Origin of the sequence: Stenotrophomonas maltophilia group sp. RY12688, assembly GCF_052149045.1 — a bacterium.
Lineage (GTDB): Bacteria > Pseudomonadota > Gammaproteobacteria > Xanthomonadales > Xanthomonadaceae > Stenotrophomonas > Stenotrophomonas sepilia.
In genome coordinates, this window is record NZ_CP197389.1 from 2803565 (window position 1) to 3726310 (window position 922746).

General features: G+C 66.8%; 797 protein-coding genes, 13 tRNA genes, 1 other RNA gene, 4 pseudogenes and 3 riboswitches (2 of these 818 only partly in view). Of the genes and pseudogenes, 334 read left to right on the top strand and 481 right to left on the bottom strand.

Annotated elements, in window-relative coordinates; translation table 11 throughout:
* The 8 genes from ACS0OT_RS13185 to ACS0OT_RS13220 all read right to left on the bottom strand — a co-directional run.
* A protein-coding gene (locus ACS0OT_RS13185; RefSeq protein ID WP_005417620.1) for a carbohydrate ABC transporter permease crosses the window boundary here: on the bottom strand, positions 1-764 show its 5' portion. Its footprint begins 73 nt before the window's first position; 764 of the gene's 837 nt are visible here — the first part of the coding sequence; the start codon lies at positions 762-764; its stop codon lies beyond the left edge, outside the window.
* Positions 761-1642: a carbohydrate ABC transporter permease gene (locus ACS0OT_RS13190; RefSeq protein WP_005410323.1), complete on the bottom strand. Its 882-nt coding sequence runs from the start codon at positions 1640-1642 to the stop codon at positions 761-763. The genes ACS0OT_RS13185 and ACS0OT_RS13190 overlap by 4 nt, the downstream gene beginning before the upstream one ends.
* Positions 1639-2979, bottom strand: coding sequence for a sugar ABC transporter substrate-binding protein (locus ACS0OT_RS13195; RefSeq protein WP_053497855.1), 1341 nt, complete (start codon positions 2977-2979; stop codon positions 1639-1641). Before ACS0OT_RS13195 ends, ACS0OT_RS13190 begins: the two co-directional genes overlap by 4 nt.
* 4 nt (positions 2980-2983) lie before the next feature.
* Complete coding sequence (locus tag ACS0OT_RS13200; RefSeq protein WP_005417626.1) at positions 2984-4588, bottom strand: glucoamylase family protein; 1605 nt, start codon at positions 4586-4588, stop codon at positions 2984-2986.
* A gap of 249 nt (positions 4589-4837) precedes the next feature.
* A complete protein-coding gene (locus tag ACS0OT_RS13205; RefSeq protein WP_049414530.1) occupies positions 4838-7894 on the bottom strand; it encodes a TonB-dependent receptor in 3057 nt (1018 codons plus the stop codon).
* Between the two features lie 77 nt (positions 7895-7971).
* Positions 7972-9009, bottom strand: a complete 1038-nt coding sequence (locus tag ACS0OT_RS13210) for a LacI family DNA-binding transcriptional regulator (RefSeq protein ID WP_005417630.1) — start codon at positions 9007-9009, stop codon at positions 7972-7974.
* 148 nt (positions 9010-9157) lie between these two features.
* A complete protein-coding gene (locus ACS0OT_RS13215) occupies positions 9158-9433 on the bottom strand; it encodes a BolA family protein (protein WP_005417632.1) in 276 nt (91 codons plus the stop codon).
* Positions 9430-9729: a YciI family protein gene (locus ACS0OT_RS13220; RefSeq protein ID WP_005417634.1), complete on the bottom strand. Its 300-nt coding sequence runs from the start codon at positions 9727-9729 to the stop codon at positions 9430-9432. Before ACS0OT_RS13220 ends, ACS0OT_RS13215 begins: the two co-directional genes overlap by 4 nt.
* 374 nt (positions 9730-10103) lie before the next feature.
* Between ACS0OT_RS13220 and ACS0OT_RS13225 the strand changes: the two genes are divergently transcribed.
* Genes ACS0OT_RS13225 through ACS0OT_RS13235 form a run of 3 tightly spaced genes read left to right on the top strand, consistent with a single transcriptional unit; the run spans position 10104 to position 13510 of the window.
* Positions 10104-11009 carry a segregation and condensation protein A gene (locus ACS0OT_RS13225; RefSeq protein ID WP_005417635.1) on the top strand — a complete coding sequence of 302 codons (906 nt, stop codon included), beginning with the start codon at positions 10104-10106 and terminating at the stop codon, positions 11007-11009.
* 13 nt (positions 11010-11022) lie between these two features.
* A complete protein-coding gene (scpB, locus tag ACS0OT_RS13230; protein ID WP_053497859.1) occupies positions 11023-11898 on the top strand; it encodes an SMC-Scp complex subunit ScpB in 876 nt (291 codons plus the stop codon).
* The gene (locus tag ACS0OT_RS13235; protein ID WP_442255851.1) at positions 11891-13510 is read left to right on the top strand and encodes a pseudouridine synthase; all 1620 of its coding nucleotides are present in this window, start codon (positions 11891-11893) and stop codon (positions 13508-13510) included. The genes scpB and ACS0OT_RS13235 overlap by 8 nt, the downstream gene beginning before the upstream one ends.
* Positions 13511-13626: 116 nt before the next feature.
* Here ACS0OT_RS13235 and ACS0OT_RS13240 read toward each other — a convergent pair whose 3' ends face one another.
* Complete coding sequence (locus ACS0OT_RS13240; RefSeq protein ID WP_442255852.1) at positions 13627-14415, bottom strand: AraC family transcriptional regulator; 789 nt, start codon at positions 14413-14415, stop codon at positions 13627-13629.
* A 90-nt stretch (positions 14416-14505) separates the two neighbouring features.
* Between ACS0OT_RS13240 and ACS0OT_RS13245 the strand changes: the two genes are divergently transcribed.
* Both ACS0OT_RS13245 and ACS0OT_RS13250 read left to right on the top strand, forming a co-directional pair.
* A complete protein-coding gene (locus ACS0OT_RS13245) occupies positions 14506-15633 on the top strand; it encodes an MFS transporter (RefSeq protein ID WP_065196630.1) in 1128 nt (375 codons plus the stop codon).
* A gap of 95 nt (positions 15634-15728) precedes the next feature.
* Complete coding sequence (locus ACS0OT_RS13250; RefSeq protein WP_065178276.1) at positions 15729-16022, top strand: hypothetical protein; 294 nt, start codon at positions 15729-15731, stop codon at positions 16020-16022.
* Here the strand turns inward: ACS0OT_RS13250 and ACS0OT_RS13255 are convergent.
* The 3 genes from ACS0OT_RS13255 to ACS0OT_RS13265 all read right to left on the bottom strand — a co-directional run bounded on the left by ACS0OT_RS13255 (position 16009) and on the right by ACS0OT_RS13265 (position 18516).
* Positions 16009-16443: a hypothetical protein gene (locus ACS0OT_RS13255; protein WP_065196629.1), complete on the bottom strand. Its 435-nt coding sequence runs from the start codon at positions 16441-16443 to the stop codon at positions 16009-16011. The genes ACS0OT_RS13250 and ACS0OT_RS13255 overlap by 14 nt on opposite strands.
* A gap of 103 nt (positions 16444-16546) precedes the next feature.
* The gene (locus ACS0OT_RS13260; protein WP_065186055.1) at positions 16547-17353 is read right to left on the bottom strand and encodes an amidohydrolase; all 807 of its coding nucleotides are present in this window, start codon (positions 17351-17353) and stop codon (positions 16547-16549) included.
* Between the two features lie 14 nt (positions 17354-17367).
* Positions 17368-18516, bottom strand: coding sequence for a pyridoxal phosphate-dependent aminotransferase (locus ACS0OT_RS13265; RefSeq protein WP_065186054.1), 1149 nt, complete (start codon positions 18514-18516; stop codon positions 17368-17370).
* Between the two features lie 238 nt (positions 18517-18754).
* Here ACS0OT_RS13265 and ccmA point away from each other — a divergent pair, with 238 nt between their 5' ends.
* The 11 genes from ccmA to ACS0OT_RS13320 all read left to right on the top strand — a co-directional run bounded on the left by ccmA (position 18755) and on the right by ACS0OT_RS13320 (position 27064).
* The gene (gene ccmA / locus ACS0OT_RS13270) at positions 18755-19324 is read left to right on the top strand and encodes a heme ABC exporter ATP-binding protein CcmA (protein ID WP_425604322.1); all 570 of its coding nucleotides are present in this window, start codon (positions 18755-18757) and stop codon (positions 19322-19324) included.
* Positions 19321-20016: a heme exporter protein CcmB gene (ccmB, locus tag ACS0OT_RS13275; RefSeq protein WP_065186053.1), complete on the top strand. Its 696-nt coding sequence runs from the start codon at positions 19321-19323 to the stop codon at positions 20014-20016. Before ccmA ends, ccmB begins: the two co-directional genes overlap by 4 nt.
* A 43-nt stretch (positions 20017-20059) precedes the next feature.
* Positions 20060-20830, top strand: coding sequence for a heme ABC transporter permease CcmC (ccmC, locus tag ACS0OT_RS13280; protein WP_005417651.1), 771 nt, complete (start codon positions 20060-20062; stop codon positions 20828-20830).
* Positions 20827-21015 (top strand): heme exporter protein CcmD, encoded by a 189-nt coding sequence (locus ACS0OT_RS13285; RefSeq protein WP_005417652.1) that lies wholly within the window; start codon positions 20827-20829, stop codon positions 21013-21015. Before ccmC ends, ACS0OT_RS13285 begins: the two co-directional genes overlap by 4 nt.
* Positions 21012-21473, top strand: a complete 462-nt coding sequence (gene ccmE, locus ACS0OT_RS13290) for a cytochrome c maturation protein CcmE (protein WP_005417653.1) — start codon at positions 21012-21014, stop codon at positions 21471-21473. Before ACS0OT_RS13285 ends, ccmE begins: the two co-directional genes overlap by 4 nt.
* Entirely contained in the window at positions 21474-23393 is a 1920-nt protein-coding gene (locus ACS0OT_RS13295; protein WP_065186051.1) for a heme lyase CcmF/NrfE family subunit, read from the top strand.
* An 8-nt stretch (positions 23394-23401) separates the two neighbouring features.
* Entirely contained in the window at positions 23402-24019 is a 618-nt protein-coding gene (locus ACS0OT_RS13300; RefSeq protein ID WP_005417655.1) for a DsbE family thiol:disulfide interchange protein, read from the top strand.
* A gap of 4 nt (positions 24020-24023) precedes the next feature.
* Entirely contained in the window at positions 24024-24473 is a 450-nt protein-coding gene (locus ACS0OT_RS13305; RefSeq protein ID WP_065178270.1) for a cytochrome c-type biogenesis protein, read from the top strand.
* Positions 24467-25456, top strand: coding sequence for a tetratricopeptide repeat protein (locus tag ACS0OT_RS13310; RefSeq protein ID WP_164093192.1), 990 nt, complete (start codon positions 24467-24469; stop codon positions 25454-25456). The genes ACS0OT_RS13305 and ACS0OT_RS13310 overlap by 7 nt, the downstream gene beginning before the upstream one ends.
* 150 nt (positions 25457-25606) lie before the next feature.
* Complete coding sequence (gene metX / locus ACS0OT_RS13315; RefSeq protein WP_065178268.1) at positions 25607-26719, top strand: homoserine O-acetyltransferase MetX; 1113 nt, start codon at positions 25607-25609, stop codon at positions 26717-26719.
* Complete coding sequence (locus tag ACS0OT_RS13320) at positions 26720-27064, top strand: DUF1294 domain-containing protein (protein ID WP_065178267.1); 345 nt, start codon at positions 26720-26722, stop codon at positions 27062-27064.
* Positions 27065-27162: 98 nt separating this feature from the next.
* On the opposite strand, the gene cydC is transcribed toward ACS0OT_RS13320, so the two are convergent.
* Together cydC and cydD are read right to left on the bottom strand one after the other, a co-directional pair.
* Entirely contained in the window at positions 27163-28836 is a 1674-nt protein-coding gene (gene cydC, locus ACS0OT_RS13325) for a thiol reductant ABC exporter subunit CydC (protein WP_065186049.1), read from the bottom strand.
* Entirely contained in the window at positions 28833-30578 is a 1746-nt protein-coding gene (gene cydD, locus ACS0OT_RS13330) for a thiol reductant ABC exporter subunit CydD (RefSeq protein ID WP_442255853.1), read from the bottom strand. Before cydD ends, cydC begins: the two co-directional genes overlap by 4 nt.
* Before the next feature lie 228 nt (positions 30579-30806).
* Here cydD and ACS0OT_RS13335 point away from each other — a divergent pair, with 228 nt between their 5' ends.
* From ACS0OT_RS13335 to pgaD, 10 genes are all read left to right on the top strand, one after another.
* Positions 30807-32396, top strand: coding sequence for a cytochrome ubiquinol oxidase subunit I (locus ACS0OT_RS13335; RefSeq protein WP_005417669.1), 1590 nt, complete (start codon positions 30807-30809; stop codon positions 32394-32396).
* Positions 32397-32411: 15 nt separating this feature from the next.
* A complete protein-coding gene (cydB, locus tag ACS0OT_RS13340; RefSeq protein WP_069139781.1) occupies positions 32412-33563 on the top strand; it encodes a cytochrome d ubiquinol oxidase subunit II in 1152 nt (383 codons plus the stop codon).
* A 53-nt stretch (positions 33564-33616) separates the two neighbouring features.
* Positions 33617-33733, top strand: a complete 117-nt coding sequence (gene cydX / locus ACS0OT_RS13345; RefSeq protein ID WP_005410354.1) for a cytochrome bd-I oxidase subunit CydX — start codon at positions 33617-33619, stop codon at positions 33731-33733.
* A gap of 55 nt (positions 33734-33788) precedes the next feature.
* A tRNA-Pro gene (locus tag ACS0OT_RS13350) sits at positions 33789-33865 on the top strand.
* A gap of 140 nt (positions 33866-34005) precedes the next feature.
* Positions 34006-34082 (top strand) — tRNA-Pro (locus ACS0OT_RS13355).
* 224 nt (positions 34083-34306) lie between these two features.
* A complete protein-coding gene (locus tag ACS0OT_RS13360; protein ID WP_065178262.1) occupies positions 34307-35512 on the top strand; it encodes a CynX/NimT family MFS transporter in 1206 nt (401 codons plus the stop codon).
* Positions 35513-35854: 342 nt separating this feature from the next.
* Positions 35855-37882 carry a poly-beta-1,6 N-acetyl-D-glucosamine export porin PgaA gene (gene pgaA / locus ACS0OT_RS13365; protein ID WP_065186046.1) on the top strand — a complete coding sequence of 676 codons (2028 nt, stop codon included), beginning with the start codon at positions 35855-35857 and terminating at the stop codon, positions 37880-37882.
* Between the two features lies 1 nt (position 37883).
* Positions 37884-39770: a poly-beta-1,6-N-acetyl-D-glucosamine N-deacetylase PgaB gene (gene pgaB / locus ACS0OT_RS13370; protein ID WP_065186045.1), complete on the top strand. Its 1887-nt coding sequence runs from the start codon at positions 37884-37886 to the stop codon at positions 39768-39770.
* Between the two features lies 1 nt (position 39771).
* Complete coding sequence (gene pgaC / locus ACS0OT_RS13375) at positions 39772-41028, top strand: poly-beta-1,6-N-acetyl-D-glucosamine synthase (protein ID WP_065178259.1); 1257 nt, start codon at positions 39772-39774, stop codon at positions 41026-41028.
* Positions 41025-41495 carry a poly-beta-1,6-N-acetyl-D-glucosamine biosynthesis protein PgaD gene (gene pgaD / locus ACS0OT_RS13380; protein WP_065186043.1) on the top strand — a complete coding sequence of 157 codons (471 nt, stop codon included), beginning with the start codon at positions 41025-41027 and terminating at the stop codon, positions 41493-41495. The genes pgaC and pgaD overlap by 4 nt, the downstream gene beginning before the upstream one ends.
* 113 nt (positions 41496-41608) lie before the next feature.
* On the opposite strand, the gene ACS0OT_RS13385 is transcribed toward pgaD, so the two are convergent.
* From ACS0OT_RS13385 to ACS0OT_RS13435, 11 genes are all read right to left on the bottom strand, one after another.
* Positions 41609-42880: a glutamate-5-semialdehyde dehydrogenase gene (locus ACS0OT_RS13385; protein ID WP_065196623.1), complete on the bottom strand. Its 1272-nt coding sequence runs from the start codon at positions 42878-42880 to the stop codon at positions 41609-41611.
* The gene (gene proB, locus ACS0OT_RS13390) at positions 42877-44034 is read right to left on the bottom strand and encodes a glutamate 5-kinase (RefSeq protein WP_065186042.1); all 1158 of its coding nucleotides are present in this window, start codon (positions 44032-44034) and stop codon (positions 42877-42879) included. Before proB ends, ACS0OT_RS13385 begins: the two co-directional genes overlap by 4 nt.
* 11 nt (positions 44035-44045) lie before the next feature.
* Entirely contained in the window at positions 44046-44309 is a 264-nt protein-coding gene (locus ACS0OT_RS13395) for a YciI family protein (RefSeq protein ID WP_065178255.1), read from the bottom strand.
* On the bottom strand, positions 44309-45604 hold the full coding sequence (gene argH, locus ACS0OT_RS13400; protein ID WP_442255854.1) for an argininosuccinate lyase: 1296 nt from the start codon (positions 45602-45604) through the stop codon (positions 44309-44311). Before argH ends, ACS0OT_RS13395 begins: the two co-directional genes overlap by 1 nt.
* Positions 45605-45624: 20 nt before the next feature.
* Positions 45625-46578, bottom strand: coding sequence for an N-acetyl-gamma-glutamyl-phosphate reductase (gene argC / locus ACS0OT_RS13405; protein ID WP_065178253.1), 954 nt, complete (start codon positions 46576-46578; stop codon positions 45625-45627).
* Positions 46575-47177 carry a GNAT family N-acetyltransferase gene (locus ACS0OT_RS13410; protein ID WP_065186041.1) on the bottom strand — a complete coding sequence of 201 codons (603 nt, stop codon included), beginning with the start codon at positions 47175-47177 and terminating at the stop codon, positions 46575-46577. The genes argC and ACS0OT_RS13410 overlap by 4 nt, the downstream gene beginning before the upstream one ends.
* Before the next feature lie 3 nt (positions 47178-47180).
* Entirely contained in the window at positions 47181-48509 is a 1329-nt protein-coding gene (locus tag ACS0OT_RS13415) for an acetylglutamate kinase (protein WP_065178251.1), read from the bottom strand.
* 76 nt (positions 48510-48585) lie between these two features.
* Positions 48586-49674: an acetylornithine deacetylase gene (locus ACS0OT_RS13420; RefSeq protein ID WP_329844022.1), complete on the bottom strand. Its 1089-nt coding sequence runs from the start codon at positions 49672-49674 to the stop codon at positions 48586-48588.
* Positions 49675-49826: 152 nt separating this feature from the next.
* A complete protein-coding gene (locus tag ACS0OT_RS13425; RefSeq protein ID WP_005417705.1) occupies positions 49827-51023 on the bottom strand; it encodes an argininosuccinate synthase in 1197 nt (398 codons plus the stop codon).
* Between the two features lie 62 nt (positions 51024-51085).
* Positions 51086-52096 (bottom strand): N-acetylornithine carbamoyltransferase, encoded by a 1011-nt coding sequence (locus ACS0OT_RS13430; protein WP_005417714.1) that lies wholly within the window; start codon positions 52094-52096, stop codon positions 51086-51088.
* A 319-nt stretch (positions 52097-52415) separates the two neighbouring features.
* The gene (locus ACS0OT_RS13435; protein ID WP_065178248.1) at positions 52416-52979 is read right to left on the bottom strand and encodes a hypothetical protein; all 564 of its coding nucleotides are present in this window, start codon (positions 52977-52979) and stop codon (positions 52416-52418) included.
* A gap of 186 nt (positions 52980-53165) precedes the next feature.
* On the opposite strand from ACS0OT_RS13435, the gene cysS reads away from it, so the two are divergent.
* Genes cysS through ACS0OT_RS13450 form a run of 3 tightly spaced genes read left to right on the top strand, consistent with a single transcriptional unit; the run spans position 53166 to position 56292 of the window.
* Entirely contained in the window at positions 53166-54542 is a 1377-nt protein-coding gene (gene cysS / locus ACS0OT_RS13440) for a cysteine--tRNA ligase (RefSeq protein ID WP_138952087.1), read from the top strand.
* Between the two features lie 53 nt (positions 54543-54595).
* Positions 54596-55048, top strand: a complete 453-nt coding sequence (locus tag ACS0OT_RS13445; RefSeq protein WP_111176204.1) for a SufE family protein — start codon at positions 54596-54598, stop codon at positions 55046-55048.
* Positions 55045-56292, top strand: coding sequence for an MFS transporter (locus ACS0OT_RS13450; RefSeq protein ID WP_005417718.1), 1248 nt, complete (start codon positions 55045-55047; stop codon positions 56290-56292). The genes ACS0OT_RS13445 and ACS0OT_RS13450 overlap by 4 nt, the downstream gene beginning before the upstream one ends.
* A gap of 194 nt (positions 56293-56486) precedes the next feature.
* On the opposite strand, the gene ACS0OT_RS13455 is transcribed toward ACS0OT_RS13450, so the two are convergent.
* On the bottom strand, positions 56487-57431 hold the full coding sequence (locus ACS0OT_RS13455; protein ID WP_111187533.1) for an IS481-like element ISStma12 family transposase: 945 nt from the start codon (positions 57429-57431) through the stop codon (positions 56487-56489).
* Positions 57432-57893: 462 nt separating this feature from the next.
* The gene (gene dksA, locus ACS0OT_RS13460; RefSeq protein ID WP_065186037.1) at positions 57894-59120 is read right to left on the bottom strand and encodes an RNA polymerase-binding protein DksA; all 1227 of its coding nucleotides are present in this window, start codon (positions 59118-59120) and stop codon (positions 57894-57896) included.
* A 271-nt stretch (positions 59121-59391) separates the two neighbouring features.
* Between dksA and yidD the strand changes: the two genes are divergently transcribed.
* The 3 genes from yidD to ACS0OT_RS13475 are packed head-to-tail and all read left to right on the top strand — an operon-like array spanning position 59392 to position 61842.
* Positions 59392-59646, top strand: a complete 255-nt coding sequence (gene yidD / locus ACS0OT_RS13465; protein WP_005417723.1) for a membrane protein insertion efficiency factor YidD — start codon at positions 59392-59394, stop codon at positions 59644-59646.
* A 1-nt stretch (position 59647) separates the two neighbouring features.
* Entirely contained in the window at positions 59648-60994 is a 1347-nt protein-coding gene (locus tag ACS0OT_RS13470; protein WP_010486624.1) for a dihydroorotase, read from the top strand.
* Positions 60994-61842, top strand: coding sequence for a M23 family metallopeptidase (locus ACS0OT_RS13475; RefSeq protein WP_095378135.1), 849 nt, complete (start codon positions 60994-60996; stop codon positions 61840-61842). The genes ACS0OT_RS13470 and ACS0OT_RS13475 overlap by 1 nt, the downstream gene beginning before the upstream one ends.
* Before the next feature lie 87 nt (positions 61843-61929).
* Here the strand turns inward: ACS0OT_RS13475 and ACS0OT_RS13480 are convergent, their stop codons facing one another.
* The 5 genes from ACS0OT_RS13480 to efp form a co-directional block, all read right to left on the bottom strand.
* Positions 61930-62634, bottom strand: a complete 705-nt coding sequence (locus ACS0OT_RS13480) for a squalene/phytoene synthase family protein (RefSeq protein WP_065196619.1) — start codon at positions 62632-62634, stop codon at positions 61930-61932.
* A gap of 11 nt (positions 62635-62645) precedes the next feature.
* A complete protein-coding gene (locus tag ACS0OT_RS13485; RefSeq protein ID WP_005417733.1) occupies positions 62646-63341 on the bottom strand; it encodes a phosphoglycolate phosphatase in 696 nt (231 codons plus the stop codon).
* A complete protein-coding gene (gene ubiG, locus ACS0OT_RS13490) occupies positions 63338-64054 on the bottom strand; it encodes a bifunctional 2-polyprenyl-6-hydroxyphenol methylase/3-demethylubiquinol 3-O-methyltransferase UbiG (protein WP_005417734.1) in 717 nt (238 codons plus the stop codon). Before ubiG ends, ACS0OT_RS13485 begins: the two co-directional genes overlap by 4 nt.
* 24 nt (positions 64055-64078) lie before the next feature.
* On the bottom strand, positions 64079-65422 hold the full coding sequence (locus ACS0OT_RS13495) for a TRZ/ATZ family hydrolase (protein ID WP_065178243.1): 1344 nt from the start codon (positions 65420-65422) through the stop codon (positions 64079-64081).
* Between the two features lie 205 nt (positions 65423-65627).
* Entirely contained in the window at positions 65628-66194 is a 567-nt protein-coding gene (gene efp / locus ACS0OT_RS13500) for an elongation factor P (protein ID WP_005410381.1), read from the bottom strand.
* A gap of 96 nt (positions 66195-66290) precedes the next feature.
* Between efp and epmB the strand changes: the two genes are divergently transcribed.
* Complete coding sequence (gene epmB / locus ACS0OT_RS13505) at positions 66291-67331, top strand: EF-P beta-lysylation protein EpmB (RefSeq protein ID WP_442255855.1); 1041 nt, start codon at positions 66291-66293, stop codon at positions 67329-67331.
* Between the two features lie 68 nt (positions 67332-67399).
* Here epmB and ACS0OT_RS13510 read toward each other — a convergent pair whose 3' ends face one another.
* From ACS0OT_RS13510 to ACS0OT_RS13520, 3 genes are all read right to left on the bottom strand, one after another.
* The gene (locus ACS0OT_RS13510; protein ID WP_005417742.1) at positions 67400-69526 is read right to left on the bottom strand and encodes a putative bifunctional diguanylate cyclase/phosphodiesterase; all 2127 of its coding nucleotides are present in this window, start codon (positions 69524-69526) and stop codon (positions 67400-67402) included.
* Positions 69523-70398, bottom strand: a complete 876-nt coding sequence (locus ACS0OT_RS13515; RefSeq protein WP_005417743.1) for a phosphate/phosphite/phosphonate ABC transporter substrate-binding protein — start codon at positions 70396-70398, stop codon at positions 69523-69525. The genes ACS0OT_RS13510 and ACS0OT_RS13515 overlap by 4 nt, the downstream gene beginning before the upstream one ends.
* 103 nt (positions 70399-70501) lie before the next feature.
* Positions 70502-71272: an RNA methyltransferase gene (locus ACS0OT_RS13520; RefSeq protein ID WP_065178241.1), complete on the bottom strand. Its 771-nt coding sequence runs from the start codon at positions 71270-71272 to the stop codon at positions 70502-70504.
* 120 nt (positions 71273-71392) lie between these two features.
* Here ACS0OT_RS13520 and ACS0OT_RS13525 point away from each other — a divergent pair, with 120 nt between their 5' ends.
* Complete coding sequence (locus tag ACS0OT_RS13525; protein WP_065178240.1) at positions 71393-72220, top strand: inositol monophosphatase family protein; 828 nt, start codon at positions 71393-71395, stop codon at positions 72218-72220.
* 657 nt (positions 72221-72877) lie between these two features.
* On the opposite strand, the gene htpX is transcribed toward ACS0OT_RS13525, so the two are convergent.
* Positions 72878-73744, bottom strand: coding sequence for a protease HtpX (htpX, locus tag ACS0OT_RS13530; protein ID WP_049415827.1), 867 nt, complete (start codon positions 73742-73744; stop codon positions 72878-72880).
* A gap of 93 nt (positions 73745-73837) precedes the next feature.
* On the opposite strand from htpX, the gene gluQRS reads away from it, so the two are divergent.
* The 3 genes from gluQRS (at position 73838) to phaR (ending at position 76232) form a co-directional block, all read left to right on the top strand.
* Complete coding sequence (gluQRS, locus tag ACS0OT_RS13535; protein ID WP_065178239.1) at positions 73838-74758, top strand: tRNA glutamyl-Q(34) synthetase GluQRS; 921 nt, start codon at positions 73838-73840, stop codon at positions 74756-74758.
* 17 nt (positions 74759-74775) lie between these two features.
* Positions 74776-75516: an acetoacetyl-CoA reductase gene (gene phbB, locus ACS0OT_RS13540; protein ID WP_005417754.1), complete on the top strand. Its 741-nt coding sequence runs from the start codon at positions 74776-74778 to the stop codon at positions 75514-75516.
* A 182-nt stretch (positions 75517-75698) separates the two neighbouring features.
* The gene (gene phaR, locus ACS0OT_RS13545; RefSeq protein ID WP_005417756.1) at positions 75699-76232 is read left to right on the top strand and encodes a polyhydroxyalkanoate synthesis repressor PhaR; all 534 of its coding nucleotides are present in this window, start codon (positions 75699-75701) and stop codon (positions 76230-76232) included.
* A gap of 74 nt (positions 76233-76306) precedes the next feature.
* On the opposite strand, the gene ACS0OT_RS13550 is transcribed toward phaR, so the two are convergent.
* The 6 genes from ACS0OT_RS13550 to ACS0OT_RS13575 all read right to left on the bottom strand — a co-directional run bounded on the left by ACS0OT_RS13550 (position 76307) and on the right by ACS0OT_RS13575 (position 83868).
* Complete coding sequence (locus ACS0OT_RS13550) at positions 76307-77269, bottom strand: TraB/GumN family protein (RefSeq protein WP_235649392.1); 963 nt, start codon at positions 77267-77269, stop codon at positions 76307-76309.
* Between the two features lie 2 nt (positions 77270-77271).
* Positions 77272-78201 (bottom strand): DUF1684 domain-containing protein, encoded by a 930-nt coding sequence (locus ACS0OT_RS13555; RefSeq protein ID WP_262090817.1) that lies wholly within the window; start codon positions 78199-78201, stop codon positions 77272-77274.
* An 11-nt stretch (positions 78202-78212) separates the two neighbouring features.
* Entirely contained in the window at positions 78213-80114 is a 1902-nt protein-coding gene (mutL, locus tag ACS0OT_RS13560; RefSeq protein ID WP_061478061.1) for a DNA mismatch repair endonuclease MutL, read from the bottom strand.
* Between the two features lie 139 nt (positions 80115-80253).
* Complete coding sequence (locus tag ACS0OT_RS13565) at positions 80254-81822, bottom strand: N-acetylmuramoyl-L-alanine amidase (RefSeq protein WP_053500617.1); 1569 nt, start codon at positions 81820-81822, stop codon at positions 80254-80256.
* A gap of 82 nt (positions 81823-81904) precedes the next feature.
* Positions 81905-82387: a tRNA (adenosine(37)-N6)-threonylcarbamoyltransferase complex ATPase subunit type 1 TsaE gene (gene tsaE, locus ACS0OT_RS13570; protein ID WP_053500618.1), complete on the bottom strand. Its 483-nt coding sequence runs from the start codon at positions 82385-82387 to the stop codon at positions 81905-81907.
* Positions 82384-83868 carry a bifunctional ADP-dependent NAD(P)H-hydrate dehydratase/NAD(P)H-hydrate epimerase gene (locus ACS0OT_RS13575; RefSeq protein WP_065186030.1) on the bottom strand — a complete coding sequence of 495 codons (1485 nt, stop codon included), beginning with the start codon at positions 83866-83868 and terminating at the stop codon, positions 82384-82386. Before ACS0OT_RS13575 ends, tsaE begins: the two co-directional genes overlap by 4 nt.
* A 23-nt stretch (positions 83869-83891) precedes the next feature.
* Between ACS0OT_RS13575 and queG the strand changes: the two genes are divergently transcribed.
* The gene (queG, locus tag ACS0OT_RS13580) at positions 83892-84962 is read left to right on the top strand and encodes a tRNA epoxyqueuosine(34) reductase QueG (protein ID WP_005417785.1); all 1071 of its coding nucleotides are present in this window, start codon (positions 83892-83894) and stop codon (positions 84960-84962) included.
* Positions 84963-85006: 44 nt separating this feature from the next.
* On the top strand, positions 85007-86338 hold the full coding sequence (gene xseA / locus ACS0OT_RS13585) for an exodeoxyribonuclease VII large subunit (RefSeq protein WP_065186029.1): 1332 nt from the start codon (positions 85007-85009) through the stop codon (positions 86336-86338).
* A gap of 534 nt (positions 86339-86872) precedes the next feature.
* Here the strand turns inward: xseA and ACS0OT_RS13590 are convergent.
* Positions 86873-87769 carry a M48 family metallopeptidase gene (locus ACS0OT_RS13590; RefSeq protein WP_065186028.1) on the bottom strand — a complete coding sequence of 299 codons (897 nt, stop codon included), beginning with the start codon at positions 87767-87769 and terminating at the stop codon, positions 86873-86875.
* An 88-nt stretch (positions 87770-87857) separates the two neighbouring features.
* Positions 87858-89750, bottom strand: a complete 1893-nt coding sequence (locus ACS0OT_RS13595) for a formylglycine-generating enzyme family protein (protein WP_442255856.1) — start codon at positions 89748-89750, stop codon at positions 87858-87860.
* Positions 89751-89834: 84 nt separating this feature from the next.
* Here ACS0OT_RS13595 and rnd point away from each other — a divergent pair, with 84 nt between their 5' ends.
* Positions 89835-90914 (top strand): ribonuclease D, encoded by a 1080-nt coding sequence (rnd, locus tag ACS0OT_RS13600; protein ID WP_005417789.1) that lies wholly within the window; start codon positions 89835-89837, stop codon positions 90912-90914.
* A gap of 132 nt (positions 90915-91046) precedes the next feature.
* Here rnd and ACS0OT_RS13605 read toward each other — a convergent pair whose 3' ends face one another.
* Entirely contained in the window at positions 91047-93377 is a 2331-nt protein-coding gene (locus tag ACS0OT_RS13605; RefSeq protein WP_235649394.1) for a TonB-dependent receptor, read from the bottom strand.
* A 498-nt stretch (positions 93378-93875) separates the two neighbouring features.
* Here ACS0OT_RS13605 and ACS0OT_RS13610 point away from each other — a divergent pair.
* Positions 93876-93951: transfer RNA gene (locus ACS0OT_RS13610), tRNA-Ala, on the top strand.
* A gap of 60 nt (positions 93952-94011) precedes the next feature.
* Here ACS0OT_RS13610 and ACS0OT_RS13615 read toward each other — a convergent pair.
* Positions 94012-94182 carry a hypothetical protein gene (locus ACS0OT_RS13615; protein WP_196769417.1) on the bottom strand — a complete coding sequence of 57 codons (171 nt, stop codon included), beginning with the start codon at positions 94180-94182 and terminating at the stop codon, positions 94012-94014.
* Positions 94183-94346: 164 nt separating this feature from the next.
* On the opposite strand from ACS0OT_RS13615, the gene ACS0OT_RS13620 reads away from it, so the two are divergent.
* The gene (locus ACS0OT_RS13620; RefSeq protein WP_065179572.1) at positions 94347-94832 is read left to right on the top strand and encodes a hypothetical protein; all 486 of its coding nucleotides are present in this window, start codon (positions 94347-94349) and stop codon (positions 94830-94832) included.
* Positions 94833-94838: 6 nt separating this feature from the next.
* Here the strand turns inward: ACS0OT_RS13620 and ACS0OT_RS13625 are convergent, their stop codons facing one another.
* Positions 94839-95600, bottom strand: coding sequence for an SDR family oxidoreductase (locus ACS0OT_RS13625; RefSeq protein WP_065186026.1), 762 nt, complete (start codon positions 95598-95600; stop codon positions 94839-94841).
* A gap of 132 nt (positions 95601-95732) precedes the next feature.
* On the opposite strand from ACS0OT_RS13625, the gene ACS0OT_RS13630 reads away from it, so the two are divergent.
* Positions 95733-96575 (top strand): bifunctional transcriptional activator/DNA repair enzyme AdaA, encoded by an 843-nt coding sequence (locus ACS0OT_RS13630; protein ID WP_442255857.1) that lies wholly within the window; start codon positions 95733-95735, stop codon positions 96573-96575.
* 44 nt (positions 96576-96619) lie between these two features.
* Here the strand turns inward: ACS0OT_RS13630 and ACS0OT_RS13635 are convergent, their stop codons facing one another.
* Entirely contained in the window at positions 96620-97645 is a 1026-nt protein-coding gene (locus ACS0OT_RS13635; RefSeq protein WP_164093382.1) for an NADP-dependent oxidoreductase, read from the bottom strand.
* A 364-nt stretch (positions 97646-98009) separates the two neighbouring features.
* Between ACS0OT_RS13635 and ACS0OT_RS13640 the strand changes: the two genes are divergently transcribed.
* The 7 genes from ACS0OT_RS13640 (at position 98010) to dxs (ending at position 104530) form a co-directional block, all read left to right on the top strand.
* Positions 98010-98085: transfer RNA gene (locus ACS0OT_RS13640), tRNA-Phe, on the top strand.
* A 71-nt stretch (positions 98086-98156) separates the two neighbouring features.
* Positions 98157-98232, top strand: a tRNA-Phe gene (locus tag ACS0OT_RS13645).
* A 159-nt stretch (positions 98233-98391) separates the two neighbouring features.
* Positions 98392-98943: a lipocalin family protein gene (locus ACS0OT_RS13650; protein WP_005417806.1), complete on the top strand. Its 552-nt coding sequence runs from the start codon at positions 98392-98394 to the stop codon at positions 98941-98943.
* A gap of 163 nt (positions 98944-99106) precedes the next feature.
* On the top strand, positions 99107-99583 hold the full coding sequence (locus tag ACS0OT_RS13655; protein ID WP_053501243.1) for an LEA type 2 family protein: 477 nt from the start codon (positions 99107-99109) through the stop codon (positions 99581-99583).
* A gap of 64 nt (positions 99584-99647) precedes the next feature.
* Positions 99648-101438: an acyl-CoA dehydrogenase C-terminal domain-containing protein gene (locus ACS0OT_RS13660; protein WP_065196611.1), complete on the top strand. Its 1791-nt coding sequence runs from the start codon at positions 99648-99650 to the stop codon at positions 101436-101438.
* A 413-nt stretch (positions 101439-101851) separates the two neighbouring features.
* On the top strand, positions 101852-102517 hold the full coding sequence (locus ACS0OT_RS13665; RefSeq protein WP_032954353.1) for an HNH endonuclease: 666 nt from the start codon (positions 101852-101854) through the stop codon (positions 102515-102517).
* Positions 102518-102622: 105 nt separating this feature from the next.
* Entirely contained in the window at positions 102623-104530 is a 1908-nt protein-coding gene (gene dxs / locus ACS0OT_RS13670; RefSeq protein WP_111127807.1) for a 1-deoxy-D-xylulose-5-phosphate synthase, read from the top strand.
* Between the two features lie 132 nt (positions 104531-104662).
* Here dxs and ACS0OT_RS13675 read toward each other — a convergent pair whose 3' ends face one another.
* The 3 genes from ACS0OT_RS13675 to ACS0OT_RS13685 form a co-directional block, all read right to left on the bottom strand.
* Positions 104663-104866 carry a hypothetical protein gene (locus ACS0OT_RS13675; RefSeq protein ID WP_005417823.1) on the bottom strand — a complete coding sequence of 68 codons (204 nt, stop codon included), beginning with the start codon at positions 104864-104866 and terminating at the stop codon, positions 104663-104665.
* A gap of 171 nt (positions 104867-105037) precedes the next feature.
* Positions 105038-105595, bottom strand: a complete 558-nt coding sequence (locus ACS0OT_RS13680; RefSeq protein WP_005417825.1) for a DUF3011 domain-containing protein — start codon at positions 105593-105595, stop codon at positions 105038-105040.
* Positions 105596-105728: 133 nt separating this feature from the next.
* Positions 105729-105935, bottom strand: coding sequence for a hypothetical protein (locus ACS0OT_RS13685; protein ID WP_005417826.1), 207 nt, complete (start codon positions 105933-105935; stop codon positions 105729-105731).
* A 402-nt stretch (positions 105936-106337) separates the two neighbouring features.
* Here ACS0OT_RS13685 and ACS0OT_RS13690 point away from each other — a divergent pair, with 402 nt between their 5' ends.
* From ACS0OT_RS13690 to ACS0OT_RS13700, 3 genes are read left to right on the top strand one after another with little or no spacing between them, the layout of a single operon-like run.
* On the top strand, positions 106338-106622 hold the full coding sequence (locus ACS0OT_RS13690; protein ID WP_053499224.1) for a hypothetical protein: 285 nt from the start codon (positions 106338-106340) through the stop codon (positions 106620-106622).
* Positions 106623-106634: 12 nt separating this feature from the next.
* Positions 106635-106868, top strand: a complete 234-nt coding sequence (locus ACS0OT_RS13695) for a DUF1653 domain-containing protein (RefSeq protein ID WP_005417832.1) — start codon at positions 106635-106637, stop codon at positions 106866-106868.
* 33 nt (positions 106869-106901) lie between these two features.
* A complete protein-coding gene (locus ACS0OT_RS13700) occupies positions 106902-107234 on the top strand; it encodes an SMR family transporter (protein WP_065179577.1) in 333 nt (110 codons plus the stop codon).
* Between the two features lie 36 nt (positions 107235-107270).
* Here the strand turns inward: ACS0OT_RS13700 and ACS0OT_RS13705 are convergent, their stop codons facing one another.
* From ACS0OT_RS13705 to ACS0OT_RS13725, 5 genes are all read right to left on the bottom strand, one after another.
* A complete protein-coding gene (locus tag ACS0OT_RS13705; RefSeq protein WP_005417836.1) occupies positions 107271-107444 on the bottom strand; it encodes a DUF1328 domain-containing protein in 174 nt (57 codons plus the stop codon).
* 94 nt (positions 107445-107538) lie between these two features.
* The gene (locus tag ACS0OT_RS13710; protein ID WP_005417837.1) at positions 107539-108180 is read right to left on the bottom strand and encodes a LysE family translocator; all 642 of its coding nucleotides are present in this window, start codon (positions 108178-108180) and stop codon (positions 107539-107541) included.
* A 98-nt stretch (positions 108181-108278) separates the two neighbouring features.
* Positions 108279-108887, bottom strand: coding sequence for an ATP-dependent Clp protease proteolytic subunit (locus ACS0OT_RS13715; protein WP_005417839.1), 609 nt, complete (start codon positions 108885-108887; stop codon positions 108279-108281).
* A 37-nt stretch (positions 108888-108924) separates the two neighbouring features.
* Entirely contained in the window at positions 108925-109275 is a 351-nt protein-coding gene (locus ACS0OT_RS13720; protein ID WP_065179579.1) for a polyketide cyclase, read from the bottom strand.
* Positions 109275-109586: an ArsR/SmtB family transcription factor gene (locus ACS0OT_RS13725; protein WP_005417843.1), complete on the bottom strand. Its 312-nt coding sequence runs from the start codon at positions 109584-109586 to the stop codon at positions 109275-109277. Before ACS0OT_RS13725 ends, ACS0OT_RS13720 begins: the two co-directional genes overlap by 1 nt.
* A gap of 86 nt (positions 109587-109672) precedes the next feature.
* On the opposite strand from ACS0OT_RS13725, the gene ACS0OT_RS13730 reads away from it, so the two are divergent.
* Entirely contained in the window at positions 109673-110365 is a 693-nt protein-coding gene (locus ACS0OT_RS13730) for an aspartate/glutamate racemase family protein (RefSeq protein ID WP_053499236.1), read from the top strand.
* Between the two features lie 12 nt (positions 110366-110377).
* Here ACS0OT_RS13730 and ACS0OT_RS13735 read toward each other — a convergent pair whose 3' ends face one another.
* Positions 110378-110773 (bottom strand): hypothetical protein, encoded by a 396-nt coding sequence (locus tag ACS0OT_RS13735; RefSeq protein ID WP_032954354.1) that lies wholly within the window; start codon positions 110771-110773, stop codon positions 110378-110380.
* Between the two features lie 241 nt (positions 110774-111014).
* Between ACS0OT_RS13735 and ACS0OT_RS13740 the strand changes: the two genes are divergently transcribed.
* Together ACS0OT_RS13740 and ACS0OT_RS13745 are read left to right on the top strand one after the other, a co-directional pair.
* Positions 111015-111530, top strand: coding sequence for a DUF3011 domain-containing protein (locus ACS0OT_RS13740; protein WP_005417847.1), 516 nt, complete (start codon positions 111015-111017; stop codon positions 111528-111530).
* A 137-nt stretch (positions 111531-111667) separates the two neighbouring features.
* Positions 111668-111754: pseudogene (locus ACS0OT_RS13745) on the top strand (GNAT family N-acetyltransferase); the annotation flags it as partial.
* On the opposite strand, the gene ACS0OT_RS13750 reads toward ACS0OT_RS13745, so the two are convergent.
* Both ACS0OT_RS13750 and ACS0OT_RS13755 read right to left on the bottom strand, forming a co-directional pair.
* The gene (locus tag ACS0OT_RS13750) at positions 111733-112074 is read right to left on the bottom strand and encodes a low molecular weight protein tyrosine phosphatase family protein (RefSeq protein WP_442255858.1); all 342 of its coding nucleotides are present in this window, start codon (positions 112072-112074) and stop codon (positions 111733-111735) included. The pseudogene ACS0OT_RS13745 and the gene ACS0OT_RS13750 overlap by 22 nt on opposite strands.
* Positions 112071-112271 (bottom strand): hypothetical protein, encoded by a 201-nt coding sequence (locus tag ACS0OT_RS13755; RefSeq protein ID WP_005417854.1) that lies wholly within the window; start codon positions 112269-112271, stop codon positions 112071-112073. The genes ACS0OT_RS13750 and ACS0OT_RS13755 overlap by 4 nt, the downstream gene beginning before the upstream one ends.
* Before the next feature lie 556 nt (positions 112272-112827).
* Here ACS0OT_RS13755 and ACS0OT_RS13760 point away from each other — a divergent pair.
* A complete protein-coding gene (locus ACS0OT_RS13760; protein ID WP_069139815.1) occupies positions 112828-113289 on the top strand; it encodes a carboxymuconolactone decarboxylase family protein in 462 nt (153 codons plus the stop codon).
* Positions 113290-113404: 115 nt separating this feature from the next.
* On the opposite strand, the gene ACS0OT_RS13765 is transcribed toward ACS0OT_RS13760, so the two are convergent.
* Together ACS0OT_RS13765 and ACS0OT_RS13770 are read right to left on the bottom strand one after the other, a co-directional pair.
* Positions 113405-113848, bottom strand: coding sequence for a RidA family protein (locus ACS0OT_RS13765; RefSeq protein ID WP_005417857.1), 444 nt, complete (start codon positions 113846-113848; stop codon positions 113405-113407).
* Between the two features lie 70 nt (positions 113849-113918).
* Complete coding sequence (locus ACS0OT_RS13770; protein ID WP_170944905.1) at positions 113919-114422, bottom strand: hypothetical protein; 504 nt, start codon at positions 114420-114422, stop codon at positions 113919-113921.
* A 19-nt stretch (positions 114423-114441) separates the two neighbouring features.
* Here ACS0OT_RS13770 and ACS0OT_RS13775 point away from each other — a divergent pair, with 19 nt between their 5' ends.
* Entirely contained in the window at positions 114442-114915 is a 474-nt protein-coding gene (locus ACS0OT_RS13775) for a tyrosine-type recombinase/integrase (RefSeq protein ID WP_005417861.1), read from the top strand.
* Positions 114916-114997: 82 nt separating this feature from the next.
* Here the strand turns inward: ACS0OT_RS13775 and ACS0OT_RS13780 are convergent.
* The 9 genes from ACS0OT_RS13780 to thrS all read right to left on the bottom strand — a co-directional run bounded on the left by ACS0OT_RS13780 (position 114998) and on the right by thrS (position 122792).
* A tRNA-Pro gene (locus tag ACS0OT_RS13780) sits at positions 114998-115074 on the bottom strand.
* Between the two features lie 68 nt (positions 115075-115142).
* Positions 115143-115499, bottom strand: coding sequence for a MerR family transcriptional regulator (locus ACS0OT_RS13785; RefSeq protein WP_005410431.1), 357 nt, complete (start codon positions 115497-115499; stop codon positions 115143-115145).
* A complete protein-coding gene (locus ACS0OT_RS13790; RefSeq protein ID WP_005410432.1) occupies positions 115480-115779 on the bottom strand; it encodes an integration host factor subunit alpha in 300 nt (99 codons plus the stop codon). The genes ACS0OT_RS13785 and ACS0OT_RS13790 overlap by 20 nt, the downstream gene beginning before the upstream one ends.
* Before the next feature lie 27 nt (positions 115780-115806).
* Positions 115807-118188, bottom strand: a complete 2382-nt coding sequence (gene pheT, locus ACS0OT_RS13795) for a phenylalanine--tRNA ligase subunit beta (RefSeq protein ID WP_065186676.1) — start codon at positions 118186-118188, stop codon at positions 115807-115809.
* An 87-nt stretch (positions 118189-118275) separates the two neighbouring features.
* Positions 118276-119271 carry a phenylalanine--tRNA ligase subunit alpha gene (gene pheS / locus ACS0OT_RS13800; RefSeq protein ID WP_442255859.1) on the bottom strand — a complete coding sequence of 332 codons (996 nt, stop codon included), beginning with the start codon at positions 119269-119271 and terminating at the stop codon, positions 118276-118278.
* Positions 119272-119464: 193 nt separating this feature from the next.
* On the bottom strand, positions 119465-119824 hold the full coding sequence (gene rplT / locus ACS0OT_RS13805; RefSeq protein WP_005410435.1) for a 50S ribosomal protein L20: 360 nt from the start codon (positions 119822-119824) through the stop codon (positions 119465-119467).
* 11 nt (positions 119825-119835) lie between these two features.
* On the bottom strand, positions 119836-120033 hold the full coding sequence (gene rpmI / locus ACS0OT_RS13810) for a 50S ribosomal protein L35 (RefSeq protein ID WP_005410436.1): 198 nt from the start codon (positions 120031-120033) through the stop codon (positions 119836-119838).
* A gap of 266 nt (positions 120034-120299) precedes the next feature.
* The gene (infC, locus tag ACS0OT_RS13815; RefSeq protein ID WP_080104334.1) at positions 120300-120842 is read right to left on the bottom strand and encodes a translation initiation factor IF-3; all 543 of its coding nucleotides are present in this window, start codon (positions 120840-120842) and stop codon (positions 120300-120302) included.
* A 48-nt stretch (positions 120843-120890) separates the two neighbouring features.
* Positions 120891-122792: a threonine--tRNA ligase gene (thrS, locus tag ACS0OT_RS13820; RefSeq protein WP_005417872.1), complete on the bottom strand. Its 1902-nt coding sequence runs from the start codon at positions 122790-122792 to the stop codon at positions 120891-120893.
* A 428-nt stretch (positions 122793-123220) separates the two neighbouring features.
* Here thrS and ACS0OT_RS13825 point away from each other — a divergent pair, with 428 nt between their 5' ends.
* Genes ACS0OT_RS13825 through ACS0OT_RS13835 form a run of 3 tightly spaced genes read left to right on the top strand, consistent with a single transcriptional unit; the run spans position 123221 to position 125350 of the window.
* Positions 123221-123517, top strand: a complete 297-nt coding sequence (locus ACS0OT_RS13825; RefSeq protein WP_005410439.1) for a hypothetical protein — start codon at positions 123221-123223, stop codon at positions 123515-123517.
* Positions 123517-123780 (top strand): hypothetical protein, encoded by a 264-nt coding sequence (locus ACS0OT_RS13830; protein WP_049413666.1) that lies wholly within the window; start codon positions 123517-123519, stop codon positions 123778-123780. The genes ACS0OT_RS13825 and ACS0OT_RS13830 overlap by 1 nt, the downstream gene beginning before the upstream one ends.
* A 10-nt stretch (positions 123781-123790) precedes the next feature.
* Complete coding sequence (locus ACS0OT_RS13835) at positions 123791-125350, top strand: PepSY-associated TM helix domain-containing protein (RefSeq protein WP_065179358.1); 1560 nt, start codon at positions 123791-123793, stop codon at positions 125348-125350.
* A gap of 24 nt (positions 125351-125374) precedes the next feature.
* Here the strand turns inward: ACS0OT_RS13835 and ACS0OT_RS13840 are convergent.
* Both ACS0OT_RS13840 and ACS0OT_RS13845 read right to left on the bottom strand, forming a co-directional pair.
* Positions 125375-125779: pseudogene (locus tag ACS0OT_RS13840) on the bottom strand (VOC family protein).
* A gap of 90 nt (positions 125780-125869) precedes the next feature.
* Entirely contained in the window at positions 125870-127060 is a 1191-nt protein-coding gene (locus ACS0OT_RS13845; protein ID WP_065186673.1) for a glycoside hydrolase family 18 protein, read from the bottom strand.
* Between the two features lie 215 nt (positions 127061-127275).
* Between ACS0OT_RS13845 and ACS0OT_RS13850 the strand changes: the two genes are divergently transcribed.
* A complete protein-coding gene (locus ACS0OT_RS13850; RefSeq protein ID WP_235646260.1) occupies positions 127276-128268 on the top strand; it encodes a hypothetical protein in 993 nt (330 codons plus the stop codon).
* Between the two features lie 121 nt (positions 128269-128389).
* On the opposite strand, the gene pnp is transcribed toward ACS0OT_RS13850, so the two are convergent.
* From pnp to ACS0OT_RS13985, 27 genes are all read right to left on the bottom strand, one after another.
* Positions 128390-130498 carry a polyribonucleotide nucleotidyltransferase gene (pnp, locus tag ACS0OT_RS13855; protein WP_053499253.1) on the bottom strand — a complete coding sequence of 703 codons (2109 nt, stop codon included), beginning with the start codon at positions 130496-130498 and terminating at the stop codon, positions 128390-128392.
* Positions 130499-130649: 151 nt separating this feature from the next.
* Positions 130650-130910 (bottom strand): 30S ribosomal protein S15, encoded by a 261-nt coding sequence (gene rpsO / locus ACS0OT_RS13860; protein WP_005417886.1) that lies wholly within the window; start codon positions 130908-130910, stop codon positions 130650-130652.
* Positions 130911-131083: 173 nt separating this feature from the next.
* The gene (gene truB, locus ACS0OT_RS13865; protein WP_442255860.1) at positions 131084-131992 is read right to left on the bottom strand and encodes a tRNA pseudouridine(55) synthase TruB; all 909 of its coding nucleotides are present in this window, start codon (positions 131990-131992) and stop codon (positions 131084-131086) included.
* A gap of 107 nt (positions 131993-132099) precedes the next feature.
* Positions 132100-132483, bottom strand: coding sequence for a 30S ribosome-binding factor RbfA (gene rbfA / locus ACS0OT_RS13870; protein WP_065179361.1), 384 nt, complete (start codon positions 132481-132483; stop codon positions 132100-132102).
* 132 nt (positions 132484-132615) lie between these two features.
* A complete protein-coding gene (gene infB, locus ACS0OT_RS13875) occupies positions 132616-135258 on the bottom strand; it encodes a translation initiation factor IF-2 (protein ID WP_139727415.1) in 2643 nt (880 codons plus the stop codon).
* Positions 135259-135350: 92 nt separating this feature from the next.
* Positions 135351-136862 carry a transcription termination factor NusA gene (gene nusA, locus ACS0OT_RS13880; protein ID WP_005417911.1) on the bottom strand — a complete coding sequence of 504 codons (1512 nt, stop codon included), beginning with the start codon at positions 136860-136862 and terminating at the stop codon, positions 135351-135353.
* A gap of 4 nt (positions 136863-136866) precedes the next feature.
* Complete coding sequence (gene rimP / locus ACS0OT_RS13885) at positions 136867-137457, bottom strand: ribosome maturation factor RimP (RefSeq protein WP_005417913.1); 591 nt, start codon at positions 137455-137457, stop codon at positions 136867-136869.
* A 367-nt stretch (positions 137458-137824) separates the two neighbouring features.
* Positions 137825-137901: transfer RNA gene (locus ACS0OT_RS13890), tRNA-Met, on the bottom strand.
* 82 nt (positions 137902-137983) lie between these two features.
* Positions 137984-138060 (bottom strand) — tRNA-Met (locus tag ACS0OT_RS13895).
* 129 nt (positions 138061-138189) lie between these two features.
* Positions 138190-139650, bottom strand: a complete 1461-nt coding sequence (gene nuoN, locus ACS0OT_RS13900) for an NADH-quinone oxidoreductase subunit NuoN (protein WP_065179770.1) — start codon at positions 139648-139650, stop codon at positions 138190-138192.
* 15 nt (positions 139651-139665) lie between these two features.
* Positions 139666-141174 (bottom strand): NADH-quinone oxidoreductase subunit M, encoded by a 1509-nt coding sequence (locus tag ACS0OT_RS13905; RefSeq protein WP_005410452.1) that lies wholly within the window; start codon positions 141172-141174, stop codon positions 139666-139668.
* A gap of 23 nt (positions 141175-141197) precedes the next feature.
* Positions 141198-143363 (bottom strand): NADH-quinone oxidoreductase subunit L, encoded by a 2166-nt coding sequence (gene nuoL, locus ACS0OT_RS13910; RefSeq protein ID WP_065186671.1) that lies wholly within the window; start codon positions 143361-143363, stop codon positions 141198-141200.
* 7 nt (positions 143364-143370) lie between these two features.
* The gene (gene nuoK, locus ACS0OT_RS13915) at positions 143371-143676 is read right to left on the bottom strand and encodes an NADH-quinone oxidoreductase subunit NuoK (RefSeq protein WP_005417921.1); all 306 of its coding nucleotides are present in this window, start codon (positions 143674-143676) and stop codon (positions 143371-143373) included.
* Positions 143673-144329 (bottom strand): NADH-quinone oxidoreductase subunit J, encoded by a 657-nt coding sequence (locus tag ACS0OT_RS13920; RefSeq protein ID WP_005417923.1) that lies wholly within the window; start codon positions 144327-144329, stop codon positions 143673-143675. The genes nuoK and ACS0OT_RS13920 overlap by 4 nt, the downstream gene beginning before the upstream one ends.
* A gap of 9 nt (positions 144330-144338) precedes the next feature.
* Positions 144339-144827, bottom strand: a complete 489-nt coding sequence (gene nuoI / locus ACS0OT_RS13925) for an NADH-quinone oxidoreductase subunit NuoI (RefSeq protein WP_005417924.1) — start codon at positions 144825-144827, stop codon at positions 144339-144341.
* Positions 144828-144830: 3 nt separating this feature from the next.
* Positions 144831-145925, bottom strand: a complete 1095-nt coding sequence (nuoH, locus tag ACS0OT_RS13930) for an NADH-quinone oxidoreductase subunit NuoH (RefSeq protein WP_065186670.1) — start codon at positions 145923-145925, stop codon at positions 144831-144833.
* The gene (gene nuoG, locus ACS0OT_RS13935) at positions 145922-148156 is read right to left on the bottom strand and encodes an NADH-quinone oxidoreductase subunit NuoG (RefSeq protein WP_065186669.1); all 2235 of its coding nucleotides are present in this window, start codon (positions 148154-148156) and stop codon (positions 145922-145924) included. Before nuoG ends, nuoH begins: the two co-directional genes overlap by 4 nt.
* On the bottom strand, positions 148153-149493 hold the full coding sequence (gene nuoF / locus ACS0OT_RS13940) for an NADH-quinone oxidoreductase subunit NuoF (protein ID WP_005417934.1): 1341 nt from the start codon (positions 149491-149493) through the stop codon (positions 148153-148155). The genes nuoG and nuoF overlap by 4 nt, the downstream gene beginning before the upstream one ends.
* A gap of 4 nt (positions 149494-149497) precedes the next feature.
* On the bottom strand, positions 149498-150025 hold the full coding sequence (gene nuoE, locus ACS0OT_RS13945; protein WP_005410460.1) for an NADH-quinone oxidoreductase subunit NuoE: 528 nt from the start codon (positions 150023-150025) through the stop codon (positions 149498-149500).
* 97 nt (positions 150026-150122) lie between these two features.
* The gene (locus ACS0OT_RS13950; RefSeq protein ID WP_005417935.1) at positions 150123-151430 is read right to left on the bottom strand and encodes an NADH-quinone oxidoreductase subunit D; all 1308 of its coding nucleotides are present in this window, start codon (positions 151428-151430) and stop codon (positions 150123-150125) included.
* On the bottom strand, positions 151427-152176 hold the full coding sequence (locus ACS0OT_RS13955; RefSeq protein ID WP_005410462.1) for an NADH-quinone oxidoreductase subunit C: 750 nt from the start codon (positions 152174-152176) through the stop codon (positions 151427-151429). The genes ACS0OT_RS13950 and ACS0OT_RS13955 overlap by 4 nt, the downstream gene beginning before the upstream one ends.
* 33 nt (positions 152177-152209) lie before the next feature.
* Positions 152210-152764 (bottom strand): NuoB/complex I 20 kDa subunit family protein, encoded by a 555-nt coding sequence (locus ACS0OT_RS13960; protein ID WP_005417936.1) that lies wholly within the window; start codon positions 152762-152764, stop codon positions 152210-152212.
* Positions 152755-153111, bottom strand: a complete 357-nt coding sequence (locus ACS0OT_RS13965) for an NADH-quinone oxidoreductase subunit A (RefSeq protein WP_005417937.1) — start codon at positions 153109-153111, stop codon at positions 152755-152757. Before ACS0OT_RS13965 ends, ACS0OT_RS13960 begins: the two co-directional genes overlap by 10 nt.
* Before the next feature lie 111 nt (positions 153112-153222).
* A tRNA-Leu gene (locus ACS0OT_RS13970) sits at positions 153223-153307 on the bottom strand.
* A 51-nt stretch (positions 153308-153358) separates the two neighbouring features.
* Positions 153359-153796 carry a preprotein translocase subunit SecG gene (gene secG, locus ACS0OT_RS13975; protein ID WP_065179767.1) on the bottom strand — a complete coding sequence of 146 codons (438 nt, stop codon included), beginning with the start codon at positions 153794-153796 and terminating at the stop codon, positions 153359-153361.
* Positions 153797-153827: 31 nt separating this feature from the next.
* Positions 153828-154583, bottom strand: a complete 756-nt coding sequence (gene tpiA / locus ACS0OT_RS13980) for a triose-phosphate isomerase (protein ID WP_005417939.1) — start codon at positions 154581-154583, stop codon at positions 153828-153830.
* 847 nt (positions 154584-155430) lie between these two features.
* Positions 155431-156408 (bottom strand): isopenicillin N synthase family dioxygenase, encoded by a 978-nt coding sequence (locus ACS0OT_RS13985; RefSeq protein ID WP_049414703.1) that lies wholly within the window; start codon positions 156406-156408, stop codon positions 155431-155433.
* A 150-nt stretch (positions 156409-156558) separates the two neighbouring features.
* Between ACS0OT_RS13985 and ACS0OT_RS13990 the strand changes: the two genes are divergently transcribed.
* From ACS0OT_RS13990 to ACS0OT_RS14000, 3 genes are read left to right on the top strand one after another with little or no spacing between them, the layout of a single operon-like run.
* Positions 156559-158436, top strand: coding sequence for a DUF3413 domain-containing protein (locus ACS0OT_RS13990; protein WP_164092919.1), 1878 nt, complete (start codon positions 156559-156561; stop codon positions 158434-158436).
* Positions 158437-158456: 20 nt separating this feature from the next.
* Positions 158457-159602, top strand: a complete 1146-nt coding sequence (locus ACS0OT_RS13995; protein WP_065179154.1) for a glycosyltransferase family 4 protein — start codon at positions 158457-158459, stop codon at positions 159600-159602.
* Positions 159595-160452 (top strand): polysaccharide deacetylase family protein, encoded by an 858-nt coding sequence (locus tag ACS0OT_RS14000; protein WP_134955820.1) that lies wholly within the window; start codon positions 159595-159597, stop codon positions 160450-160452. Before ACS0OT_RS13995 ends, ACS0OT_RS14000 begins: the two co-directional genes overlap by 8 nt.
* A 78-nt stretch (positions 160453-160530) precedes the next feature.
* On the opposite strand, the gene glmM is transcribed toward ACS0OT_RS14000, so the two are convergent.
* The 5 genes from glmM to trpB all read right to left on the bottom strand — a co-directional run bounded on the left by glmM (position 160531) and on the right by trpB (position 165688).
* Positions 160531-161892 carry a phosphoglucosamine mutase gene (gene glmM, locus ACS0OT_RS14005; RefSeq protein ID WP_065196991.1) on the bottom strand — a complete coding sequence of 454 codons (1362 nt, stop codon included), beginning with the start codon at positions 161890-161892 and terminating at the stop codon, positions 160531-160533.
* On the bottom strand, positions 161892-162767 hold the full coding sequence (gene accD, locus ACS0OT_RS14010; RefSeq protein WP_005417947.1) for an acetyl-CoA carboxylase, carboxyltransferase subunit beta: 876 nt from the start codon (positions 162765-162767) through the stop codon (positions 161892-161894). Before accD ends, glmM begins: the two co-directional genes overlap by 1 nt.
* A gap of 215 nt (positions 162768-162982) precedes the next feature.
* Positions 162983-163792 carry a tryptophan synthase subunit alpha gene (gene trpA, locus ACS0OT_RS14015; RefSeq protein ID WP_164092917.1) on the bottom strand — a complete coding sequence of 270 codons (810 nt, stop codon included), beginning with the start codon at positions 163790-163792 and terminating at the stop codon, positions 162983-162985.
* 1 nt (position 163793) lies between these two features.
* Positions 163794-164474 carry a hypothetical protein gene (locus ACS0OT_RS14020; RefSeq protein ID WP_005417951.1) on the bottom strand — a complete coding sequence of 227 codons (681 nt, stop codon included), beginning with the start codon at positions 164472-164474 and terminating at the stop codon, positions 163794-163796.
* Positions 164471-165688: a tryptophan synthase subunit beta gene (gene trpB / locus ACS0OT_RS14025; protein WP_005417953.1), complete on the bottom strand. Its 1218-nt coding sequence runs from the start codon at positions 165686-165688 to the stop codon at positions 164471-164473. The genes ACS0OT_RS14020 and trpB overlap by 4 nt, the downstream gene beginning before the upstream one ends.
* Positions 165689-165785: 97 nt before the next feature.
* On the opposite strand from trpB, the gene ACS0OT_RS14030 reads away from it, so the two are divergent.
* On the top strand, positions 165786-166673 hold the full coding sequence (locus ACS0OT_RS14030; protein ID WP_235649403.1) for a LysR family transcriptional regulator: 888 nt from the start codon (positions 165786-165788) through the stop codon (positions 166671-166673).
* Between the two features lie 71 nt (positions 166674-166744).
* Here ACS0OT_RS14030 and ACS0OT_RS14035 read toward each other — a convergent pair whose 3' ends face one another.
* The 13 genes from ACS0OT_RS14035 to prmB form a co-directional block, all read right to left on the bottom strand.
* The gene (locus tag ACS0OT_RS14035) at positions 166745-167854 is read right to left on the bottom strand and encodes a toxic anion resistance protein (RefSeq protein WP_065179156.1); all 1110 of its coding nucleotides are present in this window, start codon (positions 167852-167854) and stop codon (positions 166745-166747) included.
* Positions 167855-167898: 44 nt separating this feature from the next.
* Positions 167899-168606: a cell division protein FtsY gene (locus ACS0OT_RS14040; protein ID WP_065179157.1), complete on the bottom strand. Its 708-nt coding sequence runs from the start codon at positions 168604-168606 to the stop codon at positions 167899-167901.
* Entirely contained in the window at positions 168603-173990 is a 5388-nt protein-coding gene (locus ACS0OT_RS14045) for a DNA repair ATPase (RefSeq protein ID WP_164092916.1), read from the bottom strand. Before ACS0OT_RS14045 ends, ACS0OT_RS14040 begins: the two co-directional genes overlap by 4 nt.
* A gap of 82 nt (positions 173991-174072) precedes the next feature.
* Positions 174073-176091 (bottom strand): hypothetical protein, encoded by a 2019-nt coding sequence (locus ACS0OT_RS14050; RefSeq protein WP_442255861.1) that lies wholly within the window; start codon positions 176089-176091, stop codon positions 174073-174075.
* On the bottom strand, positions 176091-176765 hold the full coding sequence (locus tag ACS0OT_RS14055; RefSeq protein ID WP_005417969.1) for a DUF1449 family protein: 675 nt from the start codon (positions 176763-176765) through the stop codon (positions 176091-176093). Before ACS0OT_RS14055 ends, ACS0OT_RS14050 begins: the two co-directional genes overlap by 1 nt.
* A gap of 168 nt (positions 176766-176933) precedes the next feature.
* Positions 176934-177590: a phosphoribosylanthranilate isomerase gene (locus ACS0OT_RS14060; RefSeq protein ID WP_065179160.1), complete on the bottom strand. Its 657-nt coding sequence runs from the start codon at positions 177588-177590 to the stop codon at positions 176934-176936.
* Complete coding sequence (gene truA, locus ACS0OT_RS14065) at positions 177587-178357, bottom strand: tRNA pseudouridine(38-40) synthase TruA (RefSeq protein ID WP_053500246.1); 771 nt, start codon at positions 178355-178357, stop codon at positions 177587-177589. The genes ACS0OT_RS14060 and truA overlap by 4 nt, the downstream gene beginning before the upstream one ends.
* Positions 178358-178390: 33 nt before the next feature.
* Complete coding sequence (locus tag ACS0OT_RS14070) at positions 178391-178753, bottom strand: VOC family protein (RefSeq protein ID WP_262220153.1); 363 nt, start codon at positions 178751-178753, stop codon at positions 178391-178393.
* A gap of 26 nt (positions 178754-178779) precedes the next feature.
* The gene (locus tag ACS0OT_RS14075) at positions 178780-180807 is read right to left on the bottom strand and encodes a FimV/HubP family polar landmark protein (protein ID WP_329889046.1); all 2028 of its coding nucleotides are present in this window, start codon (positions 180805-180807) and stop codon (positions 178780-178782) included.
* A 148-nt stretch (positions 180808-180955) separates the two neighbouring features.
* Entirely contained in the window at positions 180956-181984 is a 1029-nt protein-coding gene (locus ACS0OT_RS14080) for an aspartate-semialdehyde dehydrogenase (RefSeq protein ID WP_065179163.1), read from the bottom strand.
* Between the two features lie 89 nt (positions 181985-182073).
* Positions 182074-183111, bottom strand: a complete 1038-nt coding sequence (locus ACS0OT_RS14085; protein WP_065185512.1) for a 2-hydroxyacid dehydrogenase — start codon at positions 183109-183111, stop codon at positions 182074-182076.
* Positions 183104-184207, bottom strand: a complete 1104-nt coding sequence (gene aroC / locus ACS0OT_RS14090; protein ID WP_442255862.1) for a chorismate synthase — start codon at positions 184205-184207, stop codon at positions 183104-183106. The genes ACS0OT_RS14085 and aroC overlap by 8 nt, the downstream gene beginning before the upstream one ends.
* Positions 184204-185133: a 50S ribosomal protein L3 N(5)-glutamine methyltransferase gene (gene prmB, locus ACS0OT_RS14095; RefSeq protein WP_053500256.1), complete on the bottom strand. Its 930-nt coding sequence runs from the start codon at positions 185131-185133 to the stop codon at positions 184204-184206. Before prmB ends, aroC begins: the two co-directional genes overlap by 4 nt.
* Before the next feature lie 122 nt (positions 185134-185255).
* On the opposite strand from prmB, the gene ACS0OT_RS14100 reads away from it, so the two are divergent.
* Positions 185256-185906, top strand: coding sequence for an SCO family protein (locus ACS0OT_RS14100; protein ID WP_065185509.1), 651 nt, complete (start codon positions 185256-185258; stop codon positions 185904-185906).
* Positions 185903-186745 carry an archaetidylserine decarboxylase gene (gene asd, locus ACS0OT_RS14105; RefSeq protein WP_053501139.1) on the top strand — a complete coding sequence of 281 codons (843 nt, stop codon included), beginning with the start codon at positions 185903-185905 and terminating at the stop codon, positions 186743-186745. Before ACS0OT_RS14100 ends, asd begins: the two co-directional genes overlap by 4 nt.
* A 109-nt stretch (positions 186746-186854) precedes the next feature.
* Here the strand turns inward: asd and ACS0OT_RS14110 are convergent, their stop codons facing one another.
* Together ACS0OT_RS14110 and ACS0OT_RS14115 are read right to left on the bottom strand one after the other, a co-directional pair.
* Positions 186855-187202, bottom strand: a complete 348-nt coding sequence (locus tag ACS0OT_RS14110) for a ribonuclease E inhibitor RraB (RefSeq protein ID WP_065185508.1) — start codon at positions 187200-187202, stop codon at positions 186855-186857.
* A 23-nt stretch (positions 187203-187225) separates the two neighbouring features.
* On the bottom strand, positions 187226-188836 hold the full coding sequence (locus tag ACS0OT_RS14115) for a transglycosylase SLT domain-containing protein (RefSeq protein ID WP_442255863.1): 1611 nt from the start codon (positions 188834-188836) through the stop codon (positions 187226-187228).
* 122 nt (positions 188837-188958) lie between these two features.
* Here ACS0OT_RS14115 and ACS0OT_RS14120 point away from each other — a divergent pair, with 122 nt between their 5' ends.
* A complete protein-coding gene (locus ACS0OT_RS14120) occupies positions 188959-190464 on the top strand; it encodes a helicase HerA-like domain-containing protein (protein ID WP_436403450.1) in 1506 nt (501 codons plus the stop codon).
* 88 nt (positions 190465-190552) lie between these two features.
* Positions 190553-191059, top strand: coding sequence for a transcription elongation factor GreB (gene greB / locus ACS0OT_RS14125; RefSeq protein ID WP_005418006.1), 507 nt, complete (start codon positions 190553-190555; stop codon positions 191057-191059).
* Positions 191060-191145: 86 nt separating this feature from the next.
* Here greB and ACS0OT_RS14130 read toward each other — a convergent pair whose 3' ends face one another.
* Positions 191146-191970, bottom strand: coding sequence for a DUF3025 domain-containing protein (locus ACS0OT_RS14130; protein ID WP_442255864.1), 825 nt, complete (start codon positions 191968-191970; stop codon positions 191146-191148).
* Entirely contained in the window at positions 191967-193328 is a 1362-nt protein-coding gene (gene rimO, locus ACS0OT_RS14135) for a 30S ribosomal protein S12 methylthiotransferase RimO (protein WP_065179169.1), read from the bottom strand. The genes ACS0OT_RS14130 and rimO overlap by 4 nt, the downstream gene beginning before the upstream one ends.
* A gap of 205 nt (positions 193329-193533) precedes the next feature.
* Here rimO and ACS0OT_RS14140 point away from each other — a divergent pair, with 205 nt between their 5' ends.
* Genes ACS0OT_RS14140 through ACS0OT_RS14150 form a run of 3 tightly spaced genes read left to right on the top strand, consistent with a single transcriptional unit; the run spans position 193534 to position 194807 of the window.
* On the top strand, positions 193534-194205 hold the full coding sequence (locus tag ACS0OT_RS14140; protein WP_442255865.1) for a dienelactone hydrolase family protein: 672 nt from the start codon (positions 193534-193536) through the stop codon (positions 194203-194205).
* On the top strand, positions 194202-194624 hold the full coding sequence (locus tag ACS0OT_RS14145) for an HIT domain-containing protein (RefSeq protein ID WP_005418010.1): 423 nt from the start codon (positions 194202-194204) through the stop codon (positions 194622-194624). The genes ACS0OT_RS14140 and ACS0OT_RS14145 overlap by 4 nt, the downstream gene beginning before the upstream one ends.
* Before the next feature lie 15 nt (positions 194625-194639).
* A complete protein-coding gene (locus ACS0OT_RS14150; protein ID WP_005418011.1) occupies positions 194640-194807 on the top strand; it encodes a LiaI-LiaF-like domain-containing protein in 168 nt (55 codons plus the stop codon).
* Positions 194808-194913: 106 nt separating this feature from the next.
* On the opposite strand, the gene dcd is transcribed toward ACS0OT_RS14150, so the two are convergent.
* Positions 194914-195486: a dCTP deaminase gene (gene dcd, locus ACS0OT_RS14155; RefSeq protein ID WP_005418012.1), complete on the bottom strand. Its 573-nt coding sequence runs from the start codon at positions 195484-195486 to the stop codon at positions 194914-194916.
* Between the two features lie 78 nt (positions 195487-195564).
* A complete protein-coding gene (gene apbC / locus ACS0OT_RS14160; protein ID WP_005418013.1) occupies positions 195565-196419 on the bottom strand; it encodes an iron-sulfur cluster carrier protein ApbC in 855 nt (284 codons plus the stop codon).
* A gap of 214 nt (positions 196420-196633) precedes the next feature.
* Here apbC and ACS0OT_RS14165 point away from each other — a divergent pair, with 214 nt between their 5' ends.
* The 7 genes from ACS0OT_RS14165 (at position 196634) to ACS0OT_RS14195 (ending at position 213460) form a co-directional block, all read left to right on the top strand.
* A complete protein-coding gene (locus ACS0OT_RS14165) occupies positions 196634-199423 on the top strand; it encodes a TonB-dependent receptor domain-containing protein (RefSeq protein WP_442255866.1) in 2790 nt (929 codons plus the stop codon).
* 416 nt (positions 199424-199839) lie between these two features.
* Positions 199840-202647, top strand: coding sequence for a TonB-dependent receptor domain-containing protein (locus tag ACS0OT_RS14170; protein WP_065179173.1), 2808 nt, complete (start codon positions 199840-199842; stop codon positions 202645-202647).
* 1037 nt (positions 202648-203684) lie between these two features.
* Positions 203685-206669: a TonB-dependent receptor domain-containing protein gene (locus tag ACS0OT_RS14175; protein WP_139727434.1), complete on the top strand. Its 2985-nt coding sequence runs from the start codon at positions 203685-203687 to the stop codon at positions 206667-206669.
* Between the two features lie 187 nt (positions 206670-206856).
* A complete protein-coding gene (locus tag ACS0OT_RS14180; RefSeq protein ID WP_065185502.1) occupies positions 206857-208959 on the top strand; it encodes a M13 family metallopeptidase in 2103 nt (700 codons plus the stop codon).
* A 216-nt stretch (positions 208960-209175) separates the two neighbouring features.
* Complete coding sequence (locus tag ACS0OT_RS14185) at positions 209176-211185, top strand: M13 family metallopeptidase (RefSeq protein ID WP_065185501.1); 2010 nt, start codon at positions 209176-209178, stop codon at positions 211183-211185.
* 123 nt (positions 211186-211308) lie between these two features.
* A complete protein-coding gene (locus tag ACS0OT_RS14190; RefSeq protein ID WP_139727437.1) occupies positions 211309-211803 on the top strand; it encodes a VOC family protein in 495 nt (164 codons plus the stop codon).
* A gap of 73 nt (positions 211804-211876) precedes the next feature.
* Positions 211877-213460, top strand: a complete 1584-nt coding sequence (locus tag ACS0OT_RS14195) for a phytoene desaturase family protein (protein ID WP_442255867.1) — start codon at positions 211877-211879, stop codon at positions 213458-213460.
* Between the two features lie 90 nt (positions 213461-213550).
* Here the strand turns inward: ACS0OT_RS14195 and ACS0OT_RS14200 are convergent, their stop codons facing one another.
* From ACS0OT_RS14200 to ACS0OT_RS14230, 7 genes and pseudogenes are all read right to left on the bottom strand, one after another.
* On the bottom strand, positions 213551-214225 hold the full coding sequence (locus ACS0OT_RS14200) for a rhomboid family intramembrane serine protease (RefSeq protein ID WP_065179176.1): 675 nt from the start codon (positions 214223-214225) through the stop codon (positions 213551-213553).
* Between the two features lie 93 nt (positions 214226-214318).
* Positions 214319-214747 carry an MGMT family protein gene (locus tag ACS0OT_RS14205; protein WP_425604922.1) on the bottom strand — a complete coding sequence of 143 codons (429 nt, stop codon included), beginning with the start codon at positions 214745-214747 and terminating at the stop codon, positions 214319-214321.
* Entirely contained in the window at positions 214654-215574 is a 921-nt protein-coding gene (locus tag ACS0OT_RS14210; RefSeq protein WP_005418025.1) for a DMT family transporter, read from the bottom strand. Before ACS0OT_RS14210 ends, ACS0OT_RS14205 begins: the two co-directional genes overlap by 94 nt.
* 161 nt (positions 215575-215735) lie before the next feature.
* Positions 215736-217094 carry a glutathione-disulfide reductase gene (gorA, locus tag ACS0OT_RS14215; RefSeq protein WP_065185499.1) on the bottom strand — a complete coding sequence of 453 codons (1359 nt, stop codon included), beginning with the start codon at positions 217092-217094 and terminating at the stop codon, positions 215736-215738.
* Positions 217091-217252, bottom strand: a pseudogene (locus tag ACS0OT_RS14220) (amino acid dehydrogenase); the annotation flags it as partial. The pseudogene ACS0OT_RS14220 and the gene gorA, both read right to left, overlap by 4 nt.
* A gap of 26 nt (positions 217253-217278) precedes the next feature.
* Positions 217279-218523, bottom strand: a complete 1245-nt coding sequence (locus ACS0OT_RS14225; protein ID WP_065185498.1) for a DUF418 domain-containing protein — start codon at positions 218521-218523, stop codon at positions 217279-217281.
* Between the two features lie 99 nt (positions 218524-218622).
* Positions 218623-219105 carry an FKBP-type peptidyl-prolyl cis-trans isomerase gene (locus ACS0OT_RS14230; protein WP_005418041.1) on the bottom strand — a complete coding sequence of 161 codons (483 nt, stop codon included), beginning with the start codon at positions 219103-219105 and terminating at the stop codon, positions 218623-218625.
* A 111-nt stretch (positions 219106-219216) separates the two neighbouring features.
* Between ACS0OT_RS14230 and ACS0OT_RS14235 the strand changes: the two genes are divergently transcribed.
* Together ACS0OT_RS14235 and ACS0OT_RS14240 are read left to right on the top strand one after the other, a co-directional pair.
* Positions 219217-219756 carry a C40 family peptidase gene (locus tag ACS0OT_RS14235; protein ID WP_005418044.1) on the top strand — a complete coding sequence of 180 codons (540 nt, stop codon included), beginning with the start codon at positions 219217-219219 and terminating at the stop codon, positions 219754-219756.
* A gap of 131 nt (positions 219757-219887) precedes the next feature.
* Positions 219888-220661 carry a C40 family peptidase gene (locus ACS0OT_RS14240; protein ID WP_053497133.1) on the top strand — a complete coding sequence of 258 codons (774 nt, stop codon included), beginning with the start codon at positions 219888-219890 and terminating at the stop codon, positions 220659-220661.
* Between the two features lie 257 nt (positions 220662-220918).
* Here ACS0OT_RS14240 and ACS0OT_RS14245 read toward each other — a convergent pair whose 3' ends face one another.
* On the bottom strand, positions 220919-222253 hold the full coding sequence (locus ACS0OT_RS14245) for a dicarboxylate/amino acid:cation symporter (RefSeq protein ID WP_065185497.1): 1335 nt from the start codon (positions 222251-222253) through the stop codon (positions 220919-220921).
* Positions 222254-222406: 153 nt separating this feature from the next.
* Between ACS0OT_RS14245 and ACS0OT_RS14250 the strand changes: the two genes are divergently transcribed.
* The 5 genes from ACS0OT_RS14250 (at position 222407) to ACS0OT_RS14270 (ending at position 227671) form a co-directional block, all read left to right on the top strand.
* A complete protein-coding gene (locus ACS0OT_RS14250) occupies positions 222407-224113 on the top strand; it encodes an alkaline phosphatase (protein WP_065185496.1) in 1707 nt (568 codons plus the stop codon).
* Positions 224110-224655, top strand: a complete 546-nt coding sequence (locus tag ACS0OT_RS14255) for a WG repeat-containing protein (RefSeq protein ID WP_442255868.1) — start codon at positions 224110-224112, stop codon at positions 224653-224655. The genes ACS0OT_RS14250 and ACS0OT_RS14255 overlap by 4 nt, the downstream gene beginning before the upstream one ends.
* Positions 224656-225219: 564 nt before the next feature.
* Positions 225220-226506, top strand: coding sequence for a tRNA lysidine(34) synthetase TilS (gene tilS / locus ACS0OT_RS14260; protein WP_235649418.1), 1287 nt, complete (start codon positions 225220-225222; stop codon positions 226504-226506).
* Between the two features lie 36 nt (positions 226507-226542).
* On the top strand, positions 226543-226803 hold the full coding sequence (locus ACS0OT_RS14265; RefSeq protein WP_005410522.1) for an exodeoxyribonuclease VII small subunit: 261 nt from the start codon (positions 226543-226545) through the stop codon (positions 226801-226803).
* Positions 226793-227671 carry a polyprenyl synthetase family protein gene (locus ACS0OT_RS14270; RefSeq protein ID WP_053498934.1) on the top strand — a complete coding sequence of 293 codons (879 nt, stop codon included), beginning with the start codon at positions 226793-226795 and terminating at the stop codon, positions 227669-227671. Before ACS0OT_RS14265 ends, ACS0OT_RS14270 begins: the two co-directional genes overlap by 11 nt.
* A 75-nt stretch (positions 227672-227746) precedes the next feature.
* On the opposite strand, the gene ACS0OT_RS14275 is transcribed toward ACS0OT_RS14270, so the two are convergent.
* Together ACS0OT_RS14275 and pmbA are read right to left on the bottom strand one after the other, a co-directional pair.
* Complete coding sequence (locus ACS0OT_RS14275; protein ID WP_065179227.1) at positions 227747-228118, bottom strand: DUF4870 domain-containing protein; 372 nt, start codon at positions 228116-228118, stop codon at positions 227747-227749.
* An 86-nt stretch (positions 228119-228204) separates the two neighbouring features.
* The gene (gene pmbA, locus ACS0OT_RS14280; RefSeq protein ID WP_070488917.1) at positions 228205-229572 is read right to left on the bottom strand and encodes a metalloprotease PmbA; all 1368 of its coding nucleotides are present in this window, start codon (positions 229570-229572) and stop codon (positions 228205-228207) included.
* Between the two features lie 68 nt (positions 229573-229640).
* Between pmbA and yjgA the strand changes: the two genes are divergently transcribed.
* Complete coding sequence (yjgA, locus tag ACS0OT_RS14285; protein WP_005418075.1) at positions 229641-230228, top strand: ribosome biogenesis factor YjgA; 588 nt, start codon at positions 229641-229643, stop codon at positions 230226-230228.
* Positions 230229-230269: 41 nt separating this feature from the next.
* On the opposite strand, the gene tldD is transcribed toward yjgA, so the two are convergent.
* From tldD to ACS0OT_RS14305, 4 genes are read right to left on the bottom strand one after another with little or no spacing between them, the layout of a single operon-like run.
* A complete protein-coding gene (tldD, locus tag ACS0OT_RS14290; RefSeq protein WP_005418077.1) occupies positions 230270-231715 on the bottom strand; it encodes a metalloprotease TldD in 1446 nt (481 codons plus the stop codon).
* A gap of 58 nt (positions 231716-231773) precedes the next feature.
* Entirely contained in the window at positions 231774-235631 is a 3858-nt protein-coding gene (locus ACS0OT_RS14295) for a YhdP family protein (RefSeq protein ID WP_442255869.1), read from the bottom strand.
* Positions 235632-235661: 30 nt separating this feature from the next.
* A complete protein-coding gene (gene rng / locus ACS0OT_RS14300) occupies positions 235662-237149 on the bottom strand; it encodes a ribonuclease G (protein WP_005418079.1) in 1488 nt (495 codons plus the stop codon).
* On the bottom strand, positions 237142-237750 hold the full coding sequence (locus ACS0OT_RS14305; RefSeq protein WP_065179231.1) for a Maf family nucleotide pyrophosphatase: 609 nt from the start codon (positions 237748-237750) through the stop codon (positions 237142-237144). The genes rng and ACS0OT_RS14305 overlap by 8 nt, the downstream gene beginning before the upstream one ends.
* A gap of 130 nt (positions 237751-237880) precedes the next feature.
* Here ACS0OT_RS14305 and ACS0OT_RS14310 point away from each other — a divergent pair, with 130 nt between their 5' ends.
* The 4 genes from ACS0OT_RS14310 (at position 237881) to arcD (ending at position 244055) form a co-directional block, all read left to right on the top strand.
* Entirely contained in the window at positions 237881-238618 is a 738-nt protein-coding gene (locus ACS0OT_RS14310) for an SIMPL domain-containing protein (RefSeq protein WP_005418081.1), read from the top strand.
* Between the two features lie 215 nt (positions 238619-238833).
* Entirely contained in the window at positions 238834-239484 is a 651-nt protein-coding gene (locus ACS0OT_RS14315; protein WP_005418094.1) for an energy transducer TonB, read from the top strand.
* Positions 239485-239679: 195 nt separating this feature from the next.
* Entirely contained in the window at positions 239680-242469 is a 2790-nt protein-coding gene (locus tag ACS0OT_RS14320; RefSeq protein ID WP_061479655.1) for a TonB-dependent receptor, read from the top strand.
* A gap of 164 nt (positions 242470-242633) precedes the next feature.
* Complete coding sequence (arcD, locus tag ACS0OT_RS14325; RefSeq protein ID WP_139727453.1) at positions 242634-244055, top strand: arginine-ornithine antiporter; 1422 nt, start codon at positions 242634-242636, stop codon at positions 244053-244055.
* Between the two features lie 101 nt (positions 244056-244156).
* Here arcD and ACS0OT_RS14330 read toward each other — a convergent pair.
* From ACS0OT_RS14330 to ACS0OT_RS14370, 9 genes are all read right to left on the bottom strand, one after another.
* Positions 244157-244233: transfer RNA gene (locus ACS0OT_RS14330), tRNA-Asn, on the bottom strand.
* Positions 244234-244255: 22 nt separating this feature from the next.
* Entirely contained in the window at positions 244256-244726 is a 471-nt protein-coding gene (gene rlmH / locus ACS0OT_RS14335) for a 23S rRNA (pseudouridine(1915)-N(3))-methyltransferase RlmH (RefSeq protein ID WP_005418108.1), read from the bottom strand.
* A gap of 64 nt (positions 244727-244790) precedes the next feature.
* Positions 244791-245201: a ribosome silencing factor gene (gene rsfS, locus ACS0OT_RS14340; RefSeq protein ID WP_005418109.1), complete on the bottom strand. Its 411-nt coding sequence runs from the start codon at positions 245199-245201 to the stop codon at positions 244791-244793.
* A gap of 58 nt (positions 245202-245259) precedes the next feature.
* A complete protein-coding gene (gene nadD, locus ACS0OT_RS14345) occupies positions 245260-245925 on the bottom strand; it encodes a nicotinate-nucleotide adenylyltransferase (RefSeq protein ID WP_072168534.1) in 666 nt (221 codons plus the stop codon).
* Between the two features lie 3 nt (positions 245926-245928).
* Positions 245929-246966: a DNA polymerase III subunit delta gene (holA, locus tag ACS0OT_RS14350; protein ID WP_235646268.1), complete on the bottom strand. Its 1038-nt coding sequence runs from the start codon at positions 246964-246966 to the stop codon at positions 245929-245931.
* Between the two features lie 12 nt (positions 246967-246978).
* On the bottom strand, positions 246979-247563 hold the full coding sequence (locus ACS0OT_RS14355; protein WP_005418114.1) for an LPS-assembly lipoprotein LptE: 585 nt from the start codon (positions 247561-247563) through the stop codon (positions 246979-246981).
* 137 nt (positions 247564-247700) lie between these two features.
* On the bottom strand, positions 247701-250343 hold the full coding sequence (gene leuS / locus ACS0OT_RS14360; RefSeq protein ID WP_005418117.1) for a leucine--tRNA ligase: 2643 nt from the start codon (positions 250341-250343) through the stop codon (positions 247701-247703).
* A 106-nt stretch (positions 250344-250449) separates the two neighbouring features.
* Entirely contained in the window at positions 250450-251049 is a 600-nt protein-coding gene (locus tag ACS0OT_RS14365) for a DUF998 domain-containing protein (protein WP_049459673.1), read from the bottom strand.
* A gap of 28 nt (positions 251050-251077) precedes the next feature.
* On the bottom strand, positions 251078-251257 hold the full coding sequence (locus tag ACS0OT_RS14370; RefSeq protein WP_134956368.1) for a hypothetical protein: 180 nt from the start codon (positions 251255-251257) through the stop codon (positions 251078-251080).
* A 49-nt stretch (positions 251258-251306) separates the two neighbouring features.
* Between ACS0OT_RS14370 and trxA the strand changes: the two genes are divergently transcribed.
* From trxA to ACS0OT_RS14390, 4 genes are all read left to right on the top strand, one after another.
* Complete coding sequence (trxA, locus tag ACS0OT_RS14375) at positions 251307-252164, top strand: thioredoxin (protein WP_005418123.1); 858 nt, start codon at positions 251307-251309, stop codon at positions 252162-252164.
* Positions 252165-252271: 107 nt separating this feature from the next.
* The gene (locus ACS0OT_RS14380; RefSeq protein WP_442256446.1) at positions 252272-253972 is read left to right on the top strand and encodes a FecR domain-containing protein; all 1701 of its coding nucleotides are present in this window, start codon (positions 252272-252274) and stop codon (positions 253970-253972) included.
* Entirely contained in the window at positions 253969-255591 is a 1623-nt protein-coding gene (locus ACS0OT_RS14385; protein ID WP_005418127.1) for a CHASE2 domain-containing protein, read from the top strand. Before ACS0OT_RS14380 ends, ACS0OT_RS14385 begins: the two co-directional genes overlap by 4 nt.
* 97 nt (positions 255592-255688) lie before the next feature.
* On the top strand, positions 255689-256141 hold the full coding sequence (locus ACS0OT_RS14390; RefSeq protein ID WP_005418128.1) for a DUF4442 domain-containing protein: 453 nt from the start codon (positions 255689-255691) through the stop codon (positions 256139-256141).
* 135 nt (positions 256142-256276) lie between these two features.
* On the opposite strand, the gene ACS0OT_RS14395 is transcribed toward ACS0OT_RS14390, so the two are convergent.
* Positions 256277-257593, bottom strand: coding sequence for a hypothetical protein (locus ACS0OT_RS14395; RefSeq protein WP_065179243.1), 1317 nt, complete (start codon positions 257591-257593; stop codon positions 256277-256279).
* Between the two features lie 76 nt (positions 257594-257669).
* On the opposite strand from ACS0OT_RS14395, the gene ACS0OT_RS14400 reads away from it, so the two are divergent.
* The 9 genes from ACS0OT_RS14400 to rnfB all read left to right on the top strand — a co-directional run bounded on the left by ACS0OT_RS14400 (position 257670) and on the right by rnfB (position 266886).
* Positions 257670-258353 (top strand): DUF502 domain-containing protein, encoded by a 684-nt coding sequence (locus ACS0OT_RS14400; protein WP_005418129.1) that lies wholly within the window; start codon positions 257670-257672, stop codon positions 258351-258353.
* The gene (locus ACS0OT_RS14405) at positions 258350-259138 is read left to right on the top strand and encodes a queuosine precursor transporter (RefSeq protein ID WP_005418131.1); all 789 of its coding nucleotides are present in this window, start codon (positions 258350-258352) and stop codon (positions 259136-259138) included. The genes ACS0OT_RS14400 and ACS0OT_RS14405 overlap by 4 nt, the downstream gene beginning before the upstream one ends.
* Before the next feature lie 94 nt (positions 259139-259232).
* Positions 259233-261173: a DUF885 domain-containing protein gene (locus ACS0OT_RS14410; protein WP_111201789.1), complete on the top strand. Its 1941-nt coding sequence runs from the start codon at positions 259233-259235 to the stop codon at positions 261171-261173.
* A 16-nt stretch (positions 261174-261189) separates the two neighbouring features.
* Positions 261190-262260: a serine hydrolase domain-containing protein gene (locus ACS0OT_RS14415; RefSeq protein ID WP_053498963.1), complete on the top strand. Its 1071-nt coding sequence runs from the start codon at positions 261190-261192 to the stop codon at positions 262258-262260.
* A complete protein-coding gene (gene gloA2, locus ACS0OT_RS14420) occupies positions 262257-262661 on the top strand; it encodes an SMU1112c/YaeR family gloxylase I-like metalloprotein (protein WP_053498965.1) in 405 nt (134 codons plus the stop codon). Before ACS0OT_RS14415 ends, gloA2 begins: the two co-directional genes overlap by 4 nt.
* Positions 262662-263157: 496 nt before the next feature.
* The gene (locus tag ACS0OT_RS14425) at positions 263158-263601 is read left to right on the top strand and encodes a DUF2147 domain-containing protein (protein WP_065179246.1); all 444 of its coding nucleotides are present in this window, start codon (positions 263158-263160) and stop codon (positions 263599-263601) included.
* A gap of 99 nt (positions 263602-263700) precedes the next feature.
* Complete coding sequence (gene metG, locus ACS0OT_RS14430) at positions 263701-265779, top strand: methionine--tRNA ligase (protein WP_442255870.1); 2079 nt, start codon at positions 263701-263703, stop codon at positions 265777-265779.
* A 78-nt stretch (positions 265780-265857) separates the two neighbouring features.
* Complete coding sequence (locus tag ACS0OT_RS14435; protein WP_065185481.1) at positions 265858-266448, top strand: HAD family hydrolase; 591 nt, start codon at positions 265858-265860, stop codon at positions 266446-266448.
* Between the two features lie 24 nt (positions 266449-266472).
* Positions 266473-266886, top strand: coding sequence for an Rnf electron transport complex subunit RnfB (gene rnfB, locus ACS0OT_RS14440; RefSeq protein ID WP_005418154.1), 414 nt, complete (start codon positions 266473-266475; stop codon positions 266884-266886).
* A gap of 50 nt (positions 266887-266936) precedes the next feature.
* Here the strand turns inward: rnfB and ACS0OT_RS14445 are convergent, their stop codons facing one another.
* Positions 266937-267284, bottom strand: coding sequence for a RidA family protein (locus ACS0OT_RS14445; protein ID WP_005418155.1), 348 nt, complete (start codon positions 267282-267284; stop codon positions 266937-266939).
* Positions 267285-267477: 193 nt separating this feature from the next.
* Here ACS0OT_RS14445 and mprF point away from each other — a divergent pair, with 193 nt between their 5' ends.
* Complete coding sequence (gene mprF, locus ACS0OT_RS14450) at positions 267478-270042, top strand: bifunctional lysylphosphatidylglycerol flippase/synthetase MprF (RefSeq protein ID WP_442255871.1); 2565 nt, start codon at positions 267478-267480, stop codon at positions 270040-270042.
* A 71-nt stretch (positions 270043-270113) separates the two neighbouring features.
* Here the strand turns inward: mprF and ACS0OT_RS14455 are convergent, their stop codons facing one another.
* The 4 genes from ACS0OT_RS14455 to ACS0OT_RS14470 form a co-directional block, all read right to left on the bottom strand.
* On the bottom strand, positions 270114-271460 hold the full coding sequence (locus tag ACS0OT_RS14455) for a virulence factor family protein (RefSeq protein WP_188248500.1): 1347 nt from the start codon (positions 271458-271460) through the stop codon (positions 270114-270116).
* Positions 271461-271538: 78 nt separating this feature from the next.
* The gene (locus tag ACS0OT_RS14460; RefSeq protein WP_005418159.1) at positions 271539-272156 is read right to left on the bottom strand and encodes a DUF998 domain-containing protein; all 618 of its coding nucleotides are present in this window, start codon (positions 272154-272156) and stop codon (positions 271539-271541) included.
* Positions 272153-272326 carry an oxidoreductase-like domain-containing protein gene (locus tag ACS0OT_RS14465; RefSeq protein ID WP_049415754.1) on the bottom strand — a complete coding sequence of 58 codons (174 nt, stop codon included), beginning with the start codon at positions 272324-272326 and terminating at the stop codon, positions 272153-272155. Before ACS0OT_RS14465 ends, ACS0OT_RS14460 begins: the two co-directional genes overlap by 4 nt.
* Positions 272327-272375: 49 nt before the next feature.
* Positions 272376-272978, bottom strand: coding sequence for an HD domain-containing protein (locus ACS0OT_RS14470; RefSeq protein ID WP_065179250.1), 603 nt, complete (start codon positions 272976-272978; stop codon positions 272376-272378).
* Positions 272979-273207: 229 nt separating this feature from the next.
* Between ACS0OT_RS14470 and ACS0OT_RS14475 the strand changes: the two genes are divergently transcribed.
* Positions 273208-274359 (top strand): transglutaminase-like domain-containing protein, encoded by a 1152-nt coding sequence (locus ACS0OT_RS14475; protein ID WP_139727467.1) that lies wholly within the window; start codon positions 273208-273210, stop codon positions 274357-274359.
* Positions 274360-274366: 7 nt separating this feature from the next.
* Here the strand turns inward: ACS0OT_RS14475 and ACS0OT_RS14480 are convergent, their stop codons facing one another.
* Positions 274367-274702, bottom strand: coding sequence for a zinc ribbon domain-containing protein YjdM (locus tag ACS0OT_RS14480; RefSeq protein WP_442255872.1), 336 nt, complete (start codon positions 274700-274702; stop codon positions 274367-274369).
* A 179-nt stretch (positions 274703-274881) separates the two neighbouring features.
* On the opposite strand from ACS0OT_RS14480, the gene ACS0OT_RS14485 reads away from it, so the two are divergent.
* From ACS0OT_RS14485 to ACS0OT_RS14495, 3 genes are all read left to right on the top strand, one after another.
* Positions 274882-276243 (top strand): Hsp70 family protein, encoded by a 1362-nt coding sequence (locus ACS0OT_RS14485; RefSeq protein ID WP_442255873.1) that lies wholly within the window; start codon positions 274882-274884, stop codon positions 276241-276243.
* A gap of 229 nt (positions 276244-276472) precedes the next feature.
* Positions 276473-276766: a YkgJ family cysteine cluster protein gene (locus ACS0OT_RS14490; RefSeq protein WP_080104338.1), complete on the top strand. Its 294-nt coding sequence runs from the start codon at positions 276473-276475 to the stop codon at positions 276764-276766.
* Positions 276767-276777: 11 nt separating this feature from the next.
* Positions 276778-276960, top strand: a complete 183-nt coding sequence (locus tag ACS0OT_RS14495) for a hypothetical protein (protein ID WP_005410566.1) — start codon at positions 276778-276780, stop codon at positions 276958-276960.
* A 49-nt stretch (positions 276961-277009) separates the two neighbouring features.
* Here the strand turns inward: ACS0OT_RS14495 and ACS0OT_RS14500 are convergent, their stop codons facing one another.
* From ACS0OT_RS14500 to ACS0OT_RS14510, 3 genes are read right to left on the bottom strand one after another with little or no spacing between them, the layout of a single operon-like run.
* Positions 277010-277891 (bottom strand): DUF4097 family beta strand repeat-containing protein, encoded by an 882-nt coding sequence (locus ACS0OT_RS14500; RefSeq protein WP_235646271.1) that lies wholly within the window; start codon positions 277889-277891, stop codon positions 277010-277012.
* Between the two features lie 10 nt (positions 277892-277901).
* Entirely contained in the window at positions 277902-278435 is a 534-nt protein-coding gene (locus tag ACS0OT_RS14505) for a hypothetical protein (RefSeq protein WP_139727469.1), read from the bottom strand.
* A complete protein-coding gene (locus tag ACS0OT_RS14510) occupies positions 278432-279010 on the bottom strand; it encodes an RNA polymerase sigma factor (RefSeq protein WP_005418173.1) in 579 nt (192 codons plus the stop codon). The genes ACS0OT_RS14505 and ACS0OT_RS14510 overlap by 4 nt, the downstream gene beginning before the upstream one ends.
* A gap of 126 nt (positions 279011-279136) precedes the next feature.
* Here ACS0OT_RS14510 and ACS0OT_RS14515 point away from each other — a divergent pair, with 126 nt between their 5' ends.
* Complete coding sequence (locus ACS0OT_RS14515) at positions 279137-279316, top strand: hypothetical protein (protein WP_005418175.1); 180 nt, start codon at positions 279137-279139, stop codon at positions 279314-279316.
* A gap of 35 nt (positions 279317-279351) precedes the next feature.
* Positions 279352-279945, top strand: a complete 594-nt coding sequence (locus ACS0OT_RS14520) for a mechanosensitive ion channel family protein (protein WP_005418176.1) — start codon at positions 279352-279354, stop codon at positions 279943-279945.
* A gap of 522 nt (positions 279946-280467) precedes the next feature.
* Here the strand turns inward: ACS0OT_RS14520 and ACS0OT_RS14525 are convergent.
* Both ACS0OT_RS14525 and ACS0OT_RS14530 read right to left on the bottom strand, forming a co-directional pair.
* Positions 280468-280734: a DksA/TraR family C4-type zinc finger protein gene (locus ACS0OT_RS14525; protein WP_005418184.1), complete on the bottom strand. Its 267-nt coding sequence runs from the start codon at positions 280732-280734 to the stop codon at positions 280468-280470.
* 170 nt (positions 280735-280904) lie between these two features.
* A complete protein-coding gene (locus tag ACS0OT_RS14530; RefSeq protein WP_005418186.1) occupies positions 280905-281462 on the bottom strand; it encodes a DUF2058 domain-containing protein in 558 nt (185 codons plus the stop codon).
* A gap of 63 nt (positions 281463-281525) precedes the next feature.
* Between ACS0OT_RS14530 and ACS0OT_RS14535 the strand changes: the two genes are divergently transcribed.
* The 3 genes from ACS0OT_RS14535 (at position 281526) to ACS0OT_RS14545 (ending at position 284494) form a co-directional block, all read left to right on the top strand.
* Positions 281526-282026, top strand: coding sequence for a M48 metallopeptidase family protein (locus ACS0OT_RS14535; protein WP_053499398.1), 501 nt, complete (start codon positions 281526-281528; stop codon positions 282024-282026).
* Between the two features lie 47 nt (positions 282027-282073).
* Positions 282074-282772, top strand: a complete 699-nt coding sequence (locus ACS0OT_RS14540; protein WP_065185471.1) for an RNA pseudouridine synthase — start codon at positions 282074-282076, stop codon at positions 282770-282772.
* Positions 282773-282937: 165 nt separating this feature from the next.
* A complete protein-coding gene (locus tag ACS0OT_RS14545; RefSeq protein ID WP_442255874.1) occupies positions 282938-284494 on the top strand; it encodes a phospholipase D family protein in 1557 nt (518 codons plus the stop codon).
* A 3-nt stretch (positions 284495-284497) separates the two neighbouring features.
* On the opposite strand, the gene ACS0OT_RS14550 is transcribed toward ACS0OT_RS14545, so the two are convergent.
* A complete protein-coding gene (locus ACS0OT_RS14550) occupies positions 284498-285574 on the bottom strand; it encodes an HDOD domain-containing protein (protein ID WP_329846192.1) in 1077 nt (358 codons plus the stop codon).
* Between the two features lie 277 nt (positions 285575-285851).
* Here ACS0OT_RS14550 and ACS0OT_RS14555 point away from each other — a divergent pair, with 277 nt between their 5' ends.
* Complete coding sequence (locus ACS0OT_RS14555; protein ID WP_004153019.1) at positions 285852-286949, top strand: Glu/Leu/Phe/Val dehydrogenase dimerization domain-containing protein; 1098 nt, start codon at positions 285852-285854, stop codon at positions 286947-286949.
* Positions 286950-286996: 47 nt separating this feature from the next.
* Here the strand turns inward: ACS0OT_RS14555 and ACS0OT_RS14560 are convergent, their stop codons facing one another.
* Positions 286997-289840: a S8 family serine peptidase gene (locus ACS0OT_RS14560; protein ID WP_442255875.1), complete on the bottom strand. Its 2844-nt coding sequence runs from the start codon at positions 289838-289840 to the stop codon at positions 286997-286999.
* A gap of 182 nt (positions 289841-290022) precedes the next feature.
* Here ACS0OT_RS14560 and ACS0OT_RS14565 point away from each other — a divergent pair, with 182 nt between their 5' ends.
* The 3 genes from ACS0OT_RS14565 (at position 290023) to ACS0OT_RS14575 (ending at position 292229) form a co-directional block, all read left to right on the top strand.
* Positions 290023-291198: a thiolase family protein gene (locus ACS0OT_RS14565; protein ID WP_164093631.1), complete on the top strand. Its 1176-nt coding sequence runs from the start codon at positions 290023-290025 to the stop codon at positions 291196-291198.
* A gap of 124 nt (positions 291199-291322) precedes the next feature.
* Positions 291323-291664 (top strand): hypothetical protein, encoded by a 342-nt coding sequence (locus ACS0OT_RS14570; RefSeq protein ID WP_005418203.1) that lies wholly within the window; start codon positions 291323-291325, stop codon positions 291662-291664.
* Positions 291665-291818: 154 nt separating this feature from the next.
* Complete coding sequence (locus ACS0OT_RS14575) at positions 291819-292229, top strand: hypothetical protein (RefSeq protein WP_005418205.1); 411 nt, start codon at positions 291819-291821, stop codon at positions 292227-292229.
* A 180-nt stretch (positions 292230-292409) separates the two neighbouring features.
* On the opposite strand, the gene ACS0OT_RS14580 is transcribed toward ACS0OT_RS14575, so the two are convergent.
* Positions 292410-294047 (bottom strand): acyl-CoA dehydrogenase family protein, encoded by a 1638-nt coding sequence (locus tag ACS0OT_RS14580; RefSeq protein WP_164093632.1) that lies wholly within the window; start codon positions 294045-294047, stop codon positions 292410-292412.
* A gap of 113 nt (positions 294048-294160) precedes the next feature.
* Here ACS0OT_RS14580 and ACS0OT_RS14585 point away from each other — a divergent pair, with 113 nt between their 5' ends.
* Genes ACS0OT_RS14585 through pdeM form a run of 4 tightly spaced genes read left to right on the top strand, consistent with a single transcriptional unit; the run spans position 294161 to position 299850 of the window.
* Positions 294161-295159 carry a ligase-associated DNA damage response exonuclease gene (locus ACS0OT_RS14585; RefSeq protein ID WP_262090251.1) on the top strand — a complete coding sequence of 333 codons (999 nt, stop codon included), beginning with the start codon at positions 294161-294163 and terminating at the stop codon, positions 295157-295159.
* Positions 295156-296763, top strand: coding sequence for an ATP-dependent DNA ligase (locus tag ACS0OT_RS14590; protein ID WP_111178635.1), 1608 nt, complete (start codon positions 295156-295158; stop codon positions 296761-296763). The genes ACS0OT_RS14585 and ACS0OT_RS14590 overlap by 4 nt, the downstream gene beginning before the upstream one ends.
* Complete coding sequence (locus ACS0OT_RS14595; RefSeq protein WP_065196915.1) at positions 296760-299219, top strand: ligase-associated DNA damage response DEXH box helicase; 2460 nt, start codon at positions 296760-296762, stop codon at positions 299217-299219. The genes ACS0OT_RS14590 and ACS0OT_RS14595 overlap by 4 nt, the downstream gene beginning before the upstream one ends.
* On the top strand, positions 299209-299850 hold the full coding sequence (gene pdeM, locus ACS0OT_RS14600) for a ligase-associated DNA damage response endonuclease PdeM (RefSeq protein WP_061479805.1): 642 nt from the start codon (positions 299209-299211) through the stop codon (positions 299848-299850). Before ACS0OT_RS14595 ends, pdeM begins: the two co-directional genes overlap by 11 nt.
* A 1-nt stretch (position 299851) precedes the next feature.
* On the opposite strand, the gene ACS0OT_RS14605 is transcribed toward pdeM, so the two are convergent.
* The 9 genes from ACS0OT_RS14605 to rlmD all read right to left on the bottom strand — a co-directional run bounded on the left by ACS0OT_RS14605 (position 299852) and on the right by rlmD (position 307199).
* On the bottom strand, positions 299852-300121 hold the full coding sequence (locus ACS0OT_RS14605; protein WP_053500349.1) for a hypothetical protein: 270 nt from the start codon (positions 300119-300121) through the stop codon (positions 299852-299854).
* Between the two features lie 180 nt (positions 300122-300301).
* The gene (locus tag ACS0OT_RS14610; protein ID WP_139727478.1) at positions 300302-301570 is read right to left on the bottom strand and encodes an FAD-dependent oxidoreductase; all 1269 of its coding nucleotides are present in this window, start codon (positions 301568-301570) and stop codon (positions 300302-300304) included.
* A gap of 125 nt (positions 301571-301695) precedes the next feature.
* Positions 301696-301902: a cold-shock protein gene (locus tag ACS0OT_RS14615; RefSeq protein WP_005410590.1), complete on the bottom strand. Its 207-nt coding sequence runs from the start codon at positions 301900-301902 to the stop codon at positions 301696-301698.
* 88 nt (positions 301903-301990) lie between these two features.
* Positions 301991-302737, bottom strand: a complete 747-nt coding sequence (locus ACS0OT_RS14620; RefSeq protein WP_164230459.1) for an S-methyl-5'-thioinosine phosphorylase — start codon at positions 302735-302737, stop codon at positions 301991-301993.
* An 81-nt stretch (positions 302738-302818) separates the two neighbouring features.
* Entirely contained in the window at positions 302819-303373 is a 555-nt protein-coding gene (locus tag ACS0OT_RS14625) for a hypoxanthine-guanine phosphoribosyltransferase (RefSeq protein WP_005418223.1), read from the bottom strand.
* Complete coding sequence (gene nagZ / locus ACS0OT_RS14630) at positions 303373-304380, bottom strand: beta-N-acetylhexosaminidase (RefSeq protein WP_139727479.1); 1008 nt, start codon at positions 304378-304380, stop codon at positions 303373-303375. Before nagZ ends, ACS0OT_RS14625 begins: the two co-directional genes overlap by 1 nt.
* A gap of 164 nt (positions 304381-304544) precedes the next feature.
* On the bottom strand, positions 304545-305231 hold the full coding sequence (locus ACS0OT_RS14635) for a DsbA family oxidoreductase (protein WP_139727481.1): 687 nt from the start codon (positions 305229-305231) through the stop codon (positions 304545-304547).
* Positions 305232-305344: 113 nt separating this feature from the next.
* Entirely contained in the window at positions 305345-305830 is a 486-nt protein-coding gene (locus ACS0OT_RS14640) for a CYTH domain-containing protein (RefSeq protein ID WP_053500339.1), read from the bottom strand.
* Positions 305831-305864: 34 nt separating this feature from the next.
* Entirely contained in the window at positions 305865-307199 is a 1335-nt protein-coding gene (rlmD, locus tag ACS0OT_RS14645; RefSeq protein ID WP_139727483.1) for a 23S rRNA (uracil(1939)-C(5))-methyltransferase RlmD, read from the bottom strand.
* Between the two features lie 127 nt (positions 307200-307326).
* On the opposite strand from rlmD, the gene ACS0OT_RS14650 reads away from it, so the two are divergent.
* A complete protein-coding gene (locus tag ACS0OT_RS14650; protein WP_005418228.1) occupies positions 307327-308055 on the top strand; it encodes a response regulator in 729 nt (242 codons plus the stop codon).
* 675 nt (positions 308056-308730) lie between these two features.
* Here ACS0OT_RS14650 and recO read toward each other — a convergent pair.
* The 9 genes from recO to rpoE all read right to left on the bottom strand — a co-directional run bounded on the left by recO (position 308731) and on the right by rpoE (position 317383).
* Positions 308731-309450: a DNA repair protein RecO gene (recO, locus tag ACS0OT_RS14655; protein WP_053499700.1), complete on the bottom strand. Its 720-nt coding sequence runs from the start codon at positions 309448-309450 to the stop codon at positions 308731-308733.
* An 18-nt stretch (positions 309451-309468) separates the two neighbouring features.
* The gene (era, locus tag ACS0OT_RS14660) at positions 309469-310365 is read right to left on the bottom strand and encodes a GTPase Era (RefSeq protein WP_005410599.1); all 897 of its coding nucleotides are present in this window, start codon (positions 310363-310365) and stop codon (positions 309469-309471) included.
* The gene (gene rnc, locus ACS0OT_RS14665) at positions 310362-311042 is read right to left on the bottom strand and encodes a ribonuclease III (protein ID WP_005418230.1); all 681 of its coding nucleotides are present in this window, start codon (positions 311040-311042) and stop codon (positions 310362-310364) included. Before rnc ends, era begins: the two co-directional genes overlap by 4 nt.
* Positions 311032-311415: a DUF4845 domain-containing protein gene (locus tag ACS0OT_RS14670; protein ID WP_014038086.1), complete on the bottom strand. Its 384-nt coding sequence runs from the start codon at positions 311413-311415 to the stop codon at positions 311032-311034. The genes rnc and ACS0OT_RS14670 overlap by 11 nt, the downstream gene beginning before the upstream one ends.
* Before the next feature lie 37 nt (positions 311416-311452).
* Positions 311453-312247, bottom strand: a complete 795-nt coding sequence (lepB, locus tag ACS0OT_RS14675; RefSeq protein ID WP_005418234.1) for a signal peptidase I — start codon at positions 312245-312247, stop codon at positions 311453-311455.
* A gap of 54 nt (positions 312248-312301) precedes the next feature.
* A complete protein-coding gene (gene lepA / locus ACS0OT_RS14680; protein ID WP_005418237.1) occupies positions 312302-314095 on the bottom strand; it encodes a translation elongation factor 4 in 1794 nt (597 codons plus the stop codon).
* 182 nt (positions 314096-314277) lie between these two features.
* On the bottom strand, positions 314278-315810 hold the full coding sequence (locus ACS0OT_RS14685; RefSeq protein WP_065185459.1) for a DegQ family serine endoprotease: 1533 nt from the start codon (positions 315808-315810) through the stop codon (positions 314278-314280).
* Positions 315811-315884: 74 nt separating this feature from the next.
* A complete protein-coding gene (locus ACS0OT_RS14690) occupies positions 315885-316766 on the bottom strand; it encodes a sigma-E factor negative regulatory protein (RefSeq protein WP_065179471.1) in 882 nt (293 codons plus the stop codon).
* The gene (gene rpoE / locus ACS0OT_RS14695) at positions 316763-317383 is read right to left on the bottom strand and encodes an RNA polymerase sigma factor RpoE (RefSeq protein ID WP_005418256.1); all 621 of its coding nucleotides are present in this window, start codon (positions 317381-317383) and stop codon (positions 316763-316765) included. The genes ACS0OT_RS14690 and rpoE overlap by 4 nt, the downstream gene beginning before the upstream one ends.
* 235 nt (positions 317384-317618) lie before the next feature.
* Here rpoE and ACS0OT_RS14700 point away from each other — a divergent pair, with 235 nt between their 5' ends.
* The 4 genes from ACS0OT_RS14700 (at position 317619) to ACS0OT_RS14715 (ending at position 322702) form a co-directional block, all read left to right on the top strand.
* Positions 317619-319682: a 3-hydroxyacyl-CoA dehydrogenase NAD-binding domain-containing protein gene (locus ACS0OT_RS14700; RefSeq protein ID WP_005418265.1), complete on the top strand. Its 2064-nt coding sequence runs from the start codon at positions 317619-317621 to the stop codon at positions 319680-319682.
* A 660-nt stretch (positions 319683-320342) separates the two neighbouring features.
* Positions 320343-321206: a pirin family protein gene (locus tag ACS0OT_RS14705; protein WP_005418267.1), complete on the top strand. Its 864-nt coding sequence runs from the start codon at positions 320343-320345 to the stop codon at positions 321204-321206.
* Between the two features lie 121 nt (positions 321207-321327).
* Complete coding sequence (gene aqpZ / locus ACS0OT_RS14710; RefSeq protein ID WP_139727487.1) at positions 321328-322047, top strand: aquaporin Z; 720 nt, start codon at positions 321328-321330, stop codon at positions 322045-322047.
* A gap of 196 nt (positions 322048-322243) precedes the next feature.
* A complete protein-coding gene (locus tag ACS0OT_RS14715; RefSeq protein WP_032954397.1) occupies positions 322244-322702 on the top strand; it encodes a hypothetical protein in 459 nt (152 codons plus the stop codon).
* A 128-nt stretch (positions 322703-322830) separates the two neighbouring features.
* Here the strand turns inward: ACS0OT_RS14715 and ACS0OT_RS14720 are convergent, their stop codons facing one another.
* Complete coding sequence (locus tag ACS0OT_RS14720; protein ID WP_053499689.1) at positions 322831-323682, bottom strand: pirin family protein; 852 nt, start codon at positions 323680-323682, stop codon at positions 322831-322833.
* A 215-nt stretch (positions 323683-323897) separates the two neighbouring features.
* Here ACS0OT_RS14720 and ACS0OT_RS14725 point away from each other — a divergent pair, with 215 nt between their 5' ends.
* Positions 323898-325979 (top strand): carbon starvation CstA family protein, encoded by a 2082-nt coding sequence (locus tag ACS0OT_RS14725; RefSeq protein WP_005418274.1) that lies wholly within the window; start codon positions 323898-323900, stop codon positions 325977-325979.
* Positions 325979-326203 carry a YbdD/YjiX family protein gene (locus tag ACS0OT_RS14730; RefSeq protein WP_005410613.1) on the top strand — a complete coding sequence of 75 codons (225 nt, stop codon included), beginning with the start codon at positions 325979-325981 and terminating at the stop codon, positions 326201-326203. The genes ACS0OT_RS14725 and ACS0OT_RS14730 overlap by 1 nt, the downstream gene beginning before the upstream one ends.
* Positions 326204-326425: 222 nt before the next feature.
* Here ACS0OT_RS14730 and ACS0OT_RS14735 read toward each other — a convergent pair whose 3' ends face one another.
* From ACS0OT_RS14735 to ACS0OT_RS14745, 3 genes are all read right to left on the bottom strand, one after another.
* Positions 326426-327676 carry a DUF819 family protein gene (locus tag ACS0OT_RS14735; RefSeq protein WP_005418276.1) on the bottom strand — a complete coding sequence of 417 codons (1251 nt, stop codon included), beginning with the start codon at positions 327674-327676 and terminating at the stop codon, positions 326426-326428.
* Positions 327677-327796: 120 nt separating this feature from the next.
* Entirely contained in the window at positions 327797-329083 is a 1287-nt protein-coding gene (locus tag ACS0OT_RS14740; RefSeq protein WP_005418277.1) for a sensor histidine kinase, read from the bottom strand.
* Entirely contained in the window at positions 329070-329783 is a 714-nt protein-coding gene (locus ACS0OT_RS14745) for a response regulator transcription factor (protein ID WP_005418278.1), read from the bottom strand. The genes ACS0OT_RS14740 and ACS0OT_RS14745 overlap by 14 nt, the downstream gene beginning before the upstream one ends.
* A 130-nt stretch (positions 329784-329913) precedes the next feature.
* Here ACS0OT_RS14745 and ACS0OT_RS14750 point away from each other — a divergent pair, with 130 nt between their 5' ends.
* The 4 genes from ACS0OT_RS14750 (at position 329914) to ACS0OT_RS14765 (ending at position 336711) form a co-directional block, all read left to right on the top strand.
* The gene (locus ACS0OT_RS14750) at positions 329914-331617 is read left to right on the top strand and encodes an ArnT family glycosyltransferase (protein WP_329953694.1); all 1704 of its coding nucleotides are present in this window, start codon (positions 329914-329916) and stop codon (positions 331615-331617) included.
* Between the two features lie 112 nt (positions 331618-331729).
* The gene (locus ACS0OT_RS14755) at positions 331730-332497 is read left to right on the top strand and encodes a phosphatase PAP2 family protein (RefSeq protein WP_329889015.1); all 768 of its coding nucleotides are present in this window, start codon (positions 331730-331732) and stop codon (positions 332495-332497) included.
* On the top strand, positions 332494-334143 hold the full coding sequence (locus ACS0OT_RS14760; protein WP_065179478.1) for a phosphoethanolamine transferase: 1650 nt from the start codon (positions 332494-332496) through the stop codon (positions 334141-334143). Before ACS0OT_RS14755 ends, ACS0OT_RS14760 begins: the two co-directional genes overlap by 4 nt.
* Before the next feature lie 603 nt (positions 334144-334746).
* Positions 334747-336711: a M2 family metallopeptidase gene (locus tag ACS0OT_RS14765; RefSeq protein ID WP_164093579.1), complete on the top strand. Its 1965-nt coding sequence runs from the start codon at positions 334747-334749 to the stop codon at positions 336709-336711.
* Positions 336712-336814: 103 nt separating this feature from the next.
* Here ACS0OT_RS14765 and ACS0OT_RS14770 read toward each other — a convergent pair whose 3' ends face one another.
* From ACS0OT_RS14770 to ACS0OT_RS14780, 3 genes are all read right to left on the bottom strand, one after another.
* Positions 336815-337207, bottom strand: coding sequence for a hypothetical protein (locus ACS0OT_RS14770; protein WP_005418286.1), 393 nt, complete (start codon positions 337205-337207; stop codon positions 336815-336817).
* Positions 337208-337275: 68 nt separating this feature from the next.
* Positions 337276-338172 carry a siderophore-interacting protein gene (locus tag ACS0OT_RS14775; RefSeq protein WP_139727493.1) on the bottom strand — a complete coding sequence of 299 codons (897 nt, stop codon included), beginning with the start codon at positions 338170-338172 and terminating at the stop codon, positions 337276-337278.
* Positions 338173-338316: 144 nt separating this feature from the next.
* On the bottom strand, positions 338317-339543 hold the full coding sequence (locus ACS0OT_RS14780) for a multidrug effflux MFS transporter (RefSeq protein WP_065185519.1): 1227 nt from the start codon (positions 339541-339543) through the stop codon (positions 338317-338319).
* 299 nt (positions 339544-339842) lie between these two features.
* Positions 339843-339945, top strand: a riboswitch (glycine riboswitch).
* Positions 339946-340007: 62 nt separating this feature from the next.
* Between ACS0OT_RS14780 and gcvP the strand changes: the two genes are divergently transcribed.
* The gene (gene gcvP, locus ACS0OT_RS14785; RefSeq protein WP_005418289.1) at positions 340008-342875 is read left to right on the top strand and encodes an aminomethyl-transferring glycine dehydrogenase; all 2868 of its coding nucleotides are present in this window, start codon (positions 340008-340010) and stop codon (positions 342873-342875) included.
* A 92-nt stretch (positions 342876-342967) separates the two neighbouring features.
* Here the strand turns inward: gcvP and ACS0OT_RS14790 are convergent, their stop codons facing one another.
* From ACS0OT_RS14790 to ACS0OT_RS14800, 3 genes are all read right to left on the bottom strand, one after another.
* Positions 342968-343378 carry a VOC family protein gene (locus ACS0OT_RS14790; protein ID WP_005418291.1) on the bottom strand — a complete coding sequence of 137 codons (411 nt, stop codon included), beginning with the start codon at positions 343376-343378 and terminating at the stop codon, positions 342968-342970.
* Positions 343379-343564: 186 nt separating this feature from the next.
* The gene (locus tag ACS0OT_RS14795; RefSeq protein ID WP_164093581.1) at positions 343565-344932 is read right to left on the bottom strand and encodes an amino acid permease; all 1368 of its coding nucleotides are present in this window, start codon (positions 344930-344932) and stop codon (positions 343565-343567) included.
* Between the two features lie 82 nt (positions 344933-345014).
* Positions 345015-345737, bottom strand: coding sequence for a helix-turn-helix transcriptional regulator (locus tag ACS0OT_RS14800; RefSeq protein WP_005418296.1), 723 nt, complete (start codon positions 345735-345737; stop codon positions 345015-345017).
* Positions 345738-345851: 114 nt separating this feature from the next.
* Between ACS0OT_RS14800 and ACS0OT_RS14805 the strand changes: the two genes are divergently transcribed.
* Together ACS0OT_RS14805 and ACS0OT_RS14810 are read left to right on the top strand one after the other, a co-directional pair.
* Positions 345852-347933, top strand: a complete 2082-nt coding sequence (locus ACS0OT_RS14805; protein ID WP_164093582.1) for a catalase — start codon at positions 345852-345854, stop codon at positions 347931-347933.
* Positions 347934-347955: 22 nt separating this feature from the next.
* Positions 347956-348360 (top strand): hypothetical protein, encoded by a 405-nt coding sequence (locus ACS0OT_RS14810; protein WP_164093583.1) that lies wholly within the window; start codon positions 347956-347958, stop codon positions 348358-348360.
* Between the two features lie 9 nt (positions 348361-348369).
* Here the strand turns inward: ACS0OT_RS14810 and ACS0OT_RS14815 are convergent, their stop codons facing one another.
* The gene (locus tag ACS0OT_RS14815) at positions 348370-349110 is read right to left on the bottom strand and encodes an alpha/beta fold hydrolase (RefSeq protein WP_065178227.1); all 741 of its coding nucleotides are present in this window, start codon (positions 349108-349110) and stop codon (positions 348370-348372) included.
* Positions 349111-349250: 140 nt separating this feature from the next.
* Between ACS0OT_RS14815 and ACS0OT_RS14820 the strand changes: the two genes are divergently transcribed.
* Positions 349251-349790: a hypothetical protein gene (locus ACS0OT_RS14820; protein ID WP_005418303.1), complete on the top strand. Its 540-nt coding sequence runs from the start codon at positions 349251-349253 to the stop codon at positions 349788-349790.
* 14 nt (positions 349791-349804) lie between these two features.
* Positions 349805-350095, top strand: a complete 291-nt coding sequence (locus tag ACS0OT_RS14825; protein WP_032954416.1) for a hypothetical protein — start codon at positions 349805-349807, stop codon at positions 350093-350095.
* Positions 350096-350184: 89 nt separating this feature from the next.
* On the opposite strand, the gene ACS0OT_RS14830 is transcribed toward ACS0OT_RS14825, so the two are convergent.
* On the bottom strand, positions 350185-352311 hold the full coding sequence (locus ACS0OT_RS14830) for a methyl-accepting chemotaxis protein (RefSeq protein ID WP_095378358.1): 2127 nt from the start codon (positions 352309-352311) through the stop codon (positions 350185-350187).
* A gap of 233 nt (positions 352312-352544) precedes the next feature.
* Here ACS0OT_RS14830 and ACS0OT_RS14835 point away from each other — a divergent pair, with 233 nt between their 5' ends.
* Both ACS0OT_RS14835 and ACS0OT_RS14840 read left to right on the top strand, forming a co-directional pair.
* On the top strand, positions 352545-353507 hold the full coding sequence (locus ACS0OT_RS14835; protein WP_164093585.1) for a L,D-transpeptidase family protein: 963 nt from the start codon (positions 352545-352547) through the stop codon (positions 353505-353507).
* A gap of 4 nt (positions 353508-353511) precedes the next feature.
* Positions 353512-354192, top strand: a complete 681-nt coding sequence (locus tag ACS0OT_RS14840) for a M23 family metallopeptidase (RefSeq protein ID WP_164093586.1) — start codon at positions 353512-353514, stop codon at positions 354190-354192.
* On the opposite strand, the gene ACS0OT_RS14845 is transcribed toward ACS0OT_RS14840, so the two are convergent.
* The 5 genes from ACS0OT_RS14845 to hflK all read right to left on the bottom strand — a co-directional run bounded on the left by ACS0OT_RS14845 (position 354122) and on the right by hflK (position 358754).
* Complete coding sequence (locus ACS0OT_RS14845; protein ID WP_095378356.1) at positions 354122-354790, bottom strand: hypothetical protein; 669 nt, start codon at positions 354788-354790, stop codon at positions 354122-354124. The two genes, ACS0OT_RS14840 and ACS0OT_RS14845, sit on opposite strands and share 71 nt — an antisense overlap.
* Positions 354791-354922: 132 nt before the next feature.
* Positions 354923-356215 carry an adenylosuccinate synthase gene (locus ACS0OT_RS14850; RefSeq protein WP_005418326.1) on the bottom strand — a complete coding sequence of 431 codons (1293 nt, stop codon included), beginning with the start codon at positions 356213-356215 and terminating at the stop codon, positions 354923-354925.
* Positions 356216-356507: 292 nt separating this feature from the next.
* Positions 356508-356693, bottom strand: a complete 186-nt coding sequence (locus tag ACS0OT_RS14855; RefSeq protein WP_005410640.1) for a DUF2065 domain-containing protein — start codon at positions 356691-356693, stop codon at positions 356508-356510.
* Between the two features lie 67 nt (positions 356694-356760).
* Entirely contained in the window at positions 356761-357624 is an 864-nt protein-coding gene (gene hflC, locus ACS0OT_RS14860) for a protease modulator HflC (protein ID WP_005414169.1), read from the bottom strand.
* Positions 357621-358754 carry an FtsH protease activity modulator HflK gene (gene hflK / locus ACS0OT_RS14865; protein ID WP_005418335.1) on the bottom strand — a complete coding sequence of 378 codons (1134 nt, stop codon included), beginning with the start codon at positions 358752-358754 and terminating at the stop codon, positions 357621-357623. The genes hflC and hflK overlap by 4 nt, the downstream gene beginning before the upstream one ends.
* 153 nt (positions 358755-358907) lie before the next feature.
* Between hflK and ACS0OT_RS14870 the strand changes: the two genes are divergently transcribed.
* Both ACS0OT_RS14870 and pilH read left to right on the top strand, forming a co-directional pair.
* Complete coding sequence (locus ACS0OT_RS14870; RefSeq protein ID WP_188239623.1) at positions 358908-359903, top strand: YhdH/YhfP family quinone oxidoreductase; 996 nt, start codon at positions 358908-358910, stop codon at positions 359901-359903.
* Between the two features lie 88 nt (positions 359904-359991).
* The gene (pilH, locus tag ACS0OT_RS14875) at positions 359992-360363 is read left to right on the top strand and encodes a twitching motility response regulator PilH (protein ID WP_005410644.1); all 372 of its coding nucleotides are present in this window, start codon (positions 359992-359994) and stop codon (positions 360361-360363) included.
* Between the two features lie 80 nt (positions 360364-360443).
* Here pilH and ACS0OT_RS14880 read toward each other — a convergent pair whose 3' ends face one another.
* Complete coding sequence (locus ACS0OT_RS14880) at positions 360444-361331, bottom strand: DnaJ C-terminal domain-containing protein (RefSeq protein ID WP_005418339.1); 888 nt, start codon at positions 361329-361331, stop codon at positions 360444-360446.
* A 261-nt stretch (positions 361332-361592) separates the two neighbouring features.
* Between ACS0OT_RS14880 and ACS0OT_RS14885 the strand changes: the two genes are divergently transcribed.
* Positions 361593-362075, top strand: a complete 483-nt coding sequence (locus tag ACS0OT_RS14885; RefSeq protein ID WP_005418341.1) for a peroxiredoxin — start codon at positions 361593-361595, stop codon at positions 362073-362075.
* Positions 362076-362104: 29 nt separating this feature from the next.
* Positions 362105-362680, top strand: coding sequence for a ferritin-like domain-containing protein (locus tag ACS0OT_RS14890; protein ID WP_005418343.1), 576 nt, complete (start codon positions 362105-362107; stop codon positions 362678-362680).
* 115 nt (positions 362681-362795) lie between these two features.
* Here ACS0OT_RS14890 and pbpC read toward each other — a convergent pair whose 3' ends face one another.
* From pbpC to prpB, 9 genes are all read right to left on the bottom strand, one after another.
* Complete coding sequence (gene pbpC / locus ACS0OT_RS14895) at positions 362796-365177, bottom strand: penicillin-binding protein 1C (RefSeq protein ID WP_188239622.1); 2382 nt, start codon at positions 365175-365177, stop codon at positions 362796-362798.
* 49 nt (positions 365178-365226) lie between these two features.
* On the bottom strand, positions 365227-370134 hold the full coding sequence (locus ACS0OT_RS14900) for an alpha-2-macroglobulin family protein (protein ID WP_188239621.1): 4908 nt from the start codon (positions 370132-370134) through the stop codon (positions 365227-365229).
* Positions 370135-370294: 160 nt separating this feature from the next.
* A complete protein-coding gene (locus ACS0OT_RS14905; protein WP_139727501.1) occupies positions 370295-371755 on the bottom strand; it encodes a bifunctional 2-methylcitrate dehydratase/aconitate hydratase in 1461 nt (486 codons plus the stop codon).
* Between the two features lie 124 nt (positions 371756-371879).
* Complete coding sequence (gene prpF, locus ACS0OT_RS14910) at positions 371880-373058, bottom strand: 2-methylaconitate cis-trans isomerase PrpF (protein WP_065196951.1); 1179 nt, start codon at positions 373056-373058, stop codon at positions 371880-371882.
* Positions 373059-373061: 3 nt separating this feature from the next.
* Complete coding sequence (locus tag ACS0OT_RS14915) at positions 373062-373424, bottom strand: type II toxin-antitoxin system RelE/ParE family toxin (protein WP_139727503.1); 363 nt, start codon at positions 373422-373424, stop codon at positions 373062-373064.
* Positions 373421-373663 carry a type II toxin-antitoxin system ParD family antitoxin gene (locus ACS0OT_RS14920; RefSeq protein ID WP_139727505.1) on the bottom strand — a complete coding sequence of 81 codons (243 nt, stop codon included), beginning with the start codon at positions 373661-373663 and terminating at the stop codon, positions 373421-373423. Before ACS0OT_RS14920 ends, ACS0OT_RS14915 begins: the two co-directional genes overlap by 4 nt.
* 100 nt (positions 373664-373763) lie before the next feature.
* A complete protein-coding gene (gene acnD, locus ACS0OT_RS14925) occupies positions 373764-376382 on the bottom strand; it encodes a Fe/S-dependent 2-methylisocitrate dehydratase AcnD (RefSeq protein WP_065178213.1) in 2619 nt (872 codons plus the stop codon).
* A gap of 97 nt (positions 376383-376479) precedes the next feature.
* Entirely contained in the window at positions 376480-377637 is a 1158-nt protein-coding gene (gene prpC, locus ACS0OT_RS14930) for a bifunctional 2-methylcitrate synthase/citrate synthase (protein ID WP_005418357.1), read from the bottom strand.
* Between the two features lie 35 nt (positions 377638-377672).
* Complete coding sequence (prpB, locus tag ACS0OT_RS14935) at positions 377673-378566, bottom strand: methylisocitrate lyase (RefSeq protein WP_442255876.1); 894 nt, start codon at positions 378564-378566, stop codon at positions 377673-377675.
* 154 nt (positions 378567-378720) lie between these two features.
* On the opposite strand from prpB, the gene prpR reads away from it, so the two are divergent.
* Positions 378721-380304 carry a propionate catabolism operon regulatory protein PrpR gene (prpR, locus tag ACS0OT_RS14940; RefSeq protein ID WP_139727509.1) on the top strand — a complete coding sequence of 528 codons (1584 nt, stop codon included), beginning with the start codon at positions 378721-378723 and terminating at the stop codon, positions 380302-380304.
* A gap of 84 nt (positions 380305-380388) precedes the next feature.
* Here the strand turns inward: prpR and pdxH are convergent, their stop codons facing one another.
* Positions 380389-380988 (bottom strand): pyridoxamine 5'-phosphate oxidase, encoded by a 600-nt coding sequence (gene pdxH / locus ACS0OT_RS14945; protein WP_065178210.1) that lies wholly within the window; start codon positions 380986-380988, stop codon positions 380389-380391.
* A gap of 40 nt (positions 380989-381028) precedes the next feature.
* Here pdxH and ACS0OT_RS14950 point away from each other — a divergent pair, with 40 nt between their 5' ends.
* Positions 381029-381856, top strand: a complete 828-nt coding sequence (locus tag ACS0OT_RS14950) for a kinase (RefSeq protein WP_139727511.1) — start codon at positions 381029-381031, stop codon at positions 381854-381856.
* A 6-nt stretch (positions 381857-381862) separates the two neighbouring features.
* Here ACS0OT_RS14950 and ACS0OT_RS14955 read toward each other — a convergent pair whose 3' ends face one another.
* Entirely contained in the window at positions 381863-382066 is a 204-nt protein-coding gene (locus ACS0OT_RS14955) for a dodecin family protein (RefSeq protein ID WP_005410663.1), read from the bottom strand.
* 98 nt (positions 382067-382164) lie between these two features.
* Here ACS0OT_RS14955 and ACS0OT_RS14960 point away from each other — a divergent pair, with 98 nt between their 5' ends.
* The 5 genes from ACS0OT_RS14960 (at position 382165) to mdtD (ending at position 386768) form a co-directional block, all read left to right on the top strand.
* Positions 382165-382707, top strand: a complete 543-nt coding sequence (locus ACS0OT_RS14960; protein WP_005418375.1) for a shikimate kinase — start codon at positions 382165-382167, stop codon at positions 382705-382707.
* Positions 382704-383816 (top strand): 3-dehydroquinate synthase, encoded by a 1113-nt coding sequence (aroB, locus tag ACS0OT_RS14965; RefSeq protein WP_005418377.1) that lies wholly within the window; start codon positions 382704-382706, stop codon positions 383814-383816. Before ACS0OT_RS14960 ends, aroB begins: the two co-directional genes overlap by 4 nt.
* Before the next feature lie 102 nt (positions 383817-383918).
* Positions 383919-384158, top strand: coding sequence for a WGR domain-containing protein (locus ACS0OT_RS14970; RefSeq protein ID WP_053498927.1), 240 nt, complete (start codon positions 383919-383921; stop codon positions 384156-384158).
* Positions 384159-384183: 25 nt separating this feature from the next.
* The gene (gene hemE / locus ACS0OT_RS14975) at positions 384184-385266 is read left to right on the top strand and encodes a uroporphyrinogen decarboxylase (RefSeq protein WP_032954409.1); all 1083 of its coding nucleotides are present in this window, start codon (positions 384184-384186) and stop codon (positions 385264-385266) included.
* A 92-nt stretch (positions 385267-385358) separates the two neighbouring features.
* Positions 385359-386768, top strand: coding sequence for a multidrug transporter subunit MdtD (mdtD, locus tag ACS0OT_RS14980; protein WP_005418383.1), 1410 nt, complete (start codon positions 385359-385361; stop codon positions 386766-386768).
* 371 nt (positions 386769-387139) lie between these two features.
* On the opposite strand, the gene ACS0OT_RS14985 is transcribed toward mdtD, so the two are convergent.
* A complete protein-coding gene (locus ACS0OT_RS14985; RefSeq protein WP_065178207.1) occupies positions 387140-390667 on the bottom strand; it encodes a hybrid sensor histidine kinase/response regulator in 3528 nt (1175 codons plus the stop codon).
* Between the two features lie 96 nt (positions 390668-390763).
* Positions 390764-394306, bottom strand: a complete 3543-nt coding sequence (locus tag ACS0OT_RS14990) for a hybrid sensor histidine kinase/response regulator (protein WP_329889010.1) — start codon at positions 394304-394306, stop codon at positions 390764-390766.
* A gap of 164 nt (positions 394307-394470) precedes the next feature.
* Here ACS0OT_RS14990 and ACS0OT_RS14995 point away from each other — a divergent pair, with 164 nt between their 5' ends.
* Genes ACS0OT_RS14995 through ACS0OT_RS15005 form a run of 3 tightly spaced genes read left to right on the top strand, consistent with a single transcriptional unit; the run spans position 394471 to position 396262 of the window.
* Positions 394471-395103, top strand: a complete 633-nt coding sequence (locus ACS0OT_RS14995; RefSeq protein ID WP_053499626.1) for a YceI family protein — start codon at positions 394471-394473, stop codon at positions 395101-395103.
* Between the two features lie 10 nt (positions 395104-395113).
* On the top strand, positions 395114-395686 hold the full coding sequence (locus tag ACS0OT_RS15000) for a cytochrome b (protein ID WP_065185435.1): 573 nt from the start codon (positions 395114-395116) through the stop codon (positions 395684-395686).
* Between the two features lie 3 nt (positions 395687-395689).
* Positions 395690-396262: a YceI family protein gene (locus ACS0OT_RS15005; protein ID WP_262220389.1), complete on the top strand. Its 573-nt coding sequence runs from the start codon at positions 395690-395692 to the stop codon at positions 396260-396262.
* Between the two features lie 71 nt (positions 396263-396333).
* Here the strand turns inward: ACS0OT_RS15005 and ACS0OT_RS15010 are convergent, their stop codons facing one another.
* Entirely contained in the window at positions 396334-396564 is a 231-nt protein-coding gene (locus ACS0OT_RS15010) for a glutaredoxin family protein (RefSeq protein ID WP_032954410.1), read from the bottom strand.
* Positions 396565-396664: 100 nt separating this feature from the next.
* Between ACS0OT_RS15010 and ACS0OT_RS15015 the strand changes: the two genes are divergently transcribed.
* Positions 396665-398047 (top strand): L-serine ammonia-lyase, encoded by a 1383-nt coding sequence (locus ACS0OT_RS15015; protein WP_065178205.1) that lies wholly within the window; start codon positions 396665-396667, stop codon positions 398045-398047.
* A gap of 175 nt (positions 398048-398222) precedes the next feature.
* Positions 398223-399218: an alpha/beta fold hydrolase gene (locus tag ACS0OT_RS15020; protein WP_065178204.1), complete on the top strand. Its 996-nt coding sequence runs from the start codon at positions 398223-398225 to the stop codon at positions 399216-399218.
* A gap of 108 nt (positions 399219-399326) precedes the next feature.
* Here the strand turns inward: ACS0OT_RS15020 and ACS0OT_RS15025 are convergent, their stop codons facing one another.
* The 3 genes from ACS0OT_RS15025 to metX (ACS0OT_RS15035) are packed head-to-tail and all read right to left on the bottom strand — an operon-like array spanning position 399327 to position 402654.
* Positions 399327-400394, bottom strand: a complete 1068-nt coding sequence (locus ACS0OT_RS15025; protein ID WP_065178203.1) for a homoserine dehydrogenase — start codon at positions 400392-400394, stop codon at positions 399327-399329.
* Entirely contained in the window at positions 400391-401626 is a 1236-nt protein-coding gene (locus tag ACS0OT_RS15030; protein WP_065185433.1) for an O-succinylhomoserine (thiol)-lyase, read from the bottom strand. Before ACS0OT_RS15030 ends, ACS0OT_RS15025 begins: the two co-directional genes overlap by 4 nt.
* Complete coding sequence (gene metX, locus ACS0OT_RS15035) at positions 401623-402654, bottom strand: homoserine O-succinyltransferase MetX (RefSeq protein ID WP_065185432.1); 1032 nt, start codon at positions 402652-402654, stop codon at positions 401623-401625. Before metX (ACS0OT_RS15035) ends, ACS0OT_RS15030 begins: the two co-directional genes overlap by 4 nt.
* 76 nt (positions 402655-402730) lie before the next feature.
* A riboswitch (SAM riboswitch) is annotated at positions 402731-402849 on the bottom strand.
* A 147-nt stretch (positions 402850-402996) separates the two neighbouring features.
* Between metX (ACS0OT_RS15035) and ACS0OT_RS15040 the strand changes: the two genes are divergently transcribed.
* The 4 genes from ACS0OT_RS15040 (at position 402997) to ACS0OT_RS15055 (ending at position 408459) form a co-directional block, all read left to right on the top strand.
* Positions 402997-403881: a M23 family metallopeptidase gene (locus tag ACS0OT_RS15040; protein ID WP_005418401.1), complete on the top strand. Its 885-nt coding sequence runs from the start codon at positions 402997-402999 to the stop codon at positions 403879-403881.
* Between the two features lie 66 nt (positions 403882-403947).
* Positions 403948-405552, top strand: a complete 1605-nt coding sequence (locus tag ACS0OT_RS15045) for a peptide chain release factor 3 (RefSeq protein WP_005418402.1) — start codon at positions 403948-403950, stop codon at positions 405550-405552.
* 212 nt (positions 405553-405764) lie between these two features.
* Positions 405765-406403: a PAQR family membrane homeostasis protein TrhA gene (gene trhA, locus ACS0OT_RS15050; RefSeq protein WP_442255877.1), complete on the top strand. Its 639-nt coding sequence runs from the start codon at positions 405765-405767 to the stop codon at positions 406401-406403.
* A gap of 82 nt (positions 406404-406485) precedes the next feature.
* Positions 406486-408459, top strand: a complete 1974-nt coding sequence (locus ACS0OT_RS15055; RefSeq protein ID WP_065185431.1) for an AsmA family protein — start codon at positions 406486-406488, stop codon at positions 408457-408459.
* A 187-nt stretch (positions 408460-408646) separates the two neighbouring features.
* Here ACS0OT_RS15055 and ACS0OT_RS15060 read toward each other — a convergent pair whose 3' ends face one another.
* The 4 genes from ACS0OT_RS15060 to mtgA form a co-directional block, all read right to left on the bottom strand.
* On the bottom strand, positions 408647-409561 hold the full coding sequence (locus tag ACS0OT_RS15060) for an IS110 family transposase (protein ID WP_065185430.1): 915 nt from the start codon (positions 409559-409561) through the stop codon (positions 408647-408649).
* A 370-nt stretch (positions 409562-409931) separates the two neighbouring features.
* Entirely contained in the window at positions 409932-410363 is a 432-nt protein-coding gene (locus ACS0OT_RS15065) for a CBS domain-containing protein (protein WP_005418405.1), read from the bottom strand.
* Positions 410323-411342: a glycosyltransferase family 2 protein gene (locus ACS0OT_RS15070; protein WP_065178200.1), complete on the bottom strand. Its 1020-nt coding sequence runs from the start codon at positions 411340-411342 to the stop codon at positions 410323-410325. The genes ACS0OT_RS15065 and ACS0OT_RS15070 overlap by 41 nt, the downstream gene beginning before the upstream one ends.
* Positions 411343-411403: 61 nt before the next feature.
* Positions 411404-412153, bottom strand: coding sequence for a monofunctional biosynthetic peptidoglycan transglycosylase (mtgA, locus tag ACS0OT_RS15075; RefSeq protein WP_005418407.1), 750 nt, complete (start codon positions 412151-412153; stop codon positions 411404-411406).
* A 77-nt stretch (positions 412154-412230) separates the two neighbouring features.
* On the opposite strand from mtgA, the gene hslO reads away from it, so the two are divergent.
* From hslO to ACS0OT_RS15090, 3 genes are all read left to right on the top strand, one after another.
* Positions 412231-413124, top strand: a complete 894-nt coding sequence (hslO, locus tag ACS0OT_RS15080) for an Hsp33 family molecular chaperone HslO (RefSeq protein WP_049412229.1) — start codon at positions 412231-412233, stop codon at positions 413122-413124.
* A 116-nt stretch (positions 413125-413240) separates the two neighbouring features.
* The gene (locus ACS0OT_RS15085; RefSeq protein WP_005418409.1) at positions 413241-414089 is read left to right on the top strand and encodes an XOO1806 family protein; all 849 of its coding nucleotides are present in this window, start codon (positions 413241-413243) and stop codon (positions 414087-414089) included.
* Positions 414090-414461: 372 nt separating this feature from the next.
* Positions 414462-417338: a TonB-dependent receptor domain-containing protein gene (locus ACS0OT_RS15090; protein ID WP_279946338.1), complete on the top strand. Its 2877-nt coding sequence runs from the start codon at positions 414462-414464 to the stop codon at positions 417336-417338.
* Between the two features lie 141 nt (positions 417339-417479).
* On the opposite strand, the gene ACS0OT_RS15095 is transcribed toward ACS0OT_RS15090, so the two are convergent.
* Positions 417480-418082, bottom strand: a complete 603-nt coding sequence (locus ACS0OT_RS15095; RefSeq protein WP_005418411.1) for a TetR/AcrR family transcriptional regulator — start codon at positions 418080-418082, stop codon at positions 417480-417482.
* A gap of 153 nt (positions 418083-418235) precedes the next feature.
* Between ACS0OT_RS15095 and ACS0OT_RS15100 the strand changes: the two genes are divergently transcribed.
* The 3 genes from ACS0OT_RS15100 (at position 418236) to ACS0OT_RS15110 (ending at position 422170) form a co-directional block, all read left to right on the top strand.
* Entirely contained in the window at positions 418236-419153 is a 918-nt protein-coding gene (locus tag ACS0OT_RS15100; protein WP_053501026.1) for an alpha/beta fold hydrolase, read from the top strand.
* Entirely contained in the window at positions 419150-421627 is a 2478-nt protein-coding gene (locus ACS0OT_RS15105; RefSeq protein ID WP_065185428.1) for an acyl-CoA dehydrogenase, read from the top strand. The genes ACS0OT_RS15100 and ACS0OT_RS15105 overlap by 4 nt, the downstream gene beginning before the upstream one ends.
* 75 nt (positions 421628-421702) lie before the next feature.
* Positions 421703-422170: a hotdog fold domain-containing protein gene (locus ACS0OT_RS15110; RefSeq protein ID WP_139727517.1), complete on the top strand. Its 468-nt coding sequence runs from the start codon at positions 421703-421705 to the stop codon at positions 422168-422170.
* A 172-nt stretch (positions 422171-422342) separates the two neighbouring features.
* Here the strand turns inward: ACS0OT_RS15110 and ACS0OT_RS15115 are convergent, their stop codons facing one another.
* The 4 genes from ACS0OT_RS15115 to ACS0OT_RS15130 form a co-directional block, all read right to left on the bottom strand.
* Positions 422343-423203 carry an IS3 family transposase gene (locus tag ACS0OT_RS15115; protein WP_065185370.1) on the bottom strand — a complete coding sequence of 287 codons (861 nt, stop codon included), beginning with the start codon at positions 423201-423203 and terminating at the stop codon, positions 422343-422345.
* Entirely contained in the window at positions 423200-423493 is a 294-nt protein-coding gene (locus ACS0OT_RS15120; protein ID WP_032954795.1) for a transposase, read from the bottom strand. The genes ACS0OT_RS15115 and ACS0OT_RS15120 overlap by 4 nt, the downstream gene beginning before the upstream one ends.
* A gap of 441 nt (positions 423494-423934) precedes the next feature.
* Entirely contained in the window at positions 423935-424285 is a 351-nt protein-coding gene (locus ACS0OT_RS15125) for a DUF1304 domain-containing protein (protein ID WP_005418419.1), read from the bottom strand.
* A gap of 42 nt (positions 424286-424327) precedes the next feature.
* Positions 424328-425656, bottom strand: coding sequence for an NTP/NDP exchange transporter (locus tag ACS0OT_RS15130; RefSeq protein WP_005418421.1), 1329 nt, complete (start codon positions 425654-425656; stop codon positions 424328-424330).
* Between the two features lie 285 nt (positions 425657-425941).
* On the opposite strand from ACS0OT_RS15130, the gene ACS0OT_RS15135 reads away from it, so the two are divergent.
* A complete protein-coding gene (locus tag ACS0OT_RS15135) occupies positions 425942-427342 on the top strand; it encodes a serine hydrolase domain-containing protein (RefSeq protein WP_065185425.1) in 1401 nt (466 codons plus the stop codon).
* Positions 427343-427488: 146 nt separating this feature from the next.
* Here the strand turns inward: ACS0OT_RS15135 and ACS0OT_RS15140 are convergent, their stop codons facing one another.
* Complete coding sequence (locus tag ACS0OT_RS15140) at positions 427489-428247, bottom strand: SDR family NAD(P)-dependent oxidoreductase (protein WP_139727519.1); 759 nt, start codon at positions 428245-428247, stop codon at positions 427489-427491.
* Positions 428248-428361: 114 nt separating this feature from the next.
* On the opposite strand from ACS0OT_RS15140, the gene ACS0OT_RS15145 reads away from it, so the two are divergent.
* Entirely contained in the window at positions 428362-429276 is a 915-nt protein-coding gene (locus ACS0OT_RS15145) for a LysR family transcriptional regulator (protein ID WP_005418424.1), read from the top strand.
* Between the two features lie 64 nt (positions 429277-429340).
* Here the strand turns inward: ACS0OT_RS15145 and ACS0OT_RS15150 are convergent, their stop codons facing one another.
* Positions 429341-429847, bottom strand: coding sequence for a hypothetical protein (locus ACS0OT_RS15150; RefSeq protein ID WP_032954412.1), 507 nt, complete (start codon positions 429845-429847; stop codon positions 429341-429343).
* 111 nt (positions 429848-429958) lie between these two features.
* Here ACS0OT_RS15150 and ACS0OT_RS15155 point away from each other — a divergent pair, with 111 nt between their 5' ends.
* A complete protein-coding gene (locus ACS0OT_RS15155) occupies positions 429959-430330 on the top strand; it encodes a hypothetical protein (RefSeq protein ID WP_139727521.1) in 372 nt (123 codons plus the stop codon).
* Between the two features lie 292 nt (positions 430331-430622).
* Here ACS0OT_RS15155 and gcvH read toward each other — a convergent pair whose 3' ends face one another.
* From gcvH to nudE, 7 genes are all read right to left on the bottom strand, one after another.
* Positions 430623-431018, bottom strand: coding sequence for a glycine cleavage system protein GcvH (gene gcvH / locus ACS0OT_RS15160; protein WP_005418426.1), 396 nt, complete (start codon positions 431016-431018; stop codon positions 430623-430625).
* A gap of 93 nt (positions 431019-431111) precedes the next feature.
* Positions 431112-432224: a glycine cleavage system aminomethyltransferase GcvT gene (gene gcvT / locus ACS0OT_RS15165; protein WP_005418427.1), complete on the bottom strand. Its 1113-nt coding sequence runs from the start codon at positions 432222-432224 to the stop codon at positions 431112-431114.
* A 159-nt stretch (positions 432225-432383) separates the two neighbouring features.
* Positions 432384-432686, bottom strand: a complete 303-nt coding sequence (locus ACS0OT_RS15170) for a DUF962 domain-containing protein (RefSeq protein WP_065178192.1) — start codon at positions 432684-432686, stop codon at positions 432384-432386.
* Between the two features lie 136 nt (positions 432687-432822).
* Positions 432823-433152 carry a YnfA family protein gene (locus tag ACS0OT_RS15175; protein ID WP_053499515.1) on the bottom strand — a complete coding sequence of 110 codons (330 nt, stop codon included), beginning with the start codon at positions 433150-433152 and terminating at the stop codon, positions 432823-432825.
* Positions 433149-433988 carry a nucleoside triphosphate pyrophosphohydrolase gene (gene mazG, locus ACS0OT_RS15180; RefSeq protein WP_442255878.1) on the bottom strand — a complete coding sequence of 280 codons (840 nt, stop codon included), beginning with the start codon at positions 433986-433988 and terminating at the stop codon, positions 433149-433151. Before mazG ends, ACS0OT_RS15175 begins: the two co-directional genes overlap by 4 nt.
* Before the next feature lie 13 nt (positions 433989-434001).
* The gene (gene cysQ, locus ACS0OT_RS15185; protein ID WP_053499520.1) at positions 434002-434805 is read right to left on the bottom strand and encodes a 3'(2'),5'-bisphosphate nucleotidase CysQ; all 804 of its coding nucleotides are present in this window, start codon (positions 434803-434805) and stop codon (positions 434002-434004) included.
* A complete protein-coding gene (gene nudE, locus ACS0OT_RS15190) occupies positions 434802-435365 on the bottom strand; it encodes an ADP compounds hydrolase NudE (RefSeq protein WP_005418435.1) in 564 nt (187 codons plus the stop codon). Before nudE ends, cysQ begins: the two co-directional genes overlap by 4 nt.
* Positions 435366-435442: 77 nt before the next feature.
* Between nudE and bioA the strand changes: the two genes are divergently transcribed.
* Both bioA and ACS0OT_RS15200 read left to right on the top strand, forming a co-directional pair.
* Positions 435443-436834, top strand: coding sequence for an adenosylmethionine--8-amino-7-oxononanoate transaminase (gene bioA, locus ACS0OT_RS15195; protein ID WP_065185422.1), 1392 nt, complete (start codon positions 435443-435445; stop codon positions 436832-436834).
* The gene (locus tag ACS0OT_RS15200; RefSeq protein ID WP_065178188.1) at positions 436825-437562 is read left to right on the top strand and encodes a 16S rRNA (uracil(1498)-N(3))-methyltransferase; all 738 of its coding nucleotides are present in this window, start codon (positions 436825-436827) and stop codon (positions 437560-437562) included. The genes bioA and ACS0OT_RS15200 overlap by 10 nt, the downstream gene beginning before the upstream one ends.
* A gap of 88 nt (positions 437563-437650) precedes the next feature.
* Here the strand turns inward: ACS0OT_RS15200 and ACS0OT_RS15205 are convergent, their stop codons facing one another.
* The 7 genes from ACS0OT_RS15205 to pilG all read right to left on the bottom strand — a co-directional run bounded on the left by ACS0OT_RS15205 (position 437651) and on the right by pilG (position 449640).
* Positions 437651-438115: a chemotaxis protein CheW gene (locus ACS0OT_RS15205; protein WP_442255879.1), complete on the bottom strand. Its 465-nt coding sequence runs from the start codon at positions 438113-438115 to the stop codon at positions 437651-437653.
* Positions 438112-439449: a chemotaxis protein CheB gene (locus ACS0OT_RS15210; RefSeq protein WP_095379270.1), complete on the bottom strand. Its 1338-nt coding sequence runs from the start codon at positions 439447-439449 to the stop codon at positions 438112-438114. The genes ACS0OT_RS15205 and ACS0OT_RS15210 overlap by 4 nt, the downstream gene beginning before the upstream one ends.
* Positions 439436-446149, bottom strand: coding sequence for an Hpt domain-containing protein (locus tag ACS0OT_RS15215; RefSeq protein ID WP_262090292.1), 6714 nt, complete (start codon positions 446147-446149; stop codon positions 439436-439438). The genes ACS0OT_RS15210 and ACS0OT_RS15215 overlap by 14 nt, the downstream gene beginning before the upstream one ends.
* 100 nt (positions 446150-446249) lie before the next feature.
* Positions 446250-448286, bottom strand: a complete 2037-nt coding sequence (locus ACS0OT_RS15220; protein WP_049415562.1) for a methyl-accepting chemotaxis protein — start codon at positions 448284-448286, stop codon at positions 446250-446252.
* 41 nt (positions 448287-448327) lie between these two features.
* Complete coding sequence (locus tag ACS0OT_RS15225) at positions 448328-448858, bottom strand: chemotaxis protein CheW (RefSeq protein ID WP_065178184.1); 531 nt, start codon at positions 448856-448858, stop codon at positions 448328-448330.
* Positions 448858-449220 (bottom strand): response regulator, encoded by a 363-nt coding sequence (locus ACS0OT_RS15230; protein WP_005410717.1) that lies wholly within the window; start codon positions 449218-449220, stop codon positions 448858-448860. Before ACS0OT_RS15230 ends, ACS0OT_RS15225 begins: the two co-directional genes overlap by 1 nt.
* An 18-nt stretch (positions 449221-449238) precedes the next feature.
* On the bottom strand, positions 449239-449640 hold the full coding sequence (gene pilG / locus ACS0OT_RS15235; RefSeq protein WP_005418455.1) for a twitching motility response regulator PilG: 402 nt from the start codon (positions 449638-449640) through the stop codon (positions 449239-449241).
* A gap of 240 nt (positions 449641-449880) precedes the next feature.
* On the opposite strand from pilG, the gene gshB reads away from it, so the two are divergent.
* Entirely contained in the window at positions 449881-450828 is a 948-nt protein-coding gene (gene gshB, locus ACS0OT_RS15240) for a glutathione synthase (protein WP_065196658.1), read from the top strand.
* A complete protein-coding gene (locus ACS0OT_RS15245; protein ID WP_065178182.1) occupies positions 450828-451712 on the top strand; it encodes an energy transducer TonB family protein in 885 nt (294 codons plus the stop codon). The genes gshB and ACS0OT_RS15245 overlap by 1 nt, the downstream gene beginning before the upstream one ends.
* Positions 451713-452285: 573 nt before the next feature.
* Here the strand turns inward: ACS0OT_RS15245 and tsaB are convergent.
* The 4 genes from tsaB to mrcB all read right to left on the bottom strand — a co-directional run bounded on the left by tsaB (position 452286) and on the right by mrcB (position 458623).
* Positions 452286-452999, bottom strand: a complete 714-nt coding sequence (gene tsaB, locus ACS0OT_RS15250) for a tRNA (adenosine(37)-N6)-threonylcarbamoyltransferase complex dimerization subunit type 1 TsaB (RefSeq protein ID WP_053501251.1) — start codon at positions 452997-452999, stop codon at positions 452286-452288.
* A gap of 9 nt (positions 453000-453008) precedes the next feature.
* Entirely contained in the window at positions 453009-455066 is a 2058-nt protein-coding gene (locus ACS0OT_RS15255; RefSeq protein ID WP_442255880.1) for an ATP-dependent DNA helicase, read from the bottom strand.
* Positions 455067-455663: 597 nt separating this feature from the next.
* Positions 455664-456200 (bottom strand): hypothetical protein, encoded by a 537-nt coding sequence (locus ACS0OT_RS15260; RefSeq protein ID WP_050562713.1) that lies wholly within the window; start codon positions 456198-456200, stop codon positions 455664-455666.
* Complete coding sequence (mrcB, locus tag ACS0OT_RS15265; RefSeq protein WP_053500600.1) at positions 456197-458623, bottom strand: penicillin-binding protein 1B; 2427 nt, start codon at positions 458621-458623, stop codon at positions 456197-456199. The genes ACS0OT_RS15260 and mrcB overlap by 4 nt, the downstream gene beginning before the upstream one ends.
* A gap of 96 nt (positions 458624-458719) precedes the next feature.
* On the opposite strand from mrcB, the gene ACS0OT_RS15270 reads away from it, so the two are divergent.
* On the top strand, positions 458720-460819 hold the full coding sequence (locus ACS0OT_RS15270) for a glycosyltransferase (RefSeq protein ID WP_005418463.1): 2100 nt from the start codon (positions 458720-458722) through the stop codon (positions 460817-460819).
* On the opposite strand, the gene ACS0OT_RS15275 is transcribed toward ACS0OT_RS15270, so the two are convergent.
* Both ACS0OT_RS15275 and ACS0OT_RS15280 read right to left on the bottom strand, forming a co-directional pair.
* A complete protein-coding gene (locus tag ACS0OT_RS15275) occupies positions 460816-462390 on the bottom strand; it encodes a hypothetical protein (RefSeq protein WP_442255881.1) in 1575 nt (524 codons plus the stop codon). The two genes, ACS0OT_RS15270 and ACS0OT_RS15275, sit on opposite strands and share 4 nt — an antisense overlap.
* A 30-nt stretch (positions 462391-462420) precedes the next feature.
* Positions 462421-464577 carry a RelA/SpoT family protein gene (locus ACS0OT_RS15280; protein ID WP_065178177.1) on the bottom strand — a complete coding sequence of 719 codons (2157 nt, stop codon included), beginning with the start codon at positions 464575-464577 and terminating at the stop codon, positions 462421-462423.
* Between the two features lie 130 nt (positions 464578-464707).
* On the opposite strand from ACS0OT_RS15280, the gene ACS0OT_RS15285 reads away from it, so the two are divergent.
* Entirely contained in the window at positions 464708-465232 is a 525-nt protein-coding gene (locus tag ACS0OT_RS15285) for a hypothetical protein (RefSeq protein ID WP_065185416.1), read from the top strand.
* A gap of 73 nt (positions 465233-465305) precedes the next feature.
* Here ACS0OT_RS15285 and hrpA read toward each other — a convergent pair whose 3' ends face one another.
* Complete coding sequence (gene hrpA / locus ACS0OT_RS15290; protein ID WP_065185415.1) at positions 465306-469388, bottom strand: ATP-dependent RNA helicase HrpA; 4083 nt, start codon at positions 469386-469388, stop codon at positions 465306-465308.
* A gap of 86 nt (positions 469389-469474) precedes the next feature.
* On the opposite strand from hrpA, the gene ACS0OT_RS15295 reads away from it, so the two are divergent.
* The 6 genes from ACS0OT_RS15295 (at position 469475) to ACS0OT_RS15320 (ending at position 476420) form a co-directional block, all read left to right on the top strand.
* Positions 469475-470023: a Dps family protein gene (locus tag ACS0OT_RS15295; protein WP_005418469.1), complete on the top strand. Its 549-nt coding sequence runs from the start codon at positions 469475-469477 to the stop codon at positions 470021-470023.
* Positions 470024-470535: 512 nt separating this feature from the next.
* On the top strand, positions 470536-472341 hold the full coding sequence (recQ, locus tag ACS0OT_RS15300) for a DNA helicase RecQ (protein ID WP_005418471.1): 1806 nt from the start codon (positions 470536-470538) through the stop codon (positions 472339-472341).
* 204 nt (positions 472342-472545) lie between these two features.
* A complete protein-coding gene (locus ACS0OT_RS15305; protein ID WP_065178174.1) occupies positions 472546-472929 on the top strand; it encodes a CopL family metal-binding regulatory protein in 384 nt (127 codons plus the stop codon).
* Between the two features lie 75 nt (positions 472930-473004).
* Positions 473005-474804 carry a copper resistance system multicopper oxidase gene (locus tag ACS0OT_RS15310; protein ID WP_164093320.1) on the top strand — a complete coding sequence of 600 codons (1800 nt, stop codon included), beginning with the start codon at positions 473005-473007 and terminating at the stop codon, positions 474802-474804.
* Entirely contained in the window at positions 474801-475826 is a 1026-nt protein-coding gene (locus ACS0OT_RS15315; RefSeq protein ID WP_188239604.1) for a copper resistance protein B, read from the top strand. The genes ACS0OT_RS15310 and ACS0OT_RS15315 overlap by 4 nt, the downstream gene beginning before the upstream one ends.
* A gap of 81 nt (positions 475827-475907) precedes the next feature.
* Positions 475908-476420, top strand: a complete 513-nt coding sequence (locus ACS0OT_RS15320) for a GNAT family N-acetyltransferase (RefSeq protein WP_188239603.1) — start codon at positions 475908-475910, stop codon at positions 476418-476420.
* Positions 476421-476496: 76 nt separating this feature from the next.
* On the opposite strand, the gene ACS0OT_RS15325 is transcribed toward ACS0OT_RS15320, so the two are convergent.
* Positions 476497-476799, bottom strand: a complete 303-nt coding sequence (locus ACS0OT_RS15325; RefSeq protein WP_053499357.1) for a TFIIB-type zinc ribbon-containing protein — start codon at positions 476797-476799, stop codon at positions 476497-476499.
* Positions 476800-476948: 149 nt separating this feature from the next.
* Between ACS0OT_RS15325 and ACS0OT_RS15330 the strand changes: the two genes are divergently transcribed.
* Together ACS0OT_RS15330 and ACS0OT_RS15335 are read left to right on the top strand one after the other, a co-directional pair.
* A complete protein-coding gene (locus tag ACS0OT_RS15330; protein ID WP_188239602.1) occupies positions 476949-477716 on the top strand; it encodes a CPBP family glutamic-type intramembrane protease in 768 nt (255 codons plus the stop codon).
* A 92-nt stretch (positions 477717-477808) separates the two neighbouring features.
* The gene (locus ACS0OT_RS15335) at positions 477809-478231 is read left to right on the top strand and encodes a response regulator (protein ID WP_005418495.1); all 423 of its coding nucleotides are present in this window, start codon (positions 477809-477811) and stop codon (positions 478229-478231) included.
* A 76-nt stretch (positions 478232-478307) separates the two neighbouring features.
* Here the strand turns inward: ACS0OT_RS15335 and ACS0OT_RS15340 are convergent, their stop codons facing one another.
* Both ACS0OT_RS15340 and ACS0OT_RS15345 read right to left on the bottom strand, forming a co-directional pair.
* Positions 478308-479246, bottom strand: coding sequence for an alpha/beta hydrolase (locus tag ACS0OT_RS15340; protein ID WP_164093318.1), 939 nt, complete (start codon positions 479244-479246; stop codon positions 478308-478310).
* 82 nt (positions 479247-479328) lie between these two features.
* Positions 479329-480168, bottom strand: coding sequence for an alpha/beta hydrolase (locus tag ACS0OT_RS15345; protein WP_164093317.1), 840 nt, complete (start codon positions 480166-480168; stop codon positions 479329-479331).
* Between the two features lie 173 nt (positions 480169-480341).
* Between ACS0OT_RS15345 and ACS0OT_RS15350 the strand changes: the two genes are divergently transcribed.
* Entirely contained in the window at positions 480342-480680 is a 339-nt protein-coding gene (locus ACS0OT_RS15350) for a hypothetical protein (protein WP_188239601.1), read from the top strand.
* Between the two features lie 677 nt (positions 480681-481357).
* On the opposite strand, the gene ACS0OT_RS15355 is transcribed toward ACS0OT_RS15350, so the two are convergent.
* Positions 481358-481876, bottom strand: coding sequence for a hypothetical protein (locus tag ACS0OT_RS15355; protein ID WP_065185407.1), 519 nt, complete (start codon positions 481874-481876; stop codon positions 481358-481360).
* 112 nt (positions 481877-481988) lie between these two features.
* On the opposite strand from ACS0OT_RS15355, the gene ACS0OT_RS15360 reads away from it, so the two are divergent.
* The 3 genes from ACS0OT_RS15360 to ACS0OT_RS15370 all read left to right on the top strand — a co-directional run bounded on the left by ACS0OT_RS15360 (position 481989) and on the right by ACS0OT_RS15370 (position 483866).
* Positions 481989-482474 carry a hypothetical protein gene (locus ACS0OT_RS15360; protein ID WP_065185406.1) on the top strand — a complete coding sequence of 162 codons (486 nt, stop codon included), beginning with the start codon at positions 481989-481991 and terminating at the stop codon, positions 482472-482474.
* A complete protein-coding gene (locus ACS0OT_RS15365; RefSeq protein ID WP_065185405.1) occupies positions 482471-483067 on the top strand; it encodes a hypothetical protein in 597 nt (198 codons plus the stop codon). The genes ACS0OT_RS15360 and ACS0OT_RS15365 overlap by 4 nt, the downstream gene beginning before the upstream one ends.
* 163 nt (positions 483068-483230) lie before the next feature.
* Positions 483231-483866, top strand: coding sequence for a hypothetical protein (locus ACS0OT_RS15370; protein WP_442255882.1), 636 nt, complete (start codon positions 483231-483233; stop codon positions 483864-483866).
* 689 nt (positions 483867-484555) lie between these two features.
* Here ACS0OT_RS15370 and ACS0OT_RS15375 read toward each other — a convergent pair.
* The 3 genes and pseudogenes from ACS0OT_RS15375 to ACS0OT_RS15385 all read right to left on the bottom strand — a co-directional run bounded on the left by ACS0OT_RS15375 (position 484556) and on the right by ACS0OT_RS15385 (position 486209).
* Positions 484556-484696 (bottom strand): DUF4431 domain-containing protein, encoded by a 141-nt coding sequence (locus tag ACS0OT_RS15375; RefSeq protein ID WP_139727529.1) that lies wholly within the window; start codon positions 484694-484696, stop codon positions 484556-484558.
* Positions 484697-484819: 123 nt separating this feature from the next.
* A pseudogene (locus ACS0OT_RS15380) lies at positions 484820-485921 on the bottom strand (IS3 family transposase).
* A gap of 212 nt (positions 485922-486133) precedes the next feature.
* Positions 486134-486209 (bottom strand) — tRNA-Lys (locus tag ACS0OT_RS15385).
* A 178-nt stretch (positions 486210-486387) separates the two neighbouring features.
* Here ACS0OT_RS15385 and ACS0OT_RS15390 point away from each other — a divergent pair.
* Positions 486388-487344, top strand: coding sequence for a DUF2268 domain-containing putative Zn-dependent protease (locus tag ACS0OT_RS15390; protein ID WP_139727531.1), 957 nt, complete (start codon positions 486388-486390; stop codon positions 487342-487344).
* Positions 487345-487435: 91 nt separating this feature from the next.
* On the opposite strand, the gene queC is transcribed toward ACS0OT_RS15390, so the two are convergent.
* From queC to aspS, 18 genes are all read right to left on the bottom strand, one after another.
* A complete protein-coding gene (gene queC, locus ACS0OT_RS15395) occupies positions 487436-488101 on the bottom strand; it encodes a 7-cyano-7-deazaguanine synthase QueC (protein ID WP_014038216.1) in 666 nt (221 codons plus the stop codon).
* A gap of 77 nt (positions 488102-488178) precedes the next feature.
* Complete coding sequence (gene queE / locus ACS0OT_RS15400) at positions 488179-488880, bottom strand: 7-carboxy-7-deazaguanine synthase QueE (protein ID WP_065178898.1); 702 nt, start codon at positions 488878-488880, stop codon at positions 488179-488181.
* A 130-nt stretch (positions 488881-489010) separates the two neighbouring features.
* A complete protein-coding gene (gene ybgF / locus ACS0OT_RS15405) occupies positions 489011-489829 on the bottom strand; it encodes a tol-pal system protein YbgF (protein ID WP_005418509.1) in 819 nt (272 codons plus the stop codon).
* A gap of 3 nt (positions 489830-489832) precedes the next feature.
* Positions 489833-490351 (bottom strand): peptidoglycan-associated lipoprotein Pal, encoded by a 519-nt coding sequence (gene pal, locus ACS0OT_RS15410; RefSeq protein ID WP_005418510.1) that lies wholly within the window; start codon positions 490349-490351, stop codon positions 489833-489835.
* A 64-nt stretch (positions 490352-490415) separates the two neighbouring features.
* Positions 490416-491735: a Tol-Pal system beta propeller repeat protein TolB gene (gene tolB, locus ACS0OT_RS15415; RefSeq protein WP_005418511.1), complete on the bottom strand. Its 1320-nt coding sequence runs from the start codon at positions 491733-491735 to the stop codon at positions 490416-490418.
* A gap of 282 nt (positions 491736-492017) precedes the next feature.
* Entirely contained in the window at positions 492018-493073 is a 1056-nt protein-coding gene (gene tolA / locus ACS0OT_RS15420) for a cell envelope integrity protein TolA (protein WP_005418512.1), read from the bottom strand.
* Complete coding sequence (gene tolR / locus ACS0OT_RS15425; protein WP_005410751.1) at positions 493063-493491, bottom strand: protein TolR; 429 nt, start codon at positions 493489-493491, stop codon at positions 493063-493065. Before tolR ends, tolA begins: the two co-directional genes overlap by 11 nt.
* Before the next feature lie 24 nt (positions 493492-493515).
* Positions 493516-494295, bottom strand: a complete 780-nt coding sequence (gene tolQ, locus ACS0OT_RS15430) for a protein TolQ (protein WP_005410752.1) — start codon at positions 494293-494295, stop codon at positions 493516-493518.
* A 10-nt stretch (positions 494296-494305) separates the two neighbouring features.
* Positions 494306-494737, bottom strand: a complete 432-nt coding sequence (gene ybgC / locus ACS0OT_RS15435; RefSeq protein WP_005418514.1) for a tol-pal system-associated acyl-CoA thioesterase — start codon at positions 494735-494737, stop codon at positions 494306-494308.
* Positions 494727-495767 (bottom strand): Holliday junction branch migration DNA helicase RuvB, encoded by a 1041-nt coding sequence (gene ruvB, locus ACS0OT_RS15440; protein ID WP_005418515.1) that lies wholly within the window; start codon positions 495765-495767, stop codon positions 494727-494729. The genes ybgC and ruvB overlap by 11 nt, the downstream gene beginning before the upstream one ends.
* Before the next feature lie 126 nt (positions 495768-495893).
* Positions 495894-497813 (bottom strand): potassium transporter Kup, encoded by a 1920-nt coding sequence (locus tag ACS0OT_RS15445; RefSeq protein ID WP_032954420.1) that lies wholly within the window; start codon positions 497811-497813, stop codon positions 495894-495896.
* Between the two features lie 49 nt (positions 497814-497862).
* The gene (ruvA, locus tag ACS0OT_RS15450) at positions 497863-498456 is read right to left on the bottom strand and encodes a Holliday junction branch migration protein RuvA (RefSeq protein ID WP_005418517.1); all 594 of its coding nucleotides are present in this window, start codon (positions 498454-498456) and stop codon (positions 497863-497865) included.
* A gap of 13 nt (positions 498457-498469) precedes the next feature.
* Positions 498470-498991, bottom strand: coding sequence for a crossover junction endodeoxyribonuclease RuvC (ruvC, locus tag ACS0OT_RS15455; RefSeq protein WP_005418518.1), 522 nt, complete (start codon positions 498989-498991; stop codon positions 498470-498472).
* A 105-nt stretch (positions 498992-499096) separates the two neighbouring features.
* Positions 499097-499828, bottom strand: a complete 732-nt coding sequence (locus ACS0OT_RS15460) for a YebC/PmpR family DNA-binding transcriptional regulator (protein ID WP_005418519.1) — start codon at positions 499826-499828, stop codon at positions 499097-499099.
* A 175-nt stretch (positions 499829-500003) separates the two neighbouring features.
* Positions 500004-500636 (bottom strand): esterase/lipase family protein, encoded by a 633-nt coding sequence (locus tag ACS0OT_RS15465; protein WP_032954421.1) that lies wholly within the window; start codon positions 500634-500636, stop codon positions 500004-500006.
* A 75-nt stretch (positions 500637-500711) separates the two neighbouring features.
* The gene (locus ACS0OT_RS15470; RefSeq protein WP_049415346.1) at positions 500712-501233 is read right to left on the bottom strand and encodes a GNAT family N-acetyltransferase; all 522 of its coding nucleotides are present in this window, start codon (positions 501231-501233) and stop codon (positions 500712-500714) included.
* A 31-nt stretch (positions 501234-501264) separates the two neighbouring features.
* The gene (locus ACS0OT_RS15475; protein WP_065178902.1) at positions 501265-501582 is read right to left on the bottom strand and encodes a DNA primase; all 318 of its coding nucleotides are present in this window, start codon (positions 501580-501582) and stop codon (positions 501265-501267) included.
* A gap of 16 nt (positions 501583-501598) precedes the next feature.
* A complete protein-coding gene (gene aspS / locus ACS0OT_RS15480) occupies positions 501599-503350 on the bottom strand; it encodes an aspartate--tRNA ligase (protein ID WP_065196678.1) in 1752 nt (583 codons plus the stop codon).
* 158 nt (positions 503351-503508) lie between these two features.
* Here aspS and ACS0OT_RS15485 point away from each other — a divergent pair, with 158 nt between their 5' ends.
* Positions 503509-504255, top strand: a complete 747-nt coding sequence (locus ACS0OT_RS15485) for a DUF3011 domain-containing protein (protein ID WP_069139338.1) — start codon at positions 503509-503511, stop codon at positions 504253-504255.
* A gap of 133 nt (positions 504256-504388) precedes the next feature.
* On the opposite strand, the gene ACS0OT_RS15490 is transcribed toward ACS0OT_RS15485, so the two are convergent.
* The 4 genes from ACS0OT_RS15490 to blaL2 all read right to left on the bottom strand — a co-directional run bounded on the left by ACS0OT_RS15490 (position 504389) and on the right by blaL2 (position 508979).
* Positions 504389-505030 carry a hypothetical protein gene (locus ACS0OT_RS15490; RefSeq protein WP_053501011.1) on the bottom strand — a complete coding sequence of 214 codons (642 nt, stop codon included), beginning with the start codon at positions 505028-505030 and terminating at the stop codon, positions 504389-504391.
* A 59-nt stretch (positions 505031-505089) separates the two neighbouring features.
* Entirely contained in the window at positions 505090-506646 is a 1557-nt protein-coding gene (locus ACS0OT_RS15495) for a glycosyltransferase family 39 protein (RefSeq protein ID WP_164230415.1), read from the bottom strand.
* Positions 506647-506750: 104 nt separating this feature from the next.
* Entirely contained in the window at positions 506751-507980 is a 1230-nt protein-coding gene (locus tag ACS0OT_RS15500) for a cation:proton antiporter (RefSeq protein ID WP_065178906.1), read from the bottom strand.
* An 84-nt stretch (positions 507981-508064) separates the two neighbouring features.
* A complete protein-coding gene (gene blaL2 / locus ACS0OT_RS15505; protein ID WP_005418531.1) occupies positions 508065-508979 on the bottom strand; it encodes a L2 family extended-spectrum class A beta-lactamase in 915 nt (304 codons plus the stop codon).
* 173 nt (positions 508980-509152) lie between these two features.
* Between blaL2 and ampR the strand changes: the two genes are divergently transcribed.
* On the top strand, positions 509153-510019 hold the full coding sequence (ampR, locus tag ACS0OT_RS15510) for a LysR family transcriptional regulator AmpR (RefSeq protein ID WP_065185250.1): 867 nt from the start codon (positions 509153-509155) through the stop codon (positions 510017-510019).
* A 78-nt stretch (positions 510020-510097) separates the two neighbouring features.
* On the opposite strand, the gene ACS0OT_RS15515 is transcribed toward ampR, so the two are convergent.
* A complete protein-coding gene (locus tag ACS0OT_RS15515; protein WP_005418533.1) occupies positions 510098-511963 on the bottom strand; it encodes an ABC-F family ATP-binding cassette domain-containing protein in 1866 nt (621 codons plus the stop codon).
* A 334-nt stretch (positions 511964-512297) separates the two neighbouring features.
* Here ACS0OT_RS15515 and ACS0OT_RS15520 point away from each other — a divergent pair, with 334 nt between their 5' ends.
* From ACS0OT_RS15520 to ybaL, 4 genes are all read left to right on the top strand, one after another.
* Positions 512298-514685 (top strand): TonB-dependent receptor plug domain-containing protein, encoded by a 2388-nt coding sequence (locus tag ACS0OT_RS15520; protein ID WP_065185251.1) that lies wholly within the window; start codon positions 512298-512300, stop codon positions 514683-514685.
* A gap of 278 nt (positions 514686-514963) precedes the next feature.
* Entirely contained in the window at positions 514964-515272 is a 309-nt protein-coding gene (locus tag ACS0OT_RS15525; RefSeq protein WP_005418535.1) for a hypothetical protein, read from the top strand.
* A gap of 9 nt (positions 515273-515281) precedes the next feature.
* Entirely contained in the window at positions 515282-516163 is an 882-nt protein-coding gene (locus ACS0OT_RS15530) for an XVIPCD domain-containing protein (RefSeq protein ID WP_005418536.1), read from the top strand.
* Between the two features lie 192 nt (positions 516164-516355).
* Complete coding sequence (gene ybaL, locus ACS0OT_RS15535; protein WP_065178909.1) at positions 516356-518053, top strand: YbaL family putative K(+) efflux transporter; 1698 nt, start codon at positions 516356-516358, stop codon at positions 518051-518053.
* 598 nt (positions 518054-518651) lie between these two features.
* On the opposite strand, the gene ACS0OT_RS15540 is transcribed toward ybaL, so the two are convergent.
* Positions 518652-519938, bottom strand: a complete 1287-nt coding sequence (locus tag ACS0OT_RS15540; protein WP_065178910.1) for an O-acetylhomoserine aminocarboxypropyltransferase/cysteine synthase family protein — start codon at positions 519936-519938, stop codon at positions 518652-518654.
* A 180-nt stretch (positions 519939-520118) separates the two neighbouring features.
* Between ACS0OT_RS15540 and ACS0OT_RS15545 the strand changes: the two genes are divergently transcribed.
* From ACS0OT_RS15545 to ACS0OT_RS15555, 3 genes are all read left to right on the top strand, one after another.
* Positions 520119-520856: a response regulator transcription factor gene (locus ACS0OT_RS15545; RefSeq protein ID WP_005418539.1), complete on the top strand. Its 738-nt coding sequence runs from the start codon at positions 520119-520121 to the stop codon at positions 520854-520856.
* Positions 520853-522142, top strand: coding sequence for an ATP-binding protein (locus ACS0OT_RS15550; protein WP_065178912.1), 1290 nt, complete (start codon positions 520853-520855; stop codon positions 522140-522142). The genes ACS0OT_RS15545 and ACS0OT_RS15550 overlap by 4 nt, the downstream gene beginning before the upstream one ends.
* A gap of 140 nt (positions 522143-522282) precedes the next feature.
* Positions 522283-523083: a MipA/OmpV family protein gene (locus tag ACS0OT_RS15555; protein WP_069139331.1), complete on the top strand. Its 801-nt coding sequence runs from the start codon at positions 522283-522285 to the stop codon at positions 523081-523083.
* Positions 523084-523122: 39 nt separating this feature from the next.
* Here ACS0OT_RS15555 and ACS0OT_RS15560 read toward each other — a convergent pair whose 3' ends face one another.
* The 3 genes from ACS0OT_RS15560 to ACS0OT_RS15570 form a co-directional block, all read right to left on the bottom strand.
* A complete protein-coding gene (locus ACS0OT_RS15560) occupies positions 523123-523680 on the bottom strand; it encodes a hypothetical protein (protein ID WP_235646283.1) in 558 nt (185 codons plus the stop codon).
* Positions 523681-523773: 93 nt separating this feature from the next.
* A complete protein-coding gene (gene clpB, locus ACS0OT_RS15565) occupies positions 523774-526359 on the bottom strand; it encodes an ATP-dependent chaperone ClpB (protein ID WP_005418568.1) in 2586 nt (861 codons plus the stop codon).
* Positions 526360-526540: 181 nt separating this feature from the next.
* Positions 526541-527362, bottom strand: a complete 822-nt coding sequence (locus tag ACS0OT_RS15570) for a DUF3014 domain-containing protein (RefSeq protein ID WP_139727542.1) — start codon at positions 527360-527362, stop codon at positions 526541-526543.
* Positions 527363-527531: 169 nt separating this feature from the next.
* On the opposite strand from ACS0OT_RS15570, the gene ACS0OT_RS15575 reads away from it, so the two are divergent.
* Positions 527532-528242 (top strand): glutathione S-transferase, encoded by a 711-nt coding sequence (locus tag ACS0OT_RS15575; RefSeq protein WP_065196686.1) that lies wholly within the window; start codon positions 527532-527534, stop codon positions 528240-528242.
* 197 nt (positions 528243-528439) lie between these two features.
* On the opposite strand, the gene ACS0OT_RS15580 is transcribed toward ACS0OT_RS15575, so the two are convergent.
* From ACS0OT_RS15580 to ACS0OT_RS15595, 4 genes are all read right to left on the bottom strand, one after another.
* Positions 528440-530044, bottom strand: a complete 1605-nt coding sequence (locus ACS0OT_RS15580) for a hypothetical protein (protein WP_442255883.1) — start codon at positions 530042-530044, stop codon at positions 528440-528442.
* A gap of 746 nt (positions 530045-530790) precedes the next feature.
* Entirely contained in the window at positions 530791-532509 is a 1719-nt protein-coding gene (locus ACS0OT_RS15585; RefSeq protein ID WP_065185255.1) for a thiamine pyrophosphate-dependent enzyme, read from the bottom strand.
* A gap of 126 nt (positions 532510-532635) precedes the next feature.
* On the bottom strand, positions 532636-533493 hold the full coding sequence (locus ACS0OT_RS15590; RefSeq protein WP_279946455.1) for an XAC2610-related protein: 858 nt from the start codon (positions 533491-533493) through the stop codon (positions 532636-532638).
* A 36-nt stretch (positions 533494-533529) separates the two neighbouring features.
* Positions 533530-534012: a DUF3574 domain-containing protein gene (locus ACS0OT_RS15595; RefSeq protein WP_021202058.1), complete on the bottom strand. Its 483-nt coding sequence runs from the start codon at positions 534010-534012 to the stop codon at positions 533530-533532.
* Between the two features lie 214 nt (positions 534013-534226).
* On the opposite strand from ACS0OT_RS15595, the gene ACS0OT_RS15600 reads away from it, so the two are divergent.
* The 4 genes from ACS0OT_RS15600 (at position 534227) to otsA (ending at position 540812) form a co-directional block, all read left to right on the top strand.
* Positions 534227-536662 (top strand): TonB-dependent receptor plug domain-containing protein, encoded by a 2436-nt coding sequence (locus ACS0OT_RS15600; protein ID WP_442255884.1) that lies wholly within the window; start codon positions 534227-534229, stop codon positions 536660-536662.
* A 207-nt stretch (positions 536663-536869) separates the two neighbouring features.
* Positions 536870-537628: a trehalose-phosphatase gene (gene otsB, locus ACS0OT_RS15605; protein ID WP_061480563.1), complete on the top strand. Its 759-nt coding sequence runs from the start codon at positions 536870-536872 to the stop codon at positions 537626-537628.
* A 41-nt stretch (positions 537629-537669) separates the two neighbouring features.
* Positions 537670-539451, top strand: a complete 1782-nt coding sequence (locus ACS0OT_RS15610) for a glycoside hydrolase family 15 protein (protein WP_053499222.1) — start codon at positions 537670-537672, stop codon at positions 539449-539451.
* Complete coding sequence (gene otsA, locus ACS0OT_RS15615; protein ID WP_065178921.1) at positions 539448-540812, top strand: alpha,alpha-trehalose-phosphate synthase (UDP-forming); 1365 nt, start codon at positions 539448-539450, stop codon at positions 540810-540812. Before ACS0OT_RS15610 ends, otsA begins: the two co-directional genes overlap by 4 nt.
* 71 nt (positions 540813-540883) lie before the next feature.
* On the opposite strand, the gene ACS0OT_RS15620 is transcribed toward otsA, so the two are convergent.
* The 4 genes from ACS0OT_RS15620 to rluD are packed head-to-tail and all read right to left on the bottom strand — an operon-like array spanning position 540884 to position 543582.
* A complete protein-coding gene (locus ACS0OT_RS15620) occupies positions 540884-541321 on the bottom strand; it encodes a thiol-disulfide oxidoreductase DCC family protein (RefSeq protein WP_442255885.1) in 438 nt (145 codons plus the stop codon).
* A complete protein-coding gene (locus ACS0OT_RS15625; RefSeq protein WP_065178922.1) occupies positions 541296-541802 on the bottom strand; it encodes a DUF4166 domain-containing protein in 507 nt (168 codons plus the stop codon). Before ACS0OT_RS15625 ends, ACS0OT_RS15620 begins: the two co-directional genes overlap by 26 nt.
* A gap of 20 nt (positions 541803-541822) precedes the next feature.
* Positions 541823-542593 carry a peptidoglycan editing factor PgeF gene (gene pgeF, locus ACS0OT_RS15630; RefSeq protein WP_262090273.1) on the bottom strand — a complete coding sequence of 257 codons (771 nt, stop codon included), beginning with the start codon at positions 542591-542593 and terminating at the stop codon, positions 541823-541825.
* Positions 542593-543582, bottom strand: coding sequence for a 23S rRNA pseudouridine(1911/1915/1917) synthase RluD (gene rluD, locus ACS0OT_RS15635; RefSeq protein WP_081275742.1), 990 nt, complete (start codon positions 543580-543582; stop codon positions 542593-542595). Before rluD ends, pgeF begins: the two co-directional genes overlap by 1 nt.
* A gap of 113 nt (positions 543583-543695) precedes the next feature.
* On the opposite strand from rluD, the gene ACS0OT_RS15640 reads away from it, so the two are divergent.
* Positions 543696-544583: an outer membrane protein assembly factor BamD gene (locus ACS0OT_RS15640; protein ID WP_032960726.1), complete on the top strand. Its 888-nt coding sequence runs from the start codon at positions 543696-543698 to the stop codon at positions 544581-544583.
* 199 nt (positions 544584-544782) lie between these two features.
* Positions 544783-545988, top strand: a complete 1206-nt coding sequence (locus ACS0OT_RS15645) for a lipase family protein (RefSeq protein ID WP_139727559.1) — start codon at positions 544783-544785, stop codon at positions 545986-545988.
* 114 nt (positions 545989-546102) lie between these two features.
* Here ACS0OT_RS15645 and ACS0OT_RS15650 read toward each other — a convergent pair whose 3' ends face one another.
* The 3 genes from ACS0OT_RS15650 to sucC form a co-directional block, all read right to left on the bottom strand.
* On the bottom strand, positions 546103-547737 hold the full coding sequence (locus tag ACS0OT_RS15650) for an NAD+ synthase (protein ID WP_262090270.1): 1635 nt from the start codon (positions 547735-547737) through the stop codon (positions 546103-546105).
* Between the two features lie 180 nt (positions 547738-547917).
* The gene (gene sucD / locus ACS0OT_RS15655) at positions 547918-548793 is read right to left on the bottom strand and encodes a succinate--CoA ligase subunit alpha (protein WP_005418610.1); all 876 of its coding nucleotides are present in this window, start codon (positions 548791-548793) and stop codon (positions 547918-547920) included.
* A 24-nt stretch (positions 548794-548817) separates the two neighbouring features.
* Positions 548818-549987: an ADP-forming succinate--CoA ligase subunit beta gene (sucC, locus tag ACS0OT_RS15660; protein WP_005418614.1), complete on the bottom strand. Its 1170-nt coding sequence runs from the start codon at positions 549985-549987 to the stop codon at positions 548818-548820.
* 408 nt (positions 549988-550395) lie between these two features.
* On the opposite strand from sucC, the gene ACS0OT_RS15665 reads away from it, so the two are divergent.
* Positions 550396-552009: a sensor histidine kinase gene (locus tag ACS0OT_RS15665; RefSeq protein ID WP_061480577.1), complete on the top strand. Its 1614-nt coding sequence runs from the start codon at positions 550396-550398 to the stop codon at positions 552007-552009.
* Between the two features lie 60 nt (positions 552010-552069).
* The gene (locus ACS0OT_RS15670) at positions 552070-553443 is read left to right on the top strand and encodes a sigma-54-dependent transcriptional regulator (RefSeq protein ID WP_072167645.1); all 1374 of its coding nucleotides are present in this window, start codon (positions 552070-552072) and stop codon (positions 553441-553443) included.
* 94 nt (positions 553444-553537) lie between these two features.
* Here the strand turns inward: ACS0OT_RS15670 and pilB are convergent, their stop codons facing one another.
* Positions 553538-555268: a type IV-A pilus assembly ATPase PilB gene (pilB, locus tag ACS0OT_RS15675; RefSeq protein ID WP_329888999.1), complete on the bottom strand. Its 1731-nt coding sequence runs from the start codon at positions 555266-555268 to the stop codon at positions 553538-553540.
* Between the two features lie 362 nt (positions 555269-555630).
* Between pilB and ACS0OT_RS15680 the strand changes: the two genes are divergently transcribed.
* From ACS0OT_RS15680 to ACS0OT_RS15690, 3 genes are read left to right on the top strand one after another with little or no spacing between them, the layout of a single operon-like run.
* Positions 555631-556503: a glycosyltransferase family 2 protein gene (locus tag ACS0OT_RS15680; RefSeq protein WP_164093149.1), complete on the top strand. Its 873-nt coding sequence runs from the start codon at positions 555631-555633 to the stop codon at positions 556501-556503.
* Positions 556504-556514: 11 nt separating this feature from the next.
* A complete protein-coding gene (locus tag ACS0OT_RS15685; RefSeq protein ID WP_219634362.1) occupies positions 556515-557729 on the top strand; it encodes a glycosyltransferase family 4 protein in 1215 nt (404 codons plus the stop codon).
* 43 nt (positions 557730-557772) lie between these two features.
* On the top strand, positions 557773-558969 hold the full coding sequence (locus tag ACS0OT_RS15690) for a lipopolysaccharide biosynthesis protein (RefSeq protein WP_235643011.1): 1197 nt from the start codon (positions 557773-557775) through the stop codon (positions 558967-558969).
* On the opposite strand, the gene ACS0OT_RS15695 is transcribed toward ACS0OT_RS15690, so the two are convergent.
* Together ACS0OT_RS15695 and ACS0OT_RS15700 are read right to left on the bottom strand one after the other, a co-directional pair.
* Positions 558932-560047: a glycosyltransferase gene (locus ACS0OT_RS15695; RefSeq protein WP_111202054.1), complete on the bottom strand. Its 1116-nt coding sequence runs from the start codon at positions 560045-560047 to the stop codon at positions 558932-558934. The two genes, ACS0OT_RS15690 and ACS0OT_RS15695, sit on opposite strands and share 38 nt — an antisense overlap.
* Positions 560044-560856, bottom strand: a complete 813-nt coding sequence (locus ACS0OT_RS15700) for an FkbM family methyltransferase (RefSeq protein WP_164093147.1) — start codon at positions 560854-560856, stop codon at positions 560044-560046. Before ACS0OT_RS15700 ends, ACS0OT_RS15695 begins: the two co-directional genes overlap by 4 nt.
* A gap of 157 nt (positions 560857-561013) precedes the next feature.
* On the opposite strand from ACS0OT_RS15700, the gene ACS0OT_RS15705 reads away from it, so the two are divergent.
* The gene (locus ACS0OT_RS15705; protein WP_111202056.1) at positions 561014-562117 is read left to right on the top strand and encodes a glycosyltransferase family 4 protein; all 1104 of its coding nucleotides are present in this window, start codon (positions 561014-561016) and stop codon (positions 562115-562117) included.
* 33 nt (positions 562118-562150) lie between these two features.
* On the opposite strand, the gene ACS0OT_RS15710 is transcribed toward ACS0OT_RS15705, so the two are convergent.
* From ACS0OT_RS15710 to ACS0OT_RS15720, 3 genes are all read right to left on the bottom strand, one after another.
* Positions 562151-562567, bottom strand: coding sequence for a pilin (locus tag ACS0OT_RS15710; protein ID WP_070490395.1), 417 nt, complete (start codon positions 562565-562567; stop codon positions 562151-562153).
* Positions 562568-562570: 3 nt separating this feature from the next.
* Entirely contained in the window at positions 562571-564496 is a 1926-nt protein-coding gene (locus ACS0OT_RS15715; RefSeq protein WP_442255886.1) for a hypothetical protein, read from the bottom strand.
* A 79-nt stretch (positions 564497-564575) separates the two neighbouring features.
* Positions 564576-565010 carry a pilin gene (locus ACS0OT_RS15720; RefSeq protein ID WP_070490391.1) on the bottom strand — a complete coding sequence of 145 codons (435 nt, stop codon included), beginning with the start codon at positions 565008-565010 and terminating at the stop codon, positions 564576-564578.
* 355 nt (positions 565011-565365) lie between these two features.
* On the opposite strand from ACS0OT_RS15720, the gene ACS0OT_RS15725 reads away from it, so the two are divergent.
* From ACS0OT_RS15725 to coaE, 3 genes are read left to right on the top strand one after another with little or no spacing between them, the layout of a single operon-like run.
* Positions 565366-566622, top strand: a complete 1257-nt coding sequence (locus ACS0OT_RS15725) for a type II secretion system F family protein (protein ID WP_070490390.1) — start codon at positions 565366-565368, stop codon at positions 566620-566622.
* Positions 566623-566629: 7 nt separating this feature from the next.
* Positions 566630-567493 carry a prepilin peptidase gene (locus tag ACS0OT_RS15730; protein ID WP_065185263.1) on the top strand — a complete coding sequence of 288 codons (864 nt, stop codon included), beginning with the start codon at positions 566630-566632 and terminating at the stop codon, positions 567491-567493.
* A gap of 11 nt (positions 567494-567504) precedes the next feature.
* Entirely contained in the window at positions 567505-568116 is a 612-nt protein-coding gene (coaE, locus tag ACS0OT_RS15735) for a dephospho-CoA kinase (protein ID WP_329888997.1), read from the top strand.
* Between the two features lie 79 nt (positions 568117-568195).
* Here the strand turns inward: coaE and ACS0OT_RS15740 are convergent, their stop codons facing one another.
* The 8 genes from ACS0OT_RS15740 to ACS0OT_RS15775 form a co-directional block, all read right to left on the bottom strand.
* The gene (locus ACS0OT_RS15740; RefSeq protein ID WP_279945997.1) at positions 568196-568582 is read right to left on the bottom strand and encodes a hypothetical protein; all 387 of its coding nucleotides are present in this window, start codon (positions 568580-568582) and stop codon (positions 568196-568198) included.
* Between the two features lie 529 nt (positions 568583-569111).
* Positions 569112-570482: a sensor histidine kinase gene (locus ACS0OT_RS15745; RefSeq protein ID WP_061479297.1), complete on the bottom strand. Its 1371-nt coding sequence runs from the start codon at positions 570480-570482 to the stop codon at positions 569112-569114.
* On the bottom strand, positions 570445-571122 hold the full coding sequence (locus ACS0OT_RS15750; RefSeq protein ID WP_005410804.1) for a response regulator transcription factor: 678 nt from the start codon (positions 571120-571122) through the stop codon (positions 570445-570447). Before ACS0OT_RS15750 ends, ACS0OT_RS15745 begins: the two co-directional genes overlap by 38 nt.
* A gap of 162 nt (positions 571123-571284) precedes the next feature.
* The gene (locus ACS0OT_RS15755) at positions 571285-571746 is read right to left on the bottom strand and encodes a hypothetical protein (RefSeq protein ID WP_065178936.1); all 462 of its coding nucleotides are present in this window, start codon (positions 571744-571746) and stop codon (positions 571285-571287) included.
* A gap of 115 nt (positions 571747-571861) precedes the next feature.
* The gene (locus tag ACS0OT_RS15760) at positions 571862-572332 is read right to left on the bottom strand and encodes a hypothetical protein (protein WP_005418647.1); all 471 of its coding nucleotides are present in this window, start codon (positions 572330-572332) and stop codon (positions 571862-571864) included.
* Between the two features lie 94 nt (positions 572333-572426).
* Complete coding sequence (locus ACS0OT_RS15765; protein WP_005418649.1) at positions 572427-572906, bottom strand: hypothetical protein; 480 nt, start codon at positions 572904-572906, stop codon at positions 572427-572429.
* A gap of 258 nt (positions 572907-573164) precedes the next feature.
* Positions 573165-574043, bottom strand: a complete 879-nt coding sequence (gene rimK, locus ACS0OT_RS15770) for a 30S ribosomal protein S6--L-glutamate ligase (RefSeq protein WP_005418651.1) — start codon at positions 574041-574043, stop codon at positions 573165-573167.
* A gap of 97 nt (positions 574044-574140) precedes the next feature.
* Positions 574141-574383: a hypothetical protein gene (locus tag ACS0OT_RS15775; protein ID WP_005418653.1), complete on the bottom strand. Its 243-nt coding sequence runs from the start codon at positions 574381-574383 to the stop codon at positions 574141-574143.
* Positions 574384-574528: 145 nt separating this feature from the next.
* Here ACS0OT_RS15775 and ACS0OT_RS15780 point away from each other — a divergent pair, with 145 nt between their 5' ends.
* Positions 574529-575032, top strand: coding sequence for a hypothetical protein (locus ACS0OT_RS15780; RefSeq protein WP_139727565.1), 504 nt, complete (start codon positions 574529-574531; stop codon positions 575030-575032).
* A gap of 302 nt (positions 575033-575334) precedes the next feature.
* Here ACS0OT_RS15780 and ACS0OT_RS15785 read toward each other — a convergent pair whose 3' ends face one another.
* The 7 genes from ACS0OT_RS15785 to ACS0OT_RS15815 form a co-directional block, all read right to left on the bottom strand.
* Entirely contained in the window at positions 575335-575556 is a 222-nt protein-coding gene (locus ACS0OT_RS15785; protein WP_010481480.1) for a DUF2188 domain-containing protein, read from the bottom strand.
* A gap of 502 nt (positions 575557-576058) precedes the next feature.
* Positions 576059-577303, bottom strand: a complete 1245-nt coding sequence (locus tag ACS0OT_RS15790) for an HlyD family secretion protein (RefSeq protein WP_442255887.1) — start codon at positions 577301-577303, stop codon at positions 576059-576061.
* A complete protein-coding gene (locus ACS0OT_RS15795; protein WP_442256450.1) occupies positions 577300-579420 on the bottom strand; it encodes a peptidase domain-containing ABC transporter in 2121 nt (706 codons plus the stop codon). Before ACS0OT_RS15795 ends, ACS0OT_RS15790 begins: the two co-directional genes overlap by 4 nt.
* Before the next feature lie 360 nt (positions 579421-579780).
* A complete protein-coding gene (locus ACS0OT_RS15800) occupies positions 579781-580428 on the bottom strand; it encodes a CPBP family glutamic-type intramembrane protease (RefSeq protein WP_231109041.1) in 648 nt (215 codons plus the stop codon).
* A 1036-nt stretch (positions 580429-581464) separates the two neighbouring features.
* Entirely contained in the window at positions 581465-583078 is a 1614-nt protein-coding gene (locus tag ACS0OT_RS15805) for a site-specific integrase (protein ID WP_239499550.1), read from the bottom strand.
* 103 nt (positions 583079-583181) lie between these two features.
* Positions 583182-583255 (bottom strand) — tRNA-Gly (locus tag ACS0OT_RS15810).
* Between the two features lie 116 nt (positions 583256-583371).
* Positions 583372-585225, bottom strand: coding sequence for an autotransporter outer membrane beta-barrel domain-containing protein (locus tag ACS0OT_RS15815; protein ID WP_111128028.1), 1854 nt, complete (start codon positions 585223-585225; stop codon positions 583372-583374).
* Positions 585226-585432: 207 nt separating this feature from the next.
* Here ACS0OT_RS15815 and thiS point away from each other — a divergent pair, with 207 nt between their 5' ends.
* The 4 genes from thiS (at position 585433) to ACS0OT_RS15835 (ending at position 589154) form a co-directional block, all read left to right on the top strand.
* A complete protein-coding gene (gene thiS / locus ACS0OT_RS15820; RefSeq protein WP_005418796.1) occupies positions 585433-585633 on the top strand; it encodes a sulfur carrier protein ThiS in 201 nt (66 codons plus the stop codon).
* Positions 585634-585750: 117 nt separating this feature from the next.
* A complete protein-coding gene (locus ACS0OT_RS15825) occupies positions 585751-586545 on the top strand; it encodes a thiazole synthase (RefSeq protein ID WP_005418798.1) in 795 nt (264 codons plus the stop codon).
* The gene (gene trmB, locus ACS0OT_RS15830; RefSeq protein ID WP_005418800.1) at positions 586545-587279 is read left to right on the top strand and encodes a tRNA (guanosine(46)-N7)-methyltransferase TrmB; all 735 of its coding nucleotides are present in this window, start codon (positions 586545-586547) and stop codon (positions 587277-587279) included. The genes ACS0OT_RS15825 and trmB overlap by 1 nt, the downstream gene beginning before the upstream one ends.
* A 27-nt stretch (positions 587280-587306) precedes the next feature.
* The gene (locus ACS0OT_RS15835; RefSeq protein ID WP_005418803.1) at positions 587307-589154 is read left to right on the top strand and encodes an SLC13 family permease; all 1848 of its coding nucleotides are present in this window, start codon (positions 587307-587309) and stop codon (positions 589152-589154) included.
* 299 nt (positions 589155-589453) lie between these two features.
* Here the strand turns inward: ACS0OT_RS15835 and ACS0OT_RS15840 are convergent, their stop codons facing one another.
* Positions 589454-589789 (bottom strand): Rieske (2Fe-2S) protein, encoded by a 336-nt coding sequence (locus ACS0OT_RS15840; protein WP_164093143.1) that lies wholly within the window; start codon positions 589787-589789, stop codon positions 589454-589456.
* Between the two features lie 178 nt (positions 589790-589967).
* Here ACS0OT_RS15840 and ACS0OT_RS15845 point away from each other — a divergent pair, with 178 nt between their 5' ends.
* The 4 genes from ACS0OT_RS15845 to ACS0OT_RS15860 all read left to right on the top strand — a co-directional run bounded on the left by ACS0OT_RS15845 (position 589968) and on the right by ACS0OT_RS15860 (position 593166).
* Positions 589968-590249, top strand: coding sequence for a hypothetical protein (locus tag ACS0OT_RS15845; RefSeq protein WP_005410817.1), 282 nt, complete (start codon positions 589968-589970; stop codon positions 590247-590249).
* 75 nt (positions 590250-590324) lie between these two features.
* Positions 590325-591041 carry a fumarylacetoacetate hydrolase family protein gene (locus ACS0OT_RS15850; RefSeq protein ID WP_019660190.1) on the top strand — a complete coding sequence of 239 codons (717 nt, stop codon included), beginning with the start codon at positions 590325-590327 and terminating at the stop codon, positions 591039-591041.
* A gap of 54 nt (positions 591042-591095) precedes the next feature.
* On the top strand, positions 591096-591500 hold the full coding sequence (gene mscL, locus ACS0OT_RS15855; protein ID WP_005418809.1) for a large-conductance mechanosensitive channel protein MscL: 405 nt from the start codon (positions 591096-591098) through the stop codon (positions 591498-591500).
* Between the two features lie 244 nt (positions 591501-591744).
* On the top strand, positions 591745-593166 hold the full coding sequence (locus tag ACS0OT_RS15860; RefSeq protein WP_065179503.1) for a M28 family peptidase: 1422 nt from the start codon (positions 591745-591747) through the stop codon (positions 593164-593166).
* A gap of 127 nt (positions 593167-593293) precedes the next feature.
* Here the strand turns inward: ACS0OT_RS15860 and ACS0OT_RS15865 are convergent, their stop codons facing one another.
* From ACS0OT_RS15865 to ACS0OT_RS15910, 10 genes are all read right to left on the bottom strand, one after another.
* The gene (locus ACS0OT_RS15865) at positions 593294-594745 is read right to left on the bottom strand and encodes an alanine/glycine:cation symporter family protein (protein ID WP_065179504.1); all 1452 of its coding nucleotides are present in this window, start codon (positions 594743-594745) and stop codon (positions 593294-593296) included.
* A 10-nt stretch (positions 594746-594755) separates the two neighbouring features.
* Positions 594756-595742: a hypothetical protein gene (locus ACS0OT_RS15870; protein ID WP_065179505.1), complete on the bottom strand. Its 987-nt coding sequence runs from the start codon at positions 595740-595742 to the stop codon at positions 594756-594758.
* A gap of 182 nt (positions 595743-595924) precedes the next feature.
* Positions 595925-596758: a TrmH family RNA methyltransferase gene (locus ACS0OT_RS15875; RefSeq protein WP_005418814.1), complete on the bottom strand. Its 834-nt coding sequence runs from the start codon at positions 596756-596758 to the stop codon at positions 595925-595927.
* On the bottom strand, positions 596759-598267 hold the full coding sequence (locus ACS0OT_RS15880) for an alanine/glycine:cation symporter family protein (RefSeq protein ID WP_005418815.1): 1509 nt from the start codon (positions 598265-598267) through the stop codon (positions 596759-596761). It lies immediately after the preceding gene.
* 178 nt (positions 598268-598445) lie between these two features.
* Positions 598446-599030: a GNAT family N-acetyltransferase gene (locus ACS0OT_RS15885; protein WP_065179506.1), complete on the bottom strand. Its 585-nt coding sequence runs from the start codon at positions 599028-599030 to the stop codon at positions 598446-598448.
* Positions 599023-602148, bottom strand: a complete 3126-nt coding sequence (locus ACS0OT_RS15890; RefSeq protein ID WP_005418827.1) for an efflux RND transporter permease subunit — start codon at positions 602146-602148, stop codon at positions 599023-599025. The genes ACS0OT_RS15885 and ACS0OT_RS15890 overlap by 8 nt, the downstream gene beginning before the upstream one ends.
* Complete coding sequence (locus ACS0OT_RS15895) at positions 602145-603251, bottom strand: efflux RND transporter periplasmic adaptor subunit (RefSeq protein ID WP_139727569.1); 1107 nt, start codon at positions 603249-603251, stop codon at positions 602145-602147. The genes ACS0OT_RS15890 and ACS0OT_RS15895 overlap by 4 nt, the downstream gene beginning before the upstream one ends.
* A 273-nt stretch (positions 603252-603524) precedes the next feature.
* The gene (locus tag ACS0OT_RS15900) at positions 603525-605588 is read right to left on the bottom strand and encodes a TonB-dependent copper receptor (protein WP_235646277.1); all 2064 of its coding nucleotides are present in this window, start codon (positions 605586-605588) and stop codon (positions 603525-603527) included.
* Between the two features lie 72 nt (positions 605589-605660).
* Positions 605661-606080 carry a DUF2946 family protein gene (locus ACS0OT_RS15905; RefSeq protein ID WP_005418850.1) on the bottom strand — a complete coding sequence of 140 codons (420 nt, stop codon included), beginning with the start codon at positions 606078-606080 and terminating at the stop codon, positions 605661-605663.
* Between the two features lie 622 nt (positions 606081-606702).
* Positions 606703-607686, bottom strand: coding sequence for a LysR family transcriptional regulator (locus ACS0OT_RS15910; protein ID WP_005418854.1), 984 nt, complete (start codon positions 607684-607686; stop codon positions 606703-606705).
* A 209-nt stretch (positions 607687-607895) separates the two neighbouring features.
* Here ACS0OT_RS15910 and cysK point away from each other — a divergent pair, with 209 nt between their 5' ends.
* On the top strand, positions 607896-608855 hold the full coding sequence (gene cysK / locus ACS0OT_RS15915) for a cysteine synthase A (protein WP_061479314.1): 960 nt from the start codon (positions 607896-607898) through the stop codon (positions 608853-608855).
* 210 nt (positions 608856-609065) lie between these two features.
* Entirely contained in the window at positions 609066-609665 is a 600-nt protein-coding gene (locus ACS0OT_RS15920; RefSeq protein ID WP_065185299.1) for an O-acetyl-ADP-ribose deacetylase, read from the top strand.
* A gap of 92 nt (positions 609666-609757) precedes the next feature.
* Here ACS0OT_RS15920 and ACS0OT_RS15925 read toward each other — a convergent pair whose 3' ends face one another.
* From ACS0OT_RS15925 to gap, 8 genes are all read right to left on the bottom strand, one after another.
* Positions 609758-610900 (bottom strand): hypothetical protein, encoded by a 1143-nt coding sequence (locus ACS0OT_RS15925; RefSeq protein ID WP_005418859.1) that lies wholly within the window; start codon positions 610898-610900, stop codon positions 609758-609760.
* A gap of 129 nt (positions 610901-611029) precedes the next feature.
* The gene (locus ACS0OT_RS15930; protein ID WP_005418861.1) at positions 611030-612034 is read right to left on the bottom strand and encodes a class I fructose-bisphosphate aldolase; all 1005 of its coding nucleotides are present in this window, start codon (positions 612032-612034) and stop codon (positions 611030-611032) included.
* 196 nt (positions 612035-612230) lie between these two features.
* Complete coding sequence (gene pyk / locus ACS0OT_RS15935; RefSeq protein WP_005418863.1) at positions 612231-613697, bottom strand: pyruvate kinase; 1467 nt, start codon at positions 613695-613697, stop codon at positions 612231-612233.
* Between the two features lie 178 nt (positions 613698-613875).
* Positions 613876-614529, bottom strand: a complete 654-nt coding sequence (locus ACS0OT_RS15940; protein WP_279946592.1) for an HAD hydrolase-like protein — start codon at positions 614527-614529, stop codon at positions 613876-613878.
* Positions 614526-615701, bottom strand: a complete 1176-nt coding sequence (locus ACS0OT_RS15945; RefSeq protein ID WP_005418866.1) for a phosphoglycerate kinase — start codon at positions 615699-615701, stop codon at positions 614526-614528. The genes ACS0OT_RS15940 and ACS0OT_RS15945 overlap by 4 nt, the downstream gene beginning before the upstream one ends.
* 649 nt (positions 615702-616350) lie before the next feature.
* Positions 616351-617727: a DUF3999 domain-containing protein gene (locus ACS0OT_RS15950; RefSeq protein WP_442255888.1), complete on the bottom strand. Its 1377-nt coding sequence runs from the start codon at positions 617725-617727 to the stop codon at positions 616351-616353.
* A complete protein-coding gene (locus ACS0OT_RS15955; protein WP_442255889.1) occupies positions 617724-620378 on the bottom strand; it encodes a DUF2339 domain-containing protein in 2655 nt (884 codons plus the stop codon). The genes ACS0OT_RS15950 and ACS0OT_RS15955 overlap by 4 nt, the downstream gene beginning before the upstream one ends.
* Before the next feature lie 125 nt (positions 620379-620503).
* The gene (gap, locus tag ACS0OT_RS15960; RefSeq protein ID WP_005418885.1) at positions 620504-621508 is read right to left on the bottom strand and encodes a type I glyceraldehyde-3-phosphate dehydrogenase; all 1005 of its coding nucleotides are present in this window, start codon (positions 621506-621508) and stop codon (positions 620504-620506) included.
* Positions 621509-621700: 192 nt separating this feature from the next.
* Between gap and ACS0OT_RS15965 the strand changes: the two genes are divergently transcribed.
* The 3 genes from ACS0OT_RS15965 (at position 621701) to ACS0OT_RS15975 (ending at position 624388) form a co-directional block, all read left to right on the top strand.
* Positions 621701-622330, top strand: coding sequence for an OmpW/AlkL family protein (locus ACS0OT_RS15965; RefSeq protein ID WP_005418891.1), 630 nt, complete (start codon positions 621701-621703; stop codon positions 622328-622330).
* Between the two features lie 427 nt (positions 622331-622757).
* Positions 622758-623576: a S1/P1 nuclease gene (locus ACS0OT_RS15970; RefSeq protein ID WP_111201929.1), complete on the top strand. Its 819-nt coding sequence runs from the start codon at positions 622758-622760 to the stop codon at positions 623574-623576.
* Between the two features lie 11 nt (positions 623577-623587).
* Complete coding sequence (locus ACS0OT_RS15975; protein ID WP_139727572.1) at positions 623588-624388, top strand: MBL fold metallo-hydrolase; 801 nt, start codon at positions 623588-623590, stop codon at positions 624386-624388.
* Between the two features lie 53 nt (positions 624389-624441).
* Here ACS0OT_RS15975 and ACS0OT_RS15980 read toward each other — a convergent pair whose 3' ends face one another.
* Genes ACS0OT_RS15980 through ACS0OT_RS15990 form a run of 3 tightly spaced genes read right to left on the bottom strand, consistent with a single transcriptional unit; the run spans position 624442 to position 626562 of the window.
* Positions 624442-625005, bottom strand: coding sequence for a hypothetical protein (locus tag ACS0OT_RS15980; protein WP_329889113.1), 564 nt, complete (start codon positions 625003-625005; stop codon positions 624442-624444).
* Complete coding sequence (locus tag ACS0OT_RS15985; protein ID WP_235646242.1) at positions 625002-626204, bottom strand: M56 family metallopeptidase; 1203 nt, start codon at positions 626202-626204, stop codon at positions 625002-625004. The genes ACS0OT_RS15980 and ACS0OT_RS15985 overlap by 4 nt, the downstream gene beginning before the upstream one ends.
* A complete protein-coding gene (locus ACS0OT_RS15990) occupies positions 626197-626562 on the bottom strand; it encodes a BlaI/MecI/CopY family transcriptional regulator (protein ID WP_065179075.1) in 366 nt (121 codons plus the stop codon). Before ACS0OT_RS15990 ends, ACS0OT_RS15985 begins: the two co-directional genes overlap by 8 nt.
* Before the next feature lie 118 nt (positions 626563-626680).
* Here ACS0OT_RS15990 and ACS0OT_RS15995 point away from each other — a divergent pair, with 118 nt between their 5' ends.
* Together ACS0OT_RS15995 and ACS0OT_RS16000 are read left to right on the top strand one after the other, a co-directional pair.
* Positions 626681-627238 (top strand): flavin reductase family protein, encoded by a 558-nt coding sequence (locus tag ACS0OT_RS15995; RefSeq protein WP_065179076.1) that lies wholly within the window; start codon positions 626681-626683, stop codon positions 627236-627238.
* Between the two features lie 34 nt (positions 627239-627272).
* Complete coding sequence (locus ACS0OT_RS16000; RefSeq protein ID WP_139727575.1) at positions 627273-629225, top strand: acetyl-CoA hydrolase/transferase C-terminal domain-containing protein; 1953 nt, start codon at positions 627273-627275, stop codon at positions 629223-629225.
* A gap of 127 nt (positions 629226-629352) precedes the next feature.
* On the opposite strand, the gene tkt is transcribed toward ACS0OT_RS16000, so the two are convergent.
* From tkt to ACS0OT_RS16070, 14 genes are all read right to left on the bottom strand, one after another.
* A complete protein-coding gene (tkt, locus tag ACS0OT_RS16005; RefSeq protein WP_139727577.1) occupies positions 629353-631350 on the bottom strand; it encodes a transketolase in 1998 nt (665 codons plus the stop codon).
* A 126-nt stretch (positions 631351-631476) separates the two neighbouring features.
* Positions 631477-631899: a hypothetical protein gene (locus ACS0OT_RS16010; protein WP_227837915.1), complete on the bottom strand. Its 423-nt coding sequence runs from the start codon at positions 631897-631899 to the stop codon at positions 631477-631479.
* Positions 631900-631976: 77 nt separating this feature from the next.
* Entirely contained in the window at positions 631977-633296 is a 1320-nt protein-coding gene (locus tag ACS0OT_RS16015) for a dicarboxylate/amino acid:cation symporter (RefSeq protein ID WP_065185312.1), read from the bottom strand.
* Positions 633297-633353: 57 nt separating this feature from the next.
* Entirely contained in the window at positions 633354-635069 is a 1716-nt protein-coding gene (locus tag ACS0OT_RS16020; RefSeq protein WP_279946507.1) for a BatD family protein, read from the bottom strand.
* Positions 635066-636889 (bottom strand): VWA domain-containing protein, encoded by a 1824-nt coding sequence (locus ACS0OT_RS16025; protein ID WP_164230353.1) that lies wholly within the window; start codon positions 636887-636889, stop codon positions 635066-635068. The genes ACS0OT_RS16020 and ACS0OT_RS16025 overlap by 4 nt, the downstream gene beginning before the upstream one ends.
* Positions 636886-637890 carry a vWA domain-containing protein gene (locus tag ACS0OT_RS16030; protein WP_053498463.1) on the bottom strand — a complete coding sequence of 335 codons (1005 nt, stop codon included), beginning with the start codon at positions 637888-637890 and terminating at the stop codon, positions 636886-636888. The genes ACS0OT_RS16025 and ACS0OT_RS16030 overlap by 4 nt, the downstream gene beginning before the upstream one ends.
* Positions 637887-638336, bottom strand: a complete 450-nt coding sequence (locus tag ACS0OT_RS16035; RefSeq protein WP_065179081.1) for a DUF4381 family protein — start codon at positions 638334-638336, stop codon at positions 637887-637889. Before ACS0OT_RS16035 ends, ACS0OT_RS16030 begins: the two co-directional genes overlap by 4 nt.
* Positions 638333-639262 (bottom strand): DUF58 domain-containing protein, encoded by a 930-nt coding sequence (locus tag ACS0OT_RS16040; RefSeq protein ID WP_065179082.1) that lies wholly within the window; start codon positions 639260-639262, stop codon positions 638333-638335. The genes ACS0OT_RS16035 and ACS0OT_RS16040 overlap by 4 nt, the downstream gene beginning before the upstream one ends.
* A gap of 8 nt (positions 639263-639270) precedes the next feature.
* A complete protein-coding gene (locus ACS0OT_RS16045) occupies positions 639271-640296 on the bottom strand; it encodes an AAA family ATPase (RefSeq protein ID WP_005418911.1) in 1026 nt (341 codons plus the stop codon).
* Positions 640297-640469: 173 nt separating this feature from the next.
* A complete protein-coding gene (locus ACS0OT_RS16050) occupies positions 640470-642440 on the bottom strand; it encodes a type IV pilus secretin PilQ (protein WP_442255890.1) in 1971 nt (656 codons plus the stop codon).
* Positions 642441-642461: 21 nt separating this feature from the next.
* Positions 642462-642995, bottom strand: coding sequence for a pilus assembly protein PilP (locus ACS0OT_RS16055; protein WP_005418914.1), 534 nt, complete (start codon positions 642993-642995; stop codon positions 642462-642464).
* The gene (locus tag ACS0OT_RS16060) at positions 642995-643651 is read right to left on the bottom strand and encodes a type 4a pilus biogenesis protein PilO (RefSeq protein WP_057493352.1); all 657 of its coding nucleotides are present in this window, start codon (positions 643649-643651) and stop codon (positions 642995-642997) included. Before ACS0OT_RS16060 ends, ACS0OT_RS16055 begins: the two co-directional genes overlap by 1 nt.
* A complete protein-coding gene (locus tag ACS0OT_RS16065) occupies positions 643648-644532 on the bottom strand; it encodes a PilN domain-containing protein (protein ID WP_065185317.1) in 885 nt (294 codons plus the stop codon). Before ACS0OT_RS16065 ends, ACS0OT_RS16060 begins: the two co-directional genes overlap by 4 nt.
* Positions 644532-645590, bottom strand: a complete 1059-nt coding sequence (locus ACS0OT_RS16070; protein ID WP_014038321.1) for a pilus assembly protein PilM — start codon at positions 645588-645590, stop codon at positions 644532-644534. The genes ACS0OT_RS16065 and ACS0OT_RS16070 overlap by 1 nt, the downstream gene beginning before the upstream one ends.
* A 219-nt stretch (positions 645591-645809) precedes the next feature.
* Here ACS0OT_RS16070 and ACS0OT_RS16075 point away from each other — a divergent pair, with 219 nt between their 5' ends.
* Together ACS0OT_RS16075 and ACS0OT_RS16080 are read left to right on the top strand one after the other, a co-directional pair.
* The gene (locus ACS0OT_RS16075) at positions 645810-648233 is read left to right on the top strand and encodes a penicillin-binding protein 1A (protein WP_065179086.1); all 2424 of its coding nucleotides are present in this window, start codon (positions 645810-645812) and stop codon (positions 648231-648233) included.
* Between the two features lie 189 nt (positions 648234-648422).
* Positions 648423-649067 (top strand): hypothetical protein, encoded by a 645-nt coding sequence (locus ACS0OT_RS16080; RefSeq protein WP_049411389.1) that lies wholly within the window; start codon positions 648423-648425, stop codon positions 649065-649067.
* Positions 649068-649295: 228 nt separating this feature from the next.
* Here the strand turns inward: ACS0OT_RS16080 and ACS0OT_RS16085 are convergent, their stop codons facing one another.
* The 15 genes from ACS0OT_RS16085 to gmk all read right to left on the bottom strand — a co-directional run bounded on the left by ACS0OT_RS16085 (position 649296) and on the right by gmk (position 670150).
* A complete protein-coding gene (locus tag ACS0OT_RS16085) occupies positions 649296-650042 on the bottom strand; it encodes a hypothetical protein (RefSeq protein ID WP_442255891.1) in 747 nt (248 codons plus the stop codon).
* A 69-nt stretch (positions 650043-650111) separates the two neighbouring features.
* Positions 650112-654848 carry an ESPR-type extended signal peptide-containing protein gene (locus ACS0OT_RS16090; RefSeq protein WP_442255892.1) on the bottom strand — a complete coding sequence of 1579 codons (4737 nt, stop codon included), beginning with the start codon at positions 654846-654848 and terminating at the stop codon, positions 650112-650114.
* Positions 654849-654914: 66 nt separating this feature from the next.
* The gene (locus tag ACS0OT_RS16095) at positions 654915-655625 is read right to left on the bottom strand and encodes a pilus assembly protein (RefSeq protein WP_442255893.1); all 711 of its coding nucleotides are present in this window, start codon (positions 655623-655625) and stop codon (positions 654915-654917) included.
* Positions 655626-655643: 18 nt separating this feature from the next.
* Entirely contained in the window at positions 655644-656777 is a 1134-nt protein-coding gene (locus ACS0OT_RS16100) for a CfaE/CblD family pilus tip adhesin (protein WP_442255894.1), read from the bottom strand.
* A complete protein-coding gene (locus ACS0OT_RS16105) occupies positions 656774-659500 on the bottom strand; it encodes a TcfC E-set like domain-containing protein (protein ID WP_442255895.1) in 2727 nt (908 codons plus the stop codon). The genes ACS0OT_RS16100 and ACS0OT_RS16105 overlap by 4 nt, the downstream gene beginning before the upstream one ends.
* 51 nt (positions 659501-659551) lie before the next feature.
* The gene (locus tag ACS0OT_RS16110) at positions 659552-660061 is read right to left on the bottom strand and encodes a CS1 type fimbrial major subunit (protein WP_065185323.1); all 510 of its coding nucleotides are present in this window, start codon (positions 660059-660061) and stop codon (positions 659552-659554) included.
* A 281-nt stretch (positions 660062-660342) separates the two neighbouring features.
* Positions 660343-660705, bottom strand: a complete 363-nt coding sequence (locus tag ACS0OT_RS16115; protein WP_005418949.1) for a NirD/YgiW/YdeI family stress tolerance protein — start codon at positions 660703-660705, stop codon at positions 660343-660345.
* A gap of 238 nt (positions 660706-660943) precedes the next feature.
* Positions 660944-662221 (bottom strand): citrate synthase, encoded by a 1278-nt coding sequence (locus tag ACS0OT_RS16120; protein ID WP_005418950.1) that lies wholly within the window; start codon positions 662219-662221, stop codon positions 660944-660946.
* Positions 662222-662517: 296 nt separating this feature from the next.
* Positions 662518-662760, bottom strand: coding sequence for a type B 50S ribosomal protein L31 (locus ACS0OT_RS16125; RefSeq protein ID WP_005418951.1), 243 nt, complete (start codon positions 662758-662760; stop codon positions 662518-662520).
* A gap of 88 nt (positions 662761-662848) precedes the next feature.
* Entirely contained in the window at positions 662849-663787 is a 939-nt protein-coding gene (locus ACS0OT_RS16130) for a nucleoside hydrolase (protein ID WP_005418952.1), read from the bottom strand.
* 332 nt (positions 663788-664119) lie between these two features.
* Positions 664120-666231, bottom strand: a complete 2112-nt coding sequence (gene recG / locus ACS0OT_RS16135) for an ATP-dependent DNA helicase RecG (RefSeq protein WP_442255896.1) — start codon at positions 666229-666231, stop codon at positions 664120-664122.
* Positions 666232-666238: 7 nt separating this feature from the next.
* Entirely contained in the window at positions 666239-666625 is a 387-nt protein-coding gene (locus ACS0OT_RS16140) for a RidA family protein (protein ID WP_005418954.1), read from the bottom strand.
* Positions 666626-666805: 180 nt separating this feature from the next.
* Entirely contained in the window at positions 666806-668968 is a 2163-nt protein-coding gene (locus tag ACS0OT_RS16145) for a RelA/SpoT family protein (RefSeq protein WP_005418955.1), read from the bottom strand.
* 106 nt (positions 668969-669074) lie between these two features.
* Positions 669075-669374, bottom strand: coding sequence for a DNA-directed RNA polymerase subunit omega (gene rpoZ, locus ACS0OT_RS16150; protein WP_005410877.1), 300 nt, complete (start codon positions 669372-669374; stop codon positions 669075-669077).
* A 110-nt stretch (positions 669375-669484) separates the two neighbouring features.
* Positions 669485-670150 (bottom strand): guanylate kinase, encoded by a 666-nt coding sequence (gene gmk / locus ACS0OT_RS16155; protein WP_005410878.1) that lies wholly within the window; start codon positions 670148-670150, stop codon positions 669485-669487.
* A gap of 290 nt (positions 670151-670440) precedes the next feature.
* Between gmk and fdnG the strand changes: the two genes are divergently transcribed.
* The 8 genes from fdnG to selD all read left to right on the top strand — a co-directional run bounded on the left by fdnG (position 670441) and on the right by selD (position 681118).
* A complete protein-coding gene (gene fdnG, locus ACS0OT_RS16160; RefSeq protein ID WP_139727597.1) occupies positions 670441-673509 on the top strand; it encodes a formate dehydrogenase-N subunit alpha in 3069 nt (1022 codons plus the stop codon).
* A 10-nt stretch (positions 673510-673519) separates the two neighbouring features.
* The gene (fdxH, locus tag ACS0OT_RS16165) at positions 673520-674437 is read left to right on the top strand and encodes a formate dehydrogenase subunit beta (protein WP_012481154.1); all 918 of its coding nucleotides are present in this window, start codon (positions 673520-673522) and stop codon (positions 674435-674437) included.
* On the top strand, positions 674434-675081 hold the full coding sequence (locus tag ACS0OT_RS16170; protein ID WP_061480581.1) for a formate dehydrogenase subunit gamma: 648 nt from the start codon (positions 674434-674436) through the stop codon (positions 675079-675081). Before fdxH ends, ACS0OT_RS16170 begins: the two co-directional genes overlap by 4 nt.
* Positions 675082-675551: 470 nt before the next feature.
* Positions 675552-676535, top strand: a complete 984-nt coding sequence (fdhE, locus tag ACS0OT_RS16175) for a formate dehydrogenase accessory protein FdhE (protein WP_262090960.1) — start codon at positions 675552-675554, stop codon at positions 676533-676535.
* 4 nt (positions 676536-676539) lie between these two features.
* Positions 676540-677964: an L-seryl-tRNA(Sec) selenium transferase gene (gene selA / locus ACS0OT_RS16180; RefSeq protein WP_262090959.1), complete on the top strand. Its 1425-nt coding sequence runs from the start codon at positions 676540-676542 to the stop codon at positions 677962-677964.
* Positions 677961-679892: a selenocysteine-specific translation elongation factor gene (selB, locus tag ACS0OT_RS16185; RefSeq protein WP_065179105.1), complete on the top strand. Its 1932-nt coding sequence runs from the start codon at positions 677961-677963 to the stop codon at positions 679890-679892. The genes selA and selB overlap by 4 nt, the downstream gene beginning before the upstream one ends.
* Positions 679893-679916: 24 nt before the next feature.
* A tRNA-Sec gene (locus ACS0OT_RS16190) sits at positions 679917-680012 on the top strand.
* Positions 680013-680038: 26 nt separating this feature from the next.
* Entirely contained in the window at positions 680039-681118 is a 1080-nt protein-coding gene (gene selD / locus ACS0OT_RS16195; RefSeq protein ID WP_053497458.1) for a selenide, water dikinase SelD, read from the top strand.
* 57 nt (positions 681119-681175) lie between these two features.
* Here the strand turns inward: selD and ACS0OT_RS16200 are convergent, their stop codons facing one another.
* A complete protein-coding gene (locus ACS0OT_RS16200) occupies positions 681176-682036 on the bottom strand; it encodes a YicC/YloC family endoribonuclease (protein ID WP_005418965.1) in 861 nt (286 codons plus the stop codon).
* 124 nt (positions 682037-682160) lie between these two features.
* Between ACS0OT_RS16200 and rph the strand changes: the two genes are divergently transcribed.
* From rph to pepQ, 7 genes are all read left to right on the top strand, one after another.
* On the top strand, positions 682161-682886 hold the full coding sequence (rph, locus tag ACS0OT_RS16205) for a ribonuclease PH (protein ID WP_049426699.1): 726 nt from the start codon (positions 682161-682163) through the stop codon (positions 682884-682886).
* Positions 682883-683272 (top strand): VOC family protein, encoded by a 390-nt coding sequence (locus tag ACS0OT_RS16210; RefSeq protein ID WP_005418968.1) that lies wholly within the window; start codon positions 682883-682885, stop codon positions 683270-683272. Before rph ends, ACS0OT_RS16210 begins: the two co-directional genes overlap by 4 nt.
* The gene (gene rdgB, locus ACS0OT_RS16215) at positions 683269-683865 is read left to right on the top strand and encodes an RdgB/HAM1 family non-canonical purine NTP pyrophosphatase (protein WP_005410891.1); all 597 of its coding nucleotides are present in this window, start codon (positions 683269-683271) and stop codon (positions 683863-683865) included. The genes ACS0OT_RS16210 and rdgB overlap by 4 nt, the downstream gene beginning before the upstream one ends.
* Before the next feature lie 56 nt (positions 683866-683921).
* Positions 683922-685148 (top strand): radical SAM family heme chaperone HemW, encoded by a 1227-nt coding sequence (gene hemW / locus ACS0OT_RS16220; protein WP_442255897.1) that lies wholly within the window; start codon positions 683922-683924, stop codon positions 685146-685148.
* A gap of 202 nt (positions 685149-685350) precedes the next feature.
* On the top strand, positions 685351-687630 hold the full coding sequence (locus ACS0OT_RS16225) for a DUF1631 family protein (RefSeq protein ID WP_139727609.1): 2280 nt from the start codon (positions 685351-685353) through the stop codon (positions 687628-687630).
* A complete protein-coding gene (locus ACS0OT_RS16230) occupies positions 687627-688001 on the top strand; it encodes a PilZ domain-containing protein (RefSeq protein WP_005418979.1) in 375 nt (124 codons plus the stop codon). Before ACS0OT_RS16225 ends, ACS0OT_RS16230 begins: the two co-directional genes overlap by 4 nt.
* Positions 688002-688076: 75 nt before the next feature.
* A complete protein-coding gene (gene pepQ, locus ACS0OT_RS16235) occupies positions 688077-689408 on the top strand; it encodes a Xaa-Pro dipeptidase (RefSeq protein WP_065185332.1) in 1332 nt (443 codons plus the stop codon).
* A 524-nt stretch (positions 689409-689932) separates the two neighbouring features.
* Here pepQ and ACS0OT_RS16240 read toward each other — a convergent pair.
* Both ACS0OT_RS16240 and ACS0OT_RS16245 read right to left on the bottom strand, forming a co-directional pair.
* Positions 689933-691255: an aminopeptidase P N-terminal domain-containing protein gene (locus tag ACS0OT_RS16240; protein ID WP_088123875.1), complete on the bottom strand. Its 1323-nt coding sequence runs from the start codon at positions 691253-691255 to the stop codon at positions 689933-689935.
* A 5-nt stretch (positions 691256-691260) separates the two neighbouring features.
* Positions 691261-691809 (bottom strand): UPF0149 family protein, encoded by a 549-nt coding sequence (locus ACS0OT_RS16245; RefSeq protein WP_005418994.1) that lies wholly within the window; start codon positions 691807-691809, stop codon positions 691261-691263.
* Positions 691810-691963: 154 nt separating this feature from the next.
* Between ACS0OT_RS16245 and ACS0OT_RS16250 the strand changes: the two genes are divergently transcribed.
* From ACS0OT_RS16250 to ACS0OT_RS16285, 8 genes are all read left to right on the top strand, one after another.
* A complete protein-coding gene (locus ACS0OT_RS16250; protein ID WP_005418996.1) occupies positions 691964-692185 on the top strand; it encodes a TIGR02449 family protein in 222 nt (73 codons plus the stop codon).
* The gene (locus ACS0OT_RS16255) at positions 692182-692478 is read left to right on the top strand and encodes a cell division protein ZapA (RefSeq protein ID WP_005410899.1); all 297 of its coding nucleotides are present in this window, start codon (positions 692182-692184) and stop codon (positions 692476-692478) included. Before ACS0OT_RS16250 ends, ACS0OT_RS16255 begins: the two co-directional genes overlap by 4 nt.
* 153 nt (positions 692479-692631) lie before the next feature.
* Positions 692632-692817: non-coding RNA, 6S RNA (gene ssrS / locus ACS0OT_RS16260), on the top strand.
* A gap of 83 nt (positions 692818-692900) precedes the next feature.
* Positions 692901-693494 (top strand): 5-formyltetrahydrofolate cyclo-ligase, encoded by a 594-nt coding sequence (locus ACS0OT_RS16265; RefSeq protein WP_111200510.1) that lies wholly within the window; start codon positions 692901-692903, stop codon positions 693492-693494.
* On the top strand, positions 693491-693970 hold the full coding sequence (locus ACS0OT_RS16270; protein WP_005419001.1) for an EVE domain-containing protein: 480 nt from the start codon (positions 693491-693493) through the stop codon (positions 693968-693970). Before ACS0OT_RS16265 ends, ACS0OT_RS16270 begins: the two co-directional genes overlap by 4 nt.
* 23 nt (positions 693971-693993) lie before the next feature.
* The gene (rpiA, locus tag ACS0OT_RS16275) at positions 693994-694641 is read left to right on the top strand and encodes a ribose-5-phosphate isomerase RpiA (RefSeq protein ID WP_005419003.1); all 648 of its coding nucleotides are present in this window, start codon (positions 693994-693996) and stop codon (positions 694639-694641) included.
* Between the two features lie 21 nt (positions 694642-694662).
* Positions 694663-695109: a DUF192 domain-containing protein gene (locus ACS0OT_RS16280; protein WP_005419005.1), complete on the top strand. Its 447-nt coding sequence runs from the start codon at positions 694663-694665 to the stop codon at positions 695107-695109.
* A gap of 135 nt (positions 695110-695244) precedes the next feature.
* Entirely contained in the window at positions 695245-696090 is an 846-nt protein-coding gene (locus ACS0OT_RS16285) for a SirB1 family protein (protein ID WP_005419007.1), read from the top strand.
* Positions 696091-696127: 37 nt separating this feature from the next.
* On the opposite strand, the gene ACS0OT_RS16290 is transcribed toward ACS0OT_RS16285, so the two are convergent.
* Positions 696128-696355 (bottom strand): rubredoxin, encoded by a 228-nt coding sequence (locus tag ACS0OT_RS16290; protein WP_080375060.1) that lies wholly within the window; start codon positions 696353-696355, stop codon positions 696128-696130.
* Positions 696356-696389: 34 nt separating this feature from the next.
* On the opposite strand from ACS0OT_RS16290, the gene thiE reads away from it, so the two are divergent.
* Together thiE and hemL are read left to right on the top strand one after the other, a co-directional pair.
* Complete coding sequence (gene thiE, locus ACS0OT_RS16295) at positions 696390-697016, top strand: thiamine phosphate synthase (protein ID WP_053497472.1); 627 nt, start codon at positions 696390-696392, stop codon at positions 697014-697016.
* 16 nt (positions 697017-697032) lie between these two features.
* Positions 697033-698322, top strand: a complete 1290-nt coding sequence (gene hemL / locus ACS0OT_RS16300; RefSeq protein WP_065178366.1) for a glutamate-1-semialdehyde 2,1-aminomutase — start codon at positions 697033-697035, stop codon at positions 698320-698322.
* 101 nt (positions 698323-698423) lie between these two features.
* Here the strand turns inward: hemL and azu are convergent, their stop codons facing one another.
* The gene (gene azu, locus ACS0OT_RS16305) at positions 698424-698873 is read right to left on the bottom strand and encodes an azurin (RefSeq protein ID WP_139727611.1); all 450 of its coding nucleotides are present in this window, start codon (positions 698871-698873) and stop codon (positions 698424-698426) included.
* A 123-nt stretch (positions 698874-698996) separates the two neighbouring features.
* On the opposite strand from azu, the gene ACS0OT_RS16310 reads away from it, so the two are divergent.
* A complete protein-coding gene (locus ACS0OT_RS16310; protein WP_005419017.1) occupies positions 698997-699599 on the top strand; it encodes an HAD-IA family hydrolase in 603 nt (200 codons plus the stop codon).
* A 53-nt stretch (positions 699600-699652) separates the two neighbouring features.
* Here the strand turns inward: ACS0OT_RS16310 and ACS0OT_RS16315 are convergent, their stop codons facing one another.
* Positions 699653-700879 (bottom strand): acetylornithine transaminase, encoded by a 1227-nt coding sequence (locus tag ACS0OT_RS16315; protein ID WP_053497478.1) that lies wholly within the window; start codon positions 700877-700879, stop codon positions 699653-699655.
* Between the two features lie 63 nt (positions 700880-700942).
* Here ACS0OT_RS16315 and ACS0OT_RS16320 point away from each other — a divergent pair, with 63 nt between their 5' ends.
* Positions 700943-701815, top strand: a complete 873-nt coding sequence (locus ACS0OT_RS16320) for an ion transporter (RefSeq protein WP_065185336.1) — start codon at positions 700943-700945, stop codon at positions 701813-701815.
* 61 nt (positions 701816-701876) lie between these two features.
* Here the strand turns inward: ACS0OT_RS16320 and ACS0OT_RS16325 are convergent, their stop codons facing one another.
* From ACS0OT_RS16325 to ACS0OT_RS16335, 3 genes are all read right to left on the bottom strand, one after another.
* The gene (locus ACS0OT_RS16325; RefSeq protein WP_065185337.1) at positions 701877-702827 is read right to left on the bottom strand and encodes a YiiG family protein; all 951 of its coding nucleotides are present in this window, start codon (positions 702825-702827) and stop codon (positions 701877-701879) included.
* A 159-nt stretch (positions 702828-702986) separates the two neighbouring features.
* Complete coding sequence (locus ACS0OT_RS16330) at positions 702987-703979, bottom strand: YiiG family protein (RefSeq protein WP_329953835.1); 993 nt, start codon at positions 703977-703979, stop codon at positions 702987-702989.
* A gap of 93 nt (positions 703980-704072) precedes the next feature.
* A complete protein-coding gene (locus ACS0OT_RS16335; protein WP_065178370.1) occupies positions 704073-704891 on the bottom strand; it encodes an SDR family oxidoreductase in 819 nt (272 codons plus the stop codon).
* Between the two features lie 108 nt (positions 704892-704999).
* Here ACS0OT_RS16335 and ACS0OT_RS16340 point away from each other — a divergent pair, with 108 nt between their 5' ends.
* Positions 705000-705683, top strand: a complete 684-nt coding sequence (locus tag ACS0OT_RS16340; protein ID WP_065185339.1) for a hypothetical protein — start codon at positions 705000-705002, stop codon at positions 705681-705683.
* Between the two features lie 55 nt (positions 705684-705738).
* Here the strand turns inward: ACS0OT_RS16340 and ACS0OT_RS16345 are convergent, their stop codons facing one another.
* On the bottom strand, positions 705739-706245 hold the full coding sequence (locus tag ACS0OT_RS16345; RefSeq protein ID WP_065178362.1) for a DUF2867 domain-containing protein: 507 nt from the start codon (positions 706243-706245) through the stop codon (positions 705739-705741).
* Positions 706242-706904, bottom strand: coding sequence for a serine/threonine-protein kinase (locus ACS0OT_RS16350; protein ID WP_065178361.1), 663 nt, complete (start codon positions 706902-706904; stop codon positions 706242-706244). The genes ACS0OT_RS16345 and ACS0OT_RS16350 overlap by 4 nt, the downstream gene beginning before the upstream one ends.
* 85 nt (positions 706905-706989) lie before the next feature.
* Between ACS0OT_RS16350 and ACS0OT_RS16355 the strand changes: the two genes are divergently transcribed.
* Positions 706990-708987 carry a bifunctional DedA family/phosphatase PAP2 family protein gene (locus tag ACS0OT_RS16355; protein ID WP_065178360.1) on the top strand — a complete coding sequence of 666 codons (1998 nt, stop codon included), beginning with the start codon at positions 706990-706992 and terminating at the stop codon, positions 708985-708987.
* 122 nt (positions 708988-709109) lie between these two features.
* Here ACS0OT_RS16355 and ACS0OT_RS16360 read toward each other — a convergent pair whose 3' ends face one another.
* From ACS0OT_RS16360 to ACS0OT_RS16370, 3 genes are all read right to left on the bottom strand, one after another.
* Positions 709110-709688, bottom strand: coding sequence for an LON peptidase substrate-binding domain-containing protein (locus tag ACS0OT_RS16360; RefSeq protein WP_005419042.1), 579 nt, complete (start codon positions 709686-709688; stop codon positions 709110-709112).
* Positions 709685-711049, bottom strand: a complete 1365-nt coding sequence (mpl, locus tag ACS0OT_RS16365) for a UDP-N-acetylmuramate:L-alanyl-gamma-D-glutamyl-meso-diaminopimelate ligase (RefSeq protein ID WP_005419043.1) — start codon at positions 711047-711049, stop codon at positions 709685-709687. The genes ACS0OT_RS16360 and mpl overlap by 4 nt, the downstream gene beginning before the upstream one ends.
* 328 nt (positions 711050-711377) lie before the next feature.
* Complete coding sequence (locus ACS0OT_RS16370; protein ID WP_005419045.1) at positions 711378-711941, bottom strand: adenylate kinase; 564 nt, start codon at positions 711939-711941, stop codon at positions 711378-711380.
* Between the two features lie 136 nt (positions 711942-712077).
* On the opposite strand from ACS0OT_RS16370, the gene ACS0OT_RS16375 reads away from it, so the two are divergent.
* Together ACS0OT_RS16375 and ACS0OT_RS16380 are read left to right on the top strand one after the other, a co-directional pair.
* The gene (locus tag ACS0OT_RS16375) at positions 712078-713334 is read left to right on the top strand and encodes a 6-phosphofructokinase (RefSeq protein WP_005419049.1); all 1257 of its coding nucleotides are present in this window, start codon (positions 712078-712080) and stop codon (positions 713332-713334) included.
* Positions 713335-713451: 117 nt separating this feature from the next.
* A complete protein-coding gene (locus ACS0OT_RS16380; RefSeq protein ID WP_005419050.1) occupies positions 713452-713841 on the top strand; it encodes a DUF488 domain-containing protein in 390 nt (129 codons plus the stop codon).
* Positions 713842-713893: 52 nt separating this feature from the next.
* Here the strand turns inward: ACS0OT_RS16380 and ACS0OT_RS16385 are convergent, their stop codons facing one another.
* A complete protein-coding gene (locus tag ACS0OT_RS16385; protein ID WP_061480501.1) occupies positions 713894-714397 on the bottom strand; it encodes a hypothetical protein in 504 nt (167 codons plus the stop codon).
* 308 nt (positions 714398-714705) lie between these two features.
* Between ACS0OT_RS16385 and ACS0OT_RS16390 the strand changes: the two genes are divergently transcribed.
* Positions 714706-716733, top strand: a complete 2028-nt coding sequence (locus ACS0OT_RS16390; protein WP_065185342.1) for a sodium-translocating pyrophosphatase — start codon at positions 714706-714708, stop codon at positions 716731-716733.
* A 119-nt stretch (positions 716734-716852) separates the two neighbouring features.
* On the opposite strand, the gene ACS0OT_RS16395 is transcribed toward ACS0OT_RS16390, so the two are convergent.
* Together ACS0OT_RS16395 and ACS0OT_RS16400 are read right to left on the bottom strand one after the other, a co-directional pair.
* Entirely contained in the window at positions 716853-717296 is a 444-nt protein-coding gene (locus tag ACS0OT_RS16395; protein ID WP_065185343.1) for a YbaN family protein, read from the bottom strand.
* A 31-nt stretch (positions 717297-717327) separates the two neighbouring features.
* Positions 717328-717915, bottom strand: coding sequence for a biliverdin-producing heme oxygenase (locus ACS0OT_RS16400; protein WP_065178357.1), 588 nt, complete (start codon positions 717913-717915; stop codon positions 717328-717330).
* A gap of 107 nt (positions 717916-718022) precedes the next feature.
* Between ACS0OT_RS16400 and ACS0OT_RS16405 the strand changes: the two genes are divergently transcribed.
* Entirely contained in the window at positions 718023-718280 is a 258-nt protein-coding gene (locus ACS0OT_RS16405; RefSeq protein ID WP_164093374.1) for a DUF2789 domain-containing protein, read from the top strand.
* Positions 718281-718378: 98 nt separating this feature from the next.
* Here ACS0OT_RS16405 and ACS0OT_RS16410 read toward each other — a convergent pair whose 3' ends face one another.
* From ACS0OT_RS16410 to ACS0OT_RS16430, 5 genes are all read right to left on the bottom strand, one after another.
* A complete protein-coding gene (locus ACS0OT_RS16410) occupies positions 718379-721297 on the bottom strand; it encodes a TonB-dependent receptor domain-containing protein (protein ID WP_442255898.1) in 2919 nt (972 codons plus the stop codon).
* A gap of 254 nt (positions 721298-721551) precedes the next feature.
* A complete protein-coding gene (locus tag ACS0OT_RS16415; RefSeq protein ID WP_164093376.1) occupies positions 721552-722487 on the bottom strand; it encodes a FecR family protein in 936 nt (311 codons plus the stop codon).
* 103 nt (positions 722488-722590) lie between these two features.
* Positions 722591-723091, bottom strand: a complete 501-nt coding sequence (locus tag ACS0OT_RS16420) for an RNA polymerase sigma factor (protein WP_065178353.1) — start codon at positions 723089-723091, stop codon at positions 722591-722593.
* A gap of 84 nt (positions 723092-723175) precedes the next feature.
* Positions 723176-723631 (bottom strand): hypothetical protein, encoded by a 456-nt coding sequence (locus ACS0OT_RS16425; RefSeq protein WP_081275746.1) that lies wholly within the window; start codon positions 723629-723631, stop codon positions 723176-723178.
* A 35-nt stretch (positions 723632-723666) separates the two neighbouring features.
* On the bottom strand, positions 723667-724158 hold the full coding sequence (locus ACS0OT_RS16430) for a hypothetical protein (RefSeq protein ID WP_005419076.1): 492 nt from the start codon (positions 724156-724158) through the stop codon (positions 723667-723669).
* 184 nt (positions 724159-724342) lie between these two features.
* Between ACS0OT_RS16430 and ppa the strand changes: the two genes are divergently transcribed.
* Positions 724343-724879, top strand: a complete 537-nt coding sequence (gene ppa, locus ACS0OT_RS16435; protein ID WP_005410935.1) for an inorganic diphosphatase — start codon at positions 724343-724345, stop codon at positions 724877-724879.
* A 152-nt stretch (positions 724880-725031) separates the two neighbouring features.
* Positions 725032-726153 (top strand): HDOD domain-containing protein, encoded by a 1122-nt coding sequence (locus ACS0OT_RS16440; protein WP_065178351.1) that lies wholly within the window; start codon positions 725032-725034, stop codon positions 726151-726153.
* 68 nt (positions 726154-726221) lie between these two features.
* Here ACS0OT_RS16440 and ACS0OT_RS16445 read toward each other — a convergent pair whose 3' ends face one another.
* The 6 genes from ACS0OT_RS16445 to thiC all read right to left on the bottom strand — a co-directional run bounded on the left by ACS0OT_RS16445 (position 726222) and on the right by thiC (position 735763).
* Entirely contained in the window at positions 726222-726431 is a 210-nt protein-coding gene (locus ACS0OT_RS16445) for a hypothetical protein (RefSeq protein WP_032954496.1), read from the bottom strand.
* A 166-nt stretch (positions 726432-726597) separates the two neighbouring features.
* Complete coding sequence (locus ACS0OT_RS16450) at positions 726598-729468, bottom strand: TonB-dependent receptor plug domain-containing protein (RefSeq protein WP_032954497.1); 2871 nt, start codon at positions 729466-729468, stop codon at positions 726598-726600.
* A gap of 49 nt (positions 729469-729517) precedes the next feature.
* Positions 729518-730417 carry a helix-turn-helix transcriptional regulator gene (locus ACS0OT_RS16455; protein WP_053497516.1) on the bottom strand — a complete coding sequence of 300 codons (900 nt, stop codon included), beginning with the start codon at positions 730415-730417 and terminating at the stop codon, positions 729518-729520.
* 115 nt (positions 730418-730532) lie between these two features.
* Positions 730533-732851, bottom strand: a complete 2319-nt coding sequence (locus tag ACS0OT_RS16460; protein WP_065178349.1) for a winged helix-turn-helix domain-containing protein — start codon at positions 732849-732851, stop codon at positions 730533-730535.
* Positions 732852-733110: 259 nt separating this feature from the next.
* Positions 733111-733782, bottom strand: coding sequence for an ion channel (locus tag ACS0OT_RS16465; protein WP_050562719.1), 672 nt, complete (start codon positions 733780-733782; stop codon positions 733111-733113).
* A gap of 136 nt (positions 733783-733918) precedes the next feature.
* Positions 733919-735763: a phosphomethylpyrimidine synthase ThiC gene (gene thiC / locus ACS0OT_RS16470; RefSeq protein ID WP_139727624.1), complete on the bottom strand. Its 1845-nt coding sequence runs from the start codon at positions 735761-735763 to the stop codon at positions 733919-733921.
* An 82-nt stretch (positions 735764-735845) separates the two neighbouring features.
* Positions 735846-735946, bottom strand: a riboswitch (TPP riboswitch).
* Between the two features lie 224 nt (positions 735947-736170).
* On the opposite strand from thiC, the gene ACS0OT_RS16475 reads away from it, so the two are divergent.
* Positions 736171-737748 carry a BCCT family transporter gene (locus tag ACS0OT_RS16475; RefSeq protein ID WP_065178347.1) on the top strand — a complete coding sequence of 526 codons (1578 nt, stop codon included), beginning with the start codon at positions 736171-736173 and terminating at the stop codon, positions 737746-737748.
* Between the two features lie 558 nt (positions 737749-738306).
* On the opposite strand, the gene ggt is transcribed toward ACS0OT_RS16475, so the two are convergent.
* Positions 738307-740025 (bottom strand): gamma-glutamyltransferase, encoded by a 1719-nt coding sequence (gene ggt / locus ACS0OT_RS16480; RefSeq protein ID WP_414604000.1) that lies wholly within the window; start codon positions 740023-740025, stop codon positions 738307-738309.
* 686 nt (positions 740026-740711) lie between these two features.
* On the opposite strand from ggt, the gene ilvC reads away from it, so the two are divergent.
* The 9 genes from ilvC to leuB all read left to right on the top strand — a co-directional run bounded on the left by ilvC (position 740712) and on the right by leuB (position 750360).
* Entirely contained in the window at positions 740712-741686 is a 975-nt protein-coding gene (gene ilvC, locus ACS0OT_RS16485; RefSeq protein ID WP_053499062.1) for a ketol-acid reductoisomerase, read from the top strand.
* Between the two features lie 39 nt (positions 741687-741725).
* Positions 741726-743462 (top strand): acetolactate synthase 2 catalytic subunit, encoded by a 1737-nt coding sequence (ilvG, locus tag ACS0OT_RS16490; RefSeq protein ID WP_005419106.1) that lies wholly within the window; start codon positions 741726-741728, stop codon positions 743460-743462.
* Positions 743446-743697 (top strand): ACT domain-containing protein, encoded by a 252-nt coding sequence (locus tag ACS0OT_RS16495; protein WP_005419108.1) that lies wholly within the window; start codon positions 743446-743448, stop codon positions 743695-743697. The genes ilvG and ACS0OT_RS16495 overlap by 17 nt, the downstream gene beginning before the upstream one ends.
* Before the next feature lie 96 nt (positions 743698-743793).
* Complete coding sequence (locus ACS0OT_RS16500; protein ID WP_436403430.1) at positions 743794-744885, top strand: threonine dehydratase; 1092 nt, start codon at positions 743794-743796, stop codon at positions 744883-744885.
* Positions 744882-746468: a 2-isopropylmalate synthase gene (locus tag ACS0OT_RS16505; RefSeq protein WP_436403429.1), complete on the top strand. Its 1587-nt coding sequence runs from the start codon at positions 744882-744884 to the stop codon at positions 746466-746468. Before ACS0OT_RS16500 ends, ACS0OT_RS16505 begins: the two co-directional genes overlap by 4 nt.
* A 10-nt stretch (positions 746469-746478) precedes the next feature.
* Entirely contained in the window at positions 746479-747252 is a 774-nt protein-coding gene (locus ACS0OT_RS16510) for a class I SAM-dependent methyltransferase (protein ID WP_053499067.1), read from the top strand.
* Between the two features lie 60 nt (positions 747253-747312).
* Complete coding sequence (leuC, locus tag ACS0OT_RS16515; protein WP_139727626.1) at positions 747313-748731, top strand: 3-isopropylmalate dehydratase large subunit; 1419 nt, start codon at positions 747313-747315, stop codon at positions 748729-748731.
* Complete coding sequence (leuD, locus tag ACS0OT_RS16520) at positions 748731-749309, top strand: 3-isopropylmalate dehydratase small subunit (protein WP_005419117.1); 579 nt, start codon at positions 748731-748733, stop codon at positions 749307-749309. Before leuC ends, leuD begins: the two co-directional genes overlap by 1 nt.
* Positions 749299-750360: a 3-isopropylmalate dehydrogenase gene (gene leuB, locus ACS0OT_RS16525; RefSeq protein WP_053499071.1), complete on the top strand. Its 1062-nt coding sequence runs from the start codon at positions 749299-749301 to the stop codon at positions 750358-750360. The genes leuD and leuB overlap by 11 nt, the downstream gene beginning before the upstream one ends.
* A gap of 170 nt (positions 750361-750530) precedes the next feature.
* Here the strand turns inward: leuB and ACS0OT_RS16530 are convergent, their stop codons facing one another.
* Positions 750531-751304: an SDR family oxidoreductase gene (locus tag ACS0OT_RS16530; protein ID WP_065178342.1), complete on the bottom strand. Its 774-nt coding sequence runs from the start codon at positions 751302-751304 to the stop codon at positions 750531-750533.
* Positions 751305-751421: 117 nt separating this feature from the next.
* Here ACS0OT_RS16530 and ACS0OT_RS16535 point away from each other — a divergent pair, with 117 nt between their 5' ends.
* The gene (locus tag ACS0OT_RS16535; protein WP_053499076.1) at positions 751422-752327 is read left to right on the top strand and encodes a LysR family transcriptional regulator; all 906 of its coding nucleotides are present in this window, start codon (positions 751422-751424) and stop codon (positions 752325-752327) included.
* A 128-nt stretch (positions 752328-752455) separates the two neighbouring features.
* Here the strand turns inward: ACS0OT_RS16535 and ACS0OT_RS16540 are convergent, their stop codons facing one another.
* On the bottom strand, positions 752456-755617 hold the full coding sequence (locus ACS0OT_RS16540; RefSeq protein ID WP_049416701.1) for an efflux RND transporter permease subunit: 3162 nt from the start codon (positions 755615-755617) through the stop codon (positions 752456-752458).
* 4 nt (positions 755618-755621) lie between these two features.
* Positions 755622-756752, bottom strand: a complete 1131-nt coding sequence (locus ACS0OT_RS16545) for an efflux RND transporter periplasmic adaptor subunit (RefSeq protein WP_065185352.1) — start codon at positions 756750-756752, stop codon at positions 755622-755624.
* Between the two features lie 119 nt (positions 756753-756871).
* On the opposite strand from ACS0OT_RS16545, the gene ACS0OT_RS16550 reads away from it, so the two are divergent.
* The 3 genes from ACS0OT_RS16550 to ACS0OT_RS16560 all read left to right on the top strand — a co-directional run bounded on the left by ACS0OT_RS16550 (position 756872) and on the right by ACS0OT_RS16560 (position 759710).
* Positions 756872-757552: a TetR/AcrR family transcriptional regulator gene (locus ACS0OT_RS16550; protein ID WP_005419125.1), complete on the top strand. Its 681-nt coding sequence runs from the start codon at positions 756872-756874 to the stop codon at positions 757550-757552.
* Positions 757553-757687: 135 nt separating this feature from the next.
* Positions 757688-758335: a protein-L-isoaspartate O-methyltransferase family protein gene (locus ACS0OT_RS16555; RefSeq protein WP_014648346.1), complete on the top strand. Its 648-nt coding sequence runs from the start codon at positions 757688-757690 to the stop codon at positions 758333-758335.
* Positions 758336-758351: 16 nt separating this feature from the next.
* Complete coding sequence (locus tag ACS0OT_RS16560) at positions 758352-759710, top strand: TolC family outer membrane protein (protein ID WP_005419128.1); 1359 nt, start codon at positions 758352-758354, stop codon at positions 759708-759710.
* Positions 759711-759806: 96 nt separating this feature from the next.
* On the opposite strand, the gene ACS0OT_RS16565 is transcribed toward ACS0OT_RS16560, so the two are convergent.
* Both ACS0OT_RS16565 and waaA read right to left on the bottom strand, forming a co-directional pair.
* Positions 759807-761006 (bottom strand): amino acid transporter, encoded by a 1200-nt coding sequence (locus ACS0OT_RS16565; RefSeq protein ID WP_374082902.1) that lies wholly within the window; start codon positions 761004-761006, stop codon positions 759807-759809.
* Positions 761007-761277: 271 nt separating this feature from the next.
* Positions 761278-762576, bottom strand: a complete 1299-nt coding sequence (gene waaA / locus ACS0OT_RS16570; RefSeq protein WP_065178339.1) for a lipid IV(A) 3-deoxy-D-manno-octulosonic acid transferase — start codon at positions 762574-762576, stop codon at positions 761278-761280.
* Positions 762577-762636: 60 nt separating this feature from the next.
* On the opposite strand from waaA, the gene ACS0OT_RS16575 reads away from it, so the two are divergent.
* Entirely contained in the window at positions 762637-763554 is a 918-nt protein-coding gene (locus ACS0OT_RS16575) for an LpxL/LpxP family Kdo(2)-lipid IV(A) lauroyl/palmitoleoyl acyltransferase (RefSeq protein ID WP_005419134.1), read from the top strand.
* Positions 763555-763662: 108 nt separating this feature from the next.
* Here ACS0OT_RS16575 and ACS0OT_RS16580 read toward each other — a convergent pair whose 3' ends face one another.
* From ACS0OT_RS16580 to ACS0OT_RS16595, 4 genes are all read right to left on the bottom strand, one after another.
* Complete coding sequence (locus tag ACS0OT_RS16580) at positions 763663-764112, bottom strand: REP-associated tyrosine transposase (protein ID WP_032954504.1); 450 nt, start codon at positions 764110-764112, stop codon at positions 763663-763665.
* A 137-nt stretch (positions 764113-764249) separates the two neighbouring features.
* Complete coding sequence (locus ACS0OT_RS16585) at positions 764250-765581, bottom strand: O-antigen ligase family protein (RefSeq protein ID WP_065185356.1); 1332 nt, start codon at positions 765579-765581, stop codon at positions 764250-764252.
* Positions 765562-766677, bottom strand: a complete 1116-nt coding sequence (locus ACS0OT_RS16590; RefSeq protein WP_139727636.1) for a glycosyltransferase — start codon at positions 766675-766677, stop codon at positions 765562-765564. The genes ACS0OT_RS16585 and ACS0OT_RS16590 overlap by 20 nt, the downstream gene beginning before the upstream one ends.
* 15 nt (positions 766678-766692) lie before the next feature.
* Positions 766693-766890, bottom strand: coding sequence for a zinc-finger domain-containing protein (locus tag ACS0OT_RS16595; protein WP_005410967.1), 198 nt, complete (start codon positions 766888-766890; stop codon positions 766693-766695).
* Between the two features lie 418 nt (positions 766891-767308).
* Here ACS0OT_RS16595 and ACS0OT_RS16600 point away from each other — a divergent pair, with 418 nt between their 5' ends.
* Entirely contained in the window at positions 767309-770653 is a 3345-nt protein-coding gene (locus ACS0OT_RS16600; RefSeq protein WP_329844277.1) for a GH92 family glycosyl hydrolase, read from the top strand.
* Positions 770650-771393, top strand: a complete 744-nt coding sequence (locus ACS0OT_RS16605) for a basic secretory protein-like protein (RefSeq protein ID WP_032954509.1) — start codon at positions 770650-770652, stop codon at positions 771391-771393. Before ACS0OT_RS16600 ends, ACS0OT_RS16605 begins: the two co-directional genes overlap by 4 nt.
* Positions 771394-771939: 546 nt before the next feature.
* Here ACS0OT_RS16605 and ACS0OT_RS16610 read toward each other — a convergent pair.
* Together ACS0OT_RS16610 and ACS0OT_RS16615 are read right to left on the bottom strand one after the other, a co-directional pair.
* Positions 771940-774231: an NADP-dependent malic enzyme gene (locus ACS0OT_RS16610; protein WP_442255899.1), complete on the bottom strand. Its 2292-nt coding sequence runs from the start codon at positions 774229-774231 to the stop codon at positions 771940-771942.
* A gap of 230 nt (positions 774232-774461) precedes the next feature.
* On the bottom strand, positions 774462-775805 hold the full coding sequence (locus tag ACS0OT_RS16615) for a dicarboxylate/amino acid:cation symporter (RefSeq protein ID WP_065178333.1): 1344 nt from the start codon (positions 775803-775805) through the stop codon (positions 774462-774464).
* A 333-nt stretch (positions 775806-776138) separates the two neighbouring features.
* On the opposite strand from ACS0OT_RS16615, the gene ACS0OT_RS16620 reads away from it, so the two are divergent.
* On the top strand, positions 776139-777308 hold the full coding sequence (locus ACS0OT_RS16620) for an OprO/OprP family phosphate-selective porin (RefSeq protein WP_442255900.1): 1170 nt from the start codon (positions 776139-776141) through the stop codon (positions 777306-777308).
* A gap of 66 nt (positions 777309-777374) precedes the next feature.
* Positions 777375-780017: a hybrid sensor histidine kinase/response regulator gene (locus ACS0OT_RS16625; RefSeq protein WP_164093400.1), complete on the top strand. Its 2643-nt coding sequence runs from the start codon at positions 777375-777377 to the stop codon at positions 780015-780017.
* A gap of 558 nt (positions 780018-780575) precedes the next feature.
* Here the strand turns inward: ACS0OT_RS16625 and ACS0OT_RS16630 are convergent.
* From ACS0OT_RS16630 to ACS0OT_RS16645, 4 genes are read right to left on the bottom strand one after another with little or no spacing between them, the layout of a single operon-like run.
* Positions 780576-781226, bottom strand: coding sequence for a response regulator (locus ACS0OT_RS16630; protein ID WP_065185360.1), 651 nt, complete (start codon positions 781224-781226; stop codon positions 780576-780578).
* A 28-nt stretch (positions 781227-781254) separates the two neighbouring features.
* Positions 781255-782310, bottom strand: coding sequence for an ABC transporter substrate-binding protein (locus tag ACS0OT_RS16635; RefSeq protein ID WP_188239474.1), 1056 nt, complete (start codon positions 782308-782310; stop codon positions 781255-781257).
* Positions 782307-783698, bottom strand: coding sequence for a sensor histidine kinase (locus ACS0OT_RS16640; RefSeq protein WP_262220400.1), 1392 nt, complete (start codon positions 783696-783698; stop codon positions 782307-782309). The genes ACS0OT_RS16635 and ACS0OT_RS16640 overlap by 4 nt, the downstream gene beginning before the upstream one ends.
* Entirely contained in the window at positions 783691-784380 is a 690-nt protein-coding gene (locus tag ACS0OT_RS16645) for a response regulator transcription factor (protein ID WP_005419188.1), read from the bottom strand. Before ACS0OT_RS16645 ends, ACS0OT_RS16640 begins: the two co-directional genes overlap by 8 nt.
* A gap of 242 nt (positions 784381-784622) precedes the next feature.
* Here ACS0OT_RS16645 and ACS0OT_RS16650 point away from each other — a divergent pair, with 242 nt between their 5' ends.
* The 4 genes from ACS0OT_RS16650 to ACS0OT_RS16665 all read left to right on the top strand — a co-directional run bounded on the left by ACS0OT_RS16650 (position 784623) and on the right by ACS0OT_RS16665 (position 790430).
* Entirely contained in the window at positions 784623-785762 is a 1140-nt protein-coding gene (locus ACS0OT_RS16650; RefSeq protein ID WP_442256453.1) for an OprO/OprP family phosphate-selective porin, read from the top strand.
* Positions 785763-785836: 74 nt separating this feature from the next.
* Positions 785837-787165: a CitMHS family transporter gene (locus ACS0OT_RS16655; protein WP_005419191.1), complete on the top strand. Its 1329-nt coding sequence runs from the start codon at positions 785837-785839 to the stop codon at positions 787163-787165.
* 24 nt (positions 787166-787189) lie between these two features.
* Positions 787190-787930, top strand: a complete 741-nt coding sequence (gene phbB / locus ACS0OT_RS16660) for an acetoacetyl-CoA reductase (RefSeq protein WP_005419193.1) — start codon at positions 787190-787192, stop codon at positions 787928-787930.
* 202 nt (positions 787931-788132) lie between these two features.
* A complete protein-coding gene (locus tag ACS0OT_RS16665) occupies positions 788133-790430 on the top strand; it encodes a TonB-dependent receptor (protein WP_139727639.1) in 2298 nt (765 codons plus the stop codon).
* A 446-nt stretch (positions 790431-790876) separates the two neighbouring features.
* On the opposite strand, the gene ACS0OT_RS16670 is transcribed toward ACS0OT_RS16665, so the two are convergent.
* Positions 790877-792130 (bottom strand): flavohemoglobin expression-modulating QEGLA motif protein, encoded by a 1254-nt coding sequence (locus ACS0OT_RS16670; protein WP_005419197.1) that lies wholly within the window; start codon positions 792128-792130, stop codon positions 790877-790879.
* Positions 792131-792313: 183 nt separating this feature from the next.
* On the bottom strand, positions 792314-793423 hold the full coding sequence (rsgA, locus tag ACS0OT_RS16675; protein WP_065196455.1) for a ribosome small subunit-dependent GTPase A: 1110 nt from the start codon (positions 793421-793423) through the stop codon (positions 792314-792316).
* A gap of 114 nt (positions 793424-793537) precedes the next feature.
* Between rsgA and ACS0OT_RS16680 the strand changes: the two genes are divergently transcribed.
* The 3 genes from ACS0OT_RS16680 to ACS0OT_RS16690 are packed head-to-tail and all read left to right on the top strand — an operon-like array spanning position 793538 to position 796157.
* On the top strand, positions 793538-794812 hold the full coding sequence (locus ACS0OT_RS16680; protein ID WP_442255901.1) for a pyridoxal phosphate-dependent aminotransferase: 1275 nt from the start codon (positions 793538-793540) through the stop codon (positions 794810-794812).
* 3 nt (positions 794813-794815) lie between these two features.
* The gene (locus ACS0OT_RS16685; protein WP_005419202.1) at positions 794816-795433 is read left to right on the top strand and encodes an SGNH/GDSL hydrolase family protein; all 618 of its coding nucleotides are present in this window, start codon (positions 794816-794818) and stop codon (positions 795431-795433) included.
* 4 nt (positions 795434-795437) lie between these two features.
* The gene (locus ACS0OT_RS16690; protein WP_005419203.1) at positions 795438-796157 is read left to right on the top strand and encodes a methyltransferase domain-containing protein; all 720 of its coding nucleotides are present in this window, start codon (positions 795438-795440) and stop codon (positions 796155-796157) included.
* Between the two features lie 124 nt (positions 796158-796281).
* On the opposite strand, the gene ACS0OT_RS16695 is transcribed toward ACS0OT_RS16690, so the two are convergent.
* Positions 796282-797061 carry a polysaccharide deacetylase family protein gene (locus tag ACS0OT_RS16695; RefSeq protein WP_235646246.1) on the bottom strand — a complete coding sequence of 260 codons (780 nt, stop codon included), beginning with the start codon at positions 797059-797061 and terminating at the stop codon, positions 796282-796284.
* A 59-nt stretch (positions 797062-797120) separates the two neighbouring features.
* On the opposite strand from ACS0OT_RS16695, the gene grxD reads away from it, so the two are divergent.
* Positions 797121-798047, top strand: a complete 927-nt coding sequence (gene grxD, locus ACS0OT_RS16700; protein WP_065185372.1) for a Grx4 family monothiol glutaredoxin — start codon at positions 797121-797123, stop codon at positions 798045-798047.
* A gap of 122 nt (positions 798048-798169) precedes the next feature.
* On the opposite strand, the gene ACS0OT_RS16705 is transcribed toward grxD, so the two are convergent.
* The 3 genes from ACS0OT_RS16705 to ACS0OT_RS16715 form a co-directional block, all read right to left on the bottom strand.
* Positions 798170-798709: a DUF924 family protein gene (locus ACS0OT_RS16705; protein ID WP_005419210.1), complete on the bottom strand. Its 540-nt coding sequence runs from the start codon at positions 798707-798709 to the stop codon at positions 798170-798172.
* A gap of 43 nt (positions 798710-798752) precedes the next feature.
* The gene (locus tag ACS0OT_RS16710) at positions 798753-799529 is read right to left on the bottom strand and encodes an AMP nucleosidase (protein WP_049415280.1); all 777 of its coding nucleotides are present in this window, start codon (positions 799527-799529) and stop codon (positions 798753-798755) included.
* Between the two features lie 125 nt (positions 799530-799654).
* Positions 799655-803248 (bottom strand): autotransporter domain-containing protein, encoded by a 3594-nt coding sequence (locus ACS0OT_RS16715; RefSeq protein WP_442255902.1) that lies wholly within the window; start codon positions 803246-803248, stop codon positions 799655-799657.
* Between the two features lie 249 nt (positions 803249-803497).
* Here ACS0OT_RS16715 and ACS0OT_RS16720 point away from each other — a divergent pair, with 249 nt between their 5' ends.
* From ACS0OT_RS16720 to ACS0OT_RS16740, 5 genes are all read left to right on the top strand, one after another.
* Entirely contained in the window at positions 803498-804907 is a 1410-nt protein-coding gene (locus tag ACS0OT_RS16720; protein WP_065185374.1) for an amidohydrolase, read from the top strand.
* Complete coding sequence (locus tag ACS0OT_RS16725) at positions 804907-806169, top strand: amidohydrolase family protein (protein ID WP_442255903.1); 1263 nt, start codon at positions 804907-804909, stop codon at positions 806167-806169. The genes ACS0OT_RS16720 and ACS0OT_RS16725 overlap by 1 nt, the downstream gene beginning before the upstream one ends.
* Before the next feature lie 25 nt (positions 806170-806194).
* Positions 806195-806827: a 2-hydroxychromene-2-carboxylate isomerase gene (locus ACS0OT_RS16730; RefSeq protein WP_065185376.1), complete on the top strand. Its 633-nt coding sequence runs from the start codon at positions 806195-806197 to the stop codon at positions 806825-806827.
* Between the two features lie 95 nt (positions 806828-806922).
* Complete coding sequence (locus ACS0OT_RS16735) at positions 806923-807864, top strand: DegV family protein (protein ID WP_262090942.1); 942 nt, start codon at positions 806923-806925, stop codon at positions 807862-807864.
* Between the two features lie 67 nt (positions 807865-807931).
* Positions 807932-808270: a hypothetical protein gene (locus ACS0OT_RS16740; RefSeq protein ID WP_006469105.1), complete on the top strand. Its 339-nt coding sequence runs from the start codon at positions 807932-807934 to the stop codon at positions 808268-808270.
* 114 nt (positions 808271-808384) lie between these two features.
* Here the strand turns inward: ACS0OT_RS16740 and ACS0OT_RS16745 are convergent, their stop codons facing one another.
* The 6 genes from ACS0OT_RS16745 to ACS0OT_RS16770 all read right to left on the bottom strand — a co-directional run bounded on the left by ACS0OT_RS16745 (position 808385) and on the right by ACS0OT_RS16770 (position 813644).
* Positions 808385-809830, bottom strand: coding sequence for a GGDEF domain-containing protein (locus ACS0OT_RS16745; RefSeq protein ID WP_065196463.1), 1446 nt, complete (start codon positions 809828-809830; stop codon positions 808385-808387).
* Positions 809831-810018: 188 nt separating this feature from the next.
* Positions 810019-810849: an S-formylglutathione hydrolase gene (fghA, locus tag ACS0OT_RS16750; protein ID WP_329953293.1), complete on the bottom strand. Its 831-nt coding sequence runs from the start codon at positions 810847-810849 to the stop codon at positions 810019-810021.
* 22 nt (positions 810850-810871) lie between these two features.
* Entirely contained in the window at positions 810872-811216 is a 345-nt protein-coding gene (locus ACS0OT_RS16755) for a YqcC family protein (protein WP_005419244.1), read from the bottom strand.
* 8 nt (positions 811217-811224) lie between these two features.
* The gene (locus ACS0OT_RS16760) at positions 811225-812334 is read right to left on the bottom strand and encodes an S-(hydroxymethyl)glutathione dehydrogenase/class III alcohol dehydrogenase (protein ID WP_053500575.1); all 1110 of its coding nucleotides are present in this window, start codon (positions 812332-812334) and stop codon (positions 811225-811227) included.
* Positions 812335-812392: 58 nt separating this feature from the next.
* Positions 812393-812668: a formaldehyde-responsive transcriptional repressor FrmR gene (gene frmR / locus ACS0OT_RS16765; protein WP_005411009.1), complete on the bottom strand. Its 276-nt coding sequence runs from the start codon at positions 812666-812668 to the stop codon at positions 812393-812395.
* Between the two features lie 70 nt (positions 812669-812738).
* Positions 812739-813644, bottom strand: coding sequence for a LysR family transcriptional regulator (locus ACS0OT_RS16770; protein ID WP_065185379.1), 906 nt, complete (start codon positions 813642-813644; stop codon positions 812739-812741).
* A 129-nt stretch (positions 813645-813773) separates the two neighbouring features.
* Here ACS0OT_RS16770 and ACS0OT_RS16775 point away from each other — a divergent pair, with 129 nt between their 5' ends.
* A complete protein-coding gene (locus ACS0OT_RS16775; RefSeq protein WP_235649098.1) occupies positions 813774-814877 on the top strand; it encodes an alkene reductase in 1104 nt (367 codons plus the stop codon).
* Positions 814878-814926: 49 nt separating this feature from the next.
* On the opposite strand, the gene ACS0OT_RS16780 is transcribed toward ACS0OT_RS16775, so the two are convergent.
* Complete coding sequence (locus tag ACS0OT_RS16780) at positions 814927-815604, bottom strand: SMI1/KNR4 family protein (RefSeq protein WP_164093600.1); 678 nt, start codon at positions 815602-815604, stop codon at positions 814927-814929.
* A gap of 96 nt (positions 815605-815700) precedes the next feature.
* On the opposite strand from ACS0OT_RS16780, the gene ACS0OT_RS16785 reads away from it, so the two are divergent.
* Positions 815701-816135: a VOC family protein gene (locus ACS0OT_RS16785; RefSeq protein ID WP_442255904.1), complete on the top strand. Its 435-nt coding sequence runs from the start codon at positions 815701-815703 to the stop codon at positions 816133-816135.
* Positions 816136-816261: 126 nt separating this feature from the next.
* Here ACS0OT_RS16785 and ACS0OT_RS16790 read toward each other — a convergent pair whose 3' ends face one another.
* A complete protein-coding gene (locus ACS0OT_RS16790; RefSeq protein WP_065185382.1) occupies positions 816262-817146 on the bottom strand; it encodes a LysR family transcriptional regulator in 885 nt (294 codons plus the stop codon).
* A gap of 107 nt (positions 817147-817253) precedes the next feature.
* Here ACS0OT_RS16790 and ACS0OT_RS16795 point away from each other — a divergent pair, with 107 nt between their 5' ends.
* Complete coding sequence (locus tag ACS0OT_RS16795) at positions 817254-818312, top strand: NAD(P)-dependent alcohol dehydrogenase (RefSeq protein ID WP_061479602.1); 1059 nt, start codon at positions 817254-817256, stop codon at positions 818310-818312.
* A 122-nt stretch (positions 818313-818434) separates the two neighbouring features.
* Here the strand turns inward: ACS0OT_RS16795 and ACS0OT_RS16800 are convergent, their stop codons facing one another.
* The gene (locus ACS0OT_RS16800) at positions 818435-819799 is read right to left on the bottom strand and encodes a glutamate--cysteine ligase (protein WP_065185383.1); all 1365 of its coding nucleotides are present in this window, start codon (positions 819797-819799) and stop codon (positions 818435-818437) included.
* Positions 819800-819951: 152 nt separating this feature from the next.
* Between ACS0OT_RS16800 and ACS0OT_RS16805 the strand changes: the two genes are divergently transcribed.
* The 3 genes from ACS0OT_RS16805 (at position 819952) to ACS0OT_RS16815 (ending at position 823096) form a co-directional block, all read left to right on the top strand.
* Positions 819952-820656 carry a VIT1/CCC1 transporter family protein gene (locus tag ACS0OT_RS16805; RefSeq protein ID WP_005419279.1) on the top strand — a complete coding sequence of 235 codons (705 nt, stop codon included), beginning with the start codon at positions 819952-819954 and terminating at the stop codon, positions 820654-820656.
* Positions 820653-821477 carry a helix-turn-helix transcriptional regulator gene (locus tag ACS0OT_RS16810; protein ID WP_065185384.1) on the top strand — a complete coding sequence of 275 codons (825 nt, stop codon included), beginning with the start codon at positions 820653-820655 and terminating at the stop codon, positions 821475-821477. Before ACS0OT_RS16805 ends, ACS0OT_RS16810 begins: the two co-directional genes overlap by 4 nt.
* 647 nt (positions 821478-822124) lie before the next feature.
* Positions 822125-823096, top strand: a complete 972-nt coding sequence (locus ACS0OT_RS16815; RefSeq protein WP_164093298.1) for an MBL fold metallo-hydrolase — start codon at positions 822125-822127, stop codon at positions 823094-823096.
* A gap of 73 nt (positions 823097-823169) precedes the next feature.
* On the opposite strand, the gene yihA is transcribed toward ACS0OT_RS16815, so the two are convergent.
* Positions 823170-823772: a ribosome biogenesis GTP-binding protein YihA/YsxC gene (yihA, locus tag ACS0OT_RS16820; protein ID WP_049414655.1), complete on the bottom strand. Its 603-nt coding sequence runs from the start codon at positions 823770-823772 to the stop codon at positions 823170-823172.
* Between the two features lie 156 nt (positions 823773-823928).
* Here yihA and ACS0OT_RS16825 point away from each other — a divergent pair, with 156 nt between their 5' ends.
* The 4 genes from ACS0OT_RS16825 (at position 823929) to ACS0OT_RS16840 (ending at position 827220) form a co-directional block, all read left to right on the top strand.
* Positions 823929-824729, top strand: a complete 801-nt coding sequence (locus tag ACS0OT_RS16825) for a c-type cytochrome (RefSeq protein WP_065185386.1) — start codon at positions 823929-823931, stop codon at positions 824727-824729.
* Positions 824730-824835: 106 nt separating this feature from the next.
* The gene (locus tag ACS0OT_RS16830; RefSeq protein WP_005419285.1) at positions 824836-825486 is read left to right on the top strand and encodes a thiol:disulfide interchange protein DsbA/DsbL; all 651 of its coding nucleotides are present in this window, start codon (positions 824836-824838) and stop codon (positions 825484-825486) included.
* 106 nt (positions 825487-825592) lie between these two features.
* Positions 825593-826429 carry a thiol:disulfide interchange protein DsbA/DsbL gene (locus tag ACS0OT_RS16835; RefSeq protein ID WP_053500287.1) on the top strand — a complete coding sequence of 279 codons (837 nt, stop codon included), beginning with the start codon at positions 825593-825595 and terminating at the stop codon, positions 826427-826429.
* Between the two features lie 53 nt (positions 826430-826482).
* Entirely contained in the window at positions 826483-827220 is a 738-nt protein-coding gene (locus ACS0OT_RS16840) for an endonuclease/exonuclease/phosphatase family protein (RefSeq protein ID WP_005419292.1), read from the top strand.
* A gap of 82 nt (positions 827221-827302) precedes the next feature.
* On the opposite strand, the gene ACS0OT_RS16845 is transcribed toward ACS0OT_RS16840, so the two are convergent.
* Positions 827303-828178, bottom strand: coding sequence for an EamA family transporter (locus tag ACS0OT_RS16845; protein ID WP_065185387.1), 876 nt, complete (start codon positions 828176-828178; stop codon positions 827303-827305).
* Between the two features lie 72 nt (positions 828179-828250).
* Here ACS0OT_RS16845 and ACS0OT_RS16850 point away from each other — a divergent pair, with 72 nt between their 5' ends.
* The 3 genes from ACS0OT_RS16850 (at position 828251) to fhuE (ending at position 831698) form a co-directional block, all read left to right on the top strand.
* On the top strand, positions 828251-828733 hold the full coding sequence (locus tag ACS0OT_RS16850) for an Lrp/AsnC family transcriptional regulator (RefSeq protein ID WP_164093299.1): 483 nt from the start codon (positions 828251-828253) through the stop codon (positions 828731-828733).
* A 77-nt stretch (positions 828734-828810) separates the two neighbouring features.
* Positions 828811-829362 carry a M23 family metallopeptidase gene (locus tag ACS0OT_RS16855; RefSeq protein WP_065185389.1) on the top strand — a complete coding sequence of 184 codons (552 nt, stop codon included), beginning with the start codon at positions 828811-828813 and terminating at the stop codon, positions 829360-829362.
* A 176-nt stretch (positions 829363-829538) separates the two neighbouring features.
* A complete protein-coding gene (gene fhuE, locus ACS0OT_RS16860; RefSeq protein WP_442255905.1) occupies positions 829539-831698 on the top strand; it encodes a ferric-rhodotorulic acid/ferric-coprogen receptor FhuE in 2160 nt (719 codons plus the stop codon).
* Between the two features lie 133 nt (positions 831699-831831).
* Here fhuE and ACS0OT_RS16865 read toward each other — a convergent pair whose 3' ends face one another.
* Positions 831832-834642, bottom strand: coding sequence for a TonB-dependent receptor (locus ACS0OT_RS16865; RefSeq protein ID WP_442256455.1), 2811 nt, complete (start codon positions 834640-834642; stop codon positions 831832-831834).
* A gap of 415 nt (positions 834643-835057) precedes the next feature.
* Between ACS0OT_RS16865 and ACS0OT_RS16870 the strand changes: the two genes are divergently transcribed.
* Positions 835058-835399 (top strand): hypothetical protein, encoded by a 342-nt coding sequence (locus tag ACS0OT_RS16870; RefSeq protein ID WP_139727656.1) that lies wholly within the window; start codon positions 835058-835060, stop codon positions 835397-835399.
* Between the two features lie 9 nt (positions 835400-835408).
* Here the strand turns inward: ACS0OT_RS16870 and ACS0OT_RS16875 are convergent, their stop codons facing one another.
* The gene (locus tag ACS0OT_RS16875) at positions 835409-835816 is read right to left on the bottom strand and encodes an ExbD/TolR family protein (RefSeq protein WP_019338425.1); all 408 of its coding nucleotides are present in this window, start codon (positions 835814-835816) and stop codon (positions 835409-835411) included.
* A 151-nt stretch (positions 835817-835967) separates the two neighbouring features.
* On the opposite strand from ACS0OT_RS16875, the gene ACS0OT_RS16880 reads away from it, so the two are divergent.
* Both ACS0OT_RS16880 and ACS0OT_RS16885 read left to right on the top strand, forming a co-directional pair.
* Positions 835968-837953 (top strand): transglycosylase SLT domain-containing protein, encoded by a 1986-nt coding sequence (locus ACS0OT_RS16880; RefSeq protein WP_262089874.1) that lies wholly within the window; start codon positions 835968-835970, stop codon positions 837951-837953.
* Positions 837954-838151: 198 nt separating this feature from the next.
* Positions 838152-839372, top strand: coding sequence for a multifunctional CCA addition/repair protein (locus ACS0OT_RS16885; protein ID WP_139727660.1), 1221 nt, complete (start codon positions 838152-838154; stop codon positions 839370-839372).
* Between the two features lie 347 nt (positions 839373-839719).
* On the opposite strand, the gene ACS0OT_RS16890 is transcribed toward ACS0OT_RS16885, so the two are convergent.
* The 5 genes from ACS0OT_RS16890 to ACS0OT_RS16910 form a co-directional block, all read right to left on the bottom strand.
* Positions 839720-840154, bottom strand: coding sequence for an SseB family protein (locus ACS0OT_RS16890; RefSeq protein ID WP_005419309.1), 435 nt, complete (start codon positions 840152-840154; stop codon positions 839720-839722).
* A 77-nt stretch (positions 840155-840231) separates the two neighbouring features.
* Positions 840232-840591, bottom strand: coding sequence for a helix-turn-helix domain-containing protein (locus tag ACS0OT_RS16895; protein WP_069139190.1), 360 nt, complete (start codon positions 840589-840591; stop codon positions 840232-840234).
* On the bottom strand, positions 840588-840890 hold the full coding sequence (locus ACS0OT_RS16900) for a type II toxin-antitoxin system HigB family toxin (RefSeq protein ID WP_065178056.1): 303 nt from the start codon (positions 840888-840890) through the stop codon (positions 840588-840590). The genes ACS0OT_RS16895 and ACS0OT_RS16900 overlap by 4 nt, the downstream gene beginning before the upstream one ends.
* Before the next feature lie 49 nt (positions 840891-840939).
* Entirely contained in the window at positions 840940-841278 is a 339-nt protein-coding gene (locus tag ACS0OT_RS16905; protein WP_139727664.1) for a hypothetical protein, read from the bottom strand.
* Positions 841275-842318 (bottom strand): S41 family peptidase, encoded by a 1044-nt coding sequence (locus tag ACS0OT_RS16910; protein WP_005419313.1) that lies wholly within the window; start codon positions 842316-842318, stop codon positions 841275-841277. Before ACS0OT_RS16910 ends, ACS0OT_RS16905 begins: the two co-directional genes overlap by 4 nt.
* A gap of 415 nt (positions 842319-842733) precedes the next feature.
* On the opposite strand from ACS0OT_RS16910, the gene ACS0OT_RS16915 reads away from it, so the two are divergent.
* Positions 842734-843168: a hypothetical protein gene (locus ACS0OT_RS16915; protein WP_235646249.1), complete on the top strand. Its 435-nt coding sequence runs from the start codon at positions 842734-842736 to the stop codon at positions 843166-843168.
* 102 nt (positions 843169-843270) lie between these two features.
* Here ACS0OT_RS16915 and ACS0OT_RS16920 read toward each other — a convergent pair whose 3' ends face one another.
* The 6 genes from ACS0OT_RS16920 to ACS0OT_RS16945 form a co-directional block, all read right to left on the bottom strand.
* A complete protein-coding gene (locus tag ACS0OT_RS16920; RefSeq protein WP_262089862.1) occupies positions 843271-846297 on the bottom strand; it encodes an autotransporter family protein in 3027 nt (1008 codons plus the stop codon).
* 298 nt (positions 846298-846595) lie between these two features.
* Positions 846596-847663, bottom strand: a complete 1068-nt coding sequence (locus ACS0OT_RS16925) for an acyltransferase family protein (RefSeq protein ID WP_235648805.1) — start codon at positions 847661-847663, stop codon at positions 846596-846598.
* Entirely contained in the window at positions 847663-848811 is a 1149-nt protein-coding gene (gene nagA / locus ACS0OT_RS16930) for an N-acetylglucosamine-6-phosphate deacetylase (RefSeq protein WP_134956164.1), read from the bottom strand. The genes ACS0OT_RS16925 and nagA overlap by 1 nt, the downstream gene beginning before the upstream one ends.
* A complete protein-coding gene (locus ACS0OT_RS16935) occupies positions 848811-849839 on the bottom strand; it encodes an SIS domain-containing protein (RefSeq protein WP_005419331.1) in 1029 nt (342 codons plus the stop codon). The genes nagA and ACS0OT_RS16935 overlap by 1 nt, the downstream gene beginning before the upstream one ends.
* A gap of 7 nt (positions 849840-849846) precedes the next feature.
* Complete coding sequence (locus ACS0OT_RS16940) at positions 849847-850914, bottom strand: LacI family DNA-binding transcriptional regulator (protein ID WP_005411045.1); 1068 nt, start codon at positions 850912-850914, stop codon at positions 849847-849849.
* A 39-nt stretch (positions 850915-850953) separates the two neighbouring features.
* Positions 850954-852246, bottom strand: coding sequence for a sugar MFS transporter (locus ACS0OT_RS16945; RefSeq protein ID WP_005419333.1), 1293 nt, complete (start codon positions 852244-852246; stop codon positions 850954-850956).
* 375 nt (positions 852247-852621) lie between these two features.
* Between ACS0OT_RS16945 and ACS0OT_RS16950 the strand changes: the two genes are divergently transcribed.
* From ACS0OT_RS16950 to ACS0OT_RS16960, 3 genes are all read left to right on the top strand, one after another.
* Positions 852622-853638 carry a glucokinase family protein gene (locus tag ACS0OT_RS16950; RefSeq protein ID WP_095378296.1) on the top strand — a complete coding sequence of 339 codons (1017 nt, stop codon included), beginning with the start codon at positions 852622-852624 and terminating at the stop codon, positions 853636-853638.
* A 143-nt stretch (positions 853639-853781) separates the two neighbouring features.
* Entirely contained in the window at positions 853782-856445 is a 2664-nt protein-coding gene (locus ACS0OT_RS16955; RefSeq protein WP_053498210.1) for a TonB-dependent receptor, read from the top strand.
* 111 nt (positions 856446-856556) lie between these two features.
* On the top strand, positions 856557-858914 hold the full coding sequence (locus ACS0OT_RS16960) for a family 20 glycosylhydrolase (protein ID WP_139727674.1): 2358 nt from the start codon (positions 856557-856559) through the stop codon (positions 858912-858914).
* A gap of 118 nt (positions 858915-859032) precedes the next feature.
* On the opposite strand, the gene ACS0OT_RS16965 is transcribed toward ACS0OT_RS16960, so the two are convergent.
* Positions 859033-859425, bottom strand: a complete 393-nt coding sequence (locus ACS0OT_RS16965; RefSeq protein WP_065178046.1) for a hypothetical protein — start codon at positions 859423-859425, stop codon at positions 859033-859035.
* Positions 859422-860606 carry a class I SAM-dependent methyltransferase gene (locus ACS0OT_RS16970; protein ID WP_005419345.1) on the bottom strand — a complete coding sequence of 395 codons (1185 nt, stop codon included), beginning with the start codon at positions 860604-860606 and terminating at the stop codon, positions 859422-859424. The genes ACS0OT_RS16965 and ACS0OT_RS16970 overlap by 4 nt, the downstream gene beginning before the upstream one ends.
* A gap of 59 nt (positions 860607-860665) precedes the next feature.
* Between ACS0OT_RS16970 and ACS0OT_RS16975 the strand changes: the two genes are divergently transcribed.
* The gene (locus ACS0OT_RS16975) at positions 860666-861403 is read left to right on the top strand and encodes a pteridine reductase (RefSeq protein WP_005419347.1); all 738 of its coding nucleotides are present in this window, start codon (positions 860666-860668) and stop codon (positions 861401-861403) included.
* Between the two features lie 65 nt (positions 861404-861468).
* Here ACS0OT_RS16975 and folK read toward each other — a convergent pair whose 3' ends face one another.
* Positions 861469-861954, bottom strand: a complete 486-nt coding sequence (gene folK, locus ACS0OT_RS16980; RefSeq protein WP_005419350.1) for a 2-amino-4-hydroxy-6-hydroxymethyldihydropteridine diphosphokinase — start codon at positions 861952-861954, stop codon at positions 861469-861471.
* Positions 861955-862043: 89 nt separating this feature from the next.
* Between folK and ACS0OT_RS16985 the strand changes: the two genes are divergently transcribed.
* On the top strand, positions 862044-862787 hold the full coding sequence (locus tag ACS0OT_RS16985; protein ID WP_065178043.1) for a 20S proteasome subunit A/B: 744 nt from the start codon (positions 862044-862046) through the stop codon (positions 862785-862787).
* Between the two features lie 74 nt (positions 862788-862861).
* Here ACS0OT_RS16985 and ACS0OT_RS16990 read toward each other — a convergent pair whose 3' ends face one another.
* From ACS0OT_RS16990 to ACS0OT_RS17005, 4 genes are all read right to left on the bottom strand, one after another.
* Positions 862862-864373, bottom strand: coding sequence for a hybrid sensor histidine kinase/response regulator (locus tag ACS0OT_RS16990; RefSeq protein WP_139727678.1), 1512 nt, complete (start codon positions 864371-864373; stop codon positions 862862-862864).
* A 4-nt stretch (positions 864374-864377) separates the two neighbouring features.
* Positions 864378-864818 (bottom strand): response regulator, encoded by a 441-nt coding sequence (locus ACS0OT_RS16995; protein ID WP_005411057.1) that lies wholly within the window; start codon positions 864816-864818, stop codon positions 864378-864380.
* On the bottom strand, positions 864815-866632 hold the full coding sequence (locus ACS0OT_RS17000; RefSeq protein WP_442255906.1) for a sensor histidine kinase: 1818 nt from the start codon (positions 866630-866632) through the stop codon (positions 864815-864817). The genes ACS0OT_RS16995 and ACS0OT_RS17000 overlap by 4 nt, the downstream gene beginning before the upstream one ends.
* A gap of 230 nt (positions 866633-866862) precedes the next feature.
* Positions 866863-867249, bottom strand: coding sequence for a BON domain-containing protein (locus ACS0OT_RS17005; protein WP_053498227.1), 387 nt, complete (start codon positions 867247-867249; stop codon positions 866863-866865).
* Between the two features lie 171 nt (positions 867250-867420).
* Here ACS0OT_RS17005 and ACS0OT_RS17010 point away from each other — a divergent pair, with 171 nt between their 5' ends.
* On the top strand, positions 867421-868464 hold the full coding sequence (locus ACS0OT_RS17010) for an oxidoreductase (protein ID WP_065178041.1): 1044 nt from the start codon (positions 867421-867423) through the stop codon (positions 868462-868464).
* Between the two features lie 184 nt (positions 868465-868648).
* Here the strand turns inward: ACS0OT_RS17010 and gnd are convergent, their stop codons facing one another.
* From gnd to ACS0OT_RS17045, 7 genes are all read right to left on the bottom strand, one after another.
* The gene (gene gnd / locus ACS0OT_RS17015; RefSeq protein WP_329844408.1) at positions 868649-869554 is read right to left on the bottom strand and encodes a phosphogluconate dehydrogenase (NAD(+)-dependent, decarboxylating); all 906 of its coding nucleotides are present in this window, start codon (positions 869552-869554) and stop codon (positions 868649-868651) included.
* Positions 869555-869564: 10 nt separating this feature from the next.
* Positions 869565-870803, bottom strand: a complete 1239-nt coding sequence (locus tag ACS0OT_RS17020) for a hypothetical protein (protein WP_134955848.1) — start codon at positions 870801-870803, stop codon at positions 869565-869567.
* Positions 870804-870820: 17 nt separating this feature from the next.
* Positions 870821-871411: a DUF2242 domain-containing protein gene (locus ACS0OT_RS17025; protein ID WP_442255907.1), complete on the bottom strand. Its 591-nt coding sequence runs from the start codon at positions 871409-871411 to the stop codon at positions 870821-870823.
* A 234-nt stretch (positions 871412-871645) separates the two neighbouring features.
* Positions 871646-873823, bottom strand: a complete 2178-nt coding sequence (locus ACS0OT_RS17030) for a carboxy terminal-processing peptidase (protein ID WP_005419368.1) — start codon at positions 873821-873823, stop codon at positions 871646-871648.
* A gap of 278 nt (positions 873824-874101) precedes the next feature.
* Positions 874102-875112, bottom strand: a complete 1011-nt coding sequence (gene lipA / locus ACS0OT_RS17035) for a lipoyl synthase (protein ID WP_005419370.1) — start codon at positions 875110-875112, stop codon at positions 874102-874104.
* A gap of 18 nt (positions 875113-875130) precedes the next feature.
* Complete coding sequence (lipB, locus tag ACS0OT_RS17040) at positions 875131-875841, bottom strand: lipoyl(octanoyl) transferase LipB (protein ID WP_134955846.1); 711 nt, start codon at positions 875839-875841, stop codon at positions 875131-875133.
* Entirely contained in the window at positions 875829-876107 is a 279-nt protein-coding gene (locus ACS0OT_RS17045) for a YbeD family protein (RefSeq protein WP_005411067.1), read from the bottom strand. Before ACS0OT_RS17045 ends, lipB begins: the two co-directional genes overlap by 13 nt.
* Before the next feature lie 351 nt (positions 876108-876458).
* Here ACS0OT_RS17045 and ACS0OT_RS17050 point away from each other — a divergent pair, with 351 nt between their 5' ends.
* Positions 876459-877517, top strand: coding sequence for a lipid A deacylase LpxR family protein (locus ACS0OT_RS17050; RefSeq protein ID WP_080375075.1), 1059 nt, complete (start codon positions 876459-876461; stop codon positions 877515-877517).
* Positions 877518-877565: 48 nt separating this feature from the next.
* Here the strand turns inward: ACS0OT_RS17050 and ACS0OT_RS17055 are convergent, their stop codons facing one another.
* From ACS0OT_RS17055 to ACS0OT_RS17100, 10 genes are all read right to left on the bottom strand, one after another.
* Complete coding sequence (locus tag ACS0OT_RS17055; RefSeq protein WP_235649094.1) at positions 877566-879683, bottom strand: YadA family autotransporter adhesin; 2118 nt, start codon at positions 879681-879683, stop codon at positions 877566-877568.
* Positions 879684-879696: 13 nt separating this feature from the next.
* Complete coding sequence (locus tag ACS0OT_RS17060; protein ID WP_065186230.1) at positions 879697-880914, bottom strand: D-alanyl-D-alanine carboxypeptidase family protein; 1218 nt, start codon at positions 880912-880914, stop codon at positions 879697-879699.
* A 100-nt stretch (positions 880915-881014) separates the two neighbouring features.
* Entirely contained in the window at positions 881015-882286 is a 1272-nt protein-coding gene (locus ACS0OT_RS17065; RefSeq protein WP_065196486.1) for a septal ring lytic transglycosylase RlpA family protein, read from the bottom strand.
* The gene (gene mltB, locus ACS0OT_RS17070; protein ID WP_005419390.1) at positions 882283-883428 is read right to left on the bottom strand and encodes a lytic murein transglycosylase B; all 1146 of its coding nucleotides are present in this window, start codon (positions 883426-883428) and stop codon (positions 882283-882285) included. Before mltB ends, ACS0OT_RS17065 begins: the two co-directional genes overlap by 4 nt.
* A 1013-nt stretch (positions 883429-884441) precedes the next feature.
* Positions 884442-885536, bottom strand: coding sequence for a rod shape-determining protein RodA (gene rodA / locus ACS0OT_RS17075; RefSeq protein WP_065178035.1), 1095 nt, complete (start codon positions 885534-885536; stop codon positions 884442-884444).
* Between the two features lie 122 nt (positions 885537-885658).
* Positions 885659-886771, bottom strand: coding sequence for a rod shape-determining protein RodA (rodA, locus tag ACS0OT_RS17080; RefSeq protein ID WP_005419392.1), 1113 nt, complete (start codon positions 886769-886771; stop codon positions 885659-885661).
* Entirely contained in the window at positions 886768-888846 is a 2079-nt protein-coding gene (gene mrdA / locus ACS0OT_RS17085; RefSeq protein ID WP_065186228.1) for a penicillin-binding protein 2, read from the bottom strand. Before mrdA ends, rodA (ACS0OT_RS17080) begins: the two co-directional genes overlap by 4 nt.
* Positions 888847-888849: 3 nt before the next feature.
* Complete coding sequence (mreD, locus tag ACS0OT_RS17090; RefSeq protein WP_005419400.1) at positions 888850-889335, bottom strand: rod shape-determining protein MreD; 486 nt, start codon at positions 889333-889335, stop codon at positions 888850-888852.
* A complete protein-coding gene (gene mreC, locus ACS0OT_RS17095; RefSeq protein WP_065178033.1) occupies positions 889332-890462 on the bottom strand; it encodes a rod shape-determining protein MreC in 1131 nt (376 codons plus the stop codon). The genes mreD and mreC overlap by 4 nt, the downstream gene beginning before the upstream one ends.
* A 121-nt stretch (positions 890463-890583) precedes the next feature.
* Positions 890584-891630 carry a rod shape-determining protein gene (locus ACS0OT_RS17100; RefSeq protein WP_005419402.1) on the bottom strand — a complete coding sequence of 349 codons (1047 nt, stop codon included), beginning with the start codon at positions 891628-891630 and terminating at the stop codon, positions 890584-890586.
* Between the two features lie 283 nt (positions 891631-891913).
* Here ACS0OT_RS17100 and ACS0OT_RS17105 point away from each other — a divergent pair, with 283 nt between their 5' ends.
* Positions 891914-892852 (top strand): carbohydrate kinase family protein, encoded by a 939-nt coding sequence (locus tag ACS0OT_RS17105; protein ID WP_005419403.1) that lies wholly within the window; start codon positions 891914-891916, stop codon positions 892850-892852.
* A gap of 217 nt (positions 892853-893069) precedes the next feature.
* Here the strand turns inward: ACS0OT_RS17105 and ACS0OT_RS17110 are convergent, their stop codons facing one another.
* From ACS0OT_RS17110 to ubiE, 4 genes are all read right to left on the bottom strand, one after another.
* The gene (locus ACS0OT_RS17110; protein WP_442255908.1) at positions 893070-893690 is read right to left on the bottom strand and encodes an HAD family hydrolase; all 621 of its coding nucleotides are present in this window, start codon (positions 893688-893690) and stop codon (positions 893070-893072) included.
* The gene (locus tag ACS0OT_RS17115) at positions 893690-894421 is read right to left on the bottom strand and encodes a hypothetical protein (RefSeq protein WP_005419405.1); all 732 of its coding nucleotides are present in this window, start codon (positions 894419-894421) and stop codon (positions 893690-893692) included. Before ACS0OT_RS17115 ends, ACS0OT_RS17110 begins: the two co-directional genes overlap by 1 nt.
* A 125-nt stretch (positions 894422-894546) precedes the next feature.
* The gene (locus ACS0OT_RS17120; protein WP_164093217.1) at positions 894547-896475 is read right to left on the bottom strand and encodes a M1 family metallopeptidase; all 1929 of its coding nucleotides are present in this window, start codon (positions 896473-896475) and stop codon (positions 894547-894549) included.
* 183 nt (positions 896476-896658) lie between these two features.
* On the bottom strand, positions 896659-897420 hold the full coding sequence (ubiE, locus tag ACS0OT_RS17125) for a bifunctional demethylmenaquinone methyltransferase/2-methoxy-6-polyprenyl-1,4-benzoquinol methylase UbiE (protein WP_442255909.1): 762 nt from the start codon (positions 897418-897420) through the stop codon (positions 896659-896661).
* Between the two features lie 81 nt (positions 897421-897501).
* On the opposite strand from ubiE, the gene ACS0OT_RS17130 reads away from it, so the two are divergent.
* From ACS0OT_RS17130 to ACS0OT_RS17145, 4 genes are all read left to right on the top strand, one after another.
* Positions 897502-897954 carry a nucleoside deaminase gene (locus ACS0OT_RS17130; protein WP_005411083.1) on the top strand — a complete coding sequence of 151 codons (453 nt, stop codon included), beginning with the start codon at positions 897502-897504 and terminating at the stop codon, positions 897952-897954.
* A gap of 198 nt (positions 897955-898152) precedes the next feature.
* Positions 898153-898413 carry a hypothetical protein gene (locus tag ACS0OT_RS17135; protein ID WP_065186226.1) on the top strand — a complete coding sequence of 87 codons (261 nt, stop codon included), beginning with the start codon at positions 898153-898155 and terminating at the stop codon, positions 898411-898413.
* A 75-nt stretch (positions 898414-898488) separates the two neighbouring features.
* Entirely contained in the window at positions 898489-898824 is a 336-nt protein-coding gene (locus ACS0OT_RS17140; protein ID WP_005411085.1) for a hypothetical protein, read from the top strand.
* 70 nt (positions 898825-898894) lie between these two features.
* A complete protein-coding gene (locus ACS0OT_RS17145; RefSeq protein WP_442255910.1) occupies positions 898895-899317 on the top strand; it encodes a low affinity iron permease family protein in 423 nt (140 codons plus the stop codon).
* An 83-nt stretch (positions 899318-899400) separates the two neighbouring features.
* On the opposite strand, the gene smeF is transcribed toward ACS0OT_RS17145, so the two are convergent.
* The 3 genes from smeF to smeD are packed head-to-tail and all read right to left on the bottom strand — an operon-like array spanning position 899401 to position 905178.
* Positions 899401-900801 (bottom strand): multidrug efflux RND transporter outer membrane subunit SmeF, encoded by a 1401-nt coding sequence (gene smeF, locus ACS0OT_RS17150; RefSeq protein WP_442255911.1) that lies wholly within the window; start codon positions 900799-900801, stop codon positions 899401-899403.
* A gap of 57 nt (positions 900802-900858) precedes the next feature.
* Positions 900859-903981, bottom strand: coding sequence for a multidrug efflux RND transporter permease subunit SmeE (gene smeE, locus ACS0OT_RS17155; RefSeq protein WP_442255912.1), 3123 nt, complete (start codon positions 903979-903981; stop codon positions 900859-900861).
* A 12-nt stretch (positions 903982-903993) separates the two neighbouring features.
* Entirely contained in the window at positions 903994-905178 is a 1185-nt protein-coding gene (smeD, locus tag ACS0OT_RS17160; RefSeq protein WP_005419428.1) for a multidrug efflux RND transporter periplasmic adaptor subunit SmeD, read from the bottom strand.
* Between the two features lie 207 nt (positions 905179-905385).
* Here smeD and smeT point away from each other — a divergent pair, with 207 nt between their 5' ends.
* Positions 905386-906045, top strand: coding sequence for an efflux transporter SmeDEF transcriptional repressor SmeT (smeT, locus tag ACS0OT_RS17165; protein ID WP_065186222.1), 660 nt, complete (start codon positions 905386-905388; stop codon positions 906043-906045).
* Between the two features lie 45 nt (positions 906046-906090).
* Positions 906091-907083 carry a Gfo/Idh/MocA family protein gene (locus tag ACS0OT_RS17170; protein WP_065186221.1) on the top strand — a complete coding sequence of 331 codons (993 nt, stop codon included), beginning with the start codon at positions 906091-906093 and terminating at the stop codon, positions 907081-907083.
* Between the two features lie 96 nt (positions 907084-907179).
* Here ACS0OT_RS17170 and hslU read toward each other — a convergent pair whose 3' ends face one another.
* The 8 genes from hslU to ACS0OT_RS17210 form a co-directional block, all read right to left on the bottom strand.
* Complete coding sequence (gene hslU / locus ACS0OT_RS17175; RefSeq protein ID WP_065178024.1) at positions 907180-908553, bottom strand: ATP-dependent protease ATPase subunit HslU; 1374 nt, start codon at positions 908551-908553, stop codon at positions 907180-907182.
* Positions 908554-908655: 102 nt separating this feature from the next.
* Positions 908656-909207, bottom strand: coding sequence for an ATP-dependent protease subunit HslV (gene hslV, locus ACS0OT_RS17180; protein WP_005411093.1), 552 nt, complete (start codon positions 909205-909207; stop codon positions 908656-908658).
* Between the two features lie 85 nt (positions 909208-909292).
* Positions 909293-910189, bottom strand: coding sequence for a tyrosine recombinase XerC (xerC, locus tag ACS0OT_RS17185; RefSeq protein WP_005419436.1), 897 nt, complete (start codon positions 910187-910189; stop codon positions 909293-909295).
* 16 nt (positions 910190-910205) lie between these two features.
* On the bottom strand, positions 910206-910880 hold the full coding sequence (locus tag ACS0OT_RS17190; protein WP_005419445.1) for a DUF484 family protein: 675 nt from the start codon (positions 910878-910880) through the stop codon (positions 910206-910208).
* Positions 910877-911728 carry a diaminopimelate epimerase gene (gene dapF / locus ACS0OT_RS17195; RefSeq protein ID WP_032954541.1) on the bottom strand — a complete coding sequence of 284 codons (852 nt, stop codon included), beginning with the start codon at positions 911726-911728 and terminating at the stop codon, positions 910877-910879. The genes ACS0OT_RS17190 and dapF overlap by 4 nt, the downstream gene beginning before the upstream one ends.
* Positions 911721-911993, bottom strand: coding sequence for an LPS translocon maturation chaperone LptM (gene lptM / locus ACS0OT_RS17200; protein ID WP_065186220.1), 273 nt, complete (start codon positions 911991-911993; stop codon positions 911721-911723). Before lptM ends, dapF begins: the two co-directional genes overlap by 8 nt.
* 82 nt (positions 911994-912075) lie before the next feature.
* Positions 912076-912504, bottom strand: coding sequence for a YbaN family protein (locus ACS0OT_RS17205; RefSeq protein WP_065186219.1), 429 nt, complete (start codon positions 912502-912504; stop codon positions 912076-912078).
* A 54-nt stretch (positions 912505-912558) separates the two neighbouring features.
* A complete protein-coding gene (locus tag ACS0OT_RS17210; protein WP_414603819.1) occupies positions 912559-914634 on the bottom strand; it encodes a S9 family peptidase in 2076 nt (691 codons plus the stop codon).
* Between ACS0OT_RS17210 and ACS0OT_RS17215 the strand changes: the two genes are divergently transcribed.
* Together ACS0OT_RS17215 and ACS0OT_RS17220 are read left to right on the top strand one after the other, a co-directional pair.
* Entirely contained in the window at positions 914609-914677 is a 69-nt protein-coding gene (locus ACS0OT_RS17215; RefSeq protein ID WP_353088925.1) for a hypothetical protein, read from the top strand. The two genes, ACS0OT_RS17210 and ACS0OT_RS17215, sit on opposite strands and share 26 nt — an antisense overlap.
* A gap of 136 nt (positions 914678-914813) precedes the next feature.
* On the top strand, positions 914814-916007 hold the full coding sequence (locus tag ACS0OT_RS17220) for a pyridoxal phosphate-dependent aminotransferase (RefSeq protein WP_065186217.1): 1194 nt from the start codon (positions 914814-914816) through the stop codon (positions 916005-916007).
* Positions 916008-916077: 70 nt separating this feature from the next.
* On the opposite strand, the gene ACS0OT_RS17225 is transcribed toward ACS0OT_RS17220, so the two are convergent.
* Complete coding sequence (locus ACS0OT_RS17225) at positions 916078-918174, bottom strand: prolyl oligopeptidase family serine peptidase (RefSeq protein WP_139727688.1); 2097 nt, start codon at positions 918172-918174, stop codon at positions 916078-916080.
* Positions 918175-918243: 69 nt separating this feature from the next.
* The gene (locus tag ACS0OT_RS17230; protein ID WP_065178019.1) at positions 918244-918543 is read right to left on the bottom strand and encodes a hypothetical protein; all 300 of its coding nucleotides are present in this window, start codon (positions 918541-918543) and stop codon (positions 918244-918246) included.
* 128 nt (positions 918544-918671) lie between these two features.
* Here ACS0OT_RS17230 and ACS0OT_RS17235 point away from each other — a divergent pair, with 128 nt between their 5' ends.
* Positions 918672-919271 (top strand): lipocalin family protein, encoded by a 600-nt coding sequence (locus tag ACS0OT_RS17235; protein ID WP_005419460.1) that lies wholly within the window; start codon positions 918672-918674, stop codon positions 919269-919271.
* A gap of 93 nt (positions 919272-919364) precedes the next feature.
* Here ACS0OT_RS17235 and ACS0OT_RS17240 read toward each other — a convergent pair whose 3' ends face one another.
* From ACS0OT_RS17240 to ACS0OT_RS17250, 3 genes are all read right to left on the bottom strand, one after another.
* Positions 919365-920054, bottom strand: a complete 690-nt coding sequence (locus ACS0OT_RS17240; protein ID WP_164093224.1) for a methionine ABC transporter permease — start codon at positions 920052-920054, stop codon at positions 919365-919367.
* The gene (locus ACS0OT_RS17245) at positions 920051-921058 is read right to left on the bottom strand and encodes a methionine ABC transporter ATP-binding protein (protein WP_033834529.1); all 1008 of its coding nucleotides are present in this window, start codon (positions 921056-921058) and stop codon (positions 920051-920053) included. The genes ACS0OT_RS17240 and ACS0OT_RS17245 overlap by 4 nt, the downstream gene beginning before the upstream one ends.
* 179 nt (positions 921059-921237) lie before the next feature.
* Entirely contained in the window at positions 921238-922134 is an 897-nt protein-coding gene (locus tag ACS0OT_RS17250; protein ID WP_005419466.1) for a DMT family transporter, read from the bottom strand.
* A gap of 143 nt (positions 922135-922277) precedes the next feature.
* Here ACS0OT_RS17250 and ACS0OT_RS17255 point away from each other — a divergent pair, with 143 nt between their 5' ends.
* A protein-coding gene (locus ACS0OT_RS17255) for a YajQ family cyclic di-GMP-binding protein (protein WP_005419468.1) crosses the window boundary here: on the top strand, positions 922278-922746 show its 5' portion. It continues 14 nt past the right edge of the window; 469 of the gene's 483 nt are visible here — the first part of the coding sequence; its start codon is at positions 922278-922280; its stop codon lies beyond the right edge, outside the window.

Below are 922746 nucleotides of genomic sequence, written 5' to 3' on the forward strand. Positions count from 1 at the left end.
GGAACCACGGTGACGACCGCGCCAGCCATCATCATTTCCACGTCCATGATGTGCTCGCGCGAGAGGGTGGCCAGCGCCACCGGCAAAGTGTAGTGCTCCTGGTCGGTCAACACGATCAGCGGCCACATGAAATCGTTCCATGCACCCATGAAGGTGAAGATCGCCAGGGTCACCAGTACCGGCTTGAGCATCGGCAGCACGATCTGGAAGAAGATGCGCAACTCCCCCGCGCCGTCGATGCGCGCCGCTTCAAGCAGCTCGTCCGGGATCGAACGCGCGTACTGGCGCACCAGGAAGATGCCGAACACGCTGGCCAGCGCCGGCACGATCACCCCGCCAAAGCTGTTGACCAGGCCCAGCTGCTTCATCAGCAGGAACAGCGGCAGCATCGCCACCTGCGCCGGAATCACCAGTGCTGCCATCAGCACCTGGAACAGGCGTTCGCGGCCAACGAAGTTGAGCTTGGCGAAGGCGTAGCCGGCCATGGTGTTGAGCAGCAGCGAACCCAGCGTGATAGCCAGCGACACCAGCAGGCTGTTGGCGAAGTTGCCGCCCATGCCGGTGCGCGCGAACAGCTCGTGGTAGTTGTGCGTGGTGATGCTCGAAGGCAGCAGTGGCGGCGGGAAATGACTGGCCTCACCCTGCGGCATGAACGAGACCGAGAGCATCCACAGCAGCGGTGCAAGGCTGACCAGGGCCAGCACCAGCAGCGCACCATTGATCATCCACGGATACCAGCGCGACTGGCCGATTTCACGACTCATACCAACTGCCTCTTGCGGCCGAAACGCAGCATCACGGTGGTCACCGCCAGGATGATCAGGAACAGCAGGAACGCTACAGCCGATGCGCGTCCCAGGTTCCACCACTTGAAGCCTTCCTCGAACATGAAATACAGCACGCTGACGGTGCTCTGCAGTGGATCGCCGCGGGTCATGACGTACGGCTCGGCGAACAGCTGGAAGTAGCCGGACACGGTGATCACCCCGACCACCAGCAGTACCGGGCCGAGCATCGGCAGGGTGATGTGCAGGAACTGCTTCCAGCGCGAAGCACCGTCGATGCGCGCGGCTTCGTACAGGTCATGCGGGATCGCCTGCAGGCCGGCGAGGAAGATCACCATGTTGTAACCGAAGTTCTTCCACACCGCGAACAGCATGATGGTCGGCATTGCCCAGTTGGGATCACCCAGCCAGTCGATCGGACTGATGCCCAGGTGGCCCAGCCCGTAGTTCACCAGGCCATAGCTGGTATGGAACAGGTAGCGCCAGATCACCGCCACCGCCACCAGCGTGGTCACCACCGGCGCGAACAGTGCCGTACGGAACAGCGCCTTGAAGCGCGCGGCCGGTGCGTTGAGCAGCATGGCCGCGCCCAGCGACACGCCGATCGACAACGGTACGCCGATCAACACGAAGTAGGTGGTGTTCCACAGCGACTTCCAGAACATCGGCGTCTGCAGCAGGTCGATGTAGTTCCCCAGGCCGACGAAGCGCAGGTTGCTGCTGTCGGCCAGTGCATAGAGGTCGAAGTCAGTCACGCTCAGCGCCAGCGCCGAGGCGACCGGCAGGCCGAAGAACACGCCCAGCACGATCAGCGAGGGGCCGGCGAAGATCCAGCCGGCCAGCGAAGTACGTTTCATTGCGCGCTCCCGGCGGCCACTGCGCTGCTCGAGCGCGGCGACGGCGCGCGCTCCTGCAGGCGTTGTTGTTCATGCATCCAGCGGCGCTTGGCCAGCACCTTGTCCACGCGCTGGTCCAGTTCGGCCACGGCCTTGTCCTGCGGCAGGCCACCGCGCACGACCTTCTCGGTGACAATGCGCATTTCCTGCACGATGCGCTCCCATTCGAGCACCTTCGGCGTCGGCTTGACCCGCTCCAGCTGATCACGGAACGCGGCGGCCAGTGGATCGTTGGCCAGCGACGGCGCGTTCCAGGCACTGCGGCGCGGCGGCAGATCGCCGATGATCGAATGGAAGCGTGCCTGGATTTCCGGGCGCGACAGGAATTCGATCAGCTTCCAGGACGCCTCCTTCTGCTGCGATTTGCGGAAGATCACCAGGCTGGTGCCACCGGCGATGCCCGCGCCCGGACCGTCCGGCCCCGGCAGCGCAGCGGTGCCCCACTGCCCTTCCAGTTCCTTCGGCTGCAGTTTCTTGAACTCGCGGATGTTCCAGGGACCGGAGATGTAGAACACGTTGAAGCCGCGGAAGAATTCATCCCAGACGTTGGAGATCTGTGTCTCGGACATCTTCGGCGCCCAGCCCTGCTCGAACATGTTGGCGTAGAAGGACAGCGTGCGGCGGAACCCCGGGCTGGCGAAATTGCCGCGGGTATCGTCGTCGCGCAGCAGCGGATCGGGCTGCTGCAGGGCCAGCGACAGCTGCTGCTCGAACTCATTGATCGGCATCAGCACCGCGTAGCGGTTCGGGCCCTGCATGCGCTTGATCGCCGCCATCTGCTCCTCCCACTCCGGCCACGTGCGCGGCGGGTGGTCGTAGCCGGCCTTGGCCAGCAGGTCCTTGCGGTAGTAGATCAGGCGCGTATCGACGTACCACGGCACGCCGACCAGCTCACCGTGGATCACGTTGGTGTCCCAGATGCCCTGGAAGTAATCTTTCGGGTCGACCACGGTGGAGCGCTGCACGAACGGCTGCAGCGGGGTCAATGCATCGAGTTCGGCGAACTCCGGCACCCAGGTATTGCCGAGCTGGCACACGTCCGGCAGTCCGTCGGCAGCGAACGCGGTCAGCAGCTTTTCGTGCGCGGCGGTCCACGGGATGTTCTGCACATCCACCTTGATGCCGGGATTTTCGGCCTCGAACTCGTGGATCAGCTCGCTGACCACCTCGGCTTCGCGGCCCATCGCCCAGAAGCGCACGGTGGTGGTGCCCGGTTCGGTGCGGGCGCAGCCGGCCACGGCCAGGGCGGCCAGGGCAGGCAGCGCCCAGCGGCGCAGGCGGTCGATCCAGTTCGGCATCGGGTTACTTGCCCTGGCCTGTGGTGCGGTTGGCATTGTTCTTCTGTTCCTGCGCGGCAGCCGCGCGTGATTCGGCGATACCCACCGCGCGTGCTGCCGCGGCCTTTTCGTCCTTCTGCAGTTCCAGCGGCTGGAACGACCCTTCCGGCGCCAGCCAGCCGCCGCTGAATCCGGCCCGCTCCAGGCCCTTGCGGATGTACGGATTCTTCTTCATCACTTCCCAGACGAAGTCGTTGCGGTAGTTGGCGATCATGGTCAGGATCGGCCCCTGGTCGATGGCGATGTAGTCGCTGGCGACCCAGCCGCGATCCGGCACCAGGCGACCGGTCTTGATCGGGATGTCATAGTTGAAGCTGGGATTGAACGAATCCAGGAAGCCGTAGCTGGAATAGATGTAGTCGCCGTAGCGCTTGTGCATTTCCAGCGTGGCCGGGATCACCTGCTCGGGCGCGAACACCACCGAGGCGATCGCCGCAGTCGGGGCAATGGTGCCGTCATCGAAGTTCTCGCGCAGGCCGGCGCCGCGCGAGGAGTAATGGCGGAACTGGCGCTGTTCGCCGCGGTACTCCTGCGTGGTGTTCTGCGGGCCATCACTGGCGGTCAGGCCCCAGACGTTCTCGCCATAGTCCTTCCACTGCATCGGGTTGGCGATGGCGTATTCGCGCTGGGCCAGCGCGGCCGAGCGGCTGTTGAGGAAATAGGTGCTGCCGCGCTCGCGCATGTACGCGTCCTGGATATCGCGGAAATCGATCCAGACGTGGCTGTACTGGTGGCCGAACAGCGGGCCGAAGGAAAGGTATTCCTGGCCCTGGTAGACACCCCAGTCGTTGTCATAGGTGCGCGTCCACACCGTCCACGCGTCCGGGCTGACCGGGTGCGTGGGCGAGCCCAGGGCGAGGATGTAGACCATCATCGCCTCGTTGTAGCCCATCCAGTCGTGGTCGATGAAGCCGCTCTCGGGGAACCAGCCCATCGAGATCAGCGGTGCACGCTGCTGCAGCCACGGCCAGTCGACCTTCTTGTACAAGGTATCGGCAATCTGGCGGATTTCCTTCTCGCGCGGATCGTCACCGTCGTAGTACGACTGCGCGAACAGCACGCCCATCATCAGCAGTGCGGTATCCACCGAGGACAGTTCGACCCAGCTGTCGTAGCGACGGCCTTCCTGCATGTCCAGGAAGTGATAGTAGAAACCCTTGTAGCCCGCCTTGCCGGTGCGCTGCGGGCCCATCGGCACGTCGCGGAAGAATTTCAGGGTGGTCAGGGTCCGGTCGATCGCCTGGTTGCGGCTGACCCAGCCGTTCTCGATACCGATGGGATAAGCGGTCAGCGCGAAACCCACCGACGCGATGCTTGCGAACGGCCGCGACGGATAGCGGTCCGGGGTTAGGCCATTGATCTCGTTGGTGGTGTCCCAGAAGAACTGGAAGGTGCGGCGCTCGATGTCATCGAACAGCGGCGGCAGCTCCGGCTTCATCGGCCGCGGCGGTGCATCGGCCTCGATCAGGATCACCGGCGGACGCGGCTTGGCAGGCTCCTGCTGGGCCGGCTGGCAGGCGGCGACGGCCAGGCTCAACGCTGCCGCGGACAACAGATGGCGTGCCTGCATGGCGCGGTTCCTCCGGTGGTCTGATCGATGGGAAAGCATACCGTCCAATGATCTGAAATCGTTTACAAGATGCGCTCTTAAAAAACCACGAAAAACGTGGTTTGACACCGCGATCATTGCCCACGCCGCTGCCCCCTGCCCGGCAGCGGCGTGGGCAATGGACCGGCACGGGGCCGGCCATTGCCGTTCTCACACAATCGATGCCGCCGGCGGACCGGCGGCATCGGATACAGCAACAGGCGGCGCCGCTTAGAAGCGGAAGCCCACTTCGGCCTTGACCTGGCGCGGAGTGCCGATGATGTCGCCGGTCTCGTTGTAGCTGGCCTGCAGCTTGCCGTTGGTCTTGACGTAGTTGTAGGTGGAGAAGTTGTCGAAGTTGAACACGTTGATGATGTCCAGGCGGGCGTACAGCTCGGTGTTGCCCGCCAGCTTGAACGTCTTCGTCGCCTGCAGGTCGACCGAACGGTAGCCGAAGATCTTGCCACCCACCAGGAACTTGCCGGTTGCGTTGGGCACGGCCGCCTGCGGGGTCGGCAGGGTGTAGCCGCTGGCCTGCATCACCGGGTACCAGTCGTTGACGGCGGTCGGGGTGGCCAGGGTGATCTTGCCGCCGAAGGTGATGCCCCAGAAGCCCGCGTACGAACCGGTCACCACCAGGCGGTGGCGCGGTGCGCCGTTGGAGCGGATGGTCGGGTAGTCACCGATCAGACCGCGATCAAAGGCGTACTTCTCGTTGATGTCGCGGTTGTGGCGCGCGGTGGTCCAGGTATAGGCGATCGAGGTGCCCCAGCCGCTTTCCTTGGTGAACGGCTTCTGCGCCGACAGCAGGACCTGGGTGGCACGGGTCTTGATGCCCTGCTGGCCGATGATCAGGCTGCCGAAGCCCGGTACGTTGCAGCTCCAGGCCTGGCTCAGGCCCGGGGAGGTGCCACCGCACAGGCGCGGATCATCGAAGAACTGGCCGGTCGGATAACGGTTGCCCAAGGTGAAGGCGAAGCCGTCGTAGCTCAGGGTACGTGCGATGGTGGCGTCGGTCAGCCAGTCGCCGATCTGGTTGCTCATGCCCAGGCTGAACTGGTCCGAGTACGGCGCCTTCAGCTTGTTGTTCAGCAGGTCCACTTCCAGGCCGGCATTGCTGGTCGCGCCGACCAGTGCCTGCAGGTTGCCGATGCCGTTGAGCAGGTTCGGGTTCCAGTCATAGCAGGCAGCCTGGCCGTTGATGCAGGCGCCGGTGGCCGGGTTGCGGAAGTAGATGGTCGGCTGCGGCAGGGCCAGCTTGGTGGTTTCCAGCTGCAGGTTGTCGAACAGGTCGCGGTCGTAGGAACGACCAGCACCACCATGGATCACGTGCTGCTCGTCGGCATTGATGTCATACGAGAAGCCCAGGCGCGGCTGCCAGGCATCCTTGAATGCCTTGCGGTTGTGACCGTTGCTGATGTAGTCGCTGATGTCCAGGCCGCCCAGTGCCAGCGAATCGGCATAGGTCTGGCCGGCGGGAGCGCGCGGATCCTGCGAATAGATGGCGTCGACCACCTGCTGCGGGGTCACGAAGTCCAGGTAGGACGGGGTCTTTTCGTAGTCCCAGCGCAGGCCGATGTTCAGCTGCAGGTGATCGTTGACCTGCCAGTCGTCCTGGATGAACACGCCGTACTGCTTGGACTTCGAACGCACTTCGCCGGACACGCCGGTCACGCCGGTCACCGGCTTGACGAACTGCGCCTTGTACGGAATGGAATCGGGGAAGTCCGGATCGCCCAGCGAGTAGGTGAAGGTCGGATTGATCTGCGCCGCATCGGATGCGTACAGGTCGATCTGCTTGTACTTCACGCCCATCTTGATGGTGTGGTCACCGGCCCACTGGATGCCATCCAGGGTCAGGTTGTCTTCGATCGACCAGCCCTTCTGGCCCTTCACCTGCGAATCCAGTGCCGAGGCGCCACCGATCTTCACGATGGTGCGGTCTTCGGGGCCGTCCGGTGCGGTGTAGGTGATGCCGTTGGCCAGCGTCAGCGGCGTCGGGTTGTTGAACGAATCCTCGTGGGTGACCATCAACTCGTTGTAGTAGCGCTCACCGCTGTGGTTCCAGCGCAGGGCGTAACGACGGTCGGTGTTGACCACTTCACGGCCGGCTTCCGGCGAGGTCTGGCCACTGAACTGCGACTGGGTTTCGTCGCGGTCCTGGAAGGTCAGCTCGATGCGATCGTTGTCGGTCGGCTCGAAGTCGATCTTGCCGAAGATCAGGTCCTGCTGGAACGGCTGGCTGGCCGGGCCAAGGCCGGCGGCGCCGGCCGGCGGCAGCAGGCCGGCAGCGCCGGTGACCGCGCCATCCGGCGCGATGGTGACCGGCAGGTCGAAGCGCTTGGCTTCGTAGGTCACGAAGAAGTGCGCCTTGTCCTGGATGATCGGGCCACCCAGGGCGAAGCCGTATTCCTTCTCGGCCGAGACCATCTTCTCCTTGCCACCCTGGCGCTCGGCCGGGGTCTTGGCACGCATGTCTTCATCGGTGTAGCGGTAGAACGCCTCACCCTTGAACTCATTGGTGCCGGACTTGGTCGCAGCCGTCACGGCGGCGCTCGACACCTGGCCATACTCGGCCTTGTAGTTGCCGCTGATGACCTTGTATTCGCCGATGGCCAGCTGCGGGAACGGGTTACCGGCGCTGCCGGACTGGCCGGCCACGCCGCCGCCCTTGACGTAGCTCTTCTGGCCGACGCCGTCGATGTAGACGTTGGTGCCATCTGCATTGGTTGCGCCGCCGCGCAGCGAGGTGTTGCCCTTGGCATCGCGGGTGAAGATCAGGCCCGGCACCGCGTCGGCGAACTCCAGGAAGTTGCGCGACACCTGCGGGGTGGTCTGGATCTGCTGCAGGCTGACGGTCTTGCCAACTTCGGAGGTGCGCACTTCCTGCAGCAGGGTCGGCGCAACAACGTTGACGGTGTCCAGGTTGGTGGCCGCGGTCGAGCCCGGGGTGCTGCTGGCTGCGCCAGCGAAGTTCAGCGTCGCGGTCGAAGCCACGGTGACGGTGACCTTCTGGGTCTGGCCGTTGGCGACCACGTTGTACGTGCCCGGATCCAGGCCCATCAGCGAGTAGCTGCCGTCGGCGCGGATGGTGCCACGGCGGACGGTACCGGTGGCGACGTTGGTGGCGGTCACTTCGGTGCCGGCCTGGGCACCGGCAACCTGGCCGCGCAGGCTGGCGTTGGCCGACTGCGCCATGACGTTCGGGGCGGCAGCCAGCATCAGGCAGCTGACCAGAGCGGTGCTCAGCAGCCGGCGCGCCGGCATGCGGAAGGTGGTATGCATCATCAACTCAATCTCCGGGTGGCGGTAACCGCTTGCGCGGTCCCTGCGATCAGTCAAAAAAAGAAGAAACGCCTCTGGCTTCAACGGCCGGATGGCGGAGTGGTGGAATCGCGAACAATCAAGCGGGGAACCAGGGTCTGCTTGTCCCCTGCCCCATCCGTGGAGGTGCCGTCCATCAACTGCATCAGGCGCGTCATGGCCCGGTCGCCGAGCTCGGCGATGCTGACCTGCATGGTGGTCAGCGACGGGTGGACGAAACGCGCCAGTGGAATGTCATCGAAACCCGCCAGGGCCACATCGGCCGGGACGCGGACCCCTGCCTGCGTGAACGCATACAGGCAGCCCAGGGCCATCATGTCGTTGGCGGCGAATACGGCATCGGGCAGCGCTCCGGCTGCCAGCAACTCCTGACCGGCACGATGGCCGGAAGCTTCGTCGAAATCACCGGGCAACTCGATGCCTTCGGCGCCACCGCCAGAAGCCGCCAGCGCGTCACGGAAGCCGCGCAGGCGCTCGCGCGCGTCGAAGTTGAGGTCCGGACCAGAAATGAAGGCAATGCGGCGGTGGCCGGCATCCAGCAGGTGGCGGGTCATCGCCATTGCGCCGGCGTGGTCGTCGATGCTCAGCACCGGGTGGTCCTGCCCGGGCAGATAGGTGTTGATCAACACCGTCGGCAACGACTGCGGCAGGTTGTCGGTCAGGAAGCCCGGGCTCTCGGCATAGGGCGAAAGCACCAGCAGGCCGTCGACGCGGCCGCGCATGGCACGCAGGGCGGCGCCCTGCTGTTCCTGGTCACCGTGGTAGCTGGACACCAGCAGGTGCTGGCGGCGGTTGCGGGCCACCCCGTCAATGCCGCGCATCAGCTCGGAGAAGAACTCGCCGTACAGGTCAGGCAGCACCACGCCCACCGTATTGGTGCGGCGGCTGCTCAGGCTGCGGGCGGCGGCGTGCGGGGTGTAACGCAGCCGTGCGGCCACCTCCAGCACAAGCTGGCGGACCGGTTCGGCGACATTTTCATGCCCGTTGAGCGCGCGGGAAACCGTGGCCACGGAGACCCGGGCTTCGCGTGCGACGTCTTTGATTGTGATAGCTGCCTTGTTCACGAAGCCGCCCTCCACGGCTTGGACCTACCAGCATTGGCGCGGAATGTAAGCGTTTCCATCCAGGCTTGTAAACAGTCCGTTAGGCGAATGTCCCGAAATGGACATGAAAACCTGTCCGTGGCGAGGCCATGAAGGACCCGCCAGGACAGCGTGGGACAAGGGCTCAGCCCTGTTCTGACGGGGTCTGCGCGCGGATGGACAACGCGTGGATATCGGTCTCCATCATCGACCCCAGCGCGGCATAGACCGCGCGGTGCCGGGCAAGCGGCCCCAGCCCGGCGAAGCGCTCACTGACCACATGCACGTTGAAATGGCCGCGCCCGTCGCGCGCACCGGCATGGCCGGCGTGACGATGGCTATCGTCCTCGATCTCCAGCACGCTCGGCGCCAGCGCCTGCTGCAGCGCATCACGGATCCGCTCGATCCGTTCCGCGTTCACGGCAGCACCTTGCGGAACGGGCGGACCTGCACGCGGGTGTAGACGCCTGCAGCCACGTACGGGTCGGCATCGGCCCAGGCCTGGGCCTGCGGCAGCGACTCGAACTGCGCGATCACCACCGAACCGCTGAAACCGGCCGGGCCCGGGTCTTCACTGTCCACCGCCGGGCACGGCCCGGCCAGCAGCAGGCGTCCCGCGTCGCGCAGCGCATGCAGCCGCGCCAGATGCTCCGGCCGCGCCTGCAGCCGCTGCGCCAGCACATCCTGGCCGTCATACCCTTCGATCACATACCACACCGGCATTTCCTCGCTTGCATTGTCGGGTCCGCCGATTCTAGCCAATGCAGCCCCTGCCCCGGTCCGGCTGGACACTGGCGCAGCAAAGGCTTACCCTAGACTCCATTGCACGTGGCTGGATGCAGCAGCCCGTTGGTTTCTGCGGCCACGCAGCCCCCGACGACAGATCCGCTGCTTCAAACCGGACCACCTGGCCGGGCCACGTAGACGACCTCCCCGTAGTTCTGTCGCTGCCGTTTACTGCGGCGCGTCCTGCTGTTTGATATGTGTGGAATCGCGCCGATCCCGGCGCGTCTGGTGCCCTGGGGCTCCGTGGCGTTGGCCCGGCGAACCCGGTGCCGCGACTGGTCCGTTGCAATCCTGATGTCCATTAGATGACTTCCGAACTCGCGCTCGACGCGAACCCGCCAACCCGGCCGCCCGCCCCCCAGCAGCAGGAAATGCCGCTGGCCGTGGTGCATGGGCAACCGGTCCTGCAGATCCCGCAGGACCTGTACATCCCGCCGGACGCGCTGGAAGTCATCCTGGACGCCTTCGAAGGCCCGCTGGACCTGCTGCTGTACCTGATCCGCCGCCAGAACCTGGATGTGCTGGACATTCCCGTGGCCGAAATCACCCGGCAGTACGTGGAATACATCACCGTGATGCGCGAGCTGCGCTTCGAGCTGGCGGCCGAGTACCTGGTGATGGCCGCGATCCTGGCCGAGGTGAAGTCGCGGATGCTGCTGCCGCGCCCGGTCAGCGAGGAAGGCGATGAGGCCGACCCGCGCGCCGAGCTGGTGCGCCGGCTGCAGGAGTACGAACGTTTCAAGCAGGCCGCCGAGGACATCGACGCCCTGCCCCGCCAGGACCGCGACACGACGGTGGCGCATGCCTTCATGCCCGAGCGCGCCACGGTGAAGCTGCCGCCGCCGGTGGACCTGAAGGAAATGCTGCTGGCCCTGCACGACGTGCTCAAGCGCGCCGAGCTGTTCAGCGGCCACGCCATCAAGCGCGAAGCACTGAGTGTGCGGCAACGCATGGGCGAAGTACTGGGACGCCTGGAAGACGGCAAGTTCTATCGTTTTGAAGGGCTGTTCACCGCCGAAGAAGGCAAGCTGGGCGTGCTTGTCACGTTCCTGGCAGTGCTGGAACTGGCCAAGGAACAGTTGCTGGACATCGTCCAGGAAGAACCGCTGGCGCCGATCTACGTGAAGTCGCTGGCTGCTGGCAACACCAACGCGCCGCTGCAGTTCAGCAGCGAGTTTGACGACAACGACGCCGCCAATGCCAACGAGTGAGCGCTGACTGCCGATGGATCAATCGCTGATCGACCGCATTGTCGAGGGTGCCCTGCTGGCCTCCAGCCAGCCACTCACCCTGGCCCAGCTGAAGGACCTGTTTCCGGAAGAGGAACCGGCACCGCCGGGCAGCATCGAACGTGCGCTGGAGCGCCTGCGCGAGGCCTGCGAAGGTCGTGGCGTGGAACTGGTCGAGGTCGCCTCCGGCTTCCGCTACCAGGTCACCAGCGAAGTACATGGCTGGATCAGCCGGCTGTGGACCGAACGCAAGACCCGCTACACCCGCGCCACCCTGGAAACCCTGGCGCTGATCGCCTACCGGCAGCCGATCACCCGCGGCGAGATCGAGCAGGTGCGCGGCGTGGCGGTCAGCAGCAACATCATCCAGGCGCTGGAAGAACGCGAATGGATCCGCGTGGTCGGCCACCGCGACGTGCCCGGCAAGCCGGCGCTGTTCGGCACCACCAAGGGCTTCCTGGACTACTTCGGGCTGAAGCGGCTGGACGAACTGCCGCCGCTGTCGGAACTGAAGGACCTGGGCGAGCTGGAACCGCAGCTGGCCCTGGATCGTGATGCACCGGCCGTGGCCGGTGCCGAGGGTCCGGACATCTCGGCCAGCGCCGATGGCGTTGCCGCGAACGATGACGCCGGCCTGGCCGGCAGTGACACCCCCGATTCCGCCAATGCAGCCCCTGCATCGGCCTCCGATGAGCAAGCACCTTCGCCCCTCGATGATGGGCACCCCGATTCCGCGCCGGGCGAGCGCGCGGTGCCAGTGAACGAACGCGAAGACAACGCCGTCGCGATGACGACCGTGGCTGTTGACCAAGCCGATTCCGAACCAGAGGCCGACCTCGAAACCGTCGGCCGGAGCAAAACTGATGAGTGACACCCCCCGTAACAAGCTCTCGCTGAAGCGCGAAGCCACCTCCGAACAGTTCAAGCTGGAAGAGCGCCTGCACAAGGTGCTGGCCCAGGCCGGCCTCGGCTCGCGCCGCGCGCTGGAACAGCGCATCGCCGAAGGCCTGGTCAAGGTCAACGGTGAAGTCGCGCAGACCGGCATGTCGGTCAAGAGCGGCGACAGGATCGAACTGGATGGCCGCGGCTTCGTCGCCACTGCCCTGGCCGAGCCGTCGCGCGTGCTGGTCTACAACAAGCCGGAAGGCCAGGTGACCACCCGCGAAGATCCCGAAGGCCGCCCGACCGTGTTCGAGTCGCTGCCGCCGCTGAAGGGCGCGCGCTGGATCGCCATCGGCCGCCTGGACATCAACACCACCGGCCTGCTGCTGGCCACCACCGACGGTGAGCTGGCCAACGCCATGATGCACCCGTCGTTCGAGGTCGAGCGCGAGTACGTGGTGCGCGTGCGTGCACCGGAAGGCGAGGAAAAGGTCTCCGACGCCATCGTCGACCGCCTCAGCCGTGGCGTCGCACTGGAAGACGGTCCGGCCAAGTTCGATGAGATCGAACGCATCGGCGGCACCGATTCTCACGACTGGTTCCGCGTCGTGGTGAAGGAAGGCCGCAACCGCGAAGTGCGCCGCCTGTGGGAATCGCAGGGCTGCCAGGTCAGCCGCCTGAAGCGCACCCGCTATGGCAAGGTGAGCCTGCCGCGCGAACTGGCCCGTGGCCATTCGGTGGAACTGGGCACCGCTCAGGTGGAAGCGCTGCGTGCGCAGCTGAAGCTGGAAGAAGGCGCTCCGTCGGCATTGACGCTGCAGCCGGTGATCGGCCAGCGCCGCGCCGCAAAGACCACCGTGCGCGTGCGCGAAGGTGGCCGCGGCAATGCCTACGTCAATGGCCACAACACCGCTGACGAAGGTCGCGAGCTGCGCCGTTTCGACAACGTCCGCGAAGACCGCGGCCGTGGTCGCGGCGGCAAGGGTGGCGGCTTCAAGGGCGGCCTGACGGTCAGCGGTGAAGCAGCGGCCAAGCAGTCGCAGAAGCCGTTCAAGCAGCGCGCGCCGAAGAATGACCGTTCGCTGCCGGAAGGCAATCCGGCCGCGTTCCGCACCTGGTACGTGCCCGATGGCGTGAGCACCGGCCCGAGCGGCCACCGCAATGCCGGCCCGGGCGCACGTGGCCCGGGTGCCCGTGGTCCGGGCGCAGGCGGCCAAGGCCGTCCGTACGGCAAGCCGAAGGGCCCGGGCGCCGGTGGCGGCCAGGGCCGTGGCGGTTTCGGTGGTGAAGGCCGTGGCGGCGCAGGCGGTCAGGGTCGTCCGGCCGGTGCCGGCAACCGCTCGCAGGGCCAGGGCAACAAGCACCCGTACGGTCATCCGGGCAACGCTCCGAGCTTCCCGTCCGACCATGCAACCCCGGGTTTCAACCCGTATGGCAGCCCGAAGCCGGCACACGGCGCCCGTCCGGGCGGTCGCGGCCCGGGCGGTGGCAACCGTGGCCCCGGAGGTAACCGCGGCCCCGGCGGTCCGGGTGGCAACCGTGGTCCCGGCGGCAACCGCGGCCCGGGCGGCCCGCGCCGTAGCGGCCCACGCGGCGGCTGATCACAGGCCACGCTGAAATGAGAAACCCCGGCCCAGGCCGGGGTTTTTCTTTAAAAAGGGGACGGAGGGGATTAAGTCGTTTTCGCCACGCCATGTGTCGAAGGGGCGAAAACGACTTAATCCCCTCCGTCCCCTTTTGCGTGGCGCTGGAAAGCGGCGGGCGTGGTGCCGGCCATGCTGCGGAAGAAGGCGATGAACGGGCTCTCGGCGGAGAAGCCAGTGTCCTGCGCCACATGCGCGACGCGATGCCCGAGCAGCAGCAGCTCCATGGCCCGCATCAGGCGCCATTGCTGGCGCCAGGCCTGATAGCCCATGCCGGTATCACGTTGCATCAGCCGGCCAATGGTGCGCACGCTCAGACCCGCGCGCTCGGCCAGCTCGCCCAGTTCGGGCGGCAGCTGTTCGGCCAGCGGCAGGCAACGTGCAATGCGTGGATCACGCGGCAAAGGCAGGTCCATCGGCGCCACCGGTGCAGCGGCGATTTCCAGCACGCACAACGCCAGTTGATGGTATGCGCGCGGCAATTGCCAGTCATGGTCGAACGGCGCCTGCGTGATCGGCTCCAGCAAGGCCTGCAGCAGCGGACCTACGCCGATGATCGCCGGTTGCCGGGGCAGCTGGGCCGACAGGGTGGCGTCGAAATACAACGAACGGTAGTCGACCGCCTGGCGCATCTGCGCGCGATGGCGCAGCCCGCCCGGAATCCACGCCGCGCGCGCAGGCGGCAGCAGGCTGATGCGATCACCGTAGGTCAGGCGCGTACAGCCCTGCCGGGTGTAGAGCAGCTGCGCACGTGCATGCTGGTGCCAACCCGAATCGTGATCCGCCAGTGACGCCGCGATCCCCAGCACCGGAGCGCTCCAGGCATCAGCGTCGAAGGGCGTGTCCGGCTGCAACCAGGCCATGTCCGATTTCATATATCCAATGACAGGATGCAGAGAGTGCGCCATTGCAGGCGCGACCACAATGCGCGGCCCTGTTCGTGGAGCGCCCGCATGTCGCGTCGCCTGTTGTTGCTCACCATCGCGCTGCTGATGTTTCCCCAGCTGGCGCAGACCCTGTACAGCCCGGCCCTGGCCGATCTGGCCAAACGCTTCGCCCTGCCGCCGGGTACCGCCAGCCAGGCCATGAGCCTGTATCTGTTCGGCTTCGCTGCAGGCGTGCTGCTGTGGGGGCGCCTGGCTGATCGTATCGGTCGTCGCCCGGCCCTTCTCTGTGGCCTCGGCGTCTTTGCCGTGGCTGCACTGTGCGGCCTGCTGGCTGGCAGCTTCGGCCCGGTGTTGCTGGCCCAAGCGCTGGCTGCGGTCGGCGCCGCCTCCGCTTCGGTGGTCACCCAGACCGTGCTGCGCGACCATCTGCAGGGGCCGGCGTTGGCGCAGGCATTCTCCTGGATCGGCATGGCCCTGGCCCTGAGTCCGGCCATCGGCCTTGCACTGGGCACGCTGCTGGTCGCCGCCCATGGCTACGTCGGCGTACAGTCCGGCCTGCTGCTGATCGCTGCCCTGCTGGCAGTCGCATGCCTGGCGGGCCTGCGTGAAAGCCGCCCTGCACATATCCCGCACACGCCCATGCTGCCGCTGCTGCGGCAACTGCTGCGCGATCGCTGGATCTGGTCACAGGCGCTGCTGGTGACGGCGTTCAACGTGGCGATGTACAGCTGGTATGTACTCGGCCCCTTCGTGTTTGCGCGCCTGCACTGGCCCGCCGTCTGGTTCGGCGCCAGCGGCGCGGTGCTGGCACTGGGCTCGGCATTGGGCGCGTGGGGCAATGGCCGCCTGCTGCGTGCAGGCGTTGCCACAACAACGCGCATCCGCATCGCCGCAGGCCTGGTCCTCACGGGAGGCTTGCTGGCCGCGTTGCTGCATGATCACCCTGCCCTGGTCGCGGCGATGGTCCCAGTGGTGACGGGCTTCGGCCTGGCCATTCCCAATGTGCTCGGCCAGGCCCTGCGCGGCTATCCACACTGTCTCGGCAGCGCAGGCGCGCTGTTCGGCCTGCTCTACTACCTGTTGATCGGTGCGGCAATGGCGCTGGTCGGTGCAGTGCAGCTGCTGGGACCGACGCTCATCGTGTGTGGCCTGCTGGCCTTGTGGTTGCAGCGACGGCGTCCCGCTGCGACCTAGGAATTGCTGCAAATGGAGCGCACTGTGCGCGGCTTCCGGGAACGGCTTTGATTCGCTGGCTATCGTGCGCGCTGTCCCACCCAAGGCAGATGCCCATGATCACCATCACCGCCGAACAGGCCCGCGCCAATGCTGACGCCGCCAAGCGCCCGATCGAGCTGTTCTACCGCGACCTCGACAACGCCATCCAGGCCGGCTCGGAAAATGGCCGTCGCTACATCGTGTTCGGCTTCAGCCAGGTAATGGCCAGCGAGCAGCTCGTCGAAGACGCGGTCGCACAATTGCTGAAGAATGGTTTCGATGTCGAACGGCTGTTGAGCGACTCCGAACAGCACTACATCCGCATCAGCTGGGGAATTGCCGAGCCGACGCGCCTCAGCGCCGGCTGATGGTGAAGGCAGCGCCGTCCACGCCCAGGTCCCAGCCCTTGCCGGTGCCGGACAGGGCCAGCGAGATGTCGCCCTTGGTCATCACCTGCGCATTGCTGGATTTCACTGCGCCGGCATGCGCACCGACCGAGGCGTAGGTGCCCAGCAGCTCGTTGACGCTGACCGCGCCGGTGAAGCTGCCACGCCCATTGGTGATCTTCGACTTGCCCACGGTCAGGCCGCCGCCCTTCACTTCGATACGCACCGGCATGCTGGCGCCATTGCTGCAGGTGACCGTGCCATTGCCGGAGGCGGTCTTGTAGATCAGCGACCAGCCGGACAGGTTGTAGCGCAGCTGGCAATCGAGATTGCCGGCGGCGTGTGCAGCAGGGGCCAGCGTGGCAGCAGACAGGGCCAGCAGCAGGGCGAAGGGCTTGTTCATGGCAGGACTTCCAGTTCGGTCGGACTGCCGGCGAATCTAGCAGCGCGCGCGTGCACGTTGGATGCAGGCGCGCGCGCTGGTGCGGCGTTGTTCAGGCCGTGGCTCAGGCCTGTTCGTCCAGGTGGAAGGCATCGGCATCGAGCATCGCCGGGAAGCGCGCGCGATGTGCGGCCAGGGCATCGGCCGAGATGGTGGTGGTCACCACCTGTTCGCGTTCGCGGATCTCCACCTGCGGCTGGCCGAGGAAGTCGATCACCGCGCTATCGCCGGCGTAGTGCAGCTGCTTGCCGTCCACGCCGATGCGGTTCACCGCCGCCACGAAGCACAGGTTCTCGATTGCCCGCGCACGCAGCAGGGTCTTCCACGCATAGGCGCGCGCCGACGGCCAGTTGGCGACGAAGATCTGCAGGTCGAAATCCAGCTGCTGCGGGCGTTCGACGTTGTAGCGGTTGCGGCAGAACACCGGGAAACGCAGGTCGTAGCAGACCTGCGGATTGATCCGCCAACCCTTCCATTCCACGCTCAGGCGCTCGCGGCCAGCAGCATAGCGTTCGTGCTCGCCGCCGTAGCGGAACAGGTGGCGCTTGTCGTAGTACTGCAGCTCGCCCTCGGGCGTGGCAAACAGCAGGCGGTTGTACACGCCCTCGCCGTCGCGCAGCTGCACGCTGCCGATCACCGCCGCGTCCAGCGCCTTCGCTTGTTCGCGCACCCAGGCCACGGACGGGCCGTCCATGCCTTCGGCCTGGGCAATGGCCTCGTTGGAGAAACCACTGGTGAAGGTCTCCGGCAGGATCACCAGGTCGGTGGTGCCGGCCAGCGGCGCCAGCAGCGCGCCATAGTAGGCACGGTTGCCGGCCGGGTCGTGCCAGCGGGTGTCGCCCTGGACGAGGGAAATGCGCAGGTCCTGCATGTCTACGCCTCCGCTCACAGCAGGCGCAGGCGTTCGATCGCCGCGTCCATGGTCGCTTCGTTCTTGGCGAAGCACAGGCGCACCAGGCGCTGGCCGGCCGGCGGAGTCTCGTAGAACGGCGACAGCGGAATGGCAGTGACGCCCTTCTCGATAGTCAGCCACTTCACGAATTCGTGGTCCGGCAGGTCGCTGATGGCCGAGTAGTCGACCAGCTGGAAGTAGCCGCCCGGGACCGGCAGCGCCTTCAGGCGGGTGCTGGCCAGCTGCTCGCGGAAGCGGTCGCGCTTGGCCTGGTAGAACGCGCCCAGTTCCAGGTGGTGTTCCGGCTCATCGCGGATCATCGCGGCGAAACCGTACTGCGCCGGGCCGAAGCTGGTGAAGGTGTTGTACTGGTGCACCTTGCGGAACTCGGCGGTCAGCGCCGGCGGGGCGATCGCATAGCCGATCTTCCAGCCGGTGCAGTGGTAGGTCTTGCCGAAGCTGGAGATCACGAACGCGCGCTCGCGCAGTTCCGGGTAGCGCAGCGCTGACTCATGGCGACGGCCGTCGTAGATGATGTGCTCATACACTTCATCGGAAATCAGGTAGATCTGCGTGCCGCGCAGCAGTTCGGCCAGCGCCTGCATGTCCTGCGCCGACAGCATCGCGCCGGACGGATTGTGCGGGGTGTTGACGATCAACATGCGGGTGCGCGGGGAGATCGCTGCACGCACGCGATCCCAATCGACGGCGAAGGTCTGCGGATCGAGCGACACATGCACCGCCTTGGCGCCGGCCAGGTCGATCGCCGGCTCGTAGCAGTCGTAGGCCGGGTCGAGCACGATCACTTCCTCGCCCGCACGCACCACGGCGTGGATGGCGTTGAAGATCGCCTCGGTGCCGCCGCTGGTGACGGTGATCTCGCTGTCCGCATCCACCTGCGCGCCGTAGCAGTCCAGCGCCTTCTGGGCGATGGCCTGGCGCAGCGGGGCCACGCCGGTCATCGGCGGGTACTGGTTCAGCCCGGCGGCCATCGCCTTGGCAGTCTCATCGATCAGGCGCTGCGGCGCGGAAAAGTCCGGGAAACCCTGGCCCAGGTTGACCGCGCCGTGTTCGGCGGCGAGCTGGGACATCACGGTGAAGATCGTGGTACCGACCTTGGGCAGCTTGGTGGTGGGTTGCATCGGCCTGGACTGTGGGGAACAAGGCCTCCGAGTTTACGCAATCCGCGCGTCGGTGGTGCCGGCCGCTGGCCGGCAACCTCGGCTGGCAGTTGGAGAAATTGCCAGCCAGCGGCCGGCACTACCCTGCGAATTCACCGCTACAATTGCGACCGCACTCCGGCATGAAGACCCCTGCCCCTTGAACACCCCTGCATTGCTGGCCGCCAGCGGCCTGAGCTTCTCCCGCAATGACGAGCCGGTGTTCGGCCCGCTGGACTTCCATGTGGACGCGGGTGAAGCCCTGCTGGTGCAGGGTGGCAACGGCGCCGGCAAGACCACCCTGCTGCGCGTTCTGGCCGGCCTGGCCCGGCCCGGCGCCGGCCAGGTGCGGATCGACGGCAAGCCCTCCAGCAACGCAGAGCGTGCGCGCTATGTCGCCTATCTCAGCCACCTGCCGGCGCTGAAGCCGGACCTCGGCACGCTGGAAAACCTGCACTTCCTGTGTGGCCTGCACGGCCGCCGTGCGCGGCAGATGCCCGGCAACGCGCTGGCCATCGTCGGCCTGGCCGGTTACGAGGACACTCTGGTACGCCACCTGTCGGCCGGGCAGAAGCGGCGGCTGGCACTGGCGCGCATCTGGCTGTCGCCGGCGCCACTGTGGCTGCTCGACGAACCCTACGCCAACCTCGACCTGGAGGGCATCACCCTGGTCAACCGGATGATTTCGGCGCACCTGCGCGCCGGCGGCGCTGCGCTGGTCACCACCCATGGCGCCTATGCCGCACCGCCGGTACGTACCCGCCAGCTCGACCTCGGCGGTGCCGCATGATCGCGCCGGGTACCGAACCAGGCCTGTGGCAGACCGCAGGCGCCCTGCTCAAGCGCGACCTGCGCCTGCTCTGGCGCCGCCGCGGCGACGCGCTGCAACCGCTGCTGTTCGCGGTGCTGGTGGTGGTGCTGTTCGCGCTGGCCCAGGGTCGTGAGCCACAACTGCTGGCCGCCACCGCCGGCGCCGTGCTGTGGCTGGCCGTGCTGCTGGCGGGACAGCTGTCGCTGGATTCGCTGTTCCGTTCCGACGCCGAAGATGGCTCGCTGGAGCAATGGCTGCTGGCGCCGGTGCCGCTGCCCTGGCTGGTACTGGTGCGCGTGCTGCTGCACTGGGCCACCACGGCACTGCCGCTGATCGTGGTCAGCCCGCTGCTGGCCGAAATGCTGCATCTGCCGCATGACCAGCTGCCGATGTTGCTGGCATCGTTGCTGCTGGGCACGCCCTTGCTGAGCCTGATCGGTGGCGTGGTCGCCGCACTGACCGTTGGCATCCGGCGCTCTGGTATTCTCGTGGCGCTGCTGTCGTTGCCGCTGTACGTGCCGGTGCTGGTGTTCGGCGCAGGCAGCCTGGCGGCAGCCGGGCGCGGGCAGGATCCGGTCGGTGCGCTGCTGATGCTGGGCGCCGGCCTGCTGGTCGCGCTGGTGCTGGCGCCGCTGGCCACCGCCGCTGCAATACGTATTTCTCTGAGTTGACCGAGCTGAGAGCCAATCCACCCCTGCTGGATAGCCGCCACGCATGAATCCGATTGTCCGCTGGTTCCACCAACTCGGTTCGCCTCCCACGTTCGACCGTTTCGCTGCCCGCTGGTCGCGGGTGTTCTACCTTGCTGCAGTGCCGGTGCTGCTGGTCGGCATGTGGCAGGCGCTGCTGGTGGTGCCGCCTGAAGCCAAGCAGCTGGACAGCTTCCGGATCCTCTACATCCACGTGCCCAGTGCCTGGATGAGCCTGTTCGTGTTCGCGCTGATGGCGCTGTATGCCGCGATCGCGCTGATCTGGCGGATCAAGGTCTGCGAGATCCTGGCCATGGCCTGCGCGCCGATGGGCGCCGGCTTCACCCTCATCACCCTGCTGACCGGCAGCATCTGGGGCAAGGGCACCTGGGGCACCTGGTGGGACTGGGACCCACGCATGACCAGCGAACTGGTACTGCTGTTCCTGTACCTGGGCGTGATCGGCCTGTACCACGCCATCGAAGACCGCCGCAGCGCCGCGCGCGCCGCTGGCCTGCTGGCGATTGTAGGTGTCAGCCTGCTGCCGGTGATCCGCTATTCGGTGGACTGGTGGGGTGGCCTGCACCAGCGCCAGTCGATCAGCGTGTTCGGTGAATCGGCGATCAGCAGCGCGATGATCGCGCCGCTGTGGTGGATGGTGATCGGCACCAAGTTCTGGTTCGCCGGTTCGGTGCTGGCCAAGGCCCGCGCCGACAATCTCGACCGCGAGGCCGGCAAGGCCTGGGTCGGCGGCCGTGTCGATGCCGCGCGCGCCTCCCGGGAGGCCCAGCCATGACCCACCTGCCCTATGTGATCGGCGCCTACGCCGTATTCGTGCTGGTACTCAGCGCCGATGCCCTCGGTTCGTGGCTGCGCCTGCGCGTGGCGCGCCGGCTGGCACTGGCCCGCCAGCAGCGGCAGCAGACCCGCGCTGGCAGGCAGGACGCGGCGACGACGCTGTCGACGGAGCTGGAACGATGACCCCGGTGCAGCGTCGCCGCCTGGTGTGGGTGCTGCTGGCCCTGCTCGCCTCCGGCCTGGCCACCGCGCTGGTGGCGATGGCGCTCGAGCGCAACATCGCCTACCTGTACACCCCTTCGGAAGTGCTGCGCGGCGATGTCGATGCACAGTCGCGTTTCCGCTTGGGCGGCATGGTGGTGAAGGGCTCCTTCAACCGCCCGGTCGGCTCGCTGGAGGCGCGCTTCGAAGTGACCGACGGCGATGCACAGCTGGCGGTGACCACCTCGCGGATCCTGCCGGACATGTTCGCCGAAGGCACCGCGGTGGTCGCCAGTGGCCGCCTGCAGGACGGTGTCTTCGTCGCCGACGAAGTGCTGGCCAAGCACGATGAGAAGTACGTGCCGAAGGAAGTGGCCGACAAGATGGGCGATGCCCATCGCAAGCACGACGTGCCGGTGACGGCCCCCGAGGTGCGCTGAGTGCTGCCCGAACTGGGTCAGATCCTGCTGTTGTGTGCGTTGCTGGCCTCGCTGCTGCAGGCCGGCCTGCCGCTGGTCGGTGCGCATCGCAACAACGCGGCATGGATGGCAGTGGCGCGGCCTGCCGCCTTCGCGCAACTGCTGCTGTTGGCCGGCGCCTTCGCGGTGCTGACCGCCGCGTTCGTGCAGCAGGATTTCTCGGTGCGCTACGTGGCCGAGAACTCCAATTCGCTGCTGCCGCTGATCTACCGCTATTCGGCGGTGTGGGGCGCGCATGAGGGCTCGCTGCTGATGTGGGCGCTGGTGCTGGCATTGTGGACCGGCGCGGTGGCGCTGTTCTCGCGGCACCTGCCGGCATCGGTGCAGGCGCGCGTACTGGCGCTGATGGGCATCGTCAGCGTCGGCTTCCTCGCCTTCCTGATCTTCACCTCCAATCCGTTCCTGCGCCTGAACCCGGCGCCGCTGGAAGGCCGCGACCTCAATCCGCTGCTGCAGGATCCGGGCCTGATCATCCACCCGCCGATGCTGTACATCGGCTACGTGGGCTTTGCGGTGCCGTTCGCGTTCGCGGTGGCGGCATTGCTGGAAGGTCGCGTGGATGCGCGCTGGCTGCGCTGGACGCGGCCGTGGACCAACGTTGCCTGGGGCTTTTTGACCCTGGGCATCGCATTGGGCAGCTGGTGGGCCTACTACGAGCTGGGCTGGGGAGGCTGGTGGTTCTGGGACCCGGTGGAAAATGCCAGCTTCATGCCGTGGCTGGTCGGTGCGGCACTGATCCATTCACAGGCCGTCACTGAAAAGCGCGGCACCTTCGGCAGCTGGACCCTGCTGCTGGCGATCGCCGCCTTCGCGCTGTCACTGCTGGGCACCTTCCTGGTGCGCTCGGGCGTGCTGACCAGCGTGCATTCGTTCGCCGCCGATCCCTCGCGCGGCCTGTTCATCCTGGTGTTCCTGTCGGTGCTGGTGGGCGGCAGCCTGCTGCTGTATGCGCTGCGTGCCAGCCAGCTGAGCGTGGACGCCGACGATCCGCGCCGTGGCTTCACCGCCACCTCGCGCGAGACCCTGCTGCTGGCCAACAACCTGCTGCTGGCCACCGCCTGCGCAATGGTGCTGCTGGGCACGCTGTACCCGCTGCTGGCCGATGCGCTGTCGCTGGGCAAGATCTCGGTCGGCCCGCCCTACTTCGGCAGCCTGTTCCTGCTGCTGATGGCACCGATGATCCTGTTGCTGCCGTTCGGCCCGCTGGTGAAATGGCAGCGTGACCAGCCCTCGCGCGCCTTCGCGCTGCTGGCACCTTGGCTGGGACTGGCGCTGCTGCTGGGCGCGCTGGCCTGGTGGCAGGCGCCGCAGAACGGCTGGAAGGCCGGCATCGGCGTCGCCGCTGCGGCCTGGGTCGCACTCGGCACCGCACGCTTCGTCTGGCAGCGCCTGCGCGGCAACGGCCGCTTCACCGCCGAGATGCTCGGCATGATCGTCGCCCACGCCGGCATCGCCGTGTTCCTGGCGGGCGCGCTGCTGGTGGAAGCGCTGAACGTGCAACGCGAAGTGGCGCTGGCGCCTGGCCAGCAGCTGGTGATCGGTCGCCACGAAGTGCGCTTCGAGGGCGTGGACCATCGCGAAGGGCCGAATTTCATCGCCGACCGCGGCCACCTGCGCGTGTTCCTCGACGGCCGCGAGCTGGCCCTGCTGCATCCGGAAAAGCGCCAGTACGCCAGCGGCGGCCAGGTGATGACCGAGGCCGGCATCGATGCACGCTTCGACGGCGATGTCTACGTGGCATTGGGCGAGCCGCTGGGCAACAATGCATGGGCGGTACGGGTGCACATCAAGCCGTTCGTGCGCTGGATCTGGCTGGGCGCGCTGCTGATGGCCCTGGGCGGATTCATCACCGCCGCCGACCGCCGTTTCCGTCGTCCGTAGGAGTTCCCATGTCCGAGTCCCCCGCCCCGCGCCCCTCCCGCCCGCTGCCGCCGGTAGCCATCGTGATCGGCGTGCTGTTCTTCTTCGGCCTGCTCGGGCTGATGATCTACGGGGTGATGAAATCGGGCGACCCGCAGCGCGACGTGCTGCCGTCGGCCCTGATCGACAAGCCGGCGCCGGCGTTCGCGCTGCCGGTATTGCATGACCCGGAAATGATCGTACACAGCGACGACCTGCGCGGTGCGCCCTATCTGCTGAACGTCTGGGGCAGCTGGTGCGCGGCCTGCCGCGAAGAACATCCGGTGCTGACCCGCTTTGCCGAGAGCAAGCGCGTGCGCGTGATCGGCTACAACTGGAAGGATGATCCGACCGACGCGCTGCACTGGCTGGAACAGCTGGGCAACCCGTTCATGGTGGTGCTCAGCGACGTCGAGGGCCGCACCGCGATCGACTGGGGCGTGACCGCCGCACCGGAGACGTTCCTGGTCGATGGCAGTGGCATCGTGCGCTGGAAGTACAGTGGCGCGATGACCCAGCGCGTGGTCGACGAGAAGCTGATCCCGGCACTGCAGAAGATCGAGAAGGCCCAGGGCAGTGCCGGCAACACCCTGCATACGGCGCCCTGAGCCGATGCGCTGGCTGCTGGCGCTGCTGCTCCTGATGGTGCCGCTGGCCGCACTGGCCCAGCAGCCGCTGCACGATCCGCAGCCGCTGCAGTTCCGCGATGATGCCGAGGAACGCCGCTTCCATGACCTGGCCGCGCAGCTGCGCTGCGTGCAGTGCCAGAACCAGTCGCTGGCCGATTCCAATGCGCAGATCGCGCAGGACCTGCGCCGCGAGGTGCTGCAGCTGATGCAGCAGGGCCACGACGACGCACAGATCAAGCAGTTCCTGGTCGCCCGCTACGGTGAGTTCGTGCTCTATCAACCACCGTTGCAGCCGGGCACCTGGCTGCTGTGGGGTGGCCCCCTGCTGGTGCTCGGCGCCGGTGCACTGGTGGTGCTGGGCATCGTCCGCCGACGTGGACGCACCGTCGGCGCGGCACCGGCCGGCAAGGCCGATGAAGGAGACGAATGGTGAACCATTGGCTGCCGGTGCTGGCCGGCCTGGTTGCTGCGCTGATGGCAGCACTGGTGCTGTGGCCGTTGCGCCACCAAGGTCGTCGCGGTTTCGTGGTCGGCGTGTTCGCACTGGGCGTGGCCGGTGCCTGCCTGTACCTGCTGGTCGGTGATCCGCGTGCAGCACAGGTGCAGCCGACGCCGTCGGTAGCCACCCTGCGCGATGGCGTGCAGGCCCTGCAGGATGCACTGAAGCGCGACCCTCAGCGTGCCGATGGCTGGGCATTGCTCGGGCGTTCGCAGGCCGAACTGGGCAATGCCTCAGCTGCGGCAGACGCCTTCGCGAAGGCCGCCGAATTGGCACCGGATGATCCGGGCGTGCTGGTGGAAGCCGCGCAGGCGCGCGCGCAGGCTGATGCCGGCAAGCAGTTCGACGACACCGCGATGGCCTGGTTGCAGCAGGCACGTACACTGGCCCCCGACGCCGAGCGCGCCAGCTGGCTGCTGGGCATCGCCCTGCGGCAGCGCGGAAAGAACGCCGAGGCTGCGGACGTGTGGAGCGGCCTGCTGCCGCGACTGGAACCGGGCGCCGCGCGGGCGCTGCAGGCGCAGATCGCGATTGCCCGCGAGGCCGCTGGCCAGGCGCCCGATGCTGGCGCTGCGGCGCCAGCGGCGCTGCTGCAGGTGCGCGTGCAGCTGCCGGCACTGAACAACGACGACTGGCCCGCCAGCACCCAGGTGTTCGTGCTGGCCCGTGCCGTCGGCGGCCCGCCGATGCCGGTGGCCGCTCGCAAGCTGCCGCTGGCCGGCTTCCCGGCCACGGTTGCGCTGGGCGACGCTGACAGTCCGATGCCAACCGCACCGCTGTCGGCCCATCGCGAAGTGGAAGTGCTGGCACGCATCTCGCGCAGCGGCAGCGCCAACCGCAGCGAGGATGACCTGCAGAGCGTTCCGGTGAAGGTAAGCCTGCCGCATGAGGGCGTGGTGGAGCTGCGGTTTCCATAACGCGCCGCCCGGTAGTGCCGGCCGCTGGCCGGCAACCACGCAGGCGCATCAGGATTCATGAGGTTGCCGGCCAGCGGCCGGCACTACCTGCATCGCCGATGGAAACCAGCGTGTCGCCAGCTCCACATGCGGCCCCGCTAGAATGCCCGCATGACTGAATTCATCCCACCCGGCACCCGCTTCCACGCTCTGCCCTCGCCCTTCCCGTTCAAGCGCGGTGGCGCCCTGCATGGCGCACGGGTGGCCTACGAGACCTGGGGAACGCTGGCCGCCGATGCCAGCAATGCGATCCTGATCGTGACCGGCCTGTCCCCAGACGCGCATGCAGCGGCCAACGAGGCCAACCCGGCACCGGGCTGGTGGGAAGCGATGGTTGGCCCCGACAAACCCATCGATACCAACCGCTGGTTCGTGGTGTGCGTGAATTCGCTGGGCAGCTGCAAGGGCTCGACCGGCCCCGCTTCGCTCAACCCGGCCAGCGGTGAGCCCTACCGCCTTGATTTCCCCGAACTGTCAATCGAAGACGGTGCCCGTGCTGCGGTCGAGGTCGTGCGTGCGCTGGGCATCGGGCAGCTGGCCTGCGTGGTCGGCAACTCGATGGGCGGCATGACGGCCCTTGCCATCCTGATGCTGCATCCGGGCATCGCGCGCAGCCACGTCAACATTTCCGGCAGCGCGCAGGCGTTGCCGTTCTCGATCGCCATCCGCTCGCTGCAGCGCGAGGCGATCCGCCTTGACCCGCGCTGGAATGGCGGCCACTACGACGATGCCGAGTACCCCGAGTCCGGCATGCGCATGGCGCGCAAGCTGGGCGTGATCACCTACCGCTCCGCACTGGAGTGGGATGGCCGCTTCGGCCGCGTACGGCTGGATTCGGACCAGACCGACGACGATCCGTTCGGCCTGGAATTCCAGGTGGAAAGCTATCTGGAAGGCCACGCACGGCGCTTCGTGCGTTTCTTCGATCCGAACTGCTACCTGTACCTGAGCCGCTCGATGGACTGGTTCGACCTGGCCGAGTATGCCGACGGCGACGTGCTGGCCGGGCTCGCGAAGATCCGGGTGGAGAAGGCGCTGGCGATCGGCGCCAACACCGACATCCTGTTCCCCGTGCAGCAGCAGCAACAGATTGCCGATGGCCTGCGCGCCGGCGGTGCCGATGCGCACTTCATCGGCCTGGAATCTCCGCAGGGCCACGACGCCTTTCTCGTCGATTTCGAGCGTTTCGGCCCGGCCGTGCGCGGCTTCCTCGACGCGCTGTAAGTGGCGTGGCGGCGTAATCTCGCGCTGGCTGCTTTCGGCGCGTTGGCTGCATTGATGATCAGCGGCGTGCTGCCGCTGTGGCTGGGTGGCTGGTGCGTGCTGGCCAGCGCGGTGTCGTTCGGCCTCTATGGCCATGACAAGCGCGCGGCGCAGCGAAAGCAGTGGCGGATTCCCGAACGCACGCTGCAGCTGCTGGCGTTCGCCGGCGGCTGGCCCGGCGCGCTGCTGGGCCAGGCGATGTTCCGCCACAAGCATCGCAAGGCCGCGTTCCAATGGGTGTTCTGGCTGTGCGTGCTGGCCAACGTGGCCTCGATCGCGGTGATGCTGCGCGAGTTCTCGCGGTAACCGTTCGAATGGGTAGTGCCGGCCGCTGGCCGGCAACGTCATGATGTTCGACGCGGATGCGTGGTTGCCGGCCAGCGGCCGGCACTACCGGGGTGTTGTCACGCTTCGCGCTCCAACACCCCATCACGCAACCGGTACTGCGCATCGACCACGCCTTCGTGCAGGTCGTCGTGGGTGATCATCAACAGGCTGCGCCCGTCCAGCAACCCGGAGAGATCCTGCAGCAGCGCACGTGCGGTATCCACGTCCAACCCTTCGGTTGGTTCGTCCAGCAGCAGGATCGGCGCGTTGCGCAGCAGTGCCCGCGCCAGCGCCAGCCGTCGCGCCTGGCCAGCCGACATCGTCGCGCCGTTCTCGCCCACCCAGGCCTGCAGGCCACCGTTGCGCTCGGCCCAGTCGCCCAGGCGCACGCGACGGAGGACCGCCCACAAGGCGGCGTCGCTGGCATCGGGATCGCCCAACCGCAGGTTTTCTGCCACGCTGCCGGCAAACACCGGTGCGTTCTGTGGCAACCACGCCAGTTGCTGGTGCCACTCAGCCTGGGCGACGTCGCGCAGATCGCGGCCACCATAGGTGATTCGCCCCTGCTGCGGATCCCACAGCCGCAGCAGCAGGCTGGACAGCGTGGTCTTGCCACTGCCGCTGTCGCCGCGGATGGCGATGCGTTCGCCTGGCGCCAGGGTCAGCTGGAGACCGGACAGCACCGGCCGCGCCGCGCCCGGCCACTGGAAATGCACATCGTCCCAATGCACGCGCGCGGCTTGCGGCACCGGCTGTGGCACTTGCGGATCGTCCACCGTCGGCGGTTGCTCGACGATCGCCTGCAGGCGATCTGCGGCAATGCGCCCGGACTGCAGCGACTGCCAGGCCAGGCCCATGCCGGCCCACAGTTCGATCAACGCCACGGTCAGGAACACTAGGCCCGCCGCCATCTCCGGCGCGATGCGCTGCCGTTCGGCGGCGTGCAGGGCCAACGCCAGCATCGCCACCAAGCCCAGACCGGCCACCAGGCCGTGCAGGGTCGAGGCCGCGACCAGGCGCCAGCGACGGCGGCGGTCACGCGAGGCCAACTGCTTGGCTGCCACGCGCACCTTCAGCTGCCACGCGGCATCGGCATGCAGCGCGGCCAGATCTCCCGCCCCTTCCAACCCTTCAAAGGCCGCGGTGCGCAATGCGGCGCGATGCGCGGCGCGGTCGGCTTCTTCCTCATCGTGGCCACGCACGCCCAGCCACGGCACACCGAAGGCGATCAGCAGCGCCAGCACCGCCAGCAGCACTGCCGCCGACGGCAGGATCAGCGCCGCCGATGCAACCGCCACCACCGACAGCGCACCCAGTGCCACCAGCGGCCCGATCGCCCGTACCAGCAGGCCATCCACCTCGCCGATGTCGCCCAGCAGTCGCGCCAGCAGCTCGCCGGTGCGCGTAGCGCCCAGCCGTGCCGGCGCCAGTGGCAGCGCGCGGCGGAAGAACCAGACGCGCAGATCGCGGGCGATGCGCAGGGTGGCATCGTGGCCCACCAGCTTTTCGAAGTAGCGCGACACGATGCGCGCCAGGGTCAAGCCACGGATACCCGCAGACGGCGAGAAGAAATTGAATCCCTGCCCCAGGCCTGCGGCACCGGCCAGCGCGGCCGCGGTGAGGAAACCACCGGACAGGCCCAGCAATGCAGTGCCGGCCAGCATCGTGGTCCACAACAACAGGATCGTCAGCAACAGGCGCGGACGGTGGCGCAGGAACACCGCGCGCAGCGAATCGGGCGAACGGCTCATGCGCGCACCGCCTGTGCCGGTTCCACCAGGCGGCCTTCCGGCAGCAGCAGGCAACGATCGGCCCAGGCGATCACCGCCGGGCTGTGGGTGGCGACCACCACGCTGCGGCCACGTGCATATGCGGCCAGGCTGCGCAGCAATGCCGCTTCGGTATCGGCATCCAGGAACGCGGTGGGTTCGTCCAGCAGCAGCACCTGCGGATCACGCAGCAGGAGGCGGGCCAGGCCGATGCGACGCGCCTCACCACCGGACAGGCCGAAGCCACGTTCGCCGATCACCGTATCCAGCCCCTGCGGCAGGCGCTGCGCAAACTGCAGTACCTGCGAAGCCTCGGCCACCGCGCGCAGGCGCGCATCGCTGGCGCCGGGATCGGCCAGGCGCAGGTTGTCGGCGATGCTGCCGTGGAACAGGTACGGACGCTGGCTGGCATAGGCCACCTGCACGCCGGGACGCACCTGCAGCTTGCCGGCACGCGGCGGCAGCCAACCGGCCAGCGCCTCCAGCAACGTACTCTTGCCGGACCCGCTGGGACCGACCAGGGCCAGGCGCTGGCCCGGTTCCAGCAGCACGTCCAGATCCTGCAGCACATCGTGCGGCGCGCCCAGCGGACGCAGCACCAGACCCTGTGCCCGCAGCGGCGGCAGCGCGGCCTCGGCCGGCTCCACCGCCAGCGGCGCGGCTTCGTTCTCGATCAGGCCCTGCTCACCGGGCAGCGACTGCAGCAGGCGCTCCACCTCAGCAGCGGCAGCCAGCGCATTGGCACGGTCGTGGTAGTGCGCGGCCAGCCGTCGCAGCGGCGCATAGAATTCCGGCGCCAGCAGCAGGCAGAACAGGCCCGCCCCCAGCGTCGGTACCGTTGCATGCAGCGACATCATGCCCAGATAGCTCAGCCCGAGGTACAGGGCGACCATCGCCACGCTGACCGAGGCGAAGAACTCCAGCACCGTGGACGACAGGAAAGCGATGCGCAGAACCTTCAGGGTGCGCACGCGCACGCCTTCGGCAGCTGCCTCGATCCCCTCCAGCTCAGCCTCGCCGCGGCCATACAGGCGCAGCAGGCCCAGGCCCTTGATGCGGTCGGCGAAATGGCCGCTCATCCGCGCCAGCTCACCCAGCTGCGCGCGGCCGGCCGCTTCGGCCCCCCAGCCCACCAGCATCATGAAGAACGGTACCAACGGTGCAGTGAACAGCAGGATCAGCGCCACCACCCAGTCGACCCAGGCTACGGCGGCCAGGATCAGCAGCGGCACCACCACCACTTCGGTGCGTACCGGCAGGAAACCGCTGTAATAGCTCTCGATCGCATCAGCGTGATGCAGCATCAGTTCGCCCAGTTCGCCGGTGCGGCGCTGGCGCAGCCACAGCGGCCCCAGGCCAAGCAGGCGTCCGAACACGCGTTCACGCAGGGCCAACCGCGCGGCATCGGCCACATCACCGGCGGCGGCCTGGGTGGCGCTGCCCAGCAGCGTGCGCGCCACCAGGATCGCCGCCAGACCGCCCAGCACCGGCAACCCCGAGGCCAGCGGCGCGCGCTCTACCAGCACCTGCTGCACCAGCCAGGCGATGGCGGCCGCCTGGCCGATCAACAGGGCACCGGACAGGCTGATGCACAGTGCCGCCAGCCGCTGGCGGCCTCGAGCAGGCCGCGCCAGATCGGCCAGCCACGCGCTGCGGGCGCGCCGCTGGCGGGTCGTTTCGGCGTCCTGGGACAGGGCGACGGAGGAGGTTTCGGCAGCGCTCAAGGGGTCTTCACGGGCAACGGGGGAGACACGGCATTGTAGGCGCAGGCAATGGCCGGCCTCTGCGGCCAGCAGTCGCAGTCTTCATCAGGTTGGCATACGATCAACCGGGGCACCTGTTCATACATTGATCTGGATCAAGGCTGTTTGAAGTAGTCGGTCACATCATTCACGTCGTAGACCACCCTTCCCGCCACCTGCAACGGCACTATCCAACGAGGTAGCCAGGCCATGATTGATCAGACAGTCGTAGAACTGTCGCGGCTGCAATTCGCGCTGACCGCGATGTACCACTTCCTATTCGTACCGCTCACCCTCGGCCTGTCCTTCATGGTGGCCATCATGGAGAGCGTGTACGTGATGACCGGCAAGGAGATCTGGCGCAGGATGACCCTGTTCTGGGGCGTCCTGTTCGGCATCAACTTCGCCATGGGTGTCGCCACCGGCATCGTCATGGAATTCCAGTTCGGCATGAACTGGTCCTACTACAGCCACTACGTCGGTGACATCTTCGGTGCGCCGCTGGCCATCGAAGGCCTGATGGCGTTCTTCCTGGAAGCCACCTTCGTCGGCCTGTTCTTCTTCGGCTGGAACCGCCTGACCAAGGTCAAGCACCTGATGGTGACCTGGCTGATGGCGCTGGGTACCAACCTGTCGGCGATCTGGATCCTGGTCGCCAACGGCTGGATGCAGAACCCGACCGGTGCGGTGTTCAACCCGGAAACCATGCGCATGGAAGTGGTCGACTTCATGGCGGTGGTGTTCAACCCGGTGGCGCAGGCCAAGTTCGTGCACACCGTCAGCGCCGGTTATGTGACCGGTGCGGTGTTCGTGATGGCGATCAGCGCCCTGTTCCTGCTGCGCAACAAGCACAAGGACCTGGCCCGTCGTTCGTTCGCGGTGGCCGCAGCGTTCGGCCTGCTGTCCTCGCTGTCGGTGGTGGTGCTGGGTGACGAGAGCGGTTACGCCGCCAGTGAACACCAGAAGATGAAGCTGGCCGCGATCGAAGCGATGTGGGAGACCGAGCGTGCGCCGGCCGACTTCACCGCCTTCGGCATCCCGAACCAGGACACCCACCAGAACGACTACGCGGTGAAGATCCCGTACCTGATGGGCCTGATCGCCACCCGTTCGTTGAACCAGCCGATTCCGGGCATCCTGGAACTGGTCGAGCGCGCCGAACACCGCGTGCGCGGTGGCCAGCTCGCCTACGGCGCGCTGGAACGCCTGCGTGCGAACAAGAACGACGTGGAAGCGCGCGAGATGTTCGACCGCCACTGGCAGGACCTGGGCCACGGCCTGCTGCTCAAGCGCTATCGCGATGACATCCTCAACGCCACCCCGCAGGAAATCTCGCAGGCGGCGATGGACACGGTGCCGCGCGTGATGCCGCTGTTCTGGACCTTCCGCGTGATGGCCGGCCTGGGCTTCTACCTGATCGCCTTCTTCGCGCTGGCCTTCTACTACTCGTGCCGCAACAACTTCCAGGACAAGCGCTGGTTCCTCAAGCTGGCCCTGTGGACGCTGCCGGCACCGTGGATCGCGATCGAGTGCGGCTGGTTCGTCGCCGAATACGGCCGCCAGCCGTGGGCGGTCGATGGCGTGCTGCCGACCTTCTATGCGGCATCGGGCCTGGCGCTGCATGAAATCGTGCTGACCCTGGCCGGCTTCACCGCGATCTACACCGCGCTGATCGTGGTCGAGATCAAGCTGATGCTCAAGGCGATCCGCAAGGGGCCGGACGAACTGCTGCCGTCGCTGCAGTCGCCCCAGCCGCATGCTTCCCACATTGCCTCGGCGCCGGCCGCCGGCCAGGCCTGAGGCAGGAGAACCAAGATGGATTTCATTCTTCTGGACTACACCACGCTGCGCGTGATCTGGTGGCTGCTGCTCGGCATCCTGCTGATCGGCTTCGCCGTGATGGATGGTTTCGACCTGGGCGTGGGCACCCTGCTGCCCTTCGTCGCCCGCACTGATGCGGAGCGCCGCCGGGTGATCAACACCATCGGCCCCGTCTGGGAAGGCAACCAGGTGTGGCTGATCCTGGGTGGCGGCGCGATCTTCGCCGCCTGGCCGCCGCTGTATGCGGTCAGCTTCTCCGGGTTCTACCTGGCGATGTTCGTGATCCTGTTCGCCCTGATCCTGCGTCCGGTCGGCTTCAAGTTCCGCAGCAAGATGCCCAGCGAACGCTGGCGCAACACCTGGGACTGGGCGCTGTTCATTGGTGGCTTCATTCCCGCACTGATCATGGGCGTGGCCGTGGGCAACGTGCTGTTGGGCGTTCCGTTCCATTTCGATGACAGCATGCGCATCTTCTACACCGGCTCGTTCTTCGGCCTGCTGATGCCCTTCGCGCTGCTGGCCGGCCTGCTCAGCGTGTCGATGCTGGTCGCCCACGGTGCGGCCATGCTGGTGATCAAGACCGACGGCCCGGTGGCCGATCGTGCTGCCCGCTTCGGCAGCATCGCGGCAATCATCGCCTTCGTGCTGTTCGCAGTGGGTGGCGCCTGGGTGGCCTTCGGCCTGCCGGGTTACCAGATCACCTCGCAGGTGGTTACCGATGGCGCCACCAATCCGCTGCTGAAGACCGCCGAACTCGGCGCCGCCGGTGGCTGGATGCGCAACTACAGCGCGATGCCGGCCACGATCCTGGCCCCGCTGCTCGGCCTGGCGGGCCTGCTGGCCAGTGCGGTGCTGCTGCGTGCCCGTCGTGGTGGCCTGGCCTTCATCGCCTCCGGTGCGGCCATCGCCGGCATCATCCTGACCGTCGGCTTCGCCATCTTCCCGTTCCTGCTGCCGTCCTCGAGCCAGCCCACCTCCAGCCTGACCGTGTGGGATGCCTCGTCCAGCCACCTGACCCTGTGGATCATGCTGCTGGCCACGGCGGTGTTCCTGCCGATCATCCTCGCCTACACCACCTGGGTGTACCGCGTGCTGAAGGGCAAGACCACCACCGAAGAGATGGGCAACAACCCGAACGCCTACTGATTGCCGGTGTGCCGGCCGACGGTCGGCACACTCTTGAACAAAGGAGATTGACCATGTGGTACTTCGCCTGGATTCTCGGTGCCGGCCTCGCCTCGACGGTGGCCATCCTCAACGGCATGTGGTTCGAAGCCCGCGAGCAGAACCGCATCGAGAAAGAAAATCGTCGCTGAGCTGTAAAAAAACCTTGCCGCCCTGGCCTTCACACGGTATCTTAGGCGGCTCCTTCGGGGTGTAGCTCAGTCTGGTAGAGCGCTACGTTCGGGACGTAGAGGTCGCAGGTTCGAATCCTGTCTCCCCGACCACTCACGTGGTCGCATTGAAGCCTGGTGAAGTCATCCAGGCTTTTTTGTTCCCTGAGGTGGCACTGCTTCGGCAGTGTGAAGAAAACAGCATTCACCCCTTGCCGCCATCGGGGTGAATCGCTAGAATAGGCGGCTCCCTTCGGGGTGTAGCTCAGTCTGGTAGAGCGCTACGTTCGGGACGTAGAGGTCGCAGGTTCGAATCCTGTCTCCCCGACCACTTCGGTGGTCACCAAGAAGCCTGGAAGACATCACTGTCCTCCGGGTTTTTTTGTACCCGGCGCCAGGCCGCCCGCATGACGGGACCTTGCCGGAGCGCACACGTACAATGGCCGCGCTGCCGGCCCACCTGCAGCCACCACTCCCCCACCTGCCGCTTCGGCGTAGACCGATGCCGGCGCTGCATGCCATTGCCGCGGCGTGCGACACCTGCAAGGACCACCGATGAGTTCCTCCACTTCCGATTCGCCGTCGCTGCTGCACGGGCGCGTGCTGGCTTTCGCCGCCATCCTGCTGGCAGCGATCAACCTGCGCACCGCAGTAACGTCGATCACGCCCCTGCTGGACGTGCTCGGCCAGCAGTTCGGCTTCGGTACCACCATGACCGGCGTACTGGGCATGCTGCCGACCGCCTCGTTCGCGCTGTTCGGCGTGGCCACGCCGGCACTGGCGCGGCGCCTGGGCCTGGAACGCACTACGCTGCTGGCAATGCTGATGGCGATGGCCGGCCTGCTGCTGCGCTCCAGCGCCGGCAACGTCGGCACGCTGCTGCTGGGCTCGGTAATCGCGCTGGCCGGCATGGGCATCGGCAACGTGGTGGTGCCGCCGCTGGTGAAGCGTTACTTCGCCAACAAGGTCGGCACCATGAGCACGCTCTACATCAGCGTGCTGCAGCTGGGCACGATGCTGCCGGCGCTACTGGCAGTACCGGTGGCCAACGCTGCAGGCTGGCGCGTGTCACTGGGCATGTGGGCGCTGCTTGCACTGGCCGCCGCGCTGCCGTGGCTGGTGCTGGCCAGGCGCGCACCGAAGCCGCTGGCCGACGCCGCCGATCCCACCGCGCAGCCGCACGGAAAGGTCTGGCGCACGTCGCTGGGCTGGAGCATGACGCTGATGTTCGGCATGACCTCACTGATGACCTATTCGATGTTCACCTGGCTGCCGCGCATCGTGGTCGAGGCCGGTGGCACGCCTGCATTCGGTGGCGTGATGGTAGCGGTGTTCTCGGCACTGGGCCTGCTGCCGTCACTGGTCATTCCGTCGATGGCGGTACGCATGCAGAACCCGTTCCCGCTGGTGCTGATCGGCTTCTTCTCGTTCGTGATCGCCTTCACCGGGCTGCTGCTGGCGCCGATGAAGGCTCCCCTGCTGTGGGCCTGCCTGCTCGGCGTCGGCCCGTCCACCTTCCCGCTGGCGCTGACCCTGATCAACCTGCGCACCCGCACCCCGGCCGGCTCGGCCGCGCTGTCGGGCTTCATGCAGGGCGTGGGCTACAGCTTCAGCTGCCTGGGCCCGTTCCTGGTCGGCTGGCTGCATACCGTCAGCAATGGCTGGACGCTCCCGTTCAGCTTCCTGTTCGGCTGCGCCACCCTGATGCTGTGCGCCTCGTGGGTCGCCTGCAAGCCCCGCAAGCTGGAAGATCTCTGGTAGCCCGGCCGGGGCCGCCAGACGGCCCCGCCTACCGCTCGTCAGACACCGGGCAATCTTGACGCCGAACTGACAATTCCGGGCGGATAGTGCCCACGAATGCCCTTCCTTGCCGCGTGCCGGCATCGGGCATGGGGGCGGCAGCGCCGCCCAGGCCACCACTCGGTGTGCGGGGGACTCTCGTTTCAGACAAGACATTGCAGGTCGCTGTCCGGGTTGTATCCGTCTTCAATGGGCGGGAACGCACGAAGGGAGTGACGCGGGCCACGGCCACGCCAAATACTGGCATGTGACTTGCGTCACATTTTCGCAGGTTGTCTGGTTCGGAAGCCAAGGGGGTCCCCAATGGTTGTCCACCGCCGGCTGGCGCTCTGCGTCGGCCTCGCATGCACCGCTCTGGCCTGGACCAGCGGCGCGGCTCCGTCCGACCGCGACGCGGCCCTGGCCGAGATCGGCCGCTACCGCGACCAGGCCCGCTGGCTGGATGCGCTCGGCGCAATCGAGCGCGCCAGCCAGCAGCAGCCCAACGACGATCTGCTGTTCAAGCTGCGCGTGCTGACCCTGGGCGACATCGGCAATGCCTGGCGCGCCTGGGAGCTGTACCAGCAGCGGCCGCAGCTGTTCGACGACGCCCAGAAGCAGCGCCTGGAAGGCGACTACCTGGCCAAACTCGTGGTCTGGAGCCTGGCCTACAGCAGCAGCGAGGACAGCCGCCTGGAAGAAGCCGAGTCGACCCTGGCGCGCATGCAGCGCTACGTCGGCGGCGAAGGCACCCCACCCTCGCAGGCCCCACTGCGCATCCGCATGGACCGGCTGATCCTGCTCAACCGGCTGGGCCGCCATGTACAGGTGCGTGAGGAAGCACGAGCCCTGCAGGCCGAAGGCCACACCCTGCCCGACTACGTGCTGCCTGCCGTGGGCGATTCGTTGATGGGCACCCTGCACCCGGAAGAAGCCATTCCGGTACTGCAGGCGGCCGTCGCTGGCGATCCGGCGCGCGACGCCTCGCATTCGGAACTGGCCTACGCCTACCTGGAAAGCGAGCAGCAGGAAAAGGCGATCGACCTGCTGCAGGCATGGCGCGACAAGGAGCCGGCGTGGCGCTGGAGCAACGGCAAATCACCGTACGCGAACTGGTCACGCTACGAGGCCGATCTCAACCTGGCAATGGTGCGCGCTTACAGCGGCGACCTGGTCACCGCGCAGCACGACCTGGAGTCGATGGTGGACATCGCACCCGGCAACGGAGGCCTGCAGAGTGCGCTGGGCAGCGTCTACATGATGCGCGGCTGGCCACGCAGGGCGCTGCAGCGGCAGCAGATGGCACACGCGCTGGACCCGCGTGACATCGAACCGCGGCTGGGCATGGAAGAGGCCTACGTCGCCCTGCAGCGCGACGACCTGGCGCGGCCGCTGCACGATGACCTGGTCGCACGCTATCCCACCCAACCGGCTGTCGAACGCATGGACCAGGCCTGGCGTGCGCATCGCGGCTGGCAGCTGAAGGCATGGACCGACATCGGCCGCAGCTCCGGTGGCGGTGGCACCTCGCCACTGGGCAACAACGATCGCCACTATGGTGTGGAAGTGGAGACACCGATCCTTGATGACCGCTGGCGTTTGTTCGCCCTGGCCGACCGGCGCTCGACCGATTTCCAGGACCAGCGCATCGATCCCCTGTGGCTGGGTGCGGGCGTGCGCTACCGCTTCGGGCAGCTGGATGCGGAAGCGGCCGTCCTGCGCGCCAACGACCACATCGGCGATACCGGCCTGCGGGTCGGCGTCGGCTGGCAGTTCAACGATTACTGGCACGCCGGCCTGGTGGCCGCGCGCAATGATCCAGACGCCTCGATGCAGGCACGCGCGGCCGGCATCAGCGCCGACAGCGTGAGCGCACAGGTGGACTACCGGCGCAGCGAGCTCACCCATTGGATGCTCGGTGCCAGCCGCTTCCGCTACGACGACGGCAACCATCGCGAACTGTTCAGCACCAGCATTGAACAGCGCCTGTTGACCCGCCCGCGCTGGCTGCTCGATGGCCTGGCCAGTGCCTATACCAGCCGCGGCAGCCGCGACGACGCGCCCTACTTCAATCCGAAGCGCGACCGCATGGTCGAGATCGGCCTGCGCATCGACCAGCAGCTGTGGCGCCACTACGAGCGCCACTTCCGGCACCGGCTGACCGTCTCGCTGGGTGACTACTGGCAGGACGGGTTCGGCAGTGCGCTGGTGCCGACGGTGTCCTACATGCACGAGTGGCAGCTGGGCCCGGGCCGCGTGCTCGAATACGGCGTGCGCTGGTCGCGGCCGGTCTACGACGGCCACCGCGAGCGTCATATCGGCTTCGAAGCCGCACTGCGCTGGGGAGACTGACATGGCCTGCTTCCTGCGACTGATCGTGCTCCTGCTGCTGGCCGCCATGCCGCCGGCGTTCGCGCAGCAGGCCGCGCATCTCGATGCGATCGACAATGGCCTGCTGATCCTCAGCTACCACGACATCCGCGACCAGGTCGCGGCCAAGGGCGATGCCGATACCTATGCGGTGAGCACGCAGAACTTCGCCGCACACCTGGACTGGCTCGGCGCGCATGGTTATCACCCGGTCTCGCTGTCGCAGGTGATCGATGCCTCGCAGGGGCGGGCCACGCTGCCGCCCAAGCCTGTGCTGCTGACCTTCGATGACGGCCTGCGCAGCGTCTACGACAAGGCCTTCCCATTGCTGCAGGCCTACCGCTACCCGGCACTGGTGGCGGTAATCACCGACTACGTGGACATGGCTCCGGGACGCACCATCGACTACGGGTACCGGCCGTTCGGCCGCGATGACTTCGTCACCTGGGCGCAGCTGAAGCAGATGCACGACAGTGGCCTGATCGAAGTGGCCAGCCACACCGACGACCTGCACCACGGCGTGCTCGCCAATCCACAGGGCAATTCCACGCCCGCCGTGGTCACCCGCATCTACAGCCCGGCCACGCACAGCTACGAGACTGAAGCGCAGTATGGGCAGCGCCTGCGCACCGACCTCGCGCGCAGCGTGCAGCGCATCGAGCAGCACCTGGGCGTGCGCCCGCGCGCCATCGTCTGGCCGTACGCGGCCTACAACCAGTTGAGCAATGACATCGCCGAACAGCTGGGCATGCCGGTGTCCTTCGATCTGGAGGGCCGCAGCACGCCGGTGGCCAGCGACCTGCATGGCCTGGCGCGCTTCCTGGTCAGCGACAACCCGACCGTGGAAGGCCTGGCCTACGAGCTGCGCCGCGATGTCGCGCTCGATGGCATCCGTGCCCTGCAGATCGACCTGGATGATGTCTACGACGCTGACCCGGCGCAGCAGGCACGCAACCTCGATGCGCTGGTCGAACGGGTCAAGCGCATCGCGCCGACGCACGTCTACCTGCAGGCGTTCGCCGATCCGGACGGCAACAACACGGCCGATGCGCTGTACTTCCCCAACCGTCACATGCCGATGCGGGCGGACCTGTTCAGCCGCGTCGCCTGGCAACTGAAATCCCGCGCCGGCGTGAAGGTCTACGCATGGCTGCCGGTGCTTGGCTTCGAGCTGCCCGACCCGGCGCAGCGCAAGGCGCTGGCGATCCGCAACGGCGATGCCGACGGCATGTACCGGCTCGACTTCACCAACCCGAAGGCCCGCCAGATCATGCTCGACATCTACGAGGATCTGGCGGTCAATTCCTACTTTGAAGGCCTGCTGTTCCATGACGACGGCTACCTGCGCGACACCGAGCTGCCGGCACTGGCAGCCGGCGGCGATGGCAGTGCGCGCACGCAGGCGCTGATCAGCTTCACCCTGGCGCTGCGCGACAGCGCGCAACGCTGGCGCCCGAAACTGGCCACCGTGCGCAACCTGTACGCTGAGCCGGTACTCCGCCCGCAGAGCGAGGCCTGGTTCGCGCAGCGCCTGGACCTGTTCAACAAGGCCTATGACCAGACCGCGCTGATGGCGATGCCGTGGATGGAAGGCAGCAAGCACCCCGAGCGCTGGCTGGACCAGCTGCTGGCCGCAGTACGCGCACACGACCCGCAGCTGCAGCACACCCTGTTCGAGCTGCAGACCGTCGATTGGCGCAACGGGCAACCGATTCCCGCCGAGCGCCTGCGCGCACAGATCCGCCAGTTGCAGGCACAGGGCGTGCACCACTTCGCCTGGTACCCGGACGATTTCATCGCCGACCAGCCCTCCACCCGCGATGCCCGCGCGGCGATGTCCGCCGGCACCTTCCCGTACCCGGAGAAGTGACATGGACATGCATCCGCTGCTGCAGGTCCTGTTCCAGTTCGCTTTCTACTACCCGATGGTGATGGCGTTCTTCTGGATGTCCGGCGGCCTCTACTACTACTACCGGCGCGAACGCCACTCGCGCCCGCGCAACGACCCTCCATTGATGGTCGAGCCCCCCTTCGCGAGCCTGCTGGTGCCCTGCCACAACGAGGCAGAGAATCTGGATGACACACTCACTGCGGCGCTGGCCCAGCGTTACCCCGCCGACTACGAAGTGATCGCCATCGATGATGGCAGCAGCGATGACACCGGCGCGCGGCTGGATGTGCTGGCGGCAAGGCACCCGCGGCTGCGCGTATTGCACCTGGATCGTAACCTGGGCAAGGCCAATGCGCTGCGCATGGGCGCACTGGCCGCTCGCTCGGAGTACCTGGTGTGCATCGACGGCGATGCAATGCTGGAGGAACATGCGCTGCACTGGATGATCTGGCACCTGGTCAGCGGCAACCGGGTCGGTGCGGTCACCGGCAACCCGCGCATCCGCAACCGCTCCACCCTGCTCGGCCGCCTGCAGGTGGCCGAGTTTTCCTCGATCATCGGCATGATCAAGCGCGCGCAGCGCGTATACGGGCGCATCTTCACCATCTCCGGGGTGATCGCCGGCTTCCGCCGTACCGCCCTGCATCAGGTCGGCTGGTGGTCGGATGACATGGTGACCGAGGACATCGACATCAGCTGGCGCCTGCAGCGCGCGCACTGGGACATCCGCTACGAACCCAATGCGCTGTGCTTCATCCTGATGCCGGAGACCCTCAAGGGCCTGTGGCGGCAGCGCCTGCGCTGGGCCCAGGGCGGCGTGGAGGTGATGCTGCGTCACGCGCGCTCGCTGCTGCACTGGAAAGAGCGGCGCATGTGGGGCGTGCTGCTGGAGTACGTGCTGAGCGTGATCTGGGCCTACACCATGTTGTTCATCGTGCTGCTGTGGGCACTGGGCAAGTTCATCGAGCTGCCGCCGCAGCTGCATATCGCCAGCCTGCTGCCGCAGTGGCATGGCGTGATCCTGGCGCTGGTCTGCCTGCTGCAGTTCGCCAGCAGCCTGATCATCGACCGACGTTACGAAACACAGATTGGACGCAACTATTTCTGGGTCATCTGGTACCCGATGGCGTACTGGCTGATCAGCCTTTCCACCACCCTGGTGGCGTTGCCGAAGACACTGCTGCGCCGTCGCAGCAAGCGCGCCACCTGGACCAGCCCTGACCGGGGGATCCGATGAACGCGCAACGCCCGTCCAACCGCTTCGACTCACGGATGATCCGCAAGCCACACCGCCAGCCGCGCTTCCAGCGCACCGCCTGGGGATTCGTCACGCTGGCGTTCTGGGGCTTCTACTTCTACCTGTGGGCGCCCCTGGTGACCCTGTTCTCGTGGTTGGTTGGCGGCCAGCTGGCCTGGCAGCAGCTGTACGAACGGCAAAGCCAGTTCGATCCCTACGTGCTGGTGGCATTGCCGCTGATGCTGCTGGGCGCCAGCGTGCTGCTGATCGGCTGGGCCGAGTACAACCGCGCCCGCTTCCGTGGCCACGAACGCCGCCTGCCGCGGCCACTGGCCAGCCTCAACGAAGTGGCCGCCGATCTGGGTGCCAGCACGGGGCTGGCCGAACGCCTGATGGGCTGCAAGGCCGCCACGTTGCACATGGATGATCACGCACGTCCGGTCGGCATCCGCCGCGAGGTGGTGTAGCCCGACAACCCGGTGGGGTGCCGACCCTGGTCGGCGCTTGTGCCTGGTGGGTGCCGATCATGGTCGGCACCGGGGTCTGCCGCGAAGAACACCCACGCATGGCGTGGTTCCACTTATGTGCGCGTCTGCCCTTCGCCACGCACCACGAAACGTTCGACGGTGAGCGCTTCCAGACCCATCGGGCCATAGGCATGCAGGCGCGTGGTGGAAATGCCGATTTCGCTGCCCAGGCCCAGCTGGCCACCATCGGAGAAGCGCGATGAGGCATTGACCATCACCACCGCCGAGCGCAGCGCAGTGACGAAGCGCTCGGCATGGTCGGCGTCTGCGGTCGCGATCACTTCGGTGTGGTCGGAGGTATAGCGGCGGATGTGCGCGATGGCCGCATCGAGGTCGTCCACCACGCGCACGGCCAGCACAAGGTCGAGGAACTCGGCGGCGTAGTCCTCCTCGGTCGCCGCCGTGCTGCCCGGCAGCAGCGGCTGCGCCTGCGCATCGGCGCGCAGCTGAACGCCACGCTGGCCAAGCGCCTGCGCCACGCGCGGCAGGAAGGAATCGGCTACGTCACGGTGTACCAGCAGTGTCTCCAGAGAATTGCAGGCGGCTGGCCGGCTGCACTTGCCATCCACCAGCAGGTCGATAGCCTTGCCCAGGTCGGCGCTGGCATCCACGAACAGATGACAGACACCCTTGTAGTGCTTGATCACCGGTACCCGCGCATGCTCGGCAACGAAACGGATCAGGCCTTCGCCACCCCGTGGAATCGCCAGGTCGATCAGCTCATGCAGCTGCAGCAGTTCCAGCATCGCCTCGCGGCGCAGGTCGGTCAGCACGGTCACGGCGGCCGGCGGCACGCCATTGGCCTTCAATGCACCGGCGAGTGCCTGCGCGATCGCGGTGTTGGAGTGAATTGCCTCGGAACCACCGCGCAGGATCACGCCGTTACCCGCCTTCAGGCACAGCGCCGCGGCTTCGGCGGTCACGTTCGGGCGCGCCTCGTAGATCATCGCGATCACGCCCAGCGGCACGCGCACCTTCTGCACACGGATGCCATTCGGGCGCACGTCATCGCGGGTGACCTCGCCGACAGGATCTGGCAATCCGGCCACTTCGCGCACGGCTTCGGCCATCGCGAACAGGCGCGGCGGGTCCAGTGCCAGACGATCGAGCATGGCGCTGCCCACGCCCTTCTCGCGCGCGGCGGCGAGGTCACGTGCATTGCCGGCCAGGATCAACCCTGCATTCACTTCCAGCGCCTGCGCCATCGCCAGCAGCAGCGTGCGTCGTGCCGCGCCGTCGAGGCCGGCAACGATCTGCGCCGCATCACGGCAGGCACGCGCCTGCGCTTCGATCTCGCTCATCGGTGTCTCCTTCAATCCGGTCATGGCAGCACCAGGTCGTCGCGATGGACGACGCTGCCGCCGTAGTTGTAGCCGAGCACGGCCTCGATGTCGCGCGAATGGCGGCCGGCGATCCGGCGCACATCATCGGCCGCGTACTGGCTGACGCCGCGCGCGACGCAGACACGGCCCTGCGGCGCGTTCCAGCACACCTGCACCATGTCGCCACGGCGGAACACGCCCTCTGCACCGGTGATGCCACCGGGCAGCAGCGAGGCGCCCTTCTCGCGCATCGCCTGTGCCGCACCGGCATCGATGACGATCACACCCTCGGCCAGCGGTGCATGCCGCAGCCAGTGCTTGCGGGCGGCCTCGCGGCTGCGTGCGGCATGGATGCGGGTGCCGAACAGGCGGTCCTGCGCCAGCGCGCGCACCACGTCACCGCTGCGGCCATTGAACAGATAGGTTTCGATGCCCAGGCGTCCGGCCTTCGCCGCCGCCTCCAGCTTGGTGCGCATGCCGCCGGTACCGGCGCGCGAGCCGGCGCCGCCCGCCATCGCCAGCACCTCGTCACCCAGTTCCGGCACGTCGTGCAACGGCCGCGCATCGGCCACGGTGCGCGGGTCGGCGCTGTACAGGCCATCGATGTCGGTGGCGATGAACAGCGCATCGGCGTCGACCAGCGCCGCCACGGTGGCAGCCAGGTTGTCGTTGTCGCCGAGCTTGAGCTCATCCACCGACACGGTGTCGTTCTCGTTGACCACCGGCAATGCGCCCAGGCGCAACAGTTCACTCAACGTGGCGCGTGCATTGAGGTAGCGGCGGCGGTTGCGCAGGTCGTCGTGGGTCAGCAGCACCTGCGCCACCGGGCGCTCGAAGAAGCGCTGCCAGAGCCCGATCAGCTGGGCCTGGCCGAGCGCGGCCAGGGCCTGCCGCGCCGCCATCGCCGCGCCCGGTTCATCGGCGCGCGGCAGGATTGCGCGCCCGGCAGCGACCGCGCCGGAAGATACGATCACCACCTCGCGCCCGGCCAGGAGATTGGCCGAGACGAACTGCGCCAGGCCCAGCGCGTGGCGTGGCGACAGGCCGCCGCCATCGGCTGCCAGCAGGCTGCTGCCGACCTTGAGCACCGCACGCCGCCACGGCGGCAGCACCTGTTCGGGGAACGGCGAGGCGACAAGGGCAGCGTGCTGGATCATCGGTCAGGCTCTCAGCGGGTGTTCCATTCGTGCACGGTCAGGTCGGAGGCCTGCATCGTCACCAGTGGATCGGTGGCGACGATGGCCCGCGCCTGCGCCAGGCTGTCCACGTTGCACAGCACGTAGGCGCCACCGCTGCCATCGGCGAAGCCACCGGTCAGCTGCAGCTTGCCCTGCGCCTGCAACGCATCGAGGAAATCACGATGCGGCTGCACCGCTGCATCGTTGAAGTCCGGCCGGCGCATCGCCAGCACCAGATACACCGTGGCCGCCATCAGGACAACGCCTGCCAGCGCGCGCGAAGTTCGTCCAGGCGCAGGTCAGCGGCCGAGCCCGGCGATACACGCGCAGCCAGGCTGCCTTCCGGCGTGCGTCCCTGCCCTGCACTGTCGGCACCGGCCGCAGCCGCCTTGTAGGCCTCGCGGAACGGCACACCGGCCACGGCCGCTTCCACCGCCACGTCGGTGGCATACATGCCCGAATCGATCGCCGCACGCAGCCTGTCGTCGCGCCATTCCAGGTTGGCCAGCAGCGCCGGCAGCAGCTCCAGCGCGGCCAGGCCACGGCCGAAGCCGTGGAAGATGGCACCCTTGGACGACTGCAGGTCGCGATGGTAGCCGGACGGCAGCGACAGCAGCTGCTCGATCTCGGTGCGCGCAGCGGCGACGCTGGCGTGGGTGGCGCGCATCAGCTCGATCACATCCGGATTGCGCTTGTTGGGCATGATCGAACTGCCGGTGGTGTACTGCGCCGGCAGCGCGACGAAGCCGAACTCGGCGCTGGTGAACAGCGACAGGTCCCACGCAATGCGGCGCAGGTCCAGCGTGGCGCCACCGAGCGCTTCCAGTGCAGCCAGCTCGAACTTGCCACGCGACAGCTGCGCGTAGATCGGCGAGATCTGCATGCGCGCGAAGCCCAGCGCGGCGGTGGTGTGCTTGCGGTCCAGCGGCAGGTTCACGCCGTAGCCGGCGGCGGTGCCGAGCGGATTGGCATCGACCAGTGCATGGGTGTCACGGGCGCGGATGGCGTTGTCGATGAAGGCCTCGGCCCAGCCCGCCCACCACATGCCGGCCGAGGACACCACGGCACGCTGGATGTGGGTGTAACCGGGAATCGGCAGGTCCTTCTCGGCCTGCGCGCGGTCCAGCGCGACCTTTGCCACTTCGGTGCTGAGCTGGGCAACGCGCTGCAGCTTCTCCTTCAGCCACAGGCGCGTGGCGACCAGGATCTGGTCGTTGCGGCTGCGGCCGGTGTGGATCTTGCGACCCGCATCACCAAGGCGTTCGGTCAGGCGCGCCTCGATCGCCGAGTGGCCATCCTCGTACTGCGTATCCAGCACGAAGCGGCCTTCGCGGAAGTCCTGCGCCAGGATCTCCAGTTCGCGCAGAAGTCCGGCAAGCTCATCGGCACTGAGGATGCCGATGTGCTGCAGGCCCTGCGCATGCGCGGAGCTGGCAGCGATGTCATGCAGGAAGAACTCGCGGTCGAGGATCACGTCGTCGCCGGCGAGGAAGGTCTGGATCTGGGCGTCGACGGCGACGCCGGGCTTCTGCCAAAGAAGGTCTGCCATGGGGGCTCCGGAATGCGTGTTCAGTGCGGGATCGACGTCAGTTCGTCGATGCCCAGCGCGAGGTTGAGATTCTGCATGGCCTGGGTGGCCGCGCCCTTCAGCAGGTTGTCCAGCGTCGCCACCACGACCACGCGCTTGCCGCCCGGCGCGAGCGTGAAGCCACCGACCTGGGCACCGTGGCGGCCGGCGATGCGGCTGACCCACGGCGCTTCGTCCAGCACTTCGATCAAGGGTTCACCGGCATAGGCCTGCTGGAAGCGCTCGACGATCTGCTCACGGGTCTGCACGCGGTTCAGCCACAGGTTGGCGGTCAGCGTGATGCCACGGAAGTGCGGCGCGACGTGTGGCATGAACTCGACCGCCACGCCCAGCTGTACGGACACCTCGCGCTCGTGCACGTGGTTGGTCAGCGCGTAGGGCATCAGGTTGTCGGCCAGCAGTTCGACGTTGTTCTTGTCCGACGGCGTAGTACCGGCACCGGAGTAGCCGGAGACACCGAAGCACTGCGGCGGACCCGCCAGCAGGTCCAGCAGCGGATGCACCGCCAGCTGCATCGCGGTGGCATAGCAGCCCGGGTTGCTGATGTGCTTCTGGCCGTTGTACCGGCCGCGGGTCAGCTCCGGCAGGCCGTAGTACCAGCTGTTGTCGAAACGGTAGTCGGCCGAGAGGTCGACGATGACGGTGTCCGGCTTCGCGGTTTCAAGCGCAGCCACGAACGGCGCGGCCAGGCCGTTGGGCAGGGCCAGGATCACCGCGTCCACGCCCTTGGCCGCCACCGCATCGGCGTCCAGGTTTTCGTACTGCAGCTCGCCCTGGAATTCCGGGTGGTGGTCGGACAGGCGCTGCCCGGCGCGCTCGCGCGAGGAGACGAAAGCCAGCTTCAGCCGCGGGTGGGCGGCCACCAGCTTGATCAGCTCGGCGCCGGTATGGCCGCGGGCACCGACGATGCCCAGGGTGAAGGTCGAATCGTTCATGCGTGACTGTCCAGGCGGTACTGCAGGTGGCGCTTCACGCCCTGCCATTCCGCATCGATGATGGAGAAGATGACGGTGTCGCGCGGCGTGCCGTCGGCGTGCCGCTTGTGGTTGCGCAGCACGCCATCCTGCTTGGCGCCGAGGCGGGCGATGGCGGTGCGCGAGGTGACGTTGAACCAGCTGGTTTCCAGCACCACGCTGATGCAGCCCATGGCCTCGAAGGCGTGCTGCAGCAGCAACAGCTTGGCCTCGGTGTTGGCGCCGGTGCGCTGCACGCGCGGCGTGTACCAGGTGTAGCCGAGGCTGAGCTTGGGCACGCTGGCATCCATGTCGTAGAAGCGCGTGCTGCCGATGATGTCACCGGCGGCGTCGCGGATCACGAACGGCAGCACCTTGCCTTCGGCGTGCGCCTGCAGCGCGGCCTGTACATAGTGCTCGACCTGCTGCGGTGACGGCACCTGGGTGTACCAGAGCTGGTCCAGGCCGCTGCCTTCGAGGGCAGCGCGCAGGCCGGGGACATGCTCAAGCTGCAGCGGCTGCAGCGCCACGTGCTGGCCGCGCAGGGTAGGCACCGTGTTCCAAACGTCAGGATTGGTCATCGCTCAGCCCTGCAGGCTCGGTGCGCGCTGCGCGCAATGATCGACATAGGTCTTGATCCGGTCGATGCCATCGGCGCCGAACCAGAACACTTTCCAATGGTCCTGCTTGTAGCAGCCATCGGACTCGGCGTAGTAGAAGTGGTTGATCGGGTTGCCGTGGCGCGAGCGCCAGAACAGCTGCGGGGTCTCCTCCAGCATCACGTTCCAGACCGCGCGGCCCAGGCCTTCGCCCTGCGCGTCGTCGAGCACGGCGAACTTGTCCAGGTACACGCCTTCGGCCTCGTCGGTGAGGATCACCGCAGTGCGGTAGTTCTCGCTGACATAGGCACGCAGCAGCCTGGTCTTTTCGAAGTAGTCCGGCACCAGGGTGCGGCCGAAGCTGGATTCGATCAGGCCCTTCAGCCGCGGCAGGTCGAGCTCGCTCCAGGCGGTGGCGCGCAGTACTTTCTCACCCTTGCGCACCAGCGTGCCCGAGCCCTTGTGGGTGAACAGTTCCTTGGCCAGGTCGGCCGGACGCGTGATCGACACCGACGATTCCAGCGGCAGGCGGTCGAGCAGGTCCTTGATCTGTTCGATCTTCACCTTCATGCCACCGTGGATCCACGGCTGCGCGATCAGGTGGTCGTATTCGGTGGACAGGTTGATCGAATCGATCACGTTGCCCGCCTCGTCCAGCAGGCCACCGGTGCCGGTCAGGAAGATGATCTTGTACGGCTGCAGCTCCTGCACCAGCTCGTTGGCGGCGAAGTCGGCGTTGACGTTGAGGATCTGGCCACCGGCGGTTTCACCCAGGCTGGTGATGACCGGGATCGAGCCGGCACGCAGGCTGGCCTCGATCGGTGCCAGGTTGACCTTCTTCACCTCGCCGACCAGGCCGTAGGTGTCCACGTCCAGGTACTCGGCCTCGAACACGCCACCGGTGATCGAGGTGGCACGTGCGCCGTTCTGCTGCAGCGCCTCGACCAGGCGCAGGTTGGACTGCTGGAACACCCGGCGCACGATCGCCAATGCTTCCGGCGAAGTCACGCGCAGGCCGTTCACGGTCTGCTTCTCGATGCCGGCCGCCGACAGCTCGGCATCCAGCTGCGGGCCGGCGCCGTGCAGCACGATCGGGGTCAGCCCGACTTCCTGCAGGAACGACAGCGAAGAGGTCAGCGCGTCGAGATCGTCGCGCAGCACCGCGCCGCCGACCTTGACCACGGCGAAGCGCTTGGCATCCAGCTGCGAAAAGCGCTTGAGGTACTGGCTGATCTCCTTCGCGCTGGCCATGCTGGAAAGCAGGCGCACGATGGTCTGGCGGGTCTGGCGGTGGGGCTGGAGGGCAGGAGACATTTCGGTTTCGTCACAGGCGGCGGTCGCCGCGTTGCAGTTCCGCCATGCCCGGGGCATGGCGGCGTTGTGGGGTCGATCAGGCGCCGGCGGTGATGATCCGATGCACGGCGTCGGTGTAGCGCTGCAGCTGGTCCAGCGTCACGAACTCATCGGCGGTGTGGGCCTGGGCGATGTCACCCGGGCCGAACACCAGGGTGGTGTAGCCAGCGGCCGAGAACAGCGACGCCTCGGTCCAGAAATCCACCGCATTGCCGATCGTCAGCTCCAGCGCATCGGCCACGTCGCGCGCCAGCAGGCGGCGGTTCTCAGCTTCGGCAATGTCACCGGCGGGCAGGCTGGGACCACGGAACGTCTCGGTGAAAACGGCGGCTTCCGGCTCGGCGAAACCGGCGAAGGTCGCCAGCAGGCCATCGATGTCCATCGACGGCAGCGGGCGGAACCCGAAGCGCACCTCAGCAGCCGGTGCGATCATGTTGGCCTTGATGCCGCCTTCGACGCGGCCGATATTGAAGCGCAGTCCGGTCAGTCCGCCAAAGCGCGCCGAAGCCAGCGATTCCACATGATCCAGCGCGCGGTTTCCCCAGCGCATGGCCTGGTGCAATGCGCTGGCGGCCGCATCCTGCTTGCCCGAGGCGTGCCCTGCCCGACCGGCGAACTGCATCAGCACCGAACTGATGCCACGGTGCGCCAGCACTGCTTCGCTCATGGTCGGTTCGGCCACGAGTACGGCTTCATACGGCAGGCCACGGGCCAGGAACGCGGCGATGCAGCGCGGGTCGTTGGCTTCTTCGTCGCTGGAGAACAGGAACGCGGCGTCGCCATCGCTGGCGTTGGCCGCCGCCACCAGTGCAGCGGCGGCGCCCTTGATGTCACACACGCCCAGGCCGACCACACGGTCGTCCAGGCGCCGCATCACATGCGGATCGGCACTCCAGTGCGGCGAGTCCGGGACGGTATCCAGATGCACGTTGAACAGGTACTTCGGCGTCCCACGCACGGCGTACAGGCTGACCGCACCCGCGCCATGGTCGATCACCTCGACGTTGAAGCCGGGCAGGTTCGCGCGCAGGTAATCGAAGATGCCACCGGTGGTGATCGCACGCGGCGGGTTGCGGGTGTCGAAGGACACCAGGGCCTGCAGGTGATCGAGCGTCTGTTCAAGCATGTGTCTGAATATCCGTAGGGTTCGAAATCGGTAGTGCCGGCCGCTGGCCGGCTGCGCAATGATCCAGCCGTGCCACGAGCCGGCCAGCGGCCGGCACTACCCTCCATTGACGCTGCGAGGCGCCTGCCAGCGGCCGGCGCCCCCGTCACAGGTCAACCGCGATTGACCTGCGCATAGACAGTCGAACTCATGCCGAACAGCTTGATGAAGCCTTCAGCCTCCTCCACGCCCCAGTCGGCCGACTGTGCGTAGGTGGCGCCCTTGGTGTTGAGCAGGTGCGGCGACTTCACCGCCACCGCGTCGACGCGGCCACCGCGGGTTTCCAGCACCACTTCGCCGTTGACCTTGGCCTGCGAGGACTTCAGGAACGCTTCGATGTCGGTCTTCAGCGGGTCGTGGTAGAAGCCTTCGTACACCAGCTCCACCCACTTGCGTGCCACGTCCGGCTTGAAGCGGTTCTGCTGCTTGGTCAGCACGGCATCTTCCAGCGCGCGGTGCGCGGCCAGCAGCGAAACCAGGCCCGGGGCCTCGAACACGATGCGACCCTTCAGGCCGATCACGGTGTCGCCGGTGTAGACGCCGCGGCCAACGCCGTACGGGGCGAACAGCTTGTTGAGCTGGGCCAGGATCTGGTCGCCCGGCAGCGCCTTGCCGTCCAGTTCCACGGCTTCGCCTTCAACGAACTTCAGGGTCACGGTCAGCGCCTGTTCCGGCCATTCGCTGCGCGGCGAGCACCAGCCACGCGCGCCTTCACCCGGGGCTTCCCAACGGTCGATCTCACCGCCGGACATGGTCACGCCCAGCAGGTTCTCGTTGATGGTGTAGGCCTGCTGCTTGGCGCGCACGCCGAAGCCGCGCTCTTCCAGGTACTTCTGCTCGTAGGCGCGGGTCTGGGTGTGTTCCTTCTGGATCTCGCGGATCGGCGCGATGATCTGGTAGTCGCCCAGTGCCTTCACAGCCAGGTCGAAGCGGACCTGGTCGTTGCCCATGCCGGTGCAGCCGTGGGCGATGATGTGGGTACCCAGCTCGGCAGCACGCTTCAGCGCGGCATCGACGATCAGGTAGCGGTCCGAGACCAGCAGCGGGTACTGGCCCTGGTAGCCTTCGCCGGCCCACACGAACGGCTTGACGAAGCCTTCCCAGATGGCCGGGCCACCATTGACGGTGACGTGGCTGGTCACGCCCAGTTCGGCGGCGCGCTTCTCGATGAAATCGCGCTCTTCATCATCCACGCCGCCGGTGTCGGCGAACACGGTGTGCACGTTGTAGCCACGCTCCTGCAGGTAGGGCACGCAGAAGCTGGTATCCAGGCCGCCGGAGAAGGCGAGAACGACGTCTTTGTTGCTCATGGGGAGGGTATGTCCTGGTAGCGCCGGGCCGTGCCCGGCGGAAATGATTGAATCGGAAAAAATCAGCGCCCGGCAACGGCGGCCATGATCGCCTTCTGCACGTGCAGGCGGTTCTCGGCTTCGTTGATGGCGATGCACTGCGGCGAATCCATCACCGCATCGGTGGCCTTCACGTTGCGGCGCAGCGGCAGGCAGTGGCTGAACACCCCGTTGTTGGTCAGCGCCATCTTCCGTTCGTCCACGATGAAGTGCTTGAACTGGTCACGGATCGGCTTTTCCGGTTCCCAGTTGCCGAAGAACGGCAGCGCGCCCCAGCTCTTGGCGTAGACCACGTCGGCGCCTGCGTAGGCGCTGTCGATGTCATGGCTGATCTTCAGCGAACCGCCGCTCTCGGCCACGTTCTGCTCGGCCCAGCCCATGTAGCGGTCGTCGAGGATGTAGTCGGCGGTCGGGCACAGCAGGGTCACGTCCATGCCCATGCGGGTGGCGATGGTCAGCGCCGAATTGGCAACGGCAGTGTTCAGCGGCTTGGGGTGGTAGGTCCAGGTCAGCACGTACTTCTTGCCGCGCAGGTCCTGGGTGCCGAAGTGCTCCTGCAGCGCCATGATGTGGGCCAGCTCCTGGCACGGATGGGTGATGGTCTCCATGTTGATGACCGGCACCGGCGAGTACTTGGCGAAGCTGTTGAGGACGATGTCCTGGCGGTCGTAGGCCCAGTCGACGAACTTGGGGAACGCGCGCACGGCGATGATGTCGCAGTAACGGCCCAGCACCTTGGCCACTTCAGCGATGTGCTCTTCGGTATCGCCGTCCATCACCGTGCCGAGGTTGAACTCGATCGGCCACGCATCCTTGCCCGGCTGCAGCACCACCGCGTGGGCGCCGAGCTGGAACGCGCCCAGTTCGAAGCTGGTGCGGGTGCGCATGGACGGGTTGAAGAACACCAGCGCGATCGACTTGCCCTTGAGCTGGTCGCCGAGCTTGTTGCGCTTGAACAGCGCGGCCTGGGTCAGCAGCGCGTCGAGATCGCTGCGGCTCCAGTCCTGGGTGTTCAGGAAGTGCTTGGGGGACATCATCTTTCCTTGCGTGGCGGCGCCGGGTTCGACGCAGTGGAAGGGAAAAGCAGGAACCAAAGGTGGAGCGAAAAGGTTGCAGTTGCAGCTTTCAGAACGCAGAAACGAAAAAACCCAGCCGGCGGGCTGGGTTTTTTTCGGACGAACAGCAAAAAGCTCCGGTTACCCAGCGAGAATGTGGGGTTCCGGTCGACGCGCACGCGAGGTCATGCCAGACGCCTGTCGGGCTGCGCTGCTGTCGTGCTGGAAGTCGGTGAGCTTCATGGCCGAATATCTTTGCATGCGGCCGTGACCGGCGCAAGGGGCCGGGGTCGCAGAATCAGGGATTGCCGGCGGCGCCCTGCTCCGGACCGACCCAGGGGGTGATCGACACCCGGATCTTGAGCCGGTTGCCGGGGTCTTCCGGCAGCCGCGAGCGGTACTTGGTGCCCTTGTAGACGTAATCCACGTCGTAGGCGATGGGCCGGCGGAATTCACGCCCCACCGGCACGATGCGGCAGTCGCGGGTCAGCATGGGGCCGTTGTTGGCCGGCGCCGGGGCCGGCGACTCGGTTCCGACCTCCTCAACGGCCTCCTCGTCACTGCGCTTGAACATCGAGCGCACCGAGTCCCAGAAGCGGCTGATCCGGCCCTTGTCCTCGACCGGCTCCTCGCCGGTCACGTTCACCGGGGCCAGGGTCCGGGTCGACACCGGCTCGCAGTGCTCCTCGGTGCGGGTCGCGCGCAGGGTCTGGAACACGGGTTCGACGTTCAGCACCTGCGCGTAGTCGAACTTCACGTTCTCCACGATCACCACCCGGTTGCGGGGCTCGGCCTCCTGGGCCAGCACCACGGCGGGCAGCGCCGACAGGTAGGCCAGGGTCAGCAACGCGGTGGATTTCATTGGCGACGGGAGCAAGGACACGGCAATAGTGTAGGCAGTGGCGAGCGCAAGGGGCTGAACATTACCCGTCCACGCTGCTCCTGCCCACCCCACCCGGAGGAACCGGCGTCCACCGGTGGCAGCCAGTGCCCCCAAAGGGGGCCGACACGTTCTAAAATCACAGGCTTGTCCCCCAGCCACAGCCCCATGACCCTGCGCCTGCACAACAACCTGACTCGCCAGCTCGAACCGTTCACTCCGCTCGACCCGGCCTGTCCGACCCTGTATGTGTGCGGCCCCACGGTCTACAACTACGTGCACATCGGCAATGCCCGTGGCCCGGTGGTGTTCGGGGTGCTGGCCGATCTGCTGCGGCGCCGTTTCGGCGCGCTGCGCTACGCCCGCAACATCACCGACGTGGACGACAAGATCAACACCGCCGCCCGCGAGCAGGGCGTGCCGATCAGCACCATCACCGGCAAGTTCGCCGCCGCCTACCGTGAAGACATGGCCGCGCTGGGCGTGGTACCGCCGGACATCGAACCGGAGGTGACCGCGCACATTCCGCAGATCATCACCATGATCGAGCAGCTGATCGCCAACGGGCATGCCTATGCCGCCGAGGGCCACGTACTGTTCGCAGTGGCCAGCTTCGACGGCTACGGCAAGCTCTCGCGCCGCGACCCCGACGAAATGCTGGCCGGCGCCCGCGTCGACGTGGCCCCGTACAAGCGCGACCCGGGTGATTTCGTGCTGTGGAAGCCGTCCAGCGACGACCTGCCCGGCTGGGCGTCGCCCTGGGGCCGTGGCCGCCCGGGCTGGCACATCGAGTGCTCGGCGATGGCCGCGGCTCACCTGGGTGAGACCATCGACATCCATGCCGGCGGCGTCGACCTGCAGTTCCCGCACCACGAGAACGAGCTTGCGCAGAGCGAATGCGCCCACGGCGGCAAGATCTTCGCCCGCTTCTGGCTGCACAACGGCATGCTCAACTTCGGCGGCGCCAAGATGAGCAAGTCGCTGGGCAACATCGAGCGCGTGCATGATCTGGTGCGCCAGCATCCGCCAGAAGCGCTGCGCCTGGCCCTGCTGTCGGCCCACTACCGGCAGCCGCTGGACTGGTCCGATGCGCTGATCGAACAATCGGTGCGCACCCTGGACCGCCTGTACGGCACCCTGCGCGAACTGGCGTCGATCGAGGCCACGGCAGTGATTCCGGCCACGGTCGAGGCCACCCTGGACGACGATCTCAACACCCCACAGGCGCTGGCCGAAGTGGCCCGCATCGCCGCCGATGCGCGTCGTGCCACCGACCCGGCCGAGCAGGCGCGCCTGAAGGGTGAACTGCTCGGCGCCGGCCTGGCACTGGGCCTGCTGCAGGCCGATCCGGCGCAGTGGTTCGGCACCGCGGCCAGCGATGACGGCGACGATGCCCGCATCCAGGGCCTGATCGACGAGCGCGCCGCGGCCAAGAAGGCACGCGACTTCGCCCGTGCCGACGCCATCCGCGACCAGCTGGCCGCCGAAGGCATCGTGCTGGATGACACCCCGCAGGGCGTTCGCTGGTCGCGCAAGCGCAGCTGATCTGCCCTGCCCCGTGGCCGGTCCGCCGGCCACGCCCCACCGTAGAGACTGTTGTGACCGACTCCCCGTTCCCGCTTGAACCCACCGCCGCCGAGGCCCAGACCGCCATCGCCGAGGAATTCGGCTTCTTCGGCGACTGGTCCGAGCGCTACCAGTACCTGATCGACCTCGGCCGCAAGCTGCCGGTCTTCCCGGAAGAATGGAAGACCGAAGAGCATCGCCTGCTCGGCTGCCAGTCGATGGTCTGGATCGTGCCGGAAGGCAACGCGCAGTCGCTGCGCTTCCATGCCATCAGCGATTCGGCGATTGTCTCCGGCCTGATCTTCCTGGCGCTGCGCGTGTACTCCGGGCGCTCGGCGCAGGAGATCCTGGCCACCGAACCGAGCTACATCCAGGACATCGGCCTGGCCCGCCACCTCTCGCCCACCCGCAGCAACGGCGTGGCGGCGATGCTGGCGTTCATCCGTGAGACGGCGCAGGCGCAGCTGCAGCGCGACCCGTCGTGAGCGAGCCCGCCACGGCCGAAGACAGTGCACTGGGCCTGCTGTCCCGGCCCGGTTTCGCCAGGCTGCTGGCCTACCGCATCTTTGCGATGCTGTCCTACCAGGTGGTCGCGGTCACTGTCGGCTGGCACATCTACGAAGTCACCCGCAATCCGTTCTCGCTGGGCCTGATCGGCTTGGCCGAGGTCGTGCCGTTCTTCTGCGTGGCTCCGTTCGCCGGTTACCTGGTGGATCACCTGCCGCGCCGTCGGCTGGGCATGGTCGCCTGTTGCGGGCTGATCGCCACTGCACTGGTATTGACCAGCGTGGCCATGGGCTGGTTGCCGATTGACGGCGTGTGGCCGATCTATGCGGCCATCGCGCTGACCGGCATGGTCCGCGCCTTCCTGTCGCCGATCTACAACGCCTTGTTCGCCCGCGTGCTGGCCCGTGACCAGTTTGCCCGTGGCGCCGGCCTGGGCGCGGTGGTGTTCCAGGCCGGCATGATCGCCGGCCCGGCATTGGGCGGCGTGCTGGTCGGCTTCGGTGGCAAGGGCCTGTCCTACGCGGTGGCTACGGCCTTTGCGCTGGTGGCGATGGCCTGCCTGGCCACGCTGAAGGTGGAAGAACCGGTGCATACCGGTCCGGCCGCACCGATCTTCAAGAGCATCGCCGAAGGCGCGCGCTTCGTGGTCGGCAACCGGATCATGGTCGGCGCGATGGCGCTGGACATGTTCTCGGTGCTGCTGGGCGGCGTGGTAGCGATGCTGCCGGCGTTCCTGCACGAGATCCTGCACCACGGCCCGGAAGGCCTGGGCATCCTGCGCGCGATGCCGGCGCTGGGCTCGGTGTGCGTAGGCCTGTGGCTGGCGCGCCATCCGCTGCACCGCAATGCTGGCCGCGTGCTGCTGTTCGCGGTGGCCGGCTTCGGCCTGTGCGTGATCAGCTTCGGGTTGTCGCAGCACTTCTGGCTGTCGGCGCTGATCCTGCTGTTCTACGGCGCGTTCGATGGCGTCTCGGTGGTGATCCGCTCGACCATCCTGCAGTTGGCTACGCCGGAAGAGATGCGCGGTCGCGTATCGTCGATCAACGGCATCTTCATCAGTTCGTCCAATGAGCTGGGCGCGTTCTATGCCGGCACGATGGCGAAGCTGCTCGGCCTGGTGCCGGCGGTGGTGCTGGGCGGATTCGCGGTGCTGAGCGTGGCCGGGATCACCGCGTGGAAGAACCCAACGCTGCGGAAACTGAATCTTCGCGACCTGCAGTGACGCTGCTAACAGCGGATTCGGCGGCGCCGGGTGTTTGGCTGGGGCCGTTGCTCTCCCTCGATGATTGGGCTTGTCACTTTCTTTTCGCGAAAAGAAAGTAACCAAAGAAACGCTCCGCCATCCGCGAGCCGGCGCTGCGCGCCGGTGCCCTGTGCTCCTCGGTGAATCAGGGGACCGCGCGGAGAGCCAGCCGACTAGCTGTGTAAACCCACCACGTTGTTCAGCGGGATTCTGGAAATAGGCGGCTGGCTGCCGATCCCCATGTGGGGTCGGTGCCAGTTGTAGTGATGCAGCCATTCAGGTAGCACGGCATCGCGTTGCTCTGACGAAGCGTACTCGCAGGCGTAGGCCCATTCGCGCAAGCTGGTCTGGATGAAGCGCTCGGCCTTGCCGTTGGTTCGCGGGGTGTAGGGCTTGGTCCGATAGTGCTTCATGCCCAACGAGGCGACGAGTCGAGCGAAGACGCCGGAGCGATAGCAGGCGCCGTTGTCAGTCAGGACACGCTGGAAGGTGACCCCTAGCGTCTTGTAGTACGCCAAAGCGGCCAGCAGCGCTTGGCAGGCCGTTGGGCCCTTCTCATCGGTGTGAACGCTGCTGAAGGCGACTCGTGAGTGGTCATCAATGGCCACATGGACATAGCCCCAGCCACCGCCGCCAGCATTGCCACGCCGATTCGGATCGACCCGGTGTCCGGGCCGGTGGAAGTTGCCGAGTTTCTTGATATCCAAGTGCAGCAAGCCGCCCGGGCTGTCGTACTCATACCGGACCGCCTTCTTCGGTGGGTCCAGAAGGCACAGGCGATTGAGTCCTCGTCGGCGCATCAGTCGTGAAATGGTGCTGTGAGCCACACCCAGTGCCTTGGAAATGGTCAGGTAGGTTTGCCGTTGACGTCGACGCTGGACGATCTGCTCTACCAGTGCCTCGGGGGTGCCATGGGGGCTGCGGCTGGGCCGAGAGCTGCGGTTCTGCAGCCCAATCAGGCCCTCGGCTCGATATCGGGCCAGCCACTTGTAAGCCGTGCGTACACTCACCCCGCAAGCCTGGGCGGCCTCTTCTGGCCGAAGGCCTTGCTCAGTGATGCGGCGGACAAGAAGTTCTCGACTAAACGGCGTCAAACGGGCATTTTTATGATGGTTCATCCGGGCTCTTTGGGGACTGGATAGGTGTGGTAACCACCATTTTCCAAAGATGCCCCGGATGAACAACCTACCGAGAGATCACAACTAGCAGTCGGCTCTACAGGATCGAGCGGCCTCTTCGCCCCGGATTCCCCTGCGGTGCTCGGCTCGCTACAAGGCGGACTCAACAGCCGCGAGCACGCATGACCGCTCCTGTCGGCCTGAGCAGAGCGTGGACTCGGCTCTACATCGGCCGCGCACGCAGGAAACCGTCGAGAGCCTGGGGGTGGGTCCGGGCGGGACCGTCCGCGGCATGGATGCCGCGGCCGAGCTTACAGGGATGTACTTGCAGCGTGTCCTGCCCGGACCCACCCGCAGGCTCCACCCGATACCCGGAAGGCGCTGCTCTACACAGCCAACTCGAACCCAACAAAAAACCCGGCCAAGGCCGGGTTTTTCGCATGACCAGACAACGAACTGGAATCAGTCGCCCTGCTGCTTCTGCAGGTGCTCCCAACGCTCCTGGGCGTCGATGGTACGCTCGGCGGTCAGGCGCGCTTCCAGGCGCTCCAGGCCGATTTCTTCGCCGGTGTCGACGCAGTACCCGTAGTCGCCGGCTTCCAGGCGCTTCAGGGTGCTGTCGATCTTGCCGATCAGCTTGCGGTAGCGGTCGCGGGTACGCAGTTCCAGCGAGTTCTCGGTCTCGCGGGTCGCACGCTCGGCTTCGTCGCCGATGTCACGCACTTCCTCGCGCAGGTTCTCGATGGTCTGCTTGGACTCTTCCACCAGGTCCGCGCGCCAGTTCTGCAGGCGCTGGCGGAAATACTCCTGCTGCAGCGAGCTCATGTATTCCTCTTCCGAGGACGGCTTGTAGCCAGCCGGCAGGATCGGGCGGCCAGTGGCCTCGTCGGTCTTGTACTCGACGACCTTGTACTTGCTGCGCGGGGCCGGTGCTGCCGAGCGGGCGGCGACGGCCACGGCAACCTTGCCGACAGGGCGCGACACGGTCTTCGGGGCGGAATCGGATTTCACGGCGGTTTTGGCAGGCGATTTCGAAACGGGCACGGGATTCTTGGATTGCGGGGCCTTCGAAGCGACAGGAGCGGCGGCCGGGGCCGGCGTTGAGGCCGGCTGGGCTGCCGCCACTGCCACGGTCTTGGCCGGGACAGGCTTGGCCGGAGCCGGCTTGGCAGCAGGCTTCGGTGCGGACTTCACTACTGGGGCCGGGGTCGGCTTTGTGGCCGGCGCGGCAACGTTCTTGGCAACCTTCTTTACAGCGGCGGGCGTGGCGGCCGGTTTGGCCGCAGCGACCTTCTTTGCTACGGGCTTGGCGACCGGCTTGGCTGCAGCCTTCTTCACCACCGCCTTCGGCGCTGGCTTGGCGGCTGCCTTCCTGGCCACCGGCTTGGCGGCGGCCTTCTTCACCGGCGCAGCCTTGCTGACGGTCTTCTTCACCGGCGCCTTCTTGCTGGCAGCGGCTGGCTTGGCCTTGGCGGGCGCAGCGGCCTTCTTCGCCACCGGCTTGGTTGCCTTGACCGGCGTTTTCTTTGCGGTGGCCTTCCTGGCCGCCGGTTGCGAGGACGCTGCCTTGGTCGCCGGCTTGCTGGCCGGCTTCTTGGCAACGGGCTTTGCCGCCAACTTCTTCACAACAGGCTTGGCGGTTTTCTTGGCGGCCGTTGCGGCCTTCTTTGCAGTTTTTTTAGCAGCCACGAAACGCTCTTCCTTGGATTCCCCGGGGCCCGGGAAAGCGGGCCTTTATAGCCTACCCGACCCGCAGCAGCAACCTTGGCACCCTGCTCCATTCAGTCCTGGAGTCAAGGTGCCCAAGTGGCAGTCCGACGAACACGGACCGCCTTGCGCGGTACGGAACCTGGCCAACACCCGCGGGTGCTGGTACCGGTCGCAGGCCATCGGCGACATGCGACCAACGGCCCATCCTGCACAAATGCGGCCTTCATGCCAACTGGCATAAGATGACTGGGTGATCTCGCGCCTGCTCATTGCCCTGCTGCGCTTCTACAAGCGCTTCATCAGCCCCCTGCTGGGGCCGCGCTGCCGTTTCGTGCCGAGCTGTTCTGAATACGCGATGGATGCCATCTCCCGGCACGGGCCGCTGCGCGGCAGCTGGCTGGCTGCGCGCAGGCTGGGCCGCTGCCATCCGTTCCACCCCGGCGGCTTCGATCCGGTGCCCGAATCCACCCATGCCCCCTCTTGCCGTTGCACAGGAAAACACTGACATGTCCTCCACCCTCATCACCAACGCCCGGATGGTCAACGAAGGCCGCACCTTCGACGGCGACCTGCGCATCGAGAACGGCCGCATTGCGCAGATCGGCAACGGGCTGGCGCCGCGCGACGGCGAGCAGGTGGTGGACGCCGCCGGGCGCTGGCTGCTGCCCGGCATGATCGACGACCAGGTGCATTTCCGCGAACCGGGCCTGACCCACAAGGGCGACATCGCCAGCGAATCGGCCGCGGCCGTGGCCGGTGGCCTGACCAGCTTCATGGACATGCCCAACACCAACCCGCCGACGCTGGATTCGACCATCCTGGAAGCCAAGTACGAGCTCGCGCGCGGCCGCGCCTGGGCCAACTACGGCTTCTACCACGGTGCCAGCAATGACAACCTGGACGCGATCCGTGCGCTGGACCCGAAGAAAGCGCCGGGCGTGAAGGTGTTCATGGGTGCTTCGACCGGCAACATGCTGGTCGACAACCCGGAAACGCTGGACGCGATCTTCCGCGAATGCCCGACCCCGATCATCACGCACTGCGAAGACACGCCGATGATCGATGCCAACCTCAAGGCCTTCCAGGAAAAGTACGGCGATGCGCTGACCCCGGACATGCACCCGGACATCCGTTCGCGCGAAGCCTGCATCAAGTCGACGCGCCTGGCGATGTCGCTGGCACGCAAGCACGGCACCCGCCTGCATGTGCTGCACATCTCCACCGCCGATGAGCTGGCGCTGTTCGAGAAGGGCCCGCTGATCCGCGCCGATGGCAGCCGCAAGCAGATCACCGCCGAAACCTGCGTGCACTTCCTGCACTTCGCGCGTCCGGACTACGCGACCAAGGGCAACCTGATCAAGTGCAACCCGGCGATCAAGGAAGTGTCCGACCGCGAGGCAATCACCGCTGCGTTGGCCGATGACGTGCTGGACGTGCTGGCCACCGACCACGCGCCGCACACCTGGGAAGAGAAGCAGAAGCCCTACGCGCAGGCACCGTCGGGCCTGCCGCTGGTGCAGTACGCGCTGGTGGCCGCGCTGGAGCGGGTGCACGAAGGCAAGCTGACCCGCGAGCAGGTGGTGCAGAAATTCGCACATGCGCCGGCGCAGCTGTTCGACGTGGAAGAACGCGGCTTCCTGCGCGAAGGCTACTTTGCCGACCTGGTGCTGGTGGAGGACGTGCCGTTCACCGTCAAGCGCGAGGACGTGCTGTCCAAGTGCGGCTGGTCGCCGTTTGAAGGCACCACCTTCCGTTCCCGCGTGGCCTCCACTTGGGTCAACGGCCAGCTGGTGTGGGACGGCAGCAAGCTGGTGGGTGAACCCGCCGGCCAGCGCATGACCTACGACCGCTGATGCGTTCGGCACTGATGATCGGGGCGCTGCTGCTGGCCGCGCCCCTGTTTTCCTCTTCCCCTGCGCAGGCGCAGGATGGCATCGGCAGCCTGATCGACAGCCGCGTGGTGTTCCCGGCCAGTGCGTCGCAGGGCGCGCTGGTGATCGGCAAGGTACCCGCCGGCAGTCGCGTGCAGTATGCCGGCCGCCAGCTGCGGGTAAGCGGCTACGGCAGCGTGGTGTTCGGCATCGGCCGCGACGAGAAGGGTCCGCTGCGCGTACAGGTGCAACGCCCCGATGGTGGCAGCGAGACCGCGACCATTGCGGTGACGCCGCGCGACTGGCCCACCGAGCGGGTCAACGGGGTGCCACCGAAGACGGTCAATCCGCCGGCGGCGATCGCCGAGCGGATCAAGCGCGAACAGGCGCAGGTGACCGCCGCACGTGCCCGCGATGACGACCGCACCGACTTCACCCAGACCTTCATCTGGCCGGTACAGGGCCGCATCAGCGGCCGCTTCGGCAATGCGCGCGTCTACAACGGGCAGCCGGGGGCCGGCCACTCCGGCATGGACATCGCGGTGCCGACCGGCACCCCGGTGAAGGCGCCGGCGGCCGGCATCGTGACCTTCGCCGGTCCGGACCTGTACCTGACCGGCGGCACGCTGCTGCTCGACCACGGCTTCGGGATCAGCTCCAACTTCCTGCACCTTTCGCGCATCGACGTAAAAGTTGGCGACCGTGTGGAGCAGGGCCAGGTGATCGCTGCCGTCGGCGCCACCGGCCGTGCCACCGGCCCGCACCTGCACTGGGGCATGAACTGGTTCGACACCCGCATCGACCCGTTGCTGGTGCTGGAACGCAAATAACGGTAGTGCCGGCCGCTGGCCGGCAACCGCATGAATTCTGCAGTGCCCGAGCTGCCGGCCAGCGGCCGGCACTACCAGACAGTTGGATCAACCGCGCGCGGCCCACCACACGCGCAGCAACGTGCGCACCGGGGTGGCTTCGATTGGCTTGCCTGCGGCCTGCGCGGCAACGCGGGCGCGCGCCAGGCTCGACCACACGCGCCGCGGGCGCGGACCCGGCACGCGGCTGCCCCATCCTTTCAACAGGTACTGGGCCCAGCGCTGCGCGGCCGTGCTGGAATCCTCATCCAACAGGCTGCGCGGCACACCGGCCACGCCGGCGTCCTGCAGGCGCTGGGCCAGGGTCTGCAGCTGCACCGCACGACCGGCGCCGGTGCGCGGCTTGTCGGCAAACAAGGCCGCTTCCACTGCGGCCACGGCGTCGGCGTAATTGGCCAGCGCACGCTCGGCACCGGCTGCATCCAGCGCAACGGTACGCGCTTCAACGAGGTCCGGCAGTGCTTCGGCCAGTTGCACCCACGGCGCACGCACCGGCTCCAGCAGACGGCCCAGCGGATGGCGCGAACGATGCCCTGCCCAGCTGCGCAGCTCCTCGCCCCACCACGCCAGCTTGGCATCGGCGGGCAGCGGATCGCCGCTGGTGTTGAGCATGTCGTCGAACTCCTGCAGCAGCGCAAACCACGCCACTGCGAGCTCGCGTTGCGGTTCGGCCACGAACGGGGCGGCCACCGACCATTCCGGCCAACGGCTGCGCCACTTGTCGAGGAAACTGTCCAGCGCGGTACTGCTCACTACGGGATTCCTTACGGCTGGGCCGGGGCTGCCGGCCGGGTCGGCCAGAGACTGGCCAGTTGCAGAAGTTCAGCGTTCTCGACCAGCACGTCGGCCTGCCAGGCCAGCGGATCGTCGCTGTGCAGGCGGTAGCCCCACAGCGCCGCCACCGACGGCATCGCGGCAGCACGTGCAGCGATGATGTCGCGCTCGTCATCACCCACGTACACGCAGTCTTCGGCGGCCATGCCGATGGCCTGCGCAGCGTGCAGCAGTGGAAGCGGGTGCGGCTTGCGCTCGGCCAGGCTGTCACCGCCGACCAGCACCGCGCAGCGCTGCTGCCAACCATGCTGCGGCAGGATCAGGCGCGCCAGGTACTCCGGCTTGTTGGTGACGATGCCCCATACCGTACCGGCCTCATCCAGCGCGGCGAGCATGCCGGCCACGCCGTCGAACAGCACCGCGTACTGGCCGATCAGCGCTTCGTAGCGCTGCAGGAATTCCGGGATCAATGCATCGCGCGCAGCGGCATCCAGGTCCGGGAAAGCGGCCCCGACCATCGCGCGCGAGCCCTTGGAGACCACCGGCCGCAGCTGCGCCGGATCGACCGCTGCCCGGCCCCGCTCGGCCAGCATCGCATTGCAGGTGGCGACGAAGTCCGGCGCGCTGTCCAGCAACGTGCCATCCAGGTCGAACAGCACCGCACGCGGGAAGCGGGCGGAGGTCATGCCGGCTTGACCGCGTAGGCCAGGTAGTTGATGTCGGTGCGGCTGCTCAGGCGGGCATGGTTGCGCCACGGCTCGTAGGCCATGCCGCTGACATCCACCAGCTGCAGGTCGGCCTCGCGCAGCCAGCGCGCCAGCTCGGCCGGCTTGATGAATTCCTGGTAGTGGTGGGTGCCCCTGGGCAGCAGCCGCGCCACGTACTCGGCGCCGACAATCGCCACCGCGAAGGCGGCCGCGGTGCGGTTGATGGTCGACAGGAACAGGTGGCCGCCCGGCTTCAGCAGGCGCTTGCAGGCGTCGATGATCGCGCCCGGGTCTGGCACGTGCTCGAGCATTTCCATGCAGGTGACCACATCGAAACTGCCCGGTTGCTCGGCGGCCAGATCCTCGGCGGCCTGCACGCGGTAGTCGACCTTGGCGCCGCTTTCCAGCGCATGCAGGCGCGCGACCTTCACCAGTTCCGTGGCCAGGTCGATGGCGGTGACGTCGGCGCCGGCCTGCGCCAGTGCTTCGCTCAGCAGCCCGCCACCGCAGCCGATGTCGAGCACGCGCGCGCCACGCAACGGCACGCGGTCGGCGACGTACTTCAGGCGTACCGGGTTCAGCGCATGCAGCGGCTTCTGCGGGCCGTCAGCATCCCACCAGCGGTTGGCCAGCGCGGCGAACTTGTCCAGCTCGGCCTGATCGAAATTGGAGGAAGCGTGGGGGGCAGTCATGAGGGGTCCTTGCGGCGCCAGGGGTCAGGCGCGGATATGACGGATACGCTCGCGCCACTGGCGCGCGTTGGCGATGATGCCCGGCAGGTCCATGCCGACCAGCTCGCGCTGCACCAGCTTCGGCTTGCCGGCGATCCAGACGTCGCTGACCTGCTGGCGGCCGGTGGCATACACCAGCTGCGACAGCACGTTGTGCAGCGGCTGGGTTTCCAGCGCCGACAGTTCGACACAGACCAGGTCGGCCTGCTTGCCGACTTCGATCGAACCGATGCGGTCAGCAAAGCCCAGCGCACGGGCACCGCCCAGCGTCGCTGCGCGCAGCGTGGTGGCCGCGTCCAGCGCGGTGGCATCATCGGCCACGGCCTTGGCCAGGATCGCTGCAGTACGGTTCTCGCTGAACATGTCCAGATCGTTGTTGCTGGCGCAGCCATCGGTGCCGATCGCCAGGTTCACACCGGCGCGCTGCAGGGCGCAGGCCGGGCAGAAGCCGGAGGCCAGCTTCAGGTTCGATTCGGGGCAATGCACGACGCTGACGCCGCGTTCGGCGCACAGGTGGATTTCCGCATCGGTCAGCTGGGTCATGTGCACCGCGATCAGGCGGTCGTTGACCAGGCCAAGGCGATCCAGCCGCGCCAGCGGGCGCTGGCCGTGCAGCTTGATCGAATCGTTGATCTCCTGCGCGGTTTCGTGGGTGTGCAGGTGCACCTGCATGTCGAGCTGGTCGGACAGCATACGCACCCGCTCGAAGTTGGCATCGTTGACCGTGTACGGCGCATGCGGCGCGAACGCGGTCCCGATCAGCGGATCGGTGCGCCACTGGTCGTGCAGTTCACCAGCCTTGGCGAAGTATTCGTCATCGGTCCTGGCCCAGGCGGTGGGGAAATCGATGATGACCGCGCCGACCAGCGCGCGGAAACCGTGCTTCTTGTAGACCGCGGCCTGCACGTCGCCGAAGAAGTAGTTCTCGTTTGCGCAGGTGGTGCCGCCGCGCAGCATCTCGGCGATGGCCAGGGTGGTGCCGTCGGCCACGAATTCCGGCCCGATCACGGCCGCTTCCACCGGCCAGATGTGCTGCTGCAGCCAGGTCATCAGCGGCAGGTCGTCGGCGACGCCGCGCAGCAGTGTCATCGGGTTGTGCGTGTGCGCGTTGACCAGGCCCGGCATCAGCGCCGACTCGGGGCGGCTGACCACCTGCGCGGCACGGAAGCGTGCGCGCGCCTCGGCACGCGGCAGGATGGCCACGATCTCGCTGCCACGCACGGCAACGGCATGGTCTTCCAGCACCACCGCATGCGGCTCGATCGGAACGACATGACCAGCTTCGATGAGCAGGTCGCAGGCTTCGGGGAGGTGCGGGCTATCGCTCATGCGGGCTCACTGGCTGGGGGGCGGCGAGATACTTCTGGGGACACGCCCCTGGGTCAGGGGCTGCCGCGAAGCGGCGGGGTCTGGAGACCCGTGAAGCGGGGCCCATGATCTGCCGAAGCAGATCATGGGAGCGCCAGCGCGAATGCGCTGGCGCGTGTCCGAGCACGGCTCGGCTCTACAGCAAGGTCGGCCTGCGGCCGGAACCTTATTTGACGCGTGCGGAGTATTCGCCCGAACGGGTGTCGACACGGATCACTTCGTCCTGGTTGACGAACAGCGGCACGCGGACCACGGCACCGGTTTCCAGGGTGGCCGGCTTGCCGCCGCCGCCCGAGGTGTCGCCACGGACGCCCGGATCGGTTTCGGTGATCTTCAGTTCGACGAAGTTCGGCGGCTGAACGAAGATCGGCTCGCCGTTCCACAGGGTGACCACGCAGGACTCTTCGCCCTTCAGCCACTTCTCGGCGCCGCCCATGCCGGCCTTGGTGGCCTGGACCTGTTCGAAGGACTCCGGGTCCATGAAGTGCCAGTACTCGCCGTCGCTGTACATGAAGTTCATGTCGGTATCGACGACGTCGGCTGCATCCAGCGAGTCGGTCGACTTCATGGTCACTTCCTGGGTACGGCCGTCCTTGATCAGGCGGTACTTCACGCGGGTGAAGGCCTGGCCCTTGCCCGGCTTGACGTATTCGGTGTCGATGATGACGGCCGGTTGGTTGTTGACCAGGATCTTCATCCCGTTCTTGACGTCGTTCATGCCGTAGCTGGCCATGCGTAAACTCCTGAGTGGCAGAAACGCCGCGGGTGCGGCGAGCCGTTAGAATGGAAAGCCCACCGGATGCCGGTGGGCGACTGTTTTTCTGCCCCCATGATAACCGCAGGCCCCCTCTCCATGCAGCTTTCCGCCTTCCCCCGGCCCCAGTCGCCAGGCGCGCCCGCGCGCTGGCAGCAGCTCTGGCGCCAGGCGCTGCGCGACCCGCACGCCCTGCTGGCCCGGCTGCAGCTGGACCCGGCGGCGCTGGGTGTCTCGGAGGCGGCCATGGACCAGTTCGCATTGCGCGTGCCCGAGGGCTTCGTGGCCCGCATGCGCGTGGGCGATGCGGCCGACCCGCTGCTGCGCCAGGTGCTGCCGATCGACGAGGAAATGCGCCCGGCGCCCGGGTTCAGCTTCGACGCGGTGGGCGATGGTGCCGCCAAGAAGGCTACCGGGGTGATCCAGAAGTACCGTGGCCGTGCCCTGCTGGTCGCCACCGGCAGCTGCGCGATCAACTGCCGCTACTGCTTCCGCCGCCACTTCGACTATGCCGCGGAAAACGCTGCCAAGGGCGGCTGGCAGGAGGCCGTAACCGCCATCGCGGCCGACCCGGACATCGATGAGGTGATCCTGTCCGGCGGTGACCCGTTGTCACTGGCCACGCACAAGCTGGTCGAGCTGACCGACGCCCTGCGCGCGATTCCGCATATCCGCCGCCTACGCATCCATACCCGGCTGCCGATCGTGCTGCCGGAACGCGTGGACGATGAACTGGTGTGCTGGCTGGGCAGCCTGCCATGGCCGCTGGCGATCGTGGTCCACGCCAATCACGCCAATGAATTCGACGCCAGCGTGGACGCGGCGATGGCCCGCCTGCGCGGCGTCGGCGCCCAGCTGCTGAACCAGGCGGTACTGCTGCGCGGGGTTAACGACAGCGTGCAGGCCCTGCAGGACCTGAGCGAGCGCAGCTTCGCCGCTGGCGTGCTGCCCTATTACCTGCACCAGCTGGACCGGGTCGAAGGCGTGGCCCACTTCGAAGTGGATGATGCCCAGGCCAAGGCGCTGATTGCCGGCCTGACCGCACGCCTGTCCGGCTATCTGATCCCGAAACTGGTGCGCGAACTACCCGGCGACCCGAGCAAGCGCCCGGTGTAGGAGCACTGCCGGGGTCAGATCCCTTTTCCGACGGAAAAGGGATCTGACCCCGGCACAACGTCAGTCGGTCAGAGGCCCGATTCGATCATCCGCACCACTTCGGTGGCGGTCACCGGGTGGCTCAGCCAGTAGCCCTGGCCAAGATCGCAGCCGCGCTGCACCAGCAGTTCGAACTGCGCCTGCTGCTCGATGCCCTCGGCCACCACGGTGATGCCCAGTGCGTGGGCCATGGCGATGATCGCCGTGGTCAGCGCCAGATCGTCGGGATCGCGCTGCATGTCGGCCACGAAGCTCTTGTCGATCTTCACGCCGTCCACCGGTACCTGGCGAAGATGGCTGAGACCGGAGAAGCCGGTGCCGAAATCGTCCAGCCAGACCTTCACGCCGGTGCGGTGCAGCTTGTCCAGCAGCTGCGCGGCAACCATTTCGTCGCCGATCACCGCGGTTTCGGTCAACTCCAGGTGCAGGCGCGACGCCGGCAGCCCGGACTCGTGCAGGCACTGCGCGACCAATGCCGGCAGTTCACCGCCGCGCAGCTGCCGCGGCGACACATTCACCGACACGAACAGATCATCGCCGCCCGCCCCGCGTGGCCACTGCGAGGCTTCCATGCAGGCCGCACGCAGCACCTTCGGGCCGATGAGCTCGATCAGCCCGCTCTGCTCGGCCACTTCGATGAACACCGACGGCGGAATCGTGCCCAAGGTCGGATGCTGCCAGCGCAGCAGCACTTCCACGCCGACCATGCGGCGATCGCGCATGCGGAAGATCGGCTGGTAGGCCAGGCGCAGCTCGCCGCGCTCCCAGGCCCCGCGCAGCTCCTGCTCCATGTGCACGCGGCGCTCGACCGCGTGGTCCATCGCACGGCTGTAATAGCGGTAGCAGTTCTTGCCGGCCATCTTGGCCTGGTACATGGCGATGTCGCCGTTCTTCAGCAGCGTGGTCGCATCGGCGGCATCATCCGGGAACAGGGTCACGCCGATCGAAGTGCCCAGGAACAGTTCCCGGCCCTGCACCACCAGCGGCTTGCCCAGCTCGCGCACCAGCACTTCGGCCAGCAGCCGTGCGTTGGCCGCCACGTCGCCATCACCGACCAGGATCACGAACTCGTCGCCGCCAAAGCGGGCCAGCAGGGCTTCATCGCCACCGGCCTCGGTAACCGCACTGCCGATGCGCTGCGCGAACTGCAACAGCGCTTCGTCACCGGCCTCATGGCCCAGGGTGTCGTTGACGCGCTTGAAATCGTCGATATCGGCAAACAGTAGGCCCAGCCGATGATTGGATGCGCGCGCGGCCATCAGGCGATGGTCCAGCGCCTCCCTGAATGCCAACCGGTTGGTCAGCCCGGTCAGTGCATCGGTATAGGCCATGCGCCGCACCTCGCGGTCATGGCGGGCGATGGCATCGCGCATGCGGGCGAAGCCGCGTACCAGCTCGCCGACTTCGTCGTCGCGGGTGTTCTCGGCCAGCGGCGCCTGGTAGTCGCCAGCCTCGATGCGGCGCGCCGCAGCGGCCAGGTCCCGGATCGGCGCCACCAGGGTGCGCTGCACGTACAGGATCACCACCACGCCGATCACCACCAGCAGGCCCAGCATCAGCAGCAGCCAGCCCAGGTGGCGGCTGCCGACCTGCTGCAGGCGCTCGCCGAGCGTGGCATTGGCGGCCTGTTCGCGCTGCTGCACCTCGTCCAGCGCCATGCCGACGCGGACGCCGCCGATGCGCTGGTTGCCGACCATGATCGGCATGGTGTTGTCGAGTACCTTGGGCGATTCCTGCACCACCAGCGCCTGCGCCACCGCGGCCTTGGGGGCCAGCGGGTCGGTCATCGGCTGGCCGAAGCCGGACACCTCGATCGAGCCGTCATGCACCAGCCGGCCACGTTCGTCGAACACCAGCACATAGCGCACGACCGGCTGCCGTGCGGTGCTGCGCACCAGCGCACCGACCTGGTCCAGGTCGCGGTAGTACAGCGGGTTGGCCAGCGCGTCGGACAGCTCGCGCGCCATCGCTTCGCCGCGGCTGCGCACGCTGCGGTCGAACAGTTCATGGATGACGCCACCACTGAGGTTGCGCACCTCGCCCTGCATCGCCGCCTGCCGCCCCAGCAACACCGCCAGGATCGCCACCACCACGACCATCGCCCCACCCATCGCGAGCAGGAACCGGGCCTGCATTCCCGAGCCGAGCCACTTCATTCCACTTCCATCCGCACGCGCGTCAATCCTTGTTTCAATTCATCCAGCCGCTGCTGCGCATGCGCATCGACGCGGTGGAAACCGGAAGTGCCGAAAAACCGATGCAGCGCCCCCTGTGCCTGCGGGTCGCTGGCCGCCTGCAGCAGGACGTCCTGCAGCCGGTCACGTACCCGCGGGTCAAGGTCGGCGCGAACCATTTCCACCGCCCGTGGGTAGGGTTCGGTGCGCAGCAGTTCGCGGAAGTCCCGCCGGAATGCCGTCGGCATCCGTCGCTCGTCATTCCAGTCCACGCTGCTCACCGCCCCCACTTCGACCATGCCCTTGTGCACGAACGTGGCGATGTTCAACTCGCTACGTGCGAACACGTACCCCACGCTGTCCCGGCCCGGCACGTCCCACACACCGGCCAGGATCTGCGGCGCCAGCCCCTCCTGCAGCAGCGTCATCACCGGCACCAGGTAGGCACTGGTGGACGCCGTGTTCTGCAGCGCCAGGCGATGCCCGCGCAGGTCCTGGATCCGCTGGATCGGACTGTCGCGACGCACGAAGAACACGGTCTGGTACTCACGCACGCCATTGCGCTCGGTCAGCAGCAGCGGCCGCGCGCCACTGCGCTGGCCCAGTGCCACCGCCGTACCCGACGTTTCCGTGACCCAGTCGACCCGCCCCCGCCGCAGATAGCTGGCCATCTGCTGCGGGTCGCGTGCCATCAGGATCCGCCCTTCGGTGATGCCGACGTCGTGCATGCGTGCCACCACATAGTCCAGCAACGGTTGCAGCTGCTCGTAATGGGCCTTGGGATCATCGCTGATCCGGCCCAGCACCAGCACCCGGTCCGCTGCTGCATGTACCGTCCCGGCCAGCAGGATCATGACCAGGCTCAGCAGTCCCCTCTGCACTGCCCTTCGCAGACCCGACACAGGCTTCATCCCCCCTGGGTATCCGGACAGACTACCCGAAAAAATGAGAACGTCGTCAGCCGTCCTTGTTGCCCGCCTGTGCCAGCCGCGCCATCCGCTGGGTGTCGGCAAGGATGCCGCGCAACAGGCGCACTTCCTGCTCGCTCGGCTCGCTGCGCAGGAACAGCCGGCGCAGCTTGCGCATCGCCGATTCCGGCGCGCGGCCCTTGTGGAAATCGATCTCGTCCAGGGTGTCGCCAAGCTGGGCGAAGAAGCTCTCCATCTGCTCATGGCTTGCTGCCTGTTCGCGGAAACCGGGCTCGGCGTCCGCGGCCGGCTGCGCGCCCAGCAGCTGCATGCGTGTCTCATAGGCCAGCACCTGCACGGCGGCAGCCAGGTTGAGCGAGCTGAACGCCGGATCGGACGGGATGTGCACCGCCGCGTGGCAGAGCTGCAGTTCTTCGTTGGTCAGGCCAGTGCGCTCACGGCCGAACACCAGCGCCACCTCGGCGCCCTCGCCCGCCTTGGCCACCGCACGAGCGGCGGCATCGGCCGGCAGGTACTCCTCCAGCTGCACGCGGCGGGCACGCGCGGTGCAGCCCAGCACCAGGCGGCAATCGGCCACGGCCTCGGCCAGGGTGGCGACCACCGGGGCGTCCCCCAGCACATCTTCGGCACCGGCAGAGCGGCGGAAGGCCTCCTCGTCCAGCGGTTTCTCGGGGGCGACCAGTACCAGGCGGGCCAGGCCCATGGTCTTCAGGGCACGGGCGGCGGCGCCCATGTTGCCGGGGTGCTGGGTACCGACCAGGACGAATCGGAGGCGGGTGGCGGCGGGAAACTGGGACATGAACAGGGAAAAGGTCGAGCTGGACGATGACCAATGGTAAACTGTGCGGCCGGCCACTGCGCCGGACCCGCTCTTTTCCCCCGCCAGTCCATCTCTTCTGCCTTTCCGGGAGCCCACGCCATGCAGAAACCCGCCGTCACCGTCATGGTCAAGGCCGCCCGCCTCGCCGGCAACGTCCTGTTGCGCAACATCAACAAGCTCGAGGCACTGAACGTGGTGCAGAAGGGCCGGATGGACTACGCCAGCGAAGTGGATGCGGACGCGGAAAAGGTCATCGTCAAGGAACTCAAGCGCGCTTATCCGGACTACGGCATCTTCGGTGAAGAAGGTGGCGTGCAGGGCGAGCGCCGCCAGATGTGGGTCATCGACCCGCTGGACGGCACCAGCAACTACCTGCGTGGCGTGCCGCACTACTGCGTGTCGATCGCGCTGGTCGAGAACGGCGAGCCGACCGACGCGGTCATCTTCGACCCCCTGCGCAATGAACTGTTCACTGCCAGCCGGGGTGCCGGTGCCGTGCTGAACGACCGCCGCATCCGCGTGGCCGACCGCAAGGATCTGGAAGGCACGCTGATCCACACCGGTTTCGCCCCGCGCGAGCGCAGCCGCGCCAGCGCCCAGCTGAAGGCGGTCGACGCCCTGCTGGTGCACGGCGAGGACATCCGCCGCACCGGTTCGGCCGCGCTGGACCTGGCCTACGTGGCCTGCGGCCGTGCCGACGCCTACTTCGAGGCCGGTGTGAAGGCGTGGGACATCGCCGCTGGCCTGCTGCTGGTCCGCGAGGCGGGTGGCAAGGTCTGTGACTTCAAGGGCGCGACCCTGGGCCGCATGGACAACCGTGGCCCGGAGACCCACCAGATCGTGGCCGGCAACCTGAAGGTGGCCGAGTCGCTGCAGAAGGTACTGGTCAACACCGGTTACGCGGCGGAGTTCGACGCGAAGTTCTGAGATTCCGTGTAAAGCGGTTCATGGAGACGGCACCTGCGAGGGTGCCGTTTTCGTTTGCGCGCACGGAGATTCGTTTCCGCGACCGCGGGAGGGGTGTCACTTTCTTTGCTCGTGCAAAGAAAGTAACCAAAGAAACACGCCGCCAGGGCACGAGCCGATGCTGCGCATCGGTGCCCTGCGCTCCTCGGCCCGTCGAGGGGCGGTGCGGGAACTCGCTGCGCTCAGACACCCGCACCTCTTCGCCCTCGCCGGACCTGCGGTGCTCAGCTCGCTCAAGGCGGACCCAAGGTCAAATGCCACAACGGCACCCGGTTGATCCATGCTACGCGTGGATGCTGTTGCCCTTGATCTTGACCTTCCAGTCCGCCTTGAGCGAGCCGAGCATCGCATGGGAATCAGGGGCGAAGAGGCGCCGGTGTTTGAGCGCAGCGAGTTCGGCGCCGTCCCCTGATTCGCCGAGAAGCGCAGGGCACCGGCGTGCGCAGCACGTCGGCTCGCGGCCGGCGGAGCGTTTCTTTGGTTACTTTCTTTGCGCGCAAAGAAAGTGACACCCCTCCGCGGTCGCGGAAATGATCCCGGCACCACCAATGCGTGCGCGCACATACAAAAACGCCCGGCGCGGGGCCAGGCGTTCCTGCACTAACAAGGAGCAGAGAATTACGCCACCGTCGACGCCCGCAGCGCGGCGATGCGCTCTTCCAGCGGCGGGTGGCTCATGAACAGCTTCTTCGCCGTCGAACCGGAAATGCCGAAGGCGGCAATCTGGGTCGGCAACGTGCTCTGGCCGTGGTTGAGCTGCAGGCGCTCCAGCGCAGCGATCATCTTCTGGCGACCAGCCAGCGAGGCACCGCCGGCGTCGGCGCGGAACTCGCGGTGGCGTGAGAACCACATCGAGATCATCGTGGCGAACAGGCCGAACACCATCTCCAGCACGAACACGATGATGTAGTAAGCGAAGCCACGGCCGCCGCCTTCGCGGTTGCCCGACAGCGCGCTGTCGATGATGCCGCCGACCACGCGGGCCAGCACGATCACGAAGGTGTTCAGCACGCCCTGCAGCAGCGCCATGGTGATCATGTCACCATTGGCGACGTGGGCGATCTCGTGGCCCAGCACCGCTTCAGCCTCGTCCTCGCTCATGTTGTGCAGCAGGCCGGTGGACACCGCCACCAGCGCGTTGTTGCGGTTGGCGCCGGTGGCGAAGGCATTGATCTCCGGGCCGTCATAGACCGCCACTTCCGGCATGCCGATGCCGGCGGCCTTGGCCTGGCGCTCGACCGTGGCCAGCAGCCAGCGCTCGGTCTGGTTGCGCGGCTCAGTGATCACCACCGCACCGGTGGAGCGCTTGGCCATCCACTTGGACAGCAGCAGCGAGATGAAGGAGCCACCGAAACCGAAGATGCCGGCCATCACCAGCAGGCCGCTCATCGAACGCGCGTCCACGCCCAGGATCGACATGACGATGCCGGCCAGGATCAGGACCGCGAGGTTGGTCGCCAGGAACAGGGCAATACGGGTGAACATGGGAAAATCCGGCTCGGAAGGGGTCGATATCTGTCAATTTGCGGTGCGCTCAGCTTGAATTCAAGCGCCAACCTGACCGACGATTCAGCCTGCATGACCGCCATTGTTCCCTGCGGCCGCTTCGCGCCCTCGCCGACCGGCCTGCTCCACCCCGGATCCCTGCTTGCCGCCTTCGGCAGCTGGCTGCTGGCCCGCCACCACGGCGGCCTGTGGCGGCTGCGCATCGAAGACGTTGACCCGCCGCGTACCGTACCCGGCGCCGCACAGTCACAGCTGCAGGCACTGGCTGCGTTCGGCCTGGTCCACGACGGCCCGGTCCTGTGGCAGAGCGCTCGAGGCGAGGCCTACCAGGCCGCGCTGGACGTGTTGCTGGCCAGCGACCAGGCGTTCATCTGCCACTGCAGCCGCAGCGAACTGGCTGCCAGCGGCGGCATCCACCACCGCTGCGTTGCGCGGCAGCCGCGACCGGATCCTGCCGTCCGCTTCCGCGTACCGCCCGGCAACCTGGTCCGCTTCGACGATGGCCTGCGTGGCCCGCAGCAGCAGGACGTGCATGCCGAAGTCGGCGACTTCGTGCTGCGCCGTGCCGACGGCTGCTGGGCCTACCAGCTCGCGGTGGTGGTCGATGACGCCGCGCAGGGGGTGACCGAAGTGGTGCGCGGCGCCGATCTGCTCGATTCCACCGCGCGGCAGATCCTGCTGCAGCAGGCGCTGGGCCTGGCCGTGCCGCGCTACTGGCACCTGCCGCTGCTGCTAGACGCCCCCGGCCACAAGCTGTCCAAGTCGCTGGCGTCGCTGCCGGTGGACAGTACACGGCCGGTGCCGGTACTGCGCGCGCTCTGGCAGCTGCTGGGCCAGGCCCCTGCCGCACTGGACGGCGCCGATGACCGGGATGCGCTGCTGCACACTGCGCAACGGGCATTCGACCCGGCTCGACTGCCGCGGACTGACATCCTGTTGCCGGCCGGCGCACTTTCCGCGCCGATGTTGCAGAATCCCCCTTCCCCCACCTGATTCCCGGACAGCATTCCATGACATCTCGCGTCGCACTGGTCACCGGCGGAACCGGCGGCATCGGTACCGCCATCTGCCAACGCCTGGCCGACCAGGGCCACCGGGTCGCCACCAATTACCGCGACGAGGACAAGGCCCGCGCATGGCAGCAGGCGATGACCGAGCGCGGCTACAGCGTGTCGATCTTCCCGGGCGATGTCTCCGATCCAGGCAGCGCCGAGGCGCTGGTGCGTGCGGTCGAGGCCGAGCTGGGCCCGGTCGAGATCCTGGTCAACAATGCCGGCATCACCCGCGACACGACGTTCCACCGCATGCGCGCGGACCAGTGGCACGATGTGATCAACACCAACCTCAATTCGGTGTTCAACGTCACCCGTCCGGTGATCGAAGGCATGCGGCGCCGCGGCTGGGGCCGGGTCATCCAGATCAGCTCGATCAACGGCCTGAAGGGCCAGTACGGCCAGGCCAACTACGCCGCGGCCAAGGCCGGCATGCATGGCTTCACCATTTCGCTGGCCCGCGAGAACGCCGGCTTCGGCATCACCGTGAACACCATTTCGCCCGGCTACGTCGCCACTGACATGGTGATGGCGGTTCCGGAGGACGTGCGCGCCAAGATCATCGCCGACATCCCCACCGGGCGCCTCGGCAAGCCGGAGGAAATCGCCTATGGCGTGTCCTTCCTGGTGGCCGAGGAAGCCTCGTGGATCACCGGCAGCAACCTGGACATCAACGGCGGCCACCACATGGGCTGGTAAGCCGCGCAGGGGCCGCTGCGGCATGCGCTGACGGCCCCTGCCGATGGTCATGCTGCGCAGCACGCAAACCCTTGCTGCGCAACATGATCGCCCCTGAAAGCCAAGCCTGGCGGGGGCTGGGGCGGTTGCAACCGCTGCTGCACTGCGCCATGCTGCGCGTCTACTGTGACGAGTACCGCTTCATGGCTGCGACCCGCATCATCAAGAAGTATCCGAACCGCCGTCTCTACGACACCGAGATCTCCAGCTACATCACCATCGAGGACGTGCGCCAGCTGATCCTGGACGGTGAAGACTTCGAAGTCCGCGACGCCAAGAGCGGCGACGACCTCACCCGTTCGGTCCTGCTGCAGATCATCGCCGACCAGGAACAGGACGGCGAACCGATGCTGTCGACCCAGCTGCTGAGCCAGCTGATCCGCTTCTACGGCGATTCCCTGCAGGGCTTCATGGGCAACTACCTGGAGCGCAGCATGCAGGTCTTCCTCGACCAGCAGCAGCAGTTCCGCCAGCAGATGGGCAACCTGCTGGGCCAGACCCCGTGGGCGATGATGAACCAGCTGACCGAGCGCAACCTGGAGCTGTGGCAGGAATTCCAGCGCAGCATGGGCAGCGGCTTCGGTGGCCCGCGCCCGGGCGGCACCGGAACGGGAACCGGCAACAAGCCCGGCGAACCCGGCACCGGTACCGGCACCGGTGGCAAGACCCGCCGCTGAGCTGCAGCAACGGCTGATACGAAAACGGCGCGCCCCTGGCGCGCCGTCTTGTTTGGCATCGCTCCAGCGGTGCGTCAGCGTTTGGCCTTGCACCCCGTGCACACGCGCTCGACCTTGTAGCCCTTCGCCCTCAGCTTCTCGACCACGCCATCACTGCCCAGCAGATGCAGCGTGCCGACCACCACCAGCGTACCGCCCTGCCCGGCCTGCAGGTACGGCTGCAGCTTCGGCACCCAGGCATCGTTGCGACCGGTGTTGATGCGCTGGTACAGCTGCGGATACTGCTGGCGCATCTCTGCCGCCATCTTGGTCCACAGCAGGCGCTCGTCGCCGCGACGCCATGCATCATGCAGCAGCCGCGCCTGCTCATCGGCCTTGCCGGCCTGGTCCAGTGCTTCGGCCAGCATCTGCCGCTGCTCCTGCACCGTCATCCCGTCCAGCATGCCGATCTGGGTATCGATATCTTCCAGTCCCGCGGTCTTCCGGCCGGTCTTCTGCGCGCGTTCCATGAAGTGGCGGTCCAGGCCCAGCGCCGGGTCCAGGCCCAGCTTCTGCATCTGCCCGATCGAAATGCTCAGACCGACGAACCAGGGCTTCATGCCCTGCATCTGCGCCAGCGGCAACTGGTTCTGGGCAGCAAAAGCCTGCAGCTTCTGCCAGGTGGCCGCATCCAGATCACGCTTCAGCTCGCTGCCATCGGTGCGGGTCGCAGCCTGCACCATGCGGCTGGCCAGCTGGGGCGATTGCATGTCTTCCGGCGACAGTTCGAACACCACCCGCTGCGAGGCTTCGAACGCCTGCTCGACATCGGGCGACAGTGGGTAGTCCTGTGGCTTCAGCAGATGGAACGATCCCAGCAGGTACACGCGTGCATCGCCCGGGCCGGTGACTTTCCACAACAGGGGTACCGGCGGCTTGGCCGCGGCCGCGGCCGCGGCCGCGGCAGGGCTGGCCTGGCCATCGCGGGCCGTGGCCAGTGGCGCCACTGCGCAGGCCGCCAGCAACAGCGCGGTACGGAACAGGTGTTTGATCGGCATGGTCAGCCTTCTCCTTCAGGCAGGTGGTAGGCCTTCTCGCCCGCTTCCACGCGCAGGTCCAACCGGTTTTCCGGCGGCGCCAGCGGACAGGTCGCGTAGGCGGTGAACGCGCACGGTGGGTTGTAGGCATGGTTGAAATCGATGCGCACCGTGCCGTCTGCAGCGGGGGCATCGGTATCCAGATAGCGCCCGGCCGGATAGCTGCCGCGGCCGCTGGTGCGGTCGGCAAAGATCAGGAACAGTGGCTGCCCGGGCGCACCGATGGCCTCCAGGCGCCAGCTGCGGCCATCACGTTCGAACTCCACCGCACCGGCATTGGGCATCTCGGTGGTCAAGCCAGTGATGTCGACGATCGGCAAGGTCTTCCCCGGCGGATGCGCGATGAAGCGCGCCTGCACCTGCCAGTCCGCGCCGCCCGGCCAGTACCGCAGGCCGGCGAAATCACGCCGCGCCGGTGCCTCGGCATGCTTGACCCGCAGCGCGTCCCGTGGCCCCCGGCGGATGATGCTGAGCTGGCCCTTGCCGCCATCGAAGGCCAGCAGCGTCGGCTGCGTGTCCTTGTCGGTGTCGACGCGGATGCGGCCACGCACCGGCTGGCCGTCGTGGCTGACATCGACACCGGCTTCAGGCGTGAACCACCACTGCGTCCCGTCGCGACGCAGGAGTCCCAGCCTGTCCGGGCCGACCGACAGGCGGATGCCGTTGGTGGCGCCGCTGCCAACGAAATGGGATTTGTTCTGCAGCCAGTGCAGGCCGACCAGGGCCGTCCAGCCATCGGGCCGGGTCAGGTCCTGGTAGCGCGCTACACGCCATTGCTGCTGCGCGGCCGCGTAGGCCGGATCTTCAGCGACCGTCGGCGCCGGCGGAGTTGCCGGGCTGCAGGCGGCCAACACCACGGCGGCCAGCAGGCCCGCCACTCCCCGATAACGCATCGATGCTCCCCTCAACGTCCGCGCAGGAACCAGCGGTCGATCTCCGCCAGCGAAAAACGGGCCCAGGTCGGTCGGCCGTGGTTGCACTGGCCGGACCGTTCGGTGATTTCCATGTCGCGCAGCAGCGCGTTCATTTCCGGCACGGTCAGGCGCCGGTTGGCACGCACCGCGCCATGGCAGGCCATGGTCGACAGCAGCTCGTCGCGTGCACTGGCCACGCGGCGGCTCTGGCCGTGCTCGCGCAGGTCGGTCAGCACGTCGCGCAGCAGTCCTTCCGGTTCGGCATGCGCCAGCAGTGCCGGAATGCTGCGCACGTGCAGCGACCCGGGGCCGGCCCGGGTCACCTCGAAGCCGAGCGCCGCCAGTGTGTCGGCTTCGCTTTCGGCGGTGTCGGCCTCGCGCTCGCCCACCGCCAGCGTGATCGGCACCAGCAACGGCTGCGACTGCAGGCCGATGCCATCGTGCGCATTCTTCAGGCGCTCGTAGCCGATGCGTTCGTGGGCCGCATGCATGTCGACCACGATCAGGCCTTCAGCGTTCTCGGCCAGGATGTAGATGCCATGCAGCTGCGCGATCGCGTAGCCCAGCGGCGGTACACCCGCGTCGGCACTGGTTACCGGCAACCCGTTCTCGCTCGGCATCGGCGGCAACGCCGCTGCGCGCTCGGCACCGGCCGGCGTGGCATACAGCGCGGCGTAGGCGGCCGGTGCATCGGCCACCTGCAGGCCCAGCGGCTGCTGCGGACGCCAGCCTGAAAATCCGCCACCACCACCTCCCGAGCCGGGCGCAGCCCCACGCACCAGCCCGAACCCCGACGCGCCGGCGCTCGATGCCGTCGGGACGGCGGCGGCGTCCGCCGGATGTGCGGGGCCGGCACCGATCTCCTGCGCCGACATGCCGGCACGGGTATCGGCCAGCGCATCCTTCAACGTGCGATAGACGAAATCGTGGACCAGCCGCGAATCGCGGAAGCGCACCTCGTGCTTGGCCGGATGCACGTTGACGTCGACACGGGTCGGATCCAGTTCGAGGAACAGCACATAGGCCGGCTGGCGGCCGTGATACAGCACGTCGCCGTAGGCCATCTTCACTGCGTGGGCGACGCTGCGGTCACGCACTGAGCGACCGTTGACGTACAGGTACTGCTGGTCGGCGCTCGCGCGCGAATAATGCGGCTGCGCAATCCAGCCATGCAGGCGCAGGCCGGCGCCGCTGTGGTCCACGCGCACGGCCTGGTTGGCGAAATCCTCGCCCAGCGTTTCGGCAAGGCGTGCATCGGAATACAGATCGCCTGGCTTGTAGCGCCGCGAGGCCTTGCCGTTGTGCGACACGCGCAGCTCGACATCCGGCCGTGCCAGCGCCAGCGAACGCAGCCACTCTTCGATATGGCCCAGTTCGGTACGCTCGGCGCGCAGGAACTTGCGCCGCGCCGGCACGTTGTAGAACAACTCACGCACTTCCACCGTGGTGCCCGGCGCATGCGCGCGCGGGGTCACCTCGCCGATCTTGCCGCCTTCGATCTGCAGTGCCGAACCGTGCTCGTCGTGCGCGCGCCGCGAGCACAGGGTAAAGCGGCTGACCGATGCGATCGACGGCAGCGCTTCTCCACGGAAACCGAGCGTGGCCACCGATTCGAGATCGTCAAGATCGGCGATCTTGCTGGTGGCATGGCGCGACACCGCCAGGGGCAACTGCTCGGGCGCGATGCCACTGCCGTTGTCGCGGATGCGGATCAGGCGCACGCCGCCCTCTTCAAGATCGATATCAACGCGGCTGGCGCCGGCGTCGATCGCGTTCTCGACCAGCTCCTTGACCACCGACGCGGGTCGTTCGACCACTTCGCCCGCGGCAATCTGGTTGATCAGGATCTCCGGCAACGGCCGGATCGGGCGCGGATGGGTAGCAGACGTCATGCGGGGATGATAACGGAGGCTGCGCATGTAGAGTCGACTGTCAGTCGACTGCTCTTCGCCGGCCACCGAAACCCCCATACTGCGCGCGCAGTCGACTGACAGTCGACTCTACGGAAAGCAGTAATCCGCCTTCGGCGGCTTACTTGCTGCCGCCTGCCATCGTGGCTGCGGCGTCGATCTCAGCCTGCGCGCGGGCGGCATACAACGTGCCCGGCGGCGGTTGGCGGCTGAAGAAGGTGTGCACGCCATCCAGCACGGCGCCCGCCACCTTGCGCTGGTATGCCGGGTCCGTCAGGCGGCGCTCTTCATCCGGATTGGAAATGAATGCCGTTTCCACCAGCATCGCCGGCATGTCCGACGTGCGCAGCACCGCGAAGTTGGCGCGCTCGATGTTCGGCTTGTGGTTGTTGCCGATCCGCTTCAGACCGCCCAGCACGTGGCCGGCCGCATCTTCGGACGCCTTCATGTAGCCGCTCTGGGCCAGGTCCAGCAGCACGTTGGCCAGGGTGCCTTCGGTCTGCTGCAGGCGCACCCCACCGACCAGGTCGGCCGCGTTTTCCTTGTCCGCCAGCCAGCGGGCGCGCTGCGAAGAGGCACCCTTGGTCGACAGAACGTACACCGACGAACCCGTGGCCGAACGGTTTTCAGCCGCATCGGCGTGGATCGAGATGAAAATGTCCGCCTTGTTCGCACGCGCCTTCTGCGCGCGCATCGGCAGCGGAATGAACACGTCGCTGTCGCGCGTCAGGTAGGCCTTCAGGCCCGGCGTGGCATTGACCTGGCGGGCCAGCTCACGCGCCACCGCCAGGGTGACATCCTTCTCGCGCTTGCCGGTCGGGCCGATCGCGCCCGGGTCCTGGCCACCATGACCGGGATCGATCGCCACCACCAGGTGGCGCATGCCGGGCTGCATGCGGATGCGCGATGCATCGCTGGGCATCGCCGGACGCGGCGGCTCGGCCGGCGTCGGCGCGGGTGTGGGGGCCGTTGCCGGCGGCGTGGTCACCACCGCAGCAGTGCGCTGGCCGGCAAGGATTGCAGCCGGCGAGGATGAAGGCGTGCTGCTGGCCGCGACGCCTGCCGCAGCAACCTGGGCTGGCGCGCTGGTCGGTGCGGGGGTCGGCGTGGCGGGTGCGGCGGCGCTGGCGCTGGCCTGCTGCTGCACCTGTGCGGTCAGCAGGGCGGTGGCCCGCGCAGCATCGGTGCGCGACTGCGCGTTCTCGGCCGGCGCGGGCGCGACTGAGCCCCCCACAGCGGCCGCCTGCGACTGCACCGCCGGCGGCGTCGCCGGGCGGCTGGTGGCCACGGCAGGGCCATCACCCGGCCATTCGATCACCAGCTTGGATTCATTGCCCTCGCGCTGCATCTGCGGACGGAACGGCGCCACCGATTCGGCAAGGTCGAAGACGACACGGAAAGTGCCCGGGACCGGCTGTCCGGTACGCACCGCCGTGACCACGCCCTGCGCGGCCGGCATCTTCAGGTTGCGTACGGCGCTGGAGTCGGGGAAATCGACCACCAGGCGGTTCGGGCCGGCCAGCGACAGGGTCTTGTAGCCGCCACTGCCGACCAGCGAGATCTCGGCACGGGTGCCGGTCGCGCCGGTGTTCAGCAGGACCTGGCGGACTTCACCCGCCCACGCACTGACGCTCGCCAGACCCAGTCCGACGGCGGCACAGATGGCGATGAGACGGTTCCCCGGGCGCATGGCTCAGGATTCAATCACCGCGCTGAACGGAATGCAACACCTTTTTCCTTAATAATCCGTAACCTGCCGGTGTTTGTTCTCGTCAGCCGACAGAAATGGCCTGCAAGTCGCCCCCTTGAGGCAGCCGTTTCAGCCATTCATGCCCAACGTCGCTGCTCGCGGTGAGACTGGCGCGTCGCCCCTGTCCTTCGATCTCCAGTGCTACCACCAGGTCGGTCGGCGGCAGCGCGCCGGCGCCCCGTTCCGGCCATTCGACCAGCCACAAGACCGCGCTGCCCTCGTCCAGGCCGAGGAAATCCAGCTCACCGGCCTGGCCGATGCGATACAGGTCCAGGTGCCACGCCTCACCGCCACTGGCCAGCGGATAGCGCTCGACCAGGGTGTAGGTGGGACTGCGGATCGCGCCCTGCACGCCCAGCGCCCGCAGCAGCGCGCGGGCCGTGGTGGACTTGCCGGCGCCCAGGTCGCCGCGCAGTTCGATCAGCGCCTGCGGCGGCCGGGTGGTCGCCAGCCACTGCCCGAGCAGTTCGGTGGCGTCGCTGTCGGCAAGGAAGAAATCGGTCATGGGAAGCGTTCCGGGTTGGCCAGTCGCCGCAACGGCGCCAGCAGATCAGTAGGAAGCAGGCCGCGTGCGCCGTCAGCGGCAGCCGCGTCGCCGGCCAGCGCATGCAGCAACGCGCCCGCCGCGCCGGCATCGAAGGCGGACAGGCCCTGCGCGCGCAGGCCGGCGATGATGCCGGTGAGCAGGTCGCCCATGCCCCCCACGGCCATGCCGGGATTGCCGGCGGCGATCAACCGGGGCGTTTGCCCGGGCGCCGCCACGATGCTGCCGGCGCCCTTCAACACCACCACCGCGTGGAAACGCTCGGCGAGCGTCTGCGCACAGGCGTAGCGATCGGCCTGGATGTCGCTGGTGCTGCAGCCGAGCAGGCGTGCGGCCTCGCCCGGGTGCGGTGTGAGGACGGCGCCAGGCAAGGCACGCGGATCCTGCGCCAGCAGGTTCAGCGCGTCAGCATCGACCACCAGTGGTTTGGCGCTGGCCAGCACCCGCGCAAACAGTGCGCGCGCCCATTCGTCCTGGCCCAGACCGGGCCCGATCGCCACCACCTTTGCCCTGTCAAGCAATGCCGGCAGCGCCTCGCCGTCTTCCAGCGCGTGGGTCATCGCCTCGGGCAGGCGAGCCAGCAGTGGAGCGACGTGGTCGCGGCGGGTACCCAGGCTCAACAGCCCCGCCCCTGCGCGCAAGGCGGCCTCGGCTGCCATGGCGATGGCACCGCCGCTGCCATGGTTGCCGCCGACGCACAGCACGTGGCCGGATTCACCCTTGTGGGTATTTGCGCGGCGCGGCGGCAACAGGGCCGGCAACCGTGCCTGCGCCCAGTACTCCACGGCAGGCGACACGCTTTGCCATGCGGCAGCGGGCAACTGCAGGGGTGCCAGGGCCTTGTGCCCGCAATGATCCAGCGCGTCGCCGGTGTACAGCCCGCGATGGGCCACGATGAACTGCAGGGTCAGCGCCGCGCGCACTGCCGCGCCAGGTATCGCACCGCGGTCGGCATCGACGCCACTGGGCACATCCACGGCCAGCACAGGTGCCGCCTGCGCATTGATCGCAACGATCAGCGCCTGCGCCGCACCCTCCGGCGCGCGATCGAAGCCCAGCCCGAACAGGGCATCGACCCAGAGGTCGGCCTCGGGCAGCGAGCCGTCGAACTCGGTGATGGCGCCGCCGTCGGACCTGAACTCCGATGTTGCACGCTGCGCCAGCGCGGTCGATGGCGCCCTGCCCGGCAGGGCGATCACCCTCACCTCGCGTCCGGCCTGCAACGCGTGGCGAGCCAGCACAAGGCCGTCGCCGCCATTGTTGCCCGCACCGACCACCACGCCGATGCGCTGCACCTGCGGCCAATGCTGCAGCAGGCACTGCCAGGCGGCCTGGCCGGCCTGCGCCATCAGTCCCCAGCCAGCATCCCCCGCCAGGGTGGACGCCTGGGCATCAAGCGCACGCGCGGCAGCGGAATCGAACAGATCGGCGAGGTTGGCCATGCAGGGATTTTATACTGGTGCGCATGTCCCTCGCCCCCACCCCCGTCGATCCGGCCCAGGCCGTGCAGCGCATCCGCGAACTGGCCCGCGCGCATGGCTTCCAGCGCTGCGGCATCGCCGGTATCGAGCTGGGCGAGGATGAGGCGCACCTGGCGGACTGGCTGGGTCAGGGCCTGTACGGCACGATGGACTGGATGGCGCGCCACGGCACCCTGCGCGCACGACCGGCCGAGCTGTTGCCCGGCACTGTGCGCGTGATCTCGGTGGGCATGGACTACAGCCACAAGGATGACACCGAAGCCTGGGCGACGCTGGCCGACCCGGGCCGCGCCTATGTGGCGCGCTATGCGCTGGGCCGCGACTACCACAAGCTGATGCGCAACCGCCTGCAGAAGCTGGCCACGCAGATCAACGACGAAGTCGCGCCACTGGGCTACCGCGTGTTCGTCGATTCCGCCCCCGTCCTGGAGCGCGCACTGGCCCGCAACGCCGGGCTCGGCTGGATCGGCAAGCACACCTGCCTGATCGACCGCCATGGCGGTTCCTGGTTCTTCATCGGCGAGATCTACATCGACATCCCGCTGCCGATCGATACGCCGGCCACGGCGCACTGCGGCACCTGCACGCGCTGCATCGATGTCTGCCCGACCCAGGCCATCACCGGGCCGCAGCGGCTGGACGCGCGGCGCTGCATTTCCTACCTGACCATCGAACACGACGGCGCCATTCCCGAACAGATGCGCCCGCTGATCGGCAACCGCATCTATGGCTGCGACGACTGCCAGCTGGTCTGCCCCTGGAACAAGTTCGCCAAGCGCACCGACGAAGCCGATTTCCGCGCGCGCAACAACCTCGATACCGCGCGCCTGGACCAGCTGTTCACCTGGGACGAAGCCGAGTTCCTGCGCCGCACCGAAGGCAGCCCGATCAGGCGCAGCGGCCATGAGCGCTGGCTACGCAACATCGCCGTGGCGCTGGGCAATGCGCCGTCCTCGGCCGAAGCGCTGGCTGCCCTGCAGACCCGCATCGACGATCCTTCGCCGCTGGTGCGTGAACACGTGCAGTGGGCACTGGGCCAGCATACGGCGCGCTGACGTGCGATCCTGAGCCCCCGTTCCGCCCGCAGCACGCCGTTTCCATGCAGCCACGCAACAACGACATCCTCACCCCCAGCCAGCTCAACACCCTGGCCCGCGACCTGCTGGAAGGCAGCTTCCCGGCGATCTGGGTCGAGGCCGAACTGGGCAGCGTGGCGCGTCCTGCCTCCGGACACCTCTACTTCACCCTGAAGGACGCGCGCGCGCAGCTGCGTGCGGCGATGTTCCGGATGAAGGCGCAGTACCTGAAGTTCGTGCCGCGCGAAGGCATGCGCGTGCTGGTGCGCGGCAAGGTGACCCTGTACGACGCCCGTGGCGAGTACCAGATGGTGCTGGACCACATGGAGGAAGCCGGCGAAGGCGCGCTGCGCCGCGCCTTCGAGGAGCTGAAGGCACGGCTGGAGGCCGAAGGCCTGTTCAACCCGGCACGCAAGCGGCCGCTGCCGGCGCACGTGCGACGCCTGGCCGTGATCACCTCGCCCACCGGCGCTGCCGTGCGCGATGTGCTGAGCGTGCTCGGCCGGCGCTTCCCGCTGCTGGAAGTTGACCTGCTGCCGACCCTGGTACAGGGCAGCAGTGCCGCCGCGCAGATCACCCGGCTGCTGCAGGCCGCCGATGCCAGCGGCCGCTACGACGTGATCCTGCTGACCCGCGGTGGTGGTTCGCTGGAAGACCTGTGGGCCTTCAATGATGAAGCCCTGGCCCGTGCGATCGCCGCCAGCCGCACCCCGGTGGTGTCTGCGGTTGGCCACGAAACCGACTTCAGCCTGAGCGACTTCGCCGCCGACCTGCGTGCACCGACGCCATCGGTGGCGGCTGAGCTGCTGGTACCGGACCAGCGCGAACTGGCCCTGCGCGTGCGCCGCACGGCCGTTCGCATGCTGCAGCTGCACCGGCATGCGATGCAACAGGCGATGCAGCGCGCCGACCGCGCCCTGTTGCGCCTGAACGCGCAGAGCCCGCAGGCACGACTGGATCTGCTGCGTCGACGCCAGCTCGATCTGGGACGACGCCTGCATGCCGCGTTCAACCAGCAGCAGGAGCGCCGTGCTGCGCGGCTTCGCCATGCAGCGGCGGTCCTGCGCGGGCACCATCCACAGCGCCAGCTTGACACGATGCAGCGCCGCTTGGCCGCCCTGCGCGGACGACCGCAGGCAGCGATGCAGCGTCTGCTGGAGCGCGATGCGCTGCGGCTGCGCGGGCTGGCGCGTTCACTGGAAGCAGTCAGCCCGCTGGCCACCGTAGCCCGCGGCTACAGCATCCTGACCCGCAGCGACGATGGTGCGCTGGTGCGGCGCATCGACCAGGTGCAACCTGGTGACGCCCTGCAGGCCCGCGTTGGTGACGGCGTGATCGACGTACAGGTCAAGTAGAGGGGGGTTCGGCAGGGCTGCGCCCTGCACCCGCAGAGGCTTCAAGCAACGGCCGAAGCAACAGCAAAAGCTGGCATTCCGCGGGTTGGCGGGGCGGTGCCAGAGTGCGGGGACGCCGTAAACCCGTCCATGGGGGCTTGGCAGCCGCATCCATGCGGCTGACACCCCGCACTCCGACACCGCCCCACCTCTGACAGTTTTCCGCGATGGGGTAGATCCACGCCATGCGTGGATGAATCTCTTTCAGATATCGAATCAATTCGGGGTCAGATCCGTTTTCCTGCGGAAAACGGATCTGACCCCAAGCGCCATTCCGGCAGGTCGCAGAAATCTGTCGAAGGCGGGGTGGGTCCGGTTGCGGGAGTGTCCGCGGCATGGATGCCGCGGCCAAGCCCCCATGGACGGGTTTACGGCGTCTCCCGCAACCGGACCCACCCCGCCATCCCACGGATAGCCAGCTTTTGCTTCGGCTGTTGCTGTTGCTGTTGCTCTGGCTTCGGCAGGTGCAGGGCTGCAAGCCCTGCCGAACACCCTCTACTTTGCCTGCTCGCAGAACTTCTGCCGGTACTCGAGCGCCTTCGGCATCAGTGCCTGCAGGTTCTGGATGCGGGTGCCCGGATTCGGGTGGGTGGAAGCGAACTCCGGCGGCGCCTGGCCGCCACTGGCCTGGCCCATGCGCTGCCACAGCGGCACCGCCTCGCGGGGATCGAAGCACGCCGCCGCAGCCAGCATCAGCCCCACTTCATCGGCCTGCGTCTCGTGGCTGCGCGCATAGGGCAGCAGATAGCCGTAGCCCATCGCCGACATCATCATCTGTTGCTGCTGCGCATCCATGCCGCTGGCGGCACCGGCCATCTGCCCGATCTGGGTCAGCTTCTGCTGCGCCATCCGCTGCGCACCATGGCGCAGCAGCGCGTGGGCGATCTCATGGCCCATCACCACCGCCATCGCATCACGCGTACGCGCCACCGGCACCAGGCCGGTGTAGACCGCCATCTTGCCGCCCGGCAGGCAGAACGCATTGGCCTGCTCGGACGGGATCACATTCACTTCCCACTGGAAATCCCGCGCGAAATGCGCCGGCTGCACGCCGTGCTCCTGTGCCAGCGCGGTCTCCACCACATCCACCTTGGCGATCAGGCGCTGCGCGATGTCGCGCACATCGCGCGCGATCGGCGCATTCGGATCCATCGGCCGTTCCTGCGCGAGGATCTGCTGGTAGGCCTGCAGACCGAGCGCGGTCTCCTGGCGCGCATCCAGGCTGCTGTCGATCATCACCTTCTCGCCGGTGTAGGGATCGACGGTGCGATTGGAGAACCAGTAGAACACCGCATAGCCCGCTGCCAGCAGCAGCACCCACCAGCGGATGTTGCCGAACAGGCCGCGTCGCTGCGGACCTTGGGGCGAGCGGGAAAAGGGATCGTTGCGCATCGGTGGTCTTCCAGCAGACCCCGCCGGCTGGCGGGCACGGCGCAATCTTAGTGCGCGGACGCCAGCAGCGGGTGAAGCCCGATGCCGCTCAGATGCCGCGCACCAGGCGGAAGCCGATGCGCGCATTGGTGGTGTCCGAATCCTGCGATTGCCGCCAGGCCGCACGGGTCTGCTCGGGCGCATTGGCCCAGTTGCCGCCCCGGATCACCCGCGACCGGCAGCCCGGGTTGAACCAGGCGACACCGTCGGACGGCGCACGCCGGTAGCTGGCGTGCCAGCAGTCGGCCACCCATTCGCTCAGATTCCCGGCCATGTCGTGCAGGCCGAAAGCATTGGCCTGGAAACTGGCCACCGGCGCCAGTCCCCACCAGCCATCGCCATAGCCGATGAATGCGTTGTGCCAATGCCGACCCGAAGGCGAGACGTCCTTGCTGCCGGTGAAATTGCCGCTGCCCGGCGGCGGCGTACCAGCGTCTCCCCAGGGGTAGCGGCCACTGCTCCCGGCGCGCAGCGCATATTCGAATTCGGCCTCGCTCGGCAGCCGGTAGCTGCGTCCTGTCTGCTCGGACAGCCATGCCGCGTAGTTCTCGGCATCCCGCACGCTGACATGCATCACCGGCGAGTTGCCCAGTGCGCGCGCGCCATCGTAATCCGAACGCCAGTCGACGCCGCTGCGGCGGATGAAATTGCCGCTGCGCTCGTCATAGACCACCGAGTGGCCGCGCCGGGTCGCACGTGGTCGTGCATTGGTCGACTTCACATAGCGCTCGAAATCGCCGACGGTAACCTCGGTGATCGCCATCGCGAAGCCGCGGTCAAAGCGCACGTAGTGGGAGGGGCGCTCGGCGTCGGTGGAGCCGGGCTCGGCATCACCCGCGCCCATCTGGAAGCCGCCATGCGGCACAACCACCATCTGCGGACCGCGCCCACCATCACGCATCGCGTCGCTGAACACCTGGCCCGGGCGGAAGCTGCCGTAATGGGTGGCCAGATCGATGCGTTCGCGCAGCTGGGCCACCACCGCATCCCCCGGCAAGGCGATGCGCAGGGCCTCGGCCAGCTTTTCGCGCGCCGGCTTCAGCCCCTGCGGCGTGGCCAGCTCGCGCAGGCCCTCATCACGCAGCTGCAGCAGCGCGGCGGCGCGGATCTGCTCGATGCGCTCGAAGGCATCGGCAATGGTCGGTGACGAGTCACGGACCTTGCTGGCTTCGGCCAGCCAGGTGCCCGCACTGGCAAAGTCGCGTACGCGCGCGGCGTCCTCGGCCCGGCGGATCAGGCCACTTTCGGCCGCCGCCAGGCCCTGCCGCGCCCGGCTGTTGTCTTCGTCCAGAGCCAGCGCTTCACGGAAGTTGCCAATCGCACCGTCACCGTCCTCGCCGATCCGCCCCGATCGCAGGTCTTCCTCGCCGGCACGGTTATAGGCCACCACGCGCTGGGCGAGCTCCACCCGGCCCTGCAGCGCGCGCACCTTCTCATCCTTCGGCGCCAGGGTCAGCAGCACCAGTGCCTGGCGACTCGCCTCGGCCAGCGCCTCGCGCTGCCGTAGTGGCCGAACCAGCAGAGCATCGGCCTGCTGCTGCAGGCGCTGGCGAGCACGCTGCAGGCCGCTGCGGGCCAGGCGATCATCCGGATCTTCCTCCTGCACCGCCAGCCACAGCGGAACCGCCGCGTCGGCGTCCTCGTACAGGTGCCCTTCGCTGAACGCCTTTTCGGCTGCGCGGCGCAGCTGGGCGACGCTGCGGCCCTGCCGGTCGACCCGTGGCGGTGTCCACCGCTGCACGTCCTCGGTGGCATCCTCACCGGCAATGGTGACGCTACCCTGCCCCACCCCCGGCGTCGGCTCCGCCAGTGAACCTTCCTGCGGCCGCGCGTCTTCGCCAGCAGCCGGCCCCGGCTCCGGTGTTGCCGAGGGCGACGGCGTGCAACCGGCCAAGGCCACGGCCAGAGCGGTGCACAGCACGGACGACAGCGGAAAACGCAAGCAGGATCTCCTTCGGCACGGACGCGGACCGACGTTAGGCTATTCTCCCCTGCCTGAGCAAACCCGAGTAGTAGGCCCTGACCCGTGGCAACCTGGATCACCACCCCCGCCGAGCTGGATGCGTACTTCCAGCAGCGTCCGGCCCGCATCGGCCTGGACACCGAATTCATCCGTGAACGCACGTTCTGGCCGCAGTTGGCTCTGGTGCAGATGGCGGTCGGGCAGGACATCCTGCTGATCGATCCGCTGATTCCCGGCATGGCCGAGGCACTGGCGCCGTGGCTGGCCGATGAGTCGATCACCAAGGTGATGCACAGCGCCAGCGAAGACCTGGTTGCCTTCAAGTGGACCTGCGGCGTGTTGCCGCGACCGCTGTTCGACACACAGATCGGCGCCTCGCTGGCCGGCATTGGTGGCGGCATGGGCTACCAGAAGCTGGTCGCGGAAATCACCGGCGTGGCGCTGGCCAAGGGCGAAACCCGCTCGGACTGGATGCGCCGTCCGCTCTCGGAGTCGCAACTGCAATACGCCGCCGACGACGTCGAGCACCTGTTCGCGCTGCATGACGCCATTGATGCCAAGTTGCAGGCGCTGGGCCGCCAGCAGTGGCTGCACGACGACGGCGAGCGCCTGCTGGCCAGCGTCGCCAATGACGAGGACCGCTGGCCGCATCTGGCGATGCGCTCAGCGCAGTTTCTCGATGCTCCCGCGCAGCGCCGCCTGCTGCGCCTGCTGCGCTGGCGTGATGTGCAGGCACGCAGCAGCGACCGCCCGCGCAGCTGGATCCTGGACAACGAACTGGCCGCCACGCTGGCACGCACGCCACCGGCCGATGCCGCCGCGCTGGCCACGCTGTTTGAACAGTTCCCGAAGGCACCGCGCAAGCTCGCCGGCGCGGTGTGGCAGGCGCTGGACACACCGCTGGCCGATGAGGCCGAGGCACCGCTGGCATTGCCCGCCAACGACACCAACAAGCAGGCACTGAAGAGGCTGCAGGACGCCGTTGCCGAGCGCAGCCGCGAGCTGGGTCTGCCGGATGGCGTGCTGGCCTCGCGCAAACATCTGGAAAGCTACCTGGAGCGCCGCCAATGGCCGGCCGCACTGGCCGGCTGGCGCCAGCAAGAACTGGAGTCGCGGCTGCAGGCGCTGCTGCCTGCACGCTGAAGTGCCGAGCGCGGCGCGGGATTGCGTTCCGGCCACCGTCGAAGGCCATGAAAAAGGGCGACCCGGATCACCGGGCCGCCCTTTGCATTCCAGCAGTACGATGGCGGGAAGACCCGCCACCGTGGCAACGCATTACCAGTTCATGTTCAGCGAGACACCGACGGTACGCGGTTCGTTGTAGACCGCCGCCATGTAGTTCTCGATCACACCCTTGAGGTTCTTCTCGTTGGTGATGTTGCGCGCGAACAGCGCCACTTCGTAGGCACCATAGTTGCCCGAGTAGCCGATCTTCAGGCCGCCTTCGAAATCACCTTTGGAGTTGAACTCCTTGCTGTCGTACAGCACGAAGCTGGTGTAGCCCTGCTTGTTCCAGTCGGTGGAGACGAACATGGTGCCCGCGTCGCTGACCGGGAAGTCGTAACGGGCGGCCAGGTTGACGTTGTACTTCGGCGCGTTCGGCAGCGGGTTGCCGTCGATCTGCGCGAAGGTGTTGGCACCGACCTTGATGGTCGGGTCATTCACCGTGCACACCACCTGGCCATTGAGGCCGCAGACCTGCGCGTAGACGCGCTTGTCCTTGATCTCGCTGTGCAGCAGGCTCAAGCCGGCGCTCAGGGTCAGGTTCGGGATCGGGCGCAGCTCCATGTCCGCTTCGAAACCATAGGCCTTGGCCTTGTCGGCGTTGAACAGCACGCCGTTGCCGTCCGAATCGTTGCCGTTGAGCTGGATGTCGTTGACGGTGTAGGTGAACGCGGTGGCGTTCAAGCGCAGGCGGTTGTCCCACAGGCTGCTCTTCACGCCCGCTTCCCAGGACAGGATGGTCTCGGAATCGGCGGTGGTGAAGTCGGCATTGAACACGGCCGAGCGGCCCTGGATGGTCGGGCCGCGGAAACCGCGGGCGACCTTGGCATAGACGCTTACGTCCGGCGTGATCTGATACATCGCGCTCAGATCCCAGCTCGGGGTGGTGTCGGACATCTTGACGTCGGTGCGGCCCTTGTAGGTGACCACGCCAGCGGCAGTGTCAGCCGTCTTCAGCAGGCGGGTGTGCTTCTCGTCCCGGGTCTGGCGCAGGCCGGCCGTGACGGTGAACTTGTCGGTGAAGGCATAGCTCAGCTGGCCGAAACCGGCCCACGAGGTGTTCTTGTTGCGCAGGCGCACCCAGTTGTTCGGGTTGCGGGCCGCGCCCTGCAGGAACCAGGCGCGCTGGTAGAAGTCGGTGGTGTCGCTGCCGTTGAAGTAGAACGCACCGGCCTGCCACTGCAGCGCGCTGTCGTCATGGCTGGCCAGGCGGAATTCCTGGGTCCACTGGTCCAGGTCGCGGATGCGGCCCATCGACTGGCCGTAGCCGTTCGGCACGCCGTTCACCGGGAAGTTCACCGCAGCGCCGCCGTCGGTGTCGCCACGGCTGTAGCCCGAGGTGGTTTCGTAGGCGGTGATTGAGGTGAAGTCGATCGCGCCGAAGTCGTAACGTGCCTTCACCGAGCCGCCGTAGGTCTTGTAGGCCTGCGGATTGTTGTCGGCTTCGTCGTAGGCAACCTTGTCGCGCGGCACGTCGGTCTTGTTCGAGCCCTTGGTCAGCGCACCGCGCAGGAACAGGGTCGAGGTACCTTCGTAATCACGGGCGTGGGCCGAGGCCAGGATCGAGAACTGGTCGCTCGGGGTCAGCAGCAGCTGCGCGCGCACGTTGCGGTCATCGAAGCCGCCCATCGCGTTCTTCTTCGGGCTGACCGTGCCGTCGGCACTCGGGCCCTTGTAGGTGTTGTCGACGTAGTCATCGCGGTGCTGGTACAGCGCCGACACGCGGAACGAGGCGATGTCATTGATCGGACCGCCGAAGCCGCCGTCGATCGACACGCTGTTGTAGGTCGCGTAGCTGGCGCTGACCCGGCCGGTGTAGTCCTGGGTCGGCTTCAGGGTGTCGAACTTGACGATGCCGGCGGTGGTGTTGCGGCCGAAAAGCGAGCCCTGCGGGCCACGCAGCACTTCCACCTGGTCCACGTCATAGACCGGGTTGGACTTCAGCACCACGTGCTCCAGCACCACATCGTCCTGGATGATCGACACCGGCTGCGAGGCCCCCAGGTAGAAGTCGATATTGCCCAGGCCACGGATATAGAAGCGCGGGAAGATGCGGCCGGTGGTGGTTTCCGCATACAGGCTCGGCACGCGGCCGGACAGTGCCAGCAGGGTGTCGTCGCCGCCGGCGGTGAAGTCGCGCATGCGCTCGCCCTGTACCACACCCACCGAGACCGGCACTTCCTGCAGGTTCTGCTCACGGTGTTCGGCGGTCACGGTGATCGTGTCCAGGCCGGTCGGGGTCGGCGCGCTGTCCTGCGCGACGGCACCGAAGCTGCCGACCAGAGCCAGGCCGGCGCAGGCCAGGGCCAGCGGATGGCGGCGGAAGGAAACGAAGGAAGACGACAGACCCGACAGGCGGCGGGAATCGGAATGGGAGGGCATGGAATGCTCTGAGGAGGCGTCCGTGCGGCCTGCGCGAGCCGGGCGGCAAAAAGGGGGGAAAACTGCGCAAGCGGCCATTATCCCCCAAATTGTTACGATTTCGTTGCGCGGCACCCGAACCCGGCGAAACAAGCGGTTTCGGCACAGTCCGCCGGCACCACCTTGGGGTCAGCTCCGTTCTCCCAAGGAAAACGGATCTGACCCCGAAGCTCCTGGCAGCCGGGTCAGCGCGACATCGACCCTCGCAAGTCGCCCGCATGCGCGCTGCGAAACCAACTCTCGCCTTTACTTCTACGGCGCCACGGCTTCGCGGGACGACTGCTCATTGCTGCCGCCCCCGGCATTGCCTTGCGCAACGCCTAGTCTCTGTCGAATTCGCCCTGCTGCGCCAAGCACTGGCCCGAATCCGGCCGGCACGGCGGTGGATCCAGGCCTTGCGTCGTCCCTGCCCGGCGCTTGGCAAGCCCGGCAGGCAGCGCTACACTGCAGCCCTGCCGTGGGGCCATAGCTCAGCTGGGAGAGCGCGTCGTTCGCAATGACGAGGTCAGGAGTTCGATCCTCCTTGGCTCCACCACTATTCAGAAGAACCTGTAGATCCTGGCGATCTACGGGTTTTTTCTTGTCTGGAATCCGCCTAGGCGGGTTCCTGGCCGCCATCCTTGCGGCGCGGGCTGCGCGAATGCGCATCACGCACCTGTTGGTCGCACTGGCCCGGCCGCTGCTTCGCCACGTTGTCCTGCTTCCGGTCCTGGCGGCTTTCCTGGATGCCCTGCTTCGGGTCCTGATCCTTGTCTGGCTCGTTCATCTGATTACTCCCTCATCGGCATCAGGCCGACGTTCTGCCCCACGCTAGAGGCCGGCGGGTAATCCACAGGTCAGTCCCGCGCCAACAGCGTGTGCACGAACCCACTTGCTGTGACGGTGAACACACGCCCAGAATCCGATGCAGCACGAATTCCGCGTACACCCATGCCCCCGCCCGCCCAGCACGCGGCACACACGGTGCCGATGAACTTCAATCCAACCGACGGCAGCATCCAGCTCGGCAACCTGCCAGCATTGATCGGCCCCACCTTGTCACTGGACGAAGCGCGCGTCGCCTTTGCCGCGCTGGTGCGAGGGGAGCGCGATGTCGGCACCGGCTATCACTGGCTCAGCCTGCACCGGCTCAGCCTGGGCGGTGCGCCCGCTGGCATCAGCCTGGGCTTCCACGGGCAACAGCTCGACAGGGTGACGATGGGCGTCGATCTGCCTGATGCGACACTGGAAGACGGCTGGCCGACCCAGGCCGCGATCGATGCCGAAGTCGCTTTCATGCGACGCACCCTGACCACGGCACTGGGGCGCAAACTGGCAGGTGGCCACGCCCGCTTCGGCTGGGGCGAGGCCTGGGCCCGGTTCGACCCGAAGGGATTCATGGCCAGCAGCGGCATCCGCTACGCGCCTCGCACGTGACGGCGCTCAGGTTCGGGTGATCGACACGCCGCCTTCAACGCGCATTGCGGTACCGGTAACGAAGCTGCTTTCATCGCTGGCCAGGAACAACGCCGCATTGGCGATCTCCTCCGGCTCGGCGATGCGCTTGAGCGCGTGCAGCGAGCGCACGAAATCACGCGCATCACCGGTCGGTGCCGCCTGCCGGCCCATCTCGGTATCGGTGCCCCCGGGCAGCAGCACGTTGCTGCGCACGCCACGCGCGCCGTATTCGGCGGCGATCACCTGGCTCAGGCCGATCAAGCCGGCCTTGCTCGACGCATAGGCCGCCATTCCCGGGAAGCCGACGGTGTGGCCGACGAAGGTGCCGACAAACACCAGTGAGCCACCGCCGCGTGCCAGCAACGCCGGCAACTGGGCGCGTGCGGCATGGAAGGCGGCATCGAGATTGGTGGCCATCACCTCGCGCCACGCATCCACCGGGAACTCTGCTGCCGGTGCACCGGGGCCGAGCATGCCGGCATTGTTGAGCGCGATGTCCAACCCACCGAATGACTGCTGGGCCAGTTCCACCAGCGCCGGTGCCGTGGCCGGATCAGCCACGTCCGCGGCATGCACCACCACCTCGCCACCGGCGGCGCGGATCTGCTCGGCCAGCGCCTGCAGCGGCTCTGGCCGCCGTGCGTTGAGCACCAGCTTTGCCCCTTCTGCAGCGAAGCGCAGCGCGCTGGCGCGGCCGATGCCGGCGCTGGCACCGGTGATGAGAGCAATCTTGTTGTTCAGCCGCATGGTCGTGGTACCGGTTGTGAAGTGGCCGCCACGATGCCGCGCCTATCGCCTGCCAACACTCCGTTTCCGGGCCCGGCCCATCGGTGCAGGAAACGGAGTTTCCGCAGAACCAGCACGTGCCAGAATCCGGCCATGGACAGCACCGCCACCACCGCCCTCGATGCCCGCGTCGAACGGGTTTGCCGCCACCTTCAAGCCAGCCACGACGAACCCTCGCTGCAGGAACTGGCCGGGATCGCGGGTTGCAGCCCAACCCGTCTGCATCGCCTTTTCAAGGAAGCAACCGGGTTGACCCCGAAGCAGTACGCTGCCGCGCTGCGCGCCGACCGCCTGCGCACCGGGCTGGAACAACAGGAACGCATCACCGACGCCTTCCACGATGCCGGCTTCGGCTCCAGCGGACGCTTCTACGAGAACGCGCCGAAGCTGCTGGGCATGACGCCGAAGCAATGGCGTGCCGGTGGTCGCGGCGAAGTCATCCACTTCGCGCTTGCCGAAAGTTCGTTGGGCAGCGTGCTGGTGGCCAGCAGTGCCACCGGCGTGGTCGCGATCCTGCTCGGCGACGATCCGGAAGCGCTGCTGCAGTCACTGCAGCAGCGCTTCCGCCAGGCCGAACTGGTCGGGGCCGACAGCGGCTATGAACAACTGGTGGCACAGGTGGTGGGCCTGGTCGAGGATCCCGCGCGAGGAGCCACGCTGCCGCTGGACATCCGCGGCACGGCCTTCCAGCAACGTGTATGGCAGGCGCTGCAGCAGATTCCGCGCGGACAGACGGCCTCATATGCCGAAATCGCCGCGCGTATCGGCGCGCCGCGATCGAGCCGCGCGGTGGCACGCGCCTGCGCAAGCAATCCGCTGGCCGTGGCGGTGCCCTGCCACCGGGTGGTGCGCCGCGACGGCGACCTGTCCGGCTATGCCTGGGGCGTGGCACGCAAGCGCGAACTGCTGCGCCGGGAAAAGGTCGCCAACGGCTGACGCGACCCGCAAGCCGCCAACCTTGGCCGGCATCGGCCAAGCCCTCAGTCCAGCTTCACCACCAGCTTGCCGAAGTTGCGCCCCTGCAGCAGGCCAAAGAAGGCTTCCGGCGCCTTCTCCAGCCCTTCCACCACGTCCTCGCGGTACTGGACGCGGCCCTCGCGCAGCCACTGCGCCATCTCGCGCTCGAAGTCCGGCCACAGGTGCTTGAAGTCGTGCACGATGAAACCGCGCACGGTCAGGCGCTGGCGCAGGATCTGGCTGAACAGCGCCGGCAGGCGGTCCGGGCCAGGCTGCGCGACGCCACGATTGTTGTAGGTGGCGATGGTGCCGCACACCGGAATGCGGGCGAAGTCGTTGAGCAATGGCAGCACCGCATCCAGTACATGGCCCCCGACGTTCTCGAAGTACACGTCGATACCCGCAGGCACCGCCGCGCGCAGCTGCTCGGCAAAATCAGCCGCGCGATGATCCAGCGCCACGTCCACGCCCAGCGTCTGCAGATAGGCACGCTTGGCCTCGCCACCGGCGATGGCCACCACGCGCGCGCCCTGCAGCTTGGCCAACTGCGCCACGGTCGCGCCGACCGGCCCCGTTGCGGCGGCCACCACCAGCGTCTCTCCCGGCTGCAGGCGGGCGATTTCATGAAGGCTGGAATAGGCGGTGAAGCCCGGCATGCCATACACCCCCAGCGCCGTACTCAACGGCAGCCCGGCCGGGTCCAGGCGGCGGCCCAGCGCCTTGGCCGGCAGCACCGCGTGGGTCTGCCACCCGCCCGGCGCCAGCACCCGTTCGCCCACTGCGACACCCGCAGCCCTGGACTGCAATACCTCGGCCACGGTCTGGCCTTCCATCACAGCTTCCACTGCCACCGGCGCGGCATACGACGGTCCCTCATCCATGCGTCCACGCATGTACGGGTCCAGTGAGAGGTAGCGATTGCGCAGCAGCACCTCACCGTCGCCCAAGGGCGGCAGCGCGGCCTGCTCCAGGCGGAAATTGGCTGCAGTGGGCGCCCCCTGCGGACGCGACGCCAGCACGATGCGGGTGGTGGTCGATGAGTCGGACATGACGACGGTCTCTGCTGTTGCCAGCATCAGGAAAGGAACGCCGACACTACGCCGCAGCGTTCCCCCATGGGGGTCACGAAAACAGCGTTCCATGTCCGGTATCGGTGCCGTCCACGCGCAGGCCGCGCCACGCCGCGTTTGTCGATCACCGTGGCCCGCTGAATTCCGCCGCACGCGATGATCACCGCGCCACCGCGCACGGATGAATCGGCATCCAGCGCCCCCCTGCCCCGCGACGGCGGATCAAGTACTTGCGTCTACGCAGACGGCAATGTGAAGGTTTTTTGCCAAAATGCTTGCCGTAGCCGGCTGACCTCCGTAATATGCGCGTCCTTGGCAGCGACCTCGCTGCAATGAACTACGTGGCCGAGTAGCTCAGTTGGTAGAGCAGGGGATTGAAAATCCCCGTGTCGGCGGTTCGATTCCGTCCTCGGCCACCACGTTCGACAGCCTGCAGAAATGCGGGTCTTTTTTTCGGGAATCGCAGTTGATCGTGATTGCCACACAGTTTGGCCGAGTAGCTCAGTTGGTAGAGCAGGGGATTGAAAATCCCCGTGTCGGCGGTTCGATTCCGTCTTCGGCCACCATCTTTCGAGACCTGCAGAGATGCAGGTCTTTTTTTGTCCGTGCTTCGCGCACTGCACGAGTGGCGGATGCGGCGCCCGCGCACACGCCCGGTTGACGAAACATTTACACCGGCATGCGCGGCGGCACCTACGCTCCAGACTCCTGCCTGGAGCCTACCGATGCCTCTGCGCCCCGCCCTGTTTGCCTGCCTGCTGCTGGCCGCTTTCCCGGTGATCGCCACTGAACCTGTGCGCGCGGTCGAGCGCCTGGACATCGATCGCTACGCCGGCCAGTGGCACGAGATTGCGCATCTTCCGGTCTCGTTCCAGAAGCAGTGCGTGGGCGAGATCACCGCCAACTACGGACTGCGCAGCGATGGCCGCATCAGTGTCACCAACGCCTGCCGCAACGGCGACGGTGAGCGCGTGGTCGCCGAAGGCGTGGCACGCGCGGTGGCCGGCCATCCCGGCCAGTTGCAGGTGCGCTTCGCGCCGGACTGGCTGAGCTGGGTCCCGCTGGTCTGGGCCGACTACTGGGTGCTGGCGCTGGACCCGGACTATCAGTGGGCACTGGTCGGTGAACCGGACCGGAAGTACCTGTGGATCCTCTCGCGCCTGCCGGAAATGGATCGCGCACGCTTCGAAGCGCTGAAAGAAAAAGCCGAGGCCATGGGCTACGACCTGCGCCCGCTGCGCCTGATGGCCCCGCTTCGCGATACGCCCGCCGATTGAACCGCGTCGCAACCGCGGCGCCGCGCGCGCGCGGTCCGGCACCGCGCACGCCCGGCCGCCATCTTCACGCGCTACCCTCTGCGACGGGTCGCCACAGGCGATCCAAACAACCATACGCCGTAGTATGCTTATCCAAACGCACCCCTCCAGAGGACTTGCGCCCATGCTCCACCGTTTCCGTATCGCCTTGATTGTCCTGTGCACCCTCGCCCTTGTTGCCTGCAACAACGGCATCGTCAAGCGTGTTTCGGAACCGGCGGCCAGCCTGCAGCAGCTGACCGTGCGTGCCGACGGCAACTGGACCGTGGCCCTGCGCCTGCAGAACTTCAGCTCGATGCCGATGACCTTCGATGACGTCTCGCTGGCGCTGACCGTCGGCGACAACGAAGCCGGCACCCTGCACGCCAAGCCCGGCATCTCCATCGGCGGCACCTCCGCCGACGTGATCAATGTCGACCTGGTGCCCAGCTCGGCCGCGCGCCTGGTGGTGGCCGATGCGCTGGCCAGCAACCGCACCCTGGCCTATGGCCTGAAGGGAACGGTGGCGGCCACGCCGCAGGAAAAGAAGCAGCGCAGCTTCGACATCAGCAGCCGCAGCACCCTCAACCAGGCCCCCGGCCTGCCCGGCGTGCTGCGCTGAACGCGCCTTTCGTGGCGGCGTCCGGCGCCGCTCTCCCCTGCCCTGATCAAATCGAGACGTACCGATGAGCAGCTACACCGCCCCGCTTTCCGACCTCCGTTTCGCCCTGCACGACGTGCTCAAGGTCGAACCCCTGTTCGCCCGCCTGGGCTTCACCGACGCCACCGCCGACGTGGTCGATGCCGTGCTGGAGGAAGCCGGCCGCTTCAGCGCCACCGTACTGGCCCCGCTCAACAGCGTCGGCGACGAGATCGGCTGCGTGCTCGACCAGGCCACCGGTGAAGTGACCACCCCGCCCGGCTTCAAGCAGGCCTACGACCAGTTCGTCGATGGCGGCTGGACCGGCCTGACCGCCTCGCCGGAGCTGGGCGGCCAGGGCCTGCCGCACACTCTGGGCGTGCCGCTGAACGAAATGATCAATGCCGCCAACCTGGCGTGGGGCAACTTCCCGCTGCTCTCCCACGGCGCCATCGAAGCACTGAAGCAGCACGGCGAGGCCTGGCAGCACGAGGCTTTCCTCAAGCCGCTGATCGAGGGCCGCTGGACCGGCACCATGTGCCTGACCGAACCGCACTGCGGTACCGACCTCGGCCTGCTCAAGACCAAGGCCGAGCCGAACGCCGATGGGAGCTATTCGATCACCGGCACCAAGATCTTCATCACCGCCGGCGAGCATGACCTGACCGGGAACATCGTGCACCTGGTGCTGGCCAAGCTGCCCGACGCTCCCCCAGGTGCCAAGGGCATCTCGCTGTTCGTCACCCCGAAGTTCAAGGTCGACCGCGACGGCAACGTCGGCGAGCGCAACGCACTGCGCTGCGGCTCGATCGAGCACAAGATGGGCATCAAGGGGTCGGTCACCTGCGTGATGAACTTCGATGGCGCGCAGGGCTACCTGGTCGGCCAGCCGCACAAGGGCCTGCAGGCGATGTTCACCATGATGAACACCGCGCGCCTGGGGGTCGGCCTGCAGGGCATCGGCCTGTCCGAGCGCGCCTACCAGAACGCGCTGAAGTACAGCCGTGAGCGCCTGCAGTCGCGCGCCCTGAGTGGTGCCAGGTTCCCGGACAAGCCGGCCGACCCGATCCTGGTCCACCCGGATGTGCGCCGCATGCTGCTGACGGTGAAGTCGCTGGTCGAAGGCAGCCGCCTGCTGGCGCTGCACGCCGCCACCCTCATCGACGTTGCCCACCATGCCGAGGATGCCGCTGAGCGCGAGCGCGCCGACACCCTGGTGAGCTTCCTGACCCCGATCTCGAAGGCCTGCCAGACCGAATGGGGCATCGAGAACACCTACAACGCCCTGCAGTGCTTCGGTGGCCACGGCTACATTCGCGAGCACGGCATGGAGCAGCTGGCCCGCGACGCCCGCATCACCACGCTGTATGAAGGCACTACCGGCATCCAGGCGCTGGACCTGATCGGCCGCAAGACCGCGTCCAGCCAGGGCGCCGGCCTGAAGCTGATGCTGGCCGAGATCGAAGCCTTCGCCAAGGAACACGAGGGCAACGAAGCGCTGGCCGAGTTCATTGGCCCGCTGCGCGCCAAGGCCGCCGAATGGGGCAAGCTGACGATGGATGTGCTCCAGCGCGCGGCCGGCAATCCGGACGAACTGGGCGCGGCCAGCTACGACTACCTGTTCTATTCGGGTTACGTGGTGCTGGCCTACTGGTGGGCCCGCAGCGTCGCCGCCGCCGACGCCAGCGCACACGGCGCCGCCTTCGCCCAGGGCAAGCGCGAGACCGCGCGGTTCTACTTCGCCCGTGTGCTGCCGCGCACGCTCAGCCACGCCGCCGCGATCCAGTCCGGTGCCGCCCCGCTGATGGCGATGGACGACGAGCGCTTCGGCGCCTGAGCCGGGCTGCCGCCCGGCACCGGTAGTGCGGGCCGCTGGCCGGCAACCGCAACAGCCGGCTTCCTGCGGGATGGCGAGGTGGGTCCAATTGCGGGGGACGGCGCACGCCACCGGCCCCACCCCGCCTTCGACAGATTTCCGCTGCTGTTGGTAGGTGTCGACCTTGGTCAACACAGTAGATCCACGCCACGCGTGGATGAGGGGTCAGAGCCCTTTCCTGTGGAAAGGGATCCGACCCCGGCCCGGCAGCCCACCCCCGACCATCCCTCTGGAGAAGAGCCCCCTTTTGTTAAGGGGGCGCGCCGACAGGCGCGGGGATTAGGAGGAATGCGCGGACCTGAATGTTGACGATTTGTGTATCGCCTGTCGGCGATACACAAATCGTCAACATTCAGGTATAAGCTGTTCTCCCGATGGAGACAGACACTACACGCTTGGGTCTGATCGAAGCCGGAGCTCCGTTTTCTGCTCCGGGCGCCGAAGCATCGCCCAACGCCACGACGCTGCATCGCCCCGGTTCGGTCCGGCTGCTCTCGCTTGATGCCCACGGACGCGTACTGGACTGGATCACCTGGCAGGATGCGGCCTGCCTCTACGCCCGCGAGGCAGTGGCCTGGACGCTCGGCGATCCCTGCCTGCACATCCACGGTGGCACCAACCGCTTCAGCGGCCTGCAGAGCGGCATGGACCTGCACCCGATCATCGCCGCCCGCGGCCACGCCCGCTCCCGCGCGATCGACCCCACGCCGAACCTGACCAATCAGGCCCTGTTCGCCCGCGACGCCCATCTGTGCATGTACTGCGGCCAGCAGTTCACCCGCCCGACGCTTACCCGCGACCATGTCATGCCGCTGTCCAAAGGTGGCCTGGACTGCTGGGAAAACGTGGTCACCGCGTGCTTCCACTGCAATTCGCGCAAGAGCGACCGCACCCCGCAGCAGGCCGGCATGCCCCTGCTGGCAGTGCCCTACCGGCCCAGCTGGATCGAGCACCTGATCCTGTCCAACCGCAACATCCTGGCCGACCAGATGGCCTTCCTGAAGGCGCAGTTGCCCAAGCGCTCGAAACTCAGCACCTGAACGCCCGAAAATGCAACCCTCACCGTCCTGTCACGGACGGCGGCGTTTGCTTGCCCCACCCCCGTTTGAGGGCGAAAATGGGCGTTCAGAAAAAGTGCGAACATGATGATCGACTCTGCCCGCTATCCCCGCCTCGCGCGCATCCAGACACCGGATGACCTGCGCACGTTCGACGAATCCGAATTGAGGGCGGTCGCCGACGAACTGCGCGCCTACCTCATCGAATCGGTGGGCAAGAGCGGAGGTCACTTCGCCGCCGGCCTGGGCGTTATCGAGCTCACCGTGGTCCTGCACTATCTGTACCAGACCCCGGTCGACCAGCTGGTGTGGGACGTCGGCCATCAGACCTACCCGCACAAGATCCTGACCGGCCGCCGCGACGAGATCCATACTGTCAAGCAGAAGGACGGTGTCGCGCCGTTCCCGAAGCGCGAGGAAAGCGAGTACGACACCTTCGGCGTCGGCCACTCCTCCACCTCGATCTCGGCCGCGCTCGGCATGGCCATCGCCCGCCAGTCCGAAGGCGACGACCGCAAGGTCGTGGCAGTGATCGGTGACGGCGCGATGACTGCCGGCATGGCGTTCGAGGCGCTGATGCACGCTGGTGGCATGGAGCCGGAGCCGAACCTGCTGGTGATCCTCAACGACAACAACATGTCGATCTCCGAGGCAGTGGGCGGCCTGACCAAGATGCTGGGCCGAGCGACCGGCAGCCGTACGCTCAACGCGCTGCGCGAAGGTGGCAAGAAGATCCTCGGTGACAAGAAGAACAACCCGGCGCGTTTCGTGAAGCGCTGGGAAGAACACTGGAAGGGCATGTTCGTGCCCTCCACGATGTTCGAGGAAATGGGCTTCCACTACACCGGCCCGATCGACGGCCACGACATGCCGGCGCTGTTGTCCACCCTGAAGACGCTGCGCGCCTCCAAGGGCCCGAAGCTGCTGCATGTGATGACCACCAAGGGCAAGGGCTACGAGCCGGCAGAAGGCGATCAGATCGGTTACCACGCCGTGGGCCCATTCGATCCGGACAAGGGCCTGGTGGCCAAGGCCGGGGCCAAGAAGCCGACCTATACCGATGTATTCAGCGACTGGCTGTGCGATGCCGCCGCCGCCGAGCCGCGCCTCTACGGCATCACTCCGGCGATGCGCGAAGGCTCTGGCCTGGTGCGCTTCAGCAAGGAATACCCGCAGCGCTATTTCGACGTGGCGATCGCCGAGCAGCACGCGGTCACCCTCGCCGCCGGCATGGCCACCCAGGGTGGCAAGCCGGTGGTGGCGATCTACTCCACCTTCCTGCAGCGAGCGTACGACCAGCTGGTGCACGACGTGGCGATCCAGGATCTGGACGTGCTGTTTGCGATCGACCGCGCTGGCGTGGTCGGTCCGGACGGCGCGACCCACGCCGGCAACCTCGACCTCAGCTTCCTGCGCTGCGTGCCGAACATGGTGGTGATGGCACCCTCCAATGAAGCCGAGTGCCGGCAGATGCTCAGCACCGGCCTGCAGCACCCGGGTCCGGCGGCCGTGCGCTACCCGCGCGGTACGGGTACCGGCGTTGCGGCCGGCACCGACCTGTCGACCCTGCCGATCGGCAAGGGCGAGCTGCGCCTGCAGGGCAACCGCATCGCCCTGCTTGCCTTCGGCAGCACCGTGCCCGCCGCCGAGCAGGTCGGCCGCGAACTGGGCCTGAGCGTGGTCAACATGCGCTTCATCAAGCCACTGGATCGCGAGCTGGTGCTGACCATGGCCGCGCAGCACGAGGGCCTGGTCACGATCGAAGACAACGTCGTGGCCGGCGGTGCCGGTTCCGGTGTCGGTGAACTGCTCAATGCCGAAGGCGTGCTGCGTCCGATCCTGCACCTGGGCCTGCCCGACAGCTACCAGCACCACGCCAGCCGCGAGGACCTGCTGGCCGAAGCCGGTATCGATGCGGCCGGCATCCGCGCCGCCGTGCTCAAGCGTTGGCCACAGCTGGCCGCAGGCAGCCCACCGCTGAGTGCCGCGGGCTGAGGCCGATCAGGAATCCACGCATCACGGGAAGGTGCAGCCGAAGGCTCGCACCTTCCATGGTGGAAGCAGGTGGTTCCACGCCATGCGTGGATGGCCGGACCCCGCAGGCCTGCCCCGGCAGGCGCCCCACGCTCAACCGTAACTGACCGCTTCCACGAACGCCCCGCTGGCCTCCACGCGCACGGCGGCGCGCTGCCCGGTGTCGACGAAGTGCAGGCGGGCCAGGGTCTCGGCAAAGTCATAGGCTCGTGCGCCATCACGGAACTCGATTGGCTCCGGCCTATCCGGGTGCAGCACGCGCCACTGGCGCTGTTCGCATTGCAGGCGGATCAACATGCAGCTCACTCCTTGAGGCAGCGTATCGACGGCGGCGCGATGCTGATGCCGGCTACGGCAATCGACATCGGGAATCAGGGCACGCAAGGCACCCTGATCACAGACGATACGGCGTTCAAAATGTGAGCTGTATCAGATTATTCTGATTTTCATGGGTTGAATCCGTAAAGCTCAGTTCACCTGGAACTGCGCCCTGCAGCCATCGCTCACCCAGATGCCGCGGCGATCCCAGCCCCAGCTCTGGCCTTCGATGCAGGCACTGCGCGAGTCCTGGCGGATCAGGCGCACGCCCCGGCGGATGCGGGCATCGCAGTACTCCTGCCGGTGGCCATTGGAATGGCAGGTAACCACATCACCACCGCCCCATCCGTTGCCGTTGCCCCAGCCGCCGCCATTGCCGCCCCAGCCGCCGCCGCGGCGGTACTCACCGACGAATTCGGCACGGCACCCCTGTGTGACCCAGACGCCGTTGCGCGACTGGCCCCAGGTCTCACCTTCCACACAGGGCGAACCGGACAACTGGCGGATCAGCCGCGCGCGGCCATCCAGGCGGCACTCGTTGCTGCGGTTCTTGACCGACTCGCAGCGCACGATGCCACTGCCATCGCGGCCGCCATAGCGGTCGTCGTCGTAGCCGTAGCCATAGCTCTGCGCCTGGGCGCCGCCGGCGGCCGCCAGCATCGGCAACAGGGTGCAGGCCAGGGTGCGCCAGGTGAGTGCCTTGCCCATCGAGATCTCCAGATGAATACGATGGCGCAAGCATCCGGGATTCACGGCCCGGCGCACAGAGGGAGGCGCGATGGCAGTTGTTCCTCCATTCAAACAACTCAACCGTGGCTGACTGCACTACGGGGGGCTGGCGTCACTCTCCAACGTAAAGCGCGTCTACCGTGTTGCCAAGCGCCTCGACCCGCACCGTGCTGCGCTGGCCGGTGCGGCGGTGATGCTCCAGGGCCAGCGCGGCGGCGGCATCAAAGGCGTCGGCGCCCCGGGCGTAACCGGTGGTGTCGCTCACCTGCGGATGCAGTACGGACCAGCGCTGGGCATTGCATTGGACGGTGATGACCATCGGGAGGCTCCTGCGGATGAAAGGGTGCAGTGGCAGGCAGCGGGCCGCTTGCCGTTACACCATCAGGCTAGCGACCGCCTCCGGGATGGCCCATCAGATTTGTACGAAAATGCCGCGCCTTCGCGTCGGATCTTGGCTTTCCTCACATCCCTGAGTCCGTTTAGCCCGTTCATTCCGTGATCCTTGTCACGGAGTCAGGCTGGCTTCACACTACCGTCATCAACAGGGGCCCCTTCCACATGCGCACCTTCTTCTCACAGCAACGCTGGACGTTGCTGAAGTTCTATTTCGTGGCCAGCTATCTGATCCTGATCGAAGAGTTGATCCGCGCCGCCGTGCATTGAGCGCTTGCTGGCGAGCTATTTGCGACAGAAAATGTCGCTTTAGGCACGGAGCTCGCACATGAAGGTGCTTCTTCTGATCCCGGCCCTGCTGGCTCTGGCCGCCTGTGCCAGCCAGGACACGGCGACCGCGCGCGCTGATGCCGCTGAGGCGTCGCCAGCGACGCCGGTGGTGGGGGGCGACCGTGATGCGCACGGCTGTATCGGCTCTGCCGGGTATCAGTGGTGCGAACACAGCCAGCGCTGCGAGCGCCCCTGGGAGCTGGCGCAGGCGCAGGGCCTGGCCAACACGGCCGAGGCCATCGACGCGTACTGCGCCAAGCCCGCCAGCCCGGCGCGCAAGTGAGCACGCCCTGCCATGGCTGAGCTTACTCCCCTGCCCGATCTCGCCCGTGGCCGGTATCGCCACTTCAAGGGCGGCGACTACGAGGTGATCGACATCGTCCGCAGCAGCGAGACGTTGGAGCCGATGGTGCTCTATCGCGCACTCTATGGCGAAGGCGGCCTGTGGGTACGCCCCTACCCGATGTTCATCGAGCAGGTTCCGGGCGAACACGGCCCGCAGGCGCGCTTCGCTCGCATCGACGACTGATCCGGTGCGACCCGCAGTGAACCGGAGCCCACGATGAACCCCTATGTCTACTTGGCCGCCGCCATCGTGCTGGAAGTGATCGCCACGTCGCTGCTGAAGGCCTCGGACGGCATGAGCCGGCTGTGGCCGACAGTGGGCGCGCTGGTTGGCTATGGGCTGTGCTTCTACCTGCTGTCGGTCACCATGAAGTCGGTGCCGACCGGCATCGCCTATGCAATCTGGTCCGGCGTCGGCATCGTGCTGATCTCGCTGATCGGCCTGGTGGTGTTCAAGCAGCGGCTGGATGCACCGGCATTGATCGGGATCGGCCTGATCTGCGCCGGCGTACTGGTGATCAATCTGTTCTCGCGCAGCAGCGCGCACTGAAGACGCTGCTGCGCGAACGGCGATAGCTGACCTTCTTCAGCTGACCTTCTTCGCCACGCTCATGCCGATCAGGAACAGCACCACGGCGATGATGATGCCTGCCCAGAACAGGAACTTGGCGATGCCCACGGCGGCGCCAGCGATGCCGCCGAAGCCCAGCACGCCCGCGATGATGCCGATGATGGCGAAGATGATGGCCCACTTGATCATGTCGATCCTTTCCCAGCAGGGAATGCAAACGGTGCGATCAGGCTAGGCCTCCACCGATGCGGCGCTCGTGAACGGGCCGCGTGTGCGGCGTGAATCAACGCGGCCGGAAGCGCAACAACGCCACTGCGAAAGCCAGGAACACGCTTCCCACCAGCCGCTCGAACCAGCGCCGTGCGAATGGCTTGGCGAGCCAACGGCGCAGGCCGTGACCACCGGCCGCATACATCACGTACCAGAACAGTTCGCAGGCCGCGAAGGTCGCCACCAGCACGCTGTACTGCACGGCCTGGCTGCGCGACGGGTCGACGAACTGTGGCAGGAACGCTGCGGCGAACAGCAGTAGTTTGGGATTGCTCAGGCCGACCCACAGGCCGCCGCGGAACACCGTTCCTGCGCCATGTACCGGCGCCAGTGTGACCTCGTCAGCATCGGCCACCGCGGGTGCGGGCCGGCAACTGTCGCGCCAGGCCTTGATGCCGAGCCAGGCCAGGTAGGCCACACCGAGATAGCGCAGCACCTCGAACAGCATGGGCGAGGAATGCAGCAGCGCACTCAGGCCCGCTGCGGAAGCCGCCAGCACCAGCAGCATCGCCAGCAGGCAGCCGGCCATGGCCGGCACGCTGCCGCGAAATCCCAGCCCGACGCTGCGGCCAAGGATGTGCAGCATGTTGGGCCCAGGCGTCCCGCACAGCACGAAGACCGTGGCCAGGAACCACCACCAGGTATGCAGGGCCATGTCGGGCGTCCACTTCAGAACATCCAACCAGCATAGAGTGCGCCGGCCTGGCGCGGCACACACAGTGCAGCATGGATGCGGTGGTTACAGAGGCAGGCTCAGGCCGCGAGCGCGTCGCGCCGTACCAGTACCTGGTCGATCAGGCCCCATTCGCATGCCTGCTCGGCGCTCATGAACCGATCGCGGTCCAGGGTCTGTTCGACCTCCTCGAAACTGCGTCCGCAATGCCGCGCATACAGCTGGGTGATGCGCTGCTTGGTGCGCTGCATCTCCTCGGCGTGGATGAAGATGTCCGAAGCCTGGCCCTGCACCCCGCCCAGCGGCTGGTGCACATGCAGGCTGGCATTGGCCAGCGCCGCGCGGTGACCCGGCTCGCCGGCCATCAGCAGGAACGAACCCATCGACCGCGCGGTGCCCATGCACAGCGTATGCACCGGGGCCGAGATGTATTGCATCGTGTCGTACATCGCCAGGCCGCTGGAGATCACCCCACCCGGCGAGTTGATGTACAGATGGATCGGCTTCTCCGGATTTTCAGATTCAAGGAACAGCAGTTGCGCGCAGACCAGCGCCGATACGGTGTCATCGACTTCGCCGTTGAGAAAGATGATGCGCTCGCGCAGGAGCCGCGAGTAGATGTCATAGGAGCGCTCACCGCGCTCGCTGCGTTCCACCACCATCGGTACCAGCTGCATTCTGTCCCGCATGTGCCTGCTCCCTGTAGCGTTCGATCCAGGCGCCGGCTCACGCCGCGCGCATCACCGTGCGATGGTCATCGTTGGACGCCGGCGGTATCAGCGCGCGCCGGTCGGTGAGCCGATGCACGATGGTCAGCACCGTTCCCCCATCCTCATCAGCGCGCAGCCGGAAACACACCAGGCTGTGCAGATGTGGGGGCTGTGCATCGCGCAAGCGGAATCCGAGCTCCCGCCCCTCCTCGAACAGGCAGGGCTTTGGATCGGCAAGATCGGCGGCAGGCAACCAGCGCTCACGCAGTGCCGGATCGAACAGTGCGCGCCAGACCCGTTCCGGTGGCGCAGGCAACCGCTGCTCCATCACCAGCGCGGGAGCCGCTTCCTTCAGAACATCGTCCATCAGTCCATCTCCTCCAGCAGGTTCTGCAGTGCGGACATCCGCGCCGGCCAGTAGGCCCGGTAACGCTGCAGCCAGCGTCCGATGTGGGCCAGCCCGCGCGGATCGACTTCATAGTGGACGAAGCGCCCCTGGCGCTGCTCACGCACCAGCCCTGCATCGCGCAGCACTGCCAGGTGCTGGGACATCGCAGACTGGCTGATCGCAATGCCCTCGCGCAGCGCGCTGGCATGCCGCCCGCCATCGGCCAGCTTTTCGAAGATGTGGCGGCGGGTGGGGTCAGCCAGCGCCTTGAACAGGGCGTTCTCGATCATGATCAACACATTAGCAACTACTAATGTGTAGTGCAACTGCCACAGCCGCTGTGCTGCAATGACGGCTTCCCTGCATGGAGCAGTGCATGAAGACCCTTGGCCTGATCGGCGGCATGAGCTGGGAAAGCTCGGCGCAGTACTACCGGCTCATCAACGAGGCGGTGCGGAATCGCCTCGGTGGCGCGCATTCGGCGCAACTGCTGCTGTGGTCGGTGGATTTCGCCGACATCAAGCAGTTGCAGCACGACGGTCAGTGGGATGTGCTGGGCAACCACATGCTCGATGCCGCGCGGCGACTGCAGGCCGGTGGCGCCGAGCTGCTGGTGATCTGCACCAACACCATGCATATGCTGGCCGGCCGGATCGAAGCCGAATGCCCGCTGCCCCTGCTGCATATCGCCGACCCGACCGCCACGGCGATCCTGCAGGCAGGCATCCGCAAGGTGGGACTGCTCGGCACCGCCTTCACCATGGAGCAGGCGTTCTACCGCGACCGGCTGCAGGACCGCTTCGGGCTGCAGGTACTGGTTCCGGAGGCTGATGATCGCCGCTGCGTGCACGACATCATCTACCAGGAGCTGATCGCCGGCGTGGCCAGCGAGCACTCGCGGCAGGTGTACGCCGGCGTGATTGCGCGGCTGGTCGCGCGCGGCGCCGAAGCGATCATCCTCGGCTGTACCGAGATCATGCTGCTGGTGCGCCCCGAGGACAGTGCGGTGCCGTTGTTCGACACGACCACCCTGCACGCGCTTGCGGCGGTGGACGCTGCGCTGGCCTGACCGCGCGCAGCGTCAGCCTAGGCCCTGGACTTCCAGTGCGGTGATCAGCCAGTCGACCACAGCCTGCGAATCACACAGGAAGAAGATGGCATCGCCCGAACGCGCTTCGGTCAGCAGCCGATAGACGGTAATCGCCACCGCCGACTGGTTGGCGATGAACACCTCCGGGCTGCGCGGCCCTTCGCTGTGGCCGGCCACGGCGTGCAACGCCTTGCGCGCAGCCACGGTGGCGGGCGGGTCTGCGCTGCGGGTCAGTTCCGGCCCGCGCAGGCCCCACGCAATGAACACATGCTTGCCCTTGAACGTGGTGTCCAGGACACGCACCTGCCCGGCCTCTGCGCCAGCCGAGCGATGAATGACGGTACTGCTGATCAACGCAACCCCCTGTGGTCGTCGTGGTCCGCGCATCCTCCTCCGCAAGCCGGCTGCACGCCAGTGACGGCAGCCACAGGCTGCGCCGGCATGCGTGGGAGACATGTAAGAAGGTGTAAGCCGATGCGATCGGATGTGCCGCGATGATAAGGGATGTAAGGCCCTGCATGGGCCGGTGCGCACTACTAAATCCCCACTGAGCCAGCGCCGGAACGATCCGTTCCGACGGCCTCGGGCTGGTCCATTCTTGCGGCCCATTCCCCTGCCGAGGCTCTCCATGACCCATCGCCTGTTGCCGCCCATTGCCACCTCCGCCCTGGCCCTGCTGCTGGTGGCCACCACGGTGGCCGCCCAGGACTACGACAGCGATCACATTCCGCCGCTGCGTTGCGAGTCGCAGTTCAACAAGACCCAGCAGTGCCCGATCGAAGGCCGCATGCGCATGGCCAGGCAGCTGTCGGTCACCCGCTGCGTCGAGGACCAGAACTGGGGCCAGAGCCGCCGCATGCTCTGGGTCACCGAAGGCTGCCGTGCTGAGTTCGTGGCAGACGAACAGGGACGCGGCCGCTGGCCGGGGCGCGGCCGGGATCGTGATCGGGATGACGACGGCGAGCGCCTGGTCTGCGAGTCCTACGAGCAGAAGGACAAGGAATGCCGCATCCGGGTGCGCCATGAAGTGCGCCTGGTCAAGCAGAAGTCGGTGACGCCGTGCGTCGAGGACCGCAACTGGGGCTGGGACCGCCGCGGGGTGTGGGTCAGCGACGGCTGCCGTGCCGAGTTCCGCGTGTATTGACTGCCGACCACACGCTGGCTTTGGCGGATACGCAGACACGGCCGACGTGATCGATGGACTGGGCGCATCCAGTCCAGGAGCCTGCGATGGCACCACCCGATCCTTCCTCGACGATGCTGCATATCCGCGAGGTGATGCCCGCCTCGGGTTTCATCGACAGCGGCATCGGGCATGGATTGGACGAAGGCGATCCGGAGCTGATCTACCGCTTCTCCGGCAGCTGATCGAGATACGTGGTCACCTTTGCGTCCAGCAGGTCCATCAACACCGGATCCATGCAGCGATAGTCGTCGGGGATGTCCAGGCAATGCAGGCGCTTGTGTTCCAGCAGGCGCGCGTATGCGGCCTGCAGGCGATGCTGGTGCTTGGCTTCCATCACGAAGATGACATCGGCCCAGCGGATATCCGCCGGGCCGATGGGGCGTCGTGCATGCGGGCTGGTGCCGGCCGACAGCGCGTTGAAGCCGGGCCGCCGTCGCCACATGGCTTCCGCGGTCGGGCTCCGCAGCTGGTTGCGGCTGCAGACGAACAGCAGGTTGATCATTCCTGTTCCTGCAGTTGCCGGGCGCTGAGAACCGGATAGGTGAAGCCCAGCTGGCGTGCACGCGCGAGCTTGGCATCGCGCGTATACAACAGCTTCCAGCTCTTCTCGGGCTTGTAGCGGTAGGCGGTCGTGGCGCGGTCGCCACCACGATTGCGGGCCTGGCTGCGACGCCAGGCACGGTTTCTTGCAGATTCCATGATGTGTTCTCGTGAGTACCGGGTTCAGCAGCCGCGGTAGTACGAGTGGCGCGCAGCATACACCGCACGCACAAAAAAGCCCACGCATCGCTGCGCGGGCTTCTTGATTCATCACAGTGGTCGGGACGGCCGGATTCGAACCGACGACCCTCTGCCCCCCAGGCATCGTTCCAGATAGGCCCATCCCGTTGATCTGTAAGGGTTTCAAGCCTTCGCAGGGCATCCCAAAAGTGCAAATTGCGCCCCAATCCGATCAATCACTTACGAGCCGATAGGGTGCATATGGCGGCTCTACCCGACGCCATCCGAACGGCGGCGATGCGATCCCCCCTTCAGCCAATCCCCTTCCCTGTCCCGCCAATCGAGGATCTTCTCCGGGTGCTCCCCGCCGCGCCCCGTATCTAGCGCCCCACGGCCAGCATCCCCTTCCTCGGCGAGCGTACATGCAGCGGATCGCGACGAGCCTAGGCAGGTGTCACGAACTGCTGCCCGTCGGCGTCCTTGCTTCGGGTGGGGCGATTCCGGCCCCACAGATACCCGAAAAGGACCCATTAAAATGAATCGAGCGAACTGGTTCGTAGTCTCTCCCGAGGGCGCCAAAGCCGTGGGGCAACTGCATCACTTTGTGACCGCGAACACATCTCTGCCGCCGAAACTGGTGCATCTGGTGTTTTTGCGTGTGTCGCAGCTAAACGGCTGCGCCCACTGCATCGACATTCATACCCGTGATCTGCTTAAGGAAGGCATGCCGTTCGACACAATCGCTCTCCTACCTGTTTGGCACGAGGCCGCCTATCTATTCTCCGAACAAGAGCGCGCCGCACTGGCATGGGCAGAGGAAGTGACGCTCGTGAGCGAAACCCATGCATCTGATGAGGCGTACGAAAAAGTAGCCGCAGTATTCGGCGAGAAAGACCTGGTCGACCTCACGCTCACCATTGCGGCCATGAACGCGATCAACCGGATGGGCGTGAGCTTCAGATTGAAGCCCCGCGCCAAGCCCGCTGCGGAGAAGTAGCGTACGGCACGCCGGAGATCGTCCTGGCTTTGTCCGGGCCGAGGCGCTCGTAGGAACCATCGGTGGCCTACTCACCGCAAGGAACGGGCGGAGCAAGCCCCGCCCACATAGTGCCTTAACCCTGGACTTCCGCCCGGAAGGCAATCTCAATCAGCTGCTCGGGGAAGGCCAACGCCGAGACCCCGATCAGGTTGCTGGCCACCTGCGGCACCGGCTGGCCATACACGGCCGGCCGGACTTTGCTACTGGCCGCGAAAGCGGCCGGAACGTCGATGACGAACAGCGTTTCCTCGACCACGTCCGCGATCGACCCACCCAGCTCTGCCAGCAGCACCTGCGCGTTCTCGTAGGTGCGCCTCATCTGGGCTTCCATGGTATCGAAGTTGGCGGGCTTGCCGTCGGCCCCCAGCTCCGCCGGCGCAACCAGCTCGCCCTGCGGCGTGTGCGAGAGCTGGCCGGACACGAAGATCGTGTTGTTGACGCGGACGGCCTGTACGTACCCGTAGGCCGATTCCCACGGCACTCCGAAGCTGGCGGTCTTTCGATTGGTAGCGTTCATCATTGCTCTCTCTGGTGAAAGGGCAAGTGTGGCAAGCATTTTGAGTCGACCGCCTCCCCTGAACGGGGGATCAGATTCGAGCGCGGGACAGCTGCTCTCTACCTGCCTTGACCCACGCCTTCATCGGATCCCTCGCCCTGGGCTTGGTCTCCTTCGGCGGTCGGCGCGGTTCCAGCGCTTCCTTGATCCGCGCCAGTTCCAACCGCCCGGCCTCGGCCAGGCGCCGGGCCTGTTGCTGCTGCTCGCGCGTCGGCGGCAGGCCTGGCAGCGGCGGCTCGGGCTGGATCGGAGTGCTGTCGGTCAGCCGGGCGACCGCCTGGCGCAGGGGAAGATCGGGATACAGCCTGGCCGCGCACCAGCGCTCGGCGTACCGCTTCGCCTGCCGGACGTTGGCCGCGCGCACTTCCTTCACCTGCCACATCTTCTGGCCTTCCATCCATAGCCGGACCCCGGGACCGCCGTCGGGCGTGACGCTGGCCGTCTCCCGGCCGTTGTACCAAAGCGCCCAGCGCTCGCCGGTCTGGACCCAGCCAGAGGGGATTGGGGCGGTGCGGAAGCCGTGGGAAGAACGCATGGCCGGAAGGATACGGCTGGTGACGGTGAAGTTTGCCGACGTGCGCGACGGCCACCTGTGGGTAGTGCCGTCGAAAACCGAGGGCTCGACGAACGTTCGACTACAGATCGCCGTGGCCGGGCCGCTGCTCGACCTGCTGGCCAGGTGCCGCGATGACGTGGTTTCGCCGTTCGTGATCCACCGCCTGCCGGAAAAGGCCAGGCCCAGCGACAAGCGCGCGAAGGACCGAGCGCACCACACGCAGGTGCTGCCCGAGCAGCTGTCGCGTGCGTTCGCAAAGGCACGCGATGCTGCCGGCGTGGGTGGCGAAGCACCGCCAACATTCCATGAGATCCGCAGCCTGGGCGGTGCGCTGCTGCGCGATGCGGGCTGGACCACGGAACAGATTCAAGCGCTGATGGGACACGGCAACGCGTCGATGACTGAGCATTACCTGGGTGGCCATGAAGCGCCGTGGCAGCCGGTCACCACGGGTATCGCGCTACCTCGATAGGGTGGCGATAGGGTGGTAATAGGGTGCACAACGAAAAAGGGCCTGCACCGCATGGCGCAAGCCCTTGTTCTATCGCTGCTTTTGGTCGGGACGGCCGGATTCGAACCGACGACCCTCTGCCCCCCAGGCAGATGCGCTACCAGGCTGCGCTACGCCCCGACTGATGCTGCGATGTGCCCGCCAGTGCGGCGGGCCGTGAAGTATAGCGGATTACGATGGAAATTGGATCAGCGGCGCAGCAACTGCAGCACTTCTTCCAGCTCCATGCGCACCTGCTTGATGATCTGGTTGCTCAGCGCCGATTCCTCGCGGGCATCGGGACCATCCAGGCGCAGGCGTGCACCACCGATGGTGTAGCCCTGTTCGTACAGCAGGCTGCGGATCTGCCGCACCATCAGCACGTCATGGCGCTGGTAGTAGCGGCGGTTGCCTCGGCGCTTGGCCGGCTCAAGGCTGGGAAACTCGGTTTCCCAGTAGCGCAGGACGTGCGGCTTGACGTCGCACAGCTCGCTGACCTCACCGATGGTGAAGTAGCGCTTGGCCGGGATCGGCGGTAGTTCGCGATTACTGCCCGGATCCAGCATAAGCTTCCACCCTCTCCTTGAGCTTCTGGCCCGGACGGAAGGTGACCACCGTACGGGCGGAAATCGGAATTTCCTCGCCGGTCTTCGGGTTGCGACCCGGGCGCTGGTTCTTGCGCCGCAGATCGAAATTACCGAAGCCCGACAGCTTCACCTGACGTCCCTGTTCCAATGCTTCACGCAGCACATCGAAAAACGCGTCGACGAATTCCTTGGCTTCCCGCTTGTTCAGACCGACTTCGTCGAACAGCTTTTCCGCCATCTCCGCCTTGGTCAATGCCATTGCCTGCTACCCCCGAGTGCCGCCCGCTCAGCCGCGGATCCGGGCGTGGTGTTCACGCTCGATGGCAGTGACCGCCTCGGCCACCACCGCATCCACGTCGCGGTCCGTCAGAGTGCGCGACTTGTCCTGCAAAATCAAGCCCATAGCGAGACTCTTGAATCCCGGCTCGACGCCCTGGCCGACGTAACGGTCGAACAGGTTCAGGTCGCGCAGCAGCGGGCCGGCGGCCTGGCGCACGGTCGCCGCCAGATCGGCCCAGGCCACCTGTTCAGGCACCAGGAACGCCAGGTCGCGACGCACCGCCGGGAAGCGCGACAGCTCGCCGGCACGTGGCAGGCGACGGGCGGTCAGCGGTTCCAGATCCAGCTCGAAGGCGTAGACATCGGCCTCGATATCCATCGCCTTGGCCAGACGCGGGTGGATCTGGCCGATCCAGCCGATCACCACGCCATCGCGGTACACCTCGGCCGACCGCGCCGGGTGGCCGTAGGCACGGGCCGACGGGCGGAACTCCAGTACCGCACCACTGGCAGCCGCCAGCGATTCCAGGTCGCCCTTCAGGTCATGGAAGTCGACCTTGCGAGTCGGCAGGCCCCACTGCACCGCCTGCGCGTCACCGCAGACAGCTGCCGCCACGCGCGGCGTTTCCAGCGGTGCCGGCTGGCCATCTCCGGCCTGCTGGGCGAACACGCGGCCGAGCTCGAACAGGCGCACGCGGCCGAGCTGGCGGGCGGCGTTGCGGCCCAGTGTGGCGACCAGGCCCGGCAGCAGCGACGGACGCATTACCGCCAGTTCGGCCGACAGTGGATTGGCCAGTGGCACCAGGCCGTCGCGCAGCTGCCACTGGGCCAGCAGCGCATCGTCGACGAAGGCGAAATTGACGGTTTCCTGCTGGTCACGGGCGATCAGCTGGCGGCGCACGCTCAGCGCGTCCAGCTGGGTCTCGCTCGGCATCGCCACGCGGGCGGCACCGCCCGGCAGCGTGGTCGGGATCTGCTCGTAACCGTGGATGCGGGCCAGCTCTTCGATCAGGTCTTCTTCAATGGCGATGTCGAAGCGGCGGCTCGGCGCGACCACCTGCCAGCCGTCGGCAGCAGCAACCACGTCCATGCCCAGCGCGCGCAGGATGCGCTCGACTTCCGCATCGTCGATGGTGATGCCGAGCACGCGGGTGATGCGGGCGCGGCGCAGCACGATGGTTGCCGGCTGCGGCAGATCGGCTTCACGCACGGCCTCGGTAACCGGCGCCGGGGTGCCGCCCGCCAGGTCCAGCACCAGGCGAGTGGCGTACTCGATCGCGATGCGCGGCAGCGCCGGATCGACGCCGCGCTCGAAGCGGTGGCCGGCATCGGTGTGCAGGCCCAGCTTGCGGCCACGGCCCATGATCGCAGCCGGCGCGAAGTGCGCGGCTTCCAGGAACACGGCGGTGGTTGCGTCGGTGACACGGGTGTCGAAGCCGCCCATCAGGCCAGCCAGGCCGATCGCACGATCGGCGTCGGTGACCACCAGGAAGCTGTCGTCCAGCGCGGCATCGCGGCCGTCCAGCAGCTTCAGCGTCTCGCCCGCGCGCGAACGGCGCACGGCAATGCTGCCCTGCAGGGTGCCGAGGTCGTAGGCATGCATCGGCTGGCCCAGCTCCAGCATCACATACTGGGTGATGTCGACCAGCAGCGAGACCGGACGCACGCCACTGCGGCGCAGGCGCTCGGCCATCCACAACGGAGTCTTGGCGGCGGCGTTGACGCCCTCGATGACACGGCCCAGGTAACGCGGCGCTTCGGCGCCGGCGTCGAGCTGGATGCTCAGCTCACGGCTGCCGACTGCCGGAATGGCCTCGGCAGCGAAGTCCAGCACTTCGCTGCGGGTGGCGGCGGCGACGTCATAGGCGATGCCGCGCAGGCTGAAGCAGTCGGCGCGGTTCGGGGTCAGCTTGATCTCGATGCTGGCGTCCGGCAGGCCCAGGTAGTCGACCAGGGCGTGGCCGACCGGCGCGTCATCGGGCAGCTCCAGCAGGCCGGAGGCATCGTTGTCCAGGCCCAGCTCCTTGGCCGAGCACAGCATGCCGTTGGACTCGACGCCGCGCAGCTTGGCCGGCTTGATCTTCAGCTCGCCGATCTGCGCACCCACCATGGCCAGCGGCGCGACCAGGCCCGGACGCGCGTTCGGTGCGCCGCAGACGATCTGCAGCAGTTCGCCCTGCCCGGCATCGACCCTGCACACCTGCAGGCGATCAGCTTCGGGATGGCGCACGGCCTCGACGATGCGCGCCACGACCACGTGATCGAGGCCTTCGCCCAGCGCGGTCACTTCTTCCACTTCCAGGCCGATGGCGGTCAGCACTGCACTCAGTTCATCGCGCGAGGCGCCGGTCGGGACATGGCTGCGCAGCCAGTTTTCGGAGAATTTCATGGTGTCACCCTGGTGGGCCCGGCGCATGCGCCTGGGCCTGCGAATTTAGGAGCAGCCGAGCATGGCTCGGCTCTACATGGTTGCGGCTTACGCGAACTGTTTCAGGAATCGCACGTCGTTCTCGAAGAACGCGCGCAGATCGTTGACGCCGTAACGAAGCATCGCGAAACGCTCCACGCCCATGCCGAACGCGAAGCCGGTGTAGCGCTCCGGATCGATGCCGACGTTGCGCAGCACGTTCGGATGGACCATGCCGCAGCCCAGCACTTCCAGCCAGCGGGTGCTGCCGTCGGGCTGCTGCCAGGCAATGTCCACTTCCGCGCCCGGCTCCACGAACGGGAAATAGCTGGGGCGGAAGCGCATCTCGAAGTCGCGCTCGAAGAACGCGCGCACGAACTCGGCCAGCGTGCCCTTCAGGTCGGCGAAGGTCGAATGCTCGTCCACCAGCAGGCCTTCCACCTGGTGGAACATCGGCGAATGGGTCTGGTCGCTGTCGCTGCGGTACACCTTGCCGGCGGCGATCATGCGCAGTGGCGGCGCGTGGTCGCCCATGTAGCGCACCTGCACGCCGGAGGTGTGCGTGCGCAGCAGGCGGCCGTTGCCGAAGTAGAAGGTGTCGTGCATGGCGCGCGCCGGATGGTGCGGCGGGAAGTTCAGCGCCTCGAAATTGTGCCAGTCGTCCTCGATCTCCGGCCCTTCCGACAGCTCGTAGCCCAGCCGGCCGAAGATGCCGGTGATGCGCTCCAGGGTGCGGGTGATCGGGTGCAGGCCGGCACGGTCGCCGTTGCGGCCCGGCAGGGTGATGTCGATGGCTTCGGCGGCCAGGCGCGCATCCAGCGCCGCGTCCTCCAGCAGCGCCTTGCGCTCGCCCAGCGCGCGGGTCAGCGCGTCGCGGGCCTGGTTGATCGCTTCACCAGCGGCCTTGCGCTCGTCCGCCGGCAGGGCGCCGAGCTGCTTGAGCTGCGAGGTGATGCTGCCACTCTTGCCAAGCAGGGCCACGCGCAGCTGTTCCAGCACGTCGGGACTCTGTGCGGCGGCCACATCGGCCAGCGCCTGGGTGGTGAGGGATTGGATGTCGCTCATGGGGGGCCGGAACTCCAGTCGATCTGCCATCGCGATGCGCGAAGGGCCGACCCCTGTCGCCACCGCCGTCCCCGCGCTGCCGCCATGGCCTCGCCGGAACCCAAAAAAGAATGGGGAAGGACTTGCGCCCTTCCCCATGCATTGCCTTGACCTGACACCGTTCCGAGTGAACGGTTACGGCATCGGGAAGGACTTATGCCGCCAGCGCGCCCTTGGCCTTTTCGGCCAGCGCAGCAAAACCGGCTGCGTCGTGCACGGCGATGTCAGCCAGGACCTTGCGATCCAGGGTGATGCCAGCCTTCAGCAGGCCGTTCATGAAGCGGCTGTAGCTCAGGCCGTTGATGCGGGCAGCCGCATTGATACGGGTGATCCACAGCGAACGGAAGTTGCGCTTCTTCTGCTTACGGCCGATGTAGGCGTACTGCTGTGCCTTGATGACCGCCTGCTTGGCGACGCGGAAGACCTTGCGACGGGCGTTGTAATAGCCCTTGGCGAGATCCAGAATCTTCTTGTGGCGGCGACGCGCCTGTACGCCACGCTTAACTCGTGCCATTTTTCAGTTCCTCAGAGGTAAGGGAGCATGCGGTCCAGACGGCCTGCGTCTTCTGCACGGACATGGCCCGTCTGACGCAGATTACGCTTACGCTTGGTCGCTTTCTTCGTGAGGATGTGGCTACGGTTGGCGTGGCCGCACTTGTACTTGCCCGAGGCGGTCTTGCGGAAACGCTTGGCCGCTGCCCGGTTGGTCTTGATCTTGGGCATTGCAATGTCCTTGATGGGATATGACCCTGGTTTCTGACTGATCTGGCGGCGGCCTGGGCCGCTCTTTCCGTCCTGCCATGATCGGCGTACGACCCGTCCTGGGTGGGTCGAGCCGGGCATGATACAGGCAAAACCGCCCTGCCACCAGCCCCTTCAGCCCTTTCGCCGGCACTTCACCGGCATCCTGCAAAAGCAAAGGGACGCCAGCGGCGTCCCTTTATCCTGAACCATTCAGCCAGGCGCCCCGGAAGGCGGCCCGTCCGGCCTCAGGTCTTCTTCTTCGGCGCGATCATCATGACCATCTGGCGCCCTTCCAGGCGCGGACGGGATTCAATGACGATGTCCTCGCCCAGATCGGCCTCGATCCGGTTGGCCATTTCACGACCCAGTTCCTGGTGGCTCATTTCACGGCCACGGAAGCGGATGTTGACCTTGATCTTGTCGCCTTCTTCAAGGAACCCGCGCATCTTGCGCAGCTTGATCTGGTAGTCGCCCTCGTCCGTGACCGGACGGAACTTCACTTCCTTGATCTCGACCTGCTTGGTCTTCTTCTTGGCCTCGCTGGCCTTCTTCTGCGCTTCGAACTTGAACTTGCCGAAGTCCATGATCTTGCAGACCGGCGGATCGGCCTGCGGCTGGATCTCGACCAGGTCCAGGCCTTCATCTTCGGCCATGGACAGCGCTTCGTCGCGCGACAACACGCCGATCATTTCTCCGTCACTGCCGATCACGCGGACGCGCGGCACACGGATTTCCTGATTCTTGCGGTTCTGTTTGTTGTCAGGGGTGCTGATATTACGTTCTCCCAAGGGTATCGAACCGGTCCGGGTGCCTGTGCGCCCGGACCGGACCTTTGCTTACGCGCCCTCGGCCTGGAGCCGCTCGATGAAGGCCTGCAGGCTCATGCTGCCCAGGTCTTCGCCAGAACGCGTACGCACCGCCACAGCCCCATTCTCCTTCTCGCGGTCACCGATGACCAGCAGGTAGGGCACGCGCTGCAACGTATGCTCGCGGATTTTATAGCCGATCTTCTCGTTACGCAAATCCGAGCTGACGCGGAAGCCTTGCTCCGCAAGGGTTTTGGTCACGCCCGAGACGTAGTCGGCCTGGGCGTCGGTGATGTTGGCCACCACCACCTGGGTCGGTGCCAGCCAGGCCGGGAACTGGCCGGCATGGTGCTCGATCAGGATGCCCAGGAAGCGCTCCATCGAGCCGACGATGGCGCGGTGCAGCATGACCGGGTGCTTCTTCTGGCTGTTCTCGTCCACGTACTCGGCGCCCAGGCGGCCCGGCATCATGAAGTCGACCTGCATGGTGCCCAGCTGCCAGGTACGGCCGATCGCGTCCTTCAGGTGGTACTCGATCTTCGGGCCGTAGAAGGCACCCTCGCCCGGCAGCTCCTGCCATTCCACGCCACAGGCGGTCAGCGCCGAGCGCAGCGCGCCTTCGGCCTTGTCCCAGGTGGCGTCGTCACCCAGGCGCGACTCCGGACGCAGCGCGATCTTGATCTGGATCTCGTCGAAGCCGAAGTGCCGGTAAACCGCCAGCGCCTGCTGGTGGAAGGCCGTCACTTCCGACTCGATCTGGTTTTCCGTGCAGAACACGTGGCCGTCGTCCTGGGTGAAACCACGCACGCGCAGGATGCCGTGCAGCGCGCCGGACGGCTCGTTGCGGTGGCAGGAACCGAACTCACCGTAGCGGATCGGCAGGTCGCGGTAGCTGTGCAGGCCCTGGTTGAACACCTGGATGTGGCCCGGGCAGTTCATCGGCTTGACCGCGTACGTGCGCTTCTCCGATTCGGTGAAGAACATGTTGTCCTGGTAGTTGTCCCAGTGGCCGGACTTCTTCCACAGGCTCACGTCCAGGATCTGCGGGCAGCGCACTTCGCCGTAGCCGCTGCTGCGGTAGACCTTGCGCATGTACTGCTCGACCACCTGCCACAGTGCCCAGCCCTTCGGGTGCCAGAACACCAGGCCCGGGGCTTCTTCCTGCAGGTGGAACAGGTCCTGCTGCTTGCCGATGCGGCGGTGGTCGCGCATCTCGGCTTCCTCGATGCGCTTGATGTACGCCTCCAGCTGCTTCTTGTCAGCCCAGGCGGTGCCGTAGATGCGCTGCAGCTGCTCGTTCTGCGCGTCGCCGCGCCAGTAGGCGCCGGAGATGCGGGTCAGCTTGAAGGCCTTCAGGAAGCGCGTGTTCGGCACGTGCGGGCCCCGGCACATGTCCACGTATTCCTGGTGGTAGTACATGCCCATCGCCTGGATGTCGTCGGACATGTCTTCGATCAGGCGCAGCTTGTAGTCCTCGCCACGGGCCTTGAAGATCTCGATCACCTCGGCGCGCGGCGTCATCTTCTTGATGACGTCGTAGTCCTGGGCGATCAGTTCACCCATGCGCTTCTCGATCGCGGCCATGTCGTCCGGCGTGAACGGGCGCTCGGAATAGATGTCGTAGTAGAAGCCCTCGGCAATCACCGGGCCGATCACCATCTTCACGTCCGGGTACAGCTGCTTGACGGCGTGGCCGACCAGGTGGGCGCAGGAGTGGCGGATGATCTCCACGCCCTCCTCGTCCTTGGCGGTGATGATGCGCAGGCTGGCATCGTGGTCGATGACGTCGCTGGCATCGACCAGCACGCCATCGACGGAACCGGCGATGGTGGCCTTGGCCAGGCCGGCACCGATCGACTGGGCGACGTCCATGACGCTGACGGGATTTTCGAACTCGCGGCGGCTGCCGTCGGGAAGGGTAATGTTGATCATCGCAGTGGCTTCGTGCGGGGCCCGCGGGGCGGGCTGGAAAGCGTTCCCGGGCCGCGGCCCGGGCAATAAAAAAGCGCCGCGAGGGCGCCTGGAACACAGGGCCTTCGGGGGCAGGTCAACAGTGGGCGGTGGTAGTGCTCATGTCGCACGCTCGGCCGGCGCTGGGCGCGGGCCACCTTGTTCCAGTCAGGAGTCTGCGACGATCTTAAACCAGCGCACCGGAAAGCCCAAGGGCTGCCGTGCGGTCCGCTGAATGGCCGGCGCTGGCGGCGTGAAAACGCAATGATTACCATGTCCGCGCAGCCCGCCCCGTGCCAGCCTGCCCGCTTCCCCCAGGACCTCGTGATGCGCCACCCGCTCCGACCGGCTCCCGCCGGCCCCGCCCGTGCCCCGCGTTCGCCGGCCCACTGCCGCGGCGCCCGCCCGCAATGATCACCGTCGGCCTTTCCACCCTGGGCTTCTGCAGCCTGGGCATGCTGGCAGCGATGTTTTCGGCACTGGCCTTCTATGCCGCCTCGCCGCACTGCCGTTGGCCCCGCCTGCGCCGTGCCGGTCGTCTCGGCCGCCAGATCGGCCTGGTCGCCGCCGCTGCTGCCCTGTGGTTGTGGATGGCCGAACTCGGCTTCGCTGCCGGCCTGGTGGCGATGCTGTGCACCTGGATGCTCGCTGCGATGCTGTTGCCGGCGCTGGCCGCCTGGCATCGCCCGGGCACGGAGTCACCCTGATGTGGCCGCGCGCCTTCGCCGGCATCATCGCTGGCTTCCTGCTTGCGGCCGCCGCTACCGGCCTGCTGGCCTGGCTGCCGCCCGGCCCGTGGCAGCGCGCACTGGTGCCGACCCTGATCGCCTTCATCCCGTTATGGATGCTGGCCGCCCTGTGGGCGTTCAGCTTCCGCAGCGCACTGCGCGCCTGGCTGGTTCTGGGTGGCAGCGCCGCGGCCGGCTTCGCCGTGCTCGGGCTGCTGCGCCTGACCGGCGCGGTGCAATGAGAGCTCCCCCATGAAGTTCAGTTCGCAGACGCTGCGCACGTTCACCACCCTGCACACCTGGGTCGGCCTGGTCGCCGGCTTCGGCCTTTTCGTGGCCTTCTATGCGGGTGCGCTGACCCTGTTCCATCACGACTTGCCGCTGTGGCAGACCCCGGGCGCAGCCACCGCCTTGCCGGCGGGCCTGGACGATGCGCAGTACCTGCTGGAAGACGTACTGGCGACACACCCGGAGGCCCGCCGCCACGTTGGCATGACCTTCCCCGGCACCGAACACCCGCAGCCCCTGGCGTACTGGCAGGCCGATGACGGCAGCTGGCGTTACGCCTGGCCGGGCCAGATCGCCGGCAGCCCCTCGCCGCCGCAGACCGGACTGGCAGAACTGGTCAACGAACTGCACTACAGCCTCGGCCTGCCGGTGGCCGGCATCTATGTGATGGGCATCGTCAGCCTGCTGTATGGCATGGCGCTGCTGAGCGGCCTGGTGATCCACCTGCCGAGGCTGTTCGGCGACCTGTTCGCGCTGCGCCCGGGCCGCAACCTGAAGCAGCTGTGGCAGGACGCGCACAACGTGATCGGCGTGCTCAGCCTGCCTTTCCACCTGATGTTCGCAGTCACGGGCGCCCTGCTGTGCCTGGTGTTCGTGCAGATGGCCCTGCTCAATCCGCTGATCTACGACGGCAAGGCGCTGCAAGCGGTACCGACCGCGATGGACACTGCGCCGGTGCGCGATGCCAGCGGGATTCCGGCGCCACCGGGCAGCCTGCGCGTGCTGCATGCGCGCGCACTTGAAGTGGCCCGCGCGCAGGGCGTGGCCAACTTTGAACCGGCTTACCTGAAGCTGGCCAATGGCGGTGATGCCAACGCCACGATCGAGATCACCGGCGAGGCCAGTGGCACCCTCGGCCCGCTTGGTGCCGTGGCATTGGACGTCGCCACCGGCAACCTGCTCGCGTCGCAGCTGCCGGGCCAGCGCGACGCCAACCACGCCACGCTCAGCGCCGCCTACGCGCTGCACTTCGGTGAGTTCGGCAACGGCGTGGTGGTCTGGCTGTACTTCCTGCTCGGCCTCGGCGGTGCGTTCCTGTTCTACTCCGGCAACCTGCTGTGGATCGAGTCGCGGCGCAGGCGTCGCCAGCCACAACAGCCACGTGCCGGTGTGAACATGGCGCGGGCCACGGTCGGCGTGTGCATCGGCCTGTGCGTGGCGATCTCGGTCGCGTTCGTCACCGCACTGGTGCTGGAGCGGCTGGCACCGTCGGCGCTCGACCACGGCATCCGCTGGGCCTGCTTCGGCAGCTGGGCAGCCTGTGCGCTGTGGGCTGCACTGCGCCGCCCCGCACAGGCCGCGCGCGAACTGCTGTGGGCCGCAGCGATCAGCACTGCACTGGTGCCGGTCCTGCACGGTGCACTCAATGGTGACTGGCTGTGGCGCGCCGCCGCGCGTGGCCAGTGGCCGCTGTTCTGGATCGATGCCATCGCGCTGGCCATGGCCTTCGGCTTCGCCCGCCTGGCCGTCGCCAGCCAGCGCCGCGCCCGCAACGGCGATCCGAACAGCGTCTGGGCGAACTGAAGCGTCGCCGGACATGGCCCGGCGCTACCAAAGCAGGTGCGCTTCGTCCAGGTAACGGCTGACTTCGATGAGGTTGCCATCCGGGTCGCGGAAGTACACCGATTCGATCGGACCCAGAGCGCCGGTGCGGGCCACCGGTCCCTCCTCCACCGCGACGGCCTGCGCCTGCAGGTGCGCCAGCACATCGGCCGTGGCGGTACGCGTGACCAGGCACAGGTCGGCACTGCCCGGCGTGGGCTGCAGCGCGTGCGGCTGCAGCGGGGCACTGGCCGGATGCAGATTGATTTTCTGCTGACCGAACTACAGCGCGGTACGGCCCGCGCCGAAGCGCACGACGTTCATGCCGAGCACGCGCTGGTAAAAATCACAGCTGCGTTCGATGTCGGCCACAGTGAGGACCAGATGGTCCAGGCGTTCGAGATGGATCATGCCCGCAGCGTAACGCTGCGGGTATGGACATGCTGTGCGGGGTCGGGCCGATGGCGTTGCGGCATTGCGCCGGGCATCGCCTGATGCAGCTCAATCGCCGACGCGCGCCTTCTGCCAGGGACCCAGCATGGCGTTGAGCAGGCTGGCCTGCTCGTCGTCGCCGGTCAGCTCCCACATGAACACTCCGGCCAGGCCCTGCTCGCGGGCGAACTGCGCACGCAGGCCGATCGAACGCGGGTCCTCATAGCTGATGAGGATCTTCTGCCCGGCGTTGTACAGCCACGGGCTCTGCGCCTGCGGCTGCCAGTGCCTGGTCCAACCCGGCTGGTCGAGATAGCGCGCCTTGATCACCCGCCAGTCGCCGGCATCGGCCGGTGCACTGTAGGGCTGATACAGGCCGTCCGGTGCATCGCCGGTGACCTTGAAGCCGCGCCCGTAGAACGGCACGCCCAGCACCAGCTTGTCGGCCGGCACGCCATGTTCACGGTAGTACTGCACGGCGCCGGCCACGTTGTTCCAGCGGCGCAGCTCCGGCGCCAGCGGATCGGCCGGCACTTCATGCAAGGGCGCATTGAAGGTCGACACCGACGAAAAGCCGGTGCCCATGTCGTAGCTCATCAGGTTGATGAAATCGAACACCCTGGCCAGCGCCGGCAGGTCGTAGCTCGCCGCTGGATCATAGGGACCGTCGGTCTGCAGGCGGCCGGCGGCCAACGCGGCGGTCAGCAGCATCGGCTGGCCCACCTTGCGACCGCGTGCATCGAGTGCCTGGCGGAAGGACTGCGCAAGCCGGGTCAGGTTGGCGCGATCCTGCGGGCGATGCGCCAGCTCCTTCGGTCCGCCACTGACCGGGAATTCCCAGTCGATGTCCACGCCATCGAAGCTGCCGGCGTGGCGCTCGAAGAACAGCGCCATGCACGAATCGACCAGGCGCTTGCGGCTGGTTTCGGTCAGCGCTGCATCGGAGAATCCACCCGCGCCCCAGCCACCGATCGAAATCAGCGTGCGCAGGTGCGGATGCGCCTTCTTGAGTTCGGCCAGTGCGGCGAAATTCTTCGGCGCTTCCGCACCGACCGTGCAGCGGCCGTCCTCGATGGTGGAGAACGCGTAGAACAGGTGGGTCAGGCGCTCGGCCGGAATGCTCGACACCGGATAGCGCTCGGCCGATCCGCCAGGGTAGTAGGCGCCGAAGATCGGCGGCTGTGCGGGCGCTGCGTGCGCGGCAATGGGCAAGGCACCGGCAATCAGCACGGCAAGGACGGCCACGGTCTGGCGGAACATGGGATCTCCCGGTTCAAAGGCGCCGCCACGTTAGCAAACGGAAGGACCCATGGGACGGATGTCGCGGCATGTCGCCCCGTGACAGGCACACCGCATCCCGTGACGACAGCGGGGCAGACACGCGATTGCCGTCATGCACTGCAGCAGGACACGCACCGACGCCGCCGCCCCATGCATCGGCTAAGGTAGCCGCAGACCTTCAATCGCGCATGGACATGAGCATCGACTACGACAGTATCGACGGCGGCGACCTGCTTGGCGACGAAACCCTCGACGACCGCGAGGCACTGGAGGCGCGCGCCTACGCCGCCTTCCGCGAAGGCGACCTGCAGCAGGCGGTGGCGCTGTTCGGCGAGCTGATCGCACTCGCTGCCGAAGTCCCGTACCTGCATTACATGCGCGGATTGGCACACAAGTACCTGCGCGACTGGGCCTCCTCACTGCAGGACAACCTGCAATCAGAACAGCTGCGCGGCGAATTCGATGAAGCCACCGCGTGGAATGCCGGTATCGCCGCCACCGGCGTCGGTGACTGGGCCGAAGCACGCCGCCAATGGTCCCGCTGTGGCATCACCCTGCCCGAGGGCGAAGGCCCGATCGAGGGCAACTTCGGCGTAGCCTGCGTGCGCTTGGCACCGTGGTCCGACGCCGAAGTGGTGTTTATGAGCCGCATTGATCCGGTGCGTGCACGCATCGACAACGTACCGCTGCCTGAAAGCGGCTTCCGCTTCGGCGACATCGTGCTGCACGACGGGGCCTCGACCGGCCAACGTGCCTATGACGAGCGCCAGGTGCCGGTGTTCAATGCCATGCAGCGCCTGCAGCCTTCGGACATGGCGACCTTCACCGTGTTCGTGCAGTGCGACTCGGCCGATGACATCGCTGCCCTGGAGGCCATCACGCTGCCCGGCATCGGCATGGTCGAGGACTGGACGGCCACCGTGCGCCGGCTGTGCCGCCGCTGCAGCTACGGCACGCCTCACCATCATGGCGATGAGGCACCACGTGAAGACCAATGGAGACGCGAACGTGACCTCGGCGTGGCCGCACAGGGCCGGGCCGCGGTGGAAAAGCTCATGGCGATGTGGGTTGCTGCAGCCCCCGGCCGCGTGCTGGAGGCCATCGAACAGCGCGAGCACCCGCTGAGTGACCCCGAGCCGGGCCAGGTGTGGTGGCTGGGAGAGGAGGAAGAAGGCGCGCAGGTGTAGGGACCAACGATCCTCGCCCACAGGATTCCAGGCAAAGAGAAAGCGGGCCGAAGCCCGCTTTCTCATTTGCGAAAGCGTGAGGACCAACGGTCCTCACCCACCGCACGATCAGCAGTACCGATTATTCGGCGCTGGCGCCTTCGCCTTCTTCGACGGCCTTCATCGACAGGCGGATACGGCCCTGCTTGTCGACTTCCAGCACCTTGACCTTGACCACATCGCCTTCCTTCAGCTTGTCGCCGACCTTCTCGACGCGCTCGCTGGAGATCTGCGACACGTGGACCAGGCCGTCCTTGCCCGGCAGGATGGTGACGAACGCACCGAAGTCCATGATCTTGGCGACCTTGCCTTCGTAGATGCGGCCCGGCTCGACGTCCGAGGTGATCTGCTCGATGCGGGCCTTGGCAGCCTGGGCAGCGATGGCGTTGACCGACGCGATGACGATGGTGCCGTCGTCCTGGATGTCGATCTGGGTGCCGGTTTCCTTGGTGATGGCCTGGATGGTCGAGCCACCCTTGCCAATCACTTCGCGGATCTTGTCCGGGTGGATCTTGATGGTCAGCAGGCGCGGCGCGTAGTCCGACAGCTCCTCACGCGGAGCGGTCAGGCCGTGGGCCATTTCACCCAGGATGTGCAGACGGCCAGCCTTGGCCTGCTGCAGGGCCTGCTTCATGATCTCTTCGGTGATGCCTTCGATCTTGATGTCCATCTGCAGGGCGGAGATGCCCTCAGCGGTACCGGCCACCTTGAAGTCCATGTCGCCCAGGTGATCTTCGTCACCCAGGATGTCGGACAGGACCACGAAACGGTCGCCTTCCTTGACCAGGCCCATGGCAATACCGGCCACCGGTGCCTTCACCGGCACGCCGGCGTCCATCAGGGCCAGCGACGAGCCGCAGACCGACGCCATCGACGAAGAACCGTTCGACTCGGTGATTTCCGAGACGACGCGGATGGTGTACGGGAAGGCTTCCAGCGACGGCATGACAGCCAGCACGCCGCGCTTGGCCAGACGACCGTGGCCGATTTCGCGGCGCTTCGGGCCCATCATGCGGCCGCACTCGCCCACCGAGAACGGAGGGAAGTTATAGTGGAACAGGAAGTTTTCCTTGTACTCACCGGCAACGGCATCGATGACCTGGCCATCACGGGCAGTGCCCAGGGTGATGGTCACGATGGCCTGGGTTTCGCCGCGGGTGAACAGCGAGGAACCGTGGGTACGCGGCAGCACGCCAGTCTTCACGGCGATCGGGCGGACGGTGTCCAGCGCACGGCCGTCGATACGGACCTTGGTGTCCAGCACCGAGTCACGCATGGTGCGGTATTCCAGCTCGCCGAATTCCTTCGACAGCTCGGCCGGGTTCCAGCCTTCGGCGGCCACGCGGCCCGCCAGGGCTTCGAACACGTCCTTCTTGATCGCCGAGATGGCGTCACGGCGCTGCAGCTTGTCGCGCACCTGGAAGGCTTCGCCCAGGCGCGGGCCGATGGCTTCCTTCAGCGCGGAGATCAGCGCGTCGTTCTTGGCCGGGGCTTCCCAGGTCGACGGCTTGGTGCCGGCTTCGACGGTCAGCTCGTTGATCGCGTTGATGACCTTCTGCATTTCGCGGTGACCGAAAGTCACGGCGCCCAGCATCACGTCTTCGGACAGCAGCGCGGCTTCGGATTCGACCATCAGCACGGCGTTGGAGGTACCGGCAACGACCAGTTCCAGCTGCGAGTCAGCCAGTTCGCTGACGGTCGGGTTCAGGATGTACTCGCCGTTCTTGTAGCCGACCTTGGCAGCGCCGATCGGGCCCATGAACGGGGTGCCGGCCAGGGCCAGGGCAGCCGAGGCGCCGATCAGGGCCGGGATGTCGCCGTCCACGTCCGGGTTCAGCGACATGACCGTGGCGATGATCTGCACTTCGTTCTTGTAGTCTTCCGGGAACAGCGGACGGATCGGACGGTCGATCAGACGCGAGATCAGCGTTTCCTTCTCGGTCGCACGGCCTTCACGCTTGAAGAAACCACCCGGGATGCGGCCGCCGGCGTAGAACTTTTCCTGATAATCGACGGTCAGCGGGAAGAAGTCCTGGCCTTCGCGCGCGCTCTTGGCGGCGACGGCGGTGACCAGCAGTACGGTGTCGTCCATCTTGACGATGACCGCGCCGCTGGCCTGGCGGGCGACTTCGCCGGTCTCAAGCGTGACGGTGTGCTTGCCGTACTGGAAGGTTTTGGTGATTTTTGCCACGGAGGGTGTCCTTGGGGATGCTGTCTGCGAATTTGGACCGTCGGCGACCCTTGCCGCCAGCGGGTGGCCGGATCGTTCCGGCCTGAATCGGGGATTGCGGTGCTACAAAACAAAACCGCGGCGCATCGCTGCGCCGCGGGGGATTCGTTGCTTAGCGACGCAGGCCAAGCTTTTCGATCAGGGCCTTGTAACGCTCGACGTCCTTCTTCTTCAGGTAGTCGAGCAGGCTGCGACGGCGGTTGACCATCTGCAGCAGGCCGCGGCGGCTGTGGTGATCCTTCTTGTGGGTCTTGAAGTGGCCAGTCAGCAGTTCGATGCGGGCGGTCAGCAGGGCAACCTGGACTTCCGGGGAGCCGGTGTCAGCGGCGCTGCGCTTGTTGTCTTCAATGACCTTCTGGGTGTCGATCGACATTTCTTTTTTCTCTGTGATGCGTGGCCGGCAGGAACGCGCTTCGCGCACCGCCAGGCTCGCCGTGGACTACGAGGATGAAACCTGCGCGAGGCAGGTTGCCGGAAAACGGCCGCGAAATTGTAACGGCCAGGGGCTTCCGGGACAAGGACCGGGGCTGAACCACCCTGCCCCGGTCAGAGGTTGAAACGGCGCTGCGGGGCCAGCAGGCCACTGTCGTCGACCTGGCCCAGGCCCTGGACAGCATCGTCCGGACCGAACACGGCCACCAGGCCATGCGGCCAGGACGCGTCACGCTGGCGCTGGCCGACGCAGAAGCGGCGGGTCTGCCCGGCATCGAGGTCGACCCGCGGGTATCCAGCCAGGCCGGCTGCCAGCGGCAGCAGCAGCGCGTCCATGCCCGCCTCGTTGCCGGCCTCGGCCATCGCCCGCAACTGGTCCAGGGTGACCATCGCCGGCGCGCGGAACGGTTCGACCCACAGCCGGCGCAGCGCGCTGATGTGGGCGCCACAGCCCAGGCGTTCGCCGAGATCGCGGGCCAGGCTGCGGATATAGGTGCCGGAGCCACAGGTCACGCGCAGGTGCAGGCGCCCGGGCAGCTGTTCGAGCACCTCGATCGCGTGCACCTGGACCTCGCGCTCCGGAGCCTCGATGGCCTCGCCGCGGCGGGCCTTCACATACAGCGGTTCCCCGCCCTGCTTCAGCGCCGAATAGATCGGAGCCCGCTGACGGATGTTCCCCGTCAATGGCGCCAGCGCAGCCTGCAGGGCCTCGGCGCTGATCGCCGGCACCGGGCGCTGCACCAGCACCTGGCCCTCGGCATCATCGGTATCCGTGGTCTGGCCGAGGACGATCTCGGCATCGTACGCCTTGGCCGAACCCAGCAGCAGGCCGGCGATCTTGGTGGCCTCGCCGAAGCATAGTGGCAGCAGGCCGGTGGCCAACGGGTCGAGGCTGCCGGTGTGGCCACCCTTCTCGGCACGGAACAGGCGGCGCGCCACTTGCAGGGCGGCGTTGGAGCTCATGCCGGTCGACTTGTCGAGCAGCAGGATGCCATCCAGGCGGCGGAACTGAATTCGGGTCATGGCAGGAATGTGTAGGGCCGAGCCATGCTCGGCTGCCGCAGCGCGGTCTGCGTCAGACGTCGCACAGCCGGAATGCAACGACGCCGGGCATGCCCGGCGTCGCGCGGTTATTCGTCGTCGCTCCCGCGACGCTTCTCCGCGGCCAGCGTATCGGGCAGGTCGCGCAGGATGTTGTCGATGTGCTCACCACGGTCGACCGAGTCGTCGTAGTGGAAATGCAGCTCCGGCACGTGGCGCAGCTTCATCGCGCGGGCCAGGTCCATGCGCAGGCGGTAGCCCAGCTCCTTCAGGCCGGCCACGGCTTCAGCCGAGCGTTCCGGCATCAGGGCGGTGACGAACACCTTGGCATGGGCCATGTCGCGGGTGATTTCCACGTCGGACACGCTCACCGAGGGCAACCCGTGCTCGCGCACGGCGTTGTGCACCAGGGTGCCGAGTTCACGGCGCAGCTGGGCGGAGACACGGTCGGTTCGATGGAAAGTCTTGGGCACGAGCAGCTCTTGGTTCAGTTGTCGCCCGACCAACGGTCGGGCGCTACCTTTGATTCGATTGTCGCCCGACCAACGGTCGGGCGCTACAGGTACATGGTAGGGCCCGACCGTTGGTCGGGCCACCTTGCAGCATTACAGGGTGCGCGGCACTTCGATACGCTCGAAGCACTCGATCTGGTCGCCCGGCTTGACGTCGTTGTAGGCCTTCACCGCGATACCGCATTCGGTACCGTTGCGGACTTCCTCGACGTTCTCCTTGAAGCGACGCAGCGATTCCAGCTCGCCCTCGAAGATCACCACGCTGTCGCGCAGCACGCGGATCGGCTTGTTGCGCTTGACCACGCCCTCGATGACCATCGAGCCGGCAACGGCGCCCAGCTTGGAGCTGCGGAAGACGTCGCGGACCTCGGCGATACCGATGATCTCTTCGCGGATCTCCACGCCCAGCAGACCGGATGCCACCTGCTTCACCTGATCGATCACGTCATAGATGATCGAGAAGTAACGCAGGTCAACGCCGTTGGATTCAATGATGCGACGGGCCGAAGCATCCGCACGCACGTTGAAGCCGATGACGGTGGCCTTCGAAGCAGCCGCCGAGTTGGCATCCGATTCGGTGATGCCGCCGACGCCGGAGTGGATCACGTTGATGCGGATGTCTTCGTTGGACAGCGCGACCAGTGCCTGGCTCAGGGCCTGCACCGAACCCTGCACGTCGGCCTTGATGACCAAGTTGAGGACCTGCTGGCCCTCGCCCTTGCCCAGGGTCGCCATGATGTCTTCCATGCGGCTGCCAGCGGTGGCGACCAGGCGCGATTCACGGCGCTTGGTCTCACGCTGCTGGGCAACATCCTTGGCCAGGCGCTCGTCCTCGACCACCACGAAGTCGTCTCCGGCTTCCGGCACACCGGACAGGCCCAGGACCTGCACCGGGATCGACGGGCCGGCGAACTCCGGCTGCTTGCCGGTTTCGTCGAACAGCGCACGCACGCGGCCGTACTGGATACCGCACACCAGGTAGTCGCCCTTCTTCAGGCGGCCCTGCTGCACCAGCACCGTAGCGACCGGGCCGCGGCCCTTGTCCAGCGACGATTCGATCACCACGCCCGAGGCGCGGCCTTCGTCGACGGCCTTCAGTTCCAGCAGTTCGGCCTGCACCGACACCGCGTCCAGCAGGTCGTCGATGCCCAGGCCGGTCTTGGCCGAGATCTCCACCATCTGGATGTCACCACCGAACTCTTCGGCCACGACCTGCTCGGAGAGCAGCTCGTTCTTGACCCGCATCGGGTCGGCGCCGGACTTGTCGATCTTGTTGATCGCCACGATCAGCGGCACACCCGCCGAACGGGCGTGCTGGATCGCTTCCTTGGTCTGCGGCATGACGCCGTCGTCGGCAGCAACCACCAGCACCACGATGTCGGTCAGCTTGGCACCGCGGGCACGCATCGAGGTGAACGCGGCGTGGCCCGGGGTATCCAGGAAGCTGATGACGCCCTTGGGCGTCTCGACGTGGTAGGCGCCGATATGCTGGGTGATGCCGCCGGCTTCGCCGTGGGCAACCTTGGTGCGGCGGATGTAGTCCAGCAGCGAGGTCTTGCCGTGGTCCACGTGACCCATGATGGTGACCACCGGCGGGCGCTGTACGGCTTCGCCCTGGTTTTCACCGGTCGAAGCCAGCAGCGCGTCTTCGGCATCGTTGTCGTTGGCACGGATCGCCTTGTGGCCGAGTTCTTCGGTCACCAGCGCAGCGGTGTCGTGGTCGATGGACTGGGTGATGGTCGCCATCACGCCCATCTTGAACAGCGCCTTCACCACCTCGCCGCCCTTCAGCGCGAGCTTCTGCGCCAGGTCGGCCACGGTGATGGTCTCGCCGATCGCGACTTCACGCACGACCGGTGCGGTCGGGCGTTCGAACGCGTGCGGACCGGCATTGTTGCCACCACGCGACATGTCGCGACGGCCACCGGACTGGTTGCGGCCACCCGGACGTCCACGCGAACTGCTGTTGTTGCTGTTGCCACGACGCGCACGGTCGGCGGCCGACAGGTGCATCTGGCCGGCGAAGCGGTCGCCCGGGCCACGCTCGTTGCGCGGCGCGCTGCGGTTGTTGCGCTCGTCGTTGCGCGGCGGCGGAGCACCACGCGGCGCAGCCGGGGCGGCGGCCGGGGCGCGCGGCGGGCGCGGCGCGGTTTCGTCGATCGGAGCACGCTTGGGCTTGCTGGCGGCCAGTGCCTCGGCCGCCTTGGCCGCAGCCGCAGCTTCCTCGGCGGCCTTCTTCTCGGCCTCGGCGCGTTCCTTGGCGGCGGCCTCTTCCTCACGGGCACGGACGATGGCCTCGTCGCGCAGACGATCCTTCTCGGCCAGGGCCTGCTGTTCGGCGAGGTTGCGCGCACGCGACTCTTCCAGCTTGCGCAGGATGTCGGCGCGCTCTTCGTCCGGCGTCATGGCGCGAGCACCATCCTTGACGTAGGTACGCTTCTGGCGCACCTCGACATTCACGGTCGTCTTGCTGCGACCGGAATTGACCGTCACTTCCTGCTGCTTCCGGCGGTTGAGCGTGATCTTCTTTGCAGACTGATCGGTCTCTTCCGGGGCCTGCTCGGGCTTGCCGTGCGAACGACGAAGGAAGCCCAGGAGCTTTACCTTCTCGGAGCTGGTCACGACCTGGTCGGGACCGCTGAACTTCATGCCGGCACCGGCCAGCTGTTCCAGCAGTTTTTCGACCGGCGTGTTGACCAGTTCGGCAAGCTTGCGGATGGTGGTTTGCTGCGACATTCGGATCCTATGATCTTGTGGGCGCCCCCCCGCATCTGGAGGTGGCGCGGATTCTACGCCCTGAGCGGCTCAGGGCCCTGTTCATTGCCGGCTCATTCGCCGCGTTCCAGTCGGGCGATCTCCTCGGCACGGGCGGCCAGGATCAGCGCAGCGGCGCGCGCCTGATCCAGTCCTTCGATGCCGAAGTCCATGACCTCGTCGGCGGCCAGGTCGGACAGGTCCTCGCTGGTACGCACGCCGTGGCCGGCCAGCGCATATGCGGTGGCTTCGTCCATGCCCTTCAGGGACAGCAGGTCCTGCGCCGGCTGGCCGTCTTCAAGGCCTTCCTCGACTGCCAGGGCCTCATTGAGCAGCGCATCGCGGGCACGAGCGCGCAGCTCTTCGACGATGTCCTCGTCGAAACCTTCCACGGCCAGCAGTTCGCCGACCGGGACATATGCGATTTCCTCGACGGTGCCGAAGCCTTCGCTGACCAGGATGCCGGCGATTTCCTCGTCCACTTCCAGTTTGTCCATGAACAGCTGGCGGGCGGCAGCCTGCTCGGCCTCCGACTTGGCAGTGACCTGGTCCTGGGTCATCACGTTGAGCTGCCAGCCGGTCAGGCGGCTGGCCAGGCGCACGTTCTGGCCGCCCTTGCCGATCGCCTGGGCCAGGCGGTCTTCGGCAACGGCCAGGTCCATCGAGTGCTTGTCCTCATCGACGATGATCGACTGCACTTCGGCCGGCGCCATCGCGTTGATGACGAAGTTGGCCGGGTTGTCGTTCCACAGCACGATGTCCACGCGCTCGCCATTGAGCTCGTTGGACACGGCCTGCACGCGCGAACCGCGCATGCCGATGCAGGCACCGATCGGGTCGGTGCGCTGGTCGTGGGCCAGCACGGCGATCTTGGCGCGGTCGCCCGGATCGCGGGCGCAGGCCTTGATTTCCACCAGGCCCTGGCCGACTTCCGGCACTTCCAGCTTGAACAGCTCGATCATGAACTCCGGCGCGGCGCGGCTGATGAACAGCTGCGGGCCACGCGGCTCCGAGCGCACTTCGGCCAGGTAGCCGCGCACGCGGTCGCCGGCACGCAGCACGTCGCGCGGAATGCCCTTGTCCTTCGGAATGAAGCCTTCGGCATTGCCACCGAGGTCGACGTAGATGTTGCCGCGCTCGGCGCGCTTGACCACACCGGTGATCAGCTCACCCACGCGATCCTTCCATGCATCCACGACCTGCTGGCGCTCGGCTTCGCGCACGCGCTGGACGATGACCTGCTTGGCGGCCTGGGCAGCGATGCGGCCGAAGTCCGGGTTCTCGATCTGCTCTTCGATGTAGTCGCCGACCTCGACGCCTTCGGCCTCGTCGACCGCGTCCATCAGGCGGATCTGGCGATCCGGCGATTCCATCACCACATCATCGGCCACCACTTCCCAGCGGCGGAAGGTTTCGTAGCTGCCATCCTTGTGGTCGATGACCACGCGGGTCAGCACTTCCTCCTCGGGATAGCGCTTCTTCGCTGCCGAGGCCAGGGCGGCCTCGATGGCATCGAAGATCACTTCACGCGGCACGCCCTTCTCGTTGGCGACTGCGTCGACTACCAGCAACAGTTCCTTGCTCATTGGCTCACTCCGCGCGCGGCTTCTTTGCCGCCGGCTCGTTGGAAGAAGAATTCGTGTTCGGCTTCGGACGCTTCGGCGCCGGACCGGTCGGCTTGCTCGGGGCCAGCCCCAGCGCCACCCAGTCGGGCATGATCCGTGCCTTGTCGATGTTGTCGGCCGACACGACCACTTCAGCCTTGTCGACGATGAAGGTGATGGTGCCCGCGGCCTCGTCGATCGCTTCGATGCGGCCCTGCAGGCGACGACGGTTGTCCTGCGGCAACTTCAGCGTGACCTTGGCCGATTCACCCTGGTGGCGGCCGAACTGCTCCAGGTTGAACAGCGGGCGGTCCACGCCCGGCGAGGACACTTCCAGCGTGTAGTTGCCGCTGATCGGGTCTTCGACGTCCAGCTGCGCCGAGACTTCGCGGCTGACCCGCTCGCAGTCGTCGACATTGATGATGCGCTCGGGCTGTTCAGCCAGCGGCACGTCGATGTAAAGGCGCAGGGTCGCACCGCCGGGGGCCGGCAGATACTCAACGCCCAGCAGCTCCAGGCCCAGCGACACAACGGTCGGGGCGAGCAGATTCGCGATGTCGGTTGCCTTGTCGCTCACAGCCTGCCTTGATCTCTATGGTTGGGTGCCGGCCTTGGCCGGCGTGGAAACATGACGCCCCGGAAACGACAAAGGGCCCGTTGGGCCCCTTTTCCGGAAAGACTCCGGTGACTGGATTCCGGTTGCAACCTGCATTGCCTGCCGGTTGCGGCCCTCCTTCCGGGTCCGGACTCCCGCTGGGAGGCCGCCTTCAGGGGTACTGCTAGGCCGCTGATGATAGCGGCTGCACCGCGCTGGTGCAAGGTGCGGACCCGGGGTCAGACCCCTTTTCCACGGGAAAAGGGATCTGACCCCGATCACGCAGAAACGACGCAGACCCCAAAGAAAAACGCCCTCGAAGCAGCACTTCGAAGGCGATCTCTTTACTTGGTAGCGGGGGCAGGATTTGAACCTGCGACCTTCGGGTTATGAGCCCGACGAGCTGCCAGACTGCTCCACCCCGCATCAGAAGCGGAATTATGAGCGGTTGCTCCAAAAACTGCAAGCCTCCCCTCATTCATCAAATCGGTTGGCGCCGATCCGAAGTTGGTAGCGGGGGCAGGATTTGAACCTGCGACCTTCGGGTTATGAGCCCGACGAGCTGCCAGACTGCTCCACCCCGCACCGGAAGTGTTTGAACTGCTGCCCTGCTCTTTCGAGGGGGGGGCTACCGCAACGATGTTCTGGCTGAACCGCTGCAGTGACAACTCAGGCTGCGCATATTACACGAATCGCGCAGCTTTGTGTCAACTTTTATGCAAGATGCGCAAATGCCTGCTGGCACCAGACCATGATCGGGTTCCAGGCCAGGCCCAAGGCCAGCAGCGCCAGGGCATTGACACCCAGCACCACACCCAGCACGCGGTCGTTGTTGCGCGGCATGGCCTCGCCCACCGGCTCATCGAAGTACATGACCTTGATGACGCGCAGGTAGTAGAAGCAGCCGACCACGGCGCACAGCACGCCCAGGATGGCCAGCCACAGCAGGCCGCCGTTGACGGCCGCGCCCAGCACCGCCAGCTTGGTCCAGAAGCCCAGGAACGGCGGGATGCCGGCCAGCGACGCCATGATGCACAGCACCAGGCCGGCCATCCACGGGTTGCGGGCATTGAGGCCCTTGAAGTCCTCGATGTTCTCGGCTTCAAAGCCGGCACGCGACAGCGCGATGATCGCGCCGAAGGCGGCGGTCGACATGATGGCGTAGGCCAGTGCGTAGAACAGCGCAGCGGCATAGCCCTGTGCGCCACCACCGGCGATGCCCATCAGCAGGAAGCCGATGTGCGAGACGGTGGAGAACGCCAGCATGCGCTTGAGATTGCTCTGCGCGATGGCCATCAGGTTGCCGATGACCAGCGAGACTGCGGCCAGGCCGGCGATCAGCAGCTGCAGTTCGGTCGACAGCGGACCCACGCCCATTTCCAGCAGGCGGTAGGCCATGCCGAAGGCGGCCAGCTTCGGCGCCGAGCTGATGAACAGTGCGATCGGTGCCGGGGCACCCTGGTACACGTCCGGCAGCCACATGTGGAACGGTGCGGCACCCAGCTTGAAGGCGACGCCGGCGATCATGAACACCGCACCGGTGATCAGCAGCACGCGCTCTTCCGAGTGCGGGATGGCGTCACGGATGACGTCCAGGTGCAGGCTGCCGGTAGCGCCGTAGATCAGCGACATGCCGTACAGCAGCAGGCCAGAGGCCAGCGAGCCGAGCACGATGTACTTCATCGCCGCTTCCGAGGCCAGGCCGTTTTCGCGGTTGCTGGCGACCAGGGCGTAGGAGCACAGCGCCAGCAGTTCCAGGCCCAGGTAGACCATCAGCAGGCTGCCGGCCGACACCAGGATCATCATGCCGGCGGTGCCGAACAGGATCAGCACCGGGATCTCGCCCTGGAACAGGTTGCGGTCACGCAGGTAACGCCAGCCGTAGACCAGGGTCAGGCCGCTGAGCAGCACGATCCCGGTCTTCATCACGTCCGCGGCGGTATCGCGCACGAACATGCCATGGAAGACCTCGCCCTGCCCGCCCACGCCGGTGACCAGCATGAACAGCACCACGGCCAGCGCAGCGAGCGAGAACAGGTGGGTGACGATCTTGTTCCGGTTGCTGACGAACAGGTCGAGGATCATCAGGGCGAAGGCGCTGCCGATCAGCACCAGCTCGGGAGCGAGCGGTGGCAGGTCAGCGGCGGTCAATGGCAGCAGCGGCGAGGTGGTCATCATCAAATCCTGGAATTACAGCAGCTTGCTGGATGCGATCTGCATCGCCAGCTTCGCGATCGAGGGCTCCATCAGGTCGGTCAGCGGCTTGGGATAGATGCCCAGGGCCAGCACGCCGATGGCGAACACGCCCAGCACCAGCCATTCGCGGCCGTTGATGTCCTTCAGTTCGGCAACATGGCTGTTGGCCACTTCACCGAAGAAGATGCGCTTGTACAGCCACAGGGTGTAGGCGGCGCCGATGATCAGGGTGGTGGCCGCGCCCAGCGCGATCCACGGATTGCGCTGGAAGGCCGACAGGATGACCATGAACTCGCCAACGAAACCGCTGGTACCGGGCAGGCCCGCGTTGGCCATGAAGAACAGCATGGCGAAGGTGGCGAACCACGGCATCACGTTGACCACGCCGCCGTAATCGGCGATGCGGCGGCTGTGCATGCGGTCGTACAGCACGCCGACACAGGAGAACATCGCGCCGGAGACGAAGCCGTGCGAGATCATCTGCACCATGGCGCCCTGCAGGCCCAGGCGGGCGGCATCGGCGTTGCCGGCTTCACGGACCAGCCACAGGGCAATGAAGGTGCCCAGGGTGACGAAGCCCATGTGCGCGATCGACGAATAGGCGATCAGCTTCTTCATGTCGTCCTGCACCAGGGCGACCAGGCCAACGTAGATCACTGCGATCAACGACAGCGCAATCACCAGCCAGGCCCATTCCTGCGACGCGTCCGGGACGATCGGCAGGTTGAAGCGCAGGAAGCCATAGCCACCGATCTTCAGGGCGATGGCGGCCAGGATCACCGAACCGGCGGTCGGCGCTTCCACGTGGGCGTCCGGCAGCCAGGTATGGACCGGGAACATCGGCACCTTGACCGCGAAGGCGATCAGGAACGCGAAGAAGATCCAGGTCTGTTCCTTGGCCGACAGTGGCAGTGCATACAGGTCGGCCAGCTGGAAGCTGCCGCCCTTCATGTACAGGTAGATCAGTGCCACCAGCATCAGCACCGAGCCGAGGAAGGTGTACAGGAAGAACTTCAGCGCAGCGTAGATGCGACGCGGGCCGCCCCAGACACCGATGATCAGGAACATCGGGATCAGCATCGCCTCGAAGAACACGTAGAACAGCATCGCGTCCGTCGCCGCGAAGATACCGACCGTGACGCCTTCCAGGATCAGGAAGGCCGCCACGTACTGGTTCACGCGCTTGTCGATGGCGCTCCAGGCGCCGATCAGGGCAAGCACGCTGACCAGGGTGGTCAGCAGGATCAGCGCCACGGCAATGCCGTCCACGCCCAGGTTGTAGCCGATCTTGTACGCCGGGATCCAGGCATGGGTCTCGACGAACTGCAGACCGTCGATGCCCGCGTTGTAGCCGCTCAGCAGCGAGAGGCTCGCCACGAACGTCAGCACCGCTACGCCCAGCGACGCCCAGCGGGCGGTCTGCGCATCACGGATCGCAAGGATCAGGGCGCCACCGATGATCGGCAGCCAGATGAGGACACTGAGTAGAGGCCAGTTCGACACGTCTTCTTATTCCGTACAGGTCATCAACGCAGGTAATGCATCAGCACGCCCAGCAGGGCAATCAGGCCGATGATCATCGCGAAGGCGTAGTGATAGAGGAAACCGGATTGGGTACGACGCAGCACGCCGGCTGCAACGTCCACAACACGTGCCGAGAGATTGACCACGCCGTCGACGATGTTGCTGTCGATCCAGCGCGAGACCTTGCCCAGCTTGACGCTGCCACCGGCAAAGCCATCGATCCACAGCTTGTCGAAGCCGTACTTGTTTTCCAGCACCGACACCAGCGGAGCGAACGTCTTGCGCGCCTTGCCCGACAGGTCCGGCTTCCACAGGTAGAACAGTGCGGCCAGCAGGAAGCCCGCAACGGTCAGCATGAACGCCGGAGCCATCATGCCGTGCAGCGCGAAGGCGACCGGGCCGTGGAACTCCTCACCCAGGAAGCCGATGGTGTTCTTGGCCGGATCGTAGAAGTCGACGATTCCGGTGAAGAACGTATGCGCCTGGCCCTTGATGGCATCGTGGGCATGATGGCCGGCCCAGTCGGTGCCGTACAGCATCGGACCGATGCTGAAGAAACCGATGGCGATCGACGGGATGGCCAGCAGGATCAGCGGCAAGGTCACCACCCACGGGGTTTCGTGCGGCTCATGCGGACCGTGGCCATGGCCGTGGTCATCGTGATGCGCATCGCCGTGGTGGGCGTCGGCGGCGTGGTGAGCGTCATGGGCGTGACCATGATCGTCATGATGCACGTCGCGGAAACGCTCCTTGCCGTGGAAGGTCAGGAACAGCAGGCGGAAGCTGTAGAAGCTGGTGACGATCACGCCACCCAGCACTGCCCAGTAGCCGTAGGTGGCCACCCAGTTGTCGGACAGGTGCGCGTGCAGCTCGGCGGCCTCGATGATGGTGTCCTTCGAGTAGAAGCCGGAGAAGAACGGCGTACCCACCAGTGCCAGCGTACCGATCCACATGGTGATGAAGGTGATCGGCATGTACTTGCGCAGGCCACCCATCTTGCGCATGTCCTGCTCGTGGTGCATGGCAATGATGACCGAGCCGGCACCCAGGAACAGCAGCGCCTTGAAGAAGGCGTGGGTCATCAGGTGGAACACGGCTGCCGAGTAGGCCGACACGCCCAGTGCAACCGTCATGTAGCCCAGCTGCGACAGCGTGGAGTACGCGACGACGCGCTTGATGTCGTTCTGCACGATACCGATCAGGCCGGTGAAGAACGCGGTGGTGGCACCGATGAACAGCACGAAGTTCAGCGCGGTCTGCGACAGCTCGAACAGCGGCGACATGCGGGTGACCATGAAGATACCGGCGGTCACCATCGTCGCGGCGTGGATCAGTGCCGAGATCGGGGTCGGGCCTTCCATCGAGTCGGGCAGCCACACGTGCAGCGGGACCTGGGCCGACTTGCCCATGGCACCAATGAACAGGCAGATGCAGATGACGGTAGCGATCGACCAGATCACCGGCTCGTTGAGCAGCTGCATGCCCAGGATCGTGCCGTCCCAGATCTGCAGCTGGGCGCGCGGATCAGCCAGCATGCCGGCCTGCGAGAACACCTGCGAGTAGTCCAGGGTGCCGAACACCCACAGCACGCCGGCGATGCCGAGCAGGAAGCCGAAGTCACCGACGCGGTTGACCAGGAACGCCTTCATGTTGGCGAAGATCGCGGTCGGGCGCTTGAACCAGAAGCCGATCAGCAGGTACGACACCAGGCCCACCGCTTCCCAGCCGAAGAACAGCTGCAGGAAGTTGTTGCTCATCACCAGGGTGAGCATCGAGAAGGTGAACAGCGAGATGTAGCTGAAGAACCGCTGGTAGCCCGGATCGTCCTGCATGTAGCCGATCGTGTAGATGTGGACCAGCAGCGACACGAAGGTCACCACCACCATCATCATCGCGGTCAGCTTGTCGACCATGAAGCCGACGTGGGCCGAGTACTGGCCGACTTCGAAGAACGTGTAGATGTTCTGGTTGAACGGCTGTGCGCCGCCCCACAGCAGCTGGTAGAGCGTGTACATCGACAGGCCGCAGGCCACCGCGACGCCAAGGATGGTGATGGTCTGCGCGCCGAAGCGCTTGACCTGGCGACCGAACAGGCCGGCGATGATGCTGCCGAACAGCGGCGCAAGCACCACTGCGATCAACAGACTCTTGGAGAGAGTGATTTCCATCTGTGGATCAGCCCTTCAACGAATCGACTTCGCCGACATTGATCGTGCGGCGGGTACGGAACAGGGTCACCAGGATCGCCAGGCCGATGGCGGCTTCCGCGGCGGCGACGGTCAGGATGAAGAACACGAACAGCTGGCCGGACGGGTCGCCCAGCTGGCGCGAGAAGCCGACGAAGTTGATGTTCACCGACAGCAGCATCAGTTCGATCGACATCAGCAGGACGATGACGTTCTTCCGGTTGAGGAAGATGCCGGCCAGGCTGATGGCGAACAGCACCGCGCCAAGCGCAAGGATGTGGCCAAGGGTAATCACGGCTGGGTCTCCTCGCCGGTGGCCGGCTTGCTGTTGCTGTGCACGACCGGTGCTTCGGCACCCATCTTGACCATGCGCAGGCGCTGGCCGGCCTTGACCATGGTCTGCTCGCCCGGGTTCTGGCTCTTGACGCCGGTACGACGGCGCAGGGTCAGCATGACGGCGGCAACCACGGCCACGGTCAGGATGACGGCGGCGAACTCGAACGGCAGCAGGTACTCGGTGAACAGCGTGCGTGCCAGCCAGGTGATGTTGGAACTGTCGGCGGCGACCGCAGCGGCGTTGTCGGCCGGGAACGGCGTGACCGAGCGTGCCTTGACGCCGATCAGGATCAGCATCTGCGCCAGCATCGCCACCGCGACGATGAGGCCGACCGGCAGGTAGCGCACCCAGCCCTCACGCAGCTTGGTGGGGTCGATGTCCAGCATCATCACCACGAACAGGAACAGCACCATCACCGCGCCGACGTAGACCAGCACCAGGGCCACGCCGAGGAACTCGGCCCCCACCAGCAGCCACACGCAGGCAATGGAGAAGAAGGTCAGCACCAGGCAGAGCACGGCGTGAACCGGGTTGCGCACGCTGATCACCGCACCGGCCGAAACCGTTGCCGCGATGGCGAACACCCAGAAAGCGATATTTACCCAATCCATCTCTCGACCTCAGCGGTAAGCGGCATCGGCGGCACGACGCTCGGCGATCTCGGACTCGAGACGGTCGCCAAGGGCCAGCAGCTGCGGCTTGGTAACGATGTTTTCGCCACGGTTCTCGAAGTGGTACTCGAGGATGTGGGTTTCGACGATCGAGTCCACCGGGCAGCTTTCTTCGCAGAAGCCGCAGAAGATGCACTTGAACAGGTCGATGTCGTAGCGGGTGGTGCGGCGGGTGCCGTCCTCGCGCTTGGCCGAGTCGATGGTGATGGCCAGCGCCGGGCACACCGCTTCACACAGCTTGCAGGCAATGCAGCGCTCTTCGCCGTTGGGATAACGGCGCAGGGCGTGCAGGCCACGGAAGCGCGGCGACTGCGGGAACTTCTCCATCGGGTACATCATCGTGTACTTCGGCTTGAAGCTGTACTTCAGCGTCAGCCAGAGGCCGGCCAGCAGTTCGAGCAGCAGCAGGCTCTTGAAGTAATGGGTAATCCTGTTCATCACTTAGACGCCCTTTTGAATCACGCCGAAGAACACCATGACGGCGGTAACCGCGATCCACAGAATGGCCAGCGGGATGAAGACCTTCCAGCCCAGGCGCATGATCTGGTCATAGCGGAAGCGCGGGAAGCTGGCACGGAACCAGATGTAGGCACTGGCGAAGAAGAACACCTTGACGAACAACCACGGTGCACCGCCCTTCCAGATCCAGTCGACCAGCGGCGAGACATTGCCGAAGTCGACCCAGCCCTGGACCGGGCTCAGCCAGCCGCCGAGGAAGAAGATCGAGATCAGGAAGCTGATCAGGATCATGTTTGCGTATTCGGCCAGGAAGAACAGGGCGAAGGCGCCGCCGGAGTACTCGACCATGTGGCCGGCAACGATTTCCGACTCGCCTTCCACCACGTCGAACGGCGCACGGTTGGTTTCAGCCACGCCCGACACCCAGTAGATGACGAACAGCGGGAACAGCGGCAGCAGGAACCAGTCGAAGAAACCGGAGCTGCCGGCCTGCGCAGCGACGATGTTGCTCAGGTTCAGGCTGCCCGAGGCGATCATCACGCCGACCAGGGCGAAGCCCATGGCGATTTCGTAGCTGATCATCTGCGCCGAGGCGCGCATGGCGCCCAGGAACGCGTACTTCGAGTTGGACGCCCAACCGGCCAGGATGATGCCGTAGATGCCCAGCGAGGTCATCGCCAGCAGATACAGCAGGCCGGCGTTGGCGTTGGACAGCACGATCTGCGAATCGAAGGGCACCACCGACCAGGCCGCGAAGGCCGGCGCCAGGGTGATCAGCGGCGCCAGCAGGTAGATCGCCTTGTTGGCGCTGCTCGGCTGGACCACTTCCTTGAACAGCAGCTTGAAGACGTCGGCGAAGGCCTGGAAGATGCCCATGCCCACGTACATCGGGCCGTGGCGGACGTGCATCCAGCCGATCAGCTTGCGTTCCCAGACCACGTAGAAGGCCACCGAGATGATCACCGGAACGGCGATCACCAGGATCTTCAGGATGATCCAGATCAGCGCGCCGATGTCACCGAGGCCGAGCAGCCACTGGTGCAGCGGGTCGACCGCGTTCAACAGCAATTCGTTCATGCAGCCACCACCGATACGCGTGCGGCACCCAGCGGCGCGGTCGCGCCGTGGCCCGATTCAATCCAGACCGAACCCGCAGCGACGCGGGCGTCGACCACCACCGGCAGGGTGGCCTTGCCGGCGTCGGTGCCGACCTTGGCCATCTGCCCTTCCTGCAGCTGCAGGCGAGCGGCATCTTCTGCGTTCAGCACGATGCGCGGGGCGTTGTTGAGCGGATGCGACTGCAGTGCCGGCGCGCGACGGACCACCGCATCGGTGCGGTAGATCGCGGCAGTCGAAGCCACTTCCAGGCCTTCACCGGCAACTGCCGGCTGCGCCGAAGCAGCGACGGTGACCGACACCGGGGCCAGGCTGGCACGCAGGCCGGCCAGGTCGGTGAAGTCGAAACCGGCCAGCGCCATGTCGCCGCCCAGTGCGCGCAGCACGCGCCAGCCTTCGCGGGCCTCGCCCGGCAGCTTGCCGCCGGCACGCGCCGACTGCTCGCGACCATCGAGGTTGGTCAGGGTGGCGTCGATTTCCGGCAGCGCACCGATCGGCAGGATCACGTCGGCAACGTCGCGGGTCGAGGCGCAGGCGAACTGGCTGAAGGCCACCACCTTCGCACCCGCCAGCGCCTTGCGGGCGGCCGGGGCGTCGGCGAAGTCCAGGCCCGGCTCAAGGCCGTACACCACGTAGGCCTGGCGCGGCTGCGCCAGCATCGCGGCGACGTCCTTGCCAGCCGGCAGCACGCCTGCGCGGGTCAGGCCAACGGCGTTGGCGCCCTGCGGGATGCGGCACAGCTTGGCACCGGTAGCGCCAGCGAAGTCACGCGCGGCAGCGCGGATCGCGGCAGCCTGCGGGTGGTTCTCGGCGATGCCACCAACGATCAGCACGGTGTTGTTGCCGCCCTGCACTGCCGAACGCAGCTCGGCGTTGGCCAGCGCATCGACGAACTTCGACGGGGCAACGATCTGCTTGCCGGCGACACTGAAGGCGAAGTCGAAGTCCACCGGATTGACCACGTGGATCTTCGCGCCCTTGGTGGTCTGCGCCTTGCGCAGGCGAGCGTGCAGCAGCGGCAGTTCGTGGCGGATGTTGCTGCCCAGGACCACGATGCGGTCGGCGCCCTCGATCTCGGCCAGCGGCAGGCCGAACACTTCGGCGGTTGCGGCGTCGGAGAAATCGCGGTTGTTGATGCGGTGGTCGATGTTGCCCGAGCCCAGGCCCTTGGCCAGGCGGGCCAGCAGTGCGCCTTCCTCGTTCGAGGTCGACGGGTGCACCAGCACGCCCAGGTTGTCGCCCTGGTTGGCCTTGAGGATTTCGGCGGCCGCGGCCAGGCCTTCGGCCCAGCTCACTTCCTTCCACTCGCCGTTGACCTTGCGCAGCGGCTTGACCGCACGGTCTTCGCTGTACAGGCCCTGGTGCGAGTAGCGGTCACGGTCGGACAGCCAGCACTCGTTCACGGCTTCGTTGTCGCGCGGCACGGTGCGCAGCACTTCGCCGCGACGCACGTGCAGGAACAGGTTCGAACCCATCGCGTCGTGATAGCCCAGCGACTCGCGCGCGGTCAGTTCCCACGGGCGGGCGCGGAACTGGAACACCTTGTTGGTCAGCGCGCCGACCGGGCAGACGTCGACGACGTTGCCGGACAGCTCGGTGGTCAGCGGCTTGCCGTCGAAGGTACCGATCTGCAGGTTCTCACCGCGGTACATGCCACCCAGTTCGTAGGTACCGGCAACGTCGGCGGTGAAGCGGACGCAGCGGGTGCACTGGATGCAGCGGGTCATCTCGGTGGCAACCAGCGGACCCATGTCCTCGTCAGGCACCACACGCTTGCGCTCGTTGAAGCGGCTGACCGAACGGCCATAGCCCAGCGACACGTCCTGCAGCTCGCACTCGCCGCCCTGATCACAGATCGGGCAGTCCAGCGGGTGGTTGATGAGCAGGAACTCCATCACCGAGCGCTGGAACTTCAGCGCCTTCTCGCTGCGGGTGGCGACCTTCATGCCGTCCATCACCGGGGTGGCACAGGCCGGCGCCGGCTTCGGCGACTTCTCCACGTCCACCAGGCACATGCGGCAGTTGGCGGCGATCGGCAACTTCTCGTGATAGCAGAAGCGCGGAATCGGAATGCCGGCCTTGTCGGCCGCCTGGATAATCATCGAGCCCTTGGGCACGACCAGCGACTTGCCATCGATCTCGATGGTGACGTGATCGGGTGGGACGCTCGGATTTACGGGTTGCGCGCTCATGCAGCGGCTGCCTCCACCTTCTTGCCGTCAACCATCGAATGACCGTTGACGATGTAGTACTCGAACTCGTCCCAGAACTGGCGCAGGAAGCCCTGGATGGGCCATGCAGCCGCTTCGCCGAACGCACAGATGGTGTGGCCTTCGATCTGCCCGGCCACTGCCTTCAGCTGGTGCAGGTCTTCCATCGTGGCCTTGCCGGCGACGATGCGCTCCAGCACGCGGTGCATCCAGCCGGTGCCTTCACGGCACGGGGTGCACTGGCCGCAGGATTCCTTGTGGAAGAACTGGCTGATGCGGCAGGCGAACTTGACGCAGCAGACGCTGTCGTCGAGCACGACGATCGCACCCGAGCCCAGGCCGGAGCCCAGCGCACGGATGGTGTCGTAGTCCATCGGCAGGCCCTTCAGCTCGGCCGCGGTCAGCACCGGCATCGACACGCCGCCCGGGATCGCGCCCTTGAGCTTGCGGCCCGGACGCAGGCCACCGGCCATTTCCAGCAGGTCGTCGAAGGTGGTGCCCAGCGGCACTTCGAAGTTGCCGCCGTTCTGCACGCAGCCGGACACCGAGAAGCACTTCGGGCCACCGTTGGCGGTCAGGCTCAGGCCCTTGAACCACTCCGGGCCGTTGCGGATGATCGCCGGCACCGAACCGTAGGTTTCGGTGTTGTTGATCGTCGACGGCTTGCCGTACAGGCCGAAGTTGGCCGGGAACGGCGGCTTGTAGCGCGGCTGGCCCTTCTTGCCTTCCAGCGATTCCATCAGCGCGGTTTCTTCGCCGCAGATGTACGCGCCAGCGCCCAGCGCGCCGTAGATGTCGATGTCCACGCCGCTGCCGAGGATGTTCTTGCCCAGCCAGCCGTTCGCATAGGCGTCGGCCAGGGCCTGCTCGAAGTGCTCGAACGGCTCGTGGTGGAATTCACCGCGCAGGTAGTTGTAGCCCACGGTCGAACCGGTGGCGTAGCAGGCGATCGCCATGCCTTCCACGACCGAATGCGGGTTGTAGCGCAGGATGTCGCGATCCTTGCAGGTGCCCGGCTCGGATTCGTCCGAGTTGCAGAGGATGTACTTCTGCATGTTGCCCTTGGGCATGAACGACCACTTCAGGCCGGTCGGGAAGCCGGCGCCACCGCGGCCGCGCAGGCCCGAGGCCTTGACCATCTCGATGACCTGCTCCGGCGGGATCTTCTCTTCGAGGATCTTGCGCAGGGCAGCGTAGCCACCGGTCTTCAGGTAGCTTTCGTACGACCACGGGGTGTCGTAATGCAGGGTGGTATAGACCACCTGGTGCGGCAGCGGCGCGGGGCCGACCGGACCCTTGGATTCGTGGTGATGTGCCATGCCCTTACTCCAGCCCGTCCAGCAGCTCGTCGACCTTTTCCAGGGTCAGACGCTCATGGTAGTGACCGTTGATGACCATCATCGGCGCGCCACCGCAGCCGGCCAGGCACTCTTCCTCGCGCTTGAGATAGACGCGGCCGTCAGGGGTCGATTCACCGTGCTTGATGCCCAGCTTCTTCTCGCAATGGCGCACGATGTCCTCGGCGCCATTGAGCCAGCAGCTGATGTTGGTGCAGATGGCCACGTTGTTGCGGCCCACCTTCTCGGTCTCGAACATCGAGTAGAAGCTGGCGACCTCGTAGGCCCACACCGGCGGCAGGTCCAGGTACTTGGCCACGCCGGCGATCAGTTCGTCGGTCAGCCAGCCCTGGTTCTGCTCCTGGGCCGCATGCAGGCCCTGCAGCACGGCAGAGCGCTTGCGGTCCGGCGGGAACTTGGACAGCCAGTGATCGATGTGAGCGCGGGTCTTGTCGCTCAGCACCACCATCGGGTCGACGTCGCGCGCCGCCTCGAAATTACCTGTCGCCTTCATCGGCCGACCTCAGCGAAATGCATAACGTGAAATTCCAGAAACTGCGGCGCCGGCTTGCGCCGGCTGCCTGCAGCGGGCGTTGGCGTGGCGGACGGCATTACCGGTCAACCTCGCCGAACACCAGGTCGTAGGTGCCGATCATCGCCACCACGTCAGCCAGCATGTGGCCGCGCACGACCGAATCGATCGAGGACAGGTGGGCGAAGCCCGGCGCACGCAGGTGCACGCGGAACGGCTTGTTGGCGCCATCGGAGACCAGGTAGCAGCCGAATTCACCCTTCGGGGCTTCCACCGCCGAGTAGGTCTCGCCGGCCGGCACGCAGTAGCCTTCGCTGAACAGCTTGAAGTGGTGGATCAACGCTTCCATGTCGTCCTTCATGTCCTCGCGCCTGGGCGGCGCGACCTTGAAGTTCTTCACCATCACCGGGCCCGGGTTGGCCTTCAGCCACGCCACGCACTGCTTGATGATGCGGTTGGATTCGCGCATTTCGGCAACGCGGACCAGATAGCGGTCGTAGCAGTCGCCTTCCTTGCCCAGCGGGATGTCGAAATCGACGGCATCGTACTTGGCGTACGGACGCTTCTTGCGCAGGTCCCAGGCAATGCCCGAGCCGCGCAGCATCACGCCGGTCATGCCCCACTGGTGGGCCAGTTCGGGAGTGACCACGCCAATGCCGACGGTACGCTGCTTCCAGATACGGTTGTCGGTCAGCAGGGTTTCGTATTCGTCGATGCGCTTGGGGAACTCGACGGTGAAGTTCTCCAGGAAGTCCAGCAGCGAGCCTTCGCGCGAAGCATTGAGCTGCTTCAGCGCCTTGCCCTTGTGCCAGCGCGATTCCTTGTACTTCGGCATGTGGTCCGGCAGGTCGCGGTAGACACCGCCCGGACGGTAGTACGCCGCGTGCATGCGCGCGCCGGAAACCGCTTCGTAGCAGTCCATCAGCTCTTCGCGTTCGCGGAAGGCGTACAGCATCACCGCCATCGCGCCCAGGTCGAGCGCGTTGGAGCCCAGCCACATCAGGTGGTTGAGGATGCGGGTGATTTCATCGTACATGGTGCGGATGTACTGGGCACGCTCCGGCGCCTCGATACCCATCAGGGTCTCGATCGCGCGCACGTACGCGTGCTCGTTGCACATCATCGACACGTAATCCAGGCGATCCATGTAGCCGATCGACTGGTTGAACGGCTTGGACTCGGCCAGCTTCTCGGTACCACGGTGCAGCAGACCCACGTGCGGATCGGCGCGCATGATGGTTTCACCGTCCATTTCCAGGATCAGGCGCAGCACACCGTGAGCGGCCGGATGCTGCGGGCCGAAGTTCATGGTGTAGTTGCGGATTTCCTGCCGGCTCTCGGCGGCGTTGCTGGCGAATGCTTCGCCGGCCTGGTGTACGTGGCTCACTTCACTGCCTCCTGCGCGCGCTCACCTTCTGCGGTCTGCAGACGGGCGTCGTCGCGGATCACGCGCGGCACGCCGACGCGCGGCTCCACCGAGGTGACCGGTTCGTAGATCACGCGCTTCTTTTCTTCGTCGTAGCGGACTTCGACATTGCCGATCAGCGGGAAGTCCTTGCGGAACGGATGGCCGACGAAACCGTAGTCGGTCAGGATCCGGCGCAGGTCCGGGTGGCCTTCGAAGATCACGCCGTACAGGTCGAACGCCTCGCGCTCGAACCAGTTCAGGCCCGGCCAGATGCCGGTCAGCGAGGACACCACCGGCAGTGCTTCGTCAGGGGCGAAGCAGCGCAGGTGCATCATCAGGTTGTGCTGGTAGGAACGCAGCTGCGCGACCACCGCAAAGCGCTGGGTCGGCATGTGCTGCGGGCGGGCACCGTCGGCACCGTTTTCCTCGGTGGGGAACTCGCCCCACGCGAAGCGGCCCTGGGCCTTGCCTTCGACGCCTCGGCTGAAACCCTGCGAGGACACGTCAGCGGTGTCCCATTCGTCGGAGCCATAACCGAGGTAGTCGACGCCGCACAGATCCACGGCCTGCTCGAAACCAAACTCGTCACGCAGCGCCAGGGCGGTGGCGTGCCACTCGGCGGCAGGCACTTCCAGCGTCACTTCGCCGCGGGGTTCGACCACGATGACCTTCGCACCAGCGAAACGTGCGGAGAGTCGGTCGATGAAGGATGCTTGCTCTGCCATGGGGGCTTGGCGCGCTCTAGTCAGGTGAAGGGGTCAGCGGGCGATGGTCTGTGTACGCCAGATCTTCTTCTGCAGCTGCAGGATCCCGTACACCAGCGCCTCGGCGGTCGGCGGGCAGCCCGGGACGTAGACGTCCACCGGCACCACGCGATCACAGCCGCGCACCACAGAATAGGAGTAGTGGTAGTAGCCGCCACCGTTGGCGCAGCTACCCATCGAGATGACCCACTTCGGGTCCGGCATCTGGTCGTAGACCTTGCGCAGCGCCGGGGCCATCTTGTTGACCAGGGTGCCGGCCACGATCATCACGTCAGACTGACGCGGCGACGGGCGGAACACCACGCCGTAGCGGTCCAGGTCCAGGCGCGCGGCGCCGGCATGCATCATCTCGACCGCGCAGCAGGCCAGGCCGAAGGTCATCGGCCACATCGAGCCGGTGCGCGCCCAGTTCAGCAGTGCGTCGACGCTGGTGGTGACGAAGCCCTTTTCCAGCAGCGGGTTGTCGCCTTCCGGCCGCAGGATGTCATCAACCCGGCCTTCCGGCGACGGGTTGTTCATGAGGCCATCGAGAGTCTGAATCACTCCCATTCCAGCGCTCCCTTCTTCCAGACGTAAATGAAACCGAGGAACAGCATGCCGACGAACAGGCCCATGGTGACCAGCGAACGGGCGCCCAGTTCCATGAAGACCTGGGTCCACGGCACGATGAAGATGATTTCCAGGTCGAAGACGATGAACTGGATCGCGATCAGGTAGTAGCGCACGTCGAACTTCATGCGCGCGTCTTCGAAGGCTTCGAAGCCGCACTCATACGGCGACAGCTTTTCCAGATCGGGGCGGCGGGGACCGAGGAATCGACCAACCAGCATCAGCGTAACGCCGATACCGGTGGCAACGATCAGAAACAGCAGAGACGGCAAATATTCGGCCAGCACAGCGATTCTCTCTTGCCTCTGCCGCCGCGCCTGCAGGCGCTTTGGCATGGGGGAGTGGACGGGAACCTGCCTGGCGCCTTGCGCGCCAGACGAACCCGCTTTACTTACAAATGGTGCCCAAGAGGGGACTCGAACCCCTACGACTTGCGTCGCTACCACCTCAAGGTAGTGCGTCTACCAATTCCGCCACCTGGGCAAACGATCACATCAGACTATCTTTCCGATGCGCCGCGTATTGTAACCGGCTTCAGTCTTTCTGGGAGCCTTCTGAAGGCTTTTCTTCACCAGAAACCGAAGATTCCGCCTGAGCCGGCACATTCGCGGCCGGAACCTGGGCTGCCGGGACCGCATCGGCCTTCGGGACGGCCGGCAGCTCGCCCGCCGGAGCCGCCGGAGCAGCCGCTGCCGGGGCGGACATCAGACCCAGATCCTGGTCGGCTGCCGGACGGGTGCCGTGACCGGCATACCAGGCCATGAAGAGGCTGATGCCAAAGAACACGACAGCCAGCCACTTGGTCGACTTGGACAGGAAGTTCGAGGCGCCACGCGCACCGAACACCGTACCCGAGGCACCAGCACCAAAGCCCGAACCTGCCGCCGCACCCGAGCCACGCTGCATCAGGATCAGCGCGATCATGGCCACAGCGACCAGCACGTAGACGACATTGAGGATCAACATCAGCATTGGAAACCGCCCTCGGACAATACTTCTAGGATTAGTTCGCGGCCGCCGCCCGTGCGATGGCCAGGAAGTCCGCGGCCACCAGGGAGGCGCCGCCGACCAGCCCACCATCGACATCCGGCTGCGCGAACAGTTCCCCGGCATTGTCGGGCTTCACGCTACCGCCGTAAACAATGGGCAGTGAATCGGCAATTCTAGCATCGATACGCGCGACTTCGCCACGGATGAACGCGTGCACCTGCTGCGCCTGCTCCTTGCTGGCGGTACGGCCGGTGCCGATGGCCCAGACCGGCTCGTAGGCGACCACGGCGTTGGCGAAACCGGCCGCACCGACCAGTTCCAGTACCGGCGCCAGCTGGCTGGCGATGACCGTTTCGGTCTGCCCGGCCTCTCGCTGTTCCAGGGTCTCGCCCACGCACAGCACCGGGACCAGGCCGGCATGCTGGGCAGCGGCGAACTTGCGCGCGACCAGCTCGCTGCTTTCATGGTGGTACTGGCGGCGCTCGGAATGGCCGACCAGGCCATAGCGGGCCCCGACCTCGACCAGCATGGCCGCGCAGACTTCGCCGGTGTAGGCGCCCTTCTCGTTGCTGCTCACGTCCTGTGCGCCAAAGGCCAGGCCGGTCGCGCCGAAGTCCTCGACCAGCTCGCCCAGGTACGGCAGCGGGGGCAGGATCACCACGTCCACGCCCTCCAGCGGCAGCCCGGCGGCCACCTGCCCCAGCAGTTCATTGGCGAATTGACGGCTGCCATGCAGCTTCCAGTTTCCGGCGACGATCTTGCGGCGCATGAGCGGGTGGCTCCTGTGTGAAGTCAGCCGATCATGATACCCGTTGCGGCAAAAATCCGTTTCCTTGTAAGCGGTTACATGGATTTTCAGCCAACGGCGCAGCCCCTCGTGGCGGAGGGGGGGGCGGGGTTTGGGTGGTCGCGGAGAGCCCGGCTAGATCTGGGGCTTGGCCGGGCGGGTAGGACTGCGCAGGGGGCGCTGCAAGTACGTCCATGTAAGCTCGATCGCCGCATCCATGCGGCTCACGCCCCTGCGCAGCCCCACCCGCCCGGCCTCTGACACAGTCCGGCGGTTCCGCCCGCCACGGAAAGAAAAAAGAAGAGCAAGAGCAAAAGCGGCATTCCGGGTGCCCTGCCCCACTTCGATCTGACAGATCTCATCCACGCATGGCGTGGATCTACCGTGTCGACCAAGGTCGATACACACCGGGAATCGCGATTTACCCGCCGTCACCGGGAAGCTGTCGGGGGTGGGGCGGTGTGAGTTGGCAGGTCCGTTGGCGCCATGGGCCCGAGGCATGCCTCGGGCGGGTTGGGCAGGACGCCCAACCCCGGTCTTGCCGTGTGCGCAGGACAGCGCACACGAGCAAGGCGCCATCGAGCCCCCAGGGGTGAGGGCGCTTTGCTTGCGAAGCACTGCTTCGCAAGCGCCCGAACGCACAGCCGCCAGCGGCTGGGCCGGTCTGGGGGTTCACGGCGTGTCCTGCCAACCCACGCCGCCCCGCTCAACCGGCACGAATCCAGAGCCGCCTTGGCTTTGGGCTTGCCGGCCAGCGGCCGGCACTACCGCGGGCGCAGGGTGCGACCCTGCAAAAAACAAGGCCGCCTTTCGGCGGCCTCACTTTTCTTTACTTCAGCTTGATCTCGCGCAGGCGTTCCTCGAGGAAGCCGTGGGCGGTGATCGGCTCCGGGTACCGGCTCGGGTTCTCCGGGGTGATGCACGAGGGCAGCACGTCGATCAGGAAGTCCGGGTTCGGGTGCAGGAAGAACGGCACCGAGTAGCGCGGCTGGCGCGCCAGCTCGCCCGGAGGATTGACCACGCGGTGGATGGTCGACGGATAAACATGGTTGGTCAGGCGCTGCAGCATGTCGCCGATGTTGACCACGATGGTGTCCGCGTCCGAGGTGAACGGCACCCACTCGCCGTCGTGCGACTGCACTTCCAGGCCCGCGGCACTGGCACCCACCAGCAAGGTGATGAAGTTGATGTCGCCATGAGCACCGGCACGAACGTTCGGGATGTCGTCGGTGGTGATCGGCGGGTAGTGGATCGGGCGCAGGATCGAATTGCCGAAGTTGGTCTTGTCGGCAAAGAAATTCTCCGGCAGGCCGATATGCAGGGCGAGCGCCGACAGTACGCGCGACCCCAGGTTGTCCAGCGCCTGGTACAGGCCGTACCCCCGCTCGCGGAAGCCCTCGACTTCGGTCGGCCACAGGTTCGGCGCCATCACGTCACGGTACTTGGAGTCGTCCGCGATCTCGCGGCCGATGTGCCAGAACTCCTTCAGGTCGAAGTGCTTGGAGCCCTTGGCGGTCTCCACGCCGAAGGGGGTATAGCCGCGGGCCCCGCCGCTGCCAGGCACGTGGTACTTGCGCTTGACCTCTTCCGGCAGGGCGAAGAAGGCCTTGAAGGCATCGTAGGCAGCGTCGATGTCGGCCTGCGGGATGCCGTGGTTGCGGATGCCCGCGAATCCCCATTGGCGATAGGCCGCGCCCAGCTCGGCCACGAAGGCCTCGCGGTCGCTGTCGAAACGGGTGATGTCGAGGGTGGGGATCTGGCTCACAGCGGTTCCTGGCTTGTCATTGGGTCTGGGGGGCCAGCGCATTCATGGCCCGCCTGAACATTGTGACAGATCGCCCGGGGGACGCCACTCGATACGAAGAAACAAACCGATACAATGCGCGACCCGCGCGCGGATTAACGCTTCCGTCACGTGGGGCCCGACCTTTTCCCCGCTCCCTGAATCCGCTTCGCCATGTCTGCAGCCGCCCCTGCCGCACCCGCCCTTGAAGGTTCCACCCGGCGTTGGCGCCGGCTGGCCTGGTGGTCGCTGTTCGTCGCCGGCAATGCGGTCCTGGCTGCGGCGATCGCACTGGGCAACGTGCCGCTGCGGGACAATCCAGGCGGCAGCGCGGGCCTGGCCTACCTCGCGATCGCCCTGCCCGGCCACCTGCTCGCGTTCGGCGCGCTGGCCGGCCTGCTGCCGTTGCTGCTGGGGCTGTGGCCACGCACTGCCCGTACGCTGAGCATCAGCGCCGTTCTCCTGCAGGGCCTGTGGCTGTGCCTGCTGCTCGTCGACGCCAAGGTGTTCACCCTGTACCGCTTCCACCTCAACGCCATGGTCGTGAACATGGTGTTCGGCGGCGCCCTGCAGGACCAGGTCGCCCTGTCCTGGAAGACCTGGCTGCAGGTCGCGCTGCTGGTCGCCGCGGTCTTCGCCGCCGAAGGCCTGCTGGCCTGGGCGTGCTGGAAGCTGCTGCCGGCAGTGCCGCGCCGGCGACGGGTGCTGCAGGCGTGGGCAGCGGTCGCGCTTCTGATGGCCGGCGGCCAGGTGGCCACCGCCTACTACGACGCCCGCGGCGACCGCGATGTGATCGCGCAGTGGAACTACCTGCCGTGGGCGCAACCGATCACCGCCAAGAGCTTCATGCGGCGCCTGGGCGTGGTCAGCCAGCAGCAGGCCGGCCTGCCCGACCCGCGCCATGCGCAGCTGCAGTACCCACTGCACCCGCTGCGCTGCCAGAACCCGCATCGTCCCAATGTGCTGATGGTGGTGCTGGAATCGCTGCGCCAGGACGTGCTGACACCGCAGCTGATGCCCAACACGTCGGCGCTGGCGCAGGACGCGCGCGTGTTCGACCAGCACTTCAGCACCGGCAATGCCACCCGCTACGGCCTGTTCGGGCTGCTGTACGGCCTGCCCGGTGGCTACTGGCCAAGCATGCTCGACGAGCAGCGCGGCTCGCAGCTGTTCCAGGTGCTGGGCCAGCAGGGCTACGACCTGCACCTGTACGGCAGTGCGCCGTTGTACAGCCCGGAGTTCGATCGCACGGCTTTCGCCGATGTGCGCGACCAGCTGCACCAGGGTTCATCGGCACTGAAGTCCGACGGCCGCGACCGCGCGATCATCAGTGCACTGCAGCAGGACATCCGCGCCAGCCAGGCGGCGCAGCGCCCGTGGTTCGGCTTCGTGTTCCTCGACTCCACCCACGCGCCCTACCACATGCCCGATGGTTACCCGCCCGTGGCGACGCCGATGGCTGCGGACATCGACTTCCTCAAATTCGGCCCGGAGCACGACCCGACGCCGGAACTCAACCGCTACCGCACCGCCGTGCACTACGCAGACAGCCTGATCGGCTCGCTGCTGGACGACCTTCGCGCACAGGGCCTGGCCGAGGACACCATCGTGCTGGTCACCGGCGACCATGCCGAAGAGTTCAACGACCTCAAGCTGAACTATTGGGGCCACAACGGCAACTTCTCCGACTACCAGCTGCAGGTCCCGTTCGTGCTGCATTGGCCAGGCAGGGCCGCTGGCCGCGACGCCCGCACCAGCTCGCACGAAGACTGGGTACCGACACTGATGCGCCACGCGCTGGGTTGCGAGAACGCACTGACCGATTACAGCACCGGCCAGGACCTGCTGGCCGAACCGCAGGGCCCGCGTGCGCTGGTGGTCGAAAGCTGGTCGCAGCGCGCGATACGCCATGGCGACGCGATCTACGTGTTCGACAAGTTCGGCAACGCCACAGCGCTGGACCGGCACTACCTCCCGCTGCCCCAGCAGGCCCCTGATGCGGCTGCCGTACGCACTGCATGGGAAGCGTTGACCCGCTTCCGCAATCGTTGACCTTCAAGGATCGATCCCGCATGAACCGTCCGCTGCGCATCCTGCACACCGAAGCCGCCAAGGGAATGGGCGGACAGGAGATCTACATCTTCCGCCACATGCAGGTGATGCGCGCGCGTGGCCACGAGGTGGCGCTGCTGTGCCAACCCGAAGCGCGACTGGCCAAGCTGGCACACGACGACGGTTTCACCGTGCACACCCTGCGCATGGGCGGCCTGCTGCGTCTGCTGCGCGGCATCTGGTCGGTCTCGCGCCTGGTGCGCCGCGAACGCTATGACGTGGTCAACACCACCAGCCGCCGTGACGCGCTGATCGCCGCCGCCGGCGCACGCCTGGGCGGCACGCCGCTGGTGGTGCGCTCGCGCCACCTGATGAGCCCGGTCAACTCGCTGCTGACCTATACCGGCCTGCCGCACCGGGTGCTGACCGTCAGCAGCTTCGTCAAGCAGTTGCTGGCCGAGCGCGGCATTCCGGCCGAACACATCGGTATCGTGCCGCCCATCGCGGTCCCGCCGCGCTGGAGCGAGATCCGCAAGGACGACCCCTGGCAATGCCTGCAGGAGGTACGCGCGGAAGTGCGCGCCGAGCTCGGCTTCGGCGAACAGGACATCGTGGTCGGTTGCGTGGCGGTGCTGCGCGAACCCAAGGGCCACGCCGACCTGCTGCAGGCGATGGTGCCGCTGTGCAAGACGCACCCGAACCTGCACCTGGTGGTGGTCGGCGATGGCCAGCCGGTCATGGATCGACTGCAGGCGCTGCGCGACGAGCACGGGCTGCAGCAGCAGGTCCACCTGCTCGGCTATCGTGACGGCGCGTGCCGGCTGATGGCCGGCTTCGACATCTTCGCGCTGGCTTCGCACAAGGAAGCGGCCGGTACCGTCTTCCTGGAGGCCGCCTATGTCGGGGTGCCGATCGTGGCCACGCGCGTGGGTGGCGTGCCGGAAATGGTGGTCGATGGCAGCAATGCGATCCTCACCCGGCTGGGCGACAATGCAGCCCTGACAGGCGCCCTGCGCCTGCTGGTGGACGATCCGGAACGGCGGCGGCAGATGGGCCGCGCGGGCTGGGACTGGATGCGCAGCGCGCACCGGTTCACTCCCGACGGCCACGGTGAGACCACCGAATACTATTACCGCCAGTGGCTGAAGGAGCTGGGACATGGCTGATGCCCGAACCGTACCGGTGCTGATGCACCACCACGTCAGTCCGTCGCCGGGCATGATCACCGTGTCACCGGAAAATTTCGAAAGCCAGATCGCCTGGTTGGCCGGCAACGGCTGGACTTCGCTGACACTGGACCAGTACGCCGGCTTCCTGGCCGGCAAGCCGGTGCCGCGCAAGTCGATCGTGATCACCTTCGACGATGGCTACCTGGACAACTGGGTGTATGCGCACCCGATCCTGCAGAAGTACGGCATGCACGCAGTGGTGTTCGTGGTCACCGGCTGGATGGGTGAAGGCCCGGAGCGGCCCCACGCGGGGCTTGCCGGGGCAGTGCTGCCTGCCACGCCGGACCACCGCGGCTGCGAAGCGGCGATCTACCAGCAGAACCGCAGCGACGACGTGATGATGCGCTGGAGCGAAGCGCGCGCGGCCATCGCCGCCGGCACCTTCGAAGTGCATTGCCACACCCATACCCACACCCGCTGGCTGCGCCGCGACGACCTGGACCGCGCACAGCGCCGTGCGGGCCTGAGCCACGATCTGGCAGTCTCGCGCGAAGTCCTGCGGGACAAGCTCGGCGAGGTGTCCGATACGCTGTGCTGGCCTTACGGCGATTTCGACCAGGACCACATCGAGGTGGCGCGCGAGCACGGCTTCCGCTACCTGCACACCACCCACCCGTTCGGCCGCAACGTGGTCGGCGGCGATCCGGAACGCATCTACCGCTTCGCGATCCGCAACCGCCCGGCCAGCTGGCTGCGAAAACGCATCGCACAGAGCTACAACCCGCTGATCGCACCGCTGTTCAATGGCTTCAAGGCACGCCAGAAGAAGATGGTGCCGGGGCCGTAGGCAGCCCAACGCCTTGCCCCTTCAACGAAAACGCCCCGGCATTCCGGGGCGTTTTCGTTGGGCTGATGTGCAGCGGCCTCAGGCGGCGGCTTCACGGACCGCCGCGGACAGGCGGTCCAGCGTGTCCTGCATCAGCGTTGCATCATCGGCCTCGACCGTGACACGCACCACCGGCTCGGTACCGGACGGGCGCAGGAACGCACGGCCACGGCCGGCCACCGACTGCTGCGCGTCGGCCAGCGCGGCCTGCACACTGTCGGCCTGCACCGTTGCCTTGGCCGAGACATTGCCCAGCCGCACGTTGACCGTCTTCTGCGGCACCCGCACCAGTCCCTTCAATGCCTGGCGCAGGGTCTGCCCGCTGTTGCGCAACGCCACCAGCACCTGCAGCGCACTGACGATGCCGTCACCGGTGGTGGCCCGATCCAGGCACAGCAGGTGGCCGGAGGCTTCGCCGCCGAGCACCCCACCGCCTTCGATCAGCGCCTGGTGCACATAGCGATCACCGACGTTGCTGCGCACGAACGGAATCTGCAGATCGGCGAAGGCCTTCTCCACGCCGTAGTTGCTCATCAGCGTGCCGACCACCGGGCCGCGCAGGCGGCCTTCGGCTTTCCATGCGCGGGCCAGGATGTAAAGCAGGTCATCGCCGTCGACCGGGTTGCCCTGGTCGTCGGCCATCAGCACGCGGTCGCCGTCGCCGTCGAAGGCAATGCCGAGATCAGCGCGGGTTTCGCGGACCTTGGCCGCGAGATTGTCGATATGGGTGGAGCCCACGCCGGCGTTGATGTTGACGCCGTTGGGCTCGGCGCCAATGCCGATCACCTCGGCACCCAGCTCGCGGAACAGCAGCGGTGCGATCTGGTAGGTGGCGCCGTGCGCGCAGTCCAGCACCAGGCGTACGCCACGCAGGTCGAACGCGCGCGGCACGCTGGCCTTGCAGAACTCGATGTAGCGGCCGACCGCCTCGCGGCCACGCGATGCCTTGCCCAGCTTCTCCGATTCGACGGTGGTGAACGGAACGTCCAGCGCCGCTTCGAGGGCAAGCTCGGTGGCATCGTCGAGCTTCTCGCCCTGGGCGGAGAAGAACTTGATGCCGTTGTCGTAGTGCGGGTTGTGCGAGGCGCTGATGACGATGCCGGCATCCACGCCCAGCGTACGGGTCAGGAACGCCACCGCCGGAGTCGGCATCGGCCCCAGCAGCTGCACGTCGGCACCGGCGGCCACCAGGCCGGCTTCCAGTGCCGCCTCGAACATGTAGCCGGAAATGCGGGTGTCCTTGCCGATCACCACGATCGGCCGGCGCCCGTCCTGGCCGCGCTGGGCGACCAGTACACGGCCCAGGGCGTTGCCCAGGCGCAGCACGAAGTCGGCCGAGATCACGCCCTGGCCGACCCGGCCACGGATGCCATCAGTACCGAAGTACTTGCGGCCTCCCATCATGCCACCTCCGGCGCCGGCTGACGGCCCAGCATCGCCAGCAGGTCGGACAGGCGGTCACGCAGCTCGCGGCGGTCGCAGATCTGGTCGATGGCACCGTGCTCCAGCAGGAACTCCGAGCGCTGGAAGCCTTCCGGCAGCTTCTCGCGCACGGTCTGCTCGATCACGCGCGGGCCGGCGAAGCCGATCAGCGCCTGCGGTTCGGCGATGTTGATGTCGCCCAGCATCGCAAAGGAGGCCGAGACACCACCGGTGGTCGGATGGGTCAGCACCGAGATGTACGGCAGCCCGGCTTCACGCAGCTTGCCCAGCGCGGCCGAGGTCTTGGCCATCTGCATCAGCGAGAACAGGCCTTCCTGCATGCGGGCGCCACCGCTCTGCGAGAAGCACACGTAGGGCGCACCGATCTCGACCGCGGTTTCTGCGGCCAGTGCGAAACGCTCGCCGACCACCGAGCCCATCGAGCCGCCCATGAAGGCGAAGTCGAAGGACGATGCCACCAGCGCACGGCCCTTGAGCAGGCCGCGCATGGCGATCAGCGCGTCGTACTCGCCGGTGTTCTTCTGCGCGATCTTGATGCGCTCGCTGTACTTCTTCTGGTCCTTGAACTTGAGCAGGTCGGTCGGCCCCAGGCGCGCACCGATCTCGGTGGTGCTGTCGGCGTCGAAAAGGGCGGCCAGGCGCGCGCGCGCGCGGATCGCCATGTGATGGCCGCACTTCGGGCAGACTTCCAGGTTCTCTTCCAGTTCCGGACGGTACAACGCGCTGCCGCAGTTGCTGCACTTTTCCCACAGGCCCTCGGGGACACTGCGCTTCTTGCTGGGGGTGTTGTCGGTGCGGATGCCGGACGGCATCAACTTGCTGAGCCAACTCATGCGGGAGGACACTTCCGTTCAGGGCGGCCCAGGGGCCGCAAAGGCGGACAGTCTAGCTCCGCTTTCCCCGCCCGTGCACCCCCTTTCCAGCCGCGGGGCAGCCGGAAAAAACCATGCTGGGACGTACGTTTAGGTGCTGGGCGGTACCCGCCGCTGGCCGGCAGCCCTTGCACGCGAGCCATCAGGAGGAGGCCGGCCAGCGGCCGGCAGTCCTGTTACGCGTCCAGCGCCTGCCGCAGCGGGGCGAGGAAGGCCCGGGCGCGCTGCACCGCGTCTTCCGCCGAGCCCGCTTCTGCCAGCGCCGCCACCAGCGCGCTTCCGACCACCACGCCATCGGCCTGGCGGGCCATGGCCGCGGCACTGGCGGCATCCTTGATACCGAAGCCCGCCACTACCGGCACCGATGCGCGCGCGCGCAACGCCTGCAGTCGGGTACTGGCGGCATCGCTGTCCAGGCGCTCGGACGCGCCGGTGACACCGGCAAAGCTGACGTAGTAGAGATAGCCACGGGCCAGCGCCAGCAGCTCGTCGGCTCGCGCCTCGCTGGTGGTCGGCGACGCCAGCAGGACCAGCGCAAGGCCGGCTGCGTCGAACGCCTGCTGGGCGTCGCCCGCTTCTTCCGGCGGCAGGTCGACCAGTAGCACGCCGTCCACGCCGGCGTCGACGGCGGCCTTGGCGAAGGCCGCGTAGCCATGGATCTCCACCGGGTTGAGGTAGCCCATCAGCACCACGGGGGTCTGCGCATCGCGTTCGCGGAACTGCGCCACGGCCTGCAGGACGTAGCGGCTGCCGGCGCCGCGCGCCAGCGCGCGCTCGGAGCTGCGCTGGATGGTCGGGCCATCGGCCATCGGGTCGGAAAACGGCACGCCCAGTTCGATCACGTCGGCGCCGGCCTCGACCAGTGCGTGCATGACCGGCACGGTCGCCTCCAGCGAGGGATCACCGGCGGTGACGAAGGGAATCAGCGCCTTGCGCTGCTGTTCGCGCAGACGCAGGAAACAGGCATCGAGTCGGGATACGGGCATTTCAGGCACATCCTTCAATCAGTTCAATCGCATCGCTGGTTCCCCAGTACATCCGGGTGACCTTCCCTTCAAACAGTTCCAGGCGGATGCCCAGGTCCGAACCCGGGTCCTGCCAGGTGAGGTACTCGCCCTGGTCACCGTCGTAGGCATGCGGGCTGGATACCGGCGGCTTCGGGAACTGTGCCATGGCCTGGGCACGGGTCATGCCGATGCGCAGGCCGAATGGACCGGGCTGTTCAACCGGCAGCTCCGGGTCGTCGCCCGGCTTCAGATCAAAACGGACCACGCGGTCGTCGTCGGTCATCATCGACACGCCCGGCGGCAACCCCCTGCCGTCGTAGTACTCGCAGTCGCCTTCGAAGAACTCTTTCGCGCCCTGTGCCTTCCAGGGCCCCAGTGACTTCAGGTCCCCCATGTGCTGGCCGACCAGCACTTCGCCGGCATGGTCCAGTGCCACCGAGGCGACGGCGGGGGCGTTGTCGCCGTTGCTCTCTTCCGCAGACGGCGGATCGACGATCGGCGTACGCGCCATCGGGTCGAGGTCATCGTTGGCGGCCGGCTGCTGTGCGGGCTGCGCGGTGGCTTTGGCAGCCGGCGCAAGCACTGGCGGTTCCGGCGGCTGGCACGCGGCCAGGCCCAGCACCAGCAGAAGCACCCCGCTGTTCCGCAGCAGCGCGCTCACAGCACCAGCCCTTCGCGCGCGGCGATGGTGTGCACGTCCTTGTCGCCACGGCCGGACAGGTTGCACAGCACGATCTGGTCACGCGGACGCTCACGCGCCAGCTTGATCGCCTGTGCCAGTGCGTGGCTGGACTCCAGTGCCGGCAGGATACCCTCGGTATGCGCCAGCAGGTGGAAGGCCTGCAGCGCTTCTTCATCGGTGATGCCGAGGTAGCGCGCACGGCCGGTATCGGCCAGGAAAGCATGCTCCGGGCCGACGCCCGGATAGTCCAGGCCGGCCGACACCGAGTGGGTCTCGATGATCTGGCCGTCGTCGTCGCACAGCACATAGGTGCGGTTGCCATGCAGCACGCCCGGCCGACCGGCGGCGATCGATGCGGCGTGGCGGCCGGTGCCGATGCCGTCGCCGGCGGCTTCGGCGCCGACGATCTCGACCTGGCGATCGTTGAGGAAGGCGTGGAACAGGCCGATGGCGTTGCTGCCGCCGCCGACGCAGGCGGTGATCGCATCGGGCAGGCGGCCATACTCGGCCAGCATCTGCTCGCGCGCCTCGCGGCCAACGATGGCGTTGAAGTCACGGACCATGCGCGGATACGGATCCGGGCCGGCCACGGTGCCGATGATGTAGAAGGTGTCCTGCACGTTGGTCACCCAGTCGCGCATCGCTTCGTTGAGCGCGTCCTTCAGGGTGGCCGAGCCGGAGGTGACCGGCACCACCGTCGCGCCCAGCAGCTTCATGCGGTAGACGTTGATCTTCTGCCGCTCGATGTCGGTGGCGCCCATGTACACCACGCATTCCAGGCCCAGGCGGGCGGCAACGGTGGCACTGGCAACACCGTGCTGGCCGGCACCGGTCTCGGCGATGATGCGCTTCTTGCCCATCCGCGCGGCCAGCAGCGCCTGGCCGATGGTGTTGTTGATCTTGTGCGCGCCGGTGTGGTTCAGGTCTTCACGCTTGAGCAGGATCTGCGCGCCGCCGACATGGTCGCTCAGGCGCTGGGCATGGTAGATCGGGCTCGGCCGGCCCACGTAATGGGCCAGGTCGCGGTCGTAGGCAGCCTGGAATGCCGGGTCCTGACGGGCCTGGTCATACGCCTGGGCCAGTTCCTGCAGCGGACCCACCAGGGTTTCGGCAACAAAGCTGCCGCCGTAGCGGCCGAAATGGCCCTGGGCATCCGGGAAGGCGTGGTAGTCGGCAATGGGGGAGGCAGACATGGAAGCGACCGCTGGTTCGAGACAGGTGGATACTCTAGCGCACGGGTCTTGACCGGAAAATGGATATTATCTGGCGCATATCGTCAGGAAATCTCACATGAGCCGTTCCCTGCTGCCGCCGCTCAATGCGCTGCGTGCGTTCGAGGCCACCGCCCGTCTCGGCGGCGTTGGCCGCGCCGCACACGACCTGCATGTCACCCACGGTGCGGTCAGCCGCCAGCTGAAGCTGCTGGAAGACCATCTCGGCCTGGCGCTGTTCCAGCGTGCCGGTCGCGGCCTGCGCCTGACCGCTGCGGGCACGCGGCTGCAGGCAGCGTGCAGCGAGGCCTTCGGCGGCATCGAAGACTGCGTGCGCGAACTGCGGCGGCCGGCGGCGGCCCCGGCGCTGGTACTGGGCTGTAGCGGCAGCGTGCTGGCGCGCTGGATGATCCCGCGCCTGCCTGCGCTGCAGGCCGCCCTGCCCGGCGTGCGCCTGCAATGGTCAGCGCTGGATGGCAGCTTCACCGAGGCACAGGCGGCACTGGATGCGGTATTGCTGCTGGCGCAGGGGCCGTGGCCCCGCGGCTGGCAGGTGCGTGAGCTGGCCCCGGAACGGGTCGGCGTGGTGGTGGCCCCCTCGCATCCGGCCGCGCAGCGACTGCGGCATGTACCGCCCTCGGCGCTGCTGCAGGAAACGCTGCTGCACACCAGCTCACGGCCGCAGGCGTGGCCGGCGTGGGCGCAGGCGCACGCTATGGACCCCGCGAAGCTGCAGCTGGGTACGGCCTTCGAGCATCTGTACTACCTGCTGGAGGCAGCGGTGGCCGGGCTGGGCCCGGCGATCGCACCCGAGCCACTGGTGGCCGAGGACCTGGCCGCCGGGCGACTGGTCGCGCCGTGGGGGTTTGCCGCCACCGGTGGTTTCTGGGTGCTGGCGCGACCGGACGGACCACCTGATGCGCGCGTGGATGCGCTCGCCGACTGGCTGGGCCAGCAACTCCGCTGACAACAAAAAGGGGACGGAGGGAATTAAGTCGCAAGTGGCACAAACGACTTAATTCCCTCCGTCCCCTTTTTTCAGCTGGCGGTCGGTGTGGCCAGGCGCTGCTGCAGGTCTTCGCGCAGGCGCGACAGCTCGACTTCGGCCTGCTGCCGCTGCTGCATCCCTTCGCGATGGATGCTGCGCACTTCTTCCACCGTGGCGATCAGCTGGTCGTGCACATGGCGCAGCGTGGCCACGTCGATCACGCCGCGCTGGTTGCTGCGCGCGGTATCCACCGAGGCCTGGCGCAGCAGGTCGGCATTGCGGCGCATCAGTTCGTTGGTGGCGTCATCGATGGCCGTGGACAGTTCGACCGCAGCCTTCTGTTCGCCCAGCGAGAGCTGGATGGCGAACTGGCGCTTCCACGACGGAATGGTGATGTCGCGGACGGTGTTGAACTTCTCGATCAGCTGCAGAGCGTTGGCCTGGATCAGGCGGATCATCGGCAGCGACTGATCGGCGGCGTGCTGCATCAGCTGCAGGTCGGACACGCGCTTCTCGATCAACCGGATCGCATTGTCGATCTCGCCCTGGCGGATGCGCTGCTGGGGGTCCTCGCTGGCCTGCCCGGCCAGCTGTTCGGCCTGCAGTTCGGCCAGCCGCTGCTTGCCCGCTGCCGCATACAGGCCGAGCGCACGACGTTCTTCGCGGACGATATCGTGCATGCGGTCGAACTCGCCCACGCGCTTGCCCATCAACGCCTGCTGCACGCCGACGTCGGCCAGCAGCTGTTCGATCTGCGCGTTGGTGTCGCTGAACTTCTGCACCAGCTCGCCCTTGGAGGCGCGCATGCGGTCGATCAGGCCACCGATCACCGGCACCTTCGAACGCTGGGCGAAGCCATCCAGCTTCAGGCTGCGCGCGATGCGCACCACCTCGCCCAGCTTCTCGCCACTGGCATCCAGGTCACGATTGCGCACCTGGTCCAGCAACTGGCTGGAGAACGCGGCGGTGCGCGTGGCCGCCTCGCGGCCGAACACCTGCAGGTTGCCCGGGCGCAGATCGTCCAGTTCCAGACGGATCTCGGCGATGCGCGGTAGATCCTCGCGGACCAGCCCAAGCGCCTGCAGTGCACCTTCGTCGAGCGCAGTGGCGGTGGTCGTGCCGGGTACGAGGGCACCGGGGGTCTGGCTGTCCTGGGTCATCGGGCAGTCTCCTTGCAGTTGGGTAAGCGGCAGCGGCGGCCGGCTCAAGGCAGTCTAGCCTGAGCCGCGGCCACCTCGTCATCGATCTGTGCGTGCAACGTGGCAGCCTTGCCAGCCAACGCAGCGCCCGCAGCGGCCTGGCCCGCCACTGCAGCCTGCCGCCAGGCCGGCAGCAGCACGTCATGGATGCGCGCGAAGCGTTGCAGCAGCATGTTGTCCTGGTCCTGCAGCAGCTGCCATTGACCGGCTTCCAGGCGGCGCAGCGAGGCCAGCCGGCGAAGATGGTCCAGCCGATGCGACAGCGCGGCCTGACCGGCGCTATCCAGCGTCGTCAGCCGCGACGCAGCCAGTTCGGCCCAGCCGTCCAGCGCCGCGGCCGCCGCGGAATGCTCAACGATGGCCATGGCCCGCAGCTGCATGTGCTGCTGCAGGTGCTGGGCCTGCTCACGCGCCTGCAGGGCCAGTACGCCCAGCTGCGACTGCAGCGCGTGCCCTTCTGCTTCGCGAGCGACATCGCGCCCCAGCAGCCGTCCCCACCAGCCTTCCTGCTGCCGGATCTGCGCCGGGTTGCCGGCCTGCAGAGCCAGCGCGATGCGCGCAAGCGCAGCCACCAGGCGCTCGCCCGCATCCGGTGGCAACGGCGCTTCGCGCCGCGCCAGCGCCTGCAGCAACGGCGCACCATAGTCGGCCAGCGCAGCGACATCGACCGTATCCGGCAGCATCGGTGGCGGCAGTGGCACGCGCGTGGTCACGGCAGCGGCGGCGGCTTCGGCGTGGATGCCGGCATGCCATCGCCGTCTTCCGGTGGCAATGACTCGCCGTAGAAGTGGCGCATCAGCGCCTCATCCAGCGCCCGCTCCTCCGGCGTCGCGGCGCGGCGCACGCGCGCGCGCTGCGCCACCACAGCGCTCGGCGTGCCCCGCTCGACCTGCTGTCGCGCCCAGCCGGCGAACGCGGCCAGGGTCTGCGACACCTGCACCTGCTGCGCCTGCGATGCCGCCAGCAGCTCCACCAGCGGCGCCAGGCCCGCCTGCAGGTCTTCGGCCAGGGGCGTGGCCGGCACGCTGGGGGCTGCCACGACCGGCGCCGGCGCGGCGGCGGGACGCGCCTCTGAAAGGCGATGCAGGGCCTCCAGCAGCGCCGGCCACGGCGCCGGGGCCGCAACGGGGATCGCTTCTGGCGCGGGCGGTGGCAGCTGCAGCGCGGTGGCGATATCGGCCAGCTGCGCCACCACGCGCCCGCCGACATCGCTGTCGTCGGCACCCATGGCCTTGTTGCGCAGGAAGTCGCGCTTGATCTGCGCCCAGCGCTGCGCCTGCGTGTCATCCAGTACGCCGCGCAGTTCGGCCAGCTTCAACAGGTTCTCTTCGGCGCCGGTGGTCAGCAGCTGCGCCTCGCCCAGGTAGTGGTCGGAGATCAACTGCTGCAGTTCGTCCTCGTTCATCACCGGGGAGATCTTCTCGGCCAGCTTGTTCATGTTGCGGTAGCTGCCCTGCAGGCGGAACGGCGGCTCGGTGCGGTAGCGGTCGTCCTGTGCGGCGCTGGCGATGTACTGCTGGTTGACCCGGTAGACCACGTCGCGCACACGCAGCATGCGCTGCAGGGTGGCGGTGATCTCGTTGATCTCCGCGCTGCTGTAGGCGTGGCTGAGGCTGTTGGTCGAGACCTCCTTGCCCATCGCGCGGTCGACCAGCACATACAGGTCGGCCATGTCGCGCGTAGCCAGCGGCGCCAGCACCGGATTGGAGGTCAGGCTGTTCTCGATGTAGCTGAGGGTGAAGGCGGCCTCCATGCCACCGAGCACGTCACCGAGGTTGTAGATGTCGGCACGGTTGGCCAGCATGTCCGGAATCTTGAACACCTCGCCGGACTCGGTGTACGGGTTGCCGGCCATCACCACGCAGAACTTCTTGCCGCGCATGTCGTAGGTGCGTGTGCGACCGCGCCACACACCCTCGATACGGCGGGTGCCATCGCACAGCGAGATGAACTTCTGCAGGAACTCGGGATGGGTGTGCTGGATGTCGTCCACATACAGCATGGTGTTGTTGCCCATTTCCAGCGCCAGGTTGAGCTTCTCCAGCTCCTGCCGCGAGGTCGCGTCCGGTGCCTGGGCCGGGTCCAGCGAGCGCACCTCGTGGCCCAGCGCCGGGCCGTTGATCTTCATGAAGACCAGGCCCAGCCGGTGCGCCACGTATTCCATCAGCGTGGTCTTGCCATAGCCCGGGGGCGAAATCATCATCAGCAGGCCCATCAGATCGCTGCGCTTGTTCTCGCCGACCGTGCCCATCTGCTTGGCCAGGTTGTCACCGATCACGCCCAGGTAGACATCGTTGATCAACTTGTTGCGTACGAACGAGGACAGCGGCCGCGCCTTGAACTCGGAAAGCCGCAGGGTCTCGCGCTCGCGACCGATGATGCCCTGGCGCAGCGCCTGGTAGGCATGGAACGCTGGCACGAAATGACGCAGGTGCTGCTGCAGGCGCGCCAGGAAATCATCCAGCGATACCACCAGCGTGCCATTGCTGATGCGTGCGTGTTCACCCAGCAGGCCATTGACCTCCGCCTGCAGTGCGGCATCGCTGGTACGGGTGCGCAACTGGCGCTGCACCAGCAGCAACGCGGCGGCTTCGTCGACATAGCCGGCATGCTGGGCATGCGCCGGCATCCGCGCCACTGCGCGCAGCCACTGCCCAGCCAATGACCAACGCGTAGCCAGTGGATCCTGGCCGCGCTGCAGGGCACGCTCGACCGCCTCACGCTGCCCCGCCTGCTCCAGCTGCTGGGCCAATGCCTCCAGCAGCGCCACCGCGTGGCGGCTGCTGCTGAACACCGGATCGCCCGCCGCGAGTTCTTCGCCCAGATAGGCGGATGCAGCCTCCGCGGCATCGGCATCGAACGGCAACGCGTGGGACTGCGCATACGCCAGCAGCGTCTCGGCCATTTCTGTGCGCAACGCCAGACGCCCTTCGTCGGACCCCAGCAGGCGTGCCAGCGCCTCGGCGCCCACCTGCCGCGCCGGCCATTGCGCCACCGCTTCGCGCCGCTGCTCGGCGGCCCAGAACAGCAACGCCAGCGCACGCACCCGCGGTGCATGGCGCAGGCTGCCGGCCGCCTGCTGCAAAGGCAGTAGCGCACGCAGGATCAGTGCCGCATCGTGGTCATGGATGCCGCGCTCGTAGCCTTCGCGATAGCGTGGTGCGGCAAACGCACGCACGCGCTGATCCAGCGCTTCCGGATTCGCGACGTCGTGCTGCAGCGCAGCCAGATCGAGGCCGTCGCGCCCCTCCTGCGCGGCCAGCAGCAGGCTGCCGGCCAGGTACTCGCCGCGATACAGCGTGGGCGATTCCGAGTCGAGGGTGACCGGCCAGAACGGCTTGAGTGCGTCCAGCTCCGGGTCGTGCAGGGTCTCCAGGAAGTCGGTGCCGGTCAGATGGATGGCCAACGTATCGCCACGCGGCAACAGGGTCAGGTCCAGTGCCTGCGTATTGACGCTGAAGCGATGGCGCGGGCCCAGCCGCACCACGTTGCCGCCGGCTTCGTACAGGTCACTGCGGTCGCGCAGCTGGCGCACCGCCTGGTCACGCACGCCCTTCAGCCGCGCCTCGATGTCGTCGGCCTTGACGTTGTCGTGCAGCGTGCGCAGGCGCTCGGCCAGCTCACGCAGCTTGAGGATCAGCGGATCGCCGGCAAAGAACGCGTTGAGCTCATCGGCGGTGGCGAAGCGCTCGGTGCGCCTGGCCAGGCCGTCGAGGATCCGATTGGCCGCATCCAGTACCGAACGCGCCTTGCGCTGGCGGTCATCCAGCAAGGCCTGCTTGTGCGTTTCGAAGGCCTCGACCAGCTCTTCGCGCTTGCTCAGGATGTCGCCGAGGAACTGCTCGTGTTCGCCGAACTGGCTCTCCAGTTCTTCCAGCTGGACCAGCAGGCGCGACAACTGCTCGTCGGCACGTTCGGGGTCGGTGGCCAGCGCCAGCGCGCTGGTGATCGACTGCGAGAACAGCGCGAACTGGGCGGCGAACTGCGCCACGGCCTCGGCCGAACCGAGTGACCTGCGGCGCTGGTCAGCACGCGCGCGCGCCTGGTTGAGGCGACCGTACAGCACCGAGATCGACTCGACCACGCGGGTGCGGGCAGTGGCATCGTCCACCTTCAGGCCGGCCATCAGCTCGGACAGCATGTCCAGGTCGGACGCCATGCCACGCAGGCCTTCCAACTGCTCGTCCAGCTGGCGCGCCGTCTGTGCCTGCTGCGCGGCATCGTCCAGCGCCTGCAGGCGCGTGGCCAGCGGCGCCAGCGCCTCCTCGCCGGCGAGGAAGTCACCGGTGGCGGCGCCAACACGGTCCTGTGCCTCCACCAGTTCGACGGTCATCGTCTCGATGCGCGCGGTGTCGATGTAGCGCAGCTCGCGGAGGGTCAGCAGCCGCCCGCGCAATGCGGTGATCGCGTTGAGGGCCTCGACGAAGGCCTGCACCTCGCTCCAGTTCTGCGGTTGCAGCCGGCCCAGCAGCGCCTTGTGCGCGGCCTCTGCCTCGACCATCGCCTGCGCTGACTGCTGGCGGATCGACTGCACCTTCTCGTACTCGTCCAGCACCGATTCGCCGGTGGCGCTGATCTGCCGCAGCAGCGCCTCGGCGCCATCGCAGGCCTCGTCGCCCAGCCAGTGGTGCGCATCGAACAGGCGCCGGGTATCGGCCACCAGTCGCTGGTAGCGCTGTACCGACACGTCCTGGCCTTCAATCTCGCGCGCCAGGTTGAACAGGTTGGAGATGCCGCGCACCAGCTCGGCGTTGCCGATGCGGCCCATGAAGGTGTTGCCGGGCGGTCGGCTGGCGGCAAACTCGTCACTGCTGAACGGCGTCTGCCAGACCTGCATCGGATGGATGCGGGTAGGTTCGCTGCCCTCGGCATGGAACAGCACCATGCGCCCGTCCTGCATCAAGGCGTAGCCATGGCCGAACACCGGGTTCTGCAGCACGCGCTGGATGGTGTTGTAGACGAACAGCGCCGAGCGCCCGCCTTCGCGCTCGTAGAAGATGTACAGCACGTCCTCGCCGTTTGGCGAACGGATGCTGCGCTTGAACTGCATGCCGGCCATCGAGGCATCAAATGCCTTGTGCTCGCCGCCCTGCAGGTAATAGCCACCCGGGAAGATCACGCCATGGTCTTCGGGCAGCTGCACGCAGGCCTGCACGATCGCATCATTGCGCACGATGCCGCCGGTCAGCGTGTTGTAGATCAGGCCGCGCCATTCGGTCTCGCGGTACGGCAGCACCTTCAGCAATACCAGTGAGCCGACCCGGGCGAACTCGAACTGGGCGTCGTCCAGCGACTGCGTGCTGTCCTCCACGGGTTCACTGTAGATGCCCTGTCCGGTTTCGGTGTTGTTTTCGACCTTGATGGTGAGGTCGCCACCGGTGGTCTCAACGAACAGGGTGTCGAGGATGTTCAGGTGCGAGTGGCGGCCGTTGACCGCGAGGTCGCGGGTCGCCCGGGTCCATTCGAAGTCGAACGGCGGCGGCAGTGCGATATCGCGCTCACCGCGCGCATCCAGGTAAGTCAGCTCGCCCTCGCGCGACAGCGCCCAGCGGAACACGCGCACGTCGCTGCTGCGCTCGCCGATCTGGAACGAGGCCAGCAGCTTGTCGCCGACCACGATCAGCTGCAGCAGGCGCGCGTGCTTGTAGTAGGCATACAACTCGTTGAAATCGTGCACGAAGCCGGGCTGGTCGAGAAAGCTGCCCTTCAGCTCCAAGGCAGCGACGTCGTAGCCATCGCTGCCCTGCACCAGCCGGTACAGGCCGAACACATCCTCGATGCGGGTCTGGGTCTTCAACCCGATGAACACGTTGTAGCCGAACAGCAGGCGGTCCGGGCCCACCTGCACGATGTCACGGCCGACGCAGTTGTTGTCGCTGCGGATGCGGAAGCGCCCGACCACCTCCAGGCGGCTGTCGCCGAACTCGGCCAGGCGCTGGCGGTTGAGTGTTTCGGCCAGGCCCTGCAGGCGCTGGCCCTGCTCGGCCAGGCGGCGGCGCAGGACTTCGTAGGCGCCGCCCTGGGCGACAGCCTGGTCGACGGTGCTGCCGCCGGCCTCCGGCGCAGTGGATTCGGCGGACGGATGGGTTTCAGACATCAGCAGGTTTCCGGCTCACGGGCGGACGGCCGCGGTTGCGGCCGGCGCGGGCGGGCGATGGCGGCGGCCATCGCCCGATGCATCAACGGGCGCTGTCGACCACGGTAGCCGACACGGTCGGTACCGCTTCAGCATCCTCGGCGATCTGGCGCGCCGCCGGTTCGGCCACGGCCACGCCCAGGTAGCGCTGCATCAGCTCCTGCACGATCGGGCTCTTGCCGGCGAAGCCTTCGATCGACTTGCCCAGCGACACCGCCTTGACCAGGTTCTCGAACATGCCGCCGTCGCCGCCGACCAGGTCGATATCAGCGTTGCGCAACGCGCTGGCGATGACATTGGCGTTCTCGCGCGAGACTTCCTTGCCGGCTTCGATCGAGGCCAGCGCCTGCTTCAGGCTGTTGTCCAGCATCATGCGGAACTCTTCATGGCCACGTGCCTGGTCACTCAGCGAGGCGATGGCTTCGAACTTGCGCACCAGGCCCTCGGCCTCGGCCAGCAGCTTCTTCTGCACCACGCCGGCTTCGGCATTGCCCAGCGACTCGGTGGCGGTGGCACGGGCCAGGCCCATCTTTTCCTCACCCTGCGCCTGCGCCTGCAGGGTCTCGGCCAGAACGCGGGCTTCGTTGCTGCCCTGCTTCAGGCTGGCTTCGGCCTTGGCTTCGATCACGCGCGCTTCGGCAATGCCGACCTTCTCGATGGCCAGCGCCGAAGCTTCACGCACCTGCGCTTCGGCCAGGCCCGGCGCTGCCTGTTCGGCACGCAGAGCATCGGCCAACAGGCGCTTGGCTTCGGCCTGCTTGCCGGCCGCTTCATGCTCGGCCTGGGCCAGCGTGGTCAGTTCCACCGCGCGATGCTTTGAAGCGGTCTCGCGCGCCTGCGCTTCCTTGACTTCGCGCACCAGCGCTTCCTGCGCCTTGGCCTCGGCTTCCAGGATCAGCACCTGCTTCTGGCGGTCGGCCTCGGAGACTTCGCGCACTTCCTTGATGCGCTCCTCTTCCTGCGCCACGGTCTTGTCGATGGAGATGCGTTCACGGGTGATGTTGGCCACGTCCATCTTGCCCTGCTCAACCACCTTGTCACGCTCCACGCCCTGCAGCTGCACTTCACGATCGGTGGTGACCTGCTCCAGCTGGCGTGCGCGCTCCACGCGCTCGGCCTCGATGGCCACGGCACGCTGGCGGTTCTGCTCGGCCACTTCCACTTCGCGCAGGCGGTTCTGGTCGCGGATCTCGATCAGCTGCTGCGCTTCGATGCGGGCGTTCTCGGACAACTGGCGCTGCTCCTCCTGCACCTTGGCGGTCTCGGCCTCCTCGCGTGCGCGGATGGTCTCGATCTCACGCTTCTGCCGCGCTTCGGCTTCGGCCTGCTGGCGTTCCAGGGCCAGCAGCGCTTCGCGCGCTTCCACGTTCTTCTTGGTGATGGCGAGCTTCTCGTTCTGCTCCAGCTCGTTGGTCACCACGTTCTGCGCGGCGGTCAATTCGGTGATCTTGCGGATGCCCTGCGCATCGAGAATGTTGAACTGGTCCAGCAGCGATTTCGGGGTCTGCTCCAGGTAGTCGATCGCCACGTCCTCAAGGACATAGCCGTTCAGATCATTGCCGATCACCGCGATGATCTCGTCGCGGAACTCCTGGCGCTTCTCGAACAGTTCGGTGAAGTCGAACTTCTTGCCGACCGTCTTCAGCGCTTCGGAGAACTTGGCGTTGAACAGCTCGTCGACGGCATGCTTGTCCGATGCACGGTCGGCACCGATGGCCTTGGCCACCCGCAGCACGTCGGCCTGGGTCTCGTTGACCCGCAGGTAGAACGCCACGGCGATATCGGCACGCATGTTGTCGCGGCAGATCAGGCCTTCCTTGCCGCGGCGGTCGATCTGCAGCGTGATCAGGCTGATCCGCATCAGCTCGGCGCGGTACAGCACCGGGATGATCAGCGCACCGGTGAAGTGCACCTTGGGCGTGGAGCTCATGTCGTTGACGATCAGGGCCACGCCCTGGTCGACCTTGCGGTAGAAGGCCTTGAACAGGCCGGCCAGGCCGAGCAGTGCGACCAGCAGCACGGCTACGCCGATCAGGAAGGGGGCCATGGTTGCCAACGTCATCAGTGATTCTCCTTGTTGCCCGGAAGCAGGTTGTCCTGGAAGTCGAGGGCGACCGCGTCGGCGCGGACCACCCGGTAATGGTGTTGATCAGCCACGTGTTCGACCAGCACGATGCGCTCGCCACGCTGCAGTTCGATCTCGCTGCGCACCTGCAGCACCAGTCCGGCGCCGCCATCGTCGAAGGTGGCGTGACCGCTGCAGGCATCCACCTTCGGCGAGGCAACCACGCCGGTACGCCCCAGCAGCGAGGCCTGCGCCACCGGGCGCAGGCGCAGCAGGAACCTGCGGACGGGGCGCAGCAGCAGCGCGGTGAACGGCACCGCCGGCAACGGCGCCAGAAGGGCCACGACCGCACCGATGGCCCAGCGCAGCAGGTCCGGCAGCGGCAACAGCACGAACAGATGGACGAAATAGGTGACGATCCAGGCGAAGAAACCCAGCAGCGTCACCACAAGCATGAGGGGAACCCCACCCAGGCCCCAGCGCGCCAGCAGCGCGGACAGTCCCTGCAGCTCATGTGGGTCGCCATGCAGTGCCCCATCGGCGCCGGCATCGCCAAACCCGTCGTCGACCAGGCCGAAGGCCGCCAGTGCCCAATACAGCACCGCCACCGCCAGCACGATGCTGTACGGGAGGGTCGGGAAACCGAACACGACGGTGAGGAACTCCTGCATCGCTTGCCTTCCTGGGCTGTGGGCGGCGGCCACCCGTTCGGGACGCGCCATGCACGTCCCGTCGATCCCCGCGCCGACCCTCATGGCAGGCGCGCTTGGGTCCATCCTATGTGAAGAATGCGTGCAGGCTCAAATCCAGGTCCAGATCACGGCAAATAGTGACGCCAATCACTCAAGAACCGTGCAATCGGCGCGGCGCACTTCCTCGACGAAGGTGCGCATCTTATCGCCGTCCTTGATGCCCGGCTCCAGTTCGATGCCACTGGAGACATCCACGCCCCACGGCAGGGTACCCAGCACCGCGTCGTAGACGTTTTCCGGGTTCAGGCCACCGGCCAGCAGGAACGGGCGATGCAGGCCGGTCGGAATGCGGCCCCAATCGAAGGCCACGCCGGTGCCGCCACCGCCGCCCGGCGCGTGGCTGTCGAACAGGAAGCCGGCGGCGCTGGGATAGCGCAGCTGCAGGGTGCGGGCGTTGATCTCTTCACGGCCGCCCATGGCGATCGCCTTCAGGTACGGCATGTTGAAGCTGCGGCAGAAGCTCTCGTCTTCCTCGCCGTGGAACTGCAGCAGGGTCGGTCGTACCGTGCGCAGCACCTCGCGCACTTCTTCCTTGCTGTTGTTGCGGAACAGCGCCACCACGTCGACCATGGGCGCGATCGCCTGGCGCATCGCGCGTGCCTCGGCCGGAGCGACCCGGCGGCTGCTTTCACGGGCAAAGATGAAACCCACCGCGTCCACGCCCAGCTCACCGGCCAGGCGGACGTCGCCGGCCCGGGTCATGCCACAGAACTTGATGCGTGTGCGGTAGTAGGAACGGCTCATAGCGTGACCTCGGCGGGCAGGTGCCAGTTGTCGGGGTACAGGGGTCCAAGGAACACCAGGCCCTGCGGCGGTGCGGTGGGACCGGCTACGGTGCGATCGCGCCCGGCCAGCAGTTCGGCGATCCATTCCACCGGCTTCTCGCCACTGCCCACCAGGATCAGCGATCCGACGATATTGCGGACCATGTGATGAAGGAATGCATTGCCCTGCACGGCGACCTCGATCACCTCGCCCTGGCGGCTGACCTGCAGTGACTGCAGCTCACGCCGGGCGTGCAGCGCCTGGCACTGCACCGAACGGAACGCGCTGAAGTCGTTCTCACCGAGCAGGGCCTGGCCGGCGGCGTGCATCAGGGTCTCGTCCAGCGCGCGGCGCTCCCAGCTCAAGGTCTGCCGGTCCAGCGCGGGCCGCACTTCGCGGTTGAGCAGGCGGTAGCGGTAGCGGCGTGCGCGCGCGGAGAAACGCGCGTGGAAATCCCCGGCCACCGGCACGCACCAGCGCACTGCGATCGAGCGCGGCAGGCGGGTGGTAGTGCCCAGCATCCACGCGCGCGGATCGCGCACCACGTCGGTATCGAAATGCACGACCTGGCACTGGCCGTGCACGCCGGCATCGGTGCGGCCGGCACAGACCACCTGCAGCGGCGAATCGGCCACCGACGACAGGGCCTGCTCAAGGCTGGCCTGCACGCTCGGGCCGCCCTCGCCCAGGTTCTGCCAGCCCCTGAAATCGCTGCCGTCGTACTCGACGCCAAGCGCGTAACGCATGTGCTACCTCAGATATTGCGGGAGGGGCGGCGCTCAGGCCGGATCGCGTTCGGACCACACCGCCAGTTCGTTGCCACCGGGCTCGACGAACTGGAAACGGCTGCCGCCGGGGAAGGAAAACACCGGCCGCACGATCTCACCGCCAGCGTCAAGCACCGCCGTTTCGATCGGTGCCAGCTGGTCAGCGTACAGCACCAGCAGTGGCGCACCGGCATCGCTGGCCCGCAGCGGCTGGCCGCGGAAGAAGCCGCCCTGCAGGCGGCCGTCGTCGAACGCGGTGTAGTCGCTGCCATAGTCTACGAACGACCAGCCGAACGCCTTCTCGAAGAAGGCGCGGCTGGCCGCAGGATCCGTGGAAGCGAATTCAATGTAGTCGATGCGGCGCTCGCGGCTCATGACGGGGTCCTTGTCGGCAGGGTCGATCACGGCAGGCGGGCCAGCAGTTCGCGGGCCTGGGCCTGGCAGTGCAGGTCGCCGCCCTCGGCCACTTCCTGCAGCAACGTTCGCGCGGTCTGGGCATCGCCCAGGTCGAGGTAGGCGATGGCCAGCTCAAGGCGCTCCTGCCCGGCGCGCGGCGCCCAGCCGGCATCGCCGGCCGGCGCCGCAGTACCGTCTTCATGCGGCGCTGCGGCCAGCGCGTCGTGCGGCGCTGCGCCTGAAGCCTCGCCGTCAGGGTGCTCGGCCGGCAGGTCGAACACGCCGCGGAACTGCGGCTGCTGTTCGGCATGCAGCGCGTAGTCCGGCACTGCCACCTCGCCGGGGGCCGCCTGCGCGAGCGGCTCATCCTGCGCTGCGGCGGCCGGCGTGGGATCCTCCTGCGTGAGCACCGGCTCGTCCCAGCGCGGCAGGTCGGTCACTGCCTCGGGCAGCTCCACCACTTCGTCATCGCGCAGCGTCTGCGCCTGCCAGTCAGCCTGGGCGGCGACGTCGGCGACCGGTTCGGCAACCACGTCATCCTGCCCCCCGGTTTCGCTCGCCCAAGCCGGCATCGCCGGCTCCTGGCGGCCCGCTTCGGGCACCACCGACGACCACGAGGACTGCTCGGCCAGGGTATCCAGCGCCGCGCCCGCCGGTACCGCAGCGATCAGACCGGCGGCATCGTCTTCGTCGCGCAGCGGCGGCAGCGGCGATGGCTTGCGACGACGCAGCAGCCAGGCTGCACCGGCCGCCAGCAGCAGCACCGGCAGCCCCAGCCAGTACCACGGCGTTGCCGCATCGCGGGTATCCGGTACCTGCGCCAGGCGCTGCTGCGCGGCGGCCAGGTCGTTGTCCTTCATCGCGATCAGCGACTGCTGCTGTTCCTTGAGTTTTTCCAGGTCGGCGACGCGCTGCTTCAGCTCGCCAATCTCGGCATCGCGGGTCGCGATGTCCTCGCGTGCCTGGCGCAGTTGTTCGTTGCCCAGCATGTCACCCTCGCTGCCGGCTCCAGTGCCGGTGGTTGTGCCCGCGCGCGCGGCGTCGGAAGCCAGCGCCGGGGCGATTTCAAGTCGTGCCCCATTGGCCGCGGCCGGGGAAAAAGCGTTCGTGGTTGCCGCCGCGGCCACCGGGGCGACGGTACCCGCCGGTTGCGGCACGGTGCGCGCCTGCCGCCACTGCGCGGCATGCTCGCGCACCAGCGCTGCGGCCTCGGCGGCATCGACCGCCGCCAGTGCATCGCTGCCGGGCATGCGCAGTACGGCGCCTTGCTTGAGCAGGTTGACGTTGCCGCGGATGAAGGCCTCCGGGTTGGCCCGCAGCAGGGCGATCATCGCGCGGTCGCGGCTGACCTGGTTGCCGCGGGCCACCGCGCTGGCGATCTGCGACAGGGTCTGCCCACGCTGGACGATGACGCTGCCATCGGCTGCCTGCGCGGCAGCGGGTGCAGCCCCTGCACGCGGGCGAGCCGATGCAGGTGCCGGCGCTGCCGCAGTGGACGGCGCAGGTGCGCTTGCGCTCTCCGCAGCGGCCGGTGCCGGTGCAACGTCACGGACGATGGTGTTGGAGAGGGTACCGGCCGGCGCGACGATTTCCGGTTCGGCCACCGCCAGTGCGCTGGAGGGCGCATCGACCAGCGCCGAGTATTCGCGCACCAGGCGGCCCTGGCCCCAGTCGGCCTCGATCAGGAAGCTCAGCGACGGGGTTTCGACCGGCGTCTGCGAGGTCACCCGCACCACCGCTCTGCCCTGCGCATTGCGAGTCAGTTCGAACTGCAGCTCGCTGACCAGCCCGGCCGGCCGCTGCAGGCCAACGCGTTCGAAGGTGACCGCAGAGGCCAGCGCGACGCGCAGGTTCTCCAGTTCGGATGGATCGGCCGAGACTACCGGGATTTCGGCCAGCAGGGGCTGGCCCGGCTTGGACAGGACACGGATGTCACCCAAGCCCAGGGCAAGCGCCGAACTGCTGGCCAGGGCCAGCAGCGCGGTGGAAAGATAGAGGAGCGGGCGCTTCGCGCCCCTGGCCCGTTTATTCATGGGCGACACTATAAAGCGTGCGGACCGGGGTCCGCACCCACCGAGGGGACCTTCGGTAGCGCCGGCCGCTGGCCAGCAGACACGCACGTCCACACATCACGGCAATGCCGGCCAGCGGCCGGCACTACCGGTGAGGCAACCGCTGTGATCAGCGCTGCTCGGCGGCGACCAGCTCGGCCAGCTGCACGGCGTTCAGGGCAGCGCCCTTGCGCACGTTGTCCGACACGATCCACAGGTTCAGGCCACGCGGGTGCGACAGGTCCTCGCGGATGCGGCCGACGTACACCGCGTCCGTGCCCGAGGCGTGGGTGACCGGGGTTGGGTAACCACCGGCCTCGTGACGATCCACCACTTCGATGCCCGGCGACTGCTCCAGCAGCGCGCGCGCTTCAGCGACGGTGACCTTGTCGCGGGTCTCGATCGCCACCGACTCGGAGTGGCCGTAGAACACCGGCACGCGCACCGCGGTCGGGTTCACCAGGATGCTGTCGTCACCGAGGATCTTGCGGGTCTCCCAGATCAGCTTCATCTCTTCCTTGGTGAAGCCATTGTCCTGGAAGTCATCGATGTGCGGGATCAGGTTGAAGGCGATCTGCACCGGGAAGCGCTGCGGATCGATCTCCTGGAAGCTGAGCAGCTGGCCGGTCTGCTTGCCCAGTTCCTCCATCGCCGAGCGGCCACCGCCGGACACCGACTGGTAGGTGGACACATTGATGCGCTCGATACCGTACTTGCGGTGCAGCGGCGCCAGCGCCACCAGCATCTGCATGGTCGAGCAGTTTGGGTTGGCGATGATGCCGCGCGGACGGTTGGCGACCTGTTCCGGGTTGACCTCGGACACCACCAGCGGCACGTCATCGTCGTAACGGAAGGCCGAGGAGTTGTCGATCACCACCGCACCGGCGGCGGCGAACTTCGGTGCGTATTCCTTGGACACGCTGCCGCCAGCCGAGAACAGCGCGATCTCGACACCGGTCGGATCGAAGGTGGCCAGGTCCTGGACCTTGACCTTCTGGCCGTTGAATTCGATCTCGCCACCGGCCGAACGCTCGGAGGCGAGGACGCTCAGGCTACCGACCGGGAAATCACGCTCGGCCAGGATCGACAACATGGTCTCGCCAACGGCGCCGGTGGCACCGACGACGGCGACGTGGAAACTGCGCTGTGCATTGCTCATGGGGAACTCTCACGAAAACGGGAATGGGGAAAAACACGCACGACAGCTGGGTTCGGGGAACCTCCTCAAGCGGAGCGCGCGGAGGTTCCCTATCGTTTCCCGGTTTTTTTGCCCAGCGTCACGCGCGCGGCCATCGCCGCGTCAGCGTTGATCGCGCTCGGCATGCGCGACGGGCCGCCGTCCAGGCCGAGCCCGGCAGCCAGATTATCCACAGCCAGCTGTACCATCGCCGTGCGCGTAGCCAGCGAAGCGCTGCCGATATGCGGAGTGAGCACCACGTTGCGCAGCGCCAGCAGCTCCGGGCGCACCTTCGGCTCGCCCTCGTACACATCCAGGCCGGCGGCAGCCAGGTGGCCGTTGGCCAGCGCTTCGGCCAGCGCCAGTTCGTCGACGATGCCGCCGCGGGCGATGTTCACCAGGGTTGCCGTCGGCTTCATCTTCCCCAGCGCAGCCGCATCGATGATGTGATGCGAGGCCGGCGTGTAGGGCAGCACCGTTACCAGATGGTCGGACTGTGCCAGCAGCGTATCCAGGTCCACGTAGGTCGCGCTGAGCGACGCCTCGGTATCGGCCGGCAACCGTGAACGGTTGTGGTACAGCACCTTCATGCCGAAACCGTGCGCGCCGCGGCGGGCGATGCCCTGGCCGATGCGGCCCATGCCAAGAATGCCCAGCGTGCTGCCATGGACATCCGCGCCCAGCATGGTCTGGAACGACCACTGCTGCCACTGCCCTTCACGCAGCCAGCGCTCGGACTCAGTGATCCGGCGCGCGGTTGCCATCAGCAGCGCGAAACCGAGATCGGCGGTGGTTTCGGTCAACACGTCCGGCGTGTTGCTGGCCAGGATGCCGGCCGCGCTGAGCGCGTCGACATCCAGGTTGTTGTAGCCGACGCCGACATTGGCGATCACCTTCAGCTGCGTGGCATCGGCTACCTGGGCCGCACCGATGCGCTCGTTGAGGGTGATGATCGCGCCGTCGGCGCTGGCCAGCTGTGCGGTGATCTGGTCCGGCGACCAGGCGGTGACGGTGTCGGTGCTGCGCAGCTGCACGCGATCGCGCAGCGGCGCGATGGCCGCCTCGATCAGCGGCTGGCTCACCCACACGGTCGGCCGCGTGTCAGCCATCGATCTGCCCGGGAATGCGCGGGGTGATCGTGCCGACATCGCCGCACTGCGCGCGATGACGCAGCGCCTGGTCCATCAGCACCAGCGCCACCATCGCCTCGGCGATGGGCGTGGCGCGGATGCCGACGCAGGGATCGTGGCGGCCGGTGGTGACCACCTCGACCACGTTGCCGGCCGTATCCAGCGACGGGCCCGGCAGGCGCAGGCTGGACGTCGGCTTCAGGGCGATCGACGCGACGACCGGCTGACCGGTGGAGATGCCACCGAGGATGCCGCCGGCATGGTTGCTGGCGAAGCCCTGCGGCGTCAGCAGGTCACGGTGCTCGGTGCCCTTCTGCGCGGCGCTGGCGAATCCGTCGCCGATCTCCACGCCCTTCACCGCATTGATGCTCATCAGCGCAGCGGCCAGTTCGCCGTCAAGCTTGCCGTAGATCGGCTCGCCCCAGCCCGGCGGCACGTTGTCGGCGACCACGTCCACGCGCGCACCGACCGAGTCGCCAGACTTGCGCAGCGCATCCATGTACGCCTCCAGCTCCAGCACCTGTGCGGCGTGCGGCCAGAAGAACGGATTGTCTTCCACCGCCGACCAGTCGAAACCGGCCGGGGTGATGTCGCCCAGCTGCGACAGGTAGCCACGCACGGTAACGCCGAAACGCTCGGCCAGCCACTTCTTGGCGACCACGCCGGCGGCCACGCGCATGGTGGTCTCGCGTGCCGAGGAACGGCCACCGCCACGCGGATCGCGGATGCCGTACTTGTGCCAGTAACTGTAGTCGGCATGGCCCGGGCGGAACTGCTGGCCGATATTGGCGTAATCCTTGCTGCGCTGGTCGGTGTTGCGGATCAGCAGCGCGATCGGGGTGCCGGTGGTCAGGCCCTCGTATACGCCGGACAGGATCTCGACCTCGTCGGCCTCGCGCCGCGCGGAAGTGTGCCGGCTCTTGCCAGTCGCACGGCGCTGCAGGTCGTGGGCGAATTCGGCCGCGTCCAGCGCCAGCCCCGGAGGGCAGCCATCAATCACGCAGCCTATGGCCGGCCCGTGCGACTCGCCGAACGTGGTGACGGTGAACAGCTTGCCGAACGAATTGGAGCTCACGGGCGCTGCGCCGCCAGTTCGGTGATGCGTGCGCTGTGGGCGATCAGCTCGCGGCATTCGACCGCGAAGATGCCCATCTGGCCGACCTTGAACTCGATCCAGGAAAAATCGACTTCCGGCAGCAGCTTGACCAGATGCTGTTCGGACTCACCCACTTCACAGATCAGCAGACCGTCTTCGCTCAGGTGCAGCGGGGCATCGCGCAGGATCTTCAGCACCAGGTCCAGGCCATCGTCACCGGCACGCAGGCCCATTTCCGGCTCGTAGGAATACTCCTGCGGGAGGGCATCAGTCTCGTCGTTGGTGACGTACGGCGGGTTGGTGACGATCAGGTCGTAGTGGCGGCCGGTCAGGCCATTGAACAGGTCCGACTTGATCAGGGTGACGTTGTGCGCCTGCAGGCGCTCCTTGTTCTCCTCGGCCAGCGACAGTGCGTCGTCACTCAGGTCGACGCCGTCCACCTCCCAGTTCGGGTAGTAGTGGCCCATGGCGATGGCGATGCAGCCCGAACCGGTGCAAAGATCCAGCGCGCGGCTGACATCGCGGCCGGCCAGCCACGGTTCGAAACCACATTCGATCAGTTCGGCGATCGGCGAGCGCGGCACCAGCGCGCGCGTGTCACTCTTGAAGCTCAGGCCGGCGAACCAGGCCTCACCGGTCAGGTAGGCAGCGGGGATGCGTTCGTCGATGCGACGCTGGAACAGTTCCAGCACGCGCAGCTTTTCGGCCCGCAGCAGGCGTGCCTGGCCGTAGGCCGGGCCGAGGTCGTGCGGCAGGTGCAGGCTGTGCAGCACCAGCTGGGTCGCCTCGTCCAGCGCATTGTCGTAGCTGTGCCCGAAGGTCAGCCCGGCTTCGTTGAAACGGCTGGTGCCGTAGCGGATCAGATCGATGATCGTGTGGAGTTCGGCGGCCGTTTCAGCGGTCATGGCGGTACTGCGCGCAAAGTGGCCCCCGATTATAGGGGCTGGCGCCCGCGGCAGCATCCGTTGCGGCGGAAACGATCGGGCCGCAGCCGGTATGATGGAGCCCATTTCGCGTGGGAGCCCCCATGTTCAATCGCAATGCCGGCATCATCCTGCTGATCGCCCTGGCGGCGGGGCTTGGCCTGCTCGCCGCCCAGCACGTGTTCGCGCCGAAGCCGCCGGCCAACGCCCCGGCCACCGAAGCGATCACCCTGTACCCGCAGCCGCGTGAACTGCCCGACTTCAACCTGGCCCAGTCCGACGGCACCCGCCTGATCCCGGGCGAACTGAAGGGCCACTGGACCCTGGTGTTCCTGGGCTTCACCTTCTGCCCGGACGTCTGCCCGACCACCCTGGCCGAGCTGGCCGGCGCGCAGAACCAGTGGGAGGCCCTGCCCGATGGCCTGCGCCCGCGCGTGCTGTTCATCTCGGTCGACCCGGACCGCGACAGCGCCACCCGCCTGGGCGAGTACGTGCACGGCTTCCACAAGGACACCCTGGCCGCCACCGCCGATATCCCCTCGCTGGAGCGCTTCGCCACCTCGCTGGGTTTCGTGTTCCAGAAAGTGCCGGGCAAGCATTTCGACGAAAACCCCGAGGATTACACCGTCGAGCATTCGGCCAGCCTGGCCGTGCTCGACCCGCAGGGCCGCCTTGCCGGCCTGGTGCGCCCCCCGTTCAATGCGCCGGCGATCGCCCGCGACCTGCAGAAGCTGACCGAGAAAACCGCCCCATGAGCCTCACCACCGCCCTGACGTACGCCCTGCCCCATCGCCTGCTGTCCTCGATGGCACGCTCGCTGGCGTACTCGGACGATCCGCGCGTGTCGCGCTGGCTGATCGACACCGTCACCCGCAAGTTCAACGTCAACCTGGACGAAGCGGCCAACCCGGACCCGCGCAGCTATGCGACCTTCAACCAGTTCTTCACCCGCGCGCTGAAGCCGGGCGCGCGCGTGGCCGATGCCGATCCGCGCAGCCTGGTGATGCCGGCCGACGGCCGCATCAGCCAGCTGGGGAAGATCGAGGCCGGCCGCATCTTCCAGGCCAAGGGCCAGTCGTTCACCGCCGCCGAGCTGCTGGGCAGCGACGAGGATGCCAAGCCGTACAACGACGGTCTGTACGCCACCGTGTACCTGTCACCGCGCGACTACCACCGCGTGCACATGCCGTGGACCGGCACCCTGCGTGAAACCGTGCACGTGCCAGGACGCCTGTTCAGTGTCGGTCCTGCGGCCGTCAACGGGGTGCCGCGCCTGTTCGCCCGCAACGAGCGCCTGGTCTGCCACTTCGACACCAGCTTCGGCCCGATGGTCAGCGTGATGGTCGGCGCGCTGCTGGTATCCGGCGTGGAAACCGTGTGGAGCGGCGAGGAGATCCCGGCCTACGGCGATCGCATCACCCGCAAGGACTACCGCGGCCAGGGCATCAAGCTGGAGCGTTTCGCCGAGATGGCACGCTTCAATTACGGCTCGACCGTGGTGGTGCTGCTGCCGCCGGGCGTAGCCGAATTCGCCCCGCAGCTGGGCGCCGAGAGCCCTGTGCAGCTGGGCCAGGCCCTGGCAAAGCTGCGCTGACCGTAGATCCACGCGACGCGTGGATGGATTCAACGAAATGCCGGCCAGCGGCCGGCACTACCGGGTCCGTAGAGCCGAGCACGGGCTCGGCTCTACAGTCAGAAGCGGATTACTGCAGGACCGGTGCTGGGCCGACGTCCATGCCGTCGTAGTCTTCCACGCCGTGCTCCGCCGCCAGCGCCGCGAATTCCTGGTTGCGGCGGTCCAGCGAGGCTTCGTCGTGGATTTCCACCCGCTCCACGTGCAGCACGTGGAACGAGGCGTCGCCCTCTTCCGGTTCCTGCTCGAACAGTTCCACGAACGTGTAGCCCTGCGCCTGCAGGTGCTGGGCCAGCGCCTGCAGCGGCTCGGCACTGGCGTGGACGAAGAAATACCCCCACAGCAACGGGCCGTTGATGTCCCAGTCGGTGTTCTCGCGGAGGTTGGCGAACAGGTTGCGGGTGGCTTCGAGGTCCATACGGATTCCAGTGGTCTTGGGAATTACTTGTCGCAGCCCTGCAGCTTCAGCGTCTGGCCCTGGCGCAGGCTGTAGGCCGGCGCCTTCAGGCCGTTGGCGCGGGCCAGGGTCGGCAGGTCGCACTGGAACTTCGCCGCGATGGCGCCCAGGGTCTCGCCCTTGCCCACCTTGTGGCTGCGCACCGGCTTCGGCCGGGCGGCCGGCGCCGGGCGCGGTGCCGCCACTGCAGCCACCGGTGCGGTCGGCACACTGGTGGATGCAGCCGCGTCGGCCACCGGCACCACACCACCCACCGCCACGCTGCCGGTATAGCTCGCCGCGGTCGGGCGCTTGATCGCCGCGTTGAGATCAGCGGTGATCAGCGTGCGGGCGAGGTCGGCACGCGGACCACTGACACAGTTGCGCTGGTACAGGCCGGCGATGCGGGTGGTGGCGTTGATCAGCGTACCGGCCGGAATCCAGCCATCGGCCTCATAGCGCGGGTTGAGGTTGCGCAGCGCACGCATGTAGCCATCGCGGGTACCGTGGCTGCCCAGGCAGATGGTCAATTCATAGATGGTGGTGGACTTGGCCAGCCGCAGCGTGGCCGGCTGCGCGCTGATCTTCGGGAACTCCACGCCGTACTGCTGCGGGTGCAGGAAGATCCAGGCCGCGGCAATCACCATCGGCACGTAGTCCTTGGTCTCGCCCGGGAACTGGTTGTAGACACTGTCGGTCCAGAAGCTCTGGCCGGCGCTCTGCTTGAACACGCGCGCGGCACGGCCTTCGCCACCGTTGTAGGCGGCCACCGACATTTCCACGTTGTTGTTCAGTTCGCGAAGGCGCTCGTTGAGGTAGCTGGCGCTGGCTTCAGCGGCGCTGCGCGCGTCGAAGCGGGTATCGAAGCCGGTGCCGTCCGGGCCCAGGCCGAAACGGCGGCCGGTGGCCGGCATGAACTGCATCAGGCCGGCGGCGCCGGCGCGCGAGGAAGCATGCACACGGCCGTTGGATTCCTTGGCCATGATCCCGAACAGCAGCGCCTCGGGCAGGCCGCGCTTTTCCCACTCCGGCCACATCACCGCGCGCAGGTTCTGGTAATTCTCGTAGCTGGTCAGCAGCGCCGGTCGCATGTCGGTCAGCCAGCGACGGATGCCGGCCTGCACCGCCGGGTTGTACTCGACCATGCTGTCGAAGGCGTGCCGTTTGTCGTTCAACAGCGCGGCAGCGCGCGCGGCCTCGGGCACGTCGGCGGTGAGGGGGCCGATGTGGTCCGGGTCGGCTTCCAGACGGTCACCGCCCTCATCGGCCACGTCATCGCTGGCGGCGGCATCGGCGTCGTGCTTGAGCAGCCGCTTGTAGCTGGCCAGCAGGGTCCCCATCTGGCAGCCCTTCTGCTTGACGCAGTCGTTGAGGACATCTTCCATGTCCTCCAGCGCGGCATCGGCTTCGTTGCTGCCCTTGGGATCGGCGTTGGCGACCAGCAGCAGGGCATCGCCGTAGCGCTTTTCGGCGGCGGTCATGCGCTGCTGCAGCGCATCCACCTTCACCTTGTCCCGGGCCGAAACCCGCTGTGCGTGGGCGTCGGGCGCCAGGGAAACCAGGCCGGCCAGGGCCAGCAGCGGCCAACCGCGGGAAATCAGGACAGGAACGGGCATTGATGGCACTGTGTGCGAAACAGGCAGGCAGAGTAGCGGCGCCGCCAAGGTCCGGGCAAGCCGACCTTCGGACCGTCACTGCCGGCGGTTAACATTGGGCTATTCATCACAAGGGCTGGACCATGGATCCGATTCTGCTCGGCAAAGGCATTACCGACGATGTTGCCGTCAACCTGCTGCCGAAACTCGGCAACCGCCACGGCCTGGTGGCCGGCGCCACCGGTACCGGCAAGACCGTGACCCTGATGACCCTGGCCGAGGGCTTCTCGCGACGGGGCGTGCCGGTGTTCCTGGCCGATGTGAAGGGCGATGTCTCCGGCCTGGCCGTGCCCGGCACCGGCGCAGAAAACCTGCTCCAGCGTGCCGCCGAGATCGGCGTGGCCGACTATGCGCCAGCCGCCAGCCCCACCATCTTCTGGGACCTGTACGGCAAACTGGGCCACCCGGTGCGCACCACGGTCAGCGAGATGGGCCCGACCCTGCTGTCGCGCATCCTCGAATTGAACGACACCCAGGCCGGGGTACTCGACATCGTATTCAAGCTGGCCGACGACCGCGGCCTGCTGCTGCTGGACATGGACGACCTGCGCGCCCTGCTCGGCCTGGTTGCCGAGGAGCGCAAGGACATTTCCACCGAGTACGGCCTGGTCAGTGCGCAGTCGATCGCGGCGATCCAGCGTTCGGTGCTGCGCCTGGCGCAGGACGGTGGCGAGAATTTCTTCGGCGAACCGGCACTTGAACTGGCCGACATCATGCGGGTCAACCACGACGGCCGCGGCATGATCGGCATCCTCGCCGCCGACCAGCTGGTGCTCAAGCCCAAGCTCTATTCCACTTTCCTGCTGTGGCTGCTGTCGGAACTGTTCGAGCAGCTGCCGGAAGTGGGCGACCTGGACAAGCCGAAGCTGGTCTTCATCTTCGACGAGGCGCACCTGCTGTTCGATGATGCACCGCCGTCGCTGGTGCAGCGCATCGAGCAGGTGGTGCGCCTGATCCGCTCCAAGGGCGTGGGCGTGTACTTCTGCTCGCAGTTCCCCGACGACGTGCCGGGCAACATTCTCGGCCAGCTGGGCAATCGCGTTCAGCACGCACTGCGTGCGTTCACCCCGCGCGACCAGAAGGCGGTGAAAACCGCGGCCGAGACGTTCGTGCCGAATCCGAAGCTGGACGTGGCCAAGGTGCTGAGCCAGCTCGGCACCGGCGAGGCACTGGTATCCACGCTGCAGGACAAGGGCGTGCCGACGCCCGTGCAGCAGACGTTGATCGCGCCGCCGCGCTGCCGGATGGGACCGATCACCGAGGCCGAGCGTGCACAGGTACGCGCCGGCAGCCCGGTCGGCAGCCGCTACGACACCGCGATCAACCGCGAATCGGCCGCCGAACTGCTGGCCCAGCGCGCGCAGAAGAGCATCGAGCAGGCACAGGCGCCGGCCGCGCGCAGCCGCGAGCAGGACGAAGCTCAGGAAGGGGGTTTCGGCCAGGCCATCAAGGACGCGATCTTCGGCACCAAGCGCCGCCAGGGCATGATCGAGACCATGGCCAAGCAGACCACGCGCACCGTCGGCACCAAGCTGGGCAACCAGATCGTGCGTGGCATCCTGGGTGGCATCTTCGGCGGCAAGCGCTAGATGCCCCTGCTGGGGTCAGAGCCCTTTCCGCTGGAAAGGGATCTGACCCTGCTCTCTCATTCGTCATCCAGAAAAGAAGTCGTATTGCATGTCCCGTTGGCGTCCCCCCGCAGAGAAAAGCACCGCCCTGATCACCGCTTCCGGGCATGCGCGACTGAAGGCCGAACTGGATGAGCTATGGCGCGTGCGCCGTCCGGAGGTGGTGAAAGCGCTCGCCGCCGCTGCCGCAGAAGGCGACCGTTCCGAGAACGCCGAGTACACCTACCGCAAGAAGCAACTGGGCGAGATCGACCGCCGCGTGCGCTACCTGACCAAGCGGCTGGAATCGCTGCGCGTGGTCGATACCACGCCGACCGATCCGCTGGCAGTGTTCTTCGGCGCGTGGGTGGAACTGGAGAACGTGGACAGCGGCGACACCAGCCGCTACCGCATTGTCGGCCCGGATGAGACCGATGCGGGCCTGGGCTGGATCAGCATCGATTCCCCCCTGGCGCGTGCGCTGCTGAAGAAGCGGCTGGATGATGAGTTCTCGGTGGAGCTGCCCGGCGGGCAGTTCACCTTTGCAGTGATCGGCGTGGAGTACGAGCCTGTGTAGCGTCGAGCCATGCCCGACCTCGCCGCCGTTGTAGAGCCGAGCCCATGCTCGGCTGATGGGCAACGCAGCCGAGCATGGGCTCGGCTCTACAACGGTGGCGGGTACGTGCGCCCTGCACGCAGCGGGCGGAAATAGTCGGCATTGCGGTAGAAGGCGGAATCCTGCACGTCGTGCCAGCCTGGGATTCCAGCCAACGGCAGCGGACGCAGCTGCAGCGGATCGGTCACTGCCCTGCCCTCGGCAATGGCCGCAGTCATCACGTCAACGCAGGCAGCATCGGCATCACCCTGCACCACCACGCACTTGCCGACCAGCAATCGCCCCGGCAGCAGGGCCTGTTCCATCAGCGCATGCCCGAATACCACAGTGATGGCGATGTCACCGCTCTGCCAGTTCACCGGGTCAAACAACGCGGGCCAGTCGTGTGCGTCCCAGGCAGCCCGCAGTGAGTCATCGCGCACACGCACGATCACGCCGGTTTCGTCGAACTGGGTCAAGGCGGCCTGCGCGCGGTTGCGCTGGCCGGGTGGCATCGCCTCGATATGCAGGCACTGCCGCACGTTGAGCGCTCGCTTCAGCTGCGGCTGTGAGGCCCACACCAGCGCATTGAACAGGTCGTGCCAGTTGCCGGCACGGGTGGCGATGCGTCCCTGCGCGATACGCACTTCGTAGTGCAGGCCATCGGCCAGCAGCGCGGCGTCCTGTTCAACCAGGCGCTTGCCAGGCACGGCCAGGCGTGCATCGAGCGCCGCGATGGACGGCCATGCGATGCCGTCCAGCAGGTCACGGAAGTCCTGAAGCCCGGCAAACAGCGGGTGCTCGAACCGCCGTGCAGCTACCGCCGCACGTGGCGGCGGTACGAAGCGCCGTGAACCACCGCCGTTGCCGGTGGCGGCCGTCGCTGCGATCACAGCACCTTGAGGTCGAACGCCGGACGGGGGGCGGCCGCCAGCGCGTCACCGTACAGGTCATGCTCGTCGCTCTCGGTGATCTCCACCTCGACGAATTCGCCCACGCGCAGCGGCACCTGGTCGGCATTCTGGATGTGCACCAGGCCGTCGATCTCCGGGGCATCGGCCTTGGAGCGGGCCACGGCGATGTCGCCTTCGATGGCGTCGACCAGGCACTGCTGCACGGTGCCGATCTTGGCTTCCAGGCGCGCGGCGGAAATCTGCGCCTGCTTCTCCATGAAACGGGCCAGGCGTTCCTGCTTCACCTCTTCCGGCACGGCGTCAGGCAGGTCGTTGGCGGTGGCACCCTCGACCGGCGAGTAGGCGAACGCACCGACGCGATCCAGCTGCGCTTCGTCAAGGAACGACAGCAGTTCCTCGAACTCGGCTTCGGTCTCGCCCGGGAAGCCGACGATGAAGGTCGAACGCACAGTGATGTCCGGCGCGATACGGCGCCAGTTCTGCACGCGCTCCAGTGTCTTCTCCACCGCGCCGGGGCGCTTCATCAGGCGCAGGATGCGCGGGCTGGCGTGCTGGAACGGGATATCCAGGTACGGCAGGATGCGGTTCTCGGCCATCAGCGGCACCACTTCGTCCACGTGCGGATACGGGTAGACGTAGTGCATGCGCACCCACGCATCCAGCTCCGACAGGCCTTCGCACAGCGCCTTCAAACGGGTCTGGTAGGCCTTGTCGCGCCACATCTTTTCGGCGTACTTCACGTCCACGCCGTAGGCCGAGGTGTCCTGCGAAACCACCAGCAGCTCGCGCACGCCGCCACGCACCAGGCGCTCGGCTTCACGCAGCACCTCGTCGACCGGGCGCGAAACCAGCTTGCCGCGCATCGACGGAATGATGCAGAAGCTGCATTTGTGGTTGCAGCCCTCGGAAATCTTCAGGTACGCGTAGTGCCGCGGGGTCAGCTTGATACCGTAGTCGGGCACCAGGTCCACGAACGGATCGTGCTTGGGCGGCAGTGCTTCATGCACCGCTTCCATCACGCTCTGGTAATCCTGCGGGCCGGACACCGCCAGCACGTTGGGGTACGCCTCGCGGATCTGCTCCGGGCGCTTGCCCAGGCAACCGGTGACGATCACCTTGCCGTTCTGGTTCATCGCCTCGCCGATCGCGTCCAGCGACTCGGTCACCGCAGAATCGATGAAGCCACAGGTGTTGACCACCACCACGTCGGCCGAATCGTAGGACGGGACGATGTCGTAGCCTTCCGAGCGGAGCTGGGTGAGGATGCGCTCGGAATCGACGAGGGCCTTCGGGCAGCCAAGGCTGACGAAGCCGACTTTGGGGTTCAGCTGGGACATGGAAATCGCGGGACTCTGGGGGCCTGGGCCCCTGCCGCCATGGCAGGGGTTCCTGGGGGCCGGGGCCTGAAAGGGCGCCAGTATACCGGGGTTGGCGGCCGCGCTCTGTATGCCCAGCCGACCGATCCGGCACAGCCACTGACGCCGCGCTAACCGGCGCAGCACCGACAATGCAGTTCTGTTTCCAGCAACGAGGAAGATGACGATGGCCGAGTGGATCACCCTGGATACGCATCACGGCCCGGTACGGGCCTGGCAGGCCCTGCCGGAAGGCACCGCGCGCGGCGGCCTGGTGGTGGTGCAGGAAATCTTCGGCGCCAATCCGCATATCCGCAGCGTGGCCGAACGCTTCGCGGCGGAAGGCTATGCGGTGCTGGCGCCCTCGTTCTTTGACCTGCTCGATGGCCCCGACGCCGATCCGGACGCGCTGCCCTACGACGCCGACGGCGTGAAGCAGGGCCTGGAACGGGTCGGCGCGCTGGGCATGGAACGGGCGCTGGAGGTCGTGCGCGCGGCGGCCACCCGGCTGGCGCCCTACGGCAAGGTCGGCACCGTCGGTTACTGCTGGGGCGGTACGGTGGCGATGCTGTCCGCAGTGCGCCTGGGACTGCCGTCGGTCAGCTACTACGGTGCGCGCAACGTCCAGTTCCTCGATGAGCCACCCAAGGCGCCGGTGATCTTCCACTTCGGCGCCCAGGACCGCAGCATCCCGCCAGAAGCCGTGCAGGCCCACCGCGAAAAGCTGCCGCAGATGGCCACCTACGTCTATCCGGCCGATCATGCCTTCAACCGGGAGGTCGGACATGCGTATGATCCAGACAGCGCCGCCCTGGCGCTGCAACGCACCCTGGACTTCTTCTCGGAGCATCTTGGATGAGCGAATTCGAACTCGATTCACGCCTGGCCGCCGATAGCGTGCTGGTGGCGGAAGGACCGTTGTCGCAAGTGCGGCTGATGAACGACGAACGATTCCCCTGGCTGGTGCTGGTACCGCGCCTGGCCGGGGTCACCGAGTGGATCGAGCTGGACGGCGAGCAGCAGGACAAGCTGCGCACCGAGCTCAACCGCGCCTGCAAGGCCCTGAAGGGCTCCGACGGGGTGGAAAAGATCAACATCGGGGCGCTGGGCAATATCGTGCGCCAGCTGCACTTCCATGTGATCGGCCGCCATGACGGTGATCCGGCCTGGCCGGGCCCGGTCTGGGGCAGCGGCCCGGCGCACCGCTACGAGCCGGCGGCGCTGGACCAGCATGTCGCCTACTGGAAGGAACGGCTAGGATATCCGGCCCTGTCCTGAGCCTTCGCCGACCCGATGCGATTCAACCTCGTTGCCGCCGTCCTGCTGATCCTGATCGGCCTGTTCATGCTCGCCAGCAATCTCGGCTGGACGCACCTGAACCTGTCCAAGCTGCTGCTGACCTGGTGGCCGGTGGCCCTGGTGGGTGTCGGCATCGCGATGCTGTTCGGTCGCGGCAAATAAGGAAGGCGGCGCATTGCGCCGCCCTCCTTCATGTAGAGCCGGGCCATGCTCGGCTGCCCTGCCTTGAAGCCGAGCAGGGCTCGGCTCTACAAATCGCCTGCAATCTTCAGGTCCGCGGCAGGGTCACGCCGGTCTGGCCCTGGTACTTGCCGCCACGATCGCGGTACGACGTCTCGCAGATGTCATCGGCGGCCGCCTGGAAGAACAGCATCTGCGCCACGCCTTCGTTGGCGTAGATGCGCGCCGGCAGCGGCGTGGTGTTGCTGAATTCCAGGGTGACGTGGCCTTCCCATTCCGGCTCCAGCGGCGTCACGTTGACGATGATGCCGCAGCGCGCGTAGGTGCTCTTGCCCAGGCACACCACCAGGGTATCGCGCGGAATGCGGAAGTACTCCACGGTACGCGCCAGCGCGAAGCTGTTCGGCGGGATGATGCACTCATCGCCGACGATATCCACGAAGCTGCCCGGATCGAAGTGCTTGGGATCGACGATCGTCGAGTTGATGTTGGTGAACACCTTGAACTCGCGCGAGCAGCGCACGTCATAGCCATAGCTGGACGTGCCGTAGCTGACGATGCGCTGGCCGTTGGCCTGCTTGACCTGCCCGGCCTCGAACGGCTCGATCATGCCGTGCTGCTCGGACATGCGGCGGATCCAACGGTCACTCTTGATGCTCATGCTTTGTCCTGGGGGTACGAGGGGGCGCGAGGATTCTAGCAGGGGGCCGGCCTGCGCCGGCGGCCCCTGCCCCGGCACTTACAGCAGCGAGGACAGGATCGGGATCGAGGCCCGCGGGCGCTTGCCGACTTCCTCGATCAGGCGCTGCGCGGCATGGCGGTAGGCCTGGGCCGGTGCCGAATCCGGCTGGGCCACGGTGATCGGCGTGCCTGCATCGCCCTGCTCGCGGATGCCGATCTGCAGCGGCAGCGACCCCAGCAGCGGCACGCCGTACTGCGCGGCCATGCGCTCGCCGCCACCCTCGCCGAACAGGTGCTCGATGTGCCCGCAGCTGCTGCACGTGTGCACCGCCATGTTCTCGACGATGCCCAGCACCGGCACCTCGACCTTCTCGAACATCTTCAGCGCCTTCTTCGCATCCAGCGTGGCGATGTCCTGCGGCGTGGTGACGATCACTGCACCGGCCAGCGGAATCTTCTGGGTCAGGGTCAGCTGGATGTCACCCGTGCCGGGCGGCAGGTCGATCAGCAGGAAGTCCAGGTCGTCCCACAGGGTATCGTTGAACAGCTGGGTCATCGCCGAGGTGGCCATCGGGCCGCGCCAGATCATCGGGGTGTCTTCTTCGATCAGGTAGCCGATCGACATGGTGTCCACGCCGAACGCACGCAGCGGCTCGATGCTCTTGTTGTCCGGGCTTTCCGGGCGGCCGGACAGCCCCAGCATGGCCGGCACGCTGGGGCCGTAGATGTCGGCGTCGAGCACGCCCACCCGCGCACCGAGCTGCTGCAGCGCCACGGCCAGGTTCACCGAGGTGGTGGACTTGCCGACGCCGCCCTTGCCCGAACCGACCGCGATGACATTGCGGATGCGGGCATGCGGCGTAAGTCCCTTCTGGACTTGGCTGGCATGGGGACGGCGGGGAGAACTGTTCACAACGAGCACCGGCGGAGTCAGGGGGATAACCCAACATCATACAAGCTGGACGTAACCTGACTGAAATTCAGGATTGCGACGGATTCGTGCACAGATTGTTAAGTTCATGTTACGTTCGATCAGCACTGTTTTGAGCTGCGGAGCCCGCTGTTCCGGCCCGCGCGATGGCGCATGCGCAGTGCCGTTTTTGTTTTTTGCTCTCCATTGGAACTACATGAAACACGTCAGCAATACCGCACGTCGCAACACGCTCGCCGTCGCCCTGATTTCCGCTCTGATGGCCGCCGCCCCGGCAATGGCCCAGGACAAGGCGACCAACCTGGACAAGATCACCGTCACCGGTTCGCTGATCCCGCAGACCCAGGTCGAAACCCAGACCCCGGTGATGTCCATCACCGCCGAAGACATCCAGACCCGCGGCTTCAGCAGTGTGGCTGAAGTGCTGCAGCAGTCATCGCTGACCACCGGCGGCCTGCAGGGTGGCCAGACCTCGGGTGCGTTCACCCAGGGCGCCGAAGCCGCCGGCATGTTCGGCCTGAATCCGGGCTACACCAAGTACCTGATCAACGGCCGCCCGATGCTCTCGTATCCGGCGCTGTACAACGGCAGCGAGTCGTTCAACAACATCAGCGGCATTCCGATCGACATCGTCGAGCGCATCGAAGTCCTGCCGGGCGGCCAGTCGTCGCTGTACGGCTCGGACGCGATCGCCGGCGTGGTCAACATCATCCTGAAGGAACGCATGGACGGCGGCACGATGTCGATCCGTGGCGGCACCTACACCGAAGGTGGTGGCAGCAACATCCGCTTCAGCGCCGCCAAGGGCTTCAACGCGTTCGACGACCGCTTCCACGCCCTGGTCAACGTGCAGATCGAAAACGGCAGCCCGATCTGGGGCTACCAGCGTGACATCACCAAGCAGAACAACCCGGTCGGTTACACCGCGCAGCTGCCGTCGAACGACTTTGCTGTCATCGGCAACGCCGACAACAAGCTGTACATGATGGACCCGACCCGCTGCGCCAACGTGGCAGGCCTGTACGACGGCACCACCACCGTCGGCAAGCGTGCATCGGGCGAATCGTGCGGCTCGGTGTACAGCGCCGGCTACAAGACCCTGAAGAACGGCAAGAACAGCGGCCAGTTCTACTCGTCGATGACCTTCGACGTGAACGACAACTTCCAGCTGTTCGCCGACGTGCTGTACAGCAAGGAAAAGACCGAATTCACCTCCGGCTCCAGCGCCCTGTGGTGGGGCACCAAGTCGGTGATGGGCGGCTTCTACGACCAGGGCCTGGGCAAGGTCGTGAACCTGCAGCGCGCCTTCGCGCCGGAAGAAATCGGCCCGGGCCACTACAACAACATCCTGAACTCCGATGAGAGCCGTTCCTACCAGGTCACCCTGGGCGGCAAGGGCATGGTCGGCGACTGGGACTACAGCGCCAGCTTCACCCGCGGCGAATACCGTCTGGACCAGAACCGCTTCGCGCGCTGGAAGGACAAGATCGAAGGCTTCTTCGGCGACACCGTGCTGGGCCCGCGCCTGGGCACCACTGCTGATGGCTTCGGCATCTACAACCCGAACTACACCGCCTTCTACTCGCCGATCACCCCGGACCAGTTCGCCAGCTTCACCGGCTATGGCACCCACCGCAGCAAGACCTGGCAGAACCTGGGTCGCGTGCAGGTGACCAACGGTTCGGTGTTCTCCCTGCCGGGTGGCGACGCCGGCCTGGCCGTCGTGCTGGAAGGCGGCAGCGAGGGTTGGGATTACTCGCCCGACCAGGCCTTCGTCGATGGCAACGCGTGGGGCGCCAGCGCCGTGGCCGGTGCCGGCCACCGCAGCAACTACGCGGTGACCAGCGAACTGCGCATGCCGGTATTCGAGTCGCTGACCATCAGCGCCTCGGGCCGCTATGACGCCTTCAAGATCGCCGACAAGACCGTCGACAAGGCCACCTACAGCATCGGCCTGGAATACCGTCCGGTGGAAAGCCTGCTGCTGCGCGGCAAGTACGGCACCGCGTTCCGCGCGCCGACCCTGTCCGATGCCTTCCAGGGCATGAGCGGCTCGTTCGCCTCCGGCCAGAACGACTACTACCGCTGCAGCCAGATGGGTTACGCGCTGCGTGACGAAGCCTGCTCGTTCTACAAGACCACCTCGGTGTACAGCGAAAAGTCCGGCAACCCGGACCTGAAGCCGATCACCGCCGACGTGTGGAGCGCAGGCGTGGTGTGGGCCCCGGTGAGCAACTTCTCGCTGTCGGTCGACTACTACAACTGGAAGATCAAGAACGAGGTCAAGACCCTGAGCACCGACCAGCTGCTGCTGGCCGAGTACCAGTGCCACAACGGCCTGCCGAACAACACCTCGGCCAGCTGCCAGAACGTGACCGACTGGGTGACCCGCGACGCCGGTGGCAACCTGACCCGCGTGTACACCCCGAAGCTCAACGTGGCCAGCCAAAACCTGGAAGCGGTGACCGTCGGTGCCAAGTACCAGCAGGACCTGGGCCGCTTCGGTTCGCTGATGTTCTCCGGCAACTACACCAACATGCTCAAGCGTGAAGTGGTGGCCCTGCCGGGTGCGCAGAAGCTGGACCTGCTGAGCGATCCGTACAACATGTGGTACTACGACAACTTCGCCAAGGTACGCGGCGACGTGTCGGTGGGCTGGGCCATCTCCAAGTTCACCACCACCGTGTACGCGAACTACGTCGGCAGCACCCCGAACTACCTGGCCTACACCGGCCGCAGCTACGACTACGTCCACTCCTCCGGCGCCAAGGCCGGCAAGTGGGGCTCGTACACCACGTACAACATGAGCCTGAACTACCAGGCACAGGACGATCTGACCCTGTCGCTGATGGTCAACAACGTGTTCAACAAGCTGCCGGAAGGCCAGCGCTACAACTACCCGGGCAACGAATCGACCCCGTTCAACGACGGCTTCTACAGCGTCTACGGCCGTCAGATCTCGGCCCAGGTCAAGTACGACTTCTAATCCCGTCGTATCCCGGACCGCGTGTCTGGACCAGGCCCCGCTTCGGCGGGGCCTTTTTTTTGCACCACTGCGCCCCACCCTCCCGTCCGGCCTGTAGCAGAAAGTGTGATCCACAGCGCACAAACATCCAGGTTCCCGGCAGCGCTGATCCAAGGCAACGCATTGATCTACAGGGCATATCCGCAATGCCGACATGCTCCCTTGCACGCCGCCATCTTTTGAAACATGCCAAAACAAATCGCCTTATCCATTGATTCGTAAGCGTTTTTTCATTTCCCAACGGCGCATTGATGTGACAGGCCTGTGTTGGCAGCGTTAACGACGTGTTACGGTCGACCTGAATGGAGTCACACTGAACGAATTGTTAATGCGCAGGGAATGCGCCGCCAAGACATTGCTCACTACGGGGATCCACCATGTCTCGCCAACGTTCCACGCTCTCGCGCCACCCTTTGACCCTCGCCCTGCTCGGCACCCTCCTGGCCTCCGGCACCGCCCTGGCCCAGGACGGCAATGCGCCGACCCAGCTTGATCGTGTGACCGTCACCGGGTCGCTGATTCCGCAGACCGAGATCGAGAACCACACGCCCGTCCTGACCGTCACCGCCGAGGATATCCAGACCCGCGGTTTCACCAGCGTCGCCGATGTCCTGCAGCAGTCCTCGCTGTCCACGGGCGGCCTGCAGGGTGGCCAGACCTCCGCATCCTTCACCCAGGGCGCCGAAGCGGCGGGCATGTTCGGCCTCAGCCCGGGCTATACCAAGTACCTGATCAACGGCCGCCCGATGCTCTCGTATCCGGCGCTGTACAACGGCGGCGATACCTTCAACAACATCAGCGGCATCCCGATCGACATCGTCGAGCGCATCGAGATCCTGCCGGGTGGCCAGTCGTCGCTGTACGGCTCGGACGCGATCGCCGGCGTGGTCAACATCATCCTCAAGGAGCGCATGGATGGCGGTGTGCTCAATGTGCGCGGCGGTGCCTACAGCGAAGGTGGCGGCAACAGCTTCCGCTTCAGCGGCGCACGCGGTTTCAACTCCAAGGATGACCGCTTCCATGCACTGGTCAACGTGCAGTACGAGAAGACCAGCCCGATCTGGGGTTACCAGCGCGACCTGACCAAGGTCAACAACCCCGACGGTTACAGCCCGCAGTACGTCTCCAACGATTTCCTGGTGCTGCTGCCGGCCGCCAACAACCGCTACGCGATGATGGACCCGAACCGGTGCGCCAACGTGGCGGGCCAGTTCGACGGCACCACCGTGCTCGGTACCCGTCCGACCGGCCAGGCCTGCGGCTCGGTCTACGGCACCGGTTACAAGACCATCAAGAACGGCAAGGAAAGCGGGCAGATCTACAGCTCGGCCACCTTCGACGTGAACGACAATTTCCAGCTGTTCGGCGACGCGCTGTACAGCCTGGAGGAGGTCAAGTACGCCACCGGCTCCGGCTACACCTGGTGGGGCACCTCCTCGGGCTGGGGCCGCTTCTACGACCAGGCCAGCGGCCAGTACATGAACCTGCAGCGCGTGTTCGCGCCGGAGGACATCGGCGGCGGCGGTTACCGCGACATCATGAACACCGACCGCAACAAGGCCTACCAGGTCACCCTCGGCGGCCGCGGCACCGCAGGCAACTGGGACTACAGCCTCAGCTTCACCCGTGGCGAGTACAAGCTGACCGAGCGCAATTTCGTGCGCTGGAACGACCCGATCAACGACTACTTCGAGCAGCGCGTGCTGGGCCCGGTGCTGGGTACCACCAGCACCGGCTACAACATCTACAGCCCGAACTGGGAAGCGTTCTACGCACCGCTGCCCGCCGGTGACTTCCAGAGCTTCACCGGCTACAGCTACAGCGAAAGCCGCACCTGGCAGAACCTGGCCCGCGCCCAGGTCACCAATGGCTCGCTGTTCAAGCTGCCGGGTGGCGATGCTGGCTTCGCCGTGGTCCTGGAAGGCGGCAGTGAAGGCTGGGATTACACGCCCGACCCGGGCCTGATGGACGGCAGCGTGTGGGGGACCACCGCCGTATCCGGTGCCGGCCATCGCAGCAACTACGCGGTGACCACCGAACTGCGCATGCCGCTGCTGGAAACGCTGACCGTCACCGGCTCCGGCCGCTATGACGCCTTCAAGATCGGCAGCAACACCGTGGACAAGGCCACCTACAGCGTCGGCATCGAGTTCCGCCCGATCGAAAGCCTGTTGTTCCGTGGCAAGTACGGTACGGCGTTCCGCGCACCGACCCTGTCCGATGCCTTCCAGGGCCGCAGTGGTTACTACGCCAACGGCTCCACCGACTACTATCGCTGCGGCCAGCTGGGCTACGACCCGGCCAACACCACCGGCTGCCCGTACGACAGCGTCTCGGTGTTCGGCACCCGCTCGGGCAACCCCGACCTGGAGCCGATCACCGCCGACGTCTGGAATGCAGGCGTCGTGTGGGCACCGATCAACAACCTGTCGCTGTCGGTCGACTACTACAACTGGAAGATCAAGAACGAGGTCGATACGCTCAGCTCCGACCAGCTGCTGCTGGCCGAGTACTACTGCCGCAACGGCCAGTCCAACAACACCTCGGCCAGCTGCCAGAACGTCGATGACTGGATCACCCGTGATGCATCGGGCGTGCTCGACGAGATCTACACGCCGAAGATGAACGTCGCCCGCCAGAACCTGGAAGCACTGACCGCCAGCTTCAAGTACGTGCAGGACATCGGTCGCTTCGGTTCGCTGCAGTTCTCGGCCAACTACACCGACATGCTCAAGCGCAAGCTGCAGCCGCAGCCGGGTGACGAGTTCCTGGACCTGCTGCACGACCCGTATGCGATGTGGGTGTATGACTCGTACGCCAAGGTACGCGCGGACGGCTCGATCGGCTGGGCCAAGGACAACTGGACCACCACCCTGTATGCCAACTACATCGGCAAGACGCCGAACTACATGGCTTACGTGGGCAACGGCTATGACTACGTCCACAGCTCCGGCTACAAGGCAGGCAAGTGGGGTTCCTACACCACCTACAACCTGAGCGTGAACTACCGCGCGATGGAAAACCTGACCCTGTCGCTGATGGTCAACAACGTGTTCAACAAGATGCCGGACAACCAGCGCTACAGCTTCGCCGGCACCAGCGGCCAGCCGTACAACAACTACCTGTACAACGCCTACGGGCGCGCGATCTACGTGCAGGCCAAGTACGCGTTCGGCGTGAAGTAATCCCGCAACCGCAGCAACGGAAAAGCCCCGCCATGGCGGGGCTTTTTCGTGTCCGGCCTGAGCGGATGGAAGAACAGGCCCTGGTGGAACAGGGCCTGCCCATTCCCGGCCCCAGCGGAGCTGGCACTTGGGCTCATCGAACGCATCCACGCGCTCCACGAACGGCACAAGCGCGTTTGCCGCCTGACCACTATTCTTCGGCATGTAGCCGTAGAAACCGAGTGCAACTTGGCCGAATCGGCCCATACCCCGGTTGTAGAAACTTGTCGATCTCGGCCGACTGCTACAACTGCAAGATCGAGAACGAAGTTGATGCAGCCAGCATAGACCCGCTGCTGCTGGCCGAGTACTGCTGCCGCAACGACTTGCCGAAGAGCTCCTCATCCACCCGTCAGAACGTGGCCGACTGGGTCGTACGCGATTCGGCCAGCAACCTGAGCTCGCTGTGCCCCCCCCGAAGATGAGCCTGCCAGAACCTGCAGGCCCTTACCGTCGGCTTCACGTACTTGCAAGACATCGGCCGCTTCGGTTCGCTGCAGTTCTCGGACAACTACACCAACATGCTGAAGCATGAAGTGCAGGTGCAGCCGGGTGAGGACTTCCAGGACCTGCTGGGCAACCCGAAGTCGATTTGGAACTACGAAAGCTACGCAAAGGCAGTTCCGACACATCGACGGCCTAGTCGCCAGGCAAGGGGATCGCCACGCGGCAGGCCAATTACGGCAGCTTCCTCCGCCCCTCTGATGAACACCGCTCCTGGACGGATGATGAAACGCCTATTTGCGCAAAGTGGCCCATCTCACCACGTTCAGCTTCGCGTCATCAAGTTGTCGCCGGCAGATCACAATTGATATTAAACGATTGTATTTGTTGCACTTTCAGCCAACTCCGAAGTGCACCCAGGTACCATTTTGTGACATTTGTATGCATTTCTCGTTAAGGCCGTGTTAGGTTCCATGAACGACGCCCGTTATATGAACTTAGATGTAACGAACGGACGGAACAGCACGCTTCAATTCATTAGGGGACCCATAACGATGACGTACAACCGCCCACCTGGCCGTCACCCGCTCAGCAGCGCCCTGCTCGTCGGTCTGCTCGCCGTGGCCGCAGCACCTGCCTTCGCGCAGGAAGCCTCCTCCAACCCGATCGACCTCGATCGCGTCAGTGTGACCGGCTCGCGCATTGCGCGTACGGGCTTTGTGACCCCCTCGCCGGTCACGGCCATCACCGCCGAGGAGATTCGTGCCACCGGTGCGAACAACATCGGCGATCTGATGACGCGCCTGCCAGCACTGACACCGACCTACACGCTGGGCAACTCGACCCGCTTCATCGGCACCGCCGGCGTGGGTCTGATGGACCTGCGTGGCATGGGCACCTCGCGCACTCTCGTGCTGGTCAATGGCCGCCGCCACGTCGGCGCGACCTCGGGTTCCTCGGCCGTGGACGTCAACACCATCCCGGTGGAATGGATCGAGCGCGTGGAAGTGATCACCGGTGGTGCGTCGGCTGTGTACGGCGCCGACGCCGTGGCTGGCGTGGTCAACTTCATCATGAAGAAGTCCTTCGACGGCGCCGAAGTGCGCGGTCAGACCGGCATGGCCAGCGAAGGCGGCTTCAACCGCTCCTTCATCAGCGCCTCGGCCGGCACCGACTTCGCTGGTGGCCGCGGCAACGCCGCCGTCGCCCTTGAGTACAGCAAGCAGGACCGCTTCGTCCGCACCGACCGCGCCATCGGCAACGAGTTCCTGGTGTCGGTGCGCAACCCGAACTACGACAGCAGCAAGCCGTCCAGCGAAAGCAACCCGGAAACCGTGCTTGCAGGCCCGGGCGGCAACCACTCGATCTCCTTCGGCGGTACCTTCAACATTGGTACCTTCAACCCGAACAATCCGGCTACCTGGGGCAACCGCTATCAGTTCAACCCGGATGGCACCTTCCGCAAGCAGCGCTACGACGGCACCGTGGTCAGCGCAACCAGTTGCGTGAACTGTGATTTCGCCGACCTGAACTCGGTTGCCGACCTGCAGCCGAAGTTCGACCGCAAGAGCATCAACACGGTCGTCAACTTCGACCTGACCGACAACCACCGCCTGTACTTCGAGGGCAAGTACACCGAAACGGTGTCCGACTTCCTGGCACAGCCGTCGTTCGACCAGACCCTGCGCATCCAGCGCGATAACGCTTACGTGTCGCCGGAATTGCGTGCACTGATGACCAGCGCCGGCCTGAGCCAGCTAACCCTGAGCCGCTTCAACGTCGACGCCGGCCAGCGTGGTGAGCACGTGGAGCGCAACACCCAGCGCTTTGTGCTGGGCATGGAAGGCAACCTGACCGAGAACTGGACCTACGACGTTTACGGCAACTGGGGCCAGAGCGAAGTCAAGCGCTGGAACCTCAACAACCGTATCAACGAGCGTTGGCAGGCTGGCCTGGATACCGTGGTCAACCCGGCCACTGGCCAGATCGTCTGCCGCACCACGCTGAACCCGAACGCGACCAACCCCAACAACGGCAACCGCGTGTACTCGCAGTTCGCCCGCGAAGGCTGCGTGCCTTTCTCGGTGTTCGGCAACGGCGCGGTGACCCAAGCTGCACGTGACTGGATGAACGTCAATTCGTTCAACTACTCGCGCCTGCAGCAGTCGGTGTTCAGCGCATCGCTGGCCAACGGCTCGCTCTTCAGCCTGCCGGCCGGTGACGTCGGCGTGGCTGGTGGCGTTGAATACCGCCGCGAAAAGAGCCGCGAAATCACCGATCCGCTGGCCGCGCAGGGCCTGACCTTCCTCAACGCCATTCCCAACCGCATGGGCAAGTACGACGTGCGCGAGGCCTTCGTTGAAACCACCGTGCCGCTGCTGGCCGACATCCCGGGCATCTACAACCTGACCCTGGACGCCGCAGGCCGCTGGTCGGACTACAGCAGCATCGGCAAGACCACCACCTGGAAGGTGGGCCTGGACTGGACCATCATCCCGTCGCTGCGTGCCCGCGGCACCCTGTCGCAGGCGGTGCGCGCACCGAGCATCGGTGAGCTGTACAACCCGCAGAGCGAAAACTTCGCCACGGTCAACGACCCCTGCAACTACCTGGCCACCAACCCGAACCGCCCGAACACCGCGGCGGACCCGGCACTGCGCCAGGCCAACTGCTCGGCGCTGGGCGTGCCGGTCGGCTGGGTCGACACCTACACTGCCACCCGCCCGGGCGTCAGCGGCGGCAATCCGGACCTGAAGCCGGAACGCGCACGCAGCTTCACCTATGGCCTGGTCTGGCAGCCTGATTTCCTGCAGGGCTTCGGCATGTCCGTCGACTACTGGTGGATCAGCCTGAAGGACGCCATTGGTGCGGTGACCGCGCAGACCAATGCAACCCGTTGCGTGGATTCGCCGGGGGGGATCAACAACAGCTTCTGCGGCTTCATCGAACGCGCACCGGTGGGCGGCAAGACCGATGCTGGCGGCCGCACCTTCCCGGAATACTCGATCAGCCGCTGGGTTGCGCTGAACGAAAACCTCGCCCGCTCGCGTCGCGTCGGCGTCGATCTGGAAATGGACTACCGCTTCAAGCTGGCCGAGGGTGACACCGTCATCCGCCTGGTGGGCACCCGTCTGCTGCAGTCGCGCGAGTGGGCCTTCCAGGCCTTCCCGAACGAGTACGACGAGAACGTCACCTGGGTGACCGATCCGCGCTGGCGTGGCCAGCTGCAGACCAAGTACTCGCTGGGCCAGTGGCGCGCGTCGTGGGACATGACCTACGTCGGCCCGAACCTGCGTGTGCAGCCGAAGAGCTACCAGGCCAACCCGGGACAGACCAGCCCGATCCGCAACGGCTCGTACACGTACCACAACTTCCAGTTCGGCTACCGCTTCCCGGGTGACAAGATCGACGTCTACCTGGGCATCGACAATGCCTTCGACAAGGATCCGCCGGTGAACTACTTCGGCTCCGACGTCGGTTCGGCGATGTACGACAACATCGGCCGTTACATGTACATGGGCGCCACCTACAAGTTCTGATCCATCCAGAACCGCAACACCCGACAGACCCGGCTTTTGCCGGGTCTGCCTTTTCCGGGCCCGGCAAAAGCCCTTGCGCCCGACCATGACCTTCGACACCCTTGCAGGTCTGGCCGGCGGCGTATCGTTCGGCCCACGGTCGCACCTGCGGCCACTCCCTGACTCACTCGGCCCGGAGGCCATTCAAGTGACCCGTACTCCCAAGATCGTGCTGCTGACCCTGGCCGTTTCGGCCGCGCTGGTCGGCTGCGGCAAGACTGAAACCCCGGCCAAGGACGCCGCCGCCTCCGCCCCGGCCACCGCCGAAGCCACTACCTATAAGCTGGACGAGAGCAAGCTGCCGGCCTACAACGCCTTCCAGCCGAGCGACCTGGACACCACCAAGGACGCCTGCACCGCCTTTGGCGACTACGTCAACAGCAAGTGGCTGGCCGCCAATGAAATCCCGGGCGACCGCACCAGCTGGGGCGCGTTCACCATCCTCGACGAGCGCTCGGTGGCCGTGCAGCACCAGCTGGCCGAACAGGTCGCGCAGGTCAAGAACCCGAACCACATCGAGAAGATCGTCGGCGACCTGTGGGCGACCGGCATGGACGAAGCGAAGATCAACGCGCAGGGCATCGAGCCGCTGAAGGCCGACCTGGCGGCGATCGACGGCCTGCAGGACAAGGCGGCGATCGCCAACTACCTGCGCACCAGCGCCGCCAAGGGTGACAACGTCCTGTTCGGCTTCGGCGCCGAAGCGGACTTCAAGAACTCGACCATGAACATGGCCTACGCCAGCCAGGGCGGCCTGGGCCTGCCGGATACCACCTATTACACCGATGCCAAGAACGCCGACAAGCTGAAGGCCTACCAGGCGCACGTCGCCAAGGTGCTGGAGCTGTCCGGCGTCGCCGCGGCCGACGCGGCCAAGCAGGCCGAGGACGTGGTCAAGTTCGAAACCCGCCTGGCCAAGGCCTCCAAGTCGCGCGTCGAGCTGTCGCGCAACGTCGAGCTGTACTACAACCCGGTCACCCTGGCCGACGCCGACAAGCTGACCCCGAACTTCAGCTGGACCGAGTTCTTCAAGTCGCAGGGCGTGGCCGCACCGGAGAAGTTCTCGCTGGCCATGCCGGCTTTCCATGAGGAAGTGAGCAAGGCGCTGGGCGATACCGACCCGTCGGTGTGGCGCGCCTACCTGCGCTTCCACACCGTGGACAGTGCCTCGCCGTACCTGGCTGACGCCTTCGTGCAGGAGAACTACGAGTTCTACGGCAAGACCCTCAACGGCCAGAAGGAACAGAAGCCGCGCTGGAAGCGCGTGCTGGGCACCATCGAGAATGATGCCGGTGAAGCCTTCGGCCAGCTGTACGTGAAGGTTGCCTTCTCGCCGGAAGCCAAGGCGAAGATGGAAGAACTGGTGAAGAACCTGGCCGCCGCGCTGAAGGACCGCATCCAGGGCCTGAGCTGGATGAGCGAGGAAACCAAGGCCAAGGCCATCGCCAAGTGGGAGACCTTCACCCCGAAGATCGGTTACCCGGACAAGTGGCGCGACTGGTCGGGCCTGCAGACCCAGCGCGACAGCTTCCTGGGCAACGTGCGCGCGGCCAACGAGTTCAACTACAAGTTCAACCTGTCCAAGATCGGCAAGCCGGTGGACAAGACCGAGTGGGGCATGACCCCGCAGACCGTCAACGCCTACTACAACCCGCTGCAGAACGAGATCGTATTCCCGGCCGCCATCCTGCAGCCGCCGTTCTTCGATCCGAAGGCCGACGATGCGCTGAACTACGGCGGCATCGGTGCGGTGATCGGCCATGAAATGACCCACGGTTACGACGACCAGGGTGCACGCTTCGGGCCGACCGGCAACATGGAAGACTGGTGGACCCCGGCCGACAAGAAGAACTTCGAAGGCCTCACCGGCAAGCTGGTCAAGCAGTTCGACCAGTACAAGGTCGACGGCCAGGCGGTGAACGGCCACCTGACCCTGGGCGAGAACATCGCCGACCTGGGTGGCCTGGCCACCGCCTACGACGCCCTGCAGAAGGCCTCCGCCGGCAAGGAAGATGCAAAGGTCGATGGCTTTACCCGCGACCAGCGCTTCTTCTTCAACTGGGCCACCGTGTGGCGCACCAAGTACACCCCGGAAAACGCCAAGGTCCGCCTGGCCACCGACCCGCACGCCCCGGCGCAGTTCCGCGCCATGGGTGCGCCGTCGAACCTGCCGACCTTCGCCGCCGCGTTCCAGTGCAAGGCCGGTTCGCCGATGGCCCGCAGCGGCGAGCAGCAGGTGGTGATCTGGTAACCCACGGCTGACGTTGCGGCGTACCTGCAGAGGCCCGGGAATTCCCGGGCCTTTGTTGTTCACAGCGCCCGTCATCCACGCATGGCCCACGCCGTTGGTAGATGCCGACCTTGGTCGGCGCACGGCTCGGCGGAGCCACCGTGATGCGTGCATGCCGCGCCCATGCCCGGCTTGCTATAGTGCGCGCGCCCTCAATCCATCACGGATTCGTTCCACATGCCCAACTTCCGTCCGCTTGCCATCGCCCTGGGCATCAGCCTGGCGACTCTGGTCCCGACCCACGATGCGTTTGCCGCCGCCAAGAAGAAGGCCGCACGCGCCCCGGCCGTCAGCGCCCAGTGCAGCGACTTCTACGACGCCACCAATGCAGGCTGGCTGAAGGCCAACCCGGTGCCGCAGACCGGTGCCACTACCGCGCTCGGCCAGCTGGTCGACCGCAGCCGCCAGCAGCAGCGCGACCTGCTCGACGCCGCGATGAAGTCGCCGCAGGGCAATGTGCAGAAGCTGCTGGGTGACTTCTGGGCCAGTGGCCTTGACGAAGCCGCCGTGGAGGCGGACGGTTCCAATCCGATCGCCCCGCTGCTGACCCGCATCAACGCCATCAAGAAGGCCAAGGATGTGCCGGCGTCGATCGCCGCGCTGCACCAGGTGGGCATCCCGGTCGCCTTCAACTTCGGCCCCGACGTCGACCTGAAGGCACTGGACCGCCACATCGGTTACTTCATGCAGGGCGGCATGGGCCTGCCGGATCCTGCGTTCTATACCCGCACCGACGCCGACACCGTGGCGCTGATGGGCCGCTACCGCAACTACGTCAAGCAGATCCTGGCGCTGACCGGCACCCCGGCGGCCAAGCTGGATGCCGAATCACAGGCGGTGATCGCGCTGGAGACCGAGCTGGCGCGCAACGCGCAGTCGCTGGCCGGCATCAACAACCCGTTCAACAACTACGCGCCGATCTCCACCAAGGAGCTCAACAGCCGCTACCGCAATCTGCAGCTGGACGCTTTCCTGAAGGCACAGGGCGTGGATGACGACCTGGTCTCGCTGGCCGATCCGGGGCTGTTCAAGCAGCTCGATGGCATGGTCACCAAGCTCAAGCCGGACCAGTGGAAAGCCTACCTGCGCTGGCGCGTGGGCGATTCGATGGCGCCGTACCTGTCCAAGGCCTACCGCGACGCCGAGTTCGAATTCCGCGGCCGTGTGCTGCGTGGCCAGACCCTGCCGCCGCAGCGCTGGGAATCCGTGCTGGATGCAATCAATGTGGCCGCCGGCCCGATGGTCGGCCGCGAGTACGCCGCCCGCTACCTGTCGGCCGAAGATCGTCGCCAGGCCGCATGGATCGTCGACAAGGTGCGCGAAGTACAGATCGAGGCGGTAAAGAACAGCAGCTGGATGAGTGCCGAAGCCAAGACCGAAGCGCAGGCCAAGCTGGCTGCGCTGAAGATCGAGATCGGCACTCCACTGCGCGACCTGGACTACAGCGTGCAGCCGATGGGGCGCGGCTCGTTTGGTGGCAACATGCTGATTGCATCGACCTGGCGCCACCGCGAGGAAATGAAGCGCATCGGCAAGGGCAATGCCGACCGCCGCTGGGACGTGCTGCCGCAGCAGCCGTCGCTGGCCTACGACCTGGCGCAGAACCGCCTGATCGTCACCGCCGCGATCCTGCAGGGCCCGGTGTTCAACGCCAAGGCCGACGCCGCCGACAAGTTCGGCAGCTTCGGGGGCCTGGTCGGCCACGAGCTGACCCGTGCGATCGATGCCAAGGGCGCTCTGGTCGATGCCAAGGGTGAGCTGCGCAGCTGGTGGACCCCGGCCGACAAGACCGCCTGGACCCTGCTCGGCAATCGCGTGGCCGCGCAGTACAGCGCCTACGACTTCCCGGGCGTGAAGGGTGCCAAGGTCAACGGCACGCTCACCCAGGAAGAAAACCTGGCCGACATCGCCGGCCTGGAACTGGCATGGGCGGCGTATGCCGCGCAGGAGCCGAAGGCCAAGCAGGCACAGCAGCAGGGCTTCTTCCGCGCCTGGTCGACGCTGTGGGCACAGCAGCTGTCGCCGAACGAGGCCGCGCGCCGCCTGACTGCCGACATCCGCGCACCGGGCCTGTGGCGCAGCAACGGCACGCTGGCCAACCTGCCGGCGTTCGGTGCCACCTTCAGTTGCAAGGCCGGGCAGCCGATGCAGCGCAGCGAAGCCGACCAGATCAAGGTCTGGCGCTGAGCCCGCGGCCGCACTGTTAGTACAAAGGGCGCCTTCGGGCGCTCTTTTTTTGCGGGTGCAGCACGATCCCGGGTTAACACTGCGCGTGCTATCGCTGCGGCTTCGTCCAACGTGGAGCCGGACATGGCACACAAGAACACGATCTGTATCTGGTACGACAACGGCGCGCTCGAGGCCGCCACCTTCTATGCCAACACCTTTCCCGACAGCGCGGTGACCGCTGTCCACCACGCCCCGGGCGACTACCCGGACGGCAGGGAGGGCAACATACTGACCGTCGAATTCACGGTCTGCGGCATCCCCTGCGTCGGCCTCAACGGCGGCACCGCGTTCAAGCACAGCGAAGCCTTCTCCTTCCAGATCCAGACCGAGGACCAGGCCGAGACTGACCGCTTGTGGGACGCCATCGTCAGCAACGGCGGGCAGGAGAGCCAGTGCGGTTGGTGCAGGGACCGATGGGGCGTTTCCTGGCAGATCAGCCCACGCATGCTGATCGAAGCGGTGACCAGCCAGGACAAGGCACTGGCCAAGCGCGCCTTCAACGCGATGATGCCGATGAAGAAGATCGACATCGCCACCATCGAAGCGGCAATCAAAAAAGGGGACGGAGGGGATTAAGTCGTTTCTTCCCCCCTGTGCGCAGATGCGGATTGCGACTTAATTCCCTCCGTCCCCTTTTTCCGAGGTGCTGATGTCCTGGGATGCGATCATCATCGGTGGCGGCCACAACGGCCTGGTCTGCGCGGCCTATCTCGCACGCGCTGGCAAGAAGGTGCTGGTGCTGGAACGTCGTGGCGTTCTCGGCGGCGCGGCAGTCACCGAGGAATTCCACCCCGGGTTCCGCAACTCGGTGGCGTCCTACACGGTGTCATTGCTGCAGCCGAAGGTGATCGACGACCTGCAGCTGCATGCGCATGGGCTGCGCATCGTCAATCGCCCGGCCAACAACTTCCTGCCATTGCCGGACGGCCGCTACCTGCTGTCCGCACCGGGCCGCACCCAGGCCGAGGTCGCGAAGTTCTCCGAGCGGGATGCGCAGCGGCTACCCGAATACGAAGCGCGCCTGGAGATCTTCGCCGATGTGCTGCGCGCGTGGGCCCTGCGCACGCCACCGGATGCCGGCGTTGCGGGTGGTTGGCGCGCGTTGCCTGCGCTGTGGCAGATGGGTCGTCTTGGTCGTGAACTGGCCACGCTGGATGCCTCGCTGCGGCAGGAGCTGCTGGACCTGTTCACGCTGTCGGCAGCCGAGTATCTGAATCGCTGGTTCGAAAGCGAACCGATCAAGGCGCTGTTCGGCTTCGATGGCATCGTCGGCAACTACGCAAGCCCCTATACACCGGGCAGTGCCTACGTACTGCTGCACCACGTGTTCGGCCAGTGCAATGGCATGAAAGGTGCGTGGGGCCATGCGATCGGTGGCATGGGCGCGATCAGCCAGGCCATCGCCACTGCCGCGCGGGAGGCCGGGGCTGAGCTGCGCGTGGATGCCGGTGTGCAACGCCTGCTGATCGAGCAGGGTCGTGTCGTGGGCGTGGCGCTGGCCAACGGCGAAATCCTGCGCGCACGCGCGATGATCGCCAACGTCAATCCAAAGCTGCTGTACGAGCAGATGCTGGCACCGGAGCAGGTACCGGACGCAACGCGCGAACGCATGGCGAACTGGCGCTGCGGTTCGGGCACGTTCCGGATGAATGTCGCGCTGTCGCAGCTGCCGGACTTCCGCGCTCTGCCCGGTCCCGGCGATCACCTCAGCGCCGGGATCATCATGGCCCCCAGCCTGGATTACATGGACCGTGCCTGGCTGGATGCGCGTCGCAATGGCTGGTCACGCGAACCGATCGTGGAAATGCTCATTCCCAGCACGCTGGACGATTCGCTGGCGCCGCCCGGGCAGCATGTGGCCAGCCTGTTCTGCCAGCACGTGGCGCCCGTGCTGCCCGGTGGGCGTCACTGGGATGATCATCGTGAAACGGTGGCCGATCTGATGATCGCCACCGTTGAACGGTATGCGCCGGGTTTCGCTGGCAGCGTACTGGGCCGCCAGGTGCTGTCACCGCTGGATCTGGAGCGCACCTTCGGCTTGATCGGCGGCGACATCTTCCACGGAGCGCTCAGTGCCAACCAGTTGTTCTCGGCACGGCCGATGGTTGGCCAGGCTGGCTATCGTGGTGCCCTGCCCGGCCTGTATCTGTGCGGGTCGGGAACACATCCCGGGGGCGGCGTGACCGGCGCGCCAGGTCACAATGCGGCGCAGGTGGTGTTGCAGGATCTCTGAAGGCGTGCCACCCAAGGTTGGCACCTACCCGCGTGGGAGAAGGCGTGCCGACCAACGGTCGGCACCTACAGCGTCAAATGATCCTTCGGATCATTTGACGCTGCGCAGATGGTTCGGGCGCTTCGGTGGGCCGGGCGGTCGGCGCTTGTTGAACGGCGGCTGCCCTCGCCAGTAACGGATCAGCAACCAGCCGAACAGCATGCCGCCGAGGTGCGCGAAGTGGGCCACGCCCGGCTGCAAGCCGGTCATGCCCAGCACCAGTTCGCCCACGCCGAACAGGATCACGAAGGTACGCGCCTTCATCGGGATCGGCGGGAACAGCAGCATCACCCGCTGGTTCGGGAACAGCATGCCGTAGGCCAGCAGCAGGCCGAACACGCCGCCAGAGGCCCCCAGCACCGTGGCCGGGTTCTCCAGCAGCGTACCCACCAGCAGCTGGCAGACACCGGCACCGGCCACGCAGACCAGGTAATACAGCAGGAAGCGCTTTTCGCCCCAGGTCTGCTCCAGCGGCGCGCCGAACATGAAGACCGCCAGCATGTTGAAGAACAGATGCATGAAGCTGCCATGCAGGAAACCGTAAGTCAGCAGCTGCCAGGGCTGGAAGTTGCCGCCCGGCGAGAACGCATCGAAGCCTTGCTGCAGCGGTTGCAGCATGAACGGCTCGAAGGTCTGCATGCCGAGCAGGAACGGCTGCTGCAGCAGGAACAGGATCGCGTTGGCGATCAGCAGGGCCTTGGTGACGGTTGGCAGACGCGGGAACATGGGAGCACCGGCATGGAACGGCCTCCATCATAGCCGCAGCACCGCGCCTTGTTGGCGACCGGCAGGTCCGGCCTGTTCAGTCGCCAGCGATGCTCAGCCCGGGCCCCAAACGGCAGCATCCAGCGCAACCGCCGGATCGGTCGTGGGCATCCGCACCCGGCCGTTCTCAACCACCACGCCCTCGGCACGCAGCCGCTGCGACTGCTCGCGCCAGCCCGCCGACCCTTCTTCCATGGCGATGCGCCCATCCGAGCGCAGCACGCGGTGCCAGGGCAGGTCCGGGTCGTCGTTCTGGCCCAGGATGCGCGCGGTCAGGCGCGCACGCCCGGGCAGGCCCGCGCGCATCGCCACCTGGCCGTAGCCCATCACCTGCCCCGCCGGGATCGCGCGGATCACCGCCAGAATGCGCGCACGCGCCTGCTCCGGCGTCAGCGCCGCAGGCGGGTCACCAGCAGAACGCCGATCAGCACCAGCACGGTGCCGGCGATCTGTGCCGGCCCCATCGGTTCGTCGAGCAGCCATAGGCTCATCACGATGGTGGAAACAGGGCCCAGCATACCGACCTGCGCGGCCAGCGACGAACCCACGCGCTGCACCGCCAGCATGATCGCCAGCACCGGCAGCACCGTGCACACGGTGGCGTTGACCAGCGACAACCACTGTACCGGTGCCGGTGCCTGCCACAGCAGTGGCAGCGGATGGGTCACCGCGAAGTGCAGCAGCACCAGCACGCTGGCCACGCAGCTGGCGTAGGCGGTCAGCCGCACCGCGCCGATGCGTGCCACCACCTGCCCGCTGCCGAACAGGTACAGCGCGTAGCTGAGCGCACTGCCCAGCACCAGCAGGCTGCCGACGATGATCTGCCCACCTTCGCGCTGCAGATCGTGACCAAAGGCCAGCAGCACGCCCAGATAGCTCAGCACCAGCGCGCCGATCTGCCAGCGGCCCGGCCGCTGCCGTGCCAGCAGCACGTTGATCAGCAGCACCAGGGTCGGGTTCAAGTAAAGAATCAGCCGCTCCAGGGTCACGCTGATGTACTGCAGGCCCTGGAAATCGAGCAGGCTGGACAGGTAGTAGCCGGTGAAGCCCAGCCACAGCACGCGGGCGCGGTCGGCCCAGGACAGCGGCTCTGCCCGGCGCGCAGCCCACAGTGCCATCAGCACGAACAGCGGCAGCGCCATCAGCATGCGCAGGGCGAGCAGCGAGGTGGCATCGACGCCATGACGCAGGCCGAGCTTGACAATGATGGCCTTGCCGGAGGCGGCGATGGCGCCGATCGCGGCCAGGCCGATACCCCCCAGCGCGATGCGGGGGGAAGCCGTAGCGATGCGGGAAGCGGGAGTGGACATCAGGACGACGGCGGGCCGCGCAGAGCGGCCCGGTAAGACGTGGGGGCGTCCATTGTCGCATGGGGGCGCCTGCTGTCCTGTAGCGTCGAGCCCGCGCCCGACTCCGCCAAGGCGGGGCGAAAAGCAGCCGAGCATAGGCTCGGCGCTACAACCGCCCCAGGTCAGCGCATCAGCACCACTTCCTCGGCCGAGGTCGGGTGGATCGCCACGGTGTCGTCGAACTGGGCCTTGGTCGCGCCCATCTTCACCGCCACCGCGAAGCCCTGCAGGATCTCGTCGGCCGCTTCGCCCAGCAGGTGGATACCCACCACGCGCTCCTCCGGGCCCGCGCAGACCATCTTGAACAGGCTGCGCTGGGTGCCGTTGGCCAGCGCCTGCAGCATCGGGCGGAAACGGCTGTGGTAAACGCTCACCTGGTCAAAACGCGCGCGCGCTTCCTCTTCGCTCATGCCCACTGCACCCAGCGGCGGATGCGAGAACACCACGCTGGCCACGTTCTCGTAATCCATCTTCGATTGCGGACGTCCACCGAACAGGCGGTCCATCAGCCGCCGTGAAGCGGCCACCGCCACCGGGGTCAGGCCGACCTTGCCAGCGATGTCGCCGACCGCGTGCACGCTCGGCACAGAGGTGGTCTGCCATTCGTCCACCTCCACCTGCTGGTGCTCGCCGATGCCGATGCCCAGCTCTTCCAGGCCCAGGTCGCGACTGTTGCCACGGCGGCCGGTGGCGAAGAACACTGCATCGAACACGCTGTCGAGCGGGCCATCATGACCGAACGCACGGACGCGTTCGCCATCGCGCTGCAGTTCGCGCAGGCGATAGCCGAAATGGATGCGCACGCCCTGCTGCTTCAGGTTCTCGGCCAGCTGATCGGTCAGCTCGTAATCGAAGCGATCCAGCAGCCGCTGGCCGCGCACCAGCAGGCTGACCTTGCTGCCCAGTGCCTGCAGCAGGCCGGCCAGCTCCACCGCGATGTAACCGCCACCGATGATCGCCACCTCGGCCGGTGCCGCACGCAGATCGAAGAAGTCATCGGAAACCAGGCCCAGTTCAGCGCCGGGAATATCCGGGCGCAGCGGATGCGCGCCGGTGGCGATCAGGATGTGCTCGGCGCTGTAATGCACGCCGTCACTGCAGGCCACGGTATGCGCATCGAGCAGACGGCCGCGCGCAGGGATGCGCACCACGCCGGTTTCATCCAGGCGCTTGCGGTAGCTGGTGTGGATGTTGGTGATGTAGGCCTGGCGATGGATCACCAGCTCCTTCCACGACAGCGCCGGGCGTGCCTCGACATCGAAGCCCATCGCATTGGCCAGGCCGATGCGCTCGTGCAGGTCGGCCGCCAGCCACATCGCCTTCTTCGGCACGCAACCAACGTTGACACAGGTTCCGCCCAGTTCGCCCGGTTCCAGCATCGCCACGCGCTTGCCATGCTGTGCTGCGCGGATGGCGCCGGCCAGGCCGGCGGAGCCGCCGCCAAGGACGATCAGGTCGTAATCATAAGGTGCAGTGCTCATCGGAATCGCTCGGGTCGGTAAGGGGCAGGATCGATCGCTGGCGTGCGGCCGCAGACGAGATCGGCGATCAGCTGGCCGGTGCCGGCGCTCATGCTGATGCCGAGCATGCCATGCCCCGCTGCAAGCCAGACGTGAGGATGCGCGGGCGCGCGGCCGATCGGCACAGCGCATGCGTGCCCATCGCTCACCCCTGCTCCGTCCCGCGCCGCATCGATGGCCACTGCCGATAGGTCATCGCACGCCATATCCACTCGATCGGGCCGAAGCGGAAATGGCGCAGCCACAGGTGCGAGAAGACCACCTGCGCGGCAAACAGCAGCAGTGCGAACAACAGCTGCACGCTGCGCGGCATCGTCTCGAACCTGCCCAGGCCATACTGGTAGAAGGTCCAGGTACACAGCAGCGACTGGCCAAGATAGTGGGTCAGCGCCATGCGCCCGACCGGTGCCAGCCAGGCCAACCGCGCACGCCAATGCACGATCCACGCGAGGTAACCCAGGCACATCGGCAGGCCACCGATCGTCACCAGCGCCATCGCCGCCGTCGCCGGCAGGCCGTAGGCACCCGGCGCCAGATAGGGCTTCCAGGCAACACCCAGCAGCGTGACCACAAGGCCCAGCGGCAGTGCCCCCCAACGCAGCACCGCGTACAGCCGCGGAAAGCGCTCCGGCGTCGCCAACGCGCCGCTGCCGGCGAACCAGCTGCCGATCAGGAACATGCCCAGCACTTCCGGGCCGGTGATCAGCAGCGCGCCCATCGAGGTGCCGAACTCGCTCAGGCGCTGCACAGTGGCCTGCGCCCAGCTGCCCTGCCCGTACACCTGCCGCTGCAGGTCGATGCTCTGCTGCGCCTCGGCAAGCATGCCCCGCACCTCTTCGGTCGAAGCCATCGACACCATCGCGCCCACCAGCAGCATCAGCGCAACGCCCCCCAGATAGACGGTCACGCCCATCCACGGCAGCCAGCTGCGCGGCGCCTCCCGGCAGGCCAGCAACGGCAACGAGACCAACGCGTACATCACAAGGATGTCGCCGGACCAGACCAGCAGCGCGTGGCACAGGCCGATCAGCAGCAAGCCAGCGCTGCGGCGCAGATAGAACGGGGTGAAGTCGCGCCCGGCGGCCTCAGCGCGCTGCGCCATCACCGCGAAGCCGGCGCCGAACAGCAGCGAGAACAGGGTGAAGAACTTGCCCTGCACGAGCACGTATACAAAGGCATCGGCCCAGTAGTCGATGCCCTGCCAATGCACGTCGATGCCGGTGAAGGCCAGGTCCAGCGGTCCGCTGAAGGCCTCGATGTTCATCAGCAGGATGCCCAGCAGCGCGGCACCGCGCAGCACGTCCAGCACGGCGATGCGTTCGCCGGAAGCGACCGGCTGCAGGGAAGGAGAAGCGGCGTTCACGGGGCGTCCGTCAGGCAGGTCCGCCATTATGCCGCCGGCCCGTACGCCATGGATGGCCGCGCCGTGTTCCAGAAACGCAACGGCCCGCCGAAGCGGGCCGCTGCATCCATCACGATCGCGCTGCGATCAGTGCTGGTGACCACCGTCGCCGTGGACGTGGCCGTGGTCGATCTCTTCCTTGCCGGCTTCGCGCACGTCGACGATCTCGACGTCGAAGTGCAGGTCCTTGCCAGCCATCGGGTGGTTCAGGTCGACGTCGACGACGCTCATGCCGACCTTCTGCACGGTCACCGCACGCGGGCCGAAGTTGGTCTGCAGCACGACCTGCTGGCCCGGGGCCAGCTTGGTGTTGCCGAAGTGCTTCTTCGGCACGCGCTGGGACAGGCCTTCACGACGCTCGCCGTAGGCATCGGCCGCCTTGACGTCGACGTTGAAGGTCGCGCCGGCTTCCTTGTCCATCATGGCGTTTTCCAGGCCCGGGATGATGTTGCCGTGGCCGATCAGGATCGCCAGCGGCTCGCCGCGGTCCTTGGACGACTCGATCGGCTCCTGGCCGACTTCGGAAACGGTGTAGTGGAAGCGGACAACGCGGTCTTTTTCGATCTTCATGCGCAACTCTGTCTGGATCTGCCGGAGGCAGGCGGGTTGGGGCGGGTTGTCGCCCGGCGGGGACGCCGCCATCATGACGGCCAATCCAAGGTGGCGCATTATCCGGAGATCATGCACATCACGCCAGTTTCGTCCGGCCCGCGCCGGTTTCTCGCCCCGGCCCTGCTGCTGGCCCTGCCCGTGTTGATGACCGCCTGTGGAGGCGGCAAGGCCACCCGCCCGGCGCCGCCGCCGCCGACGGCGAACTGGCCGAAGACCGTGCCGGACAACCCCGAGGCCGCCAACTCGGTGCTGATGCGGGCCATCAGCCTGGTCGGCACGCCCTACCGCTATGGCGGCAATACCCCGGATTCGGGCTTCGACTGCAGCGGCCTGGTCGCCTATGTCTATCGGGAAATGCTGGACCTGCGACTGCCGCGCACCTCGCGCGACCTGGCCGCGGTACAGGGCCCGAAGATCGATCCGCAGCGCCTGGCCACCGGCGATCTGGTGTTCTTCGGCAGCCGAGGCAGCGTCACCCATGTCGGCATCTATGTAGGTGAGGGGCGTTTCGTGCACGCGCCGAGTACCGGCGGAACGGTACGCCTCGACTCGCTCAGCGGCCCCTATTGGAAAGACCACTACACGGGGGCGAAACGCGTCCTTCGCTAAAATGAACAGGCGATATGTTCAAAACTGCGACGGAAATCACTACCGCAATAACGTTTTACTAACGGAATTTTTAACTTATCGGCGCTTTTACAGGGCATGATGCCCCATCGTTTTTTTCCTGTGACCGACGCGTGACGACTGACGACCTGAAAAGCGAAGGCCAGACTTCCGTATCTTCACGCAGTGCCCGCCCGTTGTTGCTTGGCCTGGCACTGTGCCTGACCAGCCTTCCGGCCTGGTCGCAGACCGCTCCGAACCGTTCCGATGTGCCCCCGGCCCCGGTGGCCGAGAGCGCCGCCCGACCGGCCGCCAAGGCCGAGGCTGCCGCTCCGCAGCGCAGCCGCGTCGATGCCGCCGCCAGCGCCACGCTGGCCGCCCTGCTGCCGCACCTGGCCGCCAACGACACCATTCCGCTGATGGACCGCTCGGCCGTGGTGGCCGGCGACCTCAGCCGCCTGCTCGCCAATTACGACACCAGCAGCGCCGCCAATGGCAGCGTTGTCGGTACCGCCGCCGACAACGGCAAGGTGCAGTCGCTGCTGCGCCGCGCGATGACCCTGCTGGGCACCCCGTACCGTTGGGGTGGCAGCAACCCGGACAGCGGTTTCGACTGCAGCGGCCTGGTCGGTTATGTGTTCCGTTCGGCCCTGGGCATCGAGCTGCCGCGCGTCTCGCGCGAGATGGCCCACGATGACAACGCCGAACTGATCAACGACCGCACCGCGCTGGCCGCAGGTGACCTGGTGTTCTTCGGCCGCAAGGGCCGCGTCGACCACGTCGGCATCTATGTCGGCGACGGCCGCTTCCTGCACGCACCGAGCTCCGGCAAGGACGTCCGCGTGGACACCCTGCTCAGTGGCTACTGGGGCAACAAGTTCATGCAGGCCCGCCGGGTCGACCTCTGACCCGCTGGCGCTACGGCGCCGCCTGAAAGACAAAAAGCCGCTGCCCCGCAGCGGCTTTTTTGTTTGCGCCCCCGGTAGGTGCCGACCTTGGTCGGCATCGCGCCGCCTGCCCTGGTGGGTGCCGACCGTTGGTCGGCACTGCCTCCATCCACGCATGGCGTGGATCTACCAGGACCCGCCTTGGCCGCCACCGCGCCAACCAGCTCCCAAACAAAAGGCCCGCCGGGTCAGGGCGGGCCTTTCATCTCCACGCAACCTTAGGCGCGTGGCGGTGTCGGGTCAGGATCGTCCACGCCCACATTGCTGGACGGATTGTCATACACCGCCTGGTCGAGCAACCCGGTCTCCTTGGCCACGAGCACCGGCACCAGCATCTGGCCGGTCACATTCGTCATCGTGCGCATCATGTCCAGGATGCGGTCGATGGCATACAGGTAGCCGATGGTCTCCAGCGGCAGATTGGCTGCGCTCAGCACCACCGTGGCCATGATCACCGCAGTACCCGGCACGCCGGCGGTGCCGAAGCTGCCCAGCACCGAGGCGATCAGCACCACCACGTACTGCTCCGGGGTCAGCGGCACGCCGCTGTACTGCGAAATGAACACCGCGCACAGCGCCGGATAGATCGCGCCGCAGCCGTCCATCTTGATGCTGGCGCCCAGCGGCACCGCGAACGAACCGTAGTCCTTGTTCACGCCCAGGTTGTGGGTGATCGAACGCAGCGCCACCGGCATCGCAGCGAAGCTGGACGAGCTGACGAACGCAACCTGCATGCCCGGTGCGGCGCCACGGAAGAACTTCAGCGGGTTCAGGCCGTGCGCCAGCAGCAGCGCGCTGTAGACCACCACGATGTGCAGCGCACAGGCCACGTACAACGCCAGCACGAAATGGCCCAGCGGCAGCAGCTTCTCGAACCCATAGCTGCCGACCAGGCCTGCGATCAGGCCGAAGGTGCCGATCGGGGTGACTTCCAGCACGAAGCGGGTCACCTGGATCATGATGTCGCTCATCTGGCCAACCAGCTTGCGCGCCTCGGTCACCTTCTCGCCCAGCTTGACGATGGCAAAGCCCACCAGGCCGGCGAAGAAGATCACCGGCAGGATCGAGCCGCGACCCGCAGCCAGCACGGTCTCACCGGCCGCGTTGACCTTGGTGCCGATGCCGGACAGCGCATAGAAGACATTGGCAGGCACCACGTCCAGCAGCACCTGCACCACGCTGGGCACTTCGCGCGGCACGTAGTTGCTGGCCATCGACAACTGCAGGCCACCCGCGCCGGGCTGCAGCACCGTACCCACGGCCAGGCCGACACACACTGCCAGCGCAGCGGTAATCACGAACCACAGGAAGGTGCGCCCACTGAGCGCGGCCACGGACTTCTGCCCGTGCAGCGACGAGATCGCGTTGATGACCGCGAAGAACACCAGTGGCACGGCGATCATCTTGATCAGGGTGACGTACAGCTCGCCGAGCGGGCCGAACCACGTTTCCGCGGCGGGGCCGAGCGCCCAGCCGGCCAGCGCGCCGAGCACGAAGCCACCGACCACGCGCTGCCAGAACGGAATCCGCAGCCAGGCAGAGACCAGCGTCATAGGCAATCCAGAGGGAAGGAAGGGATGCTGGCACGATAGCCCAAGGCAGCCCGCAGAACGACCGCCCGGCCGGCAAATCAGTGTGTCATCGGCGTGCCTTGCTGGGGCGGGCATAATGAATGTCCCGTTACAGTTTGTGAGATCCCAGCGTCCATGCGTCGTTCCGTCTCCCTGTTGGCCGCCTGCGCCACCACCCTTCTGCTGGGCGCCTGCGCCAGCTCCGCCCCCGCGTCCGCCCCGGCCGGCCTGAAGGTCACCGTCGATCCCGTCGCCCATCCGGCCGGCGAGACCCCGCAGTGGTGGTACCGCAGCGGGGCCGCCCAGGCTGCGGCCAATGGTGCGATGTCCGGCAAGGCCAAGAACGTCATCCTGTTCCTCGGTGACGGCATGAGCCTGACCACCGTGGCCGCCTCGCGCATCTACGAGGGCCAGCGCAAGGGCGGCTCCGGCGAGGAGAACCTGCTGTCCTGGGAACGCTTCCCGGCCACGGCGTTCAGCAAGACCTACAACACCGATTCGCAGACGCCTGATTCGGCCGGCACCATGACCGCCATCACCACCGGCGTGAAGACCCACATGGGCGCGATCGGCGTCAGTGCCGGAAGCCGCACCGACTGTGCCGACAGCCTGTCCAAGGGCCTGCTGACCTGGCTGCAGCTGGCCGACAGCGCCGGCCTGGCCACCGGCGTGGTCTCCACCGCACGCCTGACCCATGCCACCCCGGCTGCCACCTACGCGCACTCGCCCGAGCGCAACTGGGAAAACGACACCGACCTGACTGAAGCGGCCAAGGCGGCCGGCTGCAAGGACATCGCCCAGCAGCTGCTGTCGACCTCGCGCTATGGGCGCGGCCCGCTTGTCGCCCTTGGTGGCGGCCGTGGTGAGTTCACCACCGTGGAAGAGCGCGACCCGGAATACGACGACAAGGTCGGCCAGCGCCTGGACGGCCGCAGCCTGGTCCAGGAATGGCAGCAGGCGCATCCGCAGGGTGCCTATGTCTGGAACAGCAAGCAGCTGGCCGCGGCCGCCAATGCGCCGGCCATCCTTGGCCTGTTCGAACCGGACCACATGCGCTACGAGTACGAGCGCCCGCAGGATCCGGGCGGTGAGCCGAGCCTGGCCGAACTGACCGCAGCGGCGATCAAGAACCTTTCAAGGCACCCGGAAGGCTACGTACTGATGATCGAAGGCGCGCGCATCGACCACGCCAACCACAGCGGCAATGCCTACCGTGCACTGACCGAGACCGTGGCGCTGTCCGATGCGGTGCGCGTGGCCAACGAGCTGACCTCGGCCGACGACACCCTGATCATCGTCACCGCCGACCACTCGCACACGCTGAACTTCGTCGGCTACCCGGCACGCGGCAACCCGATCCTGGGCAAGGTGAAGGACAAGGGCGGTGAAGACGGCGCCGGCAAGCTGGACTACGCCCTGGACGGTACCGGCCAGCCGTACACCACGCTGAGCTACGCCAACGGCCCAGGCCACACCGGCAGCAGCAACCAGCAGCCGGCCGGGCCGAAGCGCTACCCGCACAACCCAAGCAGCTTCGAACCGGCCAACGGTCGCCCGAACCTGCGCGAGGTCGACACCGAGCATCCGGACTACATGCAGGAAGCGCTGGTGCCGATGAAGTCCGAATCGCATGGTGGTGAGGACGTCGGCATCTGGGCACGTGGCCCGGGCAGCAAGGCGATCCGCGGCACGCTGGAACAGAACGCGATCTACCACATGATCGTGCAGGCCACCCCAGCCCTGCGCGAGCGCCTGTGCCAGGCCGGCACCTGCGATGACAAGGGCGTCCCTGTGCAGTTGCCGGCACCGACGGCCTTCGAACGCAAGGCCGAGGCCAAGTGATCGCGCGGCAGGCCCGCCCTGCCCCTGCCAGCGGCCGCTTTGCGCGGTCGCTGGCAATGCTTGGCGTGCTGGTCAGTGCCAATGCACAGGCACAGGCACCGGCATGCAAGCTGCTGACCGACGAACACGGGTTGTGGCCGCTCCCCAACTGCGAGGTGGTCGATCACCGGCTGAAGATCAGCGCCGATACGCTGAAGGACCTGAACTACGACGACCACGGCCTGGCCGTGGTGTATGCCGACCAGGGCTTCCACTACGTCGACCGCACGGGCCACAGCCTGCCGGTGCTTACCTGGGACAACGGCCCGGAAACGCCGCAGGAAGGCCTGCTGCGCGGCCGCGTCGGCAATCGCGTGAGCTACTTCGATCTGGAATTCCGCCAGGTGGTGCCGGGCACCTTCGATTTCGCCTGGCCGTTCCAGGATGGCGTGGCCGAGGTCTGCAACGGGTGCCGGCGTGGCATGCCGGATGCCGACGGCCACACGCCGATGAAAGGCGGAGAGTGGTTCCGCATCGACCGCGCGGGCCGTCGGGTGAAGTAGGGTTTCGGCAGGGCTGCGCCCTGCACCTGCCGAAGCCGAAGCCGAAGCCAAATCAAGATCAAAAGCGGCTCTGGTTTTCTGTGAGTTGGGCGGGGCGGTGTGGCTGGTCAGGACACGCCGTAAACCCGTCCTTGGGGGCTCGATGGCGCCATCCATGGCGCCAACGGTCCTGCCCACCCACACCGCCCCACCCCCGACAGATTTCCGGTGACGGTTGGACCGTCCACGCCATGCATGGATCAGATCTGTCAGATATCGAATTGAATCCGGGGGTCAGATCCGTTTTCCTGCGGAAAACGGATCTGACCCCATGAGCAATCCGACAGTTCGCAGGAAACTGTCGAAGGCGGGGTGGGTCCGGTTGCGGGGGCGTGAGCCGCATGGATGCGGCGACCGAGCTTACATGGACGTACTTGCAGCGTCCCCCGCAACCGGACCCACCCCGCCATCCCTCAGCAGACCAGCTGTTGCTGTTGCTGTTGCTGTTGCTGTTGCTGTTGCTCTGGCTCGTAGCAGGTGCAGGGCGCAGCCCTGCCAAGCAAACCCCACCCTATACTTGCCGCCGTGACTGCCTTCCCTGCCCTCGTTCCGCTGGATGCGCCGCTGCTGGTGGGTTACAGCGGCGGTGTCGACTCGACCGTGCTGCTGCACTGGCTGTGGCGCTGCGCACAGGCCTCCGGCACGGCGCTGCGTGCGGTGCACGTACACCATGGCCTGCAGGCCGATGCGGACGCCTGGGTGCTGCATTGCCAGCAGCAATGCGCGGCACTGGGCATTGAACTGGCCGTGCATCACGTGCAGGTCGACAAGCGCGCGGGCCTCGGCCTTGAAGGCGCGGCGCGGCAGGCACGACGTGCAGCGTTCGCCGCCGAACTGCGCGACGGCGAAACACTGGCACTGGCGCAGCACCAGGACGACCAGGCCGAGACCTTCCTGCTGCGGGCCCTGCGCGGATCCGGCGTCGATGGCCTTGCCGCGATGTCCGCACACAGCCGCCTTGGCGAACAGCCTCTATGGCGGCCGCTGCTGGCGGTGCCACGCAGCGCACTGCTCGACTACGCGCGGCAGCACGCGCTGCGCTGGATCGAAGACCCCAGCAATGGCCACGACCACGCCGATCGCAACTTCCTGCGCCTGCAGGTGCTGCCGTTGCTGCGCCAGCGCTGGCCGCATGCGGCTGCGGCATTGGCGGGCAGCGCAATGCACTGCGGGCAGACCCGTGCTCTGCTGGACGAGGAAGACGCCGAGCTGATCGCGCACCTGGAAGTGGCACCACGCGTGCTGTCGCTGCAGTTGCTGCGTCAGGTGTCACCGGGACGCGCCGCGCGCGTGCTGCGCGCCTGGGTGATCGGCCATGGTGCCGCCCCACTGCCGGCCACGGTACTGCAGCAGGGTCTGCACGAACTGCTGCCGGCCAGCAACGATCGCCAGGCGCGGCTGCGCTGGCACGAGCATGCCATCCAGCAATGGCGCGAGCACGCCTATCTGCTGCCCGCGCAGCTGCCATCGCTGCCCTGCGGATGGCAGGCCGAATGGGATGGGCGTGCCCCCCTGCCGCTGCCCGATGGTGGCCAATTGCGCCTGCAGGGCGCCGTGGCCTTCGAACGCCCGCTTCAGGTCCGTGCACGCGTGGGTGGCGAGCGCATCGTGCTGCCCGGCCGCCCGCATTCGCATGCGCTGAAGGACTGCCTGCAACGCGAGCACTTGGCCCCCTGGCGGCGGGCCCAGCTGCCGCTGATCTTCGATGGGCCCCAGCTGCTTGCCGCCGCCGACGTGGTCATCGCAGCTCCCCTGCAGGCCTGGTTGCAGGCCCACGACGCGCAGCTGCAGTGGCGTCCCGGCGGCTGGTGAATTGACCCCCGCGCGCAGCCCGTCCACACTTGCCGCATGGCCAAGAAGTCCCCCGAAAACGCCTCCCCGGTCGCCCAGTTCGAGCAGTCGCTCGAATCGCTGGAACAGCTGGTGGAGCAGATGGAAACCGGCGAGCTGAGCCTGGAAGCCTCGCTCAGTGCTTACGAACGCGGCGTCGGTCTGTACCGCCAGTGCCAGCAGGCGCTGGAACAGGCCGAACTGCGCGTGCGCCTGCTCAGCGATCCGGCGCAGCCGGAAGCATCCGAACCTTTCGATCCGCCCAGCCATGACGGCTGAGGTTCTGTTCGCGCGCTGGCGCGACCGTATCGAAAGCCAGCTCGACGCTGCCCTGCCCTCGCCTGCCGAAGCACCGCAGCGCCTGCACCAGGCCATGCGCTATTCGGTGCTGGGCGGTGGCAAGCGCATGCGCCCGCTGCTGGTGTATGCCAGCGGGCACCTGTTCGGCGCGCAGCCTGAAAGCCTTGACGCAGCGGCGATGGCCGTCGAGCTCATCCACGCCTATTCGCTGGTGCACGACGACCTGCCGGCCATGGACGATGACGCGCTGCGCCGCGGCAAGCCGACCACCCACATCGCCTTCGACGAAGCCACCGCGATCCTGGCCGGCGACGCCCTGCAGACCCGTGCCTTCGGCCTGCTGGCCGATGCGCCACTGCCCGCCACGCTGCGCGTGGCCTGCCTGCAGACCCTGGCCCACGCCTCCGGTGCCTCCGGCATGTGCGGCGGCCAGGCGCTGGACATCGATGCCACCGGCCAGCAGCAGACGCTGGCGGCACTGACCCGCATGCACGCGCTGAAAACCGGCGCGCTGATCCGTGCAGCGGTGCGCATGGGAGCGCTGTGCGGCCAGGCCCACGAACCACAGCTGGCCCAGCTGGACGGCTTCGCCGACGCGCTCGGCCTGGCCTTCCAGGTCCGCGATGACATCCTCGATGTCGAAGCCAGTTCCGAACAGCTGGGCAAGACCGCCGGCAAGGACCAGGCGCAGGACAAGAGCACCTTCCCCGCGCTGCTCGGCATGGACGGTGCGAAGGCGCAGCTGCGCGAACTGGCCGCACGCATGCAGGCTACGTTGGCCGGCCATGGCGAAGAGGCCGACGCGCTGCGCGCGCTGGCCACGCTGGCGGTGGAACGCGATCACTGATCGCTGGCGTGATGCTGCCGCCAAACAGGAACGCCCGGCAATGCCGGGCGTTCCTGTTTGCGCGTGCGGCCGGAATTACTTGATCAGGCGCAGCGCGAACGGGTAGCGGTAGGCTTCGCCGTTGTTGGCCTTCACGGCGGCGATGATGCAGAACACCAGGTTCAGGATGCCGACGATCGGCGCCAGGATGCCGCCGATGATCACGATGGTCAGCACGATGCAGATCAGCATCGCGATGGTGATGGTGATCTGGAAGTTCAGCGCTTCCTTGGCCTGGTCTGTCACGAAGGACTTGCTGGCGTCATCCTTGTTGATCAGCCAGATGATCAGCGGGCCGATGAACCAGGTGAAGATGCCCAGCAGGTGCGCGGCCAGCGCCATGGTGCGCTGGTCGGCCGGGGCATTGGTGGTTGCCGGCGGCGGCGGGACGTTATCGAATTCACTCACGACAAAACTCCTTTTCATTGGGTGGTCTTGACCCACCAGCACAAGCTGGTTGCGTCAGGCGGGCATAGCTTACGCCATCGACGCCATCAATCATTACCGGCAATGGTCATCCGCCCCAGCAGGATCGAGCCGGTCCGGATGTGCGAGCGCGGGTCGACGTCGCTGCCGACCGCCTCGATGCTGCTGAACATCTCGCGCAGGTTGCCGGCGATGGTGACGCCGTCCACCGGGTACTGGATCTCGCCGTTCTCGACACGGAAGCCGCCGGCGCCGCGCGAATAGTCGCCGGTCACCCCGTTCACACCCTGCCCCATCAGCTCGGTCACCAGCAGGCCGTCACCCATCTGTCGGGCGATCTCTTCGAGCGAGCCGGCATTGGCCGCCAGCTGCAGGTTGTGCACACCGCCAGCATTGGCGGTGGTCTGCAGGCCCAGCTTGCGCGCCGAATAGCTGCCCAGCACATAGCGCTGCAGCACGCCGTCACGGACCAGCGCCGAAGCACGGGTGGCCACGCCGTCGCCGTCGAAGGCGGCCGAGCGCAGGCCGCGGCGCAGGTGCGGCAGTTCGTCAATCTGCATCCACTCCGGGAACAGGCGCTGGCCGACGCTGTCCAGCAGGAAACTGGCCTGGCGGTACAACGCGCCGCCGGACACTGCCGACAGCAGGTGGCCGACCAGGCTGCGCGCCACTTCCGGGGCGAACAGCACCGGCATGCTGCCAGTGGCCAACGAACGCGGCTGCAGGCGGGCCACGGTGCGCTCGGCGGCGCGGCGGCCGACCAGACCCACGTCTTCCAGGTCCCCCTGTGCCAGCGCGCTGGTATACCAGCCATCGCGCTGCATGCCGTCGCCCTGCCCGGCGATCAGCGCGCAGCCGACCGAATGGTGGGTGCCTCGCTCACGACCGAAGAAGCCATGCGAATTGGCGTACACCGACAGGCTCTGCATGCTCGATACGGAAGCGCCATCGGAATTGCGGATCTGCGCATCGGCCTCGCGGCCAGCGGCCTCGCAGGCCAGGGCCAGGTCCACCGCCTCATCGGCCTGCAGCGCCCACGGGTGCCAGCCATCCAGGTCCGGGAAGTCGGTGGCCATCAGCGCGGCCTCGGCCAGGCCGGCGGCCGGGTCATCCTCGGTATGCCGGGCAATCGCGCAGGCCTGCTCGACCGTAGCGGCCAGGCTGGCCTCGTTCAGGTCGCCAGTGCTGGCACTGCCCTTGCGCTGCCCGAAATAGACGGTCACGGCGATGCCACGGTCACGGGTGGACTGCACAGTCTCGACCTCGCCGAGGCGGACATTGACCTCCAGGCCCCGATCCTCGCTGCAGCTGACCTCGGCCTGGCTGGCGCCCAGCGCGCGGGCGCGGTCGAGCAGCTGCTGGGAGAGGTCGGCCAGCCGTTCCAGCCGGGCCAGGCTGTCGTCGCCGACGGCCACTTCAGGGGCGATCACGTTCAATGCTTTATCCTGTACGGGTTGGGCCCGGCATCACGCCGGGCGACTTTTTTTGAAATCAGGTAGGGACGATGCGCGGACGCGACGAAGAAACCGGTGAATTCCACGACAAGAGCCGCAGCCAGAACCGGCGCGATGCACTCGACGTGCTGGCCCTGGGTGAGAAGCTGGTGTCGCTGACCCCGGCCCAGCTGGCGCGCCTGCCGATTCCGGAAGACCTGCTGCCGCACATCGCCGAGTGCAAGCGCATCACCGCCCACATCGCCCACAAGCGCCAACTGGCGTTCCTGGCCAAGCACATGCGCCGCGAAGAAGAGGCCACGCTGGATGCGATCCGCGATGCGCTGGACGCCAACAGCGAAACCGGCCGCCGCGAAGTGGCGATGATGCACCGCGTGGAAGACTGGCGCGACCGCCTGCTGGCCGAGGGTGACAAGGCGCTGGCCGCTCTGCTCGATGACTATCCGCAGGCCGACCGCCAGCAGCTGCGCACGCTGGTACGCAACGCGCAGGCCGAGAAGGCCAGGAACAAGCCGCCGCGCGCTTACCGCGAGATCTTCCAGGTGCTGCGCGGCCTGATGCTGCCGGCCGCGCTGGGCCTGAAGGCCGGCGCCGAAGACACCGACCACATCGGGACCGGCGAAGCCGACGAGGACTGAGTCCGCGTCGGCCCGGGCGGTTGCTGTGGCCATCGCCACGCTCAGGCCTGGGTACCGCCGACGGTGATGCCCTCGATCAACAGCGAGGGCTGGCCGACACCCACGGGCACGCTCTGCCCGTCCTTGCCGCAGATGCCCACGCCCTCGTCCAGGGCCAGGTCATTGCCGACCATGCGCACCTTCTGCATGGTTTCCGGGCCGTTGCCGATCAGGGTCGCGCCCTTCACCGGCGTGGTGATGCGGCCGTCCTCGATCAGGTAGGCCTCGGTGGCCGAGAACACGTACTTGCCACTGGTGATGTCGACCTGGCCACCGCCGAAGTTGACCGCGTACAGGCCCTTCTTCACCGAACGGATCATCTCCTGCGGATCGTGCTCGCCGGCGCGCATGTAGGTGTTGGTCATGCGTGGCATGGTCAGGTGCGCGAACGATTCACGGCGCCCGTTGCCGGTCGGGGCCATGCCCATCAGCCGCGCATTGAGGCTGTCCTGCATGTAGCCGACCAGGATGCCGTCCTCGATCAGCGTGGTGCACTGGCTGGGGTGGCCTTCATCGTCGATGTTCAACGAACCGCGGCGGCCGTCGAGGGTGCCGTCGTCGACGATGGTCACCCCCGGTGCCGCCACACGCTCGCCGATGCGGCCGGCGTAGACGCTGGTGCCCTTGCGGTTGAAGTCGCCTTCCAGGCCGTGGCCGACCGCTTCGTGCAGCAGCACGCCCGGCCAACCCGGGCCGAGCACCACCGGCATCATGCCGGCCGGCGCCGGCACCGCTTCCAGGTTCACCAGCGCCTGGCGCAGCGCTTCCTGGGCGAGGGCTTCGGGGCGGCCGCTGGCAAACAGGTCTTCGTAGCCATAGCGGCCACCGCCCCCGGCATAGCCGGACTCGCGACGGCCGTTGTGCTCGACGATCACCTGCACATTCAGGCGTACCAGCGGACGCACATCGGCCGCCAGCACACCGTCGCTGCGGGCGATCAGCACCGTATCGACGCCGCCGGACAGGCTCACCATCACCTGCCTCACGCGCGGGTCGGCGGCACGCAGGTAACCATCCAGGCGCTTGAGCACCTCGACCTTGGCTTCGTTGCCGATACCATCGATCGGGTCCAGCGCCGGGTACAGTGCGCGCGCATTGCCGCGCAGCAGCGATCGCCCGGACTGCGCACCGCCCTCACGCGAGATCGCGCGCGCCGACTGCGCCGCCGCCAGCAGCGCGTCGGCATGGATGTCATCGGAGTACGCAAATCCGGTCTTCTCGCCGGAAATCGCACGTACGCCCACCCCCTGCTCGATGGAATGGGCACCGTCCTTGACGATGCCGTCTTCCACGCTCCAGCTCTCGCGGCGGGCGTGCTGGAAATAAAGGTCGCCGAAGTCGACACCGGGGCCGAGCAACTGGCCGAAGGTGCGCTCAAGGCCAGCGGTATCCAGGCCGCCGGGGCGAAGCAGGCGGTCTTGGGCAAGCGTCAGGGCGATATCAGTCATGGTTTCGATCTGGGGGTGCGGGGGCGCTCAGGCAAGCCCCGTGAACAGGGAACCGCGCTCAGCGCGAGCGCGGCAGGTCGGTGACGGTCGGCGGAATGGCCGGTGCAGACGCCGGCACGGGCGGTGATGGGGTCTTGTCGCGGCTGCGCTCGATCACTTCCACCTTCGGTTCCTTCCATGGACCGGTCACCTTGTAGGTTCGGGCGCCAATCTCGCCCAGCGGCTTGGACAATACCGCATTGGTGGCCGCGCCCAGCGCGGCCCCCACCGGGCCGCCGGCCACCGCACCGACCACGGTCAGCAGGTTGCCCGCGCGCGGGTTGACGTCGATGGTCTGGTCGAACCGCTGGTTGCGCAGGTCAGCCTGGCCACGGATGGTGATGTTGGCCGCCGGGCCTTCGATCAGCACCTTGTCGGTGCGCGCCATGCCCTGGCCGAACTGCATGCTGCCGTCGATCTGGTTGAACGCGAAGCCCTTGGAGAAAAAGTCGCGGAAGTCGAACATCAGGCGCCGCGGCAGCTGCGCGACGCTGAGCAGGCCCAGCACGCGGCCGGCGCCTGGCTCCAGCTCCAGCAGCTGGCCATTGCGCGCGTGCAGGTCGAGACTGCCCTGCAGGTTGCCCAGCTGGAAGTCCGACGGGCCTCCGCTCCACGAGGCCTGCAACTGCGCCTGGCCGGAACCGCCGCGCAACTGGCCGCCGTAATCAAGATTCTGCATCAACCCACCCAGATCCTCACTGCGCACCTGTGCGGTCAACTCGGTTCGGGCACCACCGGTCCGGCCCAGCCAGCGACCGCTGATGTCGATCTCCTGGTCCGGCGCACGGAAACGCAGCGCATCCACGTTCAGGCCATTGGCCAACGGTCGCGTGCGCAGCACCGCCTGGCCCAGCACCACCTTGCCGAACTTCAGGTCGGCAATGTCCAGCGCGAACGGCGGCAGCTTGGCCGGGTCCATGTCGTTGGCACCGGCCTGTACCCGCGCCGGTGCAACCGGCGCGCCCGGTGCCGCCGGCAGTGACTGCCAGTGCACGCGGTCAAGCTGGCCACTGATCGTGCCACCGTCCGCATTGGGGACAGTCAGGCGTCCGGCCAGCGACGGGCCGTCCAGCCGCACATCCAGTGCCTGTGAGCCCGGGTGCAGCTGCAGCCGGGTCTGCTCGAACACGCCGCCGATCAGCTTCAACTGGCCAACCTGCACGTCCACCGCTCGCAGCGGCATCGCATCGTCGTCCCCGCCACCCCGCGCCAGGCCGATCCACTCCAGCGCATCCAGCGTCGCGCTGCGGCCATTGACCGTCAGCCCGCTCGGCGGCGGCTCACGATCAACATGATCACTGCCCAGCGTGACCTGCACGCCGGTCTGGTTGTTGTGGCTGCGTGCGGCCAGGGCCAGGCGCTGGCCGAAGGCCACATCGATGCGGCCGGCGCCCATCGGCAACTGCGCGGCCACCGTGGTCGCCAGCGCTTCGGCGGCCGGCTTGTCCAGCGGTGCCGGCAGGTCCAGCCGGGTGCCGACCAGGTCCGAACTCAACCGCAGTTCACTCGGCGGCGCGGGCGCCCCCGGGGCCACCTTGGGCAGGTTGACCGCGATGGTCCACGCTGAAGTGCCGGTGATGTAGGGCTTGAGCCAGGTCATTTCCGGTGCGCGGTCGATCAGTACGCCCGCATCAAGATGCGCCGTCAGCTGCGATTCGAAAGCCCGCGTGCTGTCGTGCACGTAGCCACCAGCGCGCAGGCTCAGGCGGCCATCCTGGCCGAGGTGGCGCACCGCCAGTTCCTCAGCGCCGAAGCCGCCATTGCTGTAGCGCGCCTGCCCTCGCATGTTGTCGAAGGCCAGCTGGAAGCGCTTGTCGACCAGCTTCACGCCGGTCAGGTCGACCGTCCCCTGCAGATGACCACCGCCTTCATCATGGTGCAGCGGCTGCAGCAGATCGAAAGTCACATGCGCCGGACCACTGGCGACCAGGTTGTCCAGCGTATCGCCGTAATCCTTGTGCAACGGGCTCTGGCGCAGCATCGCCAGCAGCTTGCCGGCCTCGCTCGGCGCGTCGGCACGTACGTACAACGGCTGGTGCCCGAAGTCCGGAATGCCCGCTTCGAATTTCTGTACCGCCACGCCGGCAAGATCACCCCGTCCACGCATGTCGAAGCCAGGGCCGATGAAGGCGATGTCGGCGTCGACCTGGCGCATCAGCGGCCAGTCGTGCTGGAAGCGGATGTCGCCATTGGTGATGTGGCCGGTGGCCTCGAAGCGGCCATCATTGTTGTCGAACGGCCAGTCGTCCAGGTCACCGGTGACCAGGCCGACACCACCACGCACCTGGCCGCCGGCCAGTGCCATGTCCAGCCAGTCGGTGGCGCCCTTGCTCATCTTGGAGTGGATCCAGAAGCGCTTGGCCGCCGTCATCGGCACGTCGTCCAGCTTCGCGGCCAGCTGCAGCCACGGCCGCGTACCGTCGCCCTGGAACCAGACGCCGCCGCGCACGTCGGCCGCGTAGTCGGTGCCTTCCACGCGCATGGCCGGCGTTCCGATCCGCCAACCGCCGCCCTCGTCGCGCCACCCCACGACCTGTCCGGCCAGATGCAGGTCATGCCGCACGCCAAAGCCGGTCGGCCAATCGAACTGCAGCTGCCGTTGCGGCTGCAGCTGCAGGCTGAAGCCATCGGCGTCGCCTTCAAAGCGCCCGCCCAGGCCGCGCAGGCCGGGCGAGTTGCCCACGCTGGCGAAACCCAGCGACTGCAGTTCACCCTGCGCCCACAGGGGGCCATCGTGTTCGCCCGACAGCTGCAACGCGCGCACGTCCAGCTGCGGCCTGGACAGGAACAGCCAGCGACGCAGGCCCGGCTCAAGGCGATCACTCAGAGCCAGCGCACGCAGTGCGATGCCGGCCTGCACCGCACCGGCGTTCACCCGCAGCTGCTTGCCGATCTGCAGCTGCAGGCCATCGAGCTGCTGTGCGCCATCTTCGGTCTTCAGGCGCAGGCGCGGCACCTGCAACGCCCAGCCATCGGCCTGGCGCTGCCAGCGCAGGCGGGCCTGCAGCCGCTGCAGCTGCAGCTGCGGCGCTGCCACGCCGGGCATCGGTGCACCGTCGACGCGCACGTCCCGCAGGTCCGAATCGGTGGTCAGCGCGACCGGCGCGAAATCACGCAGGGTCAGCCACAGGTTCAGCTCGCCCTTGCCCTCGCGCAGGCGCACGCCGCCGGCCGCCAGCAAGGGCGACCAGGCATGGAAATCGACCGGGTCGGCGCCGAGCCAGGCCTGGCCGTTGCCACGCGCACGGTCCACGTCCAGTACCGCGGTCAGCGGCAGCGCTTGTGCATCGGCCCAGGCGCGTACACCCACGCGCAGGCGATCACCATTGACCCGCATGCGCAGGTCGATGCGCGGCAGCGTGGTGTCGATGCCGATCCCCGGCGCGTGCACGCCCAGGCGGCCGCCGATCACCTGCAGCTCGCCGAGCCGGCGCAACGCATCCAGCGGATCCCCCCCGTTGTCGGATTGCGGCAACCCGCGCACCGACCAGCGTCCGTCTTCGCCCTGCTGCAGGTCCAGGGCCAGGCCACGCAGGCGCAATTCGGTCAGCGAGCGCCCGGGCAGCAGCCCGCTGTACATCGATACCAGCACCTCGGCCTCGCCGATCGCCAGGCCCTGCCCGGCACCGATGCGCAGGCCCTTCAGCTGCAGCAGCGGGCCACGACGGGTCCAGGTCGTCTGCAGCTGGTCAAAACGCACCGGCTGGCCAGCCCGCTCGCTCAGCCAGGCGGCGATCCTGTCGGGATGACGCTCGGCCAGCGGCAGCAGTTGGCTGAAGGTGCCCACCAGCAGTGCAAGCCCGACCAGGCCCACCGCACAGGCGGCAATGAAATGACGGCGGATCCTTCGCAGTCGCAGGCGCGGCGGCGCGCTCATCGGCCACCGCCGGCCTGCAGCCGGCGAGGATCAGAGCAGAACGACATCGAATTGCTCCTGCAGGTACTGCTCGTCCGCCTGGAAGCGGATGCTCTTGCCGAGGAACTCTTCCAGCTCGGCCACCGCCGAGGATTCCTCATCGGTGATGCGCGCGACCACCTTGGTCGATGCGATCACCAGCAGGCGCGCGGCATCGAACTGGCGCACGGCACGGGTGATCTCGCGGAAGATCTCGTAGGTCACCGTCTCGGTGGTCTTGATGCTGCCGCGGCCGCTGCACTGCGGGCAGGTTTCCGACAGCTGGCGCTCCAGGCTTTCGACCGTGCGCTTGCGGGTCATCTCCACCAGGCCCAGCGGCGAGAAGTCGTACACCGTGGTCTTGGCATGGTCGCGGGCCAGCGCCTTTTCCAGCGTGCGCAGCACCTGACGGCGATGCTCTGCATCATCCATATCGATGAAGTCGATAATGATGATGCCGCCCAGGTTGCGCAGCCGAAGCTGACGCGCCACTGCCTGCGCCGCTTCCAGGTTGGTGCGGAACACCGTCTCTTCCAGGTTGCGCTGGCCGAGGAACGAGCCGGTATTGACGTCGATGGTGGTCATCGCCTCGGTCTGGTCGATCACCAGGTAGCCACCGGATTTGAGCGGCACCTGCTTGTCCAGCGCGCGGCCGATCTCGTCTTCCACGCCGAACATGTCGAAGATCGGGCGGTCGCCGGAATACAGCTCCAGCTTTTCGGCCAGCACCGGCATGTACTTGGCGACGAAGGCCTGCAGCTGGCCGAAGGTCTCCTTCGAGTCCACCTTCACCTTGTCCACGTCCTTGCGGATCAGGTCGCGCACGGACCGCAGCGGCAGGCTCAGGTCTTCATAGATGATGCTGCACGACGGTGCTTCGCGGCCGCGGCGCTCGACCACGTTCCACACGCGCGACAGGTAGGCGATGTCCTCGGCGATGGCCTCGGCCGGCTGCCCTTCGGCGTTGGTCCGCACGATGTAACCGTAGCCACCATGCTGTGCCGACAGTTCGGTCACCAGCGCCTTCAGGCGGGCGCGCTCGGTTTCGTCCTCGATGCGCGCCGACACGCCCACTACCTTGGACTGCGGCAGCAGCACCATGTAGCGCGAGGGAATGCTGATCTGCGTGGTCAGGCGGGCGCCCTTGGTGCCGATCGGGTCCTTCACTACCTGCACCACGATGTCCTGGCCGTCACGCAGCAGCTCGACGATCGGCACGCTGGCCGGCGGCGGCAGGGTGGTGTTCTCGGTGTCGGCGCTGGCCACCGGTGCCGGCCGCACCACGTCGTTGGCGTGCAGGAACGCGGCGCGCTCCAGGCCGACTTCGACGAAGGCGGCCTGCATGCCGGGCATGACCCGCTGCACCTTGCCCTTGTAGATGTTGCCGACCACGCCACGGCGCCAACCGCGCTCGATGTGCAGTTCCTGCAGCATGCCGTTTTCGATCACCGCGACCCGGGTCTCGCGCGGGGTCACATTGACCAGGATTTCCTCAGACATCGGCAGCCTCCCTGGCGGCATCGGCAGTGGGGACCGGCACGCCACAGCGCGCCAGCAGACGATCGGTATGCAGCAGCGGCAGCCCCATCACGCCGGAGTAGCTGCCGGAAAGATGTTCGATCCAGCGTTCGGCCCCGCCCTGGATGGCGTAGGCACCGGCCTTGTCCAGCGGCTCGCCGGTGGCGACATAGGCGGCGATGTCGGCGGCGTCGATCGGGGCGAAGGTCACCTCGGAAATGACCAGCTCGCTGTCCAGGCCGCCCGCACCGACCACCACCACGGCGGTCATCACCTGGTGGGTGCGCCCGGCCAGCCGCGCCAGCATCGCCCGCGCGTCAGCGGCATCGACCGGCTTGCCGAAGACCTCGCCATCCAGCACGACCTCGGTATCCGAACCAAGCACCCGCGCCTGCGGGTCGTCGGCCAGCACCCGGGCCAGCCCGGCGCGCGCCTTGTCGGCGGCGACCCGGCATACATACTGTTCGGCGCTTTCAGTGGCCGCGCGCTGCTCGACGACCTCCAGGTCAAGGGCCTGGAAGGGGCGTCCGAGTCGGGCCAGCAGCTGGTTGCGTCGGGGGGAGCGGGAAGCAAGATAGAGCATCGGCACAGCATAACCTGACGCCGCCACCTGAATCGTCGGCAACCCGTTACGGAACGCGTACAACCCCGAACAGGCTCACAGCGCGTTCATCGCTACGACACCACCCTCACCGGCACAACAAGGAGATCCCATGCGCCTGACCGCCACCCCGCTGCTGCTTGCCCTGTCCCTCGCCCTTGGAACCTCGATGACTGCTCATGCCGCTCCGTCGTCGCCGTCGATCGCCGCCGCGGCCGAAGGCACCCTGCTGAACATCTCGGCCAACGCCGAGGCCACCCGCGTGCCGGACGTCGCCACCCTGTCGGCCGGTGTGGTCACCCAGGCTGCCGACGGCAACAGCGCCATGCGCCAGAACGCCCAGCAGATGGACAAGGTGCTGGCCGCGATCAAGGCCGCCGGCATCGCCGAGCGCGACGTGCAGACCAGCGGCGTCAGCCTCAACCCGCAGTACCGCTATGCCGACAATGAGGCACCGAAGATCACCGGCTACCAGGCCAGCAACACGGTCAGCCTGAAGGTCCGCGACATCGCCAAGCTCGGCAAGGTGCTCGACGCGCTGGCCGCGCAGGGGGCCAACCAGATCAACGGTCCGCAGTTTGAGATCGACCAGCCCGAACCGGTCTATGACGAAGCCCGCCTGGCCGCCCTGAAGAAGGCCCAGGCCCGCGCCCAGACCTATGCCAGATCGCTGGGCCTGCAGGTGCGCCGCATCGTCAGCATCTCTGAAAACAGCAACGGCGGTTTCCGCCCGATGCCGATGATGCGCACCATGGCCGCCGGCGCGGCGATGGACAAGGCTACCCCGGTCGCACCGGGTGAATCGACCGTCTCGGTCAACCTGGACGTGGTGTTCGAACTGGGCCGCTGATCGCGCCCGGCACGGCCGACGCAGGCGGGTCCCGCAGGGGCCCGCCTTTTTCGTGTATTCCGGCGGCGTTGGCTGAAGGCCAGCCCAACGCGCATGCCCCTGCCTCTAGGCAGTGGCCGCCATGCCGCGCTACTGATGGACTGCCAGCCGCGTGCGGCAACCCCGCCACGGACCCTGGTGTGTTGAGGACTTCGTCACTGGCATGGAGGTGGATCATGGTTCGTACCTATCCCGTTGCATCCCCGCACTTCGACCCCGCCCGCGTAGCCGCCTGGAGTGCAGCGATCGCCCTGCACCTGCTGGCCTTCCTGTTGCTGCTCATCCCTGCGACCTACCAGGCCGTGCAGGCCCCGCGTGAAAAGACGCCGGTCCGGCTGATCGAGAAGATCCCGCCACCGCCGACGCCGCCGGCTCCAGTCCCGCCAAAAGAGATCGTCCAGGTGGTACCGAAGCCCCGGACGCAGCCGGTGGTACCGCCACTGCCCGCACCCACCGCGACCGTGGAAGAGACCCAGGGCATCGCATTGCCGGCCGCCGAACCGGCTCCGCCGCAGCTGGCGCCCAGCATCGACACTTCCACCCCGTTGGCCGGCGCCCAGCTGCAGTACCGCAGTGCTCCGCCGCCGACCTATCCGATCCAGTCCCTGCGCAACCACGAACAGGGCACGGTGCTGTTGCGGGTGGAAGTGGACACCCGTGGCCAGCCGGTCGCGGTCAGCGTCGAGCGCAGCAGCGGCTCGCGCAACCTGGACCAGGCCGCCCGCCAGCAGGTGCTCAAGCACTGGCGCTTCGAGCCTGCCCAGCGTGACGGCGTGGCGGTTCCGGCCATCGGCATGGTGCCGGTGCAGTTCTCGCTGCCGGACTGAGCGTCCCACCGGCCCGGCCCCGCGCCGGGCCGGCCCCTGCCAATGCCCGACAAATGCGGACATGCCCGAGCCAAGCGTTACTGATTAAGCAAAAATTCACGTCTTCGTCACCTGCTGGAAACCTAGATTGGCGCGTCCCGGTATCGATCCGGCGACAGCCCTCAACGCTACGGTTTTCCAGTTAGGAGAGAAGCTGTGAAACACCCGATCCAACGGCCCGCCAGCCGCCGCCGCACCACCCTGGCATCGTCCATCACCCATATCCTTGCTGGCAGCACCCTGCTGCTGGTCGGCGCCGTGGCTTCTTCCTCAGCCTTTGCACAGGAGCAGGCCACCAACCTCGACCGCATCACGGTCACCGGCTCCAACATCCCGCGCACCAACACCGAGACACCGTCGCCGGTGCAGGTGGTGACCCGCCAGGAAATCGACCGCACCGGCAAGACCACGGTCGCCGAGTACCTGCAGACCCTGACCGCCGACGGCGCAGGCTCCATTCCCAAGACCTTCGGCAACGGCTTCGCCGGTGGCGGCGCCGGCATCTCGCTGCGCGGCCTGGGCGCCGGCTCGACGCTGGTGCTGTTGAACGGCCGCCGCATGGCCACCTACGGCCTGGCCGATGACGGCCAGAAGGTCTTCACCGACCTCAGCACCATCCCGCTCGATGCCGTCGAGCGCGTGGAAGTGCTCAAGGACGGCGCCTCGGCGATCTATGGCTCCGACGCCATCGCCGGCGTCGTCAACATCATCCTGCGCAGCGACTTCCAAGGCGCCATCCTGCGCGGTTCCTACGGCATTTCCGGTGACGGCGATGGCGACGCGAAGAAGGCGACCCTCACTGCCGGCACCGGCGACCTGTCCAGCGATGGCTGGAATGCGTTCTTCAGCCTGGACGTCGGCAAGACCGACGCGATCAAGATCAGCGACCGCAAGAACCGCAAGTGGATCGGCACCGGCGATATCCGGCGCTGGGGTTACGACGCTGCAGACGCGCAGTTCCTGGGCGGTGCCTACCTGTCGGGCGGTACCGCCGGCGGCGTGGGTCCCAATGGCTCGGTGTTCGATGCCACCGGCCATCTGGTTGCCCTGCCGGGCTGCGCCGGGCTGACCACGATTCCCGGGCAGAGTGACGCGACCGCGCAGGCCCAGGGTTGCCTGTGGGATCCGGCGCAGCAGTACCGCGACCTGAGCCCGGAAGAGAAGTACGTGAACGTGTTCGGCCGCGCCAGCTTCGCGTTTGGTGAAGGCGGCGAGGTCTATACCGAGATCGGTTACTCGAAGAAGGAAACGATCTTCAGCAATACGCCATCCGGCGTATCCGGCGGCTGGGGCTACCCTGGCGGCCCGGTCAACGCCAACAGCGGTGCCGGTGCGACCCAGCTGTATGCAGGTCATCCGGACAACCCGCTGCCCACCGCGGCCCGCCTGCGTTACAGCGCGTGGGACGTGGGCCCGCGCGTGACCGACAATACCAATGAGTTCAACCGCTTCCTGGTGGGTGTCAAGGGCAACTGGGGCGACTGGAGCTACGACACCGCCTACCTGCATTCCGGCACCGACCTGGTCAACAAGCGCACGGGTTTCCTGCGTTATGACGCAGTACGCTGCGTGCTGGGCAATCCGGCCTGCCCCTATGGCACCTGGCGCATCGGCGACAATGCCTCGCAGACGCCGCAGTCGGTCTACGATGCCATCAGCCCGACCATCAGCGCGCGTGCCAAGTCGAGCCTGGACATGTTCGACTTCACCATCTCGCGCAGCCTGATGGATCTCAAGGGCGGTCCGCTGGGCCTGGCCTTCGGTACGGAGTGGCGCAAGACGAGCAACAGCCTGACGCCGCAGACCTTCACCGATATCGGCCAGATCATCGGCCTGGGCTACTCGGCCTACGACGGCACGCAGAATGTGTATGCCGGCTACGCCGAACTGTCCGCACCGGTGCTGGAGCAGTTGGAGCTGAGCGCTGCGGTCCGCTACGACAAGTACGAAAGCGGCGAAGGCAAGGCCACGCCGAAGCTGGGCGTGAAGTGGACCCCGGCCGACTGGATCGCACTGCGCGCCAGCTACGCTGAAGGCTTCCGTGCGCCGAACCCGGCCGAGAACGGTGACGGTGGCCTGGCCGCTTTCTCCAACGCCCGCGATCCGGTGCGTTGCGCCATCGACCCGGCCAACGAATGCACCGCGCGCTCGGTGGCGATCATCACGCGGCCGAACAAGGACCTGAAGCCGGAAGAGTCCAAGAGCTACTCGGTGGGCATCGTGCTGCAGCCAACCTCGACCACCTCGCTGACTGTGGATGCGTGGGAAATCAAGCGCACCAACGAAATCGCGCAGGGCAGCACGGCCGACGCCATCGCCGCGGGCAACGTTCTCCGCGATGCCAACAACATCGGCGGAGTCGCCAACAGCGGCACCATCCTGGCCGTCAATACCGCCTACGTGAATGCCAACTCCTCGCGCGTCCGCGGTATCGACACCGACATCCGCCAGACCTTCGACATCGGCCCGGGCCAGCTGGAAATGGACCTGCAGTGGAGCCACGTGCTCAAGTTCGAGCGCACCGAGGGTGATACCACCGTCGACTATGTGGGCACCCACGGCAACTGCGACGTGACCAACTGCATCGGCACGCCGAAGGACCGCATCAACTTCGGCACCACCTGGAAGCAGGGCCCGTGGAGCATCAGCGGCGTGGCCAACTACATCAGCAAGCTGGAGAACAAGGACCGCCGCGGCGGTGACTACCTGGCCTTCTATGAAGACGGCGAGCCGGTAGAGAAGATCTCCTCGTTCACCACCTTCGATCTGTCCGGCCGCTGGAACATCACCGAAGCCTTCGAGCTGAACGCTTCGGTGCAGAACGTGTTCGACCGCATCGCGCCGCTCGACCCGAGCACTTACGGTGCAGTCAATTACAACCCGCTGCACTTCAGTGGTGCGATTGGCCGCTACTTCACTGTCGGCGCCAAGTACACGTTCAAATAATCCCGCTGCTGTGTTTGCTTCGAAGGCCCGGGCTGTTGCCCGGGCCTTCGTCGTTTCCTGGCTGTTCGTTGTCCATGCCGGCTCCCGCACACCCGGCCTTGCAGCCATGTTCACGAGTACATGGCTAGGGTGTGCTCGCGGCATCCGGGCCGCAGGGGATCTCAATGGCCACGACATCGCAACGCCTCGGCCTGCCGGCGTTGACTGCACTGGTAGTCGGCTCGATGGTCGGCGCCGGTATCTTTTCGCTGCCGCAGAACGTCGCGCGCAGTGCCGGTCCGGCCGCCTTGATGATCGGCTGGGCGCTGAGCGGTGCGGGCATGCTGATGCTGGCCTTCGTGTTCCAGGCCCTGGCCAACCGCCGTCCGGACCTGGACACCGGCATCTACGCATATGCACGCGAAGGCTTCGGCAACTACATCGGCTTCTCCGCGGCGTGGGGCTACTGGGTCGCTTCGGTACTGGGCAATGCCAGCTTCTTCGTGCTGATCTTCAGCGGCCTGGGCCATTTCATGCCAGTGTTCGGCGAAGGCAACACGCCAGCCGCAGTGGCCGCTTCGTCCGTACTGTTGTGGACCGTCCACCTGCTGGTGCTGCGCGGCCTGCGCACAGCAGCCATCGTCAACGGCCTGGTGACAGTGGCCAAGCTGCTGCCCATCGCACTGTTCCTGGTGCTGGCCGCCGGCGCGTTCCGCATGGAGGTGTTCCGCGCCGACTTCTTCGGCACGCCTGCGCTCGGCGACCTCGGCCAGCAACTGCGCGGCATGATGCTGGTCACCGTGTGGGTGTTCATCGGCATCGAAGGCGCCAGCATCTATTCGCGGCGAGCCGCGCGCCGTGCCGACGTCGGCCGTGCCACGGTGATCGGTTTCCTGGGGGTCTGGCTGCTGCTGGTCCTGGTCAGCCTGCTGTCGATGGGCGTGCTGTCGCAGGCCGAACTGGCCGGGCTGCCCAACCCGTCGATGGCCTACGTGCTGCGCGCCATCGTCGGCGAATGGGGCGCGACGGTGATCATCGCCGGTTCGATCATTTCGGTGCTGGGCGCGCTGCTGGCCTGGGTGCTGCTGTGTGCCGAAGTGCTGTATGCCGCCGCTGGCGACGGCACGATGCCCGCCTTCCTGGGACGCGAGAATGCGCGTGGCGTGCCGGCCAATGCATTGTGGTTGAGCAACGGGCTGATCCAGCTGTTCCTGCTGCTGGTGCTGTTCAATGCGGGCAGCTACACCGGCCTGGTGCTGCTGGCCGCATCGATGAGCCTGGTGCCCTACTTCCTGTCCACCGCGTTCGGCGTGCAACTGGCCTGGCGCGGGCAGTCCTACGCGGGTGAGCCACGCGAGCGCTGGCGCGATTTCGTCGTCGCGCTGCTGGCCAGCGCCTACGCGCTGTGGCTGGTGTATGCCGGCGGCCTGAACAACCTGCTGCTGTCGGTGCTGCTGTACGTGCCCGGCGTTGTTCTGTTTGCGCAGACCCGGCGCCAGCGCGGCGAGCCGGTTTTCACGCGCTGGGAGTGGGCGCTGTTCGGCGCGATCCTGGCAGTAGCGATCGCCACGCTGGCAGCGTTCTGGAAGGGCCGGATCACGCTGTAGCGCCGAGCGCGTGCCCGGCTTGGAGGATGCAGCCGAGCATGGGCTCGCCGCCACAACACGGCAAAAAAAAACCTGCATCTCGCGATGCAGGTTTTGCAAGGTGGCGCCCGAAGTTGGACTCGAACCAACGACCCCCTGATTAACAGTCAAGTGCTCTAACCGGCTGAGCTATTCGGGCAGACGACTAGTATAACCACTCTTCACGCGCGATGGTAGGGGTGATTGGCAATCATTGCGGCAGCCCGATACAGCTGCTCGGCCACCACCAGACGCACCAGCATGTGCGGCAGCGTCAGCGGTCCGATCGACCACTTTTCGTCGGCCAGCGCGGAGACCTCTGGCGAATGCCCTTCCGGGCCACCGATCAGGAACGCCAGGTCCCGGCCCTGCCCGCGCCAATGCTCCAGGCGCTGCGCCAGCTGCTCGGAACTCAACTGCCGCCCCGGCACGTCCAGTGCCACCACGTAAGCGTTCTTCGGCAGCGCGGCGATGACCCGCTTGCCTTCATCCTCGGTGGCACGGCGCGGATCGCGCCCCTTGCCGCGCAGGCCGGGTTCGATTTCCACCAGCTCGAACGGCAGCCAATGCGACAGCCGCTTCTGGTATTCGGCGAACCCCTGCGCGACCCAGCTGGGCGCGCGTTCACCGGTGGCGATCAGGCGGGCTTTCATCAACGGTCCTCCAAAACGTCGACGGCGCCATCGGCGCCGTCGAAGGGATGCGTCAACGTGCGGCTCAGGCCACTTCGTCGTCGCTGGACGGCGGCTGGTCGCCGACGGTCCACAGGCGCTCGAGCGCGTAGAACTCACGCACGCGCGGCAGCATCACGTGGACGATCACGTCGCCCAGATCGACCAGCACCCACTCCGCTTCGCGCTCGCCTTCAACACCCAGCGGCATCACGTCGATGTTCTTGGCGAAGCGCACGACTTCATCGGCAATCGACTTGACGTGGCGGGTCGAAGTGCCCGAAACGACGATCATGTAGTCGGCAACGCTGGACCGGCCGCGCACGTCGATCTCGACCAGGTCCTTGGCCTTCAGGTCTTCGGTGGCTTGGCGGACGCTGGCCAGCAGTTCCGGCACGGACGGCGGCGGGCTGGGCAGATCGACCTTGATGGTCTGGGGCTGGGTCTGGTTGCTCAAAATGGATCGACTCGATAAACGTGGGGGCGATTATACGGGGATGGCGCGGCCGCGCCATTCACGCCGTGGCCGGGCGGTACAGCCCGTGTGCAGCGACATAGTCGGCCACGGCCGGTGGCAGCAGTGCGCGCCAGGGACCGCCAGCGGCAATCTGCGAGCGCACGGCGCTGGCCGATTCCTCGCGCAGTGGGTGGTGCAGGCGCAGGATGCGCCCGGCCGGGCTGGCGAACAGGGCCTGCTCATTGTCGGCCCAGCGCCCTTGCAGGGCGCGCCCCAGCTCGCCATCGATCGACGCCTGCAACGGACTGCCCGGCCGTTCGGCCACCACGAAGTGGGCCAGACCGAACAGGGCCTCCCATTCATGCCAGCCGGACAGCCCCAGCAGGCTGTCGGCGCCCACCAGCCAGGCCAGCGGCCGGCTCGGACCCAGCTCGCCACGCAGCTCGCGCAGCGTGTCGACGGTGTACGACGGGCGACCGGGGCAGCGGGTGGCACGATCCAGTTCGCGACGGTCCAGCAGCAGCCCCGGCTCGTCGCCGATGGCCAGCGACAACATCGTGCAGCGCTGCTCAGCAGTGGCACCGGGCACCGCGCGGTGCGGCGGATCGGCGGCCGGCAGCATGCGCACGGCGACCTGCAGTTCATCACGGGCCGCACGCGCGATCGCCAGGTGCCCGAGGTGCACCGGATCGAAGGTGCCCCCGTAGTAGATCCGCAGGCTCATCACTCAGGCCCGCACCAGCAGGCGCACGGCACGCGGCTCGGCCACGGCCACCAGCAGGCGTTCCAGCGCCAGCCAGGCGTCGCCGTCAGCGCGCCCCTTGGCAATGCGGTCGACCAGCCCCGCCTCGGCCACGAAGCGCTCCCAGCGCTTGCCTTCCGGGTGCCGCTGCAGCGCGCGCTTGTAAGGCGCCTGCCGCGATTCCCAGATGCCGCGCGATTTCATTTCAGCGGCCAGGTTGCCACCACGCGCCTGCACGCGGGCCAGGCCTGCGCCCGCCAGCAGTTCGCGGATCACGATCGGCATCAATGCGGCCACCGCCTCCCCTTCACCGCGCAGGCCGGCCAGCATGCGCAGCACCGCCGGCGGCTGGCCGGAGAACGTCGCCTCCACCAAGCGGAACACGTCGTAGCGGGCAGCGTCAGCCACCAGCGACTCCATCCGTTCCACATCCAACGGCTGGCCGTCGGCCAACAGCGCCAGCTTGTCGATTTCCTGGGCGGCGGCCAGCAGGTTGCCCTCCACCCGCTCGGCCAGGCGCTGCACGGCGGCCGGGTCGGCACGCAGGCCCTTGCCGCGCAGGCGGCGCTCGATCCAGTCCGGCAGTTCGTGCGGCTTGATCGCCCATGCCACCGACAGCACGCCGATGCGGCTGACCGCCTCGGCCCACTTGCCCTGGTGGGCCTTGCTCCATTCATTGGCGGTGATCATCAACACCACGTCCGGTGCCGGGTTGGCGCAGAACTGGCTGATCACCTCGGCGCCCTCCTTGCCCGGCTTGCCGCTGGGCAGGCGCACCTCGACCAGGCGGCGGGCGCTGAACAGGCTTGGCGCATTGAAGCTGGCGTCAAGCTGGTTCCAGTCGAAATCACGCCCGTCGGCATCGAACACTTCGCGTTCGCCGATGCCCGAGGCGCGCGCACGCGCGCGGATGGCATCTGCGGCCTCCAGTACGCGCAGTGTTTCCGGGCCTGCGATCAGGTACACCGGCGCCAACGCGGTGTCAGCGCCCTGGCTGGCCAGCTGCTCCGGACGCAGTTCCATCGTCGCTGCCGCTCAGTGCTTGACGGCGGCGGCAGGCTCTGCCGGCACCGCGCCCTCGATCGGCTTGGCCTTCGGCGCGGACAGGCTGCCCCCCTTCTCGATCTCGGCGCGGACCACGCTGTCGATACGGCGGATGATCGAGGCGGACATTTCCCGGCGCAGCTCCGTGGCCAGGATTTCGCGTTCGGTGGTGGTACCGGTGGCGTCGGTCGGCGGCGACACGTAGTCGCGCGACAGTTCGATCACCTGCTGCGGCACCAGTTCGCTGCCATCCTCGCGGCGGAAGATGAAGATCACCGCATAGCGCAGGCTGTACTCCTGCGCACGACCCTGCGAGTCGATGGCGATCGGGAGGTCACCCCAGCGCTCGGACAACACCTGCAGCTGGGTACTGGGTTCCTTGCTGTCCTCATCGGCCAGCCTGGCACCAGAGGCCAGCAGGCTGCGATTGAGCAGCTTGACCAGTTCACTGTACGGGGCGGTGGATACCACCTTCACCGGGGCGGTGTCGGTCGGCAGCATCAGCTTGTTGCGCAGATGGAAGCCGCAGCCGGCGAGGCCGAGGACAAGAACGAGGGCAAGCAGGATTCGGGTCATGGAGACAGTCTGGCGGAGCCGGGCGATCACGGCAACACACAGCGTGCCCGAAGCCGCGTGAATGCAGGGCCATCAAGCACCCGGCCCTGCTTCTGGAAAGGCATCGGCCACCGCGCGGGTGGCCGGTGCGAGGTACATCAGGCGGCGACGATGTTCACGATCTTGCCCGGGACGATGATGATCTTGCGCACCGTCAGGCCTTCCATGAACCTGGCCGCGTTGGGCTCGGCCAGCGCCAGCGCCTCGACCTGCTCGCGCGCGGCATCGGCCGCCACCTCGATGGTGCCGCGCAGCTTGCCGTTGACCTGCACCGCCAGGGTCAGGGCATCGCGTACCAGCGCACTGCTGTCGGCCTGCGGGAACGGCTGGTCTTCCAGCAGCGTCTCGCCATGGCCCAGCACCTGCCAGAGGGCGTGGCTGGCATGCGGCGTGATCGGGTTCAGCAGCAGCACGACGGCCTGCAGCGCTTCCTGGCGCACCGCGCGGCCCTGCTCGCTGTCGTCCTCGAACCTGGCCAGCGCGTTCATCAGCTCCATCACCGCTGCGATGGCGGTATTGAAGCTGTGGCGGCGACCGTAGTCGTCACCGACCTTGCCGATGGTTTCATGGGTCTTGCGGCGCAGCGCCTTCTGGTTGGCATCCAGTGCTGCAACGTCCAGCGCCGGGGCGGCACCGTCGGCAGCATGCTTCTGCACCTGGGCCCACAGCCGGCGCAGGAAGCGCGCCATGCCGTCCACGCCGGCCTCGTTCCACTCCAGCGACTGCTCCGGCGGCGCGGCGAACATCGAGAACAGGCGCACGGTGTCGGCGCCGTACTTGCCGACCATCGCCTGCGGGTCCACGCCGTTGTTCTTCGACTTGGACATCTTCTCGGTGCCACCGACCACCACCGGCTGGCCGTCGGCAATCAGGGTGGCGCCGGTGATGCGGCCGCGCTCGTCACGCTGCACTTCCACATCGGCCGGGTTGATCCAGTCCTTCGAACCGTCCGGATTCGGGCGGTAGTAGGTCTCGGCGATCACCATGCCCTGGCACAGCAGGTTGCGCGCCGGCTCGTTGCTGTCCACCATCCGCGCGTCGCGCAGCAGCTTGTGGTAGAAGCGGAAATACATCAGGTGCAGGATCGCGTGCTCGATGCCACCGATGTACTGATCGACCGGCAGCCAGTAGTTGCCGCGCTTGTCGACAGCGTCACGGGCACCGGGCGAGGTGTAGCGGGCGTAGTACCAGCTCGACTCCATGAAGGTGTCGAAGGTGTCGGTCTCGCGCTCGGCGGCGCCACCGCATTCCGGGCAGGTGGTCTTGCGCCATTCCGGGTCGGTCTTGATCGGCGAACCGGTCCCGGAGAACGCCACGTCCTCCGGCAGTACCACCGGCAGCTGCTCCTCCGGCACCGGCACCGCACCGCACTTGTCGCAGTAGATCACCGGAATCGGGCAGCCCCAGTAGCGCTGGCGGCTCACGCCCCAGTCGCGCAGGCGGTAGTTGACGCGGCGCTGGCCCTGGGCCTTGCGCTCGAAACGTTCGGCCAGGGCTTCGAAGGCCCCCTGGAAATCCAGGCCGTCGAACTCGGCCGAGTTCACCAGCTCGAACGCACGGCTCTTGTCGCTGTACCAGTCCTGCCAGCGGCTACCGTCCCAGTTGCGCTCTTCGTCGGTGCGCGCATCCTTCAGCGCGATCACCTGCTTGATCGGCAGGCCGTACTTGTTGGCCACTTCGTTGTCGCGCTGATCATGGCCCGGAACGGCCATCACCGCGCCGGTGCCGTAGCCCATCAGCACGAAGTTGGCGACCCACACCGGCACCGGCTCGCCGGTGACAGGATGCAGCGCGCGCAGGCCGGTATCCATGCCGCGCTTTTCCTGGGTTTCCAGTTCAGCCTCGGATACACCGCCCTGCTTCAGGTCGGCCAGCATCGCGGCCAGTTCCGGGTTGTTCTTCGCTGCGTGCAGCGCCAGCGGGTGTTCGGCGGCGATCGACACGAAGGTCACGCCCATCACCGTGTCCGGGCGGGTGGTGAACACGCGCAGCGGATCCAGCACGCCACCATCGACGTCGCGCACGTCGAACTGGATTTCCAGGCCCTCCGAGCGGCCGATCCAGTTGCGTTGCATGGTCTTGACCGATTCCGGCCAGCCATCCAGCTCGTCCAGGCCATCCAGCAGTTCCTGGGCGTAGTCGGTGATGCGCAGGAACCACTGCGGGATCTCACGCTTCTCCACCAGCGCACCGGAGCGCCAGCCTCGGCCGTCGATGACCTGCTCGTTGGCCAGCACGGTCTGGTCGACCGGGTCCCAGTTCACCACCGCGTTGCGGCGATAGGCCAGGCCCTTGCGCATCAGGCGGGTGAACATGCGCTGCTCGTGGACGTAATAGTCCGGACGGCAGGTGGCGAACTCGCGCGACCAGTCGATGGCATAGCCCAGCGATTTCAGCTGGCTGCGCATGTGGTCGATGTTCTTGTAGGTCCACGCTGCCGGCGCGGTCTTGTTCTTGATCGCGGCGTTTTCCGCCGGCAGGCCGAACGCGTCCCAGCCCATCGGCTGCAGCACGTTGTGGCCGGTCATGCGCTTGTAGCGGCTGATCACGTCGCCAATCGTGTAATTGCGCACGTGGCCCATATGCAGCGCACCGGACGGGTACGGAAGCATCGACAGGCAGTAGTACTTCGGCTTGTCCGAGGTCTCGTCGACCTCGAAGGCACGGGTGGCGTCCCAGTACTGCTGGGCGGCGGATTCAACCTGCTGCGGGTCGTAGGCGTTGGTTTCAGCGCTGGTCATGGAACACGCGGATGCGGCGGCAAAGCGGTACAGCGTACCGCAGTGCGGCAAACGTCTCCAATCCTGCCTGCTTGAGGGGGGGCGCCGCGATGCCCCGGGAGCCGTCTCAGCGTTGGCGCGACAGCGGCAGTGCGGCGGCCAGCCAGGCCACCCAGCAGGCGAACGCCAGCCGTTGTGCCAGCGGCGCCGGCAGGACGCCCTGCAGGGCAAACGCGGCCACCGCAGCCAGCACGCCGCAGCCCAGGGCCAGGGCGCCCAGGGCGCGGCCATGCGCCTGACGCAGCTGTGTCGTGCCCAGCAACAGGGTTCCGGCGACGAAGCCCAGCACCCAGATCATCCAGGCACTGGCATGCAGCTGGCTGGCGGGCCCATGCAGATCGTCCACGTCCAGCGGCAGCAAGCCCATCGCGGCAAAGCCCAGGCCAGCCAGCAGCAGCATCTGGCTGCCGACCCTCGGTGCCCAGCCGGCAGTGGCGGGCAGGCTGCGGCGCAGGCGCTCAGCCACCACCGCAGCGAGCACGCCGGGCAGCACGAAGCCAAGCAGATTGAACGCCAGCGCATGCGGTACGCCCCGCGCCCCCAGCAGCGCCACCGGGTGGCGGGCCTGTGCATAGCCCTCCAGGCCGGCACCGAAGCCAGACACAGCCAGGACGAACACGACTGCAGCAAGCAGTCCCAACCAACGATCAAGCCGGACCATGGACATTGCGCGCAGTCACCCGGAAAAGAATGGATCAGCGCATTGTCGCGGCAGTGACGCAGTGCGCCAAGCGCGCGGCCGAGGCCGGGTGCTTCCGGCGCACCTCGGCCAGCACGCCGGTCAGCTCCGGAAAGCGGGTGATCCACGGGCTGTGCTGCGTGCCACGCCCCCGAGGCCGTCGCGCGCGATGTGACGGCAGGGTTGAGACGGACATCGATCGTCACCATAGAATCGGTCTCCAGATGCCAAGCGATGCTTTCCCCATGACCGAGACGACCTACGTATTCGACGCCACCACTGCGACCTTCGAGGCCGAAGTCCTGCAGAAGTCGCTGCAGACGCCGGTGCTGGTCGACTTCTGGGCCACCTGGTGCGGGCCGTGCAAGACCCTCGGCCCGATGCTGGAAAAGCTGGCTGCCGAGTACAACGGTGCGTTCGAGCTGGCCAAGGTCGATGTCGACAAGGAACAGCAGATCGCTGCGGCCTTCCAGATCCGCTCGGTGCCGACCGTGTTCCTGGTCAAGGGCGGCCAGCTGGTGGACGGTTTCCCGGGCGCCATTCCGGAAGGCCAGCTGCGTGAGTTCCTGGCCCAGCACGGCATCGTACCGGCCGATGTGGGCGATGCTGTCCCCGAAGATGACACCCCGCTGGATCCGCAGGCGCAGGTCGATGTGCTGCGTGCGCAGATCGCCGCCGAGCCGGACAAGGATGAACTGAAGCTCGACCTGGCCCTGGCCCTGCTGCAGATCGGTGGCGTGGACGAGGCAGGCACCCTGATCGACGGCCTGCCTGCCAATCTGGCCACCGACGACCGTGCCGTGCGTGCCCGCGCCCGCCTGGCCTTCGCCGCCGCGCTGAAAGATGCCCCGGCCGCCGAGGTGCTGGAGGCACGCATCGCCGCTGACGGCAAGGACCTCAAGGCCCGCCACCTGCGCGGCGTGCAACTGCTGCTCGGCGGTCATGACGAGGCCGCGCTGGCCCAGTTCCTCGAAATGCTGCGGATCGACCGCGGATTCGAGGAAGGCCTGCCGCGCAAGGCGCTGATCGACGCCTTCAATGTGATCTCCGACGAGGACCTGGTCGGCCAGTACCGCCGCAGGATGGCGTCGCTGCTGTTCTGAACGGGAGCCCGCCCCGTTCAGAATCCCTGCACTGAACGCGGGCAATAATGCGCGCGCTGGTGGCCATGCGGTCGCCACGATCCGTTCGGGGGGATGAGGTCGGGGCCATGGGGTCTTGCAGCTGCACCCCCGCATTGCCGGGATTGCAAACTGTGACCGTCGTCCGCTCTCTGTCGTTCGCCATGCATTTAACGGGCGCTCTGCTCTGCGCCCTCTTCCTGATGCCCGCCCTTGCCGGCGCCCAGGACTGGAACTATCGCGTCCGGCCCGGCGATACCCTGTGGGACCTGGGCGGGCTCTACCTGAAGCCCTCGGTACGCTGGCAGCAGCTGCAGCAGCACAACCGCATCGACAACCCTTACCAGTTGCCGCCGGGCCAGCTGCTGCGCTTCCCGATCAGCTGGCTGCGCACCGAACCGGCGCCGGCCCGGGTGCTGTCCGTGCGCGGCAAGGTCGCGCTGGCAGGCGCCGATGGCACGGCGACCCGCGCGCTCCAGGCCGGCGAACAGCTGCATATCGGTGACACCGTGGAGACCGAAGGCGACTCCAGCATCACCCTGGAATTCGCCGATGCCTCGCGCCTGCAGCTGCGCGAGTACTCGCGCCTGCGCCTGGATCAGCTGAGCCGTTACGGCCACACCGGCATGGTCGACACCCGACTGCGCCTGCAGCAGGGGCGAGCCAGCAACCGGGTGACGCCGGCGCGCGGTCCCGCCTCGCGTTACATCATCGATGCGCCCACCGCGACCAGCAGCGTGCGCGGCACGGTGTTCCGGGTCAGCGCCGGGGATGACGGGCACGTCGGTGCCACCGAGGTCCTGCAGGGCAAGGTGCAGGTCGGCAACTCCCATGGCCAGCGCCTGGTCCGGCCGGGCCAGGCCACCCGCAGCAGCAGTGCCGATGCGGCGCCCGCTGCGGTCTCTGCACTGCTGCCGGCGCCGGCGCTGCGCAATGACGCGCTGCGCCTGGCGCCGCTGCCGACCCTGCTTGCCTGGGAACCGGTCAATGGCGCCGATCATTACCGGGTGGAAGTGGTGCAGGCGGCAACGCCGGAGATCCTCCTGTTCGCCGCCACCACCGCCGACACCCGGCTGGCGATCGGCGACCTGCCGCCTGGCCAGCTGCGCATCCTGTTGCGCGCGGTCGACGCCCAGGGGGTCGAAGGCCTGGACGCCAGCGCCGATTTCGAGCTCGGTGACCAGCCACCACCGCCACTGACCGTATCGCCGCTGCATGGGCAGACGATCAACAGCGACCGCCCGCGTTTCCGCTGGAGCCAGGCCCCCGGTGCGCGCAGCAGCGTCCTGCAGATCGCCACCGAGCCCAGCTTCCTGCAGCCCCTGCAGGAGCAGGCCACCCATGCGACCGACCTGCGCCTGACGCGACCGCTGCCGCCCGGCCAGTACTACTGGCGCGTGGCTTCGCGCGATGGCGAAGGCCGACAGGGCCGCTATGGCCAGGCGTTGCTGCTGCAGCTGAGCAATGAACCAGTGGACCCGGCACTGCAACCGCCCGAGGCCGCACACGGCGAGCTGACGCTGCGCTGGCAGGCCGGCAGCGAAGGCCAACGCTACCGGGTGCAGGTGGATCGCCGCGGCGACTTCAAGGCACCGCTGGTCGACGAAACCGTGGATCAGCCGCAGGTGAGCTTCAAGCGCCCGTGGAGCGGCACCCTGCATGTACGCGTGCAGTACATCGACGATGACGGCCACGCCAGCGCGTTCTCGCCTGCCCAGCAGGTCCCGCTGCCGTGCCGCCTGTGCTACGGCGCGGGTGGCGGTGCCCTGCTGCTCTGGTTGTTGTTGTGAGGCGCTCGCCGCTGCCATGGTCGAAGCGGATCCTGCTGGCCCTGCTGGCCGGCGGGCTGACCATCGTGGCCAGCCAGGGACAATGGCTGTGGCGGCAGGACGAGGCGGCCTATGATGCGCTGGTCGGCAACTGGGAGTACCGCCCCGATCCCAGCGTGCTGATCGTCGCCATCGACGAAGGCAGCCTGCAGCGCATCGGCCAGTGGCCCTGGCCACGCTCGGTGCATGCACGCCTGCTTGACCGCCTGACCGATGCCGGCGCCGAACGCGTCGCGCTGGACCTGATGCTGTCCGAACCGGATCGCCGTGACAGCCGACAGGATGATCAACTGGCGGCCGCCATCCGACGCAATGGCCGGGTGGTGCTGCCGGTGCTGGCCGCACCGGCGGCCGGCGACCGCATGGCCGAGGAAATGCTGCCGATCCCACAGATCGCTGCCAGTGCTGCCGCCATTGGCCACACCGATGTCGAGGTGGATGGCGACGGCGTCGCCCGTGGCGTCTATCTGCACGCAGGTATCGGCCAGCCGCACTGGCCGGCACTGGGCCTGGCACTGGCCGACCTGCCTGCCGGTGCCGTACGCGGCCTGCCCGATCCCGACCCGGAACTGGGCTCGCCCTATCAATGGCGTCGCGACGATTACGTTCGCGTGCGCTACGCCGGCCCCCCCGAGCGGCTGCCACAGGTGTCCTATGCGGACGTTCTCGATGGCCACGTGGACATGGCGATGCTGCATGGCCGCCGCATCGTAGTTGGCATGACGGCCAGCGGCATCGCGCCCCGCCTGCTGACCCCGACCACCCGCGAGTTCTGGATGAGCGGCAGCGAGTACCAGGCCAACATCACCTCGATGCTGCTGCAGCACAAGCAGATCGATGTTCTACCGCATGCCTGGCAGCACGCCATCAGCGGTGTGCTGGTGGCGCTGTGCGTGATCCTGCTCGGCCTGCGCCTGCCCTGGCTGGTCGCGCTGTGTTCGTTGCCGATGCCTGCCCTGCTGAGCTGGCTGCTGCTGCGCACGAGTGACCTGTGGTGGGCGCCGGCCAGCGCGATGCTGGGCGTGACGCTGGCACTGCTGGTCTGGGCGGTGTGGCGGATCTCGGCCTGGCACCGCCAGGCCAACCGCGACGCCCTTACCGGCCTGGGCAACCGCCTCCGCTTCGAGCAGTCGCTGCAGCAGGAATGCGATGCAGCGCGGCGCAGCGGCAAGCCATTGAGCCTGGCGTTGATCGACGTCGACCACTTCAAGCGCCATAACGATCGCCACGGGCACCAGGTGGGCGACCGCGTGCTGCGTGATGTCGCCCGCCTGATCGGCGCCCATGCGCGCCGCCCGCGCGACATGGCGGCACGCTACGGTGGCGACGAATTCGCGCTGGTGCTGCCGGATACACCGGCCGAAGGCGCACGCCAGGTGATTGAGGACCTGATTGCCTGCGTGCGCGCATTGCCGGCGCCGGGCGATGGCAGCGACGATACCGTCACGCTCACCATCGGCGTATTCACCCGCGTGCCCGACGGCGAACTGCAGCCCCACCATTTCGTGGAAGGCGCCGACACCGCCCTTTATCAGGCCAAGGCCAACGGCCGCGACGGGTACATGATCGACGGCCCATGAGGCAGGACATGCACGCCGCCGTTGGACACACGCCCGGGGTGCAACATACGCATGCGAATGGCTAGACTGGGCACCTCGCCTCGCGCCCCGGACCCGCATGAACGCCCGCCTGTTCCGCTTCGGCATCAACCTGTGGCCACCGTTCCTGTTCACCGGCATCCATGTCACCCGCATCACGCCCGATTACCGGCAGATCGACGTCGAGCTGCGGCTGCGGCCGTGGAACCGCAACTACGTCGGCACGCATTTCGGCGGCAGCCTGTTCGCGATGACCGACCCGTTCTGGATGCTGGGCCTGCTGCACATCCTCGGCCGTGACTACTACGTGTGGGACCGGGCCGGTGCGATCGATTTCCTCAAGCCTGGCCGGGGCACGGTGCGCACCTCGTTCCGCATCGACGATGCGCTGCTGTCCGAACTGCGTGCCGAAGCGGCGGGCGGCGAGAAGGTGCTGCGCTGGTTCAGCAACGACGTCGTCGACGAAAGCGGCGAGGTGGTCGCCCAGGTGCGCAAGCAGGTCTATCTGCGGTTGAAGCCACACGCGCGCTGATCCGGCGCGGGCGCTGTCCTCTGCTGCCCTGGCAGGGAGGCTCCGATGCGCGCGTATGCGCGTGCACCTGCGGTGCGACGCGGAGCGAAGGCAGCCGCGAGGATGACGAGGACAGCGCGCACTGGCCGCCGCTGCTCAGTCGCGCGCGGCGGCGGCCGGGGCGTCCCCTGCCACCAGCGATACCGACAACCATGGGCTCTCGTCGGTGCTGCGCGGCGCTGAGCGCCGCGGTACCTGCAGGCGGCGGCCATCGGCCGACAACTGCGGTGCCCGCACCTGCGAGCGGAACTGGGCAGGCAAGCGCTTCAGCGCATCCACAGGGTCCTCGGCCTGCTGTCGCAGCCAGCGTTGCGCACCGATCAGCCGCACCATCGCGGCGGCATCCTGGGGCCGTGACGAATACGCGGGATAGGCCGGACCCGCGATATCGGCCAGCACGCACCCCATGACGTTCGACAGGCAGCCGAAGTCGTGCTGCGGCGGTGCCGGCACCGGCAACGGGCGATCCGCCTCCAGCGCGGTCATCGCCGCCGCGCCACAGGCCCAGCCCAGGTTGCCCGCCACTCGCGCCAGGGTGCTGCTGCGATCGAGTACCAGCACGCCACCGAACTCCTGCGCCGAGGTTTCGATCGCAGCCCTGCTCATCGCATACTCGCCCTGCATCGCACGGCACAGGCTCTGTTCGGCGGCCCGCATCGGCTTCATCGCCTGCTCGCATTCCGCTGGCAGCGGTTGGTCGGCCGGCAGTTCGACCAGCATGTCGGCCAGCAGCTGGGCATTGGCCTGCACCAGGCTGGCACCGATGATGCTCTCCACCAGGTAGCTGCCGCCCGTCACCAGCCGGCGGCCCAGCTGCAGCCCCCGGCAACTGCCACGCAGTGCACCGTCGATATCACCCTGCACATACGCCAGCGCGCGTGCGCTGGTGGCGTCGATCACCAAACCATAGGCCGGCATCGGCACCAGGATGCCCTCCCCTTTTGGCCGGAACGGCGACACGAAGTGATCCGCATCGGCCAGCTGGTCCAGGCGCGCATGCAGCTGCTGGTGGCCAGCGTGGGCATCGACGAAACGCTGCGGGTCCGCACGCACCTGGCCGAGGCAGTCACTGGCGGTCGGTCCGCAGCTGGCCGAAGGCCGTGAATGCAGCTCGACGTGGTCTTCTGCCAGCTGCGGACGGGCGCCGCCATTGCCGCGCGGATCCGCCTCCCAGCGCTGTACATCCCGGGCCAACGCCTGATCGCGCTGGTCCGGGTCGAGATCGTCGAACGCGAGTGTCCACAGCAGCGCAAAGCCGTTGCGGCCATCAGCGGGCAGGCGGGCCTGCAACCGCTGCTGGGCCTGCAGCCGTGATTCCGGCACCGGCCACATGCGCGAGGCGCACCACACCACGATGGCCAGCACCAGCAGTCCTGCCAGGGCCCAGCCCAGTCCGCGCAGAATCTTCAACACAGCTTCCCTTCCATGCATCGTTGCCGCAGTCGATCCCCCAGCGTAATCGACCGGCCGTGGCCGCTACAATGCGCGCATGTCGCTCGAAGCCCCCGCCCTGGTCCCCCGCCCCTCCCTGCAGCGCCTGTTCCTGACCGGCCTGCTGACCCTGCTGCCGATCTGGCTGACCTGGGTCGTGGTCAAGTTCGTGTTCGTGCTGCTTTCGGGCATTTCCAGCCCATTGGTGGTGCCGCTTTCCGAGCAGATCGCGACAAGCTTCCCGCATTACCTCGGTTGGGTCCGTGCCGAGTGGATCCAGAACACCATCGCCCTGCTGGCCACCCTGCTGGTGATCCTGGCGGTGGGCGTGGCCAGCCGCCGCGTGCTCGGCCAGCGCCTGCTGCGCTGGGTCGGCGCGGTGATCAAGCGCATTCCGTTGGCCAGCATCATCTACGACAGCGCCAAGAAGCTGCTGGACATGTTGCAGACCGAACCGGGCAGCACCCAGCGCGTGGTGCTGATCGACTTCCCGCACCGCGACATGAAGTCGGTCGGGCTGGTCACCCGCGTGATCAAGGAGCACGGCACCGACCGTGAACTGGCCGCGGTGTACGTGCCAACCACACCGAACCCGACCTCGGGTTACCTGGAGATCGTGCCGGTGGAGCTGCTGACCCCGACCGACTGGACCGTCGACCAGGCCATGAGCTTCATCATTTCCGGCGGTGCCGTCGCACCGTCCAGCGTTCCGTTCACGCGCGCAGGCGAACGCAGCGAATGACAACCGCGGCGCCGATCGAGCGCCCGCTGCAGGACCGCGCGGTCCTGCTGTTCATCGTGCTGGCCGCGTTCTTCTGCGGCAACGCCGTGCTGGCCGAACTGATCGGGGTGAAGATCTTCGCGCTGGAAGACACCCTCGGCATCGAACCGCTGAACTGGAACCTGTTTGGCCAGACCGGCTCGCTCAGCTTCACCGCCGGTACCCTGCTGTGGCCGGTGGTGTTCATCATGACCGACACGATCAACGAGTTTTTCGGCAAGCGCGGCGTGCGCTTCATCTCGTGGTTGGCCGTGGTGCTGATCGCCTATGGCTTCCTGTTCGCCTTCGCAGCGATCTCGCTGGCGCCGGCCAGCTGGTGGGTCACCTCGATGGACGGCCACGGCGTGCCGGACTACCAGGCGGCATTCGCCGCGGTGTTCGGCCAGGGCATGTGGACCATCGCCGGTTCGCTGGTGGCCTTCCTGCTCGGCCAGCTGATCGACGTGGCCGTGTTCCATCGCATCCGCCAGGCCACCGGCGAGCGCCACGTGTGGCTGCGTGCGACCGGATCCACCGCGATCTCCCAGGTGGTGGACAGCTTCGTGGTGATCTGGATCGCCTTCGTGCTCGGCCCGCAGCACTGGCCGACCTCGCTGTTCCTGGCCGTCAGCAGCGTCAACTACATCTACAAGATGGGCTTTGCGATTGCCTTGATTCCACTGCTGTACCTGATGCGGCGTGCGATCACCCGCTACCTGGGTGCCGATAGGGCCGCCGCCCTGCGCGCCGCGGCCGCGGCTGACTGAAGCCCCAGCGGCAAAAAGCTGACTGCGCCTTCACGCTGGCCGTACGCGGCCGGATCGTGCAAGCTCCACGGTCTGTGTTCCACGGAAGCTCCTGATGCCGCATCCCACCCGCGCCCTGGCCGCCGCCATTGCCGCGTTGTTCCTGTTCAGTGCCATGCCGTCGGCCGAAGCAGCGAAGAAAAAGGCCAGCCGCCCTGCCGCTGCGCAGACCCGCCAGGCTGCCAAGCCCAAGGCCAGGCCCGCCCGCGCCACCGCGCCGGCGCGTGGCAGCTCGGCGCGCCGCGCCGCGCCCCGCCCGGTCGCCCCGGCCCGGGCCGTACCCAAGCAGGTGCAGCTGGAGCGCCTGTACGACGAATACTGGGATGCCTCGATGCGGTTGAATCCACTGCAGGCGACCTTCCAGGGCGAGGCCCGCTACAACGACCAGCTGCCCAACATCCTGTCCGCCGCCTGGCGCCAACAGTCGCACGACTTCACCACGCAATGGCTGGGCAAGGTCGAGAAGCTCGGCAGTGACGGCCTGCAGGGCCAGGACCTGCTCAGCTACGAGATCTTCGTGCGCGACGCGCGCGCATCGCTGGCCGCCGAGCGCTACCCGAGCTGGATGATGCCGATCAGCCAGTACTACAACATCGGCAGCATCATGGCGATCCTCGGCTCCGGTGCGGGCGCGCAGCCATTCAACACCGTCCAGGACTACGACACCTGGTCACGCCGTTCGCTGGGCATTCCCGAGCTGTTCGACCAGGCCATCGACAACATGCGCCAGGGCATGAAGGCCGGCGTGGTGCAACCACGCGACCTGATGGAAAAAGTGCTGCCGCAGCTGGATGCGGTGATCAAGCCGACCGCCGAGGAGAGCATTTTCTGGTCGCCGATCCGCACCATGCCGAACACCATCCCGGCTGAGGACAAGGCGCGCATCAGCGCCGAATACAAGCGCATGATCGAGCTGCGCATCATGCCGGCCTACCGCGCCCTGCGCGGCTTCATCGCCACCGAATACCTGCCGGCCACACGCACCAGCAGCGGCCTGGGCGCATTGCCCGATGGCCAGGCCTGGTACGCCAACCTGATCGTGCAGACCACCGCCAGCGACCAGACCGCCGCACAACTGCATGCGCTGGGCGAACAGCGCGTGCAGGAACTGCAGGCGCAGATCGCCACGGTAATGAAGGACGCCAAGCTGCGCGGTTCTCCCACCAAGCTGCTGCGCAGCATGCGCAACGACCGCCAGTTCCAATACGGCGATGCCAACGCGCTGATCAACCGCTACCGCCAGGTGCAGCAGCAGGTCAGCCTACGCCTGCCGCAGGTGCTGGATACCTTGCCGAAGGCACCGCTGGAGGTCCGTGCGGTGGAGCCGGAGCGCGCACTGACCGCCGCCGCTGCCGCCTATCAGCCGTCGGCGGCCGGGCAACCGGGCGTGCTGTACATCAACACCCGCGACCTGCCCAGCCGCAAGCGCTGGAACGTGCCGGTGCAGTACCTGCATGAAGGGATCCCGGGCCACCACGTCCAGCTGGGCCTGCAGCAGGAGCTGGCCAAGCTGCCACGCTTCCGCCGCCTCGGTGGCGATCTCGCCTTCGTCGAAGGCTGGGGCCTGTACGCCGAAACGCTGGGCGAGGACCTGGGCATCTACACCGATCCCTACGACCGCATCGGCTACCTGTACTCGCGCCTGCTGCGCGCCGCCCGCGTGGTAGCCGATACCGGCGTGAACGCCCAGGGCTGGAGCAAGCAGCAGGCCGTCAGCTACCTGCAGAAGACCGTGGACATGAGCAGTGACGACGCCAACGCCGAGGTGGAGCGGATCATGGCCCAGCCCGGCCAGGCACTATCGAACGTCGCCGGCCTGACCACCATCGTTGCCCTGCGCGACAAGGCCAAGGCGCGCCAGGGCGCCGCCTTCGACCTGCGCCGCTTCCACGCCGAACTGCTGAAGGACGGCTCGATGCCGCTGGACGTGCTTGACCGTAAGATGGAACGCTGGATGGTGCAGCCGGCCAGCACTACGCCCACGCCTTCACCTTGACCCCTCCGGAGCCGTCATGCGCCCTGCCGTCGCCCTGTTCGCCGTCGTGCTGGGCCTGCTGCCTTCAACGGGTATCGCCGCACCGGTGCTGAAACCACCGGATGCGGGCATCGACGGCCTGATGCAGGCCTACGACGGCCAGGTACCCGGCGCTGCAGTCCTGGTGCTGCACGACGGGCAAGCGGTGTTCCGCCGTGGCTACGGCCTGGCGGTGGTGGAGGACGGCACCGCCGTCACCCCGGCCAGCAACTTCCGGCTGGCCTCGGTCAGCAAGCAGTTCACCGCTGCGGCGGTGCTGCTGCTGGTGGAGGATGGCCGGCTTGGGCTGGATCAACCTGCCCGGCAGTGGCTGCCCGAACTGCCCCCGGCTGCCGCGGCCATCACGATCCGCCAGCTGCTATCGCACACCGGCGGCCTGCTCGACTACGAAGACCTGATGGATCCGGCTGACACTCGGCAGGTGCATGACGCCGATGTGCTGACCCTGCTGTCGCGCCAGGACCGGCTGAACTTCGCGCCGGGCACGCAGTACCACTACAGCAACAGCGGCTATGCGCTGCTGGCACTGATCGTCGGCCGCGCCTCCGGCCTGGATTTCGCAGCCTTCCTGCAACAGCGCATCTTCCGCCCGCTAGGCATGGCCCACACCGTGGCCCATCAGGACGGCATCGATACCATCGCCGCACGCGCCTATGGCTACAGCTGGATCGATGGCCGCTGGCAGCGCACCGACCAGAGCGCCACCAGTGCCGTGCTCGGCGATGGCGGGATCTACTCCTCGCTGGACGACCTCGCCCGCTGGGATGCGGCGCTGTACGACGACCGCCTGCTGTCGAAGGCCTCGCGCCGCGCGATGTTCAGCCCGGCCACATCGACATCCGAACCGGATGTGCCGCACTACGGCTTCGGATGGCGCCTGAACGGCCCGGTGCAATGGCACAGCGGCGAAAGCATCGGCTTCCGAAATGTGATCGTGCGATACCCGGAAAAGCACTTGACCGTGATCGTGCTGACCAATCGCAACGATCCCGAACCGTACCCGCTGGCGCAGAAGATCGCCCAGCGCTGGCTGGACACCCTGCAATGAACACCGGTTCCGACGCCCTGCTGGGCATCCACCACGCGGCACTGATCTGCAGCGATTATGCGTGTTCAAAAGACTTCTACGTCCGTATCCTCGGCCTGCGCGTACTGGCCGAGAACCACCGCGCCGCGCGAGACTCCTGGAAGCTGGATCTGGCCCTGCCCGACGGCAGCCAGCTGGAACTGTTCTCGTTCCCCTCGCCACCGCCCCGCCCCAGCCGCCCGGAGGCCCAGGGCCTGCGCCACCTCGCGTTCCGGGTCGCTGCGCTGGAGCCGTTCATCGAACGCCTGGCCAGCCACGGCGTGGACTGCGAACCGATCCGCGTGGACGAATACACCGGCCGCCGCTTCACCTTCTTCGCCGACCCGGATGGCCTGCCGCTGGAGCTGTACGAAGTCGGTTGAGGCCCCGGGGGTCAGATCCCTTTTCCGACGGAAAAGGGATCTGACCCCATCGCCGACCCCATCGCCGCCACCGGAAACATCATCCACGCATGGCGTGGATCTACCGTGTCGACCAAGGTCGACACCTACCAACAGCCGAAGGAATTTGTCAGAGGTGGGGCGGTGTGGGTGGGCAGGACCGTTGGCGCCATGGATGGCGCCATCGAGCCCCCAAGGGTGAGGGCGCTTTGCTTGCGAAGCACTGCTTCGCAAGCGCCCGAACGCCCAGCCGCCAGCGGCTGGGCCGGACCGCGGAGCGGAGTTTACGGCGTGTCCTGCCCACCCACACCGCCCCGCCATCCCACGGAATCCCGCCGTTGAGGTTGCCGGCCAGCGGCCGGCACTACCGCGGGTGCAGGGCGCAACCCTGCAACGCCCCCCTTCCCCATACTCCGCCGAATGGGTATACAGTCGACCCATGCCGGCACCGTGCCGGAATGAACCCTGGGAGGGGACCATGCGCAAGACCTTCAAGACCCTGCTGCTGGCATTGCCGATGTGCCTGGCCGCACTCTCGGCGCAGGCCGCCGACGGCGCCGCCGGCCGCTGGAAGACCATCGACGACAAGACCGGCAAGGTGAAGTCGATCGTCGAGATCACCCAGGCCCCCAACGGCACGCTGACCGGCAAGGTGGTCGACATCCTGCACTCGGACAAGGGCCCGAACCCGGTCTGTGACGGCTGTGAAGGCGCCAACAGGAACAAGCCGGTGAAGGGCATGACCATCCTCTGGAACCTGAAGGCCGACGGCGCCAACAAGTGGTCCGGCGGCACCATCCTCGACCCGGCCAACGGCAAGACCTACAAGTCGAAGATGGAACTGCAGCCCGGCGGCACCCGGCTGGACGTGTCCGGCTGCATCGCCTTCATCTGCCGCGCGCAGACCTGGCAGCGCGAATAAGCGCCCCGCACCTCCGTCAACCCGTGACCCGGCCCCGGCCGGGTCACGTCGTTGCGGGCATGCGATAATCTGCGGTTCCCCTCGGATCCACCCGCGACCATGACCCGTACCGCGCTCGTCACCACCGCCCTGCCCTACGCCAACGGCCCGCTGCACCTGGGCCACCTGGTCGGCTACATCCAGGCTGACATCTGGGTACGTGCGCGGCGAATGAGCGGCGGCAGGACCTGGTTCGTCTGCGCCGATGACACCCACGGCACACCGATCATGCTGGCCGCGGAAAAGGCCGGGGTCACCCCGGAAACCTTCATCGCCAACATCCAGGCCAGCCACGAACGTGACTTCGCCGCCTTCGGCGTGGCCTTCGACCACTACGACTCGACCAATTCGGCGGCCAACAAGGCGTTGACCGAGCAGTTCTACCTGAAGCTGGAAGCGACCGGCCACATCAGCCGCCGTTCGGTCGCGCAGTTCTACGACCCGGCCAAGGGCATGTTCCTGCCCGACCGCTACGTCAAGGGCATCTGTCCGAACTGCGGCAGTCCCGACCAGTACGGCGACAACTGCGAAGTCTGCGGCGCGACCTACGCACCGACCGACCTGAAGGAACCGCGTTCGGTCATCTCCGGTGCCACGCCGGAAATGCGCGATTCGGAGCACTTCTTCTTCGAGGTGGGTCACTTCGATGCGTTCCTGCGCGAATGGCTGGCCGGCGATGTCGCCCTGCCGGGCGTGAAGGCCAAGCTGGGCGAGTGGCTCAATGCCGAGGGTGGCCTGCGCGCGTGGGACATCTCGCGCGATGCGCCGTACTTCGGCTTCCAGATTCCCGGCCAGCCGGGCAAGTACTTCTATGTCTGGCTGGATGCACCGATCGGCTACCTGTCCAGCTTCCAGACCCTGTGCGGCAGGATCGGTGAGGACTTCGAAGCGCACCTGCGTGCCGGCACCGCCACCGAACTGCACCACTTCATCGGCAAGGACATCGTCAACTTCCATGGCCTGTTCTGGCCGGCGGTACTGCACGGAACCGGCCACCGCGCGCCGACCCGCCTGCACGTCAACGGCTACCTGACCGTGGACGGCGCCAAGATGAGCAAGTCGCGCGGCACCTTCGTGATGGCCCGTACCTTCCTCGATGCCGGCCTGGAGCCGGAAGCGCTGCGCTACTACTACGCCGCCAAGTCCGGCGGTGGCGTCGACGATCTCGACCTGAACCTGGGCGACTTCATCGCCCGCGTCAACGCCGACCTGGTCGGCAAGTTCGTCAACCTGGCCAGCCGCTGCGCCGGCTTCATCAGCAAGCGCTTTGACGGCCAGCTGGCCGCGCAGCTGCCCGACGCGGCGCAGTACCAGCGCTTCGTCGATGGGCTGGCGCCGATCCGTGAAGCCTACGAGCGCAACGACCCGGCTGCGGCGATCCGCTTGACCATGACCCTGGCCGACGAAGCCAACCGCTACATCGACGACGTCAAGCCGTGGGTCATCGCCAAGCAGGAAGGCGCCGATGCGCAGCTGCAGGCCGTGTGCAGCCAGGGCCTGAACCTGTTCCGCGTGCTGGTCACCGCCCTGAAGCCGGTGCTGCCGGCCACCGCCGCGCAGGCCGAGGCCTTCCTGGCCGCGCCGGTGAACGACTGGACCGAGCTGGCGCAACCGCTGCTGGGACACCGCATCACCGAGTACACCCCGCTGTTCACCCGTATTGACCCGAAGAAGATTGACGCCATGATCGACGCCTCCAAGGACACCCTGCAGCCGGCGGTTGCCGCTGCCCCCGCTGCCAAGCCGGCCGCCCCGGCCCCGGCCCCGGCCCCGGCCAAGGACGAAGCAAAGAGCGCCGACGCGCCGGCCTACATCGGCATCGACGATTTCGCCAAGCTCGACCTGCGCATCGGCAAGGTGCTGGTCTGCGAGTTCGTGGAAGGTTCGGACAAGCTGCTGCGCTTCGAACTGGACGCCGGCGAGCTGGGCAAGCGCCAGATCTTCTCCGGCATCCGTGGCAGCTACGGCGAACCGGAGAAGCTGGTGGGCCGCAGCGTGGTGTTCATCGCCAACCTGGCCCCGCGCAAGATGCGCTTCGGCCTGAGCGAAGGCATGATCCTGTCGGCCGGCTTCGACGGTGGCGCACTGGCGCTGCTGGACGCCGACAGCGGCGCGCAGCCGGGCATGCCGGTTCGCTGATGCCTGCAGCGGGCGTGGTTACGGCCGCGCCCGCCGGCAGCTCCGGCCCCGGGAGGCAACGCGATGGGAAGCAACGCAATGGAACTGGCGCTGTTCGACTTCGACCACACCGTGACCACCTGCGATACCTATGGCCGCTTCCTGCGCCGCGTGGCCACCGCCGAACAGCTGGCACAGGCATGGTGGAAAGTCGGGCCGTGGCTGGCCGCGTACAGGTTGAAGCTGATCTCGGCCGAACGCATCCGTGCACGCGTCACCCGCCTGACCTTCAGTGACCGCCACAGCGATGACATCGCCACGCTGGCCGCAGGCTTCTCGCGCGAGTTCCTGCCCGACGTGGTGCGCCCGGAAATGCTGGAGCAGATCCGTTGGCACAAGGAACAGCAGCACACCGTCGTGATCGTGTCCGGCTCGCTGGACCTGTACCTGCGGCCGTGGTGCGAGGAGCTGGGCCTGCAGCTGATCTGCAACCGGCTGGAAAGCCAGGACGGCCGCCTGACCGGCCGTTACGCTGGTGGCGACTGCGGCCCGCGCAAGGTCGAGCACATCCGCCGCCAGTTCGATCTGTCGCGCTACGTGCGCATCCATGCCTACGGTGACAGTTCCGAAGACAAGCCGATGCTGGCGCTGGCCCACGAGCGCTGGTTCCGCGGCAAGCCCCTGAAATAACCCAACGCGCAGCCTTCGCCACGCATGAGCCTGATCCCGCCCCTGACCGAACGCCTCGACCGCCTGCTGCCGCAGACCCAATGCGGGCAATGCGGCTATGACGGCTGCCGCCCGTATGCGCAGGCAATGGCACGTGGCGAGGCCGGTGTGGACCGCTGCCCGCCGGGTGGCGACGCCGGTGCACGGGCGTTGGCGCAGGTGCTGGGTGTACCGGCGATTCCGTTCGATCGTTCGCGCGGCGAGCACAAGGCGGCCCAGGTGGCGTTGATCGTCGAAGCCGACTGCATCGGCTGCACCAAGTGCATCCAGGCCTGCCCGGTGGACGCCATCGTCGGCGGCGCCAAGTACATGCACACGGTCATTGCCGACCTGTGCACCGGCTGCGAGCTGTGCATCCCGCCGTGCCCGGTGGACTGCATCGAGCTGGTGCGCCTGTAACAGGGGTCAGATCCCTTTCCGCAGGAAAGGGATCTGACCCCATCCCGCAGTTACGGCACCGCTGCCGTCACCACGATCTCGACCTTCCACTCGGCGTGGGCGAGCTTGGCTTCGAAGGTTGCGCGGGCCGGAGTCGCGCCCTCGACCACCCACTCGTCCCACGCCTTGTTCATGCCGTCGAAGTCGGCGATGTCGGCCAGGAACACTTCCGCACGCAGCACGTGCTGGCGATCACTGGCGACCAGCGCCAGCAGCTTGTCGATCTCCGCCAGCACCTGCCGGGTCTGGCCGGTGATGTCCTGGCTGGTGTCTTCCGGAATCTGGCCGGAGAGGTAGGCGACCTTGTTGTACACGGTCATTTCGGACATGCGCGGTCCGACGTCGTAACGCTCCATCATGGGCGTGGCTCCTGCGGGTGATCAGGCCCGCATTGTCCTCCAATCCGGTCAACGGTGGGTGCACGGGTCGCCCGCGCGACGCGTCACTACCGGGCTCCGACACATCTGCTGGTCAAATGGCGGCGACAGGCGCACGATGCGCCACGCCCCGCGTTGACACCGCACTCGCCCCTCCTGACGCACCCTTGCGCCGATGACCGCAGCCACCAACCCCGCCGCCGCTTCCTCCACCCCGACATGGAAGCGGGTCCTCACCATTGTCGTTCCACTGCTGATCCTCTCGCTGGCCCTGCATGGCCTGGCCAGTGAATTCGATGAGCACGGCTACCGCGCCATCCGCCAGGCGTTCCGCCAGCTCAGTGGCCTGCAGATCACGCTCACCGTGATGCTCGGCCTGGCCAGCTACGCCTGCCTGATCGGCTTCGATGCCATCGGCCTGCGCCGCAGCGGCATCCGCGTGCATCCGGCACGCATCGGCATTACCGCCTTCCTTGCGCATACGCTGGGCCAGACGGTGGGCTTTGCCGCGTTGACCGGTGGCGCAGTGCGCCTGCGTGGCTACCGCAGCGCCGGCCTGGACCTGGCGCAGATCGGCCAGGTGGTGCTGATGAGCACGCTCGGTTTCGTGTTCGGTGCGTGGCTGTTGATCAGCGTGGCGCTCTGTATGGAACCGGCGGCAGCGGCGTTGGCATTGCCACTGAATCCCGATGCCGTGCGCATCGTCGGCATCGTCGCCCTGCTCGCCTATCTGGGTACCGTGCTGCTGGTCGGTCGCGATGGACGGCAGTTCAGCGTGTTCGGCCATGCGTTGTGGCTACCCGACCGCCGCACCATGCTCGGCGTCACCGTGCTCAGCGTGATCGAGCTGGTGCTGGCCAGCGCCGCGTTCTATGTGCTGCTGCCGGACTCGACGCCCACCGGCCTGCCCGGCTTCGTCGGCCTGTACCTCGTCGCGGTACTGGCCGGCCTGGTCTCGACCGTGCCGGCCGGCCTGGGCGTGTTCGAATGGAGCCTGTTGAAGCTGTTGCCCCAGGTGGCACCGGCGGCGGTGCTGGCGGCCGCGTTGATCTACCGCGTGACCTATTACGTACTACCGCTGGTGCTGGCCACGTTGCTCGCCCTTGCGCCCGCGCTGCGCCAGCCGCTGCAGGCCAGTGCCGGGGCAACCCGCGCCGGCTGGAACGCACTGCGCCCATGGTTGCCGCAGATCATCGCGCTGGCGGTGTTCAGCATCGGCGCCGCGCTGGTCATCGACGGCACGCTGCCCACGCCACGCCGGCACCTGGTGAATGCCTCGCTGCCGATCCTGGAAACCTCGCACCTGATCGGCAGCCTCAGTGGTGTCGCGCTGCTGCTGATCGGGCAGGGCCTGGCCCGGCGCAGCCACGCGGCGTGGATGCTGGCGATGGCGGTGTGCGTGGTCACCCCGCTGCCGCTGTGGCTGCGCGGTGGCCAACCGTTGATCGCCGTCTCGGCGGTGCTGGTGGCGATGGCGCTGTGGGCCGCGCGCCGCGAGTTCTACCGCCAGGGTGCGCTGCTGGATGAAGCCTGGTCCTGGCCGTGGCTGCGCAACCTGGGCCTGGTGCTGGTGGCGGTGACCTGGCTGCTGTTCTTCACCTACAGCCATGTCGAATACCAGAACGAGCTGTGGTGGCAGTTCGCGGTCTCCGGCAACGCACCGCGCGCGTTGCGCGCGTTGCTGGTGGTGGCCATCGCGCTGGTGATGTTCGGCCTGGCGCGGCTGCTGCACAGCACGCGTAGCCCGCTGCCCGCCGCCGATGAAGCGACGCTGCAATCGCTGGCGCCGGTCCTGGCCGGTGCCACCGACACCCAGGCCTGCCTGGTGCTGACCGCTGACAAGGCAGTGCTGCGCGATGAAGCGAAACTCGGCTTCGTGATGATGCAGCGCTATGGGGGTTCGCTGATCGCGATGGGCGACCCGGTCGGCCCGCCGGACGTCGCCCGCGCATTGATCTGGCGCTTCCGCGAGGAAGCCGACCGCCTCGGCCTGCGCCCCGTCTTCTACCAGGTCGGCGAGACTTACTGGCAGACCTATCTCGACCTTGGCCTGGGGCTGGTCAAGCTGGGCGAAGAAGCGATGGTGCCGCTGCATGATTTCGGCCTGGAAGGGCGCGAGCGCGCCGACCTGCGCCAGGCCTGGAACCGGGGCAAGCGGGGTGGCCTGTCCTTCCGCGTGGCGCCCGTGGAGGAAATTCCCAGCCTGCTGCCGCGCCTGCACGCGATCTCCAACGCATGGCTGGAAGACAAGGCCGGCGACGAAAAGGGCTTCTCGCTCGGCAGCTACGACCCGGATTACCTGGTGCGCTTCCCGGTGGCGCTGGTCGAGGCCGAAGGCCAGATCGTGGCCTTCGCCAACCTGTGGCAGGCACCGGCCGGCGCCGAGCTGTCGGTGGACCTGATGCGCCACGTCAGCGAAGCACCGAAGGGCACGATGGACTTCCTCTTCATCGAGCTGTTCCTGTGGGGCCGCGCACAGGGCTATGCACGTTTCTCGCTGGGCATGGCGCCGCTTTCCGGGCTGGCACAGCATCGTCTGGCTGGCCGCTGGAACCGGCTGGCCGGCCTGCTGGCGCGGCATGGCGAACGTTTCTACGGGTTCAGTGGCCTGCGCCGCTTCAAGTCGAAGTTCGATCCGCAATGGCGGCCGCGCTATCTCGCCGCGCCCGGCGGCATGCACCTGCCGGCGGCGCTGCTGGACGCCACGCGTCTGATCTCTCTGGACCCGCGGCGCAACTGACGACCCGCGCCACCCGGCAGGTGTCGACCTTGGTCGACACGGCGGCGACAGTGGTCGGGCATGGCTTGACGCTACGCCCCGCCCTTGAGGATCACCTCGGCCAGCCGATCATAGTCACCGCCGAAATGGTGGTCGCCCGGCAGCTTCACCCGCTTCACGCCGTCATTGGCCGGCAGGTCCGGGCACAGTGCGTCCTCGTCCTTGTCGCCATATACGCACAGGGTTCGTTCCGCCGGCAGCCTGGCCACTTCCGGAGCGATCGGCAGGCCATCGCCGCCGCCGCCCAGCCAGTTGCTGACATGGAATTCGAAGTCGGCCTTCCTGCCTACCGACAGCAGCACGATGCGGTCCAGCGCCTCTCGGGTACCCGCGTCGAGCTGGTTGATGGTGGCCGGCAGCACGTCGGCACCCTGCGAAAAACCGATCAGCATCACCTTGTCGCGGTGCCACTGCTGGCGGTAGTGGTCGATGATCTTCTGCAGGTCAGCGGCGAAGCCCTTCGGCGTGCGCTCGCTCCAGAAGTAGCGCAACGAGTCGATGCCGACCACGGCCACGCCGTGCTCGTTGAGCGACGACGCCACGTCCTTGTCCAGGCCGGCCCAGCCACCATCGCCGGAAACGAATACCGCCAGCGTATCGCCGCTACCGGTCGCCGGTACTTCCACCACCGGCAGGCCTTTCAGCGCGGCCGGCGGCGGTGCCAGACTGACCCCGGCCTGCGCGCCGATCACCCGCGCCGCGGCCACCAGACCGGGTGAGGCATCACCGCGCGCGGTTCGCTTGAATTCGCGTGCCATAGCGACCTGCTGAACGAACCGACTGGCCTCGCCCACCTTGCAGCCGTGATCGCCAGCGGCACTCAACCACGGAAAATTCAGTTCGGCGGGCTGCAGCGTGTTGTGCTTCACACCATCGCCGCAGACCATGCGCTCATGGTTGTGGTCCGGGCAGAAGCCGGTGGTCAGCAGGCCGGCAAACACCTGGGTGTCGGCCTGCGCCGCGAGCGAATAGGCCATCTCGGCACCCTCGCCGTCACCGCCGACCAGCGGCAGGTGGTAGCCGGGCAGATGCAGGGACGCCTGCAGCCAGCGCGAGAAGTTCTCGACGTCACCGGCGCCGAACGAGCAGGTCGGATCACCCTCGCGCTTGAGCACCCCGCGCAGGTGCGCGATGTCCACAGCGGCAACGATGGCGCCGTCGGCACGCAGGGCTTCGATCGGCAGGCGGCTGGTGTCACCCCCTGGGGTGGGCTCGTGGAACCAGATCACCACCCGCTGCGGCGTGCCTGCCGGCATGTGCACCGGAATCTGCTCGAACCGCCCGTGGCTGAACTGCTGCACGTTGGCCGCCGCCATTGCCGGCAGCGCCGCCAGCGCCAGAACCACACCCATTGCCCTGCCCAGCCCTGCACGCTTCATATCGCATCCCCGATGGAATGCGCACACGATACGCCGCCACCGCGTGCACGGCACGTACCGGTGCAGGCCGTTGGCGATTCAGTCGGCCGTGGTACGCCGACTGCGCCGGTACAGTGCCAGCGCCAGGTACAGCAGCCAGCCTACGATCACCACGATCACGACCTTCTGGCCCAGCCCGCGCGGCGGACCGGCGCGCCACAACACATGCAGCCACAACAGTACGAACGCCAGCCAGGCCCAGCCCCAGAGCAGGCTCGCGGCGGACTGCCAACCCGGTTCGCGGCGCAGGTACCAGGCCTGCAGCAGCATGCCGACGCTGGCACACAGGAACGCCGTGTTGGCCGCCAGCCCGTGGATGAACGGTGCCAGCAGCGGCGTCGCTTCCGGCAGCCAGCTGTCACCGATGGCGACCGTGGCCAGGCCCAGTGCCGAGACAGTGAACAGCAGCGGCGCCGCCGCGCTGCGCCGCGGGCCGACGCTGCCCCGGTAGAGGCTGATGCCGAGCAGGGCGATCGCCAATGCCAGCAGGCAGTAGGCCGCGCGCAATGCCAGCCCCCACGGCCCGTGCAGATAGAGGCTGAGCGTGGCCCGCACCCAGTCCAGATCGGTGCGTGCGAACTGGGTCCACAGCGCGGTGGCCACGAACAGCAGCAGCGCCGCCAGCGCCAGCAGTGCCGCTGGGCGCGCGCGGCTCATGTGGACGCCTCCGGGTGCCGCGCCAGCCATTCGGCCAACGCCTTGCGATAGCGCTGCAGCTCGTCGGCATACAGGTCCAGCACACATAGCGGGCAACCGCTGCCGCAACATTCGTTCGGACCGGGCTCTTCCGGCGGCAGCGGACGGGGATCGGGATCAGGGACGGACACGGTTGGAAGCGGCAATCGGTGGAAACGGGCCCCAGTGTACCGGGCTGGTTCAGCGGCCCAGCTGCCGGCGCAGGTTGTCGCGCGCGGCAGAGTCGAGGCGCTGGTGGAAGAATTCGCTGAGGAAGATGCGCGGTGCACGCAGCAGGCCCTGCAGGAAACGGCGGCGGCCGGCGCGATACAGGAAGCCTGGCACCACGCCCTTGTACTCTTCGGCCACGCCGCGGTCATAGGCGCTGAACACCGGCTCCGGCGCGGCCAGGATCGCCATGTCGCAGTCCAGGAACAACGCGGCCTCGGCATCGACATCGTCCGGGGCGAGCTCGCCATGGCGGGCAGTCAGCAGAATCAGCTGCTCGACCCGGGCCGCGTCGACCGTGGCAAGTTCCGGCGCCTGTGCGATCGCCTGCAGGGCCAGCTGCGCCGAACGCGCTTCGTTGTCCTTTCGCCCCGCCACATAGATCGCATCGTGGTAGAGCGCGGCCAGGTAGACCTCGGCCGGCTGCTGCCAGCCTGGACCGTCGGCAACCTCCTGGCAGTGCTGCAGCACCGCACGCACGTGGCCGAAGTGATGGTAGGCACGTGGTGGCGTTGCATAGCTGTCCTGCAGCGCCTGCCACTGCGCCGGAGCGAGCGTCAGCGGGGAGAAGTCCATGACCGGATCATCCCGCCTGCGCCGGTAGCGGGCAAGCCGGCCATTTTTTCACCACACCCTCACAACGCTCTCCGCACGGGGCCCCAACGCGGTTGTCCACAGCTTTGTCGAGCGCTGGTCCACACCGGCTGTGGATGAACGCGCGGACCGACCAGCGGTCACTGCAGGGGTGCGCGCACAGGTCTACACTCGCCTCAGGCGGGAGCGCCCGCCGCTGCCGGGAGCCGTCATGTACCGTCCTGCCGCCCGATCCGTTCTGCTCGCATTGGCCGCACTGGCGGCACCCTCCGCGATCGCACTGAACCCTGACGCGAGCGAAGCCCCTGCGGTCGCTGCCAGCACCACCGCGCCGACGATTCCAACACCGCATCAGGTGTTCGCGATTCCACCGGCCATGCTCGATATGCTGCACACCCAGGTGACCCGTCGCAGCTATTCGCGCGAGCAGCGCCTGCAGGCGCTGGTGGAGATGATCTTCGACCGCCATGGCATGGACCTGCAGTACGACGCCGACGCGACCCTTACTGTCAGCGAAATCTGGCAGCAGCGACGCGCCAACTGCCTGGCCTTCACCCTGATGTTCGTCGCACTGGCACGCGAAGCCGGCATCCAGGCGCGCGTGCAGGAAGTTGGCCAGGTGGTGTCGTGGTACCAGGACCAGGCCCAGGGCCTGGTCTACAGCGTAGGCCACGTCAATGCCGGGGTCGGCTTTGCCGGCCGCTTCGCCACCGTCGATCTGGATCGCAATGTGCTGTACGACCGCCGCGGGCCGCTGCCGATCAGCCAGGCGCGGGCGTTGGCGCACTTCTACAACAATCGCGGTGCCGAACGCATGGCCAGCGGCGACCTGGCAGGCGCACGTACCTTCTTCGATACCGCGCTGGCGCAGGACGGCAGCTTCGCTGCCACCTGGAACAACCTGGGCGTGCTGGAAAACCGCACGGGCGATACCGCCGCTGCACGCCGGGCTCTGGAAAGGGCGCTGCGACTGGACGGCCGCCAGGATGCTGCACTCACCAACGCCAGCGCCCTCTACCGCAAGCTCGGCATGATTGCGCAGGCCCAGGCGCTGGAGCAGCGGTTGCAATCGGTGCAGCGCGAAGACCCATTCGCGCAGTACATGCTCGGTGCCGAGGCCGAACGCGCCGGGCAACTGCAGCAGGCGATCCGCTATTACCGGCAGGCCGTGCGCCTGTACGACACCGCGCACCAGTTCCACTTCGGTCTGGCGCGGGTCTATTTCCTGGCGGGCCAGCTCAAGCACGCCGATCGTGAGCTGCTGCGTGCACAGGAACTGGGCGGGGCGCCGCAGCAGGCGCGCTACCAGGCCAAGCTGGACAGCCTGGCCCGCTGGCGCGCACAGCAGCAGGCCCGGCGCTGAAGGCCGGTCAGGCCTTCTTGAGGAAGCAGGTCTTCAGGACCAGGCCCTTGATCTTGTCCGAATTGCCTTCGATGTGCTCGGCATCGTCCTCCACCAAACGGATGTTGCGGATCACGGTGCCCTGCTTGAGCGGGATCGAGGAGCCCTTCACCCTCAGGTCCTTGATCACGGTGACGGTGTCACCGGCCTGCAGGGTATTGCCGTTGCTGTCACGCACGACCAGGGTCGAACCGGCACTTTCCTCGGCGGTCCATTCGAAGCCGCAGTCGGCGCAGATCCACAGCGCGCCATCGGCGTAGGTGTTTTCCAGGGTGCACTGCGGGCAGGCAGGGACAGAAGACATCAGCAAGTACCTCAAAGTGAATCAACAGCTGCCATTGTAACCGCCCGGCTCCCCCGGCATTTTCCGGGCAGTACGCCGCGACCTCCTTGACCCGGCCCGGAACAGGAAACCGCGGGACCTTGCAGTCAGCGGCGAACTGCAGCAGAGTGCGCGGCCCCTGATCGCCCCCGGAACTCCCCATGCGCCTCGGCATCGACTTCGGTACCAGCAACTCCGCCGCCGCCATCGTGCATGAAGGAAAACTGCTGCCGATCCGCTTCGGCGACGCCGAGCAGTTCCGTAGCAGCGTGTACTTCCCCGGCGTGGTGCCCGACCCGGATGACTTCCAGCTCGATGACGGCCAGGAGCACCAGCTGCAGCAGATGATCGACAGCGCTGCGCGTGCGGCGCGCGCCGCCGGCCAGCAACGCACGCCGCAGGCGCTGCGCCGCGAAGCCCTGCGCGCGCTGCGCCGGGAATGGATGGAAGCCCGTGCCGGCAAGGAACGCAGTGCCAGCGACCTGCTGCAGAATGCGGTCTACGGAGACGAAGCGCTGGAAGCCTATTTCGAGGAACACGAAGGCAACCTGGTGCAGAGCCCGAAATCGATGCTCGGCTACAACCTGCACCCGCGCGCCAAGCAGACCATCACCGGCATCGCCGCGCACATCCTCGAACACATCCGCCTGACCGCCAGCGCCCAGCTCGGCCAGCCGCTGAGAGCGGCCCTGCTTGGCCGTCCGGTGCAGTTCCGCAGCTCGATCGGTGCGGCCGGCAATGACCAGGCGCTGGACATCCTGCGCGAAGCCGCCAGCCAGGCCGGTTTCGACCAGATCGATTTCCTCGAGGAACCGGCCGCGGCGGCCATGCACTATCACGCAGAAAGCCGCGAACGGCACCAGGCCGTGATCGTCGACATCGGCGGCGGTACCACCGATATCGCCCACGCCGAAGTCGGCGGCGACGACGCCCCGCGCATCCACCGCGCCTGGGGCATCGCCCGCGGCGGTACCGACATCGACCTGGCGCTGAGCCTGTCCAGCTACATGCCGCTGTTCGGCCGCGGCATCACCCGCGTGCCCGCCCACCACTATGTGGAAGCGGCCACCGTGCAGGACATGACCCGCCAGCGCGACTTCCGCCAGCACAAGTATGACCATGTCGACAATCCGTGGGGCGCGCGCCTGCAGGCCCTGCAGGACACCGGCAATACCGCCCGCCTGTACCGCGACGTCGAGCGCGCCAAGATCGCCCTCAGCGCCGCCAGCGAACATCGCAGCACGCTGGACTACATCGCCCGCGACCTGCATGCCGACAGCAGCGCCGACGGCCTGGCCGCAGCCGCGCATGGTTATCTGGAGCAGCTCCGGGAGCTGCTGGCCCAGGTCCGCAGCGACATCGGCGGCGACCCGGACGCGGTGTTCCTGACCGGCGGCATGTCCCGCGCCGGGTATCTGCGCCAGGCCGTTGCGGAGGCCTTCCCGGGCGCCCGCATGGTCCACGGCGAGCCCTCGCTGGGCGTGGTCCAGGGCCTTGCTTTGGCGGCAGCAAGCCAGGATTAACAAAACGTTACGCGATCTAAGTTACTCTTGGTCGGCTAGAACCCTGCTGCACCTTCCACCGGCCACGCCGGTGTGTGTCCACGGTGCAGCCTGGCCCGCCCTGCGGGCCTAGCGGCCATGCCTTCCTGGCTCGTTCATGGTCCGCGTACCACCGGAGCCGCCATCGAGACCCGCTTTGGGCACCCGCCAGGCCCCTGAGGCCTTACAACCTGACGCAGCACATGCACCCATCGACTGCCGCCGTTGTGACGCGGTCTGTTGCCGGCTGCCCGTGTTGCTGCAGCCCGGCGACCACGTGCCCGGCCAGTTCCTGTCACGCGACACCCACGGCCGTGCCGTGATGGCGCGCAACGAGGAAGGCTGGTGTGCGGCGATCGATCCCTATCACCTGCGCTGCACGATCTATTCGCAGCGCCCGGCGATCTGCCGCCAGTTCTCGATGGGCGGCAGTGACTGCCGCCGTGAGCGGCAGGACTACCTGCGCCAGGCCGACGCCTGGGCGCTTTCCTCCCCTTCCACCTGACAGGAGCAACCATGCCCCGCAAGGCAAAGACCCCCGCGAAGGCCAGCAACAGCATCCGCAGCGAACGCAAGGGCGCGGCCGCCAGCACCGTGGTCAGCAGCGATTCGATCGCTTCGGACCTGGCAGCGTTCCGCAAGGCCGGTGGCAAGATCGAAGTCCTCGGCACCACCTGGGCGCTGAAGAAAGCCAGCTGACCCAGTACCGACCGCGGCGGCGCTGCCGCCGCGGCCTGCCGGATCGCGCTCAGCGATCCAGGCTTACCCGAACACTGCCCGAATGCGACTGGATGCGGATATCACCGTCGCCGCTGCCCAGCCGCGTATCAAGATGGCTGCCGGGGCCGTAGCGCGGCCGCTCCACCTGCCCGGCATCGCTGTTGATCGACCCGCTGAAGCTGTTCACCGACAGCTGCGCCGAAACCGAGCGTGGCAGGCGCAGGTTGACCGACGCACTCACCGATTCGACATTGATCCGGCCCCCCGGCGCCAGCCCGGCCGCCGACAGATCGATGCTGCCCGATACGGTTTCCACCGCCAACCGCTGCACCCGCCCGGCATCGACCTCGACCCGGCCGGATACCGTCTGTGCACCGATGTCACCGGACACGCCGCCACCGGCTTCGATCCGGCCGCTGACCGTATTCACATCCAGCTTCGGAGTCTGCAGGCGCGCGCTGACACCGCCACTGACCGTATTGAGCCTGCTGTCGCCGCTGCGACCGGAGGCGCTCAGGCTGCCGCTGACCGTGTCGGCCTGCAGGCGACGCACATCGATGCCGCTGATGTCCTGGTTGGCACTGACCGTGCTCAGCAGCAGTTCCACCGAACGCGGCACGTTCAGCACCAGCGTTGCGCCACCGTTGTTGTTGCGACGCGGATACTCGATTTCCCAGCGTACGCGGTTGGCACTCTTCTCCTGGCGCAGCTGGAGGCCATCGCTGAGCGTACCGGTGAGCTGCACGTCGTTGCGGTCCCAGCCACGCACGGTCACTTTGCCGGCCACGTTGCTCAGTTCGATGCGGCCGCCGGCGGCCAGGTTGTGGCGCTCGTCGATCCGGGTGTCAGCCAGGGCCACTGCGGGCAGCAGCAGCAGCGCGCCGCAGCAGGTCATCAGGGTTCGTGTCATCGGGGTCTCCTCAGGTCGTCAGGCCGGACTCGGCGGCATAGGCCGCCTGCCGGGTCAGTTCCAGCCGCAGCGCATAGGTGCGCTTGAGCTGGCCAAGCAGGTGAGGCGCACGTGGATCCTGCGCCAGCGCGGCCTGGATCTGTGCCGCGCTTTCATCCAGTTCGTGCAGGGCCGGCTGCCATTCCGGTGCCCGGCCTGCGGGCAGCGAGGCCACCGCCTCCCGGTACTGCTCGGTCATCGCCGCAGCCTGCAACTGCAGGGTAGACGGCACCGGCGCATCCGGCTGCACGTGGCGCCATGGCGCCACCGCGTACAGCGCCAGGCTGGCCGCCAGGACAGCGCCGGCCGGCAACCACCAGCGGCGCCGCGAACGCGCTGGCAGCGCCACCACGTTGTCGGCCGGCACAGGCGCCGCCTGCGGCTCGCGCGGCGGCAGCTGCGCCGACAGGCGCGCCCAGCCATCGGCGGGAACATCTCGCTCGCTGGGCAACGCGCGCAGCCGGGCCAGCAGATCGTGATCGGAATCGTGTTCGTGTGTACTCATGTCATGTCTCCCAGCCGTGCGCGCAGCAGGCCGCGCGCACGATGCAGCTGTGCCTTTGAACTGCCGACGGCCATCTGCAGCTGCTCGGCGATTTCCTGGTGCTTCCAGCCTTCGATGTCGTGCAGTACCAGTACCGCACGCGCCCTCGGAGGCAGCGTCGCGAGTGCGCGCTCCAGGTCGCGCTCGGTACCGGCACAACGGTCGTGCACCGCCAGCTCCTGCAGGCCGCCGTCGACCTCCTCCAGACTGTCGTGGTCCTGCCCGGCGGCGCGCCCGCGCAGTTCCATCAGTGCAGCGTTGACGCCCAACCGGTGCAACCAGGTCGACAGGCTGCTTTCGAACCGGAACCCCGGCAGCGCCTTCCATGCCTGCAGGAACGCTTCCTGCAGGGCATCCTCGGCACGCGCCTGCTGGCCCCCGCACAGGCGCCACAGTACGGCGAACACGCGCGGCGCATGGCGCCGGTACAGCAGTTCGTAGGCCGCAGTGTCACCGGCGGCGGCCGCCCGCACCAGGGCGGGTTCGTCGACAGGGGCGTGGGCGGCAGGCGGCGCTGGCATGGTGGTGTCGAGCATATCGCTTGGATGCGGCGACCCGGAAAAAGGTTTAGAGCCGATCGCCGATCAAGGCCATGCAACCTTTTCGACAATGGCTGCATCCATGGAAGGTCATTCGAGAAAACACCTCCAGGGAGTTCCGCCATGTCCAGCTCGTCCTGCGCCGCCCTGCTGGTAATCGTCGCTTGCGTCGTGCTGCAGGCATCGGGCCTGTCCTTGCGGTTGTGCCCCGACAACGGCCGCGCCTGCCTGCAGCAGCATCGACAGGAGCTGGTCTGCCTGGCGTGGTCGCCGATGGTCGAAACCCCGGCACGCGCCGGGTAACATCGAGGCCGTTCCCACCACCTGTTTTCGCCCCCATGATGTTGTCGCTGAAGGATCACCTGCCGGCCTGGAGCCACCCATGGCTGAACTACGCGGGCGTGGCCCTGCAGATCGTGCTGGTGCTGCTGGTCGCCTGGCTGCTTCGGGTACTGGCCCGTCGCCTGATCCGGCGCTTTGCCGAGCACTACACGCTGCCACCTGAAATGGTGATGGGCGCGCGCCGGATCACCAGTTTCGTGGTCTATTTCAGCGCCCTGCTGTATATCCTCAGCCTGCTCGGCGCGAAGCCTTCAGTGCTGTGGACCGCGTTCACCGGCTTCGCGGCCGTGGGCGCAGTGGCCTTCTTCGCGGCCTGGAGCGTGCTCTCCAACATCTTCTGCACGTTGCTGATCTTCACCACTCGCCCGTTCCGCCTGCATGACTACATCGAAGTGCTGGAGAACGGCGAGAAGCCGGGACTGAAGGGGCGGGTGATCGACGTGAACCTGATCTACACCACGCTGCAGGAAACCGGCGACGGCCATGAGGGTACGGTGCTGCAGCTGCCGAACAACCTGTTTTTCCAGCGCACGGTGCGCCGCTGGCGCGACCCGGCGCAGGCCCCCGGCGGCATCCAGGGCGACGGCTGAGGGTGGGGTTTTCGGCAGGGCTGCGCCCTGCACCTGCAGAGGCCGAAGCCGAAGCAAGATCAAGAGCGGCATTCCGTGGGATGGCGGGGCGGTGTGGGTGGTCAGGACACGCCGTAAACCCATCCATGGGGGCTCGATGGCGCCATCCATGGCGCCAACGGTCCTGCCCACCCACACCGCCCCACCTCTGACAGATTCCGCGCGCTGTTGGTGGGTGCCGACCGTTGGTCGGCACATCTGTCAGATATCGATAGTCAGAATTGGATCCGACCCCGTGCCGACCAACGGTCGGCACCCACCATCAGCAGCAGGTTCCAACAGATCGCGGAAATCTGTCGAAGGCGGGGTGGGTCCGGTTGAGGGGGCGTGAGCCGCATGGATGCGGCGAACGAGCTTACATGGACGTACTTGCAGCGTCCCCCTCAATCGGACCCACCCCGCCATCCCACGGATAGCACGCTTTTGCCGTTGCCGTTGCCGTTGCTCCAAGCAGGTGCAGGGCGCAGCCCTGCCGAGCACCCCTTACCTCAGCTGGCTGTCCTTGCTGCCACGCCGGTTGTAACCGGCATGCGCCTGCTCTTCTTCGTCATGCGCCTGCTGGCACGCCACGCACAGGCGAACTCCCGGCACAGCACGACGTCGCGCCAACGGAATCGGCGCTTCACATTCCTCACAGTGCTCGAGGCCCGGGCCCTGCCGCAGCTGGCGGCGCGCGCGGGCGATCGCATCGTCGACGGTGGCGTCGATCTGGTCCTGGACCGCGCCATCTCCCGCCCAACCGGTGGCCATGGTCTTCCTCCGCAGGTGTGTCGCCTGATATGGGGACGATACACCCGCGCACAAATGAGCAGGCCAGTGTTGCGCCGAGCCGTGCCCGGTGCGCCTTCAGCAAGCTGAGCAGAACGCCAACGGATCCAATCGGGGCGATCGCGACTTAATCCCCTCCGTCCCCTTTTTGCCTACCAGATCAGGTCGTCCGGCACCTGGAACTGGGCGTAGTAGGCGTCGTCCTCGGCGTTGCCGGTGGAGATCTCGGCAGTCGAGCCCGGCTGGCCGTGGTCGACGATGATCGCCTCCGGAGCCCGCTCGCGCACCTTCTCGGCGGCGGCGCGCGGCAGCAGGGCGTAACCCTCGCCATTGGCGACGATGACCAGCACGCCCACCGACAGCGCCTTGCGCAGCTTGGGGTCGATCAGCAGGGTGCGGATCGCCGCGCCATCGCTGAAGCGATACTCGTCATCGCCCTTGTGGGGTACTGCATGGGCCGCGATGATCTGCTTCGCCTGTGCCTTCTGTTCCGCCTGCCTGGCCTGGGCATTGCGCTCGGCGGCCAGCGCACGGTCGCGCTCGACCTTCTCGGCACGGGCACGTTCAGCCTCACGCTGGACCTCGGCCGAGGCCGATTCGGCCTTGCCTTGGCGGGCCTTGGCCTGCTCCCGCGCGGCGGCGCTGGCCTGCGACTTCTTGGCCAGACCGGCCTTGAGCAATTGTTCCTGCAGCGCGTTGGGCTTTGCCATGGTTGGTACATACCGCGTGTAATCTTGGATGCTTCCATTCTACCGACGCCCCGCCGCCCCTGCATGGCAGTCCTGAAGTACCTCACCGGCTACCCCGAACCCCTGGTCGCCCAGGTCAGCGAACTGCTGGCGCAGGGCAAGCTCGGCCCCTGGCTGCAGCAGCGCTATCCCGACCCGCACGAGGTGCGCAGCGACCGCCAGCTGTACGACTACACCCAGGCGCTGAAAGATCGCTACCTGCGCAAGTCGGTGCCGCTCAACAAGGTCTGCTACGACAACACCCTGGAAGTGATCAAGCACGCGCTGGGTACGCATACCGCCATTTCCCGCGTGCACGGCAGCCGCCTCAAGGCCAGCCGCGAGATCCGCATCGCTACGGTATTCCGCCAGGCGCCAGCGGCGTTCCTGCGCATGATCGTGGTGCATGAGCTGGCCCACCTGAAGGAAGCCGACCACAACAAGGCCTTCTACCAGCTGTGCCAGCACATGGAACCGGATTACCTGCAGCTGGAGTTCGATACCCGTCTCTACCTGACCGAGCTGGCCAACCGCAGCCAGCGCTGACCGGCCGCAGCAGCTACACTGCGCGCCCCCTGCCCGACCTGCCCGCCATGGAACCGATCCGTCTCGACAAACGCCTGTCCGCCCTGCTCGGCATCCCCCGCGGCGAAGCGCGGCGCTATATCGAAGGCGGCTGGGTAACGGTCGACGGCGAAGTGGTGGAACAGCCGCAGCGCCCGGTCGATGACAGCGTGGTGATCGTCGTGGCCGAGCAGGCCAGTGATGAAAAGGCCGAGCGGGTCAGCATGCTGCTGCACAAGCCGGCCGGCGTTGCTGCTGAGACCCTGTGTGCGCTGGTCAGCAGTGACAGCCGCAGCGAACTTGATGCCAGCGACATCCGTCCGTTGCAGCGCCATTTCCACGGCCTGCAGCTGGCCGCTGCACTTCCGGCCAGCGACAGCGGCCTGGTGGTGGTCAGCCAGGATCCGGCCACGCTGGCCCATCTACAGCGCAATCTGGGCCGCACCGAACAGGAATACCTGATCGAAGTGGCCGAAGGCGGCCCCGAGCGAGGACCGTGGCTGCTGGCGCGGCTGCAGCAGGAATCCGGCGGCGCGAAGGTCAGCTGGCAAAGCGAGCAGCGCCTGCGCTTTGCCGGCAAGGGGCTGACCGCCAAGGGGCTGCGCGTGTCGGTGACCGCCGCCGGGCTGCAGGTGCTGGCCGTGCGCCGACTGCGCATCGGCCGCGTGGCATTGGGGCCGCTGCCGCCGGCGCAGTGGCGTTACCTGGGCAGCGACGAGCGGTTCTGAGGCCTGCGGGTCAGGGCCCTTTCCTGCAGAAACGGGTCCGCCCCCCATCCGTGACGCCCGCGGGGTCGGATCCCTTGCCGAAGGCAAGGGCGCTGACGCCCTATCGATCCTGCAGGCATTCCTTCACGCAGGGCGTGGATCTACCATCGAGGCATGAGCCTGCCCATGCCCCTGTGGCGACGCCTGTTGCGCGTCGCTGCAATCATCCTCGCCGCGCTGTTGCTGCTGGTCCTGTCCGGGCTGCTGCTGGCCGACCATCTCACGCCACAGGCACAGGGCGTGCCCTCGCATGTACTGCCATTGCAGCCGGCGCAGACCCGCATCGACCAGCAGATCGTGCCGCTGCAGGACGCGCATCCCGGGCAATCAGGCGTAGCGTTCCTCAGTGATGGCATGGATGCCTTCGCCGCGCGCGCGATGATCACCGCGCACGCTGGCCGCAGCCTGGACCTGCAGTACTACATCTGGCACGACGACCTGATCGGCCACCTGATGGCCAAGGCGCTGCATGACGCCGCCGAGCGCGGTGTGCGCGTGCGCATCCTGCTCGATGACATGAACGCCAAGGACAAGGACGCGCTGATGATGGCGCTGGACCGGCACCCCAACATTGAAATCCGTCTCTACAACCCGTTCCGCAACCGGACCGGCATCCTGCGCGTGGTGGAGATGGTGCAACGCTTCTTCAGCGTGAACCACCGCATGCACAACAAGAGCTGGATCGCCGATGGCCGCGTCGCGATCGTCGGCGGCCGCAACATCGGCGAGGAGTACTTCAGCGCGCGCACCGATGTGAACTTCCAGGATCTGGACCTGCTGGTCGCCGGCCCTGCCGTGGAGCAGGCCAACCGGATCTTCGACGACTACTGGAACAGCGAGGCCGCCATTCCGGTATCCGCGCTTGCCTTCCATACCGATGCACAGCTGCGCCTGCTGGTGCGCGAATCGGATCATGAGGCGCAGCGGGACGTGGCCCGGCCCTACCTTGCGCGCGTGGCCGAATCGCGCCAGCGGCAACGCCCGAGTCCCGAGCCATTGCACTGGAGCAGTGCAGTGCGCATCGTCTCGGACCCGCCGATGAAGCATCGCAGGGATGATCGCGCTGCCTGGCTGGTGTCGACCCTGATCAGCGAGCTGCAGGCCGCCCGGCACAAAACGTTGTTGATCTCACCCTACTTCGTGCCAGGCAACGAAGGCCTGGATGGCTTTTCGGCCATGGCCGGGCGGGGCGTGCAGGTCGGCGTGGTGACCAACTCACTGGCTGCCAACGACGTCGCCGCCGTGCACGGCGGCTACATGAGCTACCGCGTGCCGTTGCTCGAAGCGGGCGTCCACCTGTACGAACTGAAGGCGCAGGGGCAGTCCGGCGATGCCGGCATGTTCGGCAGCAGCGGCGCGAGCCTGCACACCAAGGCGTTCGTGGTCGACGACCGCCGCGGCTTCGTCGGCTCGTTCAACCTCGACCCTCGCTCGGCCTACCTCAACACCGAAATGGGCGTACTGTTCGACGACCCGGTGCTGGGGGCGCAGCTGCGCGATGAGTACCTGCGCCTGGCGGACCCCAGGCACAGCTGGTGGCTGGCGCTGGACGACCGAGGCCGGCTACGCTGGCTGGAGCGTGAACCGCCACCGCACTGGGTGGAGGCCGAACCCGGCGCGAGCCTGGGCAAGCGCTGGACCGCACGGGCCATCAGCTGGCTGCCGGTCGAATCGCAGCTGTAGTACTCAGGCCGCCGGGCCGGCCTGGTCCTGTCCGGCCTCATCCAGCGTTTCCACGCTGCGCCCATGCAGGCGCCGCCAGATCCAGCGCAAAGCATGCGGCGGCGCTGAAGGCAGCTGCTCCAGCAGCGCCAGCATGCGGCTCTGGCTGGCATGCCCATGGCGGCACAACAGGCTGGCCGCTGCGGCGGCGCTGGCCAGGCGCAGGCTGTCGGCCAGCGCCCCTTCTGCATCCACGGCCAGGGCCTGGTGAACCGGCTCAGGCAGCTCCCATGCGGCGGCGACCCGCTGCGCCAACGGTAACGACCACTGCTGCAGCAGCTGCAGGGCCAACGCCGGCTCCACGGCCTCGCCGCGGGCCTGCGCTTCCTGCAGCAGCTGGCGCATTACCAGTGACGCGCCCAGTCCCTGCACCAGGCCCAGCCACTGCGCAGCGAAGGCATCACCCAAGGTGACCGTACGTGCGTGATCGGCGGCCGCGCGCGAGGCCAGCAGCGCGTGCTCCCAGATGATCGCGCTGAACTGCGGGAACACTTCGCACTGCACCTGCATCACCGGCTGCACCAGTACCGCGCTGATGATCTGCCGCACGCCTTCGGTACCCACCAGTGTCACCGCCCGCTGCAGGCTTTCGACCGGGCGCTCATGCACCTTGTAGGCCGGGCTGTTGGCGATGCGCAGCAGGTTGCCGGTCAGTACCGGGTCCTGGCCGATGATCGCGGCCATCACCCGCGCTGAGGCGGCATCGTCGTTGACGGTTTGGATCAGCTGCGGCAGCAGTTGCGGCCGGCGGGGCAGCTGCCTGGCCGCCCAGTTGCGGTCCTGCAGCGCGCGCGCCACCGCCTCGCCCAGCGCTGCGGCCTGCACCGGCGTGGATTCACCGGCCAGACGCGGGTACAGGGCCAGGGCATGCAGGCCACGGTGCAGATGTGCAGCGATCTCGGCCGGGGGCAGCGCCTCGCCCTGCAGGCTCGCCGCTGCGGCGGCCACCGCCTGGCGGGACGCAGCAACCAGCCGCGACGGTGCCGCCCCGGTCGAACGCGCCAGCCAGCCGCGCAGCGATCGCCACCAGGCCGCTGTCATCGCCGCCTGCCCTGTCGTTGTGGTGCCCTTGCCGTCACTGACCGCCTGCCTCTTCACGCGAATCCGGCCACCCGCCGTCGTCGCAGCATCGGCCGCATTTTCATCTTCTTTAACTGCAAGGCATGCGATGTCGACGGCACCGGCCGGGGGAATGGACTAGAATGGCGCCGCGCGACCCGTCCCCCAGCCATGACGACGTCGCTTTTTTTGTTTTGGGACCCTACCGTTCACTGGCCGTTCGCTGCAGTTCGCCGCTGTTCGCGCCATCGGAGACGCCATGCTATTCGAAACCCTCGCCACCACCGGCCACGAACAAGTGGTGTTCTGCCACAACCACGATGCCGGCCTGCAGGCGATCATCGCCATCCACAACACCACCCTGGGCCCGGCCCTGGGTGGCGTGCGCATGCGTCCGTATGCCAGCACCGACGAGGCGCTGGCCGACGTGCTGCGGCTGAGCCGGACGATGACCTACAAGAATGCGCTGGCCGGCCTCAACGTCGGTGGTGGCAAGGCGGTGATCATCGGCGACCCGAAAGTGGACAAGACTGAAGTACTGTTCCGCGCCTTCGGCCGTTATGTCGACTCGCTGGGAGGGCGCTACATCACCGCCGAGGACGTCGGTACCGACGTCAACGACATGGAGAACATCTACCTGGAGAGCCAGTTCGTGACCGGCGTGCACCAGGTCCATGGCGGATCCGGCGATCCGGCCCCGTTCACCGCCTACGGTGCGCTGCAGGCGCTGATGGCGGCGATGCGCTTCAAGTTCGGCCATGAGGAAGTGGGCAAGACCAGCATCGCAGTGCAGGGCCTGGGCCACATCGGCATGGAGCTGGTCAAGCTGCTGCGCGATCGCGGCGCCAAACTGTATGTCACCGACCTGGACAGCGCGCTGGTTGATCGCGCGGTCAGCGATTTCGGCGCCGAAGCGGTCAAGCCCGACGAGATCCACGAAGTGAACGCCGATGTGTTCGCACCGTGCGCGCTGGAAGGCGCGATCAACGCCGACACCCTGCCGCGGATCAAGGCGAAGATCATCTGCGGTACCGCCAACAACCAGCTGTCGAGCCTGGAAATCGGCGATGAACTGCATGCGCGCGGCATCCTGTATGCACCTGACTACGCGGTCAACGCGGGCGGCGTGATGAACGTGTCGCTGGAGATCGATGGCTACAACCGCGAACGCGCGATGCGCCTGATCCGCAGCATCTACCACAACCTCACCCGCATCTTCGAACTGTCGCAACGCGAGAACATCGCGCCGCAGCGGGCAGCCGACCGCATCGCCGAAAGCCGTATCCTGTCGATCGGCAAGCTGAAGATGCCGCTGGGTCGCAGCACCCCGCGCCTGGGCAACCTGCGCGGAGGCTGAGCCTGCCGATGTCGCGCCGGGCCTTTCGACCCGGCGCGACCGCCCGTTCAGAACCCGGTGCTGTAGCGCAACGCCGCCTGGCGCGCGCCTTCGCCGCCGACGCGTTGGTCGAAGCCCAGGCTCAGGCGGCCGTTGCGGCCCCACCACGACTCCAGCGCCACGCCGAACAGCGCACTGCCGCGCGGCGCGTTCCAGCCCGCAAGTGGCGCCCATGCATCAACGCCGACGAAACTGGCCTGCCAGTCCGCATCGGCACCATCGAGCCGCTGCTGCCATTCGGCATGCCCGCGCAGGGTCCAGCGCCCCCAGCCACGTTCGCCGCGGATACCGGCCAGCATCTGGCTGCGCTGTACGCGGTTGGCATCGCCACGCAGGCCGAAGCCGAACCCGCCCAGTTCGTTGAAGGCATCGGTATCCACGCGCGTGCTGCTGGCGCCCACGTAGGGTGTGAACGACGCACCCGCGCGGCCGAAACGATAGCCGCCTTCGACACTGGCACTGCTGAAACGTCCGCCGTAACGTGCAGAGACACCGTAGGCGCCGGCGCCCAGCAGCAACTGGCGATCCAGCGCCCGGGTGAACTGGCCGCTGCCGACCTGCGCCAGCGCATAGCCCCGGCCCAGGTTCCAGCCGGCATACAGCTGCGCCTGCGCCTGGCGATCACGCCCACGATCACCACCGACGCTGCTGCCACCATTGCTGCGGGTTTCGCCAAAGGCCACGCCCATCAGCCCATTGCTGCCCAGTGGCAGGTCCTGGCCGGCCATCCAACCGCGGCTGTCGGCGGCATTGCCGGCGAAACTGCCCTGCCCGGCTTCGCCGAGCGCGCTCTGCCAGGCCCCGCGCAGGCGCGGCGCCGCCTGCACGCGATCAAAGCGCTCGGCGATCGCGCGGCGTGACATGTCGATGCTGTCGAAGGTGGCCGACTCGGCCCGCGCATGCGCCTGTCCGGACAGGCTCTGCAAACTGGCCTCGAGGCCTTTGCTGCCACCGCCGGTCCACTGCAGCGCACCGGCGGCCGTACCGAAGGCCGAGCCCTGCAGCGTCGTATCGCCATCAAGCACGCTGAACGCACTGTCCACGCGCTGCGCAGCCGACTGCGCCGAGGCCGTGAGCCCGGTCGCGGCCGCCGTGACGCTGACCTGGGTCAGGTTCAACCAAGCGTTGTTGCTGTCATATCCATAGCTGCTCTGCAGCAGCGACAGGCCCTGCAGGCCGCTGGAGGTGGCCGGGCTGCCGAAGGTGCCGCTGAGGCCGGCGGCGGCGTGGATCAGGTCCTGGCGGCTGCCGTTCTGCGGCACATAGCCGGAGACGAAGCCGTGCACGCGCACGCCCCCGTTGATCGTGGCGTTGCCGGTGACCTGCAGCGCATTGGCACCGAGCGCGATCATCAGCTGCGCGCCGGCCTGCTGGGTGTAGTTGCCCTCGATGGTGCCGGTGGTGTTGCCGGTGGTCAGGAACACGCTGCTGCCGTTGACCACATTGCCGATCACGCGCGGCGTACCGCCATTGAACTGCAGGCCGGTCGAATCCGGATCGGGCTGCGCCAGGATCGTCACGTTGGAGCGGATCACGCTGCCGTTCTGCAGTGACAGGATGCCGCGCTCGATGCGGGTGGCACCGCTGTAGCTGTTGTTGCCCCCCAGCACCAGGGTTCCCCCGCCCTGCTTGACCAAGCCACCGCTGCCGACGATGTCATTGCTCCACAGCGAGCCACTCGATGGCGCATCGACATTGGCCACCACATCGCCCCAGTCGAAGCGCTCCGGCCCCTTGATCGCCCGCGAGATGTCGAGCAGGCCGTAGCCGAACACCGCATCCACGCCGGGCGCACCGATGTCCTTGGCGGTGCCCAGCAGGGTCTGCCGCACCAGGTCGTTGTCGAAGTACGGGTAGCGCTGCCAGACCAGGGCGGCGGCGCCGGAAATCAGCGGGGCGGCGAAGGACGTGCCGTAGTTCCAGTAATAGCTGCCGCCGTTGGCATCGGGATAGACCGCGCTGCCCGGCGCCGCCAGGCAGTAGCGCGCGGCCTGGCCGCAGGCATTGGCGTAGCTGGCCAGCGTGCCCGGTGCATACGGATCCACCGCAGTGGCCACCAGCCAGCCGCGCTCCAGATCGGCCGCCGGCAGCGAGCCGGCAACGCCCAGCTGGCTGGGCAGCGCGGCCAGGCTGCTCGGCTCGGGACGCGCATCGTTGCCGGCCGCGAACACCACCAGGCCGCCATGGTTGATGACGAACGGCCGGTACTCGGCCGCCACCTGCGCGGTGGTCGGCAGGTCGGTCCAGTACAGGCCGCCCCACGAATTGTTCATCACCTTCACGTTGTAGCTGATCAGGTCCTGGTGGACCTGCGCCACGCCCAATGGGCCGCTGAAGGAATTGCCCTTGCCGCTGCCGTCATCGACGGGCGGCTTGTCGGCGATGATCCGCGCCGAAACGATCTGTGCGCCGGGGGCGATGCCGCCCGGCCAGGATCCCACCGAAGCACCCGCGGCCAGGCTGGCCACCGCCGTGCCGTGGCCCACCACGTCGTCCACCTGCAGGTTGTTGCGGGCGGGGTCGATGTAGTTGAGGTTGGCGACCACGCGCCCGTTCAGCGCCACTGCGTTGCGCTGCACGCCCGAATCGACGATGCCGATGCGCACCCCCTGCCCGGTCAGGCCGGCGGCCTGTGCGGCACGCGCATTGGTCACGGACAGGTGCGCGTCGAAGGCCGGCTCCTGCGGCTTGGCCGGAGGCGGTGTGGTCGGCGGGGGCGTGGTCGGGGGCGTCGGGGTGGTCGGGGGTGGATCGATGCGGACATTGCCGCCGCCTCCGCCGCCACCACATGCCGTCAATGCCATCGCCAGCGCCGACGCCAGCGCCGACCTCACCATCATCGTGCGTTCCATCGATTCCTTCCCATGAACGTTGGCCTGCCTACATCCCGGCAGGCATGCGGTGCCGCCCAGCGGCGGCCCTCCCCGACCCTCTATACTTGGGTCGACCCCCACGCAGTCTGCCGGGAAATCGCGGCGCTTCCAACGTCCTCGGTCTCCTTTCCGAACATTGCTTACGCATCAACGAGATTGCCATGTCCAACATCGTCATCGCCGCCGCCAAGCGCACCGCCATCGGCTCCTTCCTCGGCCAGTTCAACGGCGTGCCGACCCCGACCCTCGGCGCGGCCGCCATCGCGGCCGCCCTGGAACAATCGGGCGTGCCGGCCAGCGACGTCTCTGAAGTCCTCATGGGCTGCGTGCTGCCGGCCAACCTCGGCCAGGCGCCCGCCCGCCAGGCGGCGATCGCCGCCGGCATTCCGCTGTCGACCGGTGCCACCACCCTCAACAAGGTGTGCGGCTCGGGCATGAAGACCATCATGCTCGGCCATGACCTGATCAAGGCCGGTTCGGCCAGCATCGTGATCGCCGGTGGCATGGAATCGATGTCCAACGCCCCGCACCTGCTGCCCAACTCGCGTACCGGCAACCGCTTCGGCAACTTCCAGGCGATCGACCACATGGCCCACGACGGCCTGGTCAACGCCTACGACGGCAAGGCCATGGGTGAATTCGCCGAATGCGCCGTGGACAAGTACCAGTTCAGCCGCGAGGAACAGGACGCCTACGCGATCGAATCGGTCAAGCGCGCACAGGCCGCACAGGCCAATGGGGCATTCGCCGACGAGATCGTCGCGGTGAAGGTCGCCACCCGCAAGGGTGAGGTCGAGGTCGCCACCGACGAGCAACCCGGCCGCTCCGACATCGCCAAGATCCCGACCCTGCGCCCGGCCTTCAAGAAGGACGGCAGCGTCACCGCCGCCAGCTCCTCCAGCATCTCCGACGGCGCCGCCGCAGTGGTACTGCTGACCGAGGAAGACGCCAACGCACGTGGCATTACCCCGCTGGCGCGCATCGTCGGCCACGCCACCCATTCGCAGGAACCAGAATGGTTCACCACCGCCCCGATCGGCGCGATCCACACACTGCTGGCCAAGACCGGATGGTCGCTGGACCAGATCGACCTGTTCGAAATCAATGAGGCCTTCGCCGTGGTGGCGATGGCACCGATGCGTGAACTGGGCATCCCGCACGACAAGCTCAACGTGAATGGCGGGGCCTGCGCACTGGGCCATCCCATCGGTGCCTCCGGTGCACGCCTGGTGGTGACCTTGGTCAACGCCCTGCGCACGCGCGGTGGCAAGCGCGGCATTGCCACCCTGTGCATCGGTGGCGGTGAAGCAACAGCCATCGCCATCGAATTGATTTAAAAAGATTTAACGACGATTTCGCAAAAATGAATGCGGGATCGCTTGACACCCAATCTTGGCTTGTCATCATGTTGTCGGCGCGCAGCATGCGCGTTGCCTAATTCTAACGACGAGGATTTACACAATGAGCATCAACAAGCTGCTGGTCGCGATGTCCCTGGCTCTGGCCCTGGCCGCCTGCTCGAAGCAGGAAGCTGCCCAGGACGCCGCTGCTTCGGCCAACGAAGCCGCCACCGAAGCCCAGGCTGCTGCCGACCAGGCCGCCGCTGCCGGCGCCCAGACCGCCGACGCTGCCCAGCAGGCTGCCAACACCGCCGCCACCGCTGCTGACGCTGCGACCGACGCTGCTGCCAACACCGCTGCTGCCGCGACCGACGCTGCTGCTGGCGAAGCCAAGGACGCTGCCAAGGCTGCCGAAGCTACCGCTGAGCAGGCCAAGGACGCTGCTGAAGAAGCCAAGAAGTAATAACTTCTTTCTTCAGGCTGTTCTGGAAAAGCCGCTGGTTCGCCAGCGGCTTTTTCTTTGGCCTGCTGCCTGCGCGCGCCTCGGATCGCGACCCCGTCTTCACAACGGCATGAATAGGCTGGCGTCCCCATCCATTGCAGTACCGGAGACCGCCATGAAGATTCGCCCGATCACCACCACGCTGCTGGCCGCCTCCCTGCTGCTGGCCCTGGCCGCCTGCAAGGGTCCGGAAGCCGAACAGGCCAAGCAGGACGCGCAGCAGGCCGCCGACAGCGCCGGCGCTGCCGCCCGTGACGCCGTGGACAGGGCCGCCGAAGCCACCCGCAACGCTGCCGACAAGACCGCTGCCGCTTCCGAGCAGGCCGCCGCCGATACCCAGCAGGCACTGGACAAGGCCGCAGACGCCACCGCAAACGCCGCAGACAAGGCCAAGGTTGCGGCCACCGACGCCGCTGCACATGCCAGCGACGCCACTGCGGACGCCGCACAGAAGGTTGCTGACAAGGCCCGTGATGTCGCCAATGACGCCAAGGCCAACGCCGCCAAGGAAGAAGCCAAGCACTAAGGCCTACCGGCAGCCGGGCATCGTCTCGGCGCTACAGGAAAAGCCGCGGCACTGCCGCGGCTTTTCTGCTTTTCGCTCTCTGCTCTTTCTGTTGATTCCGTGCTGGACGCGTACGGAAAGTGTCCAAGGACGCGCGGGTAGGTTGCGCAGGGGCGTAAGCGCCATCGCCGTTGGCCGCCCCTAAGGCAGCGCGCGCGCCAGCATTGCCGACAGATCCACACCCGCCGGCAGCGTCCCGAACACCAGCCCATGCTCCCCTTCCAGCCGGCTGCGCACGAACGCTTCAGCCATTGGACTGCCCGCCCGCAACATCAACGCTGCCTGCAACAGCAGCGCAGTGCGCTCGCAGAAAAGCCTCGCCTGCGACTCATCCGGTGCCGGTGCCGCTGCCCAACGCTGCAATGCCGCTGCGTAGCGCGCATCACGATCGGCCACCGCTGCCAGCTCGGCGCGCAGCGCCGCCAGTGCCTCCGGTTCACGTGCCAGCGCGCGCAGTACGTCCAGGCACTGGATGTTGCCACTGCCTTCCCAGATCGAATTCAACGGCGCCTGCCGGTACAGCCGCGGCAGCATCGATTCCTCCACATAGCCTGCGCCGCCGAGGCATTCCTGCGCTTCGTTGACGAAGGCCGGCGCGCGCTTGCACAGCCAGTACTTGCCCAGCGCCGTTCCCACCCGTGCCAGCGCAGCTTCGTTGGCATCCACGGCGGCGCGATCCACCGCGCGTGCGATGCGCATCGAAAGTACCGTGGCCGCTTCCGATTCCAGTGCCAGGTCGGCCAGCACATTGGTCATCAACGGGTGCTCGACCAGCAGCTTGCCGAAGGTGCGGCGATGGCGTGCGTGGTGCAACGCCTGCGCCAACGCCATGCGCATTTCCGCCGCTGCGCCCAGCATGCAATCCAGGCGGGTCATCATCACCATGCCGATGATGGTGGCCACGCCACGCCCCTCCTCGCCCACCCGCCATGCCTGCGCGCCGCAGAACTCGACTTCGCTGGAGGCATTGGCCCAGTCGCCAAGCTTGTCCTTCAACCGCATCAACCGGAATGCGTTGCGGTCACCGTCGGCCAGCCGGCGCGGCATCAGCAGGCAGGTCAGTCCTCCCGGCGCCTGCGCCAGCACCAGGAAGCCATCGCACATCGGTGCGGAAAAGAACCACTTGTGGCCGACAAGGCGATAGCGCTCACCATCGATCGGTTCGGCGCGCGTGCTGTTGGAGCGCACATCCGAGCCGCCCTGCTTCTCGGTCATGCCCATGCCCAGGGTGATGCCGGCCTTGTCAGCCACCGGCACGTCGCGCGCGTCATAGACCGGCGCTGCGGCCTTGCGTGCCCACTCGGCCAGATGCGGCTGCGTGTGCAGCACCGCTACTGCTGCATGGGTCATCGTCAACGGGCAACTGGTGCCGGCCTCGGCCTGGTGGTGCAGGTAGCTCAACACCGCACGCGCGACATGCGCGCCGGGTTGCGGTTCATGCCAGGACAAGCCGGCGACACCGTGCGATTTCGCCGTCTCCATCAACTGGTGATAGGCCGGGTGGAACTCCACCGTATCGATGCGATGACCCTGCGCATCATGCGTGCGCAGGCGTGGGCGATCGCGGTTGGCATCGAAGCCGAGCCGGTACAGCTCGTCGCCGGCCAGCGCGCCATAGACCGCCAGGCGTGGCGCGAAGCCGCCAGCGCCTTCGCGTTGCACGGCTTCCATCAGCGCCACGTCGTCAGTCCACAACTGGCGCCCCGCGAACGGTGGCGGCTGGTTCAACACCACATGGGTTTCGTAGGGCGCGTCGCTGCTGAAGCTTGGTCCACTCATCCGGTCCATCCTGGCGGCAAGAGGTATGCGGCCCGATTGTGCCGCATGACTTGCCAAGCCCGTGTTCAGGCCGGTTCTCACCGTCTGCACGAGCAGCAGGCCACAGTGATCGCATGGCAGCCAACGACGATCTGGTGGTGCTGCGCCCGGAAGGGCTGTACTGCGCCGCCGGCGATTTCCACATTGATCCCTGGCGACCGGTAGCGCGCGCGGTCATCACGCATGGCCACGGGGATCACGCCCGCCCGGGCATGGGCGAGTACCACTGCAGCGAAGGCAGCCTGCCGATCCTGCGCTGGCGCCTGGGCGATGTTCCGGTGCAGGCGCACGTCGAGGGCGTGCCGTTCCGCCTGGGCCGGGTACAGGTATCGCTGCATCCAGCCGGTCACGTCCTGGGATCTTCGCAGGTGCGCATCGACGACGGGCGGCAGGTCTGGGTCGCCTCCGGCGACTACAAGCGGCAGCCTGACCCAACCTGTGCGCCGTTCGAAGTGGTGCCCTGCGATACCTTCATCACCGAAGCCACCTTCGCCCTGCCGATCTACCGCTGGCCGGACACTTCGGCCGTTGCTGCCGAAATCGTGGCGTGGCGCCGCGAATGCGAACAACGCGGCGAGGCTGCGATCCTGCTGTGCTATGCGCTGGGCAAGGCACAGCGGGTGCTGGCAGAGCTGCGGCCACTGGACGATCGGCCGGCCTGGCTGCATGGCGCCATCGCCAATGGCGTGGCGGTGTACCGGCAGGCCGGCGTACCGATGCTGGAGACGCTCACCGTGGCCGAACAGGGCCGCCGGCCCGATGCCGCCGGCCAGTTGATCCTGGCCCCGCCCTCGGCTGCGGGCACGCCCTGGATGCGCCGCTTCGGCCGTCACCAGCTGGGCTTCGCCTCGGGCTGGATGCAACTGCGCGGCAACCGTCGCCGCCGCAACGTCGATCGAGGCTTCGTCATTTCCGACCACGCCGATTGGCCAGCACTGCTGCAGACGATCCAACAGACCGGCGCGCAGCGGGTGATCGCCACCCATGGCAATACCGATGCGTTGATTCCGTTCCTGCGCGAGCGCGGCGTGGCTGCCGAAGCCTTCCGTACCGATTTCGGGAGCGAGGAATGAAGTCCTTCGCAGCGCTCTACCAACGCCTGGACCGCAGCACTGCCACGCTGGACAAGCGCGCAGCGCTGGTCGACTACTTCCGCCAGGCAGGCGCACACGATGCGGCGTGGGCGCTGTACCTGCTCAGTGGTGGCAAGGTGGGCGGCGCGCGCAGGAAGATCGCCGCCAGTGGCGAACTGCGCGCGTGGATCGCCGAGCAATCAGGGTTGCCACCGTGGCTGGTGGAAGACAGCTATGCGCAGGTGGGTGACCTGGCCGAAACGCTGACCCTGCTGTTGGACGACCCACCACACCCCTCGCCTGACCGGCCCCTGGCCGAATGGATCGAACAGCACCTGCTGGCGGTCGCCAACCAACCCGAGGCGGTGCGTCGCGCGGCGATCGTCGCCGGCTGGCAGCAACTGTGCAGCGGCGAACGCCTGGTATTCAACAAGCTGCTGACCGGCGCCCTGCGCGTTGGCGTGTCGCAGCGACTGGTGCAGCAGGCGCTGGCCGAGTGGTCCGGCCTGGACATCGCACGCATCGCCCAGCGCATGCTGGGCGAGTGGGTGCCCTCGCCCGGCGTTCTGGCCCAGCTGCTGTCGCCGGATGAATTGCCGCTGGACCGGCAGCAGCCCTATCCGTTCTTCCTGGCCTCGCCACTGGAGGGATCCCCTGCCGAACGACTCGGCCCGATCGATGACTGGCTGCTGGAATGGAAGTGGGATGGCATCCGCCTGCAGCTGCTGCGCCGGCGCGGCGAGGTCGCCTTGTGGTCACGCGGCGAAGAGCGGCTGGATGGCCGCTTCCCCGAGATCGAACAGGCAGCGATGGCGCTTCCCGATGGCTGCGTGCTGGACGGCGAGCTGCTGGCCTGGGACGAAGCCGCGGACCTGCCGCGTGCCTTCACTGCGCTGCAGACGCGCATCCAGCGCCGAAAACCCGGTGCGGCCACCCTGCGCAACACGCCGGTGCGGGTGCTCGCCTATGACCTGCTTGAACTCGATGGCGTAGACCTGCGCGAACGTCCGCTGCAGCAGCGGCGCGCGCGTCTCGCCGAGGTCGTCGGTGCACTGAACGATGCACGGATCCAGCTCTCACCGGGCGTTGACGCCGACGACTGGCTCCAGGCGGCGGCAATGCGCGACGTGGCACGCGAACGCGGCGTGGAAGGACTGATGCTGAAACGGCATGCCTCGCCCTACCAGGCCGGGCGCCGCCGCGGTGACTGGTGGAAATGGAAGGTCGATCCGCTCACCATCGATGCGGTGCTCCTGTACGCGCAGGCCGGCCATGGGCGGCGCAGCACGCTGTACACCGACTACACCTTCGGCGTCTGGGACGGCGACACGCTGGTACCGGTCGCCAAGGCCTATTCGGGCCTGGATGACAAGGAAATCCTCGCGCTTGATCGCTGGATCCGCGCCAACACCCGCGAGCGCTTCGGCCCGGTGCGCAGCGTTCGCGCCGAACACGTCTTCGAGCTGGGCTTCGAGGCAGTCAACCGCAGCAGCCGGCACAAGTCGGGCATCGCCGTGCGTTTTCCGCGCATCCTGCGCTGGCGCCACGACAAGCCCGCCAGCGAAGCCGATCAGTTGGCCACGCTGCAGGCGTTGGCACGATGAACCGCAGCCAGGCACTGCGCCGGCTGGAAGACTGGTTCGCGTCCAGAGGCTGGCGCTCACTGCCGTTCCAGCGCGCGATGTGGCGTCACTATCTCGCCGGCGAATCCGGGCTGCTGCACACACCCACAGGCAGCGGCAAGACACTGGCGATGTTCGGCGGACCGCTGCTGCAGGCCATGATCGACCCGCCACCCTCCCCCCGCCGCGCCAGCGCGGTCCGCCCGCTGCAGGTGCTGTGGGTGACCCCCTTGCGCGCGTTGGCCAGCGACACCGCGCGCGCGCTGCAGACCGTGGTCGATGGGCTGGGGCTGGGTTGGCGTGTCGGCCTGCGCAGTGGTGACGCCAGCAACCGCGAGCGGCGCCAGGCGCGCGAGGGCCGCATCGACGTACTGGTGACCACGCCGGAATCACTGGCGCTGCTGCTGAGCTATCCGGATACGCTGCCGCGCATGCAGCGGCTGCGCTGCATGGTGGTGGACGAATGGCACGAACTGCTGGGCAACAAGCGCGGTGTGCTGCTGCAGTTGAACCTGGCAGTGTTGCGCCAGGCCGCGCCTGCATCGCAGCTGTGGGGACTGTCGGCCACGCTGGGCAATCTGGATGAGGCGCGCGATGTACTGCTGCCCGGGCAACCGGATGCACCGATCGTGCAGGGCGTACGCCCTCGCGCAGTGAGCGTGCGCAGCGTGCTGCCGGACCCTGGCGAACATTTCCCCTGGGCCGGGCATCTGGGCCTGGCGCAGCTGCCACGCGTGCTGGATGCACTGATGCAGGCACGCAGCAGCCTGCTGTTCACCAATACGCGCGCGCAAGCTGAATTGTGGCATCAGGCGCTGGCCGCAGTCTGGCCGGAAGAACCGGACACGCTTGCGCTGCACCACGGCTCGCTGGACCCGGTGCTGCGCCAGCAGGTGGAGGATGGCCTGCGCGCGGGCGCGCTGCGCTGCGTGGTTGCCACCTCCAGCCTCGACCTCGGCGTCGACTTCCCCGAGGTTGAGCAGGTACTGCAGCTGGGCAGCCCGAAGGGCGTGGCGCGCCTGCGCCAGCGCGCCGGACGCGCACGGCACCGCCCGGGTGCCAGCGGTTCCATCCTGTGCGTGCCCAGCCATGCGCTGGAACTGGCCGAGTACGCCGCCGTGCGCCGTGCGTTGGCCGGGAACGTGGTCGAAGCGCGCAGGCCGCCGACGCTGCCGCTGGATGTGCTGGCCCAGCATGCGGTCAGCCGCGCCCTGGCGGGCGGCTTCGACAGCGCCGACCTGCTGGCGCAGGTGCGGCGTACCCATGCCTTCGCGTCGCTCGGCGACGACCAGTGGCAGGCCGTGCTCACATTCGTCGTGCAGGGTGGCCAAGCGCTGGCCCAGTACCCCGATTTCCACAAGGTCGTGCGTGATGCCGATGGGTGGTACCGCATGCACGACCGTCGCCAGGCGCTGCGTCATCGGCTGTCGATCGGCACCATCAGCAGCGATGGCAGCGTGCGCGTGCAGTTCCTGCGCGGCGGCAGCCTGGGCGCCGTGGAGGAACAGTTCGCCAGCCGCCTGCGCCGTGGCGACCGCTTCCAGTTCGCCGGGCGCCTGCTGGAGCTGGTGCAGCTGCGCGACATGACTGCCTTCGTCCGGTTGGCACGAGGACGCGGTGAGGGGATCGTGCCGCGCTGGCAGGGCGGCCAGTTGCCGCTGTCGATGCCGCTGGGCCGCGAGCTGGAGTGGGTACTGTCCGGTGCTGACGACAGCGCCGAGTCACGCTGGCTGTCACCCCTGCTGGCACTGCAGCAGCGGTTGTCGGCGCTTCCCGGCCCAGCCCATCTGCTGGTGGAGGATGTGCGTCGTCGCGAAGGCCAGTTCCTGTTCGTCTATCCCTTTGCCGGCCGCCACGTGCATGAGGCGCTGGCCGCCCTGCTGGCGCTGCGCTGTACCCGCCGGCAGCGCAACAGCATCGGCTATGCGGTGAACGATCACGGCCTGGTGCTGGCACCGGCACAGGCCATCGATCTGGATGCGGCGCAATGGCGGGCGCTGTTCTCCACCGATCAGCTGCTGGATGATCTGCGTGCTGCGGTGAACCTGGGCGAGCTGGCGCGTCGCCAGTTCCGCGGCATCGCACGCGTCGCCGGCCTGCTGGTCCCCAGCCTGCCCGGTGGCATGCCACGGGCACTGCGCCAGCTGCAGGCGTCCGCGGGACTGCTCTACGACGTACTGCGCGAGCACGACCCGGATCACCTGCTGCTGGCGCTGGCGGAACAGGAAGTGCTGAATGACAGCCTCGACATGCCGGGGCTGCAACAGGTACTGGCCAGGGTTCGGATGCAGACCCTCTCGGTGCAGCGCCCGGCGTCACTCACGCCGTTGGGTTTCCCGCTGTGGGCCGAACGCCTGCGCGGGCAGTTCAGCAACGAAGACTGGCGTACCCGGGTGCAACGCGCGGCCCAGCAGCTGGAGCGTCGGCATGGCCGATGAACTGCCGCTGCTGCGCGCAGGCGAGCCGCTGGTGCTGCTTGGCGCGCGTGCACTGTACTGGCCCGCGCGGCAGGCACTGCTGCTCGCCGACCTGCACCTGGGCAAGGCCGATGTCTTCCGCCGCGCAGGCATCGCGCTGCCCGGCGGCGGTACCGGCAAGGACCTGCAACGCCTGCAGGGGCTGCTGGACGCGCGTGCCTGCCGCGAGGTGTGGATCCTGGGCGACATCCTGCACGGCCCGGCGCATCGTGCTGCGTGGTACCAGCAATGGCTGGGATGGCGCGAACGCAATGCCGCACTGGACGTGCATGTCCTGCGCGGAAATCATGACCGGCAGCTGCCGCATGCCGAGCTGCAGGTGCAGATCCACGACGAAGTACGGTTGCCACCGTTCCTGCTTCGGCATGAGCCGGTGCCCGATGCGGAGCTGCATGTGATCGCCGGGCATCTGCATCCACAGATCGCTTTGCCTCCGTTGCGGCGGCGCTTCCCCGCATTCTGGCTGCGTGACAGGATGACGCTCCTGCCGGCCTTCTCCGCGTTCACCGCCGGAATCGTTCCTGTTCCCGCTGCCGGCGAACAGATGGTCGCCTGCGTGGACAACGGCCTGGTGGCACTGCCCCTGGCTTGAATCAGGCCGGACGGATATCCAGCTGCGGCATCAGCTGGAACTCAGGCGTGTCCTCTTCCCGTCGCCGCGGCAATGCCTGGATCGCCGCCAGCATCTCCTGCGCGCAGGTGCGGATGCGCGTGTGGTGCTCAGGCGACGCATGACTGATCAGGCTGCCGACATGGAACTCGAACACGTCCTCCAGTACGTCGGGCTGGTCCTCGTGCAGCATCTGCAACAGACCGCGCAGCTTGCAGATTTCCGATTCCAGCTCCTCGACCGCGAACAACATGGCATCCTCCTCTTCGACAACAGGCGGCACATCCGGGCCGCAACAGGCCGCGACGGCAGCGCCTCCCGGGCCACGCGCGATGTTGATCACGGAAAGGAAAACGGGCGACGCGCAATCGCGTGCAACCTACTTCTCGCATATGCGCAGTGAGGCAACCGTTAATTCACGTGACGACGCGTTTCACGCAGTGGCTGTGATCGCGTTGATGCGAGGCACCTGCGCCGCAGTGGCCAGCGCGTCGACGAAAGCCGGATCCAGCGCGAGCGAACCGAACCAGCCATGCTGGGTACCGCTGAGCACACGCAGCATGTGACCACGTCCACCCGGCAGGCGCCCCATCGGGCCGAGCAGCACGTCGCGCGCTTTGGCCCAGGCATCGCGATCGGACTGGAACAGCGGCGTCAGCCAACGGCTCCAGCGCTGGTAGACCGCAACGTGTGCCCTGCGCTGCGCCTGGTAGGCCTGCAATGCCGTGGCACCGCCACCATGCGCGCGCAAGGCATCGCGCAGCGCCAGCGCATCGAGCAGCGCCATGTTCACGCCCTGGCCCAGCTGTGGGCTCATCGCATGCGCGGCATCGCCGGCCAGCACCATGCGGCCGTGATGCCAGCGCGTCATCACTGCGTCGCGGTAGACGGCCCGTGCCAGCTGGCCGGCGTCACGCAGATGCGCGAAGCGTGCACTGGCCTGCGGCCACAGCGCATGCAGTTCGTCCAGCCAGGGCGTCATGCCGTCGGCCTGCCAACGTTCGAAATCGTCGCGTGGCAGGCTCCAGAAAAAGCTCAGGCGCGGCGTGTCATCACCGGGCCGCGTACCGACCGGCAACAGCCCGATCATCTTGCGTGCGGCCACGTAGCGCTGCCGCAGCTCCTGCAGGTGTGGCCAGTCTTCGGCCGGCAACAGGCACCACAGCGCACCCCACGGATACACGCGATCCAGTCCGTTACCGTCTTTGATCGTGCCGCGCAGCGTCGAGGCCGCACCATCGGCGGCCACCACGAGGTCGAACGCACCGTGCAGGCGCCCTTCGCTGTCACGCAGGCGGCCGTGCTCGGCATCCACTGCAGCGATGCTGACGCCGGCATGCAGCTGGCCCGCACCTGCACGCGCATCATCCAGCAACGAGAACAGGGCGCCGCGCTGCATGCCAAGGCCGTGCAGGCGCGCGTCCAGGCCGGCGTAGCGCATGTCCATCACTGCGCGTTCGCACGGCGTATCGCCGTACAGGCGATGCACCGGCGCGGCATGCGCGCGCACGGCGTCAAGCAGGCCCATCTGCCACAGCACCTGCAGGCCGCTGGGCTGCAGCAGGAAACCGGCGCCAACCGGTCCCGGCGTGGGCACACGTTCGAAGATCTCCACCTCGTGGCCATCACGGGAGAGCAGGATGGACAATGCCTGTCCAGCGGTGCCGTAGCCGATCACGGCGATGCGCAGTCGTTCCTTCATGGGCGCATTGTGCCCGAGCACAAATCCGGATGCCCAGCGGGGCCTCCGCCCACGGCAGCGCAATTCTTGTCGCAGGGCAAAAAAAACCCCGCCGGAGCGGGGTTTTCAACGCACTGTCGAGTGGATCACTCGGCCGGCGTGATGTTCGAAGCCTGGGCGCCCTTCGGGCCCTGGGTCACGTCATAGGTGACACGCTGGCCTTCCTGCAGGCTGCGGAAGCCCTTGGAGTTGATGGCGGAGAAGTGCGCGAACACGTCGGCGCTGCCATCCTCCGGCGAGATGAAGCCAAATCCCTTGGCGTCGTTGAACCACTTGACGGTACCGTTCGGCATGGTGATGCGAGACCTTATGCAATGAATGGGTGGTGTACGCTGAACCCGCGCACAAGCTGAGTATGCAAAGCTTGCTCGGGGAAGACAATCACCCCCGCGCCAATTCGCCCACCAGTTCCGGAAGTCCGTTGCTGGCCGCCTGCACATTGGCCAGCACTTCGGCCATCGTAATCTCCTCGCCATCACCGCAGCCGGCGGCCCAGTTGGCGATGATCGCCAGGCAGGCATAATCCAGCCCCAGCTCCCGCGCCAGTGCGGCTTCCGGCATGCCGGTCATGCCCACCAGATCGCAACCGTCGCGGCGCATGCGGGCGATTTCGGCGACGGTTTCCAGGCGCGGGCCCTGCGTTGCGCCATAGCAGCCACCGTCATGGACCGTGACACCGGTCACTTTGGCTGCCGCCAGGATCTTGCTGCGCAGCATCGGCGTGTACGGATGGCCGAAATCGACGTGGACCACGTCGGAGCCTTCTTCTTCACAGATCGTGCTGATGCGGCCCCAGGTGTAGTCGATGATCTGGTCCGGGCAGGCGAGCACGCGCGGACCGAAGTTCTCGGTGATGCCCCCCACCGTGTTCAATGCCAGCACCCGCTGCGCGCCCAGCTGCTGCAGCGCAGCCAGGTTGGCGCGGTAGTTGATCTTGTGCGGCGGCAGCGAATGCCCCTCGCCATGCCGCGCCAGGAACGCCACGCGATGGCCGAGCAGCGTGCCCACGCGCACCGGGCCCGATGGGCGGCCGAAGCGGGTGTCGACCTCGTGGGTCTGCACGTCGTCAAGCTTGGCCAGGTTGTAGACACCGGTACCGCCGATCACGGCCAGGGCGATCTGTTGCATTAGAAGCACTCCATGAAAAGACGAACGCCGGCACCCGAGGATGCCGGCGATGGAAAAGACGCGCCGCGTGCGGCCGCGCCGTTATTCCTTCATTGCGTAGATGGCCGGCACGCAGCGCAGGGTCTCGTTGACGTCCATGCCGAAGCCGAATACGTAGCGGTCCGGCAGCTCGATGCCCGCGTAATCGGCGGTCACGTCAGGCAGCGCACGGTCGTGCTTCTTCACGGTCATCGCAGCGATGCGCACATCGGTCGCGCCCTGTTCCAGGCACCAGGTGCGAACGCCCTGCAGGGTGTAGCCCTCGTCGAGGATGTCGTCGACCAGCAGCACGCGGCGGCCGAACAGCGAGGTGGCCGGCTTGTGCTTCCAGACCAGGTCACCGCCGGTGGTTTCGCCGCGGTAGCGGGTGGCGTGCAGGTAATCGAACTGCACGTCCTGGCCGCGCGCGCCCAGTTCCAGCGCCAGCTGGCCAGCGAACGGCAGCGCACCATGCATGATCGACAGGAACAACGGCACCTCGCCCTTGTAATCGCGCGCGATGGCGTCGGCGATTGCAGCGATGGCCTTGTCGATGGTGGGGCGGTCGACCAGCAGGTCAGCCTGGGCCAGGGCCTGGGAAATGGTGAGGTTGGGCATCAGACGGTTCTTCCAAGGGTTTCAAGCAGACGGGATTGGGTGTCGCCATGGCGGGCATCGGCCAGCAGGCCGTCCCAGCCGAGCGCGCCGCGGCCGAGCAGGCCCAGCAGCGCAGCAGTATTGAGGGAACGTCCCTGCACCGCATGCAGGGCTTCATCGACCAGTTCCGGATGGCAGACCAGCACCACGTCGCAACCGGCGTCCAGGTGCGCGTGCACGCGTGCCGGCACGCCGCCGGCGCTGTGCGAGGCGGCCATGCCGATGTCATCGGAGAACACCACGCCGCGGAAGCCGAGTTCGCCGCGCAGGACGTCCTGGATCCAGCGTGGGGAATAGCCGGCGGGCTCCGCTGCCACCTGCGGATAGATCACGTGCGCCATCATCACCGCATCGGCACCGGCGGCGATGCCGGCCTGGAACGGCACCAGGTCCTGCGCGCGCAGTTCGTCCAGCGCGCGTGGATCGATCGCGGTATCGACGTGGGTGTCTTCCAGCACGGTGCCGTGACCAGGAAAATGCTTGAGCGTGGCGGCCATGCCGACCGCGTGCATGCCGCGCACATAGGCTGCAGTGAACGCGGCCACGACCTGCGGGTCTTCACTGAAGGCGCGGTTGCCGATGGCGCGGTTGCCGCGGCCAAGGTCGACCACCGGGGCGAAGCTGAGATCCAGGCCGCTGGCGCGGACTTCACTGGCCATCAGCCAGGCGTGCTGCTCGGCCAGCGCCAGGGCCTGCTGCGGGTCGGTGGCGTACAGGGCACCAATGTCCTGCAGCGGCGGAAGATCGCTGTAACCCTCGCGGAAGCGCTGCACACGGCCGCCTTCCTGGTCCACGCAGATCAGCTGCGGGCGCGGGGCAGCGGCACGGATGGCCGCGCTCAGATCGGTCACCTGCTGGCGCGAGGCGAAGTTGCGCTTGAACAGCACTACTCCGGCCACGGCGTCGTGCTGCAGCCAGTCACGTTCCTGGGCGGTCAGTTCGGTGCCGGCAACGCCGATCAGCAGCATGGTCGATCTCCACAACGCGCGCCCGCATGGCGCAGTGCCGCATTGTCGCAGAACCGGCCGACAGGCGCAGTGGTCAGAAAAAGGGGACGGAGGGGATTAAGGCGCAATCGGCCCCAAGGGGTTGGATACGTCTTAATCCCCTCCGTCCCCTTTTGAGGAGCCGGTCAGACCTTGCAGCTGTCCGGGCCGCAGGCCTCGTCGCCGTCAGCCGGGGCGCCCTGTTCTGCCGCGATCTGCCGCAGGGCCTGGGCGAACGCCTCGGGTGGCTGCGCCCCGGAAATCGCCCACTTCCCATCGATCACGAAGGTCGGCACCGAAGAAATGCCCAGTGCATGGGCCTGCGCCAGCTTGGCTTCGACCTCGGCCAGGCCGCGGTCGGAGGTCAGCATCTGCGCGATTTCACCACCGTCCAGGCCGCCCGCCACGCCGGCCTTCACCAGTACAGCGTTGTCGGCCAGGTTCTGGCCATGTTCGAAGTGGGCGCGGAACAGCGCTTCACCCACCGCATCCTGCACGCCATGCTGGCCGGCCAGCCACAACACCCGATGCGCCGGCAGTGTGGTCACCCGCACCTGGCCCTGGTTGAAATCCATCGACAGCCCCTCCGCGCGCGCGGTGGTCTGGGTCTGGCCGAGGATCTGCTCGGTGCGCTCGACGCCCCCGAACTTGCGCGCATAGGCCTCGCGCAGCGGCACCGGGGTGTCGTCCGCATCCGGGTCCAGCTGGAACGGCTGCCAGTGGATATCGAGTTCAGGCGCATTGGCGCCCAGCAACTGCACGCCCTGCTGGAAACGATGCTTGCCGATCCAGCACCAGGGGCAGACCACGTCGGAGTAGATGTCGATTCTCATGTCCACGACATGGGGACCGCCTTCCTCGATAAAAGGGGACGGAGGGGATTAAGTCGCTTTCCGCACAGGCGGGGTAAAGACGACTTAATCCCCTCCGTCCCCTTTTTGGGGGTTCACCACTGTGAATACGGGCGGCTGGCCAGGGCAACGTTGTAGTAGCGGGCGTCATCGGTCACTTCGGCGCCGACCCAGTCCGGCAGGTCGATGGCCTGATCGGCGCTTTCCAGTTCGACTTCGGCCACCACCAGACCGGCGTTGTCACCGAGGAATTCGTCCACTTCCCAGGTCAGGCCGGCGTGTTCGACCAGATGGCGGCGCTTGTCGATCAGGCCGCCGACACACAGCGCCAGCAGTGCGCGCGCGTCCTCCACCGGGATCGGGTAGTCGAACTCCTGCCGGGTATGGCCGAGGGTGCGCGACTTCAGGTTCAGCGCGGCGTGGTCGCCTTCGATGCGTACGCGCACCGAGGCGTTCTGGGTGCCGCGGTCGAGCGCGCCCATGTCGTTGATGTAGCCCTGCGCCATCGGGATCACCCGATGCGCGGCGGTGCGCCAGCCATCGCTGCTGACCAGGAATTTGCGTTCGATTTCGATGCCCATGGCGCAATTATGCGCCACGGGTGATGACAGCTGCTCAGCGCTTTTCGAATACCGCGATGCTTTCCACGTGCGCGGTGTGCGGGAACATGTCCATGGCACCGGCGCTGACCAGGGTGAAGCCCTGTTCGTTGACCAGATAGCCGGCATCGCGCGCCAGCGAGCCCGGGTGGCAGCTGACGTAGACGATGCGCTTGAACTGCTTCAGCGGCAGCTGCTGCAGCACTTCGATCGCGCCCGAGCGCGGCGGATCCAGCAGCAGCTTGTCGAAGCCCTGGCGCATCCACGCCGTGCTGCGCTGGTCCTGGGTCAAGTCGGCGCTGAAGAACTGCGCGTTCGCCAGGCCGTTGCGCTCCGCGTTCTCACGCGCACGCGCGACGAGGCCGGCATCGCCTTCCACACCCACCACTTCACGCACACGGCGGGCCAACGGCAGGGTGAAGTTGCCCAGGCCGCAGAACAGGTCCAGCACGCGCTCGTCCTCACCCGGCTGCAGCAGGTCCAGGGCGTGGGCGATCATCTTCTCGTTGAGCTTGGCGTTGACCTGGATGAAATCCAGCGGGCGGAACGCCAGCTCGACATCCCACGGCGCCAGCCGGAACGACAGCGCCACGCCCTGCCCGTCCAGCGGCTGCACGGTGTCCACGCCACCGGACTGCAGGTAGATCACGAAGCCATGCTGCTGGCCGAAGGCGGCCCAGGCCGCGCGGTCGGCATCGCTGAGTGGCTGCAGGTGGCGCACGGTCAGGACCACGGCCTGGTCACCGGCGATGAATTCGATCTGAGGGATGTCACGCTTGCCATCGAGCGTTTCGATGAAGGTGGACAACGCCTCGACCTTGGTGCCGATCTCCGGAATCACGGTCAGGCACTGGCTGAGGTCGGCGACGAAACGCGGATCCTGTTCACGGAAGCCAACCAGGGTCTTGTCCTTCTTCTCGACCCGGCGCACCGAGAAGCGGCCCTTGCGGCGGTAGCCCCAGCTCTCGCCGATCAGCGGCGCAAGCACGGTGCCCGGCTTCACATGGCCAATCCGCTCCAGGTTATCCATCAGCACGCGCTGCTTGGCGACGATCTGCTGGTCTTCGTCCAGGTGCTGCAGCACGCAGCCGGCGCAGGTACCGAAATGGGGGCACTTGGGGGTCACCCGCTGCGGCGAGGCCTGCAGCACTTCCAGGGTGCGCGCCTCGTCGAAATGGCGGCTGCGGGCAGTCTGTTCAGCCATCACCATCTCGCCGGGCAGGGCGCCGCTGACGAAGGTGACCTTGCCGCCCTCGCCTTCACGGCGGGCGACACCGCGACCATCATGGCTGAGGTCGAGGATCTCGGTCTGGAACGGGGTACGGTCGGTGCGGGAGCGGGATCGGGCCACGTGGCAACAGGCTGCGGGCAAAAATGGGGGCGTATTGTCGCAGATCCTGACCGATGGGGTCCGGACCCGCTTGCGCCCGTGGCCGCCGTGCTTGATGATTGGGACAGCTGACATGGAGGCAGCCCTGATGCAGATGACCCCGCGGGCCGCACGGCCCCGCTTCCTGCTTGTCGAGGACGACATCATCAGCCGCGGTTTTTTCAAGGCGGCGTTGGAAACGTTACCGGCGGATGTGGACACCGCAGATTCGCTGGCCAGTGCCCTGGCCAGTGCCGAGCCCGGCTCGCATGACCTGTGGCTGATCGACGTCAACCTGCCGGACGGCAATGGCGCGCAGCTGTTGCGTGAGTTGCGCCGTTCACATCCCGACACGCCGGCGCTGGCACATACCGCCGACGGCGATGCCTCCATTCACGCCCGCCTGCGCGAAGCTGGTTTCAGCGACACCCTGGTCAAGCCACTGGGCCGCGACCAGCTGCTGAAGGCCGTGCGCCGAGCGCTGGTCAACAGCCCGGCGGGGATCTTCGTGGCACAGGCCCCGGCCGCGGTCGAACTGGCCGTACAGGACTGGGACGAGACCGCAGCCCTGGCAGCGCTCAATGGCCAGCGCAACCACCTGATCGCACTGCGCGAACTGTTCCTGGCCGAGTTGCCGGGCGTGCGCGACGCGGTCGAGCAGGCGGTCGACCAGCACGACGAGCGCCAGTTGCGCAGCCAGTTGCACCGATTGCAGGCCAGCTGTGGCTTCGTGGGGGCGGCACGGTTGGGACGGGCGGTGCGCCAGCTGCATCATGCGCCCGAGTCCGGGCAGGCCCAGGCGGGGTTCCGCGACGCGGTGGCTGCCCTGCTGCACTGAGGGTTGCTCGGCAGGGCTGCGCCCTGCACCCGCAGATGCTTCAAGCCAAGGCAACAGCAAAAGCAAAAGCTGGCATCCCGTGGGTTGGCGGGGCGGTATCGGAGTGCGGGGACGCCGTAAACCCGTCCATGGGGGCTTGGCAGCCGCATCCATGCGGCTGACACCCCGCCCTCCGATACCGCCCCGCCTTCGACAGGTTCACTCGGCTGTTGGTAGGTGTCGACCTTGGTCGACACATCTGTCAGATATCGAAATTCAAACTGGGGTCAGATCCGTTTTCCGAAAGAAAACGGATCTGACCCCGTCGGCATGTCCGACAGCTCGCAAGAATCTGTCGAAGGCGGGGTGGGGCCGGTTGAGGGGGCGTGAGCCGCATGGGCCCGAGGCATGCCTCGGGCGGGTTGGGCAGGACGCCCAACCCCGGTCTTGCCGTGTGCGCAGGACAGCGCACACGAGCAAGCGGCGACCGAGCTTACATGGGTGAGGGCGCTTTGTTTGCGAAGCACTGCTTCGCAAGCGCCCGAACGCACAGCCGCTGGCGGCTGGGCCGGGCCCCGGAGGGGTACTTGCAGCGCCCCTCTCAACCGGACCCACCCCGCCATCCCACGGAATGCACGCTGTTGCTGTTGCTTTGGCCTCGGCAGGTGCAGGGCTGCAAGCCCTGCTCAACACCTCCTACCTGCGGGGCGCCAGCTGCTCGAGCATTTCCCAGGACTTCAGGCCGCGCGGCCCCAGGTGATGGGCCAGCACCCGCCGCATCGGCAGGCGCAGGCTGGCCAGATCGGCGGCATCCGGCTCTTCGTCAGCCGCCAGCGCCAACAGCGCCGACCCGGTGGCGGCTGCCCGGCGCTCCCCGCCGCGCTCGCTCAGCAGGCGCTGCGCACCCTCCTGCGGGTCCAGTTCGTAGCGCGCCGCCGGATCGATCGGCTGGCCATCGCTGGCACTGTCCAGCTCGAAACCCAGGCCCAGCGCAGACAGCAGCTCGCGTTCGAAACGGCGCAGGGTCCAGGCCAGGCCAGCGCCCACCGCCAGCCGCGCACGCGCCTCGCCGTAGGCGAGGTACAGCTCCGGCAGCGGGTCCTGGCGCGGGGCCAGGCGCAGGGTCAGTTCGCTCAGGTAGAAACCGGCCAGCATGGCCTGCCCGACCAGGCGTGGCGCGGCATCCAGCGCCTCGGCGCTACGCAGCTGGGCCAGTTCCCCCCGCTGCTGGGCACTGAAGCGGATCCACTGCAACGGCTGCAGGGCGGCGCGCAGCACCTGGCCCTTGGCAGTGGACACGCCACGCGCAAGCAGCCCAATACGGCCATGCTGTGCGCTCAACACTTCGACCAGCAGGCTGGTCTCGCGGTAGGCCCGTGCGTGCAGCACGAAGCCGGTGTCGTCCTCGATCATCATCGAAGCGACTACAACGCCTTACTCGTAACCGAAGGCCTTCAGCGCGGCCTCGTCGTCGGACCAGCCTTCACGCACGCGCACCCAGGTTTCCAGGAACACCTTGGCCCCGAACAGACGCTCCATCTGCAGGCGGGACTTGGCGCCGATCTCCTTCAGGCGGGCGCCGCCCTTGCCGATCACGATGGCCTTCTGGCCTTCACGCTCGACCCAGATCACCGCACCGATGCGCAGCAGGTTGCCGTCCTCGGTGAAGCGCTCGATCTCGACAGTGGTGGCGTAGGGCAGTTCCTCGCCGAGCTGGCGCATCAGCTGCTCACGCACCAGTTCACCGGCCAGGAAACGCTGGCTGCGGTCGGTGATCTCATCCTCGCCGAACATCGGCGGGGCTTCCGGCAGCAGCTTCAGCACGTCGCGCACCAGCGCTTCCAGGCCATTGCGCTTCTGCGCGGAGATCGGATGCACGGCGGCGAAGTCGCGACCCTCGGTCACCTGCTGCAGGAACGGCAGCAACGCGCCCTTTTCCTTCAGGCGATCGATCTTGTTGACCACCAGCACCACCGGGATGCCGGCGTCGCGCAGCACGTTGAACGCCAGGCTGTCCTCTTCATCCCAGCGACCGGCTTCGATCACCAGCAGGCCGGCATCGACGCCTTCCAGCGAGCCACGCGCGGCGCGGTTCATCACCCGGTTCATCGCCCGCTTCTGCACCTTGTGCAGGCCGGGGGTGTCGACCAGCACCAGCTGGCCTTCCGGATAGGTGGCGATGCCCAGCAGGCGATGGCGCGTGGTCTGCGGACGGTTGGAGACGATGCTGACCTTGGCGCCGACCAGAGCATTGGTCAGGGTCGACTTGCCCACGTTCGGGCGGCCGATGACGGCCACGCTGCCGCAATGATGGGGAGTTTGTTCGCTCACTTGGAATCCAGTTGTTCTAGGACGGCCGCAGCCGCCTGTTGTTCGGCAAGCCGCCGCGAGGCGCCTTCGCCCTCGGTGCTGGCGGCCGGGTCGGCTACGTTGCAGCGTACCCGGAAATGCTTGGCGTGGTCGTCACCGGATTCTGACACCAGTTCATACTGCGGCAACGCCTTCTGTCGGGCCTGCAGCCATTCCTGCAGGCGGGTCTTGGGGTCCTTCTCGGGCCGGCCGGAGGCCGGCAGTGCCTCGATCGAAGCGCTGAACCAGGGCAGTACCACCGCCCGGCAGGCCTCGAAACCGGCATCCAGGTAGATCGCAGCCACCACGGCTTCCACCGCGTCGGCCAGGATCGAATCACGACGGTGGCCACCGGACTTCATTTCGCCCGGGCCCAGGATCAGCCGCTCGCCCAGCTCCAGGCTACGTCCAATCACCGCCAGCGCGCCCTCACGCACCAGTTCGGCGCGGGCACGGGTCATCGCGCCCTCGTCAGCCTTGGGCCAGCGTCGGTACAACGCCTCGGCCGCCATCATGTTGACGATGCTGTCGCCCAGGAATTCCAGGCGCTCGTTGTGTGGCGCACCGGCGCTACGATGCGTCAGCGCCTGCTTGAGCAGCGCCGGGTCGCGGAAGGGATGACCGATCAGGTCACCACGTTGGAAAGGTTTATTCGGCACCGCTTCGAGTCAGGTCCTGGGATGAATCGAATTTGCCAACCACGTCCAGGTTGCCGACCAGCGGACGGCGCACTTCGTAGTTGACCTTGAGGGTCCAGCCATTGTCGCGACGGTCGAACTTCACGTTGGCCGGCTTCACGTTTTCCGAGTAATTGATGTACAGGCGCTTGAAGAACAGATCCTGGATCCGGGCCGGCTCCATGCTGCCCACGCCCGGCTCCTTGGCCAGGCTCTTCATCGCCGAGCGCACCGCGTAATACTCCTGGTACATCGGGAACAGCTTCATGCCGATGTAAAGGAAGAAACCCACCACGATCAGGACCGCCAGGAACGAGGTCAGGGTCATGCCACGCTGCGTGTTCATCGTCTTCATTGCGTTCTCCCCAGATACGCGTTGGATGTGAAGGTACTCAGTTGATGCTCGAGCCGATCCGCGACGGCTCGAAGCCATCCTTGCAGAACCAGCCCTGGCAGTTCAGCCAGATCAGGAAGGCCTTGCCGCGCAGGTTTTCTTCCGGCAGCAGGCCCCAGAAGCGGCCATCGTCGCTATTGTCACGATTGTCGCCCATCACCAGGTACTTGCCGGCCGGTACGGTCCACTGGCCCTGGCCACGCGGATAGTCGGTCTCCAGCACGGTATGGGTACGGCCCGGCAGGTGCTCGACCAGCAGGTTGGCGCCCTCGCCCTGGCCCTTGTGCCCGGCATAGATGCCCTTGTTGTCGTACTTCAGCGGTTCGCCATTGAGGATCACGCCGTCGCCTTCGAAGACCACGGTGTCACCCGGCACGCCGATCACGCGCTTGATGAAGTTCTCGCCCTTGGCCGGATCGTTGTCGCTGTGGCCGGGGAAGTGGAACACCACCACGTCGCCGCGCGACGGCTCGCCGAAGGGGACGATCTTGGTGTTGCTGATCGGCAGGCGCAGGCCGTAGGAAAACTTGTTGACCAGGATGAAATCGCCGATCAGCAGGTTCGGCATCATCGAGCTGGACGGGATCTTGTACGGCTCGGCGATGAAACTGCGCACGATCAGCACGATCGCCAGCACCGGGAAGAATGCACGCGAGTAGTCCACCAGCACCGGCTCGGTGTCGAGCAGGCCCGCGCGCTGGGCGCGGCGCTTGGCGAGGTACAGCTTGTCGGCGAGCAGGATCAGGCCCGAGGCCAGGGTCAGCACGACCAGGAGGATCTCAAACAGTTTCATTCAGGGTCCTTTGCAACGTCACCAGACGACCGGCCCCGCGAGGCCGGTGCGGGCTTACTTGTTGTCCATCTGCAGCACGGCCAGGAACGCTTCCTGCGGGATCTCCACGCGGCCGACCTGCTTCATGCGCTTCTTGCCTTCCTTCTGCTTTTCCAGAAGCTTCTTCTTGCGCGAGACGTCGCCACCATAGCACTTGGCCAGCACGTTCTTGCGCATCGCCTTGACCGTGGTGCGGGCGATGATCTGCGAGCCGACGGCAGCCTGGATGGCCACGTCGAACATCTGGCGGGGGATCAGGTCCTTCATCTTCTCGCACAGCTCGCGGCCGCGGCGGTCGGCGTGGCTGCGGTGCACGATCAGCGACAGTGCGTCGACCTTGTCACCGTTGATCAGCACGTCAACGCGCACGAACGGGCCCGCGTCGAAGCGCACGAAGTGGTAATCCAGCGAGGCATAGCCACGGCTGACCGACTTGAGCTTGTCGAAGAAGTCCAGTACCACCTCGGCCATCGGCAGCTCGTAGCTGATCTGCACCTGGCTGCCCAGGTAGTTGATGCCGATCTGGCTTCCGCGCTTTTCTTCGCACAGCTTGATGATGTTGCCGATGTACTCCTCGGGAGTGAGCACGTTGGCGCGGATGATCGGCTCGCGGATCTCCTCGACCTGGTTCACCGGCGGCAGCTTGGCCGGGTTGTCCATGTTGATGACCGAGCCGTCGGTCTTCAGGACCTCATACACCACCGTCGGCGCGGTGCTGATCAGGTCCAGGTTGTATTCGCGTTCCAGGCGCTCCTGCACGATCTCCATGTGCAGCATGCCCAGGAAGCCGCAGCGGAAGCCGAAGCCCATCGCTTCGGAGCTTTCCGGCTCGAAACGCAGCGCGGCATCGTTCAGGCGCAGCTTGTCCAGCGCTTCGCGCAGGTCCGGATAGTCTTCGGCATCGACCGGGAACAGGCCGGCGAACACGCGCGGCTGCATTTCCTGGAAGCCCGGCAGCGGCTTCGGCGCCGGATCGCCGGCCAGGGTGAGGGTGTCGCCGACCGGCGCACCATGCACGTCCTTGATGCTGGCGGTGACCCAGCCCACTTCACCGGCACGCAGCGCCGGCAGCACCTTGCGCTTGGGAGTGAACACGCCGACGTTGTCGACCTGGTGGTTGCGGCCGGTCGACATCACCTGCAGCTTGTCACCGGCCTTGATCTCGCCCTGCATCACGCGCACCAGCGAGACCACGCCCAGGTAGTTGTCGAACCACGAGTCGATGATCAGCGCCTGCAGCTTGTCGGTGTCGCGCGGCACCGGCGGCGGGATGCGATGGACGATCGCCTCCAGCACGTCCTGCACGTTGAGGCCGGTCTTGGCACTGACCGGCACGGCGTCGGAGGCGTCGATGCCGATCACGGCCTCGATCTCGGCCTTGGCGCGCTCGATGTCGGCGGTGGGCAGGTCGATCTTGTTGATCACCGGCACCACTTCCAGGCCCTGCTCCACTGCGGTATAGCAGTTGGCCACCGACTGCGCTTCCACGCCCTGCGCCGCATCGACCACCAGCAGCGCGCCTTCGCAGGCGGCCAGCGAGCGGCTGACTTCATAGGAGAAGTCGACGTGGCCGGGGGTGTCGATGAAGTTCAGGTGATAGGTCTGCCCGTCCTTGGCCAAGTACGGCAGTGACACCGATTGCGCCTTGATCGTGATGCCACGCTCGCGCTCGATGGGATTGGAGTCGAGCACCTGCGCTTCCATCTCGCGGGCCTGCAGGCCACCACAGAGCTGGATGATGCGGTCGGCCAGCGTGGACTTGCCGTGGTCGACATGGGCGATGATGGAGAAGTTGCGGATGTTCCGCATCGAATCAGAAGACATAGGTGGCGGCGGCGCGCGGCGTCGTCAGGGTAACGGTCGATTATCGCACGCCCGGCGCCCGGCCGCGAAAACTGCCTCATCGGACCGGGTCCAGAACGGACGAAGCCCCGCCGGGGCGGGGCTTCGGGGGCGGCGCCGGCGCCGCCGAAGCGGCCCTAGCAGGGGCCTTACTGGCCGGCCTTCACCGCCACGAAGGCGCTGTTGCCGTTGGCCGTGCGGACCAGCAGCATCACCACGTCGTCCTTCTTGAAGCTGGACAACGCCCGGTTCAGGGCATCCACGCTGCCGACCGCAGTGCGGCCGACCTGCAGGATCACCATGCCCGGCGACAGGCCGGCATCGCGTGCTGCCTGGCCCTTGACCCCGGTGATGCGCACGCCTTCATTGCCGTTGAGCCCCAGCTGCTTGCGCTGGGCCGCGTTCAGGTCGCTGACGTCCAGCCCCAGCAGGGCGTTGGCACCGGTCTGCGGAGCCGCCTCGCCAGCGCCAGCCGACGGCCCGCGGGCATTGCCCTGCCCGTCCTCGCTCAGTGCGGTCAGCGTGGCACTGAGCTCATGCGGCTTGCCGTCGCGGTAAACCACCAGGTTCACCTTGCTGCCCGGCGCCATCGCACCGATCAGCGGCGGCAGGTCGGACCAGCTGTTGACCGCGCTGCCGTTGACCGAGCGGATGACATCGCCCACCTGCACGCCGGCCTTGGCGGCCGCACTGCCGGCCACGATCTGGTTGACCAGCGCGCCGCGGCTGTCCGGCAGGCCCAGTCCCTGCGCCTTCAGCGAATCGATCGGTTCGACCACCGCGCCGAGCTGGCCGCGGGTGACCTTGCCGCTCTTCTTGATCTGCTCGACCGCGCTCATCGCCAGGTCGATCGGGATCGCGAAGCTGATGCCCATGTAGCCGCCGGAGGCCGAGAAGATCTGCGAGTTGATGCCGACCACTTCGCCGCGGGTGTTCAGCAGCGGACCGCCGGAATTGCCCTGGTTGATCGCCACGTCGGTCTGGATGAACGGCACGTAGCGCTGGTCAGGCCCCCCCGTACTGCGACCGACGGCGCTGACCACGCCGGCGGTAACGGAATGGTCGAGGCCGAACGGCGAGCCGATCGCGACAACCCATTGGCCCGGCTTCAGGGTGTTGGAATCACCCACGCGCACGGTGGGCAGGTTCTTGCCATCGATCTTGAGCAGGGCCACGTCGTACTGCTGGTCGCTGCCCACCACCTTGGCGGTGAACTCGCGGCTGTCGCCCAGTTTGACCTTCACCTCGCTGGCGTCGGCCACCACGTGGTAGTTGGTCAGTACATAGCCATCGGGCGAGATGATGAAGCCCGATCCCATGCCACGCCCCTTGATGCTGGGACCGCCATCCTGCCCACCCGGCCCCTGCCCCGGCATCGGGAAGTCAGGGCCGAAGAAGCGGCGGAAGAACTCGGGCATGTCATCGTCGCCCATCGGGCCGCGCGAGGCCTGGCGGTTGTTGCGGACGATGGTGGTGTCGACGTTGACCACGCCCGGGCCGACCTGTTCGACCAGGTTGGTGAAGTCGGGCAGGCCGCTGACCAGCGGTTGTGCAGGCGCCCGCGGCGCCGCGGCCGGCGCAGGCTGGGCCGGGGCGGCAGGCGCCGGCGCCTGCGCGCAGGCCACCAGGGGAAGGGTCAGAGCCAGCAGGCCAATGGCCTGCGTGCGAAGTCGGGGAGTCATCGGACGGCAACCTCCGGGTCGGATGGAAAGAGGAATACGGGCCCCGCCGACGGCGGGGCGTGAAGGCGCCCGGCTCAGTCGCGCGGGCGCGGCGGCACCGGCAGGTCGTCCTGCAGGCGCGGCTCGAACGGGTAGAACGCGGCACCGCCGGCGCGGGCCGGGAAACTGGCATTGAGCGCGCCACCTGCGGTCGGCGCCAGGCTGGAGCGCGGCCACGGCCGGGCCTGCAGCCCGCCGACCTCGCCGAATGGCAGGTTGCGGTTGGCGTTGGCCGGTACGGTCGGAGCCAGCGGTGCCTGCACGGCGGCGATGGCGCGCTGCGGAGCGTCATCGCGCTGGGCGGCACGCGCGGCCTGCTGGCTGCGGGTTGCACTGGCGCGGCGGGCGTCCTGGCGACGGCTGGTAGCAGCCATCGCCACAGCCGGCGCCGCCGCCACGGCCATCGCGGCGGTATCCACCGATGCTTCAGTCACCGGGGCCGGCGAGGTCGGCGCCGGCGGCAGTTCCGCCTGGCTGGCGATCACCTGGGGGGCCAATGGCTCGCCGGGAGTGGCCTCCTTCAGCTTCTCGCCCCCCATGAACAGGGCGACCGCAGCAACCGATGCGGCCAGAGCCGCGCCGCCGCCCCAGGCCCGCCAGCCACTGCGACGTACCTGGCGACGCGGCTCGGCCTGCGGCGTCGGCTCGGCCGCGATGGCGGCAGCCACGGCGGCACTGAACCCGGCCGGAGCCAGTGCCGACGCCTGCCCGCGCATCACGTCGCCCAGCAGCTGCCAGCGCTCCTGGCAACCGGCCAGCTCGGGGTCGTGCTCCATCCGGCGCAGCAGGAAACGCGCTTCATCGGCGCCCAGCTCGCCATCGACCAGGGCCGACAGCTGCTCGCGATGGCGCTGGTCCAGGCGCTGCCCGGCGGGCGATTGATGGTTCTGCGATTCGTTGAACGGGTTACTGGTCATACGCGGCTCTTCTCACGGGTGGCGCTGCCGATGTCCAGCAGCGGCCGGAGTTCGGTGTCGATCGCCTCGCGCGCCCGGAAGATCCGTGAACGCACCGTGCCGATCGGGCACCCCATCTTCTGCGCGATATCCTCGTAGCTCAGGCCTTCCACCTCGCGCAGGGTGATCGCTGACCGGAGTTCTTCCGGCAGCGCGTTGACGGCCTTCATCACCGTCTGTTCCAGCTCCTGGCGCATCAACTCGCGTTCGGGCGTGTCGGTGTCACGCAGGCGCGTACCACTGTCGAACTGTTCGGCATCGCCGATGTCGATGTCATCGGTCGGCGGCCGTCGATTGTGTGAAGCCAGGTAGTTTTTGGCGGTATTCACGGCGATTCGATGCAACCAGGTTGAGAACTGGGCATCGCCACGGAAACTCCCGATCGCGCGGTAGGCACGGATGAAAGTGTCCTGGGCGACGTCCTGACATTCGCTCCAGTCGGCGATGTAGCGACCGACGAGGGCCACCACCCGATGCTGGTACTTGCGCACCAGGACATCGAAGGCGGCACTCTCGCCGTGCTGCACGCGCCGGACCAGTTCCAGATCCAGCTCCTGTGGTGTATCAACCTCGGCCATGAGGGGCCGCACTCCTGTCAGCCCAACCGACGTCGGGCAATGAGACTGCCAATCCCGGGAAAAGTTCAGTCGCCGATCACCTGGCGCCGCACCAGCTTTTAACCACCGTTCCGTTAGCGTCCCGGTCCACGGCCATGGATCCGGGGGCGCCACTCCCCTGCTATTGGGATTTGACGCGAGGGAAACAACCTCTGGATCATAGCCGCTTCTCCATACACAACCGGATGGAACGTCCATGCTTTCAGGCTTCGATGGTCTCCGCTTCAGCCACTGGCACCCCGAGATCCGCGACGACGGCGTGGTGGTTCTCTCCCTGGATCGTCAGGACAGCAGCGTCAACGCGATGTCGCAGGACGTGCTGCTGGAGCTGGGCGACCTGCTTGAGCGCATCGCGCTGGACCCACCCAAGGGCGTGGTGGTCCAGTCGCTGAAGAAGGCCGGCTTCATTGCCGGTGCCGACCTGAAGGAGTTCCAGGAATTCGACCGTCGCGGCACCGTCAATGACGCGATCCGTCGTGGCCAGGCCACCTATCAGAAGCTGGCCGAGCTGCCCTGCCCCACCGTTGCGGCGATCCACGGCCACTGCCTGGGAGGCGGCACCGAACTGGCGCTGGCCTGCCGCTACCGCGTGGCGTCCAATGACAGCAGCACCCGCATCGGCCTGCCGGAAACCCAGCTTGGCATCTTCCCGGGCTGGGGCGGCAGCGCCCGCCTGCCGCAGTTGGTGGGCGCGCCGGCGGCAATGGACTTGATGCTGACCGGCCGCACCCTGTCGGCCTCGGCCGCGCGTGGCATCGGCCTGGTCGACAAGGTGGTGGCGCCAGCGGTGGTGCTCGACACCGCCGTCGCGCTGGCGCTGTCCGGCACCACCCGCCCGTTCAAGCAGCGCGCGACGGCATGGGCCACCAACACCTGGCTGGCACGCAGGCTGCTGGCGCCGCAGATGGTCAAGCAGGTCGCACGCAAGGCGAAGAAGGACCAGTACCCGGCGCCGTACGCGCTGATCAGCACCTGGCAACGCAGTGGCGGCAAGCCCATCCAGGCCCGCCTGGACGCCGAGCGGCGCGCCGTGGTCAAGCTGGCCAGTACACCGACCGCGCGCAATCTGATCCGTATCTTCTTCCTCACCGAGCGACTGAAGGGCCTGGGCAGTGGTGATTCCGGCATCCGTCACGTGCACGTGGTCGGCGCCGGCGTGATGGGCGGCGACATCGCCGCGTGGGCCGCTTACAAGGGCTTCGAGGTGACCCTGCAGGACCGCGAGCAGCGCTTCATCGACCCGGCCATGGAACGCGCGCAGGCGCTGTTCGCCAAGAAGGTGCGCGACGAAAGCAAGCGCCCCGCCGTGGCCGCACGCCTGCGTGCCGACCTGGAAGGCAATGGGGTTGCCGAAGCGGATCTGGTGATCGAGGCGATCATCGAGAACCCGGAAGCCAAGCGTGCGCTGTACCAGACGCTGGAACCGAAGATGAAGCAGGACGCCCTGCTGACCACCAATACCTCGTCGATCCCACTGGTGGAACTGCGCGATCACATCCAGCGCCCGGCGCAGTTCGCCGGCCTGCACTACTTCAACCCGGTAGCGCAGATGCCGCTGGTGGAAATCATCCACCACGATGGCATGGCGCCGGAGACCGAGCGCCGCCTGGCCGCGTTCTGCAAGGCGCTGGGCAAGTTCCCGGTGCCGGTGGCCGGCAGTCCGGGCTTCCTGGTCAACCGCGTGCTGTTCCCGTACATGCTGGAAGCGGCCACCGCCTACGCCGAAGGCGTCCCGGGCCCGGTGATCGACAAGGCCGCAGTGAAGTTCGGCATGCCGATGGGCCCGATCGAACTGATCGATACCGTCGGCCTGGACGTGGCCGCCGGAGTCGGCCGCGAACTGGCACCGTTCCTGGGCCTGCAGATTCCGGCCGCGCTGCAGACGGTGGAACCGGACAAGCGTGGCAAGAAGGATGGCCAGGGCATCTACACCTGGGAAAACGGCAAGCCGAAGAAGCCGGACGTGGCCAGCGACTACCAGGCCCCGGCCGACCTGGAAGACCGCCTGATCCTGCCGCTGTTGAACGAGGCAGTGGCGTGCCTGCACGAAGGCGTGGTGGCCGATGCGGACCTGCTGGATGCCGGCGTGATCTTCGGCACCGGTTTCGCCCCGTTCCGCGGCGGTCCGATCCAGCACATCCGTGCGGTCGGTGCCGATGCGATCGTCGAGCGGTTGAAGGCGCTGCAGCAGCGCCACGGCGACCGTTTCGCCCCGCGCCCGGGCTGGGACAACCCCGCCCTGCGCGAACCAGTGGTTTGAGTTGATCGGCCGGGCCTGCGGCCCGGTACCCGCAGAGGCAACCGCCGAAGCAAAAGCCAAACCCAGAGCCAGAGCCAGAGCCAGAGCAACAGCCGGCTCTGGCTTTTCTGTTTGTTGGGCGGGGCGGTGTCGGGTTGCGGGGACGCCGTAAACCCGTCTTTGGGGGCTTGGCCGCGGCATCCATGCCGCGGACACCCCGCAACCCGACTCCGCCCCACCCCTGACAGTTTCCCGGTGACGGTGGGTGAACTGCGATGGCTGTAGGTGTCGACCTTGTTCAGCACGGATCATTACGAACTGGCGGGTGTCGACCTTGGTCGACACCAAGAGCGAAGCGACCGGCGTTTGATTTTCTATTTTCTTCTCCGTGGCTGGACGCACACGGAAACTGTCAGAGGTCGGGCGGGTGGGTTGCGCAGGACCGTTGGCGCCATGGATGGCGCCATCGAGCCCCCATGGACGGGTTTACGGCGTGTCCTGCGCCACCCACCCGCCCGGCCAAGCGCGGTTTCTGCTTTTGCTTCTGCCTTCAGCGACCAAGCAACCAGCCACGAGGGGCTGCGCCGTTGGCTGGAACACCCTGTTACCCATACGAGGCATGTCCCCGTCACAGCCGCATGCGATGCTGACCACCTGATCCCTGCCAGCGAGAACGCCCGCATGACCACCATCATCGCCCCGCGCGTGCACGACATCGGCGGCCTCGAAGTCCGCCGCGCCGTCCCCACCCTGCAGGCGCGCAGCATCGGCTCGTTCGTGTTCGTCGACCAGATGGGCCCGGCACTGATGCACCCCGGCACCGCCATCGACGTGCGCCCGCATCCGCACATCGGCCTGGCCACGGTTACCTATCTGTGGTCGGGCGCCATCGGCCACCGCGACACCCTGGGCTCGGATCAGGTGATTCGTCCCGGTGACGTCAACTGGATGACCGCCGGCCGCGGCATCGCCCATTCCGAACGCACGCCACAATCGGACCGCGACCATGACAACCCGATCCACGGCATGCAGACCTGGGTCGCGTTGCCGAAGTCGCATGAGGAAATCGAGCCGGCGTTCTATCACCATGCCGCTGCCACCCTGCCCGAGCAGCGCCGCAAGGGTGCCTGGCTTCGGGTGATCGCTGGCCGCGCCTATGGCGAGGAATCGCCGGTGAAAGTGTTCGCCGATACGCTCAATGTGGCGATCGATCTGGACCCGGACGCGGAAATCGACATCGACGACGGTCACCGCGAGCGCGCGTTGTACATCCTTGAGGGCGACGCGCAGTTGGATGGCGTGGACATTCCCGCACAGCACCTGGTCATCCCCGAAGCCGGCGCACGCGGCCGCCTGCGCGCAAAGACACCGGTGAAGGCGATGCTGTTCGGTGGCGAGCCGCTGGATGGCCCGCGCCACCTGTGGTGGAACTTCGTGTCCAGCTCGAAAGAGCGTATCGAGCAGGCGAAGCACGATTGGGAAGCCGGTCGCTTCGGCACCATCCCCGGCGACGACAAGGAGTTCATCCCGCTGCCGCAGTACTGAGCATCGCGTGTTGCACACATCCGAGGGTGTATTCCTGCACCCGGCGTTGACGCTACAGTCACCCGCTGATCATTGAAATGTGACATAAATCACACTTTCGACCGTCAAAGGAGTGCAACACATGAGCATGGGTAAACGCTTGTCCGCCGAGTTCCTCGGCACGTTCTGGCTGGTTCTGGGTGGCTGTGGCAGTGCAGTGCTGGCCGCCAAGTTCGGTGGTGACGGCAATCCGCTGGGTATCGGCTTCCTCGGCGTGGCGCTCGCCTTCGGCCTGACCGTGGTGACCGGCGCCTATGCGTTCGGCCATATCTCCGGTGCGCACTTCAATCCGGCGGTCAGCGTCGGCCTGTGGGCCAGTGGTCGTTTCCCGACCAAGGACCTGGTGCCGTACATCATCGCCCAGGTTGCGGGCGGCCTGCTGGCCGGCTTCATCCTGCTGCAGATCGCCTCCGGCGCCAGCGGCTTCGCCATCGATGGCAGCCAGGCCGGAGCGTTCGCCAGCAATGGCTATGGCGCGCTGTCGCCCGGTGGTTACAGCGTGGCTGCGGCCTTCCTGTGCGAAGTGGTCCTGACCGCGGTGTTCCTGATCGTGATCATGGGCTCCACCCACGGCAAGGCACCGGCCGGGTTCGCCCCGCTGGCGATCGGCCTGTCGCTGACCCTGATCCACCTGATCAGCATCCCGGTCACCAACACCTCGGTGAACCCGGCCCGCTCCACGGCCGTTGCCTTCTTCGCCGGCAGCGGTGCGGTCAGCCAGTTGTGGCTGTTCTGGGTCGCCCCGTTGCTGGGTGGCGCGATTGGCGGCCTGATCTACAAGTGGATCGGCAACGACCGCTGATCCCCGCAGCAACCATTGCGGCCGACCCTCGGCCGCAATGGTTGCGCTTGCAACCGCGAATTGTGCGATTGCTCACGTTCCGTTAAGGTTGAGTTGACCGTCCGTGCACATGCCGGATGGGGGGCGTCCGGGGATGGGATGCCATGGTCGCCGGCTCTGCTGGCGAAGCCAACCAATTCATCACCTTGGGGGATGCATGAAGTTCGTGCCTGTCATGTTGTCGAGCCTGCTTTTCGCTGCGGCCCACGCCGCCGCGCAGGCGCCGTCCGAATGTCCTTCGCTGCCGGCCAGCAGCGGTCTGCAGTGGCAGCAGCAGGTGCAGGCCGATTTCCTGGTCTGCCGCGCCAGCACCCCTGATGGCCGCGAAGTGCTGAGCCTGATGCTCAGCGCGCGTGACCCGTCCATTCCGCTGAACCGCTCGCTGCGGCAGGAAAAAGGCAGCTTCGGCGGTGAATCGCTGTACTGGTACCAGCCCGACCTGGGCGGCCAGCAACCGCCGGGGTATGCCGAACGGCGCATCAGCGTGGTCAAGCTCGACAAGGGGCGTTACGCGCAGATTTCGCTGTATCCGGACAGCGCGCAGGAGCTGGGGTCACTGCAACAGCTGGCGCAGGGCATGAGCCTGACCCCGTCGGCCGTGGCCGCCGGGCGCTGAGGATGACGGGGATGACTGCCTGGCAGCATCCCCGCAGCGCGACCCCATCCAACGGTTGTGCCGGTCGCTGGCCGGCACCCCGATCCGCCTCCATGCGAGGCAGTTGCCGGCCAGCGGCCGGTACTACGTCAGAACTTGCCTTCCTGGAAATCGACGAAGGCCTGCATCAGTTCCTGCCGCGTGTTCATCACGAACGGCCCGTGGCGCATCACCGGTTCGCGCAGCGGACGGCCGGCCACCAGGATCAGGCGCGCGCCTTCATTGCCGGCCGAGATGTGCAACTGCTCGCCACCGCCCAGCACCGCCAGTTCCTGGCGGGCGACGTCGCGCGCGGCGTCCTGCTCACCCACGGTCACGCCACCTTCGAATACGTACGCAAAGGCGTTGTGCCCTTCCGGCAGCGCATAGGTCCAGGCACGGTCGGGCGCCAGCGTGATGTCGAGGTAGAGCGGGTCGGTGGCCGGTTGCACGATCGGGCCGCGGGTGCCATCGACCGTGCCAGCAATCACCTTCACCTCCACGCCCGCTTCCGGGTGCACCACCGGAATCCGCTCAGGCGCGAACTCCTGGTACTTCGGCTCGGTCATCTTCTCCTTCGCCGGCAGATTCACCCACAGCTGGAAACCGCGCATCTGCCCGCTCTCCTGCTCGGGCATCTCCGAATGCACCAGGCCACGGCCAGCGGTCATCCACTGCACGCTGCCCGGGGTCAGCAGGCCTTCGTTGCCATGGTTGTCGCGATGCCGCATGCGCCCGTCGAGCATGTAGGTGACGGTCTCGAATCCGCGGTGCGGATGCTCCGGGAAACCGGCGATGTAGTCCTCGGCGCGGTCGGTGCCGAATTCATCGAGCAGCAGGAACGGATCGAGGTCGGGCAGCGTCGGGCCACCGATGACGCGGGTCAGGCGCACGCCGGCACCGTCGGAGGTGGGCATGCCACGGATGGTCCGCAGCACGCGGACCGGTTCGGGAAAGCTCATGGCGACTCCTGTTGGATGGATGCCACTGAAGATGGACGCCGCACGGCCACACGCCAATGGACGGCGCCGCAACCGATTGTTCCATCCCTGATGTTCGCTGCACGTCAGCACAACAAGCGTACGACCAAAGTACTACCGCCGATTCGTCCTGTGCCAATTGACCCTGTCGAGGGCACGCGGGACTCTTTGACTGTCTTTCCGGGAGAGAGCACCTCATGAAAGGGTTTTCCAAAATAGGCTGGGCGGTCCTCGCCCTGCTCGGCGCCTTCTGTCTGGGCACCGTGGCCCTGCGCCGCGGCGAACACATCAATGCGCTGTGGATCGTCGTCGCCGCGGTGTCGCTGTACCTGGTGGCCTACCGCTTCTACAGCCTGTTCATCGCCAACAAGGTGATGCAGCTCGATCCGACCCGGGCCACGCCGGCGGTGATCAACAACGATGGCCTGGACTACGTGCCCACCAACAAGCACGTATTGTTCGGCCACCACTTCGCCGCCATCGCCGGCGCCGGCCCGCTGGTCGGCCCGGTCCTGGCCGCGCAGATGGGCTACCTGCCTGGACTGCTGTGGCTGGTGGTGGGCGTGGTGCTGGCCGGTGCGGTGCAGGACTTCATGGTGCTGTTCCTGTCCAGCCGTCGCAACGGCCGTTCGCTGGGCGACCTGGTACGAGAAGAGATGGGCCAGGTACCCGGCACCATCGCGTTGTTCGGTGCGTTCCTGATCATGATCATCATCCTGGCGGTGCTGGCGATGGTGGTGGTCAAGGCGCTGGCCGAAAGCCCGTGGGGCATGTTCACGGTAATCGCGACGATGCCTATCGCCATCCTGATGGGCGTGTACATGCGCTATATCCGCCCCGGCAAGATCGGCGAGATCTCGGTGGTCGGCCTGATCCTGCTGCTGGCCGCGATCTGGTACGGCGGCAAGGTCGCCGCCGACCCGGTGTGGGGCCCGGCGTTCACGTTCACTGGCACCCAGATCACCTGGATGCTGATCGGCTACGGCTTCGTCGCATCGGTGCTGCCGGTGTGGCTGTTGCTGGCCCCGCGCGACTACCTGTCGACCTTCCTCAAGATCGGCACGATCATCGCGCTGGCCGTCGGCATCCTGATCGTGATGCCGGAACTGAAGATGCCGGCGCTGACCCAGTTCGCCGCCAGTGGCGACGGCCCGGTGTGGAAGGGCGGCATGTTCCCGTTCCTGTTCATCACCATCGCCTGCGGTGCGGTCTCTGGTTTCCATGCGCTGATTTCCTCCGGCACCACGCCGAAGCTGCTGGCCAATGAAGCGCACATGCGCTACATCGGCTACGGCGGCATGCTGATGGAATCGTTCGTGGCGGTGATGGCACTGGTGGCCGCATCGATCATCGACCCGGGCATCTACTTCGCGATGAACAGCCCGGCCGCGGTGATCGGTGCCGATGCTGCGTCGGCGGCGCACTACATCACCAACACCTGGGGCTTCACCATCACGCCGGAGCAGCTGACCGCGACCGCGGCGGCGATCGGCGAGCCGACCATCCTGCATCGTGCAGGTGGCGCGCCGACACTGGCGGTGGGCATCGCGCAGATCCTGCACGAAGCAATCCCCAGTGGCAGCGACGCAATGATGGCGTTCTGGTACCACTTCGCGATCCTGTTCGAAGCATTGTTCATCCTGACCGCGGTGGACGCCGGCACCCGTGCTGGACGCTTCATGCTGCAGGACCTGCTGGGCAACTTCGTGCCGGCGCTGAAGAAGACCGAGTCGTGGACCGCCAACATCATCGGTACCGCCGGCTGCGTGGCGCTGTGGGGCTACCTGCTCTACACCGGTGTGGTCGATCCGTTCGGCGGCATCCAGACCCTGTGGCCGTTGTTCGGCATCTCCAACCAGATGCTGGCCGGTATCGCGCTGATGCTGGGCACGGTAGTGCTGTTCAAGATGAAGCGCGACCGCTATGCGTGGGTCACTGCGGTACCGGCGGTGTGGCTGCTGATCTGCACCACCTATGCCGGCTTCATCAAGATCTTCGACAGCAACCCGGCGCAGGGTTTCCTGGCACAGGCACACAAGTTCCAGGCCGCGCTCGCCAGCGACACGATCACGGCGCCGGCCAAGTCGGTGGCGCAGATGAAGCAGATCGTGGTCAACGCCTACGTCAATACCGGCCTGACCGCGCTGTTCCTGCTGGTGGTGGGCGCAGTCCTGGTGTATTCGATCAAGACCATCCTGGCGGCACGCCGCAATCCGCAGCGCAGCGACCGCGAGACCCCTTACGTGGCGCTGAAGCCGCATGAAATGGTGGATCTGTGATGAGTACGCAACTGGTTCCCGCCGGCCAGTACCAGGCGCACCGCCGCATCTGGCGGCGCCTGGTGCAGACCGCACGACTGTGCTGTGGCATTCCTGATTACGACAACTACGTCCGGCATATGCTGGAAAAGCATCCGGACCAGGAGCCGATGGACTACAAGACGTTCTTCCGCGAGCGCCAGGAAGCGCGCTACGGCGGGCGCAATGGTGGCCGCTGCTGTTGATGCTCGGGTTCGACAGCGCTGCAGCGGCCTTCAGTAGATTCACGCCATGCGTGGATGAAGACCGCCGCTGATCGAATGGTGTCCGGGGTCAGATCCGTTTCCTCCGGGAAACGGATCTGACCCCTTCTTTGAAAGAATGCCGAGCGCGGGCTCGGCACTACACGGGCAGAGCGGGTTCGCGGCGCACGCCGCGAACCCGCAACAGGATCGTCCGGTCAGAACTCAGGCGCCGGCCATCCACTTCAGGATCAGGCCGGTGACATAAGCCAACCCGGTACCGGTGGCATAGCCCACCGTACCCAGCAGCACCCCCACCGGCGCCAGCGTCGGGTGGAACGCCGCAGCAACCACCGGTGCCGAGGCGGCCGCCCCGATGTTGCCCTGCGAACCGATCGCGAAGAAGAACAGCGGCGCGCGCAGCAGCTTGGCCACCACCCACAGCACCAGCACATGCGTGGCCATCCAGATCGCGCCGAGCAGGAACAGCCACGGCCGATCCAGCAGCGACAGCAGGTTCATCTGCATGCCGATGCAGGCGATCAGAAAGTACAGGAACACCGTGCCCAACCGCGAAGCGCCTGCGGCTTCCAGCCGGCGCGCACGGGTGAAGCTCAGGCCCAGCCCCATCGCCGTGGACAGCAGGATCACCCACACGAACTGGCTGTCCAGGCTGAACTGGCTGGCCCAGCTGACGTTGGCCTTGAACCAGCCCGACAGCGGTGCGGCGATGGCGTGGGCCAGGCCGACGCCACCCAGTGCCACGCCGACGATCACCATCAGGTCGGTCATGCTGGGAATGCGCGCGTTCTGTGCCTCGTAGGCGCTGATGCGTGCCTTCATCTCGTCGATGGCGCGCGTATCGGCCCCGTTGCGGGTGTCGATCTGCTGCGCGCGGTTGGCCAGGAACAGCAGGATCGCCATCCACAGGCTGGCGCAGGCCACGTCGACCACGGCGAACTGGCCGAAGGTGGTGGCATCGGTGCCGAACACCTCACGCATGGCGACCATGTTGGCGCCGCCACCGATCCAGCTGCCGGCCAGTGCGGCCATGCCGGCCCAGGTATCACCGGCCACCGTTTCCGGATGGATCAGCTTCATCAGCTGGAAGGAGACGATCGCACCGAGCATGATGCCAGCGGTACCGGCACAGAACACAAGCAACAGCTTCGGCCCCAGCTTGATGACGCCCTTGAGGTCGATCGACAGCGTCAGCAGGACCAGCGCGGCCGGCAGCAGCACGTCACGCGCGACCGGGTTGTACAGCGAGGTGTTGTGGCCATCGATGACACCGGCGGTGTTGTAGATGGCGGGGATGAAATAGCACAGCAGCAGTGCCGGCACCCAGGCGAAGATCTTCTTCAACAGCGGGGTCGGACCACTGGCGGCCCAGAAGATCAGGGCCAGGGTGGCGGCAATCAGGCCCAGTCCAACGATATCGTTGCTGATCAGGGCAGTAGCGGGTTCGGTCGGCATGGGATCCTCTGTCGATCGAAAGAGCGGGAAAAAAAAGCGCCGCATGAAGCGGCGCAGGTCGAGATTAACACTGTCTTCACGCCGGGTCATGCCGCAGCGCGAAGCAAGTCGGCCGTCCGATCAGGCGGGGCGCGAAGCGCCGAAGTCCAGGGTGACACGCGTCCCGCGCGGTTGGCAGGGCTGCAACTGCAGCGTCCAGCCCAGGTGCTCGCACAGCCGCGCGATCAGGTCCAGGCCGATGCCACTGCCTCGATCGGCACGCTCACCGCGGGCCATGCGCGCGTGGATCGCCGCGATCTCCTCCGGGCTCATCCCATGCCCGGGGTCCTGCAGCGTCAGTACCGCCGACGAACTCAGCTGCAGCTCGATATGGCCGCGGCCGCTGTTTTCGATGGCATTGCGCAGCAGGTTGCCGATCGCCGCCTGCACCACCGCCAGCGGCGCGACGATATCCACCGGCGCGGCCTGGATACCGATGCTCAGGTCCTTGTCGCCGAGCAGGTGTCGATGGTCGTCGACGATCTCCGGCAGCAGCTGGTCCAGTGCGATGCGCTCGGCACGCGCGGCCAGGCGCGCAGGATCACGCGCCAGCACCAGCAGCAGCTCGATCAGCTGCTCCACGCTCTGTGCCGTGCGCAGGACCCGCTGCATCTGCTGGCGGGCACGTTCGGGCAGGCCCGGTTGCTCCAGCGCCAGCTCGGCTGCACCGGTCATCACTGCGATCGGCGTGCGCAGTTCATGGCTGGCGGTACTGATGAAGACCCGCTCACGCTCGACGAACTGCTCGTTGCGGTCCAGGTAGTCGTTCAGCGCATCGGCGATGGTGTGCAGCTCGGAACTGCCGCGCGGGTCGACCTCGATGCGCTGGCCCTGAACGCCCGGCCGCAATGCGCCGATGTGCTGGGCCAGCAGGCTCAACGGGCGCACCATGCGTTCCATACCGAAGGACGCCATCAGCACGGTGACGAAGATCATGATCACCCCGGCCAGCATCACCCAGCGCGTGGCGAACTGCTCCAGGTCATGGAAGTCGGAGATGTCCAGCGCCAGCGCGACACGTCCCATCGACCGGGTCTCGCGCACCATCACCGCCGTCTCCCGGCCTTTGATCATCACGCCGTCGTGAAGGCCCGGATGCAGCGTACGCAGGCTGTCAGGCAGGTTGACTGCATCGAAGCGGTACAGGCTGAGCGTGTCCGAATCCTGCCAGCGATAGTGCGGCTCATGCTCGACGTGCTCGACGATGCTGTCCAGTTCGGAATTGAGCAGCGCGCGCCAGGCGGCATGTTCGGCGTGTTCGTGCACGTAGTTGCCGACGCTGAACACGGCGATCGACAGCAGGGCCAGGTAGCCCAGCAACCACCACACCACGCGCCGGTACAGCGGGCCCGGCCTACGCGCCTTCATCATCATCCTTGCCTGCACCGGCGGCCGCGGTCACCGCAAGGCGATAACCAACCCGCGGCAGGGTGTGGATCAGCTTGTCGGCAAACGGACCGTCGACGCTGCGGCGCAGCTCGTAGACATGCGAGCGCAGCAGGTCACCATCCGGTGGCTCATCGCCCCACAGGGCGAACTCCAGCTGTTGGCGGGTGACCGCACCGGGGCTGGCACGCATCAGCACCTCCAGCAGCTTGCGGCAGGCCGGGTACAGGTGGAGTACCTGCCCCCCCCGCTGGGCTTCGAGGGTCGCCAGGTCCAGCACCAGGTCGCCCACCTGCAGGCGCTTGCGCGGGTTTCGGCCCTGCGCACGCAGCAGCAGCGCCTCCAGCCGAACTTCCAGCTCGGGCAGGGCGAACGGCTTGGTCAGGTAGTCGTCGGCACCTGCGCGGAATCCGGTGATCTTGTCCGGCAGCTCGTCGCGCGCGGTCAGCATGATCACCGGCACCTCCGAAGCGTGCTCGGCGCGCAGGCGACGCAGCACCTCCGGCCCCTCCATGCGTGGCAGCATCCAGTCCAGGATCACCGCGTCGTAGGGGTGGCTGCCGGCCAGGTGCAGGCCGGTGATGCCGTCCGGGGCCACGTCGAGCACATGCCCGCGCGACTCGAAGTAGTCGAACAGGTTGGCCACCAGCTGGCGGTTGTCCTCGATCACCAACAGACGCATGCACGAAACATCCACGGAAGTTCGTACCATGGTAGCGCTGCGCATGTCGGAATGCGGTCGCCCCGGCCTCCTCTGACGCTTTTCCAACCCCCGCCACCTCAAAATGCCCGTTTTGCTCCCGGAGCCTGCCGTGCCCGTAGCCCTGCCCCGCCGTTGGCGCCTGCCCCTGTTGTGGCTGTTGATCGTTGCTGCGCTGGCAGCGGGGATCGGCCTTCGGCAGCCGCAGCCACCGGACGAGCCGCGCTTCGTGCTGGCGGCCCGCACCATGGTCGAAAGCGGGCAATGGCTGCTGCCGCACCGGGGCGTGGAGCTGTATGCGGAGAAGCCGCCGGTCTTCATGTGGCTGCAGGCGGCGGCCTACGAGATCGTCGGCAGCTGGCAGTGGTCGTTCCTGCTGCCGTCGCTGCTGGGCGCCCTGCTCAGCCTGTGGTTGGTGTCGGATCTGGCACGCCGACTGTGGTCACCGCGGCATTCCCTGTACGCCCTGGCGGCGCTGTTCTGCACCCTGCAGTTTGGCCTGATGGCCAAGCGCGCGCAGATCGACATGGTGCTGGTCGGCATGACCACGGTGGCCCTGTGGGGCTTGATGCGCCACCTGTGCGAACGCCACAACCTGGCTGCCTTGTGGCTGGCGGGGTTCGCCGCTGGCCTCGGCACGGTGACCAAAGGCGTGGGTTTCCTGCCGCTGCTGATGGTCCTGCCGTGGTTCGGCTGGTGGCTGTACCAGCGTCGCCGCGGTCGCAGCGTGGACGGCCCCCACCCGGCAACGCTGCTGTGGCTGATCCCGGCCTTCCTGCTGGGCGTGTCGGTGTGGCTTGCCCCGCTGGGCTGGGCGCTGCTGCACACGCCCAGCGCCGAACTGCAGGCCTACGCGCATGAACTGTTGTTCAAGCAGACCGGTACCCGCTATGCCAACGCCTGGCACCATCGCCAACCGGCCTGGTACTACCTGCAGGTGATCCTGACCCTATGGCTGCCGGGCAGCCTGCTGCTGCCGCTGCTGTTCAAGCCGTGGTGGCGCCGCATCCGCCGGGGCGACCGCCGGCAGTGGCTGCTGCTGGGCTGGGCGCTGCTGGTGCTGGTGTTCTTCAGCGCCAGCCCGGGCAAGCGCGAGGTCTATGTGCTGCCGATGCTGCCTGCGATGGCACTGGCGGGTGCGCCGTTGTTGCCCGGCTTGCTGCGCCGGCTGTGCGTGCGCCGCTATCTGTTCGGCTACAGCGTGGTGCTGATGCTGGCCACCGGCGTGCTCGGCGTGATGCTGATGACCGAGCACCCGTGGGCCTTGGCGCAACTGGAGCGCCGGGCCATGCCCGATGCGCTGCTGCCGGTGCTGGGTGATGGCCTGCTGACCTTCGCCATCGCGCTGGCCACGCTGGTCGTCTGGTTGCGGGTGCGCCGCGCCACGACACTGGTGCTGTTGACCCACGGCATGCTGTGGATGCTCTACGGCCTGGTGCTGATTCCGGCACTGGATCCCTACGCATCGGCATCGGCGCTGATGCGCCGCGTCGGCGCACGGATCGGTCCGGACGCCGAACTGGCGCTGGTCGCCTGGCGCGAGCAGAACCTGCTGCAGGCTGACCGCCCGGTACGCGAGTTCGGCTTCAAGCGGCCCTGGGCCGAGCAGTGGCACGACGCCGGCCCGTGGGTGGCCGAGGCGCCGGACAAGCGCTGGCTGCTGGTGCTGGACGAGGCGATGAGCCCCTGCGTGGATCCGGCCAAGGTGATCGATATCGGTGTTGCCAACAGGAATCGTTGGCAACTGCTTCCCGGTACGGCCTGGGATCCGCAATGCCACGCCGAACGGGCCGGCTCGACCGCCGAAGAAGACTGAACGTTGACTCGTGCCGGGCAAGCATTAACCCGGCGCGAACGAGCGTCCGACCCTTCTCCGACATGCAGGTGACGAGCATGACTGCGGATTCCCGAACCCGCCTTCCCTCAGCATGCCCGTTCGTCCCCTTGATTCGATCGCGCCGCTTGCGACATCGCCACTGGCGTCAAGATTCGCCGCAACTCACTTTTGGCTGCCTGTCGCAATCGGTCTGCCCGTGTTTGCGCTGCTGATGGGGTTCGGCGGCGACCAGTGGGTGGCCGACCACCTGTTCCGTCTTGAGGGCGGCCATTGGGCATTGCAGGACGCCTGGATCACCCGCAGCGTCGTGCACAAGGCCGGTAAATGGTTGAGCACTGCGGCGGCGCTGGTCGTGCTCCTGCTGTGCTTCCATCACTGGCGTAAAGGACGCGATCACACCCTGCGGTGGGCGCTGCTTTATGTCGTACTTGCCCTGGCGCTGGGCACCGGCGTGATCTCCCTGCTGAAGTCGCTGGTGCCGATGGAATGCCCGTGGGATCTGCTCCGCTACGGTGGCCACCAGCCTTTCATCGGGCTTTTCACGGCGCGCCCCGCAGGCATGGCCGCGCAGGCCTGCTTCCCGGCGGGCCACGCCAGCGCGGGTTATGCATGGTTGTCCCTTTACTTTTTTGCCCTGCTGTGGCGCCCTTCATGGCGCTGGGCCGGGTTGTGGATCGGTCTTGGCACCGGTCTGGTGTTCGGCATCAGCCAGCAGCTGCGCGGCGCGCACTTCCTCTCGCATGACGTCGCCACCGCATTGATCTGCTGGCTGCTTTCGCTCGGCCTGTATCTGATCGTCAAACGCGTCCTGACACGCCGTCAGCGGGACCGTCCCAACCGCCAGGAGGCAAACGCATGAGTGCATCGGTCCAATGGCCCGCCCGCCTCCCCGCCCTTGCGGGTCTGCGCCACTGGCGGCCGCAGCTGTCCACCGAAGCGCTGATCGCGCTGACCAGCCTGTTCTTCGCGGTAGCCGGGAATGGCCTGTTCTGGCACAGCGCGATGGCCAGCCATCCAGGCAGCCTGCGCTACGCGCTTTCGCTGCTGCTGTTGCTGCTGGGCGCTCACGGCGTGCTGCTGGGCATCCTGGTCTGGCGCTGGAACGCCAAGGTGGTGATCAGCCTGTTGCTGCTGGTGACCGCATTCGCCGCGCACTACATGAGCCGCTACCACATCTACCTGGATGCGGACATGCTGCGCAACGTGCTGGCGACCGACCCCAAGGAAAGCCGCGAGCTGATGACCGTGTCGCTGCTGTGGCCGGTACTGTTGCTGGCGGTGTTGCCGATGGCGGTGTTGTGGCGCGTGCAGCTGCGTCGCCGCAGCTGGGGCCGCAGCCTGCTGTGGCGACTGGGGTTCCTGGCGGTGGCCGCGGTGACCGCCGTCGGCGGCGCGTTGATCTCGTTCCAGGATGTTTCGGCACTGATGCGCAACCAGCGCGAAGTGCGTTACCTCGCCACCCCGGCCAACGTGCTGCTGGGCATGCCGCGTGCGCTGCGTGGCGACAACCCGGTGCAGCGCGCACCGAAGCTGCCGATCGGCACCGACGCCAAGGCCACGCCACGCGCCCCGGCCAGCAAGCCGCGCCTGCTGGTGATCGTCATGGGCGAGACCGTCCGTGCGCAGAACTGGGGCCTCAACGGTGGCCGCAACACCACTCCGGAACTGGCACAGGCCAGCGTGATCAATTTCCCGGACATGCACTCATGCGGCACCAGCACGGAGGTCTCGCTGCCGTGCCTGTTCTCGCCGTGGGGCCGCCACGACTACGACGAGAAGAAGATCCGTGCGCACCAGTCGCTGCTGCACGTACTGAATCGCGCCGGCATCGCGCCGCTGTGGCGTGACAACCAGTCCGGCTGCAAGGGCGTGTGCGAGGGCCTGGACTTCCAGTCATTGTCCGACGCCACTACACCGGGCCTGTGCGCCGATGGCCGCTGCATGGACGAGATCCTGCTGCAGGACCTGGCCACCCAGGTGCGGGCCAAGCCCGGCGACCGGGTGGTGGTGCTGCACCAGCTGGGCAACCACGGCCCGGCCTACTTCGAGCGCTACCCGCCCGCCTTTGCCCGCTTCAAGCCAACCTGCGACACCCGTGACATCGGCCGTTGCTCGCGCGACGAGATCACCAACAGCTATGACAACGCGGTGTTGTACACCGATCATTTCCTGAGCAAGACCATTGGTACCCTGCAGGGCATGCAGGATTACGACACGGCGATGATCTACCTGTCCGACCATGGTGAATCGCTGGGCGAGAAGGGCCTGTTCCTGCATGGCGTGCCGTATGCGATCGCACCGGCCGAGCAGACCCGCGTACCGATGACGATGTGGTTCTCGCCGGGCTTCGCCAGCAGCCGTGGGTTGGATCTGCAGTGCGTGCGCAAGCGTTCGGCGGCGTATACCGACCACGACAACCTGTTCCCGTCGGTGCTGGGCCTGATGCAGGTGAAGACGGCGCTGTACGAGCGCGACCGCGACGTGTTCGCCAACTGCGAAGGTTGAGGGTTGTTCGGCAGGGCTTGCAGCCCTGCACCTGCAGGGGCAACGGCAACGGCCGAAGCAACAGCAGAAGCGGGTTTCCTGAGGGGTGGCGGGGTGGGTCCGGTTGCGGGGTACGCTGCAAGTACGTCCATGTAAGCTCGGTCGCCGCATCCATGCGGCTCACGCCCCCGCAACCGGACCCACCCCGCCTTCGACAGTTTTCCGCGATCTGTTGGAACGATCTTGGGGTCAGATCCGTTTTCCGGAGGAAAACGGATCTGACCCCATTTTGATTGTCGATACCTGACAGATGTGTCGACCAAGGTCGACACCTACCAACAGCCGCCACGATCTGTCAGACGTGGGGCGGTGTGGGCTTGCAGGACCGTTGGCGCCATGGATGGCGCCATCGAGCCCCCATGGATGGGTTTACGGCGTGTCCTGCAAGCCCACACCGCCGCGCCATCCCACGGATACCCCGCTGTTGCGGTTGCTTCGGCGGTTGCTGTTGCTTGTGCTCTGGCCTCTGCGGGTGCCGGGCGCCGCCCGGCTGACGTCCGCCACTTGCGGTGGCAGCGACGGCCCACTAGCCTTCGGCCGTCGTTCACCACCCAAGGACCGCCCGTGAAACACCGTCATCTCCTGCTGGCCTCGGCAATCGCCGCCGCCACGCTGGCCCTGGCCGCCTGCAAGAAGGAAGCTGCCCCAGGCACCGATACCGCCAGCAGCAGCGCCCCGGCCGGTGAAACCGCCGACCAGTTCGTGGCCCGCATCAATGCCGAATTCAAGGCCGCTTACCCGGAGATGACCTCGGCGCAGTGGCTGTCCTCCACCTACATCAACGGTGATTCGGAACGCATTGCGGCCAAAGCCAACGAGCGTTCGCTCACCCAGCTCAACAGCTGGATCGAACAGGCCGCCAAGTTCGACGGCAAGCCGATGAGCGAGGACAGCAAGCGCGCGATCCACCTGCTGAAGCTGATGTCGTCGATGCCGGCGCCGCGCGACCCGGCCAAGCTGGCCGAGCTGACCCAGATCGCCACCCGCATGGAAGGCAGCTACGGTGCCGGCAAGTACTGCACCGATGCCAATGATCCGAACTCCTGCCGCCAGCTGGGCGAGCTGGAACAGGTGCTGGCGCGCAGCCGCGACTATGACAAGCAGCTCGACGCCTGGCAGGGCTGGCACAGCACCACCAAGAGCATGCGCGGCGACTACCAGAAGTTCGTCGGCCTGGTGAACGAAGGCGCCAAGGGCATGGGCTTTGCCGACGCCGGCCAGATGTGGCGCAGCGGCTACGACATGCCGCCGGAGCAGATCGGCCCGGAAACCGATCGCCTGTGGGAACAGGTCAAGCCGATGTACGAGCAGCTGCACTGCTACGCACGCGGCAAGCTGGACAAGACCTACGGCAAGGACAAGGCCGAAGTGGGCAACGGCCTGATCGCCGCGCACCTGCTCGGCAACATGTGGCAGCAGGACTGGTCGAACCTGTGGGACCAGCTGGAACCCTACCCCGGCGCCGGCAGCCTGGACATCACCGCGGCACTGGAAAAGCAGTACCAGACCAACCTGAGCGCGGCGCTGGCCAAGGCCGGCAAGGACGCCAACGTGGCCGCCCAGTACAAGGCGCAGCGTGAGGCCGAACTGCGTACCGCCAAGCAGATGACCGAGCGCGCGCAGGACTTCTACGTGTCGCTGGGCATGCCGTCGCTGCCTCAGTCCTATTGGGAAAAGACCCAGTTCATCAAGCCTGACGACCGCGACGTGGTCTGCCACGCCAGCGCCTGGGACATGAACATGGAAGGCGATGTGCGCACCAAGATGTGCATCAAGCCGAACGAAGAGAACTTCACCACCATCTACCACGAGCTGGGCCACATCTATTACGACCTGGCCTACAACCCGCTGCCGCCGCTGTTCCAGGGCGGTGCCAACGATGGCTTCCATGAGGCGATCGGCGACACCATCGTGCTGGCGATGACGCCCAAGTACCTCAGCTCGATCGGCCTGGTCGATGCACCGACCGAGAGCCGCGAAGCGGTCATCAACAACCAGATGCGCATGGCGCTGTCGGGCGTGTCGTTCCTGCCGTTCGGGCTGATGATCGACCGCTGGCGCTGGGGCGTGTTCGATGGTTCGATCACCGCCGACAACTACAACAAGGCGTGGTGGGACTTGAAGGCCAAGTACCAGGGCGTGGCCCCGGCCAGCACCCGTGGCGAAGAATTCTTCGATCCGGGCGCGAAGTACCACGTGCCGGGCAACACCCCGTACACCCGCTACTTCCTGGCCCGCATCCTGCAGTTCCAGTTCTACAAGGGCCTGTGCGATGCAGCCGGCTACAAGGGCCCGCTGCACGAGTGCACCTTCTACGGCAACAAGGAAGCCGGCCAGAAATACTGGGCGATGCTGAGCAAGGGTGCCAGCCAGCCGTGGCAGGCCACGCTGAAGGAGCTGACCGGCACCGACAAGCTCGATGCCGGCCCGATGATCGAGTACTTCACTCCGGTCAACGAGTGGCTGAAGCAGCAGAACGAAGGCCAGATGTGTGGCTGGCAGGCCAACGCCGCCCCGGCGGCGAAATGAGAAAAGGGGCGGGTCCGCAAGGATCCGCCCCTTTCTGTAGCGCCGGCCGCTGGCCGGCAGCTACGCGATGAAGACCCAGCGGCCGGCTTTTCCGGAATGCCTGTCAGCTGTCCTTCTTCGCCGCCATCGCCGCGGCCAGTTCCGCCTTGAATTCCTCGAAGGTCTGGCCCTTCTCTTTCGCTTCGGCGTGCGCGGCATCGCGCAGCGCATCGGAGTACATCAGGCGCACCGGCGTGCCGTTGCGCTCGTGCAGTTCACCGGCCTGCATGATCAGCGCCAGTACCTGTGCGGCGGAGTCACTGTGGCCGGCGATACGGCCGTCCATGCCCAGCACCCATTCGCCGTCGCGGCGCACGACACCGGCCAGCAGGGTGCGCTGCGCGTCGCGCAGTTCGGCATGCGGCTCCACCGGCGAGGCCTGGGCAGCGGCCTTGTTGGCGGCCTGCTTTTCCTGGCGACGGCGCTGGTCGCGGCGGGTCTTGGAGCTGGTGGACATGGTGCAATACCGCTGCGAGGGGGGCGCAAGGATAGCGCACCCCACCCGCCACGCCGCTTCACACCCCCTCAATCCAGCACTTTGCCGTGCCGCCAGTAGCCCATGAAGGTGATCGCGCGGCGGTCCAGCCCGCAGTCGCGGACCAGATGGCGACGGATCGCCATCACCGCCCCCGCCTCGCCTGCCACCCAGGCATACAGCGGCCCGGCCACGCTGGCATCGGCCTGTTCCCAGAGGATCTGCGCGTCAACGTCGATCTCTTCCAGTTCGTCGCCAGCGGCCACGCTCGAGGCGGCTGCCAGCCGCGCCTGCACCGCCTGCAACAGCGGCGCCCCGTACGCCGCGCGCCCGCGTGGCAGCCAGACCAGCTCGGCGGAAGCCGGTGCCTTCAGCGGCACCGCGTCGCCGGCCTGCGCCACTTCCAGCAAGGCCAGCGTACGCGGCGGATCCACCATGGCCGCCAGTTCCTCAAGAATGCCAGCCACCGCCGGTAACGCGGTTTCATCGGCCACCAGCAGCACCTGGCCGACGCCGGCCGGCGGCTTCCATTCCCAACCTTCACTGCTGTCGGCGCAGTCGGCATCGGGAGCCAGCAACACCACACGGTCGCCGGGGCGTGCATGGATGGCCCAGCGTGAGGCCGGCCCGGTCTCGCCATGCAGCACGAAATCAACATCAACCTCGCCCAGCTCTGCACGCAGCTGGCGGATGGTGTAGGTGCGCATCGGCGGGCGCTGATCGTCCGGCAGCGCCCGGTAGCGCGGATACCAGTCCTCGCCGCAGGGCACCTGCGGCAGGTCCTGGCCAGGCAAGGGGAAGAACACCTTGATGCGCTGGTCCGGGCCTTCGGTCTTCATCCGCGCCACGTCGGCGCCGGTGAACACCATGCGATCCAGGGAAGGGGAAAGAACGCGGCGCTCCTTCAGCGCCACCTCGAACAGGCGGTAGGTCTGCTGCGCAGCCATTTGGGGGAAACCTCATGCAACGACATCGGATCGGCTGGCTGTCGTGCATCCACGCACCGGCTGGCTGGAGTGCCCAGCCTAGTCCGGCCGTTCCCTGCCGCAAGTGTTTCGGGCGTCGTGGCCCGCCCTACCCCTGCGCGCTGCTCAGTGACCCGTGCAGGCTGCCTGCGCCGCACGCTCGCGCTGGTGTTCCCAGTACCAGAACACGAAACCGGCGCCGAAGAACGCCGCCTGGCCCAGTGCCAGGTGCAGCGGGCTACCGCTCAGCAGTGGTGACACCACGCCGGCCACCACGGTGCTGATCATCAGCTGCACAAAGGCCTGCAGCGACGAGGCCAGGCCGCGCTGATGCGGGTACATGTCCAGTACCGCCAGCGCCAGGATCGGGAAGATCAGCGCCATGCCCATGCCCCCCAGGAAGATCGGCAGTACCGCCCATGGCAGTACGAACTGTGGCGACAGCACCACGTAGCCAACGTTCAACAGCACCGACAATGCGCACAGGCCGAAACCAATGGAGACCTGGCGGGTGGGCGTGGTGTGCCCGGCCATGCGCCCGGACAGGAATGAGCCGGTGGTCATGCCGCCGATGGTCGGGATGAACAACCAGGCAAACCCGCCCTCGCCCAGGTGCAGGTGCTGCATCACGAACACCGGCGCCGAGGAGATGTACAGGAAGATTCCACCAAAGCCGATGCTGCCGGCCAGCGCCAGGCGCAGGAAGCGTGGATTGAAACCGATGCGCACGTAATCACGCATCAACGCGCGCGGTGACAACGGCACGCGCGCTTCGACCGGATGGGTCTCGGGCAGGTAGCGTGCAGTGGCCGCCAGCAGGACCAGCGCGAACACCACCAGGAACCAGAAGATCAGCGGCCATCCCGCGCCACTGAGCAGGATCCAGCCACCGATGATCGGCGCGATGGCCGGGGCGATGCCGAACAGCATGGACACCTGGCTCATCAGCCGCTGCGCGTCATGGCCGTGGTACAGGTCGCGGATCACCGCGCGGCCGACGATCATGCCGACACCCGCCGACAGGCCCTGCAGGGCGCGGAAGGCCAGCAGTGTGGTCAGGTCGGTGGACAGTGCGCAGCCCACCGAGGCGCCGACGAACACCACCAGTCCACCGAGGATCACCCGCTTGCGGCCCCAGGCGTCGGACAGCGGGCCGTGCGCCAGGCTCATCAGGCCGTAGAACAGCAGGTACACGCTGATGGTCTGCTGCACCGCCACCTCGTCCACCGCCAGGCGCCGGGCCAGTTGCGGGAAGGCCGGGAAGATGGTGTCGATCGAGAACGGGCCGAACATGGCCAGGCCGGCAAGCAGCAGGGCCATGCGGCGGGTGGAGGGAGCAACAGCGGCGGTCATGGGAAAGGCGTCCGGCAGGGCCATGCGTGGCACGCACGGCGGGCGCCGGTCCCCGTCTGCAGGGAGGGCGCCAGATGAATTCAGGTATCTGGCCATCATAGGTGGGGATTGCGCCTGATGCCATGCAGCGATGCACAAAACGCACGTCCGGGCCATCGGCCATTCAGGCCCAGCGGCCAGGCCCGTAGACGGCCAGCGGGCCCGCAACGGGCTATAATCGGCGGGCAACACGGTGGGAGAAGCGGAACACCGCTGCCGAAGGCGCAACGCCCGTAATCGCTCAGGCCCGATACCACCCGTAACAGAACTCTGGAGAGACCGGTTCGATCCGGCGCCGAAGGGGCACGAAGCTGCGGTCCGCCGCGCTTTTAAACTCTCAGGCAAAAGGACAGAGGGGCGCCCCGCAGACCGCCGACCGGCGGCTTGTGCCCGTGCGTGTGCCCTTTCCTGACGGATCCTTCGCCATGTCCCAGAACACCCCTTCCCTGCGTGAGCTCGAGCACCACAATGCGTTCGTCGAGCGCCACATCGGCCCCAACGATGCCGAGATCGCGCAGATGCTCGACGTCGTCGGCCACGCGTCGCTGGATGCGATGACCGATGCCATCGTGCCGGCCAAGATCAAGTCGCCGGCGCCGCTGGCGCTGCCGGAGTCGATGACCGAAGTGCAGGCACTGGCGAAGATCCGCGCGATCGCCGACAAGAACACCGTGCTGCGCAGCTTCATCGGCCAGGGCTACTACGGTACCCACACCCCGAACGTGATCCTGCGCAACATCCTGGAAAACCCGGCCTGGTACACCGCCTACACCCCGTACCAGGCCGAGATCTCGCAGGGCCGCATGGAAGCGCTGATCAACTTCCAGACCCTGTGCGCCGACCTGACCGGCATGGAGATCGCCAACGCCTCGCTGCTGGACGAAGCCACCGCCGCCGCTGAAGCGATGACCCTGGCCAAGCGTTCGGCCAAGTCGAAGTCGGACACCTTCTTCGTGCACGACGCCGTGCACCCGCAGACCCTGGAACTGCTGCGTACCCGCGCAGAACCGATGGGCATCGTGCTGCGCGTCGGCACCCCGGCCGAAGCACTGGAAGCGGAAGCCTTCGGCCTGCTGCTGCAGTACCCGGACACCTTCGGCCAGGTCGGCGACTACAAGGCGCTGGTCGAGGCCGTGCATGCACGCGGCGGCCTGGTGGCCGTGGCCACCGACCTGCTGGCGCTGACCCTGCTGGCCGCTCCCGGCGAATGGGGCGCGGACATCGTGGTCGGCAACAGCCAGCGTTTCGGCGTGCCGTTCGGCTTCGGCGGCCCGCACGCCGCGTTCATGGCCTGCCGTGACGCCTACAAGCGCTCGATGCCGGGCCGCCTGATCGGTGTCTCCATCGATGCCCAGGGCAACCCGGCCTATCGCCTGACCCTGCAGACCCGCGAGCAGCACATCCGCCGCGAGAAGGCGACGTCGAACATCTGTACCGCACAGGTGCTGCTGGCGGTGATGGCCTCGATGTATGCGGTCTACCACGGCCCGGAAGGCCTGACCCGCATCGCCCGGCGCACCCACCGCCTGGCCTCGATCCTGGCTGCGGCACTGCGCAACGCCGGCGTGCAGGTCGGTGGCGACTTCTTCGACACCCTGCACATCACCGGCGTGCATGCCGATGAGATCCACGCCAAGGCACGCGCCGCCGGCTACAACCTTCGCGCGATCGACAGCGACTCGGTCGGCATCAGCCTGGACGAGACCGCCACCCGCGCCGACGTGGTCGCGCTGGCCGCCGTGTTCGGCGCGCAGGCTGACGTCGAGGCGCTGGACGCCAGCACCGCCGACGCGCTGCCGGCGGGCCTGCTGCGCCAGTCCGCGTTCCTGACCCACCCGGTGTTCAACACCCACCACAGCGAGCACGAACTGCTGCGCTACCTGCGTTCGCTGGCCGACAAGGACCTGGCGATGGACCGCACGATGATCCCGCTGGGTTCGTGCACCATGAAGCTCAACGCCACCGCCGAGATGATCCCGGTGACCTGGCCGGAGTTCTCGCAGATCCACCCGCTGGTGCCGGCCGACCAGGCGCTGGGCTACAAGGAACTGATCGACACGCTGGAAGCGATGCTGGTCGAATGCACCGGCTACGACGCGGTCAGCCTGCAGCCGAACTCCGGCGCGCAGGGCGAGTACGCCGGCCTGCTGGCGATCCGTGCCTACCACCGCTCGCGCGGCGAAGGCCACCGCGACATCTGCCTGATCCCGGACTCGGCGCACGGCACCAACCCGGCCTCGGCGCAGATGTGCGGCATGAAGGTCGTGGTGACCAAGACCGATGCCAACGGCAACGTCGACGTCGAGGACATCCGCCTCAACGCCGAGAAGTACAGCGACCGCCTGGCCGCGATCATGATGACCTACCCGTCCACGCACGGCGTGTTCGAGGAAGAGGTGGTCGAGATCTGCGAGATCATCCACAAGCACGGCGGCCAGGTGTACACCGACGGCGCCAACATGAACGCCCTGGTCGGCGTGGCCAAGCCGGGCAAGTGGGGTTCGGACGTTTCGCACCTGAACCTGCACAAGACCTTCTGCATCCCGCACGGCGGTGGTGGCCCGGGCGTGGGCCCGTGCGCGGTCAAGGAGCACCTGGCCCCGTTCCTGCCGGGCAAGCTGGGTGACAACGGCCCGGTCGGCATGGTCAGCGCGGCCAGCTTCGGCAGTGCTTCGATCCTGCCGATCAGCTGGATGTACATCGCGATGATGGGCCGCGAAGGCCTGCGCAAGGCCACCCAGGTCGCGCAGCTCAACGCCAACTACATTGCCAAGCGCCTGGCTCCGCACTTCAAGACCCTGTACACCGGCCGTAACGGCCTGGTGGCGCACGAGTGCATCCTGGACGTGCGCCCGCTGGAGAAGACCAGCGGCATCGGTGCCGAGGACGTCGCCAAGCGCCTGATCGACTTCGGCTTCCACGCCCCGACCCTGAGCTTCCCGGTGGCCGGCACGCTGATGGTCGAGCCAACCGAGAGCGAGTCGCTGCACGAGCTGGACCGTTTCATCAACGCGATGATCCAGATCCGAGAGGAAATCAGCGCGATCGAAGACGGTCGCCTGGACCGCGAGGACAACCCGCTGAAGAACGCCCCGCACACCGCCACCGCGGTGACCGCCAGCGAGTGGACCCACGCCTATCCGCGTGAACTGGCCGCCTTCCCGCTGGCCAGCCTGAAGCAGAGCAAGTACTGGCCGCCGGTGGCACGCGTCGACAACGTGTACGGTGACAAGAACGTGATGTGCGCCTGCATCCCGGTCGATGCCTACAAGGATGATGAAGTCGAGGCTTGATTCCTCACTGCATCGATAAAGAAAACGGCCCGCGCAAGCGGGCCGTTTTCATGAGGGCGTGTGGACCAGGGTCCACACCCACAATTACCCGATCACGGGTCCGGCATCTGTCCCAGGCTCAACTGCCACGATACGCCGAAGCGGTCCTGCACCCAGCCATAGCGGTTGCTGAAGTCGTAGTCACCCACCGGCATCAGCCAATGGCCGCCCTCGCCCAGCACGCGTGCCGCACGCTCGAACTGCTCGGCACCGGAGCACTCGACGAACAGCGAGATCGACGGGCTGAAGGTGAAGTCGTGCACATCCAGGCTGTCGAAACACAGGTAATGGGTGCCACCGAGCAGGAAGATCGCCTGGCGGACCTGGCCGGGCACGCCGGCGCCGGCCCCCTCGGGGTGGCGTTGCAGGGCCAGCAGGCGGAAATCGGCGAAGGCTTCGGCGTACAGGGCCAGGGCGGCCTCGGCCTGGCCGGTGAACATCAGGAAGGGACGGCTGCGCAGCATGCGGTACTCCTGGTCGACGGGCCGCTGGCGGCCCACGCGATCAGGATGGCACGGCGGATGTATGCCTGCTGTAGAGCCGAGCCCGCGCTCGGCTGGCGGCCACGCGAACAGCAGCCGACCGTAGGGTCGGCTCTACAGAACATTCGGCGACCGCAACCGACCGTGGGGCCGGTTCTACAGCGGCAGTCACGCCTGGCGCATGCGCCGTGCGATGGCGCTGCCGGCGGCAATCGTGGCGGTCAACGCCACCATCGACAGGAACTGCAGGCGGGTGTGCGACTCACTCAGCAGCAGGCCGAAGATCAACGCCAGGATCGCCAGCGCGCAGCAGGTCAGCCACGGGAAACCGGCCATGCGGAACGGCAGGCGGGTACCCAGGCGATCGGCGCGGCGGCGCAGTACCAGCTGCGAAACCAGCGACAACGTCCACACCAGCAGGCAGGTGGAACCGACGATGTTGAGCAGTACCGGCAGCACCCGGTCCGGGAACAGCAGTTCCATCACCGTCGCAGCGAAACCGAACAGCACGCTGGCCAGCACGGCGATCACCGGCACCTGGCGCGGATCGGTCCAGCCCAGCACCGCCGGCGCCTCGCGGCGCTGCGCCAGCGAATACATCATGCGCGAGGCGCCATAGAGGTTGGCGTTGAGCGCCGACAGCAGCGCGATCACCGCAATCAGCGTGATGGCGGTACCAGCGCCCGGGATGCGGGCGATATCGAGCACGGCGGCAAACGGCGACTTCAGCGCCTCGCTGGTCCACGGCACCACGGCGATGATCACGCTCAGCGAGCCGATGTAGAACACCAGGATGCGCCAGGCCACGGTACGGATGGCACGGGCGATGCTGCGTTCGGGATCTTCGGTTTCGGCCGCCGCAACGGCGACGATTTCGGTGCCGCCGAAGGCAAAAACGACAACCAGCAGCGCCGCACCGATCCCGGCCAGGCCCTTCGGTGCGAAACCGCCGTGTCCGGTGAAGTTGCTCAGGCCAGGTGAGGTGACCTGCGGCAGCCAGCCCATCAGCAGTGCCACGCCGATGGCAATGAAGGCCAGGATCGCCGCCACTTTCAGGATGGCGAACCAGAATTCGAACTCGCCGAAGTTCTTCACCCCGAGCAGGTTGATCGCAGTGAAGAACAGCATGAAGGCCAACGCAGCCATCGGCACCGGCACCACCGGCCAGACGGTGGCAAGCAACCCGGCCGCACCGACCGCCTCGGCGGCGATCACGATCACCAGCTGCACCCACCACAACCAGCCGACCGTGGCGCCAGCGGTGGCGCCCATGGCATCGGCGGCGTACACCGAGAACGCGCCGCTGGTCGGTTTGGCCGCCGCCATCTCGCCCAGTGCGTTCATCACGATGATCACCAGCGCGCCAGCGACCAGATACGAGACCAGAACCGCCGGACCGGCCGCCTGCACACCCACGCCCGAGCCGAGGAACAGGCCGGCGCCGATGGCACTGCCCAGGCCCATCATGATCAGCTGGCGGGGCTTGAGCGAATGTCCGAGGCGGGACGGCGAAGCGGTCGGAATCGAATTGGGCATCGGCGGGGCTGGCGGCGGGCTACAGGGGCGACACCTTACCCTGTCCCAGGCCCGCGGGGATAGGCACAGCGCAGCAGGGGGCTCAGGCCAGTGCGGGCTCGCCGACGTTGCCGCCGATCCGGGCGCGATAGGCGCGCGGCGAGAAACCGGTTTCAGCCTTGAACTTGCGGGTGAAGGCGCTCTGGTCGCTGAAACCGCAGGCCTGGCCGATGCAGGCAATGCTGTCGTCGCCATGCAACAGGTGCATGGCCATCTGGATCCGCAGCCGGGTCAGCACCTGCTGCGGGGTCATCTGGAACACCTTGCGGAAACTGCGCTCCAGCTTGGACAGCGAGAAGCCGGTGATGTCCAGCAGGGTCTGCATGCGCACGTTCTCGGCGTAGTGCGCGTTGAGGTGGGCCAGGGCCAGCCGCAGCTGCTCGTACTGGGCGCCCAGGCTGTCCTTCTGGCCCAGGTCGCGGGAAATGCCGATCAGGCCCTCGATGGCGCCATCGACCAGCAACGGGCGCTTGCAGGTCAGGCACCAGCCCGGTTCGCGGTTGGCGAACAGGTGCAGCTCCATCAGGTTCTCGATCACCTCGCCGGACAGCACGCGGGCGTCCTGGTCGACATAGTCCGCGCTGAGGCCGGTCGGGTAGATCTCGGCCGCTGTGCGCCCGATCACGTCCTTGCGTGCGCGCAGGCCCAGCCGTCGCAGCATGGTCTGGTTGACGTGGGTATACCGCCCCTGGCGGTCCTTGATGAAGAACAGCACATCCGGGATGGCGTCGAACAGGGCTTCGATGTCGGCGGGCTCGACTCGCATGGGGCAAGCATACCCGAGCCTGCTTTTGCCCGTACGTTCACCTTTGCCGGACCTGGGTTTAACGGGTTCGGTTCCAGTGTCGTGGTTCCCTTGATGATCCGGAGCCTCCCCCCCATGGCCGCCAGCAAGCCGACCGGCAAGCGCGCAACCGAAAACCACCCCCGCGGCAACGGCGATGAACTGCACCCGCGCGCCGGCGGCAGCCACCCGGCGATGACCACCGATCAGGGCATCCCGGTGGCAGACAACCAGAACTCCCTGCGGCAGGGACCTCGAGGACCCACGCTGCTGGAAGACTTCATCCTTCGCGAGAAGATCACCCACTTCGATCACGAACGCATTCCCGAGCGCATCGTGCACGCACGTGGCAGCGCGGCACATGGCTACTTCGAGTTGACCCGGTCTCTGGCCGCCCACACCCGGGCGCGCATCCTGACCGAGGTAGGCGTGAAGACGCCCGTGTTCACCCGCTTCTCGACCGTGGCCGGTGGCGCAGGGTCGGTGGACACTCCGCGCGACGTGCGCGGCTTCGCGGTCAAGTTCTATACCAAGGAAGGCAACTGGGATCTGGTCGGCAACAACATCCCGGTCTTCTTCATCCAGGACGCCATGAAATTCCCGGACCTGGTGCATGCGGTGAAGATGGAACCAGACCGTGCGTTCCCGCAGGCGGCTTCGGCCCATGACACCTTCTGGGACTTCATTTCGCTGATGCCCGAGTCGATGCACATGATCATGTGGGCGATGAGCGACCGCGCCATTCCGCGTTCGCTGCGCATGATCGAAGGCTTCGGGGTGCACAGCTTCCGCCTGCTGAACGAGGCGGGCGAGTCGACCTTCGTCAAGTTCCATTGGCGGCCAAAGCTGGGCATCCAGTCAACGGTCTGGGACGAAGCGTTGAAACTGCAATCGGCTGACAATGACTTCCATCGCCGCGACCTGTTCGAGGCCATCCAGCGAGGTGATTTCCCCGAGTGGGAACTGGCGGTACAGCTGTTCACGGAAGAGGAGGCCGAGGCATTTCCGTTCGACCACCTGGACCCGACCAAGATCATTCCCGAATCGCTTGTGCCGTTGCAGGTGATCGGGCGCATGGTGCTGGACCGCTGGCCCGACAACTTCTTCGCCGAGACCGAACAGGTGGCGTTCTGCCCGGCCAACGTGCCGCCGGGCATCGATTTCAGCAACGATCCGCTGCTGCAGGGCCGCCTGTTCTCCTACCTGGACACCCAGCTGCTGCGCCTTGGCGGCCCGAACTTCCACCAGATCCCGGTGAATGCTCCGAAGTGCCCGTTTGCCAATCATCAGCGCGATGGCCACATGCAGATGCAGGTGCCCAAGGGCCGCGTGGCCTACGATCCCAGCTCGCTGCAGGACGACACCCCGCGCGAGACACCGGCCGGTTTCCGCAGCCATGCCAGCGCCGACGATGGCCGCAAGGGCCGCACGCGTGCGGAGAGTTTCGCCGACCACTACAGCCAGGCCCGGATGTTCTTCCGCAGCCTTGAAAAGCCGGAGCAGGCGCACCTGGCATCGGCGCTGGTATTCGAGTTGTCCAAGGTGGAAACGCTGAAGGTGCGGGTGCGCACCGTCAGCCACCTGCGCAACATCGACGAATCGCTGGCCCGGCGCGTGGCCGATGGTCTGGCGTTGCCTGCACTGCCCGACGCGGCGCCGACTGCTACCCCGGTGCGGGACATGCCCCCCGCTCCCGAGGTGCGCGTGATCGGGCGCAACAAGCCCATCCTGCAGGGTCGCTGCATCGGCGTCCTGTTCGATGAGGGCTCCGATGCCCGCGTGATCGCCAGCCTGAGCAAGGCCGCTCGGAAGGCAGGTGCGGAGGTGAAGCTGGTGGCACCAAAAGTGGGAGGCGCCACGCTGAGCGATGGGGCGATGCAGGCGGCGGATGGGCAACTGGCGGGCACGCCATCGGCTGTGTTCGATGCGGTGGCCGTGGTGCTCAGCCCGGAAGCCGCGAAGGCCTTGTCGAAAGAGAGTGCAGCCGTCGAATTCGTCAGCCAGGCGTGGGCGCACCTGAAGGCCATCGCCAGCGACGCAGGCGGCCAGACGCTGCTGAAGGCGGCGCGGGTCGGCAACGATGCCGGCATCGTCGAAGCGGAAGACGCCAAGGCTTTCCTGGCAGTCGCCGCCACCCGCCAGTGGGCGCGTGAGCCCAAGCTGCGCCTGCTGGCCTGACCACTACAACAGGAGAACCGTCATGCCCCGTGGTGACAAATCCGCATATACCGGGAAACAGAAGCGCCAGGCCGAGCACATCGAGGACAGCGAGCGCGAGCGCGGCGCGAGTGAAGGCACCGCCGAGCGCATCGCCTGGGCCACCGTGAACAAGCAGGACGGTGGCGGCAAACGTAGCGGCAGCGCACGCAAGGGCACGAAGAAGGCGGCGAGCAAGAAGGCGCCTGCGAAGAAGGCGGCGGCAAAGAAGGCACCGGCTCGTAAGACCGCCACCAAGAAGGCCGCAAAGAAGACAGCGGTCAAGAAGGCCGGTACAGCCGCCTCGCGCAGTGCTGCAGCGAAGAAGGCGGCCAAGACCCGTGCGGCGAAGAAGACAGTGCGCAAGGTGGCGGCCAGGAAAGCGGCACGTACCCGCGCCCGCAGTTGAGCGCATCGTTCAACGCGGCAACGTCCTCATCCACGCGGCCACTTCGGCTGCAGCTGCGTCGGCACGCGCCTGCAGCAGCAGATGTGGCCCCTCCAACGACACATGGCGGGCATCGGGCAACAGGGCCTGCAGCTCGGCCACGCTGGGCGGCCACAGCAGGCGGTCGTGGCACGCGTGCAGGCACAGCGTCGGCACCTGGATTGCTGGCAGCAATGCACGCACGTCGACCCGCAGGGTCGCTGCGGCGCGTTGCCGCAACGTGCTCGTCGGAGTCCTGGCCAACGCATCGCGCAGCATCGACGTGTGCCCGCGGGTGTACCACGGCCCCAGCAACAGGCGCGCCAGCAATGCCACGGGAGGCAGCGGCCAGGCCGGCGACAGCAGGGCTGCGCTGGCTGCCGGCAGTGGCACCGGGCGACGCGCAAAGGTCGCTGCAAGCACCAGTCCGCGCAGCCCGGTGGGATGGCGCGTGGCCAGTTCAACAGCCAACGGGCCCGAGAAAGACTCGGCGAGCAGGATGAAGGGACGACTGGGCAGCTGCGACCACAGCCGTTGGGCAAGCGTGGCGTGATCCTGCGGTCCCTGCGCGGGCAGCGTGATCGCCTGCGTTGTCAGACCGTAAGCCTGGAGTGCCGACAGGAACGGGGGCGACAGCCTGCTGGAGCCATCCAGACCGGGCAGCATCAGCACGTGCTGCGGCGCGGCCGATGCAGGGAAACAGATCGGCGTTTCCTCGCTCCCGATTCCCATGCCACCTCCTTTGCTGGCAAGCATCACCCACATCGGCAGGCAACGGAACCCCTGCTCCGGCTGTCCTGCTGCTTTGCCGGCCAATGTTGGGCAATACTACCCGCTCTGCCGCGGGACGCGGCTACCCGGGAGAGCCGTTGATGCGATGGACCTGCGCGCTGGCCATGATGGCCATGATGCTGCCACTGAACAGCTCCGCCAGCGATGGTTGGATAAATGGGGATGGCAAGGCGTTGACGGAGACCGATGCCATGAAATCCAGCGGCGGCTTCGCGGCATCGCTGCTGGTCACTTCCGATGCCGACTGGCGGGCCAAGTGGGAGACCCCGCCGGAGACCACTCCCGGCTTCAACGAGGCCAACGAAGTCCACCTGGGCGGTGAGTTGTTCCTGCTGACATTCCTCTCCAACCCGCAACTGGACGAGAACCGCGTACCCAAGGTGCACTGCGATCTGCGCATGCTGCGCCCGGACGGCAGTACCAGTATCGACGAACGCGATGTTCCCTGTTTCACCGCCGCCCTGACCGGCCCGCCAAACCTGCTGTACATGACCAACCTGCACCTGAAGTTCGTCGCTGAGGCCGGTGATCCCAAAGGCACGTGGACTGCGCAGGTGGTGGTCCGGGATCTGCTGCGGAAGGTGAGCCTGCCGCTGCAGGCCCGCTTCGACGTCCGTTGAACCGGGGCATGCGGATGAAGATGCGGCGACTCCTGAGCTGGACCGGTCTTGCGCTTTGCGTGGTCTACCTGCTGTTGACCGCATGGCTGGTTCACGGCGCGCAGTCGGAGGGGGACCCGAAGGGTACCTATATCCTGATGGCGCTCCCCATCACCCTGCAGTCTGCCGCACTCGATGCCATCGGCGCAGGCGGCCTGCTGCGTGGCAAACCCTGGTCGACCGCATATGCAGTGCTGGTTCCGCCGACACTGCTGTTGCTGTACGCCGCCGGCTGGCTGATCGAACGCTCAGCCCGCGGGCGCTAGCCCGCGGCGTCGGTCCGGTGGGGTGCGTCGACGCCCTGCATGCGGGACATCGCAGGCAGGGCGCCATCCAGTATCCAGTTACAGGTCGCTTACGCCGCCCGCGCCGGCATGACCGGCATGCGCGGCCCCTGCTCCAGCTGGAATACCGCCACTGACGTGGTCAGTGCATGCGCCTGTTCTTCCAGCGCGCGGCTCGCGGCAGTGGCTTCTTCCACAAGCGCGGCGTTCTGCTGGGTCACCTGGTCCATCTGCACCACCACCTGGTTGACCTGCTCGATGCCGGCGGCCTGCTCCTTGCTGGCCGCTGCGATGTCGCTCATCAGCTGGGTGGTGCGCGAACTGGCCTGCGCCACGCGTGCGATCGCGGCTTCCGATTCAACGGTCACCGCCAGGCCACTCTTCACCTTGGAAGCGGCGTCCTCGATCAGTTCCTTGATCTCCTTGGCGGCGACACCGGCACGCTGTGCGAGCGTGCGCACTTCGCTGGCGACCACGGCAAAGCCACGGCCCTGCTCGCCTGCACGCGCAGCTTCCACTGCGGCATTCAGCGCCAGGATGTTGGTCTGGAACGCGATGCCGTCGATCACCGTGGAGATTTCCGAGATGCGCGCCGAGGATTGATCGATTTCGCCCATCACCGATGCCATCTGTGCCATCGCCTGCTCGGTCTCGCGCACGGCGGCACCGGCGGCATGCGCTTCGCTGTCGGCCTGACGCGCCAGTTCGGCGTTCTGGCGTACGGTGGAGGTCAGCTCCTCCATCGACGCGGCCGCTTCTTCCAGATTCGCGGCCTGCTGCTCGGTGCGGCGCGACAGGTCGTTGTTGCCGGCGGCCAGTTCCTGGGCCGCGTTGTTGATGCTGTCGGCAGCCACCTGGATGCCGCGGACAATGCCGGTCAGCTGCGCGGTGGTGGTGTTGGCATCGTCGCGCATGCGCGCAAACACGCCGTCGTACTCGCCCTCCATGCGTGCGGTCAGGTCGCCATGCGAGATCGCGCGCAGCACGTCGGAAACATCGGCGATGCTGGCCTGCGAACTGGCCATCATGCCGTTGAGGTGCTCGACCATCGTCTTGAACTGGTACTGGAACGCAGCGGCATCGCCACGCATGCTGAAATCGCCGGCGCGTGCGGCACGGGCCAGTTCATCGATCTGCGCGTTGATCGCCATCAGGCTCTGCTTCACCGCCGCCAGGGTGCGGGTCAGCGTGCCCTTCTCACCCGGGTAGTCCGGCAGGTCGCGGCTGAGGTCACCCATGGCGTAACGCTGCATCACCTCGGCCATCAGCAGTTCCACCTGCACGTGCGATTCGACCAGGCTGTTGGTGGCCTGCACCATGCGGCCGAAATCACCGGGGAACGCGCTGGCGTCCATGCGATAGCGGATTGCGCCGGCCTCGTGCTGCTCGGCCATCTGCAGCTGCGCGCCGATCGCCGCCTGCACACTCTGGCGCACGCTGGCCATCGCCTCGCCCAGCTGGGTCAGTTCGTCACGGCCGCCGAGGCGGAATTCCTGATCCAGCTGGCCCTTGGACAGGCGCTCGGCCAGGTTCACCGCGCGCGCCAGCGGACCGGTCAGGCTGCGGCCGATCATCACCGAGGCACCGATGCCCACCAGCAGCGCGACGCCGCCCAGCACCAGCAGCTGCAGCAGGCTGCGCTCGCCCAGGCGGATCGCCTCGGCGGCAGCCTCACGGCTTTCCTTCTCCTCGAAGTCCACGCCATCGGACAGCGCCTTGTTCCAGCCGTTGGCGGCTTCCTGCACCGGCCCCAGGGTCAGCGCCACGGCGCCCGGGTAGTCGCCCTGCTCCATCAGTTCGCTGGTCTGCTTGTTGAGCGGGCGCGCGATGGCACGCTTGGCCGCGATGGTTTCCGCGATGGCCTTGCCCTCCGCATCGCCTGGCAGTGCCTGGTAGGCGGTCCAGCTGGCCTCATAGCGCTTGACCAGATCGGCAATGCGCTTCTCATCGCTGCCGCGGTCTTCGCCTTGGCGGATCAGCATCTCGCGGCGCACCACCATCATCTGGTTGTTGGCGTCGAGCATCTGCGACAACAGGCGCACCTTGGCCACGCTGACGTCGACCACCTGCTGCATCGCGCGCTTCTGCACGACGCTGGCGGTGGCGCCGGTGGCCACTACGGCGGCAACCAGCAGCAGCAACAGGCCAAAGCCCAGCCCAAGACGCCAGGCAACCCTGACGTTCCTCAAGTAGTTCATGGGGGTATCCAAAACGGGGGGATGTGGCCTTATCGGCGGCACGGCAGGCAATCTTGATCACCGCCCATCGACGGCGTCGGCCACCGTTCACCTTGGTGAGTCCCCGTCCCAGCGGCACCTGCCGGTGCCAGCCGGCGGCAATGACATGCCTGCTCATGCGGGCATCAGATCCCTTTCACGGCGGCCCGGCGCCCCCTGCGGGCAAGGTGGCGGCGTACCTGCTGGAGATCCCAATGCGCTCATCTGTGTCTCGATCCACCCTGCTCGCCATCTCGCTGCTGGCGTCGCCGGCCTTCGCGCAGGCGCCGCCGCCCAACCTGCCCGCCCCCATTGCCGAGAAGGCTGGCCCGGACACCGCAGTGCGCTCCGCACTGCATGCCCAGGTGCTGCTGGATCGTGCGAACTTCTCTCCGGGCCAGATTGATGGTGAGGTAGGCAGCAACCAGCGGCGGGCGGTGTCAGGCTTCCAGACGGCACACGGCCTGACCGTAACGGGTGAGCTGGACGACGCCACCTGGAAGGCTCTGCAGGCCGATACGATCACGCCGCTGGCCAGCTACACGCTGACTGCTGAGGATGTCGCCGGCCCGTTCCAGCCGATACCGAAAGGACCCGCCGCCCAGGCCAAGCTGAAATCGCTGGGCTACAGCAGTGTGGAAGAAGCCCTGGGCGAGCGCTTCCACGCGTCCCCAGAGCTGATGAAGATGCTCAATCCCGGCGTGGATCTGACCAGGGCTGGCAGCCGCATCCAGGTCCCCAACATCGCCCCGGCCGCATTGCCGAAGGCCGCCAGGATCGTGGTCGACAAATCCGACTCCACGCTGCAGCTACTGGACGCGCAGGGCAAGCTGATCGCGCAGGTGCCGGTGTCATCCGGCAGCCAGCACGACCCGTTGCCGATCGGCGAATGGAAAATCCTGGGCGTGTACCGCGACCCGCCGTTCCACTACAACCCCAAGCTGTTCTGGGATGCCCGCAAGGGGGAAAAGAAAGCCACGCTGCCGCCCGGCCCGAACAATCCGGTCGGCCGGGTCTGGATCGATCTGTCCAAGCCGCATTACGGCTTGCATGGCACGCCTGAACCCGGCCACGTGGGCAAGACCGAGTCGCATGGCTGCGTACGCATGACCAATTGGGATGCACTGCGCGTGGCCGACGCAGTGGACACCTCGGTGCCTGTCGTGATGCAGGAGTGAGTCGATGCGTCTTTCGCAACTGATCGTGCTGGGTGTTCTGCTGGGATTGGGTGCAGGTTGGTGGCTGCACCGCGATATGGATGAGCCGGTGACCGACGCGCTGCCGGAAGCGCCATCGACGGTGGCCGCCGCGCCGGTGACGGAACCGGCAGCGCCAGGCGCAACAGCCCCACCCGCCTCCACCGCGCCGCCGGCCGCCCAGGCTGCCGATGCACCGTCCGGCTTGCTGCTGCCGGTGCAGGGCATCCTGCCCTCGCAGCTGCACGACACCTTCAGCGATGCACGCAGCGAGGGCCGCGTACACGATGCCATCGACATCATGGCCGATGCAGGTACGCCGGTGCTGGCGGTGGCCGATGGCACGGTGGAGAAACTGTTCGACAGCGAGCGCGGTGGCCTGACGATCTACCAGTTCGAGCCCAGCGGGCATTGGTGCTACTACTACGCGCACCTGCAGCGCTACGCCGATGGCCTGGCCGAGAAGCAGGTGATCAAGCGCGGCGAGGTGATCGGCTACGTCGGCAGCACGGGCAACGCCAGCGCCGAGGCCCCACACCTGCATTTCGAGGTGCATGTGCTGGGGCCGGAGAAGCAGTGGTGGAAGGGAGAGTCGATCAATCCCTATCCGCTGCTGAAGTCGGCAGCGATGATGCCCGGCGCTGCCAGCGTCGCAATGCCACAGTAAAGACGGCCAACGCAGCTCCTGGAATCATCAGCAACAGCGCCGCCATCTTCCAGAAGAAGAACGGCCACAGCCAGAGGTAGTCGAGGTCGGTCAGCTTCAGCACGTCCATCGGCGGCAGCAGGTCCACCGAGGCCGCACGGCCGGCCAACGCCGGATCGACCTCCAGCACGGTCAGCCGCAGCGAGGAACGGCCTCGCGGCAGTGCGTCACTGCGGCCGTAGCCGAAGTACGAGGCGGCGAACCGGTCTCGCTCGACCGATTCCAGTGCGCGATGGATCTCCGGATCGGTCACCGCCGAGCGGCTCTCCGCGCGGAACTCGGTGCGATCGGTTGGGGTTTCCGCGCGCAGGCGCAGCTCGGGATCGACCGCCGGATCGGCGCCGTCATCCGCATAACGCAGACGCAGTCGCAGCGGGTCGTCGATGAAGCGGTACACCGTGATCTCGGCGGTCGCGCCCGGCTGCAGCACCAGCGGCAGGGTCTGCGTGCGCGAAGCCAGGTAATTGGCGAGCGCGCCCAGCACCAGCACGATGCAGGCCAGCGTCCACAGGCTCCACAGCAGCCACAGAGTCACCCGTGCGACCGTCTCGCCCTTCATGCCGAAGTCTCCGTCATCGCTGCGCTGCCCTGCCGGCTGTGCCGCCACAGTACCGAAAACGAAAAAGCCCCGCTTGCGCGGGGCTTTTCCTTCAGCAACACCAGGCAGGGCCCAGCGCTACCGGTCTCTCACTCAGGCAAACGGATCCTGCAGGACCATGGTGTGGTCGCGGTCCGGGCCGGTCGAAACGATGCTGATCGGGCAGCCGGCCAGTTCTTCCAGCGAACGCAGGTAGGCGCGTGCCGCCGGCGGCAGCTCGTCCCACTGGGTGATGCCGTGGGTGTTCTCGCTCCAGCCCGGGAACTCCAGGTACACCGGGGTGCACTCTTCCCAGCCCTGCGCATCCAGCGGAGCATATTCGGTGCGCTTGCCGTTGTATTCGTAGGCGATGCAGACCTTCAGCTTTTCCATGCCATCGAGCACGTCCAGCTTGGTGATGCACAGGCCGCTGATGCCGTTGATGGCCACGGCGCGCTTCAGTGCGACGATGTCCATCCAGCCGCAGCGACGCGGGCGGCCGGTCGAGGCACCGTACTCAGCGCCGCGGTCACGAATGCCCTGGCCGACTTCGTCGTCCAGTTCGGTCGGGAACGGGCCACCGCCGACGCGGGTGGCGTAGGCCTTGGCGATGCCCAGCACGTAGTCGATCGAATCGGCGCCAACGCCGGAACCGGCCAGCGCGCCACCGACGGTGGTGTTGGAGCTGGTGACGTACGGGTAGGTGCCGTGGTCGATGTCCAGCAGCGCGCCCTGCGCGCCTTCGAACAGCACGCGCTTACCCTGCTTGCGCAGGTCGTGCAGGATGCCGGCCACGTCGGACTTCATCGGCTGCACGTATTCGCCGAAGGCCAGCGCCTCGTCGAAGGTCTTCTGGAAGTCGACCGCATCGGTGTTCAGATACTTGGTCAGCACGAAGTTGTGGTAATCCAGCGCGGTGCGCAGCAGTTCTTCCAGCTGCTTCGGGTAATGCAGGTCGGCGATGCGGATGCCGCGACGCGCCACCTTGTCTTCGTAGGCCGGGCCGATGCCACGGCCGGTGGTGCCGATCGCCTTGCCACCGGCAGCGCGTTCGCGCGCCTGGTCCAGGGCGATGTGGTACGGCATGATCAGCGGCGCGGCCGGGGAGATCTTCAGGCGCGAACGTACTTCCACGCCGGAGGCTTCCAGCTCGGCGATTTCCTTCTGCAGCGCGGCCGGCGAGATCACCACGCCGTTGCCGATCAGGCACAGCGCGTCGTCACGCAGGATGCCCGACGGGATCAGGTGCAGGACGGTCTTCTTGCCGTTGATGACCAGGGTGTGGCCGGCATTGTGGCCACCCTGGAAGCGCACGACGGCGCCGATTTCCTCAGTGAGCAGATCGACGATCTTGCCCTTGCCTTCATCGCCCCACTGGGCACCCAACACTACGACAGACTGACCCATGACGGGCTCCTCGATTTGTTGCGGCCATCGGGGCCGCGGACGGGTAAACCGTGGCGGGGCTGGCCAGCACCTGGAGGGCGGCTCCAGACGGGGAGCGGCCGGCGATGGAAGGCCCAGACACGGAAAAAGCCGAACGGGGAGGCCCGTCCGGCTTTTGTGCATTATCCGGGTTTCCGGGGTCCGCTGCCACCTTTCCGACGGACGGCTTCACCCACCGGTCAGCCGTCCCGCCCGGTGGTGCCGGCCGCTGGCCGGCATCCCAGGTTGCCGGCCAGCGGCCGGCACTACCCTGCTAGTGGCGCGCCCACCACAGCAGGCTCAGGCCGGCCAGCAGCACCAGCCCGCCGAAGCTGCGCAGGGCCGGGCTGGGCAGGTCCAGCAGCCGCTCGGCCATACGCTTCCAGGCGAACGGCGCCACGAACAGGAACAGGCCTTCCAGCACCGCGACCAGGCAGACGGCGGCGAACAGATCTTTCATGGGGAACTCCGGAAAAAGCACGGGGCCCGGCGTCTGGCCGGGCCCCGTGGGGTAGTGCCCTGCGACCTCAGCGGTCGTTCTTCAGGTACTGCAGGAACGGGTCGTTCTTGTCGAGCACGATCACGCCATTGCCGTCGGTCATGGAGCCACGGTAGGCCTCCAGGCTGCGGTAGAACGCATAGAACGACGGATCAGCCGAGCCAGCCTTGCCGTAGATGCGGGCCGCCTCGGCATCGCCTTCACCGCGCAGGCGCTGTGCATCACGCTCGGCCTCGGCGATCAGCACGGTGCTGTCGCGGTCGGCCTGGGCACGGATGGTCAGCGACTGCTCCTCGCCCTCCGCACGCAGCTTGGCCGCTTCCTGCTTGCGCTGGGCGCGCATGCGCTCGTACACGTCGTTGATCACCTGGCTGTCAGTCGGCAGGTCCACCTGCTTGATGCGCAGGTCGATCATCTGCATGCCGAGGCCGGCCACCGCCTCGTTGATCCCCTTCAGCTGCTCGGCGATCAGCTCGCTGCGGTCGCCGGACACCAGCTGCTGCAGGGTGCGCGAGTTGATCTGGTTGCGCAGCGAGTCGGTGATGATCGGTGCCAGGCGGGCATTGGCGATGCGCGGATCGCCGCCGGTGGCACGGAAGTAGTCACCTACGTTGGAGATGTAGCCGATGGCGAAGAAGTCGACGCTGACGTCCTTCTGCTCGGCGGTGAAGTAGCGCGCCGGCGCGGTGTCGAGCACCTGGAAGCGGCGGTCGAAGACCTTCACCGTTTCCACCACCGGCACCTTGAAATGCAGGCCCGGCTTGATGTCCGAACGCACCACCTTGCCCAGGTTCAGCACCATGGCGGTCTGGTCCTCACGGACCACGTACACCGAGCCGAGCAGGCCCAGCACCACCGCCACGATCACGGCGATCCAGATAGGACTCTTCATCGGCTGCCCTCCTCACGGCCGCTCGGTCGCCCGGTCGGGCGGCCCACCGGCCGGCCCGGATCACGGGAAGCTTCCACCGCTGCACCCGGCAGCGACGGCATCACCACGTCCGGGTTCGCCACTGCGGCCGGGGCCGAGGTGGTGGGACGGGTATCGCCGGTCATCGGCACGTAGATCAGCTGGCGGCCATCGCCGCCGATCACCTTGCGGTTCTCGCTAAGCACCTGCTGCACGGTCTCCAGCCACAGGCGCTTGCGGGTCACTTCCGGGGCGTCCTTGTACTGGGCCTGCAACAGGCTGAAGCGCTGCGCGTCACCCTCGGCCTTGGACACCACGGCCTGCTTGTAGCCTTCGGCGGTGGTACGGGCGCGCGAGGCCTGGCCCCGGGCTTCCGGCACGACCTTGGCAGCGTAGGCCTGGGCCTCGTTGATCAGGCGTTCCTTGACCTGCTGGGCACCGTTGACCTCGTCAAAGGCCGGCTTCACTTCTTCCGGCGGACGGGCGTCCTGCAGGGTCAGGCCGGTCACGGTCAGGCCGGTCTTGAACGCCTTCAGCAGTGCCTGCAGGCGCTCCTCGGCGGCCACGGCCAGCGGGCCACGGTTGTTCAGCACGGCGTTGAGGTCGGCACGGCCGACTTCCTCGCGCACCGCGCTCTGCGCCGACTGCTCCAGCACCTGGTTGGCATCGACGGTGCCGAACAGGTACTGCTGCGGGTCGTCGATGCGGTACTGGACGTTCAGCGAGACGTTGACGATGTTCTCGTCGCGGGTGAGCACCGGCACCTGGATCGAGAACGTCTTGATCTCGGTGGCGTTGACCTTGGTGACCGATTCGATCGGCCACGGCAGCTTGAAGTTCGGACCGGGCTGCAGGATGCGCGAGAACTGGCCGAAGCGCAGGACCACGCCACGCTGCTGTTCGCCGATCAACTGGAAGCTGGAGAACAGCACCAGCAGCACCACGGCCGCCACCACCCAACGCACGATGCCGCCGTCGAACAGGTCCTTCAGCGGCCCGGGCAAACCGCCCCAGCCACCACCATTGCCACCGCCGCGTGACCCGAACGGCCCGCGTCGATTGTCCTCGGGGCCTTGTCCGCCCTTGTTGCCGCCGGGTGTATTCCAGGCCATGCACGCTCCATCAAGATGTGGGCTGCGGCGCGGGCCCTTCCCGCGGCGCCAGCCGTGAAACCATTACCGATCATACAAGATGGGGCGGATCGGCAGGATCGAAAGGGGGGCAACGGGGTAAGGTGGCGTTTTCCTCGAAGTCAGGCAATGCCGATGGCCCCCACCCCCCCGTTCACCGCCTTCCGCATCGAAAACGACGACGCCGGTTACCGCAGCGGCCTGGCCCAGCTCAAGGTCGAAGACCTCAGCCCCGGCCAGGTTCTGATCCGCGCCAGCTGGTCCTCGGTCAACTACAAGGACGCCCTGGCCGGCACCGGCAAGGGAAAGATCCTGCGCCGCTTCCCGCTGGTGGGGGGCATCGACGTAGCCGGCACCGTGGTCGCCAGCACCGATCCGGAATGGCGTGAAGGCGACGCGGTGCTGGCCACCGGCTGCGGCCTCAGCGAGACCCGCGACGGCGGCTACAGCCAGTATGTGCGGCTGGAATCGCGTGCGGTGATCGCCCAGCCGACCGGGCTGAGCCCACGCGAGGCGATGGTGCTGGGCACCGCCGGCTTCACCGCGGCGTTGGCGCTGCTGCGCATGCAGGACAACCGGCAGAGCCCGGAACTTGGACCGCTGGCGGTCACCGGCGCCAGTGGCGGCGTCGGCGCGCTGGCACTGTCGATCTTCAGCCGCGCCGGCTACACGGTGCATGCGATCAGCGGCAAACCCGACCAGACCGGTTTCCTGCACGCCATCGGCGCCACCGAGGTGCTGCCGCGTGAGGCCCTGGCCGACACCGGCCCACTGCAATCGGCGCGTTTCGGTGGGGGCCTGGACAATGCCGGCGGCGCCATGCTCGCCAGCCTGCTGGCGCAGACCGCGCCCTACGGCAGCGTGGTCAGTGCCGGCCTGGCGGCCAGCCCGGCGCTGGACATGACCGTGATGCCGTTCATCCTGCGTGGCGTGTCGCTGCTGGGCGTGTCCTCGGCCAATGCGCCACGCGGGCTGCGCGAGGATGTCTGGGCGCGGCTGGGCAACGAATGGAAACCGCAGCACCTGGACCGCATCTGTACCGCCGAGGTTGGCCTTGATGGCCTGCCGGCCGTGTTCGAGCGGATGCTGGCGGGCGGCTCGCTGGGCCGCACCGTGGTGCGGATCGACTGAACGTAGCAGGCAGGCGACGGACGGCAGATGCGCCCCTCCCGCCGGTAATGAGCCCGCACTACACTGCGGGCATTACATGGGGAACAACATGGCACGCATTCTGATCGTCGACGACTCACCGTCGCAGCTGTTGGGGATACAGCGCATCGTCGAGAAGCTCGGGCACCAGATCCTGACCGCCACCGATGGCGCCGCCGGGGTCGAAACCGCCAAGGCCGAGCTGCCCGACCTGGTCCTGATGGACGTGGTGATGCCCAATCTCAACGGCTTCCAGGCCACCCGCACCCTCGCCCGCGACGAGGCAACCCGGCATATTCCAGTGATCCTGGTGACCACCAAGGACCAGGACACCGACCGCATGTGGGGCATGCGCCAAGGCGCCAAGGCCTACATCACCAAGCCGTTCTCGGAAGACGAGCTGTCCGAAGTGCTGGAGCGCGTGTTCGCCGGGCAGGGCTGAGACGCGCGCGGTAGTGCCGGCCGCTGGCCGGCAATGATGTGTGATTGCCGGCCAGCGGCCGGCACTACCGGAAGGCGTGCTCAGATCGTCTCGCCAAACGCCTTGGCCAGGTTCCGGTAGGCCTTCTTCTGCGCCTCGTCGGTCGCGGCCGGGGCCACGATCTCGATCTCGACGATCTGGTCGCCATCCGGATTGCCCGGCAGGCCACGCCCGCGCAGGCGCAGCTTGCGCCCGGCATCGGAGTCGGCCGGGATCTTCAGTTCCACCGCGCCGCCCAGGGTCGGCACGCTGATGCTGGTGCCCAGCGCGGCCTGCCACGGCGTGACCGGCAGGGTGTAGAGGATGTTGCGGCCATCGACCTCGAACTGCGGGTGTGCGGCGTACTCCACTTCCAGCAGCAGGTTGCCGCCATGGTTGCCCTGCCCCGCCAGGCGGATCACCTGGCCCGGACGGATGCCCTTGGGCACGCGCACGTCCAGCTGCTTGCCGTTGACGGTGATGCGCAGGCTGTCGCCGCTGTAGGCCGCTTCCAGCGGTACCGACAGCTTGGCGCGGGTGTCGCGGTTGGGCGCATGGCCCTGGCTGCTGAATCCCGGGCCAGGGCCGGCACCGCCGCGCTGGCGCGCGAACAGGCTTTCGAAGAAGTCGCTGAAGCCGCCGTTGGCGCCACCACCCCCGAACACTTCCTCAAAGTTGAAACCACCGGCGCCGCCGTAGTTCGGCGGCACGTTGAACTCCTCGCCCGGGCGATAGCCCTGCGCGCGCAGCTGGTCGTAGGCTGCACGCTTTTCCGGGTCGCGCAGCGCCTCGTAGGCCTCGTTGACCGCCTTGAACTTGTCTTCGGCCCCGGCCTCCTTGCTGACGTCCGGGTGGTACTTGCGTGCCAGCCGGCGGTAGGCGGTCTTGATCTCCGCCTCGCCCGCGCTCGGTTCCACCCCCAGGGTGGCGTAGTAATCCTTGAATTCCATCCAGCTACCTCGATCTGCTTCGGCCGCGCCGGTGGCGCCGCCCCGGGTTCATTCTACGCGCCGGCGATGCTACGCCGTCGCTCGTGCGGCCCCGGTGAGGCCGACTGATCCTGCGCAATGCGGTTGCCATCGCCCTGCCCCAGGCTATGGCTGGAAGCCCGCTCCGCAAAGCCTGAAGATGGGCCCTGCACGCCGGTTTTCCAATGTCTTGACGTCCCTGTCCCATCCGGCCCACTACGCTGCCCCAGCAAGGAGTTCCCCATGACCATCCATGTCGGCGACCGCATTCCGGAAGTCACCCTCAAGCGCATCCGCGAGGGCATTGAAACGCTCGATACGCATTCGCTGTTCGACGCGCGCAAGGTGGTGCTGTTCGCTGTGCCCGGCGCGTTCACGCCGACGTGCTCGGCCCGCCACCTGCCCGGCTACGTCGAGAAATTCGAGGCCTTCCGCCAGCGCGGCATCGATGTCTACTGCATGGCCGTCAACGACCCGTTCGTGATGAAGGCCTGGGCCGCCGATCAGCACGTGCCCGACGGCCTGCTGATGCTGTCCGACGGCAATGCCGAACTGACCCGTGCGCTCGGCCTGGAGCTCGACGCCAGTGCCTCGGGCATGGGCATCCGCTCGCGCCGTTTCGCCCTGTTCGTGGTCGACGGCGTGGTCCGCGCCGCCTGGGTTGAACAGCCCGGTCAATTCGAAGTGTCTTCGGCCGACTACGTGCTGGAGCACCTGCCCACCTGATCTCCCACCGCAAGAGGAAACGGCCAGCCATGTCCAGCAAGCCAGCCAAAGCCCCCAAGCCCACCGCGCAGATTCCCGGCATCAGCGAGCGCACGGCCCTGCGCGAGCGCGCCCGGCGCAACATCGAGGATGGTGCGATCACCGACAGCTACAGCGCCGACCGCAAGGTGGTGATCAAGCTGCTCAACGACGCACTGGCCACCGAGTACGTGTGCGTGTTGCGCTACTACCGGCACTACTTCATGGCCAAGGGCATGCTGGCCGACGCGGTGAAAGCCGAATTCCTTGAACATGCACAGCAGGAACAGGCGCATGCCGGCAAGCTGGCCGAGCGCATCGTGCAGCTCGGCGGCGAGCCCGACTTTAACCCGGATACGCTGACCGCGCGCTCGCATGCCGAATACAAGGAAGGCAGCGACCTGCGCGACATGGTCCGCGAGAACCTGGTGGCCGAACGCATCGCCATCGACAGCTACCGCGAGATGATCAACTTCATCGGCGACCGCGATACCACCACCAAGCGCATCCTCGAAGAGATCCTGGCGCAGGAAGAGGAACACGCCGACGAGTTCGCCGATCTGCTGGATGGGTGGATCGGGGAGTGATCCGGTAGATGCCCACCCTGGTGGGCGCCTTTGCCGCGTGCCAACCAAGGTTGGCACCTACCAGAGCACGGCGGTGTCGTTGGCGCTGGACCGCGCGCCGCGCATTGCCCGGCGCCTACCGGAGGACAGTGAACCGTACCTGCGTCCACGCGCCGTCTGCGGCCAAGGCGGTCAGGGTATGCGCACCGGGATCGGCGAACTCGCGCTGCATCAACTGCGCGCCGTGGGTCTGCGCGATCCAGCGGCCGTCCAGCAACCAGTCCACCGCCTGCTCGCTGCCCAGCGCGCGCAACTGCAGGCGCACGCCGTGTTCCGAATTAGGCGCGCGCGCCAGCGTGGCGCCGTCATTGAGCCCGTCCACATGCAGCGCGACGCTGGCCTCGCGCCCGTCGTCGCGGCAGTCTGGCGACAGTCCCGGCAACTGCGAAGCCTCGCGCGTGGCCTTGGGCAGCCACGGTGACAGCAACGCCGGCCAGCGCGCGATCTCGCGGGCGACTTCTTCGTGCGGCAAGCGGCAATCAGCAGACACGCGCAGTCCGCTGCGGGCATCGGCCAGGTAACGCTGCCGGCCCGGCTGCCAGCGCCGCGCCTCGCGTTCGGGGAAGGTCGGCGGTGCGGCGCCATCGAGCAGGTAGGCTGGCATCCGCCGCTGGCACAGTGCGGCCGGCAGTCCCTCGGCACGTTCGCCAGTGGGCCAGCAGATGTCTTCCTGGCTGACACTGGCCGGCATCGGCGCGGCCGCCGAATCACCACGCTGGCGCGGCAGGCTGTCCACCACTTCGAACATCAGCGGCAGCGCGGTGACCGCGCCGTACTGGCCCGGCAACGGAGTACCGTCCGGCCGGCCCACCCACACGCCCACCGTGTAGTGGCGGGTACTGCCGATCGCCCATGCATCGCGGTACCCGTAACTGGTGCCGGTCTTCCACGCCACGCGCGGGCGGCCACCGACATCGAACGTCCCGGCGCTGTACCCCGGGCGCGGGTTTGATTCGAGCATCTCGCGCACGATCCAGCTGGCGCCCGGCGAGGCCAGGCGCCGCTCGATCATCGGCTCGTCGTCGGTGTAACGCACGCGGCCGGCGATACCGCTCCGGTTGAACGCGGCGAACGCGCCGACCAGGTCTTCCAGGCGCGCGCCGGTGCCGCCCAGGATCAGCGACAGGTTGGGCGAACTGCCCGGCGGGAAGCGCAGCTGGATCCCGGCGTGCGACAGGCGGGCAGCGAAGCGCGCCGCGCCGACCCGCTGCAGCAGATCCACCGACGGCACGTTGAGCGACAGCCGCAATGCGCTGGAGGCACCGATGGGCCCATTGAAGGCCATGTCGAAGTTGCCGGGGCGGTAGCTGCCGAAACTCTGCGGTGCATCGACCAGCAGGCTTTCCGAATGGATCAGGCCATCGTCCAGCGCCATCGCGTACAGGAACGGCTTGAGCGTGGAGCCTGGCGAACGCCAGGCCTGCACCATGTCCACGTGACCCAGCCGCTGGCGGTCACCGAAGGACAATGTACCGACATAGGCGCGTGCCTGCAGGGTCCGGTTGTCGACCACCAGCAGGGCCGCCGAGGTACGCTCGGGCAGCGTCGAGAAATAGCTGGCCACGCGCTCTTCCAGCGTGCGCTGCAGGCCGATGTCGATGCTGCTCTGGATGCGTGCCTGGCCCGGATGCGCCGAGTGCAGGCGCTGCGCCAGCAGCGCGGCGTGCAAGGGAGGGCGTAGCGAACGCGCCACCACGTTCTCGACGCGCGCATCCTCCACTTCTTCCGGTGTCCACGCGCCCAGCTCGGCCATGCGTGACAGCACCTTGTCGCGCGCCTTCTGCGCAGCTTCCGGATGGCGGTCCGGGCGCAGCCGGCTGGGCGCCTGTGGCAGCACCGCCAGCAGCGCAGCCTCGGCATGCGACAGCTGCGCCGCCGGCTTGCCCAGATAGGCCCAGCTGGCCGCTTCCACGCCTTCGATGGTGCCGCCGTAGGGTGCACGCTCCAGGTACAGGGCCAGGATCTGCTGCTTGCTCAGGTGCACCTCAAGCTGCACCGCACGCAGCATCTGCTTCAGCTTGCCCCACGGGGTGCGTGAGTGCGGATCGAGAATGCGCGCGACCTGCATGGTCAGGGTCGAGCCACCGGACACGATGCGGCCGCCGCGCAGCAGCTGGCCGCTGGCCCGCAGGATCGCCAGCGGGTTGATGCCCGGATGGCGCCAGAACCAGCGGTCTTCATAGGTCAGCAACGCCTGCAGGTACAGCGGTGAGACGCTGTCGATCGAGGCCGGATAGCGCCACACGCCCTCGGCATCGGCAAACGCGCGCAATGGCGTGCCGTCGGCAGCCACCACCAGTGTGCTGGTATCACGCTGCTTCGGCAGCGGCGGCGGGAAGGCGAAATCCAGCACCAGCAGCAGCGCCAGCGCAGCGGCCATGCCCCAGCGCAGCCACGGCCACAGCGGCCGCCACCGGCGGCGCAGGGTCGCCAGCCGGGTCGTCATCGTGTTCTTCATTGCGGGTTGCCAGCAGGACGGGCCGCGCCGTCGCGGCCCGTGCGCGCGGTCACGGCTGTACCACCGTGATCGTGGTCGGGTTGCTGCGGCCGACACCGCGCAGCTGCGGCCGGTACATGTCCTCCACCAGCGGCGGCGGCACCGAGTAGGTACCCGGGGTCACCGCGCGCACCAGGTAGAACACGTTGGCCTTGCTGCCACGCGAGAGCTTCAGCGCGGCCACGTAGCGGTCGTCGCGGAACTCCTCGTGCTTGGTATCGGCGGCCTCACCCCGGTCGCTGATGGTGATGCCATCGACCACCACGTCGGCCCACTGCTTGGCATCGCCCAGGTTGAAGTTCTCGATCTCCAGGCCCGCCGGCAGCAGGTCGGTCAGCAGTGCATCGGGCATCGTGGTGTCGGCGGTGACGGTGACGCGCACGATCAGTGCTTCGCCTTCCTTCAGCGGGCGCGGCGACCACGGCTTGCCATCGGTACCGAAGTAACTGCGTTCAATACCCACTACGCTGTTGTCCGGTGCGGGCGCACTGCGCGGGATGCCGGCCACATCAATGCTGGCGAACATCGGCGGCTGCCCCTGCGGGGTGAAGCGCACGCCGCTGGCCAGCTCGCTGGCGCTGAAGTTGCGGCCGAACAGCTTGCGCTCGCCGATGGCTTCGGTGCTGCCACCGATCACCAGCTCACCGGCCACCAGCGCCTTCTGGTTGGCGGCCAGGGCCTTGCCGAGGCGGGCAATCGCCACCTGTTCCTGCGTGCTCAGCCACATCCAGCCGGCATTGCGGCGCGCATCCAGGCCACGGCCAAGATCCACCGCACGCGCATCCCAGGCGGGCTTGGCCAGCTTGTTCTCGTGGGTCAGCGCGATCATCAGTGCATCATCGCGGATCGCACTGCCGTAGTCGCCGAAGTACGACGGACGTTCGCTGCTGGACTTGGCGAAGGCCGCCGCCAGCGCGGCCTGGCCACGCTTGGCATCACCCTGCAGCGACAGCGCCACGCCCAGGTGGACCAGCGACAGGCCACCGACCGCCTTGCTGCGTTCGTTGTCGTACAGCGTGCGCAGGGTACCCAGCGGTGCACGATTGACCCGGGCCAGCACGTAGCCCGAATACGCCTGGTTGGCGAACTTCAGCTTCTCGCGATCCTCCTGGCCATAGAACTGATTGCCGCCGGACAGCAGATCCTCGCTGAGCCGGTTGAGCGCCTTCTGCAGCACGTTGTCGGGCACGGCGAAGCCGGCGTCCTTGGCATCAAGCAGGAACTCGGTGATGTACGGGGTCAGCCATGGGTTCACGTAGCCATCGTCACCCCACATCGAGAAGTTGCCATTGGCCACCTGCATCGACGCCAGGCGACCGAACGCACCTTCCATGCGCTCTCTACGGGTTTTGGCATCCAGGCCATCGGCGCCGAGCATCGACGAGGTGGCCTGGTCCAGGATCAGCGCGGCGTAACCCTTGCTGGTGGTCTGCTCGGCACAGCCATATGGATAGTTCAGCGCGCCCTGCAGTGCACTGGCGAACGGGATCGGCGGCAGCGGGCTGACCAGCAGGCGGGCATTCACCGACTCGGACATCAGGCCCTCGGTCAGGCTGTTGTCGAGGCTGACCGCCGCCAGCGGATCGAGCGTGCGCACCTGCGAACGTAGCACCTGCGGCCACGCCGCACGCACCGGCAGGTCGTAGCGGCGATCGGCCTTGAAGCCGTTGCCGTCCACCCGCACCCTCACCTTGGCCACGCTGTGGCCTTCGCGTGCCGACAATGGGAAGCTCAGCGTGGTCTTGGCGTCGGCATTCAACTGCACGCTGCGGCTGCCCTCGCCCAGGTTCAACGGGCCCTCGGTTTCCACCTTCACGTTGAACTGGCCCGGCTTGCCGGTGAAGTTCTGCACGTCCAGGGTCACGGTGCTGCGGTCGCCCGGGGCCAGCACGCGCGGCATGCTGGCTTCGGCCAGGATCGGTGCGCGCACTATGGTTTCCACGTCGCGCTTGCCGTACTGGTCATCGCTGTAGACCAGCGCCGACACGCGCAGGGTGCCGTTGAAGTCCGGCACTTTCAGCCGGATGCGGGCATTGCCCTTGGCATCGAGCTGTACCGGGCCGGAGAACAGGTCCACGGTCTGCACGCGCGCGGTCGGGCGCTTGGCCTGCGGCAATGCCTGCAGCGCCATGTCGCCGCCGAACTTCAGCTTGCCGCTGCCACCATCGAAGCTCTCGATCACCCGGCTGTAGATGTCGTAGGCATCGATACCGAGGCGACGCTGGGCAAAGAAGTGTGCACCGGCATCGGGCACCGGGAAACGGGTGATGTTGAGGATGCCCACATCCACCGCCGAAACGGTGACGTGCGCGGTCTTGCCGGCCAGCTGCGGCGCACTGACGGTTACCGGCAGGTCCTGCTCCGGGCGCATCTGCTTGGGCGCGACCAGGCCGACGGCCACGGTGCGGCCCTTGCGGTCCATCGGCACGTGCACCACGCCCACGGCACGGGCCGGGGTGATCTTGCTCGGCGCACTGCCGCCACGGAACACCAGCGCGGTGATGTAGACGTCGTGGCGCTCCCAGTCGGCGGTGACCGGGATCTTGAAGGTCGAACCCGGCTTGGCCTCGATGTCCTGCACATACAGCATGCGGTCGGTCTCGACCATCAGGATGCCCTTGCCGGCGTGCGGCGGGGTCACCGTCACCTCCAGGGTGTCACCGGCCTTGTAACCGGTCTTGTCCAGGCCCAGCTTGACCTTGTCCGGGCGCGCATCCAGGCCACGGTTGTCATCGCCCCAGCTCCAGCCGGCACGGAACGGATAGCGGCTGGTCAGGCCGGTGGACGGATCGAACACGTCCACCCGGTACTCGCCCCACTCCACCGGGAAATCAAAGGCGACCGCGCTGTTGCCGGCATCGACGGTGCGGGTTTCCCTGTTCTCGAAACGGCGGGTGAAGTCGTAGTCCCAGCGGTTGTCGTTGAAGGTCCAGTGGTAGTCGCGCAGCTCGCGCACCAGGGTGATCTTCAGGCCCTTGGCCGGCTGCGGCGTACCGGCAGCATCCACGCGCATCAGCTCGAAGCGCGCATTGCCATTGGAATCGGCGCCATCGTCCGGGTTGAACAGCGGCCGCACGCCGACCAGCGCATTGGCCGGCCACATCACCCGCTTCAGGGTGCGGGTGACTGTGCGGCCGCCGGTTTCATACAGGCTGCCGGACAGCACCACGGCGATCGGCGCCTTGGCCTTGGCCGCCTCTTCCGGCAACGCCACATCCTCACGCAGCTGGCCATTGGCCGGCAGCGTGGTATCGATCACGTCCTTGGCCTCGCGCGGCAGCTGCAGGGTCGGGTCACCGAAGAAATAGCCCGGCAGGCCGTCCACCGGCTTCTGTTCGGCGGCCACCGCCATGCGTGCGGTGAAGCGGTTGCCATCGGCCGGTGCGCCATACAGGTAGGCACCATTGGCCTGCAGGCGCAGGTCCTCACCCGGCTTCAGCGTCTTCTGCGCACTGTCCAGGTCCAGCTTCATGCGTTCGGGCAGGAACTCCTCGATGCGCAGGGTCATGCCCTGGATCGCTTCCTTGCTGGCCGGGTCGGTGCGGAACTCGACCTGCCAGCGCCCGGTCGGCGCCTCGGCGGGGATCACCTGCTCGAAATTGATGTAGCCCTGGTCGCCTGGCTGCAGGCGGGTCTCGCGGAAGGTCTTGCCGTCGGGCTGTTTCAGCCGCAGGAACACCGGTTGCGCCTTGACCGGCTTGCCGTCGTTGTCGCGCAGCAGCGCGGACAGGCGCACGGTCTCGCCGGGGCGGTACAGGTCGCGCCCGGACCAGGCATAGACGTCGAACCAGGCATTGTCACGGCCGGCCACGGCGAATTCGCTCAGGTCCAGCGCCGGCTGGTTGAACGGCAGGAAGCTGGTGTCCTTGCCACTGCTGGCGACCAGCACGTGGGTGGCATCCAGGGTGTAGTTCAGCAGCGCATTACCATTGCCGTCGGTACTGCCCTTCAGCACCACCTCGCCCTTGGCGTCGAGCACGCGCAGGTCGATGCCCTTCAGCGGCGCGCCGTCCTTGAGGCCGGCGGTGTGCACGAACAGCTTGTCCTTGTAGGCGCGGGTATGCAGGCCGATGTCGCTGACCGAGAAGAACGCGGTGTCGAACTCGCCTTCGTAGTCACCGGTACGCTTGAGCAGGGCGAAGTACAGGCCCGGCTCCTGCAGTTCCTTGATGTCCTGGGTGGGCAGGTAGGTCAGCACCCGCTCGTTCTGCTTGCCGCCAAGGATGAAGCGGTTGACGTAGACCGGCTCGGCCAGCTTGTTGATCGGGCTGCGCTCGTAGTCGCTGCTCAGCTCCCAGCTGCCACGGCGGCCGCCGCGCTGGTACTGGCTGAAGAAGGTCGGAAGATCCTTCTCGCGCACGCGCAGGAATTCGACGTCGACTTCCGGCACGTTCACCGAGACCACCGGCAGGCCACGGCTGTCCTTGGCAGGCAGCACGCTGCCCTGCGAGGCGAAGCCAACCACCGGCTTCAGCTCGCCGCTGAACACCTTCTGCTTCAGTTCCTTGCCCAGGCGGCTGCCATCGGCGGCCAGCAGGTCCGGCGAGACCACCAGGCTGAACTCCTTGCCGGCCTCGACAAACGGGTAGCGCAGGGTCAGGCCGTCATCGGACAGCGTCCAGCTGCTGTCCTCGGTGCCGACCTTCTCCTCGAAGCGCACCAGCGTGTCGAAATCCTGGGTGCCGACCAGCGGGCGCGAGAACTCCAGCGCCAGCGACAGGCCGTCATTCTTCTGGTCCGGGTAGGCCCGCAGCAGGGTGAATTCCTTCACCTGCTCGGCCTTGGTGGTGATCGCCTCGCCACTGGCCTTGGGCAGCTGCCCGCTGTCGTTGCGGCAGCCGGCCAGGCCCAGCAACAGGCCTCCTGCCAGTACCGCCGCCGCCCATCCCCACCGCTTCCGCCGTGCCGGACCGCTCATGTCGTCACTCCTTGATCGAGGTGGCCATTATAGGCAGGCCGCGTCAAGGCGTTGGCGCCCCGGCGGTCGGAAACCCGGTTCCGCCCGGGACCCGCTAGCCGCCAACCTTGGCTGGCGCCCCCCCACATGCCAACCAAGGTTGGCATCTACCAGAGCGGCCTCACCCCGGCTGGTACAGGTCCACATAGTCGGTCACCGGCATTGCCGCCAGCGCCACCGGATCCAGTGATGCCGCCAGGATGCGCTGCTGCTGGACTGTCGGGAAGCGGTGGGCCAGGTGCCGGCGGAACTTGTCCATCAGCAGCGGAATGCCTTCCTCCCGGCGTCGGGCATGGCCGAGCGGGTATTCCACCAGTACCTCGGGCAGCTCAGTACCGTCGCTGAAGCGCACGCCCAGGCCGTTGGCAATGCTGCGCTTGTCCGGGTCCAGGTAGTCGGCGCTGAGTTGCGGATCCTCATGGCAGGCCATCTTCGCCCGCAGGGCATCGATGCGTGGATCAGCGGCAACGTCGTCCTCGTAATCCTCGGCCACCAGCCGCCCGTGCAGCAGCGCGATGGCGACCATGTACTGCACGCAATGGTCGCGGTCGGCCGGGTTATGCAGCGGGCCCTGCTTGTCGATGATGCGGATGCAGGCTTCCTGGGTCCGGATCGCGATATGCGCGATGTCCTCGACCCGCCGCCCCATCGCACGCAACTGCTGGTGCAGCATGATGGCCGCCTCCACTGCGGTCTGGCCATGGAACTCGGCCGGGTAGCTGATCTTGAACAGCACGTTCTCCATCACGTAGCTGCCCAGCGGTCGCCCCAGCGTCAGTGCCTTGCCATGCATCGACACCGCTTCAAAGCCCCAGGTCGGCGCGCTGAGCACGCTGGGGTAGCCCATCTCGCCACTGGCCGCCATCAGCGCCAGGCGCACGCCACGGCTGGTCGCATCGCCAGCTGCCCAGCTCTTGCGCGAGCCGGTGTTGGGTGCGTGCCGGTAGGTGCGCAGGGACTGACCATCGACCCAGGCCAGCGACAACGCATTGAGCATGCGCTCGCGATCCAGGCCGAGCAGCTGCGCAACCACAGCGGTGGTGGCCACTTTGACCAGCACCACGTGGTCCAGCCCGACCCGGTTGAAGGAATTCTCCAGCGCCAGCACGCCCTGGATCTCGTGCGCCTTGATCATTGCCAGCAGCACGTCGCGCACGGTCGGAGGTGGGCGCCGCAGAGCCTGCGCGTTGCGCCCCAGCCAGTCGCAGATGGCAAGGATGCCACCCAGGTTGTCCGAAGGGTGCCCCCATTCGGCCGCCAGCCAGGTATCGTTGAAATCCAGCCAGCGCACCATCGCGCCGATGTTGAAGGCGGCCTGCACCGGGTCCAGCACGTAATGCGTACCCGGAACGCGCGCGCCGTTGACCACGCTGATGCCCGGCACCAGTGGACCAAGCAGTTTGCTGCAGGCCGGGAACGACAGCGCTTCCAGGCCGCAGCCCAGCGTGTCGAGCAGGCAGTGGTGCGCGGTCTGGAACGCCAGCGGTGAGTCGATGCGCGCGTCGCGCACGTAGTCGACGATGCCCACCAGCAGCGCATCCCACGCTGCACGCTCGTTGGATGGGGTGTGGCTGTCGGACATCATCGATCTCCTCGTTGCGGTGCACGGTCGCCCGTGCACCATGCCAACCAAGGTTGGCATCTACCAAAGCAATCTGTCTCTGCGGCCCGGTAGTCGCCAACCTTGGTTGGCGTTCACCAACGCATCACTCGACCGGTACCCGCACCTTGCCTTCCATCAGCACGCGGGCGCTGCGGCTCATGATGGCCTTGGTCACCGTCCATTGGCCGTCAACGAGACCGGCCTGCGCACCCACGCGCAACGTGCCGGAGGGATGGCCGAAGGTCACCGCTTCGCGTTCGCTGCCTCCAGCAGCGCGATTGACCAGCGTGCCCGGAATCGCTGCCGCGGTGCCGATCGCCACGGCAGCGGTACCCATCATCGCGTGGTGCAGCTTTCCCATCGACAACGCACGCGCATGCAGGTCGATCGCCGAGGCCGGAATGACCTTGCCACTGGACGACACGTAGTCCTGCGCCGGTGCCACGAAGGCCACCTTCGGCGTGTGCTGGCGGGTCGCCGCATCTTCCAGGTTCTTGATCAGCCCCATGCGCAAGGCGCCGTAGGCGCGGATCTTCTCGAAGCGCTCCAGCGCCCCCTTGTCCTCGTTGATCGCAGGCTGCAGTTCGGTGCCGGTGTAGCCCAGGTCGGCCGCATTGAGGAAGATGGTCGGAATGCCGGCGGTGATCATGGTCACCTCGAAACTGCCCACGCCCGGCACGTCCAGGGTGTCGACCAGGTTGCCGGTCGGGAACATCGCGCCCGCATCGCCGTCATCGGACGGATCGATGAACTCCAGCTGGATCTCGGCGGCCGGGAAGGTCACGCCATCCAGCTCGAAATCACCGGTCTCCTGCACTTCGCCATCGCGCATCGGCACGTGGGCGATGATGGTCTTGCCGATGTTGGCCTGCCAGATGCGCACGGTGCACAGGCCGTCGCGTGGCACGCGGGACGGATCGATCAGGCCGTTGGCGATCGCGAACGGACCCACCGCAGTGCTGAGGTTGCCGCAGTTGCCGCTCCAGTCGACGAAGGCGGTGTCGATCGAGACCTGGCCGTACAGGTAGTCCACATCGTGGTCCGGCACCGACGCGGTGGAAATGATCACGCATTTACTGGTGCTGGAGGTGGCGCCGCCCATGCCGTCGGTCTGCTTGCCATACGGATCGGGCGAGCCGATCACGCGCATCAGCAGCGCATCGCGTGCGGCGCCCGGCACCTGCGCGGCGTCGGGCAGGTCCTGCAGGCGGAAGAACACGCCCTTGCTGGTGCCACCGCGCATGTAGGTGGCGGGAATACGGAGTTGCGGGAGGAAAGTCATGGATCAGTATCCTGGGTGCGACGAACCAATATCGGGGTTGAGCTCCTCGTCTTCGAGCAGTGCTTCCATACCCCGCGAAGCATTCCAGATGCGCACGATGGAAACGTGCGCAAGTAGCTCCACGTAGTAGACCAGGTAGCCGTCGAAGCGACGAACCGGATGAAAACGCAACGGCGCTGGCAGCGAGGGCAACAGATCCGCATGCAATGTGGAACCAGCACCCGGGTGAGCCTCGACCAGCTTGACGACGGACTCCACCGCATCGATGAAGCCGACTTCCAGCACTTCTCCGCCCTGATCTGCATACCAGGCTGCTGCCTGGTCGAGATCTAGAACCGCTGCAGGAGACCAGTGCGAAGGTCTCACTTGCGGTTCCGAGCACGCTCACGGAGCTTGTCGAAGTGATCCGGCGCCAGAGGCGCCGAAGGACCAGAAGACAGCCCCTCGGCAATCAGCTGCTTGAGCAGTTCTTCGGCCTTGCTGCGCTGGCGCTGGCGGATCAGGTCGCGCACATAGTCCGACGTGCTGGAGTAGCCGCCTTCGCGCACTTCTTCGTCCACGAACTGCTTGAGCGGATCAGTCAGCGAAATGTTCATGGTGGCCATGAGACTCTCCATTGGCAGTTTTTGCCAAGTCAGTGTGCGCCCTGCCCAGGTGTCGGACAAGCCCGCCCCCGGCCTCCGGGGGCAGGCATTCAGGCCGGTATCACGCCACCTTGGCGCCTTCCAGGAAGTCCTGCGCGAAGCGCTGCAACACGCCACCGGCCTCGTAGATCGCCACTTCCTCGTCGCTGTCCAGGCGGCAGGTGACCGGCACGATCACGTCCTGGCCGTCGCGGCGGTGGATGACCAGCGTCAGCTCGGCGCGCGGGGTGCGCTCGCCGACCACGTCGAAGGTCTCGGTGCCATCGATGCCCAGGGTCAGGCGGGTGGTGCCCGGCTTGAACTCCAGCGGCAGCACGCCCATGCCGATCAGGTTGGTACGGTGAATCCGCTCGAAGCCCTCGGCCACGATCGCCTCCACGCCAGCCAGGCGCACGCCCTTGGCGGCCCAGTCACGCGAGCTGCCCTGGCCGTAGTCGGCACCGGCAATGATGATCAGCGGCTGCTTGCGCTCCATGTAGGTCTCGATGGCTTCCCACATGCGCATCACCTTGCCTTCCGGCTCCACGCGCGCCAGCGAACCCTGCTTCACGCTGCCGTCGTCGTTGCGCACCATCTCGTTGAACAGCTTCGGGTTGGCGAAGGTGGCGCGCTGCGCGGTCAGGTGGTCGCCGCGGTGGGTCGCGTAGGAATTGAAGTCCTCTTCGGGCAGGCCCATCTTCGCCAGATACTCACCGGCGGCACTGGAGGCCAGGATCGCGTTGGACGGCGACAGGTGGTCGGTGGTGATGTTGTCCGGCAGCACCGCCAGCGGGCGCATGCCCGACAGCGTGCGCTCACCGGCCAGTGCGCCCTCCCAGTACGGCGGGCGACGGATATAGGTGCTCTGCGGGCGCCAGTCGTACAGCGGGCTGACCGTCGCGCCGTGCTCCACGCGCACATTGAACATCGGGTTGTAGACGCGGCGGAACTGCTCCGGCTTGACCGAGGCCTTGACCACGGCGTCGATCTCGGCGTCGCTCGGCCAGATGTCCTTCAGGCGCACCTCGTTGCCGTCGGCGTCCACGCCCAGCACGTCCTTCTCGATGTCAAAGCGTACGGTGCCGGCGATGGCATAGGCGATCACCAGCGGCGGCGACGCCAGGAAGGCCTGCTTCGCATACGGGTGGATGCGGCCATCGAAGTTGCGGTTGCCCGACAGCACAGCCGTGGCGTACAGGTCACGGTCGATGATCTCCTGCTGGATGGCCGGATCGAGCGCGCCGCTCATGCCGTTGCAGGTGGTGCAGGCGAAGGCGACGATGCCGAAGCCCAGCTTTTCCAGGTCCGGCAGCAGGCCGGCCTCTTCCAGGTACAGCTGCACCGCCTTCGAGCCGGGCGCCAACGATGACTTCACCCACGGCTTGCGCAGCAGGCCGCGCTCATTGGCCTTGCGTGCCAGCAGGCCGGCAGCGATCACGTTGCGCGGGTTGGAGGTGTTGGTGCAGCTGGTGATGGCGGCGATGATCACCGCGCCATCCGGCATCAGCCCCTGTGCCTGCTCGGCCTTGCCCGCTGCCAGCTTGGCCTCGTCGGCGATGCCGCGCTCGGCCAGCTCGGCGGTCGCCACGCGCTTGTGCGGGTTGGACGGGCCGGCCATGTTGCGCACCACGCTGGACAGGTCGAAGCGCAGCACGCGCTCATACTGTGCGGTGGCCAGGTCGTCAGCCCACAGGCCGGTGGTGCGCGCATAGTTTTCCACCAGCGCCACCTGCGATTCCTCGCGCCCGGTCAGGCGCAGGTAATCGATGGTCTGCCCGTCGATGTAGAACATCGCGGCGGTGGCGCCGTATTCGGGGCACATGTTGGAGATGGTGGCGCGGTCACCGATGGTCAGTGCCGCCGCTCCCTCGCCGAAGAATTCAAGGTACGCGCCGACCACGCGCTCCTTGCGCAGGAATTCGGTCAGCGCCAGCACCACGTCGGTGGCGGTGATGCCCGGCTGCGGCCTGCCGGTCAGCTCGACGCCGATGATATCCGGCAGTCGCATCCACGAGGCACGACCGAGCATCACGTTCTCGGCTTCCAGGCCGCCCACACCAATGGCGATCACGCCCAGCGCATCCACGTGCGGGGTGTGGCTGTCGGTGCCCACGCAGGTGTCGGGGAAGGCTACGCCGTCCTGCACGTAGATCACCGGCGACATCTTCTCCAGGTTGATCTGGTGCATGATGCCGTTGCCCGGCGGAATCACGTCCACGTTCTCGAACGCCAGCTTGGTCCAGTCGATGAAGTGGAAGCGGTCTTCGTTGCGGCGATCCTCGATCGCGCGGTTCTTCTCGAACGCCTGCGGATCGAAACCACCACACTCCACCGCCAGCGAGTGATCGACGATCAGCTGCACCGGCACCACCGGATTCACCTTGGCCGGGTCGCCGCCCTTGTCGGCGATCGCATCACGCAGGCCAGCCAGGTCGACCAGTGCGGTCTGGCCGAGGATGTCGTGGCACACAACGCGCGCCGGGAACCACGGGAAATCCAGGTCACGGCGGCGCTCGATCAGCTGCTTCAGCGAATCGGCGAGCGTGGCCGGATCGCAGCGGCGCACCAGGTTCTCGGCCAGCACGCGCGAGGTGTACGGCAGGGTGGCATAGGCGCCGGGCTGGATTGCATCGACGGCGGCGCGCGCGTCGAAATAGTCCAGCGCGCTGCCGGGGAGGTTCTTGCGGTAATCGGTATTCATGGGCTGGCGGAATGCTTGGGGCGGGCCGGGTGCCGGCGGTGCGGCGGCGAAAGCATCCGGCCGGCACGCGGCCGGCCGGATGGGGACAGCAGGTGGATCAGACGCGCTTGTCGATGGCGACGAAGTCGCGGTCTTCCGGACCGATGTAATTGGCGCTCGGGCGGATGATCTTGCCGTCGATGCGCTGCTCGATGATGTGCGCGCTCCAGCCGGCGGTGCGCGCGATCACGAACAGCGGGGTGAACATCGCGGTCGGCACGCCCATCATGTGGTAGCTGACGGCGCTGAACCAGTCCAGGTTCGGGAACATCTTCTTGATGTCCCACATCACCGATTCCAGGCGCTCGGCGATGTCGTACATCTTCATGCTCGACTGTTCTTCGGACAGCTCGCGGGCCACGTCCTTGATCACCTTGTTGCGCGGATCGGAGACGGTATAGACCGGATGGCCGAAGCCGATCACCACTTCCTTGCGCTCGACGCGGGCCTTGATGTCTTCCTCGGCCTCATCCGGATTGTCGTAGCGCTTCTGCACTTCGAACGCCACTTCATTGGCGCCGCCGTGCTTCGGGCCACGCAGTGCGCCGATGCCACCGCAGATCGCGCTGTACATGTCGCTGCCGGTACCGGCGATGACACGACAGGTGAAGGTCGAGGCGTTGAACTCGTGTTCTGCGTACAGGATCAGCGAGGTGTGCATCGCCTTCACCCACGAGTCCTGCGGCTTCTCGCCGTGCAGCAGGTGCAGGAAGTGGCCACCGATCGAGTCATCGTCGGTTTCCACGTCGATGGCACGGCCGTTGTGGCTCCAGTGGTACCAGTACAGCAGCATCGAGCCGAGGCAGGCCATCAGCTTGTCGGCAATGTCGCGCGCGCCCGGATGATTGTGGTCATCCTTCTCCGGCGCCACGCAGCCGAGCACGGACACACCGGTGCGCATCACGTCCATCGGGTGTGCCGACGGCGGCAGTTCTTCCAGTGCGGCCTTCACCGCGGCCGGGATGCCACGCAGCGACTTCAGCTTGGCCTTGTACGAAACCAGCTCGGCGCGGGTTGGCAGCTTGCCGTGCACCAGCAGGTAGGCGATTTCCTCGAACTCGCTGGTGTTGGCCAGGTCCAGGATGTCGTAGCCACGGTAATGCAGGTCGTTGCCACTGCGGCCCACGCTGCACAGCGCGGTGTTGCCGGCGGCGGTGCCGGACAGGGCGACGGACTTCTTCGGCTTGAAGGTCGGGGTTGCGGTCGTATCGTTCATGTTTCCCTCCGAAACTTGATGGTGCAGGGTACTGCTTATTTCTTGGCGGCGAACAGCGCATCGAGCTGCTGCTCGAAGGCGTGGTAGCCGATGCGGTCGTAGAGTTCTTCGCGGGTCTGCATGGTTTCCACCACGTTGCGCTGGTGGCCATCGCGGCGCACCGCCTGGTAGACGTTCTCGGCCGCCTTGTTGGCCGCGCGGAACGCCGACAGCGGGAACAGCTGGATCGCAACACCGGCCGAAGCCAGTTCATCGCGGCTGAACAGCGGGGTGGCACCGAATTCGGTGATGTTGGCCAGCACCGGCACCTTCACCGCGTCGACGAAGCGACGGTAGGTGTCCAGGTCGTAGGCCGCCTCGGCGAAGATACCGTCGGCACCGGCCTCGACACAGGCAATGGCGCGCTCGATGGCCTTGTCCACGCCGTCCACCTGGATGGCGTCGGTACGCGCGATCAGGAAGAAGTCCGGATCGGTCTTGGCATCGGCGGCAGCCTTCACGCGGTCGACCATTTCACCCTGCGAGACGATCTCCTTGCCCGGACGGTGACCGCAGCGCTTGGCGCCAACCTGGTCTTCGATGTGGCAGGCGGCCGCGCCGGCCTTGATCAGCGATTTCACGGTGCGCGCGATGTTGAACGCACTCGGCCCGAAGCCGGTATCGATGTCCACCATCAGCGGCAGGTCGCAGACATCGGTGATGCGGCGCACGTCCACCAGCACGTCTTCCAGGGTGTTGATGCCCAGGTCCGGCAGGCCCAGCGAGCCCGCGGCAACACCGCCGCCGGACAGATAGATGGCGCGGAAGCCGGCGCGCTTGGCCAGCAGGGCGTGGTTGGCGTTGATGGCGCCGATCACCTGCAGCGGCGATTCGGCAGCAAGCGCCTCACGGAAGCGGGCACCGGCGGAGAAAGGGGAGGAAGCGGTCATGCGGCAATCCAGGTTGGAGAACGGATAGGTAGGCGCAAGCACCATGCCAAGCTGCAAGCCGTTGATTTCACGGGGATGACCGCCACGCAATAGTGAAACGTATGAAACACTGAAACGGATGTATCATGAAACATCACGTCGACCTCCAGCCGCCATGTACCTGCCCCGCTCACCCCTGCGCCACGCCGACACCGACCCCGGTCGCCCGGTGATCTGGACGGTCAGCGTCTCGCGCCTGACCGGCCTGCTCGGCGATGTCATTCCCGAATTCGATCGACGCGCGCGCATCGAGCAGATCAACCTAGGTTTCGAGGAAGCGGTGGATGTGATCGGTCAACGCCTGCGCCGCGAGCATTGCGACGTGGTCATCGCCGGCGGCTCCAACGCGGCCTGGCTGCGCGGTCGGCTGGAGCTGCCACTGGTGCCGATCCAGGCCAATGGCTTCGACCTGATGGAAGCGTTGGCCCGTGCCCGCCGCATCGCCAGCCGCATCGGCCTGGTCACCCACGCCAGCGACGTACCGGCGTTCAGCAACTTCCAGCAGAGTTTCGGCCTGGATATCGAGCACCGCCGCTTCGTCACCCGCGAGGATGCGCGCGACTGCATCGCCGACCTGCGCGCCAACGGCATCGAGGTCATCGTCGGCACCGGCATGGCCATCGACCATGCCGAGCAGGCCGGCCTGCCGGGGGTACTGCTCTATTCGGCCGACTCGGTGCGGCAGGCGTTTGAACATGCGCTGGAGCTGACCCAGGCGCTGGCCCGCTCCAGCGGCAACCGAGCCGCCCCGCGCCGGCGCCCGGCAGCGCGTGCCGACACGCATGAACTGCTCGGCGACAGCCAAGCGATGGCCCAGGTGCGCGCACAGATCGCGCTCTACGCACCGCACGACAGCACGGTGCTGGTCACCGGCGAAACCGGCACCGGCAAGGAACTGGTAGCGCGTCAACTGCACGCCGCCAGCGGCCGTCGCGGGCGCTTCGTGGCGCTGAATTGCGGCGCCATCAGCGAATCACTGCTGGAAGCCGAACTGTTTGGCTACAGCGATGGTGCCTTCACTGGTGCACGGCGCGGTGGTCGCGTGGGCCTGGTCGAGGCCGCCGATGGCGGTACGTTGTTCCTGGATGAGATCGGCGAACTGCCGCTGCCGTTGCAGACCCGCCTGCTGCGCGTGCTGGAAGAACGCGAGGTGCTGCGTGTCGGCGCTACCGAACCGACCGCAGTCGACCTGCGCGTGGTGGCCGCCACCCTGCAGTCGCTGGAGCAGCGCGCGGCGACCGGCAGCTTCCGTCGCGACCTGTATTACCGGCTGGCCGCGCTACGCATCGCCCTGCCCCCGCTGCGTGCGCGGCGCAGTGACATCCCGCTGCTGGCACAGCACTTCTTCCGCCAGCTGCGTGGCATCGACGCGCCATTGGATGAGGATGCACTGGCGTTGCTGAGCGCGGCCGAGTGGCCGGGAAACGTGCGCGAACTGCGCAATCTGGTGGATCGACTACGCATCCACTGGCAGCCGGCTGAAGGGCCTATTGATGCTTCGCGACTGCTGCAGCTTGCGCCCGAGCTGGCAAGCGAAGGCGCGGCGGCACTGCCGCTGGAAAGCAACGGCAAACGCCCGCCGCGTGCGCAGCTGGAAGCATTGCTGCAGGAACATCGCAATGACCGCGAGGGCATGGCACAGGCGCTGGGCGTATCACGCACCACGCTATGGCGCTGGCTGCGCGCGGAGGGTCTGTAGAGCCGAGCCCATGCTCGGCTGCTTCTGCAGGGACAACAGCCGAGCATGGGCTCGGCTCTACAGCAGCCCCGGCACCGCCCTGACTTACGGATACAGCAGTCGCTTGCTCCAGCGCCCTTCAGCACCGGCTTCATAGCACCAGCGCTCGTGCAGGCGGAACTGCGCGCCGTACCAGAACTCGATGCGGTCAGGCACCACGCGCAGGCCGCTCCAGCCGTCCGGGCGCGGCACGTCCTGGCCCTCGAAGCGGGCTTCGACCTCGGCCACGCGCGCGTCGAATTCCTCGCGCGTGGCCAGCGTCTTCGACTGCTGCGAAGCCCAGGCGCCGATCTGGCTCATCCGCGGGCGGCTGGCGAAATAGGCGTCGGCCTCGGCATCGGCCACCTGCTCGACGCGACCCTCGATGCGCACCTGGATGCCGGCCTCGCGCAGGCTGCGCCACAGGAACAGCAGTGCAGCCTGCGGATTGGCCTGCAGCTCCCGGCCCTTGTGGCTGTCCAGGTGGGTGTAGAACACGAAGCCACGCTCATCGAACGCCTTCAGCAGCACGGTGCGCGCCGACGGACGGCCGTGCGTATCGGCGGTGGCCACGGTCATGGCGTTCGGCTCGACCTCGCGGCTCTGCCTGGCCTCTTCGAACAGGCTGGCAAACGTGGACAGGGCTTCGGCGTACAGGTCGCTCATGATTGCGTTCTTCTCACACGGATTGGGCTATTGTGGCTGCATGGCCGCTGCTGCGTATATGCCCCAGGTGAAAGGATTCCCCGAAACATTGGCCGAACAGGTGCTGGACGACGCACTGGGCAGTGGCGCAGCGGTTCCAGTATTGGCGATCAGCGGCCTGCAGGGGAGCGGCAAATCGACGCTGGCCGCGCAGGTCGTGGCCCGCGCCCAGGCACGCGGCCTGAACGCCGCCACGCTGTCCATTGATGATGTCTACCTGACCCGCGCACAGCGGCAGCGGCTGGCCCGCCAGGTGCATCCACTGCTGATCACCCGGGGCCCGCCGGGAACCCATGACCTGCCGCTGGCCCACGCAGTGCTGGATGCGGTGGCCGCGCGCCAGCCCTTCGCGATGCCGCGTTTCGACAAGCTGGCCGACGAACGCCTGCCCGAAGCGCAATGGCCGCGCCTGCACCAACCGCTGGACCTGCTGGTGTTCGAAGGCTGGTTTCTGGGCACGCCCGCGCAGGATGACAACGCGCTGGACAGCCCGTTGAACGCGCTGGAGCGCGAGGCCGACGCCGATGGCCGCTGGCGGCGCTGGTGCAACCAGGCGCTGGCCCGCGACTACCCGGCGCTGTGGCAGCGCTGCGACCGGCTATGGTTCCTTCATCCGCCGGATTTTTCGGTGGTACCGCGCTGGCGCTGGCAGCAGGAGCAGAACCTGCAAGCCGCGCAGCCGGGCCGGCACGGCATGAGCCGGCCACAGCTGGAGCGCTTCGTGCAGTACTACGAGCGGGTCAGTCGGCAGGCACTGCACACCCTGCCCGCCCTCGCCGACCACGTGGTGGTACTGGACGGCCAGCGCCAAGTGCAGGACGTGCGCTGAGCACGCCTATTCCACCAGGAAGGTCACCCGCAGGTTGACCCGCCATTCGGTGATCTCGCCGCTGCCATTGGTGACCACCTTGGTCTCGTTCACCCAGGCGCCCTGGATGCCCTTGACCGTCTCGGAGACCTTCTTCAGCCCACTGCGCACGGCGTCCTCCACGCTCTTCGGCGAGGAGGCGGTGATTTCGATGACCTTGGCGACCGTCATGGCCTGTACTCCGGCTGGCGCGGGAGACCCCGCTGGAACGCCTACCCTGACGTGAAGAACGTAAAGGCCAGGGCACGGAGGTGTTAGCATCAGAGGGCATGAATCCTGCTCCGAACCTGATCCTGATCGGCCCGATGGGCGCCGGCAAAACCTGCATCGGCCGCCGCTTGGCCGAGCGCTTCACGCTGGACTTCGTCGATGTCGACCAGGCCATCGTCGATGCCGCCGGTGCCAGCATCCCGACCATCTTCGAGCACGCCGGCGAAGCCGGTTTCCGCAACCATGAACGCGAGGCCCTGGCCCGTGTGCTGGAAGGCCGCGGCCAGCTGGTCTCCACCGGCGGCGGCGCGGTGCTGGACCCCGACAACCGTGCACTGATCGCCCGCCGCGGCTTCGTGGTCTACCTGCGGGTCAGCGTGACCGCGCAGCTGGAACGCCTGGCCCGCGACAAGGGCCGGCCGCTGCTGCAACGCCCGGACCGCGAGCAGGTGCTGCACGACCTGGCCGCACACCGCGACCCGCTATACCGCGAACTGGCCGACCTCACCCTCGATACCGACCCGTACACCGCTGCCGATGCGACTGCCCAGCTGGTGGTCAAGCTGGCCACGCAATGGCAGCGCCAGGACCTGACTGCATGACTTCCCCCGCCCTGCTGCAGGTCGCCGTTGGCGGCGACCGCCCCTACACCATCACCATCGGCGCCGGTGCCCAGGCCGATGGCGCTGCACTGGCCGCGCACGTTCGCGGCCGCCACGTGCTGCTGCTCAGCGACAGCGAAGTCGCCCCGCGCTATCTGGCACCGGTGAAGCAGACCCTGCTGGCCGCGCGCCCCGACCTGATCATCGGCGAGCACGTGCTGGCCGCCGGTGAGGCCTCCAAGACGCTGGCCGAATTCGGCCGCGCGATCGAAGCGCTTGCGGCGCTCGGCGCCACGCGCGACGCCTGTGTCTTCGCCCTCGGCGGCGGCGTGGTCGGTGACCTTGCCGGATTTGCCGCCGCCTGCTGGATGCGCGGCGTGGACTGCGTGCAGCTGCCGACCACCCTGCTGGCGATGGTCGATTCGTCGGTGGGCGGCAAGACCGCCGTCGACATCCCGGCCGGCAAGAACCTGGTCGGCGCCTTCCATCCGCCGCGTGCGGTCATCGCAGATACCCGCGTGCTGGCCACCCTGCCGCCGCGCGAACTGCGTGCAGGCCTGGCCGAAGTGGTGAAGTACGGTGCGCTGGGCGACGCGGTGTTCTTCGAATGGCTGCAGCAGCATGCCGATGCGCTGGTCGCCGGTGAAGACCACGTGCTTTCCGAAGCCATCGCGCGCAGCTGCCGGCACAAGGCCGCCATCGTCGAGCGCGATCCGTTCGAGAAGGGCGAACGTGCCCTGCTCAACCTCGGGCATACCTTCGGCCATGCCATCGAAACCGAGCAGGGCTACTCGGCTCCAGGCCGCGATGCGCTGAACCATGGCGAGGCGGTGGCGGTGGGCATGGTGCTGGCGGCGAAGCTGTCCACCGACCTCGGCCTGGCCGACGATGCCGACCGCGCTCGCCTGCAGGCACTGTTGGAACGCCTCGGCCTGCCGGTGGCGATCCCGGCCGGGCTGGACCCGCAGGCCCTGCTCGGCCGCATGCGCCTGGACAAGAAGAACGTGGCCGGCCGCCTGCGCCTGGTGCTGTGGCGCGGCATGGGCCGCGCCGAAGTGGTGCCGGACGTCGATGAGGCGGCGGTACTGAAGGTGCTGTCAGCCAGGTAGAGCCGGCCGCTGGCCGGCTCCTCCACGCATGAAGTTGCCGGCCAGCGGCCGGCACTACCACGTTGCGGCAGGGGTCACCCCTGCCCCGCTACAATCGGCGCCATGCACGTCTACCTGCAACATCCCGACGCCGGTGCGCAGGCACCGCGTTTCCTGCGCCTGAGCCTGCAGCCGGACCTGTTCGGCGGCTGGGAGCTGCTGCGCGAGAGCGGCCGCGTCGGCAGCCGCTCGCAGCTGCGGCGCGAGCTGTTCCTGCAGGCCGACGACGCCCGCCACGCCTTCGAGAAGGCCCGCGATGCCGAACTGCATCGCGGCTTCCAGATCCTTTCGCACGGCGACTGACGCCGCTGCTCCTCCCGTCCAAGGAATGCCCATCGTGACCAGCCCTCTCCGCAACGATCGCCTGCTGCGCGCCCTGCGCCGCGAACCGGTGGACTGCACCCCCGTCTGGCTGATGCGCCAGGCCGGCCGCTACCTGCCGGAATACCGCGCGACCCGGGCCAAGGCCGGTAGCTTCCTGGCCATGGCCAAGACCCCGGAGATCGCCTGCGAAGTCACCCTGCAGCCGCTGCGCCGGTTCCCCCTGGACGCAGCCATCCTGTTCTCGGACATCCTCACCATTCCCGATGCGATGGGCCTGGAGCTGTACTTCGTCGAAGGCGAAGGCCCGAAGTTCCGCCATCCGGTGCGTGATGAAGCGGCCATCGCCAAGCTGGCGGTGCCGGACATGGAGCAGGACCTGGGCTACGTGATGGATGCGGTACGCCTGATCCGCCGCGAGCTGGACGGCCAGGTGCCGCTGATCGGCTTCTCCGGCAGCCCCTGGACGCTGGCCTGCTACATGGTGGAAGGCGGCGGCAGCAAGGATTTCGCACGCATCAAGGCGATGGCGCTGAACCATCCGCAGGCGCTGCACCGCCTGCTGGAGGTCACCACCGAAGCGGTGATCGCCTACCTCGGTGCGCAACGCGCGGCCGGTGCGCAGGCGCTGCAGGTGTTCGACACCTGGGGTGGCGTGCTGTCCCCGGCGATGTACCGCGAGTTCTCGCTGCGTTACCTGCAGCGGATTGCACAGGGCCTGGATCGCGGCGAAGGCAGCGAGCGCACGCCGCTGATCCTGTTCGGCAAGGGCACCGGCCTGCACCTGGAAGCACTGTCGCAGACCGGCGCCGATGCACTTGGCCTGGACTGGACGCTGGACCTGGACGAAGCAATGCGCCGCACCGGTGGTCGCGTCGCGCTGCAGGGCAACCTCGACCCGACCACGCTGTACGCCTCGCCGGATGCGATCGCCACGGCCGCAGCGCGCGTGCTCGACACCTATGCCGCCGGCAACGGCGGCTCGCGCGAAGGCCATGTGTTCAACCTCGGCCACGGCATGTCGCCGGACATGGACCCGGCGCATGTGCAGGTCCTGGTCGACGCGGTGCACGCGCACAGCCAACGCTGAGCATTCCGCATGCCATCACGGCGCGATGTTGATCGCGCCGTGACCCGCAGTGCGCGATCATGGCGGCCCCCACGCTGCACCGGCCACACCCCATGTCCACATCGCCATCGACCTACAACCGCCAGCGTCCCCTGCTGTGGCTGGTGTCCCTGGCGATCTTCATGCAGATGCTGGACTCGACCATCGTCAACACGGCGCTGCCAGCGATGGCGGCCAGCCTGGGCGAGAGCCCGCTGCAGATGCAGTCGGTGGTGTTCAGCTATGCGCTGGCGGTCGCCACCTTCATTCCCGCCTCGGGCTGGATCGCCGACCGCTATGGCACCCGGCGCACCTTCCTGGTGGCGATCATCCTGTTCACCCTCGGCTCGCTGGCCTGCGCGTTGGCCCAGCACCTGCACCAGCTGGTCGGCGCGCGCGTGCTGCAGGGCATCGGCGGTGCGATGCTGCTGCCGGTCGGTCGGCTGGCGGTGATGCGCTCGGTGCCGCGCGAGGATTTCCTGCGCGCGATGAGCTTCATCGCCATCCCCGCGCTGGTCGGCCCGCTGATCGGCCCGACGCTGGGCGGCTGGCTGGTCGAGATCGCCTCATGGCACTGGGTGTTCCTGATCAACCTGCCGATCGGCGTGATCGGTTTCATCGCCGCGATGAAGATCATGCCCGACCATTACGCCAGCCATCGCACCCGTTTCGACCTGCGCGGCTACATCATGCTGGCCTTTGCGATGGTGGTGCTGTCGCTGGCCTTGGACGGCATCTCCGGACTCGGCACCCCACACGCGCTGGTGATGCTGATGACGGTCGCGGGCCTGGCTGCGCTGGTGGGCTACTGGCTGCATGCCGCCAATTCCACCGCACCCTTGTTCTCGCTGGCCCTGTTCCGCGTACCCAGCTACCGCATCGGCATCCTCGGCAACCTGTTCTCACGCATCGGCAGCAGTGCCATGCCGATGCTGATCCCGCTGCTGCTGCAGGTCGGCCTCGGCCTCGGCCCGATGAACGCCGGCCTGATGATGGTGCCCGTAGCGGCGGCTGGCATGGTGTCGAAGAAACTGGCAGTGAAGCTGGTCGAACGTTACGGCTACCGCCGCGTGCTGATGACCAACACCGTGCTGGTGGGGCTGGCAATGGCCAGCTTCATCCTGATGACACCTGGCCAGCACCTGGCCTGGCGCCTGGTGCAGCTTGCGTTCTTCGGCGCGGTCAATTCACTGCAGTTCACCGTGATGAACACCGTGACGCTGCGCGACCTTGACCGCGAATTCGCCAGTTCCGGCAACAGCCTGCTGTCGATGGTGATGATGCTGGCCGCCGGTTTCGGCGCTGCGGCGGCCGGCAGCCTGCTGGCCGCGTTCGGCAATCACCTGGACAGCAACAGCGCGACCGCCGCGCTGCATGCCACATTCCTGTGCGTGGGCGCGATCACCCTGACCTCGACGATGATCTTCTGGCAGCTGCCTGACACCAAGCCCGAACCGCGGCAGGTCGAGCACGTCGCGGAGTGAGGATGGTTCGGCAGGGCCTGCGGCCCTGCACCCGCGGTAGTGCCGGCCGCTGGCCGGCAACAGCAACAGCCAAAGCGGCATTCCGTGGGTTGGCGGGGCGGTGTCGCAGTGCGGGGACGCCGCAAGTACGTCCCTGTAGGCTTGTCAGCCGCATCCATGCGGCTGACACCCCGCACTGCGACACCGCCCCACCTCTGACGGATTCCGGCGGCTCTTGGTAGGTGTCGACCTTGGTCGACACATCTGTCAGATATCGAAATCGATCTGGGGTCAGATCCGTTTTCCTACGGGAAACGGATCTGACCCCACGCCATTTCAACAGCTCGCAGAATTCTGTCGAAGGCGGGGTGGGTCCACAGGCCCTGCAGAACCTACCTACCCGTGGCCCTGGCGATCGCTTCCACCAACAGCTCACCAGTCACCGGCTTGCGCAGGAAGCCGCCAATGCCGGCTGCTTCCACCTGCTGCTGCAGGTCCGGATCGGTCCGCGCCGTCACTGCCAGCAGCGGCAGCATGTAGCCCTGGTTGCGCAGGTGCTGGGCCAGCTCGAAACCACTCAGGCCCGGCAGGTCCAGATCCAGCAGGCCGACGTCGAAATCGCCGGCACTGATCTCGCGCAGCGCCGCCAGCGCATGGCCGGCATGCACCACCTCGTGGCCGCGTGCGCTCAACAGGCCACGCACCACGTCGGCCACGGTGGCATCGTCCTCGACCAGCAGCACCCGCAGCGGCGGCATGTTCGCCGCTTCGTCGCGATGCCCCTCGGCCGATGCCTCGGCATCGCTGTTCACCACCAGCGGCAACGGCAAGGTCACGCCGAAACAGGTGCCCCGGCCCAGCTGGCTCTCCACCTGGATCCGCCCCTGCATCGCATGCGCCAGCTCGCGGCAGATCGCCAGACCGAGGCCACTGCCACCGTACTGCGCGGCGGTTCGTGCACCATCGGCCTGCTCGAAGCGGCGGAACAGGCGCTGCTGTTGTTCCTGGCTGATGCCCGGGCCGGTATCGCGCACCTCGAAGTGCAGCGCACGCAGCTCGCCATCGCAACGTGCATGCAGGGTGATAGTGCCGCGGCTGGTGAATTTCACTGCGTTCGACAGCAGGTTGAGCAGGATCTGCCGCACGCGCATGGCATCACCGGTCGCCTGCAGGCCCGCAGGCAGCTGGTTGTCGAGGACGAAGCGCAGGCCCTTCTGTGCAGCCAGCGGGCCCATCAGCGCCGCCAGATCCTGCAACAGGCCATTCAACGCAAACGACTGCGACTGCAGTTCCAGGCGCCCGGACTCGATCCGCGCCAGGTCCAGCGCATCGTTGACCAGGTGCAGCAGGTGCTCGCCAGCATGCCGGATCGACTGCGTGTAGCCACGCTGCTGCGGGTCCAGTGGCGAGGCAAGCAGCAGCTCGCTCATGCCCAGCACGCCGGTCATCGGCGTGCGGATCTCATGGCCAAGGTTGGCCAGGAAGCGGGTCTTGGCCGCCGACGCCTGCTCGGCCAGTTCCTGCTTGTGCAGCGCCAGCTGGTAGGCGTGCCGCCGCTGCAGGCGGCGTCGGTACAGCCAGGCAAACCAGCTGGTCAGCAGCAACCCGACCGACGCCAGCACCAGCAGGCCGGACAGGCTGCGCCACCACGGCGGCTGCACGCGGAATTCCAGGCTCTGCACCCGCGACCACACATGGTCGGCCGACCGGGCCTGTACTTCCAGCCGGTAGCTGCCCGGCGCCAGGCGCGAGAACAGGCGCTCGCCGGCCGGGCCGACTTCGACCCAATCGGGGTCGTAGCCGGCCAGGCGGTAGCGGTACGTATTGGACGCCGAGTCGGCGAAGGACAGCAATCGCGCGACGATGCGCAGGTCGCGGTCGCCATCGGCGATCTGCAACGGCGCATCGTGGGTCATGTCCAGCACCTGCTCGTTGCGGCGCACTTCCACCCGCTCGATCACCAGCGGGGCGCGACGGACCGAAGGCCGTACCTGCTCCGGGTCGAACACCACCGCGCCCGCTGCCGTTCCGGCCACCAGATGGCCATCGGCCGCTGCGATCAAGGTGTGCTCGCGGAATTCCTGGCTTGGCAGGCCGTCGTGCACGCCGTACAGGCGCACGCTCTGCCCATCGGCACTGACACGTACCAGGCCGCGTGCGCTGGTCGCCCAGGCCACGCCCTGCGCATCCACCACCAGGCCGGAGGCGGAGATCGCCGGATAGCCCTGTTCGGCACCGACCACCGCCTGCCGTTCCAGGCGTCCCTGGCTCCAGCGGTAACGGGACAGGCGACCATCCTCGGACAACCAGACCTGGCCGTCACGGCCCACATGCAACGCATGGATCGCCGTTGCCGGCGCACCCGGCACCGGCTGGAAGCGCTCGCTTTCCGGCAGCCACTGCAACAGGCCACGGCTGCTGGCCAGCCAGATGTGGTCCTGCGGACCGCATTCCACATCGAGGTTGAGCTGGCCCTGCTGCAGGCCGCGCTGGCCATTGTCCAGCTGGCGCCGCACGTGGCCGTCGAGATCGCGCTGCTGCACGCCTGCGGGCAGCATCAACCAGAGGCTGTCGCCGTCGCAGGTCATCATCGCTTCGACCACCCCTTCCATCGCCGCATCTGCACCGGCATCACGGCCCCAACGACGCAGTTCGCGCCGTTGCGGGTCGTAGCGCACCAGCGCATCGGTCGATCCAATCCAGACCTGGCCACGCCGGTCCTCACGCACCGAGGTCAACCAGTGCATGCCGTTGACCCAGGTGCGATGCTGCTCGATCCTGCCGGTCTTCGGATCGAAGCGGTCCAGCGCGCCATGGCTGCCCACCGTCCAGACGCCGCCGTTGCTGGAGGGGCTGGTACCCAGCACGAGCGCATTGCGCAGCGAGCTGGGGTCGTCCTCCAGGCGCGACAGCACCGAGAACTGCCACCAGCGTGGCAGCAGGTGCCACAGCCCGGCATTGGTGCTGGCCAACCAGATGCCACCTTCGCGGTCCTCGTAGGCACCGGTCCAGTTCGGCCGTACCGGACCGCGCGCGATCGCGCTGTACAGCGGCACGGTCTGGTACTGGCCATCGACCGCACGCCCCAGCCCGGTGCGTGTATCCAGCCAGTGCCCGCCCTGCTCGTCGCGCAGCATCATGCCCAGCACCTGCTCGCCCGGCGGCAGCTTCCACGGGGGGGCTTCGAAGCGGCCATCCGGGCGGCGCACGGTGGCGCCGGCCATCGTGCTGATCCACAGGCTGCCATCCGGTTCGGCGGTCAGTCCGTTGATCAGAAGGCTGGGGATGATGTCCGTACCGACACGCTCGAAGTCGGTCCCGGTCCAGCGCGCCACGCCATGCTTGGTGCCGATCCACAGGCTGCCATCGGCCAGCGTGGCCAGGTAGGGCACCGACGACGAAGGCAGGCTGCGCGGATTGTTCGGCTCGGGCAGGAAGCGCTGCAGGCGATCCTGGCTGTCCAGGCGGTACAGGCCGCCTTCGTGGGTACCGAACCAGATCGAGCCATCAGGCGTGCTGGCCAGGCTCCAGACCGTGTTGGTACCCATCAACGGCTGGCTGCTGCGGTCGTAGAAGTGCAACTGGCGGCGGTCGGCCGACATGCGCACCAGGCCGGCGTTCTCGGTGCCTATCCACAACTGGTTGCGGGCATCGACCAGCACCGTCCAGATGCGGTTGTCACGCAGTCCATCCTCGGAACGCCACACGCGGTAGGTGCGGCCGTCATAGCGGGCCAGGCCATCGTTGGTGGCGATCCACAGGTAACCGTAGCGATCCTCGGCCATGCGGTTGACGGTATTGGACGGCAGGCCATCGAACACCGTCACCTGCCGCGGGCTCGGAGGCACCGGCTGTGCCGCAGCGGGCAACGCGCAGCACAGGAGGACCAGCAGCAGCATCGCCGCCCGCAGATACACCACCGATTGCCTCCTCACGCTGGTCCTGATGATTCCCGCGCTGCGGGCGTCGGCATGGTAAACCGAAAGTCGCGCCGTTCACGCCCGGCGTCGGCGTCGTCACGCAGTCGCCTGTCGTTTCGCACGCGCCTGGGCGATGGCCGTCACCAGCAGGTCGCCGGTCACCGGCTTGCGCAGGAAGCCATCGAAGCCTGCGGCCAGCACCTGGGTTTCGGCATAGGCATCGGAACGGGCGGTCACCGCCACCAGCGGCAGTTCATAGCCCATGGTGCGCAGCTGGCGGGCGATGGCCGTACCGTCCAGCGCGGGCAGATCGAGATCGAGCAGGCCGACGTCGAAACCATCGGTGGCGATCTCCGACAGCGCGCCCAGGCCATGCAGCACGTGGACCACCTCATGCCCGCGCACGCGCAGCAGGCCGGCGATGACCTCGGCCACCGTGGCATCGTCCTCGACCAGCAGGATGCGCAGCGGCGGCAGTTCCGGCAGGGCCGCCACGTCGCCCGCTTCGCTGGCGGCCTGGCGCGTCCAGGGCAGGGGCAGGCGCACGCGGAACCGCGCGCCCTTGCCAGGCTGGCTGTCCACTTCGATGCGCCCCCCCATCGCCACCGCCAGTTCCTGGCAGATCGCCAGCCCCAGACCACTGCCGCCGTAGCGCGACGCGGTACGCGGGCCGTCGGCCTGTTCGAAACGATGGAACAGGCGCTGCTGCTGCTCGGCATTGATGCCCGGGCCGCTGTCATGCACTTCGAAACACAGGCCGCCCTTTTCTTCCAGGCGTACGGCCAGGCCGACGTGGCCGCGCTCGGTGAATTTGATCGCGTTGCCGAGCAGATTCAGCAGGATCTGGCGCACGCGCATCTCGTCGCCACTGACACTGATCGGCCCGGGCGGGTCTTCGCCGCGCTGGAACACCAGCTGGCGTTGCTGCGCGATCGGCTGCATCAGGCCCTGCACCTGGTCCAGCAGCTCCCCCAGATCGAACGGGCGCAGGTCCAGCTCCAGCCGCCCGGCTTCGATCCGGGCCAGGTCCAGGGCATCGTTGACCAGCCGCAGCAGATGGCTGCCGGCCTGCTGGATGGACCCGGCGTAGCCGCGCTGCACCGGATCCAGCGGAGTCGCCAGCAGCAGTTCGCTCATGCCCAGCACGCCAGTCATTGGCGTGCGGACTTCGTGGCCCAGCGTAGCCAGGAAACGGCTCTTGGCCTGCGAGGCCTGCTCGGCCAACTGCTGCTTGTGCACCGTCAGCTGCCATTGCTGGCGGCGGCGCAGCCGCGCGCGGATCGACCAGACCAGAACCACCAGCAGCAACGACCCCAGCAGGATGTAGCCGAATATCGCCATGCCGCTGCGCCACCACGGCGGCAGCACCTTCACCTGCAACTGCTGCGAAGGTGTCCACGCGCCCCGGGCAGTCGCGGCCTGCACCTCGATGACATAGCGGCCGGTCGGCAGCCGCGACAGGGTGCGCTGGCCATCGCCCCCCTGCTCCACCCAGTCCTGGTCGTAACCCTGCACGCGGAAGCGATACCGGTTGCCCTGCGGGCTGGCATAGGAAAGCAGCCGCGCATCGATCTGCAGATCGCGGTCGTCCGGTCCCAGCAGCAGGGTGCCGGTGAGCGGCAGCGGTTGCCAGCCGCGTGCGTCGTCGCGCCGCACCCGCACTTCGGCGATCACCAGCGATGAAGGCGGCAGCACGGTGTCGTCGGCATTCACATCAAAGGCGACCAGGCCGGTCTGGGTAACCGCCAACACGCGGCCATCGGCGTTCACCGCAGGTGGCCGACCGGTGAACTCGGCATCGGACAGGCCATCGCGTTCGTTGAACTGTTGCAGGCGCCGCGTCTTCGGGTCCCACCGCAGCAGGCCGCGCGGCGTCGTGGCCCACAGCTGGCCATTGTCGGCCAGCGCCAGCCCCCCCATGGTCACCGGCGGCACGCCCGCACTGCCGTCGATGCGCTGGATCAGGCGCAGGCTCATGCCATCCCACTGGTAGCGCTCGAAGGCGCCTTGGCGCGCCAGCCACAACTGCTGCGGATCGATCCATGCCAGATCGTAGATCGGGCCGCGCGAAACGCCGGGCACTGCCTCGAAGCGTCCGGCCTGCTCACGCCAGATGCCCATGTCGCCCATCACCCAGGGCCGGCCGTGGGCGTCGAAGCGGATCTGCTCGATCGGCGCATCGGCCGTCCCGCGGAAATGTTCCAGCGGATGACTGTGCAGCAGCCGGCCCTCTGCATCGCGCTGCTGCAGGTCCAGGCCCATCACCGACACCCACACCGTGCCATCAGGGGCCTGCCGCATCAGGTCGATGCGCTGGCGCAGGTCGGCACTGCCATCGATCCGCAGATCACGCAATGCGCCGGTGGCCGGATCGTAGACGCTGATGCGGCCGCCGCGTCCCAGCCACAGGCGACCATCCGGGCGCGGCAGCACCGACCACACCACGCCGTTGCCGAGCTGCCGGTCGCTGGCCAGCAGGCGCAGGGTGCCCTGCGCATCAAGCTGGTACACCCCTCGCGCCGAGCCGACGTAGTAGTTCTTCCCGTCGCTGGCCGCGCTCAACAGGTACTGGCTGTCCAGCGGCTTGCCGTCGAGCTGGTTCCAGATCGAGAAGCGCCGCCAGTCCGGTGGCAGATAGGCCAGGCCCTGGGTCAGCAACGCCACCCACAGTCCGCCCTCGTGGTCCTGCAGCAGGTCAAGCACACCGCTGTGCGCGGTCAGGAAGCCGCTGCCGCGGTCCCCCTCCAGCCGGCGCAACGCCGCCGCATCCCCTCGCAACAGGCCATCGGAGGTACCCGCCCAGTAGCCCCCCTGGCGATCGGCCAGGACCAGGGCCGACCGCAGCTGGGCACTGTCGGCCCATCGCGGGCGACTGACCCGGTCCTGCCCATCGATGCGGTAGAGGCCATCGTTCTGGCTGCCTACCCAGATCGAACCGTCTGCATCACGGCTCAACCGGAGCACGCTCAGCCTCCCCAGTTCCCGCGCGGCCACCGGCTCGAAGCCGCTGCCGTTCCAACGCGCCACACCGGCTTCGGTGCCGACCCACAGGCGGCCCCGCGCGTCGACCAGGCTGGTGAAGATGCTGTTGCTGGGCAGGCCACCCGGGCGCGCGGGATCATGGGTGTAGAGGCGCACGCTGCCGTCTTCGCCGAAACGGCAGACGCCATGGTTGTTGGTCCCGATCCACAAGGCGTCGTCGACATAGGCCAGTGCCCAGAACTGCCCCTGGCAGGTGGAATTGACCGTATCGAAGGTCTGGAAGCGCTCGCGGTCGGCATCCAGGCGTGCCACGCCCTTGCCATTGATGCCCACCCAGACCCGGTCCAGCGGGTCGATCAGCAGGGTCTCGATCTCGTTGCCAGGCAACGAGCCCGGCTGTTCCGGGTCGTGCTCCCAGACCCGCAGGCTGTTGCCGTCATAGCGGGCGAGTCCACCATCGGTGGCGGCCCAGACGTGGCCCTGGCGATCCTCGGCCAGCGCCACCACCATGCGAGACGGCAAGCCTTCGGCGGCACCGAAGCGGCGCAGGCGTGGTGTTTCTGCCATGTCCAGGGTCGCAGCCGCCGCGGCCATCGCCACCAGCAGCAGTCCCATACCTGCGATGCCACGGCACCACAGGCGCCAGCCGCTCGTCATCCTGAACCCCCTGTCCTGCGCCGATTGTCACACAGGGCCGGGGTCATGGCTGCAACAGCCTGTTTCCAGCGGCGGCACCACCACGAACTGTTGCACCCATGCACGCAACGTTGGCAGGGGGCTGTGCGTATGATCGCAGCGTCCCCTTCCGGAGCCCGCCATCGATGCGTCCCTGCCTGGCCCTGCTGCCGATGCTGCTCGCCACCGCCCCTGCCTGGGCGGCCGCTGACACCTATCGCCTCGATCCGGTGCACACGCGGGTGCTGTTCTCGATCGACCACGCAGGCTACTCGCAGGCCATGGGCACGGTATCGGGCAGCGAGGGGCGCGTGCGGTTCGATCCCGACAACTGGCGCGACGCCACCGTGGAAGTGGATATTCCGGTGTCGCGGCTGGACCTTGGTGATGCCAAGTGGAACCAGGCCACCTTGGCCCGCAGCCTGCTCGACGGCGAGCGCTTCCCGACCGCGCGGTTCGTCTCCACCAAAGTCGAACCGATCGATGCCAGGCGCGCCCACGTGATCGGCACGCTGACCCTGCGCGGGGTCAGCCAGGAAATCACGCTGGATGTGACCCTCAACGCCATCAAGCGCTATCCGCTTCCCCCGTTCCGACGCACCGCCGGTTTTTCCGGCAGCACCACGCTGAGCCGGCGCGCGTTCGGCATCACCGCCTGGCCGGGCGTCATCGGTGATGCAGTACAGCTGAGGATCGAGGCGGAAGCCACCCTCGACCGCAGCGACGCCCCGGGAACTCCCGCTCCCCTTCCACACTCCGACCCCAAGACGGCCCGCTAGAGGACCCCTCATGACCGCCAAGAACACCCCCGCCGCCTGGGGGAGCGTCAGCCAGATCCTGCACTGGTTGATCGCACTGCTGATCCTCGCCCTGGGCGTGGTCGGCCTGACCATGGACGAACTGCCCAAGACGCCCAAGTACTTCTGGGTCTACACCGCGCACAAGTCGATCGGCATCACCGTGCTGGCGCTGGTGCTGTTCCGCCTGGGCTGGCGCCTGTACGCCGGGGCACCGAAGCCGGTGCCGGGCGTGCCCAGCTGGCAGGAGCGCATTGCCAGCGCCACCCACGTGCTGCTGTATGTGCTGATGTTCGCCATCCCGCTGTCGGGCTGGCTGTACGATTCGGCCAGTGGCCTGCGCCCGTTCCGTTGGTTCGGCCTGGTCGACGTGCCCAAGCTGAGCGGCCCCGACCCGCAGGTCGTCGCGGTGTCCCATGCCCTCCACGAATACGGCTTCTGGCTGTTGATCGCGGTGGTGCTGGCCCATGCCGGCGCTGCCTTCTACCACCACCTGTTCCAGCGCGATGCAACGCTGTCCCGCATGTTGCCGCGTGGCTGGCTCGCCTCCCCTCAGAAGGACTGACCGATGAACCTGAAACTGACCACTCCGGCCGCCGTGGCCGCCGCCCTGGCCGGCATGCTGGCCACCGCTCCGGCACTCGCTGTCGATTACGCGCAGGCTCCCGGCGCCGGTTCGATCCTGGTGTTCGCCACCAAGTACGACGGCGAAGTGTTCACCGGCAGCTTCCCTGGCTTCGCGACCAAGCTCAGCTTCGACCCGGCCAACCCGGCTGCCGGTTCGCTGGATGTGGTGATTCCGCTGGCAGGCGCCAAGAGCGGCAACAGCGATCGTGACTCGACCCTGCAGGGCGCCGACTTCTTCAACGTCGGCAAGTTCGCCACCGCGCGCTACACCGCCAAGGGCTTCCGCGCCATGGGCAATGACCAGTTCGCCGCCGATGGCACCCTGGAGCTTCGTGGTGTCAGCAAGCCGGTCACGCTGACCTTCACCTGGAAGCCGGGCACCCAGCCGGTGCTGACCGGCAAGGCCACGGTCAAGCGCCTGGACTTCGGCGTCGGCGGCGGTGACTGGGCCGACACCAAGACCATCCCGGACGAAACCGCGATCAGCACGATCGTGAAGTTCGACGCGAAGTAAACCGCATCTGGTAGTGCCGGCCGCTGGCCGGCATCACCGGGAACAGAGGGGTTGCCGGCCAGCGGCCGGCACTACCGATCGACGGCCAACCACGCCTGAACCGTGGCCGCGTCGAACGGCCAGTCCAGCTCGCGGTCGCCGCGCTCGTCACGCAGCACCGGCACCCGCGTGCCATAGCGCGCTTCCAGCGCCGGCTGGTCGTCCAGGAACACCGATTCGAACTCCGGCGCCCGTGCCCTGGCCAGCTCGGCCAGGGCCATGTCGCACAGGTGGCAATCGTCACGTTGGATAAGGGTCAACACCGGCCGGGCTCCCGTGGCGGAAATGCTGCGCCGCAGCCATGGAAGTGCGGCGTGAACCGCTAGAATAGCGATCTCTTCCGGTACCCGCAGTACGGCAACCATGGCTGTCAGCACGTTCGACGTTTTCAAGATCGGCATTGGCCCGAGTTCCTCGCACACCGTCGGGCCGATGAAGGCCGCCGAGCGATTCATCCATCGCTGGCTGCTCGACCCGGGCCGCCTGCACGAGGTCGCGCGCATCCGCGCCGATGTCTATGGCTCGCTGGCACTGACCGGCCGCGGCCACGGCACCGACAAGGCGATCCTGCTGGGCCTGGAAGGCCAGCGGCCGAACCTGATCGATCCGGACATCATTCCGGCCACGCTGGAGCGCATCCGCAGCAGCAAGCGCATCCAGCTGATGGGCCAGCACGAGATCGCCTTCGACGAGAAGCGCGACCTCGGCATGAACAAGCGCCAGAAGCTGCCCTACCACACCAACGGCATGCGCTTCACTGCCTACAACGCCGACGACGAAGTGATCGCCACCCGCGACTATTATTCGGTCGGCGGCGGCTTCGTGGTCAACCAGGACGACGCGGCCGATGATCGCATCGTGCCCGACGAGACCCCGCTGCCCTACCCGTTCAAGAGCGGCGACGAGCTGCTGGCGCAGACCGCGCGCAGCGGCCTGAGCATTGCCCAGCTGATGTTCGAGAACGAGAAGTGCTGGCGCAGCGAAGACGAGATCCGCGCGCGGCTGCGCGAGATCTGGAGTGCGATGCAGTCGTGCGTGGCGCGCGGCATCCGCGAGGAAGGCGTGCTGCCGGGTGGCCTGAAGGTGGGCCGTCGTGCGCCGGCGTTGTACCGCGAACTGTCGTCGAAGCCGGAAGCGGCGATGCGCGACCCGCTGACCACGCTGGACTGGGTCAACCTGTACGCACTGGCAGTGAACGAGGAGAACGCTGCCGGTGGCCGCGTGGTGACTGCGCCGACCAACGGTGCGGCCGGTGTGCTGCCGGCGGTGCTGCACTACTTCGATCGCTTCTGCCCGGGCGCGAACGAACAGCGCGTGTTCGACTTCCTGCTGACCTCGGCGGCGATCGGCATCCTCTACAAGGAAAACGCCTCGATTTCCGGCGCCGAAGTGGGCTGCCAGGGCGAGGTTGGCGTGGCCTGCTCGATGGCGGCCGGTGGCCTGGTCGCGGCACTGGGCGGCAACCCCAGCCAGATCGAGAACGCCGCGGAAATCGGCATGGAACACAACCTGGGCCTGACCTGCGACCCGATCGGTGGCCTGGTGCAGATTCCCTGCATCGAACGCAACGCGATGGGCGCGGTGAAGGCGATCAATGCCTCGCGCATGGCGATGCGTGGCGACGGCAAGCACAAGGTGTCGCTGGACAAGGTGATCAAGACCATGCGCGATACCGGCCGCGACATGCAGGACAAGTACAAGGAAACCAGCCGCGGTGGCCTGGCGGTGAACGTCATCGAGTGCTGATGACCCTGGGTAGAGTCGACCGCTGGTCGACTATCGCGTGCAGCGCGGGATTTTCGCGGTCTGATCGAAGAGCAGTCGACTGACAGTCGACTCTACCCCGTTGTCCCTGGCCGGTCGGACGACACCGTCACCGCGTTCCGGTTAGGCTCGGGGCTCCCCCACCCCGGATTGCCCCATGCGCGTGATCGCTGCCGCCCTGCTTGCCTGCCTTCCGCTGACCGCCCTGGCCGCCCCCACCTACGGGCCGCGGCTTGAGGGCTTCGACTACGGCTATCCGGTCAAGACCTTCGCACTGGAATCGCAGCGGCAGCCGCTGGAAATGGCCTACCTGGACATCGCGCCGAAGAAGGCGCCCATCGGTGTGGTGGTGCTGCTGCACGGCAAGAACTTCTGCGCCGCCACCTGGAAGGAATCGATCAAGCCACTGGTTGCCGCCGGCTATCGGGTGATCGCTCCGGACCAGGTCGGCTTCTGCAAATCCAGCAAGCCCGAGCGCTATCAGTACACGTTCGCACAGCTGGCAGCCAATACCCATGCCCTGCTGCAGCAGCTGCAACTGGGCGACGTGCCGGTGCACCTGGTCGGGCATTCGATGGGCGGCATGCTGGCCGTGCGCTACGCGCTGATGTACCCGCAGGACCTGCGCAGCCTGTCGCTGGTCAACCCGATCGGACTGGAAGACTGGAAGGCGCTGGGCGTGCCCTGGCGCGGCGTCGACGCGTGGTATGCCGGTGAAATGAACATCAGCTACGACAGCATCCGCCGCTACCAGCTGGATGTGTACTACGACGGCAAATGGAAGCCGGCCTACGAACCCTGGGCGCGGATGCAGTCAGGCATGTACGAAGGGCCCGGCAAGCAGGCCGTCGCATGGAGCCAGGCGCTGGCCTCGGACATGGTGTTCAACCAGCCGGTGGTCTACGAACTGAAGAACCTGCAGGTGCCGACCACGCTGTTCATCGGCCAGAAGGACCGCACCGCGATCGGCCGCGACCTGGCGCCGGCTTCGGTGAAGGCGACGCTGGGCAACTATCCAGCGCTCGGCAAGGCGGCGGCCGCAGCGATTCCCGGCGCGACGCTGGTCGAGTTCGCCGAACTGGGCCATTCGCCGCAGGTGCAGGACCCGAAGCAGTTCAACAGCGCCTTGTTGAAGGCGTTGAAATCCCGCTGATCAGCTAGCGTGCTCGTGTAGAGCCGAGCCCATGCTCGGCTTATCCAGCAGGAGGGGATCTCGCCAGGAGCAGCCGAGCATGGGCTCGGCTCTACAAGAACTGTGCGATCAGCCGACGATGCGCAGCACGTCATCCAGCAACGCGGCGGCGGTGACTTCCGCGCCCGCACCCGGGCCCTGGATCAACAGCGGCTGGCGACGGTAGCGATCACTGTGGATGGCGACGCGATTGTCGGTCCCCGCACCCTGCGCCAACGGGTGATCGGCCGGCAGCTCGCGCAGGCCCACCTGCGCACCCCCACCGTCAACACGGCCGACGAAACGCAACACGCGGCCGTTTTCGCGTGCCCGCTGCCAACGCGCCTGCAGCGGCGCATCCAGCTGCTCCAGCGCAGCCACTGCGACCTCCAGCGGCAACGCGGCCAGCGTTTCAGGTACCAGTGAGTCCACCTGCACCTGCGAAGCATCCAGCGCCAGCCCGCTGCTGCGGGCCAGGATCAGCAGCTTGCGGCGCACGTCCTCGCCGGACAGGTCAAGTCGCGGATCCGGCTCGGTGTAGCCGGCCGCCAGCGCCTCGCGCACCGCCGCCGAGAACGGCGACTTGCCGTCATAGCGATGGAACAGCCACGCCAGCGAACCGGACAGCACGCCCTCGATGGCATGGATGTGATCACCACCGGCCACCAGTGCGCGCAGGCTGCTCAGCAGCGGCAGCCCGGCACCGACGGTGGCGCTGTCACCATAGCGCGCACCACTGTCGGCACAGCTGTCTGCAATGGCCTGCGCGCGTGACAGCTGCGCACCACGGCCCAGCTTGTTGGCTGTCACCACATGCACGCCGCGCGCCAGCCACTGCACGTGACGTGCGGCCACGTCTTCGCTGGCGGTGGCATCGACCACCACATCGCCACGCTCCAGCCCTTCGGTGCTGGCCCACGCCGGCGAACTCTGGCCATCGCGTGGCGCACGTCGCGCCAGTTCCAGCGGCAACGCCAGGTCACGATCGATCTCCAGCGCAGTGCGCGAGTTGGCCAGCCATTGCACGCTCGGCAGTTCCAGCCCGCGAGCCCGCAGCGTCTGGTAGCGCTGCACGAAGGCCGAGCCGACTGTGCCAGTACCGAGCAGCGCCAGGCGTCCCGCGCCCAGCGCCGGAATTTCAGCAGCGAGTGCGCTCATGCATCCACCACCTGTTTGCGGCGTGCGGCCGCATCGATCACGACTTCGGCGCGCTGCAGCGCGGCACCGAGATCGGCCAGCAGGTCGCGCTCGGCCTCGATGCCGACCGACAGACGCAGCAGCCCTTCGCTGATACCGGCCGCTGCGCGTGCTTCGGCGGTCATCGCCGCATGGGTCATGGTCGCCGGATGCGCGATCAGGCTTTCGACGCCGCCCAGCGATTCGGCCAGGGTGAAGCAGCGCAGGCCATCCACGAATGCGCGCACTGCCGCGTGCGGATCTTCACCGGCGCAGTGCGCAAGCTCGAACGACAGCATCGCGCCGAAACCGCTCTGCTGGCGCGCCGCGATGGCATGGCCGGGATGTTCGGCCAGGCCCGGGTAGTACACCCTGCCGACGGCCGGATGCTGGTCCAGCAGGGCAACGATCGAGGCGGTATTTTCCTGGTGCACGCGCAGGCGAGCATCCAGCGTGCGCAGGCCACGCAGGGTCAGGAAGGCATCGAACGGTGAACCCGTCAGGCCCAGCGCGTTGCCCCACCACACCAGCTGCTCGTGCACTGCCGGATCACGCGCGACCACTGCCCCGCCCACCACATCGCTGTGGCCGTTGATGTACTTCGTGGTGGAATGCAGCACCAGGTCCGCACCGAACGACAGCGGTTGCTGCAGCGCTGGTGACAGGAACGTGTTGTCGACCACCACGAGTGCGCCGGCCTTGTGCGCGGCATCGATGACGAAGCGCAGGTCGGTGATGCGCAGCAGCGGGTTGGACGGCGTTTCCACCAGCACCAGCTTCGGCTGGGTGGCCAACGCCTGTGCCAGTGCGCGCGGATCGGTCAGGTCGGCGGTGACCAGTTCAAAGTGGCCCTTCCGGGCCAGCGCATTGAACAGGCGCCAGCTGCCACCGTACGCATCGTGCGGCACCACCAGGGTATCGCCCGGCTTCAGCAGTGCGTTCAGCACCAGGTTGATCGCGCCCATGCCGGTGGCGGTGACCACACCACCGACGCCGCCTTCCAGTTCCGCCAGCGCCTCACCCAGCAGGTCGCGGGTCGGGTTGCCACTGCGCGTGTAGTCGTACTGGCGCTTGTTGCCGAAGCCTTCGAAGCTGAAGTTCGACGACAGCACGATCGGCGGCGTGACCGCGCCATGCGCGGTGTCCCGATCGATGCCCGCACGGACGGCGGCAGTGGTGCGACTACAGGACGGCTCGTTGGCGTGCAGGCTCATGCGGACTCTCCAGAGGTGCGGAAGGCGGTGGCGAGGATCGCGTCGATGCGATCGGTTTCTTTGAGGAAGGCGTCGTGGCCATAGGGCGAACGCAGCACGCGCAGGCTGCCGCGCGGGCCCAGCCCTTCGACCAGGCCGACCAGGTCGGCCAGCGGCACCAGGCGGTCGCCCTCCACGGCCACCACCACGGTCGGCGGCAGGATCGCGGCGGGGTCGACACGGTGCAGGTCGATCGATTCGGACAGGCGCAGGTAGGCGGTCACCGGCGTGCGCGCGACGTACTGCGCGCCGGCGGCGTCGAGGTAGTCTTCGGCGGCCACGCGCACGCGGCCATTGATGACCTCCGGGGCAGCGTCGAAGCGCTCGCCGAATTCTTCCGGGGTGCGGTAGCTGAGCATGGCGAACTGCCGGGCCAGGGCCAGGCCGTGGTCTTCGCCGCACTGCAGCTGGCCCAGCGCAACCGCGCGGCGCTGCAGCGCGCGCCACGCGGCGGCATAGGGATGCGGGCGGTGCGCGCCGCTGGCCAGCACCAGTTGGCGCACGCGGGCGCGGTGACGGATCGCGAACTGCTGGCCGACCAGCGCGCCATACGAATAGCCGACGAAGGCCTTCAGCGTGCGGATGCCGAGATGGTCCAGCAGCAGCGCCAGCGCATCGGCCTGGTCGGCAGTATCGATCGGCACATCCAGTGCACCGTCGGCACCGATGAAATCGAAGGCCAGCACGCGCAGCTGCTGCGGGTCGAGCGCGCGGCCGGCACCCACAAGCGCTTCGGCCCAGCCCTTCTCGCTGAACTGTGCGTTGGACGCCACGTGGCGATGGGCGGAAATGCCACCGGCCAGCACCACCACCGGCGCGTTGGCCGGGCCCACCCACTCATAGCGCAGGCGCACCGGGCTGGGGCCTGCATGGCGCATCGACAGCACCGCGGCGAACTCACCGCGCTCGGCGTGCACGCGGTCTGCGACCGGCACGCTGACGGGGACGAAGGGCTCGGGGCGAATGGCGGTACTGGCAGCGAAGCTCATGGCGGGATCCGGTTGGGGAATCGGCCATCGAGCCTTCGCGGGCCCGCGTTCGAGATGCACGTGGGGTGCATGGTTCGAACCATCTTTCGGTGGACGCCACGGTCCCCGCAGGATTTGGCACCTACGCAGACGCTTGCGCGCCTGCGGGCTGCCCCGGCTTCAAAGGGCCTGTCCCTCTGCCGGTCTCGATGGTGGAGCCACGATGCCAGCCCTTTCCGGCACTGTCAATCCCTTCATGCGGATAAAGCGATAGATATTTCCAGAATCAGTCTGCGAGGGCCGTCCCGGTCGCCCCGTTCAGGATCGGGTACAGTCCCGGCGGTCCTCTCGCTGGAAACGCCGATGCCGCGCCTGCCCCTGTCCTGCCTGCTGTTGCCTCTGCTGGCGAGCGCGACCGCACACGCCGGCGACTGGCGCCAGGGCTGGGGACTGGCTCCCCCTTCCGCGCCTGCCACCCGCGCAGGCAGTGCCGAGGGCGCCGCCCCCATGGCCCGGTTGCGCCTGCAGCCGGTCGGTACGCAATGGCAGGCGCGGATCGACAACGGGTTGGCAGGGCCGCTGCAGATCCAGCTGCGCGCCGCCCCCGGACACCCGGTCGAAGGCCTCCCGGTCGAGTCGCTGATCCAGGGCGACAGCAGCCTGGTGGTCGGCCACCTGCCCGCCCCGATCGATGGCCGCATGCTGGATCTGCGCCTGCAGTCGGTGCCGGGCAACCCTGCCGCACAGGCCGAAGATGTCGGCTATCGCCTGCCGTTCGATGCGGCCCGCCTGCGTGTGGACCAGGCGCCGCAGGGGCGATTCAGCCATGACGACGAGGAGAACCGCGACGCGGTCGACTTCGCACTGCCGGAGGGCACCCTGGTGCTGGCCGCGCGCGAGGGCACGGTGATGCAGATCCAGGATGGCTTCCGTGGCAACGGCCAGGACCGCGAGCGCGATGGTGCCCGTGCCAATTTCGTCCGCGTGCTGCACAGCGACGGCAGCATGGCCCTGTACGGCCACCTCCAGGCCGGCGGCATGCGCGTGCGCCGCGGCCAGGCGGTGGGAGCCGGGCAACCGATCGGCCTGTCCGGCAACAGCGGCTACAGCACTGCGCCGCACCTGCACTTCGTGGTGCAGGTCAACCGCGGCATGGGCCTGCGCTCGGTGCCGGTGCGCATCTTCGCCGGGCAGGGCCAGCTGCAGTTCGCCCGCCACGGCGAGGCCGACGGCGGTATCGGGCGCTGACCGGCCCCGGCCGGTATAATCGGGCGCTTATCTCTTTGAAAAGCGCCCCGGGCGGGCGCCACTGCCATGTCCGAAGTCGCCACCGAAGCGTCGCGTCGCCGCACCTTCGCCATCATTTCCCACCCTGACGCCGGCAAGACCACGCTGACCGAAAAGCTGCTGCTGTTCGGAGGCGCGATCCAGATGGCCGGTTCGGTCAAGGGCCGCAAGGCCGCCCGCCACGCCACCTCCGACTGGATGGCGCTGGAAAAGGAACGCGGCATCTCCGTCACCTCCTCGGTGATGCAGTTCCCGTACGAAGGCAAGATCGTCAACCTGCTCGACACCCCTGGCCACGCCGACTTCGGCGAGGACACCTACCGCGTGCTGACCGCAGTGGACTCGGCGCTGATGGTGATCGACGTAGCCAAGGGCGTGGAAGAGCGCACCATCAAGCTGATGGAGGTGTGCCGCCTGCGCGACACCCCGATCATGACCTTCATCAACAAGCTCGACCGCGAGGGCAAGGACCCGATCGAGCTGTTGGATGAAGTGGAGACCGTGCTCGGCATCCAGTGCGCGCCGGTCACCTGGCCGATCGGCATGGGCCAGCGCCTGAAGGGCGTGGTTCACCTGCTGACCGGCGAAGTGCACCTGTACGAACCGGGTCGCAACTTCACCCGCCAGGACTCGACCATCTTCCCGTCCATCGATGCGCCCGGCCTGGCCGAGAAGATCGGTGCACAGATGCTGGCCGACCTGCGCGACGAACTGGAACTGGTGCAGGGCGCCAGCCATCCGTTCGATCTGGACGCTTACCGCGCCGGCAAGCAGACCCCGGTGTTCTTCGGCTCGGGCGTGAACAACTTCGGCGTGCAGCCGCTGCTGGACTTTTTCGTCGAGCATGCGCCGTCGCCGCAGGCGCGAACCACCACCGGCCGCGAAATCGCACCGGAAGAGAACAAGCTGACCGGCTTCGTGTTCAAGATCCAGGCCAACATGGACCCGCAGCACCGTGACCGCGTGGCATTCATGCGGGTCTGTTCGGGCCGTTTCAGCGCCGGCATGAAGACCTTCCACGTGCGCACCGGCAAGGAAATGAAGCTGGCCAACGCGCTGACCTTCATGGCCAGCGACCGCGAGATCGCAGCCGAAGCGTGGCCCGGCGATGTGATCGGCATCCACAACCACGGCACCATCTCCATCGGCGATACCTTCACCGAAGGCGAAGCGGTGACCTTCACCGGCATTCCCAACTTCGCCCCGGAACTGTTCCGCCGCGCACGCCTGCGTGATCCGCTCAAGCTCAAGCAGCTGCAGAAGGGCCTGGCCCAGCTGTCCGAGGAAGGCGCGACCCAGTTCTTCCGCCCGCTGACCAGCAACGACCTGATCCTGGGTGCCGTCGGCGTGCTGCAGTTCGACGTGGCCGCCTACCGCCTGAAGGACGAGTACGGTGTGGAAGCCACCTTCGAGCCGGTCAGCGTGACCACTGCGCGCTGGGTCCACTGCAGCAACGAGAAGAAGCTGGAAGAGTTCCGCGAGAAGAACGCGCTCAACCTGGCGCTGGATGCGGCCGGCCACCTGGTCTACCTCGCTCCGACCCGGGTCAACCTGCAGCTGGCCCAGGAACGCTCGCCGGATGTGCGTTTCTCGGCCACACGCGAAGCGGCGCACACCGTTTCGGCAGGCTGATGCCACGGGGTCGGAGCCCTTTCCACAGAAAAGGACTCCGGCCCCAGCCGTCGCGGGCGGTTCATCCACGCATGGCGGCGATTGACGGATCACGGGACCAACGGCGCAACCCAAGGATTCACCCACCATACGGTGACGGGCGTGCACGTGCCGCCCATCGCGGCGATGATAGGGGGGTGCGGGTCCCCCTCCCCGCGAACGATGCCTACGCCATGTCCACGACTTCCGTTGCTTCGATCCGCGAAGAAATCGCCAGCGCCCTGACCCATGGCCTCGGTGCCGTGCTCGCCCTGGGCGCCGGCGCGGTGCTGATCACCCTGGCCGCAATCTACAGCGATGGCTGGCAGCTGGCCGGCGCCATCGTGTTCGGCATCGCGCTGCTGCTGCTGTACACCGCGTCCACCCTGTACCACGCCATCCAGCACCCGGTCGCCAAGGGCCGGCTCAAAGTGTTCGACCACTGTGCGATCTACGTACTGATCGCCGGCACCTATACCCCATTCACCCTGATCGGCCTGCGCGGCCGGTGGGGCTGGGGCCTGTTCGCCGCGATCTGGACCCTGGCCCTGGCCGGCGTGGTGTTCAAGCTGTTCTACACCGGTCGCTTCAAGCGCCTGTCCACTGCCATCTACGTGGCCATGGGCTGGCTGGTGATCGTGGCGGTCAAGCCGATGCTGGCCTCGATCGACGGCTGGACGCTGGGCTGGCTGCTGGCCGGCGGCCTGTCCTACACGCTGGGCACCTATTTCTACCACCGCGAATCGATTCCCTATTCGCATGCGATCTGGCACCTGTTCGTCATCGGTGGCAGCGTCTGCCACTTCGTCGCGGTCACCATGCAGGTGCTGTAGCACCGGCCCGTGCGTGGCGCGTGCACGCCGCGCACATGGACGCTTCGCGCCCCGTCCACGATGAGGGGGCAACCATGGCAGCGTGAATGCCGCCGCCTCCCCTGCCACAAAGCGCACGAACCGCTGGCGCCTGCGCCGCCCCGGCCCGCGAGGCCGGCGCTGGCTGACGCTGCTGATCTTCCTGCTCGCGGCGATCCTGGTACTGATCGCACTGTGGGACTGGAACTGGTTCAAGGGCCCGGTTGAGCACGCCGTGCAGGCCCGTACCGGCCGCGCACTTCACATCGGCCATCTGGATGTCGACCTCGGCCGGACCAGCACCATCCGTGCCGATGCGATCACCTTCGCCAATGCCGGTTGGGCCAGGCAGCCGAACATGGCCACGGCCGACCGCGTCGAGATCGATGTGCGCGTGTGGCCCCTGCTGCGCGGCAGCGTGCAGCTGCCGGAAGTGCGCCTGACCCGACCGGACGTGCTGCTGGAAACCGCCCCTCGCAAGGGCGAACCGGGCAACTGGGACTTCCTCGGTGACAGCGCTGGCGGCACCAGCCCGCAGCTCAAGCGCCTGCGCATCGACGACGGCCGGCTGCAGTTCCTCGACGCACCGGGCCGTACTGATATCCGCGTGGGCGTGCGCAGCGGCCAGCCGAAGCAGGCCGATGCCTCGCCGCCGCTGCTGGTGCAGGGCAAGGGCCACTGGCAGGGAAACCCGTTCACCCTGCAGGGCGGAACCGAATCACCGCTGGAACTGACCAACAGCGACCACCCGTTCCGCATCCACCTCGACGGACGCGCCGGCGCCACCCACGCGGTGGCCAGCGGCACGCTGACCAATCCGTTCCAGCTGCGCGTGTTCGACCTGCAGTTCGCACTCAGTGGCCAGGACCTGGCCGATCTCTACCCATTGCTCGGCATCGCCATTCCGCCGTCCCCGCCCTACGCGCTGAACGGTCGCCTGAAACGCGACCACGACGTCTGGAGTTACGACGGTTTCACCGGCAAGGTGGGCGACAGCGACCTCGGTGGCAGTCTTCAGTTCGAGGTGGGCCGCGACCGTCCGCGGCTGACCGCGACGCTGGAATCCAAGCGCCTGGACTTCGATGACCTGGCCGGCTTCGTCGGCGCGCCGCCGAAGACCGGCGGCGGCGAAACCGCCAATGCGGAGCAGAAGGCCGAGGCCGCACGGGTGGCCGCGCGCGCGCGCGTGCTTCCGGACACGCCCTACAACCTCGGCAAGCTGCGTGCGATGGATGCCGATGTGCGCTGGAAGGCCCACCGCATCAACGCACCGTCATTGCCATTGGACGACATGGATGCCCATCTGCTGCTGGATGACGGGGTGCTGCGGCTGGCACCACTGAACTTCGGCGTCGCCGGCGGCGATATCCGCAGCACCATCCGCATGGACGCACGCCAGCCGCAGATCAGCACTGCGCTGAAGGCGAGCGTGCGCGGCGTTCAACTGGGCCAGCTGTTCCCCGATGCCAAGCTGGCCGAACAGGCCAAGGGCGGCATCGGCGGTGAGGTGGACCTGAGTGGCCGCGGCAATTCGATCGCCGCGATGCTCGGCAGCAGCAGCGGCAAGGTCGGCCTGGCGATGGGCCGTGGCCATGTCGGCAACCTGGTGATGGAGCTGGCCGGCCTGGATATCACCGAATCGCTGAAATTCCTGGTGACCGGCGACAAGCAGATTCCCCTGCGCTGCGCCTTCGCCGACTTCGGTGTGCGCGACGGCCTGATGACCAGCCAGGCGCTGGCGGTGGACACCACCGACACGATCCTCATCGGCGAAGGCACCGTCAGCCTGCGCGACGAAACCCTGGACCTGCTGTTGAAGCCGCGCCCGAAGGACAAGAGCATCCTGGTACTGCGCTCGCCGCTGCACATTGCCGGCACGTTCAAGGACCCGTCGTTCCGCCCGGACTTCAAGGCGCTGGGCATCCGCGGTGCGGTGGCCCTGGCGCTGGGCAGCATCGCCCCGCCGGCGGCCTTGCTGGCGACGATCGAGCTGGGGCCGGGCAAGGACGCCGACTGCGGCGGGCAGTATGCGAAGTAGGGTTACAGCGTTGTTCGCGGCGCCTGCATTGATGGTGGCTTGAGGGGGACGGGTGACGCAGGCAGGACACGCCGCAAGTACGTCCCTGTAGCAACTGTGTTGACGGAGGGGCCTGGCCCCTCCATGAGACGGGCACGGTAGTGCCGGCCGCTGGCCGGCAGCCTTTTGGGACACGCGCAGGCTGGCTTCAGGCGGGGATCGATCCGCCTTGAGCGTCGCGCACGCGGGCGTTGAGAATCACCAGCATCTTCCGCATCACTGCCACGATGGCCACCTTGCCTTCCTTGCCACGGGCTCGTAGCGACTGGTAAAAATCGCGCAACCGAGGTTCATGCCGCATGGCCGACATTGCCGCCATGTAGAGCACTTGCCGGATTTCGGCTCTTCCACCATGGATGCTTCGTTTTCCTCTCATCGTGCCGCTGTCTTGGGACATCGGGGCTACCCCGACCAAGCTGGCGATGCGCTTGCCAGTGATCCTGCCAAGCTCTGGCAGATAGCTGGCTAGAACTGCCTGCAGCGCAGGCCCTACGCCCTTCATCGACTTCAGCGTCTTCAGTTGAGGCTGCTGACCAACCTGCTCGGCGATCTGCTTGCCCAGACGCTCAACCATCGTTTGGAGGCGGGTGATGTTGCCTTGCAGTAGTCGGCGCAGTTCACGATCAAGCACCATTTCCTGCTGCTGCCGCGCGATGGTCAGGGCGTCCATCGCCTGCCGACGTGCCCGAACGAACTCCCGCATCTTCTGCTGCCAAGACTGCAGCGGCTGATAGGGAGGCAGCTTCACCAGGGAGGCCATCTGCGCCAACGCATGGGCATCCAAACGGTCGGTTTTGGCAATCTGACCCAACCCCTGAGCCAGTTTCCGGGCGCGCAAGGCATTGGCACGGGCCACCGGATGACCGGCCTTGTGCAGGAAATCCAGCACCGGCTGCTCATAGCCACCTGTGGCTTCAAGCACGATCTGGCTGGTCGGACGCTTCTTCAGCCAAACATCCAGTTCAGAAAACCCGGACCGGTTGTTGCTGACCTGCAGAGTTTGTCCGTCCGTCGTACCGATATCCAGCTGACGCTTGCTGACATCAATCCCGATCCCGTTCATCACCTGACTCCGTATAGTCTGGTAGGGTCGAGAGCTCCCCCGCTTGCCCAGTCTTATCGCTTCGAGTGGTCGCTCCAGCAACTGTTCGGGCGGATCAAGGGAGATTCCGGCGTGGGCGCCAAGCTACAGGGCGATCGTCGCGATCCTGGCTACGGATCGTCGAGATCCAGGCTCGTACGGCGGCCCACGCCGGCTCTCGACACCTACGCTGACAGATTTCCATCGAGCCCCCATGGATGGGTCTATGGCGTGTCCTGCCCAGCCGCACCCTCCGTCTCCCAACGTGTCAGGAAGGCGCTGCTTTGGCTTTGGCTGTGGCTTTCAGCTTCGAAAAGCGGGCCGGCGGGCCGCAGGCCCGCCAGCGACACCCTCACCCGGCGACGATGTACTGCTGCAGTTGATCCAGCTCCCGCCGCTGCGCATCGATCACCGACTTCACCAGGTCGCCGATGGAGATCACCCCCAGCACCTGCGCGCCCTCCACGACCGGCAGATGGCGGATGCGATAATCGGTCACCAACTGCAGGCAATGCTCCACCTGCTCGCCCGGCGACACCGTCACCACCTGCGACGTCATGATCTCTGCCACCGCCGTATCGCGCGAAGAGCGATCACGCAACACGATCTTGCGCGCGTAATCACGCTCGGACAGGATTCCCACCAGCCGCGGGCCGTCCATCACCAGCACCGCACCGATGCCCTTTTCCGCCATCAACCGGATCGCATCGATCACCGCCGCATCCGGCGCGACCGCATGTACTTCAGGAGACTTGCCGTCCAACAGTTGCCGTACCGTGGTCATCTGCCTGCCCTCCCAGGGTGGGTTGCGGGACCGAGTCTGCCACGGACGATGCTAGCCAGGCGTCAACCAGGTACAACGGCCGCTGCTTGGACTCCTCGTACAGCCGCCCCAGGTACTCGCCGATCAGGCCAAGCGCGATCAGCTGCACGCCGCCCAGGAACAGGATCACCGCCATCATCGTCGGCCAACCCGCCACCCGGTCGCCATACAGCGCCGCCTTCACGATCACCCACAGGCCGAACAGGAAAGCGACGGCCGCGGTTGCCAGCCCGAGGTAGGTCGCCGCCCGCAACGGCACGGTCGAGAACCCGGTAATGCCTTCGAGGGCGAAATTCCACAGCCGCCACAGGCTGAACTTGCTGGTGCCGGCCACGCGCGCGTGGCGGTGGTAGGGCACGGCGATCCGCTTGAATCCCACCCAGCTGAAAAGCCCCTTCATGAAACGGTGGCGCTCGCGCATCCCGCGCAGGGCGTTCAGCGCGCGCGGTGACAGCAGGCGGAAGTCCCCGGTATCGGCCGGAATCGGTGTCCGCGAGAGGCGGCCCATCACCCGATAGAACATCGCTGCCGTGGCGCGCTTGATCCAGGCCTCGCCATCGCGGGCCATGCGCGTGCCGTAGACGTTGTCATGACCTTCGCGCCAGCGCGCGACGAACTCCGGCACCAGCTCCGGCGGGTCCTGGCCGTCGGCATCGAGGATCATCGCCGCACCCTCGTGCACCAGATCCAGGCCGGCGGTCAGCGCCGCTTCCTTGCCGAAGTTGCGCGACAGCTTCAGCGCCGATACGCGTGCATCGGCCTGGGCCAGCCCGGCGATCACTTCCCAGGTGCGGTCATGGCTGCCGTCGTCCACATAGAGGATGTGACCGTCGATGTCGGGCATGCCGTCGAGCACCGCGCACAGCCGTGGATGCAGCAGCGGCAGTGCCAGGGCCTCGTTGTAGGCGGCGATGACGAAGGTAAGCCGTTCGCGGGTCATGGCCGGATTGTACGTTGCCGGCAGGCGCCCGGCCCGTCGCCTGCCAATTGCAGCGCCGGGCTCAGTCCTCCGACAGATAGGACGCACCACCCAGCTGGCGCGCCTGGCGTTGGATCCACGCGGCCCGCCGCTGCACATACGGCCCAGGCTTTGCCGCGTTGTAGCGACGCGGTGCCGGCAACACCGCGGCCAGGCGCGCGCTCTCGGCCGGACTCAGCCGGGCCGCGTCCTTGCCCCAGAATTTCTGCGCTGCCGCTTGCGCGCCATACACACCATCACCGAATTCGGCAATGTTGGCGTACATCTCCAGGATCCGCTCCTTTGGCCACAGCGCCTCGATCAGCACCGTGTACCAGACTTCCAGGCCCTTGCGGATCCAGCTGCGGCCCTGCCACAGGAACAGGTTCTTGGCCACCTGCTGGCTGATCGTGCTGGCGCCGCGCAGGCGCCCGCCCCTGGCGTTGTGGTCGCGCGCCTTTTCGATGGCCTGCAGGTCGAAGCCGTTGTGGTCGGGGAAGCGCTGGTCCTCGGCCGCCACCAGCGAGATCGGCAGGCTCGGTGCCATCTGGTCGAGGTCGCGCCACTGGTAATGCAGCCGATAGGACCAGTCGGCCTCGCCCAGCGCCTCGCCATAGCGCCACAGCATCACCATGGACACCGGCGGGTCGATGAACCGCAGCACCAGCACCTGCAGACAGCTGAAGGCGGCCAGCAGCACCGGCAGCCACAGCAGCCGCTTCCAGCGCCAGCGTCGCCGGCGCGGCGCGGCGACCACGGCCTCTACCTTGTGCTGCTCTCCCGCTGCCCCCATTACTGGTGCATCCTTCTTCTGTCTGGTTGTCGGCGCATTATCCGGCAACCGCCCCCGTTTACGCGCGATGTGAGCCGATGACCGCCAACCCCGATTCCCTGATCCGTTTCCTGCTCCCCGACGCCGGCGTGCGTGGCGTGCATGTGCACCTGCAGGCCACCTGGCAGGAAATCCTGTCCCATGCCGCCTACCCGGACGCCGCTGCCGAACTGCTTGGCGAGGCCTGCGTCGCCTCGGCGCTATTCACCGGCCACACCAAGATCGACGGGCGCCTGTCGGTGCAGCTGCGCAGCAGCACCGCGCTGCGCACCCTGTTCGCCGAATGCACCGCCGCCGGCACCCTGCGCGGTATCGCCCAGCTCAGCGAGGGTGGCGACGCACCGCGTGACCTGTCCCGCCTCGGTGATGACGCAATCCTCGCCATCACCATCGAGAACCCCGGCCTGGACCCGCGCGAGCCGCAGCGCTACCAGAGCCTGGTCGCGCTGACTGCGCCGGAACTGGACGAGGCCTTCGAGGACTACTTCCGCCAGTCGGAGCAGCTGCCAACCCGCCTGCTGCTGGCGGCCGACCGCAACGGTGCCGCCGGCCTGCTGCTGCAGAAGCTGCCGGGCGACGAAGGCGACGAGGATGGCTGGGCCCGCGCCAGCGCCCTGTTCGAAACCCTGGGCAAGGCCGAACTGCTGGCGACCCCGGCCGAGCAGCTGCTGCACCGCCTGTTCCACGAGGAGCGGCCGGAACTGCTGGGCGACAAGCCGCTGTCCTTCGCCTGCTCCTGCTCGCGCGAGCGGGTGGCTGGCATGCTGCAGTCATTGGGCGAGGACGAAGCCCGCGCGGCCGCCGAGGCCACCGGCGCCGTCGAGGTGCGTTGCGAATTCTGCGGGCGTGAGTATCACTTTCCATTGACGGAGTTCGGCATACTGTTCCACGGCGCCCAGGGGGCTGTAGCGGCGCCTGAACGACTTCAGTAAACGGCAGTCTTGTACCTGGGGAGGATCAAGGCTTGTTAAGAATTCATAAACACCCTAGGATCGAGTTCCCGTCCCCACGGGAACTTCCGTTGTCCGTCCCTGTCTGAACTGGTCCGATGCGTACCTTCCTGCGTCTACCGCTGGCCCTGCTGATCGCCCTTGGCGCGATCACGGGCGTGCATGCGCAGAGCAAGGACACCCGCACCGTGTTGCCGGTATGGAACAAGGGCAGCGGCAAGGTCGAGGCGCTGCTGTACCTGGAGCCGACCGGCGAACAGGCAGCCGGCGCCCGATGGCATTTCGGCCGCAATTCGCTGGACGCGGCCTTTGGCCTGTCCTCCGGCGATTCGCTGGGCCTGCTCTGCAACAGCAGCAGCGGCACCAGCATCAGCGGCCTGGCCAGCCATTGCATGCTGGCCAGCCTGGGCGACGAGGATGATCTGAACAGCCGTCGTTTCAGTGGTACCGCCGCGCTGAACCGCGGCAACAGCCGCCTGGGCATCACCGCCGGCACCGGCCGTGAAACCCTGCCCGCCTGGTTGGCGGGCCCGAACAAGACGCCCTCGCTGCGCGCCGAGCAGAACGATCTGACCGTGTTCGCGCAGAAGAACATCGGCCGCGAAGGCTTCGTCTCCATCGCCGGTACCTACGCCAAGGCACGCCTGGTACCGCTGGCCGACGCTTCGCCGGCCATCGTCGATCGCTGGGACAGCAAGAGCCTGAGCATCGGTGCCGGTTACGGCAACTTCACCGGCAGCATCATCGGCCGCGTGGTCGACGTGCCGGGCAAGCCCGGCAAGTGGGAAGGCCTGGGCATCGGCCTGACCTGGCGTACCCCGTGGTCCGGCCAGCTGACCGTCGGCGCCGAGAACGTGATCAGCCGCGGCAAGAATCCATTCTCCCCGCGCAACGAAAGCAACGACGACGGCACCGTGCCGTACGTGCGTTACGAACAGGATCTCTGATCCCCCTATCAGGTTCAGCAACGATATTCCCGAAGGCGCCGAAAGGCGCCTTTTTTGCATCTGCGTGCCTGGCTCGCACTTGCATGAGCGGTATCGACCGCAGAGCGTATCGACATATTGGGATACATATCAGTCGAAACTTTTTTCATCATTCTGCGTTAACAAACGAGGCAGATCAGCACGACCATGCCAGCAACCCGTTGATTGGACTGGGAAAAGCGCGTTTTTACCAAAATCACAGACTTCATTAACACAGCTTTAATTCTTGGCGAACGCCCGTTACTATCGGGTCAGCCTCGCGATTTGGGAGCGCTTTTTCGCTCCCCCGCCGGGCATTAACCCCAGCCAAGATTTCTTGGAGAGAGAGAGCCAATGAAACTCAAGTCCAGCCAGCTGCGTGACGCAGTTGTGATCGCGCTTGTCGCCGGTGCCACCACCGCGACGGCCCACGCCCAGGAAGCCACCAACCTCGACCGTATCGAGGTCACCGGTTCGCGCATCCGTCAGGTCGATACCGAAACCGCCCAGCCCGTCCTGAGCATCAGCCGCGCTTCGATCGAGAAGAGCGGCTTCAAGACGGTTGCCGACGTCCTGCAGAACATCTCTGCCGCCGGCAGCCCGGCCATCAGCCGTTCCGAGCCGCTGTCCTCCGGCGAAGCCGTCGGTGGCTTCTACATCGACCTGCGCAACCTCGGTGCCGAGCGCACCCTGGTGCTGGTCGACGGCAAGCGCCTCGGCGCCAGCGTCAGCGGCCTGCAGGACGTGTCGCAGATTCCGTCGGCCATCGTCGAGCGCATCGACGTGCTGAAGGACGGCGCCTCGTCGATCTACGGCTCCGACGCGATCGCCGGCGTGATCAACATCATCACCCGCAAGAACTTCCAGGGCCTGGAAGCCAACGCCTACGTCGGCCAGTACGGCGAAGGCGACGGCCAGAAGACCAGCTACGACTTCGTGGCCGGCTTCACCGGTGACCGTGGCTCGATCACCATCGGCGCCGAGTACGCCGAAGAAAAGGAAGTGTGGGCCAAGGACCGCTGGTTCAGCCGTTACCCGCGCACCACCTTCCACCCGGCCCAGAACTGGAGCCCGGTCAGCCAGTGGGGCACCATCATCGATCCGGATACCGATGACTGGCTGGTGCTGAACCGCGGTGGCGACTATCGCGACGTCAACCAGTACCACGACCAGGACTTCGCCGGCATCACCGGTGATACCAGCAACTCCAACACGCAGATGCACCTGCTGACGCCGACCAAGCGTCGCTCGGTGTTCGCCAACGTCCAGTACGACCTGACCGACAACATCCGCTTCGTCTCCGACCTGCTGTATACCCGTCGTGAGTCGCAGGCCCAGGTCGCAGGCTATCCGTTGCAGTCCGCGTCGTATGAGCGCCTGGGTGCCAAGTGGGATGCCGACAGCTACTACAACCCCTTCGGCAAGGATATGGGCTTCATGCGCCGTGGCTGGGAAGTGCCGCGCCTGTCGACCAACAAGCTGACCACCTTCCGCTTCACCGGCGCCCTGCAGGGCAGCTTCCAGTTCAATGACAAGTACTTCGACTGGGAAGCCGGCTACATCTACCAGAACTCGGAGAACCAGCAGAGCCAGACCGGCAACTACAACGTGCTGGCGGTCAATGCCGCCACCGGTCCGTCGTTCTTCAACCCGGCCACCGGCCGCGTCGAGTGCGGTACGGCCGCTGGCCTGGTTGACGGTTCCAATCCGATCTATGGCCCGGGCGCCGGCGGCTGCCTGCCGTGGAACCCGGCCATTCCGTACGGCCGTACCGGTGACGGTGGCCTGACCGGCAACCCGGATCTGCAGCAGTTCCTGTTCCCGACCACCAAGAACACCGGTGAAGTCACCACCAAGACCTACTACGCGAACATCGCCGGCAGCCTGTTCACCCTGCCCGCCGGCGACCTGGGCTTCGCGCTGGGTTACGAGTACCGCGAAGACAAGGGTTCGTACAATCCGGACGCGCTGTCGCAGACCGGCTACTCGACCGATCTGGCCGCCGGCCCGACCGGTGGTGGTTACGACGTCAACGAAGTCTATCTGGAGTTGAATGTTCCGATCCTGGCCGACCTGCCGGGTGCCAAGGAACTGAGCTTCAACGCCGCCACCCGTTACTCGAAGTACAGCACCTTCGGCGACACCACCAACAACAAGTTCGGCCTGAAGTGGAAGCCGATCGACCAGCTGCTGGTACGTGCGACCTACGCCGAAGGCTTCCGTGCGCCGACCATCGACAATCTGTACGGTGGCAGCTCGCAGACCTTCGCGTACTTCACCGATCCGTGCGACACCTCGTTCGGCTCAACTGATCAGCCGGGCGTCGCCGCCCGTTGTGCCGCGGCCATCGGTCCGACCGCCAGCACCTTCCGCCAGCTGCGCCAGGGTTATGTGCCGGCCAGCGGTCCGGATGAGCAGACGCCGGATCCGTTCAACGCCGTCTCCAACCCGAACCTGACTCCGGAAAAGTCCAAGTCCAAGACCGTTGGCCTGGTGTGGAGCCCGACCTTCGCCCAGGGCCTGAACATGAGCCTGGACTGGTGGAACATCAAGATCACCAACACCATCGTCACCGACAGCCCGGATGACCAGCTGAACGACTGCTACGTGCTTGGCATCGCCGAGCGCTGCAACTCGTTCACCCGTGATCCGAACCGTCACAACGTGATCAACCTGACCTACGCACCGCGTAATGCCGGTTACCAGGAAACCGAAGGCTTCGATTTCGACGTGGCGTACCGCTTCGAGACCGACAGCTGGGGTACCTTCAGCGCCAACCTGCAGAACAGCTACGTCACCAAGAACGTACTGAAGACCACCAACGCGCAGCAGGTGCCGGTGTCGATCCTCAACGGCTTCGGCAGCAACTTCCGCCTGCGTTCGAACCTGGTGCTGGGCTGGGAGCGTGGCGACTGGGGCGTGACCTGGGGCACCCGCTACTTCTCCAGCGTCAAGGAGCGTTGCTACTACAGCGACGAGTGCAGCCTGCCGGACTTCGGTTCGCCGGATCCGGTGCGTGACCAGCCGATGAACAAGCGTGGCTCGACCATGTTCCACGACGTCCAGGTCTCCTGGAACGCACCGTGGAATGCGACCATCGCCGTCGGTGCGCGCAACGTGTTCGACCACTACGGCCCGCAGATGTACTCGGCACCGAACTCGCAGTTCTCCTACTACGGTGGCTACGACATCGGTCGCTTCATGTACATGCAGTACAAGCAGAAGTTCTGATCGGGAACCTGATCAGCTGATGCAGCAACGGCCCCGAAAGGGGCCGTTGTTCTTTGTGCGCCATGGACGGGCGCTGGCCAGCGCACAACAAAAAAGGCCGCAGCATCGCTGCGGCCTTCCTTCGAGATCATTTCCGGGCACTCATCCGTTCGGAATCAGCGTCTCGATCAGATGCTCGACGTACGCTTCGAAATCCTCGCGCGCCTGCTTGGGCTGCTGCAGCTGCAGCGACAACTGCAGGAAGCCGACATAAGCGGCGTACGCAAGGCGTGCGCGATGACGCGCATCGGTCGAGCTGAGGCCGGCCTGGCGGAACGAGGCGACCAGATAGTCGAGGCGACGCTGCGAGACCCGGTCGATCACCGGCCGCACCATCGGATGATCCAATGCCTTCAGCAGCTCGCTGTAGATGATGTGCGGCTGCACTTCATGCGCCACCATCTGGAACAGCTGGCGCAGGCGCACACGCGGATCCGGTACGTCTTCCAGGCTGCCGAACACCTGTTCCTGTTCGAACAGTTCCCAGCGTTCCAGCGCCGCCTGCAGCAATGCGTCGCGCGAAGGGAAATGCCAGTAGAAACTGCCCTTGGTAACGCCGAGCCGCCGTGCCAGCGGCTCCACCGCGACGGCGCCTACGCCTTGTTCAGCAATCAGGTCGAGGGCCGCCTGGGCCCAGTCTTCGGCACTCAGGCGGCTGTTGCGGCCGGCGCGCGGTTCGCCGGCGGAAGCGTCAGGTTGATTCATGGACTGATTTAACCATACGCCGGGGTTCGTTGCAGTACGCGGTTGCGGTCGAAACCGTCGCAGGCCCCTCGGAAGGGTCCCTCCACGCGCATTCTGCAACGCACCATACCGTGCAGTATTGACTTCCCCTCGAAGCTCTCCATACTAGCAAGTATGGTTATGTCCCCAACTCCCGCTGCGTTCCATGACCTGCGCCTGGACGCCGCCCATGGCGCCCGCCTGGCGGCGACCGCCAGCGAGCATGGCCGGCGCGGCCGGGTCCTGTTCGCCCATGGCTTCGGCCAGACCCGCCATGCCTGGAACGCCACTGCCCGCGCACTGAACGCGGCCGGCCTGCAGACGCTGGCCTACGACGCCCGCGGCCATGGCGATTCCGACTGGAATGGCACCGATCTGCCCTATCACGGCGAACAGTTCGCCGACGACCTGATCGTGCTGGCCGGCGAACAGCCGCGCCCGCCGGTACTGGTTGCCGCTTCGATGGGTGGCCTGTTCGGCCTGCTGGCCGAATCGCGCTGGCCGGGCCTTTTCTCGGCCATGGTGCTGGTCGACATCACCCCGCGCTGGGATACCGCGGGTGTCGAGCGCATCCTCGCCTTCATGACCGCCCATCCCGACGGCTTCGCCTCGCTGACCCAGGCCGCCGACGTGATCTCGGCCTACATGCCGCACCGGCCGCGCAAATCCGAGCAGTCGCTGCGTGCGCTGCTGCGCGAGGACGGCCACGGGCGCTGGCGCTGGCATTGGGACCCACGCCTGGTGGCCGAGCTGGCGCGCGACAGCGAACAGCACCAGGACGCACTGGCCGAGGCCGCACGCCAGGTGAAGTGCCCGCTGCTGCTGGTCAGCGGCGGCCGCAGCGACCTGGTCACGCCGCAGACCGTGGCCGAATTCCTGGCGCTGGCGCCGCATGCGCGCCATGTACAGCTGCCGCAAGCGACCCACATGGTCGCCGGCGATGACAACGACGCCTTTACCGCTACTGTGTTGGACTATCTGGACGTGTTGCCCGCAGCGGACGCTGCGGCTTCGTCCGCCACAAACGAGCACGTCACCGGAGCACGCTCATGAGCATCGTTCTTCCCTTCCTCGCCTTGCTGCTGGCAGGCGCCTTCGTCGCCTACCACCGCATGCGGCTGGTTACCTGGACGCTGATCAGCGTGGCCCTGCTGGCCGCCTGCTGGTTCATTCCCTACGTCAACCAGACCGCCACCATCGTCGCTGCGGCGGTGCTGGCGGTGATCGCCGTGCCGCTGCTGCTGCCGTTCATCCGCAAGCCGCTGCTGACCGGCCCGATGATGAAGGTGTTCCGCAAGGTGCTGCCGCCGCTGTCGCAGACCGAGCGCATCGCGCTGGAAACCGGTTCGGTTGGTTTCGAGGGCGAACTGTTCACCGGTGATCCGGACTGGAACATCCTGCTCAACTACCCCAAGCCGCAGCTGACTGCTGAAGAACAGGCCTTCCTCGATGGCCCGGTGGAAGAGCTGTGCACGATGGTCAACGACTGGGAAATCACCCACGTCCACGCCGACCTGCCGCCGGAGCTGTGGGCCTTCATCAAGAAGAACAAGTTCTTCGGCATGATCATCCCGAAGGAGTACGGCGGCCTGGGCTTCTCCGCGCTGGCCCACCACAAGGTGATCCAGAAGCTGGCCTCGGTGTCCTCGGTGGTCAGCTCCACCGTCGGCGTGCCCAACTCGCTGGGCCCGGGTGAACTGCTGGTGCATTACGGCACCCAGGAACAGAAGGACCAGTACCTGCCGCGCCTGGCCGATGGCCGCGAAGTGCCCTGCTTCGGCCTGACCGGTCCGTTCGCCGGCTCCGACGCCACTTCGATCCCGGACTACGGCATCGTCTGCAAGGGCGAGTGGAACGGCGAGCAGGTGCTCGGGGTCAAGCTGACCTTCGACAAGCGCTACATTACCCTGGCCCCGGTCGCTTCGCTGATCGGCCTGGCCTTCCGCATGTACGACCCGGATGGCCTGATCGGCGATACCCGCGACATCGGCATCACCCTGGGCCTGCTGCCGCGTGATACCGCCGGCGTCGAAATCGGCCGTCGCCACTTCCCGCTGAACTCGACGTTCCAGAACGGTCCGATCCGCGGCAAGGACGTGTTCATTCCGCTGACCCAGCTGATCGGCGGCGCAGCCATGGCCGGCAAGGGCTGGAACATGCTCAACGAGTGCCTGGCGGTGGGCCGCTCGATCACCCTGCCGTCCACCGCCAGCGGCGGTGCCAAGGCCGGTGCCGCCGTGACCGGCGCCTATGCGCGCATCCGCAAGCAGTTCGGCCTGTCGGTCGGCCGCTTCGAGGGCGTGGAAGAAGCGCTTGCCCGCATCGGCGGCAAGGCGTACAAGATCAGTGCGCTGTCGCAGGCCACCGCCGCTGCGGTTGACCGTGGCGATGTGCCGTCGGTGCCGTCGGCCATCGCCAAGTACCACTGCACCACCATGAGCCGTGAAGTGATCTCGGACATGATGGACGTGATCGGCGGCAAGGGCATCATCCTGGGGCCGCGCAACTTCGCCGGCCGCAGCTGGCAGGCCGCGCCGATCGCGATCACCGTGGAAGGCGCCAACATCATGACCCGCAGCCTGCTGATCTTCGGCCAGGGTGCGATCCTCTGCCACCCGTGGGTGCTGAAGGAAATGAAGGCCGCGCAGGATCCGGATACCCGTGCCGGCCTGCAGGAGTTCGACCGCAGCCTGTTCGGCCACATCCGCTTCGGCATCTCCAATGCCGTGCGTTCGTTCTGGTTCGGCCTGACCGGCGCGCGCTTCGGCGCCGCCCCGGGCGACGCCTACACCCGCCGCTACTTCCGCAAGCTGGACCGTTACTCGGCCAACCTGGCGCTGATGGCCGACATCTCGATGATGACCCTGGGCGGCAAGCTGAAGTTCAAGGAATCGCTGTCCGGCCGCCTGGGCGACGTGCTGAGCCATGTCTACATGACCAGCGCCATGCTCAAGCGCTACCACGACGAAGGTGCACCGCAGGCCGACCAGCCGCTGCTGGCCTGGGCCTTCCATGACAGCGTGCACAAGATCGAAGAGTCGCTGTCGGCCGCGCTGCGCAACTTCCCGATCCGTCCGATCGGCTGGCTGATGTGGGCGCTCATCTTCCCGTTGGGCCGTCGTGCCGAGGCTCCGGGTGATCGCCTGAGCCGCCGCGTCGCCGCCCTGCTGATGGCGCCGAATGAAGCCCGCGACCGTCTCGCCAATGGCGTGTTCCTGACCCCGTGCGAGAACAACCCGGGTGGCCGCATCAACAGTTACCTGAGCAAGGCGATCATGGCCGAGCCGGTGGAGCGCAAGTTCCTGAAGGCACTGAAGAGCAAGGGCATCGAGGCGCTGGACTTCAAGAGCCAGCTGGACGAAGCCGTGGCCGAAGGCGTGATCACCCAGGACGAGCGCAGCCTGCTGGAAGAGCTGCGTACGCTGACGCTGGATACCATCACCGTGGACGACTTCGACACCCACGAACTGCGCGCGGCCAGCTACTACGACCGCCAGCACAAGGACCCGCATTCGCAGGCGGCCTGATCGCCCGCGACACGCGTTGCCTCGACGGCGGGCCTTGGCCCGCCGTCGCTTTATCCGCCGACCGGAATCCTCCTCATGTCCACGCCCCTGCTCTCGCTCTACAACCGCCTGCAGCGCTGGCCTGCCGGCACCTGGCTGTTCTCACGTGCGGTGTGTTTCAAGGCGCCCTACTTCGCCAGCATCGCGCCACGCATCACCCGCCTGGAACACGGCCGCTGCGAAGGCACGCTGGCCGACCGCCGCAGAGTACGCAACCACATCGGCACGGTGCACGCGATCGCGATGTGCAACCTGGCCGAACTGACCGCCGGGTTGATGGTCGATGCATCGCTGCCGAAGGGCATGCGCTGGATCCCGAAGGGGATGCAGGTGCAGTACCTGGCCAAGGCGCGTGGCACGCTGCAGGCGGTGGCGCTGCCGGCACAGCCTATTGTTGTCGCGGCCGAGGGCTATGCGCTGCCGGTGACGGTCAGCGTGCGCGACCGCGCGGGGACGGAAGTGTTCAGCGCGGTCATCGACATGTGGATGTCGCCGGCGAAGTAAGTTCCCGCGAACGGCGCAGCCCCTCGTGGGTGGGTCGCGAAATGCGGTTTATAGGCTGGCCGGAGGGGTGGGGCCGGGCGGGGACGCCGCAAGTACGTCCGTGTAGGCTTAGCCGCGCCATCCATGGCGCGGATTGATCTGGCCCCCTGAAAACGGACGCCATGAAGCCGTTTCAGGCGGCAGCCCGGAGCTGCCGGGCGTAGTTGTTAGGCGAGTGGTAGCCCAGCGCCGAGTGTAGCCGGGCTGGATTGTAGAAGCCGTGGATGTAAGCAGCGATGCACTGGCTGGCTTGTTCCCTACTGGCGTAAGGCTCGGCAGCCTCTTCTGTCTTGAGCGTCGCAAAGAAGCTCTCGGCCACCGCGTTGTCCCAGCAATTGCCAGGCCGGCTCATGCTTTGGACCACGTCATGGGACTGCAGCAGCTGGCGAAACTCGTTCCCCCAGTACTGCCCACCACGATCTGAATGGAAGATCAGGCCGGGTCGTTGTGGATGCAGAGCCCAGGCATTGGCAAATGCTTTCACCACCAGCTCTTCAGTCAGACGCTTGGAAACGCTGTAGCCCAGCACCTGCCGGGTCTGGACGCTGATGACCACGGCCAGATGCAGCCATCCCTGGCGGGTGGGGACATACGTGATATCCCCGACCCACGCCGTCGGTCCGGTTCCGGGGGCAAATTGCCGATCCAGCAGGTTGGGGGCGAGCTGAGATGAGCCGCCGGAGGACTTGGGTCGGAATCGGCCTTTGGTCTTGCCCTGGATTCGCTCCTCGGCCATTAACCGTGCCACGCGCTTGTGGCCGACTGGATGATTCCTGGCTCGTAAGGCCCTGACCAGCCGACGTCGCCCATAACTGCGCTTGCTGGTCACATGAATGGCCCGAAGCTCGGTACGCAGGGCCGAATCGGCATCGCACGCTTGGGCACATTGCCGACGCAGGTAATCATGGAATCCAGAGACAGAAACCCCAAGAACCCGACACAACAACCTGGTCGGGTAGTGAGTCCTTTGACTGGCGACGAAGGCGTACCTCACTTGGACTCTCTGGCAAAGAACGCCGCCGCTTTTTTTAGGATTTCCCGCTCCATCTTCAGATTGGCGTTCTCGGCCCGAAGGCGGCTGATCTCGCTTTCCAGGTCGGTGGTTGGCCTGCGAGCCTCAGAGGTCAGAGACCGGCCAGCACGGACCGCGTCAAGCCAATTTGCCAGCGTCTTGACCGACATCTCCAGCTGACGGGCTGCTGCGGCAGGCCCGAGCGACTCGGCCAACTCCACGGCTTGGTGCTTGAACTCATCGGTATAGCTACGACGGGTGATACGGGACATAAGGGACCTCCAAGTGCGATCAAAGTATCGCTTCTTGGCGTCCGCTGACGGGGGGCCAGATCAGATACCCCGCCCGGCCCCACCCCTCCGACCTCTGACAGATCTCTGTGGCGTCCACCCACGCAAGAGAAAAAAGAAGAGCAAGAGCAAAAGCAAAAGCATAAGCGGCCCACCGGCCGCTTTTTTCATGCGCGCAGAACCCACGAGCGCAGCGATCCGCTGTTGCTGTTGATCTTCTTTTTCTTCTCCGTGGGCTGGCCGCCCACGGAAACTGTCAGGGGTGGGGCGGGTGGGCCGTGCAGGGGCGTTGGCGCCATGGATGGCGCCATCGAGCTTACATGGACGTACTTGCAGCGTCCCCTGCACGGCCCACCCGCCACACCCAACACATGACCCGCTTTACGCGACCACTCCACGAGGGGCTGCGCCGTTGGCTGGAAACTACGCTACCGCGCGAAACACCAACGCCAGGATCGCAGGCACCGCCTGGATCATGAAGATCCGGCGGCTCACGCTGTACGCCCCATAGCACCCCGCCACCACCACGCAGGCCAGCGAGAACGTCACCAGCACCGGCTGCCCGATCACCAGCCCCACCACGATGCCTGCTGCCAGGAAGCCGTTGTACAAGCCCTGGTTGGCCGCCAGCACGCGCGTGGTCGCCGCCTTCTCCGGCGTGTTGCGGAACGTCTTCAGACCCAGCGGGCGGGTCCACAGGAACATCTCCAGCGCCAGGAAATAGACGTGCAGCAGTGCGACCAGCAAGGTCAGGGCGAGTGCGATCCAGTACATGGGCGGTTCCTTGGACAGGGATGGGGCTCGGAGCCCGGGAAATCATCGGTCGCGCGGCAGTTTCTTTTCTTCGCGCAGTACACCGAACGCGGCTGCGGTCATGCACGCGGCCACCAGCATGCCGCCGATGAACACTACGTGCGAGCCGAACAATGACAGGCCCTTGTGCACCCAGGCAAAGCTCAGGTCCGCACCGCGGTAGACCACGGTGTCGATCGCTGCGCCGGCCTTGTAGCGCCACTGCCGGTCCACGCGCGTGTAGATTGTCTCGCGCGCCGGCTTGGCCAGTGCGAATTCGCTGGCCCGGGTCATCACCTGCACCACCGCGACCATCAGCGGCATCGGCGAGGCCGCCAGCACCGAAAAGCCGATCAGGATCGCGAAACCGGGAATCAGCAGTGCCGGCGCGATGCCGTGGCGCGACAGCAACCAACGGGTCAGGCCCAGCTGCATCAACAGCGCCAGCGCATTCACCGCCAGGTCGATGCGCGAGAAGAACGCGGTACTGGCCGCCGGGTCGGTGAAGGCCGCGCGCACGATGCTGGCCTGCTGGTTGTACAGCAGCGTGCCGACGCCCACCCCGAACACCACCATCACCGCCAGCCAGCGCAGCAGCGGCTCGCGCACGATCAATTTCAGGCCGTCCAGCACGCTGCCGCCCATCGGCTGCTCGCCGGACACCAGCTGCTGCTCGCGTTCGCGCAGCACCGCCCAGTGCCGCAGCCGCCAGATGCACAACAGGCACACGACCAGGAATCCCGCCGAGACGAGCATGAGGTTGGCGATGCCCACGCGCTGCACCAGCGCACTGGTGATCAACGGGCCGAGGAAGGCACCGACGGTGCCCGCCGCGCCAATGTATCCATAGAAGGCCCGGGCCTGCACATTGGAGAACACATCGGCCATGAAGCTCCAGAACACCGCCACCGCGAACAGGTTGAAGACGGTGATCCAGAAGAAGAAGGCCATGCCGCGGCCCGGCACGCCGCTATCGAACATCATGTAGAAGCCCAGCAGGGTCACGATGAAGAAGCCATACACCGCCGGCAGGAACACCCGTCGTGGGAAGCGGCTGACCAGCCAGCCGTACACCGGCTGCAGCACCAGCATGATCACGAACACGCAGGAGAACAGGAACTGCAGCACGAAGTCCTTCAACGCGACGCCGTGGTTGGCGAACCAGGCGATCAGCACGGGCGGGAACACCGTTTCCAGGTCTGCCGAGGCGGCCATGGCCTCACGCACCGGGCGCAGCACGTAGTAGCCGCTGAGCAGGCAGAAGAAGTACAGGAACGACCACCACAGCGCCGGCGACTCGCGCAGTGCCGCCGTCAGGCCCTGCAGCGGCCCCTTCCCCCGTACCGCACTCACGCGGTGTCCCTCGCCTGAAGACGGCGGTTGGACAGCGGCATGGCAGGCTCCGGGGCGATGAAACGCGTACGTTAGCCAATGCACCGCAACATCGCCAGCGCGACGCGCCTTCCTGCGGGCGGATCAGCCCCGCTGATCAGCCCGGGATGACACGTTCCGATACATGCTTCCAGCGCCTCAAATTCCAAATTTTTCAACGAGATGCGCATTCATCTTCGCTTTGTTTGTGCACAAGGGAAAAGCGGCGCTAGAATCGCCATCAGCAGTCGCGCACGGGTCCAACCGATGAAAAAGAACAGCCTGCGTCGCCCGATCCGTTCGGCGGCCACCGGTTTGCTGGGCATGCTGATGCCCGTTGCCTTGTCCACCACCGCGCAGACACCGCCGGCATTGCCGCCGATGCCGACCAACATCGAATCCGCTGCGGGTCCCACTGTCGCCCACACCCAGCCGGCGGCCTACCGCACCGGCCTGGTGCCGCGCGTGCAGGCCCCGGCGCCCGGCTTCAACGTCGCCAACATCGAATCGATGGCGCAGCAGCTCACCTATGGCGAACGCGTGCCGGGCATGGCCGTGGCGATCGTGCAGGGCGGCCGCATCCTCAGCGCGCGCGGCTATGGCGTTACCGACGTCAACAACCCGCTGCCGGTCGATGCCCACACCGTGTTCCGCCTGGCCTCGCTGTCCAAGGCCTTCGCCGGCACCATGGCCGGCCTGCTGGTCAACGACGGCACGCTGCGCTGGGACAGCAAGGTCACCGACTATGTGCCGGGCTTCCGCCTGAACTCGCCGGAAGCCACTGATCGCCTGACCGTGGCCGACGTGCTCAGCCATCGCGTCGGCCTGCCCTACAACGCCTACGACCGCGACATCGAAGGCAACGCCGAGTACTACGCGCTGACCCAGAAACTGGCCAACACCAGCCTGAAGTGCCTGCCGGGCGACTGCTATGCCTACCAGAACGTAGCCTTCAGCCTGATCGGCGATGTCGTCTACGCGGCCTCCGGCAGCTTCTACGAGCAGTCGGTCGAGCGCCGCATCTTCAAGCCGCTGGGCATGAACGATGCCAGCCTCGGCCTGGCCGGCATCCAGGCCAGCTCGCGCTGGGCGCGTCCGCATGTGCGCGGCCGCAACGGCTGGGTCTCGCTGACGCCGAAGCCGACCTACTACCGGGTCGCCCCGGCGGCCGGCGTCAATGCCAGCGCCAGCGACATGGCGCAGTGGCTGCTCGCCCACACCGGCCACCGCCCCGACGTGCTGCCGGCACCGCTGCTGGCCACCCTGCATTCGAGCCTGATCAGCACCCCCGGCGAGATGCGTTCTGGCTGGCGCCGCGAGCGCCTGCACTCGGCCGGCTACGCCCTGGGCTGGCGCACCTTCGACTACGCCGGCCACGACGTGGTGTTCCATGCCGGTGCCGTGCAGGGCTATCGCGGCCTGGTCGCGCTGGTGCCGGAACGCGATCTGGGCATCGCCATCATGTGGAATGGCGAAAGCAGCCTGCCCAGCGGCCTGCTGCCGACCGTGCTCGACTCCGCGCTCGGCCTGCCGGCGCAGCGCTGGCTGGACGTGGACACCGACTTCGGCAGCGACAACCTGATGGCCGAGGGCGCCAGCCCGGCCCAGCAGGACAAGCGCAAGGGCAAGGGCGCCTCGGGCAATCGTGCGGTGGCGTCGCCGCGCTGATAAGGCGGGCTCGATCGGGTGTGCGAAGGGCGGCCTGCGGGCCGCCCTTTTTGTTGTTGTGTAGGGCCGAGCCGAGCCGTGCTCGGCTGAGCGGAATCCTGGCGCAAGGTGGCCGAGCATGGGCTCGGCTCTACAGCTCCGCAGCATTAGTGCGCGAAGTAGTGCATGCCGCCGTCCACCGGAATCACCGCGCCTGTGATGTAGCCGGCCAGCGGCGAGGACAGGAACGCCACCAGTGGCGCCACTTCCTCGGGTTCACCGAAGCGTCCGATCGGGATGTTGCTGGCGATGAACGCACGTCGGCATTCCTCGGTGGGATGCAGGCGTTCCAGGATCTGCGCGCTGTTGATGCGCCCCGGTGCAATCGCATTCACCGTAATGCCCTGCCCGGCCACCTCCGACGACAGCCCCTTGCTCCACAGATGCAGCGCCGCCTTCGCCGCAGTGGCCGCGTTCACCGCACGCGGTTCCATCGAACCACTGAAATTGATCACCCGTCCCCATGCCTGCGCCTGCATGCCAGGCAACAGCGCCTGGGTCATCCGCCGCGCGGCGGAAAAGTTCAGGGCGATCGCTTCCTCCCAGACATCATCATCGGCATCGACGGTGGTCGGCCGGGAGCCACCTGCGGCGTTGACCAGGATGTCGACGCGTTGCAATGCCTCCCGGGATGCCTGCGCGATGTACCGGACGTCACCGGCCACGGTGACATCGCCGGCCACGATGACCGGTGCCGCGCCGCCTTCGGCTTCGATCCGCGCCGCAAGCGCCTGCAGCGGTGCCCGCTGCCGTGACGTGATGGCAATGCGCACGCCCTGGGCCGCCAGCTGCCTGGCGACGGCGGCACCGATGCCGCTGGCCGCGCCCGTCACCAAAGCGGTGCGGCCTGCAAGATTCAAGTCCATGGTGTTCTCCTGTCCGCATGGCCGGCCAATCCAGCCCTTGCACGACATGCTGTTTGATCACCCCTGATTGATAAACTCCGCGCAGGTTTCAGCATTCAACACCCGGGGTGTCAGATGAACCTGCTGGAAAGCATGCAGGTCTACGTGCTGATCGTGGACAAGGGCAGCCTCAGTGCTGCAGCTGCGGCGATGGACATCTCCGCGACGATGGCCGGCAAGCATCTGCGTGCATTGGAATCACGGCTGGGCATGCAGCTGTTGAGCCGAACCACCCGGCGCCAGCACACGACGCCGTTCGGCCAGGACTACTACACGCGCTGCCGGGAGATCCTGCGCCTGGTGGACGAAACCGATGCGCAGGCGCAGCACCAGCACCTGGCACCGGCGGGCACGCTGCGCATCAGTGCACCGGTGATCTTCGGTACGCATGCACTGGTACCGGCACTGGCCGAGTACATGGCGCGCCATCCGGATGTCCGGGTCGAAGCGACGCTGACCGATCGCGTAGTCGACCTCGCCGAAGAGGGCTTCGAAGCGGCGCTGCGGATCGGCACGCTGGCCGACAGCAGCGTGCTGGTGGCGCGAGCCCTGGCCCCTTATCGCCTGATGATGTGCGCCTCGCCGGCGTATCTGGCCAGGCATGGCACGCCAGACAGCGTGCATGCACTTGCCGGCCATCAATGCCTGTCGTTCGAACCGAGTGCACTTGCACAGTGGCTGCAGGACGACGCTGGCGAGCTCGACCACGTGCCCGACGGCCGGCTGCAGATCAACAATGGCGAAGCGCTGCGTTCGGCGGCGCTGCATGGCCTGGGCATCATCCTGCAGTCGACGCTGCTGCTGGCAGCCGATGTCGAGGCTGGGCGACTGGTGCAGCTGCTCCCAGGGCACGGCCAGGCCGGTCGGCCGATGCATGTGGTCTATGCGCACGATCGTTACCATTCCACCCGCCTGCGCAGCTTCCTCGACTTCCTGGTGGAACGATTCCCGCCGGCAATCGCCCAACCAGGCGACCGAAGCCGCCCATAAAAAAACCCCCTCCCCGCTGGGCAGCCAGGGAAGGGGGTTTCAGGATGCGGCTATCGGGAAGTACTTAGATCAGCGGCGCCGGGGTTGCCGGCAGAGCGACCGGAGCGGCCTTCTTCTTGCGGGCGGCCGGCTTGCGCTTGGCAACCTTCTTCGCTGCCTTCTTCGGGGCAGCCTTCTTGGTGGCCTTCTTCGCGGTCTTCTTTACTGCCTTCTTGGCGGTCTTCTTGACGGCCTTCTTGGCAGTCGCCTTCTTTGCGACCTTCTTGGCCGGCTTGCGGGCCGTAGCCTTCTTGGCAGTCTTCTTGGTGGCCTTCTTGGCCGCCTTCTTCGCGGTCTTCTTGACGGCCTTCTTGGCAGTGGACTTCTTGGCGACCTTCTTCGCCGCCTTCTTCACTGCCTTCTTCGCAGTGGTCTTCTTGGCGACCTTCTTCGCCGCCTTCTTCACTGCCTTCTTGGCAGTCGCCTTCTTCGCGACCTTCTTCACTGCCTTCTTGGCAGCGGCCTTCTTCGCGACCTTCTTCACCGCTTTCTTGGCGGCGGGCTTCTTCTTCGCAGCTTTCTTGGTTGCCATGGGATGGCTCCTCGTCAGTGATAGGGAGTTGAAACGCCCAGTTGGATCAAACCCGCGGATGCTGCGTGCGGGGGCCGCCGGCGCGTCAAGCGCGCCGTTACGGATGCGGCGATGCCCGCCTCGATCGGCGGAGCGGACATCGGAACGGAAGGTGCCTTGCATTTCTCCGGGGGAAGCGGGGCCGTGTCCACCGTCATCAGGGTCGCGGTGGTCTTGAAGGGGCTGCTTCGCATCGGACGATTGATTCTGCGCACTCGGTTGGGCAGGCAAGGTCTGCTGAGGCGAAACCTAATCACGGTTTTTTTTACTGTCAACAACCCCCGCGAAAAATTTTCACATCCGCGCCTTTCCGAGTGCCGTCGGCGCCACTGCTCTACGCGGCCCGCCATGGCGGTTGAAGCGTCGCGCAAGCGTGCTGCATGCACCGGCATCGATGCATACGTTGAACAAAAAGCACTTGAAATAAGCACTCCGCGCATCTAGACACAGACTCGCAACGGCATCGCGCGTGCGACGTCGATGGTCACCGGCGCCGCCACCAACGCCAGCACAACAGCGCCGCAACAGGGGGCGAAAAGTTTTCACATCCGAGTGCGTCGGCGCGGGGCTGAAACGCGGATTTGCGCAAAACTGCGCACGCCCATCGGCACCGTTCGCCTGTCGGCTGATGCCACGCCGAGGGTGCGCAGCGAACCCCGCGTCATGAGTCCGGTGCAGTCGCCAAAACAAAAACGGCCACCCGAAGGTGGCCGTTCCAGAATCCGGAAACGACGACTCAGTGGTCTTCGTTCTCCAGGGCTTCGGCGTACGCGTCCGGGTCCAGCAGCTCGTTGACCTCATCGGCGTTGGTCAGTTCGACCACGAACATCCAGCCTTCGCCGTAGGCATCTTCGTTGATGGTTTCCGGCTTGTCGGACAGGGCCGAGTTGACCTCGACGACCTTGCCGCTGATCGGGCTGTAGACGTCCGAGGCGGCCTTCACCGACTCGACGACGGCGATCTGCTCGCCAGCCTTGGCGTCGGCGCCGACTTCCGGCAGTTCGACGTAGACCAGGTCACCCAGCAGGCCCTGGGCGTGGTCGGAAATACCGACGGTGACGCGGCCATTGCCTTCGACACGGGCCCACTCATGGGACTTGAGGAACTTGAGGTCGCCGGGGATCTCGCTCATGGGACTGCTCCAGAGATATGCAGGGGTGGAAAAAACGGGGCTAGTGTAACCAACCGGCCGCCACTGCTGTCAGTGACGACCGGCACGTACGGATCAGGCGTCGGTGAGCACGCCGGGCTGCGCCTGGCCTTCCCGAACGAACGGGAACTTGACCACCCGCACCGGCACCTGACGGCCGCGGATGTCGACGGTGACCTCGCCGAGTTCACCGGCCGGCACGCGGGCGAAGGCGATGCCCTTGGCCAGCGTCGGCGAGAAGGTGCCGGACAGGATCTCGCCCTGGCCGCTGGCCGTGGTGACCGTCTGGCCGTGGCGCAGCACGCCCTTCTCGTCCATCACCAGACCGATCATCTGGCGCGCGGTGCCGGCGCTCTTCTGCGCCTCCAGCACGTCGCGGCCGATGAAGTCGCGGCCTTCGTCCAGCGACACGGTCCAGGCCAGCGCCGCTTCGTACGGGCTGATCTCTTCGTCCATGTCCTGGCCGTACAGGTTCATGCCAGCTTCCAGGCGCAGGGTGTCGCGCGCGCCAAGGCCGGCCGGCTTCACGCCCGCCGCCAGCAGGCGGTTCCAGAAGGCGACCACGGCGTCCTGCGGAAGCAGGATCTCGAAACCATCTTCACCGGTGTAGCCGGTGCGCGCGACGAACAGCTCGACGCCGTCATCGGACTGCACCTGCAGGGCGGCGAAGCGGCCCAGCTTGGTCAACGCTGCGCGGTCGGCTTCGCGGGCCAGGCCGATCACGATGTCGCGCGCCTGCGGGCCCTGCACGGCGAGGATGGCCAGGTCCGGGCGCTGCTCGACGGCGACGCCGAACGGCGCAGCCTGCTCGCGCAGCCAGGCCAGGTCCTTCTCGCGGGTAGAGGCATTGACCACCATGCGGAAGAAGTCGTCGCCCAGGTAGTAGACGATCAGGTCGTCGATGACGCCGCCGCGCGGATTCAGCATGCACGAGTACAATGCCTTGCCGGTCACCTTCAGCTTGTCGACCGAGTTGGCCAGCAGGCGGCGCAGGAACGGCTTGACCTGGTCACCGCGCAGGTCGACCACCGTCATGTGGCTGACGTCGAACACGCCGGACTCACGGCGCACCAGATGGTGCTCGTCCAGCTGCGAGCCGTAGTGGATGGGCATGTCCCAACCCCCGAAATCGACCATCTTGGCGCCAAGGGCGCGGTGGGTATCGTTGAGCAGCGTCTTCTGGGTCATGACCGGGTCCGGCAGCAGAGGAAACAGGAAACCCCATTATCCCAGATCGGTCGCCCGCAGGCGTGCCGCAGCGCAGCGGTTCATGCAAGCGGAAGTGCAACCCGCCCCGCCCTTTCCTCTGCCGGCGAGGCAATGCCCGCAAGGCGCCGCAGCCGCCCGCTACAGGCGCACCCGCCCACGCAGGATGTCGAGGAACATCACCCAGTCACCCATGAACGAGTACAGCGGATGGCGGAACGTCGCCGGTCTGTTCTTCTCGAAGAAAAAATGGCCGACCCAGGCGAACCCGTAGCCGCAGAACAGGGCGCCAAGCAGGAACAGCGGCTGGCCGCGCAGCGAGGCAGTGGCGACCAGCAGCAGGACCCCGCAACTGCCGATGAAGTGCAGCCGCCGCGATACCGGGTGGCGGTGCTCGCTGAGATAGAACGGATAGAACTCGCGGAAGCTGGCGAAGCGGGACATGAGCAGGCTCCGGGGACCAGGGTCGCCCACATCATGCGCCTTCCGGAAGGCAGCGCTGCCCTTGTAGAGCCGAGCCATGCTCGGCTTGCGCGTGCCAGCGCGGCCGGAAGGAAGAGCAGCCGAGCATGGCTCGGCTCTACACTGATGAAGTGCGCGGCCCGAACATGATCACCGCCATGCCGGCCAGGCACAGCGCTGCGCCCAGCAGGTCCCAGCGGCTGGGACGAATGCCATCGACCAGCCACAGCCAGAACAGCGCGGTGCCGATGTAGACGCCACCGTAGGCGGCATAGACCCGTCCACTGGCCGTCGGGTGCAGGGTCAGCAGCCAGGCGAACACGGCCAGGCTGGCCGCCGCCGGCAGCAGCAGCCAGACGCTGCCTCCCTTGCGCAGCCACAACCATGGCAGGTAGCAGCCGACGATCTCGGCCAGCGCGGTCAGCAGGAACAGGCCGAGCGTTTTCACGCCTTCTCTGCTGCCTTGGCCTGATGCCACAGTGCTTCCTGCGCATCCAGGTCCAGTTCGGCCAACGCGTCACCCTGTGCGTCGGCCTGCGCTTCCATCGCGCGGAAGCGACGCTCGAACTTGTGGTTGGCACCACGCAGTGCAGCGCCCAGATCGATATCGGCATGACGCGCCAGGTTCGCGCAGACGAACAGCAGGTCGCCCAGTTCTTCCTGCAGGCGCGCCTTGTTGCCCGCGACATCGCCACGTTCGAACTCCTCGCGCAGCTCCTGCAGCTCCTCGGCGGCCTTGTCCAGCACCGGCAGCGGACCCGGCCAGTCGAAACCGACCTTGGCCGCGCGCGACTGCAGCTTCACCGCCCGCTGCCATTCCGGCAGGCCGCGCGAGACACCGGCCAGTGCGGAGGTGTCCTGCTCGCCCTTGGCGGCACGCTCGGCGCGCTTGATCGCCTCCCAGTTGCGCGTCACCCCGTCGGCATCGTCCACGCTGACATCGGCGAACACGTGCGGGTGGCGGCGCTGCATCTTGTCGCTGATCGCACGGGCGACCTCGGCGAAGGCAAACGCGCCCTGCTCCTCGGCCATGCGTGCGTGGAACACCACCTGCAGCAGCAGGTCGCCGAGCTCGTCGCAGAGATCGTCCAGGTCACCCCGGTCGATCGCATCGGCGACTTCGTAGGCTTCCTCGATGGTGTAGGGGGCGATGGTCGCGAAGTTCTGCTCCAGATCCCACGGGCAGCCGCCCTGCGGGTCACGCAGCCGCGCCATGATCGCCAGCAGGCGCTCCAGTTCGCTGCTTGCGGCGCTGCCGGTGGTGGGGGTGTCGTGCGCGCTCATGGGGCCTCCAGGATCAGTCGGACAACCAGTCGCGCCATGGCAGGCTGGTATCACCAAGGGCAATGAAATCGCCGTTCAACAGTGTCTCGCGGCGGTTGTAGCGGAACGGCTTGCCGGTCGCCGCCGACAGCACCGCGCCGCCGGCGGCATGCAGCACGCACTGGCCGGCGGCGGTATCCCATTCGGAGGTCGGGCCCAGCCGCGGATAGACATCCAGGCCGCCTTCGGCGATCCGGCAGAATTTCAGTGACGAGCCCTGTGCGATGGTCTCGATGCGGCCCATGCGCGCCAGCAGCGCCTCGGTTTCCGGCGAGCGGTGCGAGCGGCTGGCGGCAACGCGCAGCGGAGCCGTGGCCGGCGTGCGGGTGCGCAGCACGGTGTCATGCAGGCCCTGCCGCCGATAGGCCAGCTCGCCGCGCATGGCATGCCAGACGATGCCGGTGACCGGCGCCAGCACCACACCAAAGGCCGGCGCGCCCTGGTAGATCAAGGCGATGTTGACGCTGAATTCGCCGTTGCGCTTGACGAACTCGCGGGTACCGTCGAGCGGATCCACCAGCCAGTAAGCGCCCCAATGGCGGCGCTGCTCCCAGCCCACCTGCGCCGATTCCTCGGACAGGATCGGCAGGTCCGGTGTCAGCTGCCGCAGGCCCAGCTCAATGACCTGGTTGGCCGCCAGGTCGGCCGCGGTGACCGGGCTGTTGTCGTCCTTGATCTGGACCTCGAATCCATCGGCATACACCTGCATGATGGCTTGGCCGGCCTGCTGGGCGATGGCGATGGCGGTCTCGCGCAGGTCCGTGGTCAGTTTGATCATCGCGTTCCCTGCAGCCACTGGCGGGCAATGAACAGCGCCGCCAGCGAGCGTCCCTCGGAGAAGTCCTCGCGCAACATCAGCTGGTCCAGTTCGGCCAGCTTCCACGGCACCACTTCCAGTTCTTCCGGCTCGTCGCCGGCCAGCTTTTCCGGGTACAGGTCGCGCGCCACCACCAGCCACGACTGGTGGCTCATGTAGGTCGGGGCAAGGGTCATTGCGCGCAGCACGTCGACCCGGCGCGCACCGTAACCGGCTTCTTCCTTCAGCTCGCGGTCGGCGGCCTGCTCGGGGGTTTCGCCGGCGTCGATCCGGCCCTTGACCAGGCCCAGTTCGTAGCGGTGCATGCCGGCGGCGTATTCACGCACCAGCAGCACGGTCTCATCGTCGAGCATCGGCACCACCACCACCGCGCCGTGGCCACGGCTGACCAGGCGCTCGAACCGGCGACGTTCACCGTTGGAGAATTCCAGGTCCAGATGCTGGCGCTGGAAGGGGCCGTTCTCCTCATCGGTGATCCGATGGATGATCGGCAAGCGACGGCCGGCACGGTCATCGTTCATGCGGAATCTCCGCGGCGGCCGGCGCCAGCGCCGGGGCCGATAGAATGTGCAGGCAGCAACATGTTCATGAGCCCGAAATGCTAGCAGACCCAACCCCCTCCCCGCTGGCCCAGCACTGGCGGCAACGCGACCTGCAGGTGCTGTGGCACCCGTGCACGCAGATGCGTGAGCATCCGGACACCCTGCCACTGGTGCCGATCGCCCGCGGTGAAGGCGCATGGCTGATCGACCACGACGGCCACCGCTACCTGGACGCCGTCAGCAGCTGGTGGACCAACCTGTTCGGCCATGCCGAGCCGCGCATCGGCGGCGCCATCGCGGCGCAGGCCGGGCAGCTGGAACAGGTGATGCTGGCGGGCTTCGGCCACGAACCGGCGATCACCCTGGCCGAGCGCCTGCTGGCGCTGGCGCCACGCCAGCCCGGCCGCGCGCCGTTGGCCAAAGTGTTCTACGCCGACAACGGCTCGGCCGGCGTGGAAGTGGCGCTGAAGATGGCCTTCCAGTATTTCCAGAACCGCGGCGAGCCACGGCGCACGCGCTTCATCGCGCTGGAAAACGGCTACCACGGCGAGACCCTGGGTGCGCTGGCGCTGGGCGATATTCCGCTGTATCGCCGCGTCTATGCACCGCTGCTGGCCGAAGGCCTGTTCGCGCCATCGCCCGATGCCTACCTGGCCGAACCGGGCCAGAGCGCGGCAGATCGCGCACGGCAGGCTGCCGACGGCTTGGCCACGCTGTTCGACCAGCATCCGGGCGAGATCTGCGCGGTGATCCTGGAACCGCGCCTGCAGTGTGCCGGCGGCATGCGCATGCATGACCCGGTCTATCTGCAGCGCGTGCGCGAACTGTGCGATGCCCATGGCGCGTTCATGATCGCCGACGAGATCGCCACCGGATTCGGCCGCACCGGCACCCTGTTCGCCTGCGAGCAGGCAGGGGTGATGCCGGACCTGATGTGCCTTTCCAAGGGCCTGACCGGCGGCTTCCTGCCGCTGGCCGCCGTGCTGTCCACGCAGGCGCTGTACGACGCCTTCCTCGACGACTCGCGCGAGCGCGCCTTCCTGCATTCGCACAGCTACACCGGCAATCCGCTGGCCTGCGCGGCAGCACTGGCGACGCTGGACATCTTCCGCGACGACGATGTGATCGCCCGCAACCGGGGCATCGCGTCGGTGATGGGCACGCTGGCGGCGCCATTTTCCGACCATCCGCACGTGGCCGACGTGCGCCAGGCCGGCATGGTGGTGGCGTTCGAGCTGTCGCGCGACGGCAACAGGCGCACGCCTTTCGATCCGGGCCTGCGGCTGGGCCTGCACGCTTACAAGGCCGCCCTCAAGCGCGGCGTGGTGCTGCGCCCGCTGGGCGACGTGCTGTACTGGATGCCACCCTATTGCGTGGATGACGAACAACTGGAGCTGCTGGCACACACCACGCTGGCGGCCATCGACGAGGCGATTGCATGCGCGTGACCCGCTGCCCCATCGACCTGGCGCTGCACAGCGGCCAGACCGTGACCCTGCCGGAAGAGACGGCCAACCACCTGGTGCGGGTGATGCGCCTGCGCGAGGGCGATACGTGCGTGCTGTTCAACGGCGATGGCAACGACTACAGCGCGACACTGACCGTGGCCGGCAAGCGCGAGGTACAGGTCCGCATCGATGCTGTGCAGGCCATCGACAATGAATCACCGCTGGCGATCACCCTGCTGCAGGGCATCGCCCGTGGCGAGAAGATGGACCTGATCCTGCAGAAGGCCACCGAACTGGGCGTGGCGGCGATCATTCCGGTCAACGCCGAGCGCACCGAGGTGAAGCTCGATCCAGCACGGGCCGAGAAGCGCGTGGCGCACTGGAACAACGTGGTGACGTCGGCCTGCGGCCAGTCCGGGCGTGCGCGCATCCCGCAGGTGGGTTCGCCGCTGTCGCTGGCGCAGGCTGCGGCGGTACTGCCGGCCGATACGCTGCGGCTGACCCTGGACCCGCGGGGCGCACATCGCCTGTCGACGCTGACGGCCGCTCCGGCAGGGGGCCTCGTGCTTGCGATCGGCCCGGAAGGAGGCTGGTCCCCGCGCGACCGCGACCAGCTGGCAGCGGCCGGGTTCCAGGGACTGCAGCTGGGCCCGCGGATCCTGCGCACGGAAACGGCCGGACTGGCCGCGATCGCGGCGTTGCAGGCGCGGTTGGGCGACCTGGGATAAGACAGGTTCGTGGTAGTGCCGGCCGCTGGCCGGCATCCACGGGATCATGAGGTTGCCGGCCAGCGGCCGGCACTACCGGTCTGGTGGATCAGGCGGCGAGCGAATCCAGCGCCGCTTCCAACGCGTCCAGGTTCGGCAGCAGCGCACTCTGCTCACCCAGCAGCACGCGCATGTGCACGGTCTGCGGCAGGGTTTCTTCGGAGGCGTCGGCCAGCAGGCCGTCGCGCGGCACCGAGATCAGCTGCGGGAAGTTCTGCGTCAGCAGCGCGTAGTACGGGCGCTGCACGTTGCCGCTGAGGGACTTCAGCACCACCACCTTGTTGTGGCCGGCCACCGTCTCTTCGCCGAGCCCCGAAAGGCGTGCGAACGACACCAGCGGCACCTGCCAGCCGTGCCAGCCGATCTCGCCGACCAGCCAGCGCGGCGCATCGGAGACCGGCTGCACCGGCACGCGCGTCATCATTTCGGCCACGGTGGCATTGGGCAGCAGCACGCGCTCGTTGCCGGCCTGGATCAGGACGCCGCGGATTTCGTCATTGCTGGCGTAGCTCATGGTGCGTCTCCGTTGTCGTCCTGCTCACCCCAGCGCGCGGCAATCGCCTGCGCCAGTTCCTGCGGTTCACCGGCCACCATGCCGGCAGCCACCACGGCGGTGGCCGCCGCCGGGTCATAGCAGCCCTCGCCCACCTGCCCGGCCACCCACGCACCGGCGGCCGCCAGGTCCAGCGCCGGGCCTACGTGGGCCAGGTCGGCACCGCTGAGCAGCACCAGCGCGGTGTGTTCGGCCGGCAGCGAAGCGAGCGAAATACCGTTGGCATCGCTCTGGAAATGCAGGCCATCGCTGGCCGCGCGCACGCCGATATCATCGGCCAGCACGTGCACCTCGCCCGGCACCGCGTGCTGGCCGGCCTCGGCCAGCTGCACCGGCAACGGCGAAACGCGGGACATCTGCTTGACCAGGTTGCCGTAGCGGCCACCATCCAGACGCATGTGCACCAGGACCGGCACACTCAACGACGCGGGCAGTGCGCCGAGCAGGCGACGCAACGCATCCGGGCCACCGATGCCGGCCAGCACCAGCAGCGATGCGGCACGCGCACCGGCCGGGGCGACGGCATCCAGATCGACCAGGCTCAAATGATCGGTATCGAACGAGGGCTGCGGCGCGACGACCGGCGCCACGGCTTCTGCCGATACGGGTGCTTCGATCGATTCTTCCACCAGCGACCAGGCGGTGTGATCGAAGGAGACCGGCGGTGTCGCAGGCGTCGCCGGTTCGGCCAGTGCCTGCGGCGCCGAAGGCGGATCCAGAGGCTCGGGCACGACCGGCTGCAGCGCCGCCAGGGCCTGCTCCAGCGCGATCGGTTCGTGCAGGTCTGCCGGTGGCGAATACAGGCCGTCGGCCGGAACGTCATCGGCCCAGCTCAGCGCCTGTTCCAGGTGCGGGCGCAGGGCTTCTTCCTGCGGCGCCGGCGCGGGCGCCGGATGGCCAGGCTCCAGCTGCAGGCTGGGCTCTTCTTCGGCGCCCGGCGGCAACACCTGCTGGTGGCCGTGCAGCTTGGCGGCCAGGTGGCGCCCCCAGCGTTGCGCCTCCCAGCCGTCGCGGCGGGCGGCCAGCTCAGCCTCATCGAACACCAGGGTCAGCCCCGGTGCCGAGAGCACGGATTCCAACCGTTCCAGTGCGTCCTCGATGGCAGCTTCCAGCGCGATCACCACGAACTGCGGGGCCGCGGCCTGCAGGACCTGCGGCTCCAGGCCGTTCGGATCATCTTCCAGGACCAGCTGTACATCGGCATGCGCCAGCGCCTCGCGCAGGCGTTCACGCGCCGTACCGGGGCGGGCCAGCAGGGCGACGGCCGGGGCCGGATGGGTTTCACTCACGGACACGGGCGATCCCCAGCAGGTCGTACACGTTACGCATCAGGTCCAGTTCCTGGTACGGCTTGCCCAGATAACGCTGGACACCGATCTCGAAGGCACGCTGGCGGTGCTTGTCGCCGCTGCGCGAGGTGATCATCACGATCGGCACATCCCTGTAGCGCGGATCGGCACGCATCACAGTGGCCAGCTCGTAGCCGTCCATGCGCGGCATCTCGATGTCCAGCAACATCAGGTCCGGCACGCGCTCTTCCAACCGCTCCAGTGCTTCCACGCCATCGCGGGCGACACTGACTTCGAAGTTGTGGCGTTCGAGGATGCGACCGGTCACCTTGCGCATGGTCAGCGAGTCATCGACCACCATCACCAGCGGCACCTGGCGTTCGTCGCGCGGCGCATTGGCCAGCACCGGTGCCGTCGGATTGGCCAGGAAGCGGCGCACCAGCGGCGCGACGTCCAGGATCACCACCACGCGGCCATCGCCGGTGATGGTGGCACCGTAGATGCCCGGTACCGATGCGATCTGCAGGCCCACCGGCTTGACCACGATTTCGCGGTTGCCCAGCACCTGATCGATCGCCACGGCTGCACGCAGGTCGCCGGCGCGGACCAGCAACAGCGGCACCTGGTCCTGGCCATCGGCACGCGCCGGGGCCTGCCCGACCAGGCTGCCGAGGTCATACAACGGATAGTCTTCGCCGCTGTAGCGGTAGCTGCTGTCGGCGGCCTCGAAACGTTCGCGCGACAGGCGGCCGATACCGCTGACCGAGGCCACCGGCACGGCGAAGGTGGTCTCGCCGATCTGCACGAACACCGCCTGGGTGACGGCCAGCGTCTGCGGCAGGCGCAGGGTGAAGCGCACGCCCTGGCCGCGCACCGACTGGATATCGACCGAACCGCCCAGCTGGCGCACTTCGTTGCGCACCACGTCCATGCCCACGCCACGGCCGGCCAGCTGGCTGACCTGGTCAGCGGTGGTGAAACCAGAGGCGAAGATCAGGTTGTCCAGTTCCTGCTCGTTCGGCTGGGCATCGGCAGCCAGCAGGCCACGGTCGATGGCGCGGCGGCGGATCGCCTCGCGGTCCAGGCCGGCGCCGTCGTCGGCCACTTCCAGCACGATTTCCGAGCCTTCGCGGTGCAGGCGGATGGCGATCTCGCCCTCCTCCGGCTTGCCGGCGGCGCGGCGCTGTTCCGGCGCTTCCAGGCCATGCGCCACGGAGTTGCGCAGCATGTGTTCCAGCGGCGCGACCATGCGATCGAGAACATTGCGGTCCAGTTCCCCGTGGGTACCTTCCAGGGTCAGGTGGACCTGCTTGCCGGTATCCATGCCGGACTGGCGGACCACGCGGCGCAGGCGCGGCACCAGGCCATCGAACGGCACCATGCGCGCGCGCATCAGGCCGTCCTGCAGCTCGGAGCTGACGCGCGACTGTTGTTGCAGCAGCGAATCGTACTGGCGCGACAGATCGTCCAGTACCCCTTGCAGGCCGCCAAGGTCGGCCGCCGATTCGTTCAGCGCACGGCTGAGCTGCTGCAGCGTGGAGAAGCGGTCCAGCTCCAGCGGATCGAACTTCTGGTCTGCCTGGTCCTGCTCACGCTGGTAGCGGGCGACGATCTGCGCTTCGGTTTCCAGGTCGAGCCGGCGCAGCTGGTCGCGCAGTCGCGCATTGGTGCGCTCCAGCTCGCCCATCGCACCACGGAACGCGCCGAGCTGCTGCTCGAGGCGCGAGCGGTAGATCGCCACTTCACCGGCATGGTTGACCAGGCGGTCGAGCAGATCCGCGCGCACGCGCACCTGTTCCTGCTGCGGGCGTGCCAGCGGATCTTCATCGACCACGCCTTCGGCCGGCAGCGGTGCCGACAGTGGCGCATCAAGCAGTGCCGGTGCCGATGCCGGACTGGCAACCGGTGCCGAAGTGGCTTCTGCGACGCTCGCCACGTTGGCTGCGGCTGCGGCTGCAGCAGCCGCCGCAGCGATATCGGTGGTGGTACGCACTTCGAACGCGTCGACCAGGTCCTGCGCCGGTTCCACCACGCGGTGGTCGCCGGTGCGGGTGAGCAGCTGGTGCAGCCGATCAAATCCGCGCTCCAGCAACTGCACATCGCGGCGTTCGATCTCGGTGCGACCAGCGGCGACGGCTTCCAGCAACGATTCGATGCTGTGGCCAAGATCGCCGATGGCGTTGATGCCGGCCATGCGTGCGCCACCCTTCAGGGTATGCAGGTCACGCTGCAGGCCGGCCAGCACCTCGCGGTCCTGCGGCGCATCGCGCAGCTCGCTGATCAGGCCATCACAGTGGTCGAGCAGGTCCTTGCCTTCCTCGACGAAGATGTCGACCAGCTCGCGATCGTAGACGCTGAAGTCGAGCGTATCGGCGCTGTCTTCCGGCACCGGGATGTCAAGGACGTCGGGTGCCACGGTTTCAACCACGTCGGCGTCAGGCGCGCCAACGGCCGGGGCATCCGATACGGCATCGGCATCGGCAGCTTCGGCGTGGACTTCCACCTGGCCCGGTGCGTCTTCCAGTTCGAAGAACCGCACCGGTTCGGCGGTGGCCGGCGTCGCGGCCTCCGCGATCTCCTCATTCACCGTCGCCGGGGACGGCTGATCGGCGCTCTCTCCTTCACCGATCGCCGCCTCCCCGCCGACGTCCGCATCCTCGGCAAAGGCTTCCGCCTCGCCCGGCGCGAGTTCGCTGGCCTGCAGGCCGAGCACGGACCTTTGCCCGTCGTCGGCCAGGGGCTGCTCTTCGTCGATCACGTGCAGGCCGGCCTCGAGCGCGGCGTCCAGCGAGACCGGTTCTGCAAACCCCGGCGCAGCCATTTCATCCTGCAGGCTCGACAGCTCGCTGTCGAGTGGCAGTGCAGCAGGCGTCTCGAATGCCTCAGCGTCCGCGACGTGCACGTGATCGAACGAGGACGCATTCAGGTCAGATGCGACGGCTTCGACAGCATCCGGAATCTCTTCGGCATCGCGGTCGTCGACCGGCAGCGCACTGGCATCCAGGTACGGCGACAGATCGTCCACGACGGTCAAACCGGCATCGTCGGCCAACAGCGGCGCGCATTCGGCCTCCGCCTGGACACCGTCTACCTCAACGCCCGGAACGTCGTCGGCCACCTGGATCGATTCGACCACCGGTAGCGACGCCGCTCCCTCACCTGGTACCGACGGCCATCCGGCATCGAAGTAGCGCGAAAGATCGTCGCTGGCGGTCAGCTCACCGACCTCCAGCCCGCCCTCGCCCTCGATCGCGGCATCCTCGACCGGGGTTTCGGCGACATCGGCAACTGCCTGTGGTTCCTGCTCCGCCGCGACGGACGAAAGCGGGACCGCATCGGTTTCAGGCGCGACGGCTGCCGGGGCGTCCGCATCCCATTCCGCCGTCGGTTCGTCATCCAGCGCCAGCTCAGCTTCGTCGTCCTCCAGGCCCACCATCGGCCAGCGCGCTTCCGGCAACTCGCTGGCCAGCGCCTGCAGGCGCTGTGCCAGTACCTGTTGCGGTGCGATACGCGGCTGTTCGGCCTGCAGCGCTTCCATGGTGGCGGTGATCGCCTGCGCGGTCGCATCCAGCGCGGCCACGCCCTCATCACCCGGCACCACTTCGGCGGCCAGTGCACGCTTGATGTAGGACTCGGCACCGCCGGTTACAGCCGTGATCTCGGGCACTTCGGTCATCGCGAAGGCGCCGTTCATGGTGTGCACTGCACGCAGGAGTGCGTCGCTGACCGGCTGCGGTGCCTGCTGCGCCGAACGCAGCCAGTCCTGCAGGGTGGCCTGATGGACTTCCACCTCGGCCTCGAGAATCTCGCGCAGCACGCTGTCGATGTTGGCCGGCGTGCCGGTGGCTTCGGCCTTCTCGGCGGTATCGGCCAGCGCCGAAGCGGCAACCTCGGCGTCGAGAATGCGGATGATCTCGTCTTCGCCCTCGACTTCGGCCACCGGTGCAACCGATGCAGTGGCCCCAGCCAGGGGTACGTAGTAGGTCTCCTCGCCTGCACCGACACGATCGGCGATGGCCTGCATGGCCTGCAGGTCGACGCTGATGCGGTGGCCATGGCGCAGCGCCGCGTTCAGCTGCGGCAGCGCCGCATGCGCGTTGTCGACCATCGCCAGCACGGCGGGAGATGCGGCGCGGCTGCCATCCAGCACGCGGTTGAGCATGCCTTCGATCTTCCACGCGAACTCACCCAGGGTGCGTGCGCCGACCAGGCGGCCACTGCCCTTGAGGGTATGGAAGATGCGGCGGATCGGGCGCAGCCGGTCCATGTTGTCCGGCTGCATGCGCCATGCCGGCAGCAGCGTGCCGAGATTGGCCAGCTCATCGTCGAACTCTTCCAGGAACACCTCGCGGATGTCCTCGTCGATGTTCTCGGCATCGTCGTCGAACCCGGCGTCGAAGCCCGCATTGGTGTCGGCGTCGGTCCCGGCAACGGCCGAATCCACCGCCTCCGGCGCTGCCGCAGCGGCCATCGCCTGTGGATTGAAGCCGGCAGCGGCCGCACTCAACTCGGCGAAGAACTGGGCGTCGGCCTCGCTGAAATCGATCGGCGCGATGGTGTCGATATCGATCACCGACACGGCCGGAGCGGACGTATCCGCCGCAGGAGCCGCCGCATCGATCAACGGCGACGTGATCGACGGTACCGGCAGGTCATCCGGGGCCTCATCCACCCCGGCCAGCGGCGGAACGACGGCATCGACGATCTCCAGCGACGGATGCAACGCGGCGTCATCGTCCAGCGACAGCGTTTCCATCGCATGCAGCGACAGCACGTCGTCAGCGTTGTCCAGCGCGTCGGCATCGAAGCGGAACACCACGTCGTCGGCCACGGCAGCCGCATCCTGTTCGGCCGCCACCGGGTCGAACACCGGTGCAGCATCGAAAGCGGTCGCGGAGGAATCCACCGCGTCCTTCCTCTCATCGATCACAGGCGCTGCGCTTTCCTCAAGCATCTGCGGCGCCCCGGACAGCGACCACTGCGGCGCACCGGAGTGATCACCCTCGGCCAGCTCGAAGCTGACCGGATCGAAACTGGCGAAGGTCGGGCTGCGCTCGTCATCGGCAGGCACGATGGCGTCGGCCTCCGGATGGAACGGCGCCAGCTCCCACTGCGGGACATCCGGCGCAGGTGCGCTGGACGCCGCGAAGACCAGCGATGCGTCCGCATCGTCGTGCGTCGGCAACGGCGGAGCACCGGTATCAGCCGTGCTGGCGGCCACGGCTGCCACGGTGCCCAGCGCGCCGAACATCAGGCGGTTGTCGGACACCATCGGCGCCGGCGAGGCCGGCGGCGGATCGAAGGTGAAGTCCGGCAGTGGCACCGGCACGTCGCCGGCAGCGGGCGCCGCAGGCTGCACCGGAACCTCGATGCGCTCCGGCTGCAGGGGCTCGGCCTGCAACGCAACCGGCTCACGTTCGACCGGCAGCAGTGCCGGCGCGTCCGGCGCAACGGCATTGTGCTCCGGCAGCGGCCAGTAGCGCAGTGCCTCGAGGCTGCTGCGGGTGATTTCGAGGATGTCCTCTCGGCCCGGGCGGCGGTCGCGCAGGGCTTCCAGGTAGTACTCCAGGCTGGCCATGGCATCGGCCAGGGTGTCCAGTTGGCGGCCGCTGGGCACGCGCTGGCGGCCGATCAGTTCGGCCTCGATGTACTGCTGCACGCCGCGCAGGTAATCGGCGGCGGTACCCAGGTCGAGCATGCGCAGCGCGCCGGACACATCGCCCAGCAGGCGTGGCACATCCTGCAGCTCGGCATGGTTCCAGCTGGTTTCGATGAAGGCGACGAAATGCTCGCGGGCAGCGGCGAAGTTGGCGATGGCTTCATGCGCCAGCACCTCCACCGTTCGCCGGTTCTCGACCGCGCTCGGGTCGTCCTCGCCACTGCCGCCGGCGCCCAGATGGGCAACCTGGTCGTCCAGCGAGGCATCGACGTACAGCAGTGCACCGGCAATATCCAGCAGCAGGTTCTCGTCGATCTGCTGGCGACCTTCGACCACGCCGCGCAGCGCATCGCGCTGCTGCACGACCACGCCGCGGGCCACGCCCAGGCCCATCATGCCCAGCGTATCGGCCACGGCGCCGAGCTCGTTGGCCTGGGTCTGCAGCTGTTCCGGCGCACCACCTGTGCGCAGGTGCAGGTCAAGCGCATCCTTGATGCGCAGCAGTTCTTCCTTCACCGCGCTGCCGACCGTGTCGAGCAGCTCGCGATTACGCCCGCTCAGGCTGCCACGGGCATGGTCCAGCTCGGCCTCGGTGGCGGTGACGCTGTCCGGCGCAAAGGCCAGCAGCACACTGTCAGTGACGCCTTCTTCGCCGCGCGACGCACGGATCTCGTTGAGCAGCGGCATCAGCACGATCGGAATGTCGCGATGGCCGTTCTGCAGGCGTTCCAGATAGTCGGGCAGCAGCACGCTGCCACGCATCAGGGTTGCGCAGGCTTCATCACGGTCGGCCACGCGGCCGGCGCCGATGGCGTTGGCCAGCTGCTCCAGCTCTTCGGCCACCATCGCCGGGGCATACAGCTCGACCATGCGCAGGGTGCCCTGCACCTGGTGCAGGTAGCCGGCGCAGATGCGCATGCGGCTGGCATCGGTCGGGTCTTCGGCGTAGTACTCGACCTCGTTGCGCACCTGGCGCAGGGTCTCGTCCAGCTCGGGCTTGACCCAGCCCAGCGCTGCGTGGCTCATCGCATCGCGCAGACTGCTCATGGACGCGCTCCGTTCGCCGCCGCGCGGTGGCCGCGCGAGTTCTGGCGTGGGGAATGGAAATGCTTCATCGACTGGTTCCTTGCTCGCCGCCCTGCCCGTGTCACGCCGGCAGCTTGAAGTCGGCGACCGAACGGCGCAGGTCCGCCGCCAGCTGCGCGAGGTGGCCGATCGACTCGGCGGTCTGTCCGGCACCCTGCGAGGTCTGCCCGGTGATCTGCCGGATCACGCCCATGGTGCGTGTGATGTCCGAGGCGGCAGCCGACTGCTGCTGGGCGGCGATGGAGATGTTCTTGATGAGGGTGTTCAGCGCGTTTGACACGCGTTCGATCTCGGTCAGCGCGGTACCGGCGTCCTCGGCCAGGCGCGCACCAGACACCACTTCGGCCGTGGTCTGCTCCATCGAGGTGACCGCTTCATTGGTGTCGGCCTGAATGGCCTGGACCAGGTTTTCGATGCGTCGGGTCGCACCCGAGGTGCGTTCTGCCAGGCGCTGCACTTCGTCGGCCACGACCGCGAAACCGCGGCCCGCTTCACCGGCCGACGCGGCCTGCACCGCCGCGTTCAACGCCAGGATGTTGGTCTGCTCGGAAATGTCGTTGATCAGTTCCACGATCGAGCCGATTTCCTGCGACGACTCGCCCAGGCGCTTGATGCGCTTGGAGGTTTCCTGGATCTGGTCACGGATCTGGTCCATGCCCTGGATGGTCTCGCGCACCACGCCGGCACCCTCGGCGGCGATCACCACCGAACGCTGTGCCACGTCGGCCGACTCGGCCGAGTTGCGCGACACCTGCTCGATGCTCGCCGCGATCTCCCCGATGCGGTCCGAAGCCGAGGTGATCTGGTTGGCCTGGTGCCCCGCGGCCTCTGCCAGCTGCATGGCGGTGGCCTGGGTTTCCTGGGTGGACATCGCGACCTTGGCCGAGGTGTCGTTGATGGTGGTCACCAGGTGGCGCAGCTCGTCCACCGCGTAGTTGATCGCGTCGGCGATCGCGCCGGTCATGTCCTCGGTCACCGAGGCCTTCACCGTCAGGTCGCCCTCGCCGAGCGAGGAGATTTCGTCCAGCAGCCGCATGATCGCCTGCTGGTTGCGGCTGTTGAATTCCACCTGGGTCTGGTAGCGCAGTTCCTGCTCGCGCGAGCGGCTGCGCACGTTGGTGGAGACGAAGCCGATGATCGCGATCAGCGACAGCGCACCGGACACCACGCCGATCCAGAAGTTCGGGAACAGGCGGGTGTCGGATACCGAGCCGAACGAGGAGAACGCGTCGAACAACTTGCGGCTGTCATCCAGCATGTGGGCCGAACCCTGGCCCAGCGCGGTGGCAGCGGATTGCGCCGCAAACAGCTGGCGCGAGCTGGCCAGGATCGCGTCGGCGTCCTGCTTCATCGCTTCCCACTTCTGCTGCGACTGTTCCAGCGCGGCCACGGCGGCGGCACCGCGCACGGCGGTGATGCCCAGTTCCTCGTTGCCGTTGCGCAGGCCGTCGAGCACCTGCGAGAACACGGTGATGTCACGTGCCAGCGCATCGCCGGAGGTCGCCGCGGCGCTGCCACCGGCACGCATTTCGGTCACGCGGCGGGCCATCGAACCGGCCACCACGACCTGCTGCAGCGCGCTGTACACCTGCGACGAGGGCGCGCCGGAAGCGGACATCGCACGCACCAGCTCGTTCAGCTGGGCCTGCAGGCCCGGCACTGCGCCGGTGAAGTTGTTCGCGTTGCCGGCCAGCGCCAGCACGGCCGGTTCGCTGGCCACCAGCTGCCCGGCCTGCTTGCCCAGCGGCGCCCAGGTCTCGCCGAGGGTGGCGATGGCACCGGCTACGCCCGGCTCCTTGCCGTAGCGTCCCTGCAGGGTCGACACGTTCTGCTCGATCGCGTTGCGGGTGGCCTTGAAGGCGGTGAAGGCCTGGGCGTTGCCGCCGACCGCGTCACGTCCCTGGTTGGCCAGCTGCTGCGACAGCACCTGCAGGTCGGCGGCCTTGGAGCCGGCGTCGGCAAGGCGGCTGCCCTGCCAGGTGGCGACGCCGGTGTTGACGCCGAACAGGATCATCGATGCCAGCAGCAGGAACAGCCAGAGGTTGCTGCCGCCCAGCCGCAGCTTGCCGGTCTTGGTGGCGTCCGAAGCAGTACTCATCGTTCAACCTCGATCTTCAATGCAGGGGGCGATGCCCGGCCTCAGGCCGCGGCTTGCCGGAATTCAGGGGTGCGCGACAGCAGCGAGAGCGAGAACACGCCCCAGTCATGGCCGTCGGCATGGAAAGCACGATCGACGAAATGCCCGTAGCGGCCATCGGCCAACGTGCCCGCTTCGATCTGCTGGTCCAGCTCGAAGCTGCGCTGGCCGAACAGTTCATCGATGGTCAGTGCGACGTCGCCGCCGGCCTGGCGCATGATCAGCACGCGCTGGCCTTCCTGCTGCACGGTGCGCGTGCCTTCCAGGAAGTACTTCAGGTCGACCACCGGGAACAGGTTGCCGCGCAGGTTGCCCACGCCCAGCAGCCAGGGCTGCGCACAGGGCACCGGGGTCACCGGCGGCATCGGTACGATTTCCACCACTTCGCGGAAATCGGACACCAGCCGGCGCTGGCCGACGCGGAAACCCACGCCACGCCACAGGTCCTGGGCAAACTGCTTCCCGGGCAGCTGCACCGCATGGGCCAGGCTGCGCCGTTCATAGGCTTCAAGGATGTCGAAGGGCGAGCGCATCAGGCCACCAGTTCGTTGATCCGCGCGATCAGTTCATCCTCGCGCGGCGGCTTGACGATGTAATCGGCGGCGCCCTGGCGCAGGCCCCAGGCCTTGTCGGTTTCCATCGCCTTGGTGCTGACGATGATCACCGGGATGTGCTTGATCGCCGCATCACGGGCCATCGCACGGGTCGCCTGGAAGCCACTCATGCCGGGCAGGACCACGTCCATCAGCACCAGCTGCGGCACCTGGTCGCGGACCAGCTGCAGGCCATCCTCGGCGTTGTCCGCTTCCAGCACTTCGTGGCCGGCACGGCGCAGCCACTGGGTGAACACCGCGCGGTCGGTCGGTGAATCCTCGATCAGAACGATACGAGCCATTGTGCCTTTCCCCCCTGGTCAGGCGTTGACGTATGTGCGGATGGCACCCAGCAGTTCTTCACGCGTAAAAGGCTTCGTCAGGTACTGCTCCGAGCCGACGATGCGTCCCCGCGCCTTGTCGAACAGGCCATCCTTGGACGACAGCATGATGACCGGGGTCGCCTTGAACAGCTGGTTGCCCTTGATCAGCGCGCAGGTCTGGTACCCGTCCAGGCGCGGCATCATGATGTCGACGAAGATGATCTGCGGTTGCTGGTCTGCGATCTTGGCAAGCGCTTCGAAGCCGTCGGTGGCGGTGACCACCTCGCAGCCTTCGCGCTTGAGCAGCGTTTCCGCAGTCCTGCGGATGGTCTTCGAATCATCGATGACCATCACCCGGAGTCCTGCGAGTTCCCCGCCCGCAGTCGTGTTTTCAGTCATTGCCTATCCCCAAGCGCACGGCCCGATCTCTGGCGGGGGCCGCTGCGAAAGCGTATCTATATCGCACTTTCCGCGCCCGCTTCAAGGCCGCCCCACGGCGCGGGGCATGGCCCCCTCCTGAACGTGACGGGTTTCGCAATGAGTGCGCGACCGCCGGGCGGACGCTGCGTTGCAGTATGGCAGGGAGGCGCGCGACCGGCGTTGCCGCTACCATCAACGCCTTGCCTGACAGGTGCGACCATGCCGTTGAACGTCATCGTGGTGATGGACCCCATCGCCCACATCAAGATCGCCAAGGACACCACCTTCGCCATGCTGCTGGAAGCCCAGCGCCGCGGCCATGCCCTGCACTACGTGCGGCCGGGGGGACTGGCCCTGGAAGGTGGCGTGGCGGTGGCCCAGACCGCGCCGCTGCAGGTGCGCGACGACCCGGCCGGCTGGTATGAGCTGGGTGAGTTCAGCCGTACCGAGTTCGGACCCGGCCAGATCGTGCTGATGCGCAAGGACCCGCCGGTCGACGCCGAGTACATCTACGACACCCAGGTGCTGGACGTGGCCGCCGCTGCCGGTGCCTGCGTGGTCAACAACCCGCAGGGCCTGCGCGACTACAACGAGAAGCTGGCTGCCCTGCTGTTCCCGCAGTGCTGCCCGCCGACCCTGGTCAGCCGCGATGCCAAGGCACTGAAGGCCTTCGCCCTCGAACACGGCCAGGCCGTGCTGAAGCCGCTGGACGGCATGGGCGGCCGCTCGATTTTCCGCAGCGGCCAGGGCGATCCGAACCTGAACGTGATTTTGGAGACACTGACCGACGGCGGCCGCAAGCTGGCGCTGGCCCAGAAATTCATTCCCGACATCAGCGCCGGCGACAAGCGCATCCTGCTGGTCGACGGCGAACCGGTCGATTACTGCCTGGCGCGCATTCCCCAGGGTGACGAGTTCCGCGGCAACCTGGCGGCCGGGGGCCGTGGCGAAGGGCGCCCGTTGAGCGAGCGTGACCGCTGGATCGCCGGCCAGGTCGGCCCGGAGATGAAGCGTCGTGGCATGCGCTTCGTCGGCCTGGACGTGATCGGCGATTACCTGACCGAGGTCAACGTGACCAGCCCGACCTGCGTGCGCGAGCTCGACGCGCAGTACGGCCTGAACATTGCCGGCACCCTGTTCGACGCGCTCGAGGCCGGCCTGCGCTGATGCCGTCCGCACCTGCCGTTCTGCCCCCGCCGCCACGCGAAGCGCAACGGCTGGGGGCCACCATCGCACTGTCGGTGCTGGTCCACGCCCTGCTGATCCTGGGCGTGGGCTTCGCCGTGAAAGGCGATGCTCCGCTGGTGCCGACGCTGGAAGTGATCTTCAGCCAGACGCGCACCGCACTGACGCCAAAGCAGGCTGATTTCCTGGCCGCCGCCAACCAGGAAGGCGGTGGCGAGCACGACCGCGCACAGCGTCCGCGCGACAACCAGGCCGGCATCGTGCCGCAGGCGCAATCCGGACTCAGCCCGGTTCCCCAGCAACAGCAATCGGCCGCGCCGGTTCCGCCGCCGCAGGCACGGGTGGTCAGCAGCCGCAATGGGGAGGACACCGTGGCGCAGGCGCAGTCCCGTCCAACGCCGGAACAGCCTGAGCCGGATGCGCCGCTGAGCGCGCGCGAGCAGCGTGATGCCGAGATGGCGCGGCTGGCGGCCGAGGTGCATCTGCGCTCGGCGCAGTACGCCAAGCGCCCGAACCGCAAGTTCGTGTCGGCCAGCACGCGCGAATATGCCTACGCCAATTACCTGCGCGCCTGGGTCGACCGCGCCGAGCGCGTCGGCAACCTGAACTACCCGGACGAGGCCCGGCAGCGCCGGCTCGGCGGCCAGGTGGTGATCAGCGTCGGCGTGCGCCGCGATGGCAGCGTGGAAAGCAGCCGGATCCTGCGTTCAAGCGGGACGCCGTTGCTGGATGAGGCGGCGCTGCGGGTGGTGCAGCTGGCGCAGCCGTTCCCGCCGCTGCCGAAGACCGAGGACGAGATCGACATCCTGCAGGTCACCCGTACCTGGGTGTTCCTGCCGGGTGGCACCCTGCACGACGACCGGTAGGGGTTTGTTGCCCGGGCCTGCGGCCCGGGACCCGCTGAAAGGCTAGAGCAACGGCAACAGCAACAGCAACAGCGGCGGTTGGTGTACTGAAGCGTGGCGAGGCGGTGTCGGGCGGCGGGGACGCCGCAAGTACGTCCGTGTAGGCTTAGCCGCGGCATCCATGCCGCGGATACCCCGCCGCCCGACACCGCCCCGCCTCTGACAGATCACGGCGCACCATTGCTTGGGTAGGTGTCGACCTTGGTCGACACACATCCACGCCACGCGTGGATGCGAGCGAAGCGATCCGCTTTTGACTTTGATTTTCTTTTGATTTTCCGTGGCGGACGCACACGGAAACTGTCAGAGGTCGGGCGGGGTGGGTTCGCGGGGGTATCCGCACCATGGATGCCGCGGCCAAGCCCCCATGGGTGAGGGCGCTTCGCTTGCGAAGCATTGCTTCGCAAGCGCCCGAACGCCCAGCCGCCAGCGGCTGGGCCGGACTGGGGGTTCACGGCGTCCCCCGCGAACCCACCCCGCCCGGCCAAGCGCGGCTTTTGGTTTATGCGATCAACCAACCCCGCCACGAGGGGCTCAGCCGTTGGCCTTCGCCTTCGCCTCGCGCGCGGCCTGCTGCTCGACCAGGGTCAATGCCACGTTGTCGCGCAGGTACGCCGGCTCGACCTTCTCCGGTGCGATCGCCTCGCCACGCGCGAACGCCGGCACCGCCAGTGCCAGCACGTCCGACGCCCGCGGCAATGCCGCGGCATCAAAACCGCGCAGGCCACTGCCCAACTGTGCCACCAGCGCGCCGTCGCCCGCGCCGAAACCGGTACCGACACCGTAGGCCGACATTCCTTCCGGCAACGTCACCACGGAGGGCGCGCAGACGCGCTCGGCATCGCGCGCGACCGGCAGGCCGTCGACGCGTTCGAAGCGCGCGACGTAGAGTTCACCCATCCGGGCATCGATTGCCGACAGGATCTGCGTTTCTTCCACCGGTGCCCGCAGCGCCAGCACCTGCAGCGTCGAAACCGGCAGTAGCGGGCGGTCCAACGCCAACGCGATGCCCTGGGCGATGGCGATCGCCAGGCGCACACCGGTGAACGCCCCCGGGCCGCGACTGAGCGCGATGCCGTCGAGCTGGCGACGGCCGATGCCGGCTTCGGCGAGCAGCGCCTCGGCCCATGGCAGGCTCAGGTCGGCATGCCGGCGCGGGGCGATCTCGAAGCGTTCCAGCACCTGCCCATCGACATGCAGTGCAACGGAGCAGGCTTCGGTGGCGGTTTCAAAGGCGAGCAGTTTCATCAGATCAGGTCAGAACAGGGGGAACGTGGCACCGGGAGCCGGCTCCGGGCCCGGCGCGACAGCGGCCGGGTCAGCCGGATCAGCCGGATCATCAGCCACGGGCCCCCATTGTGGCGTAAAGAAGGCCTGCACATCGGCCAGGCTGCGGGTGCGGCGGAAGGGTGGCAGTGAATCCAGGAAGACCCGGCCATAGCCACGGTTGAGCAGGCGCGGATCGCACAGGACCAGCACGCCACGGTCGCTTTCGCTGCGGATCAGGCGACCGACACCCTGCTTCAGTGCGATCACCGCCTGCGGCAACTGTTCGTCGCGGAACGGATTGCCGCCCTGGCTGCGGATCGCCTCCAGGCGTGCCTCGTACACCGGATCGTCCGGTGCCGCGAACGGCAGCTTGTCGATCATCACCACGCTCAGCGCTTCGCCGACCACGTCCACGCCCTCGCGGAAACTGGCCGAGCCCAGCAGCACGCCATTGCCCGATTCACGGAAGCGCTGCAGCAGCGTCGCGCGCGGTGCCTCACCCTGCACGAACAACGGCCATGGCCCGTCGCGCAGTGCCTCGGCGGCCTCGCGCAATGCACGGTGCGAGGCGAACAACAGGAATGCCCTGCCCTGCGATGCCTGCAGCACCGGCCGAAGGGTCTGGATCAGCGCGGTTCCGAAGCCCCGTGCGGCCGGATCAGGCAGGCCTTCCGGCAGGTAGCACAACGCCTGCTCGGGCCAGTTGAACGGACTCGGCTGGACCAGGGTATGCGGATCGTCCAGGCCCAAGCGCGTGGCGATGTGGTCGAATCCATTGCCCACGGTCAGCGTGGCCGAGGTGAAGATCCATGCCGCGCGGCTGCGCTCGCGATGCTCGCGCAGCGGGCCGGACACATCCATCGGCGTGCGCTGGCAGCGGAAACCCCGCGGCGTGAGCTCGTACCAGAGCACATCGGCGGCACTGGCGTGGTCCGCCGGATCGGTATCGAAATCCAGGGTGGGTTCATCATCGCCCAGCCAGCGCTGCAACCGCGACACCGCCTCGCGCGCCCGCGCATGGCAGGCGTCCAGACCCGCCGCCGATTCGCGCAGCGGCTGAAGGCCCTGCTCCAGTGCCACCAGGCCGGCCATCACCGTATCGAAGCCGTCGCGGACCTGTGGCATGGCCAGCGCACGCCACTGCGTACCACGCGGCGGCAGCCCCTCCATCGCCGAACGCAACGCCAGCAACGCCTGTTGCAACTGGTCGACCGGCTCCTGCAGCGCCGATTGTGCGCCCCCTACGCCGCGCGCTTCAGCCAGGCAGTCGCGACCCAGTTCCTGCCATGGGCGCATGCCGAAACCTTCGCCGAAGAACTGCGCTGCCAGTTCGGGCAGCTGGTGTGCCTCGTCGATGACCAAGGCCTGCGCCCCCGGCAGCAACTCGCCGAAGCCGTCCTGTTTCAGTGCCAGATCGGCCAGCAGCAGGTGGTGGTTGACCACCACCACGTCGGCGGCCTGCGCACGCTGCCGTGCGCGCACCACGAAGCAGTCGTCCCAGAATGGGCAATCGGTGCCCAGACAATTGTCGACAGTGGAGGTGACCATTGGCAGCAGCGGCGAGTCATCGGCCAGGCCCTCCAGCTCGGCGATGTCACCGAACTCCGAGCGGCCGGACCACGCCAGGATGCGCTGGAACTGCGCGGCCTGTTCGGGACTGGAAAACCGCGGCTCGCCCCGCGCCTGCTGCAGTCGATAGCGGCACAGGTAGTTCGCGCGCCCCTTCAGCAGCGCGCTGCGCAGGCCGACGCCCAGCGCCTGGCGCACGCGCGGCAGATCGCGGTGGTAGAGCTGGTCCTGCAGCGCGCGGGTACCGGTGGAGATGATGGTGCGCAGCCCGGACAGCAGCACCGGCACCAGATAGGCGAAGGTCTTGCCGGTGCCGGTACCGGCCTCGGCCAGCAGCAGGTCCCGCTGCTGCAGCGCATCGGCAATGGCAGCGGTCAGGTGCAGCTGTGCCGGACGCGGGACGAAGGCATCCAGATGCGAGGCGAGCGCGCCGCCTTCGCTGAGGGCTTCGCGGCTGGCATGGACAAGGTCGGACATCAGAGGGAAAGGATACCCGGCAGGGCGCTGCCCGGCACCCGTTTCAAGCCAGAGCGCAGGCAAAAGCAACAGCAACAGCGTGGTTCATGGCTCTGGGTTGCTGCGTGTTTGGCGGGGCGGGAGGGGCAGGCAGGACACGCCGTAAACCCGTCCATGGGGGCTCGATGGCGCCATCCATGGCGCCAACGGTCCTGCCTGCCCCTCCCGCCCCGCCTTCGACAGTTTCCCGGTGACGGATGGACGTGCTTCGTGGCGTCGCGCTTGCTCGACTGATTCAGAAGCGGTGGGTCGAACGGAAACAAGAAGGGGTCGGAGCCGTTTTCCTGCGGAAAACGGATCCGACCCCACAACGAGTGCGCGCAGGGCGCGACCCGCTTTTGATTTTCTTTTTCTTTTCCGTGGCTGGACGCACACGGGAACTGTCAGAGGCCGGGCGGGGTGGGTTCGCGGGGGTGTCCGCGGCATGGATGCCGCGGCTAAGCCCCCAGGGACGGGTTCACGGCGTCCCCCGCGAACCCACCCCGCCCGGCCAAGCGCGGCTTTTGCTTTACTCGGCCAAGCAGCCAGCCACGAGGGGCTGTGCCGTTGGCTGAAAACTCAGTAACGCTTGATCCCCGGCACTGTGCAGCCCTCAATCTGCGCATGCGCCGACACCGCATTCTCCTTCTCGCCCCGCGCCAGCCGCGACTGCTCGATCGTCGCCCAGTGCCGGCGGCACAGCGGCCCGGTCTTCGAGCCCAGATCCACGGCCTTGCGCGCGAACGTCTCCGCCTGTGCCCACTGCCCCTGCAGCAGCGCCAGTTCGGCACGCTCCTGCAGCACCGCCGGGTCACCGGCCACGATCTCCAGCGCGTGATCCAGGCTGCTGGCGGCACCGGCGAGGTCGTTGGCCTGGCGCTGCGCCTGTGCGGCCAGCCTCAGGTCTTCCACCTGCGAATCACGCAGCGGCTGCACCGACAGTTCCTTGTCGTCCGGACCCGCTGCAGCATCCACGGCCGCCAGGCGCTGCGCCGGCGTGGTGGTGTCGACCGGTTTGACTACCGGCGGCGCGCTGCTCACGCAGGCGGCCAGGGCCAGGCTTAGGCCGGTCAGGGCCAGGGGCTGCAGCAGGGTACGCATGTTCATCGGCATCATCGGCTCGGGGGAGAAGGGGTGGCGGCAGGTTCGGCGGGTGCTTCCGGCTTGCGGTCCAGGCCGAACCAGCTGCGCCAGCCACCGCCCTCGCCTTCAGCCTCGCCCTGCCCCTCGGGCGACGCGGCCGGCGCGCACGGCGCATAGGCAGGCGCATAGCCCACCACGAACGGGAAACGGCGCGCGCCGGGGCAGCCTTCATCGGTGCTGTTGAGACCGGTGGGAGCCACCGGCTGCCAATCCAGGCCCTTGTTGCTGACCCGCAATGGCGCACTCGGCAGGCGCTGGAAGATGCCCGACCAGACCCGCATCGCGCCAGTGGCGCCATACAGGCCGGCCTGCTGGTTCTGATCGTTGCCGATCCAGATCACCGCCAGGTGGTCGCCGGTGTAGCCGGCATACCAGCTGTCACGGCCATCGTTGGTGGTGCCGGTCTTGCCGGCTGGCTGCAGACGGCCGAGGCCATCAGCATTGAGCCGCTGCGCGGTACCGCTGGCGACGACCTGCTGCAGGCCGACACTGATCAGGTTGGCGGCAATCGAATCGCCTTCCTGTGCCGGTGCCGGGGTCTTGTCGTAGCGCTTGAGCAGCTTGCCCTGCGGATCGAGCACGCCACGCACGGCGTGCAACGGCTGGATCTCACCACCGGACGCGAGGAACTGGTACAGCTGCGCCATCGCATACGGGCTCTGGTCGGTCGAGCCGAGGATCACCGCCGGATTGGCCTCGGCCTTGATGCCGGCCAGCACATGGATCAGCTGGGTCACGCGCTCGGGGCCGACCTGCATGCCCAAGCGCACCGTCGCCTGGTTGTACGAATGCGCCAGCGCATCGATCAGGCGCACCGTGCCGTGGCTGCGGTTGTCGGCGTTGCCGGGGCTCCAGTTGCGGCCGCGGCCGAGCTGCACCGTCACCGGCGAATCATCGACCCAGCTGGCCAGCGAATAGCGGTCAGGCTGCGCCAGGGCCAGCAGGTACACGAACGGCTTGAGCAGCGAACCGACCGGGCGCTGCGCCTCGATCGCACGATTGAAGCCGACCTCGGACACCTCACGGCTGCCGATCACCGCCAGCACGTCGCCGTTGTGCACGTCGGTCAGCACCATGCCGGCCTGCAGCTCAGGGCGACGCTGGCTTTCCAGCGACTTGATGGTGCGGGTCACCGCGCCTTCGGCATAGGCCTGCGCGGACGGCGACATGCCGGTCATCACGCTCAGGCCCGCGCCCTGCAGCGCAGATTCCGGATAGTCATGCGCAAGCTGCCGGCGGACCAGGTCGACGTAGGCGGGGAAGCGGTTGGCAGCCACCAGGCCCGGTGTCTTGGGCACGCCCAGCGGAGCCTTCAGCGCGCGCTGGTACTCGGCATCGTCGATCAGCGTGGCGTCGTGCAGCTTGCCCAGCACGAAGTTGCGGCGATCCAGCGCGCGTTCCGGGTTGCGCCGCGGGTCGTAGAAGGACGGCCCCTTGACCAGGCCGATCAGCAGGGCGATCTGCTCGGTCTCCAGCGACTGCAGGTCACGCCCGAACCAGAATTCGGCGCCGGAGGACATGCCATGGATCGCCTGGCTGCCGCGCTGGCCCAGGTACACCTGGTTGAGATACGCCTCGAAAATCGTGCGCTTGTCGTAGCGCGCTTCCATGATCAGCGCGTACAGCACCTCATTGAACTTGCGGGTGAGCGTCTGTTCCTTGCCGATGCCAAGCAGGCCGCTGCGGGCCAGCTGCTGGGTGAGCGTCGAAGCGCCCTGGCGGCTCTGGCCACCGGAACGGATCGTCACCCACACCGCGCGCGCGATGCCTGACAGGTCGATGCCGTGATGGCGGTTGAAGTCCTTGTCTTCCACTGCCTGCAGGCCGGTCACCAGCAGGTCCGGCGCCTCGTCCATGCGGATCAGGCGGCGTTCTTCCTGCTTCTGGCCGTACAGCGTGGCGATGCGCGCCGGATCCAGCCGCGCGGCCTTCAGTGCCTTGCGGCTGTCGGCGTCGCGCAGCGAGGCCACGCCGCCATCGGCCAGCGACAGCTCCACCCGGCGCGGCGCCACCCGGCCATCGACGTCGTTGTAGCCACGACTGGAGATCACAAAGCGACCGCCGTTCACCGCATAGGTGGCCGGCTCCTTGCCCTGCCCGTCATCACGATAGGCGGAGGCGGCCAGTTCGGTCTTCAGCGTGGACGCATCCATCGCCTTGCCGGGGGTGAGCACCAGCGGGCGCGCATACACGCGCGTCGGAATCTGCCAGCGCAGCTCGCCGAAACGCTGGGTCACCTGCTGGTTCAGGTACAGCGTATAGGGAATGAGGAAACCCAATCCCAATGCGACCGCAGCCATGCTCCAGGTGATCAGCCGGCGCCGCCACAGCGGACCGCTGTCCTGCTGGTCGTCGTCGAAATCGTCGATGTCGTCGGAATCGTAGCGTCGGGGCACGGGAATGCGAGAATGTAGGGTCTGGCGAGTCTACCCCAGCCACTGCGGCTGGCGAATTCTCCCGGGTTCCCCTGCTTAAGCTGGAGTTGCAACCGGATGGCGATGTCCCTGGCCGAGATCCGATACCTGATCAACCGCCTGTCGGGCCTGGCCCGCCGGAGCCTGGCAAGCCTGCGCACCCGCGGGTGGCGGGCCACCTGGCAACGCATCCGCGTGCACACCCAGCGCGCCGTTCCCGCGCCGCGCACGCCCCTGTTCCTGCCGCCAGCACAGGCTTTCGCCCCCTTCACGGTGCCGTTCAGCGAGTCGCCGGAGGTGAGCATCGTCATCCCGGTCTACAACCATGTCGGCCACACCCTGGCCTGCCTCCGCGCCCTGGCGGCACACCCGCCCGCAGCCGCGTGCGAGATCCTGGTGGTGGATGACGGCAGCAGCGACGCCACCGCACAGTGGATGCCGCAGGTGGCGGGGTTGCGCTATGAGGTGCGTGCGCACAACGGCGGCTTCATCGAAGCCTGCAACGAGGGTGTATCGCGCGCACGCGGCCGCTACGTGGTGCTGCTCAACAACGATACGGTGCCGCAGCCGGGCTGGCTCGACGCCCTGCTGGACACCTTCGGCAGCGTCCCCGACGCCGGCCTGGTCGGCAGCCAGCTGCTGTATCCCGATGGCCGCCTTCAGGAATCGGGCGGAGTGATCTTCGCCGATGGCAGTGGCTGGAGCTATGGCCGCTTCGAGGCCGCTGACGACCCGCGCTTTGCCAGCCTGCGCGACGTCGACTACTGCTCCGGTGCGGCGCTGATGCTGCCGCGTACCCTCTGGCAGCAGCTGGACGGCTTCGATACCCGCTACAAGCCGGCGTACTACGAGGACACCGACCTGGCCTTCCGCGTGCGTGCACAGGGCCTGCGCGTGCTGGTGCAGCCGGCCAGCCGGGTGATCCACGACGAAGGCACCAGCAACGGCACCGACACCGGCAGCGGGGTTAAGGCCTACCAGGTGCGCAACCAGGCCATCTTTGCCGCTCGCTGGGCCACCGAGCTGGCCCGCCATCCGGCGGTCGGCGCAGTGCCGTCGCCAGCGCTGCTGCTGCGCGGCCGGCGCCAGGTGCTGATCCTGGACGAGGAAGTACCGCAGCCCGATCGCGATTCCGGGTCGCTGCGCCAGGTCAATCTGATCCGCCTGCTGCTGCAGGGCGGTGCCCACGTGGTATTCGTCCCGACCCGGCGCGAGCATGCCGGCGCGGCGACCGAGGCGCTGCAGCGGATGGGCGTGGAAGTCTGGTACGCCCCCTTCCTGGACGGCGTGGCCGGCTGGCTGCGCAGCCATGGGTCGCGTTTCGACGTGGCGATGCTGGTGCGCCACCACGTCGCCCACGAGTGCCTGCCCCTGCTCAAGCGCTATGCGCCGCAGGCACGAACCGTGTTCGACACGGTCGACCTGCACTACCTGCGCGAACGCCGCGGTGCCGAAGTGGCCGGTGATACGGCGCTGCTGCGCGCAGCAGAACGCACCCGCAGCAGTGAATTGGCAGTGATGGAGCAGTGCGACATCACCGTGCTGGTCAGTGCGGCCGAACGGGAGCAGCTGCAGGCCGATGCGCCGCGGGTACGGGTGGAACTGATTTCCAACCTGCACGAGGTTGCCGGCGCCGGCGCCGTCTACGAGCAACGACACGATCTGGTGTTTGTCGGTGGCTTCCGCCATCCGCCGAACCTGGACGGGATGGAGTGGTTCATCGGCGAGGTCTTCGCCCACATCCGCGCCCGGCTGCCGGAGGTACGCCTGCACTGCATCGGCGCCGCGGCGCCGGAATCGTTGCTGGCACTGGCCGCACGCCACCCCGGCGTGCAGATGCACGGCTTCGTCGAGGACATCACGCCCTACATGGACGGCGCGCGCATTGCCATCGCACCGCTGCGGTTCGGTGCCGGCGTAAAAGGCAAGATCAACCTGAGCATGGCCCATGGCCAACCGGTAGTCGGTACCACCTGCGCCGTGGAAGGCATGCACCTGCATCCCGGCCAGGACGTACTGGTAGCCGATGACGCTACCGGTTTCGCCGATGCGGTGGTCCGCCTGTACCAGGACCCGCAGCTGTGGCAGCAGTTGTCCGATGCTGGCCTGGCCAACGTCGCCGAACATTTCTCACTCGAAGCCGCCCGTGCGACCGTGCAGCGGGTGTTCTTCGCCTAGTCCGCCCGTCCACCGGCGCGGCGCAGGCGATCTTCAAACGCCGGCAGTTCGGCCAGATCCGGCTGCAGCAACCGCGCCTGTTCGGCGGCATGCGCGGCGAAGGCCAAGTCACCGTTGCCGAGCCGCTCGCTGCCGATCGCCAGCCAGCGCTGGGCCAACCGCAGCCGCGCCGAGGGCAGTCCGGATGCGGTCGGTGACAGGGTCTGCCAGGCCTGCAGGCAGGCGCCTGCCGCCTGCACGCGGTTCTGCCGCAGATTGTCGTCGAAGCAGCGTCGGCTGGCGGGCAGCAAGCGTGCGGCGGCTGCCTTCACCCGCGCATCGCGGGGAGCCAGCGACTGGGCTTCGCGCAACGCGTCGAACGCGCTGTGCCCGGGTGGGCTGATCCACTGCCCCGCGCGCTCGGCACGTTCGATCTTCCGCAGGTGGTCGCGCAGCTGGCGTTCGCGCTGCGCCGTGCTGACCGCGGGCTGCTGCAGGGCCCGCTGCGCCTGCTGCGCGCGCTGCAGGCGCTGCAGGCGCTGCGCCAGTTGTTGCCGGACTGCCTGCGAAGCCCCCAGCTCCGCCGCCAGGGCCGCATCACGTTGCGCCGCATCGAACTGGAAGTCGTCGGCGGACTTCTGGCTGCGTGCAACCACTGCCTGCAGGGTCTGCTCACGCCCGCGCTGGGCATTGGAATCATCGGCGGCCACCACCAGCACCGCCTGGAAGCCCTTGGCCGCAGCTTCCAGCTGCTGCCGTCGCAACGCACGCTGCGCCTGCCGCAGGCGCCGGTCGGCGGCGCGCGCGAGGGCCTCCTCGCTCGCCGGTAGATCGGCATGACCAGCATCGAACTGACGGGCACGACGCAGGAGCGCGGCCGCCTCGGCCAACTCCCCTCGCTCCGCCAGCGTGCGTGCCTGCAGCAGCAGGTCGCTCAGCGCATCTTCGCGCCCTTCCAGCGCCGGCAGGTTGTCCGGCTGCAGGGCCAGGATGCGCTGGAACAAGGGTAACGCACTGCTGTCGCCGTCATCCAGGCGTCCGGCCGCGAACGCGTTACGCGCCTGTGCCAACAACGCACCAATACCGGCTCCGGCGCTGCGTCGCGCCTGCAACTGGCGGGCAACCGCATCGGCGTCGCCCTGCGGCACCTGCAGCTCACGGGCCAGTGCCAGAGCCTGCGCGCTGCCGTCCAGGTCATCCGCCTGCAGGCGATCGCGCGCCTGTTGCAGCGCTGCCGCGCCGGTATTGGCCAGGCCCTGGCGCGCCTGCGGGCGATCACCGTCCAGCGCCAGCGCCGCCTGGTAGCGCTCGCGCGCACCACTGCCATCGGCATCGCTCAGGCGCCCAGCCGCCAATGCACGATCCCCCTCGGCCAGCAGCTGTTCGATCTGCGGCTCATCCCAGAACCAGTCTGCCAACGGCTTGCGCAGCAGGACCAGCAGCACGAACACGGCCAGCGCTGTGAGCAGCGCCCAGCGCCAGATCCGGCGCGCATGGCGCGCCTGCAGCCACCACCAACGCCCCTCGCGACGGACGCGGTCCAGCGCAGGATGTTCAGCGCCATGCGGGCGATGCGGGGGCTCGCGTTCCATGCGTGCAGGGTAGCCGGGGCAGCGTGAAGCTCAGCCGAGGCGACGCGCCTCGCTCACGCCCGGCAGCGCATCGAGCTTGCCCAGCAGCGTCGACAACTGCCCGTAGTCACTGACCTTCAGGCGCAGCCGAAGGTGGGCACGGCCACTGTTGCGCACGTTGTCACTGTGGATGTCGAGCACGTAGGCGTCTTCCTGGGCGATCAGGTTGGTGATGTCCTTCAGCAGCCAGCGGCGATCGACCGCATCGACCACCACGTCCACCTCGTAGCCGCCCCCGGCCTGGCCCCACTCCACCGGCAGGATGCGCTGCGGGCTGCTGGCCGCCAGCCGGGCCAGCGCGGCGCAGTCTGCACGATGCACGGTGACACCCCGGCTACGGGTCAGGTAGCCGATGATCGGCTCGCCGGCCACCGGCTGGCAGCAGCGTGCCAGCTGCACCAGCAGGTTGCCCACGCCCTGCACGGTGAACTTGGACTTGCCCAGGTTCCCGCGGCGCGCGGTCGGCCGCGGCAGGGCCGGTGCGGGCGCGGGCTGGCTGGCGGCACGCTCCGCCTCCAGCAGCGCACGGCTGACCTGGTTCGGGCCGGTATCGCCCAGAGCCACCTGGATGTACAGGTCATCGACGCTGTCGGCATGGAACTTCTTCGCCGCCACGGCCAGGTCCGCGTGCTGCAGGCCCAGCCGCTTCAGCTCGCGCTCGAGCAGCTCGCGACCGGCCTGCACGTTGCGCGCGCGGTCCAGCTTGTGGAACCAGCTGCGCACCTTTTCGCGCGAGCGGTTGCTGGCCAGGAAGCCGTTGGCCGGCATCAGCCAGTCGCGGCGCGGATCGGCCTCCTTGCCGGTCAGGATCTCGACGCGGTCGCCGCTGCGCAGGCGGTAGGTCAGCGGCACGATGCGGCCGTTGACCTTTGCGCCGCGGCAGCGGTGCCCGACCATGGTATGCACCTGGTAGGCGAAATCGAGCGGCGTGGCGCCCTGCGGCAGGTCCAGCACCTCGTCCTTCGGGCTCAGCGCATAGACCCGGTCCTCGGTCAGCTCGGCATCAAGCGCCCCGGCCAGTTCATTGCCCTGCCCGTCCTGCGCCTGTTCCAGCAACTGGCGCATCCAGGTGATCTTGCGGTCGAAGGACTTCTCCGCACCCTTGCCACCTTCCTTGTACTTCCAGTGCGCGGCCACGCCCAGCTCGGCCTGCGAGTGCATCTCGTGGGTACGGATCTGCACTTCGATGGTGCGCCCTTCCGGGCCGACCACGGCGGTGTGCAGCGAGCGATAGTCATTGGCCTTGGGCCTGGCGATGTAATCATCGAACTCGCTGGGTACCGGTGCCCACAGCGCGTGCACCACGCCCAACGCGGCATAACAGGCGGCGACGTCGTCGACCATCACGCGCACCGCACGGATGTCATACAGCTGGTCGAAGGCCAGCCGCTTCTTCTGCATCTTCCGCCAGATGCTGTAGATGTGCTTCGGGCGGCCGCTGACTTCGGCCTTGATGCCCTGGGCGACCAGCTCGCGCGACAGCACCTTCTTGACGTTCTCGACGTAACGCTCGCGGGCGATGCGGGTTTCATCCACCTCGCGGGCGATGCGGCGGTAGGTTTCCGGTTCCAGGTGGCGGAACGCCAGGTCCTCCAGCTCCCACTTCAGCTGCCAGATGCCCAGCCGATTGGCCAGGGGCGCGTGGATGTCGCGGGTCAGCTGGGCCAGCGCGCGGCGCTGCTCCTCGTCCAGCTTGTCGGCCGCGCGCATCCGCGCCAGCTGCCGTGCCAGCAGGATCGGCACCACGCGCAGGTCGCGGATGATCGCCAGCAGCAGCCGGCGCAGGCCTTCGCTGTTGCGCCCCGCCTCACGGCCGGCGTGCAGCGCCCACACCGGGTCGGCCGCATCCTGGCCATCCAGCAGGCCGATCACCGCCGCCTTGTGGTTGCCCAGCGGCAGCTGGTCCAGGCTGGCGCGCAGGCCCGGCAGGTCGAACAGCAATGCGGCCACCACTGCGCCTTCATCGGCCGAGAGCATCGCCAGCGCATCGAGAGTATCGCCCAGCACCGACCAGGTGGCACGCATCTGGTGCTCGCAATCCGGCGCTTCCCAATGCTCACGCAGGGCCTGGCGCAGCGGAGCAGGCAGCACCGCTGCCGAGGGACGGTTCAACAAGGCATCCAGGCCAGGGACGGAAGCGCGGTTCACAGCATCGAGCAGGCAAGACAGAGGCCCCTACACTAGCGCCGGCGCCGTTCAGGGACAATCACTGCACCCACCATCACCCGGCATGAAGACATGCCGCTACACTCGCCCACACACCCAGGAGAGACCCGCCATGCCTTCGATTGCCCCGCGCGTCCGTCCACGGCTGCTGGCCTGTGCCGCCGTGCTGCTGTCCCTGTCCGCGCCTGCGCTGGCCCAGCGCGTGGTGGAGGACGACCTGCAGCAGCAGATGTCGCCCTCCGAGTTCAAGGCCGCCGGCCTGGACAAGCTCAGTGCCGGTGAACTGGCCACGCTCAACCGCTGGCTGCAGGGCAAGGTCGAGGCGGCCACCACCCAGGCCGTCGCCGCAGCGCGCGAAGAAGGCCGCCAGGAAGTGATCAAGAAGAACCGCGGCTTCCTGGACTTCGGCAGCAGCGAACCGATCGAAAGCAACCTGCAGGGCGAATTCCGTGGATTCGGCCAGGGCCGCCGCTACGTGCTGCAGAACGGCCAGGAGTGGGAGCAGATAGACGCCACGCACTATTCCGGTGGCCGCAAGGACGCCCCGGGCGTCAGCATGCGCCCAGGGGTGATGGGCGCCTGGTATATGAAGGTGGACGGGGTGAACGTGCAGCCGAAGGTTCGCCGCACCAAGTAACGCCCGGGCATTCCGGCCATGCCGGCTCCCTGCCCGGCCGGCCACGGTCGCCCGACGGGCGACCGTGGCGCGCTCAGGCCTGGCGCAATGCAGCCACGCGCTGCGCCAGCTTCTTCGCCGAGATACCGGTGCGTGCACCCAGCTCCTGCGCGAACAGCGATACCCGCAGTTCTTCCAGATCCCAGCGCAGCGCCTGCCATTGCGGGCGATCACGCAGGCCCTGCTGCTCGCCCGCCTCCAGCGCTTCCAGGAACGGATGCAGTTCCAGCATGCGCGCCTGGTCACGCGGCGGATCACGCTTGGCACGTTCGGTGCGCAGGATCATCGCCTTCAGATAGCGCGGGTACTGCGCCAGCGCGTCGGCCGGCGTGTCGCGCAGGAAGCCGGGGTGGATCAGCCCGGCCAGCTGCGCTTCCATGTCGTCCAGGTTGCCGCGCGCCCAGCCCATCAACGGCGCTTCCAGCATCGGCTTCAGCTCCGCCACCAGCGCCAGAATGGTCTCGGCCAGCTTCAGCCGCGACATCGCCTCGCCAAACAGGGCCTTGGCGGCGTGTTCGCGACGCTGCTCGAACGCCGTCGCATCGCGGATTTCCTCCAGGCCCTCGGCCAGCACCGCGTTCATCGCCGCATCGACCAGGTCACCACGCAGCCGCTCCTGCGATTCGATCGCGGCATACAACAGGCCGGTCTTGGCACCGACCGGCAACTGCTTGCGTGCCTGCTTCACCTTCTCGGCCAGGGCGATCTCCAGCAGGCGGCGCACGCCCAGCGGATGGGCGTCCTGCGCCTGCTGGCGATCAGCGAAGATGCGCAGCGCCACGCTGTCGCCCTCGTCCAGCAGCGCCGGATAGGCCGGCACGCCGGCTTCACCGGGTACCTGCAGCGGAATCGGCGTGGCCGGGAACGTGCGCAGGCCGTCAGCCGCCATCTCGCGCCCGGCACGCGCGGCGAAGGCATCGCCAGCACGGCCACCGAATTTCGCGCGCAGCGCTTCCAGATCACGCGAGGTGGCAAGCACCTTGCCCTGTTCGTCGCGCAGCCGCAGGTTCATGTGCAGGTGCGGCTCGATCGAACCCGGCTCGAAATCCAGTGCGGTCACCGTCGCGCCGGTCGCACGTGACAGGAAACGCGCCAGCTCGCCAGTGATGGCATCAGCGCTGGGCTGCGGGAAGGCCTCGTAGAACGCGCGACCGAAGTCCGGCGCCGGCACGTAGTTGCGGCGCATCGCCTTTGGCAGGCTGCGGATCAGTGCCGAGGCCTTGTCGGCGACAAAGCCCGGCGCCAGCCAGCCCAGCTGCACCGGATCCAATGCGTTGAGCAGGTGCAGCGGCACGTCCAGGGTCACGCCATCGTCGTCGGCCCCCGGTTCGAAGCGGTAGTGCAGCGGCAAGCGCGCCTGGCCCAGCGCCAGGTACTTCGGATAGCGTTCCTGTTCGCTGCCCTCACCGGGCAACAGGTCTGCCAACGACCAGTGCAGCGCCTTGCGCTGCTCCGGCGCCAGCCCTTTCCACCAGCTATCCAGTCCCGCCGCCGAGTGGATCTGCGGCGGCACCCGGTCCAGGTACCAGCGTGCCTGCCAGTCTTCGTCGGCAACGATGCCGGCGCGGCGCAGCTTGGCTTCTTCCTCGCGCGCGACCTCCAGCACCTTCTGGTTGTCGGCGACGAAACTGGCACGGGTATTGATCTCGCCGGTCACCAGCGCCTGGCGCACGAAGATGTCATGCGCCTCGCCCGGCGCGATGCGGCCGTAATGGACCGGTTTCTTCGGTGCCAGCACCAGGCCGAACAGGCTGATCTGCTCGGACGCCAGCACCTGGCCCTGCGCGCGCGACCAGTGCGGGTCGAAGTGCTTGCGCAGCAGCAGGTGCGGCAGTTCGGCGATCACCCAGTCCGGCTCGATCGCGGCCAGGGTCATGCCCCATACCTTCTGCGTATCCAGCAGGTTGGCCACCAGCAGCCACGGCGGTGGCCGCTTGGCCAGCGCCGAGCCGGGGAACGGCAGGAAGCGGCGCTGGCGTGGTGCCTGGAAATCGCCCTTCTCGGTGCGGTGGCCGATCTGCGTCGGCAGGCCCGCCACCAGCGCCCGGTGCAGGGTCTGGTAGGCAGCGGCACGCACGCGTTCGCTGAAGCCGCCGCCGGCGGGCGCCTGTTCCTTCTGCGCGCGCACGGCCACCGGTGCCGGTGCGGCCTCGGCCTTGCCCTCGCGGGCCAGGCGCGCGGCACGATGCAACTGGCCGCGGGTGGCCTTTACTGAGGCCGCGTCATCACGTGCCGGTGCCGGCGCACTGCTGCCGGCCAGCAGCGGTGCCATCGATGCCTCGCTGGCCTCTTCCTTCCAGCCCAGTTCCTCGCACAGCAGCCGCAGCTGGCGATGCAGCTCGCGCCACTCGCGCATGCGCAGGAAGCCGAGGAAATGACGTCCGCACCAGTCGCGCAGCTTGGACTGGGTCAGGTCTTCGTGGGCCTGCCGGTAGGCATCCCACAGGCGCAGCACGCCGACGAACTCGGAGCGGCCATCGGCGAACTGCGCATGCGCGTTGTCGGCGGCACCGCGCGCTTCCGGCGGGCGTTCGCGCGGGTCCTGGATGCCCAGGAACGAGGCAATCACCAGCATCGGCCGCAGGCAGCCTGCAGCCTGTGCGGCGACCAGCATGCGCGCCAGCTTCACGTCCACCGGCAGGCGCGCCATCTGCTTGCCGATGGTGGTCATGCGCCGCTCGGCATCGATCGCGCCCAGCTCGGTCAGCTGCTGCCAGCCATCGGCAACGGCACGCTCGTCCGGCGCCTCCAGGAACGGGAACTCCTCGATGCGGCCCAGGCCCAGCTGCAGCATGCGCAGGATCACGCCGGCCAGGCTGGAACGGCGGATTTCCGGATCGGTGAACTCCGGCCGCGCCTGGAAATCCGCCTCGGCGTACAGGCGGTAGCAGATGCCTTCGGCGATACGGCCGCAGCGACCCTTGCGCTGGTTGGCGCTGGCCTGCGAGATCGGCTCGATGTGCAGGCGATCCAGCTTGTTGCGCGGGCTGTAGCGCTTGACGCGGGCGAAGCCCGGATCGACCACGTAGCGGATGCGTGGCACCGTCAGCGAGGTCTCGGCCACGTTGGTGGCCAGCACGATGCGCCGGTTCGGCCCGGGGTTGAACACCCGGTCCTGGTCCTGGTTGGACAGGCGCGCGTACAGCGGCAGCACCTCGGTATTGCGGTACTTGCGCCGTTCCAGCGACTGGTGCGCATCGCGGATCTCGCGCTCGCCCGGCAGGAAGATCAGCACGTCGCCGCGTGCGTCCAGGCGGGTGATCTCGTCGACAGCCGACACGATGGCATCGTTGACGGTGCGTTCGCCCTGGTCTTCGCCCTCGCCTTCCAGCGCGCGGTAGCGCACTTCCACCGGGTAGGTGCGGCCTTCGACGCTGATCACCGGTGCGTTGTCGAAATGCTGGGCGAAGCGTTCGGTGTCGATGGTGGCCGACGTGACGATCAGCTTCAGGTCCGGGCGCTTGCGCAGCAGCTGCTTCAGGTAGCCCAGCAGGAAGTCGATGTTGAGGCTGCGTTCGTGTGCCTCGTCGACGATGATCGTGTCGTAGTTCGACAACCAGCGGTCGCTGGCGATCTCCGCCAGCAGGATGCCGTCGGTCATGAACTTAATGCGGCTGTCGTCGCTGACCTTGTCATTGAAGCGTACCTGGTAGCCCACCAGCTGGCCCAGTTCGCTCTGCAGTTCCTGCGCCACGCGGCTGGCGACCGCACGTGCGGCGATCCGTCGCGGCTGGGTGCAGCCGATCATGCCGGCCTGGCCACGGCCTGCGGCCAGGCACAGTTTCGGCAGCTGGGTGGTCTTGCCCGAACCGGTTTCACCGGCGATCACCACCACCTGGTGGTCGCGGATCAGTTTGATGATCGCGTCGGCTTCACGCGCAATCGGCAGCTGCGGGTCCAGAGTAATGGACGGCTGCTGTTGCGCCCGTACCTGCCGACGCTGCACCGACGCCTGCAAGGCCTGCTCGAAAGTAGCGGCCAGTGCCGCATCCTGCGGCTTGGCCTGGCAACGCGAGAGCATTCCCAGCAAACGGCCCCGGTCGCGGCTCATGGCGCCGTCGATGGCGGCGCGCTGTTGGCGCAGGCGGGGCGATGGATTTTTATCGATAGAGTTCATCAATCGGTTCGTTCAAAACTTTGAAAGCGACCAGTCATCACGACCGGTTTATTGTGAAGGCCAACGATTCCATAAGGAGGAACCTCATGGCGAAGACCAAAAGCACGACCAAGGCCAAGACCGGCAAGCAGAAGCTTGCAGCGGCGGCACCGTCGGCGCCGAACATCGATATCGGGATCACCCAGGGCGACCGCAAGAAGATCGCCGACGGTCTGTCGCGCTTCCAGGCCGATGCGTTCACGCTCTACCTGAAGACGCACAACTTCCACTGGAACGTGACCGGGTCGATGTTCAACTCGCTGCACACCATGTTCGAGACGCAGTACACCGAGCAGTGGGCGGCACTGGACGACGTGGCCGAGCGCATCCGCGCGCTGGGCTTCAATGCCCCGGGCTCCTACCGGGAATTCGCTGCGCTGACCTCGATCGTCGAGGAACCGGGCCTGACCGACAGTGCGGACTGGCGTGAAATGGTACGCCAGTTGGTGGTCGCCAACGAAGCGGTATGCCGTACGGCGCGTGAAGTGCTGGATGTGGCGGCCAAGGGTGACGATGCCCCGACCGAGGATCTGATGACCCAGCGGCTGCAGACGCACGAGAAGTACGCCTGGATGCTGCGCTCGCTGTTGCAGTAAGGGTTGGGGGTGTTCGGCAGGGCTTGCAGCCCTGCACCCGCCGAAGCCTTCAAGCCAGAGCCAGAGCCAGAGCAAAAGCCAGTTTCCTGAAGGTTGGCGGGGTGGGTCCGGTTGAGGGGGCGCCGTAAACCCGTCCATGGGGGCTTGGTCGCGGCATCCATGCCGCTCACACCCCCTCAACCGGACCCACCCCGCCTTCGACAGATTTCCGTGATCTGCCAGGGCATTGCTTGGGGTCAGATCCGTTTTCCGCAGGAAAACGGATCTGACCCCATTTTGATTGTCGATATCTGACAGATTTCATCCACGCATGGCGTGGATCTACCCGCCACCGGGCCAAGTCTGGGGGAGAGCCCCCTGAGTCAGGGGGCAGACGCGAAGCGGCGGGGGTCTGGGAGCTGGTAAGTGGGGCCCGCGTTTCGCGCAGCGAAGCGTGGGAGCGGCAGCGCGCATGCAATGGCGCGTTCCCAAGGCGCAGCCCTGCCGCCGCCTCCGGGAGGTAAACTAGCGCGATGGCTTCCCGTCCCGCGCACGACCTGCTTCAACGCGTCTTTGGTTACGACGATTTCCGTGGTCCGCAGCAGGACATCGTGGAGCATGTGGCTGCCGGTCACGACGCCCTGGTGCTGATGCCCACCGGCGGCGGCAAATCGCTGTGCTATCAGGTCCCGGCCCTGCTGCGTGACGGTTGCGGCATCGTCATCTCGCCGCTGATCGCACTGATGCAGGACCAGGTCGAAGCCCTGCGCCAGCTCGGCGTGCGCGCCGAGTACCTGAATTCAACCCTGGATGCCGAGACCGCCGGCCGCGTCGAGCGCGAGCTGCTCGCCGGCGAACTGGACATGCTGTATGTCGCCCCTGAGCGGCTGCTGACCGGGCGTTTCCTGTCGCTGCTGTCGCGCAGCCAGATCGCCCTGTTCGCCATCGACGAAGCACACTGCGTGTCGCAGTGGGGCCATGACTTCCGCCCCGAATATCGCCAGTTGACCGTGCTGCACGAGCGTTGGCCGCAGATCCCGCGGATCGCGCTGACCGCCACCGCCGATCCGCCGACCCAGCGCGAGATCGCCGAGCGCCTCGATCTGCAGGAAGCGCGCCATTTTGTCAGTTCCTTCGACCGTCCCAACATCCGCTACACCGTGGTGCAGAAGGACAACGCCCGCAAGCAGCTGACCGACTTCCTGCGCGGCCACCGTGGCGAGGCCGGCATCGTCTACTGCATGTCGCGGCGCAAGGTCGAGGAGACCGCTGAATTCCTCTGCGGCCAGGGCTTCAACGCTCTGCCTTACCACGCCGGCCTGCCGCCGGAAGTGCGCGCCGGCAACCAGCGCCGCTTCCTGCGCGAGGACGGCATCGTGATGTGTGCCACCATCGCCTTCGGCATGGGCATCGACAAGCCGGACGTGCGCTTCGTCGCGCATACCGACCTGCCCAAGTCGATGGAGGGCTACTACCAGGAAACCGGACGCGCAGGCCGCGATGGCGAAGCCGCCGAGGCCTGGCTGTGCTACGGCCTGGGTGATGTGGTACTGCTCAAGCAGATGATCGAGCAGTCCGAGGCGGGCGAAGAGCGCAAGCAGCTGGAGCGGGCCAAGCTCGACCATCTGCTGGGCTACTGCGAATCGATGCAGTGCCGCCGCCAGGTGCTGCTGGCCGGCTTCGGCGAGACCTACCCCCAGCCTTGCGGCAACTGCGACAACTGCCTGACGCCACCGGCCTCGTGGGACGCGACCATACCGGCACAGAAGGCGCTGAGCTGCGTCTATCGAAGCGGCCAGCGCTTCGGTGTCGGCCACCTGATCGACATCCTACGCGGCAGCGAGAACGAGAAGGTGAGGCAGCAGGGCCACGACAAGCTGAGCACTTATGCCATCGGCCGCGACCTCGATGCACGCACCTGGCGCAGCGTGTTCCGCCAGCTGGTCGCGGCCAGCCTGCTGGAAGTGGACAGCGAGGGTCACGGTGGCCTGCGCCTGACCGATGCCAGCCGCGACGTGTTGACCGGCCGCCGCCAGATCAGCATGCGCCGCGACCCGGCCAGCAGCACCAGCGGACGCGAGCGCAGCGCGCAGCGCACCGGCCTGTCGGTGCTGCCGCAGGACCTGGCCCTGTTCAACGCGCTGCGCGGCCTGCGCGCCGAACTGGCCCGGGAACAGAACGTACCGGCGTTCGTGATCTTCCACGACAGCACCCTGCGCAACATCGCCGAGCAGCGCCCGACCAGCCTGGATGAACTGGCCCGGGTCGGCGGCATCGGCGGCACCAAACTGAGCCGCTACGGCCCGCGCCTGGTCGAGATCGTGCGTGAAGAGGGCTGACGGTATCGCGTTGCCGCGCTGCGCGGCCGCCGGGCATGGCCCCAACGGCGCGCGGGCGCCCCTGTAGAGCCGAGCCCACGCTCGGCTGCCTCTGCGCGAACAGCAGCCGAGCGTGGGCTCGGCTCTACGCTGGTGCAGGTCCAATCTTGAACCGGCCATTCAGCCGGAAGTGCATCCGCGTCCGCTTGCGGCTAGATTAGCGTCATGTCCCTGGCCTCGACCCTGCTCCGCGTCGTGCTCATGCTCAGCCTGTTGCTCAACGGGCTGAACGCGGCCCTGGCCCGTGGTCACGAAGAAATGGGGCGAATGGCTCACGCCGCAGCCGCGGCTGTTGATGGCGGCACTGCCGATTGCCACCACCACGCGGGCATGCAGGCCGACGCGGCCCCGCAGGCCAAGGCCCCGGCCCACGACGCCCACTGCCAGATCAAGGACTGCGTGCGCAGCTGCGCCCAGCACCCGCTGCTGGTGGTGCAGCCGTTGCCGTTCATGGCCGGACCGGCGCTGTCGCTGGCCCCGCAGCCGATGCCGGCCACCGGCCGGCCGGCGCCGCCGCTGCCGCCGATCTCACGCCCTCCCATCGGCTGATTCCACACGCACCGTGCGCCCTGCGCACCGCAGCCGGCCGCCTGCCGGCGTCTTTACGTGTCTGGAGTCACCACCATGAATACCCGTATCCCCCGCGGTCCGGGCCCTGTGCCCATGCCGTCGCGCCGCCTGTTCGTGCAGGGCCTGGCCGCCGGTGGCGTGGTTGCCGGCATCGCCGCTGTCGGCGTGCCGCAGCGCGCGCTCGCCGCCGCCACTGCCGCCCCACGCCTGGCCGGCGCCCCCGCCGTGCTCAGCGACACCCGCATCGAACTGGCCATCGGCGAATCGCTGGCCAACTTCACTGGCCGCACCCGTCCGGCGATCACCGTCAATGGATCGCTGCCGGCACCGATCCTGCGCTGGCGCGAAGGCCAGACCGTGGACCTGTTCGTGCGCAACACCCTGGAACGCCACCCGACCTCGATCCATTGGCACGGCATCCTGCTGCCTGCGAACATGGACGGTGTGCCGGGACTGAGCTTCAATGGCATCGGCCCCGGTGAGACCTACCACTACCACTTCGAACTGAAGCAGTCGGGTACCTACTGGTACCACAGCCACTCGATGTTCCAGGAGCAGGCCGGCCTGTACGGAGCGCTGATCATCGACCCGGCCGAGCCGGCGCCCTACCACCACGACCGCGAGCACGTGATCCTGCTGTCCGACTGGACCGACATGGCCCCCGGCGCGCTGTTCCGGCGCATGAAGAAGCTCGCCGAGCATGACAACTACTACAAGCGCACCCTGCCCGACTTCCTGCGTGACGTGAAGCGCGACGGTTGGTCGGCCGCGTTGTCCGACCGTGGCATGTGGGGGCGGATGCGGATGACGCCCACCGACATCTCCGACATCAATGCGCACACCTACACCTACCTGATGAATGGCACCGCGCCGGCCGGCAACTGGACCGGGCTGTTCCGCAGTGGCGAGAAAGTGCTGCTGCGCTTCATCAACGGCGCCTCGATGACCTACTTCGACGTGCGCATTCCCGGCCTGAAAATGACCGTGGTCGCCGCCGACGGCCAGTACATCCATCCGGTCAGCATCGACGAGTTCCGCATCGCGCCGGCCGAAACCTACGACGTGCTGGTGGAACCGACCGGGCAGGACGCGTTCACCATCTTCTGCCAGGACATGGGCCGTACCGGCTTTGCCGCCGGAACGCTGGCAGTCCGCCATGGCCTGCAGGCACCGATTCCCGCGCCCGACCCACGCCCGTTGCTGACGATGAGCGACATGGGGCACGACATGGGTAGTGGTGGCCATGGTGGCCATGACATGGCCGCGATGAAGGGCATGGAAGGCGGCTGCGGCGCCAGCATGGGCCACGACGGCGATACCGCCAGCAGGGCACCGAAGCACCCGGCCAGTGAGCGCAACAACCCGCTGGTGGACATGCAGAGCTCGGCCACCGAACCGAAGCTGGACGATCCCGGCATCGGCCTGCGCGACAACGGTCGCCAGGTACTCACCTACGGCGCGATGCGCAGCCTGTTCGAGGACCCCGATGGCCGCGAGCCGAGCCGCGAGATCGAGCTGCACCTGACCGGCCACATGGAGAAGTTCTCCTGGTCATTCGATGGCATTCCGTTCGCCAGCGCCGAGCCGCTGCGACTGAACTACGGCGAGCGCATGCGCATCGTATTGGTCAACGACACCATGATGCAGCACCCGATCCACCTGCACGGCGTGTGGAGTGATCTGGAGAACGCGCAGGGCGAATTCCAGCTGCGCAAGCACACCATCGACATGCCACCCGGCACCCGCCGCAGTTACCGCGTGCGTGCCGATGCGCTCGGTCGCTGGGCCTACCACTGCCATCTGCTGTACCACATGGAAGCGGGCATGATGCGCGAAGTGAGGATCGAAGAATGAGCCGCTCACTGCTTTCCCCCAGCCTGCTGGCCCTGGGCCTGGCCACCGCATTGCCGGTGTTCGCGCAGTCGCATGCCGGGCATGACATGGGCACGATGGACCCGCCGCCGAAGACCGCGAAGACCCCGGCCGAACCGGTCGATCACTCGAAGGTGGATCATTCGAAGATGAACATGGGTGCGGCGGGTCAGGCCGGCATGGACCACTCCACGATGGACCACTCGAAGATGGACCATGGCGCGATGCAGCCAGCGGCGATGGACCATTCCACGATGGATCACGCCGCCATGGGTCACGGCACGCCCGCACCGATCGAACCGCGCGAGCCGATCCCGGTTCCCACCGATGCCGACCGCGCTGCCGCCTTCCCTCCGATCGCGCATGGTGCGATGGAGCATGCACCACAGATCAACAGCCTGCTGCTGATCGATCGCCTCGAACACTGGGACGGCAAGAACAGCACCGGCCAGGCCTGGGAGGCCACCGGCTGGATCGGTGGCAACATCAACCGCCTGTGGTTGCGCACCGATGGCGAACGCAGCCGCGGCAGCACGGAATCGTCGTCACTGGAAGCACTGTATGGTCGCAGCGTATCGCCGTGGTGGGACGTGCTGATCGGCGTGCGCCAGGACTTCCGGCCGGCCGACTCGCGCACCTGGGCGGCCATCGGCATCCAGGGCCTGGCGCCGTACAAGTTCGAAAGCTCGGCGACGCTGTACATGGGTTCCGGTGGTCAGGTGCTGGCCAAGGCCGAGGTCGAGTACGACGTGCTGCTGACCAACCGCCTGATCCTGCAGCCGCTGCTGGAAGCCACCGTCGCAGCCAAGGATGAGCCGGAGTACGGCATCGGTCGCGGACTGAACAAGGTTGAAGCCGGGCTGCGCCTGCGTTATGAGTTCAGCCGTCGTTTCGCGCCGTACATCGGCATCAGCCACGAGCGCACGTTTGGCGACACCGCCGATCATGCTGGCGACCACGCACGCGACACTCGCTGGGTGGCGGGCGTGCGCATGTGGTTCTGAGCAGCGGTTCGTGAGCATTGGCCAGCCCCGGCAGCCGCCGGGGCCGGCTACACTGCGCCACGTTCCAATGCAGGCTCCGCCATGTCGCTGCAGATCCGCCGCGCCACCCTTGCCGATATCGACGCCCTGTCGGCCATCGCGATTGCAACCTACAACGAAACCTGGGGCGACTCGTACCCGGCGCAGGAGCTGCAGGATTTCCTGCAGGCGCGCTACAGCAGCGAACCGCAGCGCGCCGAACTGTCCGACCCGCGCGGCGCGATCTGGCTGCTGGTGGACGGCAACAACGTGGTCGGCTACCTGGCTGCTGGTGCCAACACCCTGCCGCATGCCGAGGCCCGCGAAGGCGACATCGAACTGAAGCGGTTCTACATCCTGGCCGCACACCAGAACGGCGGCCATGGTGCACGCCTGATGGACGCGTTCATGGCCTGGCTGGACCAACCGCACCGCCGCACCCTGTGGGTGGGCGTCTGGGAGGAGAACTTCGGCGCGCAGCGCTTCTACGCGCGCTATGGCTGCAGCAAGGTCGGCGAGTACGACTTCATCGTCGGGGATACGCGCGACCGCGAGTTCATCCTGCGGCGGACGTGATCACGCGCTCCATGTAGAGTCGAGCTTGCTCGACTATAGGCGGCAACATCCAGTCGAGCATGGCTCGACGCTACAACTAGAAATCGAACAACTCAGACAGGAAGCTGTCCTTTTTCTTTTTCTTGTATCCGTGGCCCCGGTTGTCCTCGTAGCGCTGGCCCAAGTGGCGGGTATCACGATGCATCACCGGCGGCGGCGTGGTCGCCGGCTGCGCCTGCACAGGTGCCGGCGGCGGCAGCGCAGCGCCGGCGCGTTCGATGATCTTGTCCAGCTCGCCACGGTCCAGCCACACGCCACGGCAGCCGGGGCAGTAATCGATCTCGATGCCATGGCGCTCGGCCATCTGCAGGGTCTGGGTCTTGCACACGGGGCACAGCATGGGCATGGCTCCTGAAGGTCTGGCAACGACTCTACCTGCCCACCGATGACTGTGCAGCAACACATGACCGATGGCACACAGACTTCCGGCGCGTGCCAGCGTCCCGGCCGCCTTCCACACTCCACGCTGGTTCCGCAGGGAGTGCGTGCATGACCGTCCTGTCCCGCCTGCCCAACGCCGCGCGCCTGCTGCTGGTGCTGCTCGGCGTCGGCGTTGGCCTGAATCTGCGCGATGTCGCTGCGGCCGCAGGCGCGCCGATTCCCGCCTTGCCTATGCCCTACGGCGGCAGCCTGCTGGACAACGCACTGGCCGTCCTGCTGGCGCTGCTCCTGGCCGCACTGCTGCGCCCGCATGGGGTGGGCCTGATGGCCAGCCTGGGGCTGCACGGGAACGGCTGGCGCGGCCCGTTTTGGGTGCTGCTGGCCAGCCTGCCCTGCTGGCTGGGCCTGGCGGTGCTGGGCACGGCCAACACCGCACTGACCGCACTCGATGCGACGATGCTCGCCGTGCTGTTCCCACTGGCCGAAGAAGTGCTGTTCCGTGGCCTCGGCTTCGTGCTGCTGGTGAAGCTCATGCGTGGCCCATGGTCCCTGCTTGCGCTGCCGCAGGCGCTGCTGTTCGGTTGGGTGCACTGGCTGGGCTTCGGCGGCTTCGACGGCGGCGGCACTGCCCTGTTCGTCGGCGCGGTCATCGCACTGGGCGGCTTCATCTTCGCTTGGCTTGACCATCTGGACGGCGACACCCTGTGGTGCGGCCTGGTGCTGCATGTATCGATGAACATGGCGTGGAACGTGTTCAACCTCGACGACGCCGTCGCGCTGGGCTGGCAGGCCACCAGCCTGCGTATCGGCGCCGCGCTGCTGGCGGTGGCGGTGCTGGCCTGGCGGGTACGCCAGCGACGCCCGCGCCTGCTGTAACGCTCACTTAGCCTGCCGTGCACGCCGGGATCACCCCCGGCTTGCGCATAATTGCGCGCCTTTTCATTGCTGCTTTCCGGAGCTGTAGCGCCATGTTGCTGTCCAAGCGCCACGTTGAACCCCGCGTCCTGCTGATCGAGGACGCAGAGGAAACCCGCGAGCTGAGCCGTCTTGCGCTGGAAAGCCAGGCCTGCCACGTGGTGGGCGTGAGCTCTGCCGAAGCAGCATTGGGCCTGCTGGCCGCAGGTGAGCGTTTCGACCTGCTGTTCACCGACGTCAACCTGGGCCCGATCAGCGGCATTGAAGCTGCCAACCGGGTCCGCGGCCTGTATCCCCAGCTGCCGATCCTGGTGACGTCGGGCATGGACCAGCACCAGGTGCTGCCGCAGCTGCGCGACGGCATTCATTTCCTGCCCAAGCCCTACAACATGAGCGAGCTGCTCGACGCCATCCGCCTGTGCTTCCGGCACGCCGATGTGGGCGTATTGATCGGGCCGGATGCGCAGGCAGCGTGAGGCGTTGATCCACACATGGCGTGGATCTACCGGGTTCTTGCAGTAGATCGACGCCATGCGTGGATGGCGCCCACCTTCAACCGCTGCTGTACGGTCCGGTACCCGGGAACACCTTCAGCAGCGCGCGGGTGATCATGTCCGGATACACGGTGAAGTGGTCCTCGTCGTCGATCACCATGTTCTCCACCTTCAACGAATGCCCGCTGGCGCGCAGCTGCTCGGCGAACTCGGCGTTGTGGCGCAGCATGTCGTTGCGGGTGAAATAGCGCGGCTCCGGCTTCACCGTTTCGAAGCTGCCGATCGACAGCACCACCGTGGTCGGCTGCGTGGGCGCCTTGGCCTCGGCCTGCATGCGCGGCACCCGATGGTTGTCGAACCACAGCGACGGGCTTGACAGGATGTAGCTGTGGAACATGTCCGGGCGCGTGGTCAGCACGTAGGCGCCAAACAGGCCGCCATAGGAATGACCGGCATAGGCGCGCCGCGACGGATCGGTGCGGTAGCGTGCATCGATCATCGGCAGTACGCGCTCGGCGAGGAAATCGCGGTAATGTGCCGCGCCGCCGTAGCTGACGTCGTCGCTGTAGTCACGCGGATCGGTGCGCATCGGATCGCTGGGCGTGTAATCGCGCGAGCGGCTCTGCTTGGACGTCAGGCCTTCCTGCGGCGGCAGCCCGACCAGGATGAAATCCTCGATGTTGACGCCCTTCTGCCCCACCATGTTGCGCACGCTGCGCACCAGCGGGAAGCTGTACAGCGCGTCGGTCACATACAGCACCGGGTAGCGTTTCTCCGGATGCGCAGCGTAGTCAGCCGGCAGCGCTACCCAGATCGGGTAATCGCGGCCCACCGGATCGTGCACGCGCAGCGCTTCGGTATCCGGCAGCACCACGCCCGGCGCAGCGGTGGCCGCGCTTTCCTTCGCTTCATTCTGCGTTGCCGGTGGCGCCACCGACATCGCACAGCCACTCACGGCCAGGCAGGCCGCCACACTCCATCCACGCACACGCTGCATCCACACGCTCCCGTTGCGGGCGGCGCACCGCATGGCACCGCTGCCGCATCCTTGCATGGCGTGCAGCCCGGTGCCAGTGCGGTCAGGGCGAGGCCGGCGGCGCCGGGAACAGTGTGCGCAGCGCCTGCAATGCGGCCGGATGATAGATCGTAGCGTGGGTTTCTTCCGGCAACGGCAGGTACTTCACCAGCGGCGACGGCGAAGCCTGCTGCAGCAACTCGGCCAGTCGTGCAGTGGATGCGGCCAGCTCCGGCTGCCCACTGCTGGCCAGGAATACGCGCGGCTGCGCACGCGTCACCGCCGGCAGCTGTTTGGCTGCGCCGGCCAGCATTGCGCCACGGTTCCACCACAGGCTGGGGTCCAGCGCGATGTAGCTGTTGAACAGCGTCGGCTCCTGCAGCAGCGTCTCGACCACGAACAGGCCAGCCAGCGACTCGCCGATCAACGCGCGCTCGTCGGTAGTCGGGTAGCGCTGGCGCACCTGCGGCATCAGTTCATCGCGCAGGAAGCTGCGATAGGCCGCCGATCCACCAATGCGCGGCGCGATCTTCTGGTCCTGCGGATCGCTGCTCGGGCCGGTCATGTCACGACGGCGCTCGGTGTTCTCGATGCCGACCAGCAGGAACGGGCGCATGCTGCCGTTGCCGCTCAGCACCTGCACCAGCCCTGCCACGTGCAGGAAATCCTCACCGATGCCGCCGTCGGGCATGTAGATCACCGGCAGCGGCGCCTTCGGGTCCAGGCCCCAGGGCTGCGGGCGGTAGACATTGATGCGGCGGGTTTCGCCCAGCGCCTTCGACTCGATGGTGAAGGTCTCGCCGATGACCAAAGGCGAGGCGGCAGCGGGCGGCGCGGTTTCTGCAGCCATCAGCGGCGCGGCGGAGACAGCGGACAACAACAGCGACAGCACGATCAGACGCATGGGGCGGTCCATATTGGGAAAGCGCTGAGCATAGACCGCCGGAGACACTGTCGTTCGCGGCACTTTGCCGATCGACCGGAACTGGAGCACCATGGAGTCGGTGATGGTCATGCAACGCGCACCATGGCTCACGGACTGGTCACCGCCACGCTCATATCCACAAGGAGGTTCCCATGTTGAGTGTATTGACCGCCACCGCCCTTGCCGCCGCATCACCTCAGGCCAGCAGCACTCCGCCAGCATCCGCAGCATATGCGGACTGCCTGTTCGCCCACCTCCAACCGGGATTGTCCGACCACGCGATCCCGCTGCTGCAGCAGGCCTGCGTCGCGAAGCATCCGGAGAGCTACGTCGCATATTCAGAACTGGAACGCCGGATCAGCGCGCAGCGCCGGGCTGACTTTGACGCGGCTCAAGCGGAAGCCGTGCGTTCCGCGAATGCGGCAGCGACGGCTGCACAAGAAGCTGCCGACGCGGCGGCCGCGAAAGCCAAGGGAATGCGGACGAAGTAGAGGCCCTGGACCAGGCAACAAAGAAGGCACCGCATTGCGATGCCTTTCTGAATGACCTGGGTCATGGGATGCAATGGTGGGCCGCGAAGGATTCGAACCTTCGACCAAAAGATTAAGAGTAACTGGGTAATTTCATTACTTTCAATGGGTTACGCCGCCACTCGTTCCACTTCAATCTTTAAAGCGGGCGCTTGTAAGCCTTGAGCCACAACGGGCGCAGGAATTTTGCGGAACGGATTTCCTCCCCCTCCAGTTGCCTCAACAAAGCCTACCCCATCCCCCCGAATGACGGATCCTGGTCGGCCTTGGCCAGCCGGTTGCCCCGGACCCTCTCCTGCCATTCCAGAATCTTGGCGACGTCCCGACGCCCCCCGCCGTGACCGATGACCCAATGCCGGAAGTGGCTGAGGTGGGCCACGATCGCAGCGTCATCAACCTCAAGAGCGAATGGTTGGACACCTGGCTCAACTCCCGACCCTAAACATATGGATGAACTGCAAATGGCGATGGACGGTACGCAGCGCCCCTACTACGAACACACGTTTGAACAGGCCGCGTAAGAAAGCAAAAAGCCCTGCAATGCAGGGCCTGTTGCAACCCAAAATCGGTGTTGACTGGCGCGGCTACTGCCCGCTGCATGGAAGAGCCCTTTCAAGGCGATGCGGAAGCAAATCCTCTCACTCGGGCAACCGTGCCTTATAGGGGGCGAGCTTGACGAAACCGTCCTGATCCAAGCCGACAATTTTTGATGTGAGCGCGTACTGATTGAGATAGATCTTCACCGGACGATCCTCGATCGTTGCCCAAGGGCGAGCAACGCCGTAGGCAACCGCGTCCTTTTCGCCATCGGTGCAAAACTCAAGCCGCTCGTGCCGATAGTGCAAACCCATGACCTCGGCGTCGTCACCGCCACCACAAGCCATGATCAACTCGCGCTCGGAACCGGCGCTGAGGGCTTTGAAGTCATCCAGGACGAATGGCGGCAGTTCATCAAACCACTTCACCCGTCGCTGCTCTCGGCTCAATAGCACGCGATCCGCAACCGCGTCCATCACCTGACGCAGCGCTGCAATGTCCCTGCCCTGCTGGGCCGACTGCTCACCCAGCTCACGGATCACTTTCTCTCTGGATGACGCAATGTTGAACAAAACTGCGAGCACAAGCAGCAGAACGAGCACCCCCACGATACCAGCCATAGAACCCCCTTTCGTTAGTAGCCCAGTCTAGCGGGTCAATGGGTGGAAGCCACGCTCAGGCGGATATGATGACAATCCCAACAGGGCGGGCGTGGTGGACACGGAGTGCGCGATGGATACGGATGAATTTACGGATAGGCAGCTGCTGGACCTCCACTGTCTGGTCATGGAAGCGCTTCGACAAAGAGGCGTCGTGCGCTCATCAAACAATCCCGTGGCGGACTACACGGAAACATTGGTGGCGCGTGCCCTCAACGCAAAATTGGCCGTGGGCTCCCAGGCCGGTTTTGATGCAGTTGGCCAGGACGGGACGCGGTATCAGATCAAAGGCAGGCGACTAACCGCAACCAACCGCAGCACACAGTTGAGCGCGTTGCGGAACTTGGCGTCTGATCCATTCGACCACCTCGCAGCCGTGGTCTACAACAGCTCTTTGAAAGTTGAATACGCCGCCCTTATTCCATTGGACGTAGTGAAAAGGGTTAGCCGCTACAACTCGCACACAAACGCTCACACGCTTCACGTTCGCCGCTCGCTATTGAACGAACCGGGAGTGGTCGATATCACCATGCAAATCGTCAAGGCAATGGACGCATGAAGGCTCAATTGGATTTCAACGACTATCCGGACATTACTGAGGGCGACATATTTTGGCGACCACCGCCAAGCGCACTGCAACAAGTGCCTCAGCTCTACGAGAGGGCGACATCCGCCCTTTATATGCTCTTTGTTTCGGGCGGCTCAGATATCCCAATTCGCGACGGGGTGCCAGCCGCCCTCCACGTAGCAATGCATGTGCGGGCCGCGCTGACCGAATTCGTGGGCATAGAAGAAGCAATGAAGAACGCAGGACACGCCTATAGGATTACGAGCAGCGCAAGTCCACTTCTTCATTTCATGCGGATGCTTCGCAACTATCAAATCCACATTGGTAGCCAGCCAATGGCAAGAAAGACCGTGGATATAATCTTCGGCGGCAAGGATGCCGTCATCGAAGTCGCCACTATCGACAACCTGCACGCCGACGACTTCATGCAGCTGGACACTATGAGGAAGTACAACTCATACAGCCGGAATGAAGTGGAGCGAATGATTGACTTGTTTCGCGAGCAGCAGGAGCGGCTGGGTGTGTACGAAATTCTTAGGCAAGGGACCGATCGCCTAATCTATGAAGTGCTTCAGCACATCTAAAGACGCGTATACGAACACCCCCACAGTACAGACATCAGGGTGCACAATCATTCCAATGAAGCTTGTGAGTTACGTCTCAGTGCCCGAGGGGAGACAGTGCCAGGCTCGCGCATCGAGGCATGTCAACGCCTCGATGATTTGTTACAGACTCTGGAGATGTCGCATGAAACGGAAGGTTCTAGGATGCTCCGCAGCACTTCTTGTATCCACCTGTTCTTTGGCACAGGTGCCTGACGCTGACACGCAGGAAGGCAAGGAGATGCAGATTCAAATTCACAGCTACATGAGTGAACACCCTACGGTCTCGATAGACGAAGCAATCACGCGCCTAGCGGTTCAAGGTGAGGTGATGTCGGATATTGAAGCGTTGCGTATCGAGTTCGCAGATCGTCTAACGGAACTGTCGATCAAAGACGCGCCAGATCAACACATCCTGGTGCAGCTCAAGGGGCCAGATCCAGTCGCGGATCGAACGATCAACACCGAGAGCGGGACGACCCGCGTGGTGTTCGAGGTTGGTCACAAGTACACCCAGGACGAGTTTTACGCGCTCCTTGCTAAGCACAGACCTCTTCTTCACAGCGCCATACCAGGCATCACGGGGACGACTGGGTTCCCAGGCGAAGAACGGGTGCTGATTGACATAAACGGCGACAGCCGCCAAGCAGAAGAGTTGAAGGATACAATCAAGAAGCTTGAAAGAGTCACCGGTCTCAAGATTGAAGTCCGCCCCAACATGCCGAAGTCAGTCAACGCGGAGTATGTTGTTGGCGGCGCCCCCCCTCCAATCCAACAATAGCTACTGCACCTCAGGATTTCCGGTTATTCATAAGGCCACTGGACGAAGGGGTATCACCACTGCGGCGCATTGCCCCGACAATCTGATCTATGGAAACTACGCAACCGGCGCAGGGAAGTACACCGTGCCGCTGACGTTCGTGGACCAGATCAATGATGCGAGCCACGACGTTCAGTGGCATACGGTGGGGTCACACACACCGCTCCGGGAGGTGTATTCCACCTCAACTTCGGATTACAGTAGGCGCCGCATCATGTACATGTGGACCAACGCTACTCAAGGCCAGAGCATGTGCTTCAGAGGCGTCACCAGCCAATACACCTGCGGAACTGTCGTGAGCATCAAGCACAGCCCCGAGCTCGCATGCGGTCCAACCGGAAACCTTCCATGCGCGGACGCTTGGATACGCATCGAAGGATCGTCACTGGCGTGCGGATTTGGAGATAGCGGTGCCGCTATCTTCTTCGGAGACAATGGATACGTCATTGTCGCTAAGGCAAGCCTGAAAGACGGAAGCTGCAAGGGAGTCTCCGCGATGCCCTGGGGCGCAGTCAGCGCATTAGGGCTGGAGGCAGGCGGTTAGTCGCTCCAACGAAACGTCCGGCTGAGGATGCAAAGCCAGCATGCTCAGCCGGAAATCTGAGATCGATTTTTAATTGCTTGAGTGAACGCGCCCGGTCCACCAGCCCTTATTCCGACTCAGCAATACCAGTGGCAGTGATCAATACAGGCGTCTGGTGCCGCCCAGTATGCGAATGGTAAAGCGTTCCAGTCATACTGACGCGCTTACCTTTAAGAAGTTGGTACTCGCGCATCAGATCGCCGCTCAAGTTCAGTTGGATGAGTAAGACGCCTCCGGCGTAAGGCGGGTATTCGTCCTGGGCCTGTACCGAAATTGGCGTGAATAATTTGATCGCCGGGCGACGCCCCCCCGCCGTGAGTAGTGGTCGGGTTTAGAGTCCGGGGTTGATGATATCGATGTTGGCCAGATGTTTGGCGTAGGCGGCCGGTATCATGCCGCCGATGGCGTCCTTGGGGCGTTCCTCGTTGTATTCTCGACGCCATCGCTCGATCTCGGTGCGGGCGTGTAGCAGCGTTGGGAACCAGTGCTCGTTGAGGCATTCGTCGTGCAGGCGACCGTTGAACGATTTCACATAGGCGTTCTGGTTCGGCTTGCAGGGCTGGATCAGGCGAAGCTTCACGCCACGTGCGTGGGCCCAGCTCACTATCACCTGCCGCAGAATTCCTTGCCGTTGTCGGTACCGATCACCTGCGGCAAGCCGCGCAGCGAGGCCAGCTGGTCCAGCACACGCGAGACGCCGTGCCCGGAAATCGCACGTTCCACCTCGATTGCCACGACTTGGTATGTGGCGTCATCGACGATCACCAAGCACTTGATGACCCGGCCTTCGGCCGTACGGTCGAACACGAAGTTCATCGACCACACATGGTTGGGCCGGGCCGGGCGCAGCAGTGGCTGCCGCTCGCCGACCGCCACCTTTTTGCGCTTGCGCCGCCTGACCTGCAGCTGCTGCGCCTGATACAGCCATTCCATGCGCTTGTAGTTCACGATGCGTCCTTCCTGCGGCAGCTTCAGGTAGATCATTCCGACGCCGTAGCGCTTGTGCCGATACGCCAAGGCCAGGATGCGCTCGCTCAATTCAACGTTGCGATCCTCGCGCCGGACATAGCGCAGCGCGCTGGCACTCATCCCGATGATCGCCAGGGCACGGCGCTCGCTTGCCCCGCGCTGCACCCACCGCCGCACCAGCGCACGCCGCACCGGCGGGTCCGCTACTTTTTTCGCAGCGCGTCCTTGATCAGATCGTTCTCGAACAGCTGCTCGGCCAGCAACTTCTTCAGCCGGACGTTCTCGGCTTCCAGGTCCTTCAACCGCTTGGCGTCGGGCACGCTCATGCCACCGAACTTGCTGCGCCACAGTTGGTACGAGGCCTCGCTGAAGCCATGTCGACGGCACAGGTCCTTCACCGCCATGCCGGCCTCTGCCTCGCGTGGGAAGCCGATGATCTGTTCTTCGGAAAAGCGCTTCTTCATGTCCAATCTCCGGCTTGTCGGGGATTGAACTCCAAATCGCCGTGCTACTCAAAACCTGAGGGACGTCGGGGGCACAAGAGCGCCGCCATGCGCGATAGATACGATCATCGCTTGCCTGTCGTGAAACCTGCATCTCTCCCGAAGTGTTCGGTAGGGTTTTCAGGAGCAAAAGAAAAAGGCGCCCAAAAGGGCGCCTAAGTCGTTGATGCAATTGGTGGGCCGTGAAGGATTCGAACCTTCGACCAAAAGATTAAAAGTCTTCTGCTCTACCGACTGAGCTAACGGCCCATTGCACTGCCCCAGCCTTTCGGCGGGGTGGGCATTCTACCCTACTTTGGCGGGCCGGGTGAAACCCCAGCGTGTCGAGGTTGCCGGCCAGCGGCCGGCACTACCCGATCTGGCGAACCCGCTTAAACCTTCCGGGCCTCACGCGCATCCAAGCTGTGAGTCCTGCCCGGAGCCACGGATGCGCCTGCCCCTCTGCCTCGTTGCCGCCCTGCTGCTGCCCTGTACGGCACTGGCGACCCCATCCCAGGTCGTCACTGACGACATCGCCCGCTTCTGGGCCACCTATGATGCGGTGCGCGCCGAGCCTGATGCCGAACGCCGGGTGGCGCTGGTCCAGCAACGCTACATCGATCCGGGCAGCCCCGGCCTGCATGCGCTGATGCAGGTGCGCAACTACACCGCCCGCGAATACGCCGAGGCCATGCAGGCCTGGCCGCGCTTCTGGACCTCAGTACGACCGCTCACCGCCAACGCGCAGCAGGCCAGTGCCACGCTGGAGCGCGATCTTGTCGCCTTCCGTGCGCTCTACCCTGCCCTGCGCCCGGCCACCATCACCTATGCGGTGGGCGTGCTGCGCACCGGTGGCACCACGCTGGATGACAAGGTACTGATCGGCGCGGAGATGGCGCTGGGCGATGAGCGCGTGGACGTGAGCGAGCTGCCGGCGAAGATGCGCGACCGCCTGCGGATCTTCTACGACAGCCGGCCGGGTGCGAACAACGCGCAGAACAACCTGCACGAATACGTGCACACCCAGCAGCGCGAGACCACCGGCAGCCTGGCCCAGTACGCGGTACGCGAAGGCGTGGCCGAATACGTGGCAGAGCGCATCAGCGGGCGCCGCCCGGCGTTGCCGCTGTACACCTATGGGCCAGCGCACGAAGCGGAAATCCGCGCGCGCTTCCGCACGGAGATGCACGGGGACAACCTGGACAATTGGCTGTACAACAGCGCGCGCAATCCGTTCGGGGTGAGTGACCTGGGCTACTACGCCGGCTACCGCATTGCGCAGGAGTACATGCGCCGGCAGACCGACGAGAGGACTGCTGTCGCGCGGATGATCGAGTTGGACTATGCCGATCCGGCTGCGGTGCGGGCCTTCATCGAGGCATCGGGATGGTTGCAGCCCCGGTAGATCAGGGAGTGCGGACAAGCGCTTGGCACCCACCGAGGGAGTGATTGCCCCACCGGTGAAGCCGGCCAGCGGCCGGCTCTACCGGAAGCGGTCAGGCGTACAGCGTCGGGTCGGCGACGCCGGCCTCGGCAAAGCCCTGCGCGCGCAGGCGGCAGGCATCGCAATGACCGCAGGCGGCGCCGTTGGCGTCGGCGTTGTAGCAGGACACCGTCAGGCCGAAGTCCACGCCCAGGCGCACGCCTTCGCTGACGATCTGGCCCTTGCTGAGGAACTGCAGCGGCGCGTGCACCTTGATGCCCGCGCCCTCCACACCCGACTTGGTGGCGAGGTTGGCCAGCGCCTGGAACGCGGCCACGAACTCGGGGCGGCAGTCCGGGTAGCCGGAGTAGTCGACGGCGTTGACGCCGCAGAAGATGTCGTTGGCGCCGAGCACTTCGGCCCAGCCCAGGGCCAGCGACAGCATGATGGTATTGCGCGCCGGCACGTAGGTGACCGGAATGCCGGCACCGCCCGCCTCCGGTACGTCGATGTCATCGGTCAGCGCCGAGCCACCGATGCTGCGCAGGTCCACGTCCACGGTCTTGTGCGCGACCACGCCCTGGGCCTTGGCCACGCGGGCGGCGGCATCCAGTTCGGAGGTATGGCGCTGGCCGTAGCGCACGCTCAGGGCATGCACGGCAAAGCCCTGTTCCTGGGCCATGGCGATGACGGCGGCTGAATCCATGCCGCCGGAGAGAAGAACGACTGCCTTCTTCATGGAAAATCTTCCGGTTGGGAGGGGAAAGCCAGCACGCTGTCCCGCGCCGGAGCTACATCAGGGAACGCTGCGCCGGCTCATCGGCCCGGCTCGTCGTTCCACAGGATTTTATGCAACTGCATCTGGAAGCGCACCGGCAGCCGGTCTTCGACGATCCAGTCGGCCAACTGCCGCGCGCTGATCTCGCCCTTGCTCGGCGAGAAGAACACGGTGCAACGCTTCACCAGGCCGTGCTCGGCGACCATGGCCTTGGCCCAGTCGTAGTCCTCGCGGTTGCAGATGACGAACTTGATCTGGTCGCGGACGGTCAGCAGCGGCAGGTTTTCCAGGCGATTGCGGACGGCTTCGGCCGAGCCCGGCGTCTTGATGTCGACCACGCGCGACACGCGCGGGTCCACTGCACTGACATCCAGCGCGCCGGAGGTTTCCAGCGAGACATCCATGCCCGCATCGCACAGCTTCTGCAGCAGCACCAGGCAGCGCTTCTGCGCCAGCGGCTCGCCGCCGGTCACGCAGACGTGGCGGACGCCCTGGGCCAGCACCTCGGCCACGATGTCGTCGATGTCCCACCAGGTGCCGCCGTGGAAGGCATAGGCGGTGTCGCAGTACTGGCAGCGCAGCGGGCAGCCGGTCAGGCGCACGAACACGGTCGGCCAGCCGGCGGTATCGGCTTCGCCCTGCAGCGAGGTGAAGATCTCGGTGATCTTCAGGCGCGGCAGCGGCGACTGCACGATGTCGCTGGGGGTGGCGACGGCGTTGGACGGGGTAACGGCGGTCATGGCGGAAAGTTCTTCATGGGACGGGCAGCCGATTCACGGCGCCGGAAACGAAAGCAGCCGAGCATGGGCTCGGCTCTACAGGAGGCTGCCGGGCATCAGCCCAGCGCCACGGTGCGTATTGTACGCCCGGTCAGCGGATCTGCTTGCCCAGGCGGATGGACTGCAGACGGTCCTGCGCGGTGCGCGCGGCGTCCGAGCCGGGGTACTGCGCCACGACGGTCTCCAGCGTCTGCTGGGCCTGGTCGACCTTTCCCTCGCCGTACTGCGACAGGCCGATCTTGAGCAGGCCGCCCGCGGCCTTGTCGTGGGTCGGATAGCGCGAGAGCAGCTCTCGGAACTGGGCCTCGGCCATCGGGAAATTGCGGGTGGCGTAGTAGCTCTCGCCCAGCCAGTACAGCGCGTTCGGCGCGTAGACGCCGTTCGGGTACAACTCCAGGAAGCTCAGGAACAGCTGCGCCGAATCGTCGTACCTGCCGGCCTTCAACGCATCGAAGGCAACGTTGTAGGAGGTGCGCTCGTCGCCGGTGGCGGCAAGGCTGCCAGCATCACCATGGACGGAAGGCGGCCGCTCGGAAGTGGCCGCCGCTGCGGGTTTTGCCGGGGCAGGTGCGGCCTTCGGCGCGCTCGCCGGAACGGGCGGCAGGGCCGGGGCGGCGTTGCCCCCTTCCAACCGGTTCAGGCGGCTGTCCAGATCCAGGTACTGGTCCTGGGCGGACTGCTTGAGCTGGGCGTTGTCATGCTGCAACTGCTCGATCGAGGCCTGCAGGCTGGTGACCTGCTGCCGCAGCTGATTGATCTGGTTCAACAGGTCCTGGTTGGCACTGTTGTTGTACATCTGCTGCTCGAGCGCGCCGACACGGTCAGCCAGGCTCTGTCGCTGTGCGTGCGCCGGTGCGGCAGCCACGAGGGCTGCCGCAACGACCAGCATCAGTTTGATGCCAATGCGCATGGATTACTGCGCGGTGTAGACGATTTCGACGCGACGGTTCTGCGACCAGCACGACTCGTTCGACTCGGTGCAGACCGGACGCTCTTCACCGTAGGACACGACGGTCAGCTGCGAAGCCGAACCACCGTTGGCCTGCAGGGCCGAGCTGACGCCGTTGCCACGACGCTCGCCCAGGGCCTGGTTGTACGCGCGCGAACCGCGCTCGTCGGTGTGGCCCTGCAGGGTGATGCGCGAGGACGGACGGTCACGCAGGTACTTGGCGTGGCACGCCATGATGGCCTGGAATTCCGGCTTCACGTCTTCCTTGTCCAGGTCGAAGTAGACAACGCGCTGGCGCAGGCAGGCGTCGGTGTCCAGGTCGCCCGGGCCGTACAGGCCGGAGGTCGACGGACCGGTCGGGGTGGTGGTCGAGGTGCCGGTGTCGACCGGGGCTGCCGGCTCTTCCTTCACCTTCTTCGAGCAACCGGCCAGGACGGCCACAGACAGCAGGGAAACAAGCAGAACGCGGGTGGACTTGTTCATGGCGATACCTTTGTGGCTCCTAAGCCGATGAGGGGTTCAAGACAACGAAAATATTAACACTCTTTTAGCGCTGGGTACGGTATGGGGACCATGCCGGTTCGCGCACATCACCGTCAGCCAGGACCAGGCGCTGGCGAACCCGCGCATCGGCCGAAACGGCATACAACACACCACGGCCACCTTCGCGGGCGGCGTACAGCACCATGCTTGCGTTGGGCGCAAAGCTCGGCGATTCATCCAGCGAACCCGGGGACAGCGTGCTCCAGCGCGGCGAGCCCAGCGAGCTGTCCATCATCGCGATCTTGTAGCTGTTGCCCGAGCCCTGGGCGACGGCGATCTTCTTGCCATCGTAGGACACCGACGGCTTGGCATTGTAGTTGCCCTGGAAGGTCACGCGCTCGGCGCTGCCGCCGCCGGCACCGACCTTGTAGACCTGCGGACGGCCGCCGCGATCGGAGGTGAAGTACACCGCGCTGCCGTCCGGTGCCCAGGTCGGCTCGGTATCAATGGCGAAGTGGTTGGTCAGCTGGGTCAGCTGCTTGCTGCCCAGGTCCATCACGTAGATTTCCGGGTTACCGGAGCGCGACAGGGTCAGGGCCAGCTTGCGGCCGTCCGGCGAGAACGCCGGGGCGCTGTTGATGCCGCGGAAGCTGGTGACCAGCTCGCGCGCACCGGTACCGATGTTCTGGATGTAGATGGCCGAATTGCCACGCTCGAAGCTGACGTAGGCCAGCTTGCTGCCATCCGGACTCCACGACGGCGACAGCAGCGGCTCGGCCGAGCGCACGATGGTCTGCGGGTTGAAGCCATCGGAATCGGCCACCATCAGCGCGTAGCGCATGGCGTCGCCCTTGCCACTGGCGGTCACGTAGGCGATGCGGGTCCAGAAGGCGCCGCGCACGCCGGTGATCTTTTCGTAGATGGCGTCGGCCATCTGGTGGGCAACGTCGCGCATGGCATTGCCACGGGCGGTCATCGCCAGGCCCAGCAGGCGCTCGCCCTTGGGCACGTCGAACAGTTCGTACTCGACGCGGTAGGCACCGGCACCGGCATCAAGCACGCGGCCGACCACGATGTAGTTCTGCTTCAGCGCGCGCCAGGTCGCGAACTGGATATCCCCTCCCCGCACGGGCTTCTCGACGATCTGCGCTTCCGGCAGCGTGCGGAACTGGCCCGAACGCTCCAGGTCGGCACGGACCACGCCGGCGACGTCGGTCTGCGGAGCGGCCGACGAACCCTGATAGGGCATCGGCACGATGGTGATCGGCAGCGCGGAGGCATTGCCGCCGATGATGTCGATATCCAGCCCCTTCTGCTGCGCGACGGCAGCAAAGGGCAGCAACAGGGCCGCAAACACGGCAAGCCAGCGAGGCATCTTTTTCATGGAGCGCTCAATAAGGGGAAACCGGAACGAGGGATAACAAAGCGGGAGTGAACCGCTTCGCAATCATGAACCAAGGGTACGTGAATTCCGGGTCAGTTCCAGCCCGTCTTCTCACGCACCGTTAACGTCGTGGCTAACATCGCACCGTCTGCCCTGGTCACGCCGCCCCGGAGGACGGCGTTCGACAGCAGCCCACAGCCTGCCCGGTCGAAACCGAGCACACCAGAGGCAAGCGCGACAACCGTGGGCAGGAGTGGCCCGAGCCCCCCTGCCCTGCCCGCCTCAGCGATCCTGGGCGGTAAAGGTGAAGTTGAGCGTGCGTGCGAACACGGACTCGAAGCCACGGTACGGCAGGGGCTGCGCGTTGAGCACGGCGGCCTCGATCGAACGCTTGCCGGCCTCGTCGTAGGGGCAGTTCGGGCTGACCTTGGCCTGCATCACCGTGCCACCCGGAATCTGGGTGATGGTGATCTGGCAGCGCTGGCCCAGCGGCACCGTATCCGGGCGCACCCACTGCGACAGCACCTTGGCCTGGATCGCCGCGGCGTACTTGGCCGAAAGATCATCGCTGTTGCCACCGCCACCGGCGGCCGGCTGGGACGCACCGCTGGCTCCGGCGGCGGCACTGCCCGCGGCATTGCGCGCGGCGGCGACCTGGCGCAGCTTCTGCTCGGCCAGCTTGGCTTCCTTTTCGGCCTGTTCACGGCGGGCACGGATCTCGGCGATCTTCTTCTGCTTCTCGGCCTCGGCCTTGTCCGCGGCCTGGCGCGCCTGATCGGCCAGCTTCTTCTTCGCGTCTTCTTCCTGCTGCTTGGCCAGGCGCAGCTTCTGTTCCGCTTCTTCCTGGCGCTTGCGTTCGGTCAGGTCGATCTGTTCCTGGCGGCGCTTGGCTTCCTGTTCCTGTTTCGCCTTCTCCTGCGAGATGGCCAGCGCGCTCACTGCTTCCTGGTCCTTGGTATCCGGCTGCGCGACGCGCTCCTGCGCCTGTTGCTGCTGCGGCGTGGGGGCGTCCTGTGGGCGCGGCTCGGGAATCGGCTGCGGCGGCGGAACGGTGTCTTCCGGCACCGGGATCGGCTCGGCCACCGGCGGCGGCAGGTCCTCCAGCTTTTCGGACTGGCGCAGGGCCTGGCGGGCGGCGGACGCCTCGGACGCGGACAGGGCCAGGCTGGCCTCCACCGACGGATCACCGGCGGCGGCGTCGGTGTTGCGCTCGGGCGACCAGAACCAGGCCACGATGAAGACCAGCGCGACCAGCAGGTGCACCAGCAACGCCAGCGCCAGGGGCAGGCCCCAGCCGGGTTCGCGCTGCTGTGGAGGTGGCAGGGCGTCAGCGTGCATCGGTGGCCAGGCCTACCTTGTCTACCTTGGCGCGCTTGATCACATCCATCGCGGCGATGACCTTTTCATAGGCCACGGCGCGGTCGGCGGCGACGATCACGCGCACGCCCTTGTCCTGGGCGGCGATGCCTGCCAGGCGGCCTTCCAGTTCCTCGGCCGACACGGCGGTCGGTTCCTTGGCATCGGGCAGCTTCAGGCTGAGCTGGCCGTCCTGGCGCACCGAGACGATCACCGGGTCCTGCTTGCTTTCCAGCGCCTTGGCGTTGGATTGCGGCAGGTCGACGTCGAAGCTCAGGGTGAGCAGCGGCGCGGTGACCATGAAGATGATCAGCAGCACCAGCATGACGTCGATGTAGGGAACGACGTTGATTTCCGATTTCAGCTTGCGGCGCTTGCGGCGACCGATGGCAGCGGACATGGCTTGGACTCCCGGGTCAGGCGCTTACTCGTCGCCAGCGCTCTGGCGCTGCAGGATGGAGCTGAACTCTTCGGCGAAGGTCTCGAACCGCACCGACATGCGCTCCACGCGGGTGGTGAAGCGGTTGTAGGCCCACACCGCCGGGATCGCCACGAACAGGCCGATGGCGGTGGCGAACAGGGCTTCGGAGATACCTGGCGCGACGGCGGCGATACCGGCCTGCGCACCGCTGCTGATCATGTCGTGCATGGTCACCATGATGCCGAACACGGTACCGACCAGGCCCACGTACGGGGCAGTCGAACCGATGTTGGCCAGCAGTTCCAGGTTGCGCTCAAGCTGGTCCACTTCGCGGGTGTAGGTGGTGCGCATGGCACGCTGCGCGCCTTCCAGCTGCGCACGGCCATCCAGGCGGCGCTTGTCGCGCAGGCGGGTGTACTCGCGGAAACCGGCTTCGAAGATGGCTTCCAGGCCGGTCACGCTGCGGCTGCGGTCGGTGGCGGCGCTGTACAGCTTGCCCAGGTCGGCGCCGGACCAGAAGCGGTTCTCGAACTCGTCGGCTTCGCGGGTGGCCTGCTTGAACACGCGGGCCTTGCGGAAAATGATCACCCAGCTGACGAACGAGCCGACCAGCAGCAGCAGCACGATGATCTTCACCGGCAGGCTGGCCTTGGCCATCAGCTCGAGGTAGTTGATGCCGCCGCCGGTGGTGGCCTGGGCAAGGGTCTGTGTCGCGGCGTTGCTGACGTCGGCCGGCAGTGCCTCGGTGACCGTGGCCTGCAGGGCCAGGAGCGTTGCGATCATCCGTTGTTCCTCAGTGTTCGGATTCGGGGTGGAGGTGGGGTTGCAGCATGGCAAGGACGGCCTCGTCCATGCCACGCGGGCGGAAACTGGCCGCTTCCAGTGCGGCGATGCGGACCTGGGCCGACAGCAGCAGCTCGCCGTCGCGCAGGATCTGCTGGTCGAAGACCATGCTGGCCTTCTTCAGCTGGACCAAGCGGGCGCTCACCTGCAGGGTGTCATCCAGCCGTGCCGGCCTGATGAAATCCATCTGCATCGAACGCACTGCGAAGACCATCCCGTGCTCGGCGCGCATGCGCTCCTGGCCGTAGCCGAGCGCACGCATCCATTCGGTCCGTGCCCGTTCCATGAAGGCGACGTAGCGGGCGTGGTAGACCACGCCGCCTGCGTCGGTATCTTCCCAGTAAATGCGTGTCGGCCAACTGAATAGTGGCTCAACCGACATCGGGAACCTCCGCGAACAGGTCCTGCGGCGGGTTCTTCGGCTTCAGGCCCATGTGCCGGTAGGCCTTGTGGGTGGCCATGCGGCCGCGCGCGGTGCGCACCAGGAAGCCCTGCTGGATCAGGTACGGCTCGACCACGTCTTCCAGCGTGCCGCGCTCTTCGGACAGCGCCGCGGCCAGCGATTCGATGCCGACCGGGCCGCCGTCGAAGTAGTCGACCAGGGTCTTGAGCAGGCGCCGGTCGAGCTCGTCGAAGCCCTCCGGATCAACCTTGAGCATTTTCATCGCGGCCTGTGCCACGGCCTCGTCGATGTGGCCGCCCGCCTTCACCTGCGCATAATCGCGCACGCGGCGCAGCAGGCGGTTGGCGATACGCGGGGTGCCGCGCGCGCGGCGCGCGATCTCGCCGGCGCCATCGGCGGTGCAGTCGATGCCGAGGATGGTGGCCGAGCGGCGCACGATCCGGGTCAGCTCTTCGACGCTGTAGAACTCCAGGCGCTGGACGATGCCGAAGCGGTCGCGCAGCGGCGCGGTCAGCAGGCCGGCGCGGGTGGTGGCACCGATCAGGGTGAACGGCGGCAGGTCGATCTTGATCGAACGGGCCGCGGGGCCCTCACCGATCATGATGTCGATCTGGAAGTCTTCCATCGCCGGGTACAGCACTTCCTCGACCACCGGCGACAGGCGGTGGATCTCGTCCACGAACAGCACGTCGTGCGGCTGCAGGTTGGTCAGCAGTGCGGCGAGGTCGCCGGCCTTCTCGATCACCGGGCCGGAGGTCACCCGCAGGGCCACGCCCAGTTCGTTGGCGATGACGTGGCTGAGCGTGGTCTTGCCCAGGCCGGGCGGCCCGAAGATCAGCACGTGGTCGAGCGCGTCGCCACGCCCCTTGGCCGCTTCGATGTAGATCTCCATCTGCTCGCGCACCGGGGCCTGGCCGAGATAGTCGGCCAGGCGCTTGGGGCGGATGCTGGCGTCGGCGGCGTCATCCTCGCGGGTGGCGCCGGCGCCGATGATGCGGTCGTCGGTCATACCGTGATTATGCGGTAAATGGTTGCATTCCGGGGCCGGAAGCACGGTAGTGCCGGCCGCTGGCCGGCAACCCCATGAACACCGGTGGTGCGGCGGATGCCGGCCAGCGGCCGGCACTACCAGACCTCAGATCTCGACCTGGGCCCCGAGTTCGACCAGGCGGTTGCCGGGAATGCGGAAGAAGCCCGTGGCCGGCGCGGCGTTCCGGTGCATCAGCGCGAACAGCTTGTCGCGCCAGATCGGCATGCCGCGGTTGGCGGTGGCCACGATGGTTTCGCGGCTGGCGAAGAAGGTGGTGTCCATCGGGTCGAAGTAGATGCCACCGTGGTCGCACGAGCGCATCAGCGCCAGTGGCACGTCCGGGGTCTCCATGAAGCCGAAGCGCACGTAGACGCGGTAGAACTCGTCGCCCACCGATTCGATCTTCAGCCGCTGCCCTTCCATCGCATACGGGATCGGCAGGGTCTCCACGTGCAGGAACACGTTGCGCTCGTGCAGCACCTTGTTGTGCTTGAGGTTGTGCATCAGCGCATGCGGGGCCACGGTCGGGTCGGCGGTGAGGAACACTGCAGTGCCCGGCACGCGCACCGGCGGTGCCAGCATCAGCCCAGGCAGGAAGGTATCGAGGCGGATGCCGTCCTTGCGGATCTCATCGCGCAGCAGCTCGCGGCCACGGCGCCAGGTCCGCATCATGGTGAACAGGAAGATGCCCAGTACCACCGGGAACCAGGCGCCCTGAAGCAGCTTGGCACCATTGGCGATGACGAAGCCGAGGTCGATGATGAAGAACACCACGCACAGCGGCAGGATCCACTTGCGCGCCTTCGGCCACAGCGACCGGGCCACCAGGGCCAGCAGCAGGGTGTCGATCAGCATGGTGGCCGACACCGAGATGCCGTAGGCCACTGCCAGGTTGGACGAGCTGCGGAAGGCCAGCACCAGGCCGATCACCATTACCGCGATGCCCCAGTTGATGCCTGGGATGTAGATCTGGCCGATGGTGTCGTGCGAGGTGTGCTTGATGCGCATGCGCGGGATGTAGCCCAGCTGCATCGCCTGGCGCGAGACCGAGAACGCACCGGTGATGACCGACTGCGAGGCAATCACCGCCGCCATGGTGGCCAGGATGATCATCGGGTACAGCGCCCACGGCGGCACCGCCTCGAAGAACGGGTTTTTCAGCGCCTCGGGGTGGTTGAGCACCAGTGCGCCCTGCCCCAGGTAGTTCAGCACCAGGCACGGCAGCACGAAGAAATACCAGGCGTGGCGGATCGGTTTGGCGCCGAAGTGGCCCATGTCGGCGTAAAGCGCCTCGCCACCGGTCACCGCCAGCACCACTGCGCCGAGGATGAAGATCCCATGCCAGCTGTGCTCCATGAAGAAGCGGATCGCCCACCAGGGGTTGAACGCCTTGAGCACTTCCGGCGCATCGACGATGTTGTAGATGCCGATCGCCGCCAGCGAGATGAACCAGACCGAGGTGATGGGGCCGAAGGCCTTGCCGATCTTCTCGGTACCGAAGCGCTGCGCCGCAAACACCATCAACAGCACCACCACCGTGATCGGCACGATGAAGGCATGCAGGCCCGGCGCGGCCACCTCCAGGCCCTCCACCGCACCCAGCACCGATATCGCCGGGGTGATCACGCCGTCGCCGAAGAACAGCGAGGCACCGAAAATGCCGAGGATGCCGACCACGTAGGCCGAGCGCGAGCCGTTGCGCAGCGTGCGCTGGGTCAACGCCATCAGCGCCATGATGCCGCCCTCGCCGTCGTTGTCGGCGCGCATGATGATGGTCACGTACTTCAGCGTGACCACGATGTTCAGCGCCCAGAACGCCAGCGACAGCACGCCCAGCACGGTGTCGTGGTCGCTGTTGAGCCCGTAGTGTGGCGAGAACGCCTCCTTCAGCGTGTACAGCGGGCTGGTACCGATATCGCCGAACACCACGCCGATCGCACCGATGATCAGCGCCATGCCTCCTGCTGGAGGGGCGTGACCGTGGCTGCCGGGGGCAGCTGCGTGCGGGGTTTGACTGCTGGACATGGGACTCCTGGCGACGCTCAGGCGGTTCGTTGAAGGAAAGGGACGCGGCTCAGCGCAGCGCCGACTGCAGCGCCTTGCGGATCACGGTGGCCACTTCGTCGCCTTCGTTGAAGGCGTCGCGGGCCATGCGTGCCGCTTCGGCCGGCTTGTAGCCCAGCTGCTGCAGGGCCACGGTGGCATCGGACAGCGGGTCGGCCGGGGCCGGGCCGCTGCCGGTGGGCAGCGCGCCGCCGGCACCGAACTGGGCGGCACGGTCACGCAGTTCCAGCACCATGCGCTCGGCAGTCTTCTTGCCGATGCCGGGAATGCGGGTCAGCGCGGTGATGTCACCGGCCTGGACCATGCGCGCGAACTCCTCGACGGAAACGCCGGACAGCACCGCCAGCGCGATCTTCGCGCCAATGCCACTGACCTTCTGCACGTCGCGGAACAGGCGCCGCTCCCCCTCGCGCAGGAAGCCGTACAGCGAAACGCTGTCTTCCTTCTGCGCGTAGTGGGTGTACAGCGTGACCTCGCGGCCGAGCTCGGGCAGGTCGTAGAAGGTGCTCATCGGCGCCTCCAGTTCGTAGCCCACCCCGTTCACGTCCACCACCAGCCACGGCGGCGCCTTGTAGGCGACGATGCCGCGCAGTCGACCGATCATTGCGTGCAGCTCCTCATTTGCGGCCCCACGCCTGGCGGGCACTGAGCCCCAGGCGGTTGGCCGTTGCCCGTACGTGGGCATGGGTGATCGCCACCGCCAACGCGTCGGCCGCGTCGGCCTGCAGCTTGGTTTTCAGGTTGAGCATGAGCCCGACCATGTGTTGAACCTGTTGCTTTTCGGCGCCACCACGGCCAACCACGGCGAGCTTGATCTCGCTGGCGGCGTATTCGTGCACCGGCAGGTCGCGCAGCACCACGGCCGAGATCGCCGCGCCCCGGGCCTGGCCCAGCTTCAGCGCCGAATCGGGATTACGGGCCATGAACACCTTTTCAATGGCCACTTCCTGCGGCTGGTACTCGCGGCACAGGTCGGCCAGGCCCAGCACCAGCAGCTTCATGCGCTGCGGGAAGTCGTCGGCGCCCAGCAGCACCAATGGCTGGTGGTGCACGTAGGTGACGCGGCCGGCGGCATCGACATCGATGATGCCGACCCCGGTCCGCTGCGAACCGGGGTCGATGCCGAGGATGCGGGTCATGCTGCACTCCTGGCGGGGCGGAACGGGATGCGCTGGCAGGCGTAGGGGCTCATGACTGTCCGCGGTGACCGTTCAACGGCCCGCGCCCAGGCCGTCGAAGACGGCTCAGGCGTAGGCGTCGGCGCCGAGTTCGGCGTTGGAATACACGTCCTGCACGTCGTCCAGGTCTTCGAGCATGTCCAGCAGCTTCTTGACCTGCAGGGCGACGTCGCCTTCAACCTTGATGTCGTTGTCCGCGCGGAAGGTGATCTCGGCGTGGTCGGCGACATGGCCGGCGGCGGCCATCGCATCCTTCACCGCGTTGAACGCGTCAGGGCTGGTGACCACATCGATCGAGCCGTCATCGGGGTAGACCACGATGTCATCGGCACCGGCCTCAATGGCCGCTTCGGTGATGGCTTCCTCGTCGGCCCCTGCGGCGAAGCTGAGCACGCCCAGGCGCTTGAACATGAAGGCCACCGAGCCCTCGGTGCCCATGTTGCCACCGCACTTGCTGAACGCATGGCGGACGTCGGCCACAGTGCGCACGCGATTGTCGGTCAGGCAGTCGACGATCACGGCCACGCCACCCGGGGCGTAGCCCTCGTAGCGGACTTCCTCGTAGTCGACGCCTTCCAGCTCACCGGTCGCCTTCTTGATGGCACGCTCGATCACGTCCTTGGACATGTTCACGGCCAGGCCTTTGTCCACGGCCACGCGCAGGCGCGGATTGTTGTTGGGGTCGCCTCCACCGCCGCGCGCGGCAACGCCGATCTCGCGGATGATCTTGGTGAAAATCTTGCCGCGCTTCGCGTCGGACGCGTTCTTGCGGGCTTCGATGGAGGGGCCTCTACCCATGGGTGCTACCGTCTGGCTGCTTCAGGATCAAGGCGCGGATTCTACCTGATCGGGCGCTGCAACCGTGTCTAGGCCCGTATTGTTGTAGAGCCGAGCCAATGCTCGGCTCAATGGGCCCGACGGAATGCAGCCGAGCATGGGCTCGGCTCTACAGGGCGGCCCTGCCTTCCCGCCCCTATGCCGCCGCCGCGTCGCGGCTGTGGTCGAACTTGCCATGACGCAGGAAATGCGCGGTCTGCCGCGCGGCGTCGGGCGACACCACCAGGCCGCTGTGGCTGGTGCGGACCACGCAATGGTCGGCCAGGCCCGGCAGCCGGGTCTCGGCCAGTGCCACGGTGCCATCGGAGGCATCGTCGATGGCACCCAGCAGGCTGCCCAGCCCGTGCGGCACCGAGCCGGCAATCAGGCCAACCTCGGCCCTGCCCTGCCAGTCCGGCAGGCCATCGAGCAGCAGCTCGCTGCTGCGTCCCAGCGCCAGGCCCCAGCCGTGCTCGGACAACGAGCGTGCGGTGCCACTGCCGCGCAGCGGTGAACCCAGGCAGACCACCCGCTGCACCGGCAGCTGCGGATTGCGCCGCAGCGCTTCCAGCGCCAGCAACCCGCCCAGGCTGTGGCCGACCAGCGACAACGGCCCGGCGTCGGCCAACCGTTCCAGCAGCTGGGGCACCGCCACGTCGGGACCACCGAACACCGAGGAGTAACCGAACGCATGCACCTGGAAACCACGCGCGCGCAGGCGCCAGGCCAGCGGCCCGACCCAGGCGCGGGCATTCCAGATGCCATGCAGCAGCAATACGGGGGGAGTCATGCAAACAGCCTGGCGGTCAGCGGGGCAGGAACGTGAGGTGATTGAACACGCGCGCGCAGCAAGCGGCGGTGAATGTCAGGCCGCGCGCGGTGCGCGGCGCAGGATGAATTCAAGATCGTTGGTATCGCCGACCGGGAACAGGTACTCGCCGGCCTTCTCGAAACCATAGCGGGCGTAGAAGCGTTGCGCGCCGAAGTTCTCCGACCACACGCCCAGCCACAGCGTGCGTGGGCCTTCGCGCTCCAGCCAGGCCAGCGCGGTTTCCAGCAGGCGGCTGCCCCAGCCGCAGCTCTGCTGCGTCTTGATCAGGTACAAGCGCTTGAGTTCGCCGTCACCGGGTTTCACATCCGGATGCGGCAGGCCACAGGGGCCGGCGGCGGCATGGCCGACCGCTTCCCCATCCAGTTCCAGCAGCCACACCGCGTAATCGGGGTGGGCCAGGATCACGCGCTGGCGCTCGACCGTGTAGGCCTCCTCCAGGAAGGCCTGCAGGTCCTGCGGCGGGTACAGATGGCCGAAGGTTTCGGTGAATGTGCGGGCGGCCAGCGCCGACAGGGTCGGCGCATCGTCCACAGTGGCGCGGCGGATCGAATACATGCAGGAAGTTGACGCCAGGGCGAAGCGGCGGTCAAGCCTTTTCAGGCGACTCCTCTTCTTCCTCGTCCTCTTCCTCGTACTCCTCTTCGTCCTCGTCCTCTTCTTCCTCGCCTTCCTCGTCCTCTTCGTACTCTTCCTCTTCGTCGTCCTCGTAATCCTCGACGCCGAAGTCTTCACCGTCCCAACGGCCTTCGCCGTCGGCGACGAAGGTCAGGGCCATCGCCGCCGGGCTGGTACCAACGCGGACCAGCCAACCACCGAACACGCGTGCACGCTCGGTGACCAGGTTGGCCTCGGAGCCTTCATTGCCCAGCTTTTCCCACTCCAGCGAAAACGCAAACTCGGTCATTGCCTGGATCTCCTGATCAGTTGGTCTTGGGGCGAACCTGGATGTGCACTTCGGCCAGCTGCGCGTCGACGATCGGCGACGGCGCGTCGGTCATCAGATCCTGTGCACCGGTGGTCTTCGGGAACGGGATGACGTCGCGGATCGACTCGGTGCCGGCCATCAGCGCGGCGATGCGGTCGATGCCGAAGGCGATGCCACCGTGCGGCGGCGCGCCGTAGTTCAGCGCGTCGAGCAGGAATCCGAACTTGGCACGGGCCTCTTCGGCGCCGATGCCGAGCAGCTCGAACACTGCGCTCTGCATGTCCGGACGGTGGATACGGATCGAACCGCCGCCGATTTCATTGCCGTTGAGCACCATGTCGTAACCGCGCGAGACGGCGGTACGGGCGTTGGCGCGCAGATCGGCGATGTCATCCACGGCCGGTGCGGTGAAGGGGTGATGCAGCGCGACGTAGCGCTGTTCTTCCTCGTCCCATTCGAACATCGGGAAGTCGGTGACCCACAGCGGCGCCCAGCCATCGGCGACCAGGCCGAAGTCCTTGCCGGCCTTCAGGCGCAGCGCGCCCATGAAGTCGGAGACCTTGTTGTAGCCACCGGCACCGAAGAACACGATGTCGCCGTTGCCGGCGCCAACATGGGCGACCAGCGCAGCGAAGGAGGCCTCGCTGAAGAACTTCTGGATCGGCGAGCTGACCTCGCCGTTGTCGGCGATCTTGATGTAGGCCAGGCCCTTGGCGCCGTACTTGGCAGCGTGCGCGGCGTACTCGTCGATCTGCTTGCGGCTCAGCGCTGCACCGCCCGGGATGCGCAGCGCGGCGACGCGGCCTTCGGCATCGTTGGCTGGGCCGGTGAACACTGCAAACTCGCTGTCCTTGACCAGTTCAGCCACGTCGACCAGCTCCAGCGCGATGCGCAGGTCCGGCTTGTCCGAACCGTAGCGACGCATCGCCTCGGCCCAGGTCATGCGCGGGAAGCTGGCATCCAGCTGGATGTCGACCACTTCCTTGAAGATGGCGCGGATCATGTCTTCGACGAAGTCCTGCACGTCGCGCTCGCGCACGAAGGCGAATTCCATGTCCAGCTGGGTGAATTCCAGCTGGCGGTCGGCACGCAGCGCTTCGTCGCGGAAGCAGCGCGCGATCTGGTAGTAACGGTCGAAGCCGGCCACCATCAGGATCTGCTTGAACAGCTGCGGGCTCTGCGGCAGGGCGTAGAACTCGCCCGGGTGCATGCGCGCCGGCACCAGGAAGTCGCGCGCGCCTTCCGGGGTGGCCTTGGTCAGGATCGGGGTCTCGATGTCCTGGAAGCCCTTCTCGTCCAGGTGGCGGCGCAGGGCCTGCACCAGCTTGATGCGGGTGCGCTGCATGCGCTGCATTTCCGGACGGCGCAGGTCCAGGTAGCGGTACTTCAGGCGGGTTTCCTCGCCCGGGTTCTCGTGGGCGTGGAACGGCAGGGGCGCAGCCTTGTTCAGCACAGTGATGGCAGTGGCGATCACTTCCACCTTGCCGGTGCGCATCTTGTCGTTCACCGCGTGGCGGGCGCGCACGACGCCCTCCACCTGCAGCACGTCCTCGTAGCCCAGCGAAGCCGCCACGGCGAACACTTCGGCGTTGTCGACCTCCACGGTCACCTGCACGATGCCTTCATGATCGCGGAGATCGATGAAGCAGACGCCGCCCTGGTTACGGGCCACGTCGGTCCAACCGGCGAGGGTGACAGTCTGGCCAATCAGGGTCTCGTCGACCAGGCCGCAGAAGTGGGTACGCATTGGGGGAAGCTCCGCTGGAGAACGCCGGCACCGGATGGGGGCCGGAAAGCCTCGTATTCTGCGGCCGAGGCCCCGGCCGGGGCAAATCCGGCCAGTCACACCGGCTTGATCATCCCCCTCCCTATAGTCAGGCACCTGCCACCGTATGGGATGCCGCCATGAATCCGCTGTCCCTGGCCCGCCTGGCCGTGACCCTGAGCCTGGGCACCATCGCCACGCTCGCCCTGCCCTCCGCCCCGGCCGCCGCGCAAAGCGGGGTGATCCGTTGCGAGAGCCAGAACAACCGAGAACGCGTGTGCAACACAGGCTGGCGCAATGCGCAGCTGGTCCGCCAGCTGTCCGGCAGCGCCTGCGACGAGGGCCGCACCTGGGGCAGCCGCAATGGCAGCATCTGGGTCACCAATGGCTGCCGCGCCGAATTCGTCGAGGCCCGTGGTGGCTGGGGCGGCGGCAACGGCGGTGGCTGGGGCGGCAACAACGGCCGGCCCGGCGAAACCATCCGCTGTGAGAGCCAGAACAATCGCGAACGCAGCTGCCCGGTCGGCTGGCGCAATGCCCGCCTGGTCCGCCAGCTGTCCGGCAGCCCCTGCGACGAAGGCCGTACCTGGGGAGTGCGCAACGGCGCGGTGTGGGTCAGCAACGGCTGCCGCGCCGAATTCGCCGAAGCTCGCGGATGGGGTGGCGGCGGGGGCGGTGGCTGGGGCGGCGGCAACAGCAACTACTCCATCACCTGCAGCAGCAACAACAACCGCACGCAGAACTGTGACTGGGATGAGCGCCAGGGCCGGCCGGTGCTGCAGCAGCAGCTGTCCGGCAGCGCCTGCCAGGAGGGCCGCAGCTGGGGCTACGCACGGGGCCAGGTGTGGGTGAGCAACGGTTGCCGGGCGCGCTTCGGTACGCGTTGAGTTACGGGGTCGGATCCCTGGCCAGCGGCCGGGGCTCTGACCCGACCAGGTATCCCGCTTCCACGCATGGCGTGGATCTACTGGGGGTCTTTCCGGGGGCGGAGCGCTTTACAGGAGGCATCTGACCCCGCGATCACGGTGCGGGCGCTTTGTCGTCACCCCACGGCGGCGGCGGCAGATCGACCGGCTTGCTCAGGTCGAACTTCACGCGGAAGCGGCGGCCGTCCGGGCGGCCCAGCTCGTAGACGAAGGTCTGGTCGGGGTCGATCTCCATCGCCCAGGTGTTGTGCGTGGAGGCCAGCATGTCGGCACGACGGAACATCGCCACCGAATCGGAGTCGGCCGGGAACTGCTGGCGCTCGGCGGTGCCCGGTGGCGTGCTGTCGCCGCCATAGAGGGTGATCGCATCCGCGCTGCCATCCTGATGGCGATGATCGTGCTTCAGGCGCAGGCCGTTTTCGGTGCGGGTCAGCACCCAGGTGCGCGAGTGGTCATCCCCCACATGGAAGGGAATCCGCAATTCATGGGCAGGATCGGCACAGCCGCGCACATGCATGACCAGGCGCTGCCCGGCGAACGGGTCCTTGCCGGTCGGCGCCGGCGTGTCCTCCACCACCCGGCCTTCAAAGGCCTGGCCGCAATGCGCGGCGATGGCGGCCATGAAGGCATCGGCCGGTGCGGTCGCCAGATCATGGGCGACCGTATCGGAACGCTGCGAGCAGGCAGCGAGGCTGAGCAGGAGGGCGGAAGCGGCAACAACGGCAGGCAGTCTCATGCCCCAACCCTAACGACCCGGGCCGGTGCGCGCAAACCGCGCTGACCGGCCACGTCACGTCAGGGGTGCAGCCAGACCTCGCAACCGCCCACGTCCTGCTTCTGGCCACCGGCGGCATAGCGCCGGGTGATCTCGGCCAGCCATTGCACGCGCTCGGGGCTGCTGCCCACCTGGTTGGGGCAGCTGACCAGCGCGGCCAGCGGCAGTCCCCCCAGTGCTGCGTCATCTGCAGCCAGCGATGCGAGCACGTCGTCCGATGCCCAGTCCGGAATCATCACGGCGCGGCGGCCGGAGAAATACGGCAGCTCGGAGGACCAGTCCTGACCGAACGCGACCACCACGCCCTGCGCCGGGGTGCCGGTCCGGATGGCCTCGGCGATCTGCAAAACCGGTGTCGGCTCGCGCGCTTCCTTGATGTCCTTCAGCGACTTCACCAGGCCAAAGCCCACCGACAGCACGCACAGGAAGATCGCCAGTGCAACGCCACGGCGCGGCTTGCCCGCCGCTTCGGCCGCCAGCACCGTCGACCACAGCACCAAGCCGATGATCGACGTGGCGAACACGATATTGGCCGCCTGGTAGTAGGGATGGGCGATGTGCAGGTTGGTGAAGACCAGGAACGGCGCCAGGTAGGCCAGCAGCAGGATCCCCACCGCCGTGCGCGTGCGCTTCTGCCACAGCCCGGCGATGACGAAGACCAGGAAGATCCAGTTGGAGCCGATCGCACCGGAGAAGCGCTTCTTGAACACCGTGCCCCACCAGGTAGCCGGATCCAGGCGCTGCTGCAGGGTGCCGTAATTCCAGGTGGACAGTGCATCGGAGGTGATCTGCCGGCCCAGCGCCGACTGCGCCTTCAGCGCATCGGCATGCTGCAGCCACAGGCTGAGCGTGGCCAGCGCGGCAAGCGCGGACAGACCACCCCAGAACAGCAGCTGCCAATGCTGCTGCAGCCACCGCGGGCGCCAGCCGTGCTCGTGCAGGGCCAGCCACAGGAAGGCCAGCGCAACGAACGCGGCAAAGCCGAAGAACGAGGTGACCTTGATGGCCGCCGACAGCACCGCCGCGACGATGGCGACCAGGCCCACCCACACGCGCGGCTGGCTGCGCAGGCGTGCCATCGCCCAGACAAAAAGCAGGCCGAAGAACACCGCGCTGGACTCCATCATCACCGAGCGCCCCCAGAACTGCGCGTACGGTGAGACGGCGAATGCGCCGGCCACGCACAGCGCCAGCGTGCGGTCAGGGCGCCATGCCAGCAGCGTGCGATAGACCAGCCAGATGCAGCCGGCATGGAAGACGGTGGAGACCAGCCGCCCGCTGTTGTCGGCACTCATGCCGGTGACGCTGGACAGCAACGCCGCCAGCCACTGGTAGAACGGGAACTCGAAGGGGATCGACCAGGGCGCGCCCAGCACCGGGGTCACGTAGTCCAGCCAGGGCCCGCCACGTAGCAACCAGTCGATCGACAGGGCAGTCTGCGTCTGCCGGAAACCGGAGGCATCGACCGGGGGCATCGACCAGCTGCAGCCCAGCAGGACCAGCAGCGCGATTGCCGAAAACCACAACAGGATCTTGCCCGGCAACAGGCTGCGGTCTGGGTTGCTTTCCTGGTTCACGCCTGTTGCTCCTGGCTGTGGCCGCCCACGGCAGGGCGCGCTTCACGGGCGCGCAGTGTCTGTGTTGACGCGCGGGAGTGCAAGCCGCTGCACGCGGCTGCGGCTCAGCCCAGCGGTGGCAGCGGCGCCTTCGGCGGCTCGGCGTGGCTGACTTCGGTGGCCGCGACCGGTGCGGCCTCGCCCTCGCCCGCCGGTTCCTGCTCCACCGGATCGACGTCGAACGGCGTGCGGAACACCAGCGACGGCAGCAGCGTGGTCAGTGCGGCGTACAGCAGCAGCGCGCCGAACAGCACTGCGGGTATCTGGAAGCGCTCGCGCATGATCGCCGCCAGCACCAGGGTGAAGATCAGGGTCGGGGCCAGCGCCAGCGAGACCCGCAGGCTGCTGCGGAAGCTCTCGCCGAACATCACCCGGCGCTGCAGCCAGACCACGCCGATGCGCAGCGGCAGCACCACCAGGGTGATCACGATGCCCAGCCCCAGCGCCTCGAAGCTCAACGCTTCGCTGGGCACCTTGGTGCCCGCGTTGAAGAAATAGAACGGCACGAAGAACGAGGCGAACAGACGCAGCGCGTGCAGGTTCTCGTGCGAGGCCAGCAGCGGCATGCGCTGGTGCAGCAGGCGCGCGACCAGGCCGGCAATGAACGCGCCGACCAGGTAATACACGCCCAGCAGGTAGGTGATGTAGGCCGCCACCATGCCGACCATCACCAGCAGCGAGAACTCCGAACCCGGCGCGTGCGGCGCCACCCAGCGGCCCAGCGCGATGAACAGCAGCGGCAGGCCGACCATCATCGCCAGCAGCGCCAGGCTGGACAGCGCCATGTGGCCCGGATCGCCGGCCTGCAGCACGATGAACAAGGCAGCCAGCGCCAGCAGCTCACCGGCGATGGCCTTGCTGGTCACCCAGAACCGTTCGTCCTCACTCAGGCCCAGCCGCGACAGCGAGTCCATGATGAAACCGGTGGAGGGCGTCAGCAGCGCCAACGCCAGCAGCCCGGCGGCCTGCCACGGCAATCCTGCGTAACGCCAGGCCAACCAGCCGACGCCGAACAGCGTGCCGGTACGGATGACCAGATGTGCCAGCAGCGGCCACATTCCCCGGCGCAGCGCCTGCAGATCCACTTCCAGGCCGGCGAACAGGAACAGCGAGGAAATGCCCAGGGTGGCCAGCAGTCCGATCACCGCATCATGTGCCTGATCCCCCAGCCAGAGCATGCCGATGATGCCGAACAGCAGGCAGGTCAACGGGGCAGGCAGGCTGAAACGCTGCAACGCGCGTGGGATCACCAGCAGCGCGAAGATCAGCAACAGGTAGATCAGTTCATGGCTCATGGGGTCTTCCGTGGGGTTGGAACGCGCGCAGGATGCGCGCGCTGAACCGATCCGGCAAGCCATTTTCGAATGACCCCGGTTACCTCATCCGATCATCGCGTCGGCCAGCGCCCCCACCCGTGCAAGCACCGCTGCGCGCTGATCGTCATCGACCGACGCGCCCTGCAGATAGGCGGTGACCACCCACGCTGCGCCGCCCGCATGCGGCCACAGCACGGCAATGTCGTTGCGCGTGTCATCACCGTTGCTGCCGGTCTTGTCCCCCACCCGCCAGCGCTTGCCCAGCCCGGCGCGCAGGCAGGCATCGCCGGTCTGGTTGTCGATGAGCCAATCAGTGAACTGCTGGCGCGATGCCGGCTGCAGGCCATTGCCCACCGCGAAGCGGGCCAAGCTGGTGGCCATCGCGGCCGGGCTAGTGGTATCGCGCGGGTCTCCCTTCGCGAACAGATTCACGTCCGGCTCGTTGCGGTCATTGCGGGTAACGCTGTCGCCCTGCCCGCGCAGGAATGCCGTCAGCGCCGACGGCCCGCCCACCACCTCCAGCAGCAGGTTGGCCGCCGTGTTGTCGCTGGTGGTCAGCGTGCCCCGGCACAGGTCGCGCACCGTCAGGTCCTTGCCCACATGGCGGCGCGCCACCGGGGCGTAGGACAGCAGATCCTTTTCGGCGATGGGCACACGTGTGTCGAGCGAAACGCGGCCTGCATCGGCAAGGCTCAGCACATGGGCAACCAGCATCGACTTGAACGTGCTGCACATCGGGAAGCGCTCGTCCTGACGATGTCCGCCGATGCGACGGCCGTTACCGGTGTTCAGCACGGTGACGCCCAGACGGCCACCGCTGGCTTTCTCCAGCGCGGCGAAATCGGCGGCGCCGGCAATGGCGGCGTTCGCGGCGGATATGCCGGACGATGGGGAAACAGCTCGCGCCAACGCCGGGGCAAGCAGCGAGGAAGCAACGGCAGCACCACTGAACTGCAGGAATCGGCGACGGGCGAGCATAGGGTTCTCCTAGTGACCGCTCGATTATTGGCGCTTCCCCTGCAGCCGACCAGCGCGAAGAATCAAGGCAAGCCATAAGTTGAACTCATGCCTGTCGTAATCAACTTGTTGAGATTTACGAAATTCCTTATTGAACGGTAGGATCAGCCATCACCCTGGCTCACGGCTTTCCGATGCTGCACCCGACCCTGCCGCTCAACGCGCTGCGTGCTTTTGAAGCCGCCGCCCGCCATCAGAACTTCACCCGTGCCGCGCTCGAGTTGTGCGTCAGCCAGGCCGCGCTGAGCCACCAGATCCGGGGTCTGGAAGACCGGCTCGGCATCCGCCTGTTCCATCGCCTGCCGCGCGGCGTGGCGCTGACCGATGAAGGCGCAGCACTGTATCCGGTGCTCAACGAATCGTTCGAACGCATCTCGACCAGCATCGCGCGCTACACCGGCGGGCCCGCCCGCGAAGTGCTGACGCTGGGGGTGGTCGGCACCTTCGCCACCGGTTGGCTGCTGCCACGGCTGGCCGCATTCGAGGCCGCGCATCCGGACATCGAGCTGCGCCTGCAGACCCACAACAACCGCATCGACCTGGCCGGCGAGGGGCTGGATCTGGCCATCCGCTTCGGTGATGGCGACTGGCAGGGCCAGGCCTGCACGGCGATCCTCAATGCGCCCTTCGCGCCGCTGTGCGCCCCGGCATTGGCGCGGCGGCTGAAGCAGCCGCGCGACCTGGCCACGCTGCCGTTGCTGCGTTCCTATCGCAGCGACGAATGGCCGCGCTGGCTGCAGGCGGCCGGCGTCAGCGGCGTGGAAGCACGTGGGCCGGTGTTCGATTCCTCGCTGACGGTGGCGATGGCCGCCGCCGGCGGTGCCGGCGTGGCCTTGCTGCCGCTGCGCATGTTCGAGCAGGAACTGGCCGAAGGCCGCCTGCTGCAGCCGTTCGGCACCACGCTGGAGCTGGGCCGATACTGGCTGACGCGGCTACGCTCGCGCGCCGAGCGCGAGCCGGCCAAGCGCTTCCGCGAGTGGCTGCAGGCGCAGGGCGCGTAGGCAGTGCCGGCCGCTGGCCGGCAATCCCTTGATCGTTGTGGGCGCATCGCGCTGCCGGCCAGCGGCCGGTACTACCGGTCAGGACTCGAGCAGTTCCATCCAGGCCGCTTCGGCCTTTTCCAGCTGCGCGGCAGCGGTTTCGCGGTCACGGCCGATCACCGCCATGCGGCTGGCATCGGCATAGTTGGCCGGGTCGGCGAGTTGGCGGTCCAGCTCGGCCAGCACACCTTCCAGCTCGGCCACCTTGGCCTCGGCGGCGGCCAGCTTGTGCGGGTTCACGGGCTTCTTCTGCACCACCTGTGCCACCGGGGCGGTCTTGACCACCACCGGCTCTTCCACCTGCTCCATGCGGGCCTTCGTGCCCTGCGCCTGCGGACGGGTGCGCAGCCACGCGGCGTATGCATCCAGGTCACCGTCGAACGGCTCGACCACGCCATCGGCCACGCGCCAGTAGGTATCGCAGACCAGGCCGATCAGGTGGCGGTCATGCGAGACCATCACGATCGCGCCTTCGAAGGTGGCCAGCGCTTCGGCCAGCGCTTCGCGCATTTCCAGGTCAAGGTGGTTGGTCGGTTCGTCCAGCAGCAGCACGTTCGGCTGCTGCCAGGCGATCAGCGCCAGCGCCAGGCGCGCGCGCTCGCCACCGGAGAAACCATCGACCGGCTCGAACGCACGGTCGCCGGGGAAATTCCACTTGCCAAGGAAATCGCGGAACGACTGGTTCGGCGCATCCGGCGCAATCTCGCGGAAGTGCTCCATCGGCGACTGGCCTTCGTGCAGCGACTCCACCGTGTGCTGGGCGAAGTAGCCGATCTTCAGGTCCGGGTGCGCCATGCGCTCACCGACGATCGGCGCCAGTTCACCCACCAGGGTCTTCACCAGGGTGGTCTTGCCGGCGCCGTTCGGGCCGAGCAGGCCAATGCGCTGGCCCGCTTCCAGGCCGAAGCCGACGTTGTGCAGGATCACTGCGTCCTGGCCATAGCCGGCCTCGACGTGATTCAGGCGGATCAGCGAGAACGGCAGCTTGGCCGGCGGCGCAAACTCGATGCGGAACTCGCGTTCGGCGCGCACCGCTTCGGTGCCGGCCAGCTTGGCCAGGCGCTTCATGCGGCTCTGCGCCTGCGCGGCCTTGCTGGCCTGCGCCTTGAAGCGGTCGATGAAACTCTGCAGGTGGGCACGCTCGGCCTGCTCCTTCTCGTGCGCGATCTGCTGCTGGCGCAGCTGTTCGGCGCGCTGGCGCTCGAAATCGGTGTAGCCGCCCGGGTAGAGCTTGGCGCCGCCGCCGTGCAGGTGCAGGGTGTGGGTGGCCACGTTGTCGAGGAACTCGCGGTCATGCGAGATCAGCAGCAGGGTGCCCGGGTACTTCAGCAGCCACTGTTCCAGCCAGTACACCGCGTCCAGATCGAGGTGGTTGGTCGGTTCGTCGAGCAGCAGCAGGTCGCTGGGCATCATCAGCGCGCGGGCCAGGTTCAGGCGCACGCGCCAGCCACCGGAGAACGAGGACACCGCGCGGTGGTGGGTCTCGGCCGGGAAACCAAGGCCGTGCAACAGCTTGCCGGCGCGCGCTTCGGCGTCGTAGGCGCCCATCTCGGCCATCTTCGTGTGTGCGTTGGCCACCGCCTCCCAGTCTTCGCGGGCGGTCGCCTCGGCCTCTTCGGCCAGCACCGCGGCCACCTCGGTATCGCCGCCCAGCACGAAGCTCAGCGCCGGGTCCGGCAGCGACGGGGTTTCCTGGGCCACGCTGGCGATACGGACCTTGCCGGGCAGGTCGACGTCACCCTTGTCGGCCTCCAGTTCGCCCTTCACCGCCGCGAACAGGCTGGATTTGCCAGCACCGTTGCGGCCGACCACACCTACCCGGTAACCGGCGTGCAGGGTCAGGTCGACATTGGACAACAGCAGCCGCTCGCCGCGGCGCAAGGCGAAATTACGAAGGGAGATCATCGGGGAAGGGGTCCATATAACCGGATGGAATGTGCTGGTGAGCACTGTTCCTGCGACGCAATTCTAGCGTTAACGAATACTTGACGCGTCCCGGGATGCGCAGTGGCCGACGTTCCTCTCTCCCACGTCCTCGCCGCGCGCGTCCCGGGTCTCCTCCCCGCCGATGCCTGTCCGGGCTAAATGGTTGCTGCTGCAACGTTTTTTCCGATGACCGGCATTTGACAGGCACTGAATATCCCGTTAATTGCTGTATTGCGCACCGCAACAACCGCCGTCCGCCTCACCCCCGTGATGTCGATTCCGGTGCCGCCCCCGCCAACCGGAGCCCATCCCGATGACCCGCAAGACCAGCCTGATCGCCGCCGCCGTCGCTGTCGCACTCGGTGGCTCTCCGTTCGTCGCCGCCGCCCAGCAGGCCGGCACCGCCGCCAACACCCTGGACACCGTGATCGTCACCGGCACCCGCGTGGCCGACCGCACCGTCGCCGAATCGCAATCGCCGATCGACATCATCACCCCCGAAGCGCTGCAGTCCACCGGCACCAGCGAACTGGCCACCGCCCTTTCACGCGCCCTGCCCTCGCTGAACTTCCCGCGCCCGGCACTGACCGACGGCACCAGCGGCGTGCGCCCGGCGCAACTGCGCGGCCTGTCGCCGGACCAGGTGCTGGTGCTGGTCAACGGCAAGCGCCGCCACACCTCAGCGATGATCAACGTCAACGGCAGCATCGGTCGTGGCTCGTCTGCGGTGGACATCAACGCGATCCCGATCGCCGCGATCGAGCGCGTGGAAGTGCTGCGCGACGGCGCGTCGGCGCAGTACGGCTCGGACGCCATTGCCGGCGTCATCAACATCGTGCTCAAGGGCAGCGGCAGTGGCGGCAGCCTGGCCGTAGACTACGGCCAGTACTCCGCCGGCGACGGCAACAAGTACCAGCTTTCCGGCGATACCGGCGTCGAGTTCGGCAACGGCCGAGGCCGCGTGCACGTGGCCGGCCAGATCAGCCAGCAGGATGAAAGCAACCGCGCCGGCCCGTACCGCGGCACCACGCCGAACACCGGCAACTTCCCCAGCATCGGCCAGAAGACCTTCATCGTCGGCGACCCGCGCGTGGATGCCACTGCTGCGTCGGCCAACGCCAGCTTCGACTTCAGCGACCACGTGACCGGCTATGCCAGCGCGCTGCTCAGCAATCGCGACATCACCTCGTTTGCGTTCTACCGTTCGCGCAACCACAGCGGGCAGAGCGCGCTGCTGGCGCAGACCTATCCGGACGGCTACGTGCCGGAGATCAACCAGTATTCCAAGGACCGCTCGCTGGTGGCCGGGGTCAAGGGCAACACCGACAGCGGCTGGACCTGGGACCTGAGCCTGAACCACGGCGAGAACACCCTCGATTTCCACACCCGCAACAGCATCAACTACAGCCTCGGTGCGACCAGCCCGCGCTCGTTCTACGACGGCACGCTGAAGTACCAGCAGGACATCTTCAACGCCGACCTGACCAAGTCGCTGGACTGGGGCCTTGCCTACCCGGTCACGCTGTCCTTCGGCGGTGAGTACCGCAAGGAGAAGTGGGACCAGAACCCGGGCGAACTGAACTCGTACACCGGCAGCGGCGCGCAGGGCTTCGCCGGCTTCACCCCGACCAATGAAGTGCATGCCGACCGCCACAACTACGCGGTCTATGCCGGCCTGGAAGCGGACCTGACCGAAAAGTTCTCGGCCGGCATCACCGGCCGCTACGAGGACTACTCGGACTTCGGCGACCGCTTCTCCGGCAAGCTGTCGGCGCGCTATGCGTTCACCGACAAGGTCGCGCTGCGTGCCACCGCCTCCAGCGGCTTCCGTGCACCGTCGCTGGCGCAGCAGGGCTACCAGGCGGTCACCAGCCAGTTCCTCAATGGCGTGTTCGTTGAACGCGGCACCTTCCCGACCACCAGCCCGGCCGCGCAGGCGCTGGGTGCCTCGCCGTTGAAGGCCGAAACCTCCACCTCCTACAGCCTGGGCCTGGTACTGCAGCCGGTCGACCGTCTGTACATCACCGTCGATGCGTACCAGATCGACATCGATGACCGCATCGCGCTGTCGTCCAGCATCACCACCAACGCCGCCACCAGCGCGCTGCTGGGCACCCTCGGCCTGCCGCAGGTGACTGCGTTCTCGTACTTCACCAACGGCCTGGATACGCGCACCCGTGGCGTCGACTTCGTGTCCAGCTACACGGTGCCGTTCAGCGCCAGCAGCCTGGAGCTGACCGCCGCCTACAGCTACAACGACACCGAAGTGCGCCGTGTCGGCGGCACTCCGGCGGTGTTCGGCACCCTGGGCCTGACCCAGTCGCTGATCGGCCGTGATGAGATCGGTCGCATCGAGGACAGCTACCCGCGCGACAAGGCGATCCTGAGCGGCACCTGGCGTTCGGACCACTGGGAACTGGGCCTGGCCGCAACCCGCTACGGCAAGTTCACCGTGCGCAACTCGGCAACCGCGCTGCGCGACCAGACCTACGGCGATGCCTGGGTGGTGGATGCCTCGGCCAGCTACAAGCCGAGCAGCAACTGGACCCTGACCGTGGGCGCCGACAACCTGCTGGACAAGTACCCGGACCGCACCGAAGACCTGCAGAACTCCACCTTCGGCATGCTGCCGTACAGCAACTACTCGCCGTTCGGCTTCAACGGCGCGTATGTGTACGGGCGGATCAAGTACACCTGGTAAGCGGTAATGGGGGCGCCGTGCCCTGCCCGGCGCTGCTCCACACACCCGCCGGCGACCTCGGGGCAGGCGCGGTCCTGACCGTATACGTTGCCAGCTCCTGCACCCGGTTTCCAGGCTGTGCTCTGTTGCACGCGCCTCATAGGCCGTCCCGTGCATAATCAGCGGACCAACGAAGGAGCCGCTCCGTGACGAGAGCCTGCATCACTCGCCGCCATGTGTACGCTGCGCTCGCGTGGGTTGCGCTGGCGGCCCCCCTGTCAGGGTGTTCAGGAGATCACGTGAAACCCAGCTATTCCAAATCGAGCCTTGAGCCGGTCGTCGTCACCCAGCTCTCCGCGTCGAAGCTCCAGGTCCAGTTCAATGAACCGATGGAAAGCATGTATTACGCGGCAGGGATGAGCTATGTCGTGGAAGGGGACACCATGAAAGTCGTTGTCGATCGCTGTCCCATATCCGGCCAATGCACAACCATGCTGCGGCGCGACGTGAAGCCCGGACCTGCTGGCCCGGCCCGTCAGGAAATTCCCTTGATGGCGCCGCGCGTGGTGATGCTGTACGCCGATGGCGAAACACAGATTTTTCCGTAAGGGCATTCCATGAGCGACAAGGTCGTCCTCGGCATCCATAGTCACGTAGACCCCAATACACAGGGGTCGTTCAATCAGTTCGTGGACGGCCACGCCTGGATCTCGGTGACGCGAAACGGCCATACGACGTTCCATGGCCTGTGGCCAGACAACCATCCACTCGTTGAGGACAATGGCCCAGGTTCGGACATCCGCGAAGGCATGGAAGCCCGGGCCACATCTTCGGCCTCACGCTATTACGAATTGACTCCCGAGCAGGTCAAGCGACTTGACCAGGCCTTGGGCGAAAATGTCACCTGGTCATATGGCAATACCTGCGCATCGTGGGCGACCAGTACCGTGAACAAGGTTACTGGGCAGTCCCTGGATGCAGGTGAACTGCTGTTCACCGATACGCCGCGGGAGCTGATCGAGTCCATTCGCAAGGCAGAGCGCGTGCGGCCCACCAGTCCTTCGCAGCCGCAACCGGCAACCGAACGGCCGGAAACCAGCATCCCATCGCTGAGCGATGCCTCGGCATCGCTTCACCAGCAGGCACTCGCCGGCGTCCATGCGCTGGACGCATCGCTGGGTCGCACATCTGATGAATCCAGCCAACGCATGGCGGCCAGCCTCACCCAACTTGCCCGGGCACAAGGTCTGGAACGGATCGACCATGTGGTATTGGGCTTGCCGACTGGTCAGCCCCCAAGGCCGGAGAACATCTTCGTCATTCAAGGAGCCTTGGATGACCCGGGCCATCTGCGTGCCCCCATCAACATTGAAACGGCCCTTCAGCCATCCGTTGCGGAGTCGCTGCGGCAGATTCATCAGTTGGACAAGCAGTTGGCCGCCTCGCCGCAGCAGGCCGAGCCTGCCCTTGAAGAGACCCAGCGCCGGCAGATGGTGTGATCATCGACGGCTACGCCTGGAGCCCCCCATAGGTAGGCACCATTCGGCCCGCCAGGGCCTGCCATCTCTCAACAAGGCTTGATATCTCGCCCGTACAAGCCGCCCACGCAACGATCCGATACGCTGGCCGGGTTTGCCGTATCTGGCCTCATCGGTGAAAATCGGGGCACCCCCGATTTCCTGCGAGTGCCGATGCACCATGACACCGACCTGATCAACATCGTGGCCGTTGGCCTGGGGCTCGCCTTCATCTTCGGCGCGCTGGCCAACAAGCTCCGCTTGTCTCCCCTGGTCGGTTACCTGGTTGCTGGCATCTGCGTAGGCCCGTTCACCCCCGGCTTCGTCGCCGACCAGGCGCTGGCCAACCAGCTGGCCGAACTGGGCGTGATGCTGCTGATGTTCGGCGTCGGCCTGCACTTCTCGCTGAAGGACCTGATGGCGGTCAAGGCCATCGCCATCCCCGGCGCCATCGGCCAGATCGCGGTGGCCACCCTGCTCGGCTGGGGCGTGGCCTCGCTGATGGGCTGGCCGGCCATTCACGGCGTCATCTTTGGTTTCTCGCTGGCCACGGCCAGTACCGTAGTACTGCTGCGGGCGATGGAGGAACGCCGTCTGCTGGAAACCATGCGCGGCAAGATCGCGGTCGGCTGGCTGATCGTGGAAGACCTGGCCTGCGTGCTGGCACTGGTGATGATGCCGGTGATGGCCGGTGTGTTCGGCCCCGACGCGGCCAAGGAGTCGCACTCGCTGGGCAGCGTGCTGGCCGACATCGGCTGGACCTTCGTGCAGCTGGGCCTGTTCGTGGCGGTGATGCTGGTGGTCGGGCGCCGGGTCATCCCTTGGATCCTCGAACGTATCGCCGGTACCGGTTCGCGCGAACTGTTCACCCTGTCGGTGCTGGCAATCGCGCTGGGGGTGGCGTTCGGCTCGGCGATGCTGTTCGGCGTCTCGTTCGCGCTGGGCGCGTTCTTCGCCGGCATGCTGCTCAACGAATCGGAACTGAGCCACAAGGCCGCGCACGATTCGCTGCCGCTGCGCGATGCGTTCGCGGTGTTGTTCTTCGTCTCGGTCGGCATGCTGTTCGACCCCAACATCCTCGTCCAGCATCCGTGGCAGGTGCTGGCCACGGTGCTGATCATCATGTTCGGCAAGTCGGCAGCCGCGTTCTTCATCGTGCGTGCGTTCGGCCACCCGACCAGCACTGCGCTGACCATCTCGGCCAGCCTCGCCCAGATCGGCGAGTTCGCCTTCATCATCGCCGGCCTCGGCGTGGCGCTGCAGATCCTGCCGAAGGAAGGCCAGTCGCTGGTGCTGGCCGGCGCGCTGGTATCGATCATGCTCAACCCGCTGGTGTTCGGCCTGCTCGACCGATGGCAGGCCAAACAGGAAAAGCAGCCGCAAACGCCGGAGCCGGAGGAGGCGACCGGCCCGTCGCGCGACCTGCATGACCATGCCATCGTGATCGGCTATGGCCGGGTGGGCAGCGAGCTGGCCCAGGTACTGCGCGATCGCGGCGTGCCGGTGCTGGTGATCGATGACAACAAGGAGCACGTCGAGCAGGCGCACGCCAGGGGCCTGGCAGCGATCCGTGGCAGCGCCGCCGCCGACCGGGTGCTGGCCGAGGCCCATCCGGAGCGGGCCAAGATCGCAGTGCTGGCGATCCCACAGCCGCTGGAAGCCGGCGAGGCACTGGCCAAGCTGCGTGCGATCAACCCGGACCTGACCCTGCTGGCACGTGCGCACAGCGATGCCGAAGTGAAGCATCTGCTGGAGCACGGTGCCGATGGCACGGTGATGGCCGAGCGCGAGCTGGCCTATTCGCTGGCGGAGATGATCATGTCCACGCCGCCGTACCGGAACCTGAGGCAGCACAACATTCCTGTTGTATGAGGGGTGTGCTTGCGGCAGGGCTTGCAGCCCTGCACCTGCCCAAACAACGGCAACGGCAAGGACAAGAGCAAAAGCTGGCATTCCGTGGGATCGCGGGGTGGGTCCGCTTGCAGCGGCCGCTGCAAGTACGTCCATGTAAGCTCGGTCGCCGCTTGCTCGTGTGCGCAATCCTGCGCACACGGCAAGACCGGGGTTGGGCGTCCTGCCCAACCCGCCCGAGGCATGCCTCGGGCCCATGCGGCTCACGCCCCCGCAAGCGGCCCCACCCCGCCTTCGACAATTTCCCGCGTTCTGCAGTAGATCCACGCCATGCGTGGATGCTGTTTGATGAACTGTCGGAATGTTCGATTCCGATGGTGATCCATCCACGCATGGCGTGGATCTACCAGGATTGATGCCGACCGTCGGCACATGGGGTCAGATCTGTTTTCCACAGGAAAACGGATCTGACCCCGGAAACAAAAAAATCCCCGGTCGACCCGCATCGACCGGGGATCTGGATCGCCACATTGCCACGCCTTGGAGAGGCAGTTCCACCCTAGCGCATCGCGTGGCCGGCGGTGATCGCCTGTGGCGATGACGACCAAGCGCGTGGCTATCAGGCGGCGGCCAGGGCCTGCTCCAGGTCGGCGCGCAGGTCGCCGATGTGTTCGATGCCGATCGACAGCCGCACGGTGTCCTCACTGACGCCGGCCTTGGCCAGCTCCGCGGCATCCAGCTGGCGATGGGTGGTCGAGGCCGGATGGGTGGCCAGTGACTTCGCATCACCCAGGTTGACCAGGCGGGTGAACAGCTTCAGGGCATCGAGGAAGCGCGCGCCGGCTTCACGGCCGCCGGGCAGGCCGAAGGTCAGTACGCCCGAGCCGTGCCCACCCAGATAGCGCTGCGCGGCGCCATGCTCGGGATCGTCGGCCAATCCCGCGTAACGCACCCAGGCGACCTTGTCGTGCGCCTTCAGGAACTGCGCGACGGCCAGTGCATTGGCGTTGATGCGCTCCATGCGCAGGGCCAGGGTTTCGATGCCCTGCAGGATCAGGAACGCATTGAACGGCGACAACGCGGCACCGGTATTGCGCAGCGGGACCACCCGCGCCCGGCCGATGTAGGCCGCCGGCCCCAGTGCTTCGGTATAGACCACGCCGTGGTAACTGGGGTCGGGTTGGTTGAGGCGGGCGAAACGCTTCGGCTGCGCCGCCCAGTCGAAGCGGCCGGAGTCGATGATTGCACCGCCGAGGCTGTTGCCGTGGCCACCCAGGTACTTGGTCAGCGAGTGCACGACGATGTCGGCACCGTGCTCGAACGGGCGCAGCAGGAACGGCGTGGCCACGGTGTTGTCGACGATCAGCGGCACACCCGCGGCATGCGCGACCTCGGCAATGGCGGCGATGTCGGTGACGTTGCCGCGCGGGTTGCCGATCGATTCGACGAACACCGCCTTGGTGCGCTCGTCGATCAGCGCGGCGAACGCAGAAGGATCGGCCGGGTCGGCGAAGCGCGCCTGGATGGCATACTGCGGCAGCGTGTGTGCCAGCAGGTTGAGGCTGCCGCCATACAGCGCGCTGGAGGCGACGATGTTGTCACCGGCCTCGGCGATGGTCTGGAGGGCATAGGTGATCGCGGCCTGCCCCGAGGCCAGCGCCAGCGCACCGATGCCACCTTCCAGTGCGGCCAGGCGTTGCTCCAGCACGTCGGTGGTAGGGTTCATGATGCGAGTGTAGATATTGCCGGGCACCTTCAGGTCGAACAGATCGGCGCCGTGCTGGGTGTCATCGAAGGCATACGCCACGGTCTGGTAGATCGGCACCGCCACCGCGCGGGTGGTCGGGTCGGGACGGTAGCCACCGTGCACGGCCAGGGTTTCCAGTTGCCACTGCGGTTCGCTCATTGCACCAGGCTCCATCCGGGGAAACCGCCACCATAGGCCAGCCCGCGCCCGCCACTGAAAGCCACTGGCGATGACGCCCGTACCGGCGGTTATCAGGTTGGCCGCGATTCAGGCAGTCGTCATGGGGCGCTGCTAGGCTGCGCCGCCGGGCGCTGCTGCCCGGGCACGGAGGCCCCACCCATGCAGCCATCGCCCTGGCATCCCACCACCAGCAGTTCGCCTACGTCGGTCATGCTGGTAGAGGACGACCGTCGCCTGGCCGAACTGGTGAGCGACTACCTCCACCAGCATGGCTTCGCCGTGCAGCACATCGCACGCGGCGATCTGGCCGGCGCGGCCTGCCGCCAGCACGCGCCGGAGCTGGTGGTGCTGGACCTGATGCTGCCCGGCCTGGGCGGCATCGACGTGTGCCGCCAGATCCGCAGCTTCTCCGATGTGCCGATCCTGATGCTGACCGCCTGCGAGGACGACATCGAACAGGTGCTGGGCCTGGAATCGGGCGCCGACGACTATGTGCACAAGCCCATCGAACCACGCCTGCTTCTGGCCCGGCTGCGCGCCCTGCTGCGCCGCCGCCACGGCAGCAGCAACACCGGCACGCCCAGCCGGCTGATGCACGGTGAACTGCTGATCGACCGCATGCAGCGTGAGGTACACCTGCACGGTGCCACGGTGGACGTGGGCACCACCGAATTCGAGATCCTGTGGCTGCTGGCCAGCCAGCCGGGGCAGATCCTGTCCCGTGACCAGATCCTGCAGGCGGTGCGCGGTATCGGCTTCGACGGCCTGGACCGCAGCGTTGACGTCTGCATCGGCAAGCTGCGTCGCAAGCTCGGCGACGATGCGCGCGAGCCGCGGCGGATCAAGACCGTGTGGGGCCGCGGCTACCAGTTCAATCCGTCGGCCTGGACGGCATGAAGCGGCTGTTCCTGTGGCTGTGGTTCATCACCGGCGCCTGTTTCCTGGCCTCGGTGTTCTTTCTCAACCGGGTGCTCGACAGCATCTATACGCCCGTGCAGGATCGCGTTTTCGTCCAGCAGGTGCGCGGGCAGGTGTACGCCCTGCGCAGCGGCCTGGCCGGCCTGGACGGTAGCCAGCAGCGTGAGCGCCTGCAGCAGTGGCAACCGCACTATGGCATCGCATTGACCCTGCTCGACAAGCCTCCCGCGCTGACCCCGCAGGAACAGGCAGCCGTGCAGGCCGATGGCTTCATCGTGCGCGATCAGTACCAGCAGGTCCTGCTGCCCATCGAAGGCATCGATGGTCGCTGGTTGCACCTGCGCGTGCCTGGCGCGGTGCAGATGACCACGTACATGACCATCGCGGCCTACCTCAGCATCCTGCTGCTGGTCGGCGCCAGCCTGTACGCCTGGGTACGCCTGCTCTGGCGCGATCTGGATGCCCTGCGCGTGCATGCCGACCGCATCGGCGCCGGCGATCTGCAGGCACGCGCGCAGGTCTCGCCACGCTCGCAGATCCGGGTCATCGTCGACCATTCCAACCGCATGGCCGCGCGCGTGGCCGAACTGGTACAGCGCCAGCGCGACCTGACCCATGCGATCTCCCACGAACTGCGTACGCCGATCGCGCGCGTGGCCTTCGGCCTGGACCTGATGCAGGACAGCGATGACCGCGAGCGCCGCGAACGACTGGCGCAGGGCCTGCATGGCGACCTGGCCGAGCTCAACCGGCTGGTCAGCGAACTGCTGGCCTACGAACGGCTGGAGCATCCCAGCGAGGGCGAACCGATGCAGCGGATCGAAGCCAACGACTGGCTGCAGGCCTGCCTGGCCGATGCCCGCCGCGATGCCGAACGTGCCGGCCTGGTGCTGCGCGTGCAGCCCAGCGCCCTGCCTCGGCTGGAAGCGGAACCGCGCCTGCTGCAGCTGGCGCTGAGCAATCTGGTCGGCAATGCCCTGCGCCACGCGCGCTCGCAGGTGGACGTGTCGCTGGTGAGTGTGGGCGGGCGCGCCTGCCTGCGCGTGGACGACGACGGCCCCGGCATCGCCGAGGCTGACCGCGAAAAGGTGGTCCGCCCGTTCACCCGCCTGGATGACAGCCGCAGCCGCGACACCGGCGGCTTCGGCCTGGGCCTGGCGATCGTCGGCCGCATTGCCGCACGCCACCACGGCGAACTGCGCATCGGTCGCGCCGCCCTCGGCGGCGCACGCCTGGAAATGCACTGGCCGCTGGCTGCCAGCTGAACGCCCACGGGCGCAATTACAGTTGATTACAACTCCCGCACAACTGCGGACGGATCGGTCGCCGGCGTATCGCCACGCTAGCGACCCTGCAGCACTCGCCGGATGCGCGCGCTGCTTTCCTCCCATTGTCGAGAGTTTCCATGTCCCAGCTTCGCCGTTCCCCCGCCCTGCTCCACCTGGCCCTGTTGCCGCTGTTCGCCGCCCCGATCGCCCACGCCAAGGATGACCACTGGACCTTCGAGCTCGCCGCCGGCGGTGGCGTGGCGCCGCGCTACAGCGGCAGCGAGGAGTACCGTGCGACGCCTTCGCTGTCCTTCGATGTCACCTCGCCGGGGGGCTGGTTTCTGGGCACCAGTGGCATCGGCTGGGGCACGACCCTCGGCGAGCACACCCGCGTGCGCGCCTATGTCGGTGCCAGCGGTATCCGCAGGGACAAGGATTCGCTGCTCGGCGGTTCGGACTTCCTGCGCGGCATGGGCGATATCGATACCCGTCCCCTGGTCGGTGTCTCGGCTGGATATACGCTGGGCGAGGCCGTGCTGAGCGGCTCCTGGCAGTTCACCCGCAAGGACGAGGACAAGGCTGAGAACGGACTGGCTACCCAGCAGATCCACCTGAACCTGAGCATGCCGCTGTTCGACCTGGCCGGTGGCGTGGTCAGCGGCAGCGTCTCCACCGACTACGGCAACCGTGGCTACATGCAGACCTGGTACGGCGTCAGTCCGGAACAGGCCGCGCGCACCGGCTTTGCCGAGCACAAACCGAAGGCGGGCCTGGTCAGCGCCGGTGTCGGCCTGAAGTGGAGCCACCGCGTGGGCCGTAATGGCAACTGGTACATCTCGGCCGAAGGCACGCGCCTGCTCGGCGATGCCGCCGACAGCCCGATCGTGCAGAAGGCCAATCAGTTCGGCGTGATGAGCGGCTATACGCACCGCTTCTGATGCATGAAGGGCGCCGCGGGGCGCCCTCTTTCGCTGCGATCAGTGGCAGGCTTGTGCGGCGCCGCTGCCGCACAAGCCGACCTCGCGCAGCCAGCCGATCCACTGCACGACGTCGTCCTTCTCCGGCTCGGCGCGGAACGACTTCTGCACGGTGTGGAAGCCCTGCCTGCCCTGCATGCCCTTGATCCAGGTGAACTCCGGTTTGCCGGTGCCGGGGTTCAGCGGGCAACTGAGCATCAGCAGCGCGAATGGCCGTCCGCCCTCCTCGCCTTCGCGGATCCAGTGGCTCTGCGCTGCCGGACAGGCCATGCGCCACCCCGCCTCGATGATGCCGAGGAACTCGCGCGGACTCACATGGCCACTGTTCGGCGCATCATTGACAGTGACCATGTCGGTCCAGTCCTGCACGGTCTGGCCCTGCGGCACGTACTCGGTGATGCGGTTGCCTTGTGCGTCGGTGCTCTGGTGGGCCTGCTGGTAACCCTTCATCGGCGGCAGCTGGACCTGTTCGACGGCTGCAGCGTGTCCAGAAACAGCAGCGAGCGCCAGCGCCAGCGCCAGCGCCATGCAGAGTGAAACCCTTCGGGTAACGTCCATGCGGTTCTCCTCGTCCTTGCGAAAGTGAAACGGGATCATTGTGCCTTGCCAGGGCTTTGGTGGCGCGCCAGCCAGGGCAGGCGCGCCACCGGTTCAAGCCTTGGCGAAGACCAGGCGTCCCCCGTCGTTGCCGACTTCGATGGTGTCACCGTTGACGAAGGCACCGGACAGGATCTGCTGCGCCAGCGGATTCTCCAGCTGCGACTGGATCGCGCGCTTCAGCGGGCGCGCGCCATACACCGGGTCGAAGCCGACGTTGCCGAGCAGATCGAATGCCGCATCGGAGACCGCCAGCTTCAAACCGCGCTCGGCCAGGCGCTTCTCCAGCCCGCGCATCTGGATGCGTGCGATCTGCTTGATCTGCTGCTTGTCCAGCGGGTGGAACACGACGATGTCATCCAGGCGGTTGATGAACTCCGGACGGAAGTGCGCCTGCACCACGCCCATCACTGCTGCCTTCATCTGCGTGTAGGCCTCCGGGCTGTCGTCGCTGCTCATGTCCTGGATCTGATGCGAGCCCAGGTTCGAGGTCATCACGATGACGGTGTTGCGGAAGTCCACAGTGCGGCCCTGGCCGTCGGTCAGGCGGCCATCGTCCAGCACCTGCAGCAGGATGTTGAACACATCCGGATGCGCCTTCTCCACCTCATCGAGCAGGATCAGCGAATACGGGCGACGACGCACGGCCTCGGTCAGGTAACCGCCTTCCTCGTAGCCGACGTAGCCCGGGGGCGCACCGATCAGGCGGGCGACGCTGTGCTTTTCCATGAACTCGCTCATGTCGATGCGGATCATCGCGTCGGCACTGTCGAACAGGAACTCGGCCAGCGACTTGCACAGCTCGGTCTTGCCGACGCCGGTCGGGCCGAGGAACAGGAACGAGCCGGCCGGACGATTCGGATCGGACAGGCCGGCACGCGAGCGGCGTACCGCATCGGAGACGACCTTGATCGCCTCTTCCTGGCCGACCACACGGTTGTGCAGCACTTCTTCCATGCGCAGCAGCTTGTCGCGCTCGCCTTCGAGCATCTTGTTGACCGGGATGCCGGTCCAGCGCGAAACGACCTCGGCGATCTCCTCATCGGTCACGCGGTCCTGTACCAGCTTGAAGTCCTTGTGCTCGGCTTCCTGCGCGGCGGCCAGCTGCTTTTCCAGTTGCGGCAACAGGCCGTACTGGATTTCGCTCATCTTGGCGAAATCCTGGCGGCGCTGCGCAGCTTCCAGCTCCAGCTTGGCCTGCTCGACCTGTTCCTTGATCTTGGTGGCGCCCTGCAGCGCCGCCTTCTCCGACTTCCAGATTTCATTGAGATCGGAGAACTCGCGCTCCAGCGCATCGATGTCCTTTTCGAGATCGGCCAGGCGCTGCCGCGAGGCTTCGTCCTTTTCCTTCTTCAGCATCTCGCGCTGGATCTTCAGCTGGATTACCCGGCGTTCCAGGCGATCCAGCTCCTCCGGCTTGGAATCGATCTCCATGCGCAGTCGCGAGGCGGCTTCGTCCATCAGGTCGATGGCCTTGTCCGGCAGCTGGCGGTCGGTGATGTAGCGGTTGGACAGCGTGGCGGCAGCCACGATGGCCGGGTCGGTGATTTCCACACCGTGGTGCACGGCGTACTTTTCCTTCAGCCCGCGCAGGATCGCGATGGTGTCCTCCACCGTGGGTTCGCCGACGAACACCTTCTGGAAGCGGCGCTCCAGCGCGGCGTCCTTCTCGATGTATTTGCGGTACTCATCCAGCGTGGTCGCGCCGATGCAGTGCAGCTCGCCACGCGCCAGGGCGGGCTTCAGCATGTTGCCGGCATCCATCGCGCCATCAGCCTTGCCGGCGCCGACCATGGTGTGCAGCTCGTCGATGAACAGGATGATCTGTCCTTCGTTCTTGGCCAGGTCGTTGAGCACGCCCTTCAGGCGCTCCTCGAATTCACCGCGGAACTTGGCGCCGGCGATCAGCGCGCCCATGTCCAGCGACAGCACACGCTTGCCGCGCAGGCCTTCGGGCACTTCGTCATTGATGATGCGCTGGGCGAGCCCTTCCACGATCGCGGTCTTGCCCACGCCGGGCTCGCCGATGAGCACCGGGTTGTTCTTGGTCCGGCGCTGCAGCACCTGGATGGTGCGGCGGATTTCCTCGTCACGGCCGATCACCGGGTCGAGCTTGCCGCTCTCGGCGCGCGCGGTCAGGTCGATGGTGTACTTCTCCAGCGCCTGCCGCTGCTCCTCGGCGTTCTCCGACTGCACGTTCTCGCCGCCGCGCAGCTTGTCGATAGCCGCCTGCAGGCGGGTCTTGTCGGCACCGGCGGCGCGCAGCGCCATGCCCAGCGTGCCGCCGTCTTCCAGCGCCGCGAGCACGAACCACTCGCTGGCAATGAAGGCATCGCCGTGCTGCTGGGCCAGCTTGTCGGTCTGGTTCAGCAGGCGCCCCAGGTCATTGCCCATCGAGACGTTGCCGGCCTGGCCGGACACCTTCGGCAGTGCATCCAGCGCCTCGGTCAGGCGCTCGCGCAGCACCGGCACGTTCACCCCGGCCTGGGCCAGCAGCGGGCGCGTGCTGCCGCCCTGCTGGTCAAGCAGCGCGCTGAACAGGTGAACCGGTTCGATGATGCTGTTGTCGCGGCCCACGGCCAGCGACTGTGCGTCTGCCAGCGCCTGCTGGAAACGCGAGGTGAGCTTGTCCATCCGCATTGCGAATCCTCATCGGTCATCAGGGCCGGCCCGCGCCGGCGATGCTGGGAAGATGCGGTTGCCCCACCCCGTTTCAAGGGTGGCTGCGACTGCACCCCGAGGCCAGTCAGCCTGCGGCCAGCATGCCGGAACGGGTGTGGTCGGCGCGTTGATCCCGATCAGTTCGGCGCGGTGAGCGGACTCAGCCGGTGATCGCGCTGCGGATCGCCCGCAGCTGCTGCTTGACCGCCCGCGCCTGCGCGGCGTCCATGCGCAACAGCGCCTTCTGGCCTATCGAGCGCGACTGCAGGGTGGAATCGACGAAGCGGTAGCGACCGCGCTCATCACGCTGCACCAATGGCGCCTGCACCAGTTCCGGGGTCTCCAGCAGATGGTCGATCACCGCCACCAGACGGTCGTTGAAGTAGCCCTCGGGCCGGCCCAGGTCGACGTAGGCCTGCTGGATCAACGGATAGAAGCGCTTGTACGCCGTAGCCGTTGCCGCTGGATCCAGCGCAGTGAAGGCCTGCACATAGGGCGCGTAACGCGCCGAGTTGCTTGCCGCGATGCGTTCCCCGCCCTCGCCAGGCTCGACCTGCAGGTTGCCCGGCAGCGGCCGTGCGGCCAGCGCCGTCGGCGGCACGCTTGGTTTGTCCAGGTTGTCGACCTGGGTGACCAGGCGCTGGATCAGGTGATCGCGCAGCAGCAGGGTCATCGGGCCCTCGCCCTGGAACAGCTGGCTCAATGCGCCCCAGGCAGCCGCATCACTGTCGGCCAACTTGGGCAGCGCCGGGTCAGCGGCGGCCTCGGTGTCCAGCGGATGCCTGATCGGCGGCGGTGCTGGCGCGGGGTCCGCGGCCGCCTGCGGTTGCGGCGGTGCGCTGGTGCTGGCGGGGGTTGAGTGCACCGGCACCGAAGCACCGTCTGCCAGGTGCCTCAGCTGATCGCGGAACAACCAACCGCCCGCGCCGCCGATCACCACCACACCCAGCACCCAGGGCCATACCGCCTTTCCACTCTGCATGATGCAGCACCTCGTTTCACACGCATGGAGAAGGTGTGACCCCACCGGTTCCAGCCGGTTCCCTGCCTGTTCCGCTGCCGTTCGGCTTCGGCCCACGCCAAAGCCGCGCTCACGCCTGCTTTGCGTGCCGCGCGCGAGGCTGTGGGCCTTGTCCTGCGGAGACACTGCCATGCAGTATGCGCTGTACTACTGGACCGGTATCCAGGGCCGTGGCGAGTTCGTGCGCCTGGCGCTGGAAGATGCCGGCGCCGACTACATCGACATGGCGCGGGTGCACGGTGATGCGGTGATGCAACCGTTTCTCGACGGCAGCAGTGACGGGGCACAGCCCTTCGCGCCGCCGTTCCTGAAGGCCGGTCGCCAGGTCATTGCGCAGGTCGCCGCCATCCTGGACTTCCTCGGCCCGACGCTGGATCTGGTGCCGCAGGCCGCATCGCGGCGGATGCAGGCGTTGCAACTGCAGTTGACCATCGCTGACCTGGTGGCCGAGGTGCATGACACTCACCATCCGATCGCCGCATCAAAATACTACGAAGAGCAGAAGACCGAGGCCAAGGCACGTGCCGCGTCGCTGCGCAGCGAGCGCCTGCCGAAGTTCCTGGGCTACTTCGAACGGGTGCTCGCCGCCAACGGTGGCCGCCATGCACTGCGCGAGCATTCGTATGTGGACCTGTCGCTGTTCCAGCTGCTGAGTGGTCTGGACTACATGTTCCCGCGCCGCATGCAGGCACTGGCGCCCGCCGTGCCCCTGCTGCGCGCGCTGCAGGAGCGGGTGGCGAAGCGGCCGAACATCGCCGCCTACCTGGGCTCGGAACGGCGGCTGGCATTCAACACGAATGGCATCTTCCGCCATTACCCGGAGCTGGACGCCGAGCGGTAGTGCCGGCCGCTGGCCGGCAGAGCGCGCTGTAAGCATTCGCCGCCTGCAACACGCCCCTGTAGAGCCGAGCCATGCTCGGCTCAGAGCAGCCGAGCGCAGGCTCGCCTCTACAAGGCGGCAGAAGCAGAAGGGCCGGCAATGCGCCGGCCCTTGGATACCCATGAGCATGCCGGCCAACGGCCGGCACTACCGTGGGATCAGCTGTTCCCACCCAGCGGCTTCACCGGCTGCTTCTGCAGCGACAGCAAGCCCAGCAGCACCGCCAGGGCCACGTAGGCACCGGCAAACTGCAAACTGATGATGCGCGCCAATCCTTCCAGCTCCCACGGCAGGTAGATGCCGCCGCGCGGATCCACCGAGTGGATCAGCCCGAACAGGGTCAGCACCGCCGCCACCAGCAGGAAGCCGCAGGCACGGCGCAGGCGGCCATCGACCATCGCCGCCACCGCCGAAATCCACAGCATCGAGGTGATGATGAAGCCGTTGCCGAGGGTGAAGATCACCGCCAGCTCCGGCAGGCCGTGGCCGTCGAGCTTGGTCAGCAGCTGGGGCAGCTGACCCGGTGTGATCCAGCCGGGTGCCTTGATCGCCAGCAGGTAGGCCACCGACGGCAGGAAACCGAACACCATCGCGCCGGTATGGTGGCGCGGCGTGGCCTGGAAGGCCTGGGTGGTGATGTCGATGGCCACGTACACGATGATCGGTGCCAGCACCGCCAGCGGCAGCCACTGCACCAGCCCGGAGATGATGCCAAGCATGCCGCCGATGCCGACGAACAGGCCAGTCAGCAGCGTATAGCCGCTGCGCGCGCCCATGTGCTTGTACGCAGGCTGGCCGATGTACGGCGTGGTCTGCGCCACGCCGCCACAGACGCCTGCCACCAGCGTAGCCACCGCTTCCACCAGCAGGATGTCGCGGGTGCGGTAGTCATCGCCGGCCGCACGCGCGCTTTCAGAAACATTGATGCCGCCGACCACCATCAGCAGGCCGAACGGCAGCAGCAGCGGCAGGTAGGTCATCGCGGTGGGCAGGCCGTCGAGGAAGCCCAGTGTCGGCAGCGGCAGCACCACCTGCGGCGGCACCCACTCCGGTACATGGAAGCCGGGGGCGCCCAGCCCGGCCAGGCCCAGGCCGTAGTACAGCGCGGTGCCGAACACGAAGGCCAGCAGCACGCCCGGGCCTCGCACCGGCAGCTTGCCCTTGGCGATCAGCACATACAGCAGCAGGCCCAGCGTGGTGAAGCCGACCAGCGGCGAGCGCAGCGTCTCCAGCAGCGGCAACAGGCCCATCAGCACCAGCGCGATGCCGGCGATGGAACCCAGCAGCGCGGCACGCGGCAGCGCACGGGTGACTGCTTCACCGAAGAACGACAGCACGAACTTGAGCACGCCCATGATGACCAGCGCCGCCATGCCCAGCTGCCAGGTGGCGATGCCCGCCGCGTGCGGGTCCATGCCCTGCTGCTTGAACGCGATGAAGGCCGGGCCAAGCACCAGCAGGGCCATGCCGATGCTGGTGGGGGCATCCAGGCCGAGCGGCATGGCGGTGACGTCGTCATGGCCGCTGCGCGCGGCCAGCCGGCGTGCCATCAGGGTGTACAGCAGGTTGCCTATCAGCACGCCGAAGGCCGTGCCTGGGAACATGCGGCCGAACACCACGTCGGCGGGGAACTGGAAGATCCCGACCAGGGCCATGGCGATGAAGCCGAGGATGGAAAGGTTGTCGACGACCAGGCCGAAGAAGCCGTTGAAGTCGCCGGCGACGAACCAGCGACGCGGTGCGGCGGAAGCGGGAGCGGACATGGAAGGGGCGGTGGGGGTGGGGACCGCCGATGGTAGGCCCAGCGGCGCCTGGGCGCCAATTCCGTCGTGGAATGATGGGTTCCAGCCAACGGCGGGGCCCCTCGTGGCTGGGCGCGGGTAGAGCCGACTGTTAGTCGACTGGCATTGCCAGTTGGGCCGGTCGGGATGGGCTGCGCAGGACACGCCGTAAACCCATCCCTGGGGGCTCGATGGCGCCATCCATGGCGCCAACGGTCCTGCGCAGCCCATCCCGACCGGCCCCTGACAATTTCCTGCGCGTGCCAGCCACGGAAGAGAATCAAAAGATCAAAAGCAAAGGCAGGCTCTCGTTGTAGCGCCGAGCGCATGCTCGGCTGCTGTACGCGAAGCTTCTGAGCCGAGCACGGTTCGGCTCCACAAGAACAATTCGATCATTTCCACGCTATCCACGCATGGCGTGGATCTACCGGCAGATCGCGATGATCTGTCTAAGCCGGGGTGGGTCCGGTTGCGGGGGCGTGAGCCGCATGGATGCGGCGACCGAGCTTACATGGGTGAGGGCGCTTTGCTTGCGAAGCATTGCTTCGCAAGCGCCCGAACGCACAGCCGCCAGCGGCTGGGCCGGGCCCCGGAGGGGGACTTGCAGCGCCCCCCGCAACCGGACCCACCCCGCCATCCCACGGATACCCAGCTGTTGCTGTTGCTGTTGCTGTTGCTTCGACCTTCACCTCCGCAGGTGCAGGGCCCAGCCCTGCATCGACCACCCCCTACTTCTTCAGGAAGTTGTCCACCAGCAGATGCTTCACGTCGTCGAAGCGGCCGTTCAATACCGCCTTGGCCGCATACAGCGCCGTGCCGGCGACCTGCTTGGCCTCGATCTGTGGTGGCATCACCAGCTCGGCGCGGCTGGTGTGCACATCCAGCAATGCCGGGCCGCGCTGCGCCAGGAAATCCTGCACCGCTTCCTCCAGATCCTCGCTGCGGGTGACCGTGCGGCCATGGAAGCCGATCACTTCGGCCAGGCGGCCGAAGTCCGGGTTCTTCAGGTCGGTGTAGTTATCCAGAAGGCCTTCCACCTTCTGCTCCAGCTCGACGAAGTTCAGCGAGCCGTTGTTGAACACCACCACCTTGATCGGCAGATTCTCCTGTACCGCGGTCAACAGGTCGCCCAGCAGCATTGCCAGCCCACCATCGCCGGACAGTGAAATCACCTGCCGGCCGGGGAAGGCCTTCTGCAGTCCCAGCGCCTGCGGCATCGCGTTGGCCATCGTGCCGTGCAGCAGGCTGGTCAGCGTGCGGCGGCGGCCGTTCACGCGGATATGGCGCAGCACCCACACCATCGGCGAGCCGCCGTCGGCGGTGAACAGTGCATCCTCGGTGGCGTGCTTCGAGAGCAGCGCGGTCAGGTGCTGCGGATGGATCAATTCGCCTTCGCCCGGCTGCTCTTCCTGTTCGCGCTTCTTCAGCGCCTTGTCGCGATGCTCGATGCACTCGTCCAGGAAACTGCCGTCCTCGCGCGGCGGCAGCATCGGCAGCAATGCATCCAGCGTCGGTGCGATATCGCCGACCACGCCGAGGTTCACCGGGTGGCGGCGGCCAAGGTGGCTGCCATCGCGGTCGACCTGAATGATGGTGGCCTTGTCCGGGTAGAACTGGCCCCAGGCGAAGTCGGCGCCGAGCAGCAGCAGCGTGTCGCACTCCATCAGCGTGTGGAAGCCGGACTCGATGCCGAAGATGCCGGTCATGCCCATGTTGTACGGGTTGTCCGGCTCGACGAAATCCTTCGCGCGCGAGGTATGCGCGATCGGGGCCTGCAAGCGCCGGGCCAGCTCCAGCAGCTGCGCGTGCGCGCCCTGGCAACCGGCACCGGCGTAGATGCCGATGCGCTTGCCCTGCCCCAGCAACTCGGCAATGCGCTGCAGTTCGGCGTCGGACGGGCGCAGCACCGGCTGGGTGTAATGCACCGAGAACGGCACATCATGCTTCACCTCAGCCTGGCTGATATCGGCCGGCAGGATCACCACCGCCACGCCACGGCGGCTGATCGCGGCCTGGCAGGCCAGGGCCACCACGCGTCGCGCCTGCTCCGGGCTGTGCACCTGCTCGCAGAACACCGTGCAGCTGCCATAGACCGCCTTGAAATCCACTTCCTGCGGGAATTCCATGCCCAGCTCGCTGGTCACCACCTGGCTGGCGATCAGCACCATCGGCGCACGGTTGCGGTTGCTCTCGAACACGCCGTTGATGAAGTGCAGGCCACCGGGACCACAGGAACCCGCGCAGGCGGTCAACTCGCCGCTCACCAGCGAATCGGCGCCGGCAGCGAACGCTGCCACTTCTTCATGGCGCACGTGCACCCAGGCGATCTCGCTGCCATGCATCGCATCGGTCACATGGTTGAGCGTATCGCCCACGATGCCGTAGCAACGGCGGACACCGGCCTGCTGCAGGGCGTCCACCACGATTTCGGCTACGCGCTTGCTCATCGGATACATCCTCGAACGGGGGAACGTCCGAGGCTAGACCCGATGAAGTGATGCCTCCGCAAAAAAAGGGGACGGAGGGAATTAAGTCGCTTGTGCCACAAACGACTTAATTCCCTCCGTCCCCTTTTAGTCGTTGACGTTGATCCAGCCCAGCACGTCGCCGTGATTCGGGCTGCGATAGCGCAGCTTCACCCAGCCGTTCTGTTCATCCTGCAATTCCACGCGATCGCCCTGCACCAGGTAACGCTTGGTGCTGGACGCACCAGGCCGGTCGAACAGGAACAGCCGCGCGGGTACCACGGTGGCCTGCTGGCCGCGCAACGGTCCATCCGGCGGTGCGCCCAGGCCATCGGCAATGGCACTTTCCAGCACACGGCCGGCGGGATCATAGGTGCGCCAGACGGCCAGCGGACCCTGCTCGTCGGTCTGCTCCCACTGCAGCGCGGCGTTCAATGTGTCGCCCAGCATCAACACGCGCTCGGCGCGGTACAGGTAGAGCTTCGCACCCGCGAACCGGTACTGGTCGGCGTACCACATCGGCCCGCTGCGGCAACTGCTGGTGAGGGTGCGGGTGGCAACGTCCACGCTCAGACCCATCAGATCACCGCAGCTGTCCTTGCCGTGGGTGTCGGCCTGCAGCACGCGATACGAAGCACTGGACGGATCGAACCGATACACCGTCACCGCTTCATTGACCATGCCCACCGAGGCGCGTGCGACCAGTTCCGGGTAGCCATCGAAATCGACGTCCTCCAGACCCCAGCGCGAATTGCCGTCGGCATCCGCCGCGCCCGCCAGCGTCTGGCGCTTTCCCGACGGCGACAGCTGCACGGCGATGCTGCCATCCTGCTGGGGATCGGCGTGCGCCTGCACGTGCGCGGCCACCTGGAACCGCAGTGTTTCGATGTCGTCGCCACTGGCCTGCGCCGACGGTGCCAGCGTGCCGGCCAACACCAGGCCCAGCAGGCATTCCCTGTGTTTCATCATCGGTCCTTGTGGCACCGCGGTGGCGCCTTCAGCTCAGAACGATACCTCGACCGGCTGCCGCGACCACAGCACCGACTGATGCCTGGTCTGCTGCTTCCACGCCAGGCGGATCGCTTCGATATCGGCGCGGCGCTGCGGGGTGTCCTCATGCAGCACCACCAGCACCTTGGTGCGCAGGCGGTTGGGCGCGGCATCGCCGCGGAACAGCCACTGGCCATAGGCATCGAACACGGTCAGGCCATCCGGGAAGCGCGGGGTCACTTCCTTGTCCAGGAAGGTGCGCCACTGCGCGTCGCTGATGGTGTCGGCCTGCGGGCGGTTGCCGGCGCCCTGCTCCTCGCCCACGCCGAAGTACAGCTCGCTGCGCACCCAGCCGTGCGCGGAAGACGGGCGCGCGGCGTCGCCCTTCAGTTCGGCGGTAGTGGCCGTGGCATAGGCGCTGGGCGCCTGCGATGAGAGGCTGGCGCAGCCGCTGGTGGCCAACAGCACGGCGAAGACGAGGCCAAGGTGTTTCATCGGTACAGCTCCGGGGAAGGGGGACAAGGCGAGCCGGCAGCGTACAGCGCCACCGGCCCGGCGTGCTGATGCCAACCGGGCATCAGCTCATGCCGGACCGGCAGGGGCTTGCATCCGCACCGGTCATCACGCGAAGATAATATATCGCTTCATCCGGATGGATGTAAGTGAAACCATCTCCCCTTCCCCCGTCGTCGTTGTTGCTGGAGTCCCCATGTCCGCCCGCCTGCCCGCGTCGCCGCTCGGCCTCGCCATCGCCCTCGCGCTTTCCTCCGCCGCCGCCCCGGCCCTGGCCCAGGACGCCACCAACCTGGATACGGTGATCGTCACCGGCACCCGTGCCGCCGACCGCACCGTGCTCGAATCCACCTCGCCGGTGGATGTGCTCACCGCCGAGGACATCCGCAAGGCCGGCGTGGTCAACGGTGAGCTGGGCAGCGCGCTGCAGGCGCTGCTGCCGTCGTTCAACTTCCCGCGCCAGTCCAACTCCGGTGGCGCCGACCATGTGCGCGCCGCGCAGCTGCGTGGCCTGTCGCCGGACCAGGTGCTGGTGCTGGTCAACGGCAAGCGCCGCCACCACACCGCGCTGGTCAACACCGACAGCAAGATCGGCAAGGGCACCACCCCGGTCGATTTCAATTCGATTCCGGTCAGTGCGATCAAGCGCATTGAAGTGCTGCGCGATGGCGCCGGTGCGCTGTACGGCTCGGACGCCGTGGCCGGCGTGATCAACGTGATCCTCGACAACGGCGGTGACGGCGGCGAGATCGAGGCGAGCTACGGTGCCAACCACACCGACCTCAAGCCGATCGGCCGCACCCTCACCGATGGCCAGACCGGCAACATCAGCGCCAAGGTCGGCACCTCGCTGGGCGAAGACGGTGGCTTCCTGCGCGTCGGCCTGGAATACAAGCACCGCAACGGCACCAACCGCGCCGGCTTCGACCAGATTCCGCCGTGGGACCAGACCCCGGGCAACCTGGCACTGCGGGGCAAGCGCAACTATGTCCTGGGTGATGGCAAGAGCAAGGACATCAACCTGTGGCTGAACACCGAGATCCCGGTGGGCCAGACCTCGACGTTCTATGCGTTCGGTACCTTCAACCAGCGGGATACCGAAGGCGCGAACTACTTCCGCTATCCCGATGGCGATGCCAACTGGAAGCAGGTCTATCCGAACGGCTACCGACCGATCTCCGAAGGCGAGAACCGCGACGTACAGGCCGTGGCCGGCGTGCGCGGCCAGTGGGGCGAGTGGAGCTACGACGGCAGCCTGGATTATGGCCAGAACGACTTCACCTACCGCCTGCGCGATTCGCTCAACGCCTCGCTGGGCCCGACCAGCCCGACCCGCTTCAAGACCGCCGATTACCAGTACGCACAGACGGTGGGCAATCTCGATCTGAGCCGCGTGTTCACCCAGAGCGACAGCATCAGCCACACGCTGGGCCTGGGCGTGGAAGCACGCCATGAGCGCTACCAGACCCGCCCCGGCGACCCGGCCAGCTATGCGGCCGGCCCGTACACCGACCGCCCGACCGGTTCACAGGCCGGTGGTGGCCTGACCCCGCAGGATGCAGCCACCCTGTCGCGTGATGTGGCCAGCGCCTATGCCAGCCTGTCCAGCCAGTTCGGCGAAAAGTTCTCCACCGATCTGGCCGCGCGCTACGAGCACAACGACGATTTCGGCGGTGAACTGACCGGCAAGCTCGGCCTGCGCTACGAATTCACCCCGACGTTCGCGTTGCGTGGCGCCATCTCCAACAACTTCCGTGCGCCGTCGCTGGCACAGATCGGCTACGAGTCCACCTCCACCGGCTACAACGCAGGTGGCCAGCTGGTGCAGGGCCGTCTGCTGTCAGTCAACAATCCGATCGCACGCGGCCTGGGGGCGCAGAACCTGAAACCAGAGAAATCGCTGAACACCTCGCTCGGTTTCACCAGCCGCATCGGCGAGCATTTCGACCTTTCGCTGGACTTCTTCCAGATCGACATCGATGACCGCATTGCACTGTCGGAGAGCATCACCGGTGATGCACTGACCGACTACGTGGCCGCCAACTACGGCGTCAGCGGCCTGCAGAGCGCCAGCTTCTTCGTCAACGCCGCCGACACCCGCACCCGTGGCGCCGAGCTGGTGAGCAACTGGCGCCAGTCGCTGGGCGATGGCCAGCTGCTGCTGACCGGCACCTATGCGTATACCAAGACCACGCTGAAGAACGTGCTGGCCACCCCGGCCCAGCTGCGCGCGCTGAATCCGGACTACGTGCTGTTCGGCATCGAAGAGACCAACACGCTGACCGACGCCACGCCGCGCACGCGTGGTAGTTTCTCGGCCGCATGGAGCAACGACCACTGGTCGCTGAGCACCCGCGTGAACCGCTATGGCAGCGCCACCCGCGTGTTCAACTTCGGTGACGGCTACATCCCGCGCCAGACCTACCAGGCCGAGTGGCAGCTGGATGCGGAAGTCGAATACCGCATCACCCCGCAGTGGAGCGTGGCTCTCGGCGGGCAGAACCTGACCGACAACTATCCGGATCGATCCAACAGCGATATCCACTACTTCGGCAACCTGCCGTACGACGTGCTGTCGCCGATCGGCAGCAACGGTGCGTACTACTACGGCCGCGTCCGCTATACGTTCTGATTGCATTGGACCAATCACTCCCGGTGGGTGCGGACCGTTGGTCCGCACTGCCTGGGTTCCATGCAAGCCTCCGCTTCGTGCCGACCAACGGTCGGCACCCACCGGAGGTGATCGCTCTGGGTGGGTGCCGACCGTTGGTCGGCACTACCCCGATCCGTAGCCTGCCCTCGACCCCACGTACACGCCCACGCTGGCAAGCTGGGCGTCATGGCTGAACCGCTCCCCCTGCGTCCGCCGCCGCCATTGCTGGATGACGCCTGCGCGTTGTTCCTTGATGTCGACGGCACCCTGATTGAATTCGCTGCACGCCCGGATGCCGTGCAGCTGCTGCCGGATGTGCGCGAAGCCATCGGCCGCATCAGCGACCGCCTGGAAGGTGCCGTGGCACTGGTCAGTGGTCGCCCGCTCGAACAGCTGGATCAACTGTTCGCTCCGCTGCAACTGCCTGCTGCGGGCCTGCATGGCCATGAACTGCGTGGGCAGGATGGCCGCGTACTGCGCGACGAACACGACGACGACACCGCCGAATGGCTGCACGCACTGCACCAGCAGGCGATGCGCTTCGCCCACGGCCATCCCGGCGTGCTGGTGGAAGACAAGGGTGTCGGCCTGGCCCTGCACTGGCGCGGCGCGCCGCATGCAGCCAGGGACGTCCGCGCCTTCGCCGACCGCCACGTGCGGGGCCGTGCCAGCTACCGCCTGCAGCCCGGCGACCATGTGGTCGAGTTCGTGCCCGTCGGCACCGACAAGGGCCGTGCGGTGCTTCGGATGATGCAGTACCTGCCCTTCCGCGGTCGCCTGCCGGTGTTCCTCGGCGATGACCTGACCGATGAGTTCGGTTTCGATGCCGCCAACGGCCAGCATGGCTGGAGCGTGCTGGTGGGCGAACGTGAACCCAGCGCGGCGGTGTTCGCGCTGCCCGACATACGCAGCGTGCACGCCTGGCTGCGTGAGAATGCCTATTGACCCGGCCAACCCCCACGGCCGCAACCGAGATGTACCGCGTGATGACCCAACCCGATCTTGATCTGGGCGTGGTCGGCAACGGCAGCTTCGGCGCCCTGGTCGACAAACGTGCCCGCGTTGTCTGGAGCTGCCTGCCCACCTTCGACGGCGACCCTACCTTCTGTGCGCTGCTCGGCCCCAACCAGCAGACCGGTGGCGACTTCGCCATCGAGCTGGAAGACTTCGCCAGCAGCGAGCAGGAATACCTGACCAACACGGCGATCCTGCGCACCGTGCTGCGCGACATGCACGGCGGCGAACTGGAAATCCTCGACTTCGCCCCACGCTGGCGCCAGAACGACCGTTTCTACCGCCCGGTCAGCCTGATCCGCCAGGTGCGTCCGCTGGCTGGCAGCCCGCGCATCACCGTACGCGCACGCCCGCTGGCGGACTGGGGCGCGCGCGTTCCGGAATCCACCTGGGGCAGCAACCATGTGCGTTGGGTGCTGCCCGAACACGTGCTGCGGCTGACCACCGACGTGCCGGTGCGCTTCGTGCGCGATGGCCTGCCGTTCGTGCTCAACCATCCCATCCACCTGATCCTGGGCGTGGATGAATCGCTCAACCGTTCGATCAGCGGCTATGTGCAGGAGGCCTTCCAGCGTACCCGCGATTACTGGCGCGAATGGGTGCGTTACCTGTCCATTCCGCTGGAATGGCAGGACGCGGTGATCCGCAGTGCGATCACGCTGAAGCTGTGCCAGTACGAGGACAGCGGCGCGATCATCGCGGCCATGACCACCTCCATTCCTGAAGCCCCCGGCAGCGTGCGCAACTGGGACTACCGCTACTGCTGGCTGCGTGATGCGGCGTTCGTGGTGCGGGCGCTGAACCGCCTCGGCGCCACGCGCACGATGGAACAGTTCCTCGGCTACATCTTCAACCTGGCCACCACCGACGGCACGCTGCAGCCGCTGTACGGCATCGGCTTCGAAGCCAAGCTGGACGAAGATGAGGTCCCCAGCCTGTCCGGCTACCGCGGCATGGGCCCGGTACGACGCGGCAATCTGGCCTGGGTGCAGCGCCAGCACGATGTCTACGGCAGCGTCGTGCTGGCGTCCACGCAGCTGTTCTTCGACCGGCGCCTGCAGGACCCGGGTGATGCGCACACCTTCGCCCGCCTCGAACCCCTCGGCGAGCAGGCCTTCGCCCTGCACGACGTACCCGATGCCGGCCTGTGGGAGTTCCGCGGCCGCACCGAGGTACACACCTACACCAGCGCGATGTGCTGGGCCGCCTGCGACCGCCTGTGCAAGATCGCCGTGCGGCTGAAGCGCGATGACCGCGCCCACTACTGGCGCACACGTGCCGACACCATCCACGCGCGCATCATGGCCGAATCGTGGAGCGAAGAGCTGGGCCACTTCACCGATACCTTCGGTGGCCATCGCCTGGACGCCTCGCTGCTGCTGCTGGCCGACATCGGCTTCATCGACGCGATGGACGCCCGCTTCATCGCCACCGTCGAAGCCATCGGCCGTGACCTCAAGCACGGCAATTCGCTGTACCGCTATGTCGCTCCGGATGACTTCGGTGAGCCGGAAACCAGCTTCACCATCTGCACGTTCTGGTACATCGACGCACTGGCCGCCATCGGGCGCCTGGACGAGGCGCGCGAGATGTTCGAGCTGCTGCTGAAGCAGCGCAATCACCTGGGCCTGCTGTCGGAGGATCTGGCCTTCGACACCGGCGAGGCTTGGGGTAACTTCCCGCAGACCTATTCGCATGTCGGCCTGATCACCGCCGCGATGCGCCTGTCGCGGTCCTGGCAGGAGGCATCGTGAGTCGTCTGGTCGTGGTATCAAATCGTGTGGCCGTGCCCGGCGAGAACCGCGCAGGCGGCCTGGCGGTCGGCCTGCTGGCCGCCCTGAAGGAGCGCGGCGGCCTGTGGTTCGGCTGGAGCGGCAAGACCGTAAAGGAAGGCAGCGGCACGCTGCACCGGCAGAAGGATGGTGACATCGACTACGTCACCATGGACCTGAGCAAGCGCGAGGTCGATGGCTACTACAATGGTTTCGCCAACCGCACGCTGTGGCCATTGCTGCACTTCCGGCTGGACCTGGTCGACTACGACCGCGGCACCCGCGAGACCTACCACAAGGTCAATGCGCTGTTCGCCGACAAGCTCGCACCATTGCTGCGCGAGGACGACATCGTCTGGATCCACGACTACCACCTGATCCCGCTCGGCGCACTGCTGCGCGAGCGCGGCATCGGCTGCCGCATCGGCTTCTTCCTGCACATTCCGATGCCGTCGGCCGACCTGCTGCAGGCCATGCCCGACCACCTGCGGTTGTTCTCCGCGCTGTACGCCTACGACCTGGTCGGCTTCCAGACCCAGCGCGATGCCGATCGCTTCCAGACGTACCTGCGCCTGTTCGGTGGTGGCCGCGTGCTCGACAACGGTGAGCTGGAAGCACCCGGTGGGCGTCGATTCCGCGCGGCGGCTTTCCCGATCGGCATCGACACCGACCTGATCGCACGCCAGGCCGGCACCGCCGCGACCAAGGCCGCAGTGAAGAACCTGCGCAGCAGCCTGCGGGACCGCCAGCTGGCGATTGGCGTGGATCGCCTGGATTACTCCAAGGGCCTGCCCGAACGCTTCCTCGGCTTCGAACGCTACCTGCAGCGTCACCCCGACCAGCGCGGCTCGCTCACCTACCTGCAGATTGCGCCGGTCTCGCGCGGCGATGTCACCGAGTACCGACAGCTGCGCAGCCAACTGGAACAGATCGCCGGCCACATCAACGGTGGCCACGCCGAGCCGGACTGGACGCCACTGCGCTACGTCAACCAGAACTTCACCCATGCCACGCTCACCGGCTTCTACCGAGCGGCGGCGGTCGGCCTGGTCACGCCGCTGCGCGATGGCATGAACCTGGTGGCCAAGGAATACGTGGCCTCGCAGGACCCGGAGGATCCCGGCGTGCTGGTGCTGTCACTACTGGCCGGCGCCGCCGACGAACTGAAGCAGGCACTGCTGGTGAACCCGCACGACCTCGACGGCGTGGCCGACGCGATCGCCACCGCAGCGACGATGTCACTGAGCAGGCGCAAGGAACGCTGGCACGCGATGATGGAACATCTGCGCACCTACGACATCAACCACTGGCGCCGCAGCTACCTCGACGCGCTGGAAGGCTGAAGAAAAAAGGGGACGGAGGGGATTAAGTCGTTTATGCACAAACGACTTAATCCCCTCCGTCCCCTTTTTCGTCAATCCAGGAACCGCGCGGCCTGTTCCGGTGCGGGTAGATGGCAGGTATCATGCCGACCGAACCAGCGATAGCAGTTGCGTGCCAGCGCGCGATACGCCGCATCACGCCAGCCGCGCGGCACGAGCCGCAGCACGCCGGCCAGGCGCCAGGCGCCGCCCAGCCCCGCAAGTACGCGCAGGATCGCATCGGTGTCGGTCCAGGCACCCTGTGCATCCAGCAGCAGGAACGACATCGGGTCCTGCGGATCCAGCCCGTGCGCGCGCAGCATCGCGCTGCCCTTCTGCCCCTGCATCGCTGCAAAGCGGTAGCGCCCCCTGCGGTCGAAACGCAGCAGGAACCGCACCCAGCGATTGCACAGTGCGCACACGCCATCGAACACGACCACCGCGCTGCCCGCCTCGGCGGCAGCGTCACTGCGGTTCGAGCCAACCTTCATAGCGGATCAGGGCTCCGGCCCAGGGCAGCGTCACATCGACCAGGAAAGTGTAGCGCTCGCCCTGCCAGGCTTCACGGCAGCGCACACCGCCGAACCAACGCGTCGGCAGCGGCAGCAGCCCGAACGCCCAGACCCGACGCACCGACCAGTCGATACCACCGTCGCGGGCCTGCAGCGCGAACTCGAAGCGCACCGCGCCCAGCTGCTCGCGCAGATGCCCGTCGTGCGCCCACAGCCGCGACACCATTGGCCAGCGGCCGAACCGCCGCGCCCACTGCTCACCCTGCCGGTAGCGGTTGAACGCCACCTCGGTGGGCAGCGCGTCACCGTCCTGTGGCAACCGCGCCAACGCAGCCAGCAGCGGCACCAGCCAGTGCCGCCCCCTCACGATACGCGCCCGCCCCACGTAGCGGCAGGGCAACGGCGCGGCATGCAGCGCCTGCACCGGTCCTGCCAGGGTGGCAAAGGCCGGCCCCAGCACACGCGCGAACAGCGGCGCAGTCAGGGCGCGATCCAGGCCAGGGTCGCCATGCGCCCGGTGCGACGATCGCGCCGATGCGAATACAGGTCCGGGTCGGCCATCGTCGACACCGTGCCACCATACACCTGTGCCGGGTCCATCCCCGCAGACTGCAGGCGCTGCCGCGCCAGCGCGAACAGGTCCACCTTCCAGTGTCCGGGACGGGTCGCGACGAACGCCCCCTCAGCAGCGGGATCATGGCCGACGAAGGCGTGATAGACCTCCTCGCCGATCTCATAGTCGGACGGCCCGGCGGCCGGGCCCAACCAGGCCCGCAGCTGCGCCGGCGACGTCTGCATGGCGGCCACCGTGGCCTCCAGCATGCCGTCGGCCAGCCCCCGCCAGCCGGCATGGGCCGCGCCCACCTCGCTGCCGTCCGCCGCGGCGAACACCACCGGCAGGCAGTCGGCGGTCAGGATCGCCAGCACCACGCCCGGCACCGAGGTTACCGCCGCGTCGGCCACCGGCTCGCTCGCGCCGGGCACCGGCGGTGCATCGAAGCGCAGCACGGTGCTGCTGTGCACCTGGCGCAGCCAGTGCGGTGCCGACGGCAGCGCCAGCCCCTGCTGCAGCAGCTGGCGGTTGTGCTCAACGTTGGCTGGGGTATCACCATCGGCCGCGTGCCGGTTGCCCAGGTTGAACTGCGCGAACGGCGCCGGCGAGATGCCCGCACCGTGCCGGCGCGTGGTCAGCGCATGGACGCCTGCGGGCGCCGGCCAGTCGGCCTGCAGCAACGGCAGCGCGGCCGCCATCACCAGCGGTCCCGCTCGCGGGCGGCGAAGGCTTCGCTGTCTTCGCGCAGCACCTTCATCAGGTGCAGCATGTCCTCCGGCACCGGCGCGGTGTTGCGCACCGGTTCACCGGTGATCGGGTGCATGAACTCCAGGGTCTCGGCGTGCAGGGCCTGGCGCTTGAAGCCGCGCAGCGCGGCCACCAGCTCGTCGCTGGCGCCCTTGGGCAGCTTCAGCGCGCCGCCATACAGCGGGTCGCCGATGATCGGATGGCGCACGTGCGCCATGTGCACGCGGATCTGGTGGGTACGGCCGGTTTCCAGGCGGCACTCCAGCGCGGTGTGTGCCCGGAAGCGCTCGCGCAGGCGGTAGTGGGTCACCGCCTCCTTGCCGTCCTCACGCACCGCCATCTTCAGGCGGTCGCGCGGGTGGCGGTCGATCGGGGCATCGGCTGTACCACCGGCCACCAAAGCGCCCATCACGATGGCCAGGTACTGACGGTGCACGTCACGTGCCGCCAGCTGCTCGACCAGCGCGGTCTGCGCTTCCAGGGTCTTGGCCACCACCATCACGCCGCTGGTGTCCTTGTCCAGGCGGTGCACGATGCCGGCGCGCGGCAGCACCGCCACCGACGGATCGCGGAACAGCAGCGCGTTGACCAGGGTGCCGCTGTGGTTGCCGGCACCCGGATGGACCACCAGGCCCACCGGCTTGTTGATCACCAGCAGGTGCTCGTCCTCGAACAGCACGTCCAGCGGGATGTCCTCCGGCTGGGCATCGGTCTGGGTTTCCAGCACCGCGTTGAGGGTCACCACCTCGCCGCCGCGCAGCGGATCGCGCGGGCGCACCCGGGCACCGTCCAGCAGGACCTCCCCGGCCTTGATCCACTCGGTCAACCGCGAGCGCGAGTATTCGGGGAACAGTTCGGCCACGACCGCGTCGAAACGGCGGCCGGCGGCTGTGTCGGGGACGATGGCCTGGCGGGCCGATTCAGAGGGTTGTTCAGACATGGCAGGGGGCATTCTTTGAAATTTTGGGGTCCCGGCGGCCGGTTTCAGTCGCTGGACAGGACACTAGGCTATCATCGACCCTTCGTATTCCAGCCGCGTCCCGCCTCGACCCCATGATCCGACGCTCCGCCATGCTCTCCGCGCCCGTCCGCCTCACCGCCCTGCTGCTGGTGCTGGTCATCGCCGCAACCGGCTGCCATCGCGGCGCCAAGAAGGGTGATCGCCCCGATGAAGGCGTGCCGGTCGAACAGCTGTACGAGAAAAGCCACAAGCTGATGCAGGGCGGCAACTGGAGCGGCGCCGAAGCCAGCTTCCGCCGTCTGGTGGCCCAGTATCCGTACGGTCCGTACACCGAGCAGGCGATGATCGAAACCGCCTACGCGCAGTACAAGGCCGGCAAGCACGATGACGCGGTGTCCAGCATCGACCGCTTCATCCGTACCTACCCGACCCACCGCAACATTGCCTATCTGTACTACCTGCGCGGCCTGGCCAACTCCAACCGCAGTACGGTTTTCCTGCGCCGCGTATGGTCGCTGGATGCCAGCCGCCGCGACCTGTCCACGCCGCACCAGGCGTACTCGGACTTCAACATCGTGGTTGATCGTTACCCGAACAGCCGCTACGCCGCCGATGCGCGCCAGCGCATGCTGGAGCTGCGTGACGTGTTCGCCCAGCACGAGCTGGACAACGCGCTGTACTACATGCGCCGCGGCGCCTGGGTGTCAGCCGTGGGCCGCGCCAACTACCTGCTGGAAACCTACCCGCAGAGCGCCTTCCAGTACGACGCCGTGGCCGTGCTGGCCGATTCCTACACCCACCTGGGCAACAAGACCCTGGCCGACGACGCCCGCCGCGTCCTGCAGCTGAACCAGCCGGACCACCCGTGGCTGGAAGGCAAGTGGCCGAAGTACCCGTGGATGATCCGCAAGCTGAACCCGTTCGCCGGCGAGAAGTCCGCCAGCACCGGCCAGCGCAACGCGCGACTGGAAAAGAAGTAAGCGAGGGCCCCGAAAGGGGCCCTTCTTCTTTGTAGAGTCAAGCCATGCTCGACTGCTTTCCTCGTCCGCCTCCCCGCGCCGGGGCCGGCACCTAGGAATGCTACGAATCCACGGCGGATGCGACGCCGGTCGCAGCCTGCCCGGGCACGGCCATCCACACTGCAGCGCCACGGCCACACCGGCCATCACGGAGCGCCCCATGGCCCGTCTGCCCTGCTGCAGTATCCGCCCTCTGTCCTGCCTCCTCGCCATCGCGCTGCTGGCGCTGACCTCGGCGCCGCCGGCCGCCGCACAGGACGCAGCGGGCGAACTGCTGTCCGCAGCCCCCTATCGCGCCACCTGGGTGCCGTCCCAGGCCGCCCAGGCCTACAAACTGCACTACCGCACCCCTGACCACCGCGGGCAGCTGGCCGAAGGCACCGGCCTGCTGTACCTGCCCGCCGGCACGCCGCCCATCGGCGGTTGGCCGGTGGTGTCGTGGGCGCATGGCACCCAGGGCATTGCGGATCGTTGTGCGCCCTCGGTCTCCGGCCCCTACCAACCCGAACGCGACGGGCGCTTTCTCGATCGGTTCCTGGCACAGGGCTATGCAGTGGTCGCCGCGGATTACCAGGGCCTCGGAAGCTCAGGCGACCATGCCTATCTGCATGTGCGCACTGCCGCGCGCAACGCCATCGACATGATCAAGGCCAGCCGCCAGTACCTCGGCAACGGGACGCTGTCGCCGCGCTGGGTCTCGGTCGGCCATTCGCAGGGCGGTGCCGCCGCGCTCACGGCGGGCCACATCGCCCCCACCTATGGCGGACCGTCGCTGCAGTACCGCGGCAGCTTCACCACCGGCACGCCCACCGCAGTCGAACTGACCGCGCTGGTGATGAAGCCGGACAACCGCACCGCCAATCCGGGCGCGCTCAACGCGTATCACGCGTATCTGCTCGATGGCCTGCTGCAGGTCGCCCCGCAGATCGACCGCGTCCTCAGCGATGAAGGCCGCGCGCGGGTGGCGGTGGCACGCGAGCAGTGCCTGGGCGAACTGGCCACCACGCTGGACGGCGTCGACACCGGCAGCATGTTCACTGCGCCGCTGGCCAGCGTGCCGGGCATCTGGGCGGTGCTGTACGACTATCTCGGCGTACCGCGCCGCGGCTTCAGCCAACCGCTGATGTTGGGCCATGGCAGCCAGGACCGCGATGTGCCCTACCTGACCACCCTGCTGTACGCCGCTGGGCTGGCCCTGCGAGGCGAGCCGGTCGCGTTCCGGCGCTACCCCGTCGACCACCGGGGCACGCTGGACGCAGCGGCGGCCGATGGCCTGTGGTTCGTACGTGCGCGACTGGGGGACGATCCCTTCAACGACGCTGCGGAAACCGCCGGTCTCGAACAGTTGCTCGACGGAGTCCGATAGATCCACGCCAAGCGTGGATGATCTTCGACCATCGTGCGGACCAAGCTCCGCACCCACCGGGGAGGGGCCAAGGGGTTGCCGGCCAGCGGCCGGCACGACCCGCCAAGCGCTGCCTCAGCCCTTGTAGCCGTTACTGATCGGGTAGCGCCGCTCGCGGCCGAACGCGCGGCGCGAGACCTTCGGCCCCGGCGCGGCCTGGTGCCGCTTCCACTCGCTGATGCGCACCAGGCGCAGCACGCGGTCGACCACGGCTGCGTCGTAGCCGGCGGCCACGATCTCGCCGCGCGACTGCTCCTGGTCGATGTAGCGGTAGAGGATGCCGTCCAGCACGTCATAGGCCGGCAACGAGTCCTGGTCCAGCTGGTTCTCGCGCAGCTCGGCCGACGGCGGGCGGCTGATCACCGCCGGCGGGATCACCGGTGCGCCGCCCACGGTATTGCGCCACTTGGACAGGCCGAACACTTCGGTCTTGTACAGGTCCTTCAGTGGCGCATAGCCACCGCACATGTCGCCGTAGATGGTGGCGTAGCCGACCGCGTACTCGCTCTTGTTGCCGGTGGTCAGCAGCAGGCCACCGAACTTGTTGGCCAGCGCCATCAGGATCACGCCGCGGCTGCGCGACTGCAGGTTCTCTTCGGTCACGTCCGGCGCGGTGCCTTCGAACATCGGCGCCAGCGATTCCATCAGGCCCTTGAACGCCGGCTCGATCGACACAGCCTCAAGCTTCACCCCCAGCGCCCGGCACTGCTCGGCGGCCAGGTCGTTGGACAGGCCGGCGGTGTAGCGCGACGGCAGGCGCACGGCGGTCACGTTCTCCGCGCCCATCGCATCCACGGCCAATGCCAGCACCAGGGCCGAGTCGATGCCACCGGACAGGCCCAGCCACACCTTCCTGAAACCGTTCTTGCGGCAATAGTCCTGGATGCCACGGGTCACCGCGCGCCAGGCCAGCGCGTCCATGCTCTCGTCGCCGTCGTCCACCCACACATGCGGCATGAAGCGGCGGGTCTCACCGTCATACTCCACCACCAGCCACTGGTCGACGAAGGCAGCAGCGGCCGGGTGCACCGTGCCATCACCATCCGCCACCACCGAAGCACCGTCGAACACCAGCGCATCCTGGCCGCCCACCACGTTGAGGTAAGCGATGGCCGCCCCGCTCTCGCGGGTACGCGCGGCCAGCACGGCGTCGCGCTGCGCATGCTTGCCACGCTCGTAGGGCGAAGCATTCGGCACCACCACCAGCTGCGCACCCGCGCGCATGGTGTCGGCCAGCGGCTCGGCGAACCACAGGTCCTCGCAGATCAGCAGGCCGACCGGAATGCCATTGACCTCGAACACGCAGCTGCCACCATCCGGATCGACGTCGAAGTAGCGGCGCTCGTCGAAGACCGCGTAGTTGGGCAGTTCGCGCTTGCGGTAGGTCTGCTCGACCAGGCCGTCACGCAGTACGCTGGCAGCGTTGTAGACCACCGCGCCAGCCGCCTGTGGCCAGCCGACCACGGCGGTGATGCCACGGCAGGCGGTGGCGATGCGGGTCAACGCCTGCTCGCACTCGTACAGGAAACCCGGGCGCAGCAGCAGGTCCTCCGGCGGGTAGCCGCTCACCGCCAGCTCGGGGAACATCACCAGCTCGGCGCCGTACTCATCGCGCGCCTGGCCGATCATCTCGATGATGCGCTCGGTGTTGCCGGCGACGTCGCCGACCGGGAAGTCGAACTGCGCCATCGCGATGCGGATCGAAGCCATGGGAATCCAGCCTGTGGTTGCAATGCTTCCATTGTAACGCCGGGGTCAGATCCCTTTTGCATGGCAAAAGGGGGCTGACCGCACGCCAGACGCAGAAAGGCCGCCCAAAGGCGGCCCTTCTGTTTCAGGCAGCCGGCCAGCGGCCGGCTCTACAGCGTCGTCTGCGCGAGGCAGTCGATCTTATTTCACCAGCTTGGCGATGGCGGCGCCCAGGTCGCCCGGCGAACGGACGGTGACCACGCCAGCCGCTTCCATCGCGGCGAACTTGCCTTCCGCGGTGCCCTTGCCGCCCGAGGCGATCGCGCCCGCGTGACCCATGCGCTTGCCGGCCGGAGCCGACGCACCGGCGATGAAACCGACGACCGGCTTCTTCACGTGGTTCTTGATGTACTCGGCGCCGGCTTCTTCGGCGTCACCGCCGATCTCGCCGACCATGATGATGCCTTCGGTCTGCGGGTCTTCGTTGAACAGCTTCAGGCAGTCGACGAAGTTCAGTCCGTTGATCGGGTCACCGCCGATGCCGATGCAGGTGGACTGGCCCAGGCCGACTTCGGTGGTCTGCTTGACCGCTTCATAGGTCAGGGTGCCCGAACGCGACACGATGCCGATCTTGCCCGGCTTGTGGATGTGGCCCGGCATGATGCCGATCTTGCACTCGCCCGGGGTGATGACGCCCGGGCAGTTCGGCCCGATCAGCACGGTGTCCGGGTAGGAACGGGTCAGCACGTTCTTCACGCGCAGCATGTCCAGCACCGGGATGCCTTCGGTGATGCAGACGATGACCTTGATGCCGGCAGCCGCAGCTTCCAGGATCGCGTCGGCCGCGAACGGCGGCGGCACGTAGATGACCGAAGCGTTGGCGCCGGTGCTCTGCACGGCGTCGGCAACGGTGTTGAAGACCGGCAGGTCGATGTGGGTGGTGCCACCCTTGCCCGGGGTCACGCCGCCAACAACCTGGGTGCCGTACTCGATCATCTGAGTGGCGTGGAAGGTGCCCTGCTGGCCGGTGAAGCCCTGCACGATCACCTTGGTGTTCTTGTTAATCAAAACAGACATGGGAATTTCCTTCGGTGTCGTGGATCAGGCGGCGTTCTTGACCGCTTCAACGACCTTCTTGGCGCCGTCGTTGATGTTGTCAGCCGGGATGATGGCCATGCCGCTGTCACGCAGCAGCTGCTTGCCCTCTTCCACGTTGGTGCCTTCCAGGCGCACCACGACCGGAACCTTGACGCCCACTTCCTTCACGGCGGCGATGATGCCTTCGGCAATCATGTCGCAGCGGACGATGCCGCCGAAGATGTTGACGAAGATGCCTTCAACCTTGTCCGAGGACAGGATCAGCTTGAACGCTTCGATGACGCGCTGCTTGTTCGCACCGCCGCCCACGTCGAGGAAGTTCGCCGGCTCGCCGCCGTTGAGCTTGATGACGTCCATGGTGGCCATGGCCAGGCCGGCACCGTTCACCATGCAGCCGATGTTGCCGTCCATGGTGACGTAGTTGATGTCCAGCTCCGAAGCGGTCACTTCGGTTTCATCTTCCTGGGACTTGTCGCGCATCGCGACCAGTTCCTTGTGGCGGAAGTTGGCGTTGTCGTCGCTGTTGAACTTGCCGTCCAGCGCGTACAGGTTGCCGTCGTCCAGGATCGCCAGCGGGTTGATCTCAACCAGCGCCAGGTCCTTCTCGTTGAAGATGCGGTACAGGTTCACCATGATGTTGGCGAACTGGCCGGCCTGCTTGGCGGTCAGCCCCATCTTGAAGCCGATGTCACGACCGTGGTAACCCTGCACGCCCTCGACGAAGTCCACGTTCAGGGTGTGGATCTTGTCCGGGGTCTCGGCAGCGACCTGCTCGATTTCCATGCCGCCTTCGGAAGAGGCGATGTAGCTGATGGTGCGGGTGCCGCGATCCACCAGGACCGACAGGTACAGCTCCTTGACGATCTCACCGGCGGTGGTCACCAGCACCAGGTTGATCGGCAGCTCGACGCCGGCGGTCTGGTAGGTGGCCATCTTGGTGCCGAGCATCTTGGCCGCTGCGGCCTTCACGTCGTCGACGGTCTTGCAGAACTTGACGCCGCCAGCCTTGCCGCGGCCGCCAGCGTGGATCTGCGCCTTGACCATCCAGGGGCCCTGGCCCAGCGACTGGGCGACTTCAACCGCCTCGTCCGGGGTCGCCGCGACCTTGCCGGCCGGGACCGGGATGCCGTATTCGGCAAGCAGTTGTTTTGCCTGGTATTCGTGGAAATTCATGCGTCACCGTGGGAATAGGAACGACCGCACGCAATTCCTCAGGGCCCCCTGGAAGAGGCACCGGCACGGACCGCGGCGGGCCCACTATTGTGGCCGAGCCGGCGCCGGGGCGCAAAGAAGTCTGTACAAAACGCCAGACCCGGCCAGATTTCCGCCGTCATTCAGGCAGTTGCGCCCGGGCGCACGCTGGCTACCGGTATCCATCCCGGGCCAAATGCGCGATCCGAACCGCGCCGGCGGCGCCCTGCCGGGGGCCCTATACTGGTCAGCCAGGGTGCGTCGCGTCGGGGTTGCTCGGCCGCGTCCACCCCAGGCCACATCGAAGCGACGTGCCCGCCCGGCCTCAGGGGACGCCGGGCAGGCCCGCCGCAGATTCCAGACCCAGGCAGCCAGAAGGGGAGTTCCGGCGTGTCACCCAGTGCTTCATTGATCGACCGCATCGAATCGATTCCGCGGCGTGAGCTGTATTTCTTCGCGCTGTACCGGGTGCTGATCGCCTCGGTCATCGCCGCCCTGCTCTACAGCCCCCTGTCGGCGATGGTCGGCGAAGCCCACCACCCGCGGCTGGCCGACACCGTCGCCGCCATCTACCTGGTGCTGTCGCTGCTGGCCCTGGTGATCGGCCGCAACGAACGCTGGCTGCGCCCGATCGTGGTCAGCGGCGTGCTGGTGGACATCGTCGCCGCCACCCTGTTGTCGCATGCCCTGCCCGGTGCCAGCGCCGGCATCTCGATGTCGCTGCTGTTCAACATCGCCGCTGCCGCCACCCTGCTGCCGCTCAGCCTGGGGCTGGGCCTGGCGCTGGCCGCCAGCCTCGCCACCGGCGTGGAATACACCTGGAAGCTGCTGGAAGGCGGCGACCCCACCCGTACCCTGGCCGAACTGGCGATGTTCGCCACCAGCTACCTGGCGCTGGCCTTCATCAGTTACCAGGTCGGCAGCCGCGCGCGCCGCAACCAGCAGCTGGCCAACCAGCGCGGCGACGAAGTGGCCAACCTGTTCCAGATCAACGAGCTGATCATCCGCCGCATGCGTACCGGCGTGCTGGTGGTCGACGCCGACAACCGCGTCACCCTGGCCAACGAGGCCGCCTCGATGCTGCTCGGTGACAGCGACGGCAGCGGCGAAAGCGGGCGCCTGGACCTGGCCAGCGCCGCCCCGGAACTGGCCCGTCGCCTGCAGCGCTGGCGCAACGGCTGGGCGCAGGACGAACTGCCGCTGCAGCTCAACCCCGACCAGCCCGAAGTGCAGCCCCGCTTTGCGCGCCTGCTGGCCGGCAGCGAGCTGGCCCTGGTGTTCCTGGACGACTCCAGCGTGGTCTCGCGCCGTGCCGAATCGCTCACCCTGTCAGCAATGGGACGCTTCTCGGCCAGCCTCGCCCACGAGATCCGCAACCCGCTGGCCGCGATCAACTACGCGGTGCAGCTGCTGGAGGAAGGCACCGGCTTCAACGAAAGCGACCGCCGCCTGCTGCAGATCATCCGCCAGCAGTGCCAGCGCACCAACGGCATCGTCGAAAGCGTGCTGGGCCTGGCCCGGCGCGAGCGCGCCACGCCCGAAAACGTCGACCTGGCCGCCTTCGTGCGCCGCTTCGTGCTGGAGTACAAGCAGGGGCAGACGCTGGAGACCGACAGCATCGAGCCGATCATCAACGACACCTCGGTGCTGGCCCAGGTCGACAGCAAGCACCTCTACCAGGTGCTGACCGTGCTGGTGCACAACGCGCTCAAGTACGGGCGCATCGGCCAGCAACCGGCGCGGGTGCGCCTGCGCGTGGCGCAGCACGAGCGCAGTGCGGTCATCGACGTGATGGATCGCGGCCCCGGTATTCCCGAGAGCGTGGCCGCGCAGTTGTTCCGGCCGTTCTTCACCACGTCCGAGCATGGCACCGGGCTGGGTCTGTACATCGCCCGCGAGCTGTGCCGGGCCAACCAGGCGCGGCTGGACTACATCCCGGTTCCCGCTGGAGGCTCCTGCTTCCGCCTGGTGCTGCCCGGCCCGCATACGCTGTTGCCCACCTGATCTCGATTCTGTGCGTCAAACATTTGTCGCTTCCAGCCCCCTCGTTTATCTTTCACGCCCATGAACGAAACCCGCAGCGCCCTCGTCGTCGACGACGAACGCGACATCCGCGAACTGCTGGTACTGACGCTCGGCCGCATGGGGCTGCGCATCAGTACCGCAGCCAACCTTGCCGAAGCGCGCGAACTGCTGGCCAGCAATCCGTACGACCTGTGCATCACCGACATGCGCCTGCCGGACGGCAACGGTATCGAGCTGGTCAGCGAGATCGCCCAGCACTACCCGCGCACGCCGGTGGCGATGATCACTGCCTTTGGCAGCATGGACCTGGCGGTGGAAGCGCTGAAGGCCGGCGCCTTCGATTTCGTCAGCAAGCCGGTGGACATCGCCGTGCTGCGTGGCCTGGTCAAACACGCGCTGGAACTCAACAACACCGAGCGCCCGGTGCCCGGCCCTGCCGCCGAACAGGGCGCACGCCTGCTTGGCGACTCGCCGGCCATGGACGTGCTGCGTACCACCATCGGCAAGGTCGCGCGCAGCCAGGCGCCGGTCTACATCCTCGGTGAATCCGGCGTGGGCAAGGAGCTGGTCGCGCGCACCATCCATGCCCAGGGTGCCCGCGCGGCCGGCCCGTTCGTGCCGGTCAACTGCGGCGCCATTCCCGGCGAGCTGATGGAGAGCGAATTCTTCGGCCACCGCAAGGGCAGCTTCAGCGGCGCCCACGCCGACAAGCCCGGGCTGTTCCAGGCCGCGCATGGCGGCACCCTGTTCCTGGACGAAGTGGCCGAGCTGCCCCTGCAGATGCAGGTGAAGCTGCTGCGCGCGATCCAGGAAAAATCGGTGCGCGCGGTCGGTGCGGCCAACGAAGAGCCGGTGGACGTGCGCATCCTCTCGGCCACGCACAAGGACCTGGCCGAACTGGTCGAGGACGGCCGTTTCCGCCACGACCTCTACTACCGCATCAACGTGATCGAACTGAGGGTGCCGCCGCTGCGCGAGCGTCGCCAGGACCTGCCGGAACTGGCCGCGTCGGTGCTGGCACGGCTGGCCCGCAGCCACGGCCGCCCGACGCCGTTGCTGGCGCCGTCGGCACTGGACGCACTGGCCCAGTACGCCTTCCCCGGCAACGTGCGCGAACTGGAGAACATCCTGGAACGCGCGCTGGCCCTGGCCGAGGAAGACCGCATCGGCGCCGACGACCTGCGCCTGCCGCAGCATGCCCCGCGCACGCCCGGCAGCGCAGCACACGCCGAAGCCGTGGTGGACCTACAGCCCGGCAGCGCCGCCCTGCCCTCGTACATCGAACAGCTCGAACGCAGCGCCATCCAGCGCGCGCTGGAAGAAAACCGCTGGAACAAGACCCGCACCGCCGCGCAGCTGGGCATCACCTTCCGCGCGCTGCGCTACAAGCTGAAGAAGCTGGGGATGGAGTAAGCACAGGGCCCGACGCGGGCCCACCAACGGGTAGTGCCGGCCGCTGGCCGGCAACCTCATGCATCGCGGCATCCACGCATGGCGTGGACCGACCTCAATCCTTGGTAACGCGGTTGATCTCGGCCAGGCTGGTGATTCCCGCAGCGGCCTTCTTCAACGCCGACTGGCGCAGATCGTTCACCCCGATCTGCTGTGCGGCCTCGGCAATCTGCAACGCATTGCCGCCAGCCAACACGATCGTGGCGATCTCGTCGGTCATCGGCATCACCTGGTAGATACCGGTACGGCCCTTGTAGCCCTCGGTGCACTCATCACAGCCGACCGCCTCATACAGCTCGATACCCGCGTCCAGCTGCGCCTGGGTGAAGCCTTCGGCCAGCAGCGCATGCTCGGGCAGATTGGCCGGGCGCTTGCAGTTGCTGCACAGCCGGCGCGCCAGGCGCTGGGCGATCACCAGCGTCACCGAGCTGGTGATGTTGTACGGCGCGATGCCCATGTTCATCAGGCGCGCGATGGTCTGGGGTGCATCGTTGGTGTGCAGCGTGGACAGCACCATGTGGCCGGTCTGCGCCGCCTTGATCGCGATCTCGGCCGTTTCCAGGTCGCGGATTTCGCCGACCATGATGATGTCCGGATCCTGTCGCAGGAACGAGCGCAGTGCCGCGGCGAAGGTCATGCCGCGCTTGTTGTTCTGCTGCACCTGGTTGACACCGGGCAGGCGGATTTCCACCGGGTCTTCGGCGGTGGAGATGTTGCGCGTCTCGTCGTTGAGGATGCCCAGCGCGGTGTACAGCGACACGGTCTTACCCGAACCGGTCGGGCCGGTCACCAGCACCATGCCGTACGGCTTGTGGATGGCTTCCAGGAACAGCTTCTGCTGGTCCGGCTCGTACCCCAGCTTGTCGATGCCCAGCTTGGCCGCGCTGCCATCCAGGATACGCAGCACCACCTTCTCGCCGAACAGGGTCGGCAGCGTACTCACGCGGAAGTCGATCTGCTTGGTCTTGGACAGGTTGAGCTTGATGCGTCCGTCCTGCGGCACGCGCTTCTCGGCGATGTCCAGCTGTGCCATCACCTTCAGGCGCGCGGCGATGCGCTGGTTCAGCTTCACCGGCGCGCGCGCGACCATCTTCAGTAGGCCATCGATGCGCAGGCGCACGCGGTAGTCATCTTCATAGGGCTCGAAGTGGATGTCCGAGGCGCCCTTGCGGATCGCGTCCACCAGCACCTTGTTGACGAACTTCACCACCGGGGTGTCATCGCCCTTGGCATCGATGCCGGCGTCGCCGCCCCCGGAAATGTCCTCGTCACCGCCGGACACATCCAGGTTGCCAATGCCATCGTCGTCACCGCCCAGCGCGTCGCCCAGCGTGTCATGGCTGGCATGCCACTGCTCGAGCGTGCGGCGGATCTGGTCTTCATCCACCAGGATCGGCTCCACCACCAGGTTGGTGTGGAACTTGATCTCGTCCAGCGAATGCGTCGGGTTGCTGGTGCCCACGAACAGCTTGCCGCCGCGCTTGAACAGCGGCAGCACGTTGTGCTTGCGCAGCAGCTCCTCGCTGACCAGGCTCATCGCGTTCTGGCTGGCGTCGAACGTGGACACGTCGAACAGCGGCATGCCGAACTCGACCGCATTGGCGGCCGCCAACTGGGCCGGCCCGACCACCTTGTTCTGCGCGAACCAGGTCGGCAGCGGCTGCCGGGCCGCAGCGGCCTTGGCCATCGCGTCGCGGGCGGAAGCCTCGTCCAGCGCACCATCCTGGACCAGGCGACGGGCCAGGCCGGTGATGCCGACGAGATTGGCGGTGGTTACGGCGTTCATATGGATCCTTGGCTCATCATGGGTCAGGCAGTGCGGCGCGCCTTCCAGGGGCACCGCACAGGGCAGCAGAACCTGCCGCGACCCGCTGGCCGACGACGACGCCAATCCTTCAGCATGACTGCCTCGCCCGGCACTCCCAGCCCGGCAGGCACGATCCTGACTCCCCCCGGGATGATAGCCCCGTCAACGGTCCGCCAACATCCCTTCTGGTCACATGTTCCACATCGCCTTCATCTGCAGCGGCTCCTCAGACTACTTCAGGTTGGAGGAGATCTTACCCATGCCTTTCCTTCCGCTCCTTCCCCGCCCCATTCAGGCACCGCAGCGGAGTACCATTGCACCGGGGAAAATGGGGACACACTTTGAATCAGCTCAGCATCATCCTGCCGGCCAAGAATGAAGCCGAAGGCCTTCTTCGCACGCTGCCGGAACTTCGTTTGCAGTACCCACTTGCAGAGATCATCGTAGTCGATGACGGCTCCACCGACGCCACCGCAACAATTGCGCGGGAACAAGGTGTTCGGGTGCTTTCCAGCCCCTATTCGATGGGCAACGGTGCCTCGATCAAACGTGGCGCGCGTGCAGCCAGCGGAGACATTCTGGTATTCATGGACGCCGACGGGCAGCATGATCCAGCCCACATCCGGGCATTGCTGGATAAGCTGTCCGAAGGCTACGACATGGTCGTCGGCGCTCGCGACAGCAGCGGCCAAGCCAATGTTCACCGCGGCCTTGCCAATCGATTCTACAACTGGCTGGCCAGCCATATGACCGGCTTCAAAGTAATGGACCTGACTTCGGGCTTCCGTGCAGTACGCGCGCGACGCTTCCGCGAGTTCCTGCATTTGCTGCCTAACGGATTTAGCTACCCAACGACCAGCACCATGGCATTCTTCCGAAGCGCCTACCCTATTGCCTATGTCCCCATTCCTGTCGCGAAGCGTGTGGGGAACGGTAGCCACATTCGTCCGATCAAGGATGGAATCCGCTTCCTGCTGATCATCTTCAAGATTGCCACCTTGTACTCTCCCCTGAAGCTGTTCGCGCCCGTGGCGCTGGCCTTCTTCCTTCTGGGCTTGGGTTACTACGGGTATACATTCGCGACCATGCATCGCTTCACCAATATGAGCACACTGCTGTTCAGCGCATCGGTGATCATCTTCCTTATCGGTTTGGTATCGGAGCAGATCACCGGCCTTACCTACCTTGCATCGCGGAAGGACTCAACCGAGTGACTGAGGGAGGCATGCAGACCGCCTCTCTTCCGGGGCTGCTGGTCGTGGCGTCCACCTATCCGCGGTGGGAAGGAGACACCGAGCCTGGGTTCGTGCACGCCCTCAGCCGGCATCTGACCGGTGATTTCCGGGTCACTGTGCTATGTCCTCACGCTCCTGGCGCCGCCACCCAAGAGAAACTGGACGGTGTACAGGTCATTCGCTATCGCTACGCGCCGGAAGGCATGGAGCAACTTGTCAATGGTGGTGGCATCACCTCCAACTTGCGCCGCCGCCCTTGGATGCTTGCACTGTTGCCCACGTTCCTGCTGTGTCAGTGGTGGGCATTGCAACGCGAGCTGCGGCGAAATCGTCACGAAGTGCTGCATGCACACTGGATCATTCCGCAGGGACTCACAAGCGCGCTGCTGCCAAGACGCCTCCGCCCCCCGATGCTGATTACATCTCATGGCGGAGATCTCTTCTCTCTGAAGGGACGGCTTCTCTCGGCCGTGAAACGATTCTCCCTAGCTCGCGCACAAGCGGCCAGCGTCGTCAGTCAGGCGATGGTGGCACCCTTTCGCGCATTAGCGGCGAACCTTCCCTTGGCGGTTTCGCCAATGGGCGTGGACCTTCAACACCGCTTTGTCCCCTCCCCAGTGAAGCGGGCACGTAACGAACTGCTGTTCGTCGGACGACTGGTCGAGAAGAAGGGATTGACGTACCTGATTGATGCTTTGCCACTCGTTCTGGCTCGTCATTCCCAGGTTTTCCTCACCATCATCGGACACGGGCCGGAACTACCAGAACGGGAAGCTCAGGTGGCAGCATTAGGTCTGCAAAAGCACGTCCGTTTCGTCGGTCCGGTGACACAGAACGCGCTTCCCGCCTACTACCAACGTGCGACTACGCTCGTCGCTCCCTTCGTCGAGGCCCGCAACGGAGATCAGGAAGGGCTTGGATTGGTTACTGTGGAAGCTCTCGGTTGCGGCTGCCCGGTCGTGACCACGGACGTGCCGGCAGTACGTGATGCATTTCCAGCAGGCCCGCCTCGCTATCTGGCCACGCAACGATCCTCAGCTTCGCTTGCAAGCGTACTCATCGAACTGCTGAGTGCACCGGAACAGGCGCAAGCGTGGGCGCACGCACAACGACCTGAGCTGGTAGCTCGCTTCGACCATTCGCAAGTCGCCGCAGACTATGCGAAGCAACTACGCGCCATCATGGAGCCCCAGAATGTCCGCTAGGCTACCGCGCCTTGGCAACCTTGCTAGGACCTCGATCCTGGTGATGTTCTGGCAGGGCATGCGGATGGCGTGCTTGGCTGCATGGATCATCCTCGGCGCTCGCGTTTTGGGGGCAACCAACTACGGCCTGTTCTCCGGCACGGTTGGCACTGCCTCCGCTCTCGCCGGTTTGGTTGGGCTCGGCGGCGGCATGCTGATGTATCAGTACAGCATTGCCGACCACACGCAGTTTCCCCGCTACTGGAAGCAGAGCCTTCTACTCTGCGCCGTGAGCGCAGCCCCGCTTTCCCTGACATTCTCGCTATTGGCCGCAGGCCTAATGCCGTGGCCCGCACTCAGCCTTGTCGCGATTTCGGAAATCATTGCATTCCCTATCGTCACCAATGCCGCATTTGCCTTCTCAGCCAATGATCGCCTGGGCTGGGCGGCTGGCCTTCCCGCATTGAACGCAGCCATGAGGCTTGCGGCGATCTGCATCTTCGGTCTTCTACCGGTCGACCACGATCTGACGGTCTATCTGATGCTGCATCTGACCTCTTCGGCATGCAGCGCGGCGCTGGCCCTAGTACTGGTACGCAGAATATTGCGCCCCGGCCCAGCGAAAATGCAGATCGGAAGCAGTGATCTGGCGCATGGCACGGGACACGCCGCCGCATGGAGTTCCGCCGTCGCCGTTACCACCGTGGACAAATCGTTCGTCCTGCACGCAGGTGGAAGCGAGATAGCCGGTTTGTACGCTGCGTGCTATCGCATCGCGGCGGTGATTGCCATGCCACTGGATGCAATGGTCATGTCCGCGATGCCGCGCCTGTTCCGGGCGCAACGAGTATCCCCCCAGTATCGGCACCTGATAGTTGCGATGATCCTGGCCGCGACAGGGTATGGAATGTTGGGGAGCCTCGTGCTGTGGTGTGCCGCCGGCGTCTTGCCTTCGCTGCTCGGCATGGAGTTCGCTGCCGCAATTCCGGGCCTACGATGGATGGGCCTGTTCATTATTGGTTACAGCCTGCGCCAGATCGCCTGTCATATCCTGATTGGACGCGGCATGAAAATGTACCGGTTCGTCATCGAGACTCTCGGGCTGATAATAATGGCTTTGATCGCTGCAGCCTGGATTCCTGCACACGGCCTGTTGGGAGCGGTCTGGATGATCATCCTCGCCGAAACACTGATGGCGGCGGCCGCATGGTTGACGGTAATTTTCAGTTCTGGCCCTGAAGTCGCTCACTTGCCGAGTTGAATATCTCCAGATACGCCGCACAGGCTACGTCGATGGAGAACGCTTTGCTCCGTTCGCGGAGAGTTTCAACCGCCACCCGCAGCTTTCCATCCAGCACATTCCGCATGGCATGAGCCAATGCACGGGCGTCCCCCACTGGCACCAATTGACCAAACTGGCCGCCTCCCAGGACTTCCGAAGGGCCGTGCGGGCAATCGGTAGCAATCACCTGCACTCCGCAGCTCATGGCCTCGACCAGGACATTGCCAAACCCTTCGTAGTCTGATGGCAGCACCAGCGCTGTGCTTCGGGCCATCCAGGGAAGCGCATCCTCCACCCGCCCCGGCAGCGCGCAGTCACCCTGAATGCTGCTCCCCTCAATCCACTGGGCCACGCGCACACCTTCTGGCCCTTGCCCCAATATGAGCAAACGAGCCAGATGCGTGGCTCGCACTAGCTGGAATGCCTCCCAAAGAAGATCGAGGCGTTTCTCCGATGAAAGGCGCCCTGCATAGATAAAAACTGGCACATCATCATCCGGGAAGGGCCACGCCTGCGATATGAGATTTTCCTGCATCTCATCCATACGAACCAACGGATTGTGGATCACTCGTATGCTGGAATAAGGAAGGTTCAGCTCAGACGCCATATCTGCCGCCAACGCGGCAGAAACAGCAACCAGCCCTTGGGATCGCGTCAGCGTGACCCGCATCGCCCAGCGAATCAACTCCAGTTTGGCTCTGACGAACCCACGAGCCCGCCGTCTTGGCCCTGACAGTGAAAGATGCTGAGCCACAACGACTGCCGTCGAGGGATAAAGAATGCGGCGCCAGAAGGTGATCCATACCGCAATGTCGTTGGAGGTGGTGACCACGACGTGTGGTCGCTCTCGCCGGATGCGCCAAGGCAATCCAAGGAGCATCTGCCAGGCCCCGCGCGGAGCGATGAAGGTTACTTCACCGTTATCACCCGGCCCATTCAGATCACGCCCAGCAATGATGCTCACCGAGCACGTTCTCTCCTTGAAGCCACGGGCGAGGTTCAACTGCACACGCTCCAGCCCCCCGGCTTCCCAGCGACTAGCCAGTAGCCAGATCATGCAACCTCCAAGGCTCGAACCGGCCCTGCGAAGCAGATCACATCCTGATAGTCCCGCAGATCCTGAACATCGATTCGAACCAGCCGCCGCCTCGTCTCCAGGCGATAGAAGCGGTAGCCCAATGGTGATAACAGCTCCAGAATCTGCCGACTATGGTACCCAGCCGCCAGGCTGGAGCGCTCCTGTACTTCCACTGCAATTACCGGCAGGAAGCGTCGTAGCGTTTCGATGCCACCTTCCAGGCAGGGCAACTCACCGCCTTCAATGTCGACTTTCAAAAAATCCAACCGCGACAGGCCAATACGCCGTGCGAGTTCGTCCAACGTTGTGATGTCGACCACTCCAATGCGATTGTCGACGCCCTCGGTTCCATGCAGGCTTCCCAGTCCCTGATGAACTTCATTCACATCATGCTGCCCGCAGGACGCATAGATCGCCTGCCGGCCAATTTTTCCCGCCAAGCCCTGCTGATGGACATGCACTACCCCCTGTAGCCCATTGCGCCTTATATTCAATCGCAATTCGTCAGCAATCCCGGCTATCGGCTCCAGTGCGACGACATGGCCCCCACTGCCCACTCGATTCGCGCAGACCAGGCTAATCTCCCCGATATTGGCTCCCACATCGACCACGGTCATGCCCTGCTCGAGTAGATGGTCGAGGAGGGAGACGAGGCGAAGGTTGTAGTAGCCCATCCAAAACATGCGACGCTGCATATGTTCGGCCAGATCGAGGGTCATCATGAACCGGCCATCGAAGTCGCATATGGTCTGCCGCCCCTGGGCGTGACGGAACAGGCGGCGCAGCATGCTCTGCACCCAGCCCGGCTGCTCCCCAAGGCGCAGATGATTACCCACCTGTCTTAGCGCTGTTGCAACTCCCATGCCCCACCCCGTAGGTGACTTTCCACCTTCAACTAGCCCATGATGATGCACTACCCATCTGATTTTCCATACAGGTCCGTCCATGCATGTCCTCATGCTCTGCAAACGGCAGTACACCGGACGCGACCTTATCGACGACCGCTACGGTCGACTCTGGGAGATCCCGGAAGCACTTGCACGCCGTGGGCATGCCATCAGCGGAATCGCACTGAGCTATCGGCATCGAGATTCCGGGAATTTCCTGTCTGCGGCAGGGGTTCAATGGCGTTCCATCAACGCTCTTTCACTCGAGACCATCCAGTTAGAACGTGCAATCAGGCGACTTCACCAGCAGCACCCTATCGATGTCCTCCTGACAAGCTCTGATGCGCCATGCACCGTGCTCGGTGCAAGCTTGGCGAAGCACATCCATACTCCTCACGTTGCAGATCTCTACGACAATTACGAATCTTTCGGACTCAGCCGGATCCCAGGCATGCGCGCCGCGTTCCGTCGCGCATGTGCGGGCTCAAAGGCAATCAGCGCAGTAACACATGCCCTGGCTGATCACGTGAAATCCACCCTTTCAACACCTGTTCCAGTACATGTCATTGGCAACGGGGTCCGCCGGGATCTGTTTCATCCGATCGACAAACGTGTCAGCAGGGAGATGCTTGGTCTTCCCGTGAAGGCTCGCCTGATTGGCTGTGCCGGCGCCCTCGATCAAAGCAGGGGGATTGAAGATCTATTCCGAGCATTCCAGGCACTTTCAGAGCGCCACCCCGACATCCACCTCGTCATTGCCGGCCCCAGGGATGCCACCCTTCGCCGCTACCCACATCCCAGGATCATCGATTTCGGCGTCATCGGCTGGAAGCAGGTCCCGTTACTAATCAATTCACTCGATGTATCAGTAGTCTGCAATCGAAATTCAGGGTTTGGGCGATTCTGCTACCCATTGAAGCTAGCGGAATCGATTGCCTGTGATGTGCCGATCGTCGCCTCAGACGTTGGTGACACACGACGGATCGGCGGGGGCGCAATACGCGCATACGCCCCCGGCGACATCAATGATCTCGTAGAATCCATCGATCTTCAGCTTCAGATGCCGCTTTCCAATACCGCCCTGAGGGCCTTCGACTGGGAAGAGCGAGCCATTCAGATGGAAGCGCTTCTTCTAGAGGCGACACGCTCAAATCACCCCTGAACTCTCGTTCAAGCCCCGGGACCGGACTGTCGTCTAGCGACAGGATGTGGGCACATACCGGGCGTCCAACCCTCCACAAGACCAGTTCACCGCCCCGTTGGTATCGCTCGCGGTAAGAACTAGTGTCTGTCCGGCGACCTTCGCGCTGGCCGAAGAAGCAAAGGCAACCGAGATCGATCCGGTACCGTCAACGGTCACCGATCGGACGAATTTTCCGGATACCGACCCTGGAGCAGCCATGCCCGCGGCGCGATTGTCGGCAGGAAACTGCCCATGGTCGGAGTAGTAGGTGGCTATTGCCTCCTTGGCCCCGGTCGACAACGAGAGCCCCTCAGCTACCTGTCCTCGAGCAACATAGTCCTGGTAGGCCGGCAGCGCAATTGCCGCCAGAATGGCGATGATAGCGACCACGATCATGAGTTCGATCAAGGAAAATCCACGCTGATTCATGTACTACTCCCCTGTTGTTTGTCGGCTCGCCACCAGCCAATGCTCCAGGCCCTCAATGTCCCGGTCATATGCATGGCGATGATTGACGGCTCGCAGGATCCCCAATCCTTGCCTAGCCTCACTGACCTGAAGCAAGTTCGATGCCAACCCCATCCTCAACAGCCACAGCCGACATCCCAGGTCTTTCGGTGAGATTTGCACGGCCTCACGAATGAGCCTCATCGCTAGATCCGGGTCCCTCATTACGTTGAAGGCGTAGTTCGAGAACACCACCCGGACCCTCGACGAGCGGGGATTCTCTGCAGTTGCGGTCGACAACAGAGCAAACAGCACCTGCTCTTCAGCTGGCCTGCACCCCCCCTCAACCCGGCATGCAACGATCGCTTCAAGCGCCCCGACTTCCTGTGGTCCCAATGACCGCCTGGATATCTTCCGCTCAAGTGCCGCCCATACCTCCGGGAGCTGCGCCCGCCCTTGATTCGACTTGAGAATGATCAGTGCCTGCTCGGGAAGTGGCGAACTGCCGGGCAATGAGGCCGCATGTGTGAACTCCTTCTCAGCCAGGGCCCAGGCCGGGGAAGCAGGATCGGCAGGGGCCGATGCCAGCAGTGCTCGTCCAAGTTCATAACCGGCCCGCGAAGAATCAGGATTACGGTTGGACAACGTGAGAGCAAGGCGCATCGGATCTGCCCACGTCTGCACCTGGATCCACCCCATGGCCGCAACAAAAAGTAGCAGGACTCCCCCTACCGTACGGCGTGCCTCAACGGTCCACCTTTGCATCAGCGCCCCCAGTGGTTGCACCAGAGCAAGAGCGACACCCGCGATTGCCAGGTAATTCCGATGCTCGAAAGCCAACTCCAGCGGCACAACGTTACTGGTCAGCAAATGGCTGGCAAAGAACCATCCGATGCCAAGTGCCGTCAGGGGCCAGCGCTTGCGCAGCCCCCAGGCCGCTGTCAGCAGCGCGACCAGCGCCAGCATCGGGACAATGAAAACAGTTGAACGCCAGGATGGGGGGACCTGCGCATTGTCGTAATAGAACTTCAACGACTCAGGCCAGGGAAGCATGATCTGCTGAAGGTAGTTCAACAAAATCGCCGGCTGCGAATACAACCGGCCTGCCAAGCTGAAATCACGTGCGGAGTAGCGCTCCGGCACCAGGGCGCCAGGCAGAATCACTGCAAAGTACAACAGCGCCGCCCCTGTGGCCCCAAAAGCATACAGAACGGACAGTGCACGGGCGCGCGTTCCATCCGGATTCCGGAATTTGAGGAGAAACACCTCAATCAGCAGTGTGTAAACCGGGATCAGTATCGCGGTCTCTTTGAAGGCAAGGCCAATCCCGGCTCCGACTACAGCACCGCACCACCAGAACAACGCTGCCCGGGAACACGGAACGCTGCTGCGCGCCTTGAGATAACAGAGAAGTGCGATCAGGGCACCCGTCGCTCCTCCCATCTCCATGCGTTGCACAACGTAAAGAACGGTAGACACCTGCAATGGATGAACCATCCATGCGGTGGCGACCATGAAGGCCGTCAAGCGCACCTGTGACGACGACATGCTGAGCACTCGCCCGATCAGCCCGGACGCCAGAGCAAATACCAGCATTGAATTCAGGAGGTGCAGAGCCAAGCCCGTCACCTTCATCGGCCAAGGCGCCAAGCCGGTAAAGTAGTAGTTGAGGCCGAAACTGAGCAGCGCCAATGGGCGGCCCACGTCGCCCGTGACCCCGTTACCCATGACCTGCGCTATGGAAGTAAAGTCCAGCGAGGTCAGGCGCCAATCAGGATCGTCCACCAGATTTGGAAAGTCATCAAATATGAACCCCCCATTCAAGCCATTCCAATAGACGCCCACTCCCAGCAACGCCAGCAGGACAAGACCCGCCAGGGGCAGCAGTCGCTGCGCAGGCACACTTCGCATCGAATAGAACTCCCCTTGCCCCAAAAAAGAAAGGGCCGCAGAGCGGCCCTTTCCCGATACCGCTATGCCGTCTGCGCGATTAGCGGCAGGACGACGGACGGTACTTGGCGTCGATGGTACCGGAGCTCTTGCAATCCCAGGTGATCGAGCCGCCCGCATCAGCCGGAGTCAGCACGAAGGTCTTGCCTGCAACCTTGGAGCTAACCGAACCCGAGCCCTTCATCATTGCGGTAATTGCACCACCGGTGCCAACAGTCACGCTGGTCACGTACTTGCCGCTGATCGACGAGGCGCCAGCCAGGCCAGCCAAGGCATTGGTGGTCGGGAAGGCGCCCTTGTCGGCGTAGTACTCGGTAACAGCGGTCTTGGCGCCCGAGCTCAGGGTCATCGCTTCGGAAACCTGCGAGCGTGCCACATAGTCCTGGTAAGCCGGCAGCGCAATGGCAGCCAGGATGGCGATGATCGCAACAACGATCATCAGTTCGATAAGGGTGAAGCCCTTCTGGTTCTTCATTTGGTACATCCCCAAGATAAGTGGTGGTTGATTTCAGAAGTCAGGATCGGTCTGACCAGTGGCCAGCTGAGCGGGTCCTGCCCCCTGCGGGTGGATCAACGCAGGTTGCGTGCCAACCCCGGCACGCCTCCCCCTGGATTTCCCCGCGCCCATGATGGCAGCTATTTCACGGATGGGAACCCCCCGGGTGCGAATCTGCGATGGACGCGGCAATGTGACGCAGTACGTCACCTTTGGTCGGCACCCGGCACGAATTCGCATCATGAGCCCCTTGGCAACTGCCCATACGGGCATGAACCCGCTACCATCGACGACTAGACGCCCGCCTGGGGATGGCGGGTCTTGGGGAGCCGATATGTCTGTCAGTCGCAGTGCGATCAAGAAGGAGCCCGTGGCGCGCAGCACCACGGACCTGCAGCCGTTTGTCTGGGTGGGGACCGACAAGCGGGGTGTAAAGATGAAAGGGGAGCAGGCCGCGAAAAACGCGAACCTGCTGCGGGCCGAGCTGCGCCGCCAAGGCATCACCCCGGGCATGGTTAAGCCAAAGCCCAAGCCACTGTTCGGAGCAGCCGGCAGCAAGGTTTCGCCGAAGGACATTGCTTTCTTCAGCCGTCAGATGGCGACGATGATGAAGTCCGGTGTGCCGATCGTCTCAGCGCTGGACATCATCGCCAGCGGGCACAAGAACCCACGCATGAAGAAGATGGTGGACGGCATCCGCACCGATATCGAAGGCGGATCGTCCCTTCATGAGGCGATCAGCAAGTATCCGGTGCAGTTCGACGAGCTCTATCGCAACCTAGTGCGTGCGGGTGAAGGCGCCGGTGTATTGGAGACGGTGCTTGATACCGTGGCCAACTACAAAGAGAACATCGAAGCCCTGAAGGGCAAGATCAAAAAGGCTCTGTTTTACCCTGCAATGGTCATTGCGGTGGCGCTCTTGGTCAGCTCGATCCTGCTGATCTGGGTGGTTCCACAGTTTGAAGACGTTTTCAGGGGATTTGGTGCCGATCTGCCTGCCTTTACTCAGATGATCGTAGCCGCATCCCGGTTCATGGTCTCTTGGTGGTGGCTGATCGCGATCGTCGTCATCGGCAGCATCGTCGGCTTCACCATGGCCTATAAGCGCTCGCCAAAGATGCAACACGGGATGGATCGCTTGATCCTGAAGGTGCCAGTCATTGGCCAGATCATGCATAACAGCTCGATCGCACGCTTTGCCCGTACCACCGCTGTGACCTTCAAGGCCGGCGTGCCGCTGGTAGAAGCCTTGGGTATCGTGGCAGGCGCCACCGGCAATACGGTTTACGAGCATGCCGTACTGCGCATGCGCGACGACGTCTCGGTCGGTTACCCGGTCAACATGGCCATGAAGCAGACCGCCCTGTTCCCGCACATGGTCATCCAGATGACCGGCATCGGCGAAGAGGCCGGCGCCCTGGACGCCATGCTGTTCAAGGTGGCCGAGTACTATGAGCTGGAGGTCAACAATGCCGTTGACGCCCTGAGCAGCCTGCTCGAGCCGATGATCATGGTGTTCATTGGTATCATCGTCGGTGGCCTGGTCATTGGCATGTACCTACCCATCTTCAAATTGGCATCGGTGGTCTGACACATACATGGCATTTCTCGACCAGCATCCCGGCCTCGGCTACCCCGCCGCGGCCGCCCTGGGGCTGCTGCTGGGCAGTTTCCTCAACGTCGTCATCCTGCGCCTGCCCAAGCGGCTGGAGTGGCAGTGGAAGCGCGATGCGCGCGAGGTCCTGGAGGAACCGGACTTCTACGAGCCCCCACCACCGGGGATCGTGGTCGAGCCCTCGCACTGCCCGCACTGCAAGCACAAGCTGAGCTGGTACGAGAACATCCCGCTGTTCAGCTGGCTCATCCAGGGCGGCAAGTGCCGCCACTGCAAGGCGCCGATCTCGCTGCAGTATCCGCTGGTCGAGGCCCTGACCTCGGTGCTGGTGCTGGCCTGCGTCTGGCAGTTCGGCTTCGGCTGGCAGGGCTTCGGCGCCATCGTGCTGACCTGCTTCCTGATCGCCCTGTCCGGCATCGACCTGCGCACCCAGCTGCTGCCCGACCAGCTGACCCTACCCCTGATGTGGCTGGGCCTGATAGGCAACATCGACAACCTCTACATGCCGGCCAAGCCTGCATTGGTCGGCGCGGCGGTGGGTTACCTGTCGCTGTGGATGGTCTGGTGGCTGTTCAAGCAGCTGACCGGCAAGGAAGGCATGGGTCACGGCGATTTCAAGCTGCTGGCCGCCCTCGGCGCCTGGTGCGGGCTGAAGGGCATCCTGCCGATCATCCTGCTGTCGTCGGTGCTGGGTGCCATCATCGGTTCGATCTGGCTGTACACCCGGGGCCGTGACCGCGCCACGCCCATTCCGTTCGGCCCCTACCTGGCCATCGCAGGCTGGCTGTACTTCATGTGGGGCGCGCCCGTGGTGGAGCAGTACCTGGTGTTGAGCGGACTGCGCTGAGGGGAATCCCCATGAGCCGGTATGTGGTGGGCCTGACCGGCGGCATTGCCGCCGGCAAGAGCGAGGTGACCCGGCGCTTCGAGGCGCTGGGCATCGTGGTGGCCGACGCCGATCTGGCCGCCCGCGCGGTGGTTGCTGTCGGCAGCCCTGCACTGGGCCGCATCGCCGAGCGCTTCGGCGCCGACATGCTGCTGACGGACGGCAGCCTTGACCGGGCGCGCTTGCGTGCCCACGTATTCGCCGATCCGGCCGAACGGGCCGCACTGGAAGCGATCACCCATCCGGCCATCCGCCTTCTGATGCAACAGCAGTGCGAGCAGGCCACCAGCCCGTACGCGATTGCCGCCATTCCGCTACTGACTGAGGTCGGCGGCAGGCAAGCCTACCCGTGGCTGGACCGGGTATTGCTCGTGGATGCACCCGAAGCCGTGCAGCACGCCCGGCTGATGCAGCGCGACGGCATCGACGCCGCACTGGCCGACAAGATGATCGCCGCCCAGGCCAGCCGCGCGCAGCGCTTGGCACTGGCCGATGATGTGGTGGTCAACGATGGACATCCCGAGGACCTGCAGGCGCAGGTGGAAGCGCTGCATGCGCGGTATCTGGGGTTGGCTGGGGGCTGAGGCGTGATTGCCGGCCAGCGGCCGGCACTACCGAAGCCAATCGACGCACTACCGAGGCGCATCCACGCATGGCGTGGATCTACTCCAGCTGCAGGCGGGCATAGCGGGCCAGTTCTCGTGCGCCAAGCAGCAATCCATCTACGACATCCGGGCTGAGCTGCTGGTGGGCACCGCCCTGCTCGCGGGCGGCTTCGGCGGCGTGCAGCACCTGCATGAGTGCATTCAAGCCGGCCAGGGTGCGACTGAGGCCGGCCATGGTGGCCGCCTGTGCCGGGCTCAGTCCCTCCGCTTCCAGCCGTCGGCCGTCGGCTGCATCGCGCCCGTCCATGCGGGCCAGCAGCGCGGGCAGCAGATCCCTGGGATCATCGAGCAGGGTCTCGATGCGCTCGGCGATGTCGGCGGGCAGCAGGTCGGCGGCTTCGCCGATCAGGGCGTGCAGCTGGGGGAACAAGGGGCGTGCGGACATAGTGAATCTCCTCGCAGACGGCGGGCCACCCGCGGATGCAAGGTGGCGGACGGTGCGGGTTGGCGTACCGGAGACCCAACAACTCAAGCGCGAGGAAAAAGACTCCAGCGGATTCTGATGAATCCCCACGCACCATCCGCCGAAACAAGGCAGCCGATGCATTTTCCATGATGAGCCGCAGCACACCCGGAGCGCTTGAGTTGAAGGTTTTTTTCAGGACGCCAATCCCGGCCAGGGCACCTGCCCCGGCCGCCCCATCTGGCCATCACGCAGCGCTGTGATCTGTAAGGAAATTCTCAAGCCGCAGTTGGGTGCACGAATGCGTGCATGCGGACACGCGCGCGGCGTGGCGGCGATCACGGTGATGTCGTGTTGGGCTTCTGGCCCTGGGTTCCTGCGGGGGGGATTCGGTGGCACAAGCGACACTGGGCGCTATACGGCGCCGGCCGGATTCGTGCCGACCAAGGTCGGCACCTACCAAAGCAGAGCCATTGCCGACCAAGGTCGGCACCCACCAAAGCAGAGGCCCTTACAACGGCTTCGGCGAGAACGTCAGGGTGGCGATCACGCCGCGCTCGCCACCGGGGCGCACGCTCACCTGCCAGCCATACAGATCGCACAGGCGGCTGACGATCGACAGGCCGATACCACCGCCCTGCGAATGGCCGGCGTGCGTGCCGCGATAGCCGCGCTGGAACAGCTTGGCGGCATCCTCTTCGCTCAGGCCCGGTCCGCTGTCGGTTACCGACACCGAATTGCTGCCGACAAAGACGCGCACCTCACCATCCTGCGAGTACTTCACCGCGTTGCCGATCAAGTTGCCCAGCGCCACCGACAATGCGGCTTCCGGCGCATCGATCACCAGGTTGCGCTCGCCTTCCAGTGCCAGTTCCAATGGCTTGCCGCCCAGCTGTGCGCGGTGGGCATCCAGCAGCTGTTCGGCTACGCGCGCGACGTTGCTGGTGCCCTGCCCTCGTTCGTTGCGCGACAGCAGCAGCAGCGCGCCGATCAGGTCGCTGCACTGCTGTTCGGCACGCTGGATGCGCTGCAGACGCTGCAGCACCTTCTCATCCAGGCCGGGCCGGGTCAGCAGCAGCTCGGTGGCGCCACGTATCACCGCCAGCGGCGTGCGCAACTCGTGGCTGACGTCGGCGTTGAACTCACGGTCGCGCTGCACCACTTCGGTCAGCCGCGACGAATAATCATCCAGCGCCTGCGCCAGTTGCCCCACTTCGTCATCGGGGAAACGTGGCGCCAGCGGCTCGGGCTCGCTGGTGCCGCCGCGATAGGCGCGCAACCGCGCGGCCAGGTCCGAGACCGGCTTCATCACCTTCGAGGCCGACCACCAGCCCAGCACCAGCGACAGCAGGCTGAACACCAGCACCGACAGCACCAGCGCGCGGTTGAGCTGCTGCCCACCGCGCACGCTGTCGGTCATGTCGTAGGCCAGGAATGCCCAGGCGTCGGGTGTTTTGCGCACGGCCAGCTTGTACGCATACGGTTGCCCGCGCTCGTCCACGCCAGAGATGTTGTGATTGCCATCGGGCAGCGCAGCCCAGTCCGGCTCTTCCTCGCGCAACGCCTCGAACTTGTCGGGTTTGACGAGGCGCGCGCGCATCTGCTGCACGGGCAGATCGGGGTTGCGATCCGGGCTCTCGTAGAACCGCCGCACGTACTCGTTGATGTTGCGGTTCATCACGTCTTCCACCAGCTGGTTTTCCACGCGCATGCGGGCCCAGTTGGTGGCAAACGCGAACAGTGTCGTCAGGCAGAAGCCCAACAACACGAACGAGACGATGATGCGGCTGCGCAGGCGCCGCCGATACGGCGAACGCCGGCGCTCCCCCTTGGTTGCCACGGAATCAGGCTTCCGGGGTGGCGATGCGGTATCCGATGCCATGGCGGGTCTGGATCAGCGGCACTTCAAACGGCTTGTCGACCACCGCACGCAGGCCGTGGATGTGGACACGCAGCGAATCCGAGTCGGGCAGCTCCTCGCCCCACACGCGGGTTTCCAACTCCTGGCGGGTGACCACGGCCGGCGCGGCCTCCATCAGGGCCTGCAGAATCTTCAGCGCGGTCGGGTTGAGCTGCAGCAGCTTGCCCTGGCGACGCACTTCCAGCGTGTCCAGGTTGTATTCCAGATCGCCGGTTTCCAGCACGCGGGTCTGCACGCCCTTGCCGCGGCGCGACAAAGCGTTCAAGCGCACTTCCACTTCCTGCAGCGCGAACGGCTTGATCAGGTAGTCGTCGGCGCCGGAATCGAAACCGGCCAGCTTGTTGTCCAGCGAGTCGCGGGCGGTCAGCATCAGTACGGGGGTCTGCTTGCGCGCTTCGTTGCGCAGCTTGCGGCAGACTTCAATGCCGTCCATGCCCGGCAGGTTCAGGTCCAGAACGATGGCGTCGAACTCGTGGACCACCGCCAGGTGCAGGCCGGTCACGCCGTCGGCGGCGAAGTCCACGGTGTGGCCACGATCCTCAAGGTAGTCGCCAAGGTTGGCGGCGATGTCGCTGTTGTCTTCGATTACGAGAATGCGCACTGGGACCTCTGGTTCTTGAAGGGTCGTCGGGGGGCCAGGCCCACCTGCTCAGGATGCCCCTGTGCGGGTGGACGCGACGTCTACCTGCTGAACGATACAGGTTCCATTCTTAACATTTCGTACCGGAGGGACGACACCGGCAAACGCCCCCGGGGCGAGCGCTCAGCGGCTGATGCGCTGCTGGTCGGTCAGCGCCCGGCGGCTCTCTTCCTGGGCTTTGCGACGCTGGGCCACGGTCAGGCAGACGCTGGTCGGCATGTTGCTGCCGGTCAGGCGCTCGCGGCGGCAGATCATGCGGCTGTCGGCCTGGGCGCGGGTCATGATGGTGTTGACGATCTCCTGCTCGTTGAACAGGTCGTTGCGCTCCTGCGGGGCCAGCTCATCCAACTTCTCGCGGCCATTCATCTTGATCCGGATCCGGTTCAGCGCCTGCTGCACGCGGCTCTTGTCCTCCAGCCCGATCTCGCTGTAGTCCTCGCTGCCCATGGCCGTTTCAACGCGGCGGATCTGCTCGGATACCGGGGTGAAAGAATCCATCTGCACGGTGTCCTTCTGCGCCTTGGCCTGCACGGTGGCCACCAGGCCGAGCGACAGCATCAGGGCGAGCATAGTGGTGCGGTACATGACGAGCTCCATGTTCGTCCATGAATAGGGTCTCGACTTTACGGTTGCGCCGATGCGTCCACAAGGGACGCACGGCAGGGTGACCGATGGCGGCCTGCGACCGGTCCAACCACGGTTACGGCTTGTAGTTGTTGAAACGCTGGTTGTCGTTGAGGGCCTTGCGGCTGTCTTCCTGCGCCTTGCGGCGCTGGGCCACGGTCAGGCAGACGCTCTGCGGCATGTTGCTGCCGGTGGTGCGCTCGCGGCGGCAGACCATGCGGCTGTCGGCATGGGCGCGGGTCATGATCGTGTTGATCACTTCCTGGTCGTTGAAGATCTCGGTGCGGTCCTGCGGGCTCAACTGCTCTACCCGTTCGTGGTCGCCCATCTTGATCTTGATACGGCCCAGCGCCTGCTGCACACGGCTTTTGTCTTCCAGCCCGATCTCGCTGTAGTCCTCGGTGTTGATCGCCGTCTCAACGTTGCGGATCTGTTCGGCCACCGGTGCGTTGGCGTCGAACTTCACCTGCCCTTTCTCGGGCTTGGCGTGCGCGGTGGTGGCCAGTGCCAGGCCCAGCATCAGGGCGAAGGGGGTCATGCGCTGCATTGTTACCTCCAGGTTCTTCCATGAGTGGAACACCGACCCTGCGGTGCCACCGACACGCCGTTACGGCACCCCGGTGGACCGAAAGGCGGTGCGGTCAACGCCCGGCGGGCGGTGGGCTGAGCGTGTTGTAGCTGCGCTGGTCGTTGATCAGCGCCTTGCCTTTCTCTTCGATCCGGCGCCGTTCGGCCACGGTCAGGCAGCGGCTCCTGGGCATGTTGCTGCCGGTGGTGCGTTCGTACCTGCAGATCTGCCGGCTGTCGTCATGGCCACGCGCCATCAGGGTGTTGATGCGTTCCTGCTCGTTGAAGACCTCGGCCTGCAACTGCGGCGGCAGCTCCTGCACGGTCTGGCGTTCGCCCATGTGCTGGCGGATACGCGACAGCGCCTGCTGCACCTGGCCGCGATCCTCGGCAGACAGTTCGGCATAGTCGGGGGCAGCCAGCGCGGTTTCCACCTGGCGCATCTGCTCGGCGACCGACCCCTGCCGGTCCATCTGTACAGCGACTTTCTCCGGCTTGGCGGCAACAGCGCCAGACAGGCCCAGCAGCAACGCGATCGTCATGATGCGGTACATCGCCAACCTCCCGATCCATCCCGGAACGAAGGGCCAACTCTACGACCGTCACGCGGCCTCCACAAGAGACCTTGGGCACAGAGCCGACAGGCATAAAAAAGGCCCAGGCGGTGCACCCGCCTGGGCCTGAAGTCGTATCCCGATACCGATCCTGCTGAGAGGCAGAGCTGCGGTTCGCTGAAGCCTACGCCGGGGCCGATTAAAGCCTCGTTAAAGCCCCGGATCATTTACCCATGAGAATCACAACCCCATGAATAATCAAGGCTTTTTGATCTTCTCTACGTGTTCGATGATGCGTGTGGCCACGTCCACACCGCAGGCCGCTTCGATGCCCTCCAGCCCCGGCGTGGAGTTGACCTCCAGCACCAGCGGGCCGCGCGCGGAGCGGATCAGGTCCACGCCGCACACCGACAGGCCCAGCGCCTTGGCCGAACGCACCGCCACCTGCTGCTCGGCGCGACTGGCCTTGGCCGCCACGGCGGTGCCGCCAGCGTGCAGGTTGGAGCGGAAGTCACCCTCCGGTGCCTGCCGCTGCATCGACGCCACCACCTGGTCGCCCACCACGAAGCAGCGCAGGTCGGCGCCCTTGGCCTCGCCGATGAATTCCTGCATCAGGAAGTTGGCGTACAGGCCGCGCAGCGCTTCGACAATGCCGCGCGAGGCACTGGCCTTTTCGGTCAGGATCACGCCGCGACCCTGGGTGCCTTCATTGAGCTTCACCACATGCGGCGGCGGGCCGAGCATGGACAGCAGATCGACGGTGTCATCGGGGTTGTCGCCGAACACGGTAACCGGCATGTCGATGCCCTTGGCCGCCAGCAGCTGGTGCGCGCGCAGCTTGTCGCGCGAACGCAGGATGGCATCGGACGGATTGGGCGTGCGTGCGCCCATCAGTTCGAACTGGCGCAGCACGGCGGTGCCGTAGCGGGTGATCGAGGCACCGATGCGCGGAATGACCATGTCCACGCCGGTCATCGGCCGGCCCTTGTAGTGCATGGAAAAGCCATCGGCGGCGATGCGCATGTAACAGCGCAACGGGTCGAGGATGCGCACGGTATGGCCGCGCGCGCGCGCCGCCTCGACCAGCCGACGGGTGGAATACAGGGAGCTGTTGCGGGACAGGATGGCGAGCTTCATCGCGGCGGGATCGGTCGGCAGGCGCGCAGCATAGCGCGGGCGTGTGGCGGGCGGATGATGCCCGTCGTCGACGATCTCGAGCGTTGTGGATGAAGCTTCAGCTGTCCCGTTCAGCACTGACCTGGAAGCCACGGGCCGCTTCGCCCAGCGCCGCCACGCAGGCCATCTGCAGGGCAGAATTGCTGAACGCCTGCTGGTAGATCTGCTCGAGCAGTTCCGCGGCCTTGGGACCACCGGCACGCCCCAGCGCGCGCACGGCTTCAAGCTGCTTGTTCGAGCCGACGCCGGCGGAAAGAAAGATCCGATGGATGCGCTCGACGACGTCGTTCCGGCAGTTCATGGAAGGCAGCTCCTGATCAGTATCCGCTCACGCTAGCTGCTCAGTGCCGGCCTGCCCATGGGAAAAGTTTGAAGCGTTACGCGCCCCTCCGCAGCGCCTCTAGGAGTTCTACGAAAATGTCGCTTTCGGCTGGAAGCAGGCGAGCGTGCCGATCACCATGGAAGCTCCTCCCAAAGCGGAAATCCCGATGTCGAAAATGGAGCAACTTGCACAGAAGCTGCAGCAATCTGCACACGCGGAGCAGGCCAGGGCCGCCGCCGTCGAAAAGCAGTACCAGGACTGGATCCAATCGCTGCATGTGCTGTTCGACACCATCGAACTGTGGCTGCAACCGTTGGTGCAGGCGCAGGTGGCCACGCTGCGTCGGGACACGGTCACCATCACCGAGAATCCGTCATCCGGGGAACTGAAAACCTACGCGGCCCCCGCACTGACCCTGAACGTCAATGGCAAGGCCGCCGCGATCAAGCCTCTGGCCCGCTTCTGCCTCGGCTGCCAGGGCCGGGTGGATATTCTGGCCCGGGAAAACCAGTGGCACCTGACACGGCAATTGGAACCGGGCGAGGTCTGGTACCTGCACACGCATAATCGCGATCAGGGGCGCGTGCTGGATGCCGACGTGTTGGCCAGCGTGTTCGCGGCGTACTGAGGCGGTCTGGAGGGACCTGCGCGGCGGAAAGCGGCGCGGTCTTGAAGGATGGAGCGGGCGATGGGAATCGAACCCAAATCCGCTTAACCGACTGTTCCATAAGAAAAATGTCCGGAACATTCGACTGAAAAACGATACCTCAAACGATACCTGGAAGCCTAACAGGCTTGCAGAAGGGCCAGCAACCAGCAGGGCAATGCGTCCACTTGCTCCCACTGGTGGGGATGGCTCGAGTGCGCATTGCCCCGTCGGTAACCCAAGCTCCAGCAAAAGACAAGGCCGCCAAACGGCGGCCTTGTTGATCAACCCTTAGGAGGATTTGGGTCGTTCCCGTAACTGTCCTTGTCCCGGATAAGGCCCTGACGGTCGTGGATCACCACTTCGCTGCGCTGGTTGATGGCGATCTCACGCGCATGCTGCCTTGCCTCTTCCTGGGTCCGGTGGTGAGAGGTATCGCGCGAGTTGCCTTCGCCACGCACCGCCCAGCCATCCGGCCGCTTCACCACGTGCTGATTCTTGCCCATTTCGACCTCGACAATGGTTTTGGGCGACGACCGCCCAAACCCATGATCTTGTGTAAAAATTACAAAATCAACACCAGATATAGTTAATTCACAAAAAAACACGCCAATTCACTCCGCAGCTGCGGATGTTGCAAACGCGTCTCAGTTCACGCCGAGAGGAAGGCCTTCAAAGCTCGCGGGTAAGCCAGACCGAACGGCGTCTCGTGTCGGCAATTCGGGGCGTTTGGCTCAGCGCCTGCGGCAAGGAGCGTCGCACACGTGGCGGCAGGGTCACGCCGTTCCCACGCCTCCAGGAACCTAGTGGCGTGAGCGCGGCAACATCGCCCATGACCACGGCCTCGTGTAATGGCGTCCAAGTCATGATTGTCCTGCCCTTCGAGTGGCAGGCCGAAGTGCTGGGCGTGCTGACCAGCGCTGCTGGCACCGCGGTTGTCGTCTATCCGCTGCTCTTCCGGTAAACAAACGATTTTGACTTCCGGGACAGCATCGCTAGCACCCGCTACTAGCCTCCCAGTTTTCCAGTCACGGAGTAGAGAGGCTCCAGCAGCCATTCGTAGAGCTTGCGGCGCTCGCCCATGATATCGGCTTCAAGCTGCATGCCTGGGCGGAGCGTCTCCATCTTCCCGTATGCCAGCACTCCTTGTTGGTCCAACGAGACCAGGACCCGATACAAGGACTGCCTTGCATCGCCGTCCTTCTGGGATCCTGTCAACGCGCTGCGAGAGATGCGGATGACCGTTCCTTCGTGGGCACCGAACTTCTGGTAAGGATAGGCTTGATAGCGCAGGAGAACCCGGTCGCCTGATTTGACGAACCCAATGGCCGCGCTGGGCACCAGCAGTTGTGCTCGAAGCTCGGATCCCTTGGGAAGTAGACTGAGAATGGGTTGGCCCGGCTGCACCGCCTGGCCGGCCTCGACGAGTCGATTTGCTACCAGTCCAGTTACTGGTGCGCGAAGCAGCAGCTCCCCGTCGGCCTCCATCCGGACGGTCTCCTGGCTCAATGCAGCCAGATCACGTTCCGAGGCCGCCTTGGCGGAGAGCCTCTGATGGGGAATTTCTGCGAGCCGCTGCTCCAGTTCAGCCAGGTTCCGCCGAATCGAGGTCGCTTGGCGTTGAAGGGCTTGTTGCGCGTTGACCGCCTCGAGTATCGATTGCTCTTGTTGGTTGATCTGAACCAGGCTTACGTAGCGCTCATCCTCGACGCTCCGAAATCGGGCGAGGGTCTCGCGACCAATTCGCACCTGCTCGCCGCGGGTGTGGATCTCTGCCTCAATCTGCGAAAGCTCGCGCAGCATCGCCGAGCGTTGGGCCTTGGCTCCCTCCTGCTGTGCCGCGAGCTGCCTGTCCTGGAACTCGCTCATCGCCTCCACACTGGCCATACGGGAGCGCTGTGCGTCAAGCAACGTGGACACGGCATCCTGCCCTGAGGAGGTGACCCGCGGCACATTGATCGTCAGCAGCCCGTCCTGGCGCCGGACGTGGTCGCCTTCTTCGACATCCAGTCTCGCAACCACGCCAGCCGACGGAGCGACCACGGTGGAAAGCCCGAGATCAGGCACAAGCTCGCCCATAACCCTGGATCTGCGTGAATACTCGCCCAGGTAGAGGAAGCCGACGATGGCCGAGGCAGCCATCGCTGCGAACACCGCAAGAATCCAGAAACGGAGCGGTTGCGCCAGGGACACTCCACCGAGCCAGCTTCGTCGCTGGGCATCGATGGCTTCCTTGCGGAAGAGGCCGCTCATGCGAGGCCCCCCTCAAGGCCGTCCCGTGCGGCTTTCGCGGAGCTTGATGCGTTCTGCACCAACTCGCGCGCTACCGCGCCCGCGTGCATGATCAGCACCCGGTCTGCACTGGCGATGGTCTCTGGCCGATGGGCGATGATCACCCGGGTCAGCTCAAGTTGTCGGACGGCTTCATTCACCAGCCTTTCCCGCTCAACATCCAGATGGCTGGTTGCCTCGTCCAAGAAGAGCAACTGGGGCTTGCGATACAGGGCGCGTGCAAGGATCACCCGCTGCTTCTGACCACCAGAGAGGGTCCCCCCCATGTCGCCGATCAGGCTGTTGTAGCCCATGGGCATCGCTGCGATGTCGTCATGCACAGCGGCCAACTCTGCGGCTTCACGCACCCTGGATTCATCATGGTGATCGTCTTCGAAGGCGATGTTCTCGCTGACACTTCCCGCGAAGAGCTGGTCATCTTGCATCACCGCGCCGATCATGCTGCGATACTCGCTTACGCTGACCTTTGACAAGGGCACGCCTCCGATGCGGATCTCACCTTCCGTCGGCTGGAGAAGGCCGAGGAGAATCTTGATCAGCGTGGTCTTTCCGCAGCCAGATGGGCCGATGATGGCGACTGACTCACCAGGATCCACTACAAAACTACAGTTCCTCAGCACCCAGGGCTCTCCGGGGGCGTAGCGGAATCCAAGCCCTTCAACCTCAATTCGGATGCCGTCCGGCGACAGAGCGCTGGTGCTGGAAGCGAGGTTCTCTGGTTCGGTAAGAACAATGTCGGAGAGCCGTTCGCCGTGAAGACGGAGCATGCGGAACTCCACCCACTTGTCGATCAAGGCTCCCACTCGTTGTGAAAACTGGTCCTTGTAGGCGAGGTAGGCAATCAGCATGCCGACGGAGAAGACGTTTTCCATTGCCAGTAGTGCACCCAGCCAAACCACCGCAATGCGCTCCAAGCCGAACAATAATTGATTGGCTCCGCCGAAGCTCAACCCAAACTTTGCGAGCCAAACGTCATGGTTGACCGTTTCGTTCATGAGATTGAAGTAGCCGGCCTGGCGAATGGACTCTCGGCCAGCAACTTTCAACGATTGAACCCCCCGGATGGACTCGAGCAGGTGGCTCTCCTGCCGTGCCCCGGCGATCAACTGCCTCTCTGTGCCTCGCCTGAGCGGGGCGAAGGCACAAGCACGCGCGATTGCATACAGAGCAACTGCAATCAACGTAACCAGCGCAAGCTTCCAGTTGTAGAGCAGTATCATTCCCAGCGTCACCACCGCCATGAGGCCATCAACGAACGCTTCAACGAAACTGGTTGTTAGCGTTCGCTGTATGGCTTGGACGCTCCCCATCCGTGAGGTGACATCACCCAGATGACGCTTCTCAAAGAAGTCCAGAGGCAAACGCAACAGGTGCCGGAAGACATTGCCGGTCCATTGCAGGTTGAGCCGGTTTGATAGGTAGATGACCGCTCGGCCTCGGATCTGCCCGATGCAGACCTGCAGCAGGAGCGCGAGGGCAAACCCAGTGCCCAGCACAGTCAGCAAGTCCCTGTCATGAGCAATGAGGGCCTGATCCACGGTCCATTGCATGAAGAATGGTGCTATCAGAACAAACACCTGAAGAGCAATGGACAGAAGCAGCAGCAAGCTTAGAGCACGCCAGAATCCCTCGATCTTCCCCGTCAGCTGCGCGAGCGAGACGGCCGGCGGGCGCGGGACTGCACGGAACTCGGCAGTTGGGTGCAACTCCAGCGCAATTCCGGTGAAGTGGCGCGAGACCTCATCCAGAGAAAGCTTGCGTTTGCCAAAGGCGGGATCCAGAACGGTCACGCCATTTCGACGGACCTTGCTGATTACAACGAAGTGGTCGAGGTCCCAGTGCGCAATGCAGGGTAGTTGAAGTTGACTCAGGTGCTCCAAGTCCAGGCGTAGTGGGCGGCAACGAAAGCCGAGCGCGCCTCCAATTTCAATGACTTGAGCAAGCGTCGAGCCCTTAAGTGAGAGGGCATGGCGGCGGCGGAGTTCCCGCAGTCCAATGTTGTTGCCATGATGCGACGCGACCATGGCTAAGCATGCAAGACCGCATTCCGCTGCCTCGGATTGAATCACGGCGTCAATAAGATAGCATCTCTCTATCGCTAGAAATGGCGAATTGAACAGGGTAGTTGTTGGAGGTTCTGCAGAACTGCGCGTGATGCGAGAAGGGACGGGGTAGAACTCCCCACCCCTTTAATCGTGAATTCAAACTACTGAGACTGTTCCGATCGCTTATCAGAATCTTCTTGCTTTGCGAGGTATTTCCCGCCATGGTAGCCAGCTACAAAAAAAGCAAAGGCTGCTACAAGAGCGAAAGCAAGGATGCTGGCGTCACTGTGCTTGGTCATTTGAATCAAAGGCTCCTCCGCGTTGACATTCGTGCTTGCCTGCGCGAGTCGCTGGCTTGAACGCACGGCGCTGCATGGGAAGGTCCGCTGGTGCTCACGACTGAATTCCGTAGTCCCTGAGCGTCGGGTAGAATATGACCCACTGCGTTATTGTGAGATTTATTGTGCCGTGGACTGTAGCCAGCTGGGTTATGCTCAGGTTGAATGGATAGGCCAAAATGCATAGCAGTATCGAGAATAGGAATGACGAGATAACGGCGTCGACGTGAACCGCAGCAAATGCCGCGCTAACCATGATGGTTCCCAATACGCGCCCGAAGTAGTGAGATACGCCATCAAAGAGCAGGTGTCTCACTACCTTCTCCTCGAAAAGAGGTCCGATAATGCAGGTCGAAATCAAGCCAAGAACATAGAAATTGATTGGAATTTCGCTAAAGGGGATGAATTTTGTATGTGGTATTGCAGGGATTCCAACGACGTAAACCCAAATCGCGCCTCCAGCGATCCCAATGGCCACCAAGGCAGCGCCAAGCCGGAAAGTCCACTCTCTCCTCGGCTCATTGGGAAGTAGCCAGACACAAACCGCGAAGGCGAGAAGTTCGACGATCGCTCTTGATCCAAAAACGTCGAAGTATTTCAGAACTCCAAGTGCCGCACCGGCGCCCACAGTTGCAATTGCAGCTACGAATATCTTGTTCTCCGCTATGGGGCGAGGCCTCCAGTGCGCGATTCTCCTGAGCAAGAACTTTCTCCCGAGGGCCCAGGCCCGGAATTGGGCCTGGGCCTTAGCTAACGCGCCTACATCATTCTGAATTGTGCCTCAGAGGTTCGGCCTCGTATTCACGCTGGCGCCCGATCAGGCATTCTGGATCATTGAGCCATGAGGTGATGGTAGATTAGACCAGCAGCGCCGATTCCACTGAAGGGCGCAACCCTTCCATACATATACGCGGTCTCCATGAAGCTGTGGAGAGTTCCGCTGACGTGGCTTCCTTCGCTCGAACCAATCTGAATGTTGATGCCCTTCGTACCGCCTGACACTTCTGCAAGTTCCAATTGACTAAGATCACGCATATAGCCTCCATTGCGATGCTGTCGGAGTAATGAGAGTTGCGAATTCGCCTCGAGACCAAGCGTGGCGGCATCGAGTTAACCAATAATCTCGATGCGCCGGAGCTTCGTCAGCGACGCGCTGTGGCCTTCGTGGTTCACATTGGTGCACCCAGCAGGCGCTTTCATTCAAGACTGTGACGGCCCTTCCGCACAATCCAACTGAGGCCACTTGAAATGTTATGACATAACAATATATGTTCACGGGCTGTCCGCAGCCGAGGCTGCCTCGGGCCACTGTGTTGCTTGATGCACCTGTGACTTCGCAGCGGGCCGACCAATGCCTCGTCTGGCCAGCTCCGACGGAAGCCAAACTCTTGCCCTGCTCCTGCCGCCTCAGGCTGGAGCGTGCTCGGGCTTTGCTTTCGCGCGCTTTCGCGGAGCACCTTCGGACAGGAGTGCCTTGAGAACCGGTAGGTTCAAGTTGAAGTCCAGCACTGCCAGCCCAGGGGTGTTCACGCCCGGGCCATGCAGATCTTCTTGGACGGTGAATTTGCGGCTATACGTGGCTTGGTGCTCGTCGTCAGCTCGCTCAACCACCTGGACCCGCAACTCGGACGGTATGCCTGCGCGTCCGAGAGGCTGAACTTCTGCTTTCGAAGTGAGTGGAAACCGCGCCTCATCGGCTTCCACGTCTTGCCGGGCCAACGCCATCCCAGCCGCGGCAGTCATGCGGATGTTTTGTTTCTTTTTGCCTCTCGCGCAATTCGCTTGGCTTCCGTAGCGGCCCGTTGCAAGTTCTCCCCAAATTGACCCGGCACATGCGACGGCAGGGTCACCGGCGGATTGAACATCGCCAACGTCTCCACCCGCAGAGGCAAGGTCTCTGGCTGAACTGCCGCTGGCACGGCCAACCCGCTGTTGTCCACGTAGACTTTTCGCAAGATCGATTTGGGCGGTTTGCCATGTCCGGTGATGCGGCCAATGGCCACGTCCCTGGCACTGACCTCCATGCCGGTGGCCAGCAGCGCTCGATCCGTGTGGGTAATGAAGTAATGCCTAAAGGCATGAAATCCCATGCCCTCTTCGGTGACACCTTGCCGCTTGATGTAGGTCGGAAACTGACGTGACAGCTGACGCCCAAAGCCCAGTCCTGTGCTGTTGGGAAGGTCCGGGAAAAGGCGATCTACGCCGCACCCTCGCACCTCATCTACGAAATGGAGGAAACCTGCATCCAACACCGGTTTCGCCAATGGAACGAACCGCAGTGAGCTCGTGTTCTTGACCTTGTTTCCGTCTCCCCGAGTTGTGACCAGGAAACCGGCAACACCATCCACATGCATCACATCTGCTGCGCGTAGCTGCGCCACTTCGTTCACGCGCGCGCCACTGTACAAACCCAATATCGGCCCCCAGAAGCGGTGCGGATACTTCGAGGCCCAGCGCAAGAAACCTGCTCCGAACACCGCCTTCAGTTCGTCATGCGTGAACGGACGACCCGTTTCCGGCTCCTCCACTCCCCGACGGTCCGACGGTGAGGCGATGCCCTCCATCGGGTCAAGCTGTAGAAGCCGCTGTTTGCGCAGGTGCGAAATGAACACCCTCAATCTGTCCCAATGCTTGCTGAGCGTCGCACTGGCCGGTGCCTTTTCGCCGTTGCGTTTGGAGAGCGCGAGAACCTCCTGGACACTGAGGTCGCGATACAGCTTGTGCTTGGTTGCGTTTCTGGGCCAATGCTCCACTGCGTCCATGAAGGCCTGCACGTGGTCAGCGTCCAGTGTGGCGACAGGAATGTCTCCAACAAGGCCCAACAGAATTCGCAGGCTGTGCCGACTTTCGATGATGGTCTTCGGCGCCAGCTTTCCCAAGCTGGCCAGATGCTTGTCGATGCAGGCGGAGAGCAGTGGTCCTGACGGGACCGTAGCCGACTTGGGCACCTGAGGCAGGTAGCCAGACACCGCAGCAGCCAGCGGATCCTTCTCCGCCACCTGCCCCATCAGCCGCTCCAGCATCTCCACGTCCTGGAGTGTTTCCAGCTGAGCCTCAGCAACATGTGTTCCGTTGCGCAGGGTCATGCCTTTGATGATCAGGTCCCTGCGCCCAGCAGCACGCGCCGCTTCCAGTGCTTTCTTCAGATCCACCGCGTCCCCCTGGCGTATCGCTTCGAATGCCTGAGAGAGTGCCACGCCCATGCAGGCGGCCACCAGCCGTGCCCTATCGCCGGCAGGCTCATGGAGAGGACGAACGAGGAAGCGCGAACCGATGGCGGCACGCAAATCGATGGGCACAAGAAAGCGGGCGTATAGCCCACTGGGACGAGAAAGAAGCAGCGGCTTGGGCAAAAACGATACCTCAAACGATACCTAAACAGGTCGTTTGAGCATTCGTTTTTCTGCCAGTTCACCCGTGCGCTATCAACAACTTAGGCGCAGATCGCGTGACAAATGGAGCGGGCGATGGGAATCGAACCCACGTCAGTAGCTTGGGAAGCTACAGCTCTACCATTGAGCTACGCCCGCAGTGCGCGGTGAAAGTCTATGCGGTTGGCCCGGTGTTGCGCAATGGCGGCCACCGCATCCGCGAGGGGTCAGAGCCCTTTCCTCGCGGAAAGGGATCCGACCCCGGCGGTTGCTGCTTAGAACGTGCCGCTGAAGTTGGCGAACAGGGTGGCGTCCTGCGCGCGCTTCTGGCCGGTCGACGCGCTCAGGCCGAAGTTGCTCTGCAGCCCGAACAGTTCGGTGCGGGCACCCAGCACGACGGTGGCGTAGTTCTTGTCGAACTTCAGGCCCGGCACGCGGTAGCTGCCCAGTTCCGGCAGGGTCTGCAGCCAGGCGCTGGCCTGCTTGGTGTCCTCGAACTCGTGGTCGTAGGTCACCTGCGCGTACGGCTTGAGGGTGCCGCCATCGAAGCGGGCCTGCCAGCCGATGCGGCCGACGGTCGAATCGACGTTCTGGCGGTCGTAGCCCAGTGCAGTGGCCAGCGTGCCGGCCGCGGCGCTTTCGGTGTAACCGTCGATCTTCACCTTCTGCCAGATCACCGAAGCGATCGGGCCGTGACGGAAGCCGCCTTCTGTGCCGAACTCGTAACCGGCGTTCAGGGCGGCGGTCAGGTTGCTGCCGTCCGGCGAACCACCATGCTCACGGGTGGCCGGGCCCAGCTGGACCTTGCGGTTCACGTCATAGGACAGCCAGGTGTAGCTGACCTGACCGTTCACCCAGATGCGGTCGCCGTACCAGCCAGCGAACAGACCGGCCGAGGTGTCCTTCTGGGTGAAGTCGCCGCGGTTGTTGCCGAAGTCGGCGCTGAGGCGACCGAAACCGGCGAAGCCGCCGAACACCATGCCGTCGCGTGCCCAGTCGATACCGAACAGGCCGGCCGGGGCCAGCCCGTCGTACAGGTCGGCGTGGTCGTAGCGCTGCAGGTCACCCCGCACGCCCCCCCACCAGGACAGGCCGTCAGCCGGACGGCCGCCCAGGTGCATGCTGACCTGGTCGGCGCGCGAGCGGCCGATGGTCTGCGCCGAGTGACTCAGCACCTGCTGCAGGCGCGGCGCTTCCAGCACCGACACGGCGTACTGGCCCAGCAGCTGATGGCCGGCGGTGGTCGGGTGCACGCCATCGGCGAACAGGTAGGTGTTGGCCGCATCCGGGCTGACGTAGCTGGTCGGGTTGCAGGTCAGGATGCTCTGCGTCGAGTTGGCCGGATCGATCTTGCAGGCGGTGCTGGTGACGTTGGTGAAACCGTACATGCCCGGGTTGGCGGTCACTTCACGCAGGATGCTGAAGGTATCGAGCGGAATGAACTCGATGCCCGCCTGCTTCAGGCCACCGTACAGGGCCTTGTTGTAGCCGGCCGACAGTGCGGTGGCGGCGGCGGCATTGGGGCCGCGGAACTGCGGGGTGATGCCCACATCCGGCAGGTTCGGTACCAGCACGTACTGGGCGCCGGCCTGCTTCAGCGCACCCACCAGCGCGATCTGGTCGGTGACCGCTGCGCCGATGATGCCCTGCACCTGGGCCTGCGACGCGCCACCTGCCGCCGCGCGGGTGGCCGCGAACAGATCATTGGCCCCTCCCCATACGGTGTACAGGGCGTTGCCGTCAGCCTTGCCACCGTTCGCGGCAAGGTAGCGGGTTGCTTGCGACTTCAGCGACGGAATCACGCCCAGGCCACCGGCCTCGTCCACCGACACGCGGGCACCGCCGACTGCATAGTTGTCACCGCTCTGGCCGTTGCCGTTGGCGGCGCCATTGAGGCCATAGTAGTTGGCGACCTGCTGCGACCACACCCAACCCGGGTTGGTGGTGAACTGGCCGGTCACCGGACGCACATCGGCCGGCAGCAGCGGGCGGAAATAGCCGGCATCGGTCAGGCTGTCGCCGAAGAACACGGCCTTGGAATACGGGGATTCGCCTGCCATGGCCGGAACCGCGGCCAGCGCGATCGCGGCCGCCATCAGGGAGCGGATCGGGCGTTTGCTGAGCAGCATGTAAGAAACTCCTGTGGGGATATCGTTGAGGACCCGGCGGACGTACGCCGGCGCACGGTGAATGGTTTCACTGCGCCGCGTTTTGCTCACGCTGCGCCGCCGCATGGATTGTCGCCCGGCAGCGTCGGACAACGCTGTGCCGGGGCTGGCGGCCGAGGCAATTTGCAAGGGTTCCGATCCGCGCAGGCCGTAGGCGACAATGCGGCGATGAACATCCAGCTCAACGGCGAACCCCGTACCCTGCCCGCCTCGGCGACCCTCCACGATCTGCTGCAGGCCGAGCAGTTGCTGCAACGCCGGGTCGCGGTCGAGGTCAACGGCGAGATCGTCAGCCGCAGCCGCCATGGCGAGCACGTCCTGGCCGAGGGCGACGTGGTGGAGATCGTGCACGCGCTGGGTGGGGGCTGAGGCTGCGCGGGTGTTCAGGGGTCAGATCCCTTTGCCGGTGGCAAAGGGATCTGACCCCACGCTCGACCCCGCCCTCTACGTGACCCCATCTTCAGGCGGATAAGCGATAATTGCGCCATGAACGTTCATGTCTCCCCCGATTCGCTGGTAATCGCCGGCAAGACCTATGGCTCGCGGCTGCTGACCGGCACCGGCAAGTTCAAGGACCTGGAAGAAACCCGCCTGGCGACCGAGGCCGCTGGTGCCCAGATCGTCACCGTGGCCATCCGCCGCACCAACATCGGGCAGAACCCGGGCGAGCCGAACCTGCTGGACGTGCTGCCGCCGGAGCGCTTCACCATCCTGCCCAACACCGCCGGCTGCTACACCGCCGAGGACGCGGTGCGTACGTGCCGCCTGGCCCGTGAGCTGCTGGACGGCCACAACCTGACCAAGCTGGAAGTGCTGGGTGACCAGAAGACCCTCTACCCGGACGTGATGCAGACCCTGAAGGCCGCCGAGCAGCTGGTCAAGGACGGTTTCGAGGTGATGGTCTATACCTCCGACGACCCGATCCTGGCCAAGCGCCTGGAAGAGATCGGCTGCGCTGCGGTGATGCCGCTGGCCGCGCCGATCGGTTCGGGCCTGGGCATCCAGAACAAGTACAACCTGCTGCAGATCATCGAAGACGCCAAGGTGCCGATCATCGTTGATGCCGGCGTGGGTACCGCGTCGGACGCGGCGATCGCGATGGAGCTGGGCTGCGACGGCGTGCTGATGAACACCGCCATTGCCGGTGCGCGCAGCCCGGTGCTGATGGCCAGCGCGATGCGCAAGGCGGTCGAGGCCGGCCGCGAGGCCTTCCTGGCCGGGCGCATCCCGCGCAAGCGCTACGCCAGCGCCTCCTCGCCGGTGGACGGGCTGATCGGCTGATGACCAATCCTTTTGACAGCGCCGGTTCCAAGGCCCCGCCCAAGCCCTTCACCGTGAGCGAGGGCCGCCGCGAGGTGCGCAGCTTCGTATTGCGCCAGGGTCGCTTCACCCCCGCCCAGCAGCGCGCGTTCGACGAACGCTGGCCGCGCTTCGGCATCGATTACAACGGCCAGCCGCGCGACCTGGACGCCACCTTCGGCCGCCCGGCACACAAGGTGCTGGAGATCGGCTTCGGCAACGGTGCCGCGCTGCGCTTCGCGGCCCAGCACGACCCATCGCGCGACTACATCGGCATCGAGGTGCACGCCCCGGGCGTGGGCCGGCTGCTGAACGCGCTGGCCGAGGACGATGCCGACCACGTGCGCCTGTACCACCACGACGCGGTGGAAGTGCTGCAGAACGAGATCGCTGACGGCGCACTCGATGAAGTGCGCATCTACTTCCCGGACCCGTGGCACAAGAAGCGCCACAACAAGCGCCGCCTGCTGCAGCCGGCATTCGCCGAACTGCTGGTGCGCAAGCTGCGCCCGGGGGGCCGCCTGCACTGCGCGACCGACTGGGAAGACTACGCCGAGCAGATGTGGGACGTGCTCGACGCAACCGCCGGGCTGGTCAACCGCGCCGGCCCGCGGGGCAGCGTGCCGCGCCCGGACTGGCGCCCGCAGACGCACTTCGAGACCCGCGGCCAGAAGCTGGGCCACGGCGTCTGGGACCTGTTGTACGACCGCACCTGACGATCGCCTGAGGACGCCGCGCCCCACATGGATACCGCGCTGACGCTGACCAACGACATGAAGCTCGTGCTCGGGCTGGTCGGCTTCACGATGGCGATGTTCCTGTTCGAGCGCATCCGCGCCGACGTGGTCGCGCTGGTGGTGCTGGTGGTGCTCGGTGTCACCGGGCTGATCGCGCCGGAGGAGATCTTCGGCGGTTTCTCGGGTAACGCGGTGATGAGCATCATCGCCACCACCATCCTCGGTGCGGGCCTGGACCGCACCGGGGCGCTGAACCGGCTGGCGGCCTGGCTGCTGCGGCGCGGCCACGGTGTCGAGCAACGGCTGCTGATGATGACCACCGCCATCGCCGGCCTGAACTCCTCCTTCATGCAGAACCCGTCGGTGATGGCGTTGTATCTGCCGGTTGCCTCACGACTGGCAGCGCGCACCGGGCTGACGATGCAGCGCCTGCTGCTGCCGATCTCGGCGGCGATCGTGATGGGCGGTGCACTGACCATGGTCGGCAATTCGCCGCTGATCCTGCTGAACGATCTGCTGGCCTCGGCCAACAACAACCTTCCCTCCGGCCTGGCCACCATCGAGCCGCTGCGCATGTTCGCGCCGCTGCCGATCGGTGTGGCGTTGCTGATCGCTTCGTTGCTGTACTTCCGCTACTACGGCGACCGCAAGCTGATCGAAGAGGAAAGCCTGGTCAATGACGGGGTCACCCCGGCGCGCACCGAGAGCTACTTCGCCAAGACCTATGGCATCGAAGGCGATGTGTTCGAGCTGGTGGTGACCGCCGAGAGCCCGCTGGTGGGCATGACCCTGGGCGAGGCCGAGACCCTGCACGATGCGCCACTGCTGCTGGCCCTGAAGACCGGCAACGACACCCGCCTGGCGCCGCCGGCGGAGATGCGCATCTGGGTCGGCAGCGTGCTCGGTGCGATGGGACCGCGCCAGCAGATCAGCGACTTCGCGCAGAACCAGTTCCTGCGCATGTCCTCGCGCCTGAAGCACCTGGGTGACCTGTTCAACCCCAGCCGCGCCGGCATTTCCGAGGCAGTGGTGCCACCGACCTCGAACGTGATCGGCAAGAGTGCGGCCGATCTGCGCCTGCGCAAGGAGCGCGGCATCAGCCTGCTGGCGATCAACCGCGACAAGCAGGTGATCCGCGAGGACGTGCGCGACGTGCAGCTGCGCGCCGGCGACATGCTGGTGTTCCACAGCATCTGGACCGACCTGGCGCAGGCCGCGCGCAGCCGCGACTTCGTGGTGGTGACCGACTATCCGACCGGCGAGCAGCGCCCGCACAAGTTCAAGATTGCGATGGCGATCTTCGCGCTGACCATCCTGATCGCGCTGACCAGCAAGCTGCCGGTGGCGCTGACGCTGATGACCGGCGTGGCCGGCATGCTGCTGACCGGCGTGCTGCGTATGGACGAGGCGTATGCCTCGATCAACTGGAAGACGGTGTTCATGATGGCCGGGCTGATTCCGCTCGGCTGGGCGATGGACTCCAGCGGTGCGGCCGCGTGGGTGGCCGGCCATACCATCGACAAGCTGCCGACCGGCATTCCGGTGTGGGTGCTGGAGGTGGCGCTGGCGCTGCTGACCACGGCGTTCTCGCTGGTGATCAGCCATGTGGGTGCGACCATCGTGATGGTGCCGATCGCGGTGAACCTGGCACTGGCAGCGGGGGGCAACCCGACCGCGTTCGCGCTGATCGTGGCGCTGTCGGCGTCCAACAACCTGATGACGGCCTCCAACCCGGTGATCTCGATGATCACTGGCCCGGCCAACTACACCCCGCGCGAGATGTGGCGGGTCGGCGGCCCGCTGTCGCTGATCTATACCTGCGTGGTGGTGCTGATGATCAACCTGATGTTCTGAGGGTTGGGTTTGTTGACAGGGCTGCACCCGCCGAAGCCGAAGCAACAGCAACAGCGTGCATTCCGTGGGATGGCGGGGTGGGTCCGGTTGCGGGGGACGCTGCAAGTACGTCCCTGTAAGCTCGGTCGCCGCATCCATGCGGCTCACGCCCCCGCAACCGGACCCACCCCGCCTTCGACAGTTTCACGCGGCTGGTGGTGGGTGCCGACCGTTGGTCGGCACGGATCTCGCTCTGTTAGCTGTCGACCTTGGTCGACACGGCTTTTATAGAGTCGAGCCGTGCTCGACTGCTTCTGGCCTCAAGCCAGATAGACCTGCCCATCGCGGATATCGACCGGCACCGTACGCAGGCGGTCACCCTTGCACGGGCCGGCGATGCAGTCGCCGCTGTCCAGCGTGAACGAGGCGCCATGCGCGGCGCATACCAGGTGGCCCTCACGGCTCTTCAGGAACTGGCCTGGGGCCCAGTCCAGGCGGCGGCCAGCGTGCGGGCAGATGTTCAGGAACGCGCGCACCTGCGCGCCGTCGCGGTACAGCACCAGCGATTCGGCATCGCCATCGACCACCGCTTCGACCTCGGCAAACGCGCCATCGGCAATGGCATCAAGGGCGATCAGGGCAGCAGCGATAGTCATGGCGAAGGCTCGGACGGTAAACCGGAATTGTCGCATGCCTGCTCAGGTGACTGGCTGCGACATGAACACAAGTCATTGATCCGTAATAAGCACAGGCTATATTTAACGAGTTTTTCACTCAATGACAGTGGCGCGTCCCGATACTCTGTTTTCGCTGATCCCAGCCTATCGAGCCGCCATGTTCAATCGCGCATCCGCCTTCAACCAGTTCCGCACCCTGTTCGCGCCGCGTAAGCCGCGTCATCCGCTGGTGCGCGTCGCCGTGGGCCTGCTTGGCCTGGCGATCCTGGCGGCGATGGTGTTCATCGGTGTGTTCGTTGGCGCGGCGATGATCCTGGTCGGCCTGGCGTGGAAGCTGCTGGCTTCGCGCAAGCCGGGCGTTGCACGTCCGGTTGACCCGACCGTGGTTGAAGGCGAGTACCGCGTGGTGCGCAAGCCGGTGTTGCCGGCCTCGCGCTGATCCAGGCCTTCCGCGCCCGCTGACGGCGGGCGCCATGCGTTCTAGACTGCGGGCACGCCCTTCCTGGATGCCCGCATGTCCGATGTCTCCGATGTGATCCCTGCCGTAGCCCTGCCGCGTGTACCGGTAGCCGGTGGCGGCAGCTTCCCCGTGCACCGCATCTACTGCGTCGGCCGCAATTTCGCCGACCACGCCCGCGAAATGGGCGCGGCGGTGCCGGCGGCCGATGACCGCGGCCGCCCGATGTTCTTCAGCAAGCCGGCCGACGCCATCGTGGTCGGCCACGACGATGCCATCCCCTATCCGCCAGCAACCGCCAACCTGCACCACGAAGTGGAACTGGTGGTGGCGATCGGCCGCGATGCGCCCGCAGGCGAGCTGGCCGTGGCCGACGCCGATGCGCTGGTCTATGGCTACGCCGTCGGCCTGGACCTGACCCGCCGCGACCTGCAGGCCGCGGCCAAGGACAAGGGCCACCCGTGGGACGCGGCCAAGGGCTTCGACGCCTCCGCGCCGATCAGCGAAATCGTCCACGCCGAGGAAGTCGGCGACCTCGCCGCGCTGAACCTGTCGCTGGAGGTCAACGGCGAAGTGCGCCAGCAGGCACTGCTCGACCAGATGATCTGGAACGTACCGGAGATCCTGCATGAGCTGTCCAAGCTGTGGCAGCTGCGTGCCGGCGACCTGGTGTTCATGGGCACCCCGTCCGGGGTGGCTGCGTTGAAGCCCGGCGACCGCTTCAGTGCCCGCCTTGAAAACGTGGCCGAGCGCCACGGCGTGATCGCCGGCTGACATCACCTGCGCTACCCTGCGCGCTGTCCACTTCCCCACCGGAGAAAAACAACAATGGGAATGCTCACCGAGTTCAAGGAATTCGCCATGCGCGGCAACGTCATCGACCTCGCCGTCGGCGTGGTGATCGGCGCGGCCTTCGGCAAGATCGTGACGGCGCTGGTCGAGAAGATCATCATGCCGCCGCTGGGCTACCTGATCGGGCGCGTGGATTTCTCCAGCCTGGCCTGGACGTTGTCGCCAGCCCGGCTCGGACCGGATGGCAAGGAGATCCCGGCGGTGGTGGTTGGCTACGGCGACTTCATCAACACCGTCATCCAGTTCGTGATCGTGGCTTTCGCGATCTTCATCGTGGTCAAGGCGATCAACCGGCTGTCGCGGAAGAAGGAAGCTGCCCCGGCGGCGCCGGCCGAAGAAGTGGTGCTGCTGCGCGAGATCCGCGACAGCCTGAAGAAATGAGGTATCGGGCGCCTATGGGCGCCCCTCCCACCTGTAGAGCCGAGCCCACGCTCGGCTGATCTGCAAAAGGCAGCCGAGCATTGGCTCGGCTCTACAGAAGCAGGCGAAAGCCCCGTCCTGGCGGGGCTTTCGCTTTGCCGGTCATGGCGGAAAACAGCGTTCGCGCCAGCCATGACCTCCCGCCCATGCGCCGGGCTGAACGACTGTTAAGCTCCAAGGCTTAGGTCCCTTCCCGGAGTTGTCCATGCGTCGCCGCGTCCTTGCCATCGCATCCTCCCTCGCCCTGCTGGCCGCCCCGGCCTTCGCGGCGCCGCACACCACTACCCTGCCCCCGGCGTCGCTGGCCACCGCCGCACAGCTGCGCGACCAGGCGCTGGCCGATGACACCGGCTGGAAGGTGGTCGAGTCGCTCACCACCGAGATCGGTCCGCGCATCGCCGGCAGCGAAGCCGACGCCCGCGCCGTGGCCTGGGCCGAAGCCAAGTTCAAGGCCCTCGGTTTCGACAAGGTGTGGAAGGAGCCGGTGACATTCCCGAAGTGGGAGCGGCGCAGTGAACACGCCGCCGTGACCGGCAGGAACCCGCAGCCGCTGCAGATCACTGCGCTGGGCGGCAGCCCAGGCGGCACCGTGGAAGCCGAGGTGGTGCGCTTCGCCGACCTGGCCGCGCTGCAGGCCGCACCGGCGGGTTCGCTGAAGGGCAAGATCGCCTTCGTCGATTACCAGATGCTGCCGTTCCGCGATGGCCGCGATTACGGCCGCGGCGGTGCGATCCGCAGCAAGGGGCCGTCCGAAGCGATCCGCAAGGGCGCGGTCGGTTTCCTCATGCGCTCGGCCGGTACCGACTCGCACCGCGTGCCGCACACCGGCATCACCCGTTTCGATGAGGGCCTGACCCCAGTGCCGTCGGCCGCGCTGTCGGTGCCCGATGCCGACCAGCTGGCCCGCCTGCTGGCGCGTGGCAGCACCACGGTGAAGATGGCATTGGATTGCGGTTGGGATGGCACCGCCACCTCCTACAACGTGATCGGCGAGATCACCGGCCGCAGCCTGCCGAAGGAAGTGGTGGTGATCGGCGGTCACCTGGATTCGTGGGACCTGGGCACTGGCGCGGTGGATGACGGCGCGGGCGTGGGCATCACCATGGCCGCCGGCCACCTGATCGGCCAGCTCAAGCAGGCACCGAAGCGCACCATCCGCGTGATCGCCTTCGCCAATGAGGAACAGGGGCTGTATGGCGGCAAGGCCTATGCCGAAGCGCACGCGAAGGACGTGGCCCTGCACCAGCTGGCCGCCGAGAGCGATTTCGGCGCAGGCCGCATCTACGCCTTCAATACCGGTTCGCCGAATCCGGACGGCTCGCGTGAAGCGACGAAGCAGATTGCCGAAGTGATGAAGCCGCTGGGCATCGAGTACCAGGCCGACAAGGGTGGCCCGGGCCCGGACGTCGGCCCACTGGCCGCCAAGGGCGGTGCGTGGGCGTGGCTGGCGCAGGATGGCTCGGACTACTTCCACCTGCACCACACCGCCGACGACACGCTGGACAAGATCGACCCGAAGGCACTGGCGCAGAACGTAGCCGCGTACACCGTGTTCGCCTACCTGGCGGCGGAAGCGGATGGCAGCTTCGGCAGCGAGGCCAAGGCGACCACGCCGCCGAACGAATGATGCTGTAGCGTCGGGCCATGCCCGGCGAGCGCAGCGGGAAAAGTGGTGCGAACCGCGGTTCGCACCCACCGGGCAATGGCGTGGATCAGAGCCCTCGCCCTTGGCGAGGGCTCTGACCCCGATCCTGTCAGCCTTCCCACACGCTGGTGTTGCGCACGCCCAGCAGTTTCGGGTTGAACAGCGGATCCTTGCCGGCCTGGCGATGCTGCTCGTAGTCACGCAGCGCCGCCAAGGCCGGTTTCTGCAGCAGCAGGATGGCGATGATGTTCAACCAGCTCATCAGGCCGACGCCGATGTCACCCAGCGACCAGGCCACCGTTGCACTGTTCACCGCCGAGTACCCGGTCGCTGCCAGGAACAGCAGCTGGAAGCTGCCCATCACCCACGGCGTCGGCCGATCGCGGCACAGATAACTGACGTTGGTCTCGGCCATGTAGTACAGCGCGAGGATGGTGGTGAACGCGAACGGCAGGATCGCCAGCGCTACGAACGAACGGCCGAAGCCCGGGAGCGCGGATTCCACCGCATGCTGCACGAAGCGTGGCCCGGCCTCGACACCCGGCAGATTGCCCAGTAACAGGCGCGCCTCATCCGGAATGCCGTTCACCGCGGGGTCGTAGACGTTGTACAGGCCGGTGGACAGGATCAGGAAGGCGGTCGCACTGCACACCACCATCGTGTCGATGTAGACCGAGAACGACTGCACCAGGCCCTGCTTGACCGGATGCGAGACTTCCGCGGCGGCGGCCGGATGCGCACCACTGCCCATGCCGGCCTCGTTGGACAGCACGCCGCGACGCACGCCCCACTGGATAGCGGTACCGATCATCGCGCCGAACGCTGCGTCCACGCCGAATGCACTGCGCAGCACCAGCATGATCACCTCCGGCACCTTTTCCGCGTTGAGCACCATCACCAGCGCCGCAACCAGCAGGTAGGCCACGGCCATCAGCGGCACCACCCATTCGGCCACGCGCGCAATGCGCCGCACACCGCCGATGAGGATGGCACCCAGCACCACCAGCAGAACCGCGGTGGTGGTCATCACCGGGACGTCCCAGGCTTCGTTCACCGCGCTGGTGATCGCATTGGACTGGGTGCCAGCCAGCATCGCGCCCGCCAGCACCGTCACCAGTGCGAACAGCACTGCATACCAGCGTTGGCCGAGGCCTTTTTCGATGTAATACGCCGGGCCGCCCCGGTACTGCCCCTTGCCGTCGCGATCCTTGTAGATCTGCGCGAGCGTGGATTCGATGAAGGCACTGGATGCGCCAAGGAAGGCGACGATCCACATCCAGAAGATCGCGCCGGGGCCGCCGAAGGCGATGGCCATGGCGACGCCGGCGATGTTGCCGACGCCCACGCGGCTTGACAGCGAAATGGACAACGCCTGGAACGGCGACACGCCGGCATCGGAGCGCTCATGGCGGAACATCAGGCGCAGCATGTCCGGCAACGCACGCAACTGGATGAAGCGCGTGCGCACGCTGAAGTACAGGCCGGTGAGCAGGCACAGCACCACCAGGTAGGGACTCCAGACGACGCCAAGGATCGTGTTGACGATGGATTCGATGTTCATCGGCGGCCCCTCAGAAGAACATGCCCAAGGCAATCTGGGGGCTGACGATATGGCTGGTGTTGCGGCCCGCCACGCTGAACTCCACGCCGGCGATCAGGCCCAGCGTCGGGCTGAAGTGGTACTCCACGGCCGGCGCCAGGGTGACGCTGCGGCTGGCCGGGCGATGCTCTTCGATCCGTTCGATCGCACCGCTGCTGTTGCGTGCGAAGCCGCTGAGGCGCTGGCCTGTCTCGCGGCTGGCGGCCACCTCCATCACGCCCACCCAACGCGAATTGAAGCTGTACTCGGCGCCGACCGACAGGCCCAGCACCGACCCGCGGGAGATATGTCCCTGGAAGCTGTCATCGGTGCCGTAGACGCTGGTGCCGGATATGGCGGTGCGCGACGGTGCCGGCCCGGCACTGAGCTGGGCACGCCAGCGCACGGGGCGGTCATTGCCCAACCACACGACCTGCTGCACGCCCAGCGCTGCAGTGGTGCGCTGAACGCCGTCGCCCTGCGCATCGAGCGGATTGCCGGCGATGCGATCGTGGCTGCCGGTGCTGAAACGCTGCACCAGCGCGACCGAGATGGCCGGACGGGTGCCATCGGCATTCGGCGCCTGCAGCAGGTACTGCAGCCGCGCGGTGGTGTCACCGGCACGGAAGCCGCTGCTGCGCGCACCGCCGGACTCCGAGCGCGATGCACTGAGATTGACCTGGCCCATCACCCGGTCGCTGAAGCCATAGATGATCGGCACCACCGTGGCCCATGCACCGCTACGTTGCCCACTGCGGCGGCGATGGCCGCCATCGTCGTAATGATCGCGACTGTCGATCCGCACCAGATAGGGTTCGATGTACCAGTTGCCCTGCGGCAGGCCGGCCGGATTGGGGGTGATCAGCGGGCCGGTGAAGTTGACACCGTCAAGACTGCGTTCGTCAGCCGCTGCGTGGGCACTGGCAAGGACGTTGGCCAGCACCAGCAATGCGACGAGGGTACGGCGAGGATGATGCATGACAGCCACTCCTGGACAGCATGGGATGGAATTCCACCCTGCGTCGCCAGAAGCGGCTGACCAATAAGGAAACTTTCAAAACATCATGCGTGCTTGACGCAATTGCCGGCCCCGGAAGGGGTCAGAGCCCTCGCCTGCGGCAAGGGATCCGACCCCGAACATGGCGAGCCGCTGGGGTCGGATCAGCCGCGACGGCTGGCCCATTGCGCCAGCAGTACCGCCGTGGCCGAGGCTACGTTCAGGCTCTCCACCGCGCCGCTGCCGGGAATCGAGACCTGCAGGTCGCACGCCCCCGCCAGGCTGCGGTCCATGCCCTCGCCTTCGGCACCCATCACATACACCAGGCGGGCCGGCAGCGAGCTGCGGAACACGTCATCACCGCCCTCGACCAGGGTCGCGGCCAGGCCGAAACCGGCTGCGCGCAATTGCGCCATTGCCTGATCGGTCTCCGGCAGCTGCACCAGCGGCACCGCTTCGGCACCGCCTTCGGCAACGCGCGCGGCGGCGCCGGACAGGGCCAGCGTGCTGCCGGCCGGCAACAGCAGCGCCTTGGCACCGAAGTGCGCGGCCGAGCGCAGGATCGCGCCGAGGTTGTGCGGGTTGCCCACGCCATCGAGCCACAGTGCCAGCGCCGGGGCCTCGCCGACCTGCTCCAGCCACTGCGCCAGCGGCAGTGCAGGTGCACGCAGCACATCAGCCACCACCCCTTCGTGATGGGTGGTGCCGGCGAGCTTGTTCAGATCGCCATCCTCGACCACGCGGTAGCCCACGCGGTTGGCAACGCACCACTTCAACAGCGGCTGCAGGCGCGGGATGCGTGCTTCCAGCAGGTACAGCTTGCGCAGCGCCTGCGGCCGCGCTTCGAACGCAGCCAGCACGGCATTCAGGCCGTACAGACGCAGCTCATCGCTGCCACCGCGCCCACCACCGCCCGTGGCCGGCACCTCCGGGCGCGGCAACGGCGTTGCGCGCGGCGGACGGGCGGACGGGCGGCGGTTGTTCCAAGGGTTGTTCACTTACACACTCTCCTGCTTGCGCTGGCGCCAGAAATCGGCGTTCTTGATGCCCAGGGCATCAGGGTCGAACACCGGATCCAGGCCCAGCTTCTTCTGTCGTTCGTAGTCACGCAGGGCCAGCATCGCCGGCTTCTGGATGATGAGGATGGCGATGATGTTCAGCCAGGCCATCAGGCCGACGCCGATGTCGCCCAGCGCCCAGGCCAGGGTGGCATTGTGGAACGCGCCGAACACCACCATGCCGATGATGCCCAGGCGCAGCAGCAGCACGGTCAGCGGCCGCTTCCTGTTGTGGTTCACATAGCTGAGGTTGGTCTCGGCCATGTAGTAGTACGCCATGATGGTGGTGAAGGCGAAGAAGAAGATGGCCACCGATACGAACGCCGAACCCCAGCCCGGCAGCACCGCTTCCACGCCGGCCTGGGCGTAACCGGCGCCTTCCGGAATGCCGGCCAGGCCCTGGAAGATCGGCGCGGCGCCCTCCACCGGCGAGTACACGTTGTAGGTACCGCTGGCCAGGATCAGGAACGCGGTGGCGGTGCACACCATCATGGTGTCGAAGTAGATCGCGAAGGCCTGCACATAGCCCTGCTTGGCCGGATGCGAGACTTCCGAGGCGGCCGCCGCGTGCGGGCCCGAGCCCTGGCCGGCTTCGTTGGCGTAGATGCCGCGCTTGATGCCCCACTCCACGGCCAGGCCCATCATCGCGCCGAACGCGGCATGCGTGCCGAAGGCGCTCTTGAAGATGATGCCGAACATTTCCGGCACGCGGTCGTAGTTGATGATCATGATGATGATGGCCATCAGGATGAAACCGGCAGCCATGAACGGCACCACCACCTCGGCGAAGTTGGCGATGCGCTTGACGCCACCGAAGATCACCACGCCCAGCAGCAGCGCCACCACGATGCCGATCCCCAGCTTCAGCGCCTGCACCGATTCCATGCCGAAGGCCTGGCCATCGAGCGGACCGCACAGCGCGGTGCCACGGCAGGCGTTGATGATGCTGTCGGCGATGGCGTTGGCCTGCACGCCCGGCATCAGGAAGCCTGCGGCGATGATCGTGGCGATGGCGAAGGCCAGCGCATACCACTTCAGGCCCATGGCCTTTTCGATGTAGTACGCCGGGCCACCGCGGTAGCGGCCTTCGGCGTCCTTGGTCTTGTAGATCTGCGCCAGGGTGCATTCCACGTACGAGGTGGACGCGCCGAGGAAGCCCATCACCCACATCCAGAAGATCGCACCGGGACCGCCGAATGCGATGGCGGTGGCCACACCGGCGATGTTGCCGATGCCCATGCGGCCGGCCATCGACATGGCCAGCGCCTGGAACGAGGACACACCGGCGTCGGATTTCTCACCCTTGACGGTGAGGCGGCACATCTCGAGGAACCCCCGGATCTGCATGAAGCGCGTGCGCAGGCTGAAGAACAGGCCGGCGCCCAGGCACACGAAGATCAGTGCCTTGCTCCAGATGATGCTGTTGATGAAGTGTACGGTTGCTTCCACGCGCGCTCTCTCCAGTCGGCGGGTTGTAAGGACGTCCCGTCGGCTGGAGGGGACCGGTCGATTCTCCCTGATCGAAGGCCGCTGCGGTAGCGCCATTGGTCGCGCCGGGCCATGACCGGAGAGCGGAGAAGGGGTCAGATCCCTTTTCCACTGGAAAAGGGATCTGACCCCGGGCCGTTCAGGGCAGCTGCGTGCGCACCCGGGCGAAACGGCGCAGGTCGTGCAACACGCCGCGCTTGTAGACCGCACAGCGCTCCACGCCCTCTTCCTGGAAGCCGTTCTTCTCCAGCACCCGGGCCGAGCCGAGGTTGAAGTCGACCACGGTGGCCTGCAGCCTGAACAGGCGCAGCTCATCCATCACCCACGGGGCGAACAGGCCGACCACGCGGGTCATCAGGCCGTGCCCCCAATAGGCCCGGCCCAGCCAGTAACCCAGTTCGGCGGTATGCCCACGCTCGGCCAGCCCCTGTTGGGCACCGACGCTGCCACAGGCCTGGCCGTCGATCTCGATGGCCAGGTTCAGGGTGCTGGGGGCTAGTACGCGGCCCGCGAGGAAGGCCTCGCCATCCTCGCGCGTGTACGGATACGGGAAGCGGTCGCGCAGGCCGCGCGACACCTCGGCGTCGTTGGCGTGGCGCAGCAGGGATTCCAGGTCGCCGGGCTGCCACGGGCGCAGAGTGAAGCCTTCGCCCTGCAGTGGTGGGGTCAGAGCCCTTTCCCCTTGGGAAAGGGATCCGACCCCGTCGACAGGCCGGTCAGGCATGACCACCCACCGACGGCGATTCCGCTTCCTGCTTCTCCAGCTCGCGCTTCACCGCTTCCGGCGAACGGGTGTACGGCGCCAGCCGCGCGTAGAACGCCGGCACCACGAACAGCGACAGGAAGGTCGAGAGGGTCACACCGAAGATGATCACGATGCCGATCGTGCCACGGCTGGCCGAACCAGGACCACCGGCGACCACCAGCGGGATCGCGCCGACCACGGTGGCGATCGAGGTCATCAGGATCGGGCGCAGGCGCACCATCGCCGACTCGATGATCGCCTCGCGCACGCTGCGCCCATCGTCGCGCAGCTGGTTGGCGAATTCGACGATGAGGATGCCGTTCTTCGCGGCAAGGCCGACCAGCATCACGATGCCGATCTGGCTGAACAGGTTCACGGTACCGCCACTCACCCACAACCCGACCAGCGCGCCGAGTACGCCCAGCGGCACGGTCAGCATGATGGTGAGCGGATGGATGAAGCTCTCGAACTGCGCCGCCAGCACCAGGTACACCACCAGCAGCGCCATCGCGAAGGTCAGCAGCACCGCGCCGCCGGCGCTCTGGTACTCGCGCGATTCGCCCTTCCAGTTCACCTGCGCGTACTGCGGCAGCTCTTCCTGGGCTACGTTCTGTGCCCAGGCAATGGCTTCGCCCAGCGGATAACCGGGCGCCAGGCCGGCACTGATGGTGATCGAGCGCAGTCGGTTGAAGCGGTTCAGGGTGCCGGCCTCGGCCACTTCACTCAGCGTGACCAGGTTGGACAGCGGCACCAGCTCGCCGGAGTTGGCGCGCACGCGGATCGCGGCCAGGTCGGCCGGGCTGGCACGACCATCGCGACCGGCCTGCACCAGCACGTCGTACTCCTCGCCGTTGTCGACGAAGGTGGTGACGCGACGCGAGCCCATCATGGTTTCCAGCGCCGAACCGATCGCGGTGACCGGCACGCCGAGATCGGCCGCACGCTGGCGGTCAATGTTCACCCGCATCTGCGGCCGGGTTTCCTTGTAATCGGAATCGGGGCCGACCAGGCCGGGATTGTCGGCCATGCGCAGCAGGATGCGGTCGCGCCACTGCGCGATCTCGGCATATTCCGGGCCGCCCAGCACGATCTGGAACGGTTGGCCGCCGCTGCGCACCAGGCCACCACCCACCTGCGTGCGTACGCGCACGCCGCGGATGGTATCCAGTTCCTTCTGCAGTTCGTTGGCGACTTCGGGCGTACCCTCGCTGCGCTGGCGCCACGGCTGCAGGAAGATGCTGACGCGGCCGGTATGCATTTCCTCGCTGGCGCCCCAGCCGCCCGGCACGCGGGGGTTGGCACGCACGATCGGCTTGTCCGGGCCGACATGCGGTGCCAGCAGCGCTTCCACCTGCTGCACCTGCTGCACGGTGTAGTCGTAGCCGGCGCCTTCCGGGCCGTCGATCATGATCTGGAACGAACCACGGTCTTCGGCTGGCGCCAGTTCCGACGGCAGCAGCTTGAGCAGGCCCCAGCTGGCGGCCAGCGCAGCCACCATCACCAGCAGGTAGATCCAGGTGCGGTCGACATGGTGATCGAGAACCCGCCCATAGGCACCCGCAAGGCGTTCCAGGTTGCGGTTGATGAAGCCGTGCAGGCCTCGCGGGGCCTGCCCGGTATGCGGCTTGAGCAGCTTGGAAGCCATCATCGGCGTCAGTGTGAGCGCAACGAACGCGGACAACGCCACGGCAGCGGCCAGCGCCACGGCCAGTTCGCGGAACAGTCGCCCGGTGTTGCCCTCCAGGAAGCCGACCGGCAGGAACACCGCCACCAGCACGGCAGTGGTGGCGATCACCGCGAAGGCGACCTGCGCGGTGCCGCGCTTGGAGGCCACCAGCGGTGGTTCGCCCAGGTCGATGCGGCGCTGCACGTTTTCCACCACCACGATCGCATCGTCCACCACCAGGCCGATGCACAGCACCAGCGCCAGCAGGGTCAGCAGGTTGATCGAGAAGTCGAACGCATACAGCGCGATGAACGCCGCCACCAGGCAGACCGGCACCGTCACCGCCGGAATCAACGCGGCGCGGAAGCTGCCGAGGAACAGCCAGATCACCGCCAGCACCAGGATCATCGCTTCCACCAGGGTGGCGTAGACGCGGTCCACTGCAGCTTCGATGAAGGTGGTGTTGTCGAAGGCGACGAAGATCTGCGTGCCCTTGGGCAGGGTCAGCGCCACCCGCTCGGCCTCAGCGCGCGCAGTGCGTGCCACGTCCAGCGAGTTGGCGGTGGAGGTCTTGACGATGCCCAGGCCGATGCCGGGCTCGCCGTTGCTGCGGTAGTACGCGCGGCGTTCGGCCGAGGCCAGCTCGATCTTCGCCACGTCGCCCATGCGCACCACGTAGCCGTCGCGGCCCTTGCCCAGCGGGATGGTCGCGAAATCCTCGGGCTTGATGTAGTTGCGTTCCACGCGCAGGGTGAAATCGCGGTCGGTCGACTCGATGCGGCCGGCCGGCAGCTCCACGTTCTCGTTGCGCAGTGCGGTTTCCACGTCGCCGGTGGTCAGCCCGCGCGCGGCCAGCTGGTCACGGTCCAGCCAGATCCGCATCGCATAGCGCTGGCGGCCGCCGATGCGGACCTGGGCCACGCCATCGAGGCTGGAGAAACGATCGACCACGTAGCGGTCGGCGTAGTCGCTCAACTCCAGCGTGTCCATGGTCGAGGACACCATGTTGAACCAGATGATCGGGTCGGCATCGCTCTCGACCTTGGCAATCTCTGGTGGCCGCGCCTCTTCCGGCATGCGGTCGGCGACGCGGCTGACCGCATCGCGCACGTCGTTGGCCGCCGCTTCGATATCACGGTTGGAGGTGAACTCGATGCTGACCTGCGAGCGGCCGTTGGTGCTACGCGCGTTGATCGTATCGATGCCTTCGATGCCAGCCAGCGCATCTTCCAGCACCTGGGTGATGCGGCTTTCGATGACCGCCGCCGACGCGCCGGTGTAGTCCACCGACACCGAAACGATCGGAGGGTCGATGGCGGGCAGTTCGCGCAGGGTCAGGCGGGTGAAGGACATCACGCCCAGCACCAGCAGCAACAGGCTCATCACCACGGCGAACACCGGCCGCTGGATGGAGATGTCGGACAGCTTCATCCGCCGTGGCCCTCGGTCGCGATCGGCGCCGGCGCGTCAGCCGGTTTGGCGCCAGAGGCCGGTGCGGCGTCCTTCGCAGCGACCTTCAGGCCCGGGCGCAGCTTGCCGGTGCCATCGACCACGATGCGCTGGCCTGCTTCCAGGCCCTGCCGGATCTCGACCACGCCGGCACGGCGCGCGCCGGTTACCACGTCCACCCGCTCGACGCTGTCGTCGGCCTTGATGCGGTACACGAAGGTATCGCGGCCGACCTGTACCACGGCGATTTCCGGGACCACCAGCGCCGGGCGCTCGGGGCGGAACAGGCGCACGTCCAGCAGCATGCCCGGGCGCAATGCGTGGTCGCCATTGGCGAAATCGGCGCGCACGGTCACCGCACGGGTGGCCGGATCGATGCGCGCATCGATGGTGCTGACCACGCCCTCGAAGGTGCGACCCGGCCAGGCCACGCTGGTGGCACTGACCTTGTCACCAACGCCCAGCGCAGCCAGCTCCACTTCCGGCACCTGGAAATCGACATGCATGTGCTCGATGTCGTCGAGCGTGGCGATGACCGTGGTCGGGGTCAGCAGCGATCCCGGACTGACCTGGCGGATGCCAAGCACACCGGCAAAGGGCGCACGCACACGGCGGTCGCCAATGTCTGCCTGCATCTGCATCACGCGCGCCTCGGCGGCGTCGCGGATCGACTTCTGCGTATCCAGCGTGGCGCTGGACACCAGCCGCTGGGCGGCCAGTTCGCGCTGGCGCTTGTACAGCTGATCGGCTTCATGGAAAGTGGCCTGCGCCTGCACCAGTGCGGCTTCCTGGGCCTGCCCGCGCAGCGTCACGATCGGCGCACCGGCAGCAATGTGCTGGCCGCTCTCGAAGTGCACTTTCTCGACGATCTCGCTCACTTTGGCAGTGACGCTGATCGACTCGCGCGCCTTGGCCGTGCCCAGTGCCTGCAGGGTGTCGTTCCACTGCGTGGGCTGCACGACCTGCGCGGTGACCGGCACCGCTTCGCCCTGCCGACGTGCGGCGGCCTCCTGTTTGCCTGCGCACCCGGCCAGCACGGCCAGGCTGAGGCCGAGGGCCAGGGTCGAAGCGATACGAGCCAACATGAACGGTCCTGATTGATCCACGGCCGCCGAGTGTAGGCAAGTGCCCATAAAAGCGGTATGTGCCAAGCGTTTACCGGCGTGGAACTTAGGCTGCGATAGCGCCTTGAACCCGTTCCGTGCAAGGCTGCCATGGGCAGTGTCGGCGTGTGTCGGGGTGTATCCAGTGGTGCACCATCGCGGCCGTCATCGTAGAGTCGAACCTGCCCGACCGAGGGCGTCGGGCGGGGACGGATCCTGGCGGGGATCCGGCCCCGTTTTTTTATGCCCGGCGGATCAATACCGGTAGTTCAACTTCATCCACACGCTGCGCCCCGGCTCGTTGATCCGCACCGGGTCGGCCGGGAAGCCGAAGTCGGCGCTGCCGGCCAGGTTCAGGTGCTCGCTGTAGGCGCGGTCGAACAGGTTGTCGACGCCGGCGCTGAGCTGCAGCTGCGAACTGAAACGGTACGCGGCATTGAGCGCGAAGGTGGCAAACCCGGCGCTCGGCCCGAGGTCCTGCGCGACCACGTTGCCCTGTCCATCTGCGACACGATGCTGATGGGTCACCGCGCGCAGCAATGCGCCGGCACTCCAGCGCTGGCCCTCCCAGTTCGCGCTCAGGCGTGCTTCCAACGGCGGCATCTGCGGCAGCGGACGCTGCTGGTCGCGGTTCTCTCCCCAGGCATAGGCCAGCGTGCCGCCCAGCTTCCACTGCTCGGTCAGGCTCACTTCCAACCCGGCCTCGGCACCGGCAATGCGCGCCTCGACGTTGCTGGCCTGGCTCATGCCCATCATGCCGCTGCCGTGGTAGGTGAACAGGATGTAGTCCTGGATCTGCCCGGCATAGGCCGAGACCCAGGCCTGCACGCGCGGTCCCTTGTACTGCAGGCCCACGTCGAGCTGGGTGGTGCGCTCGGGCTGGATGCCGGCAAACGCGTTCATTGCACCGGCCGGTCCGTGGTCGGGCGAGAACAGCTCCCAGTAGTCGGGCATGCGTTCGCTGTGGCCGAGGCCGGCGTACCAGGTCAGGCCGTCGGCCAGGTCCTGCTCGTAGCGCAGGAAGCCACTGCCGAGCCACGCCTTGCGCTTTTGCTCGGCCGTTGGGTTGGGCCGGCTGCCCATCATTCCACGGATCGACTGCCGCTCATCACGCACGCTGGCACGATCGATGCGCAGGCCGCTGATCCAGCGCTGATCGGTGCCGGCGCCGAGGGTCAACTCGGTGAAAACGCCATAGCGGCGGAAGCTGGCATCGGTCTGCCACGCCGCCTGGCGATAGGTGCCCCGGCCCATGCCCATTCGCCCACGATGGCGGCTGTCCTCGCCATCCACACCCGCCACCAGTTGCACGTCCTGCCGGCGCCACTCGGAACTGACCCGGCCGCCCTGGGTGCGTCGGTCCACGTTCGATGCCATCGGCATCGGCATCATGCTGTGCGGATTCGGCGTTCGCAGCGTGTAGTTGTCCATCACGTGGTCGGCCTCGTTGTAGTACACGTTGGCCTGCACTGTGTCCCAGGCACCCGGCAGATTGCGCTTCTCGAAGCGCGCGGCGTAGCTGGTGCGTTCGAACGCGGCACCGTCCATGCCGCGCCCCGCGTAGCGTGCGATCGCATCGCCGGCACCGGCAGAAATTTCCAGCAGCGTGTCGGCATCCGGCGTCCAGCCGATCGCCACGTCACCGTTCCACTTGCGCCACTGCGATGGCACCACATCGCCGTTGCCGTCCTTGTAGTCATCGGCTTCGGAACGGTTGCCGCTGGCGCGCACATAGCCGGTCGGGTTGCCCAGGGTCAGGTCCAGCACCTGGTCGTTGCGGTTGCGCGAACCGACCAGCGTACTGGCATCGGCACGCAGGCCCGGTTCCTCGAAGCGCGGTGTATCGCGTTCGAAGCGCACGGTGCCGGCCGAGGCACCTGCCCCCCAGCGCACGCTCTGCGGGCCCTTGATGATGGTCAGGCGGTCGAAGCTCTCCGGTGCGATGTAGGACAGCGGGTTGTCCATGCGCGAGGGGCAGGCGCCGATCAGGTTGCCGTCATTGCTGAGGATGTTCAGGCGCGAACCCAACATGCCGCGCAGCACCGGGTCACCGTTGGTGCCGCCGTTGCGGATGGCGGAGAAGCCAGGAACGGTCTTCAGGTAATCGGCGCCGTCACTGGCAGGGACCGGCTGCCGCGGCAGGCGTGGATCGGTCACCCAGTGCAGTGGCGACGAAGGCGCGGCGGCGGTGACCACCAGCGTATCGAGAGTGCGCGCCTCTTCGGCGGGCGCGGCATGGGCGAGCGTTGCAGCTGCGGCCAGGCCAAGGGCAACCGGCAGGCGCACGCAGGCGCCCGCGGGGCGGGAAGTCATTTTCATCGGAACAGCTCCAAGGTACGCACGCGCGCACGGCGCCCGGTCAGGCGTCGTGCGGCAGATTCGACAGGAAAATCAGCGGACGATGGAGGCGCGCGGTGGCCCACGCGCGGCGTGTGCCGGCCAGCGCAGTGCCGGTAGTACCTGCTGTGACCACGGGAATACCAGCCGCGGCCGCCACAGCAGTGGCAACAGCAGCACCAGTACAGCCAGCCACGGCAGCAGGCGCATGGCCAGCACGCAGTATTCGCAGGCTTCGCCATGCATGGCGTGGGGATCGGCCGGTGGGGTCGGACTCCGTTGCCCGTGCAGAGGGCTCTGACCCACTGCGGCAGCGTCGTGGTGCATGTGCGCGTGGTCCATGCCTGCCATCGCCGCGTGGTCCATCGGCGGCGCCTGCAGCGCGCGGCTGACCAGTGGCGCAAGCACCATCAGCAGCGTCGCCAGGACGGCGAGCTGCAGCAGGAGGCGCTGCGGGCGGGACAGGCGGGTCACCCCGCTAGTGTAGAGGCGGGTCCAGGGTTGCCCGTGCGACGAACCGTCGCAGGCGTTTGCGACACCCCGTCGCGGGGGTGTTCGGCAGGGCTGCGCCCTGCACCTGCAGAGACCACGTCCACGGCAAGAGCCCAAGCAACAGCAAAAGCAAAAGCGGTTTCCTGTGGGTAGGCGGGGTGGGTCCGGTTGCGGGGGACGCCGTAAATACGTCCATGCAGGCTCGGCTCACGCCCCCGCAACCGGACCCACCCCGCCTTCGACAGTCTTCTGCGGTCTGTTGAAACGGCTCTTGGGGTCAGATCCGTTTTCCGCAGGAAAACGGATCTGACCCCAGATGCATTTCCATATCTGACAGGTTTCATCCACGCATGGCGTGGATCTACCGTGTCGACCAAGGTCGACACCTACCAACAGCCATCGGAATCTGTCAGAGGCGGGGCGGTGTGGGCAGGCAGGACCGTTGGCGCCATGGATGGCGCCATCGAGCCCCCAGGGATGGGTTTACGGCGTGTCCTGCCTGCCCACACCGCCCCGCCGCCCCACGGAAGCCAGCAGTTGCAGTTGCTTCGGCTTTTGCCTTTGATTCGGCAGGTGCAGGGCTGCACGCCCTGCTCGACCCACCTCACACCGTGATGGTCTGGGTCAGCGACTCCCAGGTCGGTGGCACCGGCCACGCTGCGGCCTGGTTTCCATCCAGCACCCGCCGCAGGTCGCGCGGATCAATCTGTGGGGCCAGCACGTGCACCAGCTCCAGCGCGTAATCACGCAGCACGCGGTCGCGCGGCAACACCGCCCAGGCGATGCACTCGCTGATCGGATCCGGCGCCGGCCACGACCTCAGGTCTTCGTCATTGGAACTGACCGCCATCTCGGCCAGCAGGCCTACGCCCAGGCCCGTGCGCACGTAGGTCTTGATCAGGTCGGCATCGAGCGCGGTCAGCGCCAGGTCGGGCACCAGCCCATTGGCGGCGAAGGCGCGTTGCAGGGAAGAGTTCGGTCGGGTCGAGGATTCGTAGCTGATCAACGGCTGGCGGGCCAGCGCGGCCAGGTCCGGTGCGCGGCCGGCGCGGTCCAACGGGTGGCCCTTGGGTACCACCACCAGGCGCCGCCAGCGGAACAGCGGCACTGCGATGCCGTCGGTTGGCTCACCGCCTGCGGTGCTGATGATGGCGATATCGGCGTCACCCTGGTTCAAGCGGTCCAGCGCGTCGGTTTCACCGGCCTGCTGCAGGTGCACGCTGACCTGCGGATAGGCCTGCTTGATCGCCGCCACCGCCGGCGGCAACACGAAGCGCGCCTGGGTGTGCGTGGTGGTCAGGATCAGCTGGCCCTGGCTTTCGCGCCGCTGGTTTGCCGCGTACGTACGGATGTTGTTGGCTTCGGCCAGCACTGCGCGGGCACGCGCGATGACTTCGGTTCCGGCCGGGGTAACCGACTCCAGGCTGCGCCCCTTGCGCACGAACAGCAGGAAGCCGAGCTCGTCCTCCAGCTGCTTGAGCTGCTTGGACAGGCCGGGCTGGGTGGCGTGCACGCGCGAGGCGGCCAGCGTGATGTTCAGCTCGGCGTCGGCGATGGCTACCAGGTAGCGCAGCTGGGTCAGCGTCATGGGCAGGCAGGCGGCATGGGGCGGAAGTCCACTCTAGGGTCAATTGCCGTCACCAGCTTATAACCAAAGGTTGTTTAAGAAAGGTATCTGGTCATTTCCGGGCGTCATATGCCGGCGCTACGGTCAGCCGGCAGCCGCTGGCCTGAACGGCCAGCCCTCCCCCCTTCGCCCGCCGTGACCCGTCGCGGCCCCGTTTCCGGAGCGCTCCCATGGCCCTGTACGACTCCATCCTCGATACCGTCGGCAACACCCCCATCGTCAGGCTGCAGCGCCTGGCGCCGCCACAGGTCAGCGTCTACGCCAAGGTCGAGTCGTTCAACCCGGGCGGCTCGGTGAAGGACCGCCTGGCGCTGGCGATCATCCTCGATGCCGAAGCACGCGGCCTGCTCAAGCCGGGCGACACGATCGTGGAGGCCACCTCGGGCAACACCGGCGTGGCACTGGCGATGGTCGCCGCCGCGCGCGGCTACAAGTTCGTGGCCACCATGGTCGAAACCTTCTCGGTCGAGCGCCGCAAGCTGATGCGTGCCTACGGCGCCAAGGTGATCCTGACCCCGGCCGCCGAGCGCGGCAGCGGCATGGTGCGCAGGGCGGCCGAGCTGGCCGAGCAGCACGGCTGGTTCCTGGCCAGCCAGTTCGCCAACCCGGCCAACCCGGCGTATCACCGCAACACCACCGCTGCCGAGATCCTGCGCGACTTCGCCGGCAAGCGGCTGGACTACTTCGTCAGCGGCTGGGGCACCGGCGGCACGCTCACTGGCGTAGGCGAAGTGCTGAAGGTGGCACGCCCGCAGACCCGCATCATCGCCACCGAACCGGCCGGCGCCGCCCTGCTCAAGGGGGATGACTGGAAGCCGCACAAGATCCAGGGCTGGACCCCGGACTTCGTGCCGGACGTGCTCAACCGCGACGTGGTGGATGAACTGGTCTCGGTCGAAGACGATCGTGCAATCGCCACCGCGCGTCGCCTGGCCGCCGAGGAAGGCATCTTCGTCGGCATCTCCGCCGGCGCCACCGTGGCCAGCGCGCTGGACATCGCTGCCCGCGCTGAACCGGGCTCGGTGATCCTTGCGATGCTGCCGGACACCGGTGAACGTTACTTCTCCACGCCGCTGTTCGCCGATGTGAACGAAGGATCCGACGACGACTGGCTGGCCGGCCTGCCGTAACAGCAGGGGTCAGAGCCTTTTCCGTGCGGAAAAGGATCCGCCCCCTTCCCGCTTCAGCCTGCGTGAAGGCGTCGCCCGCCATCGTGCGCGAAGGCCGTTGGATCGCAGCGCGTGAGACGGTCATGACGCAGCATCGATGCCCTGTCCCCTACCGTGGGAACAGCCGGCGCAGATGCTGCGCGGATCACCTCACAGGCAGGAGACGGACGCATGAAGATCGAGGTTTGGCAGGGCGACATCACGACCCTGGCGGTGGATGCGATCGTCAACGCGGCCAATGAAACGCTGCTCGGTGGCGGCGGTGTCGACGGCGCGATCCATCGTGCGGCCGGGCCCGCCTTGCGGGCCGAATGCGAGCAGTTGCCGGAGCTGCGCCCGGGCGTGCGTTGCCCGACGGGTGAAGTGCGCGCCACCGGTGCCCATGCGTTGCCGGCGCGCCATGTACTGCACACGGTAGGCCCGGTCTGGCACGACGGCCAGCGCGATGAACCGGCGTTGCTGGCCAACTGCTACTGGAAGTCACTGCAGCTGGCCGAATCACTGGGCGTGCACTCCATCGCCTTCCCGGCGATCAGCTGCGGCGTGTATGGCTACCCGTTGTACCAGGCCGCGCAGATCGCGGTCACCGAAACACTGGCCTGGCAGCGCAGCCATGCGCAACCGATGCGCATCGTGCTGGTGGCGTTCAATACCGCAACGGCCAAGGCCTACCAGCAGGCGTTGAGCGCCGCCGGGCAAAGTGCTGACAGCGAACCGCGTGGGTCGCTGCTGCCGCCGCTGGGCGATGCGGGCCTTGCCGCCGCGCACTGAACCGTGGTGCTTCAGGTAAAAGAAAAGGCCGGGCATTGCCCGGCCTTTTCCGTTGCAGCGTAGTGCTCTTCCACGCACGGCGTGGATCACACTCAGCGACTGGAGGCTTCCACCGCGGCGGCATCATCGGCCACGGCGGCTGCATCGGCTGCGGCACGTGCCGCCGAGGCTGCGGCCCCGTCGGCGCTCGCGCCATCCACCTGCACGCGCACTTCCACCATGCCTGCGCCATTGTTCAGGCTGGACACATCGACGGTGTAGTGACCGGCCGGCAGGGTTTCTTCCAGGCGTGAATTGGTACCGTTGCCGCCGTCGTCGTCGGTCAGCTCGACATCGCCGCCAACCACGCGCAGCAGGGTATCGACCTGGCTGGAGATCGCATCCAGGCGCACATCGGCCGGGCGGTCCAGGGACAGCAGGAAGCGGCGGCGGCCATCGTTGTCGAGCATCGTGTACACGCTCCCCGACTTCGGCAGCGCCGTACCATCGCGCTCGACCAGATTGCCGGGCAGCTCGATGCGGGTGGCCGACAGGGTGAACATGCCGCTGACGCCGTCGCCCAGGCCACGCGCGGTCAGGGTGTACTTGCCCGGCTTCAGCGACAGGGTCAGGCGCGAGTTGGTGCTGTCACCGCCGTCGTCATTCTCGGCATCCACGCCCTGGCCCGACAGCTTCAGCACTGGATCGAAGACCTCCGACACCAGGCGGATCTCGTACAGGCCGGCCTTGTCCACCTGCAGGGTGTAGTCCTGGGAACCACCGGCCAGCATGTCGACGATCTCGCCGCTGCCCGCCAGCGGCTTGCCGTCGTACGGCACCAGCTTCTCGGCACGCAGGCGGTACGGACCATAGTCGGTCGAGCCGTTGGCGTTGACCGCCACCTGGTAGATGCCGCCACCGTTGGCACGGAAGGCCAGCGAGACGTCGCCTTCGCGCTCGTAGCCGGTGTTGCTGCTGGCCACCAGGCTGCCGTTGTTGAACACGGCAATCGAGCCACTCAACGAACCGGTCAGCTTCAGTCCGACCAGTTGCTTGTCTTCCAGCTTGATCTGGTAGAGCTGGTGGTGGCTGCCGTCGTTGTAGTTGATGCCGCTGCGCGAGGTGATCTCGCCGGATACCGGCTTGTCGAAATCGAGCGACGCGGCCTTGCCCGCATCCGCGCCGCCGCCGATGCGGTTGCAACCGCCGGCGACCAGGACCGTGGCTACGGCCAGTGTGATTGCTGCCAAACGCATGTTGTTTCTCCTTGGCCTTCCATGTGGTTCCCACGCACCGGCCAGGCGCATGGGGGCGGAAAAGATACCCGCAAAAGCAAACGCCGGCGTGATGCCGGCGCTGCCTTGTTCATCCAGCGATGGGACGGATCAACCGTTCCACTTGCCCAGCGCCGCCAGGCCGTTGTCCCTGGCGCGCTCGTACACGGTCTTCTGGGCAGCAGCGTAGTTGCCCTTCATGTCCTTGGCCCACAGCTTCAACGCGGCCTGCTGCATGGCGCGGCCGTAGGAGAAGCTCAGCGGCCACGGCAGGTTGCCCAGCTGGTTCATCGCGTTCAGGTGCTCGGTGGACTGCTCGTCGCTCTGGCCACCGGACAGGAACACGACGCCCGGCAGGATCGCCGGCACGGTGCTCTTCAGGCACATCACGGTCGACTCGGCCACTTCCTCGACGTCGGCCTGCTCATCGCAGCCCTTGCCGGAGATGACCATCGACGCCTTCAGGATGGTGCCTTCCAGCAGCACGTTCTGCTGATACAGGGCGTCGAACAGCGAACGCAGGGTGGCTTCGGTGACTTCGTAGCAGGTCTCGATGTCATGATCGCCGTCCATGATCACTTCCGGCTCGACCATCGGCACCAGGCCGCATTCCTGGCACAGCGCTGCATAGCGGGCCAGCGCATGGGCGTTGGATTCGATGCAGGTACCCGACGGGATGCTCTCGCCGATGTTGATGACTGCACGCCACTTGGCGAAGCGCGCGCCCAGCTTGTAGTACTCCTGCAGGCGCTCACGCAGGCCATCGAGGCCTTCGGTCACCAGCTCGCCCGGGCAGCCGGCCAGCGGGTGCGCACCCTTGTCCACCTTGATGCCCGGAATCATGCCGTGGTCGGCCATGTACTTGGCGAACGGCACGCCGTCCTTGGTCGACTGGCGGATGGTTTCGTCAAACAGGATGGCGCCGGAAATGTGCTCGTTGAGCTTCGGCGTGGTCAGCAGCAGCTCGCGGTAGGCGCGACGGTTCTCCTCGGTGTTCTCGATACCGACGCCGGCGAAACGCTTGGCGATGGTAGCGGTGGATTCGTCGATCGCGATGATGCCCTTGCCCGGGGCGACCATGGCCTGGGCGGTTTCAGCCAGCTGTTCGATGCTCATGTATTTCCTGTGGCGGGTGCGGGAAAAACACAAGTATAGCCCCGCGGCCCGTTGCCTCGCCGTGGAGGACAGGATGGAAACGCTTCCAATGTCCGCACCGGACACGCCGTGTCCTGCCGTCGGGGGTCAGGGCCCCTGCGGGATCTGACCCCGGGGTCGGATCCACAACGCGGCGCCGGCCCCAGGGCAGCACTACTTACAGGTCGCCCAGGCCGATGGCGCGGCCGTCCTCACCCACTTCCAGCAGGCGCAGGGTATTGGTGGCACCGTGGGTTTCCATGTGCTCGCCACTGGTGAACACGACGCGATCACCGGCCTGCAGCAGTTCCGATTCCACCAGCAGGCGGATGCTGCCGCGCGCGGCTTCACGCGGGGTCAGGCCGCGGCTGTCGAAGTTGATCGGGAACACATCGCGCATCAGCGCCATCTGCCGGCGCGCACCGTCATGGCGGGTCACCGCGAACACCGGCGCCTTGGCCCTGAAACGCGACAGGTAACGTGCGGTGCCACCGGATTCGGTCATCGCCACGATCGCGCGCACGCCCACGTGCTGCGACAGGAACATGGTGGCCATGGCAATCGCCTGGTCGGCACGTTCCAGGTTGCGCGGCGACGCGTTGAAGTCGGTCTCGGTCTGGAACTGGCGCTCGGCACCCAGGCAGATGCGTGCCATCGCCTCCACGGCCTTGACCGGGTAGGCGCCAGCGGCAGTTTCCGCCGACAGCATCACTGCGTCGGTGCCGTCGATGACCGAGTTGGCCACGTCCAGTACTTCGGCGCGGGTCGGGATCGGGCTTTCCACCATCGACTGCAGCATCTGCGTGGCGGTGATCACCACCTTGTTCTGCGCCAGCGAGGCCTTGATGATCTTCTTCTGCAGGCCCGGCAGCTCGGCATCGCCGATTTCCACGCCCAGGTCGCCACGGGCGACCATCACCACGTCGCTGGCCTCGACGATTTCTTCCAGGTTCTCGATTGCCTCGGTGCGCTCGATCTTCGACACCAGCGCGGCATCACAGCCGTGCGAACGGGCGATGTCGCGCGCATCGTTCATGTCCTGCGCATTGCGGCAGAACGACACGGCGATGAAGTCCACGCCAATCTTGGCAACGATGCCGATCAGCTCCTTGTCGCGCTCGGTCAGCGCACCCAGCGAGAGGCCGCCGCCCTGCTTGTTCAGGCCCTTGCGGTCGGACAACACACCATCGTTGAGCACGGTGTTGACGATACGGTCGCCCTGTACTTCCACCACCTGCAACTGCATCAGGCCGTCGTCGAGCAGCAGCACATCACCCGGGCCGACGTCCTGCGGCAGGCCGAGGTAGCTCACGCCCACCTCGCTGGCAGTGCCCGGGCCGGCGTTCTCGCTGGCGATCAGGTCGAAGCGGTCGCCCGCCTTCAGCTGCACCTTGCCTTCGGCGAAGCGCTCGATGCGGATCTTCGGGCCCGGCAGGTCGGCCAGGATGCCCACTTCCACGCCCACGCGGGCCGCAGCGGCACGCACTTCGGCGGCACGCTTGGCCTGGCCGGACGGATCGCCATGGCTGAAGTTGAGGCGCACCACGTTGACGCCGGCGCGGAACAGATCCTCCAGCACGCCCGGCGGGTCAGTGGCCGGACCGAGGGTGGCAAGGATCTTGGTGCGACGCTGACGCTCGAACATGGTGGATGGGCCTCTCCCGATAAAGAACGGAAATTAGCACATCCTTCACGCCGCATGTATACGGTTACAGCCTTGTGCCGCCTGACTTCGCGGGTCATGGAATGGACATCATCCGGACATACGCTGGCGCAGGGGGGCGGTTCTGTGGAGCCGAGCATGGGCTCGGCTCCACAGGAAGCTAGGCCAGCAGCGCTTCCAGCTGCGCCGGCTCACGTGCCAGCTGGCTGGCACCGGCTTCCGTCAATTCCGCCTCTCCGCCAAAGCCCCACAGCACGCCGACACTACGCAGGCCGTGGTGGCGCGCGCCTTCGATGTCCATGCGCCGGTCGCCGATCATCCAGCACTGTGCAGGCTGCACCTGCAGCCGGCGCAGTGCCTCGCCGACCAGTTCCGGCTTGTGGCTGCGCGAGCCATCCAGGGTTGAACCGACGATCTCCTCGAACAGCCCACCGAACGGCAGGTGGGCGAGGATGCGGCGCGCGTGCGGCTCGTTCTTGGCGGTGACCACCGCCAGCCGGTGTCCACGGCCATGCAGCGTGCGCAGCGTGCCTTCCACCTGCGGGTACACCTTGTGCTCGCGCCAGCCTTCGACGTCGAAGCGCTCCCGGTAGTAGCCCACAGCCTGTTCCACCCGCGCCGGTTCGACGAACAACGGCGCGAAGGTGGTGCGCAGCGAAGGACCGATCCAGCCCAGCAGGGTTTCCTGCGGCGGCACCGGATGGTCCATCTTCTGCAGCGCATAGGCGATGCAGGCGGTGATGCCCACCTGCGAATCGATCAGCGTGCCGTCAAGATCGAAGAACAGCACATCCTTGCCGCGCTCGGCGCTCATGCGCCGCGCGCGTCGAGTGCGGCGACAGCCGGCAGGGTCTTGCCTTCCAGGAATTCCAGGAACGCACCACCACCAGTGGAGATGTAGCTGACGTCGCCGGCGATATCGAACTTGTCGACTGCGGCCAGGGTGTCGCCACCGCCGGCGATGGAGAACGCCTTCGAGCTGGCGATCGCGCGGGCCAGCGCTTCGGTGCCCTTGCTGAAGGACTCGAACTCGAACACGCCGACCGGGCCGTTCCAGACCACGGTGCCGGCCTTCTCGATCAGCTGCGCGTACTGCGCGGCGGTCTGCGGGCCGATGTCCAGGATCAGGTCGTCTTCGGCAACGGCATCGACCGCCTTCACTTCCGCGGCAGCGTCGGGCAGGAACTGCTTGGCGGTGACCACGTCAACCGGCAGCGGAATGTCGGCGCCGCGTGCCTTGGCATCGGCCACGATCTTCTTCGCGGTATCCAGCAGGTCCGGCTCGTACAGGGACTTGCCGACGTTGTAGCCAGCTGCGGCGATGAAGGTGTTCGCGATACCGCCACCGACGATCAGCTGGTCGACCTTGCCAACCAGATTGGCCAGCAACTCCAGCTTGGTGCTGACCTTGCTGCCGGCGACGATGGCCAGCAGCGGCTTGGCCGGTGCATCCAGCGCCTGCGCCAGCGCGTCCAGCTCGGCCATCAGCAGCGGGCCACCGGCCGCGACCGGTGCGAAGCGGATGACACCATGGGTGGAGGCCTGCGCACGGTGCGCGGTACCGAAGGCATCCATCACGAACACGTCGCACAGGGCGGCGTACTTCTTCGACAGGGCCTCGTCATCCTTGCCCTCGCCGACGTTCATGCGGCAGTTTTCCAGCAGCACCAGCTGGCCCGGCTGCACGTCGACGCCGTCGACCCAGTCGCGCACCAGCGGAACGTCGCGGCCCAGCAGTTCGGACAGGCGCTGGGCGACCGGTGCCAGCGAATCGGCCTCGCTCCACACGCCTTCCTTCGGGCGCCCCAGGTGCGAGGTGACCATCACCGCCGCGCCCTGCTCCAGCGCGCGCTTGAGCGTCGGCAACGAAGCGGTGATGCGCTGTTCGGAGGTGATGCGGCCATTCTCGATCGGCACGTTCAGATCCTGGCGGATCAGCACGCGCTTGCCGGAGAGGTCGAGGTCGGTCATGCGGACAATGGACATGGGCAACTCTTTGGCTCGGGGACGGGATGCCGGTCTGCGGCAGACGGCCATTGTATCGGGTGCGGCTGGTGGGAGGGCCGATGCCTGCGGCAGGCAGAGGCGCAGGGCAAATGCAACAGCAACAGCAACTGCCAAAGCGCTGGCGCTTCGTGGTGCTGTGAGTGGGCCGGGGTGGTGTGGGCTGGCAGGGGACGCCGTGAATCCATCCCTGGAGGCTTGGCAGCCGCATCCATGCGGCTGACACCCCTGCCAGCCCACACCGCCCCGGCCTCGGCAGGCACCTGAGGTGATGCAGATGGCAAAGGCAAAAGCGGTTTCTGGTGTCGGAGAAAAATGTAGAGCCGAGCCCGTGCTCGGCTGGGTCTATCGCGAACAGCAGCCGAGCATGGGCTCGGCTCTACAAAGAGCGCCCTGCCAAGCAGCTTTTGCTCTCCTTTTTTTCTTTCCGTGGGTGGACGCACACGGAAATTGTCAGAGGCCGGGCGGGGTGGGTTCGCGGGGGTGCCAGCCGCATGGATGCGGCTGCCAAGCCTACAAGGACGTACTTGCGGCGTCCCCCACGAACCCACCCCGCCCGGCCAAGCGCGGCTTTTGCTTTTGCTTTGCACGACCAACCCCACCCACGAGGGGCTGCGCCGTTCGCCGGAACCTACGCCGAAGGCGCAGGCTTCTGCCGAAGCAGGCTGAGCGCCAGGCCACCCACCACCAGTACGCCCAGGCCCAGCAACGCCCACAGCAACCACGATTTCCAATCGCGCTGCGGCTTCAGCGCCGCATCGCCGGCCAGCGGCTCCGGGCTGCCTTCCAGGCGCGCCAGTGTTGGCTGCCACGAAGGATCGTTGCGCTGCCGAAGTTCCTCGATCAGCACCCCGATCGGCGCGTCCGTGCGGCGCGCGGTCGCGCTGCCCACCGCCAGTGCGTAGGGCGCCGCACCCTGGCTCAGGAACACCAGCACTTCCGGCTGGTAACCCAGGCGCAGCGTCGGCGCGGTGGCGGTTTCCGCCGGATTCGCCACCAGTTTCCAGTAGCGGTCGCGGTGCACCCCGCCCAGCGGCTGTGCCGCCGACTGCTGGCGCTGGCCCTGCGTGCCCTGCTGCACCTGGTAGGCGATCCACGGCGCGCTGCGACGTTGCCATTCCGCACTCTCGTCATCGCGGCTGAACAGCGTCCATTGCACCAGGCTGTTATCGGTGCTGGCGACATCGGCACGTGCCACCGGGAACCGGCCATCCATCTCGAAGGTGTACTCGCCCTTGCCCGACGACGTCGGCTCCAGCGACAGCCATTCCCAGGGCAGCGTGGCCGGAGCTGGCGGCAGTTCCGCCAGTACGCCGCGCAGGGCCGGCAGGCGCGAGTCGCCCTGCGCCAGGATGCGCAGGTAGCGTGCAGCGCCGTCCACCTGCAGGCGGCGCTGCAGCAGGCGCTTGCCGGCGCGCTGCAGATCCACCAGCGGCACGTCGCGGCCAATCGATCGCCAGTGCTGCAGGTCGTCACTGGCATCCAGCTGCACCTGCACCTGCAGCGGCTGGCCGCTGTCGTTCCAGTCCAGCACCAGTGCCGCCAGCGGCTGCTGATCGAGCATGCTGGCGTCGATCAGCCAGCCGCCCTGCCCGCTCGACCCTGCCCCGCCACCCACCCGCGCTTCGACCCGGCGCACGCGCCCATCGGTATCACGCTCGGTCAGCAGCTGCAGGTCGTTGCGCTGTGCATCGGCCAGCGGCGGCAGCACGAACCACGGCAGTTCACGCTGCACCGGCGACTGCGCCAGCGGCTGGTCCGGCGCCAGCAGTGCCGACGGCAACAACTGGCTGGCCGCGTTGAACACCTGCAGATCGCTGAGATCGGCGGTCACGGCACGGCGGTAGATCGCCGGCTCCAGCACGATACGGTAGGCACCGGACTGCGCACTGGACAATGTGAGCGGCCATTGCTCGGCATACTGCGTGCGGTAATCAGCCGCCTGTACCACGACGGCGGCCAGCATGCCGAACATCGCCGGCAGCAGCGCCCTGCTCCACTTCCTCATTGCGTTTCCTCCACGGTCGGCGCCGCGCTTGGCGGTGCCGGTGCCAGATAACCCACGACCGTGCACAGCAGGCCGTAGGCGATGAACGATGCGATGCCCAGCAGGTTGCCCAGGTGCTGGCGATCGACAATAACCAGCTTGGCCAGCACCACGCCCATCAGCACGGCACCGACCATCCACAACACACGCTGGCTGCGACGCGAACCCCACACCCAGGCAATCACACCCAGCACGCTCCACAACACGGTCAGGCTGGTCTGCGCCAGGCTGAAGCGCATCATCGAGGCATTCCACGCCAGTCCACCCCATTGGTGCACGCCATGCAGCACCAGGCTGGTCAACGCGAGGAAGGCCGCCAGTGCCAGCAGCGGCATGCGGATGTTCAGCAATGCCTGCGGTGCCTCACTGCCGTACAGCCAGCGCGCCAGCAGCAGCAGGCTCAGCCACTGGCCGATCTCGGCCGGATTCAGCACCGGCAGCCACAGCAGCGGTGCGGCGTCGCCCGGCAGCAGCTGGCCCAGCAGCCAACCGATCGCCAGCAGGCCGAACAGCACGCACTGCAGCGGGACGCGCGCGCTGTCGAATGCCGCGCCCAGCGGCCAGCGCAATGCGTTCCAGCGCCACAGCGACAGCGCCGCCATCAGCAGCCACGGCAAGGTCACCAGCAGGGTCGTCCAACCCTGCGCCAGGCCGGCCTCGCCACTACCCCACAAGGCCAGCAACGAAAGCAGCGACGGCCACAGCAGCCACCACAGGAACTGCGCGATGCGGGCCACGGTATCGCCGCCTTGGCGCAGGCACAGCAGGGTACGCACGCCCAGTACCGCGAACACCGCCCAGGCCAGCGCGCCGTGGCCGGCGAACGGCTGGTGGTGTGCATCGCTCTGCATCAGGGCCAGCGGGAAGCCCAGCGCGAGCATGGCCAGCGCGGTCACGCCCAGCGCACGCGCCGGCTGGCGACGCTGCGCTTCGGCCGCCAGCCAGGCAGTGACCGCGGCCAGCACCAGCAACGCGTCCACTTCGGTGCGGTACGGGAAGAAGCGGGTGATCTCATGGACCAGGCCGCCCAGCCACCACAGCAGGCCCCACAGGTAATACACCAGTGCGACCTCATGACGCGGCCTGCGCTGGTAGCTCCACGCCGACGCGAAGCCGGCCAGGGCCAGCAACAGCGCGCCAACGGCGGTCGGGTTGATCAGGAAACGCAGGTCTTCGTGCCAGTGGTCGCCACCGGCAACGAAGGCGAATGCGGCGCCGATCTGCAGCAACGCGCCGGAGACCTGCGGCAGCCACCGCTTCTGGCGCAGCCCCAACCACGCCAGGCCAGCGCCTTCCAGTGCAAACACGGCGCCCGTGGCGCGCGCCGACAATGCCAGCGGCACCGCCAGCGTGGCGAAACCCACCGCGAGCACGGCATGCGACTGCGCCAGCACGGTGTACGACGCACGTGCGATCAGCGCCCGGGCCAACACCGCGTAGATCGCCGCCAGGCCCAGCGCGCACAGTGCCAGCGTCATCGGTTGCGCGTGCAGCATGCCTGCCTGCAGCGAGAACGCGACCAGCGGCGTGCCGAACACCAGGCTGCCATCGATCAGGTCACGGCGGCCGGCCGGCTGGCGACGCGCGTACAGCAGCGGAATCAGCAGGTAGAACACGAAGAACAGCGCCAGGAACGACTCAGTGCTGCTGAACTTGTCCGGTGCGTACTGCAGCACGCCCCAGAAGGTGCCGATGCCGAAGGTGAAGGCGAAGCCCAGCAGGTTCAGCGCGCGCCACGGGCGGAACCAGGCGATGGCGAAGATGCCCGCATTGAGCACGGCGTAATAGCTGAACAGCCCCACGTGGTTGCCACTGCCGGTGGACAGCCACAGCGGTGCCATGAAGCCGGCCAGGATGCCCAGTACGGCCAGCGTGCGCGAGTTCTGCACCACCGCCAGCACGCACAGCCCGGCCACAAGTGCGATCGAACTGGCAAAGGCAAAGGCCGGCGGAATCAGGTCGAAGCGCTTGAACGCCGCGAAGATGGTCAGCAGCAGTACGCCGATGGCACCGCCCTGCAGCGCCAGGGCAAACAGCCGCCGGCGTTCACGCTGGTGCCAACCGAAGGCCAGCAGGCCCAGCGCAGCCGCGGTGATGCCGGCAAGGCGCAGTTCGATCGGCAGCACCAGCCAGCCCTGGTCGCTGACGTACTTCAGCAGCGCTGCGACACCGGCCAGCAGCACCAGCATGCCGATCTTGACCGGCACGTTGCCTTCGGTGAACCAGCGCTTGACCGCACCGATGCCACGCTCGATGACATTGGGCAGTTCCGGTTCGGAAGGCAGCGGCGGCACCGGCGGTGGCGCAGCAGGACGGGGGACAGGCACCTCGGTGGGCGTTGCTTCGCGCACCGGTGGCTGCGGGGGCTGAGGCGCAGCAGCAGCGGCGGCCGGCCGCAGGAACGGTGGATCGGCGCTGGCAGCAGGTGCGGCCACAGGCCGTTCAGGCGCGGGTGCGGTGGCGGCCGGCCTGACGGCGGCCGGCGCGGCGGCCATCGCGCTTTCCAGCGCAGCGACGCGGCGGCGCAGGCCGGCAATCATCACCAGCGCGACCACCAGCAACAGCGGAATGGCCAGAAGAACCAGTACGACCAGGGCTATCAGTGCTTCCATTGCGTGCTTCCAATGCGATCCCGCGCCCCAGCGGCGGCGGTCGACCGCCCCATGCTACGACAGGGTGGGTCCCATAAACGACGAACCCCGGCCAGGCCGGGGTCCGTCTGCGATCTACACCGGCCTTACTTGGCGGCGATGACCTTGGCCATTTCCAGGCACTTGTTGGAGTAGCCCCACTCGTTGTCGTACCAGGTCACCAGCTTGACGAAGGTGCCGTCCAGGGCGATGCCGGCGTCGGCGTCGAACACCGAGGTGCAGGTCTCGCCGCGGAAATCGGTGGCCACGACCTTGTCTTCGGTGTAGCCGAGGATGCCCTTCAGCGCGCCTTCGCTCTGTGCCTTCACTTCAGCGCAGATCTCGGCGTAGGTGGCTTCCTTCTCCAGCTCGACGGTCAGGTCGACCACCGACACGTCCGAGGTCGGGACGCGGAAGCTCATGCCGGTCAGCTTCTTGTTCAGTTCCGGGATGACCACGCCGACGGCCTTGGCCGCACCGGTGGACGAGGGAATGATGTTTTCCAGGATGCCACGGCCGCCGCGCCAGTCCTTGTTGGACGGGCCATCGACGGTCTTCTGGGTGGCGGTGGCCGCATGCACGGTGGTCATCAGGCCGCGCTTGATGCCCCACTTGTCATTGATGACCTTGGCCAGCGGAGCCAGGCAGTTGGTGGTGCACGACGCGTTGGAGATGATTGCCTGGCCAGCATAGGTCTTGTCGTTCACGCCGAACACGAACATCGGCGTGTCGTCCTTCGACGGGGCCGACATGATGACCTTCCTGGCGCCGGCATCGATGTGCTTCTGCGCGGTTTCCTTGGTCAGGAACAGGCCGGTGGCTTCCAGCACCACGTCGGCGCCGACCTCGTCCCACTTCAGGTTGGCCGGGTCGCGTTCCTGGGTCAGGCGGATCTTCTTGCCGTTGACCAGCAGGTCGTTGCCCTGCACCGCTACGTCGGCCTTGAAGCGGCCGTGCACGGAGTCGTACTTGAGCATGTAGGCCAGGTAATCCGGCTCCAGCAGATCGTTGATGGCCACGATTTCGATGTCGTCGCCGAAGTTCAGCACCGCCGAGCGCAGGACGTTACGCCCGATGCGACCGAAACCGTTGATACCAACCTTGATTGCCATTTCTCAAGCTCCTGCAGCCGCGACGGGTGCGGCGGGATGGATAGGGCCCACAAGTCTAGCAGGCCGGGGCTGGCCACCGTGGGCCAGGCCGGGCCGCCAGCAGGTCGGCGGACAGGATTTGATCCGGATCAAAGCGTTAGCGCGGCGTGAGGCCGAGACTGTCGCCATCCACCCAGCAACGAGAACACCCCCATGCGCAAGACCTCCTCCCTGATCGTGGCCAGCCTGGCCGCCGCCCTGTCCCTCGCCGCCGCCCCGGCCATGGCCCAGTCCAAGGGCGACTGGACCGTTTCGGCCGGCGTGCACCAGGTGGCGCCGAAGTCGAACAACGGCTGGCTGGCCGGCGGCACCCTGAAGGTCGACGTCGACAACGACGTCAAGCCGACCATCACCGGCGAGTACTTCATCGCCGACAACCTGGGCATCGAAGTGCTGGCCGCGCTGCCGTTCAAGCACGACATCAACATCAACGGCCTGGGCCGCGTCGGCAGCACCAAGCAGCTGCCGCCGGTGGTGACCCTGCAGTACCACTTCAACAGCAAGGGCAAGGTGTCGCCGTTCGTCGGTGCAGGTGTGAACTACACCACCTTCTTCAGCGAAGATACCACCGGTGCATTGGCCGGCAGCAAGCTGAAGCTGCAGGATTCGTGGGGCCTGGCCGCGCATGCGGGCATCGATTTCGCGATCGGCGAGAAGGGCGCCCTGCGCGTGGACATGCGCTGGATCGACATCGACAGCAAGGTGAAGTTGAACGGCGAGAAGATCGGCACCGTCAACATCGATCCGCTGGTCTACGGCGCTTCGTACGTCTTCAAGTTCTAAAGCGGTGTGTTGAGTGCGGGGGGCTTCGCCCCCCGCTCCCCCGCTATACGCAAAACCCTCGCAGCATGTTGCCCCGGTGATTGCCGGGGCTTTTTTGTGCCTGGGACTGAAGCGGTTCCGGAGCTGGGGCGAGGCGGGGAGCAGAGCCTGTACATCCGAGGCGTAATGGTTGCCTGCAATTGCAAAAGGCGGATTTTGATCCTGCATTTGTTCTTGATGTTGCCTTTGACGTTTGCATCCGCCTCCGCAGCCATGTTGGATGGGGCTGCAGGGGCAGGCGCTGCGGGACCGTCCGCGGCATGAATGCCGCGGCCGAGCTTACAGGGACGTACTTGCAGCGTGTCCCGCAGCGCCTGCCCCTGCAGCCAGCCCCCAGCAGACAGGAACGCGCCGCTCTTCAATCCACCTACCCCGCTAGAATATGTGCATGAAAGCCCTGCACTCCCTGTTCCTCGCCGCCGCCCTGGCGCCGGCCCTGCTGTCCGTCTCCGCCCCCGCCCATGCCTGGGGCGCGCAAGGCCACCGCCTGGTTGCCGAAGTCGCCGACGCCCGCCTCAACCCCGCCGCCCGCGCCGAAGTGGACCGCCTGCTGGCTACCGAAGCGGACGCCACCCTGGCCAGCATCGCGCCGTGGGCCGACCAGCTGCGCGCCAAGGACCCCGGCCTGGGCCGTCGTTCGGCCGGCTGGCACTACGTCAACATCGCCGAAGACGACTGCCATTACGAAGCACCGAAGCACTGCAGGAACGGCAACTGCATCGTCGAGGCCCTGAAAGCACAGAGCGCCATCCTGGGCGACCGCAGCCTGACCGATGGCGAGCGCCTGCAGGCACTGAAGTTCGTCGTGCACCTGGTCGGCGACATCCACCAGCCGATGCATGCCGGTTACGCTCATGACAAGGGCGGCAACGATTTCCAGCTGCAGTTCGGCAACCGCGGTACCAACCTGCACTCGCTGTGGGACAGCGGCATGCTCAACACCCGCAAGCTGGACGACGCCGGCTACCTGCCGCTGCTGCAGAGCCAGCGCGCGCCGAAGCTGGCGCGCCAGTCCAACCCGCAGCGCGACCCACAGACCTGGGCCGAGGCCAGCTGCCGCATTTCCATGCAAGCTGGCGTTTATCCGGCCACGCGTAAAATCGGTGACGAATACACCGAGCGCTACCGGCCGCTGGCCGAAGCGCAGCTGCGACTGGCCGGCGAGAACCTGGCGCAGTTGCTGAACCGCGTGCTCGGCACGCGCTGAGGAGAATTCCGATGCCGGTCCAGGTGCAGTCGTTCTTCCACCGTGACAGCAATACCTTCAGCTACCTGGTCAGCGATCCGGCCAGCAGTGAGGCGGCGCTGATCGACCCGGTCCTGGACTACGACCCGGACACCGACGCCAGCAGCGAATCACCGATGCGCGGGGCATTGCAGGCCATCGAACAGCAGGACCTTCAGCTGCGCTGGCTGCTGGAAACCCATGCCCATGCGGACCATGTGTCGGCCGGGCGCCGGCTCAAGCAGCGCTTCCCGCACGCCACGCTGGCCATCGGTGAAGGCATCCGCGCGGTGCAGGCCACGTTCGCGCCGCGCTATGGCCTGCAGCTTCCGGCCGCCGATGAGATCTTCGATCACCTGTTCAGCGACGGCGAAACCTTTGCCATTGGCGAGCTGCAAGGACAGGTGATCGCCGTGCCCGGCCACACCAGCGACAGCATCGCCTACCTGATCGGCGATGCGCTGTTCACCGGTGACTCGCTGTTCATGCCCGACGGCGGCACCGCACGCTGCGATTTCCCGGGTGGCGATGCCGCGCAGCTGTACCGCTCGATCCAGCGCCTGCTGGCGCTGCCCGATACCACCCGGGTTTTCGTCTGCCACGACTACGGCCCGGGCGGGCGTGATTTCGCCAACGAAACGACCATCGGCGAACAGCGCGCGCACAACATCCACGTGCATGACGGCGTGGCCGAGGCGGAGTTCGTCAGCGTGCGCCAGGCCCGCGATGCTACGCTGGAAGAACCGAAGCTGATGCAGCCGGCGGTGAAGGCCAACATCCAGGGCGGGGCCTGACGTACGCCGGGCAGAGCCCGGCGCCATCGGTTTCCATCACGGACCGCGAGCGTTCATTTTCCCTGCGTGCGCACCACATGCTGGCCCTTCACAATCTCGAAGGTGAAGGCGTACTGCAGGGTGACCGCCACCGGCTCGACCCGTTCGGCGCCCCGGCAGTCACCGCGGTCGGCAGGCACCTTGCCAGCCGCGAAGTGGCAGACCGCTGCGGACGAGTACTTCCACATCGCCACGGCCTCCTGCGCAGCCTGCAGCAGGGGCGCATTCTCGCCCGCAGCACCTGCCGCGCACTCCGGGCGATCGGTCAATGGCAGGCTGCGCTCGACGACGCCGTTGGCATCAACCACCACCTGCAGGCAGATCGTGGTCGGCGCCAGTTCCGCACGCGGGTCACGATCGCCGACCTCCGGGGCCGGTGCCGCGTACAACTGCGGCATCCGGTAGCCCTCGGTCGCACCCAGCGAATACGCCTGCAACTGCCCACTGCCACCGCCCGCCTGCGGCTGCAGTCGCTGGTGGCCGACATTCTCGCTGCGGGTGTGCACGGTGGCCAGCCGTTCCTGGCTCGCACACCCCACCATCAGCGCTACCACCACGAGCAGCGGCGCGGACTTCACTGGGCGTCCTCGCTGTTGTCCATCGCAAAGGTGATCGGAATCTTCACTGCGCCTGCCACCGGCTTGCCGTTCTTCATCGCCGGCCGATAGGTCCAGCTGCGCGCTGCGGTGATCGACACCGCGTCGAACACGCCCGGATTGGTGGCACTGAGCACCCTGACATCGGTGGGTTGGCCGCTGGCATCCACTTCCACGCGCAGGTTCACCACGCCCACCTGGCGCTCCTCGACCGCGGATTTCGGATAGGAAGGCGGTGGCATCTTGACGACCTGGATCTCCCGATCCATGACCGCCGCTGCCGGGCGGCCAGCCATCGCATCGCCCTGGCTGGCCCACGCCAATGCGCCCATTCCCAGGCACAACCCGACGACCAGCACCTGCCCCGATACCCACGGCAATGCCTTCCGCTTGGACTGCTTCAACATGGCGATACGCTCCTTCAACACGGGTTGGCTGCGCCAATGGCAGACCGCTGGCGCAACCGGGTGGACCAGCTGCGCCTTCAGCAGCGTGCTGGCGTAAAGCCCGCGCAGCGCAGGCTGCGGGGCGATGGTGCGGGCATCGCAGGCCAGTTCCTGGTCGCGCAGGAAGCAGCGTGCGGCCCAGGGCACCAGCGGGTGGAACCAGAACACGGCACGCATAAGCAGCAACGCACCATTGGCCCAGTGATCGCCATTGCGGCGGTGGCTGCGCTCGTGCAGCAGGATCAGGCTCTGTTCCTGCGCGCTGAACTGCTGATCGAAGTCAGGACCGACCACGATGCGCGGCCGCCACAGCCCGACCAGCGCGGGCAGGCCGGGGTCGCCACTGGCCTGCCAGCTGCCATCGGTGCGCGGCGTCAGCGGGCCCATGCGCCGTTCGAAGCGACGCTGCGCGCGCAGGTCGCGCAACAGGCAGGCACCTGCGCCCGTCGCCCACAGCGCCAGCAACAGCCCACCCCATGGCAGCGACGGTCGGCTCAGCGCATCGATGGCACCGGGCATCACTTTCAGCGGCAACGTCGGTACCTGCTGCAACAGCGCAACCTGCGGCAGCGGCAGCATCAGCGCCAACAGCAGCATCGGCAGCAACCACCAGCTGCGATAGGCCAGTCCAACGCCACCCAGCCGCAGCAGCAACGGACGCAGCACAGCCAGCATGATCACGCCTGCCGCCAGCCACAGGCTGGCCTGCCATAGTCCGCCGAGCAGCTCAGTCATGATCCAGCTCCTGGATCAGCTTCTTCAGTTCGGCAATGTCCTGCGCGCTCAACTGGCCACGTTCGCTGAAGTGCGCCACCAGCGGTGCCACGCGGCCTTCGAAGACACGGCCGATGAAGTCCCGGCTCTGCGCCTCCACCCACGCCTGACGCTGCAGCAGCGGCCGGTACAGGTATCGCCGGCCATCGCGCTCAGCGGCGATGGCGCCCTTGGTCAGCAGGCGGTTGAGCAGGGTCTTGATGGTCGGCTCGGCCCAGTCGCGGTGAGCCAGCGCAGCCACCACATCATCGGCGCTGCGCGGTGCCTGCTGCCACAGCACCTCCATCACAACGGCTTCGGCTTCGCTGATCGGGATCATTGTTTACATCCGTAATCGATAATCTGATTACGCGCGTAATCGAACCTCCTGTCAAGCCCCTCGACTCCGGATTCATCGGCTTTGCGCCAGCATCGAGCACTCCCGGCCGAGGCTTCGGATGAAAGCGCTTCCCAAGAAGGAATTCCCGGTCGAGCAGGCCCGACGCTTCCTCGAACCCGGCCCGATCGTGCTGGTCAGCACCGCCTGGCGCGGCCAGCGCAACCTGATGACGATGGGCTGGCACATGGTGATGGGCTTCTCGCCGTCGCTGGTCGCCACCTACCTGTGGAATGAAAACCACAGCCATGCACTGGCCGTCGGCAGTGGCGAGTGCGTGATCAACGTACCCGGCGTGGAACTGCTCGATACCGTGGTGGACATCGGCAACTGCAGCGGCCGCGAGGTCGACAAGTTCGCCCGTTTCGGGCTCGATGCGCTGCCCGCGCGCGAGGTCGGTGCGCCGCTGGTCGGGCAATGCCACTCGAACTTCGAATGCCGGTTGTACGACGACAGCCAGGTGGCGTCGAGCAACCTGTTCATCTGGGAGATCGTGCGCGCCCATGTTGCGTCCCGGCCGAAACTGCCGCGCACGGTGCATTACCGCGGCGACGGGCAGTTCATGGTGTCCGGCGTGGAAGTCTCGCGTCGACGGCGGTTCAAGCCCGACATGCTGTAATGCCCGCACTCCCCCGCACGCAGGACCGCCACGCATGACCGAACACCTCACCGACCTGGACGCCGCCGTCGACTGGTTGTTAGCGCGCGTGGACGGGCCGCTGCGGATCGGGGCACCGCTGGCGCTGGGCAAGCCACATCGGCTGCTCAACGCCCTGTATGCGCGCGTCGAGCACGATCCCTCACGGCCGCTGCAGCTGTACACCGCGCTGTCGTTGAATCCGCCGAACGCGCGTGGCAACGGCCTGGAGGCACGCTTCCTGGCGCCGTTTGCGCAGCGCCACTTCGGCGACGATTTCCCGCGCCTGGCCTATGCCGATGCGATCGCGCGCGACGCGTTGCCAGCGCACGTGCAGGTGGAAGAGTTCTACATGCAGTCCGGCGCCCTGCTCGGTTCGCGGCAGGCGCAATCCAGCTATACCAGCCTGAACTACACCCACGCCGCCGATGCGGTCGCTCAGCGCGCACCGCAGGTGATCGTGCAGAAGGTGGCGATGCGGCCGAATGACCGCCGGCTTTCGCTGTCGTGCAACAACGACATCACCCAGGACACGCTCGATGCGATGACCGCGCGCGGCCTGCCGCGCCCGTTGCTGATCGCCGAGATCGATCCGCAGCTGCCCTACCTGGCCGGCTCGGCGACGGTCGATGTGTCGTTCTTCGATCTGGTGATCACCCCACCGCCACCGTACCCGGCGCTGTTCGGGCTGCCGCGGCAGCCGGTCGGCGATGCCGACTACGCCATCGGCCTGTATGCCAGCACCCTGGTGCGCGACGGCGGCACCCTGCAGATCGGCATCGGCACGCTGGCCGACGCGCTCAGCCATGCGCTGGTGCTGCGCCACACCGACAACGCGCGCTACCGCCGCGTGCTGCATGCACTTGATCCGCAGCTGGCCAGCCACCCGCTGGTGCAGGAGATCGGCGGCGTGGACCCGTTCGAAGTGGGACTGTACGGCTGCAGCGAGATGCTCAACGAGGGCTTCCGCAGGCTGGTGCAGACCGGGGTGATCAAGCGCAAGGTGCACGACGACCTGGCGCTGATGCAACGCATCGAAAATGGCAGCACGCTGTCCATCGACCATGCCACCCTGGCCGCCGAAGGCGAGTACCTGCACGGTGCGTTCTACCTGGGCTCACCGGAGTTCTACGAGTGGCTGCGCACGCTGCCGGAAGACGAATGCCGTGCGATCGGCATGCGCCGCATCAGCGAGATCAACCAGCTGTATGGCGGTAACGAGGCACTGGAGCGCCTGCAGCGCCGCCATGCGCGCTTCTTCAATTCCTGCATGATGGCTACCGCGCTCGGCGCGGCGGTATCGGACGCGCTGGACGATGGACGCGTGGTGTCCGGCGTGGGCGGCCAGTACAACTTCGTGGCGATGGCACATGCCCTGCCGGAAGCGCGCAGCGTGCTGATGTTCCGTGCCGCACGCGATGACAAGGGCCACCGGGAATCGAACGTGCGCTGGAACTACGGCCACACCACCATCCCGCGCCACCTGCGCGACATTTACCTCAACGAATACGGCATCGCCGATCTGCGCGGCCTGACCGACGAAGACTGCGTGCATGCGATGACCGCGATCACCGAAGCGCCCTTCCAGGGCGATCTGCTGCAGCAGGCACACGCCTCGCGCAAGCTGCTGGCGGCGTCCCAGCCCGACCCGCAGCGCCAGCAGCGCAACACGCCGCAGGCACTGGCCGCGGCACTGGCCCCATTCCGTGCCGATGGCAGCCTGCCGGACTACCCGCTGGGCAGCGATTTCAACGAGATCGAGCAGGTGCTGGTCAAAGCGCTGGCGTGGCTGAAGGCCAACACGCAGACCCGCAGCGACAAGCTGCGCACCGTCTGGGCAGCGCTGCGGCAACCGGCCGGCGACGGCGATGCGGTGTACCTGCAGCGCATGGGCCTGCAGGCACCGAAAGATTTCGCCGAACGCCTGGACGCGCGGCTGCTGCGCCTGGCACTGGCACGCACCGCCTGAAAAAAGGGTACGGCGGGAATCAAGTCGTTTGTGCACATACGACTTGATTCCCTCCGTCCCCTTTTTCTTCCGGCAACGAGAAAGGCCGGCTTGCGCCGGCCTTTCCTTTGTTGCGCCGAGAGGCTGCTTACAGCGCCTTGGCAGCTTCCACCACGTGCGCCGTGGTGATGCCGAAGTGCTTGTACAGCTGGTCGGCCGGGGCCGAAGCACCGAAGGTGTCGATACCGATCACGGCACCGTCCAGGCCTACGAACTGGCGCCAGAAACCGGTGACGCCAGCTTCCACGGCCACGCGCTTGCGCACCGCGTTCGGCAGCACCGATTCACGGTAGGCCGCATCCTGACGCAGGAACACGTCGGTGGACGGCATCGAGACCACGCGGGTCTTGATACCGGCCGCATCCAGCTGGGCCTTGGCTTCGGTAGCCAGCGAGACTTCCGAACCGGTGGCGATCAGGATCACGTCCGGGGTACCGGCAGCATCGGCCAGCACGTAACCGCCGCGCTCGATCTGGGCGATCTGCTCGGCGCTGCGCGGCTGGTGCGGCAGGTTCTGGCGGCTGAACACCAGGCAGCTCGGGCCGTCCTGGCGGGTGATCGCGGCCTTCCAGCTCACGGCCGACTCGACCGCATCGCACGGGCGCCACACGTCGTTGTTCGGGATGTAGCGCAGCGAGGCCAGGTGCTCCACCGGCTGGTGGGTCGGGCCGTCTTCGCCCAGGCCGATCGAGTCGTGGGTATAGACGTGGATGGCGTGGGCCGGAATCAGCGCGCTCATGCGCACGCCGTTGCGGGCGTAATCGCTGAACACCAGGAAGGTGGCGTCGAACGGAATGAAGCCACCGTGCAGGGCCAGGCCATTGGCGATGGCGGTCATGCCGAACTCGCGCACGCCGTAGTACACGTAGTTGGCGTTGGCGTCGTCGCTGGCGACCGACCTGCTGCCCTTCCACAGGGTCAGGTTGGAGTGCGCCAGGTCGGCCGAGCCACCGACGATTTCCGGCAGCAGCGGCGCATAGGCTTCGATGGCCAGCTGCGAGGCCTTGCGCGAGGCGATCGTCGGGCCCTCTGCGGCCACCTGGGCGATGTAGGCATCGGCCTTGGCAACGAAGTCGGCCGGCAGCTCGCCATGCGAGCGGCGGGTCAGCTCAGCCGCCTCCGCCGGATACTGGCTGGCGTACTTGTCGAACAGCTGTTCCCACTCGGCCTGGCGCAGCGTGCCGGCGCCATTGGCGCGCCAGCCGTCGTAGATCGCCTGCGGGATCTCGAACGGGCCGTATTCCCAGCCCAGCTGCTTGCGGGTGGCTTCCAGCTCGTCCTTGCCCAGCGGAGCACCGTGGCTGGATTCCTTGCCCGCCTTGTTCGGCGAACCGAAGCCGATGGTGGTGCGGCAGCAGATCAGGGTCGGCTTGTCGCTCTGCGACAGCGCGGCCTCGATGCCGGCCTTGATGCTTTCCGGGTCGTGGCCGTCAACATCGCGGATCACGTTCCAGCCATAGGCCTCGAAACGTTCCGGGGTGTTGTCGGTGAACCAGCCCTCGACGTTGCCGTCGATGGAGATGTGGTTGTTGTCCCAGAAGCAGACCAGCTTGTGCAGACCCCAGGTGCCGGCCAGCGAGGCCGCTTCGTGCGACACGCCTTCCATCAGGCAGCCATCACCCATGAACACCCAGGTGCGGTGGTCGACCACTTCCAGCTCCGGGCGGTTGAAGCGCTGTGCCAGCAGCTTCTCGGCCAGGGCGAAGCCCACGGCATTGGCGAAACCCTGTCCCAGCGGGCCGGTGGTGGTTTCCACGCCCGGGGTCTCGTGGCGCTCCGGGTGGCCGGCGGTGTGGCTGCCCAGCTGGCGGAACAGCTTGAGCTGCTCGATCGGCAGGTCGTAACCGCTCAGGTGCAGCAGCGCGTACTGCAGCATCGAACCGTGGCCGTTGGACAGCACGAAACGGTCGCGGTTGAACCAGTGCGGGTTGCTCGGGTTATGGCGGAGGTAGTCGTTCCAGAGGACTTCGGCGATGTCGGCCATGCCCATGGGCATGCCGGGGTGGCCGGACTTTGCGGTTTCAACCGCATCGGCGGCGAGGAAGCGGATGGCGTTGGCCAACTGGCGACGGGTAGGCTGCGTCATGGTTCTGTCGGAATCGGGAGGCGGCCGCGGACGTGCGGGCGGCCTATTGTCCCACAGACGCGGGGCCGGGTTCAGGCGTAGGACCAGATCCCTTGCCAGTGAAAGGGATCTGGTCCCGCCAACCCCTTACTTGGGCGCGGCAGCCTCGATCACGCCACACATCGACTTCTTCTGGAAGTCCTCGCCAGTGGCGTAGGTGGCCGGGGTGGTCTTGGTCACGGTGATCTTCGAACCCTTGCCCTCGGCTTCAACCAGCACGTTCCACGGCAGGGTGGTCTGGCCACCATTGAACTGGACGTTCTGTTCCAGGGTCAGCATGCCCAGGTCCTTGTCCACGCTGGCCACCTTCAGGCCCGACTTCACGCCCTCGATCTGGATACGCTTGAGAGCGTCGGCCGGGGTAACGTTGGGCACCACGTCCCAGGTGGTGAAGGTGCGCCCGGCGAAGAAGCTGCCGGTCTTGGTGTAGTTGGTTTCACAGGCCTTCTGGGCACTGGCGTCGAAAGCCAGCAGGCCCAGGGCGGCGACCATCACGTACGAAATCCTCATTTCTGCTCCCTTTCGCACGGCGCCAATCCCGACGCCTTCCATGCGTCGGGATAGTATCCATGGCATTCAGGGCGCGTTCAATCGAGGGGCGTGCCCAGCGCCGGTCCGTCATGCGACTCGCCCTTGGCCACCAGCGTGGTCAGGGCCAGGTCGCCGGTCACGTTCAGGGCGGTACGGCACATGTCCAGGAAGTGGTTCACGCCCAGGATCAGGCCGATGCCCAGCGGATTCACACCGACCATCGCGCAGATCATCGCCACCACCGGCAGCGAGCCCGACGGCACACCAGCAGTGCCGATGCCGCCGAGGATGCAGACCGCCATCACCATGATCTGCTGGCCAATGCTCAGGTCCACGCCAAAGAACTGGGCCAGGAAGATCACCGTCACGCCCTCGAACAGGGCGGTGCCGTTCTGGTTGGCGGTGGCACCCACGGTCAGCACGAAGCGCGACACGCGCTGCGGCAGGCCCATCTGGTCCGCCACGCGCAGTGCGGTCGGCAGGGTCGCGTTGCTGGAGGCGGTGGAGAACGCCATCACCGTCGCTTCCTGGGTATCGCGGAAGAACGACAGCGGCGAGCGGCCAGACAGCCATACGGCAGTACCGTAGGTCACGACCATGTGCAGGCCGAGCGCCAGCACCACCACGCCCACGTACGCGCCCAGGCGGATGATCAGCTCGAAGCCGAACAGCGCGGCCAGATTGAACATGAAGCAGGCCACTGCATAGGGGGCCAAGCGGATGACCAGGTTGATCAGGGTCATCGAGATTTCAAACACGCCTTCGATGGCGCGGCGCAACGGGGCGACCTTCTCATTGTCGGTCAGCACCATGCCGATGCCGAACATCAGCGCGAAGAACATCAGCGACAGGATCGCGCCATTGTCCGACGCGGCCTGCAGCACATTGCTCGGCACGATCGACAGCAGCATGTCCATGCCCTTCGGCGTGCCATGGATGCCAGCGACGATTTCCTTGCTGCGTTCGGCGTTCTCCGACAGCATCATCGCGGCGACCTGCGGATCCACGCCGGCGCCCGGCTTGAGCAGGTTGACCAGCACCAGGCCGATGCCCACGGCAATGCCGGACAGCAGCACGGTATAGGCCAGGGTTTTCCAGCCGATGCGGCCCAGGGCGCGGATGTCGCCCATCTCCGACACGCCCATGATCAGCGCCGAGAAGATCAGCGGCACGATCAGCATGAAGATCAGGTTGAGGAACAGGCCCGACGCCGGGGTGGTGACGTAGTCCATGACCCACTTGGCACCGGCCTGCAGGCCATCGACGCTGCCGCCCAGGGCGTGCACGATCAGTCCCAGGATCAGGCCGATCGCAAAGCCGATGCCCATCTTCCAATGCAGGGGCAACTTCTTCTTGTCGGCAGCAGCTGCTGTCATGCGCGGGTTTCCTCGAAAAATGAATGCACTCTAACAAAGCGCGCAAGCGGCGCCGGTTCAGGTTCGCCGCGTTGGATACAGCGGCGCCAGGCCAGTGTCGGCGGCGCCGGTTGCCGCCGACCAGTGCGGTCCGTCACGGAAGACCTCACGCAGGCGCGCGCGCAACGGGGCCAGTTCGCCCTGCCCGCCCCAGCGCGCCTGCTGCAGGTCCAGCAATACCTGGCGCTGGGCCGCGTCATCCAGCCGGGCGATGACCTGCTCGATGCGTTTCACACCGGCCATCGCACACAGCCGTGCCTCCACCTGGTCGAAGCCTTCACCATCCAGCGCACGGCGCAGTTCGGCCAGGCCCGCGCGTCCGCTCACCACGGTCGGCACAGAGGGCGTGCCGGCTGCAGGCGTCGCCACACGCGGGCGTCGGCCTCGCTGCCAGCCCCACAACAGGGTCAGCAGCCACAGCAGCGCCAGGCCAATGGCCGCCGCCATCCACGGCCACGGACGCTCGGACAGGCCGCTGGCGCGTGGATCGGTCGCGGCGATACGCGCATCCTGTCCATCGCTGCCCGGCAGCGCGGCAGCGGTGTCGATCGGTGGCAGCGCTGCCGGCGAGGCAGTGGCAGCGCCGGTACCGGCCGCAACGGCCAGCGTCAGGTCCGGCAGCTTGGCTTCCTGTGCCTTGCCGTTGCGCACATCCCACCAGGGCAGGCGTGGTCCCGGCACCACCAGCGAACCCGGCTTGCGCGGCACGATCGAATAGCGGCGGGTGATCTTCAGGCGCGGCGTGCTGCCGTTGAAGGTCTCTTCGTACTGTGCCGGCTCGGCAAACACCTGCGCTGCGTTGCCGACATCGGGGACCGGCAGGTCGGTGAACTGTGCTCGGGTGGCGCCTTCGGCAACCGCTTCGACCACCACGTTGGCTGCCTCGCCGGTACGGGCACTGGTGGGCGCGCTGGTGTAGCGCAGCTGCAGGCTCTGCAGGGGCAACCACGGCTGCGGCGCCTGTGCCGGCTGTGCCTGCACCTGCAACGTGCGGTCTGCGCCAGTGGCATTCATGCGGCCATCGCCGCCCCCGAAGAAGTCATCGAAGAAACCTCCGGCACTGCGCCCGCTGAAACGCGCGCCGGACAGCCGCAACGCGCCGCTGCGCTCGGGGATCAGCAGGAAACGTCGTTCGACCACGTTGTAGCGGCGCCCGTTGACCTGGCGCACATCTGTGCGGTCGTCGCCAACGCGCTGCAACGACGCGCCCGCCGGGGTATCCAGCACCAGCTCGCCGGAGGCCAGCTGCGAGGCGAAATACAACCGCACCACCACGCCCACGCTCTGCTGCACGTACGGCGTATCGTCATCGACAAGGGTTTCGATGAAGGCCATCGCATTGCTGTCAGGCCTGGCCACGGCGGCCGCATCGACCTGCAGCGTCAGCGGCGCAGTGCGCACACTGCCCACCTGCAGGCCCGGTACCACCAGCGCACCACTGCGCCGCGGCGTCAGCGCCACGCCATACAGGTTGCGCTGCTGCATGCTGCCATTGCTCCATTCCACCTGGCGGCTGCTGGTCTGGCCGCTCAGGTCGAAGTCGGTGCGCAATGGCGTGAAGTCGGGAGCGCCCTGATCGCTCTCGACATTAAGGGTGACCGTATCACCCATCGCGATGCGGTCGCGGTCCAGCCAGGCACGTGGTTGCGCCCAGGCCAGCAGCGGCAGCCACAGCAACAGCGCCGCCAGTACCGGCCGTGACCAGTGCCCGTGCATGTTGATCGCCCGCGTCATCGCCCTTCCCTCTTCCTGCGTTCGTTTTCCAGCTGGAACTTGGCCCGCAGCAGCGCGCCCGGATCATCCGGCACACGCCGCATCCACGCTTCCACCGCCTGTTGCTCCTCGCGCTCGCGCGGCGTGCGGCCCTCCCCCCCCGGTACGGGTTTGCCGTCCCTGCCAGCCTCGCCCTCGCGTGCCTGCTGCATCGCCTGCTGCATGCGCTGGCGCTGCTGCTCATCGGCCTGGGCCTGTGCCTTGGCATCCTCCACCTGTGGTGGCGCCTGCTGGCCATCGCGGCCGCGCTCGCCGGGCTGCGGGCTCGACCGGTTCTTGTCGTCACCCGCCTTGGGCTGCCCCTGCTGGCCCTGGCCGGGATTCTGCTGTCCCTGCTGCGGCTTCTGGCCCTGCGGGTTCTGCTGGCCCGGGGCATCGTTCTGCTGCTTCTGCTGCCCGTTCTGCGGTGGCTTCTGCTGATCCTGGCCTTTGCCACCCGACTGCCTGCGCTTGCGCGCGGCATCGACCACGGCACGGTTGGCGACCGCATCGGCCATGCCGGGATGCAACGCCAGCGCGCGGTCGTAGGCGGCGATCGCTTCGTCGTAGTTGCCTTCGCGTGCCAGCGTGTTGGCCAGGTTGTACCAGCCGGCATCGCTGTCGATACCCTCGAACTGCCTGCGCGCAGTGGCGAAGTCGCCCTTGCGGTAAGCCTGGACCCCCTCGGCCAGGCGCTGATGCTGCGCCTGGTCGTTACGCTTCCACAGCGTGCCCTGCGCGGGTTGCGAGGCCTGCGTCGCAGGTGCCTGCGCCTGCGCGTCATTCATCCATGGCACGAGGCCGACCGCGAGCACCGCGGCCAGCAGCGCACGACGGCGGAAGGCCAGCAATGCCAGCAGCATCACCGGCGGCAGCAGCCAGAAGCCTTCGTCACGCCACTGCTTGCCTTCGCCCGGCCGCTGCGCCGGCGTGCCTTCGCGCGCGTCGAGTACACCGAGCGCACGCAGATCGCTGTCATCGGCGGAGATGCGTGCATAGCGGCCGCCGCCGGCAGTGGCCACCGCGCGCAGGCTGCCTTCATCCAGCGCAGCCTGGCGGATCTGCCCGCTGCCATCGCGGTAGGCCGCACCGGCAGGCGTGCCCAGGCCCAGCACCGACACCTGCAGGCCCAGGCTGCGTGCCTGCGCTGCCGCCAGTGCAGCTTCACCATCCGCCTGATCGCTGACCAGCAGGATCTGCCCCTGCAGCGCACCGATCTGCCGCATCAGCCGTGTTGCCCAGTCGATGCCGCGGTCGGCACGCTGGCCATCGCGTGGCATCACGTCCGGCGACAGCGCATCCAGATACAGCGCAACATTGCGGCCGTCATCAGTCAGCGGCGCCACGGTGTAGGCATCATCGGCATACACCACCAGGCCCACCTGCCCGCCCTGGCGCGCGCGCAGCAGCTCGCCCACTTTCGCGCGCGCCTGCAGCAGGCGCGACGGTGGCAGATCGGTTGCGCTGATCCGGCTGGACAGGTCCAGTACCACCAGCAGCGGTGCGCTGGCCTGGAACATCGGCTGCGCCTGCTGCCGCCAGCTCGGCCCGGCCATCGCCAGCGATGCCAGTGTCCAGCCCAGCAGCAGCGCCCATGGCAGGCGCACACGACGCTTCGCGCCGGCGGCCAGCAGATGTGGCAACAGATGTGCATCCACCGCCTGCCGCCACGCATCACTGCGCCGTTGCCGGTACAGCGCCAACGCGATGATCAGCGGCAGCGCCAGCAGTGCCCACAACCACTCGGGCCGCAGGAAGTGCAGCGCGTTCCAGTCGGGAAGATTCGAAGCAAACGCGATCATCGGCGACGCTCCGGCCACAGCCATGCCAATGCGCCCAGCAGCAATGCCAGGCCCAACGGCCACGCATAGCGTTCCTCGCGAGGGCGCAGGCTCGGGCCCTTTGCGGCCACTGGCTCCAGGCGATCGAGCTCGGCATAGATGCCGGCCAGCTGCGCGGTATCACGCGCGCGGAAGAACTGGCCGCCGGTCATGCTGGCGATCCTCTTCAGAGTGGCCTCATCGACCGGATCCTGGTCGGTGGAAATCGGAATGCCGAACAACCGCATGCTGCCATCGCCGCCAAACGCAACCGTGTGGATGCGCACGCCCTCGGCGCGCGCCACTTCCGCGGCGCGCAGGGGTTCCAGCACACCAGCATTGCTGACACCATCGGTCAACAGGATCAGCACGCGCTGCCCCTCCGGCTGGCTACGCAGGCGCTTGACCGCCAGGCCGATGGCATCCCCGATGGCGGTCTCGCGCCCGGCCAGCCCGACCACGCTGTCGCGCAGCTGGTCGCGCACGCTGGCCAGGTCCGCAGTCAGTGGCGTGAGCGTATAGGCGCGGTCGCCGAAGATCAGCAGGCCAACGCGGTCGCCGGCACGACGATCCAGGAAGTCGGCCAGCACGGCCTTGGCCGCGGTGAGGCGATCGACCGCCTGGCCGCCCAGCACCATGTCGCCCTCGCCCATGCTGCCGGACACATCCATCGCCAGCATCATCTGCCGCCCCTGCTGCGGCGGGGTGATGGCTTCGCCCAGCTGCTGCGGTCGTGCCAGCGCGATGCACAGTGCACACCAGCCCAGCCACAGCAGCAGCGTGCGCAGCCACGACGCGTCAACACGGCCGCCACCAGACAGGGCTTCGAGCTCGGCGGCAGCATAGGGCACACGCAGTGCGGCGCCGGGTTCTGCACGGCGCTTCCACCAGCGCATCAGCAGCGGCATCGGGAGGGCCAGCAGGGCCAGCGGCCACGCCAGCTGCAGGTCCGGCCATGGCCAGTAACTTGCCAGCAGGTTCATCGGCGCCGCTCCAGCAGCATCGCCAGATAGCGTTCGCGGGCCCAGCTGCGCACAGCGGCCACGTCGTTGCTGTCGACGCACGGGCGATAGGCGCCTTCGGCCAACAGGCTGCGGCGCGCATCGGGCAACGTGCCCTGCGGGTCCAGGCGTTGCCACCAGGCGTCATCGCGCAGTGATTCGCTGCCCGGCTTCGCATGGCGTGCGGCACGGCGCAGCAGTCCCGCGATGGCCGCCAGTTCGGCCGTAGCGTCGGGGGCGATTGCCAGTTCCTGATCGAACAGCTGCAACCAGCGCTGGCGGCGGCGGCGACGTCGCCACATCACCACGGCGATCACCAGCAGCACCAGCACGACCACCGCGCCGATCATCAGGTAACCAGGGGCTGGCGGCCACCATGACGGTGCTGGCGGCAGCTGCACATCGCGCAACGGCAGCGCGGCGCTCATGCCGGCACCTCGGTCGGCGACGGCGCCAGCCAGGCGTCGCTGGGCGCATCGGAGGACAGCACCTGCACGTCGACACGGCGTGCGCCGAGCTGGCGCCGAAGTTCCTGCAGCGGCTCGACAAAGTGCGCCTGCCAGTGCGCCTGCACTTCGCTGCGGCGCAGGTCGAGACCGATGCGCTGCTGCGCGGTCTGGAACTGCAACGCCGCCGACGGTGGCCGCAGCTCCAGTGGATCGACCAGCAGCACCAGGCTGAGGTCGTGATGCTGGGCCAGCGCGCTCCAGCGCGCGGGCGGAATGCGGATGGCCTGCTGCGGATCGGCCAGCACCAGCATGCGTGCCCCCGGGCGCAGCACGCGACCGGCATGGTCCAGCGCGCGCTCCAGGCCCAGATCGTCGGCTGGCGGCTGTGCGTACCAGCGGGTCAGCGCGTCGAGCACGCGCAGCACGCCGCGTGGCCCACCTGCCGGAGCGATCGGCGCTTCGCGGTCGCTGCCACGCAATGCGCCCACGCGGTCGCCACGGCGCTGCGCCGACCACGCGGCAACAGCACCGGCGCGTGCGGCCTGCACCGATTTGAAGCGCACGCGGGTGCCGAAGTACAGCGCCGGCGAGGTATCGGCCACGATCAGGCTGACTCGTTCGCGTTCGGCCTGGAACAGTTTGGTATGGGCGCGACCGGTGCGCGCCGTCACACGCCAATCGATGTGACGCGCGTCGTCGCCGGCCACGTATTCGCGCGACTCGGCGTACTCCATGCCGCGGCCGCGCAGCGGGGACGGTGCCTGGCCCGCGTTGCCGGTGCGGCCACGGCGCGGCGGCGGCGGACGCTGTGCCAGCCGGCGCAGCGCGACCAGTTCGGCCAGCTGCGGGCGCAGCCCGTCACCTTCGAGCGCAGACGGTGCCTGTTCCACGGATGGATCGGTCATGCGCAGGCTCAGGGTGCCGGCACCCGGGCCAGCAGCTCCTGCACCAGGCGCTCGCCGTCCCAGCCTTCGGCGGTGGCTTCATAGCTGGGCAGCACGCGATGGCGCAGCACGTCGGCGGCGACCGCGCGCACGTCGTCGGGCGTGACGAAGTCACGGCCAGCCAACCACGCCCGCGCGCGGGCGCAGCGTTCCAGTGCGATGGAACCGCGCGGGCTTGCCCCCCATGCGATGCGGCGGCCGAGGCCGGCGTCGTAGCGCGATGGATCACGCGAGGCCAGCACCAGTTCGATCAGGTAGCGCTCCAGTGCCGGTGCCATGTGCAGGTCCAGCACTTCGCGGCGGGCGTCGAACACGTCCTGCATCGGCATCTTGTCTGGCGCCGGCGCGGCCTCGCCCAATGCACCACGGGCACGCTCACGGGCCAGCCGCAGGATCTCCGATTCGGCGGCCTGGTCCGGGTAACCGATGCGCACATGCATCAGGAAGCGGTCCAGCTGCGCTTCCGGCAGCGGGAACGTGCCTTCCTGCTCGATCGGGTTCTGCGTGGCCATCACCAGGAACAGCGGCGGCAGCGCATAGGTATGGCGGCCAACCGTGACCTGGCGCTCGCCCATGGCTTCCAGCAGCGCCGACTGCACCTTGGCCGGCGCACGGTTGATCTCGTCGGCCAGCAGGATCGGGTGGAAGATCGGGCCAGGCACGAACTCGAAGCGGCCCTCCTGAGGGCGCCAGATCTCGGTGCCGGTGAGGTCGGCCGGCAGCAGGTCGGGGGTGAACTGCACGCGGGCAAAGTCTGCTTCCAGGCGCGAGGCCAGTGCACGGATCGCCGTGGTCTTGGCCAGGCCCGGCGCGCCCTCCACCAGCAGGTGGCCGTCGGCCAGCAACGCGATCAGCAGGCGTTCGACCAGGGCCGCCTGGCCGACGATCTCGGTCGACAACGCATCGCGCAGCTGGGTGAATGCCGCATGCAGGCGGGAGGTTGCCGGCGCGGGCGGCGGCGAGACAGTTTCGGGCATCGGCGGTGGCAGGTTCATGGGGGCCTTTGACCGGCGCAGGACGGCACGGGTTCCCGACATCATCGCAGGGTGCCTTGCGATTGGCATCAAGAACGGCTGAACAGCGCATCCGCGCATGGCGTGGATCTACCGGCGGAAACGAGGAAGGGCCGCACAGGGCGGCCCTTCTTCGAAGACTTCGGAGCGGTGGCTCAGTTCTGCTTGGCCACGCGCAGCACCTTCGGGGTGACGAACACCAGCAGTTCGGCCTTGTCCTTGTTGCGGCCGCGCTTCTTGAACAGGTTGCCCAGGAACGGCACGTCGCCCAGGAACGGCACCTTGCTGATGCTGTTGCGATCGGTGAACTCGTAGACACCACCGATCACCACGGTCTGCCCGTCCTCGACCAGCACCGCGGTATTGACTTCGCGGCGGTTGATCGACGGCACCGTGCCGTAGCCCTCCAGCTGGATCAGCTGGTCGACTTCGTCCTTCTTCACCTGCATGTTGAGGAACACGCGGTTGTCGTTGGTGATGGTCGGAGTGACCTTCAGCTCCAGCACCACTTCCTTGAACTGCACGTTCGGCGTCGCCACGCCGCCAGCGGTACCACCGCTGATGGTGACGTAACCGATCTCCTTGCCCTGCTTGATCATCGCTTCGCGCTGGTTGGTGGTGACCACGCGCGGGTTGGAGATCACCTCGCCTCGCGATTCCTGCTGCATGGCCGACAGTTCCACGTCCAGCAGGTAGCCGGCATTGAGGATCGACAGTGCCAGCGAACCTGGGTTGCTGGCGGCGGCCACCGGCAGGTTCCAGTTCAGGCCACGGGTGATCGCCGAGCCGGACTTCACCGGCGGCGGGCCGACCCGGCCACCGGCTTCCCAGTCACGCTCGGCCTTGGCGTTGGCCAGGTCGGTCGTCACCTGCGACTCACGGGTCTTGGCGTTGGCATCCAGGCTACCGCTGAAGTACACGTTGTCGCGGCTGCCGCTGACACCGAACTTCGCACCCAGTTCGCGGGCGAAGGTATCGGTGGCGATGACGATGCGGCTTTCGATCAGCACCTGGTCGACCGGGCGGTCGATCACGTTGATCAGCTCGCGCATGCGCGCGATCTTCTTCGGGATATCGCTGATCATCAGCGTGTTGGTGCGCTCGTCGGCCACGATGCGGCCGCGCGAGGACAGGAAGCCACTGTCTTCCTGCGACGAGCTGCCCGAACCACCACCGCTGCCACCACCGCCACTGCCACCGATGCCCTTGGCCTCGGTCAGCGCTTTGAAGATCTGCGTGGCGCTGTGGTAGTTGATCTGGATGTAGTCGGTCTGCAGGTCTTCGCGGTTCTCGATGGCGATGCGCGCGTCTTCCTTCTCCTGCTCGAACTTGGCCAGTTCAGCCTGCGGCGCCACCCAGATCACGCTGCCATCGCGACGCTTGTCCAGGCCCTTGGCGCGCAGGACGATGTCCAGCGCCTGGTCCCACGGCACATTGACCAGGCGCAGGGTCACATTGCCCTGCACCGAGTCGGACGCAACCACGTTCAGGTTGGACTCCTCGGCGATCAACTGCAGCACGGTGCGCACCGGCACGTCCTGGAAGTTGAAGGTCACCGGCTTGCCGGTGAAGCCGCGCTGGCCGACGGCCTTGGCCGCCTGGGTGACGCTGCCGGCGGTGACCGCGCCGACGGCGGCCGGGGCCTGCCGCGGGCTGATCTCGACCACGTACTCGTTGCCGCTCTGGTAGGCCAGCGACTCCACTGCACCGCCGGTACTCAGCACCAGCTGGGTGCCGGCACCCGACGGCTTGGCGTCGATGCGCTGTACCGGCGTGGCGAAGTCGGTGACGTTCATCGGCTTCTGCAGGTTGGCCGGCAGTCGGGCATTGCCGACGTCGACCACCACGCTGTTGCCCTGCGTGCGCAGGTCAGGGATCGCGCCCTGCCCGTCGAACTGCACGATCAGGCGCCCGGCGCCGTCATCGCCACGCTTGAAATCGATCTTGGCCACCGACAGGCCTGCCGGCGCAGCGGCCGGTACCACGGTGGCGCCCACCGGCTTTTCCGCCGGTGCGGCAGCCAGCGCCGGAGCGCAGGCCAGCATCAGCGCGACTCCCAGCGCGCTGACACGGTTCAAGGTAGAGCGCCGGATGGGACGCAGCCCCTTGGCTTGGTGAAAGGTCATCGTGCTATCCCCAGTAAACGATCATTGATCTTCAAGCGAGAGCGTTGCCGGCCGTTCCAGCCAGCCACCCGCGCCATCCGGCACCAGTTCGATCAGCTCCACGCGGTCTTCGAAGACCGCCGTGACCCGCCCGTCGCTCTGCCCCAGGTAACCGCCCGGGCGAACCCGGTAGGTGACCTTGTCCGGCCCCATCACCAGCGCCACGGTGCCTGCACCGGTACCGATGGTGCCGACCATGTCCAGCGCATCCAGCGGGAAGCCTTCCAACGGCTCCTTGCGCCGGTTCGGGTCCGGTCGCAATCCGCCGTTCCCCTGCTGCGGATTGGTCCAGGCATCGGTGAACGGATCGCGCATGCCCTGCGCGGAGTATTCAAAGGTCTCGAACTGCTGCATCACCGGCAGCGGCTCCAGCGGTTGCGCCGGTCGCGCGCGCTCGCCTTCCACCCACTTCTCAAGGTTCGGTGCGTCGCCGGGCGTGCTGGTCACGCCACGGCCGCAACCGGCCAGCAGCAGTACAGCCAGCACCATCGCACCACGTACGGTCTGCGCGCGCATCACTTCTTGCCCTCCTTGCCAGCGTCGGCCGCCTGCTGCGCCTGCACTTCGGTCTCGTCCAGGTAACGGTAGGTCTTGACCGTACCGGACAGTTCCAGTGCACCGCTGCGGACGTTGCCGCCGGTCTTTTCCTTGGGCTTGAGGTTGATGTCATGCATGGTCAGGATCACCACCCGCGGCAACGAGGCCACGCCACTGACGAATGCGCCGAACTGGTGGTAACTGCCCACCATGCGCAGCTTGATCGGCTTCTCGGCGTAGAACTCCTTGATCTGCTCCTGCTCCGGCTCGAACAGCTCGTTGGTCAGGCCGCTGGACAGCGCGGTCTGCGAGATGTCGATGATCAGGTCGGGCATTTCGGTCTTGCTCGGCAGCTGCCGCAGCATCTGCTGCAGCACCTGCTCCATCTGCGCCAGCTGCTGCTTCAGCGGCCCCAGGTTCACCGCGCGTTCCTGCTGCTTGGTGAACTCGGCGCGCAGCTCGACTTCCTTCGATTCCAGGCCGGCCAGTTCTTCGCGCTTGCCGCTGATCAGCAGCATCCACGCCACGAACATGATGACCAGCGCCAGCAACGAGCAGAAGACGATCTTGGCCTTCTGCGGCCAGTTGCCGATGTCGTTGAAATCCAGGTTCTTGATGTCGATCTTCTGGCTCATGCGCGGTCCCCCTGCAGCAGCGCATTGAAGGCCTGCGGCGGCTGCGCCAGGCGGCTGCCCTCAGGCTTCGGGGCAGGTGCCGGGGCCGGCGCGGCGGCCGGAGCGGCCGGTTGGTTCGGCTTGGCCGGAGTGGCCGGCGGTGCAGCGGCCGGTGCGGCGGGAGCCGCTGCCGGCTGGCCCGCTGCCGGAGCCGCAGGCGTCGCGGCATCCGGACCTGCGGCCAACGGAGCCACCGGTGCCGGCGGAGCCGTCGCCACCGACCCATCGGCGTTCAGGCCCGGCGTCGCCGAGACCTCTTCGCTCTGTGCCGGCAGTTTCACCTTGACCACGAACACGTAGGGCAGCGCCTTGATGTCGGCCAGCGGACCGACCTTGCCATCCTTGTCCTTCTCCGGGTCACGCGCTTCGATGATCGACAGCTCCGGATTGGTCATCCAGCCGGAGGTCTCCAGGTTGCGCATGTAGGCCGAAACGCGGGCGTTGGACTGGGTGCGGCCTTCCAGCGTCAGCACATCCCCTTCCTGCTTCAGCGCGGTCAGCACCACGCCATCGGGAATGGTGCGTACCAGCGCGTCGAACAGGTGGACCATCTGCGAGCGCTTGGCCTGCAGTTCCTCGATCACCTTCTTGCGGGCCAGCAGGCGTTCCTTCTGCGCGTCGAGGCGATCGATCTCCTTGTTCTGTTCCTTGACCTTCTCGATCTCGGCTTCCAGATAGGCGTTGCGGTCCATCTGACCGCTCACCTGGCGGTCGTAATAGAACCAGATCATCAGCGACAACAGCAGGCCACCGACAGCGGCCATGCCCAGCATTGCGTAGAACTCGCGCTGGCGTTGCTTGCGCCGTTCGGCGCGCCAGGGCAATAGATTGATGCGTGCCATCAGTCGAAGCTCCTCAGCGCCAGACCGGTCGCGATCATCAGCGCGGGGGCATCCTGGGCCAACGCATGCGCGTTCACCTTCGGCCCCAGGGTCATCTGCGCCAGCGGGTTGGCGACCACGGTCGGCACGCCCAGCTGCTCCTCGACCATCTCCGGCAGGCCACCGAGCACGGCGCAGCCGCCGGCCAGCACGATGTGATCGACGCGGTTGAATTCGCTGCCTGCATAGAAGAACTGCAGCAGGCGGCTGATCTGCTGGACCGTGGCTTCCTTGAACGGCTCCAGCACTTCCATCTCGTAGCTTTCCGGCAGACCGCCCTGGCGCTTGGCCAGCCCGGCTTCCTCGTAGCTCAGGCCATAGCGGCGCATGATCTCGTCGGTCAGCTGCTTGCCACCGAACACCTGCTCGCGGCTGTAAAGGCTGCGGCCGCCGCGCAGGACATTGAGGGTGGTCATGGTGGCGCCGATGTCGACCAGCGCAACCACGCCGTCGATGGACACCGGCAGCTCGCTGGCGACCAGGGCGTAGGCGTTCTCGACCGCGAAGGCCTCCACGTCCATCACCTTGGCCTGCAGTCCACCGAGCTCCAGTGCGGACTGGCGCAGCTCGACATTCTCCGAACGCGACGCGGCCAGCAGCACCTGGACCATCTCCGGGTTGTTCGGGATCGACCCGATCACCTCGAAGTCCAGGTTCACTTCCTCGATCGGATACGGAATGTAGTTGACCGCTTCCAGCTCGATCTGGGCTTCCATGTCGTTTTCGTCGAGATCGGCCGGCATCGGGATCACCTTGGTGATCACCGCCGACCCCGCGACGGCGGCAGCGGCCAACTTGGCCTTGCTGCCTGAACGGTTCATCGCGCGGCGGATGGCCTCACCCACGGCCTCCACTTCAACGATGTTCTTCTCCACCACCGCGTTCGGCGGAAGAGGTTCCACAGCGTAATGTTCCACGCGGAAACGATTGCCGCTGCGGGACAGCTGCAAAAGCTTTACCGCAGTCGAACTGATGTCGACGCCTACAAGCGGCGACTGACTTTTTGGGATGAGCCCCACGGTTTCTCCCCTGCCGACGGGCACTTGGACGCAAGACCTGCGTCCGAGCATTAATAACGTATTCTTAGCAAATGGCAACGGCCCTGCTGTGAAATCCCTCACGGATTCACCATGCAGCCCCTGACTGTTCCCCTTGCGCTCCCCGGTGCCGACCCCAGCCGCCACCTTGCGTAATCTATACTCTGCGACCACGAAATTCGCAATCGGAATCTGAACCCGATGACTCGACTCCGCCGCTGGCTGCGCTGGATCTTCCTGATTGTCCTGGTCCTGGCGCTGATCGGCGCGGCCGCCGTGGGCGGTCTGTACTATGCCGTTTCCTCCAAGCTTCCCGACGTGCAGACCCTGCGCGACGTGGAAATGCAGGAGCCGATGTACGTCTACGCTGCCGACGGCAAGCTGATGGCGGTGTTCGGCGAGACCCGGCGCACCCCGGTCACCATGAAGGACGTGCCCGAGCGGCTGAAGCAGGCCTTCCTGGCCACCGAGGACGCCCGCTTCTACGAACATGGCGGCGTGGACTACATGGGCATCGGCCGCGCGGTCTGGCTGCTGGCCACCACCAACGACAAGCGCGTGCCGGGTGGCTCCACCATCACCCAGCAGGTCGCCCGCCAGTTCTTCCTCAGCTCCGAGTACAGCTACACCCGCAAGCTGGCCGAGATCCTGCTGGCGCGCAAGATCGAGTCCGAGCTGAGCAAGGACGAGATCTTCGAGCTGTACCTGAACAAGAGTTTCTTCGGCAACCGCGCCTACGGCGTGGCCGCTGCCGCCGAGTTCTATTACGGCAAGAAGCTGAACGAGCTGGACCTGGACGAGATGGCCTCGCTGGCCGGTATCCCCAAGTTCCCGTCGTCGGGCAACCCGATCTCCAACCCGGAACGTGCCCGCCAGCGCCGCGACAATTACGTGCTGCAGCGCATGGCCGACCTGAAGTTCGTCAGCCAGGCCGAAGCCGACGCGGCCAAGGCCGTGCCGATGCACGCCACCGCGCATGAGCCGCCGGTGCAGGTCGATGCACCCTACGTGGCCGAGCTGGTGCGCCAGGAAATGATCGCCCGCTTCGGCGGCGACGTGGTCAACAAGGGCTACCACGTCACCACCACGATCGACTCCACCCTGCAGACCGCCGCCAACCTGGCCGTCCGTGATGGCCTGCTGCTGTACGACCACCGCCACGGTTGGCACGGCGTGGAGAAGCAGGTGCAGCTGGGCGCCGGCGACGATACCGCCGCGCTGGCCGAGCACCTGCGCGGCATGTACGGCCAGGCCGGCCTGCTGCCGGCAATCGTCGCCAGCACCGCGGCCGATGGCAGCGCCACGGTGGTGCTGGCCAACCGCACCGAGATCGTGCTGCCGGCCGGCGCCGCCAAGTGGACCAACAAGACCCCGGGCAAGCTGGTGCAGCGCGGCGACATCGTGCGCGTACGCGCCGGTGCCAAGGAAGGGGAGTGGCTGCTGGACCAGATCCCGCGCGGCCAGTCCGCACTGGTCTCGCTGGATGCCCACAGCGGCGCGCTGAAGGCGCTGGTGGGTGGCTTCAGCTTCTCCGGCAACAAGTTCAACCGCGCCACCCAGGCCCGCCGCCAGCCGGGTTCGAGCTTCAAGCCGTTCGTCTACGCGGCCGCTTTCGACAAGGGCTACAACCCAGCCTCGATCGTGCTCGACGCCCCGGTCGTGTTCCGCGATCGCCGCGGCAAGACCTGGGCCCCGCAGAACGACGGCGGCGGCTTCCGCGGCCCGATGCGCCTGCGTGAAGCGCTGGTGCAGTCGCGCAACCTGGTCTCGGTACGCCTGCTTGATGGCATGGGCGTGGACTACGCGCGCAAGTACATCAGCGAGTTTGGCTTTGCCGAATCGGAGCTGCCGCCGAACCTGTCGATGTCGCTGGGCACTGCATCGCTGACCCCGCTGTCGGTGGCGCGTGGCTACGCGGTGTTCGCCAATGGCGGCTCGCGCGTGGATACCTGGCTGATCGACCAGGTCAATGACCGCGACGGCAACCTGGTGTTCAAGGAAAACCCGGCGCTGGCCTGCCGCGACTGCGCCGGCAGCAGCGATCAGCCGGTCAACCAGGTGGTGGATGGCTTCAACTTCGGCGCCCCGGCCCCGAAGGTGGACCCGGCCGCTGCGGCCAAGGCCGAAGCCAAGACCGAAACTGCCGCCGCTCCGGCCAACCCGGATGCCCGCACCGCCCCGCGCGCGATCGACGCCCGCACCGCCTACCAGTTGGTGTCGATGATGCGCGACGTGGTCCAGCGCGGTACCGGTGTGCAGGCCAAGGTGCTCGGCCGCGAGGACGTGGGCGGCAAGACCGGCTCCACCAACGACCATCGTGACGCCTGGTTCTCCGGCTTCGGCGGCCCGTACGTGACCACCGTGTGGGTGGGCCGCGACGACTTCCGCTCGCTGGGTTACCGCGAGTACGGCGGCAAGGCGGCGCTGCCGATCTGGATCGACTACATGCGCACCGCGCTGAAGGACACCCCGATCGCGCAGAACGAGCCGCCCAGCGGCATGGTCCAGGCCACGCTCAACGGCGCGACCGAGTGGGTGAAGGTGGAAGACATGGATCGCCTGACCGACTACGACCTGAACCTCAATACGCCGCAGGCCGACGCCGCCGCGTTCGATATCTTCTGAGGAAGGGTGCAGTGGGTGCCAACCGTGGGTTGGCACCGATGCGACTGTAGAGCCGAGCCCATGCTCGGCTCAGGGCCCCGCGTAGAGCAGCCGAGCGTGGGCTCGGCTCTGCATCCCCTCCGTGAAATACCTACGCGGATGTCACATCCGTGCGCTAGTCTGTAGCCAGGTCGCAACAGGAGTCATCGCATGCATCGCGCCCGTCAGCATGCTGCCAGCCAGACCCGCGAGCGGCGCCACCGCCTCGCCCACGAAGCCGCCCGCCTGATGGCTGAAGGCGGCATCCGCGACTACCACCAGGCCAAGTTGAAGGCCGCCAGCCGGCTCGGCATCCACGACGATGCCTCCCTGCCGCGCAACACCGAGATCGAAGACGCCTTGCGCGAGTACCAGCGGCTGTTCGCCGGGCCCCAGCACGGCAATGAACTGCAGCGCCGCCGCGAGGCTGCGATGCGCGCGCTGGAGTTCCTGCACGGCTTCGCCCCACGGCTGGCCGGCCCGGTACTGGAAGGCACCGCCGATGCCAACAGCCCGGTGCAGCTTCACCTGCACAGCGACGACCCGGAAGCCGTGCATCGCTTCCTGGACGAGCACGGCATTCCCGCCGAATCGCGGACGCGCCGGCTGCGCATGGACCGCGAACGCAGCCTGGACGTGCCGGTGTGGGTGTTCAGTGCCGAGGAGCTGACCTTTGACCTGGCCGTGCTGCCGTACGATGCGCTGCGCCAGGCGCCGCTGTCGCCGGTGGATGAGAAGCCGATGCGACGCGCGTCTGTCGCACAGCTGCGGCAGCTGCTGGCCGAAGCGGAGATCACCGCGTATATCGGCGGGTGACAGCTGCGCGGGTTCTGGTGGATGCGGACCGTTGGTCCGCACGGTGCATCAGGCGTGCGGACACCTGGCCTAAGAGCAGCCGAGCATGGCTCGGCTCTACAGAAAGCGCGCTACCTGCTTCCTTCTTCTGGTGGGTGCGGACCGTTGGTCCGCACGGTGCTTCAGGCATCCGGATAGCTGACCGAAGAGCAGCCGAGCATGGCTCGGCTCTACAGGAGGTGCGTTGCCCTACCAGACATCATGGTGCTGCTCCTCCGTCTCATCGCCAAGCAGGCGCATCAGCCAGGGGGCTCCCACCCGCTGCGGGTACGCCATCATCATGCGCGCGTGCATGTTCTGCAGGTCCCCCAGCAGCCAGGTCTGGTTGTAGACATCGCCGAACGGATCGGACCACGCCGTCTGTATCCGCGCGCGCTCACCGCCGTTGAGGTTGGGCATCCTGTCCAGCGGCACCTCCAGCACCGGCTCCAGCGCCCGGTTGATGGCCGCGTTCTCCGCCTCCGCCGCACGCATGAGTTCCAGCCGATGGCTCACCTGCCAGCACGGGAAAGGGAAGCAGCTTCCCGTGGCATCGATGTACGTCGCGATGTCGGCCAGCATGTGAGCCTTCAGCTGCCACACCACCGCACTGTCCAGCAGCTGCCGCACCCGCAGTGTGCGCAGCGTGCCGGCGCGGACATCCTCCGGCGTGGCGAACGGCTCGCCCGGGGTTGGGCCGCCATGCCGCACCAGCACGATGCGATGGATCGCCTCCTGGGTGATGTTCTCCACGCGCAGCGCGGCGGCCTCCGGATGCACGCGCGGCGGCGGCACGCTCGATACCCGCCAGGTGTACCAGGCCGCCAAGCCCATGCCCGCCACGCACAGCAGGGCGAACAGCAGCCAGCGGTCCAGATTGCGGGTGTAGTAGTAATACCGCGCCCGCCAAAGGTAGAACGTGCGGTAGCTGATGAACCGGCTTACCCATCGATACATTGCCATCTCCTCGGCAAGGACCCCGGCGCGGCGGGGCGGATTACGCGCGTCACGCCGGGGCTCCATCGCTTACCAGCCGATGCCCACGCCGACGCCCATGCTGCGCTCACCGCTGTTGGTGAACGCCCCATTGAGGCTGAAGGTGGCCGAGCCCTTTTCGTTGAGCACGCGCTGGTAGCCCACCGCCATCGCGGACTCACCCTCGCTGTAGCCCACGCCCGCGCCGAGGCGGTTGTAGGTTGCCAGGCCCGCAGTGTTCATCGCCATCGCGGTCTGCGCGCTGCTCATTGCCGCCATGCGGTTGAAACGCTTGTCCATCTTGTCCAGGCGACGCTCGAAGGTGCTGATCGCGCCATCGGTGTACTCGTTGGCGCGTGCCAGCATCTTCTCCAGTTCGGCGGTGTCGACCTGCGGCTTCGGGGTGTCCTCCTTCTTCGTCTTCGGCTGCGGTGCAGGTTTCTCACCCTCGCCGACCGATGCCACCTGCTGGCCGCCTTCGGCCTGCGGCACCGGTGCTTCCGGCTCCGGCGCCGAAGCGACGGCCATTGCCCGCGGCTGCGGCGCATCGATGCGCTCTTCCAGGCCATCGATACGGCCGTTGAGCTGCTGCTGCATCGAATGCAGCTGGCCACCATTGACCGCATCGCGGCTGCCGGCCGCGATCAGGCCATTGGCCACGTTGGAGATGACCATGCCGTGGGTTCCGGCCAGGGTAAGCTGGTTGAGACCGTCGGCGCGGACCGAGGGAGTGTCCTGGAACACGCTGCGCAGCTGGGACTCGACCTGGTTCACGCGCGAGGTGGTGCTGACCACTGCGCCATCCAGCGCTTCCAATGCGCCATTGAGCGTGGACTGGGACTGGCCCTGCACGGTGAATCTGGGGCCGACGATGTTGCCGTTGGCATCGACTTCGCTGCCGAGCGCGGACAGCGCCCCGCGCAGCTGGCCTACGGTCGCGGCGTTGTGGTTGGCCGTGCCGTTGGCGATGTTTACGAGGCGCCGCCCCACTCCTGATGCACCAAAGGAAGCGGTGCCGGGATCCGTGGCCTCAGAGCCGGCCCCAAGGGCGAGAGAACCTTCAGCCCCCACTGAAACCTTGGCGCCAGAGCCAATTGCAACGCCATTGGAAGCGTGAACATTCGAACCTGCTCCCACTGCAAAGCCATTCACTGCCATCTCAGAAACACTGGATGCACGACCAAGTGCGATTCCATTCCGCCCCAGAGATGTGGCAAACGCGCCTACCGCAGTTGCACCTTCCCCATCCGCTCGAGCAGAGTCGCCGATTGCAACGCCTAGTCGGCCGGCAATTGCATCTCTACTAAGACCATCAATGTCAACCTTGAAGAACCGGGCCTGCTTCTCAATCGTCGAGACACGGCTACCGATGCCGTGCAGCTGGCCGCCATTGACAGCATCCCGACTGCCGTCCGCAATCTCTCCGTCTGCAACACCAGTCAAACGCGCACCGCCAAAATCGATCGGACCGCTCGCGTCCAGTTCACGCGTTGCCTGCTCACCCATCTCCCGCTCCTTGCGCATCGCCTCCAGATCATTTCGATTCTGCGAGATCTTCTGCTCTGCGGCGTACAGCTGATTGCCCGTTACGGCATCACGGCTTCCTGGCGCCACCCGACCGTCAGCCAGATTGGTCAACACCATGCCGTTCGCGCCACTCAGCGCGATCTGGCTCATGCCATCGCCACGGGCGGATGGTGAATCCTGGAAGATCGAGTTGAGCTGGCCTTCCACCTTGTCCGCACGGCGGCCTGCGGTGATGACAGCTCCATCGAGCGCCATCAACGCGTCCTCGACGGTGTTCTGAGTTCCGCCCTGCACCGTGTAGGTCGGGGCGATGATGTTGCCGCCGGCGTCCATGCCTGCTTCGCCCCCGAGGGTCGCGAGGGAGTCCTTTAGCTGGGAGACAGTGGTGGCGTTGTGATCGGCTGTGCCCCGGGCGATGTTCACGAGGCGCCTCTGGGCAAAGGTGTTCCCGAACGACGCAACGCCTGCTTCGGTCGCTTCAGCACCTTGACCAAGTGCAAGCGATCCAGTTGCACCTTCACCAGTCCTTGCGCCCGCACCGATCGCGATACCACCTTCCGCGACACCACCCGAGCCACCGACCTGAGCTCCAGCTCCTAGAGCAAATCCACCCTCTGATCCATCGAACACAGTTGATCCGCGCCCCATAGCGACGGAGTTCCTCCCCATCGCCAGGGCACGAGTACCCACTGCGGTGCCCCCCTCCTTTCCAGTCTTTGCCGCGTTTCCAAGCGCCACACCCGCAACGCCCGCTTCAGCTGGCTCATTAATCGGCGCGTGCCCTACACTCAAGAACTGGCTACTACTTTCCAGCGAGGAAATACGAGCGTTGGTTGCAAACAACTGCCGGCCAGATACAGCTTCCGCACTACTGTCGGTCACCAAACCATCCGCCACCCCACTGATCCTGCGATTGTCACCGACGCTATTACGCACATCCAACACAGTTCCGCTGTTCTTCTCGCCCAGACGAACATTGCCGTTGGCGGCGGTCTGGCTGACCAGTCCCTCCAGCGCACCTGTGCTGACTAACGCCTTGGCAGCGTCTGCCCTCGCAACCGTTGCATCCGCCTGCGCCGCCGTAGCCGCTTTCTCCACGTCAGCCACCTGCACATTGGTGGCATTGAGCTGCTTGCCGTTGACCGCTTCATTGCTGCTGGCACTTACCGTGCCATCCGCCACACCGGCAACCTTCCGGCTGGCGTCGGCGCTGTTGCGCACGTCCAGTACGGTGCCGCTGTTCTTCTCACCCAGGCGGACACTGCCGCTGACGGCGGTCTGAGAGACCAAGCCGGCGAGCGCGGTCGTCTCGGTCAGTGCCTTGGCAGCATCGGCTTTTGCGGCATTGGCCGCCGTCTGCGCGCTTGTAGCCGTGCTCTGCGCGGTGGACACGGCCTGGTTGGTCGCGAACAGCTGATTGCCGGTGATGGCATCGGTACTGCCATTGCTGACCGCGCCATCGGCAATGTACTGGATCTTGCGCTTGAGAGTGGCACTGCCCACCGATACGGAGTTGACGGACGCCGTGACAGAGCCGGCACCCAGTGCCACCGCATTGTCATGGCGGGCGTTGGCCCGGTCACCCAATGCAACGGCGCTGGTGTTGGCCGATACCGCAAGATTGCCCAGCGCGGTAGCGAACTGCGCGGTGGCCTCGCTGCCACGTCCCAGCGCTGTGGACTGCTTTGCGGTGGCTTTGCTCAGGTACCCCATTGCAGTGGCATGCTCGGCGACCGCATTGGCGTCACCGCCTACGGCAATGGAGAAGTTTCCGCTGGCAATGGCCCGGAAGCCCGTCGCGACCGCGCCGTTTGCGCTGCGCGTATTTGCACCGATGGACACGCCGGCATTCTGGTTGTTCACCTTGTTGCCCTCTGCATCGACGCCGGCCAGCGCATCGAACCCGAGTGCGACACTGCGACCGTTGTAGGCCTTGGCGTTGTTGCCGATGGCGGTGCTGATACCGTAGCTGCCCGACTCTGCAACCGCGCCCTTGCCCAGTGCCAGGGTGGTGGCATCGATACGGTTGGTGGCCGACTGGGCGAGCGTACGAACGTCCGCAAGGTCTCCCTTTACGGTTCCCACTGCCGATTCCACTGTCCCCAGCCTGGTGTTCGTGGCGTTGAGCTGCCTGCCGTTCACGGCATCCGTACTGCTTGTCGTCAACGTTCCATCAGAAACGCCACTCACTTTTCGCGTCGCCAACACTGCATTGCGCATGCTGACCTCCGTGCCGGTATTGCTGTTGGCAATACGTACTATGCCGCTCGCGGAATCCTGCTTGATCAGGCCATCGACCCGCGCATTCATTGCATGCAGTTGCTTGCCCGTAATGGCATCTGAGCTTGAAGCTGTGATGCGGCCGTCTTCCACGTTCACAATTCGCCGTCGCAGCGTCGAACTGCCCACGGAGACAGTATTCATTTCGGTTGCGGAAGAACGCACACCCAGCGCAACTGCTCCTTGCGCGGTGGTCGACGCGCCGTAGCCCAGGGCTACGCCATCAATGCGCGCCTCGGCGCCACCGCCTATAGCGATTGCACCGGTGTAGCCGGCCGTCCCGGCCTTCGCAGCAGCACCAATGGCGATGCCGGAGTTGCCGCCCCCGGTATCGACCGAGGCTTTGCTGCCCAGGGCGACGCCATCAACGCCACTGGCGAATGCGTTTGCGCCCATTGCGACCGCATTTTCGCTCTGTGACAACGAGCCACTGCCGACCGCAAGCGCGTTCTGGCGCGTTGCAGCGGCGCTGTTTCCGAATGCAGTGGAGCCGATTCCCTTGCCGTAGGCATTGGCGCCTACAACCGTGCTGTGACCACCATTGGCGGTCGCGTTGTAGCCCACGGCAACACTGTCTACGCCATTGATGTTGGCCTTGTAGCCAAACGCGGATCCATAGTTGCCAACGATCCGGCTTTGGTGCCCGAAACCCGCGCCCCAGCTACCGCTCATATACGTTCCGGCACCGATGACCAGGTATTCCTTCGCGCCGGCAGCCGCGTTGGCCCACAACGTACCATCGGTCTGGCCGACATGTGGCAGGCATCGGAGAAAGTCGGAGCCAGCATCAAGGGATGAACATCCGTAGTACGTCACTCCCGCGAACGCTTCCGTAGTACCCAGCAGGATGAGCAACGAGGCAGTCAGCGAAGCAGAGAGTTTCTTCTGCCCGCCAGCGCTGTGTCTTGCTACAGCCAGCTCGCTGGCTACCTCCCAGCACCCCTTGGCCCGGTTCCAGATACGCCGATAGATTCGATTCATGGTCTTTCTCCTTAACAGTTTTCGGAAAAGGCATCCCGCGCCATGCGCGGGACGCAGGGAGGGGGGTCAACTGGACTGGATGGCCACGTCCTGGACATGCTCGCGATAGCCGTCCTGGGAAAGCCGGTAGCGCAGGCGCAGCAAATTGCCCGGCTGTGGCTGGAACGGCAGGGTGAAATCGGCATCCGGGTACAGGCTGTGCGAGAGGTCGTGTGGCGTGCAGACGCCGGCGGCCGTACATTCGGCCGCATGGACGATGCCCACGCGCAGGGTGCCGCTGTTGTGCAGCGTGCTGCCGCGCACCTGCAGGTCGACCACGCCATCGGCGGGCACCACGTTCACCAGCGCGCCCCACACCAGGCTGACGCCGACGTCGGCGTGCGCAGCGTCGTCGCTGCTTTCCAGTTCAGTGCCTTCCGGGCCGCGAACACCTTCGAAGTACACCCGGTATGCGGTTTCCTTCTGTACCGGCTGCAGGGGGATCAGCCGGATCAGGCGATTGCCACCGCCTGACAGCGCGAACTTGCCGGGGGTGATGGCAATGGCCGAATCGGCGACCTCGATATCCTGCTCCTGTTCGCGGGGCGTTGCCGGGTTGTCGATGCGTCGCAGGCTGGCCTGTACATACTGTGGTCGAGTGGACTGCGAGTAGACGCGGATCTGCGCACCGCGCTTGGCATCCATCGCGGTTCGCATGGGATGGATGGACAGGTTGGCGTGTGCTGCTGGCGCAAGCAGCGCACTCAACGGCAGCATCCAGACGATCAGTTTGTTCATGGCAGGCTCCGTGTGGGATCAGGGTTTGGCGGTGGGGACGCGCAGTTCCACCGTCAGCTCGCCCTCGTAGAGACCGGGGCGCTTGCTGGCGACGGGGGTGGGAGGTGTCAGCAATGTCAGCGGCGTGGGCACGCAATAGACCGGCTGGCTGATGCCGGGCAGCATGACCAGGCGCAGTTCGGCGCTGTCGATGCCATGCAGCAGTTCTTCCACGCCATGCCGCATGCGGATATCGCGCCCGCCGTAGTTCAGGCTGACGTGGTAGTCCAGGCGCTGGCGGTCGTCGCTGCCACCATCGCGATGCCAGACCGCGAAGTCGCTGCCGGGTGGCGGGCGCGGCCCGCTGTCACGCACGGTGACGCCGAGGAACTCGCTCTGCGAGCCGAGGCCGTCGTAGAGGCACATCTCCAGCTGCTTGCGGCCGCCCACCATCTGCTTGATGGGGTCGTAGCGCAGGTCCATGTTGACCAGCGGCGCAATGGTGTCGAAGGCCGGGAAGTAGATCGAGATCGCGTCGTAGTCGGTGACGGTGAAATCGAAGTTGAAAGTGGCGGTGGCGACAGGAGCTGCGGCGGGATCGGCCTTGATGTACAGGCGCATCGTGGCCTTCCAGTGGCCGGCGACGAGTCGCGCAAGTTCCGCTGACGGAACTGACAGCCTGACGCCTGTGCCGATTGGCTGATCTGGCCCGCAGGTGTACCAGGATGCCGAGTTCAAAAACCTCTGCAGCGAGTCCCAATAGTCAATCGCGCATCCCCAGTCAGACATGATCCGCTGGATGCTGCCAAACGCGCGGACTTCGATGCGTAAGCCGGTCCGCTGATCTGCAAACCTAAGCGAAACCTCACTAACTCCATCTGCGCCAGACGGAACACCCGCCGTGGGGCATTTACCAAACTCACTATCAGAAGCAGACCCACAAACCACATGGATCTGCCCATACTTCATCGCCACGTCATGACTGAACCCCAGCACCGTCCTCGGCGCCCACAGCTCCACGTCACCAGGCACGGCCGAGCGGTCCCACGACATCACGATGTCCCGGCTCTGATCGGTGGGATGTGTCTCCGGCGGCCACTGCGCCCACGCCCGCGGCATCACCAGCACCAGCGCACACACCAGCATCAACACGAACATCCAACGCCGGCTCATGGCGTTCCTCCTGCAGCAGCGGTCTGGGGCGTGGCGGCAATCAGCGCGCGTTCCTGCAGCAGCCGGGTGACGCGGGCCTGCTGGCGGATCTCCGCCGGCAGCTGGGCCACGGCCAGCGGTTCGCATCGCACGGCACCGACCAGCAGCACCACCTGGCGGCGCTCGCGCACCTGCAGCGGGCAGTGCAGCAGGCGGTCGTCCTGCAGCAGGTAGAGCGTTGTCTCGCGACGCGGGAAGTCGGCGACGAAGCCGCCATTGGCGCTGGTGCCGGGCACCGGCGCGTTGAGGATGCGGGCGCCGCCCAGCGGCGCGCCGGCAAGCGTGCGGGCGGTGCCGATGAAGGTATAGGTCACTTCGATCGGCACCGGCATGCGCATCAGCCGCCCCGGGGCCAGGAACATCGGGCGTGCACCGCCCACGCCGCTCACGCGGATGGCGGCCATGCTGGTGTCGTTGCTGGCGTCCTGCAGTTCGGCACGGTGCGACTGGTAGGCGGTCAACGGCAGCAGCCGGCGCTCGCCGATCTGCAGCCGTTGCCGGCCCGCGCCACTCACCTGCAGTTCGGCCGCCACGCCCTGAAGGTCCAGGTCATCGGTGGCGGCTACCTGTACCGCCAGCCCGGCATCGGCGCCGGTGCCTGCGCCCCAGTAGGCCCCCCGCCGGCCCAGCGCGAAGGCGGAGCTGTGCGTGCCGCTGTAAGCGGTCTCGCTGCGGCCATGCTGCTGGTAGTACGCCACGGTGGCGCCGGTCTGTCCGTAGCGGTTCTGCAGCTGCCCGCCCAGCGATGCGCTGTAGCGGTCGTTGTTGTTGGCGCGCAGCTCGGAGGTCAGCTCACGCAACTGCGCGTCCACCTCCTGGCGATAGCTCTGGCCGACGCTGTAGTTGATCTCCGGCCGCTGGTGCTGCGGCTGGCGCATGTCCACCGCATAGCGGCGCTGGCCGCTGCCAACATGGCTGCGCTGCAGGCGGGTGAAGCTTACGTTGAGGTAGATGCCACGGTCGCGCGTGCGGGTGTCGCGGGCACTGTCGTGGCTGAGCTGCTGCCACAGGCCCAGCCGCGTGGAGACGCTGAAATCCTGCCAACGATGGCTGCGGCTGAAGCTGGCCTGCCAGGTGCGGCTGAGCTGCGGCTCACGGTGCGGTTGCAGCGGTTGCGGCGGCAGGAACGGATCCAGTGGCGCCGACGGATCATCGTCACCAGGACGGCTCCAACCGGTGCGCCAGGTCTGGCGCCGGGTGTACCCCAGGTACGCCGTACCACCGGCGATCGGCAGCGAGACCGATCCGCTGAGCGAGTTGGTGCAGCCCAGGCGGTCCCGTGCATCGGCCTCGAACTGGCAGGCCTTGCCACGCATTCGCTGCTGGTAGATGTTCCAGGACGCCTTGCGCCGGTATGACAGCTGATGCTGCTGGCCGTGGCTGCCATCGCTGCCGCGCATGCCGCTGAACGTTGCGCGCATCTCCTGCGTGGCCAGCACGCGGCGCAGGTCGACGCGCAGTTCGCCATAGCTGTGCCCGCCCAGGTGGGCGACGCCCGCAGTAGCCGCCAGGTCGCGAGCCAATGGCACGCGCATGCCGGCCACCGTTACCTGCTCACCATCGAAGCGGTCACTGCGGCGCTCGTTGCGGCGGCCACTCTGCACGAACCACTGCCATTGGCTGTCGGTCCAGTCACCGCCCTTGTCGAAGGGGGCTTCTTCGGTACGCACCAGCACGCCATCCTCGTAGATGCGCATGCGCACCAGGTAGCTGCCGAACGGGAAGTTGCGGGTATCGATCTGGTTGATGCCGGCCTGCAGGTAGTAGGTCTGCAGCAGGCGCTCGCCGTCGAACACGTCCACGCGCGCATCGCGGGCGAGCAGGACCGTCAATGGCGAGGCCTGCACGGCAGCATCGCTGTCCACGTAAGCCTGGGTGGTGCCCACGCGGGCACCGTCGAAGCGGTCCAGCGGCAGCATGCTGAAACCGAAGGTGCCGCCCTGTGGACTGGACAGGTTGCGGAGGTCCATGCGCCCGGCCTGCAGGTAGTACTGCTGGCCCAGGTCATGGCGGTAATAGACGTTGTCGAATTCGAAATGCGCATCGCCACCGCTGCTGCGGTAGCGCTGCTGGGTGAAGTACCAGTCGGCGGACATATGGCCCCGCTGGAACAGGCCCAGAACGCCGGTGCCGCGCGCACTGAACGACTGGTAGTCGCGCCCACCGGTAAGGTTGAGTACCTGCTGGTGCAGGAAAGCGTTCTCGGCATTGCTGCTGAGCGCGTGGAAGCGTTCCGCGGCGGGCTCGCCACCGATCCACTTGCGCGCCACGAACAGGCGCACGGCGCCCTCGCCTTCGTCATACAGCGCGCGCGCGGCCGCAGGGTCTTGCGGGGGATCCAGATAGCCGCAACCGGCCTCGGCGCCACCGAAGCGGCAGGCCAGGTGGCTGTTGCGTGGCAGCGGCTGCGACAGTGCCGGCAGCAGCGCGGCCTGCGCCTCGGCGGACAGGTCCAGTGCCTGCAGCACGCGCGCGGGATCTTCCAGCTGCACATGCTCCAGGGTGACGCGCACCGGCGACAGCCCGGCCGAGCGGCCGAACAGCTGGATGTCGAGTTGTTCGGTCTGTCCTTCGACCAGATCTTCGAAACCGGGCGGGACGCCGCGCGCGGCCGCCAGCGGAGTGGACAACGCCAGGGCGAGCGCGACCGCCAGCCGGGTGACGGCGGGGGCGTGTGAGGTCATGGGGGTACCGCTGGAGAAGCGGCCGGCCCGGGAACCGGGCCGGCGCGGGGATTACGGCGAGGTCGCCTTCTGGTTCAGCACGACGTTGACGATGCCGCTGTAGCGACCCTTGGTGGTGATCGGGGCCGGGGTGGCCTGGGCAATGGTCAACGGCATCGAGATCGAGGCGCCCGGGGTCGAGCCGGCGCCGGTGAACAGGTCGACTGCCTTGTATTCGATGGCGGCGGCACCCAGTGCGCGATTGTTGAGGCTGATGGTCATCGGCACGGTGACGGTGCCGGTTTCATTTGCGAGGGCAAACGCACCGTCGATGCGTGCCTCGATATCCGCGGTGTCATCATTGGAGTGAATGCGCACGCGCTGCGTGTCCGGAATCAGGCCGCGCAGCGGATCGTGGGTCAGCGTGACCAGGTCCGGCAACGGGGTGCCGTCATCACGCAGCAGTGCCAGGGTCGGGTCGACGTCGGCATAGACGGAGATCTTGGTTTCCAGCGCGTGCGCGGACAGCGAAGCGGTGGCCAGCGCTGCCGCGAGCGCGGTCTTCTTGATGATGGCGTGCATGGTTGTCTCTCTCGGACAAAGGGGGAATATGAAAGCTCCCCTCCCCAAGGAGAAAAGGGAGGGGAGCATCGCCCGCGGGGATGGGTGCGGGCGACGGAGAGAATGTTAGAAATCCATTGCCATGCAGGCCATTCAAGCATTCCTAAAACACTGAGTGTTAAGGAGAATTCTTGAATTCGCTCAATGTTCGAGGGTTATGCAATTTCCCTCATCGGTTCAATGCAACAAACCTCATTGCATTGAATTTGTAGAGCCGAGCCCACGCTCGGCTACCGTTGGCTTCAACCTGCAGGCACGACGGTGACGTGATCGACATCGATGTCGGTGGGCTTGAAGCGATGCGTGTCGACCTTGCCACGCAGCTCGACCACGGTATCGGCACCGATGGCCTGCGGCGGCAGGTCTTCGTCATCGATCTCGACCTCGATCTGGCCGCTGGCATCACGGAACTGGTAGCGCTCGTCACCGATCTTGGCGGTGAGGGTGCCACGCAGCACCACCGGATGATCATCGCGCTGCGCACGTGCGTCAGCGACGGTGCTGGCAGCGGCCCCTGCCCCCGGCCCGGTGTACTGCGCGAAGGCCTGCGGGCTCAGCAGGGCCAGCGGCGTGGCGATGAAAGCGATGGCGATCAGTCGGTTCATGGCGTTCTCCATACAGGGATCAGTACGCACAGGTTCTATCGCCTTCGACGTGATACCCATGCAATAGATCCGAAAAGATGTGAATGCGACATTCATTGTCAGAACGCGTTCAGATCCGGAAGCGGGCTCTTATCGTGCGGACCAACGTTCCGCGGTCGCCATCCGCCGAAGCCGATCAGGGCACAAAAAAAACGCCCCGCAGATGCGGGGCGTTCTCAGCAGAATCTGCTGCGGGCGATCAGCCCTGGTAGTCGCGCACGTCGCTGCCGGTGTAGACCTGGCGCGGACGGCCGATCTTCATTTCCGGATCGACCTGCTGTTCCAGCCAATGCGACACCCAGCCGGAAGTACGGCCCAGGGCGAACATGACGGTGAACATTTCGGTCGGGATCTGCAGTGCCTTGTAGATGATGCCGCTGTAGAAATCGACGTTCGGGTACAGCTTGCGGGCGACGAAGTACTCGTCCTGCAGCGCAGCCTGTTCCAGCTTCACGGCCACGTCCAGCAGCGGATCCTGCACGCCCAGCTGCTTGAGCACCTTGCTGGTCATCTCGCCGATGACCTTGGCGCGCGGGTCGAAGTTCTTGTAGACGCGGTGGCCGAAGCCCATCAGGCGGAAGCCGGAGGTCTTGTCCTTGGCCTTGACCACGGCGGACTCGACGTTGTCGGCGCTGCCGATCTCTTCGAGCATCTTCAGCACGGCTTCGTTGGCACCGCCGTGGGCCGGACCCCACAGCGCGGTGACGCCCGCAGCGACCGACGCGTACGGGTTGGCGCCGGTCGAACCGACCAGGCGCACGGTCGAGGTCGAGGCGTTCTGCTCGTGGTCGGCGTGCAGGATGAACAGCAGGTCCAGCGCCTTCACCACGTCCGGGTTCAGGTCGTACTGGCCGTCAGCGGACTCGAAGGTCTGCTTCAGGAAGCGGCTGACGTAGTCCAGCGAGGTGTCCGGCTTGTTGGCCGGCAGGCCCTTGCCGTGGCGATAGATCAGCGCCGACAGGGTCGGCACCTTGGCAATCAGGCGCACGGCGGCCTTGCGGCGCTGCTCGGCGTCGGACAGGTCCAGCGAGTCGTGGTAGATGGCCGACAGCTGCGCGATCGCGGCCGCCAGGATCGCCATCGGGTGGGCATCCTTGGCGAAGCTGCCGATCAGGGTGTTGATCGAATCGTCGACGTTGGCTTCGGCGGTCAGCTCATCGGTGAAGGCCTTCAGCTGCTCGGCGCTCGGGCGCTCGCCGTTGATCAGCAGGTAGGCCACTTCGACGTAGCTCGACTTTTCCGACAGCTGTTCGATCGGGTAGCCGCGGTACAGCAGCACGCCCTTGTCGCCGTCGATGTAGGTGATGGCGGACTTGCAGCTGGCCGTCGCGGTGAAGCCGGAATCGTAGGTGAAGAACCCCGTTTCCTTGGTCAGCTTCGCGATGTCGACGCAGTCGTTGCCAAGGGTGGGTTTGATGACGGGCAGAACGACGGACTTATCGCCGGCGTTGAGCGTGACCTGATCAAGATCGGACACTGTGTGCGCTCCTTCATGGGAAGGCGCCTGCCCAAGCGCATTGGTCAGGCACGTGAATGACGTCCTCGGCCTGTGCCGGGGATCACATCATTATCGCACAGCAGCATTTGTCGGGTGCTAGACGGAAGTCGTATACGACAGGCGGCCGGACACCGGCCGTTGAGCGGCCCGGATCGGCAAAAGCGTTGTCACACGAACGCAGTGTTCCGTCCATCCAAACGCCCGTTGGGTTGGCGTTGGGGAAAAACAAACGGCCGCGCAGAGCGCGGCCGTCGGTTCGAAGCTGGATCGACAGATCAGCGCGCGTAGCGCTTCTGGAACTTGTCGATACGGCCCGAGGTGTCGATGACCTTGTGCTTGCCCGTGTAGAACGGGTGCGAAGCAGAGGAAATTTCAACCTTGACCAGCGGGTATTCGTTGCCGTCTTCCCACTGGATGGTTTCCTTCGTGCCCATGGTCGAGCGGGTCAGGAACTTGAAATCGGAGGTGACGTCATGGAAGACGACGTCGCGGTAGTTCGGATGGATATCGGCCTTCATGGGCTCACACCGTAAATGGGCTGGTGGTCAAGAGCGGCATTATAAGCACCGGTTGCCGCTCGGGGCAACCGGTGGCGGTCAATCGAGGTCAGTCCGCGCCCAGGGCCTGGCGCACCAGGGCCTCGAAACGCTGCTGGTCGTAGGCCATCAGCAGATCGCAGTTGTCCGGCTGGCCGGTCTGGCGGTTCCAGTCGACGATGGTGGCGCCTCGGCTGAACGTGCCATTCAGTTCCACGTTCAGCGGCCGTGACTCGACCTGCAGCTGCCCTTCTGGATTCAGCGCCCACGCCATGGCCACCGCATCGGCCGTATACCAGCGGCCGCCCTTGGCATCTTCCGACAGCGCGCGGGTCTTGCGCGAGATCAGTTCGTAGAAGCGGGCGCGGTCGGAATCGGCCTGCAGCCATTTCTCGGCGTCCTCCAGCGGCAGGCCGTGGGCAACGGTCGCCTCCCAGTCCGACACCAGCAGGTGCTTGAACGAGGTGAACACCACGTGCGCGGCTTCAGGATCGAAGGCGATGTTGAATTCGGCTGCCGGGGTGATGTTGCCGTGGCAGGTAACCGCGCCACCCATCACCACGATGCGCTTGATGCGCTGGGGCAGGGTCGGGTCCAGCTTCAGTGCCAGCGCCAGATTGGTCAGCGGGCCCAACATCACCAGCATCAGTTCGCCGGCGTGTTCGTGCGACAGGCGCAGGATGGCCAGGGCAGCGTGCTCGGCCTCGGCCTGGCGGCTCGGCGGCGGCAGGTCCACGTCGCCGTAGCCATCACGGCCATGCACGTGGGCAGCGTCAACGGAGGGATGCAGCAGCGGATCCGGGCTGCCGGCAAACACCGGTACGTCGGGGCGGCCGACGATGTCACAGAGCTTGAGGGCGTTGCGGACGGTGTATTCGAGGCCGACATTGCCGGCGGCGATGGTCAGGGCGACCACGTCGTGCCGTTCATCGGCAAAGGCCATCAGCAGGGCCAGGGCGTCGTCCACACCGGGATCGGTGTCGATCAACAGGGGGATCTTGTGGGTCATCGTTGCCGTCTTCAGATCGGCAACGAAGTGTGGACCGGGATGATGACCGTTGCAAGTACGGGGGTTGGGGTTCTGGCAGGGCTGCGCCCTGCACCCGCGGTAGTGCCGGCCGCTGGCCGGCAACTTCGACAGCAACGTCAAAAACGGGTTTCCCGCGGCTGGCGGGGAAGAGCTCTCTGTAGAGTCGAGCCATGCTCGACTCCCGCGCGCAGCGCGCACAGCAGCCGAGCGTGGGCTCGGCTCTACAGTGGATCCACGCCGTGCGTGGATGAGCGTCCCGGAAATGGGGTCAGAGGCCATTGCTGCGCAAAGGGCTCCGACCCCGGGGGTGCCTACGCCGAGGCGTAACGCACCGCGGTGCCGATCCAGCGCTGCACCACGCGATCAGCCAGGGCCGGTTGCTGGGCCAACAGGCGCTCGGCCAATTCATGCACGCCGGGCAGCAGGCCAGCGTCGCGGGCCAGGTCGGCAATGCGGAAACCGGCCAGGCCGGTCTGGCGCGTCCCGAGCAGTTCGCCGGGGCCGCGCAGTTCCAGGTCCTTCTCGGCGATGACGAAACCATCGTTGGTTTCGCGCATGGTCTGCAGGCGCTCACGCGCCATCTGCGAGAGTGGTGCCTGGTACAGCAGCACGCAGCGCGACACCGCCGAACCGCGGCCGACGCGGCCGCGCAGCTGGTGCAGCTGGGCCAGGCCCAGGCGCTCGGCGTTCTCGATCACCATCAACGAAGCATTCGGTACGTCCACACCCACTTCGATGACCGTGGTCGCGACCAGCAAGTCGATCTCGCCGGCCTTGAACGCCACCATCGTCGCCAGCTTCTCGGCGGCCTTGAGGCGGCCATGCACCAGCCCGACGCGCACGCCGGGCAGCAGCGCTTGCAGTGATTCATAGGTGGCCTGCGCCGGGGTGGCATCCAGTTCTTCGCTTTCCTCGATGAGCGTGCACACCCAGTACACCTGCCGCCCTTCCTGGCAGGCCAGCGCAATGCGCTCGATCAGTTCCGGGCGACGGTCATTGTTCAAGGCCACGGTCTGCACAGGGGTGCGGCCCGGTGGCAGTTCGTCGATGGCCGATACATCCAGGTCTGCGTATTCGGACATCGCCAGCGTGCGCGGAATCGGCGTGGCGGTCATCACCAGCTGGTGCGGCACGCTGTTGCCGCCCGCGCCCTTGTCGCGCAGCGCCAAGCGCTGGTGCACGCCGAAGCGGTGCTGCTCGTCGACGATGGCCAGCGCCAGGTCCTGGAACACCACCGCCTCCTGCATCAGCGCGTGGGTTCCGACCACCACCTGCGCTTCGCCGTTGGCGACCTGCTCCATCACTTTGGCGCGCGCCTTGCCGGTGACCTTGCCGGCCAGCCAGGCGATGCGCACGCCGAGCGGTTCCAGCCAGCCACGCAGATTGTTGAGGTGCTGCTCGGCCAGCAACTCGGTGGGGGCGGCCAATGCGACCTGCTTGCCCTGCTCCACCGCCAGCATGGCGGCCAGCGCGGCCACCACCGTCTTGCCGGAGCCGACGTCGCCCTGCACCAGCCGCAGCATCGGGCTGGGCCGCGCAAGGTCCTCACGGATCTGCTTGAACACGCGTGCCTGCGCGCCGGTCAGCGCGAACGGCAACTGCTTCAGCAGCGCCTTGGCCAGTTTTCCGGGGCCGGCCAGCGGCGGCGCATGGTGCGCCTGCAATGCAATACGCTGGCGACGCAGGCTGAGGTGATGGGCCAGCAGTTCTTCCATCGCCAGGCGACGCTGCGCCGGGTGGGTACCAGCCGCCAACGCGGCCAGATCGGCATCCGGCGGTGGCCGGTGCACGGTCAGCAGCGCGCTGCGCAGCGGCGGCAGGCCCAGGCCATCGAGCCAACCGTTGGGCAGCAGTTCCAGCGTGCTTTCCTCGGGCAGGCGGTCCAGCGCCTGGCCGATCAGCTTGCGCATGGTCATCGGGCCGACCCCTTCGACGGTGGGATACACCGGGTCGAGGCGGTCGCCGAGTTCGGGATCGTCGTTGCGGCCCAGCACCTGGTAGCTGGGATGGACGATTTCCAGGCCGAGGTGGCCGGGCTTGGGCGTGCCGAAGCAGCGCAGCCGGGTGCCGACCGCGAACTGCCCGACCTGCTGCTGGCGGAAGTGGAAAAAGCGCAGCACCAGGGTGCCCTGCCCTTCGTCTTCCACCGCCACTTTCAGCATCGGCCGGTAGCGCATGCCACGCTCGACCGCGACCACCCGCCCTTCCACCTGCGCCGGCACGCCGTTGCGCAGGTCTTCGATGCGGGTCAGCCGGGTCCGGTCTTCATAGCGCAGCGGCAGGTGAAGCCAGAGATCCTGCAGGGTGGCCAGGCCACGTGCCTGCAGTTTGGCGGCCACGGCCGGACCGACGCCGGCAAGCATCGCCAAGGATGCTTCGCCGGACGGTGACAGGACCGGGGTGACCACCGCCTTGCGTGCCACGTGGCGGTCAGTCGATGACCATCACCGCGTCGACCTCGAAGCTGGCGCCCTTCGGCAGGCCGGAGACTTCGATGGTGGAACGGGCCGGGTACGGGGCCTGGAAGTAGTCCTGCATGACCGCGTTGACCTTGGCGAACTCGCCCAGGTCGGTCAGGTACAGGCCCAGGCGCACGACCTTGTCCAGCGAGCCACCCGCCGCTTCGGCCACGGCCTTGAGGTTGTCGAAGGCGCGGCGGGCCTGTGCTTCGACGTCACCGGCGCCGACGATGTCGCCGGTGGCCGGGTCAAGCGGGATCTGGCCGGAGAAGTACACGGTGTTGCCGGCGCGCACGGCCTGCGAGTACGGGCCGATGGCGGCGGGGGCCTTTTCGGTGTTGATGATCTGGCGGGACATGGGTCGCTCCGGTGCTTGGGGGAAAACAGAGCGGTGATTGTACCGGCTGGGGGTGCATCCACGCATGGCGTGGATCTACCGCGGCGCCTCGGTAGTGCCGGCCGTTGGCCGGCAATCGCGATGCCGTCGCGGATCCATGGGTTGCCGGTCAGCGGCCGGCACTACCGGTACGCGCAGGACCTACTGGCGGCGTACCGATTGCACGACCGACAGGCGGCGCAGGCGGCGCATCACTTCGGCCAGGTGGTTGCGGTCGCGCACCTGGATGTTGAACGCCAGCACGGCGGCGTTGAAGTCGCGGTCCAGGTAGTCCACGCGTTCGATGTTGGAATGGCTCTGTGCGATGGCGGCGGCCAGCTGCGCCAGCACGCCGGTGCCGTTCTCCACTTCCACCACCAGCGAGGTGTCGTAGTCGCCGGAGACGGTGGTGTCCCAGCCGATCGGCACCCAGCGCTCGGGCGACTTGCGCAGCTCGGCCAGGTTCGGGCAGTCCATGCGGTGCACCACGATGCCCTTGCCGGCGGTGTGGTAGCCCATGATCTCGTCGCCGGGTATCGGCTGGCAGCAGCCGGCGAAGGTGACCACGCCGCGTTCGCTACCGTTGATCAGGATCTTCTCCTGCGAATGGTGGCGCGAATGCGGGCCGCCACGCAGTTCAGCGTAGGCCATCAGCGCCTGCGCGGCCTGGGTCGGCATCCAGTTGCCCAGTGCGACCTCGGCAAGCAGCGCTTCCAGGCGCGGGAACCGGTGTTCGGCCAGGAACGCGTCCAGGCGGCCTTTCGGCAGGCGCTCCAGCGACGAATCCATCGCTTCCAGCGCGCGGTCGAGCATGCGATGGCCGAGCTGCACGGCATCTTCGTGCTCCAGCTGCTTGAGCTGGTGGCGGATGGCGGTGCGCGCCTTGCTGGTGACCACGAATTCCAGCCACTGCGGTTTCGGCGTGGCCGAGCGAGCGGTGATGATCTCCACCGACTGGCCCGACACCAGCTTGGTGCGCAGCGGCACCAGTTTCTTGTCCACGCGCGAGGCCACCGCCATGTTGCCCACGTCGGTATGCACGGCGTAGGCGAAATCAAGCGCGGTGGAGTTGCGCGGCAGCGCCAGGATCTTGCCCTTCGGGGTGAACAGGTAGACCTCGTCCGGGAACAGGTCGACCTTGACGTTGTCGAGGAATTCCAGCGAGGAACCGGCGGCGCGCTGCGAGTCGATCAGCTCGACGATCCAGGCGTGGGCACGGCTCTGTGCGCTGTTGGGCGAATCGCCGCCGAACTTGTAGGTCCAGTGCGCGGCCACGCCGCGTTCGGCGATCAGGTCCATTTCCTCGGTACGGATCTGCACTTCGATCGGCGAGCCATACGGCCCGAACAGCACCGTGTGCAGCGACTGGTAACCGTTGGCCTTGGGAATGGCGATGAAGTCGCGGAAGCGCCCATCCAGCGGCTTGAAGGTGGCGTGCACCGAGCCCAGCGCGTGGTAGCAGCTGGGCACGCTGCGCACGACCAGGCGGAAGCCGAACACATCCATCACCTGGTCGAAGGATTTGTTCTCGTCGCGCATCTTGTTGTAGATGCTCCACGGGGTCTTGATGCGGCTGATCAGCCGATGCTCGATGCCCTCCTTGGCCAGGCGCTGCGACAGCTGCACTTCCACCTGCGCCATCGCTTCGCGGCGCACCACCGGCTGGCTGCGGATGTGTTTTTCGATGATGGCGTGGCGCCATGGGTAGAGCGCCTTGAACCCCAGGTTCTGCAGCTCGCTCTTGACCAGGCTCATGCCCAGGCGCTGGGCGATGGGCGCGTAGATCTCCAGCGTCTCGCGGGCGATGCGGCCACGCGCTTCGCGGCTCTGCGCGCCCAGCGTGCGCATGTTGTGCAGGCGGTCGGCCAGCTTGATCATGATCACGCGCAGGTCGCGCGACATCGCCAGCAGCATCTTGCGGAAGCTCTCGGCGGCCGCCTCCTGGCGGTCACGGAACTTCAGCTTGTCCAGCTTGGTGACACCGTCGACCAGTTCGGCCACGGCTTCGCCGAACTCGGCGGCCAGCGCTTCGCGGGTCAGCGGGGTGTCTTCGATGGTGTCGTGCAGGATCGCGGCGATCAGCGCTTCCACGTCCAGGCCGAGTTCGGCCAGCACCTGGGCCACCGCCACCGGATGGGTGATGTAGGGCTCGCCCGACTTGCGCGTCTGCCCAGCGTGCGCGGAGGCCCCGACTTCCCAGGCACGGCGCAACAGCGGCAGCTGTTCCGGCGGCAGGTAATGGGCGGCGCGTTCGAGCTGGAGGACGTAGTCGGGTACGGCGGCAGTGGGGGCTGCGGCGACCTTGGCAGTGGGGCCTGGGTTCATGCCCGAAGCCTATTCCAGCGCGACGTTTACGGCAAATCCTGAATGCGAAACAGCCCGCACGGGGCGGGCTGTTCGGTGTATCCAACGATTACGTTGATCGATGCGATCAATCGTCGTTCTTGGACATGTCTTCGTCGGCCACCACTTCGGCGGCAGCCCACTCCAGCGCTTCGCGCTCGGCGCGCTCACGCTCGGCCTTCTCGACTTCGTCGATCAGGGCGTTGTCGATCTTGCGGGCGGCGATTTCGCGCAGCGCCAGCACGGTCGGCTTGTCCTCGGTCTCGCTGTTGTCCAGCGTGGCCTGCACGCCGTTGGCGAGCTGACGGGCACGCTTGGAAGCCATCATGACCAGTTCGAAACGGTTGTTAACGACTTCCAGGCAATCTTCTACGGTGATGCGGGCCATACGGGCTCCCGGCGACCGGTCGGCCGCTCAGTCGAATGAGGGAAAGGGGACGGAGTGTACTGGCAGGGGCTGGACAAAATCAAGCCAACCCCTACCCGATTCTTTTGGAATCAGTCAGTTGCACCCGGATCGGGGGTCAGCAGCGCCTGGATCAGCCCGGCGTGGCGGACCTTCTGGGCCTCCCGGCGCAGGCGGCTGGCAGTGAAGATGGCGCACAGCTCGTCCACGGCAGTGTCGAACACCTCGTTGACGATGACGTAGTCGAACTCGTTGAAGTGCAGCATTTCATCGCGGGCCGCGCCCAGGCGCTGGGCGATGACCGCCTCGCTGTCCTGGCCGCGCTTGCGCATGCGGTCCTGCAAGGCCTGCTTGGACGGCGGCAGGATGAACACGGTGACCGTGCCCGGCACCAGCTGGCGCACCTGCTGCGCGCCCTGCCAGTCGATCTCCAGCAGCACATCCTGGCCGGCGGCCAGCTGCGGCTCCACCGACTGCCGGGCCGTGCCCTTCCAGTCGCCGTGCACCCAGGCGTGCTCGAAGAAGTCGCCGGCGGCGATCATCTGCTCGAACTTCTCGGCACTGACGAAGTGGTAATGCTGGCCGTTCACCTCACCGGGGCGCATCGCGCGCGAGGTGAAGGAGATCGACAGGGCGATCTGCGGGTCACGGGCCAGGGTGGCATTGACGATGCTGCTCTTGCCGGCGCCGGACGGGGCGGCCACGATGTACAGCGTGCCGCGCGCAACGGCGTCCGACGGCTTCGACGGGGCGCTCATGCGCGGAACCCAATTGGTTGATTTCGCAAAATTTTTCCTCGGTGTTCCAGATCCGGCGCGGAGGATCGCGCCAGGACGGCGGGGGCTGCGCGGAACATCCTGGAACCAGGCCCGGCAGACGCTTCCCCAGGGGGCGGGCACGCAACTTTACCAGAGCAGGCCCTTTCCGGGCCCGTCCGGCAGGCGCCGCGCCTTGTGCCACATGGGCATCCGGGGGCCTGTGCTATAACCGGCCCGTACCCAACGACAGCCCGGAGGCCTGCGCCTCCCCGCCATCCCAGGAGAACGGCATGCCATCGATGAGCCGCCGCCAGTTCCTGAAAGTGACCGGGACAACCCTGGTCGGCTCCAGCCTGGCACTGATGGGCTTCGCGCCCGGCATCGCGCTCGCGGAGGTCAGGCAATACAAGCTGACCCGCGCGACCGAGACCCGCAACACCTGTACCTACTGTTCGGTGGCCTGCGGCATCCTGATGTACAGCCTCGGCGATGGCGCCAAGAACGCCGAGCCGAGCATCTTCCACATCGAGGGCGACCCGGACCATCCGGTCAACCGCGGCACGCTGTGCCCGAAGGGTGCCGGCCTGGCCGACATCATCCACAGCAAGTCGCGCCTGCTCTACCCCGAGTACCGCGCGCCGGGCTCGAACGAGTGGAAGCGGCTGAGCTGGGACGATGCGCTGGACCGCATCGCGCGGCTGATGAAGGAAGACCGCGATGCCAACTTCGTGCAGAAGAACGAAGCCGGGCAGACGGTCAACCGCTGGCTGACCACTGGCATGCTGGCGGCCTCGGCCACCAGCAATGAAACCGCGGTGCTGACCCACAAGGTCGTCCGCTCCCTCGGCATGCTGGCATTCGACAACCAGGCACGTGTCTGACACGGCCCGACGGTGGCAGGTCTTGCCCCGACGCTAGGCCGTGGTGCGATGACGAATCACTGGGTCGACATCAAGAATGCCGACCTGATCCTGATCATGGGTGGCAACGCCGCCGAGGCGCATCCGTGCGGGTTCAAATGGGTGACCGAGGCCAAGGCCCACAACAAGGCCCGGCTGATCGTGGTCGATCCGCGCTTCAACCGCTCGGCCGCGGTTGCCGATGTGTACGCGCCGATCCGCACCGGTACCGACATCGTGTTCCTGGGCGGCCTGATCAACTACCTGCTGACCGAGGACCGCATCCAGCACGAGTACGTGCTGAACTACACCGACATGTCGTTCCTGGTGAAGGACGAGTTCGCCTTCAAGGACGGCCTGTATTCGGGCTACAACGAAGAAAAGCGCAGCTACGACCGTTCCAGCTGGGACTATGCCTACGGTGACGATGGATTCGTGCGCAGCGACCCGACGCTGAAGGATCCGCGCTGCGTCTACAACCTGCTGAAACAACACTACGCGCGTTACACCGTGGAGATGGTCGAGCGCATCTGCGGCACGCCGGCCGACAGCATCCGCCAGGTGTGGGACATGATCGCGTCCACCGCCGGCAAGGACAAGGCGATGACCATCCTGTACGCGCTGGGCTGGACGCAGCACTCGATCGGCGCACAGAACGTGCGTGCCGGCACCATGGTGCAGCTGCTGCTGGGCAACATCGGCGTGGCCGGTGGCGGCATGAACGCGCTGCGCGGGCACTCCAACATCCAGGGCCTGACCGACATCGGCCTGATGTCCGACCTGCTGCCCGGCTACCTGACGCTGCCGAAACAGGATGAGCAGGACTACAACGCCTACATCGCCAAGCGCACGCAGAAGCCCCTGCGCGCCAACCAGATGTCGTTCTGGCAGAACTACCCGAAGTTCCACGTCAGCTTGATGAAATCGTGGTGGGGCGATGCCGCCACCGCCGACAACAACTGGTGCTTCGATTACCTGCCCAAGCTCGACAAGCCGTACGACATGCTGCAGGCGTACGAGCTGATGAACGAGGGCAAGATCCACGGCTACATCTGCCAGGGCTTCAATCCTCTGGCCTCGGCGCCGAACAAGGGCAAGCTGATCAGTGCGTTCTCCAAGCTGAAGTTCATGGTCAGCATGGATCCGCTGGAAACCGAGACCATCGCCTTCTGGCAGAACCACGGCGCACTGAACGACGTCGACCCGAGCACGATCCAGACCGAAGTGTTCCGCCTGCCCACCACTTCCTTCGCCGAGGAGAACGGCGCGGTGGTGAATTCCTCGCGCTGGCTGCAGTGGCACTGGAAGGGGGCCAACCCGCCGGGCGAAGCGCGCAGCGACATCGAGATCATGTCCGAGCTGTTCCATCGCATCAAAGCGATGTACGAGAAGGATGGCGGTGCGTGGTGGGAGCCGGTACGCGACCTGGCCTGGAAGTATTCCAACCCGGAGCTGCCGACGCCGGAAGAACTGGCGATGGAATACAACGGCAAGGCGCTGGCCGACGTGTTCGATCCGAAGGACCCGACCAAGCTGGTGCGCAAGGCCGGCGAGCAACTGGCCGCGTTCGGCGAGCTGCGCGACGATGGCAGCACGTCCTCCGGCTGCTGGATCTACATCGGCGCCTGGGGCCCGACCGGCAACATGATGGCGCGGCGTGACAACAGTGACCCGACAGGCATCGGCAACACGCTGGGCTGGGCCTGGGCGTGGCCGGCCAACCGCCGCGTGATGTACAACCGCGCCTCGTGCGACGTGGCTGGCCAACCGTTCGATCCACGCCGCACGCTGCTGGCCTGGAACGGCAAGAACTGGGGCAACGTGGACGTGCCGGACTTCAAGGCCGATGAAGATCCTGCCGGCGGGATGGGCCCGTTCATCATGAACCCGGAAGGCATCGCCCGCTTCTTCGCCAAGGCCGGCATGGCCGAGGGACCGTTCCCGGAGCACTACGAGCCCTTTGATACGCCGCTGCGCAGCAACCCGCTCAGCCCCGGCCAGGCCCTGACGCTGAACAACCCCGCGGCACGCGTGTTCGCCAGCGACCGTGCACAGATCGGTTCGCCGGACGAGTTCCCGCATGTGGCCACCACCTACCGCCTGACCGAGCATTTCCACTTCTGGACCAAGCACGGCAAGCTCAACGCCATCATCCAGCCCGAGCAGTTCGTCGAGATCGGTGCGGCATTGGCCGACGAGCTGGGCATCACCAACGGCAGCCGCGTGCGGGTGAGTTCCAAGCGTGGCCATATCGAAGCCGTTGCGATGGTGACCAAGCGGATCAAGGCTCTGCAGATCGATGGAAAGACCGTGCACCAGGTGGGCGTGCCGATCCACTGGGGCTTCCTCGGTGCGGCCAAGCCCGGATATATCGCCAATACGCTGACCAATGCCATCGGTGACGGCAACTCGCAGACGCCCGAATCGAAGTGCATCCTGGTCAAGGTCGAGAAGGTGTAGGAGAAACGCCATGTCACTGCAATCGCTGGACATCATCCGCCGCTCGGCCACCACCACGCCCTCACCGGAGGCGCGCGGTGCGCACACCGGCCAGGTCGCCAAGCTGATCGATGTGAGCAAGTGCATCGGCTGCAAGGCCTGCCAGGTCGCCTGCATGGAGTGGAACGACCTGCGCGACGAAGTGGGCAGCTGCGTTGGCAGCTATGACAACCCGCCCGATCTGAGCGAACAGTCGTGGACGGTGATGAAGTTCCGCGAGTACGAGGACGAAAAGGGCAAGCTGGAGTGGCTGATCCGCAAGGAGGGCTGCATGCACTGCAGCGACCCGGGCTGCCTGAAGGCCTGCCCGTCGCCGGGCGCGATCATCCAGTATGCCAACGGCATCGTCGACTTCCAGGAAGAGAACTGCATCGGCTGCGGCTACTGCGTGACCGGCTGCCCGTTCGACGTGCCGCGCATCTCCAAGAAGGACCACAAGGCCTACAAGTGCACGCTGTGCTCGGACCGGGTGGCGGTCGGCCAGGAGCCGGCCTGTGTGAAGACCTGCCCGACCGGGGCGATCACCTTCGGCAGCAAACAGGCGATGACCGAGCATGCCGCCGGACGCGTGGAAGACCTGAAATCACGGGGTTACGAGAACGCCGGGTTGTACGACCCGCAGGGCGTCGGCGGTACCCATGTGATGTACGTGCTGCAGCACGTGGACAAGCCCGAGCTCTACGCCGACCTGCCCAAGGACCCCCGCATCAGCCCGATGGTGGAAGTCTGGAAGGGCGTAGCCAAGCCGCTGGGCGTGCTGGCGATCGCCGCCACGGCCTTTGCTGGGTTCCTGCATTACATCGGCATCGGCCGCAACACGGTCAATGACGAGGAAGAAGAAGAAGCCGAGCACGAGGCGAAGAAGATCGAAGAGGAGCAGCGGCCATGAAGTACGCCCCGCACCCGCGGCAGATCGTCCGCTACCGCGCGCCGACCCGCATCAATCACTGGATCGTGGCGATCTGCTTCGTGCTGACCGCGCTGTCCGGGCTGGCGTTGTTCCACCCTGCCCTGTTCCCGTTGACCCAGCTGTTCGGTGGCGGCCCGTGGACGCGCATCCTGCATCCGTTCATCGGCCTGGCCATGGTGGTGGGCTTTGCGCTGCTGGCGTTGCGCATGTGGCGCGACAACCTGCCGACCGCCGATGACCGCGCGTGGATGCGTGGCATGCGCGACGTACTGCGCAACGAGGATGAAAAACTGCCGCCGGTCGGTCGCTTCAATGCCGGCCAGAAGCTGCTGTTCTGGGCCATCATCGGCTGCCTGTCGGCACTGCTGCTGACCGGCTTCGTGATCTGGCGGCAGTATTTCAGTCATTTCTTCCCGATCGGAGTGATCCGCTTCTCGGTGCTGGCCCATGCGCTGTTCGGCTGGGTGCTGGTCTGCGCGATCGTGGTGCACATCTATGCGGCGCTCTGGATCAAGGGATCGGTGCGGGCGATGACCCAGGGCAAGGTGACCTATGGGTGGGCGTACAAGCACCACCGACAGTGGTTCCGGGACATCCTGCGCGGGCGGCGGGAACAGGGGTAGCTGCAGGGCCTGCGGCCCTGCACCTGCTTCAAGCCAAGGCAACAGCAACAGCGGCTATCCGTGGGTTGGCGGGGTGGGTCCGGTTGCAGGGGACGCTGCAAGTACCCCTCCGGGGCCCGGCCCAGCCGCTGGCGGCTGTGCGTTCGGGCGCTTGCGAAGCAGTGCTTCGCAAGCAAAGCGCCCTCACCCATGTAAGCTCGGTCGCCGCATCCATGCGGCTCACGCTCCCGCAACCGGACCCACCCCGCCTTCGACAGTTGGCCGCGATCTGTCGGTGGGTGCCGACCGTTGGTCGGCACTGATCGAATCCCGACCAACGCTCGGGATCCACTTTCAACCAACCGATGGGGTCAGAACCGTTTTCCTGTGGAAAACGGATCTGACCCCAACCTTTCAAATGGCCGGCAACACGCTGGACGCCAGCGCCGACAACAGCGAGGATGGAGCCTGGTTCTTCTGGCTGGCCCTACATGGCGCAACGCATCCTTGAACCCGGTGAGATCGAGACGCTCGCCTCGCGCGATGTGCCGCGCATCATCCTGCCTGATACCGGGTCACTGTTCGCTACGCGCGCGGCACGCCTGCGCAGCCTGGCCGCGCACAGTGCCATCGGTGGCTACCTGCAGCTGCTGGCGGCGCTGGCCGATGCGCAGCAGGCACTGCTGGATGAGTTGACGCCGCAGCAACGCGAGGGGCTTCAGGCACAGGCGCGCGCGCAGCAGTCGAGCGCGGCGGCTAGCGCCGGCATGCCGTTGCGGCCGGCCAACACACTGCAACTGGATGGGCGCTGGCGCGACTGGCTGCGCACCCTGTGCCGGCACTGTGCCGACGAAACCGGGCTGCCTGTGGAAACCCGGCAGGAACTACAGCGCGTCGCCGCCGCTGATGATGCGTGGCTGGATGCACAGGCGCATGCGGTGCTGGAACGCGATGACGCGCCCTCGGTCGACGCCGTCGCTGCGCTGCTGGTGATGAACGCGCTGCAGGTGTACTGGGCGGTGCTCGCCGCCAGCTTCCATCCGACCGACCTGAAGCCGCTGGCCGATGCGCCAGAGTTGTGCCCGCTCTGTGGCACGCTGCCGGTGGCCAGCGTGGTGCAGGCGCGCCCGCCCTACGCCGCCTATCGCTACCTGTCGTGCTCGCTGTGTGCCTGCCAGTGGCATTACGTGCGCGTGCAGTGCAGCCAGTGCGGCGCCGCCGGCAAGGACATTGCCTATCGCGCCCTGGCCGAGGTGGACGGTGACAGCGGCGAGGCAGTGCGCGAGAGTGCGGTGCGCGCCGAGACCTGCGACCACTGCCGCAGCTATCGCAAGATCCTGTACCTGGAGAAAGATCCGTCACTGGAGCCGGTGGCCGATGACCTCGGCACGCTGGCGCTGGACCTGCTGCTGGCCGAGGAAGGCTATGCGCGTGCCAGCCAGAATCCTCTGCTGTGGCAATCCGACGGCGATTGAGGCGATGACAACCATGCCCCCCGCCCCGGCATCGGCCGCCGCCCTGCCCTCGCTGGACCGGGTGCTGCGCCTGCCTGCACTGGCGCCACTGATCGAAGGCCACGGTCGAAGCCGCATCACCCAGCTGCTGCGTTCGCACCTGCAGGTGCTGCGTGAGCGTGTCAGCGCCGGCCAGTTGTCGCCCGCGCAGCTGCAGGAAGCGGTCGACGGCCCGGCGCTGGTGGTAGCGGTCGAGGCCGCACTGGCAGCCGATGCACGGCTGGACCTGCAACCGATGTTCAACCTGACCGGCACCGTGCTGCACACCAACCTGGGCCGCGCGCTGTTGCCCGATGCCGCCGTGCAGGCGGTCACCCGCGCGATGACAGCGCCGGTCGATCTGGAATTCGACATCATCCGCGGCCGCCGCGGCGACCGCGATGCACGGGTGCAGGCGCTGGTCTGCGAACTGACCGGCGCCGAAGCCGCCACCGTGGTCAACAACAATGCGGCGGCGGTCCTGCTGCTGCTCAACAGCCTGGCCAACCGCCGCGAGGTGGTGGTGTCGCGCGGCGAACTGGTGGAGATCGGCGGTGCCTTCCGCATTCCCGATGTGATGCGCAGCGCCGGCGCGCGACTGCTGGAAGTGGGCACCACCAACCGTACCCACCCGGCCGACTTCGCCCATGCCATCGGCGCACGTACCGCGTTGCTGATGGAAGTGCATGCCAGCAACTACGCGATCACCGGCTTCACTGCCAAGGTCGACACTGCGGCGATGGCTGCGATCGCGCACGAGCACGGCCTGCCGCTGGTGGTGGACCTGGGCAGTGGCAGCCTGTGCGATCTGGCGGCCTTCGGCCTGCCGCACGAGCCGACCGTGCAGGAAGCACTGGCGGCCGGCGCCGATCTGGTTTCGTTCAGTGGCGACAAGCTGCTGGGCGGCCCCCAGGCCGGGATCATCGCCGGCCGCGCCGACCTGATCGCGCGGATCAACCGCAATCCGCTCAAGCGGGCGCTGCGCATGGACAAGATGGGCCTGGCCGCACTGGAAGCCGTGCTGGCCCTGTACCGCGAACCGGAACGGCTGGCACTGCGGCTGCCGACCCTGCGCAGCCTTTCGCGCCTGCGGGATGACATCGACGAGCAGGCACACCGCCTGCTGCAGCCGATGCGCGCGTCGCTGACCGCCGGCTACGCGCTTGAACGGGCCTCGATGTACAGCCAGATCGGCAGCGGCGCGCAGCCGCAGGCGCAGCTGGCCAGCGCCGGACTGCGCGTTACCAGCGCGCGCCGCGGCGGGCTGGATCGCTTGGCCAAGCGCTTGCGCCAGCTGCCGCGGCCGGTGCTTGGCCGCATTGCCGATGACGCGCTGTGGCTGGACCTGCGCTGCCTGGAACCCACCGACGAAGCCGCCTTCCTCGCGCAATGGAGCACGCTGCAGGCATGATCGTCGGCACCGCCGGGCATATCGACCATGGCAAGACCAGCCTGGTGCGCGCACTGACCGGCATCGAAACCGATCGCCTGCAGGAAGAACGCACGCGCGGTATCTCCATCGAGCTGGGCTATGCCTATGTCCCGGTGGAAAGCACAGGCGGCGGGAGTGCCGAGGCGACGCTGGGCTTCGTCGATGTTCCGGGCCATGAACGCTTCGTGCATACGATGGTGGCCGGCGCCACCGGCATCGATGTCGCCCTGCTGGTGATCGCCGCCGACGACGGTGTGATGCCGCAGACTCGCGAGCACCTGGCGATCCTGCAGTTGCTGGGCGTGGATCGCGGTGCAGTCGCTCTGACCAAGATCGACCGCGTGGACGCCGCGCGCATCGCCCGGGTCGAGATCGAGATCGCCGCGCTGCTGGCCGGAACGCCGCTGCAGGATTCCCCCGTATTCGCCTGCAACAGCACCGCACCCGACGATTCTGGCATCAACGCGCTGCGTACCCAGCTGCACGCGTGGGCGTCGGACAACGCCAACACGCGCCAGGCCGAACTGCGCAGCGAGCTGTTCCGCATGCCGGTGGACCGCGTGTTCTCGCTGGCCGGCCACGGCACGCTGGTGACCGGCGCAGTGCACGGCGGCATCGCTGCCGTGGGTGAGCATCTGCAGCTGATGCCGGCCGCCACTGACGTGCGCGTACGCAGCATCCACGCGCAGAACCAGGCCAGCGAACACGCCATGGCCGGGCAGCGCTGTGCGTTGAACCTGGCTGCCATCGCCCGCGACGACATCCACCGTGGCGACTGGATCGCCGACCCGCGCGCCCTGCTGGCGACCCGTCGCGTCGACGTACGCCTGCGGCTTTCCGCACTGGCAACACCGTTGCGCGACTGGGCGCCGCTGCACATCCACTGGGGCACGATGCACCGGCAGGCCCATGTGGTGCTGCTGGAGGACGTCGATCACGGCGACGGACAGTTGGTGCAACTGGTGTTCGATGCACCGGTCTGCGCGATGTGCGGTGATCGCTTCATCGCCCGTGATTCAGCGGCCATCCGCACGCTGGGTGGTGGCATCGTGCTCGATCCGGACCCGCCACAGCGGCGCCGGCGCAGCCAGGCACGGCTCGCCTGGCTGGGCGCACTGGAGCAGCTGGCCACAGGTGCGGGAATCGGCCCGCTGTTGCAGCAGGCTTCCTTCGGCATAGCCATGGCCGCCCTGCAACGCTACTGCCGGCGCGCGGCCGACCGGATCGATCTTCCTGCGGGCACGCGGCGCATCGTCACCCACGAAGACACGGTGGTCATCCTTGCTTCGCACTGGCAGGCGCTTCGCGAACAGGTGATCACGTCGCTGCGCAGCTGGCACGAGCGACGTCCGGACGAGCCCGGTGTTGATAGCGGGCGCCTGCAGCGCAGTACGCTGCCCGCGCTTGCAGCGAGCCTGTGGAATGCCCTGCTGCAAGGCCTGCTGGACGACGGCAGCGTGCAGCGCGTGGGCGCCTGGTGGCGCCTGCCCGGCCATGACCATGCGCCACCGGAACGCGAACGACTTCTGCTCGAATGCGTGCTGCCGCAGCTGCACGCCGGTCGCTTCGATCCACCGTGGGTGCGCACGCTGGCCACCGACGTTGGTCTGGCCGAAGACGAGGTCCGCGCCGTCCTGCGCCGCGCTACCGCGCGTGGCGAACTGTTCCAGGTAGTGCCGGACCTGTTCTATGCACCGGCCCGCATTGCCGAGCTGGCCGCGATCGTCGCGCAGCTGTCGCAGGCCACCGGCACGGTGGATGCGGCCACCTTCCGCGATGCCATCGGCCTGGGCCGCAAGCGCAGCATCCAGATCTTGGAGTTCTTCAACCGCGTTGGCTACACTCGACGCGTCGGTGACCAGCATCGGCCGCGCGGCGACCTGCAGTGGAACGCAGCCCGCGACTGAGCCCACCGGTGCCGCCGTACTTTCGGAAGGCATGCGCATCCGGGCATGCGGCTGGGCTTCAAACCCAGTAGGGGGCGTCGATCGTTCCCTGGTAGGTTCGACTCCTGCTGCCTTCCGCCATTGGTGTTTCCGCAGGAGATGTCGGCATGGCCACGCACGCGCAGTCCCCCGCCCCTTCAACGGCCGATGCCCCGCAACGACTGACTTCGCTGGCACACGGCGGCGGCTGCGGCTGCAAGATCGCGCCGGGCGTGCTGTCCGAACTGCTGCGCGGCGTGCCAGCGCTTCCGGCACCGGCCGAACTGCTGGTCGGCCGCGAGACCAGCGACGACGCCGCGGTGTACCGCCTCGATGACCGCCAGGCAATCGTCGCCACCACCGATTTCTTCATGCCGATTGTCGACGACCCGTTCGACTTCGGCCGCATCGCCGCCACCAACGCGCTGTCGGACCTGTACGCGATGGGGGCACGACCATTGTTCGCGCTGGCCATCGTCGGCATGCCGATCAACACGCTGCCGCAGGAGACCATCCGCGGCATCCTGCAGGGCGGCGAGCGTGCCTGCGCCGATGCCGGCATCGTGGTCGCTGGAGGCCACAGCATCGATTCGGTGGAACCCATCTATGGCCTGGCCGCGATCGGCGTGCTCGACCCGCAGCGGCTCAGGCGCAATGCCGATGCCCGCGCCGGCGATGTGCTGGTGCTGGGCAAGCCGTTGGGCGTGGGCGTGTATTCGTCGGCGCTGAAGAAAGAAGTGCTGGACGCCGACGGCTACCAGCAGATGATCGCGTCGACCACCCGCCTGAACACCGTGGGCGTGGCCCTGGCCGCGCTGGACGGTGTGCACGCGATGACCGATGTCACCGGTTTCGGCCTGCTCGGCCACCTGCTGGAAGTGTGTCGCGCCAGTGGTGTCGCTGCGGAGGTGGACAGCGCACAGGTGCCGCTGCTGCCTCAGGCCCTGGAGCTGCTGCAGCGCGGCTGCTTGACCGGCGCGTCCAACCGCAACTGGGCCTCGTATGGTGCGGAGGTGCGTTTCGCCGATGGGTTGCCGGCACACTGGCAGCCGCTGCTGACCGACCCACAGACCAGCGGTGGGCTGCTGGTGTCCTGCGCCCCGGAAGCGGTGGACGCGGTGCTGGCCTGCTTCCACGACGCAGGGTTCGGCCAGGCAGCCGTCGTGGGGCGATTGAGCGCGGGCCTGCCGGGTGTCAGCGTCCGCTGAGACGCTGTAATGAGAAGGGCGCCCGAAGGCGCCCCGGCTGTAATGCTGGATGCAACATCACTCGATGTTCTGCACCTGTTCGCGGATCTGGTCGATCAGCACCTTCAGCTCCACCGCGGCATTGGACGTACGGCTGTCCACCGACTTCGAGCCCAGCGTATTGGCTTCGCGGTTGAACTCCTGCAGCAGGAAGTCCAGGCGGCGGCCGACCGGCTCGCGCTGCCTGAGCACGCGGCGGATCTCGACAATGTGGCTGCCGAGGCGATCCAGCTCCTCATCCACGTCCAGCTTCTGCAGCCACAGCACCAGTTCCTGCTCGGCGCGGCCGGGGTCGACCGGGTGCGGCAGGTCGGCCAGGCGTGCAGCCAGCTTGGCGCGCTGGCCGTCGCGAATGGCCGGAATCAAGGTGCGCACTTCGGTGGCGATGCGTTCGATGCCGTCCACGCGCTCACTGATGGCCGCCGACAACTTGCCGCCTTCGCGTTCACGCGCCTCGACGAAGCCGTCCAGCACCTGGTCCAGCAGGGCCAGTGCCTCGGCCTGCAGGGCCGCGGCATCGGTGGCCTCGCCACGGGTCACGCCGGGCAGCTGCAGCAGCTCGGTGAAGCTGACCTGCAGGTTGGGGAAATCGGAGGTCAACCGGTGCGCCAGGCGGCCGAGCTGGCCCAGCAGGGCCTCGTCCACCTGCAGGTTGGCCGCTGCTTCCGGCGCACGCAGGCGCATCACCAGATCCAGCTTGCCGCGGCTCAGGCGCGCGGCGATGCGCTCGCGCAGCTGCGGTTCCAGCGCCCGCAGTTCCTCGGGCAGGCGGGTGCCGACCTCCAGGAAGCGGTGGTTGACCGAGCGCAGCTCGCAGCCCAGCGTGCCCCACGGGGTGACCCGCTCGCCGCCGGCATAGGCGGTCATGCTTCGAATCATGGAATGTGTCCGGTGCGTGCAAAGGGGGAATGGTACCCTAGCGCCCTCACCAGAGCCCCCTTGCCCGCCCCGTGAAGGCCGCGGGCGTGGCGGCGTACTCCCTCGCCATTACGGAACCCGCACCATGTCCGATTCCCGCCCCAGCGGCCGCCAGCCCGACCAGCTCCGCCCGGTCGTCATCCAACGCGGCTTCACCCGCCACGCCGAAGGGTCGGTGCTGGTGTGCTTCGGTGAAACCCGTGTGCTGTGCACCGCCAGCGTCGAGAACCGCGTGCCGGGCTTCCTGCGCGGCAAGGGCGAAGGCTGGGTCACCGCCGAGTACGGCATGCTGCCGCGCGCCACCCACACCCGCAGCGACCGTGAAGCGGCCCGTGGCAAGCAGGGTGGCCGCACGCTGGAGATCCAGCGCCTGATCGGCCGCAGCCTGCGTGCCTGCGTGGATCGCAACGCGCTGGGCGAGCGCACCATCACCCTCGACTGCGACGTGCTGCAGGCCGACGGTGGCACCCGCACCGCCGCCATCACCGGCGCCTACGTGGCGCTGGTCGATGCGGTGAACGTGCTGATGAAGCGTGGCGACATCAAGCGCAACCCGATCCTGGGCGCGGTGGCCGCGGTGTCGGTGGGCGTGTACCGCGGCACCCCGGTGCTGGACCTGGACTACGCCGAAGACAGCGACTGCGACACCGACATGAACGTGGTGATGAACGACGGTGGTGGCTTCATCGAACTGCAGGGCACCGCCGAAGGCCACGCCTTCCGTCGCGATGAACTGGACGCGCTGCTGGGCCTGGCCGAAAAGGGCGTGGCCGAGCTGCTGGCCGCGCAGCAGGCGGCGCTGTCGGCATGAACCGGCGCCTTGCCCTGACCACCCTGGTGGTGGCCGACTATGACGAAGCCATTGCCTGGTACACCGGCAAGCTCGGCTTCGCGCTGCTGGAGGACATCGACCAGGGCCACAAGCGCTGGGTGGTGGTCGGCCCGACCGACGGCAGCGCCGCCGCCCTGCTGCTGGCCCGTGCCAGCGACGAGGCGCAGCGCAGCCGCATCGGCAACCAGACCGGTGGCCGCGTCGCCTTCTTCCTCAACACCGACGACTTCCACCGCGACCACGCGGCGATGCTTGCCGCGGGAGTCGAGTTCCTGGAAGCGCCGCGCGAAGAACCCTATGCAACGGTCGCGGTGTTCCGCGATCTGTATGGCAACACCTGGGACCTGCTGGAGCCCCGTCAATGAAGAAACTGGTACTGGCCAGCCACAACGCCGGCAAGCTGGTGGAGATGCAGGAGATCCTCGCCGACCTGCCGCTGCAGATCACCTCGGCCGCCGAACTGGGCCTGGGCGACGTGGAAGAGACCGGCCTGACCTTCGTCGAGAATGCGCTGCTGAAGGCACGCGCGGCCTGCGAAGCGACCGGCCTGCCGGCACTGGCCGATGATTCGGGCCTGATCGTCGACGCACTCGGCGGCGCGCCCGGCCTGTACAGCGCGCGCTATGCCGGCCACCCGACCAACGCGGCGGCCAACAACGCCAAGCTGCTGGACGCGATGGCCGACATTCCCGACGGCCAGCGCAGCGCCCGCTTCTATGCGGTGATCGTGCTGCTGCGCCACGCCACCGACCCGCAGCCGTTGATCTGCGAAGGGCGCTGGGAAGGACAGATCATCCGCGAGCTGCGTGGCACGAATGGTTTTGGCTACAACCCGGTATTCCTGGACACCACCCACGGCCTGACCGCCGCGGAAATGGAGCCGGCACTGAAGAATGCCATCAGCCACCGTGCCATCGCCCTGCAGCAGCTCAAGCAGCAGCTGGCGACGCTGTACTGACGCCACCCGATCGAACCAGGGAAGCCGGCCAGTGGCCGGCACTACCGAACAAGCCCATGCCGCACGCCCACGACCACTGCAACCACCTGCCCGGCGAAGCCTGCTCCGCTGCCCACGACAGCCCGCCGCGACTGGTGCCACCACCGCTGTCGCTGTATGTGCACCTGCCGTGGTGCGTGCGCAAATGCCCCTACTGCGATTTCAATTCGCACCAGGCCAAGGGCGAGCTGCCGTTCGATGGCTACATCGATGCGCTTCTGCGCGATCTCGACCAGGACCTGCCGCTGGTCTGGGGCCGGGTGGTGCACAGCGTGTTCTTCGGCGGCGGCACCCCCAGCCTGTTCCCGCCGGAAACAATCGACCGTTTCCTGCAGCAGGCCAGCGCACGCCTGCGCTTCGCGCCCAATGCCGAAATCACCCTGGAAACCAACCCGGGCACCGCCGAGCATGGCCGCTTCGACCGCTACCGCGCGGCCGGCGTGAACCGCCTCAGCTTCGGCATCCAGAGTTTCGACGACTCCATGCTCAAGCGCCTGGGCCGCATCCACGACAGTGGCGAAGCCGAGCGCGCGGTGAAGATGGCGCAGGACGCGGGCTACGACAACTTCAACATCGACCTGATGTACGCGCTGCCGGAACAGACCCTGGCCGGTGCCGAGGCCGATCTGGAACGTGCATTTGCACTGCAACCAGCCCATATCTCGCACTACCAGCTGACCCTGGAACCGAATACGGTGTTCTTCGCGCGGCCGCCGCAGGGCATTCCCGATGAAGACAATGCCTGGGACATGCAGGAGCACTGCCAGGCGCTGCTGGCGCAGGCCGGTTTCAGCCAGTACGAAGTCAGCGCCTACGCACGCCCTGGCCGCCAGAGTGCGCACAACCTGAACTACTGGCGCTTCGGTGACTATCTGGGCATCGGCGCTGGCGCGCACGGCAAGATCAGCTCCGGTGCCGAGGAACACGTGCTGCGCCGCTGGAAACTGAAGCACCCGCAGGCCTACCTGGACAGCGCGGGCACCCCGGCCTCGTTCGGTGGTGACGACGTGATCGCGCCGGAGCGGCTGCCGTTCGAGTACATGCTCAACCTGCTGCGCCTGCACGAAGGTTTCGGCCTGCGCGATTTCGAGTCGCGCACCGGGCTGCCGCGCAGCGTGCTGGATGCGCCCCTGGCCGAGGCCGTGCAGCGCGGCTGGCTGGATGTGGCGGACGGCCACGTAAAGCCAACCGAGCTGGGCCGTCGATTCACCAACGATGTGGTCAGCCTGTTCCTGGAGGAATAGACCTTCCCGCCGTAGCGGGTAGTGCCGGCCGCTGGCCGGCACTCCGGTGGAGACAGCGCTGCCGGCCAGCGACCGGCACTACCGTTCATCCGTCGTCCCTCCCCAGCAGACGCGAGACACGTTCACCCTAAAGTAGCGCCGACTGCGGCCGACACGGTAGATTCACAAGATCGATCCGCGGGAATCCGGGTACCGCTCGCCGATGTCAGCTGTCTTTTCCATTACCTCTGCCGACAAAACCCGCCTGGCCGCCAGCGACCTGCCACCGCGGGTGCGTGAGCTGCTGGGCGCATTGATCGGCCTGTGCCGGCAGACGCTGGCCGCGCCGCTGATCCTGACCGTCGAAGCGTTGGAGCAGACGTTGCTGCACGACGCGGATCGCGCGCGCAATCCGCAGCTGCAGGCGGAGCTGATGGCCCAGCGCGGCCAGTTGCATGCCTTCTCCGGTCATTTCGCTGACCGCATGCTTGATGCCGTGGCCGATGCGCTGATACGGCTGCGCGAACCCACGGCCCACTTCAGCCCCGGTTCCACGCCGCCGCCGCAGCCCGGCATGCTCGGGCTGTCGCTGGTCGATGAACATGAAGTGGACCGCGACCTGCTGCTGACCGAGATGGTGCGGAGGGAGACGCTGCGTTCGACCAACACGCTGAACCTGCTGGGCCAACGCCTGGGCGTACTGGCGGCGGCACCGGCCTTCGAGGCCGACACCCTGCCGCTGGCACCACAGGCACTGTGCGCCATGCTGCGCCGGATTGCCGAACAGGATTCGCTCACTGTCGACGTTCAGCTGGCGCTGTACCGCAGCTTCGAACGCCAGGTACTGGAACGCCTGGGCGACATCCTCGACCGTGCCAATGCCCTGCTGGCCCAGCACGGCGTGCTGCCCGGCCTGGTCTACACCCCCTATCTGGCGCGTTCATCGAGCACCCGGCGGATCATCACCCAGTCGGTGGGCGGTGGTCGCACCACGCAGCCGGCAAAGCGTGCCGCCGCGCCACTGACCGGCTGGAACGGATCGGCACCGGCCGGCTCCTGGTCGAGCCTGGTGCAGGACGCTTTCCAGGATGACAGCATGGCCGGCGCGGCCTTGCCGGGCCTGACCACCTCTACGGGCAGCGCGCTGCATGCGCTGCTGCAGCAGGCACGCCATGCCAGCGCAGCACCTGCGGATCGCGATGCAGTGCCGAGCGCGGCCGTGGATGCGGTCCTCGCACGCCTGCAGGCGCAGTCCAGCGCCGCCACCGGCGTAGCCGACCTGCAGGCGGCCGTGGTGGCGCAACTGCGCAGCGAGCATGGCATGCAGGCCCAGCTGGGCAGCCACGACCGCGACAGCCTCGACCTGCTGCGCATGCTGATGCAGCAGGTGCAGCAGCAGCAGCGTCCGGACCCGGTGCCGGCCGCCCTGCTGGCGCGCCTGCAGGTGCCGCTGGCACGTGCGGCAATGGCCGACCCCGGCTTCTTCGTGCGCGACGAGCACCCCGCGCGCGAACTGCTCAACCAGATTGCCGAAGTCGGCGCCAACTGGCTGGCCGACGATGATGTCGACCCGCAGTTGCTGCAGCGCATGGCACAGAGCGTGCAGGGCCTGCTGGGCCAGGATGCGCGGGCGCCGGAGGCCTTCGCCAGCGCGAACGAGGACGTGCAGCAGCATCAGCGTGCCGCAGCGCATCGCGCCGAGCTGGCCGAGCGCCGCCATGTGGAAGCTGCACGCGGCAAGGAGCGGCTGGAACTCGCGCGGCGACAGGCCAGTGCACAGATCGACCAGTGCTGCGACGCGCAAGAGCCGCCCCGCTTCGTGCAGACCCTGCTGCGTCAGGCCTGGGCCGATGCCCTCACCCTGACCCGCCTGCGCCACGGCGACGATTCACCGCAGTGGCAGGAACGCCTGCAGCAGACCCAACGCATCGCCGCCATCACCGCGCAACCCGTTGATGCACCCGGCGGCACCGATGCAACGCTTGCTGCCGAGGTCGAGGCCGCCCTGCTGCAGGTCGGCTACCACGCCGAGGAAGCCGCCGCCGTCGCACGCAGGCTGGCCACGCCTGGCGGCGAGGACGAGAGCACCTCGCGTACCGAACTCAGTGCCCGCCTGAAGGCACGCGCGCGCCTGGGCGAGCACGCCGGTACGGCCGCCGGCACGACGCCGGCCACACCGCGCAGCAGTGCCGAGGAAGCCGCTTACCAGCAGCTGTCCTCCCTGCCCTTCGGCAGCTGGTTCGACATCGATACCGGCGATGGCACACTGCGCCGCCAGCGCCTGTCCTGGTACAGCCTGCTGACCGGCCACGCCCTGCTGGTCAATCCGCGCGGGCAGAAGATCGCCGATACCGACCTGGATACGCTGGCCCGGCAGATCAGTGCCGGCCAGGCGCAGCTGGTCACTGAGGACAAGGCCCGGCTGGTTGACCGTGCCTGGGAGGCCAGCCTTGGCGCATTGCGTGCACTGGCGGCCGGCCATACGCAGGAGACTTCCGCATGATCACCCAACCGCCGCAGGATACCCGCCGCGCGCCGCGCCGCCAGGTCTCGGACCTGGTACCGGTCACCGACCAGATGCGCGAAAGCGTGGTCGGCCGGCTCGGCAATATCTCCGAAACCGGCATGCTGATGCTGGCCAGCGCACCGTTGCGCGAGGATGCGCTGTACCAGTTGCGCTTCCCCTTGCCGCTGGGCGATGGCCGCCACCAGGACATCGACGTGGGCGTGCACCTGCTGTGGAGCGAACCCGCACACGCCCCCGGACAGAGCTGGACCGGCTTCCGCTTCCTCACCCTGTCGCGCGAGCATCGGCAGCTGCTGCGCCAGTGGGTGGGCGAAGACAGCGACGAGGGGCCGGTTTCGACGGCCTGAGTGCCGGTTCCAGCACAGCGGTTTTTCCCGCTATGCGGCAGAATCTAGGGCCGTTTTCCGTGTCGAGCCACCGCAATGATCCAGCAAGACCCCGGCGCCCTGTATCCCGACCACCTGGCCGTGCTGTGCCGACGTGCCGAACAGGCGCTGGCCCGCGGCGGCTTCGACCACCTGGTGGTGCCCAGCGGCACTCTGCACTACCAGGTGTTCGATGATCGCGACTACCCGTACGCGGTCAATCCGCAGTTCAAGGCCTGGCTGCCGCTGACCCGCGTGCCCAACAGCTGGATCGTGTTCAGCCCCGGCAAGCGCCCGGCGGTGATCTTCCACCAGCCCTTCGACTACTGGCACGTGGTGCCGGATGCCCCCAGCGGCTGGTGGGTGGATCACTTCGACATCCACATCATCCGCAAGCCGGAAGACGCGCTGGCGCTGCTGCCGGCCGATCCATCGCGCTGCGCGATCCTCGGCGAGCCGCAGAGCGCGCTGGGCAACTACGTACCGAACAACCCGGCGCCGGTGGTGAACTACCTGGAATGGCACCGCGGCAGCAAGACACCGTATGAGATCGCACTGATGCGCCAGGCCCAGGTGCTGGGCGTGCGCGGCCACCGCGCTGCGGAGGCCGCATTCCGCAATGGCGCCGACGAGTTCAGCATCCACATGGCGTACTGCCAGGCAGTCGGCCAGGATGCCAATGAGCTGCCGTACGGCAACATCGTGGCGCTGAATGAACATGCCGCTGTGCTGCATTACACCGAGCTGGGCCGCAAGGCACCGCAGCCGCTGCGCAGCTTCCTGATCGATGCCGGCGCCAGTGCCCACGGCTACGCCAGCGACATCACCCGTACCTACGCCGCGCAGAGCCACGACGAGTTTGCGGCGATGATCGCCGCCGTCGACGCCGCCCAGCAGCGGATGTGCGCAGCGGTGCGCCCGGGCTGCGACTACAAGCAGCTGCACGTGGACGCACATCTTTCGCTGATGGGCGTACTGAAGGACTTCGGCGTGATCAAGGTCTCGCCGCAGACCGCGCTGGAGACCGGCGTCAGCGCCGCGTTCTTCCCGCATGGTATCGGCCACCTGATCGGCCTGCAGGTGCACGACGTGGCCGGTTTCGCGGCCAGCGACGAAGGCGGCCGCATCGAGCGCCCGGCGGGCCACCCGTACCTGCGCCTGACCCGCGTGCTGGAACCGGGCATGGTGGTGACCATCGAACCGGGCCTGTACTTCATCGACATGCTGTTGAACGAAGTGAAGGACGCCGGCCACGGCGATGCGATCAACTGGGACCGCGTGGACTTCTTCCGTCCGTATGGCGGCATCCGCATCGAAGACGAAGTGCTGTGCACTGATGGCGAGGCGGACAACCTGACGCGGCCGGCGTTTGCGGCGGCCAACGGCTGAGCCCCTCGTGGTTGGCTGCTTGGAGCAATAGCCGCGCTTGGCGGGGCGGGGTGGGTTCGCGGGGGACGCCGTGAATCCATCCCTGGAGGCTTGGCCGCGGCATCCATGCCGCGGACACCCCCGCGAACCCACCCCGCCCCACCTCTGACAGTTTCCGTGTGCGTCCAACCACGGAAGAAAGAAAGAAAAGCAAAAGCGGGTCGCTTGCTGCGCTCGCTCTGTGTCGACCAAGGTCGACACCTACCAGTAGATCCACGCCATGCGTGGATGATTCATTCGATATCTGACAGATGTGCCGACCAACGATCGGCACCCACCAACAGCCGCGCGAACCTGTCGAAGGTGGGGCACTGTGGGTTTGCGGGGTGTGAGCCGCATGGATGCGGCGACCAAGCCTACAGGGATGTACTTGCGGCGTCCCCGCAAACCCACAGTGCCCCGCCATCCCACGGAATGCCGCTGTTGCGGTTGCTGTTGCTGTGGCCTCTGCGGGTGCAGGGCCGCAAGCCCTGCAGAAAAACACCCTACCCCGCCATCACCGCTTCGATCTCATCGGCGCTGCGCGCCAGGCCTTCGGTCAGCACGCGATGGCCGTCATCGGTGATCAGCACATCGTCTTCAGTGCGGATGCCGATACCGCGCCAACGCGGTTCCACCGTCGTGTCGTCCACGCCGATGTACAGCCCCGGCTCGATGGTGAACGCCATGCCAGGCTCCAGCAGACGTGAATCACCGGCGAGGCGGTAATCGCCCACATCGTGCACGTCCAATCCGATCCAGTGGCCGGTCTTGTGCCGGTAGAAGCGCTGGTACAGGCCTTCGGACAGATTCTTTTCCAGCGTGCCCTTCAGCAGGCCCAGGCGCAGCAGGCCCTCGGTCAAGGTCTGCACTGCGGCCAGATGGCCGGCCTCGTAGGGCACGCCCGGCTTGGCCTGGGCCAGCGCCGCCGCCTGCGCTTCACCGACCAGGTCGTGCAGCGCGCGCTGCTCGGCACTGAAGCGGCCGTTCACCGGGAAGGTGCGGGTGATGTCGCTGGCGTAGCCGCGGTACTCGGCACCGGCATCGATCAGCACCAGCTCGCCATCGCGCGACCGCGCGTTGTTGTCGCGGTAATGCAGGATGCAGCCGTTGCGGCCGGCACCGACGATGCTGCAATACGCAGGCACCGCATCGCTGGCGCGGAACACGCGTTCCAGCTCGGCCTGCAGTTCATACTCGTGGATGCCGGCCCTGGCGGCCTTCATCGCCGCCAGATGCGCACGCACGCTGATCTGTGCGGCGTGGTGCATCAGTGCCACTTCGGCGCCGGATTTGAACAGGCGCTGCTCGTGCAGCAGGTGGCCCAGCTCCAGGAACTCATGGGGCGGCTGCGCACCGTGGCGTACCTGCGAACGCACGCGGTTGACCCAGCCGATCAGCTTCAGATCGAAGTCGGCGTCGCGGCCGAAGTGGTAGTAGACGCGCGAGCGCCCTTCCAACAGGCCCGGCAGGATGTCGTCCAGATCATCGATCGGGTAGGCATCGTCCATCCCGTACTGCGCTACCGCGCCTTCCTGGCCGGCGCGGCTGCCGTCCCATGCCTCGCGCTCGGCATCGCGCTCGCGGCAGAACAGGATGGCCTCGCCATGGCGGCGGCCCGGAATCAGCACCAGCACCGCTTCCGGTTCCGGGAAGCCGGTCAGGTACTGGAAATCCGAATCCTGGCGGAACGGATAATGGGTATCGAGGCTGCGCACCTTCTCGGCTGCGGCCGGCAGTACCAGGATCGCATCCTCGCCAGCCATGTCCATCAGCTGGCGGCGGCGACGCTTGTATTCGCCGGCCGCGATGCCGGTGCGCTGCTTGATATCCATCAGTTCAGGCGCTGCCGATGGCGCGCGGCCAGCACCACGTCGCCGTGCAGCAGCAGCACCGCCACGCGGATGAATTCCTCGATCTCCGACAGGGCTTCGTCGTCGTCATCGCCGCCGGCCTCGAAATCCTCACTGGACGCACGCGCCAGGCTGGCCATGTCGGTCAGCGCTTCTTCGCCCTCTTCGGACAGGGCCGGGCGGCGGCCGCCGCTGCCCAGGCCGAAGCCGCCCAGGAACGAGCGGGTCCAGCTGAACATGGCATCGGCCTGCGCGGACACGTCGTCGCTGTCGGCGAGCAGCAGTTCGAAGGCGAAGTCGCGGTCTTCCAGCTGCTTGATGGTGGCCTGCAGCAGCTGCCCCAGCACGCTGTCGGCGGCCACCGGTGGCAGGGTGTCGTCGGCCAGCACGCGCGCCGGCCAATCGTTGCCGGGGGCGCCGCCGGCGGCCAGCCAGCCGCACAGCGCTCCGTGCAGCTCGGCAGCGGTAGCGCCCAGGCCCAGCGCCTGGCTGGCGCGGGTAACGTCGTCGACGGAGGGAAGTTCGGTCATCGTGCGGCTCGTTCGGAATAAGGAAACCCGGGGTGCGCACGCGCGCGCCCGTGAGACCCTGTAGTGTAGCAACCCTGCGTCATCCTCTCGTGGCCGTCCGGCCTTGCTGCGACAGCGCTTGACCGCCCTCACCCGGCTTGCCTATCGTGCCCGCATGGAACCCGCCGATCCCCTTGCCCAGCTGCAGGACTTTGCCGCCCGCGTGGACGCGTTGCTTGAACGCAACCAGCGCCTGGCCGAGGAGAACCGCAGCCTGCGCCACCAGCAGGAACAGCTGGTGGCCGAGCGCTCGACGCTGCTGGCCAAGAACGAACAGGCGCGCTCGCGGGTGGAAGCGATGATCAGCCGGCTCAAATCCCTGGAGCAGCACACATGAGCGCCGAACCGGTCAGTGTCCGCATCCTCGATCGTGAATACACCGTGGGCGTTGGCGGCGACGAACGCGACAGCCTGATGGCTGCTGCGCGCCTGCTCGATGCGCGCATGCGCGAGATCCGCGGCAGCAACCGCATGGCCGCCGTCGACCGCGTCGCCGTGCTGGCCGCGCTGAACCTGGCCCACGAACTGCAGCTGCTGCGCGACGAGAACGCCCGCCAGGCCGTGGCGCTGCAGCAGACGCTGGCCGACCTGAACCGGCGCCTGGACCGCGCCATCGACGGCACCCCATAGAAAAAGGGGACGGAGGGAATTAAGGCGCATTCGCCCCTTCCGTGCTGGAAACGCCTTAATTCCCTCCGTCCCCTTTTTGCTTGTCTGAATTGGCACGGACTGTTGCCGACGAACGGCCTATCCAGATCCTGCGTGCTGGCTATAATGGCCACGCGTTCTCTGCGGTACTCGACGGCATGTGCAAACATTCGCCTTGTCCCTTAAGAACGACACCGGGAGCGCGACAGCGCCGGGAGTGCAGGTCCGCCTTGTAGCGGGAAGCCCGATGGTTCTCCAGCGTTCCCACTTGAGCCCCCGGGTTCAAGGTCGTTTCGCATGCATCGACATTGCGGAGAATGCAATATTCCAGCAAGGGCGGCGTCTTCGGGCGTCGCCCTTGTTCTTTCCGGCACAATGATGGCTGATCCTTGCCGCTCGCTGCCATGACCGACCCGCGCCAGGCCCTGCGCCACGACCTGCGGCAACGCCGCCGTGACCTTAACGCTGGTGAGCGCATCGCCGCCGCCGAATCGCTTGCCGATGCCCTGCTCGCCCTGCCGTTCGCCCCGCGCGAAGGCGCCGTGGCCGGCTACTGGGCGCTGGATGGCGAAATCGCCCTGCACCGCTGGCAGCTGCAGCTGCCCGAAGGACTCACCTACTGCCTGCCGGTGCTGGCCGGCGACGTGCTGCGCTTCGCACCATGGCGGCCCGGGCATCCGCTGACCAGCAACCGCTATGGCATCCCCGAGCCGGACGTGGCCGTGGAAGACACCCTGGAACCGGAACGGATGGCGCTGGTCGTGACCCCATTGGTGGGTTTCGACGCACAGTGCCGCCGGCTGGGCATGGGGGGCGGCTGGTATGATCGCAGCTTCGCCTTCCGCCACGACCGGCCGGCGCCGCCCTGGCTGGTCGGTGCTGCGTTCGCGGTGCAGCAGGTCGAGTCCTTGCCGGTGGCGTCGTGGGACGTGCCGGTGGATGCGATCTGCACCGAAGACGGCACCCTGTTCCCCTCCGCTGCCCCCGTGAACGCATGACCGCCCGCAAGCGCTACTGGCTGATGAAGTCCGAACCGGACGCCTTCTCCATCGATGACCTGGCAAAGGTCAAGGTCGAACCCTGGAACGGGGTGCGCAACTACCAGGCGCGCAATTTCATGCGCGATGGCATGCAGGTGGGCGACGGCATCCTGTTCTACCACTCCAACACCAAGGTGCCCGGCATCGTCGGCCTGGCCACCGTCGCCAGCCCAGCCTACCCGGACGACACCCAGTTCGACCCGAAATCCGACTACCACGACCCCAAGAGCACGCGCGAAAACCCGCGCTGGATGCTGGTGGACGTGGCCTTCGACCGCAAGCTCAAGCAGGTGATCGCGCTGGACGAGATCAAGCTGCACGCTGACGAGCTCGGCGAGGGCTTCCCGCTGGTTGCCAAGGGCAATCGCCTGTCGGTGTTCCCGGTGACCGCCGCGCAGTGGAAGCTGCTGCTGTCGCTGGAAAAGAAATCCTGATTCCCCGCCTGAGAGTTCTTCCCATGTCCGAAGCCAAGCGCCTGGCCGCCGAGAAAGCCATCGAGTACGTCGAAGACGGCATGATCGTCGGTGTCGGCACCGGTTCCACCGTGGCCTATTTCATCGATGCCCTGGCCCGCATCCAGCACCGCATCAAGGGCGCCGTGTCCAGCTCCGAGCAGAGCACCGCACGCCTGAAGCAGCACGGCATCGAGGTGATCGAGCTGAACCACAGTGGCAACCTGTCGCTGTACGTCGATGGCGCCGACGAGTGCGACCCGAACAAGTGCCTGATCAAGGGCGGCGGCGCCGCACTGACCCGCGAGAAGATCATTGCCGAGGCCAGCGAGCGCTTCATCTGCATCGTCGACCCGAGCAAGCAGGTGCCGGTGCTGGGCAAGTTCCCGCTGCCGGTGGAAGTGATCCCGATGGCGCGCAGCCTGGTCGCCCGCCAGATCCGCGACATGACCGGCGGCCAGCCGACCTGGCGCGAGGGCGTGGTCACCGACAACGGCAACCAGATCCTGGACATCCACAACCTGCAGATCACCGATCCGGAAAAGCTGGAGCGCGAGCTCAACCAGTTGCCGGGCGTGGTCTGCGTCGGCCTGTTCGCGCGCCGTCGCGCCGATGTGGTGATCGTCGGTGGCGAGCCGCCGGTCGTGCTCTGACCCTTCCCAAGGATCCTGACAATGTCGCTGTTGCGTTCGCTGCTGATGCTTCCGCTGCTGGCCCTGGCCGGCTGCGCCACCGACGCGGCCCGCCATTGGGTCGAGCTGGACGGCGCCCGCTACCAGGTCGAGCTGGCCACCAACGATGAAACCCGCGCGCGCGGGCTGATGTTCCGCGACCAGATGGCGGCCGACCACGGCATGCTGTTCATCCACGACCGCGAGGAAATGCAGGCGTACTGGATGAAGAACACCAAGATCGCGCTGGACATCCTTTACTTCGACAGCCAGCGCAAGCTGGTCAGCCAGCAGCGCGACGTACCGCCGTGCTCGGCCGGCGACATGTGCCCGCCCTATCCCAGCGGCGGCCCGGCGCGTTATGTGCTGGAACTCAACGCCGGCCAGGCCGAGAAGCTGCAGCTCAAGGACGGCACGGAGCTGAAATTCGGTCCGGGCATCGAAAAATAACGGTAGTGCCGGCCGCTGGCCGGCAATCCAACCCGACCGGGGTCAGATCCCTTTCGCAAGCGAAAGGGATCTGACCCCTGAATTTTTCACGCGACACCGCTTGAAACCGCCTGCGAATGACGCCAGTCTGTGGCCATGCAGGACCGGATCACACTCCCCGACTGGGATGCCTTGGCCGACCTCGAAGACGAGGCGCTGCCACTGTTGCCGACCGCGCTGCTGATCGCGCGCGATGAATACCCCGATCTGCAGCCGTCCACCTACGACGCGCTGATCCAGAGCCATGTCGAGCACCTCCGCTCGGAAGTGGAGAGCATCGACAACAGCCCGCTGAAGATGGCGGCGATCAACCGCCACCTGTTCGACGAGCTGGGCTACAGCGGCGACCACGACGAGTACTACGACCCGCGCAACAGCTACCTCAACCAGGTATTCGAGCGCCGCCTGGGCAACCCGATCTCGCTGGCGCTGGTGCAGATGGAAGTCGCGCGCCGGCTGGGTATTCCGCTCGATGGCGTGTCCTTCCCCGGCCACTTCCTGGTGCGCCTGCCGGTGGACGACGGCGTGCTGGTGATGGACCCGTTCAACGGCGGCCGGCCGCTGGACGTGGACGAACTGCGCGAGCGGGCCAAGTCACACCTGGGCGGGCAGATGCCCGACGACCAGGTGCTGGCGCAGATCCTCGACCCGGCACCCGCGCGCGCGATCCTGATGCGCATGCTGCGCAACCTGCACGGCGTGTATGCCGAAGCCGGCGAGTGGGACCGCGCCGCGCGCAGTGCCGACCGCCTGCTGAAGCTGGCCCCGGAGCAGGACGATGCGCTGCGCGACCGCGGCCTGGCCTACCTGCAGCTGGAGTACCTGGCCGGTGCCCGCCACGATCTGGGCCAGTACCTGAAGCGCAACCCGGAAGCCAGCGACGCGCAGTGGCTGCGCGAGAAGCTGATCGACCTCGGCGGGCCGATGCCGCGGCTGCATTGAGGGAGTCGGTGTGTGGACCGACAGTCCACGCCTGCCTTCATCCATCGACCTCGACCATCTCGAAATCGGCCTTGGTCACCCCGCAATCCGGGCAGGTCCAGGTCTCGGGAATGTCCTCCCAGCGCGTCCCTGGCGCGATGCCTTCCTCCGGCAAGCCTTCTGCTTCGCTGTACAGGAAGCCGCAGACCACGCACATCCAGGTGCGCAAGGTGGTGGGGGTGGCATCGCTCATCGGATAATCAGGACTGGATTCACGGGCCGCCATTGTCCCATCGCGGTCCACTCACCGGTAGCCATCGATGACTTCTGCTTCCCCGGCGCCCCGCGGCGTCTACCTGATCACCCCGGACGAGCCCGATACCGCACGCCTGCTGGCCCGTACCGCGCCGCTGCTGGCCGCGGGCGCCACCTGGCTGCAGTACCGCAACAAGACCGCAAGCGACGCGCTGCGGCGGGAGCAGGCCACCGCGCTGCAGGCACTGTGCGCAGACCACGGCGTACCGCTGATCGTCAACGACGACCCGGCGCTGGCCAAGGCCGTGGGCGCGGCGGGCGTGCACCTGGGCGGCACCGACGGCGACATCCCCAGCGCGCGCGCCCTGCTCGGCCCCGAGGCCATCATCGGCGCCTCCTGCTATGACCAGCTGGCCAATGCCGAGAGGGCCGTGGCCGCCGGCGCCAGCTACGTGGCCTTCGGCGCGTTCTTCCCGACCACCACCAAGATCACCACCAGCCGCGCCCATACCGACCTGCTGCGGCAAAGCGCCGCACTGGGCGTGCCGCGGGTGGCGATCGGTGGCCTGACGCCGGACAATGTCGGTCCCATCATCGACGCCGGCGCCGATCTGGTCGCCGTGGTCAGCAGCGTGTTCGCCGCCGAAGACCCGGTCGCGACCCAGCGCGCCTACCTCGCCCAGTTCGCGTAATGCCCAGGAAAGCCCCATGAACCACGACCAGTCCCACGCCCTGTTCTCCCGCGCCCAGCAGCTGTTGCCGGGCGGCGTCAATTCGCCGGTGCGCGCGTTCAAGTCGGTCGGCGGCGAGCCGTTCTTCGTTGAACGCGCCGACGGTGCCTACCTGTACGACGTCGATGGCAACCGCTACATCGACTACGTCGGCTCCTGGGGCCCGATGATCGTCGGCCACAACCATCCGGCGGTACGCCAGGCGGTGAAGAAGGCGATCGACAACGGCCTGTCGTTCGGCGCGCCATGCGCGGCCGAAGTCACCATGGCCGAGACCATCACCCGCCTGGTGCCGTCGTGCGAGATGGTGCGCATGGTCAACTCCGGCACCGAGGCCACCCTGTCGGCGATCCGGCTGGCGCGTGGCGCCACCGGCCGCAACCGCATCGTCAAGTTCGAAGGCTGCTACCACGGCCACGGCGACTCGTTCCTGGTCAAGGCCGGCAGCGGCATGTTGACCCTGGGCGTGCCGACCTCGCCGGGCGTCCCGGCCGGGCTGAGCGAACTGACCCTGACCCTGCCCTACAACGACTTCGAAGCGGCCACTGCGCTGTTCGAGCAGCAGGGCGATGACATCGCCGGCCTGATCATCGAACCGGTGGTCGGCAACGCCAACTGCATCCCGCCGCGCGAGGGCTACCTGCAGCACCTGCGCGAACTGTGCACGAAACACGGCGCGCTGCTGATCTTCGACGAAGTGATGACCGGCTTCCGCGTTGCCCTCGGCGGTGCGCAGGGGCACTACGGCATCACCCCGGACCTGACCACCTTCGGCAAGATCATCGGCGGCGGCATGCCGGTGGGCGCCTACGGCGGTCGCCGCGAGCTCATGCAGCAGATCGCCCCGGCCGGCCCGATCTACCAGGCCGGCACGCTGAGCGGCAACCCGGTGGCGATGGCCGCTGGCCTGGCGATGCTGGAGCTGATCCAGCAGCCGGGCTTCCACGCCGACCTGGCCGAGCGCACCGCACGCCTGTGCGCCGGCCTGGAAGCGGCCGCCGCCGAAGCCGGCGTGGCGGTGACCACCACCCGCGTGGGCGCGATGTTCGGGCTGTTCTTCACCGATGAGAAGGTGGAGACCTATGCGCAGGCCACCGCCTGTGACATCCCAGCGTTCAACCGCTTCTTCCACGCGATGCTGGAGCAGGGCGTGTTCCTGGCGCCGTCGGCGTACGAGGCCGGTTTCCTGTCCAGCGCGCACGACGATGCCGTGATCGAGGCCACCCTCGCCGCCGCACGCGTAGCATTCAAGGCCGCCAAGGGCTGAGACACCCTCTGGTAGGTGCCAACCTTGGTTGGCACAAAAAGGGGACGGAGGGGATTGAGTCGTTTATGCACAAACGACTCAATCCCCTCCGTCCCCTTTTTTCAACCGAAGACGAACTTGCCCTTCATCATCGCGAAGTGGCCGGGGAACGAGCAGAAGAAGGTGTAGTCGCCGCCCTTCTGCAGGCCTTGGGTGGAAAAGCGCACGCGCGTGATCTCGCCACCACCAATTACTTTGGTGTGCGCCAGCACGCGCTTGTCAGCCTTCGGCAGGTAGCTGTCGGCCAGTGTCATGCGCATGCCTGCCAGTGCCACCGGCTGGTAATCGGCAGTGCGGGTCAGCACCCAGTTATGGCCCATCGCGGTAGCGGCCAGCTTGCCGGTGTGGCGCAGGGTCAGGTCCACGGCAGTGCAGTCGGCGGCAAGCTTGATCTCGCGAGTGCTGAAGCTCATCTGGTCGGTGCTGTCGATGTTCACTGCACACACCCGCGCCATCGCCGACGGCGCCAGCATCAGCGCGCCCAGTCCCACTGCCACCCACCAAGCCTTCATCGTTGCCTCTCCTGCGGATTCAAGCGCCATTCTAGGCAGGCCCCTGCGGCCGCGTCTGCGACCGTCTGTCGCATGCCCACTCCAGGGTTTCCCGCGCACTCACTGCAATGGCATGCTCGACCGATGCGGATCGACCTGTTGCTGCTGGATGTGGATGGCGTGCTGGTGCAGTACCAGCGCGCGCAGCGCGTGCTGCACCTGGCGCAGGTACTGGATGTTACCCCTGCCGCAGTGCAGGCGGCGCTGTTCGACAGCGGACTGGAAGCGGCGCATGACAACGGCACGCTGCAGGGTCCGGCCTATCTGGCGCGGCTGGGGGAGTGCCTGGGCAGGACCGTCGATGTACCCAGCTGGATCGCCGCACGCCAGGCGGCCAGCCATCCGCAGCACGCGGTGCTGCAGCGGCTGCAGGTCCTGCAGCTGCCACTGGCGGTACTGACCAACAATGGCGCGCTGATGGTGCAGGCGCTGCCCATCCTGCTGCCGGAACTGTTCCCTGCGCTGCAGGGACGCGTGTTCTGCAGCGCCGATTTCGGCCTGCGCAAACCCGCACCGGAGGTCTTCCTGCGCACGCTTGAGGCCCTCGGCGTGGCGCCTTCGCGCACGCTGTTCGTCGATGACCTGTTCGCCAATGTGCGCGGCGCACGCGCCGCCGGCCTGCACGCGGAAACCGTGCGCGATGGCCGTGGATTGGGCAAGGTGTTGAAGCGTTACGCGGTGGGCTGATCGGGGTCAGAGCCCTCTCCGCAGGAGAGGGATCCGACCCCAGCGCCGGGGCCTCAGCGCGCGGCGATGAACGCAGCAATCGCTGCGCGCAGGCGCTTGAGGCCTTCGGCCACTTCTTCGTCGGTGATGTTCAGCGACGGCACGAAGCGCAACACGTCCGGGCCGGCCTGCAGGGTCAGCAGGCCGTGCTCGGCGGCATGGTCGAGGATCGCCCCGGCCTGGCCGGCAAAGTCCTTGCCCAGCACCGCGCCCAGCATCAGGCCGCGGCCACGCACGTCGCTGAACACACCGAACTCGTCGTTGATGCGGGCAAAGCCATCGCGCAGCGCCTTCGACTGGCGGCTGACATTGGCGGCGATCTCCGCCGAGGCCAGCTTGCGCAGTGCCACGCGGGCCACCGCAGCGGCCAGCGGGTTGCCGCCGAAGGTGGTGCCGTGCGCGCCGAACTGCATGGTCTCGGCCACCTTCGGGCCGGCCAGCATCGCGCCGATCGGGAAGCCGCCACCGAGTGCCTTGGCCAGGGTGACCATGTCCGGCACCACATCATCCTGCCAGTGCGCGAACAGCGTGCCGGTACGGCCCATGCCGGCCTGGATCTCGTCCAGCACCAGCAGTGCGTTGTGCTGGTCGCACAGTTCACGCACGCGCTTGAGGAAACCGGACTTGGCCGGCATCACGCCGCCCTCGCCCTGGATCGGCTCCAGCATCACCGCCGCCACGTCGCCGGCGGCCATCGCGGTTTCCAGCTGCACCTCATCGTTGAAATCGATGTAGCGGAAGCCGCCAGGCAGCGGCTCGTAGCCTTCCTGGTACTTCGGCTGGGCGGTAGCGGTCACCGCGCCCATCGTGCGGCCGTGGAAGCTGCCACGGAAGGTGATGATGACGCGCTTGTCGGCCGGGCGGCCCTGGCTGGAGGCCCACTTGCGGACCATCTTGATCGCCACTTCGTTGGCTTCGGCGCCGGAGTTGCACAGGAACACCCGCTCGGCGAAGCGACTGGCCTTCACCAGTTCCTCGGCCAGGTGCAGCGGCGGTGCGCTGTAGAACACGTTGCTGGTGTGCCAGAGCTTGCCGGCCTGCTCGACCAGCGCGGCCACCAGGTCCGGATCGTTGTGGCCCAGGCCGCACACGGCGATGCCGGCAGCCAGGTCGATGAACTCACGGCCCTGGCTGTCCCATACGCGGGCGCCCTGGCCTCGCTCCAGTACCACCTGGCGGGGCTTGTAGACCGGCAGGTAATAGTGCGAAAGGGAGATCAGCGGATCGGTCGCGGCGGTCATGGCAGTCGGCGGGGTTCAGGAACGCCCATTCTCGCGCCGGAACCCCTGCGGCACAATGCGCCCATGCGACCGTTTTCCGCCCCCCAGCTCAACCCCGCCACCGAGACCGGCTGGCGCCGTCGGTGGTTCGACATCATCTACCGCCATGACACCCGCCCTTCGCGCAATTTCGACCTGATCCTGGTGGTGGCGATCGTCGCCAGCATCCTGGTGGTGATGATCGACAGCGTGCAGCACCTGCATGCCGAATGGTCCACCGGCCTGTACATCCTGGAATGGGGATTCACGATCATCTTCACCGCCGAGTACCTGCTGCGGCTGGCGGTGGTCAAGCGCCCGCTGCGGTATGCAGTGAGCATCTGGGGCATCATCGACCTGCTGTCGATCCTGCCCGCCTACCTGTCGATGTTCATCCCCGGCGCGCAGAGCCTGCTGGTGGTGCGCGCGCTGCGCATCCTGCGGGTGTTCCGCATCCTGAAGCTGACCCGCTACATCGAGGAAAGCGGCGTCCTGATGACGTCGCTGTGGCGCAGCCGGCGCAAGGTGCTGGTGTTCCTGTTCACGGTGATCACCATCACCATCATCGCCGGTGCGCTGATGTACGTGATCGAGGGCCCCGACCACGGTTTCACCAACATCCCGGCCAGCATGTACTGGGCGGTGGTGACCATGGCCACGGTCGGCTTCGGCGATATCGTGCCGCAGACCGTGCTCGGCCGCTTCGTCACCTCGGTGCTGATCCTGATCGGCTACAGCATCATCGCCGTGCCCACCGGCATCTACACCGCCGAACTGGCCAGCACCATGCGTGAAGCCGAGCAGGCCGCGCGCCGCGATGCGCGTGGCTGCCCGGAGTGTGGGCTGGAAGGCCACGAGCCGGATGCACGGTATTGCCGCAAGTGCGGCGGTCAGCTACCGGATCCGTTCAACCATTGAGGCGCATGCCGGCCAGCGGCCGGCACTACCCTTGGCGCTTATGCATGGATGCGCGCGCTGCTCATCGCAGGCGGTTGCTGGTGGAGACCAGATCGTTGTAGGCGTCCAGCAGAGTGGATTGCGCACCTTCCGGCGCCGAGGTGTCCCAGCTACCGGAGGCCTTGCGCTCGGCAGCCAGCCCTTCGGCGGTGATCGGCTTGCCCTGCTGCAGACGCTCCACGCCGCGCCCGGCGGTGCGTACCAGCTTGTCCGCTGAACGCTGCACGTGGCCCCACATCGGGTCGTCCTTGCCCACCCCGGAGTTCTGGATTTCCGTCACCAGCGCCTGGTAATCGGCCAGCTGTACGCGCAACGCCGCCAGATCCGGTGCGTCGCCCTGGAAGGCCATGGCCAGCTGCTTGCCATCGCCCAGCAGGCGCAGATGGTAGTAGGCCAGCGAACGGCCTTCGCTCTCCTCGATCTGCTTCAGCTGTGCCGCGCGACGATCGTTCTCGTTCTTCTCCAGTGCCGCATCCAGTGCCTCGCTGGCCTTGAAGAACCCGGCATAGGCCTGCATCAACGGCGCGTGCTGGCTGCGCAGGCCTTCACCACCATCGCGGCGATAGTCCTCACGGGTGAAGTAGCCGTCGGCGCGTTCGATCAGCGCGTACAGCGACTGGAAGGCCTGCTGGTAGTCACGCGCCGGTGCATCCAGCGCGGTAGACGGGTTCTTTGCCAGCGCATCGGTCAGCGCCTGGCCGCAGTACTCCACGCGGTGCGACAGCACCTTGCCCGGTGAGCGCGGCTGCGTTTCCTTGCCGGTCGGACCGGCTTCGGGATCCTTCATCCAGCCGGTGTAGGTCTGGAAGCCTTCGTGGATGGGTTGTTCAACGCCGTTGTAGCACTCGATGTAGGCGTTGACCTTCTCCAGGCCGGGATCGGCCGCCGCCGGCCCCGGCACTTTGTCGCAACCGGCCGTACCGACCAGCGTGCCGAGCAGAAGAAGGGGAAGCAGGCGTACAGAAGCGTTCAAATCGATTCCTTGCAGAAAGAGGCGGTAGATATCCTCGCGCATGACGCAAGCACCCGCATCGGCGGCCTCGCAAAGGCCCTGCCGTTCGGAAGTGTGCGATGCGATGCGTCGCAATCGACCTGTTCGATTGCGACACAAATGACACGATGGACGCTGCGATTACTGGCGGTTGCTCTGGAAAACCAGCGAGTTGTATTCCTGCATCAGCTTGCTGGCAGAGCCGCGCGGCGCCATCGAGGGCGAATCCAGCATACGCCGTTCGAAATCGCTGTAGGGCGTCTTGCTGCTGACCCGGTGCAGCCGCTCCTTGCCTTCCCGACGGAAGTTCTCGGCTTCGCGCTCGAAGCTGTTCCAGTCCAGCTTGCCCGGCTCCTGGTCAGCCACCTTCGCATGCGCTTCGTCGGAAATGCGGTTGAACGCATCCAGACGCTCGCGGGCCTTGGCCTGATCGAAATCATCCTCGCTCATCAGATCCATGATGGCCTTGGCTTCCAGCATCATCGCCAGGCGGTAGTACTCTCGCGTGCGACCCTCGGCCTGCTCCAGTGCCTTGAGCTGCTCGCGCTGGGCGGCGTCGTTCTGGCGCTCCAGCTCGGCATTGAACGTTTCGCTGGCAGCCACGAAATCCTTGAAGGCGACCATCAGGGGCGCGTGCAGCTGCTTGCCCTTGGCGAACTGGTCGTCTTCGTAGTCCTGGCGACCGTAGTAGTCGTGCGCGTCCTTGCTGATCGGCACCAGTGCCTTCAGCGCCTGCTGGTAGTGGCCAGCAGCAGCATCGAGTTCGGCCAGCACTGGCTTGGCAGCCATCGCCTCGGTCACGGGGGCATCGCACTGCTTCATGTCGTAATCGCTGATCTCGAACGGACCGTACACCTGTGTCTCGCGACCGGTCGGGCCGGCGGCGACATCCTTGATCCAGCGCGTATAGGACTCGATGCTGCCGTGGGTCTTCGAATCAAGCGCGTTGAAGCAGCCGATGTAGGCGTTGAGCTTGGCGGTCAACTGCTGCTGCGGGTCGGACGGCGCCGCGCTGGCGTCCGGCGTGCCGGAGGCAGCGGCGCCGCCCGCAGCGGCGGGTGCCTTGCCACCGCAGGCGACGAGGATCAACGACAGCGAAGCGACCAGCGCCGCGACCGAAAGAGTGCGTGACATGTGCTCACATCCCTGTTGAAAACGATTACAGCCGCGCATTCTAGCGCAGCAGGCCGAAGGTCGCAGCCCTCGGCCTCTTCCGGCGACGCGCGATCAATCCAGGAACAGATCCGGCAGCAACGGACGCGATGGATCCACTGCGTAGCCCGAAAGATCGGTGATACCCGCCTGCGCCAGCACGTCATCGTCGATCAGGAACTGGCCATGGAAGCCCGCCGCTTCGCGCACCAGCACCGCATGCGCGGCATCAGCCATGATCTGCGGCGTGCGGCAGCCGGCCGCATCCACGCCAGGGATCATGTTGATCGCATCGGTGGCGATCACCGTGCGCGGCCACAGCGCGTTCACCGCCACACCCTGCGGGCCGAATTCCGCGGCCAGGCCGAGCGTGACGAAGCTCATGCCCATCTTCGCCAGCGTGTAGCCGGTATGCGCGCCCCACCACTTCGGTTCCAGGCTCGGCGGCGGTGCCAGGGTCAGGATGTGCGGGTTCGGCGCCTGCAGCAGGTACGGCAGGCAGGCCTGCGCACACAGGAAGCTGCCACGCGAATTGACCTGCTGCATCAGGTCGAAGCGTTTCATCGGCGTATCCAGCGTGCCACGCAGCCAGATCGCGCTGGCGTTGTTGATCAGGATGTCGATGCCCCCAAAGGTGTCGACCGTGGCCGCAACCGCGGCCTGCACCTGCTCTTCCTCGCGGATATCGCACTTCAGCGCCAGCCCTTGGCCACCGGCGGCGGTAACGGCCTCGGCCGCGCTGTGGATGGTACCTGGCAGCTTCGGGTTCGGCACCGCCGACTTGGCCGCAATGGCCACGTTCGCCCCGTCACGCGCAGCGCGCAGTGCGATGGCCAGGCCGATGCCACGCGAGGCACCCGTGATGAAAAGCGTTTTGCCCTGCAGACTGCCCACGTTCCACACTCCAGCGTATGCAATGAGCCGCTAGTATGCCGCGCCGACGTGGAGTTCACCCGGCCTTGACGATACTGGCGCCTCCAGTCAACGCACGAGGTCCACGCCATGCGCCGTTCCCGCCTGTTGCTGCCTGCCCTGGGGCTTGCCCTGCTGACCGCCTGCCAGGGCCGTTCGCCGGAACCCGGCAAGGAACCGTCGGCCGGTGACACGCCCAGCGCGGAGAAAGCCGCCGCAGACGGCAAGCTGCGCTGGAGCGAGGCAGTGGTGTGGGATGGCGACCTCAACGCCTGCCGCCAGGGCGGGAATTCAGCCACGCGTGAGTGCCTGCGCGATGCGATGCGCGCTGGTGGCGCAAGCGCCGATGCCATTGCTGCCGCCGAACAGTTGTCCACCGGCGGCGAGCTGGCCTACGTGACGGCCTGGCACGAGAACGAAGGCCTGGGCATTGCCACGGTCGAGTATCCGTTCCGCGCCAACACCAACGAGGGCACCCGCCTGGTCGACGCCACCGGCAAGCGCATCGATGTGGATGCCGTGCAGCTGGACGACACCCTGCGTGCCGACCCCGCCGTGCAGGCCCTGCTGAAGGACCACCCGCAGGCCACGCCGTTCGCACCGGCGCAGTCGGGCGGGGCCACGCCGCTGGAGAACGGCGGCATCCGCCTGCTGTACCGCACGCCGCTGCGTGACTGCCACGCCTGCCCGGATGTAGGCCAGCTGCAGATCGCCTACGACTTCGACGCCAAGCGCAACTTCATCGGCCAGCAGGTAGTGCCGGCAACGCCGTAAGGTCGCCGGCACTACATCAAGGCCGTCAGCGGGCGCATCCACGCATCGCGTGGATCTACCGGTACGCCTGCGCCTGCTTCCTCAGCAGATGCGGCACGATCAGCTGATGCACCGGCGCAACCGGCAGCATGTATACGCGCCCGAACGCGTTGTGCGTATGCACCACGGTCGCCACTTCCAGTACGTCGCCCTGCCACTGCAGGGCCAGCTGCACACGCAGGTGGCGGTCGTCGTCTTCCAGCACGATGGCATCGTCACTGAGCGACTGCAGGGTGAAGATGCCCAGTCGCTGCCCGGGTTGAGGATCCGCAACATCCTGCACCGCGCGCAACGAGCCCAGGTGCTTCATGCCGAGCAGGCGCATGCCGCGATTGCGCAGCGCCATCAGCCCATCGAACCAGCCGGGAATGGTCGCGGCCATATCGCGATAGGCCTGCAAGGCCGAGCGCCCATCACGATGGGTTGTTGCCTGGCAGGCGTGCACGAAGTCGGCACCGGCCAGCTGTGGGCGCAGGACGCTGCCCGCACTCGGTGGGCCGGTCACTACCTGCAGTGGACTCACGGCTTGGGCCCCTGCCCCTCGTTGTCTTCCCAATGCAGGATGCGACGGGTAACGAAGCGGTAGACCGGCTTGCCCGTGGCGAACCACAGTTCGCGCACCCACGAGGTGCGCTTGAGCACGCGCTTTTCCACTGGGGTGAGCGACCCACGGCAGTACATGCGCTTGTGCTTGAGCAGGTGGCGCAGGTCCTCGCGGGCCAGCAGGCGCATCCAGCGCGAGCGCGGGTTGCCGATCACTGCCAGCTGGAAGTCGATCAATGCCGGGCGGCCGTCTTCGGTCACCAGCCAGTTGGCTTCCTTGGCCAGGTCGTTGTGGGCCACGCCGCGCCGATGCAGCTGCTGCAGCAGCCGACGCGCGGCGCGGAACCAGGCCAGGTCGCCACGCGGTGGGCGCTGGTACATGGCGTCGCCGGCCATGAAACTGCGGTCGAGATGATGCCCATTCCACGCCAGCAGCTGCGGCACGTCGGCCATGCCATGGATATGGCGCAGCGCGCGCGCTTCGCGGCGGGCCAGCCACCAGGCCGGCAGGCGCAACCACAGCGGCGTGGCGCCCAGGTCACGGCGTACGAAGGGGCCGGCAGGCCCTTCCACACGGAGGATGCGACCGAAGCTGTCGGCCTTCAAAGCATGTGGTGGCGTGTCTGGCGTATGCGGCATGGGCCCATTCTAGGCGATGGCGCCGGTTGCAAACGGTCACCAAGCGGCTGGGAACCAGTCACCTTCACGCCCCTATAATCGGGCAATGGACTCTTCATGGATCGACGCCACGCTTGCGTGGATTGCCGCTCACCCCGTGCTGGCGGGTGCCGTTATCTTCCTCATCGCCTTCTGCGATGCGGTGATCATTCTCGGCGCCATCGTGCCGGCGCTGCCGCTGCTGTTTGCGGTGGGCGTGTTCATCGGCCTGGGCCAGATCTCCGGACCTTACGCGGTGGCGGCGGCCGCACTGGGCGCATTCGCCGGCGATGGCATCAGTTACTGGATCGGGCGCCGCTGGGGCGACCGCCTGCGTGGCGTGTGGCCGTTCAGCCGTTACCCGCAGCTGCTCGACCGCGGCGAAAACCTGTTCCGCCGCAACGCGTTCAAGAGCATTCTGGTGGCACGCTACGTCGGCGCGATCCGGCCGTTCGTGCCGGCCATCGCGGGCATGATGAAGATGCCAGCCAGCCGCTATGTACAGGCCAGTGGTATCGCCAGCATTTCATGGGCGGTGCTGTTCCTGGCCCCCGGCTGGATTCTTGGCGAGGCCTATGACGCGGTGGCCGCAGTAGCCGGTCGGCTGGTGGTGGTGGTCGGCCTGCTGGCGGTGATCCTTGGCTTGGTCTGGGCCCTCGTGCTGTACGGCTACCGCTGGTCGGCCGCGCGCATGGACAACTGGCTGGCACGCCTGCTCGACTGGTCCAACCGCCATCCGACGCTGGGCCGCTACACCGTCGGCGTGCTGGATCCGAAGCGGCGCGAGTCGGTGCCGCTGGCGATGCTGGCGCTGATGCTGCTGGTGCTGGGCTGGGGCTGGTTCGCGCTGCTGACCGTGGTGGTCGCGCATGGCGAGCCACTGGCGATCGACCTGCTGGTACACCAGGCAATGCTGGCCCTGCGCAACCCGCTGGCCGATTACCCGATGGCCGCGCTGGCGTCGCTGGGTGCCTGGCAGGTGCTGCTGCCGGCCACTGCGGCGGCGATGGGCTACCTGGTCTGGCGCCGGCGCTGGATGGCGGCCGCGCACTGGCTGGCCGCGCTGGCCTTCGGCCTGGCGCTGACCATGCTGCTCGGCGCTACCGTCGATGTTGTGCGCCCGGTCGACGCCAGCAGCGGCTTCGGCTTCCCGTCGGTGTCGGTGACGATGGCCACCATCACCTTCGGCTTCTTCGCGGTGCTGATCGCCCGCGAGATGCCCGGCCGTACCCGCGTCTGGCCGTACCTGGTGTCGGGCATCGTGGTCAGCCTGATCGGTTTCTCGCGCCTGTACCTGGGCGCGCATTGGCTGAGCGATGTGATCGGCGGCATGCTGTTCGGCACCTTCTGGCTGCTGGTGCTGGGCATCGCCTACCGCCGCCGCTTCAACCGCTCGTTCTGGGTGAAGCCGGTGGCATGGCTGTTCTACGGCGTCTTCGCCGTCGCCGCGATGTGGTACGCACCGCGCAACATCCCGGTGAAGCTGGAACGCTTCGAGCCGACCTTGCCGGCCCCGCAGGCAATGGACACGCAGGCCTGGTGGCAGCACGACTGGGCGACACTGCCGGCGCGCCGCAACGAGTTCGATGACGACCAGCGCTGGCCGCTGGACGTACAGGTGGCCGGTCCGCTGGCACCGCTGCAGGCGCAACTGGAAGCGCGCGGCTGGAAGCGGCAGGAGCAGGCTGGCTGGCAGCAGGCGCTGCTGATGCTGGACAAGAACACCGGCGCCGATGAACTGCCGGTGCTGCCGGCGACGCTGGAAACCCGCGTGGAAGCGCTGTTGATGGTACGCCCGGGTACACACCGTGATGAGCGCTACGTACTGCGCCTGTGGCCGGCCCCTGCGCAGTTGCAGCCGGGCAACACGCCGCTGTGGCTGGGCAGTGCACAGACCCTGCGCTACGAACGCCATTTCGAGTGGATCGGCATGTGGCATCCGCTGCGTGGCGTCGACCCGGCATTGAATGCCGTAAAGGACGCCGTGCAGGACCTGCCGCAGCGCGAGGACGTGCACAGCGAAACCGGGTTGCCGGTGCTGCGGTTGAAGACCACCACGCCCTGACCAGTACCGGTCGCGATCACCCAGTGTAGAGCCGAGCCCATGCTCGGCTGCTCTTCGCGGGATCCATCAAGCCGAGCATGGGCTCGGCTCTACAGCAGATCCACGCCCTACATGGATGGCTTCTACGGCATCCAGCCCAGCAGCTGCTGCAACCGCTGGTGCGGATCGTCCATCTGCAGCAGCTGAAGGCGCTGCTGCTCGCTCAGCGGCAGCAGCTCGGCCAGCCGCCAGCCGACCCAGCTGGCCTGGTCCAGCAGCGCCGGATTGGCCGGCGCATAGGCCTCGCCGGCCTGCTCGATGATGTGCCCCAGCACCGTGGCCAGCAGTGCATGCTGCGGCCGCAGTTCGTCATCGGGGTCTTCCTCGCACCAGCGCACGTCAGCCACCACCAGGCCGTTGTCGCGCACGCGGGTGCGCTCGACATGGAAGCGACGGGTACCGCGCAGGCGCAGCTGCAGCACGCCGTCGGCGCCGACATCGAAGTCTTCGATGCGTACCTGCACGCCAAAGGCGGCCGGTGTCGCCGGTGCGCCGACCTCCTCGCCCTCGAGGATCAGGCAGACGCCAAATCCCTCACCACTGCGGCCGCTGTCGCGGACCAGGTCCAGATAGCGCCGCTCGAACACGCGCAGGCCTACCGCTGCACCCGGTACCAGCGCGGTGTGCAGCGGGAACAGCGGCAGCGAGCCGTCGCCGCTCATCGGGCCTGCAGCGCGGCGAGGAAGCGGCGCGGGGCACCGTCGAAGCCACCGTTGGACATGAATACCACGTGGTCGCCGCTGCGCGCGCTGGCCTGCAGCTGCGCCAGCAATGCGTCGGTATCGGGCACCGCGTGGGCTTCGCCACGCACCGCGGCGATCACCGCCGCAGCATCCCAGGCCAGTTCCGGGCGATGCAGGAACACCACTTCATCGGCCAGCGCCAGCGAGGGAGCCAGCGCCTGCGCATGTGCGCCCAGCCGCATCGAGTTGCTGCGCGGCTCCATCGCGACCACGATGCGCGCATCACCCACCTTGGAACGCAGGCCCTCCAGCGTGGTGGCGATCGCAGTCGGATGGTGGGCGAAATCGTCGTAGACGGTGATGCCGTCATGGCTGCCGATCACTTCCATGCGGCGCTTGACGCTGCGGAAGCGTGCCAGCGCCGGAATAACCTGGGCAGGTGCCACGCCCACTGCATGCGCGGCGGCCAGCGCGGCCAATCCATTGAGCACGTTGTGGCGGCCCAGCAGCGACCACTGCACATCACCCAGCGCCTGCCCACGATGGTGCACGCGGAAGGCGCTGCCATCAGCGGCCAGCAGCTCGGCATGCCATTCCAGCGACGGATCGAATCCAAAGCGCTCGACCGGGGTCCAGCAGCCCATCGCCAGCACTTCGGCAAGGTACTGATCCTCGCCGTTGACGATCAGCCGCCCACGTGCGGGTACGGTACGCACCAGATGGTGGAACTGGCGCTGGATCGCGGCCACGTCCGGGAAGATGTCGGCGTGGTCGTACTCAAGGTTGTTGAGGATGGCCACCAGCGGCCGGTAGTGCACGAACTTGCTGCGCTTGTCGAAGAAGGCCGTGTCGTACTCATCGGCTTCGACCACGAACTCGCGCCCCTGGCCCAGGCGGGCGGAGACACCGAAATCCTCGGCGACACCGCCGATCAGGAAGCCCGGCGAGCGCCCTGCACTTTCCAGCAGCCAGGTGAGGATGGTGGTGGTGGTGGTCTTGCCGTGGGTACCGGCCACGGCAAGCGTGTCGCGGCCCGGCAGCACCTGCTCGGACAGCCACTGCGCGCCGGAGATATAGCGCTGGCCGGCATCGAGCACGGCTTCCACGGCGGCATTGCCGCGCGACAGCGCGTTGCCGATCACCACCTCGTCGGTACCGGCCGGCACGCTGTCGGCACGGTAGCCCTGGTCCAGTGTGATGCCCAGCTGTTCGAGCTGGGTCGACATCGGCGGGTAGATGGCCTGGTCGCTGCCGCTGACGGAATGCCCAAGTTCCCGCGCCAGGGCGGCCACGCCGCCCATGAAGGTGCCGGCAATTGCAAGGATATGTACGCTGCTCATGACCGAGGATTGTGACCGATGACGGCTGTATAGGGCCAATGTCCGCTATCGGGTAAGACAACCCCTACACGGGATGTGAGAAAACTCCAATCAGCTGTCAGGGAATTCCCGATAGCGATGTTCTGTGAACCCGGACACAATTCGAACTGCCAGCCGCAGTACCCGAACCGGTCCTACTCCCCAAGAGGCCATCCCCAAGGGAGCTCATGCTGCGGGGCCCTGAGCAAGCCCTTCGCTGGCGCCTATCAAACGACACAGGCCTGATCCTCGCGGACCAGGCCTGTGTTTTTTGCGCCCGAAGGACCGGACGCATGCCGGCCCCGCCGGATCAGGCCTTGATCGCTGCCAGGATGCGGGCTTCGATCTCGTCCAGCTCACCGACGCCATCGACGCGGGCCAGGGTGCCACGGCCGGCGTAGAAATCGACCACCGGGGCGGTCTGGTCGTTGTAGACCTGCAGGCGCTGGCGCACCGCTTCCGGGTTGTCATCGGCGCGGCCCTGCTCCTTGGCGCGGCCGGCGATGCGGTCCACCAGCAGCTCGGTGGGCACATCCAGCTGCACCACCGCGTCCAGCGGCTGGCCGATCTTGGCCAGCAGGCCATCCATCGCATTGGCCTGGGCCACATTGCGCGGGTAGCCATCGAGGATGAAGCCCTTGGCGACATCAGCCTGGGTCAGGCGCGACTCCAGCATGCCCAGCAGGATGTCGTCCGACACCAGGTTGCCGGCATCCATCACCGTCTTGGCCTGCTTGCCCAGCTCCGTGCCGGCGGCGATTTCCGCGCGCAGCATGTCACCGGTCGAAATGTGGGCGATCCCCAGCTTTTCCTTCAGGCGCGTCGCCTGTGTCCCCTTGCCCGAACCGGGCGGTCCCAACAGAACCAATCGCATTGACCTGACTCCAACGTGTTGAAAACAAAGAAGGTTCGCGTCCCGGACGGTCCGGTATCGCTGCACCGCAATAGCGCCACTTTACCGCATCCGGGTAATGTCCCTGCAATGTCCCCTCCCCCGAGCAGGTAGAAGCATGCGCAACGGTACTCTCCTTTATGCCCAGTCCGGCGGTGTCACCGCCGTCATCAATGCCACGGCGGCAGCGGTGATCGAGCAGGCCCGGGCCAAGGGCATCAAGGTCCTGGCGGCCCGCAACGGCATCCTCGGCGCGCTGCGCGAGGAGCTGATCGACACCAGCAGGGAGAGTGCCGCCGCGATCCGCGCCCTCGCCCATACCCCGGGCGGCGCCTTCGGATCGTGCCGGGTCAAGCTGAAATCGCTGGATGCCGACCGCGCCCGCTATGACCGCCTGCTGGAGGTGCTGCAGGCCCACGACGTGCGCTGGTTCCTCTACAACGGCGGCAACGACTCGGCCGACACCGCACTGAAGGTCTCGCAGCTGGCCAAGGCCTCCGGCTACGACCTGACCTGTATCGGCGTGCCCAAGACCATCGACAACGACCTTGCCGTTACCGATACCTGCCCCGGCTTCGGGTCAGCGGCCAAGTACACCGCGGTCTCGGTGCGCGAAGCAGCACTGGACGTGGCGGCGATGGCCGAAACGTCCACCCGTGTCTTCATCTACGAAGCGATGGGCCGCCACGCCGGCTGGCTGGCCGCCGCCGCCGGGCTGGCCGGCAACGGTGATGACGAAGCGCCGCACATCATCCTGCTGCCCGAGCGCGCCTACGACGAGGCCACATTCCTGGCCAAGGTGAAAGCCGTGGTCGAGCGCGTCGGCTACTGCGTGGTGGTGGCGTCGGAAGGCATTGCAACCGCCGATGGCCGCTTCGTTGCCGATGCCGGCGGTGGCAAGGACTCGTTCGGTCATTCGCAGCTCGGCGGCGTGGCGGCGCACCTGGCCGGCCGGGTCAAGGATCAGCTGGGCCTGAAGGTGCACTGGGCACTGCCCGATTACCTGCAGCGCTCGGCCCGCCACCTGGCCAGCAGGACCGACTGGGAGCAGGCGCAGGCGGTGGGCAAGGCCGCGGTGCAGCTGGCACTGAAGGGCCAGAATGGCGTGATGCCGGTGATCGTGCGCAGCAGCGATGCGCCCTATCGCTGGAAGATCGAAGCGGCGCCGCTGTCGAAGATCGCCAACCACGAGAAGAAGATGCCGGCTGGTTTCATCCGCCGCGATGGCTTCGGCATCACGGCCAGGGCGCGCGCCTACCTGTCACCATTGATCAAGGGCGAAGCACCGCTTCCCTATGGCACCGATGGCCTGCCGAAGTACGTCACCCTGAAGAACGTAGCGGTGAAGCAGAAACTGCCGGCCTTCGAAGGCTGACCTGAAAAAGGGAACGGAGGGGATTAAGTCGCATACGCCCCTCTGTCATCTCCAACAGCATCAGCAGTGGGTCGGATACGACTTAATTCCCTCCGTCCCCTTTTCATGGAGATCATCATGGCACTGCGTGTTGTCCGACTCGGTACGCCGCGCCAACCCGGCGAGGGACTGCGCATCGGCACCGTTCGGCGCCCACCGCGCGGCGTGCCGCGCAGCGAGTTCGCCCGACAGGACTGGTACGACGTCTGGTTTCCTACGCTGTCACCCAGCGCGGAGCTGGTGAAGCGGGCACATGAGGCAACGACGGCGGCCGATTGGACCGCCTTCTTCCGCCATTACAAGGCCGAGATGAAGGCGCCCGATGCCGCCCACGCGCTGGACCTTCTGGCCGCGATGTCGCAACACAGCGACATCAGCGTGGGCTGCTACTGCGAGGATGAAGCGCACTGCCACCGCAGGGCATTGCGCGAGCTGCTGGTGGCGCGCGGGGCAATGCTGGCGGATTGATCAGCCGGATGTCGGCCGTGGATGACGGCACGGGTGCACCACCCACGCGACTTCAATTGCAGGCCTTGCCTTCCATCTGCAGCTGCGCGGCGAACATCGTCACCTGCGGAATCTGGCCGGCAGCGGCCTGCTTCTTCGCCTCCTCCAGGTAAATGCGCGATTGGCCCTGCCCGTCCAGCTCTACCTTGTGGCTCGACGGCAGGCGCCACACCCGCACCACCGCCTGCTGCGCCGGGCACGCGGCGTTGGGCACGCGGATCACATCATTGAGCTTCCAGCCCTTGTCGGCACTCGGCTGCGCCTTGGTGTAATCGACGAAGCGCGCGCGTGGCTGGCATTGCTCGCTGGTCCGGACGGCGGAGAAGCGATATGGCGCGGCGGCATCACCGGTGAACGCACCTTCCAGCCGCGCGCAGGCCTCGGGGATCTGCCGCAGCGTATGCACCGCGCCCACCGCCTGCGGCGCACCGACCGCACGCTGCAGTTCCGGCGTTTCCGCAGCGAAGGCCGGTGCGGCCGGGACCAGGGCGGCAAGCATCAACAGGGACAGGCGCATGGGGAATCTCCTACGGGGCTGTGCGCAGGCTTGCAGAGGCTGCCTTAACGGGGTGCAAAGGCCGTTGGCTCGCGAATCATGCCCAGGGCCCGACGGCATGCGCCGCGGCTCCGAGGAGCCGGTCGAGCATGGCTCGACTCTACAAGTGGCGGCACGCATACTGCGGGCACCAGGGAATGCTGAACACCGCCATACGTCGGACGACCGCCAAGGTCGGTACGGGTTGGTTCCAGGCTGCAGCCCGTCGTCCCCCTCGTGGTGCCGTTCATCGCCACTGGATGCCTACATCCATTCTGCGGAGGGGTCTAATGCTGGAACGTCACGGGCTGTCACTGGCGCTGGGCTGCGCCATTCTCGCGATCCTGTTCGGAATCGTCTCGGCGCGCTGGATCCTGCGCCAACCCACCGGCAATGCACGCATGATCGCGATCGCCACCGCGATCCAGGAAGGTGCGCGTGCCTATCTCAACCGCCAGTACCTGACCATCGGCATCGCCGGCGTGGTGCTGTTCGTGCTGGTCGGCATCTTCCTCAGCTGGTACACCGCGATTGGTTTTGCAGTCGGCGCGGTGCTGTCCGGCGCCGCCGGCTACATCGGCATGAACGTGTCGGTACGCGCCAACGTGCGTACCGCAGAGGCGGCGCGCAACGGCATCAGCGCGGCGATGGACGTCGCCTTCCGCGGCGGCGCGATCACCGGCATGCTGGTGGTCGGGCTGGGCCTGCTGGGCGTGGCCGGCTACTACGCACTGCTGCTGCGCATGGGCCTGCCGATGGAACAGGCGCTGCACGCGCTGGTCGGCCTGGCCTTCGGCTCCTCGCTGATCTCGATCTTCGCGCGCCTGGGCGGCGGCATCTTCACCAAGGGCGCCGACGTCGGTGCCGACCTGGTCGGCAAGGTCGAAGCCGGCATTCCCGAGGACGATCCGCGCAACCCGGCGGTGATCGCCGACAACGTCGGTGACAACGTCGGCGACTGCGCCGGCATGGCGGCCGACCTGTTCGAGACCTACGCGGTGACCGTCATCGCCACCATGCTGCTGGGCAGCCTGATGCTGGCCGAAGCCGGTGCCAACGCGGTGCTGTATCCGCTGGTACTGGGCGGCGTGTCGATCATCGCTTCGATCATCGGCGCGCTGTTCGTCAAGGTGAAGCCAGGCGGCTCGATCATGGGCGCGTTGTACAAGGGCGTGATCGTTTCCGGCGTGCTGGCCGCCATCGCCTTCTACCCGATCACCACCGGACTGATGTCCGACAACGTGCATGGACCGATGGCGCTGTATGGCTGCGCGCTGATCGGCCTGGTCCTGACCGGCCTGATCGTGTGGATCACCGAGTACTACACCGGCACCCAGTACAAGCCGGTGCAGCACGTGGCGCAGGCCTCGACCACCGGCCACGGCACCAACATCATCGCCGGACTCGGCATCTCGATGAAATCCACCGCGCTGCCGGTGGTGGCGGTGTGTGCGGCGATCTGGGGTGCGTTCGCGCTGGGCGGCCTGTACGGCATCGCCATTGCCGCAACCGCGATGCTGTCGATGGCAGGGATGATCGTCGCCCTCGATGCCTACGGCCCGATCACCGACAACGCCGGTGGCATCGCCGAAATGGCCGAGCTGCCTTCGGAGATCCGCGACATCACCGACCCGCTGGATGCGGTGGGCAACACCACCAAGGCCGTGACCAAGGGCTATGCGATCGGCTCGGCGGCGCTGGCGGCACTGGTGCTGTTCGCCGACTACACCCACAACCTGCAGGCAGCCAATCCCGGCCAGGAGTTCCGCTTCGATCTCAGCGACCACACGGTGATCATCGGCCTGTTGATCGGCGGCCTGATTCCCTACCTGTTCGGTGCGATGGCGATGGAAGCGGTCGGCCGCGCGGCGGGCGCAGTGGTGGAAGAAGTGCGCCGCCAGTTCCGCGAGATCCCCGGCATCATGCAGGGCACCGGCAAGCCGCAGTACGACAAGGCGGTGGACATGCTGACCCGCTCGGCGATCCGCGAAATGATCGTGCCCTCGCTGTTGCCGGTCGCCGTGCCGGTGGTGGTCGGCCTGCTGCTGGGGCCGCGCGCACTGGGCGGCCTGCTGATCGGCACGATCGTCACCGGCCTGTTCGTGGCCATCTCGATGACCACCGGCGGCGGCGCCTGGGACAACGCCAAGAAATACATCGAGGATGGCCACTTCGGTGGCAAGGGCAGCGAAGCGCACAAGGCTGCGGTGACCGGCGATACCGTCGGTGACCCGTACAAGGACACCGCCGGCCCGGCAATCAATCCGCTGATCAAGATCATCAACATCGTGGCGCTGCTGCTGGTGCCGCTGCTGTAGATCCACGCGACGCGTGGATGGCAGGCTCGACGGGGTCAGAACCCTTTCCGCAGGAAAGGGATCCGACCCCGATGGCGGTCACCGCCCGCGCAGGAAGAACCGCACGGGCACCATCACGTTCACCGGGTCGCCGGCCACCTCGGGCGGCGGCGGGCCGCGCGAGGATCGTTGGCGTCGTCCACTTCCACGACCGGATGGGGCTCCGGTCGCGGTGCCGGCCGGCTGAGCACGTAACCGGCGCTGGCGGCAAAGAACAGGCCCACGCCGAGCAACAGGCGCCACGACGGATGCGCGCCCCAGCAGAACAGGGCAAAGCCCGCCGCCATGCCTGCGCTGGCAAACGCCTTGCCCTTGCCCGACACGGCACCCTGCTCGCGCCACAGCCGCAGCGACGGGCCGTAGCGTGGATGCGCCAGCAGGCGCTGCTCGAACTTCGGCGAGCTGCGCGCGAAGCAGCCCACCGCGAGGATCAGGAAGATGGTGGTCGGCATGACTGGCAGCAATGCGCCGATCACCCCGAGGCCGACCATCAGCCAGCCCAGCGCGAACCAGAGCCAGCGCATCAGCGCTGCACCTGCGGGCGCGCGCCGCCCATCAGGCGAATTCCACTTCGACGTGGCGGTACACGCTGCGGAACGCAGCGTCGGCTGCATCGATCACCTGCTGGTCCTGCTCGGCACTCAGCGGCACCGCGTCCAGCACAGCGGTGAACTCGCGCCAGTGGCGCGCTGCGCCATCGGGATGGGCGGCCAAGTGGCGGGCGCCGAAATCACGGTGCAGGCCGAGCCTGGCCGCCATCTTGTACAGAAGGGTGCCACCGAGATTGGAGCCTTCGGCCACGTACAGCCAACCCAACGCAGTCGGCAGCGCGAGGTCCGAGGGCAGCGCGTCGATGTCCGCGCCAGGCAGGGCCTGCTCCAGGTCCTGCAGGTCGCGCGCGACCTGTGTCAGGCGCCGGCGCTCTCCAAGATCGGGCAGCAATTCGCCCAGGGCAGGGTTGGCATACAGCGCATCGATGCTGCGGTGGAAGCGATACTGCACGCGCAGGAAACGGGCGAAGTTGCTGCGGTCGGCGAAGATGTCACCGGCCATGATGCGCTTGTCCAGCGCAACGTGGCTGTCGCGGGTGGCGGCCTTGAGCCGCAGGCTGCGGCTGTCTTCGGGAGCGATGTGTGCGTTCATGGGGGAATGCCAGGAGGGTCGTCCTGCTGTAGACGTCTGCCACGGGGCTTTCCCCAAGGCCGTCTACACCGATAATGGGCCATCCCCTTGTCCACCCGGAACCGATGATGATCACCACCGAACCGCGCATGACCAACCTGTTCCTGCAGCTGGGCCTGGACGCCAGCGCCGAAGGCATCGCCCGCTTCATCCGCGAGCACCAGCTGGCCACCGACGTCGAAGTCGTCGAGGCGCCCTACTGGAACGATGCCCAGCGCCAGTTCCTGGCCGAGTCGCTGCAGGCCGATGCGGCATGGACCACCGTGGTGGACGAGCTGAACGAGTCGCTGCACGAAGATGCGGTGAAGGCTTCGAGTGGGCTGTAAGTGCCTGGCGGAAGGCACCGGGCATGGCCCGGCGCTACCGTTGTCTTTCCCGCTGGGGTCAGAGCCCTTTCCGCAGGAAAGGGATCCGACCCCGCAGATCAGTACGTCCAGGTCAACGCCAACCGCGCGGTGCGGCCCGGTGCCGGCATCACGCCCAGGGCCAGCGGGTCCAGGTAGTAACGGTCGGTCAGGTTGTCGACGCCGGCTTCCACCGACAGCTGGTCGTTGAAGCTCCAGCTGGCGAACAGGTCGACCAAGGTGTTCGGCCGGTACAGCTGCTGGATCGCCGACAGGCCCACGTTCCAGTCCTTGTCCAACTTGCTGATCGGGCCAGCGTTGCGGACCATGCGGGTGCCGAAGGTCAGGCGCTCGTCGAACAGGCGCGAGCCCAGGATCAGGTTGACTGTGTAGCGCGGCGGGTTCTGGGTGTTGGTGTACGAGCCCTCGAAGCCACCGTCCACGCAGTTGGGTGTATTGGCCACCTCGTCGTTCCCGCGCTGCGCACCATAGGCACGACGCTCGGCGGCGATGTCCGGCGCGCAGGTCTTGGCCTTGAGATAGTAATGCGCGGACAGGTCGGCGAAGACCTTGCCGCTGTCATAGCTGGACTGGAATTCCATGCCCGAGACCTTGAACTGATCGACGTTGCGGATCAGGCCGGCCGAAAGCGTGCGGTAGTCACGGGTGATCAGGTCGTCGATGCGGGTATCGAAGTACGCCAGCTTCAGCGCCAGGCGGTCGCCAGCGGTAAACAGGTCGTAGCGGAGGGTGCTGGCACCGATTTCCCAGCTGCGCGCGCGCTCCGGCTTCAGCTCACCGACCGGCTTGGCAGCGGTGAACAGGCCCAGCGTGGTCTCGAACAGGCTCGGCAGCTTGGTGCCTTCGGCGTACTTCACGTAGACCAGGGTGTCTTCGCTGAAACGGTAGGCCACGCTGGCGGTAGGCGAGAACGCGGTGTCGCGACGGCGGATCGGCTGCGACCAGCTCCAGCTGACCGGCACTTCCAGATCCTGCGGCTTGCCGGCGTCGTAGAAGTTCCAGCCGGCGATGTCGCCCACCGTACCCTTCTTGTACGGCGAGGCCAGCAGCGAGGCCTGGGTGAAGTTGCCGTTGGCATCCGGATACCAGTTCAGCAGCGCGATGCGCTTGGCGCGCCACGAGGGCAGTGCTGGGTTTCCGTTGAGCAGCTCGGTGTAGCGGTACTGGCCCTGCACCTCGTAGGCATCGGGCGTGGCCAGCCGGTTGCGGTCGTGCACGTCCACCCGGTTCCAGCGGCCACCGGCCAGCAGCTCCCAGTGTTCGTCGGGCTGCCACTTCAGCGAGGCCACGGCGCTGTATTCCTTGCGCTCGGCGTTGCGCAGGAAGCGGTTGTTGACCAGGTCGTCATGCTTGATCGGGCCCGAGCCGCCCGGGGCGATATCTTCGTCGCTGTAGGACAGGCCATAGTCGAGCGTGAACGCTCCGGCGCGGGTGCCGAACGTCGAGGTGTTGCTGGCATCCAGGTTGAAGCGCTTCTGCCGCAGCGGGTTCCGGTAGGCATCCTTGTAGCCGGGATCGCCACTGAAACTGGGCGCGTCGTACCACTCGGTGCGGCGATCGAAGTACCACGGCGTGATGCCGGTCAGGCTGTTGTACATCACGCTGTCGGTGTCGGTGTACGCTGCATTGACGCGCAGGTCGATCAGCTCGCTGTCCGGATCGAAGCGATAGCGCAGGGTGTAGCTGTCCATGTCGACGTGGCCCGGATCCCACTGCGGGATGCGGTCACGATCCACCCGGATGATCTGCGAGGCCATGATCTCGCCGGCGGTGCCTTCGTAACGGCGGTAACCGGCCTCCAGCGTCTGCGCGTCGTCGATGCGCCAGGTGCCCTTGAGCAGCGCCGACTTCGAACGCGAGGAGGTGTTGAACACTTCGGTGCGCGGCGGATTCAGCGGCGCCAGCGTGCGACGGGTCTGCGGGAAATCATCGTAGCCGTGCTTGCCGGAGAAGTAGTTGCCGTTGTCCCGGTACGCGTAGGCCGCAACCAGGTCGAAGCGGTCCCAGTGACCGGCACCGGCCACGTTGAAGAACTGGCTGCCGGTGGCGCTACGATCGGTGCGCGGCGTCGCACTGTAGGACGGCAGGTTGTTGGCACTGCCATTGGCCAGGCCACTGCGCACGCGCACGCCGAGGTCGCGCCCCTCGCGCAGCACGTCACCGATCTTCAGCGTCTCCATCTCGACCATACCGCCGATGCCACCGGAGGCATTGGCCTGCAGGCTCGGGCCCTTGGTGATGGTCAGGCTGGAGATCAGGTCGGGGTCGAGGTAGGTGCGCTGTGACTGGCCCGCATAGCCGCGGTAGGTGTCCATGCTGGACTGGCCACCGTCGATGATCACCGGTACGCGGCCTTGGCCCTGGATGCCACGGATGTTGACGTCGAAGCCATTGCCGACGCGCGGATCACCGGCGGTGACACCGGCCACACCCTTGACGATGTCACCGTTGGAGGTGCCGCGGAAGCGCTCCAGATGCGCGCGGTCGAGCGTGGTGGTCGAACCCACGCTGCGGTAGCTGTCGAGCAGGCGTGCTTCATCGTTGTTCGCACCGCTGTCGACGCGGTCGCCGGCCACACTCAGCGTGCCGGTGACGATCACACCGCTGTCGGCCCGCACCGGCGTTGCTGCCTCCAGAGTGACCGCATCGGCGCTGACCCGGCGCACCGCCACGCCACTGCCCTGCAGCAGGTGCTGCAACGCCTGGTTGGCCGACAGGCTGCCGCTGACCGCGTGGGAGGTTGCGCCGTGTGCCAGCGATGTGGGGTACACGACCTGCACGCCGGATTGGCGCATGTAGCTGCGCAGGGCCTCATCCAGCGGTTGTGCAGGAATTTCGAAGCGCAGTACAGCCGCGTGGTCGCTGCGGGCGCTCTGCGCCAGTGCGGGTGGCGTCGTGCTGGCCAGCCCGGCGGCAAGCAACGCAATGCATAGAGGGGACGGGCGCAGTACGCGGCCCGAGCGGTGGGAGTCGAACATGGAAGAACCTGTCAGGTAATCGGTGCCGCGAACGCGGCGTCATCCGCAACACGGGCGGACACGGCGACGTACGTGGCGACGGCGGGTACGTTCGCCGGGTAAGACGGCTGGGCGCGCGACAACCCCAAGAGCGATTTGCGGTCGCGGGGGATGCCGACGGGGCGCGGTGGGTGCCGACCGTTGGTCGGCCGGTGGTAGCGGTGGGTGCCGACCGATGGTCGGCACAGGGACGCTCATCCACGCGTGGCGTGGATCTACTGCACGATGGCGACGCCGAATGGAAGACGAGTAACCTGAAGACCTGCCGTTGCCGCCAGCGCATCCAGCGCCTGTTCCGGGCGGTCGATGCGCAACGCAGCACTCACTGCAGGCAGACGTGACAGATCACCGCGCACGAAGGTCGGCCCCGCGCGATAGCGCCCCACCCACTGCACCGCATCGGCGACGCTGGCCTGCTCCAGCAGCAGCTCGCCCTGGCGCCAGGCGCCGACGCTGTCGGCGGTCACGTCAGCCCGTCGCATGACCCCGCCACGTTCAGTGTAGACGGCGCGCTGCCCCTGCTGCAGGTAGGTCCAGCCACCGTCGGCCGGGCTGGCCACGCGCACCCTGCCCTGCCCAACCTGGGTTTCCACCCCCTCGTCTCCACGCGCCACGGTGAACGCGGTCGAGATGTCCTCGACCAGGCCATTGCCGGCGCGCACGCTGAAACGCCGCTGTGCATCCGGGCTTACCTCGAACCAGGCGCGCCCGCGCAGCAGCTCGACCTCGCGGGCGTCCGCATCGAAGCGCACGGCAATCGCACTGTCCGCATCCAGCACCGCCCGACTGCCATCGGGCAGCCGCACGTGCTGCACCTGATGCGTGCTGCGATGATCGGACTGCAGGCGCAGCCACGCCTCCGGCCATGCCACCAGCATCGCCAGCATTGCCGCCACAGCCATCGCCCAGCGCAGTCGATGCGGCCCACGCCATCGGCTGGCCCCGGCGGCCTGTGGGCGCGGCCCGACACTGCGCCACAACGCGCGCTCGTGTTCGAAGGCCCTGCGGTGCCCCGGCTGTTGCAGCCAGTGCTCGAACGCCTGCATGCGTGCATCGCTGATGTCACCCGAGGCCAGCCACGCGATCCAGTCCCGGGCTTGTTCGGCCAGGGCATCGTCATTGGCGGCGGGCTGCATGTTCGGCGGGCTCATCGGCTGGCGGACAGGCGCATTCAAGCGCAGGCGGGGAACTAGACCGCATCCACGGTCCAGTGATCAAGACGTCTGCGCGAAGGCCAGCCCCAAGCCGGCGCGCTCATCGACCGCTGCGCGCCCAGGCCAGGCGCTGCAGCGCGGAGCGCACATGATTCTCGACGGTGGTCACCGACACCCCCAAGCGGCGTGCGATCTCGGCCTGGGTGAGGCCCTGCAGGCGGTTGAGCCGGAAGATGGTGCGGGTCGGCTCCGGCAGGTGACCCGCCGCATCGAGCACCCGCTGCAGCTCATCCTGTGCCATGGCCTGCTCCTCGGTGGAGATCACCTCGTCGGCCCCCCACAGGTAGTGGTCGACCAGCAGCCGGTTGCGGCGGCTCGATTCGCGGCCGTGGTCAGTGGCAAGGTTGGCGGCCAGCCGATACAGATAGGCCCGCGGGTTGCCGATCGCCTGGCTGTCACCGACCCCACGGGCCTTGAACCAGACCGCCTGGATCACGTCCTCGGCGCCGTTGTCGCCCCCGAGGATGCGCTGCACCCGGCGCAGCAGCGCGGGCCGCTCGCGGATCAGCAGCTCAGTGAGGGAGGCAGCATTGGAGGACATGCGCGGAGCCGGGACGACAGACGGGAGGCACCGCGCATGCTACTCCGGTAATGCGAATAAGTCACATTCGTATCGTTGCCGGGACTACAGGCAATCAACCAGTGCGTCGTACGTATTGGCAGTCGTGCCGGGCAGCGGCGCGTGCAACGCATCGAACCCGTCCCCCGTTTCCCACACCTGCAACAGGGTTTCCAGGCGTGTTCCGGTTGCCAGCGGCAGCACGCAGGCATAGCGTCCGCGGTTGACCGTGATCAGGCCGCTGGACTTTACCCTGGTGTTGCTACCGGCGAAGGTCCATACACACTGGACAACCACCCCCGTGGCCTGGTCCACGGAACAGCGCAGGCGCATGGCCCACAGATTGATGTACTCGCCCTCGCAGAAGGTATCGCCACATACCTCATCGAAGCCACGCACCAGTTGCCGCTCGGCAGCAAGGAAACGCTCGTGGCCGCCCCCCGGGCCGGCGTAATCCCGCGCATCGACGAACGCAGGCGCAGCCTGCGCGACACCGGCGCACGGCAGGCTGACAGACAGCACGCCACACAACAGCCAGCATCTACGGAAGCTCCCCATCAGCCCACCCTCCCCTGCGTGCGCAGGCATTCAGGCAACCCATCGAAGATGCCGTGGTCAAGCCCAGGCAAAGGCGCGGTCAGGCCGCCCGGCGCTTCCAGGGAGGCGTAGAACGCGTCGACGGGCACCCCGGGCTGCATTTCGACCGGACAGACCCAGCTCCCGTTGTCGATCCGCACGTGTCCCGTGTCGGGCTCAACCTCCAGCTCGCTGGCGGCCACCACCCAGACACAGCGCTGCACGGTGCCGCGGTGGGCGAGCACGGCGCAGCGGAACTCCATCACCCGGTAGTTGCTGTAATCACCTTCACACAAGGTGTCGGCACACCATGCGGCGAATTCGCCGGCGACCGCGTCCTCCAGCGCAAAGGCACGGTCCCATCCGGCCTCGTCGGAGGGATAGTCAATCAGGTTGACATGCAACCCGCGCGCGAGCGCGGGCAGCGGCGCCAGCAGCAGCAAGGCACAACAGCCCAAGCGGTTCCAGTTCATGGCAAGTCTCCTTGGCAAGGACGTCCAGCCTGCCGCGGGGACCGGGTCGAACCCATCGGGAAACCCCGCTCTGGCTCCTCCGCCATGGCCGAGCACCCAGGTCGGCCCTGCCCTACCCTGCACAGCGCCCGGCAAAGGCATAAAATGGTGAGCTATCCGTCTATATCCCCACCTGGAGCACACCATGGGCCTGGAACTCGTCTCGCCCGGCAAGAACCCGCCGGAAGAAATCAACGTCATCATCGAGATCCCGAAGGACTCGGAGCCGGTGAAGTACGAAGTGGACAAGGAAACCGGCGCGATCTTCGTCGACCGCATCCTGTCCACCCCGATGCGCTATCCGTGCAACTACGGCTACGTGCCGAGCACCTTGTGTGGCGACGGCGATCCGGCCGACGTGCTGGTGGTGCTGCCGCTGCCGCTGGTGCCGGGCTCGGTCGTGCGCTGCCGTCCGGTCGGTGTGCTGAAGATGAGCGATGAGGCAGGCAGCGACGAGAAGATCCTGGCCGTGCCGGTCTCGAAGATCTTCAGCGGCTACGCCCACGTCGAAGACATCGCCCAGGTCTCGAGCCACTGGCTGGAGCGCATTGGCCACTTCTTCGAGCATTACAAGGATCTGGAGAAGGGCAAGTGGGTCAAGCTGGACGGTTGGGGTGGCGCCGCTGAGGCCAAGCAGATCCTGATCGAGGCGCACCAGCGCCATCTCGACAGCAAGGCCTGAGCCTGAACCGCATCGCTCCGGCGATACCCTGTCGGAGCGATGCGGGTCACGTTTCATGACGACGGCACATCACTCTTGCTGCCGTATTAGGTAAATTGCGTCACTTCACACGTCATCGACATCCATCGTCGAGACAGCCAGGGGAACGTGTCGTGCGTATTCTGCTTGTTGGGGATGCAGCCAGCCTGCCGGCTGAGCTGACCGAATTCATTGCCGATCTTGGGGAAGACTGGCAGCCGCTGACCGCCGCCGATGGCCAGACCGCGATGACCGCGGTGGCCACGCAGGGCGTGGACGCGGTGATCGTCTGCCCGCAGTTGCCCGATCTCAATGCCACCACGCTGCTGGGCCAGATCCGGACACTGCGCCCGGAAACCATCCGCATCGCGCTGGTCGATGCACACCATGGCAACCGCCCGCCGCCGGCGCGCCTGATCGGTGTCGCCCACCGCTTCCTGCCGCTGCCGCTGGCGCCGGAAGTGCTGCTGGAGGCATTGACCAGCCTGGAAGAACTGCGCGAAGTGCTGGACAGCCCGCGCCTGCGCGATGCCATCGGCCGTATCGAGAAACTGCCATCGCCACCGCACCTGTACCTGAGCCTGACCCAGGCCCTGGAACATGACGACGATACCGACAGTGCCGATGTGGCCAAGCTGGTCGCCGCCGATCCGGCCATCGCGGCCAAGGTGCTGCAGCTGTCGAACTCGGCGTTCTTCAGCCAGGGCCGCACCATTGCCGACCTGCGCACCGCAGTCACCCGGCTGGGCCTGGCCACGCTGCGTGACCTGGTGCTGGCCAGCGAAGTGTTCTCCGCGCCGACGCTGTCGGCTGCCGAGCGCAACTCACTGCAGCAGCGCGCCCTGCTCGCCTCCCGGCTGGCCGCGCGCCTGCTGCCCGAGTCCAGCGCCGAACTGGGGGCGACCGCCGCACTGCTGGCCGACATCGGCCTGCTGCTGCCCGGCGTGCGCAACGAGCGCAGCGAGCCCGCGCTGGCCGGCGATACCCGCCCAGGCCATGCCGAGGCCGGCGCCTACCTGCTGGGCCTGTGGGGCCTGCCGATGCCGATCATCGAAGCGGTGGCCTTCCACCTGCAGCCGCAGCGCGCCAACACCCGCAGCTTCTGGGTGACCGGCGCGGTGCACGTGGCCCTGGCGCTGGTCAATGGCGATCCGGTGGACGAGGACTACCTGCAGCGTGCAGGCGTGCTGAACAAACTGCCGCAATGGCGCGAGCACGCCAATGCACTGATGGGACTGACACCCACTGACGCCTGAGCGGCACGCGGGCGCCTGCCTCCGCCTCGCATGAGGGCGCGTCCAACGGACGCGCCCTTTTTCCTGTCTCAGCGCTGCGGACAGGCGTCCAGCACGCACAGACGCCATTGGCGCTCGCACAGGGCCGGGGCGTTGCCCTTGGCCAGGCACTCCAGCCGGAATTGCTCGCAGTACACACCGCCGCCGCAGACGATGATGTTCTGTGCGGACAGCGAGCCCACCAGCGTTGCATAGATCAGGACTGCGGCCGATACCTGGCGGAAAAGCGTGCGCTTCATATCCATCTCCCAGTGTCCGGTATTGGACGCGCCTACTGTGCTGAATGTGACAAGAGCAGACAGTGACTGCACTCACCTTCTCGACATGATCAGAATTTCCTTACAGAAATGAAAAGGGCGGACCTTGCGGTCCGCCCTCCTCGTTCTGCTATCGCACTTCGATGGATCAGAAGCGCTGGGTGTACTTCATGTACAGGAAGCGACCCACGTCGAAGCCGCCGTAGTAGGCGAAGCTCGAGTTCGGCTGGGTGAACATGATCGGACCCTTATGGTCGAACACGTTGTTGGCGCCCAGCGCGATGGTGGCATCCCACGGTGCCTTCCAGCTGACCTGCAGGTCGTGGAAGGTGTTGGAGCCGGTCTTGCGCAGCGGCGACTTCTCACCGTTCTGGTAGCGGTCGGCGTCGTCGCACGGACGGTTGGCCACGCAGGCTTCGTTCATGCCCGAGTAGTAACGCGCGGTGTACGCCACGCCGAAGTCACCCTTCGACCAAGTCAGGCCCAGGTTCGAACGCACGCGGAACAGGCCCGGCTCACCCACACGGCCGATGGTGATGTTGTCACCGTCAGCGTTCTGGCCCTGCTCGTCGTACTTGGCCAGGTAGCTCGTCTGCCAGTCGATCGCGAACTGGCCGATGGCCAGCTCCGGCAGGCGGTACTTGATGCCCAGGTCGTAGCCCTGGGTTTCCATCTGGCCGAGGTTGGCCAGGCCGTAGGTCATGCCGTTGATGTGGCCATCGCCTGCACGGGTGTGTGCGGCGCAACGCGAAGCATCGCCCAACACGTAGCAGTCACGCAGGATGCGGTCGACGCTGTCAGCGATGATCATGTCGCTGATTTCGTACTTGTACCAGTCCAGCGAGATGTCCAGGCCCTGCACCCAGCGCGGGCTCCAGACCAGGCCGATGGTGGTGCTCTTGGAGGTTTCCGGGGTCAGGTTCGGGTTGGCACCCGAGATGAACTGGTCCGGCGTCGCACACGGGGTCGAGGTGCACGGAATCAGGCCCTGGCCCAGCTGGGTGTAACCAACCGGGACGCCCGCCGCCGAGCAGGCCGCGTTGCCGTTGACCGAACCCGGCGCGGTGATGCCGCACGGATCGGTGTACGACTCGAAGCTGCTGCTCAGGCCACCGTACAGGTTGTCGATCGTCGGAGCACGGAAGCCCTCAGCCCAGGTACCGCGAACCAGCAGCTCGTCCAGCGGACGCCAGGTGAAGCCGAACTTGGAATTCAGGGTGTCGCCGAAGTTGCTGTAATCCGAGTAACGGGTCGCAGCATTCAGGGTCAGTTCCTTGGCAAACGGCATGTCCGCCAGGACCGGCACGTTCAGTTCCAGGTAGACCTCGTCCAGCGAGTACTCACCCTGAGTGGTCTGCGCGCCCAGGCCGGTGGACTGGCCCGACTGCGCGAAGGCGTCCGGCGAGAAGCGGCCTTCTTCCTTGCGGTGCTCGACGCCCACGGCGAAGCCCAGGTCACCGGCCGGCAGGGTCACGATCGAACCCGACAGGTTGGCGGTGAAGCTGGTGGTCTTGGTCAGACCGGTATCGGTGAAGTACGGGAACAAGAAGTCCTGGGTGGCCTGGTCGGCCAGCGAACCGGCACCGGCAACGCCGAACGGCAGCAGCGGGTTCCACGGACGGCAGCCGCTGGTGGCGAGCGGATCGGACATGCTGGTGCCGCAGCGGGCGACGCCATCAGCACCGATGAACGAAGCGCCCAGCGCCTGTTCCGATGCGATCAGGCTCATGTCGCCGTGACCACGCTTGGTGGTTTCGTTGCGGTTCCACAGCGCGCCGACGTCCCAGTCGAAGGTCTTGCCGGCGAAGTCGAAGAAGCCGCTGATGCTCGGGGCGAAGCGCAGGGTCTTGACCTGGCTTTCGGTGGTGCGCGGCACTTCCCACAGACGGCGTCGGAAGGTCAGGTCTTCACCGGTCGGGTTGAACGCGCTGTCGGCCGACAGCGGGGTGCCGAAGGACGCCGACTGGTACGGATAGCCCGCGATCTGCTGGGTGGTGTTGCGCTCGTTGTAGAGCACGTCAGCGTTGAACGAGATCGCGTCGGTGAAGTCGTAGTTGCCGTTGACGTACAGCGACTTACGCTCGATACCGGTCTGCACCATCATCTGCTCGTTGGCATTGACGGCGTCAGCAGAGGTTTCCAGACGGTAGTCGGCGCGGTTGGCCGGGTTGCCGCCGTCACGCAGGGTGTACCAGCGCTGGTCGCTCGGGCCGACATAGCCCGGCTCGCCCTGCTTCAAGTTCGGGGTGACGCACGGGTCGCAGAAGCCACCCTTCTGGTTGATCGGGCTGGCGCCCGAACGCGGGTAGTTCGGGCCGGCGTTGCCGTCACGGCTGAACCAACGATCCTTCGCCCACACCGGATCCTGCTTGGAATACTCGGCGGACATGGTGACACCGCCGCGCTCGCCCATGCTGCCGAGGGTGAAAGAATAGGTTTCGGTGTCGCCGTCGCCCTTGCCGTACTGACCGACATAGACGCTGGCTTCAGCGCCGTCGAAGCGCTTGCGGGTGATCACGTTGACCACGGCCGCGATGGCGTCCGAACCGTAGATGGCCGAGGCGCCATCCTTCAGGATCTCAATGCGCTCGATGGCCGCCATCGGGATCTGGCTCAGATCCTGGTAACCGGCGGTGGTTGCGCCCAGGCGCTTGCCGTTCATCAGCACCAGGGTGCGCTGGGCGCCCAGGTTGCGGATGTCGACGTAGTAGCCGCCCACGTTCTCGCCCGAAGCCAGCGACTCCGAACGCGAAATGGCCGGGGAACCGGCCGAGGTCAGGTTCTGCAGGACGTCAGCAACCGAGGTGTAGCCCTGCTTTTCCAGGTTCTCACGGCTGAGGGTGACGATCGGCTGCTGGGTTTCAACGGCAGCGCCGCGGATGCGCGAGCCGGTGACCGAAATGCGGTCCAGGTCGGTGGTGCCCTTTGCTTCCTGCGCCGAAGCAAAGGCCGGCGCCAGCGCCAGCGCAATGCCGGCCGGCAGCAAGCCGAACCGCACTGCGGGATTACGAACGTTCATCTATCTCTCCAAGGTACGTGTTAGCAGCGTGTTAAAACACCCCAGCACGTTACGATTGCGTTGCAGCGCTGTATTTGCGCGAACCAACCGGAGACTTTGCGGATTGTGGCGGGAGCAAGCCGCCGTTCTCCCTGAAGCGCGATGCGGACTGGCCGTAGCGGGCGCGGAACGCACGCGCGAAGCTGCAGCAGTTGTCGAAACCGCTGGCGGCAGCGACCTCGCCCACCATCATGTCGGTGTCGCGCAGCAGATCAGCGGCGCGTTCGAGGCGCAGTCGTGCCGAAAGCGACTGCGGGCTTTCCTCGTACAGGCTCTGGAAGGTCTTGGACAGGTACCAGCTGGAGAAGTTGGTCAGCTCGGCCAGTTCGCCGATTCGCACCACCCGGTGGCTGTTGCCTTCCAGATAGAGGCGCGCGCGCTGCATGCGGCCGAACACCTGGCGCTTGCGGCTGCGCGAGCGGCCCGGGCAGCGCTGCACGTTGTCGGCCAGGCCGCGCTGCAGGCCCGCGAGGTGCAGCAGCAGCGGGCGCAGGGCCTGTGCCGGCTGGCCGCTGGCCAGCGCGTCGCGCCACAGGCGCAGCGCCACGCGCGCATCAGTGCGGTTCATCCGGCCACGACCTGCATACAGGCCGCAGTCGGCCATCTCGGTCAGCACGCGAAGCGCTTCGATGTTCAGGTTCAGGCCAACGCACAACCCGTTGCGACCGGCCTGCACCAGCGGCCGCGATTCCTTCTCGAACGCGATCCACTCGCCCTGGCGCAGGCGGAAGCGCCCTTCCTTGGCCTCGACCCACGAGCTGCCACGCACCTGCATCCAGACAGTGAAGCTGGAGCCGGCGGTCTGCAGGCTGCCCAGCCGGGCCACGCCCAGGCAGGTCGGTGCGACGTCGTCGAGCGACCGGTCCAGGGAAACAGTTTGGCCGCGATCGGCCAGCGAGAGTTGACGCATGGGGGCACCACGGATTTGCCTAGTACAGGACTCCGTTTTGCCAAATCAGGCGGCACTGCGTCAGGAAGGTCCGACGAGATCGCCACGAATTCGCGACGAGATCCCGACGAAGAAATTACGAAGGCCCATTTCCCTTGAACAACAACAACTTGGAGAATGCGGGGAACAGTGCAGGCGGGCGTTCGGGCAACCGCATCACGCCGATGTCAGCGCCATCGCTGACCGCCATCGCCACGAACAGGTCCTTTCCGTCGGCGCTGGCACTGAGCCCGTTGCCGGCGCTGAGCCGTTCTGCGTCCAGGCAACGTTCCGGCTCCTCGCGGCCGGGCTGGATGCGCACGAAGGTGGTGCCACACGTGGTCGAGGTACCGAGGTAGCCGATGCCGCTGTTGCCGGTCACGGTCCAGGCCCGGTATCGCCAGCGGCTGGGCCGGTCATCGCTGATCTGCTGCACGCTGGCCGGGGACAACGCGGCATCCGCCGACCACAGGCCACCGGCGGCCAAGCGGGTGAACAACACGCGGCCACTGCTCCGGTCAAAGCGCGCCTGCGACACCCCATCGATGCTGGCCAATCGGCGCCAGGGCTGGACGCTGCGATCGAACAGGCTCAACCGCGTGCGCTGGTCGGCATCGCGCTCGACCACAAACAGCTGCTGCGGCGAGGCGCCATACAGTGCCTGCAACGGCTGTTCGGCCGGAACCGGCAAGGGTTGCAGGCGTTCATCGCGTGGCGCGATTTCATAGAGCACCGTGCGCCCATGCGCATCGCGGCCAACCACCAGCAACTGCCGGCTGTCGGCCGACCAGTCAGGCGCCTGCCGCGCTTCCGGCCGCAGCCCTTCGATGGGACGCAGCGAATCCGGTCGCTGCATGTCCGCCCACCACAGGGCGAAGCTGCCGGAACGATCGGAGGTGAAGACCAGCTGGCGGCCATCAGGCGCTGCCATCGGCTGCCCATCGCGGCCACTGGAGGCGAACAGTCGCTCGGGCGAGCCGCTGCCCTGCATCGGCACCTTGAACACGCCGAACTGCGCGCGCCGGTGGACGAACGCCAGCATGCCACCGCGTCGCGACACCGCTGGCCACTGCGCATCATCCAGGCCGGCATCGCGCAACGTGTGCCGCTCGACGTCCAGGTAATAGAGCCGCGCCTCGCTATCGACACGGCGACCGAAGACGATGGTTCGGCCATCGTCCAGCCAGGCCCAGCCGCGCAGCTCTGCCGCTTCATCGGTCAACTGCTCGGGCGTACCGCCTGCGGCTGGCACCCGCCACAGATCACCCAGCTGCGGGTTGCGCACGAACACCAGCCATTGCCCATCAGGCGAATAACGCGGTGCGTAGTCGAAGTCATCCTGGTCGACGCTGTAGGCCAGCGCGCGCCACTGGCCACTGGCCAGGTCCAGCACGCGGATGCCACGGTGCGCGTAGCGACCGACCATGCTGCCGAACACCAGGCCACGCCCATCTGGCGTCCAGTCGAAACTGAGCAGCTCCGTGCCATCGCAGCGTGTGGCCTGGCGCAGTGCGCCACCGGTGGCGCTGGCGATCAGTACCTGGCAGCCGCCGTCGGCGGAGAACCGCGCGAAGGCGATTTCGCGACCATCCGGCGACCAGTTCGGGAAGCGATCGACGGCACCGGCCGGTGGCGCCAGCAACTGGCGCGCCGGTGCGTTGCCGGAGGTCTGCAGCTTGATCGCGCCACCGCCGTTGCCATCCTCGTTGGCGCCCTCATAGGCCACCAGCGAACCGTCCGGTGACAGCGTGGGATAGGTTTCGAAGCCGCTGGTTGCGGTGATCAACCGATACGGTCGCTGCGGGCTGCCGATCACCCGCGTACCGTTCTCCACGGCAGCCTCCACCGGCGAGCTGCCGGCCGGTGCACGACGCAGCAGCAGCGTGGTCAACACCAGCAGCGTGGCCAGCATCAACACGCCCAGCACCAGCAGCACGCGCCGACGGATATGGCGCCAGCGGCGGCGCGCTGCCTGTGGATGCGCAGGCAACGCAGCAGTGGTCACCGGCTGCGCGGCCATGCCTTCGTCGTCGGGGACGCCTGCGGCCACGGGCTCGGCATCGTCCAGCACCTGCACCGGGACCAGAAGCCGATAGCCTGTCTTGGCGATGGTTTCGATGTAGGCCTGGCCGTTGTCGTCGTCGTTGCTGAACGCCTTGCGCAGCTGGGTGACGGCCTGGGTCAGCACATCGTTGGTCGGCAGCGTGTCCGGCCATACCTCGGCGAACAACTCGTCGCGGGTGACAACGCGGCCCGGCTGCCGCAGCAGCACGCGCAGCACGCCCAGCGCCTTCGGCGTCAGCCGGCGCGGGCGACGCGCGCCGACGACCTCGACTTCGCGCGAGGACAGAGTGACGGTGCACTCTCCTATCCGGATCCGATCGGATACCGGGAACTGGATTTCGCTGCTGTTCATTTTCTGCTACACAGTAGAGACAGGTCCCGGGCAGTGTTTGCCTTCGATACCGCCCCGTCCTGGGAACAGCGAAAAGCCAGACTCCGCACAAAGCATCGGCGCATACCGCAAAAACAATCGAGCGCGCGAATACTAGCCTATGCAAGTTACCTCGCCTATCGCGTGGTCGACATCAGGCTCTCTCTCGCCGACGCATTCACATAATTTGCGACATCATTCGCGCCCTATCGGGCGCGAAATTTTTATCTGGCGTTCATTTTCACATGCGCCGCAACATGGTCAATCCGACCAGCCGCGAAACCACCAAAGCCACGTACATCACGCCGGAAAACTGCTCCAGCATGACCAGTGCGCGTGCCTGTGGATGCAACGGCACGACGTCACTCAAGCCGACGCCAGACAGCAAGCTGAAGCTGAGATAAAGCAGCTCCATCCAACTGCGCTGCGAGCCTCCGCCGGTGCCCTGGAAGCTGCCCGGGTACCACTGCTGGCATACCGCGAATGCGAACGCAAATGCCCATGCAAGCAAGGTGAATGTCGCGCCTGCGGCGAACAGTTCGTCGCGGGTGACCTTGTGGTCCTGGAGCATGTAGGCAATCAGGGCGCCGGCCGTATAGAAGTACAGCAGGCTCTCCAGCAACTGTGCGGTGGTCAGCAGTGCGCTGCGGTCGAGCAATGCACCGGCCAGCGAGAACACCACCGACGGGATGGCCAGCAGCAGTGCCAGCCAGGTGCCCAGTGGGCTGCGCTGGACCACCCACAGCGCCAGGCCCAGTACCGCCATGCCGAACATGCCCAGCGCCGCGCGGCCGGCAGCGGTGTCATCCAGCGCGGGGTACAGCAGCACCGCGATCAACTGGGCACCCAGCAGCCAGGCCGAAGGATGACGGCGGGCAATGGCCAGCCAACGGGTGGTCATGGCAACGGGCATGGTGTCCTTCCCCCAGGGTGATGCGCGGAGCATAGCGGGGAGCGGCGTGATGAGCGGTGGTGCCGGCCGCTGGCCAGCACTCCTCCCGGCCCCTGCACAACCGGCCGCCGGCCAGCGGCCGGCACCCGGCTGCTCGTCATCCCTGGTGGTAGACCTCTGCGCCAGCCGCGCGGAACTCCTCCGACTTCTCCTTCATGCCGGCTTCGGCGTAGTCACGCACATCCTGGGTGATCTTCATCGAACAGAAGTGCGGGCCGCACATCGAGCAGAAGTGGGCCAGCTTGTGCGCATCTTTCGGCAGCGTCTCGTCATGGAACTCCTTGGCCTTCTCCGGATCCAGGCCAAGGTGGAACTGGTCTTCCCAGCGGAACTCGAAGCGCGCCTTGCTCAATGCGTTGTCGCGAACCTGCGCCCCCGGATGGCCCTTGGCCAGGTCGGCTGCATGCGCGGCAATGCGATAGGCCATGATGCCGTCGCGCACGTCCTGGCGATTGGGCAGGCCGAGATGCTCCTTCGGCGTCACGTAACAGAGCATGGCCGTGCCGAACCATCCGATCATCGCCGCGCCGATCGCGCTGGTGATGTGGTCGTAGCCCGGTGCGATATCGGTGGTCAACGGCCCCAGCGTATAGAACGGCGCCTCGCCGCACTCACGCAGTTGCTTGTCCATGTTCTCCTTGATCAGCTGCATCGGCACGTGGCCGGGGCCCTCGATCATGGTCTGCACATCATGCTTCCAGGCAGTCTTCGTCAGCTCGCCCAGCGTTTCCAGCTCACCGAACTGCGCGGCGTCATTGGCATCGGCGATGCAGCCCGGGCGCAGGCCGTCACCCAGCGAGAAGGTCACGTCATAGGCCTTCATGATTTCGCAGATCTCTTCGAAATGCGTGTACAGGAAATTCTCCTTGTGGTGCGCCAGGCACCACTTGGCCATGATCGAGCCCCCGCGGCTGACGATGCCGGTCACCCGCTTGGCGGTGAGTGGCACGTAGCGCAGCAGCACGCCGGCGTGGATGGTGAAGTAGTCCACGCCCTGCTCGGCCTGCTCGATCAGTGTGTCGCGGAAGATCTCCCAGGTCAGTGCTTCGGCGCGGCCGTCGACCTTCTCCAGCGCCTGGTAGATCGGCACCGTACCGATCGCCACCGGCGAGTTGCGGATGATCCACTCGCGGGTTTCATGGATGTGCTTGCCGGTGGACAGGTCCATCACGGTGTCACCGCCCCAGCGGATCGCCCACACCAGTTTCTCTACCTCCTCGGCGATTCCCGAGGAAACGGCGCTGTTGCCGATGTTGGCATTGATCTTGGTCAGGAAGTTGCGGCCGATGATCATCGGCTCGCTTTCCGGATGGTTGATGTTGTTGGGCAGCACCGCGCGGCCGCGCGCGATTTCATCCCGCACGAACTCCGGGGTGATGATCTTCTGGATCGAAGCGCCGAACGCCTCGCCCGGATGCTGCTGCAGCAGGCCCGCATCGCGGATCGCTTCCAGCCGCTGGTTCTCGCGGATGGCAACGAATTCCATTTCCGGGGTGATGATGCCGCGGCGCGCGTAGTGCATCTGGGTGACGTTCGCGCCTGCCCGTGCACGACGCGGCAGGCTGCGCGCGGGGAAGCGCACGGCATCAAGCTTCGGGTCGTGCTCGCGATCACGCCCGAACGACGAACTCAGGCCTTCGAGCTGCTCGGTATCGCCACGTTCCTCCACCCAGCCGCGACGCAGTGCCGGCAGGCCGGCGGACAGATCGATACGCACGCCCGGATCGGTGTAAGGGCCCGACGTGTCGTAGACCGTGACCGGTGCATTCTCTTCGCCGCCGAACAGCGTCGGGGTGCGGGTCAACGCGATCTCCCGCATCGGCACCTGCAGATCCGGGCGCGAACCGGGCACGTGGATCTTGCGCGAGCCGGGAATGGGCCGGGTCACGGATTCGGAGAGTTGCTGGGCCTGTTGCTGCAGGGCGGAGAGCTGTGCGTTCATCGGGCATCGTCCAGGAAGGTCAGGGACGAAGCGGCGGCGCACGGCACCCGCGCACGGACGGTCCTTGGGCGGAGTCCGGGCACGGCTGCATTGCAAAGCTTCCCTACGCCGGTATGAGCCGGATCAGGTTCCAAGGGACTGTCTCAACCGTGGCCACATGGCCCGGTACCCCCGCTTCTTGGTGTGCATTAGAGCATAGACCGCCCGCCTCCGGATCTGACCCCAATCGCTATTCGTTAACAGAACCATGACGTCGCGTTCAGTAACGTGCACGTCCGTCGCGCTCCCGCGACCGATGCTTCCTTCGCCGCCGACGCGGCCCCTGCCCGGTTCGCGCCGCATGCCGCCGGCCCTTCGCTGCAAGCTCTGCTCGCTCCCCTCAATCCCTTGATCGGAGAAGCTCCTTCATGGTGTTTCGTGTTTCCATCGCACTGGTTCTGATGCTGGTGCTGCTTGCCGGTATTGCACCCGGCCCCTTCAATACCGTGGTGCAGAGCATCCTCGGCGAACTCATCCGCGGTATCGGCTGGCTGTACCTGCTGGTGGTGTTCCTGGCCCTGGTGTTCCTGATGTACCTGGCCTTCGGTCGCTTCGGCAACCTGCGCATCGGCGGCGAAGACGCCGAGCCGGAGTTCTCGCGGGCCAGCTGGATGTCGATGCTGTTCGCCGCCGGCATGGGCATCGGCCTGGTTTTCTGGGGCGCAGCCGAGCCGATCTCGCATTTCAGCAAGCCGCCCGAAGGATTGGCGCCAGAGAGCATGGACGCCGCGCGTGCTGCCATGCGCTATGTGTTCTTCCATTGGGGCCTGCACCCGTGGGCCATCTATGCGCTGATCGGCCTGGCAATGGCCTGGTTCCAGTTCAACCGCAACGGCCGTGGCCAGATCAGCGATATGTTGCAACCGATCATCGGCCGTCACCATCGTGGCTGGATCGGGCATATGGTCAACATCTCCGCGGTCGTCGCCACCGCGGTTGGCGTGGCTACAGCACTGGGCTTCGGCACGATACAGATCGCGGCCGGCGTGGAACGCGTGTTCGGCGTGCAGGCGGGCGTGCCGCTGCAGCTGACCATCATCGCAGTGGCTTTCGTACTGTACATGGCGTCCACGCTCAGCGGCGTCGGCCGCGGCATGAAATGGCTGTCCAACTTCAACCTTGCATTGGCTGCACTGCTGCTCGCGCTGGTGCTGGTACTCGGCCCGACTGGCGCGATCTTCAACACCTTCACGACGACGTTGGGCTCCTATCTCAATCAGCTGGTGACGATGAGCCTGCGCATGTCACCGTTCTCGTCCAGCACCTGGGTCGCGGACTGGACGATCTTCTACTGGGCCTGGTGGATCTCCTGGGCACCGTTCGTGGGTTCGTTCATCGCGCGCATCTCGCGCGGGCGCAGCGTGCGCGAGTTCGTGATCGGCGTGGTGCTGGCACCGACGCTGCTGGGCTTCTTCTGGTTCTCGGTGTTCGGTGGCACCGCGATCTGGATGCAGATCTTCGGCCAGGCCGACCTGCTGCAGGCACTGGGCAACGGCTATGAAACGGTGCTGTTCACCATGTTCGACAGCATGCCGCTGCCGTTGCTGCTGTCGTGCATTGCGCTGGTGCTACTGATGATCTTCTTCGTGACCTCGGCTGATTCTGCGGTACTTGTGCTGGCCAGCATGTCCACGGACGACGCGGGCGAGCCATTGCGCAAGCACAAAGTGGCGTGGGGTGTCGGCATTGCGCTCGTGGCGGGTTCCTTGCTGTTGGCAGGGGGACTGGAGGCGCTGCAGGGCATGATCACCATCGCTGCGCTGCCGTTCGCGCTGCTGATGCTTCTTGTGATGGTGTCCCTGTACCGGGTGCTGGACCAGGAGTACACCCGCGAGCGACGGCAGGCGCAGCGCCAGCGGCACATGATCGATGCGTGGATCGCACGCGAGATGGCGGCGCAGGAGGAGACGCAGGCCGAGGCAGCGCGCGCGCACGATCAGGATTGAGGGTGTTTTGCAGCCTGCGGCTGCACCGCTTTTTCAAGCAAGTGCAAGTGCAAGTGCAGAAGCCAAGGCGGCTCTGGGCTTCTGCTTGCTTGGCGGGGAGGGGGCAGATGGCGGGACACGCCGCAAGTACGTCCCTGTAGGCTCGGCCACGGCATCCATGCCGTGGACGGTCCCGCCATCTGCCCCCTCCCCGCCTCCGACGATCTCCCAGTGACGGTAGTAGATCCACGCCATGCGTGGATCAGGTGTATCGGAAAACAAGAAGGGGTCGGATCCGTTTTCCTTCGGAAAACGGATCCGACCCCAACCCACAGCGCGCGGCTGTCGCTGTTGCCTTTGCTCTTGATCTTCTTCCTTCTCTTCCGTGGCTGACGCGCACGGAAATTTTCGGGGGGCGTGCGGGTGGGAGTGGCGGGGGTATCCGCGCCATGGATGGCGCGGCTAAGCCTACAAGGACGTATTTACGGCGTCCCCCGACACTCCCACCCGCACGCCCCAGCGCATGAACCTGCTCCAGCGCTCAGCCGCGAGGGGGCTCAGCCCGGTGGCCGGGAAACCTCAGTACCCCGCCGCCTGCCCGTCCTTGCGGCTCTCCGAAGCCCCGTAGTACACCCCGGTCTCGGGATCGCGCATGATCGCCTGGTACCCGCCGTACGGACCGTCGGCGAACACGATGCGATGCCCCTTGCGCATCAGCGCGCGCACGGTCTCGTACGGGAAGCCGGTTTCCAGATTCACTTCACCACCGTCGGTCATCGCCGTGGCCTGACCCGTCGGTTCAGTCGAGCCTTCGTGCTGGATGCGCGGCGCATCACCGGCTTCCTGCAGGTTCATACCGAAGTCCACCAGGTTCATCACGATCTGCGCATGGCCCTGCGGTTGCATCGCGCCGCCCATCACGCCGAAGCTGGCATACGGCTTGCCCCCCTTGGTGATGAACGCCGGAATGATCGTCTGGAAGGGGCGCTTGCCCGGTGCGTATCCGTTGGGATGGTTCTTCTGCAGCACGAACATCTCGCCGCGGTCCTGCAGGATGAAGCCCAACCCCGGCGGCGCCATGCCGCTGCCCATGCCGCGGTAATTGGACTGGATCAACGAGACCATCATGCCGTCGGCGTCGGCCACCGTCATGTAGATCGTGTCGCCTTCCTCCAGCTGCTTCGGTGTGCCCGGCTGCACTTCCTTCAAGGCCTTGTCCATCGAGATCAGCGCGCGGCGCTGCGCGGCGTACTCCTTGGAGATCAGCTTCTGCACCGGCGCCGGCTGGAATGCCATGTCGGCGTAGAAGCGCGCACGGTCGGCGAAGGCCAGCTTCTTCGCCTCAACGAACAGGTGCACATGCTCGGGTGAGCCGAACGGGATCTTCGAGAAATCGTAGCCTTCCAGCACGTTGAGGATCTGAAGCGCAGCGATGCCCTGGCCGTTGGGTGGCAGCTCCCAGACATCGTAGCCACGGTAGTTGCTGCTGACCGGCTCGACCCATTCACCGTGGTGGTCGGCCATGTCCTGGTAGCTCAGGTAGCCACCGTTGGCCTTGAAGTAGTCACCGATGGTGCGCGCGATCTCGCCCTTGTAGAAGGCGTCGCGCCCGCCGTCGGCGATCTTCTGCAGGGTGCTGGCCAGGTTCGGGTTCTTCCACATCTCGCCCTTGCGCGGGGCGTGGCCGTTGATCGTGAACTGCTCCTTGAAGCCCGGGTACTGCGACAGCTTGGGCACCGAACGGTCCCAGTAGTAGGCGATCACCTCGGCCACCGGGTGGCCCTCGCGGGCGTAGCGGATGGCCGGCGCCAGGTTATCGGCCATCGGCTTGCGACCGAAACGGTCGTGCAGGGCGAACCAGCCGTCGACCGCACCGGGCACCGACACCGGCAACGGGCCGGTGGCCGGGATGTCCTTCAGGCCACGACGCTGGAACTCGGCCAGGGTGAGCGACTTCGGCGAGCGGCCCGAGCCGTTGTAGCCGTAGAGCTTCTGCGTCTTTGGGTCCCAGACGATGGCGAACAGGTCGCCACCGATGCCGTTGCCGGTCGGCTCCATCAAGCCGAGCGCGGCATTGGCCGCGATCGCCGCGTCGACCGCCGAGCCGCCGCCCTTCATCACGTCCAGCGCGATCTGGGTGGCCAGCGGCTGCGAGGTAGCCGCCATCGCATGCGGGGCGATCACCTCCGAACGGGTGGCGAAGGTGTGGCCGGTGATGCGGTCGGCGGCGATGGACAGTGCAGGCACGGCAGCCAGCACGGCGGCGGCGAGCAGGGAGCGGGCAAGGCGTCGGGACACGGTCGGGTTCCGGTGGAAGGTGGTTCCGCGATCTTCGCCGCTGCGGCCTTCATGCGGTATCGGGCAGAGGTCATGGGCGATGGCCTTTCGGTGGGTGCCGACCAGGGTCCGCCCCAGCATGGCGAACAGCGACCCGGAATCCGCGCAAAAAGCGTGTTGAAAGGAGTGAATTCGGGTTCACTGAAACACTTTCAGTGGCAACCATCCTTGCGGCGCAAGCGATTTCGCTGGACTCACTGGAAACCGATAAAAAAACTGTCGTGAGGGTTGACACCGCCAAAACGCCTGTGTTTCTCTCGATCGCATGTTGCATCACAACACGCCACCGCGAACCCACATCGAAGCCGCCGCCATCGGCGCCGCCTCGCTGCGTTCGATTCTTGTGCTCGTACTTATTACCCAACCCACAGGTGCGGGACGAGCCAGCGTGTAAGCAACAGACACACCGGAACTCTTCAAAAACCCGCACCCGCCCCGGTGCGGGTTTTTTCATTTCAGAACCTGGTTTCAGACGCAACCACCATGACCAACGCTCATCGCACAACCCGGACCTGCAGCACCACGCCTCGTGGTGGCTGTGCCTGTGCGATGCGCGGCGCCCCCTCCACCGCTTTCCCCTGACCGGCCGGCACGTCACCTCGACGACCGGCCGTTCTTTTTTCTTCCCACCGCAAGGAACCTCCCCCATGAGCACCAACGACCTGCCCCAGACCAAGATCGCCGTCATCGGCTACGGCAGCCAGGGCCGCGCCCACGCACTGAACCTGCGCGAATCCGGCTTCGACGTGGTGGTAGGCCTGCGTCCGGGCGGTCCGACCGAAGCCAAGGCCCAGGCCGATGGATTCACCGTGGTCGCGCCCGCCGATGCGGTGAAGGACGCCGATCTGGTCGCCGTGCTGACCCCCGACATGGTGCAGAAGAAGCTCTACAACGATGTGCTGGCGCCGAACATGAAGCAGGGGGCGTGCCTGCTGTTCGCCCACGGACTGAACGTGCACTACGGCATGATCGAGCCGCGCGCCGATCTGGACGTGGTGCTGGTCGCGCCGAAGGGCCCGGGTGCGCTGGTGCGCCGTGAGTACGAGATCGGCCGTGGCGTGCCGTGCATCTGGGCGGTCTACCAGGACGTCAGCGGCAAGGCCGCGCAGCATGCCCAGGCCTATGCGGCCGGCCTCGGCGGTGCCCGCGCCAACCTGATCCAGACCACCTTCAAGGAAGAGACCGAGACCGATCTGTTCGGCGAGCAGGCGGTGCTGTGTGGTGGTGCGTCGGCGCTGGTGCAGGCCGGTTTCGAGACCCTGGTGGAAGCTGGCTACCAGCCGGAGATCGCCTACTACGAAGTACTGCACGAGCTGAAGCTGATCGTCGACCTGTTCTACGAAGGCGGCATCTCGCGCATGCTGGAATTCATCTCCGAGACCGCGCAGTACGGCGACTACGTCAGCGGCCCGCGCGTGATCGACGCCGGCACCAAGGCACGCATGAAGGAAGTACTGAAGGACATCCAGGACGGCACCTTCACCAAGAACTGGGTGGCCGAGTACGAAGCGGGCCTGCCGAACTACAACAGGTTCAAGCAGGCCGACCTGGAGCACCCGATCGAAAAGGTGGGCAAGGAACTGCGCGCCAAGATGGTCTGGTTGCAAGGACAGGCCGCGTAACCGCGCGGCCCTCCCCCACCCGCTTTGCAAGGTTCCCCCATGAACTCTTCCACACACCGCAGCGCGCCGCCCAACGGCGCGCGCTGGCTGACCCAGGCGCTGGAGGCCGAAGGCGTCCGCACGCTGTTCGGCTATCCCGGTGGCACCATCATGCCGTTCTACGACGCGCTGGTGGACTCGTCGCTGAAGCACATCCTGGTGCGCCACGAGCAGGGTGCCGCCCTGGCCGCCAATGGTTTCGCCCGCGCCAGCAACCAGGTGGGCGTCTGCGTGGCCACCTCCGGGCCGGGCGCGTCGAACCTGGTCACCGGCATCGCCGATGCGATGCTGGACTCGGTACCGATGGTCTGCATCACCGGCCAGGTCGGCACGCCGCTGCTGGGCACCGACGCCTTCCAGGAACTGGATGTGTTCGGCCTGACGATGCCGATCGTCAAGCACAGCTGGCTGGTGCGCAGCGTCGATGACCTGCCGCGCGTGGTGGCCGATGCGTTCCGGATCGCCCGCGAAGGTCGCCCTGGCCCGGTGCTGATCGACCTGCCCAAGGACGTGCAGCTGGCCGACGCCAGCCATCTGCCGGCCCATGCCCCCAGCAGCGTCGAACCACCGCCGGCGCCGGCCGAGGCCGCCATTGCCGAAGCCATTGCCGCGCTGGCCGCGGCCGAGAAGCCGGTGGTCTACGCCGGCGGTGGCATCGCGCTGGGTGATGCGGTGCAGGACCTGCGCGATTTCGTCGAGGCCAGTGCCATCCCCACCGTGATGACGCTGCGCGGCCTGGGCGCACTGCCGGCCAGCCATCCGCAGTCGCTGGGCATGCTGGGCATGCACGGGACCCGCGCGGCCAACATGGCGGTGCAGGAAAGCGACCTGCTGCTGGTGCTGGGCGCACGCTTCGACGACCGTGCCACCGGCAAGCTGGCGGAGTTCGCACCGTTCGCCCGCGTCGTTCACATCGATGCGGACGCATATGAGATCTCCAAGCTGCGCAGCGCCGATGTCGCTGTGCCTGGCAATGTCGGCCATGCCATCCGCGCCCTGCGTGCGGCCTTCCCCTCCCCCAAGGCCCACCAGGACGCATGGCGCAAGCGCTGTGCACAGCATCGCGATCGTTTCGCAGCGCGCTACGACGCACCGGGCCAGCACATCTACGCCCCGGCGCTGCTGAAGCGCCTGAGCGAACTGGCCCCGGCCGATGCGGTGATCGCCTGCGACGTCGGCCAGCACCAGATGTGGGTGGCGCAGCACTGCCGCTTCAACCACCCGCGCAACCACCTGACCAGTGGCGCGCTGGGGACCATGGGCTTCGGCCTGCCGGCAGCGATGGGTGCGCAGTTCGCCTGCCCCGATCGCACCGTGGTGCTGGTGTCCGGCGACGGCAGCTTCATGATGAACGTGCAGGAGCTGGCGACCATCGCGCGTTGCCGCCTGCCGGTGAAGATCGTGCTGCTGGACAACAGTTCGCTGGGCATGGTGCGACAATGGCAGGAGCTGTTCTTCGCCGAGCGCTACAGCGAGATCGACCTGTCCGACAACCCGGACTTCGTGGCGCTGGCGCAGGTGTTCGGCATTTCCGCCACCCGCATCGACGCTCGGGATGACGTCGAGGGTGGCCTGGCCGCGCTGCTGGCCGAACCCGGCCCGGCACTGCTGCACGTCGCCATCGATGCACGCGCCAACGTATGGCCGCTGGTGCCACCGAACACCGCCAACAGCACGATGCTGGAAAGCAACCCCGCCCATGCCCGCCAGGAGATCCCCAATGCACTACCGGCTTGACCTGGTGCTGCACCCGGCCGAAGGCGCGCTGTTGCGCGTGATCGGCATGGCCGAGCGCCGTGGCTTCGCGCCGCGTGCGATCAGCGGTGCGCCGGTGGCCGCCGACGATGGCCGCTGGCACCTGCAACTGGTGGTGGATGGCCAGCGCCCGGCGGAAACGCTGTGCCGGCAGATCGAGAAGATCTACGACTGCGTGTCCGTGCAGGTCACCGCCGTGGAAGGAGCATCCGTATGAACACCCGTACCGTAGTGACCACGGTGCCGGTACGGAGGCGTCTTCTTCGCCGCCCGTGCCCGCATGCGGCGGTCGCCTGCACCCCGCTGGTGGCCCATGCCGGCCACTGATGCCAGCCAGGAAAGCGATGTCGGCGACGTAAGCGTCGCCGACGTACTGGCGGCGCAGGCCCGGCTGCGCCGCTTCCTGCCGCCTACCCCGCTGCACCATGCCGAGCGCTTCGGCACCTGGCTGAAGCTGGAGAACCTGCAGCGCACCGGGTCCTACAAAGTGCGCGGCGCGTTGAACGCGCTGCTGGCCGGCCGCGAGCGCGGCGATACCCGGCCGGTGATCTGCGCCTCGGCCGGCAACCATGCCCAGGGCGTGGCGTGGGCGGCCTACCGCCTGGACGTTCCGGCCATCACCGTGATGCCACATGGCGCGCCGGCCACCAAGATCGCCGGCGTCGCTCACTGGGGCGCCACCGTGCGCCAGCATGGCACCAGCTATGACGAGGCCTACGCCTTCGCGGTTGAACTGGCACAACGCCACGGCTACCGCTTCCTTTCCGCGTTCGACGACGCCGATGTGATTGCCGGCCAGGGTACGGTCGGCATCGAGCTGGCCGCGCACGCACCGGACGTGGTGATCGTGCCGATCGGCGGCGGTGGCCTGGCCTCCGGCGTTGCACTGGCGCTGAAATCACAGGGCGTGCGCGTGATCGGTGCCCAGGTGGAAGGCGTTGACTCAATGGCGCGCGCCATCCGCGGCGACGTACGCGAGATCGCCCCCGTCGCCTCGCTGGCCGACGGCGTGCGGGTGAAGATCCCTGGATTCCTGACCCGACGCCTGTGCACCTCGCTGCTGGACGACGTAGTGATCGTGCGCGAAGCCGAACTGCGCGAAACCCTGGTCCGGCTGGCACTGGAAGAACACATCATTGCCGAGGGTGCCGGCGCGCTGGCGCTGGCCGCTGGCCGCCGCGTCGCGGGCCGCCGCAAGTGCGCGGTGGTGTCCGGCGGGAACATCGATGCCGGCGTGCTGGCCGGCCTGCTTACCGACGTCCGACCGCGCCCGCCACGCAAGCCACGGCGACGGCGCAGCGAAACACCCCGCTCGCCCGCCAAGGCCAGCGCGCCGCCCTCCCCCATGCCTTCCCCTTCCCACCTGCAAGCCGCAACGCCCGCTGTCGAGGAGATTTCCCTGTGACCACCATCGAACGAATTACCACCCCGCGCATCCGCATCTTCGACACCACCCTGCGTGACGGCGAGCAGTCCCCCGGCTGCAGCATGAGCCCGCCGCAGAAGCTGGTGATGGCGCGTGCGCTGGACGAACTGGGCGTGGACATCATCGAGACCGGCTTCCCGGCCAGCTCGCAGTCCGACCGCGAGGCGATGGCGCTGATCGGCCGCGAACTGCGCCGCCCGAGCCTGAGCCTGGCCGTGCTGTCGCGCTGCCTGCAGGCCGACATCGAGACCTCGGCACGTGCCCTGGAGGCCGCAGGCAACCCGCGCCTGCACGTGTTCCTGTCCACCAGCCCGCTGCACCGCGAGCACAAGCTGCGGATGACCCGCGAGCAGGTACTGGAATCGGTACGCAAGCACGTCTCGCTGGCTCGCTCCTACATCGACGATGTCGAGTTCTCGGCCGAGGATGCCACCCGCACCGAGCTGGACTACCTGATCGAAGTCTCGCGCGTAGCCATTGCCGCCGGCGCCACCACCATCAACCTGCCCGACACCGTCGGCTTCACCACGCCGGAAGAGATCCGCGCGATGTTCCAGCAGGTCATCGCCGGCGTCGCCGATGTGCCGAATGCCGCCAACGTGATCTTCAGCGCGCACTGCCACAATGACCTGGGCCTGGCCGTGGCCAACTCGCTGGCCGCCATCGAGGGCGGTGCACGCCAGGTCGAGTGCACCGTCAACGGCATCGGCGAGCGCGCCGGCAACTGTTCACTGGAAGAGATCGCGATGGTGCTGAAAGTCCGCCAGGCCTTCTACGAGCAGGACAGTTCGATCAACACCCCGCGTATCGTCGGCACCTCGCAGCTGCTGCAGCGCCTGGTCGGCATGCCGGTGCAGCGCAACAAGGCCATCGTCGGCGCCAACGCCTTCGCCCACGAATCGGGTATCCACCAGCACGGCATGCTGCGTCATCGCGGCACCTACGAAATCATGCGCCCGGAAGACGTGGGCTGGGAGGATTCTCAGATGGTGCTGGGCCGCCACAGTGGCCGTGCCGCCGTTGAAGCGCGCCTGCGTGCGCTGGGCTTCTGGCTGGAGGAAGACGAACTGAAGCTGGTGTTCGAGCAGTTCAAGGGCCTGTGCGAACAGCAGCGCGTGGTCACCGATGCCGATCTGCAGACGCTGATGCAGGGCGGTTCCAACGCACAGGGCTACCGCCTGGCCTCGATGACCATCAGCGATGTCGGCAGCCGCGCCAACGCACTGGTCGAACTGTCCGACCCGGACGGCAACCGCGTGGCCGAGACCGCGCAGGGCGACGGCCCGGTCGATGCGCTGTTCGGCGCGCTGTCGGCTGCCACCGGCGTGCAGCTGATGCTGGACAGCTACCAGGTGCACAGCGTCGGCATCGGCGCCGATGCGCGCGGTGAAGCCAATCTGAGCGTGCGCCACGACGGCGTGGAGTACGACGGCACCGGCACCAGCAAGGACATCATCGAAGCCTCCGCGCTGGCCTGGCTGGATGTGGCCAACCGCCTGCTGCGCCAGCGCCAGGCCACCGCCCACAGCAGCACCGACGTTCCCACCCCTGCCACCGCCTGAGGAACCCGAGATGAGCGCCTTCGACACTCCTACCGCAGCCGCTGGCCAGCAGTGGAACGCCCAGGACTATGCGATCGATGCCGGCTTCGTACCGTTGCTCGGTGGCGCGGTCGCGCGCCTGCTCGATCCGCGCGCCGGTGAGCGCATCCTCGACCTGGGCTGTGGCGATGGCGTGCTCAGCACCGAGCTGGCCCTGAGCGGCGCGTGCATCCACGGCGTGGACGCGTCGCCGGAACTGGTGATCGCCGCCCGTGCACGTGGCGTCGACGCGCAGGTGATGGACGGCCACGCGCTGTCGTTCGACAGCGAGTTCGATGCGGTCTTCAGCAATGCCGCATTGCATTGGATGGGCAACCCGGACCGCGTGCTGGAAGGGGTGCGTCGCGCGCTGCGCCCCGGTGGCCGCTTCGTCGCCGAGTTCGGCGGCCATGGCAACGTGGCCACGATCGTCGCGGCGGTACAGGCCGCACGCGTGGCCCACGGCCATGGCGCCAGCACCTTCCAGTGGTACTTCCCGACCGCCGATGCCTATGCCGACCGCCTGCGCCAGCATGGCTTCCAGGTGCAACTGATCGAATGCACGCCGCGCCCGACCCCGCTGCCGACCGGCGTGGCCGGCTGGCTGCGGGTATTCGCCGCGCCGCTGCTGGATGACCTGCCCGCCGAGGCCCGCGCCACCGTGCGCGAGGCTGCCACCGCGTTGCTGGCCGACCTGCCACGCAATGCCGCCGGCCAGGCGCTGGCCGACTACGTGCGCCTGCGTGTGCTCGCCCGCCGTCGCTGACTTGACCGTTCCGCTTTCTTTACTGATGTTCGCTATCTCGTACTTCTGCCAGGCATACGCATGACTTCCGCACCCCGCACCCTGTACGACAAACTGTGGGACGCCCACGTGGTGGTTCCCGAATCCGACAGCGCACCCGCCGTGCTGTACATCGACCTGCACCTGATCCATGAGGTCACCTCGCCGCAGGCGTTCACTGAACTGCGCGAGCGCGGCCTGTCGCCGCGCCGGCCGGACCGCACCAAGGCGACGATGGACCATTCCACGCCGACCCTGCCGGCTGCGGCGGACGGCACGTTGCCCTACGCCAGCGCCGCTTCCGAGGCACAGGTCGCCACCCTGGCGCGAAACTGCGCCGAGCACGGCATCGAACTGTTCGACATGGCCTCGGACAACCGCGGCATCGTCCATGTCATTGCGCCGGAACAGGGCTTCACCCAGCCGGGCATGACCATCGTCTGCGGTGACAGCCACACCTCCACCCACGGTGCATTCGGCTCGCTGGCCTTCGGCATCGGCACCAGCGAGGTCGGCCACGTGCTGGCCACGCAGTGCCTGCTGCAGCGCAAAGCCAAGACCTTCGCGATCACCGTTGACGGTGCGCTGGCACCCGGCGTCGGCGCCAAGGATGTGGTCCTGCACATCATCGGCGTGATCGGCGTCAACGGCGGCACCGGCCACGTGATCGAGTTCCGTGGCAGCACCATCGAAGCGATGGACATGGAACAGCGCATGACCCTGTGCAACATGTCGATCGAGGCCGGTGCACGCGCCGGCATGGTCGCGCCCGACCAGGTCACCTTCGACTTCGTCGCCGCTACGCCGCGCGGCCCCAAGGGCGCCGACTTCGACGCTGCCGTGGCGCGCTGGCAACAGCTGCGCAGCGATGACGGCGCGCGCTTCGACAGCGAAGTGCACATCGAAGCCGCCGACATCCGCCCGACCCTGACCTGGGGTACGCATCCGGGTACCGCGATCGCCGTGGATGCGCCGATTCCCGTCGCCAACGATGCCGCCGCACAGAAGGGCCTGGACTACATGCACTTCCAGGCCGGCAAGGCGCTGGCGGGCACACCGGTGGACGTAGTGTTCGTTGGTTCGTGCACCAACGGCCGCCTGAGCGACATGCGCGAAGTCGCACAGGTGCTGCGCGGCCGTCGTGTTGCCGAGCGCGTACGCATGCTGGTGGTACCGGGCTCGGAGATCGTCAAGCGCGAGGCCGAGGCCGAGGGCATCCATGAGATCGTGCGCGCGGCCGGTGCCGAATGGCGCGAGCCGGGCTGCTCGATGTGCATCGCGATGAACGGCGATCTGGTCGCCCCCGGCCAGCTGGCCGTGAGTACCAGCAACCGCAATTTTGAAGGCCGGCAGGGCCCCGGTTCGCGCACGCTGCTGGCCTCGCCGATGAGCGCCGCATGGGCGGCGGTGAACGGGCACGTTGCCGATACCCGCGAACTGTTCGCACAGGAGGTGGCGTGATGGCCGGTTTCCGTACCCTGACCTCGGCCAGCGTGGTGCTGCGCCAGACCAACATCGACACCGACCAGATCATCCCGGCGCGGTTCCTGTCCACCACCGAGCGTGCCGGGCTGGGTCGCAACGCGTTCAACGACTGGCGCTGGCAAGCTGATGGTTCGCCGGTGGCCGACTTCGCCTTCAACCAGCCGCACAACGCCGGCCGCAGCATCCTGCTGGCGGGCCGCAACTTCGGCTGCGGCTCGTCGCGCGAACACGCGCCATGGGCGCTGACCGACCTGGGCCTGCGTGCCATCGTCAGCAGCGAGATCGCTGATATCTTCCGCGGCAACGCGCTGAAGAACGGCCTGCTGCCGATCGTGCTGGACGAGGCCGACGTCCAGGCGCTGATGCAGCGCCCGGACGATGCGCTGACCATCGACGTGGCTGCGCGCGAACTGCGCACCCCCGATGGCCAGGTCTATTCCTTCCCGCTGGATGGCTTCTCGCAGACCTGCCTGCTGGAAGGCGTCGACCAGTTGGGGTATCTGCTGGGCCGTGTCCCTGAAATCGAACGTTACGAGAGTGAGCATGCACGCTGAAATTGTTGTCCTGCCCGGTGATGGCATCGGCCCGGAAGTGGCCGCCGCGGCAGTTGCCGTCCTGAAGGCGGTCGCCGGACGCTTCAACCACACCTTCACCTTCAGCGAGCACGACATCGGTGGCATTGCCATCGACCGCCACGGTGAACCGCTGCCGGCGTCGACGCTGGCCGCCTGCCAGGCCGCCAATGCGGTGCTGCTGGGCGCGGTCGGCGGCCCGAAGTGGTCCGACCCGAACGCCAAGGTGCGCCCGGAACAGGGCCTGCTGGCGATCCGCAAGGCGCTGGGCCTGTATGCGAACCTGCGCCCGGTGCGTACCCACGAGGCCGCGCTGCACGCCTCGCCGATCAAGGCCGAGCTGCTGCAGGGCGTGGACTTCGTGGTGGTGCGTGAACTGACCGGCGGCATCTACTTCGGCGACAAGACCCGCGACGCCGACAGCGCCAGCGACCTGTGCCGCTACACCGTGGCCGAAATCGAGCGCGTGCTGCGCAGCGCCTTCCGCCTGGCCCAGCAGCGTCGCGGCAAGGTCACTTCGGTGGACAAGGCCAATGTGCTGGAAACCTCGCGCCTGTGGCGCGACGTGGCCGCACGCATCGGCCGCGAGGAGTTCCCGGACGTGGCGCTGGAGCACCAGTTGGTCGACTCGATGGCCATGCACCTGCTGGCCAAGCCACGCGAGTACGACGTGATCGTCACCGAGAACATGTTCGGCGACATCCTCACCGATGAGGCCTCGATGCTGGCCGGTTCGCTGGGCCTGCTGCCGTCGGCCTCGCTGGGCGAGCCGGGTGCGGTGGGCATTTACGAGCCCATCCACGGTTCGGCCCCGGACATCGCCGGCAAGGGCATTGCCAATCCGTACGCGACAATCTTCAGCGCCGCGATGCTGCTGCGCCATTCGCTGGGGCTGGAGGCCGAAGCGGCAGCCGTGGAAGCCGCCGTGCATGCGGTGCTGGATGACGGCGTGTTCACCGCCGACCTTGCGGCCAAGGGCCAGGCCGTCAGCACCGCCGCGGCAACCGACGCGGTGCTGGCGAAGCTGGGCTGATCCATCGGGCAACACCTGTAGAGTCGAGCATGGCACGGCTCTACAGGTGGCCCGTGGCCACTGCCCGACTCCGTGCCAACCAAGGTTGGCACCTACCACAGCGGTAGATCCACGCCATGCGTGGATGATTCGGTTCCCGCGTGGTAGGGCCACGCCATGCATGGCTTTGCTTACTTGGTGGTGTACCCACCATTGACCAGAATCGTCTGCCCGGTCATCCACCAGCCATCGGTCACCAGGAAGCGGATCCACGGCACGATATCGGCGATGTCGGTCAGCCCGGTGCGGGTGAACGCCGACAACGCCGCCGCAGTCTTGTGATACGCCTGCGCATCGGCGCTCTCGGCCGGATAGAAGAACGGCGTGTCCATCGGACCGGGACCGATCGCGGTCACCGAGATGCCGCGCTCGCCGAACTCCTTCGACGCCGCACGGGTGAAATGCTCGACCGGCGCCTTGGTGCCGGCATAGCTGGAATAGAACGGCGTGAACGCACCCAGCAGCGAGGTGACCAGGGTGCAGATGCGGCCACCGTCATTGACGTGGCGACCTGCCTCCTTCAGGAAGAAGAACGCGGCCTTGGCATTGACCGCGCTCATCTCGTCGTACTCCGCCTCGCTGATGTCCAGCAGCGGCTTCTTGAGTACCTTTCCCACCGTATTGATGGCGATGTCAGGACGGCCGACTGCGGCCACGGCATCGACGAACAAGCGCTCCATCGCTGCCGCCGACGTCAGGTCGCCCTGCAGGGCCACCGCCTTGCTGCCGGCGGCCTGCACCGTGGCTACAGTCGCTTCTGCATCGGCCTGGGTAGCGGCACTGTTGTAGTGGATGACGATGGCTTTGGCGCCCTGTGCGGCGAAGTCGCGGGCGATCAGGCCGCCCAGGTTCTTGGCGCCACCGGCGATCAGCACGGTCTTGCCCTTGAGGGAATGCTCGGTCATGGCTTCGGTCTCGGGAGGGGGCTGCCCGGGGTGGCAACCCTGCCCTGACGACGATATCGTGCAGAAAAAGCGGATAAAGCCCGCCAAATTGACTTAACTTTCCAGAGTCAGCGAACAATGGACCGGATCGATCGCTTCCGCATCTTCACCCGGGTCGTGGAGTGCGCGAGCTTCACCCGCGCCGCCGACCAGCTCGGCCTGCCCCGCTCCACTGTCTCGGCAGCCATTGCGGAGCTGGAGCAGCGGCTCGGCACCCGCCTGCTGCAGCGCTCGACCCGGCGGGTGTCCACCACCCACGACGGCGACGTGTTCCATGCCCGCTGCCTGCGCCTGATCGCCGAGGTCGAGGACGCCGAATCGCTGTTCCTCCAGGTCGACGCCCAGCCGTCGGGGCTGCTGAAGATCGACGTACCCAGCCGCATCGGCCGCCGCATCATCGCACCGGCGCTGCCCGACTTCTTCGCCCGCTACCCGCAGGTGGAAGTGGACCTGGGCATGAGCGACCGCGCGGTGAACCTGATCGAGGACGGTTGCGATGCAGTGTTGCGGGTCGGCCAGCTGGGCGACTCCAGCCTGGTGGCGCGCACGCTGGGCCAACTGGACTTTGCCAACGTTGCGGCGCCGGCTTACCTGCGCGAACACGGCGTGCCGCAGCATCCTGCCGACCTGCCGCAGCATCGCGCGGTGAACTACGCGTCGCCGACCACGGCACGGGTGGAACCTTGGGAGTGGCAGGACGGCGGCCAACTGCGCACGCTGCCGATGCCTGGCTGGGTGCGTGTGAACAGCGCCGAGGCATCGATTGCGTGCTGTGTGGCGGGGTTGGGTCTTTTGCAGATTCCGCGCTACGACGTACAGGCCGAGCTGCAATCCGGCGCGCTGGTGGAAGTGATGCCACAGCACGTCGCACAGCCATTGCCGGTCACCCTGCTGCAGCCGCATCGGCAGCACCGTGCGCTGCGCGTGCAGGTGTTCATCGAATGGCTGCTGCCGGTGCTGCGGAGCGGCCTGCAGCTGCAGTAGATCCACGCCATGCGTGAATGCATGCATCCGTGCCAACCAAGGTTGGCCCCTACCTGGGAAGGGAGCAACCGGCATGGGTGGGGTCAGAGCCCTTTCCCCGAGGGAAAGGGATCCGACCCCGGTCGGCATCACGCCCCGGATTCATCGGGCTTCACCCGGAACCACGCCGCGTACAATGCCGGCAGGAACACCAGGGTCAGCACCGTACCGACGATCAGGCCGCCCATGATCGAGATCGCCATCGAGCCGTAGAACGCGCTGCGCGACAGCGGAATCATCGCCAGCACGGCTGCCAGTGCGGTCAGCACGATCGGGCGGAAGCGGCGCACCGTGGCGTCGATGATCGAATGCCAACGGTCATGCCCGGCATCGATGTCCTGCTGGATCTGGTCGATCAGGATCACCGAGTTGCGCATGATCATGCCGGCCAGCGCGATCGTGCCCAGCAGCGCCACGAAGCCGAACGGCGCCCGGAACAGCAGCAGGAACAGGGTCGCGCCGATGATGCCCAGCGGCGCGGTCACCAGCACCATCGCTGCACGCGAGAAGCTGCGCAGCTGCAGCATCAGCAGCGTGGCCACCACCACCAGGAACAGCGGCATGCCGGCCTTGATCGAGTTCTGGCCACGCGCCGAATCCTCCACGGTACCGCCGGTTTCCAGCAGGTAACCACTGGGCAGCTCGGCACGGATGCCGTCCAGTGTGGGCAGGATCTGATGCACCACGTCCAGCGCCTGCATGCCATCACTGATGTCGGCGCGCACGGTCACCGTCGGCAACCGGTTGCGGTGCCAGATGATGCCGTCCTCGAAGCCGTACTCCATCGTCGCCACCTGCGACAGCGTGATGCTGCCACCGTTGGCGGTGGGCATCGACAGGCTGGACAGCAGCTCCAGTTGATTGCGCTCATCGGCCGGCCCGCGCAGCAGCATCTCGATCTGGCGATTGCCCTCGCGATACACGCTTACCGATTGCCCGGCCAACGAACTGGACAGGAACTGGCTGACCTGGGCGCTGCTCACGCCCAGCGCGCGGGCGCGCTCCTGGTCGACCACCAGGCGCACCACCTTGCTCGGCTCGCTCCAGTCCAGGTTGACGTTCATCACGTGCGGGTTCTCCCGCACCTTGGCCTCGACCTGCCGCGCGATCGCCTGCACCTTCTCGATGTGCTCGCCGGAGATGCGCATCTGCACCGGATAGCCGACCGGCGGGCCGTTCTCCAGGCGGGTCACGCGCATCTGCACGTCCGGGAACTTCGGGATCACCTCGTGCAGCAGCCAGTCGCGGGTGCTTTCGCGTGAAGTGATGTCCTTGGCCAGCACCACGAACTGGGCGAAGTTGGTCGCCGGCAGCTGCTGGTCCAGCGGCAGGTAGAAGCGCGGCGAACCGGTGCCCACATAGGACACGTAGTTGGCAATGCCCTCGCGGCTGGACAGCAGCTTCTCAAGCTTCTCGGCCTGGGCCTGGGTCGAGCGCAGCGAGGCGCCCTCGGCCAGCTCGATGTCCACCATCAGTTCCGGCCGGGTCGAGTCCGGGAAGAACTGCTGCGGCACGAAGCGGAACATCATCAGCGAGAACACGAACAGGCCGATGGTCGCCGCGATCACCCACCAGCGATGCCGCAGGCAGGTATCGAGGAAGCGACGGAAACTACGATAGAACGGGCGCTGGTACGGATCGTGGTCGTGCCCGTGCTGCGGCGGCGCGATCAGATTGGCCAGCGCCGGATAGCGGTCGGCCCACTGCTGGCGCTTGGCGTGCCAGCGCGCTGACAGGCTGCCCGGCTTCGGCGGCTGCGGATTGAACAGGTCCGGCAGCATCTTGTCGCCCAGGTAAGGGATGAACAGCACCGCTGCGATCCACGACACCACCAGCGCGATGGTCACCACCTGGAACAGCGAGCGGGTGTATTCACCGGTACTCGATGCCGCAGTGGCAATGGGCAGGAAGCCGGCCGCGGTGATCAGGGTGCCGGTCAGCATCGGGAACGCGGTCGACTCCCAGGCGAAACTGGCGGCGCGCAGGCGGTCGTAGCCCTGCTCCATCTTGGTGGCCATCATCTCCACCGCGATGATCGCATCGTCCACCAGCAGTCCTAGCGCCAGCACCAATGCACCCAGCGAGATCTTGTGCAGGCCGATGTCGAAGTAGTGCATGACAAAGAAGGTCATCGCCAGCACCAGCGGGATGGTCACGCCCACCACCAGGCCGGTGCGCAGGCCCAGCGAGAAGAAGCTGACCAGCAGCACGATCACCACCGCCTCGGTCAGCACCTGCACGAACTCGCCGACCGACTCTTCCACCGATTGCGGCTGGTCGGACACCTTGCGCAGCTGCATGCCGGCCGGCAGGGTCTTCTGCAGGCGTTCGAACTCGGCATCGAGGTTGGCGCCGAGCTTGAGGATGTCACCGCCATCCTTCATCGCCACCGCCAGGCCGATCGCCTCTTCGCCCATGAAGCGCATCTTCGGCGACGCCGGATCGGCGAAGCCACGCTTGACCTCGGCGATGTCGCCCAGGTGCACGGTGCGGTCGCCGGCGCGGATCGGGAACTGGCGGATCGCTTCGATGTCGTTGAACTGGCCGGTCACCCGCAGCTGCACGCGATCGGTGGCGGTCTCGAAGAAGCTGGTGCCGGTCACTGCGTTCTGGTCGGCCAGCGCCTGCTGCACCTGCTGCATCGACACGCCCAGCGTGGCCAGCCGGGTGTTGGACAGTTCGATCCACACCTTCTCGTCCTGCAGGCCGACCAGGTCGATCTTGCCGACGTCGGGCACCCGCTGCAGTTCCAGCTGGATGCGGTCGGCGTAGTCGCGCATCACCGCGTAGTCGAAGCCCTTGCCGGTCAACGCATAGATGTTGCCGTAGGTGTCGCCGAACTCATCGTTGAAGAACGGACCGACGATCTCGCGCGGCAGCGTCGGGCGGATGTCGCCCACGCGCTTGCGCACCTGGTACCACAGGTCCGGGATCTGCCTGGAACGCAGGCTGTCGCGCGCCATGAAGATGATCTGCGATTCGCCCGGGCGCGAGTACGAGCGGATGAACTCGTACTCGCCGGTATTCATCAGCGCCTTCTCAAGCGGCTCGGTCACCTGCCGCGAGACCTGCTCGGCGGTCGCCCCCGGCCACAATGTGCGCACCACCATCGCCTTGAAGGTGAACGGCGGGTCCTCGGACTGGCCCAGATGCTTGTACGACCATGCGCCGATCAGCGCGAAAGCCAGCATCGCAAACAGCACCAGCGGGCGGTTGGACAACGCCCACTCGGAAAGATTGAAGCGGCGCACCGGCTTACTCCCTGGCCTTGGCGGCAGCGGCCGGCGTAGCCGGCTTCAGCACGGGACGGTTCTGCCGGTCCACGGCGATCACCGGCTGGCCGGCCCGCAGCAGGTGGCCACCCGCAGCAACTACCCAGTCGCCCCCGCTCACGCCCGACAGTACCGGTACCGTCTCGCTGCCAAACGCACCGGTGGTAACCGTTGCGGCCTTCAGCGTGCTGTTGCCCGGATCGACCACCCATACGCTGGCGGCACCGTTGGCACCACGCTGCAGCGCGCCCAGCGGCAGCTGCAGGGTGCCGTGGCGACCGGCGCTGCTGTAGACGCGTGCACTCTGGCCCAGTTCGACGTCGGCCAGCGCATCGGCGGGCAGGCTGACCCGGGTCGCATAGGTACGTGCCTGCGGATCGGCAGCGGCGGCGATCTCCCGGATCGTGCCCGGCAGGCGCTGGCCGGGGCGATTCCACAACTCCACCTCGACCGGTTGGCCCACAGCATAGTCGCGGATGGTGGCCTCGGGCAGGTCGATCAGCACTTCGCGGCCACCGTCGGCGGCCAGGTTGAAGATGGTCTGCCCGGCGGACACTACCTGCCCGGCCTCGGCCTCGCGGCTGGCGATCACACCGTCGGCCGGCGCACGCAGCTGTGCGTAGCCGGCCTGGTTGCGGAGCACATCGAGGTTGGCGCGGGCGGCGTTGGCCTGGCCCTGCGCGGCCTTGAACGCGGCGGACTGCTGGTCCAGCTGCGAGCGGCTGACCAGCTGCTGGTCGGCCAGCACCTGGTAACGCTTGAGGTCATCGCGGGCGCGCACCAGATCGGCTTCGGCTGCCGCCAGCTGCGCCTGCGAGGCACGGGCCTGCAGCGCGAAGTCGGCCACGTCCAGCTCGGCCAGCACGTCGCCCTTCTTCACCCGTTGCCCGGCATCGACGTGGCGCTTGACCAGGTTGCCGCCAACGCGGAACGACAGCGGGCTTTCCTGTCGCGCACGCACCGTGCCCGGGAACGCCGCCGGCGCCTGCCCGGCCTGCTCGCCGGGGTGAACCACCAGCACCGGTACGGCCGCCGGTGGCGCCTGTTCCTGCCCCGAACAGGCTGCCAGCGCAGCCATCCACACCATACCGCCCATCCAGCGCACGATCTTCATCGGTCAACGTCCTGAAAACGCAGGGTTGCAACTAAGGGAGGAGCCGCGACTGCCGGCCCAATTTAATAAACCGGCCGGTATAGTATAAATATCGAACCGCTTGGTCTAGTATTGTCGCGATGAGTTCCCACATTTCCCGCAAGCCGTCGGCCAAGCCCGCTGCCAAGGCCGCCGGACCCGGGCGCCCCAAGGACCTCGGCAAGCGCGCGGCGATCCTTGAAGCAGCCAAGGCACTGTTCATCGAACAGGGCTATACCGGCGTGAGCATGGACACCATCGCCGCTCAGGCCGGCGTCTCGAAGCTGACTGTGTACAGCCACTTCGGCGACAAGGAGACGCTGTTCTCCGAGGCGGTGCAGTCAAAGTGCATTGAAATGCTGCCCGACGCGCTGTTCGTAGCCGACGCGGACGGCCCGCTGCGCGACCAGCTGATCGGTATCGGCCTGGCCTTCTTCGAGCTGATCACCTCCGACGCGGCGATCTCGATCCAGCGCATGATGATGGCGCCGGAGACCGACGAACGCCTGCGCGCGCTGTTCTGGAAAGCCGGCCCCGAGCGTACCTGCGAGGCCCTGGCCGATTTCCTGCGTGCCCGCGCCGAACGTGGCGAACTGGATATCCCCGACTGTGCTCTGGCCGGCGAGCAGTTCCTGACCCTGGTCAAGGGCGAAGTGCACATGCATATGATGTGCGGCATGCCACTGTCACCCGTGGAATGCGACCCTCTTGCCCACGTGACCGCCAGCATCGACTTCTTCCTGCGCGCCTACGCGCCGCGAGGGGCCGGAACGGCTGAATAACCAAAACTGAACGAACCGGAGGTCGCGATGACTTCCGGCACTGCGACCCCGGCCCCCGGCAGCTGATGCTCTGGGCGCGCCGCCGGCCTCCGGCACCGGTAAAATGGCCGGCCCACTGCGCTGGATTTGAACCTCATGACGATTGATTACGCCCACGCCCGCGAACTGATGGTGGAACAGCAGATCCGTCCCTGGGACGTGCTGGACATCAAGGTGCTCGACGTCCTGGCCCGCCTGCCGCGCGAGGCCTTTGTCGCCGACGCGCACCGGGCACTGGCCTACGCCGATGTCGAACTGCCGATCGGCCACGGCCAGAAGATGATGAAGCCGGTCATCGAGGGCCGTACCCTGCAGGCACTGGACCTGCAGCCGGGTGACGAAGTGCTGGAAATCGGCACGGGCAGCGGCTTCCTGTCGGCCTGCATCGGCGCGCTGGCGCGCGATGTGCTGAGCTTGGAAATCGACCCGGAGCTGGCCGCCGCTGCGCGTGCCCGCCTGGACGCCTCCGGCCTGGGCACCAACGTCCGCGTGGAAGTGGCCGATGCCCTGTCCTGGCAGACCGAACGCCGCTTTGACGTGATCTGTGTCACTGGTGCGGTCGACGTGGTGCCGTCACAGTTCGCCTCGTGGCTGCGTCCGGGTGGCCGCCTGTTCGTGATCCACGGCCGCTCGCCGGCGATGGAGGCCCTGCTGGTCAAGGCCGACGGTAGCTCCGAGTCCCTGTTCGAGACCGATATCGATTACCTGCGTGGTGCCGCCCCGGCCCCCCAGTTCCACCTCTGAGTCCAAGGAAGCCGCAATGATCCGCCGATCCCTCGCTGTTGCGCTGGCCACTGCCCTGCTGCCGTTGTCCGCCCATGCCGCCGACCTGCTGCAGGTCTACGAAATGGCCCGCAACGGCGATCCGCAGCTGTCGGCCGCCGAATCGACCCGGCTGTACGACAAGGAAGGCGCCGTGCAGGCGCGTGCCGCCCTGCTGCCGCAGATCAACGGCCAGGCCGCGCTGAACCGCACGCGCAGCGAGCCGAACGCCGACGCCAACTCCGGCTCGTTCACCAACAAGCGCCGCACCTACACGATCGACGGCAGCCAGACGCTGTTCAACTGGACCCAGATCAACAACCTGCGCTCGCAGCGTGAGCTGAGCAAGGCGGCGGACTTCACCCTCGAATCGGCCAACGACAACCTGATCGTGCGCACCTCGGCGGCCTACTTCAATGTGCTGGTGGCGATCGAATCGCTGAACGCCGCACAGACCAATGAAGCGGCCGCGAAGAAGCAGTTCGACTTCGCCGACAAGCGCCTGGAAGTGGGCCTGGCGCCGATCACCGACGTGCACGAAGCACGCGCCCAGTACGACCAGGCGCGCGCCAACACCATCATCGCGCAGAACACCCTGGCCGATAACTACCAGGCCCTGACCGAACTGACCGGCCAGCCGGTGACCAACCTGCGTGGCCTGCCGGCGGACTTCCGCCCGGAAGTGCCGGCCAACCGCGGCAACATCGACGAGCTGGTGCAGCAGGCCACCACCCAGAATCCGGCGCTGAAGGCGCAGGAGCTGAAGGTCAGTGCCGCCGAAGCCGGCGTGCAGGCTGCCCGTGGTGGTCATTACCCGACCCTGTCGCTGGGCGGCAGCTGGGGCAAGAGCGCCACCTGGGGCGACAGCACCGGTGCCGGCTCGCTGTCGCCGGATGCGCGCACCAACAGCATCGGCCTGACCCTGAGCGTGCCGATCTTCTCCGGTGGTGCCACCCAGTCCGGCGTGCGCCAGGCGCTGGCGCAGCGTGACATCGCCCAGGACGGCTACGAGCAGCAGAAGCGTGCCCTGGATCGCAATACCCGCAATGCCTACCAGACCCTGGTTCAGGGCATCAGCGAAGTGGAAGCCCGCCGCCTGGCGGTGGTCTCGGCGCAGAGCGCGTACGACGCTTCGCAGGTCGGCCTGGAAGTCGGTACCCGTACCGTGCTGGATGTGATCCAGAACCAGCGCATCCTGTTCTCGGCACAGCTGGACTATGCCCAGGCCCGCTACACCTTCCTGCAGAACCGCCTGCTGCTGAGCCAGTCGCTGGGTGCGCTGGACGTGGCCGAACTGCAGGACGTCAATCGGCTGCTGACCCAGGACGCGGGCAACCCGGCCACGACCACGCACTGAGTCGTCGCCCCTGCAACGAAAAAGCCACCCGCGAGGGTGGCTTTTTTGCAGATGCTGTATCCACACGCGCGCGCCCCGGCGTGGCCCCACGAACCGTCAGCCCGGCCATGCGCGCAGGCGTTCCAACGCCGCGAGCGCGCACAGCACGGCTGCCAAGGGGGCCAGCATCGACATCATCAGCCCGCAGCCGGCTGCGCCTTGCCGGGTGTCATCCCGACGCCGCAGCACCGCCAGGCACAGCGCTGCCATGACCACCAGCGTTGCCGGACCCGGCAGCGCCGGCAAGGTGCCCTGCGGCAGCCCCAGCACCAGCATCACCGCCGGCAGCGCAACCACCATTGCGCTCAGGCGCGTGCGGGATCGTCCCGCCGCGTCAGCTGCGCGGGGCCACAACGATGTGGCCAACCGGACGGCCAGCATCAGCAGCACCAACTGCAGGGCGGCCAGGCCCGCTGCCCCGGCCAGGGGCAACAATGGCAGCATCCACTGCAGCTGGGGGTGCACCTGCAGCGCAACCGCCAGTGGCCGGGTACTGGCGAGCGCGGAAAACTCGACCAGCCCGGCCTGCAATGCTGCCAGCACGATCAGCAGCAGCATCGCCAGCAACGAGACCAGCGCCAGCACCGCCGGCTGCCACATCGCGCCCTGGCGGCGCAGCGCAGGAAAGCCCAGTGCCAGGCCCACGCTGGCAAATATGCCCAGCAGCGGCACCGCAGCCGCCAGCACGCCCCCCAGCCCGAAGCGATACGGTGCGGTCGCCGGAGGCAGCCAGGGAATCCAATGCCCGTAGTGCACATGACGCGCCGCCAGCGCCAGCAGCAACACCCCCACACCGATCTTCACCGTCAGCAGCGCACAGGCCGCCAGAGCCACACCCCGCGGCGGCAGCAACGCGAGCGCGCTCAACATCAGCAGACCCATGGCCGCCGCTACCTGCACGGGCAGCCAGTCGTTGGCATGGAGGCCTCCGGTAGCCAGCACGGCATGTACATGGCGGGCCATGGACTGTGCCGCGCCCGCCGTGGTCGCCGTCAGCTCAAGCAACAGGATCGCGCCCAGAACGATGGCCACCCGTGGCCCCCAGCTGGCGGCCAACAGTCCGTACAGGCCATCGGCCGCCGGCAGTCGCAGCACCAGATCCTGCAGGCAGCACAGCACCAGGCCAGCCCCCAGTGCGGCCAGCAACAGGCTCAGTACGATGGCCGGGCCAGCCTGTGCCGCCGTGTGCTGGCCCACCAGCGCGATCACGCTGCCGCCCACCAGCAGCGTCAGTGCCACCACAGCCAGGTGGTCCATCCCCAAGCGCGCCCCACCGGTGCCGTCCCTGCCCCTGTCGCCGTCCATCGCAAGTTCCCTTGATATCCGCCCAAGCGCGGTCGACAGCAGGCTGGCAGCCTGCGTCGTCCTGCGGAATCGGAATCGGTGCTGCGTGCGCCACGATGTGATGGCAGGCACGCTGCCATCGGCAGGGTCGGTCCAGCAACGACAGAAAAATCGTCGCTAAGCAGAATTGATGAAGTTGATCACGACAACGCAGCGCAGCGCCGCCGACGCCGCGCTGCCGGGATCACTCGCGCGGTGGTGGCAGGTGCGGTGCGACCAGCGCAAGCGTGCGCTGCAGCGCGCCACGGCCATTGCTGACCAACGTGCAGCCCGCACGCGCCATGTCTTCGCGGGCCTGCGCATCTTCAAGCAGATGCTGCAGCAGGTCGCCCACCGCCTGCGCATCTTCGCCGATCAGCAGCGCACCGGCCTCGCGCATGCGCCGGGAGATTTCCGCGAAGTTGTGCAGGTGCGGGCCGGTCACCGCCGCGGTTCCCATCGCAGCGGGCTCCAGCAGGTTGTGGCCACCGATGGCCTGCAGGCTGCCGCCGACGAAGGCGACCTGGGCGCAGGCGTAGAACGGCATCAGCTCGCCGAGGGTGTCGATGACGAACACGTCTGTGGCGGCGTGCGGCCACTGGTCCACGCGGCGGGTCGCCACGCTCCAGCCCTGTTCGCGCGCCAGCGCTTCCACCTTCGGGAAACGTTCGGGATGGCGCGGTGCCCACAGCAGCAGCAGATCCGGATGCTGCTGGCGCAGGCGGCGGTGCAGGTCGATCACCGCCTGCTCTTCGCCATCATGGGTACTGGCGGCGATCCATACCGGGCGCGCGCCCGGCACCCGTGCATGGAACTGTTCGACGAAGCCCTGCACGTCCGGCGTGGTGATGTCGAACTTCAGGTTGCCCAGTGCCTGCACCTGGCCGGGCTCCGCCCCCAGCTGCACGAAGCGCTCGGCATCGTCCTGCGACTGCGCGGCCACGCAGGTGACGGTGCGCAGGGCGCGGCGGATCAATGCGGCCAGCAGCCGGTAGCCGCGCAGCGAACGCGCCGACAACCGGGCATTGAGGATGTAGACCGGAACGCCACGGTCACGGCAGCCGAACAGCATGTTCGGCCACAACTCGGTTTCCAGGATCAGCGCCAAGCTGGGCTGGAAATGGCCGAGGAAGCGATTGACGCTGCCCGGCACGTCGTACGGCAGGTAGACATGGTCCAGCGCGTCGCCCCAGAGCGCACGCACGCGCTCGGAGCCGGTAGGAGTGATGGTGGTGATGACCCAGCGGATGTCCGGGCGCTGCTGGCGCAGGGCGTTGACCAGCGGCGCGGCGGCATTGACCTCGCCCACCGAGACCGCGTGCAGCCACACCCGTGGCTGGCCGGTCGGCTGCGGATAGGAGGCGTAGCGTTCGTCCCAGCGCCGGAAGTACTCACGGACCCGGAAGCCGCGCCAGACCAGGTGGTACACGGTGATCGGCAGCAGGATGTAGAGCACGACCGAGTACAGGCCGCGCAGGATCCATTCGACAGGGTCTTTACGCATGCGGGAAGGATACGGGAGCCCCCCGGGAAAGACACGCGGCCGCCTTGGTAGAATGGCCCCATGTCAGATGCCTCCACCGCCGTCCGCCCGTCGCTGCGCGATCCGCGCAACTGGCCGATGTTCGCCGCCATGTTCGGCGCCTTCGCCATCGCCCGCCTGCCGTGGATGCTGCAGCGCGCGCTGGGCCGGGGCGTCGGCTGGATCACCTGGCGCCTGCTCGGCAGCCGCCGCCGCGCCGCCGAGGTCAACCTGCAGCTGTGCTTCCCCGAGAAGGACGAGGCGTGGCGGCAGCGCCTGGTGCGCGACAGTTTCGATGCGCTGGGCGTCGGCGTGTTCGAGTGCATCCGCGCTTGGTGGGGCAGCATCGACAGCATCCGCCCGCAGGTACGGATCGAAGGCCTGGAACACCTGCGGCAGATGCAGGCCGAAGGCCGCGGCGTCCTGCTGGTCTCCGGCCACTTCATGACCCTGGAAATGTGCGGCCGCCTGCTGTGCGACTACGTCGATCTTTCCGGCATGTACCGCAAGCACAAGAACCCGGTGTACGAGTGGGCGGTGAAGTTCGGCCGCCTGCGCTATGCCAAGGCGATGTTCGCCAACGAGGACATCCGCGCGACCGTGCGCCACCTGAAGAAGGGCGGCTTCCTCTGGTACGCGCCAGACCAGGACATGCGGGGCAAGGACACCGTGTTCGTGCCATTCTTCGGCCACACCGCTTCGACCATCACCGCCACCCATCAGCTGGCGCGCATGACCGGCTGTGCGGTGATTCCGTACTTCCACCGGCGCGAAGGCGGAAAGTACTTCCTGAAGATCGGCGCGCCGCTGGAGAACTTCCCCAGCGAGGATGTGGAAGCCGATACCACGCGGGTCAACCAGGCCATCGAAGCGATGGTGCGCGAGGCTCCCGACCAGTACCTGTGGATCCACCGCCGCTTCAAGCGCCAGCCCGGCGGCCGGAGTGATTTCTACAAATAAAGGTGGGGCGGGAGGGTTTCGTCCACGCATGGCGTGAATTTGATGACGCGGAGCATTCTGAAGTAGATCCACGCCATGCGTGGATGCTCTACATCCGGGTGCCGGCACCTACAACGGCCAACGGCACCATGCGTGCGGGTACTCACCCAACGTGCCGGCCAGGCCCGCACGGACCGGATTGGCCAGGATGTACATCGCCTTCTCATGAAGGGATTCATCGCTGCGTACGGCATGATCGTGGTAACCGTGCTGCCACAGCGCCCCTCGTCGCTCCAATCGCCGGTTCAGCAGTCGGCTGCTGCGTGATTTGAGCAGGGCCATACACTCGGCCAGGGTTCCTCCGCGCAGCTCCATCAGCCAGTGCAGATGGTCGGGCATGACCACCCAGGCGAGGCTGTGGCTGAAGCCCTTGCGCTCTACGAAGCGCAGGGTGTCGATAAGGATCGCCACGTTTGCCGCATCGGCGAACAACGGTTCGCGGCCGAGGGTTGCTGTGGTCAATGAATAAACGTTGCCGGATCGGGAATACCGACCGTAGCGAAGTCTGGGGCTGGCCATGCCTCCAGCGTGCGCGAACTGCCGGGGCACCGATAGTGGAGATGTCACCGTGTTCAGGTCGGGAAAGCCTCATCCACGCATGGCGTGGATCTACTGATCGACTCCATGGTTGATCCCTACCATGCGCGGATGCGCGGTCACTTCACCGGCGGGGAATCATCTGCGTCGCGGGCCAGCAGGCTGCCGGCGAACAGGGCTGCCAGCAGCACCGTCAGGCCACCCCAGAAAGCGGAATAGAACGCCAGGTGCGTATTGAGCGGGAACACCGTAACCGCCAGCGCCAGCATCGCCGGTCGGGCGCGATCACGCGCAGCCGCCGGGGCATAGCGCCAGGCCCGCCAGGCCTGCGCCACCGCCGCCAACCACAGCAGCAGGCCCAGAACGCCGGTCTCGGCAAGGATTTCCAGCACGATCTGGTGGGCGTGCAACGCCGGTTGGTTACCCCACACGGCGGGACCCTCATCTGACACGCAGGCCGGATACGCATCGCGGAAGCCGCGCGCACCGACACCGTTGACCGGATGCTCCTCGATCATGCACACCGCTGCGGTCCAGATGCGCGCGCGCCCCGAAAGCGCCTCGTCAACGCCCTGCCCGTCTTCGTTCCATGCCTGCGCCGTGCGCGCGACACGCTCGCGCAGCTGCGGCACGCCCGCTGTCAGTGCGGCCGTACCCAGCGCTGCCACCAGGGCCAGCAGCAGCAGCCGCTTCCAGCCGAACTGGCGCACGCCGCTGTAGGCCAGCACCAGCACAAAGGTGATCCACGAGGCGCGCGAACCTGCCAGCAGCAGCACGCACCCCAGTGTTGCAGCGGCCAGCAGCCACCCTGCATTGCCGAAACGCTGCGCCATCGGCAGCAGCAGGAACGGTGACAGGCTGGCCAGCACCTGGCCGAATTTCAGATTGCAGGGCCCAAGCGCGCCACTGAGGCGGTCGGCCAGTGCGGCTTCGTCGGCCGGGCACAACGCGTGGCCACTCACGGCCAGCTTCAGGTGTTCCAGCGACCAGAACCACGGGCTGGTGCCAGCCAGCGCCTGCACCAGCGCGTCCAGCGTCCACACGCCGGTGATCAGCGCCAGGCCACCGAAGGTCAAGCGCCGCCGTTCCGGCGTGGCCACCGCGATCGCCACCAGCCACATGAAGGGCAGGTAGCGCAGTCCGGCGGCCGCCTTGGTCCACGAGGCCGAAGGGTCGATCGCATCGATGGCCGAAAACGCCTGCGGCAGCCAGTAGCCGAGGAACAGGATCGAGGTCAGCGCCCACGCCGCCGTGCTCAACAGGTGCGGACGGCGCTGCAGCCGGCGCATCACCATGCGCGCGGCAGCATAGACCGCGCCAAGGCCCAGCACGGTTTCGGCAATGCCCGGCAGCGGCCACATCGCCACGTACGCCAGCACCCACCAGGGCGCCCAGCGCCCGGCACGGTCGTCGCGCACGATGGCAGCGGGGTCAGCCGGCGAAATCGGCATAGAGGCGGAGGGTATCGCGCTGCATGGCCTGCAGGGTAAACGGGATGCGGGTCGGCAGGGACGGCGGCTGCGCCAGCAGGGCCAGCGCACGTTCACCCAGCGCGCGCGCGTCGCCGAGCGGCACCGCACCGCTGGGCTGCAGCTGCAGCAGCAGTTCGCCGACGCCACCGTGGTCCCAGCCCAGCACCGGGCGACCGACCGACAGCGCCTCAACCACGGTGCGGCCAAAGGCTTCCGGCTTGTCTGACAGCTGCAGCACCAGATCGCTGGCGGCGTAGGCCTGGGCGATGCGGACGGTAGGCGTGCTGATCTGTACGGCCTCGGCCACGCCCAGTGCCGCGGCCTGGCGGCGCAGGTCAGCCACGTAGGCCTCGCGCCCGGGTTCGTCGGTGCCCAGCATCCACAGCTGGGCAGGCACGCCGGCGGCACGCACGTCGGCCAGCAGCTGCAGCGCGTGGGTGTGGCCCTTCAGCCGGGTGCCGCGCCCCGGCAGCAGCAGCAGCGGGCCTTCGACCTGGGCCAGCCACGGGTAGTCGGCCGCCAGCGCCAGCCGCGGGCGGCGGTCGGCGCGCGCCACGCGCGGGAACTGGTTGACGTCGACACCTCTCGGTATGACCCGCAGTTTTTCTTCCGGCACCGTCGGGTAATGGCGTTGCACGTAGGCGCGCACGGTGTTGGACACGCAGATCACGCGTTCGCCACTGGTCATCACCGCGCTGTAGCGGCTGGGCGAGTTCAACCCGTGCACGGTGGTCACCCAATGCGGGCGCTGTGCGGCGGGCATGGCGCGGATCGCGTACAGGCCCAACCAGGCCGGCAGCCGCGAACGGGCATGCACGATGTCCGCACCAACTTCGGCAAACAGCCGGCGCAGGGTCGGCAGATGGCGCAGGGTCAGCAGCGACTTGCGGCCGATATCCAGGGTGAGGTGCTCGGCACCACTGTCCAGCAGCGGCTGCACCAGGCGGCCACCGGCAGACACCACCAGCGCGCGATGGCCGGCGGCAACCAGGGCCGCAGCGATTTCCAGGGTCGAGCGCTCGACACCACCGGAGTGCAGCGCCGGCAGCAACTGCACCACGGTCAATCGGCGCATCGAAGGGGCCGCCGTTTAGTCGGCCAGCACGAACACGGAACCGCAGTACGGGCACTGCGCTTCGCCGTTGGGCTCGTCTTCGATCGGCAGGTACACGCGCGGATGCGAGTTCCACAGCGCCATTTCCGGGGTCGGGCAGCTCAACGGCAGATCGCTGCGGTGCACGGTGTAGCGCTTCTCGGCGTTGGCGGGCGCGGTGGCGGTATGGCTCATGGCGGATTCGGTGAACGGGTTGCGAGGCCCGTGATTCTAGCATCTGGGCCGCAACGACATTGCCCCGCAACGGGCCTTTGCACGCCGCCGCCGATGCCTCGCATCTCCCCACCGCGCGCCGGGCGGCGGCGATTCCGGGGATTTCGCGGTCGTTCCGGCAGGTTCGCTCGCCAGAATCGACTCCAGCGATATTTCCCGCATTTGGATCGAACTAAATGGCACTTGCCAGCGCGCGGCGGCTGTTGCAGGATCGGGCCAGGTCGCACCTCGACCCACCCAACCCAACCCGATCGCATGGCCCGCCCCCACCGGACCGGCATCGCCTCTTCCACTGCCAGCCTGGCGGGCGGAGCGATGCTGTCCGTGGTGTCCGCCGATGCGGGTTCGCCCGCCGCCAGCCCTTCCGGGAGACCCTTGCATGACCCTGTCCGATCCGCGCCGCGCCCTGCTTCCGCTCGCCCTGGCCCTGGCCTGTGCGACCACTGCGATGCCGGCGCGGGCGCAGGGGCTGCAGACCTCGTTCGAACCGGGCGAACCTGTACCGGCGCAGGCCACCGGTGCGCTTCAGGTCACGATCGGCAATGGACCGGCCGCGCCCTACGCCGCCAAGCGCAACGCCGGCTACAGCGGCCTGCATGCGCTGCGCTACAGCAGCGAAGGCGGCAGCGCGCGGCGCGAACTGTTCAAGGCCGACCTGCCCATCGAGGCCGATACCACGCTGTCGTGGCTGGTGCTGCCGGAAATCGTCGGCAAGGACACCGTCGCCTCGACCTATGTATCGCTGGACCTGCTGCTGGACGATGGCAGCCGCGTTTCGGCCGGTGCGGCACGCGACCAGCATGGCGTGGCGATCGGCGCACGCGCGCAGGGCGAATCGAAGACGCTGTACCCGCAACAATGGGCCCGCAAGGCAGTGCGGCTGGGCGACGTGCTCGCGCTGAAGGGCCGCCGCGTGGTTGCGATCGAGCTGGAGGTAGCCAGTGCCGAGGGCGCGCCGGTCTCTGGCTGGATTGATGACGTGCGCCTGGATGCCCAACCGCGGCAGCGGCCGCAGCGCGTCTCCGACTGGGTGCTGACCACCCGCGGCACCCAGGCCAACGGCACCTTCTCGCGCGGCAACAATTTCCCGGCCACGGCGGTGCCGCACGGGTTCAACTTCTGGACCCCGGTGACCGACGCCGGCGCACTGAACTGGCTGTACCGCTGGAACGAACAGAACGATGCGCAGAACCGCCCGCAGCTGCAGGCACTGGCACTGAGCCACCAGCCCAGCCCGTGGATGGGCGACCGCCAGACCTTCCAGGTGATGCCCTCGGCCAGCCGTGGCGTGCCGGACGCCGACCGCCGCAAGCGCGCGCTGTCGTTCGACCGCCGTCATGAAAGCGCGCGCCCCTACCGCTACGACGTGCGCTTCGACAATGGCATCGCTGCTGCCATCGCACCGACCGACCATGCCGCGCTGTTCCGCTTCGAGTTCCCCGAGGGCGGCGACGCCAATCTGCTGTTCGACAATGTCGATGCGCGTGGTGGCCTGACCCTGGACACGGCCACGCAGACCCTCAGCGGCTACACCGATACGCGCAGTGGCCTGTCCAACGGCGCCAGCCGCATGTACGTGGTGGCCAGCTTCGACAAGCCGTGGCGCAGCAGCGGCCGCCTCGACACCGGCCGCCCGACCGGTTACATCAAGTTCGATGCTGGCAGCGACCGGCAGGTGACGATGCGCATCGCGACCTCGCTGATCTCGGTGGAACAGGCGCGTCACAACCTGGCGCTGGAAATCTCCGCCGCCGACACGCTGGAAAGCGTGGCGGGCCGTGCGCAGGATGCATGGGACGCGCGCCTGGCCCGCTTCGATATCGGCGATGCCACTGACGACCAGAAGACCACCTTGTATTCCAGCCTGTACAGGCTGTACCTGTATCCCAACTCCGGCCACGAGAATGCCGGCAGCGCGGCCGCGCCTGACTGGCGCTACGCCAACCAGGCCAGCGCCAGCGACGACAACACCGAAGGCAGCGCGAACCGCAGCTTCACCGGCGTGCGCGATGGCAAGGTGTTCGTCAACAACGGCTTCTGGGACACCTTCCGCACCACCTGGCCAGCCTATGCGCTGTTCACGCCCGACGATGCCGGGCAGATGGTGCAGGGCTTCATCGAGCAGTACCGTGCCGGTGGCTGGATCGCACGCTGGTCGTCGCCGGGCTACGCCGACCTGATGGTCGGCACCAGTTCGGACGTTACCTTCGCCGATGCGTGGCTGAAGGGCATCGGCGGCTTCGATCCGGCCGAGGCCTACGCCGCCGCGCTGAAGAACGCGACCGTGGTCCCCCCCGACCGCCATGTCGGCCGCAAGGGCATGGACCGTTCGACCTTCCGTGGCTACGCCAGCGCGGACGTGCACGAAGGCATGTCGTGGACGATGGAAGGCGCACTGAATGACTTCGGCATCGCCAACATGGCCGACGCTCTGGCCAAGCGCGCGACCATGCCGGCCGCACGCGAGCGCTACAGCACCGAGGCCGACTACTTCCGCCATCGCGCCGCCAGCTACGCGACGATGTTCGATCCGGCCGCCGGCTTCTTCCAGGGTCGCAACGCCGATGGCCAGTGGCGCGTGGACGCCAAGGCCTACGACCCGCGCGTGTGGGGCCACGACTACACCGAATCCAATGGCTGGACCTTCGCCTTCACCGCCGCCCACGATGGCGAAGGACTCGCCGCGCTCTATGGTGGCCGTGACAAGCTGGCAGCGAAGCTGGATGCCTTCTTCTCCACCCCGGAAACCGCCGACCCCGCGTTTGCCGGATCCTACGGCGGCACCATCCACGAGATGACCGAAGCGCGCGATGTGCGCATGGGCATGTACGCGCACAGCAACCAGCCGGCGCACCACATCCCATGGATGTACCTGTACGCCGGGCAGCCGTGGAAGACCCAGCAGCACGTGCGCGAGATCCTGTCGCGGCTGTATGTGGGCAGCGAGATCGGCCAGGGCTATCCGGGCGACGAGGACAACGGCGAGACCTCCGCGTGGTACGTGCTGGCCTCGCTGGGCCTGTATCCGCTGCGCATGGGCGCCCCGGAGTACGTGATCGGTTCACCGGCGTTCGAACATGCGAGGGTGGAACTGCAGGGCGGTGCGGTGCTGACCGTGAACGCGGCCAACAACTCACGCGAGAACGTCTACGTGCAGTCGCTGAAGATCAATGGCAAGCCGTGGACGAAGACCTGGGTGCCGCACGAGCTGATCGCCAAGGGCGCGACGCTGGACTTCGTGATGGGGCCGCAGCCGTCGCGCTGGGGCAGCGGCGTGGACGATGTGCCGCGCTCGCTGACCGCGCGGGGCCAGCGCCCGCAGCTGCTGCACGACCTGCTCGGCAGTGGCGCCAAGGCGACGCTGGCCGATGGTCGCGCCCTGCCAGCGCTGGTCGACGACGATGCCGCCACGACCGTCGGCCTGGGCGGCGGCGCAACCATCGCACTGACCGGCCTGGGCGACGGCGTGCCGACCATGTACACGCTCACCAGCGGTGACGGCCGCATCCAGGGCGGCGAATGGACGCTGGAAGCGCGCAGCGGCAACGGCCGCTGGATCGTGCTCGACCAGCGCAGCGGCGAAGCCTTCGAGTCTGCCCGCCAGACCCGACCGTTCCGCATCGCCAAACCCGGTCGTTACAGCGAGTATCGGCTGCGCCTGGCCGCACCGGACCGGCTGCCGCTGGCGGAGATCGAACTGTTGGCGCCCAGCGCCGTACAATGAGCCCCATGCGCTACCGTCTGCTGCCTCTGGCCCTTGTTGCCCTTTCCTTCTCCAGCTTCGGCCAGACCCAGGCCTTTGATGCGCAGCTGACCCGCGACGGCGTGACGCTGAACTACCAGGACGCCCGTGGCGCCCTGGCCGCGCCGCAGCGAAAGCGGGTGATCGATACGTTCTACTTCGCCTACCTGCGCGAACGTGCGGACTTCCACCCGGCCGCGCCGTCGATGGTGCGCATCGTGATCGACCCGGCCTACACGGGGATCGCCTTCGTCGGTGACAAGGACCAGGCCGCAACGATCACCATCAACCCGGGTTGGCTGGCGCAGCACCCCAACGACATCGACCTGGTCACCCATGAGGCCATGCACATCGTGCAGGGCTATCCGGGCTATGGCGACGCACGGGTGCCGGGTTGGCTGGTGGAAGGCATCGCCGACTACGCACGCGACCGCTACGGCATGGACAATGCCGCCGCGGGCTGGGCACTGCCGGGCAAGGTCGAGAAGGGGCAGAACTTCGACAGCGGCTACCGTGTCACCGGTGCGTTCCTGAAATGGGCCGACGCCGAACATCCGGGCCTGGTGCTGGCACTGGACAAGGCCCTGCGCGACGGCCGCTATGCACCGGCGCTGTGGCAGAAGCACACCGGCAAGGCACTGCCGGCGCTGTGGGCGCAGTACGCCAAGCCGCGTTCCGACGCTCCGCCGCCGGCCCCTGCACGCCGCGGCAAGCGGCGCTGACTGGGCGATCAACTGGGTACAGCCGCGACTGGATAGAGTCGACTGGGTAGAGTCGACTGTTAGTCGACTGACTTTCGTCCAGCCCCCGAAAACCCCGCGCTTCGCGCGATAGTCGACCGACGGTCGACTCTACCTCGCTGGCGTCTACGCCTCAGCGCGACTGCACGAAACCGGCGTACAGCGCGAACAGCTGCTGGAAGTACCGCCGCGTCACTCGATTGCGCATGACACCCTCGCCGATGGGAAGTTGGTCGGGCCCAGGGTGGGAAGGCCGGGCCGGTCCCTTCCCACGGCCGGGCCGCGTGGGCGTATTGGGCCGCAGCGGCGTTGCAGGGAAATGACCGGGCGGCGTAGCGCATGTGGCAGGTTTGGCGGCCGTTGCGGCAAATGAAAACACCGGGCAATGCCCGGTGTTTTCATTTACCCCGCCGTCCCACCGCGCCAGCGCCATCCTTGTTCCGACCAGGAGCCCCTTCTTGTTGAAGGGGCGCGCCGAAGGCGGGGGTAGAGGAAGAATGCGTGGGCAGCGGAAGTGGGAAAGAAGGCTTATGCCTTCTTTTCCGCTTCCAGCTGCTTCCTGATCTGCGCATCGACCGCCGCAATCGCGGTCATGTTCAGGATCCGGCGCGAGGTCGCGCTGGTGGTCAGGATGTGCACCGGCTTGTTCACGCCCATCAGGATCGGGCCGATCGCCACGCCGTCGGTGAACACCCGCACCAGGTTGTAGGCGATGTTGGCCGCTTCCAGGTTCGGCAGCACGAACAGGTTGGCGCGGCCCTGCAGGGTCGAGCCCGGCAGCAGCTTCTGGCGCAGCGCTTCATCCCATGCGGTGTCGCCCTGCATTTCGCCATCCACGTTCAGGCGCGGGTTGCGCTTGAGCAGCAGCTCGCGCACCTGGCGCATCTTCAGCGCATCCTTCGAATCATGGCTGCCAAAGTTGGAGTGCGACAGCAGCGCCACCTTCGGCTCGATGCCGAACAGCTTCATGCGATAGGCCGCCTGCAGGGTCGCTTCGCACAGCTGCTCGGCGGTCGGGTCTTCCTGCACGTGGGTGTCCACGAAGAAGAACACGCCCTGCTGGTTGATCACGCCGGTCATCGCCGAGGTCGAGGTGACCTTCGGCTCCAGCGGCAGCACGCTGCGCACGTAGCCCAGCTTCTTGTGGAAGCGGCCGACGATGCCGGTCAGCATCGCATCGGCTTCGCCACGGGCCACCATCACCGCTGCGATCAGGGTCGGGCGCGAACGCATCAGGTTCTTCGCCGCGGCCACGGTCACGCCACGACGGCCGGTCAGGCCGTGGTAGTACTGCCAGTATTCGTTGAAGCGCGGGTCGTCGTTGATGTTGGTGACTTCAACGTTCTCGCCGATCTTCAGGCGCAGGCCGAGGCGCTCGATGCGCGACTCGATCACTTCCGGGCGGCCGATCAGGATCGGATGCGCCAGGCCGTCATCGACCACGTTCTGCACCGCCTGCAGCACCACTTCCTCTTCGCCCTCGGCGTACACCACGCGCTGCTTGTCGCTGCGCGCGCGGTCGTACACCGGCTTCATCATCAGGCTGGTGCGGTAGACGAACTGGGCCAGCTTGTCGCGGTAGGCGCCCATGTCCTCGATCGGGCGCGAGGCCACGCCCGAATCCATCGCGGCCTGGGCCACGGCGGCCGACAGTTCCACCAGCAGGCGGCGGTCGAACGGGCGCGGGATCAGGTATTCACGGCCGAAGCTCGGGGTCTCGCCGCCGTAGGCCGAACCCATGTCGGTGGCTGCACGGCGTGCCAGTGCAGCGATGGCACGCACGCAGGCGATCTTCATTTCCTCGTTGATCGCGGTGGCGCCCACGTCCAGCGCACCACGGAACAGGTACGGGAAGCACAGCACGTTGTTGACCTGGTTCGGGTAGTCCGAACGGCCGGTGCCGATGATCGCGTCCGGACGCGCAGCGCGCGCCATCTCCGGCATGATTTCCGGGGTCGGGTTGGCCAGCGCGAAGATCACCGGATCCGGCGCCATGGTCTTGACCATGTCGGCGGTCAGGATGCCCGGTGCCGACAGGCCCAGGAAAATGTCCGCGCCGTCGACGATCTCGGCCAGGGTGCGCTTGTCGGTGTCACGCGCATAGCGCTGCTTTTCCGGGTCCAGGTCGGTACGACCGGTGTGGATCACGCCCTCGCGATCGAAGGCCAGGATGTTCTCCGGCTTCAGGCCCAGCTGCACCAGCATGTTCACGCAGGAAATGCCGGCTGCGCCCATGCCCGTGGTCGCCAGCTTCACTTCCTCGATCTTCTTGCCGGTGATCGCCATCGCGTTGAGCACGGCCGCGCCGACGATGATCGCCGTGCCGTGCTGGTCGTCATGGAACACCGGGATCTTCATGCGCTCGCGCAGCTTGCGCTCGACCACGAAGCATTCCGGCGCCTTGATGTCCTCCAGGTTGATGCCGCCGAAGGTCGGTTCCAGCGAGGCGATGATGTCGACCAGCTTGTCCGGGTCGGTCTCATCCACTTCGATGTCGAACACATCGATGCCGGCGAACTTCTGGAACAGCACGCCCTTGCCTTCCATCACCGGCTTGCCGGCCAGCGCGCCGATGTTGCCCAGGCCCAGCACCGCGGTGCCGTTGGAGATCACCGCCACCAGGTTGCCGCGGGCGGTCAGCTCGCTGGCCTGCTGCGGGTCGGCCTTGATCGCTTCACAGGCGTAAGCCACGCCCGGCGAATACGCCAGCGACAGGTCGCGCTGGGTCAGCATGGGCTTGGTAGCGGAAACCTTGATCTTTCCCGGCGGGGACATCCGGTGGTAATCGAGGGCGGCCTGTTTGAAATCTTCGTTGGACATCGATGTGGGTTACATGAATGGGCAGAAGGGACAGGGGATGATACCCCCGTTGGAGCGTCCGGACCTGTCGCTATCCTGTCGCAACCATGCTGCGACCGCACAATTCCGTGCCGTATGCGACGGTACCGCGATACCAGCTTCGGCGCTGCCCATGACAGCCATGGGACGCCCTGAAACGCCGCGGGGCCGTACCACTGACGTGATCGGCCCCGCGGTACCACACACCTGGATCAGCCCTTGGCCGGCAGCGCCTCGGGCAGCGCATCGACCGGCGGCGGCAGTTCGCTCTCGCGGCCATCCAGCGCCAGCTGCAGGCGGTTGCGGTCCAGCGCGCCTTCCCAGCGCGAGACCACCACGGTGGCCACCGCATTGCCGATGAAATTGGTCAGCGAGCGGCATTCGCTCATGAACCGGTCCACGCCCAGGATCAGCGCCATGCCAGCCACCGGCACCTCCGGCACCACGGCCAGGGTGGCGGCCAGGGTGATGAAACCGGCGCCGGTGACACCCGCCGCGCCCTTGGAGCTGAGCATGGCGACCAGCAGCAGGGCGATCTGGTGGCCCAGGGTCAGTTCGGTGTTGGTGGCCTGGGCGATGAACAGTGCCGCCAGGGTCATGTAGATGTTGGTGCCGTCCAGGTTGAACGAGTAGCCGGTCGGGACCACCAGGCCCACCACCGACTTGCTGCAGCCGGCGCGTTCCATCTTCTCCATCAGCGACGGCAGCGCCGACTCCGACGAGGAGGTGCCGAGCACCAGCAGCAGTTCGGCCTTCAGGTAGCGCGCCAGCTTGAACACCGAGAACCCGCACAGGCGGCAGACCACACCGAGGATCACCGCCACGAACAGGAACGCGGTGAGGTAGAACGAGCCCACCAGCCAGGCCAGGTTGATCAGCGAGCCGACGCCGTACTTGCCGATGGTGAAGGCGATCGCACCGAAGGCACCGATCGGGGCGGCCTTCATCAAGATGTGCACCAGCTTGAACACCGGGGCGACCAGCGCCTCCAGGAAGTTCAGCACCGGCTTGCCCTTGTCGCCCACCATCGCCAGCGCGATGCCGAACAGCACGGCCACGAACAGCACCTGCAGGATGTTGCCATCGACAAAAGCGCTGAGCAGCGTCTTCGGGATGATGTCCATCAGGAAGCCGACCAGGGTCAGGTCATGCGACTTCTCGACGTAGCTGTGCACTGCGGTCTGGTCCAGCTCGGCCGGATTGATGTTCATGCCGGCGCCGGGCTGCACCACGTGCGCCACGATCATGCCGACAATCAGCGCCAGCGTGGAGAAGAACAGGAAGTACGCCATCGCCTTGGCGAACACCCGGCCCACCGTGCGCAGGTGGGTCATGCTGGCGATGCCGGTGACGATGGTGAGGAAGATCACCGGCGCGATGATCATCTTCACCAGGTTGATGAAGGCATCGCCGAGCGGCTTCATCTTCTCGCCGACCAGCGGTTCGTAGTGGCCGAGGATGGCACCCAGGACGATCGCCACGATCACCTGGAAGTACAGCTGGCGATAGATCGGCAACGGCTTTGCAGGCACCGGTGCTGCGGTCGGGATGTGCATGGCGGACTCCGGAAGGGGCGTTTTCAGGCACGTACGGCCCCGGGACTGCACGGGAGCCGTTACCGTGGAAACTGACCGCAGGCCCTGTACTGCACGCACAGGGGGGTGCGACCAATGGACGCCTTTGTACGCGCCAGGCACGCCGGCGCAGATAACCTATTGGTACTAGCCCCCCGGTTCAGGTGGCACAGGTGCCTACACTGGCGCCGCACCGCCCAGAAACGGGAAGGCCGGTGGCCCGGGCTGAACGGCTGGGCATGTCCCTGCGAAAGTTTCGGCCCCTGCGGCCGTTGATGTCCTGTCCACACGCAATCTGAGAGAGCCGCACCCAACATGCGCCCGAATCCCACCTTGCTGGCCCTGTCGCTGGCCGCCCTACCCGCCCTCGCTTCGGCTGCGGATTTCGACAACTGGCCGACCAAGTACACCTTCGGCGACGGCACCGAGTTGGCCGCTACCGCCAACATCGCCTACGACTACAACGACTTTTCCTCGGCCAGTGGCCTCGAGGACGACGACGCCGTGCGCCGCAAGGAATTCGGTGCGACGCTGAAGAAGAAGGGCGTGTACGACGCGATGGTCTACTACGACTTCCAGGCCGATACCTGGCTGGACGTGTTCGTGCGCTTCGAGAGCAAGGCCTTCTTCGGCCGTGACGTCGGCCGCTTCCGCTTCGGCTACATGAAGACCCCGGTCGGCCTGGATGCGAACACCTCTTCGCGTGCCGGCAGCTTCCTGGAAACCTCGCTGCCGGTGCAGGCCTTCTACGAAGGCCGCCGTACCGGTGTGGAATGGGTGCTGGAGCGCCCGCAGTACCTGCTGCAGGCAGGCGCCTATGGCGGCAAGGACCTGCAGGGCGACAACCCCGGCACCACCCAGGCGGTGCGTGCGGTGTGGACGCCGGTGAAGGCACCAGGTTACGTTATCCACCTGGGCCTGGCCTACTCGCAGGAGAACCCACGCGGCTACAGCGATGGCCGCGACGTGCACCACGAGGCCAGCGCCCGCCTGCGCGCGCGCCCGGAAGCCGGCCTGACCGACATCCGCTACGTCGATTCCGGCGCGCTGGTCACCGCCGACCAGATCCGCCGCACCGGCCTGGAAGGCATCTGGATCCGCGGCCCGTTCTCGCTGCAGGCCGAAGCGCTGCGCGCCACGGTCACCCGCCATGACGGCAAGCCCGACTTCACCGGCAGCGGCCAGTACGCGATGGCCAGCTGGGTGCTGACCGGCGAATCGCGGCCGTACAACGCCGGCGCGGTGGCCAACATCAAGCCGGCGCACAACTACGGTGCGGTCGAACTGGTGGCGCGTTACAGCCGCCTGGACCTCGACGATGGTGACATCCTGGGTGGCCGCCAGCACGACCTGACGTTGGGTGCGAACTGGTACCTGACCAGCCACTTCAAGTTCCAGGCCAACTACGTGAAGGTCGACGCCAGCCGTCGTGGCGTGCACAGCACGCCGGAGATCTTCGAACTGCGCGCGCAGATGCACTTCTGACCCCTTCCACGTCAGACCCCGGCGGGCGTGCACGCCACGCCCGCCGGCCCTGCGTAGACTGCCGCCATGTACTGGCTCAGCCGCCACCGGATGCTGTTGCTGACGATCCTGGTGATGGTCGGTGGCACCGTGCTGTGCGCGGTCGTCGCTGGCCATTACGCCTGGCGGCGCGCGCTCGGCGACGAAAGCAGCCAGGTGCAACGCCAGCTGCAGCTGTATGGCCAGGGCCTGCAACAGCGCATCGACCGCTTCGGCACCTTGCCGCAGGTCATGGCGCTGGATCCGGATCTGCTGCACGCACTGCGTGTGCCGCCCTCGCCCGGCGAACGGCAGCGACTGAACCTGAAGCTGCAACGTGCCAATGAAGTCACCCGGGCCTCGACCCTGACCCTGGTCGGCCACGATGGTGTGGCGGTGGCGGCCAGCAACTGGGACCAACCGACCAGCAACGTCGGCGAGAACTACAGCTACCGCCCCTACTACCGCCAGGCGCTGGCGCAGGGCCGTGGCCGCTTCTACGGCATCGGCATGACTACCGGCGTGCCCGGCTATTACCTTTCGCAGGCCATCGAGGATGACGGCAAGCGGCTCGGCGTGGTGGTGATCAAGGTCGAGCTGTCCGCGCTGGAACAGGAATGGTTGAGCAGCCCGGACGTGGTGCTGGCCAGCGACGACCATGACGTCGTGTTCCTGTCCAACCGGGACAGCTGGCGCTACCGGCTGCTGCGTCCGCTGCGTGCAGGTGAGCGCCGCGAAATGCTCGATGCACGTCAGTACGCCGACCGTGCCCTGCAGCCCTTGCGTGCACGTACCGAAGACGTGCTGTCCGATGGCGGCCGCATGGTGCGGCTGCTGGATCCTGCGCTGCCGCAGCCGATGCTGTGGCAAAGCCTGGCGCTGCCCGCCGAGGGCTGGAACCTGCACCTGCTGCACGACGCCGGCGCCGCTACTGCTGCCGGTCGCGCGGCCGCCCTGACCGGCGGTGCCGCGTGGCTGGCCTTGGGCTTCCTGGTGCTGTTCGTGCAGCAGCGCAGGCGCTTGGCCAAGCATCGCCTGCGCAGCCGCCGCGAACTGGAAACCCTGCTCAAGCAGCACGCACAGGAGCTGCGTACCGCACAGGATGGCCTGCTGCAGGCCGCCACCGACGCCGACAGTGGTCTCAGCCGCAGCCTCGAACACCTGCCGCAGGGTGTGGTGGTGATCGACCGCGACCTGCGCCTGGTCGCGTGGAATTCGCGCTATCTGGAACTGTTCCGGTTCCCGGCAGACCTGGTGCGCGTGGGCCGGCCGATCGAGGAACTGTTCCGTTTCAATGCCCGTCGTGGCCTGCTCGGTCCCGGCCCGGTGGACGAGGCCATCGAGCGCCGCCTGAACCACCTGCGCAGTGGCCGCCCGCACATGCGCGAGAGCGAAAAGGACGACGGCACGGTGCTGGAGATCCGCGGCAATCCCCTGCCTGATGGCGGCTTCGTCACCAGCTACGCCGACATCACCAGCTACAAGAATGCCGCGCGCGAACTGCGCTCGCTGGCCGATGCGCTGGAACACCGCATCGCCGAACGCACCCGTGACCTGGACGAGGCGCGGCGCGAGGCCGAGCAGGCCAACCGCTACAAGACCCGCTTCGTCGCCTCGGCGGTGCACGACCTGCTGCAGCCGCTCAACGCTGCGCGCATGTTCGTCTCGGTGCTGCGCGGCAAGCTGGGCGACCCGGCGCAGCAGCAGACTGCCGATCATATCGATGCCGCGCTGGCGGCGCAGGACGCGATCCTCAACAGCCTGCTGGATATAGCGCGCTTGGAGTCGGGCAGTCTGCCGACCCGTGTGCAGGCGTTCCGGCTCGGACCTTTGCTGCAGACGCTGGCGCGCGAGTTCGGCATCGCCGCACAGTCGCGTGGCCTGGTGGTCGACTGGGTCGATACCGATGCGGTGGTGGTCAGCGATGAAGCCCTGTTGCGCCGCATCCTGCAGAACTTCCTGTCCAACGCGCTGCGCTATAGTGAACGCGGCCGCGTGCTGCTCGGCTGCCGTCGCCGTGAAGGCATGCTGTGGATCGAGGTGCACGACCAGGGCCCCGGCATTCCCGACGCGTTGCAGGGCGAGATCTTCGAGGAGTTCCGCCGCCTGCACGACGGCCAGCAGCGCGGCGCTGGCCTTGGCCTGGCCATCGTCGATCGCATCGGTCGCCTGCTCGGGCATCCGATCCGGCTGCGCTCGCAGCTGGGCCAGGGCAGTGTGTTCGCGGTAGGCGTTCCGTTCGGTGAAGCCAGCGCGATTCCCGCCACGGCACCCGCGCCGGTGCTGGTGCAGGAACCGGCCGCGGACAATCCGCTGCGCGGGCGCCGGGTGTGGGTGATCGACGACGATCCACACGTCTGCGCGGCCAGCCGCGCGCTGCTGGAGCGCTGGGGCTGCGAGGTGGCGCTGGCCGATGGCCCACAGGCGGCGCTGCAGGTGGCAGCAACAGGCGCGGTACCGGAGCTGGTGCTGCTGGATGTGCGCATGGGCGATCACCACGGGCCGGTGCTGTACGAGACGTTGGCCGAGTTGTGGCAGGCCCGCCCGCCGGTGGTGCTGGTCACTGCCGAGCGCGATGCGGGATTGCGTGAGATGGCCGTCGAACGCGGCTGGGGAATGATCGCCAAGCCGGTTAAGCCACCGGCGCTGCGGGCGCTGATGAGTCAGTTGTTGATCCGGCATCGCGGGTAGTTTCCAGCCAACGGCGCAGCCCCTCGTGGGTGGTGTCTGGTTGGTCGTGGAAAGCAAAAGCCGTGGGTGGGCCGGTCGGGCTGGGTGCGCGGGGGACGCCGTGAATCCGTCCCTGGAGGCTTGGCAGCCGCATCCATGCGGCTGACACCCCCGCGCACCCAACCCGACCGGCCTCCGACAGATTTCGGTGGCCTGCACCCACGAAGAAGAAAATAAGATCAAAAGCGGGTCGCGCGCTGCGCTTGCTCGTGTAGAGCCGAGCCCATGCTCGGCTTCACGGACCGTCCAGAAAGCAGCCGAGCGTGGGCTCGGCTCTACAAAAAGCAGCCTGTCAGGCTGTCTTTGCTTTTGATCTTCTTTTCTCTTCCGCGGGTGGACGCGCACGGAACCTGTCCGTGGCCGGGCAGGTGGGCTGCGCAGGGGCGTGAGCCGCATGGATGCGGCGACCGAGCTTACATGGACGTACTTGCAGCGGCCCCTGCGCAGTCCACCTGCCCGGCCTCACCCATGAACTGCTCTACGTGTCCACCCACGAGGGGCTGCGCCGTTGGCTGGAAACTACAACCCGATGCCGGCGTCGCCCTCGGGCTCCAGCGCCTTCACCAGCACCGCTGCCTGCGTTCGGCTATGGCACTCGAGTTTTTTCAGGATGGCGGTGACATGCACCTTCACCGTGTTCTCGGCCAACCCCAGCGTATAGGCGATCTGCTTGTTGAGCAGGCCATCGGCCAGGCACAGCAGCACGCGGAACTGCTGCGGGGTCAGCTGGGCCAGACGGCTGGCCAGCAGCGCATCGGCCTCCGAGCGCTCGGCGGCCATTGCCGGGAACCACAGGCCGCCGTCGAGCACCGCCTGCACGGCCTCGCCGATGGTCTCGGCCGGGGCCGACTTCGGGATGAAACCGGCCGCGCCGAACTGCTGGGCACGGCGGATCACCCGCGGATGGTCGTTGGAGGAGAGGATCACCACCGGAATGTCGGGATGCGAGCCACGCACGTGCAGCAGCGCGGAAAAGCCGTGCGCGCCAGGCATGGTCAGGTCGAGCAGCACCAGGTCCACGTCCGGCTGCGCGTCGAGCGTCTCGGCCAATGCCTCGGCGCTCGCAACCTCGCGCACCTGTGCCAACGGCAGGCTCTGCCGCAAGGACTGCACCACCGCCGAACGCAGCAGCGGGTGGTCATCGGCGATCAGGATGGTGTATTCGCTCATACCGCCATTGTACGGGCAGGTCGCCGCCTCAGCGCCCGGCCGGCTCGACGCTGCTGCGCCAGGCATCGAGAAACTGGCGACGCTTGAGCGCGTCCAGATACACCAGCAGGCCCGGACCCAGCTGGATCGGGCGGCGGCTGCGGCCCGGCGCATCATCGCCGCGCGCGTTGCCGGTCACGATCGGCATCAGCCGTGCCTCGCGCGACAGCACCTGTTGGCCGCGTGGCGACAGCAGGTAGTCGAGGAAGCGCCGGGCTTCTTCCGGGTGTGGGCCGGTGCGCGGGATGACTGCGGTGCGCAGCACCACCAGCGTGTAGTCCTCGGGCTCCACAATGCCCAGCGGCGCGCCGGCATCAACGCGCGCCTGCGCGTAGGAGCCAAGCACGTTGTAGACCAGCGACAGCTGGCCACTGGCCACCTGGTCCAGCAGCACGCCAGTACGCTCCTCGCGCACCACGTCGTTGTCGCCGAGCGCGCCCAGCAGCGCGCCGGCAATGCTGCCGCGCTGCGCGTCCTGGGTCGCCAACAGGTAGCCGACGCTGCTGCGCTCGATGTCATAGGTGCCGACCCTGCCGCGCAGGGGTGCACCTTCAGCACGCAGCCGGTCCAGCAGCTGGCGGCGCGTGTGCGGCACCTTGGCCGAAGGAATCGCGCGGGTGTTGTAGACCATCACCACCGGCTCGTAGCTGATGCCGAACGCCTCGTTGCGCCACTGTGCCCAGGCCGGCAGCGCGGCGGTCTGCGCCGAACGGTGTGGCAGCGCGTGACCGTCATTGACCAGTTTGGTCTGCAGGTCCATGCCGCTGGAGATCAGCAGGTCCGGTGATGCCGGGCCGCCGCGGTCGTGCAGGTACCGCGCGTACAGGTCCTGGGTGATGATGTCCTCGTACACCACCTCGGTGCCGGGGTGCAGGCGCTGGTAGTCGGCGATGACCACCGCGAACACTTCGATGTCGGTGGTGCCGTGGATGCGCAGCTGAGCGGTGGCCGCTCCCTGTGCGGGAAAACGGCGCACATCGCCGGGCGCAGCCAACACCGGCAGGGCCAGCAGCAGGGCAACGGCCGTGGCAAACAAGCGGATCATGAACTGCTCCGTGGCAAGCGGATGGTGGCGATAAGCCCGCCCTGCGGGCGGTTGCTCAGGTCGATGCGGCCGCCATGACTGTCGACCACGCGCTTGACGATGGCCAGGCCCAGCCCGGCACCGCCGGACGGCGCGCCCTCACCACGCGCGAAGCGCTCGAACACGCGCTCGGCATCGGCCGCAGCGATGCCCGCGCCATGGTCGGCGATGGTCAGCACGGCCTGCTCGCCTTCCACGGTAAGGGCAATCTGCAAGTCGCCGTCACCGCCGTACTTCAGTGCGTTGTCGACCAGGTTCTTGATCGCCTCGCGCAGCAGCAGCGCATCGCCGTGCACCAATGCCGGTTCGGCGGTCATCGCCAACTGCACGCGCGGCGCCGGACCGGCCTGCGGCAGCGCTTCATGCAGGGCCTGGTGCACGGTCTCAGCCAGGTCCACCGCTGCAAAGCGCTGCAGATGCGAACGATGGATCACGCTGGCATCGCTGAGCAGCTGGTTCAGCAGCCGGCTCATATGGGTGGCGTTGCGCTCGATCGCCTGCAGGCTGCGCCGCATGTCCTCCGGATCGTCATCATCCAGCGCCAGCTGTGCCTGTGCGCGCAATGCCGCCAGCGGCGTGCGCATCTGGTGCGCAGCCTCGGCCATGAACGCGCGCAGTGTCTCGTTGCTGCTGGACAGGCGTTCCATGAAGCGGTTCAGCGCCGCCACCATCTGGTCCATCTCGCGCGGAACGCGGGCATCCAGCGGCTTCAGGTCGGACGGCTCCCGTCGCGACAGCTCGCGCTCCACCCGCACCAGCGGCCGGAATGCGCGATGCACGCCGAACGCCACCAGTGCCAGCAGCAGCCCGGACAGCACGCCGATCGCCAGCAACGCGCGATTGACCATGTCCTGCGCGACCGCTTCACGCGCACGCCGGGTCTGGCCGACCTGGACCTGCACCTCGCCCTGCGCCGAGGCAGCGGCGAAGCTGCGGCCGACCACCACGAAGCGCACGGTCTCGCCGCTGTAGGTGGCATCGAACAGCTGCGGCTGGGTACCGGGCCGGCGCGGCGCTGCCGGCAGGTCATCGTAGCCGGTGATCAGCGTGCCGCGGCTGTCCGCCACGCGATAGAACACGCGGTCCTCCGGCGCCATCGCCAGCAGGTCCAGCGCCGCATACGGCAGATCGACCTGCCACTGCCCATCGACCAGCGCCACCGAATCGGCGATGGACAGCGCCGAGGACACCAGCAGGTGATCGTAGGAACGGTTGGCGGCACGCTGGCCGTAATCGCGTGCGGCGAACAGCAGGGCCACCGCGAACACCGCCAGCAGCACGCCGAGATAGAGCAGCAGCGTGCGCCGCAGCGAACCCGGCGCCGCAGTCGCAGCGCGCGCGTCAGCCATCGGCGTCGGCATGGGTATCGCTGGCCTCCAGCAGATAGCCGACACCGCGCACCGTGGTGATGCGCAGCGGTGCGCCCGCCAGCTTCTTTCTCAGGCGGCCAACATACAACTCGATGGCATTCGGCCCCGCTTCGTCATCGAAACCGAACAGGCCGTTGCCGATCTCATCCTTGCCGACCACTTGGCCGAGGCGCCCGACCAGGATCTCCAGCAGGCGGTACTCGCGGTTGGGCAGTTCGATCGGTTCGCCGTCGAGGCTGACCCGGTGCGCAGCGTTGTCGAACTGGAAGCCGCCGATCTGCACCACTTCGCTGGCCTGGCCACGCGCACGCCGCAGCAGCACACGGCAGCGCGCTTCGAACTCGCGGAAATCGAATGGCTTGCCCAGGTAATCGTCGGCACCGACATCCAGCGCCTGCACGCGATCCTCGATGCCATCGCGCGCGGTCAGCATCAGCACCGGCGTGCTGTCACCGCGCTCGCGCATGCCGGCCAGCACGCGCAGGCCATCGAGCTTGGGCAGGCCGATGTCCAGCACCACCAGGTCGAAGCTCTGGTAGCGCAGCACGCTGGCGGCGGCCAGGCCATCGGCCTGCCAGTCCACGGCGTGCCCGCTGCGGCGCATCCGGCGGATGATCGCATCGGCCAGATCCGGGTTGTCTTCGACCAGCAGCAGGCGCATGGGCACACGGGTGGGAGGGGAACCGAATGCTACCGCATGCCGCCGCCGCGCTTGCTGGGCACGGCACGGCGAGATCGGCGACACGCTTTTCGCTGCACCGCACAAACCGCTGACAGGACGATGACAGCTTGCCCGACCCAGACTGCGGCCGCGCACCGTCCGGTGCCCACGATTGCCGCGCGCCTGGCGCGCACCTGGGAGGGTTTGTGGAATTCACGTTTGCCTGGCGGCGTCCTGCCGCCATGATGGCGCTGGCTGCCCTGTCGGCGCCGGCCTTCGCTGCCGAAGACGACCGCCCGGTCACCGCCACCCTCGGTGGCCGCCTGCACCTGGACTTCGCCACCTTCGACAACGACAACCGCGGCACCCCGAACAAGGACGACACCGAGATCCGTCGCGCCTGGCTTGACGTGTCCGGCAAATTCTTCGTGGTCGACTACAAGCTGGAAGCCGACTTCTCCGGCGACCGCGTCGAGGCCAAGGATGTCTACCTGGCACGCAGCTTCGGCGAGGCCGGCAAGCTGACCGTCGGCCAGTTCAAGCAGTACTTCTCGCTGGATGACCGTACCAGCTCCAACTACGGCAGCTTCCTGGAGCGCGGCAACGCCGGCACCACGCTGGCGCCGCTGTACCGCCTGGGTGCGTCCTGGCAGGCCAATCCGGGGGATTTCACCTGGGCGGCCAGCCTCTACAGCCTGGAGAGCATCGACGCCTGGCAGGTGAAGGGCCGCGCGGCGGGTGGTCGCGTCACCTGGGCGCCCACGCCCAGCGACGGTGACGTGCTGCACCTGGGCCTGTCGCTGGCCCGCGAGGCCTACGACAACCCGGGGGCCAACGGCGTGCCCGGCCTGCGCATCCGTCCGCGCCCGGCCGGCCACCTGTCCGACAACAGCCGCCTGACCCTGGTCGACTTCTCCGCCGGCCGCGATACCGACGTCAACAAGTGGTCGCTGGAATACGCGCAGGTGCGCGGCCCGCTGTCGTGGCAGGGCGAGTTCGGTGGCGCCACCTTCGATGACGGCGCCCAGCGCGGCGACGTGATGGCGGCCTACGGCATGCTCAGCTGGTTCGTCACCGGCGAAAGCCGTGCCTACGACCGCAAGACCGGCCGCTTCGCACGGGTCAAGGACATCCGCCACAAGGCTGGGGCCTTCGAAGTGGCGCTGCGTTACGACCAGATGTGGGGCGCGCAGCACCTCGATGGCGCGCCGGACCTGCGCCGTGGCAGCACCGAAGCCTGGACGCTGGGTGGCAACTGGTACCTGCGCGACAACCTGCGCTTCATGCTCAACGTGATCGAAAGCCGCAACCGCGACCGCCTGGCCGGGGTCACGGTGGACCGCACGCGCGCGGTCACCGGCCGCCTGCAGTACGACTTCTAAGCCAGCTGTGCCGGGCAAACCACCCGGCCCCCTTCCACTCCCCACGTCCTGTTTTCGCAAGGAGTCCGCAGATGATGCTGAGCATCCTCGGCTTTGGCATGGTCATTACGTTCATGTACTTGATCATGAGCAAACGCCTGTCGCCGCTCGTCGCCCTGATCACCATCCCCATCCTGTTCGCGCTGATTGGCGGCTTCGGCGCCGGCATCGACGAAATGATGCTGGAAGGCATCAAGAAGATAGCGCCGACCGGCGTGATGCTGATGTTCGCCATCCTATACTTCGGGGTGATGATCGACGCCGGCCTGTTCGATCCGCTGGTAAGGGTGATCCTGCGCTTCGTCAAGGGCGACCCGATGAAGATCGTGCTTGGCACGGCGGTGCTGGCGATGCTGATCTCGCTCGATGGCGACGGTTCGACCACCTACATGATCACCGTCTCGGCGATGCTGCCGCTGTACCAGCGCCTCGGCATGAACGCGCTGAACATGACCTGCGTGACCATCCTGGCCGGCGGCGTGATGAACCTGACCCCGTGGGGCGGCCCGACCGCACGCGCGGCCACCGCGCTGCACGTGGACCCGGCCGATGTGTTCGTGCCGCTGATCCCGTCGATGGTGATCGCCTGTGCCGGCGTGCTGCTGCTGGCCTGGTACCTGGGCCTGAAGGAACGCCGTCGCCTTGGCGTGGTGACCCTGCCCAAGGGCGGCAGCTGGATGGACAACAGCGTGTCCGATGACAGCAATCCGCTGCCGACCGTGGAAGACGCCGAGGACATCAAGCGTCCGAAGCTGCTGTGGGTCAACCTGGCCCTGACCGTGGCGCTGATGACCGCGCTGATCATCGGCGTGCTGCCGATGCCGGTGCTGTTCATGGTCGGCTTCGCCATCGCCCTGGTGATCAACTACCCGAACCTGGCCGAGCAGCGCCGCCGCGTGGTCAACCATGCCGGCAACGTGCTGTCGGTGGTGTCGCTGATCTTCGCTGCGGGCATCTTCACCGGCATCCTCAACAACACCGGCATGGTCGAGGCGATGTCACACAGCTTCCTGGCGGTGATTCCGGAGTCGTGGGGCCCGTACCTGGCGGTGATCACCGCCGTGGCGTCGATGCCGTTCACCTTCTTCATGTCCAACGACGCGTTCTACTTCGGCGTGCTGCCGATCCTGTCCGAGGCCGCCGGCAACTACGGCATCACCCCGGTGGAAATGGCGCGCGCCTCGCTGGCCGGCCAGCCGGTGCACCTGCTCAGCCCGCTGGTGCCCTCCACCTACCTGCTGGTGGGCCTGGCCAAGGTCGAATTCGCCGACCACCAGAAGTTCACCCTGAAGTGGGCCATCGCCATCTCGATGCTGCTGATGATCGGCAGCCTGCTGTTCGGCCTTTACCCCCTCGCCGCCTGACCCTTTGCCAAGGAGCCTTCTGCAATGACGCTTCGAATCGCTTACGTCACCAGTGGAATGGGCAGTGTCGGCACTGCCATCTGCCAGAGCCTGGCCCGCAGCGGCCACACCGTGGTTGCCGGCTGCGCGCCGAACTCGCCGCGCAAGGCCAACTGGCTGCGCGAGCAGCGCGAACAGGGCTTCGACTTCATCGCCTCCGAAGGCAACGCCACCGACTGGGCCTCGACCAGCGCCGCGTTCGCCAAGGTCCGCGCAGAAGTCGGTGAAGTGGACGTGCTGGTCAACAACTCCGGCGGCAGCCGCGACCTGCTGTTCCGGCAGATGACGGTGGAAGACTGGAATGCGGTGATCGCCTCCAACCTCAATGCGCTGTTCAACCTGACCAAGCAGGTGGTCGATGGGATGGCCACGCGTGGCTGGGGCCGCATCATCAACATCGGTTCGGTCAGCGCCCACAAGGGCCAGATCGGCCAGGTGAACTACGCCACCGCCAAGGCCGCGATGCACGGTTTCAGCCGTGCACTGGCCGCCGAAGTGGCCTCGCGCGGGGTCACCGTCAACACGCTGTCGCCGGGTTACATCGCCAGCCAGGCGATCAGCAGCTTCCCGCCGGATGTACTGGATCGGCTGGCCGCCTCGGTGCCGGTGCGCCGGCTGGGTCGGCCCGAGGAAGTGGCCGGCCTGTGCGCGTGGCTGGCCTCGGATGAAGCCTCGTACGTGACCGGTGCCGACTATCCGGTCAACGGTGGCCTGTACATGGGTTGAGCCCTCCCCCACGGAGTGCGCGGGGCCGGTGAATCTTCGTTCGCGAGGGGGATCCGGCCCCTTTTTCTATCGGGTTGCAGGACACGCACGGGGGCCTGCGTCGTTCGTTGGTTTCTCGTAAAGAAGGTTTCATGTTCCGTTCGCATAGTGGCCATGCACCGCGCACGTGTGCCGGTGACCACCCCCCATGCAACGGACCACCATGCAGACCCGACACCTGACGATCGCCGTGGCGATCGCGCTCTCCGCCGCCACCAGCGCCCATGCCGCCACCGCCGCCGATACCGGCGCCAGCACCGATGCCGCGCTGAGCGCGCAGACGCTGGACACCGTCTCCGTGATCGGCCAGGGCGAGACCCGCCAGGTGCAGCGCATCACCACCGTCGACAAGCAGGTGCTGCCGCCGGGTACCAGTGGCCAGAAGATCCTCGACCGCCTGCCGGGCGTGTCGGTGCAGTCCAACGATGCCTTCGGTGCCAATGAGGAATCGCAGACCATCAGCCTGCGTGGCTTCGACAAGAGCCGCCTCGGCTACACGCTGGACGGCATCCCGCTGGGTGACAACAGCTACGGCAACTACAACGGCCTGAGCATTGCCCGCGCGATCATTGCCGAGAACCTGGCCGGTGCCGAGCTGTCGCAGGGCATCGGTTCGCTGGGCGTGGCTTCGACCAGCAACCTGGGCGGCACCATCCAGTATTTCTCGATGGACCCGTCCACTGAATTCGGTGGCCGCGCCAGCGTCACCGTCGGCGACAACAACCAGCGCCGTGGCTACCTGCGTGTGGACACCGGCGACCTCAACGGCTTCTCGGCCTATGTGTCCGGCGTGCACCAGGACCAGGACATGTGGGCCGCGCCGTACCAGAACCAGACCACCCGCCAGTTCAACGCCAAGGCCGTGTGGAATATCGGCGACCACCGTTTCGGTGCGTTCGTGGCGACCTCGCGCGCCAGCCAGGCCAACTACGCCTACCTGTCCAAGGACATGCTGGCCCGCGGCCTGGGCTATGACTGGAACATCTACGCACCGGACTGGGACCGCGCCGTCGCTGCTGCGTACTGCGCGCCGGGCACCTACAACAAGGCGCGCTGCAGGTTCAGCGGCGGCGTCAACAGCATCGACGATGCGTACTACCAGAGCCGTGCACTTCGCGACGACAACCTCTATTCGGTCGATGCCGACCTGCGCCTGGGCGAGCAGGGTCGCCTGAAGCTGCTGGCCTACCACCACGACAACCGTGGCCAGGGCCACTGGTGGGCACCGGGCCAGCCGTCCTACCCGGGCACCGACAGGATGCTGCCGATTTCGATCCGCAGCACCAACTACACGATCAACCGCGATGGTGTGACCGCCGCGCTGTCGTGGACGGTGGGCATCCACGAACTGGAGGCCGGCCTGTGGTACGAGCAGAACGACCATAACGTGTCGCGCAACTTCTACTACATCAGCGGCCCGTTCCTGGACGACCTGTACCTGAAGAACCCGGACCGCCTGCTGTTCAACCAGGATTTCGACATCCGCACGCGCCAGTTCTACGTGCAGGACCGCATGCGCTTCCTCGACCAGCGCCTGACCGTGGACGTGGGCATCAAGAGCCCGAACACCCGCATGCGCGCCACCGCCCAGCCGGGCGTGGAAACCAGCATCGCTTCGGGCACGCTGACCGCCAAGAAGTCGGTGCTGCCGCAGGTGGGCCTGGGCTTCAAGCTCAACGCCAACAATGAACTGTTCGCCTCGTACGCCGAGAACATCGCCGCCTTCGTCGGTGGCGGCAGCGGTGGCCCGTTGCAGGTGTCGCCGGAATCGTTCGCAGCCAGCGCCGGGCTGGAACCGGAGAAGTCCAAGAGCCTGGAAGCCGGCTTCCGTACCTTCGGCGAGAAGTACCAGGCCTCGATCGCGGCCTACAACGTGAAGTTCGACAACCGCCTGCTGTCGCTGAACCCGTGTTCCAGCATCGAAGTCGGCACGCGTCCGGAGTGCGTAACGCGCTTCATCAATGTCGGTTCGGTGAAGAGCCACGGCGCGGAACTGACCTTCATCCTCAAGCCGATCGACGGCCTGCAGTGGTACAACGCGCTGTCCTGGAACAAGACCACCTACGAGGATGACTACACCTCGGGCGGCGCGATCGTGCCGGTGGCCGGCAAGATCACGGTGGATACGCCGCAGCGCATGGCCTCCAGCGAGATCAGCTGGAACCGCGATGGCTTCTTCGCCAGCCTGCGTGCCAAGTACACCGGCAAGCGCTACTACACCTACACCAACGACCAGTCGGTGCCGGGGGTGACCACCTTCGACGCCGGTGCAGGCTACGACTTCGGCCCGGGCCTGGGCCTGCGCAACGTTCGGGTGTCGTTGAATGCGACCAACCTGACCAACAAGCGCTACGCCGGCCAGCTGAGCTCGTTCGCACCGACCGATCCGAAGGGCACGCGCTATGCGATCCATGCGAGCGCACCGCGGCAGCTGTTCATGACGGTGGCGGCGGAGTTCTAAGTCAAAAGCGGGCGCTGCGGCGCGTTGATTGTTCCTGCATGGCGTGGGTAGGCAGGCCCATGCAGGACACGCCGTAAACCCATCCATGGGGGCTCGATGGCGCCATCCATGGCGCCAACGGTCCTGCGCCGGCCCATCCGACCCTGCTCGACGGTTTCCCGCGCCACGGTGCGGAGGACAAAGAAGAGCAAGAGCAAAGAGCCGGGCATTGCCCGGCTCTTTGCTTTTCAAGATTTTCAAGCGCAATCCCTTCGGCGCGCTGATGTGCTGCCGCCCGCGCGGGAAACTGTCTGGCGGCGGTGGCGTACCCTGGCCAGGACCGTGAGGCGCATGGATGCGCCGATCGAGCCCCCATGGATGGGTTTACGGCGTGTCCTGGCCAGGGTGCGCCACCGCCGCCCAGCGATATCAATCGAGGCGCCAGCGCATCATCCCGCCAACGCATTTCATTCCGGCGCCAGCTGGTCCATCCGTATCCGGTTGGCAAACAGCGAAAACGCCAGCATGCCGGCCAGCCCATTCGCCCGGCTCACCCAATGCGGCAGCCAGCGCGGTGGCTTCAGCACCCCCGCCTCGAACAACGGTGCGAACGCGATCGCATCGGCCAGGCTCATCTTGCCGGCGAACAACCAGCGGCAGACCTGCAGGCGGTCCTCGGCCAGCATGTGGCGGAAGAAGGTATGCACCGACACCAGGCCGCGCAGGTACACCGTGTCCTTGGTGAAGGCCAGGCCGCCACTCGGCGGCACCCCACGGAACACGCGCTGTGCCGACGCAAAGCTCTCTTCGGCGTTCTGCCCGGCATCGCAGAAGTAGCGGAACACCTCGATGAAGTCGGCGCCTTCGCGGGCCATCGCGATCGCTTCAGTGCGCAGACTGATTCGCTTCAGGCGCTCGATGTCGATGCTGCCGGTGATCTGTTCGGCGAAGGTAGCCAGCCCTTCCTGGGTGGCCGTCACCCGCGGCGAGGACAACGCCAGGCTGGGCAGCACCGGTTGTTCGCGGCCATTCAAGGCGGTCAGCGAATGCACCAGCGCTTCGTGGTGGAACAGCTGCGCGCGGTCGTAGGCACTGAAGCGCGCACTGGTGCGCAGGCGGATGCGGGTCGGTCCGGCAGCGGCCTTGGACACCAGCTCTGGATCGAGCTGCACCTGGATGATGCGCGATTCGAAGAACGCATCCAGGTCATTCTGCAGCTGCAGCTGCAGGGCAATGGCCGAGACCGGCACCTGCTCTTCCGGCGCCAGCAGTTCGTGATCGAGTTCGGCAGCAATCTGGATGAAGTGACGCGCCGCTTCGCGCGTGCTCGGGCCATTGCCTGGCAACGGCTGCTCGGGCGCGCCGAACAGCTGCACCGAACAGGTATCGACGGCGGCAGTGCCCAGCCCCTCAAGCAGCTGCGCGGCCAGGTCCCAGCTCTGTGCCGACTGCCGCACGTAGTGGCCCAGCGGATGAGTATCATCGCAGTCGGCGGCGATCGCAGCCAATGCGCGGCGCTCCTCGCTGAAATCCAGCCTCGGGTAATCCACCTTCGGCAGCACCGGCTGGCCACGTGCCACGCTGTCCAAGAACGGGGCCTGCAGCGTGGCCGGCCAGCTGGTCAGCCCCAGCAGGCGGATGCCTCCCACGGCCTCGACCAGGCGCGCATCGAGCGCTGCATGGTGGGCCACCTCACGGTCCAGCGTCGCGGTCGGTTCCATGGGCGGACTATAGCGCCCTGCCCTTGCTTTGGTAGGTGCCAACCTTGGTTGGCATGCGCCGACGGCGGGCTGCGGACAGATTCGTGCCAACCAAGGTTGGCACCCACCCGAAGCAGGCAGACGCGGGTTCAATACAGGGGTCGGAGCCCATTGCGAGGCAATGGGATCCGACCCCGACACCCATCAGCGCCGGCGCGGCTTGGCGGCCGGGCGGAACTGCTGGCCCTTGCCCTTCCTGCCGCCACGTTCCTGCGCGGTCTCGGCCTGGCGCACCGCCAGCTTGGCGGCAGCGGCGGCCACTTCTTCCTTCAGCTTGAAATAGTTCAGCAGCCGGCTCTCTTCGATCTCGCCAGCGTCGATCGCTGCGCGGACAGCACAGCCCGGTTCCTGCTGGTGCTTGCAGTCGTTGAAACGGCACTGCGTGGCCAGCGCTTCGATGTCGGCGAAGCCACCTTCGGACAGCGTTTCTTCGCCGGTCGGTTTCAGCTCGCGCATGCCGGGGGTGTCGATCAGGCAGGCGCCGGTCGGAAGCGGCATCAACGCGCGATGGGTGGTGGTGTGGCGGCCGCGCGAATCGTTGGCACGCACCGCGTTGGTCTTCATCCGCTGCTCGCCGAGCAGGGTGTTGGTCAGCGTGGATTTGCCGGCACCGGAGGAGCCCACCAGCACCACCGTGCGCCCCGGGCCCAGCCACGGTTGCAGCACCGCCACACTGTCGGCATCCAGGCCGTTGATCGCATGCAACGCGATGCCCTGCATCTCCAGTTCTTCCAGCACCGCCAGCGCATCCTCGCTGTACTCGGTCTGGTCGGCCTTGGTCAGCACCACCACCGGTTCGGCGCCGCCACCGCCGACCAGCAGCAGGTAGCGCTCGATGCGGCGCGGATTGAAGTCGGCATCCAGGCCACAAACGATGAACACCGTATCGATGTTCGCTGCGATCACCTGCTGGTGGTAGTGCTCGCCCGCCGCGCCACGCTTGATCGCGGTGCGACGCGGCAGCAGCGCAACGATGCGGATGCCGTCCAGCAGCACCCAGTCGCCCACTGCAGGCCGCTCGTGGCTGGGGAAGCGCGGGCGCTGCCATTCCGGCAGTGACTCCGCTTTGATCGCCGCATCCGGGCCATCGGCCACCACGTAATGGGTCCGGTGCTGCTCGATCACCCGCGCCGGGCGGGCCTGCGGGTGCGCGGCCATCATGGCCTGCCAGTCGGCCTGCTGCGCCGGGCCCGGCCAGGGCCAGCCGATGGTCTGCAGGGCGATGAAATCGGGGGTCTGGGTCATCGCCGCCATTCTACCTGTGACGGCCCCCGGCCAGCCCAGCAATGGCAGGCGCGGAGCCGTTGCCATGCACTGCAGCAATTCCGGTAGGATGGAATCCCCATGCCTTTTGACGGCCCAGCCCCCATGTCCACCCTTTCGCCCAAGCCCCTGGCCATCCGCGAGCGCCTTTCCGAAGTGCGCTACGAGATCCGCGGAGAGCTGGCCCGGCGAGCGCGGGAGCTGGAGGCGCAGGGCCGCAAGCTGATCAAGCTCAACATCGGCAACCCGGGCAACTTCGGTTTCCGCGCACCCGAGCACCTGCAGCGCGCGATCGCCGACGACATGGGCCGCACCGACCCGTACACCCACCAGCAGGGCCTGCCGGTGGCGCGTGAAGCCATCGCCGATTACTACGTCCGCCGCGGCGCACCGGATGCACACCCGGACCGCGTGTTCGTCGGCAACGGTGTCAGCGAGCTGATCGACCTGTCGCTGCGCGCACTGCTCAATCCGGGCGATGAGGTGCTGGTGCCGTCGCCGGACTACCCGCTGTGGTCGGCCTCCACCATCCTCAACGATGGCCGACCGGTGTACTACCGCTGCGCCGCCGAAAACGGCTTCCAGCCGGACCCGAGCGAGATCGAGACGCTGGTGTCGTCACGCACCCGCGCCATCGTGCTGATCAACCCGAACAACCCCAGCGGCGCCAGCTACCCGCGTGAACTGCTGGAGCGCGTGGTCGAGATCGCACGACGCCACAACCTGCTGTTGCTGGTCGATGAGATCTACGACCAGATCCTGTACGACGATGCGGTGTTCCAGCCGGTCGCGCCGCTGGCCGGCGACCATCCGTGCCTGACCTTCAGCGGCCTGAGCAAGGTGCACCGTGCCTGCGGCTGGCGCGTGGGCTGGGCCCACCTCAGCGGCGACGACGCGCGCCTGGGCGACTTCCGCGCCGCGCTGGACCTGCTGGGCGCGCTGCGCCTGTGCGCCAACGTACCGGGCCAGTACGCCATCGAGGCCGCAGTGAACGGCCCGGACACCATCTCCGAACTGTGCACCCCGGGTGGCCACCTGTATGAAACCCGCCGTGCGGTGATCGACGCCTGCGAAGCCAGCGAGCACCTGTCGCTGGTCGCGCCGGCCGGTGCGCTGTATGCGTTCCCGGCCGTGGTCGGTGCCGCTGCCAAGGGCTTTGACGACCACAACTTCGCGCTGGACCTGATGAACAACGAAGGCGTGCTGGTGGTACCGGGTTCCAGCTTCAACGTGCCCTACCGCCATCATTTCCGCGTGACCCTGTTGCCGGAAGCCTCGGTGATGCGCGATGTGTTCGCCCGCATCGACCGCGTGCTGGCCCGGCGTGCCGAGGACGCGACCAAGGTCGTGCCGCTGAAGCCGCGCCGTTCGGTGGCCTGAGCGGTGGCGCTGTCCTACCTGGCGCTGGGCGACTCGTACACCGTCGGAGAAGCCGTTGCCGTCGAAGGCCGCTGGCCGCACCAGCTGGCCGCCGCCCTGCGTGCGCAGGATGTGGCGCTGGCCGACCCTCAGACCATCGCCACCACCGGCTGGACCACCGACGAGCTGGACGCCGGCATCGATGCGGCCGCACCCCAGGGTCCGTTCGATTTCGTCAGCCTGCTGATCGGCGTCAACAACCAGTACCGCGGCCGGCCGCTGGACGAGTACCGCGTACAGTTCCAGGCCCTGCTTCAGCGGGCGATCGGCTTTGCCGGGGGCCGCCCCGGGCGTGTGCTGGTGCTGTCCTTCCCCGACTGGGGCGCGACGCCGTTCGGTGCCGGCAGCGGCCGCGACCTGGCCACCATCGAGATCGAGACCGACGAGTTCAACGCAGCGGCCGAGGTGATCAGCACCCAGCAGGACGTGGCCTTCGTCGACATCACCGACATCAGCCGTGACCAGGGTGACAACCCGGCAATGATCGCCGAAGACGGCCTGCACCCGTCGGCGCGGATGTACGCACTGTGGAGCGCGCGCGCGCTGCCGGTCGCCGCACACCTGCTCGGTGGCACGGACTGACACGATGGATGGTACGCCACGGAACGGCCCGCCCCTGCCCTGCACACCGCTGACCGCCCCGCAGGCCCGCGCGATCGCCGAAGCGTTCCGCCCGGCACGGGCCTGGGGCAGCCGCCGCGACTACTACTACACCCGCGGCAAGCTCGGCAGCGACCCGCTGTATGACGGCGTGCTGCAGCATCTGCCCGACGACGGGCAACCCTTACTGGACCTGGGGTGCGGGCTGGGCCTGTTCGCCCACGTGCTGCGCCAGCGCAGCGGCACCCACCCCTACCTCGGCGTGGACGTGGATGCCGGCAAGATCACCCGTGCCCAGCGTGCCGCCGCCGGCCTGCACGCTGTGCGCTTCGACTGCCTGGACGTGCAGGCGCCACTGCCGGCGCAGCCTGGACACGTCCTGTTGCTGGATGTGCTGCAGTACCTGGACGCGGGCCCACAACTGGCATTGCTGCGTGCGGCCAGCGCGCGGGTGGCCGCCGGCGGCCGCCTGCTGCTGCGCACGCCGCTGGCCACCGGCGATGGTCGCGACCGCACCACGCGGGTGGCGGACCGGTTGGCCTGGCTGGTCGGCTGGATGGGCACGCGGCCGCGCCACTACCCCGACCCGCACGTGCTGCAAGCGACACTGGCCGAGGCCGGATTGCAGGTGACGGCGCCGCGTCCCCTGCATGGGCGCACGCCATTCAACAGCTGGTTGCTGGTGGCCGAACGCCCCGCGCTGTAGAGCCGCGCTGCGACGTTTTTCCGGTGCTTCACACCGCCGCCCGAGCATCGGCTCGGGCGCTACAGCAGCGCCCCCTTGTAGAGCCGAGCCCATGCCCGGCTGCTCTACATCACCAGGGCCGGCGTTACGGGACCGGCAGCCGCGCTTTCAGCCCGCGCTCGTCCAGTGCCTGCAGCACGCCCTCGATGATCGCCAGGTTGTGGCCGTGGGCGGCCCCCTCATGCAGCAGCACGATGGCCCCCGGGCGCAGATCCGGCAGCAGGCGGTCGAGCACCCCCTGCGCCGTGCAACCGATGCCGTCGAAGCCGCGCGCGCTCCAGCCGACCCGGACCAGGCCCAGCCGCTGCAGTACCGGCGCCACGAACGGATTGGTCATGCCCACCACCGAGCGGTACCAGCGCACCGGGCGACCGCTTACCGCCTGCAGCGCGTGCTGGCAGCCCTCGATCTCGGCGCGCATCGCCGCCGGGCCCAGCCGCCAGAAGCGCGCCTGCGGGTGGCTGTGGCTGTGGTTGCCCAGGTCGTGGCCGCGGTGCAGGATCTCCTGCACCAGCTCCGGCTGCGCCAGCGCGCGCTCGCCCACCAGGAAAAAGGTGGCATGGGCCTGGTGGCGGTCCAGCAGGTCGAGCACGGCACGGGTTTCCGGGCCAGGACCGTCATCAATGGTCAACCAGACGCTGTTGCCGACATCCGGCAACCGGCTCAGCACCGGCGCATAGAAGCGACTGTTGGGCAGGAACACCGGCACCATGAACAGTGCGTGGCTGGCCACCATCAGCGGCAGCCCCCAGTGCCAGCCCGCCAGGGCCCAGACCAGGATCACCAGCAGCTGCGACGCCACCAGCCAGGGCAGCCAGCGCCAGGGCCGGGTCGGGATGCGATGCAATGTTCCTGCGTTGCTCATACCCCATGATGCCATGAGGGGTAGAATTGATGGTTCGAATTCCCGGAACCCCGACGTCCATGTCCCTCGATCCTGCCCTGCGTTCGCGCATCGAATCCATCCTCAACGCCAACCGCGTCGTGCTGTTCATGAAGGGCCAGCCGTCGATGCCGCAGTGCGGTTTCTCGGCCAAGGCCGTGGGCGCCCTGCAGGACCTTGGCGTCGAGTTCGCCCACGTCAACGTGCTGGCCGACCAGGAAATCCGTGAAGGCATCAAAGCCTATGGCGACTGGCCGACCATCCCGCAGCTGTACATCGACGGCGAACTGGTCGGCGGCAGCGACATCGTGCTGCAGATGGCCGCCAGCGGCGAGCTGAGCAGCGTGCTGGGGCTGCCGGCACCGGACCGTACCCCGCCGAGCATCACCGTCACCCCGGCGGCCGTGGAAATGCTCAAGGGCGCGCTGGCCGACGCCCCGGGCGCCGCCCTGCAGCTGACCATCGACGCCGGCTTCCAGCCGAACTTCCAGCTGGCCCCGCACGACGAAGGCGCCATCGCTGCCGAGTCCAATGGCCTGCGCGTGCAGTTCGACCTGGCCAGCGCCCGTCGCGCCAACGGCATCACCATCGACTGGGTGGACGACATCCGCGGCAAGGGCCTGGCCATCGACAATCCGAACGCGCCCAAGCCGGTGCAGGAAATCAGCGTGCGCGATGCCGACGACCTGGTGCGTGCCGGCAACATCACCCTGGTGGACGTGCGCCCGGCCGACGAACGTGAAATCGCCGCCGTGGGCGTACCGTTCAAGACCTTCGACGGCAACGGCCGCGCCGCGCTGGAAGCCCTGCCGAAGGACACCGCACTGGCCTTCATGTGCCACCACGGTGGCCGCAGCGCGCAGGCTGCCGAGCAGTTCCGCGCCCTGGGCTTCACCAAGGTGTTCAACGTGACCGGCGGCATCAACGCCTGGTCGGAAGACGTCGACAACGGCGTGCCGAAGTACTGATTGACGGCGCGGGGTCAGCGCCCTTTCCTGCGGGAAGCGGATCTGGCCCCCGAAAAAAAAGGGGACGGAGGGGATTAAGTCGTTTATGCCACAAACGACTTAATCCCCTCCGTCCCCTTTTTTCAGCCGGCGAATCCGCCTTCGGCCAGGTAGTCCAGTTCTTCCGGCGAGGGAATGCGCCCCAGCACGGCGTTGCGGTGCGGGAAACGGCCGAAGCGGCGGATGATGTCGCGGTGCAGCTCGGCGTACTGCAGGTATTCCTTGTCGCCCAGCACATCGAACATCGCCACCGAACGGTCCTGGTCCAACGGGTCCTCGGAGTGCTCGAACGGCAGGTAGATGAAGGCGCGCAGCTTCGGCACCAGCTGCAGGTCCAGGCCTTCCTCGATGGCGCGCATGGCGTAGTGCCGGGCCAGGCCATCGGTAGCATAGGAATGGGCAGTACCGCGGAAGCAGTTGCGCGGGAACTGGTCCAGCAGCAGCATCAGCGCCAGTGCGCCCTCGGCACTGCCCAGCCAGTGTTCACGCCCACGCGAAGCGGCGGCGAAATGCTCATCTAGGAACAACTGGCGGAACTGCGCGTCGAACGCATCGTCGCGGGCGAACCACTTCGCAGGGCCCGCTTCTTTCCAGAAATCCACCACTTGCGCGGCAACGTCCATCACCTACTCCCCAGGGCCGGCGCGCCGCGCCAGGCCATCATCATCATTCGTCGAAGCGCAGGTGGCGGACCGACTTGCCGTTGCGCCGGATAAGCTTAAGCGCCTCGATACCGATCTGGATATGGTTTTCCACGAACTGGGAGCTGACCTTGGCATCGGAGGCCTCGGTCTTGACCCCGTCGGGGATCATCGGCTGGTCCGAGACCAGCAGCAGCGCGCCACTGGGAATGTGGTTGGCGAAACCGGCTGCGAACACGGTGGCGGTTTCCATGTCGATGGCCATGCAGCGCATCGCCCGCAGCCGCTCCTTGAAGGCCTCGTCGTGCTCCCAGACCCGGCGGTTGGTGGTGTAGACAGTGCCGGTCCAGTAGTCGTGGCCGAGGTCGCGGATCATGGTCGAGACTGCACGCTGCAGCGCAAACGCCGGCAAGGCTGGCACTTCCGGCGGCAGGTAGTCGCCCGACGTACCCTCGCCGCGGATCGCCGCGATCGGCAGCACCAGGTCACCCAGCTGGTTCTTGCGCTTGAGGCCACCGCACTTGCCCAGGAACAGTACCGCCTTGGGCATCACTGCCGACAGCAGGTCCATGATGATCGCGGCATTGGGGCTGCCCATGCCGAAGTTGATCATGGTGATGCCGTCGATGGTGGCACTGGCCATCGGCCGGTCCAGGCCGATGATGGGCGCACCGGTCAGCTCGGAAAAGGTGTGCAGGTAGCCGCCGAAGTTGGTCAGCAGGATGTGCTGGCCGAACTGGTCCAGCGGCACGCCGGTGTAGCGCGGCAGCCAGTTGTCGACGATTTCCTGCTTGCTCTTCATGGGCGGTCCGGTACGGCGTGGGGGCCGCCATTGTAGGCGTGCACGGGCCAACCCACACCTGGGTCGGCAACGAAGAAGGGCGGCCCTGCGGCCGCCCTCCTGGTTTACCTGCGGTAACCGGCGGCTTAGAAGCGCACCGACCAGCGCAGGTTGGCACTGTGGTCACGGCTTTCGTCGCCATACTGGCCGCTATAGCCCAGCTCCAGCTGCTGGCGTGCGGTCAACCATGCCGACAGCCCCAGTTCGGCCACCACCGTCCTGTCAGCCATCGGGGCACCGCTGACCACGAAGCTGTCGCTGCCGGTGGCAAAGGCGAAGCGGGCCGCCGGGTCGCGATCCCCGCTGGCATGGCGGTACCCGACGCCACCGCGCAGGTGCAGCCAGCTGTCCTGCTGGAACGAAGCCTTCAGGCCCTTGTCAAAACGCAGGCCGGCCGTGGCCACGGTGATACGGAGATCGTCCACCTCACCCTGCAGTGCAGCCGCGCCGCCGCGTTCGTTGACGCGCTTCATGTCCACTTCCACACGTGCGAGCTGCAGGTAAGGTTCCAGCCCCGCCTCGGGGCCGCCGAAGCGATAGCTCGCCTCGACGAACGCCTGGCGGGTGCGGCCGTCATAGCGTGCCGCCAGCGTATCACTGTAACCGGAGAAGGCCAGCTCGCGGGTGCTCTTCACCTCATGCTCGCTCCAGGCCAGGCCCCCCCGCAGGCCGAAGGCGCCCCAGTCGTGACTGGCATAGGCCCCCAGGTGCGTATTGTCGACCTTGGCACGCGCACGGCGTCCTTCCTGCTGCTTGGCATCGGTACGGCCGGTACCGGCCAGCATGCCCACCTGCCAGCCGTTGATCTCGCGGTCCACGCCTACCAGCAGGCCGCTGCTGTTGGCTTCGGTGCGTGCGGTGTTGCCATTGCCGTCCAGCGTGGTGCTGCCACCGATGGCCTGTACCCAGACCCCCGTGGCGGCGTCGCCGTCTGCTCCCGGCGCGCGTGCACCGACGCGGCGCGACAGTGCGGCATCACGCACGTAGCGGCTGCCCTCGACCAGGGCCATCGCGGTGGCCGCATGCAGCTCGCCGCTGAGGCCGTCCAGTGCAGCGCCTACCTGTTGAGGGAACAGCAGGGTCAGTGGGCGCGGCAGGCCCTGGTTGACCGCCAGCCGGTCGGCCACAGTGGCCACCGCGCGCTGGTTGTCGGTACTGGCGGCACTGGCGAGCGGATTGCCACGGGTGACTTCAATGCGCGCGCCACCGGTGCCATAGGACAGCCCGAATTTCAGGAACGGCGAGAACGCACTGAAGTCGGTGGTGGCGAACTGGCCACGGATTCCGCCGTCGGCACGGATGAAGTTGAACTGCTCACCCAGGTAATAGGTGCCCGCTTCCGGCAGGGCGATCAGGGTGCCGCCCAGGGTGGCGGTACCGGTGACGCGCAACTGGTCACTGTGCCCGCCCGGGGCCAGCTCGGCCTGGTACACACCGGTGGCGGTCTGCACGTAGTCGCCGTTGATGGTCAGCGTGCCGATCGAGTTGCCCGGTGCAACGATACCGGCCACGGTGGTATCGCCCAGCTGGCCGATGCCCTTCAGCGTGCCGTTCGGGCCAACGAGGGTGTGACCACCGCTCTGCGTGCCGTTGAACGACAGCACGCCACCGTTGACGGTCAGATCGGAGCCTGCGAGTACCCCGCCTGCATTCACACGACTGTTGCCCAGGCTGGTCAACGCGCTGTTTTCCAGCCTTCCGTTCAATTCGAACGTCCCCTGCGCGGCCACCGAGGTGTGGGCGCCGCGCTGCACACCGTCGAAGATGACCACGCCACCGTTGACGTTCAGGTCGGAGCCATCCAGCACACCGCGTGCGTTGATATGGCTGGAGCCCCCCTGACTGTTCAGCGCAGTGTTCTTCAACGTGCCATTGAGCAGGAAGCTACCGCCGGCCACGTCCACCGCTCCGGTGAGCGTATTGACGCCATCCAGTTCCAGCACGCCCTCGCGCACCAGCGCACCGTTGAAGCTGTTGTCGCCGCTCAAGCGCAGCCAGCCGATGCCGCTCTTGGTCAGCTTGCCGGGGCCGCCGATGTCGTTGGTCCAGTTGTCCCAAGCATCGCCCTCCCACACTTTCAGGCCACCGGCACGCTGGTTCATCACCACGTTGGTGTCCACGCGCAGCGAACCGTAACCCTCGATGGCCTTGGCCAGGTTCAACAGGCCCCAACCGTAGATGTCGTCGATGCCGGGCGCGCCCAGATCGGTGGTCGTGGTCAGCAGCACATCGCGCACCTGCGCGCTGTCCAGATAGGGGAAGCGTTCAAACAGCAGGCCCAGCGCGCCGGTGACGTGGGGCGCGGCCATGGAGGTTCCACTCAGCAGCGCATAGCCATAGGTAGGCACGCGCTGCTGGATGTCCAGGCTGACATTGCCGTTGGCGTCGATGCCGACGCTGCCGGCCAGGCTGGAATCATCACCATAGGCGGTCGATACGATGTCCGAACCCGGTGCGGCAAGGCACCAGTTGGCACTCAGGCCGCACTTGTTGGAGCGATTGCTCAGGGTCAGGTTGGTACCGACGTTGACCACGCTCAACCAGTACGGCTCGATGTCGGCGAATGCGCGCGGCAGCGTGGCGTAGAGGCCGGCGATGGGGCTCTGCGCAGGCGTCGGAATGACCGAACTGGTATTGCCGGCCGCCCACACCTGGATCATCCCGCGCGCACGCGATCCGTCGGCAAAGGTGTTCAGGTACTGGCGGTCGTCCGGGTCGTTGTAGATCGCGTCCATGTCCGTCGCTGTCGTCGGTTCCGTGACCAGGCCCCAGCTATGGTTGATGGCACGCACGCCCTGCGCGTTCATCTGGGCATACAGGTCCTGGAAGGCGCTGACTTTCGGGCCGATCGCGCCCAGCGTCACGACCGAGTAGCCAGTCGCCGTACGCTGCCACTCGCGGATGCTGTCGGAGAACAGCCGGCCAACGGTCAGGTCCGAACCGAAGGACACACCGTGCATGCCGCTTCCGTCCCGGTTCGCCGCGATGGTGCCGGCAACGTGCGTACCATGGATCTCGAACTGCATCCCCGGCTGCACATAGGGGCCCGACTCGATGATCCTGCGGATGTTGTCGGGCACGTTGGCGTTGTACCCGACATAGCTGATCTGGACGTCATCGCCATCACTGGCGAAGCAGGCCGCCGGCCCACGCACTGCGGTGGTGTTGGTGCAGCGCGTGCCGTCAGCCATCAGATCGGCGATGCGGACGCTGCGGTTGTCCTTGCCGGCGAATTCCGGATGGTCCAGACCCGTGCCACTGTCGAACACGCCCAGGCGGATGCCGGCACCGGTCAGCCCGCGCGCATAGGCCACGTCGGCATTGATCGCAGCCAGGCCCCAGTCGAGTTCGAATTCACTGGTGCGCCAGCTCGCAGCATCGCCGGGCCTGCCCATGACCGGCTCCGCGGAAGCACCGACGCTGGGAGCCAGCGCCGCCACCGGAATCGCTACCGAGGGAGCGATCATCGCGGGAGCGGAGGCGCTCACTCCGCCTTGCGCGGCGAACGCAGACTGCAGGCTGCGCTGCAGCTGGTAACGGGCCAGGGCGTCGTCATTGTCCTGGGCCAGGACCGGCAGTGCGGTGGCCACCAGCAAGGAACCGACAATGGCCGACGCCAGCGGCGAGGGCAGGAAGGAACGGCGCGAAACGGTCGAACGGCGGAGCTTTGCAGCAGTCATCGGTTGCGTCCTTGATTCCATGAAAGGTACGGGGCCCGGCTCCGTCGTTGGAGCAGGTGCGTAAGCTGGTGATACAGGTCAGCGCAAGACGTAATCAGCCCATCGCTTCATCCAACGTTAATATTTCCTTCACAAATCCTCCATCAGAAAATTCCTACCCCCCCCCACGCCCCTGTCCAAGGTCACTTGGCAAGCCACATCGGCCCCGGCTAGCGTCCGTGGATTCATGTTTCTGGTGAGGGGAACTGCATGGCATCGACGTTGTTGCGCACCGGGGTGGCACTGGCGCTGCTTTCATTGAGCACGGCACCGGCGGTGGGCGCCTCGCGCTTCGTCGCCGATCCCTACCCCAGCACCTACCAGGCACACCCCGATGCACCGGTGCTGATCCAGAACGCGACCGTGCTGACCGGCACCGGCCAGCGCCTGGACAACGCCGACGTGCTGCTGCGCGAGGGCCGCATCGTTGCCGTCGGCCGCCAGTTGCAGGCCGATGCTGGTGTCACCCGCATCGATGCGCAGGGCAAGTGGGTCACACCGGGCCTGATCGACGTGCACTCGCACCTGGGCGTGTACCCCAGCCCGGGCGTCGGCGCGCACAGCGACGGCAACGAGATGACCGCGCCGGTCACCGCCAACGTCTGGGCCGAGCACTCGGTGTGGCCGCAGGACCCGGGTTTCGCCACCGCACTGGCCGGCGGCGTGACCAGCATGCAGGTGCTGCCGGGCTCGGCCAACCTGGTCGGTGGTCGTGGTGTGACCCTGAAGAACGTCCCCGCCATCACCTACCAGGCGATGAAGTTCCCCGGCGCGCCGTGGGGGCTGAAAATGGCCTGCGGCGAGAACCCGAAGCGGGTCTACGGCGGAGGCAAGGGCGTCGCTCCGGCCACGCGGATGGGCAACGTTGCCGGTTACCGCGCCGCCTTCATCGATGCCGCCGACTACATCGCCAAGAACAAACCGAAGCCGGCCAAGCGCAAGGGCTGGTTCGGCAGCGACAAGGGCGACAGCGCCGGTGATGCCGGCGGCAAGCGCGATCTCAAGCTGGACACGCTGGCCGGCGCGATCGAAGGCGACATCCGCGTGCACATCCATTGCTACCGCGCCGACGAGATGGCCACCATGCTCGACCTGGCCAAGGAATTCGGATTCAAGGTGGCCGCCTTCCACCACGGCGTGGAAGCCTACAAGCTGGCCGACCGGCTGGCTGCCGACGGCGTCTGCGGCGCGCTGTGGGCCGACTGGTGGGGCTTCAAGATGGAAGCCTTCGACGGCATTCCGGAGAACATCGCACTGGTCGATCGGCCGAAGAACAGCTGCGCCATCGTCCATTCCGACTCCCCCGAAGGCATCCAGCGCCTGAACCAGGAAGCGGCCAAGGTGATCGCCGCCGCGCGCCGCGCACGCATGCCGGAGATCCCCCCCGAACACGCCATCACCTGGATGACCGCCAACGCCGCCAGGGCGCTGGGGATTGAAGGCCAGACCGGCACCCTGGAGGCCGGCAAGATGGCCGACGTGGTGGTGTGGAACGGCAACCCCTTCAGCTCGTACGCGCTGGCCGAGCAGGTCTTCATCGACGGCCGCCGCCTGTACGACCGCAGCGCACCTGCGGCCACGCCACGTTCCGACTTCCAGCTTGGCCAGGAGGTGCACTGATGGGCGCGTTGAACAAGCGTCGCCGGGCATGGCTCGGCGCTACGGTCATGGTGCTGGCCTGCCTCTCCGCATCCGTGCAGGCGCAGGACCTGCTGGTGCGCAACGCGACCGTACATACGGCCAGCGCGCGCGGCAGCCTGCAGCACGCCGATGTGCTGGTGCAGGGCGGGATCATCCGCGCCGTCGGCAGCGGGCTGTCCGCCCCGGCCGGGGCCAGCGTGGTCGAGGCCGATGGCCGTCCGCTGACACCGGCGCTGTTCGGGGGCATCACCGAGATCGGCATCGAAGAGGTCTCCGGTGAAGCGAGCACGGTCGACAGCACGTTGAAGATCGGCGAACAACCGTTGCGCCCCGAGTTCGATGTCACCCTGGCGTACAACCCGGCCTCGGTGCTGATCCCGGTGGCGCGCCTGGACGGCATCGGCTTCACCGCCCTGGGGGCGGCCACCGGTGGCCGCTTCGTTGCAGGCCAGGGTGGCGTGATGCGGCTGGACGGCAGCGCCGATCCCCTCGGGCCGCGCGCGCTGTTCCTGCGCCTGGGATCGGCCGCAGTGGAGCTGACCGGGCATTCGCGTGCGGCGCAATGGATGCTGCTGCAGCAGATGGTGGACGAGGCACGCGGCCAGGTCGCCGCGGACTCGCCGCATGCGCTGCTGACCCCGGCCGGGCGCCGCACGCTGGGCCGCTACCTGGCCGGCCAGGGCCGCATCGTGGTGGAGGTGGACCGCGCGGCGGACATCCGCCAGCTGCTGCGCTGGGCCGCCCGCGAGCAAGTGAAGATCGCCATCGCCGGTGGCAGCGAAGCCTGGCAGCTGGCGCCGGAGCTGGCCGCCGCACAGGTACCGGTGTTCGTCGATGTGTTGTCCAACCTGCCGGCCAGCTTCGACCAGATCGGTGCCACGCTGGAAAATGCGGCACGCCTGCAGCGTTCCGGCGTGGCGGTCTCGTTCGTGCAGCGAGGCGACGCCTCGCACAACGCCCGCAAGATGCGCCAGCTGGCCGGCAATGCCGTGGCCAATGGCCTGCCCTGGGCCGACGGCCTGGCCGGCCTGACCCGGGTGCCGGCGCAGGCGTTCGGCGTGGCCGACCAGATCGGCAGCATCGAGCCGGGCAAGCGTGCCGACCTGGTGCTGTGGGAGGGCGACCCGCTGGACGTGGCGCACTATGCCGAACAGGTCTGGCTGGGCGGCCGGGCGATGCCGATGCGCTCGCGCCAGACCGAACTGCGCGACCGCTACCTGCAGCGCAACGCGCAGCCCTGACCTCCAGTTACCCAAGGAAACCCGCATGGCCACCCTGCGCTGGTACTTCGACTTCGTCTCGCCCTATTCCTACCTGCACTGGCAGAAGCTGAAGCAGCTGCCCCAGTTCGCACGGATCCAGACCGTGCCGATCGCCTTCGGTGCCGTGCTGCATCACCTGGGCAACCTCGGGCCGGCCGAGATTCCGGCCAAGCGCCGCTTCATGTACCGCCAGCTGCTGTGGACTGCGCAGGCCGAAGGAACACCGCTGCGGTTCCCGCCGGGCCACCCGTTCAACCCGTTGTCTGCCCTGCGGCTGTGCCTGGCCGCCGGTGGCAGCGTGCAGGCGGTAGACGTGCTGTTCGACTGGATCTGGCGCGACGGCAATGCCGCCGATAGCGCCGAGGCCCTGCGCGAACCGGCTGCGCGGCTGGGGATCGAGGATGTCGCCAGCGCCACCGCGGCCCCCGCGGTCAAGGAGCAGCTGCGGAGGAACACCGAGGCCGCCATTGCTGCCGGCGTGTTCGGCGTACCGACCCTGGCCATCGATGACGAACTGTTCTGGGGCAACGACGCCCATCCGTTGATGGCCGCCGTGCTGGCCGATCCCGCCCTGCTGCAGCAGCCCGAATGGCAGCGCCTGGCCGAACTTCCGGTGGCCGTGCAGCGCAGTCGCTGAACAGGGCCTGGCGCGTTTCCCTCGCGCGCCACGCCAGAATTTGAGATAGATTTCACGTTTCCGAACCTACAACCGCCCTGGAGGGGGAGCCGCGGATGCGCATCGGAATCGTCGTCGACTCGGCCTGCGACCTGCCGCAGGACTTCATTGCCGAGCACAACATCGTGCTGCTGCCGATCACCGTACGAATCGGTGAAGCGGTTCTGGCCGATCATCGCGATGAGCAGGCCACGCTGAGTTTCCTGCATGCACACGTGGCCGAGCACGGTGCCGAGGCGGAGACCATCCCCTTCAGTGTCAACCAGATCCGCGACCTGTTCCTGCAGCAGCTGGTGATCGATTACGACCACGTGTTCTGCATGACCATCACCAAGACCCGCAGCCCGATCCACGACAATGCGCTGCAGGCCAGCTTCGCCATCCTCAACGATTACAAGCCGGTGCGGCAGGCAGCGGGCTACAACTCGCCGTTCGCCCTGCGCGTGCTCGATACCCAGAACCTGTTCGCTGCGCAGGCCGTGACCGCAGTGGAGGCGGTTCGCCTGCGTGACACTGGTGCCAGCGTGCAGCAGATCCGCGAACGGCTGGAAGAACTGGCTGGCAACGTGCACGGCTACATGGTCACCCGTGATCTGTACTACATGCGTGCGCGCGCCCGGCACAAGGGCGACCGCAGCGTCGGCCTGCTCAGTGCGGCGCTGGGCAGCGCACTGGACATCAAGCCGGTGCTGCACGGCTACCGCGGCGAAACCGGGCCGGTCGCCAAGATCAAGGGCTTCGACAGCGCCGTGCAGAAGCTGTTCGCGGTGGTCGGCCAGCGCGTACGTGCCGGGCTGATGACGCCGACGGTATGCGTCAGCTACGGCGGTGAGCTGGATGAGCTGCGCAGCCTGCCCGGCTATGTACAGATGAAGGAGGTCTGCGCCGGCAATGGCGTGACCGTGTACGAATCGGTGATGAGCCTGACCGGCATGGTCAATGTCGGCAAGGGCGCGGTCACCGTGGGCTTTGCCGATGGGCCACATCGGTTCGAGTGATGCCCCGAATCTGCACACCGATTCCACCGTGGTTGTGCCAGCCTTGCCGCACTTCAAGGAGAACTTCATGCCTGCGCAGTACCACATCAGCCTGCCCGACCCGTCCAAGGCCCGCGGCAACGACCCTGACCTGTCCTTCCATTCGCAGGGCGCCGCCGGTTTCGCCGAAGAGCTGCAGGACGCCCTGCGCAGCGGCACGCTGTTCGAACGGTGGAAGGCCAAGCAACCCGACCCGGATGCGGTGGAACCGCAGTGGGGCGTGACCGATCCGGACGCCACCGTGACCGGCGAGCAGAAGGACCTGCGCATCAACCTGGTCGCCACCACCCGTATCGACAGTGACGTGTTCAAGCAGCGCCTGCGCCTGCTGGCCGGCCACCACTGGGAACTGCGCGACGTGCGTTGAGGCCACGCCGTGGTAGTGCCGGCCGCTGGCCGGCAACCGAGGAGATGCCGGCCACCGGCCGGCACTACCCAGTGCGATGTCCCTGGATGGGCGGCACGCCATGGGCTGGTCCGCTCAACAGTCCATGGTGCCGTGCGCGTTGCCCTCGTCATCCAGCACGCGCGCATGCAGGACCACCCGGTTGCGGCCGGCACGCTTTGCGGCATACAGGCCGGCATCGGCATCGGCCAGCAGCTGGTCGGCACTGGCCAGCGCCGGTGGGTGCAGGTAGCCCACGCCGACGCTGATGCTGACCGGGCCTTCCGGCAATGGCAGCGCTTCGACCGCTTCGCGCAGGCGCTCGGCCAGCGCCAGCACGCCCGACAGTGGGCTTCCAGGCACGATGACAGCGAATTCTTCACCGCCATAACGCGCAACGCTGTCACTGCCGCGACCTGCGACGCCCTTCAGCACCCCGGCCACCGCCTGCAGGCAACGATCACCGGCCGGATGGCCGTGCCGGTCGTTGAAGGCCTTGAAGTGGTCAATATCCACCAGCAGCAGGCCCAGCTCGGTGCCGCTGCGCCGCGCGCGATTCCACTCGGAGGTCAGCCGCGCGTCGAACTCGCGGCGATTGGCCACGCCGGTGAGGCCATCCTGCCGCGCCAGTTGATCCAGCGCCGCCTGACGCTCCAGCAGATCGGTCTGCAGCAGGACGCTGCGCAGGCCGAAACCAAGGGTGGCTACGACGAAGCCCGCGACGGCCAACGGCCGCGCATGATCGACCACCAGCGTGCCGACCACCAGCAGCAGCAACGGCAGGATGATCGGACCGGCGGCCTGCACCGTCCTCGCCAGCCGCGGGTGTGCCGTGGTGCCTGTGTCCGGCGCCGTGTCCAGCGCCATGCAGGCGATCAGCAGAAAAGGTACGTCGATCAGCAGGTCGTTGAACGCACCGAATGCATCATCGGAGGTGTAGTGGTTGATGTAGTAGGCCACCAGCAGATAGGCCAGCGCGTACAACGCCAGTGCACGGAAGAACCTGCGCCGTTCGGGCACGTCGCCGGCCAGCCATCGCACCACGGCGAACGCGGCGATACACAGGTTCTGGATGTCGAACATGCGCTGCATGTTGGACATGGCATGGGCGTCGACCTCGACACGGGCGGCGAACGATGCGGTGTGCACGAAAAACAGCACACCCAGCAGCGCCGCCATCGCCGCATCGATCAGGCTGATGCTCGGGCGCTCGCGGCGTGCCCGGGCCAGGATGAACACCAGCGGCACGCCATACAGCACGTACAACAACAGGCTGACGCGTGGGGTGAAGTCAGCCCGGCCGGCGCCCAGCGCATCCACCATGTTGAACGTCATGCCACCGGCCCACAGCAGCAGTGCCATCGCGGTAGAACGCCAGCCCAGAGCGGCGCGGTCACGTTGCGCCCGCACCAGGCACGCGGCGGCGGCCAGCAGCGGTGCGCCGGTCAGGAACAGGAAAGAACCCACGCCCGCCGGGCTCGGCCAGAACGCCACGGCCAGCCCATGGCAGAGCACGTACAGCAGCGCCAGCACTACCGGCATGCATCCCCCCGATCCGCAAGGCCGTCTGAGCGCACGATAGCGCGCCGGCACGCCACAGCGGCGTGATCCACTGCGGCAAAACGACACTCCGCGTGCATCACCATGGTAGTGCCGTCCGCTGGCCGGCAATCCCAGGGAATTGCAGGGCTGCGGGTTGCCGGCCAGCGGCCGGCACTACCGGAAAGCCCTCAGGCGTGCAGGGCGCGAGCGTGGTGGGCGACGTGCTCGCCGATGAAGCTGGCGATGAAATAGTAGCTGTGGTCGTAGCCCGGCTGCAGGCGCAGGGTCAGCGGATGGCCGGCTGCGGCGCAGGCCTCCTGCAGGCGCTGCGGCTGCAGCTGGGTCTGCAGGAACTCGTCCGCCTCGCCCTGGTCGACCAGCAACGGCAGGCGCTCGCTGGCCGTCGCCAGCAACGCACACGCGTCCCACTGCGCCCAGTCGGCTGGGTTGTCGCCCAGATAAGCCGTGAACGCCTTCTGCCCCCACGGTACGTGGCTGGGCGCGACGATCGGCGAGAACGCCGACACACTGCGGTAGCGCCCCGGGTTGCGCAGCGCGATCACCAGCGCACCATGGCCACCCATCGAGTGGCCGCTGATGCCACGCGCGCCGGTGACCGGGAAGTTCGCCTCGATCAGCGCCGGCAGTTCCTGCGCCACATAGTCATGCATGCGGTAGTGCTTCGCCCACGGTGCACGGGTGGCGTTGAGGTAGAACCCCGCCCCCTTGCCCAGGTCATAGCCCTCGGCATCGGCCACGTCATCACCGCGCGGGCTGGTATCCGGCGCGACGATGATTACGCTGTGCTCGGCTGCATAGCGCTGCGCACCGGCCTTGGTGATGAAATTCTGCTCGGTGCAGGTCAGCCCGCTCAGCCAATACAGCACCGGCAGCTTCTGCGTTTCCGCCTGCGGCGGCAGGTACACGGCGAACTGCATGTCGCAGCCCAGCGTGGTCGAACGATGGCGGTAAACATCCTGCCAACCGCCGAAACAGGCGCGGTGTTCAATACGTTCCATGGAACTCTCCTGCGTGCCGGCGTCAGCCGTCACGTGTGTTGATCAACTCATCCAGCTGCGACAGCAGGCGCAGCAGCGGTTCGACACCAGGCTGGCCGTCCAGGTTGCGGTACGCTGCGACCGCCACGTCACTGCGCGGTGGCCATTGGCCATCGGCGCGGGCTTCGTGCAGGCGCGGCAGGAACACCTGCGCCAGCCAGTGCTCGAACGGCATTTCATCAATGCCGAAGGGTGAGTCCACTGCGCGCGGCGGACCCACGACGCCTTCGACCCAACCCAGCACGCGCAACGCCTGCTCGATCGGATCAACCAGGGCCGCGCGCGGATCTTCCGCACGCGGCCTGCGCAAGGCATCGAACCAGCCCACGCTGCGGCTCAGTAATGGACCACCGAACGGATCGACTTGCCTTCATGCATCAGGTCGAAGGCATCGTTGATCTTGTCCAGGCCCATGGTGTGGGTGACGAACGGGGCCAGTTCGATGTCGCCCTTCATCGCGTCCTCGACCATGCCCGGCAGCTGGCTGCGGCCCTTCACGCCACCGAAGGCAGTGCCCATCCACTTGCGGCCGGTCACCAGCTGGAACGGGCGGGTGGAGATCTCCTGCCCGGCACCGGCCACGCCGATCACCACGCTCTGGCCCCAGCCACGGTGCGCGCATTCCAGCGCCGCACGCATCACGTTGACGTTGCCGATGCACTCGAAGCTGTGGTCCACACCCCAGGTGGTCATTTCAACGATGACCTGCTGGATCGGCTTGTCGAAATCCTTCGGGTTGATGCAGTCGGTGGCACCGAACTCGCGCGCCAGCTCAAACTTGGACGGGTTGGTGTCCACCGCGATGATGCGGCCGGCCTTGGCCTGGCGCGCACCCTGGATCACCGCCAGGCCGATGCCACCCAGGCCGAACACCGCCACGCTGTCGCCTTCCTGCACCTTGGCGGTGTTATGCACCGCGCCGATGCCGGTGGTGACACCGCAGCCGAGCAGGCAGACGTGTTCCGGGTTGGCGTCCGGATTGATCTTCGCCAGCGAGACTTCGGCCACAACGGTGTACTCGCTGAAGGTCGAGCAGCCCATGTAGTGGTACAGCGGCTCGCCGTTGTAGCTGAAGCGGCTGGTACCGTCGGGCATCACGCCCTTGCCCTGGGTGGCGCGCACCGACACGCACAGGTTGGTCTTGCCGCTCTTGCAGAACAGGCATTCGCCACACTCGGCGGTATACAGCGGAATCACGTGGTCGCCCGGCTTGACGCTGGTCACGCCCTCGCCCACTTCCACCACGATGCCGGCGCCTTCATGGCCCAGCACCACCGGGAACAGGCCTTCCGGGTCATCGCCGGACAGGGTGAACGCATCGGTGTGGCAGACACCGGTATGGGTGATTTTCACCAGCACTTCGCCCTTCTTCGGCGGGGCGACGTCGATCTCGACGATCTGCAGCGGCTGGCCGGGACCAAAGGCGACGGCGGCACGGGACTTCATGATGGCTTCTCCAGGGACAGGCAATGACAGGATGGGCGGCGCCATGTTGCGCCGTCGTTTACTTCAGGTACGAGCGGATCAACGCGCTCATGTCGCGCACGCGTTCGGCGCGTTGCTCGTCGGAGGCAGCGGGCTGGCCGAATTCCTCGCGCAGATGGGCCTCCATCACCTCGGACATCAGGCCGTTGACCGCGCCACGGATGGCGGCGATCTGCTGCAGCACCGGCCCGCAGTCGGCGCCGGCTTCCAGCGCGCGGTCAAGCGCATCGCACTGGCCGCGGATGCGGCGCACGCGGGCCAGGACCTTCTTCTTCTCTTCGGGGGAGTGTGGCATGGCGAACCACCCAGGAACTATACTGGGGGATAGTATACAAGCAGCCAGCAGGAACTCAATCGTGGCCAGCTCAATCGAACAATCCCTCACCCGCCAACCGCGCCAGCTCATCCACCACGTAGCGCACCTTCGGCCGCAGGTGGCGGGTCGGTGGCCACAGCGCATGGATGTCGATATGCCGCTGCATGTGCGCATCCAGCACCGATTGCAGCGCGCCGGATTCCAGATGACGGCGCACCAGTGAAACGGGCATCTGGCAGATGCCCAGCCCAGCGATGGCCGCATCGATCACCGCGTCACCATCGTTGAGCTGGTAGGTCGCATTCGGGATGAACGTTCCCTCGGCATCATCCCTGCCGATCCGCCACGCCACCGGCTGGCCGTGGCGGAAACCAACGATGCTGCGGTGCTGCGACAGTTCCTCCACGCTGCTCGGCACGCCATGCGCCCGCAGGTACTCCGGCGATGCGCAGGTGACCAGTCGTTGGCGACCCAGCCGGCGCGCGACCAGATGTTCGGCCTGGTGCAATCCGCCGAAGCGGATCAGCAGGTCGATGCCCTCTTCGACCGGATCGACGAAGTGATCGGTGAAGGTCATCGTCAGTTGCAGGTCCGGGTATTGCCGGCACAGGCGCAGCAGCACCGGCAGCACCACCAGGCGCCCGAACGAGGATGGCATGTCGATGCGCAGCCGTCCGCTGGGCAGGCCGGCCGACCCCAGGCAGGCCTCGGCGGCGGAGATTTCTTCCAGCGCCGCCGCACACGATGCGTAGTACGCTTCGCCGTCGGTGGTCAGCGCGATGCGCCGCGTGGTGCGGTGGAACAGGCGCACGCCCAGCCGCGCTTCCAGCCGGGCGATGGCCTTGCCCACCGCCGAGCGCGAGATGCCCAGCGCGTCGGCAGCCTCGGTGAAGCTGCCTGAGCGGGCCGTGGTAACGAACGTGACCAGGCCATTCAATGATTCCAGCGGCAGCATCTATCGCGCTCCATTGGGGACAAATCGTCCCGCATCTAGGGAGATCGAAGCGCTTTATGCGCCTGCATGTCAACTCCATCCTGTGTGCATCGCGCCGCTGGCGCCTCCCCCCGCACCGAGATGACCGACATGACCGCCGCCCTGTTCCGCCCCTTCGATCTGGCAGGCACCGCCCTGCGCAACCGCATCGTGATGGCCCCGATGACCCGTGCCCGCAACCCCGGCGCGGTGGCCAATGAACTCACCGCGCAGTACTACCGGCAGCGCGCCAGCGCCGGCCTGATCATCAGTGAAGGCACCCCGGTCTCGCCGCAGGGCCAGGGTTACATCGACGTGCCGGGTATCTGGTCGGCCGAGCAGGCCGCCGGGTGGAAGCTCGTCACCGAGGCGGTGCATGCCGCACAGGGCACGATCTTCGCCCAGCTCTGGCACGTCGGCCGCATGTCGCATTCCTCGCTGCAGCCCGACGGTGGCCAACCGGTAAGCGCCGGTACCCGGCCGGTCGCCAGTGCACCGAAGAACACTTCGTTCGTCTATCTGGACGACGGCAGCCGCGGCCACGCCGATCCCACCCCGGCACGTGCGCTGGCCACCGAAGAGATCCCCGGCATCGTCGACGACTTCGCGCGCGGCGCCGACAACGCCATCGTCGCCGGTTTCGATGGCATCGAACTGCATGCCGCCAACGGCTACCTGTTCGAACAGTTCCTCAACCCGCTCATCAACCAGCGCGATGATCGCTACGGCGGTTCGCTGTCCAATCGTGCGCGCTTGATCCTGGAGACCGTCGATGCGATGGCCCAGCGCATCGGTGCGCAGCGCGTCGGCGTGCGCCTGGCACCGAACAACCTCACCTTCGACATGCCGTTCTACCCCGACAACGAAGCCACCTATCTGTACCTGGCCGAGGAACTGGGCAAGCGTGGGCTGGCCTATGTGCACCTCAACGACAACCTGCAGGCAGGCCAGTCGGTGCTGGGTGAGGCGTTCCTGCGGCAGTTCAGGCAGGCCTACGGTGGCACCGTCATCCTGGCAGGTGGCATGACCCGCGAACGCGCCCTGCAGCTGGTCGAAGCGGGCACCATCGACCTGGCCGCGTTCGGCCAGCCGTTCATCGCCAACCCGGATCTGGTCGAGCGCCTGCAGCGCAACATCGCGTTGGCCACGCCCGACCGCAGCACCTATTACGGTGGCGGCGAAGCAGGCTACCTCGATTACCCGGCCGCAGGCTGATCCCGCACGGGATCGGATCCCCACCACAGGTGGGGCTCCGACCCTTGGCTCAAACTTCCTCGCGCACGTAAGCGAACGACTCGTCCAACCGCTCGAAGCCGATCACTTCAACGACGATGGCCTGTGCGTCGTCTTCGCTGATGTTTGCTTCTTCAATATCGTCAACGCGGGCGAACAACCGCTGCAACGCCGCGAACTGGTCGCCGCGCAGGAACGACTGGTGGCTCTGCAGCCAGCGCTGCAGATTGCCGGCCAGCTCGCCGTGCGACAGCAGCGTATACGGCGCTTGGTAGTCGGCAACGGCTTCGACCATCTTGCGGAACAGGAAATCCTGGTAGTTGGCGGCCAGCACATCGGCACGATCATCGTCATGCCACACGAGCACGACGGGCGGCTCGGCAGAATCGGGCGCGTTGCTCCAGAAGCAGTAGCTGTCGCCGCCGCCGGTCCGCGCAAACGGCAGGAGCTGCAGGTCGGGACGCAGGGGATTGTAGTGGTCCTCGGCGGTCAGCTCCTGCCACGCCTCCAGCAGCTCATCGTGTTCCAACGGCTCGTAATCCTGGGCGTATAGCAACACCGGTGGATCCGCCTGCAGCGTCGGGAACACCACCTCGGACCAATCCGGATGGGGAGTGCCCCAGCTCAACCGACCCGCTGCATGCAACTGCTTGAACAGGGGCGGGAAGGCCTGGCCGGTGGCCTGTTCGATGTCGGATAGCACGCTCATGGATGTCCTTGTCGATGGAGGCCGCCCAGCTTGCCCGAATCCGCGCAGGAGATGAACCGGCAGCAGCAGGTGGCGAGACTAGACTGCAACCACCGGATGCTGGAAATCACTGCCGTGAACGCCACTGCCCGCAACTTCATCGTCAACATCGACGTGTCCGACCTGGCCGCGGCCGAAGCGTTCTACCTGGCCGCGTTCGGGTTGCGCATCGGTCGTCGGCTCGGTACCGGCGCGGTGGAACTGCTCGGTGGGCCAACACCGCTCTACCTGCTGCAGAACGAGGCTGGCAGCGCCGCCACCGAAGACGGCGATGTGCGTGACTACGAGCGCCACTGGACCCCGCTGCACTTGGACTGGGTGGTGGAAGACATCGATGCCGCGTTGATGCGTGCGGTCGCGGCCGGAGCGATGCTCGAGCAACCGGTGCGCGAGCGCCGCTGGGGCCGTATCGCCGTGCTGGCCGATCCGTTCGGGCACGGCTTCTGCCTGATCCAGTTCAGTGGCGAAGGCTACGACGCGCTGGTCGAATGAATTGCTGGCTGCGTCGCGGGCGCCAATCCACGCATGGCGCGGATCTACTGATCCGCTTCAAGCAACGCGTGGAGGCTGTCGTTCGGCAGTAGATCCACGCCATGCGTGGATACGCACCACCGCACGTCACTCCCGCAGCATGTCGACGAACGCGCGCAGCGCTCCGGGCATCTGCCGCTGCTTCGGGTAGTACAGCGCGAACCCGGCGAACGGCTCGCTCCAGTCTTCCAGTACCGCCACCATCTGCCTCGATTCGATATACGGCCGCGCGGTGTCTTCCAGCACGTAGGCCAGGCCGATGCCATCAAGCACTGCACCGACCACGGTGCCCTGCTCGCTCAACGTCAGCCGGCCCGGCACGTCGATCTCCAGCGCTTGCCCGCTGCGCTCGAACTGCCATTTGTACAGATGCCCGCTGGCAAAGCGGAAGCGGATGCATTCATGCGCGGCCAGGTCGCGCGGATGCTGCGGCGCCGGATGTCGCCGCAGGTAATCCGGCGAGCCAACGATCAGCCCACGCAGAGGCGGCCCCATCGGCACCGCCACCATGTCCTCGGGCACGAATTCGTGCAGGCGCACGCCCGCGTCGTAGCCCTCGGCGACGATATCGACCAGCCCATCATTTTCGGTCAGCTCGACGCGTACATCGGGGTGAGCGTGCAGGAAGCGCGCCAGCCGAGGCCGCAGCTGGGTCGCCACCGCCGCCCGGGTGGCGTTGATGCGCAGCAGGCCGGCCGGGGCGGCACGGAAGTGGTTCATTTCTTCCAGCGCGTCATGCACCTGCCCCAGCGCCGGCTGAAGGCGCTCCAGCAGGCGCTGCCCGGCCTCGGTCAGGGCCACGCTGCGCGTGGTGCGGTGGAACAGGCCCACGCCCAGTCGTTCTTCCAGCGCGCGGATCGCATAGCTCACCGCCGAGGTCGACAGCGCCAGCTCGGCGCCGGCGCGGCGGAAGCTGCGGTGGCGGGCAACCGCCGCGAACGCGGCCAGGTGGGAAAGGTTGTCAGTGGCCATGATTGTGCAGTTTCACTTGATGAATCATGCCGATATCCACGCTTCTTGCCATTGGGAACGCGGCGTATTGTAAAGCGCCTTTCGATAAACCCTGCCAAGGATTCCCCATGTCCCTCGCCCGTGGTTACGCCGCCCATTCCCATACCGCTCCGCTGGTCCCCTATGAGTTCGAACGCCGTGCGGTCGGTCCCGACGATGTGCGCATCGAGATCCTCTACAGCGGCATCTGCCACTCCGACCTGCACCAGGCCCGCGATGACTGGGGTGGCTCGATCTACCCGATGGTGCCGGGCCACGAGATCATCGGCCGCGTCACCGAGGTCGGCAGCAACGTTACCCGCTTCAAGGTCGGCGACCACGCCGGCGTGGGTTGCATGGTCGACTCCTGCCGCCACTGCGACGCCTGCCAGCACGACCTGGAGCAGTACTGTGCCGAGGGCGCGACCTGGACCTACAACGGCCGTGAACGCGAAAGCGGCGCACCGACCTACGGCGGCTATTCCGACCACGTGGTGGTAGAGCAGCGCTTCGTGGTGAAGGTCTCCGATACCCTCGACCTGAAGGCGGCCGCACCGCTGCTGTGCGCCGGGATTACCACGTGGTCGCCGCTGCGCCATTGGAAGGTCGGCCCGGGCCAGAAGGTCGGCGTGATCGGCCTCGGCGGCCTCGGCCACATGGGCGTGAAGTTCGCCAAGGCACTCGGCGCGCACGTGGTGATGATCACCACCACCCCGGAAAAGGGCGCCGATGCCAAGCGCCTGGGCGCCGATGAGGTGCTGGTCTCGCGCGATGCGGCGCAGATGAAGGCGCACGCCGGCAGCTTCGACTTCCTGCTCAATACCATCCCGGTCAGCCATGACACCAATCCGTACATGGGCCTGCTCAAGCGCGAAGCCACCATGTGCCTGGTGGGCGTGCTGACCGAACTGGACCCGCCGCTGACCGGCGGCAGCGTGATCTTCGGCCGCAAGCACCTGACCGGCTCGGCGATCGGTGGCATGGCCGAAACCCAGGAAATGATGGACTTCTGCGCCGAGCACGGCATCGTCAGCGACGTCGAGATGATCGACATCAGGAACGTCAACGAAGCCTGGGAGCGCATGGCGAAGAACGATGTGCGCTACCGCTTCGTGATCGACATGGCGACGTTGAAGAACGCGGCCTGAACCAGGACGGATCTGGAAATGAAAAACCCCGGCAATGCCGGGGTTTTTCTTCTGGTAGTGCCGGCCGCTGGCCGGCGACCCTGCCAGGCTGCCGGCCAGCGGCCGGCACTACCGCAATCCACTCAGTACGCGAACTCGCGGAACACCGGATCGACGTCACCATGCCAGCGGCCATGGAACAGCGCCAGCTTGCGCTCGGCCGGGGTCAGGCCGGATTCGACGATCTCCTGCAGCACGTCCAGGAACTTGCTCTCGTCCTGGCCGTCGGCATTGCGCGCCGCACGGCGCTTGAGGCCTTCCACGGAAATCCTGACCGCTTCCCGGGCCAGGTCGCGCACCGTGCCGTTGCGGAACGGCAGGTTCATTGCATGCTTCGGCACGCCGTCACGCAGCGCATGGCGCTCGGCCAGGGTGAAGTCACGCACCAGGTCCCAGGCAGCGTCCAGCGCAGTGTCGTCGTACAGCAGGCCCACCCAGAACGCCGGCAGCGCACACAGGCGGCTCCACGGGCCACCATCGGCGCCGCGCATTTCCAGATACTTCTTCAGGCGCACTTCCGGAAACGCGGTGGTCATGTGGTCCGACCAGTCGCGCAGGGTCGGCAACGCGCCCGGCAGCACCGGCAGCTTGCCCTGCATGAAGTCGCGGAAACTCTGCCCGCTGGCGTCGTGGTAGGTGCCGTCGCGATAGGAGAAGTACATCGGCACGTCGAGCAGGTAATCGACATAGCGCTCGTAGCCGAATCCATCCTCGAATACGAAGTCGAGCATGCCGGTGCGGTCGGCGTCGGTGTCGGTCCAGATGTGCGAGCGATAGCTCAGGTAGCCGTTCGGCTTGCCTTCGGTGAACGGCGAATCGGCGAACAGCGCGGTGGCGATCGGCTGCAGCGCCAGGGACACGCGGAACTTCTTCACCATGTCCGCTTCGGTGGCGTAGTCCAGGTTCACCTGCACCGTGCAGGTACGGGTCATCATGTCCAGGCCCAGCGAACCGACCTTGGGCATGTACGCGCGCATGATCTTGTAGCGGCCCTTCGGCATCCACGGCATTTCATCGCGCTTCCACTTCGGCTGGAAGCCCATGCCGAGGAAGCCCAGCTGCAGTTCGCCGGCCACCTGCGCCACTTCGTTGAGGTGGGTGCCGGTCTCCACGCAGGTCTGGTGGATGGTCTCCAGCGCCGCACCTGACAGCTCCAGCTGGCCGGCCGGTTCCAGCGTCACCGAGGCCCCATCGCGCAGCAGGGCGATGGTGCAGCCATTCTCCTGTACCGGCTCCCAGCCGAAGCGGACCAGGCCGTTGAGCAGTGCTTCAATGCCGCGCTCCCCCTCGAAGGTCGGCGGGCGCAGGTCGTCCAGGCGGAACCCGAACTTCTCGTGCTCGGTGCCGATGCGCCACTGCGCGCGAGGCTTCTCGCCGGAGGCGATCACCTCCACCAGCTGCGAGCGGTCGGTAATGGGGGTATCGGCGACGTGGCTGGGGCTCGACAAGGGGAGGGCTCGCTGGACGGTGGCGGGGGATGTGGGGCTCGCGGCCTTCCATCGCAAGGGCGCACTATAGCGTGGCACCTCGTTGCGTCATGCGACGGTGACGGGTTTCAGCATCCCACCGACGCCCTCTTGACCCTCGTACACTCAACGACATGAGCCGCCATTCACGACATCCCGAACTGCACCGCTCCGAGCGCGTCGGCTGGCTGCGTGCCGCCGTGCTGGGCGCCAATGATGGCATCGTCTCGGTGGCCGGCCTGGTGGTCGGCGTGGCCGCCGGCGGCGCCTCCGCTACCACCATCCTCGCCACCGGCGTGGCCGGCACCGTGGCCGGCGCGATGTCGATGGCCGCCGGCGAGTACGTCTCGGTACAGACCCAGGCCGACACCGAGGACGCAGACCTGGCAATGGAAAAGCGCGAGCTGCGCGAAAATCCGCACAGCGAGCTGGAGGAGCTGGCCGCGATCTACCGCCACCGCGGCCTGGAGCCTGCGCTGGCACGGCAGGTGGCCGAACAGCTCACCGCCCATGATGCGCTGGGTGCCCACGCCCGCGACGAACTGGGCATCACCGATACCCTGCGCGCCCGCCCGCTGCAGGCAGCGCTGGCCTCGGCCGGTGCGTTCACCTGTGGCGCGGCGCTGCCGGTGCTGACCGCCCTGCTCGCGCCGGTCGACAGGGTCGCACTGATGACCACGGCCAGTACCCTGCTCGGCCTGTGCCTGACCGGCGCAGTGGCGGCCAGGGCCGGCGGCGCACCGCCGGTTCGCGGCGCGATCCGGGTGATGTTCTGGGGCGCATTGGCGATGGCCGCGGCGGCCGGCGTCGGTCGCCTGTTCGGTGCCCACGTGTCATGACCGCCATGCTGCCACCGGCCACCGCACTGCTGGCCGAGATGGCCAGCCTGGCCGGCTGCGCACGCGCCGAAGGTTATGCGTGCATCACCGCTCGGCGCGAACATGGCGCCAGCTCGGTGGAGATTCCACAACCACAGTTCGCGATCCTGCTGGAAGGACGCAAGCAAGTGCGTACCGCGCACCAGTCGCTGGAGTTCATGCCCGGCGACATCCTGCTGCTGACCCAGCGCTGCCGCATCGATGTGGTCAACACCCCCGACCCACGCAGTGGCCGCTACCTCAGCGCCATCGTGCCGCTGTGTGCCGAAGTGCTGGCGGCCGCACGCACGCTGTGGAGCGGGGAGCTTCCCGCCGCCGGTCATGCGATGGCGCGGCTGCCGTTGATCGATCATGGCGCGGTGCTGCGCCAGTGGCGGCAATCTCTGCAGGACGGCCGTTACAGCGAAGCGCGGCTGGCCCTGGCCTCGTTGGTACTGACCCTGTGCCGGCAGGGCCACGGCAACCTGCTGCTGCCGCAGGCGCCGAGCCTGGGCGAACAGATCCGCGACCGCATCGCCGCCGAACCCGCTCGCGACTGGCAATCGCGCGATGTGGAAGCGCTGTTCGCGCTGAGCGGCGCGACCCTGCGCCGTCGGCTCGCCGCCGAGGACACCAGCCTGCGCCAGCTGCTCACCGAGGCCCGGCTGGCGCATGGCATGCAGCTGCTCTACACCACCGACCTGCCGCTGAAGACCGTGGCCGCACGCGCGGGCTACCGCTCTGCGGCCAGTTTCAGCAAGCGCTTTGCCGAGCAGTACGGGCTGGCTCCCACAGACATTTGAGGGGTTCGGCAGGGCTGCGCCCTGCACCCGCCAAAGCAAGTGCAAGAGCCGAAGCAACAGCCAAAGCAACAGCAACAGCGGCTATCCGTGGGAGGGCGGGGCGGTGTGGGTGGGCAGGACACGCCGTAAACCCATCCATGGGGGCTCGATGGCGCCATCCATGGCGCCAACGGTCCTGCCCACCCACACCGCCCCACCTCTGACAGATCTTCGCGGCTGTTGGTAGGCGTCGACCTTGGTCGACACGATTTTTCTGTCAGATATCGAAATCGATCTGGGGTCAGATCCGTTTTCCTGCGGAAAACGGATCTGACCCCAAGAGCATCTCCAACAGTTCGCGGAAAACTGTCGAAGGCGGGGTGGGTCCGGTTGCGGGAGTGTCCGCGGCATGGATGCCGCGGCCAAGCCCCCATGGATGGGTTTACGGCGTCTCCCGCAACCGGACCCACCCCGCCATCCCACGGATAGATCGCTGTTGCTGTTGCTCTTGCTTCGGCCGTTGCTCTGGCTCGTAGCGGGTGCAGGGCGCAGCCCTGCAGACAACACCCCCTTCCCTGAGCATTCCACGCAGTGGTTTGAGCGCCGTGCGCACGCCAGTCACGGCACGCTAGGCCAACGGAACCGCCCATCATCCACCGAGAACCCTCATGACCCTGCGCCATCTGCCCCTACGCACCGCCCTGCTGCTGGCCCTGTCCTCCCTGCCGCTGGCCGCGTTGGCCGAAGCCACCTCGCCCGCTCCCACCCAGCAGGTGCCCGGCGTCTACCACCAGCGCGTCGGCGCGCTGCAGGTCACCGCCCTGTTCGACGGCGTGGTCGCGCTGGGCCGGCAGGAAGTGGTCGACGTGCCGCCGACACTGGTCAGCCGCCTGTTGGAAGGCCGCTACGTACCGGAAGACAAGAAGGGCCTGCAGACCGCAATCAACGCGTTCCTGGTGCGCCAGGGCAACCACCTGACCCTGGTCGATACCGGCACCGCGCAGTGCTTCGGCCCCGGCCTGGGCCAGGTGCTGGGCAACCTGCGCGCCTCCGGCGTGGACCCGGCCGAGGTGGACGAGGTGCTGCTGACCCACGCCCATCCGGACCACCTGTGCGGGGTGCTCGATGCACAGGGCAAGCCGGCCTACCCGAATGCCACGGTGTGGCTGTCCAGGGCCGATGCCGACTACTGGCTCAACCCGGCCAGCGAGGCTTCCGCGCCGAAGGGTGTGCGCTTCGCCTTCCCGCTGGCGCGCAACGCGGTGGCACCGTACCAGGCCAGTGGCCACCTGCGCACGTTCAACCCCGGCGATGCCCTGCCCGGCGGCGCGGTGGCGATGGACACCCATGGCCATACCCCCGGCCACGTCTCCTACCGGTTCGACAGCCAAGGCCAGTCACTGCTGGTGTGGGGCGACGTGCTGCACTTCCATGCGGTGCAGTTCGCGCACCCGGAGGCCGCGTTCGAGGCCGATTCGGACCGCAAGGCGGCCATCGCCAGCCGTCGCGGGCTGCTGCAGCAGGCCACCGCCAACGGCTGGTGGGTGGCCGGTGCGCACCTGCCGTTCCCGGGCCTGGGCCACGTCCGCAGTGAAGGCCAGGCCTATGCGTGGGTCCCGGCGGAGTATTCGCCGTTGTGAGGGTGTGCCGACCAAGGTCGGCACCCACCCGATCGGGTAGCGCCCGGCTGCCAGCCGGGCGACCGGCAATACCTTATTCCAGCCCCAGCCAGCCGCCGATCACGGCGCGGGCTTCGTCCACGCCGGTACGGTCTTCGCCCGAGAACACCTGCACGCTGACGCTGTCACCGTAGGCCGATTGCAGCTCCTTGCGCACCTTCTGCAAGGACTGCATCTGCTGGCTGCGGCTGAGCTTGTCGGCCTTGGTCAGCAGGGCATGCGCCGGCAGGCCACGCTGCACGGCATAGGACAGCATCTGCCGGTCGTAGTCCTTCAGCGGATGACGGATGTCCATCACCACCACCAGCCCCTTCAGGGCCTCGCGGGTGCGGAAGTACTTGTCGATGAAGGCCTGCCAGTGCGCCTGCAGGTCCAGCGGCACCTTGGCGTAGCCGTAACCGGGCAGGTCGACCAGATGCGCCTCCGGGGTGACCTGGAAGAACACCAGCTGCTGGGTACGGCCGGGGGTCTTGGAGACACGCGCCAGGGCGTTCTGGCGGGTCAGCGCGTTGAGCGCACTGGACTTGCCGGCGTTGGAGCGGCCGGCGAAGGCCACTTCGGCCCCTTCGTCGGGCGGCAGCTGCCGCACGTTATGGGCCGAAAGGTGGTAGCGGGCGCGTTCGATGAGCAATGACATGTGCCTAGGATCGCATGTTGCGGCGCCGCGCGCCCGTGCCGGCGGCCTTTGCGGGCATTTTGCTGCACTGCTGCGTTGACCGTGCGCGGAAACGGCGTTGATAATCCGGGCGATGCCGGCCGCCACCGCCCGGCCCGGTCCATACGGAGCTTCAGCATGCGCCACGCTCGCGTTCTTGCCGTATCCGCCCTTGCCACTGCTGTAGTCGTTGCCGCTGCTGCGTTCGCGCAGACCACGTTGACCCCGCTGCCCGACAATGGGCCGATCAATACCGCCTCGCTGGAGGTGGATTTCAGCAAGACCCACTGGGGCGATGCGAAGGCCGGGCAGACCAAGGCGACGGCCTGCGCGGCCTGCCACGGTGCCGACGGCAATTCCACGGTGGAGATGTACCCGTCCATTGCCGGCCAGAGCGAACGCTACGTGGCCCAGCAGATGGCCCTGATCGCCAACGGCCAGCGCAGTTCCGGCGCGGCGGTGGCGATGGTGCCGTTCGTGCAGAACCTCACCCCGCAGGACATGCGTGATATCGGCGCCTACTTCGCCACGCAGAAGGCCAACGCCGGCATCGCCGATGACACGGCGGTCGCCGACGGCCCCTACAAGGGCATGAAGTTCTACGAGATCGGCCAGCAGCTGTACCGCGGCGGCGATGCCAAGCGTGGCCTGCCGGCCTGCATGGCCTGCCATGGCCCCAGCGGTGCCGGCAATCCCGGCCCGGCCTATCCGCATCTCGGTGGCCAGCACGCCAGCTATGTCGCGCGCCGCCTGCAGGAGTACCAGGCCGGCCAGACCAACGAGACCGACAAGGCGCACTTCCAGATCATGGCCACGGTCGCGCAGAAGCTCAGCGAGCAGGAGGTGCAGGCGCTGTCGAGCTACCTGCAGGGCCTGCACAACAAGGCCGACGATGTGGCCACCACGGCCACGCCAACACAACCGGCTGCCGCCCCCTGACCACCACTGGTCGGCCCGGGCCGCGACGCCGGCCTACGGCTGCGGTATGTTTCCTTCACGCCGGCGGCTGCGCCGGCGTTGCTTTTTTCAACGGAGATGCGTGTCGATGAGGTTGATTTCCCGCCTGCTGTTGTCCGTGCTGGTGCTGCTGCCGCTGGCAGCCTGCGCCGCCACCCCCGCCAATGCCCCGCTGGTCGAGGGCAAAGACTACGAGCGCATCGCCCAGCCGGGCCCGTTCCAGCCGCTGGCCGGCAAGATCGAGGTGGTCGAAGTCTTCGGCTACACCTGCCCGCACTGCGCCCATTTCGAACCGCAGCTGGAAGCCTGGGCGGCCAAGCTGCCGGCCGACGTGCGCTTCACCCCGGTCCCGGCGGCCTTCGGCGGTGCCTGGGATGCCTGGGCACTGGCCTACTACGCCGCCGACGAAGTCGGCGTGGCCAAGCGCAGCCATGCCGCCGTGTTCAAGGCCCTGCACGAGCAGGGTTCGCTGCCGATGCAGAACGTCTCCGCCGATGAGCTCGCCACCTTCTACAAGGCCTACGGCGTGACCCCGGACCGCTACATCCAGGCCCTGCGCGGCGATGCCGTGCAGAAGAAGGTCGAGGCCGCGCGCGCGTTCGCCCAGCGCACCAAGATTCCGGGCACCCCGGCCATCATCATCAATGGCCAGTACCTGGTGCGCGGCAACAGCTTCGACGACCAGCTGCGCATTGCCTCGGCGCTGATCGCGCAGGCGCGCGCCGCCCGCGGCCGCTGAACCAACACCCACCACCGACACGGCGTTGTCGCCGCCGCGTGTCATCATTTCCCCTTGGCCGGCGCCTGCCGCCGGCCCCACCTTTCCAGATGCTGGAGACGTTTCCATGAAGATCCGTTACGCCCTCGCCCTCGCAGCGCTGCTGCCGATCCTGGCCGCCTGCAAGGCCGACGACGGCAGCACCAACACCACCGCGGCCCCCGCCGAACCGGCAGCAACCCCGGCCACGACCACCGAACCGGCTGCCGCACCGGCGGCGGGCAGCGAAGGCGCCGCGCCGGCTGCCGCTGAAGGCGAGAAGACTCCGGCCGAAGCAACTCCGGCCGCCGCGCCGGCCCCGACCACCGCCGCACTGACCGGCCCGGCTCCGGTGGAAGGTGCCGACTACCAGGTGATCCCGAACGGCCAGCCGTTCCAGCCGGCCGCCGGCAAGATCGAAGTGACCGAGATCTTCGGCTACGTCTGCCCGGCCTGCGCCGCGTTCCAGCCGCTGGTCGGCCCGTGGAAGGCCGGCCTGCCCAGCGACGTGAACTTCGTCTACGTGCCGGCCATGTTCGGCGGCACCTGGGATGACTACGCCCGTGCCTTCTACGCCGCGCAGACCCTGGGCGTGCAGGAGAAGACCCACGAAGCGCTGTACGCCGCCATCCACTCGCAGAAGACCCTGAAGGGCGAGCGCGGCCGTGACTCGGTGGAAGACATCGCCAAGTTCTACGCCGCCTACGGCGTCGATCCGAAGCAGTTCGCGGCCACCATGGGCAGCTTCGCGGTGAACGCCAAGACCAACTCGGCCAAGCAGTTCGCCCAGCGCAGCCAGATCAGCGGCACCCCGTCGATCATAGTCAACGGCAAGTACCTGGTTAAGGGCAAGAGCTTCCCGGACATGCTGCGCATCGCCGACCACCTGATCGCCCGCGAACGCGGTGCGGCCCAGGCTCACTGATCCAAGAGAAGCATTTCCCGGCCGTGAATTCCCCCCGTACACGGACCCTGCGCTTGCTGACGGCCAACATCCAGGCCGGCTCAAGTACCCGCCGTTACAGCGACTATGTGACCCGCAGCTGGTCACATGCGCTGCCGGCGGGTCGCAAGCGCAGCAGCCTGGACGCGATCGCCACCCTGGCGCGCGAACATGACATCGTCGGCCTGCAGGAGGCCGACCCGGGCAGCCTGCGCTCGGGCTTCACCAACCAGACCCATTACCTGGCCCAGCGCGCCGGCTTCAACTACTGGAGCCACCAGCCGAACCGGCGCATGGGCGGGGTCGCCTCCAGCGCCAATGGCCTGCTGAGCAAGCTGGAACCGGTGGAAGTGCAGGACCACGCCCTGCCCGGCCGCATCGGCGGGCGCGGCGTGCTGCTGGCCAAGTTCGGCGATGGTGCCGACGGCCTGGCGGTGGCGGTGGCCCATCTGTCATTGGGCGCGGGATCGCGGATGTCGCAGCTGGGCTTCATCGCCGAGCTGCTGTCCGACCACCCCAACGCGGTGCTGATGGGCGACTTCAACTGTCTGGCCGAACGCCCGGAAATGCAGGTGCTGTACCAGAAGACCCGACTGCAACCGCCCGGCTGCATCGTGCCGACCTTCCCCAGCTGGCGCCCCGACCGCGCCATCGACCACATCCTGGTCAGCAGTGGCCTGCAGACCCGCACCGTGGAAGCCGTGCCGGCCGCGTTCTCCGATCACCTCGCCCTGGCGATGCAGATCGACGTCCCGGCCGACGCCCTGCGCTGAACCGCCCCCCTGGTAGGTGCGGACCGCTGGTCCGCACGCCGCTCTGGTGGGTGCGGACCGTTGGTCCGCACGCTCTCTGCCGCTACCCGGCCTGGACCACCGGCACCTTCAATCGCCGCGCGGTCATCGTGCTGCCCACCGAAGCCAGCACCGTGCAGCCGATCGCCAGCCACTGCAGCCCGTGCAGGTGTTCGTGCAGCAGCAGCATCGCCCACAGCGCGGCCACCGCCGGCTCCATGCTGATCAGGATGCCGAAGGTCTCCTTTGGCAGGCGCTTGAGCGCCATCATCTCCAGTGACATCGGGATCGCGCTGGACACCAGCGCCACCAGCAGCCCGGCTGCCAGGATCTTCGGGTCGAGCAGCGCGGCACCGGCATGCACCACGCCCACCGGCACCACCACCAGCGAAGCCGCCAGCAGCCCCAGCGACACCGAATGCCCGGCGTGCAGGTGTCCGGCACGCTTGCCGAATACGATGTAAAGCCCCCAACACGCCGCTGCGCCCATCGCATACAGCACGCCGGTCGGATCCAGCGCCCGGCCGCCGCCCAGCGGCAGCAGCAGCAACAGCCCCACCGCCGCGCAGCCCACCCAGAGGAAATCGATCGGGCGCCGTGATGACAGCATCGCCACCGTCAGCGGCCCGGTGAACTCGATGGCCACCGCGATGCCGAAGGGAATCGTGCGCAGGGCCATGTAGAACAGCAGGTTCATCAGGCCCAGGGTGAGCCCGTAGCGCAGGAGGGTGATCGCATCCGCGCGGCCGGTCTTCCAGCGCCACGGCCGCCAGAACAGCAGCAGCAACAGCGCCGAGAAGCCCACGCGCAGCGCGCTGGTGCCCTGGGCGCCGATCAGCGGGAACAGGTGTTTTGCGTAGGAGGTGCCGATGGCCAGCGAGGTGACCGAGCCAAGCACCGCCAGCGCCGGCAACATCGGCGCGAGTCGTGAGGTCTGCATGGGCAAAGTCTATTGCGCCCGCGCCGAGCACTTGGCTCAATTGACAGCCCGTTCGTGCAACTTCTGCTCACCATGGCTACCGCCCCCGTGCTCGACAGCCTCGACCGCGCCATCCTCGGCCTGCTGCAGCGGGACAACACCCTGCCGCAGCGCGAGATCGCCGAGGCCGTGCACCTGTCCACCCCAGCCGTGCAGCGCCGCATCAAACGCCTGCAGGACAGCGGTGTGATCGCGGCCAACGTGGCGGTAGTCGCCGCAGCCAAGGTCGGGCGACCGCTGACCATCATCGTCGAGGTGCGCGTGGTCAGCGAGCAGCGCGAACGCGTGGCGCCGTTCAAGCGCCGCGTGCAGGACGACCCGGCGGTGCAGCAGTGCTACTCGATCACCGGCGACGGCGATTTCCTGCTGCTGGTGTCGGCCGCGTCGATGGAAGAGTACGAGGCGATCACCGAGCGGCTGTTCGGTGGCGATGACAACATCGAGCGCTTCCGCACCTCGGTTGCACTGGGAACGTTGAAGCGCAGTTTCGAAGTGCCACTGGACCCGGTTCTGTAGCGCTGAGCCATGCTCGACTGCGCTTTGACCGCAAAGCAACAGCCGCCGAGCATGGCTCGGCGCTACAGTCGGAGACCATGAACACATCGCCCTCCCCCGCCCGTCGCCTGCGCCGCTGGCTGCTGCGCGGCCTGTGGCTGGTCATCGCGATCGTTGCCGCCATGGCACTGTGGAACAGCCCATGGGCCGCTGCACCGAAACTGCTGTGGACACTCTCGCGGATGCCTCCGGCCACCGAGCTTCCGGTGCCGGTGGAAGGTGTGCGGCCCCGCCAGATCGCCGATACCTTCGGCGCCCCACGCGGCCGTGACCGCTCCCACGCCGGCATCGACATCTTCGCCAGGCGCGGTACCCCAGTGCGCAGTGCCACCGCCGGCGTCGTCGTGGATGTCAGCGACCGCGGCCTCGGTGGCCGCCAGGTGTGGGTGATCGGGCCCGGGCGCGAGCGCTACTACTACGCCCATCTGGACGACTGGGCCGAGGGCCTGGCGCGCGGCCAGGTGGTCCAGGCCGGCGACCTTCTCGGCCACGTCGGCGACAGCGGCAACGCCAAGGGTACGCCGCCGCACCTGCACTGGGGCATCTACGGCACCGACGGCGCGCGCGATCCACTCCCGCTGCTGCGCTGACCCAGCCCACACCCGGATCATCGGATCGATTCGTTCATTATTTGTAAATAGGAATAGTTCGTATTACGATTTCTTTCGTTTCCGGTGGCGCCAGGACGGCCTGCCCGCCCTCCCCCTACCCGTAGCGCCTCGCCTTCTGGATGCCGGCCGAGCGCGCGTGCTCGTCCAGGACCCCCATGACCCGTTCCGCCTTCCGTACCCCGCAGCCGCAACGGCTGTTCGTTGCCGTGCTCGCCGTTCTCTGCGCCGTGGCCCCGGCCGCCTTCGCCGACACCGCCGCCGACCCGACCACGCTCGACAAAGTGGTGGTCAAGGGCGAACGCGCCGAAGGCTATTCAGTGCGCCGCACCTCGGCCGGTACCCGCTTCGACCTGGCGCCGCGCGAGATCCCGCAGTCGCTCAGCATCATCAGCCACCAGCGCATCGAAGATCAGAACCTGGACGACATCATCGACGTGCTGGCCAACACCACCGGCGTGACCAGCACCCAGTCCGACAGCGAGCGCACCGAGTTCTACGCGCGCGGGTTCTACATCGATGCCTACCAGTTCGATGGCCTGCCCACGCAGATGGTGCAAAACTGGAGCTATGGTGATTCCGGCCTGGACCTGGCGCTGTACGACCGCGTGGAAGTGGTGCGCGGCGCCACCGGCCTGCTCAGCGGCGCCGGCAATCCGTCCGCATCGGTCAACCTGATCCGCAAGCACGCCGACAGCGCCGAGCTGGCCGGCAGCGTGTCGGTGAACGTGGGCAGCTGGGGCCGCACCCGCACCACGGTGGACGTGGGCAGCGCACTCAACGCCAGCGGCACCGTGCGCGGCCGCGTGATCGGCAGCTATCTGGACACCGACGGCCAGATGGACCGCTATAACCAGCGCAAGACGCTGGGCTACGCCGTCATCGACGCCGACCTGACCCCGGACACCCAGCTGAGCGTGGGCTACGACTACCAGCAGAAGCGCGCCAATGGCGCGACCTGGGGTGGCTTCCCGATGCTGTACTCCGATGGCTCGCGCACGGGCTACGACGAATCGTTCAACGCGAGCCCGAAGTGGACCTACTGGGACACCACCAGCAAACGCGCCTTCGCCACCCTGCAGCACGCCTTCAGCAATGGCTGGAAGTTCAAGGTCGGTGCCACGCACGATGAGACCAAGGCTGACGACAAGCTGTTCTACCCGGCCTACAACGACTGGACCACGGGCGCATCGAACTTCGACAAGACCACCGGCGCGGGCATCTCGCCGTCCGCGGGCTTCTACAACACCGAGCGCAAGGTCACCGGCGTCGATGGCTACGTTGATGGTCCGTTCCAGCTGTTCGGCCGCGAGCACCAGTTCATGGCAGGCCTGAGCTACAACAAGCGCGAGTACGCCAACTACGGCGACTACCAGGTCGGCGGTGCCGGCCAGACCTGGGATCCGTTCGCAAGCTATCTGAACTGGACCGGCAACATCAGCGAGCCGAACTGGAACCCGCTGACACTGGCCAGCGAGGGCACCATCACCCAGAAGGCCGGCTACGCGGCCGCGCGCCTGTCGCTGGCCGATCCGCTGAAGCTGATCATCGGCGCCCGCTACACCGACTGGAAGAGCGAGGGCGAAGGCGCCGACCGCGCGCACAAGGTCACCACGCCGTACGCCGGGCTGGTGTTCGACATCAACGGCACGTACTCGACCTACGCCAGCTACACCGAAATCTTCCAGCCGCAGACGCTGAAGGACCGCAACGGCAGCTACCTCGATCCGGTCGATGGCAAGAGCTACGAAGTGGGCGTCAAGGGGGCGTGGTTCGACAACCGCCTGAATGCCTCGCTGGCGGTGTTCCGCATCGAACAGGACAACGTCGGCCAGGCCACCGGTGAACCCGTGCAGGGCAGCCAGAACGAGTTCGCCTATCGCGCCGCGCGTGGCACGGTCAGCCGCGGCTTCGAATTCGAGGTGAACGGCGAGCTGGCACCGGGCTGGAATGCCACCTTCGGCGCATCGCGCTACGTGGCCAAGGACATCAACGGCGCCGACATCAACACCAACCTGCCGCAGACCGCACTGAAGCTGTTCACCAGCTACACCCCGCAGTCGCTGCAGGCGCTGACCGTCGGTGGCGGTGCCAACTGGCAGAACCGCATCTACTACCCGTTACCGGCCTACGGCCGCATCGAGCAGGAAGGTTACGCACTGGTCAGTGCCTTCGTGCGCTACCGCATCTCGCCGGAGTTCAGCGTGCAGGCCAACCTCAACAATCTGCTGGACAAGAAGTACTACTCGCAGATCACCGGCTACGGTGCCTACGGCGATGGCCGCAATGGCTCGCTGACGTTCACCTGGGCGTTCTGATCAGACGCGGGGTACGACCGCCCCGCACCTGTAGAGCCGAGCCCATGCTCGGCTCAGAGAATCAGCCGAGCGCGGACTCGGCGCTACATCCGCAAGGCAGCGCCGGAACTGACCGGCGCTGCCCCCCCTCACATCAGAACCGCAGGTCCGCGCGCAGGTACCAGTAACGACCGCGCGGGATGTCGTAGGTCGAAGCGTCATACCCGTTCAACGAGCACGACAGGCAGATCGGCGGATCCTTGTCGAACACATTGTTCAGGCCCGCGGTCAGCTGCAGCCCCTTCATCCAGTCGATCTTGTAGCCCACCTGCATGTCGTGGAAGGTGGTGGCCGAGAGCGTGTTGGTGCCGGCTGCCTGGTTGCTGCACACCGGGAATGCCACGGCATCGCCGCAGTTCTCGGTCAGTTCGGAGATGTGCCGCACCGTCCAGTTCGCACTCCAGCGATCCATCGTCCAGGCGATGCTGGCGTTGCTGGTCCACTCCGGAATGGAGCTGTCGGCCACTTCCACGCCCGGCTTCTGCGGCTGCTTCTGCCCGGCCGCGCCGGTGGCTTCGTAACGACCGACGAACGTGTTCTTCCAGGCCAGCTTGAACTGGCCGAAGGAGGTCTGCGGCAACGTCCAGAACAGGTCCACGTCCCAGCCGTCGGTCTTGATCGAGCCCAGATTGGTCAGGCGGTTGTTGAAGCTGCTGACCGCACCCGTGCTGGCGCGGGTGATGCCATCGCAGTACACCGGGTCAAGCGTGTCCACGCACAGGTCCAGCTGGGTCTGCGCGTTGATGGCCTGGATCGCACCATCGATGGCGTGGCGGTAGAAGGTCACCTCCACATCGAAGCGCTCCGACCACGACGCGTTGTTGCCGAACCACGGGCTCCACACGAAGCCGGTGCTGAAGCTGCGCGAGCGCTCCGGTTCCAGATCACGATTGCCGCCGGTGGTCACCGAGATCTGCGAGTTGGCCTGCTGGAAGCCGGCCGGCACGCCCAGCGCGGCACAATTGGCGGCACTGCCACGCGGCGGCGTACCGCCCAGGCCCACCGAGCACGGATCGAACAGCTGCAGGTCGGCACGTGCGGCCGAGCCGTACAGTTCGCCAATGGACGGTGCGCGGAAACCCTCGGCGTACGTGGTGCGCAGCACGAAGTCATCGGTCACCTGCCAGCGCAGGCCGTACTTGGGCGTGAACTCGCCACCGAAAGTGGAGTAGTCCGAATAGCGGCCGGCCAGGCTCAGGTCCAGCTTCTTGCCGAACGAGGAGTCGGCGAAGATCGGCACGCTCAACTCCAGGTAGGCCTCGTTGACGTCGTAGGAACCGGAGGTCGGCTGCGACGGCACGCCGTTGTAGTGGCCGATCACGGTCAGCGGATCCGGCTGGTACCAGCCCTCGTACTTGCGGTACTCGAAACCGGTGGCGAAGGACACCGGGCCGGCCGGCAGCGAGAACAGCTCGCTGGACAGGTTGGCGGTGAACAGGCTCAGCTCGTTCTGGCTGCGGTCGTGCACCACCGGCTGGATCCACTTCAGCATGTCCGGGGTGATCGAACCGACGCCACCGAAGATGTTCAACGGCACGCAGCCCGGGGTTGCCGCGCACACCGCCGGGTCGCCCAGCGCCATGTTGACGTTGTAGATGTTGTAGCTGCCGTAGTTGGTCTGTTCGGCCTTGTTCTTGCTGTACATGCCGTTGACGTCCCAGTACCAGCTGCGGTCAGCCGCCTGGAAGTTGCCGACGAAGCCGGTGGCGAAATACGTGGTGTCCACTTCCTGCTTGAACACGCGCGCGCCGCCTTCCACCGGGCGGCGGCCGATCAGGCTCAGGTTGTCACCCGAGACCAGGTCGAAGCCGAACGGGTTGTACGGATTGAGCGCGGACACGGTGATGTTGTCGGCCAGCGGATTGCCGGTGGCGCCATCGGGGCCGAAGAACAGCGGCTCCGGGCCGGCCTGGTTGGTCGACTCACGACGGTTGCCCAGTGCCTTGACGTACCACTGCACGTTGTCGGTGATGTCGAAGCGGAACTGACCGAACAGGCCCTTGCGCTCCGAGGGCGTCAGCACCATGTTGTACTCGGCGAAATTGAACCGGTCGGCGCTGGTGAAGCAGTGGTAGTCATCGGTGCGCGCGCAGCCGGCGCTGCCGTCGTAGCGCGGGTTGCTCACGCCGGTATTGGGCACGATGTTCTGCACCGCGCCGGTGTTCGGGTCGGTGAACATGAAACGACCCTGCGGAATGCCACCGCTGCCGAACGCCAGCCCGGTGCCGGGAATCGGGAAGCGCGACTGCTCGCGGTCCTTGGCAAACACCGGATCCTGCTTGGTCCAGCTGGCGCCCAGGAACAGGCTGAAGCGGTCGCCGCTCTTGCCCCAGGCCAGGTCCACGCCCTTCTGCGTGCCATCGCCCTTGCTGTACTCGCCATAGTTCAGGGTCACCTGGCCGCCATCGAAGTCACGGCGGGTGATGATGTTGACCACGCCGGCAATGGCGTCGGAACCGTACAGCGACGACGCGCCATCTTCCAGCACTTCGATGCGCTCGACGATGGCCAGCGGAATGGTATTGAGATCGGTGGCCGAGCCGACGCCGGATGCGGATGACTCATTGACCCAGCGGATGCCGTCGACCAGCACCAGCACGCGCTTGGCGCCCAGGTGGCGCAGGTCCACCTGCGCCGAACCGGCACCTACACCACTGCCATCGGGCGGGAAACCGAAGTTGCCGGACGAGTTGAACTTGGCGTTGAGCGCCGAACCGGAACCGGTGAGCTGCTGCAGCACTTCGCCGATCGAGGTCAGGCCGGTGCGTTCGATATCGCCGCGCGTCAGCGTCTGGATCGGCACCTGGCCCTCCACCTCAGCGCGCTTGATGCGGGTACCGGTGACTTCCACCGCATCCAGGTTGGTGGTGGATTGTGCAGCGGCACCCAACGGTGCCAGGGTCATCACGCACAGCGCGACGGCAACCGCCAAAGGGCGGTGGTGCAGGTGATTCATTCGCTCTCTCTCCAAAGGAATGTCGGGACATGGGCCGCCGCACTCCCTCCCTGCATGGCGGCGCCGTCTCCTTTGTAAACAAGTGGTAAAAATCGCGGCGTGATGATCGACACTCTTTCACGCGGAATTGACGCAATTGCAGGCCGATTGCGTCAGATAGCTGCAGGTTATGACCGGACGATACTGTTCACCGCAGGCAGCCTTGATGCAGGCTGCGACAGCGCGCGCCGGTAGCTTCCGCATTCACGGAAAAGGCCTTTGCCGGATCGTTTCAGGAATAGTTTGAAAATTCCTTCATTCAGGAGGCCCCACCAGTCGACCCAGCGCAGACTCGCACCTCCAGCCATTCGCGGGAGGGCCGAACATGAAAGCAGTGACTGCCGTGCCGGGCGTCACGATGGTGATGACGCTGCTTCTTTCCCTGGCAGGTGAATCGAGAGCAGGCGGCGTGATCGAGTGCAACAACTGTCCCTCTCCCAGCGATGCGGCCTTGGCCTCGGGAGAGGGACTGACGGTTGTGGTGGATTTCGAGAGAGCCGAGTTGACTGCTTTCCACGTTGAACATGACCCTGAGCGCAGAAAGTGGCGAGCACATCCGACCCAGGTTCCAGTGCAGATTGAAATGGCTTTTCTGCGGATCCTGGATGCGACGCTGTCAGCAGGGCAAGCGCCGCTCATGCAGCAATCACCGCATGAGCAGCAGTGAGACAACGCTCTATCGCACGAAGGCAATGCGCTCCATGCCAGTGGCTTCGGCCGCAGCCAATATCCGCGCCATGCCTTCGTACTCGGCCGCCGGATCGGTGGCGATGCGCAGCTCCGGCAGGTTGCCGGCATGCTCGCCCGCCTGTGCCTGCAGGCGCGCCTGCAGTTCGCCGATCGCCATCGGCTGGCCGTTCCAGCTGAGCTGGTTGGCAGCGTCCAGGCGCAGCTCGATCGGCGGTGGCGGTTCGGGACGGTCGACCACCCGATCGGTGGCCTGCGGCAATTGCACGGCAATCGGCCGGGCCACGATCGGCGCGGTCACGATGAAGATGATCAACAGCACCAGCATCACATCCACCAGTGGCGTGACATTGATGTCCGCCAGCGGGCCGCTTCTTCCTGCGCTACTGAACGCCATGTGCCGCTCCCTGCAGCCGGGCCGTTCGCCCAAGGCCGACGTTACGACGCCTCCCATCCGCTGCGGCAGTGGCCTGCGCGGGGTCATTCAGCTGTCGTTGCCGACGCTCGGCGTGCACGCAATGCGAAACTGAATTCAGCCATTGCCCGCTATGCTGCCCGCCATGACCCGACGCACTTCGACCGCCCTGTCCCTGCTGCCCTTGGCCACCACGCTGCTGATCGGCTGCGCCAATGCCCAGTCCCTCGATGCCCAGAACGCGCAGCTGAAAGCCGCGATCGCAGCCGCCGAACGCGGCCAGTTCGATCCTGGCCAAGCCGCTGCGCTCAGCCGTCACCCGGCCTATGGCTGGCTGGAGTACGCCAACCTGCGCCGCAACATCGATACCGTCGATACCGCGCAGGCGCAGGCCTTCCTCAAGCGCTACGACGGCCAGGCCGTGGCCACCACCTTCCGCAGCGTGTGGCTGCCCTCGCTCGCACGCCGCCAGGACTGGCCGACCCTGCTGGCCAACTGGGCGCCCACCGAAAACACCGGCCTGCGCTGTGCGCAGCTGACCGCGCGCCAGGTGACGGGCAAGGTCGATCCGCAGTGGATCAGTGAAGCGCAGGATCTGTGGCGCAAGAACGGCAAGTCGCTGCCGGACGGCTGTGATGCCGTTTTTGCCGTGCTGCAGGCACAGGGTGGCCTGAGCGACGCCCTGCGCTGGGAACGCATCGATGCCGCCGCCGATGCCCAGCAACCGGCGGTGATGCGCAGCGCTGCACGCGGCCTGCCTGCCGCCGACCTGGCGCTGGCGAACAATTACGCCGCCTTTGTCGACAAGCCCAATGCCAGCGCCCTGAACTGGCCACGCAACGAGCGCAGCCGGCGCATCGCCACCGATGGCCTGGCCAAGCTGGCCAAGGCCGACCCCGGCGCCACCGAGCAGCAGCTGCCGCAGTACGCCCAGACGCTCGGCCTGAGTACCGACCAGCAGGGCCAGGTGCTGTACCAGATCGCGCTGTGGACAGTGGCCTCCTATCTGCCCGATTCGGCACGCCGCCTCAACGCGGTGCCGGAGTCGGCCTATGACGAACGCCTGCACGAGTGGCGCGTGCGCGAAGCGATGTCGCGCGGCGACTGGCCGGCGGCGCTGACCGCCATTCGCAAGATGGGCAGCAAGCAGCGCAGCGACCCGCGCTGGCGCTACTTCGAAGGCCGCATGCTGGAGAAGACCGGCCAGGCCCAGCAGGCGCAGCCGCTGTTCCGCGAGGCCGCGCGCGCGCCGACCTTCCACGGCTTCCTCGCCGCCGACAAGCTGCAGCAGGGCTACACCCTGTGCCCGTGGAAGCCGAACGACAGCGCACAGGCACAGGCGGTGATCGCGCGCGACCCGGCCATCCAGCGCGCGATGGCGCTGTACCAGATCGACCGCGCTGGCTGGGCCGTGGCCGAATGGAACAGCGCGCTGTCGCGCTTCGATGACACCCAGCGCCGCCTCGCCGTGCGCGTGGCGCAGGACAATGGCTGGTTCGACCGCGCCGTGTTCGCGCTCGGCAAGCAGCCGCAGGAACAGCGCCTGTACGACCTGCGCTTCCCGCTGCATCACGACGCCACCATCCGCCGCGAATCGGCACGCAACGCGATCGACCCGGCCTGGGTGGCCGCGGAGATCCGCGCCGAGAGTACCTTCACTCCCCGTGCGCGCTCGCCTGCCAATGCCATGGGCCTGATGCAGGTGCTGCCGGCCACCGGTGCCAGCGTGGCCAAGTCGATCGGCCTGACCGGCTACGGCGGCGCCGACAGCCTGTACGACCCGGACACCAACATTGCCATCGGCACCGCCTACCTGCGCCAGCTGATGAACAAGTACGACGGTCTGCCGTACGTGACCATCGCCGCCTACAACGCCGGCCCGACCCCGACCGCACGCTGGCAGGGCCAGCGCCCGGGCTTCGATCCGGACCTGTGGATCGAGACCATCAGCTACAAGGAAACCCGCGAGTACGTCGCCCGCGTGCTGGCCTTCAGCGTGATCTACGACTGGCGCCTCAATGGTGATGCCCTGCCACTGAGCGACCGCCTGATGGGCCGCCTGGTCGACAAGCGCAAGAACTTCAGCTGCGCCGCCAACGCCGAGCAGGGCGGCGATTGATCGCACAGCGGTCGTGCCGGCGGCTGGCCTCGATCGGAATATGCACCGCCTGGGTGCTGCTTCGGGGTGGCGCGGCCTGCCGTGATGCCTCTGTATTGGTAGTGCCGGCCGCTGGCCGGCAACCGCAGCCATTCCGAAGCTGCCGGCCAGCGGCCGGCACTACCGGAACATCTGCGCCGGCCGTGCGATCATTCCCCCATGAAGATCTATCTTGTCGGCGGCGCCGTGCGCGACCGCCTGCTGCAGCGCCCTGCCGGCGACCATGACTGGGTGGTGGTTGGCGCCACGCCCGCGCAGATGGAAGCGCTGGGCTACACTGCGGTTGGCCGTGACTTCCCGGTGTTCCTGCACCCGAACACGGGTGAGGAATACGCACTGGCGCGCACCGAGCGCAAATCCGGCCGCGGCTATCGCGGCTTCGTGGTGGATGCTGATCCGGCCGTAACGCTGGAAGAAGACCTGCAGCGCCGCGACTTCACCATCAACGCGATTGCCTGCGACGAAGACACCGGCACGCTGGTCGATCCCTACGGTGGTGTGCGCGATATCGAGCAACGCGTGCTGCGCCATGTCGGTCCTGCGTTCGTCGAAGATCCATTGCGCGTGCTGCGCGCGGCCCGTTTCATGGCGCGCTTCGCACCGCTGGGCTTTACCGTCGCCGAAGAGACCATGGCGCTGATGCGCGAGGTCGCCGCCAGTGGCGAGCTGGACGCGCTGGTGCCGGAGCGCGTCTGGCAGGAACTGCGCAAGGCGCTGGTCAGTGAGCGGCCCTCCGCCTTCCTGCGCACGCTGCACGATGCGCATGCCCTGGGCCCGATCCTGCCCGAGCTGGAAGCGCTGTACGGCGTGCCGCAACGTGCCGAGTTCCACCCCGAGATCGATACCGGCATCCACCAGGAAATGGTCAGCGACATGGCCGCGAAACTGGCGCCGGGTGATGACCTGGTCGGCTTCGCCGCGCTCACCCACGATCTCGGCAAGGGCCTGACCCCGCCGGAGGAATGGCCGCGCCACATCATGCACGAGCAGCGCGGCATCAAGCCGCTGAAGGCACTGTGTACGCGGTTGAAGATTCCCGCCGAGCACCAGCAGCTGGCCGAAGCGGTCTGCCGCGAGCACTTGAACGTGCACCGCATCGACGAACTACGCGATGCCACCGTGCTGGAACTGCTGGGCCGCTGTGATGCGCTGCGCCGGCCGGAACGCGTGGCCCGCATCGCGTTGTGCTGCGAGGCCGACAAGCGCGGCCGGCTCGGTTTCGAGGATGCCGACTACCCGCAGGGCGAAACGCTCAAGCGCCTGCACCGGGCAGCGCTGTCAGTGCAGGCGCGGGACCTGGATACCACGCATCTGAAGGGCCCGGCCATCGGTGAGGCACTCGCCAAGGCCCGGGTGAAAGCCATCGCCGCTGCCCGCTGAAGCATCTGATGATGCCGGCTGCTGGCCGGCACCTTCACATCGCCCGTCTAACGACGGCGCTTCCGCGAGAAATGGTCGACAGCATGAGCACCCAACATGATGGGTTGCATCAAGAGGAACAGCCATCCACCCAGCCGGAGCGTCTCCACCGGATTGAACCGGGTGATGAACGCAGCTGCCAGAGTCAAACCCACAAGAAGGCCGATCTCATAGACCCACAGCGATCGGTTAGAACGCTTGCCCACGATGCTCCTCCCCATTGAACAGGACGCGCTTGCAAGCCATCGCAGCCGTCCTGCACCACGGGTAGTGCCGGCCGTTGGCCGGCAACCACGCAATCGCTGGATTCAGTGCGCCATGCCGCGGGTAATCGCCGCCGCACGCTGCTTCAGCTGGGCCACGGCATCGGGAATCATCTCCATGCCCACGTCCAGGCCCGGGTTCAGGACCAGGCCGACGCCGTCGCCGATACCGGCCAGCAGCGCGTGCACCGCGATCGGCATGGCATGCGCAAACTGCGGCAGCTGCTCGTGCCACAGGCCCGCGCGCTCGGGGGCAGTGAACACCGCGAACATCGGCTCGCCGCTCTCGCTGGTCAGCACCAGCGGCGAGATGCTTTCGTCCCAAGCGCCATCCTCACCAATGGCCTTGTCCAGCAGCACGAACGCCGTCGAAGTCAGCAGGCCGTCGAGGAACTGCGCTGCGGTCAGCGTACCGTCCTGGGCCTGCAGCAGGCGCACCTCGAGGTCGTTGAGGGGTTCGAACGGGGTGTCGTGGTCCATGGTCGGTTCCGGTACGTGGTTGCAGGGCAGACTTTAACAGGCCGGGAGTGAGGCACGGCAGCGTATCGGCAGGGGCTTCAGCGGCCGATGAGACTTTCTGCGGGAATGCCCAGGTTGCGGTGAAGCTTCCGGATCATTTCAAGAGTCAGACCGCGCTTGCGATTCAACACCTCATAGACACGGTTGAGCTGGCCGATGGAGGGCACCAGATCCTTCACGGTCAGACCGCCCTGCTCCATGCGGAAGCGGATTGCATCGATGGGATCTGGCGGCTCGATCGGGTAGTGCTTCGCTTCGTAGGCTTCAACCAGCGTTACGAGAATTTCAAATCGATCGCCATCTTCGCTGCCCGGCTCCGGCTCGTTGTCGACATAGGCCGAAATCATGCGCAGCGCGTTTTCGTAGTCGCTTTCCGTACGGATGGGATGGATGTTCATAGAAGCTCCACAGTGTCGGCGTCGATCCGGTCGTACTCGGCGTGGGTGCCAATGAACTTGATGTAGACCACTTGAAACCTGTAACCCACAGCGACGATGAGCCGGTAGCTGTTGCCTTTTATGTTGAACACCACACGACTATTGGCCACGAAACTTGCGCTTGCGTAACGTTGGCGTACGTCATGCGGTGTGTCCCAGACGGCGTGCCTCACTTCGTCATACCAGGACCTCAGCGCTGCTTCCGAATCAGGGTGACGTTCCCAGAATCGTTTCAGCGTCGCCAAAGCAACCACTTTCATTCGGATATCCTAGTCCCAATTTGGGATATAAGCAACCGTGTCATCTCCATCAGCGGCCGATGTATCCGTGCCGCCACATCCATCCGGCCACCGCCAGCGCGGCGCCCCCTAACAGCATCAACGGCAGGCCGAAGCGGTGCCGCCACGGGATCGGCACCCCACCCAGCTGCTGGTCCATGGTCTCGGTATCCAGCACCCAGCCGTGCTCGCAACGGGTACAGGCCAGTTCGTAGCGGCGCTGGTAGGTGAAGCCGAACAGCAGGTCGATGCGCGCCATTTTGTAGCGCAGCTGCGGGGCGAATTCGGTTTCGGTCTGGCAGCGCAGGCAGTGGTGGGCTTCGGTGGGGCCGACGATCAGCACCCGTTCCTGTTGACCGATCAGGATCATGACCGGGTGCCTTGGCAGGCGGGCTGGGCCAGCAGCCAGGCTTGGGCGGCGGCCACGGTGGCGGCGTCCCCGTCGACGCGCTGGTCGGGCTCGATCTTCAAGCCATCACCACGATCATTGCGGTCCCGCATCACGCTGGTGGTCAGCAGCAGGCGACTGCCATCGGCAAGCGTGTGCACGACATTGCCAGTGGAGACACCCGCAGTAGGCTGACCGAAACTCCGCGTCTGCGGACGACCACGCCACGCCAGCACCGAGGCCTCGCCCGAACTGCCGGTGCGCGGCCCGAACAGCACCGCCACCGGCGCGCCGGGCTGCCGCAGCACATAGCCGGACTGGCCGAAGTCCAGCACCGACTTGCCTGCACGCTGTACAGCGGTCGCGGTCAACGTCCAGCGCTCCGGCCCCTGTGCGGCTTCGAACGCTCCCACATCTTCGTTGTTCACCACCGAGGTGCGCAGCAACGGTGCCATGCCCAGCAGCATCGGCCACATGTTGCCACCGCTGTTGTCACGCAGGTCGACGATCCAGCCACAGCGCATGCCGTCGTCCTTGCTACGGATTACCTGCTGCCACCGCGCGGCGCGCTGGATGTCCTGGCGGAATTTCTCCTGCGGCGTCGCGCCGGGCATAGGGGCATAGCCCTCGATGACCACCCAGCCGATGCGCGCATCCACCGCATCGACGGCCTTGGCCTGGTCCACGGCGGCGGCACCGGCCTGCTGCGCGCGCGCAAGGGATTCACGCTGGCGCTGGGTCGTGGTCCATGCACCATGGTGGCCGGTGCTGAGCGCAATGGCTTCGCGCAGAACGGCCAGCCGTTGCGCGGGGTCGCCCTGCGCCGATTGCAGGCGGATGCGGATGGCGGGCCAGTCCACCCGATCGCGATACAGCGCCTGGCGTTCAAGCAGGCTGAGGATCTCGGCCAGGGCCTCCGGCGAGGGCACCTCGACCGTGCTTGGCGTATCGGCCATGGCGCCGGTCGCCAGCAACACGAACATCAGCGCGCCGATGCGACGCACTCCCTTGCGAACCTGCATGCGACGCTTCCTTGTCGTTGAGTCAGGACCGCAGCATAACCGGGGCATGATCGCTTGCGCCACGCGCGAACTGTCGTATCCGGCCCGGTCGCTGATTGCAGCAAGGCGGCTTGCGTGCAGTCACCACATTGCAACTTTGCCCATGTCATCGCGGCGCACAACGCGCCAAGGTGGCCCCCGTCGGCGCTTCCTGCGCTGACCGGGATTGGCGTCCTGAATGAAGCTTTTCACGAGCGGGCTTGCAACGTCGTTGCCTGCCCGAACAATGCACCGTCCGTCGTTCTGCGGCGGGCGGTGCGTGGGGATCCCCGGATCCGCCGGCGTCATTCCTCGTGAAGAGCTTCACCGGCACGCCAACCCGCACCGCCCGCCACCTTGCATCCCGCAGGTGGCCTTGCCTTGTGAGGTTGCTGCCATGAACACGCCCTACCCCACCTATCCGCGCCTGCAGGCACTGCTCGGTGCTGCATTGCCCGACCTGCAGCTGTCCACTACGGCAGCCGAAGCGCTGGAAGATGCGCTCACCGAAGCCGACGAACAGGCGCCGCAGTCGGCGTTCTTCGCCCGGTTGCGCGGCATCGCACACAGCCACGGAGCCGACGGCCAGGCGTGGCGCGAGCGGCAACTCAGCGAGGCGCGCGGCCGGGAACTGGCCGAGGCGACGCGCTGTCTTGCCGCATTGTCCGCCTGCGGCGGTGTGTTGCTGGCGGCGCAGTCGGCGCGGGAGATGGATGGTGCGCAGGCGCAGTGTCCACCGCAGGTGGAGGAAGGGCTGCTGCATGCGGTGGTGGTGCTGGCCGATCATGCCGGAGCGTTGGTGGAGCCGGATGCGTGCGCGCCGTTGTCGTAGAGCCGAGCCTATGCTCGGCTGCACTGTGCTCGTGGCGTCGGTAGGTTCAGTGCCGACCAAGGTCGGCACCTACCAGAGCAGGGTCCCCCGAGCGCAAGGGCGCTACCAGTCCGCGCGCAGCCCGATGTTGCCTTCGATGATGCGGCGCTTCTCGTTGCGGTCGCCGCCCAGCTCGCGCGTGTAGTCGGCCACGGCGTACGCACTGATGGTGCGGTTGAGGCGCCCGACCACACCCACGCCGGCTTCCAGCGCGCGTGAACGCTGCGAATTGATGATCACGTCGTCGTCGAAGCGGATGCGATCCTCGCCGGAACGACCATGCCAGTAATTCAGCTTGAAATACGGTTGCCAGCCGTTGTCGGCCAGCTGGTAATCGCCGGCCAAACGCAGGCCCACACGGCCGGTCCAGGCGTTGTCGTTGTCGAAGCGCACGCTCGATATTTCATCGCGACGGTCATCCAGCGAAGTGCGTTGCCAGATCACCTGCACCTGCGGTTCCAGCCACCATGCGGACTGCCCGAAGTGCAGCAGCGGCTTGCCAGCCTCCACCGACACACTGGTGCCGTCGCCGCTCAGGCCGAAGCCGAGCCCGCGCGAGGAACGCGCGCGGCCGTCGTAGCGGCTCTGCATCGCCACGGCGTCGATGTAGGCACCGCTGCTGTCGGTGAACGTCCAGTACAGGCCCACGTGCTTGTCGTCCAGGCGGTTCTGGCCCACCTGTACGTTCTCCCAGCCCAGTGCCAGGCCGGTGGTCTTGCCCTGCGCGCGGGTGCGGCCGACGAACACGCCGATCTGGTTGCGGTGGTTGTCCGACGCCGCAGCCCATACGTCGAGGCCGGCCTGCAGGCCCATCACGTCGCCATCAAAGCCGGGCTGTGCATCGCCCTTCCAATGGATCTCGCTGCTCTGCCCCACCAGGCGACCCCAGGCGGTGCGGAATGCGCCCTGGTTGTACAGCAGGCGCTGTTCGCCCTGCCGCTCGTGGAAGGTACCGAGGCTGGCCAGCGAGGTCTCGCGCAGCAGCGGCGGCACCACCGCGTAGGCGGCGGTCTCCACGCGGTACAGCGGTACCACCGCGCCTTCGGCCGGGCGTGCACCCGGCGTCGGCGGCGCGCCGGTACCGGGCAATGCACCGCCGGCCACGGGCACGTCCGGCACCGCCGGATCGCTGGGCGGTGCCACCGGCGCCGGTTCCGGCGGCGGCGGCGGTGGTGCGGTCTCGCCTGCGGTCAGGTCCGGATCGATGGCGCCTTCGGGCGGCGGTGGCGGCGCCGGGGCAATGGGGGGCGGGGGTGCCACCGGCGGCGTCAGCGGCGGTGGGGTGGCGCTGCCACCACCGTTGGGTGCCGGCGTCGGGCCGGTCACCAGCGTCGAACGCAGGTACCAGTTCTCGCTGGTGCCGGCACTGACACCGCCCTTGAACAGGAAGTACTCGTAGGCACCGGCCGCGACCGGTGCAAACAGCGAGAACGCGCCCGGCGCGGTGCGGCCACCATTCAAGGCCTGCACCACCAGGATGCCGTCGGCCAGCGTGGCCGCGCCGCTGCCGCCGGCATTGAGTACGCCGATGCCGGTGGTGCCGGTGGCGATACCGCCATCGATCACCAGGCGATCGCTGGGCGAGTTGTCCGCGCCCAGCACGGTACGCAGGTACAGGCCCCCGCCGTCACCACGGTAGTTGCCACGCACGGTGAACACGTCGCCGGCGCCGGTACCGGTCAGGTCGATGCGCCCGGCATTGACCATCTCCACCAGTGCAGCGCTGTTGAATGGGCGGATGGCATGGCCGCCACTGCCCGCGTAGACGGTGCTGGTGTCGTCCACCGTGAGCGTACCGGTGCCGGTTGCGCTGTCGCCCAGCACCAGGTCGCCATCGAAGCTCAGCTCCGTGCTGTTGGCCAGGCTGATCGCCTCCCAGTTCTGGAAGCGGCCCACGCCTGCGGTCTTGACGTTGCTCAGGTTGAGCTGGTCGATGCCACTGCCCCCGTCGAACAGCGGCACCGCACCCAGGTTGCCTTGGTTGAGGTTGCTGAGGTTGGCCACGTCGTTGTCTGGGCCCATGTCGATCGCACCGTAGACAATGCCACCGCCGCTCCAGTTGAAGGTGTCATCGCCGGTACTGAGCAGTATCTGCCCGCGCACGGTACCATCGGTGATGGTCACGCTGTCGTTGCCGCCGCTGACGCTGATGTTGCCGCCGATGTAGGCCGTGCCCGAAATGATGATGGTGTCGGTGTCGAAGCCGGTCACCACGTTGCCATCAACAGTACCGCCGGACTGGTCCCACAGGTTCTTGTCCAGCTTCATGTTGACGCGGCCGATGCGGCCTGCGGTCATCCAGGCCTGGTCGCCATCTTCGAACGCACCGACGATGCGGCCACCGCTCATGCGGAAGGTATCGATGTTGTCGCCCTGCTGCAGCGCGCCGATCGTGCCGCCACTCATGACGAAATCATCGCGGCCACTGCCCTGCGCCACCACGCCGGTGACGGTGCCGCCGGTGACGGTCATCTGGTCATCGCCGCTACCCTGGTCGATGCTGTCGATGGTGCCATTGCCCAGCAGCAGCACATCGTTGCCATCTCCTTGCAGGACGCCGCCGCTGATGCTGCCGGCCTGCATCTCGAGGCGGTCGTTGCCCGAATCGAACTGTACGCCAGTGCGCCCGCTGATCGTTCCACGGTTGACCAACACGCTGTCGCCGGCGCCAACGAACTGCAGCGCGATGTTGTTGCCGGTGCTGATGCTGCCCGAATTCTCGACACGGCTGCCGCCACCGAGCTGGACCGCCACCCCCCCCACCGAACTGATCGTGCCGAGGTTGGACAGCAGGTGCCCGCCGGCCCCGACCAGCGAAATCGCACTGCCACCACCGCTCTGCTGCAACTGGGCACCGCTGGCGACGTTGACGCTGATGCCCGCTTCGCCGCTGGCTGTGATAGGCACCGTCTGCGGATTCGGCGCGTTGGCATCGCAGGTGACCGTCTGGCCGGTGACCGGCGCGACGGTGCTGCAGCCAGCCCAGGCGGCGCTGGCGGTCAACAGCACCATGGACGGGACAGCCAGTGCCTGAAGCACGGAAACGGTGAGGCGGCGCGGACGGAAAGCGCGCGGGACGGCACGGGTCATACAGTTCTCCTGGACAGGGAATCAGGAACTGCAAATGCACACTGCTGCGTGTGCAGTCTGGCGTGATGTGAACCGTTTCGATAGGTGAACTTGCGTGCGGGAAATCACATTTCGGATGTGAAATCGCCGGGCCCTCACGCCAATGTGATGTGGCTGAAATCGTTCATTTTTCCGGCATCCGGAATCACGCGCAAAGCATCCACGCATGGCGTGGATCTACTGATCCTGCATCGCCAATCGATTCAATCGTGGCACCTGGTAGATCCACGCCATGCGTGGATGGCGTTGGCGGATGGGGTCAGATCTTCAGGTAGATCTTCCGCCGGTCCAGCCACCATGCCACGCCCCACCAGAGTGCGACGAACGCCAGCGCCTGCAGCATCGATGCCAGCTCGAGCGCCTGCGGCATCGCGGCGGCCAGCTGCTGCCAGATCCAGCTCCAGGCACCGCTGGCCATCAACGCCACCGACATCACCGAGGCCCCCAGATACGCGGTGATCGCATTGACGCCGAAGCGCCGGCCCAGCGCCGGCCATCCCTTCAGGTCTATCAGCACGTGGCCCAGCCACAGCGCCAGCGCGGCCAGGCCACCGGTCCACAGCACGTAACTGGGCGTCCACAGCTGCTTGTTCAACGGCAGCACCCCGGCCAGCAACAGGCCCAGCACGGCGGTCGCCACGCCCAGCCCGGCCAGTGCCGTCGGACGCCCGCTGCGCAGCAGGCCACCGGCCAACAGGCCGAGCACGGTACTGCCCAGTGCACCCAGCGTGCTCAGCAATCCTTCCGGGTCATGGCCGAGGCGGGTATCGGCACGCCATTGATAGATCCACGGTGCGAACAGCGTGGTGTCCAGGCGGCTGGCCGGGTTGGTCCACGGCGCCAGGTCACCGACGCCCAGCAGCAGCACCGTGTACCCCACCAGCAGTCCAACAAGCATGCCGGCCTGCATGCGCGGCCGTGCATACACCGCCAGCACACCCACCAGCGCCGCGCACACGGCGATCCGTTGCAGCACCCCCCAGATGCGGAAGTGGTGTGTATCCAGCGCCCACCAGATCAGCAGATGCAGCAGCGCACCGGCCACCAGGATGCGCAGCGCGCGCTCCAGCACACCGCGCGCCAGTGCAGGACGCGCAGCGGCATCCAGCGCGCGCGGTGCCACGCTGAAGGCCATCGACACGCCCACCAGGAACAGGAAGAACGGGAACACCAGATCGGTAGGCGTGCAGCCATGCCATTCCGAATGGCGCAGCGGCGCGAACACTGCACTCCAGTCGCCTGGATTGTTGACCAGCAGCATCGCCGCCACGGTGATGCCGCGCAGGGCATCGATCGAGCCCAGACGGCGTGGCGGCGTACTGTTCATCAGGCGGCCTCGTACTGTCCGGCAATCCAGGTGCCACGTACCTGCAGGGCGTCATCCAGCAGCACCAGGTCGGCCTGGTAGCCCTCGGCGATGTGGCCCAGGCGGTCGTCGACATTGAGGAACTGCGCCGGGTAGGTCGAAGCCATGCGCGCGGCTTCGGCCAGCGGCTGGCCGAGCAGCTGCACGGTGTTGCGCACCGCCGTGGCCATGTCCAGCGCCGAGCCCGCCAGCGAACCGGCGGCATTGCGCACCACGCCGTCGATGGCGGTGATGGTTTCGCCGTACAGCACGTAGCTGGGATCATCCGCACCGACCGGCGGCATCGCATCGGTCACCAGCAGCAGGCGGCCGCGCGGCTTGGCCGCCAGTGCCACCCGCAGGCTGGCCGGATGCACGTGCACGCCATCGACGATGATGCCGATCCAGCTGTCGCGGTCTTCCAGCGCAGCGCCCACCGCGCCGGGCTCACGGCCCTGCAGCGGCGACATCGCGTTGTACAGATGGGTGAAGCCACGCACACCGGCATCCAGGCCGGCGCGGATCTCTTCGTAGGTGCCTGCGGTGTGGCCGGCGGCCACGATCACGCCACGTTCGACCAGCGCGCGGATGGTCTCCAGCGGCACGCGCTCCGGCGCCAGGGTCAGCAGGGTCACCCCGTTGTCCAGCGACGCGGCCAGCGCGATCTCTTCTTCGTCCGGCACGCGGAACTTGCTGGCATCGTGCGTGCCCTTGCGCGTCGGCGCGATGTAGGGCCCTTCGAGATGGATGCCGATCACGCCCGGCACGCCCTGCGCGATCGCCTCGCGCATCGCACCGATGGCTTCGCGCATCACCGCCACGTCATCGCTGATCAGCGTGGGCAGCATCGCGGTGGTACCGAAGCGGCGGTGAGCCTGCGCGATGGTACGCAGCGAGGCAACATCGGGCGTGTTGTTGAACAACGCGCCGCCACCGCCATTGACCTGCACGTCGATGAAGCCGGGCAGCAGCCAGCCGCCGCCCAGGTCCACCTGCTCGGCAGCATGGCCAAGCTGTGGTGCGGCGTCGGGCAACAGAGCGGTGATCTGCCCGTTTTCGATCACCACCGCCAGGTCATCGCGGAAATCATCGCCGGCGAGAATGCGGGCGTTGCGCAGCACCGTTGCCATCACACCGTCTCCGTAACCTTGTTCAGATGCGGCGGCAGATCCGGGTTGAAGCCACGACGCAGCGCCAGCGCATTGATCGCGCGATAGAAGCTCTGCACGGTCAGCAGCGGTGCGCACAGCGGGTGCGGTGCGGCCGCCACCGGCAGGTTGCCGCCGGCCCCGGCCAGCCACACCTGCGCGCCCCGTGCAGAAAATTCCTCGACCACCGCGCGGGTGCCGGCGCCGGTTTCGTCGGGCTGGGCGAAGGCCAGCACCGGGAAGCCGCGGTCGACCAGCGCCATCGGGCCATGCTTCACTTCGGCCGAGCTGTAGGCTTCGGCGTGCAGGCTGCAGGTTTCCTTGAACTTCAGCGCCGCTTCCTGCGCCGCGCCCAAGCCCAGGCCACGGCCGAGCACGAACAGGTTGGTGGCCTCGACCAGGCCTTCGGTCACCGCACTCCAGTCGCACTGCCAGGCTTCACGCATCGCGTCCGGCAGCAGGTCCAGCGCGTTGCGCAGGCTGCTGTCCTGCTTCCAGTAGGCGGCCAGCTGCAGCAGTGCAGCCAGCGAGGCCAGGTAGCTCTTGGTCGCCGCCACGCTCTTTTCGGCACCGGCATGCAGCGGAATGACCGTGTCGGCCAGCTGCGCCAGCGGCGAATCCTCGACGTTGACCAGCGCGATCACGCGTGCGCCAGCGGCCTTGGCCGCCTCGGCGTTGCGCAGCAGGTCCGGGCTCTTGCCCGACTGCGAAATGACGATGAACAGCGCACCGCGCAGCTGCAGCGGTGCGGCATAGACCGACCCCACCGACGGCGAGGCCGACGCAACCACCAGGCCCAGCTGGGTTTCCAGCAGGTACTTGCCGTAGGTGGCGGCATGGTCGGAGCTGCCGCGTGCACAGGTGACCACGAACGGCGGCGGCGCCGCGCGCAGGCTGGCGGCCAGGGTTTCCAGGGTGGCGTGGTTGCGCGAGAACTGGCGGGCAACCACGTCGGCCGCTTCGGCGGCCTCGGCGAACATCAGGGTGGACGTGGGGTCTGACAGCGACATGGCGGGCTCAGGCAGGATCGGAAGGAAGGGGGCGTGCGCCGGCCGGGCGCATCGGCGCGGTCGAGCCGCGCACCACCAGCTGCGGCACGAAGCCCTGGTTGTGCAGCGGTGCCGGCGCATCGTCGTAGGCGTCGCTGCGCAGTTGTGCGATCAGCAGGCGCGCGGCGTGGCGGGCGATGTCCTCGGTGGCCTGCTTGGCGGTGGTCAGCGGCGGCCACGACTGGCGCGAGAACGGGCTGTCCTCGAAGCCGGCGATGGACAGGTCGTAGGGCACGTTCATGCCGGCCGACTTGGCGGCGGCCAGCACGCCGGCAGCGATTTCATCGTTGGAACCGAAGATGGCGGTAGGTGGCTCGCGCAGCGCCAGCAGGCGACGCGCCCCACGGAAACCATCGTCGAAGGTGTAGTCGCCCTGCACCACCAGGTGCTTGTCCACGGTCATGCCGTAGTCCTTCAGCGCCGCTTCGTAGCCGGCGTAGCGTTCGCCCGAGGAGCGGTGCGAGCTGCCGCCCCAGAGGAAACCGATGCGCTGGTGACCGAGCTGGATCAGGTGCTCAGTGATCTCGTAGGCCGCCTCGCGGTCGTCGACGAACACGCAGGCGCCGTCGGCTGGGTCTTCGGTGGCGGCGATGATGCGCACCAGCTTGATGCCACGCGCGGTCAGCGCCTGGATCAGGTCTCGGCGCTCGGACATCGGTGCGGTCAACACCAGCCCGGCCAGCCGCGAGCGCTGCACCCAGTCGGCCAGTTCATCGGCCAGCAACGGCGAGCTCGAATCACAGGGATGGATCTGCAGGCCGAAACCGGTCTCGCGGCACGCGGCCAGCACGCCGTTCTGCACGCCGATGATGTGGTACGGGTTCGGGTTGTCGTAGACCAGCCCGATCACGAAGGTAGTGCCGCTGCGCAGGTTGCGCGCGGACGGATCGGGCTCGTAGTCGAGCTCGGCGATGGCACGCAGCACCCGCGCACGGGTGGCCTGCATCACCGAGGGCTCATTGTTGATCACCCGCGAGACCGTCTTCAGCGAGACCTTGGCCTTCTCCGCAACGTCCTTGATGGTCGCTCTGCGCATGGGTTTTCCCTGGGGTTGGCTGCCGTCCATCATCGCCGATCAGGCCTTGTCCTGCGGCAGGCCGGCACGATGGCCGATCACCGAGTAGAACAGGATGTACAGGTAGCACGGCACCATCAGCAGCACGAACACCAACTGGAAGTCGATGTGCTGCTTGAGCACGGCGAACAGCTGCGGAATGATCGCGCCGCCGGCGATGCCCATCACCAGCAGCGCCGAGCCGGTCTCGGTGAAGCGGCCCAGGCCGCGGATCGCCAGCGGGAAGATCGCCGGCCACATCATGGCGTTGGCGAAGCCCAGCAGCGCCACGAAGGCCACCGAGACGTAACCGTGCGTAGCCCAGGCGCCCAGGCAGAACACCACGCCCATCACTGCCGAAATGGTCAGGTAGCGCGACTGCGAGACCAGGCCGGGGATCGCCAGCAGGCCGACTACGTAGCCGGCCAACATCGCACCCAGCGTCAGCGAGGTGAACATCTTGGTCTGGTCCAGCGGCAAGCCGAAACCGTGACCGTAGGTTCCGATCGCATCACCGGCCATGACTTCCACGCCTACGTACACGAACAGGCACAGCACGCCCAGCCACAGATGCGGGAACTGGAAGATGCTGCGGCGCTCGGCCGTTCCCGGTGCACCTGACGGCGTTGCATTGGCTTCGGAGGACTTGATCTCCGGCAGAGGCGAGAACAGCACGGCCACCGCCAGCACCACCAGCAGCGCGGCCATCGCCAGGTACGGCGCATGGATCTTGGCGGCGAATTCGTTGAGCAGCGCGACCTTGGTGACCGCGTCGGCGGCCTGCACCTGCTTGTCCAGATCGCCGATGCCGTGCAGCACCAGGGTGCCGATCAGCACCGGCGCCAGCATGCCGGCGATCTTGTTGCAGATGCCCATCAGCGCGATGCGGCGTGCCGCCGTTTCAATCGGGCCGAGGATCGAGATGTAGGGGTTGATCGCGGTCTGCAGCAGGGCGAGGCCGCTGCCGATCACGAACAGACCGCCGAGCGCGCCCGGGTACCAGCGCTGGGTCGCGAACTCACCGAACAGCGCGGCCCCCCCGGCCATCACCAGCAGGCTCAGGCTCAGGCCCTTCTTCATGCCGGTGCGGCGCAGGATCCAGGACGCCGGCAGGGCCAGGAAGAAATAGGACAGGTAGAACACCATCAGCACCAGGAAGGCACCGACCTCGCTGAGTTCGAAGGCCAACTTGACGAAGGTGATCAGCGGGCCGTTGAGCCAGGTGAAGAAGCCGATCAGGAAGAACAACACGCCAACGATGGCGATGGAGGTGGCCACGTTCGGGCGCGCGCTTGCAGCGGGGACGGCGGACATCAGGAGGGCTCCTGCGGCGACGGCCGCAGAACGCGGCGTCGGAGAGTGGCTGGGAACAACGTTGTCACATTCTTTCGATGGACAACGGCGGTTTGTCAACTTCCATGCACGCCTGCCTGAACCTCGTGCTGCACTGCGCAAGTCCGCCGCGGTACGCCCCGCTGAATGCGCGGCAGGCCTAGAGCCCCGTGCACCAATGGTTCCCACGTGAAACCCGCACTCACACCGTGTAAACGTTTACTGCGCGCCGCATTCGTTGCGACGCAGCAACGAAAGTGTCACGAACTCGTTGACATCGTTGTCAGCGCGGTTACAGACTCCGCCCCAATCGCCGCCCCCGATCCCCGGGCCGGCCCACCTGCAGCAGGAGCCCGCGTGATCGCCAGCCACCCCGCCCCGTCGCATGTCCTGTCCCGCGTCGCGCCCTCGTTCCTGGCCGCCGACGTCGGTGGCACCCATGTGCGCGTGGCCCGGGTCCAGGCCAGCGGTGACGCCGCCCATCCGGTGCAGGTGCTGGAGTACCGCAAGTACCGCAATGCCGACCATGCCGGCCTCAGCGCGATCCTGTCCGACTTCCTGGGCGAAGGCCCGCGGCCCACGCATTGCGTGGTCGCCAGCGCCGGCTATGCCCGCGAAGACGGCACGGTGATCACCGCCAACCTGCCGTGGCCGCTGTCGGCGCGCCAGGTGGAAGCCGAGGTCGGCCTGCAGCGGGTCTACATCGTCAACGATTTCGAAGCGGTGGCCTACGCCGCCGCGCAGGTGGACGCCAGTGGCGTGTTGCACCTGTGCGGGCCGGAGACCGCCGCGCGTGGCCCGACCCTGGTGGTCGGCCCCGGCACCGGCCTCGGTGCAGCGCTGTGGATCCCCACCGCGCACGGCCCGGTGGTCCTGCCCACCGAAGCCGGCCAGCCGACCCTGGCGGCCAGCACCGAACTGGAAATGGCCATCGTCCGCCACATGCAGCGCGACCGCGCGCACGTGTCGATCGAGCATGCGATCTCCGGCCCCGGCCTGATGAACCTGTACCGTGCGGTGTGCGCGCTGCAGGGGCAGGCGCCGACCCTGGCAAGCCCCGACGCAGTCACCGCTGCGGCCATGGCCGATACCGATGCGCATGCGCGCCAGGCGCTGGATGTGTTCTGTGGCCTGCTCGGCAGCACCATCGGCGACATGGCGCTGTTCTACGGCGCCCACGGTGGTGTCTACCTGGCCGGCGGCATCCTGCCGCAGATCCGCGAATACCTGCACGCCAGCACCTTCGTCGAACGCTACCTGCAGAAGGGGCCGATGGGCGAAGCGCTGGCACGCATCCCGGTAAAGGTCGTCGAGCACGGCCAGCTGGGCGTGGTTGGCGCTGCCAGCTGGTACCTGCAGCAGTCGGCCGCCTGACACCGCAACAGGCTTCAACGCAATCGCAGCACGCAGTACGTGGCACGCCAACGCACGGGACTTCGCCGCCGCCCCGCGCATGTCATCGCAACCGTAACCGAACACCGCCGCCGGCACCCAATCGAGTGATGAGGAGAGACATCATGAACACCCGCAAGACCCTGCTTTCGGCCGCCATCGTCAGCTGCATCGCCTTCAGTGCGCACGCGCAGCAGGCGGCCCCGACCGCCACCGATCTGGACACCGTGACCGTTACCGGCATCCGTGGCTCGATGGAGAAGTCGCTGGACACCAAGCGCGAAGCCAATGCGCGCGTGGAAGTGGTCACCGCCGAAGACGTGGGCAAGCTGCCCGCGCACAACGTTGCCGATACCCTGCAGCGCCTGCCCGGCGTGAACATCAGCTCGTCCAGCGCCGACGAAGGTGGCTTCGATGAAGCCGACCGTGTCAGCCTGCGCGGCACCAGCCCGAGCCTGACCCAGACCCTGATCAACGGCCACACCGTCGGCTCGGCCGACTGGTTCGTGCTCAGCCAGGGCAACAACGTCGGCCGCAGCGTCAGCTACTCGCTGCTGCCGTCGGAACTGGTCAGCTCGGTGGAAGTGAACAAGTCCTCGCAGGCCAAGCTGCAGGACGGCGGTACCACCGGTACCGTCAACATCATCACCCGCAAGCCGCTGGAGTTCTCCAAGCCGTTCACCGCGGAAGGCTCGATCGGCATGGTGCGCTCGGACCAGGCCAAGTCGAACGACCCGCAGTACTCGGCACTGTTCAACTACAAGAACGAGGAAGGCACCTTCGGCGTGATGGTGCAGGGCTTCAGCCAGAAGCGCGAGCTGCGCCGTGAAGCACAGGAAATCCCGGGCGGCTTCTTCAAGATCGGCGCCGGCGATCCGGTCGCCAAGACCAATCCGGACCTGATCGGCGTCAATGTGCCGGGCCTGCTGGGTTCGACCCTGTTTGAGCAGACCCGCGAGCGCAAGGGCGGCCTGGTCTCGTTGCAGTTCAAGCCGAGCGACAGCCTCACCCTGGGCCTGAATGGTTTCAGCTCCGAGCTGAAGGCCAACAACTACAACCGCAACTTCATGATGTTCGGCAACAGCTTCGCCAAGTCGCAGGCGCCGGATCCGGGCTATGTGGTCAAGGACGGCGTGCTGACCAACGCCAGCTACAGGGGCGTGCCGGGCACCGACTATGCGGTGTACGACATGATCTACCGCGAGTCGAAGGCCAAGTCGAGCTATGTCACCTTCGATGCCGACTGGCAGATCAGCGACAGCCTGACCGCCAAGTTCCAGGCCGGCAGCACCAAGGGCACCGGTGAGACGCCGCGCCAGTACATCGCCGAGGTCACCCTGGCCAACGGCGGCGGCGCCAGCTGGGCCACCCACGGCAATGGCTCGCCGATCGACTGGAACGTCGGCGGCGACCTCTCGCCCAACGGCGTGACCAGCTTCGGCACCTGGGGCAACCAGCAGGTCACCGCCGAAGACAAGGAGAAGTGGGCCACGCTCGACTTCAACCAGTACTTCAACGATGGCGGCGTACTGAGCTCGATCGACTTCGGCCTGCGTTTCGCCGACCACAAGCGCGAAGCGCTGTCGCCGGAAGGTGCAACCCCGGGTGACATCTGGAGCGCGCTGAAGAACGGTGCCACGGCCAACTACCCCAGCGGCTTTGCCGGCGACATCGGCGGCACCTTCCCGCGCAACCTCTGGTACTTCACCCCGGGCGCGCTGAAGGACGCGGTGACCAACAATTCCACCTGGCTGGCCGGCAATGATGGCCCGACCGGTCGCCACAACTATGGCGCCGAGTGGAAGGTGAAGGAAAAGAACTTCGCCGGCTACGTGCAGGCCAATTTCCGCGGCGACTGGTGGAGCGGCAACGTCGGCCTGCGCTACGTCAACATCAAGCAGGACATCGACACCTACAACGCCGTCAGCAAGGCCGCCGATGCCGATGTCAGCAGCCTGTTCGGCATGTGGGAGCGCCTGGCCTTCCAGAACAAGCGCAACCGTGTCCTGCCCAGCGCCAACATCAAGTTCGACCTGGACGACTCGCTGGTGCTGCGTGTCGCCGCCTCGCAGACCCAGACCCTGCCGGACTACTCGGCACTGGGCGCGTCCTCGTACGGCTCTGACCTGAACCGCACCGGCGGCGGCGGCAATCCGAACCTCAAGCCGACCCTGTCGACCAACCTGGATGCCAACCTGGAGTGGTACTTCATGCCGCGCGGCCTGCTGTCGGTGGGTGCGTACCACATGAAGCTGAAGGACTACATCGCCTTCGACGTGGTCTCGCGCCAGCTCTACAGCGAACTGACCAACCAGCTTGAGACCTACCAGATCTCCACCCCGATCAATGCCGACGGCAAGGTCACCGGCGTGGAAGTGGCCTACGAGCAGCCGATCGGCGAGTACTTCGGCATCAATGCCAACTACACCTACGCCAACGGCACCACCTCGCACACCTGGTCGGATGGTTCGCACAACCTGCTGGGCACCTCGAAGAACACCTACAACGTGGGTGCCTACTTCGAGAACGAGCGTTTTGGCGCCCGGGTCAGCTACACCCGCCGTTCCTCGTTCCTGATCAGCCTGTCGGGCACCAACCCGTATTACCAGGATGATTTCGGCACGCTGTCGGCATCGCTGAGCTACAAGGCCACCGATTGGCTGAGCATCAGCCTGGATGGCCTGAACCTCAACAACCCGACCTACAAGTACTACCAGACCGCGGCCATCCCGACCTCGTTCTACAGCAACGGTCGCCAGTACTACCTCAACTTCCGCTTCAAGTACTGATCCAGCGGCAGCAACATCGCCGAGTCGTGCACGCACGCCGGGCCTGGGTCATTCCGGGCCCGGCGTTTTTCATGTATAGCGTTCATCGCACCGTTCCAAGGAGTCGTTCCGATGGTCAAGCCTTCCCGCGCCCGGATGCGCAGCGCAGTGCTGCTGGGCAGCCTGCTCGCCCTGTTGCCGGCACTGCCCGCACTCGCCGCCGATCCCACGCCGGCCGCTGAAGCACCGGGTCCGCAGCTGCGTGCCGGCAGCCTGATGCTGATTCCCGCCCCGGCCACGGTGCAGCCCGGCCTGGGTAGCGGCATCACCGTACGCGCCGATACCGCGCTGCACGCCGAAGGCGAAGCCGCGCAGCGCGTCGCCACCCAGTTCGCCGACCTGCTGGCCCGCAGCGGCGGTCCGCGCCTTACGCCGGCCCAAGGCAAGGCGGCAGGCACGTCGGGCAGCATCCGCTTCCAGATCATCCCGACCTTCCGCGACAGTGGTGAGAGCTACACGCTGGAAAGCACCGCGCAGGGCGTGCTGGTGCAGGCCGGCAACGAAACCGGCCTGTTCTACGGCGCAACCACGCTTGCCCAGCTGGCCACGGGTGGCAGCAACGGCGTGCTGCCGGCGGTGCAGATCCAGGACGCGCCGCGCTTCGGCTGGCGCGGTTTCATGCTCGACTCGGCGCGGCACTTCCAGAGCCTGGACGAGATCAAGCATGTGCTCGATGCCATGGCCGCGCACAAGCTCAATACCTTCCATTGGCACCTCACCGATGACCAGGGCTGGCGCATGGAGATCAAGCGCTACCCGAAGCTGACCGAGGTGGGCAGCTGCCGCCTGCCGGCCGGCGACAGTGGCATCGATCTGGCCAGTGGCAAGGAGCATCCTTACTGCGGCTTCTACACGCAGGAGCAGATCCGCGAAGTGATCGCCTATGCCGCCAGGCTGCATATCCAGGTGATTCCAGAAATCGATGTGCCCGGCCATGCCACCGCGGCGATCGCCGCGTACCCGGAACTGGGTTCGATCAACACCCCGCTGAAGCCGATCAGCGAATGGGGCGTGTTCCCGAACCTGTTCAACGTGGAGGACAGCACCGTCACCTTCCTCGAGAACGTACTGGAAGAAGTGATCGCGCTGTTCCCTGCGAAGTACGTGCACGTCGGCGGCGACGAGGCGGTCAAGGACCAGTGGGAAGCCTCGAAACAGGTGCAGCAGCGCATGCGTGCGCTGGGCATCAAGGATGAAATGGCCATGCAGAGCCACATCATCAAGCGCCTGGAGACCTTCCTGGAGCAGCACGACCGGCGCCTGATCGGCTGGGACGAAATCCTCGAAGGCGGCCTACCACCGCAGGCCACGGTGATGTCGTGGCAGGGCACCGAAGGTGGCCTGGCTGCAGCCAGTGCCGGCCATGACGTGGTCATGTCGCCGGTGGGGTACCTGTACCTGGATTACCTGCAGACGGCCTCGCCGAATGAACCGCCGGGCCGCCCGACCCAGGTCAACCTCGGCAAGCTGTACAACTTCGAGCCGGTGCCGGCCGAGCTGGCGGCCGACAAGCGCCAGCACATTCTCGGCCTGCAGGCCAACATGTTTACCGAGCACACGCGCACCTACGCGCGCCTGCAGCACAACCTGTTCCCGCGCCTGGCCGCCGTGGCCGAGACCGGCTGGAGTACGCCGGAACATCGCGACTTCCGCGATTTCCTCGCGCGCCTGCCCGCGCAGCTGCAGCGCTACCGTGCCTGGGGCCTGGCCTACGCGCAGACCCCGTTCGAAGTGGGCGTGGACTACACCGATGATCGCGCGAAAAACTCCGTGACCCTATCGCTGGCCAACCCGCTGGGCTATGAAGTGCGCTACAGCACCGATGGCCAGCCGGTGACCGGGCAGTCGCCGTTGTACCAGCAGCCGCTGACCGCGACGCTGCCGACCACCGTGCAGGCCGCCGCGTTCTACCAGGGCCAGATGCTGGCCGCGAAGCCGACCATCGCCACGTTCACCGCGCAGTCGCTGCTCAGCCGCCGCAGCGATGCGCTGCTCAGCTGCGTGGGCAAGAAGGGGCTGGTGCTGCGCCTGGAAGACGACGGCCCGCGCGAGGGAACGCGTGCGGTGTTCAACGTCGACATCTTCCAGCCATGCTGGCGCTGGCCGCAGGCGCAGCTGGACGGCATCGGCAGCGTGGAGGTCCGCGCGGGCCGCATTCCGTACTACTTCCAGCTGGCCCACGATGAACCCAAGCGTCGCTTCGAAAAGGCCCGGAGCGCACATGGCGAAATGCTGATCCGCCGCGGTGATTGCACGGGCAAGGTGCTGGCTCAGGTACCGCTGCCGGCCACGCCCGATGCCGGTGGCTTCGTGACCCTGCGTGCGGCGCTGCCGAAGGGCACGCAGGGCACGGGTGACCTGTGCATCAACTTCACCGGCGATACGCGCCCGGCGATGTGGGTGCTGGATGAGGTCACGCTGAAGAAGTAACCGCAAGCCTGTCCTGGCGCAATCCATCCACGCATGGCGTGGATCTACTGTAGAGCCGAGCCCATGCTCGGCTGCCTTTCGGGAGGGAGCCGAGCACGGGCTCGGCTCTACAGGAACCTCAGCCCCGCCAGCGCATCAGCAGATCGCGCAACGGGGTCAGCGCCGTGGCCATGCCGGCCAGCACGCCGATCGTGTTGGCCAGCGCATCCATCGGGTCAGCAGTGCGGTTGCTGGTCAGCGCACCCTGCGCGAACTCGATGCCGACGCCCATCAGCACCAGCCCCACGCCCACCCACAGCAGCGGGCGCCCCGGCCGGAACAGCTGCACCGCGCTGCCGGCCAGGATGAAGTAGGCGAGGAAGTGCTCGCCCTTGTCGCTGTTTTCCGGCAGCGGGATCGGCGGTGGTGGGATCAGGCAGACCACGATCACCAGCAACACCGCCAATGTCCAAAGCGCGGTCCACAGCCGCTGCCGCCGCAGCGGCTTGATCAGCGGCAACGCATTGCTCACAGGCGCCAGCTCAGGTCGCCCAGTTCGAACGCCGGCTCGAAATCGACACCACGCTGCAGGCCGATGGCCTGGAAGCGCTCGCCCATCTCGGTCGGCAGGGTCAGCTTCTTCACCTGGTCACGCAGCTGGATGCGGCCGACCTCATCCGTACGCTCTTCGGCCAGCAGCAGCACCTGGTCCAGGCCGTTGCCGAGCAGGAAACTGGCCTGGCTGCAGTACCCCGCCAATTCGAAACCACCGTGCATGCCCGCCTCGGCCATCGCGGTGAAATCCACCGACGCGGTGATGTCCTGCAGGCCGGGCCAACGATGCACGTCGTTATGCACGTGGTGGCGGTAGAACGCGCGGACCGTGCCATCGTCGCGGTCGTGCTGGTAGAACTCGCTGCGGCTGTAGCCGTAATCGACAAACAGCATCGCACCACGCTGCAGGCCGCCAGCCACTGCCTGCAGCCAGTACGGCAGCTGCGGCAGCACCTCGGAGCGGTAACCGTCGGCAAAGGGCTTTTCCAGGTAACGCTCGATGTGGCGCACCGCACCGTTGAGCAGGATGTCAGCGGGCTGCGCGCCACGGATGAAGTTGCCTTCGCCATCAAGCTCGACGGTTTCCTCGTAGACCTCGCCGTCCCGGATCAGGAAGCGCGGGGTCGGCAGCGCGTCGATCACCTCGTTGGCGAACACCACGCCCTCCCACTCCTCCTCGAACGGGCGGTCGATCCAGTCCACGCGCGCGGCCAACTCGGCCGGCAGGTTCTGCTGCAGGCGCTGCTGCTGGCGCTCGCGCAGGTCGGCGCTGGGTTCGAGGATGGCGTAGCGCGACGGCAGCGCGTCCAGTTCGGCCAGGCGCAGCAGCACGGCCTCGGCGAATGCGCCGGTACCGCCCCCCAGTTCCAGCATGCGGGCCTGCGCGCCCAGCTGCGCGAACACCGGCGCCAGCGCATTGGCCACGCTGCCGGCGAACAGGCTGCCGAGCTCGGGTGCGGTGGTGAAGTCGCCGCTGCCACCGAACTTGCTGGCGCCGGCGCTGTAGTAGCCCCAGCCGGGGGTGTACAGGCACAGCTCCATGAAGCGCGAGAACGGCATCGCCCCGCCCTGCGCAAGGATTTCGGCACGCAGGGCGGCCGCCAGCTGGTCGCTGTGGGCCAGGGCATCGGCTTCGGGCAGGGGGAAGGTGGGCTGCATGGCGTCTTCGAATGCGGTGACAATGGTGCACAGGATAGCCGAGCCTTGGAGGACCCTCGATGAGCGATACCCACCCCGTGGTCCTGATCACCGGCAGCGCGCGCCGGATCGGTGCGGCCATCGCCCGCCAGTTCCACGCCTGTGGCTGGTCGGTGGTACTGCATGCCAACACCTCCAGCGCCGAACTGCAGCAGGCCGCGTTCGATTTCGACAATGTGCGGCCGGGCAGCGTGCTTGCGCTGCAGGCCGACCTGCGTGACGCCGACGCCCTGCCCGACCTGGTGGAACAGGCCGTTACCCACTTCGGCCGCCTGGACGCGCTGGTCAACAACGCCTCCAACTTCTATGCCACCCCGCTCGGCCAGGTCACGGCCGAGGCGATGGACGAGCTGTATGCGGTCAATGCGCGCGCGCCACTGCTGCTGTCACAGGCGGCCGCGCCCTACCTGCGCCGCCAGCAGGGCTGCATCGTCAACCTGACCGACCTGCACGGCACCGATCCGATGCGCGACCACATCGCCTACACGATGGCCAAGGCCGCGCTGGAGATGGCCACCCGTTCGTTGGCGCTGGAGCTGGCGCCGAAAGTGCGGGTCAATGCGGTGGCGCCCGGCGCGATCCTGTGGCCCGAACAGGGCAAGGACGATTTCGCCCGCGAGGCGCTGCTGGCGCGCACGCCTTTGGCGCGGATCGGTACGGTCGAGGAGATTGCCGAAGCGGTGTACTGGCTGGTGGCCGAAGCCAGCTTCGTCACCGGCCACACATTGCGCGTGGATGGCGGGCGCACGGTAAGTTGAGGCGCTGCCGGGATCCACAACAGGGTCAGATCCCTTTTCCCGCCGGGAAAAGGGATCTGACCCCATCACTCAAGGTCAACCACCTCGAACGCCTCGCCAAACTGCGCGTGCGCGCGCCACAGCGTGGCCAGGTCCAGCCCGCTGACCGGATCGATGAAGTCTGGCGCGATGTCGGCCAGCGGCTTCAGCACGAAGGCATGCTTCAGTTCGGGACGGGGAATGCGCAGGTGGCCGGGACCTTCCACCACCAGGTCGCCGTAGAACACCACGTCGATATCCAGGGTGCGGTCGGAGAAGCGCGGCCCGCTGCGGTCGCGGCCGTGCGCGTCTTCCAGCGCATGCAGCCAGTCGTCCAGTTCCTGCAGCGGCAAGTCCGTCTCGATCGCCACCGCGTTGTTGAGGAAGGCCGGGCCGTCGAAGCCGACCGCGGCGGTACGGTAGGCCGGCGAGACCTGCAGCGCGCCGAAGCGCTCGCGCAGGGCCGCCACCGCGGCGTGGAGGTAGCGGCGGGGCTGGACATTGCTGCCCAGGCTCAGGAGCACGGTCGTCATGCGGTTCAGGTGGCAGCGATGGGGGCGTGGACATGCCGTCGTCACGGCGGCCTGCCTACAATCCGGGACGCACATGATAGGGCACCGACATGACCTATTGCGTTGGAATCGAGGTGGACGAGGGCCTGGTCTTCGCTGCCGACACCCGGACCAATGCCTCGCTGGACGATGTACGCGTGCATCGCAAGCTGCACGTGTTCGAATATCCCGGCCAGGCAGCCTACGTGCTGATGGCGGCTGGCAACCTGGCCACCACCCAGTTGCTGGTGTCGCGCCTGGGGCGCGATGCCGACGAGCGGCGCTCACCCAACCTGCGCGACATGACTCACCTTTTCGAGGCCGCCGCGTACGTTGGCCAGTTGCTGGTGGACAGCCAGGTGCACAGCAGCCACAGTGAACATGGCCACGATGGGGTCAATACCCAGGCCACGCTGATCTTCGGCGGCCAGATTGCCGGTGAGCGGCCTGGGCTGTACATGATCTACCCGCTCGGCAACGCCATCGCCGCCTCACCGGAGACGCCCTACCTGCAGATCGGTGAATCCAAGTACGGCAAGCCGATCCTCGACCGCATCCTCAGCCCCGCCACGCGCCTGGAGGATGCCGCCCGCACGGCGATCGTCTCGTTGGACTCCACCATCCGTTCCAATCTGTCGGTAGGCCTGCCGATCGACCTGGCGCTGCTGCGCGACGGTGAACTGCGCATCGGCCAGCAACTGCGGCTGGGCGCGGATTCAGCGCTGTACGCCGATATCCACCAGAACTGGTCACGGCGCCTGGAACAGGCGGTGGACGCCCTGCCGCGGTTCCCCTGGGAAACGCTGGACCGGTAGTGCCGGCCGCTGGCCGGCAACCGCAATGATCCCACCGCACGGGGATGCCGGCCAGCGGCCGGCACTACCCTTTGTCAGCCCAGCGCCTCGGCCACTGCGCGGAACACCTGTTGCATCTGCAGCGGCTTGCGCAGTATATGGACGTCCACGCCGGCCGGGAAGGCATCGGCAGGCACCGCCACCGCCGCATCCTCCAGCACCAGCGCCGGGCCGCGATAGCCCAGCGCAGCCATCTCGCCCAGCAGCTGGCTGGCCGGCAGCAGCTTTGAGCCGGCGTCTGCAATCACCAGCGCCGGCATCGCCTCCTGCTGCATCCAGCGCAGCGCCGCCGGGCCATCAGAGGCCAGCTGCAGCTGATACCCCTGGCTGGACAGCGCGTTGCCGAGCAGCGACAGGCGCGTAGCTTCGCCGTCGACCACCAGGATCGACTGGCCACTGCCCAGGGCCACCAGCTGCTCGATCGGCTCGCTGCCGTCGCTGGCTTCGTGCATCGGCAAGCGCAGCTCGAAGCAGGTGCCCTGCCCCGGCTGGCTGCTGACATGGATGCTGCCGCCGGCGCCTTCGACGATGCGCTTGCAGGAAATCAGACCCAGGCCGGTGCCATCGGCCTTGGTGGTGAAGAACGGATTGAACAGGTGCGACAGCGTGTCCGCATCCATGCCGATGCCTTCGTCGGACACGCAGATCTGCATCCAGTCCACGCCATCGCGCTGCCCGGCATGGCTGGCGGTCAGGCTCAGGCGGCCACCGTTGGGCATCGCCTGGATCGCGTTGAGCGCCAGGTTCAGCATTACCTGCTGCAGTTCGGTGTAGTTGGCGTCGACCACCAGGCCTTCGTCCAGCACCTGCAGTTCCAGGCGCACGGCATCGGGCACGTTGCTGCGCAACAGCAGCGCCACCGCGTCGAACAGGCCGTCGATCTCGATGCGCTCGCTCGGCTTGCGCGAACCACGCACGAACGACAGCATCGACTCGGCCATCTCATGGCCGCGGCGGCCACACTCGGCGATGACGTCGGCCAGGTGGTGCAGCTGCGGATCCTCGGTGCGGGCCTTCAGCAGGTCCGGCATGATCAGCAGCGGCTGCAGGATGTTGCGCAGGTCGTGGCTGAGCCCGGCGGCAAGCAGGGACAGGCTTTCCAGGCGCTGCGCACGCATCAGTTCGGTTTCCACGCGTGCGCGCTCGACCGCACTGCGTGCATCGCGGATCGCACGCGCGACCGCCGAAGGCAGGCGCGCAGGCTGGTGCTTGATGATGTAGTCGTTGGCGCCCTTCTGCAGCGCCGCTACCGCATTCTCCTCACCCATCGTGCCGGAGACGAAGATGAAGGGCACCTCCGGTGAGGTCTCGCGCACGATGCGCAGCGCGTCGTCACCGGAGAACCCCGGCATGCTCAGGTCGGACAGCACGATGTCCGGCTGGAACACAGCCAGTGCCTGGCGCAGTTCCGCCTCGCTCTCCACACGCTCGAAGCGGGCCTCCAGGCCCGCGTCGAGCATCTGTTCGGACATCAGCTCGGCATCTTCCGGTGAGTCTTCCACCAGCAGGATGCGCAGCGCCCCCAGGGCGGGACCGGTCAGGGGCATGGGCTCACTCGAGTTCCGGTGCCTGGTTGATCAATGCCCAGAACTTGCCCAGCGTCTGCACCGCGCCGAAGAACTGGTCCACGTCCACCGGCTTGACCACGTAGGCGTTCACGCCCATGTCCCAGCTGCGGGCCAGGTCACTTTCCTCGCGCGAAGACGACAGGATCACCACCGGCAGGCGCTTGAGTTCTTCGTGCTCGCGGATCTGCCGCAGCACTTCCAGGCCATCCATGCGCGGCATCTTGATGTCCAGCAGCAGCACCGCCGGCAAGCCTTCCTCGCGGTTGGCGAAGGCGCCGCGGCGCAGCAGGTAGTCCATCACTTCCACGCCGTCCTCGACGTGCACGATGGGATTGGCCAGACGCGCTTCTTCCAGGGCGTCGATCGCCATTTCGGCATCCGCCGGGCTGTCTTCGGCGAGAAGAATGGTGCGCAGAGTCGTCATGCAGAGGGACCTTGTTTGTCCGCGTCGGTCGCGGGGGGCAGGTAGAAGTGGAAAGCAGCGCCGACGTCCGGTTCGGCCTCGGCCCAGATACGGCCACCATGGCGGGTCAGCACGCGGCGCACGCTGGCCAGGCCGATGCCGGTCCCCGGGTAGTCACTGGCCTTGTGCAGGCGCTGGAACACACCGAACAGCTTGCCGGCGTAGGCCATGTCAAAGCCTGCACCATTGTCGCTGACCGTGAACTGATGGCCGCCGTCGGGCTGCTGCTGGTAGTCAACGCGGATCTTCGCCGGTTCGCGGTTGCCCGAGTACTTCACTGCGTTGCCGAGCAGGTTGAGCCAGACCTGGCGGATCATGTTTTCGTCGCCCACCACGATCGGCAGCGGCGCGATGCTCCACTCCACCTGGTGCGCATGGCCGCTGTTCTCGGCCTCGGCCTGCAGATTGGAATCGAGCATGGCGCGGGTGTCGGCCACCAGCGACTGCATGTCCACCGCCTGCTGCCGCATCGCCGCACGGCCAAGTCGCGAGTAGACCAGCAGGTCGTCGATCAACGCTGCCATGCGCCGGGCCGAACTGGAAATCACGTCCAGATAGTGGCGGCTCTTGTCATCAGCCTGGTCGCCGAGGTGGCGCGACAGCTTGTCGGAGAATCCTGCCACGTGGCGCAGCGGTGCACGCAGGTCATGCGAGACCGAATAGCTGAAGGCCTCCAGCTCGCGGTTGACCTCGGACACCTGCGCAACCTTGCCTTCCAGCTGGCGGTTCAGCTCTTCGACGCGCAGCTGCACTGCGCGCTGCATGGTGACGTCGCTGATGGTCAGCAGCACCACCTCGTCATCGCTGTCGGGCAGCGGCATGCGCCGCGCGTTGAGCAGCATGTAGCGCACCATGCCGTCGGCGGTGCGCTGCTCGTGCTCGAAGTCCCACAGTTCGCGACCGCGCGACAGTACGTCGGCCAGGCGCTGCCGGACCACCGGCTCCTGCCATGCGTTGTCGCCAACGTTTTCCAGCAGCAGGCCGTCGGCGCGCTCGTCCTGCAGGCCGTACAGCTCAGCGAATGCTGGATTGTGCAGCTGCACGCGCAGGTCGCGGTCGAGCAGCACGATCGGTTCGCGCACGGTCTGCAGCACCGACGCCGCACGTGCAGCCGAGCGCAGCGATTGCCGCTCCGCATGCAGGCGACGGCCGATCTGCCGCTGCAGCAGCCACAGCACCAGGCCGAGCAGCGCCAGCTGGATCACCAGCGAACTCCACGACACCAGTTCGGTCTGCTTGCGCTGGCGTGCCGCCTGCTCGGCGCGCAGCGCCAGCAGCTTCTGCTCGCTGGCCTGCAGTTCTTCCACCAGCCCGCGGATGGGATAGCGCGTACTCAGGTCCTGCACCAGCTCGCGCTGGTCGCTGTTCGGTTCGGACCTGGCCAACTCGCGGGCAAGTGCCATGCGGCCTTCCAGCATCGATTCGATCCGACCGATGCGGATCAGCTGGTCGGGATTGTCGCGGGTCATCCGGCCCAGTTCGGCCAGGCGCCCGGGAATTTCATCGGCCCGGGCCATGCGTTCGCGCAGGCCGGGGGCATCCACGCCCTTGGACAGGGTCAACGCGGCCGATTCGACATCGCGCACATCGGCCTGCAGTTGCTGCAGTGCCACGCCCACGGCCTGGGTGTGGTTGACCCAGGCCATCGCTTGTTCGCTGTCCTGCTGCAGTTTACGCAGGGTCAACCACGGCACCACGATGATCGCGGCGGCGGCCAGCGCCAAGGCCGGCAACCGCCAGCGGTCCCAGATGTCGTCACTGAAAACCAGCGCCATAGTTCCTCGTCAGCTCTGCCGCGACGCGTTCGCCGGGTCGAGCCCGGTTGCGGCGGAACCGGCAATATAGCGCAGGCGGTCACAACTCTGGAATTTCCAGCGCGGTCGGCTGAACGGGTTGGCAATCAGACCTGTAGGGCCAAGCCCATGCTCGGCTGCCTTGGAGTGCCAGCCGAGCATGGCTCGGGTCTACAGGTCAGCGGGCGCCCCACGCGGGGCGCCCAACCGGTTCAGCGCTTGGCGGCAGCGCTGACCTTCAATGCGGCGGCATCGACGCGGGTCACGCCCTTGATGCCCTTGGCGGTGGTGACCGCCTTGTCCTTCTCGGCCTGGGTGGCCACGGTGCCGCTCAGGCTGACCACGCCGTTCACCGTTTCCACCTTGATCTCGGTGCCCGGGACGTTGCTGCTGGTCAGCAGGTCCGCCTTCACCTTGGTGGTGATCCAGCTGTCGGTCACCGGTTCGTTGGAATCATGGCGATCCGCGTGGGTAGCCGGATGTGCGCTGGTGGTCGGCGGGCTCTTCGCGGCCGGGTCCTTGGCGAATGCGGCCGAGGAGGACAGTGCCAGGCCCAGCGTCAGGGCAGAAGCAATCAGCGTGCGAGTGGTATTGCTCATCGTGTCGTTCTCCTTCGGGATGTGCTGCCAGTCTGGACAAGCGCACGTGGAGCAGGCGTGGCGTCGTGGTCATGCCGCCGTGAATCGAAGCGTTTCCAACGGCAACGGTTCAGTTTTGGGCTGTCCGCATCTGTCGTTTACCCTGCCCTTCCCCCCTGCCGGAGCTCTGCCATGCGCCCCGACCTGCACCTGGCCCTGATCGGCTACGGCCTCGCCGGCCGCGTCTTCCATGCCCCTCTGATCCAGCACACGCCCGGCCTTGTCCTGCACAGCATCGTCAGCTCGCAGCGCGACACGTTGCTGCGCACGTTCAGCAACGTACACGTGCGTGCAACGCCACAGGACGTGTTCGACGATCCAGCGGTGGATGCGGTGGTGATCGCCACGCCGAACGAACAGCACGCGCCGCTGGCGATGGCCGCGCTGGCCGCCGGCAAGCACGTGCTGGTCGACAAACCCTTTGCGCTGGATGTGGCCGAAGCGGAAACAGTACTGGCCGCAGCACGCGACGCCGGCCGCATCGCCACCGTGTTCCAGAACCGGCGCTTCGATGCCGACTTCCTCACGCTGCAGGCGCTGCTGTCCGAAGGCACGCTGGGCGAGGTGGCCGAATGCCATGCGCATTTCGACCGCTACCGGCCGCAGGTGCGCGACCGTTGGCGCGAACAGGACGGGCCAGGCAGTGGCCTGTGGTACGACCTCGGCCCGCACCTGCTGGACCAGATGCTGGTGCTGTTCGGCTGGCCCTACGCCATCGATGCGGATCTGGCCGTGCAGCGCCAAGGTGGCGCCGGCATCGACTACTTCCACGCCGTACTGCACTACCCGCGGCATCGCGCCATCGTGCATGCCGGTTCGCTGGTGGCTGCCCCTGCCCCGCACTTCAGCGTGCATGGCAGCAAGGCCAGCTGGATCAAGTACGGCCTGGATGTGCAGGAGGCCCAGCTGCGCCGCGGCGTAGCGCCGGGTGCGCCCGGATGGGGCATCGATCCCCGGCATGGCGAACTGGTGCACTGTGATGCAGAAGACAATGTTCTGCGCAGCACCGTCGACAACCTGCCCGGCGACTATCGTCGGTTGTATGCGCAGTTCGCAGCGGCGATGCACGGCGACGGCGAAGCGACGGTCAGCCCGATGCAGGCATTGCAGTTGATGCGGCTGCTGCAGGCCGGCATGGACAGCGCGCGCGAAGGGCGGCGGATCGCGTTGGACTGACCAGTAGATCCACGCCATGCGTGGATGACGTGGCAACGATCGGAGACGGCTTTTGTAGAGTCGAGCCATGCTCGACTGGCTGCATGGGGTCAGAACCCTTTCCTGCGGAAAGGGATCCGACCCTGATCTGCCCGGGGTCGGATCCCTTCGGCAACGCCGAAGGGCTCTGACCCCACCGCAGTGCTTACGACTTCTTGATGGCGTGGCCGCCGAATTCATTGCGCATCGCCGACAGCAGGCGGTCGGTGAACGAATTGGATTCCCGCGAACGCAGGCGTTCCAGCAGCGACAACGTGATCACCGGTGCCGGCACGTCCAGCGCGATGGCTTCGGCCACGGTCCAGCGGCCTTCCCCGGAATCCTCCACGTATGGCGCGATGCCATCCAGCGACGGATTGCGCTTGAGGGCTTCGGCACTCAGGTCCAGCAGCCACGAACGCACCACGCTGCCGTGGCGCCAGACTTCGGCGACCTGGGCCAGGTCCAGCGCCATCTCCTGCTTGCGCTCCATCAGCGCGAAGCCTTCGGCATAGGCCTGCATCATCCCGTACTCGATGCCGTTGTGGACCATCTTGGTGAAATGGCCGGCGCCGGATGGACCAACACGCGCCCAGCCGCGATCTTCAGCCGGTGCCAGCGTGCGCAGCAGCGGTGCGATCTGCTCCACCACCGATGCTTCGCCACCGACCATCAGGCTGTAGCCTTCCTGCAGGCCCCACACGCCGCCGCTGGTGCCACAGTCGACGTAGCCCAGATCGTCCTCCGCCAGCGCCTTGGCGCGACGGATCGAGTCCTGGTAGTTGGAGTTGCCGCCGTCGATGACGATGTCACCCTCGGCCAGGTGCTGGGTCAGCTGTCCCAGCGTCTGGTCGACGGTTTCACCCGCCGGCACCATCAGCCACACCACGCGCGGCACCGGCAGCGCGGCCACGGCGGCGGCCAGCGAATCAACCACCTCCAGGCCGGCCTCTGCAGCACGCTGGCGCGCACTTTCGCCCGGGTCGTAGCCGACCACGCGGTGGCCGCCGCGATGCAGGCGCTGGGCCATGTTGGCGCCCATGCGGCCGAGGCCGATCATTGCAATATCCATTGTTTCACCTTCAGTTGGGGTCTAGGGTCAGGCTGCCTGGCCTGCCGGTAGCCGCGCAGTGGCGCAGCTGCGCCTCGCGCCAACGCCGGTAGAGCGTGGTATGCAGATTGTGCACCGCCAGGTCGATCGAAAACGGCGTTCTCGGGTTGCGATCGAGCAGGCGGACGATGTGGTAGCCGATAGGACGTATACCGCGCGGATGCACGTAGATCACGAACTGCTGGTAGAACGGATCGTCCAGCAGCTGATCCATGCGCACCAGAGCCGCGTGGTAGCGCGGTGCCAGGCGCGCGCGCAGCTGTGGATCGCGCTCGAACAGCAGGCGCTCGAAATAGCGCTGGCCGATGCGCGGGATGTCCTGCGCCAGTTTCCAGAGCTCGGCATTGCGCTGGTCGTACCAGGCCAGGCCAGCGTGCAGTGCCAGCGCCTGCGCAGCGCCCTCGCCCACCTCGACCACCACGAAGTTCTCGGCCTGGTTGCTCAGGTCGTCCAGCGTGCCTTTGTCGTACACATGTTCGATGAAACCGGGCACGCCCACGAACGCCTGCCGCCCCATCGCCGAGGTGCGCACCGCCTTGCCATCGGCGAAGAAGTCGCCCGCATGCGCGCCGAGCAGGATGCTGTCGGTGTCGTGCAGCGCGAGGAAGGTGCCGATCGACAGTTCCTCCGCTGCGAACCCTGTGTCGAACGCAGCATCGCCATACAGCTCGCGCTGGGTGGCCAGCTGTGCGACCTGGCGGCCGACACCGCATTCGGCACGCACGGCACCGCTGTAGAACGCCTCCAGCGCATGGCTGTTGCCCGCGCGGGGCACGAAGCCACGACCGAAACTGCGTGTACGCTGCCAACCCTGTGCCGGTGCGCCCTGCAATCCGAAGCCGATCCATCCCAGCTGCGGGCCGGAGAAGCGGAACGTGGGATTGCCCTGCAATGCCGAAGTCGCGCGCCGCGTGGCCGCCCCCAGCTCAAAGGCATAGGCGCAGACGGTGGCGGGGTCATCCAGCAGCTGCTGCAGAAGTGCGTGCCGAGCAGCAGCGGGCAACGCCGTCGGCCACCGCACCTGCAGGTCGCCGGCCGCTTGTGAATCAGCCAGCGAGGCACGCGTACATACGGGACCACCGCGCACCTGCGGCGCGGTGAGGGACGCTTCTTCGAAGCGCCACCCCAACCGCTGCAGCAGGCCCTGCGTACAGTCCGGGGATGGCGCTGCCACGACCCACGCGGGCGCCAGCAGCAGGGCTGCAATCAGCCACCTGCCGCGCACTCTCAGCCCTGGTCCGTAACCGCCGGTGCGGGTTCCGGCGCCGCGGCCGGCGATGGCGATGGCGTGCCCGCCGCGGCCGGCAGATACTGCTGCAGGCGCTGGAAGAAGCGACGATAGAACTCGGCATCCGTGACCGTGCTGCTGGCCACCTTCACCAGCGAGTCGTCGTTGCTGCCGAACGGCAGCGACACCGAGCCCAGCGCACCCACGCCGACACTGGCCGAGGTCGGGCTCTTCTTCAGCGCGTAGCGGTCCTGCACGGCACTGACGAATACCAGCGTCTGGCTGCCGCGCGGGGCGCACGAGATGCGCAGCACCAGCTGCTCATGGTCATCCTCGCGCGGCTGGAAGTTCTTGCTGCCCTCCACCTGTGCATCATCGGAACGGGCGATGGCATAGCCTTGGCTGAGCAGCGTGCGGCGCGCGGCCTCGCAGGCTTCGCCGGGGCGTCCCCCAACGGTGCGCGAGAAGGTATCGCCGGAATCGAAAGACTCGCGCAGCACGGTGCTGTCGGCGGCGCGGCCACCACAGGCCGAAAGGATCAAGGCGCTGGCGCACGCCACGGCAGCGCTGGAAAGACGGGAGGCCCGCATGGGTACTCCTGCGAGAACGGAAGCACCAAGGGTAGTCCCGCCCCCGTGTGCGGCAGGTCGATATGGCCCCCCACGTTGCTCCCGGTTCATGCACGTAAAAGGGGACGGAGGGGATCAAGTCGTTTGCGGCACTTCACTGGTCCGGACATGGCCCGGCGCGACCGGGAATGGGCTTCCCAAACAAGAAGGGGCCGGCAATGCCGGCCCCTGCGAATGTCGCGCGCCGTCTCCGGCTCAGTCCGCCCAACGCCCCGCGCCGGTGGACTGCGGCAGCACCTGGGCCGACAGCGGACGGTCATTGGCCAGCAGGTTCACCGCGTCGGCCAGGATCGAGGCCGACTCGCGCAGCAGCGGGTCCGGACGCTTTTCGGCAGCCTTTTCGCGGGCGGCATCCTTCACGATGTCGCGCTCGTTGCCGGTCAGGCCATCATCACTGCTGTCATCGGCCAGCGGGTCCAGGGCCAGGCCCAGCTCCTTGCGCTGCAGCTGGCGTTCCTTGCGCTGGGCGTCCTGGCGCTCGCGTTCGGCGCGACGGGTGGCCTCGTTGAGCGAGATGTACTTCTTCGCCGCCTCGGTCCGGAACTGCTGCACGTCCTCGTTCCACCACTGGAATTCCTTGTCGGTGGCGATTCGCGCGTCGTGGCGGGCCTCCAGCTTCGGCAGCAGCGGCGCGAAGTTGCCGTACTGGGTGTGCGGCACGGCGGCGATGCGGGTCCACGGCAGGGCGTTATCGTAGGTGCTCTCGCCGAACTCGGTGGCATCGACGCTGGCCGGGAAGGCCAGGTCCGGCACCACGCCCTTGTGCTGGGTGCTGCTGCCGCTGATGCGGAAGAACTGGGCGATGGTCAGCTTGACCTGGCCGAAGCGCTGGGTCTCGCCACTCGGCCAGCGGTCGAGGTCGACGATGTTCTGCACGGTGCCCTTGCCGAAGCTGGTTTCACCGATCACCAGGCCACGACCATAATCCTGGATCGCACCAGCGAAGATCTCCGAGGCCGAAGCCGAACCGCGGTTGATCAGCACCGCCAGCGGGCCATCCCACGCCACGCCCTGGTTGCGGTCGCTGTTGACGGTGACGCGGCCACCGGACTCGCGCACCTGCACCACCGGGCCCTGCTCGATGAACAGGCCGGTCAGTTCGATGGCTTCATCCAGCGAACCGCCGCCGTTGTTGCGCAGGTCCAGCACCACGCCGTCCAGCTTGTCGTTCTTGAAACCAGCCAGCAGCTTGGCCACGTCGCGGGTGGCCGAGGCATAGTCGGCGGCGTTGCGGCGGCGGCCTTCGAAATCCTGGTAGAAGGTCGGCAGCTTGATCACACCAATCTTCCGTGCCGGCTCGCCGTTGGCGGCCGGAATGGTCATGGTCTCGCCCTTGGCGGCCTGTTCGGCCAGGCGCACCTTCTGCCGGGTCAGCACCAGGGTGTGGTGCTTGCCATCGGCACCTTCGGCAGCCGGAATGAACTCCAGCTTGACCTGGGTGTCCTTGGCGCCGCGGATCTTGGCGACCACATCGTCGATGCGCCAGCCGATCACGTCCTCGACCTGGCCAGACTTGCCCTGGCCAACGCCAACGATGCGGTCACCCGGCTTCAGCGTGCCGTCCACCGCAGCCGGGCCGCCGGCGATGATCTCGCGGATCACCACCACGTCGTCCTGGCGCTGCAGCTGCGCACCGATGCCTTCCAGCGACAGCGACATCGCCTGGTTGAAGTTCTCGGCCGTGCGCGGGGTGAAGTAATCGGTGTGCGGATCAACCGCGCTGGTGTACGAATTCATGAAGAACTGGAAGACGTCTTCGCCCTTCAGCTCGTTGACCGACTTTTCCAGCGTCGCGTAGCGCTTGTCCAGCGTCTTGCGGATATCGTCCGGCTTCTTGCCTGCCAGCTTCAGGCGCAGCCAGTCGTTCTTCACCGACTTGCGCCACAGCTCATCCAGCTCGGCGCTGCTGGCCGCCCACGGCACCTTCTTGCGGTCGTACTCGAAGCGCTCGTCGGTGGTGAAGTCCGGCTCCTGCTTGAGCAGCTTGCGCGCAAAGGCCACACGTTCGCCGACACGCTGCTTGTAGACCGCGAACACCTGGAACGCCGGTTCCAGTTCGCCGCCACGGATGGCCGAGGAGATGTTGGCTTCGAAGGGCGCGAAGCGCGCCACGTCGGCCTGGGTGAAATACTGCTTGGCGCCGTCCAGCGTCTCCAGATAGCGCTTGAACACGTCCTTGGAGGTGGCCTCGTCCAGCGCACGCGGGCGGTAGGCGTAACGACTGTCGGACAACAGGCCATACACCAGCTTGGAGGTGGTCACCTGATCGGCAGTCGCCGCAGCGGGCAATGCAGGCGAGTCGGCCTTGGCCGCCAGCGCCAGCGGCGCGACCAGCGCCAGGGCCATCAGGAATGCGGGGGCTTTGAATTTCATTGACGTGCTCGAAGGCGCCTTGCCAAGGGGGAGACTGCAGGGTGTTCAGACACCCCGACAGTGCCGAAAGTTGCCGGGTTTGTCACCCGGCCGCGCTCGGTGGAAAACCAGCCTAGCGGGGCCGGTGTAGCAAATTGTGAATGCATGTAGAGCCGAGCCCATGCTCGGCTGGCCGGCAGCAAGCAGCCGAGCATGGGCTCGGCTCTACCGCAGGCAGAGGTGTGCGGACCAACGGTCCGCACCCACAGGAGAAGCAGCTCCCACCCACCGGGAGGGTGTCAGGAAACCCCTGCGCCCTTGGCCTGAACGTCGGCGTGGTACGACGAGCGCACCATCGGGCCGGACGCCACGTGGCTGAAGCCCAGCTCGTAACCGTAGTCTTCCAGTGCCTTGTAGTCGTCGGGGGTCCAGTACTTCAGCACCGGGTGATGGTGCGCGGTCGGCTGCAGGTACTGTCCGATGGTGATCATGTCCACATCGTGCGCGCGCAGGTCACGCATCGTGGCCTTGATCTGTTCGAAGTCCTCGCCCAGGCCCAGCATGATGCCGCTCTTGGTTGGCACGTCCGGGTGCTGCGCCTTGAAGTTCTTCAGCAGGTTCAGCGACCACTGGTAGTCCGCACCCGGGCGCACGTTGCGGTACAGGTCCGGCACGGTCTCGATGTTGTGGTTGAACACATCCGGCGGGTTCTGCGCCAGGATCTCCAGCGCACGTTCCATGCGGCCCTTGCCGCGGAAGTCCGGGGTCAGCACTTCGATGCGGGTACCCGGCGACTTTTCGCGGATGGCGGTGATGCAGTCGACGAAGTGCTGGGCACCGCCGTCGCGCAGGTCATCGCGGTCGACGCTGGTCACCACCACGTACTTCAGGCCCATGTCGGCCACGGTCTGGCCGAGGCTGGCCGGTTCGTTGGCATCCGGCGGCTTCGGGCGGCCGTGGGCGACGTCGCAGAACGAGCAGCGCCGGGTGCAGACCTCGCCGAGGATCATGAAGGTGGCGGTGCCGTGGCCGAAGCACTCATGGATGTTCGGGCAGCTGGCTTCCTCGCAGACCGTCACCAGGCGGTTCTCGCGCAGCTTGGCCTTCAGGTTCTGCACGGCATTGCCCGAAGGAATGCGCACGCGGATCCAGGACGGCTTGCGCAGTACCGGCGCGTCGGCGAACTGCACCGGCGAACGGTTGATCTTGTCACCGCCCAGCTGCTTGACCCCGGCCTGCAACGGCGCGGTGGACGGAGAATCGCCCTGCACGATCTGCAGGGGAATGGAACGGGCGGTGGTTTCAGTCATGGCAGTTCCGGGGGGCGGTCAGGCGGCCGCAGAAAGATCGGGCAGTTCGGGCGTGTGCTGCAGCAGCAGGCCAAACTGGCGGGCCAGGTGGTCCAGCAGCACCGGCTTGACGGCCTCCATCCCGGAGGGGCCGCCCAAGTCCAGCACCGAGGTCACCTGCAACCCCTGATAGCCACAGGGATTGATGCGGTGGAAGGGTTCCAGGTCCATGGCCACGTTGAAGGCCAGCCCATGGAAGGTGCAACCGCGACGCACACGGATGCCGAGTGCGGCAATCTTGGCACCACCGACGTAGACGCCTGGGGCGCCCTCGCGGCGTTCGGCGCCGATGTTCCACTCGGCCAGGGTATCGATGAGCGCCTGCTCGATGCGACACACGTAGTCGCGCACACCGATACCCAGCCGTGGCAGGCGCAGCAACGGATAGATCACGATCTGGCCGGGACCGTGATAGGTCACCTGGCCGCCGCGGTCCACGTGCAGCACGGGGATGTCGCCCGGCGCCAGCACATGCTCGTCCTTGCCGGCCTGGCCCAGGGTGAACACCGGATCGTGCTCGACCACCCACAGCTCGTCGGCATCGGCGTCGCTGCGCTGGTCGGTGAAGCGCTGCATGGCGCGCCACACCGGTTCATACAGCTGTCGGCCGAGGTCACGGACCAGCGCCGGACGCGGCGCACGGTCCTCCGGGGCGGCTTCGGCCGGGCAGGAGTCGGCTACAGCGTCCACTTCACTTCCGGGTGGTCACGCAGCGCCTGGTGCGCCAGGTCGTACTGTTCGCGGCTCTCGGCCTTGAACACGATGCGGACGGACACGTACTTGCCGTTGGAGGAGTGCTTCCAGCTGATGCGTTCGTTCACCACATCGATGCCGGCGGCCAGCAACAGGCGGGGAAGCTCATGCTCCAGGCCGCGGTTGGCCGGGCCCATGGCGCTGAGCTCGAACTGGCCGGGGAACTGGAAGCCGTGGTCGGGGTTGTCGGACTTGATTTCCATGGCCCCATTATCGGGCCGCAGGGCAACAAACCCAAGAGTATTCATCAACGCCAGGACCGCACCGGCGGTCTGCTGCGTTGCAGGCGGCCCAAAGGGACGGGCCTGAGGCCCAACGGCAGCTGACTGCAATCTCCTGACCGGCACCCACGCGAACATCGTACGGGCGGCCCGCGACCGCCTTCACGCCAGGCCCGCGGCGCGTGCGCGGGTAACAAATTGTGCCCGCCGGACAATGTTGTTTTCGGAACAGACAAGTGATCCGGACGTGCTCGTTCCGACGCGCGGGCACGAGTACCGTAGCGTTGCAGAAAACGACTGAAAACCGCCCCCTTCCCCATGAGCATTCCATCCATGCGTAGTGTCGCAGCTCTCGGGCTCGCCGGCCTGCTGGCCTCTGCCCTCCCCCTTGCCGCCCAGGCGGCCGAACAATGTGGCCCGGACGCCATGCGCGACCACCCGCCGCAGGTCAATTTCCGCGTCGACAACGACCTGTTCGGCGGCCGCCACCAGGATCAGGGCTATACCAACGGTGCGCTGTTGACCCTGGTCTCCCCCAATCTGGTCGATTACACCGACGACCCCTGCCTGCCGCGCATGGCGCGCTGGGTGAACCGGTACCTGGAAGGGCTGCATCCGGGCAAGTTCGAACAGCAGAACATGATCTTCAGCATCGGCCAGGGGATCTTCACCCCGACCGATTTCACTCGCAGGGACCTGATCGAGGACGACCGCCCTTACGCCGGCGTGCTGATCGCGAACTTCGGTTTCAATGCGCGCAGCGGCGACCGCCTGCAGACCACCCAGCTGACACTGGGCGTGGTCGGCCCCTGGGCACAGGGCAAGCAGGTGCAGAATGCCGTGCACGACGTGCTGGGCGACGAAAAATTCAAGGGTTGGGACAACCAGCTGCACAACGAACCACTGTTCATGCTGACCCATGAGCGCATGCGCCGCTGGCCGGGCGATGCCAGTGTCAATGCCGACGGTTGGGGCTGGGACGCGATCAGCCACTACGGCGGGTCGATCGGCAACCTGGAAACCAAGGCCAATTTCGGCGGTGAAGTGCGCTTTGGCTGGAAGCTGCCGGACGACTTCGGCAGCACGCCGTTGCGCCCGGCCGGTGAGAACACGGCGCCGACCCGCAGCGGCCGCCCCGGTGGGTGGTCCTGGCACCTGTTCGCGACCTCGGACGCTGCCTGGGTGATCCGCGATATCACCCTGGATGGCAACACCTTCCGCAACAGTCACAGCGTGGACAAGCGCCATGTGGTGGCCTACGGCGGGTACGGCGTGGCGGTGATGTACGGCCGCTGGAAGTTCGCTGCCGCGCGCTACCACAGCACGCGCGAATTCAACGGCCAGCGCGAGGCGCCGGTGTTCGGCAGCTTCACCATCAGTCGTGCGCTGTAGGCCCAGCCTCGGTTCCGCCGGGTGTTGCCCGGCGGACACCTCGCGTGCCTACCAGCTGAAACCCGCGCCGGCAGAAACGCTCTGGTCACTACCACTGAAGGCGCCACCCAAGGACACCGAGACGTTCTTCTTCTCGCCCAGTATCCGCTGGTAACCCACGGCCAACGCCGAACGCCCGTTCTGCGAACCGACACCCGCCCCCACGCGGTTGTCGCCGCTCAAACCGGCGGTGTTGATTGCCATGCCCGCATAGGCCGCGCTGATCGCCCCCATGCGGTCAAGCCGCGTGTCCATCGCGTTGAAGCGGCCATCGGTGTACTCACGCTCGGCCTTGAAACGATCATCCATCTGCTGCACGTTCACCGCATCGGTCGGGCGTACGCCGGCCGCGACATTGCTGACGACGCGCTCATTGCCCTGGGAGCCCACCGAGAACTCACTGTCGCGGTCAGCCGTAGATCCGGCACCGACAGCAACCGAATTGTTGCCCGTCGCACTGGCGCCTTCGCCCATGGCAACCGAGCCCGTACCCGAGGCCACACTACCCTCGCCCACGGCCACTGCGCCAACGCCGGACGCCGCGCTTCCATTGCCAAGGCCGATCGCGCCCTTGCCGGAAGCATCGCTCCCTTCGCCAATGGCCACCGATCCCTCACCGGTACCGGGGGAGACACCCGGATTGCCCGTGCCGGGATTTCCGGTCCCCGGGCCACCAATGGAACCATCCTCGATCCCACGCTCGATCGAACCCAGCCGGTCGTCCATCTGTCGCCATTGGGCTTCCCAGTTGGCATTCATCTGCCACAGCTGGCTGCCATTGACGGCTTCCATGCTGAACTGGCCAATCTGGCCGGCGGCGACCTTGTCCAGCACCGTGCCACCCGTTCCGCCGAGCGAGGCCCGGGACAGACTTGCATCGTCGTAAGTGAGCACGCTCAGCGTCTCGCCACTGACGGGATCAATCGCGCCAGCCGCCCGCAGCTGCGCGATGGTCACCACGTCATCTTCGTTGACGCCGTTGGCCACGCCGCTCAGGCGCCGGTAGCCATCCCCGCCTGCGAAATCCACCACAGTACCGCCCTTGCCGGCAGCCACGCTCACCACGCCCGTACCGGAATCATGGGTGACGATGCCGGAGGAGCCGTCAGCAAGGCCCGCGACGTCATCACTCAGCGTCTTCAGCGAGCCTTCTGCGCCGGACATGCGCGTCTGCAATCCGCCAACGTCGCTCTCCAGCGAACCCACCTGGGCACCCAGCTTCGAGGCATCGTCCTTGATCGTGTCGATGTCACTCTCCACCCGCCCAACGCGCTCATTGGTCGAGAACAGCTGCGCACCGGTGATGGCATCGGCACTGCCTGCAGCGATCACACCGTCAGCCATGTTGGTGATGCGGCGGTTGTCAACGCCATTGCCCACCGATACCGTGTTGGCCGCATTGGTGGTCGCCCCGGCTCCCAAGGCGACGCTGTTACTGTGGCTGGCGGTCGCATCGTAGCCCACCGCTACGCCACCTTCGGCCGAAACAGTACTGGCATTGCCCAGGGCTACTGCCTTCATCTTGGTGGTTGGGGCCCCGAGCACGCTCGCACCCCCGCCCATAGCCAGCGATCCTCCACCCACGACCTGCGCACCGGGTCCGATCGCAATCGAGTAGTCCGGCGAATCAGTGCCCGGCGAAAGTAAGCTGTCCGTCCTTGCTGAATTGCCGATGGCAATGTCGCGCGCGCCCCCCGCTACGGCGTCATCGCCCAGTTCAATCTTGGTGGCAAGCACACTCGACCACGTCACCCCCTGGTCACTGGTGCAGCGCTCGCGCTCCGCATCGGTTGCTTCATTGGCGCAGTCCCCCCTGTCCGCTGCTGCAGCCAGAGCTGCTGGCAGCATCAAGGCACCTGCCAACGCCAATGCCAGCGGGGTGCGGCGCGCAGTGCAACGCGTCTTTGGAGAAATCGCGGATATCAGCGTGCGAATGGTCATTGGCATGTACTCCTGTGGAATGGGACGGAAAGCCGCAGTGCCCGGCAGTCCTGTTGCGTACATGCTCGACCTGACACGCCGGCAAACCCATCGGACGTGTACCAATTCCACGCGCCGGACCCGGCCCGACAGCGTCGATACAGGCAAAGAAAAAGGCCGGCATTCGCCGGCCTTTTCGTTCACCACGCCGGGGCGTGGATCATTCCGATTCCCACCACATCCAGAAGCTGTCCCACAGGCGCTTGAAGAAGCCGGCCTGCTCAACGGCGGCCACGGCCACCAGCGGCGCTTCGGCGACGACCTTGCCATCCAGGGTGACCTTCACGGTGCCGATCTTCTGGCCGGCGGTGAACGGTGCTTCCAGGGTCTTGGGCACATCGATGCTCGGCTTCAGGTCGTTGTAGCGGCCGCGCGGCACGCTCACCAGCATCGGCTGGGCCACCCCCAGCTGCACCTTGTCGGTGGTGCCCTTCCAGACCTTGTGCTCGGCCACGGCCTTGCCCGGTTCATACAGACGGTGGGTCTCGAAGAAGCGGAAGCCCCAGTTCAGCAGCGCCAGGCTGTCATCGGCACGCTGCTTTTCCGACTCCCCCCCCAATACCACGGCGATCAGGCGCTGGTCGCCACGCTGCGCCGAACTCATCAGGCAGTACCCGGCTTCGGAGGTGTGGCCGGTCTTGATGCCGTCCACGCTGCCGTCGCGCCACAACAGCAGGTTGCGGTTCGGTTGCTTGATGTTGCCGACCTGGAATTCCTTGATCTTGTTGTACGCGTAGGTTTCCGGGTAATCACGCACCATCGCGCGGCCCAGCAGCGCCAGGTCGTAGGCGGTGCTGTGGTGGCCTTCGGCGGTCAGGCCGTGGGCGTTGACGAAGTGCGAGTTCTTCATGCCGATCTTGGCGGCGTAGCTGTTCATCAGCGACGCAAAGGCTTCTTCGCTGCCGGCCACGTGCTCGGCCAGGGCGATCGCGGCATCATTGCCGGACTGGATCGCCATGCCCTTTTCCATGTCTTCCAGGCGTGCGGTCTGGTTGACCGGGAAGCCGCTGTAGCTGCCGTCGGTACCCGCGCCGCCTTCGCGCCAGGCGCGTTCGCTCATCATCACCTGGTCATCCGCACGGACCTTGCCGTTCTTGACCTCGGCGGCGATCACGTAGGACGTCATCACCTTGGTGATGCTGGCCGGGGCCAGCTGCTCGTGGATGTTCTCGCCGGCCAGCACCTGGCCGGTGGCGTAGTCCATCAGCACCCAGGCCTTGGATACGCTCGGCACCGGCGCCGGCGGGGTGGCAACGGTGACCGGGGCGGCAGCGGCGGCGGGCGCCGGCGTGGCCGGGGTCGGCAGCGGGGTCTGGGCGGAAGCCAGGCCCACCACCAGGGTGGCGGCCAGGGCGGTGGCGGCGGAACGGAAATTCATTGGACAGCAGGCTCCAGGGGACGGCCAGGAATGGAGGGTGGAACGTAGTGGCCATTGTAAGGCCGGGGCAGCATGGGCCGGCAGCACCGGCCCGGGTGGGTCAATCCTTGACGATCTGCGGCGAACCCAGGCCCAGACCGGCAATGCGGCCGACAAGTTCCGCGGCACTGGCATGGTCGCTGGCGGGAACGCGCAGGCGGAACAGGGTGCGGCCACCGGCGGCGATGTCGCTGATGGTCGCGCCGACGATGCCGGCGGCGTTGAGCTGGCCCATTGCGCGGTTGGCATTGTCGCGGCTGGAGAAGCTGGCGACCTGCACCATCACCGCGCCCACTACCTGCTGCGACAGGCTGGGGGCGGTCGGTGTGGCCGGCGTTGTACGCGCCGGCGCCGGCGTGACCGCGCGCGGCGCGGCGCTGGCGACGGCAACCGGTGCCACAGGGGCGCTGCGCGCCGGCGGTGCGCTCGGCGGCAGGCTGCTGACCGCCACGTCCGGCACGGCGCTGGCCACGCCCTGGGTGGTGGCCGGCTGGCCACGCGCAGGCATGGCGTCGGCCGGCAGGCGCTTGACCAGGCGATCAATGTCGCTGTCGGCGGTGGCACGCGCAGCCGTTACCGGGCGCGTACTGGCCGCCGCGACAGCCGTTTCGGCGGCACGGCGCTCGCGGCGCGACGGCTTTTGGGCCAGCAGGTTGCTCTCGCCCGGTTGCAGCGCACGCACTTCCACGTTGCCGGTACCGCGCTGGGTGATGCCCAGCCGCACCGCGGCGGCATAACTGAGGTCGACCACGCGGCCATCATGGAACGGGCCACGGTCGTTGACGCGCACGATCACCGACTCGCCGTTGTCCAGGTTGGTGACGCGGGCGAAGCTGGGCAGCGGCAGCGTCTTGTGCGCGGCGGTGAACTGGTACATGTCGTAGACCTCGCGGTTGGAGGTCAGGCGGCCGTGGAACTTGGCGCCGTAGTACGAGGCCGTACCGCGCTCGACATAGTTGCGGGTGTCGTCGAGCACCTTGTACGACTTGCCCAGCACCACGTACGGCGACTTGTTGCCGATGGCCGAACGCTCTTCGGCGGTCACTTCCGGCTCGGGAATGCAGGCGACGTTGGGAATGTAGTCCGGGGTGCTGTCACGCACGCCTGGCTTGTACAGCCCCCCGGCGGTGTAGTTGCCGCGCGTGTTCGGGTCTTCCTTGGCCGCAGCATAGGGCGAGCCCTCCGGGCAATGCGCCGGGCGCGAGCCGCGACCCTGCACCACCGTGCCGCTGGGCTTGCCACCGTGGCCGGTCGTGGCCGGCTTCTTCGGCGCACTGCTGCAGGCAGCCAGCGCGAGGACGATCAAGCTCGGGACCAGCCATCTGATGTTCATGCCGGGGGCAGCTCCTGTCCGGCGATGGCCTGCGACAACTGGAACACGGCCATCGCGTACATCTTCGAGAGGTTGTAGCGGGTGATCGCGTAGTAATTCTGGAAGCCCAGCCAGTACTGCTTGCCGGTGCTGCCCTCAAGCGTGATCGGCGTTGCGGTGGCGCCCGGCTGCACCGCAGCGCTGGGCTGGTAGCCGCGCTGCGCCAGGTCGGCCAGCGACCAGGTCGGCATCCATTCGGTCGGGTTGAACTCCTCGCGACCCGGCGCCAGCGTGGCCGGTACGGCCACCTGGCCACCACGGACCCAGCCGCCCTTCTTCACGAAATAATTGGCGATGGACGAGAACACATCGTCGTAGCTGGTGAACAGGTCGCGACGGCCATCGCCATTACCGTCCACGGCGTAATCGAGATAGCTGGACGGCATGAACTGGCCCATGCCCATCGCACCGGCATAGCTGCCCTTGAGCGTGGTGATGTCCAGCTTTTCCTCACGGCCCAGCTCGAACAGCTTGGCCAGCTCATCGCGGAAGAACAGCTCGCGGCGCACTTCGCGTTCCAGCTTGGCCGGGTCGCCACTGCGCGGGTAGTAGAACGCCAGCGTGTACAGCGCATCGAGCACGCGGTGGTTGCCGGCATTTTTCCCGTAACTGGTCTCCACGCCGATGATCGCCACGATCACTTCGGCCGGCACGCCGGTGCGCTGCTGCACGCGATCCAGTTCGGCACGATGCTGGGCCAGGAACGCGCGGCCGCCATCGATGCGTGCCTTGCTGATGAACATCGGCCGGTATTCGTTCCACGGTTTGACCCGTTCGGCCGGGCGCGACATGGCGGCGATGATCGGCTGGCGCACCTGCGCCTGATCCAGCACGCTGCTGATCTGCTCCGGCTTCAGCCCATAGCGCTTGGCCGTATCGGCAACAAAGCGGGCCCGTGCGACCTCGAACGGCACCGGAGTGAGATCGACCGGCGGCGCTGTAGCAGCGGCCGCTTCGGGAGCGGCTTCGGCCGGGCCGTGGGCCTTGGTGGCGGGCTGGCGCGGCGTACTGCTGGCCTGGGGAGAAGACGGTGGGGACTTCGGCTGGGTCGCGCAGGCGACCAGGCCGAGGGTGAGCATGCAGGCCAGAGTGCGTCGAATCATCGTCGCAGGTTAGCAGGTCATGGATGAATTAAAACCCCTAACACCATGAATCACAACGATTTGCCCGCGTTCAGCGGGAAATGTGAAGACGTCGTGATCGAGCTTCCCCATTCAGATAGAGGTGGCCGGTTGCGTCCCCATCCCCGCAGACGCAACCGGCGACCGGATCCGGTCGGTACCTGCGCGGCTGCCGCTCCCCAGTGGCAGTTCCCCGCGCTCCCTGTACCCGTTGGATCAGTACTGCTCCCGCCCGACGCCCCCTCGCGCTGCATCGATTGACGGCGCGCCGTGCCGAACGGGCCGCCATTGTGCAGGCCGATTACGACAAGTCCATTGATCAAGATCAACGCGGTGTAAAAATGTGAACCAGATAACGTTTTTCGCGGGCTTTGGTCGGAGAGCGTGTTGCGTCGCATTGTTGTGAGAACGCTTCCACAACGGGCATTGCGCAGCGCCAGGAAGTCTCCGGCCAACGGCGCAGCCCCTCGTGGGTGGTGTCTGGGTGGTCGCAGAAAGCCGGATTGCTGAGAGCTGACCGGGTGGGTGGGCAGTGCGGGGACGCCGTGAACCCATCCATGGGGGCTTGGCCGCGGCATCCATGCCGCGGACACCCCGCACTGCCCACCCACCCGGCCGCTGACAGTTTTCGGGCGCGTTCACCCACGGAGAAGAAAAGAGAAGATCAAAAGCAAAAGCGGTTTGGCGGGTCGCTTCATTGCCTTGTGCGGAGCCGAGCCATGCTCGGCTCACGAGCAAGCGCAGCGCCGTGACCCGCTTTTGATTTTCTCTTGCTTCTCCGTGGGTGGCAGACCGCCAAAATCTGTCAGAGGGCGGTCGGGTTGGGTACGCGGGGGTGTCTGATCAGTCAGCCGCATGGATGCGGCTGCCAAGCCTCCAGGGACGGATTCACGGCATCCCCCGCGTACCCAACCCGACCGGCCCACCCGCGGCTTCTGCTTTCCGCGACCACCCAGACACCACCCACGAGGGGGCTGCGCCGTTGGCTGGAAACGCTATCCCCCGTGCACGGGCCGATGCCCGCGTACCGCCATCACCAGCCCGATGCCGGCCAACAGCGAAACCGCCGAGGTCCCGCCGTAACTGATCAGCGGCATCGGAATGCCCACTACCGGCAGCAGGCCGGAAATCATTCCGCCGTTCACCAGCACGTAGACGAAGAACGCCAGCCCCAGGCTACCGGCCAGCAATCGCGCGTGCGTGTCGCGCGCGTGCACCGCAATCCACAGGCAACGCCCCACCACGAACAGGTACAGCGCGAACAGCGTCGCCACGCCGATCCAGCCAAACTCTTCGGCCAGCACCGAGAACGCAAAGTCGGTGGTGTACTCGGGCAGGAAATCGAGCGTGGCCTGTGTGCCCTGCCCCCAGCCACGTCCTTGCCAGCCCCCGGAACCGATCGCGATGCGCGATTGCAGGATGTTCCAGCCGGTACCAAGCGGGTCGGCCGCCGGGTCGAGGAAGGTCAGCACACGATCCTTCTGGTATTGCCGCAGCAAGCCGAACCACGCCAGGGGTGCAGCCACTGCCAGCCCTGCCGCCCCGGTCGCCAACCAGCCCCAGTGCAAGCCAGCCAGCAACAACGCGAACACGCCACTGGCAGTGACCAACGTGGCGGTGCCGAGGTTGGGCTGCATGAGGATCAACACCGCCGGCACGCCGATCAGCAGCGCGGCGGTCAATACCGTGCGCGGCGAGGGCGGCAGTGGTTGCCGATGCAGGTACCACGCCATCATCAGCGGCAGGCTGAGCTTGAGCAGCTCGGACGGCTGCAGGTAGAACACGCCGAGGTTCAGCCAGCGCTGCCCGTACTTGCCGGTGCCGATGACGTACACCGCCATCAGCGGCAGCATCGACAGCGCGTAGATCGCAGGGGTCCACGCACGCAATCGCAGCAGCGAAACACGCGACAGCAGCCACATCGCCAACAGCCCACCGGCAAAGCGTGCCGCCTGCCCGGCCACCGGGCCGGACACGCTGTGCAGCACCGCCAGGCCGGCGCCCATCAGGATCAACAACGCGCCCAGCAACGGCAGATCGATCGTGCGCAGCGCCTCACGGCAGCCGCCAGGCAGTCGTTTCCATTTCACGCGGGCACGGTAGCAACGGGGGCTTGCGTGAAGCTGTCAGGGTGCTCCTGCTCTCCGTAGCCGAGCTGCGGGGTCAGATCCCTTTTTCCTGTGGAAAAAGGGATCTGACCCCGACGCCGGACTCAACCGTAGCCGCCGTGCACTGGATTGTGGCTGCGCACCGCCATCACCAGCCCGAAACCGGCCAGCAGCGACACCGCCGAAGTACCACCGTAGCTGATCAGCGGCATCGGCACGCCTACCACCGGCAGCAGGCCGGAAATCATCCCGCCATTCACCAGCACGTAGACGAAGAACGCCAGGCCGGTGGCACCCGCCAGCAGGCGCGAATAGGAATCGCGTGACTGGCTGGCGATCCACAGGCAACGCCCGATCACCACCAGGTACAGCGCCAGCACGGTGGCCACGCCGATCCAGCCGAATTCCTCGCTCAGCACCGAGAACGCGAAGTCGGTGGTCTGCTCGGGAATGAAGTTCAGGTGCGACTGCGAACCTTCGCCCCAGCCCTTGCCATCGAAGCCGCCGGAACCGATGGCGATCTTCGACTGGATGATGTTCCAGCCGGCGCCAAGCGCGTCCATCTCCGGGTCCAGGAACATCATGATGCGGTCCTTCTGGTACGGCCGCAGCAACCAGAACCAGGCCACCGGCGCGACCGCAGCCACGCCGCCCACGCCCAGCCCAACCCACCACCACGGCAGGCCCGCCAGCAGCAGCACGAACACGCCGCTGGCGGCGATCAGCACGCCAGTACCGAAGTCCGGCTGCAGCATCACCAGGCCGGTGGGTACGCCGATGATGATCAAGGCCACGAGCACGGTATTGAAGCGCGGCGGCAGCGGCATCTTGTGCAGGTACCACGCCACCATCATCGGCAGGCTCACCTTCAGCAGCTCGGCCGGCTGCAGGTAGAAGAATTTCAGGTCCAGCCACTGCCGGCCATATTTACCGGTGCCCAGCACGAACACCGCCAGCAGCGGGATCATCGAGATCGCGTAGATCATCGGCGTGGCCGAGCGGATGCGCAGGATCGGCACCCGCGAGATGCCCCACAGTGCGGCCATGCCCACCGCGAAACGCGCGCCCTGCGCCATCACCAGGCTGTCGCCACCAGCGCTCTTCAGGGTCGCCAGGCCAATCACCATCAGCGCGCCCAGGGCCAGGCACAGCACCCAGTCCAGCGTGCTGAAAAAGCGGCGCAGCATGTCGCCGGCCCAGCGCAGGAACACTCTCATCGTGCAGGCTCCGCAGGGGCCGGGCGCGGCGTGGCTGGCAGCGCGGCGGCCGGCGCACCCGGCTGCGGCGCAGGCGCCGGCTCGGGTGCGGGTGCGGGTGCACCAATCAGCACCGGATGCTCTCCCACCTGTGCAGCGGCGAGGTCACCGGCCTGGCGCGCGCCCGCGTCTTCGTTGTCGAACGCGGTGGCGCCGATGGCGGTGGTGCCGCGCTCGCTGTCCAGCGGCTGCATGCCTTCGGGCATCTTGCCCAACAGGTAAGCGTCGAACACCTTGCGTGCGATCGGTGCCGCGGCCGAACCACCATAGCCACCACCTTCCACTGCCACCGCAATTGCGATGACCGGGCTGTCCGCCGGCGCAAAGCCGACGAACAGTGCGCGGTGACGCAGATGCATCGGCAGGCTCTTCGGATTCACGGCGGCGGTGCCCTTGCGGCTGATGACCTGTGCGGTACCGGTCTTGCCGGCCATCACGTACGGCGCACCGACGGCCACGCGCCAGCCGCTGCCGCCGGGCCGCATGGTTGCCATCATGCCCTCGCGCACGGCCTGCACGTTGTTGGGATTGGGGCTGACCGGCTTGCTCTCGCCGGGCGGCATCGCCGTCCAGTCGCTGTCGAAGCCTTCGCGCTGCTGGATCACCAGGTGCGGGGTGCGCAGCTGGCCGTCGGCCAGGCCGCTGACGCCGCGCGCCAGCTGCAGCGGGGTGACCTTCCAGTCACCCTGGCCGATGCTGATGTTGACCGTATCGCCGGGATACCAGGCTTCCTTGCGGCTCTTCCGCTTGTAGGCGGGCGACGGCAGGATGCCGCCGATCTCGCCGGTGAGGTCGATGCCGGTCGGCTGGCCGAAGCCGTAGTACTCCATGTAATGGTCGAAGCGCTCGATGCCCAGGTCCAGCGCCAGCTTGTAGTAATAGGTGTTGACCGACTCGGCGATGGACTTGCGCAGATCAGTCCAGCCGTGGCCGCCACGGTGGGCGTCACCCCAGCCGCGCGAGGTGCCCGGCAGGTAGAACATGCCGGTGGAGAGCACCTTGTCTTCCGGGCGGCGCACGCCGGAGTCCAGTCCCGCCAGGCCGATCAGCGGCTTCAGCGTGGAACCGGGAGCGACGCCACCGAGCACCAGGCGGTTGAACTGTGGCCGCGACGGGTTTTCGTTCAAGGCCTTGAAGTCGGCATGGGAAATGCCGTTGACGAACAGGTTGGGGTCGTAGGACGGCAGGCTGACCATCGCCAGCACTTCGCCAGTGCGCGGATCCATCGCCACCGCCGAACCCTCCTGGTCGCCGAACGCGGCCACCATCGCGCGCTGCAGGTCGGCGTCGATCGACAGCCGCAGGTCGGCACCGGACTGCGCGGCGACGCGGCCGATGGTGCGGATCGCGCGACCCTGCACGTTGGTCTCGACCTGCTCGTAGCCGACCTTGCCGCGCAGCTGCTGCTCGTAATAGCGTTCCAGGCCGGACTTGCCGATGTGGGTCAGCGCGGCATTGCCTTCGCCGAGGATCTCCAGATCCTTGTCATCAACGCGGCCGACGTAGCCGATGATGTGCGCGAACAGATCGCCATAGGGATAGCGCCGGGTCAGGTAGGGTTCCAGCTCGACCCCCGGGAAACGCCAGCGGTCGACGGCAAAGCGCGCCATCTCCTCGTCGCTCATGCGCAGCTTCAGCGTGACCGGCAGGAACTTGCGGCGCGCCTTGCGCGACCTGTTGAATGCTTCCAGCTCTTCCGGGCTGATGCTGATGATCTTCGCCAGCCCTTCCAGGGTGGCATCCATGTCCTTGACCTTGTCCGGAGTGACGTCCAGGCGGAAGGCCGGCACGTTTTCGGCCAGCAGGCGACCGTTGCGGTCGTAGATCATGCCGCGCCCTGGCACCACCGGCCGCGGCTTGATGCGGTTGGCTTCCGAGCGCGTGGCGTACACGTCGTGGTCCAGCACCTGCAGCTTGAAGTACCAGCCGCCCAGGCCCAGCAGGCAGACCAGCACGCCCAGGAAACCCAGCGCCGCACGGCGGCGGAACTGTTCGGCTTCGGCGTGCGGGTTCTTGACCTGGCGGCGCGGGATCATGGCTCAGCGCCCGCGCTTGCCGAAGCGCACCGCGTCCAGCAGCACGAACACCAGCGGCCACAGGCCCATGCCCAGCAGAGGCGCCCACCAGTACGACCAGGGCAGGGTCGGCTCATCCACCACGATGTGGACCAGCGCGCTGACGATGCGATCGTTGAACAGCAGGCCGCCGATGGCCAGCATCTGCTGGGACATCGGGAAGAAGCGGATGCGGGCACGGAAGCGCTGCAGGATGAAGGCCAGCATTACCAGCCGCAGTGCCTGTTCGCCCAGCACGCCGCCGTACAGCAGGTCGGCCACCACGCCGCTGGCAAAGGCGATGCCCAGGCCGACGCGCTCAGGAGCTTCGATCACCCAGTACGCCAGCACCAGCGCCAGCCAGTACGGGCGCAGCGGCTGCAGCAGCGCCGGCAGCGGCAGCAGGCCCAGCAGCAGCGCCACCACCAGGCTGGCCGGCAGCACCCACGGGTTGTCGCGCAGGCGGCTCATCGCTGGGCCTCCGGCGTGGTCGGTTGCCGACCAGCGGCCGGCACTACCGTGGATCCAGCTGGGGGAGAGCCCCCCTCTTGTTGAGGCGCGGGGTTAAGGGAGGATGCGGGGGCAACAGTCCTCGTCTGCGACGAGGGCTGTTGCCGGCCAGCGACCGGCGCTACCGGGGAGCTGACCGGAGCTGGCGTCGTTGCCGCTGGCGCGGCTCCCGCAGACACGCTGGCGCCGGTGGCCGGGCCCCCCGGGGCGGTTTCTTCCAGCTGCAGGCGCAGCTCCGGCGGAATGCGGATCGCCGCGCCCGGGCGCAGCAGCAGCACGTCGCGGCCGCGGTCGAGCTGGGCCGCCGGCTTCAGTTCGCCGACCAGGAAGGCGTGGGTGTCGTCCGGGCGCAGGCCGGTGATGGTGCCGACCGGGAAGCCGGCCGGGAAGCGCCCGCCGAGGCCGGAGGTGACGATCTCATCGCCCACTTCCACGCCGGCGCTGAGCGGGATGTCGCGCAGTTCCAGCGTGTCGCCGCGGCCATAGACGATCAGGCGCACGCCGTTGCGGGCCACGGTGACCGGCACCGCGTGGTCGGGATCGGTCAGCAGCAGCACGGTGGAGGTGCCACCGGTGACGCTGATCACCTGCCCCATCAAGCCGCCGGCGTCGATCACCGCCTGGCCGACGTGCACGCCCTCGCGGCTGCCTGCGTCGAGCACCAGGCGCTGCTTCACCGGGTCCAGGTCGATGTCCAGGATCGGCGCCAGCTGCACGTCCAGGCCACTGCGCTCGGCCACGTTCAGCAGTTCGCGCAGCTGGGCGTTGTCCAGCGCGGCGGTCTGCAGGCGAGTCAGGCGCGCGTTGGCCAGCAGCAGCTGGTTGCGCAGTTCACGGTTTTCGGTGACCAGCTGGGTATGGCTGGCGGCGGAATCCTTGACCTGGTTGCCGAGCTTGCCGGGCAGGCCAGCCAGTGCCCACACCGGCTGTACCAGGCTGTTGGCCTGCTCGCGCAGGCGTGCCAGCCAGCCAGCCTGGTCATCGAGCACGATCAGGGTGATGGCCAACGCGAGATAGGCCAGCAACCGCAGGGGGCTGGCGGCATCACCGGATCGGGAGGCGACGGGAGGACCGGCGTAGGGCGGCACGGCAACGATTCAACTGGCAGAAGGCGGAAGGGAAACACGCGGGCGCCCCGCCGGTGCCGGCCCGCCATCACGGCGGGCCGCACCCCGGAAGGGCGCGGCGGGCAGGAACGGCCGGGACGGCTTATTCCGGCGCAAAGAACTCGTTGCCGTGCATGTCCACCAGCTCCAGCGCACGACCGCCACCGCGCGCCACGCAGGTCAGCGGGTCGTCGGCCACCTGCACGTGCAGGCCGGTCTCCTCGGAGATCAGGCGGTCCAGGTCGCGCAGCAGGGCGCCACCACCGGTCAGCACGATGCCGCGCTCGGCGACGTCGGCGCACAGTTCCGGCGGGGTCTGCTCCAGCGCCAGCTTGACCGCGCTGACGATGCCCGACAGCGGTTCGTGCAGGGCCTCGAGCACTTCGTTGGAGCTGATCTTGATCATCTTCGGCACGCCCTCGGCGAGGTTGCGGCCGGAGATTTCCATCTCGATCACTTCCGCCTGCGGGTAGGCGCAGCCCAGCTCGACCTTGATGCGCTCGGCGGTGGCTTCACCGATCAGCATGCCGTGGTTGCGGCGCACGTAGTTGGTGATGGACTCGTCGAAGCGGTCGCCGCCGATGCGGACCGAGGCCGAATAGACGATGCCGTTGAGCGAGATGACCGCCACTTCGGTGGTGCCACCGCCGATGTCGATGACCATCGAGCCACGGGCTTCGGTGACCGGCATGCCGGCGCCGATCGCGGCGGCCATCGGTTCTTCGATCAGGAACACGTCACGGGCACCGGCTTCCTCGGCCGATTCCTTGATCGCGCGGCGCTCGACCTGGGTCGAGCCGGCCGGCACGCAGACCAGGACGCGCGGGCTCGGGCGCAGCACGCGCGACTTGTGCACCTTCTTGATGAAGTGCTTGAGCATCGCCTCGGTATAGGTGAAGTCGGCGATGACGCCGTCCTTCATCGGGCGGATGGTGGTGATGTGGCCCGGGGTACGGCCCAGCATCTGCTTGGCTTCGGCGCCGACGGCTGCCACCGAGCGGGTGCCACCGATGGCACGGTCCTGGCGCACGGCCACGACCGACGGCTCGTTCAGCACGATCCCCTGCCCGCGCACGTAGATGAGGGTGTTGGCCGTGCCCAGGTCGATGGACAGGTCGTTGGAGAACATGCCACGGAGTTTCTTGAACATCTGAGGAAGGAGTCCTGAGGGGTGTCGTGCCCGCCGCGGGATGGCGAAAAAATGGGCAGAAATCGAGGCCGACAAGCCTAGCAACCCGCCTGCCGCCGAGCAAGGAAAAAACTAGCTGAACCCGCGTCTTCACAGGCTTTCGGCCTGATCGGGTCTCACCCGGTTCTGGCCCTGAGCGGCACCAGCGGGTAACCTTTGCGCCGTCGGGCGCCCAAGGGCGCCGTTTGCTTGCCCGCTGAACCGGGCCGGCCCACCCCAAAATTCACCGCATAGGCTTACATCGATGTCCGCTCTGATCTGTGGTTCTCTTGCCTTCGACACCATCATGGTGTTCCCGGACCAGTTCAAGAATCACATCCTGCCGGACAAGGTGCACATCCTGAACGTGTCCTTCCTGGTGCCGCGCATGCGCCGCGAGTTCGGCGGCTGCGCAGGCAACATCGCCTACAACCTGCACCTGCTGGGCGGCCAGCCGATCCCGATGGGCACCGTGGGCTCGGACTTCGGCCCGTACCGCGAATACTTCGAAGGCCTGGGCATCGACCTGTCGCGCGTGCGCGTGATCGATGAGCTGTTCACCCCGCAGGCATTCATCACCACCGACCACGACAACAACCAGATCACCGCCTTCCACCCGGGCGCGATGATGCGTTCCTACGAGAACCACGTGCGTGGGGTGCCGGGCGTCACCCTGGGCCTGGTCGGCCCGGACGGCCGCGAAGGCATGATCCAGAACGCGCAGGAATTCCACGAAGACGGCATCCCGTTCATCTTCGACCCGGGCCAGGCCATGCCGCTGTTCAACGGCCCGGAACTGCGCGCCTTCATCGAGCAGGCCGACTACGTGGTGGTGAACGACTACGAGTCGAACCTGCTGCAGGAGCGCACCGGCTGGGACGAGAAGGAGATCGTCAGCCGGGTCAAGGCCTACATCACCACCCGTGGCCCGAAGGGCGCGGTCATCCACACTCCGGAAAAGAGCTACGACATCCCGCCGGCGCACGAGCGCCGCGTGGTCGACCCGACCGGCTGTGGCGACGCCTTCCGCGCAGGCCTGATCTACGGCATCCAGAAGGGCTACGACTGGCTGACCATCGGCCGCATGGGCAACCTGATGGGCGCACTGAAGGTCGAGCATCCGGGCACGCAGAACCAGCGTTTCACCTTCGATGAGTTCAACGAGCAGTTCAAGCAGCAGTTCGGTTACGCGCTGGGCGCGTAAGCCGAACTGCCCGCGCATTCCACCTTATCCCTGCGCCTTCGGCGCGCCCCCTTGAACAACAAGGGGGCTTTGCATCCGATGCGCTGCTGGGAATGCTGTGGGTAGGTGTCGACCTGGGTCGACACTGCCGGCCAGCGGCCGGCACTACCGGAACTTCCGACCGACACGTTGCCTGCTCTCTGTAGAGCCGAGCCCATGCTCGGCTTGCGCGCGCCGGTCATGCGGCCTGCCAGGCGGCCAGCAGCGCGCGGCAATCGGCGAAATGCCAGTCGGCGCGGCCCGGCCAAGGGTTCTCTGGCAGGTTGACCAGCACGGTATGCGTGCCGGCCGCACGGCCGCACTCCAGGTCGTAGGCGTGGTCACCCACCATCACCGCCTGCGCAGGCCCGATGCCCCATCGCCGCAGATGCTGCTGCAGGCCCTCCGGCGAGGGCTTGGGCACCGCTTCATCGCGACCAATGATGTCGGCATCGTCGAACAACGCCCCGACCCCGATCGCCTCCAGCGTCAGCTTCGCCAGCGCATGATCATTGCGGGTCAGGATGCCCAGCCGGTAGCCAGCCGCCGCCAGCGCGCGCAGCAGCTTCACCGCACCCGGCGCCGGCAGCGCGTCCTCGGCCAGCGCGCGCTCGTGATCCAGCAACCACTCACGCTTGGCCTGCGCCGGTGCATCCGGCAACGCCGCGATATGGTCGAGGATGTCTTCCTCGGCGGCGATCTCCAGTGCGCGGCGGATCGCGGCGAAATCATGCACGGCTACAGTCAGCGTGCCGTCCATGTCGAACACCCAGTGCCGGATCGCGGACAACGCGTGCACCGCGCTGCCCGTCGCGACCATCACTGCCACCACTGCGGCATGCGGCTGGCGTCGACGCCGCCGGTCTCGAACACCGCCGTACGGGTGCCTCCGGCCTTGACCGGGAACTCGATGCTGATCGACTTGCCCTTGCGCGCCAGTTTCCACAGCGCTTTCTGATCGGTGATGAACAGGGCGATGGCTTCATCGGTCTTCGGGCGCCACGCGGCCATCGACACCGGCTTGCCGTCGTCCACGGTCACTTTCACCGTGCACTGCGGGCAACGGAAATCGCCGGCCTGCAGCACCAGGTAGGCATGCCGCTTCCACTCCGGATGATCGCGGAACACCAGCTGCACCGGCTTGGCGCCGCTGCCATCCACGTCCACCCGTTCCTTGCTGTAGATCTGCGCCGAAACCTGGTTGCCCTTGCTGCCCACCGGGATCTGGTTGTACTGCCACAGCGCCTGCATGCGCCGCAGGTCGCGCGCGGCATCGCCCTTGGCCTTGACCTCGTCGAAGCCCGCGGCGATGCGCTCGGCGGCGGCGGTGTCCTTGTACTGGTCCAGCAGCGAGGCGCCGTGCAGGCGCGCGCGTTCCCAGTCCTGCGCGGCCACGGCCATGTCGTACTGCTTGGCCACGTCTTCGGCCTTGGCCTCCTTCTGCGCCTGCACGGCGGCTGCGGCGGCTTCCTGCGCCTTGCGTTCTTCCTCGGGGTTGCTGCAGGCGGCCAGCGCCAGGGTGCAGGCGGTGAGCAGGATCAGTCGTTTCATGGCGGAGGTCCTTGGTGTTTTCGCTTTTCTGTAGAGTCGAGCCATGCTCGACTGCTGTTGAAAAGCCAGTCGAGCATGGCTCGACTCTACAAAAAAAAGCGCCGGGGGATGCCCGGCGCTTCTGCTTACTTGGCTTCAGCCTTGGCCAGCATGTCCTGGACCGAGGCAGTGGTGATCGGGTGGTAGCCCGGCTTGGCCTTTTCGAAGGCCTGCTTGGCCAGCTCCAGCCCCTTCGGGGTCTTCACCAGTTCAGCGTAGATCGGCAGGATCAGCTTGCGACGGCCGACGCGCTCGATGAATGCCGCCGCGCCTTCATTGGCCTGCTCGTAGCCGCTGCGGATTGCCAGCGGGTACCAGCGCATGGCGATCTCGCCATTCGGGGTGCCGGTGAAGTGGAAGGCCTTGTCCAGCGTGGCCAGCTTGTCCAGCGGCTGGGTCGCGCCCAGGCCATCGATGAAGCGCACCCATTCCTGCGTGCTCCAGTCGGCGATGACCTGGCTGCTCGGCACGGTGCCGGCGCTGGCGAAGGCGATGCGCGCGGTATCGACGCTGCTGAAGTTGCGCGACTGCGCCTTGGCCGCGAACGCCGGGATACCCGGCTCGTCCAGCCATGCCTTCAGTTCGGCCTCGGTCACGGCCGACGGATTCTTCGGCAGCAGGTTCTTCTTCATGTAATCGACGAACTGGTCGGTGTTCGCGCTCTGGAAGGCATGGTCATCGAACCAGCCACGCAGGAACGGATCGAAGGTCTCGCGGCCGAAGCGCTGTTCCAAGAACTCCAGGAACCACGAACCCTTGACGTAGGCCACCTGGCTGAGGGCTTCGTCGGGATCACGCTCGTTCAGCGGCGGCAGCGCCAGCGCCTGGTCGGCCGGGCTCATGTCCTTCACTTCGGCCAGCAGGTCGGTCTGGTCGATCTGCTTCTCCATCTCGGCCATTTCCTTGCCGTACAGAGCTTCGGTGATGCGGCCCTGGACGTAGGTGGTGAAGCCTTCATTGAGCCAGATGTCCTTCCAGCTGGCGTTGGTCACCAGGTTGCCCGACCAGCTGTGCGCCAGTTCGTGGGCGACCAGCGAGACCAGCGACTTGTCGCCGACGATCACGGTCGGGGTGGCGAAGGTCAGGCGCGGGTTCTCCATTCCACCGAACGGGAACGACGGCGGCAGCACCAGCATGTCGTAGCGGCCCCAGCGGTATTCGCCGTACAGCTTCTCGGCGGCACCGATCATCTTCTCGGTGTCTTCGAATTCCTTGGCGGCCTTGTTGACCATGGTCGGCTCGGCCCAGACGCCGGAGCGGCCGGAGATCGGCTCGAACACCAGGTCGCCGGCGGCGATGGCCAGCAGGTAGGACGGAATCGGCTGCGGCATCTTGAAGGTGTAGTCACCATCACGCGCGGCCTTCGGATCGTTGTCGGCGCTCATCAGCACCATCACGTCCGGGCGCGAGACCACGTGCGCGCTGTAGGTGAAGCGCACGCTCGGGGTATCCTGCAGCGGCACCCAGGAACGGGCATGGATGGCCTGCGACTGGCTGAACATGAAGGGCAGCTTCTTGCCCTCGGTCATCGACGGCGCCAGCCACTGCAGGCCCGAGGCGGTCGGTGCGGTGTGGTAGGTCACTTCCACCGTGGCCGGCTGCTCCGCAGCCTCGATGGTCAGCTTGCTGCCGAACACCTTGTCGGCCGGGGCCAGCTCAAACTTCAGCGGGCTGCGCGCGCCGTCGGCGGCAACGGCCTCGACCTTGGACACGGTCAGCTCTCGGGTGTCGAGCACCAGCTGCTTGGCGTCCTTCTGTTTCCATTCCAGGGTGTAGGTGGCGGTACCGCCGATCTGCTTCTGGTCGAAGTCCAGCTTCAGATCCAGCGCGATGTCCTTGATGACGACCTTGTCCGGCTCGGCGTACGAGCTCTCGTCGTGGCTGCGGTTCTCGGCGTTCACGGGGGCGGCAGGGGCCTTTGCGGCAGTCGGGGCGGCGGCGGGCGCGGCCGCCTCCTGGGAGCAGCCGGCGGCCAGGGCCACGGCCAGCGGAAGGAGCATCAGCGGATTACGCATGAATCGGGACCGTTACGGGGATCAAACCCCAATGGTACCTCCCTCGGGCCCTGCAGGCGTTGCGCGGTGCGGGGTAATGGCAGGCACAGCGCCGGTAGTGCCGGCCGCTGGCCGGCAACCCCGTCGCCCGGTGGTTGCCCGCGCAGGTGCCGGCCAGCGGCCGGCACTACCGGAACACCGGGCCTACAGCTTGTAGCCGGAGTGGATCGAGACGATGCCGCCGGTCAGGTTCTTGTAGTGGCAGCGCTCGAAGCCGGCCTGCCCCATCATCGCCCTCAGTTCGTCCTGCGGCGGATGCTTGCGGATGCTCTCGGCCAGGTACTGGTAGCTGTCCGAATCGTTGGCGAACAACTTGCCCAGCCTGGGCAGGATCTTGAACGAGTGGAAGTCGTAGATCGGCTTGAACCAGTCGGCAGTGACTTCGGAGAACTCCAGCACGCGGGCCTGGCCGCCCACCTTCAGCACGCGGTACATCTCGCGCAGGCCGGCGTCCTTGTCGGTCACGTTGCGCAGGCCGAAGGCAATGGTGACCAGGTCGAAGCTGTTGTCCGGGAACGGCAGGGCTTCGGCGTTGCACTGCACGTAGTCCAGGCCAAGCACCAGGCCGCGGTTGGTCAGGCGGTCGCGGCCGACCGACAGCATGCCGGCGTTGATGTCGCCCAGCACCACCGAGCCCTCGGCGCCGACGCGTTCCTTCAGCAGGGCGGCGATGTCGCCGGTGCCGCCGGCCAGATCGAGCACGCGGTCGCCCGGCTTCACCTGCGCGGTCGCCACGTAGTAGCGCTTCCACGCCCGGTGCACGCCCAGGCTCATCAGGTCGTTCATCAGGTCGTAGTTGCGCGCGACCGAGGTGAACACCTGGCCGACCAGCTTCTGCTTGTCCTTGGCGGCGACGTCGCGGAACCCGAAATGGGTGGTACCGGCTTTGTAGGGGGATTCGCTCATGGCCCCGATTATCGCACCGCCGGGGGCCAGCGGCACCCCCTGCCCGTATCATGGCGGGCCACGACTGACCGGAGCCCCCGCATGATCACCACGCCCGACTACCAGGCCCTGCTGCAGACCGCCATCGCCGAAGCCCGCCAGGGCCTGGCCGAGGGCGGCGTGCCGATCGGCGCGGCGCTGTACCACAACGACGGCCGCCTGCTCGGCTGCGGCCACAACCGCCGCGTGCAGGAAGGCGACCCATCGGTGCACGGCGAAACCGACGCCTTCCGCAAGGCCGGCCGCCAGCGCCGCTACCAGGACACCATCATGGTCACCACCCTGGCGCCGTGCTGGTACTGCTCGGGTCTGGTGCGCCAGTTCAACATCGGCACCGTGGTGGTGGGCGAATCGCGCACGTTCCAGGGCGGCATCGACTGGCTGCGCGAGAACGGTGTCAACGTGATCGACCTCGACAGCCAGGAATGCGTTGACCTGCTGGGTGGCTTCATTGCGCAGCATCCGGAGATCTGGAATGAAGACATCGGTGAATAAGCACCGTGCAACGTGTCGTTGAACCCGTTTAATGAACGCTTCAGCGCGGGCACGTTCTAGTGCCCGCAGCGTTTGCGGCCGATGCCGTGAACCCGTGCACAGTCAGCTGCGCTGCGTGCATACACTGCGGTAACACCCCACCCGGCCGAGGCGCCTAGGGTGGGGTTACCGGGGTCCCTTTCCCCGGCGGAGCCAGCCATGTGCGCGCACGCCGTACGTCCCCCGCCCGACCCGATCCTCGATGCCATCCGCGAGCGCCTGCAGCAGCAATATGCACTGCACCGGCGCGGCGCGCTGTTCTGGACTGCCTATCAGCACATGCAACTGGAGCTGGTCCGCCGCCACCCGCTCGACCAGGAGCGCCTGTGCAATGCGATGGCCGACATGGCCGAGGACCTCGGTGCGGTCGAGCATGCGCAATTGATCGGCAATCGCCACGCCGGCTCCACATCCCGCTGACGCGGCATGCACCGCCACATACGCCACACTCCGATGAACCCCCACTCCCTTTCCACTCAACCGAACTGGATTGTCATGCACGCTGAAGTCCCCACCATTCCTCCGGTCATCAACGTAGACGCCGAGCTTGACCACTGGCGCCGCCAGCATGCCGAAGGCGCACTGCCGCACAACTCGTTCGGCTCGTACGTGCCGTGGATCAAGTTCGCCTGCGATTCGCTGATCACCCAGCCGCGCGCCAGCGAGGCCGAACGTGACGAGATGTTCCAGACCCAGTACGCCCTGCAGATCATGCCGCGGCTGAGCGAAGCCCAGGCCCGTGAGTTCGTCGACCGTTGCTGGCAGCACGTCTACCAGAGCAGCCCGGTGCGCAGCCTGCAGGCGCCACGACTGCAGCGCATGCGCGCCTGACCGGCGCTGCACGGCACCTGCACGGGTCACTGCCGATCATCCTCGTCACCTGAGTGGGCACACGACGACGATGAAAGCACGCAACCTGTTCAATATGATCGCCAAGAAGGCCGCGACAGCCACCGGCTCACCGTGGACCTTCCTGACCGCGGTAGGGATCGTGGTGATCTGGGGCATCAGTGGTCCGGTGTTCGGTTTCAACGACACCTGGCAGCTGGTGATCAACACCGGCACCACCATCATCACCTTCCTGATGGTGTTCCTGATCCAGCACACGCAGAACGCGGACACCGCCGCGATGCAGATCAAGCTGGACGAGCTGATCCGGGCGACGGCCGAAGCCAACAACGAACTGCTGGATCTGGAAGAACTGGACGAAGCGCGCCTGGAAGAGATCCGTGCCGAGTACGAGCAGATGGCCCGCGAAGCAGGCGATGCGTTGGCGCGCGTTCGCGCCTGCCATGCGGCGCGGCGCGACGATGAAGCGGTGTAGCGGGCCCCGGAATGACAATGCCGGCCAGCGGCCGGCACTACCAACGATCGTCCAGGTAGAGCCGGCCGCTGGCCGGCTTTCTCTCAGCCGCGCTCGTGCCAGCCGCCGCCCAGCACCTTGTACAGGGTGATGCGGTTGGCCTGCTGGGCCAACTGCGCCTGCAACTGGGTCTGCTGCGCGTTGTAGGCAGTGCGTCGTGCGTCCAGCAGGGTCACGAAGCTGTCCAGGCCGGCGTCGTAGCGTGCCTGCGACAGGCGGTTGGCCTGTTCGGCCGCTTCCACCAGGCGCTGCTGTGAACTGACCTGTTCATCCAGGCTGACATTCAACGCCAGCGCATCGGCGGTTTCGCGGAAGCCCACCTGGATCGACTTCTCGTACTGCGCCAGTGCGATATCACGATCAGCGTTGGCGACGGCCAGGTTGGCGCGCAGCTTGCCGCCCTGGAAGATCGGCAGGGTGATCTTCGGCAGGAAACTCCATACGCGGGTGCCGCTGTCGAACAGGCTGGACAATTCGCTGGAGCCACTGCCAATGCTGCCGGTCAGCGAGATGCTCGGGAAGAACGCAGCACGTGCCGCGCCGATGTTGGCATTGGCGGCCAGCAGCTGGTGTTCGGCGGCCATGATGTCCGGGCGCTGCAGCAGCACATCGCTGGGCAGGCCGGCCGGCGGAGGCGCCAGTGCCAGCAACTGCGGTTCGATGCCGTCCGGCAGCAGTGCCGGGTCCAGCTGGCCACCGGCCAGCAGGGCCAGCGCGTTGCGGTCCTGGGCCAGCTGGCCACGCAGGCGCGTGGCGTCGGTACGCGCGGTTTCCACCAGCGTGCGGGTCTGGGTCAGCTCCAGCGCCGAGCTGCCACCACGCTCGTGGCGGGCCTCGGCCAGGCGCAACGAATCCTCGTAGGTCTTCAGCGTGGCATCGGCGATCTTCAGACGCTGGGCATCGGCACCGTAGGTCAGCCACGCCGTCGCTGTCTCGGCCACCAGGCTCAGCTGCGCGTTGCGACGATTGGCAGCTACGGCAAAGTACTGCTGCAGTGCCGCTTCGCTGAGGTTGCGCACGCGGCCGAACAGGTCCAGCTCGAACTCGGCCACGCCGACACCGGCGGTGAACTGCTCGGTGACGCCGGCGTCGGTGCCTTGGCGCTGCATCTGGCCGGTGACGGCCACACCGGGCACGCGGTCGGCGCGCTGCACGCGGTACTGGCCGCGCGCGCGTTCAACGTTGAGCACGGCCACGCGCAGGTCGCGGTTGTTCTGCAGCGACTGCTCGATCACCTGCTGCAGGCGCGCATCGGTGAAGAAGTCGCGCCAGCCTACGGCGGCGACATCGGCCGCCTGGCCCTGTACAGCCTCGGCCGGCCACTGCGCCGGAATTGCCGGAGCGACGGCGGTGTTCTTCGGCACCAGAGTGGAGCAGCCGGGCAGCGCGAGCGCGGCGGCAATGGAAAGGAACAGGGATGCACTTTTCATGGGAATGACTTCCATCGGTACTGCCGGATGGCAGGAGGTAGTGCCGGCCAGCGGCCGGCACTACCGTTTCGATCACGTCGTGGATTTGCGCTTGAACACGCGCTGCACCACTACGAAGAACAGCGGTACGAAGAACACGCCGAGCACGGTGCCGACGATCATGCCGCCGAGCACGCCGGTGCCGATCGCCTGCTTGGCGCCGGAGCCGGCACCGGTGGAGATCGCCAGCGGTACCACGCCCATGCCGAAGGCCAGCGAGGTCATCACGATCGGGCGCAGGCGGTCGCGCACCGCATGCATGATCGCCTCGATCAGGCCCGCGCCCTTCTCCAGGTTTTCCTTGGCGAACTCGACGATCAGGATCGCGTTCTTGCTGGTCAGGCCTACCGTGGTCAGCATCGCCACCTGGAAATAGATGTCGCGCTCCAGGCCCTTGAAGGTATTGGCCAGCACTGCGCCGAGGATACCCAGCGGGGCCGCCAGCAGCACCGCCGTCGGCACGCTCCAGCTTTCGTACATCGCGGCCAGGCACAGGAACACGATCATCAGCGACAGCGTGTACAGCAACGGCGTCTGCGAGCCCGCCTGGCGTTCCTGGTAGGACATCGCCGTCCACTCGATGCCGAAGCCCGCAGGCAGCTGCTTGGCCAGTTGCTCGATCTCGGCCATGGCATCGCCGGAGGCAACACCCGGGGCCGGTTCGCCCTGGATCTCCATCGCCGACACACCGTTGTAGCGCTCCAGGCGCGGCGAACCGTAATCCCAGTGCTTGGTGGCGAACGCGCTGAACGGCACCATCTCGCCCTTGTCGTTCTTCACGGACCAGAGGTCGAAGTCCTCCGGGACCATGCGGAACGGCTGGTCGGCCTGCACGAACACGCGCTTGACGCGGCCACGATCGACGAAGTCGTCGATGTACGAGCTGCCCCACGCAGCGGCCAGCGTGCCGTTGATCTGGTCGATCGACAGCCCCAGCGAGGTCGCCTTGGCCGCGTCGATGTCGATGCGGAACTGCGGCGTGTCCTCCTGGCCGTTCGGGCGCACGTTGGCCAGCTTCTTGCTGCCGGCGGCCAGGCCGAGCAGCTGGTTGCGTGCGGCCACCAGTGCCTCGTGGCCCTGGCCGCTGTTGTCCTTCAGGAAGAAGGTATAGCCCGAGGCGGTACCCAGTTCCGGAATGGCCGGCGGCGGGAAGGCGAAGATGAAGGCATCCTTGATCTGGCCCAGGGCTGCCATCGCACGACCGGTGATCGGCATCACGCCATTGTTGGCGTCACGCTCGCTCCAGTCCTTCAGCTTGACGAACGCCATGCCGGCGTTCTGGCCCATGCCGGCGAAGCTGAAGCCCTGCACGGAGAACACCGAATCCACCGCATCCTTCTCGTTCTGCAGGAAGTGATTCTCCAATGCCGCGATCGATTCCAGCGTGCGCTCCTGGGTGGCGCCGACCGGGGCCTGCACCAGCGCCATCAGCACGCCCTGGTCTTCGTTGGGCAGGAACGAGCTGGGCAGGCGCACGAACAGCACGCCCATCAGCACGAACAGTGCCGCCACGATGCCCATAAAGCGCCACGGACGATGGATGATGCCGCGCACACCACGCTGGTAACTTTCGCTGGTGCGGTCGAAGCCGCGGTTGAAACCGTTGAAGAAGCGACCGGCCAGGCCGCGGTGGGCAACATGATGCTCGCCCTTCTTCAACGGCTTGAGCATGGTCGCGCACAGTGCCGGGGTCAGCACGATCGCCACCAGTACCGACAACGCCATTGCAGAGACAATCGTGGCCGAGAACTGCCGGTAGATCACGCCGGTGGATCCGCTCATGAAGGCCATCGGCACGAACACCGCCGACAGCACCAGGCCGATACCCACCAGCGCACCGGTGATCTGGCCCATCGACTTGCGGGTCGCTTCAAGCGGCGACAGTCCTTCCTCGGACATGATGCGCTCGACGTTCTCCACCACCACGATGGCATCGTCCACCAGCAGGCCGATCGCCAGCACCATCGCGAACATGGTCAGCATGTTCACCGAGAAGCCCAGCATCGCCAGCACGCCGAAGGTACCCAGCAGCACCACCGGCACGGCGATGGTCGGGATCAGGGTGGCGCGGAAGTTCTGCAGGAACAGGTACATCACCACGAACACCAGCACGATCGCTTCGAGCAGGGTCTGCACCACGCCCTTGATCGACACGCGCACGAAGGGGGTGGTGTCGTACGGGATCTCGGCCTTCAATCCGGCCGGGAAGAAGCTCTTCATGTCGTCCAGCGCAGCATCCACGCCGGCAGCGGTATCCAGCGCATTGGCGCCGGTGGCCAGTGTGACCGCCAGGCCGCTGGCCGGCTGGCCGTTGTAGCGGGTGACGAAGTCGTAGGACTCGGCACCCAGTTCGACGCGGGCGACATCACCCAGGCGCAGCTCGGCACCGTCCTGCGCGCCGCGCACGATGATGTTGCGGAACTGGTCCGGGGTCTGCAGGCGCGACTGCGCGTTGATGGTGGCGTTGAGCTGCTGGCCCTTCACCGACGGCGCACCGCCGAGCTGGCCGATCGCCACCTGGGCATTCTGCGCCTTGATCGCCGCAGTCACTTCCGCGACGGACAGGCCATAGGTATGCAGCTTGTTCGGGTCCAACCAGATGCGCATGGCGTACTTGCCACCGAATACCTGGATGTTGCCCACGCCCGGCACGCGGCTGAGGCGGTCGACGACATTGGAACCGACGTAGTCGGCGATGTCGTTGGCGTCCATGCTGCCGTTCTCGGACACGAACGCGATGACGTTCAGGAAGCCCGAGCTGGACTTGGCCACGTTGATGCCCTGCCGCTGCACTTCCTGCGGCAGCAGCGGCATGGCCAGCTGCAGCTTGTTCTGCACCTGCACCTGGGCGATGTCCGGGTTGGTGCCGCTCTCGAAGGTCAGGGTGATGGTGGCCTGGCCGTTGGACGAGCTGTTGGAGGAGAAGTAGATCAGGCCATCAAGGCCCTTCATGTTCTGCTCGATGATCTGCGTCACCGAGTCTTCGACCACCTTGGCCGATGCACCCGGGTAGGTGGCGCTGATTTCCACCGCCGGCGGTGCGACGTTGGGGTACATCGAGACCGGCAGCTTGAACAGGGCCAGGCCGCCGGCGAGCATGATGATGATGGCGATCACCCACGCGAAGATGGGTCGATCGATGAAAAAGCGTGCCATGGGGTTCTCCGCTTACTTCGCGTCGCCGGCCGGGGCGGCAGGCTGGGCATCGGCCGCCGGCTTGGCCGGTGCGTCGCCCTTTTCGGTGGCCTTGACCGGCATGCCGGGGCCGATCTTCTGCAGGCCTTCGACGATGACCTTGTCACCGGCCTTCAGGCCGTCCTCGACCAGCCACTTGTCGCCGACCGTGCGACTGACCTTGACCGGGCGCACTTCGACCTTGTTGTCCTTGCCGACCACCATCGCCGTGGTATCGCCCTTCGGATCGCGGGCGATGCCCTGCATCGGCACCAGCACGGCATCACTGCGCACGCCGCCGCCGATCACCGCACGCACGTACATGCCCGGCATCAGCAGGCCGTCCGGGTTGTCCACCTTCACGCGCAGGCCGAAGCTGCCGGTGGTCGGATCGACGCTGACTTCGGAGAACTCCAGCGTGCCCTTGTGCTCGAAGGTGCTGCCGTCTTCCATCAGGATGCTGACCGGCAGGGTCTGGTTGTCCTGCAGGCGGCCGGCGGCCAGTTCGCGGCGCAGCTGCAGCAGCTCGGCCGAAGACTGGGTCAGGTCGACATAGATCGGGTCCAGCTGCTGCACGGTAGCCAGTGCATTGGCCTGGCCGGCACTGACCAGCGCACCCTGGGTGACGCTGGACTTGCCGATGCGGCCGCTGATCGGCGCGGTGATGCGGGCGTAGCCCAGGGTGACGTTGGCTGCGTCCAGCGATGCCTTCGCGGCACCGACATCCGCCTCGGCCTGCTTCTGCGCGGCCACGGCATTTTCCAGGTCCTGCTGGCTGACCGCATCGACCTTGGCCAGCTCGGTGATGCGCTTGGCGCTCAGCCGGGCGGCGTTGGCGGTGGCCTCGGCGCGGGCCAGCTGGGCGCGGGCACTGTTGGCCTGGGCGCGGTAGCTGGCGTCCTCGATCTGGTACAGCGGCTCGCCGGCCTTGACCATGCCACCTTCGGTGAACAGGCGCTTGGCAACGATGCCATTGACCTGCGGGCGCACTTCGGCGACCAGGTAGGCGTTGGTACGGCCCGGCAGTTCGCGGGTCAGGCCCACGGTCTCGGACTTCAGCGTGACCACAGTGACGTCACCCGGGCCCTGCTCGGGGGCCTGGGGTTGGCCGCCGCAGGCAGCCACGGTCGCGGCGATCGCCAGCGACAGTGCAAAGGGTCGGATTCGGCTCAGCAACATGACGGAAAGGCTCTTAGGGGAAGGAATCTCAAATCGCGCTGATACAGGCCGAAAGCGCCAGCAGGCAACGCTCACCAGCGGGGAGTGGTAACCGGACCGGCCTGCCACGCACACGACGGGAATGATGGGAGCGAAATATACATACATGATTGTTTGTTTGTAAACCGGTACAATTCAGCCACGTTTCACCCGCACTCGTACCCATCCATGGCCCGCAAGACCAAAGAGGACACCCAGGCAACCCGGGAAGGCATCCTTGACGCCGCCGAAGCCTGCTTCCATGAACACGGCGTGGCCCGTACCACGCTGGAGATGATCGGTGCCCGCGCCGGCTATACCCGCGGTGCGGTCTACTGGCACTTCAAGAACAAGAGCGAGGTGCTGGCCGCGATCGTCGAGCGCGTGCATCTGCCTTTCATGCAGGAGCTGGAGCGCACCTCGACCGACCAGCGCAACACGCCGGTGCACGACCTGCGCGCGGTGATGATCCACTCGTTCATCGAACTGTCCGAGGACGAGCGCTTGCGCAAGACCATGGAGATCATGCTGCGCAGCGATGCGTCGGCTGATACCCGGGTGCTGACCGAACTGCAGCAGGCCGGTTTCCGCGATGGACTGGACCGGATGGAACGTGCCCTGCGCCGGGCAAAGGACCTGGGCCAGCTGCGCGAGGGTGCAGACCCGAAGATCGCCGCACGCATGCTGCACGCCACCGTGCTGGGCGTACTGCACGGTGCGATGGTCGAACCGGAACTGATGGACCTCAAGCGCGATGGCATGCTCGCACTGGACATGACCCTGGCCGCCTACGTAAAGGACGGCGTGTTCGTTCCCGGCACCGTGCCCGAGCCGCTGCCCGAGGCATGAGCGGGTTCACTGCCGCCACCGCAGCCCCACTGTGAGGACAGACCCATGATCCTGGACAACGTGGTGTGGGGCTTCATCGGCTGCGGCAGCGTCACCGAGAAGAAGAGCGGCCCCGCCCTGGCCAGCACACCCGGCTCACGGGTGGCGGCGGTCATGCGCCGCAATGCCGCATTGGCCGAAGACTATGCGCGGCGCCACGCGGTGCCACGCTGGTACACGGATGCCGACGCGCTGATCGGCGATCCGGACGTGAACGCGGTGTACGTTGCAACACCGCCCTCCACGCACATGCAGTACGCATTGCAGGCGATTGCGGCGGGCAAGCCGGTCTATATCGAGAAACCCATGGCCCTGGACCTCGCCGAATGCGAGCGCATCCTGGAAGCCAGTGCACGCCGTGGCGTGCCCGTGTTCGTCGCCTACTACCGCCGCGCCCTGCCCCGATTCGCGCAGGTGAAGCAGCTGCTGGACAGCGGCGCGATCGGTACACCGCGCAGCGTTCGCGCCACCCTGCATCGGCCGCATTCGGTGAACGCCGCATCGCCGGACTTCTGGCGGACCAATCCCGCAATCTCCGGCGGCGGGCTGTTCGTCGATCTGGGCTCGCACACCCTGGACCTGCTCGATCATCTACTGGGGCCGCTGAGCGATGTGCGCGGCCTGGCCAGTTCGTTGACCGGCGCTTATGCCGCCGAGGACAGCGTTTCGATGTGCTTCCGCACTGGAGCGGGCGCGCACGGCATCGCGCAATGGAGCTTCTGCGCGTTCCGCCGCCAGGATGAGATCGAGATCACCGGCGACCGCGGCCAGCTGCGCTTTGCGACCTTCGAGGATGTTCCGGTGGTGCTGGAGACCGGAGCCGGTGTGCAGGCCTTCGACATTCCCAACCCGTCGTCGATCCAGCAACCGTTGATTGCCTCTCTCGTGGATGAACTGCGCGGCAACGGGCACTCGCCCTCGGACGGCATCAGCGCCGCCCGCACCAGTGCGGTGATCGATCAGGTACTGCAGGCCTACCGCACGCGGCAATCGCGCTGACCGCCAACGCAAAAGGCCGCCTTTCGGCGGCCTTTTCTGTTGCAGCGGATGGCGTCAGGGCCCTCGCCGTGGCGAGGGATCCGACCGGATCGGGCGTTACAGGATGTAGCGGCTCAGGTCCGGGTCCTGCACCAGCTCACCCAGGTGTGCATCGACGTAGGCGCTGTCGATGGCCAGGGTTTCGCCATCGCGGTCCGGTGCCTCGTAGCTGAGCGAATCCAGCAGGCGTTCCAGCACTGTATGCAGGCGTCGGGCACCGATGTTCTCCTGGCGCTCGTTCACCTGGAAGGCGATTTCGGCCAGGCGGTCGATGGCATCGGCGGTGAAGCTGACCTTGACACCTTCAGTGGCCAGCAGCGCTTCGTACTGCTTGGTCAGCGCGGCCTTCGGCTCGGTCAGGATGCGCACGAAGTCATTCTTGCTCAGCGCACCCAGTTCCACGCGGATCGGGAAACGGCCCTGCAGCTCCGGAATCAGGTCGCTGGGCTTGGCCAGGTGGAACGCGCCCGACGCGATGAACAGGATGTGGTCCGTCTTGATCGTGCCGTACTTGGTGGACACATTGGAGCCTTCCACCAGCGGCAGCAGGTCGCGTTGCACGCCTTCGCGGGACACGTCGCCACCGCCCACGTTGTCACCACGCTTGGCGACCTTGTCGATCTCATCGATGAAGACGATGCCGTGCTGCTCGCACGCCTCGATTGCGGCGGTACGGATGTCATCCTCGTTGACCAGCTTGCCCGCTTCTTCCTCGATCAGCAGCGGGCGCGCGGCCTTGATGGTCAGCGTGCGCTTGTGCGCCTTCGCGCCGCCGCCGAGGTTGGCGAACATCGACTTCAGCTGCTGGCCCATTTCCTCCATGCCCGGCGGGGTCATGATGTCCATGCTGACATTGGCCGCCAGGTCGAGCTCGATCTCACGCTCGTCCAGCTCACCGTTGCGCAGCATCTTGCGGAACTTGATGCGGGTCTCGTTGTCCTGCGCCGACGGTTCGTTGCGGGCGACTTCAGGATCGAAACCGATGCCGCCGCTACGACGCGGCAGCAGCGCATCGAGGATGCGGTCTTCGGCGCGTTCTTCGGCCTGGGTACGCACGCGCACCTTGGCCTGTTCGCGATAGAGCTTGACCGCGGTGTCGGCCAGGTCACGGATGATCTGCTCGACGTCCTTGCCGACGTAGCCCACTTCGGTGAAGCGGGTGGCTTCGACCTTCACGAACGGTGCGTTGGCCAGCGTGGCCAGGCGGCGCGCGATCTCGGTCTTGCCGACACCGGTCGGGCCGATCATCAGGATGTTCTTCGGCATCACTTCATTGCGCAGCTCCGCCGGCAGCTGCATGCGACGCCAGCGGTTGCGCAGGGCGATGGCCACCGCGCGCTTGGCGTCGTGCTGGCCCACGATGTGCCTGTCCAGTTCCTGCACGATCTCGCGCGGGGTCATGGTGGCGGAGGAAACTTCGATCTTCGACATGGTTGTGCTCACGGATTCATTGTCGGTAGTGCCGGCCGCTGGCCGGCAACCAGGCACGCGTGCGGGGGACATGAGGTTGCCGGCCAGCAGCCGGCACGACCCTCACAGCTCCTCGACCACCACGTTGCGGTTGGTGTAGATGCAGATGTCGCCGGCAATGCCGATCGCTTCACTGGCGATGGTGCGTGCATCCAGCTCGGTGTGCGCCATCAGCGCCCGCGCAGCCGAAAGGGCGTACGAACCACCGGAGCCGATGGCGATGATGCCGTCCTCCGGCTCGATCACATCACCGGTGCCGCTGATGATCAGCGAGGTTTCCTTGTCAGCCACTGCCAGCAGGGCTTCGAGCTTGCCCAGGCGGCGCTCGGTGCGCCAATCCTTGGCCAGCTCGACCGCGGCGCGCTGCAGCTGGCCGTGCTTTTCCAGCTTGGCCTCGAACAGCTCGAACAGGGTGAAGGCATCGGCAGCGGCACCGGCGAAGCCGGCCAGCACCTGGCCGTCGCGGCCAAGGCGGCGCACCTTGCGCGCGTTGCCCTTCATCACGGTGTGGCCCAGCGTGACCTGGCCGTCGCCGGCAATGGCCACGTGCTCGCCGCGACGGACGCAGACGATGGTGGTGGCGTGGAAAACGTTGGGGTTCTGACTGGGGTCCATGATGCCTCCGGGGTGACAGAACCAGAGGTGGGGACTGCGCTGCGCCCTTCAAGCCACCCGCGACCGGCTGACGCAGGGCCAACGTTCAGCTTTCTCCGCTGCCCTCGGTGCTGCGTCGACGCTTCGCGCGCGGATGCGCGGCGTCATAGACCTTGGCCAGGTGCTGGAAATCGAGGTGGGTATAGATCTGCGTGGTGGCGATGTCGGCATGGCCCAGCAGCTCCTGCACACCACGCAGGTCGCCGGACGATTCCAGGATGTGGCTGGCGAAACTGTGCCGCAGCATGTGCGGGTGCACCTGCTTGAACAGGCCCTGGCGCTGCGCCAGCTGGCGGATGCGGATCTGCACCGCACGCTGGCTGATTGGCCCGTTGCGACCGGGGAACACCGGCGATGCCGGACCACCGCCACTTTCCGCGCGCCACGCCTGCAGCGCTTCGCGTGCCGGCCGCCCGAACGGCACGCGGCGCTGGCGGTTGCCCTTGCCCAGCACGTTGACCAGCCCGCTGTCGAAATCCAGGTCGCGCCAGGTCAGCGCACAGACTTCGCTCAGACGCAGGCCGGAGGAATAGAACAGTTCCAGCAGCGCGCGGTCACGGCGGCCGAGCTCACCTTCCGGCTCCAGCTCGACCAGCTGCACCGCCTCATCGGCGTCGAGGACCTGTGGCAACCGGCGTGGCGCGCGCGGTGCCTTCAGCGTCGCTGCCGGACTGACCTCGATGTGCGCGTGCTTGAGCAGCCAGGCATAGAAGCTGCGGCAGGCCGACAGGCGGCGTTGCAGGCTCTTGGCCGACAGGCCGCGGCGATGCTCGTCGGCGACGAACTGGCGCAACGCATCGGCATCGAGCGCCTCCACCGCTACGCCACGCGGTTCGGCCCAGACCGCTAGCGCGTCCAGGTCGCGGCGGTAGGCGTCAAGCGTATGCGCCGACATCCGCCGCTCCACCTGCAGATGCTGCAGGAAGGCCTGTACCGCGCTCATCGTCGTCCGGTCCTGCTTAGTCGTGGAAGCGCTTCAGGCCAGTGGCCAGGGCGTCGCCCATCATGCGCAGGAACAGCGTGCCCATGCCCGGGTAGAAGCGGTTCGGGTCGTGGCTGCCGACTGCGATCAGGCCGACGCCCGGCAACGGCAGCAGCGCGGTGGTCTGCACTTCCTCGCTGCGCACGCCGTACAGGACGGCATTCTTTTCCGGCTGCAGGCGGCCGCAGATCGGCTCGCCGTCGTTCAGGCAATCGCGGAACGGGCCCAGTTGCGGATCATCGGCAGCAATCACCTGCAGCCAGTCGGCCTGTTCCAGCCCGGCCACCGGCGCATGCACCACCAGCCGCACCAGGTCGCCGGCGAAGTCTTCCTGCAGCGATGCGGCCATCGCGCGCAGGGTATCGGCCGCGTTGTCCTGCTTCATCAGTGCCAGGGTCAGCTGGTGCGTGCGCACCGCAAGGCGTTCATTGACCTGGGCGGTGGCGCCCAGATCGGCCAACCGTCGTGCCAGCTCGCGGTTCTTCTCGCGCAGCACTTCCAGCTGGTAGCTGGCCAGCGATGCGGTCGGGCCGTCATCGCGCGGCACCACCAGGGTCAGGGCCAGGTCCGGAAACTGCTTGAGGAAGCCGGGATGTCGCCGCAACCAGGCAGCGACTTCATGGGCCCCGAGCTTGTCGACGGTTTCGGTCATGCCATCCACTCCCCTTCGAAGACGAATGCGGTCGGGCCCGCCATCACCACCGGCTGGCCATCGCCCGGCCACTGGATGCGCAGGTCACCTCCGGGCAGGCTGATGCGCGCATCGCGCTGCAGGCGGCCGCGCTGCATCAGGGTCACGGCGGCGGCGCAGGCGCCACTGCCGCAGGCCAGGGTCTCGCCGACACCGCGCTCGAACACGCGCAGGCGGGCGTGGGCCGGGCTCATCACCTGGGCGAAGCCCACGTTCACCGAGCGCGGGAACGACGCGTGCTGCTGCAGCAGCGAACCCACGCGTTCAACCGGAGCGGCATCGATCAAGCCCACTTCGATCACCGCATGCGGGTTGCCCATCGACACCGCAGCAAAGCGGACGCTCTCGCCCTGCAGCGGCAGCAGGTATTCCTCGCGCGGGTGGGCGAAGCCCATCAGCGGCACGTTGGCCGGCTCGAAGGCAGGCACGCCCATCGTCACCGCAAACTGCCCTTCACCCAGCACCTTCACCTCATGGCTGGCCAGCGGGCTGTCGATGACGAATGCATCGCCCTGCGCGCTGCCCTCGCGCACCAGCCAGGCCGCGATGCAGCGCGCGCCATTGCCGCACTGCTCGGAATTGGAACCGTCGGCGTTCCAGATGCGGTACGAGGCCACCGAGCCTTCCGCACGTGGCGCCTCGATGGTCAGGATCTGATCGCAGCCGACGCCGGTGTGGCGGTCGGCCAGGCGCGCGGCCAGTTCAGGCGTGGGCGGCGCAGTACCGTCACGCAGGTCGATCACTACGAAGTCATTGCCCGCGCCATGCATCTTGCTGAAGCGCAAGGCCCTGGAACCGGCCTTACTCATTCCCGACGCCCGCCTTCTTCGCTGGCGCGGGTGCCGGCTGAGTGGTCGTTGCAGCCGGGTCGACGGTCGTGGTGGGGGCAACGGCGCCCTGGGCCTCCGCCGGGGTCGCCTCGGTGGCGGGCTCGGCAGCGGGTTCGACGGTTTCCTCCACCGGCACCGGCTTCTGCGGCAGTACCAGCGGGCCCTTGTTGCCGCAGGCGGCGAGGAGCAGCAGCGAGGCCGCTGCCAGCGGAATCAGGATGGCGTTTCGATGGGGGATCTTCATGCCCCGAGTATAGCCATTGGCGGCTGAGCGGTTGGTGCAGGGAATCGGGTTGCCGGCCAGCGGCCGGCACTACCGCCGGCGCTCAATCTGTGGGCGGTGGCGGCAACGGCCGCGTCCACAGCCAGATTGCGACCACGGTCATGCTGCCGATCGAGAACCACTTCACCCAGGCGATCGGCACGCACCACAGCATGATGGCGGCACACACCGCCATGGTGATCGTGGCCATCCACTTGCCATGGCGGCTGACCGCCCCGTGTGCCTGCCAGTTGGCGATGGCCGGGCCGAAGCGCGGGTGCTGCAGCAGCCAGGTGTGCAGGCGTTCGGACCCACGTGACGCAGCCCACGCCGAGATCAGGATGAATACGGTGGTCGGAAGGCCCGGCACGAAGATGCCGACGATGCCGGTGCCCAGGCTGACATAGGCCAGCAGCCACCACGCCCAGCGGAAACGCACCACGCGCGGTGGCGTGGCGGTATCGCGGGATGCGGAGGGCTCGGGCAGGCTCATGGCCGCAAGGATAACGGTTCGGGGTGCCCGGCAACGCCCGGCACCCCTTCGCCGTTACGGCTGGGCGATGCCCAGCTGCTGCAGCACGAACGCGTACGACTCGGACAGCTCGCGGTAGCGCTGGAAGCGCCCCGACTTGCCGCCATGGCCGGCTTCCATGTTGGTGCGGAACAGGATCGGGTAGGGGCCGGTGTTGTGATCACGCAGCTTGGCCACCCACTTGGCCGGCTCCCAGTACTGCACCTGCGAATCCCACAGGCCGGTACCCACGAACAGCGCCGGGTACGCCTGCTGCTTCACATTGTCGTAGGGCGAGTAGGACAGCATGTAGTCGTAATACGGCTTCTGCTCCGGGTTGCCCCACTCATCGTATTCGTTGGTGGTCAGCGGAATGGTCGGGTCGAGCATGGTGGTGACCACGTCGACGAACGGGACCTGCGCCACCATCACCCGGTAATCCTGCGGCGCCTGGTTGGCCACCGCGCCCATCAGCAGGCCACCGGCGCTGCCGCCGGACGCAGCGACGCGATCCTTCGCCGCCCAGCCCTGTGCGACCAGGCCGCGGGTGACGTCGATGAAGTCGTTGAAGGTGTTCTGCTTGTGCAGCAGCTTGCCGTTCTCGTACCAGTCGCGGCCCATTTCCTGGCCACCGCGGATATGGGCAATGGCATACACCACGCCGCGGTCGAGCAGGCTCACCGCGGTCTGGTTGAAGTACGGGTCCATCGACATCCCGTAGCTGCCATAGGCGTACTGGAACAGTGCGCCCTTTCCATCCTTCTGGTAGCCCTTGCGGTAGACCAGCGACACCGGCACCTTCACGCCATCGCGCGCGGTGATCCAGACGCGGTCGGTTTCATACTTCGATGCGTCATAGCCGATCACCGGCTGCACCTTCAGCTGGCGACGCTCACCGGTGGCGGTGTTCAGCTCGAATACCGTGGTCGGCGTGGTCATCGAGGTGTACACGTAGCGCAGCCACGGCGTCTCGGCTTCGGTGTTGTCACCCAGGCCCATCGAGTAGGCCGGTTCATCGGCCTTCACGTAGTCGCTGCGGCCGTCCTTGAACAGCAGGCGGATGCGCTCCAGGCCCTCGGAGCGTTCGGCGATGGCGGTATAACCCTCGAACAGCTCGAAGCCTTCGATGAACACCGCCTCGTCGTGCGCGATCCAGTCCTTCCACTGCGCGCGCGAGGTGGCGTCGGTCGGTGCGGTGACCAGCTTGAAGTTCTTCGCGCCATCGTTGGTGCGGATCACCCAGCGGCCATCGTAGTGGTCGGCGTCGTACTCGACGTCACGCTGGCGCGGCGCCAGCACGGCGAAGGTGGTGGGGTCGCTGGCCGGCGCGTAGCGCTCTTCGGAGGACACGGTGCTGTGCACGCCGATGGTGATGAAGCGATCGTCACGGGTGCGGCCGATGCCCATGTAGAAGCTGTCGTCCTTCTCTTCGTAGACGACGGTGTCGGCGCTGGCCGGGGTGCCCAGCACGTGCTTCTTCACGCGCACGGTCAGCAGCGTTTCCGGATCGTTCTCGACGTACAGCACGGTGCGGTTGTCATCGGCCCAGACCAGGTCGCCGGAGCTGCCGGTGATGACGTCGGGCAGCACCTGGCCGGTCCGCAGGTCCTTGAAACGGAGGGTGTACTGGCGGCGGCCGACGTCATCCTCGGCCCATGCCAGCAGCTGGTTGTCCTGGCTCACTTCCATCGCGCCGACGTTGAAGTAGCCCTTGCCGGCGGCCATCGCGTTGACGTCGAGCAGGATTTCCTCGGCGGCCTCCATGCTGCCCTTGCGGCGGGCGTGGATCGGGTAGTCCTGGCCGGTCTCGAAGCGGCTGTAGTACCAGTAGCCGCGCTCACGCGCCGGAACGCTGGAATCGTCCTGCTTGATGCGGCCGACGATCTCCTTGTACAGGGTGTCTTCCAGCGGCTTCAGCGGCGCCAGCAACTGGTCGGCGTAAGCGTTCTCGGCCTGCAGGTAGGCCAGCATGTCCTTGTTCTCGCGCTTGTCGTCGCGCAGCCAGTAATAGTCATCGTTGCGGGTCGCGCCAAACGGCGCCTTGACCACATGCGGGTGCCGGGCGGCATCCGGCGGAACGGGCGGAGTGGCAGCGGTAGCAGTCGTGGTCATCAGGCTGGCAAGCAACAGGCAAAGGGTGGATTTCATGAAGTAAGGCTCCAGGCGCGTCAATGCAATGGTCTTCGGCGGGGTCAGATCCCTTTTCCCGAAAAGGGATCTGACCCCAATCCCTGCAATGCGGCAACCCTGCGGATCGTCATGGGTCATGCCGGCCGGCGTACCATGGGCACATGAGTACCCTGCCCCACACGCCGGGCTACAGCCGGCGCAGCCATGAAATCGCCCCGTTCCATGTGATGTCCCTGCTGGCCCGCGCGCAGGCGCTGGAACAGGCCGGCCACGATGTGATCCACCTGGAAATCGGCGAACCGGACTTCACTACGGCCGAACCGGTCGTGCGGGCCGGCCAGGCCGCACTGGCCGCCGGCCATACCCGCTACACCGCCGCACGTGGCCTGCCGGCCCTGCGCCAGGCGATCAGCGGTTTCTATCGCAGCCACTACGGTCTGGACATCGATCCTGAGCGCATCCTGGTCACCCCGGGTGGGTCCGGTGCGCTGCTGCTGGCCAGCAGCCTGCTGGTCGATCCCGGCCGCCACTGGCTGCTGGCCGACCCCGGCTACCCCTGCAACCGCCACTTCCTGCGCCTCGTCGAAGGCGGCGCACAGCTGGTGCCGGTCGGCCCGGACACTGCGTACCAGCTCACGCCGTCCCTGGTGGAACAGCATTGGAATGCCGACAGCGTCGGCGCGCTGGTTGCCTCACCGGCCAACCCGACCGGCACGGTGCTCTCCGCCGACGAACTGGCTGCACTGTCGCAGACCCTGCACGCGCGGGGCGGCCACCTGGTGGTGGACGAGATCTATCACGGCCTGACCTACGGCCTGGACGCGCCCAGCGTGCTGCAGGTGGACGACAACGCATTCGTACTGAACAGTTTTTCCAAGTACTTCGGCATGACCGGGTGGCGGCTGGGCTGGCTGGTGGCGCCGCCGTCCGCAGTACCGGATCTGGAGAAGCTGGCGCAGAACCTGTACATCAGCGCCTCGAGCATCGCCCAGCACGCCGCGCTCGCCTGCTTCAGCGAGGAGTCCATGGCGATCTTCGAGCAGCGCCGCGACGCGTTCCGCCAGCGTCGCGACTTCCTGCTGCCGGCACTGCGTGAGCTGGGCTTCCGTATCGAAGTCGAGCCACAGGGCGCGTTCTACCTGTACGCCGACGTCAGTGCATTCACCGACGACGCGCAGGCATTCTGCGCGCATTTCCTGGAAACCGAGCACGTGGCGTTCACCCCGGGCCTGGATTTCGGCTTCCATCGTGCCAACCAGCACGTGCGCCTGGCCTATACCCAGGAGGTACCGCGATTGCAGGAGGCGGTGGCGCGGATTGCGCGCGGATTGAAGCGTTGGCAGGGATCACGTTGACGGTAGTGCCGGCCGCTGGCCCTACCGGATAAGGAAAAACGCCGCCCTGGGGCGGCGTTTTCCGTTCTGCTTACTTGCCGCCCAACCGCTCCCACAGGAAGCTGTAGGCCAGTGCCGACATGTGCGCGGCCTGCGCGTTGTTGGCGGCGCCGCCGTGACCCCCTTCGATGTTCTCGTAGTAGGTCACGTCCTTGCCGGCGTCGATCATCTTCGCCGCCATCTTGCGGGCATGGCCCGGGTGCACGCGGTCGTCGCGGGTCGAGGTGGTGAACAGCACCGGCGGGTAGTTCTTCTTCGCGTTGAACAGGTGGTACGGCGAGAAGGTCTTGATGAACTCCCAGTCACTGGTATCCGGGTTGCCGTACTCGGCCATCCACGAGGCACCCGCCAACAGGTGGCTGTAGCGCTTCATGTCCAGCAACGGCACCTGCACCACCACCGCACCGAACAGCTCCGGGTACTGGGTCAGCATGTTGCCGGTCAGCAGGCCACCGTTGCTGCCGCCCTGCACGCCCAGGTGCTTGGCGCTGGTGATCTTGCGCTTGACCAGGTCCCGCGCCACCGCGGCCATGTCTTCGTAGGCCTTGTGGCGGTTCTGCTTCAGCGCCGCCTGGTGCCAGCGCGGGCCGTACTCGCCGCCACCACGGATGTTGGCCACCACGTACACGCCGCCCTTCTCCAGCCAGGCGCGGCCCATGCCACCGGAATAGCTCGGGGTCAGCGAGATCTCGAAGCCACCGTAGCCGTACAGCAGCGTCGGATTGGAGCCATCGAGCTTCATCGCCCTGTCGTGCACCACGAAGTACGGCACGCGGGTGCCGTCCTTGCTGGTGGCGAAGTGCTGCTCGATCACCTTGCCCTTGGCGTCGAAGAAGGCCGGCATGGTCTTCAGTGTTTCCGGGGCCTGGCCGATCTCGGCCAGCGCCAGCGTGGTCGGGGTCAGGTAGTCGGTGGCGGTCAGCCACACCGCGTCGCTGTCATTGCTGTCCACTGCAGCCACGCCCAGCGTGCCGAAGGCAGGTGCGCCGACGAAGCGGCTGGTCTGCCAGCCGTTGGCGCCCGGGGTCAGCACCGACAGGCGGTTCTTGACGTCGTCCAGCACGTTCAGCACCAGGTGGCTCCTGGTCCAGGTGGCGCTGGCCAGCGAGGTGGTCGCGGTCGGGGTGAACAGCACCTCGAAGTCGCGCTTGCCGGCCAGGAAGTCGTCCAGCTTCGTCGCCAGCAGCGAACCGGACGCATAGGTCTTGCCGCCCACGGTCCACGGATCGCGCAGCTCCAGGGTCAGCCACTGCTTGTGCAGGCCCTTCTCGGCCGAGTTCGGCGCGTCGATCTTGGTCAGCGTGCCGTCGTCGCCACGCAGGTAGAGCTCGTTGTTGTAGAACGCCAGCGTGCGGCTGACCAGGTTGCGCTCGAAGCCCGGGGTGTCATCGTGCATCGCCGCGATGTACATGTCTTCCGGCTTGCCTTCGTACACCGTCGTGGCCGAGGCCATCGGCGTGCCGCGCTTCCACAGCTTGGCCACGCGCGGATAGCCGGACGTGGTCATCGTGCCGGCACCGAAGTCGGTGTAGACGAACACGGTGTCGCGATCGACCCAGTTGAGGCCCCCCTTCGACTCCGGGCGGAAGAAGCCGTCCTTGATCCAGGTCTTGTTGACCAGGTCGAACTCGCGGGTGACGTCGGCGTCGGCGCCGCCGCGCGACAGCGCGATCAGGCAACGGCTGTAATCCGGGCGCAGGCAATCGGCACCGTGCCAGACCCAGTTCTCACCCTCGGCCTTGTTCAGTGCATCCAGGTCCAGCACGGTCTCCCACTGCGGCGACGCCTTGCGGTACTCGGCCAGGGTGGTGCGCCGCCACAGGCCGCGCTCGTGCTGCTGGTCCTTCCAGAAGTTGTAGTAGTAGTCGCCGATCTTCTGCACGCCCGGAATCTTGGCATCGGAGTCGAGCACCTCGCGGATGCGGGTCTCCATCTGCTTGAAGGCCGGGGTCTGCGCCAGGCGCGCCTCGGACTTGGCATTCTGTTCCTTGACCCAGGACAGCGGCTTGTCGCCGGTGACGTCCTCCAGCCAGGCGTAGCGGTCTGTATCCTCAGCGGCCACGGCGGTCCCCACCGAGGCAGCGGTCATCATGCCGGCCAACAGGCAGGCGGAAGCGAGTCGTGACATTGCAGCTCCAGGCAGTCATAAGCCGTGGAACGCTAGCACGGAATGCCGCGGCCTCCCCCGTGTCGAAGGTCAGGCCGTGGCCGCCGGGCCGCGCCGGCGACGCGCCTGTCCACCGGTACGCCGCACCTTCGGCAGCCCCGACAGGCGCGGCAGCGGGAAGCGCAGCAGCGCCCACCAGGCCGCGAGCGGCATGCCAATCAGCCACATCGGCAGCCAGCCCAACCACGCGCTGCTGCCACGTGCCGCTGGCCAGACCAGTACCAGCGCCAGTCCGGCCAGCGCCAGTTGCCGCACGCCACGCAGCAGGCGCGGGTCGGCGCGTTCGATGATGCGTTCAGTTGCAGGGCGACGGACGGAACGTGTGTTCATGGGCCTTCTCCGGTAGACAATGCAACACAGCTTGGGCAAGCCCCTTCTCACAGATTGCGACACCATTGACGGATCGCGCACGCTCAGTCGACCATGCTCAGGCAAAGCCCTCCTGAGCCCGCTCCCGCATGACTTCGATCCGCCCGCTCTGCGCCGTGTTGCTGGCCCTGTCCCTGGCGGGCCCCGCCATGGCGGTCGGTGAGCCGCCATCACCCCGTGCCAGCGTCCCGCGCGCCGATCCGGATGCCCCGATCGACCTCAAGCGCTTCATGGGCACCTGGTACGTGATCGGCCGCGTGCCGAACTTCATCGAACGCGGGCACGTCGCCAGCGTCAACGAGTACGAGTTGCGCGACGAGCACAAGGTCGGCATCACCTACCGCTACCGCGACGGCTTCGGCGAACCCCTGCAGGAGATCCGTGCACGCGCCAGCGTCGACCCGGACAGCGGCAACCACGGCTGGCGCACCTGGTTCTACCGCGTGGTGCCGACCCACTCCCGGGTGCTGGACGTCGCCCCGGATTATTCGTGGGCACTGATCGGCTACCCGGGCCGTGAGATGGCCTGGATCTTCTCGCGCACGCCGGACATGGACAAAGCGCTGTACAAGGAGCTGGCCGAGCGCCTGCGCGACGAGTACGGCGTGAACACCGACAAGCTCAAGCGCGTGCCGCAGCATCCGGAACAGGTCGGCAAGCTGGGCTACGAAGTACCGAACGCGCGTTGACCGCACGTGGAATTGCCGGCCAGCGGCCGGCACTACCGTTTCCAGGCAATGGGGTAGAGCCGGCCGCTGGCCGGCTACCAGCAGGCGTAGCGGTTACTTGCGGCTGTAATGCGCGACCAGGCGGTCGCCGAGCATCTGCAGCAGCTGCACCAGGACCAGCAGCAGGACCACGGTGACCAGGGCCACGTCGGTGTGCGAACGCTGGTAGCCGTCGCGGAACGCCAGATCGCCCAGGCCGCCGGAACCGATGGCGCCGCCCATCGCGGTGAAACCGATCAGCGCGACGGTGGTCACCGTCGCACCGGCGATCAGGCCCGGGCGCGCTTCCGGCAGCAACACGCGGGTAACCAGCTGCCAGGTAGTGGCGCCCATTGCCTGGGTAGCTTCGATCACGCCGCGGTCAACCTCGCGCAACGCGGTCTCGACCAGGCGCGCATAGAACGGTGCGGCACCAATAACCAGCGGCACGATCGCACCACGCACGCCCAGCGACGTCCCCATCAGGAACAGGGTGACCGGAATCAGCACGATCATCAGAATGATGAAAGGCACTGAACGCAGCAGGTTCACCACCAGCGCCAGCACGCCATAGGCGAACGGCCGGCGCTTCATCTGCGGTGCGCCGAACAGGTACAGCAGCACACCCAGCGGCAGGCCGATGGCCAGGGTCAGCGGCAGCGAACCGAGCAGCATCAGCAGGGTGTCGATGGTGGCCTGGCCGATGTCGGCCCACTTGCCCGCATCCAGGTGGCGGAAGAAGCCGCCGGCAGCAGCAATGATCATCGACGCAGTTCCTCAACATGCACGCCGGCGGCCACGAACGCGGCCTGGGCGGCGGACTGGTCACCGCCCACCAGGGCGACCACCAGCTGGCCATACGGGGTGTCCTTGATCCGGTCGATGCGGCCGGACAGGATGTTGTAGTCGACCCCGGTCTGCCGCGCGACACTGCCGAGCAGGGGTTCGTAGGTGTCGCCACCGAGGAAGGTCAGGCGCACGATACGGCCGCCAACGGCATCGAAATCACGGTGCAGCGCCCCCTCGTCCACATGCTCCGACTCACTGACGAAACGGCGGGTGGTCGGATGCTGCGGGTGCAGGAACACCCGGGTGACCGGACCGGTTTCGACCATCTGGCCGGCATCGAGCACCGCAACGCGGTCGCAGACACGGCGGATCACGTCCATCTCGTGGGTGATCAGCACAATGGTCAGGCCGAGCTCGCGATTGATCTTTGACAGCAGCGACAGCACCGAAGCGGTGGTCTGCGGATCGAGCGCACTGGTGGCCTCGTCGCACAGCAGGATCTGTGGACGGGTCGCCAGCGCGCGGGCGATACCGACGCGCTGCTTCTGGCCACCGGACAGCTGCGCCGGATACTTCTGCGCATGCGCTTCCAGGCCCACGGTCTGCAGCAGCTCGGCCACGCGCGCGTCGATTTCCGTCTTCGGCGTGCCGGCCAGTTCCAGCGGGAAGGCGACATTGCCCGCCACCGTGCGCGACGACAGCAGGTTGAAGTGCTGGAAGATCATGCCGATGCGCCGACGCAGCGCGCGCAGGCCGTCCGCGTCCAGCGCGGTGACATCCTCACCACCGATCAGCAGCCGGCCACCGCTGGGTTCTTCCAGGCGGTTGATCATGCGGATCAGGGTCGACTTGCCGGCGCCGGAATGGCCGATGATGCCGAAAACCTCACCGGCCTCGATGGTCAGGTCCAACGGTTGCAGCGCGCTGATCTCGCGGCCGGCAACGGCATAGGATTTGTGCAGGCGCTGGAACTCGATCACGGGCGTGGCTCACCGGCTGGGTGACGGAAGGGGGCGTGCAGCCTACCAGCGCAGGCGGTCGCGCGCCCGCGCCATGGGCCAGAATGTTATTCCTTTTGGTTCTAACGTACCTGCTCCGGCGCGGGTTCCGGGGTCGGATCCCCGCAGGGGCTCTGACCCCGCTTCCCGGCCAAACCGGTTCAGGGATGATCCAGCGGCTTCGGTGGTTCCTGCCGGTTGACCCGCTCGCGGTGCAGCAGGTAAAGCCCCGAAGCCACGATGATCGCCGCGCCCACCCAGGTATAGCCATCGGGCAGCTGGCCCCAGAAGGCCAGGTCCCAACCGATCACCCAGACCAGCCCGCTGTACTCCAACGGCGCGATCATCGAGGCCTCGCCCAGCTGGAAGGCCCTGGTCAGGGCGATCTGGCCCAGCGCCCCGGCCAGGCCCATGCCACCGATCAGCGGCGCATGTGCCAGCTGCAGCGGCACCCAGCCGGGTAGGGCCAGCAGGCCGGCACCGATGGCCATGATCACCAGGAACCAGACCACCATCGACTGCGAGGTATCGGTGCGGGTCAGCAGGCTGACCGTGATCGCCGCAATGGCATAGGCGGTGGCCGCGGCCAGCACCATCAGCCCCGGCACCGAGATGAAGCCATCGACGCCCGGCCGCAGCACCACCAGCACGCCGACCAGGCCAATCCCGATGGCGACCCAGCGCCGTGGCCCGACCCGCTCGCCCAGCAGCGGCACCGACAATGCGGCGATCAGCAGCGGGGCCACGAAATAGATGGTGTAGGCAGTGGACAACGGCAGGTCGCGCAGGGCGAACACGAAGCAGCCGATCATCGCCATGCCCAGCGCACCACGCAGCAGGTGCAGCCCCCAGCGGCGCGGCACCAGCGAACGCGGCCCGGCGCTGGCCAGCACCCAGACCAGCACGAACGGCAACGAGGCCGCGCCGCGCAGGAAGGTTACTTCCAGGGTGGGGTAGCTGGCCGACAGCTGCTTCATGCCAGCATCCATCAGCGAGAAGCAGGCGACCGCAGCGACCATCCAGGCCACCGCGCGAGAGGGGGAGCGTTGCACGTTCATGGCCCATTATCGCCCGGTCGTCGCATTCTGTAGAGCTCGGCCGCTCTTCAAAAAGCAGCCGAGCGTGGGCTCGGTTCTACAAACGGCGGGCATGGGGCCCTCGCGATAGAATGGCTGCCACTGAATCCTGCGGAGCATCGCCCATGCCTTCCTTCGACGTCGTGTCCGAAGTCGACACCCACGAACTGACCAACGCCATCGACCAGGCCAACCGCGAACTGGCCACCCGCTTCGATTTCAAGGGCGTGGATGCCAAGTTCGAACGCGATGGCGATGTGATCAACCAGTTCGCGCCGACCGAATTCCAGCTCAAGCAGATGAACGACATCCTGCGTGCACGCCTGGCCGCGCGCGGCATCGATGTGCTCAGCCTGGAGTTCGGCGACATCGAGACCAACCTGGCCCAGGCCCGGCAGAAGATCACCGTCAAGCAGGGCATCGAGCAGAAGATCGCCAAGAAGATCGCCGCTGCGCTGAAGGAAGCCAAGCTGAAGGTTGAAAGCCAGATCAATGGCGACAAGCTGCGCGTGCAGGGCAAGAAGCGCGACGACCTGCAGGACGCCATCGCCGTGCTCAAGGCCGGCAAGTTCGAGTTGCCGCTGCAGTTCAACA

Excerpts from the sequence above, each read along its gene's own strand:
- ACS0OT_RS16725 (WP_442255903.1), top strand. The coding sequence starts at position 804,907 with ATGGGCGCGTTGAACAAGCGTCGCCGGGCATGGCTCGGCGCTACGGTC.
- ACS0OT_RS15120 (WP_032954795.1), bottom strand. The coding sequence starts at position 423,493 with ATGTCCCGTATCACCCGTCGTAGCTATACCGATGAGTTCAAGCACCAA.
- ACS0OT_RS15515 (WP_005418533.1), bottom strand. The coding sequence starts at position 511,963 with ATGATCTCCCTTCGTAATTTCGCCTTGCGCCGCGGCGAGCGGCTGCTG.
- ACS0OT_RS14990 (WP_329889010.1), bottom strand. The coding sequence starts at position 394,306 with ATGACGAGCGGCTGGCGCCTGTGGTGCCGTGGCATCGCAGGTATGGGA.
- ACS0OT_RS15270 (WP_005418463.1), top strand. The coding sequence starts at position 458,720 with ATGGCGATGTCCCTGGCCGAGATCCGATACCTGATCAACCGCCTGTCG.
- ACS0OT_RS15945 (WP_005418866.1), bottom strand. The coding sequence starts at position 615,701 with ATGTCCATTGTCCGCATGACCGACCTCGACCTCTCCGGCAAGCGCGTG.
- mutL (WP_061478061.1), bottom strand. The coding sequence starts at position 80,114 with ATGACGTCTGCTACCCATCCGCGCCCGATCCGGCCGTTGCCGGAGATC.
- ACS0OT_RS14030 (WP_235649403.1), top strand. The coding sequence starts at position 165,786 with ATGAGCCGTTCCCTGCTGCCGCCGCTCAATGCGCTGCGTGCGTTCGAG.
- ACS0OT_RS13425 (WP_005417705.1), bottom strand. The coding sequence starts at position 51,023 with ATGAGCAACAAAGACGTCGTTCTCGCCTTCTCCGGCGGCCTGGATACC.
- selB (WP_065179105.1), top strand. The coding sequence starts at position 677,961 with ATGATCGTCGGCACCGCCGGGCATATCGACCATGGCAAGACCAGCCTG.
- fdxH (WP_012481154.1), top strand. The coding sequence starts at position 673,520 with ATGTCACTGCAATCGCTGGACATCATCCGCCGCTCGGCCACCACCACG.
- ACS0OT_RS16730 (WP_065185376.1), top strand. The coding sequence starts at position 806,195 with ATGGCCACCCTGCGCTGGTACTTCGACTTCGTCTCGCCCTATTCCTAC.
- ruvB (WP_005418515.1), bottom strand. The coding sequence starts at position 495,767 with ATGACCGACGACCGCATCATCGGCGCCGGCGCCACCCGCGAGGATGAC.
- ACS0OT_RS15245 (WP_065178182.1), top strand. The coding sequence starts at position 450,828 with ATGCCGTCCGCACCTGCCGTTCTGCCCCCGCCGCCACGCGAAGCGCAA.
- ruvA (WP_005418517.1), bottom strand. The coding sequence starts at position 498,456 with ATGATCGGTCGACTGCGCGGCATCGTCGCCTACAAGGCGCCGCCGTGG.
- ACS0OT_RS13525 (WP_065178240.1), top strand. The coding sequence starts at position 71,393 with ATGCAGAAACCCGCCGTCACCGTCATGGTCAAGGCCGCCCGCCTCGCC.
- ACS0OT_RS15700 (WP_164093147.1), bottom strand. The coding sequence starts at position 560,856 with ATGCTGCGCCGCCTGTTCCGTCACGCCCAGGGGCGGCAGACCATATGC.
- prpF (WP_065196951.1), bottom strand. The coding sequence starts at position 373,058 with ATGACTTTCCTCCCGCAACTCCGTATTCCCGCCACCTACATGCGCGGT.
- ACS0OT_RS16995 (WP_005411057.1), bottom strand. The coding sequence starts at position 864,818 with ATGACGACTCTGCGCACCATTCTTCTCGCCGAAGACAGCCCGGCGGAT.
- ccmB (WP_065186053.1), top strand. The coding sequence starts at position 19,321 with ATGATCGCGCCGGGTACCGAACCAGGCCTGTGGCAGACCGCAGGCGCC.
- ACS0OT_RS13695 (WP_005417832.1), top strand. The coding sequence starts at position 106,635 with ATGGCTGAGCTTACTCCCCTGCCCGATCTCGCCCGTGGCCGGTATCGC.
- ACS0OT_RS15325 (WP_053499357.1), bottom strand. The coding sequence starts at position 476,799 with ATGCTGTGCCCCGTGTGCAAGACCCAGACCCTGCAGATGGCCGAGCGC.
- ACS0OT_RS16625 (WP_164093400.1), top strand. The coding sequence starts at position 777,375 with ATGTACTGGCTCAGCCGCCACCGGATGCTGTTGCTGACGATCCTGGTG.
- leuS (WP_005418117.1), bottom strand. The coding sequence starts at position 250,343 with ATGACCAGCGCTGAAACCAACGCCTACGACCCGCAGCAGGTTGAATCC.
- ACS0OT_RS16040 (WP_065179082.1), bottom strand. The coding sequence starts at position 639,262 with ATGACCGATCCATCCGTGGAACAGGCACCGTCTGCGCTCGAAGGTGAC.
- ACS0OT_RS15275 (WP_442255881.1), bottom strand. The coding sequence starts at position 462,390 with ATGGAACGCGAGCCCCCGCATCGCCCGCATGGCGCTGAACATCCTGCG.
- ACS0OT_RS14740 (WP_005418277.1), bottom strand. The coding sequence starts at position 329,083 with ATGAAGGCGCGTAGGCCGGGCCCGCTGTACCGGCGCGTGGTGTGGTGG.
- ACS0OT_RS17010 (WP_065178041.1), top strand. The coding sequence starts at position 867,421 with ATGCGCCCCGACCTGCACCTGGCCCTGATCGGCTACGGCCTCGCCGGC.
- ACS0OT_RS14505 (WP_139727469.1), bottom strand. The coding sequence starts at position 278,435 with ATGAGTACACACGAACACGATTCCGATCACGATCTGCTGGCCCGGCTG.
- ACS0OT_RS16550 (WP_005419125.1), top strand. The coding sequence starts at position 756,872 with ATGAGTTCCCACATTTCCCGCAAGCCGTCGGCCAAGCCCGCTGCCAAG.
- rph (WP_049426699.1), top strand. The coding sequence starts at position 682,161 with ATGTCCGATTCCCGCCCCAGCGGCCGCCAGCCCGACCAGCTCCGCCCG.
- ACS0OT_RS16745 (WP_065196463.1), bottom strand. The coding sequence starts at position 809,830 with ATGCCGGTAGTGCTGGCGCTGCTGTACGTGCTCTGCCATGGGCTGGCC.
- ACS0OT_RS16580 (WP_032954504.1), bottom strand. The coding sequence starts at position 764,112 with ATGGCCAGCCCCAGACTTCGCTACGGTCGGTATTCCCGATCCGGCAAC.
- rpoZ (WP_005410877.1), bottom strand. The coding sequence starts at position 669,374 with ATGGCCCGCATCACCGTAGAAGATTGCCTGGAAGTCGTTAACAACCGT.
- greB (WP_005418006.1), top strand. The coding sequence starts at position 190,553 with ATGTCCCGTTGGCGTCCCCCCGCAGAGAAAAGCACCGCCCTGATCACC.
- ACS0OT_RS16760 (WP_053500575.1), bottom strand. The coding sequence starts at position 812,334 with ATGAAGTCCCGTGCCGCCGTCGCCTTTGGTCCCGGCCAGCCGCTGCAG.
- ACS0OT_RS14625 (WP_005418223.1), bottom strand. The coding sequence starts at position 303,373 with ATGCCCAACCTCACCATTTCCCAGGCCCTGGCCCAGGCTGACCTGCTG.
- ACS0OT_RS15710 (WP_070490395.1), bottom strand. The coding sequence starts at position 562,567 with ATGAATCAGCGTGGATTTTCCTTGATCGAACTCATGATCGTGGTCGCT.
- fhuE (WP_442255905.1), top strand. The coding sequence starts at position 829,539 with ATGACCCGTTCCGCCTTCCGTACCCCGCAGCCGCAACGGCTGTTCGTT.
- ACS0OT_RS13470 (WP_010486624.1), top strand. The coding sequence starts at position 59,648 with ATGTCCTCCACCCTCATCACCAACGCCCGGATGGTCAACGAAGGCCGC.
- ACS0OT_RS16280 (WP_005419005.1), top strand. The coding sequence starts at position 694,663 with ATGTCGCTGTTGCGTTCGCTGCTGATGCTTCCGCTGCTGGCCCTGGCC.
- ACS0OT_RS16645 (WP_005419188.1), bottom strand. The coding sequence starts at position 784,380 with ATGCGCCTGCTGCTGGTCGAAGACAACCCGGATCTGGCCGATGCGATC.
- ACS0OT_RS14415 (WP_053498963.1), top strand. The coding sequence starts at position 261,190 with ATGCGCCCTGCCGTCGCCCTGTTCGCCGTCGTGCTGGGCCTGCTGCCT.
- ubiE (WP_442255909.1), bottom strand. The coding sequence starts at position 897,420 with ATGAGCGAATCCCCCTACAAAGCCGGTACCACCCATTTCGGGTTCCGC.
- ACS0OT_RS17170 (WP_065186221.1), top strand. The coding sequence starts at position 906,091 with ATGATCCTGGACAACGTGGTGTGGGGCTTCATCGGCTGCGGCAGCGTC.
- ACS0OT_RS14725 (WP_005418274.1), top strand. The coding sequence starts at position 323,898 with ATGAAAGGGTTTTCCAAAATAGGCTGGGCGGTCCTCGCCCTGCTCGGC.
- ACS0OT_RS16085 (WP_442255891.1), bottom strand. The coding sequence starts at position 650,042 with ATGTATCGATGGGTAAGCCGGTTCATCAGCTACCGCACGTTCTACCTT.
- nadD (WP_072168534.1), bottom strand. The coding sequence starts at position 245,925 with ATGAGCCTGCGGATCTACTACGGGGGCACCTTCGATCCGGTGCACCTC.
- ACS0OT_RS14115 (WP_442255863.1), bottom strand. The coding sequence starts at position 188,836 with ATGCCCGTTCCTGTCCTGATTTCCCGCGGTTGGCCGCTGCTGGCCCTG.
- ACS0OT_RS15930 (WP_005418861.1), bottom strand. The coding sequence starts at position 612,034 with ATGAGCATCGAACAGCTGGCTGAAACCGCCCAGGCCATGGTCGCCCCG.
- ACS0OT_RS14315 (WP_005418094.1), top strand. The coding sequence starts at position 238,834 with ATGGTTCGTACCTATCCCGTTGCATCCCCGCACTTCGACCCCGCCCGC.
- ACS0OT_RS14635 (WP_139727481.1), bottom strand. The coding sequence starts at position 305,231 with ATGAGAATCGACATCTACTCCGACGTGGTCTGCCCCTGGTGCTGGATC.
- ACS0OT_RS16955 (WP_053498210.1), top strand. The coding sequence starts at position 853,782 with ATGAACACCCGCAAGACCCTGCTTTCGGCCGCCATCGTCAGCTGCATC.
- ACS0OT_RS14235 (WP_005418044.1), top strand. The coding sequence starts at position 219,217 with ATGCACATCACGCCAGTTTCGTCCGGCCCGCGCCGGTTTCTCGCCCCG.
- xseA (WP_065186029.1), top strand. The coding sequence starts at position 85,007 with ATGCAGCCACGCAACAACGACATCCTCACCCCCAGCCAGCTCAACACC.
- ACS0OT_RS13755 (WP_005417854.1), bottom strand. The coding sequence starts at position 112,271 with ATGGAATCTGCAAGAAACCGTGCCTGGCGTCGCAGCCAGGCCCGCAAT.
- ACS0OT_RS15330 (WP_188239602.1), top strand. The coding sequence starts at position 476,949 with ATGACCGTCCTGTCCCGCCTGCCCAACGCCGCGCGCCTGCTGCTGGTG.
- prmB (WP_053500256.1), bottom strand. The coding sequence starts at position 185,133 with ATGACCGCTGAAACGGCCGCCGAACTCCACACGATCATCGATCTGATC.
- ACS0OT_RS14400 (WP_005418129.1), top strand. The coding sequence starts at position 257,670 with ATGTCGCTCGAAGCCCCCGCCCTGGTCCCCCGCCCCTCCCTGCAGCGC.
- nuoI (WP_005417924.1), bottom strand. The coding sequence starts at position 144,827 with ATGAACAGGATTACCCATTACTTCAAGAGCCTGCTGCTGCTCGAACTG.
- dapF (WP_032954541.1), bottom strand. The coding sequence starts at position 911,728 with ATGAGTAAGGCCGGTTCCAGGGCCTTGCGCTTCAGCAAGATGCATGGC.
- frmR (WP_005411009.1), bottom strand. The coding sequence starts at position 812,668 with ATGCCACACTCCCCCGAAGAGAAGAAGAAGGTCCTGGCCCGCGTGCGC.
- ACS0OT_RS14475 (WP_139727467.1), top strand. The coding sequence starts at position 273,208 with ATGTACCGTCCTGCCGCCCGATCCGTTCTGCTCGCATTGGCCGCACTG.
- ACS0OT_RS16170 (WP_061480581.1), top strand. The coding sequence starts at position 674,434 with ATGAAGTACGCCCCGCACCCGCGGCAGATCGTCCGCTACCGCGCGCCG.
- ACS0OT_RS14140 (WP_442255865.1), top strand. The coding sequence starts at position 193,534 with ATGGCCGAGTGGATCACCCTGGATACGCATCACGGCCCGGTACGGGCC.
- hflC (WP_005414169.1), bottom strand. The coding sequence starts at position 357,624 with ATGAAGAGTCCTATCTGGATCGCCGTGATCGTGGCGGTGGTGCTGGGC.
- ACS0OT_RS15255 (WP_442255880.1), bottom strand. The coding sequence starts at position 455,066 with ATGTCCGACCTTGTCCATGCCAGCCGCGAAGCCCTCAGCGAAGGCGGC.
- ACS0OT_RS14745 (WP_005418278.1), bottom strand. The coding sequence starts at position 329,783 with ATGCGTCTGTTGGTGATCGAGGACAACCGCCAGCTGGTGGCCAACCTG.
- ACS0OT_RS14735 (WP_005418276.1), bottom strand. The coding sequence starts at position 327,676 with ATGCCGACCGAACCCGCTACTGCCCTGATCAGCAACGATATCGTTGGA.
- ACS0OT_RS13225 (WP_005417635.1), top strand. The coding sequence starts at position 10,104 with ATGACTTCCGAACTCGCGCTCGACGCGAACCCGCCAACCCGGCCGCCC.
- ACS0OT_RS14595 (WP_065196915.1), top strand. The coding sequence starts at position 296,760 with ATGAACCGCAGCCAGGCACTGCGCCGGCTGGAAGACTGGTTCGCGTCC.
- ACS0OT_RS16880 (WP_262089874.1), top strand. The coding sequence starts at position 835,968 with ATGCTGCCCGCCATGACCCGACGCACTTCGACCGCCCTGTCCCTGCTG.
- ACS0OT_RS16640 (WP_262220400.1), bottom strand. The coding sequence starts at position 783,698 with ATGGCTGACGCGCGCGCTGCGACTGCGGCGCCGGGTTCGCTGCGGCGC.
- ACS0OT_RS14890 (WP_005418343.1), top strand. The coding sequence starts at position 362,105 with ATGTCCAGCAAGCCAGCCAAAGCCCCCAAGCCCACCGCGCAGATTCCC.
- ACS0OT_RS13455 (WP_111187533.1), bottom strand. The coding sequence starts at position 57,431 with ATGAACCATCATAAAAATGCCCGTTTGACGCCGTTTAGTCGAGAACTT.
- ACS0OT_RS16250 (WP_005418996.1), top strand. The coding sequence starts at position 691,964 with ATGGAACCCGCCGATCCCCTTGCCCAGCTGCAGGACTTTGCCGCCCGC.
- ACS0OT_RS15900 (WP_235646277.1), bottom strand. The coding sequence starts at position 605,588 with ATGAAAATGACTTCCCGCCCCGCGGGCGCCTGCGTGCGCCTGCCGGTT.
- ACS0OT_RS14480 (WP_442255872.1), bottom strand. The coding sequence starts at position 274,702 with ATGTCTTCTGTCCCTGCCTGCCCGCAGTGCACCCTGGAAAACACCTAC.
- ACS0OT_RS16510 (WP_053499067.1), top strand. The coding sequence starts at position 746,479 with ATGAGCGCCTTCGACACTCCTACCGCAGCCGCTGGCCAGCAGTGGAAC.
- ACS0OT_RS16455 (WP_053497516.1), bottom strand. The coding sequence starts at position 730,417 with ATGCGTCAACTCTCGCTGGCCGATCGCGGCCAAACTGTTTCCCTGGAC.
- ACS0OT_RS15845 (WP_005410817.1), top strand. The coding sequence starts at position 589,968 with ATGTTCAATCGCGCATCCGCCTTCAACCAGTTCCGCACCCTGTTCGCG.
- ACS0OT_RS15085 (WP_005418409.1), top strand. The coding sequence starts at position 413,241 with ATGCGTACCTTCCTGCGTCTACCGCTGGCCCTGCTGATCGCCCTTGGC.
- rpsO (WP_005417886.1), bottom strand. The coding sequence starts at position 130,910 with ATGTCGATCGACACCCAGAAGGTCATTGAAGACAACAAGCGCAGCGCC.
- cysK (WP_061479314.1), top strand. The coding sequence starts at position 607,896 with ATGGCCCTGTACGACTCCATCCTCGATACCGTCGGCAACACCCCCATC.
- pilB (WP_329888999.1), bottom strand. The coding sequence starts at position 555,268 with ATGAACGCCGTAACCACCGCCAATCTCGTCGGCATCACCGGCCTGGCC.
- ACS0OT_RS14850 (WP_005418326.1), bottom strand. The coding sequence starts at position 356,215 with ATGGGTCAGTCTGTCGTAGTGTTGGGTGCCCAGTGGGGCGATGAAGGC.
- ACS0OT_RS16590 (WP_139727636.1), bottom strand. The coding sequence starts at position 766,677 with ATGCGCCGATTGACCGTGGTGCAGTTGCTGCCGGCGCTGCACTCCGGT.
- ACS0OT_RS16055 (WP_005418914.1), bottom strand. The coding sequence starts at position 642,995 with ATGCGCGCGCAGACCGTACGTGGTGCGATGGTGCTGGCTGTACTGCTG.
- tldD (WP_005418077.1), bottom strand. The coding sequence starts at position 231,715 with ATGACTGATATCGCCCTGACGCTTGCCCAAGACCGCCTGCTTCGCCCC.
- ACS0OT_RS16290 (WP_080375060.1), bottom strand. The coding sequence starts at position 696,355 with ATGGCGGCCCGTGAATCCAGTCCTGATTATCCGATGAGCGATGCCACC.
- ACS0OT_RS15170 (WP_065178192.1), bottom strand. The coding sequence starts at position 432,686 with ATGTCCCGCTTCGCCAGCTTCCGCGAGTTCTATCCGTTCTATCTCAGC.
- yihA (WP_049414655.1), bottom strand. The coding sequence starts at position 823,772 with ATGTCATTGCTCATCGAACGCGCCCGCTACCACCTTTCGGCCCATAAC.
- ACS0OT_RS17225 (WP_139727688.1), bottom strand. The coding sequence starts at position 918,174 with ATGTCACGACTCGCTTCCGCCTGCCTGTTGGCCGGCATGATGACCGCT.
- ACS0OT_RS14900 (WP_188239621.1), bottom strand. The coding sequence starts at position 370,134 with ATGAGCGGTCCGGCACGGCGGAAGCGGTGGGGATGGGCGGCGGCGGTA.
- phbB (WP_005419193.1), top strand. The coding sequence starts at position 787,190 with ATGACGCTTCGAATCGCTTACGTCACCAGTGGAATGGGCAGTGTCGGC.
- ACS0OT_RS16870 (WP_139727656.1), top strand. The coding sequence starts at position 835,058 with ATGAAAGCAGTGACTGCCGTGCCGGGCGTCACGATGGTGATGACGCTG.
- ACS0OT_RS15485 (WP_069139338.1), top strand. The coding sequence starts at position 503,509 with ATGAATCCGCTGTCCCTGGCCCGCCTGGCCGTGACCCTGAGCCTGGGC.
- ACS0OT_RS14195 (WP_442255867.1), top strand. The coding sequence starts at position 211,877 with ATGTCCTGGGATGCGATCATCATCGGTGGCGGCCACAACGGCCTGGTC.
- ACS0OT_RS13955 (WP_005410462.1), bottom strand. The coding sequence starts at position 152,176 with ATGGCAGAGCAAGCATCCTTCATCGACCGACTCTCCGCACGTTTCGCT.
- hflK (WP_005418335.1), bottom strand. The coding sequence starts at position 358,754 with ATGGCCTGGAATACACCCGGCGGCAACAAGGGCGGACAAGGCCCCGAG.
- trpB (WP_005417953.1), bottom strand. The coding sequence starts at position 165,688 with ATGTCTGCCTCCCCCATTGCCGACTACCACGCCTTCCCGGATGCCCAG.
- ACS0OT_RS13310 (WP_164093192.1), top strand. The coding sequence starts at position 24,467 with ATGGTGAACCATTGGCTGCCGGTGCTGGCCGGCCTGGTTGCTGCGCTG.
- ACS0OT_RS15070 (WP_065178200.1), bottom strand. The coding sequence starts at position 411,342 with ATGACCCGCGAACGGCTTACCTTCGTCATCGCCGCCTACAACGAGGCC.
- ACS0OT_RS16360 (WP_005419042.1), bottom strand. The coding sequence starts at position 709,688 with ATGAGCGGCGACGGCTCGCTGCCGCTGTTCCCGCTGCACACCGCGCTG.
- holA (WP_235646268.1), bottom strand. The coding sequence starts at position 246,966 with ATGGAACTGCGTCCGGAGCAGCTGGCCAGCCAGGGCGCTGACACCGCG.
- queE (WP_065178898.1), bottom strand. The coding sequence starts at position 488,880 with ATGACCGCCGTTACCCCGTCCAACGCCGTCGCCACCCCCAGCGACATC.
- ACS0OT_RS13395 (WP_065178255.1), bottom strand. The coding sequence starts at position 44,309 with ATGGCGGCCACGGTGTATCTGGTGCTGGCGATGCGCCGGCCGGACTTC.
- ACS0OT_RS17190 (WP_005419445.1), bottom strand. The coding sequence starts at position 910,880 with ATGACCGAAACCGTCGACAAGCTCGGGGCCCATGAAGTCGCTGCCTGG.
- rng (WP_005418079.1), bottom strand. The coding sequence starts at position 237,149 with ATGTCTGAGGAAATCCTGGTCAATGTGACCCCGCGCGAGACCCGGGTC.
- ACS0OT_RS16415 (WP_164093376.1), bottom strand. The coding sequence starts at position 722,487 with ATGAGCCCGCCGAACATGCAGCCCGCCGCCAATGACGATGCCCTGGCC.
- ACS0OT_RS16920 (WP_262089862.1), bottom strand. The coding sequence starts at position 846,297 with ATGACCCGTGCCGTCCCGCGCGCTTTCCGTCCGCGCCGCCTCACCGTT.
- ACS0OT_RS16885 (WP_139727660.1), top strand. The coding sequence starts at position 838,152 with ATGAAGATCTATCTTGTCGGCGGCGCCGTGCGCGACCGCCTGCTGCAG.
- ACS0OT_RS15705 (WP_111202056.1), top strand. The coding sequence starts at position 561,014 with ATGCATGTCCTCATGCTCTGCAAACGGCAGTACACCGGACGCGACCTT.
- ACS0OT_RS16705 (WP_005419210.1), bottom strand. The coding sequence starts at position 798,709 with ATGGACGTTGCCGCGCAAGTGGTGGATTTCTGGAAAGAAGCGGGCCCT.
- ACS0OT_RS13700 (WP_065179577.1), top strand. The coding sequence starts at position 106,902 with ATGAACCCCTATGTCTACTTGGCCGCCGCCATCGTGCTGGAAGTGATC.
- ACS0OT_RS16355 (WP_065178360.1), top strand. The coding sequence starts at position 706,990 with ATGGACTCTTCATGGATCGACGCCACGCTTGCGTGGATTGCCGCTCAC.
- ACS0OT_RS16895 (WP_069139190.1), bottom strand. The coding sequence starts at position 840,591 with ATGAACATCCATCCCATCCGTACGGAAAGCGACTACGAAAACGCGCTG.
- lepB (WP_005418234.1), bottom strand. The coding sequence starts at position 312,247 with ATGAAACTGTTTGAGATCCTCCTGGTCGTGCTGACCCTGGCCTCGGGC.
- ACS0OT_RS16785 (WP_442255904.1), top strand. The coding sequence starts at position 815,701 with ATGCTGGAAATCACTGCCGTGAACGCCACTGCCCGCAACTTCATCGTC.
- ACS0OT_RS16375 (WP_005419049.1), top strand. The coding sequence starts at position 712,078 with ATGCGCAACGGTACTCTCCTTTATGCCCAGTCCGGCGGTGTCACCGCC.
- gnd (WP_329844408.1), bottom strand. The coding sequence starts at position 869,554 with ATGGATATTGCAATGATCGGCCTCGGCCGCATGGGCGCCAACATGGCC.
- ACS0OT_RS15965 (WP_005418891.1), top strand. The coding sequence starts at position 621,701 with ATGCGCAAGACCTCCTCCCTGATCGTGGCCAGCCTGGCCGCCGCCCTG.
- smeF (WP_442255911.1), bottom strand. The coding sequence starts at position 900,801 with ATGGAAGTCATTCCCATGAAAAGTGCATCCCTGTTCCTTTCCATTGCC.
- ACS0OT_RS16810 (WP_065185384.1), top strand. The coding sequence starts at position 820,653 with ATGACCGCCATGCTGCCACCGGCCACCGCACTGCTGGCCGAGATGGCC.
- tkt (WP_139727577.1), bottom strand. The coding sequence starts at position 631,350 with ATGACGCAGCCTACCCGTCGCCAGTTGGCCAACGCCATCCGCTTCCTC.
- ACS0OT_RS13835 (WP_065179358.1), top strand. The coding sequence starts at position 123,791 with ATGAAGTTCAGTTCGCAGACGCTGCGCACGTTCACCACCCTGCACACC.
- ACS0OT_RS14230 (WP_005418041.1), bottom strand. The coding sequence starts at position 219,105 with ATGAAGATCGAAAAAGACCGCGTTGTCCGCTTCCACTACACCGTTTCC.
- ACS0OT_RS15955 (WP_442255889.1), bottom strand. The coding sequence starts at position 620,378 with ATGGAAGCACTGATAGCCCTGGTCGTACTGGTTCTTCTGGCCATTCCG.
- asd (WP_053501139.1), top strand. The coding sequence starts at position 185,903 with ATGAGCCTCACCACCGCCCTGACGTACGCCCTGCCCCATCGCCTGCTG.
- ACS0OT_RS13305 (WP_065178270.1), top strand. The coding sequence starts at position 24,024 with ATGCGCTGGCTGCTGGCGCTGCTGCTCCTGATGGTGCCGCTGGCCGCA.
- ACS0OT_RS13765 (WP_005417857.1), bottom strand. The coding sequence starts at position 113,848 with ATGAACGCTACCAATCGAAAGACCGCCAGCTTCGGAGTGCCGTGGGAA.
- mscL (WP_005418809.1), top strand. The coding sequence starts at position 591,096 with ATGGGAATGCTCACCGAGTTCAAGGAATTCGCCATGCGCGGCAACGTC.
- pepQ (WP_065185332.1), top strand. The coding sequence starts at position 688,077 with ATGATCCAGCAAGACCCCGGCGCCCTGTATCCCGACCACCTGGCCGTG.
- ACS0OT_RS15940 (WP_279946592.1), bottom strand. The coding sequence starts at position 614,529 with ATGAGCGCCGAGCGCGGCAAGGATGTGCTGTTCTTCGATCTTGACGGC.
- ACS0OT_RS15670 (WP_072167645.1), top strand. The coding sequence starts at position 552,070 with ATGAACGAAACCCGCAGCGCCCTCGTCGTCGACGACGAACGCGACATC.
- ACS0OT_RS16695 (WP_235646246.1), bottom strand. The coding sequence starts at position 797,061 with ATGAGCAACGCAGGAACATTGCATCGCATCCCGACCCGGCCCTGGCGC.
- clpB (WP_005418568.1), bottom strand. The coding sequence starts at position 526,359 with ATGCGGATGGACAAGCTCACCTCGCGTTTCCAGCAGGCGCTGGCAGAC.
- ACS0OT_RS13710 (WP_005417837.1), bottom strand. The coding sequence starts at position 108,180 with ATGGCCCTGCATACCTGGTGGTGGTTCCTGGCCACGGTCTTCGTGCTG.
- ACS0OT_RS14310 (WP_005418081.1), top strand. The coding sequence starts at position 237,881 with ATGCGCCTGACCGCCACCCCGCTGCTGCTTGCCCTGTCCCTCGCCCTT.
- ACS0OT_RS15030 (WP_065185433.1), bottom strand. The coding sequence starts at position 401,626 with ATGAGCCTGCACGCCAACGAGCCGTCCTGTAGTCGCACCACTGCCGCC.
- ACS0OT_RS15730 (WP_065185263.1), top strand. The coding sequence starts at position 566,630 with ATGGCATTTCTCGACCAGCATCCCGGCCTCGGCTACCCCGCCGCGGCC.
- thrS (WP_005417872.1), bottom strand. The coding sequence starts at position 122,792 with ATGATCAACATTACCCTTCCCGACGGCAGCCGCCGCGAGTTCGAAAAT.
- rlmH (WP_005418108.1), bottom strand. The coding sequence starts at position 244,726 with ATGAAAGCCCGCCTGATCGCCACCGGTGAACGCGCGCCCAGCTGGGTC.
- ACS0OT_RS14690 (WP_065179471.1), bottom strand. The coding sequence starts at position 316,766 with ATGACCAGTAACCCGTTCAACGAATCGCAGAACCATCAATCGCCCGCC.
- ACS0OT_RS14615 (WP_005410590.1), bottom strand. The coding sequence starts at position 301,902 with ATGCCGAACGGTACCGTCAAGTGGTTCAACGACGCCAAGGGATTTGGC.
- ACS0OT_RS17110 (WP_442255908.1), bottom strand. The coding sequence starts at position 893,690 with ATGGTCGCGACGGGCAGCGCGGTGCACGCGTTGTCCGCGATCCGGCAC.
- ACS0OT_RS14380 (WP_442256446.1), top strand. The coding sequence starts at position 252,272 with ATGGGGTCTTGCAGCTGCACCCCCGCATTGCCGGGATTGCAAACTGTG.
- pgaA (WP_065186046.1), top strand. The coding sequence starts at position 35,855 with ATGGTTGTCCACCGCCGGCTGGCGCTCTGCGTCGGCCTCGCATGCACC.
- ACS0OT_RS15975 (WP_139727572.1), top strand. The coding sequence starts at position 623,588 with ATGCCGGTCCAGGTGCAGTCGTTCTTCCACCGTGACAGCAATACCTTC.
- ACS0OT_RS17135 (WP_065186226.1), top strand. The coding sequence starts at position 898,153 with ATGTGCGCGCACGCCGTACGTCCCCCGCCCGACCCGATCCTCGATGCC.
- ACS0OT_RS15755 (WP_065178936.1), bottom strand. The coding sequence starts at position 571,746 with ATGTACCGCACCACTATGCTCGCCCTGATGCTGTCGCTCGGCCTGGTG.
- ACS0OT_RS16910 (WP_005419313.1), bottom strand. The coding sequence starts at position 842,318 with ATGCAGGTTCGCAAGGGAGTGCGTCGCATCGGCGCGCTGATGTTCGTG.
- ACS0OT_RS15335 (WP_005418495.1), top strand. The coding sequence starts at position 477,809 with ATGTTGCTGTCCAAGCGCCACGTTGAACCCCGCGTCCTGCTGATCGAG.
- ACS0OT_RS16090 (WP_442255892.1), bottom strand. The coding sequence starts at position 654,848 with ATGAATCGAATCTATCGGCGTATCTGGAACCGGGCCAAGGGGTGCTGG.
- ACS0OT_RS14145 (WP_005418010.1), top strand. The coding sequence starts at position 194,202 with ATGAGCGAATTCGAACTCGATTCACGCCTGGCCGCCGATAGCGTGCTG.
- ACS0OT_RS14390 (WP_005418128.1), top strand. The coding sequence starts at position 255,689 with ATGAACGCCCGCCTGTTCCGCTTCGGCATCAACCTGTGGCCACCGTTC.
- ACS0OT_RS16715 (WP_442255902.1), bottom strand. The coding sequence starts at position 803,248 with ATGACTGCTGCAAAGCTCCGCCGTTCGACCGTTTCGCGCCGTTCCTTC.
- ACS0OT_RS13725 (WP_005417843.1), bottom strand. The coding sequence starts at position 109,586 with ATGATCGAGAACGCCCTGTTCAAGGCGCTGGCTGACCCCACCCGCCGC.
- glmM (WP_065196991.1), bottom strand. The coding sequence starts at position 161,892 with ATGGGAGGCCGCAAGTACTTCGGTACTGATGGCATCCGTGGCCGGGTC.
- ACS0OT_RS15910 (WP_005418854.1), bottom strand. The coding sequence starts at position 607,686 with ATGACGCTGACCCAGCTGCGCTACCTGGTAGCCATCGCCGACGCCGAG.
- nuoF (WP_005417934.1), bottom strand. The coding sequence starts at position 149,493 with ATGGCACATCACCACGAATCCAAGGGTCCGGTCGGCCCCGCGCCGCTG.
- ACS0OT_RS13995 (WP_065179154.1), top strand. The coding sequence starts at position 158,457 with ATGAACCGTCCGCTGCGCATCCTGCACACCGAAGCCGCCAAGGGAATG.
- ACS0OT_RS14265 (WP_005410522.1), top strand. The coding sequence starts at position 226,543 with ATGGCCAAGAAGTCCCCCGAAAACGCCTCCCCGGTCGCCCAGTTCGAG.
- ACS0OT_RS14885 (WP_005418341.1), top strand. The coding sequence starts at position 361,593 with ATGACCATCCATGTCGGCGACCGCATTCCGGAAGTCACCCTCAAGCGC.
- ACS0OT_RS14110 (WP_065185508.1), bottom strand. The coding sequence starts at position 187,202 with ATGGACCTCGAAGCCACCCGCAACCTGTTCGCCAACCTCCGCGAGAAC.
- ACS0OT_RS14535 (WP_053499398.1), top strand. The coding sequence starts at position 281,526 with ATGGCAGTCCTGAAGTACCTCACCGGCTACCCCGAACCCCTGGTCGCC.
- ACS0OT_RS17060 (WP_065186230.1), bottom strand. The coding sequence starts at position 880,914 with ATGAATTTCCGTTCCGCCGCCACCGCCCTGGCCGCCACCCTGGTGGTG.
- ACS0OT_RS16600 (WP_329844277.1), top strand. The coding sequence starts at position 767,309 with ATGACCCTGTCCGATCCGCGCCGCGCCCTGCTTCCGCTCGCCCTGGCC.
- ACS0OT_RS15825 (WP_005418798.1), top strand. The coding sequence starts at position 585,751 with ATGAACGTTCATGTCTCCCCCGATTCGCTGGTAATCGCCGGCAAGACC.
- ACS0OT_RS13655 (WP_053501243.1), top strand. The coding sequence starts at position 99,107 with ATGCTCCACCGTTTCCGTATCGCCTTGATTGTCCTGTGCACCCTCGCC.
- ACS0OT_RS14815 (WP_065178227.1), bottom strand. The coding sequence starts at position 349,110 with ATGGGAATCGGGAGCGAGGAAACGCCGATCTGTTTCCCTGCATCGGCC.
- ACS0OT_RS15230 (WP_005410717.1), bottom strand. The coding sequence starts at position 449,220 with ATGGCTCGTATCGTTCTGATCGAGGATTCACCGACCGACCGCGCGGTG.
- ACS0OT_RS15555 (WP_069139331.1), top strand. The coding sequence starts at position 522,283 with ATGTCCCAGCTTCGCCGTTCCCCCGCCCTGCTCCACCTGGCCCTGTTG.
- ACS0OT_RS14460 (WP_005418159.1), bottom strand. The coding sequence starts at position 272,156 with ATGAGCCGCGCGCGCCCAGCGGCACTGCTGGCGCTGGCGGCGCTGCTG.
- ACS0OT_RS15775 (WP_005418653.1), bottom strand. The coding sequence starts at position 574,383 with ATGAACTGCCGGAACGACGTCGTCGAGCGCATCCATCGGATCTTTCTT.
- ACS0OT_RS17005 (WP_053498227.1), bottom strand. The coding sequence starts at position 867,249 with ATGAGCAATACCACTCGCACGCTGATTGCTTCTGCCCTGACGCTGGGC.
- lipA (WP_005419370.1), bottom strand. The coding sequence starts at position 875,112 with ATGACTGAAACCACCGCCCGTTCCATTCCCCTGCAGATCGTGCAGGGC.
- ACS0OT_RS13605 (WP_235649394.1), bottom strand. The coding sequence starts at position 93,377 with ATGCCCTCCCATTCCGATTCCCGCCGCCTGTCGGGTCTGTCGTCTTCC.
- ACS0OT_RS15315 (WP_188239604.1), top strand. The coding sequence starts at position 474,801 with ATGAGCCGCTCACTGCTTTCCCCCAGCCTGCTGGCCCTGGGCCTGGCC.
- gluQRS (WP_065178239.1), top strand. The coding sequence starts at position 73,838 with ATGACCGCCATTGTTCCCTGCGGCCGCTTCGCGCCCTCGCCGACCGGC.
- ACS0OT_RS17250 (WP_005419466.1), bottom strand. The coding sequence starts at position 922,134 with ATGAACGTGCAACGCTCCCCCTCTCGCGCGGTGGCCTGGATGGTCGCT.
- pilH (WP_005410644.1), top strand. The coding sequence starts at position 359,992 with ATGGCACGCATTCTGATCGTCGACGACTCACCGTCGCAGCTGTTGGGG.
- ACS0OT_RS14060 (WP_065179160.1), bottom strand. The coding sequence starts at position 177,590 with ATGAGCCGTTCCTACTACCGCACACGCATCAAGTTCTGTGGCATGACC.
- ACS0OT_RS15695 (WP_111202054.1), bottom strand. The coding sequence starts at position 560,047 with ATGATCTGGCTACTGGCTAGTCGCTGGGAAGCCGGGGGGCTGGAGCGT.
- ACS0OT_RS14770 (WP_005418286.1), bottom strand. The coding sequence starts at position 337,207 with ATGTCCACCAGCTCCAAGACCCGCCGCGACCAGCGCCGTCGCCAGGAA.
- ACS0OT_RS14790 (WP_005418291.1), bottom strand. The coding sequence starts at position 343,378 with ATGCTGCGCAGCCGTCCCTTCCTGATGTTCACCGGCCAGGCCGAGGCC.
- ACS0OT_RS15580 (WP_442255883.1), bottom strand. The coding sequence starts at position 530,044 with ATGTCCGCTCCCGCTTCCGCCGCACCGCGTCGCTGGTTCGTCGCCGGC.
- ACS0OT_RS16565 (WP_374082902.1), bottom strand. The coding sequence starts at position 761,006 with ATGGACCACCTGGCTGTGGTGGCACTGACGCTGCTGGTGGGCGGCAGC.
- ACS0OT_RS16905 (WP_139727664.1), bottom strand. The coding sequence starts at position 841,278 with ATGATCCTGATCGGTCAACAGGAACGGGTGCTGATCGTCGGCCCCACC.
- mpl (WP_005419043.1), bottom strand. The coding sequence starts at position 711,049 with ATGAGCAGCGTACATATCCTTGCAATTGCCGGCACCTTCATGGGCGGC.
- sucC (WP_005418614.1), bottom strand. The coding sequence starts at position 549,987 with ATGAATTTCCACGAATACCAGGCAAAACAACTGCTTGCCGAATACGGC.
- ACS0OT_RS13285 (WP_005417652.1), top strand. The coding sequence starts at position 20,827 with ATGACCCACCTGCCCTATGTGATCGGCGCCTACGCCGTATTCGTGCTG.
- ACS0OT_RS15950 (WP_442255888.1), bottom strand. The coding sequence starts at position 617,727 with ATGAGGAAGTGGAGCAGGGCGCTGCTGCCGGCGATGTTCGGCATGCTG.
- hslO (WP_049412229.1), top strand. The coding sequence starts at position 412,231 with ATGACCGCCAACCCCGATTCCCTGATCCGTTTCCTGCTCCCCGACGCC.
- ACS0OT_RS14715 (WP_032954397.1), top strand. The coding sequence starts at position 322,244 with ATGAAGTTCGTGCCTGTCATGTTGTCGAGCCTGCTTTTCGCTGCGGCC.
- ACS0OT_RS14880 (WP_005418339.1), bottom strand. The coding sequence starts at position 361,331 with ATGGAATTCAAGGATTACTACGCCACCCTGGGGGTGGAACCGAGCGCG.
- ACS0OT_RS15015 (WP_065178205.1), top strand. The coding sequence starts at position 396,665 with ATGGCTGTCAGCACGTTCGACGTTTTCAAGATCGGCATTGGCCCGAGT.
- ACS0OT_RS13625 (WP_065186026.1), bottom strand. The coding sequence starts at position 95,600 with ATGCGGCTGAACAACAAGATTGCTCTCATCACCGGTGCCAGCGCCGGC.
- ACS0OT_RS14700 (WP_005418265.1), top strand. The coding sequence starts at position 317,619 with ATGCTTTCAGGCTTCGATGGTCTCCGCTTCAGCCACTGGCACCCCGAG.
- ACS0OT_RS15225 (WP_065178184.1), bottom strand. The coding sequence starts at position 448,858 with ATGCGCTCGCCCTTCGACATCCTTGAAGCCTATGAACGGCGCAGCCTG.
- ACS0OT_RS16530 (WP_065178342.1), bottom strand. The coding sequence starts at position 751,304 with ATGACCGAGCATTCCCTCAAGGGCAAGACCGTGCTGATCGCCGGTGGC.
- gap (WP_005418885.1), bottom strand. The coding sequence starts at position 621,508 with ATGGCAATCAAGGTTGGTATCAACGGTTTCGGTCGCATCGGGCGTAAC.
- ACS0OT_RS16690 (WP_005419203.1), top strand. The coding sequence starts at position 795,438 with ATGGATGGTACGCCACGGAACGGCCCGCCCCTGCCCTGCACACCGCTG.
- ACS0OT_RS15575 (WP_065196686.1), top strand. The coding sequence starts at position 527,532 with ATGCAGTATGCGCTGTACTACTGGACCGGTATCCAGGGCCGTGGCGAG.
- ACS0OT_RS14730 (WP_005410613.1), top strand. The coding sequence starts at position 325,979 with ATGAGTACGCAACTGGTTCCCGCCGGCCAGTACCAGGCGCACCGCCGC.
- ACS0OT_RS14580 (WP_164093632.1), bottom strand. The coding sequence starts at position 294,047 with ATGAGTGGACCAAGCTTCAGCAGCGACGCGCCCTACGAAACCCATGTG.
- ACS0OT_RS13770 (WP_170944905.1), bottom strand. The coding sequence starts at position 114,422 with ATGCGTTCTTCCCACGGCTTCCGCACCGCCCCAATCCCCTCTGGCTGG.
- ACS0OT_RS15100 (WP_053501026.1), top strand. The coding sequence starts at position 418,236 with ATGGTTATGTCCCCAACTCCCGCTGCGTTCCATGACCTGCGCCTGGAC.
- thiS (WP_005418796.1), top strand. The coding sequence starts at position 585,433 with ATGAACATCCAGCTCAACGGCGAACCCCGTACCCTGCCCGCCTCGGCG.
- ACS0OT_RS15925 (WP_005418859.1), bottom strand. The coding sequence starts at position 610,900 with ATGCGTTTGGCAGCAATCACACTGGCCGTAGCCACGGTCCTGGTCGCC.
- ACS0OT_RS15725 (WP_070490390.1), top strand. The coding sequence starts at position 565,366 with ATGTCTGTCAGTCGCAGTGCGATCAAGAAGGAGCCCGTGGCGCGCAGC.
- ACS0OT_RS16265 (WP_111200510.1), top strand. The coding sequence starts at position 692,901 with ATGACCGACCCGCGCCAGGCCCTGCGCCACGACCTGCGGCAACGCCGC.
- ACS0OT_RS13475 (WP_095378135.1), top strand. The coding sequence starts at position 60,994 with ATGCGTTCGGCACTGATGATCGGGGCGCTGCTGCTGGCCGCGCCCCTG.
- lepA (WP_005418237.1), bottom strand. The coding sequence starts at position 314,095 with ATGCGGAACATCCGCAACTTCTCCATCATCGCCCATGTCGACCACGGC.
- tolB (WP_005418511.1), bottom strand. The coding sequence starts at position 491,735 with ATGAAAAAGATGCCTCGCTGGCTTGCCGTGTTTGCGGCCCTGTTGCTG.
- phbB (WP_005417754.1), top strand. The coding sequence starts at position 74,776 with ATGACATCTCGCGTCGCACTGGTCACCGGCGGAACCGGCGGCATCGGT.
- ACS0OT_RS16795 (WP_061479602.1), top strand. The coding sequence starts at position 817,254 with ATGTCCCTCGCCCGTGGTTACGCCGCCCATTCCCATACCGCTCCGCTG.
- ACS0OT_RS13735 (WP_032954354.1), bottom strand. The coding sequence starts at position 110,773 with ATGCGCGGACCACGACGACCACAGGGGGTTGCGTTGATCAGCAGTACC.
- ACS0OT_RS14540 (WP_065185471.1), top strand. The coding sequence starts at position 282,074 with ATGGAACCGATCCGTCTCGACAAACGCCTGTCCGCCCTGCTCGGCATC.
- ACS0OT_RS16620 (WP_442255900.1), top strand. The coding sequence starts at position 776,139 with ATGCGCCCGAATCCCACCTTGCTGGCCCTGTCGCTGGCCGCCCTACCC.
- ACS0OT_RS13630 (WP_442255857.1), top strand. The coding sequence starts at position 95,733 with ATGGACAGCACCGCCACCACCGCCCTCGATGCCCGCGTCGAACGGGTT.
- ACS0OT_RS14550 (WP_329846192.1), bottom strand. The coding sequence starts at position 285,574 with ATGACAGCGGCCTGGTGGCGATCGCTGCGCGGCTGGCTGGCGCGTTCG.
- ACS0OT_RS17220 (WP_065186217.1), top strand. The coding sequence starts at position 914,814 with ATGAGTACCCTGCCCCACACGCCGGGCTACAGCCGGCGCAGCCATGAA.
- ACS0OT_RS16025 (WP_164230353.1), bottom strand. The coding sequence starts at position 636,889 with ATGATCGCGTTTGCTTCGAATCTTCCCGACTGGAACGCGCTGCACTTC.
- ACS0OT_RS17105 (WP_005419403.1), top strand. The coding sequence starts at position 891,914 with ATGTCCGCTCTGATCTGTGGTTCTCTTGCCTTCGACACCATCATGGTG.
- ACS0OT_RS14070 (WP_262220153.1), bottom strand. The coding sequence starts at position 178,753 with ATGAGCCGCGAGCGCCGCATCGACTACATTGAATTCGCTTCCACGGAT.
- ACS0OT_RS14495 (WP_005410566.1), top strand. The coding sequence starts at position 276,778 with ATGCCCCGCAAGGCAAAGACCCCCGCGAAGGCCAGCAACAGCATCCGC.
- ACS0OT_RS16130 (WP_005418952.1), bottom strand. The coding sequence starts at position 663,787 with ATGACCCACAAGATCCCCCTGTTGATCGACACCGATCCCGGTGTGGAC.
- blaL2 (WP_005418531.1), bottom strand. The coding sequence starts at position 508,979 with ATGCTCGCCCGTCGCCGATTCCTGCAGTTCAGTGGTGCTGCCGTTGCT.
- ACS0OT_RS14830 (WP_095378358.1), bottom strand. The coding sequence starts at position 352,311 with ATGAACTACTTGAGGAACGTCAGGGTTGCCTGGCGTCTTGGGCTGGGC.
- ACS0OT_RS14050 (WP_442255861.1), bottom strand. The coding sequence starts at position 176,091 with ATGACGTTGGCAACCATGGCCCCCTTCCTGATCGGCGTAGCCGTGCTG.
- ACS0OT_RS16115 (WP_005418949.1), bottom strand. The coding sequence starts at position 660,705 with ATGAACCGACTGATCGCCATCGCTTTCATCGCCACGCCGCTGGCCCTG.
- ACS0OT_RS16875 (WP_019338425.1), bottom strand. The coding sequence starts at position 835,816 with ATGGCGTTCAGTAGCGCAGGAAGAAGCGGCCCGCTGGCGGACATCAAT.
- tolR (WP_005410751.1), bottom strand. The coding sequence starts at position 493,491 with ATGTCCGCTGCCATCGGTCGCCGCAAGCGCCGCAAGCTGAAATCGGAA.
- ACS0OT_RS13825 (WP_005410439.1), top strand. The coding sequence starts at position 123,221 with ATGATCACCGTCGGCCTTTCCACCCTGGGCTTCTGCAGCCTGGGCATG.
- ACS0OT_RS15090 (WP_279946338.1), top strand. The coding sequence starts at position 414,462 with ATGAAACTCAAGTCCAGCCAGCTGCGTGACGCAGTTGTGATCGCGCTT.
- ACS0OT_RS13750 (WP_442255858.1), bottom strand. The coding sequence starts at position 112,074 with ATGATCAACCTGCTGTTCGTCTGCAGCCGCAACCAGCTGCGGAGCCCG.
- ACS0OT_RS13830 (WP_049413666.1), top strand. The coding sequence starts at position 123,517 with ATGTGGCCGCGCGCCTTCGCCGGCATCATCGCTGGCTTCCTGCTTGCG.
- ACS0OT_RS15550 (WP_065178912.1), top strand. The coding sequence starts at position 520,853 with ATGAAGCGGCTGTTCCTGTGGCTGTGGTTCATCACCGGCGCCTGTTTC.
- ACS0OT_RS16315 (WP_053497478.1), bottom strand. The coding sequence starts at position 700,879 with ATGACCGCCGCGACCGATCCGCTGATCTCCCTTTCGCACTATTACCTG.
- ACS0OT_RS16445 (WP_032954496.1), bottom strand. The coding sequence starts at position 726,431 with ATGAAGCGCACGCTTTTCCGCCAGGTATCGGCCGCAGTCCTGATCTAT.
- ilvC (WP_053499062.1), top strand. The coding sequence starts at position 740,712 with ATGAGCACCAACGACCTGCCCCAGACCAAGATCGCCGTCATCGGCTAC.
- ACS0OT_RS15640 (WP_032960726.1), top strand. The coding sequence starts at position 543,696 with ATGATCCGACGCTCCGCCATGCTCTCCGCGCCCGTCCGCCTCACCGCC.
- ACS0OT_RS16585 (WP_065185356.1), bottom strand. The coding sequence starts at position 765,581 with ATGCCGATTTCGCCGGCTGACCCCGCTGCCATCGTGCGCGACGACCGT.
- ACS0OT_RS16775 (WP_235649098.1), top strand. The coding sequence starts at position 813,774 with ATGACCGCCGCCCTGTTCCGCCCCTTCGATCTGGCAGGCACCGCCCTG.
- truA (WP_053500246.1), bottom strand. The coding sequence starts at position 178,357 with ATGCGTTACGCGCTTGGCGTCGAGTACGACGGCAGCGATTTCAGGGGC.
- ACS0OT_RS16975 (WP_005419347.1), top strand. The coding sequence starts at position 860,666 with ATGAGCGATACCCACCCCGTGGTCCTGATCACCGGCAGCGCGCGCCGG.
- ACS0OT_RS15585 (WP_065185255.1), bottom strand. The coding sequence starts at position 532,509 with ATGAGCAAGCGCGTAGCCGAAATCGTGGTGGACGCCCTGCAGCAGGCC.
- ACS0OT_RS15645 (WP_139727559.1), top strand. The coding sequence starts at position 544,783 with ATGGCCCGTCTGCCCTGCTGCAGTATCCGCCCTCTGTCCTGCCTCCTC.
- ACS0OT_RS14245 (WP_065185497.1), bottom strand. The coding sequence starts at position 222,253 with ATGACGCTGGTCTCTGCCTGGCTGCGGATTCCGTTCTGGCAGCGCGTG.
- secG (WP_065179767.1), bottom strand. The coding sequence starts at position 153,796 with ATGCTGATGTTGATCCTCAATGTCGTCTACGTGCTGGTCGCTGTGGCC.
- ACS0OT_RS13720 (WP_065179579.1), bottom strand. The coding sequence starts at position 109,275 with ATGGACGATGTTCTGAAGGAAGCGGCTCCCGCGCTGGTGATGGAGCAG.
- ACS0OT_RS15310 (WP_164093320.1), top strand. The coding sequence starts at position 473,005 with ATGAATACCCGTATCCCCCGCGGTCCGGGCCCTGTGCCCATGCCGTCG.
- hslU (WP_065178024.1), bottom strand. The coding sequence starts at position 908,553 with ATGTCGAAGATCGAAGTTTCCTCCGCCACCATGACCCCGCGCGAGATC.
- prpR (WP_139727509.1), top strand. The coding sequence starts at position 378,721 with ATGTACCTGCCCCGCTCACCCCTGCGCCACGCCGACACCGACCCCGGT.
- ACS0OT_RS17130 (WP_005411083.1), top strand. The coding sequence starts at position 897,502 with ATGATCACCACGCCCGACTACCAGGCCCTGCTGCAGACCGCCATCGCC.
- epmB (WP_442255855.1), top strand. The coding sequence starts at position 66,291 with ATGATAACCGCAGGCCCCCTCTCCATGCAGCTTTCCGCCTTCCCCCGG.
- ACS0OT_RS14150 (WP_005418011.1), top strand. The coding sequence starts at position 194,640 with ATGCGATTCAACCTCGTTGCCGCCGTCCTGCTGATCCTGATCGGCCTG.
- ACS0OT_RS13410 (WP_065186041.1), bottom strand. The coding sequence starts at position 47,177 with ATGACCAATCCTGACGTTTGGAACACGGTGCCTACCCTGCGCGGCCAG.
- ACS0OT_RS16010 (WP_227837915.1), bottom strand. The coding sequence starts at position 631,899 with ATGAGGATTTCGTACGTGATGGTCGCCGCCCTGGGCCTGCTGGCTTTC.
- ACS0OT_RS14640 (WP_053500339.1), bottom strand. The coding sequence starts at position 305,830 with ATGGGCATCGAAATCGAACGCAAATTCCTGGTCAGCAGCGATGGCTGG.
- ACS0OT_RS16270 (WP_005419001.1), top strand. The coding sequence starts at position 693,491 with ATGACCGCCCGCAAGCGCTACTGGCTGATGAAGTCCGAACCGGACGCC.
- trhA (WP_442255877.1), top strand. The coding sequence starts at position 405,765 with ATGTCCACGACTTCCGTTGCTTCGATCCGCGAAGAAATCGCCAGCGCC.
- ACS0OT_RS15365 (WP_065185405.1), top strand. The coding sequence starts at position 482,471 with ATGAAGGCTCAATTGGATTTCAACGACTATCCGGACATTACTGAGGGC.
- ACS0OT_RS14075 (WP_329889046.1), bottom strand. The coding sequence starts at position 180,807 with ATGAATAAACGGGCCAGGGGCGCGAAGCGCCCGCTCCTCTATCTTTCC.
- ACS0OT_RS14500 (WP_235646271.1), bottom strand. The coding sequence starts at position 277,891 with ATGACACGAACCCTGATGACCTGCTGCGGCGCGCTGCTGCTGCTGCCC.
- ACS0OT_RS15620 (WP_442255885.1), bottom strand. The coding sequence starts at position 541,321 with ATGAAGGTTGGCTCGAACCGCAGTGACGCTGCCGCCGAGGCGGGCAGC.
- ACS0OT_RS15445 (WP_032954420.1), bottom strand. The coding sequence starts at position 497,813 with ATGTCCAGCAGTCAAACCCCGCACGCAGCTGCCCCCGGCAGCCACGGT.
- ACS0OT_RS17240 (WP_164093224.1), bottom strand. The coding sequence starts at position 920,054 with ATGATCATTGCTGCTGCCGGCGGCTTCTTCCGCCACCTGGATGCGGGC.
- thiE (WP_053497472.1), top strand. The coding sequence starts at position 696,390 with ATGACTTCTGCTTCCCCGGCGCCCCGCGGCGTCTACCTGATCACCCCG.
- ACS0OT_RS13760 (WP_069139815.1), top strand. The coding sequence starts at position 112,828 with ATGAATCGAGCGAACTGGTTCGTAGTCTCTCCCGAGGGCGCCAAAGCC.
- ACS0OT_RS14820 (WP_005418303.1), top strand. The coding sequence starts at position 349,251 with ATGCGATGGACCTGCGCGCTGGCCATGATGGCCATGATGCTGCCACTG.
- folK (WP_005419350.1), bottom strand. The coding sequence starts at position 861,954 with ATGACGACCGTGCTCCTGAGCCTGGGCAGCAATGTCCAGCCCCGCCGC.
- trxA (WP_005418123.1), top strand. The coding sequence starts at position 251,307 with ATGACCGAGACGACCTACGTATTCGACGCCACCACTGCGACCTTCGAG.
- ACS0OT_RS16985 (WP_065178043.1), top strand. The coding sequence starts at position 862,044 with ATGACCTATTGCGTTGGAATCGAGGTGGACGAGGGCCTGGTCTTCGCT.
- ACS0OT_RS15460 (WP_005418519.1), bottom strand. The coding sequence starts at position 499,828 with ATGGGTAGAGGCCCCTCCATCGAAGCCCGCAAGAACGCGTCCGACGCG.
- ACS0OT_RS13620 (WP_065179572.1), top strand. The coding sequence starts at position 94,347 with ATGCCCCCGCCCGCCCAGCACGCGGCACACACGGTGCCGATGAACTTC.
- ACS0OT_RS14755 (WP_329889015.1), top strand. The coding sequence starts at position 331,730 with ATGCCCGTTCGTCCCCTTGATTCGATCGCGCCGCTTGCGACATCGCCA.
- ACS0OT_RS13515 (WP_005417743.1), bottom strand. The coding sequence starts at position 70,398 with ATGATCCTGCTGGCCGGGACGGTACATGCAGCAGCGGACCGGGTGCTG.
- leuC (WP_139727626.1), top strand. The coding sequence starts at position 747,313 with ATGACTTCCGCACCCCGCACCCTGTACGACAAACTGTGGGACGCCCAC.
- ACS0OT_RS17205 (WP_065186219.1), bottom strand. The coding sequence starts at position 912,504 with ATGAGCCTGCCCGAGCCCTCCGCATCCCGCGATACCGCCACGCCACCG.
- pbpC (WP_188239622.1), bottom strand. The coding sequence starts at position 365,177 with ATGAAGAACACGATGACGACCCGGCTGGCGACCCTGCGCCGCCGGTGG.
- rimK (WP_005418651.1), bottom strand. The coding sequence starts at position 574,043 with ATGAAGCTCGCCATCCTGTCCCGCAACAGCTCCCTGTATTCCACCCGT.
- ACS0OT_RS15000 (WP_065185435.1), top strand. The coding sequence starts at position 395,114 with ATGACCGCCAAGAACACCCCCGCCGCCTGGGGGAGCGTCAGCCAGATC.
- ACS0OT_RS13575 (WP_065186030.1), bottom strand. The coding sequence starts at position 83,868 with ATGGCCAACCTCGCCGATCTGTTCGATTCCGCTGCCGCGCGTGCGCTT.
- ACS0OT_RS14705 (WP_005418267.1), top strand. The coding sequence starts at position 320,343 with ATGACCACCATCATCGCCCCGCGCGTGCACGACATCGGCGGCCTCGAA.
- ACS0OT_RS15815 (WP_111128028.1), bottom strand. The coding sequence starts at position 585,225 with ATGCTGCTCAGCAAACGCCCGATCCGCTCCCTGATGGCGGCCGCGATC.
- hslV (WP_005411093.1), bottom strand. The coding sequence starts at position 909,207 with ATGGACCCCAGTCAGAACCCCAACGTTTTCCACGCCACCACCATCGTC.
- ACS0OT_RS17000 (WP_442255906.1), bottom strand. The coding sequence starts at position 866,632 with ATGGCGCTGGTTTTCAGTGACGACATCTGGGACCGCTGGCGGTTGCCG.
- ACS0OT_RS16935 (WP_005419331.1), bottom strand. The coding sequence starts at position 849,839 with ATGTCGCTGTCAGACCCCACGTCCACCCTGATGTTCGCCGAGGCCGCC.
- ACS0OT_RS16465 (WP_050562719.1), bottom strand. The coding sequence starts at position 733,782 with ATGCCCGTTGCCATGACCACCCGTTGGCTGGCCATTGCCCGCCGTCAT.
- efp (WP_005410381.1), bottom strand. The coding sequence starts at position 66,194 with ATGGCCAGCTACGGCATGAACGACGTCAAGAACGGGATGAAGATCCTG.
- rsgA (WP_065196455.1), bottom strand. The coding sequence starts at position 793,423 with ATGGCGGCGATGACCCAGACCCCCGATTTCATCGCCCTGCAGACCATC.
- ACS0OT_RS14270 (WP_053498934.1), top strand. The coding sequence starts at position 226,793 with ATGACGGCTGAGGTTCTGTTCGCGCGCTGGCGCGACCGTATCGAAAGC.
- ACS0OT_RS13255 (WP_065196629.1), bottom strand. The coding sequence starts at position 16,443 with ATGAACAAGCCCTTCGCCCTGCTGCTGGCCCTGTCTGCTGCCACGCTG.
- ACS0OT_RS16420 (WP_065178353.1), bottom strand. The coding sequence starts at position 723,091 with ATGTCCTCCAATGCTGCCTCCCTCACTGAGCTGCTGATCCGCGAGCGG.
- nuoG (WP_065186669.1), bottom strand. The coding sequence starts at position 148,156 with ATGAGCGCGCAACCCGTAAATCCGAGCGTCCCACCCGATCACGTCACC.
- ACS0OT_RS16545 (WP_065185352.1), bottom strand. The coding sequence starts at position 756,752 with ATGAAGATCGTGCGCTGGATGGGCGGTATGGTGTGGATGGCTGCGCTG.
- ACS0OT_RS15135 (WP_065185425.1), top strand. The coding sequence starts at position 425,942 with ATGAAAAAGAACAGCCTGCGTCGCCCGATCCGTTCGGCGGCCACCGGT.
- cysQ (WP_053499520.1), bottom strand. The coding sequence starts at position 434,805 with ATGATCAAACTGACCACGGACCTGCGCGAGACCGCCATCGCCATCGCC.
- ACS0OT_RS14045 (WP_164092916.1), bottom strand. The coding sequence starts at position 173,990 with ATGTCTGAAACCCATCCGTCCGCCGAATCCACTGCGCCGGAGGCCGGC.
- ACS0OT_RS16105 (WP_442255895.1), bottom strand. The coding sequence starts at position 659,500 with ATGACCTCACACGCCCCCGCCGTCACCCGGCTGGCGGTCGCGCTCGCC.
- otsB (WP_061480563.1), top strand. The coding sequence starts at position 536,870 with ATGGCTGAACCGCTCCCCCTGCGTCCGCCGCCGCCATTGCTGGATGAC.
- ybgF (WP_005418509.1), bottom strand. The coding sequence starts at position 489,829 with ATGCGCATTGGCATCAAACTGATGCTGGTCGTTGCGGCAGCCCTCGTG.
- ACS0OT_RS17120 (WP_164093217.1), bottom strand. The coding sequence starts at position 896,475 with ATGCGTAATCCGCTGATGCTCCTTCCGCTGGCCGTGGCCCTGGCCGCC.
- ACS0OT_RS13205 (WP_049414530.1), bottom strand. The coding sequence starts at position 7,894 with ATGATGCATACCACCTTCCGCATGCCGGCGCGCCGGCTGCTGAGCACC.
- ACS0OT_RS16650 (WP_442256453.1), top strand. The coding sequence starts at position 784,623 with ATGATGGCGCTGGCTGCCCTGTCGGCGCCGGCCTTCGCTGCCGAAGAC.
- ACS0OT_RS16780 (WP_164093600.1), bottom strand. The coding sequence starts at position 815,604 with ATGAGCGTGCTATCCGACATCGAACAGGCCACCGGCCAGGCCTTCCCG.
- ACS0OT_RS15560 (WP_235646283.1), bottom strand. The coding sequence starts at position 523,680 with ATGGACGTTACCCGAAGGGTTTCACTCTGCATGGCGCTGGCGCTGGCG.
- ACS0OT_RS16855 (WP_065185389.1), top strand. The coding sequence starts at position 828,811 with ATGAACACATCGCCCTCCCCCGCCCGTCGCCTGCGCCGCTGGCTGCTG.
- ACS0OT_RS15790 (WP_442255887.1), bottom strand. The coding sequence starts at position 577,303 with ATGAGCGGCCTCTTCCGCAAGGAAGCCATCGATGCCCAGCGACGAAGC.
- ACS0OT_RS13850 (WP_235646260.1), top strand. The coding sequence starts at position 127,276 with ATGAGCATCGACTACGACAGTATCGACGGCGGCGACCTGCTTGGCGAC.
- ACS0OT_RS13790 (WP_005410432.1), bottom strand. The coding sequence starts at position 115,779 with ATGGCATTGACCAAGGCGGAGATGGCGGAAAAGCTGTTCGACGAAGTC.
- ruvC (WP_005418518.1), bottom strand. The coding sequence starts at position 498,991 with ATGACCCGCATCCTCGGCATCGACCCCGGTTCGCAGCGGACCGGGGTC.
- rpmI (WP_005410436.1), bottom strand. The coding sequence starts at position 120,033 with ATGCCCAAGATCAAGACCAACCGGGCAGCGGCCAAGCGTTTCCGCAAG.
- ACS0OT_RS13190 (WP_005410323.1), bottom strand. The coding sequence starts at position 1,642 with ATGAAACGTACTTCGCTGGCCGGCTGGATCTTCGCCGGCCCCTCGCTG.
- ACS0OT_RS16100 (WP_442255894.1), bottom strand. The coding sequence starts at position 656,777 with ATGAGCCGGCGTTGGATGTTCGTGTTGATGCTGGTGTGTGCGCTGGTG.
- ACS0OT_RS13240 (WP_442255852.1), bottom strand. The coding sequence starts at position 14,415 with ATGGCCTGGTTGCAGCCGGACACGCCCTTCGACGCTGATGCCTGGAGC.
- ACS0OT_RS15990 (WP_065179075.1), bottom strand. The coding sequence starts at position 626,562 with ATGATCCCGATCAGCGAAGCCGAAGCCGTTGTGATGGAGGTGCTGTGG.
- ACS0OT_RS15595 (WP_021202058.1), bottom strand. The coding sequence starts at position 534,012 with ATGAAACACCTTGGCCTCGTCTTCGCCGTGCTGTTGGCCACCAGCGGC.
- nuoE (WP_005410460.1), bottom strand. The coding sequence starts at position 150,025 with ATGAAGGCGACAGGTAATTTCGAGGCGGCGCGCGACGTCGACCCGATG.
- ACS0OT_RS13265 (WP_065186054.1), bottom strand. The coding sequence starts at position 18,516 with ATGCAACCCACCACCAAGCTGCCCAAGGTCGGTACCACGATCTTCACC.
- ACS0OT_RS16255 (WP_005410899.1), top strand. The coding sequence starts at position 692,182 with ATGAGCGCCGAACCGGTCAGTGTCCGCATCCTCGATCGTGAATACACC.
- ACS0OT_RS16670 (WP_005419197.1), bottom strand. The coding sequence starts at position 792,130 with ATGGAACCGACCGCGACGCTGGACCGTGAGGTGGCCCACCATGCAGCG.
- ACS0OT_RS14085 (WP_065185512.1), bottom strand. The coding sequence starts at position 183,111 with ATGGCTGACACGCGGCCGACCGTGTGGGTGAGCCAGCCGCTGATCGAG.
- ACS0OT_RS14120 (WP_436403450.1), top strand. The coding sequence starts at position 188,959 with ATGGATCCGATTCTGCTCGGCAAAGGCATTACCGACGATGTTGCCGTC.
- aqpZ (WP_139727487.1), top strand. The coding sequence starts at position 321,328 with ATGAGCATGGGTAAACGCTTGTCCGCCGAGTTCCTCGGCACGTTCTGG.
- lptM (WP_065186220.1), bottom strand. The coding sequence starts at position 911,993 with ATGAAGATCCCCCATCGAAACGCCATCCTGATTCCGCTGGCAGCGGCC.
- ACS0OT_RS13660 (WP_065196611.1), top strand. The coding sequence starts at position 99,648 with ATGAGCAGCTACACCGCCCCGCTTTCCGACCTCCGTTTCGCCCTGCAC.
- ACS0OT_RS14210 (WP_005418025.1), bottom strand. The coding sequence starts at position 215,574 with ATGTCCACTCCCGCTTCCCGCATCGCTACGGCTTCCCCCCGCATCGCG.
- ACS0OT_RS14080 (WP_065179163.1), bottom strand. The coding sequence starts at position 181,984 with ATGAGCAATGCACAGCGCAGTTTCCACGTCGCCGTCGTCGGTGCCACC.
- ACS0OT_RS16285 (WP_005419007.1), top strand. The coding sequence starts at position 695,245 with ATGCAGGACCGGATCACACTCCCCGACTGGGATGCCTTGGCCGACCTC.
- acnD (WP_065178213.1), bottom strand. The coding sequence starts at position 376,382 with ATGAATACCGATTACCGCAAGAACCTCCCCGGCAGCGCGCTGGACTAT.
- ACS0OT_RS16900 (WP_065178056.1), bottom strand. The coding sequence starts at position 840,890 with ATGAAAGTGGTTGCTTTGGCGACGCTGAAACGATTCTGGGAACGTCAC.
- ACS0OT_RS15065 (WP_005418405.1), bottom strand. The coding sequence starts at position 410,363 with ATGACCACGGTACGGCAACTGTTGGACGGCAAGTCTCCTGAAGTACAT.
- ACS0OT_RS15740 (WP_279945997.1), bottom strand. The coding sequence starts at position 568,582 with ATGTCCGCACGCCCCTTGTTCCCCCAGCTGCACGCCCTGATCGGCGAA.
- hemE (WP_032954409.1), top strand. The coding sequence starts at position 384,184 with ATGCCCATCGTGACCAGCCCTCTCCGCAACGATCGCCTGCTGCGCGCC.
- queG (WP_005417785.1), top strand. The coding sequence starts at position 83,892 with ATGTCCCTCGCCCCCACCCCCGTCGATCCGGCCCAGGCCGTGCAGCGC.
- ACS0OT_RS15995 (WP_065179076.1), top strand. The coding sequence starts at position 626,681 with ATGAAAGCGCTTCCCAAGAAGGAATTCCCGGTCGAGCAGGCCCGACGC.
- ACS0OT_RS14555 (WP_004153019.1), top strand. The coding sequence starts at position 285,852 with ATGCTATTCGAAACCCTCGCCACCACCGGCCACGAACAAGTGGTGTTC.
- ACS0OT_RS15140 (WP_139727519.1), bottom strand. The coding sequence starts at position 428,247 with ATGGACTTGAATCTTGCAGGCCGCACCGCTTTGGTGACGGGCGCGGCC.
- ACS0OT_RS14410 (WP_111201789.1), top strand. The coding sequence starts at position 259,233 with ATGCCGCATCCCACCCGCGCCCTGGCCGCCGCCATTGCCGCGTTGTTC.
- ACS0OT_RS15530 (WP_005418536.1), top strand. The coding sequence starts at position 515,282 with ATGAGCGACAAGGTCGTCCTCGGCATCCATAGTCACGTAGACCCCAAT.
- sucD (WP_005418610.1), bottom strand. The coding sequence starts at position 548,793 with ATGTCTGTTTTGATTAACAAGAACACCAAGGTGATCGTGCAGGGCTTC.
- ACS0OT_RS15340 (WP_164093318.1), bottom strand. The coding sequence starts at position 479,246 with ATGCAGCGTGTGCGTGGATGGAGTGTGGCGGCCTGCCTGGCCGTGAGT.
- ACS0OT_RS15105 (WP_065185428.1), top strand. The coding sequence starts at position 419,150 with ATGAGCATCGTTCTTCCCTTCCTCGCCTTGCTGCTGGCAGGCGCCTTC.
- ACS0OT_RS15355 (WP_065185407.1), bottom strand. The coding sequence starts at position 481,876 with ATGGCTGGTATCGTGGGGGTGCTCGTTCTGCTGCTTGTGCTCGCAGTT.
- yjgA (WP_005418075.1), top strand. The coding sequence starts at position 229,641 with ATGCGCGGACGCGACGAAGAAACCGGTGAATTCCACGACAAGAGCCGC.
- ACS0OT_RS14435 (WP_065185481.1), top strand. The coding sequence starts at position 265,858 with ATGGAACTGGCGCTGTTCGACTTCGACCACACCGTGACCACCTGCGAT.
- gmk (WP_005410878.1), bottom strand. The coding sequence starts at position 670,150 with ATGAGCGCCCCGTCGAAGCCGTCGGACGCCGTTGCGCGCGGCACGCTG.
- ACS0OT_RS15345 (WP_164093317.1), bottom strand. The coding sequence starts at position 480,168 with ATGCGTCTGATCGTGCTGTCGCTGTTGTTGTCCGCTGTCTCCGCCGCG.
- ACS0OT_RS14175 (WP_139727434.1), top strand. The coding sequence starts at position 203,685 with ATGACGTACAACCGCCCACCTGGCCGTCACCCGCTCAGCAGCGCCCTG.
- ACS0OT_RS15220 (WP_049415562.1), bottom strand. The coding sequence starts at position 448,286 with ATGAGTACTGCTTCGGACGCCACCAAGACCGGCAAGCTGCGGCTGGGC.
- gshB (WP_065196658.1), top strand. The coding sequence starts at position 449,881 with ATGCCGTTGAACGTCATCGTGGTGATGGACCCCATCGCCCACATCAAG.
- leuD (WP_005419117.1), top strand. The coding sequence starts at position 748,731 with ATGGCCGGTTTCCGTACCCTGACCTCGGCCAGCGTGGTGCTGCGCCAG.
- ACS0OT_RS15500 (WP_065178906.1), bottom strand. The coding sequence starts at position 507,980 with ATGAGCCATGAACTGATCTACCTGTTGCTGATCTTCGCGCTGCTGGTG.
- ACS0OT_RS14305 (WP_065179231.1), bottom strand. The coding sequence starts at position 237,750 with ATGCTCTATCTTGCTTCCCGCTCCCCCCGACGCAACCAGCTGCTGGCC.
- ACS0OT_RS14205 (WP_425604922.1), bottom strand. The coding sequence starts at position 214,747 with ATGGCTGCTCGACGAACCGATGGGGCCGGCACAGATCGCCGGCACCGT.
- bioA (WP_065185422.1), top strand. The coding sequence starts at position 435,443 with ATGCTAGCAGACCCAACCCCCTCCCCGCTGGCCCAGCACTGGCGGCAA.
- accD (WP_005417947.1), bottom strand. The coding sequence starts at position 162,767 with ATGAGTTGGCTCAGCAAGTTGATGCCGTCCGGCATCCGCACCGACAAC.
- ACS0OT_RS15025 (WP_065178203.1), bottom strand. The coding sequence starts at position 400,394 with ATGAGCGCACTCGCTGCTGAAATTCCGGCGCTGGGCGCGGGACGCCTG.
- ACS0OT_RS16080 (WP_049411389.1), top strand. The coding sequence starts at position 648,423 with ATGCATCGCGCCCGTCAGCATGCTGCCAGCCAGACCCGCGAGCGGCGC.
- ACS0OT_RS14295 (WP_442255869.1), bottom strand. The coding sequence starts at position 235,631 with ATGAGCGCGCCGCCGCGCCTGCGACTGCGAAGGATCCGCCGTCATTTC.
- ACS0OT_RS14780 (WP_065185519.1), bottom strand. The coding sequence starts at position 339,543 with ATGACCGCCGCTGTTGCTCCCTCCACCCGCCGCATGGCCCTGCTGCTT.
- ACS0OT_RS14835 (WP_164093585.1), top strand. The coding sequence starts at position 352,545 with ATGCGCTCATCTGTGTCTCGATCCACCCTGCTCGCCATCTCGCTGCTG.
- thiC (WP_139727624.1), bottom strand. The coding sequence starts at position 735,763 with ATGAACGCACAGCTCTCCGCCCTGCAGCAACAGGCCCAGCAACTCTCC.
- ACS0OT_RS16310 (WP_005419017.1), top strand. The coding sequence starts at position 698,997 with ATGCGGATCGACCTGTTGCTGCTGGATGTGGATGGCGTGCTGGTGCAG.
- mazG (WP_442255878.1), bottom strand. The coding sequence starts at position 433,988 with ATGAGCGCGCACGACACCCCCACCACCGGCAGCGCCGCAAGCAGCGAA.
- ACS0OT_RS13705 (WP_005417836.1), bottom strand. The coding sequence starts at position 107,444 with ATGATCAAGTGGGCCATCATCTTCGCCATCATCGGCATCATCGCGGGC.
- gcvP (WP_005418289.1), top strand. The coding sequence starts at position 340,008 with ATGTCCCAGAACACCCCTTCCCTGCGTGAGCTCGAGCACCACAATGCG.
- ACS0OT_RS14620 (WP_164230459.1), bottom strand. The coding sequence starts at position 302,737 with ATGCAACAGATCGCCCTGGCCGTGATCGGCGGTACCGGTGTCTACAAC.
- ACS0OT_RS14250 (WP_065185496.1), top strand. The coding sequence starts at position 222,407 with ATGCGTCGTTCCGTCTCCCTGTTGGCCGCCTGCGCCACCACCCTTCTG.
- ACS0OT_RS16770 (WP_065185379.1), bottom strand. The coding sequence starts at position 813,644 with ATGCTGCCGCTGGAATCATTGAATGGCCTGGTCACGTTCGTTACCACG.
- mtgA (WP_005418407.1), bottom strand. The coding sequence starts at position 412,153 with ATGGGGGCAGCGGGAGAGCAGCACAAGGTAGAGGCCGTGGTCGCCGCG.
- prpC (WP_005418357.1), bottom strand. The coding sequence starts at position 377,637 with ATGAACGATACGACCGCAACCCCGACCTTCAAGCCGAAGAAGTCCGTC.
- ubiG (WP_005417734.1), bottom strand. The coding sequence starts at position 64,054 with ATGACTGCCCCCCACGCTTCCTCCAATTTCGATCAGGCCGAGCTGGAC.
- ACS0OT_RS16050 (WP_442255890.1), bottom strand. The coding sequence starts at position 642,440 with ATGACCTTTCACCAAGCCAAGGGGCTGCGTCCCATCCGGCGCTCTACC.
- ACS0OT_RS14170 (WP_065179173.1), top strand. The coding sequence starts at position 199,840 with ATGTCTCGCCAACGTTCCACGCTCTCGCGCCACCCTTTGACCCTCGCC.
- ACS0OT_RS13435 (WP_065178248.1), bottom strand. The coding sequence starts at position 52,979 with ATGAAATCCACCGCGTTGCTGACCCTGGCCTACCTGTCGGCGCTGCCC.
- ACS0OT_RS16865 (WP_442256455.1), bottom strand. The coding sequence starts at position 834,642 with ATGACCCTGGCACCGTTGGGTGCCGCTGCACAATCCACCACCAACCTG.
- ACS0OT_RS14055 (WP_005417969.1), bottom strand. The coding sequence starts at position 176,765 with ATGCAGGAGTTCCTCACCGTCGTGTTCGGTTTCCCGACCCTCCCGTAC.
- pheT (WP_065186676.1), bottom strand. The coding sequence starts at position 118,188 with ATGAAATTCTCCGAAAACTGGCTGCGCAGCCATGTCCCGACCGGCGCC.
- ACS0OT_RS14405 (WP_005418131.1), top strand. The coding sequence starts at position 258,350 with ATGACAACCGCGGCGCCGATCGAGCGCCCGCTGCAGGACCGCGCGGTC.
- ACS0OT_RS17140 (WP_005411085.1), top strand. The coding sequence starts at position 898,489 with ATGCACGCTGAAGTCCCCACCATTCCTCCGGTCATCAACGTAGACGCC.
- ACS0OT_RS17025 (WP_442255907.1), bottom strand. The coding sequence starts at position 871,411 with ATGCGGGCCTCCCGTCTTTCCAGCGCTGCCGTGGCGTGCGCCAGCGCC.
- ACS0OT_RS17230 (WP_065178019.1), bottom strand. The coding sequence starts at position 918,543 with ATGAACACACGTTCCGTCCGTCGCCCTGCAACTGAACGCATCATCGAA.
- ACS0OT_RS13300 (WP_005417655.1), top strand. The coding sequence starts at position 23,402 with ATGTCCGAGTCCCCCGCCCCGCGCCCCTCCCGCCCGCTGCCGCCGGTA.
- gloA2 (WP_053498965.1), top strand. The coding sequence starts at position 262,257 with ATGAACACCGGTTCCGACGCCCTGCTGGGCATCCACCACGCGGCACTG.
- pdeM (WP_061479805.1), top strand. The coding sequence starts at position 299,209 with ATGGCCGATGAACTGCCGCTGCTGCGCGCAGGCGAGCCGCTGGTGCTG.
- mprF (WP_442255871.1), top strand. The coding sequence starts at position 267,478 with ATGACCGCAGCCACCAACCCCGCCGCCGCTTCCTCCACCCCGACATGG.
- ACS0OT_RS15020 (WP_065178204.1), top strand. The coding sequence starts at position 398,223 with ATGCGCGTGATCGCTGCCGCCCTGCTTGCCTGCCTTCCGCTGACCGCC.
- ilvG (WP_005419106.1), top strand. The coding sequence starts at position 741,726 with ATGAACTCTTCCACACACCGCAGCGCGCCGCCCAACGGCGCGCGCTGG.
- smeT (WP_065186222.1), top strand. The coding sequence starts at position 905,386 with ATGGCCCGCAAGACCAAAGAGGACACCCAGGCAACCCGGGAAGGCATC.
- ACS0OT_RS14425 (WP_065179246.1), top strand. The coding sequence starts at position 263,158 with ATGCGCAAGACCTTCAAGACCCTGCTGCTGGCATTGCCGATGTGCCTG.
- recO (WP_053499700.1), bottom strand. The coding sequence starts at position 309,450 with ATGATGATCGAGGACGACACCGGCTTCGTGCTGCACGCACGGGCCTAC.
- cydC (WP_065186049.1), bottom strand. The coding sequence starts at position 28,836 with ATGAGCCGTTCGCCCGATTCGCTGCGCGCGGTGTTCCTGCGCCACCGT.
- ACS0OT_RS15095 (WP_005418411.1), bottom strand. The coding sequence starts at position 418,082 with ATGAATCAACCTGACGCTTCCGCCGGCGAACCGCGCGCCGGCCGCAAC.
- ACS0OT_RS14855 (WP_005410640.1), bottom strand. The coding sequence starts at position 356,693 with ATGAAAGATCTGTTCGCCGCCGTCTGCCTGGTCGCGGTGCTGGAAGGC.
- ACS0OT_RS14870 (WP_188239623.1), top strand. The coding sequence starts at position 358,908 with ATGGCCCCCACCCCCCCGTTCACCGCCTTCCGCATCGAAAACGACGAC.
- ACS0OT_RS14960 (WP_005418375.1), top strand. The coding sequence starts at position 382,165 with ATGAATCCTGCTCCGAACCTGATCCTGATCGGCCCGATGGGCGCCGGC.
- ACS0OT_RS15985 (WP_235646242.1), bottom strand. The coding sequence starts at position 626,204 with ATGACTGAGCTGCTCGGCGGACTATGGCAGGCCAGCCTGTGGCTGGCG.
- ACS0OT_RS15465 (WP_032954421.1), bottom strand. The coding sequence starts at position 500,636 with ATGACTCCCCCCGTATTGCTGCTGCATGGCATCTGGAATGCCCGCGCC.
- ACS0OT_RS16330 (WP_329953835.1), bottom strand. The coding sequence starts at position 703,979 with ATGTCACGCACTCTTTCGGTCGCGGCGCTGGTCGCTTCGCTGTCGTTG.
- ACS0OT_RS16405 (WP_164093374.1), top strand. The coding sequence starts at position 718,023 with ATGATCACCACCGAACCGCGCATGACCAACCTGTTCCTGCAGCTGGGC.
- ACS0OT_RS13235 (WP_442255851.1), top strand. The coding sequence starts at position 11,891 with ATGAGTGACACCCCCCGTAACAAGCTCTCGCTGAAGCGCGAAGCCACC.
- ACS0OT_RS15360 (WP_065185406.1), top strand. The coding sequence starts at position 481,989 with ATGGATACGGATGAATTTACGGATAGGCAGCTGCTGGACCTCCACTGT.
- nudE (WP_005418435.1), bottom strand. The coding sequence starts at position 435,365 with ATGAACGATGACCGTGCCGGCCGTCGCTTGCCGATCATCCATCGGATC.
- ACS0OT_RS16140 (WP_005418954.1), bottom strand. The coding sequence starts at position 666,625 with ATGTCCCGCCAGATCATCAACACCGAAAAGGCCCCCGCCGCCATCGGC.
- ACS0OT_RS13550 (WP_235649392.1), bottom strand. The coding sequence starts at position 77,269 with ATGCCGATCAAACACCTGTTCCGTACCGCGCTGTTGCTGGCGGCCTGC.
- ACS0OT_RS14370 (WP_134956368.1), bottom strand. The coding sequence starts at position 251,257 with ATGTCCGTCTCAACCCTGCCGTCACATCGCGCGCGACGGCCTCGGGGG.
- gcvT (WP_005418427.1), bottom strand. The coding sequence starts at position 432,224 with ATGACCCAGAAGACGCTGCTCAACGATACCCACCGCGCCCTTGGCGCC.
- ACS0OT_RS15205 (WP_442255879.1), bottom strand. The coding sequence starts at position 438,115 with ATGAGCTACGCCAGCAATGACGAAATCCGCGGCGTCCTGATCCAGGCC.
- ACS0OT_RS16615 (WP_065178333.1), bottom strand. The coding sequence starts at position 775,805 with ATGCACATCCCGACCGCAGCACCGGTGCCTGCAAAGCCGTTGCCGATC.
- ACS0OT_RS16125 (WP_005418951.1), bottom strand. The coding sequence starts at position 662,760 with ATGAAGGCCGATATCCATCCGAACTACCGCGACGTCGTCTTCCATGAC.
- ACS0OT_RS13920 (WP_005417923.1), bottom strand. The coding sequence starts at position 144,329 with ATGGATTGGGTAAATATCGCTTTCTGGGTGTTCGCCATCGCGGCAACG.
- ACS0OT_RS16555 (WP_014648346.1), top strand. The coding sequence starts at position 757,688 with ATGACGATTGATTACGCCCACGCCCGCGAACTGATGGTGGAACAGCAG.
- argH (WP_442255854.1), bottom strand. The coding sequence starts at position 45,604 with ATGGCAGACCTTCTTTGGCAGAAGCCCGGCGTCGCCGTCGACGCCCAG.
- ACS0OT_RS13740 (WP_005417847.1), top strand. The coding sequence starts at position 111,015 with ATGACCCATCGCCTGTTGCCGCCCATTGCCACCTCCGCCCTGGCCCTG.
- ACS0OT_RS13430 (WP_005417714.1), bottom strand. The coding sequence starts at position 52,096 with ATGTCCCCCAAGCACTTCCTGAACACCCAGGACTGGAGCCGCAGCGAT.
- ACS0OT_RS15475 (WP_065178902.1), bottom strand. The coding sequence starts at position 501,582 with ATGACCGAGTTTGCGTTTTCGCTGGAGTGGGAAAAGCTGGGCAATGAA.
- ACS0OT_RS14685 (WP_065185459.1), bottom strand. The coding sequence starts at position 315,810 with ATGACTCCCCGACTTCGCACGCAGGCCATTGGCCTGCTGGCTCTGACC.
- ACS0OT_RS15715 (WP_442255886.1), bottom strand. The coding sequence starts at position 564,496 with ATGCGAAGTGTGCCTGCGCAGCGACTGCTGCCCCTGGCGGGTCTTGTC.
- ACS0OT_RS15840 (WP_164093143.1), bottom strand. The coding sequence starts at position 589,789 with ATGACTATCGCTGCTGCCCTGATCGCCCTTGATGCCATTGCCGATGGC.
- ACS0OT_RS17210 (WP_414603819.1), bottom strand. The coding sequence starts at position 914,634 with ATGACCACGACTGCTACCGCTGCCACTCCGCCCGTTCCGCCGGATGCC.
- ACS0OT_RS16680 (WP_442255901.1), top strand. The coding sequence starts at position 793,538 with ATGTCCACCCTTTCGCCCAAGCCCCTGGCCATCCGCGAGCGCCTTTCC.
- ACS0OT_RS17065 (WP_065196486.1), bottom strand. The coding sequence starts at position 882,286 with ATGAACATCAGATGGCTGGTCCCGAGCTTGATCGTCCTCGCGCTGGCT.
- cysS (WP_138952087.1), top strand. The coding sequence starts at position 53,166 with ATGACCCTGCGCCTGCACAACAACCTGACTCGCCAGCTCGAACCGTTC.
- ACS0OT_RS15745 (WP_061479297.1), bottom strand. The coding sequence starts at position 570,482 with ATGGCATCGGATACCGCATCGCCACCCCGGAAGCCTGATTCCGTGGCA.
- ACS0OT_RS14805 (WP_164093582.1), top strand. The coding sequence starts at position 345,852 with ATGGCCGCCAGCAAGCCGACCGGCAAGCGCGCAACCGAAAACCACCCC.
- rluD (WP_081275742.1), bottom strand. The coding sequence starts at position 543,582 with ATGTCTGAACAACCCTCTGAATCGGCCCGCCAGGCCATCGTCCCCGAC.
- ACS0OT_RS17050 (WP_080375075.1), top strand. The coding sequence starts at position 876,459 with ATGCGTAGTGTCGCAGCTCTCGGGCTCGCCGGCCTGCTGGCCTCTGCC.
- ACS0OT_RS15060 (WP_065185430.1), bottom strand. The coding sequence starts at position 409,561 with ATGAACGGGATCGGGATTGATGTCAGCAAGCGTCAGCTGGATATCGGT.
- ACS0OT_RS16925 (WP_235648805.1), bottom strand. The coding sequence starts at position 847,663 with ATGAACAGTACGCCGCCACGCCGTCTGGGCTCGATCGATGCCCTGCGC.
- pgaD (WP_065186043.1), top strand. The coding sequence starts at position 41,025 with ATGAACGCGCAACGCCCGTCCAACCGCTTCGACTCACGGATGATCCGC.
- ACS0OT_RS15835 (WP_005418803.1), top strand. The coding sequence starts at position 587,307 with ATGGATACCGCGCTGACGCTGACCAACGACATGAAGCTCGTGCTCGGG.
- arcD (WP_139727453.1), top strand. The coding sequence starts at position 242,634 with ATGGCCACGACATCGCAACGCCTCGGCCTGCCGGCGTTGACTGCACTG.
- metX (WP_065185432.1), bottom strand. The coding sequence starts at position 402,654 with ATGAGCTTCGCTGCCAGTACCGCCATTCGCCCCGAGCCCTTCGTCCCC.
- fdhE (WP_262090960.1), top strand. The coding sequence starts at position 675,552 with ATGGCGCAACGCATCCTTGAACCCGGTGAGATCGAGACGCTCGCCTCG.
- mltB (WP_005419390.1), bottom strand. The coding sequence starts at position 883,428 with ATGATTCGACGCACTCTGGCCTGCATGCTCACCCTCGGCCTGGTCGCC.
- ACS0OT_RS16610 (WP_442255899.1), bottom strand. The coding sequence starts at position 774,231 with ATGTCCAACGAAGATTTCAAACAGGCCGCCCTCGATTACCACCGGATG.
- ACS0OT_RS16145 (WP_005418955.1), bottom strand. The coding sequence starts at position 668,968 with ATGAACCCAGGCCCCACTGCCAAGGTCGCCGCAGCCCCCACTGCCGCC.
- ACS0OT_RS14190 (WP_139727437.1), top strand. The coding sequence starts at position 211,309 with ATGGCACACAAGAACACGATCTGTATCTGGTACGACAACGGCGCGCTC.
- ybaL (WP_065178909.1), top strand. The coding sequence starts at position 516,356 with ATGCACCATGACACCGACCTGATCAACATCGTGGCCGTTGGCCTGGGG.
- ACS0OT_RS14950 (WP_139727511.1), top strand. The coding sequence starts at position 381,029 with ATGGCCGCTGCTGCGTATATGCCCCAGGTGAAAGGATTCCCCGAAACA.
- ACS0OT_RS16450 (WP_032954497.1), bottom strand. The coding sequence starts at position 729,468 with ATGAACGTTCGTAATCCCGCAGTGCGGTTCGGCTTGCTGCCGGCCGGC.
- pgaB (WP_065186045.1), top strand. The coding sequence starts at position 37,884 with ATGGCCTGCTTCCTGCGACTGATCGTGCTCCTGCTGCTGGCCGCCATG.
- ACS0OT_RS14200 (WP_065179176.1), bottom strand. The coding sequence starts at position 214,225 with ATGTTCCCGCGTCTGCCAACCGTCACCAAGGCCCTGCTGATCGCCAAC.
- ACS0OT_RS15570 (WP_139727542.1), bottom strand. The coding sequence starts at position 527,362 with ATGCAGAGTGGAAAGGCGGTATGGCCCTGGGTGCTGGGTGTGGTGGTG.
- ACS0OT_RS13555 (WP_262090817.1), bottom strand. The coding sequence starts at position 78,201 with ATGCGTTATCGGGGAGTGGCGGGCCTGCTGGCCGCCGTGGTGTTGGCC.
- ACS0OT_RS16015 (WP_065185312.1), bottom strand. The coding sequence starts at position 633,296 with ATGACAGCAGCTGCTGCCGACAAGAAGAAGTTGCCCCTGCATTGGAAG.
- ACS0OT_RS14035 (WP_065179156.1), bottom strand. The coding sequence starts at position 167,854 with ATGACCCAGGACAGCCAGACCCCCGGTGCCCTCGTACCCGGCACGACC.
- htpX (WP_049415827.1), bottom strand. The coding sequence starts at position 73,744 with ATGTTCACCCGTATTGCCCTGTTCCTGGCGACCAACCTCGCGGTCCTG.
- nusA (WP_005417911.1), bottom strand. The coding sequence starts at position 136,862 with ATGAGCAAGGAACTGTTGCTGGTAGTCGACGCAGTCGCCAACGAGAAG.
- ACS0OT_RS13195 (WP_053497855.1), bottom strand. The coding sequence starts at position 2,979 with ATGCCGAACTGGATCGACCGCCTGCGCCGCTGGGCGCTGCCTGCCCTG.
- proB (WP_065186042.1), bottom strand. The coding sequence starts at position 44,034 with ATGATCCAGCACGCTGCCCTTGTCGCCTCGCCGTTCCCCGAACAGGTG.
- ACS0OT_RS16320 (WP_065185336.1), top strand. The coding sequence starts at position 700,943 with ATGCGACCGTTTTCCGCCCCCCAGCTCAACCCCGCCACCGAGACCGGC.
- rodA (WP_005419392.1), bottom strand. The coding sequence starts at position 886,771 with ATGAGAGTGTTCCTGCGCTGGGCCGGCGACATGCTGCGCCGCTTTTTC.
- ACS0OT_RS14590 (WP_111178635.1), top strand. The coding sequence starts at position 295,156 with ATGAAGTCCTTCGCAGCGCTCTACCAACGCCTGGACCGCAGCACTGCC.
- ACS0OT_RS16560 (WP_005419128.1), top strand. The coding sequence starts at position 758,352 with ATGATCCGCCGATCCCTCGCTGTTGCGCTGGCCACTGCCCTGCTGCCG.
- ACS0OT_RS16370 (WP_005419045.1), bottom strand. The coding sequence starts at position 711,941 with ATGCGATTGGTTCTGTTGGGACCGCCCGGTTCGGGCAAGGGGACACAG.
- ACS0OT_RS14610 (WP_139727478.1), bottom strand. The coding sequence starts at position 301,570 with ATGAAGGAACGACTGCGCATCGCCGTGATCGGCTACGGCACCGCTGGA.
- ACS0OT_RS14470 (WP_065179250.1), bottom strand. The coding sequence starts at position 272,978 with ATGGACTTCTCCCCGCTGACGCTCGCTCCGGCGCAGTGGCAGGCGCTG.
- ACS0OT_RS13250 (WP_065178276.1), top strand. The coding sequence starts at position 15,729 with ATGATCACCATCACCGCCGAACAGGCCCGCGCCAATGCTGACGCCGCC.
- ACS0OT_RS16535 (WP_053499076.1), top strand. The coding sequence starts at position 751,422 with ATGGACCGGATCGATCGCTTCCGCATCTTCACCCGGGTCGTGGAGTGC.
- ACS0OT_RS15920 (WP_065185299.1), top strand. The coding sequence starts at position 609,066 with ATGAAGATCGAGGTTTGGCAGGGCGACATCACGACCCTGGCGGTGGAT.
- ACS0OT_RS14955 (WP_005410663.1), bottom strand. The coding sequence starts at position 382,066 with ATGACGGTCGCCAAGGTCATCGAAATCACCGCCTCCTCGCCGAAGAGC.
- pgeF (WP_262090273.1), bottom strand. The coding sequence starts at position 542,593 with ATGGCGGCCGCGCTGCCGTTGCTGCAGGCCGACTGGCCGGCGCCCGCA.
- mdtD (WP_005418383.1), top strand. The coding sequence starts at position 385,359 with ATGTCCACATCGCCATCGACCTACAACCGCCAGCGTCCCCTGCTGTGG.
- ACS0OT_RS16845 (WP_065185387.1), bottom strand. The coding sequence starts at position 828,178 with ATGCAGACCTCACGACTCGCGCCGATGTTGCCGGCGCTGGCGGTGCTT.
- ACS0OT_RS14560 (WP_442255875.1), bottom strand. The coding sequence starts at position 289,840 with ATGGAACGCACGATGATGGTGAGGTCGGCGCTGGCGTCGGCGCTGGCG.
- ACS0OT_RS16740 (WP_006469105.1), top strand. The coding sequence starts at position 807,932 with ATGCCTGCGCAGTACCACATCAGCCTGCCCGACCCGTCCAAGGCCCGC.
- ACS0OT_RS14920 (WP_139727505.1), bottom strand. The coding sequence starts at position 373,663 with ATGGCCACCATGAACATTTCGCTGACTGATCCGCTCAAGCAGTTCGTG.
- ACS0OT_RS14810 (WP_164093583.1), top strand. The coding sequence starts at position 347,956 with ATGCCCCGTGGTGACAAATCCGCATATACCGGGAAACAGAAGCGCCAG.
- ACS0OT_RS16960 (WP_139727674.1), top strand. The coding sequence starts at position 856,557 with ATGGTCAAGCCTTCCCGCGCCCGGATGCGCAGCGCAGTGCTGCTGGGC.
- hemL (WP_065178366.1), top strand. The coding sequence starts at position 697,033 with ATGAACCACGACCAGTCCCACGCCCTGTTCTCCCGCGCCCAGCAGCTG.
- ACS0OT_RS16970 (WP_005419345.1), bottom strand. The coding sequence starts at position 860,606 with ATGCAGCCCACCTTCCCCCTGCCCGAAGCCGATGCCCTGGCCCACAGC.
- nuoH (WP_065186670.1), bottom strand. The coding sequence starts at position 145,925 with ATGAACGAATTGCTGTTGAACGCGGTCGACCCGCTGCACCAGTGGCTG.
- selD (WP_053497458.1), top strand. The coding sequence starts at position 680,039 with ATGGCCACGCACGCGCAGTCCCCCGCCCCTTCAACGGCCGATGCCCCG.
- ACS0OT_RS17100 (WP_005419402.1), bottom strand. The coding sequence starts at position 891,630 with ATGTTCAAGAAACTCCGTGGCATGTTCTCCAACGACCTGTCCATCGAC.
- ACS0OT_RS13680 (WP_005417825.1), bottom strand. The coding sequence starts at position 105,595 with ATGGGCAAGGCACTCACCTGGCGCACCCTGGCCTGCACCCTGTTGCCG.
- coaE (WP_329888997.1), top strand. The coding sequence starts at position 567,505 with ATGAGCCGGTATGTGGTGGGCCTGACCGGCGGCATTGCCGCCGGCAAG.
- nagZ (WP_139727479.1), bottom strand. The coding sequence starts at position 304,380 with ATGCTGCTGATCGGCGTTGCCGGCACCGAACTGACCGCCCAGGAACGT.
- ACS0OT_RS14670 (WP_014038086.1), bottom strand. The coding sequence starts at position 311,415 with ATGAAGACGATGAACACGCAGCGTGGCATGACCCTGACCTCGTTCCTG.
- ACS0OT_RS15350 (WP_188239601.1), top strand. The coding sequence starts at position 480,342 with ATGTTGAGTGTATTGACCGCCACCGCCCTTGCCGCCGCATCACCTCAG.
- ACS0OT_RS14515 (WP_005418175.1), top strand. The coding sequence starts at position 279,137 with ATGTCCAGCTCGTCCTGCGCCGCCCTGCTGGTAATCGTCGCTTGCGTC.
- ACS0OT_RS14545 (WP_442255874.1), top strand. The coding sequence starts at position 282,938 with ATGCCCCTGTGGCGACGCCTGTTGCGCGTCGCTGCAATCATCCTCGCC.
- ACS0OT_RS14225 (WP_065185498.1), bottom strand. The coding sequence starts at position 218,523 with ATGGCGGACCTGCCTGACGGACGCCCCGTGAACGCCGCTTCTCCTTCC.
- ACS0OT_RS16605 (WP_032954509.1), top strand. The coding sequence starts at position 770,650 with ATGAGCCCCATGCGCTACCGTCTGCTGCCTCTGGCCCTTGTTGCCCTT.
- ACS0OT_RS15285 (WP_065185416.1), top strand. The coding sequence starts at position 464,708 with ATGCCTTCGATTGCCCCGCGCGTCCGTCCACGGCTGCTGGCCTGTGCC.
- metX (WP_065178268.1), top strand. The coding sequence starts at position 25,607 with ATGACTGAATTCATCCCACCCGGCACCCGCTTCCACGCTCTGCCCTCG.
- ACS0OT_RS15155 (WP_139727521.1), top strand. The coding sequence starts at position 429,959 with ATGCCCGCCTCGATCGGCGGAGCGGACATCGGAACGGAAGGTGCCTTG.
- ACS0OT_RS16825 (WP_065185386.1), top strand. The coding sequence starts at position 823,929 with ATGCGCCACGCTCGCGTTCTTGCCGTATCCGCCCTTGCCACTGCTGTA.
- ACS0OT_RS13650 (WP_005417806.1), top strand. The coding sequence starts at position 98,392 with ATGCCTCTGCGCCCCGCCCTGTTTGCCTGCCTGCTGCTGGCCGCTTTC.
- ACS0OT_RS15885 (WP_065179506.1), bottom strand. The coding sequence starts at position 599,030 with ATGCCTGACCGGCCTGTCGACGGGGTCGGATCCCTTTCCCAAGGGGAA.
- ACS0OT_RS15760 (WP_005418647.1), bottom strand. The coding sequence starts at position 572,332 with ATGCAGCGCATGACCCCCTTCGCCCTGATGCTGGGCCTGGCACTGGCC.
- queC (WP_014038216.1), bottom strand. The coding sequence starts at position 488,101 with ATGAAGAAGGCAGTCGTTCTTCTCTCCGGCGGCATGGATTCAGCCGCC.
- argC (WP_065178253.1), bottom strand. The coding sequence starts at position 46,578 with ATGAACGATTCGACCTTCACCCTGGGCATCGTCGGTGCCCGCGGCCAT.
- ACS0OT_RS15005 (WP_262220389.1), top strand. The coding sequence starts at position 395,690 with ATGAACCTGAAACTGACCACTCCGGCCGCCGTGGCCGCCGCCCTGGCC.
- rpoE (WP_005418256.1), bottom strand. The coding sequence starts at position 317,383 with ATGGCCGAGGTTGATACACCACAGGAGCTGGATCTGGAACTGGTCCGG.
- ccmC (WP_005417651.1), top strand. The coding sequence starts at position 20,060 with ATGAATCCGATTGTCCGCTGGTTCCACCAACTCGGTTCGCCTCCCACG.
- ACS0OT_RS14520 (WP_005418176.1), top strand. The coding sequence starts at position 279,352 with ATGATGTTGTCGCTGAAGGATCACCTGCCGGCCTGGAGCCACCCATGG.
- ACS0OT_RS14355 (WP_005418114.1), bottom strand. The coding sequence starts at position 247,563 with ATGACCCGAATCCTGCTTGCCCTCGTTCTTGTCCTCGGCCTCGCCGGC.
- ACS0OT_RS14565 (WP_164093631.1), top strand. The coding sequence starts at position 290,023 with ATGTCCAACATCGTCATCGCCGCCGCCAAGCGCACCGCCATCGGCTCC.
- ACS0OT_RS16030 (WP_053498463.1), bottom strand. The coding sequence starts at position 637,890 with ATGAACCTGCTGGCAAGTTACTGGCCATGGCCGGACCTGCAGCTGGCG.
- ybgC (WP_005418514.1), bottom strand. The coding sequence starts at position 494,737 with ATGTCGGTTGAGCCACTATTCAGTTGGCCGACACGCATTTACTGGGAA.
- ACS0OT_RS16200 (WP_005418965.1), bottom strand. The coding sequence starts at position 682,036 with ATGATTCGAAGCATGACCGCCTATGCCGGCGGCGAGCGGGTCACCCCG.
- grxD (WP_065185372.1), top strand. The coding sequence starts at position 797,121 with ATGTCCCTCGATCCTGCCCTGCGTTCGCGCATCGAATCCATCCTCAAC.
- ACS0OT_RS16830 (WP_005419285.1), top strand. The coding sequence starts at position 824,836 with ATGAGGTTGATTTCCCGCCTGCTGTTGTCCGTGCTGGTGCTGCTGCCG.
- ACS0OT_RS14000 (WP_134955820.1), top strand. The coding sequence starts at position 159,595 with ATGGCTGATGCCCGAACCGTACCGGTGCTGATGCACCACCACGTCAGT.
- ACS0OT_RS15600 (WP_442255884.1), top strand. The coding sequence starts at position 534,227 with ATGTCCGCCCGCCTGCCCGCGTCGCCGCTCGGCCTCGCCATCGCCCTC.
- ACS0OT_RS14720 (WP_053499689.1), bottom strand. The coding sequence starts at position 323,682 with ATGAGCTTTCCCGAACCGGTCCGCGTGCTGCGGACCATCCGTGGCATG.
- ACS0OT_RS17235 (WP_005419460.1), top strand. The coding sequence starts at position 918,672 with ATGACTTCGATCCGCCCGCTCTGCGCCGTGTTGCTGGCCCTGTCCCTG.
- rpiA (WP_005419003.1), top strand. The coding sequence starts at position 693,994 with ATGTCCGAAGCCAAGCGCCTGGCCGCCGAGAAAGCCATCGAGTACGTC.
- ACS0OT_RS15470 (WP_049415346.1), bottom strand. The coding sequence starts at position 501,233 with ATGTATTCGATCCGCCGCGCCACTGTGGACGATGCGCCGACCCTGTCG.
- ACS0OT_RS16110 (WP_065185323.1), bottom strand. The coding sequence starts at position 660,061 with ATGCACGCCATCATCAAGAAGACCGCGCTCGCGGCAGCGCTGGCCACC.
- ACS0OT_RS16430 (WP_005419076.1), bottom strand. The coding sequence starts at position 724,158 with ATGAACTGGAACCGCTTGGGCTGTTGTGCCTTGCTGCTGCTGGCGCCG.
- ACS0OT_RS14650 (WP_005418228.1), top strand. The coding sequence starts at position 307,327 with ATGCAGATGACCCCGCGGGCCGCACGGCCCCGCTTCCTGCTTGTCGAG.
- hrpA (WP_065185415.1), bottom strand. The coding sequence starts at position 469,388 with ATGAACTCTATCGATAAAAATCCATCGCCCCGCCTGCGCCAACAGCGC.
- ACS0OT_RS14775 (WP_139727493.1), bottom strand. The coding sequence starts at position 338,172 with ATGGCTGCGCAGCAGACCTACCGCCTGTTCGAGGTGGCGCTGAAGGAG.
- ACS0OT_RS14185 (WP_065185501.1), top strand. The coding sequence starts at position 209,176 with ATGCCCAACTTCCGTCCGCTTGCCATCGCCCTGGGCATCAGCCTGGCG.
- cydB (WP_069139781.1), top strand. The coding sequence starts at position 32,412 with ATGGATTTCATTCTTCTGGACTACACCACGCTGCGCGTGATCTGGTGG.
- ACS0OT_RS13510 (WP_005417742.1), bottom strand. The coding sequence starts at position 69,526 with ATGAAGTGGCTCGGCTCGGGAATGCAGGCCCGGTTCCTGCTCGCGATG.
- ACS0OT_RS15125 (WP_005418419.1), bottom strand. The coding sequence starts at position 424,285 with ATGTACTGGATCGCACTCGCCCTGACCTTGCTGGTCGCACTGCTGCAC.
- ampR (WP_065185250.1), top strand. The coding sequence starts at position 509,153 with ATGCTGCACCCGACCCTGCCGCTCAACGCGCTGCGTGCTTTTGAAGCC.
- rimO (WP_065179169.1), bottom strand. The coding sequence starts at position 193,328 with ATGTCCCAGCTGAACCCCAAAGTCGGCTTCGTCAGCCTTGGCTGCCCG.
- ACS0OT_RS14845 (WP_095378356.1), bottom strand. The coding sequence starts at position 354,790 with ATGAAGGGCGAGACGGTCGCACGGGTGACTCTGTGGCTGCTGTGGAGC.
- ACS0OT_RS14365 (WP_049459673.1), bottom strand. The coding sequence starts at position 251,049 with ATGTCCATGGTCCGGCTTGATCGTTGGTTGGGACTGCTTGCTGCAGTC.
- ACS0OT_RS16595 (WP_005410967.1), bottom strand. The coding sequence starts at position 766,890 with ATGAGCCATACCGCCACCGCGCCCGCCAACGCCGAGAAGCGCTACACC.
- ACS0OT_RS16095 (WP_442255893.1), bottom strand. The coding sequence starts at position 655,625 with ATGAACAAACTGATCGTCTGGATGCTGCCGTTGAGTGCGCTGCTTGCG.
- ACS0OT_RS13360 (WP_065178262.1), top strand. The coding sequence starts at position 34,307 with ATGAGTTCCTCCACTTCCGATTCGCCGTCGCTGCTGCACGGGCGCGTG.
- ACS0OT_RS16915 (WP_235646249.1), top strand. The coding sequence starts at position 842,734 with ATGAACACGCCCTACCCCACCTATCCGCGCCTGCAGGCACTGCTCGGT.
- prpB (WP_442255876.1), bottom strand. The coding sequence starts at position 378,566 with ATGACCGCTTCCTCCCCTTTCTCCGCCGGTGCCCGCTTCCGTGAGGCG.
- ACS0OT_RS17045 (WP_005411067.1), bottom strand. The coding sequence starts at position 876,107 with ATGGAAATCAAGTCCGACAACCCCGACCACGGCTTCCAGTTCCCCGGC.
- cydX (WP_005410354.1), top strand. The coding sequence starts at position 33,617 with ATGTGGTACTTCGCCTGGATTCTCGGTGCCGGCCTCGCCTCGACGGTG.
- ACS0OT_RS14575 (WP_005418205.1), top strand. The coding sequence starts at position 291,819 with ATGAAGATTCGCCCGATCACCACCACGCTGCTGGCCGCCTCCCTGCTG.
- ACS0OT_RS16410 (WP_442255898.1), bottom strand. The coding sequence starts at position 721,297 with ATGTTCGACTCCCACCGCTCGGGCCGCGTACTGCGCCCGTCCCCTCTA.
- ACS0OT_RS15040 (WP_005418401.1), top strand. The coding sequence starts at position 402,997 with ATGCCGCGCCTGCCCCTGTCCTGCCTGCTGTTGCCTCTGCTGGCGAGC.
- ACS0OT_RS15610 (WP_053499222.1), top strand. The coding sequence starts at position 537,670 with ATGACCCAACCCGATCTTGATCTGGGCGTGGTCGGCAACGGCAGCTTC.
- ACS0OT_RS15895 (WP_139727569.1), bottom strand. The coding sequence starts at position 603,251 with ATGTTGGCTCGTATCGCTTCGACCCTGGCCCTCGGCCTCAGCCTGGCC.
- ACS0OT_RS16990 (WP_139727678.1), bottom strand. The coding sequence starts at position 864,373 with ATGCCCCTGACCGGTCCCGCCCTGGGGGCGCTGCGCATCCTGCTGGTG.
- ACS0OT_RS16340 (WP_065185339.1), top strand. The coding sequence starts at position 705,000 with ATGCGCCGTTCCCGCCTGTTGCTGCCTGCCCTGGGGCTTGCCCTGCTG.
- ACS0OT_RS16380 (WP_005419050.1), top strand. The coding sequence starts at position 713,452 with ATGGCACTGCGTGTTGTCCGACTCGGTACGCCGCGCCAACCCGGCGAG.
- ACS0OT_RS14905 (WP_139727501.1), bottom strand. The coding sequence starts at position 371,755 with ATGTCCGACAGCCACACCCCATCCAACGAGCGTGCAGCGTGGGATGCG.
- tolA (WP_005418512.1), bottom strand. The coding sequence starts at position 493,073 with ATGCACGCTGACGCCCTGCCACCTCCACAGCAGCGCGAACCCGGCTGG.
- ACS0OT_RS14525 (WP_005418184.1), bottom strand. The coding sequence starts at position 280,734 with ATGGCCACCGGTTGGGCGGGAGATGGCGCGGTCCAGGACCAGATCGAC.
- ACS0OT_RS16460 (WP_065178349.1), bottom strand. The coding sequence starts at position 732,851 with ATGAACAGCAGCGAAATCCAGTTCCCGGTATCCGATCGGATCCGGATA.
- ACS0OT_RS13785 (WP_005410431.1), bottom strand. The coding sequence starts at position 115,499 with ATGCTGGATCCGGGCAGTAATCGCGAACTACCGCCGATCCCGGCCAAG.
- selA (WP_262090959.1), top strand. The coding sequence starts at position 676,540 with ATGACAACCATGCCCCCCGCCCCGGCATCGGCCGCCGCCCTGCCCTCG.
- tsaE (WP_053500618.1), bottom strand. The coding sequence starts at position 82,387 with ATGACCGATTTCTTCCTTGCCGACAGCGACGCCACCGAACTGCTCGGG.
- ACS0OT_RS15520 (WP_065185251.1), top strand. The coding sequence starts at position 512,298 with ATGACCCGCAAGACCAGCCTGATCGCCGCCGCCGTCGCTGTCGCACTC.
- pilG (WP_005418455.1), bottom strand. The coding sequence starts at position 449,640 with ATGACTGAAAACACGACTGCGGGCGGGGAACTCGCAGGACTCCGGGTG.
- ACS0OT_RS15320 (WP_188239603.1), top strand. The coding sequence starts at position 475,908 with ATGTCGCTGCAGATCCGCCGCGCCACCCTTGCCGATATCGACGCCCTG.
- ACS0OT_RS15545 (WP_005418539.1), top strand. The coding sequence starts at position 520,119 with ATGCAGCCATCGCCCTGGCATCCCACCACCAGCAGTTCGCCTACGTCG.
- infB (WP_139727415.1), bottom strand. The coding sequence starts at position 135,258 with ATGTCGCAGCAAACCACCATCCGCAAGCTTGCCGAACTGGTCAACACG.
- ACS0OT_RS16500 (WP_436403430.1), top strand. The coding sequence starts at position 743,794 with ATGCCGGCCACTGATGCCAGCCAGGAAAGCGATGTCGGCGACGTAAGC.
- ACS0OT_RS14165 (WP_442255866.1), top strand. The coding sequence starts at position 196,634 with ATGAAACACGTCAGCAATACCGCACGTCGCAACACGCTCGCCGTCGCC.
- ACS0OT_RS16475 (WP_065178347.1), top strand. The coding sequence starts at position 736,171 with ATGGTGTTTCGTGTTTCCATCGCACTGGTTCTGATGCTGGTGCTGCTT.
- ACS0OT_RS14445 (WP_005418155.1), bottom strand. The coding sequence starts at position 267,284 with ATGATGGAGCGTTACGACGTCGGACCGCGCATGTCCGAAATGACCGTG.
- nuoL (WP_065186671.1), bottom strand. The coding sequence starts at position 143,363 with ATGGAAATCACTCTCTCCAAGAGTCTGTTGATCGCAGTGGTGCTTGCG.
- ACS0OT_RS15110 (WP_139727517.1), top strand. The coding sequence starts at position 421,703 with ATGTCCACGCCCCTGCTCTCGCTCTACAACCGCCTGCAGCGCTGGCCT.
- ACS0OT_RS15850 (WP_019660190.1), top strand. The coding sequence starts at position 590,325 with ATGTCCGATGTCTCCGATGTGATCCCTGCCGTAGCCCTGCCGCGTGTA.
- nuoN (WP_065179770.1), bottom strand. The coding sequence starts at position 139,650 with ATGACCACCTCGCCGCTGCTGCCATTGACCGCCGCTGACCTGCCACCG.
- gcvH (WP_005418426.1), bottom strand. The coding sequence starts at position 431,018 with ATGAGCGAGATCCCCGGCGACCTCAAGTTCCTCAAGTCCCATGAGTGG.
- ACS0OT_RS15260 (WP_050562713.1), bottom strand. The coding sequence starts at position 456,200 with ATGATGCCGATGAACATGCGTACCCTGCTGCAGCCCCTGGCCCTGACC.
- ACS0OT_RS15145 (WP_005418424.1), top strand. The coding sequence starts at position 428,362 with ATGAACCTGCTGGAAAGCATGCAGGTCTACGTGCTGATCGTGGACAAG.
- ACS0OT_RS16940 (WP_005411045.1), bottom strand. The coding sequence starts at position 850,914 with ATGCGCAGAGCGACCATCAAGGACGTTGCGGAGAAGGCCAAGGTCTCG.
- ACS0OT_RS16350 (WP_065178361.1), bottom strand. The coding sequence starts at position 706,904 with ATGCCGCATACGCCAGACACGCCACCACATGCTTTGAAGGCCGACAGC.
- ACS0OT_RS16020 (WP_279946507.1), bottom strand. The coding sequence starts at position 635,069 with ATGACGCGGGCGATCAACATGCACGGGCACTGGTCACGGCCGGTACTG.
- ACS0OT_RS17030 (WP_005419368.1), bottom strand. The coding sequence starts at position 873,823 with ATGAAATTCAAAGCCCCCGCATTCCTGATGGCCCTGGCGCTGGTCGCG.
- gorA (WP_065185499.1), bottom strand. The coding sequence starts at position 217,094 with ATGAGCACTGCACCTTATGATTACGACCTGATCGTCCTTGGCGGCGGC.
- ACS0OT_RS14800 (WP_005418296.1), bottom strand. The coding sequence starts at position 345,737 with ATGCGAGTCGAGCCCGCCGACATCGAAGCCCTGTTCGACGCCATCCCG.
- ACS0OT_RS13200 (WP_005417626.1), bottom strand. The coding sequence starts at position 4,588 with ATGCAGGCACGCCATCTGTTGTCCGCGGCAGCGTTGAGCCTGGCCGTC.
- ACS0OT_RS16635 (WP_188239474.1), bottom strand. The coding sequence starts at position 782,310 with ATGATCCGCTTGTTTGCCACGGCCGTTGCCCTGCTGCTGGCCCTGCCG.
- tsaB (WP_053501251.1), bottom strand. The coding sequence starts at position 452,999 with ATGAAACTGCTCGCCTTTGAAACCGCCACCGAAGCCTGCTCCGTTGCA.
- ACS0OT_RS16815 (WP_164093298.1), top strand. The coding sequence starts at position 822,125 with ATGACCCTGCGCCATCTGCCCCTACGCACCGCCCTGCTGCTGGCCCTG.
- tolQ (WP_005410752.1), bottom strand. The coding sequence starts at position 494,295 with ATGATCGCAACGCTCCTGGCCCTGCAGGCCACGGTCACCGAGGCACTG.
- ACS0OT_RS15685 (WP_219634362.1), top strand. The coding sequence starts at position 556,515 with ATGCAGACCGCCTCTCTTCCGGGGCTGCTGGTCGTGGCGTCCACCTAT.
- ACS0OT_RS13415 (WP_065178251.1), bottom strand. The coding sequence starts at position 48,509 with ATGTCTCCTGCCCTCCAGCCCCACCGCCAGACCCGCCAGACCATCGTG.
- ACS0OT_RS16495 (WP_005419108.1), top strand. The coding sequence starts at position 743,446 with ATGCACTACCGGCTTGACCTGGTGCTGCACCCGGCCGAAGGCGCGCTG.
- ACS0OT_RS13420 (WP_329844022.1), bottom strand. The coding sequence starts at position 49,674 with ATGCTTGAACAGACGCTCGATCACCTGCAGGCCCTGGTGTCCTTCGAC.
- ACS0OT_RS14585 (WP_262090251.1), top strand. The coding sequence starts at position 294,161 with ATGGCAGCCAACGACGATCTGGTGGTGCTGCGCCCGGAAGGGCTGTAC.
- ACS0OT_RS15490 (WP_053501011.1), bottom strand. The coding sequence starts at position 505,030 with ATGAGACTGCCTGCCGTTGTTGCCGCTTCCGCCCTCCTGCTCAGCCTC.
- recQ (WP_005418471.1), top strand. The coding sequence starts at position 470,536 with ATGGCTTCCCGTCCCGCGCACGACCTGCTTCAACGCGTCTTTGGTTAC.
- rnfB (WP_005418154.1), top strand. The coding sequence starts at position 266,473 with ATGAGCCTGATCCCGCCCCTGACCGAACGCCTCGACCGCCTGCTGCCG.
- ACS0OT_RS16075 (WP_065179086.1), top strand. The coding sequence starts at position 645,810 with ATGACTCGACTCCGCCGCTGGCTGCGCTGGATCTTCCTGATTGTCCTG.
- ACS0OT_RS15860 (WP_065179503.1), top strand. The coding sequence starts at position 591,745 with ATGCGTCGCCGCGTCCTTGCCATCGCATCCTCCCTCGCCCTGCTGGCC.
- ACS0OT_RS14970 (WP_053498927.1), top strand. The coding sequence starts at position 383,919 with ATGCACGTCTACCTGCAACATCCCGACGCCGGTGCGCAGGCACCGCGT.
- pdxH (WP_065178210.1), bottom strand. The coding sequence starts at position 380,988 with ATGAGCGACCTGTACGCCGAAGCCCTGTCCACGTTTGCCAGCCTGTTC.
- ccmE (WP_005417653.1), top strand. The coding sequence starts at position 21,012 with ATGACCCCGGTGCAGCGTCGCCGCCTGGTGTGGGTGCTGCTGGCCCTG.
- ACS0OT_RS16045 (WP_005418911.1), bottom strand. The coding sequence starts at position 640,296 with ATGAACCTGCCACCGCCGATGCCCGAAACTGTCTCGCCGCCGCCCGCG.
- pyk (WP_005418863.1), bottom strand. The coding sequence starts at position 613,697 with ATGTTCGAGCGTCAGCGTCGCACCAAGATCCTTGCCACCCTCGGTCCG.
- trpA (WP_164092917.1), bottom strand. The coding sequence starts at position 163,792 with ATGCCCGTATCCCGACTCGATGCCTGTTTCCTGCGTCTGCGCGAACAG.
- ACS0OT_RS16035 (WP_065179081.1), bottom strand. The coding sequence starts at position 638,336 with ATGAGCGCCGCGCTGCCGTTGCGCGATGTGCAGCTGCCGCCAGCACCG.
- fghA (WP_329953293.1), bottom strand. The coding sequence starts at position 810,849 with ATGGAACGTATTGAACACCGCGCCTGTTTCGGCGGTTGGCAGGATGTT.
- ACS0OT_RS16210 (WP_005418968.1), top strand. The coding sequence starts at position 682,883 with ATGAACCGGCGCCTTGCCCTGACCACCCTGGTGGTGGCCGACTATGAC.
- smeE (WP_442255912.1), bottom strand. The coding sequence starts at position 903,981 with ATGGCACGCTTTTTCATCGATCGACCCATCTTCGCGTGGGTGATCGCC.
- azu (WP_139727611.1), bottom strand. The coding sequence starts at position 698,873 with ATGAAGGCTTGGTGGGTGGCAGTGGGACTGGGCGCGCTGATGCTGGCG.
- metG (WP_442255870.1), top strand. The coding sequence starts at position 263,701 with ATGACCCGTACCGCGCTCGTCACCACCGCCCTGCCCTACGCCAACGGC.
- ACS0OT_RS15690 (WP_235643011.1), top strand. The coding sequence starts at position 557,773 with ATGTTCTGGCAGGGCATGCGGATGGCGTGCTTGGCTGCATGGATCATC.
- ACS0OT_RS14795 (WP_164093581.1), bottom strand. The coding sequence starts at position 344,932 with ATGCCCAATTCGATTCCGACCGCTTCGCCGTCCCGCCTCGGACATTCG.
- ACS0OT_RS14760 (WP_065179478.1), top strand. The coding sequence starts at position 332,494 with ATGAGTGCATCGGTCCAATGGCCCGCCCGCCTCCCCGCCCTTGCGGGT.
- ACS0OT_RS16385 (WP_061480501.1), bottom strand. The coding sequence starts at position 714,397 with ATGCGCCTGTCCCTGTTGATGCTTGCCGCCCTGGTCCCGGCCGCACCG.
- ACS0OT_RS15765 (WP_005418649.1), bottom strand. The coding sequence starts at position 572,906 with ATGTACCGCATCATGACGATCGCGTTGCTGCTGGGCCTGTCTGGCGCT.
- ACS0OT_RS15650 (WP_262090270.1), bottom strand. The coding sequence starts at position 547,737 with ATGGCTTCGATCCGCATCGCGATGGCGCAGTTCGACTTCCCGGTCGGC.
- ACS0OT_RS16720 (WP_065185374.1), top strand. The coding sequence starts at position 803,498 with ATGGCATCGACGTTGTTGCGCACCGGGGTGGCACTGGCGCTGCTTTCA.
- ACS0OT_RS14510 (WP_005418173.1), bottom strand. The coding sequence starts at position 279,010 with ATGCTCGACACCACCATGCCAGCGCCGCCTGCCGCCCACGCCCCTGTC.
- ACS0OT_RS13985 (WP_049414703.1), bottom strand. The coding sequence starts at position 156,408 with ATGCGCTGGCCCCCCAGACCCAATGACAAGCCAGGAACCGCTGTGAGC.
- ACS0OT_RS15215 (WP_262090292.1), bottom strand. The coding sequence starts at position 446,149 with ATGAGCAGTCTGCGCGATGCGATGAGCCACGCAGCGCTGGGCTGGGTC.
- ACS0OT_RS13685 (WP_005417826.1), bottom strand. The coding sequence starts at position 105,935 with ATGGTCATCACCGTCCAATGCAATGCCCAGCGCTGGTCCGTACTGCAT.
- smeD (WP_005419428.1), bottom strand. The coding sequence starts at position 905,178 with ATGTTGCTGAGCCGAATCCGACCCTTTGCACTGTCGCTGGCGATCGCC.
- ACS0OT_RS13520 (WP_065178241.1), bottom strand. The coding sequence starts at position 71,272 with ATGTCCCAGTTTCCCGCCGCCACCCGCCTCCGATTCGTCCTGGTCGGT.
- ACS0OT_RS13335 (WP_005417669.1), top strand. The coding sequence starts at position 30,807 with ATGATTGATCAGACAGTCGTAGAACTGTCGCGGCTGCAATTCGCGCTG.
- dxs (WP_111127807.1), top strand. The coding sequence starts at position 102,623 with ATGATCGACTCTGCCCGCTATCCCCGCCTCGCGCGCATCCAGACACCG.
- ACS0OT_RS16575 (WP_005419134.1), top strand. The coding sequence starts at position 762,637 with ATGTCAGATGCCTCCACCGCCGTCCGCCCGTCGCTGCGCGATCCGCGC.
- hemW (WP_442255897.1), top strand. The coding sequence starts at position 683,922 with ATGCCGCACGCCCACGACCACTGCAACCACCTGCCCGGCGAAGCCTGC.
- ACS0OT_RS13590 (WP_065186028.1), bottom strand. The coding sequence starts at position 87,769 with ATGCGCAACGATCCCTTTTCCCGCTCGCCCCAAGGTCCGCAGCGACGC.
- ACS0OT_RS16665 (WP_139727639.1), top strand. The coding sequence starts at position 788,133 with ATGCAGACCCGACACCTGACGATCGCCGTGGCGATCGCGCTCTCCGCC.
- ACS0OT_RS13485 (WP_005417733.1), bottom strand. The coding sequence starts at position 63,341 with ATGACCTCCGCCCGCTTCCCGCGTGCGGTGCTGTTCGACCTGGATGGC.
- ACS0OT_RS17115 (WP_005419405.1), bottom strand. The coding sequence starts at position 894,421 with ATGAAACGACTGATCCTGCTCACCGCCTGCACCCTGGCGCTGGCCGCC.
- ACS0OT_RS14995 (WP_053499626.1), top strand. The coding sequence starts at position 394,471 with ATGCGTCCCTGCCTGGCCCTGCTGCCGATGCTGCTCGCCACCGCCCCT.
- ACS0OT_RS14485 (WP_442255873.1), top strand. The coding sequence starts at position 274,882 with ATGCGCCTCGGCATCGACTTCGGTACCAGCAACTCCGCCGCCGCCATC.
- ACS0OT_RS15305 (WP_065178174.1), top strand. The coding sequence starts at position 472,546 with ATGTCCCTGGCCTCGACCCTGCTCCGCGTCGTGCTCATGCTCAGCCTG.
- ACS0OT_RS14825 (WP_032954416.1), top strand. The coding sequence starts at position 349,805 with ATGAAGATGCGGCGACTCCTGAGCTGGACCGGTCTTGCGCTTTGCGTG.
- ACS0OT_RS16000 (WP_139727575.1), top strand. The coding sequence starts at position 627,273 with ATGACCGAACACCTCACCGACCTGGACGCCGCCGTCGACTGGTTGTTA.
- ACS0OT_RS14605 (WP_053500349.1), bottom strand. The coding sequence starts at position 300,121 with ATGTTGTTCGCGGTCGAGGAGCTGGAATCGGAAATCTGCAAGCTGCGC.
- ACS0OT_RS13715 (WP_005417839.1), bottom strand. The coding sequence starts at position 108,887 with ATGCGGGACAGAATGCAGCTGGTACCGATGGTGGTGGAACGCAGCGAG.
- leuB (WP_053499071.1), top strand. The coding sequence starts at position 749,299 with ATGCACGCTGAAATTGTTGTCCTGCCCGGTGATGGCATCGGCCCGGAA.
- ACS0OT_RS15590 (WP_279946455.1), bottom strand. The coding sequence starts at position 533,493 with ATGAAACACAGGGAATGCCTGCTGGGCCTGGTGTTGGCCGGCACGCTG.
- ACS0OT_RS16060 (WP_057493352.1), bottom strand. The coding sequence starts at position 643,651 with ATGAGCCAGAAGATCGACATCAAGAACCTGGATTTCAACGACATCGGC.
- truB (WP_442255860.1), bottom strand. The coding sequence starts at position 131,992 with ATGACCCGAATTCAGTTCCGCCGCCTGGATGGCATCCTGCTGCTCGAC.
- ACS0OT_RS14100 (WP_065185509.1), top strand. The coding sequence starts at position 185,256 with ATGTTCAATCGCAATGCCGGCATCATCCTGCTGATCGCCCTGGCGGCG.
- tpiA (WP_005417939.1), bottom strand. The coding sequence starts at position 154,583 with ATGCGCCGCAAGATCGTCGCCGGAAACTGGAAGCTGCATGGCAGCCGT.
- nagA (WP_134956164.1), bottom strand. The coding sequence starts at position 848,811 with ATGGCAACGGTGCTGCGCAACGCCCGCATTCTCGCCGGCGATGATTTC.
- ACS0OT_RS13495 (WP_065178243.1), bottom strand. The coding sequence starts at position 65,422 with ATGAGCGATAGCCCGCACCTCCCCGAAGCCTGCGACCTGCTCATCGAA.
- ACS0OT_RS16945 (WP_005419333.1), bottom strand. The coding sequence starts at position 852,246 with ATGTCCGCCGTCCCCGCTGCAAGCGCGCGCCCGAACGTGGCCACCTCC.
- ACS0OT_RS16400 (WP_065178357.1), bottom strand. The coding sequence starts at position 717,915 with ATGAACGCACACATCGCTCCCGAAGACAGCCGCAGCCTGCGGCTCAAG.
- ACS0OT_RS13635 (WP_164093382.1), bottom strand. The coding sequence starts at position 97,645 with ATGTCCGACTCATCGACCACCACCCGCATCGTGCTGGCGTCGCGTCCG.
- ACS0OT_RS15540 (WP_065178910.1), bottom strand. The coding sequence starts at position 519,938 with ATGAGCGAACCGCAGTGGCAACTGGAAACCCTGGCCGTGCACGGTGGC.
- ACS0OT_RS16890 (WP_005419309.1), bottom strand. The coding sequence starts at position 840,154 with ATGGACCACGACACCCCGTTCGAACCCCTCAACGACCTCGAGGTGCGC.
- dcd (WP_005418012.1), bottom strand. The coding sequence starts at position 195,486 with ATGAGCATCAAGAGTGACCGTTGGATCCGCCGCATGTCCGAGCAGCAC.
- ACS0OT_RS15150 (WP_032954412.1), bottom strand. The coding sequence starts at position 429,847 with ATGGCAACCAAGAAAGCTGCGAAGAAGAAGCCCGCCGCCAAGAAAGCG.
- ACS0OT_RS16230 (WP_005418979.1), top strand. The coding sequence starts at position 687,627 with ATGATCACCCAACCGCCGCAGGATACCCGCCGCGCGCCGCGCCGCCAG.
- aspS (WP_065196678.1), bottom strand. The coding sequence starts at position 503,350 with ATGCGTACCCACTTCTGCGGCCTGGTCGACGAGACCCTGATTGGCCAG.
- ACS0OT_RS16225 (WP_139727609.1), top strand. The coding sequence starts at position 685,351 with ATGTCAGCTGTCTTTTCCATTACCTCTGCCGACAAAACCCGCCTGGCC.
- pal (WP_005418510.1), bottom strand. The coding sequence starts at position 490,351 with ATGAACAAGTCCACCCGCGTTCTGCTTGTTTCCCTGCTGTCTGTGGCC.
- ACS0OT_RS16710 (WP_049415280.1), bottom strand. The coding sequence starts at position 799,529 with ATGAAGAGCAAGCAGGAAATCGTCGACAACTGGCTGCCGCGCTACACC.
- ACS0OT_RS16805 (WP_005419279.1), top strand. The coding sequence starts at position 819,952 with ATGAGCCGCCATTCACGACATCCCGAACTGCACCGCTCCGAGCGCGTC.
- mrdA (WP_065186228.1), bottom strand. The coding sequence starts at position 888,846 with ATGATCCCGCGCCGCCAGGTCAAGAACCCGCACGCCGAAGCCGAACAG.
- ACS0OT_RS13845 (WP_065186673.1), bottom strand. The coding sequence starts at position 127,060 with ATGTTCCGCCAGACCGTGGCCGTCCTTGCCGTGCTGATTGCCGGTGCC.
- ACS0OT_RS14530 (WP_005418186.1), bottom strand. The coding sequence starts at position 281,462 with ATGGCAAAGCCCAACGCGCTGCAGGAACAATTGCTCAAGGCCGGTCTG.
- ACS0OT_RS15295 (WP_005418469.1), top strand. The coding sequence starts at position 469,475 with ATGGCGAAGACCAAAAGCACGACCAAGGCCAAGACCGGCAAGCAGAAG.
- ACS0OT_RS13675 (WP_005417823.1), bottom strand. The coding sequence starts at position 104,866 with ATGTTGATCCGCCTGCAATGCGAACAGCGCCAGTGGCGCGTGCTGCAC.
- ACS0OT_RS13730 (WP_053499236.1), top strand. The coding sequence starts at position 109,673 with ATGAAGACCCTTGGCCTGATCGGCGGCATGAGCTGGGAAAGCTCGGCG.
- ACS0OT_RS13615 (WP_196769417.1), bottom strand. The coding sequence starts at position 94,182 with ATGAACGAGCCAGACAAGGATCAGGACCCGAAGCAGGGCATCCAGGAA.
- ACS0OT_RS13565 (WP_053500617.1), bottom strand. The coding sequence starts at position 81,822 with ATGCGCCCGGGGAACCGTCTCATCGCCATCTGTGCCGCCGTCGGACTG.
- ACS0OT_RS13385 (WP_065196623.1), bottom strand. The coding sequence starts at position 42,880 with ATGACCGGATTGAAGGAGACACCGATGAGCGAGATCGAAGCGCAGGCG.
- mreD (WP_005419400.1), bottom strand. The coding sequence starts at position 889,335 with ATGAGCCGCCTGCGCGACAACCCGTGGGTGCTGCCGGCCAGCCTGGTG.
- ACS0OT_RS15390 (WP_139727531.1), top strand. The coding sequence starts at position 486,388 with ATGCGCCTGCCCCTCTGCCTCGTTGCCGCCCTGCTGCTGCCCTGTACG.
- ACS0OT_RS13245 (WP_065196630.1), top strand. The coding sequence starts at position 14,506 with ATGTCGCGTCGCCTGTTGTTGCTCACCATCGCGCTGCTGATGTTTCCC.
- ACS0OT_RS16630 (WP_065185360.1), bottom strand. The coding sequence starts at position 781,226 with ATGAGCGAATACACCATCCTGATCGCCGATGACCACCCGCTGCTGCGT.
- ACS0OT_RS15720 (WP_070490391.1), bottom strand. The coding sequence starts at position 565,010 with ATGAAGAACCAGAAGGGCTTCACCCTTATCGAACTGATGATCGTTGTT.
- ACS0OT_RS15890 (WP_005418827.1), bottom strand. The coding sequence starts at position 602,148 with ATGAAGCTGTCCGACATCTCCATCCAGCGGCCGGTGTTCGCCGTGGTG.
- aroB (WP_005418377.1), top strand. The coding sequence starts at position 382,704 with ATGACTTCCCCCGCCCTGCTGCAGGTCGCCGTTGGCGGCGACCGCCCC.
- ACS0OT_RS13260 (WP_065186055.1), bottom strand. The coding sequence starts at position 17,353 with ATGCAGGACCTGCGCATTTCCCTCGTCCAGGGCGACACCCGCTGGCAC.
- scpB (WP_053497859.1), top strand. The coding sequence starts at position 11,023 with ATGGATCAATCGCTGATCGACCGCATTGTCGAGGGTGCCCTGCTGGCC.
- ACS0OT_RS16655 (WP_005419191.1), top strand. The coding sequence starts at position 785,837 with ATGCTGAGCATCCTCGGCTTTGGCATGGTCATTACGTTCATGTACTTG.
- ACS0OT_RS15865 (WP_065179504.1), bottom strand. The coding sequence starts at position 594,745 with ATGAACATCGAATCCATCGTCAACACGATCCTTGGCGTCGTCTGGAGT.
- pgaC (WP_065178259.1), top strand. The coding sequence starts at position 39,772 with ATGGACATGCATCCGCTGCTGCAGGTCCTGTTCCAGTTCGCTTTCTAC.
- ACS0OT_RS16850 (WP_164093299.1), top strand. The coding sequence starts at position 828,251 with ATGGCTACCGCCCCCGTGCTCGACAGCCTCGACCGCGCCATCCTCGGC.
- ACS0OT_RS16395 (WP_065185343.1), bottom strand. The coding sequence starts at position 717,296 with ATGCGCTGGCTCTGGTTCGCGCTGGGCTGGCTGATGGTCGGCCTCGGG.
- ACS0OT_RS15870 (WP_065179505.1), bottom strand. The coding sequence starts at position 595,742 with ATGCATCATCCTCGCCGTACCCTCGTCGCATTGCTGGTGCTGGCCAAC.
- ppa (WP_005410935.1), top strand. The coding sequence starts at position 724,343 with ATGGGCCTGGAACTCGTCTCGCCCGGCAAGAACCCGCCGGAAGAAATC.
- ACS0OT_RS13990 (WP_164092919.1), top strand. The coding sequence starts at position 156,559 with ATGTCTGCAGCCGCCCCTGCCGCACCCGCCCTTGAAGGTTCCACCCGG.
- ACS0OT_RS15970 (WP_111201929.1), top strand. The coding sequence starts at position 622,758 with ATGAAAGCCCTGCACTCCCTGTTCCTCGCCGCCGCCCTGGCGCCGGCC.
- ACS0OT_RS14840 (WP_164093586.1), top strand. The coding sequence starts at position 353,512 with ATGCGTCTTTCGCAACTGATCGTGCTGGGTGTTCTGCTGGGATTGGGT.
- ACS0OT_RS14570 (WP_005418203.1), top strand. The coding sequence starts at position 291,323 with ATGAGCATCAACAAGCTGCTGGTCGCGATGTCCCTGGCTCTGGCCCTG.
- pheS (WP_442255859.1), bottom strand. The coding sequence starts at position 119,271 with ATGAGCGACATCCAATCCCTCACCACCCAGGCGCTGGCCGATGTGGCC.
- ACS0OT_RS13960 (WP_005417936.1), bottom strand. The coding sequence starts at position 152,764 with ATGGGAGTGATTCAGACTCTCGATGGCCTCATGAACAACCCGTCGCCG.
- ACS0OT_RS16790 (WP_065185382.1), bottom strand. The coding sequence starts at position 817,146 with ATGGCCACTGACAACCTTTCCCACCTGGCCGCGTTCGCGGCGGTTGCC.
- ACS0OT_RS16390 (WP_065185342.1), top strand. The coding sequence starts at position 714,706 with ATGCTGGAACGTCACGGGCTGTCACTGGCGCTGGGCTGCGCCATTCTC.
- ACS0OT_RS15045 (WP_005418402.1), top strand. The coding sequence starts at position 403,948 with ATGTCCGAAGTCGCCACCGAAGCGTCGCGTCGCCGCACCTTCGCCATC.
- ACS0OT_RS13690 (WP_053499224.1), top strand. The coding sequence starts at position 106,338 with ATGAAGGTGCTTCTTCTGATCCCGGCCCTGCTGGCTCTGGCCGCCTGT.
- ACS0OT_RS16735 (WP_262090942.1), top strand. The coding sequence starts at position 806,923 with ATGCGCATCGGAATCGTCGTCGACTCGGCCTGCGACCTGCCGCAGGAC.
- trmB (WP_005418800.1), top strand. The coding sequence starts at position 586,545 with ATGACCAATCCTTTTGACAGCGCCGGTTCCAAGGCCCCGCCCAAGCCC.
- waaA (WP_065178339.1), bottom strand. The coding sequence starts at position 762,576 with ATGCGTAAAGACCCTGTCGAATGGATCCTGCGCGGCCTGTACTCGGTC.
- ACS0OT_RS13665 (WP_032954353.1), top strand. The coding sequence starts at position 101,852 with ATGGAGACAGACACTACACGCTTGGGTCTGATCGAAGCCGGAGCTCCG.
- ACS0OT_RS14455 (WP_188248500.1), bottom strand. The coding sequence starts at position 271,460 with ATGAAGCGTGCAGGGCTGGGCAGGGCAATGGGTGTGGTTCTGGCGCTG.
- ACS0OT_RS17145 (WP_442255910.1), top strand. The coding sequence starts at position 898,895 with ATGAAAGCACGCAACCTGTTCAATATGATCGCCAAGAAGGCCGCGACA.
- ACS0OT_RS15200 (WP_065178188.1), top strand. The coding sequence starts at position 436,825 with ATGCGCGTGACCCGCTGCCCCATCGACCTGGCGCTGCACAGCGGCCAG.
- rplT (WP_005410435.1), bottom strand. The coding sequence starts at position 119,824 with ATGGCACGAGTTAAGCGTGGCGTACAGGCGCGTCGCCGCCACAAGAAG.
- ACS0OT_RS15785 (WP_010481480.1), bottom strand. The coding sequence starts at position 575,556 with ATGGGCAAGAATCAGCACGTGGTGAAGCGGCCGGATGGCTGGGCGGTG.
- ACS0OT_RS16245 (WP_005418994.1), bottom strand. The coding sequence starts at position 691,809 with ATGACCGAACTTCCCTCCGTCGACGACGTTACCCGCGCCAGCCAGGCG.
- ACS0OT_RS15370 (WP_442255882.1), top strand. The coding sequence starts at position 483,231 with ATGAAACGGAAGGTTCTAGGATGCTCCGCAGCACTTCTTGTATCCACC.
- ACS0OT_RS16065 (WP_065185317.1), bottom strand. The coding sequence starts at position 644,532 with ATGGCACGCATCAATCTATTGCCCTGGCGCGCCGAACGGCGCAAGCAA.
- ACS0OT_RS16835 (WP_053500287.1), top strand. The coding sequence starts at position 825,593 with ATGAAGATCCGTTACGCCCTCGCCCTCGCAGCGCTGCTGCCGATCCTG.
- phaR (WP_005417756.1), top strand. The coding sequence starts at position 75,699 with ATGGCTGCGACCCGCATCATCAAGAAGTATCCGAACCGCCGTCTCTAC.
- xerC (WP_005419436.1), bottom strand. The coding sequence starts at position 910,189 with ATGAGCGCGGTACAGGCCTTCCTGCAGCATCTGCAGGTGGAGCGGCGG.
- rdgB (WP_005410891.1), top strand. The coding sequence starts at position 683,269 with ATGAAGAAACTGGTACTGGCCAGCCACAACGCCGGCAAGCTGGTGGAG.